This window comes from Cytobacillus kochii (assembly GCF_044790165.1).
Taxonomy (GTDB): Bacteria; Bacillota; Bacilli; order Bacillales; family Cytobacillaceae; genus Cytobacillus; species Cytobacillus kochii.
This window is the reverse complement of record NZ_CP085254.1, coordinates 863,809-1,786,554: the sequence shown is the minus strand read 5'-3', so window position 1 is coordinate 1,786,554 and position 922,746 is coordinate 863,809. Positions and strand designations below refer to the sequence as shown.

The following is a 922,746-nucleotide window of genomic DNA, read 5'->3' as shown; positions in this document are numbered from 1 at the left end:
GGCGTTTTTTTATTATACCGTGGGGAAGTTTTTGTATTTTTCAGGTTCTGCTAATATTTGTTTTAACATCACTTCTATTAATTCAATCGGATATTTTGCTGATTTACTATCTTCATTATCTCTATAAGAGACATGATAGAATAGATCAGCTTTTTCATATTGGATTTCGTTAATTCCGTGATCATTTTTCAACATTTGTAAAAACATTTCTTCTGTTTCGGTTGCTGCTTCATCCTCTGGTCTCGCATCAGTCACAACTTTAATGGTAAGCCAATTATAAATACTATCATGCACGTTCAATTAAAATCTCCCCCACTCTTCATTATTCCGCGCTGGCTCTTTGTTGTTTCTTTTCTTGATGAAGACGGATTTTATATATTATTAATATGACAGCAGCAACGACAAGTCCTTCTGCAATTGGTAAAAATACCCCTAAGAAAGTTAGCATTGTACATCCCATAAATAAGAACGCATATATAATTATTGATTTTAGTAAAGGAAGCTTTTTAGCAAACCCTAACTTAAAGACAATAATACAGAGTGCAACAATGGTGAGATACAACAACCACATCCCTAGATCTGAATTCTCATGAACTTTATATAGTGCTGCAAAAAAGGAAAGGTGATCTTCAATCATGCTCCAAATCCTCCTTAGTATGTATTAAGGAAGGAGGCAATATGAATTACCTCCTCTTTTTCGAGTGACTATGTGGGCTTAAGCTTCAGCGTATTTTTTCTTTTTAGCTGCTTTTTCTCGTTCGTTTTTATCTAGAATTTTTTTACGAAGACGAATCGATTCAGGTGTAACTTCACAAAGCTCATCATCATTTAAATATTCGAGTGCTTCTTCAAGCGTCATGATTCTAGGCTTTTTAATTGTTGATGTTTGGTCTTTCGTTGCACTACGAACATTCGTTGCATGCTTGACTTTTGTAATATTAACAGCTAGATCATTTTCACGTGTATGTTCACCAACAATCATACCTTCGTAAATTTCTGTGCCAGGCTCTACAAATATTGTACCACGGTCTTCTACCTGCATGATACCATAAGTAGATGCTTTTCCACTCTCCATGGAAACTAGCACGCCTTGTCTTCTTCCACCTACTTGACCTTGCATCATTGGTTGATAGCTGTCAAAAGTATGGTTAATGATTCCGTAACCACGAGTTTGTGTTAAGAATTCAGTTGTATAACCAATTAATCCACGAGCAGGGACATGGAAAATTAATTTCACTTGACCGTTCCCGTTATTAACCATATCTAGCATTTCACCTTTACGCGCACCAATAGATTCCATAATGGCACCAGTATATTCTTCAGGAACATCAATTTGAACGCGTTCAATTGGTTCAGACTTAACACCATCAATTTCTTTTATAATAACAACTGGCTTAGATACTTGAAGTTCGAAGCCTTCACGACGCATATTTTCAATTAAAATCGATAAGTGAAGCTCTCCTCGACCAGATACAGTCCATGCATCAGGAGAATCCGTTTCTTCAACTCTTAAGCTGACATCTGTTTGTAATTGCGCATGCAAACGTTCTTCGATCTTTCTTGCAGTAATATATTTTCCTTCTTTACCAGCAAATGGACTATTGTTCACTTGGAAGGTCATTTGTAATGTTGGTTCATCGATTCGTAATACAGGAAGAGCGTCTTGATTATCTACCGGGCATACTGTTTCCCCGACATTGATATCTTCCATTCCAGAGACAGCAATTAAATCTCCTGCTTTTGCTTCTTGTATTTCAAGGCGTTTCAAACCAAAGAAACCAAACATTTTTGTTACACGGAATTGTTTAACAGACCCATCAAGCTTCATTAACGCAACTTGCTCGCCTACTTTCATCGTTCCGCGGAATACACGACCAATCCCAATTCGTCCAACATAATCATTGTAATCTAATAGTGCTACTTGGAATTGTAAAGGTTCTTCACTATTATCAATTGGTGTTGGGATATTATTGACGATTTCTTGATATAAGCATTTCATATCTTCATCTTGTTTTTGTGGATCTAGACTAGCTGTTCCATTAATGGCAGAAGCGTAAACAACAGGGAATTCTAATTGCTCTTCAGTTGCATCTAATTCAATAAATAGATCAATGACTTCATCAATGACTTCTTCAGGACGAGCAAAGTCTCTATCGATTTTATTGACAACGACGATTGGTGTTAAATTTTGCTCTAATGCTTTTTTCAATACAAATCGCGTTTGTGGCATACAACCTTCATAAGCATCGACTACTAGCAATACACCATCAACCATTTTCATAATCCGTTCTACTTCCCCACCAAAGTCAGCGTGCCCTGGTGTGTCAAGTATATTAATACGCGTATCTTGATATTTGATAGCTGTATTCTTAGCAAGGATTGTAATTCCACGCTCTCTCTCGATATCGTTTGAATCCATTGCACGTTCTTCTACATGCTCATTTGTACGGAATGTTCCAGACTGCTTTAATAATTGGTCAACCAAAGTTGTTTTACCATGGTCAACGTGGGCGATAATCGCAATATTACGTATATCATCTCTATGTTTCAACTATGTTTCCTCCTAGCTGATTGTGTAAACCTTCTTACTATGTGAAGATATATAATCAGTTTATTTTCTTTTCATTTTTGACTAAAAAACACTGCCTTCATACTATAACTGATACATTATATCACATATATTGTAGAAAACTAACTTCTTTTTGTGTAAAATAAGTTCTGTGGACGATTATGGTATCCAATGTACAAAATTGGAGGTTAGGATTAAATGAAAAATATTAAATGGCCATTATTAGCTTGTGCGATTGCTGCGGCTATATGTATAGGCGGAATTGGTATTGCTATCGGAGAAAGAAGTTTTCTTGGATTTCTTCTATGTATCGTAGGTATCGTTGCTGTTATGGGATACGGCTTTACGCTGAAGAAAAAAATGCGAGAAAATGGAGAATTATAAAGGCTAAAATACAACATCAAGTTAGAAAAATGGTGCCGACTACCTTTGAATTGGACAAGCCTGGCACCATTTTTTTATTACCAATTTCCACTATTTAAATACTGCTGAAGAATTTCTTCATGTACACCCGGTCTTGCAACAAATACTGAAGTTTGAGGTGTAATCATCAAGGCTTCCCCTTTTAAATTTGTCGTTTTCCCTCCAACTTCATTGATTAAAATCATGCCGCCACCATAATCCCAAGGAGCAAGTCGCAAACTTATATAAGCATCTAGACGACCAGAAGCAACATAGGCCATTTCAAGCGCAGCAGAACCATACGATCTTGTTCCTCTCGCATCCTTTACTAATGGAGCAAGGTAACTAGAGTCAATACGCTTGTTACTCGTTACCCAAGTGGCATTGATGCCAATTATTGCATCTTTTACTTCACCCTTAGTCAATGGCTTCAGCTTCGTGTCATTCATGTATGCACCCTCACCACTAATCGTATGATACATTTCATCATGTACCACATCATAAATCATCCCGACTTTACCGACTCCCTCATGAAATACCCCAATGGAAATGGCAAAATTTCTTTGTTGATGAATAAAATTCATGGTGCCATCAATGGGATCAATCACCCAAATAATCCCACCTACATCCGCAAAATCATCACCAAAACCTTCTTCGCTTAAGATTCGATGTGATGGAAAATGGTCATGTATTTTACCAATAAGAAATTGCTCGGTTGCTTTGTCCATATCCGTGACAAGGTCATTGCGATGAGATTTTGTTGCAATGGTTAATTCTTCACTAAATGATGCTTTGATTCTCTCTCCAGCTTCCTTCACCCATGTGGTGGCTAATCTATGTATTTCATTCCAATTAGTCATTTTCATCCTCCACTCTTTATTAAGCGGTATAAAATACCATTAGCTTATCGAAAAAATAGCAATACTTCAAGTGAACAGCTTTAAAAAGCAATAAGCGAACTTAACTGCTTGCTGTTAAGTTCGCTTTAACATCTTTATTCATCACAACTTAAAATGCATTAAGCTTGAGAAGTTCCTGTCTGATTTTTTCAAGCTTTTTCTTTGTAGATTTTACTTCCTCTTCATCTTTCAGTTCTAAAGCTTCAAAAAGTGTTGCTAACTCATAATCCATCTCTAATCGCAATACTGCCGTTCTTTCTTTTTCAAATGTAGCCATTTTGATTGAATTAATTAGCTGCTTCATTAGACAGTGCACCCCTTTTCGTTTTAGTAATTTCACAAGATAAGTTTTCTGATTATTTTTACTTTTATCATATGAAGCTTCTTTTCACAGTGCAACAAAATTGTACGTTTACCTATGAAGAAGATGATTTTACCCAATTGATTATTATTTTGATGTACAAAATTGGTTCTCTCTCCCGGTTTTATGCTACAATATGCGACATAGTAAAACGGTTTAAGGAGTGTTTACATATGACATTTAATGGATTTAAGAAAGAAGATTTCGATGTTTTTACAATTGATGGTTTAGAAGAAAGAATGGAAGCCTTAATTGCAACAGTAAGACCCAAACTTGAAGCACTTGGAGAAACATTTTCCCCTTTTCTCTCTGCGGAAACAGGTGATGAAATGATTCCTCATGTGGCTAAGCATGCGAGAAGGACAAAAAATCCACCAAATGATACTTGGGTCGCTTTCGCCAATAATACAAGAGGCTATAAGATGCTTCCTCACTTTCAGATTGGTCTGTGGGAAACGCATGTATTTGTCTGGTTTGCCATTATTTATGAAGCACCGAATAAAGTTGAGATTGCTGAAAAATTGCAAACCAAAATAGATAAAATCTATGATGATATCCCACAAGACTTCGTTTGGTCATTAGATCACACGAAACCAGAAGTGATCAAACATAGCGACCTTACAAAGGATGAGCTAGAAAACATGTTTGTTCGACTACAGAATGTCAAAAAAGCAGAGTTACTCTGTGGTATAAATATGTCAAAAGAAGAAGCAATGAAACTTTCTGGTTCTGAATTTACTACTTACACAGAGAGTGTTTTTAAAAAAGTTATACCCCTCTATAAAATGTAATAAACCTCTGTAAAGTTTAATCATTTTATAAAAAAAAAGCAGTGAAGACTGGTTCAAACCGTCTCTTACTGCTTTTTCTTATTACATTTTAATTTTACTACTCTCATCTGCTTTTTTTGCCATTTGAACCGTGCGGTAAGAAGAATACCCACTTATTTCTTCAAAATCATTACAAAGGTTTCTCTCTTGTGCTTTGCCCGGTACGATTTCTTTAAAACGACGATAAGCAGCCATGAAATCTTCACGTTGAATTCCTTTTTCGTAAGCTTTTTCGACTGCTTGAAAAAAAGCAATTGCATCTATAATTTCTTCTGTTGACCAATCGCTTTCCATTGGATATTGATACTCCATATAAACACCTCTCACATAGATTACATGCTGATTGTACGGGAGTTAACGAAGAAGAGCAAGCATATGCTAAATTTTAGAATCTAAAAAAACATAGACAAGATTATTTAGTGGATATGCATTTATCTTAGTATGGGAAGAATCCACTCAAATGAATCATTTCATACGAATAATTGAATCCTCTAAAGATGATGGATCGTTAACTATCTATCCTCACGAATGGAGTGCAAAGTTAGCACAATAAAAATTTTTGTTTATCTTTCTATGCAGGAGGAAGGATAAATGCTATAATTCACTTGTTTGTTTGCAAAATTGATTGTTTAAAGAGGTGTGAATTTAATTGTCTCAAACAGAAACACCATTATTTAATGGACTTCTCTCCCACGCAAAACGCGAACCGATTCAATTTCATATTCCTGGACATAAAAAAGGAAGAGGGATGGATCCTGATTTCAGAAACTTTATTGGAGAAAATGCACTTTCGATTGACTTGATAAATATAGGTCCACTAGATGACCTGCATCGCCCATCAGGCATCATAAAAGAAGCACAAGACTTAGCAGCTGAAGCCTTTGGTGCTGACCATACGTTCTTTTCCGTACAAGGTACGAGTGGTGCTATTATGACGATGGTTATGGCTGTTTGTGGTCCTGGAGAAAAAATTATCGTACCAAGAAATGTGCACAAATCTGTCATGTCTGCCATTATCTTTGCTGGCGCAACCCCTATCTTTATCCACCCTGTCGTTGATAAAGAATTAGGTATCTCACACGGTATCACAACTGATGCTGTTGAGAAAGCGTTAGAACAACATTCAGATGCCAAAGGGTTACTTGTTATTAACCCTACTTATTTTGGTATTGCCTGTGACTTAAAGGAAGTTGTTGATTTAGCCCATTCGTACGATATTCCTGTATTAGTAGATGAAGCACATGGTGTTCATATTCATTTTCATGATGAGCTCCCATTGTCTGCCATGCAAGCTGGTGCAGATTTAGCTGCTACGAGCGTCCATAAGCTAGGTGGTTCTATGACACAAAGCTCCATTCTTAATTTAAAGGGTACGAGAGTGTCAGCAAAAAGGGTACAGTCCATTCTTAGCATGCTAACGACTACCTCTACCTCTTATTTGCTTCTTGCCTCATTAGATGTTGCTAGAAAACGTTTAGCCACTGAAGGAAGAGCAATTATCGAGGAAACTATTGAGCTTGCTCAATATATGAGGAAAGAATTAAACGAAATTGAACATATTTATTGTGTAGGAAGAGAAATTCTTGGTACAAATGCAACCTTTAATTACGATCCTACAAAATTAATCATATCTGTGAAAGATTTAGGCATAAGTGGGTTTGATGTAGAAGTATGGTTAAGAGAGCATTACAATATTGAAGTTGAATTATCTGATCTATATAATATTCTCTGTATCATCACGCCTGGTGATGATAGAAGTGATGCGGATAAGCTTATTCATGCCTTGAAAGAGCTATCTAAAGAAAGACACGGAAAAGCAGCGAAAGTAAATCCGCAAGTGTTATTACCCAATATTCCATTATTAGCACTATCTCCTAGAGATGCATTTTATGCTGATAGTGAACTTGTTCCTTTTGATGAATCAGAAGGTAGAATTATTGCTGAATTCATTATGGTTTACCCACCAGGCATTCCTATCTTTACTCCTGGGGAGATTATTACAAAGGAAAACCTTAATTATATCAAAACAAATATGGAAGCCGGACTACCTGTCCAGGGACCAGAAGATTATGATTTTAAATATATTCGAGTAATTAAAGAACATAAAGCGATAAAATAAAACGCGAGATAAATGGTAATTGGCTTAGTTTCACATTTCTATTGCGAATCAAATGACATATTTGATTCGCATTTTTTATGGAAAAAAAATATTATGATAAGAACCCTATAAAAAATGCCATAGATTAAATCTATGGCATTTGCACTCTGTTTATTATAAAGATTAATAGTTTAATATATCATCTATTCTTCAATGTGCATCTTGCTATGCTCATTTTTACATCCACATTGACCGTATAAAACTGACACCTTTTCATCTTCAAAAACTTCAATAGTTTCGTCACATATTTGACAAACGATGGTACCCATTCTTCATCCATCCTTTCATCATTCATTGTAATCGTTTTCATCTTATATCTTATAATAATACATACTATTTATCTTATCAAGCCCTTTTTTTAACTAATATCGATAAAATAAGACATACTAAATATCGCAAAAGAAAAAGAAATCAGCATATTAACTGATTTCTTGTACCTTATTAACCTTGATTTATCTACAACCTTACTTATTTAATTCAATCTTAAAAAATTGAATAAGTTCAGCTGTTTGTTCATTACTTTCAATTTGAAAAGCTTTTTGGAGGTAATGGCGATCATCAAGATCTTTTATATCGAGGAGAGTAGAACAACTCGTCTGCAAGCAAACCACAAGGGGTTTTGTAAAGAAAGGGACCGAAAAAATGGCAAAATCGTAGCGAGTAATAGAAGAAGAAAAGCCAACAAATCTGGCATGTACATCCTCTAAATCATCATACATTTGATTTAAAAACTTCATATCCACCCTCCTTTAAATAATTTGAATATTATTATAATTTATCTTTGATTTCTATGCAACATTTTCATTGTCACATATATTTCACTGGTGATAGAATAGATATAGTGTATACCCTTAGGATTTTTTGAATGGAGGCTTTTTTAAATGAATGCATATGCATCGATTAAGCTAGTGCCTGCATCCAAGATTGACACAATTACAACAACTGAACTAAAAGATTATTTCCAATATTATAAAGACATCACTGCAAAAACTGGAAATCAGGTGGATTGGGCCTATAGTCAAGCTGCTTTCCCATATGAGATCATTGATTCTAATGAGAAACAAGGAGAACAAATTACTCTCTATTCTGAAAATGAAAGATATCGTGCCATCCTTATTTCTATTCAAAAAGAAAAAATAATGGATAATGATGATATACCGAGGATTCAAACAAATATTTGCTTTACATTGCCTGAAGTAGCAACGTTCGGCGATAAAGGAAAAGCAAATGAATATTGCAAATTTCTCGCTAAAAAACTACAAGCCGAGCTTCATCTATTCAATGGACGAATCATGTACTACTACAAAAGAAAACTACAATGAAAAAATACTTCAGCTAGAGGGGTTATAATCTTCATGCGAAAACCAGTCATAATAACTTTAATCATTGCACTTATTTTCACATTCATCTCGCCATTTATTTTCAGTAAATATCTCGAAGATGTGCCAGAACCATTAGAACAATCATTTTTGTTTGGGGGGCCATTTCCTTATGCCAAACAGAGCGTAACCGTTTCAGACGATACATCATCCTACCCGCAAGTAATAGAATTCACCTCACCACTTGACGCTGAGACGAGTATCCAATGGGTTCCATTTCTTTTAAATATTTTAAGCTACTTTCTATTATTCTTCTCAATTTACTCCATTACTTCACGATTTATTAATGGACGGGCAACAAGAAAAGAAAAAGAGGATCAGCCTTAAGCTGCCTCTTTTTCTTTTTGTATTTTGTTTGGATCTAGAAACTCATAGCCCTTCTCTTGTATGCCATTAATAATTCCTTCCAATGCTTCATTGGTCCATGAACGATCATGTGTTAATAGAATAGCTCCATTACTCAAATAAGGGTTCTCTACCATGATCTTTTCTAATGCATCTTTTGACTGGTAATCTACTTCCCAATCATACCCAAAAGTCCAATTCATTGGTATCATTTCCTCTTCTTTAGCAATTCTCAAGCTAGTGTCTGTGTTCGCCCCAAACGGAGCTCTGAAAAACTGAGGTCTACTTCCAATGATCTCCTCTACTAAATCATTTAAAGAAATGATTTCCTCTCTTTGCTTTTCTTCTGAAATCTCCGTTAAGTTCTCATGGTGATATGTATGGTTACCAATTGGGAAACCTAAATCAGCAATTTCTTTCAATGTCTTTTTACTTTCTTCACTTTGTAGGAAATGCCCATTGACAAAGAAAATAGCAGGCACTTTTTTTTCACTTAATGTTTTTGCCATTTCCAATGCATGCTTGTCCGGTGCATCATCAATCGTTAACAATACAACTTTATCATTAGCATCTTTTATCGGCTCAACCTTCCATGTTTTTTCATTAACGATATATGATGGTTGGACATCAACTTCTGCCAAATCTTCTTTCTCTTTAGTCACACCTTCATCCTTTTCTTCTTCTTGTGGATTCGTTTCTTCTTCCTGCTCTGTTTCTTCTATCGCTTCATCGTCTTTTGGCTCATTCGTTGTTTCTTTTTCTTCATTACCACATGCTGTAACAACTAAAACAAGACTAAGTAATAAAACGAAAAAACTGTTCTTCATCTCATTCATTCCTCTCAAGCATTTCTTTTGTTAAAAGTTATCTTATTAGATCATCTATGTAGAACATAATGAAATAGAAAAATAAATATACGCTAATACTGATAGAAGTAGCTAATACTGTTCTCATTTTTGAATGTAATAAATGATTACCCAATACCATGGCAAAATAAACAAATATAAGCAGGATGATGACCTTCATACTTAATTTGTCATATCTTGATAACCATTCAACAAATGTGTAACCACTCCATATGATTAACTGTAAAATAACGACCGTGTATAGCCTCATACCCTCACCGTCCTGAAAATTTGCACTTTTATTTCTATCATTGTATGCATGCGAACAGAACGATATTTCCATTGTATCATACAACATATACCAAAAACTTCCGTATTCTTTCCAATTAAGCGAAAAAAAGTGCTAATTTCATATAGAATTTTAGTCGTGTGAGATTTGCTTTAACTTACATCATGAGACATAACATAAGTCACTCTTATCAATAATCTTGAATTCTTTATGTATTCCAGGAATTTTACCTTAAACAGCTACTTTTTTGCAAAAAAAACTGCACCAGCAAATGTAGCAAACATTTGTGGTGCAGTTCATCATATAACAGCGATTTGTAAAATAATTATTTTACAATATGAATAGGTGTACCTAGAGCAACCTCAGCTGCTTCCATTGTTATCTCACCTAAAGTTGGATGGGCATGAATAGTCATCGCAAGATCTTCTGCAGTCATTCCTGCTTCAATTGCTAAGCCGAGCTCAGCAATCATATCAGATGCATTTGCACCAGCGATTTGCGCACCGATTACTAATCCATCTTCTTTACGCGTAATTAACTTCACATAACCATCTGTGCTATCAAGAGCCAATGCACGGCCATTTGCAGCAAATGGGAACTTAGCAGCTGTATACTCAAGACCTTCCTCTTTTGCTTGGGCTTCTGAATAGCCTACAGTTGCAAGTTCAGGTTCTGAGAATACAACAGCTGGAATGCCAAGATAGTCAATTTCAGACGGTTCACCAGCAATTGCCTCAGCAGCAATTTTACCTTCATATGAAGCTTTATGTGCTAGTTGAGGTCCAGCCACAACATCACCAATAGCAAAAATGCTATTTACATTTGTACGGCATTGTTTGTCAACTTCAATTACGCCCTTATCAGTCATTTTCACACCTACTTGCTCAAGGCCAAGTTCATCTGTGTTAGGACGACGACCAACCATAACAAATAAGTAATCAGCTTCTAAAACTTCTTCTTTACCTTTTACTTCATAAGTTACTTTTACACCATTTTCAGTTTCTTCAACTGACTTTGCAGATGCTTTAGTAATAATTTCTGCACCTTTTTTCTTTAAGTTCTTTTTCACAAGTGTTGTCATTTGTTTCTCAAAACCTAGAAGAATATCATCTGCACCTTCTAGAATAGTTACTTGAGAACCAAAGCTTGCGTATGCACCACCAAGCTCGACACCAATTACACCGCCACCAATAACAGCGATTTTTTCTGGAATTTCCTCAAGCGCTAGCGCCCCTGTAGAATTTAATACACGTTTAGAATATTTAAATGCTGGTAGTTCAATTGGTCTTGAACCAGTTGCAATAATCGCATTTTTAAAAGTGTATGTTTGTGCGGAATTGTCATCCATTACACGTAAAGTGTTGGCATCGACAAAGTACGCTTCACCTTTAACAATGTCAATTTTGTTACCTTTAAGTAAGCCTTGAACACCGCCTACTAACTTTTTAACTACGCCAGCTTTAAATTCTTGGACTTTAGAGAAATCAACTTTTACGTTTTCAGCTGTAATACCAATTGATTCTGATTCTTTAGCCGTTTCATAACGGTGACCAGCAGAGATCAATGCTTTAGATGGAATACATCCAACGTTTAAGCATACGCCCCCTACTTCACCTCTTTCTACGATTGTTACTTTTTGTCCTGTTTGTGCGGCACGAATGGCTGCCACATATCCTCCTGGACCTGAACCAATTACTATAGTATCTGTTTCAATTGGGAAATCTCCTACTACCATTTCTTACGCCTCCATTAGCAATAATTCTGGGTCATTTAGTAAACGCTTGATGTGATTTAGTGCATTTTGAGCAGTAGCGCCATCGATGATGCGGTGATCAAAGCTCAATGATAATGCTAGAACTGGTGCTGCGATAATTTCTCCATCTTTGACGATTGCTTTTTCAGCAATTCGACCGATACCTAAAATAGCTACTTCTGGTTGGTTAATAAGTGGTGTAAACCATTGACCACCAGCAGAGCCGATATTTGTTATCGTACAAGAAGCACCTTTCATTTCGCTTCCTGAAAGTTTTCCATCTCTTGCTTTTGTAGCTAATTCATTTATCTCATTTGACGTAGTGAATATTGATTTACGGTCAGCATCTTTAACCACTGGTACAAGTAACCCTCTATCAGTATCAGCAGCGATACCAATATTGTAATAATGCTTGTGAACGATTTCTCCCGCTTCTTCATCTAGTGAAGTGTTAAGGACTGGATATTCACGTAATGCACTTGTTAATGCTTTTACTACATAAGGTAAGAAGGTTAATTTAATTCCTTTTTCTGCGGCAACTTCTTTGAACTTCTTACGATGAGCAACTAATTTTGTTACATCGATTTCGTCCATTAATGTCACATGCGGAGCCGTTTGCTTCGTCTTAACCATTGCTTTAGCAATCGCTTTTCGAATACCACTCATTTTTTCACGTGTTTCAGGATAGCTTCCTTCAGGAATAGACTGAGTTTGGGATTTCTCCTCTTCCTTACTTTCAACCGAAGCGTCTTGTTGTTGAGGCTCAGTGTCAGCTTGTTGCTCATTTCCACCTTCTAAGAATAGATTAATATCCTCTTTTACCACACGTCCATTTTTTCCGCTACCGCTTACTTGTTGAATATCTACACCTTTTTCTCTTGCATACTTACGTACTGAAGGCATAGCAATAACACGCTGATTAGAGTCAGTGTTTGTTTCAGAGATAACTTTTCCTTCTTTTTTGTCTTCATCTTTAGGAGCTGTTTTCTCTTTTTCTACACTTTCTCCTTCTTCAGCAGTTCCTTGAACTTGAGATTCTGTTTCTTTCTTTTCCTCAGACTCTTCTTCTTCATGGTCACCTTTAAACTTTAAGTCTTCATAACCAGGTGCATCGAAGCTAATAAGTACTTGTCCAACAGTGGCTACGCTACCTTCTTCTACGTGAATCTCTTCTACTTTCCCTTTTACAGGAGAAGGTATTTCAACTACCGCTTTATCATTTTGAACTTCACAAAGAACATCATCTTCTTGAACTTCATCACCAGCTTTTACAAACCATTTGACGATTTCGCCTTCATGGATACCTTCACCGATATCAGGCAATCTAAATTGAAATGCCAATTAAATTCACCATCCTATTGTATCATAGTTATTAAAGAAATTAGGGGTCACGTTCCCTATTTTATTTAAAATTCAATTACTTTTTTTGCAGTTTGAATAATGTCTTTATAGTTCGGCAACCATACTGTTTCCGCTTGTGGAAAAGCAAACACAGTATCAGGAGCTGCTACACGTAATACAGGCGCCTCTAAGCTAAGAATCGCACGGTCGTTAATTTCAGCCACAACATTTGCTGCAACACCAGCTTGTTTTTGTGCTTCTTGCACAACAATTGCTCTGTTTGTTTTCTCAACAGAAGAAATAATTGTTTCAATATCAATTGGGCTAACTGTTCGAAGGTCAATCACTTCTGCTGAATGTCCTTCTTTTTCTAATTCGTCAGCCGCCTTTAATGCTTCATGCACCATTGCACCATAAGTAACAATTGATATGTCATTACCTTCACGTTTCACTTCAGCTTTACCTAGAGGAATTGTATATTCTTCTTCAGGCACTTCTTGGCGGAATGAACGATATAATTTCATATGCTCCAAGAAAATAACAGGATCATTATCTCGAATCGCAGAAATTAAAAGACCTTTTGCATCATATGGAGAAGAAGGAATAACGACCTTTAGACCAGGTTGTTGAGCCATCAATCCTTCTAAACTATCAGCATGCATTTCTGGTGTGTGTACACCGCCACCAAATGGTGAACGAATAGTAACAGGGGCATTATATCTTCCTCCAGAACGATAGCGCATACGAGCAAGCTGTCCGGAAATACTATCCATTACTTCATAAACAAATCCAAAGAATTGAATTTCAGGAACTGGGCGATAGCCTTGTAAACCAAGTCCGACTGCAAGACCGCCAATTCCAGATTCCGCTAGTGGTGTATCAAACACACGCTCTTCGCCGAATTCTTTTTGAAGACCTTCAGTAGCACGGAACACTCCACCGTTTACGCCTACGTCTTCTCCAAATACTAATACATTCGGGTCATTCTTAAGTTCTGTACGAAGTGCATCAGTGATTGCTTGGATCATTGTCATTTGCGCCATGGCTTACTTCGACTCCTTCTCTTTATAAATTTCATATTGTTCTTTAAGGTGATAAGGCATTTCTTCATACATAATATTGATTAAGTCAGTTACTTTTTGTTTTGGTGTGTTATCAGCTTCTTTAATAGCCACTTTTATATCTTCTTTTGCTTTTTCAATGACCTCGTTTTCCATATCTTCATTCCATAATTTCTTGCCTTCTAGGAATTTACGGAAGCGAACAAGTGGATCTTTCTTTTCCCATTCATTATCGAGATCACTTGTTCTGTAACGCGTCGGGTCATCGCCAGCCATTGTGTGAGGACCATAACGATACGTTAATGTCTCAATTAATGTTGGTCCTTCTCCATTAATAGCGCGCTCACGTGCTTCACTAACAGCAGCATAAACAGCTAGAGCATCCATACCATCAACTTGAATACCAGGAATTCCTGCAGCAACAGCTTTTTGTGCAATTGTTTTAGCAGCAGATTGCTTCTCTACAGGTGTTGAAATGGCAAAGCGATTGTTTTGAACAATGAAAATAGCAGGTGCTTTGAAGGCACCAGCAAAGTTAATTCCTTCATAGAAATCACCTTGTGAAGCTCCACCATCACCAGTATAAGTAATCGCTACTTTCTTTTCGCCACGTTTCTTAATACCTAATGCTACTCCTGCAGTTTGAATGTATTGTGCACCAATAATAATTTGTGGTGCAATCACGTGGACGTCCTCTGGGATGTTTCCACCTTCAAAATGACCTCTAGACCATAAGAATGCTTGAGCAAGCGGAAGGCCATGCCAAATGATTTGAGGGACATCTCTATATCCAGGTAAAATAAAATCTTCTTTCTCTAAAGCAAATTGTGAAGCCAGTTGAGATGCTTCTTGTCCAGCAGTTGGCGCATAAAAGCCCAGTCTACCTTGTCTATTTAAAGAAATGGAACGTTGGTCAAGAATACGTGTGTACACCATCCGTTTCATTAGTTCTTGTAATTGCTCATCTTTTAGATCTGGCATTGCTGATTCATTAACAACTTTACCTTCTTCATCTAAAATTTGCAGTGTTTCAAATTGATCTTCTACTTTTTCAAGTTGCTTCTTTACATCTAAACTAGCCTTTTTCGTTTTTGAAGCCATAAAAAGTCACCCTTTCTTATTTTAAAAACGCTTAATTGATTATCAAATGGAGAATATCACGTTTATATTTGTCTGATGACAACACATAGTATAGTTTTCCACAAATACCAACAAAAAAAACGTCTTTATTATTATAACTTCTTTTCTTCAAACTGTACTAGTTGTATCACAAAAATGAATGACACACTTTTCTTCGTTTGCATTTATTTTAATATAAGGTTTTTCATTCGTCAATTGTGAAAACCTTTATTTTTTTGGTTTTAAATCATTTCAAATAATAATGAATGAAAATTTAAAACTTTAACTGTCTTAATCTGTACTATATAAAAGAGTAGTTTTATCCATCTGTTATAATAAAGGTAATATTCATAAAAAGAGATATAATTAGACTATTTTCATTATTTTATAACCCGCTTTTTCGAAACTTTCCAGTATACTAGTCTGAATAAACTCTGCCAAAATCTTTGAGCACATAGTTATCTCCGTCACAAAAAAAGATCCTTACTTATAAATTTTTATTAATCAAAAATTCAATCACTTTTTTAAAGGAAAATAATTATATAAACAAACAACGAGCAAATCCAGATAATTGAATTTGCTCGTTTACATATACTCTTTTAATCGTATACTATTCTTTTTTCTCTTCCATTTCTATGCCAGCATCCTTATAAAACGCAAGCTTCTTATCATTATATTCTTTCGTTTTCTCATTAAATGTTTCATTATTTTCTACAATCTTCTCATATGATTGATTAATTTTCTCAATTTGGGATTCAAGCTGTTCTAATGTAACATCTTCTTTTTTAAATAGCTCATACAGTTCAATGTCCATTTCAGTTGAATTCATATAATGATTGTATAATTCACTGTGTACATCATAACGCTGCATCATAACATCGTATAATTCATCAGCTGACTTTTTTAAATTTTCATCTTCAATTTTACTCATTTGCTTCTCCGTTTTTTCGAACTCTTTTTGCGAAGCATTAATACTTTCTTCTTCTTTTTTCATTAATTCTTGTCGTTCATTAACAAGTTCAATCGCTTCATTTGAAAGTTCTTTAATTTGATCGAATTCTTTCATACTTAAAGCAATAATTTGATCATAAATTTCTTTTTCTTTTTTCTCAATTTCTACAAGAGGCTCCTGTTGATTTTTGAATTCTTGTTCAGCTTGAGCAACTTCCTCTAACGTATTGAGCATCTCTTCTTTTGGACTTTGACTGCAACCACCTAGGAATACGATACTTGCGACCATTGTTAGTCCAATGAGTTTTACTTTCTTATACATCCTATCCCTCCACTTAATTCGTCTAGACCATTATGTATCTCTGTTTGCATAAACTTGTCTAATTTATAAAAATTTTGTCGTTTATCACTTCTACTATATCGATACTTTAAACATTTTACAATTATTAACTAGTACTATATATATTCTTGTTATTTTCAACTATGCTTTAGGCGCTGGCCCATACAATTTGCTTTTCTTGGTCATAGCCTATACTAATCGTCCGCTAAGGATGAAAATGAAAAATGCTGGAGGTATAAACTATGTCTGGATACGGATACGGTAATGGTGGTTGTGGAAACGGTTGTGGTGGAAGTGGATTTGCTTTAATTATCGTTCTCTTTATTTTATTGATTATCGTAGGGGCAGCTCTTTGGAACTAGTATTTGGAGGGTGTAGATAATATCTACACCTTTACATAGAGAATATGTCAATGATTAGATTAACTTTTTCAATTTTGTTTGGTAAACTTATTTCATTACCTTGTCGATTGAAAAGAGAGGGAACATAAGACACCCTTATTTCACTAAAACTTTTCAATAGATCCTAAAAAATACAATAACATGATATTTACCTTTTCAAGGAGTGTTGAAATTTTGTTAACGATGAATGATATTGTCCGAGATGGTCATCCTGTGTTAAGGAAAGTAGCCGAAGAGGTTATTTTACCAGCTTCTTCAGAGGACAAGAAACTATTAAACGATTTGATGATGTATGTACAAAATAGTCAAAACCCTGCCATTGCGGAGCAATATGGATTAAGGCCAGGAATAGGGTTAGCAGCTCCACAAATAAATGTATCAAAAAGAATGATTGCCGTTCATTGTTCGGATGAAAAAAACAACTTAATCAGTTACGCACTCTTCAACCCCAAAATTATTAGCCATTCAGTTGAGAAGGCATATTTAACAGCTGGAGAAGGCTGTCTTTCAGTGGATGAGGTGATTGAAGGGTTTGTTCCAAGGTATGCACGAGTTACAGTTAAAGGGTATAACATTGACAATGAAGAAGTTAAAATAAGATTAAAAGGGTTACCTGCTATTTGTTTTCAACATGAAATTGATCATTTAAACGGTGTGATGTTCTATGACCATATAAATCAACAAGACCCTTTCAAACCAATTGAAAATGCTATTGCGATAGAAAGAATGTAAAGTTCTTAAGTAATGGAGGAGAGTATAATTACTCCCTCCATTTTAATCTTTACCCAGGCTTTCGTTATATTAATTCCAGCCTTCTTAGCCCCTTCCATATCCCATCTTGGTCTACATGTTCAGTCACCATATTTGCGACTTTTTTAACTTCTGGAAAAGCGTTTCCCATAGCAACACCGACACCACTAGCCTCAAGCATTTCAATATCATTTAAACCATCACCAAAAGCGTATACATCTTCCATGCTGATGTTTAGTCTCTTAATCATTTCTTTTATTCCTTCTGCTTTCGTTCCTCCAGATGGGACAACATCAGTAGATACACGATGCCATCTTACAAAGCCAAAATCGTCATAAACATCTAAATATAGGCTTTCATCCTCATGTTTACAGAAAACAAGTGCCTGATAAATCTCTTTCTTTTCATAGAAAATAGCATCTTCTTCAGGGTGTGGAAAATCAAGGCTATCCATACTTTCTTGAATATATGGATGATGAGAAACAGATGATTTCATTGTCTCTTCATTTAAATAGACCATCGGATGACCATTTTTATGTGTATGTTTCTCTAATTGTCTTAATTGGACCTTATTTAAGGGTTTTTTATAGATGACGTTTCCTTCAAACACAACATATTGACCGTTAAAACTAACAAAAGACTCAATATCTAATTGCTCTCTAATATGCTTAAACATAAATGGAGCTCTTCCTGTAGCAATCGCTACATAAATGCCATTTTCCTGTAACTGCTTGACCGCTTTTTTTGTTGAATCAGGTATAACATTATCTTTATTGAGCAAAGTTCCGTCTATATCAAAAAATACAATTTTCATTTTATAACTCCTTTTTTCTACCTACATGATAAATGATTTCTGTTCATTACGATTCCCACTACTAAAACCATATAACCTTCTTGTTTAAGATGTCAAACAACTACAGATCAATAACATTTTTTACTAAAACTCTAACCGAAGGCTTTACTTTACACGCATATCGTATACAATAGGATTAAGGGAATTGAATCGAAAAGTGTTTAAAGTATGACAAATAGTAGTGAAAACGGATTTTGAGCCCTTCAAACTTGCGAAGGGCTCCTTCATTATTGTAAATTTATAATCAATACACTTAATTACATACATGACATACAGAAATGAAATGGCAATTCGTGAAATAAAAAGTCACTGTTTTAGACATAAATAAGAATGGGCATGATGATGAAAGCCACTAGACTGATTTAATTTTATTATACAATTAACGCTTTAACTAAGTAAATACATTAGATTGTGTTAAGAAATCCAACAATGTTAAGTATATAAGACCAATATTTGGCTTAGTCTATAAATTATTTAAACATACGATTTAAAGTCGAGTAAGTAATGCTAAACATTGATTCTTAAAAAGGTCTTTGTTACCCCTGGTAGGTAACCATACTAAAAATAAATAATGAGTCAATGTATGAGCAGCCTTTTTTCCTTAATATACTTACATGTGACGATCTCTTATCCTATATCTCATGTTACTTTTTAAAAAATATAGATAAAGACTACGGAATAAGGAGAGATACCCTATGTTATTTAAAGTTTACTATCAAGAGTCCGCGAAAGAAGTGCCTGTACGTGAGCACACAAAAACCGTGTATGTAGAAGGTAAAAATGAAAGGGACGTCCGAACTAAACTAAAAACGCGTCCAATCAATATTGAGTTTGTTACAGCAGTTGAAGGTGACTACTTAGCTTATGAGCAAGATCATCAAGATTTTAAAGTATTGGAGATTGAATAATTTATGAAATTTGTTAAAAATGACCAGACTGCTGTATTCGCTCTTGGTGGTCTTGGAGAGATCGGAAAAAATACGTATGCAGTACAATTCCAAGATGAGATTATCCTAATTGATGCGGGAATTAAATTTCCGGAAGATGAATTATTAGGGATTGACTATGTTATTCCTGATTACACTTATTTACAAAAGAATGAAGATAAGATTAAGGGTTTGTTTATTACGCACGGACACGAGGACCATATCGGCGGGATTCCGTATTTATTAAAAACGATAAATATCCCCATTTATGGTGGAAAACTAGCACTAGGCTTATTAAAAAATAAGCTTGAAGAACATGGTTTACTAAGACAGACGAAGTTATATGAGATTCAGGAAGATGATATCATTAAATTTAGAAAAACTTCTGTGACATTCTTTAGAACAACGCATAGTATCCCTGATTCTTATGGGATTGTTGTAAAAACTCCTCCAGGTCAAGTCGTTCATACTGGAGACTTTAAATTTGATTTTACGCCAGTTGGCGAACCTGCTAATTTAACTAAAATCGCTGAAATTGGTAAAGAAGGTGTCCTTTGCTTACTTTCAGATAGTACAAATAGTGAAATTCCTGAATTTACGATGTCTGAAAGAAAAGTCGGAGATAGCATTCATGATATTTTCCGTAAAGTAGAGGGTAGAATTATCTTTGCTACCTTTGCTTCGAACATTCATCGTCTTCAGCAAGTAACAGAAGCAGCTGTAAGGAACGGAAGAAAGGTCGCAGTGTTTGGAAGAAGTATGGAAGCTGCAATTAATATTGGTCAAGAACTTGGTTATATTACTGCACCAAAAGATACATTTATTGATGCACAGCAAATTAATCGTCTCCCTGCTAACCAAGTCACTATCCTTTGTACGGGAAGTCAAGGCGAACCGATGGCAGCACTTTCAAGAATCGCAAATGGTACACATCGCCAAATACAGATTCACCCTGGTGATACTGTTGTCTTTTCTTCTTCACCAATACCTGGTAATACGATTAGTGTAAGTAGAACAATTGATCGTCTCTCACGTGCTGGTGCTGAAGTGATTTATGGTAAATTAAATAATATTCACACATCAGGACATGGTGGACAAGAAGAGCAAAAGCTTATGTTAAGATTAATCAAACCAAAGTTCTTCATGCCGATACACGGTGAATATCGCATGCAAAAAATGCACGCTGGCCTAGCTATAGATTGTGGTGTGAATGAAGAAGATATCTTTATCATGGACAATGGTGATGTGCTAGCCCTCAGTGATCAGACTGCTCAAGTTGCAGGGAAAATCCCATCAGGTAATGTGTATATCGATGGTAATGGTATTGGCGATATAGGAAATATTGTTTTACGTGACCGCCGCATTCTATCAGAAGAAGGACTAGTTGTGGTTGTTGTTAGTATTAACATGAAAGAGTTTAAGATTTCTGCTGGCCCAGACTTAATTTCTAGAGGATTTGTATACATGAGAGAATCTGGAGACCTTATCAATGATGCACAATCCTTAATCGCTAAACATTTGAATAAAGTGATGGAAAGAAAAACAACACAATGGTCTGAGATTAAAAATGAAATTACAGATACACTTGCTCCGTTCTTATATGAAAAAACAAAACGCCGTCCAATGATACTACCTATCATTATGGAAGTATGATAAAAAGCATTCGAGTTTACCTCGAATGCTTTTTTTTAACTTAACATCTTTTTCTCTAAACGATTAATATCATTATCTGCCCCAATAACAATAAGTACATCTTTATATTGTATAATTTCCGTAGCTTGTGGCGAGACAATAATACTTGACCTGCGTTTGATTGCTACTATATTCACACCATACTTTGCTCTTATATCCAAATCAATAATCGAATGCCCGCCAATTCTTTCATTTGCTTCAATTTCAACGATGCTATGCTCATCAGATAACTCTAAATAATCAAGTATACTATTGGAGGCTAACTTATGAGCAATCCTAATCCCCATATCTCTTTCAGGGTGCACAATGACGTCTGCCCCTATTTTACTTAATACTTTGCCATGATAATCATTTTGAGCTTTAACAGTTACTTTTTTAACGCCATTTTCTTTTAACATCAATGTTGTCAATATACTTGCTTGAATATCGTCTCCGATGGCTACAATTACGTGATCGAAGTTACGCAAACCCAGACTTTTAATGACAGCATCATCCGTTGTATCACCTACTACTGCGTGAGAGGCAATAACTGAAAACTCATTCACTCTTGCCTCATTCGAATCAATCGCCATTACTTCCATCCCTTGTTCCGTTAGCTCTTTACAAATACTACCACCAAATCTACCTAAACCAATGACAACAAAGTTTTTTCTCATAAGTAAACCTCCGAATTATCACCTATTAACGAACATTATTCTACCACATTTATGAATGGAAAAGCTATAAATGTAGTAATTCATTTTATCTTTTCAATTCCAATAAAAAAAAGCTGAGATTAATGAATCTCAGCTTTTAAGCTACCCTTTATTCAGATTTCTCCATCTCATCCAACACACGATTAACGCGCTTTGTTAACATTTTCATTCCGCTACCACCTGCTTGGAAGTGACGAAGGACACCCTCTTTATCAAATACATAATAAGCAGGGACATATTGATTTTCAAAGGCATCATTCAATTTATGTTCACTATCAACATAAATTGGTTGTGTGATATCGTGTTCTGCAGCCACTTTCTTGATTTCTTCTAAATCTAGATCATCTTCAGACCTTGGCATATGAACAGCAATCACATTTAACTTTTCACTATATTCATCTCTAAATTGATTCACTTGAGGCATGGCTTCTTTACATAGATGACAACTGATAGACCAAAAATGAATAAGTGTTGGCTTTTCGCCAATAAGCTCCTCTTTTGTCACTTGTCCATTTAACCATTCTGTTGCTCCTGTTAATTCAGGCATTGGCGCACGTAATTTCATATAGTCAATCTCCCTTCATGAATAGATAACTCTGAAGAAAAGAGACCTAACAAACGAATGTTAGGCCTCTTTTCTTATGTAACCCAACAATAGGGTTATAAGACTCTAATGAATTATAGAGTTTTTTGACCTGGTTTCCAGTTAGCTGGGCAAAGGCCACCCGTTTGAAGTGCTTGAAGCACACGTAGGGTTTCATCAACGTCACGGCCAATGTTGTTATGGTTTACTACTGAATACATTAGCTCTCCTTCAGGGTTAATGATATATAGCCCACGAAGTGCTACACCTTCTTCTTCAATTAAGACACCATAGTCACGTGATACAACATGGTTTGTATCCGCAGCTAATGGATAGTTAAGATTACCAAGTCCATTTTCTTTACGATCAGTATTAATCCATGCTAAATGAGTGTGAATAGTATCTGTTGATACACCAATTACTTCTGCATCAAGATCTTCGAATTCATCATAGCGATCTGACATTGCAGTAATTTCAGTTGGGCAAACAAAAGTGAAATCCATTGGATAGAAGAAAAGAACTGTCCATTTATCATTCTTCATATTTTCTTCAAGACTTACTTTACCAAATTCCTTATTAGCCAATACAGCGTCCATTTCAAATCTTGGTGCTTGTTTTCCTACCATACGTTCTGCCATGATTAATTCCCTCCAGTAATTATGTACTAAACAAGAATTGATATGTATATTCTCATTTGCAACTTGTTCATCGATAATAATTATACATTTCTTCTTGATAATAGTCAAGGTAAATTAAAATGAATTTAAATTAGGATTTATTCTAAATTATTCAATTTATTATCTATATTATTATATTATCAAAAAGAGCTAAGTGATGAAAATAATTGAGCGTGCGCTCGATTGATATGAAGTGATTACGCCCTATTCCCTTTATAGTTCAAGTAATCAACGATATAGTTAATCGCTAAATTAATTGCTCCCTCATCTGGCTTAAGGCGTGCATGGTGTAAACCAAATGGAGAATTAACTCCTAGCCAGAACATAAAACCGGGAATTTCACGTAGCATATAACCAAAGTCTTCACCTGTCATCGCTTCTTTACAAATAAATAAGTTTGCCTCTTTATGGCCTTCTGTGAATTGCATGAGATCGGCTGTTAACACTTCATCATTGTATACTTGATAATAATTACTTCCATAATCGATTGTTGTTTGACATTCATAGCCCACTTCTACTCCTTGTACAAGCGCCTCAATTCTTTGTTTTACTCTGTTCATCGATGTTGGTGAGAGCGTTCTGATCGTTCCCTCTATTCTTGCATTTTCAGCAATAATATTTTGTACTGTACCACCAGTGATTTTTCCTACTGTTACAACAGCACTATCAAGAGGGTCAATGTTTCTTGAAACAATGGTCTGAAGTTGATTAACTAAAGAGCATGCTGCTACGACCATATCTATTGTTTGATGAGGGTAGGCTGCATGGCCACCTTTGCCTTTTAAATCGATAAACAATTCTGACGTATTAGCAAACAACAGCCCTTCTTTCACAGCGATTGTACCAACAGGGTATTCGGGTGCAATATGCAAAGCGAAAATCATGTCAGGTTTCCATTGTTGAAATTCTGCTGATTCTAACAATGGCTTGGCTCCACCTGGTCCTTCTTCAGCAGGTTGAAAAATAAATACCATATCATCATTAATTGGATGATTGACGATATTAGTTATTACACCAAGTGCGATTGCCATATGAAAGTCGTGACCACAGGCATGCATATTTCCTTTATGCGTGGATTGGAAAGGATAGTCTGTTTCTTCATCAATTGGCAGGCCATCTATATCTGCCCTGTAACCAATCGTTTTGGAAGGATTCAAGCCCTTAATCCTTAAGATAATACCAGTTCTCCACGTTTTTACTTCCATTCGCGTTTGATCCAATGAGGCAATATATTCTAATAAATATTTCTGGGTTTTCACTTCTTGAAATCCTAGTTCCGGTATCTTATGCAAGTCTCGGCGTATTCTCACAAATTGATTATCAATCAACTACTATTCTCCTCCATATACAAAAGCGTGGAAATAAACTTCCACGCTTTTTCTATATTCATTTTACCTTATGATTAAAGTTGACGAAGTTCTTGCTTAATTTCTGTTTTTGATTTTGTTTTATCATCAATTTGTTTGATGACCTTTGCTGGTGTACCAGCTACAACTGTATTAGGTGCTACATCATCAATGACAATTGCACCCGCTGCAACAACAGCACCTTTACCAACAGTTACGCCTTCTAAAATAACTGCATTTGCCCCAATTACTACGTCATCTTCAACAATAACTGGTTTTGCAGAAGGGGGTTCAATGACACCTGCTAATACGGAACCTGCACCAATGTGGCAGTTTTTACCGACAGTTGCTCGTCCACCAAGGACGACATTCATATCAATCATTGTTCCTTCTCCGATAGCAGCACCGATATTAATAGAAGCCCCCATCATAATGACAACATTGTCGCCAATTTCAACTTGATCACGAATAATTGCACCTGGTTCAATACGTGCTTTAATGTTTTTCATATCTAATAATGGAATAGCAGAATTACGGCGATCATTTTCGATTACATAATCTTCAATTTTCGCTTCATTATTTTTAATTGCTTGTTCAATTTCAGCCCATTCACCGAAAACGACACCACTTTGACCATTCAGAAAAGATTGACTTGAGCTACCAAAATCGATATTCTCTAAATCACCTTTAATATAGACTTTTACAGGTGTAGATTTAGTACTATTTTGAATAAAAGAAATGATTTCATTTGCATCCATCATTTTCATTGTAATTCCTCCTTTGATGTTCATATATGTATAAACTAACTAGAATTAATTTAACAAACTAACGCATTGAAAACAAGTGATATTATCATTTTTGTTCTTCAGCTATATGTTGCTTAATTAATTCGACAAATGCTTGTACTTGCTTCAGCTCAAAAGCTGATTCATATCCAAGTAACCATGTATCACGACTAATAGGTTGTTCGTTTTCATCCTGTAGGGGACTAATAAATATATTTTTCTCCATCCCCGTTAATGTAATGGCAGGTAATATTGCATAACCTATCCCATTTAATGTCATTTGTTTACAGGTCTCAATTTGATCGACTACAATCGTCCTTTTCGGCGGTGTCTTAAATTTCCTTAACCACCAGTCTTGTATCTCTTGATAATAATTTGAATCACTTTTGAATTGAATAAAGGGCCGATCGGTTTCTAATATTTGATTCGTATCCTTAATCTCTGTATCAACAAGATACAGGCTATCTTTAAATAAAGGTATCTTAACACCTTTCCAATCTGGTGTACCGCGAATAATCCCAATATGTACATCGTCATCATAAAGTGATCTTAGAATTTCACTACTCCAGCCTGTAATCAAGGATATTTTCGCTTGAGGATAGCGATTAACAAATTTCTTTAATACTTGAGGTAACCAATTTTGCCCGACAATGGAAGCAACAGCAATTTTCAATGTCCCGTATACTTCAGTATTTAAAGACTGAATCGATTCTTTTACCTTTTCCTCAGCTGCCACGACCTCATTAACAAACTTGATGACCATTTCACCTGCTGGTGTTAAGGACAATCCCTTTTGAGACCGTACGAATAATCTACTTCCCCATTCTTTCTCGATATTTTGTAACCTTTGAGAAAGAGCTGGTTGTGATACAAACAATCGTTCAGCTGCTTTACGCATATTCATTTCTTGTGCAAGTACACTTAACATATGGAATTCCGATAGAGAAGCCACTTTTGACGTTCACCACCTCTAAAACTCACACCACTCCCCTTCACATACGGGCAAACGGGTGAATAATCTTGACATACGGAAGCTCCCAATATCTTTTGGGAGCTTTAGTCCTTCTTCTTTTTGCTATGCAATGCTTTTTGCAGTTGAACTAATAAGGATCTACGGGTAAGAATACCTTCAAAGTACCCTTCATCATCTTCAACACAAATAAATGGATGATCGACTAATAGTCCTGTGGCATTTCTAAGAGAAGTATTAATATTTAGGCGTGGTACATCATGATTCATAAATTCTTCTACACGCTTTTCTTCCAATTGATCGAATTCAATTCTTTGTAAACCAAGAATAGATTCCATAATCATTGGAGTGCTAATCAATCCATGGAGCTTATAGTGAGGATCTAAGACAGGAATAGCTGTGTAACCACTTTTCGTCAAAACTAAAAGGGTGTGCTCTAAATTATTGCCGATTTGAACATGTGCCACTCGCTCTGAAGGAATAAGCAAGTCTTTAATATCAATTTCTAAAAACTCTTCACTGTGGAGACTGATCATAATTTGAAAACTCCTCAAACTTTAATGATTTGTATTCAATTATGATTTTATCATAGTTTCCTCACATCTGCCTTATATTTACCCCATAAACCTATCCTTTACTTGTATGAATATTTCTACTACGATATTGACAGTAAGGACAATGAAAAATCAAGTTTTGGTTTGATTGCGCAGTAAGTGTTTTATCCATCTTCGCTCTTCTATCACAGTTTGGACAAATAACCTCTGGTACCATATCACATCACCTCTTTTATAGAATGACCGAAGAACGATGAAATTATTTAGCCGATGGAAATGAAGGAGACAAATCCTTATTTAACTCGATAACATGTTTTACTCTCTCGTGAATATAATTTATCCGTTGCTTCATTCAAACTTACTGTACTTCCTAATATCCTTCTGAAAAATTAATGCTATTGTCTAACATTTATTTTATTTTGCACAAAGACGACAGGGATAGCCAATTTGTCTAAGCTAACTATTCGCTTTATTAGCCCATAGGTTCACTTCTCATTCTATTTTGGAGGATTGACTATCATCTTGAATGTAAGCTTTTTTGTATCCCTACGTAAGCAAGAGCAGGTGCCTTCATTTTTATTTCTAATTAAAAAAAAGAGACCATTTAGTTGGTCTCTCCGCATATAAGGGTATGATTACTGAATGAGCTCGAACACTTCAATTGTTATCATATCAACATTATCAAATTGATAACGTTTAGGCTTCTCTTTGTCATTGTAAACTTCCAATTCGAATGTTTCGTTTTTCGGATGATAAGTAACTTGGCATTTTCTTTCACCATTCACCTCAAAAAATCTCTGTGTGGGTTCTGAGCCAGTTGCCTGCTCTTGTAAATTTTTTAATCTAGTCAATATGCCTTGTAATTGTGACAATTGTTTATCTCCTTTCCAAAACAACCCTTTAACTTAAGGTTTCTCTCTAGGCATGTTTTTATCCTACTTCTAAAAAAGCGGTTACTAAACCGTTTTTTTCACATGCCAATATTAACAGGATAATTAATATGGTATGATTACACAAGTAAAAGAATAAAAAAAGTCCAGATTTTTTCAAAGTTCGACTTTTCAGGAGGAATGATTGTACGTGAAATCAATTACTATTTATACACAACCAGAATGCCCACCGTGTGAAATTACTAAAATGTTTTTAAAAGACTACGGTTTTTCTTTTGAAGAAAAAGATATTAAAAAAGATCCTAAAGCAATGAAAGCACTAACACAAACATATCATTCCTACTCAACTCCAACGGTCGTTATCGAAAACGAAGTGATTAGCGGATTTAATTTAGAAAAGCTAAAAGAATTATTAGAAATAGAAGAATAATCAATGAATAAAAAAGGCTTCCAGGTGAAAAGAGGAAGCCTTTTTAGACGAAATTATCGAAAAACGTAAAAGATTGTAATGGCTGCTAAGGCAACGAAAAAAACGACATAGACGACAAGGATAGGATTGAATAAATAAGGTCTTTTCTTCACCTCATCGGGGATATCTGCATCCAGTTCCTTATTCGTTGATGCTTTTTCCTTTAATATAGATGAAGTGGAGAACAATGACCAAACGATGAGAACTAAACAAACAACGATTAAAGCAATTAACCAGCCGCTCACCCTATTTCACTCCTTTACATAATACGTTCTAGTAAAGATAGGATGTGCGCTAAAGTATGATTTATGCTGGTTGATATTGCCTTTATCTATAATAGCCCGTCTCTCTCATATAAAAAATCATAGGAAAGATCTGCGAATAAATACTCTGTTGCTGTTAACGGAAAAGAAAAAGTTCTAATTGTTTCTCCTGTCTCAATATCTGTATAGAGATCTGACAATAAACCTTTTTTATTACTTTTCATTCTCATTATATGCTCTAAAAAATATGGTCTCCAGCTCCAATTTTTATGCAGGTATTCATCTTGTTGTATCCAATTCTTATTTTTCTTAAAAATATTTGGAGTTTGTTGAAAACCATCTTCATTACAAATATATAACCTAAAGGCAACATGATCTAACTTCGTTGCTAGTTTTGTCAGGAATGGCACATAAGATTCATACACATGATTTTTCTGTAAGTATTCTGTCATCGTTTCGTTAAACTTTTCAGTTATCGTGTGTAATGAGTGCAACTTTTTCTTTTCATAGGTGATAAATTGATGACATTTTTCTTTTAATTTTTCCTTCAAGATATCTCGATCAACAAATACACTTCCAGCTTTATGCAAATAGTCTCCTTGGTAATATCTGCCACCATTTCTCCAAGCAAACTGCAACTGAAAATCCATATCGATATTTTCAAATAATAATGTTGCACCAATCTTTCTGGCTAACATTGATAGAGAATAAAGAATTTCTTGATAATGATGATTATTTGATGAAGAACGTAAAGCTTTTAAATCAATTCTTAAAATATTTGGTGCTAACTTCCCAATCTGTTCTAGATTATTATTCGCTTCTCCTAAATTATCGATGGCGATTTTAATGCCATATGTACGATAATAACTAATGAAATGATCCAAATAGTCAAAATCATCATCGATTGGCGTTCTTTTCGTCATACTGATAACAATTCGATCTAACGCAATACCTTGATCCTCATATTTTTTTAAAATATTCAGTAGATGCTCACTATCTTGATTTAATAGCAAGTCAACATTGCGATTAATATATATCATTACATCATCTTTCATTTGAATAGCATGCTCTAACGCTTTTTCCAGCAAAATATCATCGACTTTATTAAGATATTCTTCTGGTATGGATTCGTCAGCTAAAAATGACTTCAAATCAATCTCATTATTTTCCGTTATAAACTTACCAATCACTTCATAACCGATAATTCTATGCTCATCCGCACTAAATATCGGAAAAAAATACGGCATAATTTGTTTGCTGTCTTGTAAGATTTCTAATGGTTCCATAAAGTGGCACTCCCATTTATCTAAACTTTTAATACGATATCCCATTATATCATATTCTCCCCTACATATTGCCAATAGGTCGAAAATTAAAATTTTTATCTATATGTAAAAACTACTAAACTATATATCCTTACAATTTGTTTAGTTAATTATTACAAATTGTTATCAATGATTGGAAATATTGGTCTTTGCTGTTTTTTCGTTCATATATTTGATAGTATGAGAGAGTATATTAAAGAGATTGGTTGGTATAATGTAATGGCAGATAAAATGACTCGGAGAAGTTTTTTGAAAAAAAGTATGGGATCTTTCGTAGCTCTAGCCGCTATCGGTACTGGTGGCTTTTTTTATGCACGTGATATTGAGCCGAAATATTTACAAGTAAATCATCATAACATCATCAAACCTCAATTACCCCACTCTTTTCATAATTTAAAAGTTGTACAATTCAGTGATACACATTTAGGCTTTCATTATGACTTAAATGAACTCAAAAAATTAATGAATAAAATTAACTCATTCCAGCCTGATTTAATTCTTTTTACTGGAGATTTAATGGATAAACCTAATGAGTATCCTTACATCAATCAAATTAGTCCCATATTATCAAAACTTAATGCATCGATTGGTAAATTTGCTATCTATGGCAATCATGATCATGGTGGATATGGTTCTGATATTTACAGAGAGATAATGGAAGAGTCGGGATTTGAGGTTTTACTTAACGAGAGTAAAAAAGTAACCATCAATAATGAAAGCATATATATTTCAGGCATTGATGATGCGATGCTCGGTAAACCAAATTTCCAAACTACTTTTGCGGACATACCTAATGACGGGTATCATATATTCCTATCACATGCCCCTGACTTAGCTGATGAAGCAAGTCAATATCATGTAGACTTTCAATTTAGCGGCCATAGTCACGGTGGACAAATTCAAATCCCCTTCATTGGTGCACTGGTAAAGCCACCCTTTGGAGAAGTTTATTATGAAGGTTTTTATGATGTAGGGGATGAAAAACCACTTAAATTATACGTTAATAGAGGAATCGGGACAACAAGACTACCTTTTCGTTTTCTCTGTCGGCCTGAACTAACAATCTTCACCTTAAAAAGTCAATAACATCGTCTTTTTATCATATTGGGTGAGTTATTCATTTAAAATGAAAGCTCACCTTAAAAATGATCTACCCACATTCCTATTCATTTAAAAAAATGTATGTTACAACTTCCGCTATCATATATATATGGTACCCTTCTCTAGAAAGGATGGATCGGAAATGTATCATATTGTTCAACCTGGAGAATCGATGCAGCTGATTGCTGCAAATTACCGTATACCCTATCACCAATTACTATTAGCAAACCCTGCTATTGTCAATCCATCAATTATATATATCGGGCAACAAATAGTAATCCCTGGACTCCCTAATTCATCAGATATCCCCTATTCTATCGTTGTATCCAAAGAAAAAAGAACGCTTTCCTTATTCAAAAACAGGCAATTAGTGAAAACATATCCGATTGCAATTGGTAAGATGTTAACAACTACACCTGTAGGTCAATTCGTTATCGTCAACCGTGAACCAAACCCTGGAGGTCCTTTTGGGGCATTATGGCTATCACTTTCTAAGAAGGGGTATGGTATTCACGGCACAAACGATCCGAGTTCCATAGGAAAAGCTGTTTCGAAAGGGTGTATTAGAATGCATAATAGTGATGTGCTTGAATTAGCTAGTTTAGTTCCCAATGGAACTTCAGTCGTTATTACTTAATAAATGATAGGGTATTTGAACTTACCCTTTTGTATTTTCTTAAAAAGGGGTATAATGTATACTAATAATTTAATTTTTTCTAAAATATGAAAGGAGTACTTCAATTGAACTCTGCAAGCAATGAGCACCACCCTCAGTTAAAACCAACGGTAGAAAACCTCTCACAAGCAATCTTCACCGTTAACCGTCACGCCAAAACGGCTCCAAATCCGAAGTTTTTATATAAAGTGAAACATGATTCACTACAGAAGCTTCTGAAGGAAGGTAAAGCAAAAAAGATTGGTCTACATTATTCACGAAACCCAAAAAATAGCCAACAACAATCAGATGTATTAATTAAGTGTGGTGCCTACACCTTTCACTTACCACCTTCAAAAATGGATTTTACAGCGTTGCCCCATTTAGGAAACCTGGACTCGTCAGTAAGAAATCCACGCTCCTCTATTTCTTTAAGCCAAGCCAAAAAGCTACTCATGACTTATACCGGTTTAAAAGAAGGCCAACATCATCCAAATAATCGTAAATCAAATAAATATGAAAAACCTGTATTTAAAAAACTAGGGGAATCCTACTTCTAAAATAGTACCTTACCTTTTTAAATAAAAATGAAGTGACTGAAGTCTAGTTTATTCTACCTAAAAAAAGCTATAAACCAAAAAACCCGAACGAATTGCCACTCTCCCGTAGTAGTCAGATTTCTTAACCTGTCTACTTACGGGAGGACACAGCAAATGGTTCGGGTTTTATATTGGGAAAAATCTTATTCTCCTAGGGATAAGAATGGAATCTACTTAAATTCTAAGCTTATATAAACAAGTAAATGAAAAAATGACAAGTAATAATGTGGACTGTCATTTTATTTACAATAACTCTAAAATGACGTTTACAAGGTTTTGGATATCGGGCTTACTTACTTGTGCATCTGCACCAACTTTCCTTCCCTGATGTAGAAGATCTTCCGTAATAAGCGATGAAAAAATAACTACAGGTGTGGATTGTCGTTTACTATCTTGCTTAATATATTTTGTAAGGAAGTGACCATTCATTAATGGCATTTCAATATCAGTAATAACAAGATCGACTTTATTTTCCTCAGATGCTAAATGATTATAACATTCTTCTCCATTTTCAAAGAAAAGTAACTGCTGAAAGCCAGCCTTATTTAATGTTTCTTTTAATATACTGCGTAGCATTGGGGAATCTTCAGCAATAACAATCCTCGCATTCTTTTTATCACCAGCAATATCCGCTTTTAAATCATCTTTGGAGAAACCAATATTGGGATTGATATCAGTCAGGATTTTTTCAAAATCAAGCATCAGAATCATATTTTCTGATTGTTTTACTACACCAAGTGTATAACTATTGTCATTATTATAAATATCATCAGGTTTATCAATTTGATCCCATGACAGACGATGAATCTGCCTTACTTCATCCACGTGAAATATCACCTTCTGCTTATTAAACTCTACAATGAGAAAACTACTGTCATCTTTAACGATGTGTGTATACGAGTCTTGATTGGAAACCAATGCATTTCTCAAGCTAATAACGGGCAAAACTTCACCTCTGAGTTGTGTAATCCCTAAAATAAATGGATGGGCATGTGGAATAGGCGTAATCGCCAATGGGGCAACAATTTCTTTAACCTTATAAACATTCATTCCATAATGTTGATTATTTACTTTGAATTCGATTATTTCTAGTTCATTCATGCCGCTTTCTACAACTGATTGTCTCTCTGAAATCATATAAACGTCTTCCTCTCAATCTTTTTCTTACTCTTAGCTTATATCGGCTAAAACCAATAAGTATAGATAAGAAGAAGTAGATTTTTAGTTCTCTTCAGGCTTAATCCTATTTAAGAAGAATAATCCCACTAGCGTTAAGACGATTAAGGAGCCCATTCCAAACCTACTAGCTATACTACCGTGAGAAGCAAGCAGATACGTAATCGTTCCGAAAATAAACGGGCCAATAATCGATGAGACTTTGCCGGAAAACGCAAATAATCCAAAAAACTGGCCTCTCTTATCTTCTGGTGTAAGTTCGACAATATAAGTTCTCGATGTTACCCACATGGATCCTAGAGCGATTCCAAACATACTACCAGCTATCCAGAACATCCAGGCATTAACGGCAAAAGTACCGATTATTAAAGCAACTAATAGGAGCAGACTCACATATCTAATGGCCCGATAAGCACCAACTGATTTGGTAATATAACCAAAAATAAAAGAGCCGATAATACTTGATACAGTTGAAACTAAATACAATAGGATAAATTCTCCTGCAGAAAAGCCAACAATGGTGCTCGCATAAGGTGCCATCATTGCGATTGTTGTTGCTAAGGCATCATTTAAGAAAAAGTAAGCAATCATAAATGTAAAAATGACACGATGTGATTTTATTTCTTTAAACGTTTTATAAATCTCCTTATATCCTGACAAGAAAGAAGCTTTGTTTTCAACCTGTACTTTTTTCGGATTATCTTTTATAAAAAAGAATAATGGTAATGAAAATAATAAAAATAAAATAGCAGTTGGTATAAAAGCATGATGGAAATCACTGTTTCCAACATATAAATATACAGTTAATCCTAGCAATGTCCCTAAATACCCTATCGCAACACCAAATCCAGATATAAGAGGAACATCTTCTTTTTTCCCTAAATCAGCTATCATCGTGTCATAAAAAACAAGACTCGAATGAAAGAAAAACTTCGCTATAATAAATGAGACGATTACGAGAGCCAAATACAAAGGAACACCCATGATGGTACTAGTCAAATTTATCTCTGCAAATACGCCCATTAAAATGGTAAAGCTTACAGATAACAATGTAAAGATAACGATATATTTTTTCTTCCTCCCTGTTCGGTCAATGAGGACACCAAACAATGGGCTAAAAATCACCAATAAAAAACTGGCTATTGAATTCGCGTAAGCAATAAAAGTATTCGCTAATTGTTCTTGTACTTCATTATTCCCGATAATTTCCTGCATATAAAATGGCCAAAAAATGGTATTAATATTGGAGGAAAAAATCGTATTGGCAAAATCATATAATGCCCATGAAATGATGGGTAAGGTTAAATATGCCTTCCACGATTGATTTCCTTTTTTCTTTTTTAATCCTCTTTCTATTTCCACTCTCATTCTCCCCTCTACATTTGCAAATTGAAATTAGGTAATTTTTTCTTTCATCATACCATTTTTTAGAATTTATTTTATCTCTTTTTTTCTAAAACCTTATTTATTAGCAGTTAAGAAATTGTAAAAAAAGCTACATAATAAAAAGGTTTATCCTATAGGAAAACTTTTGTACAATAAAGAGATAAAACCATGTACTCGGAAAAGAATCAATGTAGAAAGACAACAAAATCAATGAATATCTTTTTTCGCAAATGGTTTGTATAACTACACTACATATAAATATGTTTGAACCGTTCTCATTATTTTTAATTTGAGGTGAATCCATTGGAACATTTAGTTAATCCAAAAGTTAAATCCATTGAAATTTCGGGTATTAGAAAATTCTTTAATATGGTCTCAGATACAAAAGATATGATTTCTTTGACTATCGGACAACCTGATTTTTCCACACCCACACATGTAAAAGAAGCAGCTAAATTAGCGATTGATGAAGATTATACATCGTATACACATAATGCGGGCGATTTGAAATTAAGAGCAGCAGCAACTGATTTTGTTAAAGAAAAATATCAGTTAGATTATGATGAATCAACTGAAGTGATTGTTACTTCAGGAGCTAGTGAAGCAATAGATATTACATTAAGAACGATATTAGATGAAAATTGCGAGGTTATTCTTCCTGGCCCGGTTTATCCCGGCTATGAGCCGATTATTCGCCTCTGTGGGGCAACACCCGTCTATGCAGATATAACAAAAAATCAATTCAAAATGACAGCAAGCGTCATACTTCCTCTTATCAATGAAAACACAAGAGCAATTATTTTACCTTACCCATCAAATCCAACTGGTGTCAGTTTATCTAAAGGTGAAATCGAAGAGATTGCGGATCTAATAAGAGGAAAAGATATTTTTATTGTTGCAGATGAAATTTATAGTGAGTTAAGCTTTGATTCGCAACATTTCTCCATTGGCTCAATATTAAAAGAGCAAACCATTGTCATTAACGGCTTATCAAAATCACATGCCATGACTGGATGGCGAATCGGGTTATTATTTGCTCCAGAGAAAATAGCTAAGCATATCTTAAAAGTTCATCAATATAATGTGACTTGCGCCTCATCTATCTCGCAAATGGCTGCGCTACAAGCATTAACAAAAGGGATAGATGATGCTCTCCCCATGAAGGAAGAATATAAGAAAAGACGGGATTATGTTTTTCAGCGCCTAAAAGCGATGAATCTTGAGGTGGTTAAACCGAACGGAGCGTTTTACTTTTTTGTAAAAATTCCATCGAAACAAATATCCTCATTCGATTTTTGTTTACAATTAGTGAAGCAATCAGGTGTCGCTGTCGTGCCTGGCAGTGCTTTCTCCTCTTACGGGGAAGGTTATTTTAGATTATCTTTTGCCTATTCAATGACTACATTGGAAGAGGGTTTAAATCGATTAGCTTCTTTTCTTGAAATACAATAAAAAAGCTTTGTCGGCCCACTTCCTGCCGACAAAGCTTTTCTTTTTATAAAAAACTATCTTTCCCAATATTTATATAATGCCTGTGTTCCACTTTCCCCTTCTCCTTCAGCAGCTAATTTTTCATACATTTCTCGCGCTAACCTTAGGCCAGGTGTTTCCATTCCCATTTTTTCCGCTTCATCTAAGGCAATTGTCATATCTTTAATAAAGTGTTTTATATAAAAACCTGGAGAGAAATCACCAGAAATCATTCGTGGGACAAGATTTGAAAGTGACCAGCTCCCAGCTGCCCCACTAGTGATACTTTTTAATACGTTCTCACTATTTAATCCTGCTTTTTCTGCATAAATAATCGCCTCACAAACACCGATCATATTCGAGGCTATTGCTATTTGATTGGCCATTTTTGTATGTTGTCCAGCTCCAGCAACTCCTTGATAGACAATGTTTTCGCCCATATATTGTAGAATTGGTAAAATTGCCTGATAGGCAGTATCTTCACCACCCACCATAATAGACAATTTTCCACTTTTAGCACCTATATCTCCACCTGAAACAGGCGCATCAATTGCATAAATCTCTTTTTGTTTTGCCCTTTCAGCAATTTCTTTCGCAAGAGTAGGCGTTGACGTTGTCATATCGATTAAATAAGTATGTGGATTTGCATTTTCAATTAATCCTTCTTCACCTAGATAGATTGATTTCACATCATCAGGATAGCCAACCATAGTAATAACAATGTTTGCTTGCTTGGCTAATTCTTTAGGAGAATGAATCCAACTAGCCCCTTGAGATATTAATTGAGCTGCTTTTTCCTTTGTACGTGAATAGACCAGGACTGTATAGCCTGCTTTAATCAAATGGAGAGCCATACTCTTCCCCATCACTCCTGTACCAATAAAACCAATCTTCGTCTCTTCTTTATTCATTCTCTCTCTCCTTCAAAATAAATATATTGATTATTCTATCATTTATATTTACTATTTGAAAGATAACGGTTTATCAAAGTTGTGAAGAAAAATGAGTTAAATACCCCTTCGCCACACTATGCTCATTATTGATTATTTCGATAGAAACTGCTTGATTCTCAATCATATTTTCAATGTCAAAAACATGTAAATCTTTTTGTAGTGGAATGGGTTCCATATAAATGAAGAAATCTTTCTTCCCTTCAGGTTCAATCACTTCTACCGCCTGCCCGTTTTCATTACCATAAAAGATTTCATCTGCCCCTAAAGCTAAGGCTAGTTCTTTATTATGGATATTGACTTTAATGACATAAGCTTCTTCTTCTAATAAAACTTTATCATTTAACTGAAATCTAAATTGTAATTCATTCGTTCTCGTTAATAAAGCATCTGCATGATGATTAATAATTGATTGCTGATCATTACTTGTACATCCACTAAGAAAAAAGAGAAGGCATACGATAAATATTCGACGACTCAACATTTTCTACTCCCCTTTCAGATACGATTAATCCAGTTATTGTCAAACTTAACAACAATTATTCATCCTTCTATTTTCATTTACTTAAAAAACCCTTGACAATATTTCTGTCTATCCTTTATCATCATAAATCGTAAAGGCTTATAAGTTTACTCGGAATTAGAGGGGATAAATATGATACAAATGTTAATAACTGGATTAATTTGCGGTGCGTTGTTAGGCTTTGTTATGCAACGTGGGCGCTTCTGTTTAACAGGGGGCTTCCGTGATATGTTCATCGCAAAAGATAATCGGATGTTTTATGCCTTACTCATTGCTATTTGTGTGCAAAGTATTGGCGTGTTTACTCTTATTCAATTAGGAATCATCGATTTCACGGCTGGTAATTTCGCTTGGTTAGGAGTTATCTTTGGTTCTTTTGTATTTGGTATCGGCATCGTATTAGCCGGTGGTTGTGCGACTGGTACTTGGTATCGAGCGGGAGAAGGTTTACTAGGTAGCTGGATTGCTCTGTTCGCTTATATGGTAATGGCTGCGGTTATGAAAACAGGCGTACTCGCACCTTTAAATACAGAAATAAGTTCAATTACTTTACCGGAAAACTCAATTGCTGCTACATTTGGTATAAGCAACTGGATTTTCATTATCGCTTTATTACTTATAACTGGCGGTCTTGTTTATCGAGAGCTTAGAAAGCCAAAAATCGCGATACCATCTTTAAAACCTAAACGGACTGGACTTAGCCATTTATTGTTTGAAAAAAGATGGCATCCATTTGTCACTGCAATTCTTGTAGGGCTAATCGCTCTCCTTGCATGGCCACTAAGCGCTGCTACAGGTAGAATGTTTGGTTTAGGCATTACAACACCATCTGCAAACATTCTACAATATTTAGTGATTGGTGATGCTGCATTTATTAACTGGGGAGTGTTTCTTGTATTAGGAATCTTCATTGGATCATTTATCGCAGCCAAAGGCAGCAAGGAATTTCGTTTTAGAATGCCTGATAAAAAAACAGGTATAAATAGTTTTATTGGTGGATTATTGATGGGGTTTGGAGCTAGCCTTGCGGGTGGCTGTTCAATAGGCAATGGACTAGTAATGACTTCAATGATGACATGGCAAGGATGGATCGGTCTCTTATTTATTATTTTAGGTACTTGGACCGCTGCCTACTTTGTCTATGTTAGACCACAGAAAAGACGTGCTTCTCAAAGTACGACATCACAACAAGCTGTATAGGGGGAAACAAACATGCAAAAAACATTAGAAGTAATGGGTCAAGTTTGTCCATTTCCATTAGTGGAAGCAAAATCTGCAATTGAATCGATCCAATCAGGAGATGAACTAATTATTCAATTTGATTGTACACAAGCAACTGAAAGTCTTCCACGCTGGGCTGCAGAAGCTGGTCACCAAGTAACCAACTATGAACAACTTGGAGATGCCGCTTGGACAATTACAATTCAAAAGAAATAAATTAATAAAATCGTTGTAACTAATAAGTTTTTAGCAAAATTCTTGAAACCGAACAATACCTTTGTTCGGTTTTTTTATCTACGATATACGCTTATTGAACGAAATAAAAAATTGCCCTCACGTAAATACCCTAATACACCATAAATAAGCCGATAGATCCTCCTAAATCTAAGTTTAGAACAAAAAGAAAAGCTAGCCAATCGGCTAGCTAATAAGGGGAAAATGAGAATGATTTAGCTGACTTAAGGTTTTCTTAAGTGCATATTTAAGAATTACCCGCATCAGTCAGAACATAAACCATTTTTTATAACTTTTTATAGAAAAAATTTTCTAGTGCCGATTCAATTTCAACAGCATTCGGCAAATTAAGGAGAATATCTATTTTTTTCTCAATTTCTGACTTATTTAACTTACGTATATGCGCTCTGGTCTTAATTATGGCTGCTGAGTGAACAGAGAACTCATCTAAGCCCATTCCCACTAATAATGGTATTGCGACCTCATTGCCCGCCATATCACCGCATATACTGACGGATTTCCCTTCTTTATGGGCAGCATCAATGACATTTTTGATGAGTCGTAAAATAGCAGGGTGGTAAGGTTGATATAAATACGACACCTGCTCATTAGATCGATCGGCAGCCAATGTATACTGAATGAGATCATTTGTACCAATACTGATAAAGTCTACTTCTTTTGCAAATGCCTCAATCATCAGTGCCGTAGCTGGAATTTCGACCATCATACCAAGTTCTATATGACCTATCTCTACCCCTTCTTCTATCAGTTTCTCACATTCTTCTCTGAACATAAGCTTCCCTTGTCTAAACTCTTCAATTACAGCAACCATAGGAAACATAATCTTTAATGTTCCAAACGCACTTGCCCTTATTAATGCGCGTAACTGTGTCCGTAAAATTGATTGTTCACCTAAACAGAAGCGTATTCCCCGTAGGCCTAAAAAAGGGTTCATTTCTTTTGATAATTTTAGATATGGCAGCTCTTTATCGCCACCGATATCAATAGTTCGAACAACTACCGGTTTGCCATTCATCGATTCTAGAACCGATTTATAAACGTGAAATTGTTCTTCCTCAGTCGGTAATTGCTTTTTTTCCATAAAAAGAAACTCGGTTCTAAATAAGCCGATTCCTTCTCCCCCATGCTCGATAACCCCTTTTGCTTCCTCCATGCTACCGATGTTTCCAACAATAGAGAAATATTGCTCATCGAGTGAAATTGTTTTTTCTTTTGCTAACCAAGATAGTTCGGACAAATCTCTTAAAGTCTGTTCCTGTTTCTTTTCATATTCTTCAATCAATTCAGGCGTCGGGTTAATATGAACGATACCCGAATACCCATCAACTACCAGTACATCACCATTCTCGATATCACCTAAGGCCGTTTTTGTACCCACAACAGAGGGAATATTAAGTGATTGGGCAATGAACGCAGCGTGAGAGGTTTTACCTCCCACATTTGTCACTGCCCCTTTCACTTTGCTAGGATTCAATAGCGCTGCGTCTGATGGAGTTAAATCTTCGGATACAATAATTACATTTTCCGTCACCATGGCTGGGTCAAAAACAGGTATCCCTAAAAGATGTGCCTGCAATCGATTGGCAACATCTTTAATGTCTGCTGCTCTTTCTTTTAAATACTCGTTCTCAGTTTGTAATAATAAATGAATATAGTGATCGGTTATTTCTTTCACAGCAAATTCTGCATTGTACTGTTTCTTCATTATCCGATCTATCACTGGTTCAATTAATTCCGGATCCCTCAAAACAAGAAGATGTGCATCAAAAATTGTAGCATTTTCAATTCCTGCCTCGGTACTCGCATGCTCTTTAATTTGCTTTAATTCATCAACGGTTTTTTCGAGTGCTTCATAAAAAAGGTTAACTTCTTTCGTACTGTTTTCAACCTTTTTGCACTCGATTTTCACATCAATTGGCTCAAAGCGAAAAGCTTTTGCAATAGCGATTCCTTCTGATGCAGGTATCCCTTGTAAGAAAGCCATTATTCCGCAAGACCTTCTTCTTTAAGCATTGTAGCAAGTTGTTCAATAGCCGCTTCTTCATCGTTACCATCAACGATAATAGTAATTTCCGCACCTTTGCCAGCTGCTAATGCCATTACACCCATAATTGATTTTAGATTTACTTTTCTCTCTTTATACTCTAATTGAATATCTGAAGTAAATCTGCTCGCTGTTTGCACTAATTGTGTGGCTGGTCTAGCATGAATCCCTGTTGGTGAAGTTACAATAAATTTTTTCTCTATCATTTTCATCGATCTCCTTTTTCATCACTCTTATATGTAATATAGATATCCATTAGAATAACACATTTTTTAGGATTCTTTTACTATATCACATGTATAAAAAACAAACCTTTTTTTAACTTCTAGGTTCAGTTAAATATTGATAAATAACATCCCCACCTCTTTGTGCAATTCCTCTAATGTATTTAAAATCTTCCCTTTTTACAATGACTGAGCGAAACGTTAAAAAATCTTCTTTTTTCACATAGTACTCTTCTATCTCTTTGTCCTTTAATTTGTTTATGATTTCTTCTATTGATGATGCATCCATATTATTCACCTCTGCTTCCTTCTATTTTATAAAAAAACTGCGCTCTTTTAAAGAGAATCAATTAGATTTAGGTTATATCCATAAAACAACGTAAGAACTATGGTTTACAGCAAAGGAGGAAAATGTAGACAAGTCACTCAAAAGGGTTTATATTTTTCGTATTATTAGTGTAAATTCCTTTACGAAAAAACAGTTTTAGTGCAAAATGGTTATTAACAAAAAATTTGGAAAGAAAAGGGGCAATTTATGTGAAAAAAGCTGAAGTTGGAAACATTATTGAATTTAGAGATGGCTTAAGGGGCATTGTCGAAAAAGTAAATGAGAACTCCGTCATCGTTGACTTGAGCTATATGGAAAACTACAGAGATTTAGAATTAGAACACAGGACAGTTGTAAATCATAAAAACTATAAAATTGTCCAAGAAAATTAATATAAATCCAAAATACCCATTTTATTTTTTACACATAAAAAATAACTATAAATTAATCGACACTTCATTAAAAAAAGTCCGAACAAAGTGAATTCCTTCATAAGAATTCAGATTTGTTTGGATTTTTTCTTTTCTGCTACTCCTGCTTCAATGAGAATAGCGATAATAACATCTAGTTCCTTCAGACAGAATATATAGTTATCCCTCATACTATCTTTCTACTCTAGTTCTACCTATATACTCACCCTTTTCTTTCTCTTTGACATATATTCGTCATAAATATAATCCTCAAATAAGATAATCATATTTTTTTTACTGCTTTTTTGATAGAATAATGATTGTCTTGCATGAAAGGGGTTATATGAAATGCGTAAGAATTCACCTGACATTCGCTTAATTGTCGGGATCGTCCTTGCACATGTACTAATGTATTTCACATTTGAGGACAAATCAATCTTCTGGTATATCTTTAGTGCCACCATGTTATTTCTTATTAGTTTTGCCATTATAAGTATAGAACTAGATCATCAAGAAACCTTTACCCAAAACTTATTATGGGGTACTTTATCAGGGGTTTTTCTATATGGCATTTTTTGGTTAGGTTATACAGTATTAAGTTTTATCGGCCTCTCGATCACAGAACCTGTTGAAAGGCTCTATAGTTATTATGGCGCAAAGAATATATGGCAGTATCTGTTATTAATATTCCTTTTCGCTCCAGGTGAAGAAATTTTCTGGCGTGGATTTGTACAAAAGAGGGTAATGAACTATACCAATGGTTTTCTTGCTGTTGGCATCTCCTCTATTCTTTTTGCTTCTGTACAGTTTTATTCAGGCTCATGGGCTCTGGTACTGGCAGCATTAATAGCAGGATTATATTGGGGAACCATTTACCTTTGGAAAAGAAGCATTGTTTTACTTATCACTTCACATATTATATTTTCCTTGCTCCTTTTTGTATTCTTTCCTCTAGTATAACCAGATAGATTTTGTAAAATGGTCGTAAGCATATAGCTGTTAGCTTTATCCAAAATTATTAGAGGAAATTTGTAACAAGTACACAGCATTTCTCGTCTAATGCTTTGATTACGTAACTTAGGGAGGAAATTTGTTTTGAAGAACTTTTTAAAATGGTTAACTGTTCCCTTAGCTATCTTTCTATTAGCAGCATGCGGAACGTCAGAAACAGACAATGGCAATGGTGAAAATAATAATAGTAATCCACCAAATGAAGAAGTAGATGAAGATGAAAATCAAAACGAAAACAAAGACGATAGCCAAAAAAAAGAAAATGAAATTCGCGTGATGGAGGAAAATTTATCATATGAAATAGACGGTGAAACAAAAGAAGAAACTGCTTTTCTTAAAGAAAGTGACAATCAAGCGTTTTCTTTACATGTTTTACCTGATTTCACCTTAACTGCAGAGGAACCAAATAAAGATATCCTCCATTTAAATGATCAATCTGAGGTGTTTATGCGAATTGAGGTACTTCCTGAAGAAGTAGACATGAAACAACTTGAAGAGAATACAATGATCCAACTTCAATCTGTTAACGAAGAAGTAGAGCATCCTTCTCTTCCTCAAGATGACTTTTTCAAAGATGCTGTTATGATGGAAGCTTCATCTGAAACCGATACAGTAACGGCATTTATTGTCCACAATGATTCAGCCCAAGTAAAGCTTACTTTATTTAATAAGAATGAAGATGCCAACTATAAAGATGCTTTTATTGAAATGGCAAAAACCATTCAAACAAAATAATAAAAAAAGAGACTGTCCTAGCTGTCAGTCTCTTTTTTCATCCATAATAAGATAATAAATGTTAAACTAATATAACCAAATAAAGGATATAAATAGGAAAGCAGTTCTCCATACTCAATGAATGAACCGAAATAGCAGACGGTAAAAATCCCAATCACTGTTACAACCGTAGGAATATTAAAATATTGCCGAATTTGCCTTTCCACTCCAAAAACGTTTCCAATCACTGAAGTAAAGATTTCACCATAAATAACAAATACGAATATCCAATATATTGAGGACGCAAGTGACTTCATAATAGCAGCCATAGGAATTTCATAACTTTCTAAATTAGGAATATTCACCAATGACAAATGACTAGAAACTAAAATCATTGTCAGTGCAATCCCACCAAAATATCCTCCCCATTTAATCGTATGTATATCTTTAATATCCGAAGCAACTGGAACTAACACAGCTTGCGCTAACATTAAATTGAATGCGGCATACGTAAATGGAGATACAACTGATTTCCAACCATCCTCAGCAAAAGGAATATATAAGATATTTTCTAAAAAGAACGGCTGTTGAATAGAGAAAAACAATAAGATAAAACTAAAACTGATCATCATAGGAACGACAACCACGTTTACAGCAAATAATCCTTTTATACCTACAAGCATTGTTATAATTGATAAAGCAATTGTAAATACCACACCAATTGATTTAGATAATCCTAGCTGTTCTTCAAACACAGCACCTGCACCTGAAAGCATAACAGCACAGACACCTAATAACATGATGAGCATTAATCCATTGATAATTAAACCAAAATGCTTTCCAAACAAATGTGTATTTAACTCTTGAAAAGATCTTGCATTTATTTTTGCAGCAATGATCATTAGTTTTGATCCTAAAAACACAAATATATATCCACTCATTAAAATCCCAATTAAACCAATAAAACCAAATCTCGAAAAGAATTCGACGATTTCCCTGCCAGTTGCAAACCCTGCGCCAACAACAGTCCCTACATAGACTGCTGCGATTTGAAAGGAAGCTCCCCAATTAATTTTCGTCAAGTCGATCTCCTCCTTCTCCACAATATATGTAAAGAAGGACAAACAAAGACGAGCTTTTTCTTACTGAATACCTTTTTTCTATTTAAATAAAAAACTTAATCAAAATACTTGAAAGTCGAATAAGGTCAAAGTATACTGTATCCATAAGGTCAAAGTTAGTCAAAGTCAAAAGGAGGAAACTTTAATGAAATGTCAAGCATGCAAACAAAATGAAGCGAATGTCAATATGAGATATGCGATTAACGGTAAGGAGACAACCATTCGTCTTTGTCAAAGCTGTTACGAGAAAGAAAAACAATCTCTTCCTGCCTTTGGTCCAACGATGAATGGTTTCTCAGGTTTTATACCATTCGATGATCTTTTTAAACAATTGACAAATGGGCAAGATGCTCATCATCAAAGTCAACAACAACCGAATGAACCATCTCAAAGAAAACAAAATGGTAGTGGTGGATTCATTGATCAATTCGCTAAAAACTTAACGCAAATGGCTAGAGCGGGGCTCATTGATCCCGTGATTGGTCGAGATAAAGAAATAGCACGGGTAATTGAAATACTAAATAGACGAAGTAAAAACAATCCGGTATTAATCGGTGAACCCGGTGTTGGAAAAACAGCTATCGCTGAGGGATTTGCACTAAAAATAGCTAATAGTGATGTACCAAAGAAATTACTCAATAAAGAAGTTTATTTGTTAGATGTGGCCTCTCTTGTTTCGAATACAGGTATTAGAGGTCAATTTGAAGAAAGAATGAAACAACTAATAAATGAAGTACAAACACGAAAAAACATAATCCTTTTTATTGATGAAATCCATTTATTAGTTGGTGCGGGTTCAGCTGAAGGATCGATGGATGCTAGCAATATTTTAAAACCTGCACTAGCACGTGGTGAGATGCAATTAATTGGGGCAACTACTCTTTCTGAATATAGAAAAATAGAAAAAGATGCAGCATTAGAAAGACGATTCCAACCAGTTCACGTCAAAGAACCAAGTTTAGAGGAAGCAAGACATATCCTCGAAGGATTAAAAGACAGTTATGAAAGCTTCCATGATGTTATTTATACAGAGGAAGCCATCACAGCTTGTGTAGAACTATCGTCAAGATATATTCAAGACCGCTTCTTACCAGATAAAGCAATTGACCTTATGGATGAAGCTGGCTCAAAATTAAACCTAACATTAGGTGTTTCCTCTGATGAGGATATTGAATTGCGTTTAAAAGAAATAGCAAAGCAAAAAGAACAGTTGCTTAAAGAAGAAAGGTATGAAGAAGCAGCTCAATTAAGAGATAAAGAAACAGAATTGGAGAAGGCTCTTGGTTCAAACACAAGAGAAAGAGCGAAAGTAGAAGTCGAACATATCCAAAAAATCATTGAAGATAAAACCGGTATACCAATCGGGAAATTAATGACAGATGAACAATCTAAGATGAAACATTTACAAGAAAATCTAAACCATAAAGTTATTGGCCAAGAAGTAGCAGTCGAAAAAGTAGCAAAAGCTATTAGAAGAAGTCGTGCAGGTCTTAAATCTAAACATCGACCTATCGGATCGTTTTTATTTGTTGGACCAACAGGTGTTGGTAAAACAGAATTAACGAAAACATTATCTGAAGAATTATTCGGTACAAAAGAATCTATGATAAGACTTGATATGAGTGAATATATGGAAAAACATAGTGTAGCGAAAATTATTGGTTCTCCTCCAGGTTATGTTGGCCATGAAGAAGCAGGACAATTAACAGAGAAAGTACGTAGAAATCCGTATAGCATTATCCTATTAGATGAGATTGAGAAAGCACATCCCGATGTGCAGCACCTTTTTCTACAAATACTTGAAGATGGTCGCTTAACAGATAGTCAAGGTAGGACTGTATACTTTAACGAAACCGTTATTATTATGACAAGTAACGCCGGTGTTCAAACAAAAGAAGTCCAAGTCGGCTTTGCAACGGATAATAAAGCTTGGAATGAAGCAAGTATACTCGACTCATTAGGACAATTCTTTAAACCTGAATTTCTAAACAGGGTTGACAATATTGTTGAATTTAAATCATTAACCAAAGAGCATCTTCTTATTATCACTGATTTACTATTAGAAGAATTGAATTTAATCTTAGCACAATCTAATATACACCTAAGTGTGACAGATGAGGTAAAAGCAAAATTGGCACAATTAGGTTATCACCCTGCATTCGGTGCCCGCCCTCTCAGAAGGGTCATTCAGGAACAATTAGAAGATAAGATTGCAGACAAAATTATTGATGAGGAAGAACAAAGCGAATTAACCGCAGTTTTAGTAGAAGATAATATTGTCATTCGATAAAAAAGAAGATAATTTCATCAAAAAAGGAGAGGTTTTGCCTCTCCTTTTTCCACTCATTCTTTAAAGTTTTTTATCATCGACTTGATTTAGCCACTTCTCAATTGATCCAACAACGGATTCTACACAACCATCTTCAAAAGGAGAAATCAGATTTGCTTCAGATACTAATCCTGTAAATGATTGGCTACCGCCAAGTTTACATAAATGAAGATAATCATTCCAAGCTTCTTCATGATTCTCTTGTGATTTTTGCCAAAATTGAAAGGCACAAATTTGCGCTAACGTGTAATCTATATAATAAAATGGCGAGCTATAAATATGGCCCTGTCTTTGCCAATAACCGCCTCTTTCTAGATAGTCGTTGTCTTCATAATCTTTATAAGGCATATACTTTTTCTCAATCTTTCTCCATGCTGCTTTTCTTTCCGCTGGAGTAGCTTGATAGTTTTCATAAACCCAATGCTGAAATTCATCAACAGCTACGCCATAAGGCAAGAAAATTAGGGCACTGCTTAAATGGGCAAAGCGATATTTGTCTCCATCTTCTTTAAAAAACGTATCCATCCATGGCCAAGTGAAAAACTCCATACTCATTGAATGTATCTCTGCCGCTTCATGTGTTGGCCATATATATTCAGGAATCTCAAAACCTTTGCTTGCGTAAACTTGAAAAGCGTGACCTGCTTCATGTGTTAAAACATCAATATCCCCTGATGTCCCATTAAAATTAGAAAAGATAAATGGTGCTTGATAATCCTCAATAAACGTACAATAGCCTCCACTTTCTTTCCCCTTCTTCGCGAGTAAGTCCATTAATTCATTATCAATCATGAAATCAAAAAATTCGCCTGTTTCTGGTGAAAGTTCTTGATACATCGTTTGTCCTTTATTAATAATCCAATCGGGGGAGCCTTTAGGGATTGCATTTCCAGAAAGAAAATTAAACGGTTCATCATAGTACTTTAAGGAATCCACGTCGATTCTTAGGCGCTGTCTTTCTTTTAATTTAGCGACCATCGGGACAATAAACTCTTCCACTTGTTTTCTAAACTTTGCAACCATCTTGGCATCATATCCAATTCTAAGCATTCGATAATACCCTAGTTCAACAAAGTTTTCATACCCTAATTGATGTGCAATCTCAGTTCTTATTTTAACTAAGTCATCATAGATCTGGTCTAGTTTATGTTCGTTATCTTCCAAAAATCGGAATTTAGCCGCACTCGCTTCTTTTCTTAGTTGGCGGTCTTTCGATTCTATGTATGGATCTAGCTGTGCTAATGTTAATTCTTTGCCATCAAAATTTATTTTTGCGGAAGCGATTAACTTATTATAATCACTTGTCAGTTTATTTTCCTTTTGCAATAATGGTACAATTACCGGCTTGAAAGTTTTCAATTCACTATCTGCTAAAGCAAATAGCTGTTTGCCCCATTTGTTTTCGAGCTCTTCGCGAAACTTAGATTGCACTAGTGCTTCATAAAATTGTGTACTAAGTCCTTCAATCTCTGGGCCTATTTCATCTGTATAATCTTGTTCTTGTTGATAAAATTCATCATTCGTATCAATCGAGTGCCTAATCATAACTAAATTTAACATCGTATACAATTTATTTCGTATACGATTAATCTTCTTCATCGCTTCTATTTGTTCCTCGGCTGTTTTTGCTTTTTTAAATGCCAGTAGTGCAGCATCAAACTGAACTTTTGCTTTGTCCATTTGTGGCCTTTTGTATTCATAATCAGGAAATTTCATCCCCCTACACCTCCAAGTAATAATCGCTAATTTGTATGTATTTCATGAAGAAAAAAATTTAATTAAGTTAACTCTTTCTATAATAGATTATAAAATCCTGCATATTTATCATTAAATAATGCTCAGGACTTAAGTAGGAACTAATAATGATTAAATTTAATTAGAAGTTTTCAATTAACTTTTAACATAGAAATACTCACTATAGTTCACCATTCTACAATAAAAGAAAAAAACGATTCTTTATGAACCGTTTTTATCGATTACTAATAGATAACCCGAGTTTTTTTATTAATTCTATAGCTGTCTCTTTTTCTTCTGCATCTAATTCACTCATTAATTCATGAATGTACTCTTCATGGCCTGGAAATACGTTTTCAATAAACGCCTTACCATCTTCTGATATTTCAGCATAAGTCACTCTTCGATCATTCGGGCATGCAACTCTTCGCAAATACCCTTTACTTTCTAATTTGTCAACTACATACGTAATACTTCCACTAGCAAGCAAAATTTTACCACCTATTTGCTGTAAAGGTTGATTACCTTTATGATATAGTAATTCTAGTACAGCAAATTCAGTTGGATTTAATCCATAGGTTTGAATTTTACGATTAACAATTTCATTAATCGCTCTATTCGCTCTTGAAAGCACAATATATAGTTTGAGTGATTGGCTAGATTCTGTCATGTCTCCAATCCTCCTAAAATAATTTAAAATATAGATTATTGAATTCAAACTAATTATAAGTAACGAACAGCCTACTGTCAATTTCTATATTTTTACTAAAAAATACTCATGGATCCGATTTTTATGGAGAAGAAAAAGAAAATGAAAAGAAAGAATAATTATTTCCTATATGTAATTATAGTTATTATGCCGTCTATTTTAGGAATGCTTACTATTTATCATTATGTAACAGACCGTGAAGAAACAGAAAGATTAAATGACGCAAAGTGGATTGCAACCATTCATCAAAAAAACTGGAATCAATTCATCTCTGAAACAGTTACCACATTAGATATTTTAGCATTATCAATTGACGCTCAAGATGATATGGAAGCTGTTCGAGAAGTAGTAAGAAGCACACAATTAACTGACATGAGATATGGCAGCATGTTTCTACTGGACGCAACAGGTACTTTGGAAACAGGAACATCAGAATTATTAAAGGATCATGACTTTAATAATGATCCATATATTCAAGAAATTATGCGCACGAATGATTTAATTATATCCGAAGAAGTGGAAACATTAACACCTGAACAACAAGTCATCGGGATTGCAAACCCTATTCTTGATGTTAATTTCCAACTAGAAAGAATAGTAGGTGCACATTTAAGAGTAGATTACATGCAAAATATTATGAAAATGCTTACTCCTGATGCTTCCATCTCCATTACGAACTCTAGTGGAAAGCAAATAATGAATATGAATGGTGGTATAGGTAAGAATGATCAAGTTTATACTTTACCAATTGATCGTCTGCCTTGGAATATTGAAGTGAGTGTTTCAGATGTCGCTAGCGGTAATTTACTTAAGCGTACTGCAATCTTCTTCTTTCCCCTTTTTATTTTGCTTCATATTTTCTTTTTCTTTATAAAATATTTCATGTTAAAAAAACATGCCAAAAACGCTGAGAAAGAAAATGAAATACAGAAACTAGAGCTAGTCGGAAATTTAGCTGCAAGTACAGCCCATGAAATCAGGAATCCACTTACTGGTGTGAAAGGATTGATTCAATTATTATCAGAGAAACATAAACAAGAAGAAGATCAGTATTATTTCTCTATTATAAATAATGAAATCAGTCGTATCAATGAAATCGTCAGTGAGTTTCTAATTCTTGGGAAGCCGACAATTGAAAAGAAAGAACATATTTATGTACAAGATATTATACGTGAACTTGAACCACTTATTAAATCTGAAGCCAACTTAGCCAATATTCACTATGAAGATTCTTTACCAGAAGAACCCGTAGGAATATATTGCAACAAAGATCAAATGAAGCAAGTGTTTTTAAATATCGCTAAAAATGCTCTTGAGTCAATGAGTAGTAATGGATATTTGTCAATATCTCTCACAACAAGCGCTCATCATTGTTATCTCACCATTAAGGATACTGGAGTAGGTATACCAAAGAAAGAGATGGACAGAATCTTTGAACCATTTTATACTTCTAAAGATTATGGTACAGGCCTTGGACTTGTTGTATGCAAAAGGATTGTCGAAGCAAATAAGGGAGAAATCACAATCGAAAGTAGTGCTTCTAACGGTACAGTTGTGACAATCATTTTACCGCTAGATTCTCATTCATTTGATGCTTAAACATATCAATCATAGGGGAAGCCTTATAAAAGATTTGCTTCCCTTATAAGATGGATATGTTTCCTTCTGCTGGAAAGGCTAATAACAAAGGAATCGACCTTCATTTTTTTCATTTACTACCATTTTTTCTATATGTTACCTAAATGGCATAGAATCGGACTAAGTTCTAATATACATAGTCTTTCGAGCAATAAGAAATAAAAAAGGATGAAGAATAGTTGAAATCCAATTACAACTAATGTTTGAGGATTGAAGAACAAGTGGTTACTGAAAAGGATGTCTTTTTGAATATTTCAATTTTTTTAAAGAAAGACTTGATTTTTGTTCATTTAACTTCAATAATTATTTCGTATATTGAATTATTCTTACATAAAAGGAGTCCTTCCCTATGAGCCAAGCTATTTCTCTTAAAGCCCTTCCTAAACAAGGATATACTAGCTATCGTATTTTATTTATCATTGGGCTTTGTCATTTGTTAAATGACGCCATTCAGGCAATCATCCCCGCAATGTTTCCTATTTTAGAAAGATCAATGGGACTAAGTTTCACCCAGTTAGGGATGATTGCTTTTGCATTAAATATTGTTTCGTCTGTTCTTCAACCTGTTATTGGCAACATGACAGACAAAAAACCAATGCCTTTTGCCTTACCAATTGGTTTAACCATTACTTTATTCGGTATCATTGGATTGGCTTTTGCGCCTAAGTATGAATGGATTATCATTTCCGTCATATTTATAGGATTAGGATCTGCTATTTTTCATCCTGAGGGCTCAAGAGTTGCATACATGGCCGCTGGACCAAGAAGAGGATTAGCTCAATCCATTTATCAAGTTGGTGGAAATAGCGGTCAATCGCTAGCCCCATTAATTACGGCCTTGGTACTCGTTCCTTTTGGGCAAAAAGGCGCTTTATGGTTTACTATTGCCGCTTTTTTAGCCGTTTGTTTTCTCGCCTATATTGCCATTTGGTATGCTAAAAATCTAAGATTGCAAGCAGCTAATAAAAAGGCAAAGAAAAAGGTAGCTGCACATAAACCACTTACCAAATCAGTAAAAATAGCATTAGCTATTGTGCTCATTCTTATTTTTGCCCGATCTTGGTATGTTTCAGGGATGACAAACTTTTATGCCTTTTATGCAATTGAGAATTATGCTTTCTCTATCAGCGGCGCACAAACAATGCTATTTGTATTTTTATTAGCTGGTGCTATTGGTACCTTCTTCGGAGGACCTTTAGCAGATAAATTTGGTCGTAAGACAGTTATATTTTTATCATTGGCGCTTTCTTGTCCATTTTCCATCCTCATTCCATTTGTACCAGCTAGTGTTGCGTTTGTTTTTTTGGCACTTACAGGTTTTATACTGATGCTTAGCTTTTCTGTAACAGTTGTCTATGCACAAGAATTAGTACCTGGTAAAATCGGTATGATGTCTGGCTTAACAGTTGGATTTGCATTTGGAATGGGTGCAATTGGATCGATTGCATTAGGTTATTTAAGTGACTGGGTTGGTATAAACCAGACGATGATGTTCACTGGGTTACTTCCTTTAATCGGGTTCCTCACTCTTTTGTTACCATCAGATCAAAAAATTGCTGAATGGAATGAATGATTAATGGATGTTACTATTCATAATTGACATTAAAGAAGAGGTCACATTTTTTATATGACCTCTTTCCTTGATTATGCATATACTAGGCTAAATGACTATCTGCATCTTATTGATAAAAATCAGGGATGATTCTAAAGAGGTGAGTTATAAAATGACAGAAGTGCTATATGGAACAATCCTTTCAGCTATGTCTACAGGACTTGGTGCATTGATTATTTTGTTTATTGGCCAATCGATGACACATAAATGGCGTGATATATTACTCGCATTTACTGCAGGTATTATGATGGCTGCTTCAACAATGAGTCTTATTCCAGAGGCATTAAATGCAGGAGGGTTTTTACCATTAGTCGTAGGAATTTTTCTAGGGGTTTTAACTTTAACATTGCTAGAAAAAAACATTCCACATATTGACATCGCTCATAACAAAAAAGGGATTGAATTTGATGAAAAAGCGATGTTAATTGTTGCTGCTATTACACTTCATAACATTCCGGAAGGACTTTCTGTTGGTGTTAGTTATGCGTCCGAAAACGGAGGAGACACTGGTAATTTAATTGCATTTGCCATTGGTTTGCAAAATGCACCTGAAGGATTCTTAGTTGCTTTATTTTTGGTCAACCAAAAAATCAGTAGATTCAAAGCATTTATCGTTGCCACGTTAACAGGAACAATTGAAATTTTCACAGGCTTATTAGGATTTTATTTAACCTCTTATGTTGCTTCACTTGTCCCTTATGGGCTTTCATTTGCCGCAGGAGCCATGCTATTTATTATTTATAAGGAATTAATCCCAGAGAGCCATGGAGATGGTCATGAAAGAACATCTACCTATTCTTTTATCATTGGTTTACTTTTCATGATCTTATTAATTGAACTTTTTTAATTTCATACAGCTTTGGTTTTTATATTTACATGGTATTGTTTAATATTTAATTTAAATTCTCGGGTCCTACGGGGCTCGAAGTTTATTTTTGCTTTCTGATATTCATATATAAGCATGTCTAGTTCCTGACTATGCTGGATAGTTAATTTGTCATTAATACCTACTTTCCACGCACATTTCATCATAATTTCTCTTTTCATTTGAATCTTGTCCAATAATTCCCTTTGATTTAACTTCAACTTTTCTCCTCCTAAAATTGTCCTGCTTTCGATTATTTTTTGCCTACTTGAGAAATTATTACAAGAATTTTTATAAAAGTAAATAGATTCGCAAAATAAGACAATCTTTTTTTATATCAACATGATTCGACACTTCCCAAGAATAGTTTGCATTACTTTTCGACAAAACATTTAAGATCATTAGCAGTAGTAAACTTTTTAAAAATCGTATATATTTAAAGTATAAATAAGATTGAAATAAGGGAGTTTTAACCATGAAATTACATATTGCCTGTATACAAATGGATATACAATTTGGCCATCCTGAAGAAAACTATAAGCATGTAGAAATAAAGGTAAAGGAAGCTTGTGAAGTTCAACCATATCCAGATATTATTGTACTACCCGAAATGTGGACAACTGGATATGATCTAGATAATTTGTCATCCACTGCTGATGTTAAAGGTGAAAAAACAATTGCCTTCTTAACAAACTTAGCGAAACAATATCAAGTCCATATCGTAGGCGGATCAGTTGCCACTAAGCGTGATGAGGAATACTTTAATACGATGATTTCAATTGATAAAAATGGTGAATTGCTACAAGAATATCATAAAATGCACTTATTTAAATTAATGGATGAACATAAATTTTTATCTGCCGGAGAAGAAAAAGGCAGCTTTAACATTAATGGTGAGAAAGTAGCCGGTATGATTTGTTACGATATTCGTTTTCCGGAATGGTTTCGAGCACATACATTAAACGGGACCAAAGCTATTTTTGTTGTGGCAGAATGGCCAAAACCAAGAGTCGATCATTGGCAAACATTATTAAGGGCAAGAGCGATTGAAAACCAATGTTATGTGATTGCTTGTAACCGTGTAGGGCAGGATCCTAATAATAGATTCGCTGGACATTCGATGATCATTGATCCTTGGGGGGAAGTTCTCAAAAGTGGTACCGAAGAAGAGGAAATTGTCACAGCAACGATTGATCTTTCGGAGGTTGATCGTGTCAGGAAAACCATCCCTGTTTTCGATGATCGCAAACCTGAATTTTATACATGATTAGCTAAAATCAAATACGAGCAAATACTGTTATATATCTGTCAGCATTTGCTCGTCTATTTAGAGCCAAATTAGATTCGCAGCTTCTTTATAATGAATGGCCAACCAGCACTCACAGCAGTGGATTTTGCCGTCTACAGTAGGCCAACTACTATTATTCTATTTTCGCCCACATTTCTGGAGGATTTACTTCATAGATCCCATTCTCACGATACATATATTGATTCGTAATAAACTCTCTTCTAATTGTGGCAAAGTCATCATGAAAATTTTTAATATTTTCATTTATCTCTTTCTCTTCATATTTCACACCTTTTTTCAACCCTTTTACCATATGTTCAAAAATGATAAGCTTTTTCTTTCTTTGAGCAGGAATAGATTTTAATTTTCCATCAGTTTGAATAAAAGCGTCTAGTACTTTCTTTCTATATGCGTTGTCTTGCTCCATTTCTTCTAACTCCTCCTTTTGACTAATAATTTTCTCTAATGTAACAGCTTGATGAAGAATAATCTTTTCGTTTAAATAATAATAGACCGTATTTTTTTCTCTTCTTGTATAAACTAAATTAATATCTCTTAATTTATGAAGGTGGTGAGTAATCGTTGGTGGTGTTAAACCTAACTTTCCTGCTATGGCTTGTCCGTGCAATGGCCCTTTTGATAACAAATAAACAATTCTTATTCTCGTTGGATCGCCCATGGTTTTATGAAAAGCAACAATGCGGTTTAATTGCATAATCCTTCACTCCTTTTCTTAACAACAGTATGAATAAATCAATTTTAACATATATCTAATTAGATATACATCTAATTTTAATACATAAATTACATTCTCCCTACTTATATTTTTAAAAAAAAATTAATTACTCATAGGAAGAATAATATGAAAAGTTGTTCCAACTCCCTCACTACTTTCCACTTGAACTGCCCCATTATGTTCATCAACAATTTTATATGAAACCATTAATCCAAGACCATTTCCCCTTTCTTTTGTAGTATAAAATGGCTGTCCTAGCTTTTCTAACTTATCCTGTGGTATTCCTCCACCCTCATCCTGAATAGAAATTCTTACAGTTTGATCATCAAGACGTTTAATGGTAATTGTGATATATCCACCATCCGGCATGACTTCAATTGCATTCTTTATAATATTTATAAAAACTTTTTTTAGTTGGTTTCCTTCGCACATCATTTTTGGTAAACCATATTCATAATAAGTACGGAATTGGATATTATTCAGTAGGGCCTGAGCATTTAATAACTTAACCGTTTCCCGCATAATGTTAATTATGTCATTCTCCATATATCTCACGGCCTGTGGCTTTGCTAAAAAAAGAAATTCATTAATAATAGAATCGATTCTTGCGAGTTCCGTTGAAATAATATTAAAATACATATCATGATCAGATTCTTTATTTAATGAGTTCTCAAGCAATTGTATAAATCCTTTTACTGCAGTCATTGGATTGCGCACCTCATGAGCAATACCCGCAGCAAGTTGTCCTAATACGTTCAGTGTATCGGACTTTCTTAATCTTTCTTCCATTTCGACTTTATCCGTTATATCCTTAAATGTAGAAATTGTAAACTCTGAGTACAAATTATAGTTGACTAAATACTCAAATAATTTATTCTCATTTCCCTTTCCTTGTAGTTGTATCCTTCCTTCATAAGAACCGTTCATTGTTATTTGTGTGATGATCTCTCTCATTTCATCTAAATTCCCAGAAAATCTAGCTATCATATGTTTTAACGACTTTCCGATTAATTCTTCACGACTAGCCCCTAAAATTTTTTCCCCAGAAGGATTAACGTCTTGTACCACTCCCTCGTTATCCCATAAAATGATACCTTCAAGTGTACCTTCGAATACTCTTCTAAACTTCAATTCACTCTTTCTTAACTCTTGTTCCATTTGGTTTCGCTCACTCACATTACGAAAAATACCCATATGAAAACCAGTATAAGATTGTAATTTCATTGTAAATTCTAAAATCTTAGATTGTCCGTTTGGCATAAAGAATAGAATTTCATCTCGTATTGCCCCTCTTTTATATAATACATTTAGGATTTCCTTGTACTTTTTATCTTTATCGACAACAAAATCTTCAATCTTACATTTTGTAATTTCATTATATGAAGTCTCAAATATTCGACACGCTGATTTATTCGCATGTACAATATGACCACCATCCTCCCATAGGATGATTCCATCTATGGCTTCCATAAAGAGCTCTGAATAGATTCCTTCATCATTTGAGAGCTTTTCTAACAACTTTTGTCTTTCAAAAGAACTATTCGATGTTGGCAAACTACCTTACCCCCTAAAACAAATTATTCTACCACGAGGTTATTCTACAAAAATCGCCATAATCCTTTTTATTCATAATAAAAAAACAAGTATCCGCTTAAACTAGCAGCATACTTGTTTTCCCCATTATAATTTAAATTTTTCTATAAGTTTACTTAATGTATGAGCCATTTCAGCTAACTTTTGTACATATAGCTGGATGTTTTCCATTGAATCATTTGTATGTGTAACAGAGTTACTCGTCTCTTCTACTGCAGCTGCTGATTGTTGAGAAACAGCAGCGATATTTTCTATAGATTCGCTCATCCCAACCGAATTATCTAGCATTTCTACCATACTTGACGAAATATGTTCGATATCTCCATGGATACCAGTAATGGCAGTTGCTATACTGTTGAAGGTATTGGCTGTTTGATGGATTTTATTACTACCGATCTCTACTTGCTCATAGCCAGCTTGTAACGATTCCACGACTCCAACAGACTCTGACTGAATTTTATTGACGATTGAAGTGATATCACTTATTGAATAGGAGACTTTTTCAGCAAGTTTTCTTACTTCCTCCGCAACAACAGCAAAGCCCTTGCCATGCTCTCCTGCTCTCGCAGCTTCAATTGCCGCATTTAATGCTAATAAATTCGTTTGGTTAGCGATCTCATGTATCACAGATATTAACTTATTTACTTGTTTCGTTTCTTGATCTAACCCTTTCACTCGATGCATCGAATCATTAATAATTTCATCTATTCTATTCATTTGCTCTTTAGAATTTTCCATCAATTCATTTCCTGCTAATGTCATATCCTTCACATTTGAGGCTGCTTCACGCATAGAAACACTTTTCGTTTCTGCATTTTCCACTTTAAATAAGTAATCTTCCATAATTTTTGATAAATCCGCACTTGCACTTGCTTGCTCTTCTGCTCCTCCCGATAGTTCCTCCATTGTCGCCGATATTTCTTGACTAGCAGCTGCAACTTCAGATGAAACGGTACCAAGGTGAACACTTCTCTCATTTAAACTTTGTGAAACTGTAAGCATTTCTTGAATCATTTGGCGCAACTGGTGTTTCATTTGGTTAAAAGCGTCTGCGATTTCTGTAATTTCATCTTGATTATTCGAATGAATATCATTAGCTTTTAAGTTTCCTTTTGTGATTTCCTTAGAAGCTGTCACAACCATTGTAAGACGATACGCTAATTGTTTATTCACGATTCTATGACTAAAAAATCCGAAAATTGCTGATAGTACTAGTGACAGTACCAAGATAACAAGTGAAACGATCATCATCCAACTCGCTTGGTTAATGGCGGATTCCTGCTCTTCCTTAATAATAGATGTTAATTCATCTAAAGTATTCATTGTCTGCTCGATGTAATTATCCACCTGCAACTTCCCTAAACGGTATTCGCGTACATGTTGCAACTTCACATTTGGTGCGATTTCATCATAAAATAATTGATTCACTTCTTTATCATATTCATTGATTTTTACAAACATTTCTTGTGCTGTTTCTGATTGAATCATTGCTTGTATTTCTTGTTGTTTATTCTTTATATCTGTTTCTAAATCTTCATATGTATTTAAATGTTTTGGATTAGAATCAATAATATAATTCCCAATTGTTCCGCCTTTTAAGTAGAAATCTGTGCCTATATCAGCGATTTCTAGTGCTCTTTCACTTGCCTTCTCTGCTTCATTAAGTTTAAAGGTACTGTAGACAAGCATAATAAAAGACAAGATCGTTGATAGAGTGAATACGCCTAAAGTAAGCCACAAAGCTACCCCATACTTTTGACCGATTTTTAACTTTCTCCATTTATCTGACTTCGACACCCGTAATAATATCGCATTTAAAAAGGGGATGCTACTTTGTTTTAAACGCCATTTTTTCAGTAATTTCAATATAATTCCTCCTTTTAAAAAATGTATCCCTTTCGAAAATAATGATTCTATTAGACTAGATTCTGCTAACATTATAATCGATAAAAAGGGGATATTGAAGTAGTATTTTAACTATAAATAGTTATATATACCTATACATTTCAATGCCATATTACCTTTACATGTCCATGTTTTGGATTTTTATCCACTCGTTCACATGTTTGAATTGATTTATTTTCTTACATAATGGGTATATAATAAGTGATGTTTTAGGGGGTCTTTAATAAAGGAGGATTTATGAGACAGCGTGATTACTTTTTTGATAACGCAAAGTTTATTCTTATTTTCTTTGTGGTATTCGGACATTTGATTCGCTCTTTTATTGAAGATAGTGAAACAATTTATACGCTTTACAAAGTTATTTATACATTTCATATGCCTGCATTTATATTAGTTTCAGGCTTTTTTGCAAAAGGGTATTATCAAAAGGGATATATTCAAAAAATAGCTAAAAAATTGATTTTGCCATACCTTATTTTCCAACTAATCTATTCGATCTTTTATTATTTCTTACATCAAGGTGCAGCCTTTAACGTGGATCCGCTAAATCCACATTGGTCGTTATGGTTCTTAATTTCTTTATTTTTCTGGCATCTATTGTTATTGATATTTGCCAAATTCAAACCAAGTGTAGCCATTATCCTCTCTTTTGCGATTGGGCTAGCTGTAGGATATGCTGATTGGGTTACAAACTATTTGAGTTTATCTAGAACTTTTGTGTTTTTCCCATTCTTCTTACTAGGTTATTTAATGAAGAAAGAGCATTTCCAAGTTTTATTTAGACCATCGGTTCGCATCGGTGCGATTGGTATTTTTGTAGCTGTTTTTGTGTTATTCTACTTTAATCCAAACATCAACTATGAATGGTTACTTGGGTCAAAGCCATATTCCGTTGTTGATGATGCATCTATTTCGTCCATGTTAACTAGATTAGGTTTCTATTTACTCAGTGTGATGATGATGGCATGTTTCTTTGCCTTTGTGCCTAATAGACATTACTCATTTACAAAGCTAGGTAAAAACACATTATATGTTTATCTTCTTCACGGGTTTTTCGTACGAGTATTTAGAGAAAGTGAAGTGCAAGATTTCTTTAATGATGCGAGAAGTTTTCTCTTGTTAGCAGGTCTCGCCTTAGTGCTTACTTTGCTATTATCAAGCAAATGGGTCACCGCAGTGACTCAGCCGCTGATTGAGTTAAGCACTGCACGGTTTAAACAACTAAAGAGACAAATTAGAACGATCTTTCGATATTATCGTAGAAAATACCGAATTGGTTAAATAGGTAAGGTAAGGCAGTAGTTACAGTGCTATGTAACTACTGCCTTTATCATTTAAACATCTATGGACGCTCTTTTCCCATTATTATAAAAACAATGAAAATCATTAAACATTTTCAAAGGCTTTATTATTGACCGTTCATTTATATAGGTATATAATTTTATATTGTCAAAAGAAAAAAACAATATATGTCCCAGTAGCTCAGCAGGATAGAGCAACAGCCTCCTAAGCTGTAGGTCGTAGGTTCGATTCCTATCTGGGACGCTAATTATAAAAGGTCGATAACCCTTGGTATTAAAGGGTTATCGACCTTTTATTTTTAGTTCTCCAAATTGTATATTTTTTCAACTCCTACAAAAACTAATACTCAATTACCTACATGTACATTGATACCAGTAAATTCTTATAAAAGTTTATAAAATACAACTAATTGCACAACTAAAGAATGGTGGTGGAAAATAATGGATATATCCTGGATTTGGAAATCAATGTTAATCATTATTTTTGGTATATTATTAATTCGTATTTCAGGTAGAAGATCTATCTCTCAGCTGACAATTTCACAAACTGTCATTATGATTTCTATTGGGACACTCCTAATTCAACCAGTTAGTGGTAAAAATATTTGGACTACTTTTTTGATTGCTGCCATACTGATAGTTACTTTGATGTTACTTGAATACATTCAACTAAAATGGGACTTTACTGAGACTTTATTCACCGGTCGTTCAAAAATTGTAATTAATAATGGAACACTAGATGAAAAAAATTTAAGAAAAATGCGCCTATCTGTTGATAAACTCGAAATGAGATTACGACAAAATGGTATAGAAAACATAAAGGATGTGCAATGGGCTACAATTGAACCCAGCGGACAATTAGGTTACTTACTCATTGATAAAAAGAAATTTGCCACCAAAGAGGATGTAGAAAAAGTTCAAGAAACACTTAACTACCTTCTACTACAATTAAATAACAGTAACTTAATACAACCATCAACAAATCAACAAAATGATTTAAACTCGAACCTTTTTTCAGAAATAGAAGGAAAGCATTCACCGTCACCACCTAATCGGCTTCGGTAAATATACATAATTAGATGTAAAAATTATGGGTACAAGGAAAATGAAATTATTTCTAATACTTAATTTCCTCTTATTCCTTGTCCTTCTTTTAAGAATAAGACCTATCAATTTGTTTCACATCATATCAGGATAGTGACATTACTAAAAAAATAAATTTTCTTCAATTACACTCATATCACTGCCAAAAGTACAACCTATATTTTAATACCTTTTACGTGCTTATGGTTTACTCTTCATCATAAGTGTTTCTTATAATACCTTATAATACGCAAGCTTGAATCAGCAATAGCAATAGGATTAATAATGATTTCTGCTTCTGGAAAACCATCCATTTCTATTCTAACTGCCACGTATTCAGACTTATATTTCTTTACTCGTTCAAAATATTACTAGCCATTATAATAATTCGTTGTCCTTTATCATCAACAAAGTCGTACTTTTTATCACTAAAGCACTGAACGTACTTTGGGTTAAATATTCTTTCTAGTAATTTAAATAAATTCACGCCTCCTTAATTAACGTTTTTACTTTTTTGTTTGATTAATAAGTTAAACTTGTCATAACCTTTCCGTTTTTCCATAATATGTTATAACCTAATTGTACAAGAAAGAAGAAAGCAATTCATGAATTTGATTACATTCCTTGTAATTATTTTTATAGCACTAATTGTCGATTTCCTTTGGCTGGATATGGAGAGTAAAAGATGGAACTGGCTTAAAAGTCATCAAAAACCACAGCAAATTTTATTTTTCTCTTCCTTCTTAGGTGCTTCAATGATTCTTTATTTTCTCTTTGGATCAAAGTTTCTAAGTTAAAATATGTACGGTGGAGCCTTTGCGCTCCTTCTTTCAAAAATCATTTCTTTATCTAGTAAACTTAATAATTCAAAAGTTATTAAACTATCCGTTACCCACATATCATATAGTGGATAAGATGGATTTCTCTTTTTTATCATTTCTTCGAAGAGCCACTGCCTGGGCTCTTCTTTTTATTTTTCCTGATAACTTTATCTCAGGCACGTTCATTCCTCCGGTTTTACATAATTTGCAATAAAATTGGCAACCTTAAATTTAGAAAGAGAAAGGATGTGTCTTTATGTTTCCTGCATACAAAAAGAAACTGGTTTCTCTTATGTGGATGGGAGTTGGGAGTGCTGTCCTTTCCAGTATCTTTAGTGCCATTCTCATTAGTTTTGTGGTTAAAATTAACAAGAAAATCAATCGGCTTAGCTAGGATTTTTCCTAGCTACCGGTCGGGAACTTAATACAAAATCAGTAATCTACCCCTTTCACTTCATAAGCGCCAGCACTAGGGAAATAACCTATGTGCCGTTTGCTATATGTATTTCATTTCTAATTTGCTACCTTGATACAACTTCCTCGTAGATGACAACCACCTGGAGCATTTCTCTATCGAAGCTAACTGCATTCGTTTCTACGATTTTCTCGCCATTAATTTACCTCCACGAATGCCCTATCTCGGTCATATTTTAGTAACTTAATAGAACCCATGTATTGACGCTCATATAGTTTTCTTTTTATTGAAAATTTTCTGGTGACTGTTTCTTTTATATAAATAATCTCGATTGTTCCGTCTAATTTTTCTTCTACAAAATCAGCAGCATATTCAATCTTTCTATATGTCTTTCCTCTTAAAACCCTCTTGTAGAAGGTATCTTTGTTGCATGTTAAACCCTTTAATCTGTTTAGCTTGCAGTAACCATTTTAATTGGCCATAATATAATGTTTCTGCTTTGCTATCGAACTTATATCCATCGACAACTGATTTGTGGTTGGCGTACTTGTTGTATTTTTCTCCCATTAATAACCCTCACTTTGACTCTCCTGGTTAATGACATCTTTCACATAGAATGCTACTTCGATTTGTTCAAAGAAGAACCCAATCATTTGACCAAAGGCAATATATCCTGAGATTAACTCTATAAAAGTGATTGGGCTTTTCGTCTTATCCAATTTTGCTACGAGAGAGAAAAGGTATCTAAATTGGGGAGCTATTGATCGCCCTTTATTCTTCAGAAAGAATGTAGGTCATGCCAAAGTCTTCAAAGAATTTTACATAAACGATATCCAGAATGAAAGGAAGTCCATCAGCATATTCAATCAATGCGTCTTGGAGGTTATTCTCTTTATGTGCGCAAAACTTCAGCCGATTATTTGTTTAATATACAGTGGTCATTAAAATCATTTTTACTTCTTTAGGTTTTAAATCCAAGCTATAACATTTGATTAACATAAGATACAAAGTCAGCTGGCAATTAGTTTTGAAAGGAAGTTTGATATTTATGGCTATTACTGTTCCTGTTCCAGGTTTAGGTGATGTTATTGTTCTTACCTCAGGAGGTGAAACTGTTGAATCAAGCTGTACATTTCCAGGTCCTGGAGCGCCTGCACTAAAAGAATATCAAGTAGAGCAAGGTCAACTTTATATCATTGGGTGTAATAGTTTCCCGTTAGGTGGAGGTACTGTTGCTTATATTTTAGACGCACAAGATATTAATATACCAGATTTAATCAATGCAATATTAGGACTAGCTATTGTTCAGGATAGTGGCGGAAAGGTAAATAGATTCACTGCAACTTAATTTTCGATTCAGAGGGGTACAAGCCCTCTGGATTTACCCCATCTTTAGTTAATTTACAACATCACCTATTCAACTTTAATCCATGTTAGCAAACTTTTCTATTGGTGCTATTTCCTAAATGGGTATTAAACCCCCTTTCAATTACCTTATTTTATCATTTCACAAAAAACACAAAATAGATTATCATTACATTATCACGTGTTAGTACCAGGTATAAAAGGAGTTAAACGTTATGATGTTTCCAACAATTGTAAGTAAACAAGATAATTTAATTCATATTGTTAAAAATCAAAAAAAAACGGAATGTGGTTTTACTTATCACCACTTTACAATAGTTAATCGTTCAGATTTAAGGCGGATAAAGTTTATTAGTAAAGATTCCATCACTTGTACCATGTGCTTACAACATTACCTTAACCAAAAAAATTAATTCTTTCATTTATGAATGGTGCCAAATGAACTAGTGCAACCTATAACATGGAGGTGCCTTTAATGAGTGATATTGAAAAATCTCGAAAAATTGGCCAAAAACAATATGAAATGGATCCAATGGATCAAGGCTTAAACCTTTTCTCCATGATGGTCAATCAGGCTACTGGTATTGATAAAGGAAATGATGGGGTTATTGAAGAAGAAGAAAACAATCGTAAAGAATAAAAAAATGGCTATAGATAATATACTTTTGATGAGTATATGTCTATAGCCATTTTTTTATATTATTTATAACAATACTACCCATGTAATGATGCTCTCCTTGTGCGTGAGGTTACCTTCTGTTTCTTCAAGAAAAAGATAAGCTTTTCTTGATGATGCATAGACTTCGAGAATAGTCGGTGAAATAACCACTCAGGAATATCACCTTCTAAAAAATAGTTTATACCAACAAACCAAAAGCGGTGCCACTGTATAATCGCTGCGATTAACATCTTATCACTCCTCCTTTGATAGGTTAATCATTACTTACCAATTTAAAGACAATATGAAGTCAATGTTAAAACTTATTAATTTTTGACTTTAGGATTTTAATAAAAATTATGATAAAATAAAATGTATTGCCAAGAAAACATGTTAGTTAAAGATAAGAAGCTGTTGGGTATTTTATGTCTCGACCGCTTTTTCTTACTGCATATAAAAGGAGAAGAAAATGAAAGTCATTGCGTCAACATTAAACGCTAAATATATTCATACTAACCTTGCCATACGGTACTTAAAAGCATTTGCTGAACCTGATTTCAACGTTGAACTTGCTGAATATACAATTAAAGACCCAGTTATGAATATTGTTACTGATTTAATTAATAAGCAACCGAATGTCATAGGTTTCAGTTGTTATATATGGAATATTGAAGAAACAATTAAAGTCATTCGTATGATCAAAAAAATAAATGCGGATGTAATAATTATACTCGGTGGACCAGAAGTGACCTATGATGTCCCTGAATGGTTAGAGAATGTTTCAGAGATTGATTTTATCGCTGTAGGTGAAGGAGAAGAAACCTTTAAACAACTACTTCAACAAATAGATGGTGAAAAGGATTGGCGCAAAGTGAACGGCATTGCTTATCTTGAAGATGGCAAATTGCAAGTTAATCCACAAAACAACAAACTTAACCTTCGTGAACTACCCTCTCCTTTTCGCTTTGAAGAAGATAAGAGGGAGCTTGGCAAAAGGGTTACATATATTGAAACGAGTAGGGGCTGCCCTTTTAGTTGTCAATTCTGTCTTTCTTCCATTGAAGTTGGTGTTCGATATTTTGATCGTGAAAAGGTGAAAGAAGATATTCGTTATTTAATGCGAAACGGAGCGAAAACGATAAAATTTGTGGATCGGACATTTAATATTAGTCGCAGTTACGCGTTAGAAATGTTTCAATTTCTTATTGATGAACATATGCCTGGTGTGGTTTTTCAATTCGAAATAACAGCTGATATTATGAGGCCAGAAGTCATTCAATTTCTAAACGATCACGCACCTGCCGGTTTATTTCGGTTTGAAATTGGCGTACAATCAACTAATGATTATACGAATGAATTAGTGAAGCGAAAACAAAACTTTCAGAAGTTGACTCGAACAGTGACAATGGTAAAAGAAGGTGGCAAGATTGATCAGCATCTTGATTTAATTGCTGGTTTGCCTGAGGAGGATTATGCATCATTCAAGAAGACGTTCAATGATGTTTTTGCTCTGCGTCCAGAAGAATTACAACTAGGATTTTTAAAAATGTTGAGGGGTACAGGGTTAAGGCAAAGTGCCGCCAATCATCAATATATTTATATGGATCAATCACCTTATGAAATCCTTGGAAATAATGTATTATCATTCCAAGATATTATCCGAATCAAACAAGTAGAAGATGTATTAGAAAAATATTGGAATGACCATCGGATGGATCATACGATTGAATACTTAGTTACAAACATTTTCCCTACCCCTTTTGATTTTTTCCAAGAGTTCGGAAGTTATTGGGAAGGGAAAGGCTGGTCAAGAATTGGCCACCAATTAGAAGATTTATTCCATCGATTATTTGCTTTCTTAGAGGATACACAGGTGAAAAATTTAGAGGTCATAGAAGGCTTAATGAAATATGATTACCTATCTAATCAAAAATATAAACCTAGAAAGCCTTGGTGGCCATCCTCAATTGATAAAAAAGAACGATCTTTGCTTTATCAACATTTTTTAAAAGATCCAAGTTCTGTAAGCAAAGACTTTGCTTTATTACATTTAAACGAAAAAGAACTATATAAGCACTCCATTGTAGAGAAGCTTCCCTTTAATCTTGAGAAATATATGCAGACCGGTTTCATTGAAATGGATGAATCAGTGATGGTTGTATATTATGCCAAAGAACAGGCAGCTGTGTTTGCATCATAGTGTGTAAAAACAAGCCAGAAAAGCAGTTTAAACTTTTCTGGCTTGTACTTTCATTTCTTATTAACTTTGCCTTTTTTACTTGTAACTTCATAAATCTTTGAAGCGTTCATATCGCCAAACTCCATCCCGAACTCTACATTCACTTGAGGAGGCTGTTTCTGTTTCCGCTCATTTTTTAACTGGTACATTTAGCTTCTCCCTTTTCTTCCTTGTTTTGAATTGCGGTTGGCACCTTTATTTACATTTTCACCACTAGTAAATTCAGTAGAAAATTCAACATCTTCTTGATTGGCTTTTGGTGTCTTACTATATTTTTCAACAGCACGATGGCTAGCTTTTCTCTTCATCTTCTGACTCCTCCTTCATTTCGTAAGAACAAATATATTTTCCGCCTAATGTAGGGTCATTATGCTTACCTTTTATTTCTTCATGTTTCATCTCATAAACGATCAAACAGAAGAGAAAAATAAAAAGAGGAGTGATGATAAGTGAAAAGACAAAACAAGCAAGAGCGAAGCAAAATAGAAAGCTTACCACATCAAATTTCTTCACCTGACTTTCGAAAAAGTCATAAGGAGCTACAACCACCTTTTGTAAACGAATTTGGGGTAACAATTGGGGATAGTAATTATGTATCAGAGCAGTCTCCACTTGAGAATTGGAGTGATGAAGTAGACCCAGCTGTGATGGCTGGAGACAAATGGGTTCATCCAACAAACGATATTGGCTTTAATACGCCTGAGAATCGCGCTCTGATAGAAGAAAAAGAAGTACCGGATGCCCCCTTCTCTCATCCAACAAAAGATGCAGGTTATAAAGCAGATTAGAAAACCAAGCTTTTTGTTAAGCTTGGTTTTCGTATCTATCTATTTATCCAATAATAATCCTTTCCTTTGGATAATGATAATGTGGCTTTTCTTCTTTACCACCTATGATATATAAAAATGAGGTTAAGCCTATTCTACCGACAAACATTAGTATCATAATGACGATTTTTCCAGTATTACTTAAATCAGCTGTTATCCCCATGGAAAGACCAGTCGTTCCAAATGCGGAGCAAACTTCAAATATTATGGAAATAAGTGATAAATGTGTATTTGTAATGCTAATCAACAGCACTGCTACAAAGCATAAAAGCGTTGCTAAAATTGTAATAACCAATGATTTCAATATATCATCTTGATGAATTTCTCTGCGGAAGATTTTCACATGTTTATTTCCTTTGGCAAAATTCCAGATAAATAAAATATTTAACGCAAAGGTGGTTGTCCGTATGCCTCCCCCAACTGAACTTGGTGAAGCACCTATAAACATCATAATACTCATAATCAATAGGGTTGGCAAAGTAAATTCACTAACATCCATTGTTGCTAACCCACCACTTCTTGTCGTCGCTGACTGAAATAGTGCATAAAAGAAACTTTCATGCCATGATAGTCCTTTAAAAAAATGTTGAAACTCCATAACTAAAATAATAATGGTTCCAAAAACGAGTAAAAAAGCGTATGTTACGGTTGTTACTTTAGTAAATAAAGAAAAACGATACGGGAGAGAGTTTTCCCATTTACGTTTTAATAGAAAAGCTTTGACTTCAATTAAAACAGGAAAACCAATTGCCCCTAAAGAGATTAAAATGATTGTAATAAACTGCACGAAATAATCATGGGCATATGGAATCATTGATGAACCTGTTATATCTAAACCCCCATTTGTTGTTGCACTTACAGAGGCAAATATTCCGTGGAGAAAAGCTTCGTCCCACGTAGGATAGTACTTTAAAAAATGAAAGCCAAGTATAAACATCCCTATTACTTCGATAAGAATCATTAATTTAATTATTTCTTTCACGAGTTGAACAAGCCCAGAAAGCGCATACTGATTGTGATCAACCATAATTAGTTTTCTACTCTTCAATCCAATCTTCTTACCTAACAACATCCAAAAGAAAGTACCTAATGCCATAATACCAATTCCACCAAATTGCATAATAATCATTATCACAAAATACCCAAAAACACTATAGGTTTGTGATAAATCAACAACGGTTAATCCCGTTACACTAACAGCAGTCACAGCAGTAAATACAGTATCTATAAAGCTAACTTCTACACCTTTTTGATTCACACCTGGTAAATAAAGGAGTCCTACAGAAATTGAAATCGACAAGAAATAATATGCAGTGATTATTTGTGCTGGCGAACGCCTATTTATCCAGCCTTTAAAATCTTTTAACAAACGTTTTTCACCTCAACTAAACTCAATTACACTCTATAATAATATAATCTACCCCTGTTTTGAAAGCTAATTATGCTTTCTTTGCCAAAACAAGGATACAAACAGCTAATTTACCACTCATGAAATGAACACAATACATCATAATACAAATACAGTGATATCAATTACTGTAAATTATCTTTAGGAGATGTGTAATCATGCCAAAGAATAGTAATAAACTTTTAGTACCGGGAATTGAACAATATTTAGATCAAGTTAAATATGAAATCGCTCAAGAGTTTGGCGTACAGTTAGGTTCGGACACTGTTTCCAGATCTAACGGTTCAGTCGGAGGAGAAATCACCAAAAGATTAGTCCAACAAGCTCAAGCAGAACTTTCCGGAAAACAAAAATAACATGGCAAAAGTCCGAGGTTCAACTCGGACTTTTTATTATACCCATAAATCTTGCAATTATGGTGATTCTTTATTATATTTTTTCCTTTCATTATTTTTATCCCTTTTTTCGTTATTGTGCTTATCTTGATCATGCCTATCACGCCATCCATTATCGTCATGAACATCGGAATTATCGGTATCATTTTGTTCTTTCTCAGCATCATTTTTATTTTTATTTTTATGTTTATGTTCCCCTTTAAAGTTATAATTTTCAATCTCCTTATTAGTGACAGACGAAGAGTCATTGTGTTCATCATCAGCATGCTTCTTATAACGAAACTTCTTCTCTTCAACCTCTTTTTTTGGTATTGATTCATTTGCCTCTATATTTGGATCGATAGCTTCATTATCATCAGAAGTAGGCACTGTCCCCTTCTCTTCCTTCACTTCTATGGATGTTTCATTTTCCTTTTCTTTTTCTTTTTTTATTTCACTTTCTTTGTTATCTTCCTTACTTTCTTCTTTATCACTTTCAGTCTTTTTTTCTTCCTCTGATTCATTTACATTCGATTTTGCGGTATTGTCATATTCAGTCTTCTCGTTCAACTCCATGTATGCCCCTAGAGTAAGTCCTTTTTCTTGAGCTAACTCTCGTTCTGTTTTAGAGCCTTTAATTAAATGCAAACTTACATCTTCTTCATTTAATTCCCTTGTAACAAAGTCAGTATGTTTCCTTAATCTTTCTTCTTCTAAATATTGATCTGACATGATGACTGTGGCGAACGTTAATTCTCTTCCTTTTTGCATATATCCCTGACTCTTACAAATTGATAGGATATCTGAAAATATCGTATCAAATTGTTTATTTTGCCAACCCGCTATCTCTTGAATGATTTTTTTTCCATCTGCATTGTAACCCTTCAATTGTATCACTTCGAATTGTTCATTTACGGCTAATTCAATACTTGGATTAATATCAATAGTCATATAAGCATAGATTGTCTGTTCAGAATGATTAGGCCATAAGGATAAGCCTAAAAAGGAAAGAATAAATACAGCAGCAAGCATAATCATTTTTACATATTTCGGTTTTTTAACAGATCCTACCTTAGAATTTTTCATCACAGGCTCAAACTCAATCTCTTGACCTATTTCATATATTGCTTCGTATTTATAGCTAAAATAAAATTCACCTTCATTTGTTAAAAGTGTTAAGAAACGTTCATCAATAGCGACAATCACTCCTCTTTTCACGTTTCTAACACCCCTTTCAAATAATCCTTTAAATAGACAAAGTCATTACATAAAACTAATGTCATGGCAATAATGTATTTACGATTTCTTTCAATTGTTTTTCTACTTACTTTTATTCTTGATTCCATATGCTTGATTGGTAATTTCTTGGTGGAATATAACAGGTCTTTCAACATCACATCATTGGCAATTAATTGGGCAATTTCAATTGCTGTCCTTCTTGCATCGGCATGTTTTGGCGAGCATTTTACAATTTCTTTGAAACTAATACCAAAATGAGATAAATCATTCGTGAACTTAATTATTTCTTCTTTCCTTGCCTGTTGATCTTGTATTTCTAAGTAGCCCCTTATCGATATTTCTGATTCTATTAATGCACTGGCTTGCTCATTCGAACCATCCTCATAGTGATGGCTAGCATCTAAACTAAGGTTTTGATGTTTCGATTGCTGTCTAATATAATCAATGACTCTTCGTTTAATAACAACCTCAGCAAAAGAAACGAAACTCGTTCCTTTTGCTCGATTATAATTATTAATAGCATCATTAAAGGCGATTAAACCCACGCTAAATTCATCATCGGAATCATATATAAACCTCCTGCAAACTAAAGATACCGACTTAGCTACAAAAGGTCTAAATTTATCTATAAACACATCTCTTAATTGTCGATCACCATTTTGAATGGCATAAACTTCTTCTTCAATGGTTTTATGTTGTGTCTTTAGGCCTCTAAACAGTGATTTAATCATGCACTCACCTCTTTATTCACCCAAATTATAACACAGGAAAATTAGATGAATTGTGCATGAAGACTTGCCACAAACTTTATTACCCTATCTTTACAAATATACGGGTAAAATTAGAAAATTATAGGGGTAAAGAATATTTTTATACCACATTCACTACAATATAATGACAAAAGTTGTGCAACTTTCATACTTGTGCAATATAACTAAAAAAATGTTATCAAAAATTAAAATATATTAAAACGTCATCGAGATCTAAGATTACATTTACTAAAATAAGGCGAAAGCGAGAATATTTTATGAACCTATTTCAATTATTTTACATCCTTTTTTATTAAAGAAATAAAAAAAGCCAATTTTCTCTTCATCTATTAGAGAAAATGGCTTATATCATACAAATAGAAATGATTACTGCTTCTTCATTGTCCAACCAGTCCAACCATATAAAATAGTCATTAATGGACTTATTAAGCAAAATAAGGCAAATGGCAAGTAGGTTAATGTATTAACATCTAGCACTGTCGTGAGAAAGATTCCACAAACACTCCACGGTACAAGAGGATTAACCACTGTACCAGCATCTTCTAAAACCCTGGATAAATATCGAGGATGCAAATTCGCTTTATTAAAAGATTCTTTATAAGCATTACCTGTTAATAAGATAGATAAATACTGCTCACCTACAATAAAATTGATACCAACTGCAGTTGAAGCAGTTGCTGAAATTAATGGGCCACGTTTAGATAAGTAGTCAGTAATCCCACGAATAAGTGCTGCTAATATCCCTAATTTAATAAATAACCCTCCCATTGCTAAAGCCAACAGGACAAGTGAAATAGAGAAAAACATACTTTCTATTCCACCTCTAGTTAATAATGAGTCGATATCCTCAATCCCACTATTTGATGTATAACCACTAAATAAAATAGTAATAAGCTTACCCAAATTCATTTCATTTTGCACAAAGAAGGAAACAATAATTGCTGTAACAATTGAAGATGCTAATGTAATTAAAGCAGGTATTTTCTTTATCGCTAATACAACTAATACAAGAAAAGGAATGATTGCATACCATTTCACCAACCCTAGCGTTAATAAACCATCCTGCATTTCATTAATTTTTACTAAGCTGGCCTCTCCCATTCCCTTCGGTGAGATTAGGAAAAAAATAATAAAGGATAAGATAAATACAGGGATCGTTGTCATACTCATTGTTTTAATATGATCAAATAAATCAACCCCAACTGTCATGGATGCTAAATTCGTTGTATCAGACAGTGGAGACATTTTATCTCCAAAAAATGCGCCTGAGATAATTGCACCTGCAGTAATAGCCGGATTTAAATCTAATGCACCACTCAATCCCATAAATGCAACACCAATCGTCGCTGCTGTTGTTAATGAACTGCCAATACTCATACCAATAATAGCGGTAACAACAAAAGAAATGGCATAAAAATAATTCGGTCCTACAATATCTAAAGAATAATAAATGAACGTTGGAATGGTCCCGCTTGCCATCCAACTACTTATTAACATACCAATAAAAAAGAATAAAAATGTAGCGCCAAGCCCTGACTTTGTCCCATCCATCATGCCTTGTTCTATTTCTCTATACTTAACGCCTTTACATAATCCATAACTAATTAAAAAGATCATCGATAATACAATGGGAATATGTGGTGGTGCCTCAAGGGCAATCATACAATAACTTATACCACTAAGGAGAATAATTGTGATAAGTATAGCTTCCCATGTTTTTACTTTGATGCTTGGTTCTTGTTGCATAATAAACTAACCTCCAATATTTCTAAAAGCGTAAAAAAAGAGCTCATAAATCCCTTATTTAGGGACGAATGATCTCCGCGGTACCACCCTAATTGACAAGACACCACACTTGTCCACTTCATCTATTTTAACCTTTATAAGTAGGTGTAATTCGAAAAATTTATGACCTGAACTTTCACCAACCATTCAGTCTCTTTAACTGTTCATAAATCCTCTACTGGCACTACCGGTTAAATTATATTAAAACTAAGAATACTATTTTGCTTAAACGCTTTTATGCACTAAAGTATTTTTATAACGTATTTATACTATAATCTGTATTTCATTTACTGTCAATCATTATTTTCATATAAATAATTTGACCTGAACCTATACTTTACGGACAACTACCGTTGCTAAAACTCGTCTGTGTATCAACCTCCTTCTTTAAAAAACAAGATGAGGTTCGTGCCAAATATATCAGCGTTGGACGATTGATTGCTTAAATAATGATATATAAAAAAACACGCACAAAAATTGTGCGTGCCTGTAATTATATTTATTGTTGCTGCTGATCCATCGGATTATATAATGGTACATCTGGGTTTTTATCTTGGAACCATCTAAGAGCAAAATCATTTTCAAACAGAAACACTTGATGTTCATATCGATCCTTCACAAGTAAACTACGCGAGCTAGAAAGGTTATCGTAATTGTTCTCACCTTCAACCCATCTTGCAATTTTAGAGCCTAACCTCTCCATTAAGACTTCCGTGTTATATTCGTTTTTCATCCGATGTTCAAATACTTCAAATTGTAATTGTCCAACTGCTCCAAGTAAATACTCATCTGTTTTCACCGTTTTAAAGAGCTGAATAGCCCCCTCTTGCACTAGCTGTTGAATCCCTTTATGAAAATGCTTTTGCTTCATTACATTCTTTGCTGTCACACGAACAAATAATTCGGGGGTGAACTGAGGTAGTCTTTCAAATTGGAAACCATTTTTATCACTTGTCAATGTGTCACCAATCTGATATGTTCCTGGATCATAAATCCCAATGATATCGCCACTTACAGCTTCGTTAACGGTACTACGATCATCTGCCATAAATTGTGTCGATTGTGCTAATTTCACTTGTTTACCAAGACGCGGAATATTTACACTCATCCCTCGTTCAAATTTACCTGAACAAATTCTAAGAAAAGCGATTCTATCCCTATGTGCAGGATTCATATTCGCTTGAATTTTAAAGATAAACCCTGAGAAATCTTCTGTTAAAGGATTGATTTCTCCAACAGTCGATTCTCTTGGTTGAGGAGAAGGAGCAAACTGTAAATAAGATTCCAAAAACGTTTGCACACCAAAATTAGTCAAAGCACTGCCAAAGAAAACAGGTGTTAAATCCCCTGAAGCAATGCGGTCACGCGAAAATTCATTACCCGCTTCATTTAATAACATAATTTCTTCTAACGTTTGTTCATAAAGCCCTGATTGTTTTAGAGCATGTTCTTCGTTAATTTCTCCTTCATCATTCAATTCAAGGAAACGATCCTCTTCATCTACCCTAAATTGTTCAATACGATTATTAAAACGATCATAAATGCCTAAAAACTCTTTCCCCATTCCTATTGGCCAATTCATCGGATATGATTCAATCCCCATTACTTCTTCTAATTCAGCTAAAAGCTCTAACGGCATCTTACCTTGTCGATCCAATTTATTGATAAATGTAAAAATAGGGATACCTCTCATACGGCAAACTTTAAAGAGTTTTAAAGTCTGATCCTCGATCCCCTTTGCTGAATCAATGATCATAACTGCACTATCCACTGCTGTTAATGTACGATAAGTATCTTCACTGAAATCTTGGTGTCCTGGTGTATCTAAGATATTGATTTTAGCTTGATTATACTCAAACTGCATAACACTAGACGTAACCGAAATACCACGTTGTTTTTCTATTTCCATCCAGTCACTTGTTGCATATTTCCCTGTCTTTTTCCCTTTAACAGTCCCTGCATCACGAATGGCCCCTCCGAATAAAAGAAGCTTTTCTGTTAAGGTTGTTTTCCCAGCATCCGGGTGGGAAATAATTGCAAATGTTCGACGCGATAATACTTCGTCTTTAAATGTACTCATAATAAAATTCCTCACTAACATGTATAAATTCTTATCTGTCGCTACTGCGTACCCTCAATTTTATCCTTGTATTAGAAACTTTGCAATGCGTAATCAATATATGGCATTTTCTTTAAAAAGATAACCAATGAGTTTGCACGTTTTATACACAATATATAATCCTCTTGTCATCCAAGCTTAAATGCAAGTTTCATTACAAACAAAAAAGCTGACATAAGATATGCCAACTTTTAGTTGAAATTACTTCTCTAAATTGTTTTTCTTCTTCTCATTAGAGTCCTCATCATCATTAGCTAAACCTTTAGCAGAGTTTTTAAACTCTTTCAACGTCTCTCCCACAGCTCGTCCAATTTCAGGTAACTTCTTCGGCCCGAAAATAATGAGGGCCAGTACAAGTATAAGAATGAGACCTGGTATACCAATATTTGATAACATAGTATCACTCCTTTATGTAAGACATAACGTAAGGTGATTATTTATATTTCAATTCCCATTATAATTGAACACCAAATAAAGGCAAGTAAATTCCTTATTAGCAATCCTTTTTAACACGATAAAAAGAGCCTCATGTGACTGATGTCACCCATGGCTCCTTATCATTAGTTCATCTTCGTTCAATAAGATAGAAGGGTTTGCTTTACATAGAAAAACGGTGATTACCGATTTCTGTAACAACTTCTCTCGTATTCAACCAAGATTGCGGTACGATTGTTGGATTGTGGAAAAAGACCGTTTCATCTGGCAATGCATGATTTTTCATTGCTTGCTTTACTGCTTTTTTTGCTTCTTTATCTGCAGGCTTATTAATCGAACCATTATCAACAGGTTGAAATTGCTTATTTTCATAAATAACACCACGAATGGTATCAGGAAAACGTTCGTCCTGCACTCGATTAATCACAACTTCTGCAACAGCTACCTTTCCTTCAAACGGTTCGCCTTTCGCTTCTGCATGGATAAGTCTTGCTAAAAGATCCTTCTCCTCAGATGTTAACGAAATGTCAGGCTTCTTTTCTTTCTTTTCTTTTTCCTCTACTTTAGGAACGATAAGCTTATCACCTTTTTGAACCGTTCGATCTTCTAGGTGATTCATCATTGTTAATTCTTCCTCAGACACTTCTAATTGATCAGCAATGGAAGAAATTGTTTCGTTCCCTTTAACCTCATATATATCATAAACATCTAATGTCTCAGCATAAACGCGTAAATCAGCAGATTGGATGAAATGGACTAAAAACAATGTACTCGCTGCAAAGATAACTGCAATCAGTTTCAATATTTTTTCCTCCATTCAAATATACATTTAAATCAAAATAACAAAATTAAGACTAACATGGATAGAAAGACTACTTCAAACGCAATGTTTTCCATGGGTAATCAGGATATTTCTCCCATCTTAATTTAGACTAGCATTATAATAAACTTCTGCTATAATAATGGTGGAAATAAAAACGCAAATAAACCAAAATGTGGGGGGACCAGTAATTGCTGGTTGAGATTTCATCCGTTTTAGATGATGACCCTTTGAACCTGATCTGCCTCATAGCAGCGTAGGGAACATATTTAAAACAATTCATATGTTTTTGATATGCGCCCATGGTGAATCCTTTGGGCGTTTTTTATTTCCTTCAAAAAATAAAAAGGAGGAAATGGAATGAAAGGATGGTTCATATTGCTTCTTTTCAGCGTGTTTCTATTAGCTGGGTGCGGGAATTCCAGTGAAGATGCACAAACAGAAATGGGAGAAAATGAATTAAAAAAAGTAAACTTTGTACTTGATTGGACCCCAAATACAAATCATACGGGCATTTATGTTGCAGCAGCAGAGGGTTACTTCGCAGAAGAAGGATTAGAAGTTGAAATCATGATGCCAGGCGAAACAGGGGCGGATCAGCTCATCGCTTCAGGAAAAGCAGATTTTGGCGTAAGTGTACAAGAAGCAATCACGCAAGCTAGAGTCCAAGATGTGCCAATCGTCTCGATTGCAGCCATCATCCAACATAATACCTCGGGGTTTGCTTCACCAGTTAGCAAAAACATTCACACGCCGAAAGATTTTGAAGATCATACGTATGGTGGGTTCGGTGCACCTGTTGAAAAATCAGTGATTGATTCTTTAATGAAAAATGATCATGCAGATATTAATAAAGTCTCCATTCTTAATATAGGTGACACAGACTTCTTTACAGCTGTTAAACGAGATGTTGATTTTTCTTGGATTTATTATGGGTGGACAGGAGTAGAAGCGGAATTACGTGGTGAGGAATTAAACATGATATATCTGACTGATTACTCCAAAAAACTAGATTACTATACACCCGTTATTGCTACGAATGAAAAGATGATTCATAAAAATGCTGATATTGTTCAAGCCTTTATGAAAGCCGTTTCCAAAGGGTACACATTTGCAATTGAACAACCAGAAAAGGCTGCAAACATTTTACTTGCAGCTGCGCCTGATTTAGATGAAGAATTGGTAAAAGCATCTCAATTCTGGCTAGCAGAGCGATATCAAGATGATGCAGCACAATGGGGAGAACAAGACTTATCAGTATGGGAGAATTATGCTGATTGGATGCTTGAATATAATCTATTAGATAAACCATTAGATGCAGAGGAAGCATTTACAAATCAATTTTTACCAAATGGAGGGAAAAAATAATGGCAAAAGCTTTAGTAAGTATACAAATCATTCCAAAATCAGCTAACGGACTAGACGTTATCGCTCTTGTAGACGAAGCGATTTCGATTATTGATAAAGCTGGTATTCCATATGAGGTAAACTCTTTAGAAACGACTATGGAAGGTCATTTATCAGAACTGTTTCCTATCATAACAAAAATGAATGAACGTATGGTTGAGCTTGGAAGTCCGAATGTTATTTCTCAAATTAAAGTTCTTTACCAGCCAGAAGGCATCACTTTAAATACATTAACTGAGAAGTACCGCTAATGTTGCAGAAGTTTATAAAAAGCTGGAGCGCTTTATTGGTGCTCTTGCTTTTAATTATTTTGTGGGAAACCGCTGTAATGCTATTTGCTATACCACCATGGTTACTTCCTGCTCCAACAAGTATTCTATCTGAAGCAATAGCCGGGTGGGATTCCCTTACCCCCCACCTATTATCAACCATACAATTGACCACCATAGGACTTGTAATTGGTACTACGATTGGAATTTTTACTGCTATCACGCTTCATCTAGTTCCGTTTTTAAAAGAAGCAATCTACCCTTTACTCATATTATCTCAAAACATTCCAATTATTGTGTTAGCACCATTACTCGTCATTTGGTTTGGGTTCGGTTTATTACCTAAATTAATCGTGATCACCCTTGTTTGTTTTTTTCCTATTGTCATAGCCACATTAAACGGTTTCGAGCATACACCTAAAAACCTGAAACATTATATGCTTATGGCTGGTGCAAGTAAATGGCAGTTATTTTGGAAGCTAGAACTCCCCTTTTCATTATCATCCTTATTTTCCGGGATTAAGATTTCTGCTACATATAGTGTAATGGGCGCGGTTATTTCTGAATGGCTAGGTGCGAAAAATGGCCTAGGTGTGTATATGACGCTCGCTTCTTCTTCTTTCAGAACAGATCGCGTCTTTGTGGCCATTATCATTATTATGATCATGAGCTTAATACTTTTGGGCTTTATTCATCTCATCGAAAGTAAACTGGTACGTTGGCATATAAAGGAGAAGCAAATATGAGTCTTTTACAACTTAAATCTATTGAAAAAAGATATTCAAGAAATCATGTAATAAAAGATATTTCTATGACAGTAAATGAAGGTGAATTCGTTTCAATTATCGGACCTTCAGGTAGTGGTAAAAGTACATTATTTAATTTAATCGGTGGAATGATGCCACCCGATAATGGTGTCATCCTTTTAAATGGACAACCTATTATAAATAAAAAAGGTTCTGTTAGTTATATGCCTCAATCGTCCTCCCTACTCCCATGGAGAACAGTCTTACATAACGTAATGTTAGGACAAGAATTAAGTGGGGAGATCGGCAATAAAGTGCAAGCGACTAAAATGCTGGAACGGGCAGGATTGATTCATGAACTTGAAGCACTCCCTCATGAACTCTCAGGTGGGATGAAACAAAGAGTGGCATTCATTCGTGCATTACTTAGTCCTCAACCAATCATTTTATTAGATGAACCATTTGCTGCATTAGATGAATTCACAAGATTAAGCTTACAAAAATGGCTGCTCGATATATGGGAACAGAATAGAAAGACGATTGTATTTATCACTCACCATATTGAAGAAGCGATCTTTTTATCCGATACGATTTATGTGTTATCAAACAAACCAACGACGGTTAAAGAAAAATTAACCGTCCCTTTCTCTCGCCCAAGACATGAAGATATCATCTTAAGTTCCGAACTTCTATCCTTAAAGAAAAGAATCAAACAATTATTGGAGTAAAACGCCACGTGATTTAAAAGCGTATATCTTATCTTCTCTAGAGAAATAAGATATACGCTTTTACAAAAATAATGGCAAAAAATAAGCCATCTATCATAATAGATGGTAATGATCCCCATATGTGTTTTTCCAAATTTTCTTTAATGATTTAATAGCTCTCGTTGTGGTAATTCTCACCTTGTCTTCTCTCCAACCTAAAATTTCTGCAGTTTCTTTTATGGTACATTCTTTTATTTTTCTTAACACTAGTACATTTCGATAATTCGTTTTCAAGTGATTTATTGCCTGATATAACGCATGAACCCCCTCATCCTGAATAAATTGTTCTTCTGGAATAGAACGGTTTTTTATCCAAGCTTTATTTAAATATAACTCCTGTTGTAACTTCTGTTGTTTTCTAATAAAATCAATCGTCGTATTTTTAGCAATACTGAATAACCAACTATGGATTTTGTCTTGGTGCTCAACCTGATTCTTTGATATAAAAGCTTTAATAAATGTTTCTTGCGTTAGATCTTCCGCTGTTTCTTGTTGCTCAATCATTGAATAAATAAACCTAAAGATTTGATGATGATAAATACGATAGATTTCAATAAATGATTGGCCGTCTGATCCCAACCCCTTTTCATCCTTTCTTTATCTTTCCTAATATTACAATTCCAAAGAAACTCGAAATTTCCTTCTTTTCCTTTTCTAAAAAAAGCGACAAGTTTTTTCTAGAAAATAAGACAAGATTACTTTCAGTTTTAAACGAAACTATTTACCTAATACAAAAAACTTTCCATAACCTCCGTACTAATTTTCCTATACTCTCTCTATTTAGTTCCTTTTTAGTGAAACATACCCTGCAACATTTATTTCCACTATTGAATATACAAAAAATTATTTCTTTTTACCCATAGAACGAACATCAAACTCCTCTCCTCTTACTATCGACCCTATACTTATGAACGCAATCAAAAGACTTATAAAAAATTGTAAGATTTTCCAACACAATTACTAATTACTTAATTTTCTAAAAATTTAATCAATTATCTGTCCTTTTTTTAGAAAACAAGCAAAGAATCGGCAAAAATTCTCATAGCATTGGATTCAAATGTACTAATTATTGATTTGTTCGCTATTACGATTAACTCATTTTAAAAAACGAACAAAAAATTCGACATTTTCCGACAACTTCGAAGCCCTTCGTTAGCTAGAGTGTTAATCATAAGGAGAGCTACTTTTATTTTAAAAAGTAAACACTCCTTCAATATATGAGGAGGTGAATAACAAGGATCATTCAAATATAATGAAAACATTTTTAGGAGGGGAATTACTTGAAGCGTAAAAGAAAAAATGGTTGGTTTCGTCTACTAAGTATTGCCATGATTGCTTTCTTAATCGTGCCAATGATGTTTCCTAGCATCAGCTCTGCTAGTAATAAAGGTGTAAGTACCTCTGTAGCAAAGTCAGCTAGTGAAGTAGCAGAAAACAAAATAAGCAAAACATTGACGAAAGAATTTAAAAAAGAAGAACAAGTCACATTTTTAGTGAAATTCAAAGAGAAAGCTGATCCTCAAAAATCAGCACAAAAAGCAGAAAAAGCTGCAGCTGCTCAAAAACAGTCTGCTGCTCAAGCAAAATATATGAAACGTTCAGCTATTGTTTCAGATATGAGAACAGTGGCAATTGAAACACAAGATAATGTGCTTTCTTACCTTGAAAAACAAGAAAAGAAAGGGAACGCAAAAGAAGTTCAATCTTTCTTTATCGTAAATGCGGTTGCTGTTACAGCAACTAAAGATGTAATGGAACAACTCGCTACTTTCCCTGAAGTGGAAAAAATTCTACCAAATGAAACAAGAAAGCTACATACACCAACGGTAGAAGAGCAAGCAAAAGCGGAAGAAGCTGGTAAGATCAATAATATTGAATGGAATATTGATCATATCGGAGCACCTGCTGTGTGGGAAATGGGCATAGACGGTTCAGGTACAGTTGTTGCTTCCATTGACACAGGTGTTCAATGGAATCACCCAGCATTAAAAGAGAAATATCGTGGGTTTGATCCTGCTAATCCAGAATCACCAAATCATGAGTACAATTTCTTCGACGCTGTAAGTGGCAATGAAGAATCTTATGATGACCACGGTCACGGTACACATGTAACGGGTACTATGGTTGGTTCTGAGCCAGACGGTGGCAACCAAATCGGTGTTGCGCCTGGCGCAGAATGGATTGCTGCTAAAGCATTAGATGCTGGCGGTAGCGGTTCTGATGCTCAATTAATTGCAGCTGGTGAGTGGATTTTAGCCCCTACAGATGCTGAAGGGAATCCAAACCCAGCAATGGCGCCAGATGTGGTTAACAATTCTTGGGGCGGCGGTCCTGGAATCGATGATTGGTATAGAGAAGTAGTTCAAGCATGGCGTGCTGCTGAAATCTTCCCTGAATTCTCTGCAGGAAATACAACTTTATTTAATCCAGGTGGTCCTGGTTCAGTTGCGAACCCTGGTAACTTACCAGAAGCGTACACAACTGGAGCAACGGACATCAATGATAACCTAGGAAGCTTTTCATTATTAGGACCTTCCCCTTATGGAGGCATTATTAAACCAGATATTTCAGCTCCTGGTGTAAATATCCGCTCATCGGTACCTGGCAGTGGATATGAAGGTGGCTGGAACGGGACTTCCATGGCAGGTCCACATGTTGCAGCTGTTGCAGCTCTTCTTAGACAAGTGAATGCAAGTTTAACTGTTGAAGATATGGAAGAGATTATTTCTTCTACTGCGATACCTTTAACAAATGAAACATATACAGAAGTACCTAACAATGGCTTCGGTAATGGATTAGTAAACGCTTACGATGCTGTTAACTCTATCTTAGATGGATTGGGGACAATTAAGGGTACTGTCGCTAAAGATGGCGAAGATGAAGAAGCACCAACATTAGAACATGAAGCAATTGAAGAAACTTATGCTGGTATGGATTTACCACTAGAAGTTTCAGCTGCTGACAATGTAAGTGTAACAAATGTAACCGTTGAATATACAGCTGCTGATGGAAGCACAAAAACAGTTACAGCTACACGTGATAGCGGGGATTACAAATCTGGCACGTATAGTACAGTTATTCCAGGAGATGACATTGCTGAACCTTCTGTCTCCTATAAATTCATTGTGACTGACTTCGGTGGAAACACTGTTGAAAGTGATATGTATGAGGTATCTGTATTGCCTGGTATTACAGTTGGCTATTCAACAGACTTTGAATCCACACCAGCTGGCTGGACTTCTTCTGGCGCCGCTAATAACTGGGAGTGGGGTGTACCGACTACAGGTCCTGAAAGTGCTTTCTCTGGAGAAAAAGTATTTGCAACTGGCTTAGACAGTCAATATGCAAGTAATGCAAACATGACACTTGTTATGCCTCCTATCGATTTACCAGAAGGAAATAGCTTTTTACAATTTAAACAATGGTATAACATCGAAAATAATTATGATTATGGCCATGTTTTCGTCTCAACAGACCAAGAAAATTGGACTCAACTTGCTAGATATACTAATCTTTCAAATGATTGGGTTGATGGCGAGGTTGATTTAAGTGAATATGCAGGTCAAAGGGTTTATATCGGCTTTAACTTAACAACTGATGGTTCTGTAACCAGACCTGGTTGGTACATTGATGATGTTGCATTAACAGACACACCACTTGAAACTGCGAAAACTGGAAAAGTTACATTAGAAAAGAAAGATACGAAAACTGAAGCAAAAAAAGACGCGAAACCAGTAAACGCTGATAAGATCCAACCTAATACGGAAAATGCTACAGTTGAAAAAGGATCTGACAAAAAAGCAACTCCTATGTCTTTACCACTTGGTGCAAAGGTGAGTGTACTTGAATCAGGTAGATCTGTAAATACGAACCCTGCTGATGGTTCTTACCAATTAGTTCACGCGGCTGGCGAATTTACTCTTTTAGCAGAAACATATGGATTTGCTTCAGAAACGCAAACCGTAAATGTTGAAGCAGATGGAGAAGCAGTTGCAAACTTCGTCTTAGATGAACTACCTCAAGGGACAATTAATGGTTCAGTAACAAATGAAAGAACAGGTGAACCAATTACTGGAGCAACTATCCTTCTTGTTGAGGATGCAAAAGTAACACCAGTTACAACAGATGAAAATGGTAACTATTCAATTACGGCTTATGAAGGTGAATACACTCTACGTGTAATGGCTAACTCTTATTCAAGTAAAGATGTGACGGTTACACTTGATGAAGAAAACGTGGAAGTAAATATCGAACTAAAGCCATTCATCGGTTTTGAAGGTGAAATTGGCTATGATGATGGTACAGCTGAAAACGCACGTGCATTCTATGATGCTGGCAATGGCTGGGGTGTTCGTATGAGTCTTGAAGAGGGTCAAGAATCTGCAATGGTTACTGGCGGTTTATTCCGATTCTGGGATACATCTTTTCCAACACCTGGTGGAACAGATTTCCAAGTTGCGATTTATGATGCAACAGACAATGGTACCCCTGGTGAAAAACTAGCTGGACCTATTGATGCAACAGCATTAAGAAATGGTGAATGGACACATGTCGATCTTGCCACTGAAGGTGTAACAGTAGATGGTGATTTCTTCATGGTTTATATTCAAACAGACCCTAACCCTAATGCTCCTGGATTAGGAACAGATGAGAATGGAGATAACGCTGGACGAAGCTTCCAATTAGTTGGTGGCGCTTGGTCAGCTTCACCTGCTGCTGAAGGAAATTATATGATTCGTGCGGTAGTAAACTATGAATTAACATCACCAACTATTACTTCCCCAGCTGATGGAAGTTATACTAATGAAGAAACAGTAACTGTGGAAGGTTCAACACAACCAAATGTGGATGTTAAAGTGTACAATGGTGATGAAGAAGCTGGAACAACAACTGCTAGTGCAGAGGGTGAATTCAGCTTAGATGTTGAATTAAATGAAGGTGAAAATGTCTTAACTGCTACAGGTGTAAGCGAGGTTGGTGAAACGGATCCTTCAGAGCCAGTGACAATTACATTAGATCAAGAAGCTCCATCACTTGCTATTACTAGTCCTGAAGATGGTTCGAAAACAAATAAAGAAGCGGTGACTGTAGAAGGAACGGTTTCTGATGACCACTTAGATACTGTTACAGTAAATGGCCAAAATGCAAATGTATCTGATGGTACATTCTCAAAACGTATTTTATTAGATGAAGGTACAAACGAAATTACAGTTGTTGCTACTGACGAAGCGGGTAACTCTTCGACTGAAACTGTAACAATTGAAGCCAAATACTCAAGCCTAGATATTGAAAATCTTCAACCAGGTGAAGATAGAGAATTAGCAGCTGGTCAAACAGTGAAAATTGAATTTGACAGCGAGCCAGGCTTAAAAGCAACATTTGCATTAAAAATGCCTTTAACAAACTTACGTGCACAAACCACAAACGTAAATGACCTACCAATTATGGAAACATCTCCAGGTCACTATGTTGGTTATTATACTGCAACTTCTAATGTTGTAGCTCCTGGTGCAGAAATTGAAGTCACTGTTAAAGATAGCTTTGGCAATAAAGCAACGGAAATCGCTGAAGGAAAACTTTATATTAATGCACCAATAGATTAATTATTTTGCCTAAATGAAATAAAAAGAGGGAGATGCCTTTATTGGCATCCCCTCTTTTTATTTAGCAATTATCTAAAACAAGCAGCTCCAACGATGATTAAAAGGATGAATAATACAACGATCAGTGCAAAACCGCCACCGAAACCGCCACATCCGCCACCGTATCCGTAACCGCCATAACCGCAGCCTCCACCGTAACCATACATAAAAAGATCTCCTCCTATTTTTTATATTTACCCTTTATCCCAAAACCTTTAGGTTATCAGTAGCCACCGTATCCCCAAGAAGCTCCAATAATCACTAACAAAATAAATAAAACAACTAGGAGTGCAAAGCCTCCACCGTATCCAAATCCTTCTGACATTTGAATAACCTCCTTTATCTTGATTCTATATATCCTATTCAACTAACCTAATATGTGCGATAGTCAAATGCACATTTTTAGGGCAAATAACTATAGGCTTATCCAAGAGGAGTGTATTTTCTGTCTCTTGAACCCATTCATCCAACTCTTACCGGTTTATATATAAATTGCTCGGCTTTCTTTTCTGGTTTACGTTCTGAAGAATGTCTTGCAAACCTACTTTGTGAAGCACTCATTTATCAATTTTCTACTGAGTGAACTGCTAATCCCTTTTCCGTAGCTCTCTCTCAACGATTTCCTTCTGAGTGACTTGCTAATCCCTTTTCCATAGCTCTCTTTCATCGATTTCCTTCTGAGTGACTTGCTAATTCTTTTTGCGAAGCACTCTCTCATCAATTTCCTTCTGAGTGACTTGCTAACCCCTTTTCCATAGCTCTCTCTCATCGATTTCCTTCTGAGTGACTTGCTAATTCTTTTTGCGAAGCACTCTCTCATCAATTTCCTTCTGAGTGACTTGCTAACCCCTTTTCCATAGCTCTCTTTCATCGATTTCCTTCTGAGTGACTTGCTAACCCCTTTTCCATAGCTCTCTTTCATCGATTTCCTTCTGAGTGACTTGCTAATCCCTTTTCCGTAGCACTCACCCTTCGATTTCCTTCTGAGTGACTTGCTAATCCCTTTTCCTTAGCACTCACTCATCGATTTCTTTCTGAGTGACTTGCTAATTCTTTTTGCGAAGCACTCATTCATCGTTTTTTTTCTGAGTGACTTGCTAACCCCTTTTCCGTAGCTCTCATTCATCGATTTCCTTCTGAGTGACTTGCTAACACCTTTTCCATAGCACTCTCTCATCGATTTCCTTCTGAGTGACTTGCTAATTCTTTTTGCGAAGCACTCTCTCATCAATTTCCTTCTGAGTGACTTGCTAACACCTTTTCCATAGCTCTCTTTCATCGATTTCCTTCTGAGTGACTTGCTAATCCCTTTTCCGTACCTCTCATTCATCGTTTTCCTTCTGAGTGACTTACTAACCCCTTTTCCGTACCTCTCATTCATCGTTTTCCTTCTGAATACGCGCAAGTCCATTCTGCTCGGCGTTCCTAATATTCTCATCCCCTGAATGCAGCGCATGTTAATATATATATGGTTATTAGTTATGTATGCACCTATGAGAACGGTGATTCTCCATACTGAGACGCTCCTTTTTTTGTCCACCCCTTTTATCTCAGTAACTGAGACCACATTTGATGTGAACCAACATTAAAAGCCACAGCAACTAGAGCTGTGGCTTTCAGAGTGTAGACAAACTTCTTTTTCAAAAATTCATTTGAAGAAAAAGGGGTTTTGTTTCTTTTTTAGTTATATATTTGGTGGTATCTGTTACGTAACAACACCATATATTGATAGGTTAGTAATTATATAAAACGTTATTTAAGAATTTCTTTCCTTTGTCACAAGTTGATAAATTTCACCTGTTTCAAAACTATTCACTAATCGCCCTAACCAATCATAATAATTTAGTGCCTCATGTAATTTTGTTACATCTTCACGAGCTGCTGCTAAAACCTCTTCTGGAGCATTTTCCTCTTCTAATAATAAATTGATTTCCTTTAATGATTTCTCGATTGCGGAAATATTCATGGAAATACTCGGTCTCCACTTCGTTGTAAAAAGATCAACAAATGTTTGATGCCAATCTTCTTCTGCTTGATACTGATCTTTTCTTGACCCTTTTCTCCATACTTTTTCCACCATTTTTAATTCTAATAAATTTCTTACAGAGGTACTCATACTGGTTTTACTCATACCTAATTCTTCTTTCATTTCATCTAACGTCATTGGTACTGCTTGAAAATATAATAAACCATATAATCTACCCACAGATGGCGTTATCCCGTATAAATTCATATTTTGAGAAATGGTTTCAATTACTCTTTCTCTTGCTTTGTCTAACCTTTCTTCATACATTGTTTCATCATCACACCCATTTTTATTTCATTGATATTAATTATTGTTCATTATAGTTAACTAAAACCTGTCATGTCGAGAAACTTATAATGTTAGCTTATCATTTTTTCCTCCTATGTAAAGAAAGCACAACAATTGGAATATCGAGCATTCGAGAGCATTTATAAGAATTCACTGTATACAGTTCGTACAGTTTTTACTGTACAAACTATATTATAGAATATGCTAATATATGAACTTTGCTCTTATTTCTCTAAACTCCTACAATTAAGGAGGTCGTAATTCACAGGAAAATAGAACGAGGATTCATAATTAAGAATGATGAAAATTGTCTCATTTTGTAGTTTTTGTTACAAAACGATTAATAATATAACGGTTTGGTTGCGTATATTTCACAAAGTAGGTAAATACAAAAAGTACCTAATAACAAAAACCATTACATTCGAATATGATCCAAATCCTGTAAAAACAAACATATATAAGTTTAAAACGAGGTGAAACAATGGATGAGAGAGCAAAAAAAATTAGCGTAAGTCAAGTATCAAAAATATTTGGCAAAAACACTAAAAAGGCCACTCAACTCTTAAATGAGGGCCAAAGTAAAAATGAAATTCTTAAACAGACGGGTGCAACCATTGGTGTTAACCAAGCCAATTTTGATGTTTATGATAGTGAAATTTTCGTCATAATGGGACTTTCTGGTAGTGGTAAATCTACATTAGTAAGAACCCTCAACCGACTCATCGAACCAACAACTGGAGACATTTTTATTGATGGAAAGAACATTACAAAAATGTCCAAGGACGAACTAAGAGAAACTCGAAGAAAGAAAATAAGCATGGTTTTTCAAAAGTTTGCCCTACTCCCCCATCGTACCATTCTAGAAAATACAGAATATGGCTTAGAAATTCAAGGAATGGCCAAGGATATCCGTAAACAAAAAGCACTTGATGCATTAAAACTTGTTGGACTTGAAGGTTATGAGAATCAATATCCTGATCAACTAAGTGGTGGTATGCAACAGCGTGTTGGGTTAGCAAGAGCTTTAGCAAATGATACGGATATTTTATTAATGGATGAAGCTTTTAGCGCTCTTGACCCGTTAATTCGAAAAGATATGCAAGATGAACTCCTTGATTTACAAAGCTCGATGGCAAAAACGATTGTCTTCATTACACATGACTTAGATGAAGCGCTAAGAATCGGGGATAGGATTGCATTGATGAAAGATGGTGCCATTGTACAAATTGGTACACCTGAAGAGATTTTGATGAACCCATCTAATCAATATGTTGAAAGATTCGTTGAAGATGTGGATTTATCGAAAGTACTTACAGCTCAACATGTAATGAAGAGAGCGGAAACTGTGCAGGTAGATAAAGGACCAAGAGTAGCCCTACAATTAATGAAGAAACTAGGTATTTCAAGTATTTATGCTGTTGATAAAAAGAAAAATATTCGCGGTATTGTCCATGCAACAGCAGCAAAAGAAGCAGTTGATTCAGGAAAAACAATCGAAGAGATATTAGATACAAGTTATCAAACAGTAACGGAAGATACCGTACTTACAGATCTCTTTGATATTGTTTCTACTGCCTCCATTCCTGTAGCAGTGGTAAACGAAAATGGCCGCTTGAACGGTATTCTCGTTCGTGGTGCCGTAATTGCTGCACTCGCAGGCAATAACGATGCCATTAATGATTTTGAACATGATACGAGTACAACTCAAGATCAATCTATTAAGGAGGTGTACTAATCATGGAAGAAAGCTTTATTCCTAAAATTCCCGTCGCAAGCTGGATAGATGCCTTTGTAGATTGGCTGACTGTTACTTTTGCGATTGTATTTGACGGTATTACGATTGCACTTGAAGCGATTGTAAATGGTATGAATACAGTGTTAATGGTTATCCCAGCATTGATTTTAATCATTATTTTAGCATTACTTGCGTGGAAATTGGCTAGCAAGGGCATTGCTCTTTTCACATTGATTGGACTGTTATTAATACAAAATCTCGGCTATTGGGAAGGTATGTTACAAACTCTATCCCTTGTCTTAACATCGGTTATTATTACCGTCATTATTGGACTACCAATAGGTGTTTGGGCTTCACAAAAAAGAACTGTACAACAAATTGTTACACCCATTCTTGACTTTATGCAGACTATGCCGGCATTCGTTTATTTAATTCCAGCTATATTCTTCTTTAGTATTGGGGTTGTACCAGGTGTAGTTGCCTCTGTCATTTTTGCTGTACCACCGACTATCCGTTTGACCATTCTTGGGATTCAACAAGTCCCTACCGATATTATTGAAGCAACTGAAGCTTTTGGATCAACTGTTAAACAACGATTACTAAAAGTACAACTACCGTTAGCAACACCGACGATTATGGCAGGTATTAACCAAAGTATTATGCTTTCTTTATCAATGGTTGTTATCGCATCAATGGTTGGTGCGCCAGGTTTAGGTGCGGATGTTTATCGTGCAGTAACACAGATTCAAATTGGTACAGGTTTTGAAGCAGGTCTTGCGATTGTCGTTATGGCTATTATCCTTGACAGGCTTACTCAAAATATAGGAAAGAAAAAAAACTAGGAGGACTCTAACATGAAGAAAAAATGGTTATCTTACTTAATGGTTCCGGCTGTCGCATTAGGACTAGCAGCATGTGGATCAAATGAAACAGACGAAAATGCAACTGTAGGAGATCAGGTTGATCACGAAATTATTGGTATCGACCCTGGTGCAGGCATTATGAAAGCGGCAAATTCAACACTTGAAGAATATGAATTAAGTGATTGGACTTTAGTTGAAGGCTCTAGTGCGGCAATGACAGCTTCATTGAAAAAGGCTTATAATGCTGAAGAACCTATTATTATTACAGGCTGGAGTCCACATTGGATGTTCTCACAATTTGATCTAAAATATTTAGAAGACCCTAAAGGTACTTTTGGAGAAGAGGAAAATATCCATACAATCGTTAGAAATGGTCTAGCTGAGGACAAGCCAAGCGCTTATCAAGTATTAGATGCTTTCAATTGGGATGAAGAACACATGAATGATGTGATGGTGAAGATTTCGGAAGGACAAGATCCTGCAGAAGCAGCAGCTGAATGGGTTGAGAATAACCAAGACCTCGTATCAGAATGGACTGATGGTGTTGAATCTGTTGATGGTGAAAAACTTAGCTTAGGCTATGTTGCTTGGGATACTGAAATCGCAAGTACAAATGTAATCAGTAAAGTTTTAACTGATTTAGGTTACGATGTAACTCTTAGTCAAGTTGAGGCGGGTCCAATGTGGACTGGTGTTGCTGAAGGTAGTCTTGATGCCCATGTTGCTGGATGGTTACCTTTAACTCATGCTGATTATTATGATAAATTTGAAGGTAAATTTGAAGATCTCGGTTCTAACTTAGAAGGAACGAAATTAGGAATAGTTGTACCTGAATATATGGATATTGATTCTATTGAAGATTTAAAAACAGCTGAATAAATGAATACAAAACAGCAGTGAGTTAATGCTCACTGCTGTTTTTTTCACCCACTATTACGCTTCCTTTTTATGATTTTCCGTTTTAATATCCATGCCTAATTGCTCAATGCTTTGTTTAATATTGGATTTGCCTGAGAAATTTTCAATTAATTCCTTAATATCCAAGCCTGACGATGCCTTCACAGATTCTTGCATTGTTGTCATTAGGTCAGTGGCATAGCCTGTCACTTTATTCGCTCCACCTTTTGCTCCACTACCAGTATCTACAACTGTAATTTTATCAATATTAGATAGTGGACTTGCCACTTCTTTCGCGTATGCTGGTAACATTTGAATAACCATATCCATAATCGCTGCATGCCCATACTGCTCAAATGCCTCAGCGATTTTTCTTTTTGCTTCTGCTTCTGCTAAACCTTTCAAGCGAATAATTTCAGCTTCTGACTCACCTTGTGCCTTTTGTGCTTCTGCTTTGGCTAACCCATCTGCACGTACTCTTTCTGCTTCTGCACGCGCCTCTGATTCTATTCGATATTGATGCGCATCTGCTTGGGCAATTTGTTTCCGTTTTTCAGCTTCTGCTGACTGTTCCACTGAATAACGATCTGCGTCTGCTTTTTTCTTGACTTCGGAATCGTACTGTCTTTCTCTTCGTAGTATTTCCTTTTCTTCTAATTCAATCGATTTCTGTCTCTCAATAATTTTAATTTGCATTTCTTGCTCTGTTACTTCTTGTTTTGCTCTCGCTGTTTCTAAATCATAGGCTTGGTCAGCTCGTGCCTTAGCGATATCTTGATCACGACGATAATCCGCCATTTTCATTTGATTCTCTTTTTCAGCCTCAGCGATTTCCGTCGCTCTTTCTAATTCTGCTTTTTGTGCATCTTTATCGGCTTCTGCTCGCTTTATTCGCGTTTCTTTTTCTGCTTCTGCCGTAGCAATGTCTGCATCTCTTCTTACCTGGGCAATCCTCGGTTTACCTAATGAATCCAGATAGCCATTTTTATCTCTTACATCTTTGATAGTAAATGAAACGATAATTAAACCCATTTTCGCTAAGTCTTGCGAAGCGACGCGCTGAACTTCTTGTGAAAATTTATCACGATTTTTGTAAATTTCTTCTACTGTCATTGAACCAAGTATTGAGCGTAAATGACCTTCTAATACTTCTTTCGCTTCATTTTCACGATCTTCTTTCGTTTTTCCTAAGAATTGTTCTGCCGCAGTCGCAATTTCACCAATCGAGCCACCAATCTTAATAATAGCCGTTCCATCTGCCATAACAGGTACACCCTGTTCTGTATATACTTCTGGAGTTGAGACTTCTAATTTGCTTGATAATAAGCTAAGAGGCTCTGCTTGCTGGAAAACAGGTAATACAAACGCTCCTCCACCACGAATAATTTTAATACGATTACCTGCTTCATCTACATGTACATTCTTATTGCCCAAGTAACTACCTGTCACAATTAAAGCTTCATCTGGTCCAGCAGTACGATATTTCGTAACAAAAATTCCTAATAGCGCAACAATTAAAACCGCTACAATTCCTATAACAATCCATATTAAAAGCATAGGTTTCTCCTCCTTTATATCTGTTCATGTGTCGTAACAATGACTCGACTTTCTTTTACCTCAATGACTAATACTTTTTCGCCATTAGCGATTGCCTGCCCATTAAGGCTTTCAGCTGTTTTAGAAATTCTACCTGAATAGCTCTCAATCAATACTTCACCATAGCCCTTTTCTGGGATTGGTATGATAATAACTCCTACCCGTCCCCTTAACGAGTCTTCTGAATAGACAAGCGATTCTTCAGCAGATGACATTGGAACAAGTATAAACACATTTAATAGTACGGAAAAAATAAAGGCAATAATTACAGAGATTAATGCAATGGGAATACTATTCAACGAAGTTAATACTTCAAATAAATAACCACTTGCTGATAAAAAGACGATAAAGGCAAGTATTAATATTGGATTAAGAAAAGGGCTAGCCTCCTCTATTCCACCTAATACATCCCCAAAAAAGAATAAAAGAATAATTAGTACTCCTGAGATAATCAACGCATACAAATACAGTGTTTCAACGGATAGGTTTAAAAAAACTTCCATCATCATCATCCTTGTTTTCTATACTTTCCTTTCTTTCACACAAATTCACACTCCCCCTCGTAAAAAAATAGGTTGTAACATACATACGAATGAGCGGGCGATTGGTTTCAAATTTTTCATAATTTGTCATGATTTTCTTCCATCTGAATATGTTGAATATAGAATAGGAGGGAACTGTTTGACACGTCAAGAAAGGAATAGAAAGCAACATTTTAATTTAGATAAAATACTGATTCTTCTCATAGCACTTATGATTACTGCTATTACATCACTTTACTTTTATAGTAGAAGTATCATTGTTATTGAAGCACCTAAGACTGATTATGGCGAGAAAATTGTTGTTCAACTACCTTCAGGGCAAAAAGTGTTTACCTATGAAAAATTAGTAGTAAAGAAGGATGGTAAGCTAATATATCAAGGGGAACATCAAACAATCGCATTGACTGGTGGTAAAATTAAATATGAGGACTGGGATTGACAACAGGTGTCATCGTCATTTACGATAAGCAAAAATCATGAGAAAGGGGCATCAGAATGAGACAAGTGAGAAGAGCTTATCATACGATTAATGCTAAATTGGCATTAATGTTTAAGAAACAAAACAAGTTCTTTCATCCCAGCTTTCAAAAAATTGCTCATAGAGGTGCTGCCGGAACATGTCCAGAGAATACCATGATTGCTTTTGAGCGTGCGCTTCAATTAGGTGCTGACATGATTGAATTAGATATCCAGTTAACTAAAGACCGACAAATCGTTGTCATACATGATGCAACAATTGATCGAACAACAAATGGGACAGGTAAAGTATCTGATTATACATATGAAGAGTTATGCCAATTTGATGCCGGGAGTTGGTTCTCTCAAACCTTCCAAGGTGAAAAAATTCCATTACTCAAAGATGTATTGAATAAATATTACAATCAAATAGGTATTTTAATTGAATTAAAAAAGCCTGAAAAAAACCCAGGCATTGAAAGCTTACTACATTCTTTACTGATGCAATATTCTACTGATTCAATCATAATTCAGTCTTTCAACCTCGACTCACTAAGGAAGATAAAAACGCTCATGCCCTCGGTGAAATTGGCCTTATTAGTCAATTACCCCCTTCAAACTAAAGACATAAAAAGAATAGCGCAGGAATTTGATTATGTGAGTTTGAAGTGGACAATGGTAAACAAAAAAGTGATGTCCGCAATGAAACAAGCTCAATTAAGAACAATTATCTGGACAATTAATACTAAAAAACAATTAGCTAGTGTGAGGTGTTGGGATATTGACGCAATTGTCACTGATCATTTATCGTTAATAGCTCAAAGTGAGGAATAAATATTAACGATCTTCACCTTTTTCCCATTCTATTAAATATTGGATGGTTTCAATGTCATTTTTCGTTTGAAGGTGAAAAATATCTTGGTAATTCTCATGCCCCTTCCCTATAACAAATATCCAATCACCACTTCCTCCTATTTCCCACATTTTCTTTATAGCCATTGTACGATCCATTATGACTTCCCCATTTGTAAATGGTTTTGTTAAGTTATTTAACTCTTCTTCTACAACCGTTTTACTCTCCCCATTTATATCATCTGATGTCAGGATAAACTGCCGACAATAAGTAGATGCCACTTTCACCATTTTAACTCGCTTGCTTTTATCCCTTTTCCCTCGAAATCCAAAAACCATATATATTTTTTTTGCTCTATTTTCCTTAGCTGTTTGAAGAAGGTAGGTGAGAGCATCTTCTGTATGAGCATAATCAATAATAAATACGGCCCCTTTCTTATTATGAAATCTCTCCCATCTACCAGGTACCCCTCTAAAATTCATTAATCCTTGCGATATTACCTCTTTTGATATGCCCGATTCAAGACAAGCAGCAATAGCGATAGCTGTATTATAAAGGTTATGTTTCCCCGGTAATGGTGAATCTGCTACAATAGTATCTCTTTTAACATTTGATAATTTCAACTGATATTTTGCATCTTTAAACATGAGCTGCAACTCATAATCCCCAGCTGTACCAATTGTTTTTATTTTATTATGCTCCTGCTCAAGTGCTATTTTCGCTCCCCATGTATCCTCAATGTTTACTAATCCAACACCTTCATCTTTTAGTAGAGAAAAGATTTTCTTTTTCTCGTTGTAATACTCTTCAATCGTATGATGATAATCCATATGGTCATGAGTTAAATTTGTAAAAATAGCTATATCAAGCTGTAATCCTTCTGTACGATGTTGATGGAGTGCATGGGATGAAATTTCTAGTATGATAAAATCATCCCTACTTTCGGCTAATAAAGATTGTAGTTCTAATGCGTCTGGAGTTGTATTTTTAGCTTTTTTTGTTTGGTTATTAATATTATTTTCTATCGTGCCTATCATTCCACAAGAATACCCTGCTTCTTTCAGGAGATGGTGGATGAGATAAGCTGTAGTTGTTTTACCGTTTGTGCCCGTTATCCCAATTAAGCGATGTTTTTTGCTGGGGTGCGCATAAAATATGCTTGCTAAAATACCTAATGTTTTTCTAGAATCCCGAACTGTAATATACGGAACAGTGAGCGATAATCGCTTTTCCCCTATCACAGCAATCGCTCCATTTTTAATTGCTTCTTCTATATATTTATGACCATCCTTTTCAAAACCGGAAATGGCAATAAATAAATATCCTCGTTTTACTTTCCTTGAATCTGTTGTTAAACCGTTCACTAGTTCATGATCACTTTCTTTTAAGTCCGTTTGTAATAAGTTAAATACATCAATTAATTTCATTATAAAAAACTCCTTAAGGCACCAATAAAGTTACTATTTTTTGTATGCCCACGAACAAAAAAAATATGCCTTTATGAGACATATTAAGTATTACTATTAAAGTAATTGGAAAATAGAAGAATCGTAATTCTGATGTGGTACTCTACGTGCAAATTGTGAAAGGTATTTGTAACTTAAGCGACTATGTTGTGAAATAAGATACGCATCCTGTGTCGATCCTGGCTTTCTTAGCGTATTCAACGCTTCTATCATCCCTCTCTCACTTTCCAATCCTACTCCGTGTCCAAAGTATCGGTCATTACCTAAATAGACTGCATTTTCTCCCGTCCATATTGGATGTTCGAAATCGGGATTATAAAAGTAAACAACATCTCCTGGGATGAAATCTCTTCCTATCCGTGTATCTATACCTAAGTCTTGATCATAATTCCAATCCCAAACTAAAAGACCTTGAAATAACGTGTTAAATCGACTAATCGAAATCGAATCCAATACTGATTTATAAAATAACAATACAATAGCTGTAGAACATTCAAATGCATATAAGTGGCTATTATGAAACACGTCCATTATCGCATCCGAGGGTAATATATATGGTTTTAATACATAACCGTACTTCGTTTTTGTCCAAATCTGAGGATTAAATCTTGATACATCAAATGGAGCGAACTCTGCTTTACTTTCATGTAATTGGTAAGCGGCTTGAATTAGTTTTTCTCTTAATAGTAGCTCAAATTCAAAAACAAAAGCAGAATCATAAAAAAATTGCTGTGGTGAAGAATCAAGCGCTCTATAAATATCTTGTTGTATAGGACTAAATGAATGAATAGGGGGCTTCTCCTGTGACTGAATAATAATGGTCATAAACACTTACCTCCCTTTATTTATTTTTCTTCTGACAACATATAATACCAAATTATGTTCTGCCCCGTTCAGAGGTTCATAATAGCCAATAATAAGTTCATCTATTAGAAAATTATATAAAAATAACATTTTTCTGAAAAAGTATTGCTTTACAGCAAAAAAGCACTTACAATACATCATATATTCCAAAGTTTCAGAAATATTTCACATCAGCAGGAGGCACTTAAATATGGCAACATTCCTTGTAGCAATTGTATTACTTATTCTTGGATATATGTTTTATTCGAAATTCGTAGAGAAAGTTTTTAGTATCGATGATAGCAGAAAAACCCCAGCATATACGGAGGCAGACGGCATGGACTTTGTCCCAATGAGCTGGTGGAAAGGAAATCTTATTCAACTATTAAATATTGCCGGCACCGGTCCGATATTTGGCGCATTAATGGGGGCATTATACGGGCCCGTCGCGTTTATATGGATTGTTATTGGCTGTATTTTCGCTGGAGCTGTACATGATTATTTTTCAGGAATGCTTTCACTCAAACATAAGGGAGAACAATTTCCTAATCTCGTTGGTAGATATCTAGGGAATGGAATGAAAGTTTTTATTAATATATTATCCATTATATTAATGATTTTGGTAGCAGCTGCTTTTACAGCAAGCCCAGCCCAATTAATTTCTTCTATTACTCCACTTAGTTTTACTGTATCGTTAATGATTGTATTTGCTTATTTCATTATTGCAGCGGTTCTCCCGATTAACCAAATTATTGGTAGAATTTATCCGATATTCGGTGCGATATTAATCTTTATGGCTGTGTCCATTGGTATCGCTTTACTATTTAATGGCCAACCTATTCCAAATTTAACTTTTAGCAATTTACACCCTGAAGGATTGCCGATTTGGCCACTATTAATGGTTACCATTTCATGTGGAGCAATATCTGGTTTCCATGCCACACAAAGTCCAATTGTATCAAAAACATTAAAGAAAGAGTCTGATGGAAGAAAAGTGTTTTACGGAGCAATGATTGGCGAAGGAATCATCGCCCTTATTTGGGCAGCAGCAGGAATGACCTTCTTCGGGGGAACAGGGGGCTTACAGGAAGCTTTAGCGACCGGTGGGCCAGCAGGAGTGGTGAATGAAATTTCCATTTCATTATTAGGTACATTAGGGGGCATTTTAGCGATACTTGGTGTTATTATTCTACCTATTACAACAGGAGATACTGCGTTACGTTCATCGAGAATGATGCTTTCTGAAACTATTTCAAAGTACTTGAACTTTAAAGGGAATGGACAGATACTACTTGTCACATTATTAGTGGGTGTCCCGACATTTCTTTTAGCAACGATTGATTATTCCTTTTTATGGAGATATGTTGGTTGGACCAACCAATTATCTGCCACGATCATGCTTTGGACAGCAACAAGTTTCCTATTAAAATCTAATAAGCAGCACCTCATAACAGGAATTCCAGCTATGTTCATGACAGGGGTCTCTGCTACTTATATATTTTACGCACCTGAAGGATTGCAATTATCTTATCCAATATCTTTAACAATTGGGACAGTCTTATCGATCATCGTGTTAATCATTTACATTAAGAAAATAATTGACAAACGAAGTCAAAAGACAACTAACATAGAAATTGTCTAATTTGAAGCAGACTGGGAAAGTATGAATCCCAGTCTCTTTTTTTATTATGATTTGCAATCAATTAGAATGAAGATAACTGTTGTCTACTATATCTTTACAATGAGGAAACAACTCATTCGCTAACAGGTAAAATGTTATTTGTCAACAATATACTTTGACAAACAACGTAAAAAAGTGCTAATTTTATAGAGAGCGTGATTTTAAATTTGCAATAATAGTAGGTGATGAATTTGAGTAAAAATATGAATAAAGATATGATAAAATTTATTAGAAAAAGTTATAATATGACACAACGAGACTTCGCTCGAATTGTGAGCTGCAGCTTCTCGCTCATCGCACTTGTTGAAGTTGGTAAAAGACGAGTCACATCGGATTTAGAAAATAAAGTCAAGGTAGCATTTGACTTAGATGATCAACAATTACAATCAATTTCTACATTAATAACTGAATTTAGTAAGGGCGTTCCACCTTTTATGTAAACCACTATATCCAACCTTTCTCCTTTGCTTTAGTTATTGCTTCAATCCTATTCTTTGCCTCTAACTTATTAATGATTTCTGACATATAATTGCGCACCGTTCCAGCAGACAAGAAAAGGTGCGCCGAAACCTCCTTTGAAGTTAAACCCGATGCAACAAGCTTCAACACTTCCTTTTCCCTGGAAGTGAGTGGGTTATCTTGTCTCAATTGATTAAATACCAGCTCCGGAGAAAACATTCGCTGACCATTCATCACACGCCTAATGGCTTCAGCTAACTCTTCACTCGGTCCATCTTTTAACAAGTATCCGTGAACTCCTGCTCCTATTGCCCGCTCAAAATAGCCTGTTCTAGCAAACGTTGTTAAAATAATAACTTTACATAATGACTTTGCTTCAAATATTTCCTCTGCTAAATCTAATCCACTCTTTATAGGCATTTCAATATCTAATAAACATACATCTGGTGCCAATTGATGAATTAATTCTGTTGCTTCTTTTCCATTATTCGCTTGCGCTATGACTTCTATATCTTCCTCATAGTTTAATAATGTACTTAACGCTCCTCTTAACATCTGCTGATCTTCAGCTATTAAAACTCTTATCATATCATTTAAGCACCTCCGAACTTTCTTTCTACAATTGGAATGAATACATTGACAGATAACCCTCTTTCATAATGAAAAAACTTCAAACTACCTTCAACTAACTCTAGACGTTCCGACATGCCTTTTAAACCATTCCCTAATTTTGTGTCTCGATTAAACCCTACTCCATTGTCTGAAATAGTTACCTCTATCCCTAAATTATTTTGCGATAATCCAATTACACAATGAGTCGCCCGAGAATGCTTAACGATATTTGTAATTCCTTCTTTTATACACATACTGATCATATTTTGCATCATTGATGTTATATTGTCACATCTATTCAGCCCTGTTACCTCCAGCGTAATATTGGCTGAATTTAATATCTCTTTACAATCACTAATCGTTTCAGCAATTGTTAAAACTCGCATGTCTGCCACTAGCTCTCTTACTTGTTTTAAGGCAATCCGTGAAGTCCGCTCGATTTCATTTACCTCTTTGGTGACAACTTGGGGATTTGCTTGATGCTTAGTCATTTTTGCTACGAGTTGAGATTTTAATGTTATATAAGATAGTGTATGTCCGAGTGTATCATGTAAATCCCGAGCTATCCTCATTCTCTCTTCTCTTTTAATTAATACTTCAATCTGTTCGTTTGCTTCATTTAATTTTTCTTCTAACTCCATTTTCGTCGACATGGAGTGAATACCAAAAGGAGATATAACCATAACAACAACCATTACGACGAGATAAAAGTATTCGCTCAACATTTCATATTGTAAAATAACAGGTAAACTGGAAGAGATGACAAATAAAATCATACTAATGATAAACATCTTAGAGTTACGCAGCCACCCGATAAAATTTGCACAATAGAATCCGAGCAATACTAATGAAGGTTGATAAAAATAAGCAAAAATAATAATAATGATCAATTGTAGTATTAACCAACCCATATAAGAGGATATTGGTGGATCAAAGAAAAGTTTCCTATAAGATAGAAAAAAAAGGCATAAAAGCATCCATCCAACCACTGCCTTTACCCCTGTTTCATTTATTAAAACAACAATCGGAAACATTAAATAGATCAAAAAAACATATGGGAGAAAACCATATTTTACAGGAAATAACTTATAACCCAAAAAGCTTACACCACCACTTCTTGCTTTCTTCTAATATAAATACTTAATACTACAAATAGAAGGAAATATCCTGCTAATACTGCAATATTCAGCAAAGAAGGGGTGCCACCTTCTGTAATCTCCCATACGCCCGCTCCATAATGATAAGAGGGAATTGCTTTAGCAATGGACTTAAAAATAGATGGCAACACTTCAATTGGCATAAATAACCCCCCCATGAAAGCTAAAACCATATAAAAGAAATTACTGATTCCAGCAGCTGTCTCCACCTTGTTCATTGCACCAATAATTGTTCCAATAGCGAGAAAAGGTAAAGCGCCAATTAATATCCATAACGCACTTGTCAGCCATTGCCAAACGCTCAAATTAACTCCATTTATTACCGCACCAACAACAAAAATAATGGCTACAGAACAAATGTGAATCATCGTTTGCCCAACCATTTTTGCTGAGAAATAAACACTTGAACTCAGCGGGGTTGTTCTCATTAAATTGGACCAACCATGAGCCTTTTCTTCTACTAATCGAATGCCCAACGTCAAAATACTCGTCCCCATCACACTAAAACAAGTAACGGACATTAAGAACCGACTGTTCCAACTGTCACCCATTCCAGTATTGAATATATTTGTAAAAACAAAATAAAAAACGATAGGCATAAATAATGACCAAAAAACAAAATAAGGATTTCTAAATATCCGTAATATCTCTACTTTTGTCTGCATCAACCATCCTCTCATTCACTGATTCCCCTTTCTACTGTTAATAATTCAAACGCATCTTCAAGTCTTGCCCGGTGTAAATGAATGTCTCGCATAACAACCTTTTTTTCAAATAACTCCCCCAAAAGCGCATCAGTGGAAGAGGTTGTTAACACAATCCGTTGATCAGTTATTTTCGCGCTTATGACATGAGAAAATGTTTGTAGCAAGCTGATATCAACCTGATCTGATTTAAACGAGATAGCCCCATCAGATAAGTGACTTTTTAATTGTAAAGGTGTTCCATCAGCAATCACCTTCCCTTGATTAAATAACATAATTCTTTTGGCAACATCATCAGCTTCTTGTAAATAATGAGTGGTAAAAATAACCGTTTTACCTTCATCATTTAAATATTGTATCGCTTGCCAAAATTTCCTCCTAACCGTACTATCCATACCAACAGTGGGCTCATCTAAAAAAATAATTTGCGGATTACTTATAATGGCTAATGCAAAATTCAACCTTCTTTTTTGACCACCCGAGAGTTTATATGCCTTTTTCTTAAGCATCTCTATAGGGATACCTGTAATTTCCAACACTTCTTCTAAACGTAAAGGGTTTTCATAATAACTACTAAACATGAGTAATACTTCTTTCACAGACAATGCATCAATGACACTAACCTCTTGGAGCATCACACCAATTCTTTCTTTCACCGCTCGCTCATGGGGTTGTTTATTTAAGATCAGTATATTTCCTGAGGTTGGTTTAACTAACCCTAATAACATCAGCAAGGTTGTTGATTTTCCAGCCCCGTTCTTCCCTAGTACAGCTAATAACTCCCCTTTTTCAACTTCAAAAGACACATCGTTAACTGCCGATAGATCCTTATACCTTTTAGTCAAATGTTTCGTAGCAATAATGGTTTCCATAAACACCAACTCCTCATTAAAATTATATGAGATGGTTTACTTGTCCGTTTAGTGTGTGATGTCACTCCCTTCACATGACAAATGTCACTACTTGAAATTCTTTTCATAAAAAAAACCACAGTTCAATCATCTGTGGCCTCAATTAAGGTATCCGAGCTAACTTTTCATAAACATCTTGCATTGTAAAACAGCCCTTTTCTTTCACTTTTTCAACATAACATACCCAAAGTTTGGCTGTTAACATGGCATCGCCTAAAGCATGATGACGATGTTTGACTTCAATCTGATTTTTTTCACATAATGTCTCTAGCCTAACAGAGTGATCCACTGTATCAATGATACGATATAAAAAGGAGGTATCGAATACACGATGTTTAAATGATGTTCGATAAAGCTGCCAAAACGCATGCTGAAAGAAGCGCTTTTCATGGTTTGAATGATGAGCAATGAAAGGTAAGCTCTCCGTATATTTTAAAAAATCCATTAATACATCTGCTAATGGTGGCGCATTTTTTAACTCCTCTTCCTTCAATCCCGTTAAATGCTTTATTGATGAAGCTAAATCTTTTTCATATTGTATTAAAGAGTAAAAGTAATTGTCATGATCAATTCTTCCATTTAGAATTTTGACAGCTCCAATAGATAGTATCTGATCACCATTATCTGGACTAAACCCCGTTGTTTCTATATCGACAACTACAGCACTCATTTGATTTAATGACGTTTGTATCATTCGATCTTGATTTAAATCTTTTTGAAGCTGTCTCATGAAAGCCATTGATTTAGAGTCTTGCGTCTGGAGCCCACCGAACCTCGTTTGATTTAACTTTCGGACAAATTGAAAAAAAGGTTCAAAAGCCATTATTTCACTTCCTGCTCAATTACATCTTCTACATATTGATGGAGTCTTCTGCCATTTTTCAAAATCACCTTTATCTTACTTTTTTCTTCCCTATTCATGTTTCTCACATTTAAATAATGGCCATCTTCATAGGTTGACATATGGGTAAGTAGTGAATGCCGTAATTTTAGTAGCTGTTGGAAATCATGATGATACGGTAATAATACGTGTTTATATGGCTCTTTACACATTAATCTTTCTAACCGTGACAAAGTCGAGCTTTCAACTATTCCCTCCTTTATAGAAAGTAATCGAATGCCATTAACGAAAGGTAAGAATGCTGCGTACTTTATATTGATTTCCCCTTTATGTGATCCATGATTTTCCGTTAATATTTGCCCCAACGGTCCAATAGAGGTTTTTATATGCTGTATATTATCCAATAATCTCTTTAAGCTATGAGGATTTTTTTGGACTGCCTCATGTACACTTTTCTTTAAATGATTAATATATTCGCTTTCTCCCACTAACACTCTCGCATCAAAGAATATTTGCAGATGCCTCATTGTTGCCCAAGATTTTTCATCTAGCCATGACTGTAGTTGCTCAAACCACTCAGGTTGTGACTTACACCAAAGAGGATTACTACTCATAATATTCCCGTCACAGTAAGGGTAACCAACAATGTTGAGCCCATGGGCTAATTCTTTGCCTAACTGATGAAAATATCTTTGTAAAGTGGTTCCTTTTTCTTCATATATGATGCCATGATCTTGATCACTTATATAACCTTGCTCTTCTCTTCCACCGCTACCTGTTATAAACCAAGCAAACCCGCTCGGTGGTTTTTCCCCTAATCTTCTCACTGCATAATGAAACGTAGCTCTCATTACTTCATCATGAAAATTGTTTAATTGCACTTGATTAAACTTTTTCACAGTTAATTCATAATCCCGCCAATCTCTAATCGCTTCATATGTCTCAAAATCATCCGTCGGCAAAAACAACACTTCCTTACAGAGGGTAAAAGCCTCCCACTATAGGAGGCTTGACCTTATGATGTTAATTTCGTTTGTTTCTCACTTGACATAAACTCTTCTGGATAACCATAGTTACCATGTTCACTCATGTCTAAGCCCATCACTTCTTCTTCTTCACTAACACGGAGACCATTCATTACTTTCTTCATTACAAAGAGAATGACAAATGAAGCAACAAAGGCAAAAAGTCCAGATGTTACAACTCCTAACGCTTGAACGCCTAATTGGCCAAATCCGCCACCATAGAATAATCCTGCTTGACCAGTTACCTGTTCCGCTAATTCTGGTGTTGCAAAGAATCCTGTAGATAAAGTACCCCATACTCCAGCTGCACCATGAACAGATAATGCGAAGATTGGATCATCAATTTTCATTTTATCAAAGAACTTTACACTAAAGAATACTAAAAGTCCGGCAACTAAACCTATAACAACAGCGGCCCAGGGTTCAACGAAAGCACAAGATGCCGTAATGGCAACTAAACCTGCAAGTGCACCATTTAATGTTGTAACAATATCAGATTTACCAAGAACGATCCAAGAGATAGCTAACGCTGCAACCGCACCCATCGCCGCAGCTAAATTCGTGTTTAGTGCAACAAATCCGAAAAATGCACCATCAACTGATGTCGTACTACCTGCATTGAATCCAAACCAGCCTACCCAAAGAATAAGTACAGCTAATGAAGTATAGACTTGGTTATGTCCCGCAATATTGTTACTAGAACCATCTTTATTGAACTTCCCGATACGAGGCTTTAATAAAATAGTTGCAGCTAAGGCCGCCATTGCACCTGTTAAATGGACAACTGTTGAGCCTGCGAAATCTTGCTTCTCATGCCCCGCTAACCAGCCTCCGCCCCATATCCAATGTGCAACAACCGGGTAAATAACAGCAGAGAATAAAATAGTAAAAACAACGTAGACTGGGAACTTTGCTCTTTCAGCAAAACCACCTAAGGCGATACAAACAGCAATAGCAGCAAAGGCACTTTGGAATACAAAGAAAACCGTATCAGATAAACCTGATTCTCCACTTTCAGCGCCTGAATAGAAGAAGTCCGTCATGCCAACAAAGAAATTCGCATTTCCTCCAAATATAAATCCATAGCCTACAGCCCAGAAAACAAGGAAGGTTAATCCCACTGTAAAAATAGTTTTCCCGGTAATATGACCTGCATTTTTCATTCGTGTAGAACCTGCTTCAAGTAATATAAATCCACCAATCATAAAAATAACTAAAATTGCAGCAATCATTGTCCACACACTGTTCAGATAAAATATTTCATCCATATCTTTTCTCCCCCATTTCTTACGTCATATAACTTAACTAATAGATGTTAGATTATATGACATCTATTAAGTTATTCTTATTTTATCGCAAAATTCTCATAAGTCAATGCTCAATTTTATATTTTTTAGAAAATTTACTCATCTTTTTACCTGTTAGTTTTTACCCATATGAATGATAGCCCTTACATTAGGAAACCTTATAAAAGAGCAATGTTACATTTGCTCAAAATGACGAAGGAGTGATTTGTTCAATGAGCAGAAATAAATTAGTCGTTCCCGAATCAGGTCAAGTATTAAATCAAATGAAAGAAGAAATCGCTCAAGAATTTGGTGTACAACTTGGCGCAGAAACCACTGCACGCGCTAACGGATCAGTCGGAGGGGAAATGACTAAACGACTGGTTGCTTTAGGTGAACAACAGCTCCGTAATCAAAAATAGCCATTTAGTAAAAAGAAATGCCCTAGGGAGGCAAAGAGAAGGTCTCCAACGGTTTTTAAAGCGCGGAAGTGAATCGATTTATCGTTCACTCCCTCGCTATTTTTAATGTGTTTGTATGTACACAAATAATAAATGGAAAAAATTAAAATGAATCATTATATCCTTCTCGTTCGGCTTCTTTACCGCTTTCCACTTCTCATGCACACTTTTTATCATCCCTTGTTTATATGCAAATGAAAGTGAGAGCTATATAAATGTGAAAAAGGTCTTTATCGTCATAGACATGACGATAAAGACCTTTCTATTATCAATTACCTAGAGGGGAGCCTTAATTAGCACTCCAACTGCATTAGAACATTTCTTTTTCAATTATTGGCAAATGCATTTTCTTTTAACCTTAGAAAAAATATGGTGAACCAATAGGAAGTAAAACATATCCCTATGTCAATCAAAAATATATAGAACTGATTCATACTACCATAAAAACTTACGAAGCCTACCTTCTCTTCAATCGTTGCAAAACCAAATGCAATAATAGCACTTACAATAATCGTATATAAGTAAAAATTTCTTTGTCTATTTGTACAATATTGATAAACAAATAAAAAAACAACCGGAAGTAAAGAGGTCGTCATATTCGTTGCACTTGGTAATGAAGGAATAAGAAAATAATTATGAATAAACAAACCTTTTCGCAATAACATTGTATCGATAAAGGTCCATAACATATTCACTGTATATCCGTAGAAAAACACCTCAAATATCCGCTTTCGATCAATAAAAAAGTAGACGAACACTAAAGGAGCGATAAAGAGAAAGAGTACCATCCAAAATTGCCAATGCGTATAGTCAGAATATGACTTCCAATATTCAGATAGCAATTGTTGAAGTTGTTTACTATCTATATGTAATGCTGTTAGATATTCCTCCTTACTCATAACTTTACCTCCTTCACAATTAGCCTCATTCTCAATATGTTTCAAGCGATCGTTTTTTATTCATTATTCATGGCTTTCTCGACATACATAATTTACAAATAAAAGCTAAAAATACCTAATAATAACGGAAGGAGTGGCAAATAAGATGATGAAAATAATCAATGGAAAGTTAAAAACCTTACTCGGTTTCTTTATTGGCAGTCTGGCGGTATCTATTATTTTTAATATTATTCAAATCAGCTTAATTTCTGAGGTCAAAGGAAAGTTAAGTACAGTTATGGATGAGCAATCAAATTAAAATACAATAGGTGAGTCCTCATAAAGCTAGAAGACTCACCAAAAAGCTTATTCATGATTATTCTTAACTTCTTTTTATAATCGAGTGCTCTCTACTGTTGATATTACCTCACTATTTTCCAAAGTTGCCTATTCCTTTAATAAATACAGTATTTCTAAGTAAGATGCACTTCTGTATTTATTTTGACTCTCCCAATACTTATTAACTTTCAACTATGCTATTTTACCTTTGACACCCCCAAGGATTTGAAAATATTTTTACTAATCCTAATAAAAAAAGAGGCTGCCCTCTTGGACACCCTCTAATTATTTTAATGAAAACCTTGATCGTCTTGATTTCGTATTTGTTGTAAATAATTCTCCGTATAAATACGTTGTGAATCTGGGACATTTTTTTCATTCTCTTCCGGATCAAATTTTGTTAAGCCTTTCTTCTTCGCTATCCAGTCAATCACGAGGCCAAATCCTAGAAGCGAAAGAATCAAGATAAGAAACCACCACATTCTTTTATCACCTCTTTATTAGGATATCCTAAAAAAGAATAATTGCTATCATTATTTTTTGATTATTCTAATAATACCATAATTAGTAAAAAATATCAAATAGACACAAATGTCTTCGTGTATAAAAAAATCCTGTTATCAAAAAATATAGATGTAATAAAAATGAGAATAAGGAGATCATACAATGAAAACATTACAACGCATCGCTTTAGCGCTTGTTATTATTGGCGCGATTAACTGGGGACTTATTGGATTATTCCAATTTGATTTAGTTGCAACGATTTTCGGAGGCCAAGATGCCATCCTCTCTCGAATTGTCTATACATTAGTCGGAATTAGCGGCCTCATTTGCCTATCTCTTCTCTTTGCACCAATGACAGAAGAAGAAGACAGAGACGTCGATAATCGTGTTATTGATGGAAGACAAGTGAGTTACTCTACAGAATTCGCTGAGGAAAATGATTTATCTGATATAAAAGAAGAAGATAGAGAAAATCGAGATCAATAAATCTAAAAGCCCGGACATTAAAATGTTCGGGCTGTATCTATGACGTTAACTTTTATCCTACTGGTACTTCAAAAAGTACCTTAATTAAACTATGAATACAGACGCTTCCCCCCTACTCTAAATACCAAGAAGCCTTGTTTACAGAGGCTTCTTTTTTTATGTCTATTTAGATTAGACAATAGACCTATCGACCTTCAATATTTGTCTCTTTATGTTTTTTTAGCTTAGTTCGTACGTCCAACTTCCAAAACATCAGAATAATTTGTCTCAAAACATTCTTTACCCCCTATGATCATCATCAAGTTAGTACATGGTCTTTCCTCTAACATAACCCCTACTACTTAACCTTCATTTCACCACACTTAATTCCCTGAACCGGGGAATTCTGCAAAGAAGGTACTGGTGAGCTAGGCAAGATAGGTTTCTTTAACTTCAAATTTTACCCTTTTGGATTAATCTACTGCCTGCTGTGTAAATATCATAATTTATTTACCCATTTTTTCTTAATATGACGAAATTGTCACACTAATACATATTTTGTAATGTCTTTCGATTGTGTGGAATTCCTCCACAATCTAAGCTTTTATTGACACCTATTTTGAAAGGAGAAGATTATTTATGGAACAGATCACCTTTATAATTGCTATTGTAGCTTTCGTTATTTCGCTTATAATTTTCATTTCAGGTATTTTTAAAAGTAATTTAAAAGGATACCTCCAATCTAAAACCGCCAAAACCGCTTTCTTATTTTTTATCATTTATATTGTGAGCTTTGTTACTTATATTCTTATATCTAATTAAGCAGAGCTTAAAAAAACGCCTCGTTTAAAAAACAGGGCGTTAACTATTTTTTTACTCATGAATAATTTATATATTGCAAACACAAACTATCTATCGTGGCCAATCCTTACATAAGGAGAAAATCATGAAACTTAATAAGATAGGGAGTGCAATTATGGGAATTTTAAGCGGAAATCCAAAAGATGAACCTTTACATTATGGTGAAGTTTATGGATTATTCACCAACCTTTCTACAAATAACGGAATGATATCTGGTTATGAAACACTTATGAATCATGCTGGTGATGATGACTTAAAAAAACTAATAGAAGAAGCAATTAAAGGGTTACGTGCTGAGAACCAACAATTAGAAGAGCTTTTAAAAAGTAATGGAATCGGGTTACCACCTGCACCACCTGCCCGCCCTAATGCAGATTTAAATGATATTCCTGTTGGTGCAAGATCCACTGACCCAGAGATCAGTGCTGCAATCTCTGCTGATACTGTAGCTGGATTAGTTGCATGTAGTCAGGCAATCGGTCAATCCATCAGAGAAGATGTCGCAATGATGTATGGTCAGTTCCATATGAATAAAGCTCAGTTTGGTGCCAAAATGTTAAAGTTAAATAAGGAAAAAGGTTGGTTAATCCCGCCTCCTTTGCACATGAGTAAAGGAACAGAATCATAATTTATAGGCGCCTCGAAATGAGGTGCTTTTTTTACTAAGTTACACCCCACTCACTTTTCGATTTTCTTCGCAGTAAGACTTGCTTTACTCTCGCAATTTAACCTGGCTGATTTACCTCATTTCATTTCTTCCTCTAAGGGTCTATAGCGTCTTTTCTCATTGCTCATTCTTTGTTTCTATTGAACTTGTTTGCGTTTTATTTAATACTGAAGAATATATTTTAATTCCTCTATTTTAACAACAAATTGGTATGACTCATCAAAATTTAGACATAAAAAAAGCCTTGACGAATCAAGACTTTCAGTATGATTCCGACTGGGTTCGAACCAGCGACCTCTACCCTGTCAAGGTATTCGGAACTGTTCGACACCAAATCTGCGCTATGTCAAACGTAATCTACCAACGGCAAATCACCGGTATGTCACACGTTCATTTTTTCCTTATTATACCGATATAAGCGCTACCAGGTAAGAATTATTTATATAAACTTTACGAAACTCGTCAGTATGAGCAGGCCACGGTCTAGCGAATGTGGTATTAAACATCTTATTAAAAAGCAGAAATGTAGTTAAACTCATTTCTGCTTTTAGATATTTATATTATGTGATTTGGTCAATTGTTATTTTTTGTTTGCTATTTTACGTAATAAGTATAGTGCATAAATTATGGCAGGAATTGCTCCGACCTTTAAAATAAGCTCTATAATTGCTCCTATTAAATACAACGGAGAAGTATCGACTTCCATTCTATAAGTCCTCCTTAAATTAATCTACATATTTATATTTTTGATGAACATAAACACTTTTTTTAGTTTTATTCCAGCTATGAAGTTTAATAGTACTATGTAAATCTACATAACCGTTGTTAAGATATCCAGTTATTTTATAAGTACCTGTTGCGTTCATATCATACCCAACTTTTTCCGCCTTACTATCAGTCACATTACATGATGCATCAACGGCAGAAACTACTGTGCCATTTGTACCGCCAATAGAGCAATAACGCATTTTTAAGCCGTAAGTTCCTACTGAATAATGATTACCAAGATTTAATGTCGCGACTGTAACCCCAACAGATTTCAATTTTACGGTAGCAGTATATCGACGATCACCGTATTTTTTTGTTTCATTCCTATAAGGGCCGAACGAAACAGATCGTGGTTGAATTAATGAAGGCTCATCCTCATCTTCGCTAATGTCCACTGATGAAAGTTCAACAGAAGATCCATCACTTAAAACGAACTCTTCTTTATAATACTCTTCTCCTATATTAACTTCATGATTTAAAATATCGCTAACTTCATCAAGCTTGTCTTGTTGGTATTCGCTGACTGTATCCTCATCTACATTCGAAAATACATCCTCAACTAATTCTATCTTACTATTATCAGAAATCTCGTCAACTTTTGGGTTTTCTTCAATATCATTTAGAACTTTAATCAATTCTTTTTTCGTAGTACTACCATCTACTTTGTTTGTATATTCCGTAGTAAGAATATCCTCAGTAGTTAGTTCCTCTGCACTAATATTACTAAAAGCTGAAATATTTAATGCAACAATTACAGCGGGTATAATCATAAATTTCTTTCTGCTCAACATTCCTCTTACCTACCCTCAATTAAAATATTTGATAATATTTCACAAAATACCAATATCATAGAAATTTTATCATAATATACCATATTTGTATATAAATATAATAATTATCTATTAATAGTAATCTTTTAATTATTAATTAATAAAAGATAGAATGTTTAGAATATCTCTTGTGTTATTACTTTAAAGTATGGTTTTAAGCATTATAGACATTAGCAAAATTAGTCCAACTCAATTTTTTCCAATAACATAAAAGCGCCCAGGGCGAGAAAATCTAGGCGCTTTATTTACTCCTATTTTTCGCGCGCTTTCTTCGTCACGTCGTTATTTTTCCAGTAGCTCCAAAGCGCAGTGCCGCCGAGGGACGCAAGGGAAAAATAAACTCGCTCACGCCCGCCTCGTCGACCGGAATCACGCTTAAGCCCGCGCCATTTCTAATCCCACGTTAATTAGCTCCAAAAGTAAAAGCACGAATCTGCTGACTGTGCCTGCCGTAACCATTGAAGTCGAAATCTTCTATTTTCAAATTTATAGTTTCTGAAATACGAGCCATACCGTCAATTAATAGGTTTATTAAAACGTAATCACGAAACTCTGAATAAGAACGCTTGTCCAAAACCCTAAGTAATCTTTTTAGTTCATCCGTAGTCAGTATTTCTATACGTTCCTGCGGCTCTCTCACACCACTTACTCCTTGAGCCGGATTTGTCTCAATTAATTCCTCTTCGTATAAGCACTTGAATAAAACCCGCAATGTCTTTAACCGTGTATTAATAGTTGAAGGCTTTAAACCCACCGTCTTTTCTTTCTCCGATTTAAATCTATGTCCGTCAAACCTAACCCAATCCTCGCGCATATATGTAACGTACTCTCTGATAACCGTACGATTGATTTCATATATAACCGGCTCAATATCGTGAATTTCTAAGAACTCCATAAAAAAGCTAAAATTATCGCGATATTGCTGCATTGTTGTCTCAGCACGACCTTCCGCACGCTTAATTGATAAAAACGTTTGAAATAGATCGTCTAATGACTCGACTGATTTCCTTATTACTCCCTTACGAATAGATTTACGCAAAAAAGCACGCCTCCTTATGGAAACGTGCGAATACCGGGTAAAGTAGACCGCTACCCTGAGAGCAAGTCTACGCATATGTCAACGCAAAAGAAAAGCGCTAGAATCACTGTTATATCAACGTTTTCTAGCGCGAGTATGATTCCGACTGGGTTCGAACCAGCGACCTCTACCCTGTCAAGGTAGCGCTCTCCCAGCTGAGCTACGGAATCGTTTATGTATATATTTAAGACATTTATAAATATACTATTTACGCGTATTTCTGTCAATTGATTTCACTGGTATTTGCTCAATTTCATGAAGTTTTATAATTATAGAGCTCTTTACATATAATAGAAGTGGAAAATAAACTTACATACTTAATTGAGTGAATCTTTCTTTATTAAGGAAATGAAGACTTACTATATGAAGTTTCATACACTGTGTGATAATATAACCCCATATAGGATTATTATTTTAACAAAGGAGTTCTACTTTATGAATACAGCAAAAGGGACAATCACGGACTTTACTTTTAAAAGTGAGGTACTAGGGGAAGATTTAGAAATACTTGTATACTTACCGGGCAATTATTCACCGCTATATAAATATAATATTTTAATTGCTCAAGATGGCAAAGACTATTTTCAATTAGGACGAATCGGCAGAACAGCGGATGAGTTGCTTGATGCAAAAGAAATGGAAAATACAATTATCATTGGTATTCCTTATAAAAATGTACAAGACCGCCGTCGTAAATATCATCCAGATGGTGAACAAAATGCTGCTTATATCAGATTCTTGGCTCATGAGCTTGTACCTTACCTTGACGAAAAATATCCAACGTACCAAATGGGAATGGGACGAGCATTGATCGGCGACTCTTTAGGAGCGACTGTATCTCTTTTAACTGCTCTACAATACCCTAATACTTTTGGGACAGTCATTTTACAATCGCCATTAGCGAATGAAAAAGTAATGGAAGAAGTCAAATCCTTCAAAGATACGCATCTGTTAAATATATATCATGTCATTGGTACGGGAGAGACAACAGTCAAAACAACTGACGGTAAAGAACAAGATTTCCTTACACCCAATCGTGAACTTTCACAATTAATAAAGGATAAAGGCTTCCCTTATTTTTATGATGAATTTGATGGCGATCATACATGGACATATTGGCAACCAGATTTAAAACGTGCTCTAAAGCAAATGCTTTAATGAAACAGCAGTTTGGCTACTTCTTAGTCAAACTGTCTTTTTCTTCTATTTCCATTCGTTAGTATATGATGATTTTTGAAAATTTGTTATAATAGTAAAATAAGACAAGTTCTTTAAAATATTTTATTTTGGAGGTAGAACTATGAAATATGGAATCGTTATTTTTCCGTCAAAAAAAATTCAAGACTTGGCAAACTCTTATCGGAAAAGATATGACCCTCACTACGCATTGATTCCTCCACATGTAACATTAAAATCATTTGAAGCTACAGAAGAAGAAGTAAAACAAACAACTGATGCTTTGAATGCAATTGCAAAAGTTCAACAACCTTTTCACATGAACGTTAAAAAGGTGAGTTCATTTCAACCTGTTAATAACGTTATTTACTTAAAGATTAACCCAACAGATGAACTCGAACGACTACATGAAAAAATCAATGAACAAACAGTTGGAGAAAAATCAGAATATGCTTTTGTCCCTCATATTACAATTGGACAAAAACTTTCCGATGATGAACATTCGGATGTTTATGGTTCATTGAAAATGCTTGATGTAGAACACGAAGAAACGGTTGATCGATTCCACTTATTATATCAATTAGAAAACGGATCTTGGAGTGTACATGAAACATTCCGCCTCGGAAAGGGTTAATGAACAACATGAACGTTAAAATAGTAGAAAACGAGCAAGAGCTGCAAGAAGCTTATCAAGTAAGAAAAGAAGTATTTGTAGACGAACAAAATGTTCCATTAGAAGAAGAAATCGATCAATTTGAAGACGAAGCTACACACTTTGTCCTTTATAAAGATGATGAACCTAGTGGTGCTGGGCGTTTTAGAATTGTAGATGGCTATGGGAAAGTAGAACGCATTTGTGTAAAAGAAAATGCAAGAAAAACAGGAGCCGGCAAAGAAATAATGCATGCCATTGAATCTTTTGCTAAAGAAAAAGGTGTACCGGCTTTAAAACTTCACGCACAAACACATGCGATTCCCTTTTATGAACGAATTGGGTACGAAGTCATCTCTGAAGAATTCCTTGATGCAGGAATACCTCACCGAACAATGAAGAAACAAATTTAAATGTAAAAAAGAGGTGCATTCCGCATCTCTTTTTTTGTCTTCATTAACAAAGTAAAAGCTTAAATTTATTAAAAATCGATCGTCGTTTTAATCATAAAAAATGGGGAAGAGCACACAATAACAAGGTCACAGTAAATTTGTTTAAGAGGTGTGTTTCCCATGCATGAATATATACATATTACTTTCGTTCTCTTTGTTGGATTTATTGCCCTTTTCATCATGACCAAGATTCTTGGAAAGTCGCAAATATCCCAAATCACTCCTTTTGACTTTATTTCTGCCATCGTTTTAGGAGAACTAGTAGGAAATGCACTTTATGATGAGAATACAGGGATAAGTCAAATGCTCTTCTCTGTTCTTCTTTGGACCATTTTAATTCTTACTACAGAAAATATCACACAGAAATTCAGAAGGACAAGAAAATTATTAGAAGGCGGTCCTTCTATTGTGATTCGTAAAGGAAAAATTGAATATGGGCAATTGAAAAAGAATCATTTGGACCTCAACCAGCTGCAAGAATTACTGAGGGCAAAAGATATATTCTCTATAAGACAATGCGAATTTGCCTTCTTAGAGACAAATGGTACGATTACCGCCTTGAAAAAGCCTGAATATACAACGCCAACCATTGAGGACTTGCAATTAAAATATCCGAAGATTAAGGTGCCAATTAATATCATTTTAGATGGTGAGATTGTTCATGAAAACCTAAACATTCTCGGTTGGGATGTCAAATTTCTAGATGAAAAATTAAAAAAGAAAGGGTATACGAATGTGAAGGAAATTCTATATGCTGACTGGGAAAAAGAAGACGGGTTACATATTCAAACCTACTGAAATATTATGCGTAATAATCAATGTATTTGCCTTTTATTCCTTGTTTACCATTTATTTCTCTATCTTTTATAGAAGAGGATAAATGGTTTTTTCTATTGTCCTTATATAAATAATTGGTTTCTGTTTGTCCAAGGGACGGATCCACCCTTTCAATATTTCTATAAGTCATTGAGCGATTTCGATTCATAAACATTCGCTCCACATATTGTTGGTATGCTGTTTGAACGGTTGAGATTGGATAAATCATTACACTGCCCCCTTTCCATTACTACTAACCCTTTTCAATTAATAACAAACATATTTATTCTTTTTTAGCGCTAAAATCTTTGTTATGATTAATTTTATGCAGTAAATTTTTTAAGTTATGAGGCTAAATGATGAAAAGTGCACGATTAATGCAAGAACGAATTCAATTACATACACTGAAACGATCAGACTATCCATTTATACATGAAGAAGGAAAACGTGGGAACCTTTATTGTACCCATTGTGGTGAAAACGTTTTATTTTATTTAGGTATTCAGGATGAACCAAAATTTTATCATAGCAATGAAAAAGAGTGCGAATATGTAGACGAAGTCATTCCGAAAGCAACAGAAAAAACGGAAGAAAAAGAAGTCAATGGCTTTCGTTTACCTCAAGGTCGATCAATTCTCGAAGAAGTGGAAAAGCCTTTTAAAACCCCTGTACGTATTGAAAACATTCCACCCTTTGCAGAAAATACAGGTTCACTAGCTAGTCCTACTGAGGGGTATCTTCGTTCACTTGAAGAGCACGGTATTTCTTTTGATCATGATCAGAAAAGAGCTGTTACGTATTGTCATGGTCCGTTACTTGTTCTCGCAGGAGCGGGAAGTGGAAAAACACGCGTATTAACAGGGAAAACGGCTTATTTATTCCATGAATATCATGTTGATCCCCGTTCTGTTCTACTCGTTACATTTACAGCTAAGGCAGCTAACGAAATGAAACAACGGATAAAAACCTATCCATACGTTACAGCAAAGCATATTAATCAAATGGTTTGCGGAACTTTCCATAGCATTTTCTATCGTATTCTTTCTTTTCATGATCACAATAATCAAAAATGGGACCACCGTTACCTTTTAAAGAACTGGCAGAAGGAACAAATGATCAAACAATCAGCAAGGGCCCTACATATTGATGAAAAGGATTTCCCTTTTGATATGGCCTTACAGTTAATTAGCTTTTGGAAAAACTCGTTGCAATCCCCTACTGATGTAAGGGCGACTGATTCATGGGAGGAAAAGGTACAACAAATGTATCAAGCCTATGAAGAAGAGAAACAGCGATTGAATACTTTTGATTTTGATGATATGCTCAGTAGCTGTTATGAGCTATTTAAAAAAAATCCGCAGATCTTAGCACAGTATCAAAAACGATTTAAATATATCTTAATTGATGAATTCCAAGATGTAAATAAAGTTCAATTTGAATTACTTAGAATGTTAGTACCTGAAAGTGAGCATATTTGTGCAGTAGGTGATGATGATCAATCTATATATGCTTTTAGAGGTAGTGACCCATCTTATTTAACCGAGTTTGAACAGATGTTTGATGACAGTTTTCAAATTACATTACAACAAAATTATCGCTCTAGTCACGAAATCACGGCATTTGCAAGTCAAGTTATCAAAAAAAACAAAAGAAGAAAAGCAAAAAACATGGTCGCACAATTTAAAAACGAGGCATATCCTACACTCTTCTACCCTTACGATGAAGAAGAAGAAGCCTTAATGATTTTGACAGATATTCAAGAGAGAATAAGACAAGGACACCAACCTAATGATTTTGCTATCCTTTATCGAACCCATTCAACAAGTCGTGCACTATTTGAGCGATTTACCAGGTCTAATATTCCATTTAAGATAGAGCAAGATGCCGAATCATTTTATGATCGCTTTATTATCCGGACACTGCTTAGTTTCTTAAGACTTGCGATTAATGAGGAAGATGCTCAGGCTCTTAAGGATATCTTACCGGCTCTTTTTTTAACACAATCACACTTACAAGATATGAAAGCGAATAGTATCTTACATGATTGCAGCTTACTTGAATGTTTATCTATGGTACAGAGCAAATATGCGTTTCAACAAAGCAAAGCAAAGAAAACGGTAACTACGATTAAAGCAATTAAACAACTATCACCTTTATTAGCACTTGAAAAAATCGAAAAAGAGCTACAAATACAAGATTTTATTAAGAAGCGTGGTAATGAAGGGAACAAAATGGATAAAGGTTCCGAGGATTTAAAAGAACTAAAATTAATTGCTAAAAAGTTTACTACATTACTTGAGTTTATTGAGTATGCGGATCATATGCGTGCAAAAATCAAAGAAATGAAGCAAATAAGTAAAACGATTGAGAACGCTGTAACCTTTAGTACTATTCATAAAGCCAAAGGATTAGAGTATCCCTTTGTCTATATCTTAAGTGTAGTCGATGGCAGCCTTCCCCACGATTATGCCCTTGAAGAATATCGCACAGGAACAGAGCAGAGTTTAGAAGAAGAACGAAGACTATTATATGTAGCAATGACTAGAGCCAAGGAACAGTTACATTTATCACTTTTGCAACATAGAAAAGGAAAAAAAGCCTATCCATCACGCTTTCTTCCCCATATCAAAAATACAATATATAGTAAATAAAAAACAAACCTGCGTGTGTATCAACTCACGCAGGCTATCAATCGTTCGATAAAAAATTCTTGTTAGACTCTCATTATTTTTTATTAATCATTTTGTTTATTGTATTAAAGTCTAAAGACTTACCTTCTTTTACAATAGAATCGACAATTTTGTCTTCCATTTCTTGAGATACTGGTTTGTTGGCGATTTGCGACACTCTGCGAATGACGCCACGAACCGTGTCTTCATCTTTAAAATTCGCATTTTGTAACGAGCCCGCTAATTCAAATACATCCTTCATATTCACGCCTGTTTTTTTCTCGATATTCTTAAAAAAATGATTATCCATCCGCTACCTCACGCTCCTTCTTGAACTCCATTTATCTTATGTCGCCCAATTAAAAACGTGATAAAAATATCTTTCAGAGAGTTTATAAAAAAGAAGAGATGCTATTATTACGCATCTCCCCAAGAATATAAGACAATTAGCAGAAACTAGCACCGACAATGACTAATAAAATGAAGAGGACAACGATTAAAACGAAAGTACCTCCAGCATAGCCGCCACCGCCGTAACCGTAGCCGCCGCCATAACCGCCACAACCACAATTGCCGCCATAGCCTCCAAAGCCCATATAGATCACCTCACTAATGTATTTGTCCTTATACATTATGTATGGTTAGGTGAGAATGTTTGGGCATGTACCCGCTTGGCCCTTAATTCATTGAAATCAGGCTTATCCTTTTGGTTTGAAAATAAGGGCGCCAATAAAAGCAAACAAGATGGCGGATGAAATACCTGAGCTCGTAACTTCAAACATCCCTGTTAGAACGCCAATTAATCCATGTTGCTCTGCTTCTTGTAAAGCTCCGTGCACAAGTGAGTTACCGAAACTCGTTATGGGTACAGATGCACCAGCACCAGCAAAATCCAATAATGGCTCGTAAAGTCCTACCCCATCCAATATCGCTCCTAACACGACAAGCGCACTTAAAGTATGACCTGGTGTCAGTTTAAATACATCAAAACAAATTTGGCCAATCACACAAAATAAGCCTCCAACAACAAAAGCCCAAAAAAACATTGGCAGCATATATTTATCCTCCTAACTTTATGGCATTTCAATCGCCACAGCATGTGCAATACATGGAATTGATTCATTTTGTTGTACTGTAAGTGGCGATAATAAGGCTCCTGTAGCGACCATTAAAATCTTTTTTAGTTCTCCTCTTTTCATTCTATTTAAGAGGTGACCATATAAAACGGATGCAGAACAACCTGCACCGCTTCCGCCTGATTGCACGGGCTGATCTTCTTTATAAATGAGTATGCCACAATCTTTGAACTGTTCATCTGAAATAATAAGCCCCTTATTCTTTAATAATTCCAATGCAGTTACACGACCAATTTTTCCTAAATCACCAGTAACAATTAAGTCATAATAAGAGGGTTCTATTTGCATGTCTTGAAAATGATTATAAATGGTATCTGCTGCTGCAGGAGCCATTGCCCCACCCATATTAAATGGATCAGTGACCCCCATGTCAACAACTTTACCGATTGTTGCAGCTGTCGTAACCGGATCATTTCCTCCATTATTTTGAACGAGAAGTGCTGCACCAGCACCTGTTACTGTCCATTGAGCAGTTGGTGGCTTTTGCCCTCCATACTCTGTAGGGTAGCGAAATTGCTTTTCAACAGCAGCATTATGACTCGCTGCTCCTGTTATAACTGCATTTGCTCCACCATAATTAATCATAAATGAACCAAGCGCTAATCCCTCCATTGATGTGGAACATGCACCAAACAAACCGAAGTAAGGTATTTCCAATGATCTTGCGCTGAGACTAGTCGGGGTGATCTGATTAATTAAGTCACCACCTAGAAAGAATTGCACATCTTTTTTTTCCATTTCTGCTTTTCTTAATGCCGTTCGACTAGCACCTTCCATTAGCACACGATGTGCTTTTTCATATGAATCTTCTCCCATCCATAAATCTTCATGGAGAAGATCAAAGTCATCAGCTAAGTTACCATTTGCCTCAAACGGCCCTCCAGTCACACCGGTAGCAATAATAGCTGGGCGTTGACTAAAAACCCATGATTGCTTCCCCTTTAGCATTAAATTACCCCCATATAAATTAGAATAGTCTTGATTAACGCAACCACAAAAGCTGAGAATACTCCAAACAGGAGAACCGAACCTGCGAGTTTAAACATATTCGATCCAACACCGAGGACAAACCCTTCGGTGCGATGTTCAATTGCTGCTGAAATAACCGCATTTCCAAATCCGGTTACTGGCACAGCACTACCTGCTCCTGCGAATTGACCAAGTCTGTCATAAACACCAAACCCAGTTAAAAGCATCGCAATAAATATCATAGTAGCTACAGTAGGATTACTTGCTGTTTGCTCTGTGAAATTAAAGAAATAGATATAAAAATATGAAATCGCTTGTCCTACTAAGCAGAATAATCCTCCAACCCAAAATGCCCGAAGACAATTTTTCAAAACTGGTCGCTTCGTTTCATATTTTTTTTCTAATTGATCATATTGCTCTTGGTCAGGCGTTTTTTTTGGTTTAGCACACATCCTACTCACCTTCCTATGTTAATTCTTTTTTCAACTTAACTATTTTCTCAAACTTTTTTTCGGCTTTTTTTGCACTAAAATTGGGATTCTTCATTTGTTCATGTAATTCGACCACTTCAAGAAAAATCTTAAAATCACTTGAAACAATAAATTTAACATCAGGGTATTTGTCTTCTAGTTTTCCTTTAACATCTTTCTCAATTTTTTTCATGTGAAATCTTTGTAAATGTCTTACTTTGTAAGCAACTAAAACGGTATCATCATTTTTTACAATTGCTGCATCATACAATTCTTTCTGTTTTTCGATATCTTTTTCTATACTTTGCAGCATATCTTCATCGGTTGACCGTGATTCACTATGTATTAATGATGGAGTAGGGTTTGTTGCTTTAATAAGTGATAACGGTGCTTCATTAGAATCATGTTTACTACATCCAGTAATTAAAAATAAACTTATAAGTAGTAGCAAGTATTTTGGCATTCTTGTCCCTTCCTTATCTTTTTCATTATTTTTTTATTTTCTCTAAAAGTTAATTTCTTATCCAAAAAAAAACAAAAGACGAACCTTTTATTAATGGCTCGTCTTTTTATATTAATTGCTTTTCTTCTTTTTCTTTCCACAACCACAACCGGAGGATTTTTTACTTCCCCCTGATTCTGCAATTCTCTTTTTAAAAGCTTCTTTATTTGTATATATTTTTTTGTTCATCTTTAAATGCCCTCCTTCATCGTATATGCCTTTTACCTTTAACATATTCAAGTGAGGAAGAGCTCGTATAATCCAATAGCCCAATTTTTATTGAATAATCATTTTTTGAATGACGCCTTCAATAATTGCCGCCATTGCGCTAATTGACAAAATCACCACTAACAACACACCTATTGTAGGGAAATATGCATACATTAAATATATAATCATCGCACTCCATATCCCAGTGCACCAATAACAACTAAGAAGCTTACCAAAAAAACCAGCTATACCTTTATTTTTTGGAATGATATATGTCTCTATTTTCCCATGTTCGTCCTCTTCATCAACTTCTGACATAAATGGCCTTCTTATAAATTCAGTGATTTGATCATAAACGATTAGCCTTGTTAGACGGAAAGAAGCAAATGAGAGTAAAAGAAATTCAAAAAAGGTAAGATCCATTCCTATCTCCACCCTTCCTTTAAAAAATATGCCTATTTTTTTAAAAAATAAGGCGTTTGTCCGTAACCCATAGCCTGTTTCATCAATATGTTATTAATGTAGATCAAAGAATGAAATAAGGAGGAAAAGAATATGGGTTGTAACAAAAAGGATAATAAATACGGCAGCTGTGTAGCTGAAGTCGTACGTGCGATAAGAGATATCCAAGATCAAGTTCGTGAAGATGAAGATTGTAATTGCGGCTCTAATTGTTTTTTAGAACCAATTGGTGCGATTTCTCCAAAGAGTGGTAAGAAGAAGAGAGTGAGACGCCCTAACACGCGCGTATTTACGTTAAGCACAGCTGATGGTTCACCATTCCACGCATTTTTAACAAATGTTGATGATTGCTCTTGTACGTCAATTTTCTTTAGAGTAGAAGAGATATTCGATAATTCATGTGCTACGCTAAGAGTTTTAGAACCAGTTACTGAAACAAGTCCTGGTTGCTATGAAACAGCTGACATTACAGAAGGTTGCTGCATTGATTTATCTAAAATTTGTAAAGTAGATGGTTTCCGTTCTAGTGAGAACTGTATCTCTGTAGATTTGGATTGCTTCTGTGCAGTTCAATGTATTCAAGATATATATTTACCAGTAGATAATTGTGTTGAATATTTCGAAGACTAATTGTATATCAGCCAGTCGTTTACTCGACTGGCTTTTTATATACAGTCTACTTACCTAAAACCGACCATTTTTATCGATTTTATACTATGAATATGAATGGTTTGCATACTGCCGCTTAACGTTTTAATCATTAACTCATTGCCTTGTTTTAATTCAATAAATCCCCTAATATGTTTATCATCACTTATAAATAAGCAAGGTACAGGAGGTAATTGCTTAGGGAAATGAAGGAGATAATCAATCCTTTCCTGTACATTCATATCCTTAAAACTTTTCACACGTTTAAATCCTTGCTCACTTTCTGACTGACTTTCCTCGTATTCCTCTAAAACTTGCTGTACATCTTCTTCTTTTTTTTCCACCTCACCTTGTTCATCTATTGAAGAATTTGTGATAACCTCTTTTTCTTCTTCCTCAACTTCATTTTTACTGGAATAAGTTGACTGCATTGATGTCGAAGGAGAAGGAAGATTAGATTGTTGTACATATAATAAAGGCTTCTTTTTTTTATTTTGTGTATCCATGTCTTTCACCTGTCCCTCTTCAATAAATTCGAAGCTCCAACATATTATATGTGAAATAAAAATGGGCGTTCATTTAACTAACTGAAAGGAAAGAATTCGCCAGAAGACACGAAATGCTTTAATGTAGATTCCTACTACACTAAATTTATATTCATATCCCTGATTGTCTTATTTCTACTTATTTTTAAAGATTGTTTATCGATCAAAAAAAATAATGAAAAAAGATCTTATGGAACAGTAATCAATTATCAGTACATGTTACTACGGTTTAAGGTTTTCCAAAAGATCAGTAGAAATTGGTGAAGAAGTGTGTCATAAGTTAGATTAAGAATAATAGAAATAAGAAACTAAGCGTGGAGCCTTTCAAAATGTAAATGGCATGATGAGAGCTGAGTTTTGCACGGCACTCAAATGCAAAATCTCACTTGAGTGCCTCGCTGATGAGATTTGCACGGCTCTCAAATGTGAAACCTCACACGAGTGCCTCGCTAATGGGATTGGCACAGCTCTCAAATGCTAAACCTCACTTGAGTGCCTCGCTAATGGGATTTGCACGGCTCTCAAATACAGAATCTCATACGTGTGCCTCGCTAACGGGATTGGCACAGCTCTCAAATGCTAAACCTCACTTGAGTGCCTCGCTAATAGAATTTGCACGGCTCTCAAATACGAAATCTCACACGAGTGCCTCGCTAATGGGATTTGCACGGCTCTCAAATACGAAATCTCACACGAGTGCCTCGCTAATGGGATTTGCACGGCTCTCAAATGCGAAACCTCACACGAGTGCCTCGCTAATGGGATTTGCACGGCTCTCAAATACGAAACCTCACACGAGTGCCCAGCTAATGGGATTTGCACGGCTCTCAAATACGTAATCTCACTTGAGTGCCTCGCTAATGGGATTTGCACGGCTCTCAAATACGAAACCTCACTTGAGTGCCTCGCTATTGGGATTTGCACGGCTCTCAAATGCGAAATCTCACACGAGTGCCTCGCTAATGGGATTTGCAGCACGGCTCTCAAATGCGAAATCTCACACGAGTGCCTCGCTAATGGGATTTGCAGCACGGCTCTCAAATGCGAAACCTCACACGAGTGCCTCGCTATTGGGATTTGCACGGCTTTCAAATGCGAAATCTCACATGAGAGCACCGCAAATAGTATTGGCACGGCTCTCAAATGCGAAACCTCACACGAGTGCCCCGCTAATGGGATTTGCACGGCTCTCAAATGCGAAATCTCACTTGAGTGCCTCACTGATGAGATTTGCACGGCTCTCAAATACGAAACCTCACACGAGTGCCTCGCTAATGGGATTTGCGGGCTCTCAAATGCGAAATCTCACATGAGAGCCCCGCAAATAGGATTGGCATGTCACTGAAATACAAAATAAAAGATGTAAGCCGAGCTAGGAGCGTTTGCAAAATATGTGCAAACCGAAGATACACACACATTACCATGATTCTTTTTTCATGTATATTATTAGCTTGACATTTCGCGTCTCGTTTCCAATCCAACACACCGTGCTGTGAAAATAGAAAATGCGCACACAACTTGTCTTATAGTTAACGAGTTGTGTGCGCATGAAATAAATTGTCCAATTTTTAAATGAATGCTAGCCATTCATTTATTAACAATAGTACTAAATTAGCGAATGTGATAACCAGAATCAACGTGAATATTTTCTCCAGTAATACCTCTTGACATATCGCTAAACAAGAACACAGCTGTATCTCCTACTTCCTCAGGCGTTGTTGTTCTTTGTAATGGCGCATTCTCTTCGATTTCTTTTAAGATGGAATTGAATTCTCCAATACCTTTTGCTGACAAAGTTCGAATAGGACCAGCAGAGATAGAATTTACGCGAATATTCTCTTTTCCTAAGTCAACTGCTAAATATTTAACACTTGCATCAAGTGAAGCTTTTGCTACACCCATTACATTATAGTTTTTAATTGCTCTTTCACCACCAAGGTAAGTCATGGTAACAATGCTACCGCCTTCAGCCATTAATGGTCTTGCTGCTTTAGCAACAGCTGTTAAAGAATACGAACTAATATTATGCGCTAACAAGAAGCCATCCCTAGATGTATTCATATACTCTCCTTGAAGCTCTTCTTTATTGGCAAATGCGATACAGTGTGCAATCCCATTAATTTCTCCAACTGCCTCTTTCATTTGTCTAAAACAACTCTCTACATCTTCATCATTCGTTACATCACAAGGTAATACAAGTGAGTTCTCCGCACCATCAAGGGTACTTACTAAATCTCGGACACTTTTCTCTAATCTTTCACCAGCATATGTAAAAATGAGGTTTGCACCTGCTGTATGTAGTGACCTTGCTATTCCCCAGGCAATACTACGTTTATTCGCTACGCCCATCACAACGTAAGTTTTCCCTTTTAATGAGATCGTCATATCATAATCCCCCTATAATTTATACAAGTTATTAGTACCTAGTACTAATATTACATGAAAAACATTCAACTTTCAATAGGAATGTGATGCGTGAGGTTATATAAAAAAATACGAATAGACTCTGTCATAGAATCTATTCGTACCTCGAAATAACTAACCCTTTTAGTGAAGCTCTAATTCCCACTTCAATTCTTCCACATATTCCCGAGAACCGGTGACGATTAAGCGATCGTTTAATAAAAGCTCTGTATCACCATGGGGTATAATGGTTTCTTGCCCCCTTAAGATACGAACAAATATAACATCACCGGCAAATGGAAATCGTCTAATTGTCATTCCATCAAATTTTGAATTTCGTAATTTCACGTCATATAAGGTCGTTTCTTGATTTTCAAATATTTCCACGACACTCGGAGAAGCGATCAACGCTCGTAATAAAGTTTTCGTTGACAACATACTTGAAAATGATTCAATACCAGCAGCAAGTGCCTTTTCCTCAAGAATGGGGTTTTCTAATCGACAAATGACACGATCAATTCCTGATTCATTCAGTGCTTCTGCCAGTTCAAGGTTAATATCCTCATCTCCAGTGGTTATTACAACAACATCAGCTTGCAAAATTTCTGTTTCTTTTATTGCTTCCATTGAAAAAGCAGGAAGTTCATTCAACTCGAAGGCTGGTGTAATAAATGGTTCCTCTTTTTGCTGAACTGTATGATAAACACTTGTTTCGTACATATCTGAAGCTAATTCATTTGATAACGGCATTGTAATCTGGTTCGCACCAATGAAGGAAACTTTAATCTTCTTCTCTTTGACCGTTTCTTTTGGAAATAATTTCTTAAAGACAATAGGTGTAAATATGCTACTGATAACAGCTACCAATATTAGCATCCCCCCCATTTCTTCAGAGATCATACCCATTCTTTGACCAATGGTCGCAGCTGCAATGACTAATGATAGCGTCGAAGTTAAAATAAATCCTGACGCGACAACAGTTTTCATATCATACCATTTCTTCATATAAAAAACCGGGATTAATTTAGATATGAGCAATGCCAATAATAATAATGGGATAAACACTAATAACATTGGCTCAGCGAAAAGTGACCAAATATCTAAATCAACACCTACCATTACAAAGAAAATGGGTATTAAAAAGCCGTATCCAAACGAATCTAATTTATGAACAAGTTCTTGGTTTGGTGCCAATAATGAGACAAGTACACCGGCTAAAAATGCTCCTAAGATATTCTCTGCTCCAACAGATTCTGAAACAGCTACTAAGAAAATAATGAGTGCAAAAACAGCCCTCGTGCCAATTTGTATTGTTCCAGTTGATAGCGACTGTATGAAGTTATTATTTTTATATCTTCTTCCTACAAAGTATAAGATCACGCCAACGACAAATAGTAGTAATAATAACCATGTATTCCCTTCTCCGCCATCATTTACTGAAACAAATACGGCAAGTAGAATCATTGTTGCTAAATCGGCAATGACCGCTACAAGCAAGATGATTTGCCCGATATTAGTATTCATGATGTTCCCTTCTTTTAAGGTAGGAACAACAACGCCAAGTGAGATTGTTGATATAATTAATGTCATTAGAAACACATTATCGATAAAGCCTACTAAAACAAATACATATGATAAAACTAATGACACGATAAAAATACCGGCGAAAATGATGCTCGCAGTGAGAAATGCATTTGGTTCAGGTTTGCCATTTTCCAATCGGTGCTTTTTCTTTTTCGATGAAAATGCGGAAAAATCTATCTCAAGCCCACTTAGAAACATTAAGAAGATAAATCCTAATGTCGATAAAGTTTCAAGCCACATATCCTCTTGTACTATATTAAATCCACTTTTCCCAATAATTAATCCTGCTAGTATTTCTGCTACTACAACTGGGATAAAGTTGATTTTTAGACGATGTAGTATAATCGGTACTAAGAAAGCAATCACAATAACAATCACAAGTGAGGCGACTGAATTTCCATGTTCCATTCTATCACTCCTTTTTAATAAAATTAGTCGAAATAAAATCTAAACATATGAAAAATAAAAATGCAAACGATAAGAATTGTATAACTTTCATATCTAAACGATTCAAACTACCTTAAAAGTGAGGGACTGTTAATGAAACTAGATATTATTGGGGATATTCATGGTTGTTATAAAGAATTTAAGGATCTCACCGTTCAGCTAGGCTATGACTGGCATTCAGGCATTCCTTTAAGACACGATAGGCAGCTCGCATTTATCGGTGATTTAACTGATCGTGGTCCACAATCATTAAAAGTCATTCAAACCGTATACCAATTAATAAAAAAAAATCGAGCCTATTATGTTCCTGGCAATCACTGCAATAAATTATACCGCTATGCACTGGGGAATCCTGTAAAGACTACTCACGGCTTAGAAACGACAGTAGAGGAATTACAAAGCTTAAATAAACAAGAAAGAAAAGATATACTTCGTAAGTTTATCGAGTTATACGAACAATCTCCTCTTTATTATTTACTAGACGAAGGCAGACTATTATTAGTACATGCAGGAATGAAGGAAGAGTGGATTGGTAAAAAAGATAAAAAAGTAAAAACATTTGCTCTTTATGGTGATATTACAGGAGAGAAACATCCAGATGGGTCTCCTATTAGAAGAGATTGGGCACAAAATTATGCTGGACAAACATTAATTGTTTACGGCCATACACCTGTGAGAGAAGTGCGTAAAATCAATCAAACATATAATATTGATACTGGCGCCGTTTTTGGCAATAAATTAACTGCTCTTAAGTACCCTGAATTACAGACTGTATCTGTTTCCTCTTCCCTTCCCTTCCAGGAGGGTAAATTTGCTCGCTTTGATTAACTTAATAATGCTTGCATATCTTCTGGATAAGGAATGGAAAAGGTCAGGATTTCCTTCGAAATAGGATGAGTAAAAGATAGGGAAAAACAATGCAAGGCTTGACGTCGCAACCATTTAGTCGAACCGCCATATAAATTATCTCCTATTAAAGGGAAACCAATATGAGAAAGATGCACTCGTATTTGATGGGTTCTGCCCGTTTTTAAAGACAATTCTAATTCAGTGAATTGTCTTTCTTTTTGCTGAGATAGTTGTTTAAAGTAAGTCGCTGCATGTTTGCCATTTGGGCTAACCATTCTTTCGATAATGCTATCAGATTTTCTACCAATTGGCTCCTCAATCCACCCTTCCTTTGTTGCCATTAACCCACAAACAAAAGCTTTATATTTCCTTTGAACACCATTATTTTGCTGCTGACGACTTAAAAGATGGTGAACATGTCGATGCTTGGCAATTAACACTAAACCTGACGTCTCTCTGTCTAGTCTTGTAACAATATGAATAGTGGACTCTATTCCTTGCTTGTCATAATAACCTAATAAAGCATTCGCTAAACTTCCCTCTGGATGTTCTCGCGATGGAATGGTGCTCATACCTGCTTGCTTCACAACGATTAATACTGCATCGTCTTCGTAAAGAATGGAGAGCGGAATATCTTCAGGCTGCAAACCTTGACTTCTTTTCTCAAGTGGAAAGCCAACCTCTAATACATCGCCGTTATTAAGCATATACCGCACATTTTGTTCTACCCCATTCACTTTTATAAAACCTCCAGCAAACTTTATATCTGTTAAAGCGGTTTTAGAAATATATTGCTGTGATAGGAATGATTTAATATTAACTGGTGTATCAAGTGAATCAATTTGCCATTGTAAAGTAAACATTCTTTTATCTCCTTATAAACGAAGTAAATGCAACCAAAGACAGTTCTTTAAAAAGCATTGGGATACGAGTGAAATGAAGCTTATTTTTCCAGCCTACCTTAGAAAAATTGCTGTGGACAGCAGATCAAAGCGTCTACATTATGCTCCTTTAGAAAATATCAGAGTTAAGTGTGCAAACAATATGAATGATATTGCCATTATCTTTAGTCATCTTGGATGCTTGGTAATAGTAACTTTTTTTATTTTTGCATGTGGATACCTGGACTTATACATTTTTGCATTTACAGGAAAGAAAAATCCGAACATATTCGAACCCTTTAACAGAATTAGAATGATTGTTCGGATTTCCATTCAACTAGCATCCATTTTACCCAAAGTGACGCAGTTAATCAGCAACAAATGAATCATGTACTCTTTTCCAAAATGGAAATGGTCTGAATCTAGCAAAGCGAATTTTTTCATCGGCTACACGGTATTGAATTGATTTTACATCTTTATGCAAAAGCGATAAATGATCGATTGTAATCTTAAAATCCGGTTCATTCACAGGTTTTAAAAGGCAAGCATGGTGTGCTGGTAAAACTAAAGGTGAACCGACTGTTCTAAACACTTTATTATTAATCGATGCCATTTCAGCTAATTGAATAGCGGGCAATGACGGATGTAATATCGCACCACCTAACGCCTTATTATAAGCCGTACTCCCTGAAGGCGTGGATAAACATAAACCGTCTCCTCTAAATCTTTCAAAATGCTGACCTCGAATCTCTACATCCATCACAAATGTACCATTCACAGCTTTAACTGTAGACTCGTTCAAAGCCAAATACCTTGTTTCTTTGCCACCATTCAAATAGCGGACAATGACTTCAAGAAGAGGGTATTCGACCACTTGGAAAGGAGTTTTTGCTATTGCGATTACAAGCTTTTCAATTTCATCAGGTACCCAATCAGCATAAAATCCTAAGTGGCCCGTATGAACACCAACGAATGCTGTTTTATCAAGGCGGCTGCTATATCTGTGAAATGCGTACAACAAAGTTCCATCGCCACCAACAGAAATGACTATATCTGGTTGTTCTTCATCATATACGAGATCAAAATCAAGTAAGTACGATCTCATCTTATGCATCAATGTATTCGATTTCGTATCACCTTTAGACGTAATCGCAAATCTCATTGTTTAGTAGCTCCTCTTATTTTTCATTCTATGACTTATTCTTTTGCTGCTTTTCTTTATTTTGTGAAAAAAATGCTTGTGCATCTTGAATTTCTCCTCGAATCGATGACATTTCTTCATCCAATCTAAATGCTGCTTCAGCTGCTCTTTGTAATCTCATTTGAATATCAGATGGAAATTGGCCTTTATATTTATAATTTAATGAATGCTCAACCGTGGCCCAAAAATTCATCGCTAACGTTCTAATTTGAATTTCCGCTAATATCTTTTTCTCCCCATGGATAGTTTGTACAGGGTAAGCAATAACTACATGATAAGAGCGGTACCCACTTGCTTTTTCATGAGAAATATAATCTCTTTCTTCCACCACTTCAAAATCATTTCTCATACGTAACAATTCTACTACCTTCATGATATCATCAACAAATTGACACATCATTCTCATACCTGCTATGTCTTGCATTTCTACATCCAACCTGTTAAGTGGAATTCCTTTTTGGTTGGCTTTATCTAATATACTAGCTATAGGTTTTACTCTGCCGGTCACAAATTCTATAGGAGAGTGCTCTGGGACGAAATCAAACTGACTTCTCATCCCTTTTAGTTTCACTTTTAACTCTTCTACAGCTTGTTTATATGGCCCTAAAAATTGATCCCAATGCTTCATACATGCACCACCCTTATGTAAGTTCATTTCTCTAACTTGATAGTTAGAAATTTTTGCAATAAAGCGACGAAAGAAACTTAGGTACATGATTTACTCTTCATTAGTAGAGAAGTTATTCAAACATAGCCTCGACTTTCTCAACCATTTCATCTCCATAATTACTGTTACCCCGTATATTTTCAATAAGATATTGTAATTCCTCTTGAAATAAAGGTAATTTAAGCTTTTCTTTTCCATCATGCAAATACACTTCACCATTAAAAACCAATGCTTGCTTTAATTGTTTCCATAATGATTCATGTAACATGATATATGTATAATCATCATTTTTTTCTGTTATGTATATAAATGATAAATGGTCGGAATCTACTAGCATCTGTTCTCTTGGCTCGAAATCATTCACAGATAAAGTGGAGTCAATTTCTAATAATAATTCCTTTCCTTCATCATTCCATAACGCACTTTGTACTTCTACTTTTTTATTCATTTCATCTACCTCCAAACTCTTACATTTTACCATAGAAGGGGAAAAAATCTCAAAGAACATTGCAGATTATGAGATACAGCGCCATAATAATGATAAGTATTAAGAAATCAAGTATCTCTTATTTGATTATACATGTAGTCGAGAGAATAGGAAGGATTAATCATGTCACAAAATATAGAAATTGAATTTAAAAATATGCTTACAGAACTGGAATTTGTTCAATTAAAAAAGCAGCTTCATATAGAAGACAAAGATTTCTTCACTCAAATCAATTATTATTTTGATACGCCAACTTTCTTTTTAAAAAACGAAGGATGTGCGCTTCGAATTAGAGAAAAATATAATCAATTCGAACTTACATTAAAGCAGCCTCACCCTGATGGCTTATTAGAAACAAACCATGATCTTCAACCGGAAGAAGCAAAGCATATCATCAAACAAGGGTACATCGATAAGCAATATTTAGCTTCACTTAAAAGTGACCTCCATTTCCCTGAGGAGACGTTTAAATTATTTGGTTCTTTATTAACAAGCCGTGCAGAAAAAAATAATGAGGACGGTTTAATCGTCCTAGATTATAGTGAATATTTAAATAAGGTGGACTATGAATTAGAATATGAGGTTTCGAATAGGGAAAATGGCTTAAATTACTTTAAAAAACTATTAAAAGAGATGAATATACCGATAAGAAAAACAGAGAACAAAGTGAAAAGATTATTTCGGGAAGTTCAGAAAAGAAGAATAGATGATTAACAAGGACATATGAGGAGAGTCATAATGAATATTGATCAGCTTAAACTTTTAATGCAAATGCAAAGCTTACAAACCTTTCTTCCAAATACAACGCAAAACAGCAATACAACTGATTTTTCACAATTATTATCAAATTCAATTACAGCAAGAATGAATGATTCTTCTGCTGATTTCTCACAGGAGATAGGAGCAGTTCAAACGATAGCCGAAACAATGCTCACCTCTTCTCCTGTTTCTCTTCCTCCTGTACAGCTTACGAAGTTTAAAGGAGAGAATAGTGATCAATCAATTCAAGATATCATTCATCAAGCTGCATCCGCCTATAACGTACCAACTGAATTAATTACTGCTGTTATTCAACAAGAGTCCAACTTTAATCCGAATGCAGTTAGTTCAGCAGGTGCAGGTGGTTTGATGCAATTAATGCCCGAAACAGCTAAGTGGCTTGGTGTGAATGATAGATTTGATGCCACCCAAAATGTTATGGCAGGAACAAAATATTTAAGACAAATGCTTGATCGTTATGGGAATAATACCGAGCTTGCTTTAGCAGCATATAATGCTGGTCCTGGTAATGTTGATAAGTATAATGGCATTCCACCCTTTAAAGAAACACAAAACTATGTTCAAAAGGTGACAGAGAATTTACTAAACCAAAAACAATTTGTCTAAGTATCGTAGTGACTTCATTTTTGAGTCACTACTTTTTTGTTTTAGAAATCCAACCTCTAGAATCATCCTCCGTACTTGTTTTCCAAGAGATCTGCCCCATATAATAGAACTGAAAATACCTGCATACTTAATATTAATTCGTGGCACAAAGCTATTTGTTTGAGATATAGCCGTTACATTGATAAAATAATATCAAAACATGAAGGAATTATGTCTAGCTGATGAAATAATCATCGCTTTTATTAACATACTTTTGTTTAAAGGGGTTCTATCACAATGGTCGAGAATATCAATACTCCGTTCGACGCGTTAGGTGAGGAAAAACTTCACCTACTTGTTGAAGCATTTTATAAACGGGTTGGACAACATCCTGAGCTCGTCCCAATCTTTCCTGACGATCTAACTGAAACAATTAGAAAACAAAAGCAGTTTCTGACACAATTTTTAGGCGGCCCGCCATTATATACCTCAGAACACGGTCACCCGATGCTGAGAGCACGGCACCTACCTTTTGCCATCACAATGACACGTGCGAAGGCATGGCTCTCGTGTATGGAGGATGCAATGAATGAAGTCGAATTGGATACACGCTTGAAAGAAGGATTTCTCGAGAGACTGACTCTCACAGCACAACATATGGTAAATACACCTGAAAAAGATGAATTAGAGGGTGATGACAAATGAATCATGAAGAATTTGAAAGTAAATCTGTCTCACCACATTGTCATGGTAGTGAAAATAAGCCGTTAGAAATCTATATGTTTATTGATCCACTATGCCCAGAATGTTGGAGTTTAGAGCCGATAATTAAAAAACTGTCTGTAGAATATGGTCGGTATTTTTCTCTCAAGCATGTAATAAGTGGGAAGCTCAATGCTTTAAATAGAGGCAAAAGACAAAACTACGACCAATTAGTTGAACAATGGGAGAAAACCGCTAGTCGATCAGGGATGTCATGTGACGGCTCTGTTTGGTACGAAAATCCGGTATTATCCCCTCAGTTAGCCTCCATTGCCATTAAGGCAGCCGAACTACAGGGCAGAAAAGCCGGCATTCGTTTTTTGAGAAAACTTCAAGAGAAGTTGTTTCTCGAAAAGAAAAACGTATCAGACTTTGATGTATTAAAAGAATGCGCCAGCCAAATTGGCTTAGACGTAGTTGAATTTGTAACCGATATACATTCGGAAAGTGCTGCAAAAGCATTTCAATGTGATGTAAAGATTACAGCTGAGATGGATGTAGAAGAAATTCCAACGATGGTGTTCTTCAATGAAAATATTGAAGATGAAGGCATAAAAGTTACAGGGCAGTACAGCTTTGATGTGTATGAGCAAATACTAAAGGAAATGGTTCCATATAGACTCGAACCTTCTCCATTACCTGACATAGAGCTGTTTATTAAACATTATAAACTTGTCGCAACTTCAGAAATAGCAGTCGTCTATAATATGACGGAGCAAGAAGTAAATAAAGAAATGAAAAAACTTCAACTGAAGCAAGTGGTTGAGCAAGTACCTGCAAAGCACGGATCTTTTTGGAAATCACTAGACTGATGATACTCATCATCAGTCTTTTTTATGCCGTGGTAAAAAGGGCGGACTAAAAGGAAAAACCTCACCATTACAGTATGAAGCGTCTCCCCTATTCATGCTCACACTCCCTGTCAATCGCCTATCACGACAAAATTAGTTCTCTCTTCTATTGTTCACACCATTTGTTTCTCTTGTAAGTGCAACGAAACTTCTATCTAATGCTTTTTCTTAGTCAAAATGGCTTGTAAAATCCAATCAAGTGGGAATCAGGTTATGGACGGTGTGTCATTTATTTTTATTAAAAACATAAATCAATCAACCTTCAATCCACATAGTAAAAAACCCTACACTCTCTCATGAGGCGTAGGGTTTTTCATGTAAATATATTTAACAAAGGGGATGGGAGAAATTTTTCACGATCAAACAAAGGGGTAAATTGTTTGTTTGTGATTAACTTCACAATACAAATATACCATGGCTTTTTTAAGCTCGCAATAGTTTGTGTACCATTTCACATTATTGTCAAATTCTCTACTACTCATAGTGAACTGCCATTATAATTAGTTATGATCAAGAATAGTGCTGATTTTTTTAAACATTTAAAGGAACCCCATATTGGTTTGAAGTTCCAAGTTCCGTTAAAGCTCCATAAGTTAAAAGATACAGGGTTAGTAATAATTCTTTAAAAACTCTACAATATCATTGTTAATGTTTATCAGATGCTCTTCAGATGGGAAATGTCCCATATCGTAAGTCTTAAATGCAATTAAATTTGGAATGATTTCTCTAGCTACTTTATTTAATCTACTTTCAGGAAAAAAGATATCTTTTTTCCCTGCTATAATTAAAGTGGGAGAACTATAATGTGTTAATTCTTCCTTCGTAGTTAATTTCGGCATTTCTTGTTCAAGTCTAATATATTTAAATACATCTCCAATAATTTTTTTATCAATTTCCCTCATACTATTATCTGACATAATATCAGTGATTTTATTGAGATATTTTTGCGATGAAGTACCATTATATAAGACTAAAGGAAGTAAAATATCTTTAATCATTCTCATCTTAGATCCTAATCTTATTCCTGCTGGTGATACCAAAACAGAACAGTCAATTTTGTCTGGCATAAACGTGGCTAATCTCAAAATAATACCTGCACCGTAGGACGGACCAACAAATGCACTACTATCTATATTAAAGTAATCCATTAGTTCCTTTATCCATTGGGCAAAACTATTGTCCTTCGCTGAAATTCTACTTTCACCACTATATCCTGGATGACCAATAGTATCTGGTGCATAAACTCTGTATGTATCTACGAGTGGTAAAAACCAAGATAAAGTCATTGGATTTATACAATTACCACCCTGAAATATAAAAATAGGCTTTCCTTCTGGTGGTCCTGCTATAAGAATATGAGTTTCACCATAACTTGTATCAACATATATCTGCTCAACATCAAAATCAAACGACTCTAGATAATTATCGTAATGTTGAGTAATAAGCTGTTTCCCTTCACTTTTATAAATGGTCCTTTCCCCCAAAGTACATCTCTCCCTTATACCTATACAAATAAAGGTTTATAAGTTTAATAATCAATTAAAAAATTCTGAAAACACAAACTTATTATAGGTCGCATCCGTTGATAAAGACAGCTTTCAACAATCATCTGGTTAACCGTTCTTTCGTCATTGCGGTCACTGGCCTGGTCTGAAAAATTGAAACCAACTTAAATAATGTTTGTGGTATTTTGTTGCCCAAACCATTAAAACGATATATTCAGCCTTCAAACGATTGTGGTAACTATTCATATTTTTTTATATGTACAACCTTTGACCCGTTCTTACCCACTGATTTAACCTGGATTCCGTATACTCAATTCCTTAAGTTAGCAGCCTAAATCATTTGATAAAGGCTGCTTGATAATAATATTAAATCGTTTCTAACAATTGTTCCATCTCATTTAACTTTTCTTCAAACACTTTGCATGCTGCCTTTATCGGTTCTGAACTTGTCATATCCACACCCGCTTTTTTAAGCACTTCTATCGGGTAATCAGAACTACCTGCTTTAAGGAAACCAATAAAGCGATCCACTGCTGGTTTTCCTTCTTTTAAAATTTGCTCACTTAAAGCCGTTGCAGCACTATAACCGGTAGCATATTGGTATACATAATAATCGTAATAGAAGTGAGGGATTCTTGACCATTCTAATCCAATTTCCTCATCAATAATGATATCCTCACCACCAAAGTATTTCTTGTTCAGTTCATAATACTTTTCAGTAAGTGCATCTGCTGTTAAAGCCTCATTATTTTGAGCCATTTGGTGAATCTCATGCTCAAATTCAGCAAACATCGTTTGACGGAATACCGTTCCTCTAAACCCTTCTAAGAAATGATTGAGTAAGAATAAACGTTTTTTATCATCATCAATCGTTTTTAATAAATGATCATTTAATAACGCCTCATTACAAGTTGATGCTACTTCAGCCACAAAAATGGAATAATCACCATAAGCATATGGTTGCGATTTACGTGTGTAATAACTATGAACAGAATGACCAAATTCATGTGTTAAAGTGAAAAGGTTATTGATATTATCTTGCCAATTAAGGAGGATATAAGGGTTCGTACCATAAGCACCAGAAGAATAGGCCCCACTTCTCTTCCCTTTATTCTCCCAAACATCTACCCAGCGATTCTGTAGACCCTCTTCCAAAATACTACGATATTCCTCACCTAAAGGAGTTAAACCTTCAATCATTAGCTTTTTCGCTTCATCATAAGTAATCGCCATTTTTACATCCTTGACTAAAGGTGTGTAGAGATCATACATGTGCAATTCATCTAATTGCAAAACTTTTTTCCTTAGTTTCACATATCGATGAAGCAAATGAAGATGATCATTAATCGTGCTTATTAATTGATCATAAACCGATTCTGGTATATTGTTCGCCGATAAAGCGGCATGTCGAGCTGATTGATAGTTTCGTACCTTTGCATTGAAGTTATTTCTTTTCACATTTCCACTTAACGTACTAGCGAATGTATTACGAAACTGTCCATAGGTTGTATACATCGCATGAAAAGCATCTCGACGTACACGCTGATCATCACTCTCTAGGAAGTTGATAAATCGACCGTGTGTCACTTCAACTTCTTCCCCATCTTCATTTTTAATCGATGGAAATGTTAAATCAGCATTATTTAACATTCCAAAAGTATTACTTGATGCATCCATTACTTCTGATGCTTGTGCAAGTAAGGCTTCTTTTTCTGCTGTGAGTACATGAGGACGTTGAAGATTGATTTCTTCTAGTGCATGTTCATAGATTTTTAATTCATCTTTCTCGGCTATATACTGAGCTAATTGATCTTCATCAATGGCAAGAATTTCTGGTACTATGAAAGCGAGTTCACTAGCAACCACTGAATACAGCCCTTTGATTTTATCATCTAAACTTTGATACGTTGCATTTGTTGTATCTTGATCATATCTCATTCTTGCATATGTAAAGAGCTTCACAATACGAGAAAGTAAGTGATCTTGATATTGTAAAACATCATAAAGAACCTCTGCACCTTCATGCAACGTCCCTTTAAACTTGCCTGCTTCTTTAGATAACTCTTTTACTTCATTAAATTCTTTATTCCATTCATCGTCACTTGAAAAAATATCTTCAAGACGCCAAGTTTCTTCAACTGGTACCTCGTTTCTTGTTGGTAGTTTCTTAACTGTAGAATCGTTAGCCATATTGTTTTCCTCCTACATTCATTATGTTAAAAATTACTATCTGTTACTATCTTACATCAAATGAAAGTAATTGTTCAGTATTATGTTTCACCAATTTATTTAAAATACTTCAATATTATCTTAATGCCATTTTCATAATCATTTCCCCTTCTTCCTTACTTATTTTCTTATTTTTCATATCAGAAGACCTGATTTGAAATTTGGTACCATCGATTTTCTCAATTACTTTTATAATGTATAAAAGATATAAATAAGCATCGATTACTTCTTTAAGATCTATGGGTACCTCTACTCGTATACGAATATCTTTTCTCTCCAGGCGGCATTGCATGGAATCATACGCATCTTCTAGAGAAAATAACTCTTCATGTCGTAATATATCTATAAAAATATATGTTTGCCACTGAATTGGTGAAGTACTTAGCTTAGCACTCCCCCTTACAGGGAGACCACAAAAATCTGGTAGATTTCCCATATGAAACCCGCAACGATAGATTTCATCTTTAAACCGTTTAGAAAATGAGCTATATTTAAAGCTTCCATACCTTTTTATATTCTCCCTTTCCTGCAACCAAGAAGAAAAGCTCATTCTCATTCTATTATTTCTTAGATTTAATAATTCGTACAAATTATGCGAGCGAAGTGGTTTCAGATCTAGATGGGCAAAAGACTTTTTCGTAGAAATTGGTAGGAGATGAGAGAGTAAATACAAATTTTCTGTATCAACGTTTAAAATAGGGATGATAAATTTATTAGCGGAAGTTTGCTGAAGAAAAGAATAATGAAAAGCAGTGAAAGAAAATAAATGATTTCCTAAAGTATGGAGCTGTTGGTGGGATAATATCCATAGTGGTTTTATTCCTGACTTTATATAGCCATTTGTACGTTTATGAACTATTTTTGTGGGAATTATTGAACATTGAAACTCAATGGCATAAACACCTCCGTTATGTTCAAAACTGAGATCCGCCCTTTGATGGATGTTAGCGAAATATTTTTCAATCTCAACATTTCTATAGTATTTTTTTAATAAATCGTATAACAATAATTTTCCTTTCAAGTGGATTTCTGACTCTTTTTCATATGATTCAAAGCATTGACTATGCGGTTTATGAGCAAAGTGAGACTTTTTAAAGATGCCATTCTTTAAAATGACAACATCCTTGCACTCTGGGCAGTAAAAAGACTTTTCCTTCAATTTACCGTATTGCACATCTTGAGCAGTAATAAGTTTGCCATCATTCGTTATTGCCTTTAACATAGAGGTTCACATCCTTTCTATACATTCTAACTTCTCCCCTCTCGTTCTTTATTCCTGCATAAAAAGAAAAGACCGACTTCTTAACGAAATCGGCTTTTTTATTAAAAGTATTTTTTTAGTTCAATTAAAGCATTTTCAGCGATAATTACCTTTCCATATTCAGAAATGACGTGAATGGTTGTATCTGTTTCATGCCCATATTCAAGTAGTATACTAAGAATATTATCAATTTCATCCTCTTCAAATTGTTCCTCGGGAAATTCAACGATTAAATAATAGTTATTCTTGTATGAACGCAGTTGCGTATGAACATTTCCTAGTTCCACTCGCTTGGCTAATGAAATGATATCCTCAAAGTCTCGAAAGGCAATAACGAAATCTAATTTTTCTTCCGCTTCCTCTTCTTCATTTTCCTGTAATTGATCAAGCATTGCTTCTACTCTTTCATCTACAGCAAAATCCTTCATTTTTTCATCAGAAACAGGGAGCTCTAACTTTTGTCCGTCTTTAGATAACTGCGCCTTCGTTACTAAGATTTCTAATCCTTTATCAAGTGCTTGAACTTGAATCCACAATGGACCTTCCATCACAAAATCTTCTTCTGTGTGAACCTCATCCATCATATCCCAAAAAAGTTCTTCACTTCTCTCCCGGTTGTACCATATTTCATCACGATCAAAGCCTCTTTCCTCAATATCAATATACGAGATATAAAACTTCACCGTGTTTTCATTAATTCTCTCGATTTCCACTTAGCAACTCTCCCTTCTTGCTTTTTGTGAAGGGATTATAACCCCTAATTTGCACTACTTTACTACCATTTACCCTATTTCAAGAAAATTATTCTTTTAGTGATCATTCTAGCAAGAATAATGAGAAAATAACGTGTAAAAACAGATATTCCTATTATGTTTTACCTTTTGTTATATTTTATGATAAATATGCTGTAAAGGGAATGCCCAAAAATACAATTGGCAAAAAACGAATGAATGCCTATATTCGTTTATACAATATATATTTATTGTGTTTGTATTTTATCAAAAAAACCTGTCCCCTACAAGAAACAAGCTTAGGCTGATGAAAAGCTTTTTTTCGCTACTGATTTGTGATAAAACACTTTAATGGCCATTGGAAATAATCGAGTATGAATAACAGTAAAATGATTAGTACGAATATCATGTAGGAAAATGTAGTTCTTCCTCTATTATGTATCAGAAATGTCTAGTGAATAGATTAAAGAATTTGGTTCGGCTATCTTTGCTGATTTCTCTGCAGATGAACGCGCAAATCTCCTATCCTACGTTTTTCTTTTATCAGTAAAGATGTACAAAACCTCTTTTGCTAAAATTAGCCAAAATTTATTTTATAGAAACTAAAAAACGAACAAATCCGCATAAAAAGGACTTGTTCGTTTTCATTTAAGCACACTTAAGTGAAATGTAAAGTTAAGTGAAGTACGAATGGTTTTAGTTAACCAACTTTTGAGCCTCACGTAGATGATACGTACGAACCTTCCTAGGAAGGAAGCGTCGAATTTCATCTTCATTATAACCTACTTGTAATCTTTTCTCATCTAAGATAATCGGTCTTCTTAATAAACCAGGATTATCTCTTATCAATTCAAATAAATCCTGTAAAGGCATCGTTTCAAGATTAACATCCAACTTTTGGAATGTTTTAGAACGTGTGGAAATAATCTCATCTGTTCCATCTTCTGTCATACGAAGGATTTCTTTAATTTCATCAATTGCTAAAGGTTCTGAGAAAATATTTCTTTCTTTGTATGCAATATCGTTTGCCTCTAACCATGCTTTTGCTTTTCTACATGATGTACAACTTGGTGAAGTGTATAATGTGACCATTTTACAATTTCACACTCCTTAGAAATTTAAAGTATATTTTATTCGCCGTAATTGTTTAATTATGCTATTCTTACTGATTGTTACACTTGTTCCGTTTTCAATGAACAGGCTTACTTTCTCATTGAGAATAATCCACTAGGCTGTAACTAATGTTGTAATTTATAATTAATTTAAATAAGCTGTTCCACTTCATTATACACCATCTGTGGAACAGATGATATATATTTTTCTATTCTTCATACACTTAAATGCCAATTAAACAATTAACTTCTGCCTTAGTGAATCTATAATATAAGACGTTTTCATTTAAAAAAGGTTTCATGAAATATTGATTTTTTTATTTGTTCACAAACTGTTCAATTATAGAATAATGAAATCTGTTACTATTTAACCTATATAACTATGATAGACATTTACCCCTTTTTTTTAAGAATAAACATTTACTTTCTCAATAATTGACTTTAAATGAAAAAAATTTATAAGGAAATGATGTTGAGCCATTCTTTACCTAAAAAGAAATCCCGAACATTGAGGTTGTTCGGGATTTCTATGGATTAAATATCTTTTAAAAGATCATTATTATTGTCATTCTCAGAAAAAGTAAGGACTTCATCTACTGGTTGATAGGATGCTCCATAGAATTGAGTATCTTTGTAAGTATGAATCAATTCATATGTTTTAATCATTGCATCAAAAATCATTTCTTCCGTTTCGTTATTAGGTGCCCAGAATAAAATTTCCATTGCATTCACTTCATTTGTTGCAAGTGATCGACGACGGTAACCTATAGATTGAGCGTGCTCAAAGCCTTCTCTCTTATAAAATTTCAAGCGTTTCTCTGTATCAGTATCTTCATAATCAACAGGTTCAACTTCTAGTATAATCGGTTTGCCTTTTTCCTTCAATTGATCAATTAACTTATGTCCTAAACCTTGTCCTCTTGAATCTTTGGACACAAATAGGTAGTCGATAAAGACAAAAGTTTCAAGTTCAACATACATTAACACATGCATTGGACCCTCATCTTTATGATAAATATCAGGTCTCTCTTTCAAAAGTGTTTCCATATGCTCTTTTGACTTCATCTCTTCTACAGGAAAATACTGATTCAATTTTTCATACCAATGCATGGACCAAACCCCTTTGTTATTTAAATATTTCCAGTCGTGATAAACTTCCAGCTTTCTCTTCTTGTATAAGAAAATCGTATAAATAAGTCATCATTCACGTATAAATAAACTAAGTTGTAACGCTCTATCAAAGTATTTGTGATTTTCATTCTTTTCATTCTTTAATAAATGCTTTATTATTAGAAATAGAACATCATCAGAATAACTTGAATTTTCCGAAAAGAAAATTGGAGGTTTATCAATGATTGGTTACTTTTCAGACTTGATTATCGTTTCATTGCTCATACTCAGTTTAACTTCCCTTTTAGGTGTACTAATAAACAGCTTGGGAATAAAATTTTTTGGCGGCAAGAAAAAATCCGAATTCGTAGACCAATCTGCATTTATGCAAACCGGATGGAAAAACGTGGGCGGAAAGAAGAAATAATCCTCATCCTATATACTATGATAACGCATACACAATAAGTGTCAACTAATAAGCAGCTGATAAACATCATATCAGCTGCTTATTTTTAATTTAATGGGGTATAATCAACATTTTCCGTATAATGATTGCCGGCATTCCATAATAAGAATTCGTCAATTCCTTCCTCATTCAGAGCCCTAATTTGATCCTCTATTTCTTGCTTACCATAAGGCTTGTAATTACCGGTACCTAAATAAGATGCAGTAAAATCCTGTAGCCAAGGTCTAGAAATAGGCGGAGAAGCTAGTTCCTCCCGTTTGACATTCTCTACCTTTGCATACTCTTTAATAAGCTTGTAAGGTTCTAAATCTGGTTTTTGAATCCCAAAGTATGGCCCCCAGTGGCTTGGATAGATCATTGAAGATATGACATCCACATGTTCTGAGATTTTTGAGAAGTTCTGTCCAATCCCAGGTGCCTCTGGTAAAGTAGCCGTATAACCAAAAATATCAACAGATACTTTGACACCATAAGGCTCTAACTGTTCTTTCGCAAACTTAACGAAGTCTGTAACAGCATCTACTCTCAGCTGAACATCATCTTTACCGTTCGTGTACTTTCCTTTACTATACTTCAATGAATCAGCCATATGCTCAAATCCTTCAGGGAATCGAACATAATCAAATTGAATTTCCTGGAATCCCATTTTAGCTGCTTCTATGGCAATATCTACATTATATTGCCACACTTCTTCCATAAACGGATTAACAAAGGCTTCTCCTCTTCCGTTTGTCCATACTTTATTTCCTTCTTTATACGACCATTCAGGCTTTAACTTGGCTAGTGTTGAATCCTTAAAAACAACGACCCTCGCAATAGGGTAAATCTCTTTTTCTTCTAATGTCGTTAACATCTCTTTTGTATCTTTTATATAAGGTTCGACAATATCCTTATATTTACTATCATTTTCCGGTTGGTATGTAAGGTTTCCCCAATCATCTTTAATATCAATAACCATCGCATTTAATTCTGTCTTATCAACAAAATTAGATAACCGTTCAAAATTTGCTCCTCCTGCTGATGGACCAGTAACATAAATACCTCTAATAGCGTCTGGGTAGGTAAAGTCGTAGCCTGAATCGTATGTAAACCGTTTCATTTGTTCAGGTAATTCCATTAAAAAGCCAGCATATTCTTTCTGTGCATGAAGCTGATAACTTTGTTGTTCAGCATTCGCATGGTCTAATTGTGGAACTACACTTAATAAAAGTAAGAAAAAAGCAACTTTAATCGCCCTCACTATTTTTCCCTCCTCATCCATTTATTTTCTTTTTCTTATCTCCTATTCTACTAGAAGTTAAACAACATGCAAAAGAAAATAGTAAGAATGAGAAATATTTTAATTTTTGCGATAGTAATTTCATACAAACTATTGTATACTATATTCATACATTTTAGTGATTGAAAGCACTAAACATATTCCCAATATTCATATTTTTCCTAACTGAATATTTGTTTCGAAAATAAATCTTTAGGATGGATTCAGGTCTTAAGGAAATTTAATCAACGAAAAAACGACCTCAATAAGAGATCGCTTATAAGTTAACTTTTATGTTCTTTTTGGTATTGTGCAAATTCTTTTTCAGAACAGAAAACAAAGTGACCAGGACGAACTTCACGCATTTCAACCTTCTCATCAGCACTATATTGATGGACAGCTGGGTCATATGTTTTTCGTTGACGTGTTCTTTCTGACTCTGGATCAGGTAAAGGAATAGCAGATAATAATGATTGTGTATAAGGGTGCATAGGATTGCTATACAACTCTTCCGCTGTGGCAAGTTCAACTAGCTTACCAAAGTACATTACACCAATTCTATCACTAATATACTTAACCATTGACAAATCATGAGCAATGAATAAGTAAGTTAACCCTTTTTCACGCTGAAGTTTTTTCATTAGGTTAACAACTTGTGCCTGAATAGATACGTCAAGTGCAGAAATCGGTTCATCAGCAATAATGAATTCAGGTTCAACAGCTAGCGCTCTAGCAATACCGATACGCTGTCTTTGTCCACCAGAGAACTCATGTGGATAACGGTTAGCATGCTCTTTATTTAAGCCTACTGTTTCAAGTAACTCATAGACGCGTTCCATACGCTCTTTTTTCGACTTTGCAAGCCCATGAATATCAATACCTTCAGCAATGATATCCGCAACTGTCATACGAGGATTTAAGGATGCATAAGGGTCTTGGAAAATCATCTGCATTTTACGGTTAAATGCTTTTAGTTGATTGGTTGACTTTTTACCATGAACATTTTCACCATTAAATAGAACTTGTCCATCAGTGGCATTATACAAGCGTATAATTGTTCTACCGGTCGTTGATTTCCCACAACCTGACTCACCAACTAGACCAAGGGTTTCACCTTTGTAAATATCAAAAGTAATGCCATCAACCGCTTTAACCATATTCGATTTACCAACATTAAAATGTTGTTTTAGATTTTTTATTTCAAGTAATTTCTCTGTCATAACTTAAATACCCTCCTTCACAATTACTGGTTTATCAAAATTGGAGGACATTTGACGTTGACGCAACTTCACCGCTGCAGGTGGTTCAACATGAGGTGCATCAGGGTGTAACAACCAAGTTTTCGCAAAATGTGTTTCAGAAATTTGAAACATTGGTGGTTCTTCCTCGTAATCAATGGCTAATGCATATTTGTTCCTTGCAGCAAATGCATCACCAATTGGCGGATTTGTTAAGTCTGGTGGCGTACCAGGAATCGCAGCTAATTCATCTTTTGTATCATTATCGACACTTGGCATAGAAGCAAGTAGTCCCCAAGTATATGGGTGCTTCGGATCATAAAAGATTTCATCTACTGTGCCTATTTCAACGATCTGACCAGCATACATAACAGCTACACGATCTGCCACATTGGCAACAACGCCTAGATCATGAGTGATAAAGATAATAGAAGTATCCATTTTCGCTTGTAACTCTTTCATTAACTCTAAAATTTGAGCTTGAATAGTTACATCAAGAGCGGTTGTAGGTTCATCAGCAATCAGTAATTTAGGGTTTGTAGCCAAAGCTATAGCTATCATTGCGCGCTGTCTCATACCACCTGAGAATTCATGCGGATATTGATTCACTCGTTTATCAGGCATCGGAATACCAACTAGCTCTAATAATTTTATTGCACGTTTTTTGGCATCTGCTTTAGATAAGCCTTGGTGCTTAATCAAACCTTCGATGATTTGATTACCAACTTTCATTGTTGGATTTAATGAAGTCATTGGATCCTGGAAGATCATACTAATATCTTTACCGCGTATGTTTTCCATTTCTTTTTCTGATTTAGGTACAATATCATCACCATAGAAAAGAATTTCTCCACCAGTAATTTGTCCTGGAGGCATTGGAATTAGTTTCATAAGTGTTTGTGAAGTAACACTTTTACCTGAACCTGATTCACCAACAATAGCTAATGTCTCACCTTTATGAAGGTCAAAGCTAACACCACGAACAGCTTGTACCGTCCCTCCATAAGTTTGGAATGAGACTTTTAGATCTTTTACTTCGAGAATTTTTTCCATGTTCTCACTCCTTATTTACGGCTTCTTGGGTCGAGTGCGTCACGTAGACCATCACCGACTACATTGAATGCAAAAATGGTTAAACAAATAAAGATCGCAGGGAAGAATAATCGCCATGGGTAATATCTTAACGCTGGTAAACCATCATTGGCCATTGTACCCCAACTCGCTAGAGGCGGTGTTAAACCTAATCCTAGGAATCCAAGATAAGCTTCTGTAAAGATTGCAGAAGGAATTGTTAATGTCATTGTAACTAAAATTGGACCCATTGAGTTTGGAATTAAATGTTTACCCATAATTCTTGTTGTATTTGCACCTAAGGTTTTAGAAGCAAGAACAAATTCTTGATTCTTCAAGCTAAGTACTTGCCCTCGAACAATCCGGGACATATTTATCCATCCGGTTATTGTCATAGCGATAATCATCGTACTTAAACTTTGGCCAAGTACAACCATTAACAAGATAACTAATAACAAGTAAGGAATACCTGATAAAACATCGGCACCACGCATCATTATTTCATCGGTTCTACCACCTTTGTATCCGGCGATTCCGCCCCAGGCAACACCAATAAATAAATCGATTAACGCAGCTGCAACACCGATAAAGATGGAAATTCTAGCACCTTCCCACGTACGAGCAAACATATCTCGTCCAAGATCATCGGTACCGAACCAATGCTCAGCAGAAGGTGGCTGATTCTTATTTGTTAAATCATTTGACTTGTAGTCATATTCTGTCATATATGGTCCAAAGATTGCCATGAAGATGAGAATAATAAGTAGGACTATACCAAACATAGCAAGCTTATTTTTTCGGAATCTAATGAAGACATCTTTCCAAAATGAAAGACTTGGCTTCGAAATCTTTTCAGCATCATCTAATTGTGTGCCGACAACTTTGAATTTATCATTCGCACTTTGCATGATTTATTATTCTCCTTTCTTCCCAGCTAGTTTAATCCTTGGGTCGATGATTCCATACGCAATATCCACTAGGAGAATAGCTAATAGTAAAAGAATACTATAAAAAACTGTCACACCCATTATTACTGTATAATCACGATTTGTAATACTTGTTACGAAGTGGAAACCTAACCCTGGAATACCGAAAATCTTCTCGATAACAAAGCTACCTGTTAAAACACCCGCGGTTAATGGGCCTAAATAAGTAACTACCGGAAGAAGAGCATTTCTCATTGCGTGCTTAACTGTAATTACACCACCGCTCAAGCCTTTTGCTTTAGCAGTTTTAATATAATCATTTGCTAATACTTCAATCATACTAGATCGTGTGAGTCTTGCGATATATGCCATCGGTCCCGCTGCAAGTGCAATAGCAGGCAAAATGGTGTGCATAAATGATTCCCAACGAGCTACAGGGAATATTTGGAGTTTTATTGCTAAGAAATATTGTAAAAATGTTGCCATTATGAATGATGGCACTGATATCCCTAAAACAGCAACAGCCATTGTTGAATAATCTTGCCATTTATTTTGTCTTAAAGCAGCGATAACACCAAATAAAACGCCAAAGGCAACGGCAATTAGTATTGCTTGAAAGCCTAATACAAAAGATACAGGGAATCCTTCTGTGATCAAATCATTAACTGTTTGACTTTTGTATTTAAAAGATGGGCCAAAATCCCATGTAACTACATTGATTAGATAATCAAAATATTGTTGATACCATGGCTGATCTAAGCCATAATGTGCTTGTAAATTCGCTTCAATTTCTGGTGGTAGTTTCTTTTCTGAAGCAAACGGGTTTCCAGGTGCAATGCGCATAAGGAAAAATGTTGCCGTTACAATTAGCCATAATGAAATTATCATATATAACAGACGTTTTCCTATATATTTCGTCATTGTCCAACACCTCCAATTGATTTTACTGAGGTCAGTATGTCTACAACTGCAATTCTCACAATAGATAAATAATACAATTTTACCATTAGAAGGATAATACCTATTACAAGAACGAAGGTATATAGGAAGTTTCATCCCATATACCTTACATTTAAAAGATCAAATTATTCAAAGTGAGCCCATTTATATTGAACATCACCTAAACCAGATACAAATACATCTTTTAAGTTTTCATCTTTAACCCAGTTGTTTGTGTAGAAGTAAATTGGTGCTACTGGCATCGCATCCATAAAGATAGCTTCTGCATCTTTTAACATTTGTTGACGCTTTTCAGCATCTGTTTCAGTTTGTGATTGTTCAAGTAATTTTTGGAATTCAGGATCTTCCCAACCAGTGTTGTTATTTCCACCGTCAGCATCTTTGTACATTTCCAAGAAGTTCATGGCGTCATTGAAGTCACCTAACCAACCCATACGAGCAATTTGGAAGTCTCCACTATTTACACTATCAAGGAAAACATTCCACTCAGCATTATCTAGAGTTACATTAATTCCAAGATTTTCACTCCACATATCTTGAACGGCTTGAGCAATCTTTTGATGTGCTTCAGATGTGTTATAAGAAAGCTTGATTTCTGGTAATTCTGATGCATCGCTTAATCCTAATTCTTCAAGACCTTTATTTAAGAATTCTTTAGCAGTTTCAACATCATTATCAGGGAAGTACCCTTCTTCATTTTCTTGGAACATCGTAGGTGGAACGATTGCCATTGCTGGAAGTTGTTCCCCTTGTGTAATGTTATTAATAATTGATTCACGATTAATTGCGTGAGTTAAAGCTTTTCTAATGTTTGCATTATCTAATGGTTCAACAGTAGTATTGAATTTGTAGTTATAAACACCAGCAATTGCTTGTGTTTCTAATCTACCATCATCTTTAAGTGCTTGCATTGCATCTGTTGGAAGAGCTCCTGTTGGAGAACCTGCCCAATCTAATTCACCATTATCAAACATAGATAATTCAGTATTTGGATCATTAATCATGTACATTTCAATTTTATCTAATTTTACAGTGTCTTTATCCCAATAAGTGTCGCTCTTTTCAAGAGTAATTTGGTCACTGTGAGACCATTCAGCTAAGTGGAAAGGTCCGTTTGTCGTATAATTTTCACCAGCATCTGTTGCCCAGTCTGGATTTTCTTTCGCGATTTTACTGTTTACTGGTAAATAAGTATAGAAAGCTGTTAGTTCAAGAAAGTAAGGTGTTGGGTTTGCTAGTGTAACTTCTAAAGTTTTTTCATCAACAGCTTTAACGCCAACATCATCTAAGCTACCTTCTCCTGTGTTTGCAGCTTCTGCACCTTCAACATAATATAGTTGATATGCATATGTTGATTGATTAGCTGGGTCTAATGCCCATTTCCATGCATATTCGAAATCTTCTGCAGTTACAGGATCTCCATTTGACCATTGTGCATCTTCACGGATATTAAATGTGTATGTTTTTTGGTCCTCTGAGATTTCCCAATCTTCCGCCATAGCGGCCGCTGGTTTATCGTCTTGACCAATTCGAGTTAATCCTTCTAATACGTTACGAAGAACAGTACCAGAAGTAGAATCTTCAGCCAAACCTGGATTTAATGAAGGTGGTTCAGTATTAATATTTACTTTTAATTCTTGAGGTACATCACTACCTCCATCGCCACCATCTGCATTGTCATCGCCTCCGCCAGCGCAGGCTGCTAGAACCATGCTAGCTAAAAGTAGCATACTTAAAAAGATTGACCATCTTTTTTTCACGGTGAAACCCCCTATTTTTAATTCAAACGATTCTTCACAGGAATAACAATTGTTCACATAGAGTAGATTGATGAAAAAATCAAACAATTTTTATTATAAAAAAAGAGTTGATTCCTTAATGCATACTAAGGAAAGTAAGTTTATTTTGATAGAACAAATTCCCTCTATTCAGATAATTCAGCTTGAATATTAAAATTTGTATCTATTAGACTACGATAAACTCACCTTTTCATCATTCCATCTACCTGTAACCGAACAAAATGTAATATGTTTGTAAAGATGTCGTTTGGTAGGTTTTATTATAGTTTCTTTAAAAGTTTATTTCAAGCCCGTTTTAAATAATCTAAATTATCTATATTTTTTCAAAAAAATGTCGAAACATGTATTATTATTGTCATGTAAGGGTTTTCATAAGTTTTTATTGGTATATAACAAATAATTTTTTTTTTTGCTGTTATAACGCTCACTTGATTTACTTCTACATATATTATATTATGATTACAAATAAATAATACAAATTGCTGTGAGAAAAGAGTAGTACATTTAAGATGGTTTTAAGAGAGCTTATGGTAGGTGAGAATAAGCAACCTATTAAATCGAATGGACTTTTTGAGCATGAATATATCGATTCACGTTAGACTAACGTTATCTGTCTTTAAGAGATTCACATATGTGAATAATTAGGGTGGCACCGCGGACCATTCGTCCCTAGATTTTTTTAGGGATGAGTGGTCTTTTTATATGTTCATTTCTCATAGCAAATAGGAGGATTATGATGAAAAAAACACTCTTTTCTGGTATTCAACCCAGTGGAACAATAACAATTGGTAACTATATCGGAGCATTAAGACAGTTTGTCGAGTTGCAAAATGAGTATGATTGCTACTTTTGTATCGTCGATCAACATGCTATCACTGTTCCACAGGATCGCTTACAACTAAGAAACAATATCCGTAGCCTAGCAGCACTTTATGTTGCTGTGGGGTTAGATCCCAATAAGGCGACTCTATTCGTTCAATCCGAAGTACCTGCACATGCACAAGCCGCATGGATGTTACAATGTATTTCTTATATCGGTGAGTTAGAAAGAATGACGCAGTTTAAAGATAAATCTGCTGGTAAAGAAGCTGTCTCAGCAGGCTTATTAACCTACCCACCACTAATGGCGGGAGATATTCTATTATATGGTACAGATATTGTCCCGGTTGGAGAAGATCAGAAACAGCATTTAGAATTAACAAGGGACTTAGCAGAAAGATTCAACAAGAAATACAATGACATCTTTACGATTCCAGAAGTAAGCATTCCAAAAGTGGGTGCACGAATCATGTCACTTCAAGATCCAACGAAAAAAATGAGTAAATCTGACCCTAATAAAAAAGGATTTATCTCAATTTTGGACGAGCCGAAACAAATTGAGAAGAAAATTAAAAGCGCTGTAACAGATTCTGATGGCATCGTCGCTTTTGACAAAGAGAATAAACCTGGCGTTTCAAATTTATTAACGATTTACTCGATATTCTCAGGCGAATCAATTGAAAATATTGTGAATAAATATGAAGGAAAAGGGTACGGTGATTTCAAAGGGGATTTGGCGGCAGTAATTATTAGCCACTTAAAACCTATTCAAGATAAATATCATCACCTCATGGAATCAGCAGAATTAGATGAGATATTAGATGCAGGAGCAGCAAATGCCAACAAAGTGGCAGGTAAAATGGTTAAAAAGATGGAAAATGCTATGGGATTAGGCAGGAAAAAGAAATAAAAAATAGGGACGTTCAAATTAAATTGAGCGTCCCTTTTTGATTTAATTTACCTTTGAACCATTTTCCATTTCCCATAACTTCTCAAAAAAAGGTTGACCTTTAATGATATTCTCACAAAATCTTTCATGTTTCTTAGACCAACCTATCTTACTGTCTTCATATAAATTCATCCATGCATCATGGAAACCCATTGATTGAATACTTTTATACTCTTCAGGCATCCATTCTGTAAACCAATAGCGAATTTCCGCTTCATTTTCTGAACTATGAAGTTGATCTAGTGCCATAAACATTAATTGTTTGAGCTGTCTTTCCTTCCTTGTCAGGCCTTTCATTAATTCTGGATCTGGAGAAAGAATGTGAAAACTTTTTAGACTCGGCTTTTGTTCAAAAGTATATTCCATTTCATCGTGATTAGAAATCATTTCATATGTAAGTTGTTCTTGTCTTGGTATCAATCTACTCTTTCGAATTGGAATATGATACCCAATTGTATCAACAGCCATAATGTTTGTCCCATCAGTAATGACAAAACAATAATCCAATTGCACTCTTTCATGATTTTTTCTTAAATACGCTTTTTGATACACGTCATTCAATAGTTGTTGTGGTAATTCAGATAAATCATTTTCAATATAATGAAATAGTGCTGGTGTAATCCTTAGTAACGGTACTTGATCCAATAATTCAACTGCATCATCTTTTCGCCATTCATGAAATTGACAAACATTGTAACCATTCTCTTCCCCTTCAAACCAGTTCACCCAAACATCATGAAGATATAACATTTCCTAACCCCCACTCGCATGATTATTTGTCAATAAGTATGGGCAAACAACTCTGTTTTTATTCCTTTCTTTTACAATCTAATCCATTATTATTCTTTTTTATCTTTGATTAGAAAGCAATTTGTACTTTATATTGAATTATACAATCGATATAAAGTGTATTTAATATGGAAGTAAATGTTATAATATTCATTTATTATTCACTAAAATAAATATTAATATAATTTATAATAAATAGTAAATGATTGAATTTTCCACTCATTACTAATCAAATAACCAATTTATCCAAAAAAAAAAGAATGCATTTACCTTAAAAGGTCAATTGCATTCTTTTTCAGACTTACTTGCTAGGCCTCTACCTTCTAGATTTAGGATTTAGAGCGTCTTTTAAGCCTTCTCCGATGAAATTAATTGCTAATATGGTGATTGTAATAGCTGCAGCGGGCGGTACCCACATCCACGTTTTATTTCTTAATACGTCAGAATCACGGGCTTCAAATAACATATTACCCCAACTAGGTATATTAGCTGGTACACCCGACCCTAAAAAACTTAAACCTGCTTCAGCAACAATTGTTACTGCTAACATTAATGTAGCCTGGACAATAATTGTTGAGGCTATATTCGGTAATATATGTTTAATAATAATCTTTATCGGCTTCGTACCAATTGATTTTGCTGCTAAAACATACTCATTCTCTTTCTCCGAAAGAAAACGGCTTCGGACAATTCTGGCAACTCCCCCCCAGCTAAGGAAACTGATGACCAAGATCAATGTCCATACTCCTGAGACTTTCCCTACTAATATCGTATTTAATACAATAACAAATATTAAAAATGGAAAATTCAAAACAAAATCTGTAATACGCATGAATATTTGATCAATCTTTCCACCATTATAACCAGCAATAGCACCGACAATTGTACCAATAGATATAATTAATACCATACAAGACAAGCCAATTAACAACGATGTCCTAGCTCCATAAACCATTCTGGTGAATACATCCCTACCATTTGTATCTGTGCCGAACCAGTGCTCTGCTGAAGGTTCCAGGTTCATTGACATAAAATTAATTCTAGTGATATCTTGTGTGGTGAATATTGGTCCAAAAATAGCGAGCAAGACAAACGCAGTAAATATAATTAAACTCGTCATTGCTATCTTGTTTTTGAGAAATTTATTGCGGGCAATTTTCCATGGAGATAGTTGTTTTTGGTTTGATTTTACTATTACTTGATTTGTATTTAAAGAAGCTTTCACCATAATTGCCCCCTATCCTAACCTAATCCTAGGATCAACTATACCGTAGAGTAAATCCGCAATTAAGTTACCTATTAATGTTAAAAATGAAAGCAGCATGGTAATTGTCATCAACACCGCATAATCTCTTCTATTAACAGACTCTAGGAACAATAGTCCGATTCCTGGATAAGTAAAAATTGTTTCAGTAATAACCGCTCCACCTATTAATGTAGCAATATCAAACCCTAAAAATGTAATTAATGGAATCATTGAGTTTCTTAAAATATGTTTATTATAAATGGATGATTCACTGGTTCCCTTTGCTCTTGCTGTTCGGACATAATCTTTTCTACTGTTTTCTATAACATCATTTCTCAAGAATTGGGTATATGATGCTGTTCCCATTAAACCTAGGATCAATGCGGGTAATAGCACATGATGCATCCGACTCACATAGTATTCCCATGTGCCTGGCTGTAACCCTACCTCTACTGAACCGGCAAAAGGAAACCAACCTAATTGAAAAGAGAAAAAATAAATCGCTATTATTCCAGCAACGAAAGATGGAATCGCTAAACCTACATAGTTGTATCCTGCTATAAGATTGTCTCCTAAGGTGTATGGCTTTCTACCAGCATACATCCCCATAGCAAAGGCAAAAATATATGTAATTATCAGTGCAATAATTGCGAGAAAAATCGTATTTGGCATTCGGTCTATGATTAAATCGTATACAGGCATTTTATGCGCTGTTGAGTTACCAAAATCTCCTTGAACGAAATTAGTAATCCATCTCCAGTATTGAATATGTATAGGGTCATTATAGCCCAACTTTTCTCTCATATCTTCAATATATTCGGGATTCGTATTTGATGGATCAATTTCCCCCCCAAAAGGGTCCCCTGGCATAAACTTCGCCAGGGAGAAAACCACAACAGAGGTAAGGAATAGTAACGGTATCATACCTAATATTCTTCGAAGTGAATATTGCAGCATGTTCCATTTCCCCTTATCATTTAAAAGTTCGCTTGTCTAATTATTCAGTTACATACCATTCATGTGTATTGGTTTGGTAACCTACAGCATTAATATGAACCCCTTGTAGGCGCTTATTAATACCATAAAGGTCTAGGTTCTCCCATAATGGAATACCTGGAAGCTCTTCATTGAAAAGTTTTTGCCATTCAACATAGACTTCTTTACGATACTCTTTATCGAATGCTTTCTCGCTTAAACCTTCGTCTAATAATCTTTGATTATCTTCATTTACCCAACGTCCATAGTTCCACTCCGCATTATTTGCCCATAGACCAGATGGATCCGGATCAGAGCCAGTGCTCCATGAACCAAAGAATGCTTCTAAAGCTTCATCATCTTTATCTTTCATATCATTATATAAGTTAAATTCTACTAAAGACCCTGTCGCTAATTCTGTCTTCACACCAATATCATTCCAAGATTGGATAATCGCTTGAGAACGACCTTCAAATGTTGCATTTCCAGCATAATGACCAAATGAAATTGAGAATGGCTCTCCTTCAGGATCTTCTACAAAACCGTCACCATCAACGTCTTTATAGCCGGCCTCAGCTAATAGCTCTTTCGCTTTTTCTGGATCATACTCATATTGATTTAATTCTGACTCTTCTGCTGCAATCCAGAAAGTTGAAGGAATAACTGTGTTAGATACTGTACCTTTACCTGATAAAAACGCATCAATCATCGCTTGACGATCAAGAGCATGAATTAAGGCATGGCGTAATTCTTTGCTTTTAAATTTGTCAAAATCATCAACATTTGTACGTGTTTCTTGATCACGGTGACCAAATCGTAAACCGATATATGAATACCCTACACCATTTGTCTCTTCAACTGTGATATGTTCCATCGTTTCAAGTTCTTCTACTTGTGCAGGAGCAACGCCCATAATGTCAACTTCACCATTTTGTAGAGCACCATTTGCTACTGCCGGATCAATCACTTTAACTACTACTCCATCAAGTTTTGGTTCACCTTTATAGTAATCTGCAAACTTCTCTAACTCTACATATTCACCAGCTTTAACAGACTTCACTTTAAATGCTCCTAAACCTACTGGTGTTTGTCTTACTTGTTCTGATTCACCAAGCTCTGCAATAGCTACTCCCTCATAATGCTTTTTAGGCATTGGATAAGACCAAAGATTTTCAAGATTATTGATTTTTACAGATTCAAATGTAATTGCAATCGTATATTTGTCAACTAACTCAATTCCTTCAATTGTCTCCGCTTTTCCATCCTTTTTTTCTTTAGCCCCCTTAATACCTTCTACATAATTAAAACGTGGGCCAGTATATTCAGGATCAGCCATTGTTTCCAATGCAAATTGGTAGTCCTCTGCTGTTAGCTCCTCACCATTATGCCATTTTACGCCCTCTTTAAATTTGAACGTATAAGTGAGCTTATCATCACTAATTTCCCAAGTGGCAAGATCTGGTTCATATTCTAATTCGTCATTTACTGAATAAATACCATCAGTCATGAAATTCAAGATTTCGGCATCAATCGCACTGCCATAATAAGCTGGCTCTAATACACCCTCTGGAGCAGATGTCACGGCTACTGTCACATTCCCACCCTCAACCGGTTCACCAGTGTTGGCTTCTTCTTTATCTCCATCTTTTTCATTCCCACTCGTTTCGTTCCCGCTATTACAAGCTGCTAGAAACATAGAGAATACGAGTAATAACGAAATTAACCAAAAAGATTTCTTTTTCATTGTTCTCCCCCTAAATGATTTTTTAGTTATATAAATGACAAGCTACGTTATGACCAGCCTTCACCTCCTTTAAAGTCGGTTTTACTTCCATGCATTCTTTCATGGCATGTGAACAGCGTGGATGAAACGGGCAACCCGTTGGAGGATTGGCCGGACTTGGTACATCACCTTCTAATATAATTCTCTGTTTCTTCTTTCTCGGATCCGGCTCAGGTATGGCTGAAATCAAAGCTTGTGTGTAGGGGTGAAGTGGTTCTGCAAAAATACTATTCTTATCAGTTACTTCAACAATTCCACCTAAGTACATCACAGCAATTCGATCACTCATATGTTTAACAACACTCAAATCATGTGCAATAAATAAAAATGTTAATTGAAATTCATTTTGTAGTTCCTTCAAGAGATTCAATACTTGGGACTGTACAGATACATCAAGTGCTGATACGGGTTCATCTGCAATAATCAGCTTTGGACGTAGTGCTAATGCCCGTGCAATGCCAATCCTTTGCCTTTGACCACCAGAGAATTCATGAGCATATTTATAATAAGCATCTGACGGAAGTCCGACCTTATTAAGGAGATCCATGACTTCTTCTTTTAATTCTTTCACTGATTTCCCTCTAAAATTAACTAGCGGTTCTGAGACGATGTCCCCAACCATTTGCATTGGATTAAGTGAGGCATATGGATCTTGGAAAACCATTTGAAAATCTTTGCGGATTTCTCTTAATGTCTTTCCTTTCAAACTTGAAATATCTTGTCCATCAAAAATAATCTTTCCATCTGTTGGATTCATAAGTTTTAAAAGCGTTCGACCTGTCGTTGATTTGCCGCAACCCGATTCTCCAACAAGTCCAAACGTTTCGCCGTTATGTATTTGAAAACTAACTCCGTCTACAGCTTTGACATGTCCTACCGTTCTTTGAAAGAAACCTGCTTTAATCGGGAAATATGTTTTTAAATCTTCTACTTCTAATAACACTTCTCGCTTCTCAGCTGTGTTATTTGACATATGTATTCCTCCCATTAGTCTGATAGCTGTTCTCATATAAAAGACAAGCAGCCTCATGTCCATTTTCAACAAAACCTAATAAAGGTGTGATTTCAGTACATTCAGGCATTCTTTTTGGACAACGATCAGCAAATCTACAACCAACTTCTGGCATATCTTTAAGGGATGGTACTAAGCCGTCAATCGACCCTAATTCTTTCTCTTCTTCATCCAATTTAGGGATCGATTGTAATAATAACTGTGTATAAGGGTGCTTAGGGTTATGAAAAAGTGCATCTACATTTGTTCTTTCAACAATTTTCCCAGCATACATAACAATTACATCGTCACACATTTCAGCAACGACCCCAAGATCATGGGTAATGAGAATAATCGCCATATTATTGATTGATTGAATTTCCCTTAATAAATCTAGTATTTGGGCTTGTACTGTCACATCTAATGCAGTCGTTGGCTCATCAGCTATAAGTAACTTTGGTTGGCAGGCAATCGCAATAGCGATCATTACCCGTTGCCTCATTCCCCCTGAAAGTTGATGGGGATATTCGTCAACGATATTCTCTGGCCTTGATATGCCTACTTGTCTTAAAAGATGGATGCTTTTTTCTCGTGCGTCCTTTTTCGAAATCTTCTGATGATTAAAGAGAATCTCCTGTAATTGAAAACCAATTGTGAATACAGGGTTAAGTGCCGTCATTGGCTCTTGGAAAATCATTGAGATATCATTACCTCGTATGGTATTCATTTGATTAATGGAGTAATTCTCAATATTCTTACCTTCAAAAACAATTTCACCACCAGTGACTTTTCCTGTTTCCTTCGGTAATAACTGCATAATGGACATAGACATGACACTCTTTCCACAGCCTGATTCTCCCACGACACCAAGAATTTGTTTTTTCTTTACGTCAAAAGATACATTATCTACTGCGTGATAGACCTTTCCGTCTATATCAAAACCTGCTTTTAATTCATTTACTTGTAAAATTGTGTCCAAGCTAGGACTTTCTTCTTTCCCTACCATTTCAACACCTCAATCGTAATATCTTACAGTATTGTAAAATATTTAGTACTAGGATTAATTATCTGTATATTATTACAAATAGATTACGAATACAAGGAATTTTTTCAAAAATCTATCTTTTAATAATATTATAAATAGTATGGAGTGGTCATGAAATAGTTCTTACATCCTGTTACTTGTATGTTAATATAAGGAAAAAATACTATTTTACTTACTTTGACAATTTCTTTATTTTCTTTACATGTTTTCTCATCTACTCTATTCTTTTTCCCACTGAGGTACAAAAAACTTTGAAGGAATAACCATGCTTTCTTTGAGCTTGATTTTTTTTTCATTGTCATACATTGAGACGATTTCATAGCCAATGGAGTAGCCAAGCATTTTTGGATATTTCCCCTCACCGAATAGAATTTGGTCATGTAATTCATTGTCTCTCTTTATGTCTATATTTTTTTTTACATATTTATGCCAATAGTATCGTATTCTTTCTCTATCATGTTCTGTGCACCACTTTGAACGATACGATTTTCCACGACTTTTCTCCACTGCCCATTCTGCTAATCCTTCTAATACAATGCTATCTAATAATGTATACTCAGCCATTTCTTTTTTTAATCTCTTCATTCGGCAGATATGATGGTATTCGTGGACAAATAATGCTTCTAATTCTTTCTCATCTTCTAATGGAGCGAGAAATAAAAACATCTTGTCAGGGAATGACAAGCCAGACTTCACATAAGATGTTCTAAAGAATAATCCGCCTTGTGCAATTGGAAATAAGTAAATGGGGACATCTGGTCCTTTCCAGTTTTTTCTATACTTGTTTAATAACAATTCAACTTTTTCCCATGTTTTATTTTCTTTTAACTGTTTGAATTGTTCTTTATTCCTTCTATTTGGTGAATACATGCCAAAGGAGGATAAGAATTGGTATAACCTTTGTGGCTCGTTTTCATGGAATGAATTTAACAATGGTTCAATCAACTTTTCTGGTTCAGTAAAATGCTGATCTAACCATTCATCAGTTCTAATTACCGGCATATGGTTCTCTCCCATCAAATGTTGTTGTTTATTTTATGGAAGAGACAAATAATCGGTTCAAAAGAAAACCATAAAAATATAAAAAACACGGACAAATTCCGCCATGTAACAAAGCAGAATTTGTCCGTGTTTGATTTAATTATTGATATTTTTTGAAGACGATTGTTGCGTTATGACCACCAAAGCCTAATGAGTTACTCATAACAGCTCCAATAGTTTTTTCTCTTGATTCATTAGGTACATAATCTAAATCACAATCTGGATCTTTTGTATTGTAATTAATCGTTGGTGGCAACGTACTATCTCTTAACGCTAGGATAGAGAAAATCGCCTCAACGCCTCCGGCAGCACCTAGAAGGTGACCTGTCATAGATTTTGTTGAACTAATGGCTAAATGATAAGCATGTTCACCAAAAACACTTTTCACTGCAACCGTTTCATATTTATCGTTATAATCTGTGCTCGTACCATGAGCATTAATATAATCGATTTGTTCAGGAGTGAGACCCGCATCGTCAAGTGCCATTTTCATTGCACGCGCACCGCCTTCTCCCTCTGGTGCAGGTGCGGTTATATGATAGGCATCTCCAGTTGACCCATACCCAACAATTTCAGCATAAATATTGGCACCGCGAGCTAGTGCATGTTCTAATTCTTCAAGAATGAGAATACCTGCACCTTCTCCGATAACAAATCCATCTCTATCTTTATCAAATGGGCGACTTGCTGTAGCCGGATCTGGATTGGTAGATAGCGCTGTGTTAGCACAGAATCCTGCAACAGACATTCTCGTAATTGGTGCTTCTGCTCCTCCTGTTACCATGACATCAGCATCACCACGCTGAATGACTTTAAACGCATCACCGATTGAATTCGTTCCAGTTGCACAAGCGGTTACTGTACAAGAATTCACACCCTTTGCACCTAATGTGATTGATACTTGCCCTGCAGCCATATCCGGTATCATCATTGGTACAAAGAATGGACTCACACGGCGGTAGCCTCTGTTTAAAAAGGTTTCAAATTGATTCTCGAATGTTTCCATTCCACCGATTCCTGATCCTACCCAAACACCAACACGATGCGCGTTTTCATCATTTATCGTCAAATTAGCATCTTTCACTGCCATGATTGAAGAAGCCACTGCATAATGAGTAAAGCGATCCATCTTTCTTGCATCTTTCTTCTCTAAATACTCATGAATATCAAAATCTTTCACTTCCGCAGCTACTTTAGCAGGATATTCATCAGCATTTAATCTTGTTAGCGGTCCTACTCCAGATTTTCCAGCTTTAATATTACTCCACGACTGTTCTACATTATTTCCAACTGGTGTTACTGCTCCAAGTCCTGTTACAACGACACGTTTTTTTTCCACTATTATGTCACTCCTTTTATATCAATAAAGCCTATTATATTTATACTTATTTTCCCCATTTTAAAGCGATGGCTCCCCATGTTAATCCGCCACCAAATCCGACCATTACGATAATATCATCATCTTTAATTTTCCCAGCTTCTATCTCCTCAATCATAGCAATTGGTATAGAAGATGCTGATGTATTACCATATTTATCAATTGTTTTTGACATTTTTTCAATTGGTAACTCTAAACGTTGTCTAGAAGCTTCCATGATACGAATATTCGCTTGATGAGGGATAAGAAAATCTACATCCTCTTTTGTTAAACCTGCTTTTTCTAATACATTAATACAACTTTCACCCATTTGTCTAACAGCAAACTTATAAACTTCTCTACCATTCATCACAATGTACTTATCTTGATAAAGATGCTTCGCTCCACCACCATCTGCTCCTAGTTCAAATGATAAAATGCCTCTTCCTTCAGATACAGGAGCAATGACAGCGGCACCCGCACCATCTCCAAAAAGGACAGCTGTATTACGATCAGACCAATCGGTTACTTTAGACAGCTTTTCAACACCTACCACTAGTACATTCTGATACGTTTTTGTTTCAATAAATTGTTTCGCTGTAATCACACCGTACATGAAACCAGCACAAGCTGCACTTACATCCATAGCTGCTGCTTTCTTTGCCCCTAACTTTTCCTGCAGTAAACAAGCAACACTTGGAAATGGCTGATCTGGTGTGACAGTTGAGACAATAATTAAATCGATATCTTCAGGAGACAAATCTGCATCCTGTAATGCTTTTTTTGCAGCAGCGAATGCCATATCAGAAGTATCTGTATCGTCATCGGCAATCCGTCTTTGTTCGATACCTGTTCTCGTGCGGATCCATTCATCTGAAGTATCCATTATTTTTTCTAAATCAGCATTCGTTACTATTTTTTCAGGCAAGTATCTACCTAAGCCCACAATTCCAGCATTCATCTTTCCCACTCCCTTTTTCTTTTCCACTTTGTCGTTATTAGAAATTCAACCTTTTTATTTACGAGAAATAAAATTTAATATCAATTATTAGTACTTGGTACTAATTTTATCAAATAAGCAGGTAAAGTTTCAATATTTTTCTTCATAATTATTATTTTCGTCCAACCTTTTCTTTTATTCACCCATATATTATAAGGAATAACCTATACAATAGAAGATCAAAAGGAGGATTGCTTATATGAGTGAAGAACCGTTTTTTAATCAATTTATGTTTGGTAATAGAGATGCTCGTCAAAGTGAAGATTGGATTCTCGGAAGACAACATAAGCAGGAGGAGGAAAAATCACCTTCTATTTTAAATACAATCGAACAATTAGATCTGGTGGAATTAATGGCCAATATGTCTCAATTAATGGATTCTGCAGAGGAATTAAAACCACTTTTAAAACATGCTGCTCCAATCGTTGAAGTCTTTATGAATAAAAAAAGCTAACGGCAATCCCACGCCGCTAGCTTTTCTCTTATTCATGTTCTTTTTGTGCATCTGCTTTCCCTAATTCATATGCTTCATTCATCACTTGTGTAAACATCGTCATAAACGGTTGAATCATTTCCATTGATAAATTTACACCTGACTTTTCTAGTTCGGCTTTTGCTTCAGGTAGATATTTCATCGCGATTTGCATAAATTCCATTGTTTTATCATTTGACATTCTGTTATCCTCCTATGATGGTTCTGTCGGTAAATTACCTGTTTCTTTATATTTTTTTACTGCTGTATTTAATTGTTGAATAAAGGTTGGAGATAATTCTGGACTATACGCACCTAATGAAATGACATCTTCTTGAAAGTCAAAAGAAAGGTTTCCAGACTGAAGTTCTCCATTATGAAATTGTTCTGCTACTATTTCATACAAATGGTCAACATGTTGAATCGTACTTGTTAATACTGCTGATTTTCCTAGATGGGATTGGTCAGAAACATAACCAATGGCATATAAACCATGCTCTTTTACTTTTTCAATGACAGGGACATTATATCCATCACCTGCTGGATAAACGACATCTGCTTTTTCTATGACCAACTTGTCCATTAACCCTGCAGCCTTATGGGCATCATCCCAATTTTCAACATAATGTATTTTAACATCTGCTTCATCATTTTGAAAGTTCACACCATCAATAAAACCTTTTACTTCTGGTTGCCATTCAAATGCCGCAATAATACCAACAATATTAGTAGCTGTCATCTCACCAGCCACCATACCTCCGAAAAAGCCCATTGCATAGCCTTCAAAATTTAAACTTGTCGTATTTTCATTTTGTGCGTCCCCGTTAAAGCTTACAAACTGAATATTTGGATATTGTGCTGATATTTGATTAAAGTACTCTGCATATTCATTTCCATGTCCGAAAATTAAATTGACCCCTTTTTTTGAAAATTCCTTTACCGCTCTTTCGACAACGAGTTGTGAGTTCATCCCTTCTTTATAATACACATCAATATCATAAGTAGACTGTATCTTGAGTAGGCCTTTATACCCTTTCGTACCCCACACTTGATCATTAATGGTATCCGGCACTAATAAGCCAGCCTTTTGCAGCTGACCCCCAGAAAATACCTGTCCACATGACGATAATAAGAGAAGGCATAGAACCAAACTCCCCCACCTAATTAAAGCTTTCTTCATTTCTATATCTTTCGCCCCTTTATGTTAGTTGATTTTTTCTTTCGAAAAGACCAACTAACATCATTCTAACCTTTTATCCTAGTGATTGAAAAGGTTTTTCCGATGAAAGTACTTTATATTTATGGGAGAATATCCACATGTCTTTTCTGTTGACTAAGCGCTTTTTCCACCGATAGATGGTTATGAATATGAATTGTTTGAGGTTCGTCTCTTAAACTGTTATCTTCTTTTACAGTATGATTTTCAAGATTAATTTGTAAATAATCTACACATTGCTGCCAATGGTTTTCAATTCCACTGCTAATTATTTTTTCTCCACTCTTATTGTTTGATAAAAAATCATGCAATAAACAGGTGATGGCTTCGTCAATATAAACAGCATCATTCCGCCATTCCTTTTCACTGACACTTTTATTGTGGTTAGTATGCATCAGCTTTTGTTGAAAAAGCATTTCTTCCGGTTGAAACGGTCCATATACTGTTGGTAAGTAATAGATATGAGCATGAGAAAAGGTCTTTTGCACCCATTTTTTTGAATGACCTGTATACAACCATTGAATGGGCAAAGTAATCACACATTTTCGCTTTTCAAAAGAGATTTTATCTAAGAAAGGAACTAAAAACCTCTCCATGTTTATATCTTTAATATATAAACTGTAACCATCAATAAAAACAGTGGCCTCTTCTTCAAGCAAAGTGTTTAAACTATCTATATCCACTTCGGTTAAGTTCGCATTTCTCCCAACGGATAATTGTTTTTCTAAAGCATCATCTGCCTTCAATGAATTGAGCAGTAAAACCTCGACCCCTTCTTCTAACAACCCTTTACAAGCGCCAAAACCTACAAAACTATAACCATCAATTACAACTGCTTGCTTCATACCCCAGCCTCCAGTCGTCTGTTTTATTGTATACTATGCGGAATTATCTTTATATATCATCGAAATCTCTCACTCAAATATGACTTATAACAAACTAGCAAGTTTTACATTTCAAAAAAAAATTGTCTGAGGGATTTTTTCCTCAGACTTATAATATCGACTCATTTTCGTTGAGAAATCGAATAATATGGTAGCTTAAACTATGCCTTTTTTCTGGTAATAAATAATTGATTGAGACTCGTTGATTGTTTTCTGACCATTTCACTGATAAGTCTTTTAAATGATGAGATTGTTTATATGCACGACTACTTGAGAGGATATGAATGATTTTTACTGGGAGGTCTACTTGAAGGAATTGTTCTTCATTTATTACGATGGATTCATCTATCTCTTTAATATTACTCACAAGTGCAGCTTCAACTTCTTTCTTTAATTTTTTATAGAAAAATTTATGTTCTTTTTCTTGTTCCAAATGTGTTTTTAATGAAAAGATGGGATTGATAAACGTAATCGACCGTATATTCTCATTCATTTCATTCATTAATGCTCCAGCGACAAGTGCGCCCATACCTTCAGCAATTATATGGATTCTTTCATTAATAATTTCATGTCTAATCGTATGGGCATACAATCTTTTTGCCATCTCAATGGCTTTACGACTTCCCCAATTTCGCCCATATAGATTCGAATAAAAGATAGTATAACCATCTCTTCTTAATGATGAAATGAGAGATGATTTCCCTTCATTTTGTGTCCAGAAGCTTTGTTTCTCATCAACAAAATGGCGTTCATCCCCAATGATAAGAACACCGAAACCACTTGGCTTTTCTGGGTAATGAATCATATTCCATTCTGTATGCAGTTGAAAGTTTCGGCTATCCATTTTATTAACCCCTTTACTGTTGTTCATACTAATGTATGATTGTACAGGTAATTTGAATAGGATATTTGCCTAGCTTTTAATGAATTAGTTCAAACGCTTGATTCCAACTGTTATTCACATTTTAGACATAATCCTATGAAAAAAAATCAGTGAATCACGTTTATAATCCAACCATTGTATGATACTATTAAATAGACTGACATACGTATGAGGTGAGTAAAAATGCAATACATTTGGACGTTCATTTGGACATTCTTACTTATGAATATGGTTACTTATGTAGTAAGCAACATGAATGGTGTAAGTTATGATTTACAAACGGCAACCGTCCTTTCGGTTGCAGTAAGTATTCTCCTTTACATTCTCGCTGCTGTCATTCCTGCAGCACCAGAAGAGAAGGAAGGACTACACTAAGAATGGCAACAAAAGTCATCCAATATGGATGACTTTTGTTTTTTTACTTTCGTTAATATATCCAGTTTATGCTATTTTCCACTGGTTCATGATTGTTTTATGATAAGTTTTGTACTGTCACTAGAGATAGCTACATGTGATTTCGCTTGGATATTTCCCGCGATCATTTCTTTTGCTAATGCTGTTTCAATTTCTCTTTGCATGTAACGCTTCAATGGTCTTGCACCGTATATGGGGTCAAAAGCCGTTTCTGCAATAAAAGCCTTTGCCTTATCATCTATCGTTAAGATAATTTGTTGATGAATTAACCTTTGTTGTAGTTCATGGATTAGTTTTTCAACAATTCCTTTCATCTCTTCTATACCTAAAGGATGAAATAAAATAACCTCATCTACTCTATTTAAAAACTCTGGCCGGAAATGCGAACGTAACATTTCTAATACTTTATTCCGAGTTTCTTCTATTATATTACCCTTCTCTTTCGCTTCATCGCGTTCAAGCAAGATATGAGACCCTATATTTGATGTCATTATGATAACGGTATTTTTAAAATCAACTGTTCGGCCTTGAGAATCAGTAACCCTTCCATCATCCAACATTTGTAAAAGAATATTGAACACTTCAGGATGTGCTTTCTCTATTTCGTCTAGTAATATGACTGCATACGGATTCCTACGAACCGCTTCTGTTAATTGTCCGCCTTCTTCATACCCAACATAACCTGGTGGTGCACCAACTAGTCTTGATACCGCATGTTTTTCCATATACTCCGACATATCAATTCTAATGATATGTTCCTCACTATCAAATAAAGATTCCGCTAACGCCTTTGCCAACTCTGTTTTTCCAACCCCAGTAGGACCTAAGAAAATAAAAGAACCAATCGGCCGTTTTGGGTCTTTTATGCCTGCTCTTGCTCTTAAGACTGCGTCGGAGACAAGTGTGATGGCTTCATTTTGACCGATGACTCTTTTTTGTAGAATCGACTCTAGTCGCAATAACTTCTCCCGTTCACTTTCAACTAATTTAGAGACAGGTATACCAGTCCATCTCGATACAATATCAGAAATTTCTTCTTCAGTGACCTCTTCACGTAATAAACGGTTATCATTTTCTTTATTATTCGTCTCTTCTTCTAATTGTTGTAACTCCTTTTCACATGCAGGGATTTTACCATGTCTTAACTCTGCTGCCTTATTAAGGTCATACTTATTCTCAGCTTCCTCTAGCTCTCTTTTCAAAATTTCTAACTGCTCTCGTTTTGATTGTATCGATTGTATCGCAGCCTTTTCTGTTAACCATTTCGCCCTCATTTCTTTCGCTTGTTCCTTAAAGTTAGTAAGTTCTTCTCTTAGTTTCTCTAACCTCCCTTGACTGATTTCATCAGACTCTTTTAGCAGAGCGGCCTCTTCAATTTCAAGCAGCATTACCTTTCTTGTTACTTCATCCAGCTCCGTAGGCATAGAGTCAATCTCTGTCCGGATCATTGCACATGCCTCATCAATTAAATCAATCGCTTTATCTGGTAAAAAACGATCTGTAATATAACGATCAGATAAAGTAGCTGCTGCAACAATAGCCCTGTCATGAATATTGACCCCATGATGAATTTCGAATCGCTCTTTTAAACCTCTTAAAATAGAGATAGAGTCTTCTACATCGGGTTCTTTTACTAATACTTGTTGAAACCTTCTCTCTAATGCCGGATCTTTTTCAATATACTTTCTATGTTCATCCAATGTTGTTGCGCCAATACAATGTAGCTCACCTCGGGCAAGCATCGGCTTCAACATATTACCAGCGTCCATCGCACCTTCTGTTTTACCAGCTCCAACGATTGTATGTATCTCATCTATAAACAGAAGAATACGACCATCACTCTTTTTAATCTCTGCTAACACTGCTTTTAAACGTTCCTCAAATTCACCTCTAAATTTAGCACCAGCAATTAACGCACTCATATCTAATGAGAAAATCGTCCTATCTTTCAGTCCCTCTGGTACATCTTTTCTAACAATTCTCTGTGCTAATCCCTCAACAATTGCTGTTTTACCAACACCTGGCTCACCGATGAGGACAGGATTATTTTTCGTTTTCCTTGAAAGTATGCGAATTACATTACGGATTTCTTGATCTCTGCCAATGACAGGATCTAATTTCCCTGTTTTCACTTCTTCCACTAAATCTCTACCATATTTATGAAGTACTTCATAAGTACCTTCTGGGTTTTGTGATGTCACCTTTTGATTCCCCCTGATTTCTTCAATTGCTTGTTGGATATCCTTCTTTTTCATTAAAAAGAGGTCTGTAACATTCGTCTTTGCCACAATCACTGCCCATAAAACATGTTCAATGGATATATAATTGTCCTGCCATTGCAATTTTAATTCTTCTGCTTTTGACAAGGTTTTTCTTAAATCATTAGTAAGATAAAAAGAATTTAAATCCGCACCACTTCCACTAACCCTGGGTTTTCTTTCTAATAAATGTTGCAATGATTGTTTCACATTTTCAATTGTAAAATCACTTCGTCTTAAAATATTTGTAAATAGATGATCCTCCTGCAAGAAGGAAAGGAAAAGGTGCACCGTATCCACCTCTTGGTGACCTTTATTTGTCGCCATCCTTTTGGCAGTCATTAAACCTTCTTGCAAAGAGGTTGTCATTTGATTAATATCCAATCGCACGTCACACTCCTGACCTTTTTTGACCTTTGTTTTATTATAAAATTATTTCCTGCCATATGTAAAGCCATCCACATTTTGGGATGGCATCTGATTCGTTCTTTATTATGGTTTTCTTTGATAAGTCCATAATCGATTATGGTTTGAGTTTTCAGGAAATCGATCACCCGCACGAAGACTTACCACTTGTGGGTTATTCACATTACTGCCAGTTTCACCAATCTCAATATATTTACCATTATTTGGCGCTTTCTGCCCTGCTCTAAATTGTCGATTTTGTCCCAAAATGAGCACCTCCTTCAAACTTACACTTTTATTATTTCCGCGAGAAGGACGAATCATAAAGGAAATTGTAGGTATTGTGTTTTCCTCAAATCAGATTGCAAGCCTGTCTCTGGCGCTTTTATTGTTGGGTGTACTTTTTAAATTACTCTTACCCCGCAGCTATCTTTGCGTTTTTCACTCATGATGTACGAACAAATCCTTTTTGATACGCTATTCCAACGCATTTTCATCTTGATGTACGAGCTCACTCACTTTGCTTCGCTATCCCTGCGTTTTTTCCTCTCAATGTACGAGCAAACCCTTTTTTGCTCACCCTCAAACTTCCTAAATTCCCCTCAAATGATAAAAAGCACGAACCATTCTAGGAACAGAATAGTTCGTGCTTCAGCTTGTTACAACACTATAGTAATTCAGTTAATAAGGCTTTTTGTGCGTGAAGACGGTTGCCTGCTTGTTGGAAAACAGCGGAGTGATCACCGTCAATAACAGGCGCCGAGACTTCTTCCCCACGGTGTGCGGGCAAACAGTGAAGGAATAAATAATCTTCTTTTGCATAGGCTACAAGTGACTCGTTCACTTGATAATCATGAAAGACTTGTAAACGCATTTCATTTTCTTCTTCTTGACCCATACTCGTCCAGACGTCCGTATAGATGACATCAGCTCCATCAACCGCCTTTTTTACGTCGTTTTCGACGACAATTTTACTGCCCGTCACTTCAGCAAATCCTTGTGCTAAAGTGACCACTTTTTCATCTGGTTCGTAGCCTTTCGGACATGCAATCGTCATATGCATGCCAACTTTTGCTGCCGCAATCATTAATGAGTGAGCTACATTATTGCCATCTCCAACATAAACACAACGAATACCTGCTAATTTTCCTTTTACTTCTTTAATCGTTAACAAGTCTGCTAGTGCTTGACAAGGATGATAAAGGTCCGTTAACCCATTAATTACTGGAATAGTAGCATGTGTGGCAAGTTCTTCTATAATATCATGAGAAAATGTACGAATCATAATGCCATCAACATAATTAGATAATACTTTTGCGGTATCTGCAATCGTTTCTCCTCTACCGATTTGCATGTCATTACTATTTAAATAAAGGGCATGACCGCCAAGTTGTAACATACCCGCTTCAAAGGAAACCCTTGTACGTGTAGATGACTTTTCAAAAATCATTCCCAATATTTTGCCCTTCAATGGCTCTTCGACTTGATGATCCGTTTGCTTCATTTCATATGCCTTTTCGACAAGTCCATTGATTTCTTCAGAAGAATAATCAGCTAATGTTAGCATATCCTGTCCTTTTATATCTAACTTTTTACCACATACAGTCGATGTTGTAATCATGATTTCGTCACTTCCTTTACATTGTCGTTTTGCCAATCCTCAATTGCTACTGCTTGCCAATCCTTTTCTGTTAAAGCAAGTAAATAGGCTTCAAGTGACTCTAATTCACTAAAAGTGTGTAGGCGATTTTTAACCGCCCATTCCCGCATACGTTGATTTTCATCACCAGTGAAAGGATTGTAAAGTGCAACAGTTGTTTCATCTAATTCGGCCCCTTGAGCATCTAGCAATTTGGTTTTTGACTCTTTTGCCAATGTCCTGATGCCATCTGTTAATTCACCACTATACAAAACGGACCGTTCCTTATCTCCATGTAATTGAAACACTTTCTTTAAAGCTTGTGGTAAAGTCGCTGCTAACGCAATTCCTTCCCCAGTTGACTTCATTTCTGGTCCTACTTTAGCATCAAGACCTTTTAGTGCATAGTTAGAGAAAACCGGATATTTGACAGTAACAAATGTTTGCTTCGTATCTTCTGGAAGTTGGTCTTTTTCGAAAAATTGCTTTCCTAATAATACTTTTGTTGCCTCCTGAACCAATGGAATAGCAGTCACTTTACTTACAATTGGCACCGTTCGACTTGCCCTCGGGTTTACTTCAAGTAAGTAAACTTTGTTATCATCAATAATATATTGGATGTTCATTAAACCTTTATATCCAAGCTTTTTAACCATCAATTGTCCATACTTAATCATAAGATTTTGTACTTCTTTTGATAAGCTTTGTGGCGGTAAGACTGACATACTATCACCAGAATGAACCCCGGTCCTTTCAATATGCTCCATAACTGCCGGGATGAGAACATGCTCTCCGTCTGCGGCTAAGTCAAGCTCCGCCTCTTTCGCCTGTAAAAATTGATCCACAAGTACAGGGAATGGAATATCCTTCTTTTTATAAACTTGAAACGCTTCATCATTATAAATGGTTTCCATCCCCATCCCACCGATAACATAAGATGGTCTAATCAATACTGGATAGCCGATTTGGTTTACATATTGTTCGAGTTCAACTTCATTTTCTGCAACGTACCCTTGAATATGAGGGATTTCAAGTTCATCTAATAATTGATAAAATAATTCTCGATCTTCAAGGGTATCAATGGTTTTCGAATCAGTACCGAGTAATTTTACCCCGTAATCCTCTAGCTGATTAGCTAAGTTAAGCGCTGTTTGTCCACCTACTTGAACAATGACTTCATTCACTTGTTCCGCTTCAATTACATTCATCACGTCTTCAATGATTAATGGTTCAAAATAAAGACGATCTGCTGTCGTAAAATCCGTACTGACTGTTTCTGGATTATTATTAATCATAATCGTTTCAATACCTTCATCTTTTAAAGCAAAGACACTTTGTACAGAACAATAATCAAATTCAATTCCCTGGCCAATTCGTATCGGACCACTACCAATGATTAAAACTTTTCTTTTATCGCTTGGTATTTGTTCATTTTCTCCAAAATAGCTAGAGTAAAAATAATTGGAAGACGCAGCGAATTCGGCAGCACATGTATCAACCATTTTATAAGATGGGATTATCCCCATTTCTTTTCTTTTATGACGAACAGCTTTTTCATCGACGTGCCACACTGAAGCAAGGTAGGCATCACCAAAGCCCTTTTCTTTGATCAGTTGCATCATTTCTGGCTCAATATTTTCGAGTGAAGCTTGTGCAATCTCTTTTTCTAATGAGATTAAACGTTGGAAAGCTGACAGATAAAAATAATCAATTTTAGTGATGTTTTTTATCTCTTCAGCGCTTACCCCACGTCTCATTAACTCTAATATAATAAAGAATCTTTCATCTGTTTGGCCTGCTAGCTCCTTCAGTAACGTCTCTTTTGTATCTTTTTTAATCCGAGGATAGTGAAGATCAAGTCCTTTTCCTTCAAGGGAATGAACCGCTTTGATCAACGCTCTCTCCAAGTTTCTATCAATCCCCATTACTTCTCCTGTTGCTTTCATCTGCGTGCCTAATTTGCGATCAGCATCAGAAAACTTATCAAACGCCCATTTTGGAAATTTGACAATGCAATAGTCTAGTGCCGGTTCAAAACTAGCAAAAGTATCACCAGTTACTGGGTTAATAATTTCAGAAAGATGATAGCCTACAGCCAACTTTGCTGCCATTCGTGCAATCGGATATCCAGTTGCTTTAGAAGCAAGAGCAGAAGATCGGCTAACTCGAGGATTCACCTCAATCAGGTAGTAATTTTTACTTTCTGGGTCTAGAGCAAATTGAATATTGCATCCACCAATGATGCCTAACTCAGAAATAATTTTGACAGAAGCACTACGAAGCATTTGGTACTCTACATCGCTTAATGTCTGACTCGGGGCAACAACAATACTATCTCCTGTATGTACACCTACTGGATCAATGTTTTCCATATTACAAATGGTGATACAAGTATTGTTGCTGTCGCGCATCACTTCATATTCTACTTCTTTAAACCCAGCAATACTTCTTTCTACAAGTACTTGCGTAATCGTACTTTCTTTTAGGCCACTCTTAACGAAATGCTTTAATTCATTCATATCTGTTGCAATACCGCCCCCTGTTCCGCCAAGGGTATAAGCAGGTCGGATAATGATAGGGAAACCAATCTTTTCAGCAAACGCAACCGCTTCTTCCACATGATGAACGATTTCACTCTCTGGAACTGGTTCATTTAAGTCATTCATTAATTGGCGAAATGCTTCCCGATCTTCACCTTTTTTTATTGCTTCGATACTACTCCCTAATAGTTTCACCTCATATTTATCTAATACGCCTGCTTCACTTAGTTGAAAGGTTAAATTTAGACCTGTTTGACCTCCTAAAGTTCCTAATAAGCCATCTGGTTTTTCTTTTTGAATGATTTTTTCAATACTATTTACTGTTAATGGTTCAAAGTAAATCTTATCTGCAAATGCGTGATCTGACATAATTGTTGCAGGGTTATTATTTACTAATATCACCTTATAGCCTTCTTCTTTAAGCGCCGCGCATGCTTGCGTGCCTGCGTAGTCAAATTCTGCTGCTTGCCCAATCACGATTGGTCCCGATCCGATGACCAGGATTGATTGGATACTGTTGTCTTTAGGCATATGCGATAACGCTCCCTTTCTTCTCTTCAATCGTTTGAATAAATTCTAAAAATAAATAATGCGTATCGGTTGGTCCAGGGTTAGCTTCAGGGTGAAATTGTACCGTCTCAATCGGATAAATTTCATGAGTGAGACCCTCAACAGATTGATCATGCAAATTAATGAACCTTGTTTTAAATCCAGTTGTTTCTAAACTTACTGTATCAACAACATAGCTATGGTTTTGCGAAGACATCATGACACGTCCTGTTTTTAAATCACTAATAGGGTGATTCGCCCCTCTGTGTCCAAAAGATAACTTTGTTGTGTTACCCCCAAGTGCAAGTGCTGCCAACTGATGTCCTAAACAAATCCCTAAAGTAGGGTAGCTGGTAATTACTTTTTTAAGTTCGGGTAAGACGTGTTGAAGCGTTTTCGGATCTCCAGGACCATTGGACAGAAGGATACCATCAGGATTTAACTTAGCAACTTCATTGAATGTTGTAGAAAATGGCACAGTAGTCACTTTACAATTTTGCTGTAATAAGCTATTAAGTATTGATTTCTTATAGCCGAAATCATAAAGAACAATATGCTTATCACCTTCACCATATATGTGCATCTGAGGATTAGAAACCATTTCAACCTTATGATCCTCTTGTTTACTCCATGTTGTATCTTTTACAGAATGAGCGGACATAGTTGCTGGCATGGAACCAACTGCCCGAATTTTTTTCACAATTGACCTCGTATCCATATGCCCTAGCACAGGAATATTCCATTTACGCAAATACTCCTTCAGTGTATAGGCAGATTGATAATGAGAAGGTTCATTTGTCCCCTCATAAACAATCACGCCAGCTACATGTGGCTTTTTACTCTCAAAGTCTGATTCATTCACACCGTAATTCCCAATTAAAGGATAAGTGAAAACGATAATCTGATCTTTGTAGGATGGATCTGTTAGCACTTCTTGATAACCTGTCATTCCTGTAAAGAAAACAATTTCTCCTGCAACCTCATTTTGTGGTGGCGTATTTAGCCATTCCCCTTTATAACAATGACCGCTTTTTAAATGTAAATACCCTTCCATCTTTAACACCTCGTGAACTTGTATATTCATTAAACAAAATTAATTTTTATGCATTTTTAGTTTTAAAAATGCAGCCATATTTCAGGCTGTCTGAACTGGAACTATATTCTTTTTCAGTATAGCTACTGCTTGATTTATCTCTTCTACTGTTGCTGTTAACGGTGGTAATAATCTCAAGACATTCTCACCCGCCGATAACGTAAGCAAGCCATCATTTCTTAAGAATTGCATTAAAGATGCCGTATTTGTATTCATCTCTATACCAATCATTAATCCTAATGAACGAATAGCGGTTACCTCTTCTATATTGTATAGTGATTCCTTCAACTGTTCAAGTAAATATTCTGCCTTTTCATTCACTTCTGACAAAAAATCCTCATTGAAGACTATCTCCATTGTAGCGATCGCTGAAGCAATACTTAATGGGTTTCCTCCAAATGTGGAACCATGACTACCTGGACCAAAGTATTCCTTTAGATTTTCTTTGCCTATGATAGCACCGATTGGTAGCCCACTTCCAAGCCCTTTTGCACAAGTAATAATGTCTGGTTGTAGGTCATAATGTTGAAAGGCAAATGGTTTACCTGTTCTACCAATGCCTGTTTGAATTTCATCAATAATGAGCAATGCTTGGTATTCTTGACATAATTGTTGCAATTCTTCCAAAAAGGCCGAATCCGCAAGGTGAATACCACCCTCACCTTGAACCACTTCCACCATCACGGCTGCTGTTTCATGATCTATTAATGATTTCACCGACTCGATATCATTAAAAGTAGCATGCGAAAATGTTGGCAGCATACTCCCAAACCCTTGTTTTACTTTATCCTGACCTGTTGCCCCCATCGTAGCAATTGTTCTACCGTGAAAAGATTTGTTAAATGTAAGGATTTTGTCTTTACCTGTAGCTTTTTTGGCTAATTTAATTGCCCCTTCATTTGCCTCTGCTCCGCTATTTGCAAAGAATGTATAAGCTAAACCAGATGCATGAGCTAACTTTTCTGCTGCCAATGCTTGTTGTTCTTGTGTAAATAGATTGGATACATGCCAAAACTTATTTAATTGCTTTGTGATCGCTGCTTGGACTGATTCGGGGCGATGACCTAAGTTAGTGACACCAATTCCGGATGTGAAATCTAAATATTCTTTCCCGTTTTTATCTATTAGTTTTGTGCCTTTTGCCTCTGCTGGTTCTACTTCCCAGCGAGCATATGTGGGGAATAAATGATTCATTATTGTACCACCTCTACTTGTTTTTTTGTCATTTTTGTCCCTGTCCATGCTTCTCCATTAAAAAAGTTGTGCTTCCCAGAAGCAATCATTACACTAGCAAGGCCTTGTTCTAACACCGCCACTGCAGAGTTTACCTTTGGTATCATCCCGCCCGATATCTCACCACTGTCAATATGCTGTTTTATTTCTTCTGTATCTAAATGCTCTACGAGTTGTTTATTAATTAATACTCCTTCAACATCGGTGACGAATATACACATTTCCGCTTCAATTGCTTTTGCTACAGATGCAGCAGCAAAATCTGCATTGATGTTTAACTTCTTACCATCTTCTGTTGTAGCAATAGGCGTGACAACAGGTATATAGCCTTTATTAAGAATTACTTCTAATAACTCCGCTTTCACTTTGGTAATTTCTCCTACTAACCCAAGCTCTGCTTCATTAATAAAATCAGCTTGTAGAAAACCGTGGTCACTCCCATTCAAACCAACTGCTTCAAAACCATTACTATCAAGCAATGTTGCTAACTTCCTATTGGCTACACCTGATAACACCATTTCAACAATCTTCATCGTCTCTGGCGTTGTTTTTCTTAAACCATTGATAAATTGTGATTCTACCTTGTGTATTTGCAGCATTTTGTTTATTTCAGGACCACCACCGTGAACGAAAATAAGTTGGTAACCATTCTTCTGTAAATGATGTAAACTTTCAAAGAACGCAGGTGATAGCTGATCCATCACGCTTCCCCCACATTTGATTACAATACGCTTCATTGTCTATTCCTCCTTAGGAACGATAACTTGCATTTATTTTCACGTAATCATACGACAAATCGCATCCCCAAGCTTTTCCTAAGCATTCGCCAATATGTAGATCAACGTGAATTTCCACCATTTCACCAAGTAAATATGCCTTCGCTTCTTCTTCAGAAAAGGAAACGGGAGTACTCTCTTTTAACATCTGAATGGGGCCTATAGAAATATCTACATTATTCGGATCAACCTGTACTTGACTTTGCCCAAGCGCACCAATAATTCGCCCCCAATTAGCGTCTGCTCCGTGAATAGCTGTCTTCACTAAATTAGAACCAACAATTTGTTTAGCCGCTTTTTGTGCCTCTTCGTTTGTGATTGCACCTTTGACTATTACCTCAACAAGTTTTGTAGCACCTTCGCCGTCTCTAGCAATTGATTTTGCCAACTCTTCACATGTTTGTTTTAACAAAGCTATAAAAATCGGCCAATCTTTATGATCTGGACTCAATCTTTCCGTTTCGCTCATTCCATTTGCCATCACAAGGACCATATCATTTGTAGATGTATCTCCATCTACTGTAATCTGGTTAAATGTCTCGTTTGTGATTTCTTTAAGTGCCATCTGTAAATCACCGGGACTTACCTGCGCATCCGTTGTCACAAAACCAAGCATTGTTGCCATATTAGGGTGGATCATACCTGACCCTTTTGCTGCTCCTGCCATATGAATCGTCCCACCCGCTATTTCAGCTGAGTAGCAAGTCTGCTTATCAATTAAATCAGTTGTTAAAATTGCTGTAGCAAAACTATTAGCATGTTCTTTTGTTGCTTGTGGTTGGATGGATTTTATCCCTTGTTCGATTTTTTCCATATCTAAAAATTCGCCAATGACTCCAGTAGATGCTACTCCGACCAAGTGCTCAGTCAAATTTAATTGCTCTGCAGTCAGCTTTCTCATCTTATAAGCGTCTTCAAGCCCTCGCTTCCCTGTACAAGCATTTGCACAAGCACTATTTACGACAATCGCTTGAAGCTTACCTTTGGCGACAATACTTTCTTGGGTTACTAACAAAGGAGCCGCTTTAAAGGAACTTGTTGTATAAACACCTGCACTACTCGCTGGTTGTTCACTAACAATCATTCCAAGATCCTTTTTCCCTTTACTAAGCCCTGCATAAATACCATCAGCCTTAAAACCTTTTGGTGTTGTAATAGAGCCGTCTTGTATATATGTAATAAGGCTGTTTTTAGTTGCTTCCATTGTTTGTCGTTCCTCCTTATGGGTATAACGGGGTCATCTCCAGCCCTGTCGTTTCTTCCATTCCAAACATTAAATTTGCATTTTGTACAGCCTGACCAGCTGCCCCTTTCATTAAATTATCAATTACAGAGATAATTGTCATTCGGCCTGTGCGCTCGTCAACATGTAAACCAATATCACAATAATTAGAACCGGCTACCTCTTTTACTGATGGATAATTACCGACTGGTCTGACACGTACAAACGGACTTTGCTGGTAAGTATGCTCGTATAATTCCACCAACTGTTTAGTCGAATAATTTTCTTTCAGTTTCACATAACTTGTAGCCATTATACCTCTGGTAATTGGTAGTAACTGTGTGGTAAAGGTGATTGCTTCCATTTCCTTATTCCACACTTTTAATTGTTGTTCAATTTCAGGTGTATGTTGATGTTGATTCACTTTATATGCCGAGAAGTTCTCATTTGCCTCAGCGTAACTTGACGTCCTTGATAGAGAGCGACCCGCACCAGAGATGCCTGATTTGGCATCTATGATAATTTGATCTTTTTCTATTAAATGCTCAACAACTACAGGAGCTAAACCTAATAATGTAGCAGTCGGATAACAACCAGGATTCGAAATCAGGTGTGAAGTTTTCACTTGGTCTCGATTCCACTCAGTTAATCCATATACCGCCTGATTAATCACCTCATCAGAAGTAGGGTCTTTCTTATACCATTGTTTATATTCGGATGCTGGTAACCTTAAATCTCCCGATAAATCTACTATTTTAATATTTTTATTCACAAATTGTGCCGCTAATTCACCTGATACACCAGAGGGGGTTGCTAAAAACACAATATCTGAACTTTCACTAATTTTCTCAGGCTCTATCTTTTGTAATTGATTGTTCATGATTCCGATTAAATGTGGATATTCATCAGAAATGGCTAAATTATCTCTAGTGGAATGTATAGAAGAGATTTCAAATTCGGGGTGGTTTTTTAATATTCTCAATAGTTCTGCCCCACCATATCCTGTTGTACCAATAATTGAAGCTTTCATCACGTCACCCTTTAGTTTTGTATATTTATAAATTTTTATTTATATTTATTAAATATTTAACTACTATTATAGAAATTTCTGAAAAGAAATGCAACAGGTTTTTGTAAGTTTTTTTAACAAATTAAATAAAAATTTAGATTTAACTCATTTTTCGGACTTTTATTTAAACCCCTACCCGAAAATATACCAATTAAACCAAAAATGATTTATTTATTTAAAAAAATCTTTTTGCTGTTCTTTTTAACTTTAAACTCCTTTCGTTCATCTCCATTTTTCTAAACAATTGAATGCATAATAAAATACTCCCCTACAAGTAGAGTAGGTTTATTTAAAACCTGTCTACCTTTAGGGGAGTATCTTATGTACTAATATCATGTAATGAACTACCGTATAAGTTTATTCACTATTTCTTTTATAACCACTTCGTTGTTATCATCTTTTGTCACTATATATTTGATGTTTGACAGTTGCTCAATAAGGCTTTGATCGGTTTCATCCCTCAGTAAAAGAACTTTAGGATAGTTTGCTTTTTTATGTCCTTCAATAATAATAACATCTGGATTCATATAAGTTAGTACCTGAATCTGCTCTTCAAGTGTCCAATTAAGCTTTTTTGCTTGCATTAATAGCATGCCTTCACCTTCGACAATGGTAGCAGTGGCTCCTGATACGATATGTCTACTACTATCTTTATTTGATACTACATCAGGTTCTCCGTGGCCATGATGTTTAATCGTTGCGACATTCAAGTCTTTTTCTGCTAAAGCTTGTACAAGTTGAGTGACGAATGTCGTTTTACCACTATTTTGATAACCAACCACTTGCATAATTTTAGGTGTTACCACGGCCAATTGCTACCCACAAAATCTTCAAGCATGAAAACTTCAACAATATCTCCAACACCATAGCCTCTCGTTCCACCTGGCAATGCCATAAATGCATTTGCTCTTGCTAAACTCATGACAATATTTGATTTATCAACACCGCTAGGTCGCACCATCAATGAGCCATTTGTGACATACACATCGGCTCTAACGAATCTTGTAAATGGATTTGCTTTTGGAAAATCCTGTTGTAAGATCGCTGTTTCTTTTCTTAAATGAGGGGAGCGGCAACCTAACATATAACGAATGATTGGTCTTGCAAATAATTCGAAGCCAACATAACAAGCAGAAGGATTCCCAGAGAGGCCAAATAATAATTTTCCATTTATCTGTGCTACTGTCGTAACACTGCCTGGTCTCATTGCGACTTTATTAAACAGAACCTCCGCCTGTAGTTTCTCGTATATCGCAGGGAGATAATCAAAGTCTCCTACAGATACACCACCTGTTGTGATGAGAATGTCTACATCATCAATCGCAGTCGCAATCGCTTCGTAACATGTATCAAAATCATCTGGTAGTTTACCATAATATTTCACATCAGCACCAACGCGTTCAATTTGCGCTATGAGCATCGTACTATTACTATTTCTTATTTTTCCATCTTCTAGTTCTTCTTCCACTTCTAATAATTCCGTTCCGGTGGCAAATAACCCAATAACCGGCCCTTTAGCTATAGGTACTTCAGCATACCCAAATGTCGCTAGAATGGCTTGGATACCAGGATTGATTTTCGTTCCCTTTTCAACGAGTACCTCACCTTTCTTTGCATCTTCCCCTTGAAAAGAAACATTGTCACCAGCGTTGAAGCTACGCTTAATAGACATATACGATTGATCCCCATCTTCAAACGATCTCGCTACCTCAAGCATAACGACGCAATCACATGAATCAGGGATTTTTGCCCCCGTCATAATACGTACTGCTTGCATTGGTCCTATTTTTTTTGAGGATACGTAGCCTGCTCCAATATGATCAACTACTTCAAAAACGACCTCATTTTGTAAAGAAGCTTCTTTCGTATCTATAGACCTCACTGCAAAGCCATCGTATGGGGAGCGATTAAAATGTGGTACATCACTTGTTGCAGTTAAATCTTTTCCTAAATATCTACCATGACTTTCCTTAATTGAGACAAATTCAACGGCGCCGCTTTGTTTATAACTCATTACTTTTTTAACTGCTTCAGCAACCTGAATCGGCTTCCTCTTTTCTAGCATCTGTTTCCATCCCCTAATAATCTTTATCCGCCAATATAAGACATTTCAAGTTTTTTACGATTTTTTCTCGTTTCGTCTGTTCTGACATCAGAGTAACGATCATTCCGATGGTTCCATATGTCAGTAACATATCCGACAATATCATCATCAGAGACATTTGAACGAATAAATGATTTAATATCATGTCCTTCACCATTAAATAAACATGTATATAACTGCCCATTAGCAGATAATCTTGAGCGGGTACAACTAGAACAAAAAGATTCAGATACTGAGGTAATGAATCCTACATCTATATCAGTACCAGTGTAGCGATACCTTTTAGCAACTTCGCCAAAGTAGTCAGGATCAACTGGCTCAAGATCATAATGTTCATTTAATTGCTGGAAAATTTCTTTCTTTGTCACCACATCATCCATTTTCCAACCGTTTGTATCACCAACATCCATATACTCAATGTATCTTAACTGTAGTGAATGTTCTTTACAAAACTTCGCCATTGGTAGGACTTCTTCATCGTTTAAGCCTTTTTTTACAACCATATTAATTTTGACACCGAGTCCCGCTTCTTTTGCTGCGTGTATTCCCTTTATCACCGGACCTGTCCCGACATTGCGTCCATTAATTTCACCGAACAATTCATCTTTTAGACTATCTAAGCTAATATTTACCCGTTTTAACCCAGCGGCTTTTAATTGAGTAGCAAATTTAGGTAATAATACGCCATTAGTTGTTAACCCGATATCCTCTAAGCCTTCAATTTGAGATAGTTTCTCCACTAATAAAGGCAATTCTCTCCGTAGTAAGGGTTCTCCACCGGTTAACCTAATTTTTTCTACACCTAAACCAACAAAAATCCGTGCTAATCTTTCAATTTCTTCGTAAGATAACAATTCATTCTTAGGTAGAAAAACAAAATCTGGTCCGAAAATTTCTGCTGGCATACAATATTGGCATCTAAAATTGCAACGGTCAATTACTGATATACGTAAATCTCGTAATGGCCGATTGAGTGAATCCTTAATATGAGTTTGTTTCATGTAAATCAACTCCGTCTTATCGATCACGTCGATAACTTTTTCTATAAATAAAATGTAAAATGATTTTATTCCAATATAACATGAAATCCTCTATTGGCATATGCCAATTAGAGTACTAAATCTCTACTTTAAGCTTTATCCCTGCACCTAAGGCAAGGAGCGCTATTTTATTTCAATATTCATTCATACAAAAAAACAGCAAGCAATGCTTTGCTGTTTTTTCTTACACCTTAATTAATCACGTACGCCTAATGCAATCTTTGCATATCTAGACATTTTATCTTTTGTCCATGGCGGACTCCATACAATATTGACTTCCGTGCTTTTTACTTCAGGGATATCAGCAAGCGCTGTTTTCACTTGATCAACAATTGTTCCAGCTAAAGGACAACCCATGGAAGTTAAAGTCATTTCAACTTCCGTATTTCCTTCATCATCCATAGTAACATCATAGACGAGTCCTAAATTAACGATATCTACTCCTAATTCAGGGTCAACAACAAGTTCAAGTGCGCCCATAATGCTTTCTTTTAAATCTTTGTCCATCGAACACAACTCCTCATTTCATATATTATAGCTATCATAACAAAAAAGTCATCAATGAAAAAGGAATAGCTGTTTAACTATCACTTTTTCTTATAAATATCGTTGAAACCATTCAACTGTTGCTAATAAACCTTCTCTGCTTACCTTATGTCCTGCATTTTCATCAACAATGAAGTTCAACCTGTCTGGATGGTCCTTATATAAAGGTTGTATCGTTTGAAAAAAGTCATAAGTTGGCGCAAATGGAACAGTCGTATCTTTTTTTCCGTGCCAAAATAGCAATGGACGTCCTGATAAAACTTCCTCTTGTTTACTTAAATCATACTTTGTAATTTCATCTAGAACAGCCTCAACTTGAGTGTCTGATAATGGGAAATCCTTTACTTTTTTCCGCATTGTTTCAATTTGCATCCCAGCAAACTTCTCATAATATGGCATGCCCATTAAACTGACTGCCACCTTCAACCATTTATATTGTGTTAAGGCACCAAGTGTAATAATTCCACCCATTGAAGTCCCTGCCACACCAATACGATTCTCATCAACTAACCCTTTAGCTACTAACTCTTCTTTTATTTCCGGTAATTCTTTAATTGTTTGAATAATCATATCCCAAAATTTCAATTGCAATTCAGGCTCTGGCAATCCATGACCTCTTTCACCATGTTCATTCACTTCTGGTAATATAACACGAAATCCTTTTTCAGCAAGCAGGTAGGCATAATGTAGGTTATGCTCTTTCGCACTAGTAAAACCATGAATGAAGAAAATGAGAGGCAGCGATTGGGATTTAAACTCATCTTTCACGATATGCAAAGCGGGAATACCTTTTAATTCCTGATGATCAATAATAACCACTATGTCTCCTCCTATGTTAAAAACTATAAGAAAATGTAAACATCTTATAAAAGAGGTTATTTCTTTTACAAATGACCGTATACATTGGTAATATAGTGTAAACTTAGATAATAAATACTACTTGAAAATATTAACTGCCTTTCAAGTTTAACATTTATTAGCGCCTTACCATACTTTAATGCTTATTATATGAATGATTTTTTCCTATAAAAAACTGAAGGAGATATTATGACACAAAAACATTTAATCGTTCTTGATTTAGATGGAACTTTATTAAAGGATAATAAAACCATCTCACAAAAAACAAAAGAAGTCCTATTTAAAGCCCGTGAAGCCGGACATGAGGTGATGATTGCTACAGGAAGACCTTATCGTTCAAGTGAAATGTATTATAAGGAAATGCAAATGACCACACCTATCGTTAATTTCAACGGTGCCTTTATTCATCATCCAACAAATCCAAAATGGGGAATACGCCATACGCCTCTTGATATGAAAGTAACAAGAGACATTATTGATGCTAGTCAAGATTTTAAGTTCAATAATATTATTGCGGAAGTGCTTGATGATGTATATTACCATTATCATGATGAAAAACTGATGAATATGTTTAATCTCGGTAACCCTAAAGTCACTACAGGAGATTTAAGAAACTTCCTGCCTGCTTCACCAACAAGTATGCTCATTCATACAGACCAAGAGCAAATAACACAAATTCAGCGCCATTTGAATGATGTGCATGCTGAAGTTATTCATCAACGTAGCTGGGGTGAACCTTTCCATATTATCGAAATCGTTAAGGCTGGTTTAAACAAGGCAATTGGCATTCAACAAGCTTGTGATTATTTAAATATTCCTAAAGAGCGAGTGATTGCTTTCGGTGATGAAGATAATGATTTAGAAATGCTTGATTTTGCTGGTATTGGTGTGGCTATGGGTAATGGTATTGACGCTGTTAAAACAGCGGCTAATGAAGTGACCTTAACAAATGAAGAAGATGGGATTGGTATCTTCTTAAATGATTATTTAAATTTAAAAACACACTAATCCAAAATCTACCCTTTTTAAAAAAAGTAAAAATGGTACAAAATAAAGGATGTCGTAGCAATTAGCTACTTCAATATTCTTCATTAAGGGGAGATAATAATGGGCAAACGTAATAAATCGAAGCGCTTTATTAAGCAAGGTGCCGATAGTGTCACTCAGCATGATGCACGTATACCCTACCATTCAACATACTCGGAGGCAGAAGCTGAAAAGTTAAAGAATGTAAATGACTCTTCCCTCGGTGGAATATAAAATTTCGCAGGAAAAAGAGCTAACTTTTCTCGAGTTAGCTCTTTTTCAATCTTAAAAACTTTGCAGTATAATCGGAGTTCCTTTACTTCCCTTTTCAGAAAGGTAAGCGATCAGAGAACCGTTCTTTGGTAAATCTTCTTCATTCACTTTCACAGCAATATTAAAATCACCATTTTTATTCACTTGAACAGGCTGTTCTTTTATAAGTAAAAAATGGCCATCTTCTACAGAATAAATAACCGGCAACTGCCCCTTATAATGCCCCTTAATATGATAGATACCATCTTTGCCCTCAACTGTCATATTGTTAAAGGGCTGTGCTTTACCATACATAAAAGTGGTTTGTGAAGTGTGGTTTATTTCCATTCCCTCTGGCCTAATTACCTGTCCTAAAAATTTCGCCTGAACCTTATAACTGCCTGGGTTTAAGGTACCTTCATTTGCGGTTTGATAATCCCAAGTAGACTTCCACTCCTTTTTTTCTCCCGGAGAAAGGTTCTCTGTTTGAATCATTTGTAAAAAGGCTTTTCCATCCGAATACCTATATATTACTTTTCCATGTTCATCCAACACCTCATAATCATACTTTTGGGAAGAGTTAAATTGCAATTCGACTAATTCATTTGTTTGATTATGAACGGTAAAAGTAAGGACCAATTTTTCTTCCGAAACCGCTTGAACCTCAAATTGAATATCCATATGGTTGTTTGCTTCCATTTCAGACTGCTGTGGAAGAAAATTCGTCGCAAGTATGGCACTAAGCAGTAAATGTAGCATAACTGCCCCCTTTCATTAATCTCTTCTAAAAACACCATAGACATCGGCAGTATTTACAATATTAGTGAATGCGTTAGGATCTACTTCTTGAATGGTCCTTTGTAAGTCAAATAATTCATATCTTGATACTACAATCATTAGCATTTCCCGATGTTCATTGGAAAATGCTCCTCTTGCAGGAATCATTGTAATTCCTCTAACCAATTTATTATGAATGGCCTTTTTCATTTCATCTTGCTTATTAGTAATAATCATCGCTGTAAGCTTTTCATGCCTTGTATGAATCGCATCAATAACCCGTGTGGATGCATATAATGTCACTAATGTATAAAGTGCTTTTTCCCATCCGAAAAGGAAGCCAGCTGTAATAATAATAACAGCGTTTAGTGAAAAAAAGTATGTACCTACTGGTCGATCCTTAGCCTTCGAGAGATACATAGCGATAATATCCATACCGCCTGTTGAAGCACCCCATTTCAATGTGATACCGACACCGACGGCTGCAATGACTCCCCCAAACACAGCATTTAACAAAATATCTTTTGATACACTGATGACAGGGATAATCTCCATAGAAACAGTTGTGATCACAACACTTAAAAAGCTATATAAGGTAAAAAGTTTACCCACACGCTTCCAAGCAAAGATGGCTATTGGTACATTTAAAATAAATAAAAGTATGCCAGTAGAAACCGCACCATTTAATATACTTGAAAGAAGTTGGGCTACCCCAGTAAAGCCGCTCGCATATACATTTGCGGGTATGAGGAAAAAGTTCATCGCTATCGCATTTAATATTGCCCCCACAACAATAATGATGATTTTTCTTGTTTCAATCCAATTCATATTGACCTCCTTAATCATCTCTCTATCTTTTCTTTACCCAAGTTTAGGTTTTTCAATGCATTCCATTGTGTTTTTTCCTAAGTTTCTATAAACTAGTATCATCTAAGTTGAAAGCAGGTGAAATAATGTCAGTTAAAATTCTCGCTGACAGTGCATGTGACTTACCGTTAAGTTTTTTTGAAGAAAACGATGTCACACTTATTCCATTGAAGGTTCATTTAAATGGAGAGGAATACGATGACCTGTTGACGATCGATTCCAAGAATATTTATGAAGCCATTCGCGAAGGTAAGGTACCTAAGACCTCCCAAGCTTCTCCCCTTTTATTTGAAGAGATCTTTACGAATATGGCTAAAAACAAGGAAGATGGTATCTATATAGCCTTTTCTTCCGCACTTTCTGGAACATATTCCACTGCCGTTATGGTGTTAGATCAAGTAAAAGAAACCTACCCAGACTTTAACTTAACCATCATAGATAGTAAATGTGCTTCCTTAGGTCATGGATTAGTTGTACTGAATGCTGTAAAAGATGCAAAAGAGCAACTTGCCAAAGATGAAATTGTTAGCAATGCAACATTCAATTGCGAACATATGGAACATTTATTTACAGTTAATGACTTAGAATATTTAGCAAAGGGCGGTAGAGTTTCTAAAGCATCTGCCTTTGTAGGTGGGCTACTCAATATTAAACCACTGTTAAATGTTGAAGATGGAAAACTTGTACCAATTGAAAAGCATCGCGGTCGTAAAAAGCTCTTTAAACGAATCATTGATATCATGAGGGAAAGAGGCGTTGCCTTGGATAGACAAATGGTGGCTATTAGTCATGGTGATGATGAAGCCACTGCCCTAGAAGTGAAAGAGATGATTCAAAAAGAATTTGGTGTTGAACAATTTTATATTTCTCCAATTGGTTCAGCAGTCGGATCCCATGCTGGTGCCGGCACAATTGCAATTTTCTTTTTAAATAAACTTAAAGGTTAATGCACTTATACATACTTCCTTCCATTCTTTCAAACACTAAGTGTGTACAGATGAAGAATGGAAGGGAGTTTATTTTATGTCTCATACAACTGATAATGACAAAAAAGCAAAAGATAACAACGCATTCAACCATGAAAAAAACATGGAAGAAACAAAAAATAAGCAAGAAGGTCGAAAAAGCTTTTCAAAGAAAACAGACCATCTTTGATTGAACAAAAATTTAAAAATGACAAAAGTGAAGTCCTAAGATACCTCAAGTATTTTAGGACTTATACAGTTCACAAAATTTTGTCTTGAAATGGGGATCAATGGACATTTTTCAAAGCTTATTTTTTGTATTTATCCTTAACCATATTGTTAGGATAAGCTATTTTCGTGTGTACAGTGGTTGATGTCTTTTTAACTATGGAATCTGCAACTTTATCAACAACTTTCCTTTTAACATTGGTTATATTTTCTTTTCCCTCTTTTTTAGTCGCGGTTTTCCTATTTACGCTACTCATTTCTTCGTTTCTTCAACTATTAGTCGCGATTTCTCTTTTTGCCCTACTCATTTCTTTAGTTCTCTACTTATTAGTCGTGATTTCTTCATTTGCCCTACTCATTTCTTTCTTCCTTTAATTATTAGTCGCGATTTCTTCATTTGCCCTACTCATTTCTTTAATTCTCCACTTATTAGTCGCGGTTTCTACATTTGCCCTACTCATTTATTTTTCCCCTCAACTTTTAGTCGCGATTTCTACATTTACCCTACTCATTTCTTTAATTCTCAACTTATTAGTCGCGATTTCTACATTTGCCCTACTCATTTCTTTAGTTCACCACTTATTAGTCGCGGTTTCTACATTTGCCCTACTCATTTCTTTAGTTCTCCACTTATTAGTCGCGGTTTCTACATTTGCCCTACTCATTTCTTTCTTCCTTCAACTTTTAGTCGCGGTTTCTCTATTTGCCCTACCCATTTCTTTTTTCCTTCAATTATTAGCCGCGATTTCTACATTTGCCCTACTCATTTCTTTTTTCCCTCAACTATTAGTCGCGATTTCTACATTTGCCCTACTCATTTCTTTTTTCCTTCAACTATTAGTCGTGATTTCTACATTTACCCTACTCATTTCTTTAATTCTCAACTTATTAGTCGCGGTTTCTACATTTGTACTACTCATTTCTTTAGTTCTCCACTTATTAGTCGCGGTTTCTACATTTGCCCTACCCATTTCTTTTTTCCTTCAAATATTAGTCGCGATTTCTTCATTTGCCCTACTCATTTCTTTCTTCCTTCAATTTTTAGTCGCGATTTCTTTATTTGCCCTACTCATTCTTTCTTCCCTCAAACTATTAGTTCTCGATTTTTCTATTTACGCAATTCTTTGTTTCTCTCTTTTACATTGCTTATATTTCTTTCTCGCTCTTTTTTAGCAACGACTTCTACCAAGACCAAATCTTAGTTCCACCTTTACTATCAACTAATACAACTTAAGTCTTGCTCGACTTTCATAAGAGTATGATGAAACCCATACAAAAAAAGCGGGATGGCTCTCACACCTTCCCGCTTTGATTTATTTTGACTCATTCTCTTTTATATAAGTCCAACCTTCTTTTTGATACACCTTACCGTCCTTCATCAATCGACCAAGTGCACGTTTAAAAGAAGCTTTACTTAGTTGAAATCTATCCTTTATATCCTCTGGTGCGCTTTTGTCACTGTATGGCATAGCTCCATTACGTGATTGCAAGTAATGAAGAATGATTTCACTATCATCAAGTAATGCTTCTTGTTTTCTTGGATTGAGAGAGACATTAATCGAACCATCTTCTTTGACATCAATGATTCTACCGTTCACTTTTTCCCCAAGTCTTGGCTCTTGACGTCTTTCCGTTTCATGGATGAAGCCTTTTAGGCCATCTGCTGTGTAAATCCAGCTTCCAACTTTGGCTGTACGGTAAATAAATCCGTGAATATCTTTATTAAGTTCTTCCCTTCCAGCCTTATGTGAAATACTAGCTATCACTTGATCTGTAGCAAGCTTGACATATATTCTACCGTTTCGATTAACCCTTAATGTAACGTATACCGTATCATCAACAGTCGGCCATACTCGTTCGTGAACAGGTAAATCCTCTTTTCCCAGTAACATATCTTTACTAATACCAATATCAATAAATACCCCGAGCTCAGGATTAACATCTACTACTTTCGCCCAGCCATATACTCCAACAGTAATCTCAGGTAATGTCATTGTTGCTGTTTTTCTACCTTCAGAATCTACATAAATAAAGACAGAAATTTTTTGTCCTTCTGTAATTTCTTCTTTCACCTCATTCTTATGAAGCAGAACGTCCTCTTCTCCATCTGTTAAGAAATAACCAAAAGCCGCTTCTCTGGAAACTAATAACTCTGTAATCTTGCCGATCTCATCTATTAAAGCCATTTATATCCTCCTAAAGTTGTTCGCATTGCTATATTCTACTATAATAAGAACATAAAGTGAAACTCTTTTCATGAGGAGGACAATTATTTTATGGCTAAAGAAAGTTCATTTGATATCGTATCAAAAGTAGATTTTGCTGAAGTCACTAACGCAATTCAAATTGCAATGAAAGAAATACAGACACGCTATGATTTTAAAGGAAGCAAAAGCAAGGTTACTTTAGAAAAAGAAGAGCTTGTTCTTATTTCTGATGACGAATACAAACTAGAGCAACTGAAAGATGTGCTAATTAGTAAGATGATTAAACGAGGGATCCCGATTAAGAATTTAGATTATGGCAAAATTGAGCCTGCTTCAAGTGGCACAGTTAGACAAAGAGCAAGCTTAGTTCAAGGGATTGACAAAGATAACGCGAAGAAAATCAATACATTAATTAAAAATAGCGGTGTTAAAGTTAAGAGTCAAATGCAAGATGATCAAATCCGCGTCACAGGGAAAAATAGAGATGATCTTCAACAAATCATCTCACTAGTAAGAGATGCTGATTTAACAATCGATGTTCAATTTTCTAATTATCGATAATTACATACTAGCTAAGAGGCAGTGATTCCACTGCCTCTTTTTTGTACTTAAGTTTGTCCTCATAACAATGTAAGGTTTTCAACATAATAAAAAGGGAAAACAACAGCAAGGAGGGATTAGGATGGATAAAAAACAATTGCCCAAAAGCTTTATGGCACAACATCAAAATCATCAACCAGGAACGGAAGAGGAAATGATTCCTAAGCCAATTTATGTGAATGAAGATTATAAACCTGCTGGAAAACTAGAAGGTAAAGTAGCTATTATTACTGGCGGTGATAGCGGTATAGGTAAATCTACAGCTATATACTTTGCTAAGGAAGGGGCAGACGTCATTGTTCCTTATTTAAATGAGCATGAAGATGCAAAAGAAACCAAAACATTAGTCGAACAAGCTGGGAAGACATGTCTTTTAATTAGCGGAGACCTTTCATCAGAAACTTTTTGTCAGGAAGTTGTAAAGCAAGCGTTAAATCAATTTGGGAAAATAGATATTCTTGTTAATAACGCTGGTGAACAGCATCCACAAAAAAACATCGAGGACATAAGTGGTCAACAACTTGAAAAAACTTTCCAAACAAATATTTATGCTATGTTTCATTTAACAAAAGCCACCCTACCACATCTAGGAGCTGGCAGCACGATTATTAATACCGCTTCTGTCACCGCTTATGCAGGTAATGAACTATTAGTCGACTATTCCTCAACTAAAGGGGCCATTGTCTCTTTTACTAGGTCACTTTCATTGCAGTTAGCTTCCAAAGAGATTAGAGTGAATGGGGTGGCTCCTGGTCCAATTTGGACACCATTGATTCCATCCACTTTCTCTGCTGAGGAAGTTGCATCATTTGGTAAAAATGTTCCAATGAAAAGAGCGGGACAGCCCTTTGAACTCGCTCCGGCTTATGTCTTCTTAGCAAGCGATGATTCAAGTTATATGAGCGGACAAATGTTGCATATTAACGGCGGGAAAATTGTAAATGGATAGGGAAAGTAAGAGGGGACAAGACCAAAAAAGAATGCTACATATCTTTTTCTCTCTGCCCCACTATATCTAGTGTAATATAACCTTGAAATGCACCTAACCAATCAAATTACATTTACTATCAAAAAAAGATGCCGAGAGTGTTTCGGCATCTTTTGTTCTCTATTCTCCTGTCCGATTTCTACCTCTTCTTCGAGCCAAGAATAAAAAGGCAAAGAAGGCAAGTAACACTGATAACAATGTTGCTCCATAAACAAAGTTAAACCCTTGCTTTTCGGTAAGAACATAAATTTCAGCTTCTTCTCGGTCTAGGACGAGATGATATTCATTTTGATCATTGCTTCTTACTAACCCACCAGCTAATAATCCTCGTAACTCTTTATCATTCTCTATCTCTTCTCCAGTTAATACTAAATCTTTCGTACCACTTGTATTATTGATGGCTACTATTGATGTTTCTTCTTTAAATTGTCTCTTAAAAACCGTAAAACCTTCACTTTCATGTAAAAGAGTGAAATCTCCTTTTGCAATAGAAGGTAATTTTTCTCTTGCTTTTGTTAGCTGTCCGATGAACTCAATTAACTCAGGATCCGTACGAAAATCCATTTGTCTGCGGTTATCAGGTGTTTCATTCCCTATTAACGCAATTTCACTACCATAATATAACATTGGAATCCCAGGGGTTGTAAACAAATACGTTAACGCTGTTCTCCACCTTGGTCCTGGATGTTCATTTAATGCGACTGGCTGATTTGTAAAGCGAATCATATCTTTACTATCAATTAGTCTTGTAACCATATTTGGCTCTTCATATGTATCAATGTTATTTTCGATGTCACCAATAGTATCAGTCATTGACACATCCGGTTTTACAAATGCTTCCCTTATATTAGATGTTGAAGCATAGTCTGTTAAGCTATCTATTCCAGTCATTTCATATTTAGCAATTTCTTGTGGGTCTGTGGACCATACTTCACCTAAAACAAAAAACTCGTTATCGGTTTCTTTTACACTGTCTACAAAGCTTTCAAGAAAATCTTTATCCGTTAACTGGATGCCTTCTAAACGATAACCATCTACACCTGTTTCTGTTATCCACCATTTAGCCGCTTCGATGATATATTGTGCTGCTTCTTCATTCTCATAATTGATTTGTGGCAACCCAGCTAACCAATCTTTCGTGAACATATCTGGTGTTGAGATCTCCTCAATTTCCTTCAACCAATCTGCTTTAGTAGGGTCGTTTACCCATGGGTGTGTAGCTGCAACATAATTTAGTGGGAAATCAATTATAACATTGATATCTCTTTTGTGTGCTTCTTCCACTAGTCGTTTAAATTCTTCCAACGTTCCGAAATGTTCTTCTGTTTCATAGAAGTCTTCCACCCAATATCCATGATAACCTTTATCGGCGTTTGCAAATATCGGGTTCAAGGTAATCGTCGTCATACCTAAATCTTCAATATGATCAAGTCTTTCAATAATACCAACAAAATCACCACCATGAAACGCTTCAAGGTCCTTCACATCCACATGGTAATCATTCTTACTATCTACATTGCTAAAACGATCAATCATAACATAATAAATAAGTTCATCCTGTAAGCTTCGTTTTTCTTCTGCTAATACACTTGGCACCAATGACACTAGTAATAGCGGAATTAAGATGAGAGTGATGACCTTTTTCATCTTTCTCCTCCTTAATGATAGTTTGTCTCTATTTTACAAAAACGTTAACCATTATAGATTAGCGGTTTGTTGTTACTTCGTCAAACAGAAGTGAACAAAATATTTAAAATCGTAACATTTCTTTTATATCGTACTAATTAATTGGAGTGAGACCTCTATTTTTATCGTAGAAAAAAAGAGGTGCTCCCATAATAATTAAAAAGGGAACACCTCTTTTTTTAATCAACAATATTAATATTATAATCTTTAAACCAATAATGGATTTGTGCTAAGTGAGCGAGAAGCTGCGGTCCAGTCATTAATTGCCCAAACCATGGAACTTGAAAAGCAGAGCCTTCAGTTGCCACGATTTCTCGTAAATTCTTTTCATCGAATAATTCAAAAAGAACGGAGGATGAATCTTCTAACACGTCATTCAACATTTTTGTCACGATGCTAATATAAGCAGGGTTATGTGTTTTCGGATAAGGGCTTTTTTTACGATATAATACCTCGTTTGGCAATACCCCTTCCAACGCCTTCCTTAAAATTCCTTTTTCTCGATTACCATGCATTTTCATATCCCATGGGATATTCCATACATATTCTACTAGGCGATGATCTGCGAAAGGAACACGAACTTCTAAACTAGCTCCCATACTCATTCTATCTTTACGATCTAATAACGTTGTCATAAAGCTGAGCATGTTTATATAGAATAATTGCCGTCTTCTTGCTTCTTCCGATGTTTCACCTTCTAAAAGGGGGGTTTCAGCAATCGCTTGATTAAATTTATCCATACTGTAATCTTTTAAGTTTAATTTCTTTCTCCAATCTTCTTTCAAAAGGCGCTGTCTTTCATCGATTGATCGCATCCAAGGGTATCCAGTTCGACTGAGATCATCCGATCGATGAAACCATGGATAGCCTCCAAAAATCTCATCCGCACATTCCCCCGACAAACTAACCACATGCTCTTTTTTAATTTCACGACAGAACCAAAGTAGAGAAGAATCGATATCTGCCATACCTGGTAAATCTCTTACATGAACTGCTTCAACTAAATGAGCGGCAAGCTCCTCCTGTGAAATAATGCAATTCTGGTGAACGGTATGGAAAGTGTCTGACATTTTCTTAATATAAAAACCATCAGCATTTGGTTGGAAATCGTTTGCCTTAAAGAATTGATCATTGCCTTCGTAATCAATGCTATAGGTTTTTAATGGTGGCTTTCCCTCTTTTTGATATGCTGTGGCTGCAATGGCTGTAATCGCACTTGAATCCAATCCACCAGATAAGAGCGTACATAAAGGAACATCCGATACGAGTTGTCTTGTTACTGCATCTGTAACAAGATGACGTACTTTTTCAGCTGTCTCATCTAAAGAGTCTTCATGTTTTTTGCTTTCCACATTCCAATATCGCCAAATCTTTAACCCTTGTTGTGATAGTGTTAACGCATGAGCTGGTCGTAGCTCTTTCACCCCGCGAAAAACACCTGACCCAGGGGATCTTGATGGTCCAAGGCCGAATACCTCTGCTAATCCCTCTCTATCTACTTCTGTTTTTACTTCTGGATGTGCTAAGATCGCTTTTATTTCTGAACCGAACAGTAACCCCTTTACTGTCTCTCTATAAAACAGCGGCTTAACTCCTAATCGATCTCTACCAATAAAAAGTTCTTGACCGTTTTCATCCCAAATCGCAAAGGCGAATATCCCATTTAAATATTGAAGGCAATTTTTTCCCCATTCAATGTAAGAAGTTAGTAGAACCTCTGTATCAGAATGACCCTTAAACGAATATCCTTTTATAAGGAGATCTTTTCTTAAATCTTCTGTATTATAAAGTTCGCCATTGTAACAAATTGTATAGCGATTTTGATTCTTATCAATGGTCATTGGTTGCTTCCCGCCAACGGGATCAACAACGACTAATCGCTTATGACCAAATCCGGCTGGCCCAGAAGAAAAAATATTCGTATCATCAGGACCCCTTTTAGATAAAGTATTCGTCATTTTTTCTAGTGTCGGACGTTCATTTTGCATATTTGTATTGAAGTCAACCCAGCCCGTGATTCCACACATGGCTTCTTCACCCTTTCTACGAGCATCATAGATGCAGCAATATTTAAGCGGATAATTTAATGATGTCAAACGAGTGGAATTGCCCGGAACATCATGCATGGATTTATTCTATGCGAGCTAAAATAAATGGTTAATTGTCCTAGATAAAGGTTATAAAACAATAGGAAATTGCCAAAAAATAGAGTGAAAGACTTTTACCTGGAGGTTTATGATGAACAGACAACAACGACTCAATTTAATAGAACAACAATCAAGAGCCTATATGGAGGGGAATGTTGAATTTATTAATAATCAGTGGGTATTTTTTGACCAGGAAACGGATGAAGCATCTTCATTAGAAGAATATCGCCAACAAGAAATTGAGGTATTTAGACTGAAACGGTGGAGAAAAGGTGTATTATCACTCAATGGCCAAATCCATTGCGGGAGTGATCTGCTCCATTTAAAAGATCAAGATCAAATAAGAATTAAAAAGCATCTCGTTTTCTCATTAGAATCATTATTAGAAGAAGTAAATGACGATGCCTTTGTACAATTCATCACTAGTTTAAACAGCATTGATTTCTCCATTTTCGATTGTATTTACTGCTATAATCAGTTAACATTTTTCGGTGATGAAACAAGAAAAAGCGGTGTTAATTTTATGATCTTTGATAATCAAGAACATATTTGTAGCGTACAGCATCATTTCTTTTATTATGAAAAAGAGACAGACCGTTTCGAATTTACTTTAAATAGTGGAAAAAGAATGGTCATTGAAAAAATCTCTTCTTCCGGATAAAATGGGCATACAAAAAAAGACTGTAGACACTCTTTCCTACAAGCTCGTCTACAGTCTCATTTCCATTGTTATGATCATTGCTGCTGCAACCCTTTTTCAAATTCCTGGTTAACTAATGGCTTTTGAAAAAAATACCCTTGAGCAAAGTGGCAATCCAGTTTTTTCAGCACTTTCATTTGCTCTTCTGTTTCTACACCCTCTGCTAGCACTTTTAACTGCAACCCTTTCCCCATCGTAATGATCGCTTTCACAATCGCAGCATCAGATGTATTCATACGTAAATTATGTATAAAAGAACGATCAATTTTCAATGTATCAATTGGCAAATCCTTCAAATAACTTAATGAGGAATATCCTGTACCGAAATCATCAATCGATACTTGAATGCCCATTCTTTGCAACTCTTTCATAACTGCAATACTATGTTTTTTATTTTTCAGCATCGTACTTTCTGTTAATTCTAAAATTAAATACTTCGGTGGAAGGCCCGATTGTTGCAAGGCATCTTTAACAACCTTTAAAAAATGCTTTTGTTGAAATTGGCGTGCAGCTACATTAACCGATATTTGTAAATGGGTAAAACCTTGATCATGCCATAATTTATTCTGCTTACATGCCTCATTTAATACCCATCGACCAATATCGTTAATGAGTCCTGTCTCCTCTGCTAAAGGTATAAATTTTGCCGGAGAGATATTTCCAATTTTCGGATGGTACCATCTAATCAAAGCTTCACTACCAAAAAGCTCTCCACTTTCTAAACAAACGAGGGGCTGGTAATGAAGTGTGAACTGTTTATTTTTTAACGCTTTTCTTAAATAGCCTTCCATCTCGAACCGTTTTAACACTTCATCATTCATTTCTTCAGAAAAAAAAGTTACTTGATTGCCACCTTTCTGTTTAGAAAGATGCATCGCGATATCAGCATTTTTCATCAGTTGTTCGGAATCTATCCCATCATTTGGATATAAACTAATGCCGAAACTTGCTGTGACATGAATCTCTTGTTGTTGAATGACAATGGGACGATCGATGGTCTCAAGCAAAGTCTGTGTGATTCTCATTATTTCTTCTGTCTGTAAATTCTCAGGTAATAAGCATAAAAAGCGGTCCCCACCAAAGCTGCCTAAAAAGCTATCTGTTGGTAATGTCTGATTAACACGGTTAGCCAGTTGCTGAATGATTTGATCGCCTATTAAATATCCAACACTTTCGTTAATCAATTTAAAACGATCGATATCAATAGATAGTAAAGCAAAAGATTGTCGATTTTTTTTCGCCCTTTTCATTGACGAGATTAATTGTTCAGTAAATCTATGTTTATTTGGGAGTCCAGTTAAATGATCATAGTACGATAATTCGGTTAATTTATTTTCGATCTTCTTTAGTTCTGTAACATTTTTAGCAATTCCATATATACAACTTACCTTTTCATCTCGAATAACTGGGATGAGTTTAATATCATAAAAGTCTTTCTTACCAAGTTTCCCAATAATATCTGCTTGGAATTGCTGTGTTTCCCCCATTCTTGCACGGTCAAAAAAAGCTTTGATAATCGGAAGTTGGCGATGATCAAATAAACGAGTAAATGGCAGACCAATCAGCTCCTTTGCTGTATAGCCCGAATTTTCCTCTAAAGCTGAATTGACACTTGTAAAACGATCCTCACCATCAATAGTAAAGATAGATTCTGTGTTATTTTGGAACAAAACATGATAGCACTGCTTTAAGTTTTGGCACTCCATCATTAATTGTTTTGTTCGTTTACGATCATTGACAGGTAATTGAATAAACGAATCGACCATCATCGGCTCCTCCTTTGTTACTGAAATAAACGATGGCACCTGATTTTCAAGCTGCATTTGTCCATTTTGTCAATTCCTGATAGTATAGCTGCCATTTCGTGTATCCTCCTGCGAGTGTATGTCCACCTTTCATTCGTCAACATTTGATACTTTATAATCCAACCTCGATTTACCATTATAATGACGTTTATTATCTTTGACGATCATAAAAAGCTCTTTCCTCTAACACTCACAAATCTTTTATCGGTTCATTCTCATTTAATTCAATAACCGCCCACATCTTTTACTTCATAATCAATCATATGGAGGTTCTTATCCTTACAAGGTTAAACATACCCTCAAACAATAAAGCCTGTGTCAGATAGCGCAGCTTCGCCTTATATAGTAGTAAATACCCAAAAAAAAAAGAAAATAAATATAGTACTATCAGATTAAAAATACCATAAAATTCGAGATAAAGACATCAAAAAAAGAAAAAAGCTGCTAGTTTTAGCAGCTTTCAATAGAGTCTTTTCACCTACATAAATGGTTTGAATCCTAATGGCAAACTTAAGCCTAAATAAAGGACAAGTAAAAAAGCGACAATTAATTGTACCCATAAGATGGTTGTTTTTTTGCCCTTTTTATTACGAATTAGGATCATTTCCCACATAGAGATAATCCATAAGCCAACAAGCGCTTTCAATACATACATAATATCAATATTACTAATTGAGAAAAGCATACCTACACCTGTGGCAATGATTAATAAGTAAAATAATCTTAGAATCATATGTACCACTTTATCTTTGCCATTTTTCTGCAATGATAAGGCAACAAAGAATAGAATAAAGGCAACGATCCATGTTGTTAAATGTGCATGTGTCACATTAGAACCCCCTTAAATTTCTTATTCTCTTATCCTTAGAGAATAATTCGTTTACATCATACCATAATCCAATAGATAAAGCCTAAGGATTACTATCAATCTTTACAATAATGATTAATTAATACTCATTATTGTATTAGATAACTGTCCTACACCTTCAACTGTGATTTCAATATGATCACCTGGTTTTAGAAAACGTGGTGGTTTAAAGCCATTACCAACGCCAGCAGGTGTACCTGTGGCAATAATATCTCCTGGTTCTAGCGTCATCCCTTTTGAAAGGATGTGAATAACCTTCTCGATAGGAAAGATAAATTTTGAAGTATGAGAATCTTGTCTTACTTCTCCATTGACCTTAGTCGTAATACGCAAATCATTAGGATTTGTTAACTCTTCTTTCCCAACAATCCACGGACCTATCGGACATGATTGATCCAGGCTTTTCCCTAAAAAGTATTGCTTATGTTTAGATTGTATATCTCTTGCTGTTATATCATTAATAATCGTATAACCAAACACATAATCTAACGCTTCCGCTTCTTCTATCTCTTTGCCTTTTTTACCGATAATAACCCCTACTTCTCCTTCATAATCTAACATTTCTGTTAGTTGTTGATAATGAGGGATTTCTTCGTCTGGAGCAGCTACTGTTGTAGGTGACTTCGTAAAGACAATCATTTCTTTAGGAATATCTGCTGCACTTCCCATTTCAATTGCATGTTCTGCATAGTTTTTCCCTACACAGAAAACATTCTTTTTCGGCCTTGGAATTGGTGCTTTTAATTGAATGTCTTCTAAGGCTATCAACTGGGCAGATTCACTTTCATCGCTTATTAATTCCTGTATGAATGTGTCGCTCCATTTTTCATGTCCGATGGCATCCACTAAATCTTCTGGCAAAGGTACCCCTTTGTTTTGTGCAGCCTCCTGCAAAGGTAAGACCATTTTTTCATCTTTCACAAGTACGCCGTAAGCTTGTTTATTATTGTATTCATATGTAATGTACTTCACTCTCTACACCCCTTTTTAAATAAGTATAGCGTAAATTAACTGAAATGTTAGCAAATGATTGTGAATAATAGATGACTCTTACTTTTGGATTTTTTTAAATGTAGACGGCTTTTGCCAATAAGTGAACCATCTCCAACACCATTCGAATGGGCCATATACAAAATATTTCATCCATATCATGCTGAGTACAATTTGACATACGTATAATATAAGGGCAATCATGGTTCCTGTCAGCAATGATACATTGCCATACAATCCAAATCCATAACTGTAAAATAAACATGTAGCTACAATGGATTGCATTAAATAATTCGTCATAGACAAGCGCCCGATTGTTTGTAAAGGTTTTGTGATCATACCTATCTTGCTATTAACGAGCACAAGGATGAGTAGGCTATACCCAACCGCTACCAATGGGCCCCCAAAGATATCTTGTATATATTGCATTGCTAAATTAGTACTAATGAAATATGGTAATAGTTTAATAAGGTACCCAGTAGTAAGAAATACAATCATGAGAACGAACGCTGTCATCCGTCTTTGTTCAAGTTTTTCAACCACTTGAAGCTTTCGTAGCCCTGCTCCAATTAAAAACAATGGTAAAATACTAATCATTAAAATGGGCATTGTGGCCAAATTATTATTCATTAACCAGTCATCTATATTCTGGCGGACGATTTCTAGCCATGTGCCTGATTGATATACCTGAACAATGTCAGCAACAGATGTCGTCATCATTACCGAAAGATCTGGTTCTATGAATAACGTAAGAAATAATACCCCTACTAAGAGTAGATTAGGAATAATATAAATGAGTAGACCAAGTAAAATTAACAGTTTCCCTGACAGTTCTATGAATAAAATAAGAGCAAATCCTGCGATAGCATAGGTAACTAAAATATCTCCATGCCAAATGAATAATGCGTGACATAAACCGATGATTAATAAAAATAGAAATCTTCTTGCGAGTAATAATGGACTATGAACGCCTTTTAACTCTGCCCTTTCTTTTAGAATCATGACACCATAGCCAAATAATAAAGAAAATAACGGATAAAAACTCGCTTGAAAAAATACATCAATAATAGGAAAAACCGTACTATCCCCTGCTTTATCCCAATAATTAAACGGATTTATATGCGTATATGGTGAATGGAAAGATAAAAAATTGACTATTAAAATACCAAATAAAGCGAATCCCCTCATCGCATCGATGGAATGAATCCTTCTGTTTTCGTTAAGCGATTGCATAACTTCCTCCTAAGAAATTAATTTACAATTGAACTAAGTCGTTGCTTTTACCTCCTTCTCTTTTTCCCAGGCTATTCCAACTGCCGGACTGTAATTTGTTAACTGATCACTATTTCTATTAGAATCTAATTAGAGAATAAAAGGAGAGCCACCCGAAACAGTTAACCTATTTCTTCCTTTAATTCCAATATTCATCAACACACTACCTTAATATAGCATATTTTCTACTATCAATTTAATCATTTTCTCTTACTATTTTTTTGCAGTTTCTTAACGTACATTACCGAATATGAAAAAAAGCATATCTTTGTCTTAAAAGATATGCCCATACTTCTCATTATTAAAATAAATCCAAAAAACATGCGCTCTCGCTTAAACAAATTGTTCAATTAACATATCTACCGTTTTTCCCGCTTGTAGCCCAATAATCGTTACGCAAATGAATTTTTTGGATTTTTCCTGAAGCTGTTTTTGGTAGTTCGTTTGTAAATGTTACGCTAGTTATCGCTTTAAAATGAGCCATATTTTCACGAGTAAAAGCAATAATATCTTTTTCGTTCACCCCGTCCATCCCTTCCTTTAAAACAATAAAGGCATGTGGGGTTTCGCCCCATTTCTCATGTGGTACGGCAATAACAGCTGCTTCCAAAATTGCAGGATGTTCGTATAATACACCTTCAATTTCAATGGAAGAAATATTCTCACCACCGGAAATAATAATATCTTTCTTACGATCCACAATGTCTATGTTGCCATATTGATCAACCGTCCCCATATCCCCCGTATGTAGCCAGCCATTACGAATCGTTTCTGCTGTTGCTTTTTCATTTTTCCAGTAACCTTTCATTACCCCGTGACTACGTACAACCACTTCGCCAATATCTTTGCTATTATTTGCAACTTCTGCACCATATTCATCAACAACTTTCACTTGAGAACCAATCATTTGATAACCGGCTTTTGCCTTCATTCTATATGTTTCTTTTTCAATTATTTGGATATGAGATCTGATTTGTGATATCGTGCTTAGTGGTGAAGATTCGGTCATCCCATATACTTGGATAAAGTCCCAGCCCATCTCAGCTTCCACTTTAGAAACAAACGCAGGCGGCGGCGCAGAACCTGCAATCACTACGCGAATAGGATGTGAGAACTTCGTTTGATGCTGATCATAGTATTGCATTAAGCTATTCAATACAGTCGGTGCCATATGTACGATAGACACTTTATACTTCTCTATTGCTTGAAAGATGACTTCTGGTGTCGTTTTACGCAGACATAGTTGTTTTGCCCCATTCGCTGTATAATAAAATGGTGAACCCCAGCCGTTAACATGAAACATTGGCAGTACATGAATAAGTGTATCTTGATCACTCACTCGCAAATGATGCATCGTACTTAATGCATGTAAGTAGTTGTTACGATGAGTAAGCATCACACCTTTTGGGTCTCCTGTTGTTCCACTCGTATATAACAAAGAACATACATCCTCTTCGTCTATTTCTTCTCTACAAAAACTTTCTTCAGGAAAAGATGCTAACCAATTGTCATAACCAATTTCAGTTGTATCACTATCCATATCATGAACAATAATCGTTTCTACTGTTACTAACTGATCTTTAATTGGTTGTATCAATCTATACAGTTCTTGATCAACGAAAAGTACTTTTGATTCACTATGATTTAATATGAAAACGTAATCATTTGGTTGTAGCCGGATATTAAGAGGAACCATAATTGCATTTAATTGATATACTCCATAAAACCCTTCAAGCATTTCCACAGTATTTGGCGCTAAATAAGCGACGCGGTCTCCCTTTTGTACACCAATGCTTTGCAGACCATGTGATAATTGATTCACCCTTTTATTCAATTGATTATATGTAAGTGTGAGCGTATCACCATATATTGCTTCTTTATCTCCATATAACCTTACCGCACGATCTAGAAATTCAGTTAATATTAACGGTACCTTCACGGTAAATCACTCCTAAAATAATTAAAATTTTCTGATTATAATTATTTTAGCATTTCAACAGTCTGACATCTATATTTTTCACCCTTAATCATAAAGTTTCTTCACACTATTACACTAGGCACATAGGATAATGATAAATAGATAATTAGGGCATTCGCCCGTTTTCAAAACTTCAGTGTACGCAAAGGGTGTTGATATGCCAGCAATTGTTGGAGCTGTTCAAGTGATTTCTATAGGAAGTAGTTCCGTTTTTAACATTGGTGATATTTATAAAGTAATGCCCCTCTCTAATGCCAAAACGTTTTCTGGTGCCGGTTCTTTTAATACAGGGGATGGATTAGATGTCGTTAACTACAATAGCACAACCAACACATATGATAACGATAGCGTTGACCAAGGTAACTACTTTAATGCATAACTTTAAGGTGATGAGCGATGAATAATTATTATATTCAACAATCTATTTCTATTCAGCTAATTAAAATCGGCGGGGTCTCAAACTCTTCCGTATTTCAAATTGGCAGTGCAGGTATTATTAAACCAGCCTCCCACTTGTATAATACGGGAGGGTTTACCGAACCTGCACCTGAATATGAAGAAACGCCAATTGCCCCAGGAACAACAGTGGGGACACCACTCGTTCCCTTAACTGCTCCATCGAAACCATAAAATGATTTGAGAGGCGGCGATTTTAGGATGAGTCAAGATCTTTACACGTATTTACAACAATTACAAGCTTATGTACAAATGCAAGAACAGCGGATTCAAAAGCTTGAATCTTCAATGAAAAAAATGAAGGAAGAAATGGCACAAAATGATCGCCAGCCTATTCATATCGACCGGATCGAATATAAATTTGACCAGTTAAAAGTAGAGACATTGGAAGGGACATTAAACATTGGCTTAAATCCATCAGATTTGCAAGATATTGATGATTTCTCTGTCGATCAAAAAGAATTACAAACACCTTATTCTCCCAAAAAATTGTTTAAAAGAAATATGGAAATAGAAACAGCATTATTAACTTTTATAGAAGGGGAGCTCCCACAAATTGTTGAAGAAGCAGAAGCAAACTTAAAAATGCCAAATGATAGCTCCTATGTAGAATTTATTAAAGAGGATATTAAAAAGCAGCTTTCTAGTCGTGTAGACTACTATTTGAAACAGCAGTCTAATCGTAATCTAGACAGCCAGGAAGAGAAAACAAAAGTGATTGAAACATTAAAAACGGAAATACGAAATGGTGTTTATGCCTTCCTTAGTCATTTACCGGAGAATATGAAGGAGATGAAAAAAGAATGAATTTCCAAGTATATAACCGCGAGCTCTGTGTGGGAGATGTGCGCATAATTGGTGTGTCGAGTTCATCCATATTTATTGTCGGGGATGCGGAAACGATACAGCTTGCCTCTACCTTTGATACACCACCTGAATCACTAATTATCGGTCCCTTTGTACCACTAACACCGGAGTAATTACATGTTTAAAAGAACATCAGTTGTAGACCAGATTAAGGTGGACACATTTGGCTTCTCCTCCATTTTCGAAATCGGTGATACTTCTTATATCCAAGGTTATTCCCGGGCATTGGCACTGCAGCGAGACGCTGAAATCTTTTATGGTAAAGAAGGTAATTACAACGTTTATGACATCTATAGAGAAGAATTAGTTATTCCGAAAATAACTGAAAATATCCAAACTCACTATATTCAACATAAACCCATTATTAAAGTTAAGAATATAGATATTTTAGGCGTTTCATCAAGCGCAGTCCTTCATATTGGCAATACGAAAGATATTAGTATGGAATCTCGTGTGAAACATTTTAGACAATTTGTGAAAAACGAAGAATAAAGGGTGTTTATTATGCCGGCAATTATCGGCCCTGTCCAGATAATCAATGTTTCAGGTGGTATTGTTCAATTCGGCGATTCACTTTATATATCACCAAAAAGTAACTCTAAATCTACTACTGGCTCTGGAACTTTGAACACTGGTGGATTTATAATGACAAACAATGGGCTCAGTGCAAGTAATGTATTAGATGCAAACTTATTGGATCAACCAACTGTAGGCAACTTATAAGAATACACTAAAAAGAGGGCAACTGCCCTCTTTTTATATTTGCAAAAAATAACCGCCATCAAAGAAATAAAGGTACTTTTGTGCGACTTTCCTTTTTGTAATCTGTTCGACCGCTTTCGTATATAAATCAATTTGAACTCGGTATCTATCAATTAAAATCGGCGCTGCCTCATCCATTCCGCCTCTAACACGATCGGTAATGCGATCTGATTTGTAATCCACGATAACAAGACCCTTATGATCCTCAAACAAACAATCAATAATTCCTTGTACTAATACCGTATCTTCTGCTTGATCCCAATGGGAGTAAACTTCACTAGCTGGCAAAGCAAGGTTAAACGGTACTTCTCTTTGCAAAGTCGTTGCTTTTCTCATACGCTCAGCTAGCTCACTTTCAAGGAAGTCAACAATCAAAGCTGGGTCAACGACCGTAGCTTGCTCAGCTGTTAACAGTTCTTTTTTCACTAAATGTTCTACTTTTTCCATTATATGCTTTTCATCTGCTGGATCATGTAAGTCCAAGTGTTGCATCACTGTATGCAAGGCCGTTCCTCTTTCAGCAGGTGTAATGGACTTTTCTTGCATGAATAACGGTCGATTTAAAATTGGCTTTTTAAACCCTTTAACTAATTCTTGTCCACTTTCTTCTTGAGAAAAGATTTCTTTTTGCCTTTTTATTTCAGAAACTGACTGTTTCGATCTTGATTTCATTGCTGATTGATAAGGATATGACCATTCTAGACGATGCTTAATCGTTTCATAATAACGAGATTCTTTATCGACTCTTTCTCCCTGCTGTACTTTTTCTAAGAGAAGGTCAGATTCAACTTGATTTTCATCAATCATCGCCTTTGCTTCTTCTTTTGCAACAATTTGAACTTCCCAACTAGATGGATGCTTATGAATTGCTGCTATTACCGGGTTCAAACTAGTATCTAAAGTTGCGCTATCTTGATGTCGGATGATAGCAGGTGCGATCCAGTCTAAATAGCTTGTACTTTGAGCACGAGTAAAATCATCAAGTAGCCAGTCTGATTTCCTCGACACTCTTTGCCAATCCTTCAACTTCTTAGCCATATTTTTCGGTGAAGCAATCAAGAAAAGCTTTTCCTTCGCTCTTGTCAAAGCAACATAGAGCACTCGCATTTCTTCAGCAAGCATCTCCATTTTTTTCTTACGTTTGAAGGCAAGCTGCGGTAACGAAGCAAGAGAAATCCGTTTATTTGCATTCACATATTTATATGCTAACCCCAGATCCTTATCTAGCAAGAAAGACTTCTTCAAATCCATCGTATTAAAGTTTCGTGCTAGCCCTGGCATAAAGACAAAAGGAAACTCTAACCCTTTACTTTTATGAATAGTCATGATACGTACTACATCTTCCTGTTCTCCTAAGGCACGGGCAGCCCCTAAATCGTCTCCTCTTTCTCTCATTCTTTCAATAAAGCGCAAAAATCTAAACAATCCTCTAAATGATGTAGCTTCATATTGTCTTGCCCGATCATATAAGGCCCGCAAATTAGCTTGGCGTTGTTTTCCACCAGGCATACCACCTGCAAAATCATAAAATCGTGTTTCTCTATATAATTGCCAAATCAAATCAGATAAAGCACCTTGTCTGGCTTTTTGTCGCCAATTTTCTAACTGCAATAAAAACGGCTTTAGCTTATCATAAATGGCAACCTTAGCCCCTGTTTGAACTTCAGAACAAAATTGTTGAACCGCTTCATAATAAGCACCAGTTTGATGAGGAACTCTTATGGTCGCCAATTGATTCTCTGTTAGACCAACAATTGGTGAACGTAATACAGCGGCTAATGGAATATCTTGATATGGATTATCTATCACTTTTAAGAGTGACATCATAATGGAAACTTCCGTTGCATCAAAATAGCCTTGTGAAAGATCAGCATAAACAGGAATCCCTTGCTGTCTTAATTCCTCTATCATTTGTGGTGCCCACGTCATTGAACGCAATAAAATCACAACATCCCGATACTTCATCGGTTGCTCTTGCTTAAGCTTTGCATTATACACTTGTTTATGGCTAGCCATTAATTCTTTTATTTTCTTTGCTATGAGTCTTGCTTCTAACTGTGATTGCGCGAGTTCTTCTTCCTCAAACGAATCAGGTTGTTCCGTATGATCTTCATCTTCAAGATCAATCATCGTTAACTCAATCGGATGCGTCACTTCTTCAGGATAAGCAGCACCAGGAACAAGTTCAGCTGCTTCATCATAAACAATCTCCCCTACATTTTCTCCCATAATTTGCTTAAAGATAAAATTGGTACCATGTAGGACTTCTTTTCTACTGCGGAAATTCCGCGCCAGATCAATGCGCAAACCTGTTGATTCACCGTCAGTCGTGAACCAATTATATTTGTTTAAAAATAAGTTCGGTTCTGCTAAACGGAAACGATAAATCGATTGTTTTACATCTCCAACCATAAAGAGGTTTCCGTTTAACTCATTATCATTTGTGACTAGTTGAAGAATCGCCTCTTGTACCATATTCGTATCTTGATACTCATCGACTAGCACTTCTTTAAATTGTTTTTTATAGGCAAGGGCAGCGTCTGTAGGAATGAATTGATTAGATTGATCAACAACCCCAAGAATATCCAAACAATAATGCTCTAAATCAGCGAAGTCTACTAATCCTTTTTCTGTTTTAACTGCTGCAAACCTCTCTGCAAATGCTTTTACTAATTGTGCTAATCCTGCAATATGTGGCTTCATTTCTAACATATCACTTAGAAAAGATTCTGCTTTCCTGCTAAAAAGCTCTTCTTTCAGTTTCTTCAAGACATCTTTCGCTTGATCTCGCACTTTTTTCGACTCTTCTATTAGTTCTGGCTCAAACTCTTCCCCTTTACAAGCCTTTAATGTTTTAAATTTATAAGACTGCATTGCCTCATACAATGTCTCCCAAGATTGCTCAGCCGCCTGAATTAAGATATCGACTAGTTGGATATCTGCTACAAAGTTGTCCGCTCTTGGCGCTGGTCCCCCAGGTTGCTTTGTTAACTCAAGGCCGTGGACTAATAAACTTCTCACACCTTGTAATTGCAGGTGAACATCCGAGAGGAGATAACCAACAAATGGAATATCGTCCATATTTGCAGTAGGAGTCACATTGTACATCTCAATCATCTTGTCCAAATAATCATCCATTGACGGATTTGCTCGAGCAAAATCATAGATTTGTCTAATCATATCTTGAAGCGCCACATCACTACGATCGTTTGTGAACGTATCCACTAAGTGATAAAATACTTCGTTATCTTCTTTACCATAAGCTTCTTCAAATAAATCATCTAAAACTTCATCTCGTAATAATTGAGCCTCTGTTTCATCTGCAATTCTAAATCCTGGGTCTATATTGATTAAATAATAATATTTCTTTATTACCTCTAAGCAGAAAGAATGCAACGTTGAGATGGATGCTTTATTGAGCAAAGTTAATTGTTTACGTAAATGATAGGAATGTGGGTCCGCTTGAATTGCCTTCTCTAGCGCTTCTCCTATTCTATGACGCATTTCTGCTGCTGAAGCATTAGTAAATGTGACAACAAGAAGCTCATCGACATTCATGGGATTGTCAGTGTTTAATATTTTGGTAATGATTCTTTCAACTAGTACAGCGGTTTTCCCCGATCCTGCTGCTGCCGCTACGAGAATATCTTGATTTGTCGCATGGATCGCTTTCCACTGATCATCTGTCCAAGTAAGATTCTCAGGCTTTGGTGGAATGATAGATTTAGGCATCCTTTTCTGCCTCCTCTCTTATCCGAGTTAGCACTTCATCTCTCGGTTTTTCATCTAATATTCTAAATGTATTCGTTTCTAATGACTCATCAAATTGACAGATGGATTTAAAAGAGCAAAATGTACATGGCGTCCGTTCTTTCAATTTATATGGTGATATCTCCACTTGACCACCTGTCATTTGGTTACCCGTTTTAATATATTTACTTCTCACGAATTGTCGCAAGTAATTAAATTCCGCTTTATCAGCAACCTTGGATCGCTTTGATAGCGTCCCATCTTTATTAAAGCCAGCAGAAATAATCGGCGAATCGCCTGTTGTTAATGACTTGTCCATCAAACGTACAACATTTTCTTCTCCTAATAATAATCCCTTCATTTTGAACTTTTTCAAGATCTCTTTTTCTATCTCGTCTAAACCAAGCATTTTGCTTGAGTTAATCATTGGATTATGAACATGAAAATACAGAACACCCGCTGGATCAGCTTTCATACCGATGAGTTCCTCTGAATGGGCAATGACAATATCCAAATAGGTTAACATTTGTAACGATAATCCGTAATAGACCTCGTTAATATTCACATCTTTCTCACTTGACTTATAATCAATAATTCGTAAATACGATCCTGTCTTCTCACCTTTCGCTTGATCAACACGATCAATGCGTCCCACTAGTTCCATCATACTGCCATTTTTCAATGGAAAAGATAGAGATGGCCAATCACCAGAAGGTCCAAAGCTCATCTCTAAACCGACGGGTGTGAATCCACTGGCTTTTGCATGTTCTCCCATAATAAAGGATGCACGGCTAATGATTTGCTCCAGTTTTCGCTTAATATAGAAGTATCGATTAGAGCTTAAGAGAATTTCATGCTGTAATTTAGGTGCAAGTAGTTCAACTGCTTCTTTTGCAAGTAATTCGCATTGTTCCCTTGTCATATCTGACCATTGCAAGTCCTTATGCATAACCGTTTCGGTTATATATTTTAGGGCGGCGTGAAATAATTCACCAATATCAGGTGCCTCTAATCGAAAGACTTGCCGTTCTCTCAAACGCAAACCATATTGGGCATAATGTGAGAACGGACAGCTATGAAAGAGTTCCATTCTTGATACACTTGCACGAATCGTTTCACCATACAATGCTTTACTAATCTCTTCATCTAGTGGTTCTGTCCTATTCTCATAATGTAAACTTGCTAAAACCTTGTTTGTGATATCTTGCCAGCCTGATTTCTGTAAATAAATATTATACGTATCCCACCACATGTCATAAATGGCATAATTACGTTTCTGTAATTGTAATTGTGATGTTAAAAACGTTAATGCTGTATTAATATGACTGATATAGTCTATTTGTCCTTCTTCATTTAGTTCTGCTGGATCTGACATCAAATACTCTTCTTTTATTTGTACAAATTGATCTTGTATTCTCTTTATAAATGGAGAGGGAATGAGTGCCTTTCCTTCTTCGTTTGCCATTGGATAGCTAACAAATAAATAATCTGACGGTGTGACAAATGCCTTATACGCCAAAAACTCTTCATCTAACAATCTCGTTTTCGTTGAAGGAGCTACTTTCATTCCTAGTGACAATAACTGCTCGCGATCATCATCTGCTAATACACCTTCTTCTGGAAACTTTGCTGGTAGAACCCCTTCATTTAAGCCAATAATAAAGGCAGCTTTCATATCAGCCACTCGTGATCTTTCCATATCAGCAGCAATTACCTGGTCCATTGCAGGTGGCACAATACTAAATTGTAGTGCTTCAATACCTGCATCTAATATGGTCGCAAAGCGCTCTGTCGTCATCTGCTCACTACCAAGCATTTCTACATATTCATCCAATAGCTCAACCACTGCATTCCATGCTTGGTTATGCTCTCTAGATCTAACAAGCTCTCCTCTTTCTTCCGTCTCTATTTGAAGTTTTTCTATTTTGGCTGGGATATCTGTTTCTTCTAAATATAAATAAAGGGCTTCTGCGTATTCCCTGCCCGTTTCCGCTTTCTTCATTCGCCTTGAAAGTCTCAATAGTGGTGCAGCTACGATATCTCTTAATTGATTGACTTCTTCTTCTATGTCTCTTTCTGCATCTGTTTGCCCTGTATTTGTCATCTCAAGGCCACGAATTCTCCGATATGTCCAGCGCTCTTTCTTTGTCCATTTACTACCTTGTATGCCATAAGATAAAACATAATTTTCTAACCGGTCCATCTTCTCACGTAATAATGGAGACGAATAGTTAAGTGGAAAAAGCATTTCAGTTTTTATCGTACGGAAAACAGGTTCATATCGCCAATTACTCATTAACACCTCTAAACTGGAACGAATAAACTCGACAACAGGATGATGTAACATGGACTTCTTTCTATCAATAAATAAAGGAATCTCATAATCATTAAACACGGTTGTAATTAAATCATGATATTCATGACCGTTTCTCATAAGTACAGTTATATCTTTATACCTTAACCCTTCATCACGAACAAGGGCACGAACCTTCCGGGCAATCCCCTCAATTTCTGCTCTGCGATTCATTGCATGGGCAATCATGACCCGTGCCTCCCCACTAAATGGGATAGTCGGACGCACTTCAAAATTGGCTTCAAAATGTCTCAATGATTCATGCTTGTTTGTCGAAACTTGAGAAAGTAACTCATATTCGACTTGTTGATTTTGTTGCTTAGCTATCTCTAGAATTGTTTGATACGTCTCACCTGTTTGCCTAAATAAATGGAGGGCATCTGGTGGTTCGTTATCAAACGGCTGATCTAGCGTTAGGGCAATTGTCATATTTGGACAATGACGGATAAGTGCTTCAATAACGCGGTATTCCTGTGGTGTAAAACTATGGAAACCGTCGATATAAACTGTTGCCTTTTGCAAATAAACCGATTCATTTGCTTTTTCAGCAAGTAATTGCAAATAGTCTTCCGAGTCTAAGTATTTATCCAATATACCGGCTTCAAACTTCGAATAAATCAATTCTAAATCATGCAGTTTCTCTGCTAATACTTTTTTCTCATGATCATTCTGTTGTAATTGCGCTATTCGCATTTCTAATTCAGTAGGGTTCACACAATAGCGTTTAAACTCTGTTAACATGCTTTCCATCTGCTGGATAAACCCATTTTTATCAGCTGCATTTTGAAAAATTTTCAGCTCATCCTTCTGTTCCTCAATAATCTTGCGAATGAGCATGTTTGTACCAATACTACTTAAATGATAACGGCTTATTCCACCGGTCTCTTGCAGAACTCGCCATGCTAATCTCGTGATAGAAAAAACTTGTGTTCTAATCATTCCTCCTAAACCTTTAGAACTAGCTAATTTATATTCAGATTGAAACGTCATCTGTTCTGGAACAATATAAATAATTGGTGAGCCTTCAGGATTTTCTTTCATAAGTTGCTTTATCTCACCGACCATCTTCTCGGTTTTTCCTGTCTGAGACCGACCAATTAACATCTTTACTGTCATGTATTTTCACCTTCACTTTCAATGTGAATCGACCTATAGAATCTTTGTTCCTATTTTAGCACATCTCTCACATTTTTCTCCTTTTTGAGTTTAAAGTAAATACAGGGAATTCTACTTGGTCCTTAACTTTGTTGAATGATCGATGCATGTGCTCTATTATTTTTCTGTTCTTATTCAAAAATAAAAAAACCCAGCAAACATCTGCCGGGCTTTCCTCTAACCTATCTATTTTTTCGGTTTTTCTACACTTGTATTTAATTTAATTTCTATTCTTTTACCTACATACCAAAGAATAGCAATGATGAGGATGACGATGGCCGTTCTCGTCGGTTTTGTAATCAGTGATGCAATATCATGCCCGACGAAACTCATTGTAAAAATCATTACCATTTTTCCTGCTATGACTGCCAATGCGTATTGGGCAATACTTATTCTCGATAAGCCAGCCACAATATTTACAATAGCAGATGGTGTAAAAGGGAAGCATAGTAATAAAAATAACGGTGCAAAACCATGCTTTTCAACCCATGCCATTAATTTTTTTACTTTATCATGGTTTTTAATTACACTTAAGAATCGCGCTTGGCCATATTTTCTAATGATAAAAAAAACGAGCAAAGCTCCTGCAACTGAGCCAATCCAAGAATATAAAAATCCGCCCCATAATCCGAACGCATTCGCATTAGCCATCACGAATAAAAAAAGCGGGAGAAAAGGTAAAAATGCCTCTATTAAAGGTAGTAGAATTCCTGGAAGAGGGCCAAATGAACGATATTCTTCAATTAGAGCTAATATATTTTCTAGTGTAAGCCACTGTCTGATACTCTCTAAATCCATCCATACTCTCCTTCTCTCGCTCGAAAAAACATAGATATTCTTCTTTTAGTTAGTTAAAAATTGTTGTAACTCTTGTTTGTTTGCTTCTAAATCAACCTGTAAAACAGCCATTCCACTAATTCTAACATTTTGGTAAGTGCCATCTGCTGGAATTCTTAATGACTCTACTTGCGGGCTTCCATTCATTAAAACATCTTTTCCCATATATAAGATGTCACTTGTTTTCATATTGGTATTGACGTAAGGTGTAACAACTCCTACTAGTTTAGGTAGTTTAGCTATCGTATTTAAACTAGTAAATTGATTCATTACTGCTTTAATCGCGTTTTGTTGTCTTTCAACTCGACCGAAATCGCCAACCGCGTCATTTCTGAATCTGACATATCCTAAAAGGTGTTCGCCATCCAATTTCTGTAATCCCGGCTTTAATGTTACACCGATTTTCTGAGACATCTCTTTCTCTACATTGATTTCTACACCGTTTGGAAAAGCCACATCAATGACCTTTTCAAACCCCTCAAAATCAAGAATCGCATAATATTGCGAGTCGATGTTAAAGTTCTCTTTAATCGTTTGCCTTAATAATTCTGGTCCTCCATAAGCAAGTGCAGCATTAATACGATTTTGACCATGTCCTGGAATATCGACATACATATCGCGCATAAAAGAAATCATTTTATAAGTGCCTGAATCAGGTTGATAATGTGCAACCATAATTGTATCTGCACGTGCATTTTCTTCTCCTCTTGAGTCACTACCTAAGAGTAAAATATTCGTTCCACCGTATTGATCTTTTTCACCATTAAATTCGTATACTTGCTCTGGTACACTTGAATCATTATCTGCTTTAGAAGTTTGTAGACCTTGTTTAAATTGGTAGTAAGAATATCCTACTACTGCAACAACAACAAGCAAGAATATGATAAATAAATTTCTTATTATTTTGCCAAATTTCCGCTTTTTCTTCTTTCCTTGATGTCTTTCAGCTCTCATTTTAAATGTATCCTTTCATCCTATTATTCTTTTCTTTCTTTTTGTAAATAATATCAGATTATCCCGATACTGTTACTTTTGGAATAAACAGAACAGTAACTCTTTTAAAAGATATACTAGAATTATACACGTTGCAGCCTTTTTTCTAAATCATTTCTTCATTATCTTTACATCTTTTTAAAGATATTTTCGTCCCTTTATATATGACTGATACAGCATGAAAAAAGTTTCACTTACGAAATATTACCAAATACCCCGAAAGTGATCACACTTCCGGGGTAAGCATCTTTAAACATATTCATTAAACCAATTTTTTATATAATGAAGTCTCTTCATTCTTAAGTTGGGGTGCCCACTTCTAGAGAGTTCGTGATTAGCTTGTGGAAAACGAATAAACTTCGCTTGTTTGTTATGGTGTTTTAATGCAATGTAAAATTGCTCTGCTTGTTCAATCGGGCATCTTAAATCATTTTCACTATGTAAAATTAATAGTGGGGTTTCTACTTGCTCCACAAATGCTAATGGTGAATGTTTCCATAATTTTTCTATATCCTTTAACTGGCCTTTTATTTGCCAGTCAGTGAAATAATAGCCGATATCACTTACACCATAAAAGCTAATCCAGTTAGATATGGAGCGCTGAGTAACAGCTGCCTTAAAACGATTTGTATGTCCGACAATCCAATTTGTCATAAAGCCACCGTAGCTACCGCCTGTTACCCCTAACCTCTCACGGTCAATTCCCTCATCATATTCGAGAACATAATCGACAGCAGCCATGATATCTTCATAATCTTTGCCACCATAATCTCCTCTTACAGCATCTACAAAAGCTTGTCCATATCCATGACTGCCTCGTGGATTTGTATATAACACCGCATATCCCTCTGCGGCTAACACTTGAAACTCATGGACATATGTATTGGCATACATCATGTGTGGACCACCATGAATCTCTACAATAAGAGGATACTTCTCTCCTGTCTCGTGATTTATCGGCTTTATTAACCAACCTTGTAATTCCCATCCATCTATCGATTGATATTGAAGGACCTCTGCATCAGCAACAGCCGTTTCCTCAAAGAAAGCTTGATTAATATTTGTCAGTCTTGTTTTTTCTCCACTAGTCACGTTCAACAAGTATAAATCTCCCGGATTAGTAGGTGTGCTAATCGCTACTATCGCTTTATCTATCGTGCCTCCTGTAGAAACACCATAAATATGATGCCTTTCTTCTAATAATGCCGGATACATCGCTCCTTCAACTGTGCCAAAATACAGTACTGTATTGCCATGGTCAGATGCTAGAAAATAGAAGCTCGAGCTATCCTCAGCCCATAAAATCTGTGAAGCATTTGCAGACTGATGGAAGTCAGCAACAACATAATCACCGACTTGTACATCCCATTCTTCTGTTAAACAAGTCAATTCTCCCGTGGATACATCTAATGTCCATATCCTAGACAAAGAAGCATTCCTATAGGTCGACTTCGACCCAATTAGCCCTAAGCATTTGCCATCAGGGGACCATGATACATGAGAGAAGCTGGCAACTCCTTTTGTCATATTCTCCATCTGCTTACTTTCAACATCTAATATGTATACATCATTATTGAAGGAATGATCTTTATCTGTTGCCAAATCGGCTAATAATGCAATAGATTGATTGTCCGGAGACCAGCATTGGAGAAAATAATCCTGCTCTCCTGTTGTAAGCCATTCACGCTCTCCTGAAGCAATATCAATTACTCCAATATGTTGATAATCACCAGACCATAAACCTTTGGCGTCAGACTTATATTTCATCCTTTCTATTTCAACCGGCTCTGGTTTATCCTTGTTTTTTTCTGGAAGGTTCTCTTTCTCTACAGTTGATTGAAAAGCAATTCTTTTACCATCCGGTGACCATATAGGATTGGTCGCACCATTCGGTTCATTTGTCAGTTGTTTTGCTTCGCCTCCGTTCATTGATAACATAAATATTTGATTTACCTCATGATTACGATTAGAAACAAACGCGATTTGTGACCCATCTGGTGACCATCTTGGTGCCAAGTTTCTCCCTTTTCCGTATGTTAATTGTTGCGTTTCTGCAGGTTGATTTGTATTTATGTAAAACAAATGAGAGCTATATGTATTTTCTTCTTCACACATGGTCGTTTCTATATAAACACAATCATAGCCATTCTTACTTAATTGTGGATCAGATACCGACTTTAGTTGATATTGATCCTCCGGCTTGATTCGTTTTTTTGCATTCATCCTCTTCACTCCTCTATAGGTTCTTCTCACTTTTATTCGTGACGTAAGTAATATTCCCCTTTATTTATCCACTTTTATTGTGAGCAATTCATACCGCTCTTTCAAGCTAAAAATCAAATAACAAAAAATGGATACAGTTGCATGAATATTTTAATGAGAGTAGAATATAATAAGAACAAGTGTTCTATACTAAAAAAAGGAGAAGTATTTACGATGACAAGAATTCCTGAGCGAGACCGGAATATTATGGAACAAGCGATTTATTTGCCAATGGTGCTTACGATACTTAATAGGGATTTAAAAGTGATTGATGCAAGTCCGTTTAAGTTGAAGCAACCTTATGTGAATTTAGTTGATGAAACAATGAGGGTAATCCAGAAGGAATTAAGAAGCGTGAAGCACTATATGAATAAAGAAAAGTTGAGTGTACAAGAAATTAAGCGCGATGAAGCATTTACAATGTTCATGTTTCTTTATAAAGGATATGAAGAGCAACATAATTATTTTAACCCTCGTATACGAAATAAAGTCCATGAATTACTGGAGTTTTATTTATTCAAACGTTATACTTCATCGCCAATTAGCAAATAATATCCATCATAATCTGCGAAGGAAGTTAATGTTTTCTGAAACTTTCTCTGCTTTTTTTCTTTTTAGAAAGTAAAGCGATTTTCGTTCCGTTTCTTCAATTCTGCTCGATAACGTATCTTTTAACAGAACGGTTCTTAGAATTTGATTTTGAAATATGTTATGTGAAACAGGGATAATATGCGTACGCCTATTTCTAAAAGTTACTTCTGTTTGTCCTCCCTCATGCGGACGATAATGGAGTACATGCTCATTAGATATCCATATACAGTTGGGGTTTGTAGCAGAAGCTGTTGGAAAAAAATAAATGAGATTAGTGGGATCAATTGTAATAGGTGCTTTATGTGTAATACCTGTCAGTTGTCTTGTCCCCTCTTTTCTACCTTCATAGCTAGCACCAAAGAAGCGACAACTTTTCTTAATAATTTCAAGCGGTTTAAAAGGCGAAACCGCTTCACCTTCGATTTCATAAATATGAGAATAAATCTTACTACCATATTCAATTGGCAAAATCATCATTGTTTCTGTATTAATTTCATACTCTTCAATCATCGTTTCCTTCTCAGCCATAAAACGGTACACCCCTTTACTTTTTTTGAAAAATAAACTAAATATTTTTAAAATTAGCTCTATTTTACCAGAAAGGGAAGATGATAACCAGTCTTTTTTCCTATTAAATTGACAATTTATTTGAAAATAATATATTTAATTTTTTAAAAATTCAAAAATAAGTTGAATAAATACAATTCTTTACATATACTAATAAAAAGCCATTGGGGTGATTTTTATGAAAGAAAAATCATACGCCGAATTAATGAAAGCAAGCGCCATGAAACGCAAAAGAAAAAAAGAAGCATTTGTTTTAGACTTATATGTCGACATGGTCATTAGCGACGCTATCCTAAACAGAAAACTGCAAGCTGTAAAAGTGAAATTAGATGAAGCATTAGACTGCAAAAATAAAAAAATGTTCATTACACTATCAAATGAATATATTCAACTGCAAAAAGAATATGGCTCGTAACCTATTATCCTCCACCACCAATGGGGGATTTTTTATTTTTAAAATTATAACTAGGAGGTAAGGAAGGGGAAAAAAGGAAAAAAATATACACACCCCTGTTGCAAATGCAAAAGGCTGTGTGCATAAAATGGTACCTCTTTTTATCTATTCATCGTCTCGATGTTTTATTTGATATTCTTCTAATTCAATGATTCGATCCAACATTGTCGGATGTCCATAGCGAAATACCTTCACAAGTAATGGTGGATTCACTTGACTAAGACCAGCTTTGGTAAGCTCTTGAAAAGTTTCAATCCCCGCTTCTGGATCTTTTGTTAATTCAACTGCATAATGATCCGCTCTTGTTTCTTGATAACGTGAAACCAAATTGGACAACGGACTAGAAATGAACAAAAGCATGGAAATAATCATAAGAAATAATGGGAAGGAACGGATATCATTTACTGCTGGAATCTTCAAAGCATCTCCATACTTCGTTACCGCCCACTCCATTATGCGATAAGTTAAATACAATCCAACTAAAGATAATAATAAATATCCGCCTATGCCAATATATATATGCTTCTCAACATAGTGCGCCATTTCATGTGCCATAATAAATAAAATACCGTCATCATCTAATCTATTTAAAGTTGTATCCCAGAGAACAATCCGGGAATTTGATCCAATACCAGTCACATAAGCGTTCAAAGCATTCGTTTTCTCCGCCATATCGACTTCAAACACATGGTCAGCTGGGATGTTTGCTTCATGAGCAAGCGTCAATATTTTACTCTCTAATTCCTTATTCTTTAAAGGATAGAAATCATTATATAACGGATCAATGACCACTGGTTGAAGGAACATTAAAAACAATGAAAAAGGAACAGTTAACATCCAAGCATATAGCCACCACCGCTTCCTGCTTTTATTAATAAGCAGATATAATACATAAACGATAAGCACCATCATGCCAAAGTTCACCCAAAAGTCTATAAGTTCATCTTTCATCCAGCTAGCAAAACTTTGCGTAGAAATATTGTACTGCTTTGAAAAATGATAACTGATATAGCTGAGTGGTGTCGTAGCGATAAAGGCGAAAAGTGACAACCAAGCAACATAAATAGACGTTTGCACAAATTTGAATTTAGAAGATTGCTCAGCCCATTTTTTAAAGGCACCAGATAAGCCCAATAAAAGAATTGATAAATAAAATATCCATTCAAATGGTGTAGACAAGAAAAATAGTAAATTACGTATTTTCGAATATTCCTCAGTTAATACAAGTTCTCTACCATTTAAAAAAGTGGCAGGATCAGCAACTGTACCTTGATACTCGAACGGTAAATCTGTATTTGCAAAATGGAATAAATACCAATAAAAGAATAAACCATATAAAAAGTAGCCAAGAATGCCATAAAGACCAATTTTTCTTGCCAATTTGTTCCCTCCTTTAATCTCAATGAAAAAAAGTACAACCCTTCATACTTAGTTTAGTATACTTTTCCATATTTAGAACTGCAAAAAGGAGGAAAGAAATAACTAACTGATGAATAAGGAGTAACCTGACAAAACAATAATAGCACTAAGGACAACAAAGACTACATTCGCGCCAATATAAGCAACGATAAACGCAATCGCCGCACCAAGTAAGCCGTACCAGATGCTTTCTCCAATAAGCAAAACCCCAGGAAAAATAAGAGCACCTAGTGTCGCATAAGGAACATTTTTTAAAACAGATTGCACAAATATAGGCAGTTCCTTTCCTTTAAAAAGTAAAAATGGGGCAACCCTTGGAAGATATGTAACAAGACCCATGCCAATAATTAACCAAAGTACTTCATTGCTCATTTTGCCGATCCCCTCTCTTCATTCCTTCTATAACCTCAACAAGAACGGAAGAAATTAAAGTTGCTATAACAATTGACCATCCTGTTGAAAGTGCACCTGTAAAGGTAAAAATAGTGTTTAATCCGGCAGCAATAGCAGCAAGGTAAACAACCTTAGCACTCCCTTTCATCGAAGGAACAAGTAGACCAATAAACATCGCATATAACGCAACTGTCATGCTTTCTTGTAACACTTGTGGCAAGTTTGCACCAACGACGTATCCAAGGGCCGTAAAAGTAACCCAGCTCATATACCCAATGATATTCACACCTAAAATAAAGCCAGTTTTTTGCACACCGTCTTTTGTAGCAATAACTGAAAAAGATTCATCTGTAATGCCGAATGAATAGAGGGCCTTTTTCATTAGTTTGTCATCTTCTGCTTTTTCATTAAGCGCTGTACTCATCAGAAAATGGCGAATATTAACAATAAACGTTGTAAAAATAATTTCAAAAGTACTCGTTCCTAAACTAATTAAGCTAAGTGCCATATATTGTGATGCACCTGCAAAAACAACCATACTCATAAGTACGGTCTCTATAAAAGATAAACCTGCTGTCTTTGCTAATAAGCCAAAAGTAAGTGCAACGGGGGCATAACCAATCGCAATACTTACACCAGCCTGCAACCCTTTTCGAAATGGTACTTCTCTTGTTTGTAACAATAGCTCCGCCAAGATTTCTCCCTACCCTTCATCCCCAAAAATAGTATAATATTGAATAAATAAACTGATTAGTTATTTGTACAATATATTATACATTTGTACGTTATATTAAACAATCATTTTCGGAGGAATTATGGATAATATTCAAAAAAATATCGGCGTTAACTTAAAAAATCTACGTAAAGCACGAGGTTTAAGTCTAGATACTACAGCCAACTTAACTAATGTAAGTAAAGCGATGCTTGGACAAATAGAACGTGGTGAATCCAACCCAACAGTGACAACATTATGGAAGATTGCCACAGGATTACAAGTTTCCTTCTCATCTTTAATTCAGGAACAGCAGTCTCCTATTCATGTGGTTAATCGCCATGATATCAGTCCCATTATGGAGTATAGTGGGAAATATCGCGTATATCCGGTCTTCCCATTTGACCCAAGGAAAAAGTTTGAAATTTTTACTGTCGAGATTGAGACAGGTTATGAACATCTATCAGAAAAACATAATGAAGGTGTTGAAGAGTATGTAACGGTGATTACTGGTACACTACAACTTGAAATTAATGAACAACAATATACCATTCAACCAGGTAATTCCATCCGTTTCTCCGCCAACAAGGCTCATACGTATCGCAATATTGGGGAAGATATGATTATTTATCAAACAGTTTTGTATTACCCTTAAGTTTAAGGGTTGCAATTCTGTTTCTTTTTTTGTAGAATCATTTCATAGCTAATGATTCTGAAAATAATAGAGGAGTGATCCTATTCACCAATTAGACGAAGATGGCTATTTGCATCCTGAAGAGTCAACGGTCATTCAAAAGATAAGTAAAAAAACAACGATAGAGCCAAATGCAATAGCCGTAGTCACTAGCCTATATCGCATTGGCCAAGGCATTAAAAATAAGCTAGAGCAAGAAGTGTTAGCCAAGCATAAAATCTCTTGGACTTCCTTTTCGATTCTTTATGATTTATGGATATATGGAAAAATGGAAACAAAAGAGCTTGCCCTTTCTGCAGGTGTATCAAAAGCAACAATCAGTAATATTATGCGTACATTAGAGAATAAGTCATTTTGCAGAAGGGAAACCGACCCAAGAGATCGCCGAAATACCTTTGTTGTGATTACCCCTAAGGGTAAAGAAGTCATTGAAGAGCTTTATCCCGAATTTCATGAGGGAGAAATCTCCATTGTTAAAGGGTTAAAAACGGACGATCAAAAGCAATTAGCTGCAACCCTTTACCGGCTCATTAAAGACAATAAATTTTAATAAAGAAAAAGTGATGATAGAAGTCTTAGTAGCAACCTCCTCCCTATCACAGAGAGCCGACAAATGACTGAGAGTCGGTATAAAGGATGAAGCGAATTACAACTTCTTGAACTTTCATTGCTACTTGCAATGAACGGCTACGTTCGTTAAATGTTGAGGTGGAGAAGTATTATACTTCTCAATTAGGGTGGTAACGCGTGAAATCCACGTCCCTTTTATTAGGGATGTGGATTTTTATTATTTATTAAGGATGTGAATAATTGTGAAAGAAAAATTATCAGAACAGCAATTAAAAGAGTTACAGAGACAATTAAAGTTATACAAACAAGGTGTGCAAGAAATAATACCCACTGAAGAATTAGAAGAAAAGTTAGCAAAATCTATTTTATTAAATAAACCTTTAAAGATAAAACTTGGCTTAGACCCTTCAGCTCCTGACGTTCATTTAGGTCATACGGTTGTTTTAAAGAAGTTAAAGCAATTCCAAGATAATGGTCATACGATTCAATTATTAATTGGGGATTTTACTGGTAAGATTGGTGATCCAACAGGTAAGTCCATCGCTAGAAAGCCGTTAACCGATGAAGAAGTGAAGCATAACGCCCAAACTTATTTTGAGCAATTCGGTAAAGTACTCGATATGGAAAAAGTTGAATTACATTATAATTCAACATGGCTCTCTCAACTTAAGTTTGATGATGTCATTCAATTAGCTGGTAAAATTACCATTGCCCGTTTAATGGAACGTGATGACTTTGAAGAAAGAATTGCCTTCGGGAAGCCGATTTCTTTACACGAATTCTTCTACCCAGTCATGCAAGGATACGATTCTGTTGTGCTTGAATGTGATATTGAGTTAGGGGGCACCGATCAGCACTTTAATGTCCTTATGGGTCGGCACTTTCAAGAGAAATTTGGAAAACCTAAGCAAATTGCACTGCTGATGCCACTACTTGAAGGATTAGATGGCGTTGAGAAAATGTCAAAATCGAAGAATAATTATATCGGTATTAATGAACCAGCAAACGAAATGTACGGGAAAGCAATGTCCATTCCGGATGAACTCATGGAGAAGTATTTTACACTTATTACACCTCTTACACCTGAAGAAATAACTGAAATAGAAGAAGGGCTAGATAAGCAAACCCTCCATCCACGTGATGTAAAAATGCAATTAGCAAAGCTAATTGTACAAATGAACCATGATGAAGAAGCAGCTGAAAAAGCAGAACAACAATTTATTACGATTTTCCAAAAAGGAGAATTACCTGAAGATCTGCCGACAATGATATGGTCTGGCCCAACTTCTATCACCATTGTGCAATTGTTAGTGAATACAGGCTTACTACCTTCAAAATCCGAGGCAAAAAGAATGATTGCTGGTGGCGCAATTAAAATAAATGGTAAAAAAATCACCACTGAAATGGAAACGACTACGATTAGCCATAATATGATTGTTTCAGTAGGTAAAAGAAAATTCATGAAATTATTGGTAAAGAATTAGGTTGTGAGGTAATTTGCATAGTCACCTTTTATCAGGTGGCTATTTCTATGTTTACGCTTCTCCTACTAGTCATTCGCCAACTAGAAAGTCCACTTGCACCAATAAGTTGTGACAGTATCACCGTTTATGAATATTGTCCATTAGAAGATCAAGGGTGTACGGTTTTATGAAGAAATTGCTATCTTAGATTATGCTTCATTACAAGATTTGATCAACCATTTCTTCACCAAGTCAAAATCATTAAATAGAAGCCACCCTGGTATCGTATTTATTAACATTCTATTGAAGAAACATAAAAATCAACTCCCGCACCACAAAAAAAGAGCCCATTAACGGACTCTTTCTCACACTAAAATCTTCATTTATGCAAGTATTGCACGGTCACTGTTCATTTTTTCACCACGAATTTGTTGAAACTCATTTAATAATTTTTCAACCGTAAGCTGCGATTTTTGCTTCTCATCCGCAGAGAAAATAATCTGGCCTTTATCCATCATAATTAACCGGTTTCCTAGGTCAATCGCTTGCTGCATATTATGAGTTACCATTAATGTCGTTAATTGGAATTTATCAACAATTTCTTTCGTTAAATTCGTAATCAATTCTGCCCGGGATGGATCTAATGCAGCCGTATGCTCATCCAATAAAAGGATTTTAGGTTCAGTGAAGGTTGCCATTAAAAGAGACAATGCCTGCCTCTCACCACCTGATAATAAACCTACTTTTGCTTGCAGTCTGTTTTCCAAACCTAAATGAAGCATCTCTAATTTTTCTTGAAAAAACGCTTTTCTTTTTTTCGAAACGCCTATATGCAAGCCGCGTGATCTCGTTCTTGTGTAGGCAATAGCTAAGTTCTCTTCAATCGTCATTGCAGGTGCAGTCCCTGCCATTGGATCTTGGAATACGCGCCCTATTAGACGTGCCCGTTTATTTTCCTTTACATTCGATACATTTTTTCTATCAATAATTACTTGACCGACATCCGGTATTAACTTCCCTGAGATAATGTTCATTAAAGTCGATTTTCCTGCCCCATTACTACCAATGACCGTCATAAAATCGCCTTGATGAAGATCGAGATTCATCTGTGTTAGTGCAATCTTCTCATCTGGTGTGCCTTCATTGAAGATTTTATGAATCTGATTTAATTCAAGCATGTCGTCACCCCTCTCTTCTACTTATTCCATTCCTGCTTGAAGCATTCGTTTTTTCTTTCGTTGTCTCTCTTTTTGCTTCTCAAGAATCTTCGGTAGGACAAGCGCGAAGACGACAATCAATGCCGTAATTAATTTCATATCTCCCGTTTCTAAGAACTCCACGCGTAGCGCTAATGTAACAATAATACGATACAGAATCGCCCCACCGATAACAGCTAACGTTGCTCGAAAAATTGTTTTTGCACCAAAAATCGCTTCGCCGATAATAACAGAAGCTAGCCCAATAACAATCATGCCTATACCCATGCCGACATCACTGAACCCATTGTATTGTGCCACTAAGCCACCTGATAAAGCTACCAAACCGTTAGATAGCCCTAGACCTAATATTTTTAATGTATCTGTATTCGCTGAAAAGCTACGAATCATCGTTTCATTATTACCTGTTGCTCGAATGGCCAGACCAATATCAGTTTTCAAGAACCAATCAATCATTACTTTGACAAAAAGAGCCAATATAAGCATAAGAATTAAGATTGCCCATGTTTTTGGCACAAAGCCAATGAAAGCTAAGGCATTATCTAAACCTAATCCTTGCCAAAAATCAGTTAGTTTTGTAATGACGGTTTCCTCTGATAATAGTGGGATATTCGACTTACCCATAATGCGTAGATTAATAGAGTACAAAGCAATCATCATGATAATCCCTGATAATAAAGGATTGATCTTTCCTTTTGTATGAAGTAACCCTGTCACGCTACCAGCTAGAAAACCGGCAACGAAAGCTAAAATTGTTGCTAAAAATGGATTCGTTCCTCCTACAATTAAAACGGCAGCAACTGCTCCACCAGTCACAAAACTACCATCAACAGTTAAATCAGGAAAATCTAATACTCTAAAAGATAAATATACACCTAACGCCATTAATGCATAAATTGCACCTGCTTCAATGGAGCCAAATATTGCTGAAGGCATTATGCTCTCTCCCTTTCATCTGTCGTGCTGAATAAGATACCTGTCAATTATTCAATAAATTCCGCAGATTCTTCCCATTCAGGATTTAGTTCAACACCCATTGCTTCAGCCGCTTCTTTATTTATAACAAGCTTTAGATTTTGTGGATATTGTACATCCATTTCGCCTGCTTCTTTCTCACCTTTTAATATTTCTGCTGCCATCACACCTGCTTCATAACCGATATCATTATAATCAAACCCGTATGCAGCAAATCCGCCACGAGCGACAGAATCTAATTCACCAACAAAAAGTGGAATTTTCTTATCTGTTGCCACTTGAACGACTGACTCTAGAGCTGTAACTACTGTATTATCTGTAATGATATAAAGGACATCTGCTTTACCGACTAATGATTCTGTGGCTTGTTTCACTTCAGCTGATGTTGAAACAGTTGCTTCAGCTAATTTCAATCCCGTTCCTTCTATTACTTCTTTCACTGTCTCAATTTGCGATACAGAGTTGGCTTCACCGGAATTATAAACAACGCCAATTGTGTCAATATCAAAATATTTGTCTATGAATTCTACTGTATTCGGTATGGCATCTGGGTGATTATCTAATGTGCCTGTAATATTTCCGCCAGGTGCTTCCATAGAATCAACAAGTCCGCCACCAACAGCATCTGTTACAGAAGTAAACACAATCGGAATATCCTTTGTAGCATTTAATGCACCTAGTGCACTTGGTGTAGAGTTAGCAAAGATTAAATCCACCTGATCACTTACAAAGTTGTTCGCAATCGATTGATTATTATTTTGATCCCCTTGTGCAACTTGTGTATCAAATTCTACTTCTAATCCCTCATCCTTCAATGCTTGTTGAAAGCCAACAGATGCTGCATCTAAACTTGGATGTTCAGCGATTTGCGTGATACCGACTTGATAGCTTTTCTCACCGCTTTCTCCACTTGCCTCCTTCGTTGTTTCTTCAGAGTTTCCGCACCCTGCCAATATTAATGCACTTAATAATCCAGCTGTCGATAATGTTTTCCACATATTTTTCTTTTTCACTATTCATTCATCCCCTTTACTTTATCGCTTTTACGCTTTTGTGCTTTGGTTCATTAAATTATATACATATAATACTAAGGAGACAAGAACTTTTTATTATTTTCCAAAAATTTATGTTATCTGACACTAAAAAATAGAATGAATTCCATGAAATTGGAACTACACTAATATATAATTAATTATTATAAATTTTCAATTAATTCAGAGTATATTACTACCACTATTGGATAAAAATAATCAGCTAATGAATACCCTTTTCCCAACATACAATTCTACATCGTTTGCATTGAGTCCTGCAGTTGTGTTCGTTTTTATGCGAAATTGTACTTTTTCTGTAGTAATCATCTACAGTTAATACTGGCTCTGAATAATAGACTCTACGTAGGAATCTTGTTGGATAGTAGCTTGTACTATATTAGACGCCGTAACTGTTGTATATTAATTCATGGCACTAATCTAATATCGCTACTTTTAAATCTAAAATAAGCTATGGGACACCCCTCTATCATAGCTTAAGGTACACCCGGTTTTTCGCTATGTGGTAACCTTCTTGTATTCTCGTTGTATCAAATGAAAGGATGCCTCGATACGTGCCTTTATACATCCACTTGTCAACCAACTTTTATTGTTACTCCCCCCCTCCCCCATCAGCAACGAGCTCCCTACAAAAACTTTTGAATAGTTACCTTCAGCATAAGAACCTTATTTTCAGTAGTCTTATATTTTTCAACCTTGTAAGTTTAACCGCCAGGCACTGATTTTTTTCTGTTTCATTTGGTTAAAAACCGCTCTCCACTCTGTTTTGTTCGAAGTGATTGCAATTACCGGTATTCTTCACTGCTTTATACTCTAAACCCGTACCAACAAAACACTTCTGGATCAGTTGCCTCTAAAATAGCATCCCTTCTCCAGTTGATAACCCTATAGACTTTGTTATATCGCAAAATATTGGCGCATATCTTTCCTGTAAAGATACTAGGCCAGCCATCTCTCTTCAAACCAATTCCAATAATTATTATTATTAGCAGAAGCACTTTTATTAGGATAAAACGAGAAAACCCCCTTATGAAAGCGCATTCATTTTTAACATGTCGCAAATTGACTAACAGCTTGCGTGCAGTCATGCAACATCACCATTAACGGAACTTAATCACTCCCTTCATAAGATGATGGCACATATAAGGTATAGTTCTCCTGCCGTATGAGCCACTAACACTTTGACCATCTGCTAGCACTGATTCTTTTGGTACAGGGTCAAATACCTTACATACTCATAATAAACTAATTGCCAATAAATTGCATAATTTTTTCATGTTTTTTTTTCCTCCTTAAATCTACTCATTCTATTTTAATTTCTAGAAACTACGAAAGAGTTACAAAGAAGTGTCGTTGGCTATAACGAAATACGAATTTGGTCGTCAAATAAAAAACAATATTAGGGGAGGATTTATTTGAAGTGGTTTTTTGGAAGTCTAGGTTTTATCATTTTGGTTCTAACGAGTATTCTTGTTTTTTTCGAAACTCTACTTCACCAGTATCTATCATTACAGTAGGTAAAGATAAAATACCTTCTACTCAAGATTCTTGTTGTTGGCATAGTCTCAATAGTGGCAAATGTGTTGTAGATGTTGGCTGCGTAAAATTATTTTAGGAGGTGCTATATGTCATACATCTTCCCTGGATTGTAGATAAAATGTCTATTCGGATATTTCATCTAGAGATTCTAATAAAATTCATAATGATATCTAATCCGGTAGATTGTATAATAAATCTTCTTTTTGTTAATAGCCCCCTAAAATGCCTAAAGCCACAATCAACATCTAATATTTTTATTGATCTAACTCATGTCCAATTAGCTTATATAGATATTCAAAGGTGATTGTTTGACTAAATTTACTATTCCAAAGTTAATCACGGTGTGTATCAGTACAGTAAGGTCTTAGTAAAAATAAATCCAGAATAAAAGTAACAAAAAAGATAAGATTAACAGACCTTCTCTTTTTTATATCCTTTCAACTATTATAATGTCACTCATCTCTAAAAGAGTATTTGCTTCCTCAAGTTCTACTTCAATTTTCTTTGTGAAATATTGATCGTTGTTTAATTTTCATAAAAAAGTTTGGTGATTTTCTAATGGTCATCTCCCATAATTGGGCCTCTATCGTTTTCTTTAAGTTTTTATGCGATTCTCCCCCATAGCCATCAAGCTAACAAAAATGAATATTTTAAAGTTTCTATTCTTAGAAACATTTTCAAAAAACGATTATAGTGAGAGCGCTAAAAGTTAACGGTTCATTTCACGTTGCAGTATATCAAAAAAAAGCGATACATGATAACCATCTACTGTTGCATGATGAACCTTAATATTCACCGGCAGTAGCAACTGTGAACCTACCTTTTCATACCTTCCAATAGTAATCATTGGTGTTAAATTATTTTTAATAGCTCCTGCGTGAGATGAAAAATGTTCAAAATGCATCCAAGGAATTGATGAAATGTTTACCACATTTGGTGGGACCTCTTCCATTGGTGCGATATCTGTTGTGTTTGCATAGTCTTTTATAAGCTTTTTGTACTCACAGTCAACTGATTTATAATCTGTTAATTCTTCCAACCATAAACTATAAAATAACTCTGTTTCTTGATTAAAGTTCGTAAACGTTGGCACTAATTCTTGCCATTCTACTAATTGCTGATTTTTGTGGGCATACCTCAAATTCGGAATCTTGTTAACCGATTTAGTCAAATTAAAAATGGAGTAAGCATAAAAACTTATAGATTCGTCTTTGCATTTTTCAACTGCTCGCGAAACATCAATTTTTACTGTCATTTCAAAGGTTGTGTCTGTCGCCATAAAATACTCATAATAATTTCTTCTTGGAAAACTTTCTAAATCAATGACTTGATAATTTGACATCTATTTCAACCTCTCATTTAAAATATTACTACATGTTGGCAAAAAGAAACTTTGCATAAATATCATCAAAATTTGTTTGCCTTTTATGATAAATAAAGCTTTCATAAGACATTTTGTGCCATTAAAATCAAATTACGAAGTTAAAGGGGACATTACTGTCGGATTTTTAGTCCTAATAACGAAGCGAATTGTATCGCTTGAGACGTTGATACTATACACCCTCTTAAGTTGTCTATTGAAACAGTTAAAGAATCAAAATCGGATGAGCTAATATCAATTCCTTTTAATGGTGTCTCATCAAAGTTTGCGCCATTAAGGTTGCATGACAGAAATTCTACTTTTTTAAGCTTACAGGCAAAAAGGTCAGCGTTTTTTAACGCAGCATTATCAAAAATCACCTTTTCAAGTTTTGAGTCACCGAACGTAACCATATTAAGAATTGATTCCATAAATCTTGTATTACCGATATAAGACTCTGTTAAGCTGCTGCCAAGTAACTTACAATTAAGAAACTCAACTCGATTCATGGAGGCATTACCCAGATTAGCATTGGATAAATCACAATTCTCAAAGCGTACATCAGTAAGATCAATTCGCCTAAAATCCGTATTTGTGAAATTACAATTCCTAATCACTGTTTTATATAGTCTCACTCGATCAAGTACTTCGTTGGCAAATTCTGAATCGGTAACCATACACATTTCAAATTCCGGATCTTCTTCGTAAAAAATATCTGTAAATCTCTTTTCAGTTAGATCTTCAGGGATCTTGGGTGTGTCAAGCTTCACTGTATACCTACCTACTTTCAAAAGAATAATTCATTTATAAGTTCTTTAGATACAAACTTAAGGGAACATACGTTCTTTTTCAAGACTTGACTTTTAAACATTTTCTGATACATAGGATAATCAATACGCATATCTTAAATGAAATTGTTTGTCCAAGAAATCCCCTTATTATAGTTAAATGGGACCTGAATTCAGAGTAGCTACATCAAGCATTAGACCCTTGTTAAAAGGAAGGTCCATAAGCCAACGATTGTTTCCCCTAATGAAGACATATATATTGAATTTAAACGCAAACTTACTCATCATCCTTTCACCATTGAATAATAGACTGATTATGAAATGGTAACCTCAAAGGATATGACAAAAGAGAAAATAACCTCACCATCCAGGTCGTGGACAAGTAAGATGGGCAAGAAAAAGAACAGCTCAAATAATGTACAATTTTTCTTATTATGATGTTTAAAGAAAACATCGTTTCTTTATGATGATACACCGATCGATTTCTAATCAGTTTGCCTCCCTTTAAACGCTTATTGTCTATATTCTATTGATTATTCCAACATTCAAAAAAAGACATCCCCAAATAGGATGTCTTTACACTCTGTTTGTAAGTAACCAAGTACAATTACCCGACAGAGCTTTCTGTCTCTATTCTTGGCTTGCGACGTAACTTTACTTGATAATAGGTCGTTTTGTTTTTAATAATAAATTCAGGGATTCCGCCTCTATGGGCATGGGCATCTTTAAATTCTCGACTTTTCATCCAGCCTTTAAAGCCTGTTGGATCTTCCCATCTTGTAACAATAGTTATTTCTTCATAGTCTTTCGTATTTTCCGTTAACATCACTTCTAAACCAACGAAGCCCGGCATCGTTTCTACCTTACCTTCTCGATTAAATCTCTCAACAAACATATCAGCATTTCCTGGTTGAAGGTGAACAGTATTTGTTACAATATACATCTCAGGTTCCCCCTTAAAATTGATTTGGTTTAATTAATGGCACTTTTCCATCAAATATTACATCAGCATCAAGTTTATATACTTTTTTAAGTAATTCTGCATTTAGGATATCCTTGGGGAGACCGGTTGCGACAATTTCCCCTCCTTGCAGAACTACCATTGAATCACAATACATCGCTGCATATTGGAGCTCATGAAGTACCATGACAATGGTCATTTTAAACTGTTGATTCAGTTCTTTTAGCAATGACATCAGTTCAATTTGGTGTCCGATATCCAAGTAAGTCGTCGGTTCATCCAAGAGCAAAATATTCGTTTTTTGAGCAAGTGCCATCGCAATGCGGACACGTTGCTGTTCTCCTCCCGATAATGTTTGCACAAGACGATCGCTCATATGAGTAATACCAGTTACCTTCATTGCCCAATCAATGATTTCATTGTCTTCTACGTTCTCACTTTTCATCATTTTTTGATAAGGTGTTCTTCCATATGCAACCATTTGTCGCACTGAGAACCCCGGCATCCCCTCCTTTAGTTGAACGAGCATAGCTAACTCTTTCGCTAAATTCTTTCTTGTATAGTTATTGATACTCTCATGATTTATAAGAATATCTCCTCGGTTAGCGGATATAAGTTTCGCTACCAATTTTAATAGTGTCGATTTACCCGATCCGTTCGGTCCGACAATCCCTGTAATTTGCCCTGTTGGAAATGTCAGATGGATATCTTTTAACTGAAAATTCCCTTGCTTATACGCGACTTGCTGCAAATCAATCATGCAGAAACCCTCCTCTTCCTCAATAAATAAAGAAAGAATGGTGCACCTATGCAAGCGAGCAATATGCCAACAGGTAATTCAATTGGGTCAAACAATGTTCTTGCTACAGTATCGGCAAAAGCTACTAAACTAGCTCCACCTAGGATTGAAAATGGTAAAAGATAGCGATAATCTTCACCAATAATTAATCGAATCATATGAGGTACGACTAGACCAACAAAACCAATTAACCCTCCAACACTGACAGCGGTTCCTGCTAAAAAAGAAGCCAGCAATATCATTTGTAATCTTGCCCACTCTACATTTTGACCAAGTAGTTTTATTGTTTCGTCACCCAAAAGCATAAGATTCGCTTTTTTAATAGCAAAAAAAGAAAGCAGTAGACCAATAACTGCATATGGCAACATGAATTCAAGATGATACCAACTGCGCCCATTCAAGCCACCAGAGAGCCACGAGAGAACAGCTTGCACGCGATCACTATAGATGACCATAACACCATTCATTAAAGCACCTAAAAGGGCATTCATTGCCACACCTGCCAGAATAATTTTCACTGGAGAAGCGCCTTTTTCCCATGCTAGTAAATAGATGAGTATCGTTGTTAGAAATGCGCCAATAAATGCACCTGCCGGCAATAAATAGCTGTAAGCAGGAAAAACGAGCATCGTTATGACAGCAAGTAAACCGCCACCAGCAGAAACACCAATAATCCCCGGGTCAGCCAATGGATTTTTCATCACACCTTGCAACAAAGCCCCCGAGGCAGCAAGACATGCGCCCACTAATAAAGCAACTAGTACCCTTGGTAAACGTAAATCGAATATAATCGTCTGATACATTTCCACCCCATTTCCTTGAAAAGCTTGGAGGATTTCAACTAACGGTATAGAAATGGCTCCGAAGGAAATACCTGCATAGACAGATAGTAGTGTAAGCATAATTAGGACCACGAAAGTCAACACGACTTTCTTATTTTTAACTACATTCAATGATGGTTCACTTCACTTTCAACTTCTCTGAGAGAAAACTGACTGCTTCCACAACCCTTGTGCCAGGATTTGTACCAAATAGGTCAGCCGGTAACACTTCAATTCTGCCGTTTTTCACAGCTTCAATAGAGTTCCAAGCTGCATTTTGTTGCATTTCTTTTATAAACCCATCCCTCACCTCTTCGGGATTCCCGTGGGTCATTAACATGACAAAGTCAGGATTCGCTTCAATAATTCTCTCCGTATTGATTTGTGCATATTGTGGGAAACTCTCTAACGCTTGATAATCTGCAGCAATATTCTCACCGCCTGCATGTGTTAGGATATCCCCACTTAAAGAATTCGGTAGAGCGGCCATATATGTTCCTGGCGCACCATAAACAAGTAAAACGCGAGCTGCAGTCGATGGCTGTTCTACCTCTTTTAACCTCGTTTCTAGATCTGACTTTACACTCTTCGCTTCTTCTTCTTTATTTAACATCGATCCATAAAGTGAAATTTGATTCATAATGTCTTCAATTGAATTTGCTTCCGTTAAAATTACCTCTGCTCCTAATGATTCCAATGAAGGTACATCTTTTTCATTCAACGTTCGATTGGCTAATATTACGTCAGGTTTCAGTAATGCTATTCTCTCTAAATTAACTTCATGTGTAGAGCCAATTTGTTGTTCTTCCTCGGCTTCTTTAATCCACGTATCGGCATTCGGTCTGCCAACTACCTTCTCTCCTAATGAATAAATAATATCGACATCACCATTACTTAATGCAGCTATTTTAGTCGGCTCCTCAACAAAACCAATTTCCCTACCAGCAAAATCTTCTATTGTATATAACGATTCTACTGAAGAGGAGACCGCATGTTCTGTATCTTGTACGCCACAGCCTACTAAACTAATGGATGTGCCAAGCAAAAATGCGCCTAACCATTTTCTCATCACTTTTTATCCCCTTTCTACTAACTTCGCATGGACAACTAGCCTTCCTTCTGTTCGATCTAAAGAGTAATCACAAGTTGAAAGGGTGACAATTCTATCATTTCCTGTTATTTGCACATCTGTCTCATGTACAGATTTTTCCTTTAACGAATGAATAAAGTCGCCATATTCTTTATCAGTTGAAAAATCTGTATCAATATAATAAAAATCAGTCTTCGTTTGATAAACAGAGAAAACTTCCAAATCATAGCCTTGATAAAGCGTATCGTAATAGATGACTTGGTGCTTATTAAAGAAAGATGAATCCAAATACTTCTTCAAACCAGCGAACATTGTACCATCCTTCATTCGATGTCCATATATGACCGTATTAAGATCCTCCTCATCGCTGATATTATTGCGATAATCCATGAAGATACTTCCAGCTCTAGTTTCTTCTCGCAAGTAATTTCTTGTTAAATAGTAGTCATTATCCCGTGTCTGTAATATCGGATAATCAATCGCTGTATCGTCAACCGTAATCCAGCCTATAATATCTTCATTTAATTCTTTTAATGGTTCAAACTGCCCTCTTAATCCTGTTGTTTGCGTATTTGGCTCATGTTCATCTGCCCGATAAATCTCTTGCACATTATTCATGTTTTGCCTGTTCTCATAATAGTCATAAAAAATGATAAAAAGTTGTGAACCAGCATAGAGGAAAACACCAATAGCCAAAAGGTTAACTAATGTTTTGAGCATTTTCATTGTCATGTTCCTAAAGGAACTAAATACAGTCCCGTACGAATATTATGCTCTACACAAACATCTACGCCATATATATCTTTAATTAAGGATTCGTTGACGATTTCTTGGGGCAGACCAGATGCAACAATTTCACCATCACACATGACAATAAGCTGATCAGAATAGCGTACTGCCTGATTAATATCATGAAGAACCATCACAATCGTTAAACCGTATTCTCGGTTAAGTAATTGAATCAGCTCTAATAATTCCAACTGATAATACATATCCAAATACGTTGTTGGTTCATCAAGGAAAAGCATTTTTGTTTTCTGCGCTAACGCCATCGCTATCCAAACTCTTTGCCGTTCCCCGCCAGATAATTGATTCAACGGCCGTTCTCGTTTGTCTTCAAGCTTGGTTAATGAAATTGCCCAATCGATGACTTCCTCATCCTCTAAGGACAACTTTTGAAAGGCTCGCTTATATGGTAATCTACCAAAAGCAATGAGCTTCTCTACTGTTAAATCTATCGGCGCTTCATTTTGCTGGTAGACTGTTCCTACTAACTTTGCAAACTCCTTTGGTTTAAAGGTGTGTATTTGTTTGCCATCGATCATTATCGATCCGGATGTCGATTTTTCATCTCTTGCTAATAAAGATAATAGCGTTGATTTACCGGAACCGTTAGGCCCAATAATGGTAGATATTTTCCCTGCTGGAAAAACCCCAGTATTGTCTTTTAATATTTGTTTTTCTTTATCGTATGAAAATTGAATGGATTTAAATTCCATAAACTTTATCACTCTTTCTTAATAGAAATATTAAGAACGGCCCACCGATGACAGCCATAATCGTCGAAGCTGGTATCTCTAGTGGAGCGATTAGCGTACGACCTAGTGTATCAGCCGTCAAAATTAATAATGCACCTGCAATAGCAGAAAATGGGATTAATCTTTTATGGTCCGTACCGATTAATTGCCTAGCAATATGAGGAACGAGTAAGCCAACAAATACAATGACTCCGGCAACAGACGTTGCAACTGCAGCTAAAAGTACAGCGATGGCTGATATCATTATTCTTGAGACATTGACATTCATACCTAAATTCTTAGCCTTTTTATCTTGCAATGCCAATAGATTACACCATGGGCTGACTAAGAATGCTAGCACGAGACCAAGAATGCCATACATGACAATGATTTCAACCTCTGCCCATGTTTTCATTGTTAACGTAGAGCTATTAGATGGACCGAGTGCGATATTGAAATAACTGCAGATCATTAAGAGTGCTTCTCTTAAACCTGTAAACATTGCGCTAACAGCAATACCCGTTAAAATAATACGTAAAGGACTTAATCCTGATTTCCAGCTCATAGAATAAACGAGAAAACAAGCGATACTTCCCCCAATGAAAGCAAATAACGGCCCACTTATATATAAGCCCGGAAGAAACAACATACCAAACAAAGAAAAGAAGCTCGCCCCGGCCGAAATCCCGATGACCCCTGCATCAGCTAATGGATTCCTCATCACTGATTGAAACAGCACACCCGCTACTGATAGGGCCGCACCAGCAAACATTGCAACGATAATGCGGGGATAGCGTAAATCGCGAATGACAGCTACTTCCTCATTTCCTCCATAAAACAGGTCCATTATTAATTCTTTGATCGTGACAGATACACTTCCACTTAAAACAGAAAAGCCCGTCACTACTAACAAAAGAATGGTCACGATTACAAAATAGAAATTTTTTTTATTCATAAGCTTCTTCCTTTTAATCTACGTATAGTATGTCTACAAGCTCATCAAGTGCGTTTGTTACATTCAAATTAGCGGTTGTGGCAAATAAAGGTTCCCTCAGATCGTATACGCGATTATTTTTAACTGCATTAAAATGTTGCCAAATATTATTGACTTTGAACTCACTATTAAACATTTCAACTACTTCATCAGGCATCCCATGTGATAATCGCAAAATGACATCAGCATCTGCTTCATGTAAATACTCTGTATTTGCTGATATATATTCTTCGTTAAAGCCCGTAATCGCGTTCTCACCACCAGCAACCTTCACTAAATTACCTACATAAGAGTTTTCTGTTGCCACTAAATAGCTACCAGGAATCCCGAGTAAGATTAGTACTTTTGGAGATTGATATTGTGTGGTTTTTTCTTGTATCTCTTCAATTTTACTTTCAATGTTTTGAGATAGAGCTTCTGCTTGAGCTTCACGATGATATGTACCTCCTAATTCCTTGATTGTTGTGATCATACTTTCTACACTTTGAAAGTTGAGGAAATCTGTTTCAATTCCTGCATTTACAAACGAGTCCTTCAAGTCATATTCTAATGTAGTCACAGATAACACTTTATCGGCGTTTAATGTTTTAATGACCTCCATATCAGGCTTCATAGGATTTCCAACCTCGACAACATCTTGATATCGTTCAGGTAGTGGAAATGAAGTGGTAGGTATACCGACTAAATCCAGCTCCAGTTCGTTCATCACTTCTGCTATAGCAGTAGTTGTTGCAACAATTCTTACTTTTTCCTCTTCTGTTTGACCTTCATCTTTCGCTTCCTTCTCTTCACCTGCAGTCTGTCCGCCTGCACACCCAGCAATGAAAAATAATAGCATGATGCAAAATGTTAGTTGAATTCTTTTCATAAGAAACCTCCAAATGGGACTGCTGTTCAAAATGCGAACAGCAGTTTATTACTAAATTCCTTACATACCCATTCCTTTTAATCTGTATTTTCTAAATAAATAGAATCCAGACAAAAGAAGTAATGCTGCATAAATGCCTACTTGAAGATAATTTAATGAATCACCTGTTTTTACATTGGTTACATTTTTTTGATTATCTTTTGGTTGTTCTTGATTATCATTACGGTCAAATGGCAAATGACTATCATTGTTATTTCCACTTCCGCTACCCTTATCTTCCCCAGGAGTGATTGGAGGGGGTGTTTGACCATTACCATCATCGTCAATTTCGACATCCAAGCTCGATACATCTAACACAAATCGAACAGGATAAAGATGTGGGGCACCAATGGCTTCGATAGCAGCTACATATGTTTCTTGGATTGCTTCGATATCAACTGATAGTACACGTTCTCCTGCCTCTTCGTCTCTACTTATTTCTTCTAAAGCAACGGTTTCACCAGCAATATCAAATTCGATTGTCCCTAACGTATCAAGCCCCGTCACTTGTGTAAATTGCAGGGAATACTCACCGTCATTTACAGTTAATAAAGCCTCATCCGCAAAATACTTCGCAAATGCAGATTCCGTATCAGAATCTACACCAAGAATAGATAATGGTAATGGATACTCACCATCTGCTAACACATCATCATTTGGTGCTGGCTCATTATCACCTGGTTCCTCTGTGCCTGGTTCTTCAGTTCCCGGATTCTCTCCTCCAGGTTCTTCAGTTCCTGGATTTTCAATTCCAATCGGCTGGATGCTGTCTACATCATACTCAAGTGCTACATCATGAGTACTACCATAAGACATAACCATACGTAAATTAGTCAATTGGTTCACATCTGCTATTTGGAATTTAACTAGTTTTGTTTGTTCTGCAGCGTTCTCACTTACTACTTCTACATCTTCAAAAACATCATTTAATTCTGATTGAAGATTAGTAATTACATGACTTGCCCCTAAGTTGAAAGAAATATAAGGAACACCATTTGCAATCGTTAACGTCGCTGGGCTTTGGAAAAATCCTGCCCAATTTGCAGGTGCTGGTTGCCCATCATATAACACTTGATAATTGATTGTATATTGACCATCTGCTAACTCTTCATTTCCTGGCTCTTCAGTTCCCGGTTCTTCTGTGCCTGGCTCCTCAGTTCCCGGCTCTTCTGTGCCTGGCTCCTCAGTTCCCGGCTCTTCTGTGCCTGGCTCCTCAGTTCCCGGCTCTTCCGTGCCTGGCTCTTCAGTTCCCGGCTCTTCTGTGCCTGGCTCCTCAGTTCCCGGCTCTTCTGTGCCTGGCTCCTCAGTTCCCGGTTCTTCTGTGCCTGGCTCCTCAGTTCCCGGTTCTTCTGTGCCTGGCTCTTCTGGTATTGGTTCATCAGGTTGATCTAATTCAACTGTTGTAATCGAATTTTCATCAAAAGAAAGTTGAATAGTATGGGTTCCGTAAGACATGAATAATTTCACATTTGTTGACTGATCCAGTCCATCAACAGGAAATTGATATACTCTTGAAGCCTGGTCTTCACTTACAACTTGGGCATCTTGATAGGTACCATTGGACTCTGTTTGTATCTTTTGCATTACTTGGTTGGCACCATTAATTTTTATTGTGATGCTTAATGCTCCATCTTTTGCTGTTAATGATGCAGGATTTTCAAAAAAACTATTCCAGCTTGCATTAGGCTGACCATTATATAGAATTTGATAATTAATGGTATACTTCCCATTTGCTAAATCTTGCGCAGCATTTACTTTTATTGGTGAGGCATTTTGTAAAACAGCTAAAGCAAGTACAAATAGTGCAACTGTTACTCTTAATATGCGTTTCATATTTAACCCCTTTTCATTTGTTTTTGATAAGTGAATAAAATAAATAAAGCTGCACCGATAGCTAGTAGAACATAAAGTTGAACATTGTCTCCTGTCTCTGGATTAGCTACAACTTCTTGTTCTTGATTCTGGCCGCTGGTATTATTATCTTCTTCACCACCAGATGAAGCAGGTGCTGTTTCTTGATTATTCGTTGCCGCCTCAATTAACTTTGCATTCGCTTCATCAAAAGACAGTCTAATAGAATACCAGTGATCATAAGAGGCATCTGCAACGACATGAATTTTTGCATTTACAGGTTGAGAAATACTATTTACTGTAAACTGAACTGTTTCATTTTCACCGCTAGTTGATAGCACAGATACATTTTTTGAGTCAACTTGGAAATCTTTAATCATGCTGCTCGTTGTTGTTAATTGGACCGTTATATTGCCACCTTCTACTTTTACTTTTGCTGGCTTTGCAAAATACCCATCTGCCATGGATGCTGAGCCACTATCTGGTTTAATAACTGAGTACGACACAGAATATGTACCATCAGTTAGTGCAGCTGACGTATGTAGGGCTGGAGTAATGGCTAAAAATACAATTACTGATAAAAGTAGAGCCGAAAACTTTTTGACTAACAAGTATATACCCTCCTCTATATAATTGATTATCATTCTCAATTATATTGAAATAAAAAAACTTATCTTCACCCTTATACAATAAGCCATAGGAATTTAATTGATTATCATTCTCAATGTTATACAAAAAAAATAATATGCCTCCTTCCCCTTTATGGACTAGGTAATTAGGATGATGACCGTTACAACGTAATTGTAGTTGATAATGATTATCATAGTCAATTGTTTTTTTCGCAAATATTTAACATTTTTTTCACTTCTTTCGTTCAACACCAAATATTGGTCTGTATTTTGGTCGAATGTATACTACCCTACTTTGTCAAGCAGCACATTACTATCTACTTGATTTCTAAGCTAAGATACTCACCTTCCATAGATAGTGAGTAACTTATTTGTGACTTTCCCTTATCCTTCTTAATCATCCTATTTTCTTAGATTTATTTCCTATTCCGGATCTAAGCGATACGCATGATTTTGCCCAGCTCTCATTTCCATCGTATTCCTGAGTGATGCGCCAAAATGACTATGGCTCACCTTACAACAAAGATAACAAAATGAAGATATTGTTTTATATGGTGTATGCTAGGTTCTCCTGTTTCTATGTCTGGTACTGAAGTAAATATATTTAGTTTTTTCAGCCGCTATTATCTCCACAAAAAACCCTTTAACAACTAATGAATAAATAGTGGTTAAAGGGTTTTTAAAACAGTTAGTTTCCTTGGAAATTCGGCTTTCTTTTCTCTGCAAAGGCTTGTAATGCTTCTACTCTGTCTTTTGTAGGCAGTAACACTTCATAAGCTTTTCTTTCTATATGTAATCCTGTATGTAAGTCAGTATTCATTCCTTGTTTTACAGCAAACTTTGCTTGTTTAAGTGCGATTGGGCCGTTATTAAGCATTTTACTCGCAAATTGTATGACTGTATCGAACAATGTATCTTCATTGCATACCTCATTTACGATACCGTATTGCTCTGCTTCTATGGCTGATAATCTCTTCGCTGTGAGTATTAATTCCATTGCTTTTGCTTCACCAATTAAGCGAGGAAGCCTTTGCGTCCCTCCCGCTCCAGGAATAATAGCTAGACCTGTTTCAGTTAAGCCTACCTTAGCTACATCCGCCGCAAATCTAAAATCACAACATAGAGCAAGCTCTAAACCGCCACCAAACGCAAAACCATTAATAGCTGCAATCGTCGGCTGAGGCAACTCTGCAATCATATTAAAAACGTCCCCCATTTTATATAGGTTTCGCCTTACTTCCTCATCGGTAAGATTTCTTCTTTCTTTTAGGTCTGCACCAACACTAAATGCACGATTGCCTGTCCCAGTTAAAATAACTACTCTCACCTCTGGGTTTGCTCGAACATTTTCTACTTGCTGTTGTAGCTCAATTAATGTTTCATAATTAAATGCGTTTAACGCATCAGGACGATTTAATTTTATTGTAGCAATATAATCGTTGATATCTAATTGAATGTGTTCCATACTCTAGCTCCTTTACATATATAAAATATTCATAACAATATTCGCCACTAAATCATGAAAACCCTTTCAAATATAAAACAAAGCCATTCACCTATAAAAAATTCAAAAGAAAAACTAGCCTTCCTTATGAAGAAAAGCTAGTTACCTTCTTTATAAACCTTTAATATAGTTATCTACGACTTTGTTAAAAACATCAGCTTCCTCTAGAAAAGGACAATGACAACTTTCCTCAAATATATGCAGCTTTGCATTCGGTAAAGCATTTAAAAGATGCTTGCCTGCCGCTACTGGGATCAACTTTTCTTCTTTACCAAAGCATAGAAGTGTGGGAATGTCGTAATCGGGTAGAGAGCTGCGATAATCAACGACTGATTGATCAAACAGAATAGCACTTGCAACGGAAGCAGGTAATCTTGTCGTTTCTTCAAGCATCCAATCTAGCTCGCTTTGACTTAATTCTTTTTTAAACATTAGTGGAATGAATCCTTTTAAAAAGGCTTTTTGGTCTCTTTGCACTTCTCTCATAAAACTAGTTAAAGTCTCCATATCAAAGGCGCCTATTGAGAAATCAGGCCATTTAAAATCGGAGGCAAGTTCATCTACAATAACTGTCGATTTAATATGTTTATCACCAAATAACTTTAAGTACTCCCATATGACAAATGCTCCCATCGACCAGCCAATAAGGGTCACATTCTCTAGTTTTAAATTTGTGATAAATTGTCTAATATCTTCGGCATACTGTGCAATGGTATGGCCATGATGGACTTTTTCTGATTGACCATGTCCTCGTAAATCTGGTATTAGCACACGATAATCAGTCTTAAAGTATTCTATCTGCTTTTCAAAGAATCGACCACTCATCCATACACCATGAATAAAAATGACCGGTTCACCATTACCTACATCTTCAAAATAAATACTTGTACCGTCACTTAATTTCATTATTGTCACATCATCAACCCCCATTTAAAAAATTCAATGATAATATAATCTATGCCTCAATCCTTAAAAGTAGTGGCAAAACCAATAGCTAAAATTTATCTTCTCGGAGCAATTTGCAACTCTACATTTAGAAAAAACATTGTATCTCATAGTTTTTTCAAACAATTAAAGGAGCCGAACAAACAGGAGTTGTTCGGCAAAAAATATATTTTCACTTATTTTAGTTGTAATTCCTTCATAGACAATAAAGAATGCAGACGATTTAATTCTTTATCTAATCTTTCCTTTACATGATTTTCGACAAAAAAACGATGATCTTCTGTTCTTTCAATCTCTTTATCTAAAACATATACACCCTGAAGGACTGTTTCTGCTCCTAAACTGGATATAACTGGTTTCAATGCATAATCAATCATAAGTAAATGTCCAAATGAGCCCCCTATCACAAGCGGTAATACAGATTTATCAACGAAGCCTTTTTGAGGTAATAAATCCAAATAAGCTTTTAGTACACCTGTATAAGACGCTTTAAATACAGGTGTTAATATAATTACAGCATCTGATTTTTCTACTTTTTCATTCGCTGCGATAATTGCCGGGCTATCAAATTTGGCATGAATTAAATCTTCAGCAGGTAACTCCCTTACTGTAATTTGCTCATATGACACGTCCTTTTTGTTTAAAAAGGCAATCGCTTCTTGCTCTAATCCGTTTAAACGGGAATTGTTTGATGTGCTTCCCGATATGATTACAACATTTGTCATCTTCAGACGCCTCCTATTTTGTAACTGTCAACTTACTAAATTTTTTACCATAATGATGCTCTGGCAAATGGTCATACCCAAATAAATTCTTTCTTAGGGTACCTTCTTCATACTCTCTTCTTACGAGCCCCCTATCTTGTAGGATTGGAATGACATGCTCAACGAACTCTTCGAATGTACCTGGAGTGACAGCATATGCAACGTTAAACCCGTCAACTCCTGTCTCTTCTTTCCATCCTTCTAATTGATCAGCAACAGAGTGTGCTGTACCAACAGCCACTTGACCCATCCCGCCGACACCAACAAATTTGGCAATGTCATCGACCGTCCAACTCTTTGTAGAATCAATATTCGTAAATGTTTCAACGATTGACTGAATGGCATCATTTTTAACGTACTCGATTGGTTGATTTGCTTTATACTCTGAGAAGTCGATACCACTCCACCCCCCAAATAACGCTAATGATCCTTCATAACTTGCATGGTTTTGATAGTCTTCATACTTCGCTCTAGCATCTTCCTCTGTTTCACCGATAATAGGCGTGACGAGAGAAAGGATTTTTACTTCACTAGGGTCTCTCCCTTCCGCTCTTACTGCTTCCCTAATTTTATCGACTATTACTTTACCGGCTTCTTTTGTCGGCACACTTATAAAGACCAACTCTGCGTGTTTAGCAGCAAACTTTCTCCCCCTTGTAGATGCACCCGCTTGAAAAATAACCGGTGTCCTTTGTGGAGAAGGTTCACATAGATGTGCCCCTGGCACCCTGAAATACTTCCCTTCATGGTTAATATCGTGAACTTTACTTGGATCTGTATAGAGCCCTTTTTCCTTGTCTAAAACCACTGCGTCGTCTTCCCAGCTTTGTTCCCACAGTTTATATGTAACATCTAAATATTCATCAGCTATCTCATAACGTTCATCATGACTGATTTGTTGATCTAGTCCTATATTTAGTGCAGCACTATTTAAATAAGAAGTGACAATATTCCAACCTATTCTTCCTTTTGTTAAATGATCGAGCGTGGATATCCTCCTTGCAAATACATATGGATGTTCAAAACTAGTTGAAACCGTTAGACCAAACCCTAAATGATTTGTTACTTGCGCCATTATAGGGACAACGAAAGCAGGATCATTAACTGGCACTTGTACCCCTTGTTTAACCGCCGCTTCTCTTGAATTTTGATAAACATCATATGTACCAAGCACATCTGCCAGGAAAATGGCATCAAAACGTCCCTTTTCAAGTACTTGAGCCAAATGTGTCCAATATGATATGTCTTTATAAGTAGAAGATTGATCATCCTTATGTGTCCATAATCCTGGTGATTGATGCCCAGCGCAGTTCATATCAAAAGCATTGAGGTACATTCTTTTCGCCGTCATTTTTAATTCTCCTTTAGTGATCATATTTTATAAAAAAATCATCAAGTGCTTTACTTAAACCACCTTTTCCAAATATAATTCTCGTTTTATTGTTTCGATTTTCAATTTGATTCGAGGCAAAATCTAAAAACGCGATGACGAACAGTCTTCTAACAATTATTGAATGCAACCCTTTTTCATAAAGTGATTGTTCAACCGTATGGAAGATTCCTTTATTAATATTAAAAGATTGACAACACCATCTAATAAAGTGAAAGTCAGGAAGATTCAAATACATGCAGCCTGATAGGTTTTTAGCTACATTGGGTGCTCGATGACTAATTGTTGACTGCATGTAACTCACTCCTTTTCAATTGTTTCATTCCATCATTTTTTATTTTGTTGTTTCTTTTTCAAAGCAAATCGTTTCTTCTCGGTAATGTCAATTTGGGTAATATCTCCTTCGTGTACAGTAATGGTGACACAACCATATTCGAGTTCCTTTAATGTTGTGAGAATGGTATGAATTTTATCTTGATCAATGTGTTTTTCCATAAAATTCTCCTTTATGGGACTTATTTTAGTCTTTTTACAAGCTCCTCTATTTCTGTAAGTGTTAACTGTTCTAATTCATGTCGCTTGAACTTTATTTCATCTATAGTAAGCATAAGGTTGATTAAGGTTTGTTTTCTCTTTGCTATCGCTTTTTGTAAAAACTTAGCCAACCTCTTTTCCCCCCCACTCAGTGTTCCTTTTTTCTTCATTTATCGTATTTAGAAATTCTGTTGTATCCTGAATAATTTTGGACTGATCATAATCCATGGATGCTACATGGTATGAGTTGTAGAGGACCCGAAGCCATTTATGATCTGTTTGAATTTCTATAAAAATACGATCTGTATTCTCTGGAGGTACAACATGATCATGGATAGACTTAAAGCATAATATTGGGCAATGAATTTGAGATAAACTTTTTCCTGCGTCACTCATTACCTTTTGTAAAGAGTGAACTGCTTTTACTGGAATATGATCGTAAGTAATTTCATGTATAGTCGGATTTTTGATATCTGGGCTACCTTCGTCAATATAGTGTTTCTCATCGTAATATCTTAAATACTCGTAATCTGGTAATGTCAGTGCAGTATTAATTAGGATCAATCCGTCCAGCTCTCCATATTTCTTAGCTAACAACAGCGCTAATGCACCGCCCATAGATTGACCTAAACAATAGACTTGTTTGCATGTCTCCTTTAATTGTTTATAAGCTGTAACGACATCATTGAACCAATCATCATAACCATATAACTCTAAATCTCTGCTTTTTGTTCCATGTCCTGTTAGCCTTGGGGCATGAACAGTAAAACCCCTATTTGCAAGTTCCGCACCCAAGTCCTCAATGCTCTGTGGTGTTCCAACAAAGCCATGAATGAGGAGAATACCAATGTCTCCACCTTCATAATAAAAAGAATCCGCACCTGGTATAACTGTTGATTCTACTCTTTTCATTTTTTCGTCCTCCTTTATATCGCAACATTTTGGTGGACAATGGTTGACTACCATTGCCGATTTTTCCCATTGATGTAAATCTAGCTGCACTACTGCCTTTGGAGGTCCAATCAGCAACTATAATTCCAACTTAACTAATAGGTTTAATCAGTTTAAAAACAGCATTTGTATAGAGGAGATCATCCCTTGGTGATTAAATCATGCAAAATAAAAAACCTCTTCCGACAAGAAGAGGTTAAAGTTCCGTTCTTTATCTCTCCTTATCTTTCAAGCTACAGCTTGCTGGAATTGGCACAGTGCAATAAATTGCCTGTTGCCGAGGCTTCAAAGGGCCAGTCCCTCCACCTCTCTGGATAAGAAAAATCATATTAAATTTTATATCATTTACTCTATAATATTTATCAATATTTGTCAATTATTTTTTAAAAAATTAAGATGATTTACTCATTCGCCCATCCATTCTGGCTTATGAAAACCTTTAAAGTTTTCTTCAATTACTTTTGCAAATTCCTCCGACTCTATGGCTTCAATAATATCCTTTGCCATTTGGGCGTCTTTATCTTCTTTACGTACAACCATTCTATTTTGGATTTCCTCAGGAATTTGATCACGATAAATGGCTGTTGTTAAATCTAATCCTGCAGCAACCGCAAAGTTACCATTAACAGCAGCAAGATCAACTGATTCAAGAGACCTTGGCAGTTGGGCTGCATCTACTTCATGGAATTTCAAATTTTTCGGGTTAGATAATACATCATTAACTGTTGCATTGACTGGGTTTATATCATCTTTCAATTCTATTAAACCAGCATCACGCGCAACTGTTAATCCTCTCGCTAAATTTGTAGGATCATTAGCAATGGCCATCGTGCTGCCATCTTTCACTTCTTCAAGGGAGTTGAATTTTTCTGAATATATACCAATTGGAGCTGTAGGAACAGAAATAATATCTACTAGATCCATCCCTTTTTCAGAGTTAAAATTCTCTAAGTACACTTTATGTTGAAATAAATTACCATCCAAATCTCCACTATCTAAAGCAATATTCGGTTGAACATAATCATTAAATTCCTTTACTTCTACTTTGTACCCTTTTTCCTCAAGTAGTGGTGCTACACCTTGCTCAAGCATATCACTATAAGGAACTGTCGCCCCTAATACCATCTCTTTCTTTTCTTCGCCGGATGAACCTGATGCCCCACATGCACTTAAAACAGTGCAACAAATCAGTACAAAAAATAGTAACCAAACTTTTCTCATACCCTTCACCTCTTATTTTAATTGTTTATTTTTTCGCCTTTACGAAATTTACTTCCTGGATGACCACTCGGTAAAAGAGGCGAGCCGTGAGTAAAAAGCTTTTCTCTTAACGTACCCTGTTTGTATTCCTTTTTATATAAACCACGTTCTTGTAGAATCGGAATAACAAGCTCAATAAAATCTTCCAAATCTGCTGGCGTTACTAAATGATTTAAATTAAAACCATCGACCCCAGAGGCTTCAAACTGATATTGAATTTGGTCTGCTACTTCTGATGGATTGCCGACAATTATGTTGTCTCTATCTAATCCTTCTAATTTTGAAATCGCTTCTTTAATCGATAGTTTTTTCTTCGCATCTTTCGTTAATGAAGCAGCTTTATAATGCCCATGCTCTGTAGCTTTAAATTCAAATGGGTTATCTAACTCATCCTTTGTAAATTCCGCAACATTATAACCGCTTGCGCCCCCAAACTGTGCTTTCGCTGCATCTGCACTCCATAATTGGTTGTATTCAGCAAATTTCTCTTCCGCTTCTTCAGTTGTCTTACCTACAATGACTGTTAGGAAAGTGAATATTTTAATATCTTCCGGGTTTCTGCCATATTCAGCCGCTTGTTTTCGAATATCCTCTGTATAATGTCTTACTCTTTCAGGAGTTGGCCCACCTACAAATACACATTCTGCATGTTTTGCTGCAAAAGCACGACCTTTAGGAGAAGTCCCTGCTTGATATAAAACAGGTGTTCTTTGTTGTGAAGGTTCTGTTAAATGCGGTCCTTCGACTTCAAAATATTCTCCCTTATGGTGAATTTCATGGATTTTCTTACGGTCGATTAATAGCCCTTGTTCTGTATCTTCTATCACCGCTCCATCTTCCCAGCTTGATTCCCACAGTTTATAAACGACATCCATATATTCATCGGCAATTTCATAACGCTTATCGTGTTTGATCATATCTTTGAAACCAAAATTTCTTGCTGCATTAGGAAGATAGGAAGTAACGATGTTCCATGCCACTCTTCCTTTTGTCAAATGATCTAATGTGGAAAATCGTCTTGCCTGCCCAAAAGGTGGCTCATATGTTGTACTCACCGTTAATGCAAATGACAGATGCTCTGTCACTGCAGCCATAGCAGGGATGACAAACGCCCCATCATTAACAGGAAACTGTAATCCATCATTAATTGAAGGTTCTTTGCTTTCTTTATACGTATCATAAACACCTAATACATCCGCAAAAAAGACAGCATCGAATTTTCCCTTCTCGAGTGTTTTGGCTAATTCCATCCAATAATTAATATCTTTATAGGCACGATGTCGTTTGGAATCTTTATGCTTCCATAGCCCATGAGAATTGTGCATTGCACTTGTCATTTCAAATGCATTCAATATCATTTGTTTTTTATAACTCATACTGCCATTACCTCCTCTAACGCTTCTACAAAAGAAGCATAATAATGTATTTATCAATTGTGCTAAGAATGTTTATCGCTTTTGGTGGTCCAATCAGCCATAAAAAAACCTCTTCCTAAAAAGGAAGAGGTAACGTACGCTCATAAATATTTCATTCTCTTCCTATCTTTCAAGCTAAAATACTAGCTTGCTGGAATTGGCACAGTACTTTCGATGCTAAGTCTGTTGCCGAGGCTTCGTAGGGCCAGTCCCTCCACCTCTCTAGATAGTGGTTATTTAATTGATATAGTAACTCTAAAATATTTAGAATCTTTTGTCAACATGTTTTTTTAACTTATGCTTCTTGATTTTCTAAGACCTTTTTCTTTAGAGCACGACGCAGTATCTTTCCTGTTGTATTCTTCGGCAATTCTTCTAAAAATTCTATAGAGGAAGGGATTTTGTATTTAGCTAACTTTTCTTTACAATAGGCCAATAAATGTGCCTCCGTTAAATTTTCAGTTTTAGGTACAATATAGGCTAAAACTTTTTCTCCTGTATTCTGATCAGGTACACCTAAAACAGCCGCTTCAACAATGTCAGGATGGTCATAAAAAACCTCTTCTACTTCCCTTGGATACACATTATAGCCGCCAACAATTATCATATCTTTCTTACGGTCAACAATGTAGAAGTATCCTTCTTCGTCCTTCTTAGCTAGGTCACCTGTATATAACCAACCTTCCTTTAAACAGGCAGCTGTTTCTTCAGGCATTTTGTAATATCCTTTCATAACGTTAGGGCCTTTCACAACAAGCTCCCCTACTTCACCTACAGCGACCTCTTCTCCCAATTCATTAACTACTTTATTTTCAACATGAATAATAGATGTGCCAATCGACCCCGGTTTCCGTGGACGATCTAGTGGGTTAAAGCATGTGACCGGAGAAGCTTCTGATAACCCATAGCCTTCAGAAATAACCACATTGAATTTTTTCTCGAAATTTTCTAACAATGCAACAGGTAGTGAAGCACCTCCAGAAATACATAATCTCATAGATTGGAAGACATCAGGGTTGCCTTCAGGATATTGATAAAGAAAATTATACATTGTAGGAACGCCGGCAAAAACAGTTGGCTTGTATTTTTCCGCTAAACGGAAAATTTCTTTCGGACTAAATTTAGGGTCTATTAAGATCGTTGCTCCACTTATAAGAGGTGCATTCAAAGCAACCGTTAAGCAAAACACGTGAAACATAGGTAAGGTTGTAATCACCGTGTCACGTTCATTAATTTGCAAATAGTCCGCGACATCACTCGCATTACTAAACAGGTTACGATGAGTTAACATGGCTCCTTTAGGTTTGCCTGTTGTTCCTGATGTATAGAGTATAATCGCGACATCATCGGGTGTCACATCTGCATCAGCAAATGTTACATCCCCATTGGAAACAAGCTCTGAAAACGATTTCAATTTAGGAAATACCGACTTATCTCCCAGAGCTGGAAGTCCACTTGTTTGACCGGTTTCGCAGACAATATAATGCTTAATATCGGTTAATAAATGATGCATTTTTTCTGCTAATGGTAATAATTGCTCAAGCATAATCACCGCTTTTACATCGCCATCTTTTAAAATATAGCCAATTTCTTCAGGCGTATAGATAGGGTTTATCGGTATTACCTTTGCCCCTAGCTTTAACGCACCATATAAACTAATAACAAAATGCGGCGAATTACCAAGTAGCAAGGCAATATGATCGCCTTCCTTTATACCTAATGACGAAAGTCCTGATGCAAACCTTGTTACTTGTTCATCGAGCTCAGCGTATGTACTTGCTTGATCCATAAAATAATACGCATTTTTTTCCCCATTTTCTAAGGCAATCTTGTGAAGCTGACTTGTTAAATTCAAGTTTCTCCCTCTTTTCTGAATGAATAGTCATTCATTTTTATAATATAAATTTTCTAAATTTATTATATTAAAAGAAATTTCAGGATTCAAGTAGTCTACTAAGATCTACACTATTTTTTTCTTTATTAATAAAATAAAAAAGCATAAAAGTTCTTCATCCTTAACGGTGAAAATACTTTCATGCCTTAGTATTCACAGACTGATACAGCTTTAATATACTAAATTCACAAAGTCTTCTATTGTGATATTACCGAAATAATGTTTTATATTTATACCAGCTAGCGCCTTTTCAATTTCACTTTTTTCGTAGCGGATGCCTTCTAATTTTTCTTCAATATCGGTTACATCTCCGACACCAAAGAAATCACCGTAAATTTTACATTCAGTAATTTGTCCTTTTGTTACATTCAGTCTAATGTCAATAGAACCTACTGGGAATCTCTTAGAATGCTCATAATCAAATTTTGGTGACTTGCCATAGTTCCACTCCCAATTTTGATATCTTTGTTCTGATATTTTGTGAATTTCTTCCCAGTCTTTTTCTGTTAGGCGATATTCACTTACTTCACTACCTTCAAAGATATGCTGTAAAATTAATTGTCTAAATTCTTCAATAGAAATTTTTTCCGTTAAAAATTCAGAGATGTTTGCTACCCGGCTGCGAATAGATTTGATTCCTTTTGATTCAATCTTATCCTTTTTCACTTTAAGTGCGGAGACAACATTTTCTATTTCTGAATCGAGCATTAATGTTCCATGACTAAACATTCTCCCTTTTGTGGAGAACTGCGCATTTCCAGAAATTTTTCTCCCTTCTACTGTCAAATCATTTCTACCGCTTAATTCTGCATTTACACCTAACTTGTTTAGAGCAGTAATCACTGGTTCAGTGAATTTCAAGAAATTATGAAAGCTTTCGCCATCATCCTTTGTGATGAAACTAAAGTTTAAATTACCAAGATCATGGTATACAGCACCGCCACCAGATAAACGGCGCACTACATGCAATCCATTTTTTTCAACGTATTCTGTATTGATTTCTTCAATCGTATTTTGGTTTTTACCAATGATGATTGATGGTTTATTTATGTAGAACAATAGATATGATTCATTAATATCTAAATTCTTCAACGCATATTCTTCAATAGCTAAATTAATGCGAGGATCTGTAATTCCTTGATTATCTATAAATTTCATGGTACCCACTCCTTTAAATTTCAAAAGTCATGCCAAAAGCGGCTAGACTAATCGGTCCGTTGTACTCTGTTAAAGCTTCATCCTTTAACGATTCTATATTACCATAATGGGGCAAATGGGTTAATAGAAGATGCTTCACTTTGGCTATTTGTGCTAACCGACCAGCATCATAGCTATTCATATGTCCCGCATTTTTACCTTCTTGATGTCCATAAAAATTACACTCACATAGAAGTATATCTGCTTTATGAGCGAATCCTTCTAACTCTTCTTTATATGAAGTATCACCTGTATATACAATTACTTTATTATCTACTTTTATGCGCATCGCATAGCATAATACAGGGTGGTTGGTCCGTTGAAAAGTAATTGTAAAGGGGCCAACTGTTAATGGTAGGCTTTCTTTAATAGGTACACCTTCTGAGATATTTTTATAATTTAATTTTTGGAATTCATATTCATTTTCATCATGCCCATAAATCGGTAAAATACTTGTTTTTTTTCCTAAGTATCCTTGAATTAATCGAGCGTGTTGAAGTACACCTATATCAGCATGATGATCTGGGTGGTAGTGGGAAAGTATGACTGCGTCTAACTCCTCTGGTTGTTTAATCTCTTGCATTTTGGATAAAACAGCACTTCCACAGTCAATTAATAATGTAAAATCATCATGCTCTAATAAATACCCAGCAGTTGCTTCTCCCACTTTTGGATAACCTCCACATGCACCTATAACCGTTAATTTCATTGCATTTCCCTCCTTTTGATTCATCTCTAACTATACTAAATTATGCCCATTTTTTCATTTTTTCTAATTTGTATTGAAACAGTTGTTGACTATATTAAACTGTTATAATACAATGTAAATATCAAAACAATTCAATTAACGATTAGGAGGCTTCAACCATGGTTCAAAACATTTTAGATTTCTTTAGGAATCTCCCACAAAAGCAATGTACTGAATGCGGGAAGTCCATCGAAGAGCAACATGAATGTTACGGTAATAAGTGTGACCATTGTTTAGGTGTCTCAGATTTGTAGAATGCTAGTTTCCCATCCCTTAAATATATAACATTGGAAGAAGAAGGCGTGCTCCCCTTAGCAAGTCTTCTTTTTGTTTTACTCCCAATTCAACATCTTGTGGCATCCTGTCGACACCACTTGAATAAATCATTTTTATGGAAATAGAACATCTCAAATCTATAATAGTAACTTAGAAAAGAAGACAATAATTGCAGATAATGAATAGTAGTAACGAGCATGCTCCGAATTCAACGATCCATCTAGAATGAATGACTTTTGAATCCATGTGTGAAAAGAATAAATACTGTTAAGAAAAATCTCAGCTTGCCATTTCTTTTCCTGTTTTTGATCTGAGTAAGAGGCAAATCACCTTTGCTCAGCTCTCATTTCCAATTTCCGATTTTGAGTGACTTGCAAACTCTATTTGCTCGGCATCATTTCTGTTATTCAAACAGAATGACTTATTTAAGGCAGGACCCTTTTACCCGCTGAGTGAAGATTGGTTTTGCTAGAGTAAGCTAATTCTCACAATATTTTACCGCTGCTTAGATTTACCTTTTAAATAAACACGATGCAAATAACTGTTATCTAAAATCACTTTATTAGAAACAAAAAACCAGCCCACACTTGATGTGCGAGCTGATTTGATGATGATTCCATTCTATATTCATGATTTTATAAGCCCTTTAAACACATACCTTTCCATAAGCTCAGCGATTTCACTTTTCGAAAGTGGAGCATGCTGTCTTTCCCAATCAAAAATGAGTGATATGTATAACTTTAACATAATAAAGGCAGTCAATTCAGGGTCGCACGGTTCTATTTCTCCTTTATCAATACCTAATGTTTTTACCTTTTCTCCTATATAAGAAATGATTTCTCTTTCTATTTTGTTCGTCATCTCTATAACTGCAGTGGTCCCCATTTCTTTTCCCTCTTGGAACAGCTTAATTGTTAATTGATGCTCTAGTCTATATTCCAAAATACGATATAGAGCTAAATGTAAATTTTCTTGTAATGATAAATCCGATGACAAAACCTGCTCTGCCTCTATTTTCATTTCTCTAATAAGTGCCGTAATAATTTCATCGAATAATTCTTCTTTATTTTTAAAGAAAGTGTATATTGTCCCTTTTCCTACATTAGCGATTTTGGCTACCTGCTCCATTGTTGTAGCTTTATAGCCAAAAAGAGAAAATGATTTTGTGGCAGCTTGAATAATTAATTGTTTACGGTCAATGGCCATCTACTTCTCCCCTCTCTATGACCAAACTGTTCACATTGTCAAAAAAATCCTTAAAAAAGTAACCGCTCCTTTATGAAAATAAAAAAAGCGGTTGCAATCAACTCATTACTTATTTTTCATTCTGTCTAAGACAACTGTTGCTAAAGAATCAATAAACGCTGGATGACTATTTGGCATTTCTGGACGATAGTAGGCAGCTCCTATTTCATCTGTAACCACCTTACATTCATAGTCATTATCATATAAGACTTCTAAATGATCAGCGACAAAACCGACTGGTGCATAAATAAATGCTTTATAGCCTTTTTTTGCATGTAAATCTCTTGTTAAATCCTGCACATCAGGTCCTAGCCATGGGTCAGGTGTATTTCCTTCGCTTTGCCAACCGACAGCAAATTCACGAACGCCAGCTTCTTTAGCAATTAACTCAGCCGTTTCTTGTAGTTGTTCAGGATATGGATCACCATATTCTTTAATCTTTTCTGGTAAGCTATGTGCAGAGACAATTAAAATATATTGATCTCTTTCTTCACTTGACATTTTAGCAATTTGCTTCTTCACACCATCTGCCCAAAATTGAATAAATTTCGGTTCCTTATACCAACTATCGACTGAGTAAATAGTTGGACCGCCAAGCGTCTGAGCTTTATCTTCTGCTCGTCCATTATAAGATTTAATGCTAAAAGTAGAATAATGTGGTGCAAGAACAAGACTGACAGCTTTAGTAATCCCATCATCATGCATTTGTTGAACTGCATCTTCAACGAATGGTTCTATATGCTTTAATCCGATATAAGCTTTAAACTCAAATTGATCTTGAATTTGATTTAAATGCTCTTGAAGTGATAGCGCTTGATTCTCAGTTATTTTTGCTAATGGCGATATTCCTCCAATCGCTTTATAGCGACTCTTTAGATCTTCTAACATCTCTTCCGATGGAGTTCTACCATGTCTAATATGTGTGTAGTAACGTTCAATATCTTCTTCTTTATAAGGTGTTCCATAAGCCATTACTAACAAACCAATTTTTTCTTTATTCATTCTTACACCTCTTTAAAAATGATTACTTTTTCTTTTATTATTTCCCAAATTGTTCCTTAGAATAACTGTGGATAAACGATGTGAGTTTTTTTAATGTCTCAGGATTTACTTCTGGGAAGACGCCATGTCCTAAGTTGAAAATATATCCGGGTTGACTCATTCCTTCATCAAGAATAGTACGGACCTTTTTCTCAATTACTTCCCACGGAGCAAGTAGCAAGGCTGGCTCTAAATTCCCCATCACTGTCTTTGAAATACCTCTTGACCTTGCTTCACTAATTGGCAACCTCCAATCAAGGCCTACAACATCAATTGGAAGGTCATTCCATTCATTCGCTAAATGACTCGCGCCAACACCGAACATAATAAGTGGTACCCCTTCATCTTTCAAGCCAGAGAAGATTTTTTCCATGACAGGTTTAATATAAATACGATAATCTTCTACATTTAATGCACCAACCCACGAATCAAAAACTTGAATGGCACTAGCACCTGCTTTAATTTGTGCTTTTACGTATGTAATTGCCATTTCACCTAATTTATCCATTAGTGCAAACCATGCTTTTGGTTCTGAATACATAAACGCTTTTGTCTTATAATAATTTTTAGAAGGTCCACCTTCAATCATATAACTCGCTAATGTGAATGGTGCACCGGTAAAACCAATTAACGGCACAGTTAATTGCTCTTTTGTTAATAACTTAATCGTATCTAGAATATATGGAACATCTTCTTCAGGATGTATCTCGCCGAGCTTCTCAACGTCTTGCATCGAACGAATTGGTTCATCAATGACTGGACCCACACCAGGTTTTATGTCAACTTTCACACCGAGACTTGGAAGCGGTGACATGATATCCTTGTACAAAATAGCGGCATCATTGTTATACTGTTCTACAGGAAGTCTTGTTACATATGCGCATAATTCAGGTTGATGTGTAATCTCGAACAAAGAGTATTTTTCCTTAATTGCGCGATATTCCGGCTGTGATCTGCCTGCTTGTCTCATATACCACACAGGCACATAATCAGTCTTTTCTCCTCGAGCCGCTTTAAGGAATGTATCATTTATAGTCATTAAATTAAGTCCACCTTTCATTTGCCTTATGTATTTTCCATACAAATAAGCTTAGAATTATTCTTATTTAGTAAATGTTCACATTAACTATAACTTTTTTCGGTGTTTATTGTACAGTACCCGCTTCAAATGTCGAAAATTTGACGTTTTTATCATCAAAATCGAGGTGAAAGTAATGAATCTTTATATGACAAGCGGCACTAAAAATTTTCTACTTCCACTGATGGAAAAATTCAGTAATGAGAATATCGTTCTCATGCAAAATAGTCAGAATACCCTATTAGTACATGAAACAGAAAGCAAAAAAAGTAAGTTTCAACAACCAAAATCTTATCACATCCATGATTCAACTGGAGACCTTCATAGAAGTAAATTTATTGCTATTCAATATATCCCCTTAACTGATGAAGGAAAACCCATTTTCGAATTCAAATTTCAGCAATTCTCTTCAAACTTTACAAATACAAATGGGTTCCAAGCAGCTAGGGTTTTAACTCCGATGAAAGGTCATACTTATGTAATTATTACAGCCTGGGACTCCGAATCTTCATATAAGAACTGGGAAAGTACAAATCCTATAGCAAAAAAAATACAGGAAGAACAAAGTAGTAAGAAAGAATTACTATCAGATCCTGCATATACCAGTTTTTATTATATACAAACGGCAGATAAATAAAAGCTTTCCCACTTAAAAAAAACATCAGTCAATTACAGTAATAGACAAAAACGCTCGCGACGAAATGTTTATAAAAAGGCTGAGGCTACTTCACTTCGCCTCAGCCCTATCAATTTTATATCACTATATTAAAAACATCGCTACAATTGTTGTCACAATCAAGCCAATGACGACAGGAAGAAAATTACGCCTCGCTAACTCAAATACATCCACTTTACATATAGCGGCAACGGGAATCATTGCCCATGGAATTAACGCCCCGCCACCTACCCAAATTCCTGCAATTTGACCTAAAGCAGTTAATGTTGCTGCACCACCACCAATCGCTGTACCAAACAAACTACCAATAGATCCAGCCAAAGATATTCCTGAAAAACCTGATCCATCCAAACCAGTTATTGCTCCTACTACCGTTAATGTAATCGCACCAACTTGTGCAGTTAATGGTACAACAGATGCAAGTGCAAAGCCTAAATCGTTGACGATTCCATGTGAATGTTGAGGAAGCTGCTCTCCGATGATTGCCTGAAACCCAGCATCTCCCAAATAAAAGAATGCAGCAATTGGAATCACTGGTCCAAATACTTTAAACCCGAATTGAAATCCTTCGACTAAATAAGTGGTTATTTTTTCGAGGCCTTTTTGTCTATGAGAAAATAATGTAATCGTGAGTAAAATGAGAATGGCTGTACCCCCAATTAAAGCGGTCGCATCTCCTCCTTGAAGGTCGAATAAAAACATAACAACCACATCAATCACAAATAAAATGGGAATAAGAATAGCAAAAATCTTTTTTTGTATAGGTGTAAGTAGGTTTGCTTGCGGTAAATCAGTTGGTAAATCTGTACTTTCCGTCATAGCTGTTGACATATTAAGTTTGCCTGAATTCATATCCCTCTTAATAAAGAAAAACGCTGTTAAGGTGGTCACAACCCCCATAACAATGACGAGTGGAATACTTGCTGAGATGACATCACCAACTGGTAACCCTGCTGCGTCTGCAGTCAGTTTAGGAGCAGCCTGAATAACAAAGTCTCCTGATAATGCTATACCATGACCAAATAAGTTCATTGACATCGCTACTGCTAATGCAGGCAGACCTGCTCTTAAAGCCACTGGTAATAACACTGCACCAATTAAAGCAACTGCTGGAGACGGCCAAAAGAACCATGAAATTCCCATCATTAAAATACCTATTACCCAATAAGCTAATGTTGGTGTTTTAATCAGTTTAGTAAATGGTGAAATCATGACATCATTAATGCCAGTTGATGTTAATGTTTTGCTCATACCTACAATAATTGAGATGACTAATATTGTAGGTAATAATTCCGTAATAGCAAAAATAAAACTGTTAAAAATTCCACTGATCGAAGAATTAATCGAATTCGTTGCTGTGATCGCGATTAAGAATATCCCGACTATACAAATAAAGGTTGTATCTCTTCTAGCGACCATAAATCCAATAATTAACAAAATAAACACAACATAAATCCAATGTATTGCTGTTAATTCGACGCCCATGTTCGTCATTCTCCCCCCTCATCCATTTATTAGGCATCTGCCCTAATGGATTACTTTAAAATATGTTTGGGAGAAAAAGTTGTGTGTATCACCATTCGACATGGCCAATTTTTTTGTCGGAATTCCCCGGGAAATATGTTTTAATAACAAAAAACCACAGAAGTAACATCTGTGGCACTTAGTTCAGTTATTTTGTTGGATTCTTCTTAACCGATAAGCATTTTTAGCGACCGCCCCTAATTGTTCTAATAAGTGAAAATTAGCATATGCACCAACGACCGCACCAATCCCAGGAATCATTTGTAGCATTTTAATTAAGTCAATATGGTCCCTGTATTCTTGTTGAAATACCTGCCAATCCATATCTACAAGTTCTACTTTCCTATTTTCCCAATCTTCAATGATATCCATTGTTTCTCTGCGTTTATCATCACTTGAAAATGCTAATTGGAAAATATGAAGTAAAAATAATCTTTCTTCATATTCTGAAGTATCAAAGCCATATATCATTGCTGCTTCAAATAGGAACTTCATTTTTATGCTAAGAAGCAGTGGAAAATCGGCTAACCCACCTATAAAACCTACAGCACCTGTTCCTGCTCCTTCAACGGAAGCCGTATTTCTATATTTAATCAACGTCTCTGTTAACTTTTCATCTTGTTCCTGTAATGTAACCACTATTTGAGAAGGTCTCTTTGTTGTATATTCACTCCCCCATAATGTAGCTTTTACCATATGCTTTATCGCATCTGTTATCAAGTGATGAGCTTTTTCTGGGATTAATCCATTGAATTTATCTTGGGCCTGTTTGGAGGTTCTTTTCCATAATCTTGACTTTTTCCGCATTTGATAAAGCCAATCTTTTACTTCTCTTGAGACAGCCTCCTCATAACTCCCCATAATATCACCACACTCCATTATCAATTATTACTTTCTATCAGCTTACGGTTGAGAACGCAATGTTTTCATCATATAAAGATATGCATAACCAACGGCTACTGACCCACTTAAGACGAGCACACCAAAACCTACAAAGAAATTCCCTTTTATCATAATGAGTAACGCATAAATGATGGCTTGAATGATCAGCACACGAGCAATTAACCATTTAAATGAATTTTCTCGAATTTTAACATCGACTGGGTATAGATCTATCCATAATTTATTTTGATGTTGTCTCCACAATGGCACGAGTTGAAACCCAGTTAGATAGATAAAAAGCATGGCAATAACAATTTGCGCGATTCCATTATTAATAAAATAAATCAACACACCGCCGATGGCTGTTAAACGGAAAAAGATGCCTAGATAATCTCCCGTTCGGAGAAAAGTTCTTAAGTATAAATAATGAAAGGTGTTTTCCTGCTGATAGGAAACCGATTGTAATAACCAGTCCAACCATTTTCTCCGCTTAATTTGATCACGTAAATGTGGTACATCTGTAAACATATTTGCCACACGATAAAACTTGGCCATTTTTCTCTCTTCCGATTGAATTAAGAATTCCCACTTTAATCCTTTTCCTTTTGTTTTCTGATAAAAATACAAATAAAGTAATAAGAGAATACCTATAGTGGCGATCGTGAACCCAATATGTGCTGAGCTAAATATGAAAAATAACAACGCAACATTAATGACGAATCTAACAAATGAGTCAATTAAATGGGTTGTATAATCCATCTCATATTGGACTCGCCAACGAATAAGCATATTCACACCTTTTACTAACAACAAAATAATTAAAAACGGAAAAAACGAACTGAAATCTCCTTGATTTACACTTGCATACAACGGCATTAACACGGCCAAGCCAATAAGAATTAAGTAGGAGGATAATAAAAAGCTAGTTAAAATTGCTTTCTTGAAATACCTACCTAGTTTATTCTCTAATGGCAGTAAAAACACACGATCTGCTTCTTCTAAAAAGGTATAAATCGGGCTATATGTAACGATAAGACCAAGTAGAATGGCCATAATTTCTGCCACTGGAAAATCCGAAGTGAGCGTTTTTAGCCACTCTTGATAATAATAGGCCACTGTACCAATAAGAAATACCATTACAATAACGATGTGGCCATTGAAAATATATTTTAAATAGCGACTTAGTTCCTTTGTTCTATTCGCTAAGCGATTCTTCCAGATACTTTGTATATCATTCATAATTTTCTTCCTTTGTTAACTGGATATATAAATCATCTAATGTAGCACCAGCCATATTAAATTGTACCCTTAGCTCTTCTAATGTGCCTTTCGCTCTAATTTCACCTTCATGTATGATCACAAAGCGATCACAATATCTTTCTGCAGTTGCTAAAATGTGAGTGGACATCAGGATACCTGCGCCGGTATTTTTCATTTTCTCCATTAAATTCAATAGTGATTGAATTCCGAGCGGATCGAGCCCTACAAAAGGTTCATCAACAATATATAAGGAAGGTTGTACAAGGAAAGCACACATAATCATTACTTTTTGTTTCATTCCTTTAGAGAAATGGGCAGGAAACCATTTTAAGCGCTTTTCCATCCTAAATTCTTTAAGTAACTGTGCTTTTCTTTCTTTTAAGGTTTCACGTTCGAGTCCATAAGCCATAGCTGTCATTTCTAAATGTTCATCTAAAGTTAATTCATCATACAAAATTGGCGTTTCTGGTATAAAGGTATATTGTCTACGATACGCATCTTTGTCACTTAAGAATGTTTTCCCATTAATTGTTATCTCACCTTTATTTGGCTCCATAAGACCAATAACATGCTTGATTGTTGTACTTTTACCTGCGCCATTCAGTCCAATTAATCCTACAATTTCATTCGGTTTGACATTAAAGGAAATACCCTTTAATACCGGATTTCTCGTATAACCACCTGTTACCTCTTTAATATTTAATAAAGTCATTTGATCGACCTTCCTTGTAAAAAGTTATTCTTATTGTAAGTAAATTAAAACCATATTGTAAAGAAAACAACTATTTTTTTGGGTGACGCATATCTCTTCTTATTACGGGCATTCTATTTTATGAAGGGGAATACAAATCAACATTCATTATCTTAATGAATGAACTTGAATGAGGTGTCTACGGCAGACAATAATCTTTCAAACCGATTGTAGCTTCAAATGCAACTATTAAAGGAGATGTTTTTATTGCACAAATGTAATGAAAACGCATTGAGCTTTTTTTAAACATTTAAATCGCTTTACCGAAAGTGGTTTAAATCATCATTTCTAAATGAGGTGTTTATTAAAGATACCAATTACAAGTAGTTTGTGATGGTAGTTATTCAATGCATTTAACAAAACTGTCAAATGAGGTGTTTGTTAAAGAGTATTTCCAAGAGTAGAAGCCAAGAAGCATTCCCCTTCAATTTCGGCAGGATTCTTATTGAATCCTGCTTCTTTTATTTATGAATGGTCTTAATTTATGATAAAATATGGTCAATTCAAGTATTAAGGGAGATGAAAAAAATATGAGTGACTGCATCTTTTGTAAAATAGTAGCTGGAGAAATCCCCTCAGCAAAAGTGTATGAAAATGAGCATGTCGTTGCATTTCTAGATATCAGTCAAGTAACCAAAGGACATACGTTGATTATTCCAAAGGTTCATAAAGAAAATATCTTTGAACTAGATGAAGAAACAGCCCGTCACGTATTTGAAGCTGTTCCAGCCATTAGCCGTGCGCTTAAAGCAGAGTTCCAGCCTGATGGATTAAACACGATTAATAATAATGGGGAAATTGCTGGCCAAACGGTCTTTCATTATCATATGCACCTTATTCCTAGATATGGCCAAGGTGATGGTTTAGGTGTCGTATGGAAAACACATACTTCAGAATATACACCTGAAGATCTCCAAAAGATGTCACAGCAAATACATAGTCATTTATCATAAACCTTTTATCAGGCACAGCAAGATCTGTGTCTGATAAAACCTATTTACAATATTTCTATCAACCTTCCATGTAGTTGTATCTACACTCAAGACCCCAAAGCCAATAAATCTATATTTTCTCCTCTCCATCTCACTTTCCTTTAACCATCGTCCTGAAAGAAACCTTACTTAAAATATTTCTAAAAAAATTCAAAATCTTTTTAATTAATTCTGTACAAATGTGTTTTTTTTGATAACATAATGATATCTTTATTTCGCTACAGCGATATAGTACAACATTGTGAATGATGGAGGGAAAAGCATGAAACGAGCATTTAACTTTAATGCAGGTCCAGCAACTTTGCCATTTGCGGTCCTAGAAAAAGCAAAAGAAGCTTGGCTAGATTTTAATGGAACAGGTATGGCTTTAATGGAGTTAAGCCATAGAAGTAAAGATTATGAAATAGTACATAACAAAGCTATTGCCTCATTAAGAAACATCCTTTCCATCCCAGATGATTATGAAGTTCTTTTTCTACAAGGTGGAGCGAGTTTACAATTTTCTATGATCCCAATGAATTTGTTAAAGCCAGATCAGACGGCAAACTATATCCTTACTGGCTCATGGTCAGATAAAGCATTAAAAGAAGCCAAAAAGGTTGGTTCCACCCATGTTGCTGCTTCGACGAAGGAAACTGGCTATCATCGCATTCCTGAGCTAGAGGAAATTAATTTGTCAGAAGATGCAGCTTATCTTCATCTAACGAGTAATAATACGATCTTTGGAACACAATGGCACCAATATCCAAATACACAAGTCCCGCTTATTGCAGATATGTCAAGCGATATCTTGTCCCGCCCACTTCAAATAGAGCAATTCGACCTTATTTATGCAGGTGCACAGAAGAATTTAGGACCTTCTGGGGTAACAGTAGTTATTATTCGTAAAGAACTCATTCAAAGTCAACCAGCACTACCTACTATGTTAAACTATGAAACGTTTGCAAAAAATAACTCTTTATATAACACACCTCCAACACTAGCGATTTACCTTCTCTCTCTAGTTTTAGAATGGGTAGAAGAAAATGGTGGGATAGATGCAATAAGCAAGAGAAATGAAGAGAAGTCTTCCCTCTTATACAATATGATTGATAATAGCAATGGCTTTTACATTGGGCATGCTGATGAGAAGAGCCGATCTCATATGAATGTCACTTTTAACTTAAAAAGCGAAGAACTTTCTACCAAATTCCTTGAAGAGGCGAAACAAATAGGATTTGTTGGGTTAAATGGACATCGCTCTGTTGGAGGATGTAGAGCATCTATTTATAACGCTGTTCCATTAGAACATGTAGAAGCTTTAGTATCATTTATGAAGAACTTCAAAGAAAAATATTAACCATAAAATAGATATGTTCATATGATATTTGTGATGTTATAATAAATTAAAGTTCTCGCTGCAAGCAATGAGTGCATTGTAGGAGAATACAGTTCAAAATGAGATTAGCTTGAGGAGAGATGAGAAAATGAAAAGTAAAAATATTGTTGCCCTTGCCCTTTTGGCAGGAATGGGTGTTGTCCTACATGCCATAACTCCGCCGATTTTTATGGGTGTAAAGCCTGACATGATGTTAGTCATGATGTTTTTAGGCATTTTATTATTTACCGACGTCAAAAGCGTTGTTCTTATTGGACTTGTAAGTGGTATTCTTTCAGCCTTGACTACAGGATTTCCAGGAGGACAAATTCCTAATATTATTGATAAGCTGATAACTGCCTTTATATTTTATGGTCTTTTGTCACTGTTAAAAAATATCAGCGCTAAATCAATTGTCGCTATTGTCTTAACAGCGATTGGCACACTGATATCTGGATTTTTATTTTTAACATCCGCTTACATCATTGTAGGTCTACCAGGTGCCTTTATCGGGTTATTTGCAGCAAGCGTCTTACCAACCGTATTATTAAATGCCGGTTTAATGGCAGTATTGTTCCCAATTACAAAATCTATTAATAAACGTACTAAATTAAATGAACACGCGATTCATTTATAAACTTCCCCACCTGTAGTAGACTACAGGTGTTTTTTTTATGTTTAATATAGCTATTAAGCGTGGAATATAAGGGGTAATAGATGTTCTTTTTACTGGATTCATGTATGATATACGTAGACATTAAAATTGAGAGGAGAGTTTAGATTGAAAGCGAAATCACTTTTTTTAGGCTTTGTCGTTGGCGGGGTAGCAGCTGCTGCAGCTACACTCTTTACTGCACCTGCTTCTGGTAAAGATACCCGAAAATATATTACTGTACAATCAAAATCGGCTTCTATTCAAATAAAAGAATTAGGTAAACAACTAACTGATATCAAGAATCAGATCGTCCATGTAGGTGAAGAAGGGAAAGTAGCTCTTTCCACCTTAACCGAAGACGTATCATCTTCCATTAAACAATGGAAAAGTGAAATACTTCCCCATCAACAAAACTTACAACAAGAAATCGCAAATATTGAAAAATCAATAGCTGAATTAGAACAAACCTTAAAACATGCCAATCCAATGAACAAAGAATAAATAGCCTTCTGTTTTACAATCCTTCTTTTTTCTCTAATTATTTTAGAAAAAAAGAAGGATTTCTTATTTTAAAAAAGAAATCTAATATATTATGTTATAAAAATGGTTTGCTTTAAGATTATGCCAAATGCTAACAGAAGTATTACTCCTAAAAACAAGAAACAAAATCTAAAAATTATGCAAATTAATATCTTTATTAATTTTTGCTTTATTGGCATAATAAATATACAATAATAAAAAAGTAGGTGAAGCGAAATGTCAGAAACGAATTTCTCAATCAAGGAAGCCATGCTTTTCAGCCAAAGGGTTGCTCAATTGAGTAAAGCTTTATGGAAATCTATTGAAAAAGATTGGCAACAATGGATTAAACCATATGACTTAAATATCAATGAACACCATATTTTATGGATTGCTTATCATTTAAATGGCGCATCCATTTCTGATGTAGCGAAGTTTGGCGTTATGCATGTATCTACCGCATTTAATTTTTCTAAAAAGCTTGAAGAAAGAGGATATCTTGAATTTTCAAAAAGAGAAAGTGATAAAAGGAATACTTACATTAAATTAACGGATAAAGGTGAAAGCGTTTTTCTAGAATTAATGGAAACATATCATCCAGATAAAAATTCTGTTTTTTCAGGTGCGATGCCTTTAAAAGAATTATATGGAAAATTCCCGGAAATCATTGAAGTGATGGCCATTATCCGCAACATTTACGGAGATGATTTTATGGAAATATTCGAAAAATCATTTTCAAATATTGATAACGAATTTGAGGAAAAAGATGGTAAACTATTAAAGAAAAAAGAATATACAAAAGAATTAGTATAATTTTGTACGATAAAAGCGGAATTATAAACAAACTTCTCCGCTTTTTTATTTTGGTATAAAAGACAATATGTTCATTAAATATAAAATAAAATAAAATAATGAAAACCCTTACATCCCTTCACTTTTATGTTGAAATTTAACAATCATTTTTTTATCGAAAAAATGGTATTGATTTTTCTTAAAGAGGAGAGTAAAGTAGTGTTTGAATTTAAAACATGAGCGCTGAACTGCGAGGGATTATTTTGTTTATGAGCTGTGTAAAGGAGATAAATGTTAACAAGCAGTATGGACAATTATGGTTGGACTTCATGTCTGCTATACTGGCATTTACAGTCTTTATTATCACATATTTACCAATGAATTATTTGTTTCCTGATACAGTGATTAATACAGAAAGTTTAAGTATCTTCACCCTCTTTCTGATTGGATTGTATCCTGTCCATAAATTGATTCATTATATTCCATTAATGCCGGTAAATAAAAATATAAAGAAATCGTTGGAATTACGATCAAAATGTGTACCCATGATACAATTAAAAGTCAATGAACCAGTACCTAAATTGATGTATCTAAGTGCTTTAATCGCACCAATACTATGTATTAATGGAACACTTTTATTGTTAATGTTATCATTTCAACAATATGGAGCGTTTTTCATCATTCTTTTATCTTTGCATATTGGATTATCATGCCGAGATTTAATCTATATAAAAATCGTAATGAATACACCCAAATTTTCATATATTGAAGAGAATGAGGTTGGACTCAATATATTAATACAAATCAAAGAAACTAGATAAAATCCATTCTTCCAACCTTTTATACTATCTTTTTATGATTATTTTTGATATTGTAAAACAATAGACTACGATTGACTAGGGGAGGGAATCATCGATGATCTCCATTTTTATTATTTTTGCTGTATTTATTCTATATAATATTAACAGACTTACTTTTTCCTTATGTTTACAAAAGGAAATCCCAGAGGAGAAACAACCGAAAGTATATCGAACAATTAATGTTTTAATTACGATACTGCTTATTTCTTCCTTTGTTGAAATTGCATTTACTTAAAATAAATGTAAAAAAAGCGGCGAGATTTTCGCCGCTTTTTCTCTGTATGGAAAAGCTTGAGGTATGAATTAATTAGCAAACCCAAGAAGCTCCAATAATTACCAATAAAATGAAAAGGACAACGAGTAAAGCGAAACCTCCACCGTATCCAAATCCTCCACCGCCGTGTGACATGGATTTTCCTCCCTTCTATCGTCCGTTATAAGTTCTTTCTTTATTGTCTTATAACGCTATTTTTTATAACCAAGCAGCACCTACGATGACTAATAGAATGAAAAGAACAACAATTAAAGCGAAGCCTCCGCCGTATCCAAATCCTCCACCCATGATAACACCTCCCTTATTAGGTTGTTACCACATACTATTCAAACACTCTGTCGTGCGAATAGGCGCGTATCTCGTCTTTTTATATTTTCTATAAACTTCTTTGGACGAAATATCATTTTCAATTTCTTTATATCCTATGTTGGACTCTCTAGAATGGTTAGTCTAATACCCAAAATTTTCTTAAATAAACCTAATTTTGTAGTAAATATTTTTGTTAAGGAAATGATTTGTGTTATAGTATTTACTGTGTATATACAACAATAAACGTGGGAGTGTTCAACATGAAAAAATGGATTTTATCCCTTTCTGTTGCAACAGGTGTATTAGTTTTAAGCGCTTGTAGTTCAGGAGATTCTGAAGTAGTAGTCGAAACAGGAAACGGAAATATTACACAAGAAGACTTTTATCAAGCCTTGAAAGAACAATATGGTGAACAAGTTCTTCAAGAACTCGTTTATGAGAAAGTCCTCTCAGAAAATTATGAGGTTTCCGAGGACGAACTTAATGAACAAGTAGATACAATGAAAGAACAATTAGGTTCTAACTTCCAATTAGCACTTGCACAATACGGTATGGAAAGTGAAGAGGACCTAAAAGAAATGTTAAGAACAGGTCTAATGCAAGAAAAAGCGGCAATTAAAGATGTTGAAGCTACCGAAGAAGAAATGAAGGAATACTATGAGAATTATAAGCCAGAAATCCAAGCGCGTCATATTCTTGTAGCGGATAAAGAAACAGCTGAAGAAGTGAAAAAGAAATTAGATGATGGCGAAGACTTTGCAAAAGTGGCGGAAGAATATTCAACTGATACCGCATCTGCTGCCAATGGTGGCGATTTAGGTTGGTTTGGAGCTGGCCAGATGGTTGCAGAATTTGAAGAAGCTGCCTATGCATTAGAAGTAGATGAAATTAGTGAACCTGTTGAATCACAACATGGTTTCCATATCATTCAAGTAACTGACAAAAAAGAAAAAGAATCATATGAAGATATGAAAGAAGAAATTGAATATCAAGTGAAAGTAGCGAAAGTTGATAGTACGATTATTCAAGAAGCAATGCAGAGGGAATTAGAAAATTCAGGTGTGGAAGTAAAAGATAATGATTTTAAAGAGTTATTCAAAGCTCCTGAAGCAGAAGCCGATGATGCAGAAGCAAAAGAAGAACAATAACATAAAAGACCTGGTTATATGACATAACCAGGTCTTTTCTTTGGTCTTAAAACCATTAGACTATTTATGTGTATATTTTCTTTCGTATCTATGGTTCAACCTTTATTATCCTTCTTGCCTTTCATATTGTTCTCGTTTGTCATCCCTAGCGGATTCTAACCTTTGCATATAAACTTCACCTTCCTGCTCAATTTGAGCATTTTCCGCCTTTCTTTCATCCCTACCTGTCTTAATCGCCATAAATGCGCTAATGAAAATACCTGCAATCACAAAGTAAAGCCATATAGGTACCATTGGACTCCTCCTTACTCTCTTATTAGAAAATATGTCTGCTCGTCCCATAATATGCAAAAAATTTTTCATAACCATTTTGCTCACCTTACTCTCATTTCCATAGGCATGACGAACACATACACCCGACTGTTAAACCGCAAAAAAAGCAAGTTATGTGGCATTCTTACATTCCACATACTTGCTTTTTCTCATTTATTCATGAAAGGTCGGCTTATAAAATGCCCGATTATCTAACGCAAAAACTCTTTCAGTGTATTCACCTGGTTTGACTCTAGATAATGATCGGTCAAGCATATTCATTTTCGCATCTAAATTATCAATATAATGAATGATTTCCGCTTCTTTAATTAAAGGCGGTTTCGGGCTACCCCATTCTGCTTTACCATGGTGAGACAGAACAATATGCTGTAAAATAACGACCTCTTCTCCTTGAATTGATAGCTCCTCAGCCGCTGTCTCAATCTCACTAACCATGATGGAAATATGGCCGAGTAAGTTTCCTTTTACTGTATAGGTTGTGGATATAGGGCCAGATAGCTCTGTAACTTTACCTAAATCATGCAGAATGATACCTGCATATAATAAATCCTTATCCAATGTAGGGTAAAGGTTTGCAATCGCTTTAGCGAGATCTAACATTGAAACAACATGATAAGCTAAACCTGAGACAAATTCATGATGATTTTTAGTCGCTGCAGGATATTCTAGAAACTCAGCTTGATATTTCTTTAATAAATGTCTAGTGATTCTTTGAATATTAGGGTTTTTCATTTCAAAAATGTATTGTGTGACTTTCCCCATCATTTCTTCAGCGTCAATAGGAGCAGTTTCTAAAAAGTCCGCTAACTTTACCGTATCGTTTTCATTTGACGGACGAATCTGTCTTATCCGTAGCTGTTGTCGTCCACGATAATTTAAGATATCTCCCGCCACTTTGACAATTGTTTCTGGCACGTAATTATTTTCATCCTGTTCGGAAACATCCCAAAGTTTTGCTTCGATATCCCCACTTTTATCTTGAAAAATCAAAGTTAAAAAAGGTTTACCGTTACTTGCCACACCTTTTGTAGCATTTTTTATTAGTAAGAACAATTCAACTTGCTCTCCTGTATCGTAATAAACGATTCCTTTAGTCATCGTTACACCTGCCTCCTCTAAGTCTTACCTTTAAGTAAAAGTATACCATATCTATTTTACAGCCTTCATTTTTAAAAGCTTGTTGCTGTTTGTAGTTCACTTAAATCAATCACTTCATCCCCGTTAAAACTTTGCAACATGCCTTTATGACAAGTAAAGAAAATAATCTGCTGCTCTTTACCTCTTAGTACTCGCATGACTTCTTCCACTCTTTTATGATCAAAGTTCACAAATCCATCATCAATTATAAAAGGGAGCTGATACCGATGGAACACAATTTCTGCCAAGCTCAACCGCAAACTAATATAAAGTTGCTCAGCTGTTGATTGACTTAACGATCTTGGCTCAAAAAACATCCCTTCCTTATGCTCTAATAATAAATGGTCTTTGTCGCTATCATAAAAAATCCGCTTATATTGACCTAATGTTAAATCAGAAAAATACCTCTCAGCTTTCTTTAATATTTTAGGGAATTCTTCTTCTTTAAAGGTGTTTACCGTTTCAGATAGTAAGCTCTTTGCTGTTGCATACACGGCCCATTCCTTTGCCAACTCATTCCATTCTGCTTTTAATTGTTTGTATTTGTGTAATAGTTCAGCATAAATTCCACCTTCTTCTAATTGTTTAATTTCATAAGAAAGATGATGTAGTATTTCTTGTTGCTTGGTAATTCTTTCTTTCCTCGTATCAATGCTTATTTGGTATTCTTTTATTTGTTCTTCTGTCGGTCTTAATTCAACATATTTATTTAATGTCTCTTGTGATAAGTTTGTCATATTTAATTTTAATTTTTCGGTTCGTAGCTCTTCTTTAATGGCTTGCTTCCTTTTAGCAGCCATCCCTTTTTCTTTAAAAGCTACGATTGAAGACACATCTGCTTCTTCTAGTAACGATTGAACATGCTTTTCTCTATTTGCTATTTTCTCGTCTATAATCGTAATATCTGATTGGATTGATTCTTTTATTTCCTTATTTTTTTCAAAGTTTGCAAGTTTGTTTCTTTCTTTATCGATGATATCTTTTAACTGAATCACGCCATCAGCATATGAGCGTGGTTCGATAACCAATAACGAGAAATAAAGAGAGAGTTTCTCCTCTATATTAGTAATAGATTGGCTTAAGTCATCCAATTTCGTTTTCTTTATCTTCTTTTTTCTAATCGTGCCCTTCATCTCTTCAATCAATAAGAAGGCATCAAGTAATTGATTTTTCATAGTTGATTTACTTAATTTATATGGCTCGGCAATGAGATCTATCTTACTATCAATTTCTCTCATCTCACCTTCCCACACTTCATATGCGGCGATGATTTTTTCATACTGACTATTGACATAATCTAATCGCCGAGCGTATTCGGCAACTTCGGCTTCTTGCTTGTTATCTCTTTCAATTTGCTGCTTCCATTCATCCACCTGCTCTTTAGCTGCGATGGGCTCATCTCTTTCTAATACCACTTTTTGTTGTCTTAAATAATCCAATTCATCCTTTATTCCATCAGAGTAGACTGCCTTCTGTTTAAAAAAAGAACTAATAAAGGTAAGACAGATTCCCCCAATCGCTAATGCTTGGATGAGGAATGAAGCTTCAATAAATCCCCATATGCCAATGAAAATAAATAATAATATAAGTGAACTTATCTTCATATATTCAATTTTTTGGGCTTTCTTATCCTTAGTAATTGCTTGTTTATGTTTCTCCGTGAGCAATTGTATATTGACATTGATTTCAGTTAATCTCTGATGGTGACTTTCCTGTTGCTCAAAAGTAGTGATTTGTTTAACAATGTTTGCTCTCTCTTCCCTTGATAGTAACTTCTTTCTACTTTCATTTATTTTATTTTCTAATTCATTTAATTCAGTTCTTATAGTCTCCGACTCTTCATCCAATTGCAATTTTCTATCGGTCAACCGCGACTTTTTCTTCATTACATTAGAGATGAGCTCTTTTTGAAACATACTCGTATCAAAAGATAAAATTTCTTCCTCAGATATTTGCATATGCAGCTTATCTGACATATGCTGCAATTCTTCCTCCAAAGCTTTTATTTCGAGTTGCCATTCGTTTTTCGTCTGCACTTGATTCTCTCTGACAGTATTCAGTTCGCAAACAGCTTCGATTTCTGCTCTATTTTCAAGTATTTGCTTCTGTAACCCTGCATTCATTAATTTTTCGTCAAGGTTACTTCTTTTCATGATGAGTTCATTTCTTTGGTCTTCTAATACTTCCATATTCTGTTGTATAGCATCTAATTGCTTTAACCCATCTATTGGAAAATCATCTACGTCTAATTGCTTTTCTTCATCTAGTAAACTTAAATAATGAAGATATACTTCCTCAACCGTAAACCATTTCCTTAAAGAACTTAACATCGCTTCTAACTGTTCCACTTCTTGTTCAAGTAGTTCGTTACTATGAATTAATTCTTCTTTTTTCTCCGTTCGTTCTTTATAAAGGTTATTCGTTTTTTCCGCTTTTTTTAGATTTTCATATGCTTTTTTTAGCTCTTTTAAACCGCTGTTTAAAACTGGCTTTGTTCCAGATGGCTTAAAACGCAAATCCAGTTGCTTTTGCAAATATTGTTCTGCCTTTAAAATGCCATCTGTTCCAACAACCGCGGAAGAAAATAAAAAATGCCCTAAATCTTCTTTACTAAATGATTGCACATTTTGAATATCAAACAGGTCAAAAGAAAAGATTGCTCGGTATAATGATTGGTCCATCCCTTGGATCAATTCCTCTAATAACGTAGAACCACCGCTTCTTCCAGAACTGAGCACAACGTTCACTTCATCTGGTGTTCTTTCCTTTACTCTCTCAATCATTGCTTCATGCCCATCTGGTAAAGTGACAATTAATTTTCCACCATATTGATTACTATTCTTAGGTTTATAATTTCTTTCATTTCCTTTTTTAGATGGAAAACCAAATAACATACTATGAATAAAAGACATTAGTGTTGATTTACCCGCTTCATTTTGCCCGTAAAAACAATGAAAATCGGTTAACTGTTCAATTTTGATATTTTCCCATTTTCCGTAACCATAAATCTCCATCCCTTTAAGCTTCATTCGTTCACCCCCTCCACTAATAGTTCAAGTAACAATTGTTTTGCATCTGCAACAATTTCTTTTTGATCTGTTAGTGATAATTCATCTATCCATCGACTTGCTTGTTTATGTCTATATAATGGGGATAATGCCTTCAGAACTATTTCTTCATTTGCAAGATCTAACATTTCTTTATAAAAAGGTGACTGACTTCGTAAACTTTCCTCATCCCACACTAACTGCTTTTTAACTTTTAACTCATTTACCCAAACGAAGGATTGTTGTATTCGTTCAGTTTCTTGGAGAAATTCTATTAATTCACCTGACCGAATGGCTTTTTCTTCTATTTCACTCATACTTAAGTGTTGTAATTCTAATTTAAGTATAATGGCTTTTCCTTCTCTTCTTTTTGATTCTAACAATTTGATACAATTTGATAATAAAACCTCAAAAGAATTGAATGAACTACAATCAAGGACCACTTCATCCCAAACCACATCATTTGTCTCAATAAATCGCTTCTCGCAAATATGCTCTTGTAATTCTATTAAATAACAACCCTTTATACCTGTTTCCTTTTTATGTCTTCCTTGTATATTTCCTGGATAAATAATTGGTGGTACTGTATTGATTTCAGCTCTTTTATGTATATGACCAAGGGCCCAATAATCAAACTGCTTTTCTATCAAGTCAGAAATCGTAAACGGTGCATAGTTCCCGTGTTCTGTTAATCCTTCCAAATTGCCATGTAAAATGCCGATATGATAACCAGCCGCTTCTTCTTTCTGATAAAGCTGAACCATTCTTTCATCGACATGTCGTTCTTTGTAACTAAAGCCATAAAGATGAATAATTGTATCGTTTTTTTGAAATCTAGTTACTTCTGGTATTTCACCAAAAATAAATACATTCTCTGGCATCGTTAATTTAATCCACTCTCCACCAAGATGATCATGGTTACCATGAACAATAAATGCACGAATGCTAGCCTTATGTAAACGTAACATCTGTTCTCGCAAGATGTTTTGTGCCTTTATACTCCGATCGCTTGCATCGTATAAATCTCCCGCTAAGATAACAAAATCAACTTTTTCACTTATTGCAACATCAATGAGCTTAATAAATGAACGAAATGTACTTTCCTTTAACCGCTCAAATATGAAGTCGGGTAAGTCTTTTAATCCAACCATCGGGCTGTCTAAATGTAAATCTGCAGCATGAATAAATTTGATAGGCTCCATTTTTTATCCCTCTTACATTTTTCTTTTATTTTAACGCAAACCAAAAGCGAATGCACGTTCTTACTTGATTGATCGTAGAATTGAAATTTAATGAAAGGATCAGAAGACTCAGCTCAGTCTCTTGTTCACCTTAATGTTAGTTTTGCTCTTTATATCAACTTGCTAAATACTAACCATCATGCTTATTTAAGAAATATTCGTTTCTTATCGCATAAAAAAAACCGGACTCATCTCCCGGTTTTTGTTTAGATAATAGTCAACGGCTTTTCTCTACATGCAATGTAAGATGCTAGTTGACATCCTATTTTTGCCGTTGCCAATAGTAAATGGCTAGTTGTGTACGATCGCGTAGCTCCAGTTTATCAAGAACAATAGATAGAACATTACGAACGGTCCCTTCACTTAAATAAAGCTGCTTCGATATTTCTTTATTCGATAAACCTTCCACCACAAGCTCCATCACGTCTTTCTCCCTTTCGGTTAATGACCAGAACCCATCTGACTTATTTTGTAGCACAAGTTTATCAAGTACTTCCGGAGTAAGAACCCTCGCATTTGATCCGATTGCACGGATCTGTTTGGCCATATCTTTAATCGAACTAGATTTTATGATGTAGCCCTCAGCACCTGCTTTTAAAGCAAGCCGAATATTCATTTCGTCTTGAAAGGTTGTCAACATCATTATTTTAATATGTGGCCAGTTTCTTTTTATAACCTTTGTACTTTCTATTCCATTCAACACCGGCATTTGGATATCCATTAGAATAAGGTCTAGCTGCACTTTCTCACAAAAAGAAATCGCTTCACTTCCATTTTCAACCACACCAACAATTTTTATATCTTCTTCTTTATCGAGAAGTAATTGTAAGCTCTGACAAATTAAACGATCATCATCGACAATTAATATATCCATAGCTACTTCCCCCTTCTCTGTATAGGTAAAACACATACGAGCAAGTACCCATTTTGACGATCAATTGTAAAGCTTCCTTTTAACATTCTTGCTCTTAATTGTAAACTTCTTAGTCCACTTCCGTTCACTGATTTTTGGGTAATGGTGCCGTTATCATGGATTTTCAACCTGACAAGTGTTTCAGTAATATCAAGTTCAACTTTCGTTTTCGTCGCATTACTATATTTACTTACATTTGTAATAGCTTCCTTAAGACACGCTTCCAACATCAGCCAATATTGAGAAGATACATTATCCACATTTCCATTATATTGAAATTCTATGAGTAATGGCTCTGAATCTGCTACGATTCTTTGCAACTTATCAACACCTATATAAGTAACAGGTGTGAGATTATGAACTGTATTTCTTAATCTCGTAGTACTCCTCGAAAGCCTAATTTTCACCTGTTCCAGAAGGGAGTGCGCTTGATTTTCATTTTCTACTTGTTCATATGCCTGAATAGCTAGAAGGGCACCTGTTAAATCATGCCCTATGTGGTCATGCAGTTCTCTTGAAATCCGATTTCTCTCCTTCAATTCAGCTGCCTTTTCCACCTCAAAATAAGCTTCTAAAAGCTCCATTTTGATCTGTTCAAGCTCATGCTTTTCTTTTCTTTCCTTGTCTAAAGTCTTTTCTAGTTGCTTACGTTCTTTCATTGACTGATAAGTGAAGCTTCCGACTAATACTGTGAGTAAACTATACCAAATCAAAGTGATATCAAAGGCAGGGTAAGCAATCATGAAAATCGTCATTGGGAAAATCAACCACCACTTCCCGACTATTGCTGCTTCGAAAATAGCGATGGCTAAACCATATAGGGCAAACGGAAAATATGGAATGAAAACGATACAGAGGACTATTTCAATAAGAAAACTCCATTTTGGTATTGAAAATCTTATACGTATGCTCATAACAATGAGCAAAAGCAGGATAAAAACAATCGCCTCAAAGCCAGCAGTACTTATGAGCCAAAGATGTGCTAGGATAAGTAATTGTGCTATTCGCCAAAATATCACAAATCTAAAATATCGCTCGTACACTCTCATATGCACACCTCTCCTCAGCTATCAATGCAATTTTTTCACACTTCCTGTAATTAAAAATAAAAACATATACAAAATAAGCATTCCATTCACAAGCAGAAACTCCTTCAGTTCGCCACCAAAAACAACCCAATCTATTCCCCAAGCTAGCCAAAAAGTCGGCAACATAATCGCTATTTTTTGTAAAATTTCAGGTAACAACTCAATTGGAATCAAGACGCCACCGATTAAAGCAATGACACTGATAATTGACATAAAAATTAACATGGATATTTCTTTATTACGAAAAAATGAAATCCACATTAGTGCAAAGGCAATCGATGCCATACTAAATGTAATAAATAAAATGAATAACCAAAAGGGCTGATAAAGTTCTTTCCCAACTAATACGCCTCCATAAACTAAAATCAGACATTGTAATATTAAAATGGAAAAATACGCTAGCAAATTCTGTGCTAGATAACTAAAATGACTGATGGGGGCAATTGATACCTTTTTAGCAATTCCTCTCATTCTATCTTCTAAAATCAATCCGGAGAGCTTCAAACTAATAAACAAAATAAAAATACCAAAATATTGATATCCGTATGGAAGATGTGGCCAATACTCTCCTGATGGCAGAAAGATCGCAACAACTGGGAAGAGAAATAGAATCAACAAACTTGTTTTATTCGCAATACTTCTCTTCAGAACAAAGTGGAAAACAGTCATTTAAATCTTCCTCCTACCGAGCACAAACACAATAATAAAAGTAATTACAATTCCGACTCCTAACCGAATCATATAAATATAAGCATCAGGAAATAAATTGCTTTGTGCATAGCCAATTGCATTAGCAGCTAACAATAAAGGATTAAGGTATTCATTAATGAATGTGATAACCGTATAATTAGGAATTGGAAAAAACAACCCTGCCAACACAATACATCCAATGCCATATACTTCACTTAACCGTTCTGCTAATTTAAAGTTCTTTACAGCAAAAATAAGAATTAAACTTACAAGGCTTGATAGTACAGCCAATAAGCCAATGATGTACATTACCCAAAATCCATTTCCCCACTCCACCTTTAAGCCTATTCCTGTAAATAGAAATAACAAAAAACCCAGAAAAATGGAATATAACATGCCACATAATGAGATTGAGAGAGCATAAAAAGGTCGACTCATCGGCGCCACCATTAAACGTTGCCGTCTTGGAGAAAATAAATCATCTTGAATATGGGCAATCACGATTGAACCGCCAAACAATTGAAACACAAGTGTCATTAACTGTGCTGTATCATAGAACGCAGGATCACCGTATTGATTTTTTAAGTCTCCTAATACGAAATAAAAAATGGTAATAAGGATAATCGGAACAACTAAGAGCAACAATAGCGTAATATAGTCTCTACTCATTCGAATCACTGTATAAGGAATGGTTCTTAGGACACGCATCATGCACTACCTCCATCCCTTAAGGTTCTTCCAGTCAAAGTTAAGAAAACATCCTCTAAATTTGCTTTTTCTACATTAATGCCGACAACACCAGAGTCCTCTTTTATAATCGTTAAAATACGATCAAGGTGTCCTGAATTAGCAGAAGATACAACCAAAATTTGATTCCCATCTTTAATGACTTGTTTTACATCTGGCAGTGCCTGAATACTCTCCAAAGAGACTTCTTCAGGATGACTTACTTCTACCTTGATTCTCTCTTCATGCTGAATGTTGCGAATCAAATCTTGAACTGTTCCTCTTGTAATGATTTGCCCTTTATCTAATATCACAACCTCTGAGGCAATCGCCTCAACCTCTTCCATATAATGCGTTGTATATAGAATAGTCGTTCCATTTCTTTGTAATTTCTTTACAGCTTGCAAAATATGGTTTCGCGATTGAGGATCTATCCCCACCGTCGGCTCATCCATAATTAAAAACTTAGGATCATGAACTAAGGAACATGCAATATTCAGCCGCCTTTGCATTCCTCCAGAAAAATTTTGTGCCCTTCCCTTTGTATGTTCTGCTAATCCAACAAACGCTAAGGCCTCTGCTACCCTTCTTTTTCTCACTTCCCCTTTTAACCCATAAATTCCGGCAAAAAAGTTCGCATTCTCCTGTGCTGTTAATTCTGGAAAAATCGATATTTCCTGCGTGACTAAACCAATTTTTTCTTTGTTTTTATTCTGAAATGGTTTTTTTCCATCCCCAAATAACGTAACATTCCCTTGATTAACTGTCTCCATTCCTGTTAGGCATCTAATTAATGTTGATTTTCCCGCTCCATTAGGACCAAGTAAACCAATAATTTGACCCTCATTTATATCCAAATCAATGTAGTCCAACACTAGTTTCGAATCATAACGTTTCACAATCCCATTTAGTGAGGCAATCATCCGCTCACACCCTTTCGCCTTGTTAGTGTAAGTATGTCAAGAAAGGCAAAAAGCAAATAGTTACATTTGTCATTAATTTATTTTGCTTCACTGCCTCTTTTTCAATAAAGTAGGAAGGTTGTTACAAACCGATAAATAAACATTAGCAGAGCCCGCAGATTAGTTGTCTTATCATTATTTTAATAAATGTAAATTGGTCACTACTACATTTATCAATTCTTTTTTGCTAAAAAAGCTTCTTCATACACAAGTATGAGAAGCTTGAATGTAAATAACTACTTATTTTTCTTTCTTCGTTAATTGAATCGCTTTTTTAATATCTTTATACGAAGATGAGCGACCATACATTAAAACACCGCCACGATACACTCGTGCACCGAATATCGCCAAAATAATTGTCGTCACAATAAGAACGGCCATGCCTAATATTGGTTCCCATACCGGCAATGAAAGCATTCCTACTCTTAAGAACATCAGCATTGGTGTGAAAAAAGGAATATAAGAGGCAATAGTAATAAAAGTTGTATCTGGGTTAGATAGACCATACATTGAGAGTAAAAAGCCCACAACTACTAACATCGTCATTGGCATAATCATTTGTTGAACATCCTCAATCCGACTAACTAAAGACCCAAGAAAAGCGGCTAGGGTCGCATATAAAAAATAGCCTAATAAGAAAAAGATGGCTGCATAAACCAATATACCAAGTGATAAGTTGCTAAACCCAAACGCTTCGAACCAGCCACCTTCAAGCTTAGACATGCTTTCTCTCAATGCAAAGAAACCAATGGAACCTAAAATCAGCATTTGTGTCACACTCAACAGAGCGATCCCGAGTATCTTAGCAAACATTTGCTGAACAGGTGGGGTACTTGATATAAGAATTTCCATGATTCTAGATGACTTTTCAGTTGCCACTTCATTAGCAATCATACTCGCATACATGATGACAGCAAAATAAATTAAAAATAAGACCACATAAACAAGTCCTCTTGCCTGACTTAATTCTTCTTGAGACTTCGCATTTTCCTCAAGTGCAGTCGTCTCAAACGATACAGGTGCATACAATGTTTGCAATTGCTCTGGTGATAAATTTATACTCTCTGCAGTTAATTCCGTCTTTATTTGCTGCAAAGCTGTTTGCAATAAGCTAGAGATAGTAGTGTCAGCTATACTCAAGGATTTATATTCACCGCTAATGAGATCTTCACCGTTAGAAGTTAAGTAAAGTGCACCTGTAAATTCCCCAGATATTACCTTCTCGTCCACTTCAGCTTCTGACTGTTGTACACTTTCTAAGATAACTTCCTCCGATGTATATGCCTCTATGCGTTCTATTGCTTGGATGGAACTGTTTGTTTCATCTATCACTGCCACTTTCGGTGTTTCTTCATTTGAAAAAGTATCGATAATGGTTGTAATATTGGCTAACAGCACAAATAAAAGTGCCGTAATGATTGTCGTAATAAGAAAAGACTTTGTTTTTATTTTTGTCCAATACGTATGCCATAGAATTGTCCAAAAATTACTCATAAGAAGCACCTGCCTTTTCGATAAAGATATCATTTAAAGATGGTTCTTCAAGCATAAACTTGCGAATAAATCCTTTGCCAACAATATCTTTTAGTATATCGTCCGCTGCCAATTCATTTTCAATTTGCAGATGCACCCCTTCTGTTGTCATTTTAAATTTCTTCACAACAGGGTGGTCTTGTAAAAAAGCCATCGAAAAATCACCATGAATGATTAATGTTTTTTTTCCATAAGAACGCTTAATTTCCTTCAATTCACCATGTACGACTGGTCTACCTTTTTGCATGATACAAAGATGCTCACATAACTCTTCAACATGTTCCATGCGGTGGGAAGAAAATACGATTGATGTACCACTATTTTTCAAGTCTACAACTGCGTCTTTTAGCAGCTCTACATTTACTGGATCTAGCCCGCTAAACGGCTCATCAAGAATCAATAGTTTAGGTTTATGTAAAATACTAGATATAAATTGTATCTTTTGTTGATTCCCTTTTGATAGCTCCTCTACCTTTTTTGTTTTGTAATCCGGTACTTTAAAGCGATCAAGCCAGTTGTCTAACTCCTTTAAGGCAGATTGTTTATCCATCCCTCTTAGCCGTGCTAAGTATACAAGTTGTTCTTTCACTTGTAATTTTGGATATAACCCACGCTCTTCAGGTAAATAACCAATTTGACCACTCACTGAATAATTAATGGGTTTACCTTGCCAACTGATGTTTCCTTTGGTTGCATCAATTAACCCTAAAATCATTCGAAAAGTAGTCGTCTTTCCAGCACCATTCGCTCCTAAAAAACCAAACATTTCCTTTTCAGGTATTTCTATAGATATATCATCTACTGCGGTAAATTGACCAAACTTCTTCGTAACATTTTCTAATTTTAAAGACATATAAATTTTGTCCCTCCCTTTCATTTATTTACGGTATAAAACTAAAAAAGATTCATTAAATAAGGATGTTTCTTTTTGCAAGATTGATGGAATTATGCCAAAATATAATTAAATATCGGAATATTCAACTACATTACAAGGAGTCTTTATGATGAAAACTTATAAATTAACGGCATTCGAACCAACCGGTGAAAAAATTCTTGATGAATCATTCGAATCAGCAAATGATCAAGAAGCCAAGGTGACCGGAGAAAACCTCCTGAAAGAAAAAGGATTAGAAGAGAAAACACATCGTTGCTCTTCTCCAGCAGGAAAGCTTATATTATTTCACCGGTAGACCTCAGGTTATACTATACACCACGTATCAAATAAAGACACGCATGTTTCTGAAAAACATGCGTGTCTTTCATTTCTGTTATTTCCCTGTGAATCGAGGCTGCCTTTTTTCAATAAAAGCGTTTATGCCTTCTTTATGATCAGCTGTTTTCCTCATTTGTGCTTGACCACTTTTTTCGAGCTCTAATAATTTTAATAATAATGGGCGATTCTTATCTGTCAGTATTTTTTTTGTTTTAATCATCGCAAGGATTGGAAGATGACTCAGATGGTACACTTTTTTATTTACTGCTTCGTCAAGATCATCTACGACTTCATGAACAAGTCCTCTCTCCCATGCTTCTTCAGCTGCCATCGGTTTCCCTTCCCATATGAGGTGCTTTGCTTGGTCGGGCCCTAACTTACTTTCAAGGAAAAAGTGGGAACCACCGTCCGGGATTAACCCTATACCAATAAAGTTCATCGCTAATTTACTATCCTTATGAGCATAAATGAAATCCGTAGCTAAAGCTAAACTTAATCCGAGCCCTGCAGCTGCACCTTTTATTGCGCTAATGGTGATTTTAGGCATACTATACAATGTAACAACTAACTCATTAATCGCATCCATTACAACGGGGAAATCGTTTTCATTCGCATCCATCAGCATCGTTTTAATGTCTCCGCCTGAGGAGAATGCTCTACCCGCCCCTTTCAAAACAACGATATCTATTTCTTCTAAATTACTTAACTCTTTCATAACAGCAGCCAGCTCATGAATCATTTCCACATTTAGTGCATTTAATGACTCAGGCCGGTTCATTTCCACATGCGCCACTCTTCCCTCAATCGAATAATTAACGGTCTTTGTATCAAAATCAAGCGCCATTCATTTTCCTCCTTAAGTTTGGATACCTCTATTATAAATAAAATATTTTTTATTTTCCAAATATAATTGAGTTTTTTTACTAGAAAATGAATGACTCTTCATATTGCAAATAATTACTGATTAATTTTATCCATTTGATATTTCTCTCTTAAATCACGTTTTAAAAATTTCCCTACAGATGTTTTGGGAATTTCATCAATAAAAATGACATCATCAGGAATCCACCATTTTGCAAATTGAGCGCTTAATGACTGAAGCACTTCTTCAGCTGTCACTTTTCCTTTATATTGTTCATGTAATACAACATAGGCTAATGGACGCTCTTGCCACTTTTCACTCGGAATACCAATAACAGCAGCTTCAAAAATGGCTTCATTAGCCATGAGCGCATTTTCTATGTCAACAGAAGAAATCCACTCCCCACCACTTTTTATTAAATCCTTCGTGCGATCGACAATTTTCAAAAGTCCTTCTTCATCTATCGTGACAACATCACCCGTATGAAGCCAGCCATCTTTAAAACTAGAGGCAGTCCTCTCGTCATTATAATATTCGGTTACAATCCACGGACCTCTTAAGCAGAGCTCGCCCATCTGCTTTCCGTCCCACTCCACTTCAACCCCTTTTTCGTCAATCACTTTCATTTCTAATCCCGGAACCAATAATCCTTGCTTGCTTCTTAACTCCAGTTTCTCTTCAAAATCTATATTTTCTTGATAGCTTTTCAGATTGGAGACAGTTGCGAGTGGACTTGTTTCTGTCATTCCATAAGCATGAAGAAACGGTATCTTATACTTTTCTTCGAACACTCGAATCATGCCTTTTGGTGCAGCAGATCCGCCACACAGAATGCTTCTTAAAGAACTTAAATCATATTTTTTCGCTTGCAATTCCTTCAATAATCCAAGCCAAATAGTTGGGACACCTGCAGTAATTGTAATTTTATATTCTTCTATTAGTTCGGCAATTAATTTAGGCGTAAATGCAGGTCCAGGCATGATCAATTTTGTGCCAAACCACACACCTGCAAAAGGTAAGCCCCATGCATTGACATGAAACATCGGGACGATAGGTAGGGCAATATCTTTTTCACTTACACCAACACTATCCGCTAAACCTAATGCTAAGCTATGGAGCACAATTGCCCGGTGAGAGTAAATGACGCCTTTAGGATTTCCGGTGGTCGCGGAAGTATAACACATCCCTGCCGGGTCATTTTCATCTAGATCATCGGGATATTGATAATTGGGATCTGCCTCTTCTAGTAGACTTTCATAATTATATGCTGGAGATAAAGTTGTAGTTGGTGGTTCCTTATGGTCACTCATAATGATAAATGCTTTTACATTGGTAAGTTCGTCCCTACATTGTTCAATTAATGGAACTAACTCTTCATCTATGAGGAGAATTTTATCTTCTGCGTGATTAATAATATAGGTGATATGCTGAGATGAGAGTCTAATATTAATTGTATGCAACACCGCTCCACTACAGGGAATCGCAAAATATGCTTCCAGATGGCGGTGGTGATTCCAAGCAAATGTCCCTACCTTCTCCCCTCTTTTAATACCAAGCCTTTGTAAACTTGAAGCAAGTCTTCGTGTTCGTTCTGCCATTTCCTTATACGTAAATGTTTGAATACCACCTGCTGTTCTAGATACAACCTCTTTTTTTGCGAAAAACGTTTCTGCTCTTTTTATCATCTGTGCCATCGTCAAAGAAGAATGATTCATCACCAATCGCCTCCCTTATAGTAACCGTTTACATTATCATAGATGTATATGCGCTTTTGTACCTATTACATTCTTGTTTTTTTACTAAAATCCTCTATTAAAGTTGCCATAATTAAATCTAGTCTATTTTCACAAACAAAAAAGCTGCACCTCTAACCTAGGTACAGCTCATATTATTCTGCTTATATAGAGTTTGCCTCAATATTAAAGAGCTCATTTAACATAGCGATTTTTTTATCCGTGTATTCAACAAAACTTTCATTGTAGGATTTAGGGTCTTTCGGATTTGCAAAATGAGTAATTTTACCTGTCTCAGGATGGATAAACTTACTTGCTGCCCCGCAGCCAATTCCGATAATCGTTTGCATTTCTTCCATAATCATAATATTGTAGAGACTTTCTTGTTTCGGTAACGCATAGCCAACGTTTTCTAAATTTCCTAAAATATTTTTTTGACGATATAAATAGTAGGGCTCATAATGATGTTCAGCCGTCCACTCTTCTGCCATATTCATCATTCTTTCTGCTTCTTCACGATCTGCAACCTTATATTTCTGCCGGTTCTTTGTCATTTCAGAAGCTCTTTTAAAAGATAATGTATGGACAGTCAGGGACTCGGGTAGTAACTGCTTTGTTTCATTTAATGAGTGTGCAAACTCTGTTGTGCCTTCATTTGGTAAGCCAATGATTAAATCCATATTAATGTTGTTCATACCCATACTTCTCGCCAGGTGGAACTTATCGATTGTTTCCTCAACCGTATGATGCCTACCAATCGCTTTTAACGTTTCCTGCGTATAAGATTGTGGGTTGATACTGATACGATCAATATTCCATTTTTTTAGTACATTTAACTTATCTGCAGTAATCGTATCCGGTCTACCTGCCTCCACCGTAATTTCCCGAATGTGACTCACATCTGGAAACGACTCATACATTTCTTCATATAGAAGATCCATTTCCTCTGCTGTAATACTTGTTGGCGTACCTCCACCATAATATACGGTTGTCACTTTGATCCCATTTTCCTTTAACCATTCTCCCATATGTCTCATTTCATAATGCAGACCAGCTAAGAAGGAATCGACTCTACCTTGTTTACCTCCAATTGCATAAGCAGGAAATGTACAATAAGCACATTTTGTTGGGCAAAAGGGAATGCCAATATAGATACTGACTTCTTTTTTTAAATCATAAAGATCAGGAATCGCCGTTAATTGTCGTGCAACGATTTTTTCCATTAGATTAATTTTTTCATCTGAAATCAAATAATCTTTTTTCAAAGCGTGATGAGCATCTTCCTTACTACTTCCAGACATCATATGACGATGATAAAGCTTTGTTGGCCTTATTCCTGTTAATATGCCCCATTTCTGCACAATACCTGTCCAATCTTGTAATACAGTTAAATACACATGGGAAGCTGCATACTTTAATTGATTAAAGAATTCCTTTTCTGTCTCAAACGCCTTAAGATGCTTTCTATAGTTAGCGGTAAAAACTTCTTCCTCGCTTGTAGTAAGCTGAACACTCATGTTAATCTCTTCACTTACTTCATAGTGGAAAGATACTACTACATCTGCACCTTCATTTTTATCAAGTTTTACAGAGCATTCTTCAAAAAATAAATTACCAATTAACTGCAATGGTCTTATATAACGGTTATCATTCAAACCTAAAATAGATATATTCATTGTTAATCACCTTTATACTTTCTCTTCATCAAACTTCTTTAAGTTTACAAAAAAAAGACCTTACGGGTCAATCTCCATTCACAGGTCGTTTTGTATTTTAGTATATCATTTTGTTCGCTATATTTGGGCTATGCTACTAAAAGACCAACCCCCCTTAAATTAATGAATACGAATAAGAAGCTTTGAAGGTAGCAACCGTTCTACCACCTTCAGAGCTTCTACTTTACTTCAAGAGATTCATTTTCCTTAAAAATTGGATGGGATGTTGTTTGCGAAAATGCTCTTTTACCATATATGTTACACCATGTTCATCATTTGTTCTTGTTACCCAATCAGCTTGCTTTTTTAAGACATGAGGGGCATTCCCCATCGCTACACCTAACCCCGCCCCTTCAATCATCTGCAAATCATCATAGCCATCTCCAATGGCTACAATTTCTTGCGGTGCAATACCAAGTTCCTTACTTAATCTGAGTAAACCATTCCATTTGGATACACCATAAGGGACAATATCTAAACGAGAGTCATTTAGTTGGGTAATAGCAATTTCCTCATCATACATGACATCTAATGCTTTTTTGGCATGTATAAGATCATCGTTATTTTCAAAGTAAATTTCAATTTTTGGTGGCTTAACTGGATCTTCTAGCAAATTTTCACTCAGGGACTCAACAAACTGATGGGAATAAAAAACAGGATCACCTGTTGAGAACACCGTTTTAGCGAGGATATTATTATTTGTTTTTGTCTTATTTGCTAGTGAAAACTTTTCATGCACAAGTCTTATTTGACAAGGGAATCCTTCTAATAAGCGTACAATATCAAAGGTTACTTCTTTTTTGATGCGTTTCACTTCAATTGGTTGTTCCAATTTATCCGCTGTATAAGCTCCAGCTGATGTCACAAGGATGGAATTTAATTTTAATGCTTTAGCCACTTTCTTAGCCGATGGAAAACTTCTTGCTGTTACTAACGTCACATAAATTCCTTTTTGCTGGACGTATTCGATTGCTTCCTTTGTTGATTTATGCAGCCTTCCATTACTTTGAAGAAGGGTACCATCAATATTTATAGCTAAGAGACGATAAATCATCTTTTTGCCCCCTATTCTGGATGAAAATTGTCCTTATGACACTTTTATGTATCCGCAACAGAAAATAGAACAGGAAGAATAGAGATAAAGAAGTCTGTTCTCTTTGCGTTTTAAAATTATTTACGTTTCCTGCTGTTCCTTATTCTTTTTTCATCAAAAATCCCCGACATTCGTATTTGTATATTAGCCGTAACAACCTAGAGGTTTTTACATTTGCGCACGAAAAAAAGCACAAAGCAAGGTTGTGCTTTTATGAAATAGAACTAAGTCTATTACTCATGAATTACTCGGCAGCGCCGTATAAATCTTCAAGAGGTTTCATGATTGTTTTATTTAAGTCTGTGATAACTTCGCTCATTTTTTGTTCATCTGCCATAAGTTTAGAAATCAGTTCGTGTTGTTGTACAAGGGCAACTGTTTTTTGCGCTTGATCTACTTCTTCTTGTGTGATTTCTTGACCAGACATTTGCTTCTGTTGTAACTGAATTTGAATATTTCTAAAGTTATCAAACATTGATTTAGCTGATGGATCTGCATTCACCTTATCATAAGAATCCTTTAAGCTTTGATATTCATTGCTTTCACGGATTGCTTTTTCTAATTCGATTGCTGCGTCTTGTAAATTATTTGCCAAATTGAACACTTCCTTTTCATAGACTTCCCCCACTATAACAGACAATGGAAGTAAAATCGAGGAAAAACCTATAAAATATAAGCATTTATAATATCCATATGGCAGTAATACCTTGAAACACACCTACTAGACCGCCGAGTAAGGCTCCAAGAAATGTAATCATTCTTAATTCCTTATTAATAATCGAGAACACCATTTGCTCTAACCTTTCAACAGAAAATGAGTCTACCTGTTCCTTTACAATTTCATTGAGCTTCATTTTTTCCATTAAAACAGATATTCTATCAGCCAATATTTTACTTATTCCTACTGTTGCTTTCGGGATAAGTTCAGTAATAATATAAGGTCTTATTGTTGCTGTTAATTGACTAATTGGCATTTGAAATATTTCATGAACTTGAACAAATCGAAACACCGTTTGCTTTATGATTGAAAGGAGGCTATCTCTTCCTATTTTACTTTCAAACTCAGCAATATTTTTATCTAATAATTTTCGCCATTCTTTTCTTAGGAGTGATGTTAAAAGCTCCTCTGTTCCAGGATGATTTAAGAATTTTATGATTTCAGGTTGTAGTTTTTCCCCTAATTTCACATTGCCTAAAAACATTTGTAGCATACTTTTAATCATACCACTTCGTTTTTGGACAAAATCATCGGCCATCCTTTGAATACTTTCTTTTCCTTCTTCACTTGCGAAATAATTCTTTGCTGACTGTACAATCCAGTTGCTTAGTTGGGGCAACTGTTCCTCCACTTTACCTACCAGTTTTTGTGGCAAGATTTCTTTCATTGCTACATCTTGATTTGTACGCATCCAATTCTCATATTTCACCTCTAAGAACGCACCAATCTTATCCTCAGCCATTTTTGCAGGTTCGTTTATATCTATTTGTGCCAACAGTTGCTCTAACGTTTCTTCTGTTTTCAATTTCTTTTCTACTTCTACAACAGCAAATTGTGTCAGCATTGATTGAAAACGTTCATTTTGTAGTTTCTTTTGTATCCCTTCTGGTGTTAACAAATGATTAATGACAAGCTTACCCATTTGTTCGGCCATCTCACCTCTACGTTTAGGAATCAAACCTGGAGTAAAAGGAAGACGCCATTTCCCAATATAAATCGCCCTATAAGGCTTAAATATCATTTTAATAGCTAAATAATTTGTAACTCCTCCAATGATGGCACCAGTAGCAACCATGATAAGTAGGGTCGTAAAAATTTCTGTCATTCCGCTCTCTACCTTTCTTCTTTCACCAAATTCATTGTGCAATCGCACCAATTTATCTTGCCATTCATAAGATAGCGTATCAGCATTCGCCTAGATTTATTATATAATTACTCGCTTCGTGCGAGCAAATGGGGATTAATGATGTCACGATATACTAACATTAAAATGAGAGTACTTCCGTATGAAAATAAGATGGTTCTAGCGCTCAACCCTGCATTAGCAAAACATTTACTAATTTCTAATGAGGAACATATCCGTTTATCATTAGGGCAAAAACAATTAACCATACGCCTCATTTATCGTCAAGTAGATGAAAAGGAACTGTTCATTAGTCAATCTGTATTCGATTATTTCAATATACCACTTGAAGGGCACCTTATGCTTGTTAATTATATTGTTCAAAGCAAGGTATTGTCACTCGGGCCAATTATTGCTATCATGACTGACTTTTTTGAAATGGCAGATCAATCTCCTCCACATTTTCGCACCATCCATCAATTTTGCCAAGAAATCAATCAAACTGTCGAACTTTTAGGAGGAATTGCTTATGTTTGTCATCCCAAAGATATTAAAGAAACAGAAGTCCATGGTTATCTAAATATCGAGGGTGAATGGAAGAAACAACTACTGCCACTTCCTGATGTTATTTATAACCGCGTTCATTCTAGAAAGATTGAAAGCTCACCTAGCTTTACAAACCTTAAAAATTTACTATATAAAAATGCCATCCCTTTTTTTAATGAACAATTTTTATCAAAGAAAGATGTATATGATTTCTTATTCGACGAAACCCATTTACGTACCTATTTACCAGAAACAGTTGTTTATTCGAAAGAACAGTTACTTTATTTTATAGAAAAGTATCCATCTATCTTCATAAAGCCTGTAAATGGTAGTCAAGGAAAACAAATTATTCACATACGTAAAAATAAAGATGTGTACACCGTGGGTTACTCATCAGGGAAAAAGGCAAAAAAAATCCACCCATTCCATGATATTGATAGCTTCATATCGCAATTCGAGAAAGAGCATAGTACAAGTAACTATATTATCCAAGAAGGCATACCGCTCATTCAACTCAACAAAAGACCGATTGACTTTCGCATTCTATGTCATAAAAATAGGCAAAACATTTGGAAAGTTACCTCTGCTGTAGCCCGAATCTCTAATGCAGAACAATTTGTATCCAATCTTGCCCAAGGCGGGGAAATGAGAAAACCACTAGCACTCCTCACTACACTATTTGATAAAACCACAGCAATACAACTATTGGCGTTAATGAAAGAAATTTCTATAGAACTATGCACGATGATTGATCAAAAAACATTTGGCCTATACGGTGAACTTGGCATTGATATAGGCGTTGATTATGAGGGGCAATTATGGATGATTGAAGCAAATTCTAAACCATCTAAGCAAATTGATGGTGAATTCAATCAGATTAGACCTTCTGCAAGAGCACTTGTAGAGTACTGTACTTTTTTAGCTTTTTCAACATGACAATAAGGAGGAAAAACCAGCATGAAAACACTTGGTATTATGACACTTTACGAAACGAGTGAAAGGACCTATATAACAGCTATTGCTTCACAAGCTAAACATCACGGCTATCAGTGCTTTCGTTTTATTCCGAAAAACATCCTACCACACAATAATGAAGTAAATGGAGAGCTATTTAATGAAGAAACCGAACAATGGGAGTCTACTGTTTTTCCATTACCTGAACTGTTATATGACCGTTGTTTTTATCAAGAAGATGATCATTCAAAAAAATGCAAAGTCATAACAAATTGGTTAAAAAAGAGTGGTAAGACACAATTCTTAGGTCAAGGACTTCCAAATAAGCTTGAAATATATGATGCCCTAAAACATTCTAGACTCGCTCCATATTTACTGCAATCAGATCCTTTCACTTCAGCGAAATCTTTCATAAAACAGTTAAAAAAACAGTCACCACTCGTATTAAAACCAGTAAATGGGTCACAAGGTGTCGGGATTTATGTTATCTCAATCGAAGGTGACTCAATGATTATCAAAACTGACAAAGGCTCAAAGCAAATTCAACAAACGCTTCCCATTCATAAAGCAACGGTCTGGTTAGAGAGGCTGACAAAGAGATATCAATATCTAATCCAACCTTTCTTATTACTCGTTGATGAACAGAATCGCCCCTTTGATTTACGCGTTTTTCTGCAAAAGGATGCTAAGGGTGAATGGCAAGAACAAGCAAGAGCCATGCGAACTGGCCATGAAAATGGCATTATTTCTAATTTAAGTGCCGGTGGAACAACTTCTTCCTATGAGCATTGGTTAGATAGTATTCCAAAAAACCAAAAGTCGTTTTTACAGGAAGAATTAAAGGAAATATTAATTATTCTTCCCTCAATTATGGAATCATGCTTTTCAACACTATTTGAATTAGGTATTGACATCGGAATTGATCAAGAAGGTGGCATCTGGATTCTTGATATTAACTCTAAACCTGGCAGGAAATTGGTCTTACAAACAAATCCACAATTAGCAAATGTCCTTTACACTTCTCCATTTAAGTATGGAGATTATCTATTATCACAACGGGCAATAGCTGAAAGGAAGTGAAAAAATGATGAATCAAACATTTATGATAGAGATCACATCAGATAATAAAGGCTGTGTATTCTTGCCAAACCATATAAATCTAAATACTGCCCTTTACAAATTAAATTTCGGTACAGTTACCATTAATGCTAAATTCAAGCAACAACCAAGCTCAAAACAAGCAATCACCATCAGTGAGGATCTCGCTAAAGATATTTTCTTCCCTTATGTCAAGCATCCTCTTCATATTTTTATACATGATGAAACATTAACAATTGGACCCCTTGTTGGCATTTTCACGTCAGGGTTCACATCATTTCCCATGCGGCCTATCGGTGATCGCTCTATTATTTTTTCTAAACTCTTATCTGTAAGTACTAGTGTCGGTGCACTTCCTTTTGTATTTGGAGAGAGGCATATCAATTGGGATTCAGGTACTATACAAGGTTTATTCTATTTACAAAATGGGTGGAAGACAATTGAAGTGCCTTTTCCAAACGTCATCTATGATCGTCTTCCAAATAGAAAAAGTGAACGGCAAAAACAACAAAAAGAAGTAAAATCACGACTAGAACAAGAATATTTAATTCCTTGGTATAATCCAGGTTTTTTTAACAAAATGGATATTTATGATCGTTTGTTTCAAGTTGAGGAAATTTCTGAGTATTTACCTGAAACACAGCCGTTTAGTTCTTATTCCGCCATCGAAAACATGCTCGCCAAGTATGGCCATATATACATTAAACCAATGAATGGCAGTTTGGGATTAGGTATTCATCAGATTATGTATAACAGAGAAGACAGTGCTTATTATTGTCGGTACAGAGATTTAAAAGCCGGTATGAATAAACTAAAGAAATTCTCTAGTCTAGAAGGGTTAATGAAACATATTTTTGCAGGTAAAAACCTCGAAAGAATGATTATCCAACAGGGTATATATCTGTTGAAGAAAGAGAAATGCGCCATTGATTTTCGGTTACACACGAATAAAGATTCAACAGGACAGTGGAATGTTACTGCTTGTGCAGCAAAAGTAGCTGGAAATGGTAGTGTTACAACCCATGTAAAAAGTGGAGGTACGATTCAATCATTAGATGAAATTTTCCAAGATCCAATTGAAAGAGAAGAAATAGCAATTAAATTGCAAACAGCTTCCTTAAAGTTAAGCGAAGCAATAGAAAACAATATGGAAGGTCTTGTCGCAGAAATAGGCTTTGACTTAGGCATAGACCACTCGGGAAAAGTTTGGTTTTTTGAAGCGAATTCAAAACCAGGACGTTCAATCTTTACACATCCAAGTATGAAAAAATTTGATTTCTTAACACGGAAACTTTCTTTAGCATATAGTATCTACCTAACAGAACAAGCAATGAGAAGCCCTGAGGCATTGTTTAGATGACTACTACCTACTATGACCCCTTATCTCAAAAGTGGTATCATGCGCAGGAAAAAATGTTTGGAAACAATAAAATAAAAACAGAAAAACTCTTTCATTATTCAAAAAAATGGGTGCCATTCTCATTAAATGAAGATTCTCACCGAATCGGTCCAATTATAGGAATCTTAACAAGCAAAGGAAAAAACAAAAAATTAGCGGGCAATGGTCCGCTATTTTTATCTCTTGTACAACAATTTTCAAAAATAGGCGCATTACCCATTGTCTTTACGCCAGATGATTTTGGCGTATCACTTGTAACTGGTTATACATTTCATCCATCTCTAGGAAAATGGATACAGGTCTCATCCCCGCTACCTGATGTCATTTATAACCGTATTCCTTTTCGCAACCTAGAAAAGGAAACTGATTTTACTGCACTTACATCGTTCTTACAAAAACATAATATCCCATTTTTCAATCCCTGTTTTATTAATAAATTGGAAATGCATCATTTATTAAAGGAATCTTCCTCATTAAAACCTTTATTACCAGAAACTTCGTTATTAACTTCTGAAGAAATGCTACATGATTGGATGAAAGACAAGCAAAAAATATATATCAAACCCGTTAGTAGTGCAAAGGGAAAAGGAATCTTTCGAATTTTCCCACAGGAAAATCACTACTTAATGGAAGGAATTCATCTAACAAAAGAGTTCGCGTCCTTAAACGAATTATGGAATGAATTAAAAGTTCATTTAGCTAAGGACCCATATATCATACAAGAAGCAATAGAACCAGCATTATATGATGGTTCAAGATACGATTTCAGAATATTATCGCATAAAGAGAAGAACAATTTTGTCATTTCTGGCATTGGTATAAGGCAATCTAGCAGTCACCAACAAGTCACAACACATGTACCTAATGGTGGAAAGATATTGCCTTATGAACTATTTGCTAAAGAAGAAGACTATAAATTTTTCAATTCAATCATACAGGAGGTAGGGCATTTATTAAATGAACATCTTGGTTTATTCGGAGAATTCTCATTAGATATAGGTGTGGGTGCGAACGGTAAATTCTACTTGTATGAGGTTAATTCCAAGCCTATGAGTTTTGATGAAGAGCATATTGAAAACAAACGAATAAAAGCAATCTGTCACTTATGTATGCAATTAAGCGGTTTTCCCACTTTTCCTTATTAAATGATGTTTATTTTCATTTCAGAACTCCTCTATTCAAGTTAAAATGAGAATAAGGGGGAATAATCATGATTTCACATTTTCAATTTCAATCATTATATGAAAACAAAGAATTACCAGGATGGAAATTTTCTTTTTTTCATCATGGCAAAAAGTATTTAGGTATATATCATCGTGATGGAAAAATTGAATGGTTATCCACTGTTCCGGACCAAAATCATGAAGACAAGTTAAAAAGCCATATTCACGAACTCATGCTTTACCATGTGTATGACCGGTAAAGAATTGTGGAAGAATATGAACCATTCTTCTGAAATTAGGGAGGTTCAATTATGGCAAACAAAAAAGACGATTTAGAAAAAGATTTACCCTATGAAGGACGCGATGAAGCCTTTCTCGATGTTGATCGTTATATTAACGAAGGGATGTCCGGAGGTACTGTGCATGTTAGTGGAGGACATACGAATATCGAAGAAGCAAGAGAACTAGAAAAAGAACAACCTCCGCATTGCTGTGATGAAGAATAGACTAGAAAGGAACGATTGTGAGCAATCGTTCCTTTCCTTTTACACAAAAAACACCTTACCTACTTTTCACAATCATATTAACAGCTTGTTGTATCGCTTCTTCTGCATTTCTACCTTCTGTATTTGCTTCTCTTATACAAGCTTCCAAATTCTTTGCGACAACATAACCAATCGTTCGGTCAACGCCCGAGCGAATAGCTGAAAGCTGAGTAACGACATCTTTACAATGTTGCTCTTCTTCCATCATCCGTAATACGCCTCTCATTTGACCTTCTAATCTTTTAAGCCTGTTTTTCATATCCTCTGTATAATCCATTTATTCACCTTCTAACCTCATTTTCAATGATTAGGGTCATCATTAATCATCTGTGTAAGCGAATGTAAAAGCATATGCAATAATTTTTAATGACGATTAAATTGATGATTTATATTATATCATGTTTCTACTGTTCCTCCCTATGCACAATAAAAAGACAACAAAACATTTATAAGGAAATAATTCCCTAAAAATATTCAAGCATAATCTTTTAAATATCAACCATAATAACTATTACAAGCGGCAAACACGCTTAAAACTTCTACTATCGATGGGTTAAACCAAATATGGTGCAAAGAAAATTGCGTTGGTTCATTGCCAACTAACCCAGCCAAAAAAAAATTTAGAGGAGTGGAAACACATTATGGCAAACCAATCTTCAAATCAATTAGTAGTACCAGGAGTAGCTCAAGCTTTAGATCAAATGAAGTACGAAATTGCAAGTGAATTCGGAGTTAACCTTGGCGCTGAAACAACATCTCGTGCGAACGGTTCTGTAGGTGGAGAAATCACTAAGCGTCTTGTTCAAATGGCTGAACAACAACTTGGTGGCGGAAAGTTCTAAGCTGCAAAACTTAATAATATGGAATTGCCCCCTATCACCTAGGGGGCTTTATTTGTTTAGATCATTTTTTCTGGTACGACCCATTTATCATATTGATCTTCAGTAATATATCCTGATTTTAATGCTGCTTCCTTCAATGTTAGCTCCTCTTTAAAAGCTAACTTAGCAATTTCAGCTGCTTTTTCATACCCGATATGGGGGTTTAAAGCTGTCACTAACATGAGGGATTGATTAACAAACAGAGAGATTTTTTCAGTATTAGCTTCTAAACCAACAATGCAATTTTTATTAAATGAATTCATCCCATCACTAAGTAATGTAATACTTTGAAGCAAATTAAAAATGATTACTGGCTTAAAGACGTTTAATTCAAAATTGCCTTGACTGGCAGCAAAGCCTATCGTTGCATCATTTCCAAATACTTGACTTGAAATCATTGTCAACGCTTCACTTTGTGTTGGGTTTACTTTTCCTGGCATAATTGAACTTCCTGGTTCATTTGCAGGTATCGTTAATTCTCCAATCCCACTTCTTGGTCCACTCGCAAGCCATCTAACATCATTAGCAATCTTCATTAAATCTGCAGCTAAACCTTTTAAAGTTCCATGAAGATGCACAATCTCACTATGACTTGTTAGTGCTTGAAATTTATTAGGAGAAGAAGTGAACGAGAGCTTCGTTAATTTAGAAATCTCACTAGCCATCTTATCACCAAACGAAGGGTCAGCATTAATACCTGTTCCGACAGCAGTTCCACCGATAGCCAGTTCCCCTAGCGCTAGTTTCGATTCATTGATAAGGCGCTCGTCCTTCTCTAACATATAACGCCAACCGCTTATTTCTTGTCCTAAAGTAAGCGGAGTTGCATCTTGAAGATGAGTTCTTCCTATTTTTACGATATCTGCAAAATCGTTTTCCTTCTGTAGGATGACATCTTTTAAACTAATAAGCGCAGGAATTAAATGTTTATCCACACTGTTCAGTGCTGCAATATGCATCGCTGTTGGAAAAGTGTCATTAGAACTTTGCGACATGTTTATATCATCATTTGGGTGAATGGAAATATCTTCATTATCCAATAATTCATTTGCCCGTCTTGCCACTACTTCATTCACATTCATATTTGTTTGCGTTCCACTGCCTGTTTGCCATACAGCTAAAGGGAAATGTTCATCAAATTTCCCAGCTAACACCTCATCACACGCTGCAACAATTGCATTTTTCTTTTCTGCTGATAACTTATTTAATTCATGATTGACTATCGCTGCTGAGCGTTTAATCGTAGTAAAAGCATAAATTAACTCTAATGGCATTTTTTCAATACCTATTTTGAAATTATTGCGACTTCTTTCTGTTTGTGCACCCCAATATTTTTCAGCAGGCACTTTCATTTCACCAATCGTATCTTTTTCTACACGATATTCAGTCATCTTACTACCTCCCAAAAATTCCTGTCTATCTATTACTTTCCTAATTCAAAACATTTTAAAATAGGTTGATAAAAGCTCCATCCTTAGTTTTACATTCCTAATCAACAGAATCAAGTTATTCGACTTTTCTATTAATAAATTCAAGAATGATTAAACGTAAAACATTCTATTTATAAAATGTTTAACTTAAAAATAAAGGGGTAATTTTTTATTAAATTCTTTTAAAAGGAGTTACATATCATGAATAGAAAAATTATCTCTTCCAGTTTAAAATTTGAAAAATCATTAACTATAAAGAAAATGATCGCTATATACCAAACTGCATCTAAATACGACGGCACAATTTACTTTCTTTATCAACATAATGTAGTCATACCTTCTCACTTGTCAAAACTCGTAACCTTTCTGATGATGGTCCGCCCGAAAGACGAATTGAAAGTGATTGTGGAAGGTACTGAGCCAGAAGAAATACTTAATCAAATTAAAACGTTGTGTACAGATGATGTTCACTTTACCGCCGAGCCTAAAAGTTTATTATTGAACAGAAGTGTTCATGTATAAGATTTCTTATTTCCCTTTATATATCATGTTTAATTAAACCAGTCAAAAAACTGATTCCTTTTATCTTCTAACCAGTTTCTTATTTCATCCCTCTGTTCCTTTTTCTCCTTGTTACGTTGCTTCTTTTTATATTCATCATCGATTTTATTGACATTAAAGCTTTCAATCGGTTTTCCTTGCAGTACTTTTCCCATTACTTCCTTGAAAATTGGCGCTGTGCCTTCACTACTACTCGTCGTCAAATAATGATTACGATCACTTTGATCATAGCCAACCCAGATGGCACCTACTAGATGAGGAGTATAACCAACAAACCATTGGTCCTTTGTTCCACTTAAACCTTCAATCCCTAACTGTGTTGAACCAGTTTTCCCTGCGATTTCAACTCCATCAATTTTAGCAGCTTTCCCTGTACCATAATCGACTACACCTAATAGCATTGCTGTCACTTGATTTGCTGTTTGTTCAGAGATTACTGTTTCCTTCTTACTTTCCCATTGAGCGAAAGGCTCATCAGATTGAGTTTTTATTTCAATAATTGTATGAGCTTCTTCTTTCTTACCACCATTAGCAAAAACACTATAAGCTTCAGCCATCACTTTAGGAGACACAGGACGGCTTGTCCCACCCAAAGCAAGAGCTAGGCCTCCATCCAATACATTCTTCGGGATGCCGAATTGCTCGGCCATCTTCTTTCCTCTATCTATACCTATTTCATTATATAACCATACAGCCGGTAAATTGATAGAATGCATCACAGCCTCATACATTGGCACCTCACCTAAATATTGGTTATTATAATTATTGGGAGCATACTCACCGAATGATAATTTCTCATCTTTCAACATATCTGTATTTTCCCATCCAGCTTCAATTGCAGCAGCATAAGGAATAATCGGTTTCATCGTTGAACCTGGTTCTCCCACAGGGTGAATGGCTCTATTATGTCCAAGGAGCGTATGCTCACCTCTGCCACCAACTAAAGCACGAATTCCACCAGTTTCAGGATCCATTAATATCATCCCACTTTGAACCGGACGCTCCCCTGTTGTTGAAGGAAAAATGGCATCATTTTGATAAGTAGACTCTATATCAGCTTGCATACTAGGATCTAATTCGGTATATATTTGATAACCTTGCGTTAACAACTCATCTAATGAGAGATCATATCGATTCATTGCTTCTTCCAGAACAGCATCAACATAATAAGGGTACTTTCCTTTCATTGGATCAGCTTCCCCTTCTTTAAAACTCATTTCTACATTTATTGCCTGATTCATTTCCTCTTCACTAATATATCCATGTTGCTTCATTTGCTTTAAAACAAGATTTTTTCTTGCTATTGCCTTTTGTTTGTCATTGTATGGATTAATCGCAGAAGGTGCTTTAATTAAACCAGCCAACATTGCAGATTCACTTAAAGATAATTCGTCTAAATCTTTAGCAAAGTATTTATTAGCTGCTTTTTTCACCCCATACGCACCCTCACCAAAATAAATTCTATTCAAATACATTTGTAGAATCTCTTCTTTACTATATTGGTGTTCTACTTCTCTAGCTATAAAAAACTCTTGAAGCTTTCTGTCATATGATTTTTCTGCAGTTAGAAGTTCATTTTTTACAAGTTGTTGAGTGATTGTGCTTCCGCCTTCAACAATTCTGCCAGCTCTTATATTGGTTAAAAAAGCGCGGCCAATCCCTTGATAATCGACGCCTTCATGTTGAAAAAAACGATGATCCTCAATAGCAATAACAGCGTGTATGAGTGATTCCGGTATCTCTTCAAAGGCTACTCCTTCATTTTTGTTAGCAGAAACCTTACTAGCTACTTCACCATTTTTATCATAAATAATCGTTGGCTTGCTTAATTGACTATTTAGACCTTCAATATCATTGTTTGTTGCAAATGGAATGATATAGATTAAACCAAAAAGGACCCCCAGTGATAGGAGTAATAATATTACCTGCCATATATGCAATTTCTTTATTATGTTTTTCAACCAAACAAATGGTGTTTTTTCCCTTTTCATAACATCTCCACCTTATGTTCCTAGCAAGAAAATTTCTATTATTATAGGATTATACTTCATCAATAAGGGTAAAGTATAACATAAGACGAAAGGGTGATAAGATTGTTAAACTTTCAAACAATTATTGTCGGGTATGATGATTCCGAAAACAGCCGTCACGCATTGGAAAAAGCACTTTCTTTCTCTACGACTGACACAAAAATCATTCTAGCTCATGCTGATGAAGAAGTGATTGAAAATTCTTATTCAGCAACTGAAAAAAACCCTCAGTTAAGATCGAATAATATGATTGTTGAAGGCATGCAAATACAACCGCTCCATATTAGTAATCACGCAGAAGAAAAGACTACACATTCAACAGTAATTAACAGCGTCGACCAAGCGATTACACATGCTAAACAAATTGCTGATGATGCTGGAAAAAAATTAGAAATAAAGATATTGGGAGGCAAACCGGCAGATGCCATATGCGAATTAGCTGAAGAATTAAAGGCAGACATTATATTCGTAGGAAGTTCCTCAAAAGAAGGATTAAAAAGAATTTTCTTAGGAAGCAATAGTGAAAAAATAACAAAAGAAGCGCCATGTAGCGTAATGGTCGTCAAATAATAAGCGAAAAACCCAACTTTGTTGGGTTTTTTGCAGCTATGTATTAAATGAATTAATATTGATGTTGAAGTTCTTCAATGACTTCAGCGAATCTCTCCTTGGCAGAAGTTTCATCAAAGCTACTATAAATACGGAAATGCTCTTCATCAATAATTCGGTAATGTTGACTAATGATATTTTGTTGCAAAACATAACCGCTTTTATTCTGTATTTCTTTCCACCAAATCTTTCCACCTAGAGTTTTCTCTTTACGAAAATCAATTCCCTCTCTTACTACTGTTTCAATCACTTCTAAAGGCTCGTTTCCGAACAAAAACCTTACTGTCTCCGTTTCTCTAAACAGAGCACATACAGCAACGACAGTCGACCAACCAGCATTGGCCCGGCCTTTTTCAATTTGTACAAGTGTTTTTTTTGAAACACCAACGATTTCTGCCATTTTGTCTTGTGTGTAACCAGCTTCAGTACGAATTAAGCGCATCTTTTCCGAAACTTTTAATATGATTTCATCTCTAGTCAAAATCATTTCATTCCCTTGATTTATTTTTCGTGTATTTTTACACCTTTTCACATCGATTATAATTAAATTTTTCGAACCTTTCAAATAAAAATCGAAATGAATACCCATATACATCATACATTTTTTAACAAATGTCATTTTGTGTTATAAAAATATTTAAAAGTCCAATACACATCGATTGATAATCATATTAACATTGCAAGAAAGATTACTCAAATGAACATAACCTAATTGCATATAATTAAGAAATACGGACTATATGAAATGGACTATTTTTATATGATGCAGGCAATTTTCACCATCAAAATAAAGCTATTTATTTAGCAAAAATATTTTTTTGATTTGGGAATAGATAGACTTTTCTTACTTTTGGGTAACCATCAATATTTTATTCCAAAAAAAACCGAACACATGCTCAAATCCTCTTTTTTGAAGAATTCACATGTGTTCGGATCTTTATGAAGCGATTTTAGAAAAGAACTTTTATTGTATTATCTATTTAGCCAGCTTTTTTTCGCGTCTCTCTTCTGCTGCTGTATTGTATACAGCACAAGCTGCATCGCCCGTAATATTAACAGCTGTACGTGCCATATCTAATAGTCTGTCAATTCCGAGAATTAACGCAATTCCCTCTACAGGTAAACCAACTGATTGTAAAACCATCGCAAGCATAATTAAACCTACTCCCGGTACGCCTGCTGTCCCAATACTAGCAAGGACCGCTGTTAGAACTACTGTCACTAATTGACCAATACTTAAATCAATACCATATACTTGAGCAATAAAAATAGTCGCTACACCTTGCATAATCGCTGTTCCATCCATATTAATCGTTGCTCCCAAAGGTTGAACGAAACTACTAATATGCTTAGGTACTTTTAAGTTCTCTTGAGCTACTTCCATTGAGATTGGTAAAACAGCATTACTGCTAGATGTACTAAATGCTACTCCCATTGCCGGTGTAAACCCTTTAAAGAACTTCAAAGGATTTTTTCTTCCACCTAAGAAATACACTGTACCTCCATATACTATGAATAAATGAATCATAAGTGCAGCAACTACTAAGATAAAGTATAATCCCATTGCTTTAATAGCTGAGAAACCTTGACTTCCAATTGCTGAAGCAATCAAACCAAATGTACCATATGGTGCAAACTTCATCACCACGCCAACAAGATACATCATGATCTCATTGCCTTGTTCAATTAATTTGATAACACCTTGTGTTTTTTCTCTTAACATGGTTAATGCAAAACCAATAAATGCTGCGAAAACAATGATTTGTAACATATCACCAGAAGTCATCGCTGCAAATGGATTAGCAGGAATCATATTAAGTAAGGTATCACTCACTGGTGGTGCCTCTTCTGCTTTGAATTCGGCATTTGCTGTGTCAAACGTGCCCACTTCTCCAGGTTTAAAAATTAACGATAAAGAAATAGCAATGACAATAGCTATTGCAGTTGTTACTAGAAAATATGAAATGGTTCTAACACCGATTCTCCCTAATTTTTTTGGATCCCCTAATCCAGTAAATCCGAGAATTATTGAGAATAAAACTATTGGTACAACTAACATCTTAATTAAATTAAGAAAAATTTGACCAAGTGGATAAAATAACCACGTATCTAGTACTTCAAATACGTTTGGAGCGGTTACATTTAAGATAATTCCAACAACTGCACCGACAAGTAACGCAATAATAATTTTTGTGGTAATTTTCATAGAAGTCCTCCCATAAAATAATATACTCGAATTACAATCGTAATATATAAAAGTGTGTTTCTGCAAAACATTTTGTCCATTTGTGATTAAAAATAGAACTTTATACCCACAATAATGGTTTTATTTTACTTTTACATGTCGAAAGGGTGAGAATTTTGTCGAAGTGGAAAATGAATATCGATTCCTCTCTTAAACTTCACTTATTAGAGCCTTATCATTCAGAGGATTTTTATTTATTAATTGAACAAAATCGCGCATATTTAGCTGAGTGGTTGCCATGGGTGCAATTCACAGATAGTATCGAAAAAACAAATGCAGTGATCTCCTCATGGCTCCAACAATTTCATACACAGAACGGGATTTTCTTAGGTATATTTATAAATCAAAAATTAATCGGTTCCATTAGTCTTCATACAATAGACTGGAAAAATAAGCAAGCAAGCATTGGTTATTTATTAGACCAGACACATCAAGGCAAAGGTCTTATTACGAAATCAGTTAATCACCTCATTCACTATACTTTTTCTCACCTACATCTTCATCGAATCGAAATTAAATGTGCTTTAAAAAACGATAAAAGCCGTAAAATACCAGAAAAATTAGGTTTTACTCAAGAAGGTGTACTCAGAGACAGTGAGTATATTAATAATCAATTTCATGATCTAGTCCTTTATTCTCTCTTAAGCACTGATCATAATTGGTGAATGGTATTATCTCTATATCCTTTTATAAACCTAAATGAAAAAACAATTCATTACCGTACTTCATATTTACAGAATTTTCGAATAAAATAGTATTAAATAAGAAGTTACCCTTTGACTGATTATATTTTCTTAAAGTATAATTATTTTTAAAATATTCAAACTGAGGTGGTAAAATGGGATATTCTATCGCATCGGTGGATTAGCAAAATTGAGCTTTTGCAGGAAATAGTCTAATACGAAGTTTTTTCTATTTATGATGATGAACTTACTATGGAAAAGAAAAGAAATACAGTGGTTTACATGATAATCGAAGCTATTCCATATTTTTTAAAATTAAAGACGATAAATCTTTACCTCTAAATTTGAAATAGGAAAATTTAAGTATATATCAAATAGATACTTAACTCATTGATTGCTTCGATTGCTTGTAATAGGAGCTCATCTATTTTTCAATTCTCAGGAGGTGACACCCTACCCTCTGTTGGGTTTAGGGGAATTTATTTGGACATATTAAACTTGGTTATTGTTGCCATTTTAATTGGCTTAACGGCATTCTTTGTCGTTTCAGAATTTGCTATTGTGAAGGTACGAAGCTCAAAAGTGGATCAATTAATCGAAGAAGGTAGCAAGAGAGCCATCTCAGTAAAAAAAGTAACTACTCATTTAGATGAGTATTTGTCTGCCTGTCAATTAGGTATTACGATTACGGCATTAGCTCTCGGTTGGCTTGGTGAAACAACATTTGAAAGTCTGCTTTTACCGATATTCCAGTTGTTTCATATACCTGCCTCATTATCTCATATTTTGATTATTGCATTCGCCTTTACCATCGTTACATTTTTACATGTTGTTGTTGGAGAGCTTGCGCCGAAAACAATTGCTATTCAGAAAGCCGAAACGGTCACATTAATGGTAGCCAAGCCTTTAATTTGGTTCTATCGCATTATGTTCCCATTTATCTGGGTGCTAAACGGATCTGCCAGATTGTTAACAAAATTGATTGGGCTAAAACCTGCTTCTGAACACGAAATGGCTCACTCTGAAGAAGAATTAAGAATCATTCTTTCAGAAAGTTATGAAAGCGGAGAAATCAACCAATCGGAATTTAAATATGTGAACAAAATATTTGATTTTGATGACCGCATTGCGAAAGAAATTATGGTTCCACGCACAGAGATTATTTCTATTTCTAAAGATGATACCCTAGAGGAATTTTTACCTACTGCCAAGAATGAAAAGTTCACACGGTATCCCATTATAGACGGTGATAAAGACCATATCATCGGTATGATCAATGTGAAAGAAATTTTAACGGACCTAATTTCGTCTAAGTCTCAGTCAACAATAAAACCTATATCCACTTATATTCGTCCTATCATACGTGTAATCGATTCTACACCGATTCATGATTTGTTGTTAAAAATGCAAAAAGAACGTATCCATATGGCTATATTGATGGATGAATACGGCGGAACTTCAGGATTGGTGACAGTTGAAGATATTATCGAAGAAATTGTCGGTGATATTAGAGATGAGTTTGATGTGGACGAAGTACCAAGTGTTCAAAAAGTGAAAGATCATCATTATATCTTAGATGGAAAAGTATTAGTTAGTCAAATTAACGATATTTTAAATATTTCCATCAATGATGAAGACGTTGACACGATTGGTGGTTGGTTGTTAACTGAGAATTATGAAGCCAAAGAAGGCGACTTTATAGAACAGGAGAACTTTGTGTTTACTATTGTAGAAATGGAAGATCACCATATCAAATTAGTGGAGGTATACAAGAAACCAGTAATTGAAGAAATAGCTCCTTCACAAATTCCTTTGTCTACAGAATCACAAGTCCAAATGTGAAATAAAAAACCGCGCTGAAATTCAGCGCGATTTTTTTTATTTTCCCATTCACTTTTTAGGAAAAAACAATCGAAAAATGGTTCCATTATTTGTTTCACTTTGAACATCTATTTTACCACGGTGTAAAGAAACTAATTGTTTTACGATTGACAAACCAATCCCAAATTCACCAAAATAACTGTTCGTTCTTGAACTGTCCGCCTTGTAGAACCTTTCCCAAATCCAATCTACTTCTTTTGGATCGATACCAATTCCATTATCTTCAATTTCAATACAAATATCATGCTCATTCTCAAAGGCACGCATGGATATCCATCCGTTTTCTGTGAATTGAATACTATTTTTAACAATATTAATAAGAATTTGGATCAAGCGGTCATAGTCAGCATGTATAAAGATATCATCTGCTGCCTCAATATAAATTTGGTTATTTTTTTCATCTGCTTGCATTAAAAGCTGTTCACTTACGACCTCAAATACCTCAATAGCTTGAATATCAATCATATGTAATTCTAATTGATTTGAACGAATCTTCTCATAGTCTAAGTTTTCATTTACTAATCTAATCAACCTTTTAGCTTCACGGTCAATTAAATTCATCCCTTTATCAACTTCCTCTTCAGGAATCAATTGATTTTTAATTCCTTCTGCTAATCCACTAATAGTCGTTAAGGGTGTCCTTAATTCATGTGAGACATCGGCAAGAAATTTTTGTCTGCGATTTTCTAGCCTTTCAATTTCCTCATGAGATTTTTTTAATTGCACAACCATCTCATTAAAATCCCTTGCTAAATAACCTAAATCATCCTTGGAATCATCGGGCACATTTACATTATAATCGCCTGATGAAATCATTGAAGTTGCTTTTCTAAACGCTCTCACTCTCGTTGATAAGTTACGGGAGAAGATTAAACTTAAAAAGATTGCTGCAGTTGCAGCTATAGCAATCGTATATAATAAATATTGATTAAGCTGTCCAATCATTTTTAAAGACGTACTTATCGGCGAAAGTAATAAAATTCCACCGGTTATGTTTTCACCGTCCATTGACGGTAAAGCTACTAATGATACTTCCTGTTCAAACCGTTTAATATCATGAAGGATTGTTACAGACTCACCTTTTGACAACTTTTCCCACTCTTTTTGAGAAAGTCGTATACTAGGGTCCATAGAAACATTGGGGTAGATAATATCTGCATTACTATCGAATAAAATATATTGAATATTTCTTGCTTCAAGTAGCTTACTATATTTATTCAAGAAAGTTTGTGGACTTTCTTCATGAATGGATACATCTTCTAAAATTTGCTGGCCATATTCATTTAATTCTTCCACTTTGTTTTCAAAAATATAACTTCTTACAAATTGTGAAAAAATCAAACCCATTAATAAAAACGCCAATATTAAAATAAGAACATGACTGGATAGCAGTTTAAGAAAATATTTATTTCTCATAGGTATCCGTCGACTCATCAAATTTGTAACCTACACCCCACACAGTATGGATAAATGGTTGATCTGCACTGCCTATCTTTTTCCTTAAACGTTTAATATGAACATCGACTGTTCTTTCATCTCCATAAAATTGGTATCCCCATACTTTATCGAGTAATTGTTCTCTGGAAAATACTTGTTTTGGATGGGTAATAAAGTAATACAATAAATCGAACTCTTTAGGTGTTAAATTTGAAAGCAGTTCATCTTTAAAGTAGACTTCTCTAGCTTCTTTACTAATTTTGAAAAAATGGCTTGTCGTAAAGTGATGATCCTTCTCTGTTGTATCTGATTGAAATCTTCTAGTTACAGCTTTAATCCTTGCCATTAAAGTTAACGGGCTAAATGGTTTCGTCACATAATCATCCGCACCCATCTCAAGTCCGAGTACTTGGTCAGATTCACTGTCTTTCGCTGTTAACATAATAATGGGCACACTGCTAATATCACGGATCTTTCTACATAATGTTACACCATCCATAGCTGGGAGCATCCAATCGAGTATGATTAGATCCCATTCCCCTTTATTAAACGCCTCAAATCCTGATTGTCCATCGTGGACAAAGGTTCCTTTATATCCTTCTTTCATGAAAAACATCTCGAGCATTGTACAAACACTTTCATTATCTTCAACTACTAATAAATTCATGTATAAACACCATCCTTTAAACAGGTAATCTAAGTTTATTGTATAGGCATATTTTCATTTTAATAAAAGAATTATATCTCATTTATGTGTCAAAACGGTGTTAAAAATATGAAAGTCACATTTCGCCCCCACTAAACGTAATTGAAAGATGACTTCGATATTTATTTTCAATTTTAACAAAGGTATACTTATGATATATAGGAAGGTGAATAAAATAATGAACGACAATCCAGCTTACAAAGAATTAGACGAAGAAACTCTTTTTTTAGTCACACAAACTTTTAAAGCCTTATCTGATCCGACAAGGCTTAGAATCTTACATTTACTTTTTCACGAAGAACACTCGGTAAATGAGATTGCCGAAAAGCTCTCTCTGTTGCAATCAACTGTCTCCCATCAATTAAGATTCCTAAAAAACTTGAGGCTAGTTAAATTCCGACGTGAAGGAACTACTTTATATTATAGTCACGATGATGAACATGTTATGCATTTATTAAAACAAACAATAGAACATACTCGTCATTCTTAATTACACACGTCCTCATGGTTTGGACAACCGCTGCTTCTGCCTTCAACTTGGATTGTACTATGATTGATGCCAAATTGATGAGAAAGTAATACTTTGGTTTCTTTGAGCACAGTATCATGGTGCCCATCCTCATTTAAGACAATATGGCAACTAAAAGCAGGGAACCCTGAAGTAATCGTCCAGAGATGTATATCATGTACATCGTCTACATTATGAAGGGTTTTGATGGAAGCTTTAATTTCCTCAATTTGCATTCCGTCAGGTACTCCTTCCATCAATACATGAAAGGCTTCTTTTGTCACTCTATAGCCGCTATTAATAATCAAAATAGCAACAATTAAACTTGCTATTGGGTCAGCAATACCCCAGTCAAAAAAGTAAATCAGTAAACCTGCTATAATCGCTCCTACAGATCCAAGTAAATCTCCAATTACATGAAGAAACGCACTTTTCACATTCAGGTTTTCATCTTTGTCACCTTTCATTAAGATAACAGCTGCTACTATATTGATAAGAAAACCAATTGTAGCAATTGTTAACATACCTAAGCTTGCTACTTCGGGCGGTGAGATAAACCTTTTCACACTTTCAATCATGATAAGAATAGCGATAACTATTAATGTTACCCCATTTATCGCCGCCGCTAAAATTTCAAACCGTTTAAATCCGAATGTTTTTTTGTTGGTTGATTCCCTTTGAGCTACCTTGATGGCAATATAGCTTAACCCTAACGCTGCTGCATCACTTAACATATGCCCTGCATCCGATAAAAGTGCTAAACTATTCGTCCACAGACCACCAATAAACTCAATAAGCATGAATCCAAAAATTAAACAGAAAGTAAGTAATAATACATTTTGATTGTTAGACGAATGATGATGATGAGAATGGGAGTGATGATGACTCATTTTAATTCACCTCTTCTATATATATGAATATATGTTCATATATTACATTATGAAGAACAAAACGGAATTGTTCAACTGTTTTGTATGAAATCGAATGAAAAGTTTGTTTATAGTCCAAAATATGGTATTGTTTACAAAAATAATATTTTACACATAATAACAAAAATCATACGAACAAAGCTTCTTCAACAGAAAGTAGGATTTTTCATGATAAAAGCACTCTTCAACCGTAAAGCATATTTTATCTATAACTACATAATGATCATCGCTGGTGCTACACTTGCTGCTTTATCAATTGAATTATTTCTTATACCAAACCTGATTATAGATGGTGGCATTATTGGTATTTCCTTAATCGTTAACCATTTAACAACCATCCATTTCGGTGTATTATTTATTTGTTTTAATATTCCTTTTTTAATTGCTGGCTATAAGCTATTAGGAAAAAGTTTTTTTCTTGCTTCCTTAATAGGCATTATCTCTTTAGCAGGAGTCGAATCATTCTTTCATCATACCTCTCCTTTTACATCTACCCCGTTACTGGCAACAGTATTCGGAGGTGTCATCCTAGGAGCAGGAGTGGGGCTAGTCATTCGACATGGTGGTGCGTTAGATGGGACTGATATTATGGCTATTCTTTTAACAAAAAAAATCCCCTTTTCTATAGGGGAATTTATCATGTTCTTTAATATTTTCGTTTTTGTCTGGGCAGGATTCGTCTTAGGGTGGGAACAAGCCATGTATTCAATCATCACTTACTATATTGCTTCTAAAACGATTGATATGGTTGTACAAGGTTTTGAAGGAGATACGAAAGCTGTGCTCATCGTTTCTGACCATTATAAGGAGATGGCTGATTGTATTATTACAAAGCTAGGAAGAAGTGTGACGAAATTGAACGGCAAAGGTGGATATATTAATACTGATAAAGAAATTATTTATGTTGTTGTGACTCGATTAGAAATATCTAAACTTAAAACTATCATTGCTGAGATTGATCCTCTTGCTTTTACAACCATTATGGACACACAAGAAGCACGAGGTAGTAAATTCAAATCTGCTCTTCATTAGTTTTAAAATACTGCCATTCATCTATTGCAGTTTAACCCCACCCATAAAAAATACGAACAGATGAGAATTTCAACTGTTCGTATTTGTCATAATTATTGAATTTTCAGCGGGCATCTTTATAGATATTTTCTATGAAGCGCCTTTCCATCATAAGTAAAAACCATTTCCTTCTCTTCTACAATTGTTTCCATATGAACCGCTCTCCCCCATAACTGATATACATAAGGCAGAACTTTCTCTAAATATTTCAAATCAAGCTCAATCCCTTCAAACCAGTGCTTTAAATACAATTCACCGTTTTTCATATAATCTCCATCATTTACCGTCAGATAAGGAAATCCTCCATTGACTCTCATACTAACTAGCTGATCACGGACATTTTCCCATCCTTTATCGACAACTTTATAATCTTTTCCTTGCTTTTGGAATAAATACATATCCTCTCTCATCACTAAATCTTTTGTTAAGTAATTACGGATAAACGAGATATCAGATTCAATTTCTCGTACTTCAAACATTTTTTCCCTACCAGAGCCAACCTCTACTCCTCTCTCAATCATTTCTTCCGTAGGGTGATTATATCGCTCTTCAATATCCTCAAAGATCTTCAAGCCAAGGTAATAAGGATTGATACTGGTTTTTGATGGTTGCACAACACCAGCATTTAATTTCGCAAATTCCAAAGCTTCTCCAGAAGTAAGATCCATCTCCCTTAAAATTCGTTGATGCCAAAAGGATGCCCAGCCTTCGTTCATAATTTTCGTCTCAAGTTGTGGCCAAAAGTAGAGCATCTCTTCTCGCATCATTGTTAAGATATCTCTCTGCCAATCAGTCAATTCACGACTGTATTGTTCAATGAATAAAAGAATATCTTTTTCTGGCTTAGGTGGGAACTTCTTCATTTTTTTCTTTTTCTGTTTTACTTCTTTTGGATCAAGTCCCCATAAATCGTCATAAGGCGTTTCAACATGGAAAGACGAGCTCTCTTCTTCTTCTTCATGATCCCAAATAAATTTCGGACGCATAAGAGAAGGATCTATATGTTCTTCGATAGCTAAAATGGCATCTAAAAATGTCTCTACTTCTTTTTTTCCATAGTCAATTTCATATTTTCTAATACGCTCTGCCGTAGCAGACATGCTTTCAACCATATCTCTCTTTGTATTTTGGAATCGAACATTATTTTTAAAAAAGTCACAGTGAGCAAGAACATGTGCGACAATTAATTTGTTTTGAATTAAAGAGTTGGAATTTAATAAAAAAGCATAACATGGATCAGAGTTAATCACCAATTCATATATTTTCGACAAACCGAGATCATAATGTAGTTTCATCTTAAAAAATTGCTTTCCAAAACTCCAGTGTGAAAATCTTGTTGGCATCCCATAAGCACCAAAAGTATAAATGATCTCTGCTGGACATACCTCATATCTCATCGGATAAAAATCCAGCCCAAAACCTGTGGCGATTTCTGTGATTTCGTCTATTGCATATTCTAACGATTTGTGTTCACTACCAAGCATTCTCTCACTCCCTATCTTCACCTTTAACATAATCTATGATAGAAAAAAGAGAATGATGAGTATACTTCAGTCTTCAAACAAGACTTTTAGTGATCTATTTAATCCTTATTTAGACAAACAAAGGATGCCCTTAAAATGAGCATCCTTTGTGAAATAATTATTTTTTTCTAAAAGAAGTCGATAGGAGTTTACTACATTCTTTTCACTTTCGCTCCTGCTCTTCAACCGTTAAATTTAAGAATTTACTATCGTCTAGTCGATGAGTTACTTTAACAAGCACAGTCAAATCTTTTCCATCCTCTTTTACTTGAAATATAAAAGTATCAATGACTTCATTTTCTGAAATCATCCGTCTTCCAGCATACTGATAATCAACAACTTCTTCTTCTGGGTAATCTTCCTTCACAACCGCTGTTGCAATTCTGCCGTATTTTTTATAATCGACTTTTTCTTTATGTTCTCCATGTGTATGTACGTCGGCAAATACCGGTGCCTGAATGTAGTTTAAACATACTACAGTAAGTAACAATAAAAGTAGCTTTTTCATACAATAAACCCCCGTTTATCTAAAATTACTACTTCTATCTTTTTCAAATTGCAACTCGATTATGTATCAATGAAAGAATTTATTTTTATACAGGTAAAACTTGATAAACGTGAAATAACAGGTTGACCAAATTTTTGGTTGAAAAAATAATTCATTATGGCTCAAACTATTCTTAACTCCCAAGGGAGGAGAATGAAAATGAATAAAGTGGATTATGACCGTGCGTTATATTATACTCACCGTTCCGAATGGGATAATTTACTCATTCTTATGGTTAGAACAAGTGATCAATTTTTAGCGAAAAAAATCGAGCATTTTCTACATGCGTACAATTTTGAAAAAGATTACACGATTATCGAACAGCATCTATATACACTTCTACGTTATATTGATCACGCCAATCAATTATCGGAAGAAGAAATGAAAACAGCTTCACCCTATTTTATGTAGAATTCCACCAATAATGTAAGAGCACTATCTATTTATAGTGCTCTTCTTTTACATGACAAAGTTATTTTTCACTGCAAAAATGGCCGCTTGCGTGCGGTCATCGACGTCTAACTTGGATAATATATGAGACACATGTGTTTTTACCGTTTTCTCTGTAATAAATAATTCAGCCGCTATTTCTTTATTGGATTTACCTTTTCCCATTTCGGATAATACTTCTTTTTCTCTTTTTGTAAGTTCATGCCATAAATGTATATCCTCATTTTCATGTGAGAATTTTGACATTAAATGAGTTGTCGCTTTAGGATGAATATAATTTTCCCCATCCATTATTTCATTCATCGTTTTTACAAGCTCATCTGGTTCAACATCCTTAAGTTGATAACCTGATGCACCGGCTGCTATTGCAGGGATACAATGGCTTTGATCTGAATAACTTGTCAGTATGAGTATTTTTACTTGGGGAAATTTCTTCCTAATTGCTTTAGTTGCTTCGATTCCATTCATGTCAGGCATATCAAGATCCATTAAAATAAGATCTGGCATACATTGTTCTGTTAATTTTATTGCTTCCTCTCCAGTACTTCCTTCACCAACAATATGGATATCCTTTTGTGTATTCAAAAAAAAGATAAGCCCTTTTCTTACAACATGATGATCGTCAATAATTAATACATTCACCCGTTAGACCCTCCTCTTAATTGAACAGGCGTATAGTGATTTTCGTTCCCTTCCCTTCACTAGTAGATACATCCATGGTACCATTCCGTCGTTCAGCTCGTTGACGCATATTTCTCAATCCATGAGAAGGTAAGAATACAGATGGACTGTAATTAAAACCTACACCATGATCAGTTATACTCATCTGTATTATCTGTTTATCCTGGTTGAAATCAATTGCAATATCAATCTTATCCTGACCAGAATGCTTCTTACAATTCATCATTGCCTCTTGAGCTATCCTCCATAAAGTTTCTTCTGTTTGTGGAGAAATATTTGTTAATGTATTAACATGACAATGTAACTGAAGCCCAAGCATTTCACTGTATTCTTTTAATGATGTGAGCAACCCGTTTTCTAGACTTTTTGGTTTTAACTGCCAGATCAGATCACGCATTTCATGAAGGGCTTGTTGGGAAAGCTCTTGTATATAAGTAAATGTTTCTTGAACAGTTTTAGATTTTGTTATTTCCCTTCCTCCTCGAGCCGTTAAACTAACCGAAAATAACAACTGATTGACAGAGTCATGCAATTCCTGTGCAAGACGATTTCTTTCCTCAATAAGTGCCATTTCTCGTTCCCTCGCAGTTAATGCCATTCTTTTTAATGTCGACCCTATTTGAAAAGCAACAGATTCTAATAAAGAAAGTTCCTTTTCTGAGAAATGAATTTTATTCGGAGCTCCTACATTTAAAATGCCGAACATTTCTTCACCAAAGCGAAGGGGAACTGTTGCATGGTGGGTTAAACCTTCAATGTCAGCATATCCATTCTTTTTTGCCTCTTCAATTCTTTTACAGTTGATAATATTACTCGCACGATTTAATTCACCGTTATTGTAACGGTTTACACACCAGCATTCTTTCGAACACATCGGAGCTAATTGATTCGTTGTTAATGCTTGGGGCAATTGATGATGTGCGATTAGCGTTGGTTCATGCTTTTTGATTAAAAAAAGCCAGCCTGTTTTTAATTGAGTGACTTGTAGCAATCTTTCTAATACTGCAGACAATGTTTCTTTCATTTCGCTTCCTTCATTAAGTAATTCCGCTATTTCCTTAAGTATGACTGCTTCACGAATTTGTTGATCCGCCATTCTCTTTAACCCTCACTTTATGACTATTATAACGAGTATTTATGTAATGATCTTCATTCACAACGATGAAATTTTCTCAGCCTAAGGTCGTATATATGAAGCTTATTTGATACTACTTCTAACTGAAATTAGTGAATGTTCAGCAATTATCCACGACACGCAAATCCACTTTCCTTGGCTTCCAATCAGCTAGTGCTAAAACAAATCTTTACTACAATGATCTCTTTAATGTCCTTTACTTTTATTTACCCTAGGGCTAATGAGGGGTTAACAAGGCCATTACTTGAATAAAAAAATCGAACATATTCTCATCCTTTAAGATTTGAATGATGTTCGAATTTTTTAGTTTTACAATTCCTCTTGTATCAACTGTTCCACTTTCTTCATTAGTTCCACTTGAACATGGTCAAGCTTTTCTTGACTCAAGCTTAATGATTCGCTTTTAACACCAAAATAAAACTTAATTTTTGGTTCCGTTCCTGATGGGCGTAAACAAATCCAAGTACCATCAGCGAAGAAGTACTTTAATACATTAGATTTCGGAAGATGAATAGCCGAACGACGACCATTTTCTGTGCGAATACTTGTTAAATAATCTTCTGTCGCGATATGACTAAGACCTTCTATATCAATTGAAGATATATTTCTAAACGTGGAGAGTATGTTTGCAATTGTTTCTGTACCTGCTTTGCCTTTTAAAGTTATCGACTTTAATCCTTCACGGAAATAACCATACTTTGCATAAATCATCATTAATACATCATATAGTGTTTGACCCTTTTCTTTATAAAAAGCAGCTGCTTCAGCAATTAATAGTGCAGCTTGAACAGCATCCTTATCTCTAGCAAAATCACCAATCAAATAACCATAGCTTTCTTCATAACCAAAAAGGAATTTATACTCACCTGTTGTTTCATATTCTTTTATTTTCTCAGCAATAAATTTAAAGCCTGTAAGTACATCTTTTGTAGTTAAACCAAACGAAGCTGCAATTTCTCTTCCTAGCTCTGAAGTTACAATTGTTTTTAGGACAATTCCATTTGACGGAATGCTATCTTTATCCTTCTTTTGTGTTAGCATGTAGTAAAGAATTAGAGCACCTGTCTGATTGCCTGTCAGAAGCTCATACTCATTCTTATCATTTTTAACTGCTATTCCTAATCTATCCGCATCAGGGTCAGTAGCAATAAGTAAATCCGCATCTACCTCTTCCCCTTTTTTTATAGCCAACGTAAACGCAGACCTTTCTTCAGGATTAGGGCTGTCTACTGTAGGAAAATCACCATCAGGTTTTTCTTGTTCCTCTACAATATGAACATGCTTATAATTCAAGCTTGCAAGCCCTTCTCTAACCGGTTTATTGCCCGTGCCATGTAATGGAGAAAATACGATAGAAAGATCCGTTTTTTCACCTATAGAACGGTCTTCTGAAATTGTCTGTAACTTTTGAACATAAGCACGATCAATAGATGAACCAATCGTAACAATCAGTTCTCTCTCTCTTAACAGTGCTTCTTCTTCTACTTCAATAAGTAACTCGTTTTCAATTTGATTTACTTTTGCTATAACTGTATCGGCATCTTCTGGTATCAATTGTGCTCCATCCGGCCCATATACTTTGAAACCATTGTATTCTTTTGGATTATGACTAGCCGTAATGACAATACCAGCATATGCATGCAAATATCTTACAGCAAACGAAAGTTCAGGTGTGGGTCTTAACTCATCGAAGATATATGTTTGAATATCATTTGAAGCAAGCGTTTTTGCCGCTTCTAAAGCAAATTCTGGTGACATATGTCTTGAATCATGGGCAATCACTACACCTCTTGCTTTTGCTTCCTGTCCCTTTTCAATTATGTATTTGGCTAAACCGTAAGATGCTTTTCTAACGGTATAAATATTCATTCTATTTGTGCCTACACCAATCTCTCCTCTCATCCCACCTGTTCCGAACTCGAGGTCTTTATAAAATGCATCTTCTAAGTGGTTTTCATTGTCATTTAATTGAATTAATTCTTCTTTCATTTCAGTAGTCAATTGCGAATATGTATTCCATCTATCTACATTGCTTTTCCAATCCATCGTTTTCCCCCCTGGTTAAATACCTCTTTCCATTATCGACTAAATTAATCCATTTTGTAAGCTATTCTCTCTTATTAAAAATAGTGGATTTTTATAAAATTTTCAATCAATTACTGCGGTTTCTATTTCAATTTCTTTAAAGGATATATCCCTAAGAGTCCACATTCATCATTTCCCAAAAAGAACACGAACAAATAAATTTGTTCGTGCAGGATAGCTGTCTATAGAATTTATTTATGATTACGATATTGAATTTGATAAATATCATGCCTTCTATCTTTCAAATGTCTTACTGTACCGTCTTGTCTTTTCCTTCTTAATACCTCTAGGTCTACATCACCAATTTGCACCATTTCAATATTTGCATTCGTCTCCCCGACAATTCCATCCTTAGCAAACTCGAAATCTGAAGGTGAAAAAATCGCTGATTGTGCATACTGTATATCCATATTTTCTGTTTGTGGTAAATTCCCGACTGTACCTGATATTGCTGTATAAATTTGATTTTCAATGGCCCGAGCTTGTGCACAGTATCGAACACGTAAATAACCTTCTCTGTCCTCTGTACAAAAAGGAACGAATATAATTTTTGCTCCCATATCAGTCGCAATTCGCGCTAATTCTGGGAATTCAATATCATAACAAATTTGAATCGCAATTTTTCCACAATCCGTATCAAAAACGCGGACAGCGTCACCAGGGGATATCCCCCACCATTTTCTTTCATTAGGCGTAATATGGAGTTTATATTGCTTTTCAATCGTACCATCACGTCTAAATAAATAGGCGATATTATAAATTTTATCCTCATCCTCTTTTACAAAATGAGATCCACCTATAATATTTATGTTATACCTAACTGCTAAATCAGTGAATAATTGAATATACTCTTCTGTATACTCAGTAAGCTTCCTTATAGCAAGACTCGGTACTTTCTCGTCCAGAAATGACATTAATTGCGTCGTAAATATCTCTGGAAAAACTGCGAAGTCCGCTTCTGCATCTGAGGCAACATCTGTGAAATACTCGACTTGACTGGCGAAGTCTTCGAACGATTGAATTTGACGCATCATATATTGTACAACACAAATTCTAACTGGATAACTTGTTTTATAAAATCTTTTCGTTGTTGATTTATAATCAACATTATTCCATTCCATTAACGTTGCGTATTTATTGGATTGCCTATCATCTGGCAAGTAATTAGGATTTATCCTCATTAGTGTAAAACCATTTAATAATTGAAAGGATAGTACAGGGTCATATATTTTATGAAGGGATACTTCATTAACATATTCTCTCGGACTCATCTCTTTTGCATGCTTATGATAATTAGGGATTCGCCCTCCAATAATAATACTCTTGAGATTTAACTCCCGAGCTAGCTCCTTTCTTTGCTCGTATAGACGGTGACCAATCTTCATTCTACGATATTCAGGATGAACCATTACTTCAATACCATACAGATTGTAGCCATCATCATTATGGTTAGTTATATAACCGTCATCAGTGACATCAGCCCAAGTATGGCGATCATCATATTCATCAAAATTAATAATTAAACTGGAACAAGAACCAATGATTTCACCATCATACTCTGCTACAAATTGTCCTTCCGAAAATATATTTAAATGGCTTTCAAGGTGATCTCTTTTCCATGGATCCATTCCTGGAAAACATACCTCTTGTAGCGCAATAATTTTATCGATATCTTCTTCTCTCATGTTTCTAATAATCATTTTTTTCTCAAATTTGCTTAAATCTAATTTTCTCATAAATACTCCCCTTATTTTCATTGAAACAAACGTTTGTTACTCTTATACCCCTATTTACCCTTTTCTAATCTTGGTCAAATGTTCTCCCTATAGATTCGTTTGTCAACGCATAACTATGCTTGATTTGTGTTGATTTTATGACTTTTTATAGAATTTTCTCAAGCATCGTTTATTTTTACGTTAAAGAGACGTATAATTTGTTAAAATACGTTAGTATACATATTTTTCATTTCGCCTATAAATATGAAAAAAGGGAGAACGTTATGAAACCAACAGAAAAGAAGGATGCTAGGGAAAGTATTCTGTTTACAGCATGGGCTGCCTCAGTCATTGCTGTTTTCGGCAGTTTATATTTTTCCGAAATTAGACAGTATGAGCCATGTGAATTATGCTGGTACCAAAGAATTCTTATGTATCCTCTAATTGCCATTTTAGGCATAGCAGTAGTTAAAAAAGACTTTCGAATCAGCTTTTATACTATGATTTTATCTGGAATTGGAGGACTCATCTCTATTTACCATTACGGTATTCAAAAGCTTTCTTTTTTAACTGAAAGTGCTCCAGCATGTGGCAGAGTTCCTTGTACGGGACAGTATATTAACTGGTTTGGCTTTATCACTATTCCATTTCTAGCATTGGTTGCATTTATTATTATTTTTATTTGTAGTGTCATGATATGGAAAAAAACAAAGGGGGAGAAGACCAAATGAAAAAAATCATCATTTTCTTAGCAGTCATTATTATTCTTTTTGGCGGAGTTGCACTGTTAACAAAAATGCAGAACGATCAAAAAGTTTCAGGGGACAACCCTTATGGAACAACTGATTTAGAGCAAGAAACGATTGATCAGTTAGATGATCCTAATTATAGCAATATTGTGTTACCAGAGGATTTAGAGAGTCAATTAAGTGAAAGCGGCGAAGCTACGGTATACTTTTTTAGCCCAACATGCCCTCACTGCCAAAGAACAACTCCGATTGTTGCTCCTTTATCTGATGATATGGGCGTTGACTTATTACAATACAACTTACTAGAATTCGATCAAGGTTGGAATGACTTTGGTATTTCAGAAACACCAACTATTGTGCATTATGAAGATGGAAAAGAAGTAGCTCGTATTACAGGATACCAAGAAGAAGCTGTATTTCAAGATTGGTTTGAAGAAAACGTAACAGAATAAAAACGGATAAATAAAAAAAACGACCGAATGTTCATAAATAAATTTGGTCGTTTTTTTGTATTTCCCTTTTAAATGATTCTTACTGTAAGTATGCTTGGTCTATATTTATTGGCTCTTTTGTTTGTTCAGGAAGGAAATGATGAAAGGAAAATGGAAAAGAGATATCAAAACGATTTAAAATCTCAGTATTTCTTTTAAATAACTCACAATGTTCTTTCTTCAGCCCTGCATCTTCAAGGAGGTGCATTAAAGTTTGTAAACTAGCCAATACCGAATAAGCATCTCCTAAAGTTTCCATACACTTCTCTGTCGGCTTTAAAATATTCATGTCACCAAATGTCTGTAATTCTTTTTCTGAAAAATAATGAGGTAAAACATGATGAAACATTTTATCGACCAATGCTTCAATTTGCTCCTCTTGTTCTGTTGTTGCCGCAAAAACTACTTTCACAAGTAACCCACCTTTGTTCACTAATACTTCATGATTACCAATAGAATAGCATAAACTACTTTTGCCTCTCGGTGGTAATTATCACCATGATTTTATATACTATTGATGCAAATATCGTTTTCTACAAGAGAACTTGAATAATCCTTGTTAAATACACTTTCATCTATATGAATAAACACTATATGATATGCTTAAAAGGAAGGAAGTAAATAATGGTAACAGTAAGTAAAAAAGGAGAATGGTTTGAATTAACCATTCCAAAAAAATGGGCTGGTCAATCTGCAACGCAATTGTTTAGAGAGATTTGGGGCGCCCCTAAAAAGCTGACCCATCAAATGCGCATGGAGGGATGCGTAAAAAAGAATAACAACCCTATTGTATGGGAAAAGCCACTAATCCAAGGAGATCGGTTACAATTCAAACTTTTAACGGACCCTCAGGTAGAAACGCTTGAGAATGATGGTTTCTATACAGATGTAGATGTTAGGTACGAGGATGATCATTTAATCATTTTTAACAAACCTGCTGGGATGGAAACACACCCACACACCTTAGTTCAAAAAAATACCCTTTTAGATGCAGCCAAATATTATATGCAACTTCAGGGTGAATCTACTTACATTCGACATATTCACCGATTAGATAAGGAGACATCTGGAGTGATACTGTTTGCTAAACATTCTTTAGCAGGTGCTATCCTTGATACAGAACTTGCACAAAGATCTATCAAGCGCACGTATATGGCTCTCGTCCATGGCCAACTAAAAAGTAAACATGATAGTATTGAACTCCCTATCGGAAAGGATCGCCATCATTCCAATAAGCGGAGAGTCTCAACTACAGGGCAAAATGCCAAAACGACCTATGACGTCCAAGCTTATGATAGCAAAAACAATATTTCACTCATTACTTGTCAACTCGATACAGGCAGAACCCATCAAATTCGTGTCCATTTAAGTCATATCGGACATCCACTCGTTGGTGATCATTTATATGGAGGAAAGAACCTGCTAACTAGACAAGCATTACATGCTTATAAACTTGAATGGCAGCACCCCTTCACAAAAGAAAAACAGGAGATCACTTGTCCGGCACCAGCAGACTTCCGCTCATTATGTCCATAAAGGAAACAAAGTACAAAGTCTATTATCAGCTCTTTTATTTATCTATTTACAATCGATAATAAAAACACAAAACAACGAGCAAATTCGAAGTGAAGTGCTCCTTAAATTTAGCCATAAAAAAACTGCACCTCCAATTGTTAGCTCATGTTTCTAACAATTGGAGTACAGTTCAAATTGTTCGTTTTACTTATTTTAATCTGTCGATTTCCTCATGGACCTCATGATGAAACTTACGATAAAGGCAAGCACAATCGCACCAATGATCGCTGGAATTATAGCAAAATCTGCGATTACTGGTCCCCAGTCTCCTAAAATAAGAGTCCCTAACCAAGCTCCGATGAAGCCAGCAATAATATTGCCTATAACTCCTCCTGGGATATCTCTACCTGCGATTAAACTCGCTACCCAGCCGATAAGTCCACCTATAATTAATGACCATAAAAAGCTAAACAATGCTCTTCACTCCTTCATTACATCTATTTCATCTTCATTAGATGTACACTTAGGTTGTGAAAGCACTCAACGAATCATTCATTCAGTTTTTTCCTAATATGGAAATAGCAATTACAAATTGTCAGGATTTTTACCCATCCGTTTATTTTTATTATAATCGTCAATAACGCTCATATCCTCGTCAGACAGAGCAAAATCAAATATAGCTTGATTTTCCTCTAGCCTCTTTAATTTCGTTGTTTTAGGTATAACGATTACCTGTTTTTGTATATGCCAACGCAGAATAATTTGCGAGACTGTTTTATTATATTTTTTACTTAAGGTAACAAATTGTGGCTCCGAAGAAAGTTCACCTCTTGCAATTGGCGCCCACGCCTCAACTTGAATGTTGTTACTCCAGCAATATTCACGAAGTGGTTGTTGTGATAATTGCGGGTGCAACTCAACCTGATTGACCATTGGCATTATTTTTGCGACTTTTTTTAGTTCTTCTAAGTGATGTTCGTGAAAATTACTAACGCCTATTGCCTTTACTAACCCTTCTTCATACAAATACTCAAGTGCTCGCCACGTATCTTTATACTTATTTGGCATAGGCCAATGGATTAAATATAAATCAATATAAGATAAATGTAATTTTTTCAAACTTTTCTTAAAAGCTGCAATCGTCTGCTCATATCCATGATCATCATTCCAAACCTTTGTCGTAATAAACAGCTCTTCTCTAGGTATGCCACTTTGTTCAATTGCTCTACCAACACCTTCTTCATTATCATAGAAGCTTGCAGTATCGATTAAGCGATAACCTAGTTGAATCGCATTCCTTACGACATTTTCCACTTCCTTCCCTTCTTCTACTTTATATACACCTAAACCAAATTGGGGCATCAAGACCCCATTTGCTAATTTTACATTAGGTATTTTTACCATCTTAATCCTCCTCAAGTAAAAAGTCTGTTTTTTTATTTCCATAAAAATATAAACGATGAAGCGGTCTAGTCATTGCCACATATAACAACTGTATTTCTAAAGGAGCTTTTGAGGTAAATACTTCATCAATTGAAAAGATAAATACTACGTCAAACTCTAAACCTTTGGCTAAATAAGCCGGAACAATGACGACTGATTCTTTAGGAATTTGTCCATGTTCTCCTAGTAAATAAACCGGCATTTCGCCATTTTTTTCAAATTGTTGATAAAGCTTCATACAATCGTTCATCGTTTTCCCAATTAATGCAAAAGTTTTAAACCCTTCTTCTTTGACTTTAAGTAATTTAGCCTCTAGGACATGTATATAGTGCTTGCCTTCGCGGGATGGAATAAACTGCGGATGTTCTCCATGTCTAACAACTGGCTTTACTTCAGGAAAGGTATACGGCAGTTTTTTTAATATATGATTAGCTGCTTTCATAATTTCTACAGTAGTCCGGTAACTCTTCTGCAATTCTGTATAAGTGGCTCGAGGGAAAATCTCGGCTTTTACGTCCTCCCAAGATGTAAGCCCTCTATAAGAGTGTATACCTTGCGCTAAGTCTCCAACTAATGTAAACATATCGGTATCAGCTGCTTTCTTAAGAGAAAGAAGTTCCATGAACGTATAATCTTGCGCCTCATCGATGACTATGTTTTTTACTTTCCACTCTTTTTCAATTCCAAACAAATGAACCTGCAAATACAATAATAAAGCTAAATCTTCTCTTTCATACATTCGCCTCTTAAACAAGTCTTGTTGATAACGAATAATATTTTCTGCTTCTACTTGTGTTAACTGATTAAGTGAACGTTTCACTAATTGCTGTGGGTTTTGAAATAAATCTTTATAATAAGTCCAAATATTCTTTTTAGGAAATTGCTTCATATATGTAGCAACCGATGTCTTTATTGCCGTTGTCATCTCTTTCAACCTTGCTTCTTTCTTATCAAGGGCTTGTGAGACATATTTTTTTCTCTTCACGGGATCTTTCGCTTGATATAATGCTCTTTCAATTTTGTCATCATAAAACATTTCAATTTTCTCAAGCATTTTCTTTTTTTTATGTTTTATTTCATTTTGTAAAATCGAACGTAACTTATTTAGTCTCTTATACAAAGGTAAATAATAAAAATCTTCTTCCAATAATTTTACAAATCGCGCACTTTTATATAATCGATACTTATCAACATAAAAATCAGTAGGAGGATGAAAAGTTAGAAATATTTCTTTCATATATTCATTCAGTATGGTTTGAAAAACTTTAGATCCCTTCAATTTTGATATTTGAAGCGCATGAACTGTTTCCTTTTGATGATTTTTCTCTAACAATTGAATTAACTTATCGTCTTTTTTCAATTTTATATTTTTCTTTTGTAATGCTCCTATGACATAATCCTCGTACGTTTTTTGCTTAATATTCTCAACACCAAGCTCAGGTAGCGCTTCGGAAATATAATCAAGGAATAGATTACTTGGGGCAATAATCATCAATTGCTCAGGTTGAAAGTTTTCTTTGTATTGGAAGATAAAATAACTAATTCGGTGTAAAGCAATCGTCGTTTTACCACTTCCCGCACCGCCTTGAACGATGATAGGTTTATTCAAATCAGCTCTGATAACTTTATTTTGTTCCTCTTGTATAGTAGATACGATTTCTGTGAGGCGATTACTTGCACTTCCAGCTAGCGTTTCTTGTAGCAATTGATCATTTGTTGTCAAATCAATATCACGAATCTCAGTAAGGAGGCCACGCTCCATCATAAATTGTCTTTTTAATAAAAGCTCACCGTTAAAATTCTCTCCATTAGAGACATACGAAACATCCCCTAGTCTGCCTTCATAATAAAGATTTGCTATTGGTGAACGCCAATCGACAATTAATTGATCCTGATTTTCTCTTGAGTATAAAGATGTTTTTCCAATATAGATGACTTCTTCCACTGGTTGATCATCTCTGGAAAAATCAATTCTTGCAAAATATGGTTTCAGTCGGGACTTTTTCAAGCTTGATAGCTCTTCTTTTGACATATCAAAAAAGCGAGCATTCGTTAATAAAGACGAATAACCCAAACTGGAATCGACATCTTTAAAGGCTGCTTTCATATTGTCTTGAAAATTATCCTTCGATGTCTCTGCTGTTTTAATAACAGCTTCCATATATCTTTTGGTATATTCTAAGCGCTGGTTTTCTTCATTGTAATCGGGGTGTTGATGTACCGTTGTCATATCATTTACCTCCATTTTTATAATTAGCCGCTGATGGAGAGTAATCTGACGTTGTGTAAGTGAGAAGAAATATATATTATCAGAAAAATACATAACAATCAAATAAATGCGCAGTACTTTTAAGTCGCTCTAATATGAATAGATATTAATTAAGTTAAGGAATAATGTAAAAGTAAAGAAAAACTTTATTAATTTTTTGTAAAGGCGAATACAACAAATTCATGAAAGATAGAATAAATTTTACCCACTCACACTCTTATAAAGTCAGTAGTAACAGGGGATATGAAGATTTTTATTGAATAATAAGAAACATTACAATATGATTACAATTAAACACAATTCGACATTTTTCTTCTAGACCCGAAAATTACGCTTTATACAATAAAATTTTTCGTTTAAAATAATAACGTTTGAAGGGTTTATTTTCCGAAAATTACTGGGGGTATTAATGATGGTTTTTAAAAAACAAGATAAATTCAATAAATTGTTAAGTGATATTGCAATCAACTTAAAAGAAGGAGCAATGTATTTCGCCGATTATAAGCTAAATAACATTAGTGACTTGAAAATTTTCTCAGAAAAAATGAAAGAATACGAAACAAAAGGCGACACACTTGTTCATGAAACAATTAAAGAATTAAACAATGCCTTCATTACACCAATTGAAAGAGAAGATATTCTTCATCTTGCAATGGCTATGGATGACGTATTAGATGGTTTTGAACAAACAGCAGATTTATTTGAAATGTACTCCATCATTAATGCTGATGAATATATGTTGAAGTTTGTAGAAGCTATTCAACAAAGTGCAGTAGAAATTGAAAAATCAGTTGAGCTATTATCCTCTAAAAAGTTGCTAAAAATACGAGATCATGCAATTAAAATCAAAGACCTCGAATCAAAATGCGACGGCGTATTACGCCAATCTATTAAACATCTTTTTTCCGTTGAAAAAGATCCAATTCGCATCATTCAGAAAAAAGAAATTTACGAAAACCTAGAGGAAATTGCTGACAGCTGCCAAACAGTTGCCAACGCATTCGAAACAATTATAATGAAAAACGCGTGAGGAGCAATAACTAATGGATGCAATTTTAATTATCACAGTATTAATCGTCATTTTCGCTTTAATTTTTGACTTTATTAACGGATTTCACGATACAGCAAATGCTATTGCAACTTCAGTGTCAACGAAAGCTTTGAAACCTAGACACGCTATTATACTAGCTGCAACAATGAACTTTGTAGGTGCAATGACTTTTACAGGTGTAGCGAAAACGATTACGAAGGATATTGTCGATCCTTTCACATTACAAAATGGCTCAATTGTCATACTATCTGCCCTTATAGCAGCGATTTTCTGGAACCTATTGACTTGGTATTTCGGCATACCAAGTTCATCCTCTCATGCTTTAATTGGCTCAATTGCAGGTGCTGCCATTGCGTCAGCTGGGTTTTCTGCATTAAACTATAGTGGATTTATCGGTATCATACAGGCACTCATTTTTTCGCCACTGATTGCTTTTGCAGCCGGATTTATTATTTATAGCATTTTTAAAGTTGTTTTTAGAAATAATAATTTAACAAAGACAAATAGAAATTTTAGAACGATACAAATTTTCACTGCTGCATTGCAATCATATACCCACGGTACAAATGATGCACAAAAAGCGATGGGGATTATCACACTAGCGTTAATCTCCAATAACTATGTAACTTCTACGGACATTCCTTTTTGGGTCCAATTATCTTGTGCAATCGCGATGGGACTAGGTACATCTGTTGGTGGTTGGAAAATCATTAAAACAGTTGGCGGTAAAATCATGAAGATTCGCCCTGTTAACGGAGTAGCAGCAGACATTACGGGGGCAATGGTCATTTTTGGTGCAACCGCACTACATATGCCAGTTAGTACAACTCATGTTATTTCTTCATCTATCCTCGGTGTAGGTTCAGCCCATCGAGTAAAAGGAGTCAAATGGGGAACAGCACAACGTATGTTAATAACTTGGGTTATTACTTTGCCGATTTCAGCAACAATAGCTGGGTTAACTTATTTGATTTTGAGTTCTTTCTTATAATGCATACAAATCCTTAAGGGTTTACATCCTTAAGGATTTTTTTGTCTTCTTCTAATAAGAACTCATATATAACAAATACTATAAAGAACTTGAAAATCTTCATAAAAACGAATACTATAGTCCATGTGACCTTTTTTCGTTCGTATTATTACACACGACCATGTATTTACAGCTTGGAGGATTCTAATGTTTAAGTTAAAAGAAAACAATTCTACAGCAAAAACAGAAATACTCGCCGGTTTTACAACTTTTTTAACAATGGCATACATTGTTGTTGTTAACCCAGTCATTCTCTCTGACGCTGGTGTCCCATTTGATCAAGTCTTTACTGCAACAATTATTGCAGCAGTAGTTGGTACACTTTGGATGGCCCTTTTTGCTAATTATCCAATTGCTATCGCTCCCGGTATGGGATTAAATGCTTATTTCGCGTATTCTGTCGTTGGTGGGGGCTTAGATTATGTAACAGCTTTCGCTGCCGTATTCGTAGCAGGTCTCATCTTTGTGATTTTATCTTTAACTGCTTTTCGTGAAAAATTAATTGAAGCCATTCCAGAAAATTTAAAAGCAGGAATTTCTGCTGGTATTGGTTTATTTATTGCATTTGTTGGACTGCGAATGTCCGGCATTATTACAAGTGATCCTAGCAATCTTGTGGCTTTAGGGGATTTAACAGCAACTTCGGCAATATTAACGCTAGTTGGTTTAGTCATCACACTCATTTTAATCGCATTAAATGTATCTGGAGCACTGTTTTTCGGCATGATTATAACAGGCTTAATCGCGTTCTTTACTGGGCAACTACAGTTTAGTAACGGGCTAACATCTTTACCTTCGCTTCCAGAAGGCATTTTAGTATTCAATCCCATTTCAGCTATTGGGGACGTCATCACTCATGGTCTTTATGCGGTTGTTTTCTCGTTTTTATTAGTAACAATATTTGATACAACCGGAACAATGATTGGTGTTGCCCAACAAGCTGGTTTAATGAAGGGGAATAAATTGCCACGTGCAAGACAGGCTTTATTATCTGATTCATTAGCCACATCTGTCGGTTCTATGTTCGGAACAAGCCCTACAACTGCTTTCATTGAATCTTCTAGTGGGGTTGCAGCCGGTGGTCGAACCGGACTAACTTCTTTGACAGTAGGTATCCTTTTTATCGTTGCTGCATTCTTTAGTCCGCTTGTCAGTGCGGTTTCAGGCATTGCTGCCATTACTTCGCCTGCACTCATAATTGTTGGTAGCTTAATGATGGGAAGCTTAGTTAAAGTTAAATGGGGTGAGTTTGATGAAGCTTTCCCAGCGTTTTTAATTATTTTGACGATGCCGCTCACTTCTAGTATTGCTACAGGTATTGCACTCGGGTTTATAACACATCCCATCTTAAAAATATTTAAAGGCAAAGGTAAACAAGTTCATCCACTCGTTTATATTTTCGCTGTATTATTTCTCATTCAATTACTCTTTTTACCACATTAAAGTGGAAGGAATAGAAACATCTATTGGCTAAATAAAAAATCCGAACACCTCTTCAAATGCTAAAGCAATGCAAGCATCTGATTGATGAGTGTTCGGATTTTCTTTTTTACCAGTATAGGATTGAATGAGTTAGACTTCTAATTCTTCAATTTTATTATGTGGGTCATTATAAACTTCTTGGTCGATATCTTTCGTCATTTTACTCGTTAATATACCCGAAGTCATAGATCCACTTACATTTACCGCTGTTCTCCCCATATCAATTAATGGTTCGATTGAGATTAATAAACCCGCAAGAGCAATAGGTAAATCTAAGGCTGAAAGGACGAGAATGGCTGCAAAAGTTGCTCCTCCACCTACTCCCGCAACGCCAAATGAGCTGATAACAACTATAGCGATAACTGAAAGGAGAAAACTTGGTTGTAATGGATTAATCCCAACCGTAGGTGCAATCATAACAGCTAACATAGCCGGATAAATACCCGCACAACCATTTTGTCCAATAGAGAGACCAAATGAACCTGCGAAATTGGCTATTCCATCTGATACCCCTAATGATTTTTGCGCCTTAATATTTAAAGGTAATGCCCCAGCACTTGTTCTTGACGTAAAGGCAAACGCAAGCACCGGAAATGCTTTTCTTAAGTATTGTAGTGGACTTAATCCGACAAATAGTAATAATAACAAGTGAATTAGCATCATAACCGCTAACGCTACATATGAAGCAATAACAAATTTCCCTAAATTGTAGATTGCAGAGAAATCACTTAACGCAACTGTCTTTGTCATAATAGCAAGCACGCCATAAGGAGTTAATCTAAGGATTAGTGTAACCACACGCATAATAATGCTATAAAAGGCATCGACAATTTTTGCAAATATCTCTGCTTGCTCAGGTGTTTTTCTTCGTACGCCCAAGTAGGCAATACCTAAAATTGCTGCAAATATAACGACTGATATCGTTGAAGTCGCTCTCGCTCCTGTTAAGTCAAGAAAAGGGTTTGCAGGAAGTAACTCTAAAATTTGTTGAGGCAATGTTTGAGCTGCTAGTGATTGAGATGTTTCTTCCATTTGTGTCCCTCTACTGACCTCTGCATCTCCCTCTTCAATTTGGATGGCTTCTAAATTAAAGACGGTTGCCGAACCAATACCTACAATAGCAGCCACAGCTGTAGTCCCAAGTAGTATTCCAATAATTAATACACTAATTTTACCAATATTACTTGAGAGGCTCAATCTTGTAAACGCTCCTAAAATGGAAATAAACACGAGTGGCATCACAATCATTTGTAGGAATTTAACATAACCCCCACCAACTAGTTGAAACCAATCCGTCGACCTTGCCAATACTTCTGAAGTTGATCCATAAATCAGTTGCAATGCTAAACCAAACAATATACCTATTCCCAATGCCGTAAAGACTCTTTTAGAAAATGAAATATGTTTACGTTGCATAATAAATAATAAACTAATAAAACCAATCATTAATGCTAAGTTAATAATAAACCATACATTATCCATCATTACCCCTCCTAATATCTTACTTTTGCACAATTTTATATGATAATACGATTATTCCTATACGTCAAGTATGAATTACGATTTAATTATCCTTTATGGTATATGCTTTTTTCATGAATATATACCAATCTATCTATAGGCCTTTCTTACTTAACATTTTCAACTGTTTTTGCCGATTTTTTTAATCCCCTTTGAAAGCCAAAAAGCTGCAGCATCGCTTAAAATAAGCTAACGATGCTACAGCTAAAATAAAAACTCTTATTGCTTATAAGCTTCTTACCTTCTCGCTGCATGCTTTCATAGCAGTGAGAACAGATGAACGAAATCCTGTTTCTTCTAACTTGCTGACCGCATCAATAGTCGCACCTCCAGGGGTACAAACCTCATCTTTTAACATTCCAGGATGTTTACCAGATTCAAGCACCATCTTTGCTGCACCTAATACTGCCTGAGCACCTAGTTTATAAGCAGTGTCTCTTGGTATACCGTCTTTTACCGCTCCATCAGCCAATGCTTCTATAAATAAAAACACATATGCAGGAGAAGACCCGCTAATTGCTGGAATGCCATCCATTAATGACTCATCCACTACTTCCACTTTCCCGATAGCAGAAAAGATGCGTATTACTTTACTTAATTTCTCTTCATTAATATACTGGTTGCTACTTAGCACACTCATTCCCTCACCAACCAGTGAAGGTGTATTTGGCATTGTACGTACTGCCATTACATTTCGTTCAAAGTACTTTTCGATATCATGTAGAGTAATGCCAGCAGCAATGGTTACGATAATGCTATGTTCATTTACTTCCCCTTTTATTTCATCAATTACTTCCTTATGATCATTAGGAGGAACCGCTAAAAAGATTACTTCGGCGCTTCTCGCCACTTCTTTATTGGAGTGGGTTGTATGAATCGCATACTTTTCTTCTACCTTATGTAGTGTTTCTTTCGTTCTTGCACTTGAAATCATTTCATGATGACTGACTAAACCGTTTTTTAATATGCCGCCAATAATCGCTTGTGCCATTTTTCCACAACCGATAAACCCTATCCTTTTTTCCATTGTTATCACTCACCTTTTCCTTACTCTGGTTCATTTTAACATTATCACAGCTGCATTGAAAAAAAGTTTAATACACTTCTTTAAGGTAATCGCAGAACTAATGATAACTATATTTGCTACAAGCTACCCTTATTCATTAGATAAACTTCATGAAAAAAATAACCCAAAGCATCAATGCTTTGGGTTATTTATTAATTAATTATCTTGAACATCTTTTCGATTCTTTTTAAACATTTTTGATAATACTTCATACACAATAGGAACAACGACTAGAGTTAATAAGGTCGAACTTGCAAGACCACCGATAACTGTGATACCTAATCCTTTAGAGATTAAGCCTCCACCGCCTGAACCAAATAATAATGGAACCAGCGCACCCATTGTAGCAATAGCTGTCATTAGTATCGGACGAAGACGAGTGGCACCCGCTTCTAGAATAGCGTCTCTCATCGTCATACCATCTCTTTCCATATGAATGATCCGGTCAACTAATACGATAGCGTTCGTAACAACGATACCGATTAACATGAGTAGACCCATCATAACCGTAACAGAGATTGTTTCCCCTGCAATGTATAATCCGACAAAGGAGCCAATGACTGCAAACGGTAGTGAGAACAGAATGGCAAACGGTGCAACACCCTCACCAAATGTAACAACTAAGATGAAATATACAATCGCAATAGCGGCAAGCATTGCTAAACCTAATTGCGTAAACGTTTCGTTCATATCTGCAGTTACACCAGCAACATCAAGAGTTACCCCTTGTGCCAAGTCTAAATCATCGATACCTTTATCCAGTTCACTCGTAACTTTGGATAAATTATCTGAAGTTACTGTGGCAGAGACAGTTGCATAGTACTCACCTTTACTACGAGACAATGTATTTAATGTTGTCCCTTCTTCTACATTAACAAGCTCAGATAATGGCATTTCTTGGCCTGTTGCAGTCGGAACCTGTGTATCTAATAACTCATCAATTGATTTCGCAGGCTCAGCAGCTTCAGTTTGAATAATGACATCTATTTCATTACCATCACTTTGAACAGTTGTCAGCACTTCACTATTACCTTTATCGTTTAACGCCATAACGATTTGACCTGTCGTTAAGCCATACTGCATAACGTCTGCTTGCTCAACTTTTAAGATATGTTCTACATAAGCATCTTCTGCTGTAGATGAAATATCATCTAAGTTATCGGTATCATGCATGACATCTTCCACTTGTGCCACGGCATCATTTAGTTTATCTAAATCCTCACTATACAATGTATAGCTTACTTCACTAGTATTCGCACCCATTGAAGAAAAGTCCTGAGATTTCCACTCACCAGATTGTTCAATATTGAATACATATTCTTCAATTTCTTCTCTTACCTCTGGGAAGTTCTTCATATCTGGATCAAAAATCAGATACATAAGAGCCCCACTAGCGCCGCCACCCATCATCATAGCAGCAGGATCTACATTGTCTGGGTCATTAATGGACAATTGTAGTATATCAATATCATCGCGTTTTAATAATTCTTCTTCTACTTCAGAAATATTCTCTTCCGTTATATCCATCTTCTCGCCGGTTTCAGGTGTATATGTTAAATACATTACCTTCTCTTCTTCACTTCCAAGGAAGCTAAAACCGATTAATGGAGTCAATGCTAATGATCCAGCTAATAAAAGAATAGCAATAGCTGACGTAATAATTTTATGGTTTAACGCTTTACTTAGAATGCCTTTATACCATAAAGCAAGTTTACCTACTTCTTTATGATTGCTCTCCTCTTTCTTACCGTAAAGTTTTTTCTTAAATAAGAAATGAGAGAGGGCTGGGACAATTGTAATCGCAACAATTAATGAAGCGCCCAATGCAAATGTCATCGTTAAAGCAAACGGAACAAATAGTTCACCAACCATTCCACCTACGAAAATTAACGGCGCAAAAACGGCCACAGTTACTAATGTAGACGAAAGAATCGGCTTAAACATTTCAATAGTCGCTTCCCTTACTAAAGCACGACCATTTAATTTTTCCTCTTTCAAATGTAAGCGACGGTATATATTTTCCACAACAACAATCGAGTCATCAATTACACGACCAATTGCTACTGTAACCGCTCCAAGAGTCATAATATTTAACGTAATATCCAACCAATTAAGCACTAAAAATGCCATAAAAATCGACACCGGAATAGAAACAATGGATATAATCGTTGACTTAAAGTCTCTTAAAAAGAGTAAAATAATTAATACAGCAATTAAACCACCAAAAAGTGCTTTTTCAACCATTGTGCTAACAGACTTTTCAATCGGTTCACCCTGGTCTAAAGAAATATCAATGGCAAGGCCATTATACTTTTCTGTTTCTTCTTCAACATAATCTTTTACACGATTAACTACATCTACTGTGTTATCCTGTTGTCCTTTTACAATTTGGATCGCAATCGCATTTTCTCCATTTGTACGAGAAACAGACTCTACTTTACCTACTTGTTCAATTTGAGCAAGTTCACTTAGCTCAACAAATGGTTGTGGGTGGTCGGCAGTTGGTGTTACTGGGATCATCATTTCTTTCAACTCATCAATAGTTGTTACTTTCCCATCTACCGAAACAGCTTCTTCAGCTTCTTCAAAATCAAATAACCCTAAAGATAATGCCATATCACTTGCTTGAATCAGTTCTTTTACATCATCTTGATTCAATTCAAACTTGGCTAGCTCTTCTTCATCCCAAGTAAATTCAACTTGTTCAATATGTTGACCGGTCATTGTTGCAGATGCTACACCTTCAATCTTTTCAATATCAGGCAAGATTACATCTTCAACTAATTCAGTCAGTCCAACAATATCTTCTTCTGTACTACTAATTGAAAGTGCAACTACTGGCATCATATTCATGCTGATAGATGTCACAGTCGGCTCTTCCACATCTTCAGGAAGATCTAAATTAGCAATCGCTCTTTCTAGCTCAACCTTTTTATCATCCATATCAGCGCCATATTTATATTCTACTTGAATACTTCCTACATTCGCACTTGAATTAGAATAAACAGCATTGACATCTTCAAGTCCTTCAACTGCCTGTTCAATTGGCACTGAAACCTCTTCCATCACCTGCTCAGGGGTGGCACCAGGATAAACACCATTTACCATTAAAAATGGAATAGAGATATCTGGGATTGTTTCAGTTTTCATCTGTGTAGTTGAGTAAACACCTGAAACTGTAATAATTATGGTTAATAACCACACAGCGAGCTTATTCTTTAAAACGAAATTGACTATGCCCTTCACATTGACACCTCTTTTTTTAAAAATTCGATTCTCCTTTACCCGATAACCATTATGTATATAGTAGAAATCAGTGTAAACGAAGTCTAACAAATAAGAATACTAACTATCATACCCAAAAGGAAGCCATTACTGGTTCTATAGAATCTATTTTGTTTGTTTTCTTGACGACAAACTCGGGTATCCTATAGAATATGACTAGTGGGTCACATCACCAATAAATATAACTGACCGGTCAGTCATGTGTCAATTATATTATTGTGAAGTTTTTGTTAACACGGAGATACTTCTTCGGTTAAGGAGTTGTTACAGATGAAAGAAAAAGAAAAAATAATTATTGAAGCTGCGATCAAATTATTCGCTAAAAAAGGATATACTGCCACATCTGTACAAGATATCGCCACTGATAGCGGCATTTCCAAAGGTGCATTTTATTTATATTTTAAATCGAAAGAAAAATTGTTAGAGTCTTTATTAATATATTATTTTGATCAATTAACTGAAGAAATCATGCAGTGGGACAACAAGAACCTTACTGCAAGAGAAAAATTCAAGGCACAAATCAATACAACCATTGATATGTTAATCCAACATAAGGATTTTATTATTACTCAAACAAGAGAACAAACCATACCTATTAATGAATCAATAAAAGAATTATTATTCACAAAGCAAATTGAAATGAATGAATTTTACCGCAAAAGTTTATCTTCTATATATGGAGAAGAAATGACTCCTTATTTATGGGATTTATCTCAACTTCTTGATGGTCTTTTTCATTCATACGTAAAAATATTAATTATTGACAAAGAAATATTTAAGCCTGAGCATGTGACTGATTATTTATTAAATAGAATGGACTCTTTAGCAGAGGGTCTAAAAAAAGAAGAACCTTTGATCACTGAAGCTAAGATGAACCGTTTCCTGCAAAAATTTAATATATTTTTACCAAATACTAGTCCATCGACTACCATCGCAGATATTAGACAACAAATACAAGAATGCGATGATAAAGAAACATTAGAGGTTTCCCTCGACATGATAGAAGAAGAAACCCAAAGGGAATATCCTCGACTTCCTGTCATTAAAGGAATGATTACTAACTTTAATCAATATCCTGATTTAAAGAAGCAACTGAATGATTTATTACAATTATAGAATGAGAGAAATTTGTCGATAAAAAGACCAACCTTTTTACTGGACATTTTCACTTTAAACGTTTATTTTACTATAAACAGGTAATATAAAGAGATATAGTGTAAACGAAGTAGAAAACTTCTGTACTTATAATTTATAAGAATGGATGGTGGAGAATATGGCAAATAACAAAGTTACGAATATCAGAAAGAATGAAAAGAAAGATGTAAGTATCGGAACAAGCGTGTCTTTAAATGGTCTCGTTACAGCAGTCTTTGATAATATGGTTCACGTACAGATCGGGGCTAAAATTGTCACTGTCAATATAAAGGATTTATATTCAGAAATCAACCAAACGCTACTTCCAAAACAATCAGTAAAAACACCATCGCAATCCGTCTAAAAACTGGTAAAGATTATATTTCCTAGGATAGTTAGCCTATAAAAATAAGGCTAGTTATCCTTTTTTATTTAGATAATGAACGATACATATATGAAATTAAACAGTTGGTTGTTGATGATGTAAAAGTTTACATAAAAAATTTATTCATCCTTCGCTTATTTTCACTAGATATTTTTATTTTTTAACAATATGACATTGCCACAAATGAATTTCAACTCTATTATTTTATATACTTTGATGAATACGGGGATTCTTCTTTTCTTCATTTTAGGTAAGCAGGACTACTAAAAGAACCATATAAATATTCGTATCATTCAAATATTTCATGGATGATTTCTTTTCACTGCATAGTTATTGTTATTGACCAATGCAAACAGAGCCATAAAAATACTTACCTTGTTCAACGAACGATTCCTCAAGTTGAACAAGGTAAGTAAAATAGACCATGATCCTTGCAATTGTCTAGTTTTTTCAACAGAACTATAAGGTTTTATCATTTACTACTTTAATGGATTTTTTTCATTTCTTTTAATCTTGTAGCATCACCTAATATTTGAATAAAGGAAGCATCTTCTATACGTAAATCCCCCTCTATTTCTACTACCCATGTATCATCAGCAATCATCTTCATAATTTCTGCTCCTTCAGGTAATTGCTGTAAGACTGAACGTCCATATGCAATCCAACTCGTTTTCGCACTACGGTGTTGATCAATGGTGGACTCTTCATTAAAAGTATACTCCTGATCCTTTTCTGATAAATGAATCAAATCTTCTATAATTGCACTTGCTGTTGGATACATACCTGCACCTGGCCCCTGCAAACTAATACTCCCGACAATATCCGCCTCGATATGGATAGCATTTTGCACACCTTCCACCTGATATAAAGGATGGTTACCCTCAACTAACACTGGCCGAACAGCACATTTCACTTGAGAATGAGCGTATTCAATAGTTGCCACGTGCTTGTATCTAAGACCTAATTCATTAAAGAAAGTAATATCTGATTTAGCAATACTCGTAATCCCGTTTCTTTCAATCTGTTCGCTTATTGGTTTCTCTCCATAAATCAATTCACTTAAGATAGCTGCTTTATAATACGCATCAAAGCCTTCAACATCATTCGTCGGATCCGCTTCCGCATAACCTAATTTTTGCGCTAGCGCCAGAGCATTATCAAATGATAATTGCTCTTCTCTCATTTTGGTTAATATAAAATTAGATGTACCATTCAATATGCCTTCAACCTTCGTTACTTTATTAGCATTTAGCAGTTTTTTTAAAGTTTGAATAATAGGAATACCGCCTGCCACAGTAGCCTCGTAGCCGACTGAGACGTGATATTTTTTTGCTAATTCTCTTAAGATATTACTTTTTTCAGCAAACATCTCTTTATTTGCCGTAATCACGTGGCGACCTTTTTCAATCGCACTTTGTAAATAAGTTGCAGCCGGTTCAATACCAACAATTGCATCAATTACTACATCAATATTCTCCAGTTGTTGGATTTTTTCATATTGGTTTGTCAAAATAACTGACTGATCGGGGGCAGTATGCTTCTCAATGTCTCTCACTAAAATAGCAACAACCTTTACTTCTTCACTTAATAACTTTTGCAAACGCCCTTGATGCTGTTGAATTGTACGGTAAACGCCTTTACCAACAGTACCATAGCCAAGTAAAGCGATATTAATCGTCAAACCTTTTACCTCCCATTACATCATATTACTGTACTTTTTGACTAAGTTTGGCAAGCTCTCTTGCCTTTAATTCTCTGCGCAATATTTTGCCACTGATTTTTGTTTTAGGAAGTTCTGTGACAATTTCCATTTCTCGTGGGGCAGAATGAGCAGCTAATCTTGTTTTTACAAACTTTCTAATCTCTTCAAGTAAGACATCACTGCCTGTATATCCTGTTCTTAGGACAATAAAGGCTTTGACGATTTCACCTCTTAATGCATCTGGTTTACCAATAACTCCAGCTTCTGCTACAGCAGGGTGTTCAATGAGCTTACTTTCAACCTCAAAAGGTCCGATTCTCTCCCCGGAAGAATTGATCATATCATCACTTCTACCTTGGAAGAATATATAGCCATCCTCATCTTGAACAGCCAGATCTCCTGATACATACCAACCTTCAAAAGGAAAATATGACTGGTATTTCTCCTCATTCTTCCATACTTCTTTCATGATTCCTGGCCATGGTGCTTTAATTGCTAAGTGACCAATCGACCCTCTTGATTGTTCGACACCATCATCATCGAGGATAGCGATGCTTATACCAGGAAATGGTCGACCCATTGATCCGGGTTTAATTACTTCTGAAGGTAAATTGACAATTAATTGTGCCCCTGTTTCAGTCATCCACCATGTATCATGTATTCTTTTCCCTAACGTTTCTTTTCCCCAATAAATGACCTCAGGATTTAACGGCTCACCCACACTTAATAAATGTCTTAAGTTGGTTAAATCATAATCATTTGGTAGCTCATTTCCTTCTGCCATTAACATTCTGTATGCTGTCGGTGCACTATACCATACAGATACTCCAGTTGTTTCTAATGTATGATACCAACCCTTTGCATCAAATCGGCCACCATTAACGACAATTGTCGCTCTATTCAACCAAGGTGTAAAAATGCCATACACAGTTCCCGTAACCCAACCTGGATGTGCGGTACACCAATACACATCATCATCTTTTAAATCCAGTACCCATTTCCCTGTTTGATATTGATGAACCATCGCTCTATGAGCATGAATAATTCCTTTTGGCTTTCCCGTTGAACCGCTTGTATAGTGGATGTTTAAACCATGCTCAAGATCAACCCACGTCGTGATATCTTCTTCCTTTACTGTTTTCTCTAATTCTTTGATGAGAGAAATTTCCTTTTCACCTAATAATTGTACGTCATCCGCATCAGTAAGAAATATCTTCTCTAAACAAGGTAGTTCGTTTTTTGGTACTCTATTAAGTAAGTCAGTATCCGTAATCAAAAACCTTCCATCACAATCAGAGATTCGATCTTTTACTGCTTCCTCCATAAATGCTTCAAAAAGAGGACCCGCAATTGCGCCGAGTTTAATGGTGGCAATCATTGTAAAATAACAATCGGGGTGTTTAGGTAGAAAAATAAAAACGAAATCACCTTTTTTCACCCCTTGGTTCCTTAAAACGGTGGCGATATGATCTGTTTTTTCTTTAATCTCTGCGAATGTGTATGTCTCTTCATATGCACCATTCACATAATGCAATCCTATTTTGTTTCCATAACCGTCAACCACATGTTTATCAATACATTCATGAGCCATATTGACTAGACCTGATTGGCTCCAGCTAAACTGTTGTTTAACCTCATCCCATGAAATATTTTGACATGCCTCTTCATAGTTCGTTAAGTTGTAATCTCCTTCAATGGGGGCAAGCTGTTGCCGCTCTATCACTGTCATAAGTCATTAGCTCCTTTATTTTTAGATTGCTTTCGAATGAGATAAATCTAATAATTGCAAAATCTCATCTTTTAGTACAGCAAGATCTTTATCTCCTCTTGATCTTGGTTTTGATTTGTCAATTTTTATTTCTTGATATAATTCTCCCGGCTGTCCCCTAAGAATAATAATGCGATCGGCTAAATATAATGCTTCATCAATATCGTGCGTTACTAAGAGGATAGTTGATTGATAGGTTTGCCAGAGATTCAGTAATAAATCTTGTAATTGCATTTTTGTAAAAGCATCTAATGCACTAAACGGTTCATCTAAAAGTAATATTTCTGGTGAGGTAACGAGAGCTCTGGCAATGGCCACCCTTTGCGCCATCCCGCCAGATAAATCTTTCGGATAATGGTTTTCAAACCCTACTAGCCCAACGGCTTTAATATATTGCGCTATTTTACTATGAACTTTTTTTTGTAGACCGAATCCAATATTGTCATAAACTTTTAACCAAGGCATCAGTCTAGGTTCCTGAAAAATCATCCCGATTTTCTTATGAACATCATGGACAGTTTCGCCATCTATTACAACCTGACCATCATATTGTTTATCCAAGCCGGATAATACACGTAAGAGCGTACTTTTACCGCAACCACTTGTTCCTAAAATCCCAATGACTTCACCCTGTTCTACCTTCAAGTCAATATTTTTGAATCCCGTTGTTCCATTTGAAAAAGTTCTAGACACTCGCTCAATTGATAACAATCTTGCCACCTCCTACTTCTTGACGATCGTATCTTGCCAATGCAATGTTTTTGTCTCTAAACCCTTTAAAATGGCATCTGTTATTTTTCCTAATATGGCAAATAAGACGATACTAGAAATAATTAATTCCGGTGCATAAGTGTTTTGGCCATAAACAAGCAAGTAACCAATACCTGTAGAAGCTCCCATTAATTCAGCTGCAACAACGAACATCCAACCAAGTCCCAATCCGCTTCTCAGCCCTACTAAAAAAGATGGCAAAGCTGCTGGTAATATAATCTTCGAAATTAATTGCCATGAGCTAAAATGATAGATTTTCCCCACTTCAATTAGTTTACGGTCAATTCCTTGAATGCCTGAAACGATATTTAAATAAACTGGGAAGAAAACACCGACAGCGATTAAAACCACCTTGGAAGGTTCTCCAATTCCCATCCAGAGAATAAATAAGGGCACCCATGCCAATGAAGGTATGGAACGAAAAGCTTGAATTAGTGGATCTAATAAACTTTCGACTGTGGAAAAGTAGCCAACAGCGGCGCCAATAATTAATGCTGCAACAGTGCCAAATAAAAAACCAAGCACAAGGCGATATAATGTAATGCTCGTATGTGTCCATAAACTTCCATCTGTCGTCATTGTCATAAGTGATTGCAAAATGATTGATGGAGCCGGGAGTAAATGAGGAGGGAACACACCGATCCGACTCAAGTACTCCCATGCAAGAATAAGTAAGATTGGCACGATACTTCCAAGTAATACCCTTTGAATACTAGGATTAGTTTTTCTATGCTTCTCCTTACCCTCATTTACTTTTGGGATCGCTATGACTTCCTTCATATTCATTCTCCTTTACTAACCCTACTGAATGACCTCTGTTGAGAAATCTGGGTTTATTAATTCATCAACCACTTTACCTACGTCATCACTCTTAATAATGCCTTCTTCTTTTAAAACCTCACCAGCCGCATTTAATGCTTCTATTTGCACTTCACCAGGAATTGGCTCATTAAAGTCATTTCTCTCTAATTCTTTTTTCGCTACCTCAAGGGTGATTTGTGCTTCTTCTGCCAGTATCTCTGCCGCTTCTTCAGGATTTTCTAATACCCACGTACGAGCTTTTTCATAAAGCTCAATTACTTCTTTTACTTGTTCAGGATATTTCTCAGCAAATTCGCTTCTCACATTTAATGTGCCATACGTGTTAAAGTCGATATTTCGATAAATAAATTCTGTGCCTGCTTCAAGTTCTAATTTAGCCATATGTGGATCTAAACCAGCCCAAGCGTCTACTTGCCCTGTTGTTAATGCCGTTCCACCGTCAGCGTGTTGCAAGTTAACGATTTCTACATCCGTTGATGTCAATCCGGCTTCATTTAAAGAGCGCAGTAAAAAGATATATGGATCTGTTCCAATCGTTGCTGCTACTTTCTTTCCCTTCAAGTCTTCAACTGATTTGATAGCTGATCCTTTCGGTGCAACTAATGCCGTCCATTCTGGTTTTGAGTATATATAGACTGATTCAATTGGAGCACCATTTGCTTTTGCAATTAATGCCGCTGCACCTGCAGTTGAACCAAAATCTACACTGCTGCTATTAAGAAACTCAAGTGCCTTATTACTCCCTTGACTGAGGACAAACTCAACATCAATATCATCTTCGGCAAACGCTTCTTCTGCCCAACCGAATTTCTTTAAAATGACACTTGTTGGAGAATAATAGGCATAGTCTAAAACAATTTTTTCTGGTTTTCCTTCGCCATTGCTATCATTAGTGCTTGCCTCACTATCCCCGCAAGCACTAATGAATCCAATTGATAAAACGACAATTAAAAATACGAACCATTTCTTCATTGATGACTCTCCTCAACCTCGGTTTTAAATTTCACAAGCAAAGGTTACAATAGAACCTCTTAATCTCTGTGCCTCTTTATATGTGCAGCGATTTTGTACCGCTTCAAGTCCAGCTTCTTTTGCTATTTCAACTGCTTTTGGAGAAATGACACCTTCTTGCAGCCAGAACACTTTTGGTTGGATTTCTACTGCCTCTTTCGCCACTTCTATCGCAGCTTCAGGGCTTCTAAATACTTGCACAATATCAATGGTATAAGGAATGGATTTTAAATTTGGATATGCCTGTTCACCTAATACTTCTGTTTCTCTTGGATTAACTGGCACGATTTGATAACCTAATCTTTGCATTTTTCTTGCTAAACGGTAACTTGGTCTAGCAGGATTTCCACTTAAACCAACAACAGCAATCCTTTTTGCTCTTTGCACCTCTTCGCCATCCACATCTTCTTTTAATGAGGATGATTGTAATGCCCACCGAATAACACCTTCATCATTTACTGCTGTTTCTCCTTTTTGTTCTCCCTTCGAAGAAATACCAGTCGCTTCAAAGAAGGCTTGATCTAAGTCATTGGTTAAATCTCTAACCGATTCAATCCCAACTGATAAACGTATGAGCTCCTCACTTACACCGCTTTTAATTAAATCTTCTGCACTTAACTGTTGATGAGTGGTTGAAGCCGGATGAATAATGAGTGACTTCGCATCCCCTACATTGGCTACATGAGACCACAATGCAATGGTATCTATCACTTTCTTACCTGCATCTCGGCCACCTTTAATACCGAAGTTCACAATGGAACCGAAGCCAGTGTTTAAATATTTCTTCGCGAGTTCATGCGCTGGATGCTCTGCTAAACCTGGATATGCGACCCAATCGACAGCTGGATGGGCGTTTAAGAAATGAGCTATCTTCGCTGCATTTTCCGTATGTTTCTCTATACGTAAATGGAGTGTTTCCAATCCTTGGAGTAAAAGAAATGCACTATGTGGGCTTAATGATGACCCAAAATCGCGCAGCAACTGAACACGAAGCTTTGTACTGAAAGCGAGAGTACCAAACTCATTCGCATAAACAATACCGTTATAACTTGGGTCTGGCTGAGTAAAACCAGGAAACTTATCATGATTCCAATTAAATCGTCCGCCATCAACTACAAGTCCACCAATTGTTGTTCCATGACCTCCAATCCATTTTGTTGCCGAGTGAATGACAATATCTGCACCCCATTGGATTGGTTTGCAAAGATAAGGTGAAGCGAAAGTATTATCAATAATAAGAGGAATATCATTTTCATGAGCAATATTTGCAACTGCCTCTACATCTAGGACATGAAGACTTGGGTTCCCAATAATCTCTCCATATAAAGCCTTAGTTTTTGGCGTAATCGCTTTACGGTAATTCTCAGGGTCAGAACCATCAACAAAATGAACTTTAATCCCATATTTCGGAAGTGTTATAGCAAAAAGATTATATGTTCCACCATAAAGGTTCGAAGCTGCAACAATCTCATCACCCGCTTGGGCAATATTCATAATCGAAAGAGCTATAGCTGCCATTCCAGATGAAGTCGCTACTGCCGCTACCCCATCTTCTAATAAAGCAATACGTTTTTCTAATACATCTACCGTTGGATTACCGATTCGTGAATAGATATTTCCCGTCTCATCCAATGAAAATAGGCTTTGCGCATGATCTGTATTATGAAAAACATATGAACTCGTTTGATAAATAGGAACTGCACGAGATCCCGTTGTCGGGTCTGGTGATTGACCTCCATGTAATAAAATCGTCTCATCATCATAAGTGTTAAATTGATTCGTCATTATATACTCTCCTCTACTTTTTAGTCGGATAATTAAAATAAATAACCCCCTCTTCATAAGAAGAGGGGGTTGCCTCATCTTATCTTCCAGACATTCACTGCCTGCAGGATTTAGCACCTTTTCAAGCATTTGCTTGAAGGTTGCCGGACTTCATAGGGCCTGATCCCTCCGTCACTCTCGATAAGAAATATTTTATTTTTTAAAGCGTTAATACTTTAATTACAAATAGAATTATATCCAAAAAACAAATTGTCGTCAATATAAAATCTGAATATATTTTATATTCCAATAAAATATTATTGGCTTCATCACATAAAAAGCCCTTCCACCAAGAAGGGCAGAAGGGCTTTGAATTCACACGCTCACCTTCTCCTTATCTTTGGATAATATCCTCTGAAATTGGCACCATACAAAAGATTGCTGGTTGCCGAGGCTTCACTGGGTCAGTCCCTCCGCCTCTCTGGATAAGAAGTTCTATTTATTTGTTTAACATCATATACCCTTTTATAGGGAATCGTCAATAACATTTTGAAAATTTATTTATTTTCATCCTGGATAAGTGTCAAAAAATGATACAGTATCTTAGCTGTTAACCCCCATATCACATGACCTTTATAAGTATAAAAAATTTCTTGCATCCTTCGCGTTTGCCATTTATATTTTTCCCCATTAGGAATGAGATGATAAGGGAAGCTACTATTAGGCTCTGGCTTCATCTCAATATAATGAATTGATGGTCCCTCTTTCAAAAAATAAGCAAGTGGTACTGTGAAAATTTGATCCACTTCCTCTGGATTTAGCTTAAGATCACTGATGCTCTCTATTGTGCCTACAAACGGATAAATCACTGTATCATAAGGTGTCACTACATAATCAAGTTCTGAAAAAACAGAGACTTCTCCAATTGGGATACCTAACTCTTCACTGGTCTCCCTTTTTGCCGTCTCAATCAAATCCACATCGTCTTGATCCATTTTCCCCCCAGGAAAGCAAATTTCCCCTGGCTGTCTTCTCATAGATAAAGACCGTACTTCAAACAAAATATGTATTTCTCCATCTTTTTCTATTAGGGGAAGAAGAACAGCGAATTTAACCAATCTAGAGCTACCCAATATATCTGATTGACGATGCTGTATCTCTGATCTTATTTCTTCCAAATCCATGTTAATTACCTCCAAACCACACGACTTAAATCTTTATTTCTCTTTCTGCAATCTATCAATCATCCCCATTGTGCAGACATTTAAATCTAAGCCTATTAGCTTCTTATCCTCTGCACTAAGTTCAACATGGTGCGCTGTTAATAAATAATGTTTTACTTGTTCCAACAATTCCGATTGTATGGCTTCCTGCATTTTTATTATGTCATTTTCTTGGAGAAAAACGTCATCTGCAACTGAAGTAAATATAGGTAACCAATAACGAATTTGTGTAAAAACATCCTTTGGTTCAGGGCCCTCACCATAATGCCCAAAAAAGATATGTTGTGGTTGAAGTGATTCGATTTTTTCAACAGAAGATAACATCGCCTCTGGATCAAACTGATTAGGAGAAGTCGATGGCAGGACTAATGGATATCCTTTTCTTGCTATGCCAGGATAAAATACGCCAATTGTATCGCCAGTAAAGAAGCCATTACTTTTCGAATCATGGATTGAAAAGTGGTGCTTTGCATGGCCAGGGGTATCATAGAAAGTTAACAAACGTCCACCGATATCCAATGATTGTCCCTCTTCCATCGCGACTAACCTCTTCTCATCAATTGGCACAATCGGATTAAATAGTTGATCAAACTCATCGCCATATACCATTCTAGCACCAGCAATTAATTTACTAGGGTCAGCTAAATGCCGTTTACCTCTTGGATGAACATATACTTTTGCTTCTGGACATTGTTCTAAGAACAAACCAGTTCCACCAGCATGGTCTAAATGTACATGGGTGACAATAATATGCTTGATATCTTCTAGGTTAATGTTCAATTCTTGCAACCCTTCTATAAGGTGAGGAATCGAAGGACTAGCGCTTGTTTCAATCACTGTTAATTCTTCAGCACCTAATATATACGCCCCCGTACGCTCAGGTGTTTGTAAATCCATTAAATCAATCAGTTGAATATCATTACCTAAATCTTGAATTTTGTGCAAAGGAAACCCCTCCATATTACTCTTTATGAAAATTATGACATAAGTAGATGAAGAGAGCTACTTAAAAGAATTACAGATAAAAGTGCTCAAATCTACCTAGTGCTTAGTCAGTTGAGCAAAAAAAAACACAGCATCAATCGCTGTGATATAACTAAAAAGCTCGATTGCTTTGTTCTCATCATTTTTCAAAACCTGCCTCCGAAACGCTCGTAAGTAAGCTATTACACTTCAGAACTTAGTTGCGAACCTTTCAAAACAGGCTCTCATTACGCTAACTTTTCCTTCTGTTCTTGTTCTTTAAAAAAGCCTTTCATCGCATGGAATACATCAGCCTTCTGCTTTAAAATATAATAACGGAACAAATCATTTTTTATATTTTTGTATGCTGACATTAAAGTAGAATGGCGGTTATATTGATTCACTTCCCCGTAGCCAAACATACTTGATACTTTCATTAACTCCTCAACAAGTTTTACACATCTTGCATTATCTGAAGTTAAATTATCCCCATCTGAGAAATGGAATGGATATATATTATATCTGACTGGGTTATACTTTTGATCAATTAACTCCAATGCTTTACGATAAGCAGACGAACAAATTGTGCCGCCACTTTCACCTTTAGAAAAGAAATCTTCTTCTGATACTACCTTTGCTTCAGTATGATGCGCAATAAATTCAATTTCTACCGTTTCGTATTTCGTTCGTAAAAACCGAGTCATCCAAAAGAAGAAACTTCTGGCCATATATTTCTCCCAGATACCCATCGATCCACTTGTATCCATCATCGCTAGCACAACTGCTTTCGATTCAGGCTTCACGACTTCATTCCAAGTCTTGAACTTTAAGTCTTCTTGATAAATGGGGTGAAAAGCTGATTTCCCGTGCATCGCATTTCGCTTAAATGCTGACATCATTGTTCTCTTTTTATCTATATTCCCCATAAGACCAGTTTTGCGAATATCATTAAACTCAATATTCTCAACGACAATTTGATCTTGTTCCTTTTTCTTTAAGTTCGGTAGCTCCAATTGTTTAAATAACGCTTCCTCAATTTCCATTAAAGAGACTTCCGCTTCAAAGTAATCTTCACCCGCTTGATCCCCTGCACCTTGGCCTTTGCCTTGCCCTTTCTGACCTGACCCATCTCTCGCTACTACATCACCAACTTGACTATCGCCATCGCCTTGACCGACATGCTTATTCTTATCATAATTGTAGCGAATTTTATATTCATCTAAGGAACGAATCGGTATTTTAACGACATCACGGCCATTAGACATGACAATGTTTTCTTCTGTAATCAGGTCAGGTAAATTGTTTCTGATGGCATCCTGTACTTTTTCTTGATGGCGTTGTTGATCATCATGCCCTTTACGATGGAGGGACCAATCTTCCTGTGACACGACAAACTGATGGTTTTGATTTTTTTCGGTCATTCTCATTTGCCCTCCTTTTTTGTTTATAAAAACTTTAAGGATTTTACGGAATTCATTCACATATCTCACCAAAAAACATACAATATGACGAGTGTCCATCGCTAACCTGAAAATGTTTACTTATAGCTAGGTTCAAAAAATGTTGATTACTCTATCCTATGCTTTAAAACAGAATTATTTACATATTATTTAGACAATTATTAAAGTTGGGCGATTACTATCTATCATCCATCGTTTAACTAATACAAAATTGAATATAATGAAAAAAGCAATGGGGTCCATTGCTTTTTTCATTGTTTGTACCTTTTATAATTTTCGCTTACCAACTTCCTGTTTAGGATCAGGTGTTTTTTGCATTTCTTTCAATTCTTCTTTCGATTTCATTTGTTCCATTTCTTTTCCAAGAGTTTCTATTTCTTCTTCATTGCTTGCCATTGAGCTATTTTCCGGTACTTTTTCTTCTTTTGACATATTCGTCACCTCTATTGTTTAAATACCCTATTTCTGTCTTTTTTAAACAATAGACTGGGCGGTTTACCTATTTAATAGACTACCCACATAACGAAGTAAATCATTCGCAGATGTGGAATTATAGCCATGTTCATCAATAAGACGTGCGACTACTTCATTAATCTTCTTCAATTGTTGTTCATCCGGTGTTTTAGAAGAAGTTGTAATTTTGACGACATCCTTTAAGTCAGCAAATAATTTCTTTTGAATAGCTTCACGTAGGCGATCATGCGAATTATAATCAAAACGTTTACCTTTTCTAGCATAAGCACTAATACGAATGAGAATTTCTTCACGAAACGCTTTTTTAGCATTTTCTGAGATCCCGATTTGCTCTTCAATCGAGCGCATTAGTTTTTCATCTGGATTAATTTCTTCTCCAGTAAGTGGGTCTCTTAGTTTAGCCTTATTGCAATAAGCCTCAACATTATCAAGGTAATTCTCCATTAATGTTTTCGCTGATTCTTCATAAGAGTAAACAAATGCCTTTTGCACTTCTTTCTTCGCTATTTCATCATATTCTTTTCGAGCAAGTGAAATAAAGTTCAAATAACGTTCTTTCAGTTCAGCAGTAATTGATGGATGTTGATCTAATCCCTCTTTTAATGACCTTAATACATCTAAGGCATTAATCGATGCCATCTCTTTACGAATGATGGTAGAGGAAATACGATTGATTACGTAACGTGGGTCGATGCCACTCATTCCCTCATCTGCATGTTCTTTTTTCATTTCTTCAACGTCTGCACGATTAAACCCTTCTACACTTTCACCATCGTATAAACGCATCTTCTTAACTAAGTCAATATCGCCTTTTTTTGGATCCTTCATTCTCGTTAATATGGTAAACATAGCAGCAACTTTTAATGTATGGGGAGCAATATGAACATCTGACACATCACTTTCAAAAATCATTTTCTCATAAATTTTCTCTTCCTCAGTTACCTTCAAATTATATGGAATTGGCATCACAATAATCCGTGAATGCAATGCCTCATTTTTCTTATTACTAATAAACGAACGATATTCCGTTTCATTTGTATGAGCAACAATTAATTCATCCGCTGATATTAAGGCAAACCGACCTGCTTTGAAGTTTCCTTCTTGCGTTAATGATAAGAGATGCCATAGGAATTTTTCGTCGCATTTGAGCATTTCTTGAAATTCCATCATACCGCGATTGGCCTTATTCAGTTCCCCATCAAATCGATAAGCTCTCGGATCAGATTCGGAACCATATTCGGCAATTGTGGAAAAGTCTATACTTCCTGTTAAATCAGCAATGTCTTGCGATTTAGGGTCAGAGGGGCTAAATGTACCAATCCCTACCCGCTTATCTTCAGAAAACATCACTCTTTCGACTATTACCTCTTCAATTTTTCCATTATATTCTTGTTCAAGCCTCATCATATTGAGTGGTGATAAATTTCCTTCAATTCTAATTCCATATTCATCTAAAAAGTCTTTGCGCAAATGATGTGGGATAAGATGAAGTGGGTCCTCGTGCATTGGACAGCCTTTAATGGCATATACCGCTCCTCTATCTGTTAATGAATAGGCTTCTAACCCTCTCTTTAACATCGTCACAAGGGTTGACTTCCCGCCGCTTACCGGCCCCATTAATAATAATATCCGCTTTCTCACATCTAATCTTTTCGCCGACGGATGAAAATATTCTTCGACAAGTCGTTCTAATGACTCTTCTAGGCCAAATAATTGATTGCTAAAGAATTCATATGTTTTCTGCCCTTTCACATCATTAACACCAGCGTCTTTAATCATATTATAAACCCGTGAATGTGCGGACTGGGCAACCCATGGCTTTTCTTTTATGATTTCTAAGTACTCTCCAAAAGTCCCTTCCCATTTCAACTTTTCCTCTTCTCGTCTATACAACTCCACTTTTTTTAGAATATCCATATGGACCTCCCCCTGTCACATTATCAGAGACGATTATTACAATCTATGCTTGAAGAAAAACAAACATGCTTACCGAAAACAAATGACAAAAAATTTAGTCGATTAAAGGGCTTTACAAATAAAAACAACATTAGATTATCCATCCCCCAAGATCTGTGTAAAGTGGGTCTTGAATAACGCTAATATCTAATACACATTCCTATGCAGAACTGTCCAATAATATCCATGATTTGCATTCACTATTTAAATTTATTAGGATATAATAAAGTTATATGTTGTGTTTCTATTTTTAGGAAAAAGGAGGCCATACATAATGGGTACAGTCCTAATTTTAGGTGTGATGGTGGCATTTTTAGTTTCAATTTTCACAGCGGGCTATGATGATAAGCCTGGTAAGCACATTAAATAATATGCGCTAACACAAAAAAACTGCGAGAGTCTAACTCCCGCAGTTTTTTTATCGTTTATCTAAACCTTTTTCTTGAACAAATTGCTTCATGTACATTCTCTTTTTACGCTCAAACATACCGGCAATCTGACTTGTCCAAGTGTCATCACGCTTACCTGCTGTTCGTTCTTTATAATAAGCAGAGATCACCTCATTGTATGCTTGTAATTCTTGAATATATAGGTCCTTGTCCTGTTCATATTCATTTTCATGATAAATATGATCCATTGGTAAACGCGGCTTTTGCGCATTCCTTTTCGCTGGGTACCCAACTGCTAGTCCGAAAAGTGGTATCACATGATCAGGTGTTTTTAATACTTCGCTTACTTCTTGAAGTTGATTCCGTAAGCCACCAACATAACAAATGCCAAGACCCATGGATTCAGCTGCTAAGCTTGCGTTTTCTGCTGCTAAGGCTGCATCGATCAAAGCTACCATAAATTTTTCCGTACTTTCAATGGACTCAGTTAAATCTATCCCTTCTAGTTCTGCAATGACTTCATGACGATGAAGATCTGCGCAAAACACAAAGAAATGGCCACTGTCTGCAACAAACCCTTGGTTTCCTGCCAATTCGGCCAACTTTTCCTTCTTCTGTTGGTCGGAAACACCTATAATAGAATACGCTTGTACAAAACTTGAAGTAGAAGCAGACTGAGCGGCTGTCACAATCTCCTTAATTTGCTCTTTCGTTAAACGTTTATCCTCAAAATGGCGTACTGAACGATGGTCTTTCATCAATTGAATCATTTCATTCATAATCTCATCTCCCCTATGTAAAAACATTAGATTATAAAAAGAAGATCTTGCCATATGTAAGAGCAGACCTTCTTATTCACGCTAGCTCATTCGTGGATACCCTTGCTGACGAAGGGCTTCATAAATCAAAATAGCTGCTGTGTTTGATAAATTTAATGAGCGCATATGCTCATTCATAGGAATTCTTAAAGCTCGATCTAGATTCGCTTGAATAAATTCCTTTGGTAAGCCAGTTGTTTCCCTTCCAAAGATAAAGAAGTAATTTTTTGATTGATCACTATAATCAAAAGTAGTATGCGGTTGTTTCCCATGTTTTGTTAACAAGAAAAATTCGCCGTCTTTATTTTTCTCTAAAAATTCTTCTAACGAATCATAATAAACAATATCTACATACGTCCAATAATCTAAACCCGCTCTTTTTAACATCTTATCATCCGTTGAAAACCCTAATGGTCGAATTAAATGAAGCGTTGTATAAGTAGCTGCACAAGTACGAGCGATATTACCTGTATTGCTTGGAATTTCTGGTTGATATAAAACAACATTCACTGACACTAACTGTTCACCTCTATTATAATATCTCGCTCTTATTATACACTTCTTCAGCTCATTACGAAAGGTAAGTGCTAGGCATCATAAATCGTAAAGAATTTATATTTAATATTTTCTGTATAAGCGGTAGAGTCTTCATAATCCCAATAACGTTTGCGACTATTAGTCGTATGGGCATTTACAAGCGGCATCTTCTGTTCATCTTTAGCCGTCACAATCGTCGTATGGTCAAAACGACCATCTCCTTGAAAATCATAACAAATGACATCTCCTAGCAATAATTCCTCAGGACGCTCCACTTCTTTCGCTCGTAATCCAATTGTGGAGTTAGCCAAATGCATACGCATAGAATGAGCTACACTCCAACTATAGCTCCAATTTTTACTGCGCATCCACCAACCCGTTCCCCTTGCTGGAAATCCGCGCATCGGGGCTCCTCCTGCATGTAGACATTGAGAGATATAATTCGTACAATCGACTTCAAATGCATGAAACTGTTGATTATGGCTATTCCACCATTTTTCTGCATATTGTACCGCTTTTCTGCGGTCATAATGAAATGGATAAGAAGAACGCGAATCTTCCTCTAAGATATCAACGGTATCAACCGTGTCTTGATCATAAAGAACCAACTTTTCTTTATCCTCAACGAGCGTTTCTTTATAAAACTCAGCCACTCGTTCTTCTACCTCTTCTTCAATATAAAAAGTCTTTCCTTGCTTAATTAAATATTGAAAATGAGCCATATACGAAATATATTTACTATCTTCTTGTATGTGCGGCTCTCCTTTGATTTTTCCAATTGCCTTTGCCTTTACGATACTTGCTCCCCTTTTTTCTAAACTTCTTTTTTTATTTTTTATCTTCATACAAGTATGAATAGATTCTCTCTCATTGCTGACACATTGCCTGACCCTTTTTTCTAATAGTTCTTGCAATTGTTCTTTCATCTTATCACTCCCTCCATTAACATGCATATGTTCATAAAAGGGGTTTAACGATAAAAAAAGAGAAAGTAATCGCATTACTTTCTCACATACTACATAATAGGATTAAACATCTTTAAACCTTTTTCGATTTCTTCTTGGACTTCGGGATCCTCTTCTGTAGCTTGCATTGCTTGTAAGGCTTTTTCTGCCTCTTCTCCTCCAATTTTCCCTAATGCCCATGCTGCTGTTCCTCTAATTACTGGCCGTGGGTCTTTTTTCATTAACATGATTAAATCTCCCACAGCTGATTCATCCTTAAAATGAGCTAGAGCGATAATACTATTTCTCTGAATAGGTTTCCTCCCTCTCCACGAACCAGAAAGACGACCAAACTTCTCCTTAAACTCTCTATTGCTCATATGAAGTATTGGTTTTAATAAAGGTTTGACTATTTCTGAATCTGGCTCCATTTCTTCATGAAAATGAAAATCCTTGCCTTTATTTTCTGGACAAATCGTTTGACATGTATCACAGCCATAAATTCGATTCCCTAATTCTTCGCGAAACTCATCTGGCATAAATCCTTTTGTTTGCGTAATAAAGGAAATACAACGTTGCGCATTTAGTTGCCCGCCTTGAACGAGTGCACCTGTAGGACAAGCATCAATACATTTCGTACAAGTCCCACACTTTGACTCTAGTGGCTCGTCCGGTTCAAAAGGAATATTTGTGATGGTTTCACCTAAATAGACGTAAGAGCCGAATTCAGGTGTAAAAATAGAACAATTCTTTCCACTCCACCCTACACCGGCTCGCTCAGCTACAGCACGGTCAGATAAAGCACCTGTATCGACCATTGATGTAAATCGGACATCAGGAACAAGCTCTTCCAAGTAGGCTTCTAACTTACTTAGCCGATCCTTCAACACTAAATGATAGTCATCTCCCCAAGAAGCACGGCAAAAAATACCTCTTCTCTCACCCGGTTTACTCACTACGCGATCTCTCATCTTTGTTGGATAAGCTAGGGCAATACTAATAATCGACATCGGTTGATCCATCAATAGTGCAGGGTTGACTCTCTTTTCTATATCAGGCTCTTCAAAACCCGATTGGTATCCTAGCTCTTGTTGTTTCATTAATCTATTCCGCAAACCATCAAAGGTTGAGGCAGTTGTAAATCCAATCTTATCTATTCCAATCGTCTTACTATAACGAATGATTTCTTCTTTTAGTTCAGCTATATTCAAGAATTATTCACTCCTCCTTGGTTTTCCATGTGATTCATCTTCCCTCTCATGATAAACTTGTTATTATAAAATCAGGAGGTGTAAACATTGGCAATCAACATTTCAAAAGATTTAAAGACCTTATTCCCTCAATTCAAAATAGGCATCATTACATACAATCATATCACTATATCAGGTTCTCCCCAAATGGTAAAGGGGCGCTTACAGCTCTTTCAAGAGTCATTATTTTTTGATCTTGAAGAAAAGAATATAACTGAATTTGCAGGGATAAAAGAATGGCGAAGTATTTTCAAACAAACGGGTAAAGACCCCAACAAATATCGTCATTCTGCTGAAGCGATGTATCGAAGAATTAAAAAACAGAACTACTTACAAAGCATCAACAGTGCCGCTGATATTAATAATTTTTTCTCATTAAAGTACGAAGTCCCGATAGGCATATACGATTTAGACTGTCTCAACGGAAATATTGATGTGAGGATCGGACATGATGGAGAAGTTTACGAAGGATTAAACGGGCGTGATAATTCACTAAAAAACTTAATTATTTTAAGTGATTCACTTGGGCCGTTTGGTAGTCCATTTGTAGATTCTACTAGAACAAATGTTAATGAACAGACAACTAATGCATTACAAGTCGTCTTTTTAAGACACTCCATAGAAACAGATGAGGCACAAGCACTGCTCAACTCACTAAAAGAAATGTTTATCCAAGTACATGGAGGTAATGGTCAAGTTGAGGTAATAGTTTAAAAAAATAATATCCTATTTTTCTTCAGCATTAAATTTGGCCATAGAAAAAATGCACCTCCACTTGTTAGATTATGTCTAACAAGTGGGGTGCTGTTCACTCTTATTTTGTTCAGGTTTTTTAAGTCTACTATTTTTTAGCCATTAAATATAGAAAATACGGCGCCCCAATAAATGATACAATTACTCCCGCTGGTATGCCAATCGTATCAAGTAAAACTCTGCCAACCGTATCTGCTGAAAGTAAAAGTAAGCCTCCAAACATTGCCGCAACAGGCAAAAACAACTGATGTCTAGGACCGACTAAGCTTCTTGCAATATGGGGTGCTAACAAACCGATAAATGCTATACCACCACTAACGGATACTGAAGCAGCTGCTAAGGCCACGGAGACCAATAACAGTGTATACCTTTCCTTATTCGTTTTAACTCCAAGACCTACAGAAAGCTCTTCATTTAAAGCCATAGTATTAAGCGTATTTGATTTAAAGTAAATGAACGGAATTAATATTGCAAGCCAAGGAAGTAGAGCAAAGACAAATAACCAATCATCTCCCCATATTCTCCCTGCAGCCCAGTTGGCGAAGAAATCATACTCTTCTCTAGCCATTTTAGAAGCAAGAGTTAACAATGCACCATTTATAGCAGCAGCTAATCCTACACCAACTAAAAGCATTCTACCAGGTTGAATACCCTCCCCTCTCTTGTAAGAGAGAAGGTAGATAAATATAGCGGTAATTAATCCTCCAATTAAAGCGAATAGTGGCAACAAATATAAATGATTGCCTGTACTATTTCCAAATAACAAAACAAAGAAAACGACAAACAAACCGGCACCTGAATTAATCCCTAGTATTCCCGGATCTGCTAACGGGTTCCTCGTAATGCTCTGTAAGATTGCACCTGACAAAGCTAAACCCATACCTGCGAGCACCGCAATCAGTATCCTCGGCAATCTAAAGGTAAATAGAATCAGGTTTTCCTTTGCCGTTCCATCCCCAAGTAATGTTGGCAAAAGACGATCCGGACTTAAAGAGGCAAATCCCGTAGCTACACTAATTGTAAAGATAAGCAATAGTAACACAAACGTCGAGATAATGATAATAATTGAACGTTTAAAGTGGCGGGCACTAATCATATTAATGATCTCCCCTTTCTTGCAAGGTACAAGAAGAAAGGTAGGCCAAGTATTGCTACAATTGCCCCCATTGGTGTTTCAAAGGGAGGATTAACCATTCTTGCTGCCGTATCGGCTAAAACTAAAAACACACTACCTATTACAGCTGAACACGGAATAATCCATCTATAATCCGTACCGACTAAAAATCTCACGATATGGGGAATTAATAAACCAACAAAAGCAATCGCCCCAACAAGAGAAACCGCGGCACCTGCTAATATAAGCACAACCGTCATAAGCACAGCCTTAACAATAAAAGTTCTTTGCCCTAAGCCTTTAGCCACATCTTCTCCAAAGCTTAATACAGTCAAACTTCTTGAGAGCATAATGGCAATTATAATACCGAAAAGTACTGTAGGTGTAACAATTTGCAACTGCGCCCACGTTGTTCCTGAAACGCCACCAGCAGTCCAAAAGGCAATACTTTGTGATAGTTTGTTTATAAGTGCTATCCCTTCTCCAATCGATGAAAGAAATGCAGTAACTGCTGCACCAGCTAACGTTATTTTTAGTGGAGTCATCCCACCTCTTTTCATTGCGCTAAATCCAAATACTAAGCAAGCAGCAATCCCTGCTCCAATAAATGAGAATAACATGATAATCATATAATTTGTATTGCCTACATATGAGAAGGCAATCGCTAGTCCTAAACTTGCACCTGCATTTAAACCTAGTAAACCTGGATCTGCTAAAGGGTTTTTTGTCATTCCTTGCATAATGGCACCGCTAACAGCGAAAGCCGCGCCGACAACAGCAGCTCCTAGCTCACGAGGTAATCGTATACTTCTTATAATTTGGTGGTCTTCGTTCCCTTGTTGATAAGCAAATACAGCTTGCCAAACATCTGCAAATGAAATACTCGCTGCTCCAACTGAAATAGCCAAAACTAAGCTACCTACTAAAAGTAGGCAGCTTAGTGCTAGAATAATAGAAGCAATTGCAGGACGTGCATATATTTTCTTTTCCTTTGCTTCATTAAAAGTATTATTTTTCATTATATTACTTAGCCCCAAGTAAATTTTCAACGATAAATGCTAATTCTTCTTCCAATGAAATGGGATCATTAAAATAGAAAGAAGAAGAATCAAATGTAAACACGCGGTCATTTTCCACTGCTGGGATGCCTTTCCAAACATCAGTTTCAGTAAATGAATTATCGGCTCCTTGTCCATCTCCTAGGAAAATATAATCTCCAGCATATTTTGGTATGACTTCTGAAGATATAGCTAAGTAGCCTGGTCCAAATACTTCTTCTTCTACCGCTTTAGGTGCTTTTAAACCAAGTGCTTGATAGATGATTTCTGTTCCTCGTCCCCAGTTCTCTCCATACACATACATGTCTTTACCAAATGTCTCAAATACCATAACAGTCGCATCATCACCAATTACCTCTTTTACTTTCTCACCTTCAGCAGCTGTCTTTTCTTTCCACTCTTCCACCCATGCTTGTGCTTCCTGCTCTTTTCCTAACACCTTACCTATTTCAAGGTGTTGATCTAAATAGCCATATTTTTCATAAGTTAATGTGACGGTTGGCGCGATTTCTTTGTATTTATCTAAATTTTCGTCAGTTGAATATGCAATAATTAAATCTGGTTCTAATTCTAATAATTTCTCTACATTATCTGCTGTAATAACTTCAGAATTTTTCAGTTTATCACCGTAAAATTTGTTCGCTTTAGACCACTCATCTATTGCTACTGGCGTAATCCCTAATGATAGAACATTACCAGTATAAGCCATTGATGCTACTCTTTTAGGATTAGCTGGTAACTCCATTTCTCCATTTTCTGATTCATATGTAAATGTTTCTTTTTCCGTTTCCTTACTGCGTTCACCTGACGATTCATTCCCATCATTTCCGCAAGCAGTTAAAACTAATAATAGAATAAAAAATAAAAATACCAATTGCTTTTTCAAGTTTTCCATCCACCTTTATAATAATAATCATTCTCAATTATAGTCAAAAAAAGAAGCAAATCATTAAACGACTTGCTCTTGAACTACCATCCTACTATCAATTAAGTCATACGTTAAGCAGATTGGTTTTTGTGTACGTGGGTCAATACCAATTTCTGCATCAATATTAAATACTTCTCTTAAAATCTGCTTATTCATAACTTCCTTCGCAGCACCATTTTTAATAATTTTGCCTGCTCTCATAGCAATCAAATAATCAGCGAACCTTGCTGCATGGTTTAAATCATGAATAACCATAACAATTGTTCTATTTTCTAACTGATTAAGCTCTTTTAACAGTTCTAATACTTCCAATTGATGACACATATCTAAATATGTAGTCGGCTCATCCAATAAAATTATATCAGTTTCTTGAGCCAAAGCCATCGCAATCCATACTCTTTGCCGCTGTCCACCAGACAATGCATCTACTTCTCTATCTTTAAATTCTGCAATTCCTGTTACTTGGAGTGCCCAATCTATCACCTGGCGATCTTTTGCTGTTAATCTCCCCATACCCTTTTGATATGGAAATCTTCCATAAGATACTAGCTCTGAAACTGTTAAGCCTTCAGGAGCATCAGGAGATTGAGGAAGAATGGCCATTTTTTGTGCAATCGCTTTTGTCGATTCCTTACTGATTTGCTTACCATCAAGATATACAGACCCAGCTTTGGCTTGGATAATTCTTGCAATCGTCTTTAAGACAGTCGATTTACCGCAACCATTCGGCCCAATAATAGCCGTAATCTCACCGTCTGGTATCATCATGTTTAAGTTCTTCACAATCTCTCTATCACCGTATGCAATTCTTAAGTCTTCAGTAAATAATCTAGACAAGGTCATTCACTCCATCCGAACATTTTAGATCATCATCACGTCATTGATAATGATTATCAACTTCAAAGAAAATTTTATCTAATAAAAGCTATCCTGTCAACCATCAATCCGAAAAGTTTTCATTTCCAGCATATTTCTTGTTAACCAACCTGTATTCTACATATATTTTTTTAAGGAGAATGCATTTCACGTTACTGGAGCCTTTCATCCATTTCTTCACTTTAAGTCATTATACACTTCTTTAAGTTTAGTAAAAAACACCATAACTAGTCATTTCTACTAAAAAAAGACTGTAGGCAATCTACTAATAAATAGAGATTGTCTACAGTCCTTAACTTCCATATAAGCGGGTGAAGGGAATCGAACCCTCATCATCAGCTTGGAAGGCTGAGGTTTTACCACTAAACTACACCCGCAAATACCGGTGGTCGGGGTCGAACCGACACTCCGTGATGGAACACGATTTTGAGTCGTGCGCGTCTGCCAATTCCGCCACACCGGCAAATATTCTTTTATTTAATTATGGTGCCGAGGACCGGAATCGAACCGGTACGGTAGTCACCTACCGCAGGATTTTAAGTCCTGTGCGTCTGCCAGTTCCGCCACCCCGGCATGAGGTGTATAAAAACTAATGAATATGTATTGGAGGCGGCAACCGGATTTGAACCGGTGGTGAAGGTTTTGCAGACCTCTGCCTTACCACTTGGCTATGCCGCCATCAATATAAATGAATATTTGGAGCGGAAGACGGGATTCGAACCCGCGACCCTCACCTTGGCAAGGTGATGTTCTACCACTGAACTACTTCCGCAAATCTGGCTGGGCTAGCAGGGTTCGAACCTGCGAATGACGGAATCAAAATCCGTTGCCTTACCACTTGGCTATAGCCCATTTGTATATTCTATGCATGAAAGCAAAAAAAGTGAATTTAAAATAATGGGGCGGCTGATGGGAATCGAACCCACGAATGTCGGAACCACAATCCGATGCGTTAACCACTTCGCCACAACCGCCATAATTGGCAGGGGTAGTAGGAATCGAACCCACATCAAAGGTTTTGGAGACCTTCGTTTTACCATTAAACTATACCCCTAGATGGTGGAGGGGGGCAGATTCGAACTGCCGAACCCGAAGGAGCGGATTTACAGTCCGCCGCGTTTAGCCACTTCGCTACCCCTCCATGAAAAACGATGCCGGCCAGAGGACTTGAACCCCCAACCTACTGATTACAAGTCAGTTGCTCTACCAATTGAGCTAGGCCGGCAAATGGTGGCTCAGGACGGAATCGAACCGCCGACACAAGGATTTTCAGTCCTTTGCTCTACCGACTGAGCTACTGAGCCAAAACTTATACGTTTTACAATATGTTTTTAATACATTTGTGTGAATTTATGTAGTGGCGGTCCGGACGGGACTCGAACCCGCGACCTCCTGCGTGACAGGCAGGCATTCTAACCAACTGAACTACCGGACCAAATTGCGGGGGCAGGATTTGAACCTGCGACCTTCGGGTTATGAGCCCGACGAGCTACCGGACTGCTCCACCCCGCGATAATATGAATGGTGGAGGATGACGGGATCGAACCGCCGACCCTCTGCTTGTAAGGCAGATGCTCTCCCAGCTGAGCTAATCCTCCAAAATGGTGACCCCTACGGGATTCGAACCCGTGTTACCGCCGTGAAAGGGCGGTGTCTTAACCGCTTGACCAAGGGGCCAGTTTATATGTTTAATGGCGGAGAGCAAGGGATTTGAACCCTTGAGACGGCTATAAACCGCCTACACGATTTCCAATCGTGCTCCTTCGGCCAGCTCGGACAGCTCTCCATTGGCTCCGCAGGTAGGATTCGAACCTACGACCGTTCGGTTAACAGCCGAATGCTCTACCACTGAGCTACTGCGGAATAATATAATAGTATGTATGCCCGGCAACGTCCTACTCTCACAAGGGGACAGCCCCTAACTACCATCGGCGCTGAGAAGCTTAACTTCCGTGTTCGGTATGGGAACGGGTGTGACCTTCTCGCTATCGCCACCGGACTTTTTAAAGACATTTATTATTATAACGTCTTTTATGAAAATTTCAAGAGAAATTTTAAATCATTCTCTGAAAACTAGGTAATGTTGAAGAAGATTGTTTTGAGTAATCGCCTGAATGCGTGCTGTAGGCTACTACTTACGTAGTGCTGTCTAGCTGCGGCGGCTAGGAGCCGCCCGCATTTCGTATTGTCCAGCTACAGCGCCTAGGTGCTCGAGGTCATAAGTCAAATTTTTCATGAGGTTAAAGAACAACCTCCTGTCAAATCTGTCTCTTATGCTTGTCGCACCTGTGCAAGGCGCTTTCGCTTTTCGTTTTTGGTTAAGTCCTCGATCGATTAGTATTAGTCAGCTACATGTGTCGCCACACTTCCACCTCTAACCTATCAACCTGATCATCTTTCAGGGATCTTACTAGCTTGCGCTATGGGAAATCTCATCTCGAGGGGGGCTTCATGCTTAGATGCTTTCAGCACTTATCCCTTCCGCACATAGCTACCCAGCGATGCCTTTGGCAAGACAACTGGTACACCAGCGGTGCGTCCATCCCGGTCCTCTCGTACTAAGGACAGCTCCTCTCAAATTTCCTGCGCCCACGACGGATAGGGACCGAACTGTCTCACGACGTTCTGAACCCAGCTCGCGTACCGCTTTAATGGGCGAACAGCCCAACCCTTGGGACCGACTACAGCCCCAGGATGCGATGAGCCGACATCGAGGTGCCAAACCTCCCCGTCGATGTGGACTCTTGGGGGAGATAAGCCTGTTATCCCCGGGGTAGCTTTTATCCGTTGAGCGATGGCCCTTCCATGCGGAACCACCGGATCACTAAGCCCGACTTTCGTCCCTGCTCGACTTGTAGGTCTCGCAGTCAAGCTCCCTTGTGCCTTTACACTCTACGAATGATTTCCAACCATTCTGAGGGAACCTTTGGGCGCCTCCGTTACTCTTTAGGAGGCGACCGCCCCAGTCAAACTGCCCACCTGACACTGTCTCCCATCCCGATAAGGGATGTGGGTTAGAATTTCAATACAGCCAGGGTAGTATCCCACCGACGCCTCCACCGAAGCTAGCGCTCCGGCTTCTAAGGCTCCTACCTATCCTGTACAAGCTGTACCAAAATTCAATATCAGGCTACAGTAAAGCTCCACGGGGTCTTTCCGTCCTGTCGCGGGTAACCTGCATCTTCACAGGTACTATAATTTCACCGAGTCTCTCGTTGAGACAGTGCCCAGATCGTTACGCCTTTCGTGCGGGTCGGAACTTACCCGACAAGGAATTTCGCTACCTTAGGACCGTTATAGTTACGGCCGCCGTTTACTGGGGCTTCGATTCAAAGCTTCGCGTGAGCTAACCTCTCCTCTTAACCTTCCAGCACCGGGCAGGCGTCAGCCCCTATACTTCGCCTTGCGGCTTCGCAGAGACCTGTGTTTTTGCTAAACAGTCGCCTGGGCCTATTCACTGCGGCTCATCAAGGCTTTAACACCCTAATGAGCACCCCTTCTCCCGAAGTTACGGGGTCATTTTGCCGAGTTCCTTAACGAGAGTTCTCTCGCTCACCTTAGGATTCTCTCCTCGCCTACCTGTGTCGGTTTGCGGTACGGGCACCTTATTCCTCGCTAGAGGCTTTTCTTGGCAGTGTGGAATCAAGAACTTCGGTACTAAATTTCCCTCGCTATCACAGCTCAAGGTATATGACCATGGGATTTGCCTCATGGTCCCTCTAACTGCTTAGACGCACATCCAATCGTGCGCTTACCCTATCCTCCTGCGTCCCCCCATCACTCAAACAGAATACGGTGGTACAGGAATATCAACCTGTTGTCCATCGCCTACGCTTTTCAGCCTCGGCTTAGGTCCCGACTAACCCTGAGCGGACGAGCCTTCCTCAGGAAACCTTAGGCATTCGGTGGATGGGATTCTCACCCATCTTTCGCTACTCATACCGGCATTCTCACTTCTAAGCGCTCCACCAGTCCTTACGGTCTAGCTTCAACGCCCTTAGAACGCTCTCCTACCACTGAACATCAACGATGTTCAATCCACAGCTTCGGTGATACGTTTAGCCCCGGTACATTTTCGGCGCGGAGTCACTCGACCAGTGAGCTATTACGCACTCTTTAAATGGTGGCTGCTTCTAAGCCAACATCCTGGTTGTCTAAGCAACTCCACATCCTTTTCCACTTAACGTATACTTTGGGACCTTAGCTGGTGGTCTGGGCTGTTTCCCTCTTGACTACGGATCTTATCACTCGCAGTCTGACTCCCATGGATAAATCTTTGGCATTCGGAGTTTGTCTGAATTCGGTAACCCGATGAGGGCCCCTAGTCCAAACAGTGCTCTACCTCCAAGATTCTTACGCATGAGGCTAGCCCTAAAGCTATTTCGGAGAGAACCAGCTATCTCCAAGTTCGATTGGAATTTCTCCGCTACCCACACCTCATCCCCGCACTTTTCAACGTACGTGGGTTCGGGCCTCCATCCAGTGTTACCTGGACTTCACCCTGGACATGGGTAGATCACCTGGTTTCGGGTCTACGACCACATACTCATTCGCCCTATTCAGACTCGCTTTCGCTACGGCTCCGTCTGTCCAACTTAACCTCGCATGTAATCGTAACTCGCCGGTTCATTCTACAAAAGGCACGCTATCACCCATTAACGGGCTCTAACTACTTGTAGGCACACGGTTTCAGGATCTCTTTCACTCCCCTTCCGGGGTGCTTTTCACCTTTCCCTCACGGTACTGGTTCACTATCGGTCACTAGGGAGTATTTAGCCTTGGGAGATGGTCCTCCCTGCTTCCGACGGGATTTCTCGTGTCCCGCCGTACTCAGGATCCACTCTGGAGGGAACGAAGTTTCAACTACAGGGCTTTTACCTCCTATGGCGGGCCTTTCCAGACCTCTTCGTCTATCTCGTTCCTTTGTAACTCCGTATAGAATGTCCTACAACCCCAAGAGGCAAGCCTCTTGGTTTGGGCTAATCCCGTTTCGCTCGCCGCTACTCAGGGAATCGCGTTTGCTTTCTCTTCCTCCGGGTACTTAGATGTTTCAGTTCCCCGGGTCTGCCTTCCATACCCTATGTATTCAGGTATAGATCCTATCCCATAACGGATAGGGGGTTTCCCCATTCGGAAATCTCCGGATCAAAGCTTACTTACAGCTCCCCGAAGCATATCGGTGTTAGTCCCGTCCTTCATCGGCTCCTAGTGCCAAGGCATTCACCGTGCGCCCTTATTAACTTAACCATATGTTTGGGTTGCTTTCGCTTCCCTCACGGTTGTGTTTTTAAAAAAGTTTAGTATCTCTACTCTATTACTATTATATAGAGAGAAAATAACTAAGGTGGCGATTACTCGGTAATCTTCTTCATTACATTATCTAGTTTTCAAAGAACGATTGAATCGAGAGATTATACTCTCAAAACTGAACGAACAGTCCAACATCAAGTTAATTCCGTATATTCCTTAGAAAGGAGGTGATCCAGCCGCACCTTCCGATACGGCTACCTTGTTACGACTTCACCCCAATCATCTGTCCCACCTTAGGCGGCTGGCTCCAAAAGGTTACCCCACCGACTTCGGGTGTTACAAACTCTCGTGGTGTGACGGGCGGTGTGTACAAGGCCCGGGAACGTATTCACCGCGGCATGCTGATCCGCGATTACTAGCGATTCCGGCTTCATGTAGGCGAGTTGCAGCCTACAATCCGAACTGAGAATGGTTTTATGGGATTGGCTAAACCTCGCGGTCTTGCAGCCCTTTGTACCATCCATTGTAGCACGTGTGTAGCCCAGGTCATAAGGGGCATGATGATTTGACGTCATCCCCACCTTCCTCCGGTTTGTCACCGGCAGTCACCTTAGAGTGCCCAACTGAATGCTGGCAACTAAGATCAAGGGTTGCGCTCGTTGCGGGACTTAACCCAACATCTCACGACACGAGCTGACGACAACCATGCACCACCTGTCACTCTGTCCCCCGAAGGGGAAAGTCCTATCTCTAGGATTGTCAGAGGATGTCAAGACCTGGTAAGGTTCTTCGCGTTGCTTCGAATTAAACCACATGCTCCACCGCTTGTGCGGGCCCCCGTCAATTCCTTTGAGTTTCAACCTTGCGGTCGTACTCCCCAGGCGGAGTGCTTAATGCGTTTGCTGCAGCACTAAAGGGCGGAAACCCTCTAACACTTAGCACTCATCGTTTACGGCGTGGACTACCAGGGTATCTAATCCTGTTTGCTCCCCACGCTTTCGCGCCTCAGCGTCAGTTACAGACCAGAAAGTCGCCTTCGCCACTGGTGTTCCTCCAAATCTCTACGCATTTCACCGCTACACTTGGAATTCCACTTTCCTCTTCTGCACTCAAGTTCCCCAGTTTCCAATGACCCTCCACGGTTGAGCCGTGGGCTTTCACATCAGACTTAAGGAACCGCCTGCGCGCGCTTTACGCCCAATAATTCCGGACAACGCTTGCCACCTACGTATTACCGCGGCTGCTGGCACGTAGTTAGCCGTGGCTTTCTGGTTAGGTACCGTCAAGGTACCGGCAGTTACTCCGGTACTTGTTCTTCCCTAACAACAGAGTTTTACGATCCGAAAACCTTCATCACTCACGCGGCGTTGCTCCGTCAGACTTTCGTCCATTGCGGAAGATTCCCTACTGCTGCCTCCCGTAGGAGTCTGGGCCGTGTCTCAGTCCCAGTGTGGCCGATCACCCTCTCAGGTCGGCTACGCATCGTCGCCTTGGTGAGCCGTTACCTCACCAACTAGCTAATGCGCCGCGGGCCCATCTGTAAGTGATAGCAGAACCATCTTTCAATCTAATTATATGTATAAATAGATATTATCCGGTATTAGCCCCGGTTTCCCGGAGTTATCCCAGTCTTACAGGCAGGTTGCCCACGTGTTACTCACCCGTCCGCCGCTAATCTTTGGGAGCAAGCTCCCTCAGATTCGCTCGACTTGCATGTATTAGGCACGCCGCCAGCGTTCGTCCTGAGCCAGGATCAAACTCTCCAATAAAGTGTTTGATTAGCTCATTTGCACCTATGGTGCTTTGTTGCTGATAAATCAGCTTTTTTAGAATTACGCTTGACGTTTTACGTTCGTTCAGTTTTCAAAGAACAATCTCGTTCGCTTTAGAAGCGACTTTCCAATAATAACATATCTATTATTATGGAGTCAAGATTTTTTTAAATCATTCCGTCGCGTTAGCTGTTTTTCATACAGTTATTAGCGACGGTTATTAATATATCATCATTTTTTTCCTTGGTCAACCACTTTTTGCTTTTTTAATATAATTTATTACAAACTGTAATATCGGTGTTTAATCCCTTTTCCTTTTGTTTCTTCACTAATTACTTTAATAAACCCTTTGTCAATTAAGTATTCTAATAGAATCACCAAATCCACTGAGTAGTGTCTCAGTTCTTTATGCTGGATGATTTCTTGAATTGTCCAAACTGATTGTTCTGCTAAAACTTCAAGTAAATGGCCAACTCCAGCCTTTGTTCGTGAATGAATTAAAAATTCACTAGCTAAAAATAATAGCTCTAACCTTTTCTCAAGCGGCTCATGACTTTGTACTAACTCTTCATAAAGTTTCATTATTTCTGGTTCCATATGGCGAATTTGATTCCACAGTGTTACTTCTGGATGGAAACCATTTTCTATAATTGAGAGCCTCGCTAAATGATGCAAAGAATGAACAACATTATTATAAGCATCAAAATAATTCTGATTTTCAAACAAAGTTTTCCCATCTGTATATCTTCTTATCAGCTTAGCAAACTCTAGTCCCATTTTGAGCTTTCTGTCCTTGAATGGGAATTCGTTTAATTTATCACGCAAGTTTCCTATATATTCATTGCGATCAAATAAAACCTTCCCACTATAAAGCCAGTCAAAAATCTTTCTATTACTCCCCATAAGTATCCATTGATCCAATTGTTGCTTCGTTATTATTTGCATTGAGGCTTTCTTATCTTCAAATGTGTAATGTTTCACAAAAATAGGCGTATCCGCATTTTCTACGATAATTAATAGTATTGCATCAAACGTATCTCTATTTGAAATTGTCTTTTCATTTCCCTCTACAATTAACACACCTAGTGTATTTAGTTGACTAGCTCTTTCTTGATAAATAGGACGGAGTATATCTTCCATCATAACGCCCCCATAATTTCGTATTAATATATTAGTTCGACAATTCATCTAAATTCCCTTTGATAAACACCAACAAATAGTGACAATTTTTTTATTTTTTCTTACAATGATATGATATAGTTAGTGTTTAGGAGGGAACAAAATGGCAAAAAAATATTCGAGTAAAATAAATAAAATAAGAACCTTTGCTTTAAGCTTAATATTTGTTGGATTTATTGTCATGTACATAGGTATTTTCTTCAGAACTTCACCATTAATTATGTCTCTATGTATGCTTCTTGGTGTATTATTCATTATTGCTAGTACGGTTATTTACTTGTGGATTGGCATCCTTTCAACTAAAGCAATACAAGTTGTTTGCCCAAATTGTAACAAGCCAACCAAAATATTAGGACGGGTTGATATGTGCATGCATTGTCGCGAACCACTAACGCTCGATCGCACACTTGAAGGAAAAGAATTTGACGAAAAATATAATCGAAAAGATACTTCATTAAAGCAGTAGATTTTCTCACGTCAAAAAAGAAGTAAATCTTAAAACAGACAATATGTTTACTCATATGTATAGAAAACTAAGTAAAAATACAGAGAAAAAGCTGGCAGCAGTACGCTGACAGCTTTAGACATTTTAATGCATTTCTTTTTTCTTTGAACACTCTGGACATTCCCCATAAACTTCCATTCTGTGGTGACTTACTTTAAAGCCAGTCACATGTGCTGCTAATTGTTCAACTTCATCCAAACCAGGATAATGAAAATCAACAATTTTACCACAACCTTCACAAATGACGTGATAATGTTGTGTTGTTACAAAATCAAATCTGCTGGATGAATCTCCATAGGTTAGTTCTTTTACTAACCCAACCTCACGAAATACTCTTAAATTATTGTAAACTGTAGCCACACTCATATTTGGGAACGTTCCCTCTAATGCTTTGTATATGTCATCAGCTGTTGGGTGCGTCATTGAGTTTATTAAATATTCAAGTATCGCATGACGCTGTGGAGTAATGCGAACCCCTGTATCTTTTAACGTATCCAATGCTTCTTTAAGATGTGTTTGCGCCACCGTCATGCACCTCTCTTCTATTCATTCTTATATTATAATCTTTATAAATAGTTTACTAATAATTATTGAAAGTTGTCAATAACCGCGTTTCAAGAAGTATGTTTTTCTTATTTTATCATATAGACTAAACCCAGCTAATATTCCATCTTTAATAAACTTAACTTTGTTAATACCTTTGTATTTCTCATTCCACAAATTGACAGATCTAACCCGTCATCAAAAAAAAATTCCGGACTCATTTTAAAAGTCCGGAAAATATATTTGAGGAGGTATGCCCTAGTTTAATCATATTCAAACTAGCTTTACTTGCGTGGACAAAAGCCTTAAATTCTTTAAAATAGGCAAGTTATTATCATGTTATTTTAAAGCCTAACCTTTTCTATTTTGTAAGAAATGCAACGCATCTTCTACATGTCCTTTTACTTTCACTTTTCGCCACTCTTTTATTAATCTGCCTTCCTCGTCAATCACAAACGTAGAGCGTTCAATCCCCATATATTCTTTACCAAAATTCTTTTTCAACTTCCAAACTCCGTAGCTTTCTGCAACTTCATGATTTTCATCTGCAAGCAAAAGAAATGGTAACCCATGTTTCTCAATAAATTTCTCATGACGTTTGATCGGGTCAGGACTAACACCAATAATGACCGTATTCATATCAGAAAAATCATTATGCCTATCGCGGAAATCACATGCCTCAGTCGTACAACCAGGTGTCATATCCTTAGGATAAAAATATAATACGACATTCCTCCCGCGAAAATCTTCTAGATTAACAACTTCTCCATTACTTGCTTCTAATGTAAATGCGGGTGCTTTTTCTCCAAGTTCTATACTCATAAATCGCTCACTCCTTAACCACGTTTTTCTTAGACTATTAAAAACAAGAGTGAAATACAAGTAAACACCCTTCTTCTCATTGATCATTTTTATTATCAATATTAAAAACAACTCTTGCGACAAATGCAGTTGGAATGACATAGCCTATCAATGCTTCAACCATCGCAACCATACGGCCTAAACCCACGGGGATAACATCTCCATAACCCAATGAAAAAAGAGTAACAGCACTAAAATAAAAACCTGATGCAAGACGATCTAAGAAATTAATCCCTCCATAGCTTGTTTCATCTATTAGCACCACATGCCCATTTAAATCGAGAATAATATATATTAACCCAAAAGCAATCAAAATCGTAGCATATAGACAAATTAAATAAAAAAAGTTATCTAATGACACCCATCTTCCCTTCGTTCTTTTAGGTGTTAAGAGGCTTTGCATACTCATAAAAATACATAATGTAACAGTAAAAATAACGAAAAAAAATAGCACGACTAACCTCACCTCTCTCGTGACGGTATTACCATTATACGTTCAACTTTTTGAGAGTATGACAAGTTGTCTTACTGACGATAGATATGAAAATATTTTGCTTTTAACATATCATTAGCTTACATGTTAAAATATAAAGGGAGATTATATTACTTAAGGAGGAATATTGATGCATTTTATCAATTCCGAACGACTACATAAAGAAGCTGTTGAACACATTGTCGGGGGTGTAAACAGCCCTTCTCGATCTTATAAAGCGGTTGGTGGAGGATCACCTGTGGCAATGGAGAGAGGCCAAGGTGCTTACTTCTTTGATGTAGATGGGAATCAATATATTGATTATTTAGCAGCATACGGACCTATTATTACAGGACATGCTCACCCTCATATAACGAAGGCCATTAAAGAAGCTGCCGAAAGAGGAGTACTATTTGGCACACCTACGCCGTATGAAGTAGACTTCGCTAAACTGCTGAAAGAGGCGATGCCTAATTTAGAAAAAGTAAGATTTGTGAATTCCGGTACGGAAGCTGTGATGACAACCATAAGAGTTGCAAGAGCGTATACAGGAAAAGATAAAATAATTAAATTTGCCGGCTGTTATCACGGACATTCTGATTTAGTACTAGTTGCAGCTGGTTCTGGTCCGTCAACTCTTGGTACACCTGATTCTGCCGGGGTACCTCAATCGATTGCAAAAGAAGTAATCACCGTTCCTTTTAATAACATTGATTCATTTAGACAAGCAATGGATAAATGGGGACATGAGATTGCAGGAGTTTTAGTAGAACCGATTGTAGGTAACTTCGGTATTGTCGAGCCCTTACCAGGGTTCTTGGAAGAGGTAAATGAGATAAGTCATGCACATGGTTCACTCGTTATATATGATGAAGTTATTACTGCTTTTCGTTTTCACTATGGAGGTGCACAGGATTTATTAGGTGTGCAACCAGACCTCACAGCATTAGGAAAAATTATTGGCGGCGGTTTACCCATTGGTGCCTACGGTGGCAAAAAAGAGATTATGGAGAGTGTTGCTCCACTAGGTCCCGCCTATCAGGCAGGAACAATGGCAGGAAACCCTGCATCAATCTTAGCTGGAATTGCTTGCTTAGAAGTATTAAAACAACCTGGGGTTTATGAATACTTAGATAGATTAGGCGAAAAGCTTGAAGATGGCATCATGAATGCGGCCAAGCAGTTCAATATTTCCATATCAATTAATCGATTAAAAGGGGCATTAACTGTTTATTTTACTGATGAAAAAGTAATCAACTATGAACAAGCAGAAAATACGGACGGTGAGACGTTTGCTAAGTTCTTCAAGCTTATGTTAAATAGAGGCATCAACCTAGCACCTTCCAAATATGAAGCATGGTTCCTTACAATTGCTCATACAGAGGAAGATATTGACGCTACCATTCAAGCAGTCCATGATACTTTCGAAGAATTAGCCAACCAATAAATAAAATATTCATTTTTTATACACTAAAAGAGAGCCATCCAGCTCTCTTTTTCTCTTGATACATACTATGAAAACGTTTACAAATATAGATTCCGCTATACATTTTTATACATTCTCAACCTTTTTCATATCCATAAAAATGTATAAATAATTGATTTCTGAAAATTCATGTGATATGATAATGAAAATATTCTGTATAATTCCTTCGTTACCGAAACACTTTAATGCGTTACCCAGTTAAATAACATTTCAATTAACTTCGCTAGAAATCTTAACAATCTAGCAACCTCAAAAACATTACTAAACTAGGAGGTGAACGGCTTAAGGCATTGCCTCAAAAAGCCGAATACTATGACTCAACAATGGACCCCTTCCCAATTCAAAAATTTTAATAATCAAGAACACGATGCATGTGGGATTGTTTCTTCATTAGAAAAAGAAAAGATTCCAACACGTGAAAATATTTTCAGTTGTATAGATGCATTAGTAACAATGAACCACCGTGCAGGATTTATTAATGGAGAAGGAGATGGCGTCGGGATTCATATCGATATCCCCCGTACACTCTGGAAAGAAAAACTTAAAAATGCTCAAATCGATTCAGCAGTTGTTGACACACCCAACTTTGTCGTCGGTCATCTCTTTTTCACTCGTAATGAACAAAGTGAAACCTTCAAAACAGAAGTACGTCAACTTCTTGATGATAAAGGATTTTCTTTAATTTTCGAATCAGATGAAGTGACAGACTCTTCTGCACTTGGCCCAATAGCGATTCAAGAGAACCCTGTTTTTTGGCAAATTGCATGTATGGTTGATAAAAATGAAACAGATCTGAATCAAGCGATATTAGAAGTCATTGTAGAAGCAGAAAAAAATGAATTTATTCACGTAGCATCCCTTAGTCAGTTTCATGCTGTATATAAAGTAATGGGAGCTGGCGATATTTTACCTAAATACTACCACGACCTAGCAAACCCATTGGTAGCTTCGACTATGACACTTGGCCATAATCGTTATTCGACTAATACACTCTCAAGCTTTTTTCGTGTGCAACCATTTGCCGTCTTAGGGCATAATGGTGAAATTAATACGATTGCAAAATTACGCGACGAAGCTAGAATGATTAATGTACCACTCGTTAGAGGAGGTAGTGATTCCCAAGATTTAAGCAGAACAATTGAAACACTCATTTGTAGAGATGGCTATTCATTATTTGAAGCGATGGACGTACTCTTCCCTCCAATCATTAATGAAATCAAGTCATACCCTCCACATTTGCAAGATTTATATACTTATATAAGGGAAGCATGGGGTCATTTCGCTCAAGGGCCTGCTGGAATTATCTCAAGATTCGGAAACGAAGCGGTATATAGTGTAGACTCCCTTGGATTAAGACCCCTTTGGATGTTAGAGACTGAAAGTTCTTATTTATTCTCATCTGAACCAGGGATTATTTCATCGAGTGAATATGTAAGTGAACCGAAGCCCTTATCTCCTGGTGAAAAAGTTGGCTTCAAATGGAACGGTAATAAACTAGAAAAATATGAACATGAAAACTATCAGGAAGAAACATTTAATCGCTTCTCTTCTCGTGTAAATGTTAAAGATTATAAAAATCGTTTACGTGCGCCAGTTTTGAATAAAGTAACTACAATGGCTTTCCCTACAAAGATTCATAATGGTCAATATAAAGCGTTTGGTTGGGAAAGAGACCATGTGAACTTAGTAGAACAAATGGCAGAAAAAGGCGCGGAACCTATCCGTTCACTTGGCCATGATGCTCCATTAGCTGCTTTAAATGGTGAGAGAACAAATATCGCTGATTTTATTAAAGAAAGTGTTGCAGTTGTTACTAACCCTGCCATTGATAGAGATAGAGAAACAGAACATTTCTCTACTAGAACAATTATCGGTAAAAGACCGTCACTCTTTAATAATGAAGAATCCATAGATGTACTTGAATTACAAACACCTTTATTAATAGAAGGAAAATTAGGATACGAGTGTGTAAAGGAAATCAATCAGCCTAGCTATGATCAAGTAACTGAATATTATCAAACACAAAAGAAAATTGCCTATCTTTCTATCACTTTTTCAAAAGATGAAACGATTAAAGAGGCCATTTCACGCTTATCAAAAGAAGCGATTGAATCAGTTAAAGCTGGTAAAACACTTATTGTCTTGAATGATGCCAGTGCTCATCAAGAAGATTCCTACTGGATGGATCCACACTTAGTCGTATCTGCCATTGATCAAGCATTAGTAAAAGAAACAATAAGAAGAGACTGTTCTTTACTTTTACGTTCCGCTTCTATCAGGTCATTACATGATATTATTACAGCTTACGGTTTAGGTGCAGATTTAATTAGCCCATATTATATGTTTGTAACTGTTGCTAACGAAGAAATAACTCCTCTTGTTAACTTATATTCAGCTTTAACAAAAGGGTTGGAAAAGGTAATCTCTACAATCGGGATTCATGAACTAAGAGGATATGGTCGCTTATTCTCAACTATTGGCTTAAACGAAGAAATCGCTGAATATTTAAATATCATCAATTTCTTTGGTTCAGGTGAGCTTAAATACAATTTTGGTCATATGAAAGAAGATGCTTTGTTAAGAGCGGAAGACTTTATAAACGATAAAAACAGAATCGGGAAAACCTTCCATCTATTCCCGAGAATTTGGAAAGCAATTGGTGAAGTTGCGTCTACAGGTGAATATGATGCTTACCGTGAAAAGATAAGCGAACAAGAAGCTCAGAACCCAACAACCATCCGTCACCTAACTGATTTTAAACAATCAGAAACCAAAATTTCACCAGAGGATGTTAATATTTCTGTTGGAGATCATAACTTACCATTCGTTATTTCTTCTATGTCATTTGGTTCTCAAAATGAAATTGCTTTTAGAGCCTATGCAGAAGGTGCAGAAAGACTAAATATGATTAGTTTAAATGGTGAAGGCGGAGAAATAAAAGATATGCTCGGAAAATATCCTCGTACAAGAGGTCAACAAGTTGCCTCAGGACGATTTGGAGTAAACGCTGAGCTTCTTAACTCTTCTAACCTTCTTGAGATTAAAATCGGTCAAGGAGCAAAACCAGGTGAAGGCGGACATCTACCAGGCTCTAAAGTAACAGCTAAAATAGCTGAAGCTAGAAATGCAACAATTGGATCTGATTTAATTTCACCTTCAAATAATCATGATATTTATTCTATTGAAGATTTAGCACAAATGATTCATGAATTAAAAACAGCGAACGATAAAGCGAAAGTGTCAGTTAAAGTACCTGTTGTGCCTAATATTGGAACAATTGCTGTAGGAATCGCTAAAGCTGGTGCGGACATTATCACTTTAAGTGGGTTTGATGGTGGTACAGGTGCAGCTAGAATCCACGCGCTTCAACATGTTGGTTTACCAGTTGAAATTGGTGTTAAAGCGGCCCATAACGCCTTACTAGAAGCTGGATTAAGAGATTATGTTGAGCTATGGGCAGATGGCGGCTTAAAAAGTGTTAGTGATGTTTTAAAAGTGATGTTACTCGGTGCAAATAGAGTCGGGTTTGGTACATTATCAATGTTAGCCATTGGTTGTACAACTTGCCGTGGGTGTCATCTAGATACTTGTCATGTTGGAATTGCTACGCAAATTGATTCAGAGGCACAAGCAAAAGAACATGGGTTAAGAAGATTCGTTCCTCGTCAATTTGAATCTGCTGTCCAAGGATTAGTTAACTTATTTTCTGCTTTCGGTAAAGAACTGCAAGCACTTGCCGGCAGCATCGGTATTCGCAATCTACAAGATGCCATTGGACGTACAGATTTACTTGAACAAATAAAAGGAAAAGAACAATTGAATTTAGACTACTTACTTCGTACATTAGACATTTCACAGCTCACTAATAATGAGCAGCCTAAAGAAGTGAGTGAGGCTCAATTACAAGTAGCTGTTGGTGCTGAATATCTAGACAAGAGTGTAGAAGAATTACACCAATCGCGTACCTTCTCTAATGTTACTTCAGAGCAAAGGGTGCTTGGTAGTCGTGTTTCTTGTCACCGTGTAAGAGGACGCTTAGATGGATCATATAAAACTCTTCCGCCAGTTGACCTCAAATATAATGATGGGTCTATCCCTGGTAACGGATTAGGAGCCTATAACAGTTTCGGCATAAACATCGAAGTAGCAGGTGGTGCACAAGATGGTATTGGTAAAACTTCCTTCGGTGGGCAAATCTTAATTTTTAAATCGAAAGGTAAGAATGGACAGTATTATAATGGATCTGTTGGAAAAGGTTTTGGCTATGGTGCACAAGTGGGACTTCTCGTTGCCCAAGGAAACGCTGATGCAAGAGCTGGTATTCGTCTATCTGGAGCTGATATGATTATCGGTGGACAACTAACAAGTGCAATTCCCGAGAAGGAATTTGGGAAAATCGGTACAAATGCGAATATTAAGGGATTTGCGTTTGAATATATGACAAACGGTCGCGGCCTTGTATTAGGTGATCCGGGCCCATGGATCTGTGCAGGGATGACAGGTGGCGTCGTCTATTTAAGACATCAACCTGAAATGGGATTAACAAAAGCAGCAATTGAAAGAAGAATAGCCAAAGGTGCAAAAGTAAACGTAACCGAGCTTGACCAAAATGGACTAGATGATGTAAAAGAACTATTAGAAAAATATATCGGTCTATTGATGGATCAAAACCAAGAAGATGAAGCAATTGGTTTAAAAGCTCTTTTATCAGATTTAAGTAGTCACTTTTTGCAAGTTGTTCCAGTTAAAGAACAAGCCGACCCTTCTGTTTCAACTGAGTGATATAACATACATTTCTTCTGCTATAAGAAATACTCATTTAATTTTGTTTTTGTGCTAAACTTGAGACACGAGGAATTCTAATGATGAATTTCTCGTGTTTCTTTATGAATTTATGTGTATGTGACTCATTTCACTTGGAGTGCGGAAACAGATTCGGGCTTCAACATTATCGGTCATCCGTTTGTCATTAAAGGCAAATCTGAAATTAGTCGATATTTCGCCTCATTTCTAGTAAATTCTTCTCTCTTACTGGTTTTTTGATGCGATTCTCTGCTAATCCAAACAAATTTCTCCCTCTTGCTTCCCTTTTGATGTGTTTCTATTTTTTCACTTAAAATTAATCCACTTTAATTTTTTATTAATTTTAACGACTTTTCATATTTGTCTATTGAACTTATACTAATATCCATGTATAGTACATAATTGTTTAATAAAGAAAAAAAACGTATAAAGTAAGAGTGGGTGTTTATCATGACAGCCATACTAATGATTGAGCAGAAAGGATTATTTAAATATGAAGCTTGGCGCCCGCATTCTGAAAACGGGGATCGCAATCATACTATCTTTATTTTTAGCAGAACTTTTTCAACTCCCATCTCCTGTTTTTGCAGGGATTGCAGCTATTTTTGCACTGCAACCAACGATTTATCGTTCTTATTTATCTGTACTTGAACAAATTCAAGGAAATATAATCGGAGCAGTAATCGCGGTATTATTTGTACTATTATTTGGTCATGAAATTCTCATTATCGGTTTAGCAGCAATAGTAGTTATTACGATTAATTTAAAATTAAAGCTTGATAACACGATTGGTTTATCACTCGTTACAATGGTAGCGATTATGGTCACACCAGGAGATACCTTTACCGAGTTTGCCATTCTTAGATTCTCGACAGTTATCCTCGGGATATTTTCTGCATTTATTGTTAATCTGGTGTTTATTCCACCGAAATATGAGAAGAAGTTATATGTGAAGATTTCTAATCTAACCGAAGAAATTACAAAGTGGATTCGCTTAAATATAAGGCATGCTTCTGAACATCATTTATTGAAAAATGATATACGAACCATGCAAGAAGGATTAACAAAGATTGATACACTTTTTTCTTTATATAAAGAAGAACGTAATTACTTTAAAAAGAAGAACCATTCCAAACCGAGAAAATTAGTTATTTACCGGCAAATGAATGCCGCTAATAAAAAAGCTTTAGAAACTTTAACAAAGATGCATCGCTTTGAGAATGATTTAGCAGAAATGCCGGAAGATTTTCAACACCTTATCCAGCAACAATTGGATATTATTACTCATTATCATGAACATGCGGTATTAAAATTTATTGGGAAAGTTCGACCAGAAGTCGTTTTTGAAGAAGGCGATATTACTTTAAGCAGAAAGGAACTTTTCACGCTCTTTTTAGAACAACAACATCTCATTTCAGATGATGGGCAGGTAGAATTAGCTCATACTATGCATATTGTATCTGCAATGATGGATTATAATGAACAAGTGGACCGATTGAATTGTCTTATTAGTAGCTTTCAAAAGTTCCATAAAGAAGACTCTTCTTTAACATTAGATGAAGCCGTTGACGAACAATAATTAATAAGAGGCTATCGGATATAAATGCTCCGATAGCCTCTTTTCTTATAAATCTCTCTAATTCTTCATCCTCGGGTCTAAGGCATCTCTTAATCCATCCCCCATTAAGTTAAAGCCGAGAACTGTTAACATGATGGCTATGCCAGGGAATATCATTGTCCACGGTGCTTGGATAAGTAATACTCTTGCATCTGAAAGCATTTTACCCCATTCCGGATTCGGTGCCTCTGCACCTAAACCTAAGAACCCGAGAGCTGCTGCTTCAATAATAGCCGTACCAATTGCCAGAGTTCCTTGCACGATAATAGGTGCCATACTATTGGGAAGTACATGCCTAAATAGAATTCGATTATTTTTCATCCCAACTGCCTTCGCGGCTACAATATACTCCTCTTGTTTAACACTTAATACTTTTGAACGAATTAACCTCCCAAAGTTAGGAATATTAATAACAGCTATCGCAATTAATGCATTCTGCAGTGATGGTCCTAAAACGGCCACAATAGCAATTGCCAAAAGAATACTTGGGAAAGCAAGCATGATATCAAAAATCCTTGAGATAATCGTATCAATCCATCTTCCGTAATACCCCGCAATAATCCCTAATAAAGAACCTACAACAGCCGAACCCATTACCGCTAAAAAACCAACCCATAACGATATTCTCGCCCCAAAAATTACTCTCGAAAAAATATCTCTCCCAAAATCATCGGTTCCAAACCAATGTTCCGCCGAAGGCGCTTGAAGCCTATTTGCCATATTCTGCTCATTAATGCCCTGTGGCGCAATGAATGGCGCAAAAATGGCTAGCAGTATAAAAAATACAACAATCCCTGTACCGACTAAGGCAATTTTGTTTTTCATGAAGCTTTGTAACGCCTCCACCCAAGGCGATTGTACTTTATCTTCATTATTTTTTGGCTGAATAGGTGGTTTATTATTTACTGATACTTCCACGTCTATTCCTCCCTTAACGATAATTAATTCGCGGATCGATTGCAGCGTACAATAAGTCTATGAATAAATTAATCATGACAAATATAAATGCAATCACTAATATTCCAGATTGAATGACAGGATAATCTCTCGCACTAATCGCATCGTAAATATATCTGCCCATACCCGGCCAACTAAATATCGTTTCGGTAAGAATCGCACCACCTAACAATAAGCCTGTTTGCAAACCTATCACAGTAAGAACAGGAATCACTGCGTTTTTTAATGAATGCTTGTACACAACCCAAAACATTCTTATTCCTTTAGCTCTTGCTGTTCTAATATAGTCAGATTTCATTACCTCTAACATTGAAGATCTTGTTATTCTAGCAATGATGGCCATTGGAATTGTTGCTAAAGCAAACGCTGGCAATATTAAATGACGTAACACATCAACAAATTGATCAAACCTACCTTGAATCAATGTATCTATTAAATATATATTTGTTATAGATGTAACAGGGTTCCTTACCTCTTCCCTTCCAGATGTCGGTAACCAATCCAGTTGAATAGAGAAGAACCATTGTTCCATCAAACCTAACCAAAAAATAGGTATAGAAACACCGATCAGTGCTAAAATCATCGCTATGTAATCAAACCAAGAATGCTGAAACCATGCACTTATGATACCAGCATTAACCCCTATAAAAATGGCAATTAACATTGCGCAAAAGGATAACTCTAAAGTTGCTGCTAAGTATGGCCAAATTTCTTGATTTATCGCTGTATTGGTTTTGATTGATTCTCCCAAATCACCAGTCAATAAATCCCCCAAATATGTAAAGTACTGAATATACCACGGTTGATCTAACCCGAGCTGTTTCGTTAAGGCCTCTATCGCCTCTTCCGTAGCTAATTGCCCTAATATGATTTGAGCTGGATCACCAGGAATTGCACGAATCATTAGAAAAACAATCAGTGATAAACCTAATAGGACGGGTATTAATGCAATTAACCGCCTAACTGTGTAAGTTAACATCTTCTCACCTCTATTACTACATTATTATCAGATGAATAGAAAAGGGAGTGTGCCACTCCCTTTTTCTATCTCTATTGATTTATTGACTGACCTCCACATGTGAAAGCAAATCAGACCCTGTCGGATGTGGTAGGAAATTCTTAATATTAGATTTCCCAGCTAAAATAGGACGTGAATGTACGAGCGGAATCCATGGTGCATCTTCTTTTATAATTACTTGTGCTTGTTTGTATAACTCATCTCTTTTCGCTTGATCGGTAGTTGCTTGTGCTTCTAATAATAAATCATGTACTTCACTGTTCTTATAATAAGTGTAGTTATTTGATCCGATGGCATCTTCATCTAATAATACGTATAAGAAGTTATCTGCATCACCATTATCACCTGTCCATCCAAGTAAGAATGAATCAGCTTCTCCATTATTAGCTTTTTCTAAATATGTTCCCCATTCATATGAAACAATCTTAGCTTTAACGCCAATTTCAGCAAAATCAGCTTGTAGGGCTTCAGCTATTTTTTGGCCGTCCGGCATATATGGTCTTGGAACTGGCATTGCCCATAATTCCATCTCAAATCCGTCTTCATATCCAGCTTCCTTAAGTAATTCTTTTGCTTTTTCTGGATCGTATGGATAATCTTCAATTTCGTCATTATAACCAGAGATTACTGGTGGCATTGGGTTTACAGCTGGGTCCGCTGCGCCTGCATAGAATGCATCGATGATTTCTTCTTTATTCACCGCATGGTTAAGAGCTTGACGGACTAACTTTTCCTGTAAAGGACCCCTCGTATTCGTTAATCCAACATAAGCAACATTCATTGTCGGTCTCTCAAATGTTTGTAGGTCTGGATTATCCTCAATTTGTTGGACATCGCTGAAATTCACACCATCAATTAAATCAACTTCTCCTGAAGCTAAAGCGTTTAGTCTTGCAGAGTTCTCAGGAATAGATCTGAAAATGACTGAGTCTAATTTTGGTAAACCTTCATCCCAATACTCTTCATTCTTTACGATTGTGATTCTGTCATTTCTTTTCCATTCTTGAAACTTAAATGGACCCGTTCCAACTGGGTTTTCAAGGAATTTATCACCATGCTCTTCAATGGCTGTTGGACTAGCGATACCAAATGGAGACATCGCCAAGTTTTTATAGAATGGTGCAATTGCTGTATTTAACTTGACTTCAACCGTATAATCATCAACCGCTGTTACACTATCAACCTTATCTCCAAATTGAGAATTGTAATAATAGAATTGTTCTTTATTCCCTGCCATCCAACGTTCGAAGTTGAATACGACAGCTTCTGCATTAAAATCTGTTCCATCATGGAACTTAACTCCTTCACGTAGTTTAAGTGTTTGAGTTAAACCATCCTCGCTTGTTTCCCACTCTGTAGCAAGACCAGGATGAAGCTCCGTATCTTGCTCACCAAATTCTACAAGGGTTTCAAAAATATTTTTCGTTACTTTAAAAGCTTCACCTTCAGTTGTAATTGCTGGGTCAAGAGAAGTTGAATCTCCTCCTCGACCAAAGACAAGTGTTCCTCCAGTGCTTCCTTCATCTGCTTCTCCGCCTTCATCTCCATTATCACCTGAAGTAGAACTATTACACCCAGCAAAGATAAGCGTACTAACCATTAATACAATAAGTAGCCAAAAACTTTTCTTTTTCTTCATTCTTCATTCTCTCCCTTCTAATTTGCAATCTCTTTCTCATATAAATGGCAAGCCACCATATGTCCATCTTCTATTTCCTGCAAAAGAGGTCGTTCTTGCTTACAAATCTCCATACATTTTGAACATCTCGTATGGAAAGCACAACCGTTTGGTGGATCAGCAGGGTTAGGGATATCTCCAGATAGCACTCCCTGAGCAACAGCTATTTCTGGATCAGGGACCGGAACGGAACTTAGAAGTGCTTCTGTATATGGATGAAGTGGCTTATCATACAATTGTTTAGCGGTTGTTAACTCAACCATTCTACCTAAATACATAACCCCTACACGGTCGCTAATATGTTTGATCACCCCTAGGTCATGAGCGATAAATATATAGGTCAGACCGAATTCTTTTTGTAAGTCTTCTAATAAATTCAATACTTGTGCCTGTATGGATACATCTAGAGCAGACACAGGTTCATCAGCAATAATTAATTTGGGTCTGGTCATTAATGCGCGCGCAATTCCAATCCGTTGGCGTTGACCCCCACTAAATTGATGGGGATAGCGCTTAGCATGGTAACCGCTTAATCCAACAACTTCAAGCATCTCTCTTACCTGCTTCTTCCGTGTAGCTTTATCTCCAATCCCATGAACAATTAAAGGTTCTTCTAATATTTGTTCGACTGAGTGACGTGGATTGAGTGAAGCAAACGGATCTTGAAAGACCATTTGCATGTCTTTTCTCAATTTTCTCATTTCATAATCTGATAATTTTGTAATTTCTTTACCGTTGAATGAAATTTTCCCTTCGGTTGGCTCAATTAATCTCATTAACATCCTTCCAGTTGTTGACTTCCCACAACCCGATTCACCAACGATTCCTAATGTTTCTCCTTCATTAACAAAAAAGCTAATATCATCTACTGCTTTTACATCCGCAACTTTGCGATTAAATACCCCAGCAGTAATCGGAAAATATTTTTTTAAATTTTCTACTTCTAATATTGCTTTACTCATGAGACTTCCCTCCTCTTCTCATGTAGAAAGCATCTTACGGTATGCTCTTCACCATCTTCCATAAACAATACAGGGTCTTCCATGACGCAGCGTTCATGAGCAAATTCACATCTTTCAGCAAAACGGCAACCTTTTGTAATTGAACCCGGCTTCGGTACATTGCCCGGAATAGAATATAATCTCGAATGCTCTCCCCTAATATCTGGAACCGACTTTAACAACCCCTGTGTATAAGGATGCTTTGGGTTCTTAAATAAATCTCCAACCTTTGCTTCTTCTACCACTTGTCCTGCGTACATTACAATGACACGCTCACACATTTGTGCCACTACGCCAAGGTCATGCGTAATCATCATAATAGAAGTTTGCAACGTTTTATTTAGCTCTTTCATTAGACCAAGAATTTGCGATTGAATGGTTACATCCAAAGCAGTTGTTGGTTCATCAGCTATTAGTACTTCGGGATTACAGGACAGTGCCATGGCTATCATTACCCGCTGTCTCATTCCCCCAGACAACTGATGCGGATACTCTTTCATTATCGCCTCTGCCCTTGGTAAGCCTACTAGCTTTAGCATTTTAAGTGCGATTTCATTTGCTTCTTTTTTTGACTTTTTCATATGTATTTTGATGCCTTCTGTCATTTGTTCCCCTATTTTAAAAAGCGGATTGAGGCTAGTCATCGGCTCTTGGAAAATCATAGCGATTTCATTACCACGAATTTCTCTCATTCTTTTTTCATTTGCCCCTACTATATTCTCACCGTTAAGTAGTATATCCCCGCCAACTATTTTCCCAGGTGGTTGCGGCACAAGCTTCATAATAGACAATGATGTTACGCTTTTACCACAACCTGATTCACCAACAATACCTATTACCTCTCCTTTATGAATAGTAAAACTTACCTGATCGACGGCGGTTACTTCTCCGTCTTTAGTTACAAACGAAGTTTCTAGGTTTCTTACCTCTAATACCGGAGATTGCGTCACTATGTCACCCCTTTAACAGTTTCTTCTACATTCTCCCTCCGTTTTTTAATATTTTATAAAATATGTAAGAATAAGTCTATCGTTTTTTCAGAAATATTTAAATATAATTATAATTCTCAAAAATTACGCTAGTTTATTAATGTTTTAAAGTATTATTCGGAATTTTACAATTATTAATATAATAAAATAGCAATTAGATATTTTATAGAGAAGGGAGGCACCAGTCTGATCTGTATTCACAATCTAGTTTTATCTTAGGCACTACCTGTTATCGGATACTACTCAAGCCAACGAAACTAAAAAATCACATACATGTCTAAATTCTAAGAAGAATTTTACATGAATGTGATTTCATTCGTATTACCTTATAATTAAGATTCAAGTTGTTGTACTTGAAAAAGCTTATAATAGTGACCTTGTCTCTCCATTAATTCCTCATGTGTGCCCGTTTCCACAATTTCACCATATTCAACGACAACAATGCGATCGGCATGTGTGATTGTAGATAATCTATGAGCAACGATAAACGTCGTTCGATCCGTTGCCAAATCATTTAATGCTTCTTGAATAAGATGTTCGCTTTCTAAGTCTAATGCTGAGGTCGCCTCATCTAATATAAGAATTGGAGGGTTTTTCAAGAAAATACGTGCAATGGCAATTCGTTGTTTTTGCCCACCGGAAAGCTTTACTCCTCGTTCTCCCACTTTCGTTTCATACCCTTCAGCCAAATCCATTAAAAATCCATGGGCATTAGCTGCCTTAGCTGCTCTAATGACCTCTTCATCACTAGCATCAGGCTTTCCGAGTAATATATTTGCTTTTACTGATTCACTAAACAAAATATTATCTTGTAGTACCATACCAATATGATCTCGTAAACTTCTTACTTGGAAAGAACGAATATCTTCACCATCAAGTAATATTCGCCCACCTGAAACATCATAAAAGCGTGGAATTAAACTAACTAGTGAAGATTTCCCTCCACCACTCATTCCAACGAGAGCAATGGTTTCCCCTTGTTTCACATCTAAATTAATATTACGAAGAACAGCACCATCTTCATTATTATATTTAAAATGAACATCTTTGAACTCGATATGGCCAGCTACATTTCTACAAGGGATAGCATTTTCTTTATCATCAATATCATATTTTTCATCAACTAATTCAAACACACGGTCCATTGAAGCAATAGCTTGTGTCAATGTTGTCGAGGAATTGACTAGCCTTCTAAGTGGATTATATAAACGGTCAATATAAGCTACAAATGCCATCATAACACCTAAAGTAATTTGACCTTGTATTACTTGATATCCAGCAAAGGCAATTACTAGTAGTGGCGCAATATCAGTAATTGTATTCACGACTGCAAATGCTTTTGCATTCCACTTTGTATGATCAATAGCTTTTGATAAAAAGTTACTGTTATGCTTCGTGAAATTTCTTTGTTCATAATCTTCTGTGGCAAAACTTTTAATAACGGCCATTCCTTGAACTCTCTCGTGTAAATAACCTTGAACCTCAGCTAAAGCTTGTGATCGATCTCTTGTTAACCTTCGTAAATTTCCAAAGAAATACTTTACACTTAATGCATAGAACGGCATTAAAATAAGCGATACAATCGTCAATTTAATATTCATCGTAAACATAATTGCAACAGCTATAATAATAGTGGCCATATCCAGCCATAAATTCATCAGACCTGTAACAACAAAATTCTTTGTTTGCTCTACATCATTTATGATTCTAGATATCACTTCGCCCGATCGATTATTCGCATAAAATTTAAAGCTTAATTTCTGAATATGAGTAAAAAGTTTATCTCTAATATCAAATAAAATCTTGCTCGCTACCCATTGTGCGAAATATTGTCGATAATATTCTACTGGTGGTCTTACAATTACAAAAACAATCAACATTATACCCATGATCGTTAAAAGTTGTGTCATTTTTTCAGGTTGTGTAAGCGCATCATTTCCGACTATATCATCGATTACATATTTAATTAACAGCGGGATTAATAATGGTATTGCAAATTTCACAATACCAATTAGTATTGTTAAGAAAATCTGTAGGCGATACGGCTTAACAAAATGCATATATCTATTAATTATGTTCAATTTTAGCCTGTCACCCTTTTTGATCTTTTATCTTTTAATCTATCCAGATTATCATGATTCATTTCTTCTTCAAGCCTTCTAGATATTCATTATGTAAAGATAATACCATTTATTTTTCATGCCAAATAAAAACCTGTTGTTTATCATATCAACAGGCGCAAATAAAACATTTTATCTTCGGTAAGTCAAGTATCTTTCATACCAACCATCCACAAAATCCGGTGCAAAAGGACCTTTTCGTTGTCTAATTAAGAATATCAACTTGTCCACATTTGCCCACAAGATTTTATCAATCGGCGTGGGATAACGCATTTCTTGCCGATGACGCTCATATTCATCTTCATCCAATAAATTAAACGTCATATCCGGAAAAACTTTAATATCTAAATCGTAATCAATATACTTAACCGCCTCTCCATCGTAAATAAAAGGAGAGCTTAAATTACAATAATAGTACACGCCATCTTCTCTCAGCATTCCGATAATATTAAACCAATATTGTGAGTGAAAATAACAGATTGCCGGTTCTCTCGTAATCCATGTTCGACCATCTGATTCAGTAACCATCGTACGATCATTTGCTCCAATAATTAAGTTTTGCGTACCTTTAAGGATTGTTGACTCTTCCCAGACGCGATGGATGTGCCCATTATGTTTATAACTATGAATTTGTACCGGTTCACCTTCTATGGGTACCGCCATTCTTTTCCCCTACTTTCCTTTCTGGAAGCTTTGGAACCTTTTATTAAAAAGGACATCCTCTCAAACTTATTACCTTCTATAATGCTTCCGATAAGTTGATTGATGATTAAAGGTAACAAAGTGCAGATCCTATTTTCTATTTATTATAACGTTAAAAAATGAATTTTAAAACAAAGACAGCTTAATTGTCGGCAGATTAAGCAGTAATTAAGTATGTAATGCTCATCCTATTGTATCATTCTTGCCTTTAACATATGTTTACTAAACGATAATCTTCGTATTTTTCATATTTTGTTTGCGAAACAATTTCACCACTTCATTCGTTTGCTGTTCAAATACAGCCACAATTTCATCTAATTCATCTTTCATTTTTTGGATTTCACTGTGAATATCGCTTACAGCTGTTCTAGAGCGTAAACGAGAAAGTTCATTTTGAAGTTCATGACATCGCTCCACTTCACTTTGCAAATAAAGTAAATGATCCATTGTTTTCATTTGATCTTCAACCAATGCTTGAAATTCATTCATAAAAATACACCAGCCTTTAAAGTCTTTTCTAAACTATTCTATCTTTTTTGTATCGATTCCTTTGCAGATTATTGTTGATGAGATAGAACTTTTGTCGAAATAAGAGAAGGCTAAATATAAAAAAGCACCCCTTTGAAAAAAGGAGCGCCTTTTAATGAAAAACTATTGTTGATTTTGGTTGTTTTGGTTTTTCGCTTTTTGCTTATTAGCTTCAGCTTGTTGATTTTGTTGTCTTACTTCTTGAGCATTTGTTTCACTCGCAAATTCTTGATTATATTGTTGTTGGTTTTGTTGTTGTTGATTTTGCTTTTTAGCCATCCTAATCACCTCCACGCTCATTAATTTAACCAGAGCGAGAGGAATTATCCATTTTTTTCGAAGTAATTATATTCTGAATATTACATCAAACCAATAATGAGATGCCACCATCCACTATTATCGTTTGTCCGCGAATCATGCTGGCATCATCAGATACTAAAAACATGACCGAGTTGACCATATCATCAATAGAGACCATTCTACCTGCTGGCGTTTTTTCACTTGCTTCAGCTAACAACTCTTCTCTATTTGGAAAATGTTTTAATGCCTCTGTATCCACTGCTCCACCTGAGACGGCATTTACACATATATTTTTCGGTGCTAATTCAACAGCTAAATATCTTGTTAAAGCCTCTACAGCAGCTTTAGAAACACCGACTACAGTATAATTTTCCAAGTAGCGAATAGAACCTAGTGAGCTAATGCTGACAATCTTTCCACCGCCATTTTTCTCCATTAACTTAGCTGCTTCTTTCGCACAAAATAACAACGCTTTACTATTAATATTCATTGTCCAATTCCAATGAGTTTCCTCTAATTCCATAATAGGTCTTTGTACGCCGGATGCAGCATTACTAATGAAAACATCTAGACGGCCAAAGGTTTCATCTATTTGCGCAAACATTGATTTTATTTTTTCATTATCGCCGACATTTGCTTTAATTGTTACTACTTTTCTTCCTAATGATTCGATCTCCCGAGCGACTTCTTCCGCTTGTGAACGACTACGAGCATAGTTTAAAACAATATCATAACCTTCTTGTGCAAGTCTCAATGCAGTAGCTCTGCCAATGCCTCTGCTACTTCCTGTAATTAGTGCAACTTTTCTTTCATTCATCTAAAAACTTGCTCCTTTCAATGTTCAATTCTTCCATCGTACCCATTTTATCTTGTTGTGTTATGATTGACAATCTCATTCATCCATTATCCCCTTATACTGCATGTACTGCTTCAACATTTTTTGATGGGAGACGGGAAATGGATATTTTTTTATGTCTTCTAAGGATACTAATTTTACATTCTCTGTTTCAGTTACTGAATGAATTTCCCCTTCATACAAATTGATATGCCAAGTAAGGTGCGTGAACACATGATCAATTTGACCAATACGCTGATTAATTTTCAAATGCGTATCGTATGACTTAGATAATTGATTTTGGAGTTGCTGTTTATCTGAATCGATTTGAAGATGAATTTCTTCATTCGGAAACTCCCATAAATTAGCTAACAATCCTTTATTTGGTCTTTTACGGATTAATATCTGCCCCTTACGATTAGTGAGGATAGCAGAAGCAATCTGAACATGCTTATTTTTCACCTTTTTTGTTTTTACAGGTAATTCCGCTTGCTTACCTTCATAAAAAGCATGACAATGATCTCTCACGGGGCATAATAAGCAAGATGGGGAAGTTGGCGTGCATATAAGCGCACCTAACTCCATTAAAGCTTGATTAAAATACGATGGGTTATCATGAGAAATTAACTCTCTTACCGCTGCTTCAAATATTTTTCTCGCTGAAGCTTTAGCGATATCAGCTTCGATCATGAGAATACGTGAAAGAACACGCATCACGTTACCATCAACTGCAGGTTCTGGCTCACCATAAGCAATACTTAATATCGCACCAGCAGTGTAAGGGCCAACACCTTTTAATGCAGAAATATCCTTAATATTGTTAGGTACTACTCCGTCATACTGTTCCTGTACTTCTCTGACTGCAGATTGTAAATTTCTTGCCCTAGAATAATAACCAAGACCTTCCCAAAGTTTCAGCACCTTTTCTTCTTCCGCTTCTGCAAGATCTTTCACTGTAGGAAATGCCTCCATAAAACGTAAAAAGTACGGGATAACGGTGTCGACTCTTGTTTGTTGGAGCATGATTTCAGACACCCATACTTTATATGGATCTTTATCCTTTCTCCATGGTAGGTCTCTCTGCTCTTTTTCAAACCAAGATAATAAATCCTGTTGAAATGCATAAATATCTATAGGATTATCTTTTAGTTGAGAATTGTTCATTTTTTTTAACCTCCATGATTTGAAACTATGTTAATTAGGGAATATACTATATAAAATGTTAAAAACAAAAAGGAGGAATTCCTCTTTTGGATACCGGAACTCACGTAGTCATGGGACTGGCGCTCGGAGGACTTGCAACACTTGATCCCGTTGTTGCCAATAGTTCAATAACAGCAGCAAGTGTAATGGTCGGTACAATAATTGGATCACAAATACCAGATATCGATACCATATTAAAATTAAAAAATAATGCTTCATATATTAGAAATCATCGGGGTGTTACTCATAGCATTCCAGCCGTGATACTATGGCCATTACTTATAACAGGTGTTATTTATTTATTTTTTCCGGAAACAAACCTTTTTCACCTTTGGTTATGGACCTTTATAGCTGTATTTTTACATGTATTTGTCGATATTTTTAATGCTTATGGCACACAAGCTTTAAGGCCATTTTCATCAAGATGGGTAGCATTAGGTATGATCAATACATTTGATCCGTTTATTTTTGCCATGCACATCTTCGGCTTGTTTCTGTGGATATTCGGAATGGACCCAGGATATACATTCCTAGTGATTTATTGTATTTTATTTATTTATTATGTTTTACGTTATTTTGCAAAGAAATCCGTTGAAGCGAAAGTTCAAAAGCTCATCCCTGACGCAACAGAAATCATTATATCACCAACTATGAAATACAACCAATGGAGAATTGCTATAAAAAATAAAGATAGCTTTTTTGTTGGACGCGCCCTTAGAGGTCAAGTTCGTATTGTTGATCAGTTTAAGCGTGTACCTATACCAAAAACACCGATTTTTAACGCAGCAACGAAAGATAAGAATATTTCTGCCTTTCTTTCCTTTTCTCCAGTGTATAGATGGGAAATTGAGACAATCGAAAACATTGTAGAAATAAGATTTATCGATTTAAGATATCGTAGCAATGAATATTATCCATTTGTTGCTGTTGCCCATTTAGACAAGGATTTAACGATCATCAACTCATATACCGGCTGGATATTTAGTGAGGAGAAATTGAAGAAGAAATTAGATATTATTACAAACTAAAAAGTAAATGTGCAAACACCATAAAGAAGCTCCCCTATCAGCTCCTATTAACCAATGGGGGAGCTCTCTTTTATGGCTTAATTCATTTTATTTTTATCTTCCTCAAGTAAATGTTTATATTTTGGATTTTTTGCGATAAACTCATGTAATTTAGCCCCATGATTTTCAATCCATTGGCTGACTACTTTAGCAGTCATCTCTTCACCCTGATATTTTTTTCCTGCCTTCGCATAGGTCGCTTCAAAATCCTCCCAAAGCAATTCAATCCATGTTCTGGCAATGTGAACAGACAATTGATCATTTATCTCCAATAAACGATTAAGAAGTTTATTTTGAAATTCATTCATTTTTTACCCTACTTCCAATTTATTTTTTCCGTGTGTGAGATACGTATTTGCTTATACTAATGAATAGGCGAAGTTGAATAAATGACTTCGCAAATAATTTTAGAAATGAGGCAAAAACGATGCGTAATAAAGCCGCTCATTTCCCTAATCAAAACCACAATAAGTTTGACGGTGAACCACGTGCCAAAGCTGAGTTTGCTTCAAAAAGAGCAGATGGAACGATACAAACACAGCCACAGGAACGGATGAAGGCATCATCAAATCGCAATAGCAATACAACTGATTATTAAACTTAGGGGGTTAATTTACATGGTAAACAAAAAAGAAATCTTTGGTGAAAACGAATTTAACAGTCCGTTTGCATCCGGACATTTCAATCCGAAAAAGGCACATTACCAAGTAAATGGAGAGACACAACAAACGCAAAATCTTATTAAGCTCAAGCGAACTTTACAAAAAACCCCTTAACACTAAAAGAGGATGATAAATGTCATCCTCTTTTTAAAGATTTTTCAACTTGCCGAGCATGGCAATCGGTAATGCTTCTTGCTCTTTTTCTCCAGCTAAGCGATAACCCCAAGCAAAAACACCATTCATATAATCAATTTTAAAGTAAGAGCCTGGATCTCCCTCTATTTCATATATTTCATTTTTAAGAAAGTCATCGGGATTAAGCAAATATGACTTAGCCATCACTGTTTTTCTCTCTAGAACAGCAAATTCATTAACCATGCCTAATTGCTCAGCTTTTCTAGATTTTTCTCTTAATTGAGCAATTTCTTGTTTTAGCTCATATTCGCTCAATTGGCTATATCTTTTTTCTTGCATAGTAAAAAGACCTCCTCATACATCTTTATTTTCTTTTAAATAGGCATCAATTAAATGCAAAGGAAACCCTTTTCGAAATAACGCTTGCTTTAACTTTTGCTCATAGATGAATGGTTCTTCATGATTATATTTTCTACTTATTTTTTCCGCTTGACGTTTCAGAGCTCCCATCTCCTCATCATCGTCTTTCTCTAATTGTATTTCTTCAAGTGCCAACTGAATCATATCATAACTGAAGCCTTTTCTCGTTAACATTTGCTCTATTTTTTGTTGCATCATTCTTGAGGAATCTTTTTTATATTTAAGCGTATATTTCTGACAAAGAGAAATGGCTGTTTCAACTTGCTCTTCCTTTGGGTATAGTTCTATAACATCCTGTATGATATTTTCAGCTATACCTTTATCTTTCAATTCATGTTTAATTATATTTGGACCTTTATCTGTTGTATTCTTTTGTGTTCTCACAAATGCAATAGCGAATTCTTCATCATTCAAGAATTGGTATTGATATAATTTATGGATCACTTCATCTATCAACTCAACAGCATATTCTTTCTTGATTAAATGTGTACGAACTTCAGATTCAGAACGCATTCTACTAGAAAGATAATGGATGGCCGTATTGTACGCCTTTCTAATCTCATCTTGGAATTGAATTTCTCCGATGAGTAAGGAATCAATCTCTTTCCCTTTTTTCATATTATATTTAATTAACACATCTTCATCCACACTGAAGGCATACGTCTCTCCATGCTCACTGTCGGTATAGATATTGTAGCGATCTTTATTTTTCTTTTGAATCGTAATTTTAGTAATTGTAGGCATATCCTCACCTCACTTTAACTTTACCACAAAAAAAACAGGTTTTAATCCACTTTTCATTGAATTCAATTAGAAATAGAAGAGAATTTTTGCGGAGGGGTCAACATGAAAATTGCTTTAACAGGCGGAACGGGCTTTATTGGACAAAAACTAACTGACCAATTATTACAAAAAAATCACCAAGTTTATATCCTTACGAGAAATAAAGAAAAGAAGCAAGAAAAACAAGGTCTCCACTTTGTTCAATGGTTAAATGAAGGGGATGAACCAGAAGAAATGCTAGAAGGAATAGATGTCCTCATTAATTTAGCTGGGGAATCAATCAACAGTGGTCGTTGGACTGAAGAAAGAAAAAGAAGAATATACCATAGTCGAATGCATGCTACAAATGAGGTAATACGCCTAATCAATTATCTAAACGAAAAGCCATACACCCTTATTAATGCAAGTGCTGTTGGCTATTATGGCACATCAGAAAAGCGTACATTTGACGAGGCAAGTCCTTATTCTGGTGAGGATTTTTTAAGTACTGTCGTTAAGAACTGGGAGGATATAGCAAAAACTGCCGAAAAAGATTGGAATATACGCACGGTATGTTGTCGTTTTGGCATCATTCTCGATAAAAATGCAGGGGCGTTACCTAAGATGGCGCTTCCTTATAAACTCTATGCTGGAGGTAGAATTGGTAGTGGTAATCAATGGCTTTCTTGGATTCATATTAATGACGTTATCTCCGCAATCGTTTATATGATTGAACATGAATCAATAGAAGGTCCCGTCAATTTTACTGCTCCAAACCCAGTAACCATGAATGAGTTTGGCCATATTTTAAGCTCTGTGCTCCATAAACCACATTGGCTACCTGTCCCTTCATTTGCAGTAAGAGCTATCCTTGGTGAAATGAGTATGCTCGTAACTGAAGGGCAAAAAGTTACACCAAAAAAACTTCTGAGTCATGATTACCCTTTTCATTTTACTCATTTAAAAGAAGCATTAGAAGATATTTATCAAAAGTAGCTTTTATATTTTGATGTTACAAATACACTCTGTTGATTAAATAAAGAAGATACGTGATTCTTTAGAGTGATCACGTATCTTTTGTTTACGTAAATAGACCATTTATTTCCCCTTTTTTGCTCTGATTTTTTCTTTTAACCACTTTTCTACTAAGAGTGGTGGTTTATCCATTCGCCGTGCTTCTCCGTTAAGTTTATTGAACTTTTTCGGAGAAGAAATCTTTCCCTACGACGAGCTGGGGCATGATCCTTTTTTGAGGACGGTGATTTCTCCTATTTCCTCACTCTCGTAAATTTCTGTATAATTTCATGCTAGCAAAGTACTTTTTGATTGTTTGTACTCCTATGGAAATTAATACACAACTGCTTTTTTGTGATTTTTTCATTTTCTTATTGCCTTTTGCGCGTAACTTCGTTTTACGCGCAGTTCTTTTCCTTTTCTTACTGTCTTTTGCGCGAATCTTCGTTTTGCGCGCAGTTTTCTACCTTTTCTTACTGCCTTTTGCACGAATCTTCGTTTTGCGCGCAGTTCTTTTCCTTTTCTTACTGTCTTTTGCGCGTATCTTCGTTTTGCGCGCAGTTTTCTACCTTTTCTTACTGCCTTTTGCGCGTATCTTCGTTTTACGCGCAGTTTTCTACCTTTTCTTACTGCCTTTTGCGCGTATCTTCGTTTTACGCGCAGTTCTTTTCCTTTTCTTACTGTCTTTTGCGCGTATCTTCGTTTTGCGCGCAGTTTTCTACCTTTTCTTACTGCCTTTTGCGCGTATCTTCGTTTTGCGCGCAATTCCCTCCATTTTCTTGCTACTTTTTGCGCGTATTTACGATTTACGCACAGTTCTCTCCCTTTTCTTCCTGTCTTTTGCAACACGTATTACGTCTTACGCAGTTCTCTCCCTTTTCTTGCTGCATTTACACATATACACAACTTGTCTGCAGTTCTCTTTTTACTCTTTTGAGGACGACAGGAAGGCTATTCTTCCTTTTGCGACACTCCCAGTTTCTTTCCCTTCTGAAAGTCAAGCCCTTCGCGGTTCTCTCCCCTTCTCGAACACTTTTATTCTCCTCATCCCTTACTTCCCTCGTATGGTACTCATTAAAATAGGGCAATCTAGTAAAGTTTACTACTAATAAGAAAGGGTGAATGTTATGGCAAATGATAAAAAGAGGAAAGAACGGAGCTTTTCTGGTCTTTCAAGCATGCAAGAAGTTACATATGCAAAAGAATTTAAACGTGCTGATCGTGCAGCCAAAAACCCCCTTCAGCAAAGACATTAAATTTATTTTCTCAACAAAAAAGATGCCAGTACATCAAACAAAAGGTTGATGTACTGGCATCTTTAATTAACCACTTCTTTCTTTACTATTTTGCAACTGATGATAGAAACCTTTTTCTTTCATCAATGATTGATGTGTACCCTCTTCTATTATTTTTCCATCTTTTAATACGTAGATTCTATCCGCATTTTGAATAGTATTTAACCGGTGGGCAATGACAAAACATGTTCGATTAATCATTAACTTTTGTAATGCTTGTTGAATCTTCACTTCTGTTACCGTATCAATATTACTTGTAGCTTCGTCTAAAATTAAAATTTTTGGTTGTGCCAAAAAAGCACGGGCGATACTAATTAATTGTTTCTGTCCTTGACTAATCCCGCTGCCATTAAAACTCAAAGTCGTATCATACTGTTGTGGTAATTTCATAATAAATGAATGAGCATTTGCCTTCATTGCAGCTTGAATAACATCCTCATCCGTTGCCTCAAGATGACTATAGCGGATATTATCCTTAACGGTCCCTTGAAAAAGAAAGGAATCTTGCAGAACAAAGCCCATATGGGATCGTAAGCTCTCTTTATGTATTGTGGAGATATCATGATTATCTAATAATATTCTCCCTTTACTCACTTCATAGAAACGACTAATAAGTTGAATTATGGTTGTTTTACCTGCGCCTGTTGGACCTACTAAAGCAACAGTCTCACCAGGACGGGCTTCAAGATATATATGGGAAAGTATTTCTCTGTCTTCCCCGTAAGTAAACGACACGTTATCAAAAATAACCTCACCATTTACATTTTCAAGCATCTGCTTATCTTTTTCACTTGTTAATTCATCTTTTTCATCAATCAGCTCAAAAACTCTTTCAGCTCCAGCAATGGCAGATAATAACGTATTAAATTGATTGGCTAAATCATTGAGTGGTCTTGTAAATTGTCGAGAATACTCGGTAAAAACAACAATTGTGCCAATGCTCACTCCACCATTTAATGCGAGTATCCCGCCAATCGCAGCAATGACGGCAAAGCTGAAATTATTCAATAAATGCATCAACTTAGGAATAAACCCTGAGAATGTTTGTGCCCAAAATCCAGAAATTCTTAGGTTTTCTGCTTTATGCAAAAAATCATCCATCACTTTCTCTTCTTGTGAAAACATTTTGATTAATTTCTGCCCAGAAATAGATTCCTCAATATAGCCATTCATTTCTCCTAAGTTTTTTTGCTGCTCTTTAAACAACATACTTGTTCGCTTCGTAATCCATTTCATTCCATAGAACATCATCGGTATGATTAAAAGAGTCAGAATTGTTAGCAACGGACTCAACCATAACATGACTGCAATCGTACCAACGAGTGTGAAAACACTAGATATGATTTGGATAATTGAACTATTTAAAGTCGCACTAACATTTTCAATATCATTTGTAATCCTACTCATCAATTCCCCAAGTTGTCTTTTGTCAAAAAAAGCTACAGGTAAGCGGTGTATTTGTCGGAATAAATCTGCGCGCATATTAAATACAGTATCTTGAGACACACCGATCATCCAATAGTTTTGTAGCCATAGTGACAATGATTGAACGATATAAGTTACAAGTAAACCTAGTAATAACCAAACGAAAACAACCGCTTCATTTTCTTCTATAAAAGTATCTATTGTTATTCCTACTAAAAATGGACCAAGTAAAGACATCGCTGAACTAATGACAATCATAAAAAAGAGTAATAATAGCCGTGTTTTATAGATGGCAAGGTAAGACCAAATTCTTTTAATGACCGCACCGAAGTCATTCGGCTTACGTTGCTTTTTCTTCCTATCGTTTATTTGATTATGTATCTTTGGTTGTTTGAATGGGGCCATTATTTTAGTAAACACTATTCATAGCCCCCTGTTCTGACTGAGAATAAGCTATTTCTCGATAAAGAGTAGATGTATTCATCAATTGATCATGTGTTCCCTCTTCAATGATTTTTCCATCATCTATAAGCATAATTTTATCCGCTCTCTTGGCTGTACTTAATTTTTGTGTGACAATAAATAAAGTACATTTATATTTATCAATCGCATCCAATACTTTGGACTCTGTTTGTAAATCCAAAGCACTCGTACTATCATCCAATATGAGAATATTAGGCTTTCTTATTAAAGCACGAGCAACCGATAATCTTTGCTTTTGACCTCCTGATAGATTAATTCCTTTTTGTCCTAATTTTGTTTCATAGCCATCTTTAAGATCAGTAATGGTTTCATGTATTTGCGCGTCTTGTGCTGCCGCTTTCATTTCAGATAAAGTCGCGTCTGATTTACCCCATGCTAAGTTTTCTTCTACTGTACCACTAAATAAGATGGACTCTTGTGGGGTAAAACCAATTCTCTTTCGTAAATCATCCATTTTAATATCTTTCAGATTCATGCCATCCACATAAACTGCACCTTCAGTAGGATCATATAATCTAGGAATAAGTTGTAGAATAGAACTTTTACCAGCACCTGTACTACCCAATATAGCGACAGTTTCACCTGGACGAATATGAAAACTAATATCTTTTAAGACATATGTAGACATCCCTGGGTACCTAAATGAGACATGCTCGAATGTAACCGCTCCTTTTAACTGCTCAAGGCTTTTGCCATCTTCTTCATCTTCTAAATCAATCTTCGCTTCAAGTACTTCAACAATCCGCTCAGATGAAGCACGCGCTCTCGAAAAAGCCATAATGATGAATGAAAACATTGAAAAGGCAGTAGTCATTCTCGTAGCATAATTAATAATTGAAACGACTTCCCCGACTTCTATATTTGTCGCTTGCAATTGTTCTCTACCGATCCATAAAATAAAGATAATACAAACATTCATTATGAATAGTAATGCAGGCATAGCTGCTTCCATCAATCTTAGAGCGCTTGCTGTTTGTTCCCTTAAGTTATTACTTACATTCATAAACTTTTTTACTTCATGAGTTCTGCGGTTATACGCTTTAATTAACCTTAATCCTATTAAACTCTCCTGCATGACATTATTGACTGTATCCAGTTTTTGTTGAACAGACCTAAACATCTTACCGCCTTTAGTCATCACAATAACAAGGAAGACCACTACAACCGGTATGGTAATTAGAAAAATAAGCGCTAACTGCCAATTCACGAGGACAGCTAATATAAGACTACCTATAATGAGTAAAGGAGCCCTTAACATAATTCTTAAGCCCATAAACACGATATTTTGCACTTGTGTCACATCATTAGTCATTCTTGTAATCAAGGATGCGTGAGGAAAAGTATTAAAGTTGGTGAATGAAAAAGATTGCACCTTTTTCATTAGTTTCTTTCGAATACTAAATCCTAAATTTTGTCCAACGTATGCTGCATAATATGAGTTTGTAATCCCTGAGAAGAAGGCAATTAATGAGAGTAGGAGCATCATACCTCCCCAATAAAGGACCACACTCATATCATTATTTAGAATACCCTCATCAATAATTTTGCCGATTAATAATGGTTGAAGCAATTCAACTGATAACTCAATAAGCATAAGTATTAATGCAATATATGCCGCGACTCGATAAGGTTTAATAAATTTGAGTATCTTTGTCATAGCTTTCCCCCAAACTAATACTTCGTTTAACTAAATAGATATGAACTATCATATACCTTTTTACATAATTTTTAAATAATTCATTCTGATTTTTATTTCTTTAATGTTATGTTAAAATTTTTAGAGGTAGAGAACATTGATTTTTTCAAAAGGTGTTCTTCGTTTTTAACACAATTTAGCATACTAATCTTGACCATTTTTCAATGCTTACTAAGCATTTAACCTATTATTCAATCATAAGGGATTTTTTAACTATACGACTAAATTTTCTTTGTAATCCATATACTAACATGCATCATGTCATGAGTATTGTATTCTCAAAATGGTTAAAAAAGTAACTTACTTATAATTATAAAACTAAAGGATGCGATAAAAGGTGAAAAATACGAATCACGACCAACAATTACATAATGATGTTATTGAAACATTAAGAGAGACAAGCCGTACTTTTTTCATTCCAATTAGCTTATTAGTAACAGAGTTACGAGAAACCGTTGCATCTGCTTACCTTTGTATGCGCGCAATTGATGAAATTGAAGATCATCCTGATTTGGAACCAGCTTTAAAAAGCAAACTATTGCATAATATCGGTGACGTCCTGCGATCCGCTCAATACAGTAAAGAAACCTTTATTGAGATGTTCAAGCCATTTGAAAAGGAATTACCGGAAGTTACTCTTCGCCTATATGATTGGATTTCTTTCTGTCCAGATGAAATTAGAGTAAAAGTAGTTGAATCAACTGCAATCATGGCATCTGGTATGGGTGATTGGGTTGATAAAGATTGGCAAATACAATCAGAAGCGGACCTTGATCAATATACGTATACAGTTGCTGGATTAGTTGGTGTGATGTTAACCGACATATGGAAATGGTATGACGGAACTGAAGCCGATAAAGAGCTTGGAATTGGTTTCGGTCGTGGACTTCAAGCTGTTAACATTTTAAGAAATTATAAAGAAGATGCAGAACGCGGTGTAAGTTTTTTCCCAGATAGTTATAGCCTAGACGATATGTTTGATTATGCGCATAAAAATCTATCTCTAGCTGACGAATACGTAGCGAGTATCGAGACAGAGACAATCGTGAATTTCTGTCAAATACCACTTTCACTTGCCCATGGAACATTAAAAGCGTTAGTCGATGGTCGTGAAAAAATGACTCGTGATGAAGTAAATGAAACTGTTAATAAAGTAATAAAGAAAACATCATAATAAACGGCAGCGACTGTAAACTTCGCTGCCTTTTATTTTCACATCTAGGAGATTAATTTTAATCCAATTGCTGCGCCTAAGATAAGCGCAATACAAACAAGTCTTTTCCATTCTCTCGGTTCATTAAAAACGACCATTCCTACTATCGCTGCTCCAACGGTACCAATTCCTGTCCAGATAGCGTAAGCAGTACCCATAGCAATATCTGTCATAGCAAATGAAAGTAAAGAAAAACTGATTGCAAATGATAAAGCTAGGAAAATGATAGATCTCCATTGCTTTTCAGCTACTTTTTTCAAATGGTATACACCGAGAACCTCAAAGCAACCTGCAACAACTAAGGCAATCCAGTACATTATTGAGATCCTCCTTTTTCAACCGGTGCACGGTCAGATAATAGCTTCAACCCGACCACACCTGCTAGAAGCATAATAATTAATAGTACTTTCATCAATTTAAATGGCTCCCCGAAAACAGCCATTTCTACAATTACTGTACCAGCCGTACCTAAACCAGCAAATACTGCATAAACAGTTCCTACTGGTAAATGCTTCGTAGCCAGAATTAATATTATAAAACTTAACGTAATTATAATTCCAGTAGCAATCCATTCCAGTGTGTTTTGAGCATATTTTAATCCTGAAACCCAACCAACCTCTAACACGCCTGCTATAAATACAAGTAACCAATGCCTAGTCATCTATACCCCTTCTTTCTAGTTGTTTATCTTTATATGCCTTTAAAGTATATCGGCCAGATAGCTCGAACTCTCCTGTAATAGCTGTCTTCTCCATTAAAAATAAGTTCAATAACCGCACCATCAACAATCGTAATATAAGCAAGTGCTTCCTTTAGATACTTTTTTTGCTCATTTTCTTCACTCGAGTGTTTCTTCATATATTTTGCTAACAACCGTTCCATATCTGCAAAGAATGGATTGACTATTCGCATTAACTCATTATAAAGTTTCGCTGGAGGGAAGTAAGACACTCTCAGTAAAAACTTTGCATGCTCGTTATGCTTGTTTTCCTCGACAACCCAATCAAAAAAATAAACTAAGTTCTCTTCTAATGAATGATCTTTCCTCGAAGCAAATAAGGTAATCATCTTCCGCTTTTCCTGCTGAAACACATAGTTTGCAACATGTAAAAACAAGTCATCTTTTCCTTTAAAATGAGCATATATCGAAGGTTTCTTAATACCTACATCTGTGGCTATATCCTGTAAAGATGCTCCCTCATATCCCTTATCTGCGAAATGGACTAGCGCAACATCCCGAATCAGTTCTGCACTCACCAATTATCACACTCCTTTAACTAACGAACGTTAGGTAGATTATTGCACAGGATAATATGAAAGTCAATAATGACATTTGGTTATTTCACTTTCTATTGTTGCCCTCTTTGCCCTAGTTTCATTTTTTATAGAGATTGATCAAGTCTTCAAACGCCTATGAAGCCCCACCTTCTCATTATCTCCAAATTTCCCTTTTCATCTCGCTTCCAATTTATTGTCACTTGTTTTTAAAAATCGACAATAATCACTACAAATATCAAACTGAGACAAATTCACAAAATAAAAAGACCAGAGGGACCGTTTTTTAACCGGTCTCCTCTAGTCTTCGAATGTGATTATATGCTAAGTTGAACTACATTAGTTTAACTTGATTTCTTTCCAAGATACGCTTCCATAATACGCGCATCACTTAATAATTCTGTTGCATTACCACTTGCAACCATTTTTCCAGTTTCCAGCACATAACCTTTATCTGAGATTTTCAGAGCTTGTCTCGCATTTTGTTCTACTAACAATACAGTCGTTCCTGATTGATTAATCTCTTTAATGATTTTAAAAATATCGGCAACAACAAGTGGAGCTAATCCCATTGAAGGCTCATCTAATAGCAACAATTTCGGCCTACTCATAATCGCACGAGCAATTGCAAGCATCTGCTGTTGACCACCAGATAATGTTCCCCCAAGCTGTTTTTCTCGTTCCTTCAAAATAGGAAAGCGCTCGAGCATTTTATTTAAATCTGAGTCTATCTCCGTATCCTTCCTATGATAAGCACCCATTTCTAAATTCTCTAGCACTGTCATGCCTGCAAGAATCTGTCTTCCCTCAGGAACGAGGGCAATACCCTTTCTTAAGAGCTGATCAGGACGTAACCCCGTTACATCTTCACCAAGAAAAGAGATCTTCCCTGCAGAAGGTTTTAATAATCCGGATACACTTTTCATTGTGGTTGATTTCCCAGCGCCATTTGCCCCTAAGATGGTTACAATCGTTCCTTCTTCCACTTCTAGCGATACATCTTTTAACACTTGAATTTTCCCATACCCTGCATGAATACCACTAACTTCAAGCATATTGATCTTCCTCCTCCTTACCGAGATAAGCTTCAATTACTTCTGGGTGGTTCTGTATCTCAATCGGAGTACCTTCTGCAATCTTTTTGCCAAAGTTTAATACAGCTATGCGATCACATAATTTCATCACAAGTGGCATATCATGTTCAATAATTAAAACCGTTATGCCCTTCTGTTGAATCTTCTTAATTAAATCAAATAGGTCACTTGTTTCAGTCTCATTCATACCAGCTGCCGGTTCATCAAGCAGGAGTACTTTTGGCTCACTGGCAAGTGCACGTGCAATCTCGAGCCGCCTTTGTTGTCCATAGGCGAGATTTTCTGAAGTAACATCAGAAAAAGTAGATAATCCGACAAAGTCTAAAAGTTCTTCTGCTATATCTTTTATTTTTGCTTCTTCTTTCTTTTGAGACGCTGTACGAAAGACGCTTTTTAACACACCTGAGCGAGTGCGGGAATGCTGCCCGACCATGACATTTTCTAGGGCCGACATTTCAGGGAATAAGCGGATATTTTGAAACGTTCGGCATATCCCTTTTTCGGTAATGTTATGTGATTTCATCGTTGTAATATCTTCATCTTTAAAAGTAATTTGTCCTGAAGTTGGTGTAAACATAGACGTAATCAAATTGAACATCGTTGTTTTACCGGCACCATTAGGCCCTATTAAACCAAATATTTCTCCCTCATTTATTGAGAAGGTAACATCAGTCAAAGCACTTAATCCACCAAAATTTTTACATACTTTTGTGATTTCCAGTACCATGCTTCTGCCCCCTTTTTCTACCCTTTTTACTTAAAGCCTTCAATAATGGCACATCGATAAGTCCTTGTGGGCGGACAGCCATCATAATAATGATAATCAGTCCATAAATCATATAACGATACTCGCTAATAAACCTTAGCACCTCAGGCATTAATGTTAAGAAGAATGCTCCGAATATTGGACCCCAAATCACTTCACTACCACCGAACACAACAAAGATTAAAATTTCAACCGCACGATGATAGGCAAAATCGGCAGGGCTAATATAAGCAAGTATATGAGCATACATTGCCCCGGCAAAACCGGCAACAAGTGCACCTTGTGCAAAGGCTAAAACCTTATAATAAGTGATATTGATTCCCATTGATTCCGCAGCTTTTTCATCTAATTTGATTGCGGCAAAAGCTCTTCCCACTCTTGATTGGTGCTGTCTTCTGAAAAACCAAATCACAAAAATGGTAATTAATAATAGAAGGATAAAAATACTTAAAAATATAAATTGATTATTTTGTAATCCAATAGAGATCGGTTGAAAGCCAAACCCTTGTAATGTTTTCAGTATTTCTCTTCCTATATGAGGGATTCCTGATATACCTACTGAACCATTCGTTACGCTTTCCCAATTGACAAAAATCACACGAATAACTTCTCCAAAACCTAAGGTTACAATGGCTAAATAAACACCCTGAAGCCTTAATGTTGGAATACCAATAAGTACTCCACATAAAGCGGCAACCAATGCACCGATGATAATACCGATAATAATAGGCAATTCAAAATGAATCGTTAATAGTGCTGATGTATAAGCGCCAATTCCCATGAAACCAGCATTCGCCAATGATAACTGTCCTGTTGATAGTGTTATATATACACTGATACCTAAAATAATATTAATTAAAATAAAGCAACCTACTTGTAAATAGTACGGATTAATTAATTCTGCTAGCATCCTGCGTTCACCTTCTTACGTTGAAATTTTCTGGCCAAACAACCCTTGAGGCCGAATGAGAAGAATAATAATAATAGCTAAGAATGCAATAGCATCTCGATAGCCCGAATCTCCGTATACAACGATGAAGGTTTCCGCTAATCCTAAAATGAGGCCACCGAACATGGCTCCTCTCACACTGCCCATTCCGCCAAGAATGATAATCGCTAAACCTTTTAAGCCCATTGATAGACCCATCTGCGGCGTTACTGAGTTAAAAGCCATACCGACCAATATACCAGCTATTCCCCCCATGGCTGAAGCAATGATTACTGTCATCAAAATGGTTTTTTTCGTATCCACACCTAAGAGACTCGCCGTTTCTAGATTTTCTGCCGTTGCTCTTAATGCTTTTCCAGCTCTTGTTTTACCTAACCAAAATGTTAATACCAGCATTAACACGATAGAAATGACGAAAATAACGATTTGTACTAAATAAACGGTAATTGATCCGATTTGAAAACTGATTTCAGCAAAGCTTGTCCTAAATGGATGATTCCCTGCACCAAAAAGATGGTGTGATAAGTTCTCTAAAAGAATGGAAACACCTATTGTACTTATTAGTGGGGCTAGATGTGATACACCTTGTTTATGCCTTAACGGTCTTAAAGCAAACCTCTCCAATAAGTAACCCATAATAGCCGTAATAATGATTGCACCTAGAAAAGCAACCCATAAAGGCGCATTTAATGTCGATGTAATCATTACTCCAATAAATGCTCCAAACATAAAGATCTCGCCATGTGCCATATTGATAATACCTAAAACGCCAAATACTAAAGTAAATCCAAGGGCAACAATTGCATAAATGCTGCCCAATGTTAGTCCATTAATTAATTGTTCTATTAACACGGTGTCTCACCTTCTAACACATTTTTCTTCTTACTTAAATTCAACGAATTTTTCTCCTTCAATAACTAACACCGTAGGGTCCATTAATACATCGCCCTCTTCGTCAAAAGAAAAATTGCCGAGAATTCCTTCAAAATCCTTTGTTTTTGCTAATGCATCTCTTACAGCATCACGATCTGAACTTCCGGCATTTTTAAGGGCATCTGCTAGAATGTATAATGCGTCATAGGCTTGAGCAGCGAATTGATCTGGAACATGACCATGTTCCTCTTCAAATTTCGTAACAAATTCCTGTACCTTTTCATCTTCTTTTTCGCTATACCATGGTGTTGCTACTATCAACCCATTTGAAGACTCACCGGCAATATTGATAACTTCCGGAGAATTGAATCCGTTACCACCAACAAACGGGACATCGATTCCCATTTTCCGTGCTTGGTCCATAATGACTGCACCTTCGTTATAAAGTGCTGAAGCAAGAATTAAATCGGGATTCAAATTTTTAATCTTCGTTAATTGGGCATTATAATCCGATTGACCTTTTTGGAACGTTTCTGTCGTTAAGACTTCAAGTCCCATTTCTTCAGCTGTTTTCTTCATCGTGTCATAACCAGACTTTGTAAACACATCATCATTCCCATAAAGAATAGCCACTTTTTTTACATCATATTTGTCTATTGCTTGTTGCATTGATGCAGGAATAGCCAACGCTTCAGGAATAGAATTACGGAAAACATAATCGCCAATCTGAGGGATTCCCTCAGCAGTTGTAGACGTTCCGATAATCGGCACACCACTTAAGTCTGCTTCTGGTCCGACGACATTCATTTCTGTACTAAGTGTCGGACCAATAATTGCTGTTACATTATCTGAGTTAATTAATTTTTGAGCAGCAGTTAAGGCTTGGTCTTGCTTACCTGCTGAATCTTCAAAGATTAGATTGATTTTCACATCACCTTTTGCATTTATTTCTTCCTGAGCTAACTTTAACCCACCTTGTATAGCTTCACCGTATGCAGCACCTGAGCCAGTTAAGAAGGAGACCACTCCAACGTCTGCTGAAACCTTTCCTCCTTCAGCACCACTTGATTCTTCATTACCACCGCCTCCACATGCGGTTAAAAAAAGCACACTTGAAAGCGCTGTAAGTCCTACCATTTTTTTCATTAAACCTCTCATTTTCCTTGCCCCCCGAGAAATTGATTCATTTTTCAAAACTATATTACTATTAAAATATAAATATATTACATTGTAAATAAAATATTTTAAAAATTCAGTACATAAATTCATTAATATACTAAATATTATCTTCTTTTGTCTATATGGGACAAAAGAATGACCATATCATTGTGTTGAAAATATATTGATATAGCTCATATAAAAATATATGATTAATAAGGTGAGCATTTGGGTAGTTACTATAATTGACTTTCTAAAAAAATTTTGAGAGAGACTCCCTATTTGAACGTCTTTTTTTTATTGTCTTTTCTATATAAATAAAATCCCTCTTTTTTTGGAATGTTAATTATTAAACTAGAAAAAATTGTATTGGAATGTGGAAGGAGAAAAAGAATGGAAACAGGAATTATAATTTCTATATCAATTTATATGCTAGGTATGCTTTATATAGGTTATTACTCCTATAAAAGAACATCTAATTTAAATGATTATATGCTAGGTGGACGAGATTTAGGACCATTAACAACTGCACTTAGTGCTGGAGCCTCAGATATGAGTGGCTGGCTTGTAATGGGTCTTCCTGGTGCTATGTTTGCCACAGGATTAAGTTCGGGTTGGATTGCTGTAGGATTAACAGTGGGGGCCTTATTAAACTGGATTTATGTCGCACCACGATTACGTGTGTACACTGAAATTGCGAATGACTCTATTACTATTCCAGGTTATTTAGAAAATCGTTTTGGCGAAAAAGCCAAAATATTGCGAATGGTTTCTGGTGTTGTTATTTTAGTATTCTTTACATTTTATGTATCATCTGGGATGGTTTCTGGTGGCGTCTTATTCGAAAGTATCTTCGGCCTTAATTACCATACTGGACTCTTAATTATTGCAGGGGTAACAATTGCTTATACTTTATTTGGAGGATTCCTTGCTGTTAGTTTAACCGATATGGTACAGGGGCTCATTATGGTTACTGCTCTTGTATTTGTTCCCATTGTTGCTCTAAGCGAGATCGGTGGGATAGGGGTCGCGGTTGATACGGCTCGCGAAATTGATCCTGCACTACTGGATATTTTCCGTGGCACTTCTACGCTCGGTATTATTTCTTTACTAGCATGGGGGCTTGGTTATTTTGGTCAACCTCATATCATTGTACGTTTTATGGCTATTAAATCTGTGAAGCAAGTTAAGAAAGCAACATGGATTGGTATGATATGGATGGTATTTTCAATTATCGGTGCTATGTTTATCGGTTTTGTAGGTATTGGGTATTTTAACAATACTCAATATACGATAGATGATCCTGAAACAGTATTTATACTATTAGGTGAAATTCTATTTCACCCTCTCATTACCGGTGTAATTATTGCAGCAATTTTAGCCGCGATTATGAGTACTGTATCTTCACAATTACTAGTTACATCTAGTTCCTTAACAGAAGATATCTATAATTCATTCTTACGTAAATCTGCTACTGATAAAGAACTTGTATTCATTGGTAGATTATCCGTACTCATCATTTCTATCATTGCATTAGCATTATCATGGGAGAAAAACTCCACCATACTCGATCTTGTCGGTTATGCATGGGCTGGATTTGGTTCTGCATTTGGACCTTTAGTATTACTTAGCTTATACTGGAAGCGTATGACAAGTTGGGGTGCACTAGCTGGTATGATTTTCGGAACTGCGACAGTCATCATTTGGTCAGCAGCCGGTTTATCTGATACCCTTTACGAAATAATTCCAGGATTCCTTATCAGCTTATTAGCTATAATTGTGGTTAGCCTTTTAACTAGCAAACCACCTAAAAAAGTGGAAGAAGACTTCGAAGAATATCAACGAGTGATTAAATCTTAATTACTAGAGAATGAAACGACCTAGGCAAGTTGCCTAGGTCTTTTTTTGCTCTTTTTATACTATTGGCTTTCATAGGTCTTTTTTAATATAATATGGGGTATGCGACTTGAATGTCCATTTCGTAAGGAGGATAAAAGTATGGATTTACAATTAGATAGAATAGAATCCTCTACCAATATAGAAGAAATAGCTGAAATGATTAGTATCCAACTAAAAAAACCTGTTGTTATTGAAGACGCACAGTTTTCATTAATTGCCTATAGTTCTTATTTTACCGAGGATTATGATGAAGTGAATAAGCAAACCATCTTTAATAAACAATGGCCCATTTCAATCTTTGAAAGATTTACAGATGAAGGGATCGTTGACCAATTAACTAGGCATAAGAAACCTTTTCGTATAAAAGCAATGAAAGATATTTCACTGAATAAACGGGTTGTTGTTTCCGCTATTTATCAAAATGACATTTACGGTTATATATGGATACAAGAAACAGCACCTAAGTTAAAAGAAAAAGAGTTAGCGTTCCTGGATGCCGCTTCTTCTCATATCGCATTCTTGCTTAATCGTGACAAACTCGCTAAAGATGGTAAGGTTGAAGAAGATCATTACTTTTATGAAAAAGTCATCGAAGACTCATTCCAAACGAAACATCAATTAAAGGTAGAGGCTGCTTCCGCAAAGGTTACATTACCTAAAGCTTTTATTGTTGCTGTATTTAAAGTGGAAGAAGGCGATGATAAAAACTTTGAAGAAATCATTAATACGGTAAGATTATCTGTCAATAATATGACTCAGTCTGCCTATATTTTCTTCTATCACTTAGAAATGATCGTTTTGCTTGCTAGTCATGATCAACAAGATGTTTCTTTGGAAGAGAATGCAGAACACCTCGTGCAGTCAATACGATTGCAATATGCAGATACATCGTTGGTCGTTGGGATTGGAAATAAGTATTCTTCTATCTATAAATTAAGGCAAAGCTATACAGAGGCTCTTGAGGTTTTACAAACCGCTATGTTTTTTAATAAGGAACAGTCTCTTCCAATCAATTATCGAAAACTAAAAACATTACGCTATTTAGCTATCATTGAACAACATAATAAACAAACCAATTATAGTAATGAAGATTTAGTTATTTTATTGACGAAGGATCAAAATAATCATACGAATTATATTGATACATTAGAAGCTTACCTTCTCAATAACTGTCGTCTCAAGCCTACAGCAGAAGAATTGTTCATTCATGAAAATACGCTAAAGTACCGATTAAAGAAAATACATCAATTAACTACGATTAATTTTGATGACTTTAATACAAGATGCCAATTATTTATAGATCTACAATTACTGAGGCGCAAACAATCAATTATAGCCAACCATCAAAACTCAGGATTTAACAATCATAATCCTTTATGAATGGAAAAGAAGAAACCAATCAATGAATGATTGGTTTCTTTATTGTCATTTAAGATTTACTTATGATTACAGAAGCTAGCTTATTAAGCTTTTAATAAGTAAGTCCAGGCAAATTGTGCATATAGCTCTGCACCCGTTACTAAAGCATCTTCATCTATATTAAACCTACCATGGTGATGTGCCCATTCGGTATCCTTTTCCTTATTTCCACTTCCTACAAGCGCAAAGCTGCCTGGTGCGTAATCCAGATAAAAACTGAAATCTTCTCCGCCCATTGTTGGTTTTTCATCAAATAGGACATCAGGGCCAAAACAGTCGACTGCAACCTCTTGGACTAACGCAGCACTCTCCTCATGATTAATTACTGCTTGGGTCCCTCTCGTATACTCAACCACTGCTTTGCCACCGTATAGACCAGCAACATGATTTGCATAGTGAGTTAATTGCTCCTCTATGTGATCTCTGACTGCAGGTTCAAAACAACGAACGGTTCCCTCAAGTTTAGCATTTTCGGCAATGACATTAAATCTAGTTCCAGACTCAAGCTTTCCTACCGTTACAACTGCTCCTTGCTGTGGATCAATTGTTCTTGAAACAATCGACTGCAGATTCATCACAAAGGAAGAAGCCATCACTGTTGCATCTATACAATCATGTGGAATTGCACCATGTCCCCCTTGGCCTTGAAAAGCTACATGAAAAATATCAGCAGATGCAAATTGAGGTCCCGCGGTACAAGCAATTTTATTTGTGTCCATTTGGGACCAAATATGAATACCAAACACATGATCAACCTCTGTCATTGCTCCTTGCTCGACCATTGCTAATGCACCTCTGGCTGCTTCTTCAGCTGGTTGAAAAATAAGACGAACACTTCCACTTAATTCTTCCTTCATACTATTTAGAACATCCGCTGCTACTAATAGCATGGCTGTATGTGCATCATGGCCACAAGCATGCATTTTCCCTTCTACTTGTGATGCGTATGATAATTCTGTATTTAGCTCTTCTACAGGCAAGGCATCAATATCCGCTCTTAAAGCTACTTTTTTTCCAGGCTTACTGCCAGTAATTTCAGCAACTATACCAGTCGGTTTCATTCTCCGATAAGGAACTTGTAAATCTTCCAAGTAGTTAGCAATAAACTCTGTTGTCTTTATTTCTTCCCATGATAATTCTGGCTCACTATGAAGCTTTCTTCTTAATTGAATCACTTCATTCGCTCTCGCAAGTATTGCCTCTTTAATATAATTGTTCATGCTAGTTCACCTCCGTGAGATGTTTTGCTGCTTCAAATAAAACATAAACTGCTTTTTCAATATCTTGATGGTCTGACCATTCTTCAGGGCAGTGGCTTAATCCATCTTTGCTTGGGATAAAAATCATAGCCGCCTTCGTTTGTTCAGCAAATACCATGGCATCATGTCCAGCCCCACTGAAAATCGATTGATGAGATATTTTATATTTCTCGCAGCCCTTTTCTAATTGCTTCTTCATCTCATCATCTAATATTGTTGGTGACATATATAATTGTTCTGCAATAGAGATGGATATTTTCTCACTTTGTAACTGACGAATAAAAGTTTGTGTTTCCTCTAGTAGAGTTTTCAATTTAGCTTCTTCTGTTGACCGTAAATCAATCGTAAATGTAACCGAACCAGGGATAACATTTGCTCCATTCGGATAGACTGATAGTTTACCAACTGTAACGACAGTCCCTTCTCCGTAAGATTCAGCAATCTTTGGCAGCTTAGCAATCATATGTGCTGCCATTACAAGCGCATCTGCACGACCATCCATTGGTGTTGTTCCTGCATGACCTGCCTTTCCCTTAATTGTTATCTCCAATTGTGATAAACCCACAATGCCTTCTACGATACCAATTGAGGTCTTCTCATTTTCTAAAATCGGTCCTTGTTCAATATGCAGTTCTAAGTACGCCTTCATCGTATCTCTGTCACGCTTCTTTACGAGGTCTGGGTTCAAACCAATACTCTTCATCGCTTCAACTGTAGAAACTCCTTGTGAATCCGCCAACTCTCTAAATGTCTGGTCTGTAAGCTTACCAGTTATACTTCTAGAGCCCATTAACCCGCCACCAAACCTTGACCCTTCTTCTTCTACTAGTGCCACAACTTCCAATGGATACTTAGGTTTAATGCCATTCTCTTGGAATAGCTTTGCCACTTCCAATCCAGCTATCACCCCAGCAGGGCCATCATAATCACCACCATGTGGAACAGAATCAAAATGAGAGCCGATTAAAACGCTTGGCCCATTCACCTCTCCAGCCAATTTACCAAAAATGTTCCCTACACCATCTTCCGATACAGTTAATCCGTAGTCTCTCATGACTTCCTTCAAATAGTTTCTTGCTTGTAAATCTTCATTTGAATAAGTTAGTCTCGTTGTACCGTTTCCAGGCGTACTTGTATACTGACCAAGTGTTTTTATATGTTGATCAATTCGAGTTAATACATTACTCAACATTCATCACTCCTTCATTTCGATTGCGAATTTATAAGAATTGCACAAATAGACCTGCTAAAATAACCGATACGATCGTGACGGTTATAAACCCGCCCACTAACATTGGTGGCAACATATGACTTGTGAGGATATTTCTTTCCTCTTCATCATCTGTTAACGATTTAATTACTTCATTGGTAATAATGTAATCCGCCGGAAATCCATATAATGCCGTTAAAGATACAGCAAAGGCCATCTCTTTACTCACCTTAAGCATTTTACCGACGATCATTGAGAAAATGTACATACCGATTACACCAATGACGATTGTCGCAATTAAAGGATAAATTATTTCTAGCATCATACTTGGTGTTGCTTGCTTTAGTCCATCAAAGATAAATAACATCAGTGCCATAATTGCGAAACCAAATCCATTTGCTTTTTGTAACGACTGCTTCTCTAAAAATCCAAAACTTGTAGCAATCACACCAAATAATAAACAGAGGACAAACGGACTAATTGAAACAACCGGGGCTAATACAGTTGACACAAGATACGCAAAGAAAGCAACAATACCTAGACGGAAAAACTTAAAAAAGTCTGTATTGTACTTCTCAGGTAGCCATTTAAACAACTTTAATTCTACTTCTTCAGTTGTGGCTGCTGTCTCCTCAACAGAATCCTTTATTTTCAATTCACCTTTACGTACTTGCTGAAGAAGCTTTTTCCCTTCCTTTTTCAAGACAAAGGATGTCAGTGGATAACCAGCAAAACCTTGCATAACGTAAATGACAATGGCAAATACGGATAAAGATACAAGTCCCGCTTCGGCAGCTGCGTCTGACATCAATAATGCCGATACCACACCACCAACAAGTGGTGGAATAGCCACTACCATTGTTTGAAAATCAAATAGTAGTACACCAACAGTAAATAAAATGACAATAATGCCCAAGATTCCAGAAAGAGCAATCACTACCGTTTTCCATTGCTGCTTTAATTCCCGTAAAGAAAGCAATGTACCCATATTGGTAATGAGCAAATACATTAATAATGTTGCTACAGACGATGGGATACCAGCGACTTCAACAATATCCGTAGGGAAGAACGTCCAATATCCAAGGAGAAATAACGAAGCACATATAAACATGGATGGCACCCATGCCTTTGTTCTGGTAGCTACCACATCCCCAATAAATAAAATTCCAATTACAATTACAAAAGCCATTAGCTGAGACATACATGCCACTCCTTTAAATTCGATTTTGATATTTTACAATAGTATCACGCTCCTTTTTAAATTAAAAGAACATTTTGTCTTTTATTATTATTTTTAATAATCTTTTTATTTGAAAGCGCTTTTATTTCTATAAATTCACTTAAATAGCATATAATTGTTAGCTAGTTCATCACTTCTCTTAACATGAAGTAAAGGTAAACGATAACTGTCACCTATTACGCATAGTAAGAATTAAAAGTGTTGTTCCAAAAAAAAAGACATACCCCCTGAATTAAAAAGGTATGTCTTTGCATTACGATAATAAACTTTTCGCAGCAACTGCTAGCTCCAATCTTTCTAAGGATTTCATATACGCCAGTTTCACGTTATGATCTTTTACATTCATTTCTTTAAATAGCATTTTTACTATGCCCTCATTCTTAAACCAATCTTCTACCCCCGGCTTCTTATGACTAGTATCTTTCCATACATGAACAAGTACAGGACTAAATAACTTTTTCTCACCGCTTTTTAAATGACCATCTGCAATTCTTGGCTTATAGGTTTTTGTCGGTATTCCCTCCTGAACGACGCAATAGACATTCCTCCAGTAATCACTCCTTGACCCTGTATGGGGATGTTGGTTCGCCCACTTCACAAAGCTTCGTAGTTGAGAAGGGTTTTCGTATAGAAGTGTGTACAATTTAAACCCTAATTCTATTCTCTGATTCAACTTTGTAAATAAATGAACAACTAAACCTTTTAACTGTGATATCCCATGTGTCTGATACGGAAAAAGAATATAGTTAAAAGCAAAAACATCTTGTAATTTGAACTCAAGTGTTGAAGTCACTTCTTCTTTAAAAATTGGGTTTTGTACAACCCTTTTTTCGATATAGTTTTGTTCATTAATAATAAGCGCATGCGTAAGTATCTGTGATTGCTTTTTCTTCCAAAAAATGGACCATACAGCTTGCATAAATGAAGAGACTCCTAAATGAGAGAGCAAATGAAATAACGGCTTACTTTGTCTGACACTTTCCTCGTATAGCAATAACTGTGGATATGCATCTTGAAAAATCAACCAATTGGCTCGTTCCATAAATTGAAAGAACGCATTCTGTTCTGCCTCACTTAATATCTTTGATAATAAATCCCCCTTTAAATCTGTCATATTCCATCCTGCATTTCTGGAGACAAAATGGGCTAGCAAAGCCCAATGCACTTGGGGGTATTTCAAATAAAACGCGAGATAAGCATTCGTTCTTGTCACATTATTGAGATTACAAGCTGTTGTTTGTTGGATTATTTTTTCTAGAATCTGTTGTTCGTCAAGATCAAGTTCAATTATTGAATTCTGCTTGTTTTTCTTTAATAAGGTCACTAATTCTTTTTTTAGCTTTCTCCTAGTAATAGAAGATTTTAAGCTTTTTCTTCGCCATTTATAAATTAAAAACATGGAAAACACCACCATTATGAATGATAATTTTGTCCAATGAATACTCATGTATTAATATTGCTTACATTGTGAGGAAAAGTAACGAAAAGGGTGAATATCATGAAGGTCTCAAATGGAATCAATCATTTAATTTCTACTTTAAGAGCTGACCAAACAGCTTCGGGTACTTGGGAATATCCTTTTGAATCTAGTATATCCACTGATACGTATATGATTATTTTATTAAGAAGTTTGGAAATTGATGATGAAGAGATGATAAAACAATTGGTTAAAAGGATACTAAGTAAACAAGAGGGAAACGGAGCATGGAAACATTATTACGATGAAAGAGGAGGCAGTCTTTCCTTAACTGTCGAGGCATATCATGCATTGTTGTATTCAGGTTATATCAATAAAAAAGATGATCGAATGAAAAAAGCGAAACGATTCATTCTACAACAAGGAGGTATAGAGGAAACCCATTTCCTAACCAAGCTGATTCTTACCATCACAGGGCAGTATGAATGGCCAAAGTTCTTTCCCCTACCAATTGAACTAATGCTTATCCAGCCTGTCATGCCAATCAATTTCTATAGCATCTCCGTATACGGCAGAGCAAATATAGTTCCCATTATGGTTATCGCAGAAAAGAAGTTTCGTTTTCGAACAGCTGGCAGTCCAGATTTATCAGATCTGTTCACTTCAAGAGAGGAAGCAAATTTTAGTTGGTCCCGTTCCTCCGAATGGCGAACCATACACAAAACAATCAAATCAAGTATTAAGAAAATGATAGGCCTACCACAAGAATTACACCAACTGAGTATGAGCCGTGCAAAACAATATATGATGAATCACCTAGAACCAGACGGGACCTTATTTGGCTATATTAGCTCGACATTTTTAATGGTGTTTGCATTACTTTCATTAGGACATAAAAAAGATGATCCGTTAATCGAGAATGCGGTAAAAGGATTATATGGATTCAAAACACAAGTAAAGGGTCATACACATATCCAATTCACTACTGCTTCTGTATGGAATACAAGCTTGCTCAGTTATTCTTTACAAAAAGCTGGATTAACACCAAATGATCCAATGATAAAGAAAGCAACTAATTATTTACTTAGTAGACAACAATATAAATTTGGAGATTGGATCATTCATAATCCCAAGACTAAACCTGGAGCTTGGGGGTTTTCTAACATCAACACTTTTCAGCCAGATACTGATGATACCTCGGCCACTCTTCGTGCAATTACAAACCCTGCAAAAATCGATGGTAACATAAAAGAGGCTTGGAATGTAGGCGTGAATTGGCTCGTTTCCATGCAAAATGATGATGGCGGTTGGCCAGCTTTTGAAAAGAATACCAATAATAAGTTACTAGCTTTAGTACCAATCCAAGATAGTGAATTTATTCTCACCGATCCAAGCAGTGCCGATTTAACAGGAAGAGCCATGGAGTTTTTAGGCAATTACACACAAATGCCACACCAACATTCTCATTTCGACAAAAGTATTGAATGGCTTAAAACACACCAAGAAAAGAACGGTTCATGGTATGGCCGATGGGGCATTTGCTATATATACGGGACTTGGGCAGCTCTTACGGGATTATCAGCAATTGCATATGATAATAAAAGTGAAATGATCAAGAAGGCTACGAGCTGGCTCCGATCCATTCAAAATGCTGATGGAGGTTATGGGGAATCCGCTTTAAGTGATAAACAAAAAAAATATGTCCCATTAGGTGATAGTACGCTCACACATACTGCATGGGCCATAGATGCATTAATTTCGGTAAGTCAGAAGCCAGATGAGACAATTAAAAGAGGCATAAAATACCTCCTCACATCTTTGGACAATGACGATTGGCGCGAAGACTACCCTGCAGGGCAAGGCCTCGCTGGTGCTATTTATTTTCATTATCACAGTTACCGTTACATTTTCCCTCTTTTAGCCTTATCACACTATCGTGAGAAATATGGAGAGGAATGAGGAAATCAAAATTAAAAAGCCTTAGCAATTTTCTAATGAATATTGTTAAGGCTTATCTCTCGATCATTCCTATCCTATCAACTTCCTTGCTACATACGAACTGATTCTTTCATGCTATTTAACGATGGTGGTCGTAAATCATTAGGAATTGCTGCTTCATATTTCTTTCCAGCAGTCTCTTTAACAAACTCTTCTCTTGCCACATCGATTAAATTTGTATCCGTCAATAAATCAAATAAAGTTAATGCCATTGATTTTGCTGCTAAATGCATCCCCTTCAGTCCAATGGATGACCCATAAGAAGCTGTAGCCTGCCAAGAATGGGGTTGAACACCAACTGGTGCACAAGTTGTCATGATTTGACCTACAGGTGTAATCCAGCTTACATCACCAACATCTGTTGATCCACCTATACATTGCCCTTTCAAATGTTTGAAATGATTTTTACCCGTTGGTAATAGACTTTCTAGTTCAATACCGAACTGCTTCTTGGACATTTCAACAACATCGTTATCAACTGTTTCTACCAGCTTTTCTGCAAATTTTAATTCATCTTGATTAAATGAAAACGACACACCTTCCATATTTTTTAACATTACCTTATTAAGTGTGTCATTAGGCAAGACATTATACGCATATGCCTTTACTTGATGCTCAACTTTTGTTTCAGTCATTAGTGCTGCACCTTGTGCAATTTTCTCTAATCGGTTGAACATACTATCTACTTGTTCTTTCGTAGTCGCACGCAAATAATACCACACACTTGCTTGATCAGGTACGATATTAGGTGCCAGGCCGCCATTAGTAATGACATAATGTATCCTTGAGCCGTCTAATACATGCTCTCTCATATAATTTGCTCCAACATTCATTAATTCCACTGCATCTAATGCACTTCTCCCTGCATGAGGAGCTCCAGCAGCATGAGCAGTTATTCCCTTAAATTGATATTCTACCGAAACCATTGCTTGCATGGACATATTGACAACAAAATTCGCTACACCTGGATGCCAAGTTAATGCACAGTCTAAATCATTAAACGCTCCTTCTCTTGCCATAAATGTTTTCCCAGAAAGAACTTCTTCTGCAGGACATCCATAATAACGAATTGTTCCATTTATTTTACTCGTTTTCATTGCTTCGCTCATCGCGATAACAGCTTCCACACCAGCCGTTCCTAACAAATTATGGCCACATCCATGTCCAGGTCCACCACTAATAATTTCTTCCCTGTTTGTAGATACCGCTTGCGAAAGTCCTGGTAAGGCATCGAATTCTCCTAATATTCCAATAACAGGCTTCCCACTTCCATATTCGGCAACGAATGCTGTTTGTGCTCCTCCTACGTTTTCTTGAATATCAAACCCAGCCTCTTGTAATACTTGTTTTTGTAAATCCGATGCGTATTCTTCCTCATAAGCAACTTGCGGATGATTCCATATATCTTTTGCCATATCTGAAAAAAAGGCTTCTTTCTTATTTATCCAATCTACAAGTTCTTCTTTGATCATTTTAAATTCCTCCCTTTTAATTACTTTCTTTTCTCTAATGATATACAAATGATGATAGTTAAGATGATACAGATAATTCCTTTAAAAAAAGTGGGAATAGGTATTAGATTTACAAATAATCCTACTGATAATGCAATACCTCCGTATAACGGCTTCTTAAGGGCAAATTGCGCAAATATACCTCCAAAAATAGCAGGAACAATATATATAAATGTTCCTTGAATCGATTCCGGAATAATTGATACGAGATAAGATCCTGAAACAATAATGAAAATTAGTATGGCCATATTCATTAGTGATGTTGCTCCTATTGCAAGAGCCGCAACAATTTCACCTTTTTTCGTTCCAGGTTCAGCACCAACAGCATTTTGAGCTGCCGCAGCAGACGGCAAGCACATATTAGCAATATTTCCTGTTAAAAAGGCTTGATAGGTACCAGATATCCCTAAAGTTGGATAATATGATATTGGCTCCATAAACCAGGCATACCCGATGGCGGCAGCATAAGCTATCAACCCTGTAATAATGGGTTGCCAACCTGGATGAATACCTAATACAAAGGAAAGATATAAGGGAAGTGAGATTGTCAATAATATTACTAATCCAACCGTCATACGACCCCAAAAATGTGATTTTTGATGAAACATATTCATCTCATATGAATGAATAACCTCATTTTTTTTAGCCACTATATTACTTTCGGAAACCGCCATACTATTCCCTCCTTAAAGGACAAAATAACTAACTGTTAAACTAACAATAATCGATACACCTAATGACCATTCATGTAAGAATTTGAGTTGATGACTTTTATTTGCGATAAAACTTACGATTAGCATCGTAGTAGCTGCAGTTAAAGCAACAATTGCTGTTTCCACCCCTTTAAATATTTCACCTGCAACAAAGTTACCAAAAACCGCAAGCATAGCAGCACTTGACACAATCATCATAATGGGGAGTTTACCAGCCGTCGTTTGTTGCTTATTTGATACCTTCCTTTCAATATTTGCTAATGATTTAGTAAAAAAGAAAACAAAAAGCAGCCAACCACATCCGCCAATACATAAAACCCATGCTACAGTCGCAAACGCTTCTGCTGTAAAACTTTCAGATCCAAGTTCTGTTCCATAAGCAGTTGCAGCCAAATTGGCCCCCATCGATTCAGTAGCAGCAGAACCAATAATGCCTATTCTCATTAATGTTAAAGGGTCACCTAGTAAGGTAATTAAAGATACAGCTACAACCACAATTCCAAATGAGGGCCCTATTGCGTTTATCATCCCAACTTTTAATGCGCTGTTTACATCTTGCTTACTTAGACCTACACTTTCTCTCGTTTTCATTGCCATTTGAATAAATTTAATTCCTTGGAAAATGACTACACCAATGACTGTAAGTGAGATAATCCACACAACTGGATGGCTTGCTATTTTTATTGCCTCCTCCATCATCATCCTCCTAAAATTTATAATTTTCTGTTTTTTATGATAGTTATATTGAAAAACAATTTATACAAGCTGTCAATTATGATGTAAGGAAATCTAACAATTAAAACTCCGCAAAGATAAGGATATTTACTTACTTTACTAATTCTTTTTGAATAAAAAAGCGCTTTCATCGTTTTTTTAGAATAAAAAAATCGAGGAAAATTCCCCGATTTAGGTATTACGATTTATTTTTAAAAAACAACGGTTTTATTACCATATACAATCACGCGATCTTCAAGATGCCACTTTACTGCTCTCGCTAATACACTGCGTTCGATTGAGGCTCCTTTTCTCTTCAAGTCCTCTACTTCATCCCTATGATCAACTCGACTTATATCTTGCTCGATAATCGGCCCCTCATCTAAATCATTGGTTACATAATGTGAAGTTGCACCGATAATCTTTACTCCCCGAGCATAGGCACGATCATATGGTTTCGCACCAACAAATGCCGGTAGAAACGAATGATGGATATTAATGATTTTATTAGCTTGAGCAGAAACAAATCGAGACGTCAAAATTTGCATATAACGAGCGAGAATGACAACATCTATATTATACTCTTCAAGTAATTGTAGCTGCTGTGTTTCCACTTCTTCACGATTTTCTTTCGAAGCAGGGATATGATAAAAAGGAATTCCTAATGACTCAACAATCTCTTTTGCCTCTAGATGGTTACTGATAACTAATGGAATTTCCATCATCATATCGCCATTCTGCCATTCTAATAGTATCTCTCTTAAACAATGGAGCTGCTTTGAAACAAAGATTGCTGTTCTTTTTAATTCACTATTTTGTTGTAACTTCCATTCCATTTCGAAATCTTGAGCAACATTTATAAATGACTCTTTCATTTGTCCAAATTTTTGTGGAAGGTCAGGACACTCAAATTCAATACGCATAAAAAAGTTGCCGCCTTCATGATCAGTGGAATATTGACTGGATTCGATAATATTAGCTTGATGTTGAAATAAAAATTTCGAGATATGGGCGACAATACCTGGTTGATCAGGACATTTGATGAGCAGACGACCCCTGTTTTTATTTTTCTCTTTATAAACTTTTGCTTGATTATTAAATAATGTATTCATGTTGCACTCCTTCAAACTATTTATTGCATTTTAACCTTTTCTTTCATAAAGACGCAAACCTTTTACAAAAAAAAACACACTCATTGTACATTGCTTGAATTTAGACCCCATTCTCTTATACTATAATAGAAGCATGCAACCTGTGTTTTTATGTTACAAAAATATGACTTTAGTGGCATTTTTGACATAAATAATCGTATTTCGACAAAAAGGAAGGTATAATTATAAAATCACAGGATAATAGTTTCATATAAGGAGGAATTATAAGATGGAATGGGTATTAGCCATTTTACTTGGTGCAGCTGTTGTGTTGCTCATTTTATCATTTGTTAAGGGTAAACAATCGAAATCAGAACAAGAACAACATATTGACCAGGTTTCTTTTTCCTTAATGGATGAAATTCACCAACTGCAGCAAAAAGTAAAATTCATGGAAATAGATGCTGAGATAACAGCGGTAGAAGCAGGTACATCTGAAGTACAATCGGATCATAGATTACTTCTACGTGAAATGATTGACCTACATAGAAGAGGATACTCCCACGAAAGCATCGCTCAAAAACTAAAGATGTCATTACAAGAAGTGAATAACCTACTAGCTCCATACGAAAAACGTAGTACGGAAAGGAGCAAAGTAGCTCAATGAGTGAGAAAACGATGCGCAGCTTTGCTGGTGGTTTAATTGTCGCAGCAGTCATTCTCGGGATTACTTATTTCCTTAGTCCGGCCGATAGCAAACAGACAGAAGCTGCCGAGCCAAAAGCAACAGAAGAAGTCGATCAACCCGTAGAAGCAACGAAAGAAGAAATTAGTACAGAAGAGATGGAAGAAGCCCTACAATCTCAAGGATTTATTATTCACAGTGAAGAAGAATGGAACAATATCAATAAAGATATGAAAGATATTGCAACTGTTAAAGAAGAAAATGAAAAGCTTAAAAAGCAACTTAACGATGCAAAAGCAAATGAAAACGAAAAAGCTGTTTACCGTACGATGCTCACAGTTACCTCTGGTATGACTAGTATCGACGTCGGTAATGCGCTTGAGTCTGCAAAAATCATTAAAAATGGTAAAGACTTTTTTGATGCCGTAGAGAAAAAGGGTCTAGAAAATGATCTACGTCCAGGGACTTTTGAAGTAAATAGTGACATGTCAATGAACGAACTTGTAAATAAGGTATTTAAGAAGTAACCATCATGGGAAAAGCATCTGATGTCATCAGGTGCTTTTTTATTGCCTTCCTAACTCTTCATTCATAAACCTCATAAACAAATAGTGAGTAGCAACTGTTTCCTCATACCAATCAAAGCGATATCAGATAGTTAGCTGGGCATATGTGACTTGCTCGTTCATTATGTGTAAAAATCGGAAAGGTAACTACGCAAATTTTGATTTGCTCGGTCATCAAGCATGAATACTACATTGTTAGCTGGGCAAATCCCATTGGCTCGTTCATCAAGTGTGAATTCCACATTGTTAGCTGCCCAAACTTGATTTACACTTACATAAAGCATAAATTCTCCAACTGAGTAAAAGTCGAATTTCCCCTACCTTTAAAGACATTCCGATAAATAATAGAGCAAAAACTACATAACTCCCTAACGTTAATTAAGTTTCTAAGAAGAAAATGAATAATCGTGGTATATTAATGTCAAAATACTCCTATATCATTCTATATCGACCAAAATTGAGTGAAGTTTAAATTGATAAAAGAAGATTGGGGAATGTTCATTATGAGTATATATGTATATCAATCATTTCAACTAAAACAAGAAAACTTTCAAGAAGGCATTCAAAATCTCGCTAATATCAAAAGCTTTCGCAACGAAAACTACAGTCACGAGATTGAAATCCTCTGCCCTATTTCTGGCAATGACCATACCTATTGCCTCATTGCCAAATATGAAGGACTCGCTGAGATGGAACTGCAAAATAAAAAAATGTTTGAAGACGAGAAGTATAAAAAAATGATTAGTGATTTCTTCATCGAGCATACTGTTCAGAATAGTATAGAGACCCAATTGTTACGAAGCCTCCAATTACCACCTAAGACCAATAAATAATAGATAAACATTTCATTGCCCTATACAAATATCAGAAAATTCATTATAATTAACGCGTCTTTGATTACTTGAAAAGAGGCGTTAATTATGACAGATAGAAGCGTTCAAGGTAGGAATATACTTATTTTTATAGGGATTATCACAATTGCATTCAATTTACGCCCTGCGATTACTTCAGTTGGCCCCATTATTGGTGACATACAACATGAATTGCAGTTTAATACGAGTACAGTGAGTTTACTAACCACGTTCCCTTTATTAGCCTTTTCGGCTATCTCCCCCTTTGCGCCTTTTTTTGCAAAGAAATGGGGAATTGAGAGGGTGCTTTTTTGTGGGCTAACACTGATAGGTCTAGGTGTCTTCATGCGCTCTACTAATTTTATGTTCATACTATTTCTTGGTACCTTCATGATCGGATTAGGGATAGGTATTTGTAACGTGTTACTCCCTAGTCTTGTTAAAGCACAATTCCCCTTAAAAATAGGGCTAATTACTGGCATATATACGCTATCAATGGGGGTATTTGCTGGTTTTGCACCAGGTATTAGTGGCACACTTTCTAGCTATGGGATTGCATGGAAAACCAGTCTATTAATTTGGGTAATCCCTGTTTTACTTGCTTGTCTTCTATGGATACCATTTATTAAAAAGGCACCTAAAAAAAATCCTGTTCCGCTCCTTTCATTCTCTACATTGTTTAGGTCGGGAATAGCATGGCAAATCACCGGTTTTATGGGATTACAATCGTTTATCTATTTCGGTTTTTCCACATGGTTACCAGAGATATTGATAGGAAAAGGTTTCACGTTAGAAATGGGTGGTTGGATGCTTACTATCATGCAATTCTCGGGGCTACCAGCAAGTTTTTTTATTCCTATTTTAGGAGAAAGATTATCACATCAAAAATGGATTGGGTTAGGGATTGGTACAACCCTTATCACTGGTTTATGCGGGTTATTTCTCACTTCAAAAATGGTGATCACATTTCTGAGTATTATCCTCATTGGTCTTTCTTTAGGCGCTGCGATAAGTCATTCATTAGCATTAATGAGTCTACGATCTATGAACAGTGAACAGGCTGCCTCTCTTTCTGGCATGGCCCAATCTTTTGGTTATTTATTGGCAGCATGTGGTCCTTTCTTACTTGGACTTCTTTATGACCTTTTTCACCAATGGCATACAGCATTTTTTGCCCTTATTACTATTGCCGTTCTTTTTACTTTATGTGGGATCGGGGCTGGAAGAAATGTTTTTGTGCAGGAAACCACAAACCTCAAGCAAACCTCTTAAATCATTTAGCTGGGTTCATGATTACAACCCAGCTTTTTTTACTTACAACTCTTTGATTACAGGGATCCAAATTTCTGAGTAAAAATCGCTACGATTAGAGCCATCTTCAGGATATACCTCTAACTCAGCGGTTCCCGCATGTCTATAACCGCTTGTTGGAAACCATTCTGAGAATATTTGTTTCCACGTTTGCTGGATTGCTTTAGGCATCTCTCCTTTCACTTGAAATACGGCCCAAGTTGAGGCTGGAATCGTTATTGTTTCAAAGCTAGTAGAATGGCCCTCATGATTGACAGCAATCCAATAGTCAATCTCCCTTTGATTTATATGATCCACGCAAACACCAAGTACACCTTTTATTGAGCCATTATTTAATGAAAGTAAGCGATCACAAGTCCCATCTTGATTGACTTGATTCCATAACTTTGGGATTTCTGCTAGGTTTTCATCTTTTTCAAGGGAATAATTTTTTCTTAGGCCTACTACTTGAAAGCTTTCTTTTGAAATAATCGTATGATTCATTGGTTCGGCTCCTTCTAATGTTACATGTATTTTTAAGGGCTGATATAATTTCAACTTTCCACGGTATTTCTTTACTTCTGATGGTGAGATATGATGTTGCTTTTTGAATGCCTTAGTAAATGCTTCTGGGGTTTCATAGCCATATTTTAGAGCAATATCAATAATTTTCTCATCATTATTACCAAGCTCAATGGCTGCACCCGTTAATCTTCGTCGCCTTATATATTCCCCTAGCGTCATATCCGTTAAAATCGCAAACGTTCGTTGAAAGTGAAAAGGAGAAGTATTCGCTTGTTTGGCTACCTCCTTACTGTTTAACTTTTTCAACAGGTTTGCTTCAATATAATCCAACGCTTTTTGTATATCTGTTACCCAACTCATAGACTCTTCTCCCTTCGGTTTGATTGTATATCGCATCATTTATTTACGCCTGTCATTTATTGCTCTGTTTGGATAGGTTAACTCCGGTCGCATAAAGGAACAAAAATACTTCCTATCACTGCAATATTCCTTATTCCACACACCATTTTCACATGATAAGTGTACATAATATTTGTCTTAATTCGAAACACTAGAAAAGGTAAAAGAATTACAGTAGGGATTTTTCCATTTAATATCAGGAGTTACGCTTTGACAATAAAAAAGGTGGTATATGATAGTGAATAATGAAACTAAACATCAGAAATTCGGGGCCGTCTTTTATTGGTCAGTCGGTATTTTACTCGTTTTAATTTTTATCGGTGCATTCGCTCCAAAAGTGATGGAAAACTATACAGCTGCTATTCAATCAGCCATCACCTCTACTTTTGGCTGGTATTATTTAATCATAGTCACGATTTTTGTCTGTGTTTGCTTATTTTTAATTGTTAGCCCATATGGGAAATTAAAACTGGGGAAGTCAGATGAAAAACCAGAATATAGTTATCCTACTTGGTTTGCCCTTTTGTTTAGTGCTGGGATGGGAACAGGTCTTCTTTTTTGGGGAACAGCAGAACCTATTTCTCATTTCGCTATTGATTCTCCTACAGGGCAAACTGGTACCGATCAAGCAGCTATGGACGCTTTAAGGTATGTCTATTTTCATTGGGGTATTCATGGTTGGAGTATATACGTCCTTATTGCTCTTTGTCTTGCCTTTTTCAATTTCCGTCGAGGGGGAGATGGTTCAATTAGCTCTACACTATCTCCTATTATGAAAAATACAGACGGTCCGTTAGGTAAAATAGTGGATATTATCGGGATTATTGCCACTGTTGCAGGAATTGCAACTACTCTTGGCTTTGGAGCTAGTCAAATAAATGGTGGGATTTCTTACATTTGGAATATCCCTAATTCTTTTCTTATCCAATTAGTGATTATTATCATTATTACAGTCATTTTCTTAATATCAGCCACTACTGGGATTGATAAAGGTATTAAAATTTTATCTAATGTCAATATGATACTTGCCCTTGTACTCCTAGTCTTTTTTATTGTTTTTGGTTCGACTGTTTATTCTTTAAATTTGTTCACAGATACGATTGGGAAGTATATACAAAGACTGCCAGAAATGAGCTTTAGATTAACACCAAATAATGAACAAAGTAGAGAATGGATTAATAATTGGACAATTTTTTATTGGGCATGGTGGATGGCATGGTCACCGTATGTTGGCACTTTTATAGCAAGAGTATCTAGAGGAAGGACCATACGTGAGTTTACTATTGGAGTATTGCTTGTACCTACCATCGTTACATTTATTTGGTTCGCTTTCTTAGGAGGCACAGCTATCGATATGCAAATGACAGGGATAGCTGATTTGGCTTCGATGAATACTGAGCAAATGCTATTTGGGACATTGAAAGAGATGCCTATAAGTTTTATCACATCTCTCCTCTCTCTCATCTTGATTTCCATTTTCTTTATTACTTCAGGTGATTCAGCTACGGTTGTATTAGGTATGCAATCAGTAAAAGGTGTGTTAAATCCTTCTAATCGTAATAAACTCATTTGGGGCGTCTTATTATCTGCCATTGCTACTGTATTGCTTTACTCCGGAGGGCTTCAAGCACTACAAAATACAATGATTATTGCTGCATTCCCATTTTCCTTTGTAATGATTCTAATGACTATATCCTTAATAAAAGAACTTCAGCAAGTGAAAAGAGAAATAGAGCTTTCAGGAGCAACAAAAGATAAATTGATGTCAAGAAGGTTACAAAAGCAATTAATCAAACAAGAATTAAAAGAAGAAAAACGTTGGATTGAAAGTAAAATGGAAGAAGAGAAAAAGCGCTTAAAAAAGAAAAAGAAAGAAAAAATGGAAGAACTAAATAACAAGAAGGAGGAATAACCTTCCCCCTCTTGTTTTTTTACTTCTTCACAATGTAGCTGTTATTCTTCTAGCCACTTCAATACCATTCTCCATACAATCCGGAATCCCTGAACCATAGTAAGAACTTCCTGCTATATACACACCAGGATATTTCTCTATAAGTGTTTGTTCAATTCCTTTGATTAATTGCGGGTGGTCCAGTGTATAAGTAGGCATTAATTCATTCCATTTTGTTATATCCCATACAATGGGTTCAGCAGCTAGTTTTAAGCTTTTCTGTAAATCTTCTCTTGCTAGATCAAGTAATCCTATATCTTCCATATCCTTCACTTTACCGAATGAAGGATGGCTACTTTTGTAAAAGAGACGGACAAGGAGATTTCCACTTTTAGACGTATGTTTCCATTTTCTACTTGTCCATGTACATGCATTACAATGTAGCTCATTATTGTTTGAAGTAATAAAGCCAGTTCCATCTTCGGGTAAAACCGCATCAGGAACATCAAATCCTATGTAAACACTAATGAGTGAGCTGTTTTTCATGTTAGAAAAATACTGTTTCAACGCTGCGTCATCAAGTAATTGTTGCGCAACTTGATGTGGAGTGCTTAAGACAATATGATCTGCTTTCATCACTTCACCATTTGAAAAACTCACCTTATAATGTTGCTTCTCTTTTTGTATTGATTTTGCCTCGTATCCTTTTTTGATTTCCACTGCTCCAAGAGATTTTTCATATGCGCCAATAATTGTTGACAGACCATTTTTGAAAGAGAGGAACTTCCTTTCACCGCTACTCTGATATTTCTCTTTATGAGCATTGAACCCCATGATAATGCTTCCGTATTTCTCTTTGTATTCGAAAACAGCTGGCAAGGTAGATGAGATCGTCAAATCTTGTAGTTTCCCAGAATAAACACCCGATAATACCGGAGCAATCTGCTTCTCTACTAATTCTTCACCAAAATAATAGGTAAGAAAGTCACCAATACTATCTTCAACTGTAAATGGATTCTCATGGTGATAAACGTCTTTTAATGCTCGAACTTTACCTTCAGCAGAGACTAATGTACTTTTAGCCAATGACTCGATACTTGTCGGTATACCAAATACGGCATCAACTGGGATGGGCTTTATCTCGCCATCGGTAAATAAATAAGAGCGACCTGTCCCGTTATAAACGACCTCATCACTTAAATTCAGTTCTGAAAAGATTTCTCTCCCCATTACTTTCCTTGAGACAATAGAATCAGCGCCCGTTTCCATCATAAATCCACCCGCTTCAACGGTTTTAATTTTTCCACCTAGATGATTTTGTGCTTCAGTTAATATAATGCGAATGTCGCGATTGTTTGCGTTTTTCCATTTTTGTAGTTCATGGGCAGCTGACAGACCATTTATGCCACCACCGACGATCAACACCGTTTCCATTACGTACACCTCAACTTTTTCTCAATGATAATAGTTTATCACAACATCACTACTTCAACTCGATCTCTATCAACAATTGAATGACTTTTGCATTTAAAAAAGATTTTTTAGCTAAATATGTAGGGATACTTCATTTCACTTACGTCTATTATGTTGTATTCAAAAGAAAAGGTGGGAAAATGCATGATTGAGGTAAATAAGATTTATCATTCTTTTGAAATAGGTAAAAAAGAGAAGAAAACGGTCATACCTGTTCTGAAGGATGTATCATTCCAAATTAACAAAGGAGAAATTGTATCCATTGTAGGTAAAAGCGGATCTGGAAAATCAACCCTATTAAATATCATTAGCGGATTTATTAAACCAACTGAGGGTGAAGTTAAGATTAATAATCAAACTGTGACTGAGCTTTCTGAAGGAGAGTTTGCTTCCTTTAGACTTCAGCATATCGGTTTTATCTTTCAAAACTTTCAATTGATTCCAAGTATGACAGCATTCCAAAATGTTGAATTGCCGCTAACTTTTAAAGGGATGAATGAAAAGGAACGTAAACAAAAAACGTTAGAGACACTTGAGCGTGTTGGACTAGCAGAGTTCAAGGACCATTATCCCAGCGAGTTATCCGGTGGCCAGCAACAAAGGGTCAGTATTGCACGTGCACTTGTAGTAAATCCACCTCTTATTCTTGCTGATGAACCAACAGGTAGTCTAGATAGTGACACAGAGAAAAGCTTACTCGCTTTCATTAAACAATTAAATGAAGAATTAGGGATTACTTTTCTTATCATTACTCATGATGAAGAGGTTGCCGAGTTCGGTCATCGTACAATAGAAATTGTTGACGGTCATGTATTGGAGGAAGTAGCGAAATGACATTTAAAGATCAGTTTAAGTTCGTTAGACAAAATTTAAAGAAAAATAAATCTAGATTGTTTATGACAGTACTTGCTACTGCGATTGGTGTTGCATTCTTAATTGTACTTGCCTCTGTCGGCTTCGGACTTCATAAATCGATTATTTCTGATATGATGCAAAACCAATTGGTTACCCAAGTGGAGATATACGGAAAAGAAGATTCACAAGGACTAACAAATGAAGATATTACTTATTTTGAAGAGATGGAGGGAGTGGAAGCCGTTACCCGCAGGAATGAATTGGCGCAGATGCCTTTCTTCCATCTAGGTGACTATACATCTAATACGAATGCCATCGTCACACACTTTCCATCAGAGATAAAAGCAGACTTCAAGCTCGCATCTGGGCGCTTACCTGAGGGGGAGAATGAAGTTGTTGTCGGTTATCACTTTACTGAAAGCTTAATTAAAAACGGTGCTAACCCTGAGAAATTGTACGATGATGAAGGAAATATCAACGAGGACTATGTCTATACTGATGACTTACTAAATAAAGAAATGGACATGGAAGTCATTAAATTAACAGATGGGAAAGAAACGAAGAAAACCATTTCTGTTAAAATTGTAGGAATCGCTGAAAAGCCTGCTCGTGATTGGGCGTATGAAGAGCATGTCTTTATTTCCGAAGAAATTTTACAAGAAGTTGAACAATTCACTGGCGTTATGCGCGGGGCAACTGAAATGTACGAAGGCGGCGAACTTGACGCCAATCAATCGGAAGAAGTCTATGATTATGTAAAAGTATACGCAAATAACGTTCAAGAAGTAGAAGGAATTAACAAGACTCTTGAAGATAAAGGCTATATGATTTATTCAATTGCCAATGAAATGAAACAAATTAATGTCATCTTCCTTATTATGAAAATTGGCCTTATCTTTATTGGTACGATTGCATTGATCATTGCATCCATTGGTATATACAATACGATGACAATGGCTGTAACGGAAAGGGCACCGGATATCGGTATTATGAAAGCGATTGGTGCACATCCACGTACAATTAAAAATATCTTTTTATTAGAAAGTACTTATATCGGCTTATTAGGCGCCATCTTTGGGACGATTGTTGCTTATGGTGTCAGCTTCCTAGTCAATTTATCTGTACCATTTATTATTCAAACAGCATTTGATGAGGCAGCTCCAGAAGGACTATTATTGTCATATATCCCTTGGTCACTGACCCTTATTAGTGTCGGTATTTGTTTACTCGTTACCGTATTCTCAGGTCTCCGCCCCGCAAAGAGAGCAACAAAAGTGGATGTTCTTAAGGCGATGAGAAGAGAATTATAATCAAAATCAGTACCATGAAAGGCCACCCTAAAGCCAGCTTGCGCATTTCTTCCCTTGCACAACTGGCTTTTTCTTTTTTATCATTTCACTTAAACCAATTCGCCCCTTCATCCATATGAAGAAAAGGAATATCCGTGTCCACTTCACCCGTCATTCTCTCGATTGATAACTCTTTTCCTAATAGCCAAGAAGCAAAGTCAATCTCATAAGGTTGTTGATTTCCTCCCAATGCCATCCATACTTTTAGGCTACGCGGAAAATAAACAGATGTATGAATGGTCCCCGCCCAGCTTCCATACAAATCAGAAAATACACCTTGACCTATACCATTCATCAATTGAAAAGCTTGCTCTGGACTGCTCATTGCTGCGCGATTTTCTTCCATAACTGCTAAACGACGCTTTGAATCTGCTAATTGATGACGGTTTTCTGATAAGAGTTTCTCAAAGTGGTTTGTACAAGATAGTGTTTCACGCACTGTCACTTCTCTTGGGGTGGTTTCCACTGCCGCACTTCTTCCCTTTTTATCATGAACAACATAAGTAAAGGAATGACGATGAGGAATTTCTTTTAACATCGCAACTGCTTCTTCAACATCTTGACATGACTCTAAAATAAGTCTGCCAATCATACAACAAATAAAACCATCACCTGGTCTTCTTCTATTCATAAAGTTATAGCCCATTGCTAAACCACACTCATTCATACCATCCATTCGCCCTGTTACTCGTTGCGATGGACCAATCATACTATAGCCCATTCCATCAGTCGGTTGGAATAGTGTATATCGCCCTTCATATGTTTTGGGATGATAATCATAATTGCGGATTAAATAATCCTCACCTATATATATAGAACAGCCTGATTTATGATGATTCACGCGATAGCCACCGTATTCTTGTAATACTCGCTCTATTGGCCATTCTAATGCCTCTTGTAAACCCATTAGTTCATCCCAAACACCTGGAGCAAAGTGTGTAATCATCGACTTTGCTTCTTTTACATTGATCGTAAAGCGTGGCTTTCTTACCTTCCACTGGTCTTCTCTATTTTTTACGGACAATGAGTCCTTTAATAACTCCCCTTGCAAGAAACCATAATCATAATGATTACCTCTAAATTGAATAATATCACTATAGATTTTCTTCATATGTATCCTCCTCACAGTTGCTCTCAACATAAGCATACTGGAAGTCCTTCGGAAAATAAAGACAACCCGCCAGTGCAAATTAAAAAGCAGGAAACCATTAACTTTACAACTAATATTCAACTTGTTGTGTTTATAACATTAATGTGAACTCCTTCCATTTCATTCCTTTGCCAATACAAAAAACGAACAAAGCTATTGAAATAGCATTTGCCCGTTTTAATGCGAGAACATGTTTATATCGTTCTCTTAATATTTCTCCCAGACTGCCTCTCATAATTACGTATAATCATGCTATTTCCCTTCGTCATGGCGAATCTTTCATAGTATGGAACTAAATCATCATCACAAGATAAGTCAATCATATAAATATCGCTCAGTTCCTGTAGCATCATCTTTACAAGTGTTTCTCCAATTCCTTGCTGTTGATAGTCTGGCCGTACTTCTAGTAGCGGAATGTATGCCGAGATCACACCATCACTGATAGCTGTAATAAAGCCTACGACTCTTTTGTTTGTTTCATCAATGGCCACAAACGCTTTATAGCTGTTGTGCATTAGGTATAGATGCGTTTCCGGTTGCGGATAATTCCCCCATCCTACAAAAAACCCTGATAGCATGTCTATCGTTATATTTTGTAGATTACTCGTATATATCATTCTTTACCCTTTTCTCGTTAGATTAGGCTGAAAAGAAGATATATATTGATTCATACAATAACAAACAACTTGCCCCCCATTTTATGTGTGTACTATTTATTCCCGGTAAACCATTTGTATAACTGTTGCGATTCAATAGTTAGATAAACATTCGTATCTTTTCTAAAATCGATTACACCAGCCTGAGAAGTATTGACACGATCCGCTGTTAATTTCCAAACTTTTGGACCAGCGTAATATTCATGATCTGTCACAACTTTATACCATGTATTTCCTCCCTCTTGTGATTCTGTTATTGTAAAATTACCGACTTTTTTCTCGAACTCCCCATTCCCTTCTCCCATTTTCACTTCAATGACTTTATTGCCTTGGTCATTCTTATAAAAATTCACTTCTTTATTTGCTGTTGTTCTGATATCCCCTGAAGGTGTTGCCTTAAAAGCAATTGAACCAGTATAAAACGGAGGTCCTTCCTCTTCATCTACTTGCGTAGCGACAACTTTCAATTTTAAGTTTCCTGTTTTCCCTTGGAAGTTAATATCATTGTCACCATGTGGCCACCTTGCGAAAATACGAAATTGCTCGTTATCGACTGTCGGTTTAAATGTTGAAGTATGATCGATTTCCTTCCACTCCCCATTCACTTTTCTTTCTAATGACAAAACAATTGGCGAGTTGCCATTGGCAGGGAATAATTTACCCGATGGAATTAAATCTACTTGATAAGTAACGGGCACCTCCGTATCATTCTTTTGAATTTCAAAAGCATAAACTTTGACAGGATCCATCCCTGGGTAAAAGTTTTCACCTAAGGAGAATTGTCCATCCCCAATTGTCTCACCGCTTTCATTCACTGCGTTCACATTAAATTTTGCTGCTTGAACTGTGTTTCCTGTACTCGTAAAACTTTTAGAAAAATAAGCAACTGTCCCAAAAATAGCTGTAGCAATTAATAATAATGCCAATGAACTTAACGATAATTTTGTTTTCAACTCTTCTCCCCCTCAAATTCATTTATGATTTTTTTGTTCCTTTTAAATAACTTGTCTGAAAAAATAATGACAAGAACAATGAAAAACATCAAACTTAAACCAATTGGACTGATTAAGAATTCAGCTATAGAGCCTACTTTCGGCAACACCCACTCTACTTTACCTGTTAGATGTTCAGACCGTATCTTCGTCTCATCCTCTGTATTATTCGCATCGCCTTTCGTCTTAAAAAAAGAGCCAGACTCATCCTTAGCTACTTCAGTTACTCTGTGAGTGACAAAGTCTGCCCCATTTCGGTATGTAATCACATCATTCTCGTTGATTTGATTGAACGTAGATTGTTTAATCACAACAACATCACCTGGTGAGATACTCGGCTCCATGCTTCCTGTTAATACAATAAGAAGGCTTCTTCCAAATAGAGATGGTGGCTTTTCTTGATTTTGGTCACTAGTGATTAGCGTGTATAAAGAAAGAACACCTAATAAAATGAGAAGGACAAATAAACTATTACCAATGACCGAAATGACCTTTCGAATACTCCCTCCTCCCTTCTCGTTTCAATTGTTCTTCAATTAAGAATAAATATAGTAATATTAGGAAAATATGACAAGAGAGTAAATACCTAAATATTCAGAAATTTAAGTATAAAAAACAAAACCTGTAATAAACCAATACTTTTTACCTAATGATTTATTATTCCTATCTTATCATTCGTTTACGTAACAATTTGCTATAAAAGTAGAAAAAAGCCCCTGTCATCAAATGATGTAGAGGGCTTTTTGGACTATTACTATTTATTCATTTATAATTCTGTTCTAATCATCCATAACTCAGGAAAGAATTGTTGATCGATGACTTTCTTTAGATAACCGACGCCAGATGAGCCACCTGTACCTTTCTTGAAGCCTATTATTCTCTCTACTGTTTTCATATGCCTAAATCTCCATTGTTGAAACGAATCCTCAATATCTATTAGTTTCTCTGCTAATTCATAGAGCTCCCAATACTTCTCGTTATTTAAATACACCGATTTCCATGCTTCTTTTACCGACTCATTATATTCATAAGTATCTTCTACATCTCTACAAAGTATCGTCTCATCAATTGTTAAACCATTACGCTGTAAACAATGGATACTCACATCATAGAGACTTTTTGCTGCATATGATTTCAACAACTCTTCTTTCAAGTCGGCATCTTTTTGATAGATTTTCAGCACATGCGGTGTTTTATACCCTAGCGCGAATTCAATCATACGATATTGATAAGATTGAAAGCCTGAAGCTTGTCCGAGGAAAGGTCGAAACTCGATATACTCAGATGGTGTAAGAGTAGATAGAACGTCCCAAGCTTGTATAATTTGTGATTGTGTTTTCGTTACCCTAGATAAGCATTTTTGTGCTGTCGACAAGTCATCAGCTTCAATGGCCGCAATACTTGATTGAATTTCATGTAAGATAAGTTTCATCCATAATTCAGATACTTGGTGAATAATAATAAACAACATCTCATCATGGTGACCAGACAACCTTTTTTGCGCGCCCAGTACTTGATCTAGTTGTAAGTATTCACCATATGTCATATTCTCATCGAATGCGGTGTGTATCCCATTTTCATTCTCAAACGGGGGCTGCCCCTGTTTTTTTGTCATCATGCACCCCCTCCTTCTAATTTTCTTATTACTGCTCTTACTGGACTGCCATCTCCGCCTTCAATTCTTAGTGGAAGAGCAATCAGTTCATAGTCTCCCTGTGCAATATCATGAACAACGATATTTTCTAGTATATGAATATTATGTTGATGGAGCTTATGGTGAATAGGTAATGCTTTACTATCCAATTCATCCACTGACGGAAAATCAACACCAATCAGTTCCACCCCACATTTTTTTAAATATAACGGGACATCTTCACTGATGACAGGGACCCTTGTTGGAAAATGCTTTGGCTTAGGCTCACTACTCGTTTTGATTAATAGTCGCTTTACATTCTGTAATGGGAATTGATCTAATAGGGCAGTCGTGATTCTTTCTTCACCTGATAAATCAATCAATTTAGCTCTACCAATATACAAATTAATATCTAATTCATTTGTCTTTTTACCATCTTCTATAAAATGAAACGGTGCATCTACATGGGTACCGATATGTATACTTGTAGACAGTTGACCAATATTAACCGAACCAGTCTCTTCTCTCGTTGCAGATAAGTTAAAAGAAAAAGCCTCATCTCCTGGCCAATGTGCCATCCCATTGTGCAGTGGCTGAGAAATATCTATCCAATGTCCCATCAGGCAATCACTCCTCGTATATTTTCGAACTTTTTATATGTTTCCTCTTCCATGATTTTCTTCAATATGTTTATTGCACGCCAAACATCTTCAAAGGAATTATATAAGGACACAGGGGCTAAACGGATCCCATCTGGCATGCGAAAATCAGGAATAACACCTTCCTCCTTTAAAGCTTTGCAAATTCTCGCAGCCTCTTTATGCCCAAGTAAAATATGTGCTCCTCTACTCTCATCTGTTCGGTTGTATAGTTGAAAGGCAAAAGGTTTTAATTCATTGTGAATTAAGTCCATCATATAATCTGTTAATTGCAATGACTTTTGCCTAACAGTATTAATCCCTACTTCATCAAACATAGAAAGCGCTCCCAATAATGGTGCCATACTTAAAATTTGTGGCGTGCCCATTTGATATGCACTTGCGTCATCTGCTACAGTCATCTCATGTTCCATATCAAATTGCTTCTGTTTATGAGAACCAAACCATCCAGCCAAGCCAGGAGCTGTTCCATGATGACATTCATTGATATATAAACCACCTACAGCACCAGGTCCACCATTTAGATGTTTATAGTTGCACCAAAAGGCAAAGTCAACATTCCATTCTGTTAATGAATGGGGAATGGCACCAATTGAATGACATAAATCAAATCCAATTAGTATGTCTCTTTTATGAGCTTCTTCGACTAACCTTTTCATTTGTAGAATCTGTCCACTTCGATACAATACACTTGGTAAAATAATCAGTGCAATTTCTTCATTCATCGCTGCAATAATATCTTCTTCGCGAATAAACTGACCATCTCTACTCTTAATACTAATGAATTGTTCTTCTGAATAGCCTCTCATACGAAGATGACTTTTGATCGCATAAATATCAGACGGAAAGTTTAGCTCATCTGCGATAATTTTATTTTTACCTTCTTTTGGTTGGAAAAAGGTAGCTAATATTTGATGCAAATTAACTGTCGTAGAATTTGATGCGATAACTTCTGCTTTCTTAGCACCTACGAGCTTGGCCAAGCTTTCCCCAATTGTTTCGGCCATATAATACCACGGAGCCCCTCCCTCGGTCCAACCATCAATTGCGTATTCCTTCCAGGATTGAATTACTTCATGTAGTGATTTTTCAGCTCTTTTAGATAATAACCCTAAAGAGTTGCCATCTAGATATATTAAATCGTCTCTCAGGTAAAATTCCTTACGATATTTTGCCAGTTGATCTTGTTGGTCCTTTTCTTTTGCAAACGCAAGTGAGTATATGTTCAAGTAAACACAACCTTTCTGAAAATTATCTATATCGCGAAAATTATAGCTGACTTCTATCATCATTGCAATGAATAACCGTTTAAATCATTTATGTCAAAAAACGCACAATCTAATTTTGCTTACAAATTGTTAACCTATTTTGATATAATAAGTAGTAATACACTATTAGGGGGAACTATAGATAATGAAGAAAATTTTTGCAGCTATACTTACTGCAGCACTTGTCTTTTCACCAGTAGGAACAACAATCTTCCAAGACCAGGTTTCAACTGTTGAGGCGAAATCTTATAAATCAGGTAAAAAAGGTGTAAACTTTAATAAAAGCACGACAAACAATAACAACCAATCGAACGTTCAAAATAATCAACAACAAAAAAACAACACAGCTACAAATCAACAACAAAAGAATAATGGTGGTTTCTTTTCTGGCGGATTAATGAAAGGACTTATGTTAGGTGGACTAGCAGGATTATTATTTGGCGGCCTGTTTGGAAATATGGGTATGTTAGGTAGTATTCTTGGTTTACTTGTCAATGTTTTAGCTATCGTCTTTGTCATTATGATTATTCGTAAAATCTTTACGATGATTAAAGATAAAAAGAAAAAACAGGAACCAAATCCATGGAACAATTAATTATTCCTGAACAAGATATTGTCAATGCATTATGTGTGTACATTTCTCGTAAAAAACAAGTGAAGCTAGAAGAAGTCGAAATTGAGCTCATGTATGATGACGATTATGGTTTCTCTGCCGAATCTCATGTTGGCGGCCGTAAGCAAGTCTTGATTACAGCGAATATGATCGAAGCATTAAGATTATGGTTAGATGAATTTCTTAATCGCGATCCATATGCAGGTATAAACCTCGTACTTGACGATGAACAAGGAATTATCGCTGTTGTACAATAAACTAGTATATTCTCTTATTTTAAAAAAGAGCATCCGTAGTGGATGCTCTTTTATTATTGGTATATAGTTAAATCGCTTTTGTTTCTTTAGTGATTACCTCTTTTTCTTTTGCTGGTTTTTTGGACCAGTACGTAGCTAAGATAGGACCAGATATATTATGCCAAACAGCACCTAAAGCACTTGGAATAGCGGCAACTGGACCAAAGTGAGCAGTTGCTAGTGAAACACCTAGCCCTGAGTTTTGCATGCCCACCTCAATAGCAATCGCTCTTCTCGTACCTTCATCCATTTTGAAAAGCACGCCAGCCATATATCCTAATAGTAAACCTGCTGCATTATGGAGCATCACCGCAATAAAGACAGAAAGCCCAGAAGAAGCAATTTTCTCAGCATTCCCTCCTACAACAGCAGTTACGATAATAATGATTGCTGTAACAGAAATAAGTGGAACAACGTTAATACTTTTTTCTACGATAACCGGGAATATTCTCTTCACTACTAAACCAAGTATAATAGGAACGATAATTACTTGAACAATTGATACAAACATACTCCACGCATCAACGGGCATCCATTGACCTGCTAGAGCTAAAAGTATGAGCGGTGTAGCTATTGGTGCAATCAAAGTGGATAACGATGTCATAGTTATCGATAATGGTACATTTCCTTTTGCTAAATACACCATTACATTAGAAGCTGTACCACCTGGGACTGATCCTAATAGTACTAAGCCTGCTGCTAATTCTGCCGGTAATTGCATAAGGTAGGCAATAGCGAAAGCCATCAAAGGCATGATTGTAAACTGCGCCACAAAACCCAGTAAAACAGGGAGTGGGTGAGAAAATACTAATTTAAAGTCCACCGGTTTTAAAGTTAAACCCATACCGAACATGACTACGCCAAGTAACAAGGTAATGTATCCACCGAAGACTACGAATAACGGTGGATATAGATAAGCCACAACTGCTGCAATAATAACAAGAAAAGCGAAATATTTTCCTGCGAGATTACTAACCGCCTCCAGAATCTTCAATTAACTCTCCTCCTCCAAATTAAAAGGAATAACCTTATTTGGGTTTAAGATGTGATTTGGATCTAAAACATTCTTAATGTTCCTCATCACTTCTAATGCTTTCCCATGCTCTTGTTCTTGATATTTCATTTTTCCTACCCCAACACCATGTTCGCCAGTACAAGTGCCACCCTTTTCTAAGGCATACAAGACAAGTTGTTCATTGAAATGTTTGGCTTTGTTTACTTCTTCTTCATTATTCAAATCAATCATCACAAGCGAATGGAAGTTTCCGTCTCCTACATGTCCTGTCAGGCCACCAATTAAATTAATCTCATCTAGGCATTTTCTAGCATATGTAACAGCACCCGCTAATTCTGAGATCGGTACACATACGTCTGTTACCATCATTTTCTTACCTGGATAGCCATGCACATAAGCGTAGGCTAAATTATGTCTTGCATCCCATAAAAGATTACGAGCAGCCGTATCTGTTTCAAATGTTATATCTTGACAATGGAAATCAGCTACAATTTCTCTCATGAATTCAACATCTTGTTGAAGCCCAGCTTCATTACCATGAAATTCTAAAAATAGCGTTGGTTTAATCTCGTAATTAGTCTCACTAAAAATATTCACTTGATTAATTGAAGCTTCATCTACCAGTTCAACTCTGCCAATCGGAATGCCAGCTTGTAGGATGCCAACTACAGCACCAACTGCATCATCAATTGTAGGAAAGGTTGCTCTACCAGCCATTTGGAATTCTGGAATACCGTACACTTTTAACGTCAACTCAGTAAAGCAGCCTAAAGTCCCTTCTGACCCGACAAATAATCCATTTAAATGATAGCCAGAAGAAGATTTGGCGGCTAAACTACCGGTATGTATGATCTCCCCATTAGCTAAAACCACTTCTAAATCTAGTACTTGATCTCTCATTACACCATACTTAACAGAAGTGGTACCACTTGCATTGGTTGCTGCCATTCCGCCTAATGTAGCATCAGCACCTGGGTCAACAGGAAAAAACAAACCGTATTTTTTCAACTCTTTATTTAGTTGCGAACGAGTCACACCAGGTTGAACCTTTACTAAAAAGTCTTCTTCCTTTACTTCTAAAATTCTATTCATTTCAGTAAAATTCATCGTTATTCCCTTTTTGTAAGGAATGACATGTCCCTCTAAACTCGACCCAACCCCGAAAGGAATAATCGGCGTTTGGAATTCTCCCGCCTTTTGTATAATTTGACTTACTTCACTAGCATTTTTGGGATAAACAACAATATCAGGATGACTACCTTTATGATAGGATTCATCTTTACTATGTAAGTTAAGAATGGTTTCATTAATAGATACTTGTTCATCTGTTAAAAAGCTCAATAAAGCGCTTACTAATTCTTGATTATTCGTTTGACTGCCCTCTGTTGTTTTCATTGTTTAGTCTCTCTCCTTACAAATCAAATTGTACAGACCAATTATTGAATTTTGAGAAAATTGGTCTAACATGTTCTCATTGTACAAGAAAATTCAAAAAAATCAATAATTAAAAATTTAAAATTGCTGCATTTTCCCTTTTTTTGTATGATGATATGAAAGGGAGTGGAAATCATGTCGCAAAAGAAAAAAACACATATGATTATTACAGAACAATTAGAAGGATATATTATCAACCAAAAACTTTCATCAGGAGATCGCCTCCCCCCTGAAAGAGTACTTGCAACTCTCTTTTCCTCTAGCAGAACATCAATTAGAGAAGCATTGAAAATTTTAGAAATGAAAGGTCTCTTAGAGATTAAGCAAGGGAGTGGAACATACATTAAATCAGTTGATTGTTTAACTTCTGAAGCACCTATCCTTTCTGCTAATCCGAAGACAAATATATATGAAATGTTAGATTTACGAAAAGTTTTAGAAGTGGAGTGTGCTGGATTGGCATCAACTAGAGCGACATCAACAGATATAGCCAATATCCGCCATTCGCTTTTAGCGATGGAAACGGCATCCACGTCCGAAGACGGCATCCACGCGGATTTTCAATTTCACTTACATATCGTTTATGCGTCACACCATTCTATATTTATTAAACTTATGACTAACCTTACTGAACATATGAAAAATACTATAAAAGTAACGAGGTCAAACCGGTTTGCCGAAGACAATAAACGGGAAAAATCTACTATGGAAGAGCACCGTGATATTTATCTAGCAATTGCATCAGGAAATGGTAATGAAGCGCGGCAATTAATGAACAACCATATTAATAGGGTAAGAAAAGAATTAAGCGAATCAATGCTTTTCAATGAACAAGCGGAATCCTACCTATAAATAGTAAAGTCGGCTAAAATAAAACTACTTGATGTTTGGAGGAATAATAATGAAAACGATTTATGACTTTGAAGTAAAAAAAACAAATGGTCATACTCAACAGTTAAAAGATTTTGAAGGAAAAGTAATCCTAATCGTTAATACGGCAAGTAAGTGCGGTCTTACTCCTCAGTTTGAAGGATTGCAAGAGCTATATGAAAAGTATAAAGAAAAAGGCTTTGTCATCCTTGGATTTCCATGTGCTCAATTTAACAACCAGGAATTCGCAAATATCGATGAAACAACAGAGTTTTGTCAAGTGAATTATGGTGTCTCCTTTCCAATGTTTGCAAAAATAGATGTAAACGGTGATAACACAGATCCACTGTTTGCTTATTTAAAAGAAGAGAAGAAAGGTGTACTTTCAAAGAATATTAAATGGAATTTCACCAAGTTTCTTATTGACCGGAATGGGGAGGTATACGACAGATACGCACCAACAACCGAACCTGAAAAAATAACAAGTGACATTGAAAAATTGCTCTAAAATTAACATAAGCAAACCCCTATTAAATATAGGGGTTCCTTATGTTCTATTTTCTATAATCAAAAAAAGGCTCCTATTCGGAACCTTTTATTATATCAGTTTATTTTTTCTTTTTAGATAATCTACCGAGTAAGAATGCACCCGCAGCAACACCAAGAATGGTATTTGTCTTTTTATTAAATACTTGTTTTGCAACGAGGTTGATGTTTTGTGGTCTTTCTGCGAGACGTCGCATGTAATAGCCATACCAGTCATCACCAAACGGAATATATGTGGTAAAATTATAGCCTTCTTTCGCAAGCTCTAATTGCATTTCTTTTCTGAATCCATATAACATCTGGAATTCAAATTGATCATTTGCAATATCGTGTTCCTTTACAAATTTCTTCACATGATTAATTACATGATGATCATGTGTTGCAATAGACGTGAATTTACCATGTAATAAATGATATTCTATTAGTTTAATATAGTTGCTATCGATTTCTTCTTTCGCAGTATAAGCAACTTCAGTTGGTTCTTTATATGCACCTTTTACAATACGTAAACGATAATTTTTATATTTTTCTATATCTTCTATTGCTCTATAAAAATAGGCCTGGATAACAGTCCCTATATTATCATAACTTTTTGATAATTCATCTAATAAATCAAATGAAGGTTGTAAACGGCCATGATCCTCCATATCAAAATTGATAAAGATGCCATATTCATGAGCCTTACTTACTATTTCTTTTAAGTTCTCCAAACAAAAGGAGTAATCAATGTCTAAGCCTAATTGAGATGGTTTTAACGAAATATGGGCATCGACTTCATGCTCATGAATCGCTTCAACAACTGCTAAGATTTGTTCTTTTGCTGCAGTCGCATCCTCTTTTTGATTAACAAATTCCCCTAGATTATCGACTGTACATGCGATACCATGGGCATTTAATTCCTTAATCCTAACAATCGCTTCTTCAATATTTGTACCCGCAACGACACTTTGAGCACCCAGTTTTAAACCATATTTTTTTGCTGCACTATTTAAAAATTGATTTTGAGATAAGCCTATAAATAGATCTTTCAGCATAGCGATTACTCCTTGTCTATTAATTTTTACATGGTCATTATATCATAAATTAGCAATAAAAATTATTTTGCGAATAATTATTTTTTTCCTACATTTAAGAAGAAACAATGATTTCTTTCTTTAAAATAAATGTACCACTAAAAGAACGGAAACAAACCAAAAAATTATATTTAAAAAATAAATAAGGGCGGATAAGAATAAAAAAATGGCCATTTCTAATAATTGTATATATGTATGATAATTGCGTGGGAGGAAATCTAGAGAAGCGCATTGACGAAAATAATAACAAACAACCGAATGAAGAAAACTAATCCATTTCATAAAAAAAACGAACAAACACTAATCCCTAGTATTTGTTCGGATTCTCATTTTGCATAATCCCTTGTTCCTCAGTAATCTTATAAATCAGAGATAATAATATATGTTGCATTTATGGGTCCATGTACACCGACGACTAAGTTCATTTCAATATCAGCAGAATTACTTGGTCCAGTTATAAAGTTAATACAACTAGGAATGACTCCTGTTTCTTTTATTTTTTCCTGGATATAGGCCGCTGCTTGTGTCATTCTCGGTACAATAGAACTTCTAGGTACAAGTATAATTGATTTTTCCGGTAAGAAGCTGACTGTCCTGCCTTTGTGTTTATCACTAAATAATACGACAGTTCCCGATTCTGCAAGGGTAATCTCACTAATCGTTAATCCGATGTTTGCTTTTTCAGCTATTGCGATATTTTCTACTTCAACTTCATGATTCCATTCATAGTACGCTACCCCTTGCTTATGCAATTCTTCAAGCTTGGCTGTAACTCCCCATGCTTTTAATCTACTATCACGCCAAGTTACGATGGATTCACCGCCGTAATCTGACACTCGGTCCTCTAATGTTTGCGGTAAGTTTGATAGATTTGTTTCAATCAAGTCCGTGTGAATTAATTTGCATTGGTTCTTTAGGACCGAAATTAATTCGGACTGCGATGCCCCCTTTAACACCCGCTTTTGCGGGGCATATTTCCACTCGGGTTTTTCTATCTTCTTCCTTACTTCTTCTTTTCCTAATCGTGCTGCAATTTTCTTAAGAAATATTTCTCTATTTTCAATCGCCATGATTCTTTTCCTCCTTGCCCCTTTGTTTAAACCAGTCACGGAATCTTTCCTTTTGCGGAGCAGGAAAATCACGGATTTCCGTCCACGCCTTTAATGGTCCGACACCTTTTGTGAGCTTTGTCCCATCAGAAAATGGCCCAACAGCCTTTGAGGCAAATTTCCCACCCATTTTATATAAAGCAGGAGAAGCTGCTCCGAGACCAAAAGCTTTCATCGCTAACTTTTCAGATATGGGGGCTTTTCCTTCTTTTTCAACAATGACTTGCCTATGTTTATGAAGAAGGTCATGCAATGGTATTTTCACCGGACAAACCTCAGTACACGCCCCGCATAATGTGGAAGCATAAGGAAGCTCTTTATATTCTTCATAACCACCGAGTAATGGAGACAGTACTGCACCAACTGGACCTGAGTAGATAGAACCGTATGAATGTCCGCCTACATGACGGTAAACGGGACAGACATTTACACAAGCGGCACAGCGTATACATTGTAGGATCGATTGGAATTCTCCACCTAATATATTTGAACGACCATTATCAACAATAACTAAATGAAACTCTTCTGGGCCATCCACTGCTCCCTCTTCTTTTGGGCCACTTAAAACGGTAACATAGCTGGGTAATTTCTGTCCGACTGCACTACGAGAAAGCATTCCTACTAATACTTCTAATTCTGTAAACGAGGGCACAAGTCTCTCCATTCCCATTACAGTGATTTGTGTATCGGGCAAAGAAGTTGATAAATCGGCATTTCCTTCATTCGTTACGAGACAAATTGAACCTGTTTCAGCGACGGCAAAATTACACCCAGTTATACCTATATCTGCTGTTAAATATTCATTTCTTAGCATTTTCCTAGCATGTTGTGTTAATTCTTCCGGTCTATCTGTTCCCTGGTAACCTAGTTTCCTTGTAAACACATCTCTTACTTGCTCTTTATTTTTGTGTAGTGCTGGAGCAACAATATGTGATGGAAGGTCATGATCATCAATTTGCAAAATATATTCACCTAAATCTGTTTCAATGACCTCACACCCAACCGATTCTAAATGATGGTTGAGATCAATTTCTTCTGTCACCATTGACTTCGACTTTACTACTTTCTTGGCATTTTTCTTCTTAATTACACCTTTAATGTAATCATTAGCCTCTTCTGGTGTTTGCGCGAAAAAAACATGTCCGCCTAACTTTTCTACATTTTCACTTAGTTGAAACAGATAATAATCTAGATTTTCTAATACATGTTGTCTAATTTCTTCCCCATGTGCTCGCCATTCTTCCCAATCACCCAATTCATTTGCTGCATCCTGTCTACGCACTTCTAAGCGATCTTGCGCCCCTGAAACCGCCCCTCTCATAAAGCGATTTTCTAAACCAGACGCTACTCGATCAGTAAATTGCTCATTTCCAATCCTCATTGGCACATCAATCACCTATCTTTCTGTTCTACTATTTAATACTTCAGCAATATGCATCACTTTCACTGGTTCACCCACTCTATCCATTCGACCACCAATATTCATTAAACAGCCACCGTCAGCGCCAATTAAAAGCTCTGCTCCTGTTTCATTAATATGGGCAACTTTTTCATCTACCATTTGTTCTGAGATGGCCCCCATCTTTACAGAAAATGTTCCACCAAATCCACAGCATTGACTTTTGTTTGGCAATTCAGTAAACTCTAATCCCTTTACATGTGATAATAATTTCATCGGCGCTTCTTTTACACCTAACAATCGTGTCATATGACAGGAAGTGTGATAAGTAGCTTTCGCCTGATAGCTTGCGCCTACATCCTCAACTTTTAACACATCAACGATAAACTCTGTTAATTCATACGTTTTTTTAGCTAATTTTTTTGCTTGCGGCCCCCAATGTGGATCGTCTTTAAATATATGCTCATATTCATGAAACATATAGGCACATGAACCAGATGGACAAACTACATATTCAGAATGACTAAAGGTTTCTATCATCCTTTTCATTGCATCCCTTGATTCTTTTACGTAACCACTATTGTAAGATGGTTGACCACAACATACTTGATTTTCAGGGAAATCCACCTCACAGCCAAGCCTTTCTAATAATTCTACAGTTGCTACCCCCGCTTTACTGTTAAACATATCGACTAGACAGGTAGCAAAAAGTGAAACCTTCATCTTAAAAACCCCCTTATCGCGCTTAGAAATAATCAGATAACTACTATCTATCGTACCATTGTTTGTATATTTATTAAATTCTAAATATTAATACGTTCTATTCATAAGACGAATAAAAGATGTATGCTTTAAGGGAAGGAAAAGTTTCCAGACAAGCAGTCATTGTAAAGGTGAAGAGAATTGATGTATATCATTCATTATTTAGGAATGTACAAAATGAAGGGTTCAAAATTGCACTTTTCTCAAATTTTTTTATTTTCCACCAACATTTGCAGCATCTATTTCGTTATCTATATGAAGCTAAGAAGAAAAACTACTTTTCCATGGAATAAAGGTGATTGTATTGCAATCTATTTATTTATCATTGCGCGATGATTTATATAAATTTGCTTCGTCTATTGCTTATGATGAGCATGAAGCACAGGATTTGATCCAACAAGCTTTAGAAAAGGCCATGCATTTAGATGATTTGTCTTCTTGGCCAAAATATAAGCAAAAAGCTTGGTTTTACCGTGTCATGAAAAATCAATTGATTGATCAGCGGAGAAAATTCAAACGAGAAATGAATATTGATCAAAATGAAGAAGTGATTTTACCTACCTTTATGAAAACCTCAATTGAAATGGTAGAGTTACTTAGTCAATTATCAGCTATTGAAAGTGATATCATTTTCAAAAAATACTGGATTGGTTTAAAAAGTGATGAAATTGCTATAAAGCTTGGTTTATCAGCTTCAACTGTTAGGTATCATTTAGCAAAAGCAATGAAAAAACTACGAAAGATCTTAGAGGAGGAACAATAATAATGGGAAAAAAATATAGTAATGTCGGGGTTTTAAATCTTATTCAAGCGACTGAAGAAAGCATTCAAGAAATAGAAAAGATTAATAATGTAGGGTTACTCGTCTATTCACAAAAGAATGCATACCTCGTGCCAAAATTAAATATAAAAAATATTGGCCAAACCATTATGGTAGAGAAGAATGTGAAAATGGCTAACGGTGTCTACAAGGTGGATTCTGCTTATTTAAAAATTGTAGATGACAATGAAACGGTGTTTATCAATGGAGCAGTCATTGTGAATGTAGATGTTACACTGGAAGAACTTCAGCAAAAAAACATCACATTTATTGTCAACGGTATCATCTACTCTCCATCTCACTTGAACGGCGCTATTCAATCCAAATTATTAACAACAAATGGTACATTAGTCAGTTATGAAGGGCCAGAACCTAAATTAGAAAATGGAAACCTTCATTTAACAACAGGATATTTAGAAGGGCTAGGTGAAGGCACAAATCTATTAGTAAATGGAGTAATAACAATTGATGAGCATGTTGATTTAACATTATTAAAGGAAAAGATCGCGAGGTTAGATATTAACGGGACGATTCGTTATTATGATTTTCAACAACCTTTAATCTCAGGAAAATTAAGTATTAACGGTAACCAAAACATGATCCCAAAAGGGTATCAAGTACTCTCAACTCAAACCCATTTAAATAAACATAATATTAAGAGATATAAAGAACAATCGATTTATACAACCAAACCAATATTTATTGATTCAACTGTCACTAGAGAAGGATTGAATGAAGCATTCTCTTCTATTCATTCTTTATCTTATATCTTGTGCCCAGAAGGTACAGAAGATATTTTATTTGAAAAATTAGCCAATCTCGAAAATGAAGTTTTTGTATATGTTAAAAACTATATAGCAGTAAAAGAGGAGACATGGTTTTCGACTAACTTTAAACAGTTAGATTCACAAACAACGATAATCATCCAAGATCAACTAACAATAAATGACACGTTAACTCATGCAGATATGGACCATATCTCAGAAATTATTTTAGCAGGGGATATTTTAGTTGTAGATGAAACAACAAAAGTGATATTAAAGAAAAAGATCAGTCAATCTTTTAAAGGTGAAATACATGTTTTACAAGATCATGATGAGCAAAAAGTAACTAATATTGGCGAACTTGTTTTATAAACCATGGATCATTATACTTTTGAAATAGCGAAAATCAAAATAGAAGAATTGCTGAGTACAGTGGAAACTCGCACTCAGCAGTTCCCTTCATCATGGCAACCACAAGAAGTTGCGCGTTCCATTTGGGAAATCAAAGGATACAGTAGGTTATTTATCTCTTATTGCCTATCAATGATTGGTCAATGGTTTGACATGGTAGCGATTATGGTCCTATTCGGATATGTATGGCAAACGAGTTCTTTTCTACTTGCTTTCATACCCATTGCTTATGCTTTACCACAAGTTTTATTTTCGCAATTTTCCGGCATCTTTGTACAAAAGCGCAATAAAATTATCCTTATGGGATGTGCTGATTTAGTAACGGTTTTCTTTACAATTTTGCTATTCTTTGCAAACACTCCATGGTTAGCACTCATTTTATTGGCACTCCGATCTTTTGTTGGTACTGTTCACTTTCCCGCTCAACAAGGTTTAGTTCATGAGCTCATTCCAGCTCATCTAAAACTAAAGGCTGTTTCCTGGAATGGAGGTGTGAATCAAGCAGCAAAAATCATTGCACCATTAATAGGTGGCGCATTACTCACCTTATTACCTGCAAAACATTTACTACTATTTAACGCATTCGCTTTTATGATTTCTGCTTGTTTATTATTTTCTTTAAGAAAAATCATACAAACAAAAGCAAAGTTTTCACAATCATCGCGTGAAAATGTTGACAATACTTTTTTAAATCAATGGAAAGCCAGTTGGAAAAGTTTATATCGTGCTCCAACTTTAATGATTGTCTTGTCACTAAATATAGTAGGAATGTTCATTATCCAATTAGTTGACGCACAATTCCCTGCGCTATTTCAACTAGTTGCACCAACAAAACCTGCATATATGACACTATTGATTGCAAGCATTGGGTGCGGTTCAGTCTTAACAATCTATATCATTAGTAAAAAAGAAAGGTTTGTGCGCTTAGAGAGATGGCTTAGTTTTGCCCTTCTTAGTCTTGGCTTAGGGTTTACTGGCCTTAGCTTTTTAGAAAAAGGCTTTTCCCTTAGCTATATTTTCCTTCTTGGTGTCCTGTGCGGGATAGGAACTGGCATATCTATTATTATTACTAACTATTGTATACAAACAATTCCACAGGAAGACGAAGTGAGTTCCATTGCAGGTATTTATCAATCATTAACAAGTTCAACGATTTTCATCTCCCCTCTTGGGGGAGCCTATCTTATTCACCTTTTCGGGATTCAAAATATATTCTTAGTAAGTGGCTTATCTCTAATTATATTAACTTTTTTACCTTTTCTCATGAATAAAAAGACAGCTATTTACACATTTGTTAAAAGTAATAAAAGCTAGGTACAACCATGTGTACCTAGCTTTTACTTAAATAAATTTTGTTTGATTTTTACACAAATGGGTAAATAAGTAGGGACAGAAATAAATAGGAGTGTTGATCATGTTAACAACAGCGGAACAATTTCTTTTTCTTCGTGATTTATACTATTTAAAAAAACTCCTACAAAAAACACCCAAACATCAAAGAAAAACAAAGGACCAAATAGCTGAGCAGATTCTATTAATAGAAAGTGTTGTACAGTTTAAGATAAAAAGCTAGACTGGATTGAACAACACTTCTGTCCTCATTTTAATAAAGGATTTAGCATACCTTTTCATTTACCCATGTAATATTCTTTCTAATCGTCACATATCTTGTGCAATTGAGGTTAAATTCTCTGCTGTAAACGCGACCTCTTCAAACCCTTTTCCTAAAAGATGGACTACGTTAACAATTCCATCGATTTCTTCCATAATCTTATGATTCTGATGCATCGTATCTTTCATTGTACCAACAATATATTCAAAATGTTCTTCTGTCGCTTTCATATGAGATTGACCGTTTTGGACTGTATTACTTACTTCTTGAAGTGATTCACTTAATTTATCAATTTGTCCATTTGTATTAGCGATTAACTGTGAGACATTTTCTACAGACGATCTTGTTTGATCCGAAAGTTTTCTCACTTCCTCTGCCACTACCGAAAACCCACGTCCATGTTCCCCTGCTCTAGCGGCCTCAATAGCAGCATTGAGGGATAATAAATTCGTCTGACTCGATATATCCGTTACAATTGTAGTGATTTCATGCATTTCATCCATCACATACAATAAACTTTTAACATCTTGTTTAATTTCTGCAACAGAGTCGACAATCGTCAACATTAACTCCCCTTGTTCATTGATAAATTGCTTGCCGTTTTCCGCATACTCCTTCGCTTTTAGAGAAAAATCTTGCCCCTTTTCAGCATGCTCGACTACTTCTTCTGCTTGAGCGATTAATTCTTGGAAAGATGCGTTAGTTTCCTCAGAAATGGCTGCAAGGGTTTCTGTTTCTGTTGCTACATTTCCCCTTATTTCTTGTTTCTTTTCTTCTTCTCTTGCTTTTAATGTTTCTATTTCTGTATCATAAGCCTCTAAAACCAGTTGTTGTTCAAAGCTAAAAATTTTCGTTACGGCTGCAATTAGGTGACAGCAATCACGCGAAGTAAGCTCCATCTTTTCTACAAGCTGGATAATCGATAATAATAATCCTTGGAAGGCAGACATATACCATTTCGTTTGTAAGCCTATTTTCACATGCACGTGAGCAATCCGTAACCGTTTCGCCACATACTCTTCATTTATTATACCGGCAAACATTTCTTCAATATGTACCCTCAATGTTCCTTTTAAGCGCTCTACCGTACTATAATCTTCAATAATTTCAATAAGTGATTGCTCTTTGTAAATATTATCATAGAATTGATTAACTAATTGTTCACTGTTCTTTTGAATGATTGGCTGCATCTTGTTTATGAGACATAAATCAGTTTCACTTAACTGAATTAATTCCATTTGTTGTGTGAACTTAGATGCGTCACCAAGGTCCAATACACCCTTTCCTTCTTCAACCTCTTCATTTAACTTTTTACTTGTTCTTTTTTTAAACAAACTCATGAATGCTTCCCCCGAATGATTTAATAGGTAAATTATACTATTAATATCGGTTGTTTTTGAAATAATTCCATATTCTTTCATAAATATAGATACCCATCAAATTCATCTTTCTATTCAAAGGTCCTTTTAAAATGAGAGAACATTTTCGACTGTAAAAAGTTCAAATAATGTAGGAGGTAATTTGAAACAATATAAAAATAATCACGAAGCAGTTCAAAAACATCAACTGTTCGTGATTGATTTGATACACTTAATCGATTTCATGATACATCGTTACTTTATACACCTAAATGGACTTTTAATAATTCATCATTATGCAATAGCTCAGCAGGAAACCCTTGCCAAACGACTTCTCCTTTGTTTAAAATAATCACTTCATCTGCCACACAACAGGCTAAATCAATATTTTGTTCTACGATTAGCATCGATAACCCTGTTTTCTTGACATCTAAAATGATATTTTTGATTTGTTCAATAATAACAGGTGCAAGTCCTTCAGATGGCTCGTCCATTAATAAGAAGTCTGGATTAAGTAAGAGCGCACGGCCAATGGCTAGCATTTGTTGTTGGCCACCTGATAATTCATTGCCCATATTCTCTTCACGTTCTTTTAATATCGGAAATAATTGATAAACTTCTTCAATTGTCCATTGTTTTTCACTAGATATACTTTTTCTTTCAGCTATTAATAAATTTTCTTTCACCGTTAAAGAGGGAAAAACCCGTCTCCCTTGAGGGACAAGACCAACACCAGCTTTAGAAATATGGTTTGGTGTTCTACCAACAAGCTCTTTATCCTTAAACTGGATGGTACCTTCTTTAGGCACAACTAGCCCAGCGATAGAATGAATCGTTGTGGTTTTGCCAGCACCATTTCTACCAAGAAGTGCAACACACTGACCCTTACTCACCTTTAAATTAACACCGTGTAATATATGGCTATGACCATAATAAGAATGTACTTCCTTTAGCTCAATCATGACTCAACGCTCCTCCACCAAAGTAAATTTCTTGGATCATTTGATTTCCTCGAATTTCTTCAGGGCTAGCCGTCATCATCGCTGTCCCATGGTGGAGGACAGTAATTTTATTAGCCAAACTAAACACAACTTCCATATCATGTTCAATAATAACCAAAGTAATATGATCAGGTATTTTTTTGATTAGCTTAACAAATCTACTTGTTTCTGTTGGCGACATACCTGAGGTCGGTTCATCCAAGAGAATAATTTCCGGATTTGTGCTCAAGGACAAGATAATCTCTAATAAACGTTGTTCACCATAGGAAAGTTCTTTGACCAATACATTACGTCGCTCTGTCATTTCCCATTCTTTTAGTAACCTATGACATTCTTCTGCTAAATCATTATAATTCTGCATAGGCTTAATCATATTGAGGCGATATTTCTTTTTCCCCATAATCGCTAAACGCACATTTTCTTCAACTGTTAATTCCTCAAAAAGATTATTCTTCTGAAAAGTTCTCCCCATCCCCTTCTCGGTTCTTTTAAAGGATGGAATATGATCAATACGTTTGCCTGCTAAATAAACTTTTCCTGAAGATAATGGCAATGTACCATAAATACAATTAAATAAAGTTGTTTTACCAGCTCCATTGGGGCCGATAATCACATGACGTTCTCCCTTATTTACTTCAATATTGACACCTTTTAAGATATGCAATGCCTTAAATGATTTATTTAAGTCTTCAATTTTCAATAATGTCATCAGCTTGCTTGCTCCTTTCCTTTAACTTGTTTATCTACAGGAGCATTCCGAGATGATTTAAATAACTTTAAGCCAAATGTCGAAACAAACTGGATGAGATGCAATATCCCTCCTCTTTTTAGAAGAACAATTGCTATGAATATTAATCCTAAGATGAGCGGCCAGCGATCCGTCATCGTACTAATATAATTTTGCAGGAAAACAAATGCCCCAGCACCTAATGCCGGACCAAAAATCGTACCCATACCACCAATAAAAACCATGATCATTACTTCTGCCCCCATATGCACACTGAAGAGTGCTGGAGAAACAAATTGTGTTTTATAAATGTATAAACCTCCAGCTAAACCTGCCATACTACCGGCAATTAAATAAGCAAACATTTTATAAGTCTTCGGGTTATAGCCTAGAGCAATCATTCTGCCTTCATTCTCCATCATCCCTTTTAGCACTTTGCCTGCAGGGGCATTAACAAAAAGTTTCAAGAGAAAATAAGTAAGAACAAAGAAAAATCCCATCATGTAAAAAAGACCGATATTAGAAGTAATCTCCCCAAAACCAAAATTAGCTGTCACACTTGCACTATAACCATCATTTCCACCCCAGAACTTCATTCTTGAAGTAATTAAAAATAAGACTTGAGTAAAAGCTAATGTAATCATTAAGAAGAATACTCCTTTATTACGAATAGCAATATAACCTGTAACAAGTGAGAAACAGAGTGAAATTAGTATAGCTGCACCTAATAGTAAATAGATATTTGCTGTATATTCACTCAATATAGCAACGGTGTAGGCACCTAAACCGAATAGTGCACAATGGCCTAATGATGGCATTCCTCCAAAACCCATAATCAGACCCAAACTCATGGCAAAAATGGCGAAAACAAGAATTTCTGTTGATAAATACACCATAAATGGAGAAATGATGTGAGGCAGAATTAAGACAGTCATAAGCAAAAAAATAGTTGATAATAATGCTTTTTTCATGATTCCACCCTTCCGAATAAACCTGTTGGTTTAACCATTAAAATTGCGATCATTAATATGAAGATAAAGGCCAACGCAAACGTAGGCACATAAATTCTTCCGAAAATATCGACAAACCCAACAATCATTGAAGCAATAAAAGCACCTTTCCAACTGCCTAAACCACCAATGATGACGACAATCATTGAATTAACAAGAATCTCCCATTCCATCATCGGGTACATTCCAAGTATAGGTCCACTTAGCACACCCCCGAAAGCAGCCAAAGCAGCACCAAAGATAAACACCCCTGAAAAAATGATTTTCACATTAAATCCAAGTGCTGATACCATTTCCATATCATCTACACCTGCTCGAACAATCATTCCTACTCTTGTCTTTGCTTCAAAATACCAAAGAACGAAAGCAAACAGAATACCCATAGCAATGACAAACAGACGATAAGCAGGAAATGTCATTCCCACAAAATCTAGTGAATAATCAAAGAGTGCTGGAACTGGAATAGAGAGAAAGTTACCTCCCCAAATCCATAACGCCAAATCACCGAGTACAAAAACGAGACCAACAGTTAGCAACACCTGATCGGTTTCACTTCCATGCACTCTCGATATAAGCAATTTTTCAATAATAAGAGCAAAAATGGAAATTACAATAACTGCTAAAACCATTGATAACCAAAAATTCATTCCGCTCCTAGAAAACGAATAAGCAACATATCCTGCGAGTATAAAAAAAGATCCATGGGCAAGGTTCATAATCTTCATTAAACCAAAGATAATAGAGAGACCTGCAGCCATTAAAAATAACAACATGGCATACGCCAATCCTGAAACGGTGTTAGCAATAAAAAATTCCACTTGTTCGACTCCCTTCAGAATAAATACCTTAGAAGAAATAACTTCCTCTGTATATTTTTTGGAAAAGGCATGGATGGAGTATCATGCCTTTCCCTTACAACTCTTTTACAGGTAAAGAGTCCCTTTTAAATCTTATTTTGCTTTCTCGTATCCAGGATCTTCTGCCGGCATTTGCACTTTTTCATACGTACGAACGAGTTCAAAGACGATTTCTCCATCTTTCTCGGCACCTTTTAAAATATAGTGATTTTGGATTGGGTGATTCGTTTTTGGATCCAACTCAATTGGTCCACGAGGGCTATCAAATGACAAACCAGCTTTTAGAGTTTCAATAATATCCCCAACTTCTGTACTACCAGCTTTTTGAATTGATTCTGACATAACTTTGGCCGTATCATAGCCGTTAATAACATAGTTGTCGGGCACTTTATCATACTTCTTGGTATAATCTTCAACGAACTTTTTGTTTAACTCATTTTCTAAACCCACATGATAATGAGACAGTGTATAACCATTAACTACTGCATCATCAACTGCTTCAACTGTTGAAGGGGCATTCAAAACAGAACCACCATCGACAAGAGCGTAATTCTTAGCTAATCCAAATTCCTTAAATTGTTGCACAAATCTCGGACCGTCCGCACCTGGTATAAACATAAATACAGCATCAGCATCATGCTGTTTGATTTGATTAATATAAGAAGAAAAATCACTTGTACCTGAAGGTGCCCAAAGAATATCTAATACTTCTCCCCCGTGTTCTTTAAAATTAGCAGAAAAGTCAGTCGCCTGTTCGTGCCCAGCCACATAATCAGAAGCGATAACGACTGCTTTTTCACCAATATTCTCAGCCATATCAACACCTAATGTGCCTGCATAATTGAGAGAGGAAAAACCAATTCGCCAAACATAATCACTTTTGTCTCCCCATGATAAGCTATTACCTGAACCGACTACATTAATGATTGGTACACGTTTATCCTTTTCAGCAGCTTCTGTGAGAGCATATGAAATACTACCAATTGTACCTCCTCCAAGGTAATCCACTTCCTGGTTCAGGGTTAACTGTTGATAATTCTTCAAGGCTTTTTGAGGATCTCCAGCATCATCCTCGAAAAAAAGTTCTACTGGTCTATCACCAATTTTGTAATCATTCTCTTCGAAGAAAAGCTCTACCCCCTCTTTCACCCCTTCACCCATAAAAGCAAAATTGCCTGTTAAAGCAAGTGTAAAGCCTAATTTAATTGGTTCACCTTCACCATCTCCTGACGCTTGTCCACCACCACTCCCACAAGCTACTAGAAACATACTTAGCACTAACATAATAGCCAGTAACGCCCTTTTGTTCTTCTTCATTTACCCTTCCCCCTTATTTTCAATTTTCAGACCATTTAAACCAAATCAACTATAGAGCTTTTGTTTCTAATAGAAAACACTGTTGTCTCAGTGTTTTCTTGTCATTTATTATAGTGGATAAGAAATTGTATGAAAAGACTAAATTTTTTATAAATTAAATATATTCAGTATAAAGTTTTATTAGTAAATCTTTATACTCATTAATTTTTAATAAATATCTGTTTTTCCATCACATTTTATTATTTAACAAAAGAAAATTACATTATATTTTTTATAAATCTCATGTAAAGACATCTTACATATCTATCAATATACTGATAGATATGTAAAAATAATGACAAATATAAAAAAACAAAAGGACATCAATGTTTCAAATAAAAAACATTGATGCTCTTTTGTTACATAATTTTAAAAGTAAGATGTGCTATCATCCCCCGTCTGACATATCCCTGACAACTCTTAATTTGCTAAAGCATTTAACGTTAATGAATGGTGTTTTATCACATCTCACACAAAGAAATTCTGTTCTTAGTGCCACTTATCATCAAATTTCTCCATATTGCTTATTACATATTCTCCCTTTTACTTCACTCGTTACACTTTTATTCCAATTGAACAAGTTAAATGGAAAGGAATTCAAACTTTAAAATAAATATCTTCTTGATTCACCTTTTATTACATGGGCTTATACACATTATTTTTCATTTTCATATGGACAAATGTCCAACCTATTTTTGCCAAAGTGAATAGGATGTAAAGACAAATTACCCAAGGAAAGGAATGACTAGTTTGGAGCAGCTTATTACACCATGGGATTTAGATGAGACATTAGCTGATTTATATGTGCCACCATTTATTGAAGAAATGGCTCAACAAGTGATTAAACAATACAATTTTAATGTGAGTAGCATGGAAGTTATTACAACAAAGGCAGATAAGGGTGGACTAATATGGAAGATTAATACGAGCATAGGACCCAAAAGTTTAAAAATACTCCATCGGAAACCCTCCAGGAGTTTATTTAGCATTGGTGCACAGGAATATTTAGTTAATGAAAAAAAGGCTAGAATACCACCGATTGTAAAGACAAAATCGGGTAGCAATATAGTGGAAATGGGAGGGAAAATCTGGTTTGTTGCCGATTGGATTGAACCTCTATATCAAGTATCTGCCGATATTGAAGGAGCAAAGCTATTGAGTAACGCTATTGGAGAGTTCCATCAACTTTCCAAAGGATATGTTCCTCCTAAAGGAGCAGAGAATGCTTCAAGACTTTTACGATGGCCTAATGCATATAAAAAAGTAGTGAGAAAAATATCTTGGTTTAAAAATGTAGCCAACTTATATTCAGAAATGCCCACGAGTAAGACGATTTTAAGTACAGTTGATATGTTTGAGGAGCAAGCAAAAAAAGCATTGACTATGCTGGAGCAATCCTCTTATCAACAGTTGGTCGCAAAGGGAAATAAAGAATGGGGATTAGTCCATCAGGATTATGGATGGTCGAATGGACAAATGGGACCTGGAGGTATGTGGATCATCGACCTTGATGGTGTAGCCTATGATTTGCCTATTCGTGATTTACGCAAACTCATATCTGGTTCTATGGATGATCTAGGAAGATGGGATATTGATTGGATTGTAGGCATGCTAGAAGCGTACAATGAAGCTAACCCTATCACTGACGAGTTGTTTGAGATTCTCTTGATCGATTTCTCATTACCAAATTTATATTATAAAAATGTAAAAGATATGTTATTCGAACCAACCATAGCATTAAATAGTGATTTGGATGCTATTGTCCAGCGAATCGTTGAAATAGATAAGACCAAATGGCCAATTCTTGAGCAATTACGTAAAGAATGGAGAGGGGGAAAAAGGAAATGAAAGTGCTAATAGTCTGTACGGAAAAACTCCCAGTTCCACCAGTAAAAGGAGGAGCAATACAAACATTCATCGCTGGAGCTATTCCAAACTTAAGTAAAAACCATTCTATTACAATAATCGGAAGGAACGATGACACATTACCGGATAAAGAAATAAAAGATGGTGTTCATTATGTAAGGGTTCCAGGAGGATTATTGGAGACTTACAGGGAAGGTGTCGTAGATTATCTTAAAAACAATACTTTTGACTTAATTCACATTTTTAACCGCCCCCGTTTAGTATTACCAATACGGGAAGTGGCACCAAACTCACGACTCATATTAAGCATGCACAATGATATGTTCAAGAGGGAAAAAATAGATACTGAAGAAGCCCAGAAAGCAATTGATCAATTAGATAAGATTATTACCATTAGTAATTATATTGGTAATGAAATAGTAAAGCTTTACCCCGATGCCCAACCTAAAATTCAAACGATTTATTCAGGAGTGGATTTAGAGCGATTTGTTCCAACGTATTCTGTCAAGGGTCAAAGGATTAGAGCTTCCATGCGTCAAAAACACAAACTAGAATCGAAAAAGGTAATTTTATTTGCTGGACGACTTTCAGTGAACAAGGGAGCAGATATACTTTTACGATCCATGCTAGATTTGGCTAAAAAGCATCCTAATGCGGCCTTGGTTTTAATGGGAAGTAAAGGCTTTAGTGATAATAGAATGACTGATTACATTGCTTATATTAAAGCGATTGCAGAACGCCTTCCTATACCTGTTATAACTACTGGCTTTGTTCATCCTGATGAAATTCAAGACTGGTTTGCTACTGCCGATATATTCGTCTGTCCTTCTCAATGGGAAGAGCCGTTAGCACGCGTACATTATGAAGCAATGGCGGCTGGGTTACCTATTGTGACAACTGCTCGTGGAGGAAACCCTGAAATAATCGAGATTGGAAAAAATGGGTTTATCGTTGAACAAGCAGATGATCCTCGAGAATTTGTAGCTCATTTATCCAAATTACTTTCTAGTCCTTCTCTTTGTAGAGAAATGGGTCAATATGGTCGTAGCTTTGTAGAAAAAAATCATAATTGGAATCGAGTCATCGACGATATTTCCCAAGTTTGGAGCGGGATTGATTATAAAATTAAAAATAACGTTGACATTAGTAGTACTTCAAACATGAATGGCGAGAAAGAAGAACAACTGTTAACCAAAAAAGCTGTAGCTGAGAAGATTTCGCCTATAGAGAAAAAACCTATCCGACCAAAACAAAAGCAGCCAATTAAGAGGATTACTACTGCTTCAATACCATGGATTAATAAAGAAATATTAGCTAATAAAGCAAGCAACTATTGAATCTTAGACTGAATCAACGATGGGGTGCAGAAAATGACGAAGCCGTTGAAATTTTACAATCATAAAATTTCAACGGCTTTATTTAAATAGAGATAAGGAAAACTTCTGATATGGTAAAGTGACTGTAACAAGATAAAATTAGGAATAAGGCTCCTACTGTTTAAAGATTAAACACAATGAAAAGTCAGTTTGCCTTTAGATTTAGAAATGATATTCTTTAAAAGTTATTGCTTATGTACAAGAAGGCTTGTTAGTATATCACCGACGAATGATGCTTAAAATCACCTGATCACCTACACACCAATAGTTTTTATCGGTCGCAAAATCTTGCTTTTTAACTGTCATTATTCACATCATGTTTACTTACAATAAAAAAGGTGAGCAAAAGGTTAGCTAGCAACCTTACTCACCCTCATTTTTGTTAATCGATTAGAATCGAAAGAGTGGCGACCGAAACATTTTACGATAATTATCTTTGTTTTGTTTTGGAATCAACTCAGAATAAACGTTGGTTAACCGGCTAGCAACATGATGAAATTGGAAATTTGATTCCACTAATTCTCTTGCATTTCGGGTAATGCTATTAATAGTATCCGGGTTCTTTAAATAGAAATTAATTCCTTTTGCAAATTCACTAGCTTGATCATACTTTTCAATTAAATAACCCGTTTCTTTATGAGAAACTACCTCTGCATTTCCTCCCCTATTTGTTGATATTATAGGGATACCAGCAGCAAAAGCTTCATAGTGAACCCGAGCTAAGGGTTCTTGCCATTGGGAAGAACAACAGAAAATATCACTCATTAAAAAGATGTTAGAAATTTCACTTGCAGGAATAAAATTCGTGAAAATAACTTTGTCACCTAACGGTTCGGCTAGTTTCTTCAAATAACGAATATAGTTATTTATTCCATCATCACTAAACCACTTTCCCCCAGCAATCACAAGTACAGTATGAGGGTATCTTTTAGCAATAGCTTTAAAGGCGGATATTAGAAGATGAGGTCCTTTATTTTTAGTGAGCCTTCCAACAAATAATATGACCTTTTTATCTCCAATATTGTATTTTTGTCGATATTCTTCTCTAATTTGTTTTCCTTGCTCTGACCAGACAGGAGGATATTCTACTAAATCTACTCCTGAGTAAACTACTTTTGTTTTTGATTCTGCTTCTGGAAACCTTTCCACCACAGTTTGTTTTATATATTCACTAACCGTAACAATCCTATCAACAGAGTTTACAATTTCCTTTCCATTCTCCAGTGATCCCTTTTTTTCAGAAAGCATATCATTATGAAGTCCTAAAACAAACTGACTTGAAGGGGAAGCTTTTTTATAGAGAGGAATATTTAATGGACGGTTAAAAACATGAATAACGTCAAACCTTTTTTCAGTAAGTATTTTAGCAATATCAATTTCATAACTTTCAGATGGTAACCGAATGTATTGCACTTCGTTACGCACTTCATAATTAGGTAGAGATGGATCGGTGACAGAGAAAATAGTTAAGTTATTTTCTTTACTAAGAAAAGGAACTACACCGTCAATCATCATTTGAATTGCACCTCCCTTTATAGCAGGAGAAGGGAGTTTTTCTGTACAAATTAAAGCAAGCCTCATTACTCTTCCTCCTTATAAATAATCTTTAAATCATTTATTTCTCGGAGAAGCCCTTCTTTTAACGGCACAGCTGGCTTATATTGCAGAATCTTCAATGCCTTTGAAATATCTGCCCAAGTATGTCGCGGTTCCCCGCGCGGTTCTCCAATAAATTCCACGTTGGCTTTTTTCCCTGTTAACTCTTCTAATATTTCAATGACATCCAAGATAGATTTCCGTTCTTTACCACCAATATTAATTGTCTCTCCAAGGGTACCCTCTGCATAAAGAGCAGCAAAAGTTCCTTCTACACAATCTTCTACAAACGTAAAATCACGTGTTTGTTTGCCATCACCGTATATTGGAATAGGTTTATTCGTTAAAATGCATTCGATAAATCGATGAAATGCCATATCAGATCGTTGTCTAGGTCCATAAACAGTAAAGTACCGAAGAATAGTTATTGGAAGACCATCATTTTCACTGTATACCTTACATAAATACTCTCCTGTTAGCTTCGTTACACCATAAGGAGAAAGTGGTGAAAGTGGGCAATCTTCTGAAACCATACCAACCTTTTCTCCATATACAGAAGAGGTGGAAGCGTAAATAAACTTCTTTAAAGAAACATTCTTACAAGCCTCTAATAGCCGTTGGGTGACAAGAATATTATTTTCCTCATACAACTTGAAGTTGTTACCCCAGCTTGAACGAACACCAGGCACAGCAGCTAAATGATATATCACATCATCTTTGGCAAGAATTTCACTCCAATCAATGCCTAGTAAATTCTTATTTATAAATTGAAAACGTGGATGAATCAACAGATTTTCTATATTTCTTAGTTTAGTTGACTTCTTGGATGGGTCTATAAAACCATCAATGCCAATAACAACATTCTCTTCTTCCTTTAATAACCTCTCACATAAATGAGAACCGATAAACCCTGCGGCTCCTGTTACGATAATCCTCATTGTCTAGCCACCCCAATATATTGAAGTTGATGTTTTCTTACGATTTTAGGGTCAATGATATTCCGTCCATCCACTAAAATATTTCCCTTCATTAACTCATTTACCTTTTTCCAGTCTACGGTTTTAAACTGGTTCCATTCTGTTGCAATAATTAATGCATCTGCTCCTTTAATAGCTTCATACATATCATGATGAATGGTAATGGCAGGTTCAAAAGAATTGACAATAGGATCATAGGCGTGGACCTCTGTCCCTCTTTCCAATAATTTCTCAATTAATAATAATGACCTTGATTCACGTATATCATCTGTGTCGGGCTTAAAAGCTAAGCCCCAAACGGTTATTTTTTTCCCATCCAAGTTTGTTAATTTATTTGTTAATTTATCAATATACAAATCAATTTGAGAGTCATTCACATTTTGAACGGCCCTTAACATCTCAGGATTGACATTTCTTCGTTTGGCAGCGTATTCTAATGCCCGAATATCCTTTGGAAAACAAGACCCACCATAACCTAATCCTGCATTCAAAAAATAGGGACCAATTCTATTGTCTGTTCCTAGCGCTTTTGCAATATGCGTTACTTCCACATTATAGGCGTCACAAATACGGGCGATTTCATTAATGAATGAGATTTTTGTTGCCAACAAGGCATTATTGGCATATTTAATCATCTCTGCTCCTGTTAATGAAGTAATAATATAAGGTGCTTGTAACTTCTCATACAGAGTTTGAATTATTTTAATAGATTGAGTGCTTTTTCCACCCACAACAATTTTATCCGGGTTCATCATATCAAATACAGCATTTCCTTCTCTAAGAAACTCTGGATTGGATACAACGTCGAACATACGCGAGTCGATCCCTTTTTCTATTAATGTTTGATGAATCCATTCATTGGTACCTGGTAGTACCGTACTTTTAATAATGATTGTTTTATGAGAGGTTATCGTCTGCACCAAGGTGTCAATGACTTCGTTAATCGCTGTTAGATTTTGACTCCCATCTTCTTTTGTAGGAGTACCAACTGTGATGTAAAGAATTGGGCATTCCTTTATCATACGCTGGATATCCGTTGAAAAATGAAGAAGACCTCTTTTTTTATTTCGAACAATTAGTTCCTTTAATCCTGGTTCATAAATAGGGATTTCTCCCTCAATTAATTTTTCTATTATCAATTTATTCTTATCAACACAGTAAAGCTCATGACCTAAATCCGCCAACACAGCACCAGTAGTTAAACCAACATACCCTGTACCAATGACACATATTTTCACCATTATCATCCTTACTTGCTCATGTTAAAAACATTCAATTTATCATTATCTTATTTAGCTTCAAACAAAACGTGAAAGGGGGATTAATATTTAAGGTAAAAGTGGTAAAAAAACAAAAACTATATGGTTATGTACCTTTTCTTATTGGACAAATTACCAAGTAAAATATATTAGATTAATATATAGAAAGTGAAGAGGAGAGGTTATGATGAAGACAGTAAAAAAAGCAATCATTCCTGCTGCAGGTTTCGGTACAAGAAATTTGCCAATAACAAAGGTGCTTCCAAAAGAAATGTTCCCGATCGCAGGTAAACCAGCCATACAATATATTATTGAAGAAGCCATTGAATCAGGAATTGAAGAAATCTTAATAGTGGTATCCCGTAATAAAAATATGATTTTAGATTATTTTGACCGATCTCTAGAATATGAAGCCTTTTTAGAAAAGACCGGAAAACAACATTTATTGAATAAAATTGTCGGACCTGCTATTTCTATTCAATATGTACGCCAACCCTTTGCAGATGGACTAGGTACAGCAATACTCTTAGGTAAAAGATTTGCAAGTAAAGATCCATTTGCTGTTCTTCTTCCTGATGATATATTTCTACAAAGGGGCCAGCCCGCTTTACGAGAGCTTTTAGACGTATACGAAAATTATCAATCTACAGTAATTGCTCTGGAAAAATTGAATGAAGAGTTATTAAAATACTACGGCGTAGTGAAAGCGATTGATTTACAAGATAATACCTATAAAATATCTGATATTGTAGAAAAGCCTCGCTCCACTCCCCCATCTAATTTAGCCGTAAGTGGGAGATACATTTTTGAACCATCTATTTTTTCATATTTAGAAAAAGGAAGTAAAGGAGTTGGAGGTGAAGTTCAACTAACCGATGCAATACAAAAATTATTAAAGTTAGAAAAGTGCTACGGTGTGGAAGTATCTGCAAAACGCTATGACATCGGTACAGATAAAGGATATTTCAACCTTATTCAAAAATTGATGAGTAATTCTAAAAAAGAGGATGAATAGTCCTTGTTTGCCTTGCTTGATTTATCCTGCAATTAAATATCCATTCATTCCTTATTGGTGTACTACAAAACGAATGAACTTAACAAAATATAGAGAGATTCCGCAGCCCGATCTCGACCTTGTTTTGCTTTTGCAAACTAGTCCAATAATTTACCTCTTATCTCAGACAGAGGTTTTGTCTAGGGCTGCGTTCAAATTCTGCATAACCGAGACATGCTCGACTTTGTCTCCATGGGAACTTTCATACCCTGTTTATAAACTACCTTTGCACACTAATATGACTCCCATCTAAAATACTGAGAGTCTAGGCATGAAATATTATTTCCCTTTATTCCAGATCATTAAGATGATCTCTAAGATACTGATTGCGATTTAAAATAAATTGCAGGATAAATTCTTGTTCTTTATCAAATAAATCAATAGCATCCTTTTTATATGGATCTAATGCTATATGGGGACGCAATAAATTATGAAGGTTGATAATTCTTGGTTCAAATTCCGAAACTGTGAAATAATTCTCTAATATCTCTTCTAGAAGAATGCGGTATTGAACACGAAATTCCTTTACATCAAGAAGTCTTGCCGTGAGTGTATTAAAACCTTCGATAGGAACTCGATTAAACTTCATAACCCCTCCGTTCCAATCCCTTCCAAATGTTGCATCAAAATCCCATGGGATCATTTCATACAATCCTGATTCTCCATTTCGATAAAGGGCATAATTTTGAATGAAAGCATCGTAGTTTTGTGTGCAAATCACACCACACAGCCAAATTAAATATTTTTTGACATCCAAGTACTTTACAATTTCTTTGCCAAACTCATTACGTGGTATCGTATTGATTTTTATTATTAGCTTTTCTAAATCAGAATCGTCCTCAGCATTCCCTATTTTTCTCACATACCCTGAAATTAATGAAGATTTGGGCTCACCTTTGGTGGTTAACAAAGAAAAATTAGTTTGATGATTCGTTGCATAATAAATAGGCCCATATGAAAGTTGTCTTTTTTGTAAAAAGTGATCATCAACAGATTCAAGCTGTAAGTAAGTTCCTGAGGGCCTTCCATTTATCTCAATTAAAACATACCTGCAATCAGGTGAATTGATTCCAATCTGTTTAAAAAAATCGAAAGATAGCTTATTTCGAATGAAAGAAGGATCGCAATACTCTGCATTAATGTGAATTTCACGTCCAAGAAACTCCTCATTATATGTTCCAAAATCAACTTTGTAAGATTTTTTTCTTAATTTACGTGTATGATTTCCTCTATAAGTAATACCGATATCAAATGAATGATTGTTTATAACTAATTTAGAAGGAATTAATTCATCATGCCAAATATTTTTTTCTAAAAATTCTATCAGTTCTGGTTGCGTAGAAATACTTAATGTAGGTATAGTATTCTTCTGCATCTTATATCATCGCCTCCCTCACTTTACCCATTATCATATGAAAAAAATAATGCAAATGATCATTAATTAATTGGAAGTTTAGAACCAATGAAAAATTTTTTCATAAAATAAACTACCTTAAATATTAAGGATTATTATTAAAAGGTGGTTTTTATAGATGGGAAAAGAAGACGTAAAAAAGCTTCTAAATGAGGCAAAAGACGCTGGGAATGAGGAATTTCTAAGTAGAAACCCAGGATCAAAAGCTAATGATAACCGCTCTGGCTCTGGCTCTGGTTCTGGCTCTGGTTCTGGTTCTGGCTCTGGTTCTGGTTCTGGCTCTGGTTCTGGCTCTGGCTCTGGTTCTGGCTCTGGCTCTGGTTCTCGTATATGAACATTAGACATTTTTAATCATAATTACTCATGACATGCAGGTAAGAATTGCACAGTTTGATGAAGTATTAAAATTGTAATAAGTTAATATACGGTCGCTACACACTAAAAAAGCAAGAAGTTGATGTGGTCATTCTGACGTAGTTAAACGCGATTAATCACATCAATTCCTTGCCAATCACTCTGTTATATCAAGGTTAATAAGACGACACACTCCACGTGTGCAGTTTGTGGAAACATGTCTACTGGCTGTATGCTTTTTACTTTATATTGACGGTGGAGAAAATCGATGTCTTTTGCCAGTGTAGATGGGTTACAAGACACGTAAACCAATTTTTTAGGTTTGACTTGTTGGATTGTTTTTAATAATGCTTGATCCAAACCTGTTCTTGGGGGATCGACAACGATAACATCTGGACGAAAGCCTTCTTTCACCCATTTAGGTAACCATTCTTCAGCCTTACCCGTTACATATTTAGCATGCTTCACTCCATGTTTAGCTGCATTTCTCTTTGCATCTGTGATTGATTCTTTTATAATATCCATTCCACGTATTTCTTTTGCTTGATCTGCCAACCATAATCCAATTGTTCCTACTCCGCAGTACGCATCAACAATCGTTTCTTTACCAGTTAGATTTGCTGCTTTTTTGACTTCATTATACAATTTGACGGTTTGCTCTGGATTGAGTTGAAAAAAAGTACGTGCCGATAATTCAAATTGGATATCCCCTAGCATTTCATATATAAACGTTTCACCCGCAAGTGGTATGGTTTCATCCCCAAAAATGAGAGATGTTTTTTGGCCATTGACATTTTGAATAATCGAACGTAAATTCGGAATCCGCTTCGTAGCTTCTTCTACTATTAGTGAAGACTTTGGAAGCTCTTTTTGTCTTGTAATGAGCACAACTTGCACTTCCCCAGTTTTCACACCCACTCTCGTCACAATTGTACGGATATCACCTTTGCGCGTGCGTTCATTATAAGCACTAATGTTTAAATCTTGAAGAATACGCTTCATCGTATTTGTAACAGATATTGTTTCTGGCTTCTGCACGATGCATTCATCAATATCAATAAGCTGATGTGAATTCATGCTATATAATCCTGCAATCACTTCACCTTGCTTCGTCCCTACTTGAAATTGGCTTTTATTCCGGTATCTCCAAGGGTCCTCCATTCCGATTGTTTGTTTTATTTGAATGGTGCTTGGATCTATTTTGGTGTGTCTCTCTAACGATTGAATAACCATATCCCTTTTTTCTATTAACTGGCGATCATAGCGAAGATGTTGTAACTGACATCCGCCACACTCACCAAATAACGGACAAGGTGCCTCTACTCGGTAGGGAGAAGGTTTCCTAACTTTTTTTATCTTTGCTTCTGAAAATTTCGGTTGAACATTTGTGACTTCTACTACAACCTCTTCATCAGGCAGGGCACCAGGAACAAAGACCACTTTCTTTTTAAAATATCCGACACCCTCTCCGTTAATACCTAACCTTTTGATTGTTAAAGGAAACCGTTGCTTGAGTTTTAACTGAACGGCAGTTTCTTTTTTACGATTCGTTTGTTTATTCAAAAATAATCACTCCACAGTTATTCGATACTACGCCATAAATAATAGGTGGCATAGCTTAAATAAGGCGTCCAGTCTTTTGCATATAATTCCATTTGTTCGTAGGAAGGCTTCTGCTCTAATTGATAAAGCTTTTTTAACGCATTTTGCAAGCCAATATCTGCCATTGGATAAAGATTATCTCTCCCTAAACCAAACATCAAAAAATTCTGCACTGTCCATGGACCTACGCCTTTTAATTTAATCAGTTTATCATGAATTTCACGATCTGACAGTTCTTTTAGTTGCAATAAAGATAATTGCTTTTCTGCTAACTCTTTAGCAATCCCAATAACATACTCTGCTTTCCTGCCACTGAATTGTAATGCCCTTAAATCTTCAATTGTTACATTAGCTACTGTTTCAGGATCAGGATAAAACCAAGCACCATCTTTCTCATAACCAAACTTATGCACAAACCTCATTGTAAGCGTATAAGCAAATTTCATATTCAATTGTTGATGAACAATACATTTGAGGAGCGAACCAAATAAATCAAAATCTAACACAAAAGGTGTTCCATAATGAGCAAGAAATACATGACGCAAATCCGTTTTTAGAAAATGTTGATGAACATCTGCTAAGGGAATATTCCACCGAAAAATATCTGTTAATCTAACCAACGCTTCTTCTTTTGTTGCTTCATTTAATCCTGTCATAAGAAATTTAGGTTTGTTCGTTGTACCCAAACCTGTGATTGTAACAACGACGGATTCATTTTGTAACTTAAGGGGTACCTTTAACATTCTCCTGTCCCGATTCACCCAAATAAGCGGGTCACTTGATAAGCGACTTAAAACAGCATCAAAATTATAGGGTCCACCTATTTCTTTTATTATCTCCATTCACCGTTCATCCTTCACTGTTTTTTCTCGTATTATACTAAGGATCTTTTTATGAGCCTTTTTCAACTGTCTTCTATCAAGACGAATACCTGTTCTTACATATAATTATAACAAGAATTTCACAATGATTTAATGGGGATTTTTACTTCTTATAAATGATGAATACTGCATCTATTATTTATGTTGCTTATAAATTTTGATGGAACTTTGTTAGCTTTGTTTTTCGCTTTTTTAGACTTATAGATCCAAAGCACTCTCTGTTTGCCATTATCCTTTCTTTATAAATCAAAACACCTACAATGAAATTCATTGTAGGTGGTGACTGTTAATATAAGTAGGAGCTATCCAAGGCTTGGCTCCACATAAGATCGTCTAATGATTTGAATTCATATCCTCGTTGTTTTAAATCCACAATTGCTTGTTGCAAAGCATCTGCATTATCTTTTGATACTGTGTGTAATAATAATATGCTTCCTGGATGAATCTGCTTCATAATGTTGTCATAGGAGTATTTCCAGCCTTTTTGTTGGTCTGTTTTCCAATCAACAAAGGCTAGAGACCAAAAGATATGGGTATAGCCTAATTCATTTGCGTAAGCCAATCCTTGTTCGTTAAAAATACCACGAGGTGGTCTTAAATAGGACATATGTTTAACACCTGTTAACTTTTCCGTCTCTGCTCTCACTTTTTCTAATTCTTGTTTATATTTATCGCGACTGATCCTTGTCATATCTGGGTGAGTCCAAGAATGGTTACCGATTATATGTCCGTCCTTTGCCATCCTTTTTACTAAATCTGGTGCCGTACGAATATAATGACCCGTAATAAAGAATGTCGCAGGTACTTGTTCTTTTTTGAGCACATCAAGAATTTTATCCGTATACCCATTTTCATACCCATTATCAAAAGTAAGATAAATATCTTTTTTAGTCGGATCTCCCTTATAAACAGATTGATGCTTTGTTAGAAGATTATCAAGCATTTTTCCCGCTTCCGCCGGCGATTCATTCTGTGCTTTTTTAATTCCCCAATGGATAGGAGCATGGCTGAATTCGCTTGCTGAGACAGGGATTGAACAGATAAACAGAAAGATACTTACTAATATCATCAATTTTTTCATAGCGCTTCTCCTTCTTTTTTTCTTATTGTTTGCTAGCAACAATAAATTACGAGCGCTAAAAGTTTCCAAAATAGTTATCCATATAAAAAAGAGACACCACTCTATGTTGGTGTCTCAAGAACAAATTAAAATACACGTTCTTTAAATTTCGCTAGCTTCTCTAACGAGGATTTGTCTACATCTCTATGAAGACTATTTCCGTGAGAATCCATTGTAACTACTGCTGTGAATCCTTCTACACGTAGGTGCCACATTGCTTCTGGAATACCGAAGTTCATTAAATCAACACCTTCTACTTCTTTAATACAATCAGCATAATATTGCGCTGCTCCACCAATTGCATTTAAGTATACTCCACCATGCTCTTCTAGCGCTTTTAATGTTTTCGGTCCCATACCGCCTTTTCCAATCACGGCGCGAATACCGAATTTTTTCATAATATCTCCTTGATATGGTTCTTCACGGATACTTGTAGTTGGACCTGCTGCTTTTACATGCCATTTTTCTTGATCATCTTTCATCATTACTGGTCCACAATGATATATTACTTGTCCATTTAAATCTACAGGGGCATCGTTCTCCATTAAATGATGATGGATCGCATCACGACCTGTATACATTCGACCATTGATTTGGACCACATCGCCAACTTTAAGTTCACGGATTTGTTCCTCTGTTATTGGAGCTTGAAGCGTAACAACTTTTGTTTCTTGTTCAGCTTCTGTTGTTGCAGCGGTTTCTTGCGCTGCTTCGTCAGCAAAATTAATTTTTTCACCATCTTGATAGTGCCATTCATTAATTTCACCTGTGTCAGGATTTACTTTTACCCCAAGTCTACGATATGCCCAGCAATTATAGGCTACAGATACGAAAAAGCTAGCAGGAATACGATTCATCACACCAACTTTACATCCTAATAAAGTCGTTTCTCCTCCGAACCCCATTGTCCCAATTCCAAGCTCGTTTGCATTTTTAAGAACATATTCCTCAAGTTTTCGTAAATCTTCATTTGGATTTACATCATCTACAGAACGGAATAGTTGTTCCTTTGCTAAATCATAACCAGATGAACGATCTCCGCCAATCCCTACACCTATGAATCCTGCACTACATCCCTGTCCTTGTGCTTGATAAACCGAATGCATAATACATTTACGGATACCATCTAAATCACGTCCGGCTCTTCCTAAACCATCAAGTTCTGCAGGCAAACTATACTGTATATTTTTATTTTCACAGCCGCCGCCTTTTAGAATTAAACGAACGTCTATATACTCTTCTTCCCACTGATCAAATTTAATAACTGGTGTGCCACCACCTAAATTATCTCCGCTATTAGCACCTGTTAAGGAATCAACAGAGTTAGGTCTCAATTTACTATCGTTTGTTGCCTCTGCAATAGCATTCTTAATTGCTTCTTTAATCTTTAGTTGATTGACGCCAACTGGTGTTTTGATTTTAAATGTCGGTAATCCTGTATCTTGACAGATTGGCGATACGTTATCATCTGCCATAGAGATATTATTTGTAATTGTTGCCAGACTCATCGCTGATCTCGTACCAGCACTTTCTCTTTCTTTTGCTGCCTTAATTGCCCGACGAACATCCTTTGGTAAATTCGTCGAAGTTTCTACAATTAAGTCGTACATACTTTTTTGGAATTGCTCCATATTCATTTCTCAAAGTTCCCCTTTCCCTTTGCGACCGATCAATTTCTTTTGCGAAAAATTAGAATCATTATCGTATACCATTATATACTCATTCTTTAGTCAAGAAAAGACCAACTGTAGAAACAAAAAAATGGTGAAACCCAATTTTTTTTAGAGGGTTTCACCACTTCTTTTTAATCTCTATGATTAAATTCCCTTACTTTAGATTCAAGATCGTCGATCATTTCGATGAGACGATCAACATCCTCTAACTCCGTGTTTTCAGGTTCTATCGCATCTAATACGTCCATAAACATATGAAGACGTTGCTTTAAGAAAGCTACTTGATTGTCTTTATCAGTAATTGAATTGCCCACAGTATTCGCTCCTTTCTCTACACAACTTTAATCCTACATGAAATGCAATAGAGCTGCAATAAAGGTTTATTTTTCATTAAAGGTTGACAGAAGCTTACGTTAGATGAATAATGACTACAGATTTACTTAAAGGAGTTTTTTTGAATGATATCTCAAACGTTACCAATTTCACCAAGTTATGACCCTTGGGAAGCTTATATGGATATCGATGATTATGGAAAATTAACCTTATCCAATATTGAATTTACAACTACGGTTTTATGCAATATGCGTTGTGAGCATTGTGCTGTTGGTTATACTCTGCAACCAAAAGATCCTGATGGACTTCCTGTTGATTTATTAATCAAACGCTTAGAGGAAATCCCGCAATTGCGTTCACTCTCTATAACGGGAGGCGAACCGATGCTATCGAAGAAATCAGTTCATAACTATGTGATCCCTCTTTTTAAGTATGCTCACGAACGCGGTATTCGAACACAAATTAATTCTAACCTCACATTAGATAGAGGTAAATATGATAGCATTATCCCTTATTTAGATGTTTTACATATTTCTCATAACTGGGGTACCGAAGAAGAATTTATTGAGGGTGGTTTTGCTATGATGGAAAGAAAACCATCCATAAAGCAAAGACAGGTACTCTTTGATCGTATGATCGAGAATAGTAAAGAACTCGTACAAGCTGGTGTAATGGTCTCTGCTGAAACAATGTTAAATAAAAGAACATTACCCTATTTAGAGAAAATCCATAAGCAAATAACAGAAGAAATGCATTGTCAACGTCATGAAGTTCATCCAATGTACCCTTCAGATTTTGCATCTACTCTCGAAACTTTATCATTAAAAGAAATGCGCCAAGCAATCCATCATCTATTGGATATTCGTGACAAAGATACCTGGATGTTGTTTGGAACATTGCCGTTTTATCCATGCAACAATAATGAAGAAGACTTAGCTTTATTACAACGTCTTCATAATGAGCAGAATGTCACTGTTAGAAATGATCCTGATGGTCGTTCAAGACTAAATGTAAACATTTTTACTGGTGATGTGATTGTAACGGACTTTGGTGATACACCTCCTTTAGGGAATATACAGACAGACGCACTTCCATCTGTTTTCGATAAGTGGATGGAAACGAAGCTTGCTAAGTCTTTAAATTGCCATTGTAGTGAAGCAAGATGTTTAGGGCCAAATGTGTTAGTCAAAGACAGTTATTACCCTGAAATAGACTTCCAAACTAAAAAAGCAAATATCTCAGTTGAGAAATAGAAAAGTGCGCCAATAAAATGGCGCACTTTTCTATTTAACGTGGTCGTTCCGAAACAATAAATCCAAATGAGACATGATCCTGTATTGGAATCCATGCGCCAATTCCTTGAGAGGTAATATTTTTCACTACTAAGGTTTTTTTGCTTCCTTTCAACATTATATAAACTTCACCATAAGTAACTTTCCCTTTTTCATTAATAGCAGGTGCGTATGCATATAGGTAGCCCAAGCGGTTGATTGCAACATGATATTTATGATCTTTTTTCGTTCCTGCTCCTACAATCGTTTCAAAGGATAAGGGTAATCCACTTTTTTCTGTCGCCTTCAACAACATCATCTTTTTTACATCTTGCGCATGTGGTACCTTGGATGTAAGTCCACCTTTCACTACCTTTTGCATTTCTTGAACATAATTCATTTGAAAGACCGCATTTCCCCCGCGATTATCAAAATAGTTCGTATTGATCTTTTGAAACTCCCAATTAGGTGATGTTTCTTGTGATTGATAATTGAGTGGCCATTGACCTAAATAAACAATCGCACGGTATCCGATGGCAAAAGGTGTACTATTTACTGTTGTTTCATTTAACATACGTATTAATTCAGGGTTATCTATTTTTACTCTTGATGTCTCCATTAATTCTTGTGTTAATTCACTCGGCTGTAATGTTGGTAAATCTTGAGCAGGGTTTGGATACGTATTGTCCTTTTCTACATTTAAAACAGAACTTGGTATCTCTATCGTTTCCCCCTTTGTTTCTATTTTTCCTTCAGCAGATGTCGCTGATTGAAAGGATGTCACCCCAATGGTCATCAATACTAAAGCATATAGCCATTTCTTCATTTCTCTTACTCCTTTCAAACTTATATGCATTAGTTTTTTCGTATGATGTGAATATTATCCATAAAGGAAAATAAAAAAGTAACATTTTTGTAATGTTTTGAATATTTACAAAAGTTTTTATATATTTTATACTATTTATACACTCACTCGAAAGGAGGGCAGCTTCATTACGATTCGCTTTATTTATGAACAAACACCATAAAGGAGTGGTTAATGAATTCAAGCGAATGCACACTAGCAGTCCTCGATTAAATACTTAATGAGTTTAAAACAAAATTGCAAGCGCTTCCTTTTTATTCGAAATATTTCAAAACGACTCCCGGCTAACCTCGGAGTCGTTTTTTTATTATAGTAAATAAAAGCCTATACCGATGATAAAATAAGCTGCTAGAAGGGTGCCACCCTCAAACCAATTAGACTCACCATCGTTGGAGATAACAACCATTAGAAAAACAGCTGATACCATCGTGATTAATTCTGGTACTGTAAATACGAGCGGCATCGCTACAGGGAAAAGTAGCGAGATAAGGACAAGAATGGGCGCGACAAACATAGCAATTTGTAAAGTAGAACCAACGGCAATCTCTACGGCAATATCCATTTTATTTTTCGCAGCCATAATAATCGCTGAAGCGTGTTCTGCGGCATTCCCTACAATTGCAACGATAATGACGCCGATAAACAATTCCGACCAACCAAATGTCTGTCCTACTTCCTCAAAGGTGTGAACAAGATTTTCAGAAATATAGGCTACAGCTAATGTAGCAAGGGCTAATACTAAAATGGATTTTCCTTTGCTCCATTCTGGTTCTTCCTCCACTTTCTTCTTTCCGTCTTCATCCTCTTTATTATACACGCCTCTATGTGTAACTAATTTAAAGAATAATGCGGCTAAGTATAAAGCCATCAGGATGATGCTAACTCCAATACTAAAAATCATCGTCTTTTCTTCATTCATTGACATTGAAAATATTTCAGGAATAACGAAAGCCACAATGACTGCAAAGATGAGTAAGCCTGCATTATGGCGTGCATCATGGATATTAAAGCTTTGCCTTTTAAACTTTATACCTCCAATAAAAAAGGAAAGGCCGGCTACTAATAATAAGTTACCTAATACACTTCCTGTTAATGATGCTAAAACAACACCAATTAATCCCTCTTTTAATGCAAAAATCGCAATGATTAATTCAACCGCATTGCCGAAGGTTGCATTTAACAATCCACCAATTCTAGGACCAGCAATAATACTCAAACTTTCTGTCGATCGCCCCATAAAACTAGCTAAGGCAATGATAGCAACACAATAAATAATGAACATCAATGTACTTGACCAATGTAGAAGACTTCCTATTATGGATAACGGTACACCAATAAATACGAGTATAGCAAAAACTTTATTCATCCCATCCTCCTCAAAAAATCGCTTTACATTTCTTAAGATAAACATTTTTAAGGATTGTTATGAAAAGATTATGATTATTCTCTTGTCAATTTCTTCTTCCACATATAATATCTATTGTGGTAGAAGATTTATTATTTTCATTTATTGAGGTTATTTTATGGACAAAAAACTAAGAGTAAGGTTTTGGATTTTAGTATTCATTGTTGCGATATCAGGTTTTAGTCAAGGGATGCTATTACCGCTCATCGCTATCATTTTTGAAGGTGATGGTGTATCTTCAAGTTTAAATGGCTTAAATGCAGCAGGTTTATATATTGGTATTTTACTTATTTCACCTTTCATGGAATATCCCCTAAGAAAATATGGATATAAACCAGTCATTATTATCGGGGGACTTCTTGTAGCTACTTCCCTCTTATTATTTCCACTATGGAAGAGTTTTTGGTTTTGGTTTATTTTAAGGTTATTGATTGGAATAGGCGACCACGCCCTCCATTTTTCAACACAAACATGGATTACGTCATTTTCTCCTGAACGCAATCGAGGGAGAAATATTTCCATCTACGGATTATTCTTTGGGATTGGGTTTGCTGTTGGACCACTAATGACACCATTAGTTCATATAAGTGAATCTCTTCCATTTATTATTTCTTCCCTCTTTTGTTTTATTGCATGGGGGTTTGTGTTCTTTCTCGATAATGAGCAGCCACAGCAAACAATCGCTGTTCAATCACTAAAAGGGACTTTCCATCGTTTTTACGATGTATCTACTTATGCTTGGATTGCCTTTATTCCACCATTTAGTTACGGGTTCTTAGAATCGTCAATAAATGGGAGCTTCCCTGTTTATGCCGTGCGCATGGGAATAGAAGTCTCATCAGTTTCGTTATTGCTTACCTCATTTGCTGTCGGAGCAATTATTTTTCAATTGCCTTTAGGGATGTTAAGTGACCGCTATGGACGAAGAAATATTTTAATGATTATTTTATTCTGTGGTTTTATTCTTTTCTCTTCTGCTGCGGTATTTGAACAGAATGTCAACATTCTTATGTTGCTACTATTTTTAGCAGGTATGGCTGTAGGAAGTACTTTTTCATTGGGAATTAGTTATATGACAGATTTAACTCCCACTCAGCTTTTACCTACCGGAAATCTTCTTTGTGGTGTTGCCTTTAGCTTAGGCAGTCTTATTGGACCCTACGCAGGCGGTTTATTTATTCAATATATACAATCACTAAGCTTTTTCGCCGTTATTAGTGGGATGATGCTCATTAATTTTACGATTATCGCTTATTTTGGTCGCCATAAGATGAGCAAGCAATCGTTTCACAGTTAAATGATGTTAAAAAAACGTCTAATATAGAGAATAACCCTTTTCAAAAGTTACAATATAATGTAAAATTAAAGCAATTAAATATTATCAATTCGGCACTTTTTCTGCTGTCACCTATATGGTGGCAGCTTTCGTCGTTTTTAAGGGTAATGATGTTGATTATTCTTCTCAATGAGAATGGAGGAAATGAAAATATGGAAGGAAATGTCCTAGTACAAAAACAATCGCAATCATCTAGTCAATTATTCGAAAAGTTACTACCACATATCGAGCTTATAGCCGCAATTACTTCAGGTGTTTTTATTCTTATCGGTTGGTTACTTAGTAAAGGAGGCTATGAAACAACTTCTATCACTATCTTTATCTTATCTTTTATTATCGGAGGGTTTGCGAAGGCAAAAGAAGGTATTGAAGAAACGATTGCTAATAAGGAATTAAACGTTGAAATGCTGATGATTTTTGCCGCAATCGGCTCCGCAATTATTGGCTATTGGATTGAAGGTGCCATTCTTATTTTTATCTTTGCAATGAGTGGCGCACTAGAAACATATACCATGAATAAAAGTAAAAAAGAAATTTCTAGCCTTATGGATTTGCAACCTGAAGAAGCTTTATTAATTCATGAGGATGGTGAAGAAGTTGTTCACGTTTCTACACTCCAAATCGGAGATAAAATTCTAGTTAAACCAGGGGAACGCGTTCCCTCTGATGGAATCATTGTCTACGGACAAACAACTATAGATGAAGCAACGATTACTGGTGAATCGATTCCTGTAACAAAAGGGTTATCTGAAGAAGTGTATGCCGGCACCGTCAATATGAATGGAGCCATTAAAGTAGAAATCACTAAAAAAGCGGATGAAACTCTTTTTCAAAAAATCATTCAGCTGGTCCAATCAGCACAAAGTGAAAAGTCCCCTAGTCAGTTATTTATAGAGAATTTCGAAGGAAAATATGTAAAAATTGTACTACTGACCGTCGCACTCATGCTATTTCTCCCACACTTCTTACTTGGATGGAGTTGGAACGAAACATTTTACCGTGCCATGATTCTTCTAGTAGTCGCCTCACCTTGTGCACTTGTCGCCTCTATTATGCCGGCTACATTGTCTGCGATTTCAAATGGAGCAAGACAAGGAATTTTATTTAAAGGCGGGGTACATTTAGAGAACTTAGGCCATATTAAAGCCATTGCGTTTGATAAAACAGGTACTTTAACTAAAGGACGACCGGAAGTAACAGATTTTATTACTCTACACACTCAGCATCGTGATGATTATTTATGCATTGTTGGATCAATTGAAAACCATGCAAACCATCCACTTGCTACTGCCATCGTCACGTATACAAAAGAAGAACAGAGCTCTCCTCTAATAGAGCCCGAATCAATCGAAGATGTACCAGGATGGGGCATTAAAGCAGTGATTAACGGCGTCACTTGGAAAATTGGTAAACCATCATTTATTTTGAACAATAACGAACTTCCGCCAGAATTAAAAGAACAGCAAGAAACATTAGCATCGAATGGTAAAACGATCGTTTTATTTGAACGCGATCATGAGGTGTGTGGATTAATCGCATTAAAGGATCAAGTTCGTCAAGAAACGAAGGCTGCGGTTAAACAATTAAATGATCAAGGTATTTACACCATCATGTTAACAGGCGATAGCCAATCCACCGCTCAAGCCATTTCTGCTGAAGCTAATGTAGAAGACTTTATTGCAGAATGTTTGCCAGAAAAAAAAGTGGATCATGTTAAGGAATTAAGAAATCAGTATCAACAAGTAGCAATGGTTGGAGATGGAATTAACGATGCGCCTGCACTTGCGACTGCAAATGTTGGGATTGCCATGGGAGAAGGAACCGATGTTGCATTAGAAACAGCAGATATTGTTTTAATGAAAAACGATCTTCCTAAAATCGCTCATGCAATTGCCCTATCCAAACGCATGAACACCATTATTAAACAAAATATTATTTTCTCTATATCAGTTATTATGCTGTTAATTTGCTCCAATTTTCTACAGATATTAGACCTTCCTTACGGTGTAATCGGTCACGAAGGTTCAACCATTTTAGTGATATTAAATAGCTTAAGGTTGTTGAAGAACTAAAAAAAAAAGCAGCTATCCAAGTGTGTGAATGGATAGCTGCTTCTTTATTTAATGATAGCCGTTTTGCTTATTAGCCGAACTAGATGTTTTTTGTTTAGGTTTATTTTTACCTTTTTGTTTTGTGTTACCATCTTTATTTGCAGTCAATGTACTCACCCTCCTTAAGCTTAGGTTGTCCATTTATGCACCTTACAATCAGGTAACTTTTACTATGTGTTTTTCACTTTGCTGTATTTATTTAACAATGCGTTTATTTCTCCACCAATCATAATAATAATACCCGTTAAATAAAACCAAATCATTAATATAATGATTCCACCAATACTCCCATATGTCGCCGAGTAATTTCCAAAATTACTCACATAATAAGAAAACGCATAGGAAGATAGAATCCAGCCAATTGTAGCAAAAAGTGAACCTGGGATAACTGTCACATTGGTTAAACGCTTATTAGGAGCAAACCAGTACAATCCACTAAAGATAATAAAGATGATAAGCGGACTCGCCAGCCATCTAAGGGCATTCCATATGCTCAAAAATTGCTCAGTCAATCCAAATGCATCAAAGATAAATAGACCAATTTGTCTCCCAAACACAGGTAATAATAATGCTACTAAGAAAACAAAAACCATAGAAATAGTTAAAAGCATAGCAATACCTCTTGCAACAATAAATGATCGACTTTCAACGACATCATATGCCTTATTAAAAGCCCTCATGATGCCATTTATCGCGGCAGACGCGGACCACAATGTACCGATAATACCAATTGATAACAGAGCCCCATTTTTCGTTGTGACAGCACTCAAATTGTCTTCCAATAATGACATAATTTCTTTTGGTGCGAAATCTCTAACGATAGCAAATATATCCTCTTGAGTAATCGGTAAATAAGGTAGCAATGATATCAAAACAATTAATAATGGAAAAAGTGATAGAAGAAAGAAGTAGGCCAATTGTGCAGCTACGCCGAAAACATCATCCTTATCTATTTGCTCCCATAGTTCCTTTCCAAAAGTAGTGACTTGTTTCATCAGCGATCCCCCAAACCTTGTTAGTTATTCCTAACATTCCCTTCTAACGTCGCTTCTGAAACCTCTACTTCACTTTTAGGGTCATTTAAGGCTTCTCTTGTTTCAATTGCTTTTGTTTTAATATCCTCAATTGTGGTCGTTAAGAAAGCCACATCTTCGCCGATTTGCTGGGCGGCTGTTCTAACCTTTAAAGAGACACCTTTCACTTGTTGAACGGCTTCATCGGGATTTTTTATGTAATATTTTGCACTTTCTGTCGTTTCTCTGCATTTAGATTTTGCATTTTCTCTTGTATCACGGTCTAGCATCGTGAGCGCTCCGCCTGCTATCGCTCCAAGGACAACACCTTTCCAAAACAATGATTTTCCCATTTTCCTCACTCCTTTATTTTTTTAATCTACCTATACTTTATTTTCTTTTTTTCGCTAAAAACACGCAAGCTTTACACCTATCAATGGTTGACTTTTCACTTTAACCATGGAAAGATTATACTACTGATATATTATGGGGGGAAATCAAGTGAATTTATCACAGAAATCAACTGAAAATGTCGATTTTATGATCGAAAAAATCAAGGAAAAACTAAAAGTATTAAATATTGGCGCCATTAAATCTTCTCATTTTGACGAAGAAATGTATGAAGAATTAAAAGATATTTACGATTTAGTGATGAAAAAAAATCATTTCAGTCCTAATGAAATGCAAGCAATCGCTGAAGAATTAGGAAACTTGCGCAAGAATAAATAAGTCCTTATTATAAGCAGCTGCAAATCATGCAGCTGCTTTTAGTTTTATTGCTCAGTTAAAATCGTGATACCATCTTTACCGACAGCAATGGTATGTTCATATTGAGCTGATAGACCACCATCAACTGTTCGCGCAGTCCAGCCATTTTGATCCATCTTCATATGGTGCATCCCAGTATTCACCATTGGTTCAATAGTAAAAACCATACCTTCTTTTATTCTTGGTCCTTTATGAGGGAGGCCAAAATGAGGAACATCCGGCTTTTCGTGGATGCTTGCCCCTATCCCATGACCAATAAATTCCCTTACTACCGAGAATCCTTTCTCTTCAACAAACTGTTGAATCGCATAACCAATATCTCCAATTCGGTTGCCTATCTTCACCTGCTCAATTCCTTTATATAATGATTCCTTTGTGACATCTAATAGGGTAGATACCTTTTCATTCACTTCTCCAACGCCGTACGTCCAAGCTGAATCTGCAAGAGCACCATTATAATTGACCACCATATCAATCGTTACAATGTCGCCTGATTTTAATGGTTCCCTCCTCGGAAATCCGTGACAAATTTCATCATTAATGCTGGCACAGGTAGCATATTCATACCCGCGATAGCCCTTTTGCTCAGGTGTAGCCCCTATTTTCTTCAGATAGGCATCGACAAATTCTTCAATTTCCCATGTGGTTACACCCGGTTTAATTTTCATGGCAATCTCTTTATGACATTCAGCAAGTACCTTACCTGCTTCATGCATCTTTTCAATCTCTCTAGGTGATTTCAACACGATCAATAGCAAAACCTTCTTTCAGTCACTGTTATATTAAAAGTTATTATACTCTACTTATTAATATTAGCGCTGAATGAAAAGTTTTACAAAAATCATGCAACGTTTGCTTTTCAGAAATTATCCGAGTAATTTTAAAGACTCTCTTGTAAAGGCAGGAATATCATCAGGTGTACGGCTCGTCACAAGTTGATCCTGACAAACCACTACTTCTTTATCCTGAAGTTTAGCTCCTGCATACTCCATATCTACATGAATCGATTTATAGCCTGTTGCTCCTCTACCTTCTAATGTTTTAGCAGAAATTAATAATTGTGGTCCATGACAAATAGCAAAAACAGGTTTTTTCGCATCCATCATCTTTTTCGTAAATTGAACAAAACGATCATCTGCTCTTAACATATCAGGAGAAAATCCACCTGGAATAAAGAGAGCATCAAACTCATCTGCATTCACATCATCTATACCTTTATCAATTGTCACTTGATCATTACCTTGTTTCCCTTTTACGACTTTACCAGCCTCAGTTTCAATTGTAATAACCTCATGTCCTGCTTCCTTATAACTTTTTGCTGGCTCTGTATACTCAGAGTCCTCAAACATATCGGTAATTAGACAAGCAATTTTTTTACTCATTTACTATCTCTCCTTTATGGTTTATATTGTTGGTTATATTATGTCCGTTCCCTGAAAGTCTTCCCTTAAAACATATATGTATGTTAATTAATATATCAAAGAAAACATGCTCTACAACTATACTTGATATTTATTTTCTGTTAAAATTCTTTTAGAACGGTAAGAATTCAATCTATTCAGTTTATACAGTCTCATTTATATCGGCAGCTCCGTAATGTAATGATTAAAAATTTTTTATTACAATTAAAAGACTAAGCGATTACAATTTACGGACATAAGCGGTTGGATTCTCTTTTTTTGATATGATACTGTTAACAACAAAGATAGATAGGGTGAACGTGATGATTGGTAATCGAGTCAAAGCATTAAGACAAGAGAAAAAAATGTCTTTATCAGAGCTTGCAGATCAAGCAGGAGTAGCAAAATCCTACTTAAGCTCATTGGAGAGAAATTTACAAACGAACCCTTCCATTCAATTCCTCGAAAAAATCGCAGCTGTACTCAATGTACCTGTTGATCACCTTATCCATGATCAAATTAATAAAGAAGAATTAGATACTGATTGGATAAATATAGTCAAAGAAGCGATGGAATCTGGGGTTTCAAAAGAAGAATTTCGGGAGTTTCTCGACTTTAATAAGTGGAAGACTAGAAATAAATAAGACAAGCTTACAAACGAATCTATAAAGATAAAAAGAGATATGAATGAAACCTCCGATAATCTTCGCGATTATCGGAGGTTTTTTTCTTTTTATATTTTTTTGTTCTATTTTAACCATAATCGTAAGCTCATTAATTCGGAGGCCTCGACGTCATGTTAATCCTCTTCTTTAGCTTGTAGAAAAATTCTCACCTCTTCTTTATTCAAACCTAATTGTTTTGCTTCTTCAATAAGGGCAAGCCATTCTTCATCTAGTGTTTCTATAACTAAAGACCTTTCCAAATTAAATCCCCCTTTAGACTTGAAGCATATTCTTAATTAGTCCTATTTTGCAATAAACCCCGCTTTATTTTCAGACTATTGTAGATATTTACATTTTACTACTTGTTCATTCTAAAATCTGCTAATTTTTTTCTTCATTTTCAATCAAAAAACGACAAGAGTATAATGAAACTTGTAGAATAGAGGAATAAATCGGAACTTTTAAGTTGAAAACTACCCATAAATGAAAAAACTGAACTTCAATTCCTCCCTCTAAAAGTTTGATTGATGTTCAGTTTCCTCTTTGATTTTTAAAATTAGATACTTTATATCTTGATTTATAATTGCATAGCAAGTTTTGCCCCAATTTCAGCATTATGCTTAACTAATGCAATATTGGCAGCCAAGCTTTTACCACCGGTTAATTCTTTAATCATAGATAAGAGAAATGGTGTGATCTCTTTCCCTGAGATACCTTCTTCTTCTGCGTGAACAAGAGCTTGATCAATCATCTCATTCATTTCCAATTCATTCATAGCATCCGCTTCTGGTATCGGATTAGCAATAACTAGCCCTCCATTTAAGCCTAGTCCCCACTTTACCTTCATCATTTCAGCAATTTCTTTTATCTCATCCACACGAATAGTAACATTATACGGGCTCTTTCTCGTATAAAAAGCGGGTATCTTATCTGTACGGTAGCCGATGATTGGGACACCATATGTTTCTAAATATTCAGCTGTTAATTTAATATCGAGGATCGATTTAGCACCGGCACAAACGACAGCGACATTTGTCTTTGCTAATTCCTGCAAATCGGCTGATATATCCATTGTTTCACTTGCCCCTCTGTGCACACCTCCAATACCCCCTGTTACAAATACTTCAATCCCTGCTAGTTCTGCACAAATCATCGTGGCAGCAACAGTTGTCGCTCCATGTTTCTTCGCTGCAATGACATAGGGAAAATCTCTTCTGCTAACTTTCATAATTGAATCGTTCGTTGCAAGTAGTTCAAGTTCTGCGTCTGATAGCCCAATTTTAATTCTACCTTCTATAATAGCAATGGTTGCTGGGATTGCCCCATTCTGCCTGATAATCATTTCAACTTCTTTGGCTGTTTGCACATTTTGAGGGTAAGGCATACCGTGAGAGATGATTGTTGATTCGAGTGCGACAATTGGTTTTAACTGTTTTTTTGCTTCGATCACCTCATCAGAGTAATCTAACCAATCTTTTCTCATTTGTAACAACTCCTCTAAAAATATTCTTGAAAGGCATGTTGTAGTTTCTTTTGGCTTAATTGTGGATGAACCGTTTCCTTACTTGTAAGCGTTACACTTGCACAGATTATTCCTATTTTACAAGCATCTTCTATATGCATGCCTTTATGATGTGCATAAATAATTCCTGATGCTAAGGCATCTCCAGCACCTGTTACATCAACGACCTGAACAAAAGGGGGCATAATAGCTCCTGCCTCTCCATCTTGTGTGGCGAAAACAAGGCCCTTTTCCCCTCTCGTTATTATCACTCTTTCTACACCCTTTGCTAAAATGATTTCACATGCTTTAAAGTAATCTCCTTCACTTGTAAGTTTTACTCCAGAAAGCAAACTTGCCTCATCTTTATTGGCAATAAGAAAACTCACACCTAATAGTTGAGCAGGGAGTCTTTTTATTTTCGCTGTAGATACTGTCGTAATACATAATGGTGTGTTGAATTGTTTACATTTTTCTATTACTCTTGTCAATATAACACTTGGGAAATTTGTATCTAGAACAACCATTTTAGCCGAAGTAAAATACCCCCATCGTGATTCGATTATCTCCATATCGAGGATATCGTTAATTCCCATATCAGATAATGCTATTCTCATTTCTCCCTTTTTATCCAACACTGCTGTATAAGTTCCTGTTCGGCAAGTAGGTATAATAATCGATGGTGTTGTATCTACTAGTGGCTTTAGGCGATCAAACAACCATGTACCTTCGTGATCTTCACCGATAACAGATAATAAAGAAACGGACATTTCAAGTCTAGCCAAATTCTCCGCGATATTCCTTGCTACCCCTCCTCCTGATTGTTCAGTTTTCGCAGGATTCGATGTCCCTTCATCTAAGCTGTCCACAGCTTGCAATTTTCTATCAATATTGGCAGCGCCCACACATAAAATAGATGGTTGCTTTGGTAAAATATAAGCCCTACCTAATATATAGCCATTTTTTGTAAGAGAGGAAATATAGCCTGCAACGGTAGAACGAGAAATGCTTAAGCTGTCTGCTAGCTCAGACTGTGAAATATAAGGATTATCTTTTATGGAATTTAAAATTTGCTGCTCTTTTTCATTCAATGGCTCCCCCTCCTTAAAACATTTGTCTATATTATAAACAATAGTTTGATATTTCTGCAAATTCTAATTATATTCATGGGGTTTTACATAAAAAAACAGATAAACTCTTTCGAAGTTTATCTGTTGGTTGTCAATTCTCTCGGAAGTATTAAAATTTCTACTCTACGATTTCTTTCTCTTCCCGTAACCGTATCATTCGATTCTTTAGGTTTATATTCACCAAAACCTTTGGCGCTAAACCATTCAGGATTAAGTTCTGGATTATGTAAAAGGACTTTCATGAAATTGACAGCTCTCATTACACTGAGTTCCCAGTTTGACTCAAAATTAGCATTCCGTATCGGTACATTATCTGTATGTCCGCTAATAATAATATTTCTTGGAGGATTCATCACAAGTAGTTCAGAGATTTCTTCTGCTGTTTGTATATCTCTAGCTCTTACTTCTGCACTACCTGAAGAGAATAATACATTATCTCGAATCGTCACAAGCAGTCCTTCAGTTGTAAGCTCCGTTTCAAACTTATCAGTAATATCATTACTGATAATATAGTGATCAACTTTGGCTTTTAATTTTTTAAGTTCCTCAGTATCTTGTTCCTCATCAGAAAGACCAGACAGTTGACTAGCTGACACACTTTCTTTTTTTTGAGGGGCCATACTTCCTTCTGGCATTGGGCTAGGAAAATCAATTACACCATTACCTCCAGAAAAAACCTCATTAAACGCTGTGGACATTTTTTGAAACTTTTGAACATCGATTGCACTAGAAGCAAATAAGACGATAAATAAAGCAACTAATAATGTAAGTAAATCCGCATAAGGCAGTAACCAGGATTCATCAACATGCTCATCTTCGTGACTCTTCTTCTTCCTTCTAGTCATGATTCTATGCTTCCTTCTTCTATAAATTCTTTTCTTTCTTTTCCTGGTAAATAGGAAGATAGTTTTTGCTCAATTACACGTGGAGATTCTCCCTCCAAAATAGATAAAATCCCCTCTATCATCATCCTCTTATGTTTAGCTTCTATTTTAGATTTCCTCTTTAACTTATTTGCAAATGGATGCCACAATACATATCCCGTAAAGATACCTAACATCGTAGCCACAAATGCAGCACTTATTGCTTCACCTAATGCGTTAATATCGCTCATATTTCCTAATGCCGCAATTAATCCAATTACTGCACCTAATACACCTAGTGAGGGGGCATATGTTCCTGCTTGAGAAAATATTTGCGCTGCCGATTGATGGCGCTCTTCCATTGCATCAATTTCTTCATTTAATACGTCTCTAATATAATCGGCACTCTGTCCATCCACTGCAAGTGATAAACCATTCTTCAAAAAGGGATCATTGATTTCATTTATTCTTACTTCTAATGATAACAACCCCTCTTTACGTGCAAGCTGAGCCCAATCAGCAAATTGGCTAATGATTTGAGACATCGGTAATGTCTCTCTTTCTTTGAATATTACGCCCATTATTTTAGGTATTCTTTTCACTTCAGAGACTGGAAAAGCGATTAAAACAGACGCTACTGTCCCAACGATAATAATCATAACGGCAGCCGGATTTACTAATACACCCAGTCCTACTCCTTTTAGAAACATACCTAACACAACTGCAATAATTCCTAATATGACACCTATCCAAGTTGTTTTATCCATCCTTATCACACCTACTTCAAAAAATACTTACTTCAAAACTTTTTACTCATTACTTTTTTATCAGATACTGGTTTCTTTGTTTTATTTCGACATATTTCTATGTAATTGAAGCATCTTAATAAGGTCTTTTATCCTATTTGTCTTTTTGTGTTTATATACATAAAAAAACCACACAAAAATGAATGAATAGCATCATTTTGTATGGTTATTTAAAAAGCTTGTTTTCGATTTTCTGTTCATAATTTTTGAAAATTTGTGTATTTGTTGCCACTTTTCTTTCTGATAACAAAGCTTGGAATTTTAACCTCTTTTCATTCAGCTCTTTTTTTAGTTCTCCTTCTTTCTCTTCATTCTCACAACTTGCAATTAATTGTTCAATTGTTAGCATCTCTTTCCTAAGATCGATTTCTTTTGTTGTATATCCTGCATTTTTCATTATTTTATAAGACATTCTTAGAGATTCTGGTACCCCACTTAGTTCATCTTTCGGTAATGGCTTACCATGCCCTTTTAAATGAGCAAACTCTCCCTGTCTTTGCGCTTGTTTGATTTTCTCTTCTGCTAAAATTGAGAATAAATCCATTAAATGAACACCTCACCTTCATCTTATTATACTCCATGCAGTTACATATCCCTAACGAATGAAGGGAAATATAAAATAGAAAGGAGCGATTCACTATGTCAAGAGGTAAACATTTTAATCATAAGAACAAACAGCATCCAGGTGCGTTTAATGAACAATATCAAAAAGAAAAATCAACTGAAGCGCAAGAAGACGAGGAGTTTTTAGTCGTTCAAGAAGCCTTTAAAAATCGCATTGAACAAAGTGAAAACCGTTAATATTCTTATTAGGCTGTAACCTTAGGGCTTACAGCCTTTTTTAAAAAAAATTAATGATAAGCTTTATTTTTTAGCCACTCCGTGCACTTTTCGATATCGTTAGAAAAAATACGATCCTGGTTAATTGTTGGTACAATGGTTCGCCCTTGTTCATATAGTGAGCGGGTATGATTAGCCATTTTATCTATTCCCTTAAATTCAACCGCTTGCATAGCACAAATCAATTCAATTGCGATCACTTTATTTACATTTTTTATGATTTGATAGGCATGCCTTGCACCAATTGTTCCCATACTTACATGATCCTCTTGATTAGCAGAAGAAGGAATAGAATCAACACTAGCAGGATGAGCCAGTGTTTTGTTCTCTGACACGAGTGAAGCTGCACAATATTGCATAATCATGGCACCTGATTGCAGCCCCGGTTCTGGGCTAAGAAAAGCGGGCAATTGATTGAGTTGTGGATTAACTAACCTTTCTATTCTTCTTTCAGATATATTCGCTAACTCAGCAACGGCAATTTTCAAAAAATCCATAGCTAACGCAATGGGTTGACCATGAAAATTCCCGCCTGAAATTACTTTTTCTCCATCATCAAAGATTAAAGGGTTATCTGTTGCAGCATTCATTTCAATTTCGAGCTTTTCTTTCACATAGTTAAGTGCTTGCCAAGTAGCCCCGTGTACTTGCGGAATACATCTTATAGAGTAGGCATCCTGGACCCTCATTTCTCCTTGAACAGTAGTTAACTTACTACCACTTAAGTATGACCTCATTCGTTTTGCTGTTGCGATTTGTTCAGGATAACCACGAGCTTCATGTACTTGATGATCAAATGCATCGATTATCCCATTTAATGCTTCTACCGATATAGCTGCAATCTTTTCGCTTTCAAAAGCTAAGTTTTCTGCTTCAATATAGGCGATAACTCCTTGAGCGGTCATAGCTTGTGTACCGTTAATCAACGCAAGACCTTCTTTTGCTTCTAAAGTCAGCGGAGTAAGATCACATGCCTGTAGTACTTCTGCGCTCTTTTGTTTTTGTCCATTGAAAAAGACTTCACCTTCACCAACTAGTGTAAGTGCTAAATGGGATAGCGGTGCTAAATCACCACTTGCACCTAAGGATCCTTGCTGAGGAACGACGGGATGAATTCGTTGATTAAGGTAAGTAAGTAGTCTATTAATTAATGCAAGACGAACCCCTGAATGCCCTTTTATGAGCGCATTAGCCCTTAACAATAACATTGCCCGCGAGACCTCCTCTGAGAACGCCTCACCCACTCCACATGCATGAGAGCGTATTAAATGGATCTGCAACTCCTCTACATGTTTGCGATCAATATGAACATCACTAAACTTACCGAAACCAGTCGTAATCCCATATACCGTTTTTCCTTCCGCAACGATTCTCTTTACAGCCATATGACTTCTTTCTACATTTTCTATACTCTTACGGGCAATTTTAACTTCTTCCCCATGAAAGACAACCGCTTTCACTTGCTCTATCATCAGATGTTCCCCTGTTAATTCAATCATCTTATTACCTCCTTATCACATTAGCAAAATAAAGAAAAGACCCGAGTATCACCGAAATGATACTTGGGTCTTTTTATTAAAAAAAATTCATTTTTATTTACGCTCATGATACGTCACCTATTTGATCTGTCTTATATCTATATTATAAAGCGGTACTTATTCATGTCAATTGATTTTTACCATATTCTACCTGATTACCATGTTAGCAAAATAAAGCAATAGAGCAACCCATATAAATTCATTCCATTTTCCGCTATAATAATTAACGACCCTTTAGTTTAGGAGATTGTTTTTTTTGGAAGGGAGAAATATGAAATCATTAGTATTAGCCGAAAAACCAAGTGTCGGCAGAGAAATAGCCAGAGTATTAGGATGCAATCAGTCGCATAAAAACTATATAGAAGGCAAGCATTATATTGTTACTTGGGCGCTTGGTCACTTAATAGAACTCAAGATGCCCGAACATTACGATAGCAAATACAAACAATGGAAACTAGAAGACCTGCCAATTATTCCTGATAAAATGGGCATCAAGGTAATGAAGCAAACAAGTCATCAATTTAAAACGGTCGAGCATCTTTCCAAGCGAAATGATGTAGGAGACTTTATTATCGCAACCGATGCTGGGCGTGAAGGTGAGTTAGTTGCTAGATGGATTTTAGAGAAGATTAAATGGAAAAAGCCAATCCACCGCCTCTGGATCTCATCTGTCACCGATCGAGCAATACAACAAGGATTTAAGAACCTTAAACCAGGGAAAGACTTTTTAAATTTATATGATTCTGCTGTTTGCAGAGCTGAAGCAGATTGGCTCATCGGATTAAATATTTCACGTGCATTAACAACGAAGTATCAAGAACCTCTTTCTGCTGGTAGAGTGCAAACTCCAACGCTTTCCCTTATTATGGATCGTGAGAAGCAAATCCAGAAATTCACCCCACAGGACTATTGGATGATTCATGCAAAAGTGGGCGTATTAGAAACAGAATGGGAAAACAATGGTGAGAAACGAATCTTTCATAGTGATCAAGCTGAAACGATTAAAAAACAAACAACAAAAGCCAAAGCAACAGTGCAATCGATTACTCGGAAAGAAAGAAGTGAAGCACAACCACTTCCATATGATTTAACTGAGCTACAACGTGATGCCAATAAAAAATTCGGCTTCTCAGCTAAAAAAACATCATCTGTACTGCAAAAATTGTACGAACAACATAAAATCGTAACGTATCCACGTACAGACTCTCGTTATTTAACAAGCGATATGGAAAGTACAATGATGGAAAGATTAGAGGCAATTGCTGGTGCTTATAGTACAGAAGTAAAACCTTTGCTTGCGAAAAAGGGTAAGGTACTTGCCAAAAAGGTATTTAATAATAGTAAAGTGACGGATCATCATGCTATCATACCAACAGAACAAAGAGTACATCTCAGTGATTTATCAACAGATGAGAAAAAATTATTTGATATCATTGCTAAGCGATTCCTTGCTTTATTTTATCCGCCATATCAATATGAGAGTGTACTATTAAAGTTAGATATAGCTGGTGAAACGTTCGTAGCTAAAGAAACCCATATCATTGACTTAGGGTTTAAAACGCTCCATTCATCTACGAATGAACAAAATTCAAAGACTGCGTTGAATCAGTTACAACAAGGGAAACAGCTGCAAGTTCATACAGTCGAGACGGTAAAAAAATTAACAGAGCCCCCTGCTCGCTTAAGTGAAGCCGATCTGTTACAAGGGATGGAGAAATTCGGTTTAGGTACACCTGCAACGCGTGCCGAAATTATCGAAAGGCTTATCTCATCAGAAGTAGTGGAAAGACAGAACGGGCGCTTTCATTCCACCCAAAAAGGAAAGCAGTTAATGGATCTTGTAAATGATGAATTAACATCTCCAGCATTAACAGCTAAATGGGAAAAAGAACTTGAAGCAATCGCACATGGAAAAGCAAAACGTGATGACTTTCTAAAGAAAATTAGACAACAAACGAAGCAAATTGTATCCGAAGTAAAGAAAAGTGATAAGTCTTACCGCGCCCATAACTTAACCGGATCGAAATGTCCTGAATGCGGCTCTTTCTTAAAAGAACGGAATACGAAAGATGGAAAAATCCTCGTTTGTTCGAGTCTTGATTGTAACTTCAGAAAAAGAAAAGATCCAAAGGTTTCTAATCGTCGTTGTCCTCAATGTCATAAAAAGATGGAAGTTCACAACGGGAAAGCCGGCACCTACTTCCAATGTCGCAAATGTAATGTGGTTGAAAAAGCGGCAGATAAGAAACAAAAAGTCAATAAACGTGAAGAAAGAAAGCTTGTTCAGAAATACTCTGCTAAAAATGATCAATTCGGTACGAGCCTTGGTGACTTGTTAAAACAAGCAATGGAAGATAAAGAGTAAACATAACACTGTCAATCCAGTAAGAATCTTGCTGTTTTGGCAGTTTTTTTGTTATATCATGAGCAACTTCTTGCATATGTTTTACCATGTAAACCGTGTAGTTCTTCCCTCTATTTTGTCATGAAGATAAAAAGTTTCTTTTTTCCTATAGAAAAGTTACAATAAGTAAGAAGTTTTTGACAAAGGGAGTGTACATAGTATGAGTACTTTTGAAGAAAAGCTCGACAAATATGCAGAATTAGCGGTTAGAGTGGGTGTCAATATTCAAAAAGGTCAATCATTAGTCATCAATACTTCTATTGATTCTGCCCAATTGGTTCGAAAAATTGTAAAAAATGCTTATGAAGCTGGTGCTGATCAAGTTATTGTGAACTGGAATGATGATATTGTTTCTCGTACAAAGTATGAATTAGCACCGATTGATTCCTTTAAAGAGTATCCGAAATGGCGTGCGCGTGAAACGGAAGAATTAGCTGAAAACGGAGCAGCTTTTATTGCGATTGTCTCTTCTAGCCCTGATTTACTGAAAGGAATTGACCCTGAGAAAATCAGCACATTCCAAAAAGCATCAGGTCAAGCATTAGCAAAATATCGTAAAGCTGTGCAAACAGATAAAGTAAGCTGGACAGTAATATCCGCACCTTCTCAAGCTTGGGCGAATATGGTGTTCCCTGACGCAAAAGAAGAGGAACGAGTCAACTTACTCTGGGATGCTATCTTTAAAGCAACACGAACTGATTTAGATGATCCTATCCAAGCATGGAAAGATCATGATCAAACATTACACGAAAAAGTAGAATACTTAAACGAAAAACGTTATAAAAAATTACATTACACCGCACCAGGAACAGATTTGACGATTGAATTACCAGAAAAACATTTATGGGTTGGTGCTGGAAGCGTCAATGAAAACGGTCATGAATTCATGGCAAACATGCCAACAGAGGAAGTGTTCACAGTGCCACATAAATATGGTGTAAATGGCACTGTCGCAAGCACAAAACCACTTAGTTATGGTGGTAACATTATTGACCGCTTCTCCATTACTTTTAAAGATGGAAGAATAGTTGATTATAAAGCTGAGGAAGGCGAAGCAATTTTAAAACAACTAGTTGAGACAGATGAGGGCTCTCATTATCTGGGTGAAGTCGCGCTTGTACCATTTCAATCACCAATTTCTCAATCAAACCTTCTTTTCTATAACACATTATTTGATGAAAATGCATCGAATCACCTCGCTATCGGCAGCGCCTACGCCTTCTGTGTAGAAGGTGGCAAAAAAATGAATAGTGAAGAGCTAGAAACAAACGGATTAAACGAAAGCATCACCCATGTAGACTTTATGGTCGGTTCCTCTGAAATGGATATTGACGGTATCCTTGAAGATGGTACAACAGAACCTGTATTCCGTAAAGGGGATTGGGCATTTTAATTAAAGCGTTGATATAGAGGCGTTTTGAAGGTCTAAGACCTTGAGTGGTCACAAAAATGGTCACATTTCTTTAGTTTTAAATAAATTATCAAGTTCATCAGCTACGTGTTCCTGCATACTTGGAAGCACGTGGCTATACTTGTCTAATGTAATTTGAATCGAGGTATGTCCAACTCGCTCCGAGATGACCTTTACATTGACATTTTGTTTGATTAGTATCGTGACATGCGTATGTCTTAAATTATGAAAAAGATTGTAGAAGCCCTAGCTTTATTGCTTGGGCTTTAAGTCGTTTGGAAATGGTAGCAGAGTCAAGCGGATTTCCATAACGTGTGCAATCAACTAAATCATAATCATTGAAGTTTGTTCATTGCTTCAACTTATGTCCAACAACATTGATTCTCTCCTTTTTCAGTTGATCTATCAACACGTCAGGGATATGAATCGAACGGACACCAGCATTCGTTTTTGCCCCAACTTTGAACTGCTTTGCGTTTATATCATAGTTTTGTCTGATATAAATAATTTTTTGTTCAAAATCAATATCCTTCCAACGTAAGCCAGTTATCTCACCTTTTCTCATACCTGTTAATAACGCAATTAAATATGCAGTATAAAACCGACGTTTCTTTGAATGTGGAGAACGATCATAGAACAAAAGTAATTCTCGTGTAAAAAACAATTATCTTTTTTAGATATTTGTTTTTTACAACATTATTTTAATTTAAATAATAACTTACTGGTGAATATCTATTATATCGCATTAAACTTATCTGAATTAATAGTAATTTTATGTAGAGTATAGCTAACTTTCATCGATCCCTGTGACTAATAAGTTTAAAATATCGCCACTCTCTATTCGTTTTCAGTTCTATAATCCAACATCCTCAATTTAAACCATTACTTAGCTTCAAAATCAATTTTCAAAGTATAGAAAAATCTCCTAATTTATAAATACTGTTGAAAGTATTTTTGAATTTGCTCTTCTTATTTTAATAACCTACAACAAAGTCTCTATCAATTATTTGCTTGAGACTATCATACAAGCCACCATATTTTTCTCTATCAATATTACTTACTATATCATTTAATAAATCCAACAAGTCATCAATATATTGACTCATACGATTTAATGTCAAGATACTGATTAATTCTTCAATCTTATTTTTAGGGGATATTTTAGTAAACATTACAGGTAAATAACTATCAGTTCCTAAAAGCTCTATATGGACTTGTTCCCAATGTGTTATTAGATTTCTTTTCTTTCTTAATAAGTTAAGTCTTTGAAAGGTTACTTTCTTTGTTATTATTTCTCTTTTAATAAGGATATCAATTCTATCTTTAAAACTTTTTTCTTTTATTTGCAATTCCCTTGATGTTATAGCTACTACTGTTTCTAATGAGGCATTAATACTGTAAATAGCTAAAACACCATACCTTGTATTATCAAAAAATATTTCATTTTCTTTCTCGCCATATATAAATCCTTCCTCTTTATATATTACATCCAGCATTTTTCCAACACAATCTTTTGCATTTTGCATATGTACTGCACCTATCGAATATTCAAACCAATGTGTCACTATATTACGCCTCCACTATACTTCAATTTCAATTTTCTTGACTTCTGAATGTTGCTTCCCCTGTTCTCTTATCGGGTGCGATTCCTAATATTTGTTCATCTAACCAACGGTGAGACTTAGATTTAAAAAGGTACTCATAAACAATAGAATCCTTATTCTTATTGCTGTAAATGTTATATTCACATGACCGCTTTGAGATTTCTAAATCTGGTACAATAATACCGTTTTTCTGCTTTTGAGTTTCAGCTTAAATTTTCATTCAATAATTGTAAAGCGAAATCTACTAGGGAATTTGTTGGTTTCATCCCCACCATTAAACATAGAAGGCCAATATTCTTCACTATTAGCTCCCAAAAAAGCGTTTTTCTAGACATTATCTATTTGTATCCTTTCTTTCAAAATCCACAAAACCCTTATATATCAAACGTTTTCACCTAACATCGACAGCATCAAACAGGACGGCACTATAGCGCCCGTATTCCGTAAAGGAGGTTGGGCATTTTAACTCCTACTTCTCTAAGTAATATTACTATTTGAGGAACAGATTATTGCAAAGCGCTCACTCTCTGGTTTCGCTCTGAGTGACTTGCTAATCCCTTTTGCGTGGCGCTCAGTTCTTGTTTTCTTGCTGAGTGACTTGCAAACTCCTTTTGCAAAGCGCTCACTCTTTGCTTTCTCTCTGAGTGACTTGCTAACTCCTTTTGCGTGGCGCTCAGTTCTTGTTTTCTTGCTGAGTTACCTGCTAACTCTTTTTGCAAAGCGCCCACTCTCTGCTTTCTCTCTGAGTGACCTGCTAACTCCTTTTGCAAAGCGCTCACTCTCTGCTTTCTTGCTGAGTGACCTGCTAACTCCTTTTACGAAGCGCTCACTCTCTGCTTTCTCTCTGAGTGACTTGCTAACTCCTTTTGCAAAGCGCTCTCTCTCTGCTTTCTTGCTGAGTGACTTGCTGATCCCTTTTGCGTGGCGCTCAGTTCTTGTTTTCTCTCTGAGTGACCTGCTAACTCCTTTTGCAAAGCGCTCTCTCTCTGCTTTCTCTCTGAGTGACCTGCTAACTCTTTTTGCAAAGCGCCCACTCTCTGCTTTCTTGCTGAGTGACCTGCTAACTCTTTTTGCAAAGCGCCCACTCTCTGCTTTCTCTCTGAGTGACCTGCTAACTCCTTTTGCAAAGCGCTCTCTCTCTGCTTTCTTGCTGAGTGACCTGCTAACTCCTTTTGCAAAGCTCTCTCTCTCTGCTTTCTCTCTGAGTGACTTGCTAACTCCTTTTGCAAAGCGCTCTCTCTCTGCTTTCTCTCTGAGTGACTCGCTAATCCCTTTTGCATGGCGCTCAGTTCTTGTTTTCTTGCTGAGTGACCTGCAAACTCTTTTTGCAAAGCGCCCACTCTCTGCTTTCTCTCTGAGTGACCTGCTAACTCCTTTTGCGAAGCGCTCACTCTCTAGTTTCTCTCTGAGTGACTTGCTGATCCCTTTTGCGTGGCGCTCAGTTCTGTTTTTCTTGCTAGCGACTTGCCATGCGAGAATCCTTTGAATTTAGGCAGCACAAATAGGCTGCTACTATCTTGTTTTTAAAAATTTCGCAGCCTACCTATGGTCAAAATATAATGTTTTATTGCTTGCTTAATGAGATTTGCTTGATCTCTCCTGATTCATTCGTATAGGTTTTAAGAACATATTTATCTGCAAGAAATTCAGAATAGATTAAACCGTTCTCCTCTTCTTGTTTAACTGGATCTCCTAATAACTTCTTGAGATCTGCTAATGAAGATTGTAATCTTTCCCCTGGGATGGCAACAGTAGATACAGCCCCATCTTCTCTGTTATAGTAGTAGATTGTTTCTGGATACATTAAATACTGTTGACCATGAAGTATTCCCTCTTGAATGTAATAAGGATTAGATTTTTTTATGTCTTCTATGTTCGTACCAATTGGATAAGGGCCACCCATAGGTATACCCATTTTCGCTCTTTCAATCACCTCTTTAGTCAATTCAATATTTTCATAAGGATAAAACACTTCTTCCGTCTCGCTCCAAATATCCATCCAAGACTGATCTAATAAAGATTGATAAGCACCAGAATCTTCAGTTACCGTTGCTTCATCATAAAGGGAAAGGACTAATGGATCTTTTTGTAATTCCCAGCTACGAAAAATCGATTCATTTTGATTAACTGGATAGGCTGATTGAAGGATATTTTGACTTAAGGATTTAAGTTTTCTATCTGTTAAGTTAAGCAATTCTCCGCCTTCAATCGGTACCTCTCTCAATATCCCTTGGTCCATTGAAATAACACGAAGTGACGATACTTCCTCACTCTTTTCAAGCGATAATATAATAAGCGTTTGTTTATTTGTATTCAGTGAATAGATATTATTCTTATTGAATTTCTCATAGGCAAGCTCTTGGCTATATGCCAGTTTACCATTCTCTTCAGCAACAAAAAATGAATATTGATTGCTATCATCTTGATTTGAGGAAATATATACTTCATAACTTTTATCCCCATCCACCATTGTTGTTTCGTAAATGGCATTTTCTTTAAGGACCGCCACCTGTTGTTTTTCTACTTCATCTGCTTCATGAGCAACAGTTGAACTTGGTTCCATTTCTTGTTTATTCACCTTTGACTCATTCATGCAACCAGACATGAGGGTAGTTAACATTAATATATATAAATATTTCTTCATTTAAATCTCCCTATCAACAAAAATCACTTGGCCCTTGCCAAGTGCTTAATATTCTAAGTAAAGTCCTTTTTTATGAAAGACTAGTTGTCAATTTTATTTTTAAGCTATCATACATTTCTTTATTGACATTCTAAATTGTAACAAATCTGAAACAATACTACAAACAGAATAAATAATCGTAAAGTAAACTTAATGTCCTGAATTCTCCCGTTTACTATGTTTAAATATTTATATACAATGTTTCTTAAAGAATTCAACATAAGAACTACTTTTTGATTTGGAGGGATTTTTTACTATGTTACAAGAATTTAAGAAATTTGCTATGAAAGGGAATGTGTTAGACCTGGCAATCGGGGTCATTATAGGGGCAGCATTTGGAAAAATTGTTACTTCTCTAGTGAATGATCTGATTATGCCTATTCTTGGAATCTTTATCGGTGGCGTCGATTTCACAAAACTCTCTTATTCCCCTCCATTTGGGGAATCTGTTATCCTATATGGACAATTTATTCAAACCGTTTTCGACTTTTTGATTGTCGCTTTTTCCATATTTCTTTTTGTCCAATTTATGAACAAAAGAATTAGGAAAAAAGAAGAAGAAGAGACTACGCCTGAACCGCCAGAAAAAGATGCAAAAGAAGAATTACTAATCGAAATTCGTGACTTGTTGCAAAAACAAGAGCAGAACACACTTGATATAAGCAAAAAACAAAATCATGAGTCCTAAATAAAAATATGAAAGAACAAATGATAGACATCTCATCATATCATTTGTTCTTTTTCCTATTTCCCACATAAATGCTCCTGCATCAGTACACACAGGTAATCTTATATAGAAAGAAGTGGTCCAATGCCATCATCTATTCAAAAACAATATTTTCGTCGTGTTATTATTATTTTTGTGATTTCTCTTGCTATTGCCACTATTGGAGTCTTCCTTGGTACAGTTGTTCCAAGCCAATATTTTCTTCCGATCAAGATAATTGAAGTAATTATGTTAATCATCGCTTTTTTTCTTAGACGAAAAAAGGGGATTTCCTACTTTTTCTTATTCTTATTTACCTTTATATCTGGTTTGTCTATTTATCCCATTCTATATCAATATGTGTCTTCAATAGGTATGCAAACGATACTAATGACGCTCATAGCAACAACTATCATTTTTATTTTTATTGCGAGCTATGCCACTATTACAAATAAAGATTTTAGTTTTTTAGGCGGTATATTATCAATTGCCTTACTTGCCTTTATCATCATGGCTATCATACGAATCTTTTGGCCATTAGATGACACTTCACTACTCATTTATTCATTTATAGGTGTCCTTATATTCAGTGGCTATATTCTATATGACTTTAATCGTTTGAAAAAATACGGTATTAAAAAAAGTCAAATCCCAACTTACACTTTGAATTTGTATTTAGATTTTATTAATCTCTTCCTAAACTTACTTAGACTAATTGGTTTACTGAAAGATAGAAAATAACATGTAACATGATAAAAATGACAGAATACTTCTGTCGTTTTTTTTATGCCCAAAAATGAATAAATCTGGATAATCGGAACACTTTATAAACATAATACGAAAAAAGGAGGTTTTTTACGAATGGCAGAACAACACTCTGAAAAGAAAATGTCAAGAAGGCGCTTTATTAGAAACTCTGGTTACGTAGCAGGTGGACTTGTCGGTGGAGGAATCATCGGTGGGCTCATTGGTGCCAATATGAATGATGAGCAAGAAGGTACAAATACACAAGGGGAACATCAAGGAACCAGCTTTCTACAAGCACCTCTTTATTTTACAAACCCTGAAATGTTTGCCGTTTTAGTCGCTGCTTCTGAAAGAATTTTCCCAAGCGATGATAACGGTCCAGGAGCTGATGAATTAGGCGTTGCCTATTATATAGATCACTCGCTCGCTGGTTCTTGGGGGAACAATGCTCGTGAATATATGCAAGGGCCTTTCTTTCCAGGATCTAACTTCCAAGGTTATCAATCCCCTCTTAAGAGACATGAAGTATTTGATACAGGAATAAAGGCATTGCAAAAAGTGGCCAATGACAAACACGATAAGAATTTCCCTGACTTGGAAGGCGAACAACAAGATGCTATCTTAACTTCCTTCCAAAATGATGAGGTTGAGCTCAAAGGAGTAACATCCAAAACCTTTTTTAATATTCTCAGAGCAGCCACGATTGAAGGCGTATATGCTGACCCTGCATATGGAGGAAATATTAATATGGAAGGCTGGAAAATGAAAAACTATCCTGGGCATCAAATGAGTTATTACGACAAAATTGAATCAGATGAATTTATGGAAATTGAACCACAAGCCCTACATTCTTATACAAAATAAGTGGATTGAACAGGAGGAAATACAATGGCTGAAAAATTACCTAAAACCGATGTCGTCATCGTCGGTATGGGCTGGGCTGGTAGCATTATTGCTGCCGAGCTTGGTAAGGAAGGATTAAAGGTTGTTGGATTAGAACGAGGTAAAGAAAGAGGCTTGAAAGATTATTATGTTGTACACGATGAGCTTCGTTATGCTATTCGTTATGAATTAATGCAAGATTTATCAAAGGAAAGTTTGACTTTCCGTAATAATCAAAAGGAAAGAGCCCTTCCCATGCGTCAACTTGGTTCTTTCCTATTAGGTGAAGGTTCTGGTGGTTCTGGTGTTCACTGGAACGGCCAATCCTTCCGTTTTTTGCCTTATGATTTTGAAATTAGATCAAAAACAATTGAAAAATATGGTGAAAGTAAAATCAAAGGATTACAAATTCAGGATTGGGGCATTACATACGACGAATTGGAACCATATTTTGATAAATATGAGAAGGTCGCTGGTATTAGTGGTGAAGAAGCTCATTTTGGACCGGAACGTTCCAATCCATATCCGACACCACCGATGAAAGAGACACCATTAACCAAACGGTTTAAAGATGCAACAAACTCATTAGGTATGCATCCATACCATATGCCTTCAGCTAATTTAAGTGAACCATATGAGAACATGTACGGTGCAAAGATTGCTAACTGTCAATATTGTGCATTTTGCGAACGCTTTGGTTGTGAATACGGTGCAAAGGCAGATCCAACTGTTGCCGTCATTCCTTATGCTAAGGAAACAGGCAATGTAGATATACGCAATTTTGCTAATGTAACTGAAATCATCCATGAAGGTGGAAAAGCAACCGGTGTGAAATTCGTAGATGTATTAACGAAAGAAGAATTTATTCAACCGGCTGATACAGTCGTGCTTACGAGCTATGTCATGAATAATACGAAACTACTTCTCCATTCAAAAATAGGCAAAGCCTATAACCCAGAAAACGGGACTGGTGTGATTGGTAAAAACTATTGTTATCAGATTCTCCCTGGCTCTACAGGCTTTTTTGAAGAAGAACGCTTTAACACTTTTATGGGGGCAGGAGCATTAGGTGCAACAATTGATGATTATAATGGTGATAACTTTGATCACTCAGATCTAAACTTTATCCATGGCGGCTCTATCTCCATTAATCAATCAGGTAAACGACCGATTGGCTCAAATACCGTTCCATCTGGTACACCAAACTGGGGAGCTGAATTTAAGGCACAATCCATTAAGTATTTTACAAGATCACTCAATATTGGAACACAAGGTGCTTCCATGCCTGTACAACATAATTTTATGGACCTTGATCCGACGTACAAAGACGCTTATGGTCTACCATTGCTTCGTTTAACTTATGACTTTACAGAACAAGATAAAGAGCTTTATAACTATATCGGCAAAATTGCAGATCAAATTATGCTTGAAATGGGCGCAGATAAAGTAAATGAACGTTCGAATCTTGAAAGTTATGATATTGTGCCATATCAAACAACCCATAATACAGGTGGTGTCATTATGGGCGCTGAACCGGAAACATCTGCTGTTAATAATTATCTGCAAATGTGGGATGCTGAGAATGTATTTGTTGTAGGTGCCTCTGCTTTTGCGCATAATGGGGGCTATAACCCAACGGCAACTGTTGGTGCACTCGCATTCAGAGCAGCAGAAGGTATCCTCAAATATAGCAAAGAAGGTGGCATGCTCGCCTAATTAGTAGGAAAGGGGTTGATTTGTAATGGGTTTAACAAATATCGGAATACCAGGTTTAATCATTATCCTTGTCATCACCTTGATTATATTTGGACCAAAAAAACTACCTGAAATTGGCTCAGCTTTCGGGAAAACATTAGCTGAATTTAAAAGATCGACAAGAGAGATTATGGACGATAGCGACAAGGAAACATTGACAGTGGCTACTAAAAATGAAGAGGAATCTAAATAACATCTGTGATGGAGGCTGTAAAGATGGAGAATAATGACCAAACACTAGTGGAGCATTTAACTGATTTAAGAAAAGTGCTCATTCGATCGATTGTCTTCTTTACCTTTTGTTTTATCCTTTGCTTAGTGTTTATTAACCACCTTATTCCCATTCTAGCTAATGACTATGATCTCGTCATGCTAGGGCCATTAGATGTCATTAGACTATACACAGGGATTGCCGGTAGCATTAGCCTCGGCATTTCCCTTCCCTTCATTGCTTTTCAAGCATGGCTATTTATTAGACCTGCATTAAATGATAAAGAAGCAAAAATCTCAATCATGTTCATTCCAGGAATTATTTGTAGTTTCGCCATTGGCTTATCATTTGGTTTATTCATTGTATTCCCAACCATTTATGGTTTTCTCATGCACCTTGGCGAAAGTAATTTTTCTATGATGATTACTGCTCGAGAATATTTCTCATTTTTATTGATTTCTACTATTCCGTTTGGGTTTCTATTTGAAGTTCCATTATTACTAGTCTTTCTCACAAATATCGGGGTCGTATCCCCAGAAATGCTAAAGTCAGTAAGAAAATACGCATATGTGGTGCTTGCTGTTGTTTCTGCGCTCATTACGCCACCAGACTTTTTCTCACAAATACTTGTACTCTTTCCATTAATTGGACTATATGAACTCGGATTGTTTCTTTCAAAGATCAGCTATAGAAAACGATTGGTCATGGAAGCAGAGTTAAATAAAGGGTAGTTTATTGATAGTGAAGACGATAGTATTCTCGTGGACATCTTTAAAATAGGTAAATGAAGAAATACAATCTCTAATAATAACAAGGATCGTATGAAGAGAAATCCAATCTTAGTCATTTTTTAATTAGATTTCGATATTGCTCTATAAAATGCTTAGGTACATCTTTCATATAAAAAGGATATACACCACGATTAGTATGTAAATACAATGTACCTAGCTTTTTTTTCGATTCTCTAAATGAAATATCAAACACCGCATGAATATCTATTTCGTCTTCACTCCATATAATTTTCTTATCGAAGAGTTTAATTTCACTTTCTATTTCCTCATACTTCTGGACATTCCAATCAATTTTACGCACAACTTTTATATAAGTAAGACTAGCTATAAGTTCCAATGGCGAACCCCCAATATTTAATATCTCCATTCTATGGGATTGTTAGTGAAAACGATAATGATTTGCTTAAAAGTAAAGAAGCCATGTTAGCAACGTTAAAAATGCTACTATTATTGTTTCAATTCAAGCAGATACCTACTTCCCTATGTGACTTCTTAAATAAATCTTAACTGTATACTAGCCAGTAAAACTTAAGATCAAAAGCAAAGAAAGAATGGATGCTCTTCTTTTTGCATTTAAGAACCAGCTTCCGATTCTTTCATATGGTTACGAACAGTTCAAAACAATGTTCCGAACTTTAAAGTACACCAGAAAATAATCTCGCAAATGACTCTTTTGTTCTTTCAAATAACCCTCTTTTGTAAAACTGTACCGGACTTATTTTAAAACTATCTTTCATATCATCTTCATAATGAGCAACTAAATCTCTAATAGAACTTGTCCCGTAAAGAAAAACATTTACCTCGAAGTTCAAATGGAAACTTCTCATATCCATATTAGCAGTACCAATACTGGCTAAATTCCCATCAATAATAATTATTTTTTGATGAAGAAAACCTTTTTTATATGAATAGATCTCTACTCCATAGCGAAGAAGTTCAGAAAAATAAGAACGGCTAGCATATTGCGTAAAAAAACTATCATTAATTTCAGGGACGAGAATTCTCACTTCAACCCCTTTTGCCGCAGCTACTCTTAATGCCGTACGAATGGCTTCATCTGGTACAAAGTAAGGGGTAGCAATCCAAATAGAATAATCAGCAGACGAAATCATCGAATAATAAAAATCCCCCATAATTCCCTGTTGCGTATCTGGTCCACTGGCAACGACCTGAAGCGCTCCGTCTACCACATCATCTTTTTTATGTATAGGCTTCCTATCATTACGATATTTATCCAGCACCTCTTCATTAGCAACATATTCCCAATCTAATAAAAATATCGTGTGTAGTATATAGACAGCTTCACCTTTTAATAAAAGATGGGTATCTCGCCAAAATCCAATTTGCTTATCTTCTCCCAAATATTCATTTCCAACATTCAATCCACCCGTAAAGCCGATCTCTCCATCAATGATGATAATCTTACGGTGATTTCTAAAATTAAATTTCTGATTAAAAAAACCATACTTTAACGGCGAGAATGGTTTTACTCGGATGCCAGCATCCAACATCTGGTTGATATCTTCCGTATGCAGTGTTAAGCTCCCAGCTGCATCGTAAATAAATAACACTTCTACTCCTTGCTTGGCTTTATCCATCAATATCTTCATTATTTCTTTTCCTAAGCGATCAGAACGAAAAATGTAATATTCCATATGAATGAATTTTTTTGCCTGTAACAGCCTTCTCTTTATTTCAAAAAAAGTTTCATCACCGTTTTTTAAAATGGTTGCTTTAGATTTCGTACTAATCGGAGTTAATGATGAATGATTAGCAAATTCCGCAAATCGAAGCTGGCCATCTTGGAGGAATGATATATCTTGTTCCTCTTCTCTATGCATTAAGCGTTTCCATTCATCTCTATCTCTGCTACGTTTACTTTTAAATAAATACCCTTTCATATATAGTTGCCCTGAAAATAAATAAAATAAATATCCAAACACCGGAAAGAATACGATTACATACATCCATAATAATGTATGCTGTGGGGTTCGATCTTCCAGCATAATGGAATAGCATATCACTAATATTGCCAAACTATAAAATACAAGGCACATTATCGTAGTCATTATACTTGTTGCCATAAAAAGTCCGATATATAATGTAACCATCAGAATGAATACAAATAAAAACTCTACTCTTCTTCTACCTATCATTACCATGCCCCATCCCGTAAGTTGCTGTTATTATTAGTACCCTAATTTCCATTTAAAGAAACGAGCTCTATCATAATTCTTATAAACGTTGAGGAGAATAAAATGAAAGTCATACCTTTACATAATGAACATGCCGAAAGTTTCAAACAAATACGTCTAGTTGGACTTAAACAACATCCAGAAAGTTTTGCCTCTAGTTTTGAAGAAGAAGTACAGCAATCAATACAGGATATCGAAAAGAGATTGCACTCTAGTCAAGCAATCACTTACGGTGCTTTTCATGAAGGTAAATTAGGCGGCATCATCACTTTGTTATATGAAAGTAAATTAAAAATGCGCCATAAAGGACATATCGTTGGTTTATTTGTACGAGAGGAATTTAGAGGGCTCGGAATGGCAAAACAATTAATGAACACGGTCATAGAAAGAGCACAAGTTAGTACGACTATCGAACAATTACATTTAACTGTCATGGCAGATAATCAACCTGCAATAAAATTATACAAAAAACTAGGTTTCCGCTCATATGCTCACGAACCTCGTGCTTTAAAAGTGGAAGGACATTATTATGATGAAATTCATATGGTCTTACAATTAAAATGAGTTTAAGGCAGGTGTTTACTTGAACGCCTGCCTTAACACATTACCTCTTATAAAGATTGATATTTTTTTAATATTTCCTGAAGCTTCAATGCTAACCCAACATTACCTTCAACCTTTAAACCACCTGTCATAAAGGCTACCGTCGTGTTTAAATCACCTTTTAATAGACTAGAAAAGTGGCTATCACTCATTCTTAATTTAACCGCAGGATCGTCAGCTTCCCCTTCAATTACACTTACCTTTCCATCGCATAAAACAATTTGAATGGGACCACTTTCTTTTAAATCCACTTGAAACACTCTATTTTTTTCATTTACAATATACTCTGGTTGATTATTCATTTTATCCGTCATTTCTTCAAGCTCAAGTAATACAGACATGTTAAGCCTCCCTTTTATCAATAAAATACCTTAAGCTGTAGCAAGGACATGGAAATGCAAACATAAAAAAGAAAGAAATTCGTTACTCTAAAATTCACATGATTTTTCAATAGGATTACAGTATAGCGGTAATGATTTCAGTATCTAATTGTCCTCGAAATCTTTCATTTCATCGCAGTAACTTTATTAATATTCTATGTGGTAAATGAATCTTCCTGCCTAAAATGAATAATTATTCATTTTTCTTATTTTACATGAGGAAGTTCTTTTCAAATAAAAATAACTCGCCCATTGGCAAGCTATTTTTAGTACTCATTCATATAACCCCTGTTATTACACTTAAGAAAGGAATCTATTCTCTCCACGGAAGTTCAGTTCCAAAGCTTTGTGCCCTTTTTTCACTATCCTTCCTTCTGCGCTTTCTATGTTCCGCTCTTTCTTTTGCACTTTCATATAGGCTCATTTCTTCGTCAGTCACGGGTACAACTTTAGGAATGGGTGCTGGTTTCCCATCTTCACCAAGCGCTACCATTGTAAGGAAAGATAGGGCACAAATATTTCTATCTCCTGTTAAGAGATCTTCTGATATAACCTTTACAAATATCTCCATTGAAGACCTGCCTGTATATGTAACAAATGCTTCTAAGCAAACCGCATTACCAGCGTAAATAGGGTGTAAAAAATCAACTGAATCAGTTGACGCTGTTACAACCGCTTTTCTAGAATGCCTCATAGCTGCAATCCCAGCAATATCATCTATATAAGCCATTAACTTCCCACCAAACAGCGTTCCATGTCCATTTGTATCTGGTGGTTGAACAATACTTGTTTTTACAACATATGATTCTTTACAAAACTTTGATTCACTCACACTATTTTCTCCCTTCATAAAAGTATCAAAGGATACCTTTATATATCATACCTCATTACCGTTATTTAAAAAATGAATTCTTCTTTTTTGGCCTGAGTGTGTCCCCTGTCCATCCTTTTTTCACCAGTAACATATAGACAGCTACAGTAGATAGAATAATAATGACCAATGCGCCTGCGTATCCCCATTTCTCATCTAATTCTGGCATAAATGAGAAATTCATCCCCCAAAGAGCTCCCCATGCACTAATTGGTGTAAATAATGTCGTAATAACTGTTAAAGTTTTTATAACTTCATTTCCTCGATGGGAGGATACCATTTCTTCAAAATGTACAAGGTGATCAATTTCTTCAATATACTCTTTTGTTAACATATTTCCTCTTTCTAACCTTTTTCTCATATTTTTAAAATGCTTTGTCTCAACAATTTCGCTTGAAAATGCTTCTTCCAAGCCAAACGATAATTCTATAATTGGAATCATAAAGTTTTTCCAAACTAACACTTCATGTCTTAGCTGAAAAATTTCTTCTAATCGATCAATACTGTTCTTTTGTTTGATTTCCCAAAGTAAATCGTTTAATTTCAACTCAAAATCATCAATTCTTTTAATACTATTCTTTAAAATCTCCGCTAAAAGAATAGAGAAACCCGCAACTGCATTTTCAGCTTCCAACATATCATCATTTATATGACTATCCTGTTCAAATTCACTCGTTATCAGTACATGTTCTGTTAGAAAATAATGGAGAAGCTTATATTCTTTTTGTTGATTAAGCTTTTGTTCATAGATGAGCGATCCACAAATGTAGCTTTTCCCTTCCCTTGATCGCAAATGGAGATGATTTGATTCTTGAGAAGATATATGCTCGATCCACATTTCAATTTCTTCTTTATAAAAAGGGAATGCTAAATGTTTGTTTGCTTCTGGTTCAAAAAAATTAAGCCAACGCCAATTATTCATCTCTTTTGTATCCATTCATTCTCACCCTCCTACTTTAACATTCCCTGAAAATGAACATAACAAAACCATATGTTTATATTTAAATGAAACGGGTAATTATAATACATGCAAGAAATAAACTTTCCATAAAATGAAGGAGGAGTTAATATGAAATCTCGTCCAAAGAACTTTATTATTGCAGGAGTTGGCGTAACAAGTTTACTATTACTTGCTAAGAAGGAAAATCGTGAAAAGTTACAGACACTCACACATAAAATGAAAAGTTATCTTCCAACTAATAGTGAGGATCAATATGAAATGAAAGCCGGACATCCCGATCCACAAGACACCCGCGATAATGAAATGGTCAGTGAAGGTGCTATGACTTCCGTTAATTATTATAATAATCAACAAGAAGAAAAATAACCTAGGGATTTTTCCTTAGGTTATTTTTCTTCTACAATCATTGGATGAAGTTTAGCTTTTCCTCTCCTCAACCTTGTCTTAATTGTCGAGAGAGGTAGCTTTGTTGCTTCACTTATTTCCTTTAATGACATTTGTTCGAAGTAATAAAGATATAGTGGTTCTTTATATTTTTCAGGTAGACAAAAGATAATCTTCTCTACTTCTTCTCGATTACTTTTTTTAACAAACAATTCATCGGCCCCTGGAGATTTGGCTTCCTCATATAGAGTAGGTAGCCTCTCTTCTAAAAATTGTCGTTCACTTTGTTGTTTTCTCCATTGATCCCTACATTTGTTTAATGCAATTTTATATAACCAATTTTTAATATTCGTTTCTTCTTTCAAGGAAGGGAAAGCTAAATAAGCTGAAATCAAGGCTTCTTGGAGTAAATCCTCCGCTCTTTGGGGATGTTTAATTAAAGAATAAATGTATCTGTATAATGATTGAGCATACTCGCTCACATAATTTTCGAATGTGTAATTAATTGTTGCTTCCATACTTCATCTGGGTCTATTACCCTTTCCTCCTTTATATCTTTTCTTACCCTAATAGACGAATGATAGACCTTCTTCCCCTACAGTGTTTTTTATTTTTTTAATAAAAACTTGTTTGTTTTGTAAGAAACCAAGTAACACCAATCTTCTTACATATCGTCATGTAATGCATGAACATTAATAAAATGGCTCCCATATTAATGCCTAAAATTACGCCATGCATTTGCAGACTTTCCATTGATCCAAATACATACATCGCAACAAAAGATATAAGTGTTGACCACACAGCATGATAAAAGGCATCTTTCATAAGACCCAAACCAATAAGAAATGCTTGCATAGGGAAAATAAAAAAATGTAACAGAAAGAATGGCCACAGTAATTGCACATATATACTTGCTTCTATTGAGTGGAAAAATGTACTAGTTAAAGGTTCGGCAAAGAAATAAAAAATGGTAACAGATGGAACACCATACAAGAAGGTGATAAAAAATACTTGTTGAAGTAACCGCCGTAAGTAATTATGCTTCTCTTCAGCATATGCTCTTGAAACAGTAGGAATGAGCATAACCATAAAGGAATGAGCAATAAAAGCGGGAAACATTCCAATTGTCATTGCTACACCTGCAACCATCCCAAAATGTTCAGTGGCAATATCCGTACTGATTCCAGACTTTAGCAATGCCGCTTTTATTAAAAATGGTTGGATAGCATGGGTTAAAGCATGAAATATCCGTAGACCAGTTGTAGGGATAGACACCCCCATCAAGTTTTTCCACACACTCATACCAGACATCTGCTCAAACGGCAATTTCTTCATCCTTTGATACTGGATGACAAATAAATGAATGAAGTAAGCAAAAATCGCTATTTCACTGCCAACAAATGTACAAACAGCTATAAAAACTGCCGTTTCCGTTTCAAAGCGAAACAAATGAAAAAGTAGAATCAGCAATGAAAGCTGAATGAATTTTCTCAAAAAATTGGCAGAAGCAATCTTCCCCATTTGTTCGTTGCCCATAAAATAACCTCTAGCAATAGAAGAAAATGAAATAATCGGTATGAGAATTATAGCCATCCACCTTAATAGTGGATGATAATCATCAAAAACAGTAATAAATGGGAGAATCGCTGATGCTAACGGGATTAATATAAGTGAAAAGATAATCGTCATTCTAATCACATGATTGAGCATACTATAGTGATATTTTCTATCCTTTTCCGCAATAAATTTAGAGATGGAAACAGGCATTTCAAAACTTGCTAATAAAACAATCAAAAAAATGGTTGGTAGAATAGACATATAAAGCCCTAAACCATGTTCACCTAACTGCCTAGCAAGCACCATATTAATCAGAAATTCAATACATTCACCTGCAAAAGCCGCTAGAATTAATAAAAGCAATCCCTTGAAGAACTTGTTCATTTCGCCTCTCCTTTTTGTCCCCACAAATAAATAATCTCTTCTATCCTATGAGACAACCCTAAAAATTATTAACCTAGTTGAATATTTGTTTACTGATCACTTCACTCTATTTTTGTTTTTTTCTAACCTAAAAAGGGATATACGTATGGAACAATGGATGGTAGATAAAGTCGATATAGCCCCTGCAGGGCCGGTTCACTTGCATTTGCTAGAGAGCGGATATTTGTCTTTCATCAAATATTAATGAAGAAAAAGGGTAAGAAACCGTATAAATAATTTTGGGAATTGATCACCTCATTTTTGGTATCTTTGTTATATACCAAGGCTTTGAAAAGAATAAAAGGGTTGCCTAAAAGTCGAAGAAGTGACTTTTGGGCAACCCTTTTTACTGTGCTATTCTGTTTGCTCATCCATCAACTGCCTGCACACCAAAAATGAAAGATGGATGTGTGGGGATGTTTCATTTGTCAACACTTCTTGCGGATTTTTATATCCATTTGCACAGATATAGACAGTCTGATTTTCCGTTCCTATTTTTAGCTTGCATGCTACCCATTTATAGCTGGCACAGATAGTAGCGACCCATTTTTCAATTCTCACTTTTCTATCTATTCTTCCAATAAAGATGCTGACCACTTCTTATATAGGTAATCTAGCTCTCTTTGACATTGTTCCTTTTCACATTGTAAGTCTTGCAGCATGCTCAAGGCTTCACCAGTCATCATCTTTCTTTCTATTATCTGTAATTTTTCTTCTAGCTCTTCCATTTCCTCTTCTATACCATCTGTTTGATGAATATTTTGCTTTACTGTACTTTCCCTTTCAACCTTTTTTATCGCTTCCTTAATTGGAGGTGCCATCTGTTGAATTTGGTTGCACCACTTTTCCCATGCATATGTGAATGATCCATTAAAATAGGAAAGCCTTCTCTGATTCAATATATACGTTTGGTTGAATAATAGCTCGATGAAATAACGATCGTGAGAAACAGCTAAGATCGTTCCTTGAAATTCCTGCAGTGCCTGTTCAAGCACTTCTCTCGATTCAATATCGAGATGATTTGTGGGTTCATCAAGGATAAGAAAATTCACATTTTGATACATGAGTTGTGCTAAACGCAGTCGCATGCGCTCACCACCACTTAACTGTTTCACCTTCTTATAGACGGCATAACCATAGAAAAGAAAATTTGCTAGAATCCCTCTCGCTTCTCCCTCCGCTACAGCATGTATGTCCCTGAACATTTGTAGTACGGTTTTTTCTTGGTTTTCGCTCTCTGTAAATACTTGTTGTGCTAAGTAGCCAATTTTACAATTACTACCTATTCGCACTTCTCCTTCATCTGGAAGTAAATGATGTAAAATTAATTTTATTAATGTCGTTTTACCGCTGCCGTTTTCTCCAACAAGCACTGCACGATCTTGAAAACGTAAATGCATGTCAATACTTTCTAACACAAACTCTCCACTAAAAGACTTTGTCATATTTTCTATAACTAACGTGTCTTTCCCACTTCTCTCTTCTGCTGCCAAATTTAAATGTATTTTGCGATGAGAAACGGGTTTTTTTACCTTTTCCATCCGATTTAGTGCCTTTTCCATACTACTTGCTTTTTTATGGAGCCCGGCATTAGGTGGGTTGGCTTGATTTGCCCACTCTCTTAACCTTTTTATCGATTCTTTCATCTTTTTTATTTTCTTCTGTTGATCTTCATACTTTTGAAATTCCTGTAATAGTCGACTTTCCTTTTCTTTTACATAATCAGAATAATTGGTATGATAATTCGTTAATCCTTCATCTTCTAAATCCATAATCATCGACACGGTTTGATCAAGGAAGTACCGATCATGTGAAACCATAACAATTGTCCCCTCATAATCTTTAATAAAACTTGTTAACCAATCAACAGCTTGGAGATCAAGATGATTTGTCGGTTCATCCAATAATAATAAATCTGGTTTCTTAAGTAGCTCTTTGGCTAAGCAAACTTTTGTTTTCTCACCACCACTAAGCATTTGAAACTTTTTCTCCATTAATGCTTCTATACCAAGCCCATTAATGACTGTTTTTATTTTTCCCTCTATTTCATAGCCTCCGTCATTCATAAAATAATCTTGTAACTTCCCATATTCATTGAGTAGATGTTCCACCCCATTCGAGGTTTGTGATTGAGCTAATTTTTGTTCCATATCTGTTAGTTTTCTTTTCACCTCAAGTAAATTAGAAAAGGCTTCCTCCACTACATCCAAAGCAATAACCGATTCATTATATTCTGGTATTTGATGTAAATAGCCAATCACAATATGTTTACGCCAATGTATTTGACCTTGGTCAGGTTGTTCTATCCCAGCCATGATTTTTAACAACGTCGACTTTCCACTACCATTTCTTCCAACAATACCTACTCGCGAGTGGTTCCGTATGTCAAAACTAATATTAGTGAAGACTGTATCACCACCGTACAATTTCGTTATATTTTGTCCGCTCGTTATCATTTCATTTTCCTCCATATAAGAATAGCTCATTTCGTCACTTGTCAGCGTTAAAGCTCTTTTTTTCCTACCACCGCAAGCAACATGAGCTAGACAGAAATTTGATTAGGTGAAAAAAAAGGGCCACAGAGAATAAACTTCTCCTGTGACCCTTTTCTCATTTAAATATAAATACTCACCTGTATCCATACAAGTAAATATTCAGTATTATCATTGTGCTCTTTGACGGGTGTAAAGAGATGTTTGACTGCTTATTTTAGCTATGCAATGGTTATAAAAGGACAGACGTATCCCGTTAACAGTCATTGCGCCAAAAATTGCACAGAAAATAGTTATATGTTCAAGCCATTTTCCACGCGTTAAAACAGTTCCACTCATCTCTTCTACACCTCCTTTTTCCATTCAATTACTACTAGTTTAAATGAAATATTCTAAAATAACAATCATTTTCAAACATATATTTTTATCGTTTTTTTGATTTCTATGCTGTGGGAAAAGACTAATATACCCGATATATTGATGCGCACACTACAATGACTATTTTGAAATTTCTAAATATCATAATAATCTACTCACTGTTTCTGAATGTAGGCTTATTATAAATTGGGTGATTAATACCCTTGCTCCTTTATTCTGAGTAAAATTTTCTAAGTTAACTATCCTCTTAAGCATCCCCAGTAAATAGCAGTGCAAAAGCTATATCAATATCCCTTTCCCTTGATTAATTGACTAAAAGGACATCAACATTTGACATAGAGTTAAGGTAAATGCATCTCTACACCAATCGGTTAAGGCCAAAAAAAAGAGAGCTTCATCACAAAACTCTCTCTAAACTATTCTTTGACTATATGATTCTTAAATGCATAGATTACGGCTTGAGTGCGATCTTGGACATCAAGTTTACTTAAGATATTACTTACATGTGTTTTAACGGTTTTTAAAGCAATGTATAGTTCATCAGCAATCTCTTGATTAGTTTTTCCTTGCGTCATATGAAGTAGAATTTCCATTTCTCTACTGGTTAATTCTTCATGGAGAGGTTGTTCTTTTTTTCCTCTCATCTTTAACATCATTTTTCCAGTGACCTCAGGTTCTAAGACAGATTCTCCTTGTTGTGTTCTGCGTATCGCGTGTGCAATTTCACTTGCTTTTGATGTTTTTAACATATAGCTAGTAGCTCCTGCCTCAAGTGCGGGATAAACCTTTTCATCATCTAAGAAGCTCGTTACAATTATTATTTTTGCTTCTGGCCATTGCTCAACAATTTGCTTTGTCGCTTCAATCCCATCCATTTCTTTCATCACTAGATCCATTAGAATAATATCTGGTCGTAATTCCATTGCCAGCTCGATCGCTTGTTTACCGTTATCCGCCTCGCCAATTACTTCTATATCAGGTTGAGCTGATAAATAAGCGGTCACACCAATCCTCACCATCTCATGGTCATCTACAAATAATACGCGTATCATTTTTCATCGCCCCCTTCACCTTCAATAATGGGTACTTTTACTTCTAATCTTGTTCCTTTATTAGGAAGGCTGATCATTTTTAATGTACCACCAATCTCTAGTGCTCTTTCATACATATTTTGAATACCGTATGAACCTGCTTTTGCCTTATCTACATTAAAACCGATACCATCATCAATAATACGTAGAATAGCAAATCCGTCACGTTGAATAAGTAATACATCTAAGGTGTCTGCTTTTGCATGACGCAAAGTATTGGAAACAGATTCTTGTAGAATGCGAAAAAGGTGATCCTCAATCCCTTTATCTAAATAAAAGTCCTCTGCTCTCCATTTGATATTCATGGTGACTTTTTGTTTTAACTCAAGCAGCAGTTCCTCGATTCCTTCTATTAGCTTTTTTCCTTTTAAGGCAACAGGGCGTAGGTGAAGCAATAAAGCACGCATTTCTAGCTGGGATTGATGGATCATCCCTTCTACTAACTGCAATTGCTTGACCTCATTGGCCGATTTTTCCTCTGTTTGTTCCATAATCGCTGACATTAACATAGAAGCAGCAAATAATTGTTGACTTACTGAATCGTGTAATTCTCTTGCCAAACGATTTCTTTCTTCATAAATAATTTCTTGCATACGATTATCAATATCTTTCGCTTTTTCATTTGCGAGCCGTTGCGTATACTTGGCCTGTTCTGATATTTGCTTCTGTATTTTGATTATTCTTTGGTATATGTTTTGAACATCAGCACTTACTTCTTCATGATTAACCGTGAGTACTCTTCCTTCTTCTACCTCATGAAGCCAGCCTTCCATCTCTTTCAGTTGCTTCTGCCATCTATAACCAGATAATAACCCATAAAAAACACCTAATAAGATGCTTATCATTGGTGCAAACAATGCAAAGGGAATATCAACGACTTTAAAATGCCAGAAATCAATCAGGCGAATAGGGAAAACAAAATAAAACGACAACATCATGCTGATAAGTAATAGTAGTGAAAGAAGCACTCCATATAAGATCTGACGTTGAGCCATATTCATGAGCGCTTCACCTCTATATCACCCACAATTAAAGAGGTGACGATTTTCACCTTTTGTTCAGTTTGGTTATAATTTTCCGTCTCAAAAATATAATTGCGGTTAAAAGCTCTTTTTTCTACCAAATCGAAAATCTGGCTAGAGCCAACAATAACAGAATGATTGATTGACACCTCTACATCATAAGGAATATATATGCGTACATTTCCAATAAGGTTTTTGATAAAGATGATATTCTCTTGATTAGGTAATACCGTATAGCTCAAATCAATCTCAGTATCCCCTAAGCCACATTGGATATTTATATCTCCCCATTCATATACCTCTTCAGAAGTATTTTGGTGCCCACTGATTTTATTCGTTAATAAATTCTTCTTCTGAACCACAGCCTCTTTTCGCTCATCTGCTTTTCGCTGTTCTGCTCTAGGCTGAACCTTCTTTGGTTTCTTTTTCGTTAAGTAAAATTGATAACCAAAATGAACAATAAGTGCAAGGATTAACAACTTGAATGCCATCATATTAAATATAGTAATCGCAAAAAGTAAAATTCCTAGCCAAAAAAGGACCTTGCCCCTAGTTTTCGGCATCCATTTACGACCAATATAGATCATACCAATTTCAATGATAATTGAGAAGATGAGCCCATGATTAAAAAAGAACATTTCTAAAATAATCATTGCTAAGGCAATGAATATCCACATTTTATAGTCCTCATTCCATTTTTCAAACATGTGACATCCCTCCTAATCATGTTGTTTAAAAGGCGCAAGTCGGCCTTACGCCTTTCAATGCTTGTTTCTCGGTCAATTATCTTTAGCATACCATGTTTTTATGACTGCAAGGAATCATCCTTTTTCATTTTCAATTCTAAATCAGCAATTTTTTTATCAATATGATTATGGAAGTATTGATTTTGCACTTTTTGTTCTAACTCTGAAATATATTTCTCCATATCATTAAACTTAGCATAAGCAGTTTGGTGGGAGTGTTCTTCTCCTAATACTTTATTCATTTTTACTTGAGCACGGGTTACATTTTCTCTCCCCATTAATTGCATGCGGCGAATTTGCATATCCTTTAGTTTATGCTTCATTTCTTCATACTGTCTTTCTAACTTTCCAAGCTCCTCTGATGCTTCTGCCACCATCGTTTGTAATTTATCTGCTCTTTCAGAAAAGTACTGTGTTTCTGTCTTCGCAAATGTTGCTAGCTCCGCTTCACCTGCTCGTTCTGCAACTTCCGCTTGTTCTTTTCTTTTAGTTGCCATATCCATAGCATGGGCAAGTTCTTTACGAAATTCTTCTCTCAGTTTAAATTGTCTTTCTATATATTTTTTCACTTTTTCTGTTTCTTGCTCACTTTGCCTCAAATACTGATTTAATATTGCTATGGGATTTTTACTTTCTTTTTTATCGAGCACCTCATTGATATCTGTTACAATCGTGTTTTTAATTCTTGTTAATAGATTTACCATAATGTCTCCTCCTATTGTTTCCATGATTATTTATGAAGATCGGACCATTGCTTCTCAAAGTTCACAAATGGATCATCGCTTTGTTTTGTCTTTGGCTTTTCTTTATTCCAATTTTTATAAATCAGGTAAATGACATAAAGAGCTAGAACAGCTAAAATTGCTGGGATATTACTGATAGAGAACAATAGTAATACGACACCTACAGTACCCCAAGCTACTTTTTCCCAACCATCTGTTTTGATAAATTGTTTAAATACTAAATAAAGTAATGCAGCTGTAATCGCTAATGCGATAAGTGAACCTAAATTCGCCAATACAACTATTGCCGCAATTCCCCCTGCTATGATTAAAAGAAATTTTTTCATTTCTCTGCCTCCTTTCACTATTTATCTTACCTATTTATAAGATCGTACATAACGTGCCACAGCTTGATTTTGCTCTAAGACTTAAGTCTGAACGAGAGCTGAGCCCCCATTTTATTCTATACATGTAAAACTAATTTAAGTTCATACTACAATTGGGAGGTGTGACAATGTCTCATTCTTGGTTGCTTTCATTTTTGTTAATGATTTCACCTATCAATGATGATTCCATATTCACAATTGAAAAAGAAGATAAAGTAATCACACAAATACAAAGAGAAGACTTTGCTATTCCACAGTCCAATTTACCGTTTATTGAAATGAAAAAATTCGAGACATTTTTGGAGGATCTCGATAAAAAAACATTTATTGCCCCTAAAGACGCTTATATAAAAGGAAATATGATTATCTCAGAAATTGAAGGTAAGCGTTTATACCGTAAAGAATTCAAGAATCAATTTTTTCGCTATTATTTTTCCAAAGGAGTCTCAACTATCCAGCTTCCTCTTATTTCTGTACCAGCAAGAGTGGATAAAGACTTAATCAGTCAAATCAATGTGAAAACAATTGGACAGTATGTCACTTACTTTAATAGCAATAATCAAAATCGCTCTCATAATATTTCTTTAGCTACCGAGGCCATTAATAATTATGTCATTTTCCCTGAAGAAACATTTTCTTTTAATGAGGTTGTTGGGAGAAGAACGAAGGATAAAGGATACCTACGTGCGCCCGTAATTGTAAGAGGGGAACTGTCTGAAGATATTGGTGGCGGGATATGCCAGGTGTCTTCCACACTATTTAATGCCGTCGATCGTGCCGGTGTTGAGATCGGCGAGAGATTCTCGCATAGCAAAAGAGTCCCTTATGTACCAAAAGGAAGAGACGCAACGGTAAGTTGGTATGGACCAGACTTCACCTTTACAAACCCTTATGAGTTTCCTTTACTTATAAGCGCACACGTTTATGGTGGCCAAATGATTGTTGTAATCAAATCTTCAGACGAAATTGAGACTTCACCACGCCATGTTCCCAATGCTTCAAAAATATTACCAAAAGAAATACGTGCAAACGGGGATACTTAAAAAGGAGAATTATATTTGACCCTTATTTTAGTAACCATCTGGGCATTAAAAGTGCCAGCCTTAGTTCTTAAATAACGAATGTTCATGTCCCCTTCAAGTAGACATAAAAAAACCTTCATGATTCCATGAAGAAAAGAATACTACTTGGAGGAGGTTTTTTTCTATGCCAAAGAAATCTAAAAGAGGCCGTCTCCTTATTACAGATGATTTAGATGAATATGGGTGCTAAATTAATTACTCTGATAATGACAGCAATGCACATACCACTTATCATTCGAAAGCTAGCCAACAGAAATGAATTGAACTTATATATAAAACGGTAGCAAAATAGGCAAGAGAAACATAGTTAGCCGTTCTCCGTTTTAGATCAAGTCTCCGAATATAACTTAAAGCTATTCAGCTGCCGATTAGGGGTATATATGAAATTAAGAGCAGCCACTCACGCAAAGGAAAGCTGTATAGGATTACTCTTTTCACTTCACCCTACCGCATAGCAGTATATAAGTAATTGGAAGGCAGGAGACAAACTACTCGAGGATTACATTTACCATTACGATTACAAACGGAGACAAACGGAGATAAAAAACGCGTGCCTATTAAATATTATGACACGCGTTCATTGCTTAGCTTTTTATGTTGACTACTTGAAAGGGGCAAGACCAAGGATCATTTTTATTATTCCCTTTTATAACAATGGCTTTTCTGAAACAATGACACCATCTTCATCAGCGTATACATATTCGTCTGGCAACCAATCAAGCCCCCCAAATGTCACGATCGTATTCCTATCTCCTTTGCCAGCTTTTCTACTTTTTAATGGACTACTACCAATTGCTAATACTCCAATATCCATTGATGCTATATCTGCTGTATCTCGCACACAACCATATATAATGACACCCGCCAACCCGCGCGTTTCTGCAATTTTTGCTAATCGATCGCCCATAAGTGCACATCGCCTTGACCCACCACCATCAACAACAAGGACATGACCTTCTGGGATACTTTCCAGTGCTTCAAGTACAAGTACATTATCTTCAAAAACCTTAACTGTTGAAACTTTACCATGGAATCTCTTTTTCTTACCGTATGAATAGAATACTTCTTGATTTACCTTTACATATTCATGATGGTCGTCACATAAATCTGCTGTTTTAAAAGACATGATATCCCTCCTCACTCTACTAATTAATTTCGTCATCCGATGAAAAGTTTCCTTTGTCTAATGGAAAGAAAAAGTGATAACTTGCATATAAGTGTAATGAAAGGGGTGGATCATTATCGCTTATTTATGGATAGCAACAAGCGCTTATTTACTCATCGTTGGTTTGGCTGCTGGCGTTTTTGTTTACACATTAAGGTACGCGCTTCATTCAAAAGATTCTACCCAAATAGATGAAAAAAAAGAAGAGATAGATGACCTCTTAAATTAAATATTTTAAGGCTGTGACCACCTTCCGTCACAGCCTTTCTTTTTACTTATTCATTGCTTGCTCAATAGCCATGGAAATCTGTGAAATAATATCTTCGTAATGTTCAATACCAATGGAGATTCTAATCAAATGCTCATTAATGCCTAACGCCTCACAAGTTTCTTTTGGTACCGCACGATGCGAAGTTGTAATTGGATGTGAAACAGAAGATTCAACACCAGCTAAAGTAGGTACAATTTTTATCCACCCTAGTGAACGGAAAAAAGTTGATACATCCGCTTGTTGTTTTAGTTCGATAGTGACCATTGCCCCATATCCATATGCTCCATTTTGTTCGAAAGGATAATAAACTTTCTCCACTCCCTCATGAATAAGTAAAGCTTCTGCTACTTTTTTCGCATGATAAGATTGTTCCTTCATCCTTAATGCTAATGTCTTTGCCCCCCTTACTGTTAACCATGCCTCAAAAGGACTTAAGTTCACACCAAGATTTACGACTTTTGCTGAAGCCAGTTCGATTAACTCTTTACTACCAACAATGACACCAGCAGTGACATCACTATGCCCACCAATATATTTGGTCGCACTATGAACAACCATGTCTACCCCAAGCTCAATCGGCTGACAATGAAACGGTGAAGCAAAGGTATTATCAATCAATGTCTTCAGATTGTATTTTTTCGCCAATGATACAACAGCTTTAAGATCTTCTACTCTTAATAATGGATTCGTAATTGATTCTGTATATAAAAGCTTCGTGTTCTCTTTGATTGCCGCTTCGACTTGCGTCATATCGCTAAAAGGAACAATTGTTACGTCTATACCAAATTGCGTGAGCTCTTCCACAATAAGATGAAAGCTTCCTCCATACACATCATCAGTAGCAATAATATGATCACCACTTTTAGCCACTGCTAATATTCCTACCATTATGGCACCTAAACCTGATGCAGCTGCAACTCCTGCTGCTGCACCTTCTAATCTGGCGACAACTTCTCCCAACTCATCGGTGTTAGGATTGCCTGATCTCGTATACAAGTAGTTGCCGTTTCCACTATAAAAACCCTCTAGTTCTTCTAAACTTTTAAAAGTAAATGCAGAGGTTTGATAAATCGGTGTTGCTTTACTTTGAATTGTGCGCTTTTCTTTTTTGTCTCCATGTAATAAAGCCGTCTCAAATTTCATTCTACTGAATCTCCTTTTTATACGCTAAAAGTATAAATCACCTTGTTTTATTTTCATAAATTTCTTAATTCTATCATTATAGCTCACTGTACTTTTTTACGTCAATTGAGGAAAGAAGTATAAGAAACACCCATAAGGCTATATTAAACGGAGATATATATTTTAGAGGTGATTGTATGAATAATGAAAAAAATAAGATGCCGAAATACCCTCAATCGTATTGGTTGGAAGCAAAACAACTCCAATATCAATCATTGGACGGTAACACTAAAACAGATGTAGTTATCATTGGCTCTGGTATAACAGGGATTACTTCAGCCTACTTATTGGCAAAAGAAGGCTTGAAAGTGATTTTATTAGACGCCGGGGAAGTTTTAGCAGGAACGACTGGTCATACAACGGCAAAAGTGACCGCACAGCATGGTTTAATATATGACGAGTTGATTGAACATTTCGGCATAGAGCAAGCAAGACTGTATTATGAAGCCCAAGCTGATGCAATAAAAATGATTGAAAAAGAAGCTGCAAATATAAATTGCGATTTTAGTAATGAAAGCTCTTTTATCTATGCAACCAATGATCAATACAGTGAAAAATTAACTTTTGAATATGACGCCTATAAAAGATTGGGGATTATAGGGCAATTAAAAGAGAGTATCCCATTCTCCATTCCAACTACAGGTGTGCTTGAAATGAACAATCAAGCACAATTTCATCCGGTTAAATATTTAGAAGGCTTACTTCAGCGTTTCATCGACTTAGGAGGTACTGTTTATGAACATACAACGGTCGTTGATATCGAGGAAGGTAAACAACCTGTTGTCATAACGAATAAAGGGCATCGTATTTTATGTAATTATGTTGTGATGGCATCCCATAGCCCATTTTTAAAATGGAAAGGATTATATTTCTCCAGGCTTTTACCTGAACGGTCCTATGTAATTGCTATCGAAAGTGACGACGATTTTGAAGGAAACATGTACTATTGTGCCAATAACCCTGTCCGTTCGATCCGTGCTACAACTTCAGAGGAGACTGGGAAGAAACTTATTCTTATTGGCGGAGAGGGTCATAAAACAGGAAAAGGCATTAACACTTTTCAGCATTACGAGGCATTACAGGCTTTCTCTAATGAGGTCTTCGGGGAAAAACCAATCACCTTTCGCTGGTCTGCACAAGATTTAACTTCATTAGATAAAATACCTTATATTGGTCCTATCACATCTGATGAAAATAATATCTTCGTGGCTACTGGTTATCGCAAATGGGGTATGACAAACGGTACAGCTGCTGGAATTTTGTTAAAAGATTTGATAACTGAACAGCATACACCTTATCAGGAACTTTTTAACCCATCGAGATTTCATGCGAACCCTAGTATTAAAAACTTTATCACTTATAATGCAGATGTTGCAGGACAATTAATTAAAGGGAAACTCGAGCCAGAATTTAAGCACCCTGAGGATCTAGCAAATAATGAAGGCGGCCTGGTGAAAGTGGATGGAAAACGCCGAGGCTGTTACCGCGATGATGATGGCCAACTTCATATTGTTGACACGACTTGTACTCATCTAGGTTGTGAGACAGAATGGAATGCAGGCGAGCGCACTTGGGATTGTCCATGTCATGGATCACGTTTTTCATATGATGGCGAGGTCATTGAAGGTCCAGCAACTGAACCTTTGGAAAAGATGGATTAATGCATATGACCTTAAAGGTCAGCTAAGTTTTTTCTGGTAAGCGATTAGAGCGGCTTCCAAATAGAATAATGTCACATAAGTGGTTGGAAAAATAGGAGAAGGTATGTTTACGCACATAATGTAGAGGATAGAAGCAGAGAACTGCCTGTAAGTCGTCTTTACGTACAAATCATAATAAAACGGATGAAGTATGGGTATTCAATCCCCGTACATATAGATGTTTTTGTCCATTCTTAATTAATCAAAATCGGCATCGATAGATTGAAGTTGTTTCCATTTCCATCTTGAAGGATAGCGATATAGAACAAAAAGGTAAAAAATCCGCAACCATCAAACCTTGTTGCGGATTTTCTATGATTTCTTATTGTAGCGTCTTACACCATTACTCCTTAGCGTCCTTTTTCGTTTGATTGACGTTCTGGATTGACGATTTTTCCACCGTGCATAATTTTTTCTTCTAATTGAAGATTTAATTCTTTAGCAAAGCGCTTTAAATCTCTTTCTTCATTCATGGTAACAAGTGATACCACTGTTCCATCTGCACCAAAACGTCCTGTTCTCCCTGAGCGATGGATATACTGGGTTTTCTCACGCGGTAAGTCAAAATGGATGACATGGGTAATTCCCTTAATATCTAAACCTCTCGCTGCTACATCTGTTGATAAAAGTAAGCGAGCATCCTTTTTCCTAAAGCCATTCAAATTTTTAGATCTTTCGAATTTATTTAAATCACTGTGAAGTACATTTACGTGAATATGGTTATACTCTAGCTTTTCTTTCATAATCATGATATTGGGGATATCCTTAACAAATACCAGCGCCTTCAAATGATCCATTCGAGAAAGCTTTTCCAATAATTTAACTTTTTCCCGTTGTTCCACGTTAAAGTAAATATGCTTCACATCACCTGCTGTAATCGTCTCATCTTTTTCAATGGTGATAATCTCTGGTGATTTCATCCAACTTTTAGCTTCCACTTCTATTGTTTTAGGTAAAGTAGCAGAAAACAGCACTACTTGTCTTTCCTTTAAAGTTGCCTTTATTATACTTTTCACATGTTCTAGATGTTCGGGAATGAGAAGCTGATCACCTTCATCAAGGACAACTGTTTTTACCGCATGCATTTTTAATTTCTTTTGCTTAATCAATTCAAGTATTCTACCTGGGGTACCCAAAACGATATGTGGACGTTGTTTTAATTTTTCTAACTGTCGCTTTACATTCGCACCACCGATAAACGATGCACTACGGATATTACTATCTCTTCCCCACTTTTGTGCTTCACTTAAGATTTGCATAATTAACTCTTGAGATGATGCGAGAATAACTACTTGCACATCCTTGCTTTCTGGTTGAATCTTTTCTAAAACAGGTAATAAATACGCTAACGTTTTTCCGGTACCTGTTGGGGATTGAGCAATAAGATCTTTTCCCTCTAATACAACAGGAATCGCCTCTTGCTGTATATTTGTTGGTTGTTTAAATTGCGATTGTTCCCATACTTTTTTAATAAACGGCTTTAGTTCGCCAATAACTTCCATAGATGATATAACTCCTTTATTTAACGATAAACAGTTTAAAACGACTTCATACAGATGAAATACGTTTATAATACATAATATAAAGGTATCCTGTTCAAATAACAATGGCTCATGTTAAATCGACTTTCGTTATTTATAAGGTAATGTCGTGTAAAAACCTTTTCCTTTTTATTTTGGTTGAGTTCGTTTATGATAAATTTAGTGTTACGAAATGTTTAAATGAGAAAGAAGTGTTCGTTCATGATCCATCCACAAGTAAAGACAAATATAAAAATTATGTGGTTTGCCAACTTCTTTGTTTCAGCTAGTATGACGATGGTCTTGCCCTTTATATCATTATATATTGAAACCTTTGGTCAATTTTCCGACGCTTATATTCAAAGATGGTCGGGTTGGATTTTTGCCATTACATTCGTTACTGCCTTTATTGTAGCTCCAATTTGGGGAAGAATTGGTGATTTGTATGGAAAGAAAAAGGTGTTAATCATTTCTGCTTCTGGAATGGCCCTTTGTATTTTCCTATTAGGTTTTGCGACAAGCGTATGGCATTTGTTTTATCTAAGGCTATTTATGGGTATCTTCACAGGTTTTATTCCCCTTTCACAAGCTTTTATTTCTACACAAACACCAAAAAGAATGGCAGGACAAGTGCTTGGCACCTTACAAACAGGTAGTATAACAGGCTCACTTTTAGGACCTTTAATCGGTGGTGCACTAGCTGACATGGTCGGTTTTTCTTCTACTTTCAATTGGACATCATTAGCCATTTTTGTTTCTGCAATTCTCGTTATCTTCACGAAAGAATTTCAAATCAATGAAGTGAAGAAATCAGAGAAGCAGAATTATACGAGTAAAGAAGTATTAAAACATATACTTACAAACCCTGTCCTTGTGACTGTTTTAATCTTATCGATGTTGATTCAAGTCGCTCATTTTAGTATTCAACCGATTCTGTCCCTTTATGTCAGCGAAATACATGGCCCAGAAAATTTAGCTCTATATGCAGGTATTGCTTTTTCCGCAGCAGGTGTAGGTAACTTAATGATGTCAAAAACTTGGGGAAAGCTGGGGGACAATTATGGTTATATTAAAATATTAATGGCCTTATTGTTTTTAGCTGGTATCGTCTATTTTCCAGGTGGATTTGTCACTGAAATGTGGCAGCTTATTATCATTCGTTTTGCACTCGGGGTAACTATTGGAGGAATTATTCCTGTGCGTATTGCCTATATTAGACAGGCTGCACCTATAGCCATGCAAGGAGAGGTATTGGGATATAATACCAGTTTAAGATTTCTAGGAAATGTCATCGGACCTGTTATGGGAGGATTGGTTGCTGGGGCCTTTGGATTTACTGCCGTTTTTATTACTACCAGTCTATTACTCATTGCAAGCGGGGTTATTCTTCTCGTTTCGGTTATGAAAAATCCTAGGTATTTAAAGAATTCTAGCACGTCATAATCATATATAAAAGAGGTTGCTACTTCAATATAGCAACCCCTATTTTAATTATTTTACTCTAGGGTAACCAAATCCTGATGCATAGTCATCGCCTGTTGTTGCACCAACGCCACCTTTAATATCATAAACCTTGGCACGATTTTGTAATTCTGTTCTTAAAGTAGATTTACTCCATGAAGGATTCGCAGCCCAAATCTTTGCTGCTAAACCAGCTACATGTGGTGTAGCCATAGAAGTACCACTAATTGTGTTATAACCGCCATTATACCAAGTGGATTCCACTGCTGCACCTGGGGCAGACACTTCAATATCACGCTCTTGGATGACATAATCTCCATCAGTTGATGGGTTACCTCTTGATGAGAAATTCGCTACGCGATAAGTCCCATTTTGTTGCACATTCTCTAAAGCTGCAACGGCAACGGCATTGACCAATGCTCCTGGATAACCAATTGTATTACTACCTGAACCACTGTTTCCTGCCGCAGCAACAACTAATACACCTTTATTGTATGCATAGTCTACTGCACTTGAGATGAGTGAATCTTTACCAGAAGACCCAAGAGACATATTAATAACTACTTTAGAGCCTGTGCTAGTTGCTTGATCTGCTACATGTCTAATCGCTGCAGCAATATCATCTGAATAACCAGAACCGTTATCACCTAACACTTTATATGCCCATAGCTTCGCATCAGGAGCTACACCGTAAACACCTTGTCCATCACTACCTCCATGTGCTAAAACAGTTCCTGCTACATGTGTACCATGACCTTGACGATCAGTACAAGAGCCATTTACTAGTGGGCTTGATTGTGTAAAGTCTTTACACTGTTCTGCTGATCCTGCTAAATCAATATGATTTGTATAAACTCCTGTATCAAGCACAGCTACTTTAATACCATTACCACCTGATGTTGCTGTTAAAGATTGATTATTATAAATTGATTTTATTCCCCAAGGTGTTTGTGAACTTGGCACAGCTGTTACTTCTGCTTTGGACACTTCTCCTGTTACAGTTGCTATACTCATTTCATTTACCTTTTGTACTTCGACATTTTTTGTCGCTTGTAATGTTTGTAACTCCTTAGCATTCACATCTGCAGTGAAACCTTCTTTACCAAAGTCCCATCGTTTTTCATACTTTGTTTCTAATGCATTAACAGAATTGCTAGGGGCTTGTATCAATACGCGATATGTTTCACTCCCCTTTGCTTCATCTGAAACTTGTGCGGAAATACCTGATGTAAAGACGGACATCCCTAACGTAAGACTAAGTAGTGCAGCTGCTACTGTTTTCTTTTTCGTCATTTACTTGTTCCTCCCCAAATTTTAATGTCTTACTTAGGGGTTATTATATTTCAAAAATTCAGACTACAACAATGTGTAAAATTCAGCATTTATTTATTTGTAAAAAACAGTAAATTTGACATATTATTTTCCAAGTAGCAGGCCATCAGACATTTTTTTCAACATTAAATCAGGTATTTTTTTCCACAAAATCAATATTCATGATAATTACCCTTTTTATTACTCGGAATTAAAAGTGAATTTAGGTCTCTAGAAAGGTATTAAAGTGTAATATTACATTATTATTTTCCATGAATTTGAAGGAAAAGGTGCTTTTTGAGCACCTCCCTCTAAGAAAAGCACTCATTTTTTTAGCGGATACAATATCCGACACTTTTTTATGTTGGATAATAGAAAAGAGTGAACGAAGTTTTTTCATTTCTTCGTTCACCCTCATTACTCATTTACCTATTTGAAACACGATTTTCCCTAATTGTTTTGCTTGTTCTAATCTAGCAAATGCCTTTTGATAATCTGCTAACTGATAAACTTGATCCATAACCGGCTTGATTTTATGATTATTCATAAATGTAAGCATTTCTTTGTATTCTTCAGCACTTCCCATTGTGCTGCCAAGAATGTTTTGCTGTGCGTAAAAGAATTGTCGAAGATTTACTGTCACCTCGTCTCCTGTAGATGAACCGAAAATCACTAGTGTGCCTCCTTTACGAAGAACAGCTAAGGATTGGTTGAAAGTTGCTGCTCCAACTGATTCGATGACTAGATCCATCTCGCCCCCAATTTGCGCTTGCCAATCTGCCCCACTATCAAGAGCTTCTTTAGCACCTAATGATAAAGCTTTTTCTCGCTTTTCTTCTGAGCGAGAACTAACGTATACTTCCGCACCAGCTGCTACAGCGAATTGTAAAAGAGAAGTAGCCACTCCTCCACCAATGCCAGGGATAAATACTTTCATCCCAGACTTTACTTGCCCTCTTGTAAATAGGGCACGATAAGCAGTTAAACCTGCTAAGGAAAACACGCCAGCCTCTTCCCATGACATATGTGGAGGTTTAGGGAAAGCATTCATGGCAGGAATAACAATATGATCGGCAAAAGTACCGTGATATGGAAAGCCAACAATTTCAAACCCCTCTGGCGGTGCGTCACTATTTTTTTCCCAACCTAATCCTGGATTAATGACGACCTCATCTCCGACTTTAATATCCGTCACCTCTGCACCAATTTCCACCACGACACCCGCACCATCAGAACCTAATACAAGTGCTGGTTCAGTTGATTGATGTCGATGAAGAATAAATAAATCTCTATGATTTAATCCTGCCGCCTTTAATTGAACTTTTACTTCTTTATCACCAACAGGAAAATCATTTATTTCCTGATAACCCGTTCCATTCATTCCTGCTTCACCTTTATGTATCACTGCTTTCATTCGTTCCCACACTCCTTTTTTATATCTATCATAAGGGTAATTTATTGTTGTGAAAAGTGAAAAACCTTAAGAAATTGCTAATCTCATCCAGTCATCTTCAACATACACAGGGAGATTCTGATTACAATTAAATCCTTACCCCTTTTTCCTGTTCAGCCGAGGCTATAAATTCAATAGCCTACTTTCTTAAAAAACAAAAAAGAACGGTACGACTAGATATCGCTACCGCTCTTCATTTGATTTACTTCGTAATAATAATCGGGCCTTCCTTAGACACGATAACTGTATGTTCACATTGCGCAACAAAACTTTTATTAGGTGTAATGAAAGTCCAGCCATCACTTTGTTCACGAACTTCTTCATCTCCAGTGGAAATAAAGGGTTCGAAAGCGATAACCATCCCTTCACGTAATAATTGATTATCCCAGTTATCAAAATAATTAAGAATATGATCTGGCTTTTCATGTAAAGAACGACCAATTCCATGGCCAGTTAAATTCATAATAACATTAAAACCATTATTTTTTGCTGTTTGGTAGACAGATTTTCCGATACGATTAAGTTTCGCACCTGGTTTTATTTTTTTAAGGCCCTCATCGAAAGCTTTTTGCGCTGTTTCACATAAAGACTCTAGTTTCTCATCCGCATGACCTACAACGATTGATAAACCTGTATCAGCGAAATAACCATTTTTTGATCCAGATACGTCAATATTAACTAAATCTCCATCTTTAATGACTCTATTTCCAGGGATACCGTGTGCTACTTCCTCGTTTACACTAATACAAGTATACCCTGGAAAGTCATACTCACCCTTTGGACCAGATAATGCCCCATGCTCTTCAAACATTTTTCCAGCTATCTCATCCAGTTCTTTTGTTGTGACGCCAGGCTTTGTTTGAGCAATCATTTCATCCCTAATTGAAGCAACAATTTTCCCAATTTCCTTTAAACCCGCTAAATCTTCTTCAGTTTTTACGATCATAACGATTCCTACCTTTATTTAGTCTCTATTTATATTATAGTCTATTTATCATTAAGAAAAAAAGGATTCCAGTAAGTTTGTAATTGTACTATTTTTTAGAAAACAACAGCTTGTTTTCGCCAAAAAAAATACAAGCCCTTTATTAGGCTTGTATTTCAAGCATATTATAGTTTAACTACATTAGAAGCTTGTGGGCCACGTTGACCTTCTTCTACTTCAAATGTTACGCTTTGTCCTTCATCAAGCGTTTTGAAACCATCAGTTTGGATAGCTGAATAATGTACGAACACATCTTGTCCTTCTTGTGTTTCAATGAAACCAAAACCTTTTTCTGCATTAAACCATTTCACTTTTCCTTCTGCCATGAATAAATCCTCCTTATGTATAACACATAAATTATGACTATTCTTGTGGAACATACATGAAGCAAACGTATACAAACGCATCCTACTTACATTCCGAACAAAAATAATTTCTTTCATAATAGCAGAAAGTGGAAAAGAATGCAAAGGTAAAAGCGAGAATTTTTCGAAAATTTTTATGATACTTAGATATTTTACCCTTTTAATGTATGATAGATGTATATGTTACGAAGGAGTTTTCTTATGTTTGAATTGTTCATTACTATGTTAGAGAGGCTGGGTATTATTGTTACCATAGCCTTTATTTTAACACGGTTCCAATTTTTTCGAGATATGATTTATAAGGAAAATGTAAAAAAAGATCTACAATTAAAAGCGATCTTATTTTTTGGTTTTTTCGGAATAATCGGTACATACACAGGTTTATCTTTAAATGCTGAGACATTTAATATAAACAGATGGGCATCTAATTTAACAAGTGAAGAAGCAATTGCTAACTCACGCGTAATAGGTGTTGTTTTAGCTGGGCTTTTCGGTGGTTATAAAGTTGGTTTAGGAGCTGGGCTCATTGCCGGAATCCATCGTTTTACACTAGGTGGTTTTACTGCCTTCTCATGTGGATTAGCAACCATTATATCTGGACTAATAGCAGGCTATTTTCATAAGAAAAAAGACCATGTAAAGCTATCTTCTGCCTTTTTTATAGGAGCTACCGCAGAAGCCGTTCAAATGCTTCTTATTCTCCTTCTTTCGAGGCCGTTTGAAAAGGCCGTCTCTTTAGTTGAAGTAATTGGTGTTCCAATGATTATTGCAAACGGTGTAGGATCAGCCTTATTCCTCCTTATCATTAAAAATGTAGTGAATGAAGAAGAAAAGGCAGGAGCACTACAAGCGCAAAAGTCATTACGAATCGCTGATCAAACTTTATCACATCTTAGGAAGGGAATGACACAAGTCTCCACTAAGGCGGTGTGTACCATATTATTAAGAGAGATACATGCAAAGGCAGTAGCAATCACAAATAAACATGTGATTCTTGCCCATGTTGGATCAGGTGATGATCATCACCGAGTAGACCACCCCATCCAAACAGAAATCACAAAAGAAGTAATTAATAATGGTAAACTAATAGTAGTAGGTAATGAAGAAATACAATGTCAAAATGAGCATTGTCCACTTGGAGCCGCTGTCATTGCTCCCCTTAAGCAACGCGGGCAAATCATCGGTACTTTAAAGGTATATTTCACCTCTGAGAAAGAAGTGACTAATTTAGAAATTGAGTTGATCTCAGGGTTAAGTGTGTTACTAAGTAATCAGCTAGAAATAGCCGAAGCAGATAAAGCATTTCAATTGGCTAAAGAAGCAGAAATTAAAGCTTTGCAAGCGCAAATTAGTCCCCATTTCCTTTTTAACACATTAAATACCATTGTCTCTCTCGTCCGTATTGATGCCGATAAAGCAAGAAAACTGCTTATTACTTTGTCTCAATTTCTAAGGCAAAACTTAAATGCAACAACCGCAAACCGTATCACATTGGAACAAGATATTCTCCATATGAAAGCCTATTTAATGATAGAACAAACGAGATTTGAAAACAGAATACAAGTCGATTATTATATTGAAAATGAAGTTCTTAATAGTAAGATTCCACCGCTCACCTTACAGCCAATTGTAGAAAATGCAATTAAACATGCATTTAAGCAAATGAACAAAAATTGTATGATTAAAGTACAAATTAAACAAATGAACAATGAAGTTGCTATATCTATTAAAGATAATGGCCGTGGTATTGATCATGATCGATTAAAGCAAATTGGGAAAGAACCAATCGCATCAAAAATAGGCACAGGTCTTGGATTATACAATGTAAATAGAAGGTTAATCATGACATTTGGGGAGAACGCCCGATTACACATAAATAGTGAAGAAAACAATGGAACGGAAATAACTTTTAATATACCAGTGGGGGAAAAAAATGAAGACAAAGATTAAAGTGCTCGTTGTAGATGACGAACCGTACAGCCGGGAAGAATTAAAGCACTTGTTATCAATATTTGACTCTATTCATATTGTTGGCGAAGCTGATTCTGGAGAAGATGCCATCATACAAACGATTCAATTACAGCCAGATATCGTTTTTCTTGATATCGAAATGCCCAAAATGGATGGCATGCAAACAGCTAAAAGTTTAATGGAATTCAAAAATCCACCTAAAATCATATTCGCAACAGCTTACCCTCAGTTTGCTGTAGAAGCTTTTCGCTATGAAGCGATTGATTACTTACTAAAACCATATGATGAAGAGCAAATTTCTGAAACGGTCAGCCGGATCATCAAATATTTAAAGCCAATAAATCTGCCTAAGCAAAGTAAATTAGCTGGAAAGCTAGCAATCGAAGACAATGGAGAAATTATTTACATCGAACCTAAAGATATTATTTATGTTTATAAGGAAGATAAATTCTCACGAATCATAACTGTTGATAATGCTTACGAGACAAAAGCATCATTAAAAGAGCTAGAAAATCGACTATCTACGTATTCTTTCTGTAGAATACATAAAAGCTATTTTGTTAATTTAAAATATATTAATAAACTTTCTCCTTGGTTCAATGGGGCATTTCAGTTAGAGCTAAAAGGATCGAATGAAAAACTTTCTGTCAGCAGAAATTATGTAAAAGATTTAAGAACAAAACTAGAAATATAGGTCATGGAGCTCAATTAATTATCAGACTATTTACACTAAAAAATGCATCTTAATTTAATATAAGGACCTCTTACTCACGGATTTATACATGTTATGCTCAAAATACTCAACCTTGAATCATAGTCATTTATAATAAATGAAAACGTATACATGAACAAAGGGGGCAATGCTATGATTACATTTTTTTCTTGTATTATCTTATTGATTATTGGGTATTTCACCTATGGTAAGTATGTTGAGAAAGTTTTTGGGGTGAAAGGAGCTAGAGCAACACCTGCATTCACACACAAAGATAATGTCGACTATTTACCTATGAGTACACCTAAAAACTCACTTATTCAATTACTTAATATTGCTGGTACAGGTCCAATTTTCGGTCCAATTTTAGGTGCATTATATGGACCAGTCGCGTTTGTTTGGATCGTTATCGGTTGTATCTTCGCAGGTGCTGTACATGACTACTTAACAGGTATGATTTCTATAAGAAATCGCGGAGCTCACTTACCTGAATTAGCTAGCAAATTTTTAGGAAAAGTTATGAAGCATGTCGTAAATGCTTTTGCAATACTATTGTTATTATTAGTAGGTACAGTCTTTGTTTCTACTCCTGCTAGTTTATTACACCTTTTAATGGACGGAAAAGTCGCACTAGGTATTATTGTCGGATTTATTTTTCTTTACTATATTTTAGCAACACTTTTGCCTGTTGATAAAATCATTGGTCGTCTGTATCCTTATTTTGGTGCGTTACTTATCATTAGTGCACTGGGAGTAGGAATTGGTCTTTTAGTAACAGGAGCACCTATTCCTGAGCTTTCGTTTCAGAATTTTCACCCTGATAATGCACCACTACTACCTTTACTATTCTTTACCATTTCTTGTGGGGCACTATCTGGATTTCACGCTACCCAAACACCAATCATCTCTAGAACGACTCAAAATGAGACGCAAGGGAGAAAAATTTTCTATGGAATGATGATTTCTGAAGGTATTATTGCCATGATTTGGGCCGCAGCTGCAATGAGCTTATTTAATGGTTATGGTGGCTTAAATGAAATGCTTGCTGCCGGTGGTCCTGGCGCAGTAGTTAGTGAAGTATCTACCACTTTACTTGGAGCAATCGGTGGTACATTAGCTGTTTTAGGGGTAGTCGTACTTCCTATCACTTCAGGCGATACAGCATTTAGAAGTGCTAGAATGATTATTGCCGACTATATTAAGTTTCCTCAAGTTAAGTTCTCTAGTCGATTATGGATTGCTGTACCGTTATTCGCAATTTCCATGGTACTTACCCAAGTCGATTTTAATGTGTTATGGAGGTACTTCAACTGGGCAAACCAATCAACAGCTGTAATCGCATTGTTTGTCGGTGCTATGTACTTGTATATTGCTAAAAAGAATTACTTTATTGCCTTAATACCAGGTAGTTTTATGTTAGTGATGGTAATCACGTATATCTTAAATGCACAAATCGGCTTTGGTCTCTCTATGACTACTTCTTGGATAGGTGGAGCTATAGGCGCTATCGTTTTAATTACAATATTCTTTATTGCTGCACGGAAAGCAAGAGCTAATAAAATACCATTGGAAGAAGACGTATCTAATTGGAATAATAGTGTAGCTTAATGTTCCATATCTTTATATGAGTCTCTGATTAGCAATCAGAGACTTTATCGTTAGTCATGTCAGTTATATACTATTACAATTTAAATGGACATAGGCTCATAGTAAAAAGGTGCTTTCACAACGATCATCTACAGTGAAAACACCTTTTTATACGATAGATTTGATACTATTAATGGAAATCAAATATACTTTTTGACTTTAGGTTGATACTTACGCATCGGACCTTTCCTTAAGATATCCTTTAAATATGATTCTCCATTTGGATTTTTGTTTTTCAGTAATTCTAGTAAATATGTAATATCATCCATTGCTCTATGATTTTGATAGTTTGTGATTTGGTGTCCTTTTAAAAGGGTCAATAATTTACTGTTATAAAAACCATATTCTTTCCACGGAACCCCTCTCATCGTACAATACCATTTCAGTTCATTTACATCATTAGGGTACATTTGATAGAGAAAGCTTCTATCAAATGATGCATTATGAGCAAGTACGATATCCGCATAGGCGAACATCTTCTTTATTTCACGATCATCAAAGCTTTTCCCCACCACTTCTTCAAAAGGGATTCCGTGAACTTTATAAGCTTGATTATAATTTCTTAATGCACTGGTGGTTTCCGGCTCTCTTAAATAGCTTCGTTCGTCTTTTATGGTAAGAATATCACCTGTCTGTTGATCAAATGAGAATAACTTTAAGGCGATTTCAATTACTTCATCATTAATTGGCGACAAGCCCGTTGTCTCTACGTCAAGAACAAGCCCTAACCCCTCATGTATTTGCACACTAACCCTCCATTCTCTTTTTTTGTTTAGCATATAATAGAAAAATAAAAATTGCTAGGAGAAAAAGAAAGGAAATCTTTTATTCTTTATCTGATTCATATTCATTATGGTTTTGAGAAAATAGTAGGCATCACCTATTATATTTTTCTTAATTTTCCGCATTTTTATTGTCAGATGCAAGGAAAACATATAAAATTTTCCTATACACTAAAAGGGATGTGAAAAAATGGTCATTACCACTCATTTTTTCCTTAATCTATCACTGTTAATTGTCATCCTATTTTTTCTGCTTGTATGGACTGAAAAAAATCTTGGTTTTCATTTTTCAAAAACATCGGCAACTATTAGTCTGGCATTGATGATTGGTATTTGTTATATTTTTTCATTTGAACCAGAGCCTGGTTTAATGATGGACCTAAGGATTATACCTGTAATTTTAGGTGGATTGTATGTTGGTGTCGGCCCTTTACTCATAATTATCGTTATTGCTGTAAGATGGTTTTACGGAATTAATTTAGGATTCTATGTAACTATGTTTGAATATCTTTTGCTAGGATGTTTGTTTTTATATTTATACCCAAGATTTAAACAGATTTCTGCTAATAAAAGAATTATACTAGCTGTTCTTATTACTTTTATCTCTAGTATCGTTTCACTAATTTTATATGAATTATATGTACCACAATTAAACTCACTTGATTTATGGTTTGCCCTTCTTACCATTCCAGCTCTTGGTGTAGGAATGGCAGTATATATTATTGAATTTGTCTTCAAAACAATCGATATGCAGAAAAAGCTTATCATTGCAGAAAAATTAGAAGCCGTTGAGCAAATGGGGGCAGCGATTTCACATGAGATTAGGAATCCACTCACAGCTGCTGCAGGATTTGTTCAATTATTAAAAGAACAAACACTTTCCCCTTCAAAAAGAAATGAATACTTAGAAATCGTCCAACATGAACTGGCATCAGCAGAACGTGTCATTCAGAACTATCTTACATTTTCTAAACCTGGACTAGACAAAATTGAAACAATGAACGTAAAGAAAGAACTAGGTCATGTCATTAGTATACTACGTCCGATAGCTAATCAAAATTCGGTAGAAATAACAACTAATTTTTCTATCATAGGTGACATCGAAGGCGATCGACAAAAGTTTCAGCAATGCTTCTTAAATGTTATTAAAAACGCCATAGAATCGATGCCAAGAGGTGGCCAACTATACATAAGCTCTAATTATTCCTCTACGCACATTAGAATCGAAGTTCAAGATACAGGGCTTGGTATGACAGATGATCAAATTCGTCGTCTAGGAGAGCCTTATTATTCCACAAAAGGAGCAAAAGGGACTGGATTAGGAATGATGGTTGTTTTTAGCATCGCCAGAGCAATGAAAGGAACAATAAAAGTACAAAGTAAAATTAATGAAGGAACCGTATTCATCTTTACTTTTCCATCCGTCCATCCTCATTCTTCCTAACTTCAGTCTAATAATAAGAGCAGGGAATCCTAGCATAGCTAGTAAATCCCCTGCTCTTAGTGCTTCAATATTTGTTGACTTTTATTTATGATAAACCCTTTAGAACGAACCAAGCATGTGACTCTGCATAAGATCGAACTTCTTCAAAGTCTTTAACATAGCCTTTATGGTGTTGAATAAAACCATGTAGGGCAATGAAGGCAGAATAAATAAGTGATTCTTCAGTTTGTTGATCTTTTAATTGTAAAACAGCATATTCAAACCGGTAATAAGTTTTTTGGGCCATTTCTGTAATCGAATGCTTATCGTTGCTTGTATAAAAAGCAAATAACCCATCGTAACGGTGATGAAGGTTTATACCAAATTCCATGAAAGTAATTAAGATTTGTTTAAGCTTATCTATTTTATTATCATCACCAAATTGAATAGTGACTAACATCTGCGTGAGATCATTAAAGTCTTCCTCAATTATTCGATATAATAAAACATCAATATGATTAAAATGAACCGTCAGCGCCTTCACTTGGCATCTCATTTTCACAGCAATATCTTCTAAAGTAATATTCTGAAATGCATTATCAGTGACAAGCTCTTTAGCAACAGCCACTATTTTATCCGCAGATATGTTTTGATCATGGAAATGATTTGATGGCATATGTACACCCCCAACCCTATCAAATAGTAATTAAATTTTAGCATCAGGGTTGGTAAGAAACAATCATTAATCTACATATAAGATAATATTTGCTCAGTCATTTTCTTTCCTTGTTTCTGTTCTCTTTCATCTACTACCCACCCATCGCCTAAATGTTTTAAAGTAATCATCTCATTCATTCCTATTTTATTTTTATAGAGAATTAAGATTTCCTCTTGATTAAAATAGATGAGTGGTTGAATGGTATTTTTATACTTTGATGTTGCTTCTTCATTAATATCCTTAACTAATTGCGTTACTGGTCCAAGACGATCATGCCAACCATTGTTGCTAGCTAGAAATTGAAACTGGTTAAATCGTGTTTGACGATAACTGCGCCATCTTTTTTTGAAGCTATGTTCAATGTCCTTTGCAGCTTTCCGATAGAAGTGATTAACCTTTTTCTCCTCCGCGTCTCCTTTATGTTTATAGGTAATGACCTCTGCTCCTAAAGGTGTTAAGTCCAGTACAAGAGTATCTTGCCCATAAGGAGGTAAATACTCTTTTTCATAGGTAGTTATTTCAAGTTTGACAATAATATGATACCCTTTTCGATTACGTTTGAGTTTCTTTATCTCCGTGTCATACAAATTGTATTGTTTTTCATACCCATAAAATTGATAAATTTCTTCGGTGAGCACAGGAGCGAGAGATGTTAAAAGTGCCTCGGATACGATGGAAGAATCTTCATTAGCTAATATGCTATTAGGAAAAAGAATGAAAATAAGTAATAAAATCATGACTGTTTTCTTCATGTGCAAACACACTCCTTTATCTTTTATCCTCTCCCGCATTTGTATAAGTAACGCTGTAATTTCTTCCTATTTACTGTTTGACATTAATCTCCTTCGGCTACTTATTTTCCGGGAAATTTTTAAAAATAAAATAGAAAAAAGGCGATTAATGTCAATCCCCTAAGCTCTTTTTGTCTTATTCACCTTAAAACCAAAAGAAAAAAGCTATAGAAAAAAGTCTATAGCTCTCGATCCCCAAAAAAATTTAGTTTTTATATCAGTTTTCTGACAATTTCCTTGCCAATCTCAATTGACGCCGTTGCAGCAGGAGATGGTGCATTTAATACATGAATCGCACGCTTGCTCGGCAGTATGTAAAAATCATCCACTAATGAGCCGTCATCCTTCAATGCTTGTGCTCTTACTCCTGCTGGTCCAGTTTTCAAGTCTGAAGCTTGTATTTCTGGCATAAGTTTTTGTACATTCTTTAAGAAAAGCTGTTTAGAGGCTGAACGGATCATTTCCTCAATCCCTTCCTTCATATAACCACTTGCCAGCTTCCAAAAGCCCTTATATGCTAACACTTCAAATAAATCCGGTAAATGAATATCTGTCTTCCGGTAACCTTCGCGTTTGAAGCCCAATACTGCATTTGGACCGACATCGATCGCACCGCCAATCATTCTCGTAAAATGAACGCCAAGGAATGGGAACTTTGGATTGGGAACAGGATAAATTAAATGCTTCACTAGATGACGTTTTTCCTCAACCAGCTGATAGTATTCACCACGGAAGGGGACAATTTTCATATCAGTTAATAATTTTGCCTTTTTCGCAATCCGATCGGAGTGTAGACCACCACAGTTGATATAAAATTGACCTTTTATATCTCCTTGATCAGTGATAACAACGACTTCATTATTACCCTCTTGAATGGCCACAACTTCATGATTAAGGAGAATATCTCCACCTTTATGGCGAATGATATCCGCCATTTTTTCAGACACTTGTCTATAGTTAACAATTCCTGCCATTGGTACATGAATGGCTCTTTTCCCATTTACATGTGGTTCTCTTTCCAATAGTTCTTCTTTTTCCATTAAATGAATATCAAGTCCGTTCTGTAGCCCTCTTTTATATAGATTATCTAATAGTGGCAACTCTTCTTCTTCACTAGCGACAATTACTTTACCGCAAATATCATATTCGATATCATTACTTTCACAAAAATCCTTCATGGATTGTCCGCCGATTTTAGCTAATCTCGCTTTTTCACTACCTGGCTTATAATATATACCAGAATGAATAACACCACTATTATGCCCTGTCTGATGTGCTGCTACATGGCTTTCTTTTTCAACGATAGCAATCTTTAGTGCCGGCTTTTGTTCTAGTAGTTCTAACCCAACGGACAGACCAACAATTCCTCCACCAATAATAATATAATCATACATCCTATTCACCTTCTATCAGTTCTTTAAACCACATGCTTCTGCTAGTATCTCGACAATATGAACGACTTCAACCTTACTCTCTAATCCTTCACGCTTCACACCCATGCACATCTGCAAATGACAACCAGGATTGGAAGTGACAATTACTTCTGGAATCGTTTCTTTTACATAGGACATTTTTTCATCTAATATTTCCATTGATTCTTGATAATGAAATACATTGTACGTACCTGCTGAGCCACAACACATATCCATTTCCGGAAGGGGAATATACGTTGTTCCTGGTATACGATAAATTAACTCTAATGGCGATTTTTTTACTTTTTGCACATTTGATAAATGGCATGAGGGTTGATATGTAATTCTCTTTTCAACCTTCTTCGTAAATTCAATATCCAACTCTGCTAAAATCACACTAATGTCTTTACTTTTTTCAGCAAATCCTTTTGCTCGTTCAACCCATTCTGGTTCAGACTGAAGCAGTTGATCATATTCAACTAACATCGCACCACATCCACCAATACTATTAACAATATAATCATAGTGCTCTTTTTCAAATGCAACGATGTTTTCTTTTGCTAATTGTTTGGTGGTCTCGCTATCACCCTCATGATGCTGTAACGCTCCACAACAAGTTTGGTTTTTTATTACGGTTACTTCACATCCAGCATGCTGAAGCAACTTTATACTTAGATCATTGATTTTAGCAAAAAACACATCCATGATACATCCAGTAAAAAAGGCGACTTTTAATTTTGTTTCAGTATCTGGGATAAGTGTCCCTTTTCTAAGTTCCTTATCAGGCTTTGTTATATTAGGTATAATGGCTTCAAATGCACGCAAATTCTCAGGTAGTACCTGAATCCCTTTTGTGACTTTGCCTAATTTTTCAATGCCGGATTGTTGATAAAACCTCAAGGAAAGATTCATTGTATTCAACATGCTTTTATTCGCAAGACCTTTTTTCATCGCCAAGCGATTAATAAGTGAACTACCTTCCTGCTCCATTTTCACTTCTTTATAAGAAGATAAAATTTTTCCGTATTGAACATTGGTCGGACAAGCGGTCTCACATGCTCTGCAGCCAAGGCATAATTCCATCGAATCTTCTATTTCTTGAATCGAAATTTTACCCTCAGAAGCCATCTGTACTAAATTAATTCTTCCTCTAGGCGAATGCCTTTCTTTTCCCATTGTCGTATAAGTCGGGCAGGCAGGTAAGCAATACCCACATTGGACACAATCAAATGTTTCTTCGTATGCTAATTGATTATTCATCGACTAATACGAGCCTTTGATTTTCATTTTCGGGAAAAACCTTACCAGGATTCATGATATTTTTAGGATCCCATGCGCTCTTCATTCTTTTCATCATATCTAATCCAGCCTCCCCTAGCTCCATTTTCATAAACGGTGTCTTCATTGTGCCGATGCCATGTTCCCCTGATAAAGTTCCACCTAATTGTATAGCTGTTTCGAATATCTCAGCTACAGCAAGTTCGACTCTCTTCATTTCCTCTTTATCCCGTTTATCAGTAATAATATTTGGATGGAGATTACCATCACCTGCATGCCCGAATACTACTAAATCTATATTGTATTTTTCTTTAATTTGTTTTAGCCGTTTAAACATTTCTGGGATTTTACTTCTTGGGATTGTCGCATCCTCAGAAATTTTCGTTGGTTTTTTTCTCACAATCGCTGGGGAGACAAGTTTCCTCGCTTTCCAGAGTTTCGCTGCAGCCACATCATTCGCTGCTATCTGAACTTCTCGTGCTCCTACCATTAAGCAAACTTGCTCTACTTGTTTACACTCATCAGCAATCGCCACTGGATGACCATCTAATTCTATAAGAATAATGGCATCAACATCGGTCGGAAGTCCGACTGATTCATATTCTTCAACAGCTATAATAGAAGCTTGATCCATAATCTCCATCTTAGAAGGTAATATCCCAGAAGTGAGAACTTTTGATATGGCTCTTCCTGCATCGACAATATCATCGAAAATAACCATCATCGTTCCCGTTGCTTGTGGCCGTGGAACTAGTTGTAGTGTTGCTTCAGTAATAATTCCTAAAGTACCTTCAGATCCGACTATCAGCTTAGTTAAGTCATAGCCAGTAACATTTTTAATTGTACGACCACCTGTTTTAATGACCTCTCCCTCAGGTGTAACGACTTCTAACCCCAACACATAATCCTTTGTTACCCCATACTTTAAACCTCTTGGTCCACCAGCATTTTCAGCTAAGTTACCACCTATCGTTGACACATGCGCACTACTCGGATCAGGAGGATACATCAGCCCATATTTTTTCGCTGCTTTGTCTATTTCAGCTGTCAATACTCCTGGCGAAACAACAGCAATTGTATCATCACTATCTATTTCTAATTTTTGATTCCACTGTGAAAAGTCCAGGACCACTCCGCCATGAACAGGCAACGGCCCACCACTTAGACTAGTTCCTCGACCTCTTGGGTATAAAGGGACTCTATATTGATTGGCCACCTTTACGATAGACACAACTTCCTGTGTTGACATTGGCTGTATGACTAATTCAGGTAAATAAGTACCGAACGACCCATCATATGAATAAGAGACTAAATCCGCTTTTTCTTTTAACATTCTCGTTGGAGATTTTATGGCATTTTGAAATTGTTCGACCATCTCATCTGTCAACATGATGGCACCTTCTTCCTTTACTTTTCTTCCCTTAATTTCTTCCGTACATTTTGTAGATGATTCTTCATTGCCTTTCTTGCATTTTCTTCATCTTGACTTTCAATCGCTTTATATATCGCTTCATGCTCAAGATAAACGCTTTCTCTTTTTCTTTGTAATCCTAAGTTCTTCTTTAATGAAAAAGCGACAGCCTTACGGTAAAGGTCACCGATATTATCCATGACCCCTACCATAAAGCTATTCTTAGTTGCTTCAATCATATATTTATGAAAATCTAAATCAGCTTGAAGGCCCACTTCATCAGGGTTTGTAAGTGTCTCCTCTAGCCCTTTTAACGCGTTCTTTATTTTCTCTAAGTCGGAAGAATTACGACGATTAGCAGCTAGAGCAGCGGCCTCTGTTTCCATTATCATCCTTAATTCCAATAACTCAAAAACCTCTTCTAATGAAATATATTGCAATGTTAAGCGGTCCATCATATCGACAAGATGTAATTCTTTAACATAACTTCGGCCACCTTGTCTTGATTCAATGATCCCACTTGCTGATAAGACACTGAGTGCCTCCCTAACAGGAGCGCGGCTTACACCAAATAATTTCGCCAATTCATTCTCAGAAGGTAATGGTTGGTTGGGCGGAAACTCTTTACTTTTAATTTTTTCATTTAATTGCTCTAATACTTGTGCCGATATCTTCTTCCGTTCAATTTTCATTTATTAATCTCCTTTACATATTCACCTCTACACCCTTACTTGTCGCCTTTCTTGTACGAATTAAATGAATACTGAATACAAGTGCACATAAAGCCAGACCAGAAACATCAGTAATAATACCTGGTTTAATAAGCATCAATGCACCGAAAAATAATAAAATTCTTTCAATTACATGTAAGTAAGTATTCAAGTAATTCCCCATAGAAACAGCTAGCGCATAGACTCCTAGAGTACTAGTAATTAATACTAGTATAACAGAAAGAATTTCCACACTACCGCCATCAGGTGATTGGAGTAATAGTATTGGATTGTATGCAATCATAAACGGAATAATAAATCCTGCTAATGAAAGTCTTAAAGCTTCCCATGACGTTTTCATTGCATTTGCTCCGGCAATCCCTGCTGCCGTATAAGATGCAAGCGCTACTGGTGGTGTAATATTTGAAAGAGCACCGAACCAGAATACAAAGAAATGAGCTGCAATTGGTTGTACACCAGCCTCTACTAATGCAGGTGCAGCAGTTACAGCAACAACAATGTATAGTGCGGTAGATGGTAATCCCATACTTAGCACAATACAAGTTAGCATAACGACAATAAGGATTAACCAAAGCTGTCCACCGGTTAAATCAACAATATTAAAAGCTAGTGTTGAACCTATACCTGTCATAGTAACAACACAAATAATAATACCGATTGCGGCACAAGCGATACCTACTTGTATTGTCCCTTTCCCTCCATCGATAAATGCTTCAATCATTTTCTTAATTGTGATTCTATTAGACTTATCTTTCGTTAACCAACTGGCAACAATAACAGAACCAATACCTGCAAAACCTGCAAATAATGCTGTTTTACCAATCAGTAATGTTCCTATAACCACTATAATAGGAACAATCAGTACGCCTCTTTCCTTTAACACTTGTAAAACATTTGGTATATTCTCCTTACTGATCCCTTTTAACCCTTGTTTTTTCGCTTCTATATCAATCGCAAAGATGAGAGCGATATAATATAAGAAACTTGGGATAATTGCTGCGAGAATAACAGTAGTATAGGAAACACCTAAGAATCCAGCCATGATAAAAGCTGCTGCACCCATGATTGGTGGCATAATCATTCCACCAGTAGATGCTGCTGCTTCAACTGCGCCAGCAAATTTTGGTTTTAAACCAATTGATTTCATTAACGGGATCGTAAAAGCTCCTGTTGTGGCAACATTTGCTACAGCACTCCCACTTAATGACCCTGTTAAAGCACTAGATATAACAGCTACCTGTGCAGGCCCACCTCTTTTTCTACCTGCAATAGCTAACGCTAAATCGTTAAATAGTTGTGTTGCACCACTTGCAGATAAAAAGGCACCGAATAAGATAAACATAACGATAAAGGTTGATGCAGTTGATAATGTAAGACCTAAGACGCCTTCAGTGGTCATATATAAACGGTATAGCAAACGTTCTAAAGAGAACCCAGCATGGCCAAATATCCACGGAAAAATCGTCCCAAATAAGGCATAGATAACAGAAATACCACAAAGGATCGGGATAAATAGACCTACAGCTCTTCTTGCTGCTTCAAACAATACGATAATAGTAATAGCACCGAAAATATAATCAATTAAAATTGGTTGTGAGCCGCGATCAACATGAATGGTTGTATAATTGATAATTAAATAACCTACACCCAAGATTGCTAATGCAACAAACAAATAATCAGCTAATGTAAAACGCCCACTTTTTGATGAAGACCTTGCGGGATATAATAAAAATGTTAAAACGAGAATAAAACCTAGAAATATTAAATTTCTATAAATCTCCTGAATATTTGAAAGCCCATTTGAATAAATGGAAAATATAGATAATAAAATAGCTAATATCGCTACAACCTTGGCATACGAACCATGCAATACGCGCATACCTCCGCCAGCCTCTTTATCTAAGCCTTGTTGATTTGCTGTTACGGCATCCCCTTTTACATTCGACATTTTCTAACCTCCTTATTTTGCCTCTGGCGGAATTAATTCTTCAGGAATCTCTAAACCAACTTCTTTAAAGTATTTGTAAGCACCTGCATGTAAAGGTACAGTCACCCCATCAAGTGCTGTCTCTAAAGTAATTTCTTTTGCAGAATTATGCACTTCATACATTTTGTCTAGATTCTCATAAAGCGTTTTTGTTAACGTATAAATTGTCTCTTCGTCAATATCTTTTGTTGTAGATAAAAGGTTAGGCTGTGCAATGGTTTGGATATCCTCCTCTACACGAGGATAAGTTCCTCCAGGAATCGTATAAGGGTACCAAGTGTTTGAAACAGCGTTAATTTTATCTAACTGTTCATCTGTTACTTCAAGAATACTAGCTTTGACATTACTAGCAAACATATCCGTAATTGCTGAGATTGGGATGCCGGCTGGTAAGGATCCACCGTCTAATCTACCATCTCTCATTGCAGAAACCGTATCGTTATAACCAAGATACTCTGGTGATATATTAGCTTTAGTTAATTCCAACCCTTCCATCATTACAACAGTTGATTGTTCAGTTCCGCTTGCTTGGGGACCAACGGAAAAACGAGTGCCATCAATGTCTGAAATGTTACCGGTTTCAATAGCATTATCCATTAACACAAAATGTTCTACATTGGGCCATAACATAGCCACAGTACGTAAGTCTTTATAAGGCTTACCTGCAAAACCATCATCTCCAGCATAAGCTTGGGATGAAATTAACCCTTGAAGAATAGCTAAATGGGCTTCTCCCTCTCTTAAAAGCTCGATATTTTCAATCGAACCAGCAGAAGATTGTCCACTTGCTTGAATTTTCTTATCCTTTAATTCATAACTCCATATATTGGCCATACCCACTCCAATCGGATAATAGGTACCACCTGTTGAAGCTGTCGCTACGGATAAAAAGGTTTTATCTTCATTATCAGCAGCCGTCTTAATACCAAAAATGGTAAGAAAAATAATGGCAGCGATCGAGATTGTAATTTTTATTCTTTTACCTTTCATAATTCTCCCCCTTTCAACAAATGAAAACGTTTTAATTTCAATCTTGTATTACAAGTATACAAGAAAAAATTAAAAAAACAACAATTATTCTAAAAATTTATTCTACAAAAATAATTAACAATTATTTGCAAAAAAAAAGCTACAGGATACTGTAGTGCTGTACCCTGTAGCTTTTTATTAATCTTTCTTTATAAATAAAACTTTAAGATAGTCTCCTTCGGGAAAAGAAGAAATCGTTTTAAAATCAATAGGTAATGAATATTCTTCAAGAATCTTATACTTTTCATTGCTTGTTGCAAATGCTTTTGAGACAAATGTTTTAAACTTTTTCATCGGCACATTACTTGCATTAGATGAAGCAACAATGATCCCTCCTTGATTAGTAATCGCGATAGCTTCTTCTAATAAAGCAGCATAATCTTTTGCAACACTAAAAGTATGTTTTTTTGATCGTGCAAAACTAGGTGGATCTAAAATGACAAGATCGAATGATAAATTTTTTCTCACCGCATATTTAAAGTATTTGAATACATCTTCAACAATGATATCCTGTTCTTCATAATCAATCCCATTTACACTAAACATTTCGATTGTCTTCGCTTTACTCCGATTAGCCAAATCGACACTCGTTGTTTTCACTGCACCGCCCAATGCAGCTGCTGCCGAAAAAGCTCCCGTATATGAGAATGTATTCAAGATTGTTTTACCATCAGCATATTGATCTCTTATTTTTTTCCTTACTTCTCTTTGATCTAGGAAAACCCCAACCATAGCGCCATCATTAAGATAGATTGGATAGTTTATCCCGTTTTCCTTAACGATAATAGGAAATGTCGGCTTTTCTCCACAAACAAAATCATCATCTTCTACATACTGCCCTTTATGATTAAATCTTTTCTTTTCATAAATGGCCTTCACTGGCATACATTGCTCTAATGCCCTAATAATCTCCTGTTTGAATTGATAGATACCTTCACTATACCAACTAATGCAATAATACGTATCATAGTAATCTATTGTAACGCCTCCAACACCATCTCCTTCTCCATTAAATATTCTAAAAGCAGTCGTTTCTGGGTCGTTAAAAAGTTTTTGTCTATGATTTACTGCTGCCTTCAGCTTTTCCATAAAAAAGGCTTGGTCTATTCGTTCATGCTGGTTTTTCGTTAATACCCAACCTCTACCTTTATTTTGAATTCCATAGTAACCTTTACAGAGAAACTGCCCCTTTTCATTCACTAGCTCAACAATCGTTCCTTCTGCCATTTGAGGAATTCGTTCAACAGATTGTTCATTTATTAATGGAAAACCTTCCTTATACTTCTTTATGTATGACGGTTTTACTGTTAACTTCATATACGCTCCACCTTACCAATCAATGATTTATTTATCGTACCACAAATAGCATCTTACAGACAAAGCCCTCTCAGGTTGATTTTGAGAGGGCTTTACCGTTTAACTTGCTTTATTCACTTCTTGAGAAATTTCTTTCATATTCGAAATTGCATGTTGATATTTTTCTTCATCAAATTCATTCTCACTTTTCGCCACGGCGATTGTCGCGATTCCGTTACCAATCATATTCGTAATGGCACGACCTTCACTCATAAAGCGGTCAACACCGAGTAAGAGTGCTAAACCTTCTAACGGAATAACTTGAATAGCTGCTAATGTCGAAGCCAACACGATAAATCCACTTCCCGTTACCCCAGCAGCTCCCTTTGAAGTAAGCATGAGAATTAAGATTATCGTAATTTGTTGACCAATAGATAAATCGACACCAAATACTTGAGCTAAGAATACGGTGGCCATAGAAAGATAGATTGAAGTTCCATCAAGGTTAAAGGAATATCCTGTTGGAATGACTAGACCAACGACAGATTTGGAAGCGCCGAATCTTTCCATTTTGTCCATCATTCTTGGTAGAACAGATTCAGAAGAACTCGTTCCTAATACGATAAGTAACTCATCTTTTATAAACCGTAAATATTTAAACAGACTAAAACCATAATATTTACAGATTAAGTTTAGAACAATAAAGATGAATAAAAACATGGTAATATACACACTCATCATTAACTTAGCGAGCGGTGCTAAAGAACCTAAGCCGAAATGTCCAATCGTATATGCCATTGCACCAAATGCACCGATTGGCGCAGCTTTCATGACATAACCGATAATCTTAAAGAACACATGGGATAACCGGTCAAGAAAATCAGTAATAACTTCTCCCCGTTTACCTAAAGAAGCAAGAGCAACACCAAATAGAATGGAAAAGAATAAGACTTGAAGGATATCTCCCTCCGCAAAAGCATTCACCATATTTGAAGGTACGATATGTGTAACGAATTCGATCCAATCAATGCCTTCTTCAGCATTGGTTGTATATTGAGATACGTCACCTTGTTCAAGCTCATTAAAATTTAAGCCGTCACCTGGTTTTACAATATTAACGACTAATAATCCAATAACGAGAGCAAGCGTGGTAACAACTTCAAAATAGATAAAAGCTTTCCCACCAACCTTACCAACTTTTTTCATATCTCCCATTTTTGCGATTCCTAAAACAATTGTTAAGAAAATAATTGGGGCAATAACCATCTTCACTGCATTAATGAAAGTAGTTCCTAACGGCTGTAATTCTTTACCTATATCTGGCCAAATTAAACCTACTAACACACCAAGTGCGATCGCTGTTAACACTTGAACGGTTAAGTTCTTAAAAATTCTTAAAAATCCCACATTAATCATCTCCTGTCACACTATCTATCTGACTATTCTTTGTAATTAGAATGATAGCGTTTTCAGAAAATGAAAAGAAGTTTATGGTCATAGTGAACATTTTGTTCATTTTGGTCTTATTAGTTGAGACAGTAAAAACGATTGACATGTATGGACTACTGCCAAGTTACATAATTTTAACCAGTAAGGAGGAGAGTCCCCGATTACTCTTACCATAAGCATCTAAGTGAAATTTAAGGTCAAATTAGGCATAAATTAGACGAAAGAGAGCCACAATTTATTTAAGCTCTCTTTCGTCTAGTTATTTATTTTATGAATTCTAGTACTCTCTCTAACCATTTAATATTAAATTCAGCTTTATCAAATGCATGAGAAGCTATTAATTGACTTGAGTCAGAGACTGTGTCATATTTTTCCTTTTCTTCTTTTTTCGTTTTTAATGTATCCCACTTTTCTTTTTCTTTTTGAATGGTTTGTTTCAAAATAGAAGCGGCTTCTTCTTTATTAATATAATTTAAGAAATGAATGGCAATATACAAATCTGCCACTTCCGTATATTTTTGAAAACAAAGATAGAGTTCTTCTACCAGATGGCCACGTCCCTCATTAGTTATCCGATAAAGTGTTTTTTCTGGGCGACTTCCTTCTTGTAGCTTTTGTACAGGCTCTATCCAATTCTTCTTATGTAATGCTTCAAAATCATAATAAAACTTTCCCTCACTAATCTTTATGAAAGGCTGTGCATTCATTAGTTTTTTGCGGATATTATAAGGATAGTCTACTGAATGTGCTAACATACCTAAAATATATATTCTAATCATTCACCCGTTCACCTCCAAAAACGTATATAGCTATCTTAACTTATACTGGGAGATAAACGCATCTGATTCTTTCATTATGGTTTCAAATAATAAGAGCGTGTTCGTCAATTAATCGGTAAAATCGGTATACTTATAAATAAAAATACGAACCTATTCATTAGAATTTGTTCGTATTTTCCGAGAAACTATTCATTGTTCATTCTTTTAATTTTACCTTGAATTTTCACTCTATTTATTTCAAGAAAGTTTAAGAGGCAATGAGGTTAACGTTTGACCCGTCGCAGAATCAGTTAAGTTGGGCTCTAGTTCAAATGATTCGATAGGTTCGATTTTGGAAAAACGCTTAACTAAGTTTTCTAAAATGAGCTTCAACTCAAGTCTTGCTAATGGTGCACCTAAACAAAAATGAGGTCCATTTCCAAATGTAAGATGTTTCTTATTATTTTTTCTATGAATATTTAATTGAAATGGCTCTTCAAACATTTCCTCATCCATATTAGCCGCACTCATCCAGGCAACAACAACATCTCCCTTTTTCAAATCTACCCCTAAAATATTGTTATCCTTCTTCACCGTACGATCTCTTCGACTCATATGAAAACGATATCGTAACATCTCTTCGACCGTTCGATCAATATATTCTGGGTGAGCTTTTAATTCTGAAAATAACTCGTTGTCATCATATAAAAGGGCATAAAAGCTTGTTGAAATCATATGACTCGTTGTTTCTACGCCTGCACCTAATATAGCCATTGTCATTTCAATAATTTCAAAGTCCGTTAGTCTTTCCCCATCTACCTCTGCCCTAATGAGATCAGAAATGATATCATCTTGTAACTGCTGTCGCTTTTCAATGATGACTGGTTGCAAATAAGTAAAGAACTCTTTAATTGCCTGATTTTTTTGGTTATCGATTACATCCTTTTTGCTCTTATCATATGGAAGAAATAATATATCGACCCATTTCTTAAATTTAATTACATCGGGCTTCGGAATCCCTAATAAGTCTGACATCACCATTGCAGGCATAGGGTTGGCTAATGCCGCTACGATATCTTCCGTCTTGCCCTTTTCTATTTGTGTAATTAAATTTTCAGCAATTTGATTAATTCGCGGTTTCCAATTTTCTAAACTTCTTGGTGTAAATGCTGATGCTAATAGGGATCTTCCTTTTCTGTTATGCGGAGGATCCATTTTCAAGAAGTTTACTTTACTATTCATTTGCTTATCATCTTCACTAAACTTTACAGAAATCGTTGTTCGGTCTCCTTCACTGGAGAAATGTTCATAGTCGCTTAAAACGGTCTTTACAGCATCATACTTAAATGCATTCCAAGTATCAGAATTCTCATTATAACTAATAGACCCACTTTCAAGCATCGATTTGTACCATTCTAACGGTTGGAATTGTTCCGATCTTGAATCAAAATGTTTAATGTCTTGTAATGAGATAATCTCTTTCATCTAACATTTCCTCCTCTTTGATCATTTGGAGATAGAATATATACTTTAATTAAAGTATATATTCTATCGTAAATTTTCTCCCTTTCATCGTCAATGCATGGAAAGTAGTAGTTTTACTATAGGGGCAAATGAACTAAAAAGAACTGTTGAATAGCTTTTACTCAACAGTTCTTTTTAGTTCACGATTATGTGATTATTATTCTATATTTCATCACTACGCTTTAATCATATACCGATTCACAGGCCTCCCTACCCCACCATATTGTATATCCAGTACAATTACACCTTTTTTCTCTAAATAATCAAGATATCTCCGAGCTGTCACCCTTGCAATCCCAATACCGCTAGCCACTTCTCCAGCTGCTTGCGGTTGTTGTTGAATGGTTAGATAATTAATGACTTCTTTCAATGTAAATTCATTTAGCCCTTTAGGTAAATCTGCCTCTACTTTCGTTACTTGTTCTGCATAAAGCAATTGATCCAGTTGCTCTTGTGACATTGTTCCTTCATTTCTTAAGCTTTCGCGATACTGACGAAACTTCTCAAGTGCCTGCTTCATCCTATCAAATTTAAACGGCTTCATTATATAATCGATTGCTCCATTTTGTAGCATCATTTTAATGGTATCCTTATCTTTGGCTGCCGAGATTACAATTACTTCTGCATTAAGCTTTTGTTTCCTCAATTCGTATATAACTTTTAATCCATCTTTTTTCGGCATAAACACATCAAGCAATATTAAATCTGGTGAGAAATCTTTAGCAAGTCTAATGCCCTCTTCTCCGTTATTGGCAATGGCTTTTACATGAAACCCCTTTACCTTAGATATAAAACCTTTATTAACTTCTTGTACCATTGGATCATCTTCAATTAATAGTACTTGAATATCATTCATAAGTTAAACCTCCCCAAAGGTAATTAGAAAAGAAGTACCTTCATTTACCTTAGAAGTGACAGTTATTTGCCCTTCACCTTTATCCACAATTTGTTTGACCAAATATAATCCGTAACCAGTCCCATTTTCTTTTCCTTCCGTGAATCCTTTTTTAAAAACTTTTTCTAAATTAGATTCTTCTATACCTATCCCATTGTCTTCTACAAGGATGGAACAAATGTAGTCATCTTGTTCGATACTTATATCTATCATTTTCTCTTCCTGATCGAGTTGTTCGAAGGAGCCGAAAGCATTCTCAACCAAATTACCTAATAATAGAACAAAATCATGATGATCTAAATGAGGGGGGAAGTGATCCAAATTACTATTAGTATCAACTGTCACGATAATATCCAATTCCTTCCCTCTTCTGATTTTGCTAATTAGGAGTCCAGCTACCGCATCGTCCTTAAGTATTTCATGAAGAAATAAAGAAATACTTTCTTGTTCTTCTGAAGCAGCAAATGCAAGTTGAAATGCCTTTTCTGGCTTTCCTAATTGGATAAGCCCAGCAATTGTATGCAATTTATTCATATGCTCATGATTTTGCACACGCAGTGCCTCAACAAAACTCCTTACACCAGTAAGTTCCTCTGCTAATTTTGCTACCTCCGTTCTATCTTGGAAAATAGCAACGGCACCAATTAATTGGCCATCTTTATTAATAGGAATTCTCGTACTCAAGATGCTTTTTCCACTCACCATAATTTGTTCATTATAAACCGGTTCATTTCTCTCAACAATTTCTGGTAAACGTGTATCTTCTAAAACGGAACGAATCGATAATCCCGTTACTTCTCCATTCACATTAAATATTTTTTTTGCTTTTTCATTAAAGATCGTAATTTTCTCATGATAATCGATCGCAATTACCCCTTCATTGATGGAATGAAAGGTTGCTGTTCTCTCTTCAAACATTCGTTTAATTTCAAACGGTTCTAAATCAAACATTTGCTTCTTAATATGATTGGCTAATATATATGAGGCAATAAACCCTACAATTAAAGTGAGGAAAACAATAAATAGGATTTCTTTAGAAAAGCCAGAGACGATTTCCTTGAAAGTTGGAATTTTATTACCAACCATTACGACACCTATTTGGTTTAGTTGTTCATCTTTTAATACTGGAATAAACGCTCTTAAATATGTACCATCTTCTCCCCTGGCCTTAGAAAAATAAATATGTTCGGCAAATGCAGGATCCTCATCACTACCAGTTGATACATGACCTATCATACTTCTAACTGGGTGTGAGAAACGGACTCTATCTATATTCATTACTACAATATAATCCGTATTATTAATGACCCTTATTTCTTCAACAATGGGGTTAATAATCTTCCAGCCTTCATCTTCCTCAAGTCCATCTTTTATATCTGCAAGCTCTGCTACAGTCCTAGCCGTACTCATTGATTCGCCTCTTAAGTCCAATTCTTCTTGTTGTTGCATATTTGCGATAACAACAAGCCCGCAAATAAGTAGTAAAAAGATAACAACCCCATATGATAGCAACGTTATTTTCCAACGAATAGGTATTTCCTTCAAACAAATCTTCCTTTCATTGCCACCTACACTTGACCTTTAATCTGAAAATAATGATACTATTTAGTATGAGGTGAAGGTGATGAAAAGTAAATATAGCATCATACTATTAACCATTATTATAACGCTTGCACTTTTTTTTAGTTTTAAACAATATATTCTCACAGAAGACCTTCCTTATGATGATGAGCAAGAAGGGCTCAATGATCAAATCGTTTTAACGTTTAGTCATGTTGTCTCCAATAATACGCCAAAGGGAATGGCCGCTGATAAATTCGCTGAAATTGTTGCTGAAAAATCAGACGGAAATATTAAAATTGTTGTCTTCTCTAACGGCTCTCTCTACTCTGATATAGAAGAAATACGAGCGGTTCAAGAAGGCAATGTTGATATTATTGCTCCCTCCACATCAAAACTTGGCATGTTAAACCCTGCATGGGGGGTACTCGATCTGCCGTTTATTTTCCCTTCCTATGAAGCCATTAACGAAGGGTTAGACGGGTTTATCGGACAAACACTATTATCTAGTGTAAAGGGGGATGGACTCATCGGTTTAGCTCATTGGAGTAATGGATTTAAGCAATTCACATCCAATGATGGTCCAATTCTGTATCCGCAAGATATAGCTGGACAAACATTCCGAATCATGCAAAGTGATGTCCTCTCATCACAATTTCTTGAATTGAATGCAAATTCAGTAAAAGAATCTTTTAATTCTACATACGACTTGTTAGATAGTGGGAAAGTAGACGGCGAAGAGAACACTATCTCTAATATTTATTCGAAAAAGTTTTATAACTTACAAAAGTATATGACAATAAGCAATCATGGCTATCTCGGTTATGCCGTCTTAATGAATGAGAATGTTTGGAATAAGCAATCAAGTGAAACAAAACGAATCTTAACTGAGGCTATGTCTGAAGTCACGCAATGGAATCGAAAACAAGCTGTCCAGATGAATGAAAATCAACTCGAAGAAATAAGAAAAGTGAGTACAATCCACATTCACGAACTTACCAATGAAGAAAAAAACAGTTGGAAAAAAGTCCTAGATCCAGTCTACACTCAATTTAAAAATGAAATTGGCAGTACGCTGATTGACAAAGCTTTAAAGCTCAGAGATAAATACGAAAACGAAACAACTGATGAAAGGGACTGAGTGAGGCAATTACCCTTGAATATTTAATCAAATTTTTGCCCGGGCTTGATTTTTTGACTCATTTCCGCTTGAATCCAATTAAATTTTTGCCCGGGCCCGCTTTTTTGACTCATTTCCGCTTGAATCCAACCAAATTTTTACCCGGGCTCGCTTTTTTGACTCGTTTCTGCTTGAATCCAATCAAATTTTTGCCCGGGCTCCCTTTTTTGACTCGTTTCTGCTTGAATCCAATCAAATTTTTGCCTGGGCTCCCTTTTTTGACTCGTTCCCGTTTGTATCCAATCAAATTTTTACTCGGGCTCCCTTTTTTTGACTCGTTTCCGCTTGAATCCAATCAAATTTTTGCCCGGGCTCCCTTTTTTGACTCGTTTCCGCTTGAATCCAATCAAATTTTTGCCCGGCCCGCTTTTTTGACTCGTTCCCGTTTGTATCCAATCAAATTTTTGCCCGGACTCCCTTTTTTGACTCGTTTCTGCTTGAATCCAATCAATTTTTTGCCTGGGCTCCCTTTTTTGACTCGTTTCCGACTCAGTCTCTTTCCTTTCCAGTATATATAGACAAAGGCAATGGTGAGACACGACAAAAAGTAACCTGAGTATTAACTTAGGTTACTTTTCTAACTCGTCTATAATTTGTATTTTGTCCTTTATACATCCACTTTCTCGGAAGCTAACATTGTGCCATTCTCCACATAGTTAATGTGCCAAGAAAAAGCTTTTGCTAGAATATGTGGGGTTTGGCCACCTGCTGATAATGCTTCATAATAGTAATCTCTCAGTTGATCCTTGTATAACGGATGCGCACAATTTTCAATGATTAGCTCAACTCGTTCACGAGGAGCCAATCCCCTTAAATCTGCGTAGCCTTGTTCTGTGACAATAACGTCAACATCATGTTCTGTATGATCAATATGTGAAGCAAAAGGTACAATACTTGAAACTTTACCATCTTTAGCAATTGATTTTGTCACGAATATAGCTAACCTTGCGTTTCTTGCAAAATCCCCTGATCCACCAATACCATTCATCATCTTAGTTCCTTGAACATGAGTAGAATTCACATTACCATAGATATCTAGTTCTAATGCAGTATTGATAGAGATTAATCCTAAACGGCGAATTAATTCCGGATGATTAGTGATCTCTTGTGGTCTTAACAATAACTTATCGCGATATTGATCGAAATGAGCAAACACTTCTTTCATCTTTTCTTCTGAAAGTGTAATGGAACAACCTGACGCAAACTTTACTTTCCCAGCATCAATTAAATCAAATACTGCATCTTGAAGTACTTCTGAATACACTTCTAAGTCTGTGAATTCAGAGTCAATCATGCCATGCAAAACAGCATTTGCTACCGAACCAATGCCTGATTGTAATGGGGCAAGTTTTTCATCTAATCTACCTTCTGCAATTTCATTGCGAAGAAAATTGGTTAAATGTTGCGCCATAATAACTGTTTCCTCATCTGGCTGAACAATAGTTGATGGTGAATCGCCTTGTTCAGTAAACACAATCGCTTTAATTTTCTCCGGATTCACTTTAATACCTATCTCACCCACACGATCGGCTACATTTGTAATGGGAATTGGGCCACGCTCACCTTGTTTATCTGGACTATAAATATCATGTAACCCTTTTAGCGATGGTAATTGGGCCATATTAATTTCAACAATTACACTTTGGGCATGTTCGGCAAAAGACAGTGAGTTACCAACTGATGTTGTAGGTACAATTGTTCCGTCTTCTTCAATCGAAACCGCTTCCAAAATAGCTACATCTACATGTAATACCCCTGAACGGATGAGTTCTGCTGTGTGAGATAAATGTTGATCAACAAATAAGAAGTCCCCTTTATTAATGCCTTTTCTCATTGTTGAGTCAGCTTGAAATGGTAATCTCTTATTTAAAATACCAGCTTCCGCAAACAACTTATCAACATCCGAACCAAGAGATGCACCTGTATACACATTGACTTTAAAATCTTCTGTTTTTGCTCTGTCTGCTAATGCTACAGGAACCGCTTTCACATCTCCCGCACGAGTAAATCCACTTAACCCCAATGTCATGCCATCTTTAATCATTTCTGCAGCCCCTTCTGCAGTCATGATATTATTCTGAAGTGTCTGAATTTTAACTCTCCCAAGTTTATTATCCATATTCCCATCCCTCTTTCTGTAAAGAATACTTAATAACTATTTTACTAATAAATCAGAATGGGATTATTTTTTTAGTATAATTAATGAAAAATTTTGATAAAACAGCAAAATCTGCCGATAAGCCAGCAGATTTTTTCAGATAATCAGAAAATATTGAGTTAAATGGTTATTCATTCATTTATGCCTTTGATTTAGAAGCCGAGCAACTTACGAAAATAACTAGAATAGGATTGACTTACAGGCACTTTTGCACCATTTCTCATTAATAATAAAAAAGTAGAATGAGAGTCAGGAAATATCTCTTGTATTTGATTAACATTCACCAAGAATGACCTGTGACAGCGAATAAAGTTTTCCTTTGGTAAAATATACTCAAACTCCTGTAGCGTATTTTTATGCGTACCAGAAGAGTAAATAGCATGAACATGAGTTTTACGATCTTTAGCTTCCAAGAAATATACTTCATTAAATGGAACTGGTACCCAACCATCGCTAGTCTTTAATGTAACGACAGATTTCCCCTCTGTCAATGTTGGAAAAATAGCAGTCACACAACCTTCAATTTTCCCATTATTTTTAAATGGAACAGCCATCCCGTGATAAGGTACACCAAATACATCCCTATTAATAAACTCTGACACCTTTTGTTCAGCCTTAAGCGCTTTATCAGCAATACTTCCTTCTTTTACAATATCCCCTGGCCGAATTTTCAAGTCAACACGTTTACTTGGACGATAGTAAATATACTCTGTTGTATTTGAAACTACAATTGACACTTCATCTGAAAATAATTCCCCAATTACATCTAGCAATGAACTCAGTGTAATTCCTTCCATCACAAAAATCCCCTTTTTTTGATTCGCTACTATTCTATCTTACGTGTTTTATTTTCATTTGCCTAGTTAAGAAACGTGCAAGAATATGTCTTATACCAAAGAAGGAAACATCAACTGGCTTTTCCTCTTTTAATAGGTTGATCTTCGTATTTAACCCAGTTCACTGCTTTTTCTAATATAATTGAGATAATAACACCCATTATTAACCCATTTGCAAAAAATGGTTGAATGAGTACAGGTAATTCCGAAAAGATAGCAGGTGAAATATTCATAATACTAATACCAATTAATACAGGTGCTGCTAACCTAAATATCGTATTGGAATTAAACGTCTTTCCATTTAAACTACTGAATGCAGTACCAAATAATTGCATATACGCAACAAACAAGACTGCGTTTCCAACGGTAACAGGTAACATTGAAAGAAATGAGCCTAAAATTGGAACAATACCAATGATCGTAAGTAAAGCACCACCGATAAAGAATGGCTTTCTTTCATAAATTCTCGTACTTTGCAAGAAACCAATCGTTGATGTAAATGGTGTATAGGGAACAAGTCCGAAACCGGATCCAATAATGGTAGAAATTGAAGTAATGATCATTGAGCCTTTAAACTCTTTTTTGGCTGCTCTCCTTTGTAGAAGTTTTTCTGCAGCGTTAATAGAAGCAAATGTATTACTTAAGTTTAATAATACGGCAACAAACGTGACTACGACAATTCCCATTTCAAGATTAGGAGCCCCTAACGGAAAAAGTTGGAAAGGAGCCGATGTTGTCATTCCAGCCCCATCATTACCAAACAATAGGACATAACCGAGCCAGCCCCCTAAAAGGCCAATTAAAATAGAAAAATTGCTAATAAGTTGATTACCTTTCATTTTTAATGTAGCGACGATCAGCGCGAGTACTACAGAATAAAGACTTATACCTATGTCAATGACGCCAGTCGAAGTCATCTTTAACATACCTTCAAAGAAGATAAACATTAATTGAAAAGTAAGCAAAAATAAATATACAGTCATTACCATCGGACTAAAGATGGCTTGCAATAATGAAAAACCCCCACAAGCAATCAGCAAAATGGTCACTAGACTAGCTAAAACAATACCAGTAACAATCCCACCACCAATACGTTCTAATCCAATATTAAGCGCTTGTGCTGAAAGCCCAAGATTAAGGATAATTCCCCATAATAACCCTGAATGCCCTTCCATAATCGGGAAACGATGACCTTTCCATCCTTGTAGTATACAAGTAATACCCGTAAGTATGAGTGATGCTCTAATCATCATTGCCATCGTTTCACTTGATAGCTCAAATACATTGGCAATGGAAATCGGAATGACAACAGTATTGGCAAAGATAAAAAAGACCCATTGTACGGAAGAAACCATTGTCATTGATGAAATAAACTTTTTCAATCTGTACACCACTTTCTACGTTATTCATTTTCACATCTACTAGTATAATTCATTTTTAAAAGGAAAGAAGCCTTTAAAAAAAGAATTATGAAAAACGAAGTATTTTGAAGCCTGATAAATAAATAAAAATTGGAGCTAATCTATATGCCTATACAAATAATAACCCTCTCCAAATAGGAAGAGGGGCATGTGATTTAAATAGTTCTATTAATCATTGTTATTTTGAAATGATAGTGCTTTTTTCGCTAAATTTGTGATTACTACATCATCCATAGGCGGATTATGGAGCGCAGCTCGCACATCACGGTAATAACGCTGCAAAGGATTTCTTTGTTGCAAGCTTTGTGCACCAACTATTCTCATTGCCCAATCGACCACTTTATTAGCACTGTTAGAGACAAGGTGTTTGATGGCTCCAAGTTCAGCTCCTAATTCTCCTCGTTTATTCGGTTCATTATCCCAGCGATCCGCTATAGAATAGAGTGCTGTTCGCGCTTTTAGTAGCTCGAGTTCCATTTCCCCAATTTTACGTTGCACTTCTGGTACTTCACTAATTGGACCAGGCAGGCTATTAGGTTGATATTCAGAAGCAAAAATAATGGCATAGTTCCGAGCTGCAATAGCAACGCCAATAAAGCAAGCAGCTGAATGTAGTAACCATGCATTAGGAATCGCATAAAAATGAACACCTTCTATTTCGACTAATGCTGTTTCTTCTACAATTACATTCTCTAACACTAGATCGTCACTACGTGTGCCCCGCATCCCTAGCATATTCCAATTTGATTCCACTTTTAAACCAGGGTTCTCATGCGGTACAAGGAATATACCAATTTCTCCTGAAGCTTCTATCGTTGCTGTAATAAGAGAAAAATCTAAGCCTGGTGCCATCGAAGCAAAAGATTTTCTTCCATTCAAGATCCATTGTGTTCCTTTTTTCACCGCAGTAGTCGCTGGTAGTCCACCACGGGTTGGACTGCCGGTTGCTGCCTCTGTTGCACAGCGGTTAATCAATTTATTATCTTTGATAACCGTTTCGCATAACTTGGCAAACTGTTCTTCCTTCCATTTCCGCTTAACCCTTAAATCATAGATAACACCTAAGTGCCAACCAATACATAAAGCCGTAGATGCATCACCTTGGGCAATCCTTTCTTGTATTAAGAAATATTCATATAAGGAAATCTCTTTACCACCATATTCTTTCGGAATCGTCAAACTTAAATAATTTGATTGTTTTAATTCTTCAAAATTCTCAAAAGGGAACTCTGCATTTTCATCAATCTTTTGCGCCCTCTTACTAAATCCTTCTGCTAATATCGTAGCTTTATGAAATAATTCTTCTTGTTGAGCCGTCTTAATAAATGGTCGAGCGAGTTGTTCAGCTAAATACGCTTCCTTAGATGAAGCTGTTATCGTGCTCATAGAATCCTTCCTCCCCGTCTGTTTCCATCTTCTCTTTAATACTCATTCATTAGGATAAATAAATATAGTAAAGGCTCCATTCCCCTTTACTATATCTATTATTTGAATTTATTATCTCTTATCTACATATTTAGTTAATTTATCCCCACCAATTTGAATAATTTGCACCAATACAACGAGGACAATGACTGTCGTAATCATAATGACATTATCATAGCGATAGTAACCGAAACGTATCGCTAAATCACCAATACCCCCGCCGCCAATAATACCTGCCATTGCCGAATAGCCGATTAAACTAATAGTCGTAATCGTTAAACCTTGAACAATTCCAGGTTTCGCTTCTGGGACAAGGATTTCCTTAATTATCATCCAAGGGGAAGCGCCTACTGCTACTGCAGATTCAATGACTCCTTTATCTATTTCTCTTAAGGATGTTTCAACCAATCTTGCAAAAAATGGAATCGCTGCTACAGATAATGAAACAGAAGCCGCTGTAGGACCAATAGTTGAACCTGCAATTAATTTTGTTAACGGCAATAGAGCTACTAACAAAATAATATAAGGAATAGAGCGGATCAAATTGACAATCCAACCAGTAACGGCATTTACAAATCTATTCTTTAAGAACAGCCCTTCGTCTGTAACGAATAATAAGATACCTAGTGGAAGACCTAGTATAAGTGCCGCAACTAAAGAAATGGCGACCATATAAATCGTTTGTAATACAGCTGTATTTAGTTCAGGAAGTAACGCCTGAATGGACTCAAGCAACATGTTCAACTACCTCCAAATTCTGTGTTCTATCTTGAATATATTGTATAGCTCTTTCTATTTCAGGTATTTCACCAGTTAACTCCATAATAAAAATACCAAGAGGTACTTCTTGAATATATTCAATCTTGCCGTGAAGAATATTTCCTTTTACTTTGAATGTTTGGAACAGTTCAGAAACAACAGATTCTTCTGCTATTGCACCTTTAAATTGGATTTTAATGATTGTTCCCTTCCTGTTTTCAATCAATTGTTGTGGTAAGTCAAATTGAAGAATACTCTGAATAAAATCTCTTGTAAGTGGTTCAATTGGATTCGCAAATATATCATACACCGGTCCCTCTTCTATGACCTTTCCATCTTGCATAACAGCTAACCTATGACAAATCTCTTTGACTACTTCCATCTCATGAGTGATAAGTACGATGGTTAATCCCAGCTTTTTATTAATTGATTTTAATAAGTTCAGGATTGATTTTGTTGTTTTAGGGTCTAGGGCTGAAGTGGCTTCATCGCAAAGTAAAACCTTTGGATCATTAGCAAGTGCTCTGGCTATTCCTACCCTTTGCTTCTGACCACCACTTAATTGCGTGGGATACTGATGAATTTTATCTGCTAAACCCACTAATTCTAATAGTTCTTTCACCCTGATATCTATTTCTTTCGGACTTTTACCTGCCGCTTTTAAAGCAAAGGCAATATTCTCATACACTGTCTTCGAACTCGCTAAATAAAAATGCTGAAAAATCATACCTATCTTCTGCCTTGCTTTTCTTAATTCTTTACTTGTTAAAGTCGTTAAATCAACGCCATCAATTTTCACTTCACCAGATGTCGGTCTCTCCAATAAATTTAGACAGCGTAATAAAGAACTTTTCCCTGCTCCACTATAGCCAATAATCCCGTATATTTCCCCTTCTTTAATAGAAAGAGATACATTGTCAACGCCTATTACTTGCTTCTTTTTGCTTTTATAAATTTTCACTAAATGATTGACTTCAATCATTTACCTCACCCTCCCTAAATCCTCTACAACATAAAATGAGCCTCTTTCACTTTGAAAGAGGCTCAACAAATGATTGTTATTAAACCTTATCTTTCAGAATGAAATCATTCTGCAGGATTTAGCACCTTCCCTTTAAAAGGAGGTTGCCGGACATCTTCGGGCCTGGTCCCTCAGTCTCTCTCGATAAGAATCATATTCAATTTATTGTGTTGCTTTGATAAAGGAAATTTTATCGGGTATTGAATTAATTGTCAATAGTATTTTGATTATTTATGCATTTACTTATCTTCCTCTTCGTTTAAACAGGAAGATAAAAAAAGTTGTTCCTAATAAAGCTGTGATTAGGCCCACATACAAGATGATTGCTGACGTTTTGAACTTTACTGTACTAGGTTGCTGTCCTTGTCCTTGTCCATGTCCCTCACCACCAGGCATACCTTCAAACCCTTCAGGTGGCTCAAAATTTCCTCCCTGCGGAAAATCTCCGTTGCTTTGCGGACGTTCAGGCATTTCACCATCAGCGTTTCCTTTATTTCCATTTGGCGGTTGAAATCCTTCTCCTCCTTCTTGACCTTCCTGGTCATCACCACCAGCTCGGCCAGGGAACATGTTATTAACTTCAGAAGCTTGTGATTCTACTTCTAATTCACCTGAGAGCTGAGCAAGTATCGATTCTGATCTCGCCTCAGCAAATGCTGGTAAACTCTCATCACCCTGCACCGCTTCGAGAAATGCTTCTGTTGTATAAAACTTGGTAAGATCCTGTTCGACATAAGGAAGAATCAATGCACTAATTTGTGTAGTTGTATTTTGGTAAGACTCTTTTGTCATATAATCTTCGGCTATCTGTTTAAGATACGCTTCATATTGTTTTTTATATTCTTCATTAGATAATAGTGCATTAAGTAACGGTCTTTCTTCTAAGGTAGTACCAGCTATAGGTTCAGATATACTGAAATTAATCGTATCTTCACTCAATAAATCACTATTTCCGATGCCACCGGTGAAGTTGTCCATTCCGCCTTGTGGTGCTTGGTCTTGTTTGTCTTCACCTTGGTTTTCTTCAGCAGCTGAGAAATCTCCATTCATTTGTCCACCAAATGCCATACCAACTCCAAAGCCACCAAATGCCATATTATAGTCCCACGGAATAACTGAGAACTTACCATCATTTTCATATAAATAATAGTTATGCTTCATTTGTCCTTGGTAACTATCCATGCTAACAACAGCCGTATTTACTGCAAAATATCGTAATACTTGATCCACATCTAAGGTTTCTTCTAAATCGCCACCATTATTGATACTATCTAACATATCTATTAACGCTTGTTCATCTTGCTCCTCTGATTTCAAGTTTAAACCTGAGTAATCATCAATATCATCACTTACCCATTTCAAGTCACTATTTGTACCATCTGGCTTGTACAATGATCCATATGGATTTTCAAAATATCTTCCAAGCATCACTTCGTCTACTTGTTCAACACCTAAATATAATCCCCATTCCTGACCATTAATGGTCACATACATATAAGAATAAGCAGGTGTGGGTAACCCCATATTCTCCATTAATTGATACGATAAATATTCTCGCATTTGCGTAGCATCACTAAATTGGTTATTTAGATTCAACTTTTTCAATCCATATAAAGTTTGATCAGTATAGTAATCAAAATCTATTTTGAAGCTATAACGATCAGAATCTTCCATTCTAGCAACTGAAGAAAGGGAAGAATTCCCCTTTGTCCGAACAGCTACTTGGTTCAATTTAGTTCCATTTATCGTCACATTTGCCATCTTATATTCTTCTTCCGTCGGATTCTCTAATATATCTTCCCAATCATCTTCTGCAAGGGTTAACTCAACTTGAGTCACTTTATTTTTATTGAATACTTTTAAAACGTAAGAGTGATCAACTACTTCCCCTTTTGGAAGTAAATGAGGTAGAAAGAATAGAATACCAACAAATAAAACAGCCAACATTAGAAAAACGAGAACGACATATTTGCGTTTAATCATATTCCTTTCTCCTGTTCATTTACGCTGTGAAATTACCGTCATAGCTTAACATTACAGCCGATTCTACCCCGCTAAGGTTCGTTACATTATTTACCACTTGAGATTGATCTTTTTTCATTCTTACTTCATAAGTAATTTCTACTTGATTACCATTCATGATAGATTTGGATTTCATCATATGTTTATTAGTGACCTTTGATAATAGCGATTCAAGTTGAGATTCCACACCTTCACCCCCATATTTTACAATGAGTAAGTAAGGGTTCTGAATCGTAATTTTGTTAACGAACAATACAAGTACGAGACCGATCAATAAACTACCTATAATCACTAATGGAATAAAGCCTGCTCCGCAAAGAATACCGGCAACAATCGCCCAAAAAAGATAAACAAGATCCATTGGGTCTTTAATTGGTGTACGAAAACGGACAATGGACAAAGCACCAACCATACCTAGTGATAACAGGACATTTGAGGAAATTCCCATAATAATTAATGCTGTAGCCATGGTCATTATGATGAGGGATATATTAAAAGTATGTGAATAAATCACACCTGAAAATGTCTTCTTATAAACTGCATAAATAAATAGTCCAATCGCAAAGGCCATGAATAAACCAATCAGGGAGTCTATAATTGAAAAACTCTCCGTTTTTTCTAAAAAGCTTGATTTAAATACATCTGAAAAATTAACACTTTCCATTCTTCTCTTCTCCTATTCTCACTATAATCCATACATTCTACTTAATTGATATTTTGAATACGTACCCTTCCTGCGATCAAGCATTTGTAGAAGCATCTTAATGACATCGGGAATGTATTCATCATACTTGACTTCAAGTATCATCAATTGATGATCAAGGGATGGTACCATAGGCATTGTCGTATTTAAAAAGTCAGGATTCCTTAAGCTTGTACGAATATTGCTATCAAAAGTTAAACGGACATTACCATATGGATAGATATAAACATCCCTCTCATAATCGACAACCGTTACTGGCTTCAATTGATAACGAACCATGTTATGGAAAAGTTCCCTCATTAATGGTCTGGTATCATTCTCCATCCATAAAATATCGCCAGCTCTAATAAGCTCATATTCTTCTGCTGTCATCCTACATTTCTCTTTATAGGTCAGATTATTCTTCTTACTTTTCTTTTCTAGATTAATTGTGTCAAAATCATCATTATATGTGCGAACCCTATATTTTGCACGGTTCATATAGCCTTCTTTTTTTTCAATTAAAGCTTTGTTTTCAAAGTTATCAAAGTATACGCTACGAACATTATATCCCCCACTCCCATTTGAATGAGGGTCCGTATTCATAAAGTAACTTAAGCGTTTTTTAAGTAAAACCCCATCCATTTTTGAGATTTCATGTTTAAGCTCTTTCCTTCCTTTCAAAATCGAACACATCCTTTAGATATACGTTTTAATCTCATATTCTTCGTACTTCTCATTTAGCCATTCCGTATATTCACTTGAAAGCTTAGACTCTATTAAAGTCTCTTTTATTTCTTCTTTCACTTCTTCGTAATTGGCTTCTTTCGCTTCTTTATGATCTGTTACTTTTATAATGTGATAACCATAATCTGTTTTAACTGGATCACTCACTTCGTCCACTTCCATAGCAAAAGCCACTTCTTCAAATGCTTCTACCATTTCACCTTCTCCAAAATACCCCAATTCACCGCCATTATCTTTATTTGAATCATCGGTTGAATAAGAAGCTGCTAATTCTGAGAAATCGTCACCATCATCGAGTTTTTGTTTTACTTCTTTGGCAGTATCCTCATCTTCCACTAGGATATGACTTGCTTCTATCTCTTCTGCCTGAGCATAACTTTCTTTATTTTCTTCAAAGTATGTTTCCATCTCATCATCAGTAATTTCAATTCCTGGTGTGATCAATTTCTTTGAGCCTAAATAGATTTCGATATTATGTTCTATAGAGTCATAGGATACCCCGTTTTCATCTAACACTTCTTTAAATGCCTCTTCTCCCCCATATTGCTCCATATAGGCATCCATTTCTTCAGCCACTTCTTCTTCAGTTACAGTTACCTTCTCCTTATCCATTTCTTGAAGAACAATTTGATCAGATATTAATGTATCTAGAACAGAAGTGCCATATTGAGACATTAACGCTTCATTCAAATCATCTTTGCTTATATTTTCTCCATTGACTGTCGCTGCTTTTGAATGACTATTGTATAAAACAACAGCAACTACGACAGCAGCAACAAACATACAACCAGTGGCAATCAATAATTTATTCTGTTTCAACTTGCTTTTCCCCATTTCCTTGTAACGTTACTTCTACTGTTTTCTTTTCCCCATCACGATAAAAACCTATTTTAACCTTATCGCCAATCGAAAGATCTTTATAAAGAGATTCTTTTAAGTCATTAGCGGTTGTAATGGTTTGATCACCAATTGAAACTAAGATATCCTCAGCTTGCAACCCCGCCTTTTCTGCTGTCGAACCTTCCTCTACTTGGGTAATAATGGCACCTTCTTCTACATTTTTCGGTAATTGTTCTTGATAAAACTGCGGTACTTGATTTAAGTCCATCAAACCAACACCTAGATAAGGTCGAATGATTTTACCATCCTTCATTAACTGATCAATAATGCTCTCGACATCATTACTTGGAATGGCAAAGCCTAACCCTTCTACGCCACTATCAGCTATTTTCAAACTATTAATACCAACCAAATTCCCATTTGAATCAATAAGTGCTCCACCACTATTCCCAGGGTTTATTGCTGCATCTGTTTGAATGACATTTAAATCCCATTCTCCGGCTGAGGTAGAGACTTCAATTGATCGATCCACTGCACTTACAATTCCTTGAGTTACTGTTCTGGATAAATCTAAGCCTAGTGGATTGCCTATCGCTAACACTTGATCGCCGGCACGAAGGTTTGAAGAATCAGTAAAGGAAAGGACTTCAGCGTCTACTTTTTCATTCACTTTTAACACGGCAATATCTGTTAATGAATCTGTTCCAACAAGTTCAGCTTGAAGCTTTTCACCATTATGCAGAGAAACCTGAATATTAGATGCTCCTTCAATGACGTGATTGTTTGTCACAATATACGTTTCGTTGTCTGTTTGCTTGAAAATAACACCAGAGCCAGTACCACTTTCAACTGCTTCCCCACTTTGTGTGTTGCCTGTGGAATGACTAAAAGGGTTTGCTTGTTGCTCTTGCATGTTGACAACGCCCACTATTGCTTTAGAGGCTTTTTCTACTATATCTGCAATCGACCCATCACTCGTAGTTGATACCGTTTCAGCATTAACTTTGGAAACATTAGTTTCTGATTGCTCCTGTACAACCTCCGTAGACTGTTTTGTTTCATTAGGAAAATAATTGATTGCACCCAAAGTTAGGGCTGAGCCCATTACTCCACTTGCTACAGTCATTGTTACACTTTTAATCCAAGTATTTTTTCGCTTCGCTTGATACTCGCGATTATCTTCAAAATGATTGAATTCATTCATTAAAAATCCCTTCTTTCATTTGATTGGCTTGCCTATGTTTTATAATTTAATCAGTGAATGTGTCAGGCATATGTCAAAAGAATTTTTTATGTAAAAAAAGAAATAAAAACCTCCGAATATTATTCGGAGGGAGATGGGTTTAAATTATTTTGCATGAAGTTTTGTACATTTTCGATTTCTTCTACTGTAGCGAGTTGCGTTTCATACCATCCCTTCTTTTCCATTAATTGAAAGATTTCTCTTTGGGCTTCTGCACTTGTTTTTAAGCACCCCTCATAAATATCTCTCAATTCATCATGAGTAGTTTCCATTAATGTGTGGCTAATAGCGGGAACTCTTCCTTTTGCTAATTCTAAACATAATTGCATCATTTCTCGTTCTGTTAATCCACGACCATTGATATTATTCGGCAATGAAACCACCTCCATTAAAATTAATGTAATTTCCTCGCTCGGTTGAAATAGGTTGATAATTCAGCAATCCTTAACTGATGTTCCTCTGCTAATTTTTCCAATGATACCCTTACTTCTTCGTCCTCACAAAGAGAAGCACACCAGTTAAACGTCTTCGCTGTTATTTCCTCCGCCCGAATTTCATCTTCAATTGCCGACAATTCTTTCGTCGTTAACTGATACATTACGCCACCTCCCATACTCCTTTTTGTTAGTATGAAACATAAATGTATGTTTATTCCATAAGACGGTTATTTCTTTTATCTCCGCGGTTGGTTCCACCTTGGGTTAATTCTCGTTTTCGGTTTTGGTAACGTACTCTCTAACACCTTTTGCGAAGCTTTCGTTTCTGTTTTTCCTTCTGAATGACTTGCAAATACCTTTTGCGAAGCGTTCATTTCCGCTTTTCATTCTGAATGACTTGCAAATACCTTTTGCGAAGCATTCATTTCCGCTTTTCCTTTTGAATGATGTACAAATACCTTTTGCGAAGCGTTCATTTCCGCTTTTCCTTTTGAATGATGTACAAATACCTTTTGCGAAGCGTTCATTTCCGCTTTTCCTTTTGAATGATGTACAAATACCTTTTGCGAAGCGTTCATTTCCGCTTTTCCTTCTGAATGACTTGCAAACAGCTTTTGCGAAGCGTTCATTTCCGCTTTTCCTTCTGAATGACTTGCAAATACCTTTTGCGAAGCGTTCATTTCCGCTTTTCCTTTTGAATGACTTGCAAACACCTTTTGCGAAGCTTTCATTTCCGCTTTTCCTTTCGAATGACTTGCAAACAGCTTTTGCGAAGCGTTCATTTCCGCTTTTCCTTTCGAATGACTTGCAAATACCTTTTGCGAAGCGTTCATTTCCGCTTTTCCTTTTGAATGATGTACAAATACCTTTTGCGAAGCGTTCGATTCCGCTTTTCCTTCTAAATGACGCGCTAACCTCTTATCCTCGGCTTTCAGTTCTATCTCGTTTTGACATAATACTCTTCCAAAGCACACAGTTCAATCGCCGAGTATCCAAGAACGAAAAAAACCGCAAACTTTCAGGTATAATCTGAAATTGCGGGTTAAATGTGAATAGATTTCTTATAATAAGTAGGAGGAGTCTTCTAAATCGTTGCTACAATAAAATCTTCTCCACTTTGCAGCATCAATTGATCTGTACGTTCACGAAAATACTTCTCTTTTAAGTCTATAGATGATAGATGAGTTACATCTTTTAGCCCTGCCTCTCTAGCTAGTGCTAGCATTTCTGAAGGGGTGAAAAAACTGATAAAGGGCGTTCCACCTGCTTTTGCTCCTTTTTCTGCTTCATCCACTTCTTTCCGTTCATCTTGTTTTTTTATTTTTTCAAATGGGAGTAGGAAAGTCAGCGCCAACTTTGAGCCCTTTGCTAACTTACTAAACATTTTCAATGTTTCCATAATCGCATCTATAGTTAAATATTGAGTCACGCCTGTTGAAACAACAACGGCAGGCTTTGTATCATCAAAACCCTTCTTCTTTAATTGATCTAACCACCCTTGTTTCTCTTCAAAATTTACGGACACAAATTTTAAACAATCAGGAATGGGGTACCCTGTTTCTTCCAGTCTTCTTTTCTTCCATAACTGTGTATCAACTTGATCGATTTCATAAATGGTCAACTGAGGGCATAATTCTTGATGCCTTTGTGCAAAAGTGTCAAGCCCCGCACCAAGAATCACATATTGATCTACCCCTTTTTCACATTGTTCAACAACTAAATCATCAACAAAACGAGAGCGAGCAACAATTGATGCTCTAAAAGCACTTGTATTTGTTACATCCATATCGGGGCGTTTCTGCCAATCATCGTTTGGAGAAATAAGTTTTAAACCGATATTATCCTGAAAAATATAAGGTTTTTCATCAACAATTAAGTGTAATGCTCGCCATAAAGACACTCTTACAGCTGTATGATCAGGTTCTTTCACTTTGGTCAATCCTTCCTTAGCTCCGTTTTTGATAAGGTAATTCGATCATAAATTCAGTACCACACTCAGATGTCTTAACTAAAATTAAATCACCATTCATTGATTGTGCTATCAATTTACTGAACGGTAGGCCAAGACCTAATCCTCTTACACGAAGCTTCTTTTCTTGTCCACGAAAGAAACGCTCAAAAATGTATGGTACTTCTTCGTCAGGTATTCCCTTTCCACTATCCTTAACTTTTATAGAGATATTCTTCGGTCCCTCGTCTATTTTAACCTCGATTTTCCCTTTTCCATCCATTGCCTGGAAGGCATTATTAAGTAAATTAATTAGAATTTGTTGTAATCTTATCTGATCAATTTGCACAAATAAAGGCGTGCTCGCTTGGTGCACAACAAGTTGAAAATCCTGACTTACTTCATGCGTAATTTCCCATTGATAGACTGATTCTTTAATTAATTGATTGATTTCATATTCTTGTAGTTGAACTGGCATCACATTCGTCGCATAAGTGTTAAAAGCTAATAGATCCTCCACCATTTTTTTCATTTTTTCAGTTTCTAATATGGACAGTTTGATAAACTCTTTTGCCTCTTCACCTTCCACCACTCCTTCATGAACAGCCTGCAATAACCCGTCAATAGACGTTACCGGCGTCTTTAATTCATGAGTCACACCTGCTAACAGCTCCGTACGTAAGGTTTCTAATTTCTCTAACCGTTTAGACATTTCTTTAAAAGAATGAACAAGCTCATATAATTCCTGTTCTTGGTATGAATCCTTTAAATCAATTTGATAATTCCCCGCTTGAATTTCCCTAGCTGCCTCTGCTACTTCTTGAATAGGTTTAGACAATCTCTTCGACAAGAAGTAAATCGCTGTCCATCCAATTAATGCCAAACCAATAATCATCATAGCTAATAATCGATATTCTTGGTTTACTTCTGCTAAATTTGCTTTCGATTCTAGCATAACTACCCAGCCTACAGTCGCATCTTGATAAGTAATCGGTACTTTTACAACATAAAAAGCTTCTTTCGTTGCATCATTATTTAATTCTTGAACAGTCTTCTCCTCATTCAAGAGAACTTCGGAAAATTGTAACATTCGATCTTGAGGCCGATTGGTTGTTAAAGTATTTCCATACGTATCAACAATTGAAATAAGTGGATCACTTTCTAAATCCATAAAACGTCCTCTATCATTTAAATACCCTGGGACATCTCCTTTGGGAATTGGCTGTCCTTCACTCATTTCCACAAAACGGTCAGCAATTTCTTCCGCCATTAGCTCCATAATATTGAGGCGGTTTTCTACTGTGGTATGTCTAATCCATAAGACAGAAAAAAAAGCGATAATCAGGAGTCCGACACAAAGTGCAAGTAAATAGCGAGTCGTCCAATAACGAAGTAGAGAGTCTCTAGGTTTACTTTGTTGATTAGACACTTAATTGATACCCCAATCCACGTAAAGTCTTGATTTCGCCTTCTTCTGTAGACCATGAATGCAATGCTTTTCTAATTCGTTTAATCGCTAAGTCAACCGCTCGATCACTTCCCTCATATTCCCAACCCCAAACATGTTCAATTAATTGTTCCCTAGTAAATGTTTGATTCGGATGCTCTGCTAAAAAAATGAGCAAAGCAAGATCTCTAGGCGTTAGCTCAATGACAACACTATTTAATGTAATTTTATGAGACCTAATATCAATTATCAGACCACCGTACTTCTTGATTTTTTCATCACTTTTACCAGTCCTTCTTAAGACCGCTTGCACTCTAGCTACAACTTCTTCTGCATTAAATGGTTTAGCGATATAATCATCTGCTCCTTCATTTAATCCATTTAAGCGATATTGGACGTCTCCTAGAGCGGTTAACATAATAACAGGCGTACTCATTTGCGCTCTGATTTCCTTTAGAATTGACCATCCATCCCGATCTGGCAACATAACATCCAACAAAACAAGTGATGGATGATATTCATTTAATTTTTGAATTGCTTCTGTTCCATTAAATGCTTGGACAGTTTGAAAGTTTGCCTTTTGTAAATAAACTTTTAACACTTGGCTAATGGGTAATTCATCTTCCACTATTAAAACAGTTCTCATTTCACTCACCATACTCTCCTCACGTATGTTTTACTATTCATTATCGTTCTGTTTCATGTCAAGTAAATGTCAACTTAAAAGAAAGAATGACAAACGTATTTCTTTGTTATCTTAACATTATTTGTTATTATCAGATTAACTTAAAAGAAGGAGTGAAGTAAATGAAGTCGAAACAACAATTAGGTAAATCTGGACTTTTTGTTAATCCTATTGGTCTTGGAACAAATGCAGTGGGTGGACATAATTTATACTCCAACCTTGATGAAGCACAAGGAAAAAAACTGGTTCATGAAGCATTGAATAATGGCGTAAACCTTCTAGACACTGCCTTTATTTACGGGCCCGAGCGGTCAGAGGAACTCATTGGGGAAGTTTTACAAGAAAGAGGCAAACGTGAAGAAGCTGTAATCGCGACCAAGGGCGCACATAAATTCGTTAAAGAAGATGTGGTGATGGATAATAGCCCCAGTTTCTTAAAACAATCTGTAGATGATAGCTTACGTAGACTCCAAACTGACTATATTGACCTTTATTACATCCATTTTCCTGATGAATCCACACCAAAAGACGAAGCAGTTGGAGCATTGAAAGAACTAAAAGACGCGGGAAAAATAAGAGCTATTGGCGTATCTAATTTTTCTATTGATCAATTAAAAGAAGCCAATAAAGATGGTTATGTAGATGTATACCAAGGGGAATATAATTTATTACAGAGAAACGCCGAAGCAGACCTACTTCCTTATACAAAAGAAAACAATATTTCATTCATACCTTATTTTCCACTAGCATCTGGCTTATTAGCAGGGAAATACGATAAAAATACAACATTCAGTGACTTGCGTGCTAACTCCCCACATTTTCAAAAAGAGGTTTTTGAAGATAACTTAGCAAAAGTAGATGAATTAAGAGGTATTGCCCAAGCGAAAAATGTGGAAGTCGCCCATATAGTTTTAGCCTGGTATTTAACAAAAGACAGCATCGACGCCATTATCCCAGGTGCTAAAAGAGCCGAGCAAGTGTTGAACAATTTAAAAACATTAGAAGTGCAACTTTCTGGAGAAGAAATAGAGCAAATTTCTACCATCTTTAAATAAGACAAGTCGGTTCAAAAAATAGTCAGAACAATACCAAATACACGAACAAATTCAAAAAATGGATTTGTTCGTGTAAAATACATACTTTCAACTATCCTAAATCCCATCTATTTTTTCTCCTCATTCCTTTGCTTTAACGACAATCACCTTCGTATATTGTGTTGTTTTACAGCCAGATAAATCTTTATCATCGATAATTTCTAAATCTAGTGCAGACTGAATTTTTTTCTCATCTGGTATTTTTTGAATAAGTTGATGCTGATTAATAGATTCTAATTTGTTTACTGTCTTCTCTCTATCGTACTGCTCCTTCACTCTAATTTGACGCTGTAATTTATATTGGGAGAGGATGAGTTCACCTTTTTCGTTTCTCCCTACCGATTGATCAAAGTATTCATTGAATACTTTTTTCATAGCACCTAACTCTTCATCAATTTGTTTTTTTAATCTGCTGAGCTCCGCATAGCGTACAAGTACTTCATTGGTAATCACCCTATTCGTATTCATGCTGTCCCCTCTTTCATTCGTTGTTATTTCATTGTATTGACCAACCTCAACTGTTATGACAAAAAGAGAACATCACAACTTAAGCCCATATAAAAAAACGCCTTTCATAAGAAAGGCGCTCTTACATTACTTTTTATCTTTTTTATCAAGTGTTAAAAGAATCCACATAATGGTTCCGGACAATACACCTGCACCAGCTGAAATCAACGTTCGATCACGTAATACTAATTCTGCTGAATCAGCTTCCAGCATATTAAACGCTATTATCGCAACTACAATAGCAACAATAATAATTGTTGGAAATTTCTTCAAACGTCATACTTCCTTTCAATAAACATAACTAATTCTAGTATAACTTATAAATGATCAATAAATAAACGAATGACATCTGCTCCACCAATAAAAGTTCCTAATGAGCTACCCAGGTTGGATAGTACAATAATGAGGAGAATCCTAGTTACTTTATTATTCCAAAACCCTTTCAATGTAAATACATCTTCCGAGAGGTTTTCGAAATCGCGAACGTTCGGACGCTTAATAAATGCTTGGACAAATCCGGCGATCCAACCTACAGCTAACAACGGACTTAATGAGGTAAACGGCGCGGCAATGAATGCTGTTAATATTGTAAGAGGATGTCCAAATGCAATAGCAGCCCCTAAAGCAGCGAGTCCTCCATTCCAAAGGGCCCAACTAATTGTTTGTTGTACTCCAGCAGTTGGATTCATTAGAAAAGTAAGAACAATAAGGACTAAAATTGCTACTGGAATCATCCAGCCAATGACTTTTGGCGCTTTTGATTTTGGTGGTACTTCCGTTAATTTCTTGAGATCATGTTTTTTTTCAAATTCTCTTTTGATACCTGGAACATGAGCTGCTCCTAATACAGCAACAACCTTTTCACCTGGCGCATTCTTTATTTTCTCTGTCAAATATTGATCACGTTCATCAATTAAAGGGACTTTTAATTGTGGGAATACCTCAGTAAAATCATTTAAAATGGAATCAATTGAGTCTTGATTTTTCATTTTTTCTAATTCTTCTTCTGTAATCGTTTCATTGCTAAATATACCGGCAAATACTTGCGAAAGTAACATTGCTTTTCCCTTAAAACCCAGTCCTCTCCAGATACGAGAAAACGTAATTTGGATATTTCTATCAGCTAACACAAGCTTTGCTCCGGTTTCCTTAGCAGATTCAATGCCTTGGATCATCTCTTGTCCTGCTTTAATTCCAAATTGTTTAGCCATACGATTTTGAAAAGAGGAGATAGCAAGATTCATTAATAAAAGTGTTGCTTTCTTTTCTTTAATCACCTTAAAAATATCCGTATCTTTCCATTTGTTACCTTCTGTGATAGACTCATATCTACCTTTATCTAATTCAATACATACGGAGTCAGGCTGCTCTCTTTCAATCACTTCTTTTACTTGCTCCGCACTATTTTTGGATATATGTGCTGTACCAATAAGGATATATTCTTTATCATACATATGTATTCTCGTGATATTTTCTTCTGACATGCAACGATCTTCCCCTTCATCTAACCTAGCCGTACTTTTTTATACATATAACCATACTAAACTAGAAAATGCAAAATGAAAATTGATTTCTCTTATTTCTTTGAAAAAATACTGCTCCAAGTTATTCCCTTATTCCTTTCTGTTATACATATTGTATTTCACACAAATTAGATAAAGCATATAGAATAGTATCCCTATTAATTGGTGGGTGTTATGTATCATCTTGAAAAATAATCAACTCAGATAAGTATGTATTGTTTTAAGCATAATTAATTTTAACGAAATTAAAAAACGCGATCAAATGAGATCGCGTTTGTTTAATCCTAATTAATACGCATAGAGTTCTTCATTCTTTTTTAAAATCAATTGTGCTTCGAATTGTATCGATTGGTCTGACTAGGCCCTCAATTTGTTCTCTTTTAGATTCAAAGAATGGTGGCAGTGATAACGATTCACCTAGTGTCTCATATGGTTCATCTCCCATAAACCCTGGACCGTCTGTAGCCAGCTCAAATAGAATTTGCGGTGCCACTCTTGTATACAAAGAGCCGAAGAAGAAACGGTCAATAAAACCTGATGATTGATAGCCAAATTGCGCCATTCTCCCAGTCCAATGATCAATTGCTTCCCTATCTTCCACTCTAAAAGCAGCATGATGAACGGTACCGTATCCTTGGCGTGCCATCGGTAAAACGGTATTATACTCAACAATTACTTGTGCACCATTACCACCTTCGCCAACTTCAAATAAGTACAAGTCATCTTCTTGGGCAATTTCTCTAAACTCTAATACTTTCATCAGCATTTCTTTAAAATAATCAATATTAGATACACGGACAAAGACCGGACCAAGGCCAGTAATCGCATACTCTAAAGGAATGGGGCCATTTTGCCACGGTGTCCCAGCTTCGACACCTTTATTATTTTCATCGGAAATAAGCTGATACTGCTGATCATCAAAATCAACAAACGGCAAAACTCTTTTGCCAAATTGCTCTTGGATACCGCTATGGGCAACATTTAATCGGTCAAACCTTTTCACCCAATAATCCAATGCCTGATCACTAGGTACACGGAAAGATGTTTGATAAATTTCATTTGTACCATGAACACCTTTGGGTATATTAGGGAAATCGAAGAAAGTCATATCTGTTCCAGGACTTCCTTTATCATCTGCGAAAAACAAATGATATGTTTGAATATCATCTTGATTGACAGTCTTTTTCACTAATCTCATCCCTAAAGTATAGGTGAAAAATTGATAATTCTTTTCTGCACTACTAGTAATCGCAGTTACATGATGAACGCCTTTTATACCGAACATCGAATCATTCCCTTCTCAAATTAATATCTACATAATTATTTAAAAGTATTTAAATATCTTGAATTAAAATATCTTTAACTTGAGATAAAATTATCACGAATTCGATTTTCTGTCAACCTATTATCATCATTGCTCTATGCCATTTTACAGAAAAAAACTTTTATGACAAAAACGATAAAAATAGTAATATAAATGTAACCAGTTTAATAAAGGATTTTTGCTAACATTGTATAATATTTAACTATTAAAAAAAATAAGTGGAATCCACAACCATTAATAGGAGGTAGTCATTTTGAAAAGCACAGGCATTGTTCGTAAAGTTGATGAATTAGGGAGAATAGTCATTCCAAAGGAACTAAGAAATACTTTAGAAATTTATGAGAAGGATCCACTTGAAATATTCGTTGAAAACGATCGAATTATATTACAAAAGTATAATGCCAGTAAAGCTTGTCAAATAACGGGTGAAATCGAGAATGATAATTTAGTGCTAGCTGACGGGAAAATTGTACTTAGTAGAAAAGCCGCAGAGTCACTCATAACAGAAATTAGAAACAAACAATCACTGTTACATTTTAAATAGGCGATTAAGAAACTAGGCTCCTCAAGTATAATGAGAGCCTTGTTTTTTATGGTTGCTTTAATAATTGTTTAACTGGTTCTATATACTTTTGATAATTCTCGATTAATTCACTTGGAAGCTGATCAATAGGAAAGAATTGTGCAGACAAGGTTTCATCACTATTTGTAGTTAATTCCCCACTATAGTCATTTGTCATATAAACCGCAGTAATGGCATAAAACTGATCACCGTTTTTTGTACGTACAAAGAATTCCTTACCTGAAAACAACTGAACAAACGAAAGATTCTCGACAACAAGCCCCGTTTCCTCTCTTACTTCCCTTTTCGCTACTTCCTCCATACTTTCACCTAAGTCCATTAATCCTCCGGGTAAGCCCCAAAGAGACTCCGGCCTTTGTTGTAGTAAAATCTCATTTCGGTCATTCACGATAACAACAACAGCTCCAGGTAAAAGTAATGGCTCCTTACCTACAAACTCTCTTATCTTTTTATAGTATTCCATTTCTTCTTGCTTCCCCTCTCCAAATCTTAATAAGAAAATTGATAATCGTACTCTCCTGTTTTCGTAATAGTAATATCTATATTTATATTCGCAATAGAATTTTCTGTTAGGGTAAACCTTCCTTTGTAATCATGCTTCCAACGGTCATAATCTTTTCTATACACAAGTTCTTCAAGATTATATATATCCGCCTTTATATTTAAAGCATTCTCATAGGTCTCTCTAATTTCCTTCTCCATTTTTTCGATAATTTTTTCCTTCAGAATGGGTAACGAAATTTCTTTTTGAACCTCAATGATCCCTCCATTTGCATTAATATCGATATCAAATGTATCTTTGTCTAACTTATTTATTTTCAAATGCGGGTCTAATTGGGTAATAATGATATTTACTTCATCATTATTTTCCAATTTGATTCTTAACGGAGACCTTTTTGTTGTCTTTGTTACCCAACGTAAGCCTCTAAATTGACTTATGGGTAAACTACCTAAATATTTCTTCTCCTTTAAAAGGAAAACTCCAGAGCTTTTAGCTGAATCATTTGTTGCTCCCTTAGTTTTCCAAACATCCTCTTTTACTGATATCATCGGTAGTTTTGTGGTGGTAGCTTTCTCAGTAAAATCTGAATAGAACCGATGCATTCTGATAGGTGAAATGATAGAGTGTACATGATAAGCTTCCTCTGGATTAAAAAGTGTTGTTTGAACCGCGGAGCTAAAGAGACTTGTTACTAGTAGGATATCCTCAATCGAATCTTTCGTGCCATACATCCAGTTAGTTTCCCGTATCTGTTGAAAACGAGCCAAACTATCACTTATTTGATCAATCCCATGTTGCAGTAATCGTTCATGAAAAATAATGATTCCTATATGTGCCCAGTATACTATTTGATTGGATTTATCGTAAATCATATTTATAGCAGCTTCCATTGATTTTCCTTGACCTTTAGCAACCCAGACCTTCGACGGCACTGTTTCTGCTTGCTCCGACTTTGCTACACCTGCAAAAGATACTACCTGTGCGTACAATATATAATCGTCTTTTTCCTTATCATAATCAATGCCAATGGCGGTTATATATTGCATTTCCACAATGTCCTTTTCATCCCAACAACCACTTAATAGAAGAGCAGATACGATAATAGGTATAAGGATTTTTTTCATTTTAGCCTACCCTTCGTGTCATCCTTAGGTCGCATAGTACTTGACCTTTTTTTTCGTAAAAGATAAGGTTTTTCTAAAATACTTGCAAATGTATCTTTAAATGACAAAGGAGAAAGTGGAGCTAAATAAGGCAAACCAAACATCTCTAGTCTAGATAAATATAATATCACTGAAAAAATACTGATAAAAAAGCCAAATAAACCGAGCACCGCTGAGAAAAGCAAGATAAAGAAACGTACAAGGCTTAAGGAGGCACCGAGTGACTGGTTAACAAGGGTATATGCAGCAACAGAAGTGACACCAGCAATAACAAGCATGGTGGGAGCTGTTAAACCACCCCTTATTGCTGCATCACCAATGATTAGCCCCCCTACGACCGTTAATGTTTGTCCGATAGCCCTAGGAAGAGTATTACCTGCTTCCTTAAATAACTCAAATAAAGCTAAGACTAAAAATGCCTCTAACGGTGGTGATAATGGTAATCCCATTCGCGAAACTGTGATAGTCGCCAAAAATGGGAAAGGCAATTGATCCATATGAAAGGAAATCATAGCAACATAAAATCCTGGCAAAATACTTGATATGACAAGACCAGTTAACCTAAAAAACATTTGCATATTCGTATAATAATATTCTGTGAAGCGATCTTCCGGTGTTTTTAATACTGAAAATAATGTAGTTGGACCAACCATTACAGTAGGACAACCATCCACAATAATGACAAATCTACCTAAATCTAGATTAGCAACTACGTTATCAGGGCGTCCGGTATAATTAAACAAGGGAAAAAGAGTATAGTACTTACCTGACAACACCTCTTCTAAATCGGTCGTACTAATGATCACATCTGTTTCTATTTTTGCTAGCTGACTTTTTAAATCAATAACATATTGCTCCTTTATTATATCTTTCACATATAATAAACTAATTTTTGTTTTCCCTCGTACCCCTATCTCAATTGCTTCATTTACTAAGGTTGAGGTTTTATACCGTTTTCTTATTAACGCAAGGTTAATATGCAAGTCTTCCACAAATCCATCTCTTGGTCCACGAAAAGATAATTCCGAATTGGACTCTTCTGGTGAACGATTAGGAATTTGAGGCAGTTCAAATTTGAACATTTTATCTAATTCTTCTACTAGGACAAAAACCATGCCAGAATAAATATCTTCTGCTATTGATTCTTTATCTTCTTCCTCAACATTCACTTGATACATAAGTAATTGCTCATTCTCTTCCCTTTTTTCTTCTAGGCGCTTGTCTTCTAAAAAACTTTCTTCTAACCTACCTAAAGCCTCACTTAATTTACCTTTATCGATCATTACTTCAGAAAAGAGAACAACCACTTTCCCTGGTTGTGGATAATATTGAAACGAATAATTAACAAATTGCACGTCGCCATTGATTGCGAATTGCTGCCTTAAGTATTGCTCATCCAATTTATCAGTTTTCGGCAGTCTTTTCTTATTGTTTAATCGCGTTTTCATTTTTTTCCACTCTTCCTTTAATGAATAGGATTAGATGAATACTGAGCGTCACAAGTAGAATCCCAATAACTGTAATAGAAAAAAAGTAATGATCAATCATGATTTTATAAGTCGGTCCATCAATTGGTAAAGATAGGCCGATTATTAAAAAAAGACACACACTAATTAATAAAATCACTTTCCTTTTTTGCGTCTTAAAATGAAATAAATCCCCAATGATAAAGATAGACAAGCTAATACGAATAAACGCACCAGAAAGCCATTGATAAATAGAAAGGAAATCTAACTTATTCAAAAATTTCCCTAAAGTAATTAAACGCCATTGTGCATAAGCAGGGTGCACTAATTCTGATGCTTGTGCTGGACCAAATTCAGTAATTGCACCAATTAAAGGGCCAAAATTAACAAAGACGAAGAAAATACATATCGGAATGAAAAATTTTAAAGAGATGTTATCACGAATATGATGCTGTAATAAAACTAACAAAAAAACCTCCAAAAGCCCTCCTGATAAAATAACAACACCTATTAGAATAGGAGCCCATCCCTCTTCAAAAATGGGAAAAAGTAACGAATAATCTTTAAACTTAAAATTGGCTATCATAATAAAAAAACCAAGAAAACAAACGATAGGAAATAGAATTCCACTAGCAATCGTAATAGCTTTTATACCTGAGAGTGCAGCTAATAAACAAAGAATGATTAAAATGATAAATAAAACATACTTAGGTGTTTGTATCATATAATTAGTATTCACCCACGAAAAAGTTGTATATAATGTAACAAATACATTGATGAATAAAAGAAATAAAATCAGTGCTCGAATGGCATTATACGCAATTGGAGGACTGTTGGATTTTAACCAGTTCATCAGGTTTTGTTGCCCTGTTTTCTTTATTATTATGTAAATGAGAGGAATCCAAATAATATAAAGACTTCCAGCTATCATTAAACTAATCCAAGCGCTACGTCCTGCCACGCTTAAGACAGAGGGCAATACAATTACATGGGTCATCAAACCAATGGCAAGGCCCAAAACAGGAAATGAATTTAAAGCGGTAATACTTCGAACCATCATCTCTTACCTCCCTTTTTCTTAATATGAGGGAAGAAGTTGGTTTTTATTCCAAAACATATTTGACTTTACAACCGTAACAATTTAAAAAGGGGTTTTGTGATAAAGACATCACAAAACCCCTTTTTATAGAATTACCGAAGAAATCTCAAACCCGTACTCAATACTGTTGGTATAATAGAAGCGTGATTTTCTCCTTCTATTTCCTTATATATAACTGACAGTTGTTCCATTTCCTTGATTTTCTCATAATACTTTCTAACAGCTATCAATAAATGTTCCTTCTCGTCCCCACCTGCTGCCAGAAAAAGGCGGATATCGCGATTCTCCTGCCTTTGTTCAAATTCTTCCATAAAAGCTGGCACTTCTTGCATGAGAGCTTCACCATTCCACCAAATCGAAGGGCTACAAGCGAAATACGCGTGATAAGAAGTTGGATTATTCATCATCGTCATTAATGTGAATAACCCACCTAAAGAATGACCAAATAAGGATTGATTCTCTTGATTAACCGGAAACTCTTTATTAATAGCTGGTTTTAACTCATTTTCTATAAAGTCATTAAACTGTTCGGCTCCGCCAGTATCTCCCCAAGCACTACCATCTGGTCGTAGTGGTAAATGATCACTTTCTGCAGGTGGGGTAAAATCAAAGACCCTCCTTGAATGAAAATCTTTAGCTCCATATCCTATACCTACAATAATCACTTCAGATACGCCTGTTTTAGCAGACCGTTTCGCCTGCAGCCGAATAACTTCCTTTATCAACTGAAAATAGGCATCTCCATCAAGTACATAAAGAACACCATAGCCTTCAGATGGGGGTGGATTCTCTGGCATATGAATTGATATGACATAGTCTTGCTTTGTTTTAGAATGTACTGTCCATTGTTGTATTTCTCCATGTAACACTTTCCCATCCCCTATCATTATCTTTTTTGCTTGACTAATAAATATAAGAAATATGGTACACCAATCATTGATATGACAATTCCTACCGGCAATTCGACTGGCGTGAACACATTTTTGGCAACAAAATCAGCAATGACCACAAGAAGCATACCAATCAAGCCCGAAATCGGTAAAATAAATTGATGCTTCATCCCTACCAATTGTCGTGCAATATGTGGTGCCATTAAACCAATGAAACTAATATTTCCTGAAACAGATACACAAGCACTAATTAACCCAATGCTTAAAATAATGAGTTTAATCTTTTCACGTTCAACAGGTACTCCTACACCCTTCGAACTAATGTCAGATAGTCGGAAAAGATCTAATAAATAACTTTTCCGGATGATTAATGGAATAAGAATAACTAGCCAAGGTATCATTGAAATAATATAAATCCAATTCGCATTATAAATACTCCCAGATACCCAAACAGCAGCCATTTCATAATCAGAAGAATTCATTTTTAAAGAGATATACATAGAAAGCGCACCAAAACCAGAACTAATGGCAATACCAGTTAGAATTAACCGACCTGTATCAAATGTCCCCTTTTGCCAAGAGAAGAAAAAGATAATAACCGCTGCAAGTAGTCCACCAATCAATCCAAAAATCGGCATAATCATGATCGATAGCCAACCAGTTAAATCCAGCTGCCCTTGGAAAAACAACATAAATATAACAATTGCAGCCCCTGCTCCAGCATTGATTCCTAGAATTCCGGAATCAGCCAATCCATTCCTTGTTACACCTTGAATGACCGTACCTGCTATACCTAAACCAAATCCAACAAGTGCTCCAATGACAATTCGAGGCAAGCGAAAATCAAAAATAACTAAATCAAGCTGATCAGACGGATCAATACGGAATAAAGTATTGATGACATCAGTAAAATTTACATTTATAACTCCATAAACTAAGCTGACATAAGCACTCACTAAAATAAGAATAGATAAAACAATCGCAATAAGAACGGTTTTACGCATGCTTTTCTCCCCCTCTCTTATAAATCAGGTAGAGGAAGAATGGCACTCCTATGAGTGCTGTCACAACACCAATTGGTGTCTCGAACGGATGATTGACAAACCGACTAATGATATCACATACTGCTAGAAATATCGCCCCAATTATTGCGGAAGATGGAATGAGCCATCTATAATCCACACCAACTAAAAATCTTGCAATATGAGGAATAATTAACCCTACAAAACCAACCTTACCAACGAGGGCTACTGCTGTCCCAGTCAGACAAATGACTGCCAATAAAGCAAGTGCTTTCACCCATTTCGTCTTTTGCCCCAAAGTAACAGCAATTTCTTCTCCTAGAGAAAGAATGGTAATATGTCCAGACGTGATGAGAGCGATAATCAAACCAATGACACCAAATGGAATGGCCAAAAGAAATGTATCTACATCTACTTGATGAAGTTTGGCATTATACCAAAAACTAACATCTTGTGAAATTTGAAAATAAGATGCTAATGCAGCAGAAGTACTTGATAAAAAGGTACCTATGACGGTTCCAATAATCGCTAATCGAACGGGTGTTAAACCTTTTGGTATTAAAGAACCAAACCCATAGACAATTCCTGCACCTAATGCGGAGCCAACCATTGAAAACAGTATCATTTCAATAGAAGTCATATTCGGCAATACAATCATGCAAATAGTAATAACAAATGCAGAACCATCTGTTACACCCATAATGGAAGGAGAAGCTAAATAATTCCTTGTCATTCCTTGCATAATCGCACCTGACACAGCTAAAAATGCACCAACTAACATGGCCGTTAATACCCTTGGCAACCTTGAGGTAATAATAATCGCATGATCCGTATTACCTTCATCGTATGCAGTAAAAGCTTCCCAAATCGTTGAAAAAGATATCCCTTTAGTTCCGTAAATAACAGATAAAATAGTTGTTATTATCATAAGTATAGGTGATATCAATATAATCATTTTTGCTAATCTTGTTTTATTCTTCACAATCCCCACAACTCTTTTTATTTATTTTTCTATTAAAATGTATAGAAATAGTCAAGATACTACCGTCTTTGTTTCTATGTAAAAAATCCACTTCAACTCTTAACGAAAATGATAATCGTTATCATTTACTATAATAAAACATCTCCCGATTGACAAGAGAAAAAGAGAAAAAAATGAATCTTCTCATATCTTAAAGTAACAAACACATACCGTTAGCCTATACAAGCCTTCAGCATGTGCGCTTATTACTAGACAATTATATTTTCTCAACCAAAAGAAAAACGGCAACTTCATCGCTGAAGTGCCGCTTAAAAATCAAATCAATATCCACTTAAGTATTTCGCTACATTTATCTATTTTCCTGTTATATGTCGAATAAATTTTGACAAATGAAGCAAAGTTTCTACATGATGATTACAATCTTTCATATCTTTACACACCGTATTACCTCTTTTGGTAAAGGTACCAACGACTTCACCCTTTGTCTCGACTATGAACATGCCTATATCTGTAAAACGGTGACAAATATGACAAAGCCCTTTTTGTTCAGAAGGTTGGAAAGTTCCTCTTAAACCAATATAGCTTTGTTCGTATGGGGCAACAATCATTCGGTACTGACTACCCTTTTCATCCCAAGATAGATAGGTCATTGTTTGATAATCTTCTGCATCAATTAATGGGAACTTCAGCTTCTTCACCTTTGGAAATAACTTCCTTAATTTCGTTTCTGACAGAGCTGGGAAGGGGATAACATAGGGCTTTAATTCATGAAAGAATTTATCTGCAGTTAATCGATCGTCAACCAATTGCATTTGTCCCAGTAAGGAAGCCTCCTCCTCCGCCATATCAGGTAATGATTGCTGAACCGCTTCCCATGCCAATGTTTTTACTGTTTTTAAGATCGTTGGATCATTGACAGAGGACTTGGCATTTATTATTTTATTCACCTGTTTTTTCACAAGATTATACTGTTCATTGGTCATAAAGGCTATCATTATTTTCACTCCTGCCTTAGTTTCTTCCTTCTTAATTTACCCTATATGTAAACATAAAAAAATGCCGAATTTAAATAAAAATTAAAGTCGGCATAAATCATTTATTTTGTGTAAATAATTTTCCTTATTGTCTCGTGAGCTAAAAAGTATTCATCGCTTAGCTCATCCATTGTTTTTCCCATACTATAGGAAGCTCTAATCTCTTCATTTCTTTGACTGATTTTGAGTCTTGCACCTGATTTCATTCCCCAACCATCCTTATTGTGAGGGGGTTTAGGGATATAAATCGATTCACCTTGAATATATTTTTGTATCTCTTTTAATAATTCAGGTGGCAACACATTCTTTGCTTTTTGATATCTCATCTTACGCTCGCTCCTTATTGTTTGTAGATAATAAGGACGCAAAGCCTAATGAAGAGACATGGCGATTGCATTTATTCTACCTCACACAAAGTATCGCCTTCTCTATAGGCTTCGCGTGAGCTGTTTCATTATTTAGCAAAAAGGTGATTTGCATGTTGTGACCACCTCCTAAAAATAGAATAAAATGGATGCGAAACAAAAAATCGCATCCATCATTTATATTTATTCACTCATGTCTACATTATGGTAAACACGTTGTACATCATCTAAATCTTCTAGGGCATCAATTAATTTGTCAAATTGCGCAAGTTGTTCTTCCTCTAAGTTCACTTCTGTTTGTGGTAACATTGTTTGTTCTGCAACTGTAAACTCTTCAATGCCAGCACCTTTTAGCGCCTCTTGCACAGCATGGAATTGGTCAGGTTCTGCATAAACAATCACTGATTCTTCTTCTTCAAGAAGGTCACGCACATCAATATCCGCTTCCATCAATATTTCTAACACTTCATCCGCTGTTTTTCCTTCTAAACCAAAAACAGCTGTTGCATCAAACATATAAGAAACAGAGCCACTTACACCCATATTTCCACCATTCTTACCAAATGCAGCGCGCACATTTGATGCTGTGCGATTGACATTATTGGTAAGGGCATCAACAATAATCATACTACCTCCAGGACCAAATCCTTCGTAACGAAGCTCATCATACTTTTCTTCCCCGCCACCCTTCGCTTTATCAATCGCGCGGTCGATAATATTTCTCGGTACATTATATGTTTTTGCACGTTCCAATACTTGTTTTAATGCCTGATTCGATTCAGGATCAGGTTCCCCTTGTCTTGCCACTACATAGATTTCAAGGGCAAATTTCGTATAAATACGGCTATTATTGGCGTCCTTTGCCGCTTTCTTATCTTTTATATTATTCCATTTACGGCCCATATGTCCCACTCTCTTTCAACTTTTATCTACTCATCATTTTTTTAGATGCACTAAATATTCATTGATTATTATAACGCAAACCGCTAAGAGAAAAAAGCTCGTTGATTAATTAATGTTTTTCCATAGGTTAAGTAAGACAAATTGTGCCCCGAGAAAAACTGCCCAACCAATGACACCGAAAAGAATAGAAACAGTGAAAGAAAGAGCAGCCTTTAGCGAAAAAAAGACAATAGCCAAAAGCACTATCGTACTTGGTAAACCTAAAAGAACCCCAAGTGTGAATTCACTCATCACTCCTGTATCATTTTTTTCTACCCAGAGCCAAATAAGGCTTAATAAACTGACAAGTGGCAATGCAGCAATGACACCACCATATGTAGGAAAACGTTTAGCCATTTCTGTAACAACGCCAATAATGATTGCTGAAAGAAGTATTTTAACTATTAGTTGCATTTTTCGCTCGCTCACTTAATAAGTGTAAGGCAGAATCAATGATTTGTTTCTCCGAAGGCGTCATACTAGCGAGAATTTGCGCTAATTTTCCTTCGTCAAGATTCGCATTTCTCTTTAGTACTTGCCTCCCTTGTTCAGTTAGCCTTAATATAACCATTCTCTCATCTACTGTTGATCTTTCTTTATGTATCCATGACTTATGAATCAATCTCTTCACATGTTCAGACGCAGTATTGTGTGAGACGTCAATATTCTTCGCTACTTCTTTTATTCCAATATGTTCACACTTATCTAAAAGCTGCAAAATCCTTACACCTTGATGGGATATCTTATCCTCGTTTTGATTTTGATAACGTAAGTAAAAATAGATGTCTGTCCAGTATTTATTTAGTTCAGTTGGATTCATATAATCAACCTCATTCTTTTTCATCTTATAATAAGATTATATCGTATAATACGATAAATATACAAATGTTTTTAAGTTATGGTAAAATATTCACAATAATCTGTATTACAATCAATTCTCTAAGAAAGTTTCCACATTCACAAACCTTCCTACTTTGAAAGGGGATCAAATTAATATGAAAAAATGGCTCGTAATTATTATAATAAGTGGCTTTGTGATTATTAGCGGAGGCTGGTTTACTGCAAGTTATCTCAGTAATGATTCTCTTTCAGTAGCTAATCTTCAGGGTGATACTTCAAATAAAGCATCAAGAAAAGCTAGTATAGATGGGGATATGAATGCCTATACGGAAAACACTGGATTAAGTACAAATTCGACTCAAAGTGAAGTAATTGATGTGATGCATAAAATGACACATCAAAAAGTCAAGGCAAGTGAAAAGTGGGGTTCTGTTCGAATGTCAGAACAAGCAATTGAAGAAGTGAAAAAAACGATTGAAAACAATCAATTTGAACATGAAGAAGAGCTTTTAACTATTTTAGATAAATGGAGCAAAGGGGATTTCTCTAATGTAGATAATGACCACAATTATTTCTGGTCATTGCAAAATGGCACAATTGGTAAGGCAACTGGAATCTTATCCCCAGAAGAAGAAGAAGCTTTTATTGAGAAGTATTTTGAATAAATCGTAACTACTTACTTTTCCTCTTTTTTCTATACAGAGTAAATATAATCATCATAAAGCAGAGAAAAGCATAATAGGGATAGCCTGAAACTTTAAATGCATACAACGCTTGATCCACCACAGTAGGTGTTCCATCTAGTACAGTTGGAAAAATAAGATGATCCTTATACAACTCATCACCAATAAGATAACTACCTACAATGCTTGTAGCAACTAAATAAAAATACATGAACAAAACCAATATAAACACACTAAAAGAATAAATATACTTCATCCCTTCCCTCCCATCCATCATTTTCAAGATTACATACGCTTAATATACTTTATTCTAAATCATTAATATATGGGTAACAATGTAAAATTACACAAAAATAGTTGCCCATTTTCCTGGCAACTATTTTGTCATTTCCATACAGAGATTATTTTTCCGATCCAACATACGTCGATTGTGGTCTAAAAATGACATTATCTTCAGCTTGTTCAAGAATATGTGCTGTCCAGCCTACCATTCTAGCAGCAGTGAAGGTGGGAGTAAAAAGAGTAGAATCCATTGAGAGCGCTCTCATAATTGCTGTTGCGTAAAATTCAACATTGGTATATAGTTTTCTATCAGGTTTTAACTCAGCAAGTATTGTAACCACTTCTTTTTCAACTTCAATTGCAAAATGAAGCCAAGAATCCTCTACTTGCATCGCTAGTAACTTTTCTTTTAAAGCCTCGGCTCTTGGATCAACCGTTTTATATACACGATGGCCAAACCCCATTAATTTTTCACCACTTAGTATCTTATGTTTAATCGTTTTCTTTCTATCGTTACTAACCTTCAATTCTTCTAATAATGCGATAACACCTGTAGGCGCACCACCATGTAATGGTCCTTTCATTGTACCAATTGCTGTTACAATACTAGAAACGATATCTGACTCAGTAGAAGCGGTCACACGAGCGGCAAATGTTGATGCGTTCATACCGTGTTCCATCGTTAAAATCATATACGTCTCTAATGCCTGAACATGAGCTATTAACGGTTTTTTTCCAGTAAGCATATATAAATAGTTTTCAACATGTGACAATTGTAGCTCTGGATGGACCACATCTTTGTTTGCTAATAGTCTCGTACGGTGAGCAATAATCGTAGGAATTACCGCTGTTAGCTTGATGGCTTGTTCCACTGTAGGGGGACCGCTGTAAGTTTGGTCACCTTCTAATGAAATAAGCGTTCGAATGACATCCATTAAACTCATATCTCTTGGTAATGCCTGCAGCACTTCCCATTGCAAAGGACTTAATGCTCTATTATCTTTGATCTTTTGAATGCACTCCTTCACTTCCCTATCCGTTGGCAATTCCCCATACCACAGTAGAGAGGCTGCTTCTTCAAATGTTAATGTTTTCGTTAATTCTCCAACGTCATAACCTCGATAAGTTAATCTTCCTTTTTCTCCATCTACAGAAGCCACTTTTGTTTCAACCGCAACAATACCCTTTAAGCCTTTCCTGAACATTTTCATTCTCCTCTCTTCTTTTTTTTAGTATACGCTCGTTGTATAATTAAGAAAATTAAATATTTTTTATCAATTCATTTAATAATATTAATTGATAGGATGGTGAAGAAATTGGAGTTCCAATGGTTAAAAACCTTTATTACAGCAGCAAACTATTTAAACTATAGACAAACAGCAGAAGCTCTTTATATTTCGCAACCGTCAGTTACTGTTCATATCCGTCATTTAGAAAAAGCATTAGCAACCACTCTTTTCAAGAAAGAGGGACGTTCCATGCGTTTAACAAAGGCCGGGAAACAATTTCTTCCGTATGCTAAACAAATTCTAGCAAGTTTTGAAGACGGTAAAAAAGCACTTAGTCATTATACGCAAGGATATACTTCCTCGCTAAGCATAGGAATTTCTCCTATTATCGCAGATACGATTCTACCTTTCGCATTAAAAAATTATATGCGCAAGCATCCATTTGTTGAAGTAGCTGTACATGTACTAGAATCCGAGGAAATGGAAAAAGCGCTCTTCGAAGAGGATATTGATATCGGCTTGAGCTGTAATCTGCCTAATTCAAGAGAGGTGCAATATCAAATACTATACTCTGAAGATGTTAAATTAATCATCGCGCATGATGGAAAAGATGCTGAGAGCGCACCACCATTGGAAGAGGAAGATATTTTATTTCATCATCTTTTAATAACCGACAATCATCCCATATACTGGTCTAAACTAAAAAATGATCTTCACTATCAGTATGCCTTTATCAAAACAATGAAAGTATCGCAAATACACATTTCTAAACGGTTCATTATTGAGGGATTGGGTGTTTCCTATTTACCGCTGTCCACTGTAAGAAGAGAATTAATGGAAGGATGGTTATTAGAAGTCCCCCAATCAAATATTACATTACCCCAAGCCCATACGTACGCTTGGATGAAAAAAGAAAATAACCAACAAATGGATTTCATGAAATATTTACAAAACTACCGTTTGTGACAATTCAACGAAACATGAACAACATTAGATATAATTACCTATATATTTTACATTTACTAACTATCATTTTCGACTCTTATAGTCGATAAACATCTTAGATTCATATATTCTAAGGAGGTTTTTCCATGAGTTTTCAATTATCAGTATTAAATAAGCAGTTTATAAATGGAGAATGGCGCCAAGGAAAAAGTCAAACTCTCTTACAAAATATTAATCCATTTAATGAAGACATCCTTGCAGAAGTAAATGGTGCTACATTAGAAGATATTGATGAAGCATATCAAGCAAGTGCTAAGGCAAAGCTAGAATGGGATCGTGTCAACCCCTATAAAAAACGAGACATATTAGAAAAAGCGGTAGCCATTATCGACTCACATGAAGAAGAGATTGTTCAGTTAATTATTGCTGAACTTGGAGGTACTCGATTAAAAGCGGCTTTTGAAATTGGCCTTGTAAAAAATATGATTAAAGAGGCAGCCACTTACCCACTTCGTATGGAAGGTAAAATTCTGCCGTCTACAGAAGACCATAAAGAAAACAGATTGTATCGTGTTCCAGCTGGTGTGGTTGGTGTCATTAGTCCATTTAACTTCCCTTTCTTCCTTTCTATGAAATCAGTTGCTCCTGCACTTGGCGCGGGATGTGGAGTAGTCCTCAAACCTCATGAAGATTCAATGGTAACTGGTGGTACATTAATAGGAAAGATATTTGAAGAAGCTGGTGTCCCTAAAGGATTACTAAATGTTGTATTATGTGAAATTAAGGAAATTGGCGATGGCTTTGTAGAACATCCGATTCCAAGAATCATTTCTTTTACCGGTTCTACTACAGTAGGTAGTTACATCGGTCAAGTAGCAGTGAAGAACTTTAAAAAACCTTTACTAGAGTTAGGCGGTAATAGTGCTTTTATCGTCATGGAAGATGCAGATATTGATTATGCCGTTAATGCAGCAACATTTAGCCGTTTCACACACCAAGGACAAATTTGTATGTCTGCGAATCGTATTCTCGTTCAAAAATCAATTTACCCAACGTTTATGAACAAATTTAAAGAAAAGGTAGCAGCACTTAAAGTCGGGGATCCTAGCGACCCTGAAACCGTTATCGGTCCTGTTATTAACAAACGACAAGCATCAACATTAGAGGATTTAATTCATACGGGCATTCAAGAAGGTGCAGAACCTATCCTATTAGGAGAAATTAGCGGGAATTTAGTTGCACCAACGATTTTAACAAATGTGACACCTGAAATGACAGTCGCACAAAAAGAACTCTTCGGTCCTGTTGTTTGTATTATGACTTTTGATACAGAAGAAGATGCCATTAATATTGCCAACAATACACAACTCGGATTAAGCGGGGCGCTTCATACTGCCAATGTAGAACGCGGTGTTGAAATGGCAAAAAGAATTCACACGGGTATGATTCATGTAAATGATGTTACGATTAACGATGAGCCTATTGTTGCTTTTGGTGGTGAAAAACAATCCGGACTTGGTCGATTAAATGGAGATTGGAGTTTAGATGAGTTTACAACAATGAAATGGATTTCTGTTAATTATAGTCAAAGACAATTGCCATATTAATAATTAGGGAGATAAAAAGATGATTGAAACAGAACAGCAATCAATAAACGTAATGGACGCTTTTCTAAAGGTAGCACCTTACTTAAATACATTAATTCATGATGATATCACTATTGGTATATATGATACAGAGAAATTAATTATTAATTATCCAGGAAAGACATTTTCATTAAATGTCTCTCCAGGGGACCCTCTAATTGACGGTGACATTATTACAGAATCCATACGTACAAATAGCACTAAAACATCGATGGTACCAAAAGAATTATTCGGTTTTCCCCTTATTGCAAAAGCCATCCCCCTTCATAATGAGAAGGGTGAAGTAATCGGTGGAGTAGGTATTGGAATTAGTTTAGAAAAGTCCAATCAGCTCTTCGATGTAGCAGAAAGTCTTTCAGCAGTATCAGAACAAACAGCTGCAGCCATTGAAGAGATAAGTAAATCAGTGACTATTCTTGCAGATAAAGTGACTGATATGTCTTCACAAATGGGGACTGTTAGCCATAGTGCAGATGAAATCGGAAAAATATCCACTGCTGTAAAAAGTATTTCTGATCAAAGTAACCTTTTAGGTTTAAATGCAGCAATTGAAGCAGCACGAGCTGGGGACGCTGGAAGAGGATTCTCTGTAGTAGCGGAAGAGATTCGTAAGCTTGCAAGTAATAGTAAAGACCATGTTTCGCAAATAGATCAAATTACGAAAAGTATAGCGGGGTTACTCACTGAGCTTAATCAATCTTTCTCACAAATTCATCAATTAACAGATACCCAAGCAGCCTCCATTCAGGAGTTTTCAGCGACGATTCAAGAAATTAGTCGCAACGCTCAACATTTAGTGGAGATGGCTGATACGACAGTAGATAGCGATTGATATTCTTTCTGTCATGTCATAGCTTGCCTTCTATAAAGAAGCACGAACAAATACTTATACCATTAGCATTTGTTCGTGCATTTTCTTATGGGGTTAATCGATGCCGATCTCGCGGGAATGCTGACGCAAAGCGGACATTAGGTCGATTCATTATTTTAGCTGTCAGTCGCTCTAACCCTATTGCAAGACCGCCATGTGGTGGCATACCGTACTTAAAAACATTCGTATAACTTTCAAAATCTGCCACTTTTAAGTGATTTTCTTCTATTGAAGAGATTAATTCTTGATAATCATGAATCCTCAAGCCGCCAGTTGTAATCTCTATTCCTTTAAACAATAAATCAAAAGAATCTGTGTATAAGGAGTGATTTTCTAATGGCTTGGCATACATAGGTCTAACTGCCTTTGGATAATGTGTGATAAAAACTAATTCACTGTTTTCCTTTTCAGAAAAATACTGACAAATTAAGCGTTCTCCTTCAGGATCCAAATCTTCCATCTCACTAGTGGATTTATGATATTCTTGAGCTAAAATTTGCTTTGCTTCATGAAGTGATATACTGGGTATTCTTTCAATTAAAGGAATTGTTACACCAACTTCTTGCAGCTCTTTTTGATAACGATCCCGAATGGTGTTAAAAATAAAACGTAATAGATTCTCCTCTAATTCCATCAACTCTTTGCTCGAAAATACAAAACCCATCTCTAAATCAAGGGAAATGTATTCATTTAAATGTCTAGATGTCGCATGTTCTTCCGCTCGATAAACAGGAGCTACTTCAAATACTCGTTCATATCCTGCTGCTACCATCATTTGCTTATAAAATTGTGGTGATTGCCCTAAATAAGCAGGTTGATTAAAATAGTCTATTGAGAAAAGGTTCGCCCCTCCTTCCGCACCCGCTGCTACAATTTTCGGCGTGAAAATTTGGATAAAATCCTCATTTCGTAAAAAAGATGAAAAGGCGTCAACAATTGCTGACTTTATATTAAACATCAGATGCTCTTTATGGTTCCGTAGTGATAAAACACGATTATTCAATAATGTGTCCATGTGGACATCTAATTCTTTTTGATTTAATTCAATTGGTAAGGGTGCATTAGCAGTGTTTAATAACTGAAGCTTATCAACAATTACCTCTACACCCGTATCGGTTTTCATTGTCTTTACAACAAGACCCTGTACAGAAATAACTGACTCTAATGAAAGTTTCATTTCAGCCAATTCATTCTCTAATACACATTGAATGATGCCACTACGATCCCGTAACTGTAAGAAAGTAATTCTTCCTAAATGTCTAACACGGTGAACCCACCCACATAGTGTAATCTTTCTGTTCACATGTTTCATTACATCGGAGCAATTCACACGGCTTATTCCATCATTGATCTTGACCATCATCATTCACACTCCTTATTATTTTGTTTGTATCGTCGTTATCGTCATCATCACTATCCATGTGAATCACCCCTTTCTTATCACACAAAAAAACCGAGCTTCATCCCAGAAGGGACGAGGCTCGGTTCTCGCGGTACCACCCTAATTATTACATCATTCAATGTAATCTCTTATATGCCCGTTAACGGTGGCCACCGTCCACGCCTACTTAGTAAAAACTTTTCAGATGGAACTCATTGGTGTCTTTCATCTAACTCCTTATCGCCACTCTTTCAGCTAAAATAAGCAGCTCTCTTATAGATAAGGGTGTCAGACTACTCCTCCAACTCAACGCTCTCGAATATTATAATTTAAGATACATCGCTTCACCCTAAATGTCAAACTATTTCGTTTATAAAATCTACCTCATTAAAACGGGCGTAAACCACTTTTGTCTCCTGTTCTGCTATGGTCATTTTCACCCCGCGCCAACCAGACTGTAAATATTGCTGTTGTTTGGTGATATCATCCATCTTTATTTCAATCACTTCTCCTTGTTGGACAACTTTAGCAGCTTGCAAATCTTTCATAAAAACATAGCGAAGGCTACCCCCATATTTCTCCTTAAGATCAATGATTTGCATATCTTGGGCAAACTTATCCTTAAGTGAAGGGTAATTAAAAGGAGCGACTGTACAACAAACATATCTATACTGATGTGATTCTTTTTTCAATTGTTCCATTAAAATTTGAGCAAGCTTTTGCTGTAATTTATTCCCTCTATACATAGGATCTACATTAGATATTTCTTGATAGATAACCGTGGATAAATCCGTTACACCAGCATCTAGACCAAGGTGCTCAGGATCATTTTCAGGTGGAACTAGCAATGCGCGAAAGGCAATTAATTGCTCTTTGACCCAAGCACCAACCATTTTTCCATTTCCCCTTAAAATATTGAGGAACTCCTCTTTCGCTAAAGGCTGTAATACTTTTTTATCCGGAAGGGCATGGATAACCTTTTGTTGCAATTGTAAAATTTGTTCAATATGCTGTTCTTCTAGATTTGTAACTTCATAAGATGGGCCTTGCTTTATCATTTCTCTCATGATTACATTCAATCTCTTCAACTCTCCTTTAATACATCTTCAAATACAGTCAATTCTTTTAGAATCTCTTCATCAATATTTACGCCTAATCCAGGTTGATCTTTTAAAGAAATATGAGGAATATCATAATGTAAGTCACCGATATCCTTAGAGAACTTCAGTGGTCCGGTTAATTCTACACTTGTAATATTCTTTTTAGAAAATGACACATGAAAACCTGCACTTGAAGCAATCGATGATTCTACCATTGATCCGACCTGGCACTCAATCCCGGCTAGTTCTGCCTGATATGCAAGCTTAACTGCTGGCAATATACCACCACACTTCATCAACTTAATGTTTATACGATCACAGGCATTTTTCTGAATAATCTCTTTCAACTCTCTTGCTCCCTTTAATCCTTCATCAATCATAAGGGAAACTGTTGAATGAGACCTAATAAATGCCATCCCATCAATATCATCTGCTCTTACCGGTTGCTCTAGCCAATCTATATCTACCGTTTCTAATGCCTTAATTCCTTTTAAAGTAGCAGCCGCTGTTTGCCAACCTTGGTTAACATCCACTCGTATAACGGCTTTGTCTTTAACGCTATCAGCAACTGCCTTAATTCTTGCTACGTCCCCATTCACATCTCTACCTACTTTGATTTTAAATGATGTATAACCTTTAGAGACTTGTTCCATTGCTTCTGTCGCCATCTTTTCTGGCTCACCAATACTTAACACATGCGTGATGGGAAATTGCTCATGGTAACGTCCACCGATGAGCTGATACACGGGCACTTGTAGTTTTTTACCGATTAAGTCGTAACAAGCAATATCGATCGCAGCTTTAGCAGCAGGTGCTTGATAAATGAGCTTGTCCATGATTTCATGTACCTTTTCAATTTCCATTGGATTGATACCTAATATGGCAGGTCCAAGCGTATGTTTAATTACTTGATAAGTGCCTTCCCATGTTTCTCCTGTCACATGCTCATCAGGTACTGCTTCTCCGTAGCCTATGAGCCCTTCATCCGTTTCCACTTTTACGATTATGGATGGCATATCTTTATATGTATGATAACTGATGACAAACGGTTGTTTTAATGGTAGACGAATCGCATAGATAGCGATGGATGTAATCTTCATATTTCTCTCTCCTTATCAATAAAAGAAGAAAGCCGAAGAAAAAACTCGGCTCCCTCTTTCATTATGTTTATGCATTTAATGATGCTTCTTCTTCTTTTTCCAATGCCCTTTTCTCTTCATCAGTGATTTTAACAATGGTAAAACCTATAAAAGCATAAATGATAGAAATAATCGGAACGATGAAATTCAGGATAGCATAGGGTGCATACTCTAATGCACCTATTCCGAGTGTGGCAAGAATAAACACTCCACATGTATTCCAGGGTATAAATACAGAGGTTAAAGTTCCCCCGTCTTCTAGTGCTCTTGATAGGTTCTTTGAATGCAGATTTTTATCGCGATATGCTTTGGAAAACATCCTTGCAGGAACAACAATTGAAATATATTGCTCTGATGCCGTCGCATTTGTTGCAAAGGCAGACACAATAGTGGTTGCAACAAGACTACCTGCTGACTTAGCTAGCTTTAAGATTTGATTGACTATCGCTTGTAGCATACCTGTATTTTCTAATATTCCACCAAACGTCATGGCCACAATCGTCATGGAGACGGTGTACATCATCGAATCGAGACCTCCTCTATTAAAGAGACCATCAACCATCTCATTTCCACTTTCAATTTTGTAACCGGATTGTAAAGCTGATACTGCCTCAGATAGCGAACCACCTTGTACAAAGATTTGACAAAGAACACCTAGGAGGATACCTACAATTAATGCGGGTACTGCCGGAACTTTTCTTGCTACCATAATAATAACTACAAGGGGAACAAGTAATAACCATGGTGAAATAACAAAAGAATCTTGTAAGGCAAGAATCGTTTGATTAATTTCTGCTGGATTGGCTCCTCCTTTACCAAAGTCTTTTCCTAAGAACCAATAAACTCCTAATGCAATGATAATACCAGGAACGGTCGTAAATAACATATGTTTGATATGATCAAATAAATCAGTGCCTGTTAAGCCGGATGCTAAATTTGTTGTGTCTGATAACGGAGACATCTTATCACCAAAGTAAGAGCCTGAAATAATCGCACCAGCTATCATCGGAGCTGGGATGCCCATACTCATGCCTATGCCCATTCCCGCTACACCAATCGTTCCCATTGTCGACCAAGAGCTGCCAATAGATAAAGAAACGATTGCACATATAATCGTAATAGAGACGAGGAACAAAGATGGGGTGATGATCTTTAATCCATAGTAAATCATTGTCGCGACAATACCGCCACCAAGCCAAGAGCCGATGACTAAACCAACTAACATAATAATTATAACTGCAGGTAATGCCAGTTTAATCCCCTTATACATCGATTCCTCAATATGTTTCCAATTATATCCTGCTTTCCAAGCAACTAATGCAGCCGTAATTGTTCCAATAATTAATGGAATATGAGGTCCTTGTTCTAAATAAATAACTGCAATCATCATTGTTACTATCATGACAACTAATGGAATTAGCGCCATACCGAATGTCATTTTCTGATCCTTTTTCATAGAAATCCTCCCATTTATATTTTTCACTTTAATTACGCTTTCAATAAGGCTGCTACTATTCGAGCACCCTGGTCCAATACTGTATGGTTAAAATTCATTTGCGGGTGGTGTAATCCCGGCTTTAAGTCAGCACCTAAACCAATCATTGTTGCATGGACATTTGGATGTTTGATTGTATAAAAATGAAAGTCATCACTTCCCGGGGTAATGAGTGGGGGAGCCACCCCTTCTGAACCTAATACCTCTGTTATTGCCCGTATTGCCATCTCCTCTGCTTGTTCAGAGACGACTGCACCAGGGGTATAATCTTTCCAATTAAAAGAAATATCGACATCAAACAATGCCGCAATATCGCCTAACCCTTTACTCACTTTTGTTTGTATCTCTTTTAATTGTTCATTTTTTTGCGCTCTTATATCGATACCAAAGGTGGCATGACCTGGAATGATATTTAAGCTTTCTCCACCTGTTTGAATGTTAGTTAATTTGACAGAATACGCATCAAACGGAGACAAATAGATATTCTTTAAAAATTGATAAATCGTAGCAATTACATCAATTGCGCTTCTTCCTTGATGAGGCCTGGCGCCATGGGCATCTTCACCACTAATTTTCCCTTCTAATGTGACACATGCTCCGTGATGGATGGATGGTGATACTTGTCCTAAAGATAATTCTTCATGTGGTCTGAGATGGATGCCAAACAAATGTGTGACATCTTCCATCGCGCCATGCTTAATCATTTCTAGAGATCCATTTCCTTTTTCTTCAGCTGGTTGAAAAATAAAACGTATGCGCTTACTTAAAGCTTGCTTATCCAAATAAAGAATACTACCTAAAACAATAGCCATATGTGCATCATGCCCACATGAGTGATTAGCACGATACATACCATCTACTTGCTGCCAGAGGGCATCTATATCCGCCCTTACAGCAATTACATCATCTCCACTTCCCACCTCTGCTATTACACCAGTTAAATCCCCAAAAGTTTGATAATCAACCTTTAAATCACTCAGTATAGATACAATTTTTTTGGTTGTCTCATACTCTTTAAAACTAGGTTCTGGATGGTTATGAAATTCATTAAACCATTCTTGAATTTGATCTTTATAGATCATAAAATCATCCCTTTTAGATTTTAGAAAATTTTACAAAAATTCACCTTTGACTGACTCTATAGATACACAAAAAGCCTTGTACATATGTACAAGGACTTCTCACGAATGAACAGTATGGCCAGTTCTTCTTTGGTGAGAAATCTCTAGCTGAATTTGTTTGCAATAAGTTATATTACTATCATGTTTTATTAATGAATACTCTTTACCAATAAACAAATGCGATCAGGATTTTTCTAAAAAAAGAAAGCGTTTACGTTTTTAAAAGTTTGATAACTTCCATGAAATAAAGGTTTAGGAGAAAGATAAAAGTGATTAATTGTATCTTTCTCCTCTACAGCATTAAAGTGATTATTAAGATAATATCATATATAGAAAAATTATTCTAATAATTTATTAAAAACTGTCTTATCCTAAAACTTTTACTATTTTTTCAATTGCCCAATCAAGATCTTCTTTAGAAATAATAAGTGGCGGTGCAAAACGAATAACCGTATCATGTGTTTCTTTACAAAGAAGCCCTTCTTCTTTCAACGCTTCACAATATTTACGTGCGGGTTCAGTAAGCTCAACCCCGATAAACAACCCACGTCCACGCACTTCTTTAATCATTGGATTTTTAATTTCCTTCAATTGATCAACAAAATAGTTACCTAGCTCTAAAGAGCGCTCTACAAGTTTCTCTTCTTTAATTACTTCAATGGAAGCCATAGAAACCGCACATGCCATCGGGTTCCCACCAAATGTTGAACCGTGTGAGCCCGGATTGAAGACACCCAAAACTTCCTTGCTTGAAACAACACAAGAAATAGGGAAGACCCCACCACCTAAAGCTTTACCTAGAATGTACATATCAGGACTTACGCCTTCCCATTCGCAAGCAAACATTTTTCCAGAGCGTGCAAGCCCAGCTTGAATCTCATCGGCAATGAACAAGACATTCTTCTCTTTACATAATTCACGCGCTTCTTTTAGGAACCCTTCTGGAGGAATAACAATTCCAGCTTCCCCTTGAATCGGTTCAATTAAAAATGCAGCCGTATTTTCCGTAATAGCAGCTTTTAACGCAGCAATATCTCCATAAGGAACTAGCTTAATTCCTGGAAGCATCGGGCCAAAACCTTTTTGGTATTCTTCTTCTGAAGAAAGGGAGACAGCTGTCATCGTTCTGCCGTGAAAGTTTCCTACACAAGCGATGATTTCTGCTTGGTTCTCAGCAACTCCTTTTACATCATAAGCCCATCGACGAGCTGCTTTTATAGCTGTCTCCACTGCTTCAGCACCTGTGTTCATTGGCAAAGCCATATCCATGTTTGTTAACTCACAAATCATTTCATACCAAGGACCCAATTGATCATTATGGAAAGCTCTTGATGTTAATGTCACGCGTTCTGCTTGATCTTTCAACGCTTGAATAATCTTCGGATGGCGATGTCCTTGGTTAACTGCTGAATAAGCACTTAACATATCCATGTATTTGTTACCCTCAGGATCTTTTACCCAGACCCCTTCAGCTTCACTAATTACGATTGGTAGTGGATGATAGTTATTCGCACCAAATTTTTCAGATTGTTCGATCAGGTGTTTTGTTTGTACTGTATTTTTCATCTTTATCGACATCCTTCCAGTTTTGATTAATAGATTGCTAGAAAGGGATAATCATCCCTTTCTAACCTTGATTGACTTTAATACATTTCAGACGTTGTTTTTGCTTGCATATGAAGCATAATATAATCTGGTCCGCCTGCTTTTGAATCTGTACCTGACATATTAAAACCACCAAATGGCTGATAACCAACAATTGCACCCGTACAACCACGATTAAAGTAGAGATTACCCACATGGAAATCTTCTCTTGCTTGTTGGATATGTTCACGATTATTCGTGAGAACAGCTCCGGTTAAGCCATATTCTGTATTGTTTGCAATCTCGATTGCATGATTAAAGTCTTTTGCCTTTGTAAAACCGACTACTGGACCAAAAATCTCTTCCTGCATGATACGCGCTTGTGGGTCTAGGTCCGCAAATATCGTTGGTTGAATGAAATAACCTTTAGAATCATCGCCTTCACCACCGAGCATAAGCTTTCCTTCTTCTTTTCCAATTTCAATATAACTCATAATTTTATTAAACGCTGATTGATCAATAACCGGCCCTGTAAAGTTACTTCGATCTTCAGGATTACCCGCTTGTTTATCTTTCGCGATTTCTACTGCTCTTGCTAGTACTTGATCATAAACATCTTCTACAATGACTGCTCGCGAACAGGCCGAGCATTTTTGTCCAGAAAATCCGAAAGCAGAAGCGACGATTGATTGAGCAGCAAGCTCTAAATCAGCATCTTTATCAACAACAATCGTATCTTTACCGCCCATTTCAGCAATCACACGTTTAATCCAGATTTGCCCCTCATTTAGTTTCGATGCACGTTCGTTAATTCGAAGACCAACATCCCTTGAGCCTGTAAATGAAATAAAACGAGTATCCTTATGGTCCACTAAATAGTCACCGACCTCTGCACCACTTCCTGGTACAAAGTTAAGTACGCCTTTAGGTAATCCAGCTTCTTCTAATACCTCTACAAATTTAGCCGCAATGATTGGTGTAGTTGAAGCTGGCTTTAAAAGCACTGTATTACCCGCCACAATTGCAGCGACTGTTGTACCAGCCATGATGGCAAACGGGAAGTTCCAAGGAGAAATAATAACTCCTACCCCAAGTGGAATATAGTCATAACGATTGTATTCATTCGGTCGGCTATTGACAGGAACACCATCTTTAATCGCTAGCATTTGTCGTGCATAATATTCTAAGAAATCGATGGCTTCTGCTGTATCAGCATCTGCCTCATTCCAAGGCTTACCCGCTTCTTTTGTCATTAGAGCAGAAAACTCATGTTTACGTCTTCTAATAATTGCAGCTGCTTTAAACAAAACATCGGCACGCGTTTCAGGCTTTACTTTACGCCAAGATTGGAATGCCCTCACAGCCGATTGCATTGCTTTTTCTGCTAATGCTTGATTGGCTTTTGACACACGACCAATGACTTCTTCTTTATTTGCTGGATTGATAGATACGATTTTCTCATCTGTAGCGATTCTTTCTCCATCAATTAATAAATCATAATCTTGACCTAAATAGGATTTAACCGTTTCGAGTCCTTTTAAATAATCGGCTTGATTACTTTCTACGCTAAAATCAGTAAATGGTTCATGTTTATATGGCTGTACCATTCGAAATTCCTCCTACTCTATATTGTATTTCTCTTATTCTATTTTTTATCGTTCCCCATTATTATTGCAAATAACGTGCCAATTACTAAAAATGCGAATTAACAATATTTTTATCCTATTAGGTGCAAAAATATTTTTCTTTTCGCAAAAATATTTTTCTATCTCCTGCAAAATATTTTTGCGAATGTGTATAATAAATAATTACAGGAGGGACATTCATGAACAACTTTCTAAAACGAATGAATTACTATTATGATAAAGTCTTAGATGAAATTGACGCTGGTGTCCACGTCGTTGATGAAGGCGGAAATACGGTCATTTATAACCGGAAAATGGCTGAAATTGAAGGGATGGCTAAAGCCGACGTACTATATAAAAACTTACATGATGTCTTTTCATTTGAACATAATGAAGAAAGTCGTTTACTTGAAGCTGTTGAAAAAGGCATTAAAATCGAGAACGCAAAGCAAAGTTATTACAATAATCAAGGACTAGAAATTACTACGGTTAACCATACTTTACCTATTTTCTACGAAAACGAGCGTATTGGCGCAATGGAGATTGCCCGTGATATTACAAAATTAGAAAAGTTAATCAGGGAGAATAGACAACAAAGAGAAGAAACTCGCTTTACTTTCCAAAGTATCATTGGCCATAGCCCAGCCATAAGTGATGTGATCGAAGCAAGTAAAAGAGCAACGCGAACGGATTCTTCTATCTTAATCATCGGTGACACAGGTACAGGAAAAGAACTATTTGCTCAGAGTATTCACAACGCAAGTGAGCGGGCACATAAACCATTTATTTCGCAAAACTGTGCAGCCATTCCAGATAATTTAATAGAAGGCTTGCTTTTTGGCACAAAAAAAGGGGCATTTACCGGCGCAATCGAAAGGCCTGGATTATTTGAAGAAGCAGAAGGTGGTACACTTCTACTAGACGAAATTAATTCTTTAAATATACACTTACAAGCAAAATTATTGAGAGTTCTACAAGAGAAAAAAGTAAGGCGGGTGGGAGATACACGAGACCGATCATTTAATGTCCGTATTATTGCTACAATCAATGAGGATCCGATTGAAGCCATTACGAATGGACATTTAAGAAAAGATTTATATTATCGGTTAGGTGTTGTTTCTTTATCCATCCCTCCGTTAAAAGAGCGAAGAGAAGACATAGAGGAACTGGCATACCATTTCATTCATAAATACAATGAGAAGTTTGCAATGGGCGTAAAAGATATTGATCCATCCCTTTTATCAAATTTTTTTCATTACGAATGGCCAGGTAATGTCAGAGAGCTAGAGCATCTTATTGAAGGCGCAATGAACTTAATCGAATATGAAGAATCGATTACCTATCATCACTTACCTTTTCATTATCGACATCGATTACAATCTCAACCATTCTTAAAAAAAGAGAAAGTATTCGATCACCCTGTCGACAGTAATAAGCATGAACACATTGGCCACACTTTAAATGACTATTTAACAAAAGCCGAGCGCCATTTTATTCAACAAGCACTTATAAGAAACCAGCACCATATTACCAATACGGCAAAAGAACTTGGGATGAGTAGACAAAATCTACAATACAGGATAAAAAAACACCGTTTAACATGACTAATAGCATGTTCTAAATAAAACAGAGGATGTTGGTCCTCCTTTGGACGAACAATCCTCTCTATATAAGATATTGATTAAGGTGAACAATATGGATTAATAACACCAGTTAATCATTTGTGCTCGTTTAATCCTTCACCTTATTATTGTGTATATATAACATCACTGACTTAAAAACTGCTGGTTATACATTTCTGCATAAACACCTTTTTCATTATACAAATGCTGATGAGTCCCTTGTTCAGCGATTTCTCCATCCTTAATGACCATAATATGATTGGCATTCTCAATTGTTTTGAGGCGATGGGCAATGACAAATGTCGTTTTCCCCTTCGTTAATTGTGCTAACCCCTTTTGAATTTGAATTTCGGTTTGTGTATCAATACTCGATGTGGCTTCATCTAGAATTAGAATATTGGGATTCGAAAGCATAGCTCTTGCGATAGAAAGAAGCTGCCTTTGACCTTGACTTAAATTGCTGCCGCCACTTGCTATTACCGTATCATATCCTTTAGGGAGATGTTTTATAAAGGCATGAGCTGACGCAAGCTTGGCTGCCTCTATAACATCTGTATCTTTTGCTTTAAGCTTCCCATAACGAATATTCTCCATAACTGTTCCAGAAAATAAATAAGAATCTTGTAGGACGATTCCGATATTTGTACGAAGTAGACGGATTTCATAGTCTCTTATGTCTGCACCATCAATAAAGATTGCACCCTTTGTAACATCATAAAAACGAGCGAGTAATTGAATGATTGTTGTTTTACCCGAACCAGTTGGACCAACGATGGCGATGGTCTCTCCAGCTTTCACACTAAAATTAAGCGATGATAAAACCTCTTTCTTCTCATAAGCAAAAGAAACATTCCTAAATTCAACATTTCCTACCAATGCAGACACCTTCAGAGCTTTGGGTCTATCAACTATATCAGTTTTTTCATCTAAAACTTCAAATACACGCTCTGCACCAGCAATGGCTGATTGGAAGGTGGTAATCAAATTTGACAACTGATTAATTGGACGGTAGAAATTACGAGAATACGTCACAAATGATGCAATCATCCCTATAGAAGCCATATTTACAATCGCTAGTAACGCGCCTGTAAATATAATAAAGGCCAACCCCAAGTTATTCATAAAGTTATTCACTGGGCCAAGAAACCCTGAAGATATTTCAGCACGAATAGAAGAAGTTCGTAACGCTTCATTTTGATGATTAAAAGAAGTAAGGACATCATCCTCTTTGCCATATAATGAAATGATCTCCAATCCAGAGATTGACTCCTCCACTTTCGCATTCACTTCGCCAAGATCTCGCTGTCTCGCAGAAAAATAACGACTGCTATAAGACACAATCGCTTTAGTTGCTAAAAACATAAGTGGAATCACCAAGAATGCCACAATGGCCATCACACCATTTAAAGCAATCATCGCTATCGCTACCCCGGTAATGGTTAAAACGGATGAAACTATTTGAATCACACTTTGACTAAGTGCTGCATGTAATTGATCAATATCATTTGTTACTCGACTCATTAGTTCGCCATAAGAACGCTTATCGAAAAATTTCAATGATAAACTTTGGAGCTGATCAAATAATTCCTGGCGGATTTTTTTTATTGTTAATAATGACACATTTACCATTATGAGCGCTTGTGCCCATGTGGTAATAGATATAAGGATATATATACATGCAAGTATGGCGGACATGACAATGGTACCTGTAATATCACCTTTTAAAATATAATCATCAATAGTGACACCGATTAAATAAGGACCAGCTAATGTAAATAAAGTTGATAATAACACCATAAAAACAACAAGTATCATTCTTAACTTTTGTTGTTTCATATACTGCCATATACGTAGCAATGTCCCTGTAAATTTTTTCGGTGTTGCACCTTTCCCATTCATGCGGCTAGGTCCTCGGCCAAAATCTAGTGTTTTTTGTTCTTTTGGTTGATTATTCATGGCCGGCTCCCCCTTGTGTTTGGTAAATCTCCTTGTACACTCCACTTTCTTCTAACAACATATCATGATTACCTTTAGCCACAACCTCACCCTCATGAAGAACAAGAATCTCATCAGCTTCTCTTATGGAAGATATCTTTGATGAAATAATAATTTTCGTCGAATGACGCTGCTTTAATGCTTGTTGAATTTTCTTTTCAGATAGTGCATCAACGGCAGAGGTTGAGTCATCAAGAATGAGCAAGTCTGGCTCCCTAATAAATGCTCTAGCAATGGAAAGTCTTTGCCTTTGACCACCGGAAAAATTCTTCCCTCCTTGCGCCACTTCATACTCATAACCTTCATCCAATTTATCAATGAACTCGACTGCACATGCATCATTTGCCGCTTGTTTCATTTCTTCTAGTAATGCATCGGTTTTCCCATCTTTTAAATTGTTTGCAATAGTACCAGAAAATAATAGTGCACGTTGGCTGACAAAACCGATTTGTTTCCGTAACGTTTCTTTGGTGTAATTTTTTATATCAACACCGTTCAAAAAGATTTGCCCATGATCGACATCATACAATCGAGGAATTAGTTTGGCTATCGTTGTCTTTCCACTACCAGTTGGACCGATGATGCCTAATGTCTTACCTCGTTGAATAGTGAAGTTCAAATTTTTCAGCACATACTCCCCATTTTTGCTATAACTAAAAGCAACATCTTTAAATAGTAAATGATCCTCTTTTTGATTAACAATGGTATATTCACCGTCAACCATATCTTGCTCAACCGTGAGTACTTCTTGTATGCGATTAGCTGAAGGGAAAGCTCTTGTTATCAACATCAACACATGGCTACTGGACATCAAGCCATTCATAATAATTGTCATATAGTTTATAAAAGCAAGGATTGCTCCCACTTCAATTGCTCCTCCATCAACCTTTATTACACCAAGCCATAAAGCAGCCACAATGCCTAAATTCACAATAAAAAGCAACAATGGCATCATGAGAGCAATCAATTGTTCTGCAGAAATATTGACCTTCGTTAACATGCTGTTTTTTTCGGCAAAGCGCTCCTTTTCATAGTTTTCCCTTCCGAATGCTTTAACAACGCGAATGCCGGCTAAATTTTCTTGTAAGCGCGTATTGATGACATCGATTGCTTCTTGCACTTTTTTAAATAAAGCTGCTGATTTTCTTGTGAAATAAATAATAATAATAAATAAAATCGGCACAGCAATCATCACAATTGGAAAAAGTTCTCTTGCAGTAAAAAAGACGATTAGGACACTGCCTATGAACAATAATGGCCCCCTTACAAAAACTTTTAACGTCATTAATATCGCACGCTGTAAAACACTGATATCATTACTTACAATCGTTATGAGCTTGCCCGAACCATATCGATCCACGTCCCTACTTGAAAATTGGACAATACGATTAAATACATCCTTTCTTATGTCTGTTGAAAAATGGACAGCAGCTTTTGTGCTGAAAATAGAACAACCAATCCCACCAATTAATCCGATGATGGCGACAATGATCATAGAAATACCAAGCTGAATCGTCAGCTCCGTGTTATTATTAGCAATTGCGTCATCAATCATATGTTGCATGATTGTGGGCTGAAGTAAATCCATACTTACTTCAATAAACATTAATAAAGGGCCCAAACAAGCAAAAAACCAATATGGCTTTATGTAATTTAATAATTTTCCAAATGATTGCATCCATTCTCTCCTCTATTTCTTGTTGTTCTAACTTAATTATTTTAACGCTTACTGACTGTATTTGGTCAATTAGAATTTCCCCTTTTGTAAATTGTTTTGTTCTACAATAGTAAAAAAGCTCACCCGAATTTATTCAGATGAGCTTCTTTTATTTACGATTAGCCCCCATCTTCACAAGTTTCATGAGGCTCAACGTGAACATGGACATCATAAACATGATGATTCTCGATTAATTCTTTTTCAACTAATGTAGCAAGATCATGGGCAAGATTAATATCCATCGTTCCTTCTACACAAATAATCACATCTACAACGATATTATTTCCATACAAACGCCCTTTGATTTCCTTTATTTCTTTCACACCTTCAATCGCATGAATGGCATTTTCATATTCCTCAATCTTATCCTCATCAAAGCCGTCTGTTAATTGATGTGTAGAGTCCCTGAAGATCTCCCAAGCTGTTTTCACAATCAAACACCCAACTATTACAGCTGTCACAGTATCTAACCAAGGTAATCCAAGTTGAGATCCAAATATACCAATTGCAGCACCAATACTAACAAGAGCATCAGAGCGATTATCCATTGCCACTGCATATAGTGATTTACTATCAATGCTTTTTGCTAACTTTTGGTTGTAAGTAGACACAACAAACATAATTGCAGCAGCTAATAAAGCCACATATCCAGCAATCGCATGAGGAACTTCGGAAGTTTGATTTACTAAAGAGGAAAACGCTCCAATAATTACTTCTGCACCGACAGCAAACATAATAAAAGCAGCAATCAAGGAGGCAATTGCTTCACTCTTCCAATGTCCGTATTTATGATCTTTATCTGGAGGCCGTTGTGAAATTCTTAAGCCCACCAATACGGCAATACTCGCAATAATATCTGTCACATTATTTAATCCATCTGCTTTTAGCGCAGCTGAGTTTGTCATATAGGCAACGGTCAACTTAAAAACCGATAGTATGATGTAGACAATAATACTTAACTTTGCACCTTTTTCACCAATTTTTAAATTCTTATATTTTTGTTCATCCACTAAAAAACACACCCTTCAATAGCTATATTTATCATAGCAATCACTAGTCGAGTGGGTCTATAGCAACCTTTTTGGCTAATTGAATTTAAATAGGGATAATAAAAAAATGTTGAAAGAGGCAAACATTTTATCGGTAATCCAAACATATCTACAATCCTCCTAGCCCCTGCATCGTATTCACATAATGTCTCCAGAATCACACCTTTCATACATAGATTGAACCCCTTATAATTGTTGAAGATTAATTTATATCTACACAAAAAAGGCTTCCAACTAGATATTTGGAAGCCTCTAAGTATGGCAAGACAAAATCTTGCTTTGTATTAGATTAGATATGCATATGATACACCACGTATCATGTCGTACATTCCTTTTCTCGTGTGCCAATATGCTAAAACTTCTAGCTATTTTTCTCTTCTTGAGTTCTGAACAAATTCAAACCCTTTTGAGTAAATCTCCGTTACTTATTCTCCATGCCAATCTTCAACCAGCATATGATAAAGTATGCAAGGACAATAAAAGGAACTTAGGCATACAGGAAGTACGTAAATTTTTAAACTTGAATTACCTCTCCCTTTCTATCGTCTTTTACCAAATGAATTTCCCTTTATATATAGAACAACAATGGCAGTAATGATAAACCCCGTGATTACAAATGTCCCAATTCCTGCTCGATATACGATATAGACATCGGTATGCTTAAATACATTCATAATTAAATATATCATTAGTGTTAAAGCAAGCACGATAATAATTGAGGTGAATTTATTTTTACCACGGTACATCATTTCACAACCTTCCACTCCGAAAGTGACTATTCTTTTGCTTTCTGCTCTATACTTATGTACGAAACAAGCTAAGATATGACAAGTCACTCTGCACACATTCTCCACAACTATTCTCTATAATATGCGATAGGTGATGCTATGAAGAATTTATCCGTAAAACTAGGACTTATATTTTTCTTGATTATATTTACTTTAGAACTTTTTCTATTTTTCTTTCTTCACTCTTCCTTAGTTGAGTCGCGAGTGGAAGAGGAACTTTTTTCCTTACAATCTAGAGGAGACGCTCATAGAGACACGTTAAAGACCAGTTTTGAAGCAGATACAATTGAGCATGTAGCCCTGATGGAAAAGGAAGCCAATACGGATGTGATGGTTACAAACTTAAAGGGAAGTGTACTTGCTTCCTCACTTTCAATTGATATGAAAAAAATAATTTCATCAGGAATGAAGCTACAAAACGGTGTCGTAGAAAATGATTGGAAAAATCAACCTTATATTGTAACTGTAAGCTCTATACCTAATCAAGGATACGTTTTCATGTTTCAAAACACTGATTCTATTCAAACACTGATTGATCGCTTAAATAATCATTTTTTTATTACCGGATTAATCACAGCTATCTTAACGATTGTGATTATAATATTGCTTTCTATCGCTTTAGTTCGACCGCTTAATAAGATGAAAGAAGCCACGATACAAATAAAAAGTGGCGATTTCTCCATATCTCTACCTGATATAGGAAATGATGAACTTGGTAAACTGGCAAAAACCATCAACCTACTTGCAGGTGAGTTAAAGCATTTAAAGGAAGAACGCAGTCAATTTTTAGCTACAATTTCTCATGAATTAAGAACACCGCTCACTTACCTTAAAGGATATGCGGACATTGTTCAAAGAAAGAATCTCTCCATTGAAGAACGTGATAAATATTTGTCCATCATTCAGGAAGAAGCCAAAAGAATAAATACGCTAGTAGAAGACTTATTTGAATTAGCTAAAATAGATCAATACGGCTTTGAAATGAAGAAACAAACCATTCAGTTAAGCGACTTCATAGCCCATTTACATCATAAATTTGAACCAGCTTTCTTGCATCAATCCATGAAATTACATGTGGAAATGCCCCAAAAAGATATTAATGTGAATATCGATTCTGCTAGAGTAGAACAAATGCTTTATAACCTTTTGGATAATTCTTTGAAATATAGTCAAACAGGTACGGAAACGACATTAAAGATATGGACACATACAAAAGATTTATATTTAAGAATGATTGATAACGGGAGCGGCATTCAAGAAAAAGACCTTCCACATATCTTTAAACGCTTTTATCGTGGGACATATAGTAACGATTCATGTAAAGGAGGTTCTGGTCTTGGTCTTTCGATTGTGAAAGAATTAGTCAACGCCCATAATGGTGAGATTACGGTCAAAAGCAACACAAAAACCGGGACAGCTTTTACTATCATGTTAAAAGGAGCGGTATTAAATGAGAAAAATACTTTTAGTAGATGACGAAATGCGGATGCTTGATCTATTAGACCTATATTTATCACAGAACGGCTTTTCTTGTATAAAAAAAACTTCCGGTGCATGTGCGCTTAATTATATGGAAGATCACGCTATTGAACTAGTTATCATTGATGTAATGATGCCTGATATGGACGGGTGGGATCTATGTCAATTGATCAAACAGCAAAGTGATGTGCCGATTATTATGTTAACAGCGAAAGGAAGTAAACCAGATGTAGTTAAGGGGCTAACCATTGGTGCCGACGATTATATTGCTAAACCATTTGATGAAGAAGAACTTATTGCAAGAATCGAAGCTGTCTTAAGAAGGACAAAATCAACTGGCAGTGAAATCATATTTAAAGAACTACAGTTAAATAAGGAATCCTATGATTTTTACTATCAAAAGAAAAAAATCCCTGTCACGCAAAAAGAATTTGTGTTACTTGAGCTTTTTTTATCTCATCAAAATCATGTTTTCTCTCGCGAACATCTTATTACGAAAATTTGGGGATACGGTGTATATATCGAAGATCGAACAGTGGATTCACATATACGAAATATAAGAGAAAAGCTACGTGAAGTTGACTTCCCTATTGATCAGCATTTACAAACCGTATGGGGAATTGGATATAAATGGGTATCATAATCTTTCCTTTTGTTCAGAATGAAGAAGACAATATTCCTTCATATAATCTGCAAATTTACGATTTATAATAATTGCAAATCCATTAAAGGAGATGACCTAAATGAAAAAGCAACTAACCTTTGGAATAATTGCCTTGTTGGCAATGGTATTTTTAGCTGCTTGTACTAACAACAATGATCCATCACCAACTAATGATGAAACGAACGAACAAGAAGAAATGAATCATGAAGAGATGGACCATGAAGGAATGGATCATTCTAGTGATGGTGAAATCCCGGAAGGCCTAGAAAAAGCGGATGAACCCACTTACGCTGTGGGATCTACAGTTACAATAAAAAATGGACATATGGAAGGCATGGAAGGTGCGGAGGCAAAGATTGTTGGCGCTTATAATACAACCGCTTATGCCGTAAACTATACCCCTACTTCTGGTGGTGACCCTGTGAAAAATCACAAATGGATTATTCATGAAGAGCTTGAAGAGCCAGGTGAAGCACCATTACGAGAGGGAGAAACCGCTGTGACTACCGCTGATCATATGGAAGGTATGAAGGGCGCCGAAGTAGACATCGCTTCAAGTGAAGACACAACCGTTTATATGATTGACTATACGCCAACCAATGGTGTGGAAAAAGTCAAAAACCATAAATGGGTTACGGAAGCTGAACTAGAAAGATAAGGGTGAGCAAATCGGTTCTAGTATAATCTAAAGTGGAATCATAGCATAATATCTTGTCCACATACCTTTTAGCAATCGCCAAGAGTTATGTGGACTTGCTCATTCTATTCTGGTGTATCCACTTGAGTGGATATTTTCTATTTACCTATCCCTTATGTTTTCACGTGTCCTATATTATATTAGTTTGAGTTCTATCATCTGCCTTTATAGACATCCCTTAAAAACAGGGTTTTAAAAAAAATAGATTGTTCTGTTTTTATTCAATTCTTTTAAAATAATTTCCCCATATAATACTCATCATAATATTCCCCGTCCATTAATAACGATCTTCGTTTCACCCCTTCTACTTCAAAACCTATTTTTTTGTATAGCGCTAGTGCTGCTTCATTTTCTGATACTACTGTCAATTCAATCCGCATGATAGCTTCTTGATTGGCCCATGCCAGTACCGCCTGTAATAATTGTCCTCCAACTCCCATTCCTCTGTAATCTTTATGAACACCGACAACAATACTCGCACAATGTTTTTTCCTTCGTACCGTTTCTTTGATCACAAGTGTATACCCAATCAATCGTTCTCCATCTTCGGCACCAATAACCGTTATATGATCTCTATTAATAATGGCCTCTGCCCCTTCAACTGTTAAAGTTCTTTCCCCTGCTTCCATCAACATATAAGGACTGCTTGCCTCTACATCCTTCATTAATTGTACAAGTTGTTTCGCATCATCTACGGAAAGCTCTTTGATTATCATTCAAAACTCCACCCTTTCTCGATATAACTAGTCAAGAATATGTACATTCTTACCTTCTAACGATTCAATATGGCCATTTTTCAAATAAACACTTGCTTCATCATCCAAGCCCAACCCCTTCTCTGTCTTCGTTTCAGTCATCACAGCAAGTAGGTTCTGCTTTTCATTCCATTTTGTATAATGAGCAGCGATAATATAATCTTGTAAGATACCTAAGCCATTTAAAACCATCAGCTTATCTCCTTTATAATCGCTCGGGGAAACCATACAATATTCTGAGCAGATCAAAGCACCGGCAGAAAAGCCTGCGATTGGCACTCCTTCTTGAAAGAGTTGCTTTATTTCCTCCCCTACCCTTTTAGTTACGATATAGTGATGATAGGAAAGTGTGTCACCGCCACATATAATAATGCCAGTTATTTTTTCACTACGGATTGATTTCGTCTCTTCTAATAAATAATAGCGAAAATCAGTTACACCTTCTTCTTCTAAAATATGCTGATATTTAGGCATATAAGTTTGCCAGCCTTTACGATTTAAACAAAATATCGCCACATGTCCATTTTTTTGATTACAGAGACTAGCAAACTGCTTTCCATGAATTCTTCCAAAGGGCGGACTTCCACCAAATAAAAATAAATGTTGATCCATAAACACTCCCCCCCCGTTTCTTCAACTTTTCTTTTACATTACGAATTCTATTCTTAAGCAAACATTAGCATAATGAATAAATAAAAAGTTTTTTTCCGCACAAACTTTTTCTATGAGATCAATCGTCTATCCATTGTACAAAGTTTTTTAAAAGGAGCTCCTTGAAAGATGAATAACCAAAATTTGTTTGTACAAATGATTGAAGAGCATAAACAAGATTACTACCGGCTTGCTTATAGTTATGTTAGAAACCAAGCAGATGCCTTAGATATTGTCAGTGAATCCATTAAAAAAGGATTGCTTTCAATGAATAAATTAGAAAATGTAGATGCATTAAGAAGTTGGTTCTATAAGATTATCGTACGTACATCGCTCGACTTCTTAAAAAAGCATAAACGCATGACTGTATCAGATCATGACACAATCACCTATTTGCAAAGTGGAGAACATGATGATTATATGCATTTTGACTTACATGATGCATTGGCACAATTGCCCTTACAATATAAAACGGTCATTTTACTACGCTATTTTGAAGACTTAAAGATTCAAGAAATTGCTACTGTAATAGATGAAAATGTCAATACAGTCAAGACACGATTATATCGCGGCTTAAAATTATTAAAGCTTGAACTGACAGAAGGAGATGAAATGGATGAGTAACCGACTGAAAGAATGGCGTAGACAATATAATGATATACCTATACCAACAGAATTAGATGATATTATAGAAAGTGCACTAACTGGTCACACTCCACAAAAGCATATGAAAAAGCGTTGGATATGGCCAACTAGTATTGTGGCAGCTGCGAGTATTTTTACAGCAACAGTAAACTTTAGCCCTCAAGCGGCAAAAGCAATGTCAGAAGTACCTATTTTAAAACAAATTATTGAGGTTATTACCATTGATAAAATACACGAGGAACAAGAAAGTAAATCCATTGATGTAGAGATACCAGAAATCTCTGGTCTAGAAAATCACCAACTAGAAACTCATTTAAATCAAGCTTTTCTTGAAAAAGGAAAGCAATTATATCAAGAATATACGGATAGTAACGGTCATCTAGCTATTCAAAGTGATTACTCCATTGTGAATGAAAATAATCAGATACTTTCTATTGAACTTAATACGTTTAAAGCTGAAGCATCTGGATACGAACAAAAAGATTACCTTACGATTGATAAAAAATTACAAACCGTTATTACTTTACCTAGTTTATTTACTTCAGAAGCATATGTAGAGGTAATAAGTGAAGAAATTAAAAAGCAAATGAAGCAGAATATGGCCAATGATGAAAATCTTATTTATTGGCTAGATGATGTCGAATCATTTACAACTATTAATCGCGATCAACCATTCTTTATCAACGAAGATAACCACCTGATCATCTCTTTTGATGAATATGAAGTGGCACCTGGTTATATGGGCGTTGTTCAGTTTGAAATACCAACTGAAATCATCAATGAAATACTAGTAAGTGACCGTTATATAAACTAAGTATGATTTGAATAAATAGAAATGAGGCCTCTCCTACTTATAAAAGAGGGGTCTTACTTTTTGGGAAGAAGCCATAATTGTAAACTTGAATTTCAAATGACCATTTCAAGCTTCTTTTCTCCTGTTAACTGCTTATTTTTCCCTATTAAACAGGACTTTTCCCCCTTATAATATATCATTCTTTCCACCTATCCAAATCATTACATAATAAGAGTAAAATGAATAATTGTAGTGCTTTTTTATCGCTATTCTGCAAATTTTTTTACAAGCTTTTTGAAACTAATTACGACATAATCATCGTCTATTTTATATACATGAAGTTTAATAGAAAATAAGTAAATAATTTATAGGTTCACTTTAAAACGGAGGAAGATTCCCTCCGTCAGCTAGAGTTTAATTGCATCAAAAATGGAGGACGTACATATGAAAAAAAAGACACACACACATTATATTACCGGGCTCGACGGACTGAGAGCGATTGCAGTCTTAGCCGTCATCGCCTATCACTTTCGCTTTGATTGGGCAGAAGGTGGATTTTTAGGCGTTAGCCTTTTCTTTGTTCTATCTGGCTACCTTATTACTTCCACTCTATTACCGGATCAAAACAAAAGCATGAAATTAGATTTGAAGAAGTTCTGGGTTGGCCGTGCTCGCCGCTTATTACCCGCTTCTTATGCAATGATTTTTATTACCTTTGTGTGGGTCGTTCTTTTTCATCAAAACTTGTTATCCGTTATGCGTGGCGATGCGCTAGCTTCTATATTTTATGTAAGTAACTGGTGGTTTATTTTCCACGAGGTTTCCTATTTTGATAGTTTTGCAGCTCCATCTCCAATAAAAAACCTATGGTCACTGGCGATTGAAGAACAATTCTATCTATTATGGCCACTTGCCCTAACGGCTCTAATTTATATTTTCAAGCACCGAGCAACTGTTTCAAAGATTATCTTTTTAGGCGCTTTATTATCTTGTTTATGGATGTCATTACAATATGATCCCAATGGTGATCCTAGCAGAGTTTATTATGGGACTGATACACGTTCATTTGAATTATTAATTGGTTGTTGGCTAGCACTTGTTTGGCCAATGAAAAGGCTATCAGCTAAGAAGCTATCACCCCAACTAAAACAAACGCTTAATGTAACTAGTGTCGGTGCGCTAGTGATTTTGTTACTATGCATGTTCACCATTAATGAATATAATCCGTTTCTTTATGTTGGGGGCTTGTTCCTTATTGCCCTCCTATCAGCGGTTGTTATTGCTTGTGTCTGTCACCCATCAAGTATATTAAGCAAGTGGCTATCATGGAAGCCACTTAGGTGGATTGGTACACGCTCATATGGTATTTATTTATGGCATTATCCAATTATTATTTTAACAACGCCTCTCGACCAAATAGCGGCACCGCAGTTATGGAGAGTGCTATTACAGCTCATCGCTATTTTTGCAATAGCAGAAGTTTCCTACCGATTCTTAGAGCAACCGATTAGAAAGTATGGTTTTAGAGCATTCTTTAAAAATTTCAAGAAAATAAATCCGCTCAAATGGAAAAGTTTAAATGTACAGTGTAGAGTTGGTGCAGCTTTTGTTCCATTAGTAGCTATTATCTTTATTGCTGGTATGACGGGCGTTGTCAAGGGCGAAGAGCAAGAAGAGAAACCAACAGAGTTAGTTATTTCCCAAGAAAACAGTGAAGATCAACCGAAAGAAGAAACGAAAGAAGAAGCTTCGAATGTTCCAGAGAAAAATGACTCCTCTGAAGAAGCTCCAGAGGAGAAGACAGAAGATACGGAAGAAGTTGAGAATGAAGCAGAAAAACAGGCAGAGCCACTCCCTGCCGCTGAGCATTATAACCAAATTCTGGCCATTGGTGATTCATTAATGCTTGATGTTGCACCAAGTCTACAGCTACGCTTTCCTGCTATTACGATTGATGCAAAGGTAGGGCGTCAAGTTCATCAAGCAGTCGATGTTAGCCAGCAATACACTTCCTTTAACCAAAAAGGAAATGCAATCATTTTCATGCTTGGTACAAACGGCTTTTTCCGTGAAAAGCATTTAGATGAACTGGTTGATTTATTTAGTGAAGCAGATATTTACCTTGTAAATACAAAGGTACCACGTTCATGGGAAGAAGATGTAAATAAAGCTTTATTGGAAAAAGCGGAAGTTGAAGACCATGTCACACTAGTCGATTGGCACAAACTCGGAGAAAATCATCCCGAATACTTCGGAGGTGATGGCGTCCATGTAGGAAAAACAGGGGCAGAATCACTAGCTGAGCTAATCGAAACAGAAATGAATAACTATATTGGAGCATCCAAAGAAGAAAAATAATCGACAAAGTGTCGCTGAACCTAAAAATGTTCAGCGGCCTTTTTATATCAGTTGCATGCTAATTGTTGAACCATTGTGGAGAGTGAAATTCCGAGAAAAAATATAGAAGAAACGGCATGTGTTTTTTCGGGTGCCGATTCTAAAATGGTGAGCTATGGTAACCCGTTTGCTCGTTCACCTGGTGGAGAATCTTCAAAGTAAATATCTGCATCTATTGAGAGAGGTAACAAGAAAAAGTTGCTCCAGTTAAAACTAGGCAAATACTTACCTCCAGCGAACTCCTATCTATTCTCACCTCTATGTTTGTCCTATCTGTTTTCCTATTTCAAGCACCGGTTTCCGGTCAACGTAATGTGTAAATCACTTTTGCTTTGCTTTCGTTTACTATTTCTCGTCTGAGTGAATCGCCATACCCTTTTGCTCAGCTTTCATTTCCTGTTTTCTGTCTCAGTGACTCGCAAACACCATTTGCTCTCCTCTCGTTTCCTATTTTCCATCTGAGCGACTCGCAAACACCATTTGTTCACCTCTCGTTTCCTATTTTCCATCTGAACGACTTGCAAACACCATTTGTTCACCTCTCGTTTCCTGTTTTCCACCTGAGCGACTTGCTGACGCTATTTGCTCACCTCTCGTCTCCTGTTTTCCACCTGAGCGACTCGCAAACACCATTTGCTCTCCTCTCGTTTCCTATTTTCCACCTCAGCGACTCGCAAACACCATTTGTTCACCTCTCGTTTCCTATTTTCCACCTGAGCGACTTGCAAACACCATTTGCTCACCTCTCGTCTCCTGTTTTCCACCTGAACGACTTGCTGACGCTATTTGCTCACCTCTCGTCTCCTGTTTTCCACCTGAACGACTTGCAAACACCATTTGTTCACCTCTCGTTTCCTGTTTTCCACCTGAGCGACTTGCTGACGCTATTTGCTCACCTCTCGTTTCCTGTTTTCCATCTGAGCGACTCGCAAACACCATTTGCTCACCTCTCGTTTCCTATTTTCCATCTGAGCGACTCGCAAACACCATTTGCTCTCCTCTCGTTTCCTGTTTTCCATCTGAGCGACTTGCTGACGCTTTTTGCTCACCTCTCGTCTCCTGTTTTCCACCTGAGCGACTCGCAAACACCATTTGCTCACCTCTCGTTTCCTATTTTCCACCTGAGTGACTCGCAAACGCTATTTGTTCACCTCTCGTCTCCTGTTTTCCACCTGAGCGACTCGCAAACACCATTTGCTCACCTCTCGTTTCCTGTTTTCTATCTGAGCGACTCGCAAACACCATTTGCTCACCTCTCGTTTCCTATTTTCCATCTGAGCGACTCGCAAACACCATTTGCTAAAGCTTTCATCCCTATTTCTCCTTTTAAATGAGACACAAACCACTTTTGCCTTATCAACTAAAACATACATTTATCTGCCAATGGAAGTGATTAGCTACCTGCAACTACAAAAGTGCCTCACCCACTACTACTACTTCTATAAGCTATTTGTTGAGAACTTATTTTTCGCATACATATAAGTCACTGCCAATGCTAAAACGAGTACAGTTCCTTTAATAATATCAAAAGCATAATAGGGTAGATTCAAGATAGTTAAACCATTTAATAATACGCCAATGACTGCTGCGCCAAAAAATGTACCTAACGCATTTGGTTTTCCAGCCCCTAGTACCGAGTAGCCAACAAATACAGCTGCAACAGCTTCCATCAGGAGTGGTGCACCTGCATCGATTTGCCCTGATCCTACCCTAGCAGTAAATAAAATGCCTGCTATGCTAGCAAAAATTCCTGAAATCACATAAGCCATGCATTTGATTTTCTTTACTTTTACACCAGATAAGGTCGCAGCTTCGGCATTCCCTCCAGTCATATAAAAAATTCTGCCCCATCTCGTATAATTTAAAAAACAGTAGGACGCTAACACTAGAATAATCATGATCCATACAGGTACGGGGATACCTAATAAATGGCCTTGACCAATCCATAGAAAGGCATTAGAAAACTCACCAATTGCTGTCCCACCAGATGTCAGTGGCATATGGTTATAAATAGAGTATCCTTCTGTATAAGTCCGATGTAATCCCGCTACGATGTACATACTGCTCAATGTTGCTAATAAATCGGGAATACCTATCACAACAATTAAGAACGAATTAAATAATCCAACTGCCACTCCAACGATAATTGGTAATAGTAGAACTAACCATAGAGGTAAATCATACCAAACCATCAATGAAGCAGTAAAAACAGTTGCTAATGACATCGTGGAGCCAACAGATAAATCAAAGCCGTCAACTACTAATGTAAATGTGACCCCGAGCGCGAGCACAGTGACAATCGAAATGGAACGTAATATATCTGAAAAATTATCATAGGTTAAAAAGAATGGGCTCACACTTGTAAAATAGAAAATAATAAGAATAAGTAAAGTAATTGCCCCGTATTTAAATAGAAATGCGATCAATTGGTCCTTCATGATTGACTTCCTTTCCACCACTTGCATATAACAGAATCTTTTCTTGCGTTGCCTCTTTTTGCGCAAACTCTTTCACGATTTTGCCATCATACATCACTAATACTCTATGGCAAACTGTTAATAATTCTTGGATTTCACTACTAAAATACAAAATGGCCTTGCCTTCCTTTGCAAGCTGTTGAATTAGTTTAAGAATCTCTCTTTTCGCACCGATGTCCACACCCTTAGTAGGCTCATCAAATAAATAAACCTTCGCTTCACTTGATAACCACTTACCGATAACGATCTTTTGCTGATTTCCCCCACTTAAATGATTCACCTCTACGTCCACATCATTTGCTTTCACCTGCAAAGTTGAAATTACTTCTTCAGTCGCTTTTCTCTCAGCCTTTCTGTTAATAAATCCCCCTTTTACGTACTTTTTTAGCTGTGGGAATGTTACATTCTTCGATATCGTTTCATTAATGAATAGACCTTCTTTCCGCCTTTCTTCAGGAATATGAGTGATACCACAAGCAATAGCTGTTTTTGGATGCTTCACTTGTATCTTCTTACCAGAGACTCTGATTTCTCCTGACGCGGCTGGTGTATTTCCAAATATTGTTTTTGCTAGTTCCGTCTTTCCCGCACCTACTAATCCCGCAATTCCTACAACTTCACCTTCATATACATTTAAACTAATATTTTGTAACTTTCCTAGATTGAGATTCTTAAGTGCTAAAACCTCTTCCCCTCGTTTATAACTGTGCAGAACGTTTCTTTCCTCATGCCATACTTCTCCAAGCATTTGTTCAATCACCATTTCCTGCGTTATCTGAGCAATTGGTACGGTTGAAATCCGACATCCGTCTCTCATAACCGTTACCACATCTGCAATGGCGAATACTTCAGGTAATCGATGTGTAATAAAAATACAACCAATTCCTTTTACTCTCAGTTGCCTAATTACATGAAATAGTTTCTCTGCTTCTCTATGTGATAATGGAGCGGTTGGCTCATCAAAAATAATGACTTTAGTCGTTTGAACTAACGCCCGAGCTATGAGAACCAATTGCTTTTTAGCAAGACTTAGCTTTGAAGCTGCTTGGTTTAGATCAATATCATTCACATCGAGTAATGTTAATGCTTCCTGCGCCTGACGATGTAGATCCTTACGAGAGAAGTACCACCCTTTCTCTTGTGAAAAGCGATCAAGCATAATATTTTCTGCTACAGTAAGCTGTGGAACAATGGCTGTATCAACCTCCTGATAAACGCAAAATATTCCTTTTTCTTTCGCGTCACTAGGGTGTTGAAAAGTTGCTTTTTCGTGGTTAATCAAAATTTCTCCTTGGTCTTGTCTATATACCCCAGAGAGAATCTTCATTAATGTACTTTTCCCAGCTCCATTTGCTCCAAGCAAGGCATGTATTTCTCCTTTATGAACCACTAACTCCCCGTTCTTTAATGCCGTAACTTTTCCAAAACTTTTACTCATCTTTTTCATTTCCAAAACAACTTCACTCATTTAAAGGAGACCCCCTCCATAGATAGGAAAACCGACTCTCTAAAAGTCGGTTGACTAGCTACAAACCATTTCATTCAATTGCCCTCAAGTGCTTTTAGTTCTTCCGTATAGCCTTGTTCACTTTCTCCCCAACCATCAATATATTCATGCAGTTCATTTGTTGTAATGGCCTCATCAGGTAATTGACTTTTCTCTACAAAAACAGGATCAAGGATAACTTTTTCTTTTGGAGAATCACCATTTAATTTTTGGTACAAATATCGAACTTGAATACGACCAATATCTTTTGGATCAACGGCAGCTGTCGCTTCCCATGAACTGTTTTCTTTTTGTATCAGTTGCAGATCCTCGTCACTCATATCAATCCCGTAGACTTTAATATCTTCTCTTCCTGCTTGCTCTAGCGCTCTGACAGCTCCTTTAGCAAACTCATCCCACGCTGCCCAAACTGCTGTTATTTCACCTTCATTTGGATATTGTTTTAGGATTGCTTCCATTTGTGCTTGAGTATCTAATGCTGTATTATCGGTGGCAGCACCAAATGCTGCTACTTCCTTAATATCTGTATTCTCTTTTAAAAATTGTTCATAAGCTACTTGTCTTCTTTCCATCGGTGCAAATCCAGCTACCCAAATCTTAACAATATTTGCTTTCCCTCCTGCATCTGCAGCAAGCTTGGTTAATGTCAACTTCGCCATTTCTTCATCGCCTTGTTGAAGTACAGTTACATCTTTCACTGCAATATCAGCATCAAAGACCACTACAGGTATATTTTGTGCAGCCGCTTTTTCTACTCCTTGCGTTAACGCTTCCTTCGTTCCATGATCAATTAATATCCCATCAAATTTTTGATTAATCGCTGCATCTAAATTGGAAGCCATTTTTGCTAAGTCACCTTCAGAAGTAAATACTTGAACGGTTCCACCAAACTTTTCTACCTGCTCTTTTACCCCTTCAATATATTGTGCAGAAAAAGTTCCTAAATTAATTTGCATGATTAGTGCGATCTTTTTATTAGCTAACGGATGTACACTATTCTCTTTAGTTGATGCAGTTGCTTCACTACTTGAATTGCTCCCTTTTGGCTGGCAGCCTGCCAAGATTAAAATAAAAATAATAAGAAACGCTAATAGTATACGATTGTTCTTCATGCCCTAACTCCCTCTTCTGCTTTATTCAATTGTGCCAATTTGTTTCGATCAGCTTCAAAAATGCCTTTTTCAGTAACAATTGCAGTAATTAAATTAGCCGTTGTCACATCAAACGCCGGATTAAACACTTTCGTTCCTTCTGGTGTGATCTGGTTTGCCCCAATATGAGTCACCTCTTCTGCCAACCTCTCCTCAATCGGAATATCTGCCCCTGATGCGATAGAAAAGTCAAATGTCGACAATGGCGCAGCTACATAGAAAGGAATTTGAAAATAGTTTGCTAAAATAGCTAGTTGCCATGTACCGATTTTATTCGCTGTATCTCCATTGCTGGCAATACGATCGGCCCCGACTATAATCGCTTCAATCCCCTTGGTTGCTATGGTATGAGCAGCCATATTATCAGTAATGACCGTCACATCCACATTGGACTGTTGAAGCTCCCAAGCAGTTAGACGCGCTCCCTGAAGAACCGGTCTCGTTTCACAAGCATATACTTGAAAGTCAACACCCTTCTCCTTGCCTAAATGAAACGGCGCTAGCGCTGTACCATATTTTCCCGTAGCAATCGTTCCCGCATTGCAAATCGTTAATACCTTTTTCCTACCATTCAATAGACTTAGTGCATTTTCACCAATTTGCCGACAAATCTCCTCGTCTTCTTGATGTATTTTCTTTGCTTCTTGCTCCAAACTGATAATTGTCTCCTCTGTTGAATACAGCGTTTCTATTACTTTCATCATTCGATCCAAAGCCCAGAACAAATTAACAGCTGTCGGTCTAGAGCCCGCTAGATAAAGATAATCTTCATGAATTCTAAGATGGAAAGTTTCAATGTCGACCCCTTCGTATTTTTTTGCAGCAATCGCTAAACCATAAGCAGCAGTAATTCCAATAGCTGGCGCCCCTCTTACTTTCAACTGAATAATTGCCTCAAAGACATCTTCAATGGTTTCGAGTTCTATCCATCTTGTTTGATGGGGTAATAAGGTTTGATCAAGAATTTTCAATCTACCTTCTTGCCATTCAATTGGTGTTGGTATACTCATGATGTATACGCCTCCAGTTCCTTAAGAAGTTGCGAGATTGTTCCTATGTTTTTGCGATTAATAATCAAGGATGAACCTAATTGAATCGTTGACTTTTTCACATATAATCTAATTGAACTATCTTCTATTCCATCAAGATCCTTCACATGAGACAATCCGATTGTTCTCCGAATTAATTCACATCCCACTACTCCGATAGCATCTTTAAATACTTTAGCTAGAAAAGATTCTAGAGCGCCTGGTACTTTCGTAAAAGGATTAACAACAGAATTTTCCCAAGCTTCTGAAAAATATTGAGAAAACACATCCCATACTTCTTCAATCTGTTGACGAATAACGATTCTATCGTTTTCGTTTCGTACAAGTACTTGGAAAATGAGATGGGCAATATATTGACCGACATCAAATCCAATCGGACCATAAAAGCCGAACTCAGGATCAATCACCTTCGTCTCACTCTTACTCGCAAATATACTCCCTGTATGTAGGTCACCATGTAGTAAGCTCTCTGCTTCTGTGAGAAAAGCATATTTTATTTTGGCTACTTCAAGCTTCAACTTGTCATTAGCCCATAGTTGCTGAACCACTTCAGCCAACTCAGCTTCAAAATCATTCGTTTCCACATCAAAAAATGGATCGGTGAATACTAAATCCTCAGTGATTTTACATAGTTCCGGATTTGAAAATTTAGCGACCAATTTCTTTTTCTCAAACGGATGAAGAGCAAAATCTGAAGTTGAAAACAATGTCTTTGCTAGGTACTCCCCAATATGAGCTGATAACTTCGGATAATGATCCCCTTGAATCAATCCGTCTCTTACAATTGTCAGATGGGAAAGATCCTCCATCACAGTTAATGCTAGCTCTTCATCTGTTGCTAGTACTGCTGGGAGGAGGTGAGGAACGAATTCACCATGCTTCTTAAGGACTTCTGCCTCCAGTTTTGCTCGTTTAAGTGTTAGTGGCCAGCTTTCCCCGACTACTTTTGCATAAGGGAGTGCTTGCTTAATAATTACACTTTTACGATTAGAAGTAATACGGTAAACATAATTCAAATTACCATCACCAATCTCTTCCACCGTTATTTTTTCATCCGGTAAAAACAGCTTTAAACTCTTCACGTATTCACACGCAGATTCCTCTGTCAAAGCGCGGTAACCTATATTTTCTAAAACAGCCATATCTCTTCCCCCTTATTTCTTTATTTATCTGTGGCACAAAACAGGGGTGACTACATGAAGAGATATAGTCGGACCTGCTTTGTCACTACAGAAACAAAAATGCCCCTTTCCAGTACAGAAAGAGGCATTCGTCATGACGATTTTGCCTCTCATCTTTCAGAATAACTTCTGAATGGAATTAGCACCGTGCCTTACATTAGGCGCAGAAATTCTCTAGCTGCGCCTCGTTTCACAACGATATTACGGTCGGTTGCTGGGTTTCATCGGGCCATATTTCCCTCCACCTGCTCTTGATAAGAGTATAAAAGATTCATTTTTTGAAATATCTTGAGCAAATACTAGCACCGATTATAAAAAAGTGTCAATCTTTTTTTAAAAAACTTTTCATCTTTTTATGGATAAAGGAATTTTGTCATATAACGTAAAAAATTCTCTGTTGACAGATAAAACACCTGGTGACATAATACAATTGTGCAAAAATTTAAAACGATAATCATAAATTTTCTTATCAAGAGCAGGCGGAGGGACGAGCCCGATGAAGCCCGGCAACCGATTCTAAATGAACACGGTGCTAATTCTTGCAGCAATCATGCTGACAGATAAGGAGAAGGTTCTATCACTGCGAACTAACCCTCTTCTTATTGATTAAGAAGAGGGTTTTTTATTGTCAATGTAAATTCGAAACCATCAGGGAGGGTTCTCATATGGGAGATGTAATTGCAACTTATCAAGTATACGCAAGACCCGGTTCATTAGAGAAAAAAGCAGAGGATATCGCTTTAGGATTAACGATAGGCTCGTGGACAGCGTTACCATTACTTGAGCAAAAACAATTACTAAAACATAAAGGCAGAGTCACTGCACTACAAGAGTTTTATGATGATGAACATCCCAATCGATTCGGTGAAGTAAGGTGCGAAATTAGTATCGCCTACCCTACATATAATTTCACATTTGATATTCCAGCAATCTTAACAACCGTATTTGGAAAGTTATCTCTAGATGGTGAAGTAAAATTATTAAACCTAGAATTTGATAATGAGGATCTTTCCCGTTTTCCAGGACCAAAATTCGGTATAAAAAATATAAGATCGAAACTAAATACTCAAGACCGCCCATTACTTATGAGTATATTTAAAGGCATCATCGGCAGGGATATTCACTTCTTAAGAGAACAGTTAAGAGACCAGGCTATGGGAGGCGTTGATATTGTAAAAGATGATGAAATTCTTTTTGATGTCAACATCTCTTTTGAAGACAGAATTATCGCAGGTAAAGAAATACTAGATGAAGTCTATGAAAAGACTGGAAAAAGGACACATTATGCAGTCAATTTATCTGGGAGAACAATGGATTTAGTAGATAAAGCAAAACATGCGACCGAATTAGGGGCGGATGCATTATTATTCAATGTTCACACTTACGGTCTAGATATGCTCCAAACACTAGCTGAAAACAGTGAAGTGCAGTTACCTATCATGGCACATCCTGCATATAGTGGGGCCTATACTTCTTCAAACTTCTATGGTGTGGCTCCTGACTTATTACTCGGTAATCTTACTCGCTTAGCAGGTGCAGATTTCTCTTTATTTCCTTCTCCATATGGTTCTGTTGCCTTGGAAAAAGAAAAAACCTTAGCTATCGCTAGACAGTTAACCGAAGAAAATGGCTTGAATCAGGCATTCCCGGTCCCCTCAGCAGGCATTCATCCAGGTTTAGTTCCGTTGCTTTATCATGATTTTGGCAATGATTGTATAATTAATGCGGGCGGAGGGGTCCATGGTCATCCTGAAGGAGCAGCAGCTGGCGTGAGAGCCTTTAGGCAAGCCATTGACCACGTCATACAACAAAATACTCATCGTGCAACAAAAGCGCAAGAATTGGAAGCAGCATTAGCAAAATGGGGAGGTACGTCGTAAAAGATGACAAAACCAATGATTTTTTGTGATTTTGATGGAACAATTACGAATAACGATAACATTGTAAAGATTATGGAGCATTTCGGTCCTATTGAGGCAAAACAGATCAAGGAAGATATTTTAGCTCAAAATATCTCTATCCAAGAGGGTGTTAAAAATCTCTTCTCACTTTTACCAACAAGTAAAAAAGAAGAGATTATCCATTTTGTATTAAATAGTGCAGAAATTCGTGAAGGATTTTCAGCTTTTGTTAGATATACACACGAAAACGATATCCCTCTTTATATTGTTAGTGGTGGAATTGACTTTTTTTTAGAACCAGTACTTGAACCTTATGGGCCATTTACGAAAGTATTTTGCAATCAGGCAAGCTTTGCTTTAGAAACGATAGATATTCACTATCCACACCAGTGTGATGAACTATGTTCTTCACAAGGTTGCGGCTGTTGTAAACCAACCATTATTAGAAAACACTCATCTCCAGAACACTTTAATATTCTTATTGGCGATTCGATTACAGACTTTGAAGCAGCCAAAATAGCAGATGCCGTACTTGCTAGAGATTTCTTAATTCAAAAATGTGAAGAAACTGGTATTTCTTATACTCCTTTTGAAACCTTCCATGATTGCATTGAATACCTCGATGAACTAGTTGGTGCGAAATCATGACAACGTATGAAACAGAGTGGGATACATTAGCTGATATTAAAGATGAGTTAGCGGCTAGAGATTGGTTTATGGGTACTAGTGGTAATTTATCCATTCGCGTAGATGAAAACAGCTTTTTAGTCACTTCAAGTGGACTTGATAAAAGAAAGAGAACAGTCAATGATTTTTTATTAGTAGACTTAGAAGGAAGGCCCCTAGAAAACACGTCATCTAAACCTTCAGCTGAGACTTTATTACATTGTGAAATCTATAAGAAAACGTCATCAGGAGCAAGTCTTCATGTTCATACAGTTGCTAATAATGTTATTTCTGAGCTTTTCTATCAAGAAGGTGTAGTAACTTTTCAGCATCAAGAGTTAATTAAAGCATTTGGATTATGGGGAGAAGATGATATACTCACCATCCCGATCATTCGCAATGATGCGGATATCCCTACATTAGCGGATCACTTTTCTGCTTACGTCAGCAAAGAGAAAGGTGCAGTCTTAATTCACAACCACGGGATTACTGTTTGGGGAGTCGATGGGTTTGAAGCAAAAAAATTATTAGAAGCTTGCGAATTTTTATTTCAATATAAATTATCTCTTATTCAATTAAAAGGAGGCGTTTTACATGGCCATTATTAAATTCAAAAACGAAGAAAAAGTGATTACTGATCAACAAGAGGTATCTACATTTTTAACTGCACAAGAAGTCATCTATGAAAATTGGAACATTGAGCAATTAGAAGTGACATTACACGAAAAATACGATTTATCTGATGATGAAAAGCAAGCCATACTAGATGCATTTTCAACTGAAATCAAAACCATTTCTGAAAAGCGCGGCTACAAAGCTGCAGATGTTATTTCACTTTCAGACAGTACGCCAAATTTAGATGAATTATTAATTAACTTTCAAAGAGAGCACCATCATACCGATGATGAAGTCCGCTTCATCGTAAGTGGGCATGGGGTCTTTATTATCCAAGGAAAAGATGAATCGTTTTTTGAAGTCCATTTAGATCCAGGTGATTTAATTTCTGTACCTGTAAACACGCGTCACTATTTTACTTTAGCTGATGATCGAAAAGTTGTTGCTATTCGCCTCTTTGTTACACCAGAAGGTTGGGTACCTGTTTACGAAAAAGAAAAATTGAATGCTTAATATTAGGGAGGCTCCTACATAAGTGGAGCCTCTCCTTATTTCTCTATATAATAGATAAAAAATTCGCTCCATTCTCCACTATCAAATGAGAATTGAGACTGTTTCTCTTCATAATTAAAACCGATAGATTCTGCTAAATGAATGGAGGCAAGGTTATCACTATCAATATGTAATTCTATTCTTTCAGGTTGTAAATATTCAAAAATAAAAGGAATAATCGTGACTACGCTTTCTTTTCCATATCCTTTTCGCCAATATTGATTGTGAATAGCATAACCAAGTAGTACTAACTCCTTGCCATTCCTCTGTGTTCGATACATTTCTATCTTTCCTATATGTGCACCATCATTTTCTCTAAATATACCAAACTCAGATAATTGCCAAGCATCATCTTGCTTACTCCATTGCTCGATTTTCTTCTTGAATTTTTCTTTAGTATAAGCAGATAAATCTTGTGGGCGTCCTTCATCATGACGTGATTGCGAAACTAAACGGTTCTTTAATCCCTCTATCCAAGCTTCGTAATCTTCATACATATACGAACGAATGACGAGACGGTTACTTTTCAACTGCATGTCCTTCGCTCCATTCTATCGGAAATTAGGCCGCCTTTTATCAGTTATTGTGTGTAGTTACTATATGTGTACAAGTACTCTTCCTCTCATTTCTCCTTTTAAAAGCAACGGCAAGGCATGCTCAACTTCACTCAATGAAACTTCTTGAAAAATAAACTGATCAAACGGAAGTTTATCACTTTCTTCCGCTAATAGTTCCCAAGCTTCTTTCCTCATCTCCATTGGACAAAAAACGGAATCAACTCCCAAGAGACTCACCCCACGTAAAATAAATGGAAAAACCGTCGTAGGTACATTCGTTCCAGCTGTTAAACCACTGACCGCTACGGCACCCCCATATTGAATTTGGCTTAACAAGGATGCTAATGGCTCTCCACCGACAGGATCAACCGCTGCTATCCATTTTTGCTTGCTTAATGCGCTTATCTTCCCATCATACACTTCTTCCCTTGTAATCACTGAAGAAGCCCCTAAGTTCATTAAGTAATCACGTTCATTCTTCTTTCCAGTGCTTGCAACGACCTCATAGCCACGGTTAGCTAACAAGGCAACGGCAAAACTCCCAACGCCACCAGTAGCCCCAGTAACTAACACCTTCCCACTATTTTCAGTTAGACCATTCTGTTCTAATTTTAATATGGAAAGTGCCGCTGTTAATCCAGCTGTGCCAATCGTCATTGCCTTCTTTAACGTAAGTCCTTTTGGAAGTGGTAGTACCCATTGTGCAGGTACTTGTGCATATTCACTATACCCCCCGTATCTGGATACACCAATTTCATAACTCGTAGCAATGACTTCATCTCCTTCGGAAAAATCAGGATGTTGAGATGAAACAACGATACCCGCTAAGTCAATGCCCGGTACCATTGGATAGTCTTTAACGATATTTCCATTAGGTATACTAGCTAAACTGTCCTTATAATTTACTCCGGAGTATTTTACTTGAATTAGTACTTCTCCTGCAGGTAAATCCTTTACCTCAAGTTGACGCAACTGGATAGAAAAATCTTTATCATCTTTATCTACAACTAATGCTTTAAAACTCATTACTCTTCCTCCACCCTTCCCTTTAACTTCTCAAATAGGCTTCATTGACCTTTATTCATTTCTACTACTTCATACATGGCAATCGCTTTTATCAATGCTTCTAAATGCTTATCAACGTAAATTTATTCCTCAACTTTTGTTTATGCGCCACCATGAAATCTACTTTTTCAGACATGGCATCATCCTCTCTTTTGCCGTTCTTCCAAACTCATTCCCGTTCCTTTAAGCATGAAACCATTCAAATTATTTTTATTTGTATGTTTACACCCTTCCTTGTCCTACAAGAGATTCACTTCATATTATTTTAATTCCAAAACTGATATACCGCGTACTTCTTCAATCTCACCTATTGAAGACAAATTTCACCCCACTGTTAACTTTTTTATCAGATGTTATCATTAATGGTCGTCTGTTCTATGCTCCATCTCCAGAAGTGCTCGATTAGTTGGGAATCACTCGCCCTTTTAGAGACATGGGCTTTTTTCTTGTCAATATAGTACTCACCTGATATCCCTTCTACATCCGCACTCGTGGCTAAATAGATGGTCGTTTCCGCCCCTTGCTCTGCTGTTTTAAAAAATGGCACCAGTAATTTTACCACTTTGCCACCAAATCCTGTTTCTCTATCCACACCTATGTTTGTTGCAACAGCTCCTGGATGAAGTGCATTCACTGTCACATTTGTGTGTGCTAATCTTTCATGTAAACCTTTCATAAATAATAAATTGGCTAGCTTCGATCTTCCATAACCTTTTGCTACATTAAAACCCTTTTTAAAAAACGGATCTGCAAAATCAATCTTCCCCCATTTATGAGCACCGGAAGATACAATGACAATTCTTGCAGTAGCCGAAGCCTTCAAAGCTTCTAATAATTGATTGGTTAAATGGAAATGACCGAGATGGTTTACCCCTAACATCATCTCAAATCCATCAACTGTTTCTTGCCTTTTTATTGTCACTACACCTGCATTATTAATTAAAAGATCTAAATGATGATACTTACTAAAAAAGGTTGCCACAAAATCATCGATGCTTTTGATAGAACTTAGATCACAGAGCATTAAATCTACATTTTCTTTTCCTGTAATGGCTTTCACTTTTTGTAGCGCGGCTTCACCTCTTATTTTACTTCTACAGAGCATGATTACTTTTATATTTTTATTTACAAGACCGATTGTCGTTTCTAAGCCCATTCCTGAATTCGCTCCTGTTACTATCGCTACTTTAGCAACCACTGCTACCCACACCTTTCTTATTGTCGTTAAGTATAAATGGTCCAATGATATTTTTATAGTTTTCTGCTTTTATGAACTATAAAAATATAAGAATTTTCAGTATAATTTATACTGAAAGGAGTGTCATATGGAAGTCACCTCTGTTATTCTTGCGATTTCAACAATGGGTATAATCATTGTTTTCGGGGCACTAATCGCCTTAAAGATATCAATCACAGCAGAAATGAAAAATATATTAATGATGATTATTTTACATCTAGCTGTTCCCTTTATTATATTGAATGGTGTTTTCAATACTAAGATTACGGACGTCATTTTCCAACAAGTCTTTCTCGTATTTGGGATATCCGTTGTGTTTAATGCTGGAGGTATTATCCTTACATTAGTTCTAGGCCGCCTTTTACATCTTAATCAGCCTAAACAATTGGCTTTACTAGCCGCCCTAGGTAATACAGGTTTCATCGGCATCCCTCTTAGTGCTACATTATTTGGGCCTCTCGGTGGATTATTAGCCGCTGTATTTGATGCGGGGTTAGATGTCGTGCTTTTTTCATTAGGTATCTACTTATTACAAAGCAATCAAAAATTCCAATTTAAACAATTAAAAGCTTTATTAAACTTACCTTTACTAGCCATTAGTTTGGGGTTGTTATATGTAATCAGTGGATGGGAAGCACCGCTCATATTTAAGCAACTGGCTTCAATGCTATCTAACTTAGCTGCGCCATTAGCTATGTTATATATAGGCTTTCTGCTTCCAACTTTCTTTCAAGTTGGACGGCGTTTTTACTTTCAAGGCTTATGGTTTCCCTTATTAATGAAATTGATGATTTTACCACTTTTCGCCATCATTTGTTTACGTTTTACGTCACTACAAACAGATTTAATTTTCTTATTAGTTATTTTAACAAGTATGCCCACCTTCATGCTGGCCTCAGTATTGTTTTCCCGCTACACAAAAGAAGAAAACGAAGCTATTATGGTAACCATATATAGCACGTTAATTTCTATCTTAACCATTCCTTTGATTTCGTGGATAGCGAGCTTTCTTTTGTAATCATTTAATTACATTTTTTAGCCAGCCAAAAAATTTTTTTCAGCTGGCTATTTCTCTTCTCATTCACCTGTCTCTAATCCGTACATATTAAAAGGGTAAAATATTAATCGATTAAAAAGATGCGTTGGATTTATTTCTTTCATAATCTCAAAATTTCATAGATAATCATTCTTCTGGTGTTAAGAGAAGTCTCTTCCCTTCAGGCTCTTCTATAGTGGTCTTATGATAATCACCCTCTACCCAGTCCGCCATTTGATTTTGATACCAGTCACTCGATACATGCCCAGATTGACCTGGTCCGACGATATGATAAGCCTGCATTGGATTGTTCATATCCATAACAAATCGCCATGATGCTCCGTGATTCACCGTCCCATCATTTTTAAATGCAGCTGCCTTAACAGTGACAGCACTTCCTCCTGTTGCCATACTACCTTGATAATTAAATAAATAATTTAAAGGAGCTACGCTAGATAACGGGTGTGTAAAGGAAACTTGGTGATAATCTCCCCATTTCCAATTTGCCATATCCCTGCCTTCATCTTCCTCTATTTGTGAAAGTGTTTCTGTTAACGATGCAACTAATAATTCATTAATGCCCCCTACATCCTTCACCCATGGCCCCGGGTTACCTGCAAATGCATTACGTAGAAGCTGATCAACAGCCGATCTTTTACCACCAAATAATTCTAACGTTTCTTTCGGAATCTGCTCTTCAAATAATGCTTCTCCAATTTCAACCATCCAGCGATTAAAAATATAAGGAGCAGCAAGATCTTGATGATCTTGATAGTCCCATTTCGATAAGATATCAAGGGCCGATTGGATGTGTTCACCTTTTTCGTTTGCTAATTGCTTAAGCATCACAGGCACAAATTCTTCTGCCTGAAGGTTCTTTTCATCCATTTGTAGTTCCATCATATTTTCTGCAGTTAATTGATTGCTTCCACTTAATACTTCTTGAATGCGCATTTGTCTATATGGTTGTGCCCAATTGTGACTGATATGATAAGGGTAATCATCTCCTACCACCTTATTATTGGCTGTAGAAATAAAACCTTCTTCTGGATTGACGATAGTTGGTAACTCGTCATAAGGAATCGCACCTTCCCAAGCATACTCATCTGTCCATCCCGGTACAGGTAATAGCCCATTTCCTTTTTTCCTGATAGGAATTTTGCCATTCGCTTTATAAGCAATATTTCCTTCTCGATCTGTAAAAACAAAATTTTGTGCTGGTGCTTCAAAAGCAGCTAATGCCTCTTCGAATTCTTTCCAATTTTCAGCGTGATTCATATTTAAAATCGCCTCTAGTTCTGTCGTTGCTTCTAATGCAGTCCACTGTAATGAAAGTGCCGTTTCACTAGTAGCAGCATCAGCGGCAAACTCTGAAATAATAGGCCCATGTCTTGTCTCTATGACTTCATAATCAATCGTTTCACTATCCTTTACCTTTATAGGCTCAGCTATCACTTGCGCCTTTTCCCATTTGTCGTTATAAAGAAACAAGTGAGGATCTTCTGGATTTCTTTTTTCAATATAAAGATCTTGCACATCAGGACCAGTATTAGTCACACCCCATGCGATGGTTTCGTTATGTCCTAAAATAATTCCAGGGACTCCGGCAAATATCACTCCACCTACATTCACTTCATCAGACTGTAAGTGCATTTGATACCATACAGAAGGAGTCGCCAACCCTAAATGGGGATCATCTGCTAAAAGACTTTTGCCAGTTGCCGTTTTATCTCCGCTTACCACCCAATTGTTACTCCCATTGAATTCATGTGGGATAACAGCTTGAGCAAAGGCGGTTGAAAAATCTAATTGTTCTTTAGTAATAATAGTTGGTGCCTCTTCTGGATAGGTCGGAAATAAATCATATGCTTTTTCTTCAGGAAATGCTTGCAACAGATACTGTCTAAAAGCTTGATCTTTCCAATGTCCGCCCAAATCAAAGGCCATATACTTACCAATTGTTAATGAGTCAATTGGTTTCCATGCTTCTGGTTTATAGCCAAGTATCGTAAATTCTGTTGGCCACTTTCCAGTGGTATGTAATTCCTCTATATAGGCATTTACTCCGTCTGCAAATGCATTTAATACCCGCATCCCCTCATCTGAATATTCAGCTACTGATTCTTCTGCTGCTCTTCTTAAGCCCAAGGTACGGAAATACTTATCAGTATCTACTGTCGATTCACCAATTACTTCACTTAATCTCCCAGATGCCTGCCGCCTACTTAAGTCCATTTGAAATAAACGATCTTGCGCCTGTACATATCCTTGGGAAAAGTAAAGGTCATATTCATTCGTTGCTTCTATATGAGGAACACCCATTTCATCTCGGACCACCTCAACAGCTTGTTGTAACCCATTCAGTTGAATATCACCATTAACTTGAGGTAACGGGCGATTCAAGAAATAATAAGCGCCAATGATTACAAGTAGAATGAGCCCAAGAAGACTCCCTCCCATCCATAATAGCAAGCGCTTCCATCTTACATTTTTCTTTGCCTCTGTTTTAATTTCCATCTCTCATCCTCCACCCACTTTCTATCTTTAATAAGATTCTAGAAGTAAACCCTTTTTCCTACTCTATTCATAAAGAAAAGAACAAATTCTTTTGAATAGAATTTGTTCTTGCAGCAATAGTAGCTCATCACTTATATTCTCTTTTCAACAAACCATAAATAACTGTGTCAACATAATAATGATAGAGCCATTCGCCATCTCTAATCGTTCCTTCATATACAAAACCAAGTTTTTCAGGTATACGGCGACTTTTACTGTTTTTAACTGCAGCATGAATTTCTACTTTATTTAAATTAAGCTGAGTAAATCCGTAGGAAATCATCGCTTGCACAGCTTTTGTCATCACACCTTTACCTTCTGCATGCTGTGCAAGCCAATACCCGATTGTACCTATCCGATTGGCATGATTCAACTTATTAAAGCCAATGATGCCGATTAACTTTCCCTTTTCCCTAATACCAGCGGTTAAGCCAGTATTTTGATCCATTTGATCAACTGTATGGTCAATAAACGCTTTCGAATCTTGAACAGATTTTGTTCCATCTACCCATGGAAGCCATTCGCGTAAGTATGTACGATTTTCATTAATAAGCGCAAATAGTTCATCCGCCTCTTCTAACTTAAAACCCTTCAATTCTAACTCATTGTTAATCTTTAATCTTATCATTATCGTTCCTCACCTGACTTCAACATTATTGTGAAAGATAGATGCCCATTTCCTCATTCATCCATTGGAGTGCTTGTTGTTTTAATTTATATTTAGATGTTTCAGTATCGACTAGTTTTGCTGTTTTTAAAATTTTTAAATGGTGATGAGCTGTTGTTTTCCCAAGTGCTAATCGCTCCGTTATTTCTTGTAAGCTACATTCGCCTTCAGAAAGTAATTTCACCATTCTCATTCTTGTTTCATCACCTAATGCCTTGTATCTAAGAACTAATGATGGATTAACTGCATAGGGCTTCGTATCTCTTATACTCTCATCCGATACTGAGTAATAGAATACTTTTGTTTCTTCTATATCAGCTTCAATATTCCATGGCCTGTATGTATATTGGGGAATGAGCATCACATTCTTTACACTTGGTTCGGGATGATAAATGATGCCTCCTGTCGCCCATTCAACTAATTCTTCAGCTGTCATCTTTTTATACATAGACTCTTTTAGTTTTTTATCTTTTTCGAGAATGTTTTGTAGCTGCTTTTCTTCAGGTTTGATAATTGCTTCATACCATCCTGTCATAACTGTAACCAAATGCCTTTTCAAAAAATCTGCATCTGCAGAGCTAATATATTCAACGTATTTTGGAAAGAAAGAATTGTTTTCCGTTACTTCCTGCATATCTTTTATCGCTGTTTCATCTGTTGTTGAAGCATCACACCTTAATTGTTGGAAATCCGATCCGATATAAGGTAAACATATAAAGCGTAACGTTCTATCTGATAAATGATTAATATAATCAACAAACATATGTAAACTATCAAATTCTTTTTGATGTAATAATTGTAGCAACGCCTTCCATGTATTGTGCTTTTGGACGATCTCTAGTTCATTTAGGAGCTCGTTTGATAATTTATTTTTAATATTATCCCATTCCTCCATCGGCTTTTCCATATGTGAAATTAAACGCGTATTTGTCACGGCTGCGATTCCGAGGGCACACTCCCATAATAACGATGACTCTATCTTCACTTCATATGTTTCTCTTGCACGAATGGTATGTCTAATCAGTTCCATTTTCATGTGACACCCCTTTTCTATTTCTATAATTAAACATTTTATCGATTTCATCTTTATAATTCAATATTTTTAGAATATTGTTTTAATAATAATGGTAATTTACCATGCTAAAAGAACTAGTTAATGTATAGAAAAGCATCTCAACATGTAAATAGTAACCTTTTCACAAACGATTACACCTTTCTAAAGAACGATTAATAAGGAACTTTCCTTACCCTTTGCAATAACAAATCAGGTGATTCAACTGTTTCAAAACCAAATCTTTCGTATAACGAATGGGCATCCTTTGTTGCCAACATAAATTTACGAATATCATGTAAATCTGGATGCCAAATGATTGTTTCGACCAACCATTTTGAAAGGCCGTTTCCTCTGTATTGAGGTAAAATAAATACATCACATAGATAAGCAAATGTAGATAAATCTGTGACTGCCCTTGCAAACCCTACCTGCTCAAAATCACCGTCGAACCTTCCCCTATATAGCCCAAAAACTAGCTTACTTTCATCAATCGATTTCATCACAACTTCTCTAGGAATATTGATTGACCAATACGCTTCATTATGTAAAAACTGATAAATTAACTCTCTATCTAAATATGATTTATTAAGAGAAATCGTAAATTCTCCCCATTTTTTATCCTTCATTCATTTCTCACCTTTATGCTTAGACGTAATATGAGCGAGGTGATGACGCCCATGCCATGCATACATTCCAATTGCTTTCCCAATGGAAAGTTGACCCGATTCAGGATGAACAAACGTGCGCTCCCAATCATGAATAGACAAACTTTTTAGCACAACCGTCCAACGCAAATGAACGGTTTCTATCATACTTAAAGACACTTCAATTGGTAGATGATAGTCTTCTAAACGTGCCCATTGATCTTGTTGATAATCCTTGATCATCGGATTTTCTTCTGTTAACGCTAACTTTACCCTTAAATAAGCATTTAAATGGCTATCTGCTAAATGGTGAATGAGCTGCCGTACTGTCCATCCCTCTGTTCTATAGGGTATATTTAGTTCATCTTCAGTAAGCTCTTCTACAACTTTGCGGAGTAGGCGCGGAAATTTCTCTATTTCCATTATCCAAGTATTAATCTTGTTCTCATTAATGTCCTCTTCACATACAGAAAATTCGCCTATTGGATATTGAATACTCATGCTTCTTTGCCCCCTATTCATCTATTTATTTTGTTAACTCTCGTGTAAAGCACCTAATTTTAAAAATTCCAAAAATTCATCCACCGTTATAAAAGCTGAATCTGGTATCACCTTAAATTCAGTTGTCTTTCCATCAGGTAGCCAATGCACACCCGCTGTATAAATATTCGCCTTTAACCCTGCTTCGATATCACAATTGCTATCCCCTAAAAAAATTACCTCGGATGCCGGTACATCTAGCATGGATAAGGCTAGAGTGATACCTTCTGGATCAGGTTCTGCTTGCACTACATCATCTCCCGTAACTATACAGTCAAAAATGGTTGTCATATGCAGACATTCTAAAGAAATCTGCAAACTTCTTCTCCCTTTCCCTGTAACGATCGCCAGCTTAATTCCTTCCTCTTTCAAATAGGACAATAAATGGTCAATTTCTCTATTATTATCTACTAACCTTGAATGATTGTTCTTGTACACCTTATAATAATATTCAATTGCCTCTAATTTCTGATTGCTTATTAAATGCTCTTCTATAATCTTCTTTTCCGAATTTCCTAACCACTCTTTCGCTTCTTTCACAGCTAATTCTCGCTGATCAAATTTAAGAAACACTTCCTGTAATGAATAAATGCACAGTGGCAATGTATTAGCTAATGTCCCGTCAAAATCAAATAAAACCGCTTGTATCGTCATCACCCTCTTAGTAGGAATATAAATTCATAGTTCCTTGTCATATATGTTTTCTTTTTGCCTTCTTAAAAATCAATAATGAGAATATCAAACCGATGATGAATCCACCCAACGCCAATAATAAGGAGATGCTTAATGAATCATTCATAAAATAAGACGCCCAGAAAGCTAATACTGCCAGTGCAAATGGATGTGTCCAGTTCATTGTCCCTCTCCTCTTTTTTTGAATCTTAAACATAAAAACGATAGTCATTCGTTTAAATATTCTTGTGACCATAAACCTTTTATTCCGCTTATTTCAATGTATTTACCCATAAAAAGGGTCGTACCTAACCTTCTTTATGGCAAAATCGTTTTAAAAGATGAAAAAAAGAGAGATTGATTCCCATTAATCAAAGTATTTAACATAAATTCTTGTTCATTTGACATTTTTCCTGCAAAAAGGATAAACAGAACAGATGTTTTATTGTAGAATAGAAAAAGACAACTTAGAAAAAGGTGGAATTAAAGTGAATGGTACCGCTCATGCGAGTATTGGTGCTGTTGCAGGTTTTGTGACCGCAAATACACTCCAAGCAACGCCATCGGCCACATTAGCGCTTATTGGTATTGGCACAATATCTGCACTTTTACCAGATTTAGATATCGACGGTAAACTGAGAAATAGAATCACCCTCTCTCACAAATTTATTAAAGCAACTGCGCAAATGATTGGATTATTAATTATTTTTTATAGTTTTTATGAAGCTACAGCCGTAGATCAATGGGTAAGCATGGGGATTGGACTTGCGATGTTTCTTTTATCTTCCTATATAAAGCAGCGACATATGCTTATCATTACTGGTATAGGAGTCATTGTGTGCGGAATATTATTACAAGAAGTTTGGCTTATGCTCATGGGCTGCTATATTCTTATAGCATCATTTGTCCCACATAGGAGTTACACTCATTCTATTTTAGGTGTAGTATTCTTTCATTTTATTGCTGATTTTTTTCAATTATCGACGGGCATAAATGGCGCTTATATTGCTTGTATGACGGGATATATTAGTCATCTTGCGCTTGACTCCAAACTCCTTCCTTTTAATCGTAGGGGTATTAAATTATTTCTTCCTATCTCCCAAAAAGAATTTTAAAGAACCGAAAATGGTTCTTTTTTTATTTTTCGGGTATAGAGATAATGGAGGCGATTTAAAATGACACTCGTATTAACAATACTTATCTATCCAACTATTGTATTAGCCGCTTCTATTCTTGTGGCTTGGAAAAAACGGAATATGTATCTCGTTCCTTTATTAACAGCAATTATCTTTACTTTACTCTCCTTTACAATCTATAATGGAACCTTTATGATTTGGACAGTATTGTACACAGTTCTTGCAATTTTAACTTCCTTTACAACAAAGTATTTTAATAAACCAACTGCTTAAAAAAAACAGAAGATAACCTTCTGTTTTTTTTTGTAGATTGAACGTGTCTTTTAACAACTAAATCACAATATATGTTATTAAAATGAAATGTATGCCTATTGTTTTGATTACCAATCAATCAGATTAATCAAGAAATCTTTTTCGAATTTCCGGTGAGGGTAAACGGCAACTTTCCTTTTTACCGAACCACTTATATCTCCGCTTAGCAATAAATTGATACATCTTATCTCTGATCGGTTTTGGAATGATACGGAAGACAGCTATTAGTTTCCACATTCCCCTTAATTGTTGCAATACTTTAATTGCAGCAGTTGATTGATCATAGGCACGATCGTCTTCTATATATATAAAACTATCAGTTGCCGGATCTATTTCGTGTTTTTTTAATAGAGATTGCCCGTTTTCACCTTGTAAGGAGGCAAAATAAAACTCACCCTGATGGTCCCTCTTCAATATAAACTGCACACTCTGATCACAGAAATTGCATTCCCCATCGAATAATATAATTTTATTCAAAATGATCGCCTCCTTTTTTGCAAGTATAACAGGCTGACTATCAAACGAATAAGAATCTGTTCGAGTAGACTTTTTTTACCATAGTGTTTTTGCTTTTTCTAGCCCCTCTAGACTAATTGGGTAGCGCTGCATTTGTGGTGGACAAATCGAATTGTATTTTTTAATTTTTTCATTAATGTTGGCAATATCTTGTTTACTTTGTGCTTGATGTACAAGCAATGCGATTTCCTTTTGAAGTGTTAACCATGTAGGTAAGTAACCAGCATCCTTGGCAACTTTTTGGAAGTTTTGAAAAATATCCCTCTGTAGATAGCCTTTAGGAAGTGGTTTACCTTGTCCTGGCAGTGGCGTAGATTTTTTACCTTTTAACATATCACCAATTAAATCATTACGTTCATCCAAAAATAACACACCCCTTGTGCTTTTTCTTTCAAAACCAATATATAAGTGATTACTAGTTTCTTCTGATTTACTTCATATCAAATAAATACTATGTTATCATGCAAAACTGGCGCCATTTTTCCCACTCTTGGTCAGTGAGTTCTACCCCAGTTAGTTTAAGCGTGGCAATAGCAAAAGCAGCAAATGATGTTCCTTTAGCCGTAATTATGCGATTATTTACTTCAATTGGTTGTCCTGTATAGAAGCTTGATTCGAAAAGTGATTGATACTTATCATAAGTATGTGCTAAACAAGTGAAATGCTCACCAGACAATATACCTGCTTTTCCTAGAATTAATGCCGATGCACAGATGGATGCAATCGGAATACGTGATTGGAATGCTGATTGAATTTGTTGAATTAACCATTTATTATTCATCAGCTCGTTATCAATTCCATCACCACCGGGGATTAAAATAAAATGGTAATCATTTATATTCAGATTTTCTAATGAGACATCAATTGCTGTTTTTAATCCACCAATACTAGTTACTGGCGATCCATCAACCGTTGCAGTAACAATTTCCATTTTTGCGACTTTTCGAAGTAAAAATAAACTATGACTAATTTCAAAATCAGCGTATGCGGGGAATAATATGACCAATGCTTTCATAAGCTATCCCCTCTCTAGCCTCATATGTAGTAGGTCTTGAAATTGTTCAATTATATGATCTTTGTCTATCACTTCTCCAAAACCGTAACTCGCATACACAAAAGGTATCCCGGCATATTTTGCAGCTTCTCTATCTCCATCTGTGTCGCCAATATAAATGGGAGACTGTAGATTGTTTCTCTTTATTATGAGTTGTATATTTTCCCCTTTAGATAATCCAGTTCTTCCTGGGTTTTCAAAGTCCTGAAAATATTTTTCCAATCCATGTGCTTCGTAGAACGCTTCAATATAACCTTCTTGGCAATTACTTACGATGAACAATTGATAGGTCTTAGCCAACTCTGACAAGGTTTCCTCTACTTTTGGGTATAGTGTCCCTCCATAGTTCCGGATATGTCCTAGTTCCTCTTTGCTTAGCTCTTCTAATAATGATTCTCTTTTCTCCTTACTTAAATAAGGGAACAGTCTTTCCATAATTTCATGCATTCTTAGCCCCATTGTTGCTTTTAAATCTGCTACTGTTAATTCTTTCTTCACTTCTGCATCTTTTCGAATAACGATATTCCATGAATCAGCAACTGTTTTTCTAGAATCCCATAACGTGCCATCTAAATCAAAAATAAGGCTATCTACCATCATTTCTTCCTACCTCTCTAAGGAGTAATAAAGTCGATTGTTCATTTCCTTTGTTAAATAACGATACTGATTGATATTGGTATCCTCAAAGGCTTCCTGTCTGTTAGAAACAACAGGCTTATAATCAATGGCAGTATCGAATTGACTGGCTGTAAAATCTATATAGTTATCTCCAATTTTATTATAGAAATGCCACATCTCGCCGATAAATGTTTTTACAATTTCTCCACCTAAATATTCTTGAACAACTAATGCTGTGACACCACATTGTCCTGAAGCAGGATTCTCCATCTTCCATTTTGTGCTCGTTTCAATCCCCCATGACTCTACCAGTGCTAATCCTAAATAAGATATATCCATAATGACCTCGCTATATTGACTCATTCTTTATTTTAACACTACTCAACAATCCATTTCCATTCATATCCAACCTCTATTTATATAAAGCGAGCTATAGATAACATGTCACTAAATTCAATATTAAGAAAGGGGAAATGGACTTTACTTTTTTCAAAATAAAAAGCCATTCTTTTTGAACGGCTTAAAAGAACAGCATATCCTACTCTACAACAAGTTCCATTTTATAAATTTCTTCTAAGGTTTTACCTTTCGCTCTACGTAAAACTTCTATTCTTGCATGTAACTGCTTCAGCATAAAAGCTCGGCTATCTGCTAATTTCACCCCAAATGGGTTAACTTCTTCAGGCATTTGATTAATTGCCTCGGCAATTGGCATGAGATGATGAAGTTTATTCATAATATAATCAAACATAGAGTCATCTTCAGTAATAAGACGTTGTAGCAAGAAAGTTCCGAAGCCAATATGTCTCGACTCATCTCTTTTAATATAAGATATCCCTTCAAGTAAGCCTGGTAATTTTTTTAAGTCTTTTAGGTTTTCATAGAAATTCCAATACCCCGTTTCCGCCAATATACCTTCAACAAACATATTGTATACAACTGCTGCATCAGCTATTGTTTGTGGAGTCTGATCTACCAATAGCTTTTCCATCGTTTGCGGAAGGATTTCATCAAACACATTTAAATATGCTTCTGAATGATAATTATTCAAATCTCTTTCTATACCTACTTCTTTTAAAAACAAATGAAAGAAATCTGTATGTTTTGCTTCCTCAAAAAGAAAGGTCGTTAAAAACATTTCTTCTTCAAATTGACCTTGTTTTGATATCGCATAAATCAGTGGCAGAATATCTTTTGTTACAGCCTCTTCAGCGCTATAGAACAAGGCAACTAGTCTGAGTATCGAATCCTGTTGTTCTTTTGATAAAGTATGCCAATCTTTCTTATCTTGACTAAAATCAATGTCACGAGGGTCCCACACACCAAATTTCTTTGCCTTCTCGTACAATTTAAACGGGAGAGATTCACGATTAATACCACGCTTACTTTTCGATACATAACTCCTCATTTATACTCCTCCTTAGAAATGATTGATATCTTTTTCTTATAAGAGATATTACACTATTAACAATTATCTCCTTTGATAAAAAGACATTTTTTGAAAAATAGGAGATATAGAGGAGAGAATAGCTATGAAAATCGAATCATTAGTAGTTGAAGATTGGGAATCAGTAAAAGAGATCTACCAACAAGGGATAGATAGCGGCTTAGCTACTTTCGAGCAGGAAACACCAAACTGGCATAACTGGCATGAGAAACATTTACCTTATGCTCGTTTAGTTGCTAAAAATGGACAGCAAGTGGTTGGCTGGGCTGCCCTAACCCCTTATTCGAATAGAGAGGTATATAAGGGGGTTGCGGAAATAAGTATTTATATTCTCAATGGATATCAAGGAACAGGGATTGGCTCAATATTATTATCAAATTTAATCATTGAAAGTGAGAAGCATGGGATCTGGACATTGCAAGCCAGTATCTTTCCACAAAACCATGCAAGTCTCTCTTTACATAAAAAACACGGATTTCGCCAAGTAGGAATCCGTGAGAAAATCGCCAAGCATGTAGACGGATGGAGAGATGTGATGCTTTTAGAAAGAAGAAAGAAAGATAAGTGAAGTTCGACTGCTTATGGAAAAAAATTAAATTATACAGAATCCTTCTGTCGATCTAGCTCCTTTTAAAACCCTCAAGCTATCGATATACATTTTATTTATGCCCATAGCATCCTCTACTTTGCGTGTGATCTTGGCATATAAACATGACTTGTGCGCGTATTCACTACTTGCGCGCAATTCCCTGCTCTTTTCTTTTAACTTGTGCGCGTATACGTTACTTGCGCGCAGTTCTCTGCCCTTTTCTTATGACTTGTGCGCGTATTCACTACTTGTGCGCAGTTCTCTGCCTTTTTCTTTTGTCTTTTGCACGTAAACACTATTTGCGCGCAGTTCCCTGCCTTTTTCTTTTGTCTTTTGCGCGTATTCACTACTTGCACACAATTCCCTGCCTTTTTCTTTTGTCTTTTGCGCGTATTCACTACTTGCGCGCAATTCCCTGCCTTTTTCTTTTGACTTGTGCGCGTATTCACTACTTGCACGCAATTCCCTGCCTTTTTCTTTTGTCTTTTGCGCGTATTCATTACTTGCGCGTAATTCTTTGCCTTTTTCTTTTAACTTGTGCGCGTATTCACTACTTGCACGCAATCCCCTGCCTTTTTCTTTTGTCTTTTGCGCGTATTCACTACTTGCGCGCAATTCCCTCCATTTTTCTTTTGTCTTTTTGCGCGTATTCATTACTTGCGCGCAATTCCCTCCATTTTTCTTTTGTCTTTTTGCGCGTATTCATTACTTGCGCACAAATCCCTCCATTTTTCTTTTGTCTTTTTGCGCGTATTCACTACTTGCGCGCAATTCCCTCCATTTTTCTTTTGTCTTTTGCGCGTATTCACTACTTGCGCGCAATTCCCTGTCTTTTTCTTTTGTATTTTTTCGCGTATTCACTACTTGCTCGTAATTCTTTGCCTTTTTCTTTTAACTTGTGCGCGTATTCAATACTTGCGCGCAGTTCCCTCTCTTTTCCTTATTACCCTTATGAAACAAATATTTGTCTCATTGTGTGCCTGCCAATTTGATTGGTAACATCCTGCAAATAACTGTTCAACTATTAAATTTCAAGATTTTTGCTATTAAAATAAAAAAGCCATGACCTCACTAATCTATCAGTGAGGTCATGGCTTTTCATTTTTATTTTTTTCCTAAGAAATCTGAAAGTGATTCTGCTTTTTGATTTTTCCTTCTTTTAATCAATAAATAAATGACAAACAATATAACGAGTACTATACCAATTGGAACAAGATATTGATTTAGTATTGGTTTTACATCTGACCAATTTTCGCCTAATTGTACACCTAAGTAAACATAAAAGAATGTAATCGGGGTCATCGCTAATAATGTATATAGTGAGAAAACCCAAGGATTCATTTTTGCCATCCCACAAGGGACAGAAATCACTGTTCTCACCCCTGGAAGAAAACGAGCAGAGAAAGCAACAAATGCCCCGTGTTTAGCAAAAAACGCATCCGCCTTCTCTAAATTCTCTGGGGACATAAAAAAATACTTGCCGTACTTTTCTAATATAGGTCTACCACCGTAACGACCCACTGCATATAATGTAAGCGGGCCGACAACACCACCTAAAGAGCCGGCAATGACTACACCCCAGAACAACATGTCTCCTTCAGACACCCAAAAACCAGCCAACGGCAAAACAACTTCAGCCGGAATAAATTCAATACAAAGAGCAAGAAAAATACCTATATATGATAAATCTTTAAACCAATTTACAAGATCTAATATCAATTGTTCCATCCTATACCTACCTTTTATTTATAAACTGTTTATCATGCTGTAAACAATGTCCTATTCTTTTCACCAATACCATATTATAAGAAAAAAGAAAGAAAGGGAAGTAAGAACCTTATTCCTTAATTAGAAATAAAGAAATGGTAGGTTTTCCTTCCAAGAAAAAATAAAGCTCTTAATGGCCACAATAGAATCTCAGGGATCCACAAGACGATTTCAAATAAAACATCCCAAATGGATTCTTTCTTCTTTTTGCTCTTTTTTCTTTTGATCAACCTCATTAATCAAACACCCTCCCATCGTAATGATTTACGAATCCCACAAGTTAAAGTTTCAACTTCTAACCATTTATTACAATTTTCACAAGAAAACCCTTATTACTTACTATTTAATTCTCATAGTCTGATATTTTTCACCACTTAAATTCATTAGTGAGATAAAGTATTAGAAATTACATATTCCCTTTGATATATGTAGGTTTGTCCACTTCATTCAATCATCAGAAAGTGTATAATTTTGTAGTATGATCTAAATAAATATATTTTTTTTAGAGTTCATCACATAGTTTTTTCCTCGTAATACCCTTATAATTTTCAAAAAAGTTAATCAACAAGGAGGGTATATATGAGCGCAATTCCAAAACAGCAAGCACCTTTACCGACTAAAAAGAAATTAACTGATCGATTCCTCGATAGCATTGAAAGAGCAGGAAATAAATTACCAGACCCTATTACACTTTTTGTAATCATGTCAGGTATGATACTTATTTTATCTTTTTTACTTGCTAAGATTGGTGTTTCTGCTACTGACCCTAGTTCTGGAGAACCGATAGAAGTGATTAATCTCCTCAACCGAGCAGGGATTGAACAGATTCTCACCAATATGGTTAGCAATTTCACCTCCTTCGCTCCACTCGGACTAGTACTTGTCACTATGCTTGGTGTAGGCGTTGCAGAAGCCACTGGTCTTATACAACTTGTTATGAAAAAATCAGTGTTAAGTGCACCTAAGAAGCTCATCCTTCCAGTCGTTCTTTTTACAGCAATTGTAGGTGGAGTAGCTGCTGATGCAGCATTTATTGTATTCCCACCTATCGCTGCACTTATCTTTATGAGTGTCGGCAGAAGCCCGCTAGTAGGTTTAATTGCTACGTATGCTGCAGTTGGTGGTGGTTTTTCAGCTAATATTCTACTAAATTCACTAGATGTATTGTTAGCTGGTATTACCGAACAAGCTGCAAAAATGGTCGATCCTAATTATATTGGCAATCCGACAATGAACTATTATTTCTTGATTGCCTCAACCTTTCTACTCGTTGGACTAGCTACGTGGGTAACCGTTAAGTTTGTCGAACCACGATTTAGTAAATACGATGGTAAAGTAGAAGCGATTGCAGAAATTACAAGCGCTGAAAAACGGGGATTAAAATGGGCTGGTATCACAGTTTTTGCTTATATCGCCATTTTACTTATCGCTGTTATTCCTGAAAATGGATGGTTAAGAGATGCTGAAACAGGTTCTTTTATCAATAGTCCATTTATGTCAGGTATTGTACCGATTATGCTATTCTTATTCTTACTACCAGCTATTGCTTTCGGCATTGGAGCAAAGACGATCAAATCTGATAAAGATGTCGCAGATAAAATGTTCAAATCCATTGCTGATTTAGCTCCATTTATTGTATTGGCTTTTGTCGCAGCTCAAATGATTGCTTTCTTTAATTGGAGTAACATTGGTCCTATTCTTGCTATTAAAGGCGCTGAGCTCTTACAAGCAATGAATTTCACAGGATTACCAATGTTAATTGGTTTTATTATTATTTGTGCATTTATTAATCTTTTAATTGCCAGTGCATCAGCCAAATGGGCACTTTTAGCCACTATCTTTGTACCAATGTTTATGTATTTAGGTTATAGTCCAGCATTTACACAAATGGCTTACCGTATTGGTGACTCCATAACAAACCCGATTACGCCGATGCTCGCCTACTTTGCTATTTTATTATCTTTCGCTAGAAAGCATGATAAATCAATTGGGATTGGAACATTAATCTCTGCCTTATTACCTTACTCAATTTGTTTTGCCATCGGATGGATTATTCTGTTCTCCCTATGGTACCTTCTTGGATTACCAGTTGGACCTGGAGAATCAATTTTCTTATAATTATACTATTCAATTATTTAAATCTTTTTGAAAAGAGGCGTTCACGTAATGGAAAAATTATTTGCTTTATTAAAAGAGTACGAAGAAGAAATGATTTCTATCCGCCGGTTTCTTCATGAATACCCTGAAATCTCGTATCAAGAAGTGAAAACACCTGCTTATATAGCTGACTATCACGAAAAGCTCGGTCATGACGTTCGCACCGGAGTAGGTGGCAGGGGTGTTGTGGCTACGCTTCGTGGTGGAAAACCAGGTAAAACAGTTGCGCTTCGGGCTGATTTCGACGCATTAGCCATTCAAGAAGAAAATGACCTTCCATATAAATCAAAAATCGATGGTGCGATGCACGCTTGTGGCCATGACGGACATACAGCAACTTTACTCGTTTTAGCTAAAGCACTTAATAAAATCCAGGAAGATATTGAAGGAACAATTGTTTTTATTCACCAATTCGCTGAAGAAATTGCCCCTGGTGGTGCAATTTCTATGATTGAAGATGGTTGCTTAGATGGTGTTGACGCCATATTTGGCACACATATTTGGTCAACCTTCCCTCTTGGCACGATACAAGTCAAAGAAGGACCTATTATGGCTGCAGCTGACCAATTCAATATTCTCATTCAAGGACAAGGTGGTCATGGCTCTGAACCGCATTTAACAAAAGATGCAGTGATGGTTGGCTCCCAATTTGTCGCAAGTGCACAGCAAATTGTTTCTCGCCGAGCGAACCCTCTTCATCCAGCTGTCGTCTCAGTTGGTCATTTTGAAGCATTAAACCCTTTTAATGTCATTGCTGATACAGCTAAACTAATCGGTACAGTAAGAACCTTTGATGAGGATACACGTGATTTAATAGAAAAAGAGCTTGATAACTATTTAAGTTCAACATGCCAGTTATTTGGGGCAACCTATGATTACCAATACAAACGGGGCTACCCCGCTGTTGTTAACCATCCAGAAGAGGCAGCATTTATTGCGAATATCTCTAAGGAAATTGAAGAAGTAACAGAAGTAGTAGAATGTGACCCGCTTATGGGTGGAGAAGATTTCGCTTATTATCTCCAACATGTAAAAGGAGCATTCTTCTTTACAGGGGCACAGGATCCTAATTGGAAAATTACCTATCCTCATCATCACCCACGATTTAATATTGATGAGCGCTCCCTTCTTATCGCAGCTAAAACACTAGGAACAGCTGCTTTAAAGTTTCTTGAAGGAGCAAAAACAGAAACAATTGAAGATTCACTAACCAAATAAAAAAATGAACCCAGTCCGCTTCTTTTTTGCGAACTGGGTTCATTTTTTTACTTATTGCATAGCATCAATACATTTTCATCAGGGTCAGCAATGAGAAAATAAGCCAAATCACCTACCCATTCTATTTCTTTTACTATTTTTATATCATTCGAGATGACAAATTGATAAGCCTTATCAATATCACGGGTATACAAATTAAACATCGCATGTGAAGCCGGTTTAAAAACAAAGCTAGGATCTTTTGTATGATCATCAAGGGTCAATCCTGTTTCACCTGTAACAGGTAGATTAAATACAGGAGATTGAATTTTTTCCTGATCAATTGTTAACCCCATTAAAGTTGCATACCATGTGGCTGAGTACTTTAAGTTCGAGACATGAATAAAAACATTATTTATCTTACTATCAATTGTTAAACTCATTAGAAACACCTCCATCTTCATACGAGCATTCGTTTTACTAAAGATCATTTCCTATTGTGAGAAATAATCTACCATTATACCAACAAATATAATCAACACACCAAATGAAAAATGAACCTTCTGATTGTTAATGCGTGTTCGTTCCAATATAAAAATCACTACACCTGTTAGGAAGATATAGAGTAAACTATTGAAAAAGGAACCATTACCTATGAATAGTTGATAGAGTTTAGACGTTAGCCCCATCGTCAATAGGATTAAAGGAATTCTAAGCTTCCACCTCATTCCTTTACACCTTCTTTCAAGAAACAATCTTAAAGCCATTTCTTATCTTTTTAGTAGACTTTTACTGAATACTTTACTTCTCTTCTCTCCTTAAAAACTCCTTCCTTTTATTCATGAAGCACCTCAGGAATAGATTAAGAATAGCGTTGACCTTTTTATCCCTTCTGCTTTTTAAATCGTAAAAATTGTTGCTTTTACGTAGAAATACTTTAGTATCAACAGGAAATTGTTAAAATGACAAAAGAATTAAGCAAGTAAAAAAGAATCCTCATGGTTTTAAATTATAGAAATATTTAAACACGGTGCCTTAAGGTAGTATTTGCATTATTTATTGATCTATCGCGGCAGCTTTTAGATTTCAGCGTCTTCTATTCGAGCTTTTCTCATTGATGAAAGACTAAACCATAATCCGCATAAAATGAGGCCAGCTATCGAAATCCATAAAGCTGTTTTGAAACCTAGTCCGTCAGCGAGGGTACCTCCTAGTGGAGCGCCGATAACGACTGCACTACGGTTGATGGATCGTAGTGTGGCATTCATGCGCCCTTGGAAGTGGGATGGCGTGACATATTGTCGATATCCCATTTCAAGAGGACCTTCGATTCCCATAGCAAAGCCATAAAAGAGCTGGCCTACAATCACAAACATGAGAGCTATGTACGGCGAATCTGAGTTGTTAGCTGCTGGAGCTAGAGCCATCAAGATTACTGCTGGGCCATAAAGAATTCGAGAAAAAGCCATTGCACGCCCGACACCAAAGCGCACCCCGGCTCGAGAAGATAGTGAGGTTCCTGCGACAGCACCAACACCTGCAGCCGCAAGGACACACCCAAGGAGTAAGGCATCGAAGCCAAGTTCAATTAAAAACATGGATACTAGGATCGTCATCGTCATGCTATGAAAGAGAAACCAGGCGTGCGTGTTTAAAGCGAGGGGACGAAGATATTGGTGTTGATAGACCCATCGCAAACCTTCCTTGATTTGCTGACCAAGTGATCCAGTCTTCACTTTTTTTGAGGTCTGGTGTTTAATCGATGCCATTAATACACCTGAAAACAAATACGATAAGGCATCAAAAAGAAGGGCAATTGGTGCACCAATCAATGAGACAAGTCCGCCCCCAATGGCTGGACCGCTCGTTTCAGCAACCGCTGAGCTTTGTTCCAACCGTGCATTTGCACGTGTTAATAAAGGACGAGGGACTAATTGTGGCACAAAGGACTGGTGGGCAGAATCATTAAAAAGAGACAAAGTACCAAAGAGCACCAGCAGGAACATGAGTAAGCCAATACTGATTACTCCTGTAATAGACATAAAGCAAATGAAGGTAAGTATCATGCCGCGTCCTATATCTGTTACCACCAATACAGTCTTTCGATGAAAACGATCAACCAAAACCCCCGCTATTAATCCCAATAGTACATACGGAAGCCATCTAGATGCTGAAACCCAGCCAACATCAACAGCACTGCCTCCCATATTACCAACCACTAATACCTGAAGAGCCAGAGTTGTAATATATGTGCCAAAGCTTGAAGTTGTCGATGCAATCCAAAAACGAACAAAGCTTTTATGCTCCCTTAATTTCATCGGGACTTCACCTCTTTTGCCAAATTATCCATCTTATAAATATAGTAATCTATTCTCGACTCTATTCTCGACTTTCAAAAAAGTGTAAACATAGAATTTTATATGGAACGGACCTTGGGGGAATGATGCGTTGCTCTTTTTTCTTATGGAACAAAAAGTAGGTTAGCTGAAGAAGAAATGCTAAAAAAGCAATATCATTTATAAGGTTTGCTATTTTTAATATGATTTTTGTATTCCCTTTTTATTCTCACTACAAGAGGTATATGACCTTGCGATGATGACTTACAAGAGCCTTTAGGAATATATCCATTTTCAAAACAAATACATTGGAAAAGATGATTAATAATACAGCACTTTTTCTCATCAAAAAAGTCTTACTGTATTAATCTACTATCAACAGGTGAAGAGAGTCTAATCAATGTGGAGGGCTGTCCAAATGACATGGAAGCATCAATAAAGCTTTCCAAAGATTGGACAGAATCAGTTAAAACTTTAATTAAATAATTATATGATCCAGCCAGTCGATGACATTCAATAACACTAGAATGATTTTTGCAAAACTCTACAAATTGTTCACACTTGGTATTGTCGTATAGTATAAAAGCCATTATGGGTTTTTCTACTTTTTCTGGATTAATGATTGCTTTATAGCCAACTATTATCCCTTTTTCTTCAAGCTTCTTAACTCTCTCATTAACAGCAGGAGTAGATAATCCCACCTTCTTTCCTAATTCAGTGAAAGATGTTCGAGCATTTTCCTGTAAGTGCAATAATATATTTTGATCAATTTCATCCATATTTTTACCTCCTCATTAAAATTTTAAGTCAAACAAACTTTTTTAGTTAAAAAGAAAGATATTTTATAAAATTACAATAAGATTAATATGTAAAAATAGCAACCAATTTATTAGAATTAAACTAGAAAGTTTCCAAAATTATGATAATAAAGGAGATTAAATATGTCTTTAGAAATGAGGAGTAATTGCGAAAAATGTAACAAGGGACTTAATAAAAATTCTTTAGCGTATATTTGTACACATGAATGTACTTTTTGCAAGGAATGCACAGTGCATATGAATTATGTATGCCCTAACTGCGGAGGAGAACTCGTGAAAAGGCCAAGAAGGGAAATTTCATTTAGTTGTCCTATTAGTACATAAGTGTTGAGTACATTTTTAGAAATTACATGTATTTACGAAGGTAGTAAGTATTATAGAGAATATGTCTAGCATATTTCCACCAGTAAAAGGGGAAAATCATTTGAAACAAACTTTTTTAATTATTGATGCTCAACATGAAATAATTGAAGGGAATAACAAATACAATCACTCCATAAAGGAATGGTTGTTTTTTTATACCTTACAATCGGAAATTTCCAGTATTACTAAGTGAATATTTGCTGGACAACAACAATCTATGCGAAAAAGAGCCTAAAAAAGACGAATACTGCTCATTATTTATGTTATAATGACTAGCGACAACTTAAGTCAAATTCCGCTTAGCGGTAGAGGTTCTAGCTAAACCCTCTCAAAAAAACTAAGGAAAAACAGCGCCATTTTCTTAGTGGTGCTGTTTTTCTGTTTAAAAGGAGATTAATTATGAAAAAAAATGAAAAAGCCATTGTCGTATTTAGTGGCGGGCAAGACAGTACTACTTGTTTATTCTGGGCTTTGGAACATTTCTCTGAAGTAGTCGCTGTAACGTTTGATTACAACCAAAGGCATGCAATTGAGATTGACTGTGCCAAAGCAATTACAGCTGATTTACAAATTGAACATCATATTTTAGATATGACACTGCTAAACCAATTAGCGCCTAATGCGTTGACACGATCAAATATCGATGTCAAGAATGGTGAAGATGGGGCATTACCTTCAACCTTCGTACCAGGTAGAAATTTATTATTTCTATCCTTCGCTGGCATTCTCGCTTACCAAATAGGGGCAAGGCATATCATTACAGGTGTATGCGAAACAGATTTTAGTGGTTATCCGGATTGTCGTGATCAATTTATTAAATCATTAAATGTCACTTTAAATTTATCTATGGAAAGGCCATTTGTCATACATACGCCCCTTATGTGGCTAAACAAAGCAGAAACATGGGCGATGGCTGATGATTTTGGCAAACTTGATTATGTTAGAAATAAAACACTCACTTGTTACAATGGTGTCATTGCAGACGGATGTGGCGAATGTCCTGCTTGTGAGCTTCGAATGCAAGGCTTGACTCAGTATTTGCAGGTGAAAATGTCATGAAGGATTTATATGGCTTTCGTATAGTTGAGGAACTTCAGAAAATAGATGAGCATATTCAGAAAGACCAACTAAAATATCATCATAAAAGGGTACTCGTTAGTAAATCCTTTACATTTGATGCGGCCCATCATCTTCATGCTTATGAAGGGAAATGTAAAAATCTACATGGTCATACCTATGAAGTCATATTCGGTATTAGTGGCTATACTGATGATCGTGGAATCGTTGTTGATTTCGCAAATATTAAGCAACTTTGGAAAGAAGAAATTGAAATTCACCTCGATCACAAGTATATTAATGAAACACTACCACCCATGAATACAACAGCAGAAAACATCGTTGTATGGGTTTACGAAAAAATGAAAGAAGCGCTAGTAGATAGCCCGCAACAACTTAAAGTGGAATATGTCAAACTCTATGAAACTCCTACAAGCTTTGCTGAAGTAAGAAGGGAGTGGATGGAAGATGAGTAAAATACCTGTAATGGAAATCTTCGGACCAACCATTCAAGGTGAAGGCATTGTTATTGGCCAGAAAACGATGTTTGTTCGTACTGCTGGATGTGATTACGCTTGTACTTGGTGCGACTCTTCTTTTACTTGGGATGGTTCTAGTAAACATTTAATTAAACAAATGACAGCGACAGAAATTTGGCATGAGTTAAAAAACATCGGCGGAGATCACTTTGATTTTGTGACTATTTCTGGAGGCAATCCAGCATTACTAAAAAACCTAGGTGAATTAGTGACGCTTCTCAAAGACAAAAAAGTGCAAACAGCTTTGGAAACACAAGGTAGCAAGTGGCAAGATTGGTTTAAGGATATCGATTTTCTGACATTATCCCCGAAACCACCAAGCTCACAAATGGAAACCGATTTCAATAAGCTAGATGAAATTATTGCTCAACTTGAAGAAAAGCAACCCAATTTAAAAGTTGTGGTCTTTAATGAAGAAGATTTAGCTTATGCAAAAAAAGTCCACTTACGCTATCCAAGACTTTCCTTCTGCTTACAAGTTGGCAACGATGACAGCATGACAGTCAATAACGATGTGCTAAGAAGTAACCTACTAGCTAAATATGAATGGTTAGTAGAGAAAACAATGCATGATAGTGAATTTAAAAGTATAAGAGTTCTCCCTCAATTACACACATATATATGGGGAAATAAGCGCGGCGTTTAACGATTGGTTTTTCTCCTATTTCATATTGGTTCATCTGATGGTCCATATGAAATAATGAGGCGAATCCAATGACCAAACAAATCATAAATGGTATCTACCTGCTTATGATTACACATATACCCTGGCTCCGGTTAGGTATATATCTGGTGGGGCCACCAGGACCTTGACCTCCTGGAAGGACTTCTTGGCCTTTAGACCTCATAATTAAATGAATTAGAAATATACTTTTTTCACCTTAAAATCAAACACGAATGCATTCTACTTAAGGAAGCATCTATTTGCATACCGAACATAGAATAGCATTCGTGTTTATTTTTCATTACTATTCTAGCATCACTCTTTCTACAATAGAATTACACCTTTCTTGCCATTGCTAACGTAAATCTTCACTGTAGAGCCTTTATTTATTCTTATTTTACAAATGCTTTAGTTGATAAAGATCAAGTGCTATTCTTACATTCATACAATCCTCCAATGAATCAAGATTAATATTAAGCTTCTCTTCTATTTGCTGAATGCGGTAATAAACTGTATTAGGGTGTAGATGCATCTCTTCTGCTGTTTTCACTGCGTTTTTGTCCGTTTGTAAGTATGCGGTAAGTGTTTTTAGCCAATCATTTTTATTTGCTTGTACAATCTCTTCTAAGAATATCATCACAAAAGCAGTAGCATCATCATCCGATACATCGTTTAAGTATCTTCTATACCCTATCTCTCTAAATCCTATGACTTTACTGGCCTTTTTCCCTTGCTCAACTAAAAAATCAGGCATGATTTGTACATCTTTAAAAGAAATGTCGGCTTGTCTTAATGAATCGACAGATCGTCCTATATATATTAAATTTGGATGATAATATTGTTGAAGTCTCTCTGACCTCGTTTTTAATTCTTCTTCCCTATTCAATATAGAATCTTTAGAAGCGAGCATCACATAAACCATATCCCTACCTGGAAAACAAATAGTTAGAAAGCGATCTTGAAAGACTCTTTTCACCTGATTTTCTATTGAAATAAAACTCTCTAATGCTTCATCATTCATCAACCGTTCGATACCCATAAAGATACATTTGTCTTCGATACTAATCCCATATCTCTTCAAAGCTCTTTGTACTTCTTGAGTAAAGTTATTTTTCAATATATCTTTTAATAATTCTTCTTTTTCCGTGAGTTGATGCTTCATTTGTTCTTGCTGTTTCATTTGTTCAATGGCCATAATAGATGCTGCGTGCTTAAAAGCCAATTCACCAATTAAATTTAATTCCTTCTCCTGTTCAGTTACCACCAAAAAACCAATTGTACCGAAAGAAGACATCACCCCAATTGCTTGACCTACCCATTCTTCTTTTTTATAGATGTCAAGCAATCTTGGAATACTTAATTTCTTTGCATTTTTCTTTAACCATTCTTTTATATAGAAATGATGATCTTCAGAAGGAGGATAAGATGTTTTCAAGCGGTAAAGTGAATCAAAGTAAAGAATCGATCCGCTGAACTTTTCCGCTAGCTTCTTTACTAAAGAAAATGTACCGTCCCCTTTTAAAGCCACATGATTCAACTCATTATGTAAAGACAAAATGGTTTCTAATTCTTTTGTTTGTTTTTCCTTTTCTTGAAAAGCTCTAGCATTTACTATAGAAATTGCAATTTGGTGACCGATGGCTTCTAAAAACGCTAAGTCCTCATCGCTAAAAAATCCATCGTTCTTAAAATTATCTATCGTTAAAACACCGATTTTTTTATTTTGATGAATCAATGGCACAGACATACAACTTACAGGTATGGCTGCATGTACCGTTGACTCTAAATAATAATGCAAAGTTTGATTACGCATATTTCCCATTGCCTCTTTAATCTTCTCTGCCGTATGAATCATTTTGCTACAACCATCTTCAAAAACAGAGCCACTAATACCTTCCCCTGCTAAAAGCTTATTTTGTAAATACATCTCCTCTTTAAAGTTGTAAGCTCCTTCTATTTCTAAATATTCCATCTCTTCATTCCATAAAAGAAAGAAGCCTGCATCGGCCTTGTCTATTGATTCAATCACGGCCTCTATAATTTCTTGTACTAATTTTGTTAAACTCGTATTCGATGTAATATTTCTTGATACATTGATAAATGTATTTAATCTTTGTTTTATTTTTTCATTTTCATACACAGTTATCATCCTAAATTATTGTCATCATTTTATTATCATATATAAAACTTGTCATCGCAACATAACGATTCGTTCCACTTCATATGTTAGTTTCTAGGAGGTGTATGTGATGAATACATTTAAATTACCAGTTGGTATTCAACCGATCCATATCAAGCATGATCGTATAGATATTTTTAAACCGCAGGTAACTTCTTACACGCCCCCAGCTGCCCAACAAAAAATGAATCAAGCCATTTCAGATAGCTTAAATAAATTAATGAAAGATCAAGGTTACGGGCAACCACAAACTGAATTAACTGGTGGATTTGACTTAAAAAACAACCAAAAAGGTGTCCTAAGTTTAACTCTTACAGTTTATTCATACACAGGGGGCGCACATGGTCTTACTTTTACACGTGGATTAACATTTAACAGTTTGACTGGTAAGCAATATACACTTGGAGATCTCTTTAAAAAAAATAGTCCTTACAAAGAAAGGATTAACACTCTTATTAAACAGCAGTTGCAGGAAAGAGGTTTAACCACCGATCTTCTCGTACCCTATCCCGGAATCACAGATACCCAATCCTTTTATACTGCTGACCTCACATTGGTCATAATCTTTGATGTGTATAGCTTACTTCCATATGTTTATGGGACGATTTATTTCCCAATTTCACTTTATTCTTTGCAAGATATGATTAATGATGAGGGTCCCTTAGGTAAAATATTTTCTTAAATACGAAAGGATCCTCAGATGCACTTTTTCTTACAACTGAGGACCCGCTTCATTTGATAGCAAAAAAGTCAATATTCCCCTAGCTTATATCCGTAAAAATGCAGATCCACAGCAAAGATTTCCTCTACTAGTGCCTTCGTTTCTTCGTTAAATAAACTATTAACTGTAGGTAAATCCGGCAAATCCTCCTCATCATTGGCAAAATTGATTACTCGGTTTGCATAATCACCCTCTAGCTTCATTCTCGATGAAAAATGATGAGAGGATCTTGCTATCTCATTCATTGGTGAAGCTTTTAGTCCCGCAAGCCTTTCTAACTTTATTAATTCTTGTTGTAAATTCTCTAATTTCACATAACAAATAGGTGCTTGTTCTTCTCCAATTGTATATTGAGGCGCAATATGTTTATCTAATACATGTATGCTTTCGCCGAATGATTTCAATTTGAAGAGATAGTCTTTAAAAGACATACCTTCTGTAATGGTACTTCCTAATTGTGTTAAAAGCCACTCTCCGCTCAATGCATGATAAAAGGAACTAACCGCTCTTCTATAAGGGTTTCTCACGATTTTCACAATCGTTTTTTCACCATTTATTAATTCCTCTTTTAATTCATCCTCGTACCCTGAGCGTTTCCGAAGGACAAAGTCACGATAGTTATGCGTCATTTCGACATTCAACTGAGACAAATCCCCAGCCGCACCGATATGGTACATAAACCATTTATTCACAATTGTGCACCCATTTTTCGGAACCCATAAGAGAACGTATGGAAAATCGGTGGAAAAAAGCGGGATATAAGAAGACATCATCATGTTTTTAACTACTATTTCATTCATTCTTTTTGTCACTGTACGTCGAACTCCTTTCTCCTACTTATAGAATATGAGAAAGGTAATAAGCGGTTACGAATTTGGTGATTTACAGGCAAATGACCTGTACAAGCTGACCTGAAAATACATATGCATAATAATAAGTGAGACAAATATAAGATTGGAGGTTATTTTAAATGGATAGTAGAAAACACATCACTTGGTCTCAATCACAAGTCTCAAAAGAAAATCGGCAAAAATTACACAATCATAAAAGTTGTATGGTTTGGTTAACTGGTTTATCAGGTTCTGGTAAATCAACCATAGCAAACATTGTACAAACTAAATTATACGAATTAAATATGAGTACTTATCTATTAGATGGTGATAACTTACGGCACGGTATCAATAAAAACTTAGGATTTAGTAGTGAAGATAGAAAAGAGAATATTCGCCGTACAGCTGAAATAGGCAAATTATTTGTAGATGCAGGCATTGTTGTTTTGGCAGCACTGATTTCCCCGTTCGAGGAAGATCGAAAGCTAGCCCGCTTTCTTTTTACCGAAGATGAGTTTATTGAAATATATGTGGAATGTTCTTTAGAAGAATGTGAATTGCGAGATCCTAAAGGACTTTACAAGAAAGCCCGTTTAGGAGAAATCAAAAATTTTACTGGCATCGATCAAATATATGAACCTCCCCAGTCTCCAGACCTTGTTATTTCGACCAACTCGAAATCAGCTGAAGAGTGTGCAAATGAACTCGTAAACTACTTAATTGAGCGACTTAAGTGAAGGAGGAATAATGGAAATGACAAACTCTATTCCACATGGTGGACATTTAATTAATAGAAAAAACATAAATGCAAACACGAGTCATATCACTAAGCAGATCAAACTCGATGGTACCTCTTTATCTGACCTTGAACTAATTAGTAATGGTGCTTATAGCCCTTTAGAAGGTTTTCTAACTTCAACTGACTATTATTCTGTCCTTCATGAAATGAGACTAGCCAATCACCTTATCTGGAGCATTCCAATTACTTTACCTCTATCAAAAAAAGAAGCCGAGTTACTAAAAATCAATGATAAAGCGAATTTAGTCTATGATGGTTGTGTTTATGGATATATTGAAATTAGCGATATTTTTCTGCCAGATAAACAAAAAGAAGCCAGTATAATTTATCAAACACTCGACCGCAATCACCCAGGTGTCGACAAACTTTTTAATCGTGGTGAAGTTTATGTTGGCGGCCATGTCACATTAACAAAAGAAATCAAAAAAACACCTTTTCTTGAAGGGTTTCAATTAGAACCAGCAGAAGTAAGAAAATATATTGCTACCCAAGGGTGGGAGACGGTTGTGGGATTTCAAACAAGAAACCCCGTTCATCGCGCACATGAATATATTCAAAAATTAGCATTAGAATTAGTTGATGGCTTACTGCTTCATCCCCTTGTTGGCGAAACAAAAAAAGATGATATTCCAGCAGAAACAAGAATGAAAAGCTATCAAGTTTTACTAGCACATTATTATCCGCAAGAAAGAGTTTTATTGTCATCTTATCCACAGGCAATGAGGTACGCTGGCCCAAGAGAAGCACTTCATCATGCGATTGCACGAAAAAATTATGGATGTACACATTTTATTGTTGGCAGAGACCATGCTGGTGTTGGTGATTATTATGGCACATATGATGCCCAGAAGATATTTTCAACATTCCCTAAGGAAGAACTAGGCATAACCATATTACCTTTTGAACACACCTTTTATTGCATTAAATGTGATGGCATGGCCTCACATAAAACATGTCCACATGATACTTCTTTACACCTTCATCTTTCAGGAACCAAGGTAAGGGAAATGTTAAAACAAGGAACTGCTCTCCCTAAGCAATTTAGTAGGCCAGAGGTTATTGAAATTATTATGGATGCTATGAAAAAGAAGGAATAGAGAACGTTTTGTTTTTTTTTCATTCCACCTGCCGCATGATCACTTAAGCAAAAAGGCTACTTCCAAGCTAGCCAACTCGTTACGAAGAAGATTGCCTTAGACGAGTTAATTGATGAACATTGGTTAAAGAAAAAGCTCCAGTTAAGATCTGAATAATAATGATATTACCATCCTAGCCAGCTATTTTAGCTGGCTTCTTTTATATGAATTTAGATTGATTTCTCTTTAGCAAACTACCCTATAGATAACACTTGGAAACCCAAAAATAGAATTGATCACTTCCCCTAAATATGGTATTCCATTTGAGAAACACCTCATCTCATACACTTTCCATGCACCCTTGTACAAAAAAATCATATGTTAAATTAGATTACTTTTAAAGGGGAAGGACTATGAGGAAACTAATTATTTTTGCCATTATTGGTTTTTTTGCACAGTTAATTGATGGTTCCCTTGGCATGGCCTATGGCGTAACTTCATCAACTCTTTTACTCACTTTTGGAATCGCTCCTGCTGTCGCCTCAGCATCTGTCCATTTAGCAGAAGTTGTAACGACTGCTGCCTCAGGTGCATCACACATAAAGTTTGGCAATGTTGACAAACAAGCGGTTTTTCGTTTAATTATCCCGGGATCAATTGGTGCATTTATAGGAGCTTGCTTCTTAAGTCAACTACCTGGAGATGTGGTTAAACCTTATATTGCTGGATTTCTACTTCTTTTAGGTTTATTTGTTTTTTTTCGGTTTCTTTTCCAATACGAAGTAAAAAGGCAAAAACAAACTTTACATTTATCGCGCAAGCAAGCAATTCCACTCGGACTCATAGCCGGCTTTGCAGATGCAACAGGTGGTGGTGGATGGGGACCAATTGCCACACCTGTCTTACTATCCAAAAAAGGGATATCTGCTAGAAAAGTAATTGGCACAGTGGATACTAGTGAATTCGCCATTGCACTATCTGCTAGCGTTGGTTTTTTCATTGCTTTAGGCTGGGAAGAACTGAATTGGACTTGGGTCATTGCTTTAATGATCGGTGGCATTATTGCTGCTCCTATTGCAGCATGGTTAGTTAAAGTGTTGCCACCATATCTATTAGGAGTACTTGTTGGTGGATTTATTGTCCTTACTAACGCCAGGACCATCTTATTAACCTTCCAAACGCCTGATATTTGGATTTATCTAATCTATGTCGTTATTTTCTTACTATGGATGAGTGGTATTATTTTTGTCATCAGCAAGAATAAAAGAAATAAGAACTAATATCCCTTTATTTAGATACTAATAATATCTGATTAACCCAATGGCTATTGTTCAGATATTTAATAATGACAAAAAAAGTCATCTTCTCTCGTTTTGGAAGATGACTTTTAAAATGGAAAAGAATGTGAGCGATAGTTAATTCCAAGTTCATTGAACCATTGATTGATTCCAGTCCAAAGATGCTCACAAGCTTCATATATATTTTCACTAATGTCCCAATCTCTTTGAAGAATAAGTTTCACTAACTGTTCATAGCCATGAGGTTTGGTGGCAATTCCTAATGATTCTTCAAGCATCCTTGTTTTTGATCGAAAATAATAACGATTAGCTAAACCAATTAACTTAGCACTTTGTTCACAAAACTCCACCGCATTCAACAACAATGAGGTTTCATCCTGAATGAGCCTTAAGTTTCTTATTTTAGCCATCTTCACGTATAACTCTTCAATCATACACTTTTTCATTACATCTTTTATCTCGTAGCTAGATATTTGCAGGGGGAGGCTTTTCATTTTTGAGAAAAACATAATCGGATCATAGATAGGCATCGTATGTATGAAACGTGCAACGTTTAAGGACCAATCTGAATTTATTTCTTTCGCAGATGTTATGTATTGCTGTTTTTGCAGCGTCTCAATGGTCACCTTAAACGGCGGATAAATAAACTGAAAATCATCGATTCGTTGTCCATCAAAAACAATCACTTGAAAATTTATATCTGAATAAGGACCATCCTCATCAAGGGCAAATGAGCCATAGACACCGATAGCCATGATTTTCTCATCATATACTTTTAATAAACGTTCCTTCACAATATCGATGAATCTGTCTTTTTCGATTCGAGATGTTGGTTGTGGAAGTAAAAACATGATATCACTGCTTTCGTTGACTGAAGATTTCCTTTAGAAAATGATAATAGGATAGGCATTCACAATATAGGATGATATTAACCGGTATACTTCTCCCTCTATTATCGGTTAAATTTGAAAATAAGTCATCATTTTTGCAGAAAACTTCCTTTGTCAGTTTGGCTCTTTTTACTCTATGGCTCTGTTAAGGTATATATTGATAGTTAAAGAAAAAATACAACTTCCATAAAAACTTTGCACGGTAAAAAATTCAAAATATTTTGATTTATATTAATGAACGAGTTATAATAAAGAATGTATCATTAAATTATTATAAGGAGGATTATTAAAAATGGGTCATTCATATGTCAGACTTCGTATCTCAACTTTGAACTCATAAATTTAATACGTTCAAAGGCTCTGTTTTGTGTATACAGAGTAAACGGGATTAGTCTGCCCTTTTTTAAATAATCTTCATTTCCTACAAAAAATATGTAATGTGAAGAAAGGCTGAGTTATGCTTTTCTTTTTTTACGTATGATTACCTTTCTTTTTTAGCAAAAGTAGGTTTATTTGGTTGCGACTATCTAGGATTTACCCTTATCTTATGAAGATAGGCTTTCTTCCCTCTACTCTGAATCACAGGCAGATCCCTTTGATTTATTAATTTTCGAAGGGAAGAGATAGTATGACGAAGAAGAGTAAGAAGACCCATAAATACTGTGGAAAAAAATTAAAAAGTATGAAGTTCCCCAATTTTTCTGGGCAGCATCTGATGAGTAATAAGAAATTACTTAATGAAATTATTGAACGAGCAAATATAAATAGTAGTGATATAGTTTTAGAATTAGGAGCTGGGAAAGGAGCTTTAACCTCATTATTAGCGAACAGTGCAGGAAAGGTCCTTGCAGTAGAATATGATTTGAAGTTTGTCGAAATTCTAAAGAAAAAAACGGCACAGAATATTAATACGCAAATTATCCATAAGGACATTATGAAGGTTTTTTTACCTAATGAGCATTTTGTGGTTGTCTCGAATATACCCTACTCCATTACAACTCCGATCATGAAGATGCTTTTAAATAATCCATCAAGTGGATTTCAAAAAGGGGTCATTGTAATGGAGAAAGGGGCTGCAAAACGCTTTACCTCAAAGTCAGTCAAAGATTCTTATGTGTTAGCTTGGAGAATGTGGTTTGATATACACTATATCAAAGACATCTCAAGAAATAATTTTTCTCCCCCACCCAAAGTAGATTCTGCAATGGTTCTAATAACTAGAAGGAAAGAACCCATTGTCCAGAAAAAATATTATTTAGCTTTCCTTGGACTGGCACAATATGCCCTAAAGCAATCTAATGCCCCTTTAGATATTGCTTTGCGAGGAATATTTACACTTCCACAGTTAAAACATATAAAAAAAAGCTTAGGTATTTCAAATGGAACACCCATTGGTTCTTTAACAAATACGCAATGGGGGATTGTGTTCAATACGATGATTAATTATGTTCAACGACCTTTATGGCCAAAAGTTAAAAAGAAGTAACTGGCTGAGGAAGAAACGAGGTATCTCTCTAATTCAAAGAAATGATTGAAAATTGAAATGTAATTATTGTATACCTATGTCAATAATTAGGCCCGTAAACCTGATGTTCTTTCGTTGTATTCACTCCAATATTAATTATTTTGTACTCTAAGGAATGTCTAACTTTTGTAGACATTCCTTAGATAAATCTAATAATATTTTCCCCTTCTAAAACAAACGCCCCCGTTAGCTTAAGTACGATGTTTCACAATGTGCTCATGTAATGTTTAAATTAAAGAGTTTCTTATGGGTCGCTTAGTACAATTAATTATGAATTTTTTTAGCAGATTGGTTTTTATTGAGGGATGGCTTTAGCTCAGCAATTAAGATTGCGATCATAATTAATACCGCACCCGTAACCATACGGCCGGACAATACTTCGTTTAAATATAAAACGGACAACAACATCCTGAAAAAAGACTCTGTTGATAAAATAATAGCTGCTTTTGTAGCTGTGGTATATTTGTGCTTTATTTTGAAAAATGTAGGCAATTGTCGTTGAAAAGACTGCTTAATACAAAACAGAATAAACCCCTTCACTTTCCAATGAAGTCGGTATATCCCCTTTAACCAGGACCGCAACTACACTTAATAGGGAAGCCGTTATGAATTGTACAAAGGTCAGAGATATAGGATCTTCCTTTTTGACAAAAAGATTTGTATAAAAATATCAAAAGCAAAAGCGACTGCACAAGCAAGCGATAATACATCACCTATGTTTACTTTCAAAGAGCTTTGTATGGATAACAAGCCAATACCCACAAGGGCTAAGCTTGATCCAAATATTTCATATCGATCTATTTTTCGCTTATAAAACAGGTAAGCAATAATTGGTACAAGCACAACATTGACGGCAGTTAAAAATGCATTCTTAGAAGGTGTCGTATATTGCAAACCGACCGTTTGTAAAACGAAAGCCAGAAATAAAAAAATGCCAAGTATGGCTCCTTTCCAAAGGACGGATTTGGTGAGTGTATTGATCTTGAATTCGAATATCATTGTCAGTAAAATTGTTGCTAAAACAAACCTTCCTGCCATTATCTGATAGGGAATTAACTATTGCAATGCAATATCGGTTACAACAAATCCGCTCCCCCAAATAATCGCTGTAACCAACAACATTACATCACCTGTATATTGTTTCATCTCTTTCCCTCCTTGACTAAATCCAAGAATACCACAAGGGATAAAACAATAATTTGATTGTGATTCCAAAATTATCAGCTTATTTTTGTAATACATCCAAAGGTGTCTCTTCGATTGTTTTATGGAGTAAGTACAATTTAACTGCTGAGGATAGATTCTCATAAAAAACAAACTCGTTACCAAATGGCTCGATTAATTGACGTATCTTCATCATCCTATAACGAATGGTATTGGGGTGACAATAGTGTGTGGCCGCCACTTCCTTTACATTGCGACAACAGCATTCACATTAAATTTAAGCGATAAAACGAATCATGGCAATCTCGTCACAAGCATCATTTTTAGGGCATGACATACAATCTACCCAAACCTTCTCTGGTAGTGAATGGCGAGACACTACAGTAAATTCACATTTAGCAAAGAATTCTTTCTCATAGGTTAATGAGATAAGCCTTTGTATCCCTAATTTCACAGCTTCTTCTGCCACTTTATTGACTAGCAGACGGCCGATTCCATTACCCGCATATTGATCATCTACAACAAGGGAGCGAATTTCAGCTAGATCTTCTCCCAATACATGTAAACCGGCAACGCCGACAATCTTCCCCTCTTCTTTCATTACATATAAACACTGTAAATGTTGATAGAGTGATAGATATGACCTTGGCAGGACAATGCCCTTATCAGCGTATACTTTGATTAATTGATGAATTTGTTTCACATCCGTACTAACTGCATTTAAAATTTCCATTGCCGTGAACCCCTTTTATGTGTAATATAATAAAAATACATCATAACGGATTTTTATTCAATATAATAATATAAAAAAAGGGAAAATTCAAATAAAAAATACAGATAGCTAAAAAGCTATCTGCAACTTTGTATTATTATTTTTCAACTATGCGCTTCATTGTATGAATTTGACCTTGATGATTTGCTTCATGATAAGCAGACAACATTGCTAGTTGGCCTACAGTTTTTTGCCCTAATATGGCTTCAGGTAATTCTTGATTGAATACATCATTGGGGATTTTATTTATTCGAACGATTTGATCTTGTAGTTGATCAATTAGAAAATTTACAGACGGGACTTCTCCTGTCCAATCACTCGGCTTTGTGCCGTAACCAAATAACTGCAAATAATTCTCAGAAAGATGATCTGTGTTGTTTGGATAATTCATTATGAATTGCTCAGTCACTGTTAGGACATGTCCAATATGCCAATGGATTGTATTATTGAAGCCTTCAGGTTGAACATCTAATAAATCTTGCGGGATGTTTTTTACTTCTCTTAATAGATTGTTTCTTGTTAATTCTAGTTGATACTTGATTGCTTCACTCATTTGTTAAACACTCCTTAAAATAAAATTTAACAGCTGCCATCTGTGCAAGCATCGCCTTGTTTAATTACATTCAATGGTTGGCTTTGCTTTTCCTCTTCGATTACTTTTGTTAATACTTCAGAAAAAACATTTGAAGGTTGAGCCCCTGAAACGGCATACTTGCGATTAAAGACAAAGAATGGCACACCTTGCACACCTAACTGCACACCCTCTTGCATATCTGCCTCTACTTCTTTTTTATATTGATCAGAAGCTAGAACAGATGTTACCTCTTCTTTATCTAATCCTACAGCTGCTGCGATATCAACTAATGATTCTATTTCCCCTACATGTTTTCCTTCGACAAAATAACTTTTAAGTAATTGCTCTTTCATTTCGCTCATCTTACCTTTCTCTTTCGCTAGGTGGATTAGGCGATGAGCATCTAAGGTATTTGTCATTTTAGCATCGTTTAGATGATAATCTAAGCCTACCTCATTCGCTTGTGCCGTTACTTGTTGTTGCATTTGTTCAACTTGCTCAACAGACTGGCCGTATTTCTTTGCCAGCATTTGATTCATCGTTTCTGTAGTATTTTGTGGAGCATTTGGATCCAATTGAAAGCTTTTGTACACCACTTCTACCTCATCTTTTTGATCGAAGCCAACAAGTGCATGTTCAAACTTTCTTTTGCCAATATAACAGAAAGGGCAAGCAATATCTGACCAAATTTCTACTTTCATTCTATTCCCTACTTTCTATAAACCTTTTAGTATTTGTTTAGTGACTGATAATGCATCCATTACACGATCACTATTTGTTTTCGTACTGCTCATTACATTTATACCTTGAATGATCACCATAAGAAACCGTGCCAACAACAAGCTGTCAGTTTGCGAAGTAATTGATTGATCTTTCTTTCCTCTTTCAATAGCACTAATAAATACTTCTTCTATTTCTTGAAATTGCTCATTAATAAGCTGACAAAACGCTTGATCATGTGGACCCATTTCAATCGCTTCATTGCTTGTCATGCACCCACATGGTAAACCATCCTCTGCATGAACCATTTTTAATAAAAAGGTTTCTAGTGCCTCATAACCATTATCGCCATTTTGTATGATGTCCTGAAGTTGTTTGAGCTGTTCCTCATGATACATACGAAAGGCGGCTATAAATAAGTCATATTTATTACCGTACGCTTGATAAATACTACTTTTGCTTAAACCGGTGACTTCTTGTAGATCAGAGAGAGACGTTGCATGATATCCTTTTTTCCAAAACAAAATCATGACAGCTTTTAATTTTAATTGTGGATTAAAATTTAATGGACGAGCCAAAATGTCCTCCCTCCTTAATAAATGTAGTATACCAATTAAGTACCGATTAGTCCAAAACTAAAGTTACGAACTAGGTAGGTGTGTACCAAAAAAGTTCCTTATAGCAAAAGATTGATATTAAATGAACCACAATGAAAATATAATTACAATTTTAGGAGAAGACGCCATTCTTCTAAAAAATTGAAGCAGCGAAAAGGGCCAATAAATGCTATAACCAATAATTGTTGATTGAGACCCTCATATTATACATATAAAAGAAAAGATAAATAGATAACTAAAGATACAGTGAGACTGCTTAATAATGTAGAATAGAGCACAATTTGAGCAGTCAACTGAGGTTCCACGTTATATTCAAGAGCAATTGTAGCTGTATTTCTTGAAGTAGGAAAAGCACTGGCAATAAATAATGATTGTGCTAAAACCCCTTCAATTCCAAGAAGTGTAATAATAAGAAATGAAAGAGCTGGCCCTAACAATAAACGTCCAATTAAGCTCCACGTAATCACACGATGAAACATTTTTAATTGTATTTGTGATAACTGCGCACCTAATAATAATAAAGCTAAACCAATAAAACCAGCTGCCAGTTGATCTAAAGGAATCTCTATAAAAGTGGGAAGAGGGATGTTGAATAATAAGAAGAGATATCCTAATAGAAGGGCATGAATCACAGGCAATTTTACGAGCGACAATACAAGTGAACCAATCGATCGGCTAGTTGAAAGAAGATTATACATACCATATGTAAAGGTTAAAATATTTTGCACTACAATTATAATAATTTGTACGGATACACCTAGTGGGTTAACAGTAAAAACAAGTTGACTCACAGGCAAACCATAATTATTAGAATTCATTAAGGAAATACTATTTTTTAACGTGGCTGCCTCTCCCTTATTTAAAGATAAACACTTCGCCATGATTTGCCCGATAATCATTAAAGCCACTGTAAAAATAAACAAATAACTCAACAGTTGGCCTAATAAACTCGCATCAAAAGATGAGCGATAAATATGTAAAAAGATAGCTGCTGGCATAAAACAATTGGTTACTAACGTTGATAGTTGCTTCAATTGAAAAGAAAACTTTCTTTGCAAAAAAGCACCTAATGCCAATAAAAGAAGAATAGGGAAAATAATTTGCAAGAATATCTCAATAAAAAATGTCATATAGAAAAAACACCTTTCCTTTATAAACCTTCTATTCTTAGCTTAAGCAACACTAGGCCATAAGTAAATTCAATATTTATTATGTTTTTCAATAATTTTTTCTAATGTTTTGTTTACACTTCTCAATAAATTGTTTGACAAGGATGGATTGTTCCTCGTTTTTACGTGTACAAATGGCAATTCTATGTTGTACAGAAACGCCCTCTACATAAACCCTTGCTAGTTGCCCATTTTTGATATGATCTTTGACAACGAGTGAGGAAATAAAATTGGCTCCATATCCGGAAATGACCGTAGAAATTGTCTCACTTAGTCCATCAAATTGCAGGGCAACCTTCGGCGGATTTAGTTGATTAGCATAACAAAGTGAGACTAAATGCTCACGCATGGAACTGCCTTCTTCTCGCATAATGAATGGCTCTTTGACCATTTCTTCGAGTTTAATCGTTTGATTGGCTAATCGATGATTTGCCCCTACAACAAACCATAGTTCATCTTCTAATAATTCGTACCAATCAACATTCTCAGGGCGTTCACCAATTCCACCATATATAGCAATATCTGCTTTATAATGTTGCAGTTGATCAAAAGCATCTTTCGTATTACTTGTAGAAATGACCAAATTGACCTTTTCATGTTCACGTTTAAAACTGGCTGCTAACTTAGGTAATAATAAGTTCGCAGGTAAGTAGGTCGTAGCAATCCTTATCGTTCCTTCCTCACCATTACGATAATCATCTATAAATGCTTCAATTTGCTTTTCTAATGAAAACAAATGCTCAGCTTTACCAGCCAAAGCTATACCAAATTCAGTAAGAACAGCTTTTCTACCATTTTGTTGAAATAAAGGCACACCAATTTCATGTTCGAATTTCTTAATTTGGCTAGAAACAGCCGGTTGGCTAATATTTAATTGCTCAGCCGCTTTAGTGAAACTGCCGATTTTTGCCACTTGATAAAATAGTCTTAACCCATGTGTGTTCATTCAATCACCCTTTATTATAATTATTATTTATAAAACTATAAAAATAATATATTTTTTTTATTATAAATCATAACATATACTTAAAATAAAGAAACATACATTTTTCATAAAAGGGGAGATAATGATGGAAGATAAAATTGTGTGGTCTGATGTGGATGATTACTTAATCGACAAATTAATTACAATTGATAGTGAGCTCGAAGATATACTACGAGCAAATGAGGAAGCAGACTTACCTGCCATTGATGTATCACCAACTCAAGGAAAGCTTCTTTACTTAATCACAAAGTTACGTTCCCCTAAAAACATTCTAGAAATTGGCACCCTTGGAGGCTATAGTAGTCTTTGGTTTGCAAAAGCACTTTATAAAGGGGCTAAAATTTATACATTAGAAGCTAATTCAAAATATGCCAATGTTGCTCGTAAAAACATTGAACAGACTCCATTTTCAGATCAAGTTGAAATCATTGAAGGTAAAGCTTTAGAAACATTACCTATTCTTGCGGAAAAAGAAGTGCCATTTGATTTAATATTTATCGATGCTGATAAAGAGAATAATCCAGCATACTTAAATTGGGCCTTAAAATTAGCTAATAAGGGAGCAGTAATTATTGCCGACAATATCGTTAGAAATGGAGAAATCATTGAAGAACATAGTACGGACCCTCGCATACAGGGTGTACGCTCCTTCTTCGACCTTCTTGAAAATCATCCCCAAGTAGAATCAACAGCTATACAAACAGTTGGTCAAAAAGGTTACGATGGATTTGTATTAGCCATTGTTAAATAGAGAAAAAAACTGAGTGATGATTATCACTCAGTTTTTTTATTAGTACAGGTATTGTCGGGATTCCTTTTATAGCTTTCTAACTTTTACTTCTGTCACACTATGGCCTTCGCCTTTTTCAATAATTAAATCAGCACGGTTCTTCGTAGGCAATATATTCTTCTTTAAATTTGTATGATTCGTTTCCTTCCAAATACGGTCAGCAATTGCTAAAGCTTCCCCTTCACTCATTTTGGCAAATTTATTAAAATAAGATTTTGGATTCTTAAAAGCAGTACTCCTAAGTAGCTGGAATCTTTCTTTGTACCATTTCTCAACATTCGCTTCCTCAGCGTCGATATAAATAGAGAAGTCAAAGAAGTCTGAGATAAAGGGCTTATCTTTACCTCTCACATTTTTAGGTGGCTGTAAGACATTAATACCTTCTACAATGACAATATCAGGCTCCGTAAGCGTTTGCATCTCATCACGAACAATATTATACGTTAAATGTGAATAGACAGGTGCCTGCACAACTGATTGACCCGATTTTAATTCAGAAAGAAACTTGAAGAGCTTACTGATATCATAACTTTCCGGGAAGCCTTTCTTCTTCATAAGTCCCTTTGATTCTAATATTTCATTTGGGTAGAGAAATCCATCCGTTGTTACTAGGTCTACCTTAGGCTGTTCAGGCCACTCCGAAATCAAATATTGAATCATTCTAGCCGTCGTACTTTTACCAACTGCTACACTTCCTGCAATACCAATAATATAAGGAACCTTCTTTGTTTCCATCTGTAAGAAATGATTGCTATCTTTATGCATGTTTTTTGCATTTAAATAGTACAAATTCAAAAGTTGGGAAATAGGCTGATATACTTCTGTTACTTCTGACAATGATAATCGGTCATTTACCCCTTGTAATGACTGCAAATCCAAATCCTCTAAAGGAATGGTTGATCTCCTACTGAGTGCTGACCATTCACTTCGATTAAAAGTTAAATAGGGTGAGTAATCCTTTGTTAATTGTTTATTCAACTTTTTGTCCTCACTAACCTTAACATTTTCAATTCTTGAGTTTATTTTAACATATCATACAGTTTTTTCAGCTTTTTTATTTTTCCAAATGGCAAAAATCGATTTTTCAAGCGTTTATCTTTTTTTCCGTACTTCTATTCTCTATGCTTCTTACTTTACTGAAACATAAGATTTGAATCATGTTGTCATTACTTTCCCCATTCTTTCACTCCACATTCCAATTACCCTAATTTTCGTCTTTCTCTTACATGTCTGATTTGGTTCCTCCCCTCCTTCTCATTGTTGTTAGGTGTTCATTATATATCCTCGAAAAAAAAAGCACTGCGACATGCAGTACCTTTTTCAATATATAATTGTTAATTATTCTTTAATCTTATCCCTACTAAATGGCCACCTCTTTCCAGTGGGCCGTTTCGCATAATCAAGTAGGATAAAGCCATACCGCATAAACCAGCGAATCCTAATATGTGAATGAATGTTAGTAAATGATTAATAAATAAGTCAATTATTTTACCCATTCCTTCATTTGTAAACCAAACAACCAATATGCCACCGAAAATCGTTATACCAATTAATAGCCTAATTGTACCTAAATAAAACCATAGACTATTGACTAATAATAAGACACCAAACAAAAACACACACAGTACTACATCAGCCCACCAATAAAGAACTGGATTATCACTTTGAAATAATAAGCCAACATGTTGCAGATGAACTGGATTACCATTGTTCTCTGATAAATATAAATTTAACTGATACATCACATTAAGAAAAGCCGTATTAATAAAGATAAATAAAACGGTATTAATTATTGTACTTAAAAGATACTGCCGCCTTGTTCCTCCTAATGAAAGAACATACTTATATGTTTTATTATAGAGTAAAAACGGATAAATGAGAAAAAATCCATATATAGGTCCAAAAATCGCACCAGTGAAATTCTCACCAATTAAATAGCCACTAATAGAAAATAGAATAAGTATGCTCACAGTAATAGAGAGAATAATAATTGTCTGTTTCTTCAAATCTTCGAACATTAATTTAAACGGTCCATTAAATGTAGAGAACATGTTAATCTCTCCCTTCCTGCGTCATTGTTTTTTGCACCAGATAGTCTTGCAATGAAACATTTTCTAGACGAACCTTATTCGCATTCGCGATTGTGTGCCATTCATCAGTTATTACATCATCAATCATTACTTGCATTTGGTTACGTAACTTTTTCTGTTGAAGTATTTGGTGGTGACTCTGCACGAGCTTTTGTACTTCTTCTACAGGCCCAGTTAACATGAGCCCCCTGCGCTTTAACTCTTCCGTATCAGTATAACTAGCTAATGTTTTGTTATGAATAACAGCTATTTTCTCACATAGTGGTTCAATTTCCTCTATATGATGGGAGGAAAGTATAAACAAACGTGGATGGTCTTCATATGTCTCTAACAATACATCATAGAATTGTTTTCTTCTAAATGCGTCTAACCCATTTGTCGGTTCATCCATAATTGTTACTGGGGCCTTACTAGCTAAGCCAATGACGATTTTTATCATTGTTTGCATCCCTTTAGAAAATTTCCTTATCAGCTTCTTCTTAGGTAATTCAAACAATTCCACCAGCTCTTCAGCATATTGCTGATCCCAATTTGGATTGAAATATGCTCCAAACATTAATGCATCTTTCACATTCCAAAACTCAGAAAACGGATGATTTTCCTGCATATAAGCAATATACTTCATCCCTTCTGAATGATTGTAGGGCGAGATTCCATGAATATCAATGACGCCATTTTTTGGTTTTTCCAAACCTGCTAACAGCTTCATTAATGTCGTTTTACCTGCTCCATTCCGACCCCAAAGTCCCATAATAATGGGCTCTTCTTCTACTAAGTTTACATTCTTTAAAGCAAGTGTGGATCCGTAGTTAAAATCGAGCCCTTGAATCTTAATCATCATTCTCCCCCCTTATAAGTCGAAGAATTTCTTCTTCATTTAAATGGATGCGTTTCGCTTCATCTAACATAGGTAGCACATATTGTTTATAGAAATCTGCTTGCCTTTCTTTTAATAACAACGCCTTCGCTCCTTTCGCTACAAACATGCCAACACCTCGCTGTTTAAATACCAGCTCTTTATCTACAAGAAGCCCTAAACCTTTTTGTGCTGTTGCTCGATTGATTTGATAAAACTGAGAAAGCTCTGTCGTCGAAGGTACTTGATCTCCCTCTTTTAAGTGACCATCAACAATATCATCTGCTATCGTTTCTGCCAATTGTTGAAATATTGGCTTAGAATCATCAAAGACTGATTTCACTTTTAACCCCTTCCTACCTAGTTGATAGGTTGATTACTCATGTAACCAACTATACATCATTTTATGTACCTTGTAAAGTCGACGTGAATACATTTTGTAATTAACCTTTGATCACTATCAAAAAAATAAAAAAGAACTGCCATTAAAGACAGTTCTCAAAGAAATTTACCAAGGTCTTTTAGGACCCCAACCGCCTGTTTGACAAGGGTTGTAAGGCTTACCACACATGATATGTTGTTCTTTACACTCATTTACAACGGATTCAGTGTGTGGAAAATAATGTTTGTGTGTAATACAATGTTTATTAACATTTGTAGTATGACTAGGGTGTACATGATTGATATTCGTATTTGAATAATTCGGCTTTACATATTGCTGAGTTGGAGAAACTTGAGTCGGACCTTGTTGTGCTGGTGACTGAGATGGGGATAAGAATTGCGGTTGACCACCCCATGGACCAGTTTGAGCACCTGCTACTTGGTGAGGCAATTGTGCACCTGTTTGCGCACCTGCCACTTGATGAGGCATTTGTGCACCTGCCACTTGATGTGGCAATTGGGCACCTGCCACCTGATTTGGGTTATTCCATTGTTTATAGCTCACGCTAAGACCTCCATTCTGTTTTATTCCTTAATAAGGTATGTTGGAAGGTGATAAGTTGTCTAATACAAACACCTATATTAAGTACAGAAATTTCATTTGGTCCAATGGCTATTTAGCTGTAAACGCATAAACAGATAATGGCGTGATTTCATTTGTCACGCGAAAATCTTCTAACATGGACATTTGGGAAAAGATAAGCGACTTTAACTTTTCAGGTATTTCTCCTAATTGCTCTAACTCAGTATGCAAGTCCCTTACTAATTTAGTCACTTCCCATTTTGCATCTTGCAACTCTGGAGAGAAAATAATATGTTCTTTCTCTATTTCCCATCCTGCCTCCCTCACCACTTTTTGTATATCAAATGGGGTAAATAATGTACGAATATTAGCGTCACTCTCTTTTTTGAAAGACTCATATTGGGCCTGAATGAGAACTGATAATAAATGTGGATACTGTTCAACTACACTTATTCTCGTATCCCACTCAGCGAAACATAGGTTCTTTCCCCATTTTTTCACTTTTTTCATTAATGCGGCAAACTCCTCAATTGAGTTCATATACCATGCACAATGTGAAAAAACGATATGATCAAAAGATTTTTCCAAGAACTCAATTTGGTCAGATAATAAATCCATATGGAAATCGATATGAATTTGTTTGCCAATTTTTGAATTTAACAAATAGGAAATGGATTCACCTAGTGTGATTGGTGTTCCATAAGTAGGAGAAGCAATATCAATACCGTGAACAAACCCCTCCTCACCGACTAAATAAGCTAATACTGCTGTGGTGTCACCTTGGCCGCTGCCTATTTCTAAAACACGATCGCCTTCTTTAATGCCCCAAAATTCTGCCAATTTCAACCGATGTACTGTTTGTACCTTTTGTATTTCAAAATTTGTCGCCATACAATCTGTAATGATGTCGACACCATTCATAGGTCCACCTGCCGCTTCAAATTTTATAAGAATATTTGCTATACTTTAGATAAGTATACTTCATTAAATAAAAAGGGGGTAGAAAAATTTGCAAGCACTCGCAGTCTTTTGTGGTTCAAGCCAAGGGGCACATCCCTCCTATATGAAAGGTGCACAAATTTTAGGAGAGCAATTAGCTAAAAGAAGCATCACACTCATATATGGCGGTTCCAGTATTGGTTTAATGGGCGCTGTAGCAGATAGTACATTAGCTAACGGTGGAAAAGTAATTGGTGTCATTCCTAAATTCCTTCAAGATAAAGAAATTGCCCATCCGAACTTAAGTGATCTAGTCATCGTTGATTCTATGCATGAAAGGAAACATAAAATGGAAGAACTTGCCGATGGATTTATTATGCTTCCAGGTGGCTGCGGAACATTAGAAGAATTTTTTGAGGTGTTTACTTGGGGACAGTTAGGGTTACATCAAAAACCTATTGGTATCCTCAATATTGATCACTATTTTGACCTCTTAATTTCACTGATTACTCATATGAATGAACAACAATTTTTACAAGACAAATTTTTGAAAATGGCACTAGTTAGCGAGAGTCCTGCTGATTTAATTCAGCAATTTTATACTTATACGCCTCCTGAGGTCAAAACATTTATTAGAAAGAGCCAAACGTAAACCCTCATTTTTTTAAATAGATTTTAAAAAAAATGTGTAACTCATCAAAAAAAGGTTATATATATAGTACAATCTATTTCTAAAAAGGAGACGATCCAAATGGCTAAGAAATTATTTACAGCAACTGTTACAGTAAGTGGTGGACGAGAAGGTACAGCGGTATCAGAGGATGGTAACTTTAATGTCGCAATAGCAATGCCAGGAACACCTAGAGCGAAAGAAATGCCCGAAGCGACAAATCCAGAACAATTATTCGCTGCAGGATATGCTGCTTGCTTTGAAAGTGCCCTGCAAGGTGTATCTAAAATGGATCGGACACCGATAGATACGGAAGTAATTGGAAATGTCAGTCTCTTTAAGGATGAAAAAGAAGGCTATAGCTTACAAGTGAAATTAAATATTAAAGCAAAAGGGACCGATCAAGCGACATTAGAAAAACTGGTTCATAAAGCGCATGAAACTTGTCCGTATTCTAAAGCTGTACGCAATAACATCGAAGTCATCTTAGAGCCACATGCAGTAGAACAATTATAGTAAATCATAGTTAAAAAAACTCGCCAAATGGCGAGTTTTATTTTGTTTCATTCTCTACATATACTCTTTTTACAAAGAAAGATAAAATCAGTCCGATGATAGAAGCAATTAGCCCAAGATAAAACGCTGTTTGAACACCGGTTGTTAGTGCTTCAGCTGCGATAGCTGTATTTGCCATACCTTCTTTAGGTATATAGCTGGATTGGCCTGCTGCCATTAAACTAATAGCAACCGCAGTACCAATGGCACCAGCAATTTGCGAAAGTGTATTCATAATCGCTGATCCATCGGGATAATGCCTTTTTGACAGCTGATTTAATCCATTCGTTTGAGCTGGCATCATAATCATCGCCACGCCGATTAACATCAGCGTATGAAGGAAAATAATCAAAGCTGAACTCGTTTCCGTTGTTACTCTAGTAAATAAAAAGGTCATAATTGTTGTTAAAACGAAACCAGGTATAATTAAATACCTTGGACCAAACCGGTCAAAAAGCCGCCCTGTAACTGGAGACATTAAACCGTTAATTAATCCACCTGGTAGCAACACAAGACCTGCTGCTAGTGCAGTTAGTAATAATCCACCTTTTAAGTAGAGTGGTAATAGGATAGCAGACGACAAAATCATCATCATACATAAGAAAACCATAATCGTTCCTAAAGAAAACATGGGATGAGCAAAAACACGTAAATCGAGCATTGGCTCTGGACTACGTAACTGTCGGATAGAGAATAACAATAAACTAATTACTCCAATTACAATTGGGAAGAGTACTAAAGGACTGGCCCACGACCCATTTCCCTCTCCCGCACTGCTAAATCCGTATACAACGCCACCAAAACCAATCGTCGATAATAACAATGAAACAAAATCAATTCGGGGCTTCGTAATGGTAGAAACATTTTGCATAAAAGCCATTCCAATAACTAAAGTAATGATTAATATAGGTAATGATAACCAAAATATAGAATGCCATCCCCATTGATCAATCAATAATCCTGAGATGGTTGGGCCAATAGCAGGTGCACACATAATGACTAAGCCCATAAGGCCCATCACACTTCCACGCTTATTCGCAGGGAAAATAAGTAGAATCACATTCGTCATTAATGGTAATAACAATGCTGTCCCTATCGCTTGGATCACACGACATATTAATAACATAGGAAAACTAATTGATAACGCACCAATCAATGTACCAATAATTGAGAATATAAGGGAAGCAGCGAATAATTGCCTTGTACTGAACCATTGAATAAGTAACCCTGAAACTGGTACTAAAACACCAAGTACTAATAAAAACCCTGTTGTCAGCCACTGTACCGCATGTGGTTCAATCTGATAGTCCACCATAATATTCGTAAAGGCCATGTTAAGTGCCGTTTCACTAAATAATCCAATAAAAGCAGCAATCATTAACACAATTGCAATCGGCAAAGGCTTGATCTGGACTTGTTGTAAATCATTTATCTTCTCTGTCATTTTCTTTCTCCTTCTATAAATATCTCGAATAAAACACCATCCCTCCTATTCTACATGATTTACGCCATATTTGCCTATCAGTTAGCTCATCTATTCAATGCGCAATTATATGCCACTTTCGTCTCTATAGAAAGTCAATATCCTTTTAGTGTTCTAAATTGCGCTAAGCTCTGCTGTTTTTCAACAAGTCTGACTTCCTAACTTCTTTTAAGCCACTTGAGGTAACTACGCTTCTCCAATGAGCGGCGGTCTCTCCTTTTTTGAAAATCACATTCTAAATAGTTACACTCTAATACTTCAAACTTTTACATTTCCAAAAGAAAAAGCCAGCTCATCGCCGGCTTCTCATCCTTTTGACATATCTCCAAACCCCTCACCAAACACATCGCGTACATCATGTATGGCAACGAAGGCTGTGTGATCCGTTGCTAAAACAATTTTTTTCAATTTCATAATTTCTTGTTTACTAATGACAATATATAGTACTTCCTTTGCTTGCTTTGTATAATATCCTCTTCCGTTCATTACTGTTACTCCACGGTCGAGTTTTTGATTGATTTGTTGGGCAATCGTGTCTGACTCTTTTGATATAATTGTGACAGCCTTTTTAGGATTTAATCCTTCAATAATGAGCTCCATCACTTTTGTACCGACATATAACATAATGAGTGTAATCATTACTTTCTCTGCACCAATAATGAAATAAGAACTTAAGACAACAAGAATATCAAAAAATAATAAGCTATAACTAATACTCCATCCTAAAAACTTATTTGTCATCTTCGCAAGAATGGTTGTTCCAGCTGTAGTACCACCAACACGAATAATTAATCCAATGCCAACTCCAGAGAATATTCCTCCAAAAATGGCATTAACTAATATCTCATTCGAATCAATGTTCCACCCTTCAGTTAAATGTAAGGAAAGAGAAAGCGAAATAACAGCAATAATCGTATATATAACGGTTTGTTTCGTTAAAAATTTATAACCTGCAATCAATAAAATGGCATTTAATATGAAACTCACTAATCCTGGAGACCATTCAAAAAGATAATAGAATATAATTGTCAATCCAGTAACTCCGCCTTCACTAAGTTCACTCGGGATGACAAACAGATTAATAGCTAATGCAAAAAGAACCGCACCAAAGACAATGACTATACTATCCCATATATATTTTTTCATGGCTTCTATCCTCCATCATTCAATTCGCTCTCCATTTGAGGCACCACTGCATTTTATCATGGGGTGATTAGTGACGACAATAGATTTTAGAAATAATGAATGAAAATCATTCATTAAAAAAGAATTATGAATTATCTTTTAACTCAAAGGTAAGGGAAAAAAACTTATCATTACTTTCTACAATTAAAAAGTTGCGAGTGCCGAGCATCTCGCAACTTTTTTACACATCTTAAATGATGATATCGTTTACCTAACTCTTTTGTATCTCATGTTGACTGACAGCTAATCGCTTAACTAGTTGTTCACTATCATCGTTTAAACCTCGAACTCTAACGGAATTTCCGTTTTCTTTGAGCTTCAAGATCGCTTTATCCAACGCACCAACACCTGAATCATCCCATATATGAGCTTGAGTGAAATCCAATACAATCGTCTCTTTTTTTACGTCAAAATCTATTTTTTCTAAAAAAGCATCAACAGAGACAAAGAATATTTGCCCTTGAACCTGATAATTTGTTAAACAATTTGTGTGGTCGATTGTCTTTGTTATTTTTACCTTTGATATTTTCGCTGCGAAGCATATAGCACTTAATATGACACCAGCAATAACACCTTTAGATAAGTCATGTGTGTACACAACGATCCCGACTGTAACTAACATCACTAACGAATCAGATAATGGTGCCTTTTTCAAATAAGCAAAAGAAGACCAATCAAAGGTACCTATAGAGACCATAACCATAATACCTACTAACACAGGCATTGGAATCTGGACAACGACTCCTCCTAACACAAGGATCAAAAACATTAATACAAGTCCAGCTACAAGTGTTGATAGACGTCCTCGACCACCCGACTTTACATTGATAACGGATTGTCCAATCATTGCACAACCTGCCATTCCCCCAAAGAATCCCGTTACAAAGTTAGCAATCCCTTGCCCTCTTGCTTCTTTATTCTTATCTCCAACAGTATCAGTCATATCGTCTACAATTTGAGTAGTTAATAATGACTCGAGCAACCCAACAATTGCCAAAGCAACAGAAAAGGGGAGTATAATCATCAACGTTTCTAAATTAAATGGGACATTCGGTAGGAAGAAGCTTGGTAATGTTTGTGAAATCGCTCCTAAATCCCCGACCGTTTTCATATCAGCTTGAAAAAAAATAGCGGCTGCTGAAAGGAAAACAATCGCAATGAGTGGAGCCGGTATGACCTTGATAAACCTTGGTACAATATAAATAATTAAAAGAGTAATAGCTAAAAAGATGAAAGTCATATAAGACTCTCCTAAAATATGAGGCACCTGTGCCATAAAAATGAGAATGGCAAGTGCATTAACAAACCCCATCATGACAGCTCTCGGGATAAATTTCATTACCTTAGCTATTTTAAATACACCAAATAAAAATTGAATGACTCCAGTTAAAATAGTTGCAGCAAGTAAATAATTCAAACCGTATTCTTTTACTAGAGGAACCATTAAGAGTGCCATTGCTCCCGTTGCTGCAGATATCATTCCGGGTCTCCCACCTGTAAAAGAGATAATAATAGCAATACAAACAGATGCATATAACCCTACCATCGGATCAACACCAGCTATAATAGAAAAGGCGATTGCCTCTGGGATAAGTGCGAGTGCAACTACAATGCCTGATAAAATATCTCCTTTAATATTTGAAAACCACTGTTCTTTCCATGTGATCAATCCTAAACACCTCATTCACGTCTTTTTTTTAGGCAATGAGAAGATTTTAACACAAAAAGTTTCATAAAGGAACGTTTTTGGGATTAATTATGTCATATCAAGAAATTTTCAGGTGATGTGATATGATATCTTTAATTACGTATGCAACTATTAGTTCTTATTTCATTTTAAGAAGAAAAGGAGCAATGATTATGTTTGCAGGATATTTACGACCTCTACATGATTTAGATATAGATGAGCAATATACCTACTTAAAAGATTGCGATATATACTTTCAAGAAGCACATACCTCACCAAAAAGAAGAAATAAATTAAAGGATTTATTAAACCATTTGCAAAAAGGTGATACAGTGATTGTCGCTAGACTGAACGTATTGGCTGACTCCACGAATCATCTCGCTGAATTATTAAATGAGTTAGATGAGCGAAAAATCTTTTTCCAAGCAATACATGAAGAAATCGATACAAGTGATGAAACGGGTAAGCATTTCTTACCCATGTTAAATAAGCTTATTTCCTTTCAAAGTGACGTAATCAGTGAAAATACCAGAAGAGGATTAACAAAAGCAAAAGAACAAGGAAAATCGAGTGGTAGACCAAAAAAGCCTGATGAGAATGTTAAAAAAGCGATCGAAATGTATCAAACAAAAAATTTCACTTTATTAGAAATTAAAGAACAAACAGGGATCAGTAAATCTACATTATACCGATATTTAGAACAATTAAGTTAAAAACAACTGATTCAATGGCATACTAATAAAAATAGTTATTTAATAATTTGTTTATCTACGAGTCCAACAGGGAATACCATGACTATCCGAGAAAAAGGAGAGGTTTAAATGGACGGTAATAGAGAAGCTTACTATATCAACCTTGAAAACGGTACAATACTTGACACAATGGATGGTCATGATTGGCAGTTTAGAGTATATGCAACAGGTGCTGAAATTGCTGAGCTAAACCGCTTTTTAGATGAGAACTATAATGCCGAGTTAAAAACCTTTGCTAGAGCTCAAGTTCCTTTTCTTGAGTATCATAAAAAATCGCCTAACCCTGAATATGATCAAATTTTGATGCGTCTTTATGAGATGATTTATCAATTAGGTGATCAAGAGGCAAAAAATCATATAAAAGAGATGAATATTATCGATACTGAAAAGATATAAAAAGAAGCCACCTTCAATAGGGTGGCTTCTTTGCTTCTATTAAATTTCGGAAGACTTCTCTTCTCTTGTATATTTCTTCACTGCTGGAATAATGTCATTCCCAATAATCTCTATATTTTTCATTACATCGGCGAAAGGTACTCCACCAAAATCGATTTGTGCTAAAAACCTTTGCATCCCAAATAATTCAAATTGATAGAGAATTTTCTCAATAATTTGTTGCTTACTCCCAACCATTAAAGCATCCCTTACATCGGGCGCTTGTGTGAATTGCTGAATAGGGTAACCCCCTCCACCTCTAATCGCTTGAAAGCCACCATTTAGATAAGGATACATTCCTTCGAGCGCTTCTCGAGTTGTATCTGCAACATAAAATAAACTCGTAGTTGCAATTGGATATTGGTTGGCTTGGAATCCATTCTCCTCTAACGTCTGGCGATAAGCATCTACAGATATTTTGAAATTATCTGCTGGACCACCTAAGGTTGTTAATACCATTGGAATGCCCATTTTACCTGATTTAACGGCACTAGCTGGTGGACCGCCAACACCTCTCCAAATAGGAAGTGAACCATTCAGAGGCCGTGGAAGCACTTCAGCATTATCTAATGGCGCACGAAATCTTCCCGACCATGTCACCCTTTCTTCCTCATTCAGTTGCTTTAATAAAGCCAACTTTTCCTCAAAGATATCTTCATAATGAGCCAAGTCTATACCCAATAATTGATAAGCTCCTACTCTAGAACCTCGACCCGCGACAATTTCAGCACGGCCACCTGAAAGCAAGTCAATTGTAGCAAAATCCTCATATACCCTAACAGGATCAGATACACTTAATACTGTTGCTGAACTTGATAATTTTATTTTTTTCGTTGCCTGGGCAATCGCACCAAGTACAACGGTATGTGCTTGAGTTGTAAAATAAGTTTGATGGCTCTCACCTAGGCCAAATACATCAATACCTGCTTCTTCAGCTAATTGACTTGCCTCGATGATTTCATTTAGTCTCTTTTGCGCGGATATTCGTTTGCCTGTTTTAGCATTAGGAATGTGATCACCCAATGAGTACAAGCCGAACTCCAGACCATTCTCTTTATTTATCCGGTATTTTTCCATTATTCATTCTCCTCTATAGGTTTAAGCATCTTTTCTATTTCTTCTCGGCGTTCTTCGAGGAATGGCGGAAGATCTAAAGTTTCTCCTAAATGCACGAGATCGGTATCAATTGTGAACCCGGGACCATCTGTCGCAATTTCAAAAAGGATACCATTAGATTCTCTAAAGTATAGGCTTTTAAAATAATAGCGATCGATAATACCATTTGTTAAAAAACCTTTTTCTCTTACTTTACTTTCCCAATATTTCAGTTCCTCTTCGTCTTTTACTCGGATTGCTAAATGATGAACACTGCCTCGTCCTGGTCTCTCATCTGGTCCATCTTTTTCAATCACCACAATTTCACCGAACGGTTCTCCTGCTAATGATTGATAGACCGTTAATTTTTCTTCTCGATAAGAAATAGAGTAGCCAAACATATTCACTAGCGTGTCCTGTAACTTCTCGGGTCTTCTCACAGTCATTTCAACTGGGCCCATGCCCATAATTTGATGCTCCTTAGGGATAAGTGATTGAGACCAACCTCTCCAAAATGACAGGCTTTGCTCAGAGACAATAAGCACTAATTGCAAGCCATCGGGATCTTCAAATGATAGACTGGGGCGGTGCGTATATTCTGTAATTTCTCCATGTTTTACTTTTAATTGCTTAAAACGTTCAGACCAAAACAGTAAACTCTCATAGGATGGAACAAGTAATCCAATGCGGGTAATACTATTTGTTCCTTTATGGGTTCTACCTGCCATCGGTATTTCAAAAAATGTTAATTCTGTGCCTGGACTTCCGATTTCATCTCCGAAAAACAGATGATACATAGAGGGATCATCCTGATTTACAGTCATCTTAACCCGTCTTAAACCAAGTATATTCTTATAAAAGTGATTATTTTTATTCGCATCCTTTGTAATCATAGATGTATGATGATGACCTGCAATGTACGTCATTTAATCCTCTCCTATATAATGGATTTTTTCTTCTGATCACTATTTTTTTGTAGTTTTGATAATAACTGATAAAGAATCTTCTGCTCATCCTGTGAGAGTGATTCATCAAAAAAGGAAGTTTGAAAATGTAATTGGGCCTCATATGCAGCAGCTAGTTTAGTCTTCCCTTTTGCTGTGAGAGAAATTTTTTTCGTTTTCCATTTTACTGCTTTTATAATCAATCCTTCTTTTTCTAGTTTTGAAAGCATTCTAGATACCCCCCCTTGGCTTACCGTTAATTTATCAGCTAGCTCTTGTTGGGTAATGGGTTCGTAAGCTGCTATCTGTGTAAGAACATCAAACTGGGAAGCAGTTAATTGATATTTTTTTAAAAACTCATTAGATAATAAGTTACTTTGATGTGTAAATCTAGCTATCCTCATCCATAATAAAGACCCTAAAGTATGCTTTTTCATTTTTAAAGTCACCTCGTTATATTTATCACTTTACCACTCAATTGATTTATCTTCAAGTAAAATATCTCGAATTAATAATATATTTTTTTCAAATTCATGCTACATTTACAAATAAAACGGGAAGTATGTACTTATGAAAGGGGGAATGGAATCATGAATACTGTAGCGATTATTTTAAATCCTAATGCAGGGAACAAGAAATTATTAAATCAAATCGAAGAAATTGAAACAGAATTAAAAGAAACTTTTACAAATGTGAAAATATATCAAACAAAACAGGAGGGTGATGGCGCTAAATACGTGGAAAAACTTGCGTCTTCAGTGGATTTAATTATCGGCGCTGGCGGAGATGGAACAATCTTTGAACTAGTCAATGCATTAGCACCATTGCCAGTGAGACCACCATTTGCTATCTTACCTGGAGGCACATGTAATGATTTTTCAAGAACCATTGGCATAAATCAAGAACCAAGATTAGCCGCCAAACAGATTAAAGAAAAAAAGATAAAACAAATAGATATCGGTACTTTTAATCATCAATACTTTTTGAACTTCTGGGGAATTGGCTTAATTTCAAAAGTATCAGAGCAAATGGATAATAATAGTAAAAGACTTGGTAAAATGTCTTACTATATCCAAGCGTCTAAGCTTATTTTTCAAAACGAAGTCTTCCATTTAAAAATCGAAAGTGATCATTGCACCTATGATGATGATGCTGTCATGGTCGTAATAGGAAATGGCTCTTATTTAGGTGGGATGCAATCCTTCTTTCCTCAAGCAAATATCCAAGATGGCTTACTTGATGTGTTAATTATTAAACAAGCGAGTATGCAAAATTTTTGGACGTGGCTCCAATCACAAGTAAATGACGATTATCCAGATAAAAATAATGATGAAATCGTCTATTTTCGTACAAAATCATTAAAGATAGAAGCACAACCAATTCAAAAAATTGATTGTGATGGAGAATTAATTGACGAAACACCCTCTACAATTTCTATCTTACCTCAACATTTGACAATGTTAGTCGGTGATGTTTGACTAGGAGAGTCTGCTCAACATATATTTAGGAGGGCAGACTCTCTTGTCAACTTCAGTAAGGATAAGTTTCTTACTTGGGTTGCTCTAACTCAACTGCCCACTCTTTCCGGTATTCATTGTGAGGTGGGATAAAGACCGCTTCATGACTACCCCTTACGACTGAAAAATGATCAACATTATAGTGACCATGAAGGGTTTGATTATGGTGAGCAATGATTTTCTCAGCAGGTAAAACGGTTGAATCAATTGTCGAGTGTCCATCTTTGATTAAAGTAACATCGAAACCATTAACAGTTGCATATCGAACAGCTGTATCAATACAATACTCCGTTTGACATCCTGCAATAATTAGATGTTGAACACTCCTCTCTTTTAAGTAATTTAATAAACCAGTTTCGTAAAAAGCATTCGTCGCAAGTTTATTAAACATTTTTTCAGAAGATTTTTTAGGTACCTTAATTAAATGATGTACTTGAAAGCCAGCTCCACTTCCACCGCCAACATCTAGATCTCTTACAAATATAACGTCAATATCATTTTTTTCCGCTTGTTCAATTAATATATTTATTGTAGTAATCAGCTGCTCTTTTTGATAGACCGGCTTTTGACCGTTTTCCCCCTCAATTAAAGCTTCTTGTGCATCAATTATTAATAAAACTTGATTCACTTCTACATCTTCCTCTCTATTATTACTTAAACTATACTCATTCCTGCTCTTATTGAAATACTCCTTCTTTGCTTAAAGAAAAAATGAAAAATTAAATGAAGTTCTCTTTCGTCACTACCAATCAGGAAATTTGCACTGTATCTAGGAAAAAAATATAGGTATAATAATAAAGGTGGCAATAATGTAATGTATATAATAGACTGCCATGCATATAATAATAGAAAGAAGGGACAACCTCTATTATTTTTCATTAAAAAGGAGTTTTCACATATGCTTGATTCAATAGAAAGACAATTGATGGAAAGAGAATTGCATTTTTTGCAAGATATGAAAAAACATATAACTAACCCCCAAGATCCAAGAAATCATATTATCGATGAACATATCTCTCTTTTGCAAGAAGTGATCGATACTGATCAAGTTGTCGAGTAAATGTGGTGGTTTCCCAATGTCAAAAAAACTTTCTAGCATTCATAATCTTTTAAAAACTTTTCCTTTTATTGCTTGAGCGAGCCATTTATTTGATCCATAGATGTTTCTATGATAAGGAAAACTTCTAATTTCCTATGCCCCAAACCTACTTAACTCCTCCATTACCTACCCACTTGATACCTTTCGTAACTGTTGATTAATCAATACAAGCTCAATCAGTACAGATTTTTCATGACTTTTTAATTAGGTGCAAAAATTTTTAGTAAAAAGCGTTCCCCTCCTTATTCTTCCTATCATTTGCCCATAAAGAAACTGCACCTCCATTTGTTAGATTGTTTTCTAACAATTGAGATGCAGTCCAATTTGTTCAGATGAATGATTCATCCTATGCTTCTACACATTTATTTGTGGCTTTTCCTCACGATTGGCAAAAGTGAAAAAGAGGGTAAAACCAATAAAGGATGTAACGAACAAAATAGCTCCCATCGGTATAGCTGTTGATTCATTCAACCCTACTAATGGAGAAACCGTCGCTCCTACCACAAGAGGAAGCATTCCTAAAATGGCACTTGCACTGCCTGCTCGATGTCCTTGGAATTCCATTGCTAATGTAAACGAACTTGTCAAAACCATTCCCATTGAGAGCATATAAATAAAGATTGGAATGACGATTAATGCAAGCGGTCCTTTTATAATCGTCATCAAAAGTAAGAATAATGTCGACGATGCAGCAACTGTGACTGCTATTTTTAACAATTTTTTCTCTGTCACTTTTCCGCCTAAACGACCTACGATGGAGCTCCCAGTTATAATTGCAAGTCCATTTATGCCAAATAGAATACTAAATACTTGCGGTGAGACACCATAAATCCCTTGATAAACAAACGGCGTACCTGAAACATATGCAAAACTTCCTCCATGAACAAATCCAACGATTAAAGCATAGCTAATAAAAGAACGGTCTGTACTCAACTCTGCCATTGTCCGAAACGTGGATCTTAAAGAGCTTGGTCTACGCTTCTCTACAGGTAAGGATTCCTTAAGTTTTAAAAATACAATTAGAAAAATGATTAACCCTATGATTCCTAAGCTTATAAATATCCAATGCCAACTCGCAGAAGGAAAAAGCAAAATGCCTCCCCCTGCAATGGGAGCGACTAACGGAGCAACCGCATTAATGACCATCAATAACGCAAAAAATTTCGTTAGTTCTCTTCCACTAAATGTGTCTCTTACAACCGCTCTCGATAAGACAACTCCCGCAGAGGCAGTAGCTCCTTGCAAAAATCTTGCAATAACAAGGGTTGTAATATTAGGGGCAACCGCACATAAAAAAGAGGCACCAGCAAAAAGTAGAATAGAAATTAAAAGTGGTTTTCTCCTTCCTTTTGCGTCACTAATCGGACCAATCACCAATTGTCCAACAGCCAAACCAATTAAACAAGCCGTTAAACTCAATTGGACCATAGAAGCCGATGTCTCTAAGTCCGAAGCAATGCTCGGAAAGCTTGGTAAATACATATCTATATTTAATGGTCCTAATGTCGCTAGCATCCCTAAAAGTAATGCTAGTATCAATCGTTCTTTCCCTTTTGGATTATGAGTCAATGCACTCCCTCCTTTCTAATATAGGTAAGAGCTCAACTAGCTTATTGATTTCATATGTGGGTGTAATGTCTGTATCATTAGCTACTTTTGCAACATTCATCCAACAGGCATCCATTCCCGCAGCAAGACCACCTTTTATATCAGCTACTAAAGAATCACCAATGATGAGTGCTTTTCCACAATTAAACTGATCTATACGCTGGAAACAATAATCGAAGTATGCTTTCATAGGCTTATGAAAACCAGTTTCTTCTGAGATAAAGATATTTTTAAAATAAGGAAACAACCCGGAATCACGTAACCTGCGATTTTGCGTTTGCGCTACACCATTCGTCATAATAAAAAGTTCATATTGCGTCGATAGTTGTTGAATAAGCGAGAGCGCACCATCTAATTGTTCATGTCCTTCGGATAAGAAATTGCGGTAACTCCGTTCCATTGTTAAGCCGTCTACTTGCTTTCCATAAAGTCGGAAGAACTCGGTAAATCTCGTGTTTAAAAGTTCCTCTTTGCCAATCTCTCCCCGTTCATGCGCATGCCATAACCCTTTATTAAACCGGTGATAATCCCCTTTTAACTCATCAGTTAATACGATATTTTCTTGTTCAAACAAACGCTCTAATGCTCTTTTTTCCGTATGTCTAAAATCTAATAATGTGTCGTCCACATCAAAAAATAAATATTGATACTTTTTCATATATAGCCTCTCCTGTTGTTTCATTCATATAGGGACGAACCAGCCATTTCCTTCAGGCCCTCCCAATCTTTAATCTGAATCCATTTGTCTTTTCTTTCAATTAAACCAAGTTCACTAAACTGTTGAATCACTCGATTTAAGTGGCGATAACTCGTTCCAATGAGATTAGCCGTATCTTTTAAATTTTTTGTACTATGCATACCCGTTACTAATGAGTGTTCCTCATCAAATGAATGCGATAATAAATAGCTAGCTAGTCTGACTTCTACTGGATAAAGCACATTCAATTTTAAAAAATTTGACTTTGCATTAAATTTATCCGTAATAACCTTTAGCAAAAACATGAGAAACGGTGAATATTGTTCGCAATGTTTACGGAGAAATTTATAAGGGATTTTTATAACTGTTACTGAGGATACCGCTTCAACCGTATTGATAATATCAATGTTTTGGATATATTCAATATCCCCGATCAACTCAATCGGTGTTTGAAATGAAAGTACAAGTGTTTTTCCTTCCATAGATGTCGTAAATACTTTTGCTTTCCCTTTTACTACGATGTACAATGCCTTCGCCTGTTCTCCTTGTCTACAAAGCTGCTCTCCCTTTTCTACAGTATGCAAGCTCAGATGAGGATACAGCCTTTCCGGTAACACCTTGTGCAGATTATATTTATCCATATAAAACTGAACGTCCACTCGACTCATGTCCAACACCCATCTCCTCTTCATTCCTTTTCTTATTTAAAGATAACAAACATTTTTTGAAAAGGACATATGTCCCAATCATTCGTACTTTAATAAAAAAATAACAATGAAGAATGTAAGGAATTGATTATTTTTTATGAAGAAAATTGTGGGAGGATGTGAAAGGGGGAACAAACAATAACCTACAAAAAACGTGAGCCAAATGAAATTCTATTTAAAATCCTCATTTGCCAAATCACCTGAAACGGTTATAGCCGTACGCGAACCATCGCCAACAGCAATCGCTACTTGAGAAGGAGATATAAATGCAGCGTCACCAGTCGCATACACACCAAATATAGTCGTCCGATTATGAATATCACGAACTACTCTACCATTTACATCTTTCTTGCAGCCTAATCCATATAAAATGGTGCCATTATGTTCCCATCTTGGACTGACAAAAAGGGAATCAACCCTTTCAGTTCTACCATTTGTAAAGAGAATAGCAGAAAGACTTCCTGCTTCTCCAACTAATTCCTTAATCGGAAAATCTATGATAAGGATTTGTTTACTTTGTAACTGATCCCTTGTTCTACTATCTATCGGAAAACCATTGGTACATACTACTATGTGTTTAGTTATTTGGTGAATAAGTTTGATCAAATGAAGCGAACCAAGATGATCGTATAAAACAGCAATTTTCTTCTCTCTCAACTCCCAACCATCACAATAAAAACAATTATGCACACTTTTTCCATACAAGGGGGTTAATCCTTTAATTTGGGGTAGTCTTTCTCTAATTCCGGTTGAAACGATGATTTTTCTTCCTTCGAATACTTCTTTATCTAACGTCACTATAACGAAAGATTGGTCATTTTTCCTTGCATGGATTACTTCATGATTTTTTATTGTAACAGAAGGGTAATGCATGATTTCCTCATAAGCTGTCTGTCTAAACTGTTCTACTTCTATGCCATCACGTGTCAAAAAACCATGTGAATAGGTGGTAAATCGGTTCCTCGGACGATGATGATCAAGTATCAGTACAGTTCTATTTGCTCGACCTAATACTAAAGCTGCGCTTAACCCCGCCGGACCACCGCCTATAATGATACAATCATACATCATGCTCGTCCAACCCCCTTATATATCATTCAGTAAAAGCTACTTTACCATCCTATGCAACGGCATTTTAAAATATCCTCTCCTTTTACTTAGAATCATATTTTGCATTCGGACATCGTTAATATCAATAACTAAACTTAATTCCATCAAAAAAATCTAAGTAATCGTGATGATGCAATGAAAAAGAAATGAAGAAAACATTTGAACTATTTTTTTGGAAATACTCACGATAAAAGTCCCCCATTATACAAGAATTCTTGTTCTTCCTTGTTATTCTAAGGAAATTCTTCAACAAAAACCCTTCTTTTCTCCTCTATCAAAAAAAATAGAAAATAGTTACTATTATGTTGAAAAATAGATTATTTATTAGATGGTTCCGAGCGAAGGTTAAAAAATGAATACAGAGGAGTTGTGTCGATTTTGATAAGGAAAATTACTTTTTTATGTCTTACTATTATCCTCGTTATTTCTTCTTTACCAAGAATTTATCATGCAGAGGCAGCAGAAACGAATCATTTTCCAAGTCCTTTTAAAAGCAAAGTAGATATTCGCTTATTGGGGACGACTGATATCCACACCCACCTTTCCAAATACGATTATTATCAAGACAAAGAAGTGGAGGATTTCGGACTGGCAAAAACAGCCACATTAATTAAAGAAGCAAGGGCAGAGGAGAGTAATAGCTTTCTTTTCGATAATGGTGATCTGATTCAAGGGAATCCTCTTGGGGATTATAAAGCTAAAATCAATCCAATCAAACCGGGAGAATTACATCCGGTATTCCAAGCTATGAAGCTTCTAGATTATGATGCTGCTACTGTAGGGAATCATGAATTTAATTATGGATTATCATTTTTAAATGAAACATTAAATGATGCCCCCTTCCCTTATGTAAATAGCAATGTCTATCACGTAAAAAAAGGGAAAGGGAAGGAAAAACAGTATTTCCAGCCATACAAAATCATTAGAAAAATAGTAAGAGATGAGAGGGGATTTCCTCACTTATTAAATATCGGTGTAACTGGTGTAGTGACACCACAAATAACTGAATGGGATAGAGCGAATTTAGAAGGGAAAGTCTATACGAAAGATATCGTCCAATCTGTTAAAGAAACCATTCCTAAAATGAAAAGAGCGGGTGCTGATCTAGTTATTGTCCTTGCCCATTCTGGAATGGGAACGGAAAATTATACAGAGATGGATGAAGATGCTACATATGCGCTAACAAAGGTAAAAGGAATCGATGCTATTATTTCTGGTCATAACCATAAGCTCTTTCCAGGAGACTTTTCAGACTTACCGGGAGTTAATGAAGAGAAAGGGACAATTAATGGTGTACCAGTTGTCATGCCTGGTAACTGGGGTAATCATTTAGGTGTCATTGATTTATCGCTTACCACTTCCTTTGGACATTGGAAAGTAAACAATGTCCAGTCAGAATTGCGAAGCGTTTATAATGCAGAAAGCGAAACCAATACAATTTCCGATCCAGATATACTTGATGCCATCCAACTTTCTCATGAACAAACGTTAGAATATGTGAGGCAACCTGTTGGCAATACGACTGCTAATATTCATAGTTACTTTGCATTAATAAAAGATGATCCCTCCATTCAAATTGTTACAAATGCACAGAAATGGTATTTAGAAAAACAACTAGCAGGTACACCAGAAGAAGATACTCCAATTTTATCTGCTGGAGCTCCTTTTAAAGCTGGTGGACGTAATGGAGCAAATTATTATACTTATATACCTGAAGGAACGATAGCGATTAAAAATGTCGCTGATTTATATTTATATCCAAACACGGTTGCAGCCATTAAAGTCACCGGCGCTGATATAAAAGAATGGTTAGAAATGTCTGCTGGTCAGTTTAATCAAATCTTACCTGGTGAGGAACAAACACAACCTTTAATAAATGAGCAATTTCCAACATATAACTTTGATGTCATAGACGGAGTCACTTATGAAATTGATGTAACAGAGCCTGCCAAATATGATACTGAAGGAAAGTTAATCAATGAAAATGCGAATAGAATCAAAGGATTAAGCTATAATGGTTCACCGATTAATCTTGAGCAAAACTTCATTGTAGCGACTAATAATTATCGCGCAAGTGGGCAGTTCCCAGGTGTAAGGAACCAACAATCAGTTACTATGTATCCAGATGAAAACAGACAAGTAATCATTGATTACATTCTTGAGCAAGGCACTATCGATCCTACGGCAGATAATAACTGGACATTCACGTCTGTTTTAAATACACCAAACATTCAATTTGAGTCGTCCATAGAGGCTAAAGATTTACTTAATGAAAATAGCCCCATTCAATATATTGGGCCAAGTAATAATGGATTTGGTCTATACTCCATCACAATAGAATAGAGAAGTATTGTTTTTATAAAGAGGCTTCGAGCAAACCTCTTAGCCTCTTTATTAAACTAACAATCATTTGAGAGGAGTGAGTTTACATCAGATGACTACGACCAAGAACTTTTCTATCTTACCCGAAGAGAATCGATTAAATAATATGCACCTCCACCAGATACTCCTAAATATTTCTGATGGCTGCTATTATTTAAACAAGGATATGCAACTTTTATTTGTTAATCGTTCAGCAGAAAATATGTTTAATATCGTAAAAGACGAAATACTAGGCAGAAATATTAGTGAGGCTATTCCAGATTTATGTAGGAAAGTATGTAAACAATTATATCAATCATACAAGAAGCAAAAAGGGATTAGCTTTGACCTTTCATATGCAAATACTAATTATTTTAAAGTGAAAACAATACCCGATACAAAAGGTCTTCTAGTTATTATGCAGGATATAACAGAGACGAAGAAAGAAAATGAAAGAAGAGCTTACTATGAAAAATTACGGTTAATTGGGGAAATGGCAGCTGGTGTAGCCCATGAAGTACGTAATCCATTAACAACTGTGAAAGGCTTTCTTCAGTTAGTAGAAAAAAATGAAGATTTACTAAAATACCAAGAAATTTTTCTATTAATGATTAATGAAATTGATCGTGTCAATTCCATTATTAGTGAGTTTCTAGATATGGCCAAGAATAAGCCTAGTCGAAAAGAGAAGGAACATCTCAACGAAATTATTCAATCTATCTACCCATTGCTAGAGACGAGAGCCATTAAAGAAAATAAAAAAATCCATCTTCAGCTGCACCCTTTACCACTATTAAATTTAGATCAAAACGAAATCCGTCAGTTAATCATTAATATGGTAAATAATTCTTTAGATGCAATGAATGCGAAAGCATCTATACATATCCGTACATACTTAGATCGTGGTCAAGTCGTATTATCTATAACAGACGAAGGTGCAGGAATTGCCCCTGAAGTAATGAACAAGATTTCTACCCCCTTTTTCACAACAAAAGAAAAGGGAACTGGTCTTGGGTTAGCTATCTCGTTTGCCATTGCCAAAAGAAACAATGCTAATATTGATTTTACTACAGACTCTTCTGGGACAACCTTTTCCATTCGTTTCACGATTCAAGATCATTACTAATTATTCAAAGGGGTTGATTTTCATTCAACCACTTTTTTTATTCCCAAGTTCTGCTGCGATTAATTTCACTCTTTTGTACAAAGGCTTTCTCTAAATCTATATCTAATTTATTCGCTAGCTCGCACACATTCCATACTACATCATATAGCTCTAAACCTAGGCGTTCTTTCACCACTTCCTTATCCTCTTCCCATGAAAGTGATAATACTTCCTTTGCCACTTCACCTACCTCCGTCATTAGAAAGAGTGCACGAGCCTCCACGCTGTTTTTATCAAAGCCTTTTTTCTTACTAAATTGTCCAACCTCTTTTTGTAACTCTGCTATATTAATCATTCGACGCTTACCTACTCCCATGTTTTATTCAATTGCTCGCGATAAAAATGAATTGCTTTTTGATAAGCAGAAACTGATTCATCCCTTGAAGTATTAGCCAATAATCTCAACAAATGATTCATCGCTAATTCATGTTCCTCTAAGTTATATAAAGTCATCGCTAAAAATGTTACTAGTGCACCGTTATGGGGAAATTGATTGATTCCTTCCTCTAATATTGCTTTAGATTTTTCATATTCTCCTAAGTTCTAAGTGTACTTCCTAAACCAATATAAGCCCCTTCCAATCCGTCTTTTAATCCCTTTTGAATGGCCTTTTCATAAAGGGGCACAGCCTTTCTTTCTTCACCGAGCAAGTCGTAACTCCAAGCACTTTGATATAAAAGGTTTGCATCATCGGGGAAAGATTCCAACATCTTTAAAAATCGCTGATTAGATAATAACCATTGACCTTCTTTTCTTAACCTTAGCGCTTCTATTATCTCTTCTTGCATACTTGCCTCCTCCCTTCATTTATACACGAGGCAGAATGTATAAATAAATCCAGGGATTATGATGTATGTCCCCAGCTTCACTTCTATTTTAATTTACCGACAATCACTTCAAGGTCAATCGTGATTTCATTAAGATCACCTTCAACAAATAACCTCTTCGTATTTTCTTGTCCACTCCATGTGAGGGGTGTCATCTTCACAAGTTGTTTCTTCTCCTCACCACTAAGTTCAACAGTGTAATGCAAACTTTTTTGACTGATAACATGAAAATGTTCTTTAAACAGTTGTAGTATCTCTTGATTATCATAGTGATTATTTTTCGATAACACACTTCTTAACTCAAATAAATAATTAGGTCGAGGCACAACTTTAATTACGATGCCACCCTTTCGTAACACCCTTTTAAACTCCTGATAATTAGAAGGTGATAGAATATTTAATAGCACATCTACAGAATGGTCCGTGAAAGGTAGATTCGCCAAATCCCCAACAAGCCATATCCACTCATCATCATTGCCAGCTGCCATTTTAACTGCTTCTTTAGCAATATCTAAACCGACTCCTACATACTTTTGCTCAGTTACATTTAGCTTTTCTAAGATCATATGTAAATGCGAGCCTTCACCGCAACCAGCATCAGCAATCATCTGTCCTGGACTAAGCTCCTTTATATGCGAAATGATTAATTGTTGTAACGGATTGTATAGTTTTGTTTTTGTGATGATTTGTTTTCTTGCTTCAAATAACTCCTTATCATAATGACTGTTTACTTTATGAGTTAAGACGTTGATATAGCCCTGCTTTGTAATATCAAAACTATGACGATGGCTACAGATTAGTCGACTATTGTCTTCCACCTTCAAATCTCCCTTACAAATAGGACATCTTAATGGTGAATGCAAACGTGTTATTTGCTCAATTCTCTTCTGCTTTTTATTCATGGTTCATTCCTTTCTCACTTTAGTGGGTCATATAGTTAACGTCGAACGAATAATACGCCTCCACAATGAGAGATTTGCTTATAATCTACTTTAAACTTTAATGCTACTAATTCTTCCTTTATTTCCTCATAGACGGTATAAAATTCACTATGATCCCAATCCTCATAACTTCTGTTTTTACATTGATCATGCGCACTTCTTGTTTCAAAGGCAATATCTCCAATAATAATTGACCCTCCTTCATGCAACGAAAAGGATAGCTGTTGAATCCATTCAATTTTTTTTCTATCTGTTACATGATGAAGTGCATAGGTAGAGATAATGGCATGAAATTTTTCCTTCTCAAATTCGAATGGAAGACCTTCTTCCATATTTCTTTGAAAAAGATAAGCGTTTGGCATTTTTTCCTTTGCAATGGCTATCATTTCTTTTGAGAAATCAATTCCATAGATGCTATGACCGTCATCGTACAATCGCTTTGTTAAGGTCCCCGTGCCAAACCCTACATCTAAAATGGTTGATGACGGGTGATGTCCTGCCATATGATATACAAGATTAATTACGGCTTGATAACCAGCAAAAGGATAAGCCTCTTTTCCCTCAGATAATTTTACGGATTGATCATACTCCTTCGCCCATTCATCGAACCCTCTATGATTTAATACCAATTAAACATCCCCCCGTACCTCTATTTTTTTATCACCTGCACATTGTTCTATTTAATAATTACTTCCTGTTTCATCTCGAACACTTCTCTCCATTTTGATTATATTTAGTTTATCACAAGCAATGGGAGCATTGGGATGCCGTATGATGAAATTGCTTTCATTGTTGTAGTTTAGGTGGAAACTTTGATTCCCTTTCATCTAAAGGCGGCTGTAAAACAAACACGTTTTAAGTCATAATCAGTTCATATACCATTAAAAGAGAATCACTCAATAAGAACCTAAAAAAAATATCACAGGAACCAAGAGATTGAGATAATTTATCAATAAAAAAACCCAAACAAGTTGAGTTTGGGTTTCATTTACATATGGAATTATAACTGCAAGTATAAATAGTATATTAAAATGCTGCTGTCCAACCAGCGTCAGCTGTAATGACCGTACCATTCACGAAGCTCGATTCATCAGAAGCTAAAAATAAAGCCACTTTCGCAATTTCTTCCGGTGTTCCGACACGTGGCATCACCGCTGATGCTAGTTGCGTACGGCTCATACCAAATTCATTCGGTTGTTTTAATGCAGTCCCAATATTTGTAGCCACCCCACCAGGAGCAATAGCATTACAACGGATTCCTTCTTTTGCATACATAAAACCAGTGTTTTTTGTTAAGCCAACAACTGCATGCTTAGATGCTCCATATGCTGCCCCAGCATGCGCACCGTTTAAACCGCCTGTTGAAGCTGTGTTTACAATCACGCCTTTTCCTTTTTCAAGGAAAATCGGGATAGCTTTGCGCATAGCTCGCATCACACCTTTTGTATTGATATCAAAGATAAGATCCCATTTTTCATCTGTAATGTCTCCTACAGGTTCCATTGCATCCATAATACCTGCATTATTCACTAAGATATCTAATGTACCGTATTCTTCTACAGCAGCATCAATCATCCCTTCAACTTCATCTAATTTAGCAATATTTACTCCAAGAGCTAGTGCTTGTCCACCACTCGTTTTAATAGTTTCAACAACCGCTTCTACACCTGCTTTATTTAAGTCGACAGCAACCACTTTTGCACCTTCTTTTGCATATAACTCAGCAATTGCTTTTCCCATACCAGATGCCGCACCTGTTACAATGGCTACTTGATCTTTTAGTTTCATAGAAAATTACCCCTTTCATTTATGCACCTTCATTAAAGCGCTATCAAAATAGTTTGTACTCTTTCAGTTTAATCTTCTATAATTTAAGTAACAATATGCAAAACAGATAGCATTTGTTCAAAAATAAATACATTGGGTATCACTTGTATATTAATAAAAGTTAATCAACAAAGGGAAGGTGAATTGTTGATGAAAAATGATCGAAGAATTCATAAATCTAAAAAAGGGCTAAAAGATGCTCTTATTACTTTAATGGCTGAAAAAGAGTTTGAAAAAATCACAGTGACTGACCTTGTACAAAAAGCGGATTTAAATCGAGGCACCTTTTATAAGCATTTTCAGACGAAAGAAGAATTACTAGAAGAATTAACCAACGATATATTTGATGACCTTATTCGGAGCTATCGCGAACCATATATCGGCATTGGAAAATTACATATTGAAGATTTAACAACATCAAGTGTAAAGATTTTTGAACATGTATATCAATACGGAAGTTTCTATTCAGTAATGATACATTCTCACGCACTCTCTGGATTTCAAGATAAGATTATTTCCGTTTTAACACAGCTTTCCTATGATGAAATTGGCTTTGATCACATCCCAAATGCCATTAATCATGAATTATTAACAAACTATCATGTATATGGCCTATATGGACTTATTATTTCCTGGGTAAAAGGAGGTTTTAAATATAGTCCGACGCATATGACCGAACAATTGATAGAAATGCTGAATTATACCTCTAAGCTGCCAATCGTTAATATTAAACAAAAGGAAGCAAGAAAACCTTAAAAACATTAGGAAGGCAGGGCGCTACTTTTCTTATGCCATTAACCATGTATTAATGAATAAAATTCAATTTGCTCACGAGAAGGATCCGGTAGCATCTGATCTACTTAATGGTTAAAGTAAATAACTCGGCGACTTGACACTGCTTTTAGTCGCCTCCTCGTCAGGTATCCAATCAAATTTTTCTCCCGCCATGGATTTTTGACGCGTTTGTTAACTTTTCCTATCAAATCTTACCCTCGCCACGGATTTTTGACGCGTTTCTTACCTTTTCCTATCAAATCTTACCCTCGCCACGGATTTTTGACGCGTTTCTTACCTTTTCCTATCAATTTTTACGCTCGTCACGAATTTCTGACGCGTTTCTTGCCTTTTCCTATCAAATCTTACCCTCGCCAAGAGTTTTTGACGCGTATCTTACCTTTTCCTATCAATTTTTATCCTCACCACGTATTTTTGACGCGTTTCTTGCCTTTTCCTATCAAATCTTACCCTCGCCACAGATTTTTGACGCGTTTCTTACCTTTTCCTATCAAATTTTACCCTCGCCACGAATTTTTGACGCGTTTCTTGCCTTTTCCTATCAAATCTTACCCTCGCCACGTATTTTTGACGCGTTTCTTACCTTTTCCTATCAATTTTTACCCTCACCACGTATTTTTGACGCGTTTCTTACCTTTTCCTATCAATTTTTACCCTCGCCACGGATTTTTGATGCGATGCGTTACCCCCTATTCTGATCACCATCACATGCACTAAAAGCGAACTGGCAAGAACGAACATCGAACTGTCCACTGCCCAACTTGCTCACCAAATAAAAAAACTCGAACACTGTATTGTTCGAGTTCAAATGATGCTAAGATCGCATACTTAATTACTTCAAATTAAAAATAATCCCAACTAAAGAATAAATAATCACAGTTGAAAAAAGGACTGTCATATGGATAAGTGAATAGGCGAATAAAGCGTTTGCCCATTTCTTCGGATCCATCTTCTTATAACCATAGATACTAAGAATTAACCAACCAATACCAAGTAACAATGATACGAGTGTTAACCCTGGGCTTAATGGCCAAAATAAAAAGCTTGTTAAAATTAACAAAACAAGATAGACATTTGTTTGTAAATAGGTGCGACGTATTCCTTTTACAACAGGTAACATCGGTACATTTGCCGCTTTATAGTCATCATGTTTACGAATGGCAATCGCATAAAAATGTGGCATTTGCCAAATAACTTGAATGACGAATAGACCTAATATTGCCGGGTGTAAAATATCTGGATGAATAGCAGCCCACCCAATTAAAGGAGGCATCGCTCCCGAGATACTCCCAACTTCCGTATTATAAATGGTTCTTCTTTTTGTCCACATAGTATAAGGTACAACATAAAAAAACCAACCTAAAAAACCGAGCAATCCTGCTAGCGGAGTTGCTAATGATAACAAAATAATACCTACTAATCCCATCACTGTCGCTAAAATTAACACTGATTTAGTAGTGATATCTCCTGTTACTGTAGGTCTAGTCTTCGTACGCTCCATAATAGAGTCAATATCTCTATCATAAATATTATTAAAAGCACCGGCAGAGCCGATAATAAAAATAGAACCAAATAAGGCAAATAATATTTCTGGTATCTTGTCTAAAATACCATAATCATACGTATATAAGGCGAGCGTTAACCCTGCGAACATCGGAAACAAATTGGATTTAATAATCCCTGTTTTAATGGTAGCAGCTAGAATTTTTGTAATTGGTTGACGCTTTTCAAGTTGCTGCATTGAATTATTCATGCTAATACCTTTCTCCATAACAAGAGGAACTTTCCCTTCCATAAGAAATTTCAATTATATTGTAACACTAAAAAAGTATTTATAACTTTTTAAGTAAACCTTTTCACAATATCTTCAAAAAGAAGTGACAATTTATAGCTATAAAAATACAACCTCTTCCATTATAATCATAAGAAAGACATTTGACTAGATACCCCTTGATGATTGAAAAGTATGAGAAAAGGAGGACCTCATGACTGTATTATACGGCATTATAATCTTTTTACTCATTGCTGCTATTGTTGGTACTTTATTATTGACAAGTCGCAGTGATGACAATTACCGATCTTCTACAAAGAAAAACAGTAGAAACCTTTCACTTATATATATTATCCTGATTATCCTATCTATTATTGCACTAGGTTTATATATTATCATTTACTAATACTTCTGATGAAGGAGATGATTATGATTAACCAACAATTAACTGAAGTGACTACCATTCATACAATACTCCCAAACTATTGGCCACATTTTATCGCTTCACCTTATGCCTATTATAATCATGAATCTGTTTATTTATATCAGCATCCTCAATTTAATGGTCAAGAAGTCATTCTCCCATGGAACAATCAATTTACGGGCTCTACCTCAATAATTTTCGAAAATGAAGCAACAGCCGTTGTCGACATAAATAATCTTAATAAAGAGGAAGTATACGCCACCCTTATTCATGAGCTTTTTCATTGCCATCAATATCATATGAAAGAAAAGCGTTTTCCCAATGAATTAGTAGGGATTGCTTATCCTCTTGATAGAGAAAATATTCAATGGAGAATCCAAGAAAGAGAGTGTCTTAACCGCGCATTAAGTATTAAGAATATCAATAAACAAAGAGAAGCGATTCAAGCCTTCATATATTGGAGAGAAAAAAGAAAAGAGCAGTACAATGAGTTGGTTCAGTATGAAGGCCATATTGAAACAATTGAAGGACCGGCGTTTTTTATCGAATTCCTTGCATATAAAGATATCGTCAATCAAACAGATGAACTGGTACTTGAGCGTTATTTAAAGTCATTAACAGACTACTCTATTATGACAAATAGTATAAGACATAGTTGCTATCCCTCAGGTTTAGCTATCTGTTTATTACTTGAGAAATTCTCTCCAAAATGGAAAGAAGAATTATTTGAACATCAACTAACTATTTATGAAATCTTACAAAAAGAATTTGAACCAATAGCTAGAGCACCAAAGAAAATGCATCTGGCATATTCCTTAGACAATCTTATTCGGGAAGCTGAAATGAATAAAGAAATTGAAATTAGCAGTTTTAAAAAAACAAATGGGTTGCTTCTTACATTGATAGGCAAAGGCCGGATTCAACAATTTGATCCTATGAATATCATACAATCGCATAAAAACTTCCTTCATAAAAACGGTATGACCATACGTCTTCAAGAGCAGTCCATATATTTTTCACAACCTGTATTAGCCTTAACAGAAAATGGATTAAACGATGTGTTACAGCTACAATTTGTCATTGATCATCCTCCGGAACAGACAATAGATGGCATTTTTATAGAAGGGATTGGCCATTTTTTGGGAGAGATCAAGCAAGTGGGTAATAACATCCAAATCATATTAAGTAATTAACCTATGAATCAATATCGAACAAATTTTGTGGAATTTTCTTCCCCTTATCCCCTATCATCTTTAGCGCGTTTTTCCTTAGCGAATGACGCCTAATTCTTTTTCCGCTCGGATTCCATCCTCTTTTTAGGCAATTCTCCCGTTTACTTTTTCTTCTTAAGCTACACATACCATAAGTTTTATATTTTCACGCAATCAATTTCCACTTACAATGAACGGCAGATTACATGGAGATTATTTCAAGCGAAAATTCTACTCTTCCGTCCACTCCATTTTCACTTCTATAACTTGACCTTTTATCTCTTTTTTATAAATCACAAACCTCATCCTTTCCAAAAATAATTGCCTTGGTAACAATGACCAAGGCAAAACATCATTCATTATCTTAAGGGGTCATAAGGAGTAAGATCAAATGGTAAAGTATGATTCAAAGCGATTTCACTAGCTACTACGCCTATGTAAGGACCCATTGTTATCCCTGACGGCCCCAAGCCTGTTGCTATAGTGACATTAGGATGTCCTTCCAGTTTTCCTAATAACGGAAGGGTGTCGGGTCCCATTGGTCTAAAACCTACACGCATCTCGGAAATTGAACTATTTTCTAATGATGCCGCCATCTCCAGTCCTGCTTCAATCACTTCTTTCACTCCTCCAGCTGTCAATCGATAGTCAAATCCTGCCCCCGTTTCTCTCGTTGCACCTACAACGATTCTTTGATCATCAAAGGCAAGCATATAGTAACTAGAATCCGGTATAACAACTGGCCAGTCTGAAGTAATATGTTCCTTCACACCGAAATGGATAATTTGTCCACGTTGCGGTTTAATAGCAATAGAATAATGAAGGGGTGAAAGCAACTCATTTGTCCATGCGCCAGTCGTTACAATGATCTGATCACACGCATATAATTCCCCATTTACCTCTACCCCGACTACATGCCCATTCTTTAGAGTAAGACTTGCTTTGCCTTCTATAAATTGAGCCCCATGTATGGAAGAGGCTCTGTGCATCGCTTGACAAAGTAAATGTGCATCTACCCTAGCTCCCCCACTCACATAAAGTGCTTGATACTCTCTATTCAATAGTGGGAATAAACCTCGTGCTTCCTCCCCTGATAAGCGCTTAATATCTCCTACCTCAGGCGTACCTGCAGCCCGTTTGCTCATTGCCTCCGCTTGAAATTGTTTTATTACCTCATCCTCTTTGCTTATCGCCAGTGCACCAACCTGTTTATATCCGATATCCCATTCACCATCATGTTCCAATTCTTTAATGAGCTCTCCATAATACAAAGCTCCCCTTCGAGCCAATGTATACCAATCTGGATGTTTATGATGAGTAATCCATGGACAAACAATGCCAGCTCCTGCAGCAGATGCCCTACCTTCATGGTTCGCATCAATTACTGTAACATCGATGCCGTTTCTACTTAAATGATAAGCAGCACTCGCTCCAACTATGCCTGATCCGATAATGATCACCTTAATTGTTAACATCTCCTTATTATCAAACTGTGATATTTGCCGTTTTTTGATGAACGGTACCCTTTTTTTGAGAAGATTCATTATGTATACATATACTAATATAAAGGCTACTTCAGAGGTCCATTACAAATTTTATAGAAGGAGGAATGTCCATTGATATCATTTAAAGTTCTACTTATCCTTCTCATCTTTTTATTTTCAATCTTGATAAGCTTACTTTTCAGAAAACTCACCTTTCAGTACATTGATAGCATTGTCTTTCTTCTCATATCTATCGCCTCTTGCGTTTCTATATTTTTCCTAAAAGGAAGTCATCAATATTTCTTCCTAATAGCCTGCATAAGCAGCTTTTTGCTTTCCTGCATATATTTTTTTCTCTCATTCTATGAATAAGAATTATATATTTTGTTTGATTGTTAAAAACATTTTTTCTATTACTGTTTCTGGTATCACCGTAACTGCATCACCAAAACTAATTTCAGCAAAATACTCGTTATCTTTCTCTTGAATTCTAGATGTGATACCCACACCACATTCCTCATACACCATTTTCAACAATTGTTCTATATCCTCGATGTCTTTTTCAAAATAAAGATGGAACATATTTGATTGGGGTACTTTTGGTTTTGTATGTAAACCAGTTATTTGATTAAATCGCTCAGCGAAAAATCGTGATATTTCATAATATCGCTTCATTTTATCTTTTCTTTTTTCATAATAATAGTCTGCTGGAATGATATAAGGGTAAAGACTAATGAGGTCTCCGCCGAACCTTCTTTTCCAAACCTTTGCTTCTTCAATAAGAGACTTATCACCGGCTAAAATTGCTCCAGCGATCCCACCTACACCTTTATAAAAAGAAAGATATACACTGTCAAATAATGCACTTACTTCTTCAGCACTCTTTTCATAATATGGCAGCACTTCTAATAATCTCGCACCATCTAAATGTAGTTTAATATTATTTTCGCGGCAATGATCCGCCATTTGCAGAAGTTCTGAAAATGGGGGCACGGACCCACCTATTTCTCTCTGCGGCAACTCTAATAACAATGCAGCGAATGAATCATCTAAGTGACTAATCTCTTCATACCCTACAGGTCTACTTTCTTCACTGACGAATGTTACATCAAATTGATGCAGCATCTGAGGGCCATCTTGTTCATGAATTTCTAGGTGACTTAATGGATGATAAGCAATTTTTTTTGATTGTTTTTTATCACTCCAGATTCTCAGAGCAATTTGTTGCGCCATCGTTCCACTCGGAAAGAAGACTGCTTTCTCTTTGCCTAATAATGTTGCCATCTTTTTTTCAAATTCTGCAATGATTTGACCTTCGCCGTAAATATCGCTTGTAACATCTTCCTGGACATGTCGGAAGGCTTCTTTAAGCACTTCCACTTGTCGCACTCCATGACCGCTTAAAGTGTAGAGTGATTTTTGATAAATATCTTGCAATAGTGTCAAAGGTAGCGACCTCCTTATTCTGAATTTTCATGAATTATTATAACATGCCTAGAGGTGTTTGATAGTTAGAGAACTTCGCGTTACGAAAAGATTGTAGTTATTTTATCAAACTCCAAAAAATCTTAACTACTTTTATCCTCGATGGCAGACAACCACTTCCCCCTGACAGTGACCATATTGTTTTTTTATGTGGGCTTTTTGTATACCTTCAATGTTCAGCGGATACACATGTGCCAAAACTGGAGTTAGTTTACCTTTTTCTACTAATTGTTTTATCTGTTCTAACCCCTTCTTAATTGAGTATGTAGTAATATATCTTATTGACAAACATTCTTTATCAACGACTTGATCTTTCGGTTTTGTGAATTTTATCACTTCTGCTGCTGGCTTCAACCACCTTAACGCACTTAAATATGGATAGCTTTGTCCAATTGTATCAATTAGTAGATCAAAGCGTCGTTGCTTATAAATAGGATCCAGACAATCCCCATCAATATGGATTACATCTTTCTGCTTTACATCTTCGGAAAGTATGCCTACCACTGTTCCCATTGCCTTTAATATTTGAATGAGCATCAAAGCTACATTCGTTTGGCTACCTAAAATTAGAACATGGCTTCCTTCCCTCACCCTCCCCTCTACTGTTGCTTGCCATGCCGCTATACTACTTTCTAATAGAGCAGCCGATTCAATGAATGTTAAATTATGAGGCATGAGACAAACATGAGAAGATGGGACTATCGTTTCGTTGGCATATGTACCATATACAGAAATAGTTGTTAGAAAGAATACTTTGTCACCAATTTTAAACTGGGAGACGTCTTTTCCAATTGCTTTAATGATTCCTGCTCCGGAACTTCCTAGAATGATGGGTAAGTTAAGATTGTCGCTCAAACATTGCCCGGACCTTAATTGCCAATCACTCTCTAACACTCCACTCGCTTTTATTTGAATTAATATCTCGTCATCACCAACTGGTGGTGTTACTAATACAATGTCACGTAATTGGTGAATATCGCCAAATTGATGAATGCCAATTCCCTTCATAGAATGCCTCCGCTTATTATTTCTTTTTATATTGTTCATTTTTACCAACTAGATATATTCTTAAAAATACATCTTGCACACATAATTTTATTGATGTATCACATTCTAATGATAATAAGGTTTTTAGAGGAGGGTAAACTTGAGTGCAGCTAATTTCTTTCGTGTATTTAATGCCATCATCTTATGGGGAACGATGTTTTTTATTCCTGGTAAATCAATTAAAAGGTTTCTTCCTGTTACTTTATTTTGCTCTTGCATCCTTTTAATTGAAACATTATTATCGTTTGTTTTTAAATGGTGGAGAGTAAAGGGCGGAAAGAAATATATGGTTTATGATTCAATTGCCTTTATATTGGGGCCATTTTTTACAATTAATATTTGGGTGTTCCATTTAACATACGGAAAGTTTTTTCGATATGTCGGGCTTAATCTAATTATTGACCTTTTGTTTGCCTATCCTTTCAATGCTTTCTTTCAAAAAATTGGTCATTATAAACTGTACAAATTCACATCATTTTCATTATTTATTTCTGCTTTCGCCTATTCATTAATTAATTACGGCTTCCAATTATTATATGAACGATATCCGAAAGATCATATAAAAATGGATAAGGTGAGTAAAACAGAACTTACTGTTAAATGACCTTATCCTCTTTTATTCGGGAAAAAACCATTAGATAATTTTTGCTATTTTTTCAAGAGAAGTATTAATGGTAGATACTTGCTGTTGAAGAGAACATAATTGTTCATACGAATAGGCATTAAATAAGGCATTAATATAGAACGCTCCCTCTTGTGTTAAACGAACACTAACAATTCGACGGTCATTATGTGCTCTACTTTTAGTTACATAGCCAAGTGCCTTTAATTTATCACTCATATTCGTTGCAGCTGCTGGGGACATATAGAAATCTGTAGAGATATCCGTGATTTTCATTTCACCACGTTTTTTCAACTTCATCATAAGCCAAATAAGGTTATCATTGAGCGTTTCTTTTTTATGCAATAACACATTAATAAAGTATTTATTGCTGGCCATTTCCCCAATAAGATGCTGTATAATCATTTCATTCCTTGCGTTCATTTTTTCATTTCTCCTAATCTTTTATGAAGTAAAATAATTAAGGAAGATTGACGCTCGGCTGTATAACCGAACGCCTAGACAATTATTCTTCTGTCAATATTGTTTTTGCTAATGTATCATCTAATTCTTCAAAATCATCATAGCTGATTGTTTGATATAGTTCTTTTCTTGTTTGCATATTAGCAAGCGCATCTTTTTGTGAACCTGTTTCTTTAATGATATTAAAAACGTTTTCATATGCCTTCGCTGCCACTCTTAATGAAGTAACAGGGTAGATAACCATTTGAAAGCCCATTTGTGAAAATTCATCCGCTGAGTAGTAGGGAGTCTGACCAAATTCAGTCATATTTGCTAGTAAAGGAATGGAAATCGCTTGTGAAAATAGACTAAACTCTTCTTCCGTTTTTAATGCTTCCGGGAAAATAGCGTCCGCTCCAGCTTCTGCATATGCTTTCGCTCGTTCAATCGCTTCATCAAGTCCTTCCACCGCTCGTGCATCTGTTCTTGCTATTATCATTAGATGAGGGGCAACTTCTTTAATCACTCTAATTTTTTGTATCATTTCTTCTGATGTTACTAGCTGTTTTCCATTTAAATGGCCACATTTTTTCGGTAACTTTTGATCCTCTATCTGCACAGCAGCCACTCCAGCTTCTTGCATTTCCACAGCTGTTCTTGCCGCATTTAATATCCCACCGAACCCCGTATCAATATCAACAAGTAATGGTAAATTAGTTGCTCGAATAATTTCTTTCGCCCTCTCTGCCATCTCAGCAGATGTAACCATACCTAAGTCTGGCAGTCCTTTACTTGCCGTATATGCAGCGCCTGATAAATACAAAGCATGAAAGCCTGCTTGTTTTGCCATTAAGCCTGCCATTGCATCATGTGCCCCAGGTATTTGCAATATATTCTTATCTAGCATTTTTGAACGAAATTGCTCAGCTAAATCTTGTTGAGTCACAGGTTTATGAACAATCCATGCCATCTTGCATCCCCTCCTAGATTAAGAATAAATTCATAAATTCATTCACTGGCATCTCTTTTAACGTTTCTTGATCGGAAACAGCTCCAGCAATGCTTGTTTGTGCCTTGTTAGAAAAATGAGTTTTAATATTATACTCAAACTTCTGCAATACTTTTGGAATCGCTTCGTCACGGCGGAATCGGTGACCTAATGGATATTCACATTCAATCTTCTCAGAAGAAGTTCCATCTTTATAATAGATTTGAACAGCATTAGCGATTGAGCGCTTGTTCGGATCTAAATAATCCTTCGAGTATTGCAGATCTTCCACAACCTCCATCTTCTCTCGTAAGCTGTCTACTCGGGGGTCGCTAGCTACATCATCCTCATAATCCTCAGCGCGAATATTTCCTTTTAATAAACCAATAGCTGTAATGTACTGAATACAGTGATCGCGGTCAGCTGGATTATGTAATGGACCTGTTTTATCGATAATCCTAATCGCTGATTCATGTGTGGTAATCGTAATTCGATCGATATCGTTTAAATCACCTACATCACCATTTTGATGAAGTGAAACGGCACACTCTGCTGCAGTTTGCGCGTGAAATTCCGCCGGATAAGAAACTTTGAATAATACATTTTCCATTACATAAGCACTGAACTCTCTTTGTAGGGTAAGTTTTTGCCCTTTAAACAGAACGTCTTCAAATCCCCAGTTAGGTGCAGATAAGACACTGTTATAGCCCATTTCACCTTTTACTGCCATCATAGCTAACTGAACACCCCTACTTGTCGCATCTCCAGCAGCCCATGATTTTCTTGAACCCGTATTTGGCGCATGACGATATGTTCTTAATGCAGAATTATCCACCCATGCAAGTGATAATGCATGAATCACTTCTTCTTTTGTTGCACCAAGCATCTTTGCCGTAACAGCAGTTGTTGCCACTTTAACAAACAGTACATGATCTAACCCCACGCGATTTAAACTATTATCTAGCGCTAATATTCCTTGAATTTCATGAGCCTTGATCATCATTTCCAGGACTTCAATCATTTTAACTGGCTCTTTACCTACTGAAAGACGTTGCCTACTTAAATAATCTGCAACTGCCAAAATGCCACCAAGGTTGTCAGAAGGATGCCCCCATTCAGCAGCTAACCATGTATCATTGTAATCCAGCCAGCGAATCATGCAGCCAATATTAAATGCACCTCTAATAGGATCTAATTCAAATGATGTACCAGGGACTCTTGTTCCATTAGGTACAACCGTTCCTGGCACAACAGGACCAAGTAGTTTGGTACATTCAGGATAATCAAGCGCTAATATTCCACAACCAATTGTATCGAGCAAGATATAATGTGCCGTGCGATAAGCCTCTTCACTTGTTATTTCATAATCCAATACATAATCAGCAATTTCCGTTAAAATAACATCGGTTTCAACCTTTTCATTCGTTTTCAGCATTTACTCGTACTCCTCCTCAATTTGGTAAGGTATGACGTGCACCTGAATAAATGACCCGCGGTCTAAATAAGCGGTTGTTTTCATGCTGTTCAATGACATGGGCACATAAACCAACCGTTCTTGCACTAAAGAAAATCGGTGTGTAAAGTGGGATAGGAATTCCTAACATGCCATAAACCGGTGCGGCATAATAATCTAAATTAGGGTATAGTCCTTTCTCTAGCTCCATGATTCTTTCTCCTGCTTCACATTTTCGAAGCAACGAATCATCTCCATGTTGTATGGATAACTCCTGTAGAGCTTCCTTCATCATTAATGCTCTTGGGTCCATTTTTTTCATATAAACTCTATGACCAAAGCCCATAATCTTTTCTTTTTTAAATAGTTTTTTATAGAAGAGGCCTTCCAAGCCAGCGACACTTTCCGCTTCATTCAACATGTACATAACCGCTTCATTCGCACCGCCATGCAAGCTACCTTTTAAACTTGCAACTGCACCCGTTAACGCTCCAAATAGATCGGATTGTGTAGAAGCAATTACTCTTGCTGTAAATGTTGAGTTTGGCATTTCATGTTCACTATATAAAAGTAATGACTGGTCAAATACTCTTTCTTCTAAATCGGAAGGTACTCTACCAGTTAACATATAGAAAAAGTTGGCACTATACGATAGGGATTTATCCGGTTCAATTCTCTCCAGACCTTGTAATATACGATAACTGTTAGCTACAATTGTCGGAACTCCTCCAAGTAGGCGATAAGCTCTTTCTTTATTTGCTTGCTTCGACCTATCTTCTAAGGTCGTATCATATCCAGCCAAGCTCGAGATGCCAGTGCGGAGCCCATCCATTGGATGTGTTCCTTTTGGCAAATGAGTAAAAACCTCCATGACGGCCGTCGGTATTTCATAATAGGACTTTAACGTATTAGCTAATGAAGTTTTTTCCTCGTCTGTTGGTAATTGATCTTCTAGAAGTAAATGGATAATATCTAAATAGCTTTTCGTTTTTGAAAGTTGAATTAAGTCATAACCTTTTATGACAATCTCTCCATGAACAGTATCTAAAAATGAGATGCCGGTCTCAGAAGCTATGATTCCCTCTAACCCTGGTATATACTTCTCCTCCATGCTCACAATCATTTTCCTCCCATCCAATTACATCATGCCTGACAATGCTGTAAGCCCTTTCAGCATTCCTTAAATATATTTGGATCTTCTCTTCTTCTACAGAGAGTGTTCGGATGTCTTCTTTATACTGATCTAATACTTTTCTTAAACTATAACTCTCAGCAGAATAGCTGTTCATCATGATCGTTGATTTCATTATGTTCACATAATAAGGAACGGTTCCAAACAAAGCTTTTTCCTCCGTTCTTGCTCACCTTTTTACCATATCAATCCATTAAAAAAACAACTTCTAGAAAGAAGTTGTTAAGTTCAAACGAATACTAAAATAAACATGCGACTTTGGCATGTATTCATTACCCGTACTTAACACCTCCTATATCCACGTAGGAATTGATGTTTACACTAAACAGGCAGGTCTCCTGGCTTATGGTCAACATGATACGAAACCTTCCCATCTCCAATTTTAGGAAACAGTGGTATCTTTCATATCACTCGCAAATACAGTTGCGGGACAGCGACGGAATCCAACCGTACTTCCCTTTTAAGTAAATAGACAAGCTAGCATTCTATTTACACCTATTTTTGAAAATATTAAGTTGTTCTATTTAAATATATCAATATTTTAGAAAATTGACAATTATTTTCTTAATCGCACTACTTTTCACTTTAAAATTAACACTTTTTATTATAACAATTTAAATGTCGCCTACAAACATATCTTAAAAGAAATACAATTTTAACATAACATTTACCATTTTACAGAAAAAAAGCTATCGCCCATAGACAGACAAGACGGCTTTTTGTTATAGTATATTAGTTACCATTGATAACTATTTTAAATGAGGTGAACATTATTATTGCTAGCCAAAGGTTCTTTCATCACTTTATGATGCTTTATCGCCCTTTTGAGAATAGATTGAACAGCTTATTAACGAAACATCAATTACAACGGGCACAGTGGACAATCCTCTATTATCTCTACCATTTTGGTCCAACAACTTTAGTAGAGATTGCTGCGTATCAAGGTGTTGAAAAGCCAACAGTCACGAGGACAATAAATCAGCTTGAGGAATATGGATATGTAGAAAAAATCCCAAGCATGGATAAACGTGAAAAGAAAATGAAAATAACGAACGAAGGTGAGCGTATATACAAAAAAATCCGCATTCCGATTGATCAGTTCGAAATGGAAATATTAGAGGGAATCACACCTGAAGAACAAGAAGAATGTATTCGTATTTTTGATAGTATTAAAAGTAATTTGTAAGGAGGAAGAAAAAGAAAATGAGTTCAACAAAAGAAAAATTATGGACCAAGGACTTTATCACCGTTTCTTCCGTAAACTTTTTTCTAACATTAGTGTTTTATTTATTAATGGTTACGATTGCCGTGTATGCCGTTGAAGCACATCATGCAACCGCCAGCCAAGCTGGCTTAGTTACTGGCATATTTATTATAGGAACATTGGTAGGAAGATTGTTTATAGGTAAATATATTGATCGTATTGGACGGAAGAAGACTTTAATCATTGGCTTACTATTATTTAGTTTATCAACAAGTCTTTATTTTATTGAAATTGATGTCAATTTCTTACTTATTACCCGCTTTATCCACGGTTTAACATTAGGGATGGCAAGTACAGCAAGTGGTACAATTGTCGCTTCAGTTATTCCGCAAACAAGGAAAGGTGAAGGAATCGGCTATTTTAGTATGAGTAATACTTTAGCTACAGCAATAGGACCTTTTATCGGTATGTTAATGAGTCAATACACAACTTTTCATACGATTTTCATTTTTTGTTTGATTCTTGGTATTATTGGCCTACTTATCGGGTTAACGGTGAATGTGAAAGAGTTAACTGAAGATCAGAAAGCTCAATTTCACTCATCTGGTTTTCAATTATCTAGCTTTATTGAACCAAAGGCACTTCCAATTGCACTCGTCACATTAACAGTCGCATTTTGTTATTCAAGCGTCTTGTCTTTTATTAACTTTTATGCAATTGAAAAGGACTTAGTAAGTGCTGCTAGCTTTTTCTTCTTTGTCTATGCCATTGCTGTCTTACTATCCCGTCCTTTCACTGGTAGGTTAATGGACAGCAAAGGGGCAAATTATGTGATGTATCCAGCGTTCATTTTATTTGGCGTAGGTCTATTTTTACTTAGTAATTCAGCAAATGGTGTTATGCTATTAGTGGCGGGGGCTTTGATTGGCTTAGGCTTTGGTAATATGCAGTCTTGTACACAAGCGATTGCGGTCAAATTAACGCCACCCCATCGCATGGGGCTAGCTACTTCTACCTTCTTTATCTTTCTCGATGGTGGTTTAGGTTTTGGACCCTATTTATTAGGTTTACTGATTCCTATTACAGGCTACAGTATGTTATACATTTACATGGGGATTGTGTCGATTGCTTCAATTATTCTTTACTTTTTAGTTTATGGACGAATCGAACACAATGGGAGTAAACAAGCACATCAAACAGCATCAATGTAAAATAAGGTATGCTATAATTAAAGAAGAGACTCCAAGTAATGGAAGTCTCTTCTTTCTAATTAAAATGGTTTATTCGGTTCATATGTCGGTTGTTGATTCTTCACTTCATATTCATAACTTTTCTCCATTGCGGCTTGTACTTCTTCTGACTGTTCTAATTCTGTATCCATTTGATTGTATTGTTGAGCTTCATTTTGAGCAGCAATAATTTTCTCATCCACTTGATTATCATACTTTTTTTCCATTGCATTCACTCCCCTTTTATAAGATGTCTCGCCTATTTTCCCCCTCAAAAAAACGATTTATACAAAATAATAAAAAAGGAGACTGTTCCATGAAGGAATTAATTAAAAACCATCTCCCGCATCTTCAGGAAATACAGATTGAAAGCAATCATTCTGGTTGGGATCATCATATCTATATTGTCAATCAAACATATGTCATCCGAATACCAAAAACCAAACAAGTATTAGTGAAAATAAAAAAGGAAATAAAGCTAATTCACCAGCTCACATATCTTTCTTCAATTATTGAAATACCAAATTATCTTCCATTTTATAATAAAGACGGACAAATGATTGGTGTTTTTTACCACTTTATTAAAGGACAAGCATTATCTCATTCATTGATTACTCCTCCTTTATATGAAGCCAAGCGGCTAGGAACATTTCTTACAGAATTACATCGTCTGGATATAGATGAAGCAAAGAAATGTAATATAGAAGAACTACATAGTGAAAATTATTGGGAGCAATTACATCAAGCCCTGATTAAAAAAATATTTCCGTTCTTAAAAGACGCAGAAAAAGAAGAAATTGATAAAATGTTTTTAGCGGTGTCAAAATTTAAAGAAGCAAAAGTGGTGATTCATGGTGATCTAACAAGTGCCAATATCCTTTATCATCCAAGCAAAAAGGAGATATCAGGAATTATAGACTTTACAGATACGCAAATAGGGGACCCGGCGTTTGACTTTGCAGGGCTATATTGGGATTTCGGAGATCAATTCACTAAAGAAGCTCTTGCATCTTATCAAACAAAATTCAATAAAGATGAAATGTATAGAAGAGTCACTTCCTTTTATGGCTTACAACCAATATTTCACGAATGGTTGAAAAACGTCAATGACCAAGATGAAAAAGCTGTTCGACAATCCATAAATATAGGAATGACCAAAATACAAATTATGCACAGATCAGTTTAACAGTATTCTACAACTATGATTAGAAACCGAACAAATCCATATAAATTTGTCCGGTTTCTTGCTTGTTATTACTTCGTTATTCCATCCACGTTGGCTTTCCAAATCCTTGAAACTCTTCGTCGATAATTTTTTCAAATTCTGCAGACTCAACCACTTCTTTTAAGTCTTTCGCGTATTGTTTATCTTCAAAGTCTGCTTTAACTGCAACCACATTGCGATAATCATCAAGCATATTTTCTAGTGTTAATGCACTTAATAAGTCCATATCGGCTGCCAACGCAAAGTTACCTGGAACTGCAGCTAGATCCACACCCTCTAGAGATCTTGGTAATTGTCCTGCTTCAATCGGTTGAAAAACTAAATTCTTTTTATTCTCCTTCACATCTTTTTCAGATACTGTTAGTGGATCGGCGTTTTCATCAATCGTAATTAAACCTTCGTCATTTAACGTATTTAAAGCGCGTGCTGCATTCGTTGGGTCATTTGGAATGGCAATGGTTGCACCGTCTTTAATCTCATCAATTGAATTAAACACATTCGAGTAAATCCCCATTGGGGCTGTTGGGACAATAATTAATGGTGTTAAGTCCATGTTATTTTCTTTCTCGAAATTCTCCAAATAAATTGTATGTTGGAAAAGGTTAGCTTGTATATCATCTTCATTTAAAGCTTTGTTAGGTTGGATATAATCACTAAACTCTACGACAGTTACTTTATATCCCTTTTCCTCTAGACCAGGTACAATAGCTTTCTTCAACATATCACTATAAGGACCGGCAGTAGCGCCAATTTTTAGTTCTTTCGTTTCATCCACCTTTTCTCCACTCGTGTCTGAACCTCCGCCACATGCTGTTAGTAAACAAATAGTTGCAATGAATAAAACAATTAGCCACTTTCTCATTATGTTTCCTCCCCATAGCTGTAACCAGAATTTTAACCAATAAAAAAAGCCACTATTCATCATCTGAAAGAGGCATTGATTTATATTCCGCCTTATCTTTCAGAATGAATGGATATCATTCTGCAGGAATTGGCACCTTCCCAATATTGGGGGTTGCCGGACGTCATAGGGCCTAGTCCCTCAGTCACTCTGGATAAGCTTTTCATTTAATTTTTATGATATGATATTACTACTCTCTTTTATTTTTGTCAATGTTCGAAATAATGTTACATCCAACCTCCCTAGAAAACGGGTTTAGTAATCCAACTATCTCTCCTTTATTCTTTTAAAACAAAAAAGGAAAGCGAATATTTCCTTTTGTATAAAATTAACTGGACAATTTGTCTTTTTGGTTATAAAATGCGTTCGTATATAGATTAAATGAATGAAGGTGGATTAAAAATGGAATTATCGCATCGTTTGAAGCAATTACCTCAACAATTTTTTGCTTCCCTTGTTCAAAAAGTTGCTGCTGCAAAACTTGAAGGCAGAGACGTTATTAACCTAGGACAAGGCAATCCCGACCAGCCAACACCTGCACATATTGTACAATCACTTCAGCAAGCCGCAGAAGACCCAATGACACATAAATATTCTCCTTTTCGAGGAATTAATGAATTAAAGAAGGCCGCTGCTTCCTTTTATAAGCGTGAATATGGGGTAGAAATTGATCCTGAAAAAGAAGTAGCTATCCTTTTTGGCGCTAAAGCAGGTTTAGTAGAAATCCCATTATGCCTACTCAATGAGGGAGATCTAATGCTCTTACCAGATCCAGGTTACCCTGATTATGAATCTGGTGCGGTTTTGGCAAATGTAAAATACGAAACCTTTCCTTTGAAAGAAGCCAATCAGTTTCTACCTGATTACTCACAATTTACAGAAAAACAAAAAAAGGATGCCCGCCTACTATTTTTGAATTATCCTAATAATCCAACAGGCGCGACAGCTGATTCCACATTTTTTGAAGAAACTGTTGCTTTTGCTAAAGAAAACAACATGACCATCTTGCATGATTTTGCTTATGGTGCTATCGGCTTTGATGGGAAGAAACCTGAAAGTTTCTTAGCCACAGCCGGAGCGAAGGAAGTTGGTATTGAAATGTATACATTATCAAAAACATATAATATGGCTGGGTGGAGAATTGGATTTGCGGTTGGAAATGAACAAATCATTGAAGCCATCAACCTTCTTCAAGACCATATGTATGTAAGCTTATTCCCTGCCATACAAAAAGCTGCTGCCGATGCATTAAATGGGGATCAAACAAGTGTAGACGAACTTGTTGCTCGATATGAGAGACGTAGAAATGCATTCATGAACGCTTGTGAAAAGGTTGGCTGGCACGGCAAGTCTCCTTCAGGATCGTTTTTTGCTTGGATGCCAGTGCCTGAAGGATACAATAGTGAAGAATTTGCTGACTACTTACTGGAAAAAGCAGATGTAGCTGTTGCCGCTGGAAAAGGCTTTGGGACCTTTGGAGAAGGTTATGTTCGGGTTGGATTACTTGTCGATGAAGAACGATTAATTGAAGCAGTAGAAAGAATTGGTGAACTCAAATTATTTTAATATAAGAGGTATAGCAACTACAAACCTAGCCCATAGAAACATGTTAACTTAAGTTCCAATGGGCTAGGTTGTTTTATTAACGATCTCAATCTCCATATTCTCTTCCTTTTAAATTCGCATTCCCGTTACAAAGGATCATCTTCATTGTTGCATATGTCTTTACTTAGATTTTTCAAAACATGTCGTTATCCGGCAATCTTTTCTTTTAACAAAGCCACCCCATAAACACCGCGCACCCCAATACATTTTCCACGTACCCTCTCAGGTTAATCAATGTTTATATAGCATGATTATTTATCACTGATTGAAGAAAACTTTGTAACGATTGTTCCGTATGAACAACATTTCTTAATTGATAAGGTTGAAGTGCTTTTGCTAGCCTCGGATTTATACCAATGAGCCTCACTTCTCCACCTGTCATTAGAAGAATGCTCTTGATTAAAACCTCTAAACCGCTCGTTCCCTCATTATATACTTTAGCAACCGCTGTTAAATCAATCAGTATCCACCTGTAGTCATGATCTGACAGACGGGCAAGCGTTTGTTCCATAATCGTTGTAAATTTATCGCCCGTCATATCACCAAACAAAGGGATATAACATATCTCTTTTGTTAAAGAGATAAAAGGACCTGATAATTCATCCAACCTTTGCAATGTTTGTTCTAATGTTTCCTTCTGCTCATAAAGTTCAAAATCTGTCTTTGCTAATCTGTTTTGAAGTGCTTGTAATTTCTCCATTAATGGTTCATTATCATCATCTTTGTATAAAAATTGCATGGACGCATTACCTTGAAAATCCCAGCTGATATGAATATCAAATAGTGCTATCGGTATACTTCTTGTTTTTAAATTAGCTTCAAATCTCATGCTTTTTTCTGGTATGGCAGCTACCCTTTCAAACTTGGAGATACTCCCTTCATCAACTATACTTTTAATCGTACCTTCTGATAAATCAAAGACTTCATCCGCTTTAGATGTATAGCTAATGATTTCACCATTCTTATTAGCCAGTATATACGGTATCGGCAAATGTAGATCAATTAATCGCATTTTTCCTCCCCTTCGTATTAAAAGCAGTGATCCATTTATCTACAGCATATAAGTTTGAAATAATTTCCGGTTTTATAGCAGTAAAAGAAGCTAAATCATATAAATTCGTCAATCTTCCACCTAATAGAACCCTAGGTTTCTTTGGTAAATAAGAAAAAGCTTCCATATATTCCGTAAGTGTCGGTAAATGAGTAGCAATCGAAACTGATAAGCCAATTACATCTGGTTTCCAATCCTTCGCAGCCTGCAAAGCATATTGTACAGGTAAATTTGCTCCTAAAAACTTGGTTCTCCAGCCATTCTCTTCAAATATACTTGCTACCATCTTTAATCCCAAATAATGTTGCTCTCCTGATAAACAAAGAAACATGGCGGTCGGTGCAGCCGTGACAGGTTTAAGCTTGTGCTTTGCAGCTAATCTTGAAAGAATGAAATCGCAAACTCCCGATGCCAAATGTTCATCTGCAACTGTAATCTCAAAATTTTCCCATTTAAGACCAATCTTAACCATAGCTGGTGTAATAATATCTTGATATATTTCTACATTGGTCAAATAATCGAATTGCTCAATATATTCCCAAGCATCAGCAACAGCTCCAGATAAAAGGATTTCTGCTAGTTCTTCTCCTCTCGTCACTGTGCCTCGCCTCCTTGAACATCTCTTAAAATAGAGACAGCCTCTCCTAACAAACCAATATATGCAGAACTAATTTCACTTTCTACCATCATACATTTCTCTAATTCCTCTTCTAAAAAAAGAAAATTATCAATCAAGGTTTGCGTCGTCATACCATGTTTAATTAAGATACCTCTTAACCAAAGGGCATAGTCAGTGAAAATCTTTGACGTATTTAATTCCATTGCCGTCTTTAAATAATCTAAGTGGTGCATATTATCAATAAATGTTTGATTTCTCCCACGTTCACCATATCGTTCAATTAATGTAGGGTCCTCTTGAAATATCCTTTTTGTTACCTCTTCTGCGATCATTTCATATTTACTCACTTTACCACAACCTTAAATTGCGACACTTTTGGAATGACTGCTGCTAATTCTTTATCTGGATACTTCTTTTCAAGATCATGAATTCGTTGAAAATCTTTACTTCTTACCCATCGCAAATAATCTTCCTTTGTTTCAAAAATTAACTGTACTGTCAATTCTCCTTTACGTTTATCATTCTGGAGCAACATAAAGTCGACGAACCCATCTGCTTTATCAACTAGACGTGAACGATTCTTATATATTTCAATCACTTCATCTGCTTTACTTTCATTTACATCAAAAGTTGAGAATACGGTATACATAACTTCCCCCTACACATTTGGACTTGTGTTACTTCTCCATTCCATTACAATGGTTGGAATACTAAATCCGAAAATGGAATCATTCATTTCTCCTAGTTGTTTAAACCCTTTTGAATGATAAAAATCCAAAGCAGAATCATTTCGCATAACAACAGAAACCGTAATTTTATTGACATCATAAAAATATTCAAACATCGCTTTTAGTAGGGCTGTACCAATACCTCGGTGGTGGAAACTCGGCAAAATATATAAAGCACCTAATTCGATTTCTTTCTTAATATTTATTAATGAAAAATGAACGAAACCAATCACTTCTCCTTCTTCTTCAGCTACCAATAAAACCGAAGTAGATATACTTTCCATTAAAGCGTCTTCAGTATATACAGATAATAAAAAATCAACCTGTGTTCGCTCGGGAATTAAGCCTTCATATGCATAACGCCAACTCTCCCTAGCAACAGATTGGATTTGTGTACTATCTTTTCTTGAGAATAATCTAATTTTCATGTTCGATACCCACTAAAAGGAAGGAAATTCCCTTAAACGTATTTTATCTATAATTGTAACAGGAAATGAAGTTTAGAAAAAGGCAAAGGCAAGAATGGTCTGTTTCATAAAATAAACAAACGTAAGTTTTTGCTCAAAGCTTGTTCCAAAAAATCATTCTATTGTATAATAGGACTAGATAAAGGCATATATTAGAAAAGATCGGTGGTGCGGCAACACCGTCCGATCTCGCAATAGCATTAGCCAATGAACAATTGACACCATCCACCTATACATGAGGTGGATTATTTTTTATCATCGTTTTTGAATTGTAGCACAGCCATTATTAAACTTGTAAATGTACAAGCAAACACCAATGCCTCAAAAACTGACAAAGCAACACCCCCCTTCTACGGGGAATAATGGCTATATTGACTATTGCTATTCTTATTATAGCACCACTATGTATATTTTTGGAATTTTGTGAAAAAATCACATAGATGCGATCTTTCAGTAGCAATTCAGCAAAAAAAGAGTTGAAACGAAAGAATAAATTTTCATTCCAACTACTACTCATTTCATCATTATTTTTTAAGTCCCCGTTTTAAGAGAGTGATTTCTAACTTAAAATTTCTTAGTGCATCTTCCTTCGATTGATCCTTAGAAAATGTTTCAATAATACTCCGTAGTAAAACAGAAGTAAGTATTTTCATTAAATACTTAAACTCGTCCTGATTTGAGATATGCAATATTTCTTTATTTACCTTTGATTCAAATTGGACAAACTGCTGATTCGTTTCATATCCCTTGAAACTTCGACCAAATTCATGTTCTACTTCATATGTCATATTTAAAAACAAATTTTTGAGAAAGTTCCGATTCTCATCTTGTTCTGTAATCACCTTTTCGAAAAAAGCAATCATCATTTCAAAAATATCCCCATTGTGCTTATTCAATAAAAAGTAAACTTCACTTTGATTCCTTTTTACTCTCTCTTCTAGCAAGTAAAAAAAAGCATCTTCCTTATCTTCAAAATATTGATAAAAACTCCCCCTTGGAATACGGGCAGATTTTACAATATTACTGATGGATGCTTGCGATAGTGGAACTCGAGAAAACTCTTGCTTCACAGCATTGATAAGCTTTTCGCGTTTTTCAATTGATAAATTATAAAAAGTGATTTTTGGCATTATATACTCCCCTCCCTAAAGGAATCAATCTAAAACGAGGAACGGCGCTGTTCTTCACGCAGGAATTCCATGAATTGTGCAAGCGCCATAACAGGCTTCTCATTAATAATTATGATATATCTTTTTTTCATTTGTTCAGTTGCTATTTTGCTTTCATTAATACGTTGGATCATATAATCAACGCTTATTTTCTCAATTGCTTTTCTGCGGATTTTCGATTCTTTTGATAAAGCCATACCTACAGCACCTAAAATGGAGTAGATGAGCAAAGTAATCCAAGTGTTTTCATCCATGGGCATGGTGAAAAGAACAATGATGATATTCATGATTGAGAAAACAACAAGCGGAAATGAAAATAACGAATAACGAGAAGCAACTCTCATCGTTGGCGCTAAACGTTCATTTAATAATTCAATTTCTTTCTTAACAAATACAGGCATATCAGTAAAAGGATTCATATTCATGTGAATGCCATCCTTCCTATTTTATTTAAAAATAAATAAGGTTTTCCCCTATCTATAGTTTCCCCTCACCTAATGGGAATACTGCCGGTAAATACATGCCGATGTTACCAAAATCAGCTGTGCATATTCCTTAAACCTTGTGGCTTTTTACATATAGAAGCCTTTATCCCTTGCAAACGAAGTTTCTTAACGATTTGGTTTAATGGCGTATTCAATATTTCCCCTCCCAAAAATGACAGTGTGTCATAATTAGTTTTAATCTTAAATGACAACGTGTCATATGTCAATTGAAAAACGATTGGATTTATTTTGTAAGTCGAAACTATTGTCAACTAAACTGGACAGGAGTATAATTTAACCATAACGTTATAGTTTGGAGGTATCACGTTGGGAACGAGAAACTAAAAATCGGTGAATTAGCAGAAAGAGTAAATTTAACTAAAAGAACCATTGATCACTATACAAACCTTGGGTTGCTTGAAGCAGAACGTTCTCCTTCAAATTATCGCTATTATGACGTATCAGCCATAGAAAGATTACATTTAATTGAAAAATGGAAATCAGAGGGTATGTCATTAGTGGATATTAAGAAAAAGTTGGATGAAAAAGATGTTCAAGAAGCAGAAGAAATTGATGTACGTGAATTAAGAATTAAGATTAATGGGTTAAAGGATGATGTTTCAGAGGTGCTTGCCCATTTAAACAAGACTGATGTAACAAGTCAGGAGTATATTAAGAAAAATGTCTCTTCCGAAAGTATGTCCCTTATTCAAACATTGCTTTTACTCTTAAAATAAACAAATAAAAAGGCATTGCTTATAGGAAAGTTGGACAATGTAATGGTAAGACATGAATTCTCGTCACTTCCTGAGACTTACATTCATGAAGCAAAATATAGGAGGTGAAAGTCTTACCAAAAGTAAGACGATTACATTTTGACGGTAACGTTAAATTTAATATTACTTGTTATACTTATTGCTTTAACTGCTTTTTTCGTGTCGACGGAATTTGCAATAGTTAAGGTTCGAATGTCTAAGATTGATCAATTGATAGCGGAAGGGAATAGTAAAGCTGTCTCAGCAAAAAAAGTAGTCACCCATTTAGATGAATATCTATCCGCATGTCAGCTAGGAATCACTGTAACAGCACTTGGATTGGGGTGGTTAGGTGAACCCACAGTACTCAAGTTATTACAGCCATTATTTAATAATTTTAATCTTAATGCCTCTCTTACACATGTGATTTCGTTTGGTGTATCATTTGCGATTGTGACTTATTTACATGTGGTCCTTGGTGAATTGGCCCCAAAAACGATCGCTATTCATAAGGCAGAAGCCATTACTCTTGGTTTTGCTAAACCTATTATTTGGTTTTACCGCATTACCTATCCTTTTATTTGGGTGTTAAATGGATCAGCCCGTCTAATTGTAGCTCTTTTCGGTTTTAAACCCGCATCTGAGAGCGAAGCAGCACACTCGGAAGAAGAGTTACGAATTTTAATGTCTGAAAGTTATAAGAGTGGGGAAATCAACAAAAACGAATTAAAGTACATGAATAATATATTTGAATTCGACGAAAGAGTAGCGAAAGAAATCATGGTACCACGAACAGAAATTATTACTTTTTCTATCGATGATTCCTTTGAAAACCTTAGAAATATTATTAAACAAGAACGTTACACTCGTTATCCAGTTGTCGACGGTAATAAAGATAATATTGTCGGTTTTGTTAATGTTAAAGAGTTTCTCACCGCAAACCTTCAGCCTGAACAAACAAAGAAGCTTTCTATACATGATTTCATTAATCCTGTGTTGCGCGTTATTGAAACCATTCCTATTAACGACTTATTAATAAAAATGCAAAAAGATCGTATACATCTCGCAATCTTAATGGATGAGTATGGTGGAACGTCAGGATTAGTAACCGTTGAAGATATTGTTGAAGAAATTGTAGGTGAAATTCGTGATGAATTTGACGAAGATGAAATTCCTGAAATTCGTAAGATAAAAGAAGGCCATTATATTCTTGATTCTAAAGTATTAATTGAAGATGTTAACCATTTGTTAGACCTTGACTTGCCGGATGATGAGATTGATACAATTGGAGGATGGTTCCTCACATTAAATTTTGATGTTAAACTTGGTAGCCAATTAGAGTTAGATGGATACTTGTTTACTGTAACCGAAATCGATGGTCACCAAATTCATTATCTCGAGGTAAAAAAAATGGATGATCCTATCATAATAAACAAAGAGCCGCTTATTGATTAATGAACGGCTCTTTGTTTTCACTTATACTAACTTTTTATCATCGAGTTTGAGCTGTGCTTCTAATTCTCTTCTCATTTTATCCGTTTCTAATAAATAATTTTGATGTTTTAGTTCTTCTAATTTTATTTGATCTTCAATTATTTTCGCCTTTAATTCGGTTTGAGAACTTAAATGGCTAGTAATAATCGCAACAATCGGTATACCAAAAATCATTATGACTGATACTAATCCAATAATCATTCTGCCTATCCCTCCTCTAACAAATCGATCTTATTTACTATATTCTATGTTCAAACAGCATTTCCTTTACTCTTAAACAACAAATGAGGTAATGCTTCACTTATCAAAAAGCAAAGTCCTGACCTATATTCATTCATTTATGAAGTTACTTTCTTGGTACGAACCTTTATATATATACGGTTTGTGCGTAAAGAAGTTTCATTTTTCAGGTATGAATGACTATTTCAAAATAAAAAGGACACCGTCAATCGATGTCCATTGGTTAAATTTGTAAATTTTCTATAATGGTGGATATACCAAGTCCACCGGCGATACAAAGTGTAACAAGAGCATATCTCTTTCCTGTTCTCTCAAGTTCATAGATAGCCTTTGTTAAAAGAATTGATCCAGTAGCTCCAATTGGATGCCCCATAGCAATGGCCCCTCCGTTCGGGTTTACTTTTTCTATGGGTAATCCAAGCTCTTTTATAACAGCTAGAGCTTGAGCTGAGAAAGCTTCATTTAACTCAATAATATCCATATCCTCTATTGTTAAATGAACTTGTTTTAACGCCTTTTGTGTGGCAGGTACAGGACCTATCCCCATATATCTAGGGTCAACACCAGCAGCTGCTTGAGCAATGATTTTCACTTTCGGTTGAATTGAGAACTCATCTGCTTTCTCCCTTGACATCAAGAGTAATGCAGCTGCACCGTCATTTCTACCACTGCTATTACCTGCAGTGACTGTCCCTCCTTGTTTGAATACGGGCTTCAGCTGTGAGAGTTTTTCTATTGTCGTTACACGGGGATGCTCATCCACCATAAAAGTAGACGATTTTTTTCTTTCATTCACAGTGTAAGGAAGAATCTCCTTTTCAAAAAAACCAGCAGCAATAGCTGACCTTGCATTTTCTTGGCTTCTTAGCGCAAATTCATCTTGCTCCATTCTTGAAATTCGATACTTTTCTGCTAAGTTTTCAGCTGTCATCCCCATCGTTAATTGACCATATTCTTCCACAGGTTGTGAACCAGGCTGACTTTCCGTATTGGGATCAAGTAAAAGCCCATTTTCTGACTTAAGGCCGAAGCGAATATTCCGCATATAATATGGTGCTGTGCTCATAGATTCCGCTCCACCTGCAATGACAACATCGGCGAATCCACTCATGATTTGTTGGGCAGCTGAGTGAACGGATTGTACTCCTGAGCCACATTGGCGATGTAAAGTATAACTTGGTATACTTTCAGGAAAACCCGCTCTTAATGTAGCTAGCCTGGCTAAATTAGAAGCATCTGCACTTTGTTTTGCTTGTCCGATAATAATTTCATCGATTTCATTTTTAGGTACCTTCATCTCTTCCATTAACCCTTTAAGTACATGGCTAGCTAAGAAATCGACCGTTTCATTACCTAAACTACCACCAAGTTTCCCAATTGCTGTCCTCTTCGCTTCCACAATCACTACATCTTTCATCGCGCTTGCCCCCCGTTATTATGCCAATCTTCCTTAAAAGGAGCTTTCGTCTTTTCTCTTATTTCTTCAATAGAGCTATTTGGCATAATTTCTATACAGTATAATTCTCCATTTCTCACCTCAAAAACAGCGAGCTCGGTAATAATTAAATTGACACTTCTTGTGGATGTAATTGGATAAGTACATTCTTTTAAAATTTTGCTCGTATCATCTTTGGATGTATGAGACATAGTCACAATAATTTTCTTTGCCCCTGTAAGTAAATCCATTGCACCCCCCACACCCATAATATTTTTTCCTGGCACTGCCCAATTGGCAATTAACCCTTTGGCATCCACCTGTAATACACCTAATATCGCCACATCTACATGTTGTCCACGAATCATAGCAAAGGATTCCGCACTATTAAAATATGAAGCTCCAATGGCTTCACCTACAGGTAACTTACCAGCATTCACTATATTTGGGTCAATATCAGCCTCGTTAACATCCGTTACCCCTAATAAGCCATTTTCTGTATGGAAAAATATATCACCATCTGCAATATGATTGGCAACAAGAGTCGGAATACCAATCCCCAAATTGACAACTGAGCCACTTTTTAGTTCTTGAGCAGCACGTTTAGCAATTAAATTTTGCATTTCATTTTTATCCAATACTTTTCACCCCATCTTTCGTTAAAATCTTCGCTGCTTTCACGATCCCATTTACAAATAGATGGGGTGTAATGATTTCTTCTGGAGATAGTTCACCGGGTTGCACAATTTCGTCCACTTCGGCAATCACATAATCAGCAGCTGTCGCCATCATCGGATTAAAGTTTCTAGCTGTTTTGTAATAAACAAGATTCCCTAATGTATCAGCTTTCCATGCACGAACTAATGCTACATTCGCTGTTAATGCGGGTTCAAAAATATATTTCACACCATTAATCTCTTTTTCTTCTTTTCCTACGGAAAGTTCCGTGCCTACACCGGTTTTCGTGTAATAGCCACCAATACCTGCACCACCTGCACGAATCGATTCTGCCAAAGTTCCTTGTGGAAGAAGCTCTAGCTCTAACTCACCTCTTTGATAGGCATCACCCACATCTCGATTACTCGTAAAATAAGAGCCAATTCCTTTTTTTACTTTCTTTTGATTAACGAGTATCCCTAATCCTTTTCCCTTTTCGCCGAGATTGTTAGAAATAATTGTTAAGCCTGAGACATCTTTTTGTGTAAGTTCATCAATTAATGTCAGCGGTGCACCAATCAAGCCAAAGCCGCCAACCATGATTGTTTGATTGCTTTCCAATTTTTCAATTGCTTCTTTTGCCGTAGAAAAAATTTTCATTGCTCCTGCCCCATTCTTAAAGAGTCGCTTGCTTCGAACCAAGCTGGAATACCGGCTGTCAATAAACAAATGGCACCTGTTTCAGCTAACTCGGGCTCTTCTGCCCCACTTCTTCTCGCTTTTTCCATCCACGTTCCGGCTATCTTACCATTGAGAATAGTAATATAAATACCGCTCATTAATAAAAGCTTGTTCTTACGAGAAACATGACCATCACGAAGAATGACCTCTTCCATATCTCCGCCATCTTTTTTCGTTTGCAGCACGTTCTCAATAAACGCAGCATTCTCACTACCAATCATTTGTATATATTGACACAATATTTCTTCAACAGTATCTATATTTATTCGGTCTAATGTCTCGTCACCGACTAACTCACAAGCATATTGCATGGACTTTAAACCAGTTAGAAGAGCTTGTTCTCCATTATATAAATAACTAACTAATAAATATTCTGCTAATTCCGGTAACGAGGCTCCACCATCTATAGCACCTTTCGTATGGTAGACCATACTCCTTTCATATAATCTTGCCGCATTCATACCGACAAGTAATATATCTTTTTCTTTTACAGACAATGCGCCTGGTTTCATAATGTCCCCACGGAGACTTGTATACTGATCGAGCATGTTTGGACTATAATCATGCATCTGTTGTACCCATCCAGGAACTTGATCATATACTTTTTTAAAATAGGCCAATCCCTTACTACTCATATTAATATCCCACCTTTTTATAAATGTTTATTTATACGCAAAAAGGCTACTTTAAACGAGACGCCTACAAAAAGGGTAAGAGTCTGAAGAGTTTAAAGTAGCCAGTATGTCCAATAGCTTAATTAAAAAAGTTCGTTTTCTAACGGCTAATGAATAGGCTTTCATTCTGTTTGTTTTTATTTTACACCACTTTTGAAAAATTTCAACTAGTCGCATCAATATTTCTTAAAAAAGCTTTTATGCCATTGTAGATTTCTGGTCTTGAAGTAAACACTAATGTATAGTGATTGCATGGTGTCGTTATTTTCTCTATTTGCTTCGCATATACCATCGTATCAACATAATCTTCTGCATGAAATAACGGATCCATTGCACCAATTCCACCCTCTGCATGAACAAGAAATACTGGGCAAGTCACTTCTTTAAATATTTCTTTAGGATCAAATGTATAGAAACTCTCAAAATCGGTTTTAATCTTTCCTTCACTTGCATGATTTCTCCACTTTTCACCGATTTGATGAATCTCATATAAACCAACGTTTTGCATATGATCATCCCAAGGTACACCTAAGTTTTGATAAATTTGTTTAATCTCATCTAAGTATGCTTGTTCACTTTCATACGCTTTGCTTAATCGGGCAAGAGAAGGTTCAACAATCTTCTTTTGATGTGGTGTACATGTCGCTGCACCATCTAGCAAGATTAATCCTCGAACTTCAGATTGAAGTCTACTCGCCACAATAGAACAGATAAAAGCGCCCATACTATACCCCATCAAAATTGGTTGATCAATATTTAACTCTTTAATCAATGCTTCAACATCTAAAGCATGCTTCCATATACTCGTATCCTCATCTGCATCCGCACTTTGCCCTCTACCTCTGACATCAATACTGACAATGCGATAATCTTTTAAACTTTCTGCATAATAGTGCATTTGCATATAATTACCCGTCAACCCATGGACAGCAATTATCGTCCCTTTCTCACCTGGGTAATCAGCTATTTGTATACTTCGACCATTAATATTTTTTTGATAACATTCCATTATGACACCTCTTTATGAAAATATAAAACTAGTTATACTCCTTATTATTTGAAATGTCAAAAACTTTTCCCATCGTTATATCCTGTAAAATTCCTTGTTGATGTTGATGGTTATATTATAAATAAAATGCTTACTTTTGGAGGAAACAAAATGAATTTCCCCGATTTAAATGCAAGACCTTTTCAGTTTTCAGTAAAAAACAAATGACTGCACGAGCTGAAATTCTAGATTCGCCATGGATAAAAGACATAAAAATTCATAGCCACTTGTTTTAGAGCAATTATAAGAATAAAAAATGATACGTTTAACTATTTACTTTTAGTCATCTTTTCGAATGTGATTAATAAATTATATTGAAAGTGGAAGAATCAGATGGATGATTTCTCTTATTCTTTTATTTTACAAATCAGCTAAAGTGGGTATAATGAATAGTAACTTGAAAGAAAGGTGGGGTACGGATGACTGGCAAAAAGATATACTCTTTTGGATTACTTATCATGTTCTGTGCATTTTTAGTTGTCCACTATCCTAGCGATCATTCAAGTTTGAGCACTTGGGGAGACCATCAGCACGCAGTCTTTAACGACTCCCATTTAAGTGATACCTCTCCATTAAAAGATGAGCTCAAAAAACATCCTCTTGTTTTCGAGCATGTTTCACTGATACTCATCAGCTTACTCTTACTTGGCATCTGCCAACTCGCTTATGTTTCTATGCAAAACAGTAGACATAAGCAGCCGATTTTCTTCCAATCTAATTATCTCTAATTATTCCTTAAATTTGTAAGAATATAACACAAATTTAAGGAGGATATGATAATGATTGTTCGTATGATTATGATTAGTATGTTTTCAATAACTGCAACTACACTTTTATTTTTCCAAGGATTAGAGATTTTTCAAGCTTTCTTTGACTATTATAAAAATAAATAAATACGTTAATTTAGCCGCTCACTTTACTTGAGCGGCTTTTATTTTACTCACTTCTTTTCCTTGTTTTTTAGTAACAACCATTAGCAGGGTAACTAGTCGATTTGCCTCATAAACCACTAGATATTTTTAATGGGAGTTGGTGGTATAGTAAATAAAAAATGGGCAAAATCCATCCAGCCATCCTGTTGAGAGGAACTAGATATTAAATTAAACAATAAAACGAGGTTCCCCCATTCACTACAAGTAAAAAGACCAGAATAATAATTATCCTGGTCCCCTTCTATATAAAAGCTTTATTTCGCTTTTTCATGCCTTTTTTCTAAACGTTTTTCGATGACTTCAAGCTGATCTGGATTTTTTAATAACTCTTCTTTATTACGACGAACTAATTCGATGTATGATAACTTTTTCTTTCTCATAAATATTTCTCTCCTTATTCAAATGACTTTATTTTCTGAAAATAAAGTGCATATCTTTTTAGAAGAAAACAGTTTTGTAAGATTTTCTGACAAATTTAATTGTCCATACAAAATCCTTTTGAGTTTTCTTTAAATTCAGATTAATATGAAACAGAAGAAATGTCAAGACTTTTGAACCAAAATGCTATCTTTATATAATTATGTCATAAAATCTTCACAAAATTTTAACAATTAAACAAACCTTATTAAATACTGTTTTATAACATATTCAAACAATAATGAGCTGTATTCATATAGGATAATTTTCATAGACTCATTAACTATCTGGTATATCAAAAACATATTGACATAAATACCCTTTTATATTATATTTTCTTATTTATCAATGTAACCTGCCCTCTTTAGCTAAGGTCCCTGACATAGAAAATTAACTACGAAAGCGAAATAAGCAAATTTTCTGTGGTAGAATAATCCATAAATAACCGGTTTGGCTGGTTTAATAATACATTTAGCGATAAGGAGAATTTACCTTGGAATTTAAACTATTAGAAAAGCATGATTTAACTAAATGCACAGAAACATTTATTGAAGTATTCAATGATGAGCCTTGGAATGATGAATGGACATTTACAAAGGCTAAAAAATATTTACTGAGTTTTTATCAGACACCTGGATTTTTAGGCATTTTAGCGGTAGAAAACGACGAAATTATCGGCTTTATTCTTGGTGTAAAAAGAGTATGGTGGAGCGGAGATGAGTTTTTTATTAATGAAATGTGTGTAAAAACACAAATTCAAAATAAGGGTATTGGAAAAGCGATGTTAAATCATTTAATAAAAGAGCTTCATAACAGTAATATAAGTAACATTACACTTCTCACAGATAGAGGTATACCTGCAGAAGAATTTTATAAGAAAAATGGTTTTGAAGAAATAGAAAGAATCATTTTCTTGCATAAAAACATTCAACTTTAGTTCTAATTGGATAAGAGTAGACAGAAGTTAATACTAATTATTGATAAAAATTTCTAATTGAAAAAGAAGGTCTTTTACTAGCTAAAGAGCCCATCTCGATTGAGAAGGGCTCTAGTTTTATTCATCTCGATTATTATTATCATTCATATCTTCCGGGTCTTCAACGGCATCTTCTGGGTCAGGATCACTATCTTTTTCATCATCTTTAAACATAGTATCATCTTCATCTACTCCAGGTATATTCTCATCACCATTATTATCATTTTCTACACCATTATTGGTTTCTGGAGGTGGATTCTGATCTTGATTATCATTCGCTCCACATGCTGCTAATGAGAAAGACAATAAGATACTTGAAAGAATGAATAAAAACCTTTTTGCCATAACTTTCAACTCCTTTTAAATTATTGACTCTTAAGTCGTAAATATTTTCCCCTTTTATCAGAAAAATATTTATAAAAAAGTAAACCTCCCACTTAGAGGAGATCTACTTGGAAGGAGTTATACACTAATAGTATGTTCTTGACGTTTAGAAAGTATCCTTTTAATAAGGTTTTTACTCATTCTTAAAATATTGATTAACATAATTGAAGTTGATATCGCTTCTTGTTAGTGCATTCAATGCAGAAAAACGTATCGGATTTTAGTGCTAAAAGAGTAACAGAGCCAAAGCTGGATGTTAAGTATCCGATAGAAGATAATGTGAATTCAACTAGACTAAAAACGCAAGATGGATAAGCGTCTATGGATATTTTAAAGAACTTATTTGAAGTAACATCTGAAAATATTCTTAACCCTAATCTAAATTAAAAGTTTTAATCATACTGGTGTAAATAAGACCCTAGTCATTTGCTTAAAGATAAAGATATAGATGAAATATCAATTCACGGACTACACACACGGAAGTATTTTGTTTATAAAAGTCTTTCTCTAAAGGGCATGCTGATGTACATATAACCTATACATGCACTTTATAAGGGAATTAAAAAAGTTGATGAGGATTTTACTGTAAAAGTGCTAGCGGCCTTATCATTTTTTCAAAAAATACCATTTACAAACACTCCTAAAACCTGATATTATAACCTATTGTTGACGTGGTTCGAAACCATCCCACGATAAAAAACTAGGAGTGTAATCAAATGAATATTAGAATGATTGTAGCTAATGGTCTTTTGGCTGCTATGTATATTGCCATATCAATGGTATTACAGCCAATTGCTTTTTCAGCTATTCAGTTTCGTTTTGCTGAGATATTTAATCATCTCATTGTTTTAAACCGTAAATTTATTTATGGCATTGTCCTTGGTGTTTTCTTAACGAACCTATTATTTTCACCAATGAAGCCATTTGATTTAACATTTGGGGTCGCCCATTCCATTATCTGTTTACTAATTAGCTTGGTACTTTTTAAATTTGTTAAGAATATTTGGTTACGGATGTTAGTAAACACCATCGTCTTTACTGTAATGATGTGGATTATCGCCTTACAGTTAAAACTTGCTATTGGCCTTCCGTTCTTATTCACATGGCTCACAACTGCCATTGGCGAATTTGCGGTATTAATTATTGGGATGCCTATTATTTACTTTTTATATAAGCAGTTGTATAAAAGCAATTTAGATTTATCTAATGATATGAAAAAGCGTTCAACCTTTTAATGAGGTGAACGCTTTTTTTGGTAACCCACTCAAATTTTACAATTGTTCTTTTTCTTCCTTTAATGCCTGATCTAAACGGTCGTCGTCTCCAGCTCCATCTTCATCTATTTTTTCTTTAGATAAAAACCAACCGCCTACTGCGATAAGAATAAGAACGATGTAGAATGTTGCTTTCCAAACGGTTGAATGAGAGAATCCCTCCGGTAATACAGCCAGTGCAGGGTGTGCAAGAGTTGTAACTGCTAACTTTACACCTACCCAACCGACGATCAAAAAGGCAGTAATTTCTAATCCAGGACGTTTATGAAGTAAGTCAACAAAGATATTAGCTGCAAACCTCATAATAATTAGCCCGATCATACCACCTGCAAATACAACGAGGAATTGTCCTGTATCCATACTTCCAATTGTACCAATACCAGTTGGTGGTAATGCCATTGCTAAAGCAATTGCTGCCAAGATTGAGTCAATTGCAAAGGCAATATCAGCTAACTCAACTTTAAAAACCGTCATCCAAAAACCTGATTTCTTTTTCGGCTTGGCTGAAGGATCAGGCACGTCATGCTTTTTGACCAGAAACTTCCGGAATATATGATTCGCTGCGATAAAGATTAAATAAATTGCACCTAATGCTTGAATTTGCCATACATCAACAAGAAATGAAATAGCGAATAATGAAGCAAACCTAAATACAAACGCTCCAGCTAAACCATAAAATAATGCTTTCTTTCTTTCCTTTTCAGGTAAGTGTTTGACCATAATGGCTAGAACAAGTGCGTTATCCGCTGCTAATAATCCTTCTAATACAATAAGAACTAAAAGCACCCAACCATACTCTAATAATAATGCTGCTTCCAAATGAATTTTCCTCCTTCATATATGTAACATCCCCTGCGAATATCGTCTTCAAGTAAGAAAAACAGTATTAGCATTTGCTTAACATTGCCTGTTTATTTCACTTAAAAACAAAAAACCTTTACCGATTTTCGGTAAAGGTTTAAAACATAAAAGGCCTTCACCGAATTTGGTAAAGGTCTTGCTAACAACGATCAGAATTGTTGCCAACAAAGCCGAGAGCATGATACTCCGAATTGACGACTTTGCTGTAAAAGCTACTCCCCTTTGGAGATGCTATTCATTTGATACCTCTATCATATGCAAACATACCTCAGCTGTCAATCATTTTTTTGCTGTTCATGTTTTTTTATTAAATGTGCTAATAGTTTTGGTAAAGTTTCGAAAGCAAAAGGAATTTGCAGACGCTCTGTTTTTTGATGTGCGTCCCTTCCCATTGGTCCAACATTAATTACCGGGGCAGTTATCTTTGCCATTTCCTTAAATGGGATGGAATACAATTTCTCTCCTCCTGGCAAATTATCGTTATAAATATCCATATCCTTTAAATCAGCATGTAGGCCTGCATAACTCAAATCAGATATACCATTGAAATAATTGACTGGATGAATACGCTCTTGATATTTTGTGTCAGCAAACGCTATTAAAGAAGAAGATAATTCAGCAATACACTCATTCTCACTGGAATTAACAGCAGGATAATACGGTGGGGCGTAAAATAAAATAATCATCGGACCTAATTCTTGACACAGCATTGCCAATTGGTCGACAATTTGTATCGTTTGATCGCGAATATCGCCCTCAGTCTCCTTGGCAATCGATTGCTCTAATATATCTATATACTCTGCACTTGTTTTCTTGACTGCGTAAGCCCTGATCTCCTCATACAAATAAACGTGAATATGTGATAACTGTGACTCATCCAAACCATTTAATCGATATTTATCTCTTATAAATGCTTCCATTTTATCAGCGGCCTTTATAGCCACTTCCTTCATTTCATGCATGACATCAACAGGATTTCTTTTCATTAATAACACATTATAAAGACTTGCTGAGCGATGAGGAATTTGTGTCGTATAGCCTTTTTTCAAATCTCGTTGCCAAAGCAATGTCGGTGGAGGAGACATCACACCATTTACCTGCTCTGAAAGCTCTTCATTCCACTCAACTTCATTCGTTAAAATAGATGACATCCAACAAGCATTCATCCCAGAAAACGGCTCGCCGACATGAGATTCTTTCCCAAAACACAATGCTCCCGGCATAATTTTGCCTATCGTTCCTGTATAAAAGTAATGATTATCATCTTGGGGAACTTGAGAAAACATCGGCTCGGAATTTAAATATAATGTATAATTGAGACGATGTTCTTCTCCAAGAGAAACTAATCTTGGAATCACTTCTCTCATACCAACTGAATTCACTTCCTCGTCTGGGACAGCTACTAATAACAAATTGATGTTCCAGTCTTCATTCGCCGCTTTTTCTAACAAAGACATATGTTGAACTAATCCGCATTTCATATCCATCATACCTCTACCAAACAACCAATCTCCACTAATTAAATCCTCTTTTGCATCTTCCGGTAAGGTATCAAGCCGATTATGCAGCTCTCTCGTCAATTCAACAGGATTAAAAGCGAGATGCTGCAGATCACCATAGTCTTCAATATCTACTACGTCAAAATGACTAATCATCACTACCGTTTTTTCTGCTAAGTTATTTTTATATAGAGCCGTTAATATAGAACGACCATCTGAAGTCGGATGATTTACTACATACCCGGGATATTTTTGGTAATAAGGTAAAGATTTTAATACTTGTTCCACTCTTAAAGGAAAGTATTTCTCTCCTGGTGATAGGCTAACACTATCAATGGACACAAGCTCTAATAAAGTGGCCAACATTTGACTTTTAGATTGAATAAACATTTCTGTGCTCATATCACTTGCCCCCTTATTATTTTCATCACCTAGGTGGTTGCCCTGAGATACTATATGCTTATGAATAAATATAATGATGCGTGTTTTTTACTACTGTTTAAAGAATATATTAGTCCTTTGTACCAGCTAAGTAAATATATTTTTAGAAAACTGGAAACGGGATATATGTTAAACAAATAGAGGCACGCATGTGGATATAACAGAAACTACTCGGAGTATTCATTAAACATGCAGTAACTTGGGTATCGCTAAAAACAAAGAACCTGCCTACACACTCTTCTACCAGTGTATAGGCAGGTTTCCCTAAAGGCCCCTAACTTAGCTTTATCCAATTGGTAATGCGACCTCTGCAAAAAATTCTTCATACAATGCCTGAACAGCTTTTTTCTCATCTACCTCTTTAACCGCAAACATCATACTTACCTCTGAAGATCCTTGGTTAATCATTTCAATATTAACATCCGCTTTGGCTAAAGCATTCGCAGCCCGAGCCATCGTGCCAATGTTATGACGCATACCTTCGCCAACAACCATAATCAACGCCAAACTATGTTGAATATGTACTTCATCGGCTACTAATTCACTTTCTAAACGTTTAAGTAAAACTTCTTCTTCATCTTTTTGTAGTTGATTCTCTTTAATAATGACAGTTACATCGTCTATACCAGATGGTGTATGTTCATAACTAATCCCGAACTCTTCTAAAATGGCATATAATTTTCGACCAAATCCGATTTCACGATTTAATAAATATTTACTGACATAAATACTACAAAAACCAGTAGCACTCGCAATCCCGACAACTGGACCATTTTGATTTTTTCTTGTCCGTAAAATCGTCGTGCCTCTTGCACTGGGATTATTCGTATTTTTAATTTGCACAGGAATTCCTGCTTGAATGGCAGGTATAAGCGCCTCTTCATGTAAAACAGTAAAACCTGCATACGATAATTCGCGCATTTCTCGATAAGTTAATTCTTTAATTTCTTTTGGCTGATCAACGAAAGTTGGATTCACTGAAAAGACTGCATCCACATCAGTGAAATTTTCATATACATCTGCCTTTACCGCATAGGCTAAAATCGACCCGGTGACATCAGAACCACTACGAGAAAAAGTAAATATCCCTCCATTTTGGCCATAACCAAAAAATCCTGGAAAAATAATCAGTTCACAAGACTCACGTAGACGTCTAAGCTTTTCATAAGATTTAGGTAACACTTGCGCATTGCCATGCTCATTTGAAACAATTAGCCCTGCTTCTCTAGGATTCATATACTTAGCTTTCACGCCTTGTTCTTGAAAATAGCATGCAACCAATTTAGCATGATTATCTTCTCCACTTGCTTTTATACAATCTAAGTATTGTTCAGGGTTGTTTTTATCTCCAGCCAGCCTCACTAATAAATCATTTTGAATCGTCTCAATGATGGTTGGCGGTAGTATAAGGTCGTCAGCAATTTCTTTATACCGAGCGACCACTTGCTCAATATAAGGACTCGGATCTTCATTATTGATTGCATGCAAACCACATGAAATAAGTAAATCAGTCACCTTTGTATCATTCTCATGTCTTTTACCCGGAGCCGATACCACAATTATTCTTCTTTCATTGTCAGAATGCACAATATCAAACACACGCTTTATATGCTTAGCATCGGCAAGCGATGAACCGCCAAATTTAACAACTTTCATCAAGACATCTCCCAATTTATTCTCTATTTTATATCTTCATTCTACTACTGAATGAGAAATAATCAAGAACTTTTTCTACTCAGTGAGAACAAATGTATTTTTAGAAAGGACATAAATGTGATGAAATGAACAATTTGTTAGTAAATTTCAATACGAAAAATTCTTGTTTTTGTAAAGTAAACCAGTGAAATACCCTTCATTTTTCTTCAAATGCAACTGATGTGCTTTTTCTTAACAACAGCTAGTTGAAAATAAATGAAGTACTACTTCTAAACAACCTTTAATCGTTATTTCCTATCGCAACTATTACTCCATTCCTTACTTCAGTACTTTTGTCTTTTACTGACATTAGGAAACTTATCTAAAAACACCGTAGACATAGTCTACGGTGCTTCAGTTCATTCATACGGGTATTTTATCAGCTATATTGATTAAATATATTGCTTTGGTGTTTGAGACTTCTCCGTCATCCATTCATATTGCTTCCATTTTAACTCAAATAATTTTAATGGATCATGGTAGATTGCTGGATTACTTCTCATTATCTCTAGTTCTTTGTTATCATTTGCAATTGTCATATGAGATTCTTTTACTGTTTCTTCTAATACCGCAAATGGTGATTGGAAAAACATTTGAATATCACGATCCAACGCTTTCTCGAATAGTTCAAATTGCTGAATAAAGTTGTCTGTAATTTGACTTGCTACTTCACGATAGTCCTCATTGTCAACAAATTGTTTATACTTATTGTAAAGCATTGTTTTATTTTGTGGAATGAGTCCAAAGATTTTCCCTGCGCTTTTCAATAGCATTTGCGTTGGTGTATGACGGAGCATAATATTCGCTTTATCTAACCTTACAGTACCGTGAGTCAGGCGATCAGCATCGCGCTTCCAATCTTCGAGAATACGGAAATCACAGTTTAATTGTAATTTTTCAAAGCCGTATAATTCATTGAAGCTATCCGCCATCTCTACTAAGAAAGCCTGGCCTGTCAAAAATTCTTGCTCACTTTCCATAATCCAAGCTTGAATGGATTCCCTATATTCCGGTAATACCTTTTCGGATATATACTGTTGGACTCGTTCATTCATTTCATTATTCAACTCAATATGAAGCTTACTGAAGTCACTATCTTCTCGAATCAATTGGCTACACTCACGTAAAATATCTGGAATAGCTGCAGCTAGCTTATCTTCCATCGTCTTTTTAATATCACGATAAGAGTGACTGATATTTTTCACTTTTTCTTCTTCCATATCTTCTAATTGATGAATAGCACCATTCAACTTTGTTAACATTTCTTCATGCCAGTTCATATCATCAATTAGCGCATTTTCTTTTTCTACTCGTTTATCAAGAAGAAACTTAATCGATTTTTGAATATAATGCAGCATCTTCTCTGTCCGCTCTTGCATTAAATGACGTCCTTCATTTAACCCAGCTAAAAATACTGCAAAGTCTTTTAACTGCTCTGTAGGATCATATTGCGGTGAGTAAGCAAAGATTGTTGCTTTTGGAAAATAAGTAGACACTCTATCAGCCGTTTCATCCATCCACTGCATGGCTTCTTCCTCACTACTAGCTGCATCCATATGATTTAAAATAAAATGCACCGGTAGACTAGGTGATTGCTCTCGAATTTTCACGGCAACATCTAATTCTCTATCTGTTAACGGGTACTCAGCATTTAGGATAAATAATAGGCTATCGGCAAAATGCAAATATTGAAATACATCATTTCTAAACTTGTTACTGCTAGAGAGGCCCGGTGTATCCATGACCGCCATTCTTTGCTGCGATAGGAAAGGTAGAGAATGTTTATAATCGACCAATACTTGTTCCGATCTTTTTTCTCCTGTTCTTAAATCATCCATAGAGTCAAGCGGGATAATAGCAGTATCAGAAATGGAAGTGAGTTCTTTATAGTCAGCATGCTTATACATCACAGTTGCCGTTGTATTCTCTGCTTTCACATGATCTCCAAGTAATTCTTGGACAAACTCAGTCTTCCCACTCCCAGACATCCCCGCAATGATGACATGATTTGTTTCTAAATCAAGTAGTTCTTTTACCATCCATTCAAATCTTGCACCCATTAATACATCGTGTCTTCTTGCCCACTCCATGATGGATTGGAATAATTGATAATTCTCTTCAAGCGTATGCTCCACTGGCGCTGCTTCTTCTATCATTCTTTCCGCATCATTCATCACTTCAGCATCAAAACTCTTAGTAAATAGATCACTCCATGCAAGAACTGAAGCCGATGCAATAAGGCGGTAAGTATCTGAAGAGATTCTCAACCAGTTTTGTAAATGAGGTGGAACGATTTTTGAAATCTCTTTTATTTGTTTTTCGCCATTGATTAATTCGAAATAAGTATCATGATAAATAACCGATAATTCGTTCCAATGATACCCGCTTTGTGTATCTAACTTTTGCATGAGTTGGTTAAATTCTTCTAACCAGTTAAAATAGTATTCTTCCCCTTTATAGCTTTGCCAAAATGCGACAGATACAGCTTCGAACTGACGAACATCATTTTGATAAAGGATCGTTAAGGCCTCAATAAAATACTTGGGAGCCGTTTTTTTCGTTTTCCCTTCTATAACATATCCCTTTAATGTGTGGAACCAGCTAATTTCTTGCGTTCTCATGGCTTCATTTACAGCTAATTCCACTGCATTTTGCCAATCTTGATGGTCTTCAAAAAAGACGCGTGCGATTCTTGTTACATCTGGATAATCAGGATTTAAGAAGACTGCTTTTTTAATAGCATCTACTGCCTTCTCTAATTTTCCCTGTTGTATGTATAGAGAGAATAATTGGAGGAGTACTTCTATCTTCAATACATCTGAATCTGTATCAATTGATAAATAGATTTCCTCTGCAGTACCTAAGAGGTCTAATTCAAAATAGGCATCTGCGACATTTTTCCGTGCCCATGGTTGAAACTCATTATCTATATTTTCCCATTTGAAGATGGCCGCTTCATAATCTTTATGATGAAAATATACTTCACCTTGTGCAAACCGAATCATTGTCAGATCTGGCGATTCTTTTAAATTCTCTTGCATATAAGCATTCCCTAATACTTCAACGGGATGTGTATGTTCATGATTAATTGTAAATGTGTCATGGAATTGTTTATTAATTAATTGATTTTCTATACTCATGATTGTTCCCTCTCTTTGCAATTTAGGATAGAACCATTATCCTATCTGCTTCTATCCTGTTATTCTAACAAAATAATCACTGCAAATAATTTCATTTAGCTATCATTTTTGATACATAAATGTTGAAGAATGTAATATTTTTAACTTACATTTATATTATTCGTTGGATTGTTACCTTTTTTGCACGTTGAATAGGAATTAGTTATTGATAGGATTATATTTTTTAGAGTATGCCGGGTTTATACTATACATACCTCTCATCAATTTCTTTAAAATGAAACCTTTTTTATCCTGAAACGTCTATAATCTTAGTGAAAGGAGCGTCATACGATGAAGAAAAAATCGAGGGTTTTATCTATTATTACAACTATTACCCTATTATTCTCATTACAAACCACTGTTTTTGCTTCAACAGGGTCAGCCGATTCTGAGGAAAGTATTAATGAGAAATATGGATTACCAATTGTTGCCTATGGTGAGGCTTTAAGTTCAAGCCAGAAAGAAGAAACGAAGAAGTTATTAGGTGTAAAAGAAAACAGCAAAGTAGAAGAAATTATTATTACTGCTGATGATATTGTTCATTATATTAAAGGTGATCCCCGCTCTAATATGTATTCCTCTGCGAAGATTACGCGCACAGATACAGGTAAGGGTGTAATCATCAACCAAATGACACCTGAAAACATTACTGAAGTAACTGATGAAATGTATGCCAATGCCTTACTTACAGCTGGTATAGAAGAAGCCATAGTTGATATCGCTTCTCCAGTAAAAGTCAGTGGTCACTCAGCTCTAGTTGGAATATACAAAGCCTATGACCAAGGTGAAGGCGAGAAGTTGGATGAGGAAAGAACAGAAGTAGCTAACGAAGAACTAAGTATTGCGACAAATTTAGCGAAAAAAGAAGGTATGGACCAAGAAAAGGTAACCGAACTGCTCACTGAAATCAAAAAAGAAATAGCGGAGCAAAACCCTGCAACAAAGGAAGATATCCAACAAATTGTTGATGAACAAATGCAAAAGCTAGAAATACAGCTTAGCGAAGAAGACCGCAAGCTCCTTTATGACCTTTTTGAAAAAATGCGAGAACTTAATATTAACTTTGATAATGTCAAATCCCAATTAGAGGATTTGGCCAATAGTGTACAGGAAAAAATTTCAGAAGCAGTTGGTGATAAAGGTTTTCTTCAAGCTGTATCTGACTTCTTTAAGAATTTAATCGATTCTATAAAAGGAATTTTCTCCTAATTAATTTGAACCAACTCCAATTACAGAGTTGGTTCTTCTCTTTTTTAAAGATTTGAATAGGCCAAACAAACAAGACCCTTTTGCGAAACTCACTTACTTTTTTATTTCTAAAGTAGTAAATGCATGATAGCTAACTATCAATATATAAGTGAAGAGACACCATGCGGGTAATCATAATAGATAGCTCGGGAAATCGAGGGTGCACGGGTTTCTTTAGAGTTTTCAACATAGTTATCTGGACAAATCGAGATTGCTCGGCTTTCTTATGAGTTTTCAGCTTACTTAGCTGGGAAAAAATCATGTGTTTGACTATCACTTGAATTTCTGGCAGCAAACCTCCATAACTTTGTTAATCACCCAAGGGGACCAAACGATTGACATATAGCCTTTCTTCATTGACAATCACCAAACGATGCTATTTCTAACTAAAAATCTGCCATCAAATTCAATCGGAACGCCTTTTCCGTCTTTTTCAGCATGAATATGTAGATGTGGTTCTGATGTATTACCTGAATTGCCAACTAAACCGATTGGCTCGCCTACTTCTACCCTGTCACCTGATTGCACACGTACACTACCTTTTTGCATATGTGCTAGTAAAACCTCTACACCTTTACAGGATATAACAACTGAATTACCTGCTGCATTTTTAGGGTCTGCATTGGGAGGGACTAAATCTGCTAAATCATTCTCCGCTTGGACAACTTCTCCAGTACACGGACTTGTTAGCTCATCACCGAATATTTCGTATTTATCCAATTCATTTGGATAAATTCCAGTTGCTCGACTACCTAGCGCATTTAATTTCACGATATCTACCGCATAAGCTTGACTCTCATGAGCATGATGATAATTGATTCGGACATGACTGCCACCTTGCCCAACATAATAAACCCCATCTTGCAGTGGAAAATCTAACTGTACTGCCTTCATATTCGTCGAGAACCCACTAAATGTCGATACATTATAATAACCAAAAACAAGAATAAGAAGCCCGTAAATGGCCATTGATATTTTTTGCGATAAATTGAATTCTGTTTTAAACGGTAGTTTGTTCACTTTCTTCCAAGATAAAAATACAGCAGCAATGAAAAAGACCAAAATAAGAAATCGTAAGTAGTAACTAAACCAATCCCAAGGAGAGGAAAAGAACAGCCAAAGGATGAGTAAACCTGTCATCGTAGCCTGTAAAAGCCAGTCTAGCTTACTATGAAGCTTTCCTTTCCATAATGAAAAAGAAAAAACAACAGGTAAAACAAACTGAATAAACAATAAAAAGAGGATATCAAAGGTCATCGAATGTCTCCTTTTCTCGTAAAGTTATCTAAGATACGTCTGACGACTATTAAATGTTCCCTTTTTTTATGAAAATGACTTTTGACCCTGTAGAGCGACTGAATAAAACCCTCATTGCTCAGATATATTTTGTAATAACCTCTCCACTCTGTCCAAACTAATAAATAAAACAAGCATTGATCCTATGCCCCAAAAGTGCCAATATCTTGTATGATGGAAGAGTAGAACTGCTCCAATGAAAAACATTAGTAAGGAAAAAACGATACTAAGTAAGACTTTCTTATCTTTCAAAATAGTCGTTTTTAAAGAAACTCTCCTTTTTCTTACTACAATAATAGCCAAGAAACACATCCCTAAAGCAATAATATGCATAATTCCATTTCCGTTTCTACCTAATTGATCAACTGTTAAAGATAACAAAAAACTTCCAACTACAATCATGCTCACACTTAAAATGACGCGCATTTCACCCCTCACTTCCTCTACTTAGACATCGGATCCACTCATATTCAATAGCAGGTAATCCTTCTTCGTTATCACTATTAAAGGCAATCTTTTTAAATCCTTTGCCTTCGTAAAACTGCTGTGCTTTTTTGTTTACTTCGAAAGTATATAATTTTAAACGTCCGCATGAATAAGCTTTCGCATGCTCTAATAATGCCCCACCAATCCCCACTCCTTGATGAGCTAAATGTACATATAGTTGATTAATCTCGCCTTCATTATAAGCAATCATGCCAATTGGTGTTTCATTTAGCACCGCTAAATCTACTTGAAATTGTTTTGTTAACATATGATTGAGAAAATAGATATGCTCTGTCATACTATGTATTTCCTTTTGACCAATAGCTGCTTCTTTACTCTCCCTCCAAAAGCTAACTGTCGAGAGGGCATACTTCTTTTCATAAGCAATGATTCGCCAGTCTTTCACTATATAACTCTCCCCTTCTTTGTCCAACCCTTATAAATATTCATGACAAAAAGTTGATCCCCTCCTTATTTATATGGAGAAAAACTTTTTAAGCGCGCTTTTTTTGTATATAATAGATAGAATCAACAGGCACTTTATTTATAGGCTTATTCAGATTAAAATAAGGTAAAGAACAAGGTAGAAAGGCTGATATCGGATTGGAACAATCAAACTTTATTCGTACAATTATTAAAGAAGATTTAGAAAATGGAAAGCGCGACACTGTTGTAACCCGTTTCCCACCTGAACCAAATGGCTATCTTCATATTGGACATGCCAAATCCATCATCATTAACTTTGGTTTAGCGGACGATTTTAACGGGCAAACAAACTTACGCTTTGACGATACAAACCCACTAAAAGAAGACCAAGAATATGTCGATGCCATTAAAGAAGATGTAAAATGGCTCGGGTATGATTGGGAAGAGCTACATTATGCATCCAATTACTTTGATGAAATGTATAACCGTGCAGTGCTTTTAATTAAAAAAGGCAAAGCATATGTCGATGATTTAAACCAAGATGAAATTCGTGAGTACCGTGGGACTTTAACTGAGCCTGGTAAAGAAAGTCCTTATCGTAACCGTTCAATTGAAGAAAACCTAGACCTATTCGAAAAAATGAAAAATGGGGAATATGAAAACGGTCAAAAAGTTTTGCGTGCAAAGATAGATATGTCATCACCAAACTTAAATTTACGCGACCCTGTCATTTACCGTATCTCTCATGCGACTCATCACAATACGGGTGATACATGGTGTATTTATCCTATGTACGCTTTTGCCCATCCGCTTGAAGATGCAATCGAAGGTGTAACGCACTCTTTATGCACAACAGAATTTGAAGATCAACGTCCTCTTTATAATTGGGTTGTAGCGGAATGTGAAATGGAAAACCAACCGCAACAGATTGAATTCGGACGCTTAAATATTACAAATACAGTAATGAGTAAGCGAAAACTAAAGCAATTAGTAGATGAAGGAATTGTTGATGGCTGGGATGACCCAAGAATGCCAACGATATCGGGTCTGCGTCGCAAAGGGTATACTGCTAGTGCCATTCGTGAGTTTGTTCAAGAAACTGGTGTCTCTAAAGGTAGTGGTGCAGTGGATGAAATGATGCTTGAGCACTATGTGCGCGAGGATTTAAAACTCAGTGCCCCACGAACAATGGGAATCTTGAAACCTTTAAAAGTTGTAATCACCAATTACCCTGAAGGTGAATCCGAGTGGTTAGAAGCGGAAAACAATCCTGAAAACGAGGAAATGGGCACAAGACAAATTCCATTCTCTCGTGAAATATATATAGAACAAGAGGACTTTATGGAAAATCCTCCAAAAAAATATTTCCGTCTTTTCCCTGGAAATGAAGTGCGTTTAAAGCATGCTTATTTCATCAAGTGTAATGATGTGATTAAAGATGAAGATGGCAATGTTGTTGAATTACACTGCACTTATGATGTTGAAACGAAAAGTGGTTCAGGTTTTACAGGACGCAAAGTCAAAGGTACATTACACTGGGTTGATGCCAAAAGTGCCATCCCTGCTGAATTCCGTCTATATGAACCTTTAGTATTAGACGAGCAAATGAAAGAAGAAGCATCAGAAGACAAAGATTTCTTAGACTATATTAATCCAAATTCACTTGAAGTGGTCCAAGGATTTATTGAACCGAACTTGAAAGAGGTTCAACCACAAGATAAATTCCAGTTTTTCCGTCACGGTTACTTCAATGTCGATTCTAAATATAGTACACCTGAAAAACCAGTCTTCAACCGAATTGTATCGTTAAAAAGCTCTTTTAAGCTAAATAAGTAAGATATCTTACACGAATGGTTCTACTTAATGAATCATTCGTGTTTTTTTCGTGATGTGATCTTTACACCGTTCACTTTAGAGATTATTTACTTGTCCCTTCACTAAGGGAATGCTAAGGAACTTATAAAAAGACAAAAAGAATGTTGAAATTAGCTTGCATCAATATGCGAGAGCGTTAATTCTTTCTCACATTTGTAGGCCCTTTCCTTTTTCCCTACTCATCTTTTTATTCCTTCACTTATTAGTCGCGATTCTTTCATTTGCCCTACTCATTTCTTTATTCCTCCAACTATTAGTCGCGATTTCTCCTTTTGCCCTACTCATCTCTTTATTCCTCCAACTATTAGTCGCGATTTCTCCTACTGCCCTACTCATCTCTTTATTCCTCCAACTATTAGTCGCGATTTCTCCTTTTGCCCTACTCATTTCTTTGGTTCTCCATCTATTAGTCGCGATTTCTCCTTTTGCCCTACTCATCTCTTTATTCCTTCACTTATTAGTCGCGATTCTTCCTTTTGCCCTACTCATCTTTTTATTCCTTCACTTATTAGTCGCGATTTTACCATTTGCCCTACTCATCTCTTTATTCCTCTAACTATTAGTCGCGATTTCTCCTTTTGCCCTACTCATCTCTTTATTCCTTCACTTATTAGTCGCGATTTTACCATTTGCCCTACTCATCTCTTTATTCCTCTAACTATTAGTCGCGATTTTACCATTTGCCCTACTCATCTCTTTATTCCTCCAACTATTAGTCGCGATTTCTCCTTTTGCCCTACTCATCTCTTTATTTCTTCACCTATTAGTCGGGATTTCTCCTTTTGCCCTACTCATCTCTTTATTCCTTCACTTATTAGTCGTGATTCTTCCTTTTGCCCTACTCATCTTTTTATTCCTCCAACTATTAGTCGCGATTTCTCCTTTTGCCCTACTCATTTCTTTATTTCTCCAACTATTAGTCGCGATTTCTCCTTTTGCCCTACTCATTTCTTTATTCCTTCTCTTATTAGTCGCGATTTCTCCTTTTGCCCTACTCATCTCTTTATTCCTTCACTTATTAGTCGTGATTCTTCCTTTTGCCCTACTCATCTCTTTATTCCTCCAACTATTAGTCGCGATTTCTCCTTTTGCCCTACTCATCTCTTTATTCCCCCAACTATTAGTCGCGATTTCACCATTTGCCCTACTCATTTTTTATTCCTTCACCTATTAGTCGCGATTTCTCACTTTTACCCTACTTCGATTTCTCTATTCCTTCACTTATTAATCGTGGAAACCCTTAATCAACATTCCACTTCATCGCCCTATTAACTTACCTGGCAAGCCGGTTATTTTCGTCTTTCAGATTAACTAACATTTCTGATCATACCAATGATATTTATGGAGCATTTTGCTTACTAACACTTCTTTCCTATAAAAAAATGGTGCGCTACATTACCTAAATGACAGTACTTTGTTTTCTATATTTTTTGTAAATGTGTTACTTTAAACCCTTCTTCATATTTAAGACCGTATCCTAAGGCTCTATCCATACTAATGTGAGCAGACCAGATCAAAGATACCATTAATAATATAGGTTCCTTTATTACAAAATAAATTCCTAAAATCAATAAGGGGAAAATAAATGTATGGCCTATATTATAGAGAATCGCCCCTACTTTTTTGTTGAGGAGATAGCCAAACATAAAGACGTCTGGTAAAAACAAAAAAATAACAAAGGCAAGTATTGAGAATTCCCATGTAATATAAGCTACTACTTTTAATAATAGTAAAAGAATATATTCCCACTTAACAATAATGCGATTACTCATTTTCCACACCACCTATTTTCATCTGTTCATATACATGGTGAATGACTTGATCTAAGTTTCTTTGGTTCTCTTTAAAGTTTCCTTCCTTTATCATGAAACGAATCTCTTTTAAAGCTTCCAAAGCAACTGTCAAAAAGTGAAGTTTCGCTTCAACACTATCAACCTTTACACCTATTAACTGCTCCGATTTCATTTTACAATCCTCTGACGGCTGAGTCCGATCTAATATAAACAGTTCACTGATTTCTTGTAGAGAGAATCCTAATTGTTTTAACACAATGATATATTTGAGTTCTCTTTCATTTTTGTCTTTATACAATCGATAGCCATTTTCGGATCTTTCTGGAGTAATTAAACCGATTTTTTCATAGTAACGGATTGTCTCACTAGAAATATCATATTGAGAAGCGATTTGTTTAATATACATTTCCTTCCTCCTTTTCTTCTTATTTTGAAGATAACATTGGAGCTTACTACAAGGTCAATATATTTTTGAATTTTTCCAATCTTTATCTTGCATCACAGCGATACAATCATTTCTAAAAAATGTGATACGACATACACTTAATAAGATAAAGAGTTGAAAGGTGATGACCATGTACCCTTATTCATATAATGAAGTGCGAAACAAAGAACGGAGATTACATTTGAATGGTTTAGGAAGACTTTCCGTCCAACCTGATATAGCCACTATTCATATCGGTGTCATATCGGAAAATGAAGAAATACAGATAGCTGAAAAGGAAAATACACAAGCCACAGAATCTTTTCTTTCTGCTTTAAAACAAGCCGGTATCAACGAAAAGCACATACAAACGACTCACTTTAATGTACATCCCATCTACCATCAACAAGATGATTCTTCGCAGATTTCAGGCTATCAAGTGATAAATGAAGTTCGCGTTACCGTCAGTCAACTTAATCAAATAGGTACAATTATTGCTTTAGCAATGGAACACGGAGCCAATCAAATAAATAGTCTTGAATTTGGATTAACGGAGAAACAGAAATGGTATTATAAGGCATTAAATGAGGCATTAGTGGATGCGATAAGTAAAGCCCAATCTATAGCTAATGTTTTAAATGTAACAGTAGATCTTACCCCGATAAAGATTATCGAAGACAGCAGACAAATACAGCCCTTCACACAGAAAGTTGCTCTTCAATCTATTGCTTCTCCGCCCATTGAACCTGGTGAAATCATCGTGGAAGCCGTAATAACTGCCGTTTTTCATTATTCATAACATGCATCTTCATCATTCATGGTGTATGATGGTCGTATAGAAATGGAGGTCATTACATGTTTTATCGACTGACAAAAGAACAGCAACAACAAATGATTGAAGAAATCCAACAGTTTTTTCTTCAGGAAAAAGACGAGGATCTTTCCGAATTCGCTGCTGAACGTGTGTTAGATTTTTTTAAAGAATCACTCGCCCCTCACTTTTACAATGCAGCTATCCAAGAGACTCAATCCATGCTAAAAGAACAGTTTGCTAGTATTGAAGATGAAGTATTAACCTTAGAACGTCCCATTCGACGTTAATGAAAAAAGTGGCCAATTCAGCCACTTTTTTTTTTCTATTCCATTTATTGATAGTTGGATACAAATTCATCACAGAAATCGGTCATAACCACCTCAACGCCTTGATTGAGTAGTGATTGAGCATCGGACCATCGATTAATTGTATAAGTACGTAATGGGATTTTGTTTTCAATTGCCTGTATACCATGTATGGATTGCACAAATTCTTTTTGACAATGAATAGCATCGGCTCCAATATTCTGAGCTACCTTAATTGCATTAGCGTGTATACCTAAAATTAAATACCCTGTATTTATTTCATTATCTAATGTTCGTATTCTCTTCACACTCTCAGGGTTAAAAGATGAAAGAATGATTCGATCTCTTAAACCATATTGCTCAATTAAAGTTAACACCTTCTCCTCCATACCATCGTAACGAAAGACATCATTTTTCAATTCTACATTTATAACCAATTCATTATTCTCCTCTTTCGCCCATTGAAAAACCTCTTCTAATCGTGGGATTCTCGCATGGTTAAATTCGGTGTTAAACCAGCTCCCTGCATCAAATTGCACAATATCTTTATATTTAAAATCCCTGATAAACCCTGTACCATCTGTTGTCCGATTGATTTTCTCATCATGAATGATGACAAGTTCACCATCTTTAGATAATTGGACATCTAATTCGATTCCGTGAACACCAGCTTTTCTTGCAGCTTCAAAAGCAAGCATTGTATTCTCCGGAAAGCGACCACTTAATCCACGGTGGGCAAATATCATTGCTCAACCATCCTCTCCCTTTTCTACAATTGTATAAAAATTATTTAAACACAGTATGAATCGTTTGTAAAAAATTCCTTTTTATTGATGTTAAAGATTAATCGAATGTAAGCAGGGTATACTCTCATATAAAGACATGTAAAGGAGATAAAATCTTATGAGAGAGTATGATTCTGAGCAACATTATATGCCTATCACCTCAACAACGAGCGGTATGATTGTTAATTCTGCAGAAGGTGTTGATTATATAAACATTCAAATCGTTAATGTTTGTTTTGTTAAAACAGCAGAGGATGCATGGGTCCTTGTTGATGCTGGTATGCCAAAATCAGCTCAAAAAATTATTGAAGCTGCAGAAGAATTATATGGAAGGGGTGCGAAACCTGTTGCGATCATATTAACACATGGACATTTTGATCACGTAGGTGCGATTCATGAGCTCTTAGAAGTATGGAATGTCCCTGTTTATGCTCATTCGATGGAATTACCTTATTTAACTGGTCGGAAAGATTATCCAGAACCTGATAATACCGTTGATGGTGGATTATTAGCTAAGTTCTCCAATTTATTTCCTAATGAAGGTATTAATATTTCACAGCATATAAAACCGTTACCAAGAGACGGACATATTGACGAAATGCCCGGTTGGCAGTGGATTCATACCCCTGGACATACAGAAGGTCATATCTCGCTTTACCGCAAAAGCGATGGTGTCTTAATTGCTGGGGATGCCTTTTGTACCGTTAAACAAGAGTCCCTTTTTAAAGTGATGACACAGGAGCAAGAAATTAGTGGTCCCCCAAGGTATTTAACCACTGATTGGCAACTAGCAAGAGAATCTGTCAGAAAACTTTCTGACCTTAATCCTCATATCGCCATCACAGGTCATGGTATTCCTATGGCTGAACAAACTCTCCAACAAAGCCTTATTACTCTTGTAAGGGAGTTTGATGAGATTGCTATGCCTGAAACTGGTAGATATATAAAAGACGACGAATAATAGTAATATTCAATATCTTTTATTTCGGTATCCTGAAGATTTTGCTATTATTAAGGGTAGACTTGAAAAATTTCTACCGATGGAGGATACCTTATGTCTAAAAGAAAAATGATTATCACACAAAACTTAAGCGAGGAACTTAAAACAGCCATTACAGAAATCACTCCTGATTGGGAACACATCATAGGGAAGGATCACGAGATTTGGGAGAGTCATATGAAGGATGCAGAAGTGATTGTTGCTTGGAAACATCGTATGCATGATACCTATGTGAATAATGCTAACCTTCGTTGGATTCAAACATGGAGTGCTGGTGTGAATTATTTGCCACTCGAAGACTTTGACAAGAAAAACATCCTTCTAACAAGTGCAAACGGGGTACATGCTTATCCAATTTCGGAGACGATTTTTGCATTGATGTTAGGTTTAACAAGAAGTATCGACCGTTATGTTAAACAACAACAAGAAAAAGTATGGGATGGAACTGGTAACAAACTCGAAATGCATGGAAAGACCATCGGTATAATTGGTGTTGGAATGATTGGACAAGAAACTGCTCGCATTGCCAAAGCGTTTAATATGCATGTCATTGGTGTTAGACATTCAGGCAAACCTGTCGATTACGTAGATGAAATGTATACTTCACTGGAACTTGACGACATCCTACCTAAATGTGATTATATTGTCGTCACCCTGCCTTTAACGAAGGATACATACCATATGTTCAGTAAAGAACAGTTCAAACGCATGAAACAAACAGCTTTTTTTATCAATATTGGACGCGGTGAAATTGTTGATGAAAACGCACTTTATCATGCTCTTTCAGAAGGAGAAATTAAAGGTGCTGGTATTGATGTTTTTGAAAAAGAGCCGCTCCCTGAAGATAGTCCATTATGGGGATTAAATAACTTAATCATCACCCCACATACATCTGGCTCAACCGAACACTATAACGAAAGAGTCATTAAAAACATCTTCATTCCTAACCTGAAAAAATATTTGAATGGCGATGCTCTTGATACGAATGTAGTGGATTATAAAAAAGGATATTAAAAAACAAAATCCGAACGATTATTTAAACGCTGCTAAAGCTTCGAATAATTGTTCGGATTTTTCACCCCTTTTAAGAGGAAATTCATTTACAAACCTATTTGTTTGCCACGTTTCTTTCTTTTATTGGCGGCTTCATCTTCTCTGTTCTTCTTTTTCTTAATAATGATTCAATCGCACCTGATCCAAGGAGTACACCAGGAATGATAAAGACAAGACCAACCCAATGGTAAATCGTGATTTGCTCCCCTAAAAATAATGCCGATCCGACAAGAGCAAAGAATGTATTTAAGTTTAAAAAGATGGCCGCTTCAGCAGGACCAATTTTACTAATCGCATAATTGTAGCCCATTTGTCCAATAGCCGTTGCTAAAATGGCAGATGCTAAGAATAAAATCCATAAAGAACTTGGAGCATCTAATAAATTTGTAAATGCTAAAGGCTCTGAAATCAAACCTATGATGGCGAGGATGATGCCCCCAAAAACCAGCATATATCCAGTGAGTAGTCTACTATCAATAGTTTTCGCTGCCTTACTAATAAGAATAAAGCTGAATGCTTGGGATAAAATCGATAAGAAAATATAAATATCACCAAAAGAAAAACCAGATAACCCTCCATTACCGATTACAACGATAAAAGAAACACCAATAATGCCAAAGATAAAACCTATAACCTGCATACGTGAAGGCATGGTTTTAATGATAATGGCGGAGAGAATAGCCGTCAAGACTGGCCCTGACCCTAAAATCAATCCTCCGTTAGCACCAGATGTTTCCATTAACCCATGTGCTAGGAAAAAATGATGAGCCGTAATATTAAAGAGACCACCATATATAATATATTGAAATTCCTTCCGATTTGGTCTTCTAACTTTCCCTATCACCCCGAGCATAAGAAAAACAAAAAATCCCGCAACTAGAATCCTGATAGCAGTAATCGTAATCGGTGGGAAAGATGAGACAAGGATTTTAATAGCGGACACATTAAATCCCCATATCATCATTAATATTGTCATAAATAAAAATAGACCGAGCTTGTTCATTCCCATCCTTCTTTCCGTCTCTGTAATGAAGTAAATTTTAACATATATTTTCTTCGTATGGATAGAAAGTGAGCAATTGATGACCAATGGGAAAATGAGCAAGAAAAAGATGGGAACATCCGCCCCCACCTTTACAGAACTGAACCTTACCTATTTTAAATCCTCTTCAAGAAACATTTGTGGCTCTACCTTTTTCTCTTGTTGCTTTCTAGGCTTGAACATCCGATCAATTTGCGCTTGTTGATATACCGCCGTTCCAACAATACTAGCTACATCCTTTAGTTTTTCCTTACTAATTTTATCAATCGTATCATCTGGTGTATGGTACCAAGGCTCTGAAGGGCTGTGAATAAATAAAGCTGCTGGAATACCTACCTCTGCAAATGGCACATGATCACTGCTTCCACCACTTCTAATCGGTGTCGCTTCTCCATTTAACCTCGTGCTAGTCTCTTGAGCTAACTCGGTGACAAGGTTTGGCTCCCCATCAATTGTGGCCAAAACTAAATTTCCTGCATCTCTACTCCCAACCATGTCTAAGTTAAAATTCGCCACAATTCTATTTCGCTCATCTTCCGGTAAACTATTTACATAATGTGTAGAACCAAGTAATCCTACTTCTTCAGCACCAAATGTAATAAAACGAATTTCTGTATCAGTTGGGAATAACTTAAGTACCCTTGCCAATTCAAGAGTCATCGCTGTTCCTGAAGCATCATCATTGGCCCCTGGTGCACCAGCTACAGAATCATGGTGAGCACCGATAACAATAATATCATTCGTATCTCTTAATTTTGAGGTTGGCTTTTTCTTCGCTATGACATTATGAGAAGTTTTTTCTCCTGTACTTGCCCCTTCTATATTGATAGCCGCCTCTGTAATCTCTCCGGCTTCTATACTAGCAAGCAACGCATCTCCCTCTGCTTTTGACAAAGAAATAGCAGGAACAAATTGATCATTATGTGCTCCCAAAGTTCCATTTAAAGAGCCCTCACTATTATTATAAATAATCACACCCGCTGCCCCTGCCTCTCCTGCATTCAACACTTTCTCACTGAAGCTTAACTCTCCGCGTTTGATTAAAACAATTTTCCCTGTAACATCACCTAATTCATCTGGTTTACCTAAACCGCCATTGACGATTTCCCCACTCACATTCCCACTAATAGAATACGTAAAGTAGTCAGGGTTTAGTTGTTCATTATATCCATCTACTTGTAGTTCAATCGTATGTGGGGGTGTATATCCAACATAGGTAAACGGTTGAATGTCTGCAGGATAGCCGTAATTCCTAAACTCTCTTTTGATAAATTCGACAGCCTCATCTTCCTCATCTGTTCCTGCAACTCTCGGCTCTTTTGCAAGATGAGCAATATTGCGATAGATTTTGTGCTCATTTACTAACTTCGTAATTAAATAGTCATAGAAGTGATGTGAATGACTCTGTGTATCAGCAGCTTCGACAGGTTTAACAACATATCCTTGAACACCTAATGCACCAAATACAAGAGTAGTCGCTAAACTCAATTTTAAGATAGATTTCTTCATTTTTTCCTCCTATTAATTGATTTTCTAAAAGTTTAGACTATTAATTCCGAGTTATTAAGTGCAGTATTCACTATCTTTCAATAGGGAAAAAATGCTAGTTTCTCATATACGAACCTTTTAACTACAAATGATAGATGACAAATGATGGATAGAAGAGGATGATTACTATAAGGTAAACATAAATAAAAAGGAGTGATAACGAGAAGATAATTTAATGGAGAGCTTATATTTAGACCATTTAATAAATCCTTTCATTCCGTAAATTTAAAGGGCACTTCTTCTCTCCAAAATGATGGTTTTCCAATACATTAAGAATGCAAGATCGTCCTTCCATTCTCGGTCAATAGAACATGTTCTCAGACAATCGACTTCAAACCAAAAAAGCTGACCATAACAGTCAGCGTTCTTAAACAACTATTTATTTCAATACATCATGGTCAACATAACGCTCACCATTTATCTCACTAATTACATTAATAGCTACCTTCGCGCCATCTCCAGCAGTAATAATTGTATGTACACTTACACCTGCTGTCGTACCTGCAGCCCAGATGCCAGGAATATTGGTTTGACCTGATGCATCTACATCAATAATGGTTTTTACTCTTGGCTCTGTTCCCGGTTTCGTTTGTACACCTGCTTTTTCGGCTAAATCAGCCAAGAACCCTGTTGCTAAAATCACATGTTTCGCTTCATAACTACCTTCAGAAGTAGTAATAACGAAAGCTGCTTCTTTTTTCTCAATAGATTCTACTGTTGCATCTACTAACTCTGCCCCAAATTTCTCTGCCTGTTTTTTACCCGTGCTAACCAAATCCGGACCTGATACCTCTAATACTCCATAATGGTTTTCAACCCAAGCCCTTTTTGTTACACCTTTGTCATTATCAATAACAATCACTTTCTTCCCCGCTTTAGCAGCAAATAAAGCTGCACTCGCACCAGAAGGCCCTGCTCCAACGATTAGAATATCATACATCTTCCATTCCTCCTCTAGAAATACTCTCTCTTTTCTAGAATAGACAAAATAATTAGAAATGTAAAACATTCTATCCTTTTAGAGGTCAAAGCTGCTTTTGTAAAATCACCATATGAATGAGTTGTTTACCACCCTCATAAATAGGGCGGTCATAATGTTTCACAAAGAAATCATCAATCTGATGAGAAATATGAAATCCACACGCCTGGTAAAAAGGGATCGTAAGGGGACTATCTCCCGTTCCTACTTGAAGCTTGCGGGCTCTCCCTTTATAGATATCTTCCACAAGCTGAATCATCTTTTTGCCATATCCTTTTCGTTTTAAATGTGGGGCAACAGCCAGATTCTTTATTTCATATATATCTTCATTCTCCTTTGTTACAACACAAACGCCGATTAACTTTTGTTTTTCCTCGAAAATATAAAGGTCTCCACGCTCTAAATACTGATCAATCATATTCTCTTGTTCATCCGCAAGCAGTAACAGATCTATATATCTTTTCTTACCTTCATTAACGAGCTTTAACTTCAACATGTCACATCCTTACGAATCAATCTTCATCCTTTATATCCCGGTCTTCTGGAATTGGTTCTTTCGATAACTCTTCCACCAATTTCTTATATTTTTCTAATTGTTGAAAGTGGCTTTTAAATTGGTCTTTATAAATGAGTACTGCTCCCTCGCTATCATGAATGACACGAATTTTACCTTGGAGGATCAACTCTTCTACATAAGTGACTGACACCGATAAATATTGAGATGTCTCTTCTATTGTTAAATACATGATTACTTCATCTCCTCCAACTAGTTTCTACTATTATAACTTATTTTTTTATCGCTTATTTATCCTACAATCATACTTAATTATTAAAATACTCAATCTTTAATGGCAAAATTTTTCATAATCGATTACTATAAAATAATAGTGATTATTTGTCTTACAGAACAGGAGCATAGATATGAAAACAAAATTCTTAATCTTCTTTTTTCTAGGGAGTATCATTTGGGTCATTTCAACAAACCTACTCATTAGTGAATTTCATACATCATCTAACCTAATCTCCATGATACATATAAAAGAAATTGTATATATCTCCTTTACAACTTGTCTCTTCTACTATTTTATAAAAAGAATTGAAGAATTAAATACATCGAAAGAAGATAAAGAGAGATTATCCACACTTATTAATGCAATGGTCGATTTCGTGAATTTTAAAGACGAAAAAGGGAGATGGATCGAAGCGAATAAAGTCGCTCTTGAACTATTTAACCTTGAAGAAGACCAATATCGGGGAAAAACAGATATTGAACTCGGCGATCAAGCAAGAAGTTTTTACAAAAACTCCTTCGCTCATTGTATGATTTCAGATGAGGAAACATGGGATAGTGGAAAAATTGCGAGAATCGAGGAAAATATTTTACAACCGGATGGAACAAAGAAGACATTCGACACAATTAAAGTGCCTCTTTTTCATGAAGACCGGAGTAGAAAAGGGCTTGTAATTATCGGTAGAGATATTTCCGAAAAAAAGAGATTGGATGAATTATTACAAGAAAGTCAACAGCAATATAAATCGCTGTTTTTGTACAGCCAAGATATGATCGTCATGATGGATCTATCCGGACGGATTACTCAAGCAAACCCCCAATTTAAGGAGATAACCGGTTATCAGCCAGAAGAAGTACTCCAACAACCTATCACCCACCTATTTCCTAAAGACTTACATGATGAAGTATTTAAAAGTCTTGAACACATACGACAAACGAATCAACATATACAATGTGAGATGGCGATGAACCATAAAAATGGGCCGCAAATCATCTTAGAATGTACAGCTGTGCCTATGATTATCAACAATAAACAAGCTGGTATTATTTGTTATGGGAAAGACGTCACAAAGCTACGATTAGCTGAAGAACAATTAAGAAAAACGGAAAAATTATCTGTAGTTGGTGAACTATCAGCGAGTGTGGCTCATGAAATAAGAAACCCACTCACTTCGTTAAAAGGATTTGTACAAGTATTAACGACAGAAGACAGTAAACATGAATTTTATTATCGCATTATGGAAGAAGAATTGGATCGCATCAATCATATTGTTAGCGAACTATTACTACTAGCCAAACCACAAGAGATTAAATTCATTCAAGCAGACATCTTTGAATTACTCCATAATGTCATTTCACTATTAAAAACGGAAGCATCACTCCATAATATTCAAATTCAATTAAAGTCATATTTACGTACGCAAATTTCTATACTGTGTGAACCTAATCAACTTAAACAATTATTTATCAATTTAATTAAAAATGCTATTGAAGCCTCAACTGACGGAGACGGTCAAATCATGATTTCATTAGAAAAGGAAGAGGATACTGCTATCATAAAAATATCCGATAATGGCGATGGCATGTCTCCAGAATTATTAACAAAACTCGGAGAACCTTTTTATTCATCCAAAGAAAAAGGTACTGGTCTTGGTTTAACTGTCAGCAATAAGATAGTTCAAAGCCACAATGGTTCCATTCATTTCTCAAGTGTTTTACACGAGGGAACAACAGTAACTGTCAAGCTACCGATACAAATCGCTTCGCGTGTCCCAGTTGGATAATGAAAAAGCCAAAAGCCGGAACATTGGTATTTTGCTTGGCTATTCTTTAGTCTTTAACATAAGTATTGATTCCACTCAAAAAGGCACAAACAAATACTAAGTTAGCATTTGTTCGTGCCTAATGACATTATTTATCTTTTACTTCTAATAGTTTTAGCCTCAAGTCGTTTTCCATATGGGCTAGATCACTTTCGGCTTGTTTTCTTTTATGTCGACCTTCTTCTTGGATGCGCAATGTTTCTTCAATCGTTTCGACTAGGTTTTGCTGGGTTTTCTTTAATGTTTCTATATCTACTAAACCGCGCTCATTCTCTCTCGCTGTTTCGATGGTGTTCATTTTTAGCATTTCTGCATTCTTCAATAGTAAGTCATTCGTTGCCTTTGAGACGTGCTTTTGTGCTTCTACTGCATGGCGTTGGCGGATCAACGTTAAAGCAATAGAGACTTGATTCTTCCATAATGGAATGGCGGTCATAATAGATGATTGTATCTTTTCAACTAGCGCTTGGTTTGTATTTTGGATCAATCTAATTTGTGGCGCACTTTGGATGGTGATTTCTCGACTTAACTTTAAATCGTATAAACGTTTATCCAATCTTTCAGCAAATTGGACTAAGTCATTTACTTCCTGTACTTTCATTTGATCCTGTGATGATTCAGCTTTCTTTTTTAGAACCGGAATCGATTTCTCTCTCATTTCCTCAAGCTTTAGTTCCCCTGCAGCGATATAAATATTTAAGGCATGGAAATATTCTTTATTACTTTCATATAGCTTATCTAGCATAACAATGTCTGAGAGAAGCAAGTTTTTACTACGCTCTAACTTCACACTGATGCGATCAATTTGTGCACCTACCTTTTGATATTGCGACAATACTTCATGGACAGAACCTGAAAGCTTGCCGAATATCTTTGAGAAAAAGCCTTGTTTTTCATGTTTTAAATCATCCGGGTTCACTTCATTAAATTTTTGCATAAGTTCGCCCAAAATTGAACCTACTTCACCGACATCTTTTCTTTGCACATGGTCAAGCATCGCATGTGAAAAATTGAGTAACTTTGATTGAGCAGGCGTACCATATGAAATCATAGCTTGATGATTACTTGGGTCGATTTGTTCAGCTAATTGGTAAGCTTTTTGCCGGTTTTCCTCTGGAATGACATCAATTAATTTTACACGACTGGATGAGTCCTCACTTTTAACCTTTGTGACTGTCTCGTCGTCATTACCAAAAGGGTCCGCTAAAAGATCATCCAATATATCTGCACCAAGGGTAGGTTGATTTGACGTATTTTTTTCTTTTGTCATTTTAATCGCCTACTTTCATCATTCGTTTTCTCATCTTTTAATTTCTTAATGTTATGTTTGGCTACATCTATCTCATAATGAAGATCATCAATATCATTCGCTAGCACTGAACGTAAATCCTTATCCACATGAACCATTAGCTCTTGCAAAGTTTTTCTGGTCTCTGTTAATGATTGCTCAAGTTCCCAATCCTTCTTCGGTTGTGAGGAAAGAAAAACATATCTTTCAGCGAGTTCTACCGCTGAATCCAAATGCGAATAGAAGAATGATTCAGCTTGATAAAAGCGTCTCGGCTCCTTTTGCACAAGTTGGTAAATCCTTTTTGTCACTTTAATAAAATCTTTACGTTGACGACCAGACGGCCAATGGCGAATCGCCATTAAAGCACGATGTAAACGACTCATCTTGATTCGGGCATCATCTAAATTATCTTGTATAAAACGAAACTCTTTCCGCTTGAGTCCCTTACTTTTCATCCAACGATGGACAATAATTATTCCACTCAACCAATACGTAAATACACCCACACCAGCACCAATTAGTCCACTCATCCAAAAACCGTAATTCATAAAAAAGTAGCTAATTAACCATGTCAACACAGACACAGGTACAGTGATAAGTATCCGTAGAAAAAACACATAGAACGGGTTCAAAATTATCGACTCCTGACTTTACCGCTTATACTATTTACGTAATTCGTCTTATTTAAGTTTCAAAATAAGTGAACTTATTTTTACTTACCCTTACAGTATAAGCATACAACATTTGAAGGAGTTTTTTCCATGGACTAAGATTGTAATTCCAACTAAGCCTTAAGTCTTAAAGAAGATATTTACAAAAAAACTCGCTTAAATAGCGAGAAAGGCTGAAATAATGATCAAATATAAAAAAATGCATTTTCAAATATTAATGCATTCATTTATGTATCATTCTTAAAACGATGAATCTTTTTATGAATAGCCTAGTTCAACGGTTACTATTGTACCGCCACCTGGTTTACTATCAATCTTCATCGTTCCATTATGCTCTTGAATAATTTTATTACTAACAGTTAGTCCTAAACCGATTCCTTTATCCTTTGTAGTATAAAAAGGGGTACCTAAATAATGCAAACGATCTGAGCTTATACCTATACCCTCGTCTTTAAAATTAATTCTTACTCTTTTATTTCTTAATACTTCTATAGCTATAATTACTTCCCCACCATTTGGCATTGACTCCATAGAGTTTTTTAAGAAATTAATAAATACTTGCTTTAATTGATTTTGATTACAAAGTAATTCAATTTGTTGATCTGGCTTTATGAATCGAATTTGGACATTACACATCATGGCTTGTGGGTGAAGAAATTTGAATGTAGCTTCTAAAATCTCATAAAGGTCAAAATAATCATAATCAACTACTTGCGGCTTAGCTAAAGACATAAATTCATTGACAATTCCGTCAATACGCTCTAGTTCATGAGAAATAATTGATAAATACTCTTTCTGTTTATCTTTCTCCTCCATATAATGTAATAGTTTTGAGAAACCCTTTAACGATGTCAGTGGATTCCTGATCTCATGAGCCACACTTGCCGCTAGTTGACCAATAATGGATAGGCGATCTAAATTTCTTAGAGCGTCATCATTTTTCACACGATCAGTGACGTCCCTACCGACACAAACATACAATTGAATTTCATTAAATTCATTAAAAATCGGAGAAATATTAGACTCAATATATATGATATTCCCACTACTCGTTTTCATGCGTGATTGTAGAATTTGGGATTCTCCGGTATCATTAATTTTTTTATACAATAATTCACTGTATTCTCTTTCTTCTTTATTCATATGATCCATTACACCTTTACCCAGATAGGTGCCTTTTTCCAACCCTAATAATTCTTCAAAGGACGGGGATACATAAATAACCTTCTTATCTAGTCCGTACAGTAAAATTAAATCTGACGTGTGCTCTGTAATTAATCGACTGATTCCTAAATTATTTGAGACGATATCCTCAATACATTCAGAATCCGCCAATTCATTAATAAATGTAATACCACCAGCAATTTGCTCTAATGAATCATAAATGGGATAATGCGATAATTCCAAATTAATAAGATGGCCATCTTTATGAATACCCTTTGCTTCCGCTTTATCTTGAAAGGGCTTTAATATATTGTCTTTCTTCAACCGCAAATGAGTATATAAATTCGTACCAAGTGCATCTTGTTCACGATAGCCCAATAGATCCGTATACGATTGATTAATTTTATTTATCCGATGATTTATGCTTGTCAAAACGATAGCTGCAGATGTATGGTTCATTAATAAGTGAGTAACCTCAATTGGGTAAACCACCTTTAGGCTACTATGATTTTGAAAAAGCGCATCATTCTTTGACATAGAAACCTCCAAACTTCCTCTAACCCAGTTTATTCTACAATTTTATTCCTTTTCAGTGGTCTTAAACTGAATGACTATCAATATGTTGAATGTTTTCATATAACATCTTATTTGTGGTTGGTTGTGCTAGCTTGTGCTTTTTATACAATGCTATTACCGTTCCCGCAAAAAGCTCCACTTCACTTTTCCTTCCAGCCTCGACATCTTGTGCCATAGACGGCTTTCCCTCTGCATTTAATTGATCGAGAACATTTAACCAATAAGATAAGTCATCTTCTTTTAAAGTGACCCCTTCATACTGTGCTATACGAATCACTTCTCGCATTGCTGCAATCATCGTTTCTCTCGGCTCTCCCTCTACTTGAATGGTTCCATAATTCCCCCGATAGACTGCAACTGTCTGATTCACACCCACATTCAACATGAATTTGCCCCACTGTCTCTTTATCATATTAGTATCTACTTCATACGGAATACCTGTGCGATCGAAAAATTCAGCTACTTCCTTTGTCATTTTTGATGTCTCACCAGCCTCCTGATCGCCAAAACAAATCATCCCCATATGATGATAGCTTAGTATATTGTTTACTTTAACAGCATCCATCCCTTGGGCTACGCTATATAAAACCTTGTCTTCTCCAAATACACTACCTAATATGCGTTCACTTGAAATCCCGTTTAATAAAGAAAGAATGATTGTATGCTCACTGACAATTGGCTTAGCTAATTCAATGGCAGCATCCAACCCATCTGCTTTAACTGAAAAGATGAGTAAATCAACTGGTTTTTCTATGCTTTCTGGTGTTCTATAATCAAAATCGCAAAACTGTTGGTTTGCATAAACTCCTCTCTCTTTATATTTTTTCACTCTTGCCTCATCAGCAACAAATGTAAGTGCACCTTTTGATAATGAAAGGTTCATTTGGCTACCAAAAAGAACGCCCAACGCACCCAATCCAATAAAAGAAACTGATTGAATCCCCATTCATCTAACCCTTTCATACTTTTATTGAAAATTTTATCACAAAATTCTAAAAAAATAAGGGGCTAGAGAAAGTTAGTTTAATAATTTTATATGAATAAGGATTTCTTACCTATTTATTGCTCTATATTTTCGTCTTAAGACTATTTAACTCGCTCGGCATAAATAATGTATCTCTCAGGTGCATCTCCCACAAAACTAAAAGGGTAGCAAGTAGTAACAATTAATTCTTCTTCTGTTTGTTGCAATGTAATGACACTTGTATCTCCTTTATCTACAATTTTTGTTTTAGTAATTTTATAATCAAATTCTCCATATGGTACTTTTATAGTGAAAATATCATTTAATTTTAACTTGCCCATGCCTCTAAAGACAGTGTCCCTATGACCTGAAAGTACAATTTGACCTCCTTCATCCGGATATAAACTCCCTAGATAATGGCCAACTCCTTTTGCCAGATCATCTGCATCAACTCCCTCAATAATGGGTAATTCTGCATCAAGCTTTGGTATCAAAAGTATCCCTGCTGCTTCTCCTTTTTTTGGCAAATAAGCTTCTGCCTTTTTCGCCCCTTCAGCAACCTTTGCCTTGGCCACTTGTAATGACTGTGATTCCTTCACATTACCAGCAACAATTGTCCAAACACTAAACCCAATAAATAATAAACCAATAAACATCAGACTAAGACCGACTTTTTTCAAGCTCGTCTACACTCCATTCAGTAACGAATTAATCTACTAAATCTTAATTCCAGTATATAGTAAATCGTTAGTAATCTGGTAGCAATATTTTATTTTTTCCACCCGCCATAAATAATAATAATTACGCTCTCATACGGGGGTAGCGTCAGGAAAATGCGGATTTACAACGTTAAGGAAATTTCAATATCAAAAAGCCTAATTTCTCAATTAACTGTGAAGAAATTAGGCTTTTTTCATTTCTCAATTAAAGCGCCTGTTTGCGGAAGATTAAATTAATGATTTTCCTTTTGCTTTTAGTTGATTCACTGGCGCACCAATTTCTTAATCTTGTCATTCAAAATCCTTTACGGGCTAATTCATCGTTATCTATTCCTCTTACAATAATTTCGTATGTTTCATCTTCTTGAAGCAAGTTGGGTAATTTACTTGATTCTATAATTGCATTAGCATCTTTAATCAATTCACCTAAATGTTGATCATTATCTAAATCTGAATCTTGTATAGAAGTTTTTAAAATATATTTTATAGGTTTAGGATTGAAATCTATTGCTATACCCGTATATTGAGCATAATTCACTTTTAATTTTTCATCCATTTTTGAAACAACTTCTATCCATTTATTCTCAGGGTGCCCAACTTCAACAGCAGATGAATTAAAATTAAAGACGTTGGCATTTTCTCCATTCAGAAAAGAAAGAAAAACGATTAAAAAAATAGCTATTAACACTTCAATAGTGTGTTTTCTTTCTTGTTTTTTAAGCTCAATTATTTCTTTATATTTTTGTTGTACTCTTCTCTTTTTTGAATCTATTCTCATAAGGAGACTCCTTAAAAGTTAGAATTTAGAACCTAATTAATTATTGTGACCATTACAATCATGCATATAATATCATTAATATCCAGCCTCAAGGAAAGCTCCTTCCCTTAATGGCCCTTACACGAGAAAGAGACGTACCTAAATAAACGTAGCCGATTGCTTAATAACAATTATTTCAAAATTCACAAATATAACTCAATCCTTTTATTCATTAAATAAGGCGTATTCCTTGCTCAAGAAACGCGCCCTATTGAGGAAGATATATTTATTCAATTTTTAGGGTAGGCTTAAAATATTCTTCTACATCTTTAATATTATTAGTACGTAATATCTTTCATACGAGGACGGTTTTCTATACTTTGTATACTACTTTTCTAGCTAATTAAGTTTTCTTTAAAAAGTTAGATCATCAATTTCATTATTACGGTTTTCCCAGTCGCGAGTTATTTTCATCTCGTTGTTAGTTGTGACTGTTATTTCTCCTTTTCTATCTATAGATTCTTCAGAACCATTATCAGAAAAAATCAAATGTAATGTATATTTATATTTTTCTGACTCTTCTTCCGATTCGACTTTTTCAAGAGTAACATCATCTAAAGCGATGCTGTTATTTGTTTTAGATGCAACTTCAGCAGGTATATCGAAAGCTCTATTGGCAAATTGTTTCTCATATTCTTCATCAGATAAGAAAGGTTTCACTTTTCCCCCTATTTCATCAGCAGTAGGGGGGTTTTTAGGATCTTCGATTGTATACTGGTAGGATTTATATTGACTTAAAAATTCTTTAACTTCTTTTTCATCTGCGTTACTGCTGCTATTACTATCTTCTGAACATGCTGAGATAAAAAACAAACACATAAATGTAACTGTAAATAAGATGATTCGTTTCATATTGATCATTCCCTCCTTTTACACTAATTATATACTAAATTAGGAATAAAAGGATTATTATATCGAGTAGTACCAGCGAAGCTGACATCACCCGCAATAAGGGAATGTCAAAGGTTATATTACCTTGTTTAAGTTAAATGCTTGAAATACACATCCCCCCTCCTGTAGGATGGGGTAACATAAAGTTGCTAAATGAAGATTCTTTATAAATTTAAATCTAATTCATTTATAGTTTTAATAACTTCGCCGTTTTTCCCCATATGATGTATGGTCCACCCGTTATAATCAAGAAAAAAGTAAGAAAGCATGATACCGATTATTAATTCGCCTAATACAGAAATCAAAACTTCCGTAAAAATCAGCTCCTTTCACAAAAGAACACAATTCTTACTTCAGAAAAGCGCATGTTTGAAAAGCTTTTATTTTTTTAAACTATCAAATAAAACATAACCAGAAACAATCCCAGCTGTTGTTGTCAATGTAGTATCACCTAAAAAGATCAACTCTTTTGCAAATAACAAATTCTCAAAAGAAGTAGATAATGACAAAATTGGTATCATTGCTATATATAGTGATGGTATTCCAATTGCGGCAACCTTAATCCAATCAAACGACCATTGCTTTTTTTCTTTAATCTCTATAATCAATTTAGGCAATCGTAATAACAATCCGATAGCAATAGGAAATATAGTAGCAAATATTAAAAAAGGCAACAGATTAAACGAATTTCTAAGTTCTTCATGTAACCTCACTTGATACTTCACTCCTAAGTAAAAAATAAATCCCATAACAACTGTGGAAACGAAATAAAATAAAAATCTTTTAATCTAAACCCCTCCTTTAACCTTGCTTTACTTATATATACGAATAGCTATCCGATTTTATTAAGCTTAACTGCACCCCTTTGTTTAATAAGCCTTATTCAATTAAATGGCCCGATTGTTGAATATCGTTATGTTATTTTTACCATAAAGTTCCTTTTTAGACAATTCGTATCCAAAGGGGTAAATCTTCGCATCTTATATATATATCGCGACTTTGTTTTAAACATCGCATCTTTTTTACAAACATTCCGATTTTATTTTAAATCCACACTAACGCCTAGATTAGTTGAAGTATAAGAATCTATTAGACTAAGTGCTCTCCTAAGTCCATATTTCCAATCTAATATTTCCAATCTAAATTAGTAGTCACTTATATGTTTTGTCCTACCTCACTCACAATTTAAATTTTCTCGTATCCTAGAATCAAGAAATTATTAGATAAATAGTTCAAACTTAGAAACAGACTTCTAAATGTGACTCATACTTTTATTACGAAAACAGATTTAAGAACTCTTATTATTTTATATATTTTTGACAAATTGAGCCCAGATCATTGGTTCGGAGGTTTCGAATCCCATTCCATTCGGAACTTCCGGAGCTTCCGAAGAGCAGTGAATTATATCAATAGAGGCAACCTAATCACATGATGATTTGTTTTATACTGATGGAGAGTATTTCATTTTTTAAATTTGCAACCTCAACGAGAGTTTTTATTCGAAAATCAAAAGATGAAGAGAAAATCAAAATTAGAATCTAAATCCCTTCATTTAAACTCAAAATAAAAACTGCGTAGAATTTTAGATTCCACGCAGTTAATCGATTTTACCGATTTTACTAGGTCGCATTCGACTGTTTCGTAACGAAGAAAAATAACTGCGTGGAATCTAATCTCTGAATTTTACATAAGGTGGTAAAAAATGTGAATCCTATCATTATACAGTTTATGGAAAATAAAAAATTTGACAGTCAAGCGACATTTCGTACATTTCAATACACACTTCAGAACTTTCTAAATATTGTGTAAGATGGTGGCGGAGACATAAATCGATTAACAGAATATGACATCCGTTATTATTTCCAGAAAAGGGAAGATAAAAAAATCGCAACCAGACAAAAGGAATATTCGATTATTTCAAGTTTTCTTAAATATCACAATTTGCAGGATCGCATGAACGGGATTGAGTACCCAGAAGAAAAAATTGTGAGTATGGAAAGAAAATCAGTCGATAGTGTCGATATCGCCAAAATTAAAAGAGAAATTGAAAAGATGAATCGTAAACTTAATGGCGAATGGAAAAAAGGAGGAAAAATGCGTGTCGCTCTTATTTATACACTTATCTACACAGGGCTTCGAGTGTCAGAACTCGTGAACTTGAACAAAAGTCACATAGATATACGTGAAAGAACCGGCACGATTCAAGTGTCGGGAAAAGGAAACAAAGCTCGCACCGTACCCGCACCGAAAGAGCTCAGAAGAAAATTAACAGAATATATGAGCGAACGTGAAGACAACCACCCCGCAGTTTTTATCTCTAATCGAGGGGATCGTATTAGTGTACGCAATGTGCAGGACATTTTAGCAAGATTAAATGATCGCTGCGGGTTTAAAAAAGGAACGCTTCATCCGCATGTGCTCAGACATACATTTCTTTACCAAACGGCCGAACATGTACCATTAACGACACTCACGCAGCTGGCCGGGCATGATGACCCGAAGACGACGATGATTTATACAACGCCAAACTTGCAGGAAGTTAGTAATCGCCTTGATAGTTTATATGAGGAAGATTGAGTGTAAATGATTTACTTGCGAATTAATAATTTTTTATCTTGTTATGATAATATTATATAGGTAGTAAGTCTTGCTAAATGGAATAAACTAGAGATGCATTCTTAAAATAAAAAAAGTATCTTAAATTCTAGGGATAGTTGAGGAGTTAAAAGTGAGTCTCTTTTTTGCGATTTTTAGAATGATCCAAAGAATATATAAAACTAATACATTTTATAGATGGAGTGGAAAGCATGGAGAATGATACTAGAAAAGTATTCATACCTGATGACGAAGGTAATATAAAACGCGGAATTAACATAGAGATGTACACTCATATCCGTGCATATCATGCGTGTCGCCCTATTAATTTTGATAGTTACTTTTCAGAAGGAATAAAACCTTATAATTTGAGAGAACTACGGCAAATGGCGTCTGCCACTTTTGGAATACCAGAAAGCACTGTAATTGCTATTGATTCTCGTTTACAATCCTCTAATATTAATAATGTCTATTTCAGTATGTTTAAGCAAGAGCTCTTAGATGAAAGTAGCCACTATTTATGTTGGGGAAGTGAATATCTTTTGGATATAGCTGTACAACTTGATAAAGACAATTCGGGTAAGTATCACGATTTGTTATCCAACATCGGAATTCCAACTATTTTTATTTGTGACTTGCCATTAGCTCTATTGTCGCAATCGCAAAGAGATAATATATCTGAATTCTACAATCCATGTAATAGCAATTTTACATGCTGGATTTCTGAGAAGTTAAAGCCAGAATACATAATCGCTCATGAACATCCCTCACAAATATTCAACCAAATACAAAGAATCGATTATAAAAACAAACAAACCACATGTAATTGGTGTACGTCAACTAAGTAACATTTATTCATGTTTTTGATAACAGAGTAACCATAAAAATGCGATGTGCAACTCGCAAGCTTTATTGGGTGTTTCGGTTGTCGCTATAGATAAAACATAAGCGTAAAAAAATGGTGAAGCACCAACTAAAGAGGTAATAATTATGAAATAGGTTAAGATCATACGGATTGATGATAAAGGGTTTAATTGTAAACCCTATAACTCTAACGCTTTTTGTCACAGTCTTGAATTTATAGATTCGGAGATTAAGGACCTTAATAAAATAAACCAACCCATTAAGAAGTCAAGTTTATATTCTCCTGAATATAACAATGATAACTGGTCTGGGTGTTTTTGTTTCTTGGATGAATTTAATCCAAAATTACTTTCATCATCAGGTGCATTAGCAATGCGTTATGGAGAAAAAATAAATATCAAAATGATACCTTCAGATGCTTTAATATGGGTTAGAAATTGTAGCTATATGGAAATGAAAACACCTCTTTTTAGCAAATTCTGCTACTCTTATGAACATGAAAATAATGAATATTGGTCATCAGAAGTATCTACTTTTAGTAGTTACAAATGGGTCAAGATGCGTGTTGATCTAGCCTTGGAACGAACGCGCCTATGGAAAGAGAGAAATGATTGGGTTCCTGAATGGATAACTGAATTCTATTTGATGGAAAGCCAACTATTCAGTTTGAAAAATGCCAGCATTAGAGAAGAAATTCTAACGCGTATTAATTATACGTATAAACCTAAATTTCAAATTTTTAAGACTAAGTGATAGGGTAGCTGCTATTTTTAAAAGTTTTAATAATTTTTAAATAGCAAAAAAATCACTCCCTCTCTTTATTATTTCAACGCTAAGGAAAAGTCACCCATTAAAAAGCCGATTTCCATCTCAAGGAATCGACTTTTTTAGTTATTCTTCTTCAACTAAAGCCCCCTATTGTTTAAGTTCAATTCTTCACAAACTTTATTTATAAAATAAACAGTCAGTGGGAATTTTAGATAAGCCTTTTTGCAAATCCAACACTTTTTTCTGCATAGCCACTACTTTTATAAAATTTATGAGCATTAATTCTCTCTGGTCGGTTCCCACTATTTAGCCCTATTCCCGTTGCTCCAATTTTCTTTGCCCAAATTTCTGCTTCTTTTAATAGCTGTTTACCTATCCCTTTATTACGGTGATTCGAGTCTACCACAAGGGCTACAATACGAACATATAAGCCATCCAATTCATAATAATACCCTTTAACAAGTCCTATCATTCCAACTATTTTATCATCATATGATGCTAACAAAGTATGGTAGTCTGGACTAGATTCAATATTGTTAAATCGTTTTTTCATTTGTTCGATTGTTGTAGGATATCCAAGGTGTTCCATCAAATTTTTTATTTCCTTAATATCATTCACTGTTGCTTTTCTTATTTCCATTTCACACCTCACTTTATTTTATTTCTATAAAATTTCTATAATTACCAATAATTTTCCTTCCTCCATTAACCTGCTCGTTAGTTTAAGCTAATTTGTAAAATTTTTAAGTCACTTCCTAATAAAAGGTAGTGACTTTTTTAATTATATAATGGAACTTGAATGACAGGTGATAGAAGGGGGAAATAAAAATTTATAAAATTCAAAATTATATGCACCTTAATTTACTTTCCGTCGTCTAACTTATAGAGAAAGTGGGGTTGGTACCTATGGAAGAGTTGAATAAGGAAGAGCTTTATTCTAGTTCTTTTAGACAAATGAACAAAAAAGATAAGTTAATTTGGCTTATGGATGAATATGGGCAGACTGTGATGCGCCTTGCCTTTATCTATGTTAGAGATAAACAAATTGCAGAAGACATTACTCAAGATGTGTTTATAAAATGCTTTGAAAAGATGGATGACTTTAAAGAGGAATCCTCTTATAAGACTTGGATATTTAAAATAACTATTAATAAATGTAAAGATTACTTAAAAAGTTGGTCTTATAGAAATATTAAGATGACTAATTATTTTAAAAGTAGGACTCAAAAGTCCATTGAAAGTGAGATTCTTACCAAAGAGGAGAACATTTCTATATCTAATAAGGTCATAACTCTCCCTATTAAATATAGAGAAGTTATCATTTTTTATTATTATGAGGAATTAACGATTAAAGATATTTCAAGACTCTTAGGGATGAACAAAAATACTATTAAGTCTCGATTAGTAAGAGGTCGTCGTTTACTAAAAAAAATGTTGAAAGGAGAATACTACAATGGAAAATAACCTTAAAAATCTTAAAGAAAAAATGAATAGTACAATATTAAAAGAAGTTCAATTTGAGAAAAAACATAAACTTACTGTTTTAAAAAAAATTGAATGGTCATCAGCTCCAAAAAGAGTATTTAAACAGAAAATTTCTTACGCTATATCAAGCTTGTTAACTGCTGGCTTATTGACAATAATGTTTTACTTTACTTTGAATCAAATAGATTTCAATAATAAAGAGTCATTTCTTTCAGAGGGAAATCTTGCAGTTAGTAGCGATATTGTAAGTCCGTTAATAGAGATCAAAATAAACGGATTAGAAAAGTACCCTGATCAATTAGAATCTTATTTAAATGCTTTAACAGCTCTTAATGAAGGGGACCATGACATGTTTATACGAGCATTTAGTGAAAAGTTTCCGATAGAGGATATTAATGCAGTTAAAGAGAATTATAATGATTGGCAAAATCAAGAAAAGAAAATGTCAACTGAAATTAGTTTAGTACATTTAGATACGAATAAAGCGATTTTGTTATCTAAAGATGAAGTGACTATAAAAAATACACCTGATTTTGATACAGAAGCTTATATTATTCTCAACAAAGAACAAAAGGAATGGAAAGTATTAGATATTATACCTTTTAAAAGAGTTGAAAGAAGACTAATTGGGGAAAGTGACACATACAATTTTGATATGACTAAAGAGGTAAGAGAACAAATCGAGAACGAATATCAAATTAATTTTGAAGGTTGATAGCGAAGTATTTAAGAATTTATACAGTTAAGGGATAGACGTCTTATAGGGTACTGTCAGAAAAATGCGGATTTACAACGTTAAGGAAAAGTCACCCATTAAAAAAGCCGATTTCCGTCTCAAGGAATCGACTTTTTTAGTTATTCTTATTTAACTAAAGCCCCGTTAGTTGAAGTATTTCTTAAGACTATTTGCGTTGTTAATAACTTCTGTCTTGTCTTTATGTATGTCATATCTGTTGAAAAAGTTCACTTTTCCTACCTCTTCAAAATATCGGTTCCATTTAAACATTTTAAAAAATATTTCTAATGTTGGTCTGTAATTTGATTTCTCTAATCGAAGTTTTTGTTTAAGGAACCTCTTTATTATTCGGTAGGTTCTTATTGAATATTTTGTATCTAAAAAAATAATTAAATCTGCACTTTGGAAACAAGTGCTTACCCAATCCTCATTGTGTACTCCTTCAATTATCCAACTTTCTGATTGTATTATACTATTTAGGTACTCTTCTCTTTCTTGATCAGTTCTTCTTATATCTCCAGACATTTTCCTTATCCAAACTACATTATCTAATTCGTAATACGGTATATCTAACTTTGAAGATATTTCTTTTGCTAAAGTTGTTTTACCACTTCCAACAGAGCCAATAATATGTATCTTTTTTGGGACTGTCTTTTTCAAGAAGATCACCTAATCCATAATAATTTGTTTCTAAAGCATATTCTATTTAGACTTATGGTTTCCCTCCTATTATTTGAAATAGAAATAGTATTCTTATTAAACATTCCTGCCCTTTATGTGACATAAGAAAGGAACAATACCGTTAATCAAGTATTGCCCCCGATAGTTGAAGAATGAAAACTATTTCCCTTGTGAAAATCCATCAAATAATCATTTTACAATTCTCATTGGCTTTATTCATTGCTTCTACTAAACTATCTCTAAAAAACCATGGTGCATTAGATTTATTTCCATAACTTCCCGATACAAAAGTCATAACTAACTTACCAGCATCTATTATAAATCTCGACTCTAGAATCGTTTTATTCGAATTAGATTTAAACTCGTACACTAATTCATTGCCTTCAATAAATGCTTTCACACCTTTATTAGTATTTGTAGCTATCCTATTTATTACACTCTCTTTAAGTCCACCAAATGACTTTTCTTCATTAATTACAGCATCAGAAGCAACTGTTGCTATGTCAGAAACAACCTTAGATGAAATAGAAGGAATTTTCCCCTTTTTAGCACCATACCCAAGAACTATCGTTGCCGCTGCTGCAACAAGAGACCAACCCGTCTTTGACATTTTCATATCGCCATTTTCTCCAATTCCAATTTAGTTAGATTTCCGTATCATCAGAACTACTGCGTCAATGTGACTTGAATTCAGCTTCAAATTTATCACTAGTATATGGGTAGCGTCAGGAAACGCGGATTTACAACGTTAAGAATTTCCCATCATAAGTATCCCGACCTATCTCTATTCATAGATAGGTCGGGATCTGTTTTATTACTAATCGGCGTTTAACTCAATAAGAAGAAAAACTATAAATTATTGCTTATTTCTTCAATTAGAAAGTGAACACGTTTAAGATAGTAATCTTTTTTTTCGGAATCATTTATGAACGAGGTGAACAATATGGATAGCATTAAAGCAGTATCAAGCCTATAGATGGATTGTATGATTGTATCAGTATTTTCGATAATGTCTAGATCGTTATATCCCTTTATAAATTCTCCCTCAACTAATTCTTTTGATTCAAAAATTCTCATTAACTCCATAATTGGATTCCCGACAAATGAATTATCCCAATCTATAATCGCTTTAATAATTCCATTTTCACCTATTATATTTGGTGGTCTAACATCAAGGTGCAGTAAGCTGTTTTTTGTTTTAGATGTATTCAGAATTGCTTCCAATTCTTCTGAACTAGGAATAATAAAATTAGTATTTATTAGTTTATTAAGTGAATGAACACGTCCTGTTATTCTATGCGAAACAATATTACTTAGTTTTCGCTCATTTTGGTCAACAATTGATAAACCATCCAATGGAACTTTATGTATTTTAGATGTGAGTTCTCCAATATCATAGGAAGAAATCTCTTGACCATCTCCTGATACAAAATCAGATACTAGAAAGTTTATTTCATTACTAAAATACAACTTATGAATTTTTGGTACAGGTATTTGATGTTTGTGACAATGCTCGGATATTATTGCTTCTTTTTTTAATGAGATAATTCCACTTGAATTTTTATCCATCATATTTTCTTCTGATCTCCAAGGAGTTCTAACAGCAAGTTTTCCTAGATTTTTCTCATTAATTAGGAAAACCGCGTTTATAACCCCATTGCCTATCAAATTTATTTCTTCAATCTGCCAATTCAGTCTTTTGTTTAGAACGTTATCTATATCCAATCTTAACTTTTCTATTGTTTTATTTGTTAATCCCATAGCCCTTAATCCTTTATTATTTTATTTATACAAGTGGATAAGGTTTATTTTTTTCTGCTGCCAATTTTCTATAAAGAGCAGCTCTAGATACACTTGTAATTTCACAAATTTGATTTATAGTCATGTTTCCTTCTTTATATAACTTTAAAGCATAATTCATTCCTGCATGATTTATATGATATTTCTTTAACCTCCCTTTAAACTTACCTTCTTTCTTGGCTAGTTCAATCCCTTCACGTTGTCGCATACGAATAAGATCTCGTTCTAATTGGTTAACACCAGCCATTACCGTAATTAAGAATTGACTATATGGATTATCTTCTGATAAATCTAGCCATGTATCTTTAAGCGATTTTAAGCTTGCCTTTTTACTAACAGGCCATTTATTAGTAACTCGAATCGCCTGTTACTTGCTTAGTTTAAATGTAAACTGATTTTCTGAATCCTTTTCTGATACTATAAATTCTTCATATTGAGTTGTTTCATCGTTTATAATAAGTGCCGCTTCGTAAGTCACTCCTACCTTTAACTTTCCAGTAATAGTTCCTTCCGAGTCTGCTGACCCTAATTGTATTCCTTGCTCAGAGTCGCTACTTTTATCTAAAAGTGAAACTTCTATATTCTGAACCGGTTTGTTACTAGTATCCACAACAGCTATTGTAACAGTGATTTTGATTTGTGATACCTGTTGGCAACCTACAAGTAAAAATATTAAAACTACAGCTAGTATTTTCTTCATCTATCTTTCCAATCATTAATTAATACATTCAGCACTTGCTGCTGATTGTTTAACTTAGCTAATCTTATTTTCATAAACTTTCCATTAAACTTACCCATAAGATATCTTCTCCAAATAAATCATCTGGTTGATTAGTCTTTTTCATCTTCCTAAAGTTAATAATTTTAAAATCATTAGAAAATACTTCTTTTAATCGTTTTTCCGTATAACCTATTCCTCTTTTTAAGCTACCTTCTTTATAAACTTCCCAATCAGATGTATCCAGAGCACCATCAGTATTGAAGCAAACAATACCGAAATACCCATCTTTTTTTAATGCTCTCTTAATTATTTCTAGATATGTTAAACGACGATGAGGTGCTAAATGATGAAACAAACCACAATCATAAATAAAATCATATGAATGTGGCTTAAAATCAAAATCAAAAAGTGATAAACAATGGAAATTTATATCTACTACTTCTTCTTTTGCTCTCTCTTTCGCCCATTTAATCGCATTTTCAGCTATATCCAAAGCATCTACCTTGCAACCTTGTTTAGCCATATAAACAGCATTTCTCCCAGGTCCACACCCCAATTCCAATACTCGTTTAGGAGCAAGTCCCTTTTCAAAATACTCTACTAAATTCTCATCAGGACCTTTTACCTTGAAGAAAGGAATTTCTTTATTTCTATCGATGTAAAAATTCTCCCAAAATTCCTTCGGTTCTCTTAAGAAATGATCTAACATTTCAAGTAAATCTTCATAATTTAATATCGGTTTATCCAATAAAAGCGCCTCCCCATTTAATGAAAAATTCCTCTTTTATATTTTACTAAAAATTCCCACATTTACTAGTTGCAACAACTTTAATATACTGTTATTTCGATTGAGAGAAATCATGAAAAGGCATACTTATATTGGCTTTAAAGGTCAGTATTAAACTTTCTTAACGTTGTTAAAAACAGGGGAATCGTCTTGATAATGGGCTTAGCGTTGTAACCGTATAATTACAACCCTAAGGAAAAGTCACCCATTAAAAAAGCCGATTTCTATCTCAAGGAATCGACTTTTTTAGTTATTCTTATTCAACTAAAGCACCCTTAACTAAATATTTTGTGGAAGGGTGAAGTAGAAAATAGACCCAATTCAACACTCGTGGCCGTTCTCCTTTACTATATTTAAAATAGAGACGGTGCATAAAGAAATTAATTCAATTAAGCCATAATGATTCGCTAGAACTAGAGCGTCTCATCCAATTTCTGAATCTTTGAGTCGGAAATTAAATATACATTGCCAAAAACGTCGATTTTGTCTCCTTTTACACGTACAGCGCAATCTTTGTTCGACGCATAAATATTTATTTCTTCCGATAGGGGAGATAGTTCGCTTTGAACCAGTGCCATGTTATTTTCAAGATCAAAATGAGACAGGACGGAAAAATTGTCAAGACCGATTCCGTCGTAAACTGAGCTCATTTCAACTTCATCTCCAAAGTTTTTCGAGCATAACCATTTAGAGGACATGTTGATTGCCCCAGCGCTTGCTCCCATTACAACGGCGTTGCTTTTTTTAATCGAATCCGATAATTCATACTCCATCAAAAAACCATTTTGATTAAGAATATTGCCACCCAACAAGAAAATTACGGAAGCATTTTGAATTATCGTTTGGGCATCTTCCTTCTGTAAGCGATAATTAATTAAATGATATTCATCAAACATAATGCCAGCCTGTTCAAGCCACGACCGTTCAGTAGCACCATCATTTTCAAAAACAGATGGATTCGAGCTAATCATAGCAAGCGATTTTCTAACAGTTATATCCTCCTGTAACGCCCTACTCAGATTCTCTGGAAAAAAATTGTTAAACCAACCTAAATAATAGTGAGTTTTCATAAGTACCCCTCAGCAAAGTGTAAATAATATTTATTCCTTGAGTCACTCATTATGTTTTCTTGTCACTCTCAATTTAAAAAATATTAACCTTAAAATATACGCTAGGAATATAAAAAAAACGTTACTTACTAAGAAGTTCAATAAAAAAGCGTTTATCCTTTCTTGGATCAACGCTTTATTTCTTATTAGGGAGTTTTTCCGACACAATAAAGGGTTCGGTCCTTAAAATTTCTTTTCCATCCTCTGAGACAACTACTCTTGTTTCTTTTACATTTAATACAATTCTTAATGGGTTTTGCATTGATACAAACAATTCTCCTTGCTCATTAGGCTTAAATAAAGTATCTCCCACCATTGTTCCAAAAGTTATTTTAACATTTTCCTTAGGTCCAAAAACGACTCCTTGGTTTTTCTCTCCTTCAAGTGAAATCTCATAATTGGCAGAATGTTTCAGGCCTTTTGCCGATACAATTACTTCAATAAGTCCGTCAGAAATGGCAACTTCATCGGAAATTGGTTCATTAACAGCAATAGTAACTCTACCTGACCCTTCTTCAAAAGGAATATCCTCAGCCTTATAAGCTTCAACTTTAATAATACTTGATTCATTTGAACAACCAATTAAAAAAATGCCAAACCCCAAAAGATAAACAATGACATTACGCATTGATTTCCCCCTTTATTTTATGCTCAACATACTTTATTCTTCAATATGATTCGTTTTCCTTCTTCAACTAATGCCCCGTTTGTTAAACAAGAAAAAAGAACGCTTCAGCGATCCTCATCTTTAACTCTTGCACCCTTTAGTTTTTCTATGCTCGATATTGCTAAACGTTGTAAATCGTTATTTTCCTGAAGGTACACTTACCTGGGATAAAGCCAACATTTTAATGGGGAGAAAATCTATTTTCCTTAAAAAATACAATTATATACATTTTATACCACTTGTGTATAATAATTAGTGGTGATAGAAGAAAAAGGACAGCATATCGGGTGGATTTTCACGTGGTGATTCTACAGTATCCATCGGAATAAAACAGTCTGGTGGGGACAAACTTTTTATACATTTATTGTAGTAAATCAAGATGGTTTTATTACTAATCTAGGCGAATTAGAGAGTGCGCACTCTCTAATAACCCTATTGAAGAAAACAACAAATAATTATAATTCACAAAAGATTATATAACATACATACGGAGGGATTAGCATTGAGTATACTATTAAAAAATATAACAAAGACTTTTGGATCTATAGTAAAAACTAATGTACTTCAAGATATAAATATAAAAATAAGAGATAATCAATTTATTAGCGTACTTGGCCCTTCAGGGTCTGGAAAATCAACTTTATTAAGCTTAATAGGAACTATTGAGACTCCTTCTAGTGGCACTATATTGATTAATGATATTGATACTATAGAGTTAAATTTAGATGAAATAGCAGATTTAAGGTATGAAAATTTTGGTTTTGTTTTTCAGCAATATCATTTAATAGACTCTCTAACCGCACTAGAAAATGTAATAATTCCTACATTAACTAGAAAAGTAGAATATGAAAGAGAAAAGAATGCATTTGAGCTATTAGAACTAGTCGGTCTAAAAGATCAAAAAGACCTCTACCCCTTTCAGCTATCAGGTGGACAGCAACAAAGAGTTGCAATAGCTAGGGCCTTAATAACAAAACCCAAATGGATATTAGCAGATGAGCCTACCGGAAACTTGGATTCAAAGAACGGAGAGTTAATATTTAATTTGCTTAAAAAGATTCAACAAGAGGAAAATTGCGGGATAATGTTGGTGACACACGATACAACATTAGCAGAAAGAACAGATCAAATAATTGAGATGAATGATGGGCGAATCCAATTAGTAAGGAGAGGGAAAAATGGCTCGCTACCTATCACTCATATTTAAAAACTGGAAACAAAAAAAGGATAGGTTTGTATTAATATTGTTGGGGGCAATTTTAATAGGAGGTGGGATGAACCTTCTATTTAGTTTAACTGAGACAAAACAAGGAACAATTGTTGATACACTACAAAATAAATGGGAATCTTCTTACCATATTGTGGTCCGACCTACCGGCACTAAAAGTATTACTGAAGAACACAATCTGTTTGAACCAAACTATTTAAGTGGAATATCTGGTGGTATTACTTTAGAGCAATACCGTACCATAAAAAACATGGACGATATCCAAGTTGCTGCCCCGCTAAGTATCATAGGTTTTATGAATATAAACATATTATTAGACAATCTATCAATAGATGAACCAGGAATATATAAAATCGAAGAAAAAATAACTACAAACAATACACTCAACGACTACTCAAAAACAAGAGATAGTTATTTTTCTAGAGGGATTTATGAAGAAGCCACGCCAGAAATATACAGAAAATATGGATTTACTAGCTTCGATGGAGATCTTTATAAAGGTTCCCCTCTATTATTAGCTGGCATTGACCCGATTGAAGAAGCCAAATTAGTAGGTTTAAATAAATCTGTTATTTCCTCACCTGACAGTTCCTATTTTTCTGATGACAATTTAGTAAAGTCTTATACATTAGAAGAATTAGGTTATGTAGGTGTACAAGGAGAACTAACAGAATTCCCAGTGATTTTAAGTACCCACCCATCTATAAAGGAAAATACACAAATTAATGTTACAAAGTTAGATATCCCCTTTGAATCAAATTTAGAAAGAAAAGAATCATTAGAGAAAATTAGTAAAAATGGTGGCGAATCTTTTCTTAATACAATAAACGGCAATGAAATTTCTAATTTTCAATATACAGCAAATGATATTCATAATAAATGGTTGGATTTATTTTCAAATAACACTGTCAAAAATGCAACGGAACTCAGTGGGCCATTATATGAGAAAACAAGTAGTCTAAGCTATAAAGACGAGACTAGCCCTTTTCCAAATAGGTGGAAAAATGCATATTCTTTAGATAGTGTTAATGAAAATACTGACGATGGCGTTATTATGTTTCGAGAAGCTCAATTAAAGGGAACTTCCATTAAAAATCGTCCAAGGCTACAGCCATATTTAATTGGTATGTACGATCCCACAGATTTAGATATATCGAAAAATACTGAAAATGAATTACCTATGGAAACTTATAAAAGTCCGACAGGGACACACGTTTTAGATTCAAACAATAACCCTATAAATCCCACTGAGGATGTATATCCTACATCTAATATATATGAACCATTAATTCAATCACCATCCATGCTAACTACTATTGAAGCAGCACAGAAAATATTAGGAGATAAAGCTATATCCTCTGTCCGAATTAAAATAAAAGATGTGGCTGATTTCAGTGAGGAAAGCCAGCAAAAGTTAGAAAAAATAGCAGCAGAAATTGAAGAAAAAACTGGGCTAGAGGCTGATATAATGCTCGGTTCATCCCCATCCCCAGTTATTGTGAATATAACTAATAATAATAAAGAGATTGGATGGATGGAACAAGCGTGGATTAAAGTGGGTGCATCTATGCAAATTCTTCAAGAAACTACATTAGGCTACTCATCAATAATAATCATCTTAATTATTGTTGCGATTGTTTATGTCTTTTCAACAACTTATGTAACATTCTTAGCAAGAAAAAAAGAATTCGCAATATTAATAGCTATGGGGTGGAAAGTAAAACACATCCAAATGTTAATTTTGTTTGAGTCTCTATTTATAGGGTTTATTATTTGCATAACTTCATTGTTTGTACAATTCTTAGTACAATCTTTATCTGGCTATCAACTTATATATAGTAAATTATTACTTTTAATATTGTTTATCTTGTTTATTTATATTATTGGTCCTTTAATTCCCATATATCTAATAAAAAAAATTAATCCTAATGAAATATTAAAAAACGATGAGATTAGTACCAAAAAAACGATCATCCATGTAAAAAACCTTATATCGCTAATAATTAATTCTATCTTCAGGAGAAAAGTAAGGAATAGTATTTCAATAATAGCGATTGCTATTCCAACATCTTTATTAATAGTCTATATTTATATCTCTCTTAGATTAGATGATATTTTATTTAGCTCATGGTTAGGAGAATACGTCGCCTTAGAAATTAATATAGTGCATTATTTTTCAGTTGCCATTGCTTTTTTTATATCCATACTTACAATTTCAGAACTTATGTGGCAAAATCTCTCAGAACGGAAAAAGGAATTTGCCCTATTATATGTGGTAGGATGGAAGAAAGGGGATATCACTAAAGTAATAATAGGCGAAGGAGCAATTATAGGCTTGATTGGTGGCTTTATTGGGGCATTTATTGCTATATGTATTCTCTACTTTATGTATCATAGCTTAGATATCAAATCATTATGGATTATTGCAATAGCAATAATTATACCCATAATATCCGGAATTATTGGTTCTATGATACCTTTAAAAAAGGTAACAAAGATTCAACCAATAAATTTTTTGAAAACATAAAATTTAGTTTGACCAAACACACATCAAAAAATTATTCTGGTGTGTGTTTGTCTTTTATAAGAAAAATAAGTAAGAGTATATTCCCAAAAATACCAACAATTTTAAAGATCCAGTACCTTTTATAGCTGTAATTAATCCTCTAATTGGAAGTAAAATAAAAATTATTAATTGCCCTGAAAATACATCAAAAATGCAATTTCTAAAACGATAATGGAGATTAAAAACATAGATACAGGCTAAGTGACAGATTTGCTGGTATTACCCCGTAAGGGTTGTACATGAAATAAAGGTTAATTTGCTTGTAGGCCTTCTCTAAAGCATAAAATAATCTCTCTGCCATGGTCTATTTTCAAAAGGGGTATGACTTACTACCCCTAAAAATTCATCTATTTAATATTCTTTTATTCATTGTACTAAAATAAACATACAAATAATTATAGAGCTTTAAGAGTTACAAAAAAAGGCGACAACTCCTATCTTTATTGAAAAAAATGGTAAGCGTTGTTATTATAAAATACGGAGGTGTTTTTCACATGAAAGGAATTGTACTAACTAGTATTGCTTCTGTGGTTATTGCGACTGCTTGGTTTGGATTCAGTGGAAATAATACCAAAGCGCTTGAATCCAATAATGTTAAAAGTAACGAAGATGTTGTTGCCACAGCACTAGATGAAGATCTTGAAGACAATGGAACGATTTCAGATGGAATACGTAATACTTCTATGATTCTAAATGCTTCTCTTGAAAACACTTCAAGTTTTTCAGACGTAAAAGGAATTGAAAATATAGAAACGTATATGAACGGAGCAATTGAACTTGCTGAGAAACGAAATGCAGCACAGTTTATTAAGGATAGACTAAACCTATCTAAACAGTTAATACAAGAAGCTATTTCGGAGCAAGACCTTAACAAACTTCATGAGGCCGATAAAATTCTATTAAATCTTGATCTGGAGTTTAATGGTGAAGTTTTGCCACCACAAAATCGAAACTAATTGAATTGATGAACAATCCCGAAAGAGTCCATTAAGGGGTAGCGTTAGAAAATGCGGATATACAACGGTAAGGAAACTTCACCCATTAAAAAAGCCGATTTCCATCTCAAGGAATCGACTTTTTTAGTTATTCTTATTCAACTAAAGCGTCCTATAATTGAATAACCTTTATTAAATATTACGTATTTTATTCCCTTCTACTAAGGCTTTCAAATTTTCTAAAGAGGCAGCAAAACCTTCCGAATTCATTGTTACTCTTGTTCCATTTGATTCATCTTTTAATGTAATTGATATTAGAATTTGTTGTGAATCTAAACGAAAGGCAAATTCCTGATAGGTAACAACATTCTCAATTGTTAAGGTCATTGGAAGTTTCTCTGTAAGGTTATTATGTACACTAGGTATTAACGTAAAAGTAATTTTCTCACCAACATTCAGACTAGGAATTTCCCAAGGTGAACCAGGTGCATACCACTGTGAAAGTTTATCTTCATTTATTATTGCATTATCTTCTTCATTACCCATAATTCTTACCCTCGCTTAATTTGAATTAATTATTTTAAGCCTTATACAAAAGTAATGTCCTATTGCTTAATACCAATTATTTCAAAATATACAAACTAACTCAAATCATTTACTACAAAAAGAGAGCTTTCCTTGTTCTTGAAAAGCGCCCGATTGCTGTATACCGGTATTTTCCGATTACCCATTTCAAAGTATTCTGGGAATAGATGCAATTTAGTTGTCCGATTATATGACACTAGGTAACGTAGCCGAATCGTTGATTGTCACTTTCCAGGAAATTATTGTTGTACTATCCCGTACGTTATTGTTCTTAATTTCCTCCAATAATCCTTTAACACCGTCTTGATTTGGTATCCCGACAAATTTATTAATAATTTCCATTGGATTGTTAAAATTAGTATCCGGGCATTCAACAAGTCCATCAGTTGTTAAGAAAATATGATTTTCACCTTTCCGCAATTCTTTCCTTCCAGTACTGTAGCAAGGTACTGTTAATTCAAAGGTATTCCTTTGACCTACCCACTCATAGAAACTTCTATGATTCTGTTGGAATTCCCCTAGCGCTCTAAGTTCAGGATGAAATAAATAGAGAATACAATCACCTATAGATAGCCACCAAAGAAATTTACCTTTTCTAACAACAAATAGACAGGCAGTTTCTCCTTGAATATTTTTACAAGATTCATGGAAGCCCTTACTACGAAAAGCATTCAAAATGAGAGTGGAAATATTATCAAAGGTCTCTCCCGTTCGCATCTTTAAGATTCGCCGCACTTGGGCTTGTTCATTTCCAATAGTTTTAAGAACCAGTTCTGCACTTTGTGCCGTATTATGGGCATCCAGAATAATGACAAACTCCCAATCTTCATCTTGATCCATCCAAATTAAACATCCATCTTCGTTCTTGAATTGTCCAGTCGTTGAGTTACCACCGAAATGACCTACTACAATATTATTGTTCAACAAATTAGTATGAACTTCATCTACATAGTGTTTTTGGCTTCCTACCCATTGATAGTTATTCATAAATAATCACCTAGTATTCAAATTGGTCTATTATTTTTAAGTTGAACAAAAAAAGTGAACAGTAACCTAAGAAAAGTGCTTAATGCGGAATGACCTAAAAAAGGTGAAAATACCAGCTTTCTAAAATTGTTCAACCTCAGCTATGACACCCTTTAGTACATCTATTGATTCCACAGTGTTACCGTCATATTCCAGGCCATGATTAACATTTGGAATTAATACCGAGGTGACATTTTGGTTTTCTATAACTTTTGAATATCTTTCTTCAATATAACAAGGATCTTTATCACCAATTATGCACAAACTTTTATTTTTACTTCTTACCATTGCCCCGAAAACATCTTCCCTTTGTATTAAAGGAGTCAACCAAATTGCTTTTGCATTCTCATAGCATTCCCTATTCAATTCATAACCCATAGCAATTGTCCCAAGTGATTTTCCAATCAGATAGAAATTTTCATATGTTTTGTTGGCTAGAACATCATCAAGAACAGTCTTTACATCCAATTTAATTGCTTCACTTATTTCTTCCATTGTGAAATCATCATAGACTTTGTTATTGTATTGGTAATTAACCTGCAAAACATCAAAATATTTTTGTAAAAATACCCCTGTTGAGTAATGAAGAAGTGGTGCCTGTGCGGTATATCCCATACCTGGTAGTATTATTGCCAAGCTGTTAGAATCCTTACCTTTGCTTAGTTTTGTAAAGGGGATATCTAACCCCTTATACCCTTTAACTGTCCGCGTTTCAACATTAAACATTAAAGTCGCCCCCCGTTTCCCAAAATGTTTACCTGTTCCTTACTTACTTCGCCCACAATATGGCATCGTCTACCCTACCCTACCCTTTTCTGCAACAAAATGGACCTATTACTGAAAAAGGCACAATTCCTCTTTAAGAATTGCGCTCTTTAGTTTAGGACTGTGAAACGTGTTCGCTATTATTGAACATTAGAACTTCTGTTAAATTGATCTTCATTTTTAAGATTATCAATAAAAAGCACCTCAAGTGAGACGACCTTTGCACAATTATTAAAGATAACCTTTAGATTTTAACTCATGAAATTTCGAGTCATTAATTAAAATATCCTTATTAAGTACAGGATTAGGAACCATAGGTATCGATATCAGCTCATTATACAGAAAAATATCGAGTCCATTTAGGACATTCTGTTCATCAAATCCGTCCATTATAGATTCATTTATAATTTCATTTTTAATACCAATGCGTTCCTCGAATAGCTTTTTACAAATGAACTCTTTTAAATCGGCATCCATATCCTTTAATTGCTCTATCATTAACTTCCCTCCTTTCCACTATACCTATAATATAGCAGTTAGTCAGGATGTTTTATGGAATTATTTGAATTTTTACAAAAAAATATTTATTAAACAATCTGGCCCGATTCTGGTATAACCTTATTCAATAATTGCGCCCGATTCCAGAAGACTATAGATTTCTAACCTTCGGCATCTGCCTTTGTTCTATGAACAGTACCAAAAGGATGATTAGGTGGTGCATAAATTGAATAAAGCTTTAACGGTATATTACCTGTATTGGTTACATTATGCCAAGTATTGGCAGGTACTATAATGGCAAAATCATCACCCGCATTTCTTACAAAATTCAGGTTATCTTTACTCTTACCCATCTGAACAAGTCCTTGACCTTCCTCAATTCGTAGAAATTGATCAACCTTAGGGTGAATTTCCAACCCTATATCATCTCCAACGTCAATACTCATTAAGGTCACCTGCAAATGACTTCCGGTCCATATAGTATCTCGATAGGTATTATTTTGTTTAGCAGCCTGATTGATATTTATTACAAAAGGTTCTTTTCCATGGTCATTTAATATGGAACTAGTATATCCCTGAGTGTTTGGATATGACCAATATTGATTTGCATAGCGCCTAGCATATGACATATTTCCATAGCCAAGACCAAACATATTATCATGATTACACATTTGCCCATTACTATAATAAGTGTTCGAATAATAAGGATACATATAAAAAGGGTTATTCATTAAAACATACCTCCAAAGATATATGATTATAAACCCATCATATGTCCCGCGGATTTAGAAGTTCATTGCTAATTCTTATTCCGTTATCTGGCCCGATTGTTGAATATCGTCATGTTATTTTTTACCATAAAATCCCTCTTCGGACAATGCATATTCAAAGGGGTAAATCTTCGCATCTTTTTTATAAATATCGCAACTTTGTTTTAAACATCGCATCTTTTTTACAAACGTCGCGATTTTATTTTAAATCCACACCTAGTCCTCCTTATTATTCTTGATTTTGTTCGTCAACGCTCGGATAGGGTCCCTCATATTGTCCGAAATTATATATTTTTTTATAAATGCCTTCTTTGTTTGAGAAGTCCATTTCTAGCAAAGATGATGCTTTAACCATCCAATAAATAGACGGCTGACTATAATTTTCACCTGGTAATCGTTCGTTGAATAATCGAATTTGATAAGTAAATTGTCTTTCAAGTCCTTTATCTCTCAATTGTTCTTCCGTTAAAATCAAATTACTTTCTTTCAGATAATGAATAAAGTCTATCATTTCCATTCTCATATCTACATTATTATCAATGACTAAATCAAAGTTAAATTGATTGTTGAAAAAAACCACTTCTTCTTTTCCATCTATTTCATAATTAAACCCACGCTTTTCATTATCTGGTTCAAAAATATGCTTCATTAAATCTATTTTTGTTTTCGTATCCTCATAATAATAACGGTCTTTTCCGTATATCGTTTCTACCGCTTCCAGTATCGTTTCCGCTTTCGGCATCGCTTCGATATCATGCCAGTGATACGCTGTTATCACTCTACCGTCTTCGGTTTCCCCTTCAATTGATTTTGTATCAGGTTTGATTTCTTTACTTTCGGTATTTTCAGGTTGGGACACTTCGGTGACGACTTCTTCACCCGCTTCTACTTTCTTTTTTTTTCCTTCCTCATCTCCGCACCCCGTTAACAAAAATAAAGCAACTGTAATAAATATAGCTTTTTTCACTTTTCTAATCCCCTTATCCTTTTAATCTACCTATCTGTTTTTAATTTCATTATAGCTTAAAGGTCTAATTAAAAAGGATAATTTCTTGACAAATAAATATACAGCACCCATACATTTTAGTAGACATAACTGCTTATTATCGGCAATTGCAAAAAGCCAGAACCCTTGTGGGAACTGGCTTTTCGTTTGCGCTTTTGTTGGTCATGAAATATACATGTCAACAAACAGTGATAAAGCACGATTTGTTCTTTTTAAAGAATGAATGAAAACATGCATGAAAACGCTCGCCAACCTGCCTTATAAACAACCTTTTTCTTAAGAAAAATACCACCTTAAGGTGGCGGTCCTTAACGAAAGGATTGCTGTTTATTTTGCTTTTTTCGCTTTCTTTGGCTTCAAAGGAATACCATGTTTTTTACTATTCTCACGTATTTTTTTCGCTAACTCTTCTGCTTCTTTTTTGGTCAATTCCATTTCGGTTGTTCCTCCCTAAATCTCTTTTACTAAAAGTTTGGTCAACAATGAATCTTTTTAAACATACCTCCTCTCTATCTCTCATATACATGAAATAAATCTAGAACACTATGACACTGTTCTAAAGCAAACCAAGCGAAAAGAGGGGATTATTTTGTTGAAAGAAGGGGAGAAAAAGAAAAGACAAACACGTTCAGATAAAAAAAAAGATATCAAACCGACGATTTCCATTGACTTAAAAAATTGTATTTATCAATTGTCTTATGTCACCAATCAACCAGTAAAAGATATTGTAGAAATACTTTGCGAGAAAGGTTTGCAGTCGAGAAAAGTCATGGAATACTTGTCTCAATATTTCAGAAGAGATTACCAGTTTTTCAATACTACGTTCTTTGGACAACTGGAAAGGGAGTCGCTACAAAGAAAGTATCAATCGCCTAAAAATGAACGGGTCTCGGTTCGATTCACGCAATGGACGTATGAGGACATTCGCAAGCTGTCTGACGCCTTAGACGTCACACCATCCAAAGCAACCGCTTTATTACTAGATGCCAGCGTGCGGAATGCAAACTTATTGAATGCCATGGTGAAATTATTCTTGCATGAACAACTCGATCAATCACGCATGGATGAATTAAAACGTGTCATGAAGTATGTAAGTAAAAATAATCCATACAACGAAGAAATATCGTGGTTCAATTTATTGTCCTTTATTTTTGACGAAGTAAAAGACACGACCACGAATGTAAAAGTAGCCATTAATAATTGGTTGGGCAAAAAAGATTAAACTGTTCTGCAGATAAACCTTTTAAAAGAGAATTTCTGCAAAACACCCCAAATTGGCATACAAGTGAATATTTATATAAAAATTTAGGAATGTTAATTTTATGGTAGTTAATTTCGTTGTACAAGGAGTAATAAAATGAAATCAAAAATTCTAATAGCTCTCTTAGGAATATATTTATTTACCCAACCTCTTGTAGGAAGCGCAAATGTTAACTCGATTAATAATGAGAATTTATATGACTCTTATTTAACTTTACTGAACCCTTATGTTTATAAAATTATAAATGAAAAAGTCGGAACCGATCGTTCCTATGATTTATTTGATGCGAAAATTATTAGTATAAAAAGAAATGTACCTGGGGAGACTCCTGAAGAAAAAGAGGTTAATAAAGGAGTATATGATTTTACCGTCAAAGTCCAATACCGAACTTTCGTTGGAGCGCATAACCCGCCTCTTGGGTTAGAAACCTTAACATTAAGAGTCACTCCCAATGGAGTGAAATTGTTAGATTTTAATCATAAAGACTTATAAAAAATGCATAAAATAAAAAGAAGGGCTGCCACCCTTCTAGGCCTAGTGACAGGGTTCCTGCTGTAGACCGCAAAGTAACTTTGGAGAAGTAATAAAATCCTATTTTTTTAGTTCTTCAAGCTTTCTTCTATTGACTGCTCTGTATAAGGAACCTTGTGATATTCCAGTTGCCGAGACAATCTCCTTTATGGAATATTCCTCACTATCATACATCCTTAGCGCAACAGCAAGCTTTTCTTTATCCAACTTGGGTCTACCTAATGTTTTCCCACGCCTTTTACTTGCTTCAAGTCCTTCCTTTACTCTCTCAGCAATAAGGTTTCTTTCTAATTCTGCAATGACACACATCATTTGGAACATGGCTTTGCCTGTAGAGGTTCTTGTATCCATATTTTCTTTTAAAGAAATGAATTGCACCCCCATCTCTTCTAACTGTTGAATAATGTTGAGGATATCCAATGTTTTACGTCCTAAACGGGAGATGCTCTCCACTACAACTGTATCGCCTTTCCGGATGACATCAAAAAGTTGATGAAGTCCTTTTCTATCTTTAACTGTACCAGTGAATTTCTCCTCAACTATTTTTTCACAACCATATTCATTAAGCATACCAATTTGCCGATCTATATTTTGGTCAATAGTAGATACCCGAGCATAACCAATTATCATTTGTAACCTCCAATAAACTTGTATATTTTTATTTTACTAGAGGGGCAATTATTGTAAAGGTATTTGATAATACTTTTGGTAATTATTTTTGGTAACTGCTAATCTTAATAAAATCAAAGGGTAACAGGGCGATGGGGGGGCATTACAAAAACACTGGTTTTTGGTAATCTAGTTGAGTAAAAAGTTTATTAATTTAGTGTTTAAAATTTATGTGTGCTTGAGTGTGATTAAATTTACCTCTCAAACACGTTAATTATTCAAGAAAAGGGCTATTTTCTTGAATAAGAGAAGGAATTATTAGAAAGTGAATTCGAAGCTTAAGATTTCCCTATGTATAATAGGATTTGAAAAGCATTGATCTTAATTATTAATATATTGCTCTTTATGTCTAGCTCTTGGTTTTGTGCCAAGGACATTTTTAATAATGTCTTCACTCATATGTATACCATGCTTATATAACCTATTTTGTTCTTGTTATTTGTTCGTCTTCATTGAAAAAATGTAATAAGACATATTTTAGCCCAAGCCTGGAAAAGAGAATCTTCCCCTGCATACGGAAAAAAAATAATATTTAAACCGGCCAATATACCCAATAACCATGAAAAATTCATATTAAGAGCTATCATCATTTTATTAACTTTGTTTGATCCACCTTACTCCCCACCTTTCTATATTAATAAATTCCCAGTAAATTAATGTAATTCGCGCAAAAATCATTAACATATCATTTCCAAAAACGGCACATATTATTAGTTATAAAAGCCATAATAACAGTATAAAAAACAAACTTTTCTAGGATGGGTTAAACTATGCGTTATTTAAAAATTAAATCCATTATGCAAAAAATGAAGCAAAATACTAAATGGACACAGGAAGAACAATTTAATAATTCAATTTTGTTCTCATCGGATGTTCATAAAAATGAAGAAAAACTAAAACAACTGTTAGATTCAAGTGATGATATCATTTTTCATGATTTCATCATTCCATTACATGACGGTCGCACATTGAAAGCTCTACTAGTTATAGTAGACGGGTTAATTGATGAAGATGCCATTCGCAATAATGTATTAGAGCCACTGACTAAGGAATCTCTAGATAGCACTATGGGAGAAGAATTAAAACAAGTAAAAGAAAGAATTTCTATTTTTAACACAAAGAAGGAAAATAATCTAGAAAAATCTGTATACCAAATACTGAAGGGAAATACGTTACTATTACTGGATGGGTATAGTGAAGGATTACTGCTAAATGCACCAGGGTACGAGGTTCGAGCAATCTCCGAACCTCAATCTGATCGAGCTGTGAGAGGAGCACATGACGGATTTATTGAATCATCACCTACTAATATTGCATTGTTACGGCGAAGAATCCCACATCCTTCTTTACAGTTTGAAACAATTAAAATTGGTGAATATAGTCAAACGGATATTACAATCGGATATGTAAAGGACATTGCGGATCCAAAATTGATTGAACGGATCAAACAAAGATTAGAACAAATTAAAGTGGATGAGATAAATAATTCAGGGGAAATCGAACAATTCATCGAAGACCATCCCTTTTCAATCTTCCCTACGATTGGAAATACAGAACGTCCTGACAAAGCTTCAGCCTTATTAATGGAAGGAAGAATTGTGATCATTGTAAATGGGGATTCGGTCAGTTTGTTTGTTCCATCCCTATTTCTTGAAAATATAAAAAGTATAGAAGATTACAGTTCTCGACCCTATTATAGTTCCTTCATTCGAATGCTGCGTTTCGTGTCATTTGTAATCAGTATTTCTTTACCAGGCATTTATATTGCAGCTATTAATTTTCATAAGGTGATGATTCCATCTGATATGATTGTCCCTATTATTCAAGCGCGAGAGACGGTCCCATTCCCTCTAGCAATGGAAATTGCCATGATGATTTTAATGTTTGAAGTTGTCCGTGAGGCTGGTGTCAGACTTCCTCAACAAATTGGCTCAGCGTTAAGTATTGTTGGTGCTTTGATTCTGGGACAAGTCTCAGTCTCAGCCGGACTTGTTGGTGCACCGACCATTATTGTTGTATCCATATCGTACATTGCTGCATTTGTTATCACCCCAATTGCAGACGTCACCGCACTTCTTAGGATAGGATTATTTATTGCTAGTAGCTTATTCGGGGGATATGGACTAATTGTCGCCATGCTCGGTTTATTAACACATATGATCTCTTTAACATCGTTTGGGATTCCATTTATGGCGCCATTTGCACCTTTTTATTTTCAGGATTGGAAAGATTCACTGATTCGTTTGCCGTTGAGGTGGAAAAAACAGCGACCAAAAAGTATACCGAATCAGCGTAAGACTAGAATTAGATCATTACCTAAAACAGGTGATAAATGATGGTAAGGATACTAACTATCATCCCATTATTATTTTTATTAACCGGCTGTTGGAGTAGTCAAGAACTTGATAAATCAGCACTTGTACATGGGATAGGGTTGGATAAATCTGACGGACAATTACGAATTAGCGTCGAAATCATAAAACCAACTGGACCAAGTGAACAAGGTGGAGGAGAGGGGGGCGGAGGAAATGGCCAAAATATTCTATTAGAAAGAGACGCGGACTCATTGATACAAGGCGCAAGAGAATTCATAAAAGATGCGAAACGTCGGCTTTATTTTGAGCATACTCGTTTATGGGTGATTGGTGAGGAATTAGCAAAAGATAATTTTATTGACTACCTTGATGAAAGCAGACGCGATCAAATGTTTCGTTTGAATAGTTATCTTTTCATTACAGAAGAAAAGCCAATTGATATTTTGGGTACTTCTACACTTTATGAAGATCTTTCTTCGGCAGAAATAGTTTCTGCTTTAGAACAAACACAATATATTGCTGAATTTACATCCGTAAAAATGTATGAATTTTATAAGTTAATTGAGGGCCCTATTCCTAATGCCTATTTGCCGATAATTCGAACAAGAAAAGAAAAGGGTAAAGCAATTACTTCAATAGACGGCACTGCTGTTATTAACACTTATAAAATGGTCGGTAAACTGAATACAGATGAAACTGTTGGGCTGAATGTCCTTTTAAACAAGGTAAAAGGCGGAAGTAAAACTGTATCTCGAGGTAAAACTGTATCTCTGAATGACAAGGAGAAGATCTCTGTAGAGATAAAGAAATTAGAAACGGAAATAAATCCAACATTAGATGGTAATCAGCTTGAAGCATATCTGAAAATCGAGATAGAGGGAACTTTAGCTGATAATACTACGAATAGGAATATAAATGATCAATGGATAAGTAAAGTTGAAGAAGAAGTATCAAATCAGACTGAAAAATCCGTACGTTTAACTTTGAATAAGCTTCAAAAGGTAATAAAGACTGATATATCAGGAATTGGACTGGAAACCTACAGAAAATATCCTAAACAATGGAAAAATGTCCAATCTGAATGGAATGAGATTTTTTCTAATGCAGATATAATGATTGATGTTCATACAAATATTACTCATCAAGGTCTTATTAATAAAAGTGTAGAAAAAAATCACAAAAAGCCTTATAACAACCCTTATAAACGATAGATTCTATGGACAATGAAGAAGGAGATTACTGATATGTTAACGAAATGGGAGACACTTTTTTTATTAATAATGACGCTTCCAATCATGGGACATGTCGTGATTCTTCCGTTAATGCTCGATGTTGCTGGGAGAGATGCTTGGATTTCCATAATTATATCACTTCCGGCAGCATTTACGTTGGCAATCTCCATTTATCGTTTGAGACTTAAATACCCAAAACAAAATATTTCTGATATGCTTCACAATTTATTAGGAAAACCTTTTGGAGTGATGATAAAGATAATTTTCATTATCTACTTTTTATTTTTAACAATTTTCTCGTTTGCTTTGTTAGTTGATTTTATCTACATTGCCTTTTTTCCTGAGACACCACGATTGGCTATACTGGTCTGGTTTTTGTTATTCTTTGTTTATGCAGCTTCAAAAGGTATTAAAAGAATTGCATTAACGGCAGGAATACTAGCAATAATTGCTATGGCGACTGGACATACAGTCACGATTTTGGACAGACCAATGAAAGATTGGAGTGAGCTCCAACCTATATTTGAGTTTGGTTGGAATCCAATATTATGGGGATCTTTGATAATTTTAAGTATATGGGTAGAATTATTACTACTTTTATTTCTACCCATTCAAAACATTCGTGAAAAACGAATGTTTTTACTATGGAGTATTGGAATTTTGTTAAATGCACTTATGATGTTTTCAACAACTATAGGTAGTATTACGATTTTCGGATTAGGTCAGGCTGATAATTCTGTATACCCCGCATTAGAGTCAGTACGAATTATTAGTTTAGGATTCATTGATCGTTTTGATATTTATGGATTACTATTAATGGCTGTAGGGACATACATACGCTGCAGTCTATACTTCCGAATCGCTTATGATATAACTGTATCAAAGGTTTCCTCAAAGTGGATAAGACGATTTGGATTTACGGGGTTTGTTTTACTCGTATTCCTTGGTACGTACTATTTATCAAAAGAACATCTTCGGCTAGATAAAACATTAGATATTTACGCATATATGATTGTCCTGTTTCCTATTCCATTTTTGTTACTAGGTATCTCTTATTTAAAAGGAAAAACAAAGCAGAGTTAGCTCCCAAAAAGGGAAAAGTGATGCTTACCTTATGTCTTAAGTTTTGCAAAAATCATTGCTAGATAAGGGGGTATTTTCAGAGTTATGATTTTAAAAGTATAACTATCAGTTGATAAAAAAGTAAGCAAGGCAAGCACCCTATCATTGTGCAGATACATCAATACTACGGGGACTACATACCGTTTTAATTTCAGCTAGATTGGACAATTCACCTCGATCACGTATATGAATTTTTCTCGCATCAACCTCAAAGTCCTCAAGCTAATATCTTGATGGGATATTAGCTGGCTTTTGTCACCGATCAAAATGATAAAAAACTACGACACCTTCAACTTAATAGGTATTCGCTGATTCATATTGAGTTCAAAAGTTCCGTATGGATTGACATGATGATAAAATAAAGGTGTTAATCCCCTAAAATCTTCTGGAGTCATTTTCTTCAACCAATATTGGTTGTTGTCATAAAGAACCTCTTGTACCATTAAGGTATTCATATAGACTAAGCAATTTTGCAGCAATTGAAGTGATAAGGCAGACACCTCTTGATCTTCTATCGAATTGGAACGAATCTCACTGTTTTTCCCATAGAAAATATAAGTATTCACTGAGTTCCATTGTTCCACTGTATTTAATCCTTCATGGATCTCTCTTCGAATCTCTTCATAGTGTAAATAATCACATAAAAAGATCGTTTTAATCGCTTTTCCTAATTCACATAAAGCCTGATAGGTTGGATGTTTCGTATCCCTTGTAAATCGCTTTAATATGGATTCGGCAGAAGCAGTACCTAACCGTAGAGCAGTTGCAAACTTAATGATTTGTTCATACTGTTGCCGAATAAGATCCCAGTTAATCGGTCTACTTAAAGTCGGTTGCAGGTGAGGATATTCCTCATTCATGCCGGCTTCTGGACGATATAGCTTTTGAGACCCGATATTTTTAAAGCGTGGCATCAGTTTAAAACCAAGTAGATGACAAAAAGCAAAAGCAACGACACTTTGTCCGTGTGTATCGACATAATTTCTGTCAACTTCCATATCCGTACAGTGCCGAAGAACTCCTTCCATCATAGCTGCCACTTCCGAAGAAAGGCAGGACTTTAGCTGAGAATAAATACAAGCTGACTTTCGATCTGTATGCCAATAGATCATGACTCCATGTTTCTTATAACGAGGATGCCATTCAGAGAGTAGGTTCTGATCCCAAGAACCAAAATGTTTTGAATCGGAAGCACATGCAGTGGTAGCTTCTCCCCATACCTCTTTCATTCGATTGTAGATGATATGGTTGGTAACCTCTGCGTTGGCTTTTCGCAAATGGTCTTTATGAATAAATTTTTGACGGATATATCGAAGTTCCCGATAACCATCTAGGTGGTTTCCAGCAGAAACAGTTTTCAAACCTGTATTCGTTCCTAATCCAAATAAACTTAGTAGAAGCCGTCGTTGGATGGTTTCTCGATCTAAAATCTCTCGATCGGCTGTGGTTTTAAATTGCTTGGTAAACTCCGTGTGAAAATCTGTTTCTTTTAGTAAATCCAATAGGTTAATGTCGGACCAACGGCTCTTAATCTCCCGTTTAAGCGTCGTCACATGTGGGGGTTCGGGTTGCTTTTCAAGTGGAGTGACTCTAATCCATCCCTTGTTATTTCTGGTAGTGATCGCTACTTTTTCGTTACTTTGATCCCTTAACCCTTGATTCAATAAATGGAGTTTATCTTTCATCAACAGTATAATATCTTTGATAAAAGGCTCTACATCAAGAGGCACTTTCAGTGCTTGAAAATATTCTTCCTTGTGCTCTTCAAAATCTTGAGGGAGATCTTCATCTGGGTTTCGATATCGATCAGCACCCTCAATCCAAATTTCTTTACACCGAAGTCGAGTGCGAAGCGATTGTATGACAGCAATTTCATAATTGATTCGATTTACCCTTTCAATTCCTTTGCTGTCTGTCTCGACAATGACGTCTTTCCATTTTGGCTGAATTACGCCTTCAATGGGAACTTCATCACCAGCAGCAAAATAACGCTGCCCACTTTCCCCATACTCTCGAATTAGTTGTAGCTTTGAAATAAAGTTTGAGCAAAAAGATCTCGCAAATCCTTATTTTACGATAAATAAGAAGAATCCATTTGAAAAAAAGATTAATCAAAAAGGATTCTTCTTTAGCAGATTTAAGTTTGGTTTTTATAAAAAAGTTTGATCATTTTCTACCTGTGTTGCTCAACAATCGCGCCCGATAATGGAATGAATAGAATATTAATTTAAAGGTTCTAATTTCATCATTGCACCAAAATATTGTGAAGCAGTTGTAAAAGAGATAAATGCACATAATTCACTTATTTCCTCTTCAGTGAAATATTCTTTTAAAATATCAAAAGATGAATCAGCTATGTCACCCTTTTGTTTTAAAAAGACTTCTGCAAATCCTACTGCAATAGAAGTTTTTTCATTAAACTTATCTGGATCAGGTTTTCCTTTCGCCTTACAATACTCACATCCGTTACTTTGGGCTAATGTTCTCCTTACTTGTTCCTTTAATTCAGATGTTAGTAGTCCATCTTTTTCTAACACATTTCCTAACTGATTCCATCCTTCCATTACTTCTTTATTATGCCCCAATAGTCTCTGAAAATGTGTTTCCCCGAAATTAGATCCAACAATCCTTGCCATATAGGTACCTCCCTGTTATATTTAATTACAAATTAATTATAAAAAATAAAATCACTAAAACAAATTAAATTTATAACGATTATCAAATTAATCTTTTATAAAATTAACGATTATTGGGGATAGACTTTAAAAATGAAAATAGATGATATTGATAAAAAAATTTTAGATGAACTACTTAATAACAGCCGTCTATCAATGAGCGAGCTTGGGAGAAGGGTGAATCTGTCCTCCCCATCAGTAACAGAACGGGTAAGGCAAATGGAATCATTTGGAGTTATAAAAAAATATACTTTAGAAGTGAATTATGAAAAATTAGGTTTACCAATCCAATGCATAATTGAAGCAACAGTTAAAAATGGTGACTATAAATCTTTTAAAAATTATATTGAGAAACTTCCAAACGTCGAATTCTGTTATCGAATAGCAGGAAGTGCGTGTTATATGCTTAAAATGCAATTTGAAACGTTCGATAAAACAGAAAAGTTTATTGATGAAGTAAATCCAATCGCACATACTGTAACACATTTTATTTTTTCACAAGTTTCAACATATTTAAAAATTAATATGGATTGATAAGTTTTCAGTCAAAAGCAATACTCTTTATTTACCAGACAGTTAATTGAAATAGCATGCTTAAATAATAATGGAAATTCTTGAACGAGTTCCTGCTTATTCCACAAAATGGCCCGATTCTGGTATAACCTTATTCAATAATTGCGCCCGATTCCAGAAGACTATAGATTTCTAACCTTCGGCATCTGCCTTTGTTCTATGAACAGTACCAAAAGGATGATTAGGTGGTGCATAAATTGAATAAAGCTTTAACGGTATATTACCTGTATTGGTTACATTATGCCAAGTATTGGCAGGTACTATAATGGCAAAATCATCACCCGCATTTCTTACAAAATTCAGGTTATCTTTACTCTTACCCATCTGAACAAGTCCTTGACCTTCCTCAATTCGTAGAAATTGATCAACCTTAGGGTGAATTTCCAACCCTATATCATCTCCAACGTCAATACTCATTAAGGTCACCTGCAAATGACTTCCGGTCCATATAGTATCTCGATAGGTATTATTTTGTTTAGCAGCCTGATTGATATTTATTACAAAAGGTTCTTTTCCATGGTCATTTAATATGGAACTAGTATATCCCTGAGTGTTTGGATATGACCAATATTGATTTGCATAGCGCCTAGCATATGACATATTTCCATAGCCAAGACCAAACATATTATCATGATTACACATTTGCCCATTACTATAATAAGTGTTCGAATAATAAGGATACATATAAAAAGGGTTATTCATTAAAACATACCTCCAAAGATATATGATTATAAACCCATCATATGTCCCGCGGATTTAGAAGTTCATTGCTAATTCTTATTCCGTTATCTGGCCCGATTCTGGTATAACCTTATTCAATAATTGCGCCCGATTGTTGTATTGTATTTTTTGATTTTTTCATGAGATAACATTTAAATACAAGTCAATATTATTGACAAAATAATTTAATTATGCTATAATTTACAGTTATTATATTTTCGTATATAATAAGATTCTCCTGGCCAGGGGAATCTTATTTTTATTATATGGGGGAATCAATGTATGGAGAAAAATGAATCCAGTTTAACTTCCTTAATTTCAGCTTTTGGTCGAGCATACCATAGTAAATATGACACACCAAAGATTTTTGATGATTATATTGCAAAAGATTTAATTACCCAAAAGGAATTTGAAGATATTCGTAAAAACATGATTCAAGGAATTCAATTTTTTAATCATGAAATTGCTATAAAATTTCAAGATCAACCCGATGAAATATTAAAATGGATTACACAAGTTCAACTCTCACCAACTCCATTAGCACGTGCTGCCTATTGTGAAAAAGTATTATTCCATGAGATAGTACTAGGAGCTGAACAATATGTCATTCTAGGAGCTGGATTGGATACATTTTGTTTTCGGAACCCAGAATTAGACCCTAAGTTGGAAATATTTGAAGTTGATTATCCGTCTACACAAGATTTTAAAAGGAATAGGCTAGCCAAATCTAATTATCAAATTCCTTATAATTTTCACTTTGTTCCAATGGATTTCACCAAAGATATTATCCTACAAAACCTTATTGATGAGGGTTTTCAACCAAACAAAAAAACCTTTTATAGTCTCTTAGGTGTTTCCTATTACTTAACAAAAGAAGAAATTTCAAATTTAATTAAAGAATTATTTGCAGAGATTCCATTGGGAAGTTCCATCGTTTTTGATTATGCAGATGATAAACTATTTGAAGAAAAAGGATTGTCTAACCGAGTTCAGAATATGGTGCAAATGGCATCCGCTAGTGGCGAACCAATGAAATCATGTTTTACTTATGACGAAATAGAAATATTGTTAGAAGATGCAGGATTACTTATTTACGAACATTTATCACCCGATGTTATAAATAATAAATTCTTTAGCGATCGTTTGGATTATTTAAAAGCCTTTGAAACGATTCATTACATCCATGCTGTAAAAAAATAATTATTTGTTTAATATCAGCTTACCCCTTAATCCTCTATTTGATTGAGGGGTAGGCTTATTATTAATTATTACACAATCTGGCCCTTTAACGGCGCAATGCTTATTCAACAACTGCGCCCTATAAAGGAATAAACACAATAAACACTATAGTTTGAATTTCTTTAGTTAAGGGTGAGAATAAACTCTTCAACATCCTTACCACGCGCGTTTGCATACCCGCTATCTTCACCCGAAATCATGAACCCACATCTTTTTAAAACCTTTATGGATCCAGTATTGTCTTTTGCAGCGCGAGCATAAAGTGGACGAATTGAAACCTGTTTTAGAAATTCTTGTAAAGCGTTGGTTGCGATTCCCTTACCCCAGTATTCCTTTCCAATCCAATAGGTTACTTCTGGTTTTCCGGACTGCTCGAAGTGTACAATATGGCCAACTACGGTGTTCTCAACAATGATAGTTTGCTTAATAATATTCTTATTCGTAAGTATTTTGTTCCAGTGTTCAGCGAAGCTATTCCAATCATTAGGGTCCTTACTTGTAAAGGCGGCCATTTGGTTTGCCTCACTGTCCCGTTGATGCTTAAAAAAAATAGGAAGGTCATCCTCATCCATATTCCGAAGCACTAAATTGCTCATTAAACTCACCCTCTGTCGTTTACTTTATTCTAGCAAACGTACGTTCCCTAAGCAATATATTTTATCGTGTAAAACCACCTTGATATGCTTAGTACCAATTCATTTCCTTGTTCAACAAAATGGCCCTAATATGCAAGATGGGTGCTTCTCCTTATTAGGGAATAGCGCCCGATGAATCAACAATATGCGCAAGGCTTATTCCGCGAATGAGCCCTATTGCTGGAGATCAAACCCTTTAAATTAGTATTAAAAGATTGTTTATAAACGAGTACATATGCGTAATTGATTTCCATCAGGATCTACGACTGTCATCATACGAAGTCCTTCAAGATCCTCATTTGGAGGTTCCGTAATACGGATATCTTTTTTACTCTTTAATTCGTAGTACCATTTATCAACATTGGGAACAAATAAGTGAATTAACCCACCCGTTTCGCAGTCTCCAGTATGTTCAGTTAAATAAATAGTCATTTCGTCCTTAGTGATCTGAACAAAAACAGGAAAATCAGGTTCAAACCGATGCTCCCAATCAATTTGAAATCCCATTCCTTCTACGTAAAACGCCTTACTCTTTTTATAATCAGTAATGCGGAATGCAGGAACCACTTTTTGCATATTGACATCCTCCATGATAAGTTATTTCTAATTTTCAACAAGCAGGTTAGATGATCCTGCCTATTTAGTCTTTTTTAAAAAAATTAACCTCTAAATATCTTTTAGCCAGTAAACTTTGACAATCTGTCCCTTAAATGAAAACAGACGTATTTCTTAGAGAAACGCGCCCTAGTCTGGAATAAAGTCTAAACTATGTATTACTTTACATTAAATTTCTTGATACAAGCCAATCCTATTTCCGTATGGGTCTTCAAAAGAACACCAAGCAGCTGGGACACCTTCTCTGGTGTTAACACTTTCTATCTCTATGTTTAAAACTTCCACAAGCCTTCTTCTTTCATTTTCAATGTCTTCTACACCTAACCTCAATGGACCATTCCCATTTGTTGGTTCACCTTTAGCAACCTGAAGCCACGTGTTAGGAACAATCTCCCACTCTGCAAAGTCCCCGTGTGGTATGAAGTCAGGTTTCCTGTTAAAAAGCTTTTCATACCACTTTATCCCCTTTTCATAATCAGTAATTCTCACTTGAAATGTTACACCGGTATTCTTCTCCATTGACATTACCCCCCATTAAAGTAAACTGCTGCTCTTTTGTACAAAAATAAAATCAGATATAATACTACTTCGACAACCTCAGAAGCTTCTGCTTATACAACAAAATGGCCCGATTGCGGAATGAAAAATTCCTGCATTGATACAGGAATTTTAATCAAACTTTATTATAAATTATCGAACTTTTTTACAAATTAGCAGACTTTATTTTAAATCAACATTAGTTGGATAGCCTCGATAATCGGCTGATGAACTTGATTATTTGAGCGAAAAGTAAGGTTGTTTAAAATTTTAGAAAGGGACTTTCGATAATGACCTTGGTAAGAAGCGTGCATTTTCGTATAGATTTTTTCTTTGTATTCCCGGTTATTTTTTGTCATGTCCTTAATAATATCCCGAATCATATCAGAGCTAACAATAGGGAATAGAGTATCTTGAATGACCCCTTCTGGGTTATCTACGGTCGCTTTTAATAAATTGACAATATGTTTATTTTTCCCTTGGACTCTTTCTAATTCTTCTACTGCTTCTTTTCGGGTTGTATTTTTGGCCTTATTTCCGAATTTTAGCGCAATTTCATCCAATAAATCAGCTAAATAATCAATGACTTCCTCATGACGATGCGAAAATAAAATGGCAAGAAGGGTATAGCGTATAGGTGCAGGGTGAGCACGCAATTCCGTTACGGTTTCGGTAGCTGCACGTAGTCGATATTTTTTTACTAGTTTAGGAGACATCTGTTTACATAAACCATCAGGGATTTGAAGATGTTGAATGGCTAATAGTTTTTTGATTTCCATTTCCATCGTACTTACACTTGGTTTGCCTGGAGAGGATAGCAACTGGCGAAAGGTTAAAATGTCGTTGTTTTCTTCATCAGGAATTTTAGCTTCGAAATAACCATCGGACCCTTCATCAGAGTGTGATTCAAGAAAGGCATCTAATCGTGAACAGGTCTTAGGAGAAAGTTGTTGATAGGTCATTTTATATAAATTCTTTTCAAAATGATCGATAGCAGATTCAATCATTCGCTTCAAACTTCCTAATGAAGGAGGTTCAACTTTCCACGTACGAAAGAAACTGTATGCTTGATTTTTCAAGTAGTCGGTATCATGTGTAAACTGAACCTGTTCTCCTAACCACTCTGCGAAGAGATGTTTGTCGTTTGCAGTAAGTTCTCGAAATCCAAAAAGGTTACGTATTGCCTTTCGATGTTCCGTATAACTTCTTTCTTTTCCACCCCAACCATAGTTGTCAAAAAAGTCCTCTACCGAAGCATCTACTTGATCAGCTACATGTTGGACAACTTCTTTGGGCACATCTTGCTTCTTGTTAGGAAACTGTGCTTCCTGTTGGAAATATTTAAGAAGGACAGCAAACCCTAAACGGTTTGCGCTTGTTTTCTTACTTAGCACTAAGTGATTTTCATTTGGCAATAAACTAAAATGTTCATCGAGTTCATTTTGATTCCAATTTCTCTTCAATGGTTTCCCTCTTCTCACTATGTCATTTTATAAACAGTATAAATTTCGACATAGTGAGCTATCAACAATACTTATCGAAATTATCAAAAAACAACTTTACTTTTATTGGAAATAATCTTGCGGACTAGAGCAGCTACCCTGTCACTAAGCCTATCGGAAGGAAACAAATAGTTTGTCCTGATTCTATCAAAAGGTTTATTTTTTGATACCAACATTTTTAGGCATGAAATGTCGGCAATTATTATCTATTTTGTTTTAAAGTAAATATTGAAAGGGAGTAAACTTATGGATTGGCTAGAAAGAATGAACAATGCGTTAAACTACATTGAAAATAGCTTGAATGAAGAAATAGACTACAAAGAGATTGCAAAAGCAGCTAATTGTTCTGAGTTTCATTTTTCAAGAATGTTCTCTTCAATCTCAGGTATATCGCTATCAGAATATATTAGACGTAGACGGTTAACACTCGCAGCATTTGAAATTCAAAAAAGTGATATTCGGATCATTGATGTGGCAATTAAATATGGTTATGTTTCTTCTGATACTTTCTCACGTGCTTTTCAAAAAATGCATGGAGTAACCCCTTCCAATGCTCGTAATAGAGGGGTACAGTTAAAAGCCTTTCCCAGAATTTCCTTTCAAATTTCTATTAAAGGAGATACCGAGATGGAGTACAGAATTGAAAACCTTGATTTTGAATTAAGAATTGTTGGAAAAAGTAAGCCAGTAAAAACAAGCAGAGCATTTAAAACAATCCCTACGCTTTGGAACACTGCGAAAAAAGATGGATTTACGCAAGAACTAGTAGATATGTCATGGGAAAATCCAAAATGCACGCTTGAAAGCCTTCTGGGGGTTTGCGGAAAAGAAGCTGCCATAACAGATGAACAATTTTCCTATTTCATGGGCGTAAGATACGATGGGGAATCCCCAGAAAATATGGAGACGCTTATTATTCCCGCAAGTACATGGGCAGTTTTTCCGAACATAGTGGATGCATGGAAACGTTTATATTCCGAGTGGGTCCCTACCTCCGAGTATGAACTTGCAAATTTACCGTGTATAGAATGTTATTACGGTCCGAAGCATAAACCAAGACACGAACTCTGGGTCCCTGTTATCCCGAAGTAAATTACATATTCAGTAATAGAATGCTGTTTATGGAGTAACGAAAAAAGAGCCTAATTTCTCAATTTAGGTGATGGGAAATCAGGCTTTTTATATTGGAAATTCCTTATCGTTGTAAATCCGCATTTTCCTGACGCTACCCCAGTTAGAAGAGATGGGGGTGCAATTCATTTCTTTAAAAGAAAATATGGATACAAGAACCTCTACAGGCAAAGCCATGTTCCAAATGATGTGTGTCATTGCAGAATTAGAAAGAAACCTTATTGCTGAGAAAGTAAAGGAAGGACTTGAAGCAAGTAAAAGGCGTGGGAAAACATTAGGTAGACCCAAGTTGGATAAAGAAAAGCTTGCTGTTGCGCTAAGGATGTATGATAGTGAGGAATATTCCATAAAGGAGATTGTCTCGGCAACTGGAATATCACAAGGTTCCTTATACAGAGCAGTCAATAGAAGAAAGCTTGAAGAACTAAAAAAATAGGATTTTATTACTTCTCCAAAGTTACTTTGCGGTCTACAGCAGGAACCCTGTCACTAGGCCTATAAGGAAAATACTCCTGGCTCAATATCCAACTGTTTTGCCAAATAGTCAAGCAAGAAGTCGGGGATCTCCTTTATATCAGTTAAGCTCCATCCTGGATAACGGAGTAGTGCTAATTGGACAGCAAAGCCTAACCGGTTGTAGTCTCGTCGGTGACGATTTATGATTTCCAAATCATGTTGCGAGAAGGTATAGTAAGTAGCAAGCTCCCATTCACCATTGGGAGGGGTCATCCATTCTTGTCGCTGGTCTGTTGTAAGAAGTTCTTTACCGCGCAAGGTATCTGCTCCTTTCTTTGATTTTCATACTCCTTTACACGTCGATAAAAAGTATTTGGCTTTAAATCAAGACGCTTCATTCCTTCCGTCGCAGTGATTGATCCAGATTTCCACTCATCATACACCCGAATAAAATCTGCATTAATCTCGTACTTACGTCGCCCAAATCTCACACCCTTCTTCTTTGCCACTTCAATTCCTTCGGCTTGCCGTTGCTTATTTTTTTTACGTTCTTGCTCGGCTACATAAGAAAGCAGGCTTAAAAATTGGTCCTCCATTAACTTTCCAAGATCGCCCATTCTTCGGAATTTTCGGCTATCAAAAAGCGTCTCATTTTCTAGTACCACGATATCTGCGTTTAGCTGCCGTGTAATATACTTCCACTCTCGAATAATACCATCATAGTCCCGACCTAATCGGTCCAGTGCATCAAGATATATCAAATCCCCTTCGCGAATGATTAAAAGCATCGCCTGATACTGCGGCCGATTAAAATCTTTTCCACTTTGCTTGTCAATAAAGATATAACGTTCTTCAATTCCAAGTTCACGGAATTTTTTAAGCTGCCGTTCTGGATTTTGATCCTTAGCAGAAACGCGAGCGTACCCTAGTTTCAAAAATATCAACTCCTAAACTATTAAACTATGTCAAAAAGTATATCAACAAAATGAAATGTTTCAAAATAAAAAAGCACACTTTTTGACACACAGAATATTATCTGTTTTCCAACGTGTCATAAAGTATACTTTTTGACAGTAACCATAATATGAAAAATACCTTACATTACTGTTGTTAAATGACAATAAAGATATTTAAACCAGTAAATAAATACATTATTAGCGTTGTTTAAAAACGTTATTAGGTTACCTTTGTAAGATTAATACAGGAAATAGAGGTTGCATAAAACCAATTTTTTATGTAGTAAGAGGATTCTGAAGAAGCTTGAAACGTTGATTTTATCAACGATGTATTTTTAAATAAGAACCTTGTATATCCGTTTAATGGATGTTACATAATAAAACCGATAAATCACATAATATTAAAAAAAGAGTATATATTTGAGGTTATAATAAATGATAGATCCTTGGAGATGTTAGTATCGAATGATTTATTAGTAGATATTTACCGTAACGCTGTTGAGCGAAAAGTTAATAATGGTCTCATTCAAACATCCTTTAATGAAATTTAAAAAAGAAATTTAAGAATTAATAGACCTAGTGAATTACAACAGCTACTCGGGGCTTACGGAATCTGTCAGAGCCGATGTAGGAATGATGTTTATAAGTAACTAATAACGAAAGTAACCTTTCCTTAACATTAGGAAATACTTGAGTAATAGGAAATTTCTGAATTTTATTATTGTGCTCTTTTTATTATAAGGAAACAAAAAAACTGAAATGGAACAACCGTTTGATACACTGTTCTATCGTTGTTGATTGTCATTTTCTTGTTTTTTTGAATTGTTAGCAGCTGAATGGGGATCAACTGGGTCAATAGTATGTTTATATTGGTATGCTTTCGATGTAGTGGTTAAACTTAATATTAAGATAATAAAGATAATGACTAAGCTTACAATCAAAAAATTCGCCATTTTTATAGTTCCTCCTCAAATATTTATATAACTAAATGATTTTATTTATAAATTTACATGACCTTACTATCTTCTATATAAAGTTTTCTGAATTTCTAAGATCAAAATCTAGGTTCAACTTTCTTTCTAACTTATCTATATTTCCTCCCTCTTTTACAAACAATTCTAACTTTTCAGCCATCAGTTTTCCTATTTTACTATCTAACTGTTCATGATTAAGTAATGATTTTATTTTTATTGTTTCTGGGGTGTTATCCCTACGGAACCATTGTCCAGGGACCTGTTCCCATAAGTTTTCCCACTCATCTAACAATTCAATTTCATTTAAAAAGAATTTTTGTAAACCACATAACCAAGCAGTACAACTAGTATTTCTTTTTTGGCACCCTAAACCGTCTTTTAAAAGCTCACACCCTTGACAACAAGAGTTCCCACTTTTTATACAAACCTCACAAATATAATGTGACCCAACTAATTGAAGTACCTTCAATCCATATTGGATAATGTCTTCTCTTTTTATTTCTATACTCAACTTATTCGCTCCATCCGCAATTAAATTTCTCCCTTAGATTAACCAATTTTTTACCCAATCCGACCATGGCAAACAGGTAACTATGTATCCATCCACGTACCTATGAACGTTATTCTGCCCACATTGTCCACCTCTTAGTTCTGCCCATTTAGTATAATTTTCTAGTATGCCTTGTGCCCCGCATCCAAATATGTCCTTCCCCCTCTAAGTTTATCCAAACATAGTGACCTATTTTTTCTATAGCTACTACCTTACCTATTTTTTCGACATTAGGTTCATGATAAATGACCTCAACTAGATCACCTATAACAACCTTGTTCCCGTCTTTATCCTTGTAAGATTTTATGTCCATTTCCCCACCATCCTTACTAGTAATTCTATCTTTCTATAAAGGGGGATATTTCCTATTTCCATTAATTATGTTCTTAGGCTGGTGCTTGGACATAATGAGAGCACAGGTAAAAAGGAAGTCAATTAGTTCCAAAAAGTGCAATAGGTATTTAAAATATTCCTTAACTTAAGCAAAACACTCAGTAAGTACCTTCAAAAACTACTTTGTTTATTATATAGGCGTTCAGCAGTAGGAGCAGGTATTGTAGTCTCTTATCCAATGTTGAAAAGCAATAATTATATTACGAAAAGAGAAAAGACACATACTCTACCGTTGTTCTACTTTTTGTTCTTGTACTTTTTCGATTGTTCGTTTGAGATTAATTGGGTTAATAGTATGTTTAAAATATCCCGTTGGATAAAATATATAAAATTTTATATATTGTGTTATTAAACAAAACCCTTGCTCCTATTCTCATGTATTTCACCTCAAAAATTCCTTTTGACATAATTAAGGAAACAGTGTAAATTCATATCATAATATATTCAAATAATCAGATATAGAGATATGCAAATATTATAAACGAAGAAGGGTTGGTTATGCAACATAAATGGTTTTTTACTGGGAGATATAATGGGTATTCTTTACCGAATTTTCAAAAAGACCTATTGTCTGGTCTAGTCGTTGGTGTCATTGCTATACCTTTGGGTATGGCGTTTGCAATTGCTTCTGGTGTTAAACCCGAATATGGAATATATACTACAATTATTGCAGGTATTTTAATTTCACTATTTGGTGGGTCAAGGTATCAAATTGGTGGACCTACAGGAGCCTTTATTCCTATTTTATTTGGAATAGTCATGACTTATGGATATGAAAACTTATTAATTGCTGGATTTTTTGCAGGTATTATCCTATTTTTAATGGGGATTTTTAAACTTGGTTCATTAATTAAATTCATTCCAAGGCCAGTGACTATAGGCTTCACATCAGGAATAGCCGTCATTATTTTTGTGGGTCAGATTGCTAATTTTCTAGGCCTTACAGGGGTAGAAAAACATGAAACCTTTTTAAGTAATATCAGAGAAATTATCATTCACATTCATTCTATTAATTTTTATAGTGTATTAACTGCTGGAATATGCCTTATTGCGGTCTTGTTAACGCCAAAATTTTCCCCGAAGGTTCCAGGACCACTAATAGGATTATTATTTTCTACAGTGATAGCCAGCATATTTTATCCTAATCAAATAGCCACAATTGGCTCAACATTTGGTGAGATTCCAAGTGCCTTACCTCATTTTAAGGTACCTGAAATGACCTTTGAACGCGTGCAACAATTAATTGGGCCAGCTTTTGTAATTGCATTGCTTGGGGGTATCGAATCTTTATTATCTGCAGTGGTCGCTGATGGTATGACAAATAGTAAGCATAATAGTAATCGAGAATTAATTGGTCAAGGTATCGCTAATATGATTACTCCTTTATTTGGTGGAATTCCTGCAACAGGAGCCATAGCCAGAACAGCGACAAATATCAAAAATGGTGCGTTCTCGCCATTTTCCGGAATGATTCATGGAATTGTCGTTTTGTTAGTATTAGTACTTCTTGCTCCTTATGCTTCAAGTATCCCATTAGCCAGTATGGCCCCTATCTTAATGGTTGTAGCGTGGAACATGAGTGAGAGGCATGTATTTTATCACGTGTTAAAAACAAAAACGGAAGATTCACTTGTTCTAGTTGTTACTTTTTTATTAACGGTTTTTGTTAATCTTACAGTTGCTGTTGAAATAGGTCTTTTATTAGCAGTGGTTTTATTTACAAAAAGAATGAGCGATATTACGGTAACAGTCAAGGCACTACCTAACCCAAACAATAAACATGAAAAGATGGAATCTAAAATGGTGACAGATGCTCGTGACTGTCCTCAAATTAGTATTTATAATGTAGAAGGTCCTTTATTTTTTGGGACTGCTCAAGCGTTTGAGCACTCAATAATGAATACGATCAACTACAAACCGAGAGTTTTACTCTTAAGAATGGGAAAAGTCCCTTTTATGGATACAACGGGTGAATCTTATTTATCAAGTATCGTAAAGGATTTTTCCAAACACGGGGTTGTATTGATATCTGGTATTAAACCTCAACCTAAAAGCGTTCTAGTAAAAACAGGTTTATTTGAATATATAGGAGAAGGGCGTTTTTTTGATCGTACTGGAAATGCAATAGATTTTGCACTTGAACATCTAAATAAGGACAAATGTCTTGGATGCAAACATTTTGCTTTTAGGGAATGTACAGTCTTTTCGGGTGCACATGAGAACATTGAAAAAAAAGGAAAAGTAGTTACGACATCTTAATTGTATCTAGAAAGAGAGGGAAATAAATTGAACTTAGAAATGCAACGGTTTAAAGCTGAATTTTTTAAAGCTCTTGCTCATCCACTTAGAATAAGAATTCTTGAACTTTTAGCTGACGGAGACAAAAATGTAAATGAAATTCAAAATCTTGTAGGAAGTGAAGGTTCGGCAGTATCGCAGCAATTAACAGTCTTGAGAGCAAAAAATATAGTTACAGGTACCAAAGATGGTAATCGGGTCGTTTATTCCTTAAGAGATCCTATGATTATTGAGTTGCTCAGTGTTGCTCGTCAAATTTTTAATAATCACCTTGTTGATACGATAACAATGTTAGATAAATTCAATGATACAGATAATGAGGAATAGAAAAAAAGAAAAGGATAACCTTTTCTTCAAATTTGAAAAGAGTTTAAATGAATTTCATCTAATTCAAGAGATCATGACAGGATATAATCATATAAGGAACTCGCTTTCAAGTTCGTAATTGCTATTCTTACGAAGTTTTAAAAAAGGAAATTGAAATTAACTCTCATATAGAATTAACAATAATGAATGGAGGAAAGAAATTATGGTTAATGTGCCAAATTGCCCAAAATGTAGTTCAGAATACACTTACGAAGACGGAAGTCTTTTTGTTTGTCCAGAATGTGCTCATGAGTGGACTTTATTAGAAAAAGAAAATGATAATAGTGAAGATAAAAAGATTTTCAAAGATGCAAATGGAAATGTCTTAAATGATGGTGATTCTGTAACAGTTATCAAAGACCTTAAAGTAAAAGGAAGTTCATTAGTCGTAAAAATAGGTACAAAAGTTAAAAATATACGTTTAGTTGACGGAGATCATGATATTGATTGTAAAATTGATGGTATTGGAGCTATGCAATTAAAATCTGAATTTGTTAAAAAGATATAAATGTTTCTAAAGGGTATCATTTGAAAAAGGTGTGAAAAAATGGAGACACAAATTTCATCAACCTTCTACTATATAAAAACTAAAGACGAAATCGGGGATACTATAAGAACAGCTGTTTTTAAGCTTAAAAATGGATTATTTCACGCGTATTCTTCTTATGATCAAAAAGATGATAAAAAAATTATTGGTTTTGGTGAGAGTGAAAATGATAAAACAGCTATAAATTTATCAAAACAAGACCTAAGAAAAGAATGGGAAGCAAAAAAAGGCATAAATTTTTTGGATCATACCCTTTATTAAAATTTTTAATAAAGGGTATTTTAGTCAGTCTTCTATACTATTCCATAATCAGGCGCTTATCTACAGTATGTTTTTCTACCGTATCTAACGTATGTAATGATACAAAAACGACCAGATTTCTATCTATGTGGAAACATTATATACTGATATTTCTTATAGTATTCAACGTATCCAAAGGTATGGGGAAATAGACTTGGGTAACTGGAGAAAGAAACAACCTTGAAGTTTAGTGTGGAAGTGTACTTCTTCCAGATTAAACTTCAAGGACAGTAAGCGTTAGCGCGGTAGGTGTGATAGATAGGCTCGTTGCCTGATGGAAAACATACTAAGCCTAAAGTATCAATTGTACCCACTGGGGGCTCAAGTCACGTCCTTAATACGTGTATCTATGACTACATGTAATCAACGATAAAAGGTGCATTCTTTCAACTTTTATGAGCTGATACTGTAGATAACTACCCAATCGTTGAATAATTAAATCCCAATTTCTCATTTAAATCACTGAGAGATTGGGATTTTTAATACTGGAATATCCTTAACGTTGTAAATCCGCGTTTTGCTGGCGGTACCCCATAGCCATCAAGCTAAGAAAATAAATGCCCCTAAAATGAAAATTTTAGTTTAATTCCTTGAAATTGGTTAGAGAAAGAGCACGAAGAAGGTTCTGCCCAATAATACAGGGATAAAATCTAAATTATGGGTTAATGATATGCCTATATCTATTTTATTTCTAAAGAGAACGGATGATAGATAATGGGCAGAATCACCATCACACAACTATTTGCTATTTTCCTTTTAAGTACAGGATTGAGCAATCATGTCATCGTAATTCCATTATTACTTAATTCTGCTGGCCGCGATGCCTGGATTAGTGTAATTATCGGATATATTTTGATTCTGGCTTTTTCTTTGCTTATACTCCGCATTACTACACAATTACAATCTGTTTCACTTTTTGAATGGATTACTTCAAATTATTCAAAAGTTCTCAGTGTGATCATTGCTGTTCTTATTGCTACATTTCTTCTTGTTACTGGATGGATTTCATTAAAGGAAACGGTTATGTGGACAAATGAAACCTATTTGCTGAATACACCCGTTTTTATTATTTCGTTTTTTATATTGGGATCCTCTATTTATATTTCATATGGCAAATTGAATATCATTGCGATATGTGCGGGAGTATTGCTGCCACTTGTTGTGTTATTTGGCATTTTTGTGGCACTTGGAACGCTTCCTGATAAAGACTATCATTTGATTACACCTGTACTTGTTGAAAACGGTTGGCTGGATGTGTTTCACGGTTCTCTTTTTGCATTTGGTTCTGCAATCGAGATATTTTTAATAATTATGCTGCAGCATCAAGTGACTAATAAACTTAAGTTTAGACACCTTATCTTTCTTGTTGTATTTTTATCCATACTAACGGTTGGGCCACTGCTAGGAAGCATTGCTATTTTTGGCGTGGAAGAGGCGGCGGATATTAGATACCCAGCTTTTTTTCAATGGCGGATACTAGGCATCGGCAATTATTTTAACCACTTGGATTTTCTATCGATTTATCAATGGACTTCTGGGAACTTTATCCGATTAGCAATTATCCTTTATTTGATTACACAAGCATTTTCTATCAAAAAGAAAAAAATGCGGCTAATGATACAATTATGTATTTGTATTTTGTATATTTTGTTGATTATTGCACCAATATCTGATGAACAGTTCTTATTGTTTCTAAGTCACTATTATTATATTTACAGTAGTATATTCGCTGTATTTATCATACTCTTCCTTGCTTTATTAATTAGAATGTCAAAAAACAAGGTGTCGAATCATGCACAAAAATAATACATCAAATGAAATTTACATTATTGAGCTTTTCCGGCATTCATCAGATATTTCCGTTGAAAGACATCATTTGTTTAGTCAGATTAATAAAGAACAAATGCTTGTTTTTTATTGCAATGGATTAATTGACCATAAATTATTAATTAATAGCATTCTCCCTGATATTCAATCTAACTACTATCAAAATGGCCTTGAGGGCGTTGAAAACATAAATAGCTCTATGCGATTATCATGGAAGGAAAATAAAGATAATATCAATCAAAATATCCAAGAAAAAATACTTAATGGATATACAGGAATCTCCATCGCAGATACGGTCTATTTTTTTAACACTGCAAATCCTCCTATTCGTAAAACTGAGGAATCTACAACTGAAGTCAATATACGAGGTCCAAGGGACGCCTTTGTTGAAGATATAAGTTCAAATATGGCATTAGTCCGAAAGCGAGTAAAGTCCAATTCACTTGTTTCTAAGTCCTTTACGATTGGCCAACGAAGTCAAACACAAGTGCAGCTTATTTATCTAACAGATATACAAAATGATGAAATCATTCATGAAGTGACGAACCGATTAAATGCAATTGATATTGACTTCCTTAATAGCGACAATCAATTATTAGGGCTAATTGGTGAATCAAACTATTCTCCTTTTCCGTTATTGCAATCCGTTTCGCGGCCAGATGGTGTTGTCAGCAGTCTTGCAAGGGGAAGATTCGCTATTTTAGTTGATAATGTTCCAAATGCATTAATTGCGCCTGCAAATTTGGGATTATTATTGCATACTTCAGAAGACGAACATTCTCCATATTACTATGTCACTTTTGAGCTGATGCTCAGATTAATTGGGCTAATATTATCTATTTTTTTACCAGCTTTCTGGGTGTCGATATCTGCATTTAATATGGATCAAATTCCCTTACCGTTACTAGCGACAATTGCAGCTTCAAGAATTGGCATCCCTTTTAATACGACATTGGAGCTTTTATTAATGCTCGGTTTGTTTGAACTGTTTCGTGAAGCAGGCGTGCGGTTGCCAAAAGCAGTTGGACAGACTGTTGCTGTAGTTGGCGGGTTAGTCGTTGGAGATGCAGCCATTCGTGCAGGACTAACATCGCCAACAATGCTTGTTATTTCTTCGATAACAGCAGTTTCAACATTCACATTAGGTAATCAAGCATTATTCGGCACAGTATCGCTTCTTCGCATTGGTTCCATTATCTTATCATCTGTATTTGGAATGTTTGGCTTTTTTATCAGCGTCTTTTTGGTCCTTGGCCATCTAGCTAAATTAGAGTCATTTGGGATCCCTTATTTAAGTCCAGTTTCTCCTTTTGTAAAAAAAGACTTTCTCAAATCAATTACGAAATATCCGACGTCTAAACAAAATGAGCGTGCAAAGATTCTTAATCCATTAGATAAAGATAGACAGGGTGATAAGTAAATGAAGAGAACTAAAATAATGCTATTAATTGGTTGTTTGATATTTGTACTTACTGGATGCTGGGATGGAAAGGAAATTGGCGAAGTGAATTATGTGACAACACTGGGAATTGATTACAAAGATGAATATTATCTTTTGTATGTACAGTCTCTCGACTTTTCAAGTGTGGCTAAACAGGAAACTGGTAAACCGACCGAACCTGTTCCTTTATATATCGGGAAAGGCAAAGGACGTAACATAAATGATGCCATTTATGATTTATATCGGACATCGCAACAATCAATAAATTGGGCTCACATAGGCGCCATTATTTATTCTGAGTCTGTATTGGAAAGAGGACTAGATGAGGTCAGGCAAGCGCTGCGAAAGAATGGAGAATTCCGCTACACCCCATGGATGTTTGGAACAAAGGACCCAATTGAGGAAGTGCTTAGCGTTACAGGATTTTTCCAAATGCCGCCAATATACACAATCCTTTATAAACCTACTGACACATATAATATATATTCGTTCATCAGACCGTTAAGAATGCACCATTTTTCTGCACTTCTTAGTGAACCAGGCAGTACAGTTTTACTGCCTTCTCTATCTATAGATGACACGAAATGGACTGAATCAAAAAATAAGCCAATTCCAAAGGAAACACTTAAAATAAACGGTACCTTTCCTATTTCTGATAAGAAATCTAAAGAATGGCTTTCTTATGATGAACTTTCCGGTATAAGATGGATGGAAGCAAAAACAAAGAATACTCCTGTAGATTTAATAAAAGATGGTAAAATTAAAGGACTAGTTCTAGTAACAAAACCGTCAACAAAGATTAGAGTGTTGAGAGAAAAAGATAATTTCCAATTCACTTTTCACGTAAAAGCAAAGGGCACACTGGAGAGTTTAGAAGAATATCTTTCCGATGACCAAATTGAAAAAATAGTTAGGAAACAAATCGAGAAGGAAATTAAAGAAACCTATTTAAATGGACTTGAAAAAGATATTGATGTATTTAATTTAAAAAATATGATTTTTCATGAACGCGTAAAACCTAGTCAGTTAAACAATAACCAACTAACTGCTGATTCACTCCGAGAAGTTTTGGTTGACTTTCAGCTAAAAAGCAGAGGTGTCTATGATTGAAATATTAATCACAAGAGAAAAGTATGTGTATTGTAAATCAGTTATAAAAACTTCCATTTGTTATATCTGTTTGCAAGAGAAAAAAGTATGTAATGGTTCTTTTACTATCTCCTGTAGACTTTTGGATTTGGAGGTTACCTCAATAGTACAAGTTTTTTCTAGGGTAGAGTCACATGCCCATCAAGCTAAGTAAAAAAAATAGCTCCAATAATAAGAAAACGCTATGCTTATCGTAAGGAGTTTACGAGAAAGGATGGTGTTTTTTATGAATCCTATCATCTCTAGTGAACTGACATTTTTTTCACAAGAAATACAACGCTTTCTATCTCCAATAGTTCTTAAAGAAATAGCCAAAAAGGTTGGTTTTGTGCAGCGATCTAGTAAGTATCAAGCAGATGAACTGATCGCCCTTTGTGTTTGGCTCAGCCAAGAAGTCGCTAGTACATCACTTACGCAACTATGTAGTCGTTTGGAGGCTTCAACAGGTGTACTCATGAGCCAAGAGGGGCTCAATCAACGCTTTAATCCAGCAGCTGTGGCATTCCTCAGAGAAGTTTTTTCTTCACTCCTAGCACAAAAACTCTGTTTCAATCGATCAATTTCTTCAGACATGATTTCTTCTTTCAAACGTATTCGGATTTTAGATGCAACTGTATTTCAGCTACCTGATTCCTTCTCAACTGATTATCAAGGTTCTGGGGGGAGCAGTAATACTGCGGGGGTTAAAATCCAATTGGAATACGATTTACTAAGTGGCCAGTTTTTAAACGTACAGCTAGGACCTGGAAAGAACAATGATAAAACATATGGTACTACCTGCCTTGAAACTGTAAAGAATAATGATCTATGTTTACGTGATCTTGGTTACTTTGATTTAAAAGATTTACAAGCTATTCATGATAGGAATGCTTATTTTATTTCTCGCTTGAAGTTAAATACACGTATTTATATCATGAATCCCCACCCAGAATTCTTCAATAATGGTACTTTAAAAAAACAAACCGAATACATTCAAGTTGATATGAATCAAATATTGTCTAGTCTAAGTCCTGGTGAAACTTTGGAAATACCAGAAGCATATATTGGACAAAATCAGAAGCTTCCAGCACGTGTCATCATCCATCGATTAACCGAAAATCAAACGCAAACCCGCCTAAAAAACCAAGCCATACGAGAAAAGAAGAAAGGTATTGTCATGAAGGATAAAAGTAAGCAATTGATGGGCATGAACGTCTATATTACGAACACATCACCAGAAGAAGTCCCCGTTGATTATGTCCATTCCCTCTATTCCTTGCGTTGGCAGATTGAGATTTTATTTAAAACATGGAAGTCATTTTTTGAAATTGATGAATGCAAAGCAATCAAAAAAGAACGCTTAGAGTGCCATTTATATGGCCAACTCATTGGCATTCTCCTTTGTTCTTCTACCATGTTTCAAATGCGACAGTTACTGTTTGAAAAGAAAAAGAAGGAGTTGAGTGAATACAAAGCAATTTATATGATCAAAGATTACTTCCCATTACTGTTTCAAGCGATGGCAGTTGGAACAGAAGAACTTCTGAAAATTCTGCATCGCCTTTATCATCTACTAAAAAAGAACGGTCGTAAATGTCATCGGTATAAGAAGATGACTGTCTTTGATATTCTAGGAGTTGTGTATGAAACGACGGTGAAGGATAGACAAGCTGCCTAGCAGAAAAATTGCATTTTAATAGGCTTCTTTGGCATGCCTACTTTTCTATCACTCGCTCGTTTTGAAACAAGAATGATTTCGTACTTAGTCATTTACATCGTTAGCTTGATGGGCATGTGGCGGTACCCCTATTAGCATTTTTTTCATTTCGACCATTCCTTTCTATTTTTTCAATTTTTTGTTCTTTAAGAATATATCACGATTTTATTTTTCCACAAATAGGGAATTATTCATATTTTTATAATTTTTAAAAAATTAAAGAACTATATAGGAGTACTGACAGCAAAACGCTTTTACAAAGAATAGTTCACTCTGCAGACAACCTTTCATTTACACAAAAAAAGAAATTAACAACGCTTCATTGGCTCTGTGGCGAAATTAATTTCTTTTAAACGGGATAATATCTTTTAAATGTAAATGACTTTTGATTTAAACATAGTAAAGCAGCCATTAAGGCTGCTCCGTAGTAGTTATTAATCAATCAATTTAATTACAGTGCCATATCCTGAAACCATAACATTTTTATCTTGATTAAAAAATTTAGTATCATAACGGATATGGATAACTCCATCCCCACCCATGCTTTCAGCGTATTCCATCACTTGCAAATTAATTTTATTAAATGCCTCCGAAATGAGGTCTTTTTCTTTTGTAAAACTAATTAATTTGTTCTCTTTTACAGGTGTTGTGATGTAATTATGGTAAACATCTAATACTTCATATTTTTCTTTAATATCCCCTGTCGACATAATCATTTGATTTTTCCTCCTTTAAAGTCGCTTCACTCTACCGTTAAATGTATCTTTCCAATACCCACTTGTCATATCTTCAATTGCCACACCTTTACTCGTTTGAGCACCTATGAATCTTCCATCTCCTATATAAATACCTACATGCCCATCGTCTTTATAGGTATTGAAGAAAACAAGGTCTCCTGGTTTCGCTTCTTTTAGTGATACGGTTTTACCAAGGTTCTTTAATGTATCAGTAGTAGTTGATGTTAACGGCCCGAGATTTACACCAACTTGATCAAAAGCCCAATGTACAAAGCTTGAACAATCAAAGCGCCCTGCTTCAATATCACTTTGGTTTCTTCCACCACCAAAGACGTATTCGGAATTACCAATCCATTGACGCCCAATGTCAGCTACTTCTACACCACTTAACCCCTCTGCTTATATAAAAAAAACTGCATACCAAAATATATCAACAAGTGCAAAAAAAGAAGGATTACGAAAAATGAGAGAACAAAATGAAAAAATGAAATTTATTTTCTTTGGGAGCTTCCATCTATTTATTTTAGCTGCTTGTGCAGTGAAGGAAGTCACAGATTCATCTGCAAAAAATTAGGCTGTAGATGAAACAGATACTCGTGGTCATAGTCATCACCAAGAAGACAATGACCAGCAAATTTATGAAGGATTTTTCGGTGAGGACCAAGTAAAAGACCGCTCCCTTTCTGATTGGGAAGGAGACTGGTAATCTGGAACACTTGATGAGGTATAACAGCACAAAGTTAAAGAGCATGTAGAAAAAAATACAAAGAGCATTATACAGTAGGTTACAAAACAGAGATTGATAGAATAGAAATAGCTGGTGAAAAAATGATATTTCATCATGAAGAAACTACACTTTCTGGAACATAGAATAGGATGGATTAAAGATCCTTACTTATGAAGCTGGTAATCAGGGGGTTCAGTATTTGTTCAAACGAGTGGATGGAGATCAAGCCGCACCAAAGTTTGTGCAATGTAGTGACCATCATATATATTCAACACCAAGCGCTCATTTTCATATTTATCTAGGTAATGACGATCAGGAAACTCTCCTAGAAGAACTAACAAGTACGCCAACTTATGATCCATCAGATTTGAGTGAAGAAGAAATTGTTCACGAGAAGATCGTACATTAAGACCTAAATGATATAAAAGAACCTAGGTTTGTAAGAGAAAAGAAAACAGGTTCACTCACTATGAAAATAAAATAGAACACGAAAAATTTTTCATGTTCTATTTTATTTTAACTATTTATAATGTCTTTGTATGATGAATGGCTTGTGCCAATGAAGAATAGATTTTAATATTACGGAAATTAATACCTAATTGAACAGCTGTTTGCGCAATTTCTGGTCGAATACCTGAAAGACTGGCGACGGTACCAATTAATTTCAAGCCATCTATAACCTGAAAAATTTGAGCAGCCACCATTGTATCTATGATTGCTACGCCAGATAAATCAATCACAAGCTCTTCAATTTGCATATCGTTACATTGTTCGAGTGTTTTATCAAAAATGACTTGCGCACGATGAGTATCAATATCTCCAACTAGAGGGAGAATAGCTACATCCTGTTTAATTTTTATCACTGGTGTACTAAGTTCAATAATCATCTCTTGCTGTGCTTTTAACATACGATTAGATTCTTCGATATTTCTTCTACTAAATTCACTCATAATTTTTCTAAATGATTGCGAAATCAATCGATTAAGCGTGTTAACTTCTTTATGTGATAACACCGTCGTTGATTCCTCAATATAATATTGAACTACATCGAAATATTGCTCTTGCACACTAAGAAATTCACTAATGATTTCATCTAAGGGCGTGCTTAAATGGGCAGGGTCCTTTGCAATAGAAGTAACCCATTCATCGAATGCTTCTGTTGGTGCCTCAGATTCTGTGTTAAATAACTCTGCAAAGATTTCATGGAATGCATGATTTTGTTTCTTTAATGTAGTAATTTGAGAATCGTCTGTTGTGCTATAGACACCATCTTTACTCTTATCTAATTCCGCATACCAATTCTCTGTTAAATCCCAAGTTTTCTCCTTAAAGTACTCGTAAAATGATTTCATCCGCATTTTCTCCTAATCATCAACATTGTGAGTATCACTTTCCCCAAAATATGATACCAGAATTCTTATACCCAATCACCTAAAACTATAAACCTATTTTTATAAATTTTTTTAAATTAAACTGTTTTTACATGGAGCGCCTTTTTCAACCAATCTTTTCCCTCTACTAATCTACTAACCATCATCGCGCACACCGTATTACCTGTTGAGTTCAGAAGTGTGGCTGGCGCATCAATAATTGTACTGATCACAGCTATAATCGGCAGTACTTCAGGCGGAAATCCAAATACACTCAAGATGAGCATTTCACCAATTAATCCCCCACTAGGTATCGCTCCCATAACCGCACCTACTAAAAAGGCGACAGCAATGATACTTAATATTGTTGGCAAATCTGTCATACTTTGCCCAAACAAGCTAAATATAAAAACAATCTTAATCACGCCACCAAAAACTGAGCCATCTTTATGGGTGTTTGCTCCTAATGGGATAACTGTTTCAGCAATATCTTTAGGTACGCCCATTTTCTTCGTCGCGTCAAGATTCACTGGAATACTTGCCGCACTTGAACATGTTGCAATTGCAGTCACTGAGGGTGAAATCGCATTTTTCCAAAATACACTGATTCCCTCTTTCCCACCAGCAATAAAGGCATACAATGTGAAAAAGCCAAAATAATAGACAAGTGTTATACCTAGATATAAAACAAAAGCACGAACATACCCACCTAAAATCTGCGGTCCTAATTCACCAATAATCGTTGCAAAATAACACCCTAGACCAATCGGCGCATAATACATAACAATCTTTACAATTTTCATCATAATATCTGTGCCTGATTGTAAGAAGGTAGCCATTGGTCTGCCTTTCTCACCTACTAGTGCGGTAGCCAAGCCAAATAAGATGGCGAAAACAATAAGCTGTAACATATTGCTTTTAGAGAATAAAAGATGGAAATCATTAACGGTCACCGTCTCAACTAGTTTTGCAAGTAACGAAATATTCTCAGGTTCCTCTTCTGCCACTTCCGCCTCATCCATCATAGCAATAATACTTGAAGTATCCGTTTCTTTTAATGGATCGAATAGAGAGGTACCTGCGAATCCTAATACAGCAGAAACGACTGCTGTTAAAAAGAAAACGAGGAATGTACTTCCCATAATTTTACCTAAACGTTTCATCCCACTAATATTCGCAATCGCCGATGCTATACTAAAAAAGACGAGTGGAACAATAATCATAAACATTAAATTTAAAAATAGATCTCCAAAAGGTTTCACAACAGATGTCGCAGGCCCGAACACTACCCCTGCTATACCACCAATAAGAATAGCAGCTAATAACAAAATAGTCGTACGATAGGTCGAAAATAACTTCTTCATTATAAAAAACTCCTTCCTCTCTTACTTCATGACACAAAAAGAAAACTCACCCATTGGCGAGTTACTAATGGTAGCATTCAAATGTTCTAACTAAATTGATAACCCTTGTATTTTAGCGTATTTTTAATCTTTAAGCTAGCTATTAATGATTGGAAATGAGATTCGCTAACCCTACTTTCGCTTCTCTTATAATGCCTTCATCCTGTTTATCCATCCCATAAAAAAGTAAATAGCACATCACATGCAACCCTCTGAACATAGCTAACGATTCCGTTTCTTTATCAATTGCACCATAAATAGAAAAAAAGCGTTCCCTCATATATGATGGAACGAACGTATAAGCAACAGCTAAATCAACCGCCCGATGGCCAAGATGCATATCTCCAAAATCGATTACACCTGCAAGCCGCAAATTATTACAAATCAGAAAGTTGCGGAAATAAAAATCCCCATGAACCAATGTATTCCTTGCCGTTACACTCGTATTTATTGCTAGTTGAATGATGGCTAAAAAAGGTTTTCGCGAGTCAATAACTTCATTTGCCTCCATCCATTCTAATCGTTGAATAACTTCTAGTTTTTTTGCATGAACGTCTAGCCTGCCAATTTCATCCCCTATGATTCCATGAAAATGACTACTTGGTATTTGATGAAGGGCTTTTAAAAATAAGGCAATGTCCTCAACGATAGCGCCACGATCTTCCACGCTTATCTCTCGTTCATTGATAGAAACACCCTTAATCAACGGATAACCTGTGAATGGGTATGGAAACTTACTACTTGGTTGACCAATATATATAGGTGTAGAAATTTGAATATTACTGTGTAAGTGTTGCTTTAATTGTGGTAACCATCTATTTTCTCTTTCTATTAAGGGCACAGCAATTTTTCTTCGTGGAAATCTAAAAATGACCGATTCATTTACAACGAATACTTTATTATCCCACCCTTCACCGCTCTCTTTAATAGTGACAGGTTCAAGTATCGGAAACTGTTCCCTAATTATTTGTTGTGCTTCGTCTATAGTAACTTCAACATCGCTATCCCATATTGCAGACAATATTCAGCCCTCCTCTTTAATAACAGTTTGCTATTTACACCTGAATCCTATCTTATCACACTAACTAAAGCTTCCTTATTTATGCTTGTAAAACTTCAATTTTAAATTCCGGAGTAAAAACTCTTTTAGACACGAAAAATACTCCTCTTTAGTTGTCAGATTTTTTAAAAATCTGTCTACTAAAGGGGAGCATACAATCACACTACACTTGCCTTACTTTTTATTTAAGTTGTTCGGGTACGTCTGTCATAATGACCTCGACACCTGTTTCAACTAATTGTTCCTTTACTGCTCTTTCGTTTACGGTATAGACACGAAGAGGATATCCTTTTTCTATCGCTTCTCTTCCATAAGTAGAAAGAGCGAAACTTGGTTGACAATGAATGGCATCGGCACCGATATCCCTTGCTACTTTAATAGCTTCCTGTTTCACACCAGCAATTAAATAACCAACCGAGATATTCGGATTTATCGCTTTTACTTTCTTTAAACTAGGTGCATTAAATGAAGAAATAATTACTCGGTCTTGTATTTGGTACCGATCAATCAAATCTAAAACTTTTCTTTCCATCCCCTCATAAGCAATGATATCGTTCTTTAATTCTATATTTAATGTAAGGTCATTGCCCTCCTCTACAAGCCACTCTAATACTAGTTGAAGTGATGGTAAACCCTCGCCGATAAAATCAGAAGAAAACCATCCTCCTGCATCTAAGCCAAGGAGTTCTTCTAAAGTTAAATCTTTAACATAACCCTTGCCATTCGTAGTACGATTGATTTGTTCATCGTGAATAATGACTAGGTGGCCGTCCTTACTCATTTGCACATCTAATTCGATTCCCTCAACTCCAGCATCTAAGGCAGCTTGGAATGCAGTCATTGTATTTTCAGGAAAGGTACCACTCATTCCTCGATGAGCATAAATAGAAACTTCATCCACCCTCTCACTGACTCCCATTTTTTCTGTTCGCTGCCTCTAATGACTGATCTATTTCTGCTGCCGCACGATCCAATGCTTCTTTCGGTTCAACACCTTGATATAGGCTTTCCATTGCACTCACAACTTTTTGACGCGCTTCTGGGAAGACAGAAATTAATGCCCCTTGAGTCGCCTCAGATGGAATTGTATTTTTCAACTGATCAACCGTTACTTTTAGCTGTGGATACTTCTCCCACTCTTCTTGTACAACCGGTAAGTCATAGGCTGCTGGGTTAATAGAAAAATAACCTGACTTTAAATGCCATTGTGCCTGTACGTCAGGAGTGGTCACATATTTCATGAACTCCCATGCAGCACGCTGTTTTTCCTCATCAATATCTTTCGCCATCCATAAAGAAGCGCCGCCAATAATTACCCCTTGTCTGTCTACTCCATCCGGTACAGGTAAATATCCTGCACCGACCTCAAACGGTGCATTATCAACTGTCGCTCTAATACCTGCTGATGAATCTAGGTACATAGCAATTTTGCCAGATTGGAAAGCGGCCCGGATATCATCCCAATTTTGTCCAGTATTATAGAAGGTACCTTCTTTATGCATCTCACTAATTAATTCAAAGACTTTTAGCCCTTCTTCACCATTAAATACTGCCTTTTCCGCATTACCAGTACGTCCGTTATCATTATCAACAAATAATCCACCTTGGACTGCGATTAATTCCTCAATAAACCAGCCGTAATTTAAAATTGAAAAGCCCACTTGGTCATCGTTCGTTAATTTCTTAGCTACCTCTTTTAACTCACTATATGTCTCAGGGGCTTTCTCTGGATCTAATCCAGCTTCTTTAAAAGCATCTTTATTGTAAATAAGTACCGGAGTGGATGAATTGAATGGCATCGAATATTGCGTGCCATCTACAGAATAATAATTAGTGATATTCTTCTCCCATTGATTCATATCGTATCCTTCATCATCAATAAATTTCTGCACTGGTTGTATTTTCCCTGAATCAATCATATATTTCGTCCCGACTTCAAAAGTTTGCATGATTGCTGGGGCATCTTCTGTTCCAGCTACCGTATTAAACTTCGTAATCGCTTCTTCATATGTCCCTTGAAAAACAGGTGTAACTGTAATCTCATCTTGTTCCGCATTGAAACCATCAGCTACTTCTTGCACAACATGCTCAAGCTCGCCACTCATCGAATGCCAAAATATCACTTCTGTTTTTCCATCTTCACTAGCTTCCTCTGTATTTGCCGAATCATTTGAACATGCCGTCATGAATATAAGCATACATAAGATACTGACCACCCAAAGCTTCTTCATTCTTTTCATCCTCTCCCCACTTCTACTTTATTGCTCCTCTAGTTAACCCTTCTTGTAAACGTTTTTGACCAACAAAGATTAATAGTAAAGTTGGCAAAATGACGAGCATCACCCCTGCCATTACCACCCCCCATTCAGAGGCAATTTCTTGTGTCTGCATCTGCTTTAAGCCAATTTGGACGGTCCTTACCTTTTCATCATTCGTGACAAGCAATGGCCATAAGTACATATTCCAAGCCGTCAAAAAGCAATAGATTCCGAGCGTTATTAAACTAGTTTTTGAAATCGGCAAGACAACCGTTAAGAAGAACTTAAAGCGACTCACCCCCGAAACCTGGGAAGCTTCGAATAATTCAATAGGAATCGTCTTAAATTGTTGTCTAAGCAGAAAAGTCCCAAAGGCCATAGCGAAGAAAGGAATCGTTAATCCTGGAAAACTATTTAACCATCCCAGTGATTGTATCGTTTGAAAATTTGGTACCATCGTCGCTTCCCAAGGAATCATCATCGTGGAAATAAAAAGCATAAACAAAAGGTTTTTCCCTTTAAATTTTGTAAAAACAAAAGCAAAGGCTGCTAAACTGCAGAGTAGTAATTGTCCCAACATAATGACTGTGGATACGACCAAGCTATTGATCAAATACCGCAGTAACGGAACCTTTTCGAAAGCATTCAGATAGTTGGTTAGTGTAAAGTTTTCTGGTATGAGCTTTCCTTGCAGAACTTCTCCCCCTTGCATAAAACTAATCATAAAAGCGTAGACAATGGGAAAAAACATGATAAAACCTGAGAGAATAAGGACTAAATATAATAAGATTTTCTTCCCGATTGTCATTGATAATGCACCTTCCTCTCACCGAGCTTGAACTGGATCACTGTCAAGATGAAGACACATAGAAAGAGAAGAACCGCCTGTGCGCTGGCAGAACCAATATTATAGTTAATGAAGGCATCTTTATAAATGGAATACACAATCACATTGGTTGAATCGATTGGTCCTCCCTTTGTCAAAATATCGATTTGCCCAAATGACTGAAATGAATTAATCATCGTCACTGTAAGAACAAAGAAAAGTGTTGGTGATAGCATTGGGAGTGTGATTTTTCTAAAGGAATATGAAGAACTTACCCCAGCAATTCTTGCGCTTTCATATAATTGGGAGTCGATATTTTGTAAACCCCCTAGCAAAATGAGAAACGTAAACCCTGTATTCATCCAAATCGTCGCGATTGCGACTGAGAGCAACGCAGTATTCGGATCTAATAAGAAATGCATATCAGCAAAACCAAAAAAGTTTAGTATTTTGTTCGCTATGCCAATCGAAGGGTTATAAATAAACATCCATATGACTGATGAGGCAGCTACGCTCATGCCCATCGTTGAGGAAAAGATGGTTCTAAAGAAACCAATGCCTTTTAATTTCTGATTAGCTAGTAAAGCCAAAGCAAGAGCGAGAATCACACCAACTGGTACCGTGTATAAAACGAATAAGAAAGTGGCCTTAGCACTTGTTAAAAAACTAGTTGAAGAAAGCAATGTAGTAAAGTTCTCCCAACCTGCAAAAGACAACGGTTTTCCTTGTGTATCAGTATAGAAAAAGCTCAAATATACCGTCCTAACCATCGGATAAAATAGAAAAATAATAAATAAAATAAAAGATGGTAGTACATATAACCAGCCTTCAAAAGATGCAAGGGAAAATCGATTTTTTCTTAGAGTTGGCCGCTTTGGGTCAACGTTCATATTAAGTGATGACATAAAACTAAATCACCTCCACACCTTCAAGAAAAGTATTCTGTTTCGTTTGATCATCAAAGAAAACTAAGTCCTCTGTTTTGATAGCAAAAGAAACCTTCTCTCCTAAAGGGATCGCATGTTGACCTTGCCACCTTGCTGTCCACTGCAATTTATCCGTTAACTGAAAATTAATTAGTGTTTCTGTCCCAAGCATTTCTACATTTGTAACGATAGCTTGCAATGTGGCCTCATCCGTATTCGTTGCTCTTACTAAATGCTCAGGTCTAATTCCAATCGTGAATTCACCGGTTAAATTATGATGAATTTGCGGGAGCGTTGTATCGCATGGCAGATGGACATTTCCATTTTGAATATATCCATTCACCATATTCATCGGCGGTGCACCAATAAAGGATGCCACAAACGTATTCGCCGGGTGATTATAAATATCAAGCGGCTTCCCAACTTGTTGCACTTCACCTTGATTTAAAATCATCATGCGATCGGCCATCGTCATCGCCTCTGTTTGATCATGTGTGACATAAATCATCGTAATACCCAATTTTCTTTGTAACTGCCTTATCTCTGAACGCATTTTTGTTCTCAATTTTGCATCAAGATTTGAAAGTGGTTCATCCATTAAACATATAGGATCTTGTGTAACGATTGCTCTAGCGAGTGCTACACGCTGCCTTTGACCACCCGATAATTCCCTTGGTTTCCTTTTCAAATATGGTGTGAGTCCAAGCATTTCTGCCGCTTCCTTACACCTCTGAGATTGTTCAACTTTCGTCAGTTTTTTCACATGTAGACCAAAGGCAATGTTTTGTTCAACTGTCATATGAGGAAACAGAGCATAATTTTGAAACACCATAGATAATTCTCTCTTACTTGGCTTTAACTTATTTGCATAAGCCCCGCCAATATAAAGCTCACCACTACTTATTTCCTCTAATCCAGCAATCATCCTTAACAACGTACTTTTTCCACAACCAGAGGGCCCGACTAACACAAAAAATTCCCCAGGCTCAATCACTATATCAATCCCTTTTAACACTTCTATATCCGCTTGGTAAGACTTTCTCATCTGTTTTAATTCCAAAGCACGCATATTCTCTCACCCCTTATACCGCCCCCTAAAGAAAGCCATATACCGATGAAGTAAAAAACCCTTTACTCGTCGAATATACGGCTTTTTGAAAGAAGGCAAGTCTATCCACTTGTTATATATTCATGATACTTTTGGAATATGAAGGAAATATTAGATTCCCGTATAATAATGTAAAATACGCTTAAACTTTATGGATATACGGTAAAGACAGTGGTGAGAACAGATTATATAATCGGTTGTTCACATCGCCGTTATCCAATCCAGCACCTACTTCCTATCTACTCTTCAAACAAAAAAAAGAACATACATAGATATGCATGTTCTTATTCCAATATATGACTACTCGATGATAGACCATTCCTTTAGCTCTAATCGACGAGCATGATGGACAATATATGGGTCATTTTCTGCTAATGTCATTGCTTCATCGTAACTATCGGCATTGTATACGACTAGCCCACCAGTTCCATCAGCAAAGGGACCTTTGGCGAAGATTTTCTGTTCTTTCTCCAGTTTGTTTAAATACGCTAGGTGATCTGGACGAATCTCCTTACTTTTCTCAATATCTACCATATGCAGAATTGCCACAAAATAAGATATGACGATAACCTCCTATGAATCTATTTACTTTTTTCTAGATTATACACCAACACCGAAAGAAAATAGAATAACCGCTAGTACAACAGCAGCAATTGGTACCACTACAGTCATTAAACCGAATGCGGGATAAGCATCTTTATGCGTTTCTCCAGCAATAGAACGAATGGTTGTCACCGCATATCCTCCATGTGGTAATGAATCAAGCGTACCTGAAGATAAGGATACCGTTCTATGGAGCGCTTCTGCATTCACACCCATATCTAAATAATGAGGTGCTAAGATTGGTAAAGCAATTGTTTGCCCGCCAGATGAGGAACCGGTTAATCCAGCGATAACCATAACAGACAATGCCCCTCCAATTAATGGTGAACCGGGAATACTGGTCATAAAATCTACAGCAGAAGAAAACGCAGGTGTGATTTTTGCTACACCGCCAAAACCAACAACAGCAGCCGTATTTCCAATTGCTATAAGAGCTCCCATTGTTCCTTCTCCCACAGCTTCCCAGAAATTTCTGAAATATTTACGATTAAGTAGCCATGTAGCTATAACACCACCTGTTAAGGCAAGAATTAATGCGGATTGCGCTAAAGAATCGTGGAAAACAAAGGCAACAATAAGAACAACTAATAAAGGAATAAGGCTTAATAAAGGATGAGGTAATTCACTTCTTATTTCATTGTTATCTGTATCTCTTCCAACAAATTTTTCTCCCTTCCTTACCGCCCTTCGTATCACTTTCATCAATAACCAATAGCCAAATATAAGCATAAATATCGCTGTTATTATACTAACTTCCCATCCGGCATATGGGTTTGTCCCTAAATAAGGAATTGGAATCCAGTTTTGTATTTCTGGTGAACCTGCAGATGTCATTGTAAAAGTTGTTGACCCAAAAGCAAGTGCAGCCGGAATAAATCGCCGAGGTAAATCGGCTTCTTTAAACAAACTTACTGCCATCGGGTAAACAGCAAAGGCAACTACGAATAAACTAACACCACCATAGGTTAATACTGCACAAGAAAGGACTACTGCAAGCACAGCATGCTTCATCCCGATTTTTGTTACAATCCAATGGGAAACGCTTTCAGCAGCACCGCTATCTTCCATTACCTTCCCAAATATAGCCCCGGCTAAAAACATCAAGTACCATGAAGTAATGAAACCGGCAAAACCATCCATATAACCCGTAATGAAATCTACTTCATCCTTACCTGCAAACTGTGGAAATAACGGAACACCATTCAGCACTGCAACAAACAGTGCTGAAAGTGGCGCTACAATTAAAAGGTTCATCCCACGCATCACAAGGACAGTAAGTAAGACTAATCCACCAATTAAACCGATCATACTTAACATTGAATATCACCTGCTTTTTATCTAGTTAAAAGCTCATTTACTGTTGATTTCCGTATCTTCTCACACGTAGTAAAGCTTGTTCTGCATGTCCTGCGAAATTCTCTAATTGACATAAACGTGCAGCATATTCACCAATATAGGCACTTTGTTCTTTTGATGTTACCTTTTGATAGGTCACTGTTTTAAGAAACTTGCCTACCCACAAGCCACCAGTATATTTGGCTGCCCCTTTTGTTGGTAGTGTATGGTTGGTACCAATCACCTTATCACCGTATGCTACATTCGTTTCTGGTCCTAAGAACAAGCAGCCATAATTCGTCATATTCTCTAAAAAGAAGTCTGGGTTTTTTGTTAATATCTCTACATGTTCAAATGCAAGTCTATCTGCTTCTGTTAAAGCTTCCTGCTCGTCCTCAACTAAAAGGATTTGTCCATAATCATTCCAAGAAACACGTGCTACATCAGCAGTCGGTAATATCTTTAATTGGCGTTCAATTTCCTTCACTGTTTCCTCTGCAATTTTTTTAGAGGTAGTGATTAATGCACCTGGAGATGTCGGTCCATGCTCTCCTTGACCTAATAAGTCAGTAGCAATCATTTCAGGATCACTGGTTTCATCAGCCACGACTAGTGTTTCCGTAGGTCCAGCGAATAAATCGATACCCACGCGACCATATAATTGACGTTTGGCTTCTGCAACAAAAGCATTTCCTGGACCAACAATCATATCAACCGCTTCCATTGTTTCCGTGCCAATTGCCATACCAGCCATTGCCTGAATTCCACCTAAAATATAAATTTCATCTGCTCCTGCTTTATGCATAGCGTACACAGTTGCTGCAGGGATTTCACCATTGATGGGAGGAGTACAAGCGATGACCCTTTTTACCCCAGCAACTTTCGCAGTTAAAACACTCATATGCGCTGAAGCCACCATTGGATAACGTCCACCTGGGATATAACAACCTACACTATTAACTGGAATATTCTTATGACCTAAAATAACACCTGGCATTGTTTCAACTTCAATGTCTTTCATTGATTTTCGTTGCTCTTCGGCAAAATTCCTAATGTTATTTTGAGCAAACTCAATATCTAAAATAGTTTGTTCAGGAATCGAAGCGCAAATCTCCTCTATTTGTTGCTCACTTAAACGAAAAGTTTCTGGAGACCATTTATCAAATTTTTCCGATAGTTCTTTTAAAGCCTGATCCCCTTCTTTTTCAATTTTATTAATTGTGTTTCTTACAATCTCAGAAACTTTTAAATCTTCTTGTTGAATATCCTCTTCTACTTTTCCTCTTTTTAGGTAAATGACCATCATTCATTTCCTCACTTTCTGGATTTTTGCATACGTATGCAAAAACTTTTAAAAAAAATATCATTTTGTTTTGCATACGTATGCAAAGGTTATGAAATAGATGATAAATGAAGCGTTTTCATTTGTCAAATATATATTTTGTTATTTTCCTATATTCAGAAATTTTTACATAAAGAAAAATCCTTGGGCTGCAAGGACTTTCCTTCTTTTATTTTGTCGTTTGACGATGGATAAACTTACCTTGAACCTTCACTGTCTTATGCCCGGTTTCCCGCTGATTTCGTTCAAGGAGGCGAATGGTTTCATCCACCATCTCTTCAATAGGTTGAACCCATGTAGAAAGATTATAATTAGGCCAAGAGGACATTTTGATATCATCAAAACCAATCACCATTGTCTGTTCTGGCACCTTTATTTCCTTGCTTTTCAATGCATCAAGAGCACCTAATGCCGTAATATCATTAGCCCCAAATATCACATCTGGTACATACTCTTTTTCAATCAATTCTTTTGTTAAGAAAAAGGCTTTCTCGTATGTATAGTCACCTTCAAGAATCTTGACGGGGATTCCTTTGTTTTTGAAGTAATTAACAAATCCTTCTTGTCTTTCCTGACTAGTTGATGTATTTATTTTACCTGTAATAAAGACGATTTTTTCACAGTACAGGCGATCGACATATTTTGCTATTTCATTTGCTGCATTGATATTATCACAACTGACAGAATTACACTCAAGATTCTTATCATAGCGATTAAACAATGTCACTGGAATATGATTATTTTTTAGTTTAGTCACAATGTTAGATGAGAGCATTGCATCTGTAATTATAATCCCCTCGACATTATATTCAAGAAAATGATTGATTTCCTCTTGCTGTATCTCTTCATTTTCTGTATAGACAAATAAAACTGAATATCCCTTCGCTTTTAGCTTGTTCGTAAAAATCCCTAATACTTCATGGTAAAATGGGTTTTGAATATCCTTCATTGCTAATCCAATCATATTTGTTCGTTTCGTTATAAGACTTCGTGCAAGAGCATTCGGCTGATAGTTTAACTGCTCAGCCACCTCAAGCACTCGCTGTCTCGTCTTCTCGGACACGCTTGCACCTGGAGTAAATACTCTTGATACAGTTGACTGCGAAACATTTGCCAACCTCGCCACTTCCATCGCCGATACTATCCTTTTCACTGTTTTTTCGACTCCTAATTATTTTGATATGTTATAGTTTAACATTTTTTCGAGTGAATGTTAGAACCTAACATGACGTTATCAATAAAGTTCTATTCACGAAAAAAACCTAGCGAATCAACAAACTAGGTTTTTCCTTCTCCCTTATTTAACGACTTCCATATGATCCATCGGCCAAATAACCGCTTTGGCTTTCCCAAGGATTCTTTCTTCAGAGATGACACCTATGACCCTACTATCAAGACTTCGTTTTCGGTTATCTCCTAATACAAAATAATGCCCTTCAGGAACAACGGTTTGACTTACTTTCGTATCTTTGAGCTCAAAATCATCTGTAAGCATGCCTCTTTCTAGTGCTTCTTTTAACTCATTTAAATAAGGTTCATCGTATTCCTTACCATTTATGTATAAATGATCATTTTCATAGGTAATTTCATCTCCTGGCAGGCCAATTACTCTTTTAATAAAATTACGCTCTCCATCACTATCAAAGACTACAATATCAAAGCGGTCAGGTTCACCTAATTTACTCATAACAACTCGGCTTTGGTCATGTAATGTCGGTTCCATTGAAGCCCCATCTACAACGACAGGAGAAAAGATGAAAATACGGATAAGAAAAGAAATAATTAGTGCAATTATCAATGCTTTGATCCACTCAAACATTTCAGTTCGGACTTTTTGCACACACAATACCTCCTAATATTTCTCCATTTTCTATTCGCTATCAAGCGAGCAAACTCCTCCTGAATGTAAAATATATACATCTCACTTTTTATATTTTCTTATACATCTCTCACAAACACAACTTTTTCCCCTATTCTCCTGAGGAATTAATTCTAAGAGTGTTTGTGGGATACCACCAATATGGAAGCACCAACAATCCTTGAGCTTGCTCTCTTCAAGCCCACAGTTGTTTTGCTCACCACAAACTGGACATTGTTGTTTATTCATCCTTTCACCTCTCACCCAATACTACTCAGCTTTTATTATGGCATAAACAGGAGATGAAGTTCACAGAAAAATAGGAAAAGCATGTAGCCTTTCCTTTAGCATCTATTCACTAAAATCAAGATTTTGCGGTTCTTTTGGTAGACTCTCTTGAAAAGAAAGGTTCGTTGTTGGCACATGTTCACTGACCTCTACTAATTGAAACCCATCCATCCAGACCTTCCCTTTTCCAATGAGTAATACCCCGAAATGAATGGACATACTCTCTTCAGGCACATCTAATACAATGGTATAATGATTCCACGCATTTGTACCCGTAATGGGGCGATTATCCATATTATCGAACTGTAGCACATCACCATTATTGTCATCTACTCTCATCCAAGCCCCACATTTTTCTACATCTTCCGTCTTTATATAACATGTTAGTTTCAGTCTTTTCCCTCTATATTTCTCAGCTTGGAACTGTTGCATAATAGTAGCGAATTGCTGGCTATTTACATCACTAATATTTTTAAGTAAAGCAGATTGATGCCCCGTATGGAAAGTTTGTTGGTCCAATGTCATTTGATAATATTTTGGGGCGCTTCCACTTAATATCCAGCCATGAATAATTGTTTCTCTCGTCATCTTATTGTTCTCCTCCTTTAAATGGATAAGACTAAATAACTTACGGTACTTGCCCGGTGGTAGAGAATAAATCTCTTTAAAGGCCCTCGTAAAAGCCTCTTGAGATTGAAAATGAAGCAAAAAAGCAATCGAAAGAATAGATTCATCACTGTCTATTAATAACGATACTGCTAAAGCAAGCCTACGAAAACGAATATATTCACCAATTGTCCGACCCGTTTCTTGTTTGAATACCCTTATGAGATGAAACTTGGAATATCCTACATTCCTTGTTAAATCATCAAGTTGGATCTTATCTAGTAGATGCGTCTCTATAAAACAAATTGTTTTTTGCGTCGTTTCACTATACTGCACACTCACTCACCTCCCCTTTATTTTACGATAGCTGATTGAGGTTTTTTTGATGGGGATTGCTAAAATAATTATTTATTATCCTACAGGGGGAATTTATTCGATGGTTACTTGTTGCTCATAATGGTATTGTAAATAAATGTTTAAAAAGTAAAATCAATATGAACGTCTTTTATAGAAATCCTTCCCCGTCCGAAAACGCGAAACTCAAAGACTCCTGATCAAACACTTTGAATGACAAAAATGCATTAGTCCCTTTATTTTACGGCTCTGTTTTCTTTTGTACTTTCCTTTCACATCCGTACTTCAATTATCCTGCTCATTCATTTTTTATTTGGAAGCCCCTTCTGTTCATATGGTATAATTTAACTAAATGGGAGTGATAAGACATGAAAACCATAAACAAAGGGAAGTATCTGTGGCTTTTTTTATTACTGGCGGTTCTCTTTTTCAATACCCTTCTGTATCAGACCTCAGTTGGTGCATTGATTCTACCGGCAAATGCGCAAGACGTTGTTTTGGGTTCATTGATTGACTTCATGATCATGTTGCCATTATTTTTCATGTTATATAAAGGGAAGTTTTCTTTAAAATCTGCATTGTTACTTTGTGCGAGTGGCTGCCTTTTGGCAAGATTGATTATACCAGCGGAATTGCTCGCGCCGTATTCCTCTTTTGTATGGGGCGTTATTTTAATCGAGGTTATATTTATTTCTTTAGAACTTTTACTTATTGTAACCTTTATAAAGTATATGCCACAAATTATTAAGGAAGTAAAACAAAGCTCATTACCAACTGTGTTCTCATATTCATATGCTGTTGATCACTACACGAAGAAGTATCAGATTATTCGTATTGTTTGTTCAGAATGTTTAATGTTCTATTATGCTTTTGCTAGTTGGAAAAAAACACCGCGAGAGGGCATAACACTTTATAAAAACTCCAGTTATATTGCTTTTCAGATTATGCTTATCCATGCCATCCTTATTGAAACTATCGCTATTCATTGGTTAATCCATCAGTATTCTATCGTTTTATCAATAATCCTATTTATCAGCAATGTGTATGCTGTTATTTTTTTCATTGGTGACATACAAGCAATGAAATTAAACCCTATTTATTATCAAAACGGCACTCTATACCTATCACTCGGATTAGTGAAACGAGTGGTTATTCCAATTGAAGATATTAAAACACTGATGGAGGAAAAGTCAGTACTTCAAGGGAAATTATCAAAGGATACCGTTGAATTTATGACTAGAGATTTAGAAAAAGTGTACCCAGATATCATTCTAGAACTAAAGGAACCTGTTCATGTAACTTATTTTATGGGATTTAAGAAAGCCTATAAAAAAGTAGCGATTCGCTCTGATTCTCCTTTACAGTTGAAAGAGTGGCTCACTTTATAAATCATCTTCACACCTTCAAACCTAATAAGAGCGTGCACCTCAGGATTGTGCACGCTCCTACCTTATTTATTGATTTCTTCTGCCACTACATGACTTAGAATTTCGATTCCCTTTTTAATTTCCTCTTTACTCGCATAGCTAAATGATAAACGTAAGAAGCTTTTGCCCTCGTCTTGGTGTAAGAAGAAGTATTGGCCCGGTACGTATGCTACGCCTGCTTGTTTCGCTTTCGCAAGCATAGCCGTTGTATCGACCCCAGGCACTTCAATCCACATAAAGTAACCACCTTCTGGGCGGTACCATTTCACACCCTCAGGCATGAAATGAATCAATGCTTCATATAAAATGACTGCCTTTTCTTCATATTTTTCTGTTAGTAAAACAGAACGATGGGCTAAATTCACTTTTTCTAGATAAGCAGACATCACCGACTGGGCAAAGGGATGCTCTAAATCTTTCTTGAACCAGAAAAGCGCTTCTATCCACTCACTATGTGCAGCGATCCAGCCAACACGCATGCCTGGAGCGACTACTTTTGATAGCGAGCCGACATAAAATACACGATCCTCTTCATCTAATGATTTTAATGTTGTTGGACTTTCTCCAAACGCAAGCTCACCGTAGGCATCATCTTCAAGAATGAGAAAATCATACTCTATTGCTAGTTTGATTAATTTCTCCCGCCTAGCGAAAGATAACGTCGTGCCTGTTGGATTTTGGAAGGTTGGAATTGTATAGAGAAGCTTTGGAAGAGGTTCTTCCTTCTTCGTCCTTTCGATTAATATCTCTTCCAATTGTTTCGTGTCCAAACCATCTGCATCAATAGGGATTGTGATGATGTTTTTCGTGTAATTTTGGAAGATTTCCAGTGCCTCCATATAAGTCGGTGACTCGACGATAATGAAGGCATTTTCATCTAATAAAATACGAGCAATAAGATCGATGGCCTGACAAGCACCTGAAGTCACAAGTACTTCATCCTCTTGCACTTCCATCTTTCGTTCGTTCATACGCTCGATCAATTGTGTTCTTAATTGATCAATTCTTGGACTACCAATATAGTGAAGCGGCAAATCTTGTTCTTCTGTCAATAATCGTTCTGTAGCTTCCTTTAATTCAGTTGACGGAACAAGGTTAGCAGCCGGATAACCCGAGTTCAGGCGAATACATCCTTCCGGTACTGCTGACATCCATGACCCTGGAGGTATATTGCTGAGGGCCTGCTTAACGACCTCAGGGAAATAGGCTTCTCTCTTCAATTGTACCAAGCACCTTTCTGTTTTCATTTATAAAATTAAATAGATTTTAAGCTTTCTTCTCGTATTAATGATAACAGTTCTTCTTTGTATTGTGCGAATTGATTTGTCGCTTTCACACTAAAGTCTCTTGGTCTAGCAATATCAATCGGTACCTTTTTCTTCAGCCTTCCTGGTCTAGCTGTCATTACATAAACCGAATCGGCTAGAAAAATTGATTCATCGACATCATGCGTAATAAAGAGAATCGTTTTCTTCGACTTTTCCCATGCCTTTAATAAAACCTCTTGCATAATATTTCTTGTTTGCGCATCAAGTGCACCAAATGGTTCGTCCATTAATAATACCTTCGGGTCATTTGCTAACGCACGAGCGATGGCCACACGCTGTTTCATCCCTCCAGAAAGTTGAACAGGATAGTGATTCTCAAATCCCTCTAATCCAATTAATTGAAGATAATGACGAGCGAGATCATCTCTTTCCTTTTGTTTTGCTCCCTTTAATTTTAAGCCAAAAGAGATATTTTCTTTTACCGTCAACCAAGGATATAGAGTATACGATTGGAATACCATGCCTCTATCTGGGCCAGGCCCATCGATAGGTTGGCCATCTAATAATACCTCACCGGTTGTCGCTTCCTCTAAACCAGCAACAATTCTTAATACGGTTGATTTACCACAACCGGAGGGACCAAGAATCGTAACAAATTCACCATCATCAATGGTAAAGGATGTTTTTTGTAGTGCGGTTGTGTCGCCGCTTTTTGTTCTAAATATTTTATCCACATCTTTAATTTCAAGCTTCGGTGTAGTCATATTACAATCCTTCCTTTCTCATCCATGAAAAAGATTTACGGTAAATCCATTTAAAGATGAGGTCAGTCAATAATCCTAATAAACCAATGATCAAAATACCAACAATAATTTTATCAGGTTGTAGGAATCTTGATGCCTGCATAATCATATAGCCGATTCCACTGGAAGCACCAACAATCTCTGCCACAACTAAATAAGTCCACGCCCATCCAAATGTAATTCTTAATGTATCCACAATCCCAGGCATGGTTGCCGGGAGTATCACTCTCGTAAATACTTGTAACTTAGAGGCACCTAATGTATAAGAAACATCAATCAAATCATTATGCACATTCTTTGTTACATCCATGATCATTAACGTTAATTGAAAGAATGTTCCGAGAAAGATAACACTCATTTTTTGCGTCTCTCCAAGACCAATCCATAAAATTAATAATGGAATAAACGCTGAAGCTGGCATATAACGAATAAAACCTATGAGTGGCTCAAATGCGCCTTGCATAATTCTTAGAGAACCCATTAATATCCCAAGAGGTACACCAATTAAGGCCGCCACTAAAAAACCGACTAATACTCTTGAAAAACTAATGCCTATATCTGAAAGAAGATTTCCATTGCTAAATAAATCTATGCCTGTGGTTAATACCGCTGTAGGTGTTGGTAAAAACAACGGGTTAACGAGCCCAGTATAAGTAATTCCTGCCCATATTCCTAATACAATAAGAAAAGTGATAATGCCGACTGATGAATAAAGGGACTTTGGAATTTCTTTATTCGGGGTTAATAATTTTCCTAACATTTTTTCTCACCCATTTTCTAATTTTTCCTTCTTCAACCAATTACCAGAGATAAAAATAACCTGAGCCTAACCGCTGACTGCTTGCGGTTAGGCTCCGAATAATTCATATCATTACTTGATAAAAGTAGGGTTAATAATATCTTCTGCTGCTGGCTCAGCTGTAATAATCTCTTGTTCTTTATAGAACTTTGCCGCGTTTTCAGTCGATTGGTAAATGCCGCCTTTAGCGTCTTCTGTACCAAATAATTCCTTATTCGCCTCATTATCCAAGAACTTTAATCCTTCTGCCGTTGCAACAAATTCTTCTACATCAATTTTTAAGCCTTTTGCCATTATTTCATTCGCTTCATCTTCGTTTTCTTTCCAGTAGTCCATTGCTTGACCCATGGCTGTTACAAATGCTTGTACATCTTCAGGACGCTCTTCAATGACTTTTTCCGTGAAACTAACTGTATCAACAATAATACCAGGAAGATCTTTCGTAGTTAGTAATACTTTACCGTTAGCTTCAGAACCGTTAGATAACCAAGGCTCCCAAGTAACTGCTGCGTCTACTTTACCAGCCGCAAAAGCCGCTCCTGCATCCCCAGCAGACATTGATACAACTTCAACATCTTCTTCAGTTAAGCCCCCATCTTTTAGTGCGGTTAAAGCTAACATATGACTTGTAGACCCGACTTCAAAAGCAACTTGCTTGCCTTTTAAGTCACTGATTTCTTTCATATCATCTTTGACTAAAATACCGTCTCCACCGTAAGAATCATCCAATAACCATACCACATTTAAAGGAATATCTGATGCAGCTAATGATACTTGCACATCAAGTGCAGTAGCCATTCCATCTATTTGTCCGCTTGCTAGGGCTTGTTTTCTTTCTCCAAGACCTTCAACAATTGAAAGTTCAACATCAATTCCATTTTCTTCAAAGTAACCTTTTTCCTTTGCTAAAAATAGCGGTCCATAACCTGTCCATGTGGGTAAAGTAACTTTTAATGGTTCTTTGTTTTCGCCAGAACCCTCTTCAGATTCACCTGATCCGCCGCAAGCGGCTAATGTCACAGCAAGGACCATCATTGTGATTGCTAAAAACCATTTTTTCATGACTCATTTTCCTCCATTAACCATTCTATTTATTTTCTTAACATGTCTTTTCCATATTCATCTGCTTGCTTGACAGCTGTGATAACCATATCTGGTGTAACAGCAAATGGCATATTCTCCATATCTTCAATAGTCACTGAAACGTCTCCAAGTTCCTGCCACTGTGATTCAGACAATTCAGGCACATTCATTTGCTGTAGTGTATATGGTAGATTCACTTTTTGATAGTAAGCTATTAACTCTTTGATTTCGCTTTCTTCTTCATTTTCCATTGCTAGCATCGCTAAAATACCAAAAGCAACAATTTCACCATGATACGTTTCATGTATTTCTGGGAAGATTGTCAATCCAGAGTAAATGGCATGCGCACCCGCAGTTCGACAATCATCTCCGCCATACCCACTCAAACTTCCACTGATTAACAGAATCGCATCAATCATATCTTCAAGCTCAGTTGACAATTCCTTATTTTTCATAGATGCAACTGATTGCTCACCGATTGCTAACATCGTTTTGTATAACTGATTAGCAATAGCAATCGCTGTTTGGTTCCTTGCATTTGGTGTTGCTTTTTTAACTGATGTCTTCGTTTCAAACCACTTAGCTAACGTATCACCAATTCCAGCAATTAAATATCGAACAGGCGAGTGCAAAATAACTGTTGAGTCAACAACAACCATTTCTGGCACCTTCGCATCACGACTGATGGCAAGAAATTCACCTTGTTCACTATATGTAATCCAAATAGGAGTCGTTGCTGCGCATGTCGCTGCAATCGTCGGGAGTGCAACAAGAGGTTTATTTACGTGTGCGGCTACTGCCTTAACAGTATCAATCGCTTTCCCTCCTCCACATACAAGGATGACATCATAGTCGATTGTACTGAGTTCTTCTATTAATCTCTCAACATTTTCTCTAGAAGATTCTCCACCGTACCAAATGGAAGCAGCTAGTGTCATTCCCTCATTATTGAAACTGTCTCTTACATGACTTTCTACTATTTCACGACTCTTTATCCCACCAATAAGGACGACTTTTTCTCCATATTTCTTTACATTACTGCCAATTTTCATAAGTGCGTTTGGCTCTCTTATATACTCTGGTGTACCTACTGTTATTTTCATTAGAAAGAACCCTTTCTATCCAATTGCATAGATATGAATATTTATTAATTTTATTTAATCAATATACGACTTTCCACCTAAGCTGTCAATGAAAAATTGCGATTTCACCCTGATAATATTTGTTGTACCAGTTAGTAGTTAATTAATATAAATAAAGTGATTTTTCTAAGTTCTTATAAAGATAACTTTTTGAAAATAAAAACGAATGGTTTGTGGAAAAAGAGGAGGACATTTTGTGACTTGGAAGGCAGAGATAAATACAAAGTTATAGTATAATCAGCCTTATCAAAAACGATGGGAGACCTGATTGTGAAAAGTAAAGGTGTGATTTCTTTCGGTGAAGTAATCATGGACCGCATTATTTCACCTAATAGCCAATCATTCATGAAAGTAGGAGGAGCAACCGCCAATGTAGCCATCCGTCTAGCTAGGAAAAGTGTTCCTACCTTTTATATGACAAAAATAGGTACTGATGAGCATAGTCAATATGCCAAACAGCAATTAGAAGATGAAGGCATCGACCTGTCTGGTACCATTACATCAGTTAATAAAAAGTTATGTATCGTATCAATTGTGCAAGAGGATGGAGAGCGTGAATTTCAATCTTACGAAAATGACACCCCTCATATATGGTTAGAAGCAAACGAGTTGAATGAAAGCATCTATCAAAAAACGCATATCTCCTATTTCGGTTCCGGAACGCTTTTTCATGACATTGCAAAGAAGACAAGCTTTAAAGCACTTAAACTAGCAAAGAAATATCAGCATTTCATCGTCATGGATGCAAATATCCGTTTAAAGAGATGGAAGAATGAATCAGATTGTAGAAAGACAATCAATGCCTTTTTAAAAGAGGCAGATCTAATTAAAATGACAGAGGAAGAGCTGCTATTTCTTTGTAAAGCCAAAGACTATAGAACAGCATTACAACAGCTTTCTTCATGGTCGAATCAGTGGATAATGATTACAAGGGGCCGTTTAGGTGCAACATTACTTCATAAAGAGAAGAGTATAACCGTTGAAGCACCTACCGTAGATGTTGTTGATACAACTGGAGCAGGAGATGCCTTCTTATCGAGTATTTTGCACGATATTTATTATCACGGGATTCCATCAGACGAGCTGGAATGGAAACATGTACTCCTTCGAGCAAATACAGAAGGAGCACATGCTGTTTCTATTTTCGGTGCTTATTAAATAGTCTACCATTTAAAGCAAAGACAATCATAAGCTGAGGCAGAGTGGGTAATGCCTCTTCATTTATATTGAACTTGGGATGATGGTTTAGGATAGCGACTATTTTCACTTCATCCCAACATTTACAAACGCAACAACCTTCCCTTTATATAAATCCAAAATCTTTTAGCTCCCGTTGAAGGTTCTAGCTCGGAAAAAGTATCCTTTCAAACGGTTCATCAACCATTTCCTTTACCTTTAGAAACTTTCGGCATGATGATATACGGGAGGCTTCCCTGGTATGAAATGACATGTTTAATAATTGATGAAATGTTAGTTCGTTATCTACTCAAATTGCGACGCGCTCAGCTTCTACTTTTCCTTCGAATGCGGCGATTCCCTACTCAATCTCGTATCAATATGAAAGCAGTGATTCATCGGCTCATCACTACCTTTTCAAAAAATATCTACCCATATTTTCACCGCTGTAGCTAGTATTAATAATGCGAGAATCATTTGCAACACTTTTGTATTCATCTTTTTACCAGCCATTGCACCTAAAGGTGAAGCAATTAAACTAGCAATAACCATGATGATTGCAGGATAATAGTCAACTTGCCCAGTAGTGACTTTCCCAACAGTTGCACCAATGGATGATATTAAGGTAATAGCAAGAGAAGAAGCAATCGTCATTTTTGTTGGGATTCTTAATACGGTTAACATGATTGGGACTAATAAAAAGGCACCTGCAGCCCCAACAATCCCTGCTGCCACACCGACGACAAGCGCAAGAGCTGCTGCTAACCATTTATTAAAAGTGACCTGATCAAATGGGATATCATCTATTCCTTTTTTAGGTATAAACATCATAACTGCAGCAATTAAAGCAAGTATACCGTATACGAGATTAATGCCACCTTCTGACATGAGCTTCGATCCATAACCGCCTATAAAACTACCTATTAAAATACTAGCCCCCATATAAATGATTAATGTTTTATTCAAATATCCACCTTTACGATATGCCCAAACCCCGCCAATCGTAGCGAAGAAAACCTGGACAGCACTAATACCTGACACTTCATGCGCAGTAAAAGTCGCGACACCTAGTAATGGTGGAATATATAATAGCATCGGATATTTAATGATAGAACCACCGATACCTAGTAATCCTGATAAGTAAGAGCCAATAAAACCAATTAAAAATATCGTCACAATAAATGCTAAATCCATTATGCTCATCTCCTTAAAGCTGACCTAAAAAAGGGACCCATCTCCGGTCCCTCTATATGAATATTTCTTTATCTCACCGCACAGCGATTGGGTCCAATCTCCATCTCTCTTTGTTTATCATTATCTGGAGTGATTTTCCCCATATTTGTTTGACGTATTTCTTGATACGCATTGGGTTGCGGTGGGAGATTTTCAGTGACAATCTTTCTAAATTCACTTTCATCCTCAATATTTAACCCATGGTTCTGTTTAAAAAGCACACCTAACTTCCCGGCCACACTGCCATCATCATTCAATTCATCAATCATCATAAAATGGGCAGGTAAAACGATGAGTTCACTTGATAGTTGTTTATATCGCTTATATAAACTCTCACGTAAATCTCCAACCCAGTCATCTGCAAGCCCAGCTAAATCGGGTCTACCGATAGAATCAATAAACAATATATCACCTGTTAATAAATAGCGTTCATCTACGACAAATGAAGTCGAGCCAATGGTATGTCCCGGTGAATAAAGGGCATGAATATTGATAGATGTTTCTCCAATTTTCACTTCACTACCATCTTCTAGTTTGGCATAATTGAATGTTACTTCTTCTGCATCTTTGGGTGGTAACCAATAAACAGCGTCCATCTTTGCTGCGATGTCACGTCCGCCAGAAATATGGTCTGCATGTAAATGCGTATCAAAAACATGCGTAATTTTCACCTTTTTTTCTTTGGCAAAATCAAGATATACATCTATCATTCTCGTAGCATCGATAATTGCTGCTTCACCATCTGAAATGACCATATAAGAAAGACAGCCTTTACCCATACGAACGAATTGATACATTTCTCCTCCTGTACTCAATTCCCCTACTTTAACAGGCTCTAAATGCTCACTCCATGCTTTCATTCCACCTTCTAAATAACTGACTTCCAGCCCTTCATCTGATAGCATTTCCGCCACCATTATGGAAGAGCCTTCTTTCGCACATACAACTAAGATAACTTGATCTTTAGGCAGCTGCTCAATAATGCCTTCTACACCGTCTAATAGTTCAAAGTAAGGTATATTCAAGTAGTTAAAATCATGACCTTCTACCTTCCAATCTTGAAAATCAGCTTCATTACGAACATCTAGAATAAATAATGGCTCTTTATTAACTATCATCGTTGTTAATTCACTTGCTTTCATTTTTTTAAAAGACATCATTATACCCCCAATGGTATTTATTATTTCAAAATTTTTTGTGTTACTACCATGATTCATTGATTATTTAAATTCCTTCCACTTTCCCACTCCAGCTATTCATACCTGGCACAACATTGACTGCTTTAAATTCCTTACTTTCTAAAAGTTGTGCCGCCATATCACTTCGGTTACCGGTACGACAAATAACATAAATAGGCTCATCTTGATTAAGTTTATTTAGTTCTTGCTGCAAACGTCCAAAAGGCACAGATAGCGCACCAGGTATGTGACCAAAAGCATACTCTGCTTCTTCTCGAACATCTAGAATCTGTAAAGACTCCCCCTTAGCGATTTTCTCTGTCAGCTCATCATTCTTAATGACATGTGGATGGTGCCGTTCTGGTTGTTCCTCATATTCAGAAGCCTTACGAACATAATGCTTTAGTACTTCCCCTTCCTCTACAGTACCTAGATATTGATGTCCTGTACTTTCAGACCAAGCTTTGAGGTCAGCTTTAGACCCTTTGTCAGTTGCTAGAATTTCCATTACCTGCCCTGCCTCTAATTCCTTCATGGCCTTTTTTGTCCGGACAATTGGCATCGGACAAGCTAACCCTTTTGCGTCGACTGTTTGATTTGCTTTCACTTCATTCATCTTTGGCCCTCCTTATATACCTACATGGGTATATTTAAATGTAAAAAAAATTATATTACCTTGCCATCCCATGCGAGCATTCCACCTGACATGTTCTTCACACGATAACCATGTTGTTCTAATAAAGCTGTTGCTTGCCCACTTCTTGCCCCTGAACGACAAACCATTATATAATCTTTTGATTTATCTAATTCATGCATTCGGAACTCCAATAATCGTAATGGTATATGAATGGCTGATGGAATTTTTCCTTGTTCTACTTCTTCCACTTCTCTTACATCCACAATGCTCACATCATGGTTGTTTTGTAAGAGGTCTTTAACACTTTCTGGTGATACTTGAATCATAATAAAACTCCTCTCTTACCAGGCATTCATCCCGCCCTTTATATTTGTGATTTTTGTATACCCTAGTTTCTTCAATTGCTGCAACGGATCTTTTGGAATGAAGGAATAGATCTACCTTTAAACTCTGAATGAGTTCGTACATCAACAAACTGTTTTTCCTTATCTTTTAACACCATTCGTAAATCGGCAGTTGAAATCTGCTTTATTCCTTTCACTGAAATAAAACGTGTAAGAAAAAAGGCAGTAATAAAGAATAAAAGGACATCATTGATTATTTCCATTTCATATCCCCCTATTGATTAGATAAATAAATTCACATTCCCATCTTCAGCATCGGCTAAATAAGCAGCTACACCTGCATACTCAATACCGTCTAATAGTTCCTCCTGTTGTAACCCCAACAAATCCATTGTCATTGTACAAGCAACCAGTTTGATATCCTGTTCTTGTGCCATTTCAATTAAATTAGGGAGAGGGACTGCATTATGTTTTTTCATCACATTTTTAATTAATTTTGGGCCCATACCTGCAAAGTGCATATTAGATAGCCCCATATTATCGGCACCTCTAGGCATCATTTTTGCAAACATCTTTTCCATAAAACCTTTTTTTACTGGTACTAACTCTTCTTTTCTTAAAGCATTTAATCCCCAAAAAGTGTGAAAAATTGTTACTTCATGATCGTAAGCTGCTGCACCATTAGCAATAATATAAGCAGCCATAGCTTTATCATAGTCCCCACTAAATAAGATAATGGTTGTTTTTTTCTTTTCTACCATAATAGCCTCCTTCTTACCCTTTTTTAATCCAAAATTTAAAAACATTATTTTCTTCAGTATGATCGACTAATTCATGGCCACCAGATTTAGCCCATGCTGTTAGATCACTCTTTGCTCCTTTATCTGTTGCGTGAATTTCTAAAACCTCACCACTTTCCATGTCATTCATTGCCTTTTTCGTTTTCACAATCGGCATGGGACACGCCAGCCCTTTGGCATCTAATACTTTGTTTGCATTCATTATTATTTCCTCCTTTTTGATATACACATACCCCTATAGGTATAATAAAAGATAAAAAAATATATTGTCAAGAGAACTCTATCTACTTTTTACTAACATCGATACCGCCTCTTTTACCATTTCTTCATTACTTGATCCTTCAGTCCCATTTAGTACGCAATCAACTAAATTATTGCTGACGATTAAACCAATCGTCCGATCTGCTGCAGAACGAACAGCTGAGAGTTGTGTTACAATTTCCCGACAATCTTTATTATCTTCCATCATTTTTACGATACCGCGTAATTGTCCTTCCATTCTTTTTACACGGTTGATCATTTGTCGATTATATTTCATTAATGCCTCCCTCCTTACAACAACCATCATATACCCCTACAGGTATAGTGTCAAATGGAAGTAAATGGAAAATATTAAATTTCTAATATCCCTTTAAAATATTTTTTTGCTCCAACCTTATTTGCCCAGCTTTTTGTTCCATATTCATAATGCCACCACTCATCTATATTCGAGATAAAACCAGCATTCAACATCGTTCTTTTTAATAGTTTTCTATTGGCTAGGTATATATTTTCGAGAGAGGTCAATGTTTTTTTTTCCTCAAAATAATCTAACTGCGACCTTTCATGAAATTCATCAAATTCACTTCCCATTGGTAAGGGCCCATTGCCATCAAATAAGGTAAGGTCAACTGCTCCACCACTTAAATGCGGAGAAGGATGATCAATATCTTTTGTAGGCTTAGCCACATATTTTGTTAGTTCCCTTTCTAAAGAAACACCTTGGAACCCCTTTAGCATTAATTCCTTCTTTGTCGCTTCATAAATGGCAAGCTGTGTATCAAAAGAGCGCCACCCATCCCATACGTGTACCCCGATTCCTTCCGGTAGAAAAGTAACTACTTTCAAAAGTTGAGTAGCAATCTCACTTCTCACATAGCATTCGTTATAAGTCCCGTTTAGTCCCATTTTGTAGTAGTACGGTTCGATTTTGATTCTATCCGATAAACGAGAGAGCGGCACCAGTCGTTCGGTCATTCTTTGTTCACCTCTTTTTACGTCTTTTTCTATCTTTAATTTAGTACCTTCACGTCTCTGTTATTCTTTAAGAATAAGCCTCTTTTTTTACGTTATGATAATCCATTTCCCTACCCTAGCCATCTTTTTTTCATTCATTAAATCCTTTCAATTGATTTATTATCTGACCTATTGTTCCACCTGCTGAAAACCCTTTTCCCTATAAAAGCTCTACTTAGTCTATTCATCTTGATAATCGTCTGGTTTTATTTTGATTTAATTCCTGCTCCACAAAGCGGTATGACTATTTTTTCTTCTGCTTTCTTTTTATACTTCATGTATCCCGCATAGTTTACTGCTGATGTTACTTCCACATAAAACCCTTTCTCACTAAGTTTTGCTCGTGCATTTAGAATTTCATCTTCTTTAACTTGAATAAAAGTGCCATTCGTATTTCGTACAGCTTCTAAAATTTGTTTAGAACGAGCTGGAGCAGCAATAGCTATCCCTTCAGCTAAAGTGCCTCTATTTTTTATAGGTTGTGCTGATTCTTTCCCGTTTTGGTAAGCTTTCACAAGGGGTGCACAATTCTCTGCTTGAATGGCAACGATCTTAGGCATGTGATCAATTAATCCATTTTCAAATAACTCCTTAAAGCCATAATAAGCACCAAGGAGAAGTGTGCCGTTTCCGACCGGAATAATTAGTGTATCAGGCACCCCACTAAGTTGTTCATAAATTTCATAGGCATATGTTTTCGTGCCTTCATAAAAATATGGATTATACACGTGGCTTGCGTAAAAAACTTTTTCACTATCTACGGCATTTTGTGCAGCGGCTGCAATTTCCTCACGAGTACCATGAATTTCTTTAATCGATGCTCCATGTGCTTTTATTTGAGCTATCTTTTTGGGTGAAGTCTCATCACTTAGATATATATCACAAGCAATATTACAACGTGCTGCATAAGCTGCAATTGCTGTACCTGCATTACCACTACTATCAGCAATTACTTTTGTAACCCCTAATTCCTTTGCCTTTGCCATCAAAACAACGGCCCCGCGATCTTTAAAAGATAGGGTAGGCATCATATAATCAACTTTTACATACACATTTGGCTCTATAGGATCCAAAACGATTAAAGGTGATTGACCTTCCCCCATTGTAACGGATTCCCATGTCTTTGAATCCTTTGAAAAAGGCATGGTTTCAAAGTAACGCCATAATGAGTTAGGATAATTATTCCAAGCTGTCATATCAACTCTTGGGGTATCTTTTACTATATTTAATACACCACCACATTCACATTTCCATATAGTTGACGTCATCTCATAATTTTTTTCACAGCTGTTACAAATAAATTGTTCCATTAATACTTCCGACCCTTCGAAAATTTTTATATAAAATAGATTTTTTTATATGAAACTGATAAAAAAATATGATTAAATATACGCAATGGCATCTATTTCAACTTTGAATCCGAAATGTAATTCTTTTGTAGGTACTACGGTACGAGCTGGTTTATGTTCACCAAAAAATACCTTATAAACCGCATCTACTTTATCCCATAATTTCACATCTGGAATATATACTGTTAAACGCAAAATCTGCTCTTTTGTACTTCCAGCTTCTTCTACAATCATTTCCACATTCTTAAGTGCCTGCAAAGTTTCTTCTTCAATTGGGCCAAATTCTTTTTCACAGGTTTCTGGATTAACGGCAAATTGTCCTGATATATAAACGGTGTTCTGATGTACCGTTGCTAAAGCATAGTGCCCATTTGATTTTAAATTTCCTACTTCAAAGATCTTTTTCATTTACTTCTCCTTTACTTGATTTATTTTTAATTTCATCTAAATAACTATAAACAGTCACTTTAGAAATTCCTAACAAGGATGCGACTTTCTCAACAGATCCTTTCATTAAAAAAATGCCTTTTTCGTCCATAAACCTTATTAACTCAATTTTTTGGTTGCGTTTCATGACAGGATGTAGACTATTTTGAATGATTTGTTCAATCAATTGATTTACTATTTCTTCCACATTCTCAATATTATCATCCGATTTAGTTTCCTTTTCTGGAACATTAACTTGTGCGGGAAGAAATGTACTCATAAATTGTTGCAGTTGGTTCAATGCTTCCACATCAAAATTTATGCAGAAAGCACCAATCACTCTTTGCTTGGAATCACGTATTAATGATGTCGAAGAACGAATAGTACGTTTATCTTTTGTTACAAATGTATAACCAGCAAGATAATCTTCTTTAAATTCTTTTGATTGTAAAACAGTCTTCACCAGGTGATCAAAAGATTGACCTACTTCTCTTCCTGTTACATGATTATTGGCTGTATACATGACCGATGCCTGAGGGTTCGTCAAATCATGAATAACGACTTCACAGTTTGGTCCAAACATTTTTGCAGTGGATTTTGCTATAGGGATAAAACTCTCTAAAACCTGCTTAAATTCTTCCATATCTAGTACCTCATTTTTAATAATTGTATTTATTATATAATTTTATATATAAATTGCAAATTATATAATTTTTTATATAATTAAATGGTTAAACTCGGTAGTTATTTAAAAGACTTGTTAAAAAAGCATCGCATATTTTGTTATTTGTAAGGAATTCATAAAAAAAGGAATGACAGTCGCCATCCCTTTAGTTTCCTACTGGTTCGTAGCATATACAATTAGTCACATGATCATTAACCATTCCCACAGCCTGCATAAAACTATATATGGTTACAGGACCTACAAATTTAAATCCCTTCTTTTTTAAATCTTTACTTATCTGACTAGATAATTCCGTTTGAGCAGGGACTTGATCTTCGGATTGCCACTCATTCTGAAAAGGTACATGATCAACATAGCTCCAAATGTACGCTGCAAAGCTGCCGTATGTTTTTTGAACTTCCAATAAAACGCGAGCATTATTTCTAACTGATTGTAGTTTGGCTAAATGCTTAATCACACCGTGGTTCTCTTTAATGGCTAATAGGTCGGCGTCTGTTAAACTCGCACAATATTCAATATCAAAATTATGGAACGCCTCATGGTAGTTAGCTCTTTTAGATAGAACAATCTGCCAAGATAGACCTGCCTGAGCACCTTCCAATGAAAGCATTTCAAACAAATAGCGATCATCTTTACTAGGAATACCCCATTCCTTATCATGGTAATTCTGCATTAATTGATTGCTATTTGACCAAGAACATCTATACATATATATGCCTCACTTTTTTTCTTTGACTATAACATTGTTTAATGGTCATTGCATGTATAAGAAAGACAAGATTATTTTACTAAAATATAATTCCAACTTTATACCCTCAATCAAAAGAGGCGTAAGGTTAGGGAGCTAATCCTACTCGATAAAGCAAGTGTGATAACATACGATTCGTCATATTTTCCATAAAATACTGATAGGATAAACAGGAAATTATTTTACAATCCGAACAGAAAAGAGGAATGGCGATGAAGAAAGTAAAAGCTTCTCTATGTGCATTATTAGTTATTTGTCTTATCCCTATTACTGCTACTGCTAGTAGTGGATGGGATTATTTAGGTGAACAGAGTTTATCAAGTAACGGAGCAGAAAGTGAAATTTATGCTTCTACTGGTGGCGACTATATGATTTGCCGTGATAACTATGTTGGTCCAAAAGGAAAAGTGAAAGTAGAGTTATGGGAGTACGATCCCGAAAGCTATAATGATTATGTCGGCTATCGCAATATTGCAAGGGGAGAGTGCGGGATTTTCCGCAGTATTGGTAAATTTGTTGACGGAGGAAATGAAGCAGAATTTTTCGCTAAATCTCGTACCAGTAGTAATATTCATTTGATTTTTTACGATTAATAAGCAGAAAGTGCGCGCCGGCTTACGAGGTAAGAAGCTGGTGAGCACTTTTATCTATGGGTTATTTTTTCACCCTTGAAATGGTTAAACCATCGCCTATTGGAATTAAAGTAGACTCTAGTTGAGGATGACTAGCGACTATTTGATTAAATCTCTTCATATTTTCTGTATAACGTTTAGGCTCACTACTTTCATCCGCTACACTACCATTTGCAAGTACATTATCACAGACTATTAATGCACCATCCTTTGCAAGCTTAATACAAGCAATTAAATAATTTTCATAGTTTTCCTTATCGGCATCAATAAAGAAGAAATCAAATTGTCTCCGTTCCTCTTCAAGTACTGCTAGACTTGTAAGAGCTGGACCTACGATATAAGATACTTGCTCACTAAACCCTGCTTTAGCTAAATTGCCTGAAGCTAATTCGGCAAAGCTTTTTTCTATTTCTAATGATGTTAGTTCTCCCGACTTCCCAAATCCTCGTGCTAAACAAATGCCACTGTATCCACCGAGCGCACCAATTTCAAGAACATTCTTTGCTCCTGATGTTGATACGAGCAATGTTAAAAGCTTCCCTGTAGAAGGAGAAACAGAAATAGCTCTCATTCCATTTTCATTAATTGATTGAAGTACCTCCTCTAAGAGTTCATCGTATTGATAAAACACCTTATCAATATATCGATTAATTTGTTTCATGCTCATCCCCCTTTTCCATATTCAGTTCTGACTCACTCGCTAATTCGTTCAAATGAAAATGATTGATGTATTCTTCAATAATCATATCTATTGCTTTCAACTCTCCCACTAATATAGGATTAATGGTTTGCAATTCTGGTGATGTTAATTGTTTCTTCAAAATTGATTCCTTGAGCCTTAAGCTCTCTAAAAAAGTGAGCGCTCGTCCTCTACGAAATGTTTTAGCCCCCTCTTTATGCGGGCGGTTTCTTTTGCCCCTTCGCTCATCTCTAGGATGATTCTCAAATTCACTTTGTTTATCTTTCATTATCTCACCTCCTTCGCACATTATAATTGTATACAAATGTATACAATTAAGTCAATCTAGATTATATGGGTGACTATAGGTAGCTAGTGGTTGTTCACTTGCCTTTTTCTTGAGTCATCCCTCTCACACATGCTACCATTAAAAGTGACATAAATTGGAGGCTGTGACTATTGACAATAAAAATCGAAGAACACTTACAGCAAATAACTGAAAGAATCATTGCCCAAAAACCTTTATTAGCAGAAAAGCGACATATAGCAGCTAATCAATCCTATACAAATAAAACACAAGTGGATATCAAACTTTGGCGAGAAAAGTTAATAAATATTTATGCTCAATCTATCTCAACATCCGAAGAGCACACGTTTGAAACCTTACAAGAATGGGGAAAAGAAACGGTTAATCTATGGGCAAATCTTAACTTAAATCTTGAAACTGCAATTGAGGAAGTAAGATACTATCGATCACTGATCGGTGAAATCATTAAGAAAACGGCCAATGATTTCGCTCTAAGTATTGATGTATTTTACGATATCATTTCAAAATTTGATGCTGTAGTGGATCGTGCTGTTTATTGGCTGAGTATGTCTTACTCGAAACAGTTTAATCAGCGAATCCTTAGTGCAGAATCTGCAGCCGAGGAACTTTCAATTCCCATTGTAAGAATTACAGAAAAACTCGGGGTCATCCCTTTGATTGGTATTATGGATACAAATCGTGCACAAAAACTGATGCATGTCTCAATAACGTCTGCTTCTAATCTTGAATTAGAGCATATCATCTTTGATTTATCAGGCGTACCCATTATTGACACAATGGTCGCCAAGCAATTATTCGATGTAATTGAAGCACTTCAATTAGTCGGCATTTCAGCGAAAATCTCGGGTATCCGCCCAGAAATCGCTCAGACAATGGTTTCACTTGGCGTTAGTTTTAAAGTAAAAACCTACTCTAGTCTTCACCTCGCTGTAAAGGAAATCCAGTAAATGAGAAAAAGAAGGGGCCACCCTTGGCCACCTCCTTCTTTTATAAATGTGTATAAAATCTTTGACCCCATTTTTTATAAGTTCGCTCATTAGTTAAATAATTTACTCTCTTGACTAAGATCAAGAACGAGAGCCTTCTAAATTCATCATTGCCCCAAAGTACTGAGAAGCTGTTGTAAAGCAAATGAAGGCACAAAGTTCACTTATTTCCTCAACGGTAAATATTTCTTTTAAAACCTCAAAAGATGAATGAGAAATGTCCCCTTTTTTCTTTAAAAATACTTCTGCAAATCCAACGGAAATTGCTGTTTTTTCATTATATTTGTCAGGTTCTGGTCTACCTTTAGCTTTACAATAAGTACAACCATTTCCTTGTGCCAAAGCTCGCCTTACTTGTTCTTTTAATTCGGCAGATAGGAACCCTTTTGTTTCTAGCGTATCACCTAATCGGCTCCAATCATCCAATAATTCACTATTATGTCCTAATAATCTTTGAAAAGGGGTTTCTCCAATATTTGATGCGACAATTCTTGCCATTTAAAGCACCTCCTTGATAATATTTATTATTATAAGAAATAAAAAAGCCCATTTACATTAAATTCAAAATGAAAATGCAACAAATTATTTTAATATTAAACGTTATAGGAGGATTCACTTTTAAAAATGAAAATCGATGATATTGATAAGAAAATCATTAATGAATTACATCAAAATAGCCGTTTATCCATGAGTGAGATTGGTCGAAGAGTGAATTTGTCTTCCCCTTCTGTCACAGAACGCATAAGACAAATGGAGTCATTTGGAGTAATTAAAAAATATACATTAGAAGTAGATCATGAAAGATTAGGCTTGCCGATTCAATGTATCATCGAAGCAACGGTGAAAAATGGTGATTATCAATCTTTTAAAAATAATATTAAGAAATTGCCTAACGTCGCATTTTGTTATCGCGTTGCCGGAAGTGCCTGTTTTATGCTTAAAATGCATTTTGAAACATTTGCGCAAGCAGAAGCATTCATTGATAAAATGAGTCCAGTTGCACAAACAGTTACACATTTTATTTTTTCACAGGTTGAAACAAACATAATGTACGAATAGCATTTACCATTGCTTTGAATTCATTACTATTTACCTTCCCTCACTCGCATTGATTGTTTCGCCTACTATATATTTTAAGGGATCAGATGCGAGGAAGGTGACGCACACTGCTACTTCCATCGGTTTAGCAGCCATTTTAATTGATGTTGTGGCGGACATGCGTTTTAGCCGGTCATCTTTTGGGGCAAATTTTTCATGGAAAGGGGTGTCAACAAACCCTGGTGCCACTCCGTTTACAATGATACCGTACTCTATAAATTCCCTCGACATTCCAATCGTCATTGTATCCAGAGTCCCTTTAGTCGCAGCATAATGAATCCTCTCTCCCGCGCCACCTATGATGTTTCACGCCCAATACCTGAGCTCGCTTCTGTGATTAGAGCCACTTTACCTTTTAGATTACCCATCATGACCCCCCCTGTTTTTATTTCTTCCATAAAAAAAGGTTGCGATTGCAACCAAATGTTTTGTAAAGCCTATCTAATGCTTGTTCGCCAAAGTTTTTTTCTCCTTCTTTCGCAAGTTATCTCTATTCATCTACTAAATTTTCTTTCGATACAATAAGCAAGTTCGTTGCTATTTCATACAGTATATTAAAAATCCCCTATCCTCTGGAAAAGATAACGATAGACTTTACATTTCATCGATGCCCTTCCAAGCAATATCATAAATAAGATGATCTGGGTCTTGAATACTCATTTGACCTGCAATAATCTCCACTAAATAATAGTGGACTTCAATGATTATATTTAATTCTTTAAGCACATCTTTTTTGACCTTAACCTTACCACAGATCTCACCAATATAGCCCGTCTCCTCCAGTAGTTCACGCAAACAGCAATGTTCTAAATCTTCATTTGCCTCTAAACCACCAGACGGTATAGACCATGTCTTCTCTTCTTCTGGTTTGCCTTGAAGCACCATTAGTAACTGACTTTCTTCATTTATACAAATTGCTGCTGCACCGACCCATTTTTCCACTGACCTGTTATCATCCCTTCTTTTGAAACAATGCTGTTAACAAACCTGGTACGCCAAATAAGCAATTAAGTTGTTCAAATCACTTCCATGCTTCTTATTTCTATTAAAATCTAGCATCTTTAATAAGTCTTCGTGATTATAAATAACCTCTTTCATCATTATTTCACTCCCCAAAAACAATTGATTAACTCTAGTCCTTCATCCAAGCAACAGAATTAAGAGAAAATATGTATATTGGATAGACAAAAAAGCCTGCAAGAATAAATAATCCTGTAGAGGGATTAGGGCTGTCTCCAGGATAAGTAATAGGAAACAAGACGTTGTTTACATAAGAGACAACAACTAGATAAGGAAGCCACAAGAGAAGCGACCAATAATGAATCTTTCTCTTTTCAAACCATTTAAGAATAAGAAAAATAAGCCATACTGTGATAGCAATAAAGCCGATTAAAATAGCACTTATAATAATGATATTCATTGTTCTAGTTTCAAAACCTGATAACCGTGCAAATCGATAAACGTTTGCCATTAGTGTTATTGGAAGATAGAATACCAGAGCTATACAGAAGCTAATGACATTTATGCGGAAAAAGTTTTGCAAGAATTGCACTCCTTTTCTGTAAATATATAACTGTATATTACCAACATATTTATCGAATTTCAATAAATAATATTCCTAATACAATAAATATATAATAATTCCGACCCTCCAGCCACTGGCTAAGTCAACTTAAACCGACAAACATATTGATTATTCATCCCCCAGTTTTTTCGCGAAACTTCTCCTAAAAAAATCGATTGTTTCTTCCCATGAGTGCACGCTCGCTTTTGCTGTTTGTGCTTTTGTCCCACCGGTAAAGCCATTGGCTACAATCGGTAAATACGGTATCCCGATTTCATGGCCTGCTGCTTCATAAAAATGTTTTTGAATATTTTCATGTGTACATACATCATGAAAAACAGAAGAACGAAAATTAGCGTCTTCTTTTCCAGATATCAATAAGTATTCCTTTTTGGTTTCTTCGATAGGGATAATGGCTTTATTGAGTTCATACAAACAATCGTACCAGTACGATAATGGATTCCCTCCTCTCATCCATTGTGCCCTACAATAGGATGCTACCTCTACAGGGTTTTCTTTAGAGGCATATGGTAAGGCTTGTCCGCGAAAATGCCAAGCAGGCGGTAACGTTCTTGCTTCAGACCATGGCACAATGCCTGCAAAAGAAACGGCTGAACCATTAAGAGAGACAGCTGCTGTGATTTCATCAAACAAGACAGACGACCACAAAGCTAGCTCACCACCCCTTGATGTTCCATGGATTCCTATCCAGTTCGGATGAGCATCCCTTCTATTCGTCAACCAAATAATTGCATTTCCAATGAGTTCTAGAGGGACCTCTACCAATCTGTCATTTAATCCTTCTTCACCAAAATAAGCTAAAGCCAATGTGTTAAAGCCATATGCAGTTAATGCACTCGCTGCAAAATCGTTTGTCCCCCCTTCAGAACCTGAAACGACTATAATGGAAGGTCTTACTTTATAATCCCGATGATAATAATATCTCCCAATCAAACCATCACCATTAATTGGAATACTATCCACTTTTTTATCTTTATACCATTTCCTCACTATTATTTTCTTATCTAAACAAATATTATCTCTATAAAGAGCAATTTCATATTCATGAGGATTTAATCTTATGTACGGCTCGCTTTTATTTTCTGTTTGTTCTTCTATTTGCATCGACCAAAAAAGACCCATTGCGTCCGTTTCAGTATAAGTGCCTTCATATGGCTTTGCGCTTGCTAAGTCAATTTTCCCATGTTCATCTGCAATAAATTGAGCATAAGAAACTCTTTTAATGAATTTATTCTTCGTTACTGAATGCCTAATAAGCTCTACTTTATACCGCTTGCCACTTTGTAAGGGATAGAAGCTTAAATGAAGTGGCTCAGCAATCAGTGAAATCCAGCGATTGTTTTTTTCATGAATTATAGTCATCTCTTAACCTACTTTTCGATATTTTGTTGCTTCATTTCTCTTTCAATTGAACGAACCATTTCTTTTAGCTCTGCTATCTCCATCAGCAATTTCTGCTGATCTTGTACTTTTGGTTGAAAAAACAACCGATAAAGCTGCGAAATTCCCCAATATACCATACATAAACTAATACCAAATACAAGGAATATAATCGCAATGGGTATGATATTCTCCATTAACAATACACCTCCATTTGTATTTCTTTCCTTTATCATTCTCTCTTTAGAAGGTTTTTCAGATAACCATATTATATATCACCATTTACTTTTTTTGTATTTTTTTACAAATAAACCATAGTTTTTTTCCTACTTCTACTCAATTAATTATAAAATAATGTAATATACCTAACTTTTGAGTGTTAAATTGGTATCGGTGCCGTGTAAAGTATAAGGGATTGCTTGTCTTATATATTAAGTAAGAAAAGAAGTTCTATATGGGCATACAAGTTGAGCTGTAACCCTTAGATGAGATGGTAATTAAGAAAATAACAAACTACCATTAAAAAAAGAACAAAGACTATCTTAGCTTTGTTCTTTGAATTCATAGCATATAATTGTTTCATTCATCATTTCTTTATTGAGCTGCAACCCATGGTGATAGTTGTAGACTAACATCACTTGTATTGATGTTTTGACCAATAAAAAACCCTTGTAAATTTTGTGCTCTAAAATTAATTGAAGGGGCATCTTGTGTACTAGCATAACCGGCCGTTTCTGCACCAATATTACATCCATTTACTTGATTATATACAGCTAAATAATATTGTTCTTCTGCTAGTAATGTGACTGGTGAAACAAGTGGTAAGTTAAATACTCCTGGTGTGATTGTATTAACAAGAGGTGTGACCGCAATTACTGTTGCGTTATTATTGCCTACAGGACTTAAAATAGCCATTTGAAAATCACCTGTTACGTTGCCATCTTGAACAATGTAACACGAAAGTTCTGATACCGTTTGCTCTGTTTGATTAAATACTAATGCACCTACTGCCTGAAAATTCCCTCCACCTGCGTTAAATGGTAATTCTGCATTGATACTACCCATTGTTAATGTTTGAAGGAAGTTTCCACCACCTCCACCACTTGGACCGGTGGCCCCCGTCGGACCTTGTATACCTATTCCTGTGGGGCCAGTTGGACCAGTTGGACCAGTCGGACCCGTTGGACCTATGGGACCAGTTGCTCCTGTCGGACCTGGTGGACCGCCTGCTGGACCGGTTGGGCCAGTCGGACCGGTTGGGCCTCCTGCTGGACCGGTCGGACCCGTTACTCCTGTTGGACCAGCAGGGCCGCCTGATGGTCCTGTGGGGCCTGTAATTCCTATTCCTGTCGGACCGGTCGGACCCGTTTGTCCTGTGGGACCAATCGGTCCGGTTGCTCCTGTTGGTCCCGGAGGTCCTCCTGCTGGACCGGTTGGACCAGTAGGGCCTGTTGGACCACCGAATGGACCAGTGGGACCTGTGACTCCTGTTGGCCCTGGTGGTCCTCCTGATGGTCCAGTTGGACCGGTGACTCCTATTCCTGTCGGACCAGTGGGGCCTGTTGGACCGGTTGATCCCGTTAAACCGGTGACTCCTATTCCAACTGGACCGGTTGCACCCGTTACACCAGTCATACCGGTCACCCCAATTCCCACTGGACCGGGAGGACCCGTTACACCAGTCATACCAGTCACCCCAATCCCAACTGGACCTGTGGGACCTGTTACACCAGTTATACCAGTTATACCGATGATGATTGCCCCAGGACAACATATATTACATTTATCACAATGGGAGTAGTATCTTTTATTACATTTACGACAATATTTCTTTTTCTCTCTACTAACTAACACGATGAAACCTCCCTTTTTTTAATCTATATAATTATGTTATTTGTACAACTTCCTTTTGATTGTATTCTTGCCTATAGCTAATACTTTGTCATATCAATCCACAATAAAAAAAGCTGCCTCAGCAGGCAGCTAATTCTAAAAGCTTCAATCATATGGTTGATACTGAATAGGGTGAAATTGTTTTTGTTGAGTATGTTGAGTTTGAGAATTAGGTTGGTAATAGTGTTGATGGGGATTTTGATGTTGGGTTGTTTGTCGTTGACAATCCGCCGATGGGCCAATGATTACTGTGTTAGTAATAGGTGAAATCGCTTCTTCCCATTTATCCTGATCAAGACAATAGTTATCAGACATCACTTTACTTGGAGTTAATCGCAATATATCTGAGCCATAAATAGCTTGTGGATAAGGAGCATCAAAAATAGCTAATAAATGCGTGTTATCATCGGTCGCTACCTCATAATGCCAAAAACCTTGAGGGACATTTGCTACTTGTCCTGGTTTAATTGGTATATTTTTCAACTCATTTGTAAAGGGATTAATAAAGGAAACGACCGCAGAACCACTCACACAATAGACCAGTTCTGAAGCATTTTGATGAATATGAGGTTCTACATATTTCTCTTTACTAAGAAAAATATCTAACATTGACACATTCCCAAGCGTGTTTAGCTGATCCCTCCCTAAAGCATTAATATAGTTTTGGTTGTCCCTTTTGAAAAGTTGGTTATTTCGTAAGTCATACATATATTGGTTATTAGGTGATTGATAATCTATATATGATACAGCCATACCATTCACTCGCCTTCCTTAGATCTCATTCGCTTTAGTATATGGTTTGGGCTGTGAGAGGTGAATACTTTTTATTTTGCGATTCGATTCCAAGGAAATTCTCTAGAATCAAGTATCATAAGGTATTTGAAGGTTCTCATACGACAATGAAAAAGCTTGGTTATTATAAGGAGCATGATTACTTAATACATCCCTCTTTCCGTTATCAGTCGTCAATACAACGTACGTGGCAGTTAAACTAAAACTATCCCCTAAGAAACTCGGATTAAGGATATGTCTGTTCATCACCTTTGAAAAGATGGTAAGGACGATGATGCCCATGGATCATCATCTCTTCCTATCTATCATTGTATATCTTCTCTATATTAGAAAGTGAAGACTCAACAATCGAGCCAAAGATCACCGGGGCTATTTCCATCAATTCTCTGCCTTTTCTAATGACCTAATAAATAAAAAACCCCAGTGATTTCTTCCTCTATCCATCATGAAAGAGAGTTTAACTTGGGAATAAATGATGGTTGCACATGTGAAAGTAACCATTGATGAGGTCAAAAATGCAGATGACTTATTAGATAAGCTTGTCTATTGGCTAAGACTAAGATCGCCTCATCATCATCCCCATTGACCATAAAAATATCCTTTCGCAGGAAAAAACAAATAAAACTGACACCTTTTGAGGAGTCAGCTTATCGTTTTATTTTATATTATCTACAATTTTAAGAGAGTAATTGACTAACTTACTTTTTCACCTTTTCCAATATCTCAATCATCTCTCGATACCCTCTATCCCTCGCATGTTGCAAAGGTGTTACTCCATCTTTGTCTGTAATCGTAATGTCTGCTCCATGATCAATGAGCAATTGAACAATTTCTTGATGTGTTTTGCCACCATCACTTAAAATGATGGCCTCGAGTAATGCTGTCCAGTGCAAATCATTGATATGGTTCACATTCGTATCAGAATGTGTGAGCAGTTCCTTTACAACTTCAATATGCCCCCGTTCACATGCCGGAATAATGGCAATGCCACCGTAGCGATTGGTGATTGTTGTATCGGCTCCTGCTTGGATAGCTAATTGAACAATTTCAAGGAGTCCTTCAGCACCTGCGTATAAAAGCACATTATCTAATCGTTTATTTCGAATATTGATATCTGCACCATGCGCTATTAGCACTTGCACAATTTCCATTTGATTTTGTTGGGTCGCTGCCATAACGGCTGTATTCCCCTCGTCATCTTGTGCATTTATATTCGCCCCGATATTTAACAATGTTAATAAATGATCTTTATCTCCCTCTCTAGCTGCCTTTATTAATTGTAAACTCACAATCACTAACCTCCATCTTTAAAGTGTACCTCTATATATGTTTATAGTTATGAGGGGGCAAATCCTGCTTGACTGATGTAGATTTGTTCTGGTGGGAAAACTTTTTTAAATCTTTTCTCTACGCAAGTGATAACAGACGGTTGATACCATTTTTCCAATCCTAATGCGTGATACTTCTTTTCAATCCCTAAACGACTTGTCCGTTTTCCACCACTGCCATCACCCATAAAATAATCATCGATACATACACGATCAACATATTCTTTTAATTTTGTGGGAAATTCCTCACTGCTAGGCAGTATGGGGGCAACTGCTACTTGTGTGGGGATATTGGCATCTGCTAGTTTTTTTAAGGCATTCATTCTCGCCTGAATAGGCGGTGCTTCGTTTGCAAACCGCTTACGTATTTCCTCATCATCGGTCTCAATCGTCATACTGACTCGAACACTGTTTCCTAATTTCTTTAGTAAATCAATATCCCTTGTAACAAGCGGGCTTCGTGTTTGAATAAGGAGAAAATCTGCTGGATTGCTAACAAATACTTCTAAAAGTGACCTTGTGACTTCTTCCTTATACTCCACCGGTTGATAAGGATCCGTACTGGAAGACATGAAGATTGTGACGGTTCCTTTCTTCTTTTCCCTGTTCAATTCTTTGTCTAACAACAGAGCAGCTTCCTTTTTTACATCGACCCACTCACCCCATTCTCCTTTTCGAAAAAGGGAAACAGGCATTTGCCTTACATAACAATATGCACAGCCAAATGTACAGCCCGTATAAGGATTCAGAGTATGTGTGTAGCCTGAAAGATAGCCAGTTCCTTTATTAAGAATCGTCTTCGGTTGTTTATAAAGATACTCTTTTGTCATCTTCCGAACACCCCATTATGAGTTAGAATACTTTACGACTATAAATAGTCAATGAGACAGCCCAAGAAATCAAATAAACGAAACTCACTAATACAGCGAGGAGCAGTATTTCATTACCATTTAATGAAACCATATACTCAAAAGTAGACATTAAAGTCCCAGCCATATTCAAGTCGAAAATCCTCGCTACTACCATAGTTACCCCAAATAACCCTAGTGTACCAATTAATAAATATTGACTCTTAAATTGATAAGAAAACGGAAATAGGAAAGAGATAGCCAACATTACAAGACCAAAAATAAGTAATGCCTCTTTCCAGCTTGTAAGCGTCGCATGAATTGAAATATTCCAAACAAATACTACCAGAACGACTAACGCGGTGTATAAAAGTGTACCAAAATATTTTGAGCTTACGATTTCTTTTCTTGTATAAGGTAATGCATTGAGCATTTTGTTAATCTCCGGTTTTTCATCAATGGCAAATGCATTCATCGCCAAGGCAATACTAAAAATGAGCGCATTCCATATGCTAGAAGAATTTTGGGTTAAGAATAAGATAAAAATTGGTAGCAAGAAAATCATCGTGTTCTTTTGTAAGATAAAATCTTTTTTTAGCAAGTTAAACATACCTCTCTTCCCCCTTTTTCGTATAAAACATTAAATCTTCAATTGTTGGCTTTTCAGTGACGACTAAATCACCAAATACGTCATGTACTCTTCTTTTGTTCGCTGTTAATCCTTCAAAACCCGATGAGGATTTGCGGAGGCCAATGAACTCTTTTTCCGTATCGCGATCTAATAACTCGATGCTACCCTTAACAATAGCGTAATCTTCTTCAATGCGATAAGCTTCTTTTGTGAAAATATGTTTACCATTATGAATGAAAGTAATATAATCTGCTATTCTATCTAAATCCGAAGTAATATGAGTAGAGAAAAAGATCGTCTTCGTCCCATCTTCCATAATTTCTTGTAAAATATCTAATAATTCTCGCCGAAAAACTGGGTCTAAGCCAGATGTCGGTTCATCCATAATAATCAGTTCAGCATGATGCGACAATGCAACTGTTAAAGAAGTCTTCATTAACATGCCTTTGGAGAATGTCTTAATTTTTTTCTTTAATGGTAGCTCAAATTTTCTTACATATTCATTAAACAATGCATCATCCCAATTACGATAAGCAGGGCGCAGAAGTTTGCGTAATTGAGCAAGAGTAATATGTTCATAGTAGACATTCTCATCAAAAACAAAGCCAATCCGTTGTTTGATTTCTTTTTCAAATTGTTTATATTCAAGTCCAAATACCTTCACGTCGCCTTTGTCCGGTTGCAGTAAATTCATCATCAAATTGATTGTTGTAGATTTCCCTACCCCATTTCCCCCGATAAACCCAGTAATAAACCCTTTTTTCACAGTTAGGTTCATGTCTGTTAATTGAAAACTCCCGAATGATTTATGGACACCTTTTAACTCAATTACATTCTCCATTAATTTTCCTCCCTGTATAGTAATGAAAGTAATTCGATTAATTCAGTAAGTGGAATGCCTATTTCCTTACTATTTTCCACGGCAGACAGTAATTGTTCTTCGATTACCTTCATTTTTCGTTCTTTCATCATTTCATTATTTTGTTCGGAAATGAAGGATCCTTTTCCAACTACAGAATAAATAAAGCCATTCTTTTCAAGCTCTTCATAAGCACGCTTTGTGGTAATGACACTGATGCCAAGATCCTTCGCTAACTGCCGCATAGAAGGCAAAGCCTGCCCTGCCCCAAGCTCGCCTTTCAGTATTTGCGTTTTCACTTGCCCACAAATTTGTTCATAAATCGGTTCTTTCGATTGATTAGAAATGATTATTTGCATCATTACCCCTCACCAACATATTGTATATATACTTTATATACAATATACACAAATAAATAAAAGTATGCAATACTTTTTATCAATACAAAAAAGGAAAAGCCTCCCCTACTTAATAGAGCGCTTTTCCTTTCAACAATACGACTATTCAATTACTTTTCCCAAATATTAAACGCAACTTTCCAACTAACCATTAAAGAAGTTTTTCTTCTATTTTTGTTATCTTTTTGAGTGTAATATCAAGCTCTTTTCGTATTTCTTTAATTTTTTGATAATCTTCTTTATTCAATAATTCTTTTACTTCCTGTCTTTTACGCTGATAAAGAAGGTCAGATGATATTTCCGTTTCTTTCTTACCTCTTATTAATTCTTTAAACTCTTCTTCATCGAGATACCTTTTTTCCGTTAATAGACTTTGCGAATGCTTTTTTTCTGAAAGTTGTTTTCTGTACTCTGAGGGGGTTTTACCAAAGCTGTTCCTAAAGGCTGTATTAAAGGATTTCACTTCGGAAAATCCATAGGATAAAGCAATATCAGATATTTTTTCTTCCAAATTAGATAGGGCATATGTAGCTTCCCTAAGCCTTATTCTTGTCAGATACTCATAAAAGTTGATCCCAAGATTAAGCTTAACAATCTGGGAAACATAGCTCTTATTATATCCAAATACCTTGGAGAGCTCCTCTAGACTGATTTTACTTCTATAATTTTTATCAATATAGCGAATCATTTGATTCACTGCATCATTTTTTCTTTTATTACTTGCCATTTCTGTCGATGAAATCTCTTCTGGAGGAAAGTATTTGACTAAAGTTGCTGTAAGCTCATGAAGAAGACTTTCGCAGCACAATTTTTCTGTTGGTGAGTCTCCCCCCATAAATTGTATCATTTCCACAGCAAGCCTTCTTATTTTTTTAAAAGGTTCAGCATGTCGGTTTTTAGAACTTGCTATGCATCTAAACTCAAGTAAATGGTAATCACTAAAATAGGAACTAAAATAAATTGGATGGAGATGAATAACCATTGCAATAGAATTCTGTTTTCTAGCAAGTGTTGCGTGCCCTACGTTACTATTTATAATCATCATATCATTTTCTTCCAATATATTATTCCTACCATTAATGCTAACTTCAATCTCTCCCTGAAGTACAATTAACAGTTCCATGGCATCGTGCCAATTGTAATGATAGGATCCAATATAGTATACATATTGCTTTACATCGATATCTCTTTTGTGATTTTCCAAAGTATAAAACATTCGACCCATTTAATTACCAACTCACTTTTGTATAAATTTATCATCTAAATATAATTCAAATTATACCAAACATAGTAATTATCGTTTTAACCTTGTTTTTGACTCACAAAAAAAGCAATGCTTTTCATAGCATCGCCCTTGTTATAGATTCTTATCTCTTAGTTTCTATTTATTTTACATAATTGGTGAGTTTTCCAATATTGTCCACCTCAACGACTACAGTGTCTCCCGAATTCATTGAACAACTCCCGGAAGGTGAACCAGTAGCTAGAACATCGCCTGGCTCGAGTGTCATTACCTGTGATATCCAACTAATAAGAAAAGGAATGGAAAGTGACATCTGATTCGTATTTCCTTCTTGGACAACTTCCCCATTTAATGAGGTAACAATCTTTAGGTTAGTTGGATCTATACCTTTTACAATACATGGACCCAATGGCCCAAAAGTATCAAAACCTTTGCCCCTTGTAAACTGAGGATCTGATTTAGTCAGGTCCCTTGCTGTTACATCATTAAATATAGTGCAGCCAAAAACATAATCTAACGCCTCTTCTTCTTTTACATCTTTCGCACGTTTTCCAATTATGAGTGCTACTTCTCCCTCTAGTTCTACCTGTTTTGTCAAATTAGTTGGTGGAAGAATGATGTCACCTTGATCCGGGATTAGTGAAGAAGTCGGTTTAAAAAGAGAAAAGGTTCACATAGATTAGCCGTGCCCCCAGTTTCTTTTGCGTGATCTGCATATGTCCAACCAAAATTAACGATTTTCGAGGGGCTTACTGGCTCCAAAATCTTTACATCACTATATTTTACTCTTACTCCGTCATATTTTAAATCGTTGTTAACAACTTCAATGAAATCACCAGACAGTTGAATAATCTCGTTATCTTCGACAATTCCGTAATAAACCTTACCCTGGTTCAGATAGCGAACTATATTTTGTGCCTTTAGTAATGTCTTCATTTCACAAGAACTCCTTCACTTAGTTGATAAATCCAACCTGCTTGCTAATGAGTTCATATTGTTCTTCTTTCTTCTTATTGAACTCTACCTTATTTTGCTCAAACACATTGCTTCCTTCTGTATCAATTGAAACAATAAGAGGACCAAATTCTTTTACTTCACATACCCAAAGTGATTCGGGCATACCAAGGTCTTTCCAGTGGACTTCTTTAATACGTTCAACCTTTGTTGCTGCTAATACTGCATTCCCAGCTGGAAATACAACATGAAGTGCTTTATGCTCCCTGCACCCCTCTTCCGTATTCTTTCCCATACCACCTTTTCCTACAATGACTTTCACACCTGTTTCTGCTATGAATTCTTTTTCAAATTTCTCCATTCTCATGCTCGTTGTCGGACCTACAGAAACAATCTCATAGTTTTCATTTCCATTATCTCTAACAATTGGACCAGCGTGGAAAATTGCATTCCCTTTAAGATCTACAGGTAGCGGAACTCCTTTTTCAATCAATCTTCTGTGGGCAACATCCCTACAGGTAACTAGTGTACCAGTTAGGTAAATAAGGTCCCCTGTTCTTATATCTTTAAGATCTTCGTCTTTTATTGGTGTGGTTAATACTTTCTTTCTCATAATGTTACCCCCTCGTGCGTACCAATTTCGTAGTTTAAGTTTGCGTCAAATGTAATTTTGCCTCTTCTGTGAGACCAGCAACCTGTGTTAATTGCCACTCCAATAGTCGATGGGTGTCGTGCTGTATTTACAACATTTACACCCATTAGGGACTTAGAACCTTTTAACCCTTGAGGTCCAAGACCAATTGCATTTATTCCATCTTCAAGAAGTTTTTCCATTTTAGCAGCATTTTCGTTAGTATTTTTGCTTCCGACAGGTCTCATAAGTGCTTTTTTAGAGTTCATTGCTGCTGTTTCAACAGATGTTCCAATTCCGACACCTACTAGAAGTGGGGGACAAGCGTTAAGTCCATACGTTGTCATTCGATCAAGTACAAACTTTACGACACCTTCATATCCTTCACCAGGCATAAGAACTGTAGCAGTTCCAGGAAGAGTACAACCGCCCCCAGCCATGTAGGTATAGATCTCCACTTTGTCACTATCTTCTTCAATTTCCCAGAAGATACTTGGTGAACCATTTCCAATATTTTCGCCTGTATTATATTCATCAAATGTCTCTACAGAATTATGACGCAATGGCGTTTCTTTTGTTGACTTATATACACTCTGTTTTAAAATGTTATCTAGTTGACCAATTAATGGAAAATTATCTCCGCACTTTACAAAATACTGTAGAACTCCTGTATCCTGACAGGATGGCCTCTTTAATTCACTAGCTAGCTTTTGATTTTCTTCCATAGTTTCATAGATTATTTTTGCAAGGGGATTTGTCTCCTCAGCACTTAGTTCTTTTAGTTTAGTTTCTACATCTTTTGGAAGCTTATAACTAACGAGAGTAATAAACTTTGAGATAATGTCTGTCATTTTTTCTACTTCCTGCTTCTTATTCATTTGCACCTTTTCCATAGTAACTCTCCTTTTTCTACTTTATTTTATGTTTCAATAAAAATAATTCTTATCGTGTCGAGATAATCTCGAATATTTCTAAAACTTAACTCAGGGATAATGAGCTTTTGGAAATAATGCTCTAAATATTACCTCATATAGAATTTCACCTAGTGTATATTTCTTACAAACATATTAAACTTTCAAAAATGTAAGCGCTATTCGATTATTTTAAGGTTGTGATTTTATTTTTTATAGTTATCTTAGACCCTCAAGCGTTTATTGATTTGAAACATATAAAAAATAACCATCTCATTAATTTTTTTAAAGCTTTTTATAAAGGGAATCATGTGTATACAATCTAATTTTTCATCTTTTAAAAGAGCCTTTCGGTTCTAAATTAATACCTTGGTAAATACTTTGGAGTTTTTTCAAAAAATTTTTTAATGATTATTGAATGAGCTAAGATCTTCTAGAATCATCCTTACTCATCCGTACCGATTTACAGATGTTTTTCATTGCACTCTCTCAGTTTGTTTAAAACTAAGAGAGATTTTCTTTTATTTGCGTTCATAGTAACTCGTTTTCTATTATGGATAGAATGGAAATAGAATTGGTAACAAAATCATTCCTACAACTATTGAGATAAGAAGCAAGGGTGCACCTGCTCTCACATAATCTTTAAATGCATACCCTCCTAAGCTGTACACCATTGTATTTGCAGGCATTCCAATAGGGGTTAAGTAAGCACAAGATCCTCCAATTACTGTTGCCATTAGAACCGCTTTAGGGTCTGCCCCCATTACATTGGCAATCGAAAGACCTATCGGAACTAAAAGTGCTGTAGTTGCAGTATTGGACATGAAATTTGTCATGATTGCAGATATCATAAATACAACAAATAACAAAACATAAGGTGAAGGATTTTCTCCTATACTGCCAATAATAGTACTGGCCAATAAGTCCCCCGCACCCGATTTCACCATTGACTGTGCAAGTGCAAGTGACCCAACAAATAGCAAGATTGTATTCATATCGATAGATCTCATTGCGTTTTTTTCAGAAATAACCTTTGTAGCAACTAATACCAATGCCCCTACCCAGGCAGAAATATATAATTTCACACCAATTAGATCTTCAAATATCATTGCCAATATTGTTAGAACAAGGACAATTAATGCGACATTCTGCTTCCATTTTGGCACCTTCGAGTAATCAGTATCTTGATTATATACATTGTCTGAATCTAGTGGATCATCCTTTCTATCTGGAAGAAGCTTATAACCAAATAGCCCAAAATAGATAATCCCAATAATAAGCATCGGTAAACCAACTTTTGCATATTCAAAGAATCCAAACTCCAACCCCATATCCTGGAGTGCTGACTGAGCTATCATGTTACCTGGAGCCCCAATTAAACTAAGATTCCCTCCCATTGCTGAAGCCATAACCAATGGCAATAGTAGTTTAGAACGTGCAAAACCAGACTTTGCAGATATACCAATTAGAACTGGTATAAGAACTGCGGCGGTTCCTGTATTAGAAAGAACTCCAGACATTAAACCTGTAATAATCATCACAGCAACTATTAACTGTCTTTCTGTTTTAGCAAACTTAGTAATAACACCCCCAACTTTCTGAGCCATACCAGTATCAAAAAATGCAGCACCCACAATAAACATCGCCATAAAGAGAAGTACGTTACCATCTACAAAACCGGAAAAAGCTTCTGATGCGTCCAGAACCCCTGTAATTGTAAGCCCCACTGCAACAATCATAGCTGTAATCGAAAGCGGGATTTTCTCCCAGGCAAACATAATAACAGCAAAAATTAAAAATAATAGTGTAATAATTTCTGGACTCATATTAATACCCCCATCAGTAATACAACAGTTAGTGAAAACGCTTTACACACAGAATACTAAATTATTCAAAAAATTAACGCTATTCATTTTTTTGAAAGCGTTTTAATTTTTTTCTGTTTATTTATTTACTTTAAATCTTGATTAACCTGAAATATATAAAAAATCCCCCCTTTTCAAATAACCACAAATAGCTATTTTTAAAGGAGGGAAGCATTAATATTTTTCTTAAATTGTATTTTTTATTTAAATTTCATTTAAATAATTTACTAGGAAGAGATTTTATATTATAAGTTCAAAAATATTTTTAATATAAAATCTAGAATAACGTAACAACAATGGCGATCTTAAACTGCCTTCTCTATTGCTCGGAAGTTCTTTCTTTCGAAGGGTGATAATTATAGAATTAAGTAACAAAATTTTTTCGCTACTTGCCGATTACATTGGGGATATGAAAAGAAGACCTCTCATTATAAGAGGTCCACAACGTCTATTGGTATTTTGTTTTAAAATTGAGCATTCGGAGACTGCCGAAAAATACAGCACTACTAATCATTAGAATAATAAATGGAATACCACCTTCTCCATTAGTAGATAATAGGTAAAATGTATATATAAATAAGGAAATCAAAAAAAGCAAAAGCAAAATAATCCAAGACTTTCTCATTGTAATCCCCCCTAAAGTAGTTATTATTTTATATAATTCACCATTTGAAAGGTTATCATTCGCTCTGAGTAAATGTTCTTTTTGGAAATCATTTATTTCCCTCAAAGTGAACATTGATTGGGAAGGAGAGCTTCGTTATATCATACTGTCAGACGAACGTGGAGAGTATAAGCTTACGATTAAATATAAGGGGAACCCAGAAGAATTAAAGAATGTTTTAGATTATAGCTTTAGCTTCGAGACAAGTCAGTTTGCTGGTGGAAGAACGAGAGCTTTCGATGAAAATGAAGATATACCTAATCCGCGGGTATTTAGAGATAGTGGTAGTTTAGACAACAGATTGCATTTACTAAAAGATGAAAGGATTGATGTAACGGTCAAGTGGGGAGAACAAATAGAGGCTTTCACCTTAACAAACTAATAAAGAGTAAGGTTGTTCCCCCTCTCGTAACAACCTTACTTTTTATGAAAAACTCTCTTTTTTAAAAAAATCATCACTATAACAATAAACACAAGAGCAATGGCGCCATAGACAATATAGGAATACACATCCATATAACCGACCACGGACTCCCATGATTCTCCTACCGCAGCACCAATAAGGACGAGAACGATATTCCAAATCAAGGTCCCAGCTGTTGTCAAAATAAGAAAAACAAGAAAATTCATATGCCCCATCCCTGCCGGTAAAGATATTAAACTCCTAATCAAAGGGATAAAACGGCAAAAGAAAACGGTCCACATTCCGTATGTTGAAAACCAACCGTTTGCTTTATGAATATCGTTTTTGGTTAGTCTTAAAATATGACCCCAACGTTCTACGATTTGCTCCACTTTTCTGATGTCAATCAGCAAGCCAACACCATAAAGAACCACTGCGCCACCTACTGACCCTAAGGTCGATGTTACAACAACGCCAGCTACACTTAAATTCGTAGTAGTCGTCATAAATCCACCAAAAGTTAAGATCACTTCAGATGGAATGGGCGGAAAGATATTTTCCAACATAATCAACAAAAAAATCCCAACATAACCAAACTGCTCCATCACACTTGTAATCCAGTTCTCCATCTGCCTTTCACCTACTACTCTATGATTCTATTACCATACCCTTTCTTTGGTGAAATATCCAATGAGTTGGAGCAATCTGATAAAATATTGCATAAAAAAGGGTGCTATATAAGCATTTTATATAATAACCACTCATCTCGGATAGGAATACCATTACTTGCCACAAATGGTATGGAAGGTTTTTCAGTTCGCGCTTTCTCTACTGCGTTTGGATAAAGTGCTTTTAATACATAACCGCGTTTTTGATAAAAAGATAATGCATGTAGATTATCATTGGTTGTGATGAGTTGAACCGCCTTTGCCCCCAAGTCTTTTGCCTTTTCTTCAATAACACACATCAAACTTGAACCAATCCCCTGCCCTTCATAGACACTGTCTAACGAAATGACTTCACATATATCTTCATTATGCCTAATGTAAGTCACTAGGCCAACAATCTCACCTTTAGTACCCTTATATACATAGCCATCCAGCTCATCACAATGATAGACGCCAGAGGAGAGAACCATCTCTGTCGTGCCCCAATGTTTCGAAAAAAAATCACTCACTTTTTCTCTATTATCCTCGTCTATCATCTCAATCATAGATAACATCCGTTCTCCTTTGTTTAAACGCTGGACTTAACTCACTCCAAACATCAAATTGATTGCCATTACAATCGTAGAAAATAAAGTTCTTGCCCGTATGACCACGATCTTCCATTGCTTCTACCAACACATCTTCCTTTATAAAAAGTGCATGCAATCTTTCCAGCTCAGCTAACCCGTCCACTTCAAAAGTAACAGAAAAATGTTCTCTGCCTTCTATGTCAACAAATTGGGAACGCTCTCCACCTTCTGCTTTTACTAAAAAGATACTTTGATTCGCTAAATCTAGAATAGCTTTATGTTGATCCTTATAATTAACAGTTGCACCCAGATGTTTCTGATACCACTTTGCGGATTGTTCCACATCTATTACAGGTAGATAAGTCGTTCCTATTCTTACTAGACGTTCCTTCATTTCTTTATCAGCTCCTTATTGCTAAAATATTCGCCTTTGCTCTTAGATTTCCTTTCACTTAATGAAAATGGAAGGATTCTAACAGTTGAGAAGCGAACACTTTATTAGCATTAAAACTAATAAGGAGGCAGCATCATTTGAGAATCATTGATACAGTTGGAGATTTTGTGAGCCATTATCAGCCAACATCCGAATACTTAGAACAGTACTATCATCAATTTCAAGCAGACTATGATGTTTATTTTGCCCATCATTGTTTACATATTGAAACAAAAAAACGAGCTGCATTGAAGAAACACTCACCTAAGCTACCAGAACTTTTACCGATGAGAGACTTATTTCTTGAACACATACCAAAAATACTTCAACGATATGAAGAGATGTTTGATGTGAAATATACTAAAACAGTCCGCTTGCTCGTCGGCTTATACGGTAGCAATGCCTTTGTGTATCAGCAATATCATCCTGATGTAGCCTTTTGTCTAGAAAAACTCCCCTATAACGAAACCTATATTAAACTTATTATTGCCCATGAGTTTGGACATGTCATGCATTATTTATATAATGACATCTATTCGCAAGATTGGCATCTTGTCAATTGGACTCATCCCTATACATGGCTCTTACAAGAAGGCATCGCAACGACCCTTTCCACGCTATTAGTAGAAGCACGATTAGACGAACATTTCGCCTTTGAAGAAGACAGAGAGTGGCTTGACTTCGCTCAAAAAAATGAAAGTTTGATCGCGAAACAGTTTCTTTGTGATATGAAGACCATTAACGATAGTCATACAATTTATAAAGAATGGTTCTCTATTAATGGAGGGAAAAACTTCAAGCAGACCCGCTTAGGCTATTACCTTGGCTATCAAATCGTTATCGCATTATTAACACAGTATGATATAAAAGAAACATTCACCATTTGGAAAGAAGATGACTTTCTTTCTATAATGGAACAACAGCTTACAAATATGACATGACAGACATCGCGATTTGTAGTAGTCCCCCTTCTACTAATCGCGATAAGCAATCATGTGTGTAAAAGCCCTTTACACCCCCTTCACGCAACTTTTACATAAATTAGAACAAAAGTGCGATTGCCACAACAAGTTCAGCAAGCATTCTTTTCTTTCATTCGTAAAAACCCTTCTAAATCACTCCTTTCTGCCACTAATTACCCATTTTTTCTTCTTTACTCTTTTTTCACCCTCTCTTTATCAAGCGTTAAAAATTCCACCTTATAGTTATCTTGTACAAACCATTTTAGGGGGGAAGAAACATGTTGAAAAAGACTTGGAAAAAGAAACTATTGTCACTCGCACTTGTATCTACCATTGCTGTCGGGGGCATCTCTACCGTACTACCTGAGCAAGAAGTAGAAGCGAAAGGGAAGCCAAAGGGGAAAGATAAAGCACAAAATGTCATTTTCCTTATTCCTGACGGTTTTTCCGCAGCCTATGCAACAAACTATCGTTGGTATAAAGGTGAGGATACCGTTCTTGACTCGATGAACATAGCGATGCAACGTACATACTCAGCGAACTCCAATATTACAGATTCAGCAGCTGCCGGAACAGCGATGGCAACTGGCGTAAAGACCAATAATGGTATGATAAGCACCGATCCGACTGGTAAAGAACTAAAAACGATTTTGGAAGAAACAGAAAGAAAAGGGAAATCATCTGGGCTAGTTGCCACTTCAACGATTACCCATGCGACTCCAGCAGCCTTCGCTTCACATGTCGCTTCTCGTGCAGATGAAGCAGATATTGCTCCTCAATTACTCGACAATGATGTGGATGTCATCTTAGGTGGAGGACAAAAATACTTTACTGACGAATTAATGGATGAAGCAAAAGACGACGGATACCAATTAGTTACAAATAAAAGAGAATTGGATCGTGTGAAGAAAACGAATAAAGTGCTTGGTTTATTTGCCGAAGAAGGAATGGCACCGGAACTTGATCGCGAAGGCACACAACAGCCTAGTCTAGCAGACATGACGGAAACGGCTATCGATACATTGAAAAAGAATAAAAACGGCTTCTTCTTAATGGTGGAAGGAAGTCAAATTGACTGGGCAGGGCATGCGAATGATGCAGCATGGGCAATGAAAGACAGCGAAGCTTTCGAAGAAGCTGTCATTGAAGCAATGGATTTCGCTAAGAAAGATGGCAATACGCTTGTTGTTGTAGCTGGAGATCATGATACAGGCGGAATGTCTGTTGGCGGTTACGGAAATGGTAGTGCTAATGTGGAAATGCTACGAGATGTGACGGCTACAGGTGACTATATGGCATCCAAACTTAATAAGAAACGGACAAACGCTAAGAAGGTGCTAAAAGAATATGCAGCGATTGATTTAACGAAAGCTGAAGTCAAAGCAATCAAAAATGCTGATAATCCAGCTTCATCCATCAATCAAATCATTTCAGAAAGGGCATCTATCGGTTGGACAAGTACCGGCCATACAGGAATTGATATCCCCGTTTACACTTATGGCCCAGGATCAGAACTGTTTACTGGCACAATGGAAAATACAGATTTACCAGTAAACATGGCAAAAGCGATGAAAATGAACTTTAAGCCTGGAAAATAAAAATGAAACAAGCCATCTCCAATCAGTTGGAGATGGCTTTTTAATCTACTAAAACTAACCTTCCCGCGCCTCTTTCTAATACATCCCCCGCACCCGGAAATATAAACGTCCATGGCATTGACGTATTTGGCTCAACAAGTATTTGATTCGTTGTAAAAATATGTTGAGCAAGTGAGGTTCCATCCTCGGCTAAATAAGACACAGCAGTATGCTCTAAAACAAAGGCTTCTTTCGTTGTATTTTGAATCAGTACCGAAATCAATAAGTCCTCTCGGTGATTTTTTGCTTGCCAAATAGAGGTAAAACCAATCATTCCCTTATGTAGATGAGGAACAGATTGACTATAAATCCCCTCAATCTCTTTACGGTCCTTTTCCGATAAGGTAGAGGCCCATTTTTCTTGAAAAACTAATGAATGCATAGCTTCATCCCTTTCCTAATTAACTTAATATTAGACATTTAACTGGTAGAAGTAAAATGAAATAAAATTACCTTAATTAACATCTGAAAGATTTTATAATAGAGAAGAGGACATACGAAGCTTAACGGACGGTTCGAATAGTAAGAACATTAACAGAATAACCTTGTTTTTACTAGGATTGGACAAAGAAAGTGCTCATGCATGAACTCAATTTAACCTATTAAAAGCAGCTCCATGTTCAATATACTTTACTCAAAGGAGTCCTTATCTTGATTGTAGGTACCATTGATATAACCGGTTCTATATAAGTACAGTGGAAAAAACTCTTAACAAAGGAAACATATAGCGAAAACGCTTGGCTACAACATGCCACAAACCAACTGGCTAGAACTTTATTCACTTTTAAAAGTCCTGACAAAAGCACGTGGACAACAAAGTTGAAAAGTATTGTCATTTTACATTATTAAAGAGGAAATAAATTTAATCACCAAAACAGTCATGACACAGTCATAACCGGATGGATAAAGGAAAAAAAGGGAACCACACAAGATTTGTGTGGTTCTTCAATGAAGACAGATTCATTTGACTAGCTACCGAACATCAATTCACTTTTCTATGTTGCTGATTTAACTTCTGGATAATCGTCTGATAAAACTCCACTTTTTCCTTCTGCAACAAAAACATCTGATGATTAGGGTTCTCCTCTTGCATTGGTCGTAAATCATCAAACAACGTTTTATGAACATTTACAACATCCTTAAGAATATCAATAACGGCATCTAATTCCTTTTCATTCAATCTCTGTGACATAACGAGTCCATCTTTCTATATTTGAATTGAGTTTCTTATTTCCACTTAAAAATGAGTTTAATATATTTTTTTACCTCCCTACTTGGTATAGTATGAGTTTTATTTATTCAATATTTTAACTCAATTTTCTAGGTAGGATAAATTCATGTCATATTTGAAAACACTAATGTTCTAAAAACTTCTCTAAATATTCTTCGTGGTTTACTGCTAATAGGATTGAACCTAAATCATGCATAATTTGTATTGCACTTTTACATTTTTCAATTCCTTTTTCTTTTTTCTGTGTTTTTATATCGTACAAACCTTTTAAGAATAATAGTTTGGTTTTCTCAAAATATAGGACTTTATTTTCAAGCATTTCATCTACTATCTTGATAAAATATAATGATTCTGAAATTCTGTTGCCTTCAATACAAAAAACAGTTGCATTTAACAATATACCTACAACTTCATCTCTATTTACATTTAAATTCATATAAAGTTTAGACCTTTTAAGTATCTCTTTCGAAAACAAAATAACTGAATCAAGTGTTAATATACTCAAAGAATTCCCAAATAAAATATTTTCATAATAACCCCATGTTTCAACAGACAGCAAATAATCACTCAAATATGTTTTATCTTCGGCTGATATATCGTATTGATTTCTCAAATCACAAACTAAGGCACTAATCATTATTGAGTTAAGTTTATATGTATTTCTTTTGGTTTCACTATATTTTGCTAATTCCTTTTTTTTAAGGGTTTCTAATAAAATAATATTATTACTTTCATACGCAGATCTTACGTTATCTAACATTACTTCGTGTTCCATAAGTTTGTAATCATTTGCAATAAAACGAAATTCTTCTAATGTTATATTCATCTTATTAAGTAATGAATAAAACTTAGAAAGAGAAATATCTGATTCATCACGTTCAAATTTTGATAAAAATGAGACACTAATATCTCCTTGTGCTATATCTTTTAATGAGAGGTTTTTTGCCAGCCGTATGGTTCTAAATACATGACCAATTTTATTCATAGTATCCTCCGATTTTCATATATGAAAAAAAACAGGAATTATTATTTATTTATATTATCATTATTAGGAATAAATTCATACAAAGGTGGTATGTAAATTGTTAAAAATTATCTTCAAATTACTCACAACTAGCTTGGGCATAACAGTAATTATCGGTGCGAGAAGCATCATTACTACTTTATAGATTTAATACTATTTTCTCCTAGAGCCCTATCAGGGTTCATTCTTTTTATAGGGCTTCCTACATGTTATTTTACATTTTTTGCACATTATATATTAATGTAAAGTGTATATTATTAAATAAAAAACTATACAATGGACAACCAACAAAGAATTTAACCTTCGTAAGCATCGAAACACACGTTACTTCAATATAAATCTACATTATTATTTAATTTCATTACAAAACCCCTACTAAGGTATTTTCCCTTCAATACAAATATCAGAATACCAGTTTGGCTTAACAATAAGTAGAGGTAACTATCTTTTTATATTTACATTAATAGTTAAATTATAAGAAAAATAGTCCTGAATAAACAGAACTATTTCTTCATTTTTAATATTTAATATGATAGTGTCAAATAGTTTTCATTAGTGTATAGAAGTATTGCCCATTGTTCAGTTATTGGTAAGTTTACAGATGAATGGGCGTGTGCAGCTACTTCATTATTACTATCCGATAAGTCAATTGACCAGCCTGTCGTTAATAATTGAGGCGCATTTTCGAATCTTTATGATTTCCGAAAACAGTTAATTCTGTTTCTGTTCAGTCTTTTATCCTACATGAATACCACATCGACTTTTAATGTAAAATAACAGCAATGAGCATGAAGAAATGATTCGAGAACTTAATAAATATAATAATGAACAAAGCAGGGAGCGCCAACAAGAAGAAGGTTAATAAGGCTGTACCTATTCCTACAAAGTCAGAAGAATAAGGGTTAAAAAAAGTAAACATCCCCAAATTATCATACTTATTAATCCCGCTATGAACCCGACCACTCTAGATATCTCTTTCAACCCAATCTCCTCTCTTCCATTGAACTAACTCCCCTTATACACAGCCTCTCTATGCTTATAATCTAATAACTCAACTTCCGTAGATGCTAAGCTCTTATTGTTTTTCTGTGTGTTTAAGGATTGAGGCGAAATGCCAAAAGTAATTGTATCAACACCCAATTGACTAGACTTATTATTATCATATGGCAATACCGTTAAACTAATCAGAAAAGAATGTCCCAGTTCATTACCTTTCTTCCATTGCTTCATTTCAACAACGTTATAGTCTTTTGCTTGCCAGTCAAATTGGATCACAGTATCCTTTTGATAATAATCATTTACTGCATTCCTTACCTCATCATTCAATATAGCTAATACAAAATGGTCTACCACTTGTTCCTTATCTTTGGCATCATGTTGTTTATATTCTTCAGCATGTACCTTCTCCAGACATACATGGCAAGCAAGTAAATATATAAGCAGAAAAATGGCGAATTTTCTCATGAAAAACATCTCCTTTTTAACATTTTTTGCTAATGGAGATCGTTTTATACGAAAACTAATTTCCCTCAAAATAATAAAGGGCAGATTGTTTTAATAAATAATGAATACCCTTTTGATGATAAGGCATCCAAGTTTCCGCTTCTGCGATACTCATCCATTTCACCTCTTCTATCGTCTCCCTATCATTTATTTCAATCTCTCCACCAATGATTTTCGCCTTAAAAGTAAAGAAAATCGCATGAAAATTTTCCTTTTCCATAAAGGCTTCATTAATTGAGACAATATCGCCAAGTGCAATATCCAAACCTGTTTCTTCCTTTGTTTCTCTAATTGCTGCCTCTAACAATGTTTCGCCTTTCTCTACCCCTCCACCAGGTGGGGACCAATTATTATGTTTAATATTCTTTACCATCAAGATATTTTCTTCGTTTTCGTCGACAATCAGTGAATAAGCTACATCTACTCGATTCATTAACTTTTCTCCTTTTGTAAATATTTTTATCATTTAGATTTTAACGACAAAAGATGATAAGAACAATATTTTTAATTGACGAGAAATATATATGAGGGATTTATGGAAAGATAAAAAGGATTCGACGTACAACCTAAGGTAATTAGATACAGGATTTTTACATACAAATTCCATATTTTCTACACATTAATGTCATGAATCTAACATTTTTTCTACATTGGTGTTCTCTTTTTTTAATTGATTGTGTTTAATTGTTAAGTGAAGGGACCACCTATCTCTACTTAAGAGACTGTTTAGTCATAACAGTATTTTAGAAATTCACAAAAACGACACCAATCGTACACAGGTAAAAGGTTGTATCTCCTTTCTCAATTTAGTACGCTAATTACGAAAAAAAGTTTTGGGGGTCATGATATGAAAAAATTATCTATGCTACTGTTCGTAGTGACATGTTTATTTATTAGCACCAATACCGCTTTTGCACATACTCATTTAGACGGTTCAAACCCTGAAGATGGTGCGACTGTAACGGAATCAATTGATACGATTCAATTATATTTTGACACTGTTATAGAAGATAACGCTTCTTTGCAAATTGAAAATAGTGAAGGAGAAGTAGTCGAGGCGAGTGACATCACTGTTAAGGAAGATGAGTTAATCGCTACTTTCTCTGAACCGATCGCTAACGGTAATTATACGGTAAGCTGGGAAATCATCGGAGTAGATGGTCATATTATGCAAGAATCTTATGGCTTTGAAGTCAATGTTCCTGAAGAAGAGGTAGAAGAAGATACAGCGGAAATGGCTCCATCTACAGAAAATGAGGAGCCAACTGTAGAAGAAGACGAGACAACACCATCCAACGAAACAGCGGATGAAACGGAATCAAACTCAAACGGGTTATTGATTGGTATTATTCTTGTTGCCATTGTTGCGATTATTGCGATCATCTTATTAAAAAGGAAAAAATAATCGATGTTTTTTATAACCATTTTGAGTGAGGCACTTCTCTATTTATGTTTTGCTCTTCTTGCAGGCACCTTTATTTTACGATGGGTGCCTGCAAATTCTAAGCCACCTGTGAAAGTATCCATCTCAATACAATTAGTGGCGACAATGGGGATTGCCGTATTATCTTTCATTCCCTTAATACAATTAGTTACCCATCTCGCCAAACTTGATGGCCTAGGTTCTGCCTTTGAAAATATATTACTCAGTTTCCGCGTAGGGAATGCTTGGCTTTTCACATTCATCATTTGTATCGTTCTGGCATTTTACATTACCCTTTTTGGTGAGGATAAAAGAAAGGTTTCCATTATTGGAGAAATGATTCTTCTCTTCCTTCTTACCATCGGTGTCGCCTGGTCAAGCCATGCTGGCAGTATGCAAGGAGTTTATGGTATTGGAATTCATGCCCTTCATCTAATTGCTGTTTCTGCTTGGGCAGGGGTATTACTCGTCGTATCCTGGTTTTCACGGGAAACAACTAGTTGGTTGCCTTTTCTAAAATGGTTCCATCTAACAGCCATTATCTGCTTTTTACTGATTGTTTTAAGTGGTATTCTTCTAACGAATGTGACGACTGCTGAAACAGATTATAAAGATGCATTATTGGTTTCATATGGTCAAGGGCTATTGCTAAAACTGCTTTTTGTTATGCCTTTAACTTTATTCGCTTTGATCAATGGGATTTGGATGAAACACCGCCTAAAAAAAGAGTCTTCGTTCAACCCGAAACCATGGGTACGTGCAGAATTTCTTATCATAACCATTATCTTTATCCTTACAGGTATTTTTAATGAGCAGTCTCCACCAATGAACATCGACAATCTAATTGCTCATAGTGGCTATGCACCGATATTAAATCTTTTCTATCAAGGAACACTTGAAGGAATTTCAGTTTCATTTATTTTCACTGAAGTGAGCATCATATTCGGCATCCTTGCCCTTAGCTGCCTTGGTGGAAGCTTAGTCCTCTTTAAAATGAAACAACATGTTGCACTTTCGTTTTTAGCTTCTGTTTTATTTGTATTAATGGCATACTTCGCAATGATACAAAGCATCGCAGTTAATTAACATTGAAACTATCTTTAACACGAAAAAATGTTGGTTTAACATTAACATTTTTTCGTGTTATTTTTTTCGTTTCTTTCAATTTCATATGGTTAAAGATGTTCAAAGTTTGTCCTCAATTTTTTGGCCTTTTTACTTCTTCTTATTCAGGTCCTTCTCCTTAATACACTTCCTTTTCAATAATGAATGATACATATCCCCCTTTTACATTCACATATATAACGATTATGTTTCATTCCCAAACGATCCTATACATTCATAATGGGGGATGAATATTCCTAAACTTAGAGACGATCGCAAACCTATTTAGAAATTTTTCGAAACAGATAGTGATTTTTTACATATCATGTTATATAATCTATTTAGAGATATTTCTAAATAGATTAAAGAGGTGTTATCGTGGGGTTTCCAGATACATTTAAGGCTCTTTCAGACCCTGTGCGTAGAGAGATTCTTGTTTTACTGAAAGATAAAAAGCTATCTGCCGGTGAGATTGGGAAGCATTTTGAAATGACAGGAGCAACCATTTCTTATCACTTATCACAGCTAAAAAAGGCAGACCTTATACTTGAAAGCAAGTATAAGAACTTCATTTACTACGAATTGAATATTTCCGTATTTGAAGAAATTATGCTGTGGTTTACACAATTTGGAGGGAAAGAAAATGACAAGAAAAATGAATAGGACACTTGTGATTACGACGTTACTTTGTTTACTTCCTATTATTCCTGGCTTGATTGTATATCCTGATTTACCTGATCAAATCGCCATCCACTGGAATACAGCAGGTGAAGCTGATAATTTCACCTCCAAAGCCATTGCTGTGTGGGGATTGCCCCTATTAATGGCCGTCATTCACTTATTTACTATTTTTATGATAAATAATGACCCAAAGAAAGAAAATACCGCTAAAGCACTCAAACAATTAATTATATGGGTAATTCCAATTATGACGCTTATCATCGTCCCCATCACCTTATTCAAAGCACTCGGCTATGACATCCGTATTGAATCTATTGCCCCTATTCTGGTAGGACTCATTATCATCATTTGTGGAAATTATATGCCTAAAAGTAAGCAAAATTTCACGGTAGGAATCAAGCTACCTTGGACACTTACAAGTGAGGAAAATTGGAATAAAACCCATCGATTAGCCGGTTATTTGTGGATTATTGGTGGGCTTGGTATGATACTCACTGGATTTATCAACTTTGCTCAGATTCTCATCATGATTATTTTAGTTGTGATTATTGTCATCATACCAACTGTTTATTCTTTTGTGCTCTATAAAAAAGGGATATAAGTAGAACAAAAGCCTTCTCCTATACAAGGAGTAAGGCTTTGTTTTATTTTATTTCAAAGCTGATGGATATTCGAACAAGTTCAGATCAAATACCATTGGATAAACGAAGTAAACAAATAAGATGATAAGAACGATTGCTAAAATAGAGACTAATGTTCCTCTTCTTAACATATCAACAATCGTTACTTTCCCTGTACCAAAAATAATTGCTTGAGATGGTGTACCAATCGGTAGCATGAAAGCAAAACCAGCACCTAAAGCAACAGCTGTCATTAATGGTAACGGATGTGCATCAATTGCTAACGCAAGCGTAGCCGCAATAGGTACAAATATAGTTGTCACAGCAGTATTAGGGGCAATCTGAGTAATACCAATTGCTAATAAGGTCGATATAGCCAGAATGACAATATATGGCGTTCCTTCTAACAATAATAGCTGACTACCAACCCAAGATGATAAATCGGTTTGACTGAATCCAGCCGCAATGGCTAAACCTCCTCCGACCAAAAGCAAGACATCCCAAGGCATTTTCTTAAGAGAATCCTGACCGAGTAATCTTCCTCCGTGCTTTTTAGATGCTGGGATTAAATAAAGTAATAAGGCACCGGTAATCGCAATCATTGTGTCACTTATGCCCGGAATGATATCTGTCCAGAGGAAAGATCTTGTTAACCACATAAAAGCCGTTAATGTGAATACTAACCCTACTGCCTTTTCCTCAAAACTCATTTTTCCGAGATTTTCCTTCTCATCTATTACGAATTGTTTTCCTGATTGCAGGCTTTTAACATTCATGGGGTAGGCAATTTTAGTTAAATAAAAAGCTGTTGCAATACCTAGAATGAGGATCATTGGAAAAGCAAATAAAAACCATTTAGCAAATGATATTTCTATACCGAACATTTCAGTTACTAATCCTGCCAATATCAGATTCGGTGGCGTTCCAATCAGTGTCGCACTTCCTCCGATAATTCCACCAAAGCCAATAGAGAAAATGATAGATTGAGTGAACTTCTTTTCTTCTGCAAAAGTATACTGTCCCTCTTTTTTCATTAATTCTCCTACTTTGAAAGCAATCGCTGTTCCTATCGGTAACATCATCATTACAGTCGCCACATTAGAAATCCACATAGAAAGAAAACCTGTCGCGAACATAAATCCATATACTAGACCTGACGTACTTGTTCCTACAAGGCTAATGATTGACAACGCGATCCTTTCATGAAGATTCCATTTCTCAATCGCAAGCGCAATCGCAAACCCGCCAAGAAAGAGGAAAATATTAGGATCCCCGTAACTACTTGCTGCTTCACTACCAGATATTGCTCCTAATAAAGGTAATAATACAATCGGTAACAAGGAGGTTAATCCTAAAGGCATGACCTCCAAAATCCACCATGTTGACACCCAGGCTGTAATAGCCAGGACTGCTTTTCCTTCATCACTCAATCCATTTAATGGCAGTATCAACCAGATCATGAAGAATAGAACAGGACCTAATAGTAATCCGATAACCTGACTAGTTTTGTACGAACCTTGATTGTTTGTACGATTATTCTTTTCCCCTTTATCGCTTGATGAGGTTGATATCACACTTGTCTCTTTCACTTCACGTAAACTAGCAAATGTTAATAAATCTTTCGACCGCTTATGCGATTGCCAAAGCGTTTGATTCACTTGTTTAAATAGATTACTCATTTTATCTAACTCCTTTTTAAAAACGCTTTCATTATGGGTAAAAAAAATGGCCCTCCAAAAAGCAACACAGTTAATTAGTGCTCTTTTTAAAAGGCCGAATAGTTTATCTAGTTTTATTTCAAGTAGAGTCTTGAAATCGTAAATAAACGGGCAATTATTCAGTTGGTTTTTTTAGAAAAGTATCACGATACTTCTGGTGCGCGACTTTTAAGGCTACAATTAAAGCTTGTTGTGAAGGAATAATACAGTTCATCTCTATATCTAAAATCAAGTCTGATATATCTATACTAAAATCTGTCCCAATAATCATTCTCTTCAAATAATCTTTGGCAAGTCCTGTCATAAAAGTAGAATCGACATTAACAATCGTATGACTTTGTTTATTTATCTCTAGCATGATTCCAATCTGTTTATTATTTTCATACATAGGCGTATTTTGGGGAGCCTTCGCATACGCAGTTAAGAAAGCTGTTGACATCGCCATTTATAACACTCCTTTAACCATACAGTTAATTCTATTCTATCAGAATATTCTGCCCTAACCACTTTTTTATCTTTGGTAAAATTCAACTTTATCCTTATCTATTTCCATTCCAAATCCAGGACCGTCTGGAATAATTAACTCAAAATTTTCGAAGCGCAAATTGTCTACTGTTAGACGATCCTTAAATAATAAAGGACCAAACAATTCAGTACCAAATGCAAATTCGCCTATTGTAGAGTAAACCGAAGCACAGACAGCTGTTCCTAATGTTGATTCAATCATTGTCCCACCATAAAGGCTAAACCCAGCACCTTCAGCAATAGCTGCTACCTTCTTCGTTTCTAATAATCCACCATGCTTACACGGTTTAAGGGCAATGCTATTCCCCGCACGCAGTTTAGTAATCTGAAAAACATCATGGATAGAATTAGCTGCTTCATCAGCCATAATTGGAACAGCATATTTCTCTGTTAATCTAGCCATTCCCTCTAAGTTCCAAGTGGGTAATGGCTGCTCTACCATTGAAACACCACCTTCTTGAAGTGCTGCAATACAATAATCAGCAGTTGTTTCATCCCATGCCTGATTAATATCTACCGTTACTCTTGCTCGATCACTCACGGAGCGAATAATCTCCAATACATGGTTCACATTTTTATATGGATCGCCCTTCCCTATCTTCAATTTGAAAATTCTATGACGCTTTTCCTCTAAAAATCGTTCCGCCTCCGCGATGTCTTTAGCTGTATCGCCACTTGCCAATGTCCACGCAAGTGGGAGAGAAGAATGGATTTTCCCCCCAAGTAATTCATATGCTGGTAATTGTTTTTCTTTTGCTGCTAAATCAATTAACGCTGACTCGACTACAGATTTAGCAAAATAATTCCCTCTAACCACTTTACTTAAATCGGCCATTATTTTCGCATAATCACTTGTATTTTTACCAATCAAATGCGGTGTAATGTAAGTATCAATATTGACCTTAATCGCTTCCGGTGTACCTTCTCCATAAGATGCACCACCGATCGTAGCTACTTCTGCCCAACCTTCTTGGCCTTCTTCGTTTTGAATACAAACCAATACTATCGCTTGTTTGGTAATTGTGTGCATCGCCAACTGATGTGGTCTAATTGTTGGAATATCTAAAATAAAACTATTAACTGAACGAATCTTCATTCTGTTCTCTCCCTTTGACAATCCATAAAAAACCTTCTAAATAAATGGATAGCAGTACACCATCTATATTTCAAAGGACGGGCGTTTACTAATGGAGATTAAAAAAGGGAATTTTTAATCGTTAATAAACAGGCTGCTTTACAGAAGTTCTTTTTTAAAATCATTGTTCCTAAAATTAAATCCAAATCTGGTTATATCATTCATCTCTAACGATTCCATCGTCGGTAACATTTATCTCCTATGCTCTTTTCAATAAAACTAGTAATTGGAGATATGCGTACATGCTTCATGATGAAGTATTTCCACTCTGAAACTTTCATTCTAATATATTGACTTTTCAAAGCGCTTACATGTTTATTGTCACAAGCTAACTACTCTCGTTTACCCATACCAATATAAATAGGCTATCTCAAATACAACCGTCACCATACATTTGACAGTTATAGTTTAAGATAGCCATTCGTTCATTAGTTGTTATTACAGAAGGTTATTCTCTAATAGCTAATGAATAGGCATTAAGTTTGATTAGTTACTATTATAATCTCTAATTCTGAATTTTCAAGTACTTTTTTCTATTTTAAATAAAAAGGCCCCTTCGCCGCTATTAAGGTCAATTCTTCTGCAAGTTTTTGCGATGATATCGGAAATCCCTCTTCTAGCCACCATACAATGGACCCAATCGTACCGCTTAAAATATGAACTTCCCTTACTTTTCTCTCTGATTCGCTTAAGGCAGGAGTTTGTGTGACCGTACCAAAACCTTGGTTTGTAAATTTAATCATCCATTCTCTTAAAGCTACTGTAAATAATGGCAAACGATGCTCCACTAATAAGCAATGATAAAGCACTTGTTCACTTTTAATATATTCTAATAATTGCACTAAACCTGGATAAGGCTCTTGTAGTGATTTATGTTCTGGAAGAGAAGGAACACTATTTACGATATCCGACCAATGTTGGAAAAGGCGATTAACATAATAGGTAACAAAAGCTTGTAAATCGGCAAAATGTAAATAAAAGGTCGTACGGTTGATTTTCGAAGCTTCCGTTAGCTTCTTAATATTGATTTGCTCGATGGCATCTGATTGGAGTAAATTTGTAAAACCTTTGCACAACAAATCAAAAGTTTGCAACACCCTTGGGTCTTTTATCACAAAATCACCATCCTCAACACATACTTTATTTATGTCTATCTTCTTAGAAAATAAGGTTTCTTTGTACCTAACAACATCTCAAATAGTTTATCATTTAAATAGACAAGGTGTCTAACACTGAACTTGTCGACCAATTTTATTCGCAAAAGGGGATGTTTATATGAGTAAGAAAACAGCAGTTATAACAGGTGCAGGTGGAGGAATTGGACGCGCTTCTGCGATTAAATTAGCAGAAGACGGTTTTAACTTAGTCATCGTTGACTTCAATGAAACAATTGCCAATGAAACACTCGATCTAGTAAAAGAAAAAGGGGTGGAAGCCATTTTCATTAAAGCAGATGTATCTAATGCGGATGATGTTAATCATTATGTCCAAAAAGCAGTGGATACTTTCGGCACCATTGATGTATTTTTCAATAATGCTGGAGTTGTACAAAAATTCTCGATGTTCACTGATATCGAAGAATCCGAATTCGATCGTGTGATGAATATTAATACTAAAGGAGTTTTCCTTGGAATGAAAGCGGTTTTAAAAGTGATGGAACAACAAGGCCATGGACACATCATCAATACCGCTTCTACTGCTGGCGTTCGTTCTGAGCATAGTGCTGCAGCCTATTCTGCCAGTAAACATGCTGTAGTTGGTTTAACAAAAGGGGCTGCACTCGAATATGTATCAAAAGGGATCCGTGTAAACGCCATCTGCCCCGGTGGCGTAGCCACTCCACTGACTAAAGGAGTGGAAGAACAAATGAAAACAACTGGTTATGTCCCTGCTGAAATCAGTGTGATGCGTATGGGTAGATATTCTGAACCTCAAGAAATCGCGAACGTGGTGAGCTTCTTAGCATCTGATGCATCAAGCTACATGACTGGGACAACAGTGATGGTTGATGGTGGCTTGACACTATAATTTTTCACAATAAACCACATCTGAACATAAAATCAATTTTAAAAATGATTTTATGAAGGGTGTGGTTTTATTACTACTTACACAAATAGCTTTTATTTGATTATATTTATACATTAATCCTAATCAACGCAACTTTTCTACTTTGCTATTAAAGCGCTCGATTTCTTCAGTTTGGATAAGCATTTGTCCAATGAAAAGGTTGAAGTTCTCCTAAAGGAACAAACTTAAGTAGCTTTTCTTTTGTCGTTACTCCGACTCTTACTTTCGGTCCCCAATAGCGCAAACGCTCTTGACAAATACCACATGGTGAAAGAACCTTGAAGGGGCTATTCTCATTATCACGGACGACACATAAACAATGTGTGACATCAATATTAAATTTATGTGCTTCACAAATGGCACCAACTTCAATACATAACTCCGTACTAGCGTTAAACGTGACTGGTGCGACACTAATGAGATAACGTTCATCACCAGTATGAATCAATCACAGCCGCTCCACCCCACCCTTTAGGATAGCGCTCTTCAATAAGTGTGATGGCTTGGTTGTACATTTCTTCTTCAATCATTCTCTTTTCCTCCTATTGACAGTTACTATCATTTTAAAGGAAAATGAAGCTCTCTAATAGCGTTAATTAAGCTTATGTAGAAGAGGAGTGAGTGTGTCGTATGAAGAAAATCATGGTTATAGGTGTATCTGCAGGTGTTGGCAAGTCTACTTTTGCTCGAAAACTTGGCAAGAAGCTACAAATAGATGTCCATCATTTAGATACCTTATACTGGCTCCCCAATTGGAAAGAATCAACAGAAGAGAGATTCATTCACCTTCAACAAGACATTATAAAACAACCTGAATGGATTATTGAGGGGAATTACACTAGTACCTTCCCCATTAGAACAGCAGCAGCAGATACAATCATCTATTTAGAACTCCCTCTCTCCACCTGTCTCTACCGGATTTTTAAACGCCGTATCCAATTTCATAAAAGATCAAGACCTGAAATAGCTGAAGGCTGTCATGAAAAAATTGACTGGGTATTCTTTAAGTTTATCGTGACTACTTATTATAGAAGAAAGAAAAAAATGCATGAGCGGTTTCGTAAATATAAAGATACTAAGCCAAATTTGAAGATAATCACACTTAGAAGTAGCCAGGAAATAGCAGCGTTTTTAACAAAGGAAGAACTCTAGAGCCTTAACCCCTCTAGAGTTTCCCTATGCAAATTACAGCGTTTCCTCTATTTGATATACTTCTTTTCTCTCTAAATATGATATCCGTAATTTCACCGATGGCTAATACTTTCCCTCCCTCAAACATCCTCCCCATGATTTAGCACCCAATAGACAGTCTTTCTGTTGTAAAAGACAGCGTCAACGAACTTATAAGGAAATGTGACATAACAAGAAAATCTATGAAGCATGCATCATGTGCTTTCTTATGTATCCTTTTGTAGTACCATTGATTTTGCCTTAAACATTATAATAAACTTATTCTTGCACATTTATCAAAAGCACCCTACCCTCGAACCTTCCTCTTTGTTGAGCTTTTGTCCTTCTAATCTCATCTAATACATCCGTTGACATTTGTTGGGCTTCTGCTAATGCATAAACGACTTCGAGAATATCAGCTAACTCTTCACCTTGATCCTTCAAGTGCCCTGCCTCTAGATATTCATTCACCTCTTCTTGAAGTTTATCTTTAAGTGCCATTGTATATTCGGAGTGAGATAGTATTCTTGTATTGTATGATTTCCCTGACTTTTGGATGATGTCGGGAATTCTATCACGCACTAGTTTGTTATAAGTTGGCAAGAGAAGTCTCCTTTCTATCTATCATAATCGAGATTGACTCACGCTAATACTAATCAAAATTCACGGAACTAGCTTTAGCGCTACTCATTTTGCGAATTCAATGGCAGGGTGGTCGTCTTTTATTAGAAGCGACTTTACTGCTTGACCTGCTTATGTGACAAATTCTTCTTTGATTAGTAGCGATTTCACTGGTTGCCCTACTTATCTCTCTAATTCTTCTTTGATTAGTAGCGATTTCACTGATTACCCTACTTATCTCTCTAATTCTTCTTTGATTAGTAGCGATTTCACTGGTTGCCCTACTTATCTCAATAATTCTTCTTTGATTAGTAGCGATTTCACTGGTTACACTACTTATCTCTCTAATTCTTCTTTGATTAGTAGCGATTTCACTGGTTGCCCTACTTATCTCTCTAATTCTTCTTTGATTAGTAGCGATTTCACTGATTACCCTACTTATCTCTCTAATTCTTCTTTGATTAGTAGCGATTTCACTGGTTACCCTACTTATCTCTCTAATTCTTCTTTGATTAGTAGCGATTTCACTGGTTACCCTACTTATCTCTCTAATTCTTCTTTGATTAGTAGTGATTTCACTGGTTGCCCTACTTACACGACAAAGTCTTCTTTTAATATAGCGACTTTACTCCTTGACCTGCTTATATGGCAATAACTCGTTGATTCTCGAACTGACTCTTCGTACGTATAGTATCATTCTGATTTATACTCTTCCTTTTCTTCACTAATCATTCCAGGGAGCTCCATTAAAGGAACGGATGATTGCTTATTTATTGAATCTTGAATTTGTCCACGAAGAAGGCGTGCTTGGTCCCACCTTTTCTTAGCTTTATTACAGCTTATAGAAAGATTGAAATAATAACCGCTTGTTAAAATTATTTTTGTCATATTTTTATTGAATGGTTGCATTTCATGAATATGGGCTAGAGAAACAAATGTATTATCAATATCGTATTGAGATGAAAAATAGAACCAATACATATCCTGAGCCCCCCAAATACGAATAGGCGGTGTACTTTTTTTATCTAGCTTGTACTTAGCAGCTTGGAGAGCCCCTTTATAGGTCATTCCATACTCTCTCAAACTGTCTTTTACAATGGCTATTGGTGGTTTTTCCACAATAAAAGTTGTATTCTTTCCTTCGATTACTTGTGTATGAATATAGTTATTATGTACATTTATCGCTTTTAAAGCTTCCGTTTTGCCCTTCAGTAAATAATCAGTACGGTTTAGCATTTTTATCCCCTTTCTTATTTACTTATTTTCAATTAAGTAAATTAAGGGTATACTAACATCATGTTGGTATACCAACTGCACAGCGCTCAAGTCCGATGTCTGCCAGGACTGACTTGAGTGCTTTTATTTTAATTAGCTCTCCCCTAAGCTTCACCTCCTTGTCTATCGAACCAAAGAATGAGGTTACAAAAACAATGCATGTTATTATCAAGAAAAACATCTGATTACTTGCTTTCAATACCCCTTCAAATGTCTTCCAACTGGCTATTGTATACTCGAACGATCCCTTAAATCCCTCCATTCTTTTTTTATGAGCTTCGTATTTGAAAGGGGAGATTCATAAACAATATTCATAGATTAGACTTTGTTTAATGGCAATTGCTTCTTTGCCAACAGGGGACCAAAATGAAATGAAGAGTTCTTTATGCCCCAATGATTCATGTCGGCAACTAATGGTTGAACCATCTTCTCATCTCGATATTTCTCCGCTAACTCTTTCTCTATACGTAACTGTGTTATTACTTTTTTAAAATGGCGCGTTCTATGAAGACCTTTAATCTTAGCCCTTATAACATATGGAACAAATTCTCAACCTGACATTGTCTTCATGTTAAAATAAAAAGTGAGAAATAAAATGGTTCGTTATTCTTTAATACTCGAATAAAGTCCCTCATCTCCCACCGCTCACTTATCTCTATCTTTCTCTTCACACTCTCATCAAAAGAAATAAAGATATTCATCGTTTCTAAAAGACATTTTGTCGTATCTCCACCTATTGACTCAAACCCAAGCACAAGCCTTTCACTGCGACTAGTACATCAATACTATAAATATGATTAACTACCAAGACCTTTATCTTAGTAATTATACATATTTTTCTAAATATTTAAAATATATTTCGTCATATTTTTTCATTTTTTTTATTTACTTTAACTCTAGCAGTTAAATCCTTCTAGTTATTCACCTTTATCGCCTTCATACTGACAAGACTTATTTGATCGTACACAATTGGTCTTAGATCTTACATAATAGTAAGTTTTAGAAAAGCTAAATAAACACCAGGACACAATCCTGGTGTTATCTGAACCGTTTATTTATCCTTATCTAACCATACAAGGTTTCTTCGGATTAAACTGCCAATTTGGAATTAAGTATTGCATACTTTTGGCATCATCTCTGCTGCCAAGTCCGTATGTTTGATAGAGTTGATGAGCATCTGCTAGTTTCTCTCTATCTATCTCAATGCCTAAGCCCGGTTTTTTTGGTACTTCGATTTTTCCTTCTTTTATTATGAAGGGGTCTTTTGTTAGATGCTGACCTTCCTGCCAAATCCAGTGTGTATCAATAGCAGTTACTTTCCCTGGTGCACTAGCTGCGACATGGGTGAACATCGCCAGCGATATATCAAAGTGATTGTTAGAATGCGATCCCCATGTTAAGCCAAAGTCCTTGCATGTTTGAGCAACTCTCACAGAGCCTTGCATCGTCCAAAAATGGGGGTCGGCAAGGGGTATATCAACAGCTTGTAAGCGAATACTATGTGCCATTTGTCTCCAATCTGTGGCAATCATATTAGTTGCCGTTGGTAAGCCTGTTTCTAAACGAAACTCAGCCATAATTTCTCTAGATGAGAAGCCATTTTCAGCCCCACATGGGTCTTCTGCATAGGCAAGTATATGATTTTTCCCTTTACATAATGCGATGGCTTCATTTAAGGACCAAGCCCCATTAGGATCAAGTGTCACTCTAGCATGAGGGAAGCGTTCTTTAATGGCTATAATGGATTCCATTTCTTCTTCTCCATTAAACACGCCGCCTTTTAGTTTAAAGTCTTTAAATCCATATCTTTCGTATGAAGCTTCAGCAAGGGCTACCACCTGCTCTGGTGTGACAGCCTCTTCATGACGTAACTGAAACCAACGACTATTATCGCTTGATGGTGATTCATACGGGAGATCTGTTTTATGGCGGTCACCAATATAGAATAAATAGCCTAATACTTCAACTTGATCACGTTGCCTACCTTCTCCTAGCAAGTCCGATACAGGTACATTCAGATATTTACCAAGTAAGTCAAGGAACGCCGATTCGATAGCTGTAACAACATGAATGGTTGTACGTAAATCAAAAGTTTGTTGTCCTCTTCCTGCTACATCCTTGTTAGCAAATGCTTCATTGACCTGTTTAAGCACTTGTTGATAAGCACCAATTGAACTCCCCATGATTATTTCTGTTGCAGCTTCTAGCGTTTGACGAATAGATTCTCCTCCAGGAACCTCACCTACTCCCATTCGTCCAGAATGATCATGCAAAATTAAGATGTTTCGAGTGAAAAAAGGGGCATGCGCGCCACTTAAGTTCAAGAGCATGCTGTCTCTACCTGCAACAGGGATGACCTCCACCTTTGTGATAACGGGTGCTTCTTTAGCTATCATTTTATCTACTATATTTGCTTCCATACCTTTCTTCCTCCCCTATTAAACTTTCTTCAATTCTACTCGCTTAATTTCACCTACAAGGAATAAATAACTTAATATTGCGACTAAAGCGCTCGCACCAACAAACAACAACGCCATATTAAAAGATCCAGTTGTGCCTACAATATAGCCAATAATGATTGGAGTAGTAATACCTGCTACATTACCAAAAGTATTAAACAATCCTCCACTCACACCTGACATCTCTTTCGGAGAAGTATCCGCAACAACGGCCCATCCCAGAGACCCAAATCCTTTGCCAAAAAAAGCAAGGGACATTACAAAAACAACTACCCATTCTGTGGTCACATAGTTAGCAATGACAAGGCTCATAGAGAGAAGTAAACCAGTAATAATTGGTATTTTCCTTGCTGCCGTTATCGAGACACCCTTCTTCAATAAGAAATCAGAGAACGTTCCTCCCAATATACCACCAATAAATCCACAGATAGCAGGTAATGAAGCAACTAAACCTGCCTCTAATATATTCATACCTCTTTGATCCACTAAATAGACCGGGAACCATGTTAAGAAGAAATAGGTCAATGTCGTTATGCAATATTGTCCTAGGTAGACGCCGAGAAGCATTTTATTGCTTAATAATTGCTTTATATATTGCCAGTTCGGCCCTTGCTTTTTCTCCACTTGATTGGCCGCAGTATCCATATCAACTAATGCGCCGCCTTCTTTTATATAATCTAACTCTGCTTGATTAATTTTAGGGTGATCTTTTGGATTGTATATCGTTTTTAACCATACAAAGGCTACAATGATTCCGATGGTCCCCATGAAAAAGAAGACATATTCCCAACCAAAAGTGAAGGTGATATACCCCATAATAGGTGCGAATAGAACGGTAGCAAAGTATTGGCCTGAATTGAAGATTGCTGCGGCGGTCCCTCTTTCCGCACTCGGAAACCATGCTGCTACAATTCGGCTATTTGCAGGGAAAGATGGTGATTCTGCCAACCCTACAAAAAATCTTAAGGCAAATAAAATGATGACAACTGTTGTGACTGATTGAAATGAACCTATTAATCCTTGTACCAAAGTAAACAAAGACCATAGGAAAATACTCCAAAAATAAACACGCTTAGAGCCAAATTTATCAAGCAACCATCCACCAGGAATCTGCCCTAATACATAGGACCATGCAAATGCAGAAAATAAATACCCCATCATAACAGAATTTATACCTAGATCACTTGATAGCGCTGGACCGGCAATTGATAAAGTAGCACGATCAGCATAGTTGATAACTGTGACAATAAAGATCATTAAAACAATTAACCATCTCGCTTTTGTTTTCTTTCCGGTTGCTGGTGTTATTTGTCTTTCCGATTTAAGGACTGCCATGGTAATCACCCTCTTTTATTTTATTGAATGTAAGCGTAAACAATCTGCTGTTTTTTTAAATGATGAGTAGGTCACGCTGCCTACTCATCCTGATGCTAGCCTTTTACAAACACCGTTTTAATAGATGTAAAGAACTCTTTTGCAGCCTCTCCTTGTTCTCTTGAATGTGAACTCGATTCCTTCATACCACCGAATGGTGCTTGTAATTCAACACCAGCACTTTCAGCGTTAATCCGAATTAATCCCGCTTCCATCTCTTGAACAAATTTCAGCATTCTTGTAATATTTTGCGTAAAAATCGAGGCACTTAAGCCATAAGCAGAATCATTAGCTACTTCAACTGCGCTCTCTAATGACGAAACTTTTATGAGAGCGATAACCGGTCCGAAAATTTCTTCTCTAGCAATAGCGATTTCTTGATCTGCTACTTCAAAGATTGTTGGTTCGACAAAATAGCCGCCACTCTCCTTGTCTTCATATGGCTTACCACCTAGAAGAAGCTTTGCACCATCACTTACCCCTGTTTGAATAGCTTGTAATACATTTTTATATTGCGACTCACTTGCACATGGTCCCATCCAACTACTTGCATGAAGACCTGATCCAATCGTAATCTTTTTCGTTTCAATCACCAATTTTTCTACAAATCTATCATATACCGCTTCTTCTACAATTACTCGGCTCGTTGCTGTACACTTTTGTCCAGTAGAGAGAAATGCACCTTTAATAACGGCGTCAACTGCTAACTCTAAATCAGCATCCCTGGCAACGATTACTGGGTTTTTACCACCCATTTCAAGTTGATACTTCACGCCTCGTTTCATTGCCTCATTTGCGATTGATTTACCAACTGCATTTGACCCAGTAAAAGTAATTCCTTTTATATCTGGATGTTTAGCAATCCCTCCACCGACTACAGCGCCAGAGCCAGTGACCATATTTAGTACACCCTTTGGTAATCCTGCATCAGCAAAGCATTGAGCAATTTTCGCAAAAGTAACAGCGCTTTCACTAGCAGGCTTAATGACTACCGTGTTTCCATATATCAGTGCTGGTGCCACTTTCCATATTGGAATAGCAACAGGGAAATTCCAAGGAGTAATAACGCCCACAACTCCAAGTGGTACTCTTGTCGTAAACATCAATGCTTCATTATCGGTAGATGGAATGACATCACCTACTTTTCTCATTCCTTCTCCTGCATAATATTTTAAAATCGCTATGCCACGTTTCGTTTCACCCTTCGTCTCCGCAAGTGTTTTACCCATTTCCCTCGTAGCACATTCAGCAATTTCTTCTAACCGCTCCTCCATTAACCCAGCTACTTTATAAAGTATTTCACCACGCTGGGCACCACTTAAATTTCTCCAAGGTTTCTGCGCATGTTTTGCTGCTTCAACAGCTTTATCTAGATCATCAGTTGTTGACGATTGAATCACACCAACTATTTCACTCGGTGCCGCCGGATTGATACTTTCAATTGTTTCATTTGAATTCGACGCTATCCATTCCCCATTAATATAATTTAAGTAGTTTGTCGTTGTCACTGTACTCATTCCCTTACCCCCTGACAATCTTTTGCTTTTTTGGATACTTCTCTTTTGCTCGTTGCAAAATACTTTCTAATTGTTTGTAATGTTCAAGTTCTACAGGTGTGAAAGGTGCACGAACCTTGTTCTGAACTGGTAATCCTGACAGTTCCATACCTGCTTTAATTAAGGAGACTGCATAGCCTTTTCGCTGCTTACGGATCTCATTTATTGGTAAAATAATATCTTTATATATCTCGTGGACAATTTCATTTTCCCCTTGTAACAAAGCATCATAAAACTGTCTAGAAATATGAGGGATATAATTCGAAATTGCAGAGGAATACGAATCAAACCCTAATGGAATATAAGCTGGCATTGTTACCTCAGCCATAGGCATGCCATTCAACCAGCTTAAACGTTTACCGATACGATTGGTTAAACAAATATTCAGTTCCATATTCCCTACACCATCTTTTAGGCCAACAAGCTGCTCTAAATCTAGTAATTTCTCTAATGTGCTAGGTTGTAGAATCGCGTTATTCCTTTGATAAACAATAGCATTAAGTGATGTTTCTGAAATTACTTGATACAGATAATCATATAATCCCTCTTGTTCACCTTCTGCTAAATAGGGAGGTAATACAAGAAAGCCATCTGCTTTTTTATCTTCTGATAAGCGCGCATATGAAAGGGCATCCTGAATATTTCCACCTACACCTGTATAAACAGGTACCTTACCACCTGCTTCTTGGATGGCAACATCAAGCATGATTTCATATTCCTCTTTACTTAATGATTGGAACTCTCCTGATCCACATGCGATAAAGATTGCCTCTAATCCTTCTTCAATCAAAAATCGAATATTAACTTCTAACGCTTTTTCGTCTAATTTTCCATTTTCATCAAATGGAGCTACAGGAAATCCGAGAATACCTGTAGGTGCTTTTCTAGGTGAATGCATATTTCATTCCTCCCCTTTCAATTTGTTATGTATAATTGTAAGACAAATTAAATTAACTGACAATATATTTTTTCAAAATTTTTATTTATTTTCCCAAAGGGCTTGCTATTCTTTTAATTCTATTTGTATTACAATTAGATTAATTAAACTATAGTAATTTGGATGGTGGACAATTGTGAAGAAAGATGCGCTTGATTTAATTAGTAGCCAAGTCGTACGAAAAACATTGGCTCAGCAAGTAGAGGAACAAATAATTGATTTATTAATTTCAAATAAACTTAAACCCGGTGACAAACTTCCTCCGGAAATGGAATTAATGGAACTTCTAGGTGTCAGTCGTCCCGTCATGAGAGAGGCGATGACTTCACTGGAATCTCTTGGTATTGTAAAAAGAAAAACGAGAGATGGTACTTACTTTACTGAGAGTATAAGTAATAAACCATTTTCAACCATGCTTTCCCTTGTTAGTGACAATATTGAAGCAATCGTTGAAGCACGCACCTCTTTAGAACTAGGCCTTGTTACATATGCAGCAGAAAAAATGACAGATGAAACTCTTGAAGCATTGAATGACACAATTATCAAAATGGAGGATTCAGTCGACAACGAATATGGTGAACATGATCTCATGTTCCATCGAATTATAGCCCTTAGTGTAAATAATCCTGTCTTACAAGGAATGATTGATTCGCTTTTACTCTCACATGTAAAAATCAACGCACAAATCAAATATCGTGAAAAAGAAAAAACAATCAGACATCATAAAGCCATTTATGAAGCACTAAAGAAAAAAGATCCTCAGGCTGCATTTCAAGCAATGTACAATCATTTGAAGTTTGTTGAAGGAAAAGTATTAGAATAAAAAACGAACCCAAACCGTATGTAAAGAACGGTACTGGGTTCGCTTTTTTTATCTGATTAAGTAATCGGTGCAGGATTAAATAGAGCTAAATCATTATGAAGCCCCCATTGATCTGCCCATGTCTTTCTTTCTCCACTTGCTACTTCAATAATGTGATGGAATATTTCCCATCCTACATCTTCAATTGTTGATTCACCTGTGGCAATCGTTCCCGCATTTACATCAATTAAATCATTCCACTGTTCTGCTAAAGCATTTCTTGTGGATACTTTTATGACAGGTGCCATTGCTAATCCATACGGTGTGCCCCTACCAGTTGTAAATACCTGTAGATGCATGCCAGAAGCTAACTGTAATGTACCGCATACGAAATCGCTTGCCGGAGTAGCCGCATAAAGGAGACCTTTCTGTGTTGCCTTTTCTCCTGGTGCAAGCACACCAGAAATAGCACTACTACCAGATTTAACAATTGAACCCAATGATTTCTCTACTATATTAGAAAGTCCTCCTTTTTTATTACCGGGAGATGGGTTCGCACTTCGATCTGCTTCACCTTTTTGAAGATACTCATCATACCATTGCATTTCTTTAATTAAAGCGTTTCCAATCTCTTTCGTTTCGCACCGAGGTGTCAGAAGATGAACTGCATCCCTTACTTCAGTTACTTCAGAAAACATGACTGTCGCACCAGCTCTTACTAAAAGGTCAGCAGCATAACCAACAGCAGGATTAGCTGTAACACCTGAAAAAGCATCACTTCCCCCACATTGTAAGCCAACCACTAAATCGCTTACTAAGCAGGTCTCTCTTTTGCGAAGGTTTAGTTTCTCTAACTTTTCTTCGGCCATATTCATAATATTTGCTACCATATCTGAAAAACCTGCCTGTTCTTGTAAAGACAATATGTCGCGATCTTTACCATCAGGTGCGAGCATTAATGGTGATAACTTTTCACACCCAAGACCAATGATTAAGGCTTCCCCTCCAAAGTTCGGATGCTTAGCTAAATTCTGCAAAGTCCTTATCGGGATGATTGCTTCTGGCGCTTGAATGGCTACTCCACATCCGTACTGATGATTAATAGCTACGACATCATCTACATTTGGATAGTTTGGCAGTAATTCATTTTTTATTCTCTTCACAGCAAAATCAAGTACACCTACAACACATTGCACACTTGTTGATATTCCCAATACATTCTTTATTCCTACACTTCCATCAGGATTGCGAAATCCTCGGAATGTATACCCCTCTAATGGTGGAAGGGCATCAGGCACACGAGTTGCTATACTTAACTTATGTAAATCTGGTGGAATAGGAAGCTCAACCATCGACTCTTCTACCCAACTTCCTTTCTTAATAGGTTTCAGCGCTTTTCCTATCACCTCTCCGTAACGGATAATCTCATCCTTTTCAGCTATTTCTTTAAGTGCTACTTTATGTCCTTGTGGTACTCTACTAGTAAGAACCAGCCCGTTAGAAAAGGTTGTACCTTCCTTTAACCCACCAGCATTAACCACAATTGCTACATTGTCTTTTTCATGAACTTTTATAAAAAGGGGCTCTTCTTTTCGTTCTGTATTCAATCGCATAAATTATCCCTCCTCATTTTGTATTATTGTAAGACAAATAAACTAAATGGTCAATAAATAGTTAGAATATTTTAAATAATATTCTAGCATTTACATTGGTGACAAACTTTTCTTATAGAAAAGTAAGTATAGAGGAAAGCTAGTAATATATTACTATTTTTGATACAGTATACAGAATTCACAAATAGCGTTATAATTTATATTGTCGACAATGTACAATTATAATATCAATTTAATCGGCAAATCCTAGGTAGGAACCATGGTTAAACATTTTAGAAAGAAGGGGTTAATATGAAAGGCTGGGAATTTACAGCAACCAATGTACCATTGAAAGTAGTTGAAAAACCAGACCCAGTAGCAACTGAGGGTCGTGTAATTATCGATGTAAAGGCAGCTGGACTTTGTCATTCTGATGTAGGAGCTTTGCATGATCCAAAATGGATGGATATTATCGAGAAAAAACCAATCATTATGGGACATGAAGTAGCAGGTATGATTACTGAAGTTGGCGAAGGTGTAACCGATTTCAAAGTAGGTGACCGCGTTGGTGTTTGTCCTGTTAGCTTAGTTGGTATGGGACCTGGATATGGTTATGATGGAGGCTATTCAAATAAAGTATCTGCACCCGCGATTGACCTTGTACCCATTCCTGATGGTGTAACTTATGCACAAGCTGCAGCTGGCACCGATGCAGGAATGACCTCTTATCACGCAATGTTCAAACGTGGTGAAGCTAAACCAGGAATGAAAGTAGCAGTAATTGGTATCGGAGGATTAGGTCAAATTGCTGCTCGTGCAGCTGTTGTGGCTGGTATTGAAACATATGCAGTAGATGTAAGCCCTAAAGCACGTGAATTAGCCAAAGAAATTGGTGTAAAAGATGTCTTTGAAGATATTAAAGAATTAGCCCATATTGCACCAAATTTAGTAGTCGATTATGCAGGCTTCGGTACAACAACAGCTGGCGCAATTGATGTGGTGGCACCAGGTGGTAAAGTTGTATTAGTAGGTATGGGGAAACTAGAATCTACTATTAATACTGATCCACTTATCTTAAAAGCAGCAAGCCTACTCGGAAGTGTTGGTGGAGATAAATACGATATTGCAGAAGTATATAAATTAATGGCTTCAGGCGATATCAATCCAGCTATTACTGAAATCACCTTTGAGGAAATTGGGGAAGGTTTAGCTCGTTTAGAACGTCATGAAGTGACAGGACGTTTAGTAGCGATTATGGAATAATCATACATTCAAGATACAAAATGGGTTTGGATTATCTTCCAAGCTCATTTTATCTTTTATAGATTCATTCAGTTATAGCTACTTATATTAAATACTTAACAACGAATTTAGTAGGGTGTAAGAGGTGGACATGCAAATAATCCTTTTTCCTCAATATGCTCAATACGTTTAAATCCTGATCATGATTACTTTGACATATCACATTCAATACACTACCGGTTTTAAAACCACTAAAAAGTGAGAAAACTTGATAATTGCAACCTTAAACTTCTAAAAATTCTTTCATTCTAATTCAGAAAAAAAACGCACAGCTTAAGCCGTACGTTGTTCTATCATTATGCCTTATTTATTTCCTCTTTCAACTCTCCTCTCATTTTCTCTGTCCTTTGTGCATCCCAAGCAAAATAATCGCTCATAAATGTCACAACTGCTTCACTATAATTCATTGCCCATTGTTTATTAAACAATATGGCACTTGTGCGTCGCATAAAGTAATCGGTTGGGGTTTCGGCCATTTCTTCTTCTAGGCTATAGATTAATGTAGCATAGGCTTCAAGGGATAGATTGACTTTATCATGCTCACCCTTAGCTTTTTTAGCAATTTCAAATACGTTTTTGACATTAGAGCCATAGCGTTCGACTATGCGCTTTGCTTCTTGTTCTGTGAATCCGATTGCTTTACCATTCTTTTTTTGCTCTTCCACAAAAGACTGGTAGCCATTAGAACCACCTACATCACCGCCTGATAGAATGATGTGATCTGTTTGACATGATTGGGTGTTTCCTAATCTCTCTGCGACAACATCGACTGTTTTCTCGGCCATTTTGCGGTAGCCTGTTAGTTTGCCACCTGCTATGGTGATGAGCCCAGTATCAGAATAGAATATTTCATCTTTACGTGAGATTTCGGATTCTTTTTTTCCTTCTTCGTAGATGAGTGGACGAACACCCGCCCAATGTGATTCAATTTGGTCTTTAGACAGTGATAATGTTGGAAAAACCAGTTCAACGGTTTTTAGTAGATAATCACGGTCCTCTTCTGTCATTTCTGGATTTACGAGGTCTCCCTCATATTTAGTATCTGTTGTACCTAGATATGTTTTTCCATTACGTGGAATGGCGAACACCATTCTTTTATCTGGTGTATCAAAGTAAACAGCGTTTTGTAACGGAAAGTCTTGTTGGTCGAATACTAAATGGACACCCTTTGTATGAAATAATTTCTTACCACTTAGAGAGCCATCTTTTTTTCTTAGTCCATCTACCCAGATACCTGTAGCATTAACAACTTCCTTCGCATAAATAGGGAAAGCTTCGCCAGATAATACATCAACTGCATTTATACCAATGACTTTGCCATTTTCATATATAAAGTCGTCTGCTTTGACATAGTTTGCCAAGGTTGCACCGAGTTCATCTGCTTTTTTAGCGACTTCAAGTGTGAGACGGGCATCATCCGTTTTATATTCTACATAGTAACCCGCACCTTTCAGGGTGTCTTTTACAAGTAATGGCTCTTTTTTTATTGCCTCTTCTTTAGATAGCATCTTCCTTCTTTCACTTTTCCTAACACCTGCAAGAAAGTCGTAAACCCTTAATCCAATACCAGTAGTAAACGGTCCAAAGGTACCTCCTTTAATTAACGGAAGCAGCATCCATTCAGGATTGGTAACATGGGGTGCGTTCTCATAAACGATGGCTCTTTCTTTTCCGACCTCTGCCACAACACCTATTTGCATTTGTTTTAAATAACGTAGCCCGCCATGAACAAGCTTTGTTGAGCGGCTACTTGTGCCAGCAGCAAAATCCTGCATATCAATTAGTCCTGTATCTAAGCCACGTGACTGGGCATCAAGAGCAATTCCAGCTCCGGTAATCCCACCTCCGAGTACAAGTAAATCAAATTTTTTGTTTTTCAATTCGTTTAAGTTTGCGTTTCTATTCATCATCTATCCATCCTTCCTTGAATAAAAAGAAAAGACCGCAAATAGCCCTTATGTACAGGGTTGATTTGCGGTCTCTCATTCTCCAACATTTTATATTAACTTGTTTTATTGAAATGCGATTGTTGCTTTAATTGCTTTCTTCCAGCCGTTATATAGTTCGTCACGCTTGCTTGATTCCATTTGATTTTCAAAGGAATCTCCAATTTTCCAGTTATTAATGATTTCTTCTTTTGTCCAGAAGTCAACAGCTAAGCCGGCTAAATACGCAGCCCCTAAAGCCGTTGTTTCATTAATTTCTGAGCGCTCAACAATAGTGTCTAGTATATCACTTTGGAATTGCATTAAGAAATTGTTTTTCACAGCGCCACCATCGACACGCAATTTCTTTAGCTCAATACCTGAATCACTTTCCATTGCTGTTAACACATCTTTTGTTTGATACGCGAGGCTCTCTAATGTGGCACGAATAAAATGTTCCTTCGTCGTTCCACGTGTCATTCCAAAAGCAGCTCCTCGAATATCACTTTCCCAATAGGGTGTCCCAAGTCCAACAAATGCAGGTACAAGATAAACACCATCAGTTGATTCTACACGCGTTGCGTAGTTTTCGCTTTCTGGGGCAGTCTTAATCATTCTCATGCCATCTCTTAACCATTGAATAGCCGATCCGGCAACAAAAATACTACCCTCTAATGCATATTCTACCTTACCATCCAGTCCCCATGCAATAGTTGTGAGTAAACCATTTTCTGATTGCACTGGATTTTCACCTGTATTCATAAGCATAAAGCACCCTGTGCCGTACGTATTTTTTGCCATGCCTTTCTCAAAACAAGCCTGACCGAATAAAGCAGCTTGTTGGTCACCAGCAATACCGGAAATGGGAATCGTGATATCCCCAAAAATCTCTTTCGCTGTTTCCACATACACTTCAGAACTGGATTTCACCTCAGGCAGCATAGACTTAGGTACTGTAAGAATATCTAATAATTCGTCATCCCAGCTCAAGTCGTAAATATTATACATTAATGTTCTTGATGCATTCGTGTAATCTGTTACATGTGCTTGACCGTTAGATAACTTCCAAATAATCCATGTATCAATCGTTCCGAAAAGCAAGTCGCCATTTTCTGCCTTTTCACGTGCTCCTTCAACATTGTCTAATATCCACTTTACTTTTGTACCTGAAAAGTATGCATCAATTAATAAGCCCGTTTTCGAACGAAAAGTATCATTTAATCCTTTTGCTTTTAATTCATTGCAGATTTCACTCGTTTGTCTTGATTGCCATACGATGGCGTGATAGATCGGTAAACCGGTATTTTTATCCCATACAACCGTTGTTTCCCTTTGATTAGTGATCCCAATAGAGGCAATATCACTGCCTTGTATGTTATTTTCACTTATGACACCCGCCATAACAGAAAGAATAGAAGCGTAAATTTCCATCGCATCATGCTCAACCCAGCCTGGCTTTGGAAAATGCTGTTTAAACTCCCGTTGATATTCACCTACAATATGACCTTCTTTATTAAAAAGTATCGCTCTTGAACTTGTTGTTCCTTGATCTAGTGATAAGATATATTTTTTTGTCATGTCGGCATCCCCCTATTTATTAGAATAAAGATTGAAATACAAATGTTGCAAGAACAGCCCCAACTAATGGACCTATAACCGGAATCCAAGCATAGCCCCAGTCCGAAGACCCTTTGCCTGGGATGGGTAGTAATGCATGGGCAAGACGCGGGCCTAAATCACGAGCTGGGTTTATCGCATAACCTGTTGTTCCCCCAAGACTCATACCAATTGCGGCAATAAAGAATCCAACGATAAGAGGATTTAATCCCTCAGCAAATGAATTTAATCCAATGGCATTCAAACCAAAGACTAAAATAAATGTCCCAAGTACTTCACTTATAAAGTTAAATGGTGTATTTTTAATTGCTGGGCTTGTTGAGAAAACGCCCAGTTTCGTGCCTTGATCACTTGTAGCTTTCCAGTGTGGATAGAAGTATAAGATAACAAACGCTGCACCAATAAATGCCCCAATCATTTGTCCTGATACATAATATGCAACAGCTCCCCACTCAATACTACCAGCTAAAGCCGCCGCCAATGTTACCGCTGGATTGAGATGGCCACCCGCACCAAAGAAATCTGAAACGTAGACACCAAACGCGACAGCAAACCCCCATGCAAATGAAGTGACAATCCAGCCACCACCATTAGCAAATGTCTTGTTTAAATTCAAATTGGCCCCAGCACCAACACCGAATACGACTAATATGAAAGTACCAATTAGCTCTCCTATAAAAATATCAGACATTCAGTAATCCTCCTAATCATTTAATAGACTATAAAACTACTTTTTACATTACCCTTTCAAGAGAAAACAAAAAGAGGCATGCGAAAGAAAATAACGATCAAACGTTATTTCGCATGCCTCTCTAAATCTCCGACAAAATAAATTAACTTGTACGAACCATATTATAATAAAATGAAAACGATTGCAAATAAATAATTAAATTTTTTAGAAGAATAAGATAAGAGACATGTAAAGAAAAATCACCAGACCGATTGGTTTTTAGCAACAAGTAAGATACTTATCCCCATATTCACAGCCTTCCGAGTCGATAAGTAAACAAATCTGACTGAAGATGAGCGCCCTTCCAAGTCATTATATTTCTTCAGCGAATAGAAAATGCAATCTTTTTTTCAGCAATAAAAAAAGCCATCCTTTTCTACCAACCTGCTGCAAGTAGAAAAAGATCGCAGTTAATTATAGCTCCCATAGATCCCTGTTAGATGTTGAAACAGAGATAGCACCGGATTCGAGGGCTGATTCAATCTCTGATTTCTCCCTCACCAAGCCACCAGCAATTATTTTTATATCCGTTTTCTCATGAACCTCGCGAATGATTTCTGGAATAATGCCAGGTAATACTTCAATATAATCTGGCTTTGTATTCTTCAACAACTCTAGTCCATTCTCTAACGCCAGGGTATCAATGGAGAAAAGCCTTTGAATGGCTAGTACCCCTTTTTTCTTGGCTGTAATAATCGCTTGTCGCTTGGTCGAAATAATCCCAGCTGGTTTAATTTCTTGGCAAACGAATAAAGTGCCACTTTCATCATTCTTTAAACCATCAATCATATCCATATGAATGAGGATTTTTTTATTATGCTTCTTAGCTGTTGCTACAACACTTTTTATTTGTGTAATGTGAGAATCCAGTAAAATCATATACTCATATTGCGAAGAAATGACTTTCTCAAAATCCTTCATATTACGAATAGCTGGTAGGATTGATTGTTTGATCACTAAGATCAACTCCTTCTTCATTGCTCATATCTATCCATTAATAATAGAAACAGGTAAAGAAAAAAGCAATTACACTAAATACCTGTCTTAATTGTTAATCATTGGCTTCATTCATTATAAAGCATCTTCTGCACAAAAAAAAGAAAGCTAGATAATTGCTAAACCCAGATTAAAAGTGTTCCCTATTGATTTAAGAAGAAAACATCAGGTATATACAGTAAATTATATAAAAGATAAAAAGACCAACATCTTTATAAGATGAAGGTCTTCTAAACAATTATATAATCGCTTCCTTCACAGCAACAGCACCTTCTCGGTCTCTTAAATCTTCATAAAAGTGTGCATGCGCTGTTAAAAAGTATGGGCCAAGCCAAAGAAACCCAATTCCAAGCGTTAAGATACATAGAAAAGCCCAACCGATGAAGCTTAGGTTCAAACAAAAATATCTCCACTTATGACCCTTCATCATTTTTCGACTTTCAGTTATCGCTTTGTTCACAGATAATTCTGGGCGGTCACGTAATATGTACATCGCTTGAGAATATGAAAGCGACTTAATGATGCCTGGGATAACCAATAATAAGGACCATAAGAAAATATAAATGCTTTGTAAAATCGTTAATCCCAAAGCTCTTAAGAAACTCAAATACTTAAATCCAGTAAATAATTCCTCCACTGGAAGCTTAGACCCTCTGATTAATGTAATGTACGACAATGAAAGACTTACACCAAATGGAATTAAGATGATACTAATTGCAATACTAATTAAATTATACCCTGCAGCATACTCCCATTCAGGATAAGGAATTAACAGGATTTCCATAAAAAATTCGGGGATGAACGTAATTAGAAAATATAAGAATGAGAGCAATACACCCTTTCCCCAATTGTCTCGCAATGATGCGAGAGCAAGTTGTTTAATTTGTTTACTTTTCATCTCGTTTCTCTCCTTTCACAACCAACATATTGTAACATAAGAAAAATATCCCATCAATTGCATATTTTTCTTTTTATATTCAACTATTAATCTTTAAAAAACGAACAAACATCTTTGATAATATCAAAAAATTTACCAATATATATTAATTACATTAATTACTACTAAAGGTATAAACGTATGTTTCTCATTCTAGCACCCGGTAATGCGCATACTCCCCCTCTAATAAGTTGTCATTATCCTTGTCAACTTGGCTATTTCTTAATTAAAGAAAGTAGCGTTACGAGATAATCACCACTAGAGATTCCAAGAAGGTTACTCTATCCCAGCGCTCTTTTGTTCTTTTGAGAAATTAATTACTTATGATTAATGCTTAGAAAATTTATTGGAGGTAAATTGCGTTTTTTATTTATCCTCTTACTCTTTCCCTATAAATGCCCGATAAATTTCACCGATGAGCCCATCCATTTGATGAATACCAAGCTCAGTATTCGTCAAAATTATTATCCCTTCCTTCTTTTGCGGGTATAGAGCAAGCAAACTTTGAAAACCTACTCCCCAACCAAGGGAACTCAATTCAAATCCATTGGATGTACTTCCTAAAAAGCAACCAAGCCCTAACCATTCACACTCACCCTGTGAGGTAAACATTTCATTTATAGTTAGGGGTGAGAGGCCGAGCTTACTATCACCAACGATTGCATCCATGAGTTCAATCATCAGCTTACTAATGTCTTTAGATGTTGACCATAACCCTGAAGCAGCTGGATAAGGATAATGTGGGTATTTCTCTTTCACTGTTGCTCCGTTCCTATCATGTCCTTGAGAAATATTTTTCCCATAAGTAACCTCATAGGTACTACACGCCATACCCAGCGGCTGCAATACCTTCTCTTCCATTAATAGCGTGAAAGATTTACCTGTGACTCCCTCTATTAACTTCTCTATCAAGCAAAAATTCGCATCTGCATAATGAAATCTCCCCACCTGATTCTCTTGCCTGATGATAGGCTCTCGACAATATTCAGTCTTCCCAAGAAAAAGTTGTTCTACTGTAGGGTAACCCCAACGTTTTTGATAGGGTAAAAAACTATTTGGCGGATCAATGATACCAGATTGGTGACTTAATAATTGTCTAAGGGTGAGGCTGGGTGAGGGTGTATTAGAGGATATTGTCCATGTTGTGACCAATTCATTTATTGGTGTATCAAGTTGGAGGAGCTGTTCATCTATTAGTTTGCAAGCTAAGACCGTAGTAAGCAATTTACTTATAGAGCACACATTAAACATCGTATTTCCCATAACAGGAAATTGGTCGTGTTTATTACGCACTCCATATTGTTCACTTTGAAAGATTTTCTTATTTTTAATCGTTGTTATTGTTAACCCTTGTATGTGTAACGCCTTCATTCTTTCTTCTATATTGAATGCTGTCATTATATATCACTCCTTTTTTAAAGGTAACACAAACATATGTTCTGTTCAATAAAAAAAAAAAATCCCGCTTAATTAACGGGATCTCTTTTCTATATAGTTACTTCTTCTGTTTGCTGATGTTCATTATTTAAAAAACGAATGGTTTGAGGGGTAATGGCTAATATGACATAGTTTGGATCCTCAGGCCCTTCAAACCAACGGGAGAAAGAATCCTGCCAAATCTTCTTTTTTATCTCTTCATCTTCACTGATTCGACAATGTCCCTTGACTTCAATGTATTCATCATTCAGACCTTTACCAGTATAACCCAAAAGAATGGAAGTATGTCCATTCTCCTCAATCTCTTCAACCTTTTCTGTATTTTTCTTTGTCGCACTATAAAGAGTGAACCCCTCACTATCTTCACAATAAAAAGCCATATAACGAATATGTGGCGCATTTGATTCTACCGTTGCCAATACACCGATAGGATGATTCTTGATGATTTCTTTTGCCTTTTTTATTACTTTTTCATTTGACATCAATTTCAACTCCTAGTTTAACGGTTTGAATTCATTGATACAATTTTGCACTAAAGTTACCCCTTGACTAATTGACGCTCCTCCACCAAAGGCTGACGAAACAGCAATGGTTTCCATAATTTCTTGTTCTGTACATCCTTGATCGATACAGCCTTTCGTATGAAAGATAATACAATATTCATCTTGTGCTTGCACACTAATTCCTAGTGCAATTAACTGCTTTTGCTTGGCACTAACCGCACCTTCTTTGAAACATTCCTCTGTAAACTCGTTAAATTTCTCTGCATATGTTGGTAAAGTGTGCGATAAATGAGCCAAACCCTCTTTAAATTGAAGAATTGATTCTGCCATATTTGATTGTTGTTCCATCTCTTTTTCCCTCCATTTTTTTCAATATGTACAGATGTAGTATGTACTATTTCACTTTTCTTAAGCACTAACTCGATCTAATGAAATCATGAAGAGGCTTAGCATTCAAAAAAGGCTCCTCAAAAAATTTGAGAAACCTTGTGTTCATATCTATTTTATTTACTACTATAATCATGTTCGTTCTTCGATGATGAACTCGATTGATTTTTTTGTTTCTTTCCTACTTTTTCCTCTTTTACTTCTAGTTCAATATCTTCAAGTGGTAATGGATCAACATGAGGATCTTGTTCTATTTTTTTCTTTTGCTCTTTTTTAACAGATTCTCTACTCATCTTTTTAGCCACCTTCCTTATTACTTTTGTATTTACCCTTTGAGGGAAAAATAAAACAAGGATAGCTTCAATAAATAGGTAGGCCTCATTTTAGAAAAAAAATTTTTGGGATCACATGTTATTTATTTTACTATTTAAGTATATGCTATTTTCTTCATACTCAGTAAATTGCTCCTCAGCATCCATTTGATAGGCAATTACTTTCTTATTCGTTTGTTTTACAACAGTTAGATATTTTTCTTCAATATAAAGGTATAATTGTATCTTTTTCTTTCCTTTACTATAACAAATATGATAGGGGACTGTTTTTTGATTATGCGGCATAAATAAGTCTTCATTACCAGGGTAAATATGAATTCTCTTCAAAAAACTAGCTTCATTAAACATCTTAACTACTTTCTCCTTAACCTGTCCCTCTATCAGATGGTTATCATATTCTAATGTAATCTCTTTTTCATTTATTTCTTGATGAATGGCAAATTTTTTTAATACCCATGCGACAGCCGCGCTTGGTGGACTAGTAATCATCTTGATTAAAATACCTAGTATTAATACAAAACCCATTGTCCATGTCATGCCTTGATCCTCCTAAAACTTTTAGTCATAAGCAATATATATAGCTAAAGCAATGATGGACAAAGCAATCACCACTATATAAATCATTGTTAAGTTTCGATTATTTTTTCGTGAAGATGATTGATAATTATCATCACTCCTATTCGTAATTAATAGGGTAGCAATAATCGCAACCATTAGGATGCATATAATTACGCCGTATAATATAATCATCTTTTATGCTCCTTTTTTGTATATTTCACTTTCTCCTTTATCTTAATTGAAACGAGCATTTTAATGACCAGCCAATTCATCTATTTTTTTACCATCCACTTCATTTAAGTAAGTGCTAATGCGGCACTAAAACGTTGGATACCCGTTCTTATTTGTTCTTCATTTGCTCGTCCAAAGGTAAATCGAACAAATAACTTCTTTGATCCCATCATCATTCCAGGAAAATAAATAACTCCTTGCTTAATGGCATTCTCTAACAACTTCATTTCATCAACGTCTCTGTTTATTTCACACCAAATATGAATACCACCTTGAGGAATGGTAAACACCACCTGATCCCCTAAATATTTCTTTAAACTAGCAACTACTTCGTTTCTTCTTTGCACTAGTTCTGTTTTGATCCTATCTAAATGTACAGGGAAATGCTTTGACTCCAAAAAATCATTAGCAATCCATTGTGTATAGCTAGCATGACCAAAATCAATCTGCTGCTTTGCATCCGATAATCTTTCTATTACCGAGTTCGGCCCGATAATCCAGCCAATCCTTAAACCAGAAGCAACTAGTTTTGATAACGAACTGATGTACAATACATTTCCGTTTTGATCCATTGATTTCAATGTAGAGACAGGATTGTTATTAAAAGAAATTAAGCTGTATGGATCATCTTCAATCACTGGGATTCCGTATTCAGATGAAATATCCAAAATCTCTTGTAATTGCTCTTTCCTAAACAGCCTCCCTGTTGGATTTTGGAATGCTGGATTTAAAAAAATCATACTAATTCGGTGTTTTTTATGTAATGAAAGAAGCTCGGCAGAAAGAGCCCTATTGCTTAGTGCTGATAGGGTATAGACTTGAATGCCTGCTGATTTAAAAATAGGCAGGTTGTAATGATAAGATGGATCTTCAATCACAACAGCATCACCAGGTTTTAATAAGCATTGCACAACAAGATGCAGGGCTTGTTGTGCTCCAGAAGTAACAAGGATAGAAGCTGGTGTTGTTTGAATATTTCTGTATTTCTCCACATGTTTCGTAATGGTATTTCTTAATGCTTCACTACCCTGAGGATGGTCGTAACCTAGTCTACCAATAAACGCTTGCGTTTGCGTAATTTCTCTTAAAATATCGATTGGATATAAATCTTCTGACAACTCACCACTCGCCATATTGATAAGTTTTCTTTTTTCCATTTCCTTACGAATTTTTTGCGTAATAGGCAAATTAGGTAAGAACGAACCTGCTTCAATATATCTGTTCCAACTTGGCATACGCTTTTTTGTCATGCCCCAAATATCTTTACTTATGACTGTACCACTTCCGATTCTTCGTTCAATTAATCCTTTTGATTCAAGGTCATCATAAGCAGCAACAATCGTACTTCTATTGACTTGAAAAGTTTTAGCTAACTGTCTTTCCGAAGGTAGATTTTTATCAGCTGGAAAAGTACCGTCAGAGATTCCGTTCTCTATTTCATCAGCAATTTGTTTATAAATCGGCTTCTTCAATTCACGGTTGATTTTTTCATCCATTATATACATCCCTTTTTAGTTAATACATATAGTGTAACCAACTTATCTAATAATGGAGTAGTACTTTGTTTTCTAAGTGAAATGAATAACATAGATCTTCACAACTCTATTTAGCATTGAAAAAAGGAAGAAGTTAAAAGACAATACACTAGTATCCGCTAATGCTTCCTATCCGTTTCTCTTTTCACTTTTTTAATTCCCTCCGTCCCAACAACACAACCAACAAGTGCAAGTATCATACTAGTTGAAATGGCTTTAATAGCATAATAAAACGCTGTGCCAGTTACACAGTCTAAAATAATGAAACGTTTAATCGTTGATGCTTTTATCGAATAAAATACGACTTGGTTTTCTTGAACTCTTTTCAGCGCGGCTCACGCACCTTTCACCTAGACATACTAAAAGGTACGTAAAGAGATTTTGTCCTATACCTACTATAAGAAATACGATGAATTTACACACCAAGAGTTACATTCATAAGAATTTATCTTTTTTTATACGCAGGACCCTCATACAAAATCCACTGGCAGCTTTTTTTCATCAAATCTTTTTTCCCTCTACAAAACTTAAATTTTTCATAAGTTTAAATTGATGGGGCATTTTCTACGTGTCAATGAATACAAAAACTTTGATATTAAAAAATGGACAGATATAATAGTTGCTAACAGATGTTTATAGAGGAAGATGAGTTTGGAGGGTTAGAATGACAGGCAAAAAACGTTTTACCAATCTAGATAATGTAGAAAACACCAAATCATTCAATGATTTTCGTCGCTGGCAAAAAGAACGAAGACAAAATAAAAAAGATCTTACTATCCAAATTGAGCAATCGCCAACAAAAGAAATTGTGCGATTAAACAAAAATAGAAAAGATGCTTCTATTACATGGATTGGACATTCTACTTTTTTCATTCAAATAGATGGATTAAATATCGTTACTGATCCTGTGTGGGCAAACCGTATGGGTCTCGGTAAACGATTAACAGCACCCGGTATTTCTATAACTGATTTACCCGATATCGATATTGTCTTAATCTCTCACGGTCATTATGATCATTTAGATTTTCCATCAATCAAAAAACTAAAAGGCGACCCCACTTTCTATGTACCAATTGGTTTAGGGAAAAGTTTTAGCAAACGGGGATATCAGCATATATTTGAAGCGAACTGGTATGATTCTTATAGACTTAATTCGTTGTCCCTTTCTTTTGTACCCGCTCAACATTGGACGAAAAGATCACTAACGGATACGAATACATCTCATTGGGGTGGTTGGATTATAGAAAATGAGCCTCACTCTATTTATTTTGTCGGTGATACAGGTTACTTTCGTGGGTTTAAAGAGATCGCCGAAAAGTTCAAGATCAAAACTGTATTAATGCCCATTGGCGCCTACGAACCAGAATGGTTTATGAAAGTCAGTCACATTAACCCAGAAGATGCAGTGAAAGCATATATGGAATTAAATGGCGCAACCTTTATCCCTATGCATTATGGTACTTATCATTTAGCAGACGATACCGGACCAGAAGCTATTGCTAGACTAGATGCTGAATGGGAAAAGCAACAATTAGATGCCAATCAACTAAAAAAATTATTCATCGGCGAAACATTTTGGTTATAACCGATTTGGATCGACTATCAAAAAGCATATTGATAAAGTTAACTAGGAAAGAGATTATGCATCCGGACGCTTCAGTAAAGATATCTAATAACTGATAAGCATCCTCCCGCTTCTTTACTGAATCCACTTTTTCGATAAACATCATGACATTTCATCCGTCTCTCTTTTCTTTAATTGATACTTGTTTGCTTCCTCCTTTTATCCAATGATTCTCTAGGCTTTTTATTTTCTTTTTACAGTAAGTATCTATGCAACATTATAGGCAAATCAAAAGCTCGCCATCAATGACGAGCTTTTATTTAACCTGATATTGTTTGGTCTTCTTTTCTTTTTCTATTTTTAATCAACTTCAAAATAAGTGGATAGCATAAAGATAATACTGTAAGAATCATTAAAATAACGGAAATCCCAGAAGAAAAGAAAATACTTAGACTGCCATTAGATGATGTCAGAGCCATACGGAAATTTTGTTCCATATCTGTTCCCACGATTAGTGCTAGTACTAATGGAGCAATTGGAAAGTCTAACACTTTCATAACTAAACCAATGAGACCGAACAACAATAATAAATAAAAGTCAACTGTAGAATAACTCAACGTGTAAGTGCCAATAAAAGCCAACATAATGATAAGCGGATACAGTACTTTAGCTGGCGTGTGAAGCACCTTTACGAGTAACCCAACTAATAGTACATTAATAATCACTAAAGCAATGTTACCGATAAACATACTGTTAATAAGTCCCCAAACCATAACCGGATCATTTTCAAAAAGCATCGGACCAGGTCTAACGCCGAGCATGATTAATGCGCCGAGCATAACAGCAGTGGTTCCTGAACCTGGAATCCCCATTGTTAATAACGGAATCATTGCTCCAACTGAGGCAGAGTTATTTGCCGATTCTGGTGCTGCTAAACCTTCCACAGCTCCTTTACCAAATTCCTCTGGTTTTTTAGATAACTGCTTTTCAGTAGAATAGCTAATCATTGATGCAATGGTTCCCCCCGCTCCCGGAAGTACACCAACAATAAATCCAAGAGGTGCACTCCTGAGAATTGGCCATTTAGAACGTTTCCATTGCTCTTTGGTGAACCATGTTTTACCCATGTCTTGATTTTCTTTTTGCTTTTTCTTTTCTTTATAAATCGTTAAGAAATTATAAAATACCTCACCTACCGCATAGATTCCAATGATGACAATTAGAAAATCAATACCTTCTGCTAAATGTGGCATCCCAAGGGTAAAACGATGAACACCGGTCTGCGGATCAATGCCAATTGTACTTAATAATAACCCTAAGCACATTGCAATAAAACCTTTGATCATTTTTCCTGTTGATAGCGAAACAATAGCTGAGAGGGTTAATAGCATAAGTAAAAAATATTCCGATGGACCGAACTGCAAGGCAAAGCTTGCTAACGGTTTAGCTAAAGCGACAAATCCAAAGGTGGCTAATATCCCCCCGATAAAAGAAGCTACTGCTGAAATGGCCATTGCTTGACCAGCCTGGCCTTTCTTTGCCATCGGGTAACCATCAAAGGTGGCAGCAATTGCCGAACCATCGCCAGGTGTATTTAATAATATAGAACTTCTAGATCCGCCGTACATCGCACCATAATAAATGGCAGCCATTAATATAATGGCACTTGTTGGATCCATTCCAAAAGTAACTGGGATTAAAACCGCAACAGCCGTGGCTGGACCTAACCCTGGTAACATACCAACAACAGTCCCCAAGAATCCTCCTATTACAATCCAAATGATATTAATTGGTTGTATGGCTGTCATCAATCCTTCTACAAAACCCTCCATATGATTCCCTCCTTTTCTATGGCAAACTTACACCTAATAGTTGACTAAATCCGTACCAAGTAATGAAGGAAAAACTCACAGTAACGATGACGTTAACGAGCCATTTTCTCCAACCATTCAAATAAAATAATAAGACACCTAAGAATAAAATCGTCGAAATTAAAAATCCTAGTGTTTCAAATGTCAGTGCATAAATGATACCGAGGATGATTGTAACAACAATTAACTGTATGGCCCTCTTACTAAATACATCTGTCAGTTTCTCTTCTTTTTCATGGATATTTCTCAACTCATTCACCAGATAAATAACACTCAGGATAAGCATCAGTGCACTGATGCCAATAGGAAAATATAGAGGTCCATTGGCACTACCTAATGTAGCTTTTGGGATCTGAAATGAGCTGATTAGGAAAACTAAACTAACGGCTATCATTAATATGGGTAAACCTATTTTGATGATTCTCACTTAACAAATCCTCCCTTACTGAACCAGCCCTGATTCGCCAATTAAATCCTTATATAATTCTGCTTGTTCATCGAAAAACGCTTTCGTATCACTACTATTCTGGTAAAAATCATCCCAATCATTATTTGTTAAAAGTTCAGCCCATTCTTCACTCTTAACCATTTCTCCCAATTTTTCATCCCAATATTTGATTTCTTCTTCTGTCATATCTGGTGGCCCCATAATACCTCGCCAATGGGGGAAAACCATGTCAATACCTTCTTCTTTTAATGTAGGTACATCTTCTAATTCTTCTAATCTATCTTCCGAAGACACCGCTAAAATCTTTAGCTTGCCAGCTATATGTTGTTCCTTAACTTCTGATAATGAAGTCGTGACCGCATTTACATGATTTCCCAAAAGGGCTGTCACTACGTCCCCACCACCGCCATCATAGACGAGGAAATTTAAGTCTTTTGCTGCCACATCCCTCATTCCTGCCGCTTGCACAAATGATAGATGATCATCATTGCCTAGACCTGGTCCTACGCCAATTTTTATAGATGCTGGATCATTCTTAATATCTTCAAACAAGTCATTTATATTTTCATATGGAGCATCTACTGATACAGCAATAGCCTGCCATTCAGTTGCTAAAGTCGCAAGAGGTGTAAAATCCTCATAAGTTAACTTACTTTGTCCTAAGAAATGATTGGTTAATAGTAGACTAGAGTTTACAGCAAGATAATGACTATCCTTTGTATTCAGATAGCTCCACCCAACTTCACCACCGCCGCCTGGCTTATTAATAACATTAATATTATTATCTACTAGGCTATTATCCTTAAGAATTTTTTGCACAGATCGAGCTGTTAAATCCCATCCGCCACCAGGTGATGCCGGAGCTACTACTTCTATATTTTTTGTTGGATATTCCCCATTTCCTGAAGTTGAATTGGAAGAACACGCTGTTAATATAAGAACAGCTAGAACGAAAACTACCAGCTTTTTCACTATATCCACTCCCCTTATCTTGTTAAATTCTGAGTTAATATTAAATTCTGAATAAAAAAATGTAAACGTTTTCTTAAAATTGTCTATTAAAAACTTAAAATCAATTAAATTCATTGTGTTCATTTGTGCTTTATTTCACAATAACTATAAGTGACAATACGACATACCATACACCGACGTATGTTTTATCTCTTATACATAAAAAAACCGGTCCCTTTACGACCAGTTTTTCAACGATAAAAATAGTTTCTCTCGGGTCTCCCCACAACCCCATATACTTGTTCAACATAAGCTTTGTTTATACTAACTAAATATTCTAAGTAACGGCGCGCTGTTGTACGAGATGCTCCCATTTTCTCTCCGACCTTGTCAGCTGTTAAACCTGTTCCTCCCTTTTGTAGAATGGAGCGCACTTTCTCAAGCGTAACGTGATCGATACCAGCTGGCAAACCCGTTTGTTTATGTAATATGTCTGTTTGCGTGCGACCAAAGAAATAATCGGCAACCTGTTGATTGACTTCAGTGACAGAAGCGAATTTCCCCTTTTCCTCTTTGTACCTTTCTAAGGTTGCAATAAATACATCCAATGAAACCGGTTTAATTAAGTAAGAGATCACTCCATATTTTAGTGCTTTCAATAAATAATCTTTCTCGTTCGCAGCTGTAATTAAAATAATGTCTACAAGAGGATACTTCTCCCTTATTTCCTCTAATAGATCAATTCCTAAACGATCTGGCATATATATATCCATAAGTAATAAATCAACTGGATGCAGTTGTAACAGTTCCATCATTGCATGAGCATTTAAACCTGTTCCAATTACCTTCATCCCATCTATTCTAGTTATATACTCTTCATGAAGTTGCGCAATCCGATAATCATCTTCGGCTATTGCTACTTTAATGATCTCCATTTTTACTCCCCTCTTCCTTTGGTAAATATACAGTAAAGATTGTACCCTTATGCTCATTACTGCTATATTCAATCACACCATTTAGAGATTCTATCTCTACTTGAACATTAAAGAGCCCGTAACCACGATTTTTCCCTTTAGATGATTGTCCCTTTTCGAATAGTTGCTGTGTCATTTCTTCAGCAATTCCCGTTCCATTATCTTGGATTTCAAAAATAATCTCGTCTCCAATATCGGTAACAAAAAATTTCACTTCCTTGAGCGCATTCTCTTTTACTGCATCGAAAGCATTACTAATTAAGTTTCCTAGAATAATAATAAGGGACGATAAAGTGAGGTTATCTGGTAACCCTTCTAAAGAACTCTCTTTATCTATTACAAAGTCTATTTTCTTTTCGGAAGCTTGTCCTAATTTTCCTAATAATATCGCTTGCACTCGTTCATCCTTTATTTTTGTAAAAATGATTTTTTCTTCTTTTTTTAATAATGTTGCTTCGCTGTTTATGAATTCAATCGCTTTCTCCTTTTTATCTAATTGAAGCAAGCCTAAGATGGCATATAACTTATTCGTAAATTCATGTGATTGTGCTCGTAAATCATCAGAGTACTGTTTCACTTCAGATATGGCATCTATCATTCGTTTAATTTCAGTACGATCTCGGAGGCTTGCTACTGTACCAATTCTCTTCCCAGCTTCTATAATCGGTTGTGTATTCATGATAATGGCTTTCTCATCAATTTGTATTTCAACATTTACTTGTTTCTTACAACTCTTCAGTCCTTCAATCATTACCTCTGAAGAAATGACTTCCTCTACTAATCTCCCTTCTACTCCACTCTCTAATGTCAATAGCTGAGCAGCGGAAGTATTGACCATCGTAATCATCCCTTTTTCATCAATAGAAAGAATCCCTTCCTTCACTGAATGGAGTATAGCGTTTCTCTCTCTGAACATGGCAGCAATTTCATAAGGTTCTAAGTTTAATGTGTCTTTCCTAATACTATTAGTCAATGAATAACCTGCAAAGATACCAAGAAACAAGATGATCACAGATACTTTAAGTATTTCTCTAATATCCTCCCAAATGGCTTCATATAAATGGTTCACTTCAAAAAGGACAATGACTGCTCCCTCTACTTTTTTATATTCACCATAATCGACCATTATAGGCGCAACGGCCTTAATCACTTTTTTATCTTCTTCTACTGTTTGCATCACATAAGAGCTTCCATAAATAAGTGCCTTTTCATGCTCTTCTATTGTTAATTCTCCAAAAGTATATTCATCATCAGTCGAGGCGATAATCATGCCATTGCGTTTTTGAAAAAACACTTCCATATTGTCTATCTTTTTTACTTGATTTACTACATTTCCTAAAGTATTTACTAGTTTATAAGAGTTGTAATAGTCATGTAATGCCGGCATATAAGAAACGGTCTTTGCTGTCTGCATTGTTAACTCTTCAGCCTTAGCCATATCATCATTTAATTTCATCACGATATACATTGCCGATAACAATACAATAATAGAAATAATTAAAATGACTATAAGGACGAGAATCTTAATTTTTATAGGAACTTTCAATAACTTTTTCATACAGTTCTCCAGTATTTATAGATTCTTTATATTATAGCAGGATTCTTTCTGAATAATCTATCAACTCATACATTCAATTCTCTATAGTGTGGGCAGAACCATACGAAATAAGACGGATAAAATGATACAACCTATATTTTATTGATAGCGTAAGATTATACCGAAAATTCCTCATGAAATAATCACTAACTCAAAAAAAACGAACAACCTAAGATTAGAGATTGTTCGTTTGCATTTGCCCATCCTATATAAACTCATTCTCCTGATGGCTTTAATATTAGCTTTACCGCTTCTTTACTTATGCCTGCATTAAATCCTGCTTCTGCCTCTTCCAAAGCGTACGTATGTGTAATAAGTTTTTCATATGGATACTTTCCTGATGCTGCCATGGCAATCGCACGCTTCATCGTTTGTTCTGTCACTCCGTATATTCCTTTTATATCAATCTCACCACGTACAATTTCACTAGTAGCTAGGGTACTTTCTTGCGGGCTAATACCAATAAGTAAGACTTCCCCACCTTTTTTGCATATTCTCACAGCATCTGTCAGTGAACCATTAAACCCACTCGTTTCAAAAACATGATCTACGCCATTTCCATTCGTCTTATGAGCAATGGCCTCTAATAAGTTTTCATCATCAACATACACAATATCAGTAGCACCTAGCTCTAATGCTAATGTCAAACGATCTTTGTCCTTTGATAATCCAGTGACAATCAATTGTTTAAATCCATAGTTGGATAGGGAGGCAACCATTGATAATCCAATGGGTCCCGGTCCAATAACAACTGCTGTTTCACCCGGCAGAATGTTCGCCCTTTCTATTGCGCGTACACCAATTCCAATTGCTTCTAGCATCCCTGCCACCTCAATAGCAACCTCCTCGGGAAGTGGGAGTACATTTTGATAATGGATAGAAGCATACTCTGCCATTCCACCATTTTCTCTAAAACCGTATCGTAATGATTCTGCCGGCACTTTACTCATGGAACCTTTGCCATGGTCACATAGATTCGTTTGCCCTTTCAAACAATTCTCACAATGGCCACAAGGAATATACGGATTAATGACTACATTTTTCCCAATCAAATGAGCATGATCCTTATGACCAACTTCCACGACCACTCCAGCAAATTCATGTCCTAGCGTGACAGGGGTAGATACCCATTCATACGCATTCATCCCTTCGTACATATGAAGGTCACTTCCACAAATACTAGCAGCTAGCACTTGTACTAGCACATCATTCTCTTTTAAAGTAGGCGATTCTACATCTTTTATTTCAATACCTCGTGATCTATTAGTTTTTACTACTGCTTTCATACAAAGCTCTCCCTCTCTCTTTTACCATTCTTCTATCGCTAAAGCTCTTATTGGTGAGCCCGTCATTCCTTTTAGGTTTAGTGGCGTTCCCATAAAATAAAAATGTTTCTTTGTTAACTTCTCTAGATTTACTACATTCTCAAAAATCATGATATTTCGGCCAAGTAACTCCATATGAACATTACGTTGCATATTTGTATTAATATCGGCATTAGGAAGATCAAGACCAATCGCTTTTACTTTATGTTCTACTACCCAACTAGCAACAGAAGGATCTAATGATAAGCAATCATGGAAACCTGCAGCATTCCATTCACCTGGCCAGCAGCGAAATAAAACGATATCATCCTTCTTCACTTTTAGATTGTCACGACGAACAACCTCTTCTACCATATCTCTTGTTACAGGCTCATTTGCACTCTTATGAGAAACATCTACCAACACGGCATTCCCCATTGTTGCCTCCACAGGGATTTGCTCAATTGTCCAACCATCTTTAAAGAAATGATAGGGAGCATCCATATGTGTACCACTATGGTCAGACATGATAATCGTTTTACTCGCATATCCTTCACACGGAGCTTGATATCGCGGTTTTGAAAAGTCATGTGTAACATGATCCATAAATACCACCTTTGGATGAGACGGGAATGATACCAGACCATCATATAAAACAACAGATAAATCGACTACTTTCATTATTAGCTCCTCCTTTTATAGTAAGTAACCCCATATTAAACAAGCTGCAATATAAATAATTCCTACATAAAACATAATCATTACTAAATAACCCATTATATCTTTAAGCTTTAGCTTTGATAAAGCCAGCGCTGGTAAAATCCAGAAGGGTTGAATCACATCATTCCATGCATTACCAAGCATAACAGACATAGATGTTTGGCTAAGACTTGCTCCTAACTCCTTCGCCGCATCAATCATAAATGGTCCTTGAACAACCCAGTGACCGCCGCCAGATGGAGCAAAGAAATTAATAAAGAAAGAACTAATAATTCCCCAAAACGGTAAACTTTCTGCCGTTGAAAAATTAACAAATATAGCAGCAATTGTATCAACTAGACCCGATGATGCCATAATTGCCATGATTCCTGCATAAAACGGAAATTGAAGAATGATTCCTGATATTGTACCAATTCCACTATTTAAGCTTTGTGTATATTTCGCAGGTGTTCCAAGAAGAATAATTCCTAAGAAAAGAATAATAAAGTTAATAATATTAAGATTCATTGTGTTACCATCGATGAAATAGAAAAGGATATAAACTAAACCAATGATACCAATAGCATAACTAAGTAATCGGCTATTATTAATCTTAGAGGCAAAAGTATCATCGCCTAATATATTCACTGATGCTTCTTTTTTCTCTTCGTATAAAGCAGGATTTATCTCTCTTACATTCTCTTTATTCTTTGGGTGAAGAGCAGCATTAACAAGTGGCAAAGTAATTAATAAGACAACCGTTGTAATTACCATTGGTAAAGAGAAAATGGTTTCACTTAAACCGATTATGCCCATTGCCGCTTCCATTGGATGACCTGGTGTAGAAATGAGCACAGGAATACTAGCTGATAAACCTAAACCATAAAAGGTAAAACCACTATATGCCGCTGCAATAATTAAGGGATAATGCACACCTTTTACATTCATTGCTAATTTACGGGCGATAATTCCTCCGATAACTAACCCAAATCCCCAGTTTAGATAGCTACCAATCGACCCAACTAAAGTGGCCACTATAATTGCACCCTTAGGTGTTTTTACTTTAGCCGCAATTTTATTTAATAACCTATCCGTTAGAGGTGCAGTTGCTAAAACATAACCCATAGCTAAAATAACAGCCATTTGTGTCGTAAAGGCTAATAAATCCCAAAACCCATCTCCCCATGCTAGCACAAGTTCTTTTGGTGTTTGTCCCTCAATCAACATGGCTAGAATCATTGTTAAAATCGTTAATCCAATAGCAAATACAAATGCATCAGGTAAATACTTTCTCATTAAATTCGTGAAGAAGTTTGTCATTTTTTCCATCTAGTTCCCCTCCTTGTTGTCTCTATCTTTAAGCGCTTTCATTATTTGCAAAATTGCGTGATTCTTTTCTTCTACAATTGCTTGTACATTTCTATCTTGCCAATCATAAAAACCTTTCCCACTTTTTATACCCAGCTCTCCTGCTTCTACCTTTTTTACAAAAAATGGATCAGGATCTGTCCGATTTTCGAGATCTGGATATAAATATGAAGCAATATGAAAATGAACATCTAGTCCATTTAAATCTCGTTGTTCAAGCGGTCCGCTAAATAATAACCGAGGCGCTAAACTATAACGAATAACAGTGTCAATATCTTCTGCTGATGCGACACCTGAAGCTAATAGTGAAATGGCCTCTCTTGCCATTGCATGTTGAATGCGATTGGCAATAAATCCTGGGATGTCTTTCTTAATCAGTACTGGCTTTTTGCCAACCTCTTTTAATAGTGACATCACTTTGTCTGTAGCTGCTTCCGATGTTGCTTTTGCTTTTACCACTTCAACGAGTGGAATGACATGAGCTGGCATGAAAAAATGTGTACCCATCATCCTTTGTGGATAGGTTAGGCATTCAGCTAAGCTATCAATAGACAACCCTGATGTGTTTGTTGCAATAATCGTCTCCTCTGCACAAAACCTCTCTATTTCCTGTAGCACCTGTTGTTTCAGGTCTCGTTTTTCGGGGACTGCTTCAATAATGAACTCAGCTGTTTCCACTTCACTCATTTCTACAGTCATAGAGACAGATGCCATTACACTTTTAACATCATCTGAATTGGAAAGAAGAGCAGAAAGTTGATATTCCATTCTCTCTTTTGCTAAATATAATGCTTCTTTATTCACATCTACTAACGTAACTTGATACCCATTTGTAGAAAACAATTGGGCAATCCCTATTCCCATTGTTCCTCCACCAATAACAGCGATTCTTTTAGTCATTCTAATAACTCCCCCCTCCAGCATTTATATGAATTACCTTAATTTAACAAAAACAAAAAACCTAGCTATCCCAGGAAAATAAGAAAATTACTCGACTCTTATCTCCTTGAAAAAGCTAGGTATCCTTAAGTGTTATGAAAGGTGAATTTCATCGTTAAGAAGACGCTTTTCTTCAGAAAGAATAATATATTCAAATCATTTTGATAGTATTATCATATTTTAAAAGATTTAGATAGTCAATGGAAAATTTTCAATTCTAAAAACCTTTTAAGTTATATGATAAAATAGAACTGTTTAGTAAACCGAAATAGAAGGGAGCCACTATCATGGCACAAAATGAACTTAGCTCCGTACTTGTTACTGCTTATGCCAAAGCTCCACAAGGCACAGCGATGTATGAAGTATACAAACACGCAGGTATTGTACTCGAAATCAATTCTACTAACCATAAAATTATCAACGCAGAATTTACCTTTATAACTGGACTGACGCAAGATTTCTTTAAGAGATTAATGATTGGATTTGACATGAGTACAGACCTTCAAGGCCTTATCAACCGGATAGAAAAGCACTATTTCGCACCATCCACCACAGCAGTAATTGTTGCCTTAAAAGGAGCCCATAAAAGATATCATGAGAAATTAAAGCAATTGGAAGAGGGAGAAACAAATTGAGAACCGGTTATATTGCCGGTTTGTCTTTTATTCTCCTCCAACTAGATTAGCGTAAACAACAAAATATCTTTCTTAACTAAAAAATAACCAGCAAGGCATCCCCATCCCTCACTGGTTATGATGAATTATTTTATATTACCCCTTAGTTAATCTTACTTAATTCCTCTTGTGGCTTTGCCCACAGCCATTCTTTTAACGGTACTTCGTATAATTTTGTCATCCAACCAAGGATCTTACCAATAAAATAAGCCGCTATAACTGTGCCAACCCCGATAGCTCCTAGTGAATGGACAAAGATGAGGCAAACAGCACCGGCGACACAGACATTCAATAAATCGCTTGTAATTTTCGCCTTACTAAAAACCATCTTAAAACGCGCACTGATGGCATAGGTTAAGGCATCATAAGGCATAAGTGGTAACTTAGCATTAAAATATCCTAACAGGCCTACTGCCACAACAAATAAACTAATAAGCAAGAAGATAATTTTCATCCCAATTGTTTGTGGTGATGGAAAAAGTTGGACTAAAAGCAAAGTTAAATCCATAAATCCACCGAATAAGAACGAAATAATCAGTTGACCAACAACCTCTTTCACAATAAAAGATTTAGTCAAAATGCTTCCAACAATAATGAATAGAATATTCGCAGCGACAGTCATCATACCGATTTTCATACCAGTACTTAAACTTAACGCATAAGGTAATGATGATACTGGTGAAACCCCTAAATCAGCTTGAATAGAAAAACTAACGCCTAGTGATAAAAAAAATAAGCCTAGTACATAAAGAACTAGTCGTTTAGCCATAATTTGTTTCACCCGATTCTAATTTGTTCAATGTTTCACTTACTCATTTTATCATCGAAACAAATATATAAAAAATATATATATGATAAACTAGTTATATCAAATTACATATGATGAAAGGGGAGAAATAATGGATATCAGACAGATTCAATATTATAAAACAATCGTCGATCAAGGGAGTATTTCTAAAGCAGCAAAAGTTCTGCATATGGCGCAACCCCCTTTGAGCCAAGTTTTAAAAAAGCTAGAAACCGACTTAGGTTCTACCTTAATTCATCGTTACCGAGAAAAATGGGAGTTAACAGAGACAGGAATCATTTTGTACAAATATGCAACACAAATGTTAATGGAAATGCAAGTTGTAGAAGAACAAATACAAGAAATCGAACGAGGAGATGCTGGAACTGTGCGAATCGGGGTATCTTCTTCTTGCTCAAATCTGCTGCTTGATTATATCAGCTTATATCGAAAGGAATTTCCCTATGTCAAGGTCAGTATTTTAAACGGTAATACCGAGGAATTATTGAAAAGACTCGACCAAAGAGAAATCGATATGGCTTTTCTATTAAGACCAATGAATAATGAGCAATACAAAATAAAAAGTTTGAACAAACGATCTTGTGTAGCGATTATTCCAAGTGAATGGGCAGATCAACTGTCTCCTGACAGAACAACTTTTGAAGAAATAGCTTCCTTTCCTTTCATCTTATTAGGAGCACTAGAAGGTTTGACTTTCACTGAAAATATCCTTAAGTCCTTTGAGGAAAGAAATTTAACTCCAAATATCATTATTGAATGTAAAGATGTGATGATGGCCATCCAACTTGTCAGTAAAGGCCTGGGGATATCGATGATTCCGCAAATGGACAATGCTCCTCAGCTGTTTGAAAATATTGAAGTTCGAGCAATACAATCTTATGAATATCAAATGGAACCTGTTATTTTGCG

Annotated in this window: 928 protein-coding genes, 19 tRNA genes, 3 rRNA genes, 14 pseudogenes, 12 riboswitches and 3 other annotated features (1 of these 979 only partly in view); of the genes and pseudogenes, 281 read left to right on the top strand and 683 right to left on the bottom strand. The window is 35.9% G+C overall.

Annotated elements, in window-relative coordinates; genetic code table 11:
• Window positions 1–12: 12 nt before the first annotated feature.
• From LG276_RS09470 to typA, 3 genes are all read right to left on the bottom strand, one after another.
• Window positions 13–294, bottom strand: a complete 282-nt coding sequence (locus LG276_RS09470) for a hypothetical protein (RefSeq protein WP_308937069.1) — start codon at window positions 292–294, stop codon at window positions 13–15.
• 28 nt (window positions 295–322) lie between these two features.
• On the bottom strand, window positions 323–637 hold the full coding sequence (locus tag LG276_RS09465; protein ID WP_224937868.1) for a YlaH-like family protein: 315 nt from the start codon (window positions 635–637) through the stop codon (window positions 323–325).
• Window positions 638–715: 78 nt separating this feature from the next.
• Window positions 716–2,551 carry a translational GTPase TypA gene (gene typA / locus LG276_RS09460; protein ID WP_224937867.1) on the bottom strand — a complete coding sequence of 612 codons (1,836 nt, stop codon included), beginning with the start codon at window positions 2,549–2,551 and terminating at the stop codon, window positions 716–718.
• Window positions 2,552–2,767: 216 nt separating this feature from the next.
• On the opposite strand from typA, the gene LG276_RS09455 reads away from it, so the two are divergent.
• Window positions 2,768–2,953: a YlaF family protein gene (locus LG276_RS09455; RefSeq protein ID WP_251161426.1), complete on the top strand. Its 186-nt coding sequence runs from the start codon at window positions 2,768–2,770 to the stop codon at window positions 2,951–2,953.
• 77 nt (window positions 2,954–3,030) lie between these two features.
• Here the strand turns inward: LG276_RS09455 and LG276_RS09450 are convergent, their stop codons facing one another.
• Both LG276_RS09450 and LG276_RS09445 read right to left on the bottom strand, forming a co-directional pair.
• On the bottom strand, window positions 3,031–3,831 hold the full coding sequence (locus LG276_RS09450) for an inositol monophosphatase family protein (RefSeq protein ID WP_281202411.1): 801 nt from the start codon (window positions 3,829–3,831) through the stop codon (window positions 3,031–3,033).
• A gap of 148 nt (window positions 3,832–3,979) precedes the next feature.
• Window positions 3,980–4,174 carry a hypothetical protein gene (locus tag LG276_RS09445; RefSeq protein WP_095369670.1) on the bottom strand — a complete coding sequence of 65 codons (195 nt, stop codon included), beginning with the start codon at window positions 4,172–4,174 and terminating at the stop codon, window positions 3,980–3,982.
• 230 nt (window positions 4,175–4,404) lie between these two features.
• Here LG276_RS09445 and LG276_RS09440 point away from each other — a divergent pair, with 230 nt between their 5' ends.
• The gene (locus LG276_RS09440; protein ID WP_251161424.1) at window positions 4,405–5,022 is read left to right on the top strand and encodes a YktB family protein; all 618 of its coding nucleotides are present in this window, start codon (window positions 4,405–4,407) and stop codon (window positions 5,020–5,022) included.
• A gap of 81 nt (window positions 5,023–5,103) precedes the next feature.
• Here LG276_RS09440 and LG276_RS09435 read toward each other — a convergent pair whose 3' ends face one another.
• Window positions 5,104–5,373 carry a UPF0223 family protein gene (locus LG276_RS09435; RefSeq protein ID WP_095369672.1) on the bottom strand — a complete coding sequence of 90 codons (270 nt, stop codon included), beginning with the start codon at window positions 5,371–5,373 and terminating at the stop codon, window positions 5,104–5,106.
• Between the two features lie 337 nt (window positions 5,374–5,710).
• Here LG276_RS09435 and LG276_RS09430 point away from each other — a divergent pair, with 337 nt between their 5' ends.
• Window positions 5,711–7,180 (top strand): aminotransferase class I/II-fold pyridoxal phosphate-dependent enzyme, encoded by a 1,470-nt coding sequence (locus LG276_RS09430; protein ID WP_404294201.1) that lies wholly within the window; start codon window positions 5,711–5,713, stop codon window positions 7,178–7,180.
• Between the two features lie 182 nt (window positions 7,181–7,362).
• Here the strand turns inward: LG276_RS09430 and LG276_RS09425 are convergent, their stop codons facing one another.
• Both LG276_RS09425 and LG276_RS09420 read right to left on the bottom strand, forming a co-directional pair.
• Window positions 7,363–7,488 (bottom strand): GapA-binding peptide SR1P, encoded by a 126-nt coding sequence (locus LG276_RS09425; RefSeq protein ID WP_224937863.1) that lies wholly within the window; start codon window positions 7,486–7,488, stop codon window positions 7,363–7,365.
• A gap of 195 nt (window positions 7,489–7,683) precedes the next feature.
• Window positions 7,684–7,956 (bottom strand): SAV0927 family protein, encoded by a 273-nt coding sequence (locus tag LG276_RS09420; protein WP_224937862.1) that lies wholly within the window; start codon window positions 7,954–7,956, stop codon window positions 7,684–7,686.
• Window positions 7,957–8,100: 144 nt separating this feature from the next.
• Between LG276_RS09420 and LG276_RS09415 the strand changes: the two genes are divergently transcribed.
• Together LG276_RS09415 and LG276_RS09410 are read left to right on the top strand one after the other, a co-directional pair.
• A complete protein-coding gene (locus tag LG276_RS09415; protein WP_224937861.1) occupies window positions 8,101–8,541 on the top strand; it encodes a DUF1885 family protein in 441 nt (146 codons plus the stop codon).
• A 33-nt stretch (window positions 8,542–8,574) separates the two neighbouring features.
• Window positions 8,575–8,925, top strand: a complete 351-nt coding sequence (locus tag LG276_RS09410; protein WP_251161421.1) for a hypothetical protein — start codon at window positions 8,575–8,577, stop codon at window positions 8,923–8,925.
• Here the strand turns inward: LG276_RS09410 and LG276_RS09405 are convergent.
• From LG276_RS09405 to LG276_RS09375, 7 genes are all read right to left on the bottom strand, one after another.
• Window positions 8,922–9,770, bottom strand: a complete 849-nt coding sequence (locus LG276_RS09405) for a polysaccharide deacetylase family protein (RefSeq protein ID WP_404294198.1) — start codon at window positions 9,768–9,770, stop codon at window positions 8,922–8,924. The two genes, LG276_RS09410 and LG276_RS09405, sit on opposite strands and share 4 nt — an antisense overlap.
• Window positions 9,771–9,807: 37 nt before the next feature.
• Window positions 9,808–10,059 (bottom strand): hypothetical protein, encoded by a 252-nt coding sequence (locus tag LG276_RS09400; protein ID WP_095373481.1) that lies wholly within the window; start codon window positions 10,057–10,059, stop codon window positions 9,808–9,810.
• Window positions 10,060–10,402: 343 nt separating this feature from the next.
• The gene (gene lpdA, locus LG276_RS09395) at window positions 10,403–11,812 is read right to left on the bottom strand and encodes a dihydrolipoyl dehydrogenase (protein WP_095369678.1); all 1,410 of its coding nucleotides are present in this window, start codon (window positions 11,810–11,812) and stop codon (window positions 10,403–10,405) included.
• A gap of 3 nt (window positions 11,813–11,815) precedes the next feature.
• A complete protein-coding gene (locus LG276_RS09390; RefSeq protein WP_095369679.1) occupies window positions 11,816–13,171 on the bottom strand; it encodes a dihydrolipoamide acetyltransferase family protein in 1,356 nt (451 codons plus the stop codon).
• Window positions 13,172–13,236: 65 nt separating this feature from the next.
• Window positions 13,237–14,214 (bottom strand): alpha-ketoacid dehydrogenase subunit beta, encoded by a 978-nt coding sequence (locus tag LG276_RS09385; RefSeq protein WP_224937856.1) that lies wholly within the window; start codon window positions 14,212–14,214, stop codon window positions 13,237–13,239.
• Window positions 14,215–14,217: 3 nt separating this feature from the next.
• Window positions 14,218–15,333: a pyruvate dehydrogenase (acetyl-transferring) E1 component subunit alpha gene (gene pdhA / locus LG276_RS09380; protein ID WP_224937855.1), complete on the bottom strand. Its 1,116-nt coding sequence runs from the start codon at window positions 15,331–15,333 to the stop codon at window positions 14,218–14,220.
• Window positions 15,334–15,961: 628 nt separating this feature from the next.
• Window positions 15,962–16,624 carry a YkyA family protein gene (locus LG276_RS09375; protein WP_224937854.1) on the bottom strand — a complete coding sequence of 221 codons (663 nt, stop codon included), beginning with the start codon at window positions 16,622–16,624 and terminating at the stop codon, window positions 15,962–15,964.
• A 260-nt stretch (window positions 16,625–16,884) separates the two neighbouring features.
• On the opposite strand from LG276_RS09375, the gene LG276_RS09370 reads away from it, so the two are divergent.
• Together LG276_RS09370 and def are read left to right on the top strand one after the other, a co-directional pair.
• Entirely contained in the window at window positions 16,885–17,004 is a 120-nt protein-coding gene (locus tag LG276_RS09370) for a YjcZ family sporulation protein (RefSeq protein ID WP_224937853.1), read from the top strand.
• A 213-nt stretch (window positions 17,005–17,217) separates the two neighbouring features.
• Window positions 17,218–17,775 (top strand): peptide deformylase, encoded by a 558-nt coding sequence (gene def / locus LG276_RS09365; RefSeq protein WP_224937852.1) that lies wholly within the window; start codon window positions 17,218–17,220, stop codon window positions 17,773–17,775.
• Between the two features lie 64 nt (window positions 17,776–17,839).
• Here def and LG276_RS09360 read toward each other — a convergent pair whose 3' ends face one another.
• Complete coding sequence (locus LG276_RS09360) at window positions 17,840–18,607, bottom strand: Cof-type HAD-IIB family hydrolase (protein ID WP_224937851.1); 768 nt, start codon at window positions 18,605–18,607, stop codon at window positions 17,840–17,842.
• Between the two features lie 734 nt (window positions 18,608–19,341).
• Between LG276_RS09360 and LG276_RS09355 the strand changes: the two genes are divergently transcribed.
• Both LG276_RS09355 and rnjA read left to right on the top strand, forming a co-directional pair.
• A complete protein-coding gene (locus LG276_RS09355) occupies window positions 19,342–19,554 on the top strand; it encodes a DNA-dependent RNA polymerase subunit epsilon (RefSeq protein ID WP_095369686.1) in 213 nt (70 codons plus the stop codon).
• Between the two features lie 3 nt (window positions 19,555–19,557).
• Complete coding sequence (rnjA, locus tag LG276_RS09350; RefSeq protein WP_224937850.1) at window positions 19,558–21,225, top strand: ribonuclease J1; 1,668 nt, start codon at window positions 19,558–19,560, stop codon at window positions 21,223–21,225.
• Window positions 21,226–21,260: 35 nt separating this feature from the next.
• Here rnjA and LG276_RS09345 read toward each other — a convergent pair whose 3' ends face one another.
• From LG276_RS09345 to LG276_RS09310, 8 genes are all read right to left on the bottom strand, one after another.
• Complete coding sequence (locus tag LG276_RS09345) at window positions 21,261–21,920, bottom strand: TrkA family potassium uptake protein (RefSeq protein WP_224937849.1); 660 nt, start codon at window positions 21,918–21,920, stop codon at window positions 21,261–21,263.
• Between the two features lie 148 nt (window positions 21,921–22,068).
• On the bottom strand, window positions 22,069–22,524 hold the full coding sequence (locus LG276_RS09340; protein WP_224937848.1) for a TlpA disulfide reductase family protein: 456 nt from the start codon (window positions 22,522–22,524) through the stop codon (window positions 22,069–22,071).
• A 113-nt stretch (window positions 22,525–22,637) separates the two neighbouring features.
• A complete protein-coding gene (locus LG276_RS09335; RefSeq protein ID WP_404294193.1) occupies window positions 22,638–23,180 on the bottom strand; it encodes a peroxiredoxin in 543 nt (180 codons plus the stop codon).
• A gap of 236 nt (window positions 23,181–23,416) precedes the next feature.
• Window positions 23,417–24,547, bottom strand: a complete 1,131-nt coding sequence (locus LG276_RS09330; RefSeq protein ID WP_404294190.1) for an N-acetyldiaminopimelate deacetylase — start codon at window positions 24,545–24,547, stop codon at window positions 23,417–23,419.
• Window positions 24,548–24,621: 74 nt separating this feature from the next.
• Complete coding sequence (gene dapD, locus LG276_RS09325) at window positions 24,622–25,332, bottom strand: 2,3,4,5-tetrahydropyridine-2,6-dicarboxylate N-acetyltransferase (RefSeq protein ID WP_224937846.1); 711 nt, start codon at window positions 25,330–25,332, stop codon at window positions 24,622–24,624.
• An 85-nt stretch (window positions 25,333–25,417) separates the two neighbouring features.
• Window positions 25,418–26,302 (bottom strand): LysR family transcriptional regulator, encoded by an 885-nt coding sequence (locus tag LG276_RS09320; RefSeq protein WP_404294188.1) that lies wholly within the window; start codon window positions 26,300–26,302, stop codon window positions 25,418–25,420.
• Between the two features lie 104 nt (window positions 26,303–26,406).
• Entirely contained in the window at window positions 26,407–26,856 is a 450-nt protein-coding gene (gene cbpB, locus LG276_RS09315) for a cyclic-di-AMP-binding protein CbpB (protein WP_095369694.1), read from the bottom strand.
• Between the two features lie 653 nt (window positions 26,857–27,509).
• A complete protein-coding gene (locus LG276_RS09310; protein ID WP_095369696.1) occupies window positions 27,510–27,746 on the bottom strand; it encodes a YkuJ family protein in 237 nt (78 codons plus the stop codon).
• 208 nt (window positions 27,747–27,954) lie between these two features.
• Here LG276_RS09310 and LG276_RS09305 point away from each other — a divergent pair, with 208 nt between their 5' ends.
• The gene (locus tag LG276_RS09305) at window positions 27,955–28,194 is read left to right on the top strand and encodes a glutaredoxin family protein (protein WP_224937909.1); all 240 of its coding nucleotides are present in this window, start codon (window positions 27,955–27,957) and stop codon (window positions 28,192–28,194) included.
• Between the two features lie 53 nt (window positions 28,195–28,247).
• On the opposite strand, the gene LG276_RS09300 is transcribed toward LG276_RS09305, so the two are convergent.
• Window positions 28,248–28,478, bottom strand: a complete 231-nt coding sequence (locus LG276_RS09300) for a hypothetical protein (RefSeq protein ID WP_224937845.1) — start codon at window positions 28,476–28,478, stop codon at window positions 28,248–28,250.
• A gap of 86 nt (window positions 28,479–28,564) precedes the next feature.
• Window positions 28,565–29,827, bottom strand: coding sequence for an EAL-associated domain-containing protein (locus LG276_RS09295; RefSeq protein WP_404294184.1), 1,263 nt, complete (start codon window positions 29,825–29,827; stop codon window positions 28,565–28,567).
• 243 nt (window positions 29,828–30,070) lie between these two features.
• Between LG276_RS09295 and LG276_RS09290 the strand changes: the two genes are divergently transcribed.
• The 3 genes from LG276_RS09290 to LG276_RS09280 all read left to right on the top strand — a co-directional run bounded on the left by LG276_RS09290 (window position 30,071) and on the right by LG276_RS09280 (window position 32,137).
• Complete coding sequence (locus LG276_RS09290) at window positions 30,071–30,907, top strand: metallophosphoesterase (protein WP_404294181.1); 837 nt, start codon at window positions 30,071–30,073, stop codon at window positions 30,905–30,907.
• A gap of 157 nt (window positions 30,908–31,064) precedes the next feature.
• Window positions 31,065–31,559: a L,D-transpeptidase family protein gene (locus LG276_RS09285; RefSeq protein WP_404294179.1), complete on the top strand. Its 495-nt coding sequence runs from the start codon at window positions 31,065–31,067 to the stop codon at window positions 31,557–31,559.
• 86 nt (window positions 31,560–31,645) lie between these two features.
• Window positions 31,646–32,137, top strand: a complete 492-nt coding sequence (locus LG276_RS09280; RefSeq protein WP_180316977.1) for a YkyB family protein — start codon at window positions 31,646–31,648, stop codon at window positions 32,135–32,137.
• Window positions 32,138–32,419: 282 nt separating this feature from the next.
• On the opposite strand, the gene LG276_RS09275 is transcribed toward LG276_RS09280, so the two are convergent.
• Together LG276_RS09275 and LG276_RS09270 are read right to left on the bottom strand one after the other, a co-directional pair.
• Window positions 32,420–33,313, bottom strand: coding sequence for a chemotaxis protein (locus tag LG276_RS09275; protein ID WP_224937841.1), 894 nt, complete (start codon window positions 33,311–33,313; stop codon window positions 32,420–32,422).
• 84 nt (window positions 33,314–33,397) lie between these two features.
• Window positions 33,398–34,714, bottom strand: a complete 1,317-nt coding sequence (locus LG276_RS09270; RefSeq protein WP_224937840.1) for an MFS transporter — start codon at window positions 34,712–34,714, stop codon at window positions 33,398–33,400.
• A gap of 327 nt (window positions 34,715–35,041) precedes the next feature.
• Between LG276_RS09270 and LG276_RS09265 the strand changes: the two genes are divergently transcribed.
• On the top strand, window positions 35,042–36,190 hold the full coding sequence (locus tag LG276_RS09265; protein ID WP_289433428.1) for an aminotransferase A: 1,149 nt from the start codon (window positions 35,042–35,044) through the stop codon (window positions 36,188–36,190).
• Window positions 36,191–36,243: 53 nt separating this feature from the next.
• Here LG276_RS09265 and LG276_RS09260 read toward each other — a convergent pair whose 3' ends face one another.
• A complete protein-coding gene (locus LG276_RS09260) occupies window positions 36,244–37,119 on the bottom strand; it encodes an NAD(P)-dependent oxidoreductase (protein ID WP_224937838.1) in 876 nt (291 codons plus the stop codon).
• Window positions 37,120–37,192: 73 nt separating this feature from the next.
• Window positions 37,193–37,642: a hypothetical protein gene (locus LG276_RS09255; protein ID WP_224937837.1), complete on the bottom strand. Its 450-nt coding sequence runs from the start codon at window positions 37,640–37,642 to the stop codon at window positions 37,193–37,195.
• A gap of 171 nt (window positions 37,643–37,813) precedes the next feature.
• On the opposite strand from LG276_RS09255, the gene LG276_RS09250 reads away from it, so the two are divergent.
• Both LG276_RS09250 and LG276_RS09245 read left to right on the top strand, forming a co-directional pair.
• Window positions 37,814–38,881 (top strand): YeeE/YedE family protein, encoded by a 1,068-nt coding sequence (locus LG276_RS09250; RefSeq protein WP_224937836.1) that lies wholly within the window; start codon window positions 37,814–37,816, stop codon window positions 38,879–38,881.
• A gap of 12 nt (window positions 38,882–38,893) precedes the next feature.
• On the top strand, window positions 38,894–39,118 hold the full coding sequence (locus tag LG276_RS09245) for a sulfurtransferase TusA family protein (RefSeq protein WP_095369708.1): 225 nt from the start codon (window positions 38,894–38,896) through the stop codon (window positions 39,116–39,118).
• A 304-nt stretch (window positions 39,119–39,422) separates the two neighbouring features.
• Here the strand turns inward: LG276_RS09245 and ptsP are convergent, their stop codons facing one another.
• From ptsP to LG276_RS09230, 3 genes are all read right to left on the bottom strand, one after another.
• Entirely contained in the window at window positions 39,423–41,141 is a 1,719-nt protein-coding gene (gene ptsP / locus LG276_RS09240) for a phosphoenolpyruvate--protein phosphotransferase (RefSeq protein ID WP_263624275.1), read from the bottom strand.
• Window positions 41,141–41,407: a phosphocarrier protein HPr gene (locus LG276_RS09235; protein WP_095369710.1), complete on the bottom strand. Its 267-nt coding sequence runs from the start codon at window positions 41,405–41,407 to the stop codon at window positions 41,141–41,143. Before LG276_RS09235 ends, ptsP begins: the two co-directional genes overlap by 1 nt.
• 112 nt (window positions 41,408–41,519) lie before the next feature.
• Entirely contained in the window at window positions 41,520–41,714 is a 195-nt protein-coding gene (locus LG276_RS09230) for a hypothetical protein (protein ID WP_251162000.1), read from the bottom strand.
• Between the two features lie 248 nt (window positions 41,715–41,962).
• Between LG276_RS09230 and LG276_RS09225 the strand changes: the two genes are divergently transcribed.
• From LG276_RS09225 to LG276_RS09215, 3 genes are all read left to right on the top strand, one after another.
• Entirely contained in the window at window positions 41,963–42,145 is a 183-nt protein-coding gene (locus LG276_RS09225; RefSeq protein WP_095369711.1) for a DUF2187 family protein, read from the top strand.
• A 366-nt stretch (window positions 42,146–42,511) separates the two neighbouring features.
• Entirely contained in the window at window positions 42,512–43,123 is a 612-nt protein-coding gene (locus LG276_RS09220) for a CPBP family intramembrane glutamic endopeptidase (protein WP_224937834.1), read from the top strand.
• A 135-nt stretch (window positions 43,124–43,258) separates the two neighbouring features.
• Window positions 43,259–43,909, top strand: coding sequence for a hypothetical protein (locus LG276_RS09215; RefSeq protein ID WP_404294175.1), 651 nt, complete (start codon window positions 43,259–43,261; stop codon window positions 43,907–43,909).
• A gap of 17 nt (window positions 43,910–43,926) precedes the next feature.
• Here the strand turns inward: LG276_RS09215 and LG276_RS09210 are convergent, their stop codons facing one another.
• Complete coding sequence (locus LG276_RS09210) at window positions 43,927–44,970, bottom strand: hypothetical protein (RefSeq protein WP_251161407.1); 1,044 nt, start codon at window positions 44,968–44,970, stop codon at window positions 43,927–43,929.
• 184 nt (window positions 44,971–45,154) lie between these two features.
• On the opposite strand from LG276_RS09210, the gene LG276_RS09205 reads away from it, so the two are divergent.
• Window positions 45,155–47,299 (top strand): AAA family ATPase, encoded by a 2,145-nt coding sequence (locus LG276_RS09205; RefSeq protein ID WP_404294172.1) that lies wholly within the window; start codon window positions 45,155–45,157, stop codon window positions 47,297–47,299.
• Window positions 47,300–47,359: 60 nt separating this feature from the next.
• Here LG276_RS09205 and LG276_RS09200 read toward each other — a convergent pair whose 3' ends face one another.
• Complete coding sequence (locus LG276_RS09200) at window positions 47,360–49,054, bottom strand: M3 family oligoendopeptidase (RefSeq protein WP_404294169.1); 1,695 nt, start codon at window positions 49,052–49,054, stop codon at window positions 47,360–47,362.
• 253 nt (window positions 49,055–49,307) lie between these two features.
• Window positions 49,308–49,742 (bottom strand): MarR family winged helix-turn-helix transcriptional regulator, encoded by a 435-nt coding sequence (locus LG276_RS09195; RefSeq protein WP_224937826.1) that lies wholly within the window; start codon window positions 49,740–49,742, stop codon window positions 49,308–49,310.
• Between the two features lie 141 nt (window positions 49,743–49,883).
• Between LG276_RS09195 and LG276_RS09190 the strand changes: the two genes are divergently transcribed.
• The 3 genes from LG276_RS09190 (at window position 49,884) to LG276_RS09180 (ending at window position 53,878) form a co-directional block, all read left to right on the top strand.
• Window positions 49,884–51,380 carry an ATP-binding protein gene (locus LG276_RS09190; protein ID WP_289433413.1) on the top strand — a complete coding sequence of 499 codons (1,497 nt, stop codon included), beginning with the start codon at window positions 49,884–49,886 and terminating at the stop codon, window positions 51,378–51,380.
• A 388-nt stretch (window positions 51,381–51,768) separates the two neighbouring features.
• Window positions 51,769–52,992, top strand: a complete 1,224-nt coding sequence (locus tag LG276_RS09185; RefSeq protein ID WP_289433411.1) for an MFS transporter — start codon at window positions 51,769–51,771, stop codon at window positions 52,990–52,992.
• Between the two features lie 151 nt (window positions 52,993–53,143).
• A complete protein-coding gene (locus tag LG276_RS09180; protein WP_224937823.1) occupies window positions 53,144–53,878 on the top strand; it encodes a ZIP family metal transporter in 735 nt (244 codons plus the stop codon).
• A 2-nt stretch (window positions 53,879–53,880) separates the two neighbouring features.
• Here the strand turns inward: LG276_RS09180 and LG276_RS09175 are convergent, their stop codons facing one another.
• Window positions 53,881–54,117, bottom strand: coding sequence for an aspartyl-phosphate phosphatase Spo0E family protein (locus tag LG276_RS09175; protein WP_289433409.1), 237 nt, complete (start codon window positions 54,115–54,117; stop codon window positions 53,881–53,883).
• Window positions 54,118–54,371: 254 nt separating this feature from the next.
• On the opposite strand from LG276_RS09175, the gene LG276_RS09170 reads away from it, so the two are divergent.
• The gene (locus tag LG276_RS09170; RefSeq protein ID WP_224937821.1) at window positions 54,372–55,163 is read left to right on the top strand and encodes a carbon-nitrogen family hydrolase; all 792 of its coding nucleotides are present in this window, start codon (window positions 54,372–54,374) and stop codon (window positions 55,161–55,163) included.
• Window positions 55,164–55,317: 154 nt separating this feature from the next.
• Here LG276_RS09170 and LG276_RS09165 read toward each other — a convergent pair whose 3' ends face one another.
• From LG276_RS09165 to LG276_RS09155, 3 genes are all read right to left on the bottom strand, one after another.
• Entirely contained in the window at window positions 55,318–55,899 is a 582-nt protein-coding gene (locus LG276_RS09165) for a metalloregulator ArsR/SmtB family transcription factor (protein ID WP_404294166.1), read from the bottom strand.
• Window positions 55,900–56,022: 123 nt separating this feature from the next.
• Window positions 56,023–57,474, bottom strand: coding sequence for an ATP-binding protein (locus tag LG276_RS09160; RefSeq protein WP_224937819.1), 1,452 nt, complete (start codon window positions 57,472–57,474; stop codon window positions 56,023–56,025).
• A 126-nt stretch (window positions 57,475–57,600) separates the two neighbouring features.
• The gene (locus LG276_RS09155; RefSeq protein WP_224937818.1) at window positions 57,601–59,379 is read right to left on the bottom strand and encodes a methyl-accepting chemotaxis protein; all 1,779 of its coding nucleotides are present in this window, start codon (window positions 59,377–59,379) and stop codon (window positions 57,601–57,603) included.
• A 276-nt stretch (window positions 59,380–59,655) separates the two neighbouring features.
• On the opposite strand from LG276_RS09155, the gene LG276_RS09150 reads away from it, so the two are divergent.
• The 3 genes from LG276_RS09150 (at window position 59,656) to LG276_RS09140 (ending at window position 61,784) form a co-directional block, all read left to right on the top strand.
• Complete coding sequence (locus LG276_RS09150; protein ID WP_224937817.1) at window positions 59,656–60,699, top strand: acyltransferase family protein; 1,044 nt, start codon at window positions 59,656–59,658, stop codon at window positions 60,697–60,699.
• Between the two features lie 190 nt (window positions 60,700–60,889).
• A tRNA-Arg gene (locus LG276_RS09145) sits at window positions 60,890–60,963 on the top strand.
• A gap of 197 nt (window positions 60,964–61,160) precedes the next feature.
• Entirely contained in the window at window positions 61,161–61,784 is a 624-nt protein-coding gene (locus tag LG276_RS09140) for a DUF421 domain-containing protein (protein WP_224937815.1), read from the top strand.
• A gap of 1,451 nt (window positions 61,785–63,235) precedes the next feature.
• Here LG276_RS09140 and LG276_RS09135 read toward each other — a convergent pair.
• Together LG276_RS09135 and LG276_RS09130 are read right to left on the bottom strand one after the other, a co-directional pair.
• A pseudogene (locus LG276_RS09135) lies at window positions 63,236–63,605 on the bottom strand (DUF1064 domain-containing protein).
• Window positions 63,605–63,757: a hypothetical protein gene (locus tag LG276_RS09130; protein WP_404294162.1), complete on the bottom strand. Its 153-nt coding sequence runs from the start codon at window positions 63,755–63,757 to the stop codon at window positions 63,605–63,607. The pseudogene LG276_RS09135 and the gene LG276_RS09130 overlap by 1 nt, the downstream one beginning before the upstream one ends.
• Before the next feature lie 329 nt (window positions 63,758–64,086).
• On the opposite strand from LG276_RS09130, the gene LG276_RS09125 reads away from it, so the two are divergent.
• Together LG276_RS09125 and LG276_RS09120 are read left to right on the top strand one after the other, a co-directional pair.
• A complete protein-coding gene (locus LG276_RS09125; protein WP_404294159.1) occupies window positions 64,087–64,386 on the top strand; it encodes a hypothetical protein in 300 nt (99 codons plus the stop codon).
• Window positions 64,387–64,878: 492 nt separating this feature from the next.
• On the top strand, window positions 64,879–65,043 hold the full coding sequence (locus tag LG276_RS09120) for a hypothetical protein (protein ID WP_224937812.1): 165 nt from the start codon (window positions 64,879–64,881) through the stop codon (window positions 65,041–65,043).
• Between the two features lie 74 nt (window positions 65,044–65,117).
• Here the strand turns inward: LG276_RS09120 and LG276_RS09115 are convergent, their stop codons facing one another.
• Window positions 65,118–65,312: a hypothetical protein gene (locus LG276_RS09115; protein ID WP_224937811.1), complete on the bottom strand. Its 195-nt coding sequence runs from the start codon at window positions 65,310–65,312 to the stop codon at window positions 65,118–65,120.
• A 218-nt stretch (window positions 65,313–65,530) separates the two neighbouring features.
• Between LG276_RS09115 and LG276_RS09110 the strand changes: the two genes are divergently transcribed.
• Complete coding sequence (locus tag LG276_RS09110; RefSeq protein WP_404294156.1) at window positions 65,531–67,261, top strand: B12-binding domain-containing radical SAM protein; 1,731 nt, start codon at window positions 65,531–65,533, stop codon at window positions 67,259–67,261.
• A gap of 50 nt (window positions 67,262–67,311) precedes the next feature.
• On the opposite strand, the gene LG276_RS09105 is transcribed toward LG276_RS09110, so the two are convergent.
• Together LG276_RS09105 and LG276_RS09100 are read right to left on the bottom strand one after the other, a co-directional pair.
• Window positions 67,312–67,449, bottom strand: coding sequence for a hypothetical protein (locus tag LG276_RS09105; RefSeq protein ID WP_224937809.1), 138 nt, complete (start codon window positions 67,447–67,449; stop codon window positions 67,312–67,314).
• Window positions 67,450–67,608 (bottom strand): hypothetical protein, encoded by a 159-nt coding sequence (locus LG276_RS09100; protein ID WP_224937808.1) that lies wholly within the window; start codon window positions 67,606–67,608, stop codon window positions 67,450–67,452. It abuts the gene before it with no gap.
• A gap of 141 nt (window positions 67,609–67,749) precedes the next feature.
• On the opposite strand from LG276_RS09100, the gene LG276_RS09095 reads away from it, so the two are divergent.
• A complete protein-coding gene (locus LG276_RS09095; protein ID WP_224937807.1) occupies window positions 67,750–68,088 on the top strand; it encodes a DUF3905 domain-containing protein in 339 nt (112 codons plus the stop codon).
• A gap of 43 nt (window positions 68,089–68,131) precedes the next feature.
• Here the strand turns inward: LG276_RS09095 and LG276_RS09090 are convergent, their stop codons facing one another.
• Entirely contained in the window at window positions 68,132–69,496 is a 1,365-nt protein-coding gene (locus LG276_RS09090) for a TrkH family potassium uptake protein (protein WP_224937806.1), read from the bottom strand.
• Window positions 69,497–69,693: 197 nt separating this feature from the next.
• Here LG276_RS09090 and LG276_RS09085 point away from each other — a divergent pair, with 197 nt between their 5' ends.
• The gene (locus tag LG276_RS09085; RefSeq protein ID WP_095369732.1) at window positions 69,694–69,891 is read left to right on the top strand and encodes an alpha/beta-type small acid-soluble spore protein; all 198 of its coding nucleotides are present in this window, start codon (window positions 69,694–69,696) and stop codon (window positions 69,889–69,891) included.
• A gap of 57 nt (window positions 69,892–69,948) precedes the next feature.
• Here the strand turns inward: LG276_RS09085 and LG276_RS09080 are convergent, their stop codons facing one another.
• The 6 genes from LG276_RS09080 to LG276_RS09055 form a co-directional block, all read right to left on the bottom strand.
• Window positions 69,949–71,127 carry an anti-sigma factor domain-containing protein gene (locus LG276_RS09080; RefSeq protein WP_404294153.1) on the bottom strand — a complete coding sequence of 393 codons (1,179 nt, stop codon included), beginning with the start codon at window positions 71,125–71,127 and terminating at the stop codon, window positions 69,949–69,951.
• On the bottom strand, window positions 71,124–71,879 hold the full coding sequence (sigI, locus tag LG276_RS09075) for an RNA polymerase sigma-I factor (protein WP_404294150.1): 756 nt from the start codon (window positions 71,877–71,879) through the stop codon (window positions 71,124–71,126). Before sigI ends, LG276_RS09080 begins: the two co-directional genes overlap by 4 nt.
• Before the next feature lie 405 nt (window positions 71,880–72,284).
• Complete coding sequence (gene nhaC, locus LG276_RS09070; RefSeq protein WP_224937803.1) at window positions 72,285–73,664, bottom strand: Na+/H+ antiporter NhaC; 1,380 nt, start codon at window positions 73,662–73,664, stop codon at window positions 72,285–72,287.
• 538 nt (window positions 73,665–74,202) lie between these two features.
• Window positions 74,203–75,783, bottom strand: a complete 1,581-nt coding sequence (locus tag LG276_RS09065) for a peptide chain release factor 3 (protein ID WP_224937802.1) — start codon at window positions 75,781–75,783, stop codon at window positions 74,203–74,205.
• 240 nt (window positions 75,784–76,023) lie between these two features.
• Window positions 76,024–76,218 carry a twin-arginine translocase TatA/TatE family subunit gene (locus LG276_RS09060; RefSeq protein ID WP_095369736.1) on the bottom strand — a complete coding sequence of 65 codons (195 nt, stop codon included), beginning with the start codon at window positions 76,216–76,218 and terminating at the stop codon, window positions 76,024–76,026.
• A 202-nt stretch (window positions 76,219–76,420) separates the two neighbouring features.
• Entirely contained in the window at window positions 76,421–77,059 is a 639-nt protein-coding gene (locus LG276_RS09055; RefSeq protein ID WP_224937801.1) for a cell wall hydrolase, read from the bottom strand.
• A gap of 185 nt (window positions 77,060–77,244) precedes the next feature.
• Window positions 77,245–77,357, top strand: a riboswitch (TPP riboswitch).
• Window positions 77,358–77,437: 80 nt separating this feature from the next.
• Between LG276_RS09055 and LG276_RS09050 the strand changes: the two genes are divergently transcribed.
• The 4 genes from LG276_RS09050 to LG276_RS09035 are packed head-to-tail and all read left to right on the top strand — an operon-like array spanning window position 77,438 to window position 80,227.
• Window positions 77,438–78,445 carry an ABC transporter substrate-binding protein gene (locus LG276_RS09050; protein WP_251161390.1) on the top strand — a complete coding sequence of 336 codons (1,008 nt, stop codon included), beginning with the start codon at window positions 77,438–77,440 and terminating at the stop codon, window positions 78,443–78,445.
• Complete coding sequence (locus tag LG276_RS09045; protein ID WP_224937799.1) at window positions 78,445–78,735, top strand: thiamine-binding protein; 291 nt, start codon at window positions 78,445–78,447, stop codon at window positions 78,733–78,735. Before LG276_RS09050 ends, LG276_RS09045 begins: the two co-directional genes overlap by 1 nt.
• Window positions 78,735–79,499, top strand: coding sequence for an ABC transporter permease (locus LG276_RS09040; protein ID WP_404294144.1), 765 nt, complete (start codon window positions 78,735–78,737; stop codon window positions 79,497–79,499). Before LG276_RS09045 ends, LG276_RS09040 begins: the two co-directional genes overlap by 1 nt.
• Window positions 79,496–80,227 (top strand): ABC transporter ATP-binding protein, encoded by a 732-nt coding sequence (locus LG276_RS09035; protein ID WP_404294141.1) that lies wholly within the window; start codon window positions 79,496–79,498, stop codon window positions 80,225–80,227. Before LG276_RS09040 ends, LG276_RS09035 begins: the two co-directional genes overlap by 4 nt.
• A gap of 93 nt (window positions 80,228–80,320) precedes the next feature.
• On the opposite strand, the gene LG276_RS09030 is transcribed toward LG276_RS09035, so the two are convergent.
• Window positions 80,321–80,845, bottom strand: a complete 525-nt coding sequence (locus LG276_RS09030) for an RNA polymerase sigma factor (protein WP_224937796.1) — start codon at window positions 80,843–80,845, stop codon at window positions 80,321–80,323.
• A gap of 701 nt (window positions 80,846–81,546) precedes the next feature.
• On the opposite strand from LG276_RS09030, the gene LG276_RS09025 reads away from it, so the two are divergent.
• Complete coding sequence (locus LG276_RS09025; protein ID WP_404294138.1) at window positions 81,547–85,869, top strand: S8 family serine peptidase; 4,323 nt, start codon at window positions 81,547–81,549, stop codon at window positions 85,867–85,869.
• A 68-nt stretch (window positions 85,870–85,937) separates the two neighbouring features.
• Here LG276_RS09025 and LG276_RS09020 read toward each other — a convergent pair.
• The 5 genes and pseudogenes from LG276_RS09020 to LG276_RS09000 form a co-directional block, all read right to left on the bottom strand.
• A pseudogene (locus LG276_RS09020) lies at window positions 85,938–86,018 on the bottom strand (YjcZ family sporulation protein); the annotation flags it as partial.
• A gap of 113 nt (window positions 86,019–86,131) precedes the next feature.
• Complete coding sequence (locus tag LG276_RS09015; protein ID WP_224937794.1) at window positions 86,132–86,233, bottom strand: YjcZ family sporulation protein; 102 nt, start codon at window positions 86,231–86,233, stop codon at window positions 86,132–86,134.
• 216 nt (window positions 86,234–86,449) lie between these two features.
• Window positions 86,450–86,830 carry a hypothetical protein gene (locus LG276_RS09010; RefSeq protein ID WP_251161386.1) on the bottom strand — a complete coding sequence of 127 codons (381 nt, stop codon included), beginning with the start codon at window positions 86,828–86,830 and terminating at the stop codon, window positions 86,450–86,452.
• An 87-nt stretch (window positions 86,831–86,917) separates the two neighbouring features.
• The gene (locus LG276_RS09005; RefSeq protein WP_404294134.1) at window positions 86,918–87,289 is read right to left on the bottom strand and encodes a hypothetical protein; all 372 of its coding nucleotides are present in this window, start codon (window positions 87,287–87,289) and stop codon (window positions 86,918–86,920) included.
• A gap of 375 nt (window positions 87,290–87,664) precedes the next feature.
• On the bottom strand, window positions 87,665–88,201 hold the full coding sequence (locus LG276_RS09000) for a GbsR/MarR family transcriptional regulator (RefSeq protein WP_289433381.1): 537 nt from the start codon (window positions 88,199–88,201) through the stop codon (window positions 87,665–87,667).
• Between the two features lie 502 nt (window positions 88,202–88,703).
• Here LG276_RS09000 and LG276_RS08995 point away from each other — a divergent pair.
• From LG276_RS08995 to LG276_RS08985, 3 genes are read left to right on the top strand one after another with little or no spacing between them, the layout of a single operon-like run.
• Window positions 88,704–89,957, top strand: coding sequence for a glycine betaine/L-proline ABC transporter ATP-binding protein (locus LG276_RS08995; RefSeq protein WP_404294131.1), 1,254 nt, complete (start codon window positions 88,704–88,706; stop codon window positions 89,955–89,957).
• Window positions 89,958–89,959: 2 nt separating this feature from the next.
• Window positions 89,960–90,799, top strand: coding sequence for a proline/glycine betaine ABC transporter permease (locus LG276_RS08990; protein WP_224937790.1), 840 nt, complete (start codon window positions 89,960–89,962; stop codon window positions 90,797–90,799).
• A 12-nt stretch (window positions 90,800–90,811) separates the two neighbouring features.
• Complete coding sequence (locus tag LG276_RS08985; RefSeq protein ID WP_224937789.1) at window positions 90,812–91,699, top strand: glycine betaine ABC transporter substrate-binding protein; 888 nt, start codon at window positions 90,812–90,814, stop codon at window positions 91,697–91,699.
• 54 nt (window positions 91,700–91,753) lie between these two features.
• Here LG276_RS08985 and LG276_RS08980 read toward each other — a convergent pair whose 3' ends face one another.
• Both LG276_RS08980 and LG276_RS08975 read right to left on the bottom strand, forming a co-directional pair.
• Window positions 91,754–93,274 (bottom strand): flotillin family protein, encoded by a 1,521-nt coding sequence (locus LG276_RS08980; protein WP_224937788.1) that lies wholly within the window; start codon window positions 93,272–93,274, stop codon window positions 91,754–91,756.
• 14 nt (window positions 93,275–93,288) lie between these two features.
• Window positions 93,289–93,816 (bottom strand): NfeD family protein, encoded by a 528-nt coding sequence (locus tag LG276_RS08975; protein ID WP_224937787.1) that lies wholly within the window; start codon window positions 93,814–93,816, stop codon window positions 93,289–93,291.
• Between the two features lie 178 nt (window positions 93,817–93,994).
• Here LG276_RS08975 and LG276_RS08970 point away from each other — a divergent pair, with 178 nt between their 5' ends.
• Both LG276_RS08970 and LG276_RS08965 read left to right on the top strand, forming a co-directional pair.
• On the top strand, window positions 93,995–94,294 hold the full coding sequence (locus LG276_RS08970; RefSeq protein ID WP_224937786.1) for a hypothetical protein: 300 nt from the start codon (window positions 93,995–93,997) through the stop codon (window positions 94,292–94,294).
• Window positions 94,295–94,350: 56 nt separating this feature from the next.
• Complete coding sequence (locus LG276_RS08965; RefSeq protein WP_404294128.1) at window positions 94,351–95,145, top strand: glycerophosphodiester phosphodiesterase; 795 nt, start codon at window positions 94,351–94,353, stop codon at window positions 95,143–95,145.
• A gap of 3 nt (window positions 95,146–95,148) precedes the next feature.
• On the opposite strand, the gene LG276_RS08960 is transcribed toward LG276_RS08965, so the two are convergent.
• A complete protein-coding gene (locus LG276_RS08960; protein ID WP_404294125.1) occupies window positions 95,149–96,591 on the bottom strand; it encodes a UDP-N-acetylmuramoyl-L-alanyl-D-glutamate--2,6-diaminopimelate ligase in 1,443 nt (480 codons plus the stop codon).
• A gap of 96 nt (window positions 96,592–96,687) precedes the next feature.
• Window positions 96,688–97,455: a protein-glutamine gamma-glutamyltransferase gene (locus LG276_RS08955; protein WP_224937783.1), complete on the bottom strand. Its 768-nt coding sequence runs from the start codon at window positions 97,453–97,455 to the stop codon at window positions 96,688–96,690.
• Between the two features lie 229 nt (window positions 97,456–97,684).
• Here LG276_RS08955 and LG276_RS08950 point away from each other — a divergent pair, with 229 nt between their 5' ends.
• Window positions 97,685–99,115, top strand: a complete 1,431-nt coding sequence (locus LG276_RS08950) for a carbon starvation protein A (RefSeq protein WP_404294122.1) — start codon at window positions 97,685–97,687, stop codon at window positions 99,113–99,115.
• 230 nt (window positions 99,116–99,345) lie between these two features.
• Entirely contained in the window at window positions 99,346–99,594 is a 249-nt protein-coding gene (locus LG276_RS08945) for a helix-turn-helix domain-containing protein (RefSeq protein ID WP_306469957.1), read from the top strand.
• Window positions 99,595–99,598: 4 nt separating this feature from the next.
• Here LG276_RS08945 and LG276_RS08940 read toward each other — a convergent pair whose 3' ends face one another.
• From LG276_RS08940 to LG276_RS08910, 7 genes are all read right to left on the bottom strand, one after another.
• Window positions 99,599–100,201, bottom strand: coding sequence for a response regulator transcription factor (locus tag LG276_RS08940; RefSeq protein ID WP_281202703.1), 603 nt, complete (start codon window positions 100,199–100,201; stop codon window positions 99,599–99,601).
• A 5-nt stretch (window positions 100,202–100,206) separates the two neighbouring features.
• Entirely contained in the window at window positions 100,207–101,322 is a 1,116-nt protein-coding gene (locus tag LG276_RS08935) for a histidine kinase (RefSeq protein WP_404294119.1), read from the bottom strand.
• Between the two features lie 5 nt (window positions 101,323–101,327).
• Complete coding sequence (locus LG276_RS08930) at window positions 101,328–102,062, bottom strand: ABC transporter permease (protein ID WP_224937779.1); 735 nt, start codon at window positions 102,060–102,062, stop codon at window positions 101,328–101,330.
• Window positions 102,059–102,958, bottom strand: coding sequence for an ABC transporter ATP-binding protein (locus LG276_RS08925; RefSeq protein ID WP_251161373.1), 900 nt, complete (start codon window positions 102,956–102,958; stop codon window positions 102,059–102,061). Before LG276_RS08925 ends, LG276_RS08930 begins: the two co-directional genes overlap by 4 nt.
• Window positions 102,959–103,100: 142 nt before the next feature.
• Complete coding sequence (locus LG276_RS08920) at window positions 103,101–103,820, bottom strand: exonuclease domain-containing protein (RefSeq protein WP_224937777.1); 720 nt, start codon at window positions 103,818–103,820, stop codon at window positions 103,101–103,103.
• Entirely contained in the window at window positions 103,820–104,800 is a 981-nt protein-coding gene (locus tag LG276_RS08915) for a DUF294 nucleotidyltransferase-like domain-containing protein (RefSeq protein ID WP_404294115.1), read from the bottom strand. The genes LG276_RS08920 and LG276_RS08915 overlap by 1 nt, the downstream gene beginning before the upstream one ends.
• A 53-nt stretch (window positions 104,801–104,853) precedes the next feature.
• Window positions 104,854–106,131 (bottom strand): ammonium transporter, encoded by a 1,278-nt coding sequence (locus LG276_RS08910; protein WP_251161370.1) that lies wholly within the window; start codon window positions 106,129–106,131, stop codon window positions 104,854–104,856.
• A 251-nt stretch (window positions 106,132–106,382) separates the two neighbouring features.
• On the opposite strand from LG276_RS08910, the gene LG276_RS08905 reads away from it, so the two are divergent.
• On the top strand, window positions 106,383–106,571 hold the full coding sequence (locus tag LG276_RS08905) for an alpha/beta-type small acid-soluble spore protein (RefSeq protein WP_095369762.1): 189 nt from the start codon (window positions 106,383–106,385) through the stop codon (window positions 106,569–106,571).
• Window positions 106,572–106,936: 365 nt separating this feature from the next.
• On the opposite strand, the gene LG276_RS08900 is transcribed toward LG276_RS08905, so the two are convergent.
• A complete protein-coding gene (locus LG276_RS08900) occupies window positions 106,937–107,509 on the bottom strand; it encodes a hypothetical protein (RefSeq protein ID WP_404294112.1) in 573 nt (190 codons plus the stop codon).
• Between the two features lie 145 nt (window positions 107,510–107,654).
• Here LG276_RS08900 and LG276_RS08895 point away from each other — a divergent pair, with 145 nt between their 5' ends.
• A complete protein-coding gene (locus tag LG276_RS08895; protein WP_281202696.1) occupies window positions 107,655–107,807 on the top strand; it encodes a hypothetical protein in 153 nt (50 codons plus the stop codon).
• Between the two features lie 310 nt (window positions 107,808–108,117).
• Here LG276_RS08895 and LG276_RS08890 read toward each other — a convergent pair whose 3' ends face one another.
• Window positions 108,118–108,309: a hypothetical protein gene (locus tag LG276_RS08890; RefSeq protein ID WP_281202695.1), complete on the bottom strand. Its 192-nt coding sequence runs from the start codon at window positions 108,307–108,309 to the stop codon at window positions 108,118–108,120.
• A 184-nt stretch (window positions 108,310–108,493) separates the two neighbouring features.
• Here LG276_RS08890 and LG276_RS08885 point away from each other — a divergent pair, with 184 nt between their 5' ends.
• Window positions 108,494–108,817: a DUF378 domain-containing protein gene (locus tag LG276_RS08885; RefSeq protein ID WP_095369765.1), complete on the top strand. Its 324-nt coding sequence runs from the start codon at window positions 108,494–108,496 to the stop codon at window positions 108,815–108,817.
• A 955-nt stretch (window positions 108,818–109,772) separates the two neighbouring features.
• Window positions 109,773–110,285 (top strand): DUF3231 family protein, encoded by a 513-nt coding sequence (locus LG276_RS08880; RefSeq protein WP_281202709.1) that lies wholly within the window; start codon window positions 109,773–109,775, stop codon window positions 110,283–110,285.
• A 619-nt stretch (window positions 110,286–110,904) separates the two neighbouring features.
• Here LG276_RS08880 and LG276_RS08875 read toward each other — a convergent pair.
• The 5 genes and pseudogenes from LG276_RS08875 to LG276_RS08855 form a co-directional block, all read right to left on the bottom strand.
• Complete coding sequence (locus LG276_RS08875; protein ID WP_285840851.1) at window positions 110,905–111,030, bottom strand: hypothetical protein; 126 nt, start codon at window positions 111,028–111,030, stop codon at window positions 110,905–110,907.
• Window positions 111,031–111,049: 19 nt separating this feature from the next.
• Window positions 111,050–111,880, bottom strand: coding sequence for a hypothetical protein (locus LG276_RS08870; protein ID WP_251161367.1), 831 nt, complete (start codon window positions 111,878–111,880; stop codon window positions 111,050–111,052).
• A 293-nt stretch (window positions 111,881–112,173) separates the two neighbouring features.
• A pseudogene (locus LG276_RS08865) lies at window positions 112,174–112,221 on the bottom strand (phage holin); the annotation flags it as partial.
• 104 nt (window positions 112,222–112,325) lie between these two features.
• Window positions 112,326–112,961, bottom strand: coding sequence for a tyrosine-type recombinase/integrase (locus tag LG276_RS08860; protein WP_404294108.1), 636 nt, complete (start codon window positions 112,959–112,961; stop codon window positions 112,326–112,328).
• Between the two features lie 136 nt (window positions 112,962–113,097).
• Window positions 113,098–113,170 (bottom strand) — tRNA-Val (locus LG276_RS08855).
• Between the two features lie 265 nt (window positions 113,171–113,435).
• Between LG276_RS08855 and LG276_RS08850 the strand changes: the two genes are divergently transcribed.
• The 4 genes from LG276_RS08850 to LG276_RS08835 all read left to right on the top strand — a co-directional run bounded on the left by LG276_RS08850 (window position 113,436) and on the right by LG276_RS08835 (window position 116,078).
• Window positions 113,436–114,158, top strand: coding sequence for an esterase family protein (locus LG276_RS08850; RefSeq protein WP_224937771.1), 723 nt, complete (start codon window positions 113,436–113,438; stop codon window positions 114,156–114,158).
• 142 nt (window positions 114,159–114,300) lie between these two features.
• On the top strand, window positions 114,301–114,810 hold the full coding sequence (locus LG276_RS08845) for a YjcG family protein (RefSeq protein WP_095369768.1): 510 nt from the start codon (window positions 114,301–114,303) through the stop codon (window positions 114,808–114,810).
• A gap of 8 nt (window positions 114,811–114,818) precedes the next feature.
• Complete coding sequence (locus LG276_RS08840; protein WP_251161365.1) at window positions 114,819–115,241, top strand: GNAT family N-acetyltransferase; 423 nt, start codon at window positions 114,819–114,821, stop codon at window positions 115,239–115,241.
• 159 nt (window positions 115,242–115,400) lie between these two features.
• Complete coding sequence (locus tag LG276_RS08835; RefSeq protein WP_404294105.1) at window positions 115,401–116,078, top strand: DUF421 domain-containing protein; 678 nt, start codon at window positions 115,401–115,403, stop codon at window positions 116,076–116,078.
• 4 nt (window positions 116,079–116,082) lie between these two features.
• Here the strand turns inward: LG276_RS08835 and LG276_RS08830 are convergent, their stop codons facing one another.
• The gene (locus LG276_RS08830; RefSeq protein WP_404294102.1) at window positions 116,083–116,325 is read right to left on the bottom strand and encodes a hypothetical protein; all 243 of its coding nucleotides are present in this window, start codon (window positions 116,323–116,325) and stop codon (window positions 116,083–116,085) included.
• A 130-nt stretch (window positions 116,326–116,455) separates the two neighbouring features.
• On the opposite strand from LG276_RS08830, the gene LG276_RS08825 reads away from it, so the two are divergent.
• Entirely contained in the window at window positions 116,456–118,747 is a 2,292-nt protein-coding gene (locus tag LG276_RS08825) for an ATP-dependent helicase (protein ID WP_404294100.1), read from the top strand.
• A 73-nt stretch (window positions 118,748–118,820) separates the two neighbouring features.
• Here the strand turns inward: LG276_RS08825 and LG276_RS08820 are convergent, their stop codons facing one another.
• The 7 genes from LG276_RS08820 to LG276_RS08790 all read right to left on the bottom strand — a co-directional run bounded on the left by LG276_RS08820 (window position 118,821) and on the right by LG276_RS08790 (window position 122,475).
• Window positions 118,821–119,075 (bottom strand): stage VI sporulation protein F, encoded by a 255-nt coding sequence (locus LG276_RS08820; protein ID WP_095369772.1) that lies wholly within the window; start codon window positions 119,073–119,075, stop codon window positions 118,821–118,823.
• 136 nt (window positions 119,076–119,211) lie between these two features.
• Window positions 119,212–119,361, bottom strand: coding sequence for a YjcZ family sporulation protein (locus LG276_RS08815; protein ID WP_404294097.1), 150 nt, complete (start codon window positions 119,359–119,361; stop codon window positions 119,212–119,214).
• A gap of 102 nt (window positions 119,362–119,463) precedes the next feature.
• The gene (gene spoVAE / locus LG276_RS08810; RefSeq protein WP_095369774.1) at window positions 119,464–119,820 is read right to left on the bottom strand and encodes a stage V sporulation protein AE; all 357 of its coding nucleotides are present in this window, start codon (window positions 119,818–119,820) and stop codon (window positions 119,464–119,466) included.
• 18 nt (window positions 119,821–119,838) lie between these two features.
• Window positions 119,839–120,849 carry a stage V sporulation protein AD gene (gene spoVAD, locus LG276_RS08805; RefSeq protein ID WP_404294095.1) on the bottom strand — a complete coding sequence of 337 codons (1,011 nt, stop codon included), beginning with the start codon at window positions 120,847–120,849 and terminating at the stop codon, window positions 119,839–119,841.
• On the bottom strand, window positions 120,849–121,322 hold the full coding sequence (spoVAC, locus tag LG276_RS08800; protein WP_191814953.1) for a stage V sporulation protein AC: 474 nt from the start codon (window positions 121,320–121,322) through the stop codon (window positions 120,849–120,851). Before spoVAC ends, spoVAD begins: the two co-directional genes overlap by 1 nt.
• A gap of 13 nt (window positions 121,323–121,335) precedes the next feature.
• The gene (locus LG276_RS08795; protein ID WP_404294094.1) at window positions 121,336–121,803 is read right to left on the bottom strand and encodes a YhcN/YlaJ family sporulation lipoprotein; all 468 of its coding nucleotides are present in this window, start codon (window positions 121,801–121,803) and stop codon (window positions 121,336–121,338) included.
• Between the two features lie 315 nt (window positions 121,804–122,118).
• Window positions 122,119–122,475, bottom strand: coding sequence for a DUF1360 domain-containing protein (locus tag LG276_RS08790; protein WP_224937763.1), 357 nt, complete (start codon window positions 122,473–122,475; stop codon window positions 122,119–122,121).
• 132 nt (window positions 122,476–122,607) lie between these two features.
• On the opposite strand from LG276_RS08790, the gene LG276_RS08785 reads away from it, so the two are divergent.
• Window positions 122,608–123,144, top strand: coding sequence for a CotY/CotZ family spore coat protein (locus LG276_RS08785; RefSeq protein WP_224937762.1), 537 nt, complete (start codon window positions 122,608–122,610; stop codon window positions 123,142–123,144).
• Window positions 123,145–123,194: 50 nt separating this feature from the next.
• On the opposite strand, the gene LG276_RS08780 is transcribed toward LG276_RS08785, so the two are convergent.
• From LG276_RS08780 to LG276_RS08770, 3 genes are all read right to left on the bottom strand, one after another.
• Complete coding sequence (locus LG276_RS08780; RefSeq protein ID WP_224937761.1) at window positions 123,195–123,668, bottom strand: CotO family spore coat protein; 474 nt, start codon at window positions 123,666–123,668, stop codon at window positions 123,195–123,197.
• Window positions 123,669–125,318: 1,650 nt separating this feature from the next.
• The gene (gene fabI, locus LG276_RS08775; RefSeq protein WP_251161358.1) at window positions 125,319–126,092 is read right to left on the bottom strand and encodes an enoyl-ACP reductase FabI; all 774 of its coding nucleotides are present in this window, start codon (window positions 126,090–126,092) and stop codon (window positions 125,319–125,321) included.
• A 162-nt stretch (window positions 126,093–126,254) separates the two neighbouring features.
• Entirely contained in the window at window positions 126,255–128,102 is a 1,848-nt protein-coding gene (locus tag LG276_RS08770; RefSeq protein WP_224937759.1) for a monovalent cation:proton antiporter family protein, read from the bottom strand.
• Between the two features lie 132 nt (window positions 128,103–128,234).
• On the opposite strand from LG276_RS08770, the gene prpE reads away from it, so the two are divergent.
• Complete coding sequence (gene prpE / locus LG276_RS08765; protein WP_251161356.1) at window positions 128,235–128,969, top strand: bis(5'-nucleosyl)-tetraphosphatase PrpE; 735 nt, start codon at window positions 128,235–128,237, stop codon at window positions 128,967–128,969.
• Here prpE and LG276_RS08760 read toward each other — a convergent pair.
• The 4 genes from LG276_RS08760 to LG276_RS08745 all read right to left on the bottom strand — a co-directional run bounded on the left by LG276_RS08760 (window position 128,966) and on the right by LG276_RS08745 (window position 132,187).
• The gene (locus LG276_RS08760) at window positions 128,966–129,853 is read right to left on the bottom strand and encodes an RluA family pseudouridine synthase (RefSeq protein WP_404294091.1); all 888 of its coding nucleotides are present in this window, start codon (window positions 129,851–129,853) and stop codon (window positions 128,966–128,968) included. The genes prpE and LG276_RS08760 overlap by 4 nt on opposite strands.
• A 385-nt stretch (window positions 129,854–130,238) precedes the next feature.
• The gene (locus LG276_RS08755; protein WP_095369785.1) at window positions 130,239–131,033 is read right to left on the bottom strand and encodes an NAD kinase; all 795 of its coding nucleotides are present in this window, start codon (window positions 131,031–131,033) and stop codon (window positions 130,239–130,241) included.
• 28 nt (window positions 131,034–131,061) lie between these two features.
• Window positions 131,062–131,700 carry a GTP pyrophosphokinase family protein gene (locus tag LG276_RS08750; RefSeq protein WP_095369786.1) on the bottom strand — a complete coding sequence of 213 codons (639 nt, stop codon included), beginning with the start codon at window positions 131,698–131,700 and terminating at the stop codon, window positions 131,062–131,064.
• Window positions 131,701–131,812: 112 nt separating this feature from the next.
• Window positions 131,813–132,187, bottom strand: a complete 375-nt coding sequence (locus tag LG276_RS08745) for a hypothetical protein (RefSeq protein WP_404294089.1) — start codon at window positions 132,185–132,187, stop codon at window positions 131,813–131,815.
• A 162-nt stretch (window positions 132,188–132,349) separates the two neighbouring features.
• On the opposite strand from LG276_RS08745, the gene LG276_RS08740 reads away from it, so the two are divergent.
• The 4 genes from LG276_RS08740 to LG276_RS08725 all read left to right on the top strand — a co-directional run bounded on the left by LG276_RS08740 (window position 132,350) and on the right by LG276_RS08725 (window position 135,165).
• A complete protein-coding gene (locus LG276_RS08740) occupies window positions 132,350–132,940 on the top strand; it encodes a CYTH domain-containing protein (RefSeq protein ID WP_404294087.1) in 591 nt (196 codons plus the stop codon).
• A gap of 24 nt (window positions 132,941–132,964) precedes the next feature.
• A complete protein-coding gene (locus tag LG276_RS08735; protein WP_404294085.1) occupies window positions 132,965–133,612 on the top strand; it encodes a lytic transglycosylase domain-containing protein in 648 nt (215 codons plus the stop codon).
• A 276-nt stretch (window positions 133,613–133,888) separates the two neighbouring features.
• The gene (locus LG276_RS08730) at window positions 133,889–134,296 is read left to right on the top strand and encodes a globin (RefSeq protein ID WP_095369790.1); all 408 of its coding nucleotides are present in this window, start codon (window positions 133,889–133,891) and stop codon (window positions 134,294–134,296) included.
• Window positions 134,293–135,165: a ClpXP adapter SpxH family protein gene (locus LG276_RS08725; RefSeq protein ID WP_095369791.1), complete on the top strand. Its 873-nt coding sequence runs from the start codon at window positions 134,293–134,295 to the stop codon at window positions 135,163–135,165. The genes LG276_RS08730 and LG276_RS08725 overlap by 4 nt, the downstream gene beginning before the upstream one ends.
• Window positions 135,166–135,812: 647 nt before the next feature.
• Here the strand turns inward: LG276_RS08725 and LG276_RS08720 are convergent.
• The 6 genes from LG276_RS08720 to LG276_RS08695 form a co-directional block, all read right to left on the bottom strand.
• Entirely contained in the window at window positions 135,813–136,688 is an 876-nt protein-coding gene (locus LG276_RS08720) for an alpha/beta fold hydrolase (RefSeq protein ID WP_251161350.1), read from the bottom strand.
• A 387-nt stretch (window positions 136,689–137,075) separates the two neighbouring features.
• Window positions 137,076–138,899, bottom strand: coding sequence for an oligoendopeptidase F (gene pepF / locus LG276_RS08715; protein WP_404294082.1), 1,824 nt, complete (start codon window positions 138,897–138,899; stop codon window positions 137,076–137,078).
• A gap of 115 nt (window positions 138,900–139,014) precedes the next feature.
• Window positions 139,015–140,160, bottom strand: coding sequence for a competence protein CoiA (locus tag LG276_RS08710; protein ID WP_404294081.1), 1,146 nt, complete (start codon window positions 140,158–140,160; stop codon window positions 139,015–139,017).
• A 101-nt stretch (window positions 140,161–140,261) separates the two neighbouring features.
• Complete coding sequence (mecA, locus tag LG276_RS08705; RefSeq protein WP_224937750.1) at window positions 140,262–140,912, bottom strand: adaptor protein MecA; 651 nt, start codon at window positions 140,910–140,912, stop codon at window positions 140,262–140,264.
• Window positions 140,913–141,626: 714 nt separating this feature from the next.
• Entirely contained in the window at window positions 141,627–142,022 is a 396-nt protein-coding gene (gene spxA, locus LG276_RS08700; protein WP_095369795.1) for a transcriptional regulator SpxA, read from the bottom strand.
• Window positions 142,023–142,576: 554 nt separating this feature from the next.
• Entirely contained in the window at window positions 142,577–143,152 is a 576-nt protein-coding gene (locus LG276_RS08695) for a GNAT family N-acetyltransferase (RefSeq protein WP_095369796.1), read from the bottom strand.
• A gap of 241 nt (window positions 143,153–143,393) precedes the next feature.
• Here LG276_RS08695 and LG276_RS08690 point away from each other — a divergent pair, with 241 nt between their 5' ends.
• Entirely contained in the window at window positions 143,394–143,579 is a 186-nt protein-coding gene (locus tag LG276_RS08690) for a hypothetical protein (RefSeq protein WP_224937749.1), read from the top strand.
• A gap of 85 nt (window positions 143,580–143,664) precedes the next feature.
• On the opposite strand, the gene LG276_RS08685 is transcribed toward LG276_RS08690, so the two are convergent.
• The 6 genes from LG276_RS08685 to LG276_RS08660 all read right to left on the bottom strand — a co-directional run bounded on the left by LG276_RS08685 (window position 143,665) and on the right by LG276_RS08660 (window position 150,831).
• Window positions 143,665–144,879 (bottom strand): putative glycoside hydrolase, encoded by a 1,215-nt coding sequence (locus LG276_RS08685; RefSeq protein WP_404294079.1) that lies wholly within the window; start codon window positions 144,877–144,879, stop codon window positions 143,665–143,667.
• A gap of 281 nt (window positions 144,880–145,160) precedes the next feature.
• Entirely contained in the window at window positions 145,161–146,096 is a 936-nt protein-coding gene (locus tag LG276_RS08680) for an ABC transporter ATP-binding protein (protein WP_404294078.1), read from the bottom strand.
• 3 nt (window positions 146,097–146,099) lie between these two features.
• On the bottom strand, window positions 146,100–147,167 hold the full coding sequence (locus tag LG276_RS08675) for an ABC transporter ATP-binding protein (protein WP_224937746.1): 1,068 nt from the start codon (window positions 147,165–147,167) through the stop codon (window positions 146,100–146,102).
• 11 nt (window positions 147,168–147,178) lie between these two features.
• Window positions 147,179–148,093 carry an ABC transporter permease gene (locus LG276_RS08670; RefSeq protein ID WP_095369801.1) on the bottom strand — a complete coding sequence of 305 codons (915 nt, stop codon included), beginning with the start codon at window positions 148,091–148,093 and terminating at the stop codon, window positions 147,179–147,181.
• Window positions 148,094–148,099: 6 nt separating this feature from the next.
• On the bottom strand, window positions 148,100–149,032 hold the full coding sequence (locus LG276_RS08665) for an ABC transporter permease (RefSeq protein ID WP_224937745.1): 933 nt from the start codon (window positions 149,030–149,032) through the stop codon (window positions 148,100–148,102).
• A gap of 164 nt (window positions 149,033–149,196) precedes the next feature.
• Window positions 149,197–150,831, bottom strand: a complete 1,635-nt coding sequence (locus LG276_RS08660; protein WP_281202630.1) for a peptide ABC transporter substrate-binding protein — start codon at window positions 150,829–150,831, stop codon at window positions 149,197–149,199.
• Window positions 150,832–151,345: 514 nt separating this feature from the next.
• Window positions 151,346–151,544 (top strand) — a binding site (T-box leader).
• 62 nt (window positions 151,545–151,606) lie between these two features.
• Here LG276_RS08660 and trpS point away from each other — a divergent pair.
• Window positions 151,607–152,599, top strand: coding sequence for a tryptophan--tRNA ligase (trpS, locus tag LG276_RS08655; RefSeq protein ID WP_281202629.1), 993 nt, complete (start codon window positions 151,607–151,609; stop codon window positions 152,597–152,599).
• Window positions 152,600–152,641: 42 nt separating this feature from the next.
• On the opposite strand, the gene LG276_RS08650 is transcribed toward trpS, so the two are convergent.
• The 9 genes from LG276_RS08650 to LG276_RS08610 form a co-directional block, all read right to left on the bottom strand.
• A complete protein-coding gene (locus LG276_RS08650) occupies window positions 152,642–153,388 on the bottom strand; it encodes a YjbA family protein (RefSeq protein WP_281202628.1) in 747 nt (248 codons plus the stop codon).
• Between the two features lie 355 nt (window positions 153,389–153,743).
• Window positions 153,744–154,655 (bottom strand): oligopeptide ABC transporter permease, encoded by a 912-nt coding sequence (opp4C, locus tag LG276_RS08645; RefSeq protein WP_404294076.1) that lies wholly within the window; start codon window positions 154,653–154,655, stop codon window positions 153,744–153,746.
• A gap of 9 nt (window positions 154,656–154,664) precedes the next feature.
• Window positions 154,665–155,630, bottom strand: coding sequence for an oligopeptide ABC transporter permease (gene opp4B, locus LG276_RS08640; protein WP_095369807.1), 966 nt, complete (start codon window positions 155,628–155,630; stop codon window positions 154,665–154,667).
• 40 nt (window positions 155,631–155,670) lie between these two features.
• The gene (gene opp4A / locus LG276_RS08635) at window positions 155,671–157,392 is read right to left on the bottom strand and encodes an oligopeptide ABC transporter substrate-binding protein (RefSeq protein ID WP_251161342.1); all 1,722 of its coding nucleotides are present in this window, start codon (window positions 157,390–157,392) and stop codon (window positions 155,671–155,673) included.
• Between the two features lie 22 nt (window positions 157,393–157,414).
• Window positions 157,415–158,404, bottom strand: coding sequence for an ABC transporter ATP-binding protein (locus LG276_RS08630; RefSeq protein ID WP_289433343.1), 990 nt, complete (start codon window positions 158,402–158,404; stop codon window positions 157,415–157,417).
• Entirely contained in the window at window positions 158,394–159,428 is a 1,035-nt protein-coding gene (locus LG276_RS08625; protein WP_224937739.1) for an ABC transporter ATP-binding protein, read from the bottom strand. Before LG276_RS08625 ends, LG276_RS08630 begins: the two co-directional genes overlap by 11 nt.
• A 258-nt stretch (window positions 159,429–159,686) precedes the next feature.
• Window positions 159,687–160,469, bottom strand: coding sequence for a DUF2268 domain-containing protein (locus LG276_RS08620; RefSeq protein WP_404294074.1), 783 nt, complete (start codon window positions 160,467–160,469; stop codon window positions 159,687–159,689).
• 139 nt (window positions 160,470–160,608) lie between these two features.
• Entirely contained in the window at window positions 160,609–161,847 is a 1,239-nt protein-coding gene (fabF, locus tag LG276_RS08615; protein ID WP_224937737.1) for a beta-ketoacyl-ACP synthase II, read from the bottom strand.
• A gap of 46 nt (window positions 161,848–161,893) precedes the next feature.
• The gene (locus LG276_RS08610) at window positions 161,894–162,826 is read right to left on the bottom strand and encodes a beta-ketoacyl-ACP synthase III (protein WP_224937736.1); all 933 of its coding nucleotides are present in this window, start codon (window positions 162,824–162,826) and stop codon (window positions 161,894–161,896) included.
• Window positions 162,827–163,064: 238 nt separating this feature from the next.
• On the opposite strand from LG276_RS08610, the gene LG276_RS08605 reads away from it, so the two are divergent.
• Window positions 163,065–163,319, top strand: coding sequence for a hypothetical protein (locus tag LG276_RS08605; RefSeq protein WP_224937735.1), 255 nt, complete (start codon window positions 163,065–163,067; stop codon window positions 163,317–163,319).
• A gap of 28 nt (window positions 163,320–163,347) precedes the next feature.
• Here the strand turns inward: LG276_RS08605 and LG276_RS08600 are convergent, their stop codons facing one another.
• The 4 genes from LG276_RS08600 to LG276_RS08585 all read right to left on the bottom strand — a co-directional run bounded on the left by LG276_RS08600 (window position 163,348) and on the right by LG276_RS08585 (window position 166,281).
• Entirely contained in the window at window positions 163,348–163,539 is a 192-nt protein-coding gene (locus tag LG276_RS08600; RefSeq protein ID WP_191814887.1) for a ComZ family protein, read from the bottom strand.
• Window positions 163,540–163,551: 12 nt separating this feature from the next.
• Window positions 163,552–164,517: a BMP family ABC transporter substrate-binding protein gene (locus LG276_RS08595; protein WP_404294072.1), complete on the bottom strand. Its 966-nt coding sequence runs from the start codon at window positions 164,515–164,517 to the stop codon at window positions 163,552–163,554.
• A gap of 119 nt (window positions 164,518–164,636) precedes the next feature.
• Window positions 164,637–165,398, bottom strand: a complete 762-nt coding sequence (locus LG276_RS08590) for a hypothetical protein (RefSeq protein WP_404294070.1) — start codon at window positions 165,396–165,398, stop codon at window positions 164,637–164,639.
• Window positions 165,399–165,546: 148 nt separating this feature from the next.
• Entirely contained in the window at window positions 165,547–166,281 is a 735-nt protein-coding gene (locus LG276_RS08585) for a hydrolase (protein ID WP_224937732.1), read from the bottom strand.
• A 222-nt stretch (window positions 166,282–166,503) separates the two neighbouring features.
• On the opposite strand from LG276_RS08585, the gene LG276_RS08580 reads away from it, so the two are divergent.
• Entirely contained in the window at window positions 166,504–166,695 is a 192-nt protein-coding gene (locus LG276_RS08580; RefSeq protein ID WP_224937731.1) for a YjzD family protein, read from the top strand.
• A gap of 86 nt (window positions 166,696–166,781) precedes the next feature.
• On the opposite strand, the gene clpB is transcribed toward LG276_RS08580, so the two are convergent.
• The 14 genes from clpB to yjfP form a co-directional block, all read right to left on the bottom strand.
• Window positions 166,782–169,376 (bottom strand): ATP-dependent chaperone ClpB, encoded by a 2,595-nt coding sequence (gene clpB, locus LG276_RS08575; protein ID WP_404294068.1) that lies wholly within the window; start codon window positions 169,374–169,376, stop codon window positions 166,782–166,784.
• A gap of 108 nt (window positions 169,377–169,484) precedes the next feature.
• Window positions 169,485–169,664 carry a YjzC family protein gene (locus LG276_RS08570; RefSeq protein ID WP_095369821.1) on the bottom strand — a complete coding sequence of 60 codons (180 nt, stop codon included), beginning with the start codon at window positions 169,662–169,664 and terminating at the stop codon, window positions 169,485–169,487.
• A 400-nt stretch (window positions 169,665–170,064) separates the two neighbouring features.
• Complete coding sequence (gene argF / locus LG276_RS08565; RefSeq protein ID WP_404294065.1) at window positions 170,065–171,018, bottom strand: ornithine carbamoyltransferase; 954 nt, start codon at window positions 171,016–171,018, stop codon at window positions 170,065–170,067.
• Window positions 171,015–174,107 carry a carbamoyl phosphate synthase large subunit gene (locus LG276_RS08560; RefSeq protein WP_404294062.1) on the bottom strand — a complete coding sequence of 1,031 codons (3,093 nt, stop codon included), beginning with the start codon at window positions 174,105–174,107 and terminating at the stop codon, window positions 171,015–171,017. The genes argF and LG276_RS08560 overlap by 4 nt, the downstream gene beginning before the upstream one ends.
• The gene (locus tag LG276_RS08555; RefSeq protein ID WP_404294060.1) at window positions 174,100–175,179 is read right to left on the bottom strand and encodes a carbamoyl phosphate synthase small subunit; all 1,080 of its coding nucleotides are present in this window, start codon (window positions 175,177–175,179) and stop codon (window positions 174,100–174,102) included. Before LG276_RS08555 ends, LG276_RS08560 begins: the two co-directional genes overlap by 8 nt.
• 81 nt (window positions 175,180–175,260) lie before the next feature.
• A complete protein-coding gene (locus LG276_RS08550; RefSeq protein WP_341103242.1) occupies window positions 175,261–176,412 on the bottom strand; it encodes an acetylornithine transaminase in 1,152 nt (383 codons plus the stop codon).
• On the bottom strand, window positions 176,412–177,188 hold the full coding sequence (gene argB, locus LG276_RS08545) for an acetylglutamate kinase (RefSeq protein ID WP_224937726.1): 777 nt from the start codon (window positions 177,186–177,188) through the stop codon (window positions 176,412–176,414). The genes LG276_RS08550 and argB overlap by 1 nt, the downstream gene beginning before the upstream one ends.
• Before the next feature lie 13 nt (window positions 177,189–177,201).
• Entirely contained in the window at window positions 177,202–178,431 is a 1,230-nt protein-coding gene (gene argJ / locus LG276_RS08540; protein ID WP_404294058.1) for a bifunctional ornithine acetyltransferase/N-acetylglutamate synthase, read from the bottom strand.
• A 16-nt stretch (window positions 178,432–178,447) separates the two neighbouring features.
• Complete coding sequence (gene argC, locus LG276_RS08535; RefSeq protein ID WP_224937724.1) at window positions 178,448–179,479, bottom strand: N-acetyl-gamma-glutamyl-phosphate reductase; 1,032 nt, start codon at window positions 179,477–179,479, stop codon at window positions 178,448–178,450.
• Between the two features lie 383 nt (window positions 179,480–179,862).
• A complete protein-coding gene (mobB, locus tag LG276_RS08530) occupies window positions 179,863–180,324 on the bottom strand; it encodes a molybdopterin-guanine dinucleotide biosynthesis protein B (protein WP_404294410.1) in 462 nt (153 codons plus the stop codon).
• Window positions 180,318–181,583, bottom strand: a complete 1,266-nt coding sequence (gene glp / locus LG276_RS08525; protein ID WP_404294055.1) for a gephyrin-like molybdotransferase Glp — start codon at window positions 181,581–181,583, stop codon at window positions 180,318–180,320. The genes mobB and glp overlap by 7 nt, the downstream gene beginning before the upstream one ends.
• Before the next feature lie 23 nt (window positions 181,584–181,606).
• A complete protein-coding gene (gene moaA / locus LG276_RS08520; RefSeq protein ID WP_251161329.1) occupies window positions 181,607–182,623 on the bottom strand; it encodes a GTP 3',8-cyclase MoaA in 1,017 nt (338 codons plus the stop codon).
• A 234-nt stretch (window positions 182,624–182,857) separates the two neighbouring features.
• The gene (locus LG276_RS08515; protein WP_095369832.1) at window positions 182,858–183,169 is read right to left on the bottom strand and encodes a metal-sulfur cluster assembly factor; all 312 of its coding nucleotides are present in this window, start codon (window positions 183,167–183,169) and stop codon (window positions 182,858–182,860) included.
• A 90-nt stretch (window positions 183,170–183,259) separates the two neighbouring features.
• Entirely contained in the window at window positions 183,260–184,027 is a 768-nt protein-coding gene (gene yjfP, locus LG276_RS08510; protein ID WP_251161328.1) for an esterase, read from the bottom strand.
• Between the two features lie 228 nt (window positions 184,028–184,255).
• Between yjfP and LG276_RS08505 the strand changes: the two genes are divergently transcribed.
• Window positions 184,256–185,074, top strand: a complete 819-nt coding sequence (locus tag LG276_RS08505; RefSeq protein WP_095369834.1) for a Cof-type HAD-IIB family hydrolase — start codon at window positions 184,256–184,258, stop codon at window positions 185,072–185,074.
• 99 nt (window positions 185,075–185,173) lie between these two features.
• A complete protein-coding gene (locus tag LG276_RS08500) occupies window positions 185,174–185,326 on the top strand; it encodes a hypothetical protein (RefSeq protein WP_191814850.1) in 153 nt (50 codons plus the stop codon).
• A 51-nt stretch (window positions 185,327–185,377) separates the two neighbouring features.
• Here LG276_RS08500 and LG276_RS08495 read toward each other — a convergent pair whose 3' ends face one another.
• Both LG276_RS08495 and LG276_RS08490 read right to left on the bottom strand, forming a co-directional pair.
• On the bottom strand, window positions 185,378–186,103 hold the full coding sequence (locus LG276_RS08495) for a BsuPI-related putative proteinase inhibitor (protein WP_289433332.1): 726 nt from the start codon (window positions 186,101–186,103) through the stop codon (window positions 185,378–185,380).
• Window positions 186,104–186,118: 15 nt separating this feature from the next.
• Window positions 186,119–186,949, bottom strand: coding sequence for a YitT family protein (locus tag LG276_RS08490; protein ID WP_224937719.1), 831 nt, complete (start codon window positions 186,947–186,949; stop codon window positions 186,119–186,121).
• Between the two features lie 125 nt (window positions 186,950–187,074).
• Between LG276_RS08490 and LG276_RS08485 the strand changes: the two genes are divergently transcribed.
• Both LG276_RS08485 and LG276_RS08480 read left to right on the top strand, forming a co-directional pair.
• Window positions 187,075–187,935, top strand: a complete 861-nt coding sequence (locus LG276_RS08485; RefSeq protein WP_251161325.1) for a DegV family protein — start codon at window positions 187,075–187,077, stop codon at window positions 187,933–187,935.
• A gap of 76 nt (window positions 187,936–188,011) precedes the next feature.
• Window positions 188,012–188,143 carry a DUF3941 domain-containing protein gene (locus tag LG276_RS08480; protein ID WP_095369838.1) on the top strand — a complete coding sequence of 44 codons (132 nt, stop codon included), beginning with the start codon at window positions 188,012–188,014 and terminating at the stop codon, window positions 188,141–188,143.
• Between the two features lie 868 nt (window positions 188,144–189,011).
• Here LG276_RS08480 and LG276_RS08475 read toward each other — a convergent pair.
• Both LG276_RS08475 and LG276_RS08470 read right to left on the bottom strand, forming a co-directional pair.
• On the bottom strand, window positions 189,012–189,152 hold the full coding sequence (locus LG276_RS08475) for a hypothetical protein (RefSeq protein ID WP_404294052.1): 141 nt from the start codon (window positions 189,150–189,152) through the stop codon (window positions 189,012–189,014).
• A 342-nt stretch (window positions 189,153–189,494) separates the two neighbouring features.
• Window positions 189,495–190,367, bottom strand: coding sequence for a S1 RNA-binding domain-containing protein (locus LG276_RS08470; protein ID WP_289433328.1), 873 nt, complete (start codon window positions 190,365–190,367; stop codon window positions 189,495–189,497).
• Window positions 190,368–190,457: 90 nt separating this feature from the next.
• Here LG276_RS08470 and LG276_RS08465 point away from each other — a divergent pair, with 90 nt between their 5' ends.
• Window positions 190,458–190,949: a YajQ family cyclic di-GMP-binding protein gene (locus LG276_RS08465; protein ID WP_224937714.1), complete on the top strand. Its 492-nt coding sequence runs from the start codon at window positions 190,458–190,460 to the stop codon at window positions 190,947–190,949.
• 121 nt (window positions 190,950–191,070) lie between these two features.
• Entirely contained in the window at window positions 191,071–191,937 is an 867-nt protein-coding gene (locus LG276_RS08460; protein WP_289433327.1) for an SDR family oxidoreductase, read from the top strand.
• Between the two features lie 159 nt (window positions 191,938–192,096).
• On the opposite strand, the gene LG276_RS08455 is transcribed toward LG276_RS08460, so the two are convergent.
• Together LG276_RS08455 and asnB are read right to left on the bottom strand one after the other, a co-directional pair.
• Window positions 192,097–193,623: an alpha-amylase family glycosyl hydrolase gene (locus tag LG276_RS08455; RefSeq protein WP_404294050.1), complete on the bottom strand. Its 1,527-nt coding sequence runs from the start codon at window positions 193,621–193,623 to the stop codon at window positions 192,097–192,099.
• Between the two features lie 218 nt (window positions 193,624–193,841).
• On the bottom strand, window positions 193,842–195,689 hold the full coding sequence (gene asnB / locus LG276_RS08450; RefSeq protein ID WP_224937711.1) for an asparagine synthase (glutamine-hydrolyzing): 1,848 nt from the start codon (window positions 195,687–195,689) through the stop codon (window positions 193,842–193,844).
• A 211-nt stretch (window positions 195,690–195,900) separates the two neighbouring features.
• Between asnB and LG276_RS08445 the strand changes: the two genes are divergently transcribed.
• On the top strand, window positions 195,901–196,470 hold the full coding sequence (locus LG276_RS08445; RefSeq protein ID WP_095369844.1) for a DUF2777 domain-containing protein: 570 nt from the start codon (window positions 195,901–195,903) through the stop codon (window positions 196,468–196,470).
• 74 nt (window positions 196,471–196,544) lie between these two features.
• On the opposite strand, the gene LG276_RS08440 is transcribed toward LG276_RS08445, so the two are convergent.
• The 5 genes from LG276_RS08440 to LG276_RS08420 all read right to left on the bottom strand — a co-directional run bounded on the left by LG276_RS08440 (window position 196,545) and on the right by LG276_RS08420 (window position 203,383).
• A complete protein-coding gene (locus LG276_RS08440; RefSeq protein ID WP_404294048.1) occupies window positions 196,545–198,275 on the bottom strand; it encodes a putative bifunctional diguanylate cyclase/phosphodiesterase in 1,731 nt (576 codons plus the stop codon).
• 517 nt (window positions 198,276–198,792) lie between these two features.
• On the bottom strand, window positions 198,793–199,143 hold the full coding sequence (locus LG276_RS08435) for a YisL family protein (RefSeq protein WP_224937709.1): 351 nt from the start codon (window positions 199,141–199,143) through the stop codon (window positions 198,793–198,795).
• Window positions 199,144–199,257: 114 nt separating this feature from the next.
• On the bottom strand, window positions 199,258–200,154 hold the full coding sequence (locus LG276_RS08430; protein WP_281202603.1) for a fumarylacetoacetate hydrolase family protein: 897 nt from the start codon (window positions 200,152–200,154) through the stop codon (window positions 199,258–199,260).
• A 78-nt stretch (window positions 200,155–200,232) separates the two neighbouring features.
• Window positions 200,233–201,405, bottom strand: a complete 1,173-nt coding sequence (locus LG276_RS08425) for a DUF418 domain-containing protein (protein WP_404294045.1) — start codon at window positions 201,403–201,405, stop codon at window positions 200,233–200,235.
• Between the two features lie 385 nt (window positions 201,406–201,790).
• Window positions 201,791–203,383, bottom strand: coding sequence for a long-chain-fatty-acid--CoA ligase (locus LG276_RS08420; RefSeq protein ID WP_404294043.1), 1,593 nt, complete (start codon window positions 203,381–203,383; stop codon window positions 201,791–201,793).
• Window positions 203,384–203,579: 196 nt separating this feature from the next.
• Between LG276_RS08420 and LG276_RS08415 the strand changes: the two genes are divergently transcribed.
• The 6 genes from LG276_RS08415 to LG276_RS08390 are packed head-to-tail and all read left to right on the top strand — an operon-like array spanning window position 203,580 to window position 205,468.
• A complete protein-coding gene (locus LG276_RS08415; RefSeq protein ID WP_095369849.1) occupies window positions 203,580–203,801 on the top strand; it encodes a spore germination protein in 222 nt (73 codons plus the stop codon).
• Between the two features lie 17 nt (window positions 203,802–203,818).
• Entirely contained in the window at window positions 203,819–204,052 is a 234-nt protein-coding gene (locus tag LG276_RS08410) for a spore germination protein GerPB (protein ID WP_224937705.1), read from the top strand.
• 27 nt (window positions 204,053–204,079) lie between these two features.
• Complete coding sequence (gene gerPC, locus LG276_RS08405) at window positions 204,080–204,685, top strand: spore germination protein GerPC (RefSeq protein WP_224937704.1); 606 nt, start codon at window positions 204,080–204,082, stop codon at window positions 204,683–204,685.
• Window positions 204,682–204,858 carry a spore gernimation protein GerPD gene (locus LG276_RS08400; RefSeq protein WP_191814817.1) on the top strand — a complete coding sequence of 59 codons (177 nt, stop codon included), beginning with the start codon at window positions 204,682–204,684 and terminating at the stop codon, window positions 204,856–204,858. Before gerPC ends, LG276_RS08400 begins: the two co-directional genes overlap by 4 nt.
• Window positions 204,859–204,862: 4 nt before the next feature.
• Window positions 204,863–205,237, top strand: coding sequence for a spore germination protein GerPE (locus LG276_RS08395; protein ID WP_224937703.1), 375 nt, complete (start codon window positions 204,863–204,865; stop codon window positions 205,235–205,237).
• Window positions 205,238–205,249: 12 nt separating this feature from the next.
• Window positions 205,250–205,468: a spore germination protein gene (locus LG276_RS08390; protein WP_095369854.1), complete on the top strand. Its 219-nt coding sequence runs from the start codon at window positions 205,250–205,252 to the stop codon at window positions 205,466–205,468.
• 33 nt (window positions 205,469–205,501) lie between these two features.
• On the opposite strand, the gene addA is transcribed toward LG276_RS08390, so the two are convergent.
• The 5 genes from addA to LG276_RS08365 all read right to left on the bottom strand — a co-directional run bounded on the left by addA (window position 205,502) and on the right by LG276_RS08365 (window position 216,818).
• Window positions 205,502–209,239: a helicase-exonuclease AddAB subunit AddA gene (addA, locus tag LG276_RS08385; protein ID WP_404294041.1), complete on the bottom strand. Its 3,738-nt coding sequence runs from the start codon at window positions 209,237–209,239 to the stop codon at window positions 205,502–205,504.
• Window positions 209,232–212,726: a helicase-exonuclease AddAB subunit AddB gene (gene addB / locus LG276_RS08380; RefSeq protein ID WP_404294038.1), complete on the bottom strand. Its 3,495-nt coding sequence runs from the start codon at window positions 212,724–212,726 to the stop codon at window positions 209,232–209,234. Before addB ends, addA begins: the two co-directional genes overlap by 8 nt.
• A gap of 225 nt (window positions 212,727–212,951) precedes the next feature.
• Window positions 212,952–213,563, bottom strand: a complete 612-nt coding sequence (locus tag LG276_RS08375) for a TVP38/TMEM64 family protein (protein ID WP_224937700.1) — start codon at window positions 213,561–213,563, stop codon at window positions 212,952–212,954.
• Window positions 213,564–213,608: 45 nt separating this feature from the next.
• Complete coding sequence (locus LG276_RS08370) at window positions 213,609–214,556, bottom strand: LCP family protein (protein ID WP_224937699.1); 948 nt, start codon at window positions 214,554–214,556, stop codon at window positions 213,609–213,611.
• A 288-nt stretch (window positions 214,557–214,844) separates the two neighbouring features.
• Window positions 214,845–216,818, bottom strand: a complete 1,974-nt coding sequence (locus LG276_RS08365) for a prolyl oligopeptidase family serine peptidase (protein WP_404294035.1) — start codon at window positions 216,816–216,818, stop codon at window positions 214,845–214,847.
• Between the two features lie 213 nt (window positions 216,819–217,031).
• Between LG276_RS08365 and LG276_RS08360 the strand changes: the two genes are divergently transcribed.
• A complete protein-coding gene (locus tag LG276_RS08360) occupies window positions 217,032–217,409 on the top strand; it encodes a hypothetical protein (RefSeq protein WP_224937697.1) in 378 nt (125 codons plus the stop codon).
• A 6-nt stretch (window positions 217,410–217,415) separates the two neighbouring features.
• Here LG276_RS08360 and LG276_RS08355 read toward each other — a convergent pair whose 3' ends face one another.
• Window positions 217,416–217,976 carry a competence protein ComK gene (locus LG276_RS08355; RefSeq protein WP_095369861.1) on the bottom strand — a complete coding sequence of 187 codons (561 nt, stop codon included), beginning with the start codon at window positions 217,974–217,976 and terminating at the stop codon, window positions 217,416–217,418.
• 217 nt (window positions 217,977–218,193) lie between these two features.
• Here LG276_RS08355 and LG276_RS08350 point away from each other — a divergent pair, with 217 nt between their 5' ends.
• Window positions 218,194–218,430, top strand: coding sequence for an IDEAL domain-containing protein (locus tag LG276_RS08350; RefSeq protein ID WP_404294032.1), 237 nt, complete (start codon window positions 218,194–218,196; stop codon window positions 218,428–218,430).
• 144 nt (window positions 218,431–218,574) lie between these two features.
• Here the strand turns inward: LG276_RS08350 and LG276_RS08345 are convergent, their stop codons facing one another.
• The 3 genes from LG276_RS08345 to LG276_RS08335 form a co-directional block, all read right to left on the bottom strand.
• Window positions 218,575–219,849, bottom strand: coding sequence for a M48 family metallopeptidase (locus tag LG276_RS08345; RefSeq protein ID WP_251161310.1), 1,275 nt, complete (start codon window positions 219,847–219,849; stop codon window positions 218,575–218,577).
• Window positions 219,850–219,951: 102 nt separating this feature from the next.
• On the bottom strand, window positions 219,952–220,260 hold the full coding sequence (locus LG276_RS08340) for an AzlD domain-containing protein (protein WP_095369864.1): 309 nt from the start codon (window positions 220,258–220,260) through the stop codon (window positions 219,952–219,954).
• Entirely contained in the window at window positions 220,250–220,975 is a 726-nt protein-coding gene (locus LG276_RS08335; RefSeq protein WP_224937694.1) for an AzlC family ABC transporter permease, read from the bottom strand. Before LG276_RS08335 ends, LG276_RS08340 begins: the two co-directional genes overlap by 11 nt.
• Before the next feature lie 121 nt (window positions 220,976–221,096).
• Between LG276_RS08335 and LG276_RS08330 the strand changes: the two genes are divergently transcribed.
• The 4 genes from LG276_RS08330 to LG276_RS08315 all read left to right on the top strand — a co-directional run bounded on the left by LG276_RS08330 (window position 221,097) and on the right by LG276_RS08315 (window position 223,911).
• Complete coding sequence (locus LG276_RS08330; RefSeq protein WP_224937693.1) at window positions 221,097–221,648, top strand: helix-turn-helix domain-containing protein; 552 nt, start codon at window positions 221,097–221,099, stop codon at window positions 221,646–221,648.
• Between the two features lie 109 nt (window positions 221,649–221,757).
• A complete protein-coding gene (locus LG276_RS08325) occupies window positions 221,758–222,237 on the top strand; it encodes a MarR family transcriptional regulator (RefSeq protein ID WP_341103319.1) in 480 nt (159 codons plus the stop codon).
• Between the two features lie 4 nt (window positions 222,238–222,241).
• Window positions 222,242–222,454, top strand: a binding site (T-box leader).
• A 45-nt stretch (window positions 222,455–222,499) separates the two neighbouring features.
• Complete coding sequence (gene tyrS / locus LG276_RS08320; RefSeq protein WP_373370896.1) at window positions 222,500–223,741, top strand: tyrosine--tRNA ligase; 1,242 nt, start codon at window positions 222,500–222,502, stop codon at window positions 223,739–223,741.
• Between the two features lie 47 nt (window positions 223,742–223,788).
• A complete protein-coding gene (locus LG276_RS08315) occupies window positions 223,789–223,911 on the top strand; it encodes a hypothetical protein (protein WP_263624268.1) in 123 nt (40 codons plus the stop codon).
• A gap of 192 nt (window positions 223,912–224,103) precedes the next feature.
• Here LG276_RS08315 and LG276_RS08310 read toward each other — a convergent pair whose 3' ends face one another.
• The 28 genes from LG276_RS08310 to LG276_RS08175 all read right to left on the bottom strand — a co-directional run bounded on the left by LG276_RS08310 (window position 224,104) and on the right by LG276_RS08175 (window position 252,780).
• A complete protein-coding gene (locus tag LG276_RS08310; protein ID WP_341103325.1) occupies window positions 224,104–224,898 on the bottom strand; it encodes an ABC transporter ATP-binding protein in 795 nt (264 codons plus the stop codon).
• A 21-nt stretch (window positions 224,899–224,919) separates the two neighbouring features.
• A complete protein-coding gene (locus LG276_RS08305; protein WP_289433302.1) occupies window positions 224,920–225,873 on the bottom strand; it encodes an ABC transporter permease in 954 nt (317 codons plus the stop codon).
• 47 nt (window positions 225,874–225,920) lie between these two features.
• Window positions 225,921–226,910, bottom strand: a complete 990-nt coding sequence (locus LG276_RS08300) for an ABC transporter substrate-binding protein (protein WP_251161996.1) — start codon at window positions 226,908–226,910, stop codon at window positions 225,921–225,923.
• Window positions 226,911–229,209: 2,299 nt separating this feature from the next.
• On the bottom strand, window positions 229,210–229,842 hold the full coding sequence (locus LG276_RS08295; protein ID WP_224937689.1) for a CatA-like O-acetyltransferase: 633 nt from the start codon (window positions 229,840–229,842) through the stop codon (window positions 229,210–229,212).
• Window positions 229,843–229,994: 152 nt separating this feature from the next.
• The gene (locus tag LG276_RS08290; RefSeq protein WP_251161305.1) at window positions 229,995–230,630 is read right to left on the bottom strand and encodes a pentapeptide repeat-containing protein; all 636 of its coding nucleotides are present in this window, start codon (window positions 230,628–230,630) and stop codon (window positions 229,995–229,997) included.
• A gap of 625 nt (window positions 230,631–231,255) precedes the next feature.
• Window positions 231,256–231,591, bottom strand: coding sequence for a heme oxygenase (gene isdG / locus LG276_RS08285; RefSeq protein ID WP_289433299.1), 336 nt, complete (start codon window positions 231,589–231,591; stop codon window positions 231,256–231,258).
• Between the two features lie 13 nt (window positions 231,592–231,604).
• Window positions 231,605–232,369, bottom strand: a complete 765-nt coding sequence (locus tag LG276_RS08280; RefSeq protein ID WP_224937686.1) for an ABC transporter ATP-binding protein — start codon at window positions 232,367–232,369, stop codon at window positions 231,605–231,607.
• Window positions 232,366–233,310, bottom strand: coding sequence for an iron ABC transporter permease (locus LG276_RS08275; RefSeq protein ID WP_289435146.1), 945 nt, complete (start codon window positions 233,308–233,310; stop codon window positions 232,366–232,368). Before LG276_RS08275 ends, LG276_RS08280 begins: the two co-directional genes overlap by 4 nt.
• 58 nt (window positions 233,311–233,368) lie before the next feature.
• The gene (locus LG276_RS08270) at window positions 233,369–234,298 is read right to left on the bottom strand and encodes an ABC transporter substrate-binding protein (protein WP_224937685.1); all 930 of its coding nucleotides are present in this window, start codon (window positions 234,296–234,298) and stop codon (window positions 233,369–233,371) included.
• A 6-nt stretch (window positions 234,299–234,304) separates the two neighbouring features.
• The gene (gene srtB / locus LG276_RS08265) at window positions 234,305–235,045 is read right to left on the bottom strand and encodes a class B sortase (protein WP_404294028.1); all 741 of its coding nucleotides are present in this window, start codon (window positions 235,043–235,045) and stop codon (window positions 234,305–234,307) included.
• A gap of 2 nt (window positions 235,046–235,047) precedes the next feature.
• Window positions 235,048–235,818, bottom strand: coding sequence for an ABC transporter ATP-binding protein (locus LG276_RS08260; protein WP_224937683.1), 771 nt, complete (start codon window positions 235,816–235,818; stop codon window positions 235,048–235,050).
• Window positions 235,808–236,791 (bottom strand): iron ABC transporter permease, encoded by a 984-nt coding sequence (locus tag LG276_RS08255; protein ID WP_095369883.1) that lies wholly within the window; start codon window positions 236,789–236,791, stop codon window positions 235,808–235,810. Before LG276_RS08255 ends, LG276_RS08260 begins: the two co-directional genes overlap by 11 nt.
• Before the next feature lie 13 nt (window positions 236,792–236,804).
• On the bottom strand, window positions 236,805–237,698 hold the full coding sequence (gene isdE / locus LG276_RS08250) for a heme ABC transporter substrate-binding protein IsdE (protein ID WP_289433298.1): 894 nt from the start codon (window positions 237,696–237,698) through the stop codon (window positions 236,805–236,807).
• 60 nt (window positions 237,699–237,758) lie between these two features.
• Complete coding sequence (locus LG276_RS08245; protein ID WP_404294025.1) at window positions 237,759–239,570, bottom strand: NEAT domain-containing protein; 1,812 nt, start codon at window positions 239,568–239,570, stop codon at window positions 237,759–237,761.
• Window positions 239,571–239,572: 2 nt separating this feature from the next.
• Window positions 239,573–240,199, bottom strand: coding sequence for an NEAT domain-containing protein (locus tag LG276_RS08240; RefSeq protein WP_404294022.1), 627 nt, complete (start codon window positions 240,197–240,199; stop codon window positions 239,573–239,575).
• Window positions 240,200–240,905: 706 nt separating this feature from the next.
• Window positions 240,906–241,682 carry an enoyl-CoA hydratase-related protein gene (locus LG276_RS08235; RefSeq protein WP_224937679.1) on the bottom strand — a complete coding sequence of 259 codons (777 nt, stop codon included), beginning with the start codon at window positions 241,680–241,682 and terminating at the stop codon, window positions 240,906–240,908.
• Between the two features lie 150 nt (window positions 241,683–241,832).
• The gene (locus LG276_RS08230; protein ID WP_251161301.1) at window positions 241,833–242,636 is read right to left on the bottom strand and encodes an alpha/beta fold hydrolase; all 804 of its coding nucleotides are present in this window, start codon (window positions 242,634–242,636) and stop codon (window positions 241,833–241,835) included.
• Between the two features lie 206 nt (window positions 242,637–242,842).
• Window positions 242,843–243,391, bottom strand: a complete 549-nt coding sequence (ssuE, locus tag LG276_RS08225) for an NADPH-dependent FMN reductase (RefSeq protein ID WP_224937677.1) — start codon at window positions 243,389–243,391, stop codon at window positions 242,843–242,845.
• A gap of 13 nt (window positions 243,392–243,404) precedes the next feature.
• Window positions 243,405–244,781, bottom strand: a complete 1,377-nt coding sequence (locus LG276_RS08220; protein WP_224937676.1) for an LLM class flavin-dependent oxidoreductase — start codon at window positions 244,779–244,781, stop codon at window positions 243,405–243,407.
• A gap of 13 nt (window positions 244,782–244,794) precedes the next feature.
• Window positions 244,795–245,115 (bottom strand): hypothetical protein, encoded by a 321-nt coding sequence (locus LG276_RS08215; RefSeq protein ID WP_224937675.1) that lies wholly within the window; start codon window positions 245,113–245,115, stop codon window positions 244,795–244,797.
• 32 nt (window positions 245,116–245,147) lie between these two features.
• Complete coding sequence (locus LG276_RS08210) at window positions 245,148–245,315, bottom strand: YezD family protein (protein ID WP_095369892.1); 168 nt, start codon at window positions 245,313–245,315, stop codon at window positions 245,148–245,150.
• 20 nt (window positions 245,316–245,335) lie between these two features.
• Window positions 245,336–245,485, bottom strand: coding sequence for a hypothetical protein (locus tag LG276_RS08205; RefSeq protein WP_157733748.1), 150 nt, complete (start codon window positions 245,483–245,485; stop codon window positions 245,336–245,338).
• The gene (locus tag LG276_RS08200; RefSeq protein WP_404294017.1) at window positions 245,478–246,266 is read right to left on the bottom strand and encodes an alpha/beta hydrolase; all 789 of its coding nucleotides are present in this window, start codon (window positions 246,264–246,266) and stop codon (window positions 245,478–245,480) included. Before LG276_RS08200 ends, LG276_RS08205 begins: the two co-directional genes overlap by 8 nt.
• A 257-nt stretch (window positions 246,267–246,523) precedes the next feature.
• Window positions 246,524–246,626, bottom strand: a riboswitch (SAM riboswitch).
• Between the two features lie 84 nt (window positions 246,627–246,710).
• A complete protein-coding gene (locus LG276_RS08195; RefSeq protein ID WP_404294014.1) occupies window positions 246,711–247,526 on the bottom strand; it encodes a MetQ/NlpA family ABC transporter substrate-binding protein in 816 nt (271 codons plus the stop codon).
• A gap of 17 nt (window positions 247,527–247,543) precedes the next feature.
• Window positions 247,544–248,941: an LLM class flavin-dependent oxidoreductase gene (locus LG276_RS08190; RefSeq protein WP_404294012.1), complete on the bottom strand. Its 1,398-nt coding sequence runs from the start codon at window positions 248,939–248,941 to the stop codon at window positions 247,544–247,546.
• A 159-nt stretch (window positions 248,942–249,100) separates the two neighbouring features.
• A riboswitch (SAM riboswitch) is annotated at window positions 249,101–249,213 on the bottom strand.
• A 62-nt stretch (window positions 249,214–249,275) separates the two neighbouring features.
• Entirely contained in the window at window positions 249,276–250,835 is a 1,560-nt protein-coding gene (locus LG276_RS08185; protein WP_404294010.1) for a fatty acid--CoA ligase family protein, read from the bottom strand.
• Window positions 250,836–251,045: 210 nt separating this feature from the next.
• Window positions 251,046–252,032, bottom strand: a complete 987-nt coding sequence (locus tag LG276_RS08180; protein WP_224937669.1) for a lipoate--protein ligase — start codon at window positions 252,030–252,032, stop codon at window positions 251,046–251,048.
• A 13-nt stretch (window positions 252,033–252,045) separates the two neighbouring features.
• Complete coding sequence (locus tag LG276_RS08175; RefSeq protein WP_224937668.1) at window positions 252,046–252,780, bottom strand: MBL fold metallo-hydrolase; 735 nt, start codon at window positions 252,778–252,780, stop codon at window positions 252,046–252,048.
• A 158-nt stretch (window positions 252,781–252,938) separates the two neighbouring features.
• Here LG276_RS08175 and yhfH point away from each other — a divergent pair, with 158 nt between their 5' ends.
• Window positions 252,939–253,073: a protein YhfH gene (yhfH, locus tag LG276_RS08170; protein ID WP_095369898.1), complete on the top strand. Its 135-nt coding sequence runs from the start codon at window positions 252,939–252,941 to the stop codon at window positions 253,071–253,073.
• A 649-nt stretch (window positions 253,074–253,722) separates the two neighbouring features.
• Here the strand turns inward: yhfH and LG276_RS08165 are convergent.
• The 3 genes from LG276_RS08165 to hemE form a co-directional block, all read right to left on the bottom strand.
• Window positions 253,723–254,301 (bottom strand): TetR/AcrR family transcriptional regulator, encoded by a 579-nt coding sequence (locus LG276_RS08165; RefSeq protein WP_251161295.1) that lies wholly within the window; start codon window positions 254,299–254,301, stop codon window positions 253,723–253,725.
• A gap of 105 nt (window positions 254,302–254,406) precedes the next feature.
• Window positions 254,407–255,342: a ferrochelatase gene (gene hemH, locus LG276_RS08160; RefSeq protein WP_224937666.1), complete on the bottom strand. Its 936-nt coding sequence runs from the start codon at window positions 255,340–255,342 to the stop codon at window positions 254,407–254,409.
• Between the two features lie 37 nt (window positions 255,343–255,379).
• Window positions 255,380–256,420: a uroporphyrinogen decarboxylase gene (hemE, locus tag LG276_RS08155; protein WP_224937665.1), complete on the bottom strand. Its 1,041-nt coding sequence runs from the start codon at window positions 256,418–256,420 to the stop codon at window positions 255,380–255,382.
• Between the two features lie 175 nt (window positions 256,421–256,595).
• Here hemE and LG276_RS08150 point away from each other — a divergent pair, with 175 nt between their 5' ends.
• Window positions 256,596–257,096: an antibiotic biosynthesis monooxygenase gene (locus LG276_RS08150; RefSeq protein WP_224937664.1), complete on the top strand. Its 501-nt coding sequence runs from the start codon at window positions 256,596–256,598 to the stop codon at window positions 257,094–257,096.
• Between the two features lie 123 nt (window positions 257,097–257,219).
• Here LG276_RS08150 and LG276_RS08145 read toward each other — a convergent pair whose 3' ends face one another.
• From LG276_RS08145 to LG276_RS08130, 4 genes are all read right to left on the bottom strand, one after another.
• A complete protein-coding gene (locus tag LG276_RS08145; protein WP_404294408.1) occupies window positions 257,220–258,620 on the bottom strand; it encodes a hypothetical protein in 1,401 nt (466 codons plus the stop codon).
• 183 nt (window positions 258,621–258,803) lie between these two features.
• Window positions 258,804–259,520, bottom strand: coding sequence for an EcsC family protein (locus tag LG276_RS08140; RefSeq protein WP_404294007.1), 717 nt, complete (start codon window positions 259,518–259,520; stop codon window positions 258,804–258,806).
• 42 nt (window positions 259,521–259,562) lie between these two features.
• On the bottom strand, window positions 259,563–260,780 hold the full coding sequence (locus tag LG276_RS08135; protein WP_251161293.1) for an ABC transporter permease: 1,218 nt from the start codon (window positions 260,778–260,780) through the stop codon (window positions 259,563–259,565).
• The gene (locus LG276_RS08130; RefSeq protein WP_404294005.1) at window positions 260,773–261,513 is read right to left on the bottom strand and encodes an ABC transporter ATP-binding protein; all 741 of its coding nucleotides are present in this window, start codon (window positions 261,511–261,513) and stop codon (window positions 260,773–260,775) included. Before LG276_RS08130 ends, LG276_RS08135 begins: the two co-directional genes overlap by 8 nt.
• Window positions 261,514–262,082: 569 nt before the next feature.
• Here LG276_RS08130 and LG276_RS08125 point away from each other — a divergent pair.
• From LG276_RS08125 to LG276_RS08095, 7 genes are all read left to right on the top strand, one after another.
• Window positions 262,083–262,505 (top strand): HIT family protein, encoded by a 423-nt coding sequence (locus LG276_RS08125; protein ID WP_251161292.1) that lies wholly within the window; start codon window positions 262,083–262,085, stop codon window positions 262,503–262,505.
• A 301-nt stretch (window positions 262,506–262,806) separates the two neighbouring features.
• The gene (serC, locus tag LG276_RS08120; RefSeq protein ID WP_341055044.1) at window positions 262,807–263,883 is read left to right on the top strand and encodes a 3-phosphoserine/phosphohydroxythreonine transaminase; all 1,077 of its coding nucleotides are present in this window, start codon (window positions 262,807–262,809) and stop codon (window positions 263,881–263,883) included.
• Window positions 263,884–264,010: 127 nt separating this feature from the next.
• Entirely contained in the window at window positions 264,011–264,538 is a 528-nt protein-coding gene (locus LG276_RS08115) for a tryptophan transporter (RefSeq protein ID WP_224937658.1), read from the top strand.
• 144 nt (window positions 264,539–264,682) lie between these two features.
• Window positions 264,683–265,057, top strand: coding sequence for a YtxH domain-containing protein (locus LG276_RS08110; RefSeq protein WP_251161291.1), 375 nt, complete (start codon window positions 264,683–264,685; stop codon window positions 265,055–265,057).
• Window positions 265,058–265,312: 255 nt separating this feature from the next.
• On the top strand, window positions 265,313–265,888 hold the full coding sequence (locus LG276_RS08105) for an HTH-type transcriptional regulator Hpr (RefSeq protein ID WP_224937656.1): 576 nt from the start codon (window positions 265,313–265,315) through the stop codon (window positions 265,886–265,888).
• A 248-nt stretch (window positions 265,889–266,136) separates the two neighbouring features.
• Entirely contained in the window at window positions 266,137–266,688 is a 552-nt protein-coding gene (locus LG276_RS08100; RefSeq protein ID WP_224937655.1) for a DUF3267 domain-containing protein, read from the top strand.
• 94 nt (window positions 266,689–266,782) lie between these two features.
• Window positions 266,783–266,962 carry a hypothetical protein gene (locus LG276_RS08095; RefSeq protein WP_095369911.1) on the top strand — a complete coding sequence of 60 codons (180 nt, stop codon included), beginning with the start codon at window positions 266,783–266,785 and terminating at the stop codon, window positions 266,960–266,962.
• Window positions 266,963–267,034: 72 nt separating this feature from the next.
• Here the strand turns inward: LG276_RS08095 and LG276_RS08090 are convergent, their stop codons facing one another.
• Together LG276_RS08090 and LG276_RS08085 are read right to left on the bottom strand one after the other, a co-directional pair.
• Window positions 267,035–267,136 carry a YjcZ family sporulation protein gene (locus tag LG276_RS08090; RefSeq protein WP_095369912.1) on the bottom strand — a complete coding sequence of 34 codons (102 nt, stop codon included), beginning with the start codon at window positions 267,134–267,136 and terminating at the stop codon, window positions 267,035–267,037.
• Between the two features lie 63 nt (window positions 267,137–267,199).
• The gene (locus tag LG276_RS08085; RefSeq protein WP_095369913.1) at window positions 267,200–267,289 is read right to left on the bottom strand and encodes a YjcZ family sporulation protein; all 90 of its coding nucleotides are present in this window, start codon (window positions 267,287–267,289) and stop codon (window positions 267,200–267,202) included.
• 281 nt (window positions 267,290–267,570) lie between these two features.
• On the opposite strand from LG276_RS08085, the gene LG276_RS08080 reads away from it, so the two are divergent.
• The gene (locus LG276_RS08080) at window positions 267,571–268,458 is read left to right on the top strand and encodes a peptidylprolyl isomerase (RefSeq protein WP_251161290.1); all 888 of its coding nucleotides are present in this window, start codon (window positions 267,571–267,573) and stop codon (window positions 268,456–268,458) included.
• A gap of 105 nt (window positions 268,459–268,563) precedes the next feature.
• Here LG276_RS08080 and LG276_RS08075 read toward each other — a convergent pair whose 3' ends face one another.
• From LG276_RS08075 to LG276_RS08025, 11 genes are all read right to left on the bottom strand, one after another.
• Complete coding sequence (locus LG276_RS08075) at window positions 268,564–268,752, bottom strand: sporulation YhaL family protein (protein ID WP_224937653.1); 189 nt, start codon at window positions 268,750–268,752, stop codon at window positions 268,564–268,566.
• A 192-nt stretch (window positions 268,753–268,944) separates the two neighbouring features.
• Complete coding sequence (yhaM, locus tag LG276_RS08070; RefSeq protein WP_224937652.1) at window positions 268,945–269,889, bottom strand: 3'-5' exoribonuclease YhaM; 945 nt, start codon at window positions 269,887–269,889, stop codon at window positions 268,945–268,947.
• Between the two features lie 71 nt (window positions 269,890–269,960).
• Entirely contained in the window at window positions 269,961–272,957 is a 2,997-nt protein-coding gene (locus LG276_RS08065) for an AAA family ATPase (protein ID WP_404294001.1), read from the bottom strand.
• Window positions 272,954–274,177 carry a DNA repair exonuclease gene (locus tag LG276_RS08060; RefSeq protein WP_224937650.1) on the bottom strand — a complete coding sequence of 408 codons (1,224 nt, stop codon included), beginning with the start codon at window positions 274,175–274,177 and terminating at the stop codon, window positions 272,954–272,956. Before LG276_RS08060 ends, LG276_RS08065 begins: the two co-directional genes overlap by 4 nt.
• 301 nt (window positions 274,178–274,478) lie before the next feature.
• Complete coding sequence (locus LG276_RS08055; RefSeq protein ID WP_224939109.1) at window positions 274,479–275,090, bottom strand: response regulator transcription factor; 612 nt, start codon at window positions 275,088–275,090, stop codon at window positions 274,479–274,481.
• 2 nt (window positions 275,091–275,092) lie between these two features.
• Complete coding sequence (locus tag LG276_RS08050; RefSeq protein WP_404293998.1) at window positions 275,093–276,178, bottom strand: sensor histidine kinase; 1,086 nt, start codon at window positions 276,176–276,178, stop codon at window positions 275,093–275,095.
• A gap of 21 nt (window positions 276,179–276,199) precedes the next feature.
• Complete coding sequence (locus tag LG276_RS08045; protein ID WP_224939107.1) at window positions 276,200–276,886, bottom strand: ABC transporter permease; 687 nt, start codon at window positions 276,884–276,886, stop codon at window positions 276,200–276,202.
• The gene (locus LG276_RS08040; RefSeq protein ID WP_404293996.1) at window positions 276,887–277,618 is read right to left on the bottom strand and encodes an ABC transporter permease; all 732 of its coding nucleotides are present in this window, start codon (window positions 277,616–277,618) and stop codon (window positions 276,887–276,889) included.
• Window positions 277,615–278,556, bottom strand: a complete 942-nt coding sequence (locus LG276_RS08035) for an ABC transporter ATP-binding protein (protein WP_251161285.1) — start codon at window positions 278,554–278,556, stop codon at window positions 277,615–277,617. Before LG276_RS08035 ends, LG276_RS08040 begins: the two co-directional genes overlap by 4 nt.
• 279 nt (window positions 278,557–278,835) lie before the next feature.
• A complete protein-coding gene (locus LG276_RS08030; protein WP_224939104.1) occupies window positions 278,836–280,089 on the bottom strand; it encodes an ABC transporter permease in 1,254 nt (417 codons plus the stop codon).
• Window positions 280,082–280,981: an ABC transporter ATP-binding protein gene (locus tag LG276_RS08025; RefSeq protein ID WP_404293994.1), complete on the bottom strand. Its 900-nt coding sequence runs from the start codon at window positions 280,979–280,981 to the stop codon at window positions 280,082–280,084. The genes LG276_RS08030 and LG276_RS08025 overlap by 8 nt, the downstream gene beginning before the upstream one ends.
• Window positions 280,982–281,132: 151 nt before the next feature.
• Between LG276_RS08025 and LG276_RS08020 the strand changes: the two genes are divergently transcribed.
• Window positions 281,133–281,318: a YhzD family protein gene (locus LG276_RS08020; RefSeq protein WP_095369924.1), complete on the top strand. Its 186-nt coding sequence runs from the start codon at window positions 281,133–281,135 to the stop codon at window positions 281,316–281,318.
• Between the two features lie 78 nt (window positions 281,319–281,396).
• Here the strand turns inward: LG276_RS08020 and LG276_RS08015 are convergent, their stop codons facing one another.
• The 6 genes from LG276_RS08015 to LG276_RS07990 all read right to left on the bottom strand — a co-directional run bounded on the left by LG276_RS08015 (window position 281,397) and on the right by LG276_RS07990 (window position 288,567).
• The gene (locus tag LG276_RS08015; protein WP_224939102.1) at window positions 281,397–282,185 is read right to left on the bottom strand and encodes an enoyl-CoA hydratase; all 789 of its coding nucleotides are present in this window, start codon (window positions 282,183–282,185) and stop codon (window positions 281,397–281,399) included.
• A gap of 113 nt (window positions 282,186–282,298) precedes the next feature.
• Window positions 282,299–283,918 (bottom strand): long-chain fatty acid--CoA ligase, encoded by a 1,620-nt coding sequence (locus tag LG276_RS08010; RefSeq protein WP_404293992.1) that lies wholly within the window; start codon window positions 283,916–283,918, stop codon window positions 282,299–282,301.
• Between the two features lie 182 nt (window positions 283,919–284,100).
• Window positions 284,101–285,612, bottom strand: coding sequence for a coproporphyrinogen III oxidase (locus LG276_RS08005; RefSeq protein WP_251161283.1), 1,512 nt, complete (start codon window positions 285,610–285,612; stop codon window positions 284,101–284,103).
• 223 nt (window positions 285,613–285,835) lie between these two features.
• On the bottom strand, window positions 285,836–286,705 hold the full coding sequence (locus LG276_RS08000; protein WP_281203058.1) for a Cof-type HAD-IIB family hydrolase: 870 nt from the start codon (window positions 286,703–286,705) through the stop codon (window positions 285,836–285,838).
• A 283-nt stretch (window positions 286,706–286,988) separates the two neighbouring features.
• Window positions 286,989–287,339: a YlbF family regulator gene (locus LG276_RS07995; protein ID WP_095369928.1), complete on the bottom strand. Its 351-nt coding sequence runs from the start codon at window positions 287,337–287,339 to the stop codon at window positions 286,989–286,991.
• Window positions 287,340–287,424: 85 nt separating this feature from the next.
• Window positions 287,425–288,567 (bottom strand): DUF445 domain-containing protein, encoded by a 1,143-nt coding sequence (locus LG276_RS07990; RefSeq protein ID WP_251161282.1) that lies wholly within the window; start codon window positions 288,565–288,567, stop codon window positions 287,425–287,427.
• Between the two features lie 141 nt (window positions 288,568–288,708).
• Here LG276_RS07990 and LG276_RS07985 point away from each other — a divergent pair, with 141 nt between their 5' ends.
• From LG276_RS07985 to LG276_RS07960, 6 genes are all read left to right on the top strand, one after another.
• On the top strand, window positions 288,709–290,067 hold the full coding sequence (locus LG276_RS07985; protein ID WP_404293989.1) for a YheC/YheD family protein: 1,359 nt from the start codon (window positions 288,709–288,711) through the stop codon (window positions 290,065–290,067).
• A 21-nt stretch (window positions 290,068–290,088) separates the two neighbouring features.
• Entirely contained in the window at window positions 290,089–291,165 is a 1,077-nt protein-coding gene (locus tag LG276_RS07980; protein WP_404293986.1) for a YheC/YheD family protein, read from the top strand.
• Window positions 291,166–291,172: 7 nt separating this feature from the next.
• Window positions 291,173–292,543 (top strand): YheC/YheD family protein, encoded by a 1,371-nt coding sequence (locus LG276_RS07975; protein ID WP_404294405.1) that lies wholly within the window; start codon window positions 291,173–291,175, stop codon window positions 292,541–292,543.
• On the top strand, window positions 292,540–293,727 hold the full coding sequence (locus LG276_RS07970; protein WP_404293983.1) for a YheC/YheD family protein: 1,188 nt from the start codon (window positions 292,540–292,542) through the stop codon (window positions 293,725–293,727). The genes LG276_RS07975 and LG276_RS07970 overlap by 4 nt, the downstream gene beginning before the upstream one ends.
• Before the next feature lie 65 nt (window positions 293,728–293,792).
• Window positions 293,793–294,005 carry a YheE family protein gene (locus LG276_RS07965; RefSeq protein WP_251161279.1) on the top strand — a complete coding sequence of 71 codons (213 nt, stop codon included), beginning with the start codon at window positions 293,793–293,795 and terminating at the stop codon, window positions 294,003–294,005.
• A 51-nt stretch (window positions 294,006–294,056) separates the two neighbouring features.
• The gene (locus LG276_RS07960; RefSeq protein WP_095369935.1) at window positions 294,057–294,251 is read left to right on the top strand and encodes a hypothetical protein; all 195 of its coding nucleotides are present in this window, start codon (window positions 294,057–294,059) and stop codon (window positions 294,249–294,251) included.
• Window positions 294,252–294,306: 55 nt separating this feature from the next.
• Here the strand turns inward: LG276_RS07960 and LG276_RS07955 are convergent, their stop codons facing one another.
• On the bottom strand, window positions 294,307–294,567 hold the full coding sequence (locus LG276_RS07955; protein ID WP_224939093.1) for a metal-sensitive transcriptional regulator: 261 nt from the start codon (window positions 294,565–294,567) through the stop codon (window positions 294,307–294,309).
• A gap of 364 nt (window positions 294,568–294,931) precedes the next feature.
• Between LG276_RS07955 and LG276_RS07950 the strand changes: the two genes are divergently transcribed.
• Window positions 294,932–295,132: an alpha/beta-type small acid-soluble spore protein gene (locus LG276_RS07950; protein ID WP_157733752.1), complete on the top strand. Its 201-nt coding sequence runs from the start codon at window positions 294,932–294,934 to the stop codon at window positions 295,130–295,132.
• A gap of 56 nt (window positions 295,133–295,188) precedes the next feature.
• On the opposite strand, the gene fumC is transcribed toward LG276_RS07950, so the two are convergent.
• Entirely contained in the window at window positions 295,189–296,562 is a 1,374-nt protein-coding gene (gene fumC / locus LG276_RS07945; protein WP_404293981.1) for a class II fumarate hydratase, read from the bottom strand.
• A 240-nt stretch (window positions 296,563–296,802) separates the two neighbouring features.
• Here fumC and LG276_RS07940 point away from each other — a divergent pair, with 240 nt between their 5' ends.
• Window positions 296,803–297,123 carry an HPr family phosphocarrier protein gene (locus LG276_RS07940; protein ID WP_224939091.1) on the top strand — a complete coding sequence of 107 codons (321 nt, stop codon included), beginning with the start codon at window positions 296,803–296,805 and terminating at the stop codon, window positions 297,121–297,123.
• A 29-nt stretch (window positions 297,124–297,152) separates the two neighbouring features.
• On the opposite strand, the gene LG276_RS07935 is transcribed toward LG276_RS07940, so the two are convergent.
• Entirely contained in the window at window positions 297,153–299,153 is a 2,001-nt protein-coding gene (locus tag LG276_RS07935) for a transglycosylase domain-containing protein (protein WP_251161277.1), read from the bottom strand.
• 102 nt (window positions 299,154–299,255) lie between these two features.
• Between LG276_RS07935 and LG276_RS07930 the strand changes: the two genes are divergently transcribed.
• Entirely contained in the window at window positions 299,256–299,762 is a 507-nt protein-coding gene (locus tag LG276_RS07930; RefSeq protein WP_224939089.1) for a universal stress protein, read from the top strand.
• A 52-nt stretch (window positions 299,763–299,814) separates the two neighbouring features.
• On the opposite strand, the gene LG276_RS07925 is transcribed toward LG276_RS07930, so the two are convergent.
• Together LG276_RS07925 and LG276_RS07920 are read right to left on the bottom strand one after the other, a co-directional pair.
• Complete coding sequence (locus LG276_RS07925) at window positions 299,815–300,282, bottom strand: helix-turn-helix transcriptional regulator (RefSeq protein WP_191815030.1); 468 nt, start codon at window positions 300,280–300,282, stop codon at window positions 299,815–299,817.
• A gap of 495 nt (window positions 300,283–300,777) precedes the next feature.
• Complete coding sequence (locus tag LG276_RS07920) at window positions 300,778–302,007, bottom strand: dicarboxylate/amino acid:cation symporter (RefSeq protein WP_281203064.1); 1,230 nt, start codon at window positions 302,005–302,007, stop codon at window positions 300,778–300,780.
• 155 nt (window positions 302,008–302,162) lie between these two features.
• On the opposite strand from LG276_RS07920, the gene LG276_RS07915 reads away from it, so the two are divergent.
• Both LG276_RS07915 and LG276_RS07910 read left to right on the top strand, forming a co-directional pair.
• On the top strand, window positions 302,163–302,711 hold the full coding sequence (locus tag LG276_RS07915) for a GNAT family N-acetyltransferase (RefSeq protein WP_251161275.1): 549 nt from the start codon (window positions 302,163–302,165) through the stop codon (window positions 302,709–302,711).
• Window positions 302,712–303,212: 501 nt separating this feature from the next.
• Window positions 303,213–304,571 (top strand): hemolysin family protein, encoded by a 1,359-nt coding sequence (locus LG276_RS07910; RefSeq protein ID WP_224939086.1) that lies wholly within the window; start codon window positions 303,213–303,215, stop codon window positions 304,569–304,571.
• 48 nt (window positions 304,572–304,619) lie between these two features.
• On the opposite strand, the gene LG276_RS07905 is transcribed toward LG276_RS07910, so the two are convergent.
• Window positions 304,620–306,026 (bottom strand): ATP-binding protein, encoded by a 1,407-nt coding sequence (locus LG276_RS07905; RefSeq protein ID WP_404293978.1) that lies wholly within the window; start codon window positions 306,024–306,026, stop codon window positions 304,620–304,622.
• Entirely contained in the window at window positions 306,016–306,714 is a 699-nt protein-coding gene (locus tag LG276_RS07900) for a response regulator transcription factor (protein WP_251161274.1), read from the bottom strand. Before LG276_RS07900 ends, LG276_RS07905 begins: the two co-directional genes overlap by 11 nt.
• 217 nt (window positions 306,715–306,931) lie before the next feature.
• Between LG276_RS07900 and LG276_RS07895 the strand changes: the two genes are divergently transcribed.
• A complete protein-coding gene (locus tag LG276_RS07895) occupies window positions 306,932–307,243 on the top strand; it encodes a metalloregulator ArsR/SmtB family transcription factor (protein ID WP_224939083.1) in 312 nt (103 codons plus the stop codon).
• Here the strand turns inward: LG276_RS07895 and LG276_RS07890 are convergent.
• Window positions 307,240–308,151 carry a cation diffusion facilitator family transporter gene (locus tag LG276_RS07890; RefSeq protein WP_224939082.1) on the bottom strand — a complete coding sequence of 304 codons (912 nt, stop codon included), beginning with the start codon at window positions 308,149–308,151 and terminating at the stop codon, window positions 307,240–307,242. The genes LG276_RS07895 and LG276_RS07890 overlap by 4 nt on opposite strands.
• Window positions 308,152–308,358: 207 nt before the next feature.
• Between LG276_RS07890 and LG276_RS07885 the strand changes: the two genes are divergently transcribed.
• Window positions 308,359–309,222 carry a YitT family protein gene (locus LG276_RS07885; RefSeq protein WP_224939081.1) on the top strand — a complete coding sequence of 288 codons (864 nt, stop codon included), beginning with the start codon at window positions 308,359–308,361 and terminating at the stop codon, window positions 309,220–309,222.
• A 116-nt stretch (window positions 309,223–309,338) separates the two neighbouring features.
• On the opposite strand, the gene LG276_RS07880 is transcribed toward LG276_RS07885, so the two are convergent.
• Both LG276_RS07880 and LG276_RS07875 read right to left on the bottom strand, forming a co-directional pair.
• Complete coding sequence (locus LG276_RS07880; protein ID WP_251161271.1) at window positions 309,339–310,745, bottom strand: SpoVR family protein; 1,407 nt, start codon at window positions 310,743–310,745, stop codon at window positions 309,339–309,341.
• A 202-nt stretch (window positions 310,746–310,947) separates the two neighbouring features.
• Window positions 310,948–311,292: a DUF3889 domain-containing protein gene (locus LG276_RS07875; protein WP_224939079.1), complete on the bottom strand. Its 345-nt coding sequence runs from the start codon at window positions 311,290–311,292 to the stop codon at window positions 310,948–310,950.
• Window positions 311,293–311,490: 198 nt separating this feature from the next.
• Here LG276_RS07875 and LG276_RS07870 point away from each other — a divergent pair, with 198 nt between their 5' ends.
• On the top strand, window positions 311,491–311,742 hold the full coding sequence (locus LG276_RS07870) for a YhdB family protein (RefSeq protein WP_095369951.1): 252 nt from the start codon (window positions 311,491–311,493) through the stop codon (window positions 311,740–311,742).
• Window positions 311,743–311,790: 48 nt separating this feature from the next.
• Here the strand turns inward: LG276_RS07870 and LG276_RS07865 are convergent, their stop codons facing one another.
• The 4 genes from LG276_RS07865 to LG276_RS07850 all read right to left on the bottom strand — a co-directional run bounded on the left by LG276_RS07865 (window position 311,791) and on the right by LG276_RS07850 (window position 317,418).
• Window positions 311,791–312,423, bottom strand: coding sequence for a response regulator transcription factor (locus LG276_RS07865; protein WP_224939078.1), 633 nt, complete (start codon window positions 312,421–312,423; stop codon window positions 311,791–311,793).
• 16 nt (window positions 312,424–312,439) lie between these two features.
• Window positions 312,440–313,558, bottom strand: a complete 1,119-nt coding sequence (locus tag LG276_RS07860) for a GAF domain-containing sensor histidine kinase (RefSeq protein ID WP_251161270.1) — start codon at window positions 313,556–313,558, stop codon at window positions 312,440–312,442.
• A 348-nt stretch (window positions 313,559–313,906) separates the two neighbouring features.
• A complete protein-coding gene (locus LG276_RS07855; RefSeq protein ID WP_251161269.1) occupies window positions 313,907–315,643 on the bottom strand; it encodes a phospho-sugar mutase in 1,737 nt (578 codons plus the stop codon).
• Between the two features lie 230 nt (window positions 315,644–315,873).
• Entirely contained in the window at window positions 315,874–317,418 is a 1,545-nt protein-coding gene (locus LG276_RS07850) for a bifunctional GNAT family N-acetyltransferase/carbon-nitrogen hydrolase family protein (RefSeq protein WP_224939075.1), read from the bottom strand.
• 263 nt (window positions 317,419–317,681) lie between these two features.
• Here LG276_RS07850 and LG276_RS07845 point away from each other — a divergent pair, with 263 nt between their 5' ends.
• A complete protein-coding gene (locus LG276_RS07845) occupies window positions 317,682–318,128 on the top strand; it encodes a disulfide oxidoreductase (RefSeq protein WP_251161268.1) in 447 nt (148 codons plus the stop codon).
• Complete coding sequence (locus LG276_RS07840) at window positions 318,125–318,598, top strand: thioredoxin family protein (protein WP_224939073.1); 474 nt, start codon at window positions 318,125–318,127, stop codon at window positions 318,596–318,598. The genes LG276_RS07845 and LG276_RS07840 overlap by 4 nt, the downstream gene beginning before the upstream one ends.
• A 79-nt stretch (window positions 318,599–318,677) precedes the next feature.
• Here the strand turns inward: LG276_RS07840 and LG276_RS07835 are convergent, their stop codons facing one another.
• Window positions 318,678–319,049 (bottom strand): DUF5365 family protein, encoded by a 372-nt coding sequence (locus tag LG276_RS07835; RefSeq protein WP_224939072.1) that lies wholly within the window; start codon window positions 319,047–319,049, stop codon window positions 318,678–318,680.
• A gap of 212 nt (window positions 319,050–319,261) precedes the next feature.
• Here LG276_RS07835 and LG276_RS07830 point away from each other — a divergent pair, with 212 nt between their 5' ends.
• Window positions 319,262–320,173: an RluA family pseudouridine synthase gene (locus LG276_RS07830; RefSeq protein ID WP_251161267.1), complete on the top strand. Its 912-nt coding sequence runs from the start codon at window positions 319,262–319,264 to the stop codon at window positions 320,171–320,173.
• Window positions 320,174–320,365: 192 nt separating this feature from the next.
• On the opposite strand, the gene LG276_RS07825 is transcribed toward LG276_RS07830, so the two are convergent.
• From LG276_RS07825 to LG276_RS07815, 3 genes are all read right to left on the bottom strand, one after another.
• Window positions 320,366–320,626 carry a GlsB/YeaQ/YmgE family stress response membrane protein gene (locus tag LG276_RS07825; RefSeq protein ID WP_224939070.1) on the bottom strand — a complete coding sequence of 87 codons (261 nt, stop codon included), beginning with the start codon at window positions 320,624–320,626 and terminating at the stop codon, window positions 320,366–320,368.
• Between the two features lie 111 nt (window positions 320,627–320,737).
• The gene (locus tag LG276_RS07820) at window positions 320,738–321,556 is read right to left on the bottom strand and encodes an aldo/keto reductase (RefSeq protein WP_251161266.1); all 819 of its coding nucleotides are present in this window, start codon (window positions 321,554–321,556) and stop codon (window positions 320,738–320,740) included.
• A 1-nt stretch (window position 321,557) separates the two neighbouring features.
• Entirely contained in the window at window positions 321,558–323,825 is a 2,268-nt protein-coding gene (locus LG276_RS07815) for a UvrD-helicase domain-containing protein (protein WP_251161265.1), read from the bottom strand.
• Between the two features lie 451 nt (window positions 323,826–324,276).
• Here LG276_RS07815 and LG276_RS07810 point away from each other — a divergent pair, with 451 nt between their 5' ends.
• The 3 genes from LG276_RS07810 to LG276_RS07800 all read left to right on the top strand — a co-directional run bounded on the left by LG276_RS07810 (window position 324,277) and on the right by LG276_RS07800 (window position 327,388).
• Window positions 324,277–324,894: a DUF47 domain-containing protein gene (locus LG276_RS07810; protein WP_095369963.1), complete on the top strand. Its 618-nt coding sequence runs from the start codon at window positions 324,277–324,279 to the stop codon at window positions 324,892–324,894.
• 13 nt (window positions 324,895–324,907) lie between these two features.
• Window positions 324,908–325,906 carry an inorganic phosphate transporter gene (locus LG276_RS07805; RefSeq protein ID WP_224939067.1) on the top strand — a complete coding sequence of 333 codons (999 nt, stop codon included), beginning with the start codon at window positions 324,908–324,910 and terminating at the stop codon, window positions 325,904–325,906.
• A 186-nt stretch (window positions 325,907–326,092) separates the two neighbouring features.
• On the top strand, window positions 326,093–327,388 hold the full coding sequence (locus tag LG276_RS07800) for an NCS2 family permease (RefSeq protein ID WP_251161264.1): 1,296 nt from the start codon (window positions 326,093–326,095) through the stop codon (window positions 327,386–327,388).
• A 129-nt stretch (window positions 327,389–327,517) separates the two neighbouring features.
• On the opposite strand, the gene LG276_RS07795 is transcribed toward LG276_RS07800, so the two are convergent.
• From LG276_RS07795 to LG276_RS07785, 3 genes are all read right to left on the bottom strand, one after another.
• Entirely contained in the window at window positions 327,518–328,909 is a 1,392-nt protein-coding gene (locus LG276_RS07795; RefSeq protein WP_251161263.1) for an L-cystine transporter, read from the bottom strand.
• Window positions 328,910–329,174: 265 nt separating this feature from the next.
• A complete protein-coding gene (proC, locus tag LG276_RS07790; protein WP_251161262.1) occupies window positions 329,175–329,975 on the bottom strand; it encodes a pyrroline-5-carboxylate reductase in 801 nt (266 codons plus the stop codon).
• A 195-nt stretch (window positions 329,976–330,170) separates the two neighbouring features.
• On the bottom strand, window positions 330,171–333,260 hold the full coding sequence (locus LG276_RS07785; RefSeq protein ID WP_251161261.1) for an efflux RND transporter permease subunit: 3,090 nt from the start codon (window positions 333,258–333,260) through the stop codon (window positions 330,171–330,173).
• Window positions 333,261–333,569: 309 nt separating this feature from the next.
• Here LG276_RS07785 and LG276_RS07780 point away from each other — a divergent pair, with 309 nt between their 5' ends.
• Window positions 333,570–334,415: a TetR/AcrR family transcriptional regulator gene (locus tag LG276_RS07780; protein WP_224939063.1), complete on the top strand. Its 846-nt coding sequence runs from the start codon at window positions 333,570–333,572 to the stop codon at window positions 334,413–334,415.
• 157 nt (window positions 334,416–334,572) lie between these two features.
• On the top strand, window positions 334,573–334,797 hold the full coding sequence (locus tag LG276_RS07775; RefSeq protein ID WP_191814601.1) for a hypothetical protein: 225 nt from the start codon (window positions 334,573–334,575) through the stop codon (window positions 334,795–334,797).
• Window positions 334,798–335,302: 505 nt separating this feature from the next.
• Here the strand turns inward: LG276_RS07775 and LG276_RS07770 are convergent.
• From LG276_RS07770 to queG, 15 genes are all read right to left on the bottom strand, one after another.
• Window positions 335,303–336,499: a homoserine dehydrogenase gene (locus LG276_RS07770; protein WP_251161260.1), complete on the bottom strand. Its 1,197-nt coding sequence runs from the start codon at window positions 336,497–336,499 to the stop codon at window positions 335,303–335,305.
• Window positions 336,500–336,524: 25 nt separating this feature from the next.
• Entirely contained in the window at window positions 336,525–338,249 is a 1,725-nt protein-coding gene (gene acsA, locus LG276_RS07765; protein ID WP_251161259.1) for an acetate--CoA ligase, read from the bottom strand.
• Window positions 338,250–338,270: 21 nt separating this feature from the next.
• Window positions 338,271–338,999 (bottom strand): ABC transporter ATP-binding protein, encoded by a 729-nt coding sequence (locus tag LG276_RS07760; protein ID WP_251161258.1) that lies wholly within the window; start codon window positions 338,997–338,999, stop codon window positions 338,271–338,273.
• Between the two features lie 12 nt (window positions 339,000–339,011).
• Window positions 339,012–339,839 carry an ABC transporter permease gene (locus LG276_RS07755; protein ID WP_373370895.1) on the bottom strand — a complete coding sequence of 276 codons (828 nt, stop codon included), beginning with the start codon at window positions 339,837–339,839 and terminating at the stop codon, window positions 339,012–339,014.
• A gap of 21 nt (window positions 339,840–339,860) precedes the next feature.
• A complete protein-coding gene (locus LG276_RS07750) occupies window positions 339,861–340,853 on the bottom strand; it encodes an aliphatic sulfonate ABC transporter substrate-binding protein (protein ID WP_281203071.1) in 993 nt (330 codons plus the stop codon).
• A 24-nt stretch (window positions 340,854–340,877) separates the two neighbouring features.
• Window positions 340,878–342,677, bottom strand: a complete 1,800-nt coding sequence (locus tag LG276_RS07745) for a PLP-dependent aspartate aminotransferase family protein (protein ID WP_251161255.1) — start codon at window positions 342,675–342,677, stop codon at window positions 340,878–340,880.
• Between the two features lie 76 nt (window positions 342,678–342,753).
• Window positions 342,754–342,864, bottom strand: a riboswitch (SAM riboswitch).
• 183 nt (window positions 342,865–343,047) lie between these two features.
• Window positions 343,048–343,148: riboswitch (SAM riboswitch) on the bottom strand.
• Window positions 343,149–343,213: 65 nt separating this feature from the next.
• Window positions 343,214–343,840 (bottom strand): CoA pyrophosphatase, encoded by a 627-nt coding sequence (locus LG276_RS07740; RefSeq protein WP_095369977.1) that lies wholly within the window; start codon window positions 343,838–343,840, stop codon window positions 343,214–343,216.
• 33 nt (window positions 343,841–343,873) lie between these two features.
• Window positions 343,874–344,824: an MBL fold metallo-hydrolase gene (locus LG276_RS07735; protein WP_224939055.1), complete on the bottom strand. Its 951-nt coding sequence runs from the start codon at window positions 344,822–344,824 to the stop codon at window positions 343,874–343,876.
• Between the two features lie 266 nt (window positions 344,825–345,090).
• The gene (gene yhbH, locus LG276_RS07730) at window positions 345,091–346,263 is read right to left on the bottom strand and encodes a sporulation protein YhbH (protein ID WP_095369979.1); all 1,173 of its coding nucleotides are present in this window, start codon (window positions 346,261–346,263) and stop codon (window positions 345,091–345,093) included.
• 306 nt (window positions 346,264–346,569) lie between these two features.
• Complete coding sequence (locus tag LG276_RS07725; protein ID WP_224939054.1) at window positions 346,570–346,734, bottom strand: hypothetical protein; 165 nt, start codon at window positions 346,732–346,734, stop codon at window positions 346,570–346,572.
• 63 nt (window positions 346,735–346,797) lie between these two features.
• The gene (locus tag LG276_RS07720; protein ID WP_251161254.1) at window positions 346,798–348,693 is read right to left on the bottom strand and encodes a PrkA family serine protein kinase; all 1,896 of its coding nucleotides are present in this window, start codon (window positions 348,691–348,693) and stop codon (window positions 346,798–346,800) included.
• Between the two features lie 457 nt (window positions 348,694–349,150).
• Window positions 349,151–349,900: an oxygen-insensitive NADPH nitroreductase gene (nfsA, locus tag LG276_RS07715; RefSeq protein WP_224939052.1), complete on the bottom strand. Its 750-nt coding sequence runs from the start codon at window positions 349,898–349,900 to the stop codon at window positions 349,151–349,153.
• An 81-nt stretch (window positions 349,901–349,981) separates the two neighbouring features.
• A complete protein-coding gene (trmL, locus tag LG276_RS07710; RefSeq protein ID WP_095369981.1) occupies window positions 349,982–350,455 on the bottom strand; it encodes a tRNA (uridine(34)/cytosine(34)/5-carboxymethylaminomethyluridine(34)-2'-O)-methyltransferase TrmL in 474 nt (157 codons plus the stop codon).
• 71 nt (window positions 350,456–350,526) lie between these two features.
• The gene (locus LG276_RS07705) at window positions 350,527–351,402 is read right to left on the bottom strand and encodes an amidase domain-containing protein (protein ID WP_224939051.1); all 876 of its coding nucleotides are present in this window, start codon (window positions 351,400–351,402) and stop codon (window positions 350,527–350,529) included.
• 89 nt (window positions 351,403–351,491) lie between these two features.
• Window positions 351,492–352,631, bottom strand: a complete 1,140-nt coding sequence (queG, locus tag LG276_RS07700) for a tRNA epoxyqueuosine(34) reductase QueG (protein WP_224939050.1) — start codon at window positions 352,629–352,631, stop codon at window positions 351,492–351,494.
• Between the two features lie 87 nt (window positions 352,632–352,718).
• Here queG and LG276_RS07695 point away from each other — a divergent pair, with 87 nt between their 5' ends.
• Window positions 352,719–353,384 (top strand): B3/4 domain-containing protein, encoded by a 666-nt coding sequence (locus LG276_RS07695; RefSeq protein WP_224939049.1) that lies wholly within the window; start codon window positions 352,719–352,721, stop codon window positions 353,382–353,384.
• A gap of 127 nt (window positions 353,385–353,511) precedes the next feature.
• On the opposite strand, the gene LG276_RS07690 is transcribed toward LG276_RS07695, so the two are convergent.
• The 25 genes from LG276_RS07690 to LG276_RS07570 form a co-directional block, all read right to left on the bottom strand.
• On the bottom strand, window positions 353,512–354,519 hold the full coding sequence (locus LG276_RS07690; protein WP_251161253.1) for an iron ABC transporter permease: 1,008 nt from the start codon (window positions 354,517–354,519) through the stop codon (window positions 353,512–353,514).
• A complete protein-coding gene (locus tag LG276_RS07685; protein WP_224939047.1) occupies window positions 354,516–355,556 on the bottom strand; it encodes an iron ABC transporter permease in 1,041 nt (346 codons plus the stop codon). Before LG276_RS07685 ends, LG276_RS07690 begins: the two co-directional genes overlap by 4 nt.
• A gap of 4 nt (window positions 355,557–355,560) precedes the next feature.
• Window positions 355,561–356,481, bottom strand: a complete 921-nt coding sequence (locus LG276_RS07680) for an iron-hydroxamate ABC transporter substrate-binding protein (protein WP_251161252.1) — start codon at window positions 356,479–356,481, stop codon at window positions 355,561–355,563.
• Between the two features lie 63 nt (window positions 356,482–356,544).
• Window positions 356,545–357,360, bottom strand: a complete 816-nt coding sequence (locus LG276_RS07675; RefSeq protein WP_095369988.1) for an ABC transporter ATP-binding protein — start codon at window positions 357,358–357,360, stop codon at window positions 356,545–356,547.
• A gap of 345 nt (window positions 357,361–357,705) precedes the next feature.
• Window positions 357,706–357,776 (bottom strand) — tRNA-Gly (locus LG276_RS07670).
• Between the two features lie 3 nt (window positions 357,777–357,779).
• Window positions 357,780–357,862, bottom strand: a tRNA-Leu gene (locus LG276_RS07665).
• Between the two features lie 21 nt (window positions 357,863–357,883).
• Window positions 357,884–357,972: transfer RNA gene (locus tag LG276_RS07660), tRNA-Leu, on the bottom strand.
• A 31-nt stretch (window positions 357,973–358,003) separates the two neighbouring features.
• Window positions 358,004–358,077, bottom strand: a tRNA-Cys gene (locus LG276_RS07655).
• Between the two features lie 19 nt (window positions 358,078–358,096).
• Window positions 358,097–358,171, bottom strand: a tRNA-Gly gene (locus LG276_RS07650).
• 5 nt (window positions 358,172–358,176) lie between these two features.
• A tRNA-Gln gene (locus tag LG276_RS07645) sits at window positions 358,177–358,251 on the bottom strand.
• Between the two features lie 46 nt (window positions 358,252–358,297).
• Window positions 358,298–358,373: transfer RNA gene (locus LG276_RS07640), tRNA-His, on the bottom strand.
• Window positions 358,374–358,379: 6 nt separating this feature from the next.
• Window positions 358,380–358,453 (bottom strand) — tRNA-Trp (locus LG276_RS07635).
• A 3-nt stretch (window positions 358,454–358,456) separates the two neighbouring features.
• A tRNA-Tyr gene (locus LG276_RS07630) sits at window positions 358,457–358,540 on the bottom strand.
• Window positions 358,541–358,551: 11 nt separating this feature from the next.
• Window positions 358,552–358,624, bottom strand: a tRNA-Thr gene (locus LG276_RS07625).
• Window positions 358,625–358,627: 3 nt separating this feature from the next.
• A tRNA-Phe gene (locus LG276_RS07620) sits at window positions 358,628–358,703 on the bottom strand.
• A 54-nt stretch (window positions 358,704–358,757) separates the two neighbouring features.
• Window positions 358,758–358,834 (bottom strand) — tRNA-Asp (locus tag LG276_RS07615).
• A 3-nt stretch (window positions 358,835–358,837) separates the two neighbouring features.
• Window positions 358,838–358,911 (bottom strand) — tRNA-Met (locus LG276_RS07610).
• Window positions 358,912–358,921: 10 nt separating this feature from the next.
• Window positions 358,922–358,997 (bottom strand) — tRNA-Val (locus LG276_RS07605).
• A gap of 4 nt (window positions 358,998–359,001) precedes the next feature.
• Window positions 359,002–359,076 (bottom strand) — tRNA-Glu (locus LG276_RS07600).
• 15 nt (window positions 359,077–359,091) lie between these two features.
• Window positions 359,092–359,185 (bottom strand) — tRNA-Ser (locus tag LG276_RS07595).
• 2 nt (window positions 359,186–359,187) lie between these two features.
• A tRNA-Asn gene (locus tag LG276_RS07590) sits at window positions 359,188–359,262 on the bottom strand.
• Between the two features lie 19 nt (window positions 359,263–359,281).
• Window positions 359,282–359,398, bottom strand: a 5S ribosomal RNA gene (gene rrf, locus LG276_RS07585).
• A 315-nt stretch (window positions 359,399–359,713) separates the two neighbouring features.
• Window positions 359,714–362,646: ribosomal RNA gene (locus LG276_RS07580) — 23S ribosomal RNA — on the bottom strand.
• A gap of 223 nt (window positions 362,647–362,869) precedes the next feature.
• A 16S ribosomal RNA gene (locus tag LG276_RS07575) occupies window positions 362,870–364,418 on the bottom strand.
• The 16S, 23S and 5S rRNA genes sit together here with 17 tRNA genes alongside, the layout of an rRNA operon.
• 282 nt (window positions 364,419–364,700) lie before the next feature.
• A complete protein-coding gene (locus LG276_RS07570; RefSeq protein WP_251163047.1) occupies window positions 364,701–365,561 on the bottom strand; it encodes a nucleotidyltransferase-like protein in 861 nt (286 codons plus the stop codon).
• Window positions 365,562–365,703: 142 nt separating this feature from the next.
• Between LG276_RS07570 and LG276_RS07565 the strand changes: the two genes are divergently transcribed.
• A complete protein-coding gene (locus LG276_RS07565) occupies window positions 365,704–366,066 on the top strand; it encodes a YgzB family protein (protein WP_224935706.1) in 363 nt (120 codons plus the stop codon).
• A 123-nt stretch (window positions 366,067–366,189) separates the two neighbouring features.
• Here the strand turns inward: LG276_RS07565 and perR are convergent, their stop codons facing one another.
• The 3 genes from perR to LG276_RS07550 all read right to left on the bottom strand — a co-directional run bounded on the left by perR (window position 366,190) and on the right by LG276_RS07550 (window position 367,963).
• Window positions 366,190–366,630 (bottom strand): peroxide-responsive transcriptional repressor PerR, encoded by a 441-nt coding sequence (perR, locus tag LG276_RS07560; protein WP_180317040.1) that lies wholly within the window; start codon window positions 366,628–366,630, stop codon window positions 366,190–366,192.
• 369 nt (window positions 366,631–366,999) lie between these two features.
• Window positions 367,000–367,470, bottom strand: coding sequence for a thioredoxin-dependent thiol peroxidase (bcp, locus tag LG276_RS07555; RefSeq protein WP_251163048.1), 471 nt, complete (start codon window positions 367,468–367,470; stop codon window positions 367,000–367,002).
• 76 nt (window positions 367,471–367,546) lie between these two features.
• The gene (locus tag LG276_RS07550; RefSeq protein ID WP_224935704.1) at window positions 367,547–367,963 is read right to left on the bottom strand and encodes an ion channel; all 417 of its coding nucleotides are present in this window, start codon (window positions 367,961–367,963) and stop codon (window positions 367,547–367,549) included.
• A 169-nt stretch (window positions 367,964–368,132) separates the two neighbouring features.
• Between LG276_RS07550 and LG276_RS07545 the strand changes: the two genes are divergently transcribed.
• From LG276_RS07545 to LG276_RS07535, 3 genes are all read left to right on the top strand, one after another.
• On the top strand, window positions 368,133–369,428 hold the full coding sequence (locus LG276_RS07545; protein WP_281202767.1) for a glutamate-1-semialdehyde 2,1-aminomutase: 1,296 nt from the start codon (window positions 368,133–368,135) through the stop codon (window positions 369,426–369,428).
• A gap of 351 nt (window positions 369,429–369,779) precedes the next feature.
• Complete coding sequence (locus LG276_RS07540) at window positions 369,780–374,249, top strand: glutamate synthase-related protein (RefSeq protein WP_251163049.1); 4,470 nt, start codon at window positions 369,780–369,782, stop codon at window positions 374,247–374,249.
• A gap of 514 nt (window positions 374,250–374,763) precedes the next feature.
• Window positions 374,764–375,849 carry an aromatic acid exporter family protein gene (locus LG276_RS07535; RefSeq protein WP_224935702.1) on the top strand — a complete coding sequence of 362 codons (1,086 nt, stop codon included), beginning with the start codon at window positions 374,764–374,766 and terminating at the stop codon, window positions 375,847–375,849.
• Window positions 375,850–375,906: 57 nt separating this feature from the next.
• Here the strand turns inward: LG276_RS07535 and nikC are convergent, their stop codons facing one another.
• The 11 genes from nikC to mutY all read right to left on the bottom strand — a co-directional run bounded on the left by nikC (window position 375,907) and on the right by mutY (window position 387,180).
• Complete coding sequence (gene nikC, locus LG276_RS07530; RefSeq protein WP_224935733.1) at window positions 375,907–376,776, bottom strand: nickel transporter permease; 870 nt, start codon at window positions 376,774–376,776, stop codon at window positions 375,907–375,909.
• A 43-nt stretch (window positions 376,777–376,819) separates the two neighbouring features.
• Window positions 376,820–377,824, bottom strand: coding sequence for an ABC transporter permease (locus tag LG276_RS07525; protein ID WP_224935701.1), 1,005 nt, complete (start codon window positions 377,822–377,824; stop codon window positions 376,820–376,822).
• A gap of 79 nt (window positions 377,825–377,903) precedes the next feature.
• Window positions 377,904–379,502 (bottom strand): ABC transporter substrate-binding protein, encoded by a 1,599-nt coding sequence (locus LG276_RS07520; protein WP_251163050.1) that lies wholly within the window; start codon window positions 379,500–379,502, stop codon window positions 377,904–377,906.
• Between the two features lie 17 nt (window positions 379,503–379,519).
• A complete protein-coding gene (locus tag LG276_RS07515; protein WP_224935699.1) occupies window positions 379,520–380,503 on the bottom strand; it encodes an ABC transporter ATP-binding protein in 984 nt (327 codons plus the stop codon).
• The gene (locus LG276_RS07510; RefSeq protein ID WP_224935698.1) at window positions 380,500–381,492 is read right to left on the bottom strand and encodes an ABC transporter ATP-binding protein; all 993 of its coding nucleotides are present in this window, start codon (window positions 381,490–381,492) and stop codon (window positions 380,500–380,502) included. Before LG276_RS07510 ends, LG276_RS07515 begins: the two co-directional genes overlap by 4 nt.
• A 371-nt stretch (window positions 381,493–381,863) precedes the next feature.
• Window positions 381,864–383,612, bottom strand: a complete 1,749-nt coding sequence (locus LG276_RS07505; RefSeq protein WP_281202768.1) for an ABC transporter ATP-binding protein — start codon at window positions 383,610–383,612, stop codon at window positions 381,864–381,866.
• Between the two features lie 171 nt (window positions 383,613–383,783).
• A complete protein-coding gene (locus LG276_RS07500; protein WP_095370002.1) occupies window positions 383,784–384,314 on the bottom strand; it encodes a DUF402 domain-containing protein in 531 nt (176 codons plus the stop codon).
• 261 nt (window positions 384,315–384,575) lie between these two features.
• On the bottom strand, window positions 384,576–384,842 hold the full coding sequence (locus tag LG276_RS07495; RefSeq protein WP_224935697.1) for a YgaB family protein: 267 nt from the start codon (window positions 384,840–384,842) through the stop codon (window positions 384,576–384,578).
• Between the two features lie 162 nt (window positions 384,843–385,004).
• The gene (locus tag LG276_RS07490; RefSeq protein WP_224935696.1) at window positions 385,005–385,160 is read right to left on the bottom strand and encodes a gamma-type small acid-soluble spore protein; all 156 of its coding nucleotides are present in this window, start codon (window positions 385,158–385,160) and stop codon (window positions 385,005–385,007) included.
• Window positions 385,161–385,245: 85 nt separating this feature from the next.
• Entirely contained in the window at window positions 385,246–385,998 is a 753-nt protein-coding gene (fabL, locus tag LG276_RS07485; protein WP_224935695.1) for an enoyl-[acyl-carrier-protein] reductase FabL, read from the bottom strand.
• Between the two features lie 75 nt (window positions 385,999–386,073).
• Window positions 386,074–387,180: an A/G-specific adenine glycosylase gene (gene mutY / locus LG276_RS07480; RefSeq protein WP_251163051.1), complete on the bottom strand. Its 1,107-nt coding sequence runs from the start codon at window positions 387,178–387,180 to the stop codon at window positions 386,074–386,076.
• 86 nt (window positions 387,181–387,266) lie between these two features.
• Here mutY and LG276_RS07475 point away from each other — a divergent pair, with 86 nt between their 5' ends.
• The gene (locus LG276_RS07475) at window positions 387,267–388,247 is read left to right on the top strand and encodes a metal-dependent hydrolase (protein ID WP_224935693.1); all 981 of its coding nucleotides are present in this window, start codon (window positions 387,267–387,269) and stop codon (window positions 388,245–388,247) included.
• A gap of 77 nt (window positions 388,248–388,324) precedes the next feature.
• On the opposite strand, the gene LG276_RS07470 is transcribed toward LG276_RS07475, so the two are convergent.
• Window positions 388,325–388,594 (bottom strand): YfhJ family protein, encoded by a 270-nt coding sequence (locus LG276_RS07470; protein ID WP_095370007.1) that lies wholly within the window; start codon window positions 388,592–388,594, stop codon window positions 388,325–388,327.
• A gap of 119 nt (window positions 388,595–388,713) precedes the next feature.
• On the opposite strand from LG276_RS07470, the gene LG276_RS07465 reads away from it, so the two are divergent.
• Window positions 388,714–388,884, top strand: coding sequence for a small, acid-soluble spore protein K (locus LG276_RS07465; protein ID WP_224935692.1), 171 nt, complete (start codon window positions 388,714–388,716; stop codon window positions 388,882–388,884).
• Between the two features lie 19 nt (window positions 388,885–388,903).
• Window positions 388,904–389,062, top strand: a complete 159-nt coding sequence (locus LG276_RS07460) for a YpzG family protein (protein WP_095370009.1) — start codon at window positions 388,904–388,906, stop codon at window positions 389,060–389,062.
• Between the two features lie 33 nt (window positions 389,063–389,095).
• Here the strand turns inward: LG276_RS07460 and LG276_RS07455 are convergent, their stop codons facing one another.
• Window positions 389,096–389,422 carry a YfhH family protein gene (locus tag LG276_RS07455; protein WP_224935691.1) on the bottom strand — a complete coding sequence of 109 codons (327 nt, stop codon included), beginning with the start codon at window positions 389,420–389,422 and terminating at the stop codon, window positions 389,096–389,098.
• Between the two features lie 15 nt (window positions 389,423–389,437).
• On the bottom strand, window positions 389,438–390,247 hold the full coding sequence (gene recX / locus LG276_RS07450; protein ID WP_251163052.1) for a recombination regulator RecX: 810 nt from the start codon (window positions 390,245–390,247) through the stop codon (window positions 389,438–389,440).
• Between the two features lie 102 nt (window positions 390,248–390,349).
• Between recX and LG276_RS07445 the strand changes: the two genes are divergently transcribed.
• Complete coding sequence (locus tag LG276_RS07445) at window positions 390,350–391,261, top strand: TIGR01777 family oxidoreductase (RefSeq protein ID WP_251163053.1); 912 nt, start codon at window positions 390,350–390,352, stop codon at window positions 391,259–391,261.
• Between the two features lie 381 nt (window positions 391,262–391,642).
• Here the strand turns inward: LG276_RS07445 and LG276_RS07440 are convergent, their stop codons facing one another.
• Complete coding sequence (locus tag LG276_RS07440; protein WP_251163054.1) at window positions 391,643–392,128, bottom strand: hypothetical protein; 486 nt, start codon at window positions 392,126–392,128, stop codon at window positions 391,643–391,645.
• Between the two features lie 278 nt (window positions 392,129–392,406).
• On the opposite strand from LG276_RS07440, the gene LG276_RS07435 reads away from it, so the two are divergent.
• A complete protein-coding gene (locus LG276_RS07435; RefSeq protein WP_095370014.1) occupies window positions 392,407–392,535 on the top strand; it encodes a YfhE family protein in 129 nt (42 codons plus the stop codon).
• Between the two features lie 66 nt (window positions 392,536–392,601).
• Here the strand turns inward: LG276_RS07435 and LG276_RS07430 are convergent, their stop codons facing one another.
• A complete protein-coding gene (locus LG276_RS07430) occupies window positions 392,602–394,419 on the bottom strand; it encodes an ABC transporter ATP-binding protein (RefSeq protein ID WP_251163055.1) in 1,818 nt (605 codons plus the stop codon).
• Window positions 394,409–396,139 (bottom strand): ABC transporter ATP-binding protein, encoded by a 1,731-nt coding sequence (locus LG276_RS07425; RefSeq protein WP_251163056.1) that lies wholly within the window; start codon window positions 396,137–396,139, stop codon window positions 394,409–394,411. Before LG276_RS07425 ends, LG276_RS07430 begins: the two co-directional genes overlap by 11 nt.
• Window positions 396,140–396,515: 376 nt before the next feature.
• Between LG276_RS07425 and LG276_RS07420 the strand changes: the two genes are divergently transcribed.
• Window positions 396,516–397,352 carry a phytoene/squalene synthase family protein gene (locus tag LG276_RS07420; protein ID WP_251163057.1) on the top strand — a complete coding sequence of 279 codons (837 nt, stop codon included), beginning with the start codon at window positions 396,516–396,518 and terminating at the stop codon, window positions 397,350–397,352.
• A gap of 44 nt (window positions 397,353–397,396) precedes the next feature.
• On the opposite strand, the gene LG276_RS07415 is transcribed toward LG276_RS07420, so the two are convergent.
• From LG276_RS07415 to LG276_RS07380, 8 genes are all read right to left on the bottom strand, one after another.
• The gene (locus LG276_RS07415) at window positions 397,397–397,708 is read right to left on the bottom strand and encodes a multidrug efflux SMR transporter (protein WP_251163058.1); all 312 of its coding nucleotides are present in this window, start codon (window positions 397,706–397,708) and stop codon (window positions 397,397–397,399) included.
• On the bottom strand, window positions 397,708–398,052 hold the full coding sequence (locus tag LG276_RS07410) for a multidrug efflux SMR transporter (protein ID WP_224935682.1): 345 nt from the start codon (window positions 398,050–398,052) through the stop codon (window positions 397,708–397,710). Before LG276_RS07410 ends, LG276_RS07415 begins: the two co-directional genes overlap by 1 nt.
• A 29-nt stretch (window positions 398,053–398,081) precedes the next feature.
• Window positions 398,082–398,648 (bottom strand): TetR/AcrR family transcriptional regulator, encoded by a 567-nt coding sequence (locus LG276_RS07405; RefSeq protein ID WP_251163059.1) that lies wholly within the window; start codon window positions 398,646–398,648, stop codon window positions 398,082–398,084.
• Window positions 398,649–399,010: 362 nt separating this feature from the next.
• Complete coding sequence (locus LG276_RS07400; protein ID WP_095370020.1) at window positions 399,011–399,721, bottom strand: ABC transporter ATP-binding protein; 711 nt, start codon at window positions 399,719–399,721, stop codon at window positions 399,011–399,013.
• The gene (locus tag LG276_RS07395) at window positions 399,714–400,487 is read right to left on the bottom strand and encodes an ABC transporter ATP-binding protein (protein ID WP_251163060.1); all 774 of its coding nucleotides are present in this window, start codon (window positions 400,485–400,487) and stop codon (window positions 399,714–399,716) included. The genes LG276_RS07400 and LG276_RS07395 overlap by 8 nt, the downstream gene beginning before the upstream one ends.
• A complete protein-coding gene (locus tag LG276_RS07390; protein WP_224935679.1) occupies window positions 400,459–401,436 on the bottom strand; it encodes a branched-chain amino acid ABC transporter permease in 978 nt (325 codons plus the stop codon). Before LG276_RS07390 ends, LG276_RS07395 begins: the two co-directional genes overlap by 29 nt.
• Before the next feature lie 15 nt (window positions 401,437–401,451).
• Window positions 401,452–402,327 carry a branched-chain amino acid ABC transporter permease gene (locus LG276_RS07385; protein ID WP_095370023.1) on the bottom strand — a complete coding sequence of 292 codons (876 nt, stop codon included), beginning with the start codon at window positions 402,325–402,327 and terminating at the stop codon, window positions 401,452–401,454.
• Window positions 402,328–402,357: 30 nt separating this feature from the next.
• Window positions 402,358–403,506: an ABC transporter substrate-binding protein gene (locus LG276_RS07380; protein WP_251163061.1), complete on the bottom strand. Its 1,149-nt coding sequence runs from the start codon at window positions 403,504–403,506 to the stop codon at window positions 402,358–402,360.
• Between the two features lie 393 nt (window positions 403,507–403,899).
• Here LG276_RS07380 and putP point away from each other — a divergent pair, with 393 nt between their 5' ends.
• Both putP and LG276_RS07370 read left to right on the top strand, forming a co-directional pair.
• A complete protein-coding gene (gene putP, locus LG276_RS07375) occupies window positions 403,900–405,366 on the top strand; it encodes a sodium/proline symporter PutP (RefSeq protein WP_251163062.1) in 1,467 nt (488 codons plus the stop codon).
• A 138-nt stretch (window positions 405,367–405,504) separates the two neighbouring features.
• On the top strand, window positions 405,505–406,785 hold the full coding sequence (locus LG276_RS07370) for a CdaR family transcriptional regulator (RefSeq protein WP_251163063.1): 1,281 nt from the start codon (window positions 405,505–405,507) through the stop codon (window positions 406,783–406,785).
• Between the two features lie 83 nt (window positions 406,786–406,868).
• Here LG276_RS07370 and LG276_RS07365 read toward each other — a convergent pair whose 3' ends face one another.
• The 4 genes from LG276_RS07365 to LG276_RS07350 all read right to left on the bottom strand — a co-directional run bounded on the left by LG276_RS07365 (window position 406,869) and on the right by LG276_RS07350 (window position 411,932).
• Window positions 406,869–408,044 carry an amidohydrolase gene (locus LG276_RS07365; RefSeq protein WP_251163064.1) on the bottom strand — a complete coding sequence of 392 codons (1,176 nt, stop codon included), beginning with the start codon at window positions 408,042–408,044 and terminating at the stop codon, window positions 406,869–406,871.
• A gap of 1 nt (window position 408,045) precedes the next feature.
• Complete coding sequence (locus tag LG276_RS07360; protein WP_373370952.1) at window positions 408,046–409,272, bottom strand: Zn-dependent hydrolase; 1,227 nt, start codon at window positions 409,270–409,272, stop codon at window positions 408,046–408,048.
• Between the two features lie 31 nt (window positions 409,273–409,303).
• Window positions 409,304–410,494 carry a hypothetical protein gene (locus tag LG276_RS07355; protein WP_224935670.1) on the bottom strand — a complete coding sequence of 397 codons (1,191 nt, stop codon included), beginning with the start codon at window positions 410,492–410,494 and terminating at the stop codon, window positions 409,304–409,306.
• A 292-nt stretch (window positions 410,495–410,786) separates the two neighbouring features.
• On the bottom strand, window positions 410,787–411,932 hold the full coding sequence (locus tag LG276_RS07350; RefSeq protein ID WP_251163066.1) for a DUF2515 family protein: 1,146 nt from the start codon (window positions 411,930–411,932) through the stop codon (window positions 410,787–410,789).
• Between the two features lie 99 nt (window positions 411,933–412,031).
• On the opposite strand from LG276_RS07350, the gene LG276_RS07345 reads away from it, so the two are divergent.
• The gene (locus tag LG276_RS07345; protein ID WP_251163067.1) at window positions 412,032–413,909 is read left to right on the top strand and encodes a prenyltransferase/squalene oxidase repeat-containing protein; all 1,878 of its coding nucleotides are present in this window, start codon (window positions 412,032–412,034) and stop codon (window positions 413,907–413,909) included.
• An 89-nt stretch (window positions 413,910–413,998) separates the two neighbouring features.
• Here LG276_RS07345 and LG276_RS07340 read toward each other — a convergent pair whose 3' ends face one another.
• From LG276_RS07340 to purU, 4 genes are all read right to left on the bottom strand, one after another.
• Window positions 413,999–415,420 carry an amidohydrolase gene (locus LG276_RS07340; protein WP_251163068.1) on the bottom strand — a complete coding sequence of 474 codons (1,422 nt, stop codon included), beginning with the start codon at window positions 415,418–415,420 and terminating at the stop codon, window positions 413,999–414,001.
• Between the two features lie 20 nt (window positions 415,421–415,440).
• Window positions 415,441–416,133 carry a small-conductance mechanosensitive channel gene (locus tag LG276_RS07335; RefSeq protein WP_281202774.1) on the bottom strand — a complete coding sequence of 231 codons (693 nt, stop codon included), beginning with the start codon at window positions 416,131–416,133 and terminating at the stop codon, window positions 415,441–415,443.
• Between the two features lie 12 nt (window positions 416,134–416,145).
• Window positions 416,146–416,868 (bottom strand): DUF5058 family protein, encoded by a 723-nt coding sequence (locus tag LG276_RS07330; RefSeq protein ID WP_251163070.1) that lies wholly within the window; start codon window positions 416,866–416,868, stop codon window positions 416,146–416,148.
• Window positions 416,869–417,098: 230 nt separating this feature from the next.
• A complete protein-coding gene (purU, locus tag LG276_RS07325; protein ID WP_224935658.1) occupies window positions 417,099–417,998 on the bottom strand; it encodes a formyltetrahydrofolate deformylase in 900 nt (299 codons plus the stop codon).
• A 268-nt stretch (window positions 417,999–418,266) separates the two neighbouring features.
• Here purU and LG276_RS07320 point away from each other — a divergent pair, with 268 nt between their 5' ends.
• Together LG276_RS07320 and LG276_RS07315 are read left to right on the top strand one after the other, a co-directional pair.
• Window positions 418,267–418,644 carry a hypothetical protein gene (locus LG276_RS07320; protein ID WP_251163071.1) on the top strand — a complete coding sequence of 126 codons (378 nt, stop codon included), beginning with the start codon at window positions 418,267–418,269 and terminating at the stop codon, window positions 418,642–418,644.
• Window positions 418,641–419,189 (top strand): endolytic transglycosylase MltG, encoded by a 549-nt coding sequence (locus LG276_RS07315; RefSeq protein ID WP_224935656.1) that lies wholly within the window; start codon window positions 418,641–418,643, stop codon window positions 419,187–419,189. Before LG276_RS07320 ends, LG276_RS07315 begins: the two co-directional genes overlap by 4 nt.
• Window positions 419,190–419,350: 161 nt before the next feature.
• Here LG276_RS07315 and LG276_RS07310 read toward each other — a convergent pair whose 3' ends face one another.
• Entirely contained in the window at window positions 419,351–419,512 is a 162-nt protein-coding gene (locus tag LG276_RS07310; protein WP_224935654.1) for a hypothetical protein, read from the bottom strand.
• Between the two features lie 219 nt (window positions 419,513–419,731).
• On the opposite strand from LG276_RS07310, the gene LG276_RS07305 reads away from it, so the two are divergent.
• Both LG276_RS07305 and LG276_RS07300 read left to right on the top strand, forming a co-directional pair.
• The gene (locus tag LG276_RS07305) at window positions 419,732–420,061 is read left to right on the top strand and encodes a hypothetical protein (RefSeq protein WP_224935652.1); all 330 of its coding nucleotides are present in this window, start codon (window positions 419,732–419,734) and stop codon (window positions 420,059–420,061) included.
• 87 nt (window positions 420,062–420,148) lie between these two features.
• Window positions 420,149–421,351, top strand: coding sequence for an MFS transporter (locus tag LG276_RS07300; RefSeq protein WP_251163072.1), 1,203 nt, complete (start codon window positions 420,149–420,151; stop codon window positions 421,349–421,351).
• Window positions 421,352–421,393: 42 nt separating this feature from the next.
• On the opposite strand, the gene LG276_RS07295 is transcribed toward LG276_RS07300, so the two are convergent.
• Window positions 421,394–422,254, bottom strand: coding sequence for an AraC family transcriptional regulator (locus LG276_RS07295; protein ID WP_251163073.1), 861 nt, complete (start codon window positions 422,252–422,254; stop codon window positions 421,394–421,396).
• A gap of 277 nt (window positions 422,255–422,531) precedes the next feature.
• Here LG276_RS07295 and LG276_RS07290 point away from each other — a divergent pair, with 277 nt between their 5' ends.
• A complete protein-coding gene (locus LG276_RS07290) occupies window positions 422,532–424,205 on the top strand; it encodes a BCCT family transporter (RefSeq protein ID WP_224935646.1) in 1,674 nt (557 codons plus the stop codon).
• A gap of 27 nt (window positions 424,206–424,232) precedes the next feature.
• Here LG276_RS07290 and hemG read toward each other — a convergent pair whose 3' ends face one another.
• The gene (gene hemG / locus LG276_RS07285) at window positions 424,233–425,618 is read right to left on the bottom strand and encodes a protoporphyrinogen oxidase (protein ID WP_251163074.1); all 1,386 of its coding nucleotides are present in this window, start codon (window positions 425,616–425,618) and stop codon (window positions 424,233–424,235) included.
• 183 nt (window positions 425,619–425,801) lie between these two features.
• Between hemG and LG276_RS07280 the strand changes: the two genes are divergently transcribed.
• Entirely contained in the window at window positions 425,802–426,491 is a 690-nt protein-coding gene (locus LG276_RS07280; RefSeq protein ID WP_224935641.1) for an ABC transporter ATP-binding protein, read from the top strand.
• Entirely contained in the window at window positions 426,488–427,822 is a 1,335-nt protein-coding gene (locus tag LG276_RS07275) for an FtsX-like permease family protein (protein WP_251163075.1), read from the top strand. Before LG276_RS07280 ends, LG276_RS07275 begins: the two co-directional genes overlap by 4 nt.
• Before the next feature lie 85 nt (window positions 427,823–427,907).
• Here the strand turns inward: LG276_RS07275 and LG276_RS07270 are convergent, their stop codons facing one another.
• From LG276_RS07270 to kynU, 7 genes are all read right to left on the bottom strand, one after another.
• Entirely contained in the window at window positions 427,908–428,972 is a 1,065-nt protein-coding gene (locus LG276_RS07270; RefSeq protein ID WP_251163076.1) for a C45 family peptidase, read from the bottom strand.
• A gap of 233 nt (window positions 428,973–429,205) precedes the next feature.
• The gene (locus LG276_RS07265; protein WP_251163077.1) at window positions 429,206–429,628 is read right to left on the bottom strand and encodes a GNAT family N-acetyltransferase; all 423 of its coding nucleotides are present in this window, start codon (window positions 429,626–429,628) and stop codon (window positions 429,206–429,208) included.
• A gap of 92 nt (window positions 429,629–429,720) precedes the next feature.
• Window positions 429,721–430,620 carry a hypothetical protein gene (locus tag LG276_RS07260; RefSeq protein WP_224935633.1) on the bottom strand — a complete coding sequence of 300 codons (900 nt, stop codon included), beginning with the start codon at window positions 430,618–430,620 and terminating at the stop codon, window positions 429,721–429,723.
• On the bottom strand, window positions 430,617–431,078 hold the full coding sequence (locus LG276_RS07255) for a signal peptidase I (RefSeq protein WP_251163139.1): 462 nt from the start codon (window positions 431,076–431,078) through the stop codon (window positions 430,617–430,619). Before LG276_RS07255 ends, LG276_RS07260 begins: the two co-directional genes overlap by 4 nt.
• 347 nt (window positions 431,079–431,425) lie before the next feature.
• Window positions 431,426–432,277, bottom strand: a complete 852-nt coding sequence (gene kynA / locus LG276_RS07250) for a tryptophan 2,3-dioxygenase (protein WP_373370955.1) — start codon at window positions 432,275–432,277, stop codon at window positions 431,426–431,428.
• A complete protein-coding gene (gene kynB / locus LG276_RS07245; protein WP_224935629.1) occupies window positions 432,274–432,912 on the bottom strand; it encodes an arylformamidase in 639 nt (212 codons plus the stop codon). Before kynB ends, kynA begins: the two co-directional genes overlap by 4 nt.
• Window positions 432,912–434,180: a kynureninase gene (kynU, locus tag LG276_RS07240; protein WP_251163079.1), complete on the bottom strand. Its 1,269-nt coding sequence runs from the start codon at window positions 434,178–434,180 to the stop codon at window positions 432,912–432,914. Before kynU ends, kynB begins: the two co-directional genes overlap by 1 nt.
• A 184-nt stretch (window positions 434,181–434,364) precedes the next feature.
• On the opposite strand from kynU, the gene LG276_RS07235 reads away from it, so the two are divergent.
• Both LG276_RS07235 and LG276_RS07230 read left to right on the top strand, forming a co-directional pair.
• Complete coding sequence (locus tag LG276_RS07235) at window positions 434,365–434,814, top strand: hypothetical protein (protein ID WP_095370049.1); 450 nt, start codon at window positions 434,365–434,367, stop codon at window positions 434,812–434,814.
• Window positions 434,802–435,089, top strand: coding sequence for a YxcD family protein (locus LG276_RS07230; protein WP_224935623.1), 288 nt, complete (start codon window positions 434,802–434,804; stop codon window positions 435,087–435,089). Before LG276_RS07235 ends, LG276_RS07230 begins: the two co-directional genes overlap by 13 nt.
• Before the next feature lie 67 nt (window positions 435,090–435,156).
• Here the strand turns inward: LG276_RS07230 and LG276_RS07225 are convergent, their stop codons facing one another.
• Both LG276_RS07225 and LG276_RS07220 read right to left on the bottom strand, forming a co-directional pair.
• Window positions 435,157–436,122, bottom strand: a complete 966-nt coding sequence (locus LG276_RS07225; RefSeq protein WP_224935621.1) for a bile acid:sodium symporter family protein — start codon at window positions 436,120–436,122, stop codon at window positions 435,157–435,159.
• On the bottom strand, window positions 436,123–437,538 hold the full coding sequence (locus tag LG276_RS07220) for an FAD-binding oxidoreductase (RefSeq protein WP_224935619.1): 1,416 nt from the start codon (window positions 437,536–437,538) through the stop codon (window positions 436,123–436,125).
• A 174-nt stretch (window positions 437,539–437,712) separates the two neighbouring features.
• On the opposite strand from LG276_RS07220, the gene LG276_RS07215 reads away from it, so the two are divergent.
• Together LG276_RS07215 and LG276_RS07210 are read left to right on the top strand one after the other, a co-directional pair.
• A complete protein-coding gene (locus LG276_RS07215; protein ID WP_224935617.1) occupies window positions 437,713–438,429 on the top strand; it encodes a FadR/GntR family transcriptional regulator in 717 nt (238 codons plus the stop codon).
• A gap of 49 nt (window positions 438,430–438,478) precedes the next feature.
• Window positions 438,479–438,955 carry a glutathione peroxidase gene (locus tag LG276_RS07210; RefSeq protein ID WP_224935615.1) on the top strand — a complete coding sequence of 159 codons (477 nt, stop codon included), beginning with the start codon at window positions 438,479–438,481 and terminating at the stop codon, window positions 438,953–438,955.
• A gap of 100 nt (window positions 438,956–439,055) precedes the next feature.
• Here the strand turns inward: LG276_RS07210 and LG276_RS07205 are convergent, their stop codons facing one another.
• The 4 genes from LG276_RS07205 to LG276_RS07190 form a co-directional block, all read right to left on the bottom strand.
• A complete protein-coding gene (locus LG276_RS07205) occupies window positions 439,056–440,027 on the bottom strand; it encodes a proline dehydrogenase family protein (RefSeq protein ID WP_224935611.1) in 972 nt (323 codons plus the stop codon).
• 398 nt (window positions 440,028–440,425) lie between these two features.
• Complete coding sequence (locus LG276_RS07200) at window positions 440,426–441,136, bottom strand: lactate utilization protein C (RefSeq protein ID WP_251163080.1); 711 nt, start codon at window positions 441,134–441,136, stop codon at window positions 440,426–440,428.
• Window positions 441,126–442,556, bottom strand: coding sequence for a LutB/LldF family L-lactate oxidation iron-sulfur protein (locus LG276_RS07195; protein ID WP_285840938.1), 1,431 nt, complete (start codon window positions 442,554–442,556; stop codon window positions 441,126–441,128). Before LG276_RS07195 ends, LG276_RS07200 begins: the two co-directional genes overlap by 11 nt.
• Window positions 442,557–442,571: 15 nt before the next feature.
• Window positions 442,572–443,297 carry a (Fe-S)-binding protein gene (locus LG276_RS07190; protein ID WP_224935606.1) on the bottom strand — a complete coding sequence of 242 codons (726 nt, stop codon included), beginning with the start codon at window positions 443,295–443,297 and terminating at the stop codon, window positions 442,572–442,574.
• Window positions 443,298–443,631: 334 nt separating this feature from the next.
• On the opposite strand from LG276_RS07190, the gene LG276_RS07185 reads away from it, so the two are divergent.
• The 4 genes from LG276_RS07185 (at window position 443,632) to LG276_RS07170 (ending at window position 446,904) form a co-directional block, all read left to right on the top strand.
• Window positions 443,632–444,099 carry an RNA polymerase sigma factor gene (locus tag LG276_RS07185; protein ID WP_224935604.1) on the top strand — a complete coding sequence of 156 codons (468 nt, stop codon included), beginning with the start codon at window positions 443,632–443,634 and terminating at the stop codon, window positions 444,097–444,099.
• Between the two features lie 2 nt (window positions 444,100–444,101).
• Window positions 444,102–445,292, top strand: coding sequence for a hypothetical protein (locus LG276_RS07180; RefSeq protein WP_251163081.1), 1,191 nt, complete (start codon window positions 444,102–444,104; stop codon window positions 445,290–445,292).
• Window positions 445,293–445,295: 3 nt separating this feature from the next.
• Window positions 445,296–446,645 (top strand): MFS transporter, encoded by a 1,350-nt coding sequence (locus LG276_RS07175; RefSeq protein ID WP_251163082.1) that lies wholly within the window; start codon window positions 445,296–445,298, stop codon window positions 446,643–446,645.
• A 100-nt stretch (window positions 446,646–446,745) separates the two neighbouring features.
• Window positions 446,746–446,904, top strand: coding sequence for a hypothetical protein (locus LG276_RS07170; RefSeq protein ID WP_224935597.1), 159 nt, complete (start codon window positions 446,746–446,748; stop codon window positions 446,902–446,904).
• A gap of 86 nt (window positions 446,905–446,990) precedes the next feature.
• Here LG276_RS07170 and LG276_RS07165 read toward each other — a convergent pair whose 3' ends face one another.
• From LG276_RS07165 to LG276_RS07140, 6 genes are all read right to left on the bottom strand, one after another.
• Window positions 446,991–448,283 (bottom strand): globin-coupled sensor protein, encoded by a 1,293-nt coding sequence (locus tag LG276_RS07165; RefSeq protein WP_224935595.1) that lies wholly within the window; start codon window positions 448,281–448,283, stop codon window positions 446,991–446,993.
• A gap of 278 nt (window positions 448,284–448,561) precedes the next feature.
• A complete protein-coding gene (locus LG276_RS07160) occupies window positions 448,562–449,263 on the bottom strand; it encodes an ABC transporter ATP-binding protein (protein WP_251163083.1) in 702 nt (233 codons plus the stop codon).
• Window positions 449,256–450,011, bottom strand: coding sequence for an ABC transporter ATP-binding protein (locus tag LG276_RS07155; RefSeq protein ID WP_251163084.1), 756 nt, complete (start codon window positions 450,009–450,011; stop codon window positions 449,256–449,258). The genes LG276_RS07160 and LG276_RS07155 overlap by 8 nt, the downstream gene beginning before the upstream one ends.
• Complete coding sequence (locus LG276_RS07150) at window positions 450,011–451,000, bottom strand: branched-chain amino acid ABC transporter permease (RefSeq protein WP_251163085.1); 990 nt, start codon at window positions 450,998–451,000, stop codon at window positions 450,011–450,013. The genes LG276_RS07155 and LG276_RS07150 overlap by 1 nt, the downstream gene beginning before the upstream one ends.
• Entirely contained in the window at window positions 450,997–451,857 is an 861-nt protein-coding gene (locus LG276_RS07145; protein ID WP_251163086.1) for a branched-chain amino acid ABC transporter permease, read from the bottom strand. Before LG276_RS07145 ends, LG276_RS07150 begins: the two co-directional genes overlap by 4 nt.
• 132 nt (window positions 451,858–451,989) lie before the next feature.
• Entirely contained in the window at window positions 451,990–453,213 is a 1,224-nt protein-coding gene (locus LG276_RS07140; RefSeq protein ID WP_281202776.1) for an ABC transporter substrate-binding protein, read from the bottom strand.
• 789 nt (window positions 453,214–454,002) lie between these two features.
• Here LG276_RS07140 and LG276_RS07135 point away from each other — a divergent pair.
• Together LG276_RS07135 and LG276_RS07130 are read left to right on the top strand one after the other, a co-directional pair.
• The gene (locus tag LG276_RS07135; RefSeq protein WP_370873396.1) at window positions 454,003–455,100 is read left to right on the top strand and encodes a CotS family spore coat protein; all 1,098 of its coding nucleotides are present in this window, start codon (window positions 454,003–454,005) and stop codon (window positions 455,098–455,100) included.
• Window positions 455,097–456,455, top strand: a complete 1,359-nt coding sequence (locus LG276_RS07130) for a glycosyltransferase family 4 protein (RefSeq protein WP_251163089.1) — start codon at window positions 455,097–455,099, stop codon at window positions 456,453–456,455. The genes LG276_RS07135 and LG276_RS07130 overlap by 4 nt, the downstream gene beginning before the upstream one ends.
• 429 nt (window positions 456,456–456,884) lie before the next feature.
• Here the strand turns inward: LG276_RS07130 and LG276_RS07125 are convergent, their stop codons facing one another.
• Genes LG276_RS07125 through LG276_RS07115 form a run of 3 tightly spaced genes read right to left on the bottom strand, consistent with a single transcriptional unit; the run spans window position 456,885 to window position 460,305 of the window.
• Window positions 456,885–458,075, bottom strand: coding sequence for a glycosyltransferase family 4 protein (locus tag LG276_RS07125; protein ID WP_251163090.1), 1,191 nt, complete (start codon window positions 458,073–458,075; stop codon window positions 456,885–456,887).
• On the bottom strand, window positions 458,075–459,028 hold the full coding sequence (locus LG276_RS07120; protein ID WP_251163091.1) for an NAD-dependent epimerase/dehydratase family protein: 954 nt from the start codon (window positions 459,026–459,028) through the stop codon (window positions 458,075–458,077). Before LG276_RS07120 ends, LG276_RS07125 begins: the two co-directional genes overlap by 1 nt.
• Entirely contained in the window at window positions 459,025–460,305 is a 1,281-nt protein-coding gene (locus LG276_RS07115) for a UDP-glucose/GDP-mannose dehydrogenase family protein (RefSeq protein WP_251163092.1), read from the bottom strand. The genes LG276_RS07120 and LG276_RS07115 overlap by 4 nt, the downstream gene beginning before the upstream one ends.
• Window positions 460,306–460,513: 208 nt before the next feature.
• Here LG276_RS07115 and LG276_RS07110 point away from each other — a divergent pair, with 208 nt between their 5' ends.
• On the top strand, window positions 460,514–461,341 hold the full coding sequence (locus LG276_RS07110) for a UTP--glucose-1-phosphate uridylyltransferase (protein ID WP_251163093.1): 828 nt from the start codon (window positions 460,514–460,516) through the stop codon (window positions 461,339–461,341).
• A gap of 328 nt (window positions 461,342–461,669) precedes the next feature.
• Here LG276_RS07110 and LG276_RS07105 read toward each other — a convergent pair whose 3' ends face one another.
• Complete coding sequence (locus LG276_RS07105) at window positions 461,670–462,755, bottom strand: CotH kinase family protein (RefSeq protein WP_404293941.1); 1,086 nt, start codon at window positions 462,753–462,755, stop codon at window positions 461,670–461,672.
• Window positions 462,756–462,912: 157 nt separating this feature from the next.
• On the opposite strand from LG276_RS07105, the gene LG276_RS07100 reads away from it, so the two are divergent.
• A complete protein-coding gene (locus LG276_RS07100; protein WP_404293939.1) occupies window positions 462,913–463,128 on the top strand; it encodes a hypothetical protein in 216 nt (71 codons plus the stop codon).
• Window positions 463,129–463,313: 185 nt separating this feature from the next.
• On the opposite strand, the gene rlmD is transcribed toward LG276_RS07100, so the two are convergent.
• The 5 genes from rlmD to LG276_RS07075 form a co-directional block, all read right to left on the bottom strand.
• The gene (gene rlmD / locus LG276_RS07095; RefSeq protein WP_251163095.1) at window positions 463,314–464,711 is read right to left on the bottom strand and encodes a 23S rRNA (uracil(1939)-C(5))-methyltransferase RlmD; all 1,398 of its coding nucleotides are present in this window, start codon (window positions 464,709–464,711) and stop codon (window positions 463,314–463,316) included.
• 17 nt (window positions 464,712–464,728) lie between these two features.
• Window positions 464,729–465,592, bottom strand: coding sequence for a DNA-3-methyladenine glycosylase (locus LG276_RS07090; RefSeq protein ID WP_251163096.1), 864 nt, complete (start codon window positions 465,590–465,592; stop codon window positions 464,729–464,731).
• A 325-nt stretch (window positions 465,593–465,917) separates the two neighbouring features.
• On the bottom strand, window positions 465,918–466,712 hold the full coding sequence (pdaA, locus tag LG276_RS07085) for a delta-lactam-biosynthetic de-N-acetylase (protein WP_251163097.1): 795 nt from the start codon (window positions 466,710–466,712) through the stop codon (window positions 465,918–465,920).
• 125 nt (window positions 466,713–466,837) lie between these two features.
• Window positions 466,838–468,388 (bottom strand): fumarate hydratase, encoded by a 1,551-nt coding sequence (locus LG276_RS07080; protein WP_281202781.1) that lies wholly within the window; start codon window positions 468,386–468,388, stop codon window positions 466,838–466,840.
• Window positions 468,389–468,555: 167 nt separating this feature from the next.
• Window positions 468,556–468,738 (bottom strand): SE1561 family protein, encoded by a 183-nt coding sequence (locus LG276_RS07075; RefSeq protein ID WP_095370074.1) that lies wholly within the window; start codon window positions 468,736–468,738, stop codon window positions 468,556–468,558.
• Window positions 468,739–468,882: 144 nt separating this feature from the next.
• Here LG276_RS07075 and yfkAB point away from each other — a divergent pair, with 144 nt between their 5' ends.
• Window positions 468,883–470,010, top strand: a complete 1,128-nt coding sequence (gene yfkAB, locus LG276_RS07070) for a radical SAM/CxCxxxxC motif protein YfkAB (protein WP_251163098.1) — start codon at window positions 468,883–468,885, stop codon at window positions 470,008–470,010.
• 34 nt (window positions 470,011–470,044) lie between these two features.
• Here the strand turns inward: yfkAB and LG276_RS07065 are convergent, their stop codons facing one another.
• Together LG276_RS07065 and cax are read right to left on the bottom strand one after the other, a co-directional pair.
• Window positions 470,045–470,854 carry a YfkD famly protein gene (locus LG276_RS07065; RefSeq protein ID WP_251163099.1) on the bottom strand — a complete coding sequence of 270 codons (810 nt, stop codon included), beginning with the start codon at window positions 470,852–470,854 and terminating at the stop codon, window positions 470,045–470,047.
• A 346-nt stretch (window positions 470,855–471,200) separates the two neighbouring features.
• Complete coding sequence (gene cax, locus LG276_RS07060) at window positions 471,201–472,259, bottom strand: calcium/proton exchanger (RefSeq protein WP_251163100.1); 1,059 nt, start codon at window positions 472,257–472,259, stop codon at window positions 471,201–471,203.
• A gap of 157 nt (window positions 472,260–472,416) precedes the next feature.
• On the opposite strand from cax, the gene LG276_RS07055 reads away from it, so the two are divergent.
• Both LG276_RS07055 and LG276_RS07050 read left to right on the top strand, forming a co-directional pair.
• On the top strand, window positions 472,417–473,595 hold the full coding sequence (locus LG276_RS07055) for an MFS transporter (RefSeq protein WP_251163101.1): 1,179 nt from the start codon (window positions 472,417–472,419) through the stop codon (window positions 473,593–473,595).
• Window positions 473,596–473,786: 191 nt separating this feature from the next.
• On the top strand, window positions 473,787–475,706 hold the full coding sequence (locus LG276_RS07050) for a heavy metal translocating P-type ATPase (RefSeq protein ID WP_251163102.1): 1,920 nt from the start codon (window positions 473,787–473,789) through the stop codon (window positions 475,704–475,706).
• Between the two features lie 209 nt (window positions 475,707–475,915).
• Here the strand turns inward: LG276_RS07050 and LG276_RS07045 are convergent, their stop codons facing one another.
• Entirely contained in the window at window positions 475,916–476,740 is an 825-nt protein-coding gene (locus LG276_RS07045) for a YihY/virulence factor BrkB family protein (protein ID WP_095370079.1), read from the bottom strand.
• Between the two features lie 20 nt (window positions 476,741–476,760).
• The gene (locus LG276_RS07040) at window positions 476,761–477,111 is read right to left on the bottom strand and encodes a YtxH domain-containing protein (protein ID WP_224935461.1); all 351 of its coding nucleotides are present in this window, start codon (window positions 477,109–477,111) and stop codon (window positions 476,761–476,763) included.
• A 148-nt stretch (window positions 477,112–477,259) separates the two neighbouring features.
• Here LG276_RS07040 and LG276_RS07035 point away from each other — a divergent pair, with 148 nt between their 5' ends.
• Window positions 477,260–477,487, top strand: coding sequence for a DUF1128 domain-containing protein (locus LG276_RS07035; RefSeq protein ID WP_191815858.1), 228 nt, complete (start codon window positions 477,260–477,262; stop codon window positions 477,485–477,487).
• 44 nt (window positions 477,488–477,531) lie between these two features.
• Here LG276_RS07035 and map (LG276_RS07030) read toward each other — a convergent pair whose 3' ends face one another.
• Window positions 477,532–478,278 (bottom strand): type I methionyl aminopeptidase, encoded by a 747-nt coding sequence (gene map, locus LG276_RS07030; protein WP_251163103.1) that lies wholly within the window; start codon window positions 478,276–478,278, stop codon window positions 477,532–477,534.
• Window positions 478,279–478,392: 114 nt separating this feature from the next.
• Window positions 478,393–478,908, bottom strand: coding sequence for a type 1 glutamine amidotransferase domain-containing protein (locus LG276_RS07025; protein WP_251163104.1), 516 nt, complete (start codon window positions 478,906–478,908; stop codon window positions 478,393–478,395).
• A 341-nt stretch (window positions 478,909–479,249) separates the two neighbouring features.
• On the opposite strand from LG276_RS07025, the gene LG276_RS07020 reads away from it, so the two are divergent.
• The gene (locus LG276_RS07020; protein ID WP_095370084.1) at window positions 479,250–479,570 is read left to right on the top strand and encodes a helix-turn-helix domain-containing protein; all 321 of its coding nucleotides are present in this window, start codon (window positions 479,250–479,252) and stop codon (window positions 479,568–479,570) included.
• 155 nt (window positions 479,571–479,725) lie between these two features.
• On the opposite strand, the gene sinI is transcribed toward LG276_RS07020, so the two are convergent.
• From sinI to LG276_RS06990, 6 genes are all read right to left on the bottom strand, one after another.
• A complete protein-coding gene (gene sinI / locus LG276_RS07015) occupies window positions 479,726–479,851 on the bottom strand; it encodes a DNA-binding anti-repressor SinI (RefSeq protein ID WP_224935452.1) in 126 nt (41 codons plus the stop codon).
• Window positions 479,852–480,168: 317 nt separating this feature from the next.
• A complete protein-coding gene (locus tag LG276_RS07010) occupies window positions 480,169–481,074 on the bottom strand; it encodes a pseudouridine-5'-phosphate glycosidase (RefSeq protein ID WP_251163105.1) in 906 nt (301 codons plus the stop codon).
• Between the two features lie 14 nt (window positions 481,075–481,088).
• A complete protein-coding gene (locus tag LG276_RS07005; protein WP_224935446.1) occupies window positions 481,089–482,183 on the bottom strand; it encodes a carbohydrate kinase in 1,095 nt (364 codons plus the stop codon).
• Between the two features lie 116 nt (window positions 482,184–482,299).
• Window positions 482,300–483,067, bottom strand: a complete 768-nt coding sequence (motB, locus tag LG276_RS07000) for a flagellar motor protein MotB (protein WP_224935443.1) — start codon at window positions 483,065–483,067, stop codon at window positions 482,300–482,302.
• Window positions 483,064–483,852 (bottom strand): flagellar motor stator protein MotA, encoded by a 789-nt coding sequence (gene motA, locus LG276_RS06995; protein WP_224935439.1) that lies wholly within the window; start codon window positions 483,850–483,852, stop codon window positions 483,064–483,066. The genes motB and motA overlap by 4 nt, the downstream gene beginning before the upstream one ends.
• Before the next feature lie 205 nt (window positions 483,853–484,057).
• A complete protein-coding gene (locus LG276_RS06990) occupies window positions 484,058–484,435 on the bottom strand; it encodes a DUF1992 domain-containing protein (protein WP_095370089.1) in 378 nt (125 codons plus the stop codon).
• A 95-nt stretch (window positions 484,436–484,530) separates the two neighbouring features.
• Between LG276_RS06990 and LG276_RS06985 the strand changes: the two genes are divergently transcribed.
• Window positions 484,531–484,692 carry a hypothetical protein gene (locus LG276_RS06985; protein ID WP_224935434.1) on the top strand — a complete coding sequence of 54 codons (162 nt, stop codon included), beginning with the start codon at window positions 484,531–484,533 and terminating at the stop codon, window positions 484,690–484,692.
• A 50-nt stretch (window positions 484,693–484,742) separates the two neighbouring features.
• Here LG276_RS06985 and hutH read toward each other — a convergent pair whose 3' ends face one another.
• The gene (hutH, locus tag LG276_RS06980; RefSeq protein WP_251163106.1) at window positions 484,743–486,230 is read right to left on the bottom strand and encodes a histidine ammonia-lyase; all 1,488 of its coding nucleotides are present in this window, start codon (window positions 486,228–486,230) and stop codon (window positions 484,743–484,745) included.
• Window positions 486,231–486,540: 310 nt separating this feature from the next.
• Between hutH and LG276_RS06975 the strand changes: the two genes are divergently transcribed.
• Both LG276_RS06975 and LG276_RS06970 read left to right on the top strand, forming a co-directional pair.
• The gene (locus LG276_RS06975) at window positions 486,541–488,634 is read left to right on the top strand and encodes a DNA topoisomerase III (protein ID WP_251163107.1); all 2,094 of its coding nucleotides are present in this window, start codon (window positions 486,541–486,543) and stop codon (window positions 488,632–488,634) included.
• Between the two features lie 199 nt (window positions 488,635–488,833).
• Window positions 488,834–490,066, top strand: a complete 1,233-nt coding sequence (locus LG276_RS06970) for an aminopeptidase (RefSeq protein WP_095370091.1) — start codon at window positions 488,834–488,836, stop codon at window positions 490,064–490,066.
• Window positions 490,067–490,126: 60 nt separating this feature from the next.
• Here the strand turns inward: LG276_RS06970 and LG276_RS06965 are convergent, their stop codons facing one another.
• From LG276_RS06965 to LG276_RS06940, 6 genes are all read right to left on the bottom strand, one after another.
• Window positions 490,127–490,279, bottom strand: a complete 153-nt coding sequence (locus LG276_RS06965; protein ID WP_404294402.1) for a hypothetical protein — start codon at window positions 490,277–490,279, stop codon at window positions 490,127–490,129.
• A 154-nt stretch (window positions 490,280–490,433) separates the two neighbouring features.
• On the bottom strand, window positions 490,434–490,724 hold the full coding sequence (locus tag LG276_RS06960) for a tyrosine-type recombinase/integrase (RefSeq protein WP_251163108.1): 291 nt from the start codon (window positions 490,722–490,724) through the stop codon (window positions 490,434–490,436).
• Between the two features lie 334 nt (window positions 490,725–491,058).
• The gene (locus LG276_RS06955) at window positions 491,059–491,649 is read right to left on the bottom strand and encodes a hypothetical protein (RefSeq protein ID WP_251163109.1); all 591 of its coding nucleotides are present in this window, start codon (window positions 491,647–491,649) and stop codon (window positions 491,059–491,061) included.
• 545 nt (window positions 491,650–492,194) lie between these two features.
• A complete protein-coding gene (locus LG276_RS06950) occupies window positions 492,195–492,458 on the bottom strand; it encodes a hypothetical protein (protein WP_251163110.1) in 264 nt (87 codons plus the stop codon).
• Window positions 492,459–492,503: 45 nt separating this feature from the next.
• Window positions 492,504–493,079: a hypothetical protein gene (locus LG276_RS06945; protein WP_251163111.1), complete on the bottom strand. Its 576-nt coding sequence runs from the start codon at window positions 493,077–493,079 to the stop codon at window positions 492,504–492,506.
• Between the two features lie 173 nt (window positions 493,080–493,252).
• On the bottom strand, window positions 493,253–494,332 hold the full coding sequence (locus LG276_RS06940; RefSeq protein WP_251163112.1) for a hypothetical protein: 1,080 nt from the start codon (window positions 494,330–494,332) through the stop codon (window positions 493,253–493,255).
• A gap of 295 nt (window positions 494,333–494,627) precedes the next feature.
• Here LG276_RS06940 and mscL point away from each other — a divergent pair, with 295 nt between their 5' ends.
• The 6 genes from mscL to tatC all read left to right on the top strand — a co-directional run bounded on the left by mscL (window position 494,628) and on the right by tatC (window position 499,403).
• Window positions 494,628–495,059, top strand: coding sequence for a large conductance mechanosensitive channel protein MscL (gene mscL, locus LG276_RS06935; protein WP_251163113.1), 432 nt, complete (start codon window positions 494,628–494,630; stop codon window positions 495,057–495,059).
• 123 nt (window positions 495,060–495,182) lie between these two features.
• Window positions 495,183–495,818 carry a Bax inhibitor-1/YccA family protein gene (locus tag LG276_RS06930; RefSeq protein ID WP_251163114.1) on the top strand — a complete coding sequence of 212 codons (636 nt, stop codon included), beginning with the start codon at window positions 495,183–495,185 and terminating at the stop codon, window positions 495,816–495,818.
• A 120-nt stretch (window positions 495,819–495,938) separates the two neighbouring features.
• A complete protein-coding gene (locus tag LG276_RS06925; protein WP_224935411.1) occupies window positions 495,939–496,688 on the top strand; it encodes a gluconate 2-dehydrogenase subunit 3 family protein in 750 nt (249 codons plus the stop codon).
• 24 nt (window positions 496,689–496,712) lie between these two features.
• Entirely contained in the window at window positions 496,713–498,422 is a 1,710-nt protein-coding gene (locus LG276_RS06920) for a GMC family oxidoreductase (RefSeq protein ID WP_251163115.1), read from the top strand.
• Between the two features lie 25 nt (window positions 498,423–498,447).
• Window positions 498,448–498,654: a twin-arginine translocase TatA/TatE family subunit gene (gene tatA / locus LG276_RS06915; protein ID WP_251163116.1), complete on the top strand. Its 207-nt coding sequence runs from the start codon at window positions 498,448–498,450 to the stop codon at window positions 498,652–498,654.
• Between the two features lie 23 nt (window positions 498,655–498,677).
• Entirely contained in the window at window positions 498,678–499,403 is a 726-nt protein-coding gene (tatC, locus tag LG276_RS06910; protein WP_224935404.1) for a twin-arginine translocase subunit TatC, read from the top strand.
• Between the two features lie 112 nt (window positions 499,404–499,515).
• On the opposite strand, the gene LG276_RS06905 is transcribed toward tatC, so the two are convergent.
• Window positions 499,516–499,800 (bottom strand): hypothetical protein, encoded by a 285-nt coding sequence (locus LG276_RS06905; RefSeq protein WP_224935400.1) that lies wholly within the window; start codon window positions 499,798–499,800, stop codon window positions 499,516–499,518.
• 298 nt (window positions 499,801–500,098) lie between these two features.
• The gene (gene cls / locus LG276_RS06900) at window positions 500,099–501,616 is read right to left on the bottom strand and encodes a cardiolipin synthase (protein ID WP_224935729.1); all 1,518 of its coding nucleotides are present in this window, start codon (window positions 501,614–501,616) and stop codon (window positions 500,099–500,101) included.
• A 105-nt stretch (window positions 501,617–501,721) separates the two neighbouring features.
• Between cls and LG276_RS06895 the strand changes: the two genes are divergently transcribed.
• Window positions 501,722–502,222 (top strand): GNAT family N-acetyltransferase, encoded by a 501-nt coding sequence (locus LG276_RS06895; RefSeq protein WP_251163117.1) that lies wholly within the window; start codon window positions 501,722–501,724, stop codon window positions 502,220–502,222.
• 47 nt (window positions 502,223–502,269) lie between these two features.
• Here the strand turns inward: LG276_RS06895 and LG276_RS06890 are convergent, their stop codons facing one another.
• The 3 genes from LG276_RS06890 to LG276_RS06880 form a co-directional block, all read right to left on the bottom strand.
• Window positions 502,270–502,602 carry an SCP2 sterol-binding domain-containing protein gene (locus LG276_RS06890; RefSeq protein ID WP_095370103.1) on the bottom strand — a complete coding sequence of 111 codons (333 nt, stop codon included), beginning with the start codon at window positions 502,600–502,602 and terminating at the stop codon, window positions 502,270–502,272.
• A gap of 352 nt (window positions 502,603–502,954) precedes the next feature.
• Window positions 502,955–503,473 (bottom strand): acyl-CoA thioesterase, encoded by a 519-nt coding sequence (locus LG276_RS06885; protein ID WP_224935394.1) that lies wholly within the window; start codon window positions 503,471–503,473, stop codon window positions 502,955–502,957.
• Between the two features lie 61 nt (window positions 503,474–503,534).
• Window positions 503,535–504,449, bottom strand: coding sequence for a magnesium transporter CorA family protein (locus tag LG276_RS06880; RefSeq protein ID WP_251163118.1), 915 nt, complete (start codon window positions 504,447–504,449; stop codon window positions 503,535–503,537).
• Between the two features lie 132 nt (window positions 504,450–504,581).
• Here LG276_RS06880 and LG276_RS06875 point away from each other — a divergent pair, with 132 nt between their 5' ends.
• Complete coding sequence (locus LG276_RS06875; RefSeq protein ID WP_224935388.1) at window positions 504,582–504,839, top strand: hypothetical protein; 258 nt, start codon at window positions 504,582–504,584, stop codon at window positions 504,837–504,839.
• 20 nt (window positions 504,840–504,859) lie between these two features.
• Here the strand turns inward: LG276_RS06875 and LG276_RS06870 are convergent, their stop codons facing one another.
• The 9 genes from LG276_RS06870 to LG276_RS06830 form a co-directional block, all read right to left on the bottom strand.
• On the bottom strand, window positions 504,860–505,375 hold the full coding sequence (locus tag LG276_RS06870) for an RNA polymerase sigma factor (RefSeq protein ID WP_224935386.1): 516 nt from the start codon (window positions 505,373–505,375) through the stop codon (window positions 504,860–504,862).
• A gap of 97 nt (window positions 505,376–505,472) precedes the next feature.
• Entirely contained in the window at window positions 505,473–506,798 is a 1,326-nt protein-coding gene (locus tag LG276_RS06865; protein WP_224935383.1) for an oligosaccharide flippase family protein, read from the bottom strand.
• Window positions 506,799–507,406: 608 nt separating this feature from the next.
• Window positions 507,407–509,293, bottom strand: coding sequence for a ribosomal protection-like ABC-F family protein (gene abc-f / locus LG276_RS06860; RefSeq protein ID WP_251163119.1), 1,887 nt, complete (start codon window positions 509,291–509,293; stop codon window positions 507,407–507,409).
• A 207-nt stretch (window positions 509,294–509,500) separates the two neighbouring features.
• Window positions 509,501–509,668 carry an RAxF-45 family protein gene (locus LG276_RS06855; protein ID WP_224935376.1) on the bottom strand — a complete coding sequence of 56 codons (168 nt, stop codon included), beginning with the start codon at window positions 509,666–509,668 and terminating at the stop codon, window positions 509,501–509,503.
• A gap of 455 nt (window positions 509,669–510,123) precedes the next feature.
• Window positions 510,124–510,759: a response regulator transcription factor gene (locus LG276_RS06850; protein WP_095370110.1), complete on the bottom strand. Its 636-nt coding sequence runs from the start codon at window positions 510,757–510,759 to the stop codon at window positions 510,124–510,126.
• Window positions 510,756–511,799: a sensor histidine kinase gene (locus LG276_RS06845; RefSeq protein ID WP_224935374.1), complete on the bottom strand. Its 1,044-nt coding sequence runs from the start codon at window positions 511,797–511,799 to the stop codon at window positions 510,756–510,758. Before LG276_RS06845 ends, LG276_RS06850 begins: the two co-directional genes overlap by 4 nt.
• Window positions 511,796–512,527, bottom strand: coding sequence for a cell wall-active antibiotics response protein LiaF (gene liaF, locus LG276_RS06840; protein WP_095370112.1), 732 nt, complete (start codon window positions 512,525–512,527; stop codon window positions 511,796–511,798). Before liaF ends, LG276_RS06845 begins: the two co-directional genes overlap by 4 nt.
• A 98-nt stretch (window positions 512,528–512,625) precedes the next feature.
• Window positions 512,626–513,270, bottom strand: a complete 645-nt coding sequence (locus LG276_RS06835) for a PspA/IM30 family protein (protein WP_251163120.1) — start codon at window positions 513,268–513,270, stop codon at window positions 512,626–512,628.
• Between the two features lie 26 nt (window positions 513,271–513,296).
• Window positions 513,297–513,635 carry a flagellar basal body rod protein gene (locus LG276_RS06830; protein ID WP_224935367.1) on the bottom strand — a complete coding sequence of 113 codons (339 nt, stop codon included), beginning with the start codon at window positions 513,633–513,635 and terminating at the stop codon, window positions 513,297–513,299.
• 167 nt (window positions 513,636–513,802) lie between these two features.
• On the opposite strand from LG276_RS06830, the gene LG276_RS06825 reads away from it, so the two are divergent.
• Window positions 513,803–514,717: a VanW family protein gene (locus tag LG276_RS06825; RefSeq protein WP_251163121.1), complete on the top strand. Its 915-nt coding sequence runs from the start codon at window positions 513,803–513,805 to the stop codon at window positions 514,715–514,717.
• 685 nt (window positions 514,718–515,402) lie between these two features.
• On the opposite strand, the gene rraA is transcribed toward LG276_RS06825, so the two are convergent.
• Both rraA and LG276_RS06815 read right to left on the bottom strand, forming a co-directional pair.
• Window positions 515,403–515,882: a ribonuclease E activity regulator RraA gene (gene rraA / locus LG276_RS06820; protein ID WP_224935361.1), complete on the bottom strand. Its 480-nt coding sequence runs from the start codon at window positions 515,880–515,882 to the stop codon at window positions 515,403–515,405.
• A gap of 310 nt (window positions 515,883–516,192) precedes the next feature.
• Window positions 516,193–517,335: a PLP-dependent aspartate aminotransferase family protein gene (locus tag LG276_RS06815; RefSeq protein WP_251163122.1), complete on the bottom strand. Its 1,143-nt coding sequence runs from the start codon at window positions 517,333–517,335 to the stop codon at window positions 516,193–516,195.
• Window positions 517,336–517,511: 176 nt separating this feature from the next.
• On the opposite strand from LG276_RS06815, the gene LG276_RS06810 reads away from it, so the two are divergent.
• The gene (locus LG276_RS06810) at window positions 517,512–519,035 is read left to right on the top strand and encodes an FAD-dependent oxidoreductase (RefSeq protein ID WP_224935354.1); all 1,524 of its coding nucleotides are present in this window, start codon (window positions 517,512–517,514) and stop codon (window positions 519,033–519,035) included.
• A 389-nt stretch (window positions 519,036–519,424) separates the two neighbouring features.
• On the opposite strand, the gene LG276_RS06805 is transcribed toward LG276_RS06810, so the two are convergent.
• On the bottom strand, window positions 519,425–520,576 hold the full coding sequence (locus LG276_RS06805) for a DEAD/DEAH box helicase (RefSeq protein WP_251163123.1): 1,152 nt from the start codon (window positions 520,574–520,576) through the stop codon (window positions 519,425–519,427).
• A gap of 240 nt (window positions 520,577–520,816) precedes the next feature.
• Here LG276_RS06805 and LG276_RS06800 point away from each other — a divergent pair, with 240 nt between their 5' ends.
• Window positions 520,817–522,037 carry an MFS transporter gene (locus LG276_RS06800; protein WP_224935348.1) on the top strand — a complete coding sequence of 407 codons (1,221 nt, stop codon included), beginning with the start codon at window positions 520,817–520,819 and terminating at the stop codon, window positions 522,035–522,037.
• A 48-nt stretch (window positions 522,038–522,085) separates the two neighbouring features.
• Here LG276_RS06800 and LG276_RS06795 read toward each other — a convergent pair whose 3' ends face one another.
• From LG276_RS06795 to LG276_RS06780, 4 genes are all read right to left on the bottom strand, one after another.
• Entirely contained in the window at window positions 522,086–523,348 is a 1,263-nt protein-coding gene (locus tag LG276_RS06795; RefSeq protein ID WP_224935345.1) for a S8 family serine peptidase, read from the bottom strand.
• A gap of 439 nt (window positions 523,349–523,787) precedes the next feature.
• The gene (locus tag LG276_RS06790; protein ID WP_224935341.1) at window positions 523,788–524,780 is read right to left on the bottom strand and encodes a zinc-binding dehydrogenase; all 993 of its coding nucleotides are present in this window, start codon (window positions 524,778–524,780) and stop codon (window positions 523,788–523,790) included.
• A gap of 241 nt (window positions 524,781–525,021) precedes the next feature.
• A complete protein-coding gene (map, locus tag LG276_RS06785) occupies window positions 525,022–525,765 on the bottom strand; it encodes a type I methionyl aminopeptidase (protein WP_251163124.1) in 744 nt (247 codons plus the stop codon).
• Between the two features lie 164 nt (window positions 525,766–525,929).
• The gene (locus LG276_RS06780) at window positions 525,930–526,130 is read right to left on the bottom strand and encodes a cold-shock protein (RefSeq protein WP_224935336.1); all 201 of its coding nucleotides are present in this window, start codon (window positions 526,128–526,130) and stop codon (window positions 525,930–525,932) included.
• A gap of 240 nt (window positions 526,131–526,370) precedes the next feature.
• Between LG276_RS06780 and LG276_RS06775 the strand changes: the two genes are divergently transcribed.
• The 3 genes from LG276_RS06775 to LG276_RS06765 all read left to right on the top strand — a co-directional run bounded on the left by LG276_RS06775 (window position 526,371) and on the right by LG276_RS06765 (window position 530,460).
• Window positions 526,371–528,119, top strand: coding sequence for a sensor histidine kinase (locus LG276_RS06775; protein ID WP_224935333.1), 1,749 nt, complete (start codon window positions 526,371–526,373; stop codon window positions 528,117–528,119).
• Window positions 528,103–528,834, top strand: coding sequence for a LytTR family DNA-binding domain-containing protein (locus LG276_RS06770; RefSeq protein WP_251163125.1), 732 nt, complete (start codon window positions 528,103–528,105; stop codon window positions 528,832–528,834). Before LG276_RS06775 ends, LG276_RS06770 begins: the two co-directional genes overlap by 17 nt.
• Window positions 528,835–529,005: 171 nt before the next feature.
• Window positions 529,006–530,460 carry a carbon starvation protein A gene (locus tag LG276_RS06765; RefSeq protein ID WP_251163126.1) on the top strand — a complete coding sequence of 485 codons (1,455 nt, stop codon included), beginning with the start codon at window positions 529,006–529,008 and terminating at the stop codon, window positions 530,458–530,460.
• 179 nt (window positions 530,461–530,639) lie between these two features.
• Here the strand turns inward: LG276_RS06765 and LG276_RS06760 are convergent, their stop codons facing one another.
• Window positions 530,640–531,245, bottom strand: a complete 606-nt coding sequence (locus LG276_RS06760) for an exonuclease domain-containing protein (protein ID WP_251163127.1) — start codon at window positions 531,243–531,245, stop codon at window positions 530,640–530,642.
• Between the two features lie 226 nt (window positions 531,246–531,471).
• Between LG276_RS06760 and LG276_RS06755 the strand changes: the two genes are divergently transcribed.
• Complete coding sequence (locus tag LG276_RS06755) at window positions 531,472–532,725, top strand: HAMP domain-containing sensor histidine kinase (protein ID WP_251163128.1); 1,254 nt, start codon at window positions 531,472–531,474, stop codon at window positions 532,723–532,725.
• Between the two features lie 85 nt (window positions 532,726–532,810).
• Here LG276_RS06755 and LG276_RS06750 read toward each other — a convergent pair whose 3' ends face one another.
• The 14 genes from LG276_RS06750 to LG276_RS06685 form a co-directional block, all read right to left on the bottom strand.
• Window positions 532,811–533,380 (bottom strand): TetR/AcrR family transcriptional regulator, encoded by a 570-nt coding sequence (locus LG276_RS06750; protein ID WP_251163129.1) that lies wholly within the window; start codon window positions 533,378–533,380, stop codon window positions 532,811–532,813.
• Window positions 533,381–533,451: 71 nt separating this feature from the next.
• Entirely contained in the window at window positions 533,452–534,174 is a 723-nt protein-coding gene (locus tag LG276_RS06745; RefSeq protein WP_251163130.1) for a DUF3888 domain-containing protein, read from the bottom strand.
• Window positions 534,175–534,425: 251 nt separating this feature from the next.
• Window positions 534,426–535,607 (bottom strand): L-2-hydroxyglutarate oxidase, encoded by a 1,182-nt coding sequence (gene lhgO, locus LG276_RS06740; RefSeq protein ID WP_251163131.1) that lies wholly within the window; start codon window positions 535,605–535,607, stop codon window positions 534,426–534,428.
• Between the two features lie 15 nt (window positions 535,608–535,622).
• Window positions 535,623–536,885: a (Fe-S)-binding protein gene (locus LG276_RS06735; RefSeq protein ID WP_251163132.1), complete on the bottom strand. Its 1,263-nt coding sequence runs from the start codon at window positions 536,883–536,885 to the stop codon at window positions 535,623–535,625.
• Complete coding sequence (locus LG276_RS06730; protein ID WP_224935308.1) at window positions 536,878–538,293, bottom strand: FAD-binding oxidoreductase; 1,416 nt, start codon at window positions 538,291–538,293, stop codon at window positions 536,878–536,880. Before LG276_RS06730 ends, LG276_RS06735 begins: the two co-directional genes overlap by 8 nt.
• Before the next feature lie 17 nt (window positions 538,294–538,310).
• Window positions 538,311–539,006, bottom strand: coding sequence for a FadR/GntR family transcriptional regulator (locus LG276_RS06725; RefSeq protein ID WP_251163133.1), 696 nt, complete (start codon window positions 539,004–539,006; stop codon window positions 538,311–538,313).
• Between the two features lie 13 nt (window positions 539,007–539,019).
• Window positions 539,020–540,993 (bottom strand): TRAP transporter permease, encoded by a 1,974-nt coding sequence (locus LG276_RS06720; RefSeq protein WP_251163134.1) that lies wholly within the window; start codon window positions 540,991–540,993, stop codon window positions 539,020–539,022.
• Between the two features lie 12 nt (window positions 540,994–541,005).
• On the bottom strand, window positions 541,006–542,022 hold the full coding sequence (locus tag LG276_RS06715; protein ID WP_224935301.1) for a TAXI family TRAP transporter solute-binding subunit: 1,017 nt from the start codon (window positions 542,020–542,022) through the stop codon (window positions 541,006–541,008).
• 177 nt (window positions 542,023–542,199) lie between these two features.
• Window positions 542,200–543,378 (bottom strand): class I SAM-dependent rRNA methyltransferase, encoded by a 1,179-nt coding sequence (locus LG276_RS06710; RefSeq protein WP_251163135.1) that lies wholly within the window; start codon window positions 543,376–543,378, stop codon window positions 542,200–542,202.
• A 99-nt stretch (window positions 543,379–543,477) separates the two neighbouring features.
• Entirely contained in the window at window positions 543,478–544,764 is a 1,287-nt protein-coding gene (gene dctP, locus LG276_RS06705) for a C4-dicarboxylate transporter DctP (RefSeq protein ID WP_224935296.1), read from the bottom strand.
• Window positions 544,765–545,069: 305 nt separating this feature from the next.
• Window positions 545,070–545,585 (bottom strand): PadR family transcriptional regulator, encoded by a 516-nt coding sequence (locus LG276_RS06700; protein ID WP_224935293.1) that lies wholly within the window; start codon window positions 545,583–545,585, stop codon window positions 545,070–545,072.
• Window positions 545,586–545,822: 237 nt separating this feature from the next.
• Window positions 545,823–547,049, bottom strand: coding sequence for a cytochrome P450 (locus tag LG276_RS06695; protein ID WP_224935290.1), 1,227 nt, complete (start codon window positions 547,047–547,049; stop codon window positions 545,823–545,825).
• 214 nt (window positions 547,050–547,263) lie between these two features.
• A complete protein-coding gene (locus LG276_RS06690) occupies window positions 547,264–547,944 on the bottom strand; it encodes a response regulator (RefSeq protein WP_224935288.1) in 681 nt (226 codons plus the stop codon).
• Window positions 547,945–547,947: 3 nt separating this feature from the next.
• The gene (locus tag LG276_RS06685) at window positions 547,948–549,534 is read right to left on the bottom strand and encodes a sensor histidine kinase (protein ID WP_251162943.1); all 1,587 of its coding nucleotides are present in this window, start codon (window positions 549,532–549,534) and stop codon (window positions 547,948–547,950) included.
• A 73-nt stretch (window positions 549,535–549,607) separates the two neighbouring features.
• On the opposite strand from LG276_RS06685, the gene LG276_RS06680 reads away from it, so the two are divergent.
• On the top strand, window positions 549,608–550,684 hold the full coding sequence (locus LG276_RS06680) for a DctP family TRAP transporter solute-binding subunit (protein WP_251162934.1): 1,077 nt from the start codon (window positions 549,608–549,610) through the stop codon (window positions 550,682–550,684).
• A gap of 646 nt (window positions 550,685–551,330) precedes the next feature.
• On the opposite strand, the gene LG276_RS06675 is transcribed toward LG276_RS06680, so the two are convergent.
• From LG276_RS06675 to LG276_RS06590, 18 genes are all read right to left on the bottom strand, one after another.
• Window positions 551,331–552,842 carry a succinate CoA transferase gene (locus LG276_RS06675; protein ID WP_251162933.1) on the bottom strand — a complete coding sequence of 504 codons (1,512 nt, stop codon included), beginning with the start codon at window positions 552,840–552,842 and terminating at the stop codon, window positions 551,331–551,333.
• Between the two features lie 191 nt (window positions 552,843–553,033).
• Complete coding sequence (locus tag LG276_RS06670) at window positions 553,034–553,678, bottom strand: LytTR family DNA-binding domain-containing protein (protein ID WP_095370143.1); 645 nt, start codon at window positions 553,676–553,678, stop codon at window positions 553,034–553,036.
• Window positions 553,679–553,788: 110 nt separating this feature from the next.
• The gene (locus LG276_RS06665; protein WP_251162932.1) at window positions 553,789–555,099 is read right to left on the bottom strand and encodes a uracil/xanthine transporter; all 1,311 of its coding nucleotides are present in this window, start codon (window positions 555,097–555,099) and stop codon (window positions 553,789–553,791) included.
• A 207-nt stretch (window positions 555,100–555,306) separates the two neighbouring features.
• Window positions 555,307–556,524 carry an acyl-CoA dehydrogenase family protein gene (locus tag LG276_RS06660; protein WP_224935274.1) on the bottom strand — a complete coding sequence of 406 codons (1,218 nt, stop codon included), beginning with the start codon at window positions 556,522–556,524 and terminating at the stop codon, window positions 555,307–555,309.
• A gap of 111 nt (window positions 556,525–556,635) precedes the next feature.
• Window positions 556,636–557,301, bottom strand: a complete 666-nt coding sequence (locus tag LG276_RS06655) for a methionine ABC transporter permease (protein ID WP_095370145.1) — start codon at window positions 557,299–557,301, stop codon at window positions 556,636–556,638.
• Window positions 557,291–558,304 carry a methionine ABC transporter ATP-binding protein gene (locus tag LG276_RS06650; protein ID WP_224935272.1) on the bottom strand — a complete coding sequence of 338 codons (1,014 nt, stop codon included), beginning with the start codon at window positions 558,302–558,304 and terminating at the stop codon, window positions 557,291–557,293. The genes LG276_RS06655 and LG276_RS06650 overlap by 11 nt, the downstream gene beginning before the upstream one ends.
• Before the next feature lie 83 nt (window positions 558,305–558,387).
• Window positions 558,388–558,494: riboswitch (SAM riboswitch) on the bottom strand.
• 92 nt (window positions 558,495–558,586) lie between these two features.
• Window positions 558,587–560,326, bottom strand: a complete 1,740-nt coding sequence (locus LG276_RS06645) for a CotH kinase family protein (protein WP_251162931.1) — start codon at window positions 560,324–560,326, stop codon at window positions 558,587–558,589.
• 19 nt (window positions 560,327–560,345) lie between these two features.
• A complete protein-coding gene (locus tag LG276_RS06640) occupies window positions 560,346–561,029 on the bottom strand; it encodes a DUF4956 domain-containing protein (protein WP_251162930.1) in 684 nt (227 codons plus the stop codon).
• A 21-nt stretch (window positions 561,030–561,050) separates the two neighbouring features.
• Window positions 561,051–561,731, bottom strand: a complete 681-nt coding sequence (locus LG276_RS06635) for a polyphosphate polymerase domain-containing protein (RefSeq protein ID WP_306470083.1) — start codon at window positions 561,729–561,731, stop codon at window positions 561,051–561,053.
• Between the two features lie 15 nt (window positions 561,732–561,746).
• Window positions 561,747–562,613: a peptidylprolyl isomerase gene (locus tag LG276_RS06630; RefSeq protein ID WP_224935264.1), complete on the bottom strand. Its 867-nt coding sequence runs from the start codon at window positions 562,611–562,613 to the stop codon at window positions 561,747–561,749.
• Window positions 562,600–563,838 carry a S1C family serine protease gene (locus tag LG276_RS06625; protein ID WP_251162929.1) on the bottom strand — a complete coding sequence of 413 codons (1,239 nt, stop codon included), beginning with the start codon at window positions 563,836–563,838 and terminating at the stop codon, window positions 562,600–562,602. The genes LG276_RS06630 and LG276_RS06625 overlap by 14 nt, the downstream gene beginning before the upstream one ends.
• A 119-nt stretch (window positions 563,839–563,957) precedes the next feature.
• On the bottom strand, window positions 563,958–564,251 hold the full coding sequence (locus tag LG276_RS06620) for a spore coat protein (protein WP_251162928.1): 294 nt from the start codon (window positions 564,249–564,251) through the stop codon (window positions 563,958–563,960).
• A 20-nt stretch (window positions 564,252–564,271) separates the two neighbouring features.
• Window positions 564,272–564,475: a hypothetical protein gene (locus tag LG276_RS06615; protein WP_224935257.1), complete on the bottom strand. Its 204-nt coding sequence runs from the start codon at window positions 564,473–564,475 to the stop codon at window positions 564,272–564,274.
• A gap of 75 nt (window positions 564,476–564,550) precedes the next feature.
• Window positions 564,551–564,688 (bottom strand): hypothetical protein, encoded by a 138-nt coding sequence (locus LG276_RS06610; protein ID WP_251162927.1) that lies wholly within the window; start codon window positions 564,686–564,688, stop codon window positions 564,551–564,553.
• A gap of 9 nt (window positions 564,689–564,697) precedes the next feature.
• On the bottom strand, window positions 564,698–565,288 hold the full coding sequence (locus tag LG276_RS06605; protein WP_251162926.1) for a hypothetical protein: 591 nt from the start codon (window positions 565,286–565,288) through the stop codon (window positions 564,698–564,700).
• A gap of 110 nt (window positions 565,289–565,398) precedes the next feature.
• Window positions 565,399–566,244 (bottom strand): class I SAM-dependent methyltransferase, encoded by an 846-nt coding sequence (locus LG276_RS06600; protein ID WP_251162925.1) that lies wholly within the window; start codon window positions 566,242–566,244, stop codon window positions 565,399–565,401.
• A gap of 16 nt (window positions 566,245–566,260) precedes the next feature.
• Window positions 566,261–567,691 (bottom strand): HAMP domain-containing sensor histidine kinase, encoded by a 1,431-nt coding sequence (locus LG276_RS06595; protein WP_251162924.1) that lies wholly within the window; start codon window positions 567,689–567,691, stop codon window positions 566,261–566,263.
• Complete coding sequence (locus LG276_RS06590; protein WP_251162942.1) at window positions 567,684–568,355, bottom strand: response regulator transcription factor; 672 nt, start codon at window positions 568,353–568,355, stop codon at window positions 567,684–567,686. The genes LG276_RS06595 and LG276_RS06590 overlap by 8 nt, the downstream gene beginning before the upstream one ends.
• Before the next feature lie 161 nt (window positions 568,356–568,516).
• On the opposite strand from LG276_RS06590, the gene LG276_RS06585 reads away from it, so the two are divergent.
• Complete coding sequence (locus tag LG276_RS06585; RefSeq protein WP_251162923.1) at window positions 568,517–569,449, top strand: aldo/keto reductase; 933 nt, start codon at window positions 568,517–568,519, stop codon at window positions 569,447–569,449.
• Window positions 569,450–569,569: 120 nt separating this feature from the next.
• On the opposite strand, the gene LG276_RS06580 is transcribed toward LG276_RS06585, so the two are convergent.
• From LG276_RS06580 to LG276_RS06565, 4 genes are all read right to left on the bottom strand, one after another.
• The gene (locus tag LG276_RS06580) at window positions 569,570–569,956 is read right to left on the bottom strand and encodes a hypothetical protein (protein WP_233435292.1); all 387 of its coding nucleotides are present in this window, start codon (window positions 569,954–569,956) and stop codon (window positions 569,570–569,572) included.
• A gap of 126 nt (window positions 569,957–570,082) precedes the next feature.
• Window positions 570,083–570,268 carry a hypothetical protein gene (locus tag LG276_RS06575; RefSeq protein ID WP_095370157.1) on the bottom strand — a complete coding sequence of 62 codons (186 nt, stop codon included), beginning with the start codon at window positions 570,266–570,268 and terminating at the stop codon, window positions 570,083–570,085.
• A 44-nt stretch (window positions 570,269–570,312) separates the two neighbouring features.
• Window positions 570,313–571,479 carry a TraB/GumN family protein gene (locus tag LG276_RS06570; RefSeq protein WP_251162922.1) on the bottom strand — a complete coding sequence of 389 codons (1,167 nt, stop codon included), beginning with the start codon at window positions 571,477–571,479 and terminating at the stop codon, window positions 570,313–570,315.
• Window positions 571,480–571,825: 346 nt separating this feature from the next.
• Complete coding sequence (locus tag LG276_RS06565) at window positions 571,826–572,803, bottom strand: ring-cleaving dioxygenase (protein WP_224935240.1); 978 nt, start codon at window positions 572,801–572,803, stop codon at window positions 571,826–571,828.
• 292 nt (window positions 572,804–573,095) lie between these two features.
• On the opposite strand from LG276_RS06565, the gene LG276_RS06560 reads away from it, so the two are divergent.
• Window positions 573,096–573,386, top strand: a complete 291-nt coding sequence (locus LG276_RS06560) for an AbrB/MazE/SpoVT family DNA-binding domain-containing protein (protein ID WP_095370159.1) — start codon at window positions 573,096–573,098, stop codon at window positions 573,384–573,386.
• A 46-nt stretch (window positions 573,387–573,432) separates the two neighbouring features.
• Here the strand turns inward: LG276_RS06560 and LG276_RS06555 are convergent, their stop codons facing one another.
• From LG276_RS06555 to LG276_RS06500, 12 genes are all read right to left on the bottom strand, one after another.
• Window positions 573,433–573,888, bottom strand: a complete 456-nt coding sequence (locus LG276_RS06555) for an NUDIX hydrolase (RefSeq protein WP_224935237.1) — start codon at window positions 573,886–573,888, stop codon at window positions 573,433–573,435.
• A 26-nt stretch (window positions 573,889–573,914) separates the two neighbouring features.
• A complete protein-coding gene (locus LG276_RS06550) occupies window positions 573,915–575,051 on the bottom strand; it encodes a Ger(x)C family spore germination protein (RefSeq protein WP_251162921.1) in 1,137 nt (378 codons plus the stop codon).
• Complete coding sequence (locus LG276_RS06545; RefSeq protein WP_251162920.1) at window positions 575,048–576,538, bottom strand: spore germination protein; 1,491 nt, start codon at window positions 576,536–576,538, stop codon at window positions 575,048–575,050. The genes LG276_RS06550 and LG276_RS06545 overlap by 4 nt, the downstream gene beginning before the upstream one ends.
• A complete protein-coding gene (locus tag LG276_RS06540) occupies window positions 576,516–577,616 on the bottom strand; it encodes an endospore germination permease (protein WP_224935228.1) in 1,101 nt (366 codons plus the stop codon). Before LG276_RS06540 ends, LG276_RS06545 begins: the two co-directional genes overlap by 23 nt.
• A gap of 131 nt (window positions 577,617–577,747) precedes the next feature.
• The gene (locus tag LG276_RS06535) at window positions 577,748–578,524 is read right to left on the bottom strand and encodes an alpha/beta hydrolase (RefSeq protein WP_224935223.1); all 777 of its coding nucleotides are present in this window, start codon (window positions 578,522–578,524) and stop codon (window positions 577,748–577,750) included.
• A 17-nt stretch (window positions 578,525–578,541) separates the two neighbouring features.
• Complete coding sequence (locus LG276_RS06530) at window positions 578,542–579,549, bottom strand: iron ABC transporter permease (protein WP_224935220.1); 1,008 nt, start codon at window positions 579,547–579,549, stop codon at window positions 578,542–578,544.
• Entirely contained in the window at window positions 579,542–580,522 is a 981-nt protein-coding gene (locus LG276_RS06525) for an iron ABC transporter permease (RefSeq protein ID WP_224935726.1), read from the bottom strand. Before LG276_RS06525 ends, LG276_RS06530 begins: the two co-directional genes overlap by 8 nt.
• Window positions 580,523–580,902: 380 nt before the next feature.
• Window positions 580,903–581,544 carry a FusB/FusC family EF-G-binding protein gene (locus tag LG276_RS06520; RefSeq protein WP_224935217.1) on the bottom strand — a complete coding sequence of 214 codons (642 nt, stop codon included), beginning with the start codon at window positions 581,542–581,544 and terminating at the stop codon, window positions 580,903–580,905.
• A 101-nt stretch (window positions 581,545–581,645) separates the two neighbouring features.
• Window positions 581,646–581,909, bottom strand: coding sequence for a CD3324 family protein (locus LG276_RS06515; RefSeq protein ID WP_224935213.1), 264 nt, complete (start codon window positions 581,907–581,909; stop codon window positions 581,646–581,648).
• A 222-nt stretch (window positions 581,910–582,131) separates the two neighbouring features.
• Complete coding sequence (locus LG276_RS06510; RefSeq protein ID WP_095370167.1) at window positions 582,132–582,851, bottom strand: YebC/PmpR family DNA-binding transcriptional regulator; 720 nt, start codon at window positions 582,849–582,851, stop codon at window positions 582,132–582,134.
• Window positions 582,852–582,956: 105 nt separating this feature from the next.
• A complete protein-coding gene (locus LG276_RS06505; protein WP_224935210.1) occupies window positions 582,957–583,304 on the bottom strand; it encodes a DUF3147 family protein in 348 nt (115 codons plus the stop codon).
• On the bottom strand, window positions 583,288–583,710 hold the full coding sequence (locus tag LG276_RS06500; RefSeq protein ID WP_224935207.1) for a MarR family winged helix-turn-helix transcriptional regulator: 423 nt from the start codon (window positions 583,708–583,710) through the stop codon (window positions 583,288–583,290). The genes LG276_RS06505 and LG276_RS06500 overlap by 17 nt, the downstream gene beginning before the upstream one ends.
• A 175-nt stretch (window positions 583,711–583,885) precedes the next feature.
• Between LG276_RS06500 and LG276_RS06495 the strand changes: the two genes are divergently transcribed.
• Entirely contained in the window at window positions 583,886–584,395 is a 510-nt protein-coding gene (locus tag LG276_RS06495) for a DUF6241 domain-containing protein (RefSeq protein ID WP_224935203.1), read from the top strand.
• A gap of 7 nt (window positions 584,396–584,402) precedes the next feature.
• Here LG276_RS06495 and LG276_RS06490 read toward each other — a convergent pair whose 3' ends face one another.
• Together LG276_RS06490 and LG276_RS06485 are read right to left on the bottom strand one after the other, a co-directional pair.
• Window positions 584,403–584,669, bottom strand: coding sequence for a hypothetical protein (locus LG276_RS06490; protein ID WP_224935200.1), 267 nt, complete (start codon window positions 584,667–584,669; stop codon window positions 584,403–584,405).
• A gap of 145 nt (window positions 584,670–584,814) precedes the next feature.
• Entirely contained in the window at window positions 584,815–585,906 is a 1,092-nt protein-coding gene (locus LG276_RS06485; RefSeq protein ID WP_281202765.1) for a citrate synthase/methylcitrate synthase, read from the bottom strand.
• 105 nt (window positions 585,907–586,011) lie between these two features.
• On the opposite strand from LG276_RS06485, the gene LG276_RS06480 reads away from it, so the two are divergent.
• The 3 genes from LG276_RS06480 (at window position 586,012) to LG276_RS06470 (ending at window position 589,347) form a co-directional block, all read left to right on the top strand.
• Complete coding sequence (locus LG276_RS06480) at window positions 586,012–586,890, top strand: LysR family transcriptional regulator (protein ID WP_224935194.1); 879 nt, start codon at window positions 586,012–586,014, stop codon at window positions 586,888–586,890.
• A 125-nt stretch (window positions 586,891–587,015) separates the two neighbouring features.
• The gene (locus LG276_RS06475; RefSeq protein ID WP_224935191.1) at window positions 587,016–588,476 is read left to right on the top strand and encodes an aldehyde dehydrogenase family protein; all 1,461 of its coding nucleotides are present in this window, start codon (window positions 587,016–587,018) and stop codon (window positions 588,474–588,476) included.
• A gap of 19 nt (window positions 588,477–588,495) precedes the next feature.
• Complete coding sequence (locus LG276_RS06470; RefSeq protein WP_095370175.1) at window positions 588,496–589,347, top strand: methyl-accepting chemotaxis protein; 852 nt, start codon at window positions 588,496–588,498, stop codon at window positions 589,345–589,347.
• 85 nt (window positions 589,348–589,432) lie between these two features.
• On the opposite strand, the gene aspS is transcribed toward LG276_RS06470, so the two are convergent.
• The 7 genes from aspS to pruA all read right to left on the bottom strand — a co-directional run bounded on the left by aspS (window position 589,433) and on the right by pruA (window position 598,813).
• On the bottom strand, window positions 589,433–590,749 hold the full coding sequence (aspS, locus tag LG276_RS06465; protein WP_373370946.1) for an aspartate--tRNA(Asn) ligase: 1,317 nt from the start codon (window positions 590,747–590,749) through the stop codon (window positions 589,433–589,435).
• Window positions 590,750–590,853: 104 nt separating this feature from the next.
• Window positions 590,854–591,086, bottom strand: a binding site (T-box leader).
• A 37-nt stretch (window positions 591,087–591,123) separates the two neighbouring features.
• The gene (locus LG276_RS06460; RefSeq protein ID WP_373370945.1) at window positions 591,124–591,846 is read right to left on the bottom strand and encodes a GNAT family N-acetyltransferase; all 723 of its coding nucleotides are present in this window, start codon (window positions 591,844–591,846) and stop codon (window positions 591,124–591,126) included.
• A gap of 5 nt (window positions 591,847–591,851) precedes the next feature.
• The gene (locus LG276_RS06455; protein WP_224935189.1) at window positions 591,852–592,967 is read right to left on the bottom strand and encodes a mandelate racemase/muconate lactonizing enzyme family protein; all 1,116 of its coding nucleotides are present in this window, start codon (window positions 592,965–592,967) and stop codon (window positions 591,852–591,854) included.
• A gap of 67 nt (window positions 592,968–593,034) precedes the next feature.
• The gene (gene nhaC, locus LG276_RS06450; RefSeq protein WP_224935187.1) at window positions 593,035–594,462 is read right to left on the bottom strand and encodes a Na+/H+ antiporter NhaC; all 1,428 of its coding nucleotides are present in this window, start codon (window positions 594,460–594,462) and stop codon (window positions 593,035–593,037) included.
• A 32-nt stretch (window positions 594,463–594,494) separates the two neighbouring features.
• Window positions 594,495–595,583, bottom strand: a complete 1,089-nt coding sequence (locus LG276_RS06445) for an amidohydrolase (RefSeq protein WP_224935185.1) — start codon at window positions 595,581–595,583, stop codon at window positions 594,495–594,497.
• A gap of 405 nt (window positions 595,584–595,988) precedes the next feature.
• The gene (locus LG276_RS06440) at window positions 595,989–597,188 is read right to left on the bottom strand and encodes an ornithine--oxo-acid transaminase (protein WP_224935182.1); all 1,200 of its coding nucleotides are present in this window, start codon (window positions 597,186–597,188) and stop codon (window positions 595,989–595,991) included.
• 77 nt (window positions 597,189–597,265) lie between these two features.
• Complete coding sequence (pruA, locus tag LG276_RS06435) at window positions 597,266–598,813, bottom strand: L-glutamate gamma-semialdehyde dehydrogenase (RefSeq protein ID WP_224935178.1); 1,548 nt, start codon at window positions 598,811–598,813, stop codon at window positions 597,266–597,268.
• 218 nt (window positions 598,814–599,031) lie between these two features.
• On the opposite strand from pruA, the gene LG276_RS06430 reads away from it, so the two are divergent.
• Window positions 599,032–600,435 (top strand): sigma-54-dependent Fis family transcriptional regulator, encoded by a 1,404-nt coding sequence (locus LG276_RS06430; RefSeq protein ID WP_224935175.1) that lies wholly within the window; start codon window positions 599,032–599,034, stop codon window positions 600,433–600,435.
• A gap of 162 nt (window positions 600,436–600,597) precedes the next feature.
• Here LG276_RS06430 and LG276_RS06425 read toward each other — a convergent pair whose 3' ends face one another.
• From LG276_RS06425 to LG276_RS06410, 4 genes are all read right to left on the bottom strand, one after another.
• Entirely contained in the window at window positions 600,598–602,409 is a 1,812-nt protein-coding gene (locus LG276_RS06425; protein WP_251162918.1) for an ABC transporter ATP-binding protein, read from the bottom strand.
• Window positions 602,402–604,126 carry an ABC transporter ATP-binding protein gene (locus tag LG276_RS06420; RefSeq protein ID WP_224935169.1) on the bottom strand — a complete coding sequence of 575 codons (1,725 nt, stop codon included), beginning with the start codon at window positions 604,124–604,126 and terminating at the stop codon, window positions 602,402–602,404. The genes LG276_RS06425 and LG276_RS06420 overlap by 8 nt, the downstream gene beginning before the upstream one ends.
• Before the next feature lie 158 nt (window positions 604,127–604,284).
• Entirely contained in the window at window positions 604,285–605,175 is an 891-nt protein-coding gene (locus LG276_RS06415; RefSeq protein WP_224935166.1) for a cation diffusion facilitator family transporter, read from the bottom strand.
• A gap of 578 nt (window positions 605,176–605,753) precedes the next feature.
• Complete coding sequence (locus LG276_RS06410) at window positions 605,754–605,963, bottom strand: hypothetical protein (protein ID WP_157733767.1); 210 nt, start codon at window positions 605,961–605,963, stop codon at window positions 605,754–605,756.
• A gap of 138 nt (window positions 605,964–606,101) precedes the next feature.
• Between LG276_RS06410 and LG276_RS06405 the strand changes: the two genes are divergently transcribed.
• The 3 genes from LG276_RS06405 to LG276_RS06395 all read left to right on the top strand — a co-directional run bounded on the left by LG276_RS06405 (window position 606,102) and on the right by LG276_RS06395 (window position 608,803).
• Window positions 606,102–607,478, top strand: a complete 1,377-nt coding sequence (locus tag LG276_RS06405) for an ATP-binding protein (RefSeq protein ID WP_404293904.1) — start codon at window positions 606,102–606,104, stop codon at window positions 607,476–607,478.
• Window positions 607,453–608,124: a response regulator transcription factor gene (locus tag LG276_RS06400; RefSeq protein ID WP_095370188.1), complete on the top strand. Its 672-nt coding sequence runs from the start codon at window positions 607,453–607,455 to the stop codon at window positions 608,122–608,124. Before LG276_RS06405 ends, LG276_RS06400 begins: the two co-directional genes overlap by 26 nt.
• A 100-nt stretch (window positions 608,125–608,224) precedes the next feature.
• On the top strand, window positions 608,225–608,803 hold the full coding sequence (locus tag LG276_RS06395) for a YdhK family protein (RefSeq protein ID WP_224935160.1): 579 nt from the start codon (window positions 608,225–608,227) through the stop codon (window positions 608,801–608,803).
• A 269-nt stretch (window positions 608,804–609,072) separates the two neighbouring features.
• Here the strand turns inward: LG276_RS06395 and LG276_RS06390 are convergent, their stop codons facing one another.
• Window positions 609,073–609,558: a GNAT family N-acetyltransferase gene (locus LG276_RS06390; protein WP_224935157.1), complete on the bottom strand. Its 486-nt coding sequence runs from the start codon at window positions 609,556–609,558 to the stop codon at window positions 609,073–609,075.
• 27 nt (window positions 609,559–609,585) lie between these two features.
• Complete coding sequence (locus tag LG276_RS06385; RefSeq protein WP_224935154.1) at window positions 609,586–610,209, bottom strand: Type 1 glutamine amidotransferase-like domain-containing protein; 624 nt, start codon at window positions 610,207–610,209, stop codon at window positions 609,586–609,588.
• Between the two features lie 168 nt (window positions 610,210–610,377).
• On the opposite strand from LG276_RS06385, the gene LG276_RS06380 reads away from it, so the two are divergent.
• The 3 genes from LG276_RS06380 to LG276_RS06370 all read left to right on the top strand — a co-directional run bounded on the left by LG276_RS06380 (window position 610,378) and on the right by LG276_RS06370 (window position 614,044).
• A complete protein-coding gene (locus LG276_RS06380) occupies window positions 610,378–610,872 on the top strand; it encodes a sigma-70 family RNA polymerase sigma factor (RefSeq protein ID WP_095370192.1) in 495 nt (164 codons plus the stop codon).
• Window positions 610,865–611,707: a DUF3298 and DUF4163 domain-containing protein gene (locus LG276_RS06375; protein ID WP_224935150.1), complete on the top strand. Its 843-nt coding sequence runs from the start codon at window positions 610,865–610,867 to the stop codon at window positions 611,705–611,707. The genes LG276_RS06380 and LG276_RS06375 overlap by 8 nt, the downstream gene beginning before the upstream one ends.
• A 423-nt stretch (window positions 611,708–612,130) precedes the next feature.
• Window positions 612,131–614,044, top strand: a complete 1,914-nt coding sequence (locus LG276_RS06370) for an acyltransferase family protein (RefSeq protein WP_224935147.1) — start codon at window positions 612,131–612,133, stop codon at window positions 614,042–614,044.
• Between the two features lie 537 nt (window positions 614,045–614,581).
• Here the strand turns inward: LG276_RS06370 and LG276_RS06365 are convergent.
• The 9 genes from LG276_RS06365 to mtnK form a co-directional block, all read right to left on the bottom strand.
• Window positions 614,582–614,716, bottom strand: coding sequence for a hypothetical protein (locus tag LG276_RS06365; RefSeq protein ID WP_281202762.1), 135 nt, complete (start codon window positions 614,714–614,716; stop codon window positions 614,582–614,584).
• 69 nt (window positions 614,717–614,785) lie between these two features.
• Window positions 614,786–615,022 carry a hypothetical protein gene (locus LG276_RS06360; RefSeq protein WP_251162916.1) on the bottom strand — a complete coding sequence of 79 codons (237 nt, stop codon included), beginning with the start codon at window positions 615,020–615,022 and terminating at the stop codon, window positions 614,786–614,788.
• An 18-nt stretch (window positions 615,023–615,040) separates the two neighbouring features.
• Window positions 615,041–615,175 (bottom strand): hypothetical protein, encoded by a 135-nt coding sequence (locus LG276_RS06355; protein ID WP_281202761.1) that lies wholly within the window; start codon window positions 615,173–615,175, stop codon window positions 615,041–615,043.
• Window positions 615,176–615,193: 18 nt separating this feature from the next.
• Window positions 615,194–615,328, bottom strand: coding sequence for a hypothetical protein (locus tag LG276_RS06350; RefSeq protein WP_281202760.1), 135 nt, complete (start codon window positions 615,326–615,328; stop codon window positions 615,194–615,196).
• A 194-nt stretch (window positions 615,329–615,522) separates the two neighbouring features.
• Complete coding sequence (locus LG276_RS06345; RefSeq protein WP_251162915.1) at window positions 615,523–616,521, bottom strand: ABC transporter permease; 999 nt, start codon at window positions 616,519–616,521, stop codon at window positions 615,523–615,525.
• Window positions 616,490–618,028 carry a sugar ABC transporter ATP-binding protein gene (locus LG276_RS06340; RefSeq protein ID WP_224935139.1) on the bottom strand — a complete coding sequence of 513 codons (1,539 nt, stop codon included), beginning with the start codon at window positions 618,026–618,028 and terminating at the stop codon, window positions 616,490–616,492. The genes LG276_RS06345 and LG276_RS06340 overlap by 32 nt, the downstream gene beginning before the upstream one ends.
• A 74-nt stretch (window positions 618,029–618,102) precedes the next feature.
• Window positions 618,103–619,179 carry a sugar ABC transporter substrate-binding protein gene (locus tag LG276_RS06335; protein WP_095370200.1) on the bottom strand — a complete coding sequence of 359 codons (1,077 nt, stop codon included), beginning with the start codon at window positions 619,177–619,179 and terminating at the stop codon, window positions 618,103–618,105.
• Entirely contained in the window at window positions 619,176–620,228 is a 1,053-nt protein-coding gene (mtnA, locus tag LG276_RS06330; RefSeq protein WP_251162914.1) for an S-methyl-5-thioribose-1-phosphate isomerase, read from the bottom strand. The genes LG276_RS06335 and mtnA overlap by 4 nt, the downstream gene beginning before the upstream one ends.
• A complete protein-coding gene (gene mtnK, locus LG276_RS06325; RefSeq protein WP_251162913.1) occupies window positions 620,225–621,409 on the bottom strand; it encodes an S-methyl-5-thioribose kinase in 1,185 nt (394 codons plus the stop codon). Before mtnK ends, mtnA begins: the two co-directional genes overlap by 4 nt.
• Window positions 621,410–621,555: 146 nt before the next feature.
• Window positions 621,556–621,709, bottom strand: a riboswitch (SAM riboswitch).
• Between the two features lie 202 nt (window positions 621,710–621,911).
• A riboswitch (SAM riboswitch) is annotated at window positions 621,912–622,015 on the top strand.
• A 98-nt stretch (window positions 622,016–622,113) separates the two neighbouring features.
• On the opposite strand from mtnK, the gene LG276_RS06320 reads away from it, so the two are divergent.
• From LG276_RS06320 to LG276_RS06305, 4 genes are read left to right on the top strand one after another with little or no spacing between them, the layout of a single operon-like run.
• The gene (locus tag LG276_RS06320) at window positions 622,114–623,328 is read left to right on the top strand and encodes a 2,3-diketo-5-methylthiopentyl-1-phosphate enolase (RefSeq protein ID WP_251162912.1); all 1,215 of its coding nucleotides are present in this window, start codon (window positions 622,114–622,116) and stop codon (window positions 623,326–623,328) included.
• Window positions 623,329–623,331: 3 nt separating this feature from the next.
• Window positions 623,332–623,997: a 2-hydroxy-3-keto-5-methylthiopentenyl-1-phosphate phosphatase gene (locus tag LG276_RS06315; RefSeq protein ID WP_251162911.1), complete on the top strand. Its 666-nt coding sequence runs from the start codon at window positions 623,332–623,334 to the stop codon at window positions 623,995–623,997.
• Window positions 623,994–624,623: a methylthioribulose 1-phosphate dehydratase gene (locus tag LG276_RS06310; protein WP_251162910.1), complete on the top strand. Its 630-nt coding sequence runs from the start codon at window positions 623,994–623,996 to the stop codon at window positions 624,621–624,623. The genes LG276_RS06315 and LG276_RS06310 overlap by 4 nt, the downstream gene beginning before the upstream one ends.
• Window positions 624,610–625,143 (top strand): acireductone dioxygenase, encoded by a 534-nt coding sequence (locus tag LG276_RS06305; protein WP_095370206.1) that lies wholly within the window; start codon window positions 624,610–624,612, stop codon window positions 625,141–625,143. Before LG276_RS06310 ends, LG276_RS06305 begins: the two co-directional genes overlap by 14 nt.
• 35 nt (window positions 625,144–625,178) lie before the next feature.
• Here the strand turns inward: LG276_RS06305 and LG276_RS06300 are convergent, their stop codons facing one another.
• From LG276_RS06300 to LG276_RS06290, 3 genes are all read right to left on the bottom strand, one after another.
• Entirely contained in the window at window positions 625,179–625,718 is a 540-nt protein-coding gene (locus LG276_RS06300) for a GNAT family N-acetyltransferase (RefSeq protein WP_251162909.1), read from the bottom strand.
• Between the two features lie 60 nt (window positions 625,719–625,778).
• The gene (locus tag LG276_RS06295) at window positions 625,779–626,765 is read right to left on the bottom strand and encodes an acryloyl-CoA reductase (RefSeq protein ID WP_251162908.1); all 987 of its coding nucleotides are present in this window, start codon (window positions 626,763–626,765) and stop codon (window positions 625,779–625,781) included.
• A 385-nt stretch (window positions 626,766–627,150) separates the two neighbouring features.
• Entirely contained in the window at window positions 627,151–628,002 is an 852-nt protein-coding gene (locus LG276_RS06290; protein WP_224935116.1) for an SDR family oxidoreductase, read from the bottom strand.
• A gap of 127 nt (window positions 628,003–628,129) precedes the next feature.
• Between LG276_RS06290 and LG276_RS06285 the strand changes: the two genes are divergently transcribed.
• Window positions 628,130–629,059 (top strand): AEC family transporter, encoded by a 930-nt coding sequence (locus tag LG276_RS06285; protein WP_224935113.1) that lies wholly within the window; start codon window positions 628,130–628,132, stop codon window positions 629,057–629,059.
• 165 nt (window positions 629,060–629,224) lie between these two features.
• On the opposite strand, the gene LG276_RS06280 is transcribed toward LG276_RS06285, so the two are convergent.
• The 7 genes from LG276_RS06280 to LG276_RS06250 form a co-directional block, all read right to left on the bottom strand.
• Entirely contained in the window at window positions 629,225–631,594 is a 2,370-nt protein-coding gene (locus LG276_RS06280; RefSeq protein ID WP_224935110.1) for a penicillin acylase family protein, read from the bottom strand.
• A 127-nt stretch (window positions 631,595–631,721) separates the two neighbouring features.
• Window positions 631,722–632,261, bottom strand: coding sequence for a GNAT family N-acetyltransferase (locus LG276_RS06275; protein WP_224935107.1), 540 nt, complete (start codon window positions 632,259–632,261; stop codon window positions 631,722–631,724).
• Between the two features lie 25 nt (window positions 632,262–632,286).
• A complete protein-coding gene (locus tag LG276_RS06270) occupies window positions 632,287–633,330 on the bottom strand; it encodes a helix-turn-helix transcriptional regulator (protein ID WP_224935722.1) in 1,044 nt (347 codons plus the stop codon).
• Window positions 633,331–633,527: 197 nt separating this feature from the next.
• On the bottom strand, window positions 633,528–633,980 hold the full coding sequence (locus LG276_RS06265; RefSeq protein ID WP_224935105.1) for a GNAT family N-acetyltransferase: 453 nt from the start codon (window positions 633,978–633,980) through the stop codon (window positions 633,528–633,530).
• Entirely contained in the window at window positions 633,981–634,499 is a 519-nt protein-coding gene (locus LG276_RS06260; protein ID WP_224935102.1) for a YfiT family bacillithiol transferase, read from the bottom strand.
• Window positions 634,500–634,532: 33 nt separating this feature from the next.
• Window positions 634,533–635,192: an HAD family hydrolase gene (locus LG276_RS06255; protein ID WP_224935099.1), complete on the bottom strand. Its 660-nt coding sequence runs from the start codon at window positions 635,190–635,192 to the stop codon at window positions 634,533–634,535.
• Window positions 635,193–635,229: 37 nt separating this feature from the next.
• Window positions 635,230–635,394 (bottom strand): hypothetical protein, encoded by a 165-nt coding sequence (locus LG276_RS06250; RefSeq protein ID WP_224935096.1) that lies wholly within the window; start codon window positions 635,392–635,394, stop codon window positions 635,230–635,232.
• Between the two features lie 304 nt (window positions 635,395–635,698).
• On the opposite strand from LG276_RS06250, the gene LG276_RS06245 reads away from it, so the two are divergent.
• Together LG276_RS06245 and LG276_RS06240 are read left to right on the top strand one after the other, a co-directional pair.
• Window positions 635,699–636,325, top strand: coding sequence for a metal-dependent hydrolase (locus LG276_RS06245; protein WP_224935093.1), 627 nt, complete (start codon window positions 635,699–635,701; stop codon window positions 636,323–636,325).
• A 60-nt stretch (window positions 636,326–636,385) separates the two neighbouring features.
• Window positions 636,386–636,619: a DUF2651 family protein gene (locus LG276_RS06240; protein WP_095370216.1), complete on the top strand. Its 234-nt coding sequence runs from the start codon at window positions 636,386–636,388 to the stop codon at window positions 636,617–636,619.
• A 123-nt stretch (window positions 636,620–636,742) separates the two neighbouring features.
• On the opposite strand, the gene LG276_RS06235 is transcribed toward LG276_RS06240, so the two are convergent.
• The 6 genes from LG276_RS06235 to LG276_RS06210 all read right to left on the bottom strand — a co-directional run bounded on the left by LG276_RS06235 (window position 636,743) and on the right by LG276_RS06210 (window position 640,254).
• Complete coding sequence (locus LG276_RS06235; protein WP_224935090.1) at window positions 636,743–637,135, bottom strand: thiol-disulfide oxidoreductase DCC family protein; 393 nt, start codon at window positions 637,133–637,135, stop codon at window positions 636,743–636,745.
• 75 nt (window positions 637,136–637,210) lie between these two features.
• Complete coding sequence (locus LG276_RS06230; RefSeq protein WP_224935087.1) at window positions 637,211–637,537, bottom strand: DnaJ family domain-containing protein; 327 nt, start codon at window positions 637,535–637,537, stop codon at window positions 637,211–637,213.
• An 88-nt stretch (window positions 637,538–637,625) separates the two neighbouring features.
• Complete coding sequence (locus LG276_RS06225; RefSeq protein ID WP_224935085.1) at window positions 637,626–638,189, bottom strand: DJ-1/PfpI family protein; 564 nt, start codon at window positions 638,187–638,189, stop codon at window positions 637,626–637,628.
• 3 nt (window positions 638,190–638,192) lie between these two features.
• The gene (locus tag LG276_RS06220; protein ID WP_224935082.1) at window positions 638,193–638,828 is read right to left on the bottom strand and encodes an HAD family hydrolase; all 636 of its coding nucleotides are present in this window, start codon (window positions 638,826–638,828) and stop codon (window positions 638,193–638,195) included.
• Between the two features lie 6 nt (window positions 638,829–638,834).
• Window positions 638,835–639,185, bottom strand: a complete 351-nt coding sequence (locus tag LG276_RS06215) for a hypothetical protein (RefSeq protein ID WP_251162907.1) — start codon at window positions 639,183–639,185, stop codon at window positions 638,835–638,837.
• Window positions 639,186–639,384: 199 nt separating this feature from the next.
• Entirely contained in the window at window positions 639,385–640,254 is an 870-nt protein-coding gene (locus LG276_RS06210; protein ID WP_251162906.1) for a R2-like ligand-binding oxidase, read from the bottom strand.
• A gap of 124 nt (window positions 640,255–640,378) precedes the next feature.
• Between LG276_RS06210 and LG276_RS06205 the strand changes: the two genes are divergently transcribed.
• The gene (locus tag LG276_RS06205) at window positions 640,379–640,861 is read left to right on the top strand and encodes a GNAT family N-acetyltransferase (protein WP_224935076.1); all 483 of its coding nucleotides are present in this window, start codon (window positions 640,379–640,381) and stop codon (window positions 640,859–640,861) included.
• Window positions 640,862–641,104: 243 nt separating this feature from the next.
• Here the strand turns inward: LG276_RS06205 and LG276_RS06200 are convergent, their stop codons facing one another.
• The 3 genes from LG276_RS06200 to LG276_RS06190 all read right to left on the bottom strand — a co-directional run bounded on the left by LG276_RS06200 (window position 641,105) and on the right by LG276_RS06190 (window position 642,610).
• Window positions 641,105–641,536: a hypothetical protein gene (locus LG276_RS06200; RefSeq protein WP_251162905.1), complete on the bottom strand. Its 432-nt coding sequence runs from the start codon at window positions 641,534–641,536 to the stop codon at window positions 641,105–641,107.
• 51 nt (window positions 641,537–641,587) lie between these two features.
• On the bottom strand, window positions 641,588–641,743 hold the full coding sequence (locus LG276_RS06195) for a hypothetical protein (protein ID WP_404293887.1): 156 nt from the start codon (window positions 641,741–641,743) through the stop codon (window positions 641,588–641,590).
• A gap of 243 nt (window positions 641,744–641,986) precedes the next feature.
• The gene (locus LG276_RS06190) at window positions 641,987–642,610 is read right to left on the bottom strand and encodes a DedA family protein (RefSeq protein ID WP_251162903.1); all 624 of its coding nucleotides are present in this window, start codon (window positions 642,608–642,610) and stop codon (window positions 641,987–641,989) included.
• Between the two features lie 618 nt (window positions 642,611–643,228).
• On the opposite strand from LG276_RS06190, the gene LG276_RS06185 reads away from it, so the two are divergent.
• Together LG276_RS06185 and LG276_RS06180 are read left to right on the top strand one after the other, a co-directional pair.
• Complete coding sequence (locus tag LG276_RS06185; protein WP_404293884.1) at window positions 643,229–644,767, top strand: AbgT family transporter; 1,539 nt, start codon at window positions 643,229–643,231, stop codon at window positions 644,765–644,767.
• A gap of 48 nt (window positions 644,768–644,815) precedes the next feature.
• Entirely contained in the window at window positions 644,816–646,024 is a 1,209-nt protein-coding gene (locus LG276_RS06180; RefSeq protein WP_404293881.1) for a M20 family metallopeptidase, read from the top strand.
• 47 nt (window positions 646,025–646,071) lie between these two features.
• Here LG276_RS06180 and LG276_RS06175 read toward each other — a convergent pair whose 3' ends face one another.
• The 4 genes from LG276_RS06175 to LG276_RS06160 all read right to left on the bottom strand — a co-directional run bounded on the left by LG276_RS06175 (window position 646,072) and on the right by LG276_RS06160 (window position 649,118).
• Window positions 646,072–646,446 carry a VOC family protein gene (locus LG276_RS06175; RefSeq protein WP_224935058.1) on the bottom strand — a complete coding sequence of 125 codons (375 nt, stop codon included), beginning with the start codon at window positions 646,444–646,446 and terminating at the stop codon, window positions 646,072–646,074.
• 51 nt (window positions 646,447–646,497) lie between these two features.
• Window positions 646,498–646,731 carry a hypothetical protein gene (locus LG276_RS06170; RefSeq protein ID WP_404293879.1) on the bottom strand — a complete coding sequence of 78 codons (234 nt, stop codon included), beginning with the start codon at window positions 646,729–646,731 and terminating at the stop codon, window positions 646,498–646,500.
• Between the two features lie 351 nt (window positions 646,732–647,082).
• Window positions 647,083–648,321, bottom strand: a complete 1,239-nt coding sequence (locus tag LG276_RS06165; RefSeq protein ID WP_404293876.1) for an MFS transporter — start codon at window positions 648,319–648,321, stop codon at window positions 647,083–647,085.
• Window positions 648,322–648,695: 374 nt separating this feature from the next.
• Entirely contained in the window at window positions 648,696–649,118 is a 423-nt protein-coding gene (locus LG276_RS06160) for an Lrp/AsnC family transcriptional regulator (protein ID WP_251162899.1), read from the bottom strand.
• Between the two features lie 162 nt (window positions 649,119–649,280).
• On the opposite strand from LG276_RS06160, the gene LG276_RS06155 reads away from it, so the two are divergent.
• The 4 genes from LG276_RS06155 to queE all read left to right on the top strand — a co-directional run bounded on the left by LG276_RS06155 (window position 649,281) and on the right by queE (window position 651,761).
• A complete protein-coding gene (locus tag LG276_RS06155; protein ID WP_251162898.1) occupies window positions 649,281–649,481 on the top strand; it encodes a DUF1272 domain-containing protein in 201 nt (66 codons plus the stop codon).
• A 341-nt stretch (window positions 649,482–649,822) separates the two neighbouring features.
• A riboswitch (PreQ1 riboswitch) is annotated at window positions 649,823–649,867 on the top strand.
• Window positions 649,868–649,919: 52 nt separating this feature from the next.
• Entirely contained in the window at window positions 649,920–650,579 is a 660-nt protein-coding gene (queC, locus tag LG276_RS06150; RefSeq protein ID WP_224935043.1) for a 7-cyano-7-deazaguanine synthase QueC, read from the top strand.
• Window positions 650,576–651,052, top strand: coding sequence for a 6-carboxytetrahydropterin synthase QueD (gene queD, locus LG276_RS06145; protein WP_404293874.1), 477 nt, complete (start codon window positions 650,576–650,578; stop codon window positions 651,050–651,052). The genes queC and queD overlap by 4 nt, the downstream gene beginning before the upstream one ends.
• Entirely contained in the window at window positions 651,045–651,761 is a 717-nt protein-coding gene (queE, locus tag LG276_RS06140) for a 7-carboxy-7-deazaguanine synthase QueE (RefSeq protein ID WP_224935038.1), read from the top strand. Before queD ends, queE begins: the two co-directional genes overlap by 8 nt.
• Before the next feature lie 415 nt (window positions 651,762–652,176).
• Here queE and LG276_RS06135 read toward each other — a convergent pair whose 3' ends face one another.
• Window positions 652,177–653,919 carry a helix-turn-helix domain-containing protein gene (locus LG276_RS06135; RefSeq protein WP_404293871.1) on the bottom strand — a complete coding sequence of 581 codons (1,743 nt, stop codon included), beginning with the start codon at window positions 653,917–653,919 and terminating at the stop codon, window positions 652,177–652,179.
• A gap of 109 nt (window positions 653,920–654,028) precedes the next feature.
• Here LG276_RS06135 and LG276_RS06130 point away from each other — a divergent pair, with 109 nt between their 5' ends.
• A complete protein-coding gene (locus LG276_RS06130) occupies window positions 654,029–654,640 on the top strand; it encodes a DUF3298 and DUF4163 domain-containing protein (RefSeq protein ID WP_404293868.1) in 612 nt (203 codons plus the stop codon).
• Between the two features lie 68 nt (window positions 654,641–654,708).
• Here the strand turns inward: LG276_RS06130 and LG276_RS06125 are convergent, their stop codons facing one another.
• Window positions 654,709–655,491: a sulfotransferase family 2 domain-containing protein gene (locus LG276_RS06125; protein ID WP_289433089.1), complete on the bottom strand. Its 783-nt coding sequence runs from the start codon at window positions 655,489–655,491 to the stop codon at window positions 654,709–654,711.
• A gap of 158 nt (window positions 655,492–655,649) precedes the next feature.
• On the opposite strand from LG276_RS06125, the gene cysC reads away from it, so the two are divergent.
• The 3 genes from cysC (at window position 655,650) to LG276_RS06110 (ending at window position 658,664) form a co-directional block, all read left to right on the top strand.
• Window positions 655,650–656,246: an adenylyl-sulfate kinase gene (gene cysC / locus LG276_RS06120; RefSeq protein WP_224935030.1), complete on the top strand. Its 597-nt coding sequence runs from the start codon at window positions 655,650–655,652 to the stop codon at window positions 656,244–656,246.
• A gap of 16 nt (window positions 656,247–656,262) precedes the next feature.
• A complete protein-coding gene (gene sat / locus LG276_RS06115) occupies window positions 656,263–657,405 on the top strand; it encodes a sulfate adenylyltransferase (protein WP_404293866.1) in 1,143 nt (380 codons plus the stop codon).
• 392 nt (window positions 657,406–657,797) lie between these two features.
• Window positions 657,798–658,664 carry a sulfite exporter TauE/SafE family protein gene (locus tag LG276_RS06110; protein WP_404293864.1) on the top strand — a complete coding sequence of 289 codons (867 nt, stop codon included), beginning with the start codon at window positions 657,798–657,800 and terminating at the stop codon, window positions 658,662–658,664.
• Window positions 658,665–658,771: 107 nt separating this feature from the next.
• Here the strand turns inward: LG276_RS06110 and LG276_RS06105 are convergent, their stop codons facing one another.
• Window positions 658,772–659,533, bottom strand: coding sequence for a kanamycin nucleotidyltransferase C-terminal domain-containing protein (locus tag LG276_RS06105; RefSeq protein WP_404293862.1), 762 nt, complete (start codon window positions 659,531–659,533; stop codon window positions 658,772–658,774).
• Window positions 659,534–660,200: 667 nt separating this feature from the next.
• Between LG276_RS06105 and erm the strand changes: the two genes are divergently transcribed.
• The gene (gene erm, locus LG276_RS06100; protein WP_404293860.1) at window positions 660,201–661,058 is read left to right on the top strand and encodes a 23S ribosomal RNA methyltransferase Erm; all 858 of its coding nucleotides are present in this window, start codon (window positions 660,201–660,203) and stop codon (window positions 661,056–661,058) included.
• Between the two features lie 303 nt (window positions 661,059–661,361).
• Here erm and LG276_RS06095 read toward each other — a convergent pair.
• The 8 genes and pseudogenes from LG276_RS06095 to LG276_RS06060 all read right to left on the bottom strand — a co-directional run bounded on the left by LG276_RS06095 (window position 661,362) and on the right by LG276_RS06060 (window position 667,059).
• A pseudogene (locus tag LG276_RS06095) lies at window positions 661,362–662,243 on the bottom strand (DMT family transporter).
• A 79-nt stretch (window positions 662,244–662,322) separates the two neighbouring features.
• Window positions 662,323–662,511 (bottom strand): annotated as a pseudogene (locus LG276_RS06090) (helix-turn-helix domain-containing protein); the annotation flags it as partial.
• 27 nt (window positions 662,512–662,538) lie between these two features.
• Window positions 662,539–662,994, bottom strand: a complete 456-nt coding sequence (locus LG276_RS06085; RefSeq protein WP_342489015.1) for an N-acetyltransferase — start codon at window positions 662,992–662,994, stop codon at window positions 662,539–662,541.
• Window positions 662,995–663,130: 136 nt separating this feature from the next.
• The gene (locus tag LG276_RS06080) at window positions 663,131–663,586 is read right to left on the bottom strand and encodes a DinB family protein (RefSeq protein WP_289433082.1); all 456 of its coding nucleotides are present in this window, start codon (window positions 663,584–663,586) and stop codon (window positions 663,131–663,133) included.
• Between the two features lie 26 nt (window positions 663,587–663,612).
• Window positions 663,613–664,308 carry a DsbA family oxidoreductase gene (locus LG276_RS06075; RefSeq protein ID WP_404293853.1) on the bottom strand — a complete coding sequence of 232 codons (696 nt, stop codon included), beginning with the start codon at window positions 664,306–664,308 and terminating at the stop codon, window positions 663,613–663,615.
• Window positions 664,309–664,323: 15 nt separating this feature from the next.
• Window positions 664,324–664,905 carry a TetR/AcrR family transcriptional regulator gene (locus tag LG276_RS06070; RefSeq protein WP_404293850.1) on the bottom strand — a complete coding sequence of 194 codons (582 nt, stop codon included), beginning with the start codon at window positions 664,903–664,905 and terminating at the stop codon, window positions 664,324–664,326.
• Window positions 664,906–665,147: 242 nt separating this feature from the next.
• A complete protein-coding gene (locus tag LG276_RS06065) occupies window positions 665,148–666,074 on the bottom strand; it encodes an AEC family transporter (RefSeq protein ID WP_224935008.1) in 927 nt (308 codons plus the stop codon).
• A gap of 88 nt (window positions 666,075–666,162) precedes the next feature.
• On the bottom strand, window positions 666,163–667,059 hold the full coding sequence (locus LG276_RS06060; protein WP_095370250.1) for a LysR family transcriptional regulator: 897 nt from the start codon (window positions 667,057–667,059) through the stop codon (window positions 666,163–666,165).
• Between the two features lie 124 nt (window positions 667,060–667,183).
• On the opposite strand from LG276_RS06060, the gene LG276_RS06055 reads away from it, so the two are divergent.
• Complete coding sequence (locus LG276_RS06055) at window positions 667,184–667,849, top strand: O-methyltransferase (protein ID WP_404293847.1); 666 nt, start codon at window positions 667,184–667,186, stop codon at window positions 667,847–667,849.
• A 66-nt stretch (window positions 667,850–667,915) separates the two neighbouring features.
• Here the strand turns inward: LG276_RS06055 and coaA are convergent, their stop codons facing one another.
• The 6 genes from coaA to LG276_RS06025 form a co-directional block, all read right to left on the bottom strand.
• Window positions 667,916–668,866, bottom strand: a complete 951-nt coding sequence (coaA, locus tag LG276_RS06050) for a type I pantothenate kinase (RefSeq protein ID WP_095370252.1) — start codon at window positions 668,864–668,866, stop codon at window positions 667,916–667,918.
• A 356-nt stretch (window positions 668,867–669,222) separates the two neighbouring features.
• Window positions 669,223–669,939, bottom strand: a complete 717-nt coding sequence (locus tag LG276_RS06045; protein ID WP_224935002.1) for a hypothetical protein — start codon at window positions 669,937–669,939, stop codon at window positions 669,223–669,225.
• A 1-nt stretch (window position 669,940) separates the two neighbouring features.
• Window positions 669,941–670,816, bottom strand: a complete 876-nt coding sequence (locus LG276_RS06040) for an ATP-binding cassette domain-containing protein (RefSeq protein ID WP_224935000.1) — start codon at window positions 670,814–670,816, stop codon at window positions 669,941–669,943.
• Entirely contained in the window at window positions 670,809–671,177 is a 369-nt protein-coding gene (locus LG276_RS06035) for a GntR family transcriptional regulator (RefSeq protein ID WP_224934998.1), read from the bottom strand. The genes LG276_RS06040 and LG276_RS06035 overlap by 8 nt, the downstream gene beginning before the upstream one ends.
• Before the next feature lie 165 nt (window positions 671,178–671,342).
• Window positions 671,343–671,780 (bottom strand): CotD family spore coat protein, encoded by a 438-nt coding sequence (locus tag LG276_RS06030; RefSeq protein WP_224934996.1) that lies wholly within the window; start codon window positions 671,778–671,780, stop codon window positions 671,343–671,345.
• A 108-nt stretch (window positions 671,781–671,888) separates the two neighbouring features.
• Window positions 671,889–672,719: a class I SAM-dependent methyltransferase gene (locus LG276_RS06025; RefSeq protein WP_404293844.1), complete on the bottom strand. Its 831-nt coding sequence runs from the start codon at window positions 672,717–672,719 to the stop codon at window positions 671,889–671,891.
• Between the two features lie 88 nt (window positions 672,720–672,807).
• Between LG276_RS06025 and LG276_RS06020 the strand changes: the two genes are divergently transcribed.
• Together LG276_RS06020 and LG276_RS06015 are read left to right on the top strand one after the other, a co-directional pair.
• Window positions 672,808–673,389 carry a TIGR00730 family Rossman fold protein gene (locus tag LG276_RS06020; protein ID WP_224934992.1) on the top strand — a complete coding sequence of 194 codons (582 nt, stop codon included), beginning with the start codon at window positions 672,808–672,810 and terminating at the stop codon, window positions 673,387–673,389.
• A 99-nt stretch (window positions 673,390–673,488) separates the two neighbouring features.
• Window positions 673,489–673,923 (top strand): organic hydroperoxide resistance protein, encoded by a 435-nt coding sequence (locus LG276_RS06015; protein WP_095370258.1) that lies wholly within the window; start codon window positions 673,489–673,491, stop codon window positions 673,921–673,923.
• A gap of 37 nt (window positions 673,924–673,960) precedes the next feature.
• Here the strand turns inward: LG276_RS06015 and LG276_RS06010 are convergent, their stop codons facing one another.
• The 3 genes from LG276_RS06010 to LG276_RS06000 all read right to left on the bottom strand — a co-directional run bounded on the left by LG276_RS06010 (window position 673,961) and on the right by LG276_RS06000 (window position 678,299).
• On the bottom strand, window positions 673,961–675,406 hold the full coding sequence (locus LG276_RS06010; RefSeq protein WP_404293842.1) for an MDR family MFS transporter: 1,446 nt from the start codon (window positions 675,404–675,406) through the stop codon (window positions 673,961–673,963).
• 345 nt (window positions 675,407–675,751) lie between these two features.
• Entirely contained in the window at window positions 675,752–676,591 is an 840-nt protein-coding gene (locus tag LG276_RS06005; protein WP_404293840.1) for a YitT family protein, read from the bottom strand.
• Window positions 676,592–676,841: 250 nt separating this feature from the next.
• Window positions 676,842–678,299 carry a SulP family inorganic anion transporter gene (locus LG276_RS06000; RefSeq protein ID WP_404293838.1) on the bottom strand — a complete coding sequence of 486 codons (1,458 nt, stop codon included), beginning with the start codon at window positions 678,297–678,299 and terminating at the stop codon, window positions 676,842–676,844.
• Between the two features lie 122 nt (window positions 678,300–678,421).
• Here LG276_RS06000 and LG276_RS05995 point away from each other — a divergent pair, with 122 nt between their 5' ends.
• Window positions 678,422–679,030: a recombinase family protein gene (locus tag LG276_RS05995; protein ID WP_404293836.1), complete on the top strand. Its 609-nt coding sequence runs from the start codon at window positions 678,422–678,424 to the stop codon at window positions 679,028–679,030.
• Window positions 679,031–679,138: 108 nt separating this feature from the next.
• Window positions 679,139–679,465: a hydrolase gene (locus LG276_RS05990; RefSeq protein ID WP_224934981.1), complete on the top strand. Its 327-nt coding sequence runs from the start codon at window positions 679,139–679,141 to the stop codon at window positions 679,463–679,465.
• 39 nt (window positions 679,466–679,504) lie between these two features.
• Here the strand turns inward: LG276_RS05990 and LG276_RS05985 are convergent, their stop codons facing one another.
• The 3 genes from LG276_RS05985 to LG276_RS05975 are packed head-to-tail and all read right to left on the bottom strand — an operon-like array spanning window position 679,505 to window position 681,980.
• Entirely contained in the window at window positions 679,505–680,581 is a 1,077-nt protein-coding gene (locus LG276_RS05985; protein ID WP_404293834.1) for an LLM class flavin-dependent oxidoreductase, read from the bottom strand.
• The gene (locus tag LG276_RS05980) at window positions 680,581–681,525 is read right to left on the bottom strand and encodes a ring-cleaving dioxygenase (protein ID WP_404293832.1); all 945 of its coding nucleotides are present in this window, start codon (window positions 681,523–681,525) and stop codon (window positions 680,581–680,583) included. The genes LG276_RS05985 and LG276_RS05980 overlap by 1 nt, the downstream gene beginning before the upstream one ends.
• Window positions 681,526–681,536: 11 nt before the next feature.
• On the bottom strand, window positions 681,537–681,980 hold the full coding sequence (locus LG276_RS05975) for a MarR family winged helix-turn-helix transcriptional regulator (protein ID WP_224934975.1): 444 nt from the start codon (window positions 681,978–681,980) through the stop codon (window positions 681,537–681,539).
• 153 nt (window positions 681,981–682,133) lie between these two features.
• Here LG276_RS05975 and LG276_RS05970 point away from each other — a divergent pair, with 153 nt between their 5' ends.
• Window positions 682,134–683,021, top strand: a complete 888-nt coding sequence (locus LG276_RS05970; protein ID WP_404293830.1) for a diacylglycerol/lipid kinase family protein — start codon at window positions 682,134–682,136, stop codon at window positions 683,019–683,021.
• Window positions 683,022–683,091: 70 nt separating this feature from the next.
• Here LG276_RS05970 and LG276_RS05965 read toward each other — a convergent pair whose 3' ends face one another.
• Window positions 683,092–683,688, bottom strand: a complete 597-nt coding sequence (locus LG276_RS05965) for an isochorismatase family protein (protein ID WP_224934971.1) — start codon at window positions 683,686–683,688, stop codon at window positions 683,092–683,094.
• Window positions 683,689–683,958: 270 nt separating this feature from the next.
• Here LG276_RS05965 and LG276_RS05960 point away from each other — a divergent pair, with 270 nt between their 5' ends.
• The gene (locus LG276_RS05960) at window positions 683,959–684,120 is read left to right on the top strand and encodes a hypothetical protein (protein ID WP_224934970.1); all 162 of its coding nucleotides are present in this window, start codon (window positions 683,959–683,961) and stop codon (window positions 684,118–684,120) included.
• Window positions 684,121–684,513: 393 nt separating this feature from the next.
• Here the strand turns inward: LG276_RS05960 and LG276_RS05955 are convergent, their stop codons facing one another.
• The 4 genes from LG276_RS05955 to LG276_RS05940 all read right to left on the bottom strand — a co-directional run bounded on the left by LG276_RS05955 (window position 684,514) and on the right by LG276_RS05940 (window position 688,242).
• Window positions 684,514–685,728 (bottom strand): Bcr/CflA family efflux MFS transporter, encoded by a 1,215-nt coding sequence (locus tag LG276_RS05955; RefSeq protein ID WP_224934968.1) that lies wholly within the window; start codon window positions 685,726–685,728, stop codon window positions 684,514–684,516.
• Window positions 685,718–686,425: a YjjG family noncanonical pyrimidine nucleotidase gene (locus LG276_RS05950; RefSeq protein ID WP_224934966.1), complete on the bottom strand. Its 708-nt coding sequence runs from the start codon at window positions 686,423–686,425 to the stop codon at window positions 685,718–685,720. The genes LG276_RS05955 and LG276_RS05950 overlap by 11 nt, the downstream gene beginning before the upstream one ends.
• A 20-nt stretch (window positions 686,426–686,445) precedes the next feature.
• Window positions 686,446–687,132, bottom strand: coding sequence for a Crp/Fnr family transcriptional regulator (locus tag LG276_RS05945; RefSeq protein ID WP_224935721.1), 687 nt, complete (start codon window positions 687,130–687,132; stop codon window positions 686,446–686,448).
• A gap of 210 nt (window positions 687,133–687,342) precedes the next feature.
• On the bottom strand, window positions 687,343–688,242 hold the full coding sequence (locus LG276_RS05940; protein ID WP_224934964.1) for an NAD(P)/FAD-dependent oxidoreductase: 900 nt from the start codon (window positions 688,240–688,242) through the stop codon (window positions 687,343–687,345).
• A 417-nt stretch (window positions 688,243–688,659) separates the two neighbouring features.
• Here LG276_RS05940 and LG276_RS05935 point away from each other — a divergent pair, with 417 nt between their 5' ends.
• Complete coding sequence (locus LG276_RS05935; RefSeq protein ID WP_404293825.1) at window positions 688,660–690,624, top strand: bifunctional 2',3'-cyclic-nucleotide 2'-phosphodiesterase/3'-nucleotidase; 1,965 nt, start codon at window positions 688,660–688,662, stop codon at window positions 690,622–690,624.
• Between the two features lie 91 nt (window positions 690,625–690,715).
• Window positions 690,716–691,768, top strand: coding sequence for an ATP-binding protein (locus LG276_RS05930; RefSeq protein WP_251162885.1), 1,053 nt, complete (start codon window positions 690,716–690,718; stop codon window positions 691,766–691,768).
• A 37-nt stretch (window positions 691,769–691,805) separates the two neighbouring features.
• On the opposite strand, the gene LG276_RS05925 is transcribed toward LG276_RS05930, so the two are convergent.
• The 5 genes from LG276_RS05925 to LG276_RS05905 all read right to left on the bottom strand — a co-directional run bounded on the left by LG276_RS05925 (window position 691,806) and on the right by LG276_RS05905 (window position 695,363).
• On the bottom strand, window positions 691,806–692,102 hold the full coding sequence (locus LG276_RS05925) for a MazG-like family protein (protein ID WP_224934958.1): 297 nt from the start codon (window positions 692,100–692,102) through the stop codon (window positions 691,806–691,808).
• Between the two features lie 241 nt (window positions 692,103–692,343).
• Window positions 692,344–692,595 carry a tetratricopeptide repeat protein gene (locus tag LG276_RS05920; protein ID WP_404293822.1) on the bottom strand — a complete coding sequence of 84 codons (252 nt, stop codon included), beginning with the start codon at window positions 692,593–692,595 and terminating at the stop codon, window positions 692,344–692,346.
• Between the two features lie 83 nt (window positions 692,596–692,678).
• Window positions 692,679–693,452 (bottom strand): methyltransferase domain-containing protein, encoded by a 774-nt coding sequence (locus tag LG276_RS05915; RefSeq protein ID WP_224934954.1) that lies wholly within the window; start codon window positions 693,450–693,452, stop codon window positions 692,679–692,681.
• Window positions 693,453–693,571: 119 nt separating this feature from the next.
• Window positions 693,572–694,204 carry a class I SAM-dependent methyltransferase gene (locus tag LG276_RS05910; protein WP_404293819.1) on the bottom strand — a complete coding sequence of 211 codons (633 nt, stop codon included), beginning with the start codon at window positions 694,202–694,204 and terminating at the stop codon, window positions 693,572–693,574.
• A gap of 397 nt (window positions 694,205–694,601) precedes the next feature.
• The gene (locus LG276_RS05905) at window positions 694,602–695,363 is read right to left on the bottom strand and encodes an SDR family oxidoreductase (RefSeq protein WP_404293816.1); all 762 of its coding nucleotides are present in this window, start codon (window positions 695,361–695,363) and stop codon (window positions 694,602–694,604) included.
• A gap of 189 nt (window positions 695,364–695,552) precedes the next feature.
• Here LG276_RS05905 and LG276_RS05900 point away from each other — a divergent pair, with 189 nt between their 5' ends.
• Window positions 695,553–696,158: a TetR/AcrR family transcriptional regulator gene (locus tag LG276_RS05900; RefSeq protein WP_224934948.1), complete on the top strand. Its 606-nt coding sequence runs from the start codon at window positions 695,553–695,555 to the stop codon at window positions 696,156–696,158.
• An 871-nt stretch (window positions 696,159–697,029) separates the two neighbouring features.
• On the opposite strand, the gene cyoE is transcribed toward LG276_RS05900, so the two are convergent.
• Window positions 697,030–697,950, bottom strand: a complete 921-nt coding sequence (gene cyoE, locus LG276_RS05895) for a heme o synthase (RefSeq protein WP_251162883.1) — start codon at window positions 697,948–697,950, stop codon at window positions 697,030–697,032.
• Between the two features lie 232 nt (window positions 697,951–698,182).
• On the opposite strand from cyoE, the gene LG276_RS05890 reads away from it, so the two are divergent.
• Together LG276_RS05890 and LG276_RS05885 are read left to right on the top strand one after the other, a co-directional pair.
• On the top strand, window positions 698,183–698,374 hold the full coding sequence (locus LG276_RS05890; RefSeq protein ID WP_191815185.1) for a hypothetical protein: 192 nt from the start codon (window positions 698,183–698,185) through the stop codon (window positions 698,372–698,374).
• Window positions 698,375–698,397: 23 nt separating this feature from the next.
• The gene (locus LG276_RS05885; RefSeq protein ID WP_404293813.1) at window positions 698,398–699,585 is read left to right on the top strand and encodes a hypothetical protein; all 1,188 of its coding nucleotides are present in this window, start codon (window positions 698,398–698,400) and stop codon (window positions 699,583–699,585) included.
• A gap of 377 nt (window positions 699,586–699,962) precedes the next feature.
• On the opposite strand, the gene LG276_RS05880 is transcribed toward LG276_RS05885, so the two are convergent.
• The 3 genes from LG276_RS05880 to LG276_RS05870 all read right to left on the bottom strand — a co-directional run bounded on the left by LG276_RS05880 (window position 699,963) and on the right by LG276_RS05870 (window position 703,580).
• Window positions 699,963–701,078 (bottom strand): NAD(P)/FAD-dependent oxidoreductase, encoded by a 1,116-nt coding sequence (locus LG276_RS05880; RefSeq protein WP_404293810.1) that lies wholly within the window; start codon window positions 701,076–701,078, stop codon window positions 699,963–699,965.
• A 384-nt stretch (window positions 701,079–701,462) separates the two neighbouring features.
• Window positions 701,463–702,533, bottom strand: a complete 1,071-nt coding sequence (locus tag LG276_RS05875) for a low specificity L-threonine aldolase (RefSeq protein ID WP_251162881.1) — start codon at window positions 702,531–702,533, stop codon at window positions 701,463–701,465.
• 132 nt (window positions 702,534–702,665) lie between these two features.
• A complete protein-coding gene (locus LG276_RS05870; RefSeq protein ID WP_404293807.1) occupies window positions 702,666–703,580 on the bottom strand; it encodes an NADP-dependent oxidoreductase in 915 nt (304 codons plus the stop codon).
• Window positions 703,581–703,719: 139 nt separating this feature from the next.
• Here LG276_RS05870 and LG276_RS05865 point away from each other — a divergent pair, with 139 nt between their 5' ends.
• Complete coding sequence (locus LG276_RS05865) at window positions 703,720–704,223, top strand: hypothetical protein (RefSeq protein WP_289433056.1); 504 nt, start codon at window positions 703,720–703,722, stop codon at window positions 704,221–704,223.
• Between the two features lie 30 nt (window positions 704,224–704,253).
• On the opposite strand, the gene LG276_RS05860 is transcribed toward LG276_RS05865, so the two are convergent.
• From LG276_RS05860 to LG276_RS05840, 5 genes are all read right to left on the bottom strand, one after another.
• A complete protein-coding gene (locus tag LG276_RS05860; protein ID WP_251162878.1) occupies window positions 704,254–704,664 on the bottom strand; it encodes a MarR family transcriptional regulator in 411 nt (136 codons plus the stop codon).
• Window positions 704,665–704,746: 82 nt separating this feature from the next.
• Window positions 704,747–705,652: a methylisocitrate lyase gene (prpB, locus tag LG276_RS05855; protein WP_224934934.1), complete on the bottom strand. Its 906-nt coding sequence runs from the start codon at window positions 705,650–705,652 to the stop codon at window positions 704,747–704,749.
• A gap of 13 nt (window positions 705,653–705,665) precedes the next feature.
• Complete coding sequence (gene prpD / locus LG276_RS05850; protein ID WP_404293805.1) at window positions 705,666–707,105, bottom strand: 2-methylcitrate dehydratase; 1,440 nt, start codon at window positions 707,103–707,105, stop codon at window positions 705,666–705,668.
• 16 nt (window positions 707,106–707,121) lie between these two features.
• A complete protein-coding gene (gene mmgD / locus LG276_RS05845; protein ID WP_341108185.1) occupies window positions 707,122–708,243 on the bottom strand; it encodes a citrate synthase in 1,122 nt (373 codons plus the stop codon).
• Complete coding sequence (locus LG276_RS05840; RefSeq protein WP_095370286.1) at window positions 708,188–708,463, bottom strand: hypothetical protein; 276 nt, start codon at window positions 708,461–708,463, stop codon at window positions 708,188–708,190. Before LG276_RS05840 ends, mmgD begins: the two co-directional genes overlap by 56 nt.
• Before the next feature lie 162 nt (window positions 708,464–708,625).
• Window positions 708,626–708,829, bottom strand: a riboswitch (cobalamin riboswitch).
• Window positions 708,830–709,150: 321 nt separating this feature from the next.
• Here LG276_RS05840 and LG276_RS05835 point away from each other — a divergent pair.
• The gene (locus LG276_RS05835; RefSeq protein ID WP_404293802.1) at window positions 709,151–709,501 is read left to right on the top strand and encodes a MarR family winged helix-turn-helix transcriptional regulator; all 351 of its coding nucleotides are present in this window, start codon (window positions 709,151–709,153) and stop codon (window positions 709,499–709,501) included.
• 17 nt (window positions 709,502–709,518) lie between these two features.
• Window positions 709,519–710,730, top strand: coding sequence for an MFS transporter (locus tag LG276_RS05830; protein ID WP_404293799.1), 1,212 nt, complete (start codon window positions 709,519–709,521; stop codon window positions 710,728–710,730).
• A gap of 59 nt (window positions 710,731–710,789) precedes the next feature.
• Here LG276_RS05830 and LG276_RS05825 read toward each other — a convergent pair whose 3' ends face one another.
• Complete coding sequence (locus LG276_RS05825) at window positions 710,790–710,975, bottom strand: hypothetical protein (RefSeq protein WP_224934926.1); 186 nt, start codon at window positions 710,973–710,975, stop codon at window positions 710,790–710,792.
• Between the two features lie 89 nt (window positions 710,976–711,064).
• On the opposite strand from LG276_RS05825, the gene LG276_RS05820 reads away from it, so the two are divergent.
• A complete protein-coding gene (locus tag LG276_RS05820; protein ID WP_404293796.1) occupies window positions 711,065–711,934 on the top strand; it encodes an aminoglycoside phosphotransferase family protein in 870 nt (289 codons plus the stop codon).
• A gap of 76 nt (window positions 711,935–712,010) precedes the next feature.
• Here LG276_RS05820 and LG276_RS05815 read toward each other — a convergent pair whose 3' ends face one another.
• Window positions 712,011–712,835, bottom strand: coding sequence for a MetQ/NlpA family ABC transporter substrate-binding protein (locus LG276_RS05815; protein ID WP_251162873.1), 825 nt, complete (start codon window positions 712,833–712,835; stop codon window positions 712,011–712,013).
• An 89-nt stretch (window positions 712,836–712,924) separates the two neighbouring features.
• A riboswitch (SAM riboswitch) is annotated at window positions 712,925–713,035 on the bottom strand.
• Window positions 713,036–713,276: 241 nt separating this feature from the next.
• Between LG276_RS05815 and LG276_RS05810 the strand changes: the two genes are divergently transcribed.
• Window positions 713,277–714,440 (top strand): pyridoxal phosphate-dependent aminotransferase, encoded by a 1,164-nt coding sequence (locus LG276_RS05810; RefSeq protein WP_404293793.1) that lies wholly within the window; start codon window positions 713,277–713,279, stop codon window positions 714,438–714,440.
• A gap of 277 nt (window positions 714,441–714,717) precedes the next feature.
• Here the strand turns inward: LG276_RS05810 and LG276_RS05805 are convergent, their stop codons facing one another.
• From LG276_RS05805 to LG276_RS05775, 7 genes are all read right to left on the bottom strand, one after another.
• Window positions 714,718–715,491, bottom strand: a complete 774-nt coding sequence (locus tag LG276_RS05805) for an STAS domain-containing protein (RefSeq protein WP_224934918.1) — start codon at window positions 715,489–715,491, stop codon at window positions 714,718–714,720.
• Window positions 715,478–716,128 carry a B12-binding domain-containing protein gene (locus LG276_RS05800; protein WP_224934916.1) on the bottom strand — a complete coding sequence of 217 codons (651 nt, stop codon included), beginning with the start codon at window positions 716,126–716,128 and terminating at the stop codon, window positions 715,478–715,480. The genes LG276_RS05805 and LG276_RS05800 overlap by 14 nt, the downstream gene beginning before the upstream one ends.
• The gene (locus tag LG276_RS05795) at window positions 716,125–716,496 is read right to left on the bottom strand and encodes a hypothetical protein (RefSeq protein WP_224934914.1); all 372 of its coding nucleotides are present in this window, start codon (window positions 716,494–716,496) and stop codon (window positions 716,125–716,127) included. Before LG276_RS05795 ends, LG276_RS05800 begins: the two co-directional genes overlap by 4 nt.
• Window positions 716,493–716,798, bottom strand: coding sequence for an antibiotic biosynthesis monooxygenase (locus LG276_RS05790; RefSeq protein ID WP_224934911.1), 306 nt, complete (start codon window positions 716,796–716,798; stop codon window positions 716,493–716,495). The genes LG276_RS05795 and LG276_RS05790 overlap by 4 nt, the downstream gene beginning before the upstream one ends.
• 9 nt (window positions 716,799–716,807) lie before the next feature.
• Complete coding sequence (locus LG276_RS05785) at window positions 716,808–717,305, bottom strand: GNAT family N-acetyltransferase (protein WP_404293789.1); 498 nt, start codon at window positions 717,303–717,305, stop codon at window positions 716,808–716,810.
• A 563-nt stretch (window positions 717,306–717,868) separates the two neighbouring features.
• On the bottom strand, window positions 717,869–718,474 hold the full coding sequence (locus LG276_RS05780) for a TetR/AcrR family transcriptional regulator (RefSeq protein WP_224934906.1): 606 nt from the start codon (window positions 718,472–718,474) through the stop codon (window positions 717,869–717,871).
• A 29-nt stretch (window positions 718,475–718,503) separates the two neighbouring features.
• Complete coding sequence (locus LG276_RS05775; protein ID WP_224934904.1) at window positions 718,504–718,938, bottom strand: DUF5392 family protein; 435 nt, start codon at window positions 718,936–718,938, stop codon at window positions 718,504–718,506.
• Window positions 718,939–719,306: 368 nt separating this feature from the next.
• Here LG276_RS05775 and LG276_RS05770 point away from each other — a divergent pair.
• From LG276_RS05770 to LG276_RS05760, 3 genes and pseudogenes are all read left to right on the top strand, one after another.
• Window positions 719,307–719,483 (top strand): annotated as a pseudogene (locus LG276_RS05770) (MerR family DNA-binding transcriptional regulator); the annotation flags it as partial.
• Window positions 719,484–719,516: 33 nt separating this feature from the next.
• A complete protein-coding gene (locus LG276_RS05765; RefSeq protein WP_251162868.1) occupies window positions 719,517–719,735 on the top strand; it encodes a hypothetical protein in 219 nt (72 codons plus the stop codon).
• A 138-nt stretch (window positions 719,736–719,873) separates the two neighbouring features.
• Window positions 719,874–721,208: a hemolysin family protein gene (locus LG276_RS05760; protein ID WP_224934902.1), complete on the top strand. Its 1,335-nt coding sequence runs from the start codon at window positions 719,874–719,876 to the stop codon at window positions 721,206–721,208.
• A gap of 21 nt (window positions 721,209–721,229) precedes the next feature.
• Here LG276_RS05760 and LG276_RS05755 read toward each other — a convergent pair whose 3' ends face one another.
• The 6 genes from LG276_RS05755 to LG276_RS05730 form a co-directional block, all read right to left on the bottom strand.
• Window positions 721,230–721,448, bottom strand: coding sequence for a hypothetical protein (locus LG276_RS05755; protein WP_263624089.1), 219 nt, complete (start codon window positions 721,446–721,448; stop codon window positions 721,230–721,232).
• 262 nt (window positions 721,449–721,710) lie between these two features.
• On the bottom strand, window positions 721,711–722,904 hold the full coding sequence (locus LG276_RS05750) for a thiolase family protein (protein WP_404293786.1): 1,194 nt from the start codon (window positions 722,902–722,904) through the stop codon (window positions 721,711–721,713).
• Window positions 722,901–723,545, bottom strand: coding sequence for a 3-oxoacid CoA-transferase subunit B (locus tag LG276_RS05745; RefSeq protein WP_224935716.1), 645 nt, complete (start codon window positions 723,543–723,545; stop codon window positions 722,901–722,903). Before LG276_RS05745 ends, LG276_RS05750 begins: the two co-directional genes overlap by 4 nt.
• A 7-nt stretch (window positions 723,546–723,552) precedes the next feature.
• Window positions 723,553–724,239: a CoA transferase subunit A gene (locus tag LG276_RS05740; RefSeq protein WP_289433040.1), complete on the bottom strand. Its 687-nt coding sequence runs from the start codon at window positions 724,237–724,239 to the stop codon at window positions 723,553–723,555.
• The gene (locus LG276_RS05735) at window positions 724,236–724,955 is read right to left on the bottom strand and encodes a carboxymuconolactone decarboxylase family protein (protein WP_404293783.1); all 720 of its coding nucleotides are present in this window, start codon (window positions 724,953–724,955) and stop codon (window positions 724,236–724,238) included. Before LG276_RS05735 ends, LG276_RS05740 begins: the two co-directional genes overlap by 4 nt.
• A gap of 202 nt (window positions 724,956–725,157) precedes the next feature.
• Window positions 725,158–726,003 carry an alpha/beta fold hydrolase gene (locus LG276_RS05730; protein WP_404293780.1) on the bottom strand — a complete coding sequence of 282 codons (846 nt, stop codon included), beginning with the start codon at window positions 726,001–726,003 and terminating at the stop codon, window positions 725,158–725,160.
• 458 nt (window positions 726,004–726,461) lie between these two features.
• Here LG276_RS05730 and LG276_RS05725 point away from each other — a divergent pair, with 458 nt between their 5' ends.
• Entirely contained in the window at window positions 726,462–726,770 is a 309-nt protein-coding gene (locus LG276_RS05725; RefSeq protein ID WP_095370307.1) for a hypothetical protein, read from the top strand.
• Between the two features lie 458 nt (window positions 726,771–727,228).
• Here LG276_RS05725 and LG276_RS05720 read toward each other — a convergent pair whose 3' ends face one another.
• Complete coding sequence (locus LG276_RS05720; RefSeq protein ID WP_095370308.1) at window positions 727,229–727,354, bottom strand: FbpB family small basic protein; 126 nt, start codon at window positions 727,352–727,354, stop codon at window positions 727,229–727,231.
• 530 nt (window positions 727,355–727,884) lie between these two features.
• Here LG276_RS05720 and LG276_RS05715 point away from each other — a divergent pair.
• Window positions 727,885–728,328 carry a GNAT family N-acetyltransferase gene (locus LG276_RS05715; protein ID WP_224934892.1) on the top strand — a complete coding sequence of 148 codons (444 nt, stop codon included), beginning with the start codon at window positions 727,885–727,887 and terminating at the stop codon, window positions 728,326–728,328.
• Window positions 728,329–728,445: 117 nt separating this feature from the next.
• On the opposite strand, the gene LG276_RS05710 is transcribed toward LG276_RS05715, so the two are convergent.
• Window positions 728,446–728,712, bottom strand: coding sequence for a hypothetical protein (locus tag LG276_RS05710; protein ID WP_251162862.1), 267 nt, complete (start codon window positions 728,710–728,712; stop codon window positions 728,446–728,448).
• Window positions 728,713–729,416: 704 nt separating this feature from the next.
• A riboswitch (PreQ1 riboswitch) is annotated at window positions 729,417–729,461 on the top strand.
• A gap of 6 nt (window positions 729,462–729,467) precedes the next feature.
• On the opposite strand from LG276_RS05710, the gene LG276_RS05705 reads away from it, so the two are divergent.
• A complete protein-coding gene (locus LG276_RS05705; protein ID WP_224934888.1) occupies window positions 729,468–729,986 on the top strand; it encodes a QueT transporter family protein in 519 nt (172 codons plus the stop codon).
• A gap of 36 nt (window positions 729,987–730,022) precedes the next feature.
• On the opposite strand, the gene LG276_RS05700 is transcribed toward LG276_RS05705, so the two are convergent.
• From LG276_RS05700 to LG276_RS05685, 4 genes are all read right to left on the bottom strand, one after another.
• A complete protein-coding gene (locus LG276_RS05700) occupies window positions 730,023–730,844 on the bottom strand; it encodes a TerC family protein (protein ID WP_224934886.1) in 822 nt (273 codons plus the stop codon).
• 317 nt (window positions 730,845–731,161) lie between these two features.
• A complete protein-coding gene (locus LG276_RS05695; RefSeq protein WP_224934884.1) occupies window positions 731,162–732,787 on the bottom strand; it encodes a M20/M25/M40 family metallo-hydrolase in 1,626 nt (541 codons plus the stop codon).
• A 324-nt stretch (window positions 732,788–733,111) separates the two neighbouring features.
• The gene (locus LG276_RS05690; protein ID WP_404293776.1) at window positions 733,112–734,482 is read right to left on the bottom strand and encodes an aspartate kinase; all 1,371 of its coding nucleotides are present in this window, start codon (window positions 734,480–734,482) and stop codon (window positions 733,112–733,114) included.
• Between the two features lie 431 nt (window positions 734,483–734,913).
• Window positions 734,914–737,661: a GTP-binding protein gene (locus LG276_RS05685; RefSeq protein WP_341104006.1), complete on the bottom strand. Its 2,748-nt coding sequence runs from the start codon at window positions 737,659–737,661 to the stop codon at window positions 734,914–734,916.
• Between the two features lie 330 nt (window positions 737,662–737,991).
• Here LG276_RS05685 and LG276_RS05680 point away from each other — a divergent pair, with 330 nt between their 5' ends.
• On the top strand, window positions 737,992–738,909 hold the full coding sequence (locus LG276_RS05680; protein ID WP_224934877.1) for a DUF1002 domain-containing protein: 918 nt from the start codon (window positions 737,992–737,994) through the stop codon (window positions 738,907–738,909).
• Window positions 738,910–739,311: 402 nt separating this feature from the next.
• Here the strand turns inward: LG276_RS05680 and LG276_RS05675 are convergent, their stop codons facing one another.
• The 3 genes from LG276_RS05675 to LG276_RS05665 form a co-directional block, all read right to left on the bottom strand.
• Window positions 739,312–740,205 (bottom strand): M23 family metallopeptidase, encoded by an 894-nt coding sequence (locus LG276_RS05675; protein ID WP_341104009.1) that lies wholly within the window; start codon window positions 740,203–740,205, stop codon window positions 739,312–739,314.
• A 111-nt stretch (window positions 740,206–740,316) separates the two neighbouring features.
• Window positions 740,317–740,670 carry a hypothetical protein gene (locus LG276_RS05670; RefSeq protein ID WP_224934873.1) on the bottom strand — a complete coding sequence of 118 codons (354 nt, stop codon included), beginning with the start codon at window positions 740,668–740,670 and terminating at the stop codon, window positions 740,317–740,319.
• A 1-nt stretch (window position 740,671) separates the two neighbouring features.
• Entirely contained in the window at window positions 740,672–741,136 is a 465-nt protein-coding gene (locus LG276_RS05665; RefSeq protein ID WP_404293773.1) for a GNAT family N-acetyltransferase, read from the bottom strand.
• A gap of 197 nt (window positions 741,137–741,333) precedes the next feature.
• Here LG276_RS05665 and LG276_RS05660 point away from each other — a divergent pair, with 197 nt between their 5' ends.
• The gene (locus LG276_RS05660; protein ID WP_289433025.1) at window positions 741,334–742,992 is read left to right on the top strand and encodes a glutamine--tRNA ligase/YqeY domain fusion protein; all 1,659 of its coding nucleotides are present in this window, start codon (window positions 741,334–741,336) and stop codon (window positions 742,990–742,992) included.
• A 234-nt stretch (window positions 742,993–743,226) separates the two neighbouring features.
• Here the strand turns inward: LG276_RS05660 and LG276_RS05655 are convergent, their stop codons facing one another.
• The 5 genes from LG276_RS05655 to LG276_RS05635 form a co-directional block, all read right to left on the bottom strand.
• Window positions 743,227–743,469 carry a hypothetical protein gene (locus LG276_RS05655; protein ID WP_404293770.1) on the bottom strand — a complete coding sequence of 81 codons (243 nt, stop codon included), beginning with the start codon at window positions 743,467–743,469 and terminating at the stop codon, window positions 743,227–743,229.
• Window positions 743,470–743,838: 369 nt separating this feature from the next.
• A complete protein-coding gene (locus LG276_RS05650) occupies window positions 743,839–744,030 on the bottom strand; it encodes a hypothetical protein (RefSeq protein WP_404293768.1) in 192 nt (63 codons plus the stop codon).
• A gap of 12 nt (window positions 744,031–744,042) precedes the next feature.
• On the bottom strand, window positions 744,043–744,183 hold the full coding sequence (locus LG276_RS05645) for a hypothetical protein (protein ID WP_404293765.1): 141 nt from the start codon (window positions 744,181–744,183) through the stop codon (window positions 744,043–744,045).
• A gap of 269 nt (window positions 744,184–744,452) precedes the next feature.
• The gene (locus LG276_RS05640) at window positions 744,453–744,803 is read right to left on the bottom strand and encodes a DUF4260 domain-containing protein (RefSeq protein WP_341104023.1); all 351 of its coding nucleotides are present in this window, start codon (window positions 744,801–744,803) and stop codon (window positions 744,453–744,455) included.
• On the bottom strand, window positions 744,796–745,230 hold the full coding sequence (locus LG276_RS05635) for a MerR family transcriptional regulator (RefSeq protein ID WP_289433021.1): 435 nt from the start codon (window positions 745,228–745,230) through the stop codon (window positions 744,796–744,798). Before LG276_RS05635 ends, LG276_RS05640 begins: the two co-directional genes overlap by 8 nt.
• A 220-nt stretch (window positions 745,231–745,450) precedes the next feature.
• On the opposite strand from LG276_RS05635, the gene LG276_RS05630 reads away from it, so the two are divergent.
• Together LG276_RS05630 and LG276_RS05625 are read left to right on the top strand one after the other, a co-directional pair.
• A complete protein-coding gene (locus tag LG276_RS05630; RefSeq protein WP_341104027.1) occupies window positions 745,451–746,047 on the top strand; it encodes an SIMPL domain-containing protein in 597 nt (198 codons plus the stop codon).
• A gap of 56 nt (window positions 746,048–746,103) precedes the next feature.
• The gene (locus tag LG276_RS05625) at window positions 746,104–746,349 is read left to right on the top strand and encodes a DUF2164 family protein (protein ID WP_095370322.1); all 246 of its coding nucleotides are present in this window, start codon (window positions 746,104–746,106) and stop codon (window positions 746,347–746,349) included.
• A 44-nt stretch (window positions 746,350–746,393) separates the two neighbouring features.
• On the opposite strand, the gene LG276_RS05620 is transcribed toward LG276_RS05625, so the two are convergent.
• Entirely contained in the window at window positions 746,394–747,113 is a 720-nt protein-coding gene (locus LG276_RS05620) for a glycerophosphodiester phosphodiesterase (protein WP_095370323.1), read from the bottom strand.
• Window positions 747,114–747,270: 157 nt separating this feature from the next.
• On the opposite strand from LG276_RS05620, the gene LG276_RS05615 reads away from it, so the two are divergent.
• On the top strand, window positions 747,271–748,113 hold the full coding sequence (locus LG276_RS05615; protein WP_341104031.1) for an MBL fold metallo-hydrolase: 843 nt from the start codon (window positions 747,271–747,273) through the stop codon (window positions 748,111–748,113).
• A 93-nt stretch (window positions 748,114–748,206) separates the two neighbouring features.
• The gene (locus tag LG276_RS05610) at window positions 748,207–749,166 is read left to right on the top strand and encodes a D-2-hydroxyacid dehydrogenase (RefSeq protein WP_404293762.1); all 960 of its coding nucleotides are present in this window, start codon (window positions 748,207–748,209) and stop codon (window positions 749,164–749,166) included.
• A 94-nt stretch (window positions 749,167–749,260) separates the two neighbouring features.
• Here LG276_RS05610 and LG276_RS05605 read toward each other — a convergent pair whose 3' ends face one another.
• The 5 genes from LG276_RS05605 to LG276_RS05585 form a co-directional block, all read right to left on the bottom strand.
• Window positions 749,261–750,208 carry a DMT family transporter gene (locus LG276_RS05605; protein WP_404293759.1) on the bottom strand — a complete coding sequence of 316 codons (948 nt, stop codon included), beginning with the start codon at window positions 750,206–750,208 and terminating at the stop codon, window positions 749,261–749,263.
• 150 nt (window positions 750,209–750,358) lie between these two features.
• The gene (locus LG276_RS05600) at window positions 750,359–751,756 is read right to left on the bottom strand and encodes a M20/M25/M40 family metallo-hydrolase (RefSeq protein ID WP_404293757.1); all 1,398 of its coding nucleotides are present in this window, start codon (window positions 751,754–751,756) and stop codon (window positions 750,359–750,361) included.
• Window positions 751,757–752,174: 418 nt separating this feature from the next.
• Window positions 752,175–752,735, bottom strand: coding sequence for an NAD(P)/FAD-dependent oxidoreductase (locus LG276_RS05595; RefSeq protein ID WP_289433015.1), 561 nt, complete (start codon window positions 752,733–752,735; stop codon window positions 752,175–752,177).
• Between the two features lie 85 nt (window positions 752,736–752,820).
• Window positions 752,821–753,270, bottom strand: a complete 450-nt coding sequence (locus LG276_RS05590; RefSeq protein ID WP_251166493.1) for a GNAT family N-acetyltransferase — start codon at window positions 753,268–753,270, stop codon at window positions 752,821–752,823.
• A gap of 16 nt (window positions 753,271–753,286) precedes the next feature.
• A complete protein-coding gene (locus LG276_RS05585; protein ID WP_404293754.1) occupies window positions 753,287–753,520 on the bottom strand; it encodes an excisionase family DNA-binding protein in 234 nt (77 codons plus the stop codon).
• Window positions 753,521–753,695: 175 nt separating this feature from the next.
• Here LG276_RS05585 and LG276_RS05580 point away from each other — a divergent pair, with 175 nt between their 5' ends.
• A complete protein-coding gene (locus tag LG276_RS05580; protein ID WP_224934843.1) occupies window positions 753,696–755,348 on the top strand; it encodes a PAS domain S-box protein in 1,653 nt (550 codons plus the stop codon).
• 127 nt (window positions 755,349–755,475) lie between these two features.
• On the opposite strand, the gene LG276_RS05575 is transcribed toward LG276_RS05580, so the two are convergent.
• The 8 genes from LG276_RS05575 to LG276_RS05540 all read right to left on the bottom strand — a co-directional run bounded on the left by LG276_RS05575 (window position 755,476) and on the right by LG276_RS05540 (window position 763,193).
• Window positions 755,476–756,657, bottom strand: a complete 1,182-nt coding sequence (locus tag LG276_RS05575) for a toxic anion resistance protein (protein ID WP_224934841.1) — start codon at window positions 756,655–756,657, stop codon at window positions 755,476–755,478.
• Window positions 756,654–757,310, bottom strand: a complete 657-nt coding sequence (locus LG276_RS05570; protein WP_289433012.1) for a 5-bromo-4-chloroindolyl phosphate hydrolysis family protein — start codon at window positions 757,308–757,310, stop codon at window positions 756,654–756,656. Before LG276_RS05570 ends, LG276_RS05575 begins: the two co-directional genes overlap by 4 nt.
• 297 nt (window positions 757,311–757,607) lie before the next feature.
• Window positions 757,608–759,050 carry a PAS domain S-box protein gene (locus tag LG276_RS05565; protein WP_224934837.1) on the bottom strand — a complete coding sequence of 481 codons (1,443 nt, stop codon included), beginning with the start codon at window positions 759,048–759,050 and terminating at the stop codon, window positions 757,608–757,610.
• A gap of 61 nt (window positions 759,051–759,111) precedes the next feature.
• Window positions 759,112–760,035: a ketopantoate reductase family protein gene (locus tag LG276_RS05560; protein ID WP_224934835.1), complete on the bottom strand. Its 924-nt coding sequence runs from the start codon at window positions 760,033–760,035 to the stop codon at window positions 759,112–759,114.
• A gap of 140 nt (window positions 760,036–760,175) precedes the next feature.
• On the bottom strand, window positions 760,176–760,709 hold the full coding sequence (locus LG276_RS05555) for a class D sortase (protein ID WP_373370947.1): 534 nt from the start codon (window positions 760,707–760,709) through the stop codon (window positions 760,176–760,178).
• A gap of 358 nt (window positions 760,710–761,067) precedes the next feature.
• Window positions 761,068–761,550, bottom strand: coding sequence for a hypothetical protein (locus LG276_RS05550; RefSeq protein ID WP_251162848.1), 483 nt, complete (start codon window positions 761,548–761,550; stop codon window positions 761,068–761,070).
• A gap of 393 nt (window positions 761,551–761,943) precedes the next feature.
• Window positions 761,944–762,441 (bottom strand): hypothetical protein, encoded by a 498-nt coding sequence (locus LG276_RS05545; RefSeq protein ID WP_251162847.1) that lies wholly within the window; start codon window positions 762,439–762,441, stop codon window positions 761,944–761,946.
• A gap of 419 nt (window positions 762,442–762,860) precedes the next feature.
• A complete protein-coding gene (locus LG276_RS05540; protein ID WP_224936468.1) occupies window positions 762,861–763,193 on the bottom strand; it encodes a hypothetical protein in 333 nt (110 codons plus the stop codon).
• Window positions 763,194–764,433: 1,240 nt separating this feature from the next.
• On the opposite strand from LG276_RS05540, the gene LG276_RS05535 reads away from it, so the two are divergent.
• The 3 genes from LG276_RS05535 (at window position 764,434) to LG276_RS05525 (ending at window position 766,692) form a co-directional block, all read left to right on the top strand.
• Window positions 764,434–765,057 carry a tyrosine-type recombinase/integrase gene (locus tag LG276_RS05535; protein ID WP_281202755.1) on the top strand — a complete coding sequence of 208 codons (624 nt, stop codon included), beginning with the start codon at window positions 764,434–764,436 and terminating at the stop codon, window positions 765,055–765,057.
• 230 nt (window positions 765,058–765,287) lie between these two features.
• Window positions 765,288–765,923, top strand: a complete 636-nt coding sequence (locus tag LG276_RS05530; RefSeq protein ID WP_281202754.1) for a hypothetical protein — start codon at window positions 765,288–765,290, stop codon at window positions 765,921–765,923.
• 340 nt (window positions 765,924–766,263) lie between these two features.
• Complete coding sequence (locus tag LG276_RS05525; protein ID WP_281202753.1) at window positions 766,264–766,692, top strand: hypothetical protein; 429 nt, start codon at window positions 766,264–766,266, stop codon at window positions 766,690–766,692.
• 223 nt (window positions 766,693–766,915) lie between these two features.
• On the opposite strand, the gene LG276_RS05520 is transcribed toward LG276_RS05525, so the two are convergent.
• Window positions 766,916–767,347 carry a GNAT family N-acetyltransferase gene (locus LG276_RS05520; RefSeq protein WP_180317030.1) on the bottom strand — a complete coding sequence of 144 codons (432 nt, stop codon included), beginning with the start codon at window positions 767,345–767,347 and terminating at the stop codon, window positions 766,916–766,918.
• 266 nt (window positions 767,348–767,613) lie between these two features.
• Here LG276_RS05520 and LG276_RS05515 point away from each other — a divergent pair, with 266 nt between their 5' ends.
• The gene (locus LG276_RS05515) at window positions 767,614–768,171 is read left to right on the top strand and encodes a sigma-70 family RNA polymerase sigma factor (protein WP_281202752.1); all 558 of its coding nucleotides are present in this window, start codon (window positions 767,614–767,616) and stop codon (window positions 768,169–768,171) included.
• Complete coding sequence (locus tag LG276_RS05510) at window positions 768,161–768,907, top strand: hypothetical protein (RefSeq protein WP_404293749.1); 747 nt, start codon at window positions 768,161–768,163, stop codon at window positions 768,905–768,907. Before LG276_RS05515 ends, LG276_RS05510 begins: the two co-directional genes overlap by 11 nt.
• Window positions 768,908–769,072: 165 nt before the next feature.
• Here LG276_RS05510 and LG276_RS05505 read toward each other — a convergent pair whose 3' ends face one another.
• The 8 genes and pseudogenes from LG276_RS05505 to LG276_RS05470 all read right to left on the bottom strand — a co-directional run bounded on the left by LG276_RS05505 (window position 769,073) and on the right by LG276_RS05470 (window position 774,654).
• Window positions 769,073–769,588, bottom strand: a complete 516-nt coding sequence (locus LG276_RS05505; protein ID WP_281202750.1) for an AAA family ATPase — start codon at window positions 769,586–769,588, stop codon at window positions 769,073–769,075.
• Between the two features lie 202 nt (window positions 769,589–769,790).
• Window positions 769,791–770,225, bottom strand: coding sequence for a hypothetical protein (locus tag LG276_RS05500; RefSeq protein WP_404293747.1), 435 nt, complete (start codon window positions 770,223–770,225; stop codon window positions 769,791–769,793).
• Between the two features lie 233 nt (window positions 770,226–770,458).
• Window positions 770,459–771,370 carry an aminoglycoside phosphotransferase family protein gene (locus tag LG276_RS05495; protein WP_251163505.1) on the bottom strand — a complete coding sequence of 304 codons (912 nt, stop codon included), beginning with the start codon at window positions 771,368–771,370 and terminating at the stop codon, window positions 770,459–770,461.
• Window positions 771,371–771,395: 25 nt separating this feature from the next.
• A pseudogene (locus tag LG276_RS05490) lies at window positions 771,396–771,740 on the bottom strand (helix-turn-helix domain-containing protein); the annotation flags it as partial.
• A 36-nt stretch (window positions 771,741–771,776) separates the two neighbouring features.
• Window positions 771,777–772,109, bottom strand: coding sequence for a DUF2606 family protein (locus LG276_RS05485; RefSeq protein ID WP_281202748.1), 333 nt, complete (start codon window positions 772,107–772,109; stop codon window positions 771,777–771,779).
• A 70-nt stretch (window positions 772,110–772,179) separates the two neighbouring features.
• Window positions 772,180–772,878 carry a bifunctional 2-polyprenyl-6-hydroxyphenol methylase/3-demethylubiquinol 3-O-methyltransferase UbiG gene (locus tag LG276_RS05480; RefSeq protein WP_281202747.1) on the bottom strand — a complete coding sequence of 233 codons (699 nt, stop codon included), beginning with the start codon at window positions 772,876–772,878 and terminating at the stop codon, window positions 772,180–772,182.
• A 452-nt stretch (window positions 772,879–773,330) separates the two neighbouring features.
• Window positions 773,331–773,987: a Type 1 glutamine amidotransferase-like domain-containing protein gene (locus tag LG276_RS05475; RefSeq protein ID WP_281202746.1), complete on the bottom strand. Its 657-nt coding sequence runs from the start codon at window positions 773,985–773,987 to the stop codon at window positions 773,331–773,333.
• Window positions 773,988–774,162: 175 nt separating this feature from the next.
• Window positions 774,163–774,654: a hypothetical protein gene (locus LG276_RS05470; protein WP_281202745.1), complete on the bottom strand. Its 492-nt coding sequence runs from the start codon at window positions 774,652–774,654 to the stop codon at window positions 774,163–774,165.
• Between the two features lie 541 nt (window positions 774,655–775,195).
• On the opposite strand from LG276_RS05470, the gene LG276_RS05465 reads away from it, so the two are divergent.
• From LG276_RS05465 to LG276_RS05455, 3 genes are all read left to right on the top strand, one after another.
• Window positions 775,196–775,900 carry an ABC transporter ATP-binding protein gene (locus LG276_RS05465; protein WP_281202744.1) on the top strand — a complete coding sequence of 235 codons (705 nt, stop codon included), beginning with the start codon at window positions 775,196–775,198 and terminating at the stop codon, window positions 775,898–775,900.
• A complete protein-coding gene (locus LG276_RS05460; RefSeq protein WP_281202743.1) occupies window positions 775,872–778,448 on the top strand; it encodes an FtsX-like permease family protein in 2,577 nt (858 codons plus the stop codon). Before LG276_RS05465 ends, LG276_RS05460 begins: the two co-directional genes overlap by 29 nt.
• A 533-nt stretch (window positions 778,449–778,981) precedes the next feature.
• The gene (locus LG276_RS05455; protein ID WP_281202742.1) at window positions 778,982–779,443 is read left to right on the top strand and encodes a hypothetical protein; all 462 of its coding nucleotides are present in this window, start codon (window positions 778,982–778,984) and stop codon (window positions 779,441–779,443) included.
• Between the two features lie 171 nt (window positions 779,444–779,614).
• On the opposite strand, the gene LG276_RS05450 is transcribed toward LG276_RS05455, so the two are convergent.
• The 6 genes from LG276_RS05450 to LG276_RS05425 all read right to left on the bottom strand — a co-directional run bounded on the left by LG276_RS05450 (window position 779,615) and on the right by LG276_RS05425 (window position 784,033).
• Complete coding sequence (locus LG276_RS05450) at window positions 779,615–779,968, bottom strand: SRPBCC domain-containing protein (protein WP_281202741.1); 354 nt, start codon at window positions 779,966–779,968, stop codon at window positions 779,615–779,617.
• A 225-nt stretch (window positions 779,969–780,193) separates the two neighbouring features.
• Window positions 780,194–780,994, bottom strand: a complete 801-nt coding sequence (locus LG276_RS05445; RefSeq protein ID WP_281202740.1) for a protein phosphatase 2C domain-containing protein — start codon at window positions 780,992–780,994, stop codon at window positions 780,194–780,196.
• Between the two features lie 120 nt (window positions 780,995–781,114).
• Window positions 781,115–781,759, bottom strand: coding sequence for an alpha/beta hydrolase (locus LG276_RS05440; protein ID WP_281202739.1), 645 nt, complete (start codon window positions 781,757–781,759; stop codon window positions 781,115–781,117).
• Window positions 781,760–782,029: 270 nt separating this feature from the next.
• Window positions 782,030–782,296 (bottom strand): hypothetical protein, encoded by a 267-nt coding sequence (locus LG276_RS05435; RefSeq protein WP_281202738.1) that lies wholly within the window; start codon window positions 782,294–782,296, stop codon window positions 782,030–782,032.
• Window positions 782,297–782,457: 161 nt separating this feature from the next.
• Window positions 782,458–783,027, bottom strand: a complete 570-nt coding sequence (locus LG276_RS05430) for a cupin domain-containing protein (RefSeq protein WP_223254522.1) — start codon at window positions 783,025–783,027, stop codon at window positions 782,458–782,460.
• 268 nt (window positions 783,028–783,295) lie between these two features.
• The gene (locus tag LG276_RS05425; RefSeq protein ID WP_224938899.1) at window positions 783,296–784,033 is read right to left on the bottom strand and encodes a membrane lipoprotein lipid attachment site-containing protein; all 738 of its coding nucleotides are present in this window, start codon (window positions 784,031–784,033) and stop codon (window positions 783,296–783,298) included.
• Between the two features lie 631 nt (window positions 784,034–784,664).
• Between LG276_RS05425 and LG276_RS05420 the strand changes: the two genes are divergently transcribed.
• The gene (locus LG276_RS05420) at window positions 784,665–785,294 is read left to right on the top strand and encodes a hypothetical protein (RefSeq protein WP_251163443.1); all 630 of its coding nucleotides are present in this window, start codon (window positions 784,665–784,667) and stop codon (window positions 785,292–785,294) included.
• A 135-nt stretch (window positions 785,295–785,429) separates the two neighbouring features.
• Entirely contained in the window at window positions 785,430–785,825 is a 396-nt protein-coding gene (locus LG276_RS05415; RefSeq protein ID WP_224938897.1) for a DUF3888 domain-containing protein, read from the top strand.
• A 99-nt stretch (window positions 785,826–785,924) separates the two neighbouring features.
• Here LG276_RS05415 and LG276_RS05410 read toward each other — a convergent pair whose 3' ends face one another.
• A complete protein-coding gene (locus tag LG276_RS05410) occupies window positions 785,925–786,494 on the bottom strand; it encodes a recombinase family protein (RefSeq protein WP_095373808.1) in 570 nt (189 codons plus the stop codon).
• An 809-nt stretch (window positions 786,495–787,303) separates the two neighbouring features.
• On the opposite strand from LG276_RS05410, the gene LG276_RS05405 reads away from it, so the two are divergent.
• From LG276_RS05405 to LG276_RS05395, 3 genes are read left to right on the top strand one after another with little or no spacing between them, the layout of a single operon-like run.
• Window positions 787,304–788,869 carry a spore germination protein gene (locus LG276_RS05405; protein WP_095373807.1) on the top strand — a complete coding sequence of 522 codons (1,566 nt, stop codon included), beginning with the start codon at window positions 787,304–787,306 and terminating at the stop codon, window positions 788,867–788,869.
• Window positions 788,869–790,059 carry a Ger(x)C family spore germination protein gene (locus tag LG276_RS05400; RefSeq protein ID WP_341104058.1) on the top strand — a complete coding sequence of 397 codons (1,191 nt, stop codon included), beginning with the start codon at window positions 788,869–788,871 and terminating at the stop codon, window positions 790,057–790,059. Before LG276_RS05405 ends, LG276_RS05400 begins: the two co-directional genes overlap by 1 nt.
• 33 nt (window positions 790,060–790,092) lie before the next feature.
• The gene (locus LG276_RS05395) at window positions 790,093–791,163 is read left to right on the top strand and encodes an endospore germination permease (RefSeq protein WP_281203336.1); all 1,071 of its coding nucleotides are present in this window, start codon (window positions 790,093–790,095) and stop codon (window positions 791,161–791,163) included.
• Window positions 791,164–791,307: 144 nt separating this feature from the next.
• Here LG276_RS05395 and LG276_RS05390 read toward each other — a convergent pair.
• The 3 genes and pseudogenes from LG276_RS05390 to LG276_RS05380 form a co-directional block, all read right to left on the bottom strand.
• A pseudogene (locus LG276_RS05390) lies at window positions 791,308–791,424 on the bottom strand (transposase); the annotation flags it as partial.
• 56 nt (window positions 791,425–791,480) lie between these two features.
• A pseudogene (locus LG276_RS05385) lies at window positions 791,481–793,238 on the bottom strand (Tn3 family transposase); the annotation flags it as partial.
• A gap of 186 nt (window positions 793,239–793,424) precedes the next feature.
• Window positions 793,425–793,838, bottom strand: a complete 414-nt coding sequence (locus tag LG276_RS05380; RefSeq protein WP_116354206.1) for a carboxymuconolactone decarboxylase family protein — start codon at window positions 793,836–793,838, stop codon at window positions 793,425–793,427.
• A gap of 132 nt (window positions 793,839–793,970) precedes the next feature.
• On the opposite strand from LG276_RS05380, the gene LG276_RS05375 reads away from it, so the two are divergent.
• Window positions 793,971–794,411, top strand: a complete 441-nt coding sequence (locus LG276_RS05375) for an Lrp/AsnC family transcriptional regulator (RefSeq protein ID WP_116354207.1) — start codon at window positions 793,971–793,973, stop codon at window positions 794,409–794,411.
• Between the two features lie 171 nt (window positions 794,412–794,582).
• Here LG276_RS05375 and LG276_RS05370 read toward each other — a convergent pair whose 3' ends face one another.
• Complete coding sequence (locus LG276_RS05370) at window positions 794,583–795,152, bottom strand: cupin domain-containing protein (RefSeq protein WP_223254522.1); 570 nt, start codon at window positions 795,150–795,152, stop codon at window positions 794,583–794,585.
• A 300-nt stretch (window positions 795,153–795,452) separates the two neighbouring features.
• Between LG276_RS05370 and LG276_RS05365 the strand changes: the two genes are divergently transcribed.
• Window positions 795,453–796,370, top strand: a complete 918-nt coding sequence (locus tag LG276_RS05365; protein WP_224938870.1) for a class I SAM-dependent methyltransferase — start codon at window positions 795,453–795,455, stop codon at window positions 796,368–796,370.
• A gap of 161 nt (window positions 796,371–796,531) precedes the next feature.
• Here the strand turns inward: LG276_RS05365 and LG276_RS05360 are convergent, their stop codons facing one another.
• The 4 genes from LG276_RS05360 to LG276_RS05345 all read right to left on the bottom strand — a co-directional run bounded on the left by LG276_RS05360 (window position 796,532) and on the right by LG276_RS05345 (window position 799,659).
• The gene (locus LG276_RS05360) at window positions 796,532–797,005 is read right to left on the bottom strand and encodes a GNAT family N-acetyltransferase (RefSeq protein WP_404293735.1); all 474 of its coding nucleotides are present in this window, start codon (window positions 797,003–797,005) and stop codon (window positions 796,532–796,534) included.
• Between the two features lie 258 nt (window positions 797,006–797,263).
• A complete protein-coding gene (locus LG276_RS05355; RefSeq protein ID WP_036578620.1) occupies window positions 797,264–797,620 on the bottom strand; it encodes a glyoxalase superfamily protein in 357 nt (118 codons plus the stop codon).
• 207 nt (window positions 797,621–797,827) lie between these two features.
• Complete coding sequence (locus tag LG276_RS05350; protein WP_141130782.1) at window positions 797,828–798,178, bottom strand: VOC family protein; 351 nt, start codon at window positions 798,176–798,178, stop codon at window positions 797,828–797,830.
• 206 nt (window positions 798,179–798,384) lie between these two features.
• Entirely contained in the window at window positions 798,385–799,659 is a 1,275-nt protein-coding gene (locus LG276_RS05345; protein WP_223254523.1) for a DUF4158 domain-containing protein, read from the bottom strand.
• 285 nt (window positions 799,660–799,944) lie between these two features.
• Between LG276_RS05345 and LG276_RS05340 the strand changes: the two genes are divergently transcribed.
• On the top strand, window positions 799,945–800,790 hold the full coding sequence (locus tag LG276_RS05340; RefSeq protein ID WP_404293733.1) for a GyrI-like domain-containing protein: 846 nt from the start codon (window positions 799,945–799,947) through the stop codon (window positions 800,788–800,790).
• Window positions 800,791–800,929: 139 nt separating this feature from the next.
• A pseudogene (locus LG276_RS05335) lies at window positions 800,930–801,265 on the top strand (recombinase family protein); the annotation flags it as partial.
• Between the two features lie 62 nt (window positions 801,266–801,327).
• Here the strand turns inward: LG276_RS05335 and LG276_RS05330 are convergent.
• The 5 genes and pseudogenes from LG276_RS05330 to LG276_RS05310 all read right to left on the bottom strand — a co-directional run.
• Window positions 801,328–801,558: pseudogene (locus tag LG276_RS05330) on the bottom strand (DUF4158 domain-containing protein); the annotation flags it as partial.
• Entirely contained in the window at window positions 801,555–802,220 is a 666-nt protein-coding gene (locus LG276_RS05325; protein ID WP_251162682.1) for a recombinase family protein, read from the bottom strand. The pseudogene LG276_RS05330 and the gene LG276_RS05325, both read right to left, overlap by 4 nt.
• Window positions 802,221–803,026: 806 nt before the next feature.
• Window positions 803,027–803,194 (bottom strand): YtzI protein, encoded by a 168-nt coding sequence (gene ytzI / locus LG276_RS05320; protein WP_251162683.1) that lies wholly within the window; start codon window positions 803,192–803,194, stop codon window positions 803,027–803,029.
• A gap of 73 nt (window positions 803,195–803,267) precedes the next feature.
• Window positions 803,268–803,726: a DNA mismatch repair protein gene (locus LG276_RS05315; RefSeq protein ID WP_251162684.1), complete on the bottom strand. Its 459-nt coding sequence runs from the start codon at window positions 803,724–803,726 to the stop codon at window positions 803,268–803,270.
• A gap of 148 nt (window positions 803,727–803,874) precedes the next feature.
• Window positions 803,875–804,078 (bottom strand): hypothetical protein, encoded by a 204-nt coding sequence (locus LG276_RS05310; protein ID WP_251162685.1) that lies wholly within the window; start codon window positions 804,076–804,078, stop codon window positions 803,875–803,877.
• 578 nt (window positions 804,079–804,656) lie between these two features.
• On the opposite strand from LG276_RS05310, the gene LG276_RS05305 reads away from it, so the two are divergent.
• The 8 genes from LG276_RS05305 (at window position 804,657) to LG276_RS05270 (ending at window position 813,743) form a co-directional block, all read left to right on the top strand.
• Window positions 804,657–806,417, top strand: a complete 1,761-nt coding sequence (locus tag LG276_RS05305) for a SulP family inorganic anion transporter (protein WP_251162686.1) — start codon at window positions 804,657–804,659, stop codon at window positions 806,415–806,417.
• Window positions 806,418–806,444: 27 nt separating this feature from the next.
• A complete protein-coding gene (locus LG276_RS05300) occupies window positions 806,445–806,783 on the top strand; it encodes a metalloregulator ArsR/SmtB family transcription factor (RefSeq protein WP_251162687.1) in 339 nt (112 codons plus the stop codon).
• Window positions 806,784–806,985: 202 nt separating this feature from the next.
• Window positions 806,986–807,330, top strand: a complete 345-nt coding sequence (locus LG276_RS05295; protein WP_251162688.1) for a zinc ribbon domain-containing protein YjdM — start codon at window positions 806,986–806,988, stop codon at window positions 807,328–807,330.
• 39 nt (window positions 807,331–807,369) lie between these two features.
• On the top strand, window positions 807,370–807,630 hold the full coding sequence (locus LG276_RS05290; RefSeq protein WP_251162689.1) for a hypothetical protein: 261 nt from the start codon (window positions 807,370–807,372) through the stop codon (window positions 807,628–807,630).
• Between the two features lie 753 nt (window positions 807,631–808,383).
• Window positions 808,384–809,475 (top strand): endospore germination permease, encoded by a 1,092-nt coding sequence (locus LG276_RS05285; protein ID WP_404293036.1) that lies wholly within the window; start codon window positions 808,384–808,386, stop codon window positions 809,473–809,475.
• Window positions 809,462–810,916: a spore germination protein gene (locus LG276_RS05280; protein ID WP_404293034.1), complete on the top strand. Its 1,455-nt coding sequence runs from the start codon at window positions 809,462–809,464 to the stop codon at window positions 810,914–810,916. Before LG276_RS05285 ends, LG276_RS05280 begins: the two co-directional genes overlap by 14 nt.
• On the top strand, window positions 810,917–812,047 hold the full coding sequence (locus LG276_RS05275) for a Ger(x)C family spore germination protein (RefSeq protein ID WP_404293032.1): 1,131 nt from the start codon (window positions 810,917–810,919) through the stop codon (window positions 812,045–812,047).
• A 265-nt stretch (window positions 812,048–812,312) separates the two neighbouring features.
• The gene (locus LG276_RS05270) at window positions 812,313–813,743 is read left to right on the top strand and encodes an IS4 family transposase (protein ID WP_404293030.1); all 1,431 of its coding nucleotides are present in this window, start codon (window positions 812,313–812,315) and stop codon (window positions 813,741–813,743) included.
• A 473-nt stretch (window positions 813,744–814,216) separates the two neighbouring features.
• On the opposite strand, the gene LG276_RS05265 is transcribed toward LG276_RS05270, so the two are convergent.
• Both LG276_RS05265 and LG276_RS05260 read right to left on the bottom strand, forming a co-directional pair.
• Entirely contained in the window at window positions 814,217–814,498 is a 282-nt protein-coding gene (locus LG276_RS05265; RefSeq protein ID WP_251162690.1) for a heavy metal-binding domain-containing protein, read from the bottom strand.
• A gap of 15 nt (window positions 814,499–814,513) precedes the next feature.
• Window positions 814,514–814,882 (bottom strand): annotated as a pseudogene (locus LG276_RS05260) (C40 family peptidase); the annotation flags it as partial.
• Window positions 814,883–815,153: 271 nt separating this feature from the next.
• On the opposite strand from LG276_RS05260, the gene LG276_RS05255 reads away from it, so the two are divergent.
• The 3 genes from LG276_RS05255 (at window position 815,154) to LG276_RS05245 (ending at window position 815,655) form a co-directional block, all read left to right on the top strand.
• On the top strand, window positions 815,154–815,225 hold the full coding sequence (locus LG276_RS05255; RefSeq protein WP_373370939.1) for a ZinT/AdcA family metal-binding protein: 72 nt from the start codon (window positions 815,154–815,156) through the stop codon (window positions 815,223–815,225).
• A gap of 92 nt (window positions 815,226–815,317) precedes the next feature.
• Window positions 815,318–815,389 carry a hypothetical protein gene (locus LG276_RS05250; protein ID WP_404294397.1) on the top strand — a complete coding sequence of 24 codons (72 nt, stop codon included), beginning with the start codon at window positions 815,318–815,320 and terminating at the stop codon, window positions 815,387–815,389.
• A gap of 56 nt (window positions 815,390–815,445) precedes the next feature.
• Window positions 815,446–815,655 carry a ZinT/AdcA family metal-binding protein gene (locus LG276_RS05245; protein ID WP_251162691.1) on the top strand — a complete coding sequence of 70 codons (210 nt, stop codon included), beginning with the start codon at window positions 815,446–815,448 and terminating at the stop codon, window positions 815,653–815,655.
• 115 nt (window positions 815,656–815,770) lie between these two features.
• Here LG276_RS05245 and LG276_RS05240 read toward each other — a convergent pair whose 3' ends face one another.
• The 15 genes from LG276_RS05240 to LG276_RS05170 all read right to left on the bottom strand — a co-directional run bounded on the left by LG276_RS05240 (window position 815,771) and on the right by LG276_RS05170 (window position 830,565).
• A complete protein-coding gene (locus LG276_RS05240) occupies window positions 815,771–816,598 on the bottom strand; it encodes an STAS domain-containing protein (protein WP_224934831.1) in 828 nt (275 codons plus the stop codon).
• A 116-nt stretch (window positions 816,599–816,714) separates the two neighbouring features.
• Window positions 816,715–817,980 (bottom strand): dicarboxylate/amino acid:cation symporter, encoded by a 1,266-nt coding sequence (locus LG276_RS05235; protein ID WP_251162692.1) that lies wholly within the window; start codon window positions 817,978–817,980, stop codon window positions 816,715–816,717.
• 142 nt (window positions 817,981–818,122) lie between these two features.
• The gene (locus tag LG276_RS05230; protein WP_404293724.1) at window positions 818,123–819,040 is read right to left on the bottom strand and encodes a phosphotransferase; all 918 of its coding nucleotides are present in this window, start codon (window positions 819,038–819,040) and stop codon (window positions 818,123–818,125) included.
• A 220-nt stretch (window positions 819,041–819,260) separates the two neighbouring features.
• Window positions 819,261–819,980: a glycerophosphodiester phosphodiesterase gene (locus LG276_RS05225; RefSeq protein ID WP_224934825.1), complete on the bottom strand. Its 720-nt coding sequence runs from the start codon at window positions 819,978–819,980 to the stop codon at window positions 819,261–819,263.
• A gap of 4 nt (window positions 819,981–819,984) precedes the next feature.
• Window positions 819,985–821,310, bottom strand: a complete 1,326-nt coding sequence (locus LG276_RS05220) for an ABC transporter substrate-binding protein (RefSeq protein WP_404293722.1) — start codon at window positions 821,308–821,310, stop codon at window positions 819,985–819,987.
• A 22-nt stretch (window positions 821,311–821,332) separates the two neighbouring features.
• Window positions 821,333–822,145: a carbohydrate ABC transporter permease gene (locus tag LG276_RS05215; protein WP_404293720.1), complete on the bottom strand. Its 813-nt coding sequence runs from the start codon at window positions 822,143–822,145 to the stop codon at window positions 821,333–821,335.
• A complete protein-coding gene (locus LG276_RS05210) occupies window positions 822,142–823,053 on the bottom strand; it encodes a carbohydrate ABC transporter permease (protein ID WP_404294395.1) in 912 nt (303 codons plus the stop codon). Before LG276_RS05210 ends, LG276_RS05215 begins: the two co-directional genes overlap by 4 nt.
• Window positions 823,054–823,072: 19 nt before the next feature.
• A complete protein-coding gene (locus tag LG276_RS05205; protein ID WP_224934818.1) occupies window positions 823,073–824,158 on the bottom strand; it encodes an ABC transporter ATP-binding protein in 1,086 nt (361 codons plus the stop codon).
• 339 nt (window positions 824,159–824,497) lie between these two features.
• Entirely contained in the window at window positions 824,498–824,758 is a 261-nt protein-coding gene (locus LG276_RS05200) for a YciI family protein (RefSeq protein WP_224935714.1), read from the bottom strand.
• 39 nt (window positions 824,759–824,797) lie between these two features.
• A complete protein-coding gene (locus LG276_RS05195; RefSeq protein WP_251162695.1) occupies window positions 824,798–826,117 on the bottom strand; it encodes a GntP family permease in 1,320 nt (439 codons plus the stop codon).
• Between the two features lie 37 nt (window positions 826,118–826,154).
• Complete coding sequence (gene hisD, locus LG276_RS05190) at window positions 826,155–827,438, bottom strand: histidinol dehydrogenase (RefSeq protein WP_224935713.1); 1,284 nt, start codon at window positions 827,436–827,438, stop codon at window positions 826,155–826,157.
• A 208-nt stretch (window positions 827,439–827,646) separates the two neighbouring features.
• Window positions 827,647–828,630, bottom strand: a complete 984-nt coding sequence (locus tag LG276_RS05185) for a LacI family DNA-binding transcriptional regulator (protein ID WP_224934814.1) — start codon at window positions 828,628–828,630, stop codon at window positions 827,647–827,649.
• 144 nt (window positions 828,631–828,774) lie between these two features.
• Window positions 828,775–829,317 carry a signal peptidase I gene (lepB, locus tag LG276_RS05180; protein ID WP_404293717.1) on the bottom strand — a complete coding sequence of 181 codons (543 nt, stop codon included), beginning with the start codon at window positions 829,315–829,317 and terminating at the stop codon, window positions 828,775–828,777.
• 81 nt (window positions 829,318–829,398) lie between these two features.
• Entirely contained in the window at window positions 829,399–829,584 is a 186-nt protein-coding gene (locus tag LG276_RS05175) for a cysteine-rich CWC family protein (protein WP_224934812.1), read from the bottom strand.
• A 102-nt stretch (window positions 829,585–829,686) separates the two neighbouring features.
• Entirely contained in the window at window positions 829,687–830,565 is an 879-nt protein-coding gene (locus LG276_RS05170; protein WP_404293715.1) for a helix-turn-helix domain-containing protein, read from the bottom strand.
• Between the two features lie 386 nt (window positions 830,566–830,951).
• Between LG276_RS05170 and LG276_RS05165 the strand changes: the two genes are divergently transcribed.
• Window positions 830,952–831,971: a beta-carotene 15,15'-monooxygenase gene (locus tag LG276_RS05165; protein WP_224934808.1), complete on the top strand. Its 1,020-nt coding sequence runs from the start codon at window positions 830,952–830,954 to the stop codon at window positions 831,969–831,971.
• Between the two features lie 62 nt (window positions 831,972–832,033).
• Here the strand turns inward: LG276_RS05165 and LG276_RS05160 are convergent, their stop codons facing one another.
• The 5 genes from LG276_RS05160 to LG276_RS05140 all read right to left on the bottom strand — a co-directional run bounded on the left by LG276_RS05160 (window position 832,034) and on the right by LG276_RS05140 (window position 837,066).
• Window positions 832,034–833,230 carry a PLP-dependent aminotransferase family protein gene (locus LG276_RS05160; RefSeq protein WP_224934806.1) on the bottom strand — a complete coding sequence of 399 codons (1,197 nt, stop codon included), beginning with the start codon at window positions 833,228–833,230 and terminating at the stop codon, window positions 832,034–832,036.
• 35 nt (window positions 833,231–833,265) lie between these two features.
• Entirely contained in the window at window positions 833,266–834,042 is a 777-nt protein-coding gene (locus LG276_RS05155) for an ABC transporter ATP-binding protein (RefSeq protein ID WP_095370352.1), read from the bottom strand.
• Between the two features lies 1 nt (window position 834,043).
• The gene (locus tag LG276_RS05150; RefSeq protein ID WP_224934804.1) at window positions 834,044–834,841 is read right to left on the bottom strand and encodes an ABC transporter permease; all 798 of its coding nucleotides are present in this window, start codon (window positions 834,839–834,841) and stop codon (window positions 834,044–834,046) included.
• 111 nt (window positions 834,842–834,952) lie between these two features.
• Window positions 834,953–835,942 (bottom strand): ABC transporter substrate-binding protein, encoded by a 990-nt coding sequence (locus tag LG276_RS05145; protein ID WP_224934802.1) that lies wholly within the window; start codon window positions 835,940–835,942, stop codon window positions 834,953–834,955.
• Window positions 835,943–835,971: 29 nt separating this feature from the next.
• The gene (locus LG276_RS05140; RefSeq protein WP_404293712.1) at window positions 835,972–837,066 is read right to left on the bottom strand and encodes an iron-containing alcohol dehydrogenase family protein; all 1,095 of its coding nucleotides are present in this window, start codon (window positions 837,064–837,066) and stop codon (window positions 835,972–835,974) included.
• A 309-nt stretch (window positions 837,067–837,375) separates the two neighbouring features.
• On the opposite strand from LG276_RS05140, the gene LG276_RS05135 reads away from it, so the two are divergent.
• Window positions 837,376–838,263, top strand: a complete 888-nt coding sequence (locus tag LG276_RS05135; protein WP_224934798.1) for a carbohydrate kinase — start codon at window positions 837,376–837,378, stop codon at window positions 838,261–838,263.
• Window positions 838,264–838,698: 435 nt separating this feature from the next.
• On the opposite strand, the gene LG276_RS05130 is transcribed toward LG276_RS05135, so the two are convergent.
• The 13 genes from LG276_RS05130 to LG276_RS05070 form a co-directional block, all read right to left on the bottom strand.
• A complete protein-coding gene (locus LG276_RS05130) occupies window positions 838,699–839,475 on the bottom strand; it encodes a sulfite exporter TauE/SafE family protein (protein ID WP_224934796.1) in 777 nt (258 codons plus the stop codon).
• Window positions 839,476–839,543: 68 nt separating this feature from the next.
• The gene (locus LG276_RS05125; protein WP_224934794.1) at window positions 839,544–840,671 is read right to left on the bottom strand and encodes an MBL fold metallo-hydrolase; all 1,128 of its coding nucleotides are present in this window, start codon (window positions 840,669–840,671) and stop codon (window positions 839,544–839,546) included.
• Between the two features lie 67 nt (window positions 840,672–840,738).
• Entirely contained in the window at window positions 840,739–841,308 is a 570-nt protein-coding gene (locus LG276_RS05120) for a sulfurtransferase TusA family protein (RefSeq protein WP_224934792.1), read from the bottom strand.
• Window positions 841,309–841,358: 50 nt separating this feature from the next.
• Window positions 841,359–841,655 (bottom strand): rhodanese-like domain-containing protein, encoded by a 297-nt coding sequence (locus LG276_RS05115; protein WP_224934790.1) that lies wholly within the window; start codon window positions 841,653–841,655, stop codon window positions 841,359–841,361.
• A 71-nt stretch (window positions 841,656–841,726) separates the two neighbouring features.
• Window positions 841,727–841,936, bottom strand: a complete 210-nt coding sequence (locus tag LG276_RS05110) for a hypothetical protein (protein WP_289432995.1) — start codon at window positions 841,934–841,936, stop codon at window positions 841,727–841,729.
• 18 nt (window positions 841,937–841,954) lie between these two features.
• Complete coding sequence (locus LG276_RS05105) at window positions 841,955–842,434, bottom strand: DsrE/DsrF/DrsH-like family protein (protein WP_095370362.1); 480 nt, start codon at window positions 842,432–842,434, stop codon at window positions 841,955–841,957.
• 13 nt (window positions 842,435–842,447) lie between these two features.
• Complete coding sequence (locus LG276_RS05100) at window positions 842,448–842,675, bottom strand: sulfurtransferase TusA family protein (protein WP_224934787.1); 228 nt, start codon at window positions 842,673–842,675, stop codon at window positions 842,448–842,450.
• Window positions 842,676–842,753: 78 nt separating this feature from the next.
• Complete coding sequence (locus tag LG276_RS05095; protein ID WP_404293709.1) at window positions 842,754–843,011, bottom strand: metal-sensitive transcriptional regulator; 258 nt, start codon at window positions 843,009–843,011, stop codon at window positions 842,754–842,756.
• A 74-nt stretch (window positions 843,012–843,085) separates the two neighbouring features.
• Window positions 843,086–843,709 carry a M15 family metallopeptidase gene (locus LG276_RS05090; protein WP_404293706.1) on the bottom strand — a complete coding sequence of 208 codons (624 nt, stop codon included), beginning with the start codon at window positions 843,707–843,709 and terminating at the stop codon, window positions 843,086–843,088.
• A 245-nt stretch (window positions 843,710–843,954) separates the two neighbouring features.
• Window positions 843,955–845,058 (bottom strand): threonine synthase, encoded by a 1,104-nt coding sequence (locus LG276_RS05085; RefSeq protein WP_224934783.1) that lies wholly within the window; start codon window positions 845,056–845,058, stop codon window positions 843,955–843,957.
• 72 nt (window positions 845,059–845,130) lie between these two features.
• The gene (locus LG276_RS05080; protein ID WP_224934781.1) at window positions 845,131–845,505 is read right to left on the bottom strand and encodes a RidA family protein; all 375 of its coding nucleotides are present in this window, start codon (window positions 845,503–845,505) and stop codon (window positions 845,131–845,133) included.
• Window positions 845,489–846,166, bottom strand: a complete 678-nt coding sequence (locus LG276_RS05075) for a transcriptional regulator (RefSeq protein ID WP_224934779.1) — start codon at window positions 846,164–846,166, stop codon at window positions 845,489–845,491. Before LG276_RS05075 ends, LG276_RS05080 begins: the two co-directional genes overlap by 17 nt.
• A gap of 187 nt (window positions 846,167–846,353) precedes the next feature.
• On the bottom strand, window positions 846,354–846,917 hold the full coding sequence (locus LG276_RS05070; protein WP_224934777.1) for a DNA-3-methyladenine glycosylase I: 564 nt from the start codon (window positions 846,915–846,917) through the stop codon (window positions 846,354–846,356).
• 251 nt (window positions 846,918–847,168) lie between these two features.
• Between LG276_RS05070 and LG276_RS05065 the strand changes: the two genes are divergently transcribed.
• Entirely contained in the window at window positions 847,169–847,549 is a 381-nt protein-coding gene (locus LG276_RS05065; protein ID WP_224934775.1) for a hypothetical protein, read from the top strand.
• A 61-nt stretch (window positions 847,550–847,610) separates the two neighbouring features.
• Here the strand turns inward: LG276_RS05065 and LG276_RS05060 are convergent, their stop codons facing one another.
• The gene (locus tag LG276_RS05060) at window positions 847,611–848,249 is read right to left on the bottom strand and encodes an O-methyltransferase (protein ID WP_224934773.1); all 639 of its coding nucleotides are present in this window, start codon (window positions 848,247–848,249) and stop codon (window positions 847,611–847,613) included.
• Entirely contained in the window at window positions 848,236–848,556 is a 321-nt protein-coding gene (locus tag LG276_RS05055) for a hypothetical protein (RefSeq protein ID WP_224934771.1), read from the bottom strand. Before LG276_RS05055 ends, LG276_RS05060 begins: the two co-directional genes overlap by 14 nt.
• A 170-nt stretch (window positions 848,557–848,726) precedes the next feature.
• Between LG276_RS05055 and LG276_RS05050 the strand changes: the two genes are divergently transcribed.
• Window positions 848,727–849,542, top strand: a complete 816-nt coding sequence (locus LG276_RS05050; RefSeq protein WP_224934769.1) for an STAS domain-containing protein — start codon at window positions 848,727–848,729, stop codon at window positions 849,540–849,542.
• Window positions 849,543–849,662: 120 nt separating this feature from the next.
• On the opposite strand, the gene LG276_RS05045 is transcribed toward LG276_RS05050, so the two are convergent.
• Window positions 849,663–850,079 carry a carboxymuconolactone decarboxylase family protein gene (locus LG276_RS05045; protein WP_224934767.1) on the bottom strand — a complete coding sequence of 139 codons (417 nt, stop codon included), beginning with the start codon at window positions 850,077–850,079 and terminating at the stop codon, window positions 849,663–849,665.
• A gap of 126 nt (window positions 850,080–850,205) precedes the next feature.
• Between LG276_RS05045 and LG276_RS05040 the strand changes: the two genes are divergently transcribed.
• On the top strand, window positions 850,206–850,640 hold the full coding sequence (locus LG276_RS05040; protein ID WP_224934765.1) for an Lrp/AsnC family transcriptional regulator: 435 nt from the start codon (window positions 850,206–850,208) through the stop codon (window positions 850,638–850,640).
• A 30-nt stretch (window positions 850,641–850,670) separates the two neighbouring features.
• Here the strand turns inward: LG276_RS05040 and LG276_RS05035 are convergent, their stop codons facing one another.
• From LG276_RS05035 to LG276_RS04940, 20 genes are all read right to left on the bottom strand, one after another.
• Entirely contained in the window at window positions 850,671–850,922 is a 252-nt protein-coding gene (locus tag LG276_RS05035) for an SDR family oxidoreductase (RefSeq protein WP_251162711.1), read from the bottom strand.
• 351 nt (window positions 850,923–851,273) lie between these two features.
• Window positions 851,274–851,621 carry an NUDIX hydrolase gene (locus tag LG276_RS05030; protein WP_224934763.1) on the bottom strand — a complete coding sequence of 116 codons (348 nt, stop codon included), beginning with the start codon at window positions 851,619–851,621 and terminating at the stop codon, window positions 851,274–851,276.
• Between the two features lie 190 nt (window positions 851,622–851,811).
• The gene (locus LG276_RS05025) at window positions 851,812–852,222 is read right to left on the bottom strand and encodes a hypothetical protein (RefSeq protein WP_251162712.1); all 411 of its coding nucleotides are present in this window, start codon (window positions 852,220–852,222) and stop codon (window positions 851,812–851,814) included.
• Window positions 852,223–852,372: 150 nt separating this feature from the next.
• Complete coding sequence (locus tag LG276_RS05020) at window positions 852,373–853,626, bottom strand: acyl-CoA thioesterase/bile acid-CoA:amino acid N-acyltransferase family protein (RefSeq protein ID WP_224934758.1); 1,254 nt, start codon at window positions 853,624–853,626, stop codon at window positions 852,373–852,375.
• An 8-nt stretch (window positions 853,627–853,634) separates the two neighbouring features.
• Complete coding sequence (locus tag LG276_RS05015; protein WP_224934755.1) at window positions 853,635–853,841, bottom strand: hypothetical protein; 207 nt, start codon at window positions 853,839–853,841, stop codon at window positions 853,635–853,637.
• Between the two features lie 397 nt (window positions 853,842–854,238).
• Window positions 854,239–855,420, bottom strand: coding sequence for a hypothetical protein (locus LG276_RS05010; protein ID WP_281202959.1), 1,182 nt, complete (start codon window positions 855,418–855,420; stop codon window positions 854,239–854,241).
• 222 nt (window positions 855,421–855,642) lie between these two features.
• Window positions 855,643–856,290: a cupin domain-containing protein gene (locus LG276_RS05005; protein WP_224934751.1), complete on the bottom strand. Its 648-nt coding sequence runs from the start codon at window positions 856,288–856,290 to the stop codon at window positions 855,643–855,645.
• Window positions 856,291–856,398: 108 nt separating this feature from the next.
• Window positions 856,399–856,611 carry a hypothetical protein gene (locus tag LG276_RS05000; protein WP_224934749.1) on the bottom strand — a complete coding sequence of 71 codons (213 nt, stop codon included), beginning with the start codon at window positions 856,609–856,611 and terminating at the stop codon, window positions 856,399–856,401.
• A 416-nt stretch (window positions 856,612–857,027) separates the two neighbouring features.
• On the bottom strand, window positions 857,028–857,618 hold the full coding sequence (locus LG276_RS04995; protein ID WP_224934747.1) for an ankyrin repeat domain-containing protein: 591 nt from the start codon (window positions 857,616–857,618) through the stop codon (window positions 857,028–857,030).
• 47 nt (window positions 857,619–857,665) lie between these two features.
• Window positions 857,666–858,487 carry a radical SAM protein gene (locus LG276_RS04990; RefSeq protein WP_224934745.1) on the bottom strand — a complete coding sequence of 274 codons (822 nt, stop codon included), beginning with the start codon at window positions 858,485–858,487 and terminating at the stop codon, window positions 857,666–857,668.
• 22 nt (window positions 858,488–858,509) lie between these two features.
• Window positions 858,510–859,115, bottom strand: coding sequence for an ABC-2 transporter permease (locus LG276_RS04985; RefSeq protein WP_224934743.1), 606 nt, complete (start codon window positions 859,113–859,115; stop codon window positions 858,510–858,512).
• Window positions 859,108–859,977, bottom strand: coding sequence for an ABC transporter ATP-binding protein (locus tag LG276_RS04980; RefSeq protein ID WP_224934741.1), 870 nt, complete (start codon window positions 859,975–859,977; stop codon window positions 859,108–859,110). Before LG276_RS04980 ends, LG276_RS04985 begins: the two co-directional genes overlap by 8 nt.
• A complete protein-coding gene (locus tag LG276_RS04975) occupies window positions 859,977–860,354 on the bottom strand; it encodes a GntR family transcriptional regulator (protein WP_224934739.1) in 378 nt (125 codons plus the stop codon). The genes LG276_RS04980 and LG276_RS04975 overlap by 1 nt, the downstream gene beginning before the upstream one ends.
• Before the next feature lie 190 nt (window positions 860,355–860,544).
• Entirely contained in the window at window positions 860,545–861,618 is a 1,074-nt protein-coding gene (locus tag LG276_RS04970; protein WP_251162713.1) for an AraC family transcriptional regulator, read from the bottom strand.
• 160 nt (window positions 861,619–861,778) lie between these two features.
• On the bottom strand, window positions 861,779–862,234 hold the full coding sequence (locus LG276_RS04965; RefSeq protein ID WP_251162714.1) for a fumarylacetoacetate hydrolase family protein: 456 nt from the start codon (window positions 862,232–862,234) through the stop codon (window positions 861,779–861,781).
• A gap of 38 nt (window positions 862,235–862,272) precedes the next feature.
• A complete protein-coding gene (locus tag LG276_RS04960; protein ID WP_404293695.1) occupies window positions 862,273–862,572 on the bottom strand; it encodes an Rv2993c-like domain-containing protein in 300 nt (99 codons plus the stop codon).
• 19 nt (window positions 862,573–862,591) lie between these two features.
• Window positions 862,592–863,203, bottom strand: a complete 612-nt coding sequence (gene ttdB / locus LG276_RS04955) for a L(+)-tartrate dehydratase subunit beta (protein ID WP_224934735.1) — start codon at window positions 863,201–863,203, stop codon at window positions 862,592–862,594.
• Window positions 863,200–864,114 carry a L(+)-tartrate dehydratase subunit alpha gene (ttdA, locus tag LG276_RS04950; protein ID WP_224934733.1) on the bottom strand — a complete coding sequence of 305 codons (915 nt, stop codon included), beginning with the start codon at window positions 864,112–864,114 and terminating at the stop codon, window positions 863,200–863,202. Before ttdA ends, ttdB begins: the two co-directional genes overlap by 4 nt.
• A gap of 569 nt (window positions 864,115–864,683) precedes the next feature.
• The gene (locus LG276_RS04945; protein ID WP_224934731.1) at window positions 864,684–865,958 is read right to left on the bottom strand and encodes an SLC13 family permease; all 1,275 of its coding nucleotides are present in this window, start codon (window positions 865,956–865,958) and stop codon (window positions 864,684–864,686) included.
• A gap of 487 nt (window positions 865,959–866,445) precedes the next feature.
• Window positions 866,446–866,622, bottom strand: a complete 177-nt coding sequence (locus LG276_RS04940; RefSeq protein WP_224934728.1) for a hypothetical protein — start codon at window positions 866,620–866,622, stop codon at window positions 866,446–866,448.
• Window positions 866,623–866,728: 106 nt separating this feature from the next.
• On the opposite strand from LG276_RS04940, the gene LG276_RS04935 reads away from it, so the two are divergent.
• Window positions 866,729–867,043, top strand: coding sequence for a hypothetical protein (locus LG276_RS04935; RefSeq protein WP_224934725.1), 315 nt, complete (start codon window positions 866,729–866,731; stop codon window positions 867,041–867,043).
• A gap of 35 nt (window positions 867,044–867,078) precedes the next feature.
• Here the strand turns inward: LG276_RS04935 and LG276_RS04930 are convergent, their stop codons facing one another.
• From LG276_RS04930 to LG276_RS04920, 3 genes are all read right to left on the bottom strand, one after another.
• Entirely contained in the window at window positions 867,079–867,693 is a 615-nt protein-coding gene (locus tag LG276_RS04930; RefSeq protein ID WP_224934723.1) for a DedA family protein, read from the bottom strand.
• 104 nt (window positions 867,694–867,797) lie between these two features.
• Window positions 867,798–868,277, bottom strand: coding sequence for a GNAT family N-acetyltransferase (locus LG276_RS04925; RefSeq protein WP_224935708.1), 480 nt, complete (start codon window positions 868,275–868,277; stop codon window positions 867,798–867,800).
• Window positions 868,270–868,695: a VOC family protein gene (locus LG276_RS04920; RefSeq protein ID WP_224934721.1), complete on the bottom strand. Its 426-nt coding sequence runs from the start codon at window positions 868,693–868,695 to the stop codon at window positions 868,270–868,272. The genes LG276_RS04925 and LG276_RS04920 overlap by 8 nt, the downstream gene beginning before the upstream one ends.
• Before the next feature lie 137 nt (window positions 868,696–868,832).
• Here LG276_RS04920 and LG276_RS04915 point away from each other — a divergent pair, with 137 nt between their 5' ends.
• Entirely contained in the window at window positions 868,833–869,675 is an 843-nt protein-coding gene (locus LG276_RS04915; protein WP_224934719.1) for a hypothetical protein, read from the top strand.
• Window positions 869,676–869,974: 299 nt separating this feature from the next.
• Window positions 869,975–871,294 (top strand): alkaline phosphatase, encoded by a 1,320-nt coding sequence (locus LG276_RS04910; protein WP_224934717.1) that lies wholly within the window; start codon window positions 869,975–869,977, stop codon window positions 871,292–871,294.
• 40 nt (window positions 871,295–871,334) lie between these two features.
• On the opposite strand, the gene LG276_RS04905 is transcribed toward LG276_RS04910, so the two are convergent.
• From LG276_RS04905 to LG276_RS04885, 5 genes are all read right to left on the bottom strand, one after another.
• Entirely contained in the window at window positions 871,335–871,715 is a 381-nt protein-coding gene (locus tag LG276_RS04905) for an SLAP domain-containing protein (RefSeq protein WP_224934715.1), read from the bottom strand.
• A gap of 600 nt (window positions 871,716–872,315) precedes the next feature.
• Window positions 872,316–872,525: a hypothetical protein gene (locus LG276_RS04900; protein ID WP_095370390.1), complete on the bottom strand. Its 210-nt coding sequence runs from the start codon at window positions 872,523–872,525 to the stop codon at window positions 872,316–872,318.
• A gap of 163 nt (window positions 872,526–872,688) precedes the next feature.
• Window positions 872,689–873,549, bottom strand: a complete 861-nt coding sequence (locus tag LG276_RS04895; protein ID WP_224934713.1) for a helix-turn-helix domain-containing protein — start codon at window positions 873,547–873,549, stop codon at window positions 872,689–872,691.
• A gap of 1,044 nt (window positions 873,550–874,593) precedes the next feature.
• On the bottom strand, window positions 874,594–875,052 hold the full coding sequence (locus LG276_RS04890; RefSeq protein ID WP_224934712.1) for a DUF3888 domain-containing protein: 459 nt from the start codon (window positions 875,050–875,052) through the stop codon (window positions 874,594–874,596).
• A 55-nt stretch (window positions 875,053–875,107) separates the two neighbouring features.
• Complete coding sequence (locus tag LG276_RS04885) at window positions 875,108–875,524, bottom strand: NUDIX hydrolase (protein ID WP_224934710.1); 417 nt, start codon at window positions 875,522–875,524, stop codon at window positions 875,108–875,110.
• Between the two features lie 414 nt (window positions 875,525–875,938).
• On the opposite strand from LG276_RS04885, the gene LG276_RS04880 reads away from it, so the two are divergent.
• The 4 genes from LG276_RS04880 (at window position 875,939) to LG276_RS04865 (ending at window position 878,900) form a co-directional block, all read left to right on the top strand.
• Window positions 875,939–876,496 (top strand): copper resistance protein CopC, encoded by a 558-nt coding sequence (locus tag LG276_RS04880; protein WP_251162715.1) that lies wholly within the window; start codon window positions 875,939–875,941, stop codon window positions 876,494–876,496.
• Window positions 876,497–876,499: 3 nt separating this feature from the next.
• Complete coding sequence (locus LG276_RS04875) at window positions 876,500–877,600, top strand: copper resistance D family protein (RefSeq protein ID WP_251162716.1); 1,101 nt, start codon at window positions 876,500–876,502, stop codon at window positions 877,598–877,600.
• A gap of 396 nt (window positions 877,601–877,996) precedes the next feature.
• Window positions 877,997–878,281, top strand: coding sequence for an autorepressor SdpR family transcription factor (locus LG276_RS04870; RefSeq protein ID WP_095370398.1), 285 nt, complete (start codon window positions 877,997–877,999; stop codon window positions 878,279–878,281).
• Entirely contained in the window at window positions 878,262–878,900 is a 639-nt protein-coding gene (locus tag LG276_RS04865; protein WP_251162717.1) for an SdpI family protein, read from the top strand. The genes LG276_RS04870 and LG276_RS04865 overlap by 20 nt, the downstream gene beginning before the upstream one ends.
• 48 nt (window positions 878,901–878,948) lie before the next feature.
• Here LG276_RS04865 and LG276_RS04860 read toward each other — a convergent pair whose 3' ends face one another.
• The 4 genes from LG276_RS04860 to LG276_RS04845 all read right to left on the bottom strand — a co-directional run bounded on the left by LG276_RS04860 (window position 878,949) and on the right by LG276_RS04845 (window position 883,412).
• On the bottom strand, window positions 878,949–880,598 hold the full coding sequence (locus LG276_RS04860; RefSeq protein WP_251162718.1) for a DASS family sodium-coupled anion symporter: 1,650 nt from the start codon (window positions 880,596–880,598) through the stop codon (window positions 878,949–878,951).
• A gap of 154 nt (window positions 880,599–880,752) precedes the next feature.
• Window positions 880,753–881,082 carry a DUF3870 domain-containing protein gene (locus LG276_RS04855; RefSeq protein WP_224934700.1) on the bottom strand — a complete coding sequence of 110 codons (330 nt, stop codon included), beginning with the start codon at window positions 881,080–881,082 and terminating at the stop codon, window positions 880,753–880,755.
• Window positions 881,083–881,148: 66 nt separating this feature from the next.
• The gene (locus tag LG276_RS04850) at window positions 881,149–882,258 is read right to left on the bottom strand and encodes a muconate/chloromuconate family cycloisomerase (protein ID WP_251162719.1); all 1,110 of its coding nucleotides are present in this window, start codon (window positions 882,256–882,258) and stop codon (window positions 881,149–881,151) included.
• A 572-nt stretch (window positions 882,259–882,830) separates the two neighbouring features.
• A complete protein-coding gene (locus LG276_RS04845; RefSeq protein WP_224934697.1) occupies window positions 882,831–883,412 on the bottom strand; it encodes a TetR-like C-terminal domain-containing protein in 582 nt (193 codons plus the stop codon).
• 160 nt (window positions 883,413–883,572) lie between these two features.
• Between LG276_RS04845 and LG276_RS04840 the strand changes: the two genes are divergently transcribed.
• Window positions 883,573–884,325: an SDR family NAD(P)-dependent oxidoreductase gene (locus LG276_RS04840; RefSeq protein ID WP_095370404.1), complete on the top strand. Its 753-nt coding sequence runs from the start codon at window positions 883,573–883,575 to the stop codon at window positions 884,323–884,325.
• A gap of 166 nt (window positions 884,326–884,491) precedes the next feature.
• Here the strand turns inward: LG276_RS04840 and LG276_RS04835 are convergent.
• Window positions 884,492–884,894, bottom strand: a pseudogene (locus LG276_RS04835) (cytidine deaminase).
• Window positions 884,895–884,994: 100 nt separating this feature from the next.
• Between LG276_RS04835 and LG276_RS04830 the strand changes: the two are divergent.
• The gene (locus tag LG276_RS04830; protein WP_251162720.1) at window positions 884,995–885,516 is read left to right on the top strand and encodes a topology modulation protein; all 522 of its coding nucleotides are present in this window, start codon (window positions 884,995–884,997) and stop codon (window positions 885,514–885,516) included.
• Window positions 885,517–885,813: 297 nt separating this feature from the next.
• Here LG276_RS04830 and LG276_RS04825 read toward each other — a convergent pair whose 3' ends face one another.
• The 6 genes from LG276_RS04825 to kdgD all read right to left on the bottom strand — a co-directional run bounded on the left by LG276_RS04825 (window position 885,814) and on the right by kdgD (window position 893,717).
• A complete protein-coding gene (locus LG276_RS04825) occupies window positions 885,814–886,137 on the bottom strand; it encodes a nucleoside triphosphate pyrophosphohydrolase (RefSeq protein ID WP_251162721.1) in 324 nt (107 codons plus the stop codon).
• A gap of 711 nt (window positions 886,138–886,848) precedes the next feature.
• Window positions 886,849–887,391 (bottom strand): competence protein ComK, encoded by a 543-nt coding sequence (locus LG276_RS04820; RefSeq protein ID WP_224934666.1) that lies wholly within the window; start codon window positions 887,389–887,391, stop codon window positions 886,849–886,851.
• 1,100 nt (window positions 887,392–888,491) lie between these two features.
• Entirely contained in the window at window positions 888,492–889,850 is a 1,359-nt protein-coding gene (gene gudD, locus LG276_RS04815; RefSeq protein ID WP_224934664.1) for a glucarate dehydratase, read from the bottom strand.
• Between the two features lie 18 nt (window positions 889,851–889,868).
• The gene (locus LG276_RS04810) at window positions 889,869–891,224 is read right to left on the bottom strand and encodes an MFS transporter (RefSeq protein WP_224934662.1); all 1,356 of its coding nucleotides are present in this window, start codon (window positions 891,222–891,224) and stop codon (window positions 889,869–889,871) included.
• Between the two features lie 95 nt (window positions 891,225–891,319).
• Window positions 891,320–892,780, bottom strand: a complete 1,461-nt coding sequence (gene gucD, locus LG276_RS04805; protein WP_224934660.1) for an alpha-ketoglutaric semialdehyde dehydrogenase GucD — start codon at window positions 892,778–892,780, stop codon at window positions 891,320–891,322.
• 4 nt (window positions 892,781–892,784) lie between these two features.
• Window positions 892,785–893,717, bottom strand: a complete 933-nt coding sequence (kdgD, locus tag LG276_RS04800) for a 5-dehydro-4-deoxyglucarate dehydratase (RefSeq protein ID WP_224934658.1) — start codon at window positions 893,715–893,717, stop codon at window positions 892,785–892,787.
• A 175-nt stretch (window positions 893,718–893,892) separates the two neighbouring features.
• On the opposite strand from kdgD, the gene LG276_RS04795 reads away from it, so the two are divergent.
• Entirely contained in the window at window positions 893,893–894,579 is a 687-nt protein-coding gene (locus LG276_RS04795; protein WP_251162722.1) for a FadR/GntR family transcriptional regulator, read from the top strand.
• A 56-nt stretch (window positions 894,580–894,635) separates the two neighbouring features.
• On the opposite strand, the gene garD is transcribed toward LG276_RS04795, so the two are convergent.
• Window positions 894,636–896,171, bottom strand: coding sequence for a galactarate dehydratase (garD, locus tag LG276_RS04790; RefSeq protein WP_251162723.1), 1,536 nt, complete (start codon window positions 896,169–896,171; stop codon window positions 894,636–894,638).
• A gap of 291 nt (window positions 896,172–896,462) precedes the next feature.
• On the opposite strand from garD, the gene LG276_RS04785 reads away from it, so the two are divergent.
• Window positions 896,463–897,413, top strand: a complete 951-nt coding sequence (locus LG276_RS04785; RefSeq protein WP_251162724.1) for a zinc-binding dehydrogenase — start codon at window positions 896,463–896,465, stop codon at window positions 897,411–897,413.
• A gap of 335 nt (window positions 897,414–897,748) precedes the next feature.
• On the opposite strand, the gene LG276_RS04780 is transcribed toward LG276_RS04785, so the two are convergent.
• From LG276_RS04780 to LG276_RS04725, 12 genes are all read right to left on the bottom strand, one after another.
• Window positions 897,749–899,362, bottom strand: a complete 1,614-nt coding sequence (locus LG276_RS04780) for a glycerol-3-phosphate dehydrogenase/oxidase (protein WP_373370936.1) — start codon at window positions 899,360–899,362, stop codon at window positions 897,749–897,751.
• Between the two features lie 102 nt (window positions 899,363–899,464).
• The gene (gene glpK / locus LG276_RS04775; RefSeq protein ID WP_224934650.1) at window positions 899,465–900,955 is read right to left on the bottom strand and encodes a glycerol kinase GlpK; all 1,491 of its coding nucleotides are present in this window, start codon (window positions 900,953–900,955) and stop codon (window positions 899,465–899,467) included.
• Between the two features lie 19 nt (window positions 900,956–900,974).
• Window positions 900,975–901,685: an MIP/aquaporin family protein gene (locus tag LG276_RS04770; RefSeq protein WP_281202853.1), complete on the bottom strand. Its 711-nt coding sequence runs from the start codon at window positions 901,683–901,685 to the stop codon at window positions 900,975–900,977.
• A 453-nt stretch (window positions 901,686–902,138) separates the two neighbouring features.
• Complete coding sequence (locus LG276_RS04765) at window positions 902,139–902,681, bottom strand: glycerol-3-phosphate responsive antiterminator (protein ID WP_307319033.1); 543 nt, start codon at window positions 902,679–902,681, stop codon at window positions 902,139–902,141.
• A gap of 277 nt (window positions 902,682–902,958) precedes the next feature.
• Complete coding sequence (locus tag LG276_RS04760; RefSeq protein WP_251162726.1) at window positions 902,959–903,618, bottom strand: DUF975 family protein; 660 nt, start codon at window positions 903,616–903,618, stop codon at window positions 902,959–902,961.
• 417 nt (window positions 903,619–904,035) lie between these two features.
• The gene (locus LG276_RS04755) at window positions 904,036–905,055 is read right to left on the bottom strand and encodes a serine hydrolase (RefSeq protein ID WP_251162727.1); all 1,020 of its coding nucleotides are present in this window, start codon (window positions 905,053–905,055) and stop codon (window positions 904,036–904,038) included.
• A gap of 89 nt (window positions 905,056–905,144) precedes the next feature.
• Window positions 905,145–905,576 (bottom strand): pyridoxamine 5'-phosphate oxidase family protein, encoded by a 432-nt coding sequence (locus LG276_RS04750; protein WP_251162728.1) that lies wholly within the window; start codon window positions 905,574–905,576, stop codon window positions 905,145–905,147.
• 12 nt (window positions 905,577–905,588) lie between these two features.
• Complete coding sequence (locus tag LG276_RS04745) at window positions 905,589–905,945, bottom strand: carboxymuconolactone decarboxylase family protein (protein ID WP_224934642.1); 357 nt, start codon at window positions 905,943–905,945, stop codon at window positions 905,589–905,591.
• Between the two features lie 155 nt (window positions 905,946–906,100).
• Window positions 906,101–906,277 carry a hypothetical protein gene (locus LG276_RS04740; protein WP_224934639.1) on the bottom strand — a complete coding sequence of 59 codons (177 nt, stop codon included), beginning with the start codon at window positions 906,275–906,277 and terminating at the stop codon, window positions 906,101–906,103.
• 111 nt (window positions 906,278–906,388) lie between these two features.
• Window positions 906,389–906,853: a YfmQ family protein gene (locus LG276_RS04735; protein WP_251162729.1), complete on the bottom strand. Its 465-nt coding sequence runs from the start codon at window positions 906,851–906,853 to the stop codon at window positions 906,389–906,391.
• Between the two features lie 21 nt (window positions 906,854–906,874).
• Window positions 906,875–907,066, bottom strand: a complete 192-nt coding sequence (locus LG276_RS04730) for a hypothetical protein (protein WP_224934635.1) — start codon at window positions 907,064–907,066, stop codon at window positions 906,875–906,877.
• Between the two features lie 104 nt (window positions 907,067–907,170).
• Entirely contained in the window at window positions 907,171–908,601 is a 1,431-nt protein-coding gene (locus tag LG276_RS04725) for a PLP-dependent aminotransferase family protein (protein ID WP_224934633.1), read from the bottom strand.
• A gap of 703 nt (window positions 908,602–909,304) precedes the next feature.
• Here LG276_RS04725 and LG276_RS04720 point away from each other — a divergent pair.
• Window positions 909,305–910,225 (top strand): MBL fold metallo-hydrolase, encoded by a 921-nt coding sequence (locus tag LG276_RS04720; RefSeq protein WP_224934631.1) that lies wholly within the window; start codon window positions 909,305–909,307, stop codon window positions 910,223–910,225.
• 61 nt (window positions 910,226–910,286) lie between these two features.
• On the opposite strand, the pseudogene LG276_RS04715 reads toward LG276_RS04720, so the two are convergent.
• The 10 genes and pseudogenes from LG276_RS04715 to LG276_RS04670 all read right to left on the bottom strand — a co-directional run.
• Window positions 910,287–910,405, bottom strand: a pseudogene (locus LG276_RS04715) (DUF1801 domain-containing protein); the annotation flags it as partial.
• 119 nt (window positions 910,406–910,524) lie between these two features.
• Window positions 910,525–912,036, bottom strand: a complete 1,512-nt coding sequence (locus LG276_RS04710; RefSeq protein WP_224934629.1) for a tripartite tricarboxylate transporter permease — start codon at window positions 912,034–912,036, stop codon at window positions 910,525–910,527.
• A 16-nt stretch (window positions 912,037–912,052) separates the two neighbouring features.
• The gene (locus LG276_RS04705) at window positions 912,053–912,502 is read right to left on the bottom strand and encodes a tripartite tricarboxylate transporter TctB family protein (RefSeq protein ID WP_095370437.1); all 450 of its coding nucleotides are present in this window, start codon (window positions 912,500–912,502) and stop codon (window positions 912,053–912,055) included.
• A gap of 15 nt (window positions 912,503–912,517) precedes the next feature.
• Window positions 912,518–913,495 (bottom strand): tripartite tricarboxylate transporter substrate binding protein, encoded by a 978-nt coding sequence (locus tag LG276_RS04700; RefSeq protein WP_251162730.1) that lies wholly within the window; start codon window positions 913,493–913,495, stop codon window positions 912,518–912,520.
• A gap of 230 nt (window positions 913,496–913,725) precedes the next feature.
• Entirely contained in the window at window positions 913,726–914,403 is a 678-nt protein-coding gene (locus LG276_RS04695) for a response regulator (protein ID WP_224934685.1), read from the bottom strand.
• On the bottom strand, window positions 914,396–916,006 hold the full coding sequence (locus tag LG276_RS04690) for a sensor histidine kinase (protein WP_251162731.1): 1,611 nt from the start codon (window positions 916,004–916,006) through the stop codon (window positions 914,396–914,398). Before LG276_RS04690 ends, LG276_RS04695 begins: the two co-directional genes overlap by 8 nt.
• Window positions 916,007–916,260: 254 nt before the next feature.
• Window positions 916,261–917,331 carry a zinc-binding dehydrogenase gene (locus LG276_RS04685; protein ID WP_251162732.1) on the bottom strand — a complete coding sequence of 357 codons (1,071 nt, stop codon included), beginning with the start codon at window positions 917,329–917,331 and terminating at the stop codon, window positions 916,261–916,263.
• A 21-nt stretch (window positions 917,332–917,352) separates the two neighbouring features.
• A complete protein-coding gene (locus LG276_RS04680; RefSeq protein WP_224934620.1) occupies window positions 917,353–918,030 on the bottom strand; it encodes a cyclase family protein in 678 nt (225 codons plus the stop codon).
• 15 nt (window positions 918,031–918,045) lie between these two features.
• Window positions 918,046–919,377, bottom strand: coding sequence for a short-chain fatty acid transporter (locus LG276_RS04675; protein WP_224934618.1), 1,332 nt, complete (start codon window positions 919,375–919,377; stop codon window positions 918,046–918,048).
• Window positions 919,378–920,316, bottom strand: a complete 939-nt coding sequence (locus LG276_RS04670) for a 3-hydroxyacyl-CoA dehydrogenase NAD-binding domain-containing protein (RefSeq protein WP_224934616.1) — start codon at window positions 920,314–920,316, stop codon at window positions 919,378–919,380.
• Between the two features lie 326 nt (window positions 920,317–920,642).
• Here LG276_RS04670 and LG276_RS04665 point away from each other — a divergent pair, with 326 nt between their 5' ends.
• A complete protein-coding gene (locus tag LG276_RS04665) occupies window positions 920,643–920,990 on the top strand; it encodes a DUF3870 domain-containing protein (protein WP_251162733.1) in 348 nt (115 codons plus the stop codon).
• A 142-nt stretch (window positions 920,991–921,132) separates the two neighbouring features.
• Here the strand turns inward: LG276_RS04665 and LG276_RS04660 are convergent, their stop codons facing one another.
• A complete protein-coding gene (locus LG276_RS04660; RefSeq protein WP_251162734.1) occupies window positions 921,133–921,798 on the bottom strand; it encodes a YitT family protein in 666 nt (221 codons plus the stop codon).
• Between the two features lie 130 nt (window positions 921,799–921,928).
• Here LG276_RS04660 and LG276_RS04655 point away from each other — a divergent pair, with 130 nt between their 5' ends.
• Window positions 921,929–922,746: the 5' portion of a LysR family transcriptional regulator gene (locus tag LG276_RS04655; protein WP_404293671.1), read on the top strand. The gene runs 67 nt beyond the window's last position; only the first 818 of its 885 coding nucleotides appear in the window; its start codon is at window positions 921,929–921,931; the stop codon falls past the right edge of the window.

Excerpts from the sequence above, each read along its gene's own strand:
- LG276_RS09465 (WP_224937868.1), bottom strand. The coding sequence starts at position 637 with ATGATTGAAGATCACCTTTCCTTTTTTGCAGCACTATATAAAGTTCAT.
- LG276_RS09455 (WP_251161426.1), top strand. The coding sequence starts at position 2,768 with ATGAAAAATATTAAATGGCCATTATTAGCTTGTGCGATTGCTGCGGCT.
- LG276_RS09450 (WP_281202411.1), bottom strand. The coding sequence starts at position 3,831 with ATGACTAATTGGAATGAAATACATAGATTAGCCACCACATGGGTGAAG.
- LG276_RS09445 (WP_095369670.1), bottom strand. The coding sequence starts at position 4,174 with ATGAAGCAGCTAATTAATTCAATCAAAATGGCTACATTTGAAAAAGAA.
- LG276_RS09440 (WP_251161424.1), top strand. The coding sequence starts at position 4,405 with ATGACATTTAATGGATTTAAGAAAGAAGATTTCGATGTTTTTACAATT.
- LG276_RS09435 (WP_095369672.1), bottom strand. The coding sequence starts at position 5,373 with ATGGAGTATCAATATCCAATGGAAAGCGATTGGTCAACAGAAGAAATT.
- LG276_RS09425 (WP_224937863.1), bottom strand. The coding sequence starts at position 7,488 with ATGGGTACCATCGTTTGTCAAATATGTGACGAAACTATTGAAGTTTTT.
- LG276_RS09420 (WP_224937862.1), bottom strand. The coding sequence starts at position 7,956 with ATGAAGTTTTTAAATCAAATGTATGATGATTTAGAGGATGTACATGCC.
- LG276_RS09415 (WP_224937861.1), top strand. The coding sequence starts at position 8,101 with ATGAATGCATATGCATCGATTAAGCTAGTGCCTGCATCCAAGATTGAC.
- LG276_RS09410 (WP_251161421.1), top strand. The coding sequence starts at position 8,575 with ATGCGAAAACCAGTCATAATAACTTTAATCATTGCACTTATTTTCACA.
- LG276_RS09405 (WP_404294198.1), bottom strand. The coding sequence starts at position 9,770 with ATGAAGAACAGTTTTTTCGTTTTATTACTTAGTCTTGTTTTAGTTGTT.
- LG276_RS09400 (WP_095373481.1), bottom strand. The coding sequence starts at position 10,059 with ATGAGGCTATACACGGTCGTTATTTTACAGTTAATCATATGGAGTGGT.
- lpdA (WP_095369678.1), bottom strand. The coding sequence starts at position 11,812 with ATGGTAGTAGGAGATTTCCCAATTGAAACAGATACTATAGTAATTGGT.
- LG276_RS09385 (WP_224937856.1), bottom strand. The coding sequence starts at position 14,214 with ATGGCGCAAATGACAATGATCCAAGCAATCACTGATGCACTTCGTACA.
- pdhA (WP_224937855.1), bottom strand. The coding sequence starts at position 15,333 with ATGGCTTCAAAAACGAAAAAGGCTAGTTTAGATGTAAAGAAGCAACTT.
- LG276_RS09375 (WP_224937854.1), bottom strand. The coding sequence starts at position 16,624 with ATGTATAAGAAAGTAAAACTCATTGGACTAACAATGGTCGCAAGTATC.
- LG276_RS09370 (WP_224937853.1), top strand. The coding sequence starts at position 16,885 with ATGTCTGGATACGGATACGGTAATGGTGGTTGTGGAAACGGTTGTGGT.
- LG276_RS09360 (WP_224937851.1), bottom strand. The coding sequence starts at position 18,607 with ATGAAAATTGTATTTTTTGATATAGACGGAACTTTGCTCAATAAAGAT.
- LG276_RS09355 (WP_095369686.1), top strand. The coding sequence starts at position 19,342 with ATGTTATTTAAAGTTTACTATCAAGAGTCCGCGAAAGAAGTGCCTGTA.
- rnjA (WP_224937850.1), top strand. The coding sequence starts at position 19,558 with ATGAAATTTGTTAAAAATGACCAGACTGCTGTATTCGCTCTTGGTGGT.
- LG276_RS09345 (WP_224937849.1), bottom strand. The coding sequence starts at position 21,920 with ATGAGAAAAAACTTTGTTGTCATTGGTTTAGGTAGATTTGGTGGTAGT.
- LG276_RS09340 (WP_224937848.1), bottom strand. The coding sequence starts at position 22,524 with ATGAAATTACGTGCGCCAATGCCTGAATTAACAGGAGCAACAGAATGG.
- LG276_RS09335 (WP_404294193.1), bottom strand. The coding sequence starts at position 23,180 with ATGGCAGAACGTATGGTAGGAAAACAAGCACCAAGATTTGAAATGGAC.
- dapD (WP_224937846.1), bottom strand. The coding sequence starts at position 25,332 with ATGAAAATGATGGATGCAAATGAAATCATTTCTTTTATTCAAAATAGT.
- cbpB (WP_095369694.1), bottom strand. The coding sequence starts at position 26,856 with ATGATCAGTCTCCACAGTGAAGAGTTTTTAGAAATTGATATTAAAGAC.
- LG276_RS09295 (WP_404294184.1), bottom strand. The coding sequence starts at position 29,827 with ATGGGATATCGTATTAAAAGTTTAGATAAATGGGAGTGCCACTTTATG.
- LG276_RS09285 (WP_404294179.1), top strand. The coding sequence starts at position 31,065 with ATGTATCATATTGTTCAACCTGGAGAATCGATGCAGCTGATTGCTGCA.
- LG276_RS09280 (WP_180316977.1), top strand. The coding sequence starts at position 31,646 with ATGAAAGGAGTACTTCAATTGAACTCTGCAAGCAATGAGCACCACCCT.
- LG276_RS09275 (WP_224937841.1), bottom strand. The coding sequence starts at position 33,313 with ATGATTTCAGAGAGACAATCAGTTGTAGAAAGCGGCATGAATGAACTA.
- LG276_RS09260 (WP_224937838.1), bottom strand. The coding sequence starts at position 37,119 with ATGAATAAAGAAGAGACGAAGATTGGTTTTATTGGTACAGGAGTGATG.
- LG276_RS09255 (WP_224937837.1), bottom strand. The coding sequence starts at position 37,642 with ATGTTGAGTCGTCGAATATTTATCGTATGCCTTCTCTTTTTTCTTAGT.
- LG276_RS09250 (WP_224937836.1), top strand. The coding sequence starts at position 37,814 with ATGATACAAATGTTAATAACTGGATTAATTTGCGGTGCGTTGTTAGGC.
- LG276_RS09245 (WP_095369708.1), top strand. The coding sequence starts at position 38,894 with ATGCAAAAAACATTAGAAGTAATGGGTCAAGTTTGTCCATTTCCATTA.
- ptsP (WP_263624275.1), bottom strand. The coding sequence starts at position 41,141 with ATGGCTTTCTTACAAGGGATACCTGCATCAGAAGGAATCGCTATTGCA.
- LG276_RS09235 (WP_095369710.1), bottom strand. The coding sequence starts at position 41,407 with ATGATAGAGAAAAAATTTATTGTAACTTCACCAACAGGGATTCATGCT.
- LG276_RS09230 (WP_251162000.1), bottom strand. The coding sequence starts at position 41,714 with ATGGATGCATCATCAATAGAAGAAATCATAAACAAATTAAAGGACAAA.
- LG276_RS09220 (WP_224937834.1), top strand. The coding sequence starts at position 42,512 with ATGCGTAAGAATTCACCTGACATTCGCTTAATTGTCGGGATCGTCCTT.
- LG276_RS09205 (WP_404294172.1), top strand. The coding sequence starts at position 45,155 with ATGAAATGTCAAGCATGCAAACAAAATGAAGCGAATGTCAATATGAGA.
- LG276_RS09200 (WP_404294169.1), bottom strand. The coding sequence starts at position 49,054 with ATGAAATTTCCTGATTATGAATACAAAAGGCCACAAATGGACAAAGCA.
- LG276_RS09195 (WP_224937826.1), bottom strand. The coding sequence starts at position 49,742 with ATGACAGAATCTAGCCAATCACTCAAACTATATATTGTGCTTTCAAGA.
- LG276_RS09190 (WP_289433413.1), top strand. The coding sequence starts at position 49,884 with ATGAAAAGAAAGAATAATTATTTCCTATATGTAATTATAGTTATTATG.
- LG276_RS09185 (WP_289433411.1), top strand. The coding sequence starts at position 51,769 with ATGAGCCAAGCTATTTCTCTTAAAGCCCTTCCTAAACAAGGATATACT.
- LG276_RS09180 (WP_224937823.1), top strand. The coding sequence starts at position 53,144 with ATGACAGAAGTGCTATATGGAACAATCCTTTCAGCTATGTCTACAGGA.
- LG276_RS09170 (WP_224937821.1), top strand. The coding sequence starts at position 54,372 with ATGAAATTACATATTGCCTGTATACAAATGGATATACAATTTGGCCAT.
- LG276_RS09165 (WP_404294166.1), bottom strand. The coding sequence starts at position 55,899 with ATGCAATTAAACCGCATTGTTGCTTTTCATAAAACCATGGGCGATCCA.
- LG276_RS09150 (WP_224937817.1), top strand. The coding sequence starts at position 59,656 with ATGAGACAGCGTGATTACTTTTTTGATAACGCAAAGTTTATTCTTATT.
- LG276_RS09140 (WP_224937815.1), top strand. The coding sequence starts at position 61,161 with ATGGATATATCCTGGATTTGGAAATCAATGTTAATCATTATTTTTGGT.
- LG276_RS09125 (WP_404294159.1), top strand. The coding sequence starts at position 64,087 with ATGGCTATTACTGTTCCTGTTCCAGGTTTAGGTGATGTTATTGTTCTT.
- LG276_RS09120 (WP_224937812.1), top strand. The coding sequence starts at position 64,879 with ATGAGTGATATTGAAAAATCTCGAAAAATTGGCCAAAAACAATATGAA.
- LG276_RS09115 (WP_224937811.1), bottom strand. The coding sequence starts at position 65,312 with ATGTTAATCGCAGCGATTATACAGTGGCACCGCTTTTGGTTTGTTGGT.
- LG276_RS09110 (WP_404294156.1), top strand. The coding sequence starts at position 65,531 with ATGAAAGTCATTGCGTCAACATTAAACGCTAAATATATTCATACTAAC.
- LG276_RS09105 (WP_224937809.1), bottom strand. The coding sequence starts at position 67,449 with ATGTACCAGTTAAAAAATGAGCGGAAACAGAAACAGCCTCCTCAAGTG.
- LG276_RS09100 (WP_224937808.1), bottom strand. The coding sequence starts at position 67,608 with ATGAAGAGAAAAGCTAGCCATCGTGCTGTTGAAAAATATAGTAAGACA.
- LG276_RS09085 (WP_095369732.1), top strand. The coding sequence starts at position 69,694 with ATGCCAAAGAATAGTAATAAACTTTTAGTACCGGGAATTGAACAATAT.
- sigI (WP_404294150.1), bottom strand. The coding sequence starts at position 71,879 with ATGATTAAATCACTGTTTAGAGGCCTAAAGACACAACATAAAACCATT.
- nhaC (WP_224937803.1), bottom strand. The coding sequence starts at position 73,664 with ATGCAACAAGAACCAAGCATCAAAGTAAAAACATGGGAAGCTATACTT.
- LG276_RS09065 (WP_224937802.1), bottom strand. The coding sequence starts at position 75,783 with ATGAGTACATTTAAAGACGAAGTATTATCGCGTCGAACATTTGCAATT.
- LG276_RS09060 (WP_095369736.1), bottom strand. The coding sequence starts at position 76,218 with ATGTTATCAAATATTGGTATACCAGGTCTCATTCTTATACTTGTACTG.
- LG276_RS09050 (WP_251161390.1), top strand. The coding sequence starts at position 77,438 with ATGAAAGGATGGTTCATATTGCTTCTTTTCAGCGTGTTTCTATTAGCT.
- LG276_RS09045 (WP_224937799.1), top strand. The coding sequence starts at position 78,445 with ATGGCAAAAGCTTTAGTAAGTATACAAATCATTCCAAAATCAGCTAAC.
- LG276_RS09040 (WP_404294144.1), top strand. The coding sequence starts at position 78,735 with ATGTTGCAGAAGTTTATAAAAAGCTGGAGCGCTTTATTGGTGCTCTTG.
- LG276_RS09035 (WP_404294141.1), top strand. The coding sequence starts at position 79,496 with ATGAGTCTTTTACAACTTAAATCTATTGAAAAAAGATATTCAAGAAAT.
- LG276_RS09015 (WP_224937794.1), bottom strand. The coding sequence starts at position 86,233 with ATGTCAGAAGGATTTGGATACGGTGGAGGCTTTGCACTCCTAGTTGTT.
- LG276_RS09010 (WP_251161386.1), bottom strand. The coding sequence starts at position 86,830 with ATGAAAGAGAGCTATGGAAAAGGGGTTAGCAAGTCACTCAGAAGGAAA.
- LG276_RS09005 (WP_404294134.1), bottom strand. The coding sequence starts at position 87,289 with ATGAATGAGAGGTACGGAAAAGGGGTTAGTAAGTCACTCAGAAGGAAA.
- LG276_RS09000 (WP_289433381.1), bottom strand. The coding sequence starts at position 88,201 with ATGTATGAAGAAAGGTTAGACAAAGCAAGAGAAAGAGTAATTGAAACC.
- LG276_RS08995 (WP_404294131.1), top strand. The coding sequence starts at position 88,704 with ATGGATGAGAGAGCAAAAAAAATTAGCGTAAGTCAAGTATCAAAAATA.
- LG276_RS08990 (WP_224937790.1), top strand. The coding sequence starts at position 89,960 with ATGGAAGAAAGCTTTATTCCTAAAATTCCCGTCGCAAGCTGGATAGAT.
- LG276_RS08985 (WP_224937789.1), top strand. The coding sequence starts at position 90,812 with ATGAAGAAAAAATGGTTATCTTACTTAATGGTTCCGGCTGTCGCATTA.
- LG276_RS08980 (WP_224937788.1), bottom strand. The coding sequence starts at position 93,274 with ATGCTTTTAATATGGATTGTTATAGGAATTGTAGCGGTTTTAATTGTT.
- LG276_RS08975 (WP_224937787.1), bottom strand. The coding sequence starts at position 93,816 with ATGGAAGTTTTTTTAAACCTATCCGTTGAAACACTGTATTTGTATGCG.
- LG276_RS08965 (WP_404294128.1), top strand. The coding sequence starts at position 94,351 with ATGAGACAAGTGAGAAGAGCTTATCATACGATTAATGCTAAATTGGCA.
- LG276_RS08960 (WP_404294125.1), bottom strand. The coding sequence starts at position 96,591 with ATGAAATTAATTGATGTATTTAACTTATTACAAACGGACTTAAAAGAA.
- LG276_RS08955 (WP_224937783.1), bottom strand. The coding sequence starts at position 97,455 with ATGACCATTATTATTCAGTCACAGGAGAAGCCCCCTATTCATTCATTT.
- LG276_RS08950 (WP_404294122.1), top strand. The coding sequence starts at position 97,685 with ATGGCAACATTCCTTGTAGCAATTGTATTACTTATTCTTGGATATATG.
- LG276_RS08940 (WP_281202703.1), bottom strand. The coding sequence starts at position 100,201 with ATGATAAGAGTTTTAATAGCTGAAGATCAGCAGATGTTAAGAGGAGCG.
- LG276_RS08930 (WP_224937779.1), bottom strand. The coding sequence starts at position 102,062 with ATGAGAGGATGGTTGATGCAGACAAAAGTAGAGATATTACGGATATTT.
- LG276_RS08925 (WP_251161373.1), bottom strand. The coding sequence starts at position 102,958 with ATGGAAACCATTATTGCTACGAAACATTTGACTAAAAGGTATAAGGAT.
- LG276_RS08920 (WP_224937777.1), bottom strand. The coding sequence starts at position 103,820 with ATGGCTTTTGAACCTTTTTTTCAATTTGTCCGAAAGTTAAATCAAACG.
- LG276_RS08910 (WP_251161370.1), bottom strand. The coding sequence starts at position 106,131 with ATGGATGAAATATTTTATCTGAACAGTGTGTGGACAATGATTGCTGCA.
- LG276_RS08905 (WP_095369762.1), top strand. The coding sequence starts at position 106,383 with ATGAGCAGAAATAAATTAGTCGTTCCCGAATCAGGTCAAGTATTAAAT.
- LG276_RS08900 (WP_404294112.1), bottom strand. The coding sequence starts at position 107,509 with ATGAGTAAGGAGGAATATCTAACAGCATTACATATAGATAGTAAACAA.
- LG276_RS08895 (WP_281202696.1), top strand. The coding sequence starts at position 107,655 with ATGATGAAAATAATCAATGGAAAGTTAAAAACCTTACTCGGTTTCTTT.
- LG276_RS08890 (WP_281202695.1), bottom strand. The coding sequence starts at position 108,309 with ATGTGGTGGTTTCTTATCTTGATTCTTTCGCTTCTAGGATTTGGCCTC.
- LG276_RS08885 (WP_095369765.1), top strand. The coding sequence starts at position 108,494 with ATGAAAACATTACAACGCATCGCTTTAGCGCTTGTTATTATTGGCGCG.
- LG276_RS08880 (WP_281202709.1), top strand. The coding sequence starts at position 109,773 with ATGGGAATTTTAAGCGGAAATCCAAAAGATGAACCTTTACATTATGGT.
- LG276_RS08875 (WP_285840851.1), bottom strand. The coding sequence starts at position 111,030 with ATGGAAGTCGATACTTCTCCGTTGTATTTAATAGGAGCAATTATAGAG.
- LG276_RS08850 (WP_224937771.1), top strand. The coding sequence starts at position 113,436 with ATGAATACAGCAAAAGGGACAATCACGGACTTTACTTTTAAAAGTGAG.
- LG276_RS08845 (WP_095369768.1), top strand. The coding sequence starts at position 114,301 with ATGAAATATGGAATCGTTATTTTTCCGTCAAAAAAAATTCAAGACTTG.
- LG276_RS08840 (WP_251161365.1), top strand. The coding sequence starts at position 114,819 with ATGAACGTTAAAATAGTAGAAAACGAGCAAGAGCTGCAAGAAGCTTAT.
- LG276_RS08835 (WP_404294105.1), top strand. The coding sequence starts at position 115,401 with ATGCATGAATATATACATATTACTTTCGTTCTCTTTGTTGGATTTATT.
- LG276_RS08830 (WP_404294102.1), bottom strand. The coding sequence starts at position 116,325 with ATGATTTATCCAATCTCAACCGTTCAAACAGCATACCAACAATATGTG.
- LG276_RS08825 (WP_404294100.1), top strand. The coding sequence starts at position 116,456 with ATGAAAAGTGCACGATTAATGCAAGAACGAATTCAATTACATACACTG.
- LG276_RS08820 (WP_095369772.1), bottom strand. The coding sequence starts at position 119,075 with ATGGATAATCATTTTTTTAAGAATATCGAGAAAAAAACAGGCGTGAAT.
- LG276_RS08815 (WP_404294097.1), bottom strand. The coding sequence starts at position 119,361 with ATGGGCTTTGGAGGCTATGGCGGCAATTGTGGTTGTGGCGGTTATGGC.
- spoVAE (WP_095369774.1), bottom strand. The coding sequence starts at position 119,820 with ATGCTGCCAATGTTTTTTTGGGCTTTTGTTGTTGGAGGCTTATTTTGT.
- spoVAD (WP_404294095.1), bottom strand. The coding sequence starts at position 120,849 with ATGCTAAAGGGGAAGCAATCATGGGTTTTTAGTCAACGCCCAGCTATT.
- spoVAC (WP_191814953.1), bottom strand. The coding sequence starts at position 121,322 with ATGTGTGCTAAACCAAAAAAAACGCCTGACCAAGAGCAATATGATCAA.
- LG276_RS08795 (WP_404294094.1), bottom strand. The coding sequence starts at position 121,803 with ATGCCAAAATACTTGCTACTACTTATAAGTTTATTTTTAATTACTGGA.
- LG276_RS08790 (WP_224937763.1), bottom strand. The coding sequence starts at position 122,475 with ATGGATCTTACCTTTTTTGAATTTCTTTTACTCTCATTTGCTTCTTTC.
- LG276_RS08785 (WP_224937762.1), top strand. The coding sequence starts at position 122,608 with ATGGGTTGTAACAAAAAGGATAATAAATACGGCAGCTGTGTAGCTGAA.
- LG276_RS08780 (WP_224937761.1), bottom strand. The coding sequence starts at position 123,668 with ATGGATACACAAAATAAAAAAAAGAAGCCTTTATTATATGTACAACAA.
- fabI (WP_251161358.1), bottom strand. The coding sequence starts at position 126,092 with ATGACGATCTCATTAAAAGGGAAAACTTACGTTGTGATGGGCGTAGCG.
- LG276_RS08770 (WP_224937759.1), bottom strand. The coding sequence starts at position 128,102 with ATGGAACATGGAAATTCAGTCGCCTCACTTGTGATTGTTATTGTGATT.
- prpE (WP_251161356.1), top strand. The coding sequence starts at position 128,235 with ATGAAACTAGATATTATTGGGGATATTCATGGTTGTTATAAAGAATTT.
- LG276_RS08760 (WP_404294091.1), bottom strand. The coding sequence starts at position 129,853 with ATGTTTACTTTACAATGGCAAATTGATTCACTTGATACACCAGTTAAT.
- LG276_RS08755 (WP_095369785.1), bottom strand. The coding sequence starts at position 131,033 with ATGAGATTTGCGATTACGTCTAAAGGTGATACGAAATCGAATACATTG.
- LG276_RS08750 (WP_095369786.1), bottom strand. The coding sequence starts at position 131,700 with ATGAAGCATTGGGATCAATTTTTAGGGCCATATAAACAAGCTGTAGAA.
- LG276_RS08745 (WP_404294089.1), bottom strand. The coding sequence starts at position 132,187 with ATGAATAAAAAAGTAGAAGTACAAAGTGCGTTATGGAATGATGAAGGA.
- LG276_RS08740 (WP_404294087.1), top strand. The coding sequence starts at position 132,350 with ATGTCACAAAATATAGAAATTGAATTTAAAAATATGCTTACAGAACTG.
- LG276_RS08735 (WP_404294085.1), top strand. The coding sequence starts at position 132,965 with ATGAATATTGATCAGCTTAAACTTTTAATGCAAATGCAAAGCTTACAA.
- LG276_RS08730 (WP_095369790.1), top strand. The coding sequence starts at position 133,889 with ATGGTCGAGAATATCAATACTCCGTTCGACGCGTTAGGTGAGGAAAAA.
- LG276_RS08725 (WP_095369791.1), top strand. The coding sequence starts at position 134,293 with ATGAATCATGAAGAATTTGAAAGTAAATCTGTCTCACCACATTGTCAT.
- pepF (WP_404294082.1), bottom strand. The coding sequence starts at position 138,899 with ATGGCTAACGATTCTACAGTTAAGAAACTACCAACAAGAAACGAGGTA.
- LG276_RS08710 (WP_404294081.1), bottom strand. The coding sequence starts at position 140,160 with ATGTTAAAGGCAATAACGAATGATGGCAAACTTATTACTGCTCAAGAT.
- spxA (WP_095369795.1), bottom strand. The coding sequence starts at position 142,022 with ATGGTCACATTATACACTTCACCAAGTTGTACATCATGTAGAAAAGCA.
- LG276_RS08695 (WP_095369796.1), bottom strand. The coding sequence starts at position 143,152 with ATGCATTGGTATGAAAAATTGAATCAGTATTTTCCTGTAGAAGAGATG.
- LG276_RS08690 (WP_224937749.1), top strand. The coding sequence starts at position 143,394 with ATGATTGGTTACTTTTCAGACTTGATTATCGTTTCATTGCTCATACTC.
- LG276_RS08685 (WP_404294079.1), bottom strand. The coding sequence starts at position 144,879 with ATGGATGAGGAGGGAAAAATAGTGAGGGCGATTAAAGTTGCTTTTTTC.
- LG276_RS08680 (WP_404294078.1), bottom strand. The coding sequence starts at position 146,096 with ATGACAGAGAAATTACTTGAAATAAAAAATCTAAAACAACATTTTAAT.
- LG276_RS08675 (WP_224937746.1), bottom strand. The coding sequence starts at position 147,167 with ATGGAAAAAATTCTCGAAGTAAAAGATCTAAAAGTCTCATTCCAAACT.
- LG276_RS08670 (WP_095369801.1), bottom strand. The coding sequence starts at position 148,093 with ATGCAAAGTGCGAATGATAAATTCAAAGTTGTCGGCACACAATTAGAT.
- LG276_RS08665 (WP_224937745.1), bottom strand. The coding sequence starts at position 149,032 with ATGACGAAATATATAGGAAAACGTCTGTTATATATGATAATTTCATTA.
- trpS (WP_281202629.1), top strand. The coding sequence starts at position 151,607 with ATGAAAAAAACACTCTTTTCTGGTATTCAACCCAGTGGAACAATAACA.
- LG276_RS08650 (WP_281202628.1), bottom strand. The coding sequence starts at position 153,388 with ATGTTATATCTTCATGATGTTTGGGTGAACTGGTTTGAAGGGGAAGAG.
- opp4C (WP_404294076.1), bottom strand. The coding sequence starts at position 154,655 with ATGGTGAAAGCTTCTTTAAATACAAATCAAGTAATAGTAAAATCAAAC.
- opp4B (WP_095369807.1), bottom strand. The coding sequence starts at position 155,630 with ATGCTGCAATATTCACTTCGAAGAATATTAGGTATGATACCGTTACTA.
- opp4A (WP_251161342.1), bottom strand. The coding sequence starts at position 157,392 with ATGAAAAAGAAATCTTTTTGGTTAATTTCGTTATTACTCGTATTCTCT.
- LG276_RS08630 (WP_289433343.1), bottom strand. The coding sequence starts at position 158,404 with ATGTCAAATAACACAGCTGAGAAGCGAGAAGTGTTATTAGAAGTAGAA.
- LG276_RS08625 (WP_224937739.1), bottom strand. The coding sequence starts at position 159,428 with ATGGTAGGGAAAGAAGAAAGTCCTAGCTTGGACACAATTTTACAAGTA.
- LG276_RS08620 (WP_404294074.1), bottom strand. The coding sequence starts at position 160,469 with ATGCCGGTAATTAGAACTGATGAATGGTTAGATCAGCATTTTACTGAA.
- LG276_RS08610 (WP_224937736.1), bottom strand. The coding sequence starts at position 162,826 with ATGAATGCTGGAATTGTGGGCTTAGGTAGATACTTGCCTGAAAAAATA.
- LG276_RS08605 (WP_224937735.1), top strand. The coding sequence starts at position 163,065 with ATGAGTGAAGAACCGTTTTTTAATCAATTTATGTTTGGTAATAGAGAT.
- LG276_RS08600 (WP_191814887.1), bottom strand. The coding sequence starts at position 163,539 with ATGTCAAATGATAAAACAATGGAATTTATGCAAATCGCGATGAAATAT.
- LG276_RS08595 (WP_404294072.1), bottom strand. The coding sequence starts at position 164,517 with ATGAAGAAAGCTTTAATTAGGTGGGGGAGTTTGGTTCTATGCCTTCTC.
- LG276_RS08590 (WP_404294070.1), bottom strand. The coding sequence starts at position 165,398 with ATGAAGCAAGCAGTTGTAATTGATGGTTATAGTTTTGTAGGTTTTGGC.
- LG276_RS08585 (WP_224937732.1), bottom strand. The coding sequence starts at position 166,281 with ATGGATAGCCGAAACTTTCAACTGCATACAGAATGGAATATGATTCAT.
- LG276_RS08580 (WP_224937731.1), top strand. The coding sequence starts at position 166,504 with ATGCAATACATTTGGACGTTCATTTGGACATTCTTACTTATGAATATG.
- argF (WP_404294065.1), bottom strand. The coding sequence starts at position 171,018 with ATGATTACAACATCGACTGTATGTGGTAAAAAGTTAGATATAAAAGGA.
- LG276_RS08560 (WP_404294062.1), bottom strand. The coding sequence starts at position 174,107 with ATGCCTAAAGACAACAGTATCCAATCAATCCTGGTCATCGGATCGGGA.
- LG276_RS08555 (WP_404294060.1), bottom strand. The coding sequence starts at position 175,179 with ATGGAAGGGTATTTACATTTAAAAAGCGGTCATTGTTATAAAGGGGAA.
- LG276_RS08550 (WP_341103242.1), bottom strand. The coding sequence starts at position 176,412 with ATGAATCATTTATTCCCCACATATGCTCGCTGGGAAGTAGAACCAGCA.
- argB (WP_224937726.1), bottom strand. The coding sequence starts at position 177,188 with ATGAAGCGTATTGTAATCAAATGTGGGGGAAGCGTGATGGATCAGCTA.
- argJ (WP_404294058.1), bottom strand. The coding sequence starts at position 178,431 with ATGGAAGCAACTAAAAACAGCCTTATTACATATATACAAGACGGCTCT.
- argC (WP_224937724.1), bottom strand. The coding sequence starts at position 179,479 with ATGAAAGCTTCAATTATTGGTACAACAGGATATGGTGGGGCAGAACTA.
- glp (WP_404294055.1), bottom strand. The coding sequence starts at position 181,583 with ATGCTAGAAAAGAGGAAGCCGATTCAGGTTGCTGAAGCAGTTAAAAAA.
- moaA (WP_251161329.1), bottom strand. The coding sequence starts at position 182,623 with ATGAAACAAACTCATATTAAGGATTCACTCAATCGGCCATTACGAGAT.
- LG276_RS08515 (WP_095369832.1), bottom strand. The coding sequence starts at position 183,169 with ATGGACAAAGATTTAAAAGAAAGCATTATGGGCGCACTTGAACTTGTT.
- LG276_RS08505 (WP_095369834.1), top strand. The coding sequence starts at position 184,256 with ATGACACAAAAACATTTAATCGTTCTTGATTTAGATGGAACTTTATTA.
- LG276_RS08500 (WP_191814850.1), top strand. The coding sequence starts at position 185,174 with ATGGGCAAACGTAATAAATCGAAGCGCTTTATTAAGCAAGGTGCCGAT.
- LG276_RS08495 (WP_289433332.1), bottom strand. The coding sequence starts at position 186,103 with ATGCTACATTTACTGCTTAGTGCCATACTTGCGACGAATTTTCTTCCA.
- LG276_RS08490 (WP_224937719.1), bottom strand. The coding sequence starts at position 186,949 with ATGAATTGGATTGAAACAAGAAAAATCATCATTATTGTTGTGGGGGCA.
- LG276_RS08485 (WP_251161325.1), top strand. The coding sequence starts at position 187,075 with ATGTCAGTTAAAATTCTCGCTGACAGTGCATGTGACTTACCGTTAAGT.
- LG276_RS08480 (WP_095369838.1), top strand. The coding sequence starts at position 188,012 with ATGTCTCATACAACTGATAATGACAAAAAAGCAAAAGATAACAACGCA.
- LG276_RS08475 (WP_404294052.1), bottom strand. The coding sequence starts at position 189,152 with ATGGGTAGGGCAAATGTAGAAACCGCGACTAATAAGTGGAGAACTAAA.
- LG276_RS08470 (WP_289433328.1), bottom strand. The coding sequence starts at position 190,367 with ATGGCTTTAATAGATGAGATCGGCAAGATTACAGAGTTATTAGTTTCC.
- LG276_RS08465 (WP_224937714.1), top strand. The coding sequence starts at position 190,458 with ATGGCTAAAGAAAGTTCATTTGATATCGTATCAAAAGTAGATTTTGCT.
- LG276_RS08460 (WP_289433327.1), top strand. The coding sequence starts at position 191,071 with ATGGATAAAAAACAATTGCCCAAAAGCTTTATGGCACAACATCAAAAT.
- LG276_RS08455 (WP_404294050.1), bottom strand. The coding sequence starts at position 193,623 with ATGAAAAAGGTCATCACTCTCATCTTAATTCCGCTATTACTAGTGTCA.
- asnB (WP_224937711.1), bottom strand. The coding sequence starts at position 195,689 with ATGTGTGGAATCACGGGCTGGGTTGACTTCAATACAAATATGCAAAAT.
- LG276_RS08445 (WP_095369844.1), top strand. The coding sequence starts at position 195,901 with ATGAACAGACAACAACGACTCAATTTAATAGAACAACAATCAAGAGCC.
- LG276_RS08440 (WP_404294048.1), bottom strand. The coding sequence starts at position 198,275 with ATGGTCGATTCGTTTATTCAATTACCTGTCAATGATCGTAAACGAACA.
- LG276_RS08425 (WP_404294045.1), bottom strand. The coding sequence starts at position 201,405 with ATGCAATCGCTTAACGAAAACAGAAGGATTCATTCCATCGATGCGATG.
- LG276_RS08415 (WP_095369849.1), top strand. The coding sequence starts at position 203,580 with ATGCCAGCAATTGTTGGAGCTGTTCAAGTGATTTCTATAGGAAGTAGT.
- LG276_RS08410 (WP_224937705.1), top strand. The coding sequence starts at position 203,819 with ATGAATAATTATTATATTCAACAATCTATTTCTATTCAGCTAATTAAA.
- gerPC (WP_224937704.1), top strand. The coding sequence starts at position 204,080 with ATGAGTCAAGATCTTTACACGTATTTACAACAATTACAAGCTTATGTA.
- LG276_RS08400 (WP_191814817.1), top strand. The coding sequence starts at position 204,682 with ATGAATTTCCAAGTATATAACCGCGAGCTCTGTGTGGGAGATGTGCGC.
- LG276_RS08395 (WP_224937703.1), top strand. The coding sequence starts at position 204,863 with ATGTTTAAAAGAACATCAGTTGTAGACCAGATTAAGGTGGACACATTT.
- LG276_RS08390 (WP_095369854.1), top strand. The coding sequence starts at position 205,250 with ATGCCGGCAATTATCGGCCCTGTCCAGATAATCAATGTTTCAGGTGGT.
- addA (WP_404294041.1), bottom strand. The coding sequence starts at position 209,239 with ATGCCTAAATCTATCATTCCACCAAAGCCTGAGAATCTTACTTGGACA.
- addB (WP_404294038.1), bottom strand. The coding sequence starts at position 212,726 with ATGACAGTAAAGATGTTAATTGGTCGGTCTCAGACAGGAAAAACCGAG.
- LG276_RS08375 (WP_224937700.1), bottom strand. The coding sequence starts at position 213,563 with ATGGATTTAGAGAGTATCAGACAGTGGCTTACACTAGAAAATATATTA.
- LG276_RS08370 (WP_224937699.1), bottom strand. The coding sequence starts at position 214,556 with ATGAGAGCTGAAAGACATCAAGGAAAGAAGAAAAAGCGGAAATTTGGC.
- LG276_RS08365 (WP_404294035.1), bottom strand. The coding sequence starts at position 216,818 with ATGAATGCAAAAAAACGAATCAAGCCGGAGGATCAATATCAACTAAAG.
- LG276_RS08360 (WP_224937697.1), top strand. The coding sequence starts at position 217,032 with ATGACAAGAATTCCTGAGCGAGACCGGAATATTATGGAACAAGCGATT.
- LG276_RS08355 (WP_095369861.1), bottom strand. The coding sequence starts at position 217,976 with ATGGCTGAGAAGGAAACGATGATTGAAGAGTATGAAATTAATACAGAA.
- LG276_RS08350 (WP_404294032.1), top strand. The coding sequence starts at position 218,194 with ATGAAAGAAAAATCATACGCCGAATTAATGAAAGCAAGCGCCATGAAA.
- LG276_RS08340 (WP_095369864.1), bottom strand. The coding sequence starts at position 220,260 with ATGAGCAATGAAGTACTTTGGTTAATTATTGGCATGGGTCTTGTTACA.
- LG276_RS08330 (WP_224937693.1), top strand. The coding sequence starts at position 221,097 with ATGGATAATATTCAAAAAAATATCGGCGTTAACTTAAAAAATCTACGT.
- LG276_RS08315 (WP_263624268.1), top strand. The coding sequence starts at position 223,789 with ATGTTTACGCTTCTCCTACTAGTCATTCGCCAACTAGAAAGTCCACTT.
- LG276_RS08310 (WP_341103325.1), bottom strand. The coding sequence starts at position 224,898 with ATGCTTGAATTAAATCAGATTCATAAAATCTTCAATGAAGGCACACCA.
- LG276_RS08305 (WP_289433302.1), bottom strand. The coding sequence starts at position 225,873 with ATGCCTTCAGCAATATTTGGCTCCATTGAAGCAGGTGCAATTTATGCA.
- LG276_RS08300 (WP_251161996.1), bottom strand. The coding sequence starts at position 226,910 with ATGTGGAAAACATTATCGACAGCTGGATTATTAAGTGCATTAATATTG.
- LG276_RS08295 (WP_224937689.1), bottom strand. The coding sequence starts at position 229,842 with ATGTCAAATTATCAAGTCATTGATTTAGAAAGTTTTCCAAGAAGAAAT.
- isdG (WP_289433299.1), bottom strand. The coding sequence starts at position 231,591 with ATGTATATTGTAACAAATACTGTTCACCTTCAACCAGGAAATGCTGAT.
- LG276_RS08280 (WP_224937686.1), bottom strand. The coding sequence starts at position 232,369 with ATGATTGATTTGCAGCAAGTCGCGTATAAGCAAGGGAATTTTCAGTTA.
- LG276_RS08275 (WP_289435146.1), bottom strand. The coding sequence starts at position 233,310 with ATGCTTACACTACTATCTGTCTATGCAGGTATTTCCTTCGGAGCCATT.
- LG276_RS08270 (WP_224937685.1), bottom strand. The coding sequence starts at position 234,298 with ATGAGAAAATGGTTAGGCGCATTTTTGCTTGGCACATCCATTAGTTTA.
- srtB (WP_404294028.1), bottom strand. The coding sequence starts at position 235,045 with ATGAAAATGCTCAAAACATTAGTTAACCTTTTGGCTATTGGTGTTTTC.
- LG276_RS08260 (WP_224937683.1), bottom strand. The coding sequence starts at position 235,818 with ATGGAATTTAAATCCATTCAATTTTCATACGATAAAGAAAAACAAATA.
- LG276_RS08255 (WP_095369883.1), bottom strand. The coding sequence starts at position 236,791 with ATGAATAAAAAAAATTTCTATTTTGTAATCGTGACCATTCTTTTGTTA.
- isdE (WP_289433298.1), bottom strand. The coding sequence starts at position 237,698 with ATGAAAAGAATTCAACTAACATTTTGCATCATGCTATTATTTTTCATT.
- LG276_RS08245 (WP_404294025.1), bottom strand. The coding sequence starts at position 239,570 with ATGAAACGCATATTAAGAGTAACAGTTGCACTATTTGTACTTGCTTTA.
- LG276_RS08235 (WP_224937679.1), bottom strand. The coding sequence starts at position 241,682 with ATGGAACACATTCAATTAGATATCAACGATTATATTGCTACAATAAAA.
- ssuE (WP_224937677.1), bottom strand. The coding sequence starts at position 243,391 with ATGACAAATGTTGTAATCATATCGGGAAGCACATCAAACAATTCCCGT.
- LG276_RS08220 (WP_224937676.1), bottom strand. The coding sequence starts at position 244,781 with ATGACGGCGAAAAGAATGTACCTCAATGCTTTTGATATGAACTGCGCT.
- LG276_RS08215 (WP_224937675.1), bottom strand. The coding sequence starts at position 245,115 with ATGCAGTCAACAATTAGTCATCGAGCACCCAATGTAGCTAAAAACCTA.
- LG276_RS08210 (WP_095369892.1), bottom strand. The coding sequence starts at position 245,315 with ATGGAAAAACACATTGATCAAGATAAAATTCATACCATTCTCACAACA.
- LG276_RS08200 (WP_404294017.1), bottom strand. The coding sequence starts at position 246,266 with ATGAAAAGAGTAGAATCAACAGTTATACCAGGTGCGGATTCTTTTTAT.
- LG276_RS08195 (WP_404294014.1), bottom strand. The coding sequence starts at position 247,526 with ATGAGAAAAGTTTGGTTACTATTTTTTGTACTGATTTGTTGCACTGTT.
- LG276_RS08190 (WP_404294012.1), bottom strand. The coding sequence starts at position 248,941 with ATGAGTTATAAAAAACAAATGATATTGAATGCATTTGAAATGACAAGT.
- LG276_RS08180 (WP_224937669.1), bottom strand. The coding sequence starts at position 252,032 with ATGAAATTTATAGATAATCAAGGAATTACAGATCCTCGCATTAATTTA.
- LG276_RS08175 (WP_224937668.1), bottom strand. The coding sequence starts at position 252,780 with ATGAAATTAACGGTTATAGGTGCATGTGGAGGTTATCCAAAAGTGGGA.
- yhfH (WP_095369898.1), top strand. The coding sequence starts at position 252,939 with ATGGTTCAAAACATTTTAGATTTCTTTAGGAATCTCCCACAAAAGCAA.
- LG276_RS08165 (WP_251161295.1), bottom strand. The coding sequence starts at position 254,301 with ATGGCCATTGACCGTAAACAATTAATTATTCAAGCTGCCACAAAATCA.
- hemH (WP_224937666.1), bottom strand. The coding sequence starts at position 255,342 with ATGAATAAAGAAAAAATTGGTTTGTTAGTAATGGCTTATGGAACACCT.
- hemE (WP_224937665.1), bottom strand. The coding sequence starts at position 256,420 with ATGACTATAAATGATACATTCCTTAAAGCGGCTCGAGGAGAAAAGACT.
- LG276_RS08150 (WP_224937664.1), top strand. The coding sequence starts at position 256,596 with ATGAATCTTTATATGACAAGCGGCACTAAAAATTTTCTACTTCCACTG.
- LG276_RS08145 (WP_404294408.1), bottom strand. The coding sequence starts at position 258,620 with ATGGGCGTCGAATTAACAGCAATACATTGGATTTATGTTGTGTTTATT.
- LG276_RS08140 (WP_404294007.1), bottom strand. The coding sequence starts at position 259,520 with ATGGGGAGTTATGAGGAGGCTGTCTCAAGAGAAGTAAAAGATTGGCTT.
- LG276_RS08135 (WP_251161293.1), bottom strand. The coding sequence starts at position 260,780 with ATGAATGATATACAAAGTATCTGGAAGAATCGCTTAGCGAATAGAACA.
- LG276_RS08130 (WP_404294005.1), bottom strand. The coding sequence starts at position 261,513 with ATGACTTTATTAAATATTAAAGAGGTAACAGGTGGTTATACGAGAAAT.
- LG276_RS08125 (WP_251161292.1), top strand. The coding sequence starts at position 262,083 with ATGAGTGACTGCATCTTTTGTAAAATAGTAGCTGGAGAAATCCCCTCA.
- serC (WP_341055044.1), top strand. The coding sequence starts at position 262,807 with ATGAAACGAGCATTTAACTTTAATGCAGGTCCAGCAACTTTGCCATTT.
- LG276_RS08115 (WP_224937658.1), top strand. The coding sequence starts at position 264,011 with ATGAAAAGTAAAAATATTGTTGCCCTTGCCCTTTTGGCAGGAATGGGT.
- LG276_RS08105 (WP_224937656.1), top strand. The coding sequence starts at position 265,313 with ATGTCAGAAACGAATTTCTCAATCAAGGAAGCCATGCTTTTCAGCCAA.
- LG276_RS08100 (WP_224937655.1), top strand. The coding sequence starts at position 266,137 with ATGAGCTGTGTAAAGGAGATAAATGTTAACAAGCAGTATGGACAATTA.
- LG276_RS08095 (WP_095369911.1), top strand. The coding sequence starts at position 266,783 with ATGATCTCCATTTTTATTATTTTTGCTGTATTTATTCTATATAATATT.
- LG276_RS08090 (WP_095369912.1), bottom strand. The coding sequence starts at position 267,136 with ATGTCACACGGCGGTGGAGGATTTGGATACGGTGGAGGTTTCGCTTTA.
- LG276_RS08085 (WP_095369913.1), bottom strand. The coding sequence starts at position 267,289 with ATGGGTGGAGGATTTGGATACGGCGGAGGCTTCGCTTTAATTGTTGTT.
- LG276_RS08080 (WP_251161290.1), top strand. The coding sequence starts at position 267,571 with ATGAAAAAATGGATTTTATCCCTTTCTGTTGCAACAGGTGTATTAGTT.
- LG276_RS08075 (WP_224937653.1), bottom strand. The coding sequence starts at position 268,752 with ATGGTACCTATATGGCTTTACTTTGTGATTGCAGGTATTTTCATTAGC.
- yhaM (WP_224937652.1), bottom strand. The coding sequence starts at position 269,889 with ATGACTAAAGGAATCGTTTATTACGATACAGGAGAGCAAGTTGAATTG.
- LG276_RS08065 (WP_404294001.1), bottom strand. The coding sequence starts at position 272,957 with ATGAAGCTTAAAGGGATGGAGATTTATGGTTACGGAAAATGGGAAAAT.
- LG276_RS08060 (WP_224937650.1), bottom strand. The coding sequence starts at position 274,177 with ATGGAGCCTATCAAATTTATTCATGCTGCAGATTTACATTTAGACAGC.
- LG276_RS08055 (WP_224939109.1), bottom strand. The coding sequence starts at position 275,090 with ATGGATATATTAATTGTCGATGATGATCGTTTAATTTGTCAGAGCTTA.
- LG276_RS08050 (WP_404293998.1), bottom strand. The coding sequence starts at position 276,178 with ATGAGAGTGTACGAGCGATATTTTAGATTTGTGATATTTTGGCGAATA.
- LG276_RS08045 (WP_224939107.1), bottom strand. The coding sequence starts at position 276,886 with ATGACTGTTTTCCACTTTGTTCTGAAGAGAAGTATTGCGAATAAAACA.
- LG276_RS08040 (WP_404293996.1), bottom strand. The coding sequence starts at position 277,618 with ATGATGCGTGTCCTAAGAACCATTCCTTATACAGTGATTCGAATGAGT.
- LG276_RS08035 (WP_251161285.1), bottom strand. The coding sequence starts at position 278,556 with ATGATTGCCTCACTAAATGGGATTGTGAAACGTTATGATTCGAAACTA.
- LG276_RS08030 (WP_224939104.1), bottom strand. The coding sequence starts at position 280,089 with ATGAGTAATTTTTGGACAATTCTATGGCATACGTATTGGACAAAAATA.
- LG276_RS08025 (WP_404293994.1), bottom strand. The coding sequence starts at position 280,981 with ATGTCTTTAAAATTAGAAAATGTTACGAAGAAGTTTGGTCAATTTACC.
- LG276_RS08020 (WP_095369924.1), top strand. The coding sequence starts at position 281,133 with ATGAAAACTTATAAATTAACGGCATTCGAACCAACCGGTGAAAAAATT.
- LG276_RS08015 (WP_224939102.1), bottom strand. The coding sequence starts at position 282,185 with ATGGCGCTTGATTTTGATACAAAGACCGTTAATTATTCGATTGAGGGA.
- LG276_RS08010 (WP_404293992.1), bottom strand. The coding sequence starts at position 283,918 with ATGAATCATTCTTCTTTGACGATGGCACAGATGATAAAAAGAGCAGAA.
- LG276_RS08005 (WP_251161283.1), bottom strand. The coding sequence starts at position 285,612 with ATGAATATATCTATTTTAGGTTTGAATGATAACCGTTATATAAGACCA.
- LG276_RS08000 (WP_281203058.1), bottom strand. The coding sequence starts at position 286,705 with ATGATTTATCGTCTCTTAGCTATAAATATTGATGGTACCCTTCTTCAA.
- LG276_RS07990 (WP_251161282.1), bottom strand. The coding sequence starts at position 288,567 with ATGACAGAAATTTTTACGACCCTACTTATCATGGTTGCTACTGGTGCC.
- LG276_RS07985 (WP_404293989.1), top strand. The coding sequence starts at position 288,709 with ATGTCACGATATACTAACATTAAAATGAGAGTACTTCCGTATGAAAAT.
- LG276_RS07980 (WP_404293986.1), top strand. The coding sequence starts at position 290,089 with ATGAAAACACTTGGTATTATGACACTTTACGAAACGAGTGAAAGGACC.
- LG276_RS07975 (WP_404294405.1), top strand. The coding sequence starts at position 291,173 with ATGAATCAAACATTTATGATAGAGATCACATCAGATAATAAAGGCTGT.
- LG276_RS07970 (WP_404293983.1), top strand. The coding sequence starts at position 292,540 with ATGACTACTACCTACTATGACCCCTTATCTCAAAAGTGGTATCATGCG.
- LG276_RS07965 (WP_251161279.1), top strand. The coding sequence starts at position 293,793 with ATGATTTCACATTTTCAATTTCAATCATTATATGAAAACAAAGAATTA.
- LG276_RS07960 (WP_095369935.1), top strand. The coding sequence starts at position 294,057 with ATGGCAAACAAAAAAGACGATTTAGAAAAAGATTTACCCTATGAAGGA.
- LG276_RS07955 (WP_224939093.1), bottom strand. The coding sequence starts at position 294,567 with ATGGATTATACAGAGGATATGAAAAACAGGCTTAAAAGATTAGAAGGT.
- LG276_RS07950 (WP_157733752.1), top strand. The coding sequence starts at position 294,932 with ATGGCAAACCAATCTTCAAATCAATTAGTAGTACCAGGAGTAGCTCAA.
- fumC (WP_404293981.1), bottom strand. The coding sequence starts at position 296,562 with ATGACTGAATATCGTGTAGAAAAAGATACGATTGGTGAAATGAAAGTG.
- LG276_RS07940 (WP_224939091.1), top strand. The coding sequence starts at position 296,803 with ATGAATAGAAAAATTATCTCTTCCAGTTTAAAATTTGAAAAATCATTA.
- LG276_RS07935 (WP_251161277.1), bottom strand. The coding sequence starts at position 299,153 with ATGAAAAGGGAAAAAACACCATTTGTTTGGTTGAAAAACATAATAAAG.
- LG276_RS07920 (WP_281203064.1), bottom strand. The coding sequence starts at position 302,007 with ATGAAAATTACCACAAAAATTATTATTGCGTTACTTGTCGGTGCAGTT.
- LG276_RS07905 (WP_404293978.1), bottom strand. The coding sequence starts at position 306,026 with ATGAGAAATAAATATTTTCTTAAACTGCTATCCAGTCATGTTCTTATT.
- LG276_RS07900 (WP_251161274.1), bottom strand. The coding sequence starts at position 306,714 with ATGAATTTATTAGTAGTTGAAGATAATGAAAGTGTTTGTACAATGCTC.
- LG276_RS07895 (WP_224939083.1), top strand. The coding sequence starts at position 306,932 with ATGAACGACAATCCAGCTTACAAAGAATTAGACGAAGAAACTCTTTTT.
- LG276_RS07890 (WP_224939082.1), bottom strand. The coding sequence starts at position 308,151 with ATGAGTCATCATCACTCCCATTCTCATCATCATCATTCGTCTAACAAT.
- LG276_RS07885 (WP_224939081.1), top strand. The coding sequence starts at position 308,359 with ATGATAAAAGCACTCTTCAACCGTAAAGCATATTTTATCTATAACTAC.
- LG276_RS07880 (WP_251161271.1), bottom strand. The coding sequence starts at position 310,745 with ATGCTTGGTAGTGAACACAAATCGTTAGAATATGCAATAGACGAAATC.
- LG276_RS07875 (WP_224939079.1), bottom strand. The coding sequence starts at position 311,292 with ATGAAAAAGCTACTTTTATTGTTACTTACTGTAGTATGTTTAAACTAC.
- LG276_RS07870 (WP_095369951.1), top strand. The coding sequence starts at position 311,491 with ATGAATAAAGTGGATTATGACCGTGCGTTATATTATACTCACCGTTCC.
- LG276_RS07860 (WP_251161270.1), bottom strand. The coding sequence starts at position 313,558 with ATGGCGGATCAACAAATTCGTGAAGCAGTCATACTTAAGGAAATAGCG.
- LG276_RS07855 (WP_251161269.1), bottom strand. The coding sequence starts at position 315,643 with ATGGATTGGAAAAGCAATGTAGATAGATGGAATACATATTCGCAATTG.
- LG276_RS07850 (WP_224939075.1), bottom strand. The coding sequence starts at position 317,418 with ATGAGAAAATTAGATTTAAGCAAATTTGAGAAAAAAATGATTATTAGA.
- LG276_RS07845 (WP_251161268.1), top strand. The coding sequence starts at position 317,682 with ATGAAACCAACAGAAAAGAAGGATGCTAGGGAAAGTATTCTGTTTACA.
- LG276_RS07840 (WP_224939073.1), top strand. The coding sequence starts at position 318,125 with ATGAAAAAAATCATCATTTTCTTAGCAGTCATTATTATTCTTTTTGGC.
- LG276_RS07830 (WP_251161267.1), top strand. The coding sequence starts at position 319,262 with ATGGTAACAGTAAGTAAAAAAGGAGAATGGTTTGAATTAACCATTCCA.
- LG276_RS07820 (WP_251161266.1), bottom strand. The coding sequence starts at position 321,556 with ATGGTAAAAATACCTAATGTAAAATTAGCAAATGGGGTCTTGATGCCC.
- LG276_RS07815 (WP_251161265.1), bottom strand. The coding sequence starts at position 323,825 with ATGACAACGGTACATCAACACCCCGATTACAATGAAGAAAACCAGCGC.
- LG276_RS07810 (WP_095369963.1), top strand. The coding sequence starts at position 324,277 with ATGGTTTTTAAAAAACAAGATAAATTCAATAAATTGTTAAGTGATATT.
- LG276_RS07805 (WP_224939067.1), top strand. The coding sequence starts at position 324,908 with ATGGATGCAATTTTAATTATCACAGTATTAATCGTCATTTTCGCTTTA.
- LG276_RS07800 (WP_251161264.1), top strand. The coding sequence starts at position 326,093 with ATGTTTAAGTTAAAAGAAAACAATTCTACAGCAAAAACAGAAATACTC.
- LG276_RS07795 (WP_251161263.1), bottom strand. The coding sequence starts at position 328,909 with ATGGATAATGTATGGTTTATTATTAACTTAGCATTAATGATTGGTTTT.
- proC (WP_251161262.1), bottom strand. The coding sequence starts at position 329,975 with ATGGAAAAAAGGATAGGGTTTATCGGTTGTGGAAAAATGGCACAAGCG.
- LG276_RS07780 (WP_224939063.1), top strand. The coding sequence starts at position 333,570 with ATGAAAGAAAAAGAAAAAATAATTATTGAAGCTGCGATCAAATTATTC.
- LG276_RS07775 (WP_191814601.1), top strand. The coding sequence starts at position 334,573 with ATGGCAAATAACAAAGTTACGAATATCAGAAAGAATGAAAAGAAAGAT.
- acsA (WP_251161259.1), bottom strand. The coding sequence starts at position 338,249 with ATGACAGTGATAGAGCGGCAACAGCTTGCCCCCATTGAAGGAGATTAC.
- LG276_RS07755 (WP_373370895.1), bottom strand. The coding sequence starts at position 339,839 with ATGAAGGAAGTCATAGCGATCCCAAAAGTAAATGAGGGTAAGGAGAAG.
- LG276_RS07750 (WP_281203071.1), bottom strand. The coding sequence starts at position 340,853 with ATGAAGAAATGGTTCGTATTTTTAATTGTCGTTTTATCAATTGGATTC.
- LG276_RS07745 (WP_251161255.1), bottom strand. The coding sequence starts at position 342,677 with ATGACGAATCAATTTAACACTTATGATGATGAGACGATTTTATTACAT.
- LG276_RS07740 (WP_095369977.1), bottom strand. The coding sequence starts at position 343,840 with ATGGATTTGGAAGAAATAAGATCAGAGATACAGCATCGTCAATCAGAT.
- yhbH (WP_095369979.1), bottom strand. The coding sequence starts at position 346,263 with ATGACCGAAAAAAATCAAAACCATCAGTTTGTCGTGTCACAGGAAGAT.
- LG276_RS07725 (WP_224939054.1), bottom strand. The coding sequence starts at position 346,734 with ATGTCAAAAGAAGAAAAAGTACCGGAAAATAGCTCAATGGCAAGCAAT.
- LG276_RS07720 (WP_251161254.1), bottom strand. The coding sequence starts at position 348,693 with ATGGATATTCTAAAAAAAGTGGAGTTGTATAGACGAGAAGAGGAAAAG.
- nfsA (WP_224939052.1), bottom strand. The coding sequence starts at position 349,900 with ATGAATGAAATGATTCAATTGATGAAAGACCATCGTTCAGTACGCCAT.
- LG276_RS07705 (WP_224939051.1), bottom strand. The coding sequence starts at position 351,402 with ATGAAAGAACAATTGCAAGAACTATTAGAAAAAAGGGTCAGGCAATGT.
- LG276_RS07690 (WP_251161253.1), bottom strand. The coding sequence starts at position 354,519 with ATGATTAGTGCCCGCCACTTTAAACGTTCAATTATTATCATTATCTCG.
- LG276_RS07685 (WP_224939047.1), bottom strand. The coding sequence starts at position 355,556 with ATGAAAAATAATACTTTTAATGAAGCAAAGGAAAAGAAAATATATGCA.
- LG276_RS07570 (WP_251163047.1), bottom strand. The coding sequence starts at position 365,561 with ATGGAAGATATACTCCGTCCTATTTATCAAGAAAGAGCTAGTCAACTA.
- LG276_RS07565 (WP_224935706.1), top strand. The coding sequence starts at position 365,704 with ATGGCAAAAAAATATTCGAGTAAAATAAATAAAATAAGAACCTTTGCT.
- bcp (WP_251163048.1), bottom strand. The coding sequence starts at position 367,470 with ATGAGTATAGAACTTGGAGAAAAAGCACCCGCATTTACATTAGAAGCA.
- LG276_RS07545 (WP_281202767.1), top strand. The coding sequence starts at position 368,133 with ATGCATTTTATCAATTCCGAACGACTACATAAAGAAGCTGTTGAACAC.
- LG276_RS07540 (WP_251163049.1), top strand. The coding sequence starts at position 369,780 with ATGACTCAACAATGGACCCCTTCCCAATTCAAAAATTTTAATAATCAA.
- LG276_RS07535 (WP_224935702.1), top strand. The coding sequence starts at position 374,764 with ATGAAGCTTGGCGCCCGCATTCTGAAAACGGGGATCGCAATCATACTA.
- LG276_RS07525 (WP_224935701.1), bottom strand. The coding sequence starts at position 377,824 with ATGTTAACTTACACAGTTAGGCGGTTAATTGCATTAATACCCGTCCTA.
- LG276_RS07520 (WP_251163050.1), bottom strand. The coding sequence starts at position 379,502 with ATGAAGAAAAAGAAAAGTTTTTGGCTACTTATTGTATTAATGGTTAGT.
- LG276_RS07515 (WP_224935699.1), bottom strand. The coding sequence starts at position 380,503 with ATGAGTAAAGCAATATTAGAAGTAGAAAATTTAAAAAAATATTTTCCG.
- LG276_RS07500 (WP_095370002.1), bottom strand. The coding sequence starts at position 384,314 with ATGGCGGTACCCATAGAAGGTGAACCGGTACAAATTCATAGTTATAAA.
- LG276_RS07495 (WP_224935697.1), bottom strand. The coding sequence starts at position 384,842 with ATGAATGAATTTCAAGCATTGGTTGAAGATCAAATGAAAACAATGGAT.
- LG276_RS07490 (WP_224935696.1), bottom strand. The coding sequence starts at position 385,160 with ATGGCTAAAAAGCAAAATCAACAACAACAAAACCAACAACAATATAAT.
- fabL (WP_224935695.1), bottom strand. The coding sequence starts at position 385,998 with ATGAATGAAAGAAAAGTTGCACTAATTACAGGAAGTAGCAGAGGCATT.
- mutY (WP_251163051.1), bottom strand. The coding sequence starts at position 387,180 with ATGAACAATTCTCAACTAAAAGATAATCCTATAGATATTTATGCATTT.
- LG276_RS07470 (WP_095370007.1), bottom strand. The coding sequence starts at position 388,594 with ATGAATGAATTTCAAAATAAACTTCTTAATCGTTTATTGGAGATAAAT.
- LG276_RS07465 (WP_224935692.1), top strand. The coding sequence starts at position 388,714 with ATGCGTAATAAAGCCGCTCATTTCCCTAATCAAAACCACAATAAGTTT.
- LG276_RS07460 (WP_095370009.1), top strand. The coding sequence starts at position 388,904 with ATGGTAAACAAAAAAGAAATCTTTGGTGAAAACGAATTTAACAGTCCG.
- LG276_RS07455 (WP_224935691.1), bottom strand. The coding sequence starts at position 389,422 with ATGCAAGAAAAAAGATATAGCCAATTGAGCGAATATGAGCTAAAACAA.
- recX (WP_251163052.1), bottom strand. The coding sequence starts at position 390,247 with ATGCCTACAATTACTAAAATTACGATTCAAAAGAAAAATAAAGATCGC.
- LG276_RS07445 (WP_251163053.1), top strand. The coding sequence starts at position 390,350 with ATGAAAATTGCTTTAACAGGCGGAACGGGCTTTATTGGACAAAAACTA.
- LG276_RS07435 (WP_095370014.1), top strand. The coding sequence starts at position 392,407 with ATGGCAAATGATAAAAAGAGGAAAGAACGGAGCTTTTCTGGTCTTTCA.
- LG276_RS07425 (WP_251163056.1), bottom strand. The coding sequence starts at position 396,139 with ATGACAAAGATACTCAAATTTATTAAACCTTATCGAGTCGCGGCATAT.
- LG276_RS07415 (WP_251163058.1), bottom strand. The coding sequence starts at position 397,708 with ATGTACTGGATTGCCTTAGTTGTTGCAGGTTGCTTTGAGGTTCTCGGT.
- LG276_RS07410 (WP_224935682.1), bottom strand. The coding sequence starts at position 398,052 with ATGACTAGGCATTGGTTACTTGTATTTATAGCAGGCGTGTTAGAGGTT.
- LG276_RS07400 (WP_095370020.1), bottom strand. The coding sequence starts at position 399,721 with ATGCTTGAAGTTAGTGGTATTCATGCAGGGTATGGGAAAATTCAAGTG.
- LG276_RS07395 (WP_251163060.1), bottom strand. The coding sequence starts at position 400,487 with ATGGTACTGGAAATCACAAAAGTATGTAAAAATTTTGGTGGATTAAGT.
- LG276_RS07390 (WP_224935679.1), bottom strand. The coding sequence starts at position 401,436 with ATGCTAGCAGAATTAATTAATCCGTACTATTTACAAGTAGGTTGCTTT.
- LG276_RS07380 (WP_251163061.1), bottom strand. The coding sequence starts at position 403,506 with ATGAGAGGTTTAATGAAAAAAATGGTAGGACTTACAGCGCTTTCAAGT.
- putP (WP_251163062.1), top strand. The coding sequence starts at position 403,900 with ATGGAAACAGGAATTATAATTTCTATATCAATTTATATGCTAGGTATG.
- LG276_RS07370 (WP_251163063.1), top strand. The coding sequence starts at position 405,505 with ATGGATTTACAATTAGATAGAATAGAATCCTCTACCAATATAGAAGAA.
- LG276_RS07365 (WP_251163064.1), bottom strand. The coding sequence starts at position 408,044 with ATGAACAATTATATTAAAGAGGCAATACTTGCGAGAGCGAATGAAGTG.
- LG276_RS07355 (WP_224935670.1), bottom strand. The coding sequence starts at position 410,494 with ATGTCTCAGCTAATGGCTTTTGTAATTGTAATTGGAATTTTATTTATT.
- LG276_RS07350 (WP_251163066.1), bottom strand. The coding sequence starts at position 411,932 with ATGTTTTTAATTTATAAATGGCGAAGAAAAAGCTTAAAATCTTCTATT.
- LG276_RS07345 (WP_251163067.1), top strand. The coding sequence starts at position 412,032 with ATGAAGGTCTCAAATGGAATCAATCATTTAATTTCTACTTTAAGAGCT.
- LG276_RS07340 (WP_251163068.1), bottom strand. The coding sequence starts at position 415,420 with ATGATCAAAGAAGAACTTGTAGATTGGATAAATAAGAAAGAAGCCTTT.
- LG276_RS07335 (WP_281202774.1), bottom strand. The coding sequence starts at position 416,133 with ATGGCGGTTTCCGAAAGTAATATAGTGGCTAAAAAAAATGAGGTTATT.
- LG276_RS07330 (WP_251163070.1), bottom strand. The coding sequence starts at position 416,868 with ATGGAGGAGGCAATAAAAATAGCAAGCCATCCAGTTGTGTGGATTATC.
- purU (WP_224935658.1), bottom strand. The coding sequence starts at position 417,998 with ATGAATACATTATTTAATAATCAAGCAAAAGTTTATAAAGAGAAAAAT.
- LG276_RS07320 (WP_251163071.1), top strand. The coding sequence starts at position 418,267 with ATGGAATGGGTATTAGCCATTTTACTTGGTGCAGCTGTTGTGTTGCTC.
- LG276_RS07315 (WP_224935656.1), top strand. The coding sequence starts at position 418,641 with ATGAGTGAGAAAACGATGCGCAGCTTTGCTGGTGGTTTAATTGTCGCA.
- LG276_RS07310 (WP_224935654.1), bottom strand. The coding sequence starts at position 419,512 with ATGCTTTATGTAAGTGTAAATCAAGTTTGGGCAGCTAACAATGTGGAA.
- LG276_RS07305 (WP_224935652.1), top strand. The coding sequence starts at position 419,732 with ATGAGTATATATGTATATCAATCATTTCAACTAAAACAAGAAAACTTT.
- LG276_RS07300 (WP_251163072.1), top strand. The coding sequence starts at position 420,149 with ATGACAGATAGAAGCGTTCAAGGTAGGAATATACTTATTTTTATAGGG.
- LG276_RS07295 (WP_251163073.1), bottom strand. The coding sequence starts at position 422,254 with ATGAGTTGGGTAACAGATATACAAAAAGCGTTGGATTATATTGAAGCA.
- hemG (WP_251163074.1), bottom strand. The coding sequence starts at position 425,618 with ATGGAAACGGTGTTGATCGTCGGTGGTGGCATAAATGGTCTGTCAGCT.
- LG276_RS07280 (WP_224935641.1), top strand. The coding sequence starts at position 425,802 with ATGATTGAGGTAAATAAGATTTATCATTCTTTTGAAATAGGTAAAAAA.
- LG276_RS07275 (WP_251163075.1), top strand. The coding sequence starts at position 426,488 with ATGACATTTAAAGATCAGTTTAAGTTCGTTAGACAAAATTTAAAGAAA.
- LG276_RS07270 (WP_251163076.1), bottom strand. The coding sequence starts at position 428,972 with ATGAAGAAAATCTATAGTGATATTATTCAATTTAGAGGTAATCATTAT.
- LG276_RS07265 (WP_251163077.1), bottom strand. The coding sequence starts at position 429,628 with ATGATATATACGAGTAATCTACAAAATATAACGATAGACATGCTATCA.
- kynA (WP_373370955.1), bottom strand. The coding sequence starts at position 432,277 with ATGATGACAAAAAAACAGGGGCAGCCCCCGTTTGAGAATGAAAATGGG.
- kynB (WP_224935629.1), bottom strand. The coding sequence starts at position 432,912 with ATGGGACATTGGATAGATATTTCTCAGCCACTGCACAATGGGATGGCA.
- LG276_RS07235 (WP_095370049.1), top strand. The coding sequence starts at position 434,365 with ATGAAGAAAATTTTTGCAGCTATACTTACTGCAGCACTTGTCTTTTCA.
- LG276_RS07230 (WP_224935623.1), top strand. The coding sequence starts at position 434,802 with ATGGAACAATTAATTATTCCTGAACAAGATATTGTCAATGCATTATGT.
- LG276_RS07220 (WP_224935619.1), bottom strand. The coding sequence starts at position 437,538 with ATGAAAACAACAGAGGGCAGTCAAACGAATAATCAAGAATTAGTAAGC.
- LG276_RS07215 (WP_224935617.1), top strand. The coding sequence starts at position 437,713 with ATGTCGCAAAAGAAAAAAACACATATGATTATTACAGAACAATTAGAA.
- LG276_RS07210 (WP_224935615.1), top strand. The coding sequence starts at position 438,479 with ATGAAAACGATTTATGACTTTGAAGTAAAAAAAACAAATGGTCATACT.
- LG276_RS07205 (WP_224935611.1), bottom strand. The coding sequence starts at position 440,027 with ATGCTGAAAGATCTATTTATAGGCTTATCTCAAAATCAATTTTTAAAT.
- LG276_RS07200 (WP_251163080.1), bottom strand. The coding sequence starts at position 441,136 with ATGGCGATTGAAAATAGAGAAATATTTCTTAAGAAAATTGCAGCACGA.
- LG276_RS07195 (WP_285840938.1), bottom strand. The coding sequence starts at position 442,556 with ATGAGGATTGGAAATGAGCAATTTACTGATCGAGTAGCGTCTGGTTTA.
- LG276_RS07190 (WP_224935606.1), bottom strand. The coding sequence starts at position 443,297 with ATGAAGGTTTCACTTTTTGCTACCTGTCTAGTCGATATGTTTAACAGT.
- LG276_RS07180 (WP_251163081.1), top strand. The coding sequence starts at position 444,102 with ATGGGAAAAAAATATAGTAATGTCGGGGTTTTAAATCTTATTCAAGCG.
- LG276_RS07175 (WP_251163082.1), top strand. The coding sequence starts at position 445,296 with ATGGATCATTATACTTTTGAAATAGCGAAAATCAAAATAGAAGAATTG.
- LG276_RS07170 (WP_224935597.1), top strand. The coding sequence starts at position 446,746 with ATGTTAACAACAGCGGAACAATTTCTTTTTCTTCGTGATTTATACTAT.
- LG276_RS07165 (WP_224935595.1), bottom strand. The coding sequence starts at position 448,283 with ATGAGTTTGTTTAAAAAAAGAACAAGTAAAAAGTTAAATGAAGAGGTT.
- LG276_RS07160 (WP_251163083.1), bottom strand. The coding sequence starts at position 449,263 with ATGATTGAGCTAAAGGAAGTACATTCTTATTATGGTCATAGCCATATA.
- LG276_RS07155 (WP_251163084.1), bottom strand. The coding sequence starts at position 450,011 with ATGACATTATTGAAAATTGAAGACTTAAATAAATCATTTAAGGCATTG.
- LG276_RS07150 (WP_251163085.1), bottom strand. The coding sequence starts at position 451,000 with ATGAAAAAAGCATTATTATCAACTATTTTTTTGCTTATGACTGTCTTA.
- LG276_RS07140 (WP_281202776.1), bottom strand. The coding sequence starts at position 453,213 with ATGAAGAAGAACAAAAGGGCGTTACTGGCTATTATGTTAGTGCTAAGT.
- LG276_RS07130 (WP_251163089.1), top strand. The coding sequence starts at position 455,097 with ATGAAAGTGCTAATAGTCTGTACGGAAAAACTCCCAGTTCCACCAGTA.
- LG276_RS07125 (WP_251163090.1), bottom strand. The coding sequence starts at position 458,075 with ATGAGGCTTGCTTTAATTTGTACAGAAAAACTCCCTTCTCCTGCTATA.
- LG276_RS07120 (WP_251163091.1), bottom strand. The coding sequence starts at position 459,028 with ATGAGGATTATCGTAACAGGAGCCGCAGGGTTTATCGGTTCTCATTTA.
- LG276_RS07110 (WP_251163093.1), top strand. The coding sequence starts at position 460,514 with ATGAAGACAGTAAAAAAAGCAATCATTCCTGCTGCAGGTTTCGGTACA.
- LG276_RS07105 (WP_404293941.1), bottom strand. The coding sequence starts at position 462,755 with ATGCAGAAGAATACTATACCTACATTAAGTATTTCTACGCAACCAGAA.
- LG276_RS07100 (WP_404293939.1), top strand. The coding sequence starts at position 462,913 with ATGGGAAAAGAAGACGTAAAAAAGCTTCTAAATGAGGCAAAAGACGCT.
- LG276_RS07090 (WP_251163096.1), bottom strand. The coding sequence starts at position 465,592 with ATGGAGATAATAAAAGAAATAGGTGGACCCTATAATTTTGATGCTGTT.
- pdaA (WP_251163097.1), bottom strand. The coding sequence starts at position 466,712 with ATGAAAAAATTGATGATATTAGTAAGTATCTTTCTGTTTATCTGTTCA.
- LG276_RS07080 (WP_281202781.1), bottom strand. The coding sequence starts at position 468,388 with ATGAATATGGAGCAATTCCAAAAAAGTATGTACGACTTAATTGTAGAA.
- yfkAB (WP_251163098.1), top strand. The coding sequence starts at position 468,883 with ATGATATCTCAAACGTTACCAATTTCACCAAGTTATGACCCTTGGGAA.
- LG276_RS07065 (WP_251163099.1), bottom strand. The coding sequence starts at position 470,854 with ATGAAGAAATGGCTATATGCTTTAGTATTGATGACCATTGGGGTGACA.
- cax (WP_251163100.1), bottom strand. The coding sequence starts at position 472,259 with ATGAATAAAGTTTTTGCTATACTCGTATTTATTGGTGTACCGTTATCC.
- LG276_RS07055 (WP_251163101.1), top strand. The coding sequence starts at position 472,417 with ATGGACAAAAAACTAAGAGTAAGGTTTTGGATTTTAGTATTCATTGTT.
- LG276_RS07050 (WP_251163102.1), top strand. The coding sequence starts at position 473,787 with ATGGAAGGAAATGTCCTAGTACAAAAACAATCGCAATCATCTAGTCAA.
- LG276_RS07045 (WP_095370079.1), bottom strand. The coding sequence starts at position 476,740 with ATGAAACAAGTCACTACTTTTGGAAAGGAACTATGGGAGCAAATAGAT.
- LG276_RS07040 (WP_224935461.1), bottom strand. The coding sequence starts at position 477,111 with ATGGGAAAATCATTGTTTTGGAAAGGTGTTGTCCTTGGAGCGATAGCA.
- LG276_RS07025 (WP_251163104.1), bottom strand. The coding sequence starts at position 478,908 with ATGAGTAAAAAAATTGCTTGTCTAATTACCGATATGTTTGAGGACTCT.
- LG276_RS07020 (WP_095370084.1), top strand. The coding sequence starts at position 479,250 with ATGATTGGTAATCGAGTCAAAGCATTAAGACAAGAGAAAAAAATGTCT.
- LG276_RS07010 (WP_251163105.1), bottom strand. The coding sequence starts at position 481,074 with ATGAGAAAAGATTGGTTAGATTACTCTGATGAGGTGATCGAAGCAAAA.
- motB (WP_224935443.1), bottom strand. The coding sequence starts at position 483,067 with ATGACTAGAAGGAAGAAGAAGAGTCACGAAGATGAGCATGTTGATGAA.
- motA (WP_224935439.1), bottom strand. The coding sequence starts at position 483,852 with ATGGATAAAACAACTTGGATAGGTGTCATATTAGGAATTATTGCAGTT.
- LG276_RS06990 (WP_095370089.1), bottom strand. The coding sequence starts at position 484,435 with ATGGATTTATTCTCAATTTTAGCAGAAGAGAAAATCAAACAAGCGCAA.
- LG276_RS06985 (WP_224935434.1), top strand. The coding sequence starts at position 484,531 with ATGTCAAGAGGTAAACATTTTAATCATAAGAACAAACAGCATCCAGGT.
- hutH (WP_251163106.1), bottom strand. The coding sequence starts at position 486,230 with ATGATTGAATTAACAGGGGAACATCTGATGATAGAGCAAGTGAAAGCG.
- LG276_RS06975 (WP_251163107.1), top strand. The coding sequence starts at position 486,541 with ATGAAATCATTAGTATTAGCCGAAAAACCAAGTGTCGGCAGAGAAATA.
- LG276_RS06970 (WP_095370091.1), top strand. The coding sequence starts at position 488,834 with ATGAGTACTTTTGAAGAAAAGCTCGACAAATATGCAGAATTAGCGGTT.
- LG276_RS06940 (WP_251163112.1), bottom strand. The coding sequence starts at position 494,332 with ATGAAGAAATATTTATATATATTAATGTTAACTACCCTCATGTCTGGT.
- mscL (WP_251163113.1), top strand. The coding sequence starts at position 494,628 with ATGTTACAAGAATTTAAGAAATTTGCTATGAAAGGGAATGTGTTAGAC.
- LG276_RS06930 (WP_251163114.1), top strand. The coding sequence starts at position 495,183 with ATGCCATCATCTATTCAAAAACAATATTTTCGTCGTGTTATTATTATT.
- LG276_RS06925 (WP_224935411.1), top strand. The coding sequence starts at position 495,939 with ATGGCAGAACAACACTCTGAAAAGAAAATGTCAAGAAGGCGCTTTATT.
- LG276_RS06920 (WP_251163115.1), top strand. The coding sequence starts at position 496,713 with ATGGCTGAAAAATTACCTAAAACCGATGTCGTCATCGTCGGTATGGGC.
- tatA (WP_251163116.1), top strand. The coding sequence starts at position 498,448 with ATGGGTTTAACAAATATCGGAATACCAGGTTTAATCATTATCCTTGTC.
- tatC (WP_224935404.1), top strand. The coding sequence starts at position 498,678 with ATGGAGAATAATGACCAAACACTAGTGGAGCATTTAACTGATTTAAGA.
- LG276_RS06895 (WP_251163117.1), top strand. The coding sequence starts at position 501,722 with ATGAAAGTCATACCTTTACATAATGAACATGCCGAAAGTTTCAAACAA.
- LG276_RS06890 (WP_095370103.1), bottom strand. The coding sequence starts at position 502,602 with ATGTCTGTATTACTTGAGCTTGAAGAAATGACGGATAAAATGAATAAT.
- LG276_RS06880 (WP_251163118.1), bottom strand. The coding sequence starts at position 504,449 with ATGGATACAAAAGAGATGAATAATTGGCGTTGGCTTAATTTTTTTGAA.
- LG276_RS06875 (WP_224935388.1), top strand. The coding sequence starts at position 504,582 with ATGAAATCTCGTCCAAAGAACTTTATTATTGCAGGAGTTGGCGTAACA.
- LG276_RS06870 (WP_224935386.1), bottom strand. The coding sequence starts at position 505,375 with ATGGAAGCAACAATTAATTACACATTCGAAAATTATGTGAGCGAGTAT.
- LG276_RS06865 (WP_224935383.1), bottom strand. The coding sequence starts at position 506,798 with ATGAACAAGTTCTTCAAGGGATTGCTTTTATTAATTCTAGCGGCTTTT.
- abc-f (WP_251163119.1), bottom strand. The coding sequence starts at position 509,293 with ATGATAACGAGCGGACAAAATATAACGAAATTGTACGGTGGTGATACA.
- LG276_RS06855 (WP_224935376.1), bottom strand. The coding sequence starts at position 509,668 with ATGAGTGGAACTGTTTTAACGCGTGGAAAATGGCTTGAACATATAACT.
- LG276_RS06850 (WP_095370110.1), bottom strand. The coding sequence starts at position 510,759 with ATGATACGCGTATTATTTGTAGATGACCATGAGATGGTGAGGATTGGT.
- LG276_RS06845 (WP_224935374.1), bottom strand. The coding sequence starts at position 511,799 with ATGAATATGGCTCAACGTCAGATCTTATATGGAGTGCTTCTTTCACTA.
- liaF (WP_095370112.1), bottom strand. The coding sequence starts at position 512,527 with ATGTTTGAAAAATGGAATGAGGACTATAAAATGTGGATATTCATTGCC.
- LG276_RS06835 (WP_251163120.1), bottom strand. The coding sequence starts at position 513,270 with ATGGTAAATCTATTAACAAGAATTAAAAACACGATTGTAACAGATATC.
- LG276_RS06830 (WP_224935367.1), bottom strand. The coding sequence starts at position 513,635 with ATGAAAAAATTTCTTTTAATCATAGCAGGGGGAATTGCGGCAATAGTT.
- LG276_RS06825 (WP_251163121.1), top strand. The coding sequence starts at position 513,803 with ATGTCTCATTCTTGGTTGCTTTCATTTTTGTTAATGATTTCACCTATC.
- rraA (WP_224935361.1), bottom strand. The coding sequence starts at position 515,882 with ATGTCTTTTAAAACAGCAGATTTATGTGACGACCATCATGAATATGTA.
- LG276_RS06815 (WP_251163122.1), bottom strand. The coding sequence starts at position 517,335 with ATGAAATTTGAGACGGCTTTATTACATGGAGACAAAAAAGAAAAGCGC.
- LG276_RS06810 (WP_224935354.1), top strand. The coding sequence starts at position 517,512 with ATGAATAATGAAAAAAATAAGATGCCGAAATACCCTCAATCGTATTGG.
- LG276_RS06805 (WP_251163123.1), bottom strand. The coding sequence starts at position 520,576 with ATGGAAGTTATTGGCGAACTAAAGCCGTTTATTAAAAAAGTATGGGAA.
- LG276_RS06800 (WP_224935348.1), top strand. The coding sequence starts at position 520,817 with ATGATCCATCCACAAGTAAAGACAAATATAAAAATTATGTGGTTTGCC.
- LG276_RS06795 (WP_224935345.1), bottom strand. The coding sequence starts at position 523,348 with ATGACGAAAAAGAAAACAGTAGCAGCTGCACTACTTAGTCTTACGTTA.
- LG276_RS06790 (WP_224935341.1), bottom strand. The coding sequence starts at position 524,780 with ATGAAAGCAGTGATACATAAAGGTGAAGCAGGAATGAATGGAACGGGT.
- map (WP_251163124.1), bottom strand. The coding sequence starts at position 525,765 with ATGATCGTAAAAACTGAAGAAGATTTAGCGGGTTTAAAGGAAATTGGG.
- LG276_RS06780 (WP_224935336.1), bottom strand. The coding sequence starts at position 526,130 with ATGGCAGAAGGAAAAGTGAAATGGTTTAATGCAGAAAAAGGTTTTGGT.
- LG276_RS06775 (WP_224935333.1), top strand. The coding sequence starts at position 526,371 with ATGTTTGAATTGTTCATTACTATGTTAGAGAGGCTGGGTATTATTGTT.
- LG276_RS06770 (WP_251163125.1), top strand. The coding sequence starts at position 528,103 with ATGAAGACAAAGATTAAAGTGCTCGTTGTAGATGACGAACCGTACAGC.
- LG276_RS06765 (WP_251163126.1), top strand. The coding sequence starts at position 529,006 with ATGATTACATTTTTTTCTTGTATTATCTTATTGATTATTGGGTATTTC.
- LG276_RS06755 (WP_251163128.1), top strand. The coding sequence starts at position 531,472 with ATGGTCATTACCACTCATTTTTTCCTTAATCTATCACTGTTAATTGTC.
- LG276_RS06750 (WP_251163129.1), bottom strand. The coding sequence starts at position 533,380 with ATGCCATCAAATCATTTCCATGATCAAAACATATCTGCGGATAAAATA.
- LG276_RS06745 (WP_251163130.1), bottom strand. The coding sequence starts at position 534,174 with ATGAAGAAAACAGTCATGATTTTATTACTTATTTTCATTCTTTTTCCT.
- lhgO (WP_251163131.1), bottom strand. The coding sequence starts at position 535,607 with ATGTATGATTATATTATTATTGGTGGAGGAATTGTTGGTCTGTCCGTT.
- LG276_RS06735 (WP_251163132.1), bottom strand. The coding sequence starts at position 536,885 with ATGAATAATCAATTAGCATACGAAGAAACATTTGATTGTGTCCAATGT.
- LG276_RS06730 (WP_224935308.1), bottom strand. The coding sequence starts at position 538,293 with ATGTTGACAGATGAGATGGTCGAACAATTTCAAAATGCCATAAAATCT.
- LG276_RS06725 (WP_251163133.1), bottom strand. The coding sequence starts at position 539,006 with ATGAAAATTGAACGGAAGAAGATATCGGCACAAGTATTAGAGCAATTA.
- LG276_RS06720 (WP_251163134.1), bottom strand. The coding sequence starts at position 540,993 with ATGTCGAATGTAAAAGGGGATGCCGTAACAGCAAATCAACAAGGCTTA.
- LG276_RS06715 (WP_224935301.1), bottom strand. The coding sequence starts at position 542,022 with ATGAAAGGTAAAAGAATAAAAATTACAATCTCGATCGCTGCCATTATT.
- LG276_RS06710 (WP_251163135.1), bottom strand. The coding sequence starts at position 543,378 with ATGAAGTTAACAGTAAAACCGTCATACATAAAGAAGTATAAGGAAGGT.
- LG276_RS06700 (WP_224935293.1), bottom strand. The coding sequence starts at position 545,585 with ATGATTAGAATATATATTTTAGGTATGTTAGCACATTCAGTAGACTAT.
- LG276_RS06695 (WP_224935290.1), bottom strand. The coding sequence starts at position 547,049 with ATGAAAGAGATTATCTCATTACAAGACATTAAACATTTTGATTCAAGA.
- LG276_RS06690 (WP_224935288.1), bottom strand. The coding sequence starts at position 547,944 with ATGAATGATATTCAAGTACTATTAATTGAAGATGATCCAATGGTACAA.
- LG276_RS06680 (WP_251162934.1), top strand. The coding sequence starts at position 549,608 with ATGAAAAGTAAATATAGCATCATACTATTAACCATTATTATAACGCTT.
- LG276_RS06675 (WP_251162933.1), bottom strand. The coding sequence starts at position 552,842 with ATGGATAATAAACTTGGGAGAGTTAAAATTCAGACACTTCAGAATAAT.
- LG276_RS06670 (WP_095370143.1), bottom strand. The coding sequence starts at position 553,678 with ATGGAAGGAATTACACTGAGTTCATTGCTAGATGTAATTGGGGAATTA.
- LG276_RS06660 (WP_224935274.1), bottom strand. The coding sequence starts at position 556,524 with ATGAGCACGATAACAGCTTCATCTAAGGAAGCGTATTTAGCTGAACAA.
- LG276_RS06655 (WP_095370145.1), bottom strand. The coding sequence starts at position 557,301 with ATGTTGCTTGAGTCCATTCAGGCGTTACTTCCTGAACTAAATACAGCT.
- LG276_RS06650 (WP_224935272.1), bottom strand. The coding sequence starts at position 558,304 with ATGATTGAAGTCAATCATTTAGTGAAAATTTATAAAAGCAAAAAGAAG.
- LG276_RS06645 (WP_251162931.1), bottom strand. The coding sequence starts at position 560,326 with ATGATTAAACGCAAATATGTCGTTCTCGTTTTTCTAATGTTGGCTGTT.
- LG276_RS06640 (WP_251162930.1), bottom strand. The coding sequence starts at position 561,029 with ATGGAAAGTGTTAATTTTTCAGATGTATTTAAATCAAGCTTTTTAGAA.
- LG276_RS06625 (WP_251162929.1), bottom strand. The coding sequence starts at position 563,838 with ATGAATGAATTCAATCATTTTGAAGATAATCGCGAGTATCAAGCGAAG.
- LG276_RS06615 (WP_224935257.1), bottom strand. The coding sequence starts at position 564,475 with ATGTATCAGTTAACGACGAAAGAATTGTCGGCAATTGAAGATGAAATT.
- LG276_RS06610 (WP_251162927.1), bottom strand. The coding sequence starts at position 564,688 with ATGAACGCTTCGCAAAAGGTATTTGCAAGTCATTCAGAAGGAAAAACA.
- LG276_RS06590 (WP_251162942.1), bottom strand. The coding sequence starts at position 568,355 with ATGAGAACTGTTTTAATAGTGGAAGATGAATTACCCATTAGCCAAGTG.
- LG276_RS06585 (WP_251162923.1), top strand. The coding sequence starts at position 568,517 with ATGAAGTCGAAACAACAATTAGGTAAATCTGGACTTTTTGTTAATCCT.
- LG276_RS06580 (WP_233435292.1), bottom strand. The coding sequence starts at position 569,956 with ATGAATACGAATAGGGTGATTACCAATGAAGTACTTGTACGCTATGCG.
- LG276_RS06570 (WP_251162922.1), bottom strand. The coding sequence starts at position 571,479 with ATGTCAGAAGAAAATATCACGAGAATACATATGTATGATAAAGAATAT.
- LG276_RS06565 (WP_224935240.1), bottom strand. The coding sequence starts at position 572,803 with ATGTTCGGTATAAAAGGCGTTCATCATGTAACTGCGATTACTAGTAGT.
- LG276_RS06555 (WP_224935237.1), bottom strand. The coding sequence starts at position 573,888 with ATGGAATACTATAAAAAGATAAGAGAGTTTGTAGGTAAGGAGCCATTA.
- LG276_RS06550 (WP_251162921.1), bottom strand. The coding sequence starts at position 575,051 with ATGAAAAAAATCCTTATACCTATTATCGTATCTGCTCTTCTATTAAGT.
- LG276_RS06545 (WP_251162920.1), bottom strand. The coding sequence starts at position 576,538 with ATGAAAACGCGATTAAACAATAAGAAAAGACTGCCGAAAACTGATAAA.
- LG276_RS06540 (WP_224935228.1), bottom strand. The coding sequence starts at position 577,616 with ATGATGGTTCGAAGTATTACCGCTTTAAATTCATTTCCTGTTTTGGGC.
- LG276_RS06530 (WP_224935220.1), bottom strand. The coding sequence starts at position 579,549 with ATGCGTAAAACCGTTCTTATTGCGATTGTTTTATCTATTCTTATTTTA.
- LG276_RS06525 (WP_224935726.1), bottom strand. The coding sequence starts at position 580,522 with ATGATTATATTGATATCACCTATACTTATGATAATAACAACTATTTTA.
- LG276_RS06520 (WP_224935217.1), bottom strand. The coding sequence starts at position 581,544 with ATGATAGCCTTTATGACCAATGAACAGTATAATCTTGTGAAAAAACAG.
- LG276_RS06515 (WP_224935213.1), bottom strand. The coding sequence starts at position 581,909 with ATGAGATATCAAAAAGCAAAGAATGTGTTGCCACCTGAATTATTAAAA.
- LG276_RS06510 (WP_095370167.1), bottom strand. The coding sequence starts at position 582,851 with ATGGGCCGTAAATGGAATAATATAAAAGATAAGAAAGCGGCAAAGGAC.
- LG276_RS06505 (WP_224935210.1), bottom strand. The coding sequence starts at position 583,304 with ATGCAACTAATAGTTAAAATACTTCTTTCAGCAATCATTATTGGCGTT.
- LG276_RS06500 (WP_224935207.1), bottom strand. The coding sequence starts at position 583,710 with ATGAATCCAACTGAACTAAATAAATACTGGACAGACATCTATTTTTAC.
- LG276_RS06495 (WP_224935203.1), top strand. The coding sequence starts at position 583,886 with ATGAAAAAATGGCTCGTAATTATTATAATAAGTGGCTTTGTGATTATT.
- LG276_RS06490 (WP_224935200.1), bottom strand. The coding sequence starts at position 584,669 with ATGAAGTATATTTATTCTTTTAGTGTGTTTATATTGGTTTTGTTCATG.
- LG276_RS06485 (WP_281202765.1), bottom strand. The coding sequence starts at position 585,906 with ATGAAAATGTTCAGGAAAGGCTTAAAGGGTATTGTTGCGGTTGAAACA.
- LG276_RS06475 (WP_224935191.1), top strand. The coding sequence starts at position 587,016 with ATGAGTTTTCAATTATCAGTATTAAATAAGCAGTTTATAAATGGAGAA.
- LG276_RS06470 (WP_095370175.1), top strand. The coding sequence starts at position 588,496 with ATGATTGAAACAGAACAGCAATCAATAAACGTAATGGACGCTTTTCTA.
- aspS (WP_373370946.1), bottom strand. The coding sequence starts at position 590,749 with ATGATGGTCAAGATCAATGATGGAATAAGCCGTGTGAATTGCTCCGAT.
- LG276_RS06455 (WP_224935189.1), bottom strand. The coding sequence starts at position 592,967 with ATGAAGATTACATCCATCGCTATCTATGCGATTCGTCTACCATTAAAA.
- nhaC (WP_224935187.1), bottom strand. The coding sequence starts at position 594,462 with ATGAAAAAGGATCAGAAAATGACATTCGGTATGGCGCTAATTCCATTA.
- LG276_RS06445 (WP_224935185.1), bottom strand. The coding sequence starts at position 595,583 with ATGATCTATAAAGATCAAATTCAAGAATGGTTTAATGAATTTCATAAC.
- LG276_RS06440 (WP_224935182.1), bottom strand. The coding sequence starts at position 597,188 with ATGAAAAATACAGTACAAACAAAACACCTGATCGAACAATCTGAAAAA.
- pruA (WP_224935178.1), bottom strand. The coding sequence starts at position 598,813 with ATGGTACAGCCATATAAACATGAACCATTTACTGATTTTAGCGTAGAA.
- LG276_RS06430 (WP_224935175.1), top strand. The coding sequence starts at position 599,032 with ATGAACAACTTTCTAAAACGAATGAATTACTATTATGATAAAGTCTTA.
- LG276_RS06425 (WP_251162918.1), bottom strand. The coding sequence starts at position 602,409 with ATGAATAATCAACCAAAAGAACAAAAAACACTAGATTTTGGCCGAGGA.
- LG276_RS06420 (WP_224935169.1), bottom strand. The coding sequence starts at position 604,126 with ATGCAATCATTTGGAAAATTATTAAATTACATAAAGCCATATTGGTTT.
- LG276_RS06410 (WP_157733767.1), bottom strand. The coding sequence starts at position 605,963 with ATGATGTACCGTGGTAAAAATAAATTCACCTCAATTATTATCGTGCTT.
- LG276_RS06405 (WP_404293904.1), top strand. The coding sequence starts at position 606,102 with ATGAAGAATTTATCCGTAAAACTAGGACTTATATTTTTCTTGATTATA.
- LG276_RS06400 (WP_095370188.1), top strand. The coding sequence starts at position 607,453 with ATGAGAAAAATACTTTTAGTAGATGACGAAATGCGGATGCTTGATCTA.
- LG276_RS06395 (WP_224935160.1), top strand. The coding sequence starts at position 608,225 with ATGAAAAAGCAACTAACCTTTGGAATAATTGCCTTGTTGGCAATGGTA.
- LG276_RS06390 (WP_224935157.1), bottom strand. The coding sequence starts at position 609,558 with ATGATAATCAAAGAGCTTTCCGTAGATGATGCGAAACAACTTGTACAA.
- LG276_RS06385 (WP_224935154.1), bottom strand. The coding sequence starts at position 610,209 with ATGGATCAACATTTATTTTTATTTGGTGGAAGTCCGCCCTTTGGAAGA.
- LG276_RS06380 (WP_095370192.1), top strand. The coding sequence starts at position 610,378 with ATGAATAACCAAAATTTGTTTGTACAAATGATTGAAGAGCATAAACAA.
- LG276_RS06375 (WP_224935150.1), top strand. The coding sequence starts at position 610,865 with ATGAGTAACCGACTGAAAGAATGGCGTAGACAATATAATGATATACCT.
- LG276_RS06370 (WP_224935147.1), top strand. The coding sequence starts at position 612,131 with ATGAAAAAAAAGACACACACACATTATATTACCGGGCTCGACGGACTG.
- LG276_RS06365 (WP_281202762.1), bottom strand. The coding sequence starts at position 614,716 with ATGGTGTTTGCGAGTCGCTCAGGTGGAAAACAGGAGACGAGAGGTGAG.
- LG276_RS06360 (WP_251162916.1), bottom strand. The coding sequence starts at position 615,022 with ATGGTGTTTGCGAGTCGCTCAGATGGAAAACAGGAAACGAGAGGTGAG.
- LG276_RS06355 (WP_281202761.1), bottom strand. The coding sequence starts at position 615,175 with ATGGTGTTTGCGAGTCGCTCAGGTGGAAAACAGGAGACGAGAGGTGAG.
- LG276_RS06350 (WP_281202760.1), bottom strand. The coding sequence starts at position 615,328 with ATGGTGTTTGCGAGTCGCTCAGATAGAAAACAGGAAACGAGAGGTGAG.
- LG276_RS06345 (WP_251162915.1), bottom strand. The coding sequence starts at position 616,521 with ATGAAGGACCAATTGATCGCATTTCTATTTAAATACGGGGCAATTACT.
- LG276_RS06340 (WP_224935139.1), bottom strand. The coding sequence starts at position 618,028 with ATGAGTGAAGTTGTTTTGGAAATGAAAAAGATGAGTAAAAGTTTTGGA.
- LG276_RS06335 (WP_095370200.1), bottom strand. The coding sequence starts at position 619,179 with ATGAAGAACAATCGTATACTATTAGCGTTTCTTATTATTTTTATTTTA.
- mtnA (WP_251162914.1), bottom strand. The coding sequence starts at position 620,228 with ATGAGTATACCAACACCAATTGAATGGCAAGAAGGTAGATTGAAAATT.
- mtnK (WP_251162913.1), bottom strand. The coding sequence starts at position 621,409 with ATGGCTGTTTTAGAAAATATAGGTTACCGCGCTTTGACAGAGGAATCT.
- LG276_RS06320 (WP_251162912.1), top strand. The coding sequence starts at position 622,114 with ATGGGAGATGTAATTGCAACTTATCAAGTATACGCAAGACCCGGTTCA.
- LG276_RS06315 (WP_251162911.1), top strand. The coding sequence starts at position 623,332 with ATGACAAAACCAATGATTTTTTGTGATTTTGATGGAACAATTACGAAT.
- LG276_RS06310 (WP_251162910.1), top strand. The coding sequence starts at position 623,994 with ATGACAACGTATGAAACAGAGTGGGATACATTAGCTGATATTAAAGAT.
- LG276_RS06305 (WP_095370206.1), top strand. The coding sequence starts at position 624,610 with ATGGCCATTATTAAATTCAAAAACGAAGAAAAAGTGATTACTGATCAA.
- LG276_RS06300 (WP_251162909.1), bottom strand. The coding sequence starts at position 625,718 with ATGCAGTTGAAAAGTAACCGTCTCGTCATTCGTTCGTATATGTATGAA.
- LG276_RS06295 (WP_251162908.1), bottom strand. The coding sequence starts at position 626,765 with ATGAGTTTTAAAGCATTAGTTGTAGATAAAGATGATAAAGATTTTTCT.
- LG276_RS06285 (WP_224935113.1), top strand. The coding sequence starts at position 628,130 with ATGGAAGTCACCTCTGTTATTCTTGCGATTTCAACAATGGGTATAATC.
- LG276_RS06280 (WP_224935110.1), bottom strand. The coding sequence starts at position 631,594 with ATGGAAATTAAAACAGAGGCAAAGAAAAATGTAAGATGGAAGCGCTTG.
- LG276_RS06275 (WP_224935107.1), bottom strand. The coding sequence starts at position 632,261 with ATGATAAGATTAAAGATTAACAATGAGTTAGAATTGAAGGGTTTTAAG.
- LG276_RS06270 (WP_224935722.1), bottom strand. The coding sequence starts at position 633,330 with ATGGAACTGATTAGACATACCATTCGTGCAAGAGAAACATATGAAGTG.
- LG276_RS06265 (WP_224935105.1), bottom strand. The coding sequence starts at position 633,980 with ATGAAGGATAAAAAATGGGGAGAATTTACGATTTCTCTTAATAAATCA.
- LG276_RS06260 (WP_224935102.1), bottom strand. The coding sequence starts at position 634,499 with ATGAGTATTCAATATCCAATAGGCGAATTTTCTGTATGTGAAGAGGAC.
- LG276_RS06255 (WP_224935099.1), bottom strand. The coding sequence starts at position 635,192 with ATGACGATACAAGCGGTTTTATTTGATTTTGACGGGACATTAGCTAAT.
- LG276_RS06250 (WP_224935096.1), bottom strand. The coding sequence starts at position 635,394 with ATGAACTGGACACATCCATTTGCACTGGCAGTATTAGCTTTCTGGGCG.
- LG276_RS06240 (WP_095370216.1), top strand. The coding sequence starts at position 636,386 with ATGACACTCGTATTAACAATACTTATCTATCCAACTATTGTATTAGCC.
- LG276_RS06225 (WP_224935085.1), bottom strand. The coding sequence starts at position 638,189 with ATGAAAGCATTGGTCATATTATTCCCCGCATACGCTGATTTTGAAATT.
- LG276_RS06220 (WP_224935082.1), bottom strand. The coding sequence starts at position 638,828 with ATGATGGTAGATAGCCTTATTTTTGATTTAGATGGCACGTTATGGGAT.
- LG276_RS06215 (WP_251162907.1), bottom strand. The coding sequence starts at position 639,185 with ATGGATATATCTTATTTAGGATTAGCACTGGTAGAGTCATGGGGGATT.
- LG276_RS06210 (WP_251162906.1), bottom strand. The coding sequence starts at position 640,254 with ATGAGGAGTTATGTATCGAAAAGTAAGCGTGGTATTAATCGTGAATCT.
- LG276_RS06205 (WP_224935076.1), top strand. The coding sequence starts at position 640,379 with ATGAAAATCGAATCATTAGTAGTTGAAGATTGGGAATCAGTAAAAGAG.
- LG276_RS06200 (WP_251162905.1), bottom strand. The coding sequence starts at position 641,536 with ATGAATACGCGCAAAAAGACAAAAGAAAAATGGAGGGAATTGCGCGCA.
- LG276_RS06190 (WP_251162903.1), bottom strand. The coding sequence starts at position 642,610 with ATGGAACAATTGATATTAGATCTTGTAAATTGGTTTAAAGATTTATCA.
- LG276_RS06185 (WP_404293884.1), top strand. The coding sequence starts at position 643,229 with ATGAGCGCAATTCCAAAACAGCAAGCACCTTTACCGACTAAAAAGAAA.
- LG276_RS06180 (WP_404293881.1), top strand. The coding sequence starts at position 644,816 with ATGGAAAAATTATTTGCTTTATTAAAAGAGTACGAAGAAGAAATGATT.
- LG276_RS06175 (WP_224935058.1), bottom strand. The coding sequence starts at position 646,446 with ATGAGTTTAACAATTGATAGTAAGATAAATAATGTTTTTATTCATGTC.
- LG276_RS06170 (WP_404293879.1), bottom strand. The coding sequence starts at position 646,731 with ATGAGGTGGAAGCTTAGAATTCCTTTAATCCTATTGACGATGGGGCTA.
- LG276_RS06165 (WP_404293876.1), bottom strand. The coding sequence starts at position 648,321 with ATGAAATTAAGGGAGCATAAAAGCTTTGTTCGTTTTTGGATTGCATCG.
- LG276_RS06160 (WP_251162899.1), bottom strand. The coding sequence starts at position 649,118 with ATGGATGAAATTGATCAAAATATATTATTGCACTTACAGGAAAATGCT.
- LG276_RS06155 (WP_251162898.1), top strand. The coding sequence starts at position 649,281 with ATGTCTTTAGAAATGAGGAGTAATTGCGAAAAATGTAACAAGGGACTT.
- queC (WP_224935043.1), top strand. The coding sequence starts at position 649,920 with ATGAAAAAAAATGAAAAAGCCATTGTCGTATTTAGTGGCGGGCAAGAC.
- queD (WP_404293874.1), top strand. The coding sequence starts at position 650,576 with ATGAAGGATTTATATGGCTTTCGTATAGTTGAGGAACTTCAGAAAATA.
- queE (WP_224935038.1), top strand. The coding sequence starts at position 651,045 with ATGAGTAAAATACCTGTAATGGAAATCTTCGGACCAACCATTCAAGGT.
- LG276_RS06130 (WP_404293868.1), top strand. The coding sequence starts at position 654,029 with ATGAATACATTTAAATTACCAGTTGGTATTCAACCGATCCATATCAAG.
- cysC (WP_224935030.1), top strand. The coding sequence starts at position 655,650 with ATGGATAGTAGAAAACACATCACTTGGTCTCAATCACAAGTCTCAAAA.
- sat (WP_404293866.1), top strand. The coding sequence starts at position 656,263 with ATGACAAACTCTATTCCACATGGTGGACATTTAATTAATAGAAAAAAC.
- LG276_RS06110 (WP_404293864.1), top strand. The coding sequence starts at position 657,798 with ATGAGGAAACTAATTATTTTTGCCATTATTGGTTTTTTTGCACAGTTA.
- LG276_RS06105 (WP_404293862.1), bottom strand. The coding sequence starts at position 659,533 with ATGTTTTTACTTCCACAACCAACATCTCGAATCGAAAAAGACAGATTC.
- erm (WP_404293860.1), top strand. The coding sequence starts at position 660,201 with ATGACGAAGAAGAGTAAGAAGACCCATAAATACTGTGGAAAAAAATTA.
- LG276_RS06085 (WP_342489015.1), bottom strand. The coding sequence starts at position 662,994 with ATGGAAATTTTAAATGCAGTTAGTACGGATGTGAAACAAATTCATCAA.
- LG276_RS06080 (WP_289433082.1), bottom strand. The coding sequence starts at position 663,586 with ATGAGTGAAGCAATCAAGTATCAACTAGAATTAACAAGAAACAATCTA.
- LG276_RS06075 (WP_404293853.1), bottom strand. The coding sequence starts at position 664,308 with ATGAAAGTAGAAATTTGGTCAGATATTGCTTGCCCTTTCTGTTATATT.
- LG276_RS06065 (WP_224935008.1), bottom strand. The coding sequence starts at position 666,074 with ATGACATTTTTTATTGAGATATTCTTGCAAATTATTTTCCCTATTCTT.
- LG276_RS06060 (WP_095370250.1), bottom strand. The coding sequence starts at position 667,059 with ATGAACACACATGGGTTAAGACTATTTTATCAAGTGGCAAAAATCGGC.
- LG276_RS06055 (WP_404293847.1), top strand. The coding sequence starts at position 667,184 with ATGGAAGATAAAATTGTGTGGTCTGATGTGGATGATTACTTAATCGAC.
- LG276_RS06045 (WP_224935002.1), bottom strand. The coding sequence starts at position 669,939 with ATGTTCTCTACATTTAATGGACCGTTTAAATTAATGTTCGAAGATTTG.
- LG276_RS06040 (WP_224935000.1), bottom strand. The coding sequence starts at position 670,816 with ATGATTAAGATTCAAGGGCTCGATTTTAACTACGGATCCACACTTGCT.
- LG276_RS06025 (WP_404293844.1), bottom strand. The coding sequence starts at position 672,719 with ATGAATGGTGTCGACATCATTACAGATTGTATGGCGACAAATTTTGAA.
- LG276_RS06015 (WP_095370258.1), top strand. The coding sequence starts at position 673,489 with ATGGCTAAGAAATTATTTACAGCAACTGTTACAGTAAGTGGTGGACGA.
- LG276_RS06010 (WP_404293842.1), bottom strand. The coding sequence starts at position 675,406 with ATGACAGAGAAGATAAATGATTTACAACAAGTCCAGATCAAGCCTTTG.
- LG276_RS06005 (WP_404293840.1), bottom strand. The coding sequence starts at position 676,591 with ATGAAAAAATATATATGGGATAGTATAGTCATTGTCTTTGGTGCGGTT.
- LG276_RS05995 (WP_404293836.1), top strand. The coding sequence starts at position 678,422 with ATGATATCTTTAATTACGTATGCAACTATTAGTTCTTATTTCATTTTA.
- LG276_RS05990 (WP_224934981.1), top strand. The coding sequence starts at position 679,139 with ATGGACGGTAATAGAGAAGCTTACTATATCAACCTTGAAAACGGTACA.
- LG276_RS05985 (WP_404293834.1), bottom strand. The coding sequence starts at position 680,581 with ATGGAAAAATACCGGATAAATAAAGAGAATGGTCTGGAGTTCGGCTTG.
- LG276_RS05980 (WP_404293832.1), bottom strand. The coding sequence starts at position 681,525 with ATGACGTACATTGCAGGTCATCATCATACATCTATGATTACAAAGGAT.
- LG276_RS05975 (WP_224934975.1), bottom strand. The coding sequence starts at position 681,980 with ATGAAAAAGCATACTTTAGGGTCTTTATTATGGATGAGGATAGCTAGA.
- LG276_RS05970 (WP_404293830.1), top strand. The coding sequence starts at position 682,134 with ATGAATACTGTAGCGATTATTTTAAATCCTAATGCAGGGAACAAGAAA.
- LG276_RS05960 (WP_224934970.1), top strand. The coding sequence starts at position 683,959 with ATGCTTGATTCAATAGAAAGACAATTGATGGAAAGAGAATTGCATTTT.
- LG276_RS05950 (WP_224934966.1), bottom strand. The coding sequence starts at position 686,425 with ATGAAAAAGTATCAATATTTATTTTTTGATGTGGACGACACATTATTA.
- LG276_RS05945 (WP_224935721.1), bottom strand. The coding sequence starts at position 687,132 with ATGAGTCGAGTGGACGTTCAGTTTTATATGGATAAATATAATCTGCAC.
- LG276_RS05940 (WP_224934964.1), bottom strand. The coding sequence starts at position 688,242 with ATGATGTATGATTGTATCATTATAGGCGGTGGTCCGGCGGGGTTAAGC.
- LG276_RS05930 (WP_251162885.1), top strand. The coding sequence starts at position 690,716 with ATGACTACGACCAAGAACTTTTCTATCTTACCCGAAGAGAATCGATTA.
- LG276_RS05925 (WP_224934958.1), bottom strand. The coding sequence starts at position 692,102 with ATGATTAATATAGCAGAGTTACAAAAAGAGGTTGGACAATTTAGTAAG.
- LG276_RS05920 (WP_404293822.1), bottom strand. The coding sequence starts at position 692,595 with ATGCAAGAAGAGATAATAGAAGCGCTAAGGTTAAGAAAAGAAGGTCAA.
- LG276_RS05905 (WP_404293816.1), bottom strand. The coding sequence starts at position 695,363 with ATGAAACTAAAAGATCAAGTAGCCATTGTAACAGGTGCGGCATCTGGT.
- LG276_RS05900 (WP_224934948.1), top strand. The coding sequence starts at position 695,553 with ATGAAAAATGATCGAAGAATTCATAAATCTAAAAAAGGGCTAAAAGAT.
- cyoE (WP_251162883.1), bottom strand. The coding sequence starts at position 697,950 with ATGAATAATTCAATGCAGCAACTTGAAAAGCGTCAACCAATTACAAAA.
- LG276_RS05890 (WP_191815185.1), top strand. The coding sequence starts at position 698,183 with ATGACTGTATTATACGGCATTATAATCTTTTTACTCATTGCTGCTATT.
- LG276_RS05885 (WP_404293813.1), top strand. The coding sequence starts at position 698,398 with ATGATTAACCAACAATTAACTGAAGTGACTACCATTCATACAATACTC.
- LG276_RS05880 (WP_404293810.1), bottom strand. The coding sequence starts at position 701,078 with ATGTTAACAATTAAGGTGATCATTATCGGATCAGGCATAGTTGGAGCG.
- LG276_RS05870 (WP_404293807.1), bottom strand. The coding sequence starts at position 703,580 with ATGAAGGGAATTGGCATTCATCAATTTGGCGATATTCACCAATTACGT.
- LG276_RS05860 (WP_251162878.1), bottom strand. The coding sequence starts at position 704,664 with ATGAACGCAAGGAATGAAATGATTATACAGCATCTTATTGGGGAAATG.
- prpB (WP_224934934.1), bottom strand. The coding sequence starts at position 705,652 with ATGGCATGGATTGTTCATAAACCTGTGACTCAACAAGATTTAGCTGAG.
- prpD (WP_404293805.1), bottom strand. The coding sequence starts at position 707,105 with ATGCTGAAAACGAATGAAAAGGTTGAAACCGATGTTATTTTAACGGAA.
- LG276_RS05830 (WP_404293799.1), top strand. The coding sequence starts at position 709,519 with ATGAGTTCAACAAAAGAAAAATTATGGACCAAGGACTTTATCACCGTT.
- LG276_RS05825 (WP_224934926.1), bottom strand. The coding sequence starts at position 710,975 with ATGGAAAAAAAGTATGATAATCAAGTGGATGAGAAAATTATTGCTGCT.
- LG276_RS05820 (WP_404293796.1), top strand. The coding sequence starts at position 711,065 with ATGAAGGAATTAATTAAAAACCATCTCCCGCATCTTCAGGAAATACAG.
- LG276_RS05815 (WP_251162873.1), bottom strand. The coding sequence starts at position 712,835 with ATGAGAAAGTGGCTAATTGTTTTATTCATTGCAACTATTTGTTTACTA.
- LG276_RS05810 (WP_404293793.1), top strand. The coding sequence starts at position 713,277 with ATGGAATTATCGCATCGTTTGAAGCAATTACCTCAACAATTTTTTGCT.
- LG276_RS05805 (WP_224934918.1), bottom strand. The coding sequence starts at position 715,491 with ATGCGATTAATTGATCTACATTTGCCGATACCGTATATACTGGCTAAT.
- LG276_RS05790 (WP_224934911.1), bottom strand. The coding sequence starts at position 716,798 with ATGTATACCGTATTCTCAACTTTTGATGTAAATGAAAGTAAAGCAGAT.
- LG276_RS05785 (WP_404293789.1), bottom strand. The coding sequence starts at position 717,305 with ATGAAAATTAGATTATTCTCAAGAAAAGATAGTACACAAATCCAATCT.
- LG276_RS05780 (WP_224934906.1), bottom strand. The coding sequence starts at position 718,474 with ATGCCAAAAATCACTTTTTATAATTTATCAATTGAAAAACGCGAAAAG.
- LG276_RS05775 (WP_224934904.1), bottom strand. The coding sequence starts at position 718,938 with ATGAATATGAATCCTTTTACTGATATGCCTGTATTTGTTAAGAAAGAA.
- LG276_RS05755 (WP_263624089.1), bottom strand. The coding sequence starts at position 721,448 with ATGATTATTGGATTAGTATCAGTCATAATGATTTTTGGTATACCGATT.
- LG276_RS05750 (WP_404293786.1), bottom strand. The coding sequence starts at position 722,904 with ATGAAAGATGTAGTGATTGTGGAAGCGAAGAGGACAGCAATTGGGAAA.
- LG276_RS05745 (WP_224935716.1), bottom strand. The coding sequence starts at position 723,545 with ATGCAAAATTTAATTGCTAAACGTGCTGCTCAAGAACTAAAAAGTGGC.
- LG276_RS05740 (WP_289433040.1), bottom strand. The coding sequence starts at position 724,239 with ATGAAAATTTTTTCTACGGCAAAAGAAGCAATTGAAAAATTGGAAAGC.
- LG276_RS05735 (WP_404293783.1), bottom strand. The coding sequence starts at position 724,955 with ATGAGTAGTAAGGGATTGGCCTATTTTAAAAAAGTATATGATCAAGTT.
- LG276_RS05730 (WP_404293780.1), bottom strand. The coding sequence starts at position 726,003 with ATGGAATGTTATCAAAAAAATATTAATGGTCGAAGTATACAAATAGCT.
- LG276_RS05725 (WP_095370307.1), top strand. The coding sequence starts at position 726,462 with ATGACTGGCAAAAAGATATACTCTTTTGGATTACTTATCATGTTCTGT.
- LG276_RS05720 (WP_095370308.1), bottom strand. The coding sequence starts at position 727,354 with ATGAGAAAGAAAAAGTTATCATACATCGAATTAGTTCGTCGTAATAAA.
- LG276_RS05710 (WP_251162862.1), bottom strand. The coding sequence starts at position 728,712 with ATGGCAAAAAGGTTTTTATTCATTCTTTCAAGTATCTTATTGTCTTTC.
- LG276_RS05705 (WP_224934888.1), top strand. The coding sequence starts at position 729,468 with ATGAATATTAGAATGATTGTAGCTAATGGTCTTTTGGCTGCTATGTAT.
- LG276_RS05695 (WP_224934884.1), bottom strand. The coding sequence starts at position 732,787 with ATGAGCACAGAAATGTTTATTCAATCTAAAAGTCAAATGTTGGCCACT.
- LG276_RS05690 (WP_404293776.1), bottom strand. The coding sequence starts at position 734,482 with ATGAAAGTTGTTAAATTTGGCGGTTCATCGCTTGCCGATGCTAAGCAT.
- LG276_RS05685 (WP_341104006.1), bottom strand. The coding sequence starts at position 737,661 with ATGAGTATAGAAAATCAATTAATTAATAAACAATTCCATGACACATTT.
- LG276_RS05680 (WP_224934877.1), top strand. The coding sequence starts at position 737,992 with ATGAAGAAAAAATCGAGGGTTTTATCTATTATTACAACTATTACCCTA.
- LG276_RS05675 (WP_341104009.1), bottom strand. The coding sequence starts at position 740,205 with ATGACCTTTGATATCCTCTTTTTATTGTTTATTCAGTTTGTTTTACCT.
- LG276_RS05670 (WP_224934873.1), bottom strand. The coding sequence starts at position 740,670 with ATGCGCGTCATTTTAAGTGTGAGCATGATTGTAGTTGGAAGTTTTTTG.
- LG276_RS05655 (WP_404293770.1), bottom strand. The coding sequence starts at position 743,469 with ATGAGTAGGGCAAAAGGAGAAATCGCGACTAATAGATGGAGAACCAAA.
- LG276_RS05650 (WP_404293768.1), bottom strand. The coding sequence starts at position 744,030 with ATGAGTAGGGCAAAAGGAGAAATCGCGACTAATAAGAGAAGGAATAAA.
- LG276_RS05645 (WP_404293765.1), bottom strand. The coding sequence starts at position 744,183 with ATGAGTAGGGCAAATGGTGAAATCGCGACTAATAGTTGGGGGAATAAA.
- LG276_RS05640 (WP_341104023.1), bottom strand. The coding sequence starts at position 744,803 with ATGAGTAATCGCATTATTGTTAAGTGGGAATATATTCTTTTACTATTA.
- LG276_RS05635 (WP_289433021.1), bottom strand. The coding sequence starts at position 745,230 with ATGTATATTAAACAAATCGCTTCTCAATATGATATTTCTAGTGAGACA.
- LG276_RS05625 (WP_095370322.1), top strand. The coding sequence starts at position 746,104 with ATGTTTTATCGACTGACAAAAGAACAGCAACAACAAATGATTGAAGAA.
- LG276_RS05620 (WP_095370323.1), bottom strand. The coding sequence starts at position 747,113 with ATGATATTTGCCCACCGTGGATTAAGTGGTCGCTTTCCGGAGAATACA.
- LG276_RS05615 (WP_341104031.1), top strand. The coding sequence starts at position 747,271 with ATGAGAGAGTATGATTCTGAGCAACATTATATGCCTATCACCTCAACA.
- LG276_RS05610 (WP_404293762.1), top strand. The coding sequence starts at position 748,207 with ATGTCTAAAAGAAAAATGATTATCACACAAAACTTAAGCGAGGAACTT.
- LG276_RS05605 (WP_404293759.1), bottom strand. The coding sequence starts at position 750,208 with ATGAACAAGCTCGGTCTATTTTTATTTATGACAATATTAATGATGATA.
- LG276_RS05600 (WP_404293757.1), bottom strand. The coding sequence starts at position 751,756 with ATGAAGAAATCTATCTTAAAATTGAGTTTAGCGACTACTCTTGTATTT.
- LG276_RS05595 (WP_289433015.1), bottom strand. The coding sequence starts at position 752,735 with ATGTATGATATTCTAATCGTTGGAGCAGGGCCTTCTGGTGCGAGTGCA.
- LG276_RS05590 (WP_251166493.1), bottom strand. The coding sequence starts at position 753,270 with ATGTTGAAGTTAAAGCTCGTTAATGAAGGTAAGAAAAGATATATAGAT.
- LG276_RS05585 (WP_404293754.1), bottom strand. The coding sequence starts at position 753,520 with ATGTATTTAACAATAGAAGAGACATCTCAATATTTATCGGTGTCAGTC.
- LG276_RS05580 (WP_224934843.1), top strand. The coding sequence starts at position 753,696 with ATGAAAACAAAATTCTTAATCTTCTTTTTTCTAGGGAGTATCATTTGG.
- LG276_RS05575 (WP_224934841.1), bottom strand. The coding sequence starts at position 756,657 with ATGACAAAAGAAAAAAATACGTCAAATCAACCTACCCTTGGTGCAGAT.
- LG276_RS05565 (WP_224934837.1), bottom strand. The coding sequence starts at position 759,050 with ATGTCAAAGAATGATGCGCTTTTTCAAAATCATAGTAGCCTAAAGGTG.
- LG276_RS05560 (WP_224934835.1), bottom strand. The coding sequence starts at position 760,035 with ATGGGGATTCAATCAGTTTCTTTTATTGGATTGGGTGCGTTGGGCGTT.
- LG276_RS05555 (WP_373370947.1), bottom strand. The coding sequence starts at position 760,709 with ATGTTTATTGGTTTATTATTTATTGGGTTTAGTGTTTGGACAATTGTT.
- LG276_RS05550 (WP_251162848.1), bottom strand. The coding sequence starts at position 761,550 with ATGAGAATAGATTCAAAAAAGAGAAGAGTACAACAAAAATATAAAGAA.
- LG276_RS05545 (WP_251162847.1), bottom strand. The coding sequence starts at position 762,441 with ATGAAACGAATCATCTTATTTACAGTTACATTTATGTGTTTGTTTTTT.
- LG276_RS05535 (WP_281202755.1), top strand. The coding sequence starts at position 764,434 with ATGAACGGGATTGAGTACCCAGAAGAAAAAATTGTGAGTATGGAAAGA.
- LG276_RS05530 (WP_281202754.1), top strand. The coding sequence starts at position 765,288 with ATGGAGAATGATACTAGAAAAGTATTCATACCTGATGACGAAGGTAAT.
- LG276_RS05520 (WP_180317030.1), bottom strand. The coding sequence starts at position 767,347 with ATGGAAATAAGAAAAGCAACAGTGAATGATATTAAGGAAATAAAAAAT.
- LG276_RS05515 (WP_281202752.1), top strand. The coding sequence starts at position 767,614 with ATGGAAGAGTTGAATAAGGAAGAGCTTTATTCTAGTTCTTTTAGACAA.
- LG276_RS05510 (WP_404293749.1), top strand. The coding sequence starts at position 768,161 with ATGGAAAATAACCTTAAAAATCTTAAAGAAAAAATGAATAGTACAATA.
- LG276_RS05500 (WP_404293747.1), bottom strand. The coding sequence starts at position 770,225 with ATGAAAATGTCAAAGACGGGTTGGTCTCTTGTTGCAGCAGCGGCAACG.
- LG276_RS05495 (WP_251163505.1), bottom strand. The coding sequence starts at position 771,370 with ATGGGATTAACAAATAAAACAATAGAAAAGTTAAGATTGGATATAGAT.
- LG276_RS05485 (WP_281202748.1), bottom strand. The coding sequence starts at position 772,109 with ATGAAGAAAATACTAGCTGTAGTTTTAATATTTTTACTTGTAGGTTGC.
- LG276_RS05475 (WP_281202746.1), bottom strand. The coding sequence starts at position 773,987 with ATGAAAACTCACTATTATTTAGGTTGGTTTAACAATTTTTTTCCAGAG.
- LG276_RS05470 (WP_281202745.1), bottom strand. The coding sequence starts at position 774,654 with ATGCGTAATGTCATTGTTTATCTTTTGGGGTTTGGCATTTTTTTAATT.
- LG276_RS05460 (WP_281202743.1), top strand. The coding sequence starts at position 775,872 with ATGGCTCGCTACCTATCACTCATATTTAAAAACTGGAAACAAAAAAAG.
- LG276_RS05455 (WP_281202742.1), top strand. The coding sequence starts at position 778,982 with ATGAAAGGAATTGTACTAACTAGTATTGCTTCTGTGGTTATTGCGACT.
- LG276_RS05450 (WP_281202741.1), bottom strand. The coding sequence starts at position 779,968 with ATGGGTAATGAAGAAGATAATGCAATAATAAATGAAGATAAACTTTCA.
- LG276_RS05445 (WP_281202740.1), bottom strand. The coding sequence starts at position 780,994 with ATGAATAACTATCAATGGGTAGGAAGCCAAAAACACTATGTAGATGAA.
- LG276_RS05440 (WP_281202739.1), bottom strand. The coding sequence starts at position 781,759 with ATGTTTAATGTTGAAACGCGGACAGTTAAAGGGTATAAGGGGTTAGAT.
- LG276_RS05435 (WP_281202738.1), bottom strand. The coding sequence starts at position 782,296 with ATGATAGAGCAATTAAAGGATATGGATGCCGATTTAAAAGAGTTCATT.
- LG276_RS05430 (WP_223254522.1), bottom strand. The coding sequence starts at position 783,027 with ATGAATAACCCTTTTTATATGTATCCTTATTATTCGAACACTTATTAT.
- LG276_RS05415 (WP_224938897.1), top strand. The coding sequence starts at position 785,430 with ATGAAATCAAAAATTCTAATAGCTCTCTTAGGAATATATTTATTTACC.
- LG276_RS05410 (WP_095373808.1), bottom strand. The coding sequence starts at position 786,494 with ATGATAATTGGTTATGCTCGGGTATCTACTATTGACCAAAATATAGAT.
- LG276_RS05405 (WP_095373807.1), top strand. The coding sequence starts at position 787,304 with ATGCGTTATTTAAAAATTAAATCCATTATGCAAAAAATGAAGCAAAAT.
- LG276_RS05400 (WP_341104058.1), top strand. The coding sequence starts at position 788,869 with ATGGTAAGGATACTAACTATCATCCCATTATTATTTTTATTAACCGGC.
- LG276_RS05395 (WP_281203336.1), top strand. The coding sequence starts at position 790,093 with ATGTTAACGAAATGGGAGACACTTTTTTTATTAATAATGACGCTTCCA.
- LG276_RS05380 (WP_116354206.1), bottom strand. The coding sequence starts at position 793,838 with ATGGCAAGGATTGTTGGATCTAATTTCGGGGAAACACATTTTCAGAGA.
- LG276_RS05375 (WP_116354207.1), top strand. The coding sequence starts at position 793,971 with ATGAAAATAGATGATATTGATAAAAAAATTTTAGATGAACTACTTAAT.
- LG276_RS05370 (WP_223254522.1), bottom strand. The coding sequence starts at position 795,152 with ATGAATAACCCTTTTTATATGTATCCTTATTATTCGAACACTTATTAT.
- LG276_RS05365 (WP_224938870.1), top strand. The coding sequence starts at position 795,453 with ATGGAGAAAAATGAATCCAGTTTAACTTCCTTAATTTCAGCTTTTGGT.
- LG276_RS05360 (WP_404293735.1), bottom strand. The coding sequence starts at position 797,005 with ATGAGCAATTTAGTGCTTCGGAATATGGATGAGGATGACCTTCCTATT.
- LG276_RS05355 (WP_036578620.1), bottom strand. The coding sequence starts at position 797,620 with ATGCAAAAAGTGGTTCCTGCATTCCGCATTACTGATTATAAAAAGAGT.
- LG276_RS05350 (WP_141130782.1), bottom strand. The coding sequence starts at position 798,178 with ATGGAGAAGAATACCGGTGTAACATTTCAAGTGAGAATTACTGATTAT.
- LG276_RS05340 (WP_404293733.1), top strand. The coding sequence starts at position 799,945 with ATGGATTGGCTAGAAAGAATGAACAATGCGTTAAACTACATTGAAAAT.
- ytzI (WP_251162683.1), bottom strand. The coding sequence starts at position 803,194 with ATGGCGAATTTTTTGATTGTAAGCTTAGTCATTATCTTTATTATCTTA.
- LG276_RS05310 (WP_251162685.1), bottom strand. The coding sequence starts at position 804,078 with ATGGACATAAAATCTTACAAGGATAAAGACGGGAACAAGGTTGTTATA.
- LG276_RS05305 (WP_251162686.1), top strand. The coding sequence starts at position 804,657 with ATGCAACATAAATGGTTTTTTACTGGGAGATATAATGGGTATTCTTTA.
- LG276_RS05295 (WP_251162688.1), top strand. The coding sequence starts at position 806,986 with ATGGTTAATGTGCCAAATTGCCCAAAATGTAGTTCAGAATACACTTAC.
- LG276_RS05290 (WP_251162689.1), top strand. The coding sequence starts at position 807,370 with ATGGAGACACAAATTTCATCAACCTTCTACTATATAAAAACTAAAGAC.
- LG276_RS05285 (WP_404293036.1), top strand. The coding sequence starts at position 808,384 with ATGGGCAGAATCACCATCACACAACTATTTGCTATTTTCCTTTTAAGT.
- LG276_RS05280 (WP_404293034.1), top strand. The coding sequence starts at position 809,462 with ATGCACAAAAATAATACATCAAATGAAATTTACATTATTGAGCTTTTC.
- LG276_RS05275 (WP_404293032.1), top strand. The coding sequence starts at position 810,917 with ATGAAGAGAACTAAAATAATGCTATTAATTGGTTGTTTGATATTTGTA.
- LG276_RS05270 (WP_404293030.1), top strand. The coding sequence starts at position 812,313 with ATGAATCCTATCATCTCTAGTGAACTGACATTTTTTTCACAAGAAATA.
- LG276_RS05265 (WP_251162690.1), bottom strand. The coding sequence starts at position 814,498 with ATGATTATGTCGACAGGGGATATTAAAGAAAAATATGAAGTATTAGAT.
- LG276_RS05240 (WP_224934831.1), bottom strand. The coding sequence starts at position 816,598 with ATGAAATCATTTTACGAGTACTTTAAGGAGAAAACTTGGGATTTAACA.
- LG276_RS05235 (WP_251162692.1), bottom strand. The coding sequence starts at position 817,980 with ATGAAGAAGTTATTTTCGACCTATCGTACGACTATTTTGTTATTAGCT.
- LG276_RS05220 (WP_404293722.1), bottom strand. The coding sequence starts at position 821,310 with ATGAAGAAGCTTTGGGTGGTCAGTATCTTATGTATGCTTATATTCATG.
- LG276_RS05215 (WP_404293720.1), bottom strand. The coding sequence starts at position 822,145 with ATGACAATCGGGAAGAAAATCTTATTATATTTAGTCCTTATTCTCTCA.
- LG276_RS05210 (WP_404294395.1), bottom strand. The coding sequence starts at position 823,053 with ATGAACGTTGACCCAAAGCGGCCAACTCTAAGAAAAAATCGATTTTCC.
- LG276_RS05205 (WP_224934818.1), bottom strand. The coding sequence starts at position 824,158 with ATGCGTGCTTTGGAATTAAAACAGATGAGAAAGTCTTACCAAGCGGAT.
- LG276_RS05195 (WP_251162695.1), bottom strand. The coding sequence starts at position 826,117 with ATGTTAAGTATGATCGGTTTAATTGGTGGATTAGTCTTACTTACTGTC.
- hisD (WP_224935713.1), bottom strand. The coding sequence starts at position 827,438 with ATGGTCATTTACCTAAAAAGAGGAAAAGTAGAAGAGGATATTCAACAA.
- LG276_RS05175 (WP_224934812.1), bottom strand. The coding sequence starts at position 829,584 with ATGAATAAACAACAATGTCCAGTTTGTGGTGAGCAAAACAACTGTGGG.
- LG276_RS05165 (WP_224934808.1), top strand. The coding sequence starts at position 830,952 with ATGAAAACCATAAACAAAGGGAAGTATCTGTGGCTTTTTTTATTACTG.
- LG276_RS05155 (WP_095370352.1), bottom strand. The coding sequence starts at position 834,042 with ATGACTACACCGAAGCTTGAAATTAAAGATGTGGATAAAATATTTAGA.
- LG276_RS05150 (WP_224934804.1), bottom strand. The coding sequence starts at position 834,841 with ATGTTAGGAAAATTATTAACCCCGAATAAAGAAATTCCAAAGTCCCTT.
- LG276_RS05145 (WP_224934802.1), bottom strand. The coding sequence starts at position 835,942 with ATGAAAAAATGGTTTTTAGCAATCACAATGATGGTCCTTGCTGTGACA.
- LG276_RS05140 (WP_404293712.1), bottom strand. The coding sequence starts at position 837,066 with ATGAAAATAACAGTAGGTACACCAGAGTATATAAGAGAGCCAAACGCA.
- LG276_RS05130 (WP_224934796.1), bottom strand. The coding sequence starts at position 839,475 with ATGGATTTAGCATTTATTGTGACGATATTTTTAATTGGTTTTATTGGC.
- LG276_RS05125 (WP_224934794.1), bottom strand. The coding sequence starts at position 840,671 with ATGTCTTTTAAAAAAATGAAAGCAAGTGAATTAACAACGATGATAGTT.
- LG276_RS05120 (WP_224934792.1), bottom strand. The coding sequence starts at position 841,308 with ATGAATGAAGTGAAAGCAAATCAAACAGTCGACGCAAAAGGGTTAGCT.
- LG276_RS05115 (WP_224934790.1), bottom strand. The coding sequence starts at position 841,655 with ATGATTCAAGTATCACCAGAAAGTGTTAAAGACCTCTTACAAAACAAC.
- LG276_RS05110 (WP_289432995.1), bottom strand. The coding sequence starts at position 841,936 with ATGGAAATAATCAATGATGTCCTTTTATTCTTTATTACTGCCTTTTTT.
- LG276_RS05105 (WP_095370362.1), bottom strand. The coding sequence starts at position 842,434 with ATGGTAGAAAAGAAAAAAACAACCATTATCTTATTTAGTGGGGACTAT.
- LG276_RS05100 (WP_224934787.1), bottom strand. The coding sequence starts at position 842,675 with ATGAATGCAAACAAAGTATTAGATGCCAAAGGGCTGGCGTGTCCCATG.
- LG276_RS05095 (WP_404293709.1), bottom strand. The coding sequence starts at position 843,011 with ATGAAATATAATCGACAAATGATCAACCGTGTAAAAAGAATGGAAGGA.
- LG276_RS05090 (WP_404293706.1), bottom strand. The coding sequence starts at position 843,709 with ATGACCGAACGACTGGTGCCGCTCTCTCGTTTATCGGATAGAATCAAA.
- LG276_RS05085 (WP_224934783.1), bottom strand. The coding sequence starts at position 845,058 with ATGGAACAATTTATTTGTAACAGCTGTGAAAAAAATTATGAGATGACG.
- LG276_RS05080 (WP_224934781.1), bottom strand. The coding sequence starts at position 845,505 with ATGAAAAAGATCTTTGAAGTAGGAAATTTAAAATCAAATGGGCACTAT.
- LG276_RS05075 (WP_224934779.1), bottom strand. The coding sequence starts at position 846,166 with ATGGAAGAATTTAAGCAGGTTTTAGAGAGTTTTATCCCTATAGCAAAA.
- LG276_RS05070 (WP_224934777.1), bottom strand. The coding sequence starts at position 846,917 with ATGTATAGATGTTCTTGGTCAAATAGCAATCAATTAATGCAGAATTAC.
- LG276_RS05065 (WP_224934775.1), top strand. The coding sequence starts at position 847,169 with ATGAAGAAAGTAAAAGCTTCTCTATGTGCATTATTAGTTATTTGTCTT.
- LG276_RS05060 (WP_224934773.1), bottom strand. The coding sequence starts at position 848,249 with ATGAAACAAATTAATCGATATATTGATAAGGTGTTTTATCAATACGAT.
- LG276_RS05055 (WP_224934771.1), bottom strand. The coding sequence starts at position 848,556 with ATGAAAGATAAACAAAGTGAATTTGAGAATCATCCTAGAGATGAGCGA.
- LG276_RS05045 (WP_224934767.1), bottom strand. The coding sequence starts at position 850,079 with ATGGCAAGAATTGTCGCATCAAATATTGGAGAAACCCCTTTTCAAAGA.
- LG276_RS05040 (WP_224934765.1), top strand. The coding sequence starts at position 850,206 with ATGAAAATCGATGATATTGATAAGAAAATCATTAATGAATTACATCAA.
- LG276_RS05035 (WP_251162711.1), bottom strand. The coding sequence starts at position 850,922 with ATGACGATTGGAATGTCGAGGGAATTTATAGAGTACGGTATCATTGTA.
- LG276_RS05020 (WP_224934758.1), bottom strand. The coding sequence starts at position 853,626 with ATGACTATAATTCATGAAAAAAACAATCGCTGGATTTCACTGATTGCT.
- LG276_RS05015 (WP_224934755.1), bottom strand. The coding sequence starts at position 853,841 with ATGGAGAATATCATACCCATTGCGATTATATTCCTTGTATTTGGTATT.
- LG276_RS05005 (WP_224934751.1), bottom strand. The coding sequence starts at position 856,290 with ATGGCTGTATCATATATAGATTATCAATCACCTAATAACCAATATATG.
- LG276_RS05000 (WP_224934749.1), bottom strand. The coding sequence starts at position 856,611 with ATGGGCATCATCGTCCTTACCATCTTTTCAAAGGTGATGAACAGACAT.
- LG276_RS04990 (WP_224934745.1), bottom strand. The coding sequence starts at position 858,487 with ATGACAAAAGAGTATCTTTATAAACAACCGAAGACGATTCTTAATAAA.
- LG276_RS04985 (WP_224934743.1), bottom strand. The coding sequence starts at position 859,115 with ATGTTTAACTTGCTAAAAAAAGATTTTATCTTACAAAAGAACACGATG.
- LG276_RS04980 (WP_224934741.1), bottom strand. The coding sequence starts at position 859,977 with ATGGAGAATGTAATTGAGTTAAAAGGTGTCCATAAATCATTCGGGAGT.
- LG276_RS04975 (WP_224934739.1), bottom strand. The coding sequence starts at position 860,354 with ATGCAAATAATCATTTCTAATCAATCGAAAGAACCGATTTATGAACAA.
- LG276_RS04970 (WP_251162713.1), bottom strand. The coding sequence starts at position 861,618 with ATGGGTCGAATGTTTTATACTTTGGAAAATCACAAAAGAGATATCGAT.
- LG276_RS04960 (WP_404293695.1), bottom strand. The coding sequence starts at position 862,572 with ATGAAGACATTACTAAAGGCACAAAATATAGTTCGCTATCTGAACCAG.
- ttdB (WP_224934735.1), bottom strand. The coding sequence starts at position 863,203 with ATGAGAAAGAAAGTATTAACCACACCAATAAAAGACGAAGATCTTAAA.
- ttdA (WP_224934733.1), bottom strand. The coding sequence starts at position 864,114 with ATGGAAAAGGTGCAAATGAATAAGAAGCAGGAAGTAGAAAAAATGACA.
- LG276_RS04945 (WP_224934731.1), bottom strand. The coding sequence starts at position 865,958 with ATGAGTCCAGAAATTATTACACTATTATTTTTAATTTTTGCTGTTATT.
- LG276_RS04940 (WP_224934728.1), bottom strand. The coding sequence starts at position 866,622 with ATGAGAAAGTCTTGGATTATTTTGCTTTTGCTTTTTTTGATTTCCTTA.
- LG276_RS04930 (WP_224934723.1), bottom strand. The coding sequence starts at position 867,693 with ATGGAGAACTGGATTACAAGTGTGATGGAGCAGTTTGGTTATGTTGGG.
- LG276_RS04925 (WP_224935708.1), bottom strand. The coding sequence starts at position 868,277 with ATGATTGAGATGATAGACGAGGATAATAGAGAAAAAGTGAGTGATTTT.
- LG276_RS04920 (WP_224934721.1), bottom strand. The coding sequence starts at position 868,695 with ATGAAGGAACGTCTAGTAAGAATAGGAACGACTTATCTACCTGTAATA.
- LG276_RS04910 (WP_224934717.1), top strand. The coding sequence starts at position 869,975 with ATGTTGAAAAAGACTTGGAAAAAGAAACTATTGTCACTCGCACTTGTA.
- LG276_RS04905 (WP_224934715.1), bottom strand. The coding sequence starts at position 871,715 with ATGCATTCATTAGTTTTTCAAGAAAAATGGGCCTCTACCTTATCGGAA.
- LG276_RS04900 (WP_095370390.1), bottom strand. The coding sequence starts at position 872,525 with ATGTCACAGAGATTGAATGAAAAGGAATTAGATGCCGTTATTGATATT.
- LG276_RS04895 (WP_224934713.1), bottom strand. The coding sequence starts at position 873,549 with ATGAATAAAATTGGTCATGTATTTAGAACCATACGGCTGGCAAAAAAC.
- LG276_RS04890 (WP_224934712.1), bottom strand. The coding sequence starts at position 875,052 with ATGAGAAAATTCGCCATTTTTCTGCTTATATATTTACTTGCTTGCCAT.
- LG276_RS04885 (WP_224934710.1), bottom strand. The coding sequence starts at position 875,524 with ATGAATCGAGTAGATGTAGCTTATTCACTGATTGTCGACGAAAACGAA.
- LG276_RS04880 (WP_251162715.1), top strand. The coding sequence starts at position 875,939 with ATGAAAAAATTATCTATGCTACTGTTCGTAGTGACATGTTTATTTATT.
- LG276_RS04875 (WP_251162716.1), top strand. The coding sequence starts at position 876,500 with ATGTTTTTTATAACCATTTTGAGTGAGGCACTTCTCTATTTATGTTTT.
- LG276_RS04865 (WP_251162717.1), top strand. The coding sequence starts at position 878,262 with ATGACAAGAAAAATGAATAGGACACTTGTGATTACGACGTTACTTTGT.
- LG276_RS04860 (WP_251162718.1), bottom strand. The coding sequence starts at position 880,598 with ATGAGTAATCTATTTAAACAAGTGAATCAAACGCTTTGGCAATCGCAT.
- LG276_RS04855 (WP_224934700.1), bottom strand. The coding sequence starts at position 881,082 with ATGGCGATGTCAACAGCTTTCTTAACTGCGTATGCGAAGGCTCCCCAA.
- LG276_RS04850 (WP_251162719.1), bottom strand. The coding sequence starts at position 882,258 with ATGAAGATTCGTTCAGTTAATAGTTTTATTTTAGATATTCCAACAATT.
- LG276_RS04840 (WP_095370404.1), top strand. The coding sequence starts at position 883,573 with ATGAGTAAGAAAACAGCAGTTATAACAGGTGCAGGTGGAGGAATTGGA.
- LG276_RS04830 (WP_251162720.1), top strand. The coding sequence starts at position 884,995 with ATGAAGAAAATCATGGTTATAGGTGTATCTGCAGGTGTTGGCAAGTCT.
- LG276_RS04820 (WP_224934666.1), bottom strand. The coding sequence starts at position 887,391 with ATGCTAAACCGTACTGATTATTTACTGAAGGGCAAAACGGAAGCTTTA.
- gudD (WP_224934664.1), bottom strand. The coding sequence starts at position 889,850 with ATGGAAGCAAATATAGTAGATAAAATGATAGCTAAAGAAGCACCCGTT.
- LG276_RS04810 (WP_224934662.1), bottom strand. The coding sequence starts at position 891,224 with ATGGCAGTCCTTAAATCGGAAAGACAAATAACACCAGCAACCGGAAAG.
- gucD (WP_224934660.1), bottom strand. The coding sequence starts at position 892,780 with ATGAGTACAGTGACAACGACAAACTACTTAAATTATATTAATGGGGAA.
- kdgD (WP_224934658.1), bottom strand. The coding sequence starts at position 893,717 with ATGCATTCACCTAGAAAAGCACCTACAGGTATTCTCGGATTTCCTGTA.
- garD (WP_251162723.1), bottom strand. The coding sequence starts at position 896,171 with ATGCGATTGAATACAGAACGAAAAGAAGAGCCCCTTTTTATAAAAGTT.
- LG276_RS04785 (WP_251162724.1), top strand. The coding sequence starts at position 896,463 with ATGAAAGGCTGGGAATTTACAGCAACCAATGTACCATTGAAAGTAGTT.
- LG276_RS04780 (WP_373370936.1), bottom strand. The coding sequence starts at position 899,362 with ATGATGAATAGAAACGCAAACTTAAACGAATTGAAAAACAAAAAATTT.
- glpK (WP_224934650.1), bottom strand. The coding sequence starts at position 900,955 with ATGACAAAAAAATATATCTTATCACTAGATCAAGGAACAACAAGTTCA.
- LG276_RS04770 (WP_281202853.1), bottom strand. The coding sequence starts at position 901,685 with ATGTCTGATATTTTTATAGGAGAGCTAATTGGTACTTTCATATTAGTC.
- LG276_RS04760 (WP_251162726.1), bottom strand. The coding sequence starts at position 903,618 with ATGAAAAGTAAACAAATTAAACAACTTGCTCTCGCATCATTGCGAGAC.
- LG276_RS04755 (WP_251162727.1), bottom strand. The coding sequence starts at position 905,055 with ATGACAGCATTCAATATAGAAGAAAGAATGAAGGCGTTACACATACAA.
- LG276_RS04750 (WP_251162728.1), bottom strand. The coding sequence starts at position 905,576 with ATGTCAAATGAAAAAGTAATAAAAAAGGCAAAAGAAATCATCAAGAAT.
- LG276_RS04745 (WP_224934642.1), bottom strand. The coding sequence starts at position 905,945 with ATGGAACAACAATCAAATATGGCAGAATCAATTCTTCAATTTAAAGAG.
- LG276_RS04740 (WP_224934639.1), bottom strand. The coding sequence starts at position 906,277 with ATGAGTAGAGAATCTGTTAAAAAAGAGCAAAAGAAAAAAATAGAACAA.
- LG276_RS04735 (WP_251162729.1), bottom strand. The coding sequence starts at position 906,853 with ATGACATGGACAATGGGTTTTGTATTAATACTAGGTATTTTAATCAAG.
- LG276_RS04730 (WP_224934635.1), bottom strand. The coding sequence starts at position 907,066 with ATGATTATATTATACGGCGTAATTATATGCATCCTAATGGTTGCGATT.
- LG276_RS04725 (WP_224934633.1), bottom strand. The coding sequence starts at position 908,601 with ATGGATGAAAAAATCAACCGTGAATTGAAGAAGCCGATTTATAAACAA.
- LG276_RS04720 (WP_224934631.1), top strand. The coding sequence starts at position 909,305 with ATGACAGGCAAAAAACGTTTTACCAATCTAGATAATGTAGAAAACACC.
- LG276_RS04710 (WP_224934629.1), bottom strand. The coding sequence starts at position 912,036 with ATGGAGGGTTTTGTAGAAGGATTGATGACAGCCATACAACCAATTAAT.
- LG276_RS04690 (WP_251162731.1), bottom strand. The coding sequence starts at position 916,006 with ATGAAAAAGTTATTGAAAGTTCCTATAAAAATTAAGATTCTCGTCCTT.
- LG276_RS04685 (WP_251162732.1), bottom strand. The coding sequence starts at position 917,331 with ATGAAAGCAGTAGTAAAAACTAATAGATCACGAGGTATTGAAATAAAA.
- LG276_RS04680 (WP_224934620.1), bottom strand. The coding sequence starts at position 918,030 with ATGAAAGTAGTCGATTTATCTGTTGTTTTATATGATGGTCTGGTATCA.
- LG276_RS04675 (WP_224934618.1), bottom strand. The coding sequence starts at position 919,377 with ATGGAAAAAATGACAAACTTCTTCACGAATTTAATGAGAAAGTATTTA.
- LG276_RS04670 (WP_224934616.1), bottom strand. The coding sequence starts at position 920,316 with ATGACTAAAAGAATCGCTGTTATTGGTGGAGGAACAATGGGAATAGGG.
- LG276_RS04665 (WP_251162733.1), top strand. The coding sequence starts at position 920,643 with ATGGCACAAAATGAACTTAGCTCCGTACTTGTTACTGCTTATGCCAAA.
- LG276_RS04660 (WP_251162734.1), bottom strand. The coding sequence starts at position 921,798 with ATGGCTAAACGACTAGTTCTTTATGTACTAGGCTTATTTTTTTTATCA.